Origin of the sequence: Epilithonimonas hungarica (assembly GCF_900102265.1) — a bacterium.
Taxonomy (GTDB): Bacteria; Bacteroidota; Bacteroidia; order Flavobacteriales; family Weeksellaceae; genus Epilithonimonas; species Epilithonimonas hungarica.
The window spans coordinates 57,209-979,954 of the sequence record NZ_FNBH01000001.1 but is presented as its reverse complement, the minus strand read 5'-3'; the positions used below and the strand labels follow the sequence as shown (position 1 = coordinate 979,954).

Here is a 922,746-nt window from a genome sequence, read left to right as displayed (position 1 = left end):
ATTGATAATTGATAGTTGATAATTGATAGTTGATTTTATTCTATCAACCGACAACTAAAAACAATCAACCAAAAATTTTATGTTTAACTTTTTTTTGTTGTTCAATCATTTTCTGATTGATTTTATCCAAAAATTCTTGATATTTTGGATTTTTTTCATCATTGGTTTTATGATTCAAAGCCGTGATGATCTTATTATTTTCATTGATGAAAACTTTGGTCTCATCCGAAAAATAAGCGTTCCCAAATTTCTCCCAAATATATTGAACTGCCTGAGAATTGGGATGGATCATATCATCTTTGTAAAATCTGTAATCACGTAGGTCATCCATCATTATCTCATAAATCGGAAGATAATGGCAATTCTTTTTATCAGATATCGATTCGTGGATCGCATTGATCAACTTTGATTTGCTTAATTGATTTTCAATAATTCCGTCTTTTGTATGACGAACTGGTGAAACCGTGAACAGGATCTGAGTATCATTTTTACAGATATCTTTCAGAATCTCGATACTTTTATTGATCGAGTCCGTTAGTTCTTGATGCGATAAAAATCGTTTCTCAAAGAATTTTTGTGGAATCTTGTGACAATTGGCTACCAACTTATTTTTCGGGAGAAATTCATAAATATAAGATGTCCCAAATGTAATGATCACAAAACTAGTGTTCTGTAAAAACTGATTAGCTTCTTCGATATTTTTGTTGATCTTCTCTAATGATCTGTGAGAATATCTGGAATCAAAAGATGAATGATGATCCAGGCTGATATAATTCTCATTCGCCAAAATCAGATCACTTTCCTGATATTCTTTTGCATCATAGATCTGCTGAATAGCATTATGAATAGAATAGGGATTGAAAATTGTTCCAAACGGATTATTCAAAGATTGGATCTGGCCTTCGGAAAATTTCTCGTGCATTTCTGTCGCAAAACAAGAGCCGATCGAAAATATACAATCCTCGATCCCTATCTTCTTTTCACTTACATTGATGCCTACTTCTGTACGGAATTTCATTACTTATATACTGATTTGCTGATGTAAAAATGTGATAGATTAATTTTCAAATCATCATATTATCAAATTATCGTATTAACTCTCTCTCCTCAAAAGGTAATTTGCCAATTCTCGGAAAGGTAATTTACTTTCGTCCGGAAGATTGATCTTATCAAGATATGATTGCCCCATCTCATTATGTTTCTGGATAAGTCTTAAAACCTTGTCATCAACTTTTGTTCTCCTGAAGATCTTTTCCACGCTGTAAACTTTGTCTACATTATCTGTTTTCTTGGAATACCAATAATTCAGTTCTGATAATTCTTCAGGATTGGCATGTTCGAGAGCTAATAGATAAAGAATGGTTTTTTTATTTTCATAGATATCACCAGCATGTTTTTTTCCAAACTGTTCCTGATTTCCGAAAACATCAAGGTAATCATCCATGATCTGGAACGCAATTCCGATATGTTTCCCGAAGTTGTACATGGCTTCTGCATCTTCTTCTGACGCTCCTGCGATCAAAGCTCCGATCTGGAAGGAAGAGGCACTTAAAACACCTGTTTTGAAGGTGATCATTTGAATGTAATCATCATAAGTTACATTCGACATATTCTCGAAATTGATATCAAATTGTTGTCCTTCACAAAGAACCGCTCCGGTTTCGGAAAATATCTTGATACATTTTTTGAATAATTCAGGTTCCAGATCTTCAAAGAATTGATAGGCTTTAATCAATAAAGCATCTCCTGAAAGTATCCCAACATTGATCCCGTGAAGTGTATGGATCGTAGGTTTGTTTCTTCTCAAAGGAGCTTCATCCATAATATCATCGTGGATCAGGGTAAAATTATGGAAGAACTCTATCGCTAAAGAAGGTTTCAAAGCTTTATCCAGATCTCCCTTGAAAAGATCACAAGCCATAAGGACCATTATCGGGCGAAGCCTTTTCCCACCATGAGAAATGATGTAATTCATCGGGTGGTATAACTCATCTGGTTTATTGGTAAAAGTATATTTTTCGATAGCGTCTGCTACAATTTTCTGATACTGGTCTAAGAATTCCATTTAAAAACTTGTTTACGGCAAAAATACGATTTTTAAACACTTTTCAAATAAAATACCCCGACAAACTGCCAGAGTATTTCTTGAATAATGAATTTGATATTTATCCAACGATTATCAATTAACTATCTGAATTTTTTTTGAAACCGAATTTTGATTTTGCTTCAAGTTGATAATATACAATCCGCTTTTTAGACCTTCATTGGCAAGCGAAACTGTATGCGTTCCTTTTTTATCAGCAATTATTGATTCGTTTCTCATTTTTCTACCTTGCATATCCCAAATCGTAAGATGCGTCTCTCCGTTTTCTGAAAGACAAAATTGAAGTCCTGGACGAGTTCCGCTTATGGTTTTCATATTTTTTAGCTGGCAAGCTTTATCATCGGAAACAGATAAATTTTCCTGAGAATAGATTTCGGTTTTTTTCAAATATTGCTGCTCAAATCCACCGGAACAAATCAATTTCCAACTGCCGTCAAGAAAAATAGAAGCTGCGTTTCCCGTGTTCCAAGCTGTTGGCTTGTTAGTTAATTGAGTCCAAGTATTATTATCGGCGTCAAAAAAATAATTTTCATTGGTATAAGTATCAAAAGTATTATCTGTAGTTCCTCCGATAAGAATCAATCCGTTACTCCAAGGTTGAAGTTCAAAGAAAGTACGCGTCTCACCGGGAAAAGGAGTTCCCTGAGTCCAATTGACAACCGAGCGGTTATTTTGGTCAATCTCGCCAATCCAGACATTGTTCCAATAAGTTGTGGAAAAAGTTCCGTTAGAACCGCCAACATAAACCAACTTATTTCCAGAAACCGAAAGCGCACCGTACGAAAGCGAAGTTCCCGGCGAAGGAACAGCATTGCATTCCCGCCATTTATTTTTATTGATGTTATAAACAAAGGTCTTTTCGGAATTGTAACTTCCAACGACATAAATCAAACTGTCCTGATAAGGAACTGCATCACCGTCTGTAAAAGACCTTGGAAAGTCTGCAAGACTACTCCAGATGTCATTTTCAATATTATATTTATAAACTTTTCTCGTAACCGTTCCTGGCGTTGTCACCATTCCACCTATGATGAAGATATTATCTCCAATTCTTGCGCTGGCAGCTCCTAAAATTGGTGTTGGAACATTTTGTCTCGTATCCCAAGAATTGGTTCTGATGTTATAACGATAGGTTTTATTTGAAATAATTTCCTGGTCGTTTCTACCACCAATAACGTACATATAAGCATTGCTGCCGGCATCAGAATAGGAAATTGAATTCCCGGCTCTTATTCCTTCCGGCATATCTGCTCCTGTTGTCCATTGTCCAAAGAACATTTCGCAAAAGACAAACGATAAAATAAATAGTAATACTTTTTTCATTTTTTTATTAAAATTAATATGTAAAAAGATTGAAAAAAGTCATTCACAATACAAAGCTTATCAGGAATTACACACAACCGTTTTAAGTCGTTCAATAACATCACAACGGTTTATGTCAAAAAGAGAATCATTGATGTACTAAAAGTTGTAGTTCGTGACAATCCTGAAAATCGGAAAGCTAAAAAACGTAGTTTTACTTTATGAAAAAACGATTCGCAAGGCATTTTATTTTTTGGTTCTTCTATTTGATATTAGAAGTTTATACGGAATATTATTGGATGGAAATCCAGTATAAGCAGTCGGTCTATTCCACTTTTGTTCATGCTTTTCTGGAAGAATTTCTGACAATACTGCTTATCAAAATGCCGATGGGATATCTGATGTTGTATTTCATTTCAATTTTCAGACATAAGAAAAGTAACATCAAATTAATTATTTCATTATCGGTTACCTTAATATTATTTTCTATTCTCGGCTATGTTTTTCTGGTCCATTTTATTGTGCCTTTTATTTATCCGCATCTTGAGATTGTCGGAATTTATGGTTACGGTGGAATTCTAAATTCTTTTATGGACAAGATTTTTCTGGCTTGTGTGATGATTGCACTTTATGAATATTCTGCCAGTCAAAAATTGAAACAACGGGAAATATTATTAATGAAAGAAAAAACCGAAGCAGAACTTAATTTCCTTAAATCCCAAATTAATCCGCATTTTTTGTTTAATACATTGAATAACATCTATTCTCTCGCAAGGGAAAAATCAGATAAAACCGCTGATGTAATCTTGAAATTATCAAGTCTTCTAAGGTTTATGTTGTATGAAACTAAAGAAAAATTCATTCCGATATCGAAGGAAATTCAGTTTATGAACACTTATCTGGAGATTCAGAAAATACGTTTTGATGAGCGTTTGAAAATCGAATTTCAGAATTCGGTCACAGATAATCAGGAATTGGTTTTACCTTTAATATTGCTTCCTTTTTTAGAAAATGCCTTCAAACATGGCGCGAGTGAAAGCACTGACAAGAAATTTATTAAAATTAATCTTGAACTCAAAAATAATATCCTGAATTACAGCGTCGTTAATTCTTTTGAAAAAAATGATAATGAAGAAAGTAAAGGCATTGGTTTGATTAATTTTGAAAGACAACTGAAACTGGTTTACAATGATTTCCGTTTGCAAACCGAAGCAGAAAATAATATATTCACAGCCACACTTTACATCAATCTGAATTCCTATGAACCTGAAATGTATAATCGTTGAAGATGAGCCGCTGGCCGTCAATATAATGAAAGATTATATTCAGCAAATTCCTTTTTTGGAGTTAATTGCTGTTTGCAATGATGCGATTAGTGCTATGCAAAAACTTAATGAAAACAAAATCGATTTGATGTTTCTGGATTTGCATTTGCCAAAAATCAAAGGTCTGGATTTTTTATCGACAATCAAGAATCCGCCTAAAGTCATCATAACAACGGCTTATCATGAGTTTGCTGTGGAAAGTTATCAGTATCAGGTTTTGGATTATTTGCTGAAACCAATTGGGTTCGAAAGGTTTGTGGCTGCGGTTCAAAAAGCTTTACCAACTGCGAAAACAGAAAGTCAAATAACAAATGAACCTGAATTTTTGTTCTTTACTGTTAATAAGAAAAGAGCAAAAATTCAGGTTCATGAGATTCTTTATATCGAAAGTCAGAAGGAGAATATCAAAATTGTTTCAAAAGAAAGGATAATCTTAACCAGACATTCTATTAGTGAGCTGGAAAAAATTCTGCCGTCAGATTTTATCCGGATTCACCGTTCTTTTATCATTTCAAAATCCAAAATAGACTTTTTTGATTCACAATCTGTGGAAATCCAAGGAAATCAAATTCCTATTGGAAGGAACTACAAAGATCATATCAAGAGCTTACTAGGGTATTAAAAAATCAATGCTACAAGCAGGTAAGTAAATCCAGCAACTATCGCACTGATAGGAATCGTAAGGATCCAGGCCCAAAGCAGGCTGACTGTGACTCCCCATCTAACTGCTGAAACTCTTTTTGTCAAACCAACTCCGATAATTGAACCAGTAACTGTATGTGTTGTAGAAACCGGGATTCTCAATTGCTCAGTAATAAACAATGTAATTGCTCCGGCAGTTTCCGCTGCTACACCTTCCAATGGTGTTACTTTTGTAATTCTGGTCCCCATCGTTTTTATGATCTTCCAGCCTCCACTCATTGTTCCCAAAGCAATTGCCAAGAATGAAACAACTGGAACCCAAAGGTAATGTTCGGCAAAGAAGTTGAAACGATCTGCTTCTGGAATATTAAGATAAAGTGGATCTTTCATCATATTCACGTGGAAATAGATCATCGCTGCTCCAATAATTCCCATTACTTTCTGAGCATCATTGGTCCCGTGCCCAAGACTGAATAATGCCGAAGAAACCAACTGTAATTTTTTGAAAACTCGCTCAGCCTTATGTGGGTTAGCTCTTTTACAGATATTAACGATGATCAATGTAATAACAATTGAAATCGCCATACCGATAAGTGGTGCCATAAAAATAAATAGGAAAATGGGAATTACCACTTTATACTTCACTACATTCTGTGAGAAAAGCTGTACAAATGCCTTATAAACTTTATCAAAGAAAGAATACTCCGGATGCGTGATCGCAATCAAATGATAGTCAGAGATCAAAGCGTGCATCAATGCAGCGCCAATGAATCCGCCAATCAAAGTGTGAGATGATGAGGATGGAATCCCGAACCACCAGGTTAACAGATTCCATGCAATAGCAGCAATAAGTCCTGCAAAGATAACTTCCAGCGTGATGAAGTTTTCATCAACGGTCTTGGCAATCGTATTACCAATTTTGAACTCGCCAACTACATAAGCAGCAATAAAAAATGCTGCAAAGTTCCAAAATGCTGCCCAAAGAACAGCTTGAAAAGGAGTTAGTACTTTTGTAGAAACAATGGTTGCGATAGAGTTAGCTGCATCGTGAAAACCATTGATATAATCAAATATTAGCGCAAGAGCGATAATGACAATTAGTAGAATTGGAAATTCCATTCGTTTATTTTTTGATACTGCTTTTATGCGTATTTGATAACTATGCTCTCCATTGTGTTTGCAACATCTTCTGCTTTGTCTGTTACGATCTCAAGATAATCCAAGATCGATTTTTGTTTGATGATCAATAAAGCATCGTTGGTTTCAAATAACTTCACAATAGCCTGACTTAAAACATCGTCAGCAATATTCTCATAAGAATTGATCTTGATGCAGGATTCTCTTACTTCGTCAGGATTTTTGAAATCTTTCAAGTTTTCTAAAGCTTTCTTGATTTCTATACAACATTTGTAGATCAACAAAGAGAACTCAGAATAAACTTTGTTATCCGGGCTTTTGTAAAGATAAATATATTTTGCAGAAGCATAGATATAATCCGCAATATCATCCAGACCAGACGCAAGATAGTTGATATCTTCCCTGTCAAACGGTGTGATGAAGTTCTCACCTAACTGTACGAAGATCTCATGCGTAAGGTCATCCAGTTTATGTTCGTAATCACTCATTTGATTCAATAATGTTTCATCATTGATATCAAAATCCAACAGACCATCATGAAATGTTTTCGACATCTCTACTAAGTTATCCGCTACTCGAAGAAACAGATCAAAAAAGATCTTGTCTTTTGGCTGAAATGCTCTGAAAATATTACCTATTCCCATTTTTATGTTTAATTTCTGCAAATATGAAACAAAAAAACCTTACCTAAAAACTTTAATATTAATTTTTCATTAAGATTAAAAACAGCAAAAACCTGTTGATTAACAGGTTTTTACAAATTATATTTTAAATATTCATTAATGTTTTATCATTAATTAGCCACTTCGGCACGCATTTCTTTTCCCCGAAATTTCATGCTGGTCAATCCATCCAAAACTTCGTTCTTATACGACTTCTCGATTTCAAAGAAACTGAATTTGTCCAGTATTTCTATATTACCAATATCAGCTCTTTTTTTGGATTTAGAAGTTGCCTTATTGATGATGTCCAGCATATCCACTTTCTTCAGCTGATCTCTCTTCCCAAGATTGAAGAAGAATCTTACCATGTCTTCATTCTTTCTTCTTGGTTTTCCGCCTCTGTCGTTTCTATCGCCACGCTCTCTTCTTTCTCTGCTTTCTCCATTTCTTTCACGCTCTCTTCCTCTATCTCTTCTACTTCCCCCTCTATCATCTCTGTTGAATTCCTGCTGTTGGATATCGTTTCTATCTTTATAATAAGTTGCAAGGTCCTTCAATTGGAACTGTAGTAATTGGTGTACCAATTCTTCTTTCGTAAAGTTGGAAAGGTCTGGGATCAGAGAATTATCAAATTCGAAGATGTCTTCATGTTCTGTCAACAATTTTTCGAAAACACCACCAACTTGGGCCTTGATAATATCTTTTCCAGTTGGAATTTTTTTCTCTTCAATATCAATCTTAGTTTCAGACTTGATCTGCTTCAATTTTCTGCTTTCTTCCGGCTTTATTAATGCCATAGAAATCCCATCCTTACCAGCACGTCCTGTTCTTCCACTTCTGTGAACAAAAACTTCCGGATCATCTGGTAAAGAAAAATGGATAACGTGAGTCAAAGAATCCACATCCAAACCTCTAGCCGCAACATCTGTCGCAACCAGAATATCGATATTTTTAAGACGGAATTTCTTCATCACCGTATCCCTCTGCGCCTGAGAAAGATCACCGTGGAGTGCATCTGCCGCATATCCGTTCTGCATCAAGAAATCTGCAATTTCCTGAGTTTCCATTCTGGTTCTACAAAAGATAATTGAATATTGATTCGGATTTGAATCGATTAATCTTTTAAGAGCATCTTTTTTCTGTCTGTAACCAACCACGTAATATTCGTGCTTGATGTTTTTCTTAACCGCATTGATCGATCCAATAGAAATTCTGTGAGGATTGGTCAAATAGTTTTTAGAAATACGTTCCACTTCTTTGTTCATCGTTGCGGAGAACAAGAAAGTCTGTTTTGTTTCAGGAGTTTCGCTAAGGATAGTTTCCAGATCATCTTTGAAACCCATTGATAACATTTCGTCAGCTTCATCCAAAACCACCCATCGCACTTCAGAAAAATCAAGTGCTTTTCTTCCGATCATATCGATCACACGCCCCGGAGTTCCCACAATGATCTGTGGCTTGTCTCTCAAAGATCTGATCTGATCCATAATGCTACTACCACCATAGACAGCTGTGGTCTTGATGTTTTTAAGGTATTTCGTGTAATTTTTGATGTCTTTGGTAATCTGGAGGCAAAGTTCTCTAGTAGGGCAAAGCACCAATAATTGGATTTTACGACTGTTGTCGTCTATCATATCCAAAATCGGAAGCGAAAATGCTGCTGTTTTGCCTGTTCCTGTTGCCGCAAGTGCGATAAGATCGCGAGTATCTGTAGAGATAAAAGGAATAGTCTGTTTTTGGATTTCTGTCGGCTCTACGAAGCCGAGGTCGCCAATCGCCTGAAGAACTTCAGCGCTAAGATTGGATTCCGTGAATAAATTCATTTAAAGATCGTCTAATTTAGGTGCAAAGGTACACTTTTTATTTTTAATAACAAACCGGCTTCTTTTTTAACGATTCTTTATTATAGAAAATTAATATTGGAATTGCAAATTTAATGTAGAATGTAAAGTATTAATGTATTTAGCACTCCGCCACGTTCACGGCCACGGCCAAGCCACCTTCAGAAGTTTCCTTGTATTTGGAATTCATGTCCAGTGCAGTCTCCCACATCGATTTGATGACACTATCCAAAGAAACTTTTGCTTTTGCCGGGTCGCCATCCAGCGCAAGAGATGCCGCAGTAATGGCTTTCATTGCCCCCATAGAGTTTCTTTCTATGCATGGGATCTGAACCAGACCGCCAATTGGATCACATGTCAAACCCAGATGATGTTCCATTGCAATTTCAGCCGCCATCAAAACCTGACCAGGCGTTCCACCCGAAATCTCAGTAAGTCCAGCTGCCGCCATTGCCGATGAAACACCGACTTCTGCCTGACAACCTCCCATTGCAGCGGAAATGGTCGCATTCTTTTTGAATAAAGTTCCGATTTCGCCTGCAACCAAGAGAAATCTGATAATATCTTCTTCGGAATTGAATTTCGTAAAAACTTGTGAATACATCAAAACCGCAGGAATTACACCACTTGCGCCATTTGTAGGTGCAGTAATAATTCTTCCGAAAGATGCGTTTTCTTCATTTACGGCAAGAGCGAAACAAGAAACCCATTTGGTAACCGAACTGAATGTTTTCTGCTCGTTCTTTACCATTTCGAACCACTCATTTTTGTTTTTGTAAATCTGTGTTCCGAGAAGTTTCTCATTCATTTCGGAAGCACGTCTTGTGACATTCAGACCACCTGGAAGAATACCTTTTTTATTAATGCTTTTGTAAACACAGTCTTTGATATTATCCCAGATCTCCAAGGCTTTTTGGCGCGTTTCTTCGTGGGTCCTCCAGGATTCTTCGTTTTGAAAAACTAAATCGGAAATTTTATCAAGCTTAAGTTTTTCAATATACTTCAAAATATCGCTGCCATGATGACAAGGATAAAGTGTTCGGACACAGCGGTCTTCCATAGAATTGTCTTCCTTGGTAGCAACAAATCCACCTCCAACTGAATAATAATCCTGACTGAATTCTTCGCCGTTTTCAAAAACAACTTTGAAAATCATTCCGTTGGGATGGAAGTCCAGGGATTTTTCTTTGTTGAGAATCAAATGATGTCCATAAATAAATGGCAGCCAAATTTCTCCGCCAAGATTGATTTTTTGTTCTGATTTGATTTTTCCAATTTTGTCATCAATTTTATTGGTATCGATTGTTCGAAAGTTTTCTCCGCTCAAGCCAAGCATTCCCGCTATATCAGTTCCGTGACCGACACCTGTTTTTGCCAATGAACCGAAGAATTCTACAAAAACTTCTTTTACATCTTGTAAAGAATGATTTCTTTTGACCAGATCCAGAAACATCTTCGCAGCATTCCAAGGTCCCATTGTATGTGAGGAAGAAGGTCCGATTCCGATTTTTATGATATCAAAAACACTGATAGATTCCATTAAATTGTAAAAAATTATCGTTTGTAAATGTAATTGATTTTTGAAATCGGCGCAACTTTATATTAGTAGCATTGATTGTTGCTTTTTTTAACGCAAAATGCGTAAAGTTTTTTGATATTATTGAAAATATTCTGAGGTTCGCGCTGGCACTTCGCTCAGCTAATTTTTTCTGATTGTTGCTGATTTGAAAGTTAAGATCAGCGTAAAATAATTTCTACACAAAAATAGTTTTCAAAATCTCTGAAACCTGCTTTGCTTTTGTTAATGGAAAAAGATGTGTTGCGTTTTTTATCACAAAATCCGGTTGCGAGTTTTTAATCGGGAAAACGATGTCCTTATCCGCCAAGATCTGAATGACATCGGGTAATTTCTCAAACTTCCATTTTGCAACTTTATCCATCGACCATTTGAGGTAATATGGATCCTTTACTCGAAAATATTCTGACAGGTTAGAATTTTTTGAATCAAATATCTTTTTCAGAAACATATATAAAACCGAACTGCTGTTACCAAAAAGACGTTCCGGAATATACTTTATAGCGTTCGTTTTTTCTCCTGCCTTAATGAGTTTTGATTTCTCTGCGTCACACCTGATGCTTCCTAAAATCACAATTTTTTTTGCTGGTTTGAGCTTGTGAATCTCCTGAACCAAAATTCCTCCAAATGAATATCCCATCAAATAAAACTCTTCGGAATCATCTATAGATTCCGACATTCTTGCAACATAATCAGAAAATTCTTCGTTAAGATGGGGAATCAGCCAAGGAATGTGAACGATTTCAATTTCTGGATTGAAAGTCAGTTTTTCCAAGACTTTTTCATCTGCGCCTAATCCGCTAATTGTGTATAACTTCATTAATTAAAATTTTTGAACACAAAGTCCACAAAGATTTTTTTTGATTTTCTTGAAAATATTTTAAAGTTCACAAAGGCGTAAAACTTCGAGAAGGATTTAAAATCATTAGTCAAATTTAAAACAAAAAAAGAGCAGAAAAAATTCTGCTCTTGAAAATATATTTTTTGAAAAATTATTTTACGCTGATCTTAACTTTCAAATCAACATCGTCTTTTACCAAAACGTCTTGCATCGTAGATTTGTAAGCTACATCAAATTTTTGTCTGTCAAAAGAGAATTTATCAGATTCCAAAGTCACAACTCCGTTTGCAGAAGTGATTTTTGCAGGGAAAGAAACCGGGTTGGTCTTTCCTTTTACAGTCAAGTTTCCGTTTACCACAAAGTTGTAATCTTTATTAGAATTTTTCTTTACAGAAGTGATTTTGTAAGTAGCAGTCGGAAATTTTTCAACTTCGAAGAAGTCTCCGTTTTTCAAGTGACCGTTCAGTTTCCCTTGGTATTCTCCGGAAAGGTCAGTAGAATTGATAGAAGTCATATCCAATACGAAATCTCCACCTACAACTGCTCCATTCTTAAGAACCAAGTTCCCCGATTTTACATTCACCGTTCCATCGTGAGAAGATGCCTCTGTTTTTGCGATTTTATAACCCCACCAGTGTACATCTGAACTTGTTAATTTTTTAGTTTGTCCGAAAGCTAATCCGCTTACCAATACAGCTAGTAATAATACTTTTTTCATTCTTTTAATAATTTTAATGATGCAAATCTACTTAGAATGATCCAAAATTAAACTTGATGTATGATAAGTTTTTCAAAAATTAACGCCCTCATGAAAATGAAGGCGTTAATGTATCATAGTTTGATTAAATATATTGACTTTAACGGAATGGAGAAAGTCAGATTACTTTCCTAAAGGAATATTGTAGCTGAAACCCACTCCGATTGCGCCGGCATTATATTTTTGGTCGCCGATCTGGCCTTTGTCTCCTGTAAATGTTTTATTATACTGAGCAAAGAAGTTCCAGTCGCGGTTGTGGTAACCTATTTCCGGTTTGATGTAGAAACCGCCGTCTGGTCTTGCAACATTTACATTTTCGGCAACTCTGTCATCCCCAACGATAAATCCATAGCCCAAATCAGCTCCGAAATAGAATCCCATTTGTTGCGGGTACACACGGAAAAGTGCAGCAACAGGAATTACACCAAAGTCATTATTTTTAACTTTGATTCCGTTTACATTTCTATCTTTTCCAAAATAATTGTTATAACCAGTTGCTATACCTAAACCAAATCCCGGTGTAATCAGATTTTGATAAGATAGATCCACTCCAAGATTGGCAGCTGTGTTTCCGCCTGTTGAAACGCCTCCGTTAAGACCAACTTTCAGCATATTGGTCATATCGGAGTTTTGTGCAGACATTAATCCTCCTGCCAAAATTCCCGCTCCCAATATTAACTGCTTTAAAGATTTCATATTTTTAAATTTTAAATTTTACAAAGGTGATACTTGTAAATTCCGTGCCAAAACCGATTTTTTGTTTGACAACTCTAACAATATAAGCATCAAGAAACTAATTTTCAATTATTTAAAATCATAAATTAATATTAAAATTTATTCATAAACCGATATTTTCATCATATTTGATTTAACTATTCGTTCAAAGTTAACTCAAAACAAAAAGCTGCTGATATGAATAATTTCCTGAAAAATAAACATTTGATTTCCAGAGCGGGTTTTGGTATTCATCATAATGATATCGAAAAATACAAAAATATAAGTTCGAAGAAATTGTATCAGGAACTGAAAATCAATTCATATGAAGTCCTACAACCCGATGTTCAAAGTATAACGCCGGAGCAATATCAGGAAATGTCCAAAGCAACGGACAAAAAATCGCTGAATCAGTTCAATAAAAAATATAATATTGCTGTCAGAAAATCCTGGCATGATCAAATGATAAATACACCGAACCAGCTTCGGGAAAAGATGGCACTTTTCTGGCACAGCCATTTTGCCACTAGAATTCAGCATCCCTTATTTAATAAAGATATTATTGAAATCTTCCGGAAAAATGCCTTGGGCAACTTCAGAGATCTGGTTTTTGAAGTTTCAAAATCTTCTGCAATGTTGAATTTTCTTAATAATCAACAGAATAAAAAAGCCAGACCCAACGAAAACTTTGCAAGAGAGTTAATGGAACTTTTCACTCTTGGGAGAGGAAATCTATACACAGAAAAAGACATCAAAGAATCGGCAAGAGCTTTTACAGGCTGGAGTTATAATGGATTGGGAGAATTTACGGACAATAAAAAACAACACGATACAGGAGAGAAAGAATTTCTTGGGAAAAGCGGAAATTTTGATGGAACAGACATTATCAACATTATTCTTGAAAAACCGGAATGTGCAGATTTTATTACTAGAAAGATTTATCAATTTTTTGTTAATGAAACACCTGATGAAAAGATAGTAAAATCACTCAGTCAAAAATTTTACAAATCCAATTATGATATAATGACACTGATGGATGAGATTTTCCTTTCCGACTGGTTTTATTCTGAAAAAAACATTGGCGCAAAAATAAAATCTCCTGTTGAACTGATTGTAGGAATCCGACGAATAATGCCTATGGATCTACAAAATAAAGATACGATCTATAACTTCGAAAAATTACTTGGACAGGAACTTTTACAACCACCTAATGTCGCAGGCTGGCCATCCGGGATGGCCTGGATAGACAGCTCTACTCTACTTTTAAGAATGAAAATCCCTTCTGTAATGGCTAATTATAAAACTCTCGATATTGAACCAAAATCCAATGATGATGTCAATATGGGAAAAGAGGAAAAAAAAGTGGTCGTCAACAAAAAGCAAAACACGATTACCATCCACTGGGACAGTATCAATAACATCCTTGACCAAGATTTATTCGAAATATTATTGGCTAATCCTAATGAGAAAATTCAGAGTATGATTACACAATTCAATGCCGATAAAAGTAAGAAACATCTGATGATAACTATTATGTCAACACCAGAATATCAACTTTGTTAAAATAAGCTGTTATGATTATCAATAGAAAAACCTTCATAAAAACTAGCAGTCTGGCTGCGGCCTCATTTCTTTTTCCGAATTTCCTGAAAGCTTTGACCTTACCGGAAGCGATTGCAATGAATGGGAAAACGCTCATCATTCTTCAGTTATCTGGTGGTAATGATGGGCTCAATACGATAATTCCTGTCAGAAATGATATTTATTATAAAGTCAGAAACCAAATTTCGATTAAGGAAGAAAACGCTTTGTCGCTAACAGACGAAGCAGGAATCAATCCAAATCTAAAATATTTTAAAGAACTGTATGACAACGGAGAATTGGCAGTAATGAACAATGTCGGTTACCCAGGGCCGAACAAATCACACTTCCGAAGTATGGACATCTGGCAATCTGCTAGTGACAGTAGACAATTTATTAATTCCGGCTGGCTGGGAAGATATCTGGATGAAGCCTGCCATGATTGTCAAAATCCTACACAAGCAATAGAAGTGGATGACCTTCTAAGTCTCGCAATGAAAGGAGAGAACAACAAGGCGATCGCCTTCAAAGACCCGAAAAAATTGTTCGACAATAGCCAGGAAACGCTTTATAAAAAACTGGCTGAGGAACATCACGACCACGACCACGATTTGGCTTCGTATCTCTATAATACACTCGGAAATGCCATTAATAATTCTGGATATATTTTTGAGGAAAGCAAAACCAAACCAACTGACAAGGTTTATCCAACGACACAAATAGGAAAAGACTTTAAAACGATTGCTTCGCTCATCAAATCCGATATTAATACGCAAGTCTATTATCTTTCCATCGGAAGTTTTGACACACATTCCAATCAGAATCAGAAACAGAATCAATTATTCAAAAACATTAATGACGCTGTTGAAGTTTTTACGAAGGATATGAAAGAGAATGGTAAATTCAATGATGTGATGATTATGACCTTTTCCGAATTCGGGAGACGAGTTGCCCAAAATGCCAGCAACGGAACCGACCACGGAACTGCCAATCAAATGTTTTTCATCAGTGGCGGACTTAAGAAAAAAGGATTATTGAATCCACTTCCTGATTTGACCAATCTCAAAGACGGCGATCTGATCTATACCGAAGATTTTAGGAAAGTCTATGCCACAATTCTTAAAAGATGGCTGAATTCTGACGATAAGAAAATCCTTGGAAAGGATAATGGTTACTATGATTTTATATAATTTCTAACAGTTTATAGTCTACATCAATAATAGATTTTGATAAAAGTTTTATTTTATATTGTGCACAATATAATTTTACACTATATATTTGCATTATCAAATTAATTTAAATCATAAAAAAAATGAAAACATTGTACAGCATCGGCGCAACAGCCAAAGGAGGAAGAAACGGAAACGTGAAAAGTGATAACGGAATTCTGGATTTGGAAGTCAGAATGCCAAAGGGTTTAGGTGGTGCAAACGACGATTATGCCAATCCTGAAATGCTTTTTGCAGCGGGTTATTCTGCTTGTTTTGACAGCGCCTTGAATTTGGTTATCAAACAAAGTAAAATCGAAACTGGAGAAACTACTGTAACTGCAAAAGTAGGAATCGGTCAAATCGAAAATGGAGGATTTGGATTAGAAGCAGAATTGCATGCCAACATTCCAGGAGTTTCTTTGGAACAAGCTCAGGAATTGATTGAGAAAGCACATCAAATTTGTCCTTACTCCAATGCTACCAGAGGAAATATCGATGTGAAATTGACTGTGAGCAACGATTAAGGAATTCTTAATTTGCTATCTTTGAATTGTGGGATTAACTCAAAACTCAATATGGAAGATTTACTGAAACTTGACAAGCAACTTTGCTTTTCCGTTTATGTTTTACATCGCGAAATAATGCAGTGTTACCGTCCGATTCTGAAAAATATTGGGTTGACCTATCCGCAATACATCACAATGATGGCACTCTGGGAAAAGGATGATTTGACTGTCAATCAAGTTGGAGAGATTCTACAACTCGATAACGGAACTCTGACACCTTTGTTGAAAAGACTAGAATCTAAAGGTTATCTAGAACGAAAACGAAGCAAAGAAGATGAGCGTGTTGTAAAAATCTATTTGACGGAAAAAGGTGTAAAGCTCAAAGAAAAAGCCACTTGCATCCCGATTGAATTAGCAAAAGCAATGAATCTCGATCTCGATGAAATGGAGCAATTGAAGTCATTATCCGATAAAGTTGTTCAGAAAATCAATCAATAATAAAAAGAGCTATTCAGAATGTGAATAGCTCTTTTTATTATTTTTAAGTATTTGTTGTTTTTACTTGTCTCTTTTATCTTATTCTAATATTCAAACAAAACGCTTCCCCACGTGAAACCACTTCCGAAAGCCGACAGACAAACCAAATCGCCACGTTTCATTCTGCCTTCCAAAATTGCTTCGCTCAAAGCAATCGGAATAGAAGCGGCGGTTGTATTTCCGTATTTTTGAATATTTACGAATACTTTTTCGTCTGGCAGATGCAATAATTGCTGTACGTATTGCGCAATTCTGATATTTGCTTGGTGAGGAATTAATAGATCTAAATCCTCAATCTTTTTCCCTGCTTTTTCAAGCGCTTCCAAAATCGTTTCCGGAAATCTTGTAACTGCGTGTTTAAAAACGAAGTTTCCATTCATTACAGGATAAATATCTTCCGCTGTCAAAGAATCTGGATCATTAAGCAGAACATCACTCCAGCCTAATTTGGTCCCAGGGAATTTTACGGCTAATTCTTCGGCATATTTTCCTTCGGAATGCATATTCACGGATAAGATCCCTTTTGCATTTTCGTCTTCGCTTGCTGATAAAACGACAGCTCCCGCTCCGTCTCCGAAGATTACAGAAACGCCTCTTCCTCTGTCGCTCATATCCAATCCGAAAGAATGAATCTCAGCTCCTACAACCAAAACATTTTTGTACAGTCCTGATTTGATAAACGCATCAGCAACACTCATTGCATAGACAAAACCAGAACATTGATTTCTGACATCCAATGCGCCAATTGTGTCGCAACCCAACATTTCCTGTAAAAGAACGCCGGAACCTGGAAAGAAATAATCCGGTGATAATGTTGCGAAAACTATATAATCAATATCTTTTGCTGTGAGATTGGCATTTTTAAGCGCGATTTCGGAAGCTTTGAAACCGTAGAAAGATGTTGTTTCCTCAGAATCTACACGGTTTTTGCGATGTCTTCTTTCTTTGATCCCTGTTCTTTCCGTAATCCACTCATCGTTGGTAGCCATCAACTTAGAAAGGTCATCGTTTGTTACTATATTTTCCGGAACGTAGTGTCCTACTCCGGTTATTATGCTTTTAAACATTTTTAGAATTTGATAAAAATATCCGCAAAAATAGATATTTTATTTAACACATAAGTTTCAGATCAACAGATTTTTTCTATCTCTCATAAACGCTTTAAACATCGAATCGCTCGCAACCCGACTTGAACGGAGCTCTTTTTCTTTTTTCTCAAAAAAGAAAAAAGCGGGAGTGGAAGGCGGATAAAGTTGCCCTAAATAAAATTATAATTATTACTGAGATTTTATTTAGTTTTGTTATATGCCGATAGAACAGAAATACAAAACCGCCAATTGGGAATGGATTGACGTGACCGCGCCAACGGAAGAAGACCTACGGTTTTTGCACGAGCGGTATTATATCAATCATCTTTTGCTTGAGGACACGATAGACCCGAACCACCTCCCAAAGTATGAGGAAGTGGACCAAGTGAAGTTTTTCCTGACCAGAGAATCTACAGACCTTGAAAGGCGCAATCTGAACAGTATCAGTGATATTAGTAGTAAATTGGGGATCTTTCTGTTACCGAAATTGATCATTACGACCCACAGAGTGAAAAGTAAAAGCATCAATGAGGTTTTTGAGGAACTGAAGAAAGATAACCCAGAAAATATTTCGCGTGACCGGCTGGCTCTTCGACTGGCCCTGAAGGTTATGAAAACCTTTGATGATGAGAGTCAGACACTGTTGGAAGTGATGGACGCTATGGAAAACGAAATCTTTCTGAAAAATACGAATCAGACGAACCAGATCCGAAGACTTTACAAACTGAAAAGAAAATCTGGGCTCAATACCAGAATTCTGAATATCTCCGGCGAATGGATTTCGAAATTCAAAAATCTTGAACTCGAGGAAGTGGAAGTGATGGATTTGCTAGATAAACAAAAAGATGTAATTGCCGACTTTGACCACGTGAATGCCCAAACGGTCAACCTCATTTCTATGTTTTTGGCTTTGTCCGATCAAAAAGCGAATCAGGTGATGAAACTCTTGGCAATCTATTCGGTGTACTTTTTACCTATTACTTTCATTGCTGGAATCTACGGAATGAACTTCGATAATATGCCGGAACTGCATCATAAACATGGCTATTTTTATACTTTAGGATTAATGCTTCTGATCGTTGTTTGTACCTTTATTTATACCCGAAGAAAGAAGTGGTAAAATGGCGAACCAGGAATTATTTCTTTTCTATAATGTCGAGAATTTTTACCCTCCCAATCAGGAATCGCTAGGTTTTCATAATTGGGACGATTATAAATACAACCTGAAAATCAGAAAGATGACTAATGTCTTCCGCTTTATTGAGGAAGATTATGGACAATTGCCTTCTATCATTGGTTTGGCTGAGATTGGCGCAAGGTTGGTTTTGGAAGATTTGATTCAGGAAGATTCTCCAATTTGTGATTACGAAATCATCTATGAACTATCTAATGACTCCCGAAATCTAAGTGTGGCTTTGCTTTTTGATAAAAGGAAATTGACTTTAGAAAAACATCAGACATTACAGTTTCAGTTGGATGAAAAGCAAGCATTTAACACCCGGGATATTTTGCACGCTGAGTTTTTATATCAAGGAAAAAAGCTCCATCTCTTTGTTGTTCATCTCCCTTCCAAAAGAAATCAAGATGCTAAAAAGGAGCAACGAGATTATATTTTCGAGAAACTAAAAGAAACCCTTCAGGAGTTATTTGATAAGAATGAATCTGTTATTCTGATGGGTGACTTCAATGAAAATCCCGATAATGAAGCTATGCAAGAACTGCTTTACAATAATAATGGAGAAAAAATTCTTGACAATCCTTTTGAGGCCTTATTTGAAAACCATTATTTTTCCGCTTATCATGGTAAAAAAGGTGTTTGTTTTGACCAAATTACCTATACAGGACAATCATTGATGAGCCAGTTCAACATAAAAATGATTGAAGCGGAAATTTACAATTCTCCACGGCTTAGAAATAAAAACAATAAAAATCTGAAATACCCCTACCGAACTTATTCGGGCTCGCGATATATGGGCGGATATAGTGACCATTTTCCAGTGATGCTAAAGCTTAAGAAATAATCTTTCATTTTTGAGTATCTTTGAGATATAACACAACACATTGCCGGCTCACTTCGTTCCGCCCGCAGTTGTGAATTGCTTTCATTTATTCATTAAAAAACACTATTTTCACTGTTCAAAATCAAGAAATGACAGCTTCAGAATTTATCCAAAAACAACTCAATATTCCCTTCAAAAATATAGAAAGTACACTTCAGCTTTTGGCAGAGGATTGTACAATTCCTTTCATCGCCCGCTACCGAAAAGACCGAACAGGGAATCTGGATGAGGTGGCGATCGAAAACATTTTCAAACTGAACAAGCAATTTGAGGAAATCGTCAAAAGGAAAGAAAGCATCCTGAGATCTATCGAAGAACAAAATGCATTAAGCCCTGAGCTCCAGCAAAAGATAGAACAAAGCTTTGACCTACAAGAGTTGGAGGATTTTTACCTGCCTTATAAAAAACGTAAAAAAACAAAAGCCGACACTGCAAGAGAAAAAGGTCTGGAACCATTGGCAAAAATCATTATGGCTCAGCGTTCTGATGATATCGAGTTTATTGCTTCGAAATACGTTAATCAAAATGTTATCGACGAAGATGAAGCGCTACAGGGCGCAAGGGATATTATTGCAGAATGGATCAATGAGAATCTCTATGTCCGTAAAAACCTGAGGCGACTTTTTCAACGAAAAGCGATGATCTCGTCCAAAGTAGTCAAAGCTAAAAAGGAAGACGAGGCCGCTCAGAAATTCTCACAATATTTTGAATGGCAGGAAGCTTTGAACAGAATTCCGTCTCATCGTTTATTGGCTATGTTGCGTGCAGAGAACGAAGGTTTTGTAAAAGTATCAGTTGACATCGAAAAAGATGAAGCACTTGATCTGATCGACAAAGCTATTATTAAAAGTAATAATTCATCTGCCAAACAAATAGAATTAGCAATTACAGACGCTTACAAACGTCTTTTGGAACCGGCGCTTTCCAATGAAGCCTTGCAAGAAGCTAAAGAAAAAGCAGACATCAAGGCAATTGAAGTATTTTCTGAAAACCTGCAACAATTACTTTTGGCCTCACCTTTGGGAGAAAAAAGAATCTTAGCAATTGACCCGGGTTACAGGACTGGCTGCAAGGTGGTCTGTCTGGATGAGAAAGGCGACCTGCTTCACAACGAAAATATCTATCCGCACGCGCCACAGAACGAGACAGGAATGGCCATGAAGAAGATCCGCTCGATGGTAAATGCTTATAATATTGAAGCCATCTCCATTGGCAATGGAACAGCCAGCCGGGAAACCGAATTCTTTATCAAGAAGATCGCATTCGATAAACCGATTCTGGTTTTTGTGGTTTCGGAAGCTGGTGCTTCGGTCTATTCGGCGAGTAAAATTGCCAGAGATGAATTCCCGAGTTACGATGTCACCGTTCGAGGTGCAGTTTCCATCGGGCGACGCTTGGCCGACCCATTGGCCGAGTTGGTAAAAATCGACCCAAAATCCATTGGTGTCGGACAATACCAGCACGATGTGGACCAGACCAAACTGAAAGAAGAACTGGACAATACCGTGATCCGTTCTGTAAACTCGGTCGGGATCAATCTGAATACCGCCAGTAAATCATTATTAAGCTACGTTTCCGGAATCGGAGAGAAAATGGCAGAGAATATCGTGAATTTCCGAACAGAAAATGGTGCTTTTACAGAACGAAAAGACTTGAAAAGAGTTCCAAGACTGGGTGAAAAAGTTTATCAGCAAGCCGCTGCTTTCGTAAGAATCAAGAATGCGAAGAATCCTCTGGATAATTCGGCCGTGCATCCCGAAGCTTACAAAACGGTTGAAAAAATGGCGAAAGATCTGGGTTTGAAAACAGAAGATCTGATTTCCAATAAAGAGAAAATTGCGTTGATCAATCCTGAGAAATATGTAACCGATGACATCGGAATTCTGGGAATCAAGGATATTCTAAAAGAATTGGAAAAACCAGGATTAGACCCAAGAAAGGCAGCCAAAGTTTTTGAATTTGATCCAAACGTAAAATCCATCAAAGATATAAGACCCGGAATGATACTTCCCGGCATCGTGAACAACATTACGGCTTTCGGGTGTTTTGTAGATATGGGAATCAAGGAAAGCGGACTGGTTCACATCTCCCAATTGAAAGACGGTTTTGTATCTGATGTGAATGAGGTGGTAAAGCTTCATCAACATGTTCAAGTCAAAGTTACGGAAGTGAATGAGGCGAGGAAAAGGATTCAGCTGACGATGATTTTATAATTGCTTTTAACACAATCATTATAAACAGTAAAAGATTTATTAATACTTTAAAAGATTGTAGATATTTATCGTAATATTAAATTTAATATTTAAATATATTTTATTTTTGTGTCGAACAATTAACAACAGATGATTTGAAAAACAAAATATATTCAAATAATATTACGCTGATTCGACATAATATTTTATTGTTTTGTGTTTTATTTTCTTATTCATTTTTATCGGCTCAATCGTACTATACACCAAAGCGAATCGATTCTCTCATCACATCCAATGAGAAACCAAATGATTGGAGTCTGGAAAAAAATATAGATTTTCTTACTAATGTTTATAGAGAATCTGAAAAGCTTCATTATGAAAAAGGGATGTACCGATGCTTAATACAAATAAGCAATTGGTATATGATGAAGGCACAATATAAAAAAGCTCTCCCTTATTTTGAAAAAATAGAAAATCTAACATTAAACAATCCTGACAATCTCAAATATAAAATTATGGCGCTTCAAAGCAAGTCTTTTGCTTTTACTAACTTAGGTCTGTATGATGATGCGCATGTTGCGATTGATGAATCAATCAGGCAGGCAAATATGATAAGTGATTCTGAAACGAAATTTAAGCTTTTAGGCAGTGGTTTTGATCTCAAATCTGCACTTTATATTGAATTAAAAATGCCACAGGATTCTGTGTTATTCTATCTGAAAAAATCAGCAGCTCAATATAAGCAAATAAAAAACACTTCGGAAAGAACAAACTTATTAAATGCTGCTTATATTAATATTAGCACTAGTTTCTTTAATGCAAAAAAATTAGATTCAGCAATGTATTATTCACGTAAAGCAATAAATTCCAAGCAATTAAGTAAAGAGGCAAAATCTCCTGTTTTTCAGACTTTAGCGCAAATATACCGCGAGAAGAATAATTGGGACAGTGCATTTTATTATTATAAACAAGCAGAAGCAATATCAGCTAAATTGGGGAATCCATTAGATTTGAAATCGATTTATCAAACATTGACCGAGATGTATGACAGATCCGGAGATAAGGAAAATGCACTGCTTTATGCTAAAAAATACTCCCACTTATCGGATAGCCTTAATATTATTAATAAGCAAAGTGCTGCGATAGCTAATAAAAATATTAAAGAAGATTTACAAGAAAAAAATGCATCACAACAAAAGCGCCTGTATAAGATTATTGTGAGCATCATTGTAATGCTGATTTTTATATCGCTATTATTGCTATATATTTTTAGAAACTATGATAAGGAGAAGAAATCCCAAAAAGAAAAGAAAAGCATTATAGAAGAAAAAACCAAAGAGCTTGAAAAATTGCAATCTAAAATGAACGATTCTTTTGACGAGGTAGTAGCTCTCGCCAAAAATAACGATTCTGCCTTTTTGGGGCGTTTCAAAGAAGTTTATCCAGATTTTTGCAATAAGCTTCAACAGGTATATCCTGACATTCTTAATTCAGAATTAACTTTTTGCGCCTATCTCAAACTGAACTTTTCAACAAAAGAAATTGCTACCTATACATTCACCGCAATTAAATCTGTTCAAAACCGGAAAAACCGTTTAAGAAAAAGACTGAATATCCCTTCTGATGAAGATATCTATATCTGGATTGACAAACTGTAAAAAAACAGGCTCCATTTCAATGGAGCCTGTTTTTTTATTCCTTAATAATTTTTAAGGTGTGTTTTTGCCCATCAAATAGACCTTTAAGCAAATAAGTTCCTTTCGGAAGCTTATTGATATTAAGCTGCCTGCTTTTCATATCTTTGACATCCAGAACTTTCTGACCCGAGATATCATAAATTTCTACATTGGTAATAATAGATGCTCCGGCAATATTCAGTACATCTTTTACTGGATTTGGATATATGGAACCTATTTTCTTATCAATATTGTTAACAGCCATCACAGTATCTGGCAGCTCCAGACGAAAACCTATTGGAGATCCGTTTTTCTTCCCCCATCCTGTAATATATTTCCCATTAGGAGAAATTCCTGTTGGCAGATTAAAAGTCACACCTTGGGTATCAATTCCTAAGCTTTGTACATATGCAGTCAGTTCTACCCTGCCAGTCGTCGGAGTCCATATGAAGCCCTCTCCTTTATCTGGTGCCGAGCCGGTACCATCAAAAAGATTACGAAAATATCCCACTACTATGCTTCCATCGGCATTTACAGAAGTTGCTGCTCCAGAAAAGCCTGTCTCAAGGCTTACGTCAGGATGATTGATCTTTATCACACCTGTATCTTCGCTCCAGATGGTAGCATACCCCAGCATGCTGCTTCCTACTGCCCAAACTCCGTTATCTGAAACGTCTGAAACCTCATTCAAAGGTAAGGTACCGTATTGTGTTTCTTCCGTAACAAGAGTCTGGATATTGTTTTTCCAAACAGCAAAAGCTCTTCCCATATCAGTATCCTGCCATCCGCCAATTATAGTTCCATCAGCGTTCACTGCGTTGGCTCTTGCACTATTACCTGCTACAGTACTGCCAATATCTATAATACCAGTTTCGGCACTCCACTTTACGGGATGCGCCGTACCTCCAGAAATCCACCCCAATCCTACTACCGTATTTCCATCGGATGATATGCCATAAGCAGCACTGCCTGACCCTCCTGAATTCGCACCCAAATCTCCCAGATAAGTATGTGTCTGTGTTGCCACATCATACAGGGTCATTTCGTTAATATCGGTGGCGGGATTGGTAATGGACATAGCAATTTTACTTCCGTCGGAGGTGATGCTTCCTATACCGGAAACAGGATTTCCGTTGGTAACATCTCCTATGTTTTTCAATCCCAATGATGGTTTCCACATAAAGAAGCTATTTGCATAGATACCGGTCACGGTTCCCGTATTGGATACATTGTCGGGGTGTACTTCAATTCCCAGATTACTTACCTGTGCATCAACCTGGTAAAAAAAAGCACCAATTGTAAAGAATAAAGCGGGAATAATTTTTTTTGTCATAATGTTAGATATTTGGTTTGAGTTATAAATTCATTTTTTACTACAATCATAGTATAAAACGATCAATATACATATACCCTTTACATACCTACAGAGCTCAAATCACTATCTACAAAGAGTTTTTAACGTTCCTCAAGCATAACATTTCCGTTTAGGATTATAAAATATATCATCAGTTATCACTTTTATATATCACAAAAATTTACATCAGGTACATATAAGGTAGAGTATTTTTTTGGCTATATAGCATTTATTATTCTCTTTGCAGCACAAACACAGACACAAGTGATGTTACTGAACTTCTCAGTAGAGTACACATCGGGCTATTATGCTTTTCTTAATCTACATTATTATAGCCCGGTTAATTACTTTCCTTCTCTTTTGCTGATGTTTTTGTTATACAATGACATATCCAAAAACAATATCGAGTAACTCCGGTTTTCCAAAATCTTTTTGGAAAACCCTCCTATTGTTATTCTTTATATTTTCTGTACAGGCATTATACGCACAGACAGTTATTACAGGGATGGAATACATTACCATCAGTGATGGTGCTGTCATATCTATACAAAATGAAAAACAATCGGATAATAATCACACAGCAGATGTGAAATGCAGTATTGAAAACGAGACCATACAATCTAAGAAGTCTTATATCAAGGAAAAAATAGTTAAAACCCTGATAAAGCGCACTGAATCATCGGAAGATAAAGTGCAAAAAACATATAATGACTCTAATCGCCAGGAAATAAAGATCAACAGTAGTCCCTATGATAATGACACTTCATTTTCAGTCTCATCAGGCAGATCATTTTTAGCCTGCAACGTAGATTTTCATTGGCGGGCAGCCGGCATGGCAGAAAAAGCTTATTTCATGCTATTGTTTGTATGGGGTACCTCTCCTATCTTCCGCCCCCACGGTATATCTTTTCCGGATCACGCAAGTTCTTACCACCAGGGAAGAGCACCTCCTTGTTGCTAAGTGCTCGGCAGCACCCAGTCTTATCAAACACAATTTCATAATTATCCAGACCATTCTAAAGCGCTCTCCGCAAAAATAAAGTAATCATTATTGGAGAGCCTACAAAGCTGGTGAAATGATGAAAAAACACTTAAAAACAAATTTAAAACCCAAATCATATCCACGCTGTCCCGAAGCGCGTTCCGTTAAAATAAACGTAATCATTATTGGAGCGCGCAGAGGGCTGGTAGAATGATTAACAAATAACACTTAAATACCTGATGAATTATGGCAGTACTACACAAGATCAAAGCCTATCTCTATGAGAACCTCCTTACTAAGGACAATCCCAATGATTATATCGCACGCACTGTAAGCGAGCGTTCACTGAATGTTAAACAAATCTGTGAAGCCGCAGTCAACAGAGGCGGAGCAGATGTATCTGCCGCTGCTATGGAGCACGCCACTACCCTGTTTCTGAAAGAAATGGCCTACCAGCTGTGTGATGGCTATTCTGTCAATACAGGCTATTTTACTGCCGGAACTCAGATACGCGGGGTTTTTGACAGCCCTTCGGAAACCTTTAGCAGCGACAAGCACAACATCCTGTTCCAGTTTAACCAGGGAGAAAAGCTAAGAGCAGAGATCCCCAATATAGAAGTAAGCATACTCGGCATTGCAGACAGTGCCTGCTCCATCCTACAGGTGACCGATGTCAAGAGTGGCTCTGTGAATGATCTTATCACGCCGGGCCGTAACCTGAAGATCTCCGGTAATAAGATAAAGGTAGCGGGAGATGATCCAAACAACGGGGTCTTTTTTGTGAATACCGGCACACAGGAGAGAATTGCCGTAGAAAGTAATGATATGGTGACCAACAATCCTTCGGAGCTTATTATAGTAATCCCCGATATGGCATCCGGTACCTATACCTTGGAAGTACTGACACAGTTCTCCGGAACACAAATGCTGAAAGAGCATCGTATGGCCAGTTTTGACAAGGTACTAACCGTACAGTAAAAACCATAGCCGGAACAGACGGTATGTCTCGGGCGGAACACAACACCTGCTCCAAACGGAACAGACGGTATGTTCTGTAAAATAAAAATAGGGTTTCCTAAGCAGACTATGCATAGTAAACCCAGAGATTAAAACACAAAATTTAGTTTAACTAAAATACTTATGATAAAAAAAATACTGACAGGCTTATTGATCATAATAAGCTATTTAAACCTTAATGCACAAGATAAGCGTGGGTCGTCCTCATCTTCTACAACGATCCACCCACAGCAAAAAAAGAAAACAGTAAGCTTAGCAAAAAATAATGCAGTAGTGCCTGCACAGGCACAAATTCGTTATCAGGAAACATTACAGGGTGGTGCAACAATAATTGGGAATTCGTGGTATTATAGCTTACCAGCCGATAATACTACTATGTTAATAGCAGATGTTGATGATGACAGCTCTACAAATATGTCCAGCTCTGCAGACTTGATTTTGCCTGCAGGATCAAAGATTGAAAAGGTATTTCTATCAATTGAAAATGGATATTCGAATTATGATGCATTCACAGATGTAAAACTGAAAGTACCTGGAGCTGCGGGTTACACTACTTTGACATCGGCCACCAGTTTAGCGGACAATCTTTTATCGGATATGGTTGACAGTACGATTTCCGGAGGTTATGGTCAGATGATTTGGGATATTACATCTATGGTCCCTGCTAACGGATATGTAAGCACTGCAGGAGGAGGTGTTGGTGGTCGCTTTTATTTGGCAGATCCCAATCCACAGCCTTATAATATGGGTGGATGGTCAATGATTGTGGTATACTCTAATCCCAATTCAAAATTTAGAAGTATAACGGTCGCAGATAATTGGCAATATTTTTATGATTCGACTGTAGAAACTAATATTTCCGGCATAAAAGTACCTTCTTCAGGTAATGTAAAAGCTGTAATAGGGGTTACGGGTACTTATGGAGACAGAGAGTTTGAGGATTATGTAAAATTTGGAAGGCAGGGTGATATTTTGACATCCCTAAAGGATCCTATGACGGGTTCGGATACGGATGCTCTAAACAGTTCTATTGCTTGGACCTCCGAAAATAATGTTTCGGCAGATGGAGGACCCGCAATTTCCGGTAATTATATTGCCCGTAACCCAATTAGTGCAGGACATATTTATGGATCTGCCGAATCATGGGATTTTGATGCTGATATATTTGATGCTTCTGGTATTTTAACAGCTTCAATTAACCCTATAAATGTAACGTTTCGTCAAGAAAGCACTGGTGGCGATATTTTGGCCAGTGGTTCTTACTTTATATCCGTTGATTTGGCTCTTGCTCCAAAACTATTAAAAACATTATCGCCTACTTCTATCTATGATGGCGGGACAGCTACCTATACATGGACAGTAACGAACACGTTGTCTGATGCCATACTCCAGACCATTTCTTTTACTGATAATTTACCTGCAGGTATAAAAGTTGCACCAATTGCCAATGCTTCTATCACTGGCGGTACAGGCGGAAGCATAGTTGCTGCGCCAGGATCGGGAACTGTTGCTATTTCAAATTTACAGTTAAATCCTGGGCAAAGTGCAACAATAAAAGTAGATATCACAAATGTTGCTGGACAATTGAATGCATCTTGTATAGGCATGCCCTCTGCGTTTACAAATAGCTCCTCGAACATTACAATAGGAACTGATGTGAGCTTGGATGCAAGCGGAATTACACCACAGTGCTTAATTGTTAAAGCAAATAAACCTTTTATCTGTAACACGAAATTCTATTTGTCACAATATCCTTTAGCAGGAACAACAACTCTGTATGAATTAGACAATACCACTAATCCTTTTACAATCACCTCAATAGGTACTTCTCCTGTAGGTATGAAAGTAAATGGTATTGGCTACAATACAGTAGATAATTTGATCTATGGGATAAGAACCGACACTGGTTTTACGAACTATATGGTAAGGATAGACGCCAATGGAGTATTTACCAGCTTGGGTGCTGTGACTAATTTACCAACAGGTGGCTATAACTCTGGTGCATTTGATAACGGTGGAAATTACTATGTACTTAATTCCGGGTCAACGAGGTTTTATAGAATAGATGTAACAACCAATACTGCTACATTGATTACACTTTCAAGATCATTAAATGTGAACGATATTGTTTATGATAAAATAACAGGAATGTTTTTTGGCTACGAAGGAGTATCAGGAGCTAATATATTGGTTTCTATTGACCCTGTTACTGGAACAGTTACCAATATCGGAGCAAGCGGATTACCGGATGGCACTCTCGTAGGAGCTTTATATGTCGATGCCTCTGGAGATATTTTTGGAAATGCAGATAATGGTTCAGGCTTTTATCAATTCAACAAAACTACAGGTAGAGCCGTGAAAATTTCCAACTCGATTGGTGCCAATGGAAACGATGGGACAAATTGCCCTGATGCGGTAATTACTTTCCCGGCAGATCTGAGCGTTACCAAAACAGATGGTAAGACCTCTTATATTCCTGGTACAACCAATACCTATACTATTGTAGTAAGCAATACCAGCGGGCCCTACGGTGTGCTTGGAGCTACGGTGTCAGATTCTTTGCCAGCTGGCATCCCTGCTGCTAATATGTCTTATTCCGTGCCTGTACTCACAGGTGGTGCGACCACAAGTATTACTGGTTCCCAAACGGGCGCTCTTAATGATGTGATAGGTCTTCCTGTAGGCGCTACAATAACTTACACGGTTACTATCAATGTCCCCGTGGCATATACCGGTAATCTTACCAATACTGTTACGGTAATTCCACCGGTAAACTCTTCAGATCCTACTCCGGGGAATAATACAGCAACAGATACAGATACTGAAATGTGGCCTACTTGTACTTTTGATAATACAAATGGCGGAAATACGACGCCTGTTCCGGTAGCAAAATCTAATGTCAGCGCAAATGCCGCTCCTGCTATTACATATTTACAAAATGCCTCTGCTTCCGCATCCAGAACCAATGAATTTGATTTTGGCGGAGTAAACCTTACCAATTCTACAGGGAATACAATACCAAATGTATTGATCGATATAAGTAAGTTAGGTTTCTGGACGCAGAATGTATCTGGAACTACCTTCAAAATATATGCATATAACCATGCCAACCAAGCTTGGGAAGGGACTTTGGGTAATGGGCAGACCGCTTATTTCAAGATATTGGGTATTTCGGTAAACGGTGTTCAAATAACAAATCCGAACATCAGGTTGCTTCCCGTCCAAAATTCGGCTTCGGTAACAGGATATCATTTTGCTTCTACAAGTGATACCGTTTCTGATGTTGCGACGTCTTTTACAGATGGAGGCACAGGAACTAATTACTCTATTACTGGTTCTACGGTTTCTCTTCCTCAAAATCTGCCTGTGATAGATTTGGGATCTTTAACAAATGGATCTACCCTTACAAATGTTAAGATCAGAATGGGATTGGTAATGCCGAATAATGCAGATGCCTGGGTAAACAATCCGGATACGGGAACAGGTGATATTGATTATTATGTATATGGGTTTGCAGATGTTTGGGGTACAGGTTACGATTTTGGAGATGCCCCATCAAGTTACGGGATAGCACAGCACGCTCCTTCATTATGTAGTCCGGCAATTTATATAGGACCAAACAGACAGGATTATGAAAGTTCTGTTACAGGAAATACAACAGCTGATGCCGATGACCTTAATCTAGCAAACTATGATGACGAGAACGATAACCTACCTGATTATTCAACAGGTCAGACTTCATATTCCGTTACTTTGCCATATGTAAACAACGCCGCTTCCGGTACTGTAAGTGCGTGGATAGACTGGAACAACAACGGCGTTTTTGATGCTTCGGAACGAGCTAGTGCAACCATAGCTACAGGAAGCGGAAATATAGTTCTTACTTGGAAGACCTCTGGAGCTGCAAGTGGAGAAGGGATAATACCATCCGGAATTACGACAGGATATAAAATGGTGCGCACGCGTATAGGGACTATAAGTTCAGAAATATTGAGTGTGTCCGGCATAGCGACAGATGGTGAGGTAGAAGACAGGCTCCTATTTGTTTCTGCATATTGCACCAAACCAGGAGATTTCACATCCGGCGGTACACCTACAAAAGTAGGTATAACAGTTCAGGAAAAACTTTCAGGTTGGCCAGAGTCTATTCCTAATGGTCATATAGCTTTGGAATCAAAAGAAAAAGGATTTGTGATTACAAGAGTTGCGCACGTGAGCACAACGCCAGATCTCACAAACGATTCTATCAAAGATCCTAAAGAGGGAATGCTCATCTATGACATCCAGGACAAATGTGTAAAATTATTCAATGGGATCACATGGAATTGTATCCGTAGAACATGTAATGACACTAATTAAAAATGACATCAACAATGAATTATAAAATAATAATCAATAGTCTAATACTTGTTTTGCTGGCAGATCTTGCCAGCGGACAAGTCTCTATGGGAGGTAAGCAAAGTGTAGAAGGAACAGCCACAATTCTGGATTTCAATAGCCGGACGGGTAATATAAAAGGAGTGATCCTTCCGGCAGTGGATGATATTTCCAAAGCATTGTCTTCTGACCCCGCGAGTAATAATGGTACATTTTTATTCAATAAAAGCAATCAGAAAGTTCAGGTGTATGAAAATAATGTATGGAAAGATCTTTCGGATGCAGGAAGCACCAATGATCTTGTTATTAACACTTCTGATGAGAGAAGTAATGGTGTAGTTATAGGTGCTGCAAGCAGTTCCGCAAAAGGGGTATTTATCCTGGAATCGTCGGATAAGGCAATGATCCTGCCTAGGATTTCAGAGCCTCATAAGGCTGTTAAAAGTCCTTATCCCGGAATGATGTGCTTTGATACCGTAAGCAGAACACTTGCAGTATTTGATGGTGTAAGATGGAATTATTGGAACTAGAGTAAAATGGATTTCAAAGAATCCTAAGGAAGTGTTTTTTGCTTGCAGGATCTTTCCTGTAAGTTTTCGCCGGGCAGTTTTTAAATTTTCTTCATAATTATCTGTCCGGCTTTTTCCACTCTTATTATAAATGATATAAACCTGAACATTATTAATATCTTTTATGAATGCACAAATAAAGAAAATAGATACCCTGGTAAGGAAGCATCTTCATCAGTCAAAGATAGTATTAATGATAGTGTATGGTATTCCAGAAAAAGTATTGGATGATGATATCTGGATCTATACCTGGAATAAATATTTTTTCTTTAAGACTAAAACCGTTTTCATTTTTAAGAATGACAGAGTAACAGATATTATCATTTTTGAGTATATATTCCGTATCCACTTCAGAGATTCCTTTTATAATGCCAATCATACGCCCAAATATGAAGTGGTAAAATATTATTAGCAGAAAATCAATGCAGAATTAATATTTCGAAAAACATATTGGCTGGTTAAAGATGTTGAAAAGAATTCGATTAATGAGGAGATTATAAATTAAAAAGCTATCTCAATTGAGATAGCTTTTATATCGAATATTTTAGATATAAAATATTTGGAGTTGGGTTTGGATAAACTTTAAGACTCAAATTGATTTCTGTGATATCAATACCTAACGTTTCATTAATTTCATAAGATTACCGAACACCTGCAGCAACACTTCCCGTTGAAGAAATTGCTCTGCCATAAAAAACTTCTCCAATTGAAAAAGCTATATCGCCATTAGACCCAGAAATTATCTCCATTAGTATTAATAGAAGGCTGTGCGTAGGATTGCATAGAAAATCCTACAACAAACAATAGGTTAAAATTGGAATACAAACCATTTGTCACCATTGAATATCAAGGTCATTCCAATATTATTTCCATTAGTTGTAGCATCTTTTCCAAATTAAGCTAATAATCCTTACTGCTTCTTTTCGGTTCTCTCACTTCCGGCCATTTGGTCACAGCACCTTTGTCATCATTCGGCATCACGCGCTTTTCACGGCTGGTGAACTCTGGGTCTTCTGAAGCCATATAAGCTAAAGTCGCTGTCAGAATTACGTTATTCTTCAATTCATCGAAAACGATTTTATCATAGGTATCTTTTGTCGTATGCCAGGTGTAACCGAAATAACCCCAGTTAAGCGAACTTAAAGAAAATCCCGGAACTCCCGCAGCGACAAACGAAGCGTGGTCAGAACCGCCACCGCCAGGCATTCCCGGAAAGGTGGATTTGATCTGGTCTTTTACTTTTTTAGGTGCTGCATCCAGCCATCTCCCGATGTAGGCATAAGAATCTTTGAAACCCTGCCCACTGATATCCACTACTCTACCCGTCCCGTTATCTTGATTGAAAACTGCCTGCACACCTTTGATAATTTCAGGATTATCGGCCACGAAACCTCTGGAACCGTTCAGTCCTTGTTCCTCGCTTCCCCAAAGTCCAACAACAATGGTACGCTTTGGATTGGGATAATATTTTTTAAGGATTCTCATTGTTTCCAGCATTGTCAACGTTCCCGTTCCGTTATCTGTCGCCCCTTGAGCACCGTCCCAGGAATCAAGGTGAGCGGAGAGAATGACATATTCGTTTGGTTTTTCTGAACCTTTTATTATTCCGATGGTGTTGAAGGATTTGGCTTCCGGAAGCACTTTGGATTGTGCATCCACTTTGATTCTCGGTTTTGCACCTTTTTCTGCCATTCTATAAAGCATTCCATAATCTTCCAAATCGATATCGAACATTGGAATTGATTTCGTTTTCGCCCCGAAAATACGATTGGTACTATGGATTCCTGTCCAGTTGGAAATAGCAATTCCTGCAGCTCCCGCTTTTTCAAAAGCTTCCGGTAATGTTGTGTTATCATATCCGATAGTCTTAATATAATCTGCGAAATCTTTTTTGGCCTGTTCTTTTTCAGCTTTCAGTTTTTCGTACAATTCCGGCGTTGCAAATTCCTTGATTTGTTCATCTGAGCGACCAATTTTCTGATATTGCGCCATCAAAACTATTTTTCCTTTTGCAGAAGGCAACCATTTATCAAATTCGGCTTTGGAAGATGCTTTTGGAAGAATAACCACTTCTGCCTCTACCGTTTTTTTAGTTGCAGGACTCCACGCCAATTGTGTTGCTGATAATGTTTTGGTTCTCGGATAGACCAAATCTACGTGTGTTATTCCACGCTGCCAGCCTTTCCACGTTCCGAATTGCTGAAGATTCGCATCGATTCCCCAAGATTTCAGTTTGTCGGCGGTATAATTGTTTGCAGCCAACATTTCGGGTGTTCCTACCAATCTCGGTCCTATGCCATCCAAAAGTTCATAAGCCATATTCTCGAGTTGGGAATTGTTATTGACTTCATTGACAAAACTCTGAACGATTGGATTGAGTTTTTCCTCGGATTTGGTTTGAGCATTGACTAGGGTCATTTGAGCTGCAAAGAAAACTGCGGACATTGCTAAAAATGAGTTTCTCTTCATATTTTTTTATTTGATTCCGATAAAGGTAAGAATTATGACTAAAAAGTCATTGATTGTAAACCTAATTAAATATAAAATTTACAACACTTTTGAGTTTTGAAATATCTCGCAGATAAAGCGGATTTTGCAGATTTGACACGAAATAAAAATTGTCATTCTATAGAATTCTAAGCAATGTTTAGATTCCTACGGAATGACAAATATTGTATGGATGACCAATCGTCTTTTTCTGCGAAGCTGCAGCCCGACTTGAGCGGAGCTCCTTTTTACGCAACGAAGTGGAGTGAAAAGAGCGGGAGCGGAAGGCGGATTAAGCTGCCCCAATTATTATTTTATGGATTAGTCGAGAAAATTGAAGCATTGGCAATCATTGCCCTGCGGTTCATTTTCAGGATATCTCTTACCCATTCTGCAAAGTCTTCCGGCTGAAGAACTTTGTCCGGGTTGCCGTCTGTCAAACCGCCATTGATGCTCATATCAGAAGCAATTGTGCTCGGTGTCAACGTAATCACACGGATATTCTGTTTTCTCCATTCTGCCATCATCGACTGCGAAAGAGAAACGACTGCCGCTTTGGAAGCCGCATAAGCCGACATATTGGGTCCGCCTTTTAATCCCGCTGTGGAGGCAACATTCACGATATCACCTTGTCCCTTTTCTTTCAAAAATGGATAAACCGCTTTTGCCGTGTAATAAACACCGAAAAGATTGGTTTTGATAACTTGTTCCCAAACATCAGAAGCCATTTCCTCGATGCTTCCGAAGTCACCGATTCCTGCATTGTTGACCAAAATATCGATTCCGCCTAACTCGTTTGCCAAAGACTCGATTCCGGCTTTTACTTCTAATTCGTTATCGACACTGAAAACGGCGTAAGCTACTTTCACGCCGGTTTGTCTCAGTTCGTTAGCTGCTATTTTAAGATAATTTTCGTTTCTTCCTGTGATACCAACATTCGCACCTTCGTTGGCAAGAATCTGAGCTACTGCTTTTCCAAGTCCTCTTCCACCGCCTGTGATAATGGCATTTTTACCTTTAAGATCCATAATCTGATTTATAAAATTTGAAGGTGCAAATTTACCAAACACACGTTTAAAATCCGAATAAAGTCTTATGATTTAATACAAGTTTATCATTGAGGAATTCGATTGGAAATTTAATTAATCGCAAAGGCGCAATTTGAATTAATTGTAGAAAAATAAAAAAGTCGCAAAGAAAAACTTGGCGACTTTAGAAGATTTGAATTGTAATATTTTCGCGACTTTGCGATAAAACTATTTATCTTTTAACTGGTCAGGAATGTTTGTTGTAATGAAATTGATTCCTTGATTTTTGAGTTCTTCGTAAACATTGATATCATTCACAGTCCAGGAATTGGTAATCAATCCAAGCGCATTGGCTTCCGAAATCCAAGTCGGATTTTTCTCGAAAACGCTGTAATGATAATCCAATCCGTCCAGACCTTCTGCCTTGATTTGCTGTGGCGAAAGATTCCCTTCCAGATACTGGACTTTGGCAGATGGATTTAGTTTCTTGATTTCTTTACAAATATTAAGACTGAATGAAATATAATCACTTTGGTTGTCGAGTCCGAGGTCTTTTACGGTTTTCAGAACTTTGGTAACGATTTCGTTTTCACGTTCTTTGGATTTGGTTGGTTTGATTTCGATAATTAATTTGACGGAAGCATCTTTCTTTCCTTGTTTCAGGTAATCTTTTAAGGTTGGAAGTTTTTCTCCGTTGGATAATTTCAATTTTCTCAAATCAGAAAAATTGGTTTCTGAGATTTCCATTGTCCCGTGATGCTCATCGTGATTGATGACCAACTTCCCGTCCTTGGTCATATGAATATCGAATTCGGCGCCGTAAACTTTCAGTTTCTGAGCATTTTCTAAAGCTTTGATAGAGTTTTCACTAGTTTTTGGGTCTGTATTCCAGAAACCTCGGTGGGCAATGATTTGGGTTTGAGCGTTGATAAACATAGTCGTAACAAGGGTTAAACTACAAAATACTTTCTTCATTTTTCAATTTTTAGGATGACTAATTTAGTCAATTATTATTAAGGCTTCGAGAACCTCAGCCTGACAGCTCTTAAACATTTCGACAAGCTCAATGTGACAACAGTTAGTATAGAGTTGTCACACTGAGGCTATCTAAGGATAATCAATTAGATTCTCAAAGTATCTAAATTTATAACTTTCTTGGTTGTAAACTTTGTTGTTTTGGTTATTTTTGCTTTAAATAATTTCCCCAATGTCCGAAAACATTCAGCAAAAGATAGAATCCCTGAGAGAAGAACTTCATCAGCATAATTACAACTATTATGTTCTTGACAACAATACAATTTCTGATTTTGAATTCGATGCCAAACTGAAAGAACTTCAAGAGCTGGAAATGGCACATCCTGAGTTTTTTGATGCCAACTCTCCGACTTTGCGTGTTGGCGGCGGAATCACAAAGCATTTCCCAACGGTTCAGCATCAATACAGAATGTATTCTCTTGACAATTCTTATGATTTTAATGACCTTGAAGACTGGGAAAAACGAATTATCAAAACTATTGATGAACCTGTAGAATTTGTAGCAGAATTAAAATATGACGGCGCATCAATCTCTATTCTTTACGAAAACGGAAAACTGTCCCAGGCTGTAACACGTGGTGACGGTTTCCAAGGTGATGAAATCACCAATAACGTGAGAACTATTTCTGATGTTCCCCTGACTTTGAAAGGTGATTTTCCTAACCGATTTTTTATCCGAGGAGAAATTTATCTGACCAGAAAAAACTTCGACAAAATCAATAAAAGTCGTGAAGAAGAAGGTTTGGATTTGTTTATGAATCCGAGAAATACCGCCAGCGGGAGTTTGAAAATGCAGGATTCCGGAGAAGTAAGAAAACGTGGATTATCTGCGGTTTTGTATCAATATATTTCGAATGAATTTCCGGCAGATTCGCATTGGGACATCTTGGCAAAAGCTAAAAACTGGGGGTTCCGCGTTTCAGAAGACCAGGCGAAATTGTGTAAAACAATGAATGAAGTGAAGGAATTCATCACGTTTTGGGATACGGAAAGACACAAATTACCTTTTGAAATTGACGGCATTGTTTTGAAAGTCAATTCGCTAAAACAACAAAGACAATTGGGTTATACTGCCAAATCGCCACGTTGGGCAATGGCTTATAAATTCAAGGCAGAGAAAGTGGAAACCCAGCTGCTGAGCGTGGCTTATCAGGTCGGAAGAACCGGAGCTATAACGCCTGTTGCGAATCTGAAACCTGTTCTGCTGGCAGGAACAACGGTAAAACGCGCATCACTTCATAACGAAGATATCATCAAAAAACTGGATTTGCACGAACACGATTTTGTGTATGTGGAAAAAGGTGGCGAAATTATCCCGAAGATTGTTGGTGTGAATACAGAGAAAAGAACACTTCTCCAAACACCAATCGAATACATCAAAAATTGTCCGGAATGTGGAACCGAACTGATAAAAATCGAAGACCAAGCGATTCATTTTTGTCCAAATGAACTGCATTGTCCGCCACAAGTTGTGGGAAGGATGATTCATTATGTTTCTAGAAAAGCTTTGAATATCGAAAATCTTGGAGGCGAAACCATCGAGCAACTCTACAGAGAGCGACTAATTGAAAATCCTGCTGATTTTTACACGCTTAAAAAAGAACAACTTCTTCCACTAGAAAGAATGGCTGAAAAATCAGCGCAGAATATTTTGGATGGCATTGAAAAATCCAAGGATATTCCGTTTGAAAAAGTACTTTACGGCATCGGAATCAAACACGTTGGAGAAACGGTTGCGAAGAAATTGGTAAAGAATTTCAATACGATCGATGAATTGAAAAATGCGACTTTGGAAGAGCTTTGCCAAGTTGAAGATATCGGGATGAAAATCGCAGTCAGCATCACTGAATTTTTCCAGAATTCTGAAAATATTCTGATGATTGAACGTCTGAAATCTTACGGCGTTCAGCTGGAAAAAGGCGAAAACACGAATGAAGTTTTGTCCAATGTTTTGGAAGGAAAAACTTTCCTTTTCACTGGAAAATTGTCACTTTTCACGAGAGAACAAGCGGAAGAAATGGTGGAAAAACACAACGGAAAAAACATCTCTGCGGTTTCAAAAAACCTCAACTATCTGGTGGTTGGCGAAAAAGCTGGAAGCAAACTGAAGAAAGCGCAGGACATTGGAACGATTACGATTCTGGATGAACAACAGTTTCTGGATTTGATTGGTTAAAACTATAATAATTAAACCAAAAAAGTCACAAAAGATCTTATACTTCTTTTGCGACTTTTTTGGTTTATAACTATTGATTCTTCTTCAGCCATTCCAAACGTCTTTGGTCTGGCAAATGTTTTACAGAGAAGTTTTCGAAAGTCGCTTTGAAACCGTTTCCGTCCGGACTTGCCGCCATAAAACCGACCTGGACCGGTGTGTTATCCTGCAGATAGGCATTCCGCATCATTATGTATTCTTTGTCATCAAACGAATAAAAAATCTCGACCGCATCTAATCTTCTGACCGCTTTTATCCAGACAAATGGCGGCGTTTTTTCCAGAACGATCACGCTCCAATCGCTGGTTTTGTGTGTAACAACTGTACTTAGATTAAATTTTCCGTCAACAAACTCAACTCCGGCTTTGATATAATTTTGTTCATCGATTCTGAGCATCAGTCCCATCTGGTCAAAACGGGCTTTGTAATCACCTGTGATCTTTACTTTCGTTTCGAATTCTCCGCCGTAAGTAGAATAGTAAAACGGTGCATCATCGACTGTAAAGCCATAATGCGAGATTCGCCAATAATCACTTTGTGGCGTAACTGTCATCGTGAGTTTTTTGTCTTTGATTTCCCATTGAGACGGCTCATTGAACCAGGTCATTTTTTCTAAGGATTGTGCTTTGAATGTTTGGAATATTGTAGACATCCATAAAGATGCAATTATTATTTTGTTCATAATGTTATTTTAAACGCAAAGAGCGGAAAGTTTTTCATGTAATTCTATGCTTTTTAAGAGACGCAAAGGCGTTGCGCTCAGCAAAGACAATTAGTCATATTTGAACCACAAAAGACACAAAAGCAAATTCAGCTGGTTTTTTAGTTTTGGATCACGAGAAAATAACATACTTTAAATCTTTTCTGAACTAAAACTTCTGTGCCTTTTGTGATCCACTAGATTTCTCTGATGACTTTGCAGGGATTGCCAACAGCCAGTACATTTGCCGGAATATCTTTTACAACTACGCTTCCTGCGCCGATGACTGTATTATCGCCAATGGTGACGCCCGGAAGAATACTGCAACCGGCACCAATCCAGACATTATTCCCGACCATGATCGGCAGTGCATATTCCAAACCTTTGTTTCTGTTTTCGATATCAAGTGGGTGATTGACCGTATAAAATCCGCAATTAGGAGCGATGAACACATTGTCACCGAAAGTGACCTTGGCGCAATCGAGAATCACGACATTGACATTGGTGTAAAAGTTTTCGCCTATCTCTATATTGTAGCCGTAATCACAATAGAAAGGCTGCTCTATCAGAAACATTTTCCCGGTTTTGCCGAAAAGTGTTTTGATGATTCCTTTTCGCTCTTTCATTTTAGACGGCTGAATCTGATTGTAATGGAAACACAGATCCTTGCTTCTCTGTCTTTCCTCCACCAGCGCGGCATCATTCGCATCATATAATTCGCCGGAGAGCATTTTCTCTTTTTCGTTCAGATTATTCATTGTATTTTTACATATTAACAAGGCAAATTTAGGTGCTTAACTGTCAACAATCAATACTGATAAATAACCATTTTGATGCAACCCATCCAATCCGACCTCAACAACCAACTACTTAAACAAAACTTTGTCTCTCGAACCGAAACAGAAAAATTGCAGTTGGAACAATGTCAGAGAATGGCTCAGAATTTTGTGGAACTAGAAAACGGGATTGCGATTCTAAGTGACCTCAAAAATAACAAAAGCTATGTCTATTCCGGAAAGATTGCAGACGAATTAAATATATTTCAGAATAAAAATAATCTTGAAATTGAAAGCATCTGGGAAGATGAATTGTTTAATATTTTGGAAGCGGATGATGTTTTGCAGAAGCATATTCTGGAACTTCAGTTCTTTCAGTTTATTAAAACGGTTCCGTTTGAAAAAAGAAAGGATTTTTGTGTGATTAGCAAACTGAGATTAGCAGATAGTCCGAAATCTTTGATCCATAAGATGTTTTATTTCTCGGACGCCCTTCATAACAACGTGGAACTGGCACTTTGCCTTTATCATTTCGATTTTCTGCCTTCCTTTGATTATACAGGAATGATCATCAACACCACGGACGGCAGCATCATTCGGCAGACAGAGGTGGAGAATTCTAACTTTCTCTCTGCCCGTGAAAAGGAAATTCTAAAGATGATTCAGTCCGGAAAAAAGAGCAAGGAGATTGCGGACATTCTTTTTATCAGCATCAATACAGTGAATCGACATCGTCAAAACATCCTTGAAAAGATGCGTGTTTCTAATACAACGGAAGCCTGTACGTTAGCAGCAAAACTCAAATGGATATGAAATTATGACTAATCTTAATTTCGGTAAGCACCTTACCTCGGGTGGCGTAGACACTCTACCTCGAGCGTGGTAAACATCTTAACACGGGCGAACTATTTATCCGCTGTCATTTCTTTGAGATTCTCGTCCTTCATTTTAGCTTCGATTTTCTCAACTTTCAGGCTTTGTCTCAGGTAACCGAACAGGCTCATATACCAATTGGCTATCCAAACCAAAGCGAAAAATGCAATGAGATAGCCACGCCAGTCATCATACAACAACTGAAATTGGGTAATCATTAAAAATATGAGACTGATATAATGGCTGAAACAATATTCGCAGGTGAAAAGGTAAAAGAATTTCCGTTTGGCAATGGACTGTGCACTTCCACAGACCTTCTGGCAGTATTCTCTCGGCTCACGGAAAATCTCTTCGTGTGTCACCGTCCACGCAATGCAGGCTACGGGAACAGCTATCACAAAAAGATAAATAATCTGGGATAATAATGGCATCATAATTTTGATTTTGATGGGATTGACAATTCAATTATTATTAAAATTGATGCCAAAAAAACTCAGAACCGATAATGATTCTGAGTTTCCACAAATAACTATAATTAAAACTTAAATATTAATGCGCCGAGCTAAGATCGATTTTCTCACCTTTGCCTTTACGTTCTTTTACGAACAATACGAACGGAATACATATCAGGAACATCAATCCCAGATAAAGGAAAACGTCCATATATGATAAAACGGTTGCCTGCTTCGTAACAGAGAAATCGAGCATCTGATAAGCTGCATCAAGCGCTCTGTCCGGCGTATATCCTTTGGCGATAAAACTTCCTTTGAGTGTCGCCACTCTTTGCTGAACATCAAAATCGTTAACATCCAGGTGCGACACCAGATTGCTTCTGTAAAGTTCACTTTTGTTGGCAATGAATGTTGTGATCGCTGCAATCCCGAACGAACCTCCCAACTGGCGCATCATTCCTGTAAAAGCAGCTCCCTGTCCAATTTCAGGGCCTTTCAGTGTACTGAGTGACAGCGATGTAATCGGTATGAATAGTAATCCTAATCCCATTCCTCTCACAATCAACATCCAGAAGAAAGCGTCTTTCCCTGTATCAGGTGTCAGGATTTTGTAACCCCAGAAACTGTAAACAAAGAAGATGAATAATCCTAAAGCTACCAATATCTGCTGTTTTGCACCTCTGGTCAAAAGCTGACCAATAATTGGCATCATAAAGGCAGTTGTCAACGCAGCAGGAATCATCAGTGCTCCGGATTGCAACGCCGTCCAACCTAAAATACTCTGCGTATAAAGCGGAACGATAAACGTTGAACCATACAACCCGAATCCCAAAATGAATGACATCACGGTTCCAATCCTAAGATTTCCGTTCTTGAGAACCCGGAGCTCCACAATCGGATATTTGAAGGTGAGTTCCCGCCAAATGAATAAAATAAATCCAACAACGGCAGTAATCGTCAAGAAAATAATAGCCTTGCTCTCGAACCAATCATCCTCGTGTCCTCTTTCCAAAATATATTGTAAAGAACCTACAAATGCTGCCAGTAATCCAATTCCAATCCAATCCACATCGGAAGCTGAACGCTTTTCGGAATATCTAGGGCTTTTCACAAATTGCAGTGTCAATAACGTTGCGATAATTCCCAACGGAATATTGATGTAAAAAATATAAGGCCAGCTGTAATTGTCAACGATATAACCTCCCAACGGCGGGCCAAGAGTTGGCCCGATAATAACTCCCAATCCGTAGATTGCCTGAGCCATACTTCTTTTCTCAACCGGATAAGATTCGGTGATGATGGTTTGTGATGTTACTAAAAGCGCTCCTCCACCAATACCCTGCATCAATCGGAAAAATACCAGTTCCCAAATATTGGTTGCATTACCGCAGAGAAAAGAAAAAATCGTGAATATGATTATAGATACCGCAAAGTAATTTCTACGCCCGAACTGTTGGGACAGCCAACTTGTCATCGGAACGATAATCACGTTACCGATAGCGTAAGCGGTAATGACCCAACCTACTTCGGAGAGCGTTGCACCAAGATTACCTTTCATCTCGTTAAGTGCCACGTTCACAATTGTGGAATCCACAATCTCAAGAAGCGCGCACATAATCGCCGTAATGGTAATAATGGTTCTGCGAAATCCGTATTCTACTAATGAATCGTCTTGCATAATTTCTGAGTTGGAAGTCAGAAGTCGGATGTCGGAAGTTTAAAACTTCGTGTTTCTTTCTTCAAACTTCATAATTTTTTATTTTAGTGAAACCACAGTTTGAACATTCATACCTACACGTAGTTTTTTCATAATATCTTCATTAAGATTGTCGAAAGTGATTTTAACAGGAAGTCTCTGAACAACTTTTACGAAATTACCACTCGCATTATCCGGAGGAAGCAATGCAAATGCAGAACCTGTTGCCGGAGAGAATGAACTAATCGTCCCTTGGAATTTCTGGTCAGGATAAGCATCGATTTCGATTTCTACTTTTTGTCCTTCTACCATTTTCTCAACCTGTGTTTCTTTGTAGTTCGCAACAACCCATTTTTGATTGCTTAAAACAATACTGAACAATTGTGAACCGGCCTGGATATATTGTCCAACCTGAACAGGAATCTTAGAAACATAACCATTTTCTTTAGCCGTGATCACGGTATAAGAAAGATTAAGTTTTGCATTTTCTACATCAACCTGTCTTTGTTTCAATTGAGAATTTGCAATACCAACATTTTGATAAGTCGCATTGGATTGTGATGTTACAACACCAGTCTGAACATTTGCCTGGTTTTTCTGGTCAATTAAAACCTGAAGTTGTTTCTGAGCCGTCTGATAAGCCGCAGAAGCCTGCTCATATTGTTGCTGCGTAATGGTGTGGTCTTTTACCAATTCAGAATATCTTTTCATATCCTGCTCTGTTCTCCAGACATTGACTTTTGCAGCTTCGATTTGTGCGTTAGCCGTTTGAACTGCCGCTTTAGAATTATTGATTCCTGAAGCTGCTGCCACTGAACCTGCATGAGCCGATGAAACATTACTTTGAGCCGTTCCCAAAGCCGCTTCTGCCTGAGCCAAAGCCATTTGCTGGTCTCTGTTATCAAGGACAATCAACGTATCGCCCTTTTTAACGAACTGGTTATCTTTCACTTTTACTTCGGCGATATAACCTGCTATTTTAGAAATCACAGGACTTACATCTGCTGCAATTTGCGCATCGTCTGTTTCCTCGTGAGCCTGACTGTACTGGTATTCCCTAAATCCGAAGAAAGCCGCTGCCAAAACTGCAGCTGTAACTACGATGTAGAAAACCGGACTTTTTTTCTTTTTAACCGGAATCTCTCCTTGCTCGAATTTTATATTGTCTTGTGCCATTTTATTTGTTTAAAGTTTTTTAATTATTTGTCCGATGTCCGATGATGGAGGTCGGATGATTTTAAGTAATTTTATTTCCGAATTGCAGTCATCGGACTTCCGACATCCTGCATCAGACCTTATTGATCAATTGTTCCTGTAGTTTGTAATAATTTTTTGTGAGCTAAAGCTGCGTCCGCTTTTGAAGTGATGACATTCACGTTTGCAGTGATTTTTGCCGTATCGGCGTCTAAAAGATTGGTGATGGTTTCCAGTCCGTTGTTATATTTATTAAGCGTAATCCTGTAATTTTCCTCGGCCTGTTCCAAAGTCTTTTGATAAACATCGATTTTTTTGTGGGCATACAGATCATTCTGATAATCACGTTTCACTTCCAGAGTTACGTTGTCATTCAATAATTCATTGTTAGCTGCCAATTCTTGTTCCTTAGCTTTAGACTGCATCAGACTCGAATTCTTTTTCCAGATATTGGACAGGTTGTAAGAAATTCCAACTCCAACATTCACAGCATTAGTGATTGTCAAAAGCTTCGGAATATCCGCCGCAACATAACCGCCGGTCAAAGCTAAAGAAGGAAGATTTTCTGCTTTAGCTGCTTTAGTTCCAAGAGCTGCCGCTTTTCTTTGATAATCCAAAGCCTGGATGTCTTTTCTGTTTTCTCTTGCCAGATTCAGATAATAATCATCCGGTTTTCCAAGGTCATCTGCTCCGATATAATTAGAATCAACCTCGATTTCCGTATTATCAGGAAGTCCAAGAAGCAAATCCATATTGATGTTCGCAATACTGTAATTGTTTTCTGCTTCCATCAATTGCAATTCGATATTCGAAGTTTGAAGTTGCGCTTTCAGTCTGTCATTTTTTGCAATCACACCATTGTTTTCCAATTTGATGAAAGACTGGTCTCTTTTCTGAGAAGACGCCAAATTCTCTTTCAACAATTTCACAACTTCCGATGCTTTGAAAAGATTGTTATAAGCCTGGGAAATGTTGTATGCAATTGCATTTTTATCATTTTCTGTACTCAATTTCGAAGCTTCTACAAGATATTCCGCAGATTTGATCCCGTATCTGATCCTTCCACCGGAATATAATGGAACCGACAGATTCGCAGAGCCATACAACACATTGCTCACCTTGGGTCCACCACCTGCCAATCCTGGAATTTTAAGATCGACATTCGGTTCAAGAGGAAGATACATATAACTTCCGGAAACCTTGAGCTCCGGCAATTGTCTGTTCTTAGCTTCCAGAAGGTTTGCCGTGGATTCTTCTATTTTAGCTTGGTCTATCTTTAGATTTTTGCTATTTTCTATTCCTAATTTCACAGCTTCTTCCAGACCTAATAATCTTTTTTCCTGTGCGGAAACCGAATAGAAAGCCCCGACAATTATTGCTGCGGTTAAAAATTTATTCACTGTTATTTATTGTTAAGGTTTGAGTAATCTTATTGTTCTTTGTAGCCGACCATTGCTCTTACAATGGACTTCACATGACTTCTGACTTCTTCGAAATATTGATTCTCGTAATGTTTTTCGTCGAAATTGGGATTGTGTTTTTTCAGATATTCTTTGTACAGTTTCATTCCGTGCATCGCATTGAATATCGTTCCGGAAATGGTACACTGCAAAAGATGATAAGAAGGTCTTATTGTAAAAATTCCCTTTTCCAGTCCTTGTTCTATGATCTTTTGATTGATTTCTATGTAATTGATTTTATAATCTTTCAAAAAATTCTGAATATTCTTGTTCTGAGCAATAACCTGTTGTGTGTGAACTAGTAAAAAGAAATCTCTTAACCTCTGAACTCTGTTTACAAAATTATCAATGAAACCTTCGATTTTCTCGATTTCACTCAATTCATTATTTTCCAAAGTATTTTTGGCGAAGTTAAGTCCTTCCTCCATTCTCCATTTGAAAAGCTCTTCCAAAAGATTTTCCTTTGACCCGAAATAATAGGAAATCATCGAAACATTAACTTTCGCTTTCGTTGCAATATCTCTTACAGAAGTCCCATTATAACCATTAGCTGCGAAGAGCTTCTCCGCAACCATCATAATATGTTCTTCCTTTGTTGCCATAATTGATTTTTTTTGACGATGCAAAGTTAAATCAAAAAACACATTCAATCAAACATTTGTTTGATTAATTTTTTATTAACGATATATTGAATTTGTCTATAATCTTAAAATATTGGCTAAAAGAAGAATATTAGAGATCTATTAGATAAAAAATCTTCAACAAGTGGAAATAAAATTGAATATATAAAAATCAGGAAGCTGATTTATGAATATAGCGTGTCAATTTGATCCCCATATCTGTAAGGACAATCTTGGAATTGGCGTTTCTGGAAATGTGATAAGATGCGTCTGTAATTTCTTCAACAATGGAAACAATGTTCGCCCCGTGAATGAATTTAGAAAACGAGTTCCAATTGAAATTACCTTCACTGAGTTTTTTGTAAACAAGATTATCATTTCCATAATTCTGAAGCATTGCCAAACGAAAAATCTCAATACAATAATTGAGGAATTTCATTTGTTTTTCACGGTTCCATTCAGAGATTTGGCGTGCCCATTTTACAATTTCGCGTAGAACTTCGGGCTTCTTTTTGGCCTGAAAAGCATTACGAACCCATTGAATAAATAAAGTTTCGAATTCCGAAGCACCTTCATTATTTTCTGAAAGTGACTTGGCAAGATTCCAATCACCTTGTGCCTGATAAGCAATTTCTTTTGCCGAATCATGATTCTGAAGTTTTTCTAAAATATCTTCATCATTAATTCTCGGAACATTGACTATCTGGCATCTGGATAAAATCGTCGGAAGAATATCATTCGTACTCGGAGCACAAAGAATGATGAATGTATTTTTTGGAGGTTCTTCCAGGAATTTCAGGATTTTGTTGGCAGCCGCATCATTCATTTTGTCCGCTCTCCAGACAATCAGAATCTTACTCCCGCCTTCGAAACTTTTCAGGTTGAATCTCTGTCCTATATCCTCCGCTTCGTCTGCGGAAATGAAAAACTGTTTGTTCTCAGACTCCAAAAAGCTTGTCCAATCATCAAATGACGAATATGGATTTTCCAGAACCATCTCTCTAAAATTATCAAAAAAACGTTTGCTCAATGAAACATTCTTCTCAGAAAAAACAGGAAAACTGAAATGCAGATCAAGATGATTGAGATTCTCAACTTTATGAACAGAAGCTGGATTTTCTTTTTCAAAAATCTCCTGGGCCATCGCCAAGGCCAAAGGCAAAACACCAAAGCCTTCTTCGCCTACAAAAAGCTGCGCGTGCCCTACTCTGGAATCCTGGATACTATCCCGTAAAAGATTTTTGATAGATTGTTGACCAATGATCTGTTCCCATTTCATACGTAGTTACTATTTTTTAAGTCGTATGCAATCGCCTCAATCAGAATTAGTCAACTTTAACATAATTGTAATCGGCGATTTCATAAGGGCAAAGATAATATTTTCGGCACAAGTCAGATGTCGGATATCAGAAGTTTTTTCTGTGATCTGTCAAAAAAATCAAGTAATCTATCAATCTGTCTAAATTATCGGAAAATAACAGTAATCTATCGAAACTACTTAACAAACTTTAACCCAAATATATTTTTGCAATTCATTATTAATTAAGATATTTGCGCATTGAAATTTTAAAGGATGAAGAGAATTTTTGTTTTATCATCATTGGTGGCAGGATATTTCCTGAACGCTCAGAGTATTGGTAATTCGCCATACGGAGCATACGGAATTGGAGATGTGAAATATGATAATACAGTCGATATCAGTTCAATGGGAGGGATTTCTACGGCTTATATTTGGGATTTTAATAATAATTTTAATTTCCGAAATCCGGCTGCAAATACCAACCTGGAACTTACAACCCTGAAAGTAGAGGGAACAAACGAGAATAATTATTACAGATCTGACTTTAATAATATAAAAACAGATAAACATTCGACATATCTGTCCAATATATCGATAGCTTTTCCTATCTCCAGAAAAATAAAATTTGGGATGGGCTTCCAGCCATATAGTTCTAAAAGCTATGATATCGTTACAAGCAAACTTCTACCGAACAGTGATGTGACACAAGTTAGCAATTTCCATGGTGAAGGATCTCTGAACACCGTGCAGGTCGCTTTATCTTATCAAATCAATCCAGAATTTGCATTAGGTCTTAGATCTAATTATTACTTCGGAAAGTTGTATGATATAGAGGAAGTAGCTTTCACTGGAGCAGAATTAATCAGCGGATATTCTAATAATTATAGAGTGAGTGCTTTCAATTTTACCTTGGGAACTACTTACCAGAAAAAATTAGAGAACAATCATAAATTGACTGTTGGAGCAACATATACCATTGGAAACAGTGGAACGCTGAAAAACACTTACACAAATAGTACCTATTACTATCTAATTGGAGAAACCAAAGGTTTGGAAACTATTGTGGACCAACAAGTGAACTATGATAAAAAGTTCCTTCCGCAAGAAGGTTCTCTTGGTCTAGGTTATGGGAAAGAGACCAAATGGTTCCTAAGTGCCCAGCTAGACTATAAAAAAGGAGAAAGCATCAATTTTTTAGGCGTTCCTTTTTTCTACCAGGATTCTTATAGATATTCTGTTGGAGGTTGGTATTTGCCAAATTACAATAACTTCCGTTCGTATTTTTCCAGAGTGATATACCGTTATGGTGCTTATTACGAAAAAGGGAATCTACAGATCAATGGCACCAACATCAATAAATATGCTATAACTGCAGGTGTAACTCTTCCTTTCGAGAAAAGCCAGATCAATCGTATGAACAGTATTGATCTTGGGATAGAAGTGGGGAAAAGAGGAACATTGGATAATAATTTAATTCGACAAAATTTCATAAATTTGAGAGTTGGAATCAATTTCGCGGATAAGTGGTTTGCTAAACGCCTTTATAATTAACGATATTTGATTTGAACATTGATAATTTTATGAGTAGTCATTGTTTCAAAATATTTAATACAAAAACATCACAACATTTTATTTTGTTGCTGATGTTTTTTCTTATTCAGTCCTGCGAAGAAGACATCGCTAAGGTGAATAATCAGAAGAAGAACACCAATTTTGCCTCCACCGTCATTCATAACGGAACTATCATTCAAAAAGATTCCGGAATTGTAAAAGTAAAATTCAAAGCTCCGCTTATAGAGCAATATGAGTTGATCGATTCTCCTTATATAGAAGCCCGAAGGGGTATTTATCTCGAGTTCTTCGATAAGAAAAACCCGAAAGTTCCTGGTAAAATCTGGGCAAAATATGCCAAAAATAATATCAAGAAAAATTTCTATTTTGCAAAAGGCAGAGTGAAGATCATCACAACAGAAGGACAAACGTTTGTGACAGAAACCATCAATTGGGACCAAAACAAACATAAAATGTACACCAAAGACACTGTTTTTGTTTCGGATAAAGAAGGTAATATTCTTGTTGGTGCACACGGAATGATTGCAAAAGATGATTTTTCAGAATATACATTCTACAACAATTCCGGAAGTTTCAGTTCCGCTAATTTACCCGCAACCAGCAAGTAAATGGGAGCTCAAATTTTTTATGCAATTGGTCTAATGTCTGGAACAAGTCTTGACGGACTGGACATTTGTTATGCAAAATTTGTAAAACAAGGATCCAATTGGAATTTTGAGATCCTGAATTCTGAAACAGTTCCTTACTCTTCTGATTGGGAAAGATCTCTGAGAAATGCCATCCATCTGTCCAGTGAAGAACTTCTGAAACTGAATGTTGATTATGGGTTCTATTTGGGAGAAAAAACGCAAGAATTCATTTTAAAAAATAATGTTATAGATCTTGATCTAATAGCTTCTCATGGTCATACTGTTTTCCATCAGCCACAGAAAAAATTTACGCTACAGATCGGTGATGGAAGAGCGATCAGATCCAAGATCAATAAAACTGTCATTTACGATTTTCGAAGTCAGGATGTGATTTTTGGAGGAAATGGCGCACCTTTGGTCCCGATTGGTGATGAATTGTTATTTTCAAAATTTGATGCTTGTCTTAATTTGGGTGGATTTTCCAATATTTCTATGAAACGAGATGGAAAAAGATTGGCTTTCGATATTTGTCCAGTTAATATTATTTTGAATGAATTCGCCATTAAAATTGGAAAGAAATATGACGAAAATGGTGATTTTGCAAGAAAAGGAATTATTGAAAAAAAACTTCTTGAAACATTAAATCAATTAGAATTCTATTCATTATCACATCCAAAATCTTTAGGAATAGAATGGGTCGATGAGAATATTCCTTCTTTAGTTCAAAGTCAGGAACCAGAAGATCTTTTGGCAACTTTTACGGAACATTCAGCCATTCAAATTGCAAAGACCTGTAATGAATTCGAAATTAAAAATGCACTGATAACCGGTGGTGGTGCGTATAACTCTTTTCTTATAGAAAAAATAAAAGCAAAGACCAAAACCGAGATCCATATTCCTGAAAAGGAGATCATTGAATATAAAGAGGCATTGATCTTTGCTTTTATGGGCGTTTTGAGATCACAGAATCTCAACAATGTCATATCATCCGCAACCGGAAGTGTTAACGACCATTGTTCAGGATCAATCTGTTGATCCACCAAAATTGCCATTAAAATATAGACAATATAAAGCCCATCTGTTTTGATAATAAAATTTGGGCACGGAAAACGTCAATATTAAACCCAAAGCAAGATAAGTAGCAGTATTTTTCGTAAAAACGTTCACGTCTCTTTGCTTGAAAAGCATTAAAAATGTAAATAAAAAAAACCCTTCAGAGTTACAGATTCTTAAAAGGTTTTATTATAAATTAAAATTCTACAACTGCTCGATCTTGTCTGTCAAAGAGTTGATAAAATTCTGTAGCGGTTTTTCCACCATCATTTTGATGAACGGATTGAATTTTCCTTCAAATAACAGTTGAACCTCGGTCTGATTTTCATTTAAAGGATTCATAGAACCTGTCAAAGCGAAATCCAGGCTTGAGCTTGCTGATTTCAATACAACCTGCTCATTAGAAACATTATCTATTTTTAAAGCAATTTCCGGCATCCCTTTCAGTCCGAATTTGAAACCATCTTCCCTTGCTTCAAAACTCTGAAGGCCTTCCGGCATCAGGTCCTTATAATCCTGAGGGTTTTTAAGCATCCCGGCCAATTCTGATGAAGATTTATTTACTATAATTTTTCGTCCTTCTAAATTCATTTTTATATTTTTGTATTAATATTAATAGCCCTACAAATGTATAAAGTTTTTATCAATGAGAAAAAATTAATTTTGAGTTCTGAGCCTCAAAATAGCCCTAAAACACTGAATTATGATGGGGCGCATAGTTTTGATTTCGCTATTGATCTACTAGAAAACACACCATCACAAGGTTTGAATATTTATCATTCGGATATTGATAAACTATGGACAGATTTCAAACAATTTTTCAAAAACATTGAAGCTGCTGGTGGCATTGTCCTAAATCCAGAAAACAAAATACTTTTCATTCATAGATTAGGAAAATGGGACCTTCCAAAAGGTAAAATTGAGATCGGTGAATCCCGAGAACTTGCTGCCATACGAGAAGTAGAAGAAGAATGTGGAATCTCCGACCTTGAGCTGAAAGACTTTATCAATCCGACTTACCATGTCTATACCGAGAGGGATGGACAAAAAGTTTTGAAGACCACTTACTGGTTCGAGATGTCTTATAATGGAAATGAAACCCCAAAACCACAAATAGAAGAAGGCATCAATGAAGTGGGTTGGAAAACCGAGGAAGAAATTGAAAATATAATTCTGCCTTCGACTTTCCAGAATATCAAATTGATCCTTAACAACTTCAAAAATAAAAATCCTCAATAGTTTGAGGATTTTTATTTTATATATAATCGATTATTTTTTCGAGTGCTATTCCACGAGATGCTTTTAGTAAGACATTCTCTTTTCTAACTGGGTTGGATTTTAACCATTCAATGAGCTGTGTAGTGTTTTCAAATGCACGATCTGAGTTGCAGACCGATTTGAAATTAGGGCCAACAGTTATCATTTCATCAAAGCCACAAGCTTTGGCAAATTCTAAAATACTCTGATGTTCTTTCAGGCTTTCTTCTCCCAACTCCAACATATCTCCAATAATAATCAGCTTGCTTCCTTCAAATGTTTTGAAATTCTCCAAAGACACTTGCATACTACTTGGATTTGCATTGTAAGTGTCCAAAACCAACGTCTTATTTCCTTTTTTCTGGATTTGAGACCGCATGTTGGAGGGTATATAATTTTCTATTGCTTTCTTTATTTGAGAAATATCAAGACCAAAATGTAAACCTAATGTAACTGCTGCTGATAAGTTATCATAATTGTAATTTCCTGTAAGATTTGAGAACATCTCTGTTCCTTGGTAATTAATTCCAACAAAATGGTCTTTATATATCGGTTCGAAGAAATAATCGGATCCTGGGGCACCAAAGGTTATTTTTGGTGAATAATTATCTGTCTTCTCATACTGGATCTTATCATTCTCATTAACAAGAATTGTCTGCCGGTGTTGTTTTAGATAATCATAAAGTTCAGATTTGCCCTTGATCACACCTTCAAAGCCTCCAAAACCTTCGAGATGTGCTTTCCCAAAATTGGTGATATAACCTAAATTAGGTTTTGCAATTGCACAGAGATATTCAATTTCTTTTTGGTGATTAGCTCCCATTTCTATAACCGCAATCTCATGTCCTTTTCTTACCGAAAGAATCGTCAAAGGAACACCAATGTGATTATTAAGATTTCCAAATGTATATTGAACATTGAATTTTTCTGCAAGAACACTGCTGATCAGTTCTTTGGTGGTTGTCTTTCCGTTACTTCCTGTAAGTCCGATGAATGGAATATCTAATTGATCTCTATGAAATATGGCCAGATGCTGCAAAAATGTCAAGGTAGAAGGTACATAGAATATATTATTTGGAGGATCAACATATTTCTCATCTTCGACAATTACTGCCGAAGCGCCCATGTTTATTGCATCCGTTGCTTTTTCTGCAGCATTGTAGCTTTCACCGGAAAAAGCAAAGAATATACTTTCTTTTTCAACTTTTCTGCTATCTATTACAACGTTCTTACTTTGCAAAAATATTGGATAAAATTCACTGATATTCATGGTTCAAAAATATTAAAATGCTTCTATATAAAAACAAAAAACAGCAGGAAATTCTGCTGTTTTTTATCTGATATTATATCAATTATCTTTTTGTACGTGCCTTTTTGCTATTCTTAGCATCTTGTGCTACACGGAAACCTATCCAGCCGTAACCTTTTGTTTGATTTTTGAATCTTCTTTGTCCCGGATCCAACCAATAAGCTGAATCTAACCAAGAACCACCTTTCACCACTCTGACATAATCTGATATTTGTGAAGTAACTTTAGCTTTATCTTTTTCAAGAACTACACTTCCATCTTTATTGACAATGAATTTTGGTTTAACAGAATTATACATATTAAACTCTGCGCTATCACTAGGTGGCGTTCCTCCAGCGTCAAGTGAAGACTGATAATCTCCATCTCTATAATTGCTGTTATCCTCAAGGGTTTTTCTCTCGAACTCACCTGGTAATCCTCTATAAACCACACGGCCATCAGCAAGAGTGTCATACTTGATGCTCGTATTATCTATTTTCTTGTATGTTCCGTCCTCATTTCTTACAGGCTGTGTTACTACGTTCCCTCTATAGTAATTAAAGTCGCTAAATTCTTCATCTATCATTGGTCTGTAGATATCAGCTACCCATTCTGCAACGTTACCATACATACCATAAAGTCCAAGATCATTAGAAGGATATTGTTTCACATCAGCAGTTGTAGGTGCGCCATCGTTTTTCCAACCAGCAACACCGGAGTAATCTCCTCTACCAATCTTGAAGTTTTCCAAGTACATACCTCTATTTCTTCCTTTTTTACCTTTCAGGTTAGAAATCTCTGTATTTTTACCTAGATAATTGTTATATTCTCTTTGTTTTTGAAGACCTAATGCCGCAAATTCCCACTCTACCTCTGTCGGAAGTCTGAATTTTTCTACAAGACCAGATGTTGCACCTCTGTTAGCAGCAATGATTTTCTCATTAGTAGTTTTGATGCCTGTTCTCTTCTGAAGCTTTTGCTTATCTATGTAAGAATCCAATTCAGGGTCACCAGATTTGAATTTGTCCATATTGAACGTAGCTCCAGCCGTTGAACCTTTATCAGCGCTGTAAAGATCTTTGGCAATGACACCCTGATTCATCAATGCTTTTTCATTAGCTCTGTCTGTAAGCCAGTCACAATATTTTGTAGCCTGCAACCAAGAGACACCTACAACAGGATAGTAGTCATATTCTGGAGAGCGGAAGTAAGTTTCAGCATAATCGTTACGAGAAAGCTTATTATTCCAAACCAAAGTATCTGGTAAAGCACCAACTTGGATGTTCTTAAAATTAGGGTCTGATGAAGGGAATACTAATCTTAGCCAAGTGACATATGATCTATATTCATAATTGGTAATTTCTGTATCACCCAAATAGAAAGAGCTAACCTGCATTCTTCTTGGTGTATTATTCCAATCATGCATTACATTGTCAGCCACTAAGCCCATTGTAAAAGTTCCACCTTCTACATAGACCATCCCCGGCAATGCCTTTGCCTTTTGTTCTTTTCCTGAAAAAGCCCAACCATTTTTATCATTGGGTTTCCAACCGGTCTTGCTTACAAATCCGCTTCCGCCAGGCTTTGCATTCTTGGAGTTGCCTCCTCCCCCACAGCTTACCAGTAGAATTGTGGCGCTTAAAGTAACTATCGAAAACAGTTTGGTTTTTTTCATAATTGATGTAGAAATTTTCAAAGTACAAAGAAAAAATAAATTCTTTAATTAATCAAATATTGTTTGCCTTTTTTTGATAAAACGCAATTAAATTAATTTTATTATATACCATTTTTTTAAAAAAATCGTTTATTTTGTAATCTTAAATAAAATATCATTGATGAAATTCAAATTCTATATTATTGCTTTGTGTTTTCTTTCTATGTCCGGGTTCGCTCAAAAAGTAGTCCTCAACTGGGAAGGCCTCAAACAGATAGACCGCGGAGAGTCCGAGAAACTAAGTTATCCTTTTTTTACCAATTACAATCATCAAATAGAAAACAATACCGTTTTTGCTGGTTTTAATTTTAAGACCAATAATCAGATCAATATAGATCAGTTGCAGTGGCAAGAGTTACCTGCAAAAGATAAAGGTGACCTGAACATAAATTCGGTTTCCTCATCTCCAAAGATCAGTATAGCCTATTTTTTCAATAATTCTGAAAACTCTGAGAATGCCAATATTCTTATAGAAACTATAAAATCTGAAAATAATAAGATATATAAATTGGTTTCCTTCAATATTACTCAAACCAATAAGAGAATTTCAGAAACGGATAAAATTGGGGATCTAAAGTACGGAACAACCGAAAACCCTTTAAAATCAGGTACTTTTTATAAAATAAAAGTAAATAAAAGCGGTATCTTCAAAATCACCAAACAATTTTTACAACAAAATGGTATCAATCCCAATGGCATCAATCCTAAGAATTTCAGAATTTACGGAAATGGAGGATTGGCATTACCAGAGTATAACCAAGATGGGCGATATGGTGCTTTGCAAGAAGATGCCATACAAGTAGTGGGAGAAGATGATGGCGTATGGAACGATAATGATTATGCATTATTTTATGCACAAGGACCAAATGGATATAATTTATTCAATACAAATAATGGTAAAGGATTTAAAAGAAAGGAATACAGATCAGATCCATCAAATAATTTCGTGAATATTTATGATGACTATTCATATTATTTTATAAACTTTGACCTTGGCCCAGGCAAAAGAGTACAGACAGTTGACAGCACACTTCCAACTACCTTGATCACAAGATATGATGATTATCAGTACATCAACGAAGAAAAATTCAATCTTGTAAAATTAGGTAGAATTTGGACTGGTGATGCCATATCCGGAAGTAGAGAAATTACATTTACGACAAGAAGTCCAATGAGAGCAAGTGATGCCATACTTTTCAGGACACAAACTATCGGTTTCAATGCACAGTTGGCACGGATAAACATTGATGTAAACGGAAATTCGACTGAGCAATCTGTAGTAGGGACAGATAATAATTTTGATACTGAGAAACATTTTGGAACGTTAACGAACCAAACTGGAAATAGCATTAAATTCAAATACACTCCCAATACAAGTGCAAATCCAAATGGTGTCTTTTATTTTGATTATGCAGAGGTACAATACAAGGAGGATCTAAGTTATAATGATTCTCAAATGAATTTTAGAGATTTTGGAATTGCAGAAGGAAGCAATAGTTTATATGGTTTTTCTGTAGCCAACGCATCTAACATAGAACAAATATGGGACGTTTCTGACGTTACAAACCCTAAAAAAGTAACTAACAAAAATTCACAAAACTCAACCTTTAATTTTGGATATCTGGCAAGTAGCCTAAACTTCAACAATGAGTTTACTGCCTTTAAAAACTCTGCTGCTTTCGAACCTAGCTTTGTTGGCAGGATAGATAATCAAGACCTGTCTGCTCTTACTAATGTTGACTATCTTATTATTACCCAGCCAGCATATTTTAGCCAGGCACAAAGGCTGGCAACCCATCATCAATCAAAAAATGGATATAATGCTCAAATTGTAGACGTAAATAAAATATATAATGAGTTCAGTAGTGGCGGAAAAGACATTACGGCGATTAGGGATTTCATTACCAAATTGAACACACCTGCGCACCCATTAAAGTATGTTCTTCTGATAGGCGATACATCATACGACTACAAAAACCGTATCGCGAATAATACTGACGTGATACCTAGCTACCAAAGTGAAAGCAGTGCGGATGTAAAAAATTCTTATGTAACGGATGACTATTTTGTTTTGACCAGTAAACAAACAGTCTCTTCCAACACAACGTTCAATATTAGTCAATTTTTACCCGATCTTCCTATTGGGAGATTACCCGCAGACAATGTACAAGAGGCCAAGGTCATGATAGATAAGACACTTGCCTATTACAATGATCTGCCTGGACAAACCAATCCTTTTGGAGAATGGCGAATGAAAATGGATTACGTAGCTGATGATGATTATGAGGGCGCCGGTACACCAGCCGGAATACCTGGTCCATTCCATTATCTGGTTGACTATGCTATAACTCAGAACTTCACAGCTACCAATAAACCAGAATACAATATCAAAAAACTTTATCTAGACGCTTTCCCAGCTGTAACAAGTGCAGGTGGACAGAGATACCCACAAGTGAATCAAGCCATTACAAATGACATTGGCAACAGTTTATTTTTGTTTTACTTTGGACATGGTGGCATCAATGGATGGGCGCAAGAAAGAGTACTGACCTCTACAGAAGTTCAGGGCTTTAATAATTTCTCTTCTGTTTACAGTAGATTTCCCCTTGTCTCTACCATAACATGTGAGTTTACGCTTTGGGATGAACCCACTACTAATTCTGTAGGCGAACAAATGATAAAACATACTACCGGCGGTGCAGCTACACTAATTACTTCCAGTCGTGCCATTTCTGTAGATTATGGAAGAAAGATCACTCCACTTTTCATAAAGAACTTGTTCAAAGTAAACCCTACGACTGACGATTTCACTACTATTGGAGATGCACATCTTGCTGCGAAAAGGGACTTTTTCACTACTTCCGGATATGGATCTGATGTCAATAGTCTTAGAGTTAATTTTTTAGGGGATCCCGCCATGAAGCTGAGCAGACCCAAGAGATTACTTCAAATAGATGAAATAGAAACCCCCGTCCCAAACCAAATAAGAGCATTAGACTTTGTTAAAGTCAAAGGGCGTGTCCTAAAAGCCAATGGAACATTAGACAATACTTTTAAAGGGCGTGTTGTAGTCAATATCTTTGATAAAAAAATTGAAAAAAGTACACTGAACAATGATAATGTAGATCCCGGTTCGGTTCCAATGGTAATGAAATTTACCGAAGAGCCAAGTGCTATCGTAAAAGCTTCCGGCCAAGTCAATGATGGCAATTTTTCAGTAGAATTCTATGTACCAAAAGATATCAATTACGAATTGGGAAGCGGTAGAATTCTTGTATATGCTGAAAACTTCGAAGATAAGAAAGCAAGTGCGTACGATGTATTTAACAATCAGATCCAAACCGTAGGAGGCATAAACCCAGATGGTATCAATGACTCTGAAGCACCTTTGGTCAATCTTTATATGAACAATATTAATTTTGCCAACGGAGGTATAACAGACCAAAACCCAATGTTGCTTGCCTGTGTTAGAGATAATATGGGAATCAATTCTACAGGAGCGGGAATTGGACATGACATTACATTTGTTCTAGACGGTGATGTGGTAAATACGACTGCTATTAATGACTATTTTATTTCAGGTGATAACAATGGGTGTAAATATGGAGACTTGCAGGATTATCAAAAAGGATCAGTAACCTTCCCTTTAAAAAGTTTGACTCCCGGCGAACATCAATTGACCTTTAAAGTTTGGGACATCAACAATAATTCTACAACCTCTACGTTAAACTTTGTAGTAAAAGATGAGGCCGACCAAAAATTAGTTGTGAACAGACTACTTAACTGGCCAAATCCTTTTACTAATAAAACTTATGTCCAGTTCGAGCATAACTGTGATGACATATTAGATGTGAATGTCCAGATCTATACAATTACAGGGAAAGTCGTGAGGACCTTGTCCACAAGTATCTCAGCAGAACCATTTTTACAAGGCTTCAGAACGCCAAGACAGGCAATAGAATGGGACGGAAAAGATGATTTTGGTGATACTGTTGCAAAAGGTACGTATATTTTTAAGATATTTGCACGCAGCCAGAATCAGGAAAAATGTTCCGGAAGTGCAACGGCTGTGGAAAAAATGGTATTATTAAAATAAAAACATAATATATCGGTAAATTTTACCTTAAAAGAGCAAAAATGAATTTAACAAAAAGATTATTTTTAGGATTAGGAATTGGCGTATCTGCCTTTGCTTTTTCTCAAAACGTCCAACCTGTATTGACAGGTGCTCCATTTCTGAGAATTTCTCCAGATGCAAGAGCTGGTGGTATGGGTGACCAAGGGGTGGTCACATCTACCGATGTATTCTCACAATTTTGGAATGCTGCAAAATATCCTTTTGCAAAAGTATCTTCAGGATTCGGTGTTAACTATACTCCATATATGAGTAAGCTTACCAGCGATGTATTCTTACTTTACGGATCATTCTATACATTTTTAGGAGACGAGGAAAGATCTACACTTAGTGCGAGTATCTACTATTTCAATATGGGGGAAGTTGATCTTACAAGTATTGTAGGAAATGACGTGCAACAAATGGGAACATCAAAACCAAATGAATTCTCTATCGACCTTGCCTATGGTCTGAAATTAACGGACACTTACTCCATGGCAGTTACCGGGCGATTCATCAGGTCAGATCTAGGAGGAAACTTTGGGTCTACAGACGGAACGCTGAAACCAGCTAATACATTCGCTGTAGATGTTTCGGGATACTTTATGTCTCCAAAGCATGAAAGTATCAGCGGTTATGAAGGTCGTGTAAAAGCAGGTTGGGCAGTACAGAACTTAGGTCCAAAACTAGATTACACGGGTGATGAAGAATCTAGATCCTATCTTCCTACAATGGCAAGATTAGGTCTTGGCTATGACCTGCTAATAGATGATCAGAACAGATTCAGTTTAAGTGGAGAAGCTTCTAAGATATTGGTGCCTGGTCCGGATGAAACCACTGGACAAGTTCCAAATGTTGGTGTAATGGAAGGAATCGGAAAATCATTCAGTAATAAGAAAAGTATCATGTTCAGCGGAGCTGCGGAATACTCGTATGATGAAACTTTTGCTTTAAGAGCCGGTTATTTCACAGAAGCACCGGAACAAGGTGCCAGACAATATGCAACCGTGGGTGTTGGGTTCAAGTATGCCTCATTTGGATTAGACCTTTCTTATCTTATCAATACGTCTAAGATCAATTCGGCCTTGGATAATACGCTTAGATTTGGTTTGACCTGGAACATTGGTAGCGAAACTTATAACGCAACAGATTATTAATATTATTTTATTAACTATATTTTTTAAAATGCCTCTTCTCATAAGAGGCATTTTATTTTTAAATTTGTAGTATGAACTATAGTTCCGAACTCAAAAAATTTTTGACGAGCCAGTACATCTATTCCGGGGCAAGGATTGCTTTGGCAATTGTAATTCCCAGTATTATTTTGGCACAGTTCGGATTATTGAAAGAATATTTTCTATTTCCACTCGGAACCAGTTTTGTTGGACTTACAGACCAGCCAGGACCTTTTATCAGAAGAAGGAATACTTTATTATTATCCATATTTTCTTTCTTTCTGATCGCTTTATTCGCAAGTATTATCAAAGATTTCCCAATTGCAGTTTATTTGGAGATTGTTCTTTGTGGATTCTTCTTTTCGATGATTGGTGTTTACGGATTACGATTGGCAACATTCGGTTCTTTGGCGCTTGTTGTTCTAAGTATCTTTATTGATGGACATCTTACAGGCGATGATATTTTCAGAAGCTCTTTTATATTCTTCTTAGGTTGTTTTTGGTTTTTTATAGTATTCATGGTGGTCTCTACATTACAACCTTATAAACTGGCAAGTCAGGTTGTTGGAGAAAACTACTTGGAACTGGCAGACTATCTCAGGATCAAAGCCAAATATTATACAAAAGATCCGGATTTTGATTCATTATTAAATCAATTGATCTCTCAACAGATCAAAATAAAGAACCATCAGGAAGACACCCGGGAAATTGTTTTTAAAACCAGAAAAATCGTTAACGAATCTACGACACAAAGCAGGATCCTTATGTTGATGTTCCTCAATTCTGTCGATCTCTATGATAAATTGTTAACCTCGGAAAACGATTACAAAAGGATGAATCAAGTCTTTGGAGATACAAAACTGATTCAAAACATCCATTATTATCTGATGCTGATGGCGGACGAGATCACCAATCTCGGAATATCTCTGCAAAGTGGTCTGTCATACAAACAGACCACAAATTTTGACGAAGAGCTGAAAAAGATCTACGATGAGTTTTTTGAGCATCGTTCTCAAAGATTTTCTTCAGAAACTCTGGAAGATTTTATGATGCTACGTCAGGTTTTGATGAGGATCACTGAAATTACCGACGAAGTTAATACCATTCTGAAAGTTAATTCCCAAGATGTAAAACTGGCAAAAAGTTTATCCACAGGATTGGATTATTCCAAATTCTTACCAAAAGAAGAACAGCTTAATCACAAAGTTTTCTTATCTAATTTTTCTCTTAAATCCGGGCATTTTCGTCATGCGATCAGAGTAACGATTGCGTTGTTGTTAGGTTATATTGTATCCAGGTTTGAGATTCTCGGCATTGGGCATTCTTATTGGATCCTTATTACAATTATCGCCATCCTGAAACCTGCTTATTCCACAACAAAACACAGAAATCTTCTTCGTTTTTTTGGGACCTTGGCCGGGGCGATCATTGCTTATATAATTTTATATTTTTTAGATGAACCATCCGTGCTTTTGGCAATACTTCTCGTAAGTATGATCATTTGTTTCAGCCTGTTAAAATCCAATTATTTTTGGGCAGTTTTATTTATGACGATTTACATTTTTCTGTCATTCAATTTTCTAAGGCCTGGCAACGTCAATCTTATTTTCAAAGATAGATTGTTGGATACTTTGATTGGCGGCGTCATTACGTTTTTAGTCGCTTACTTCATCTTACCGGTTTGGGAACACACCCAGAATCTCGACTTAATGAAAAAATCATCCAAAAGTAATCTGGAATATTTCCGATTGGTCATGGATCATTTCCTCAAGCATGAGCTTGATGATCAAGACTTCCGGTTGAAAAGAAAAAATGCAATTATTGATCTAGCGAATCTTTCCGACAATTTCCAAAGAATGATCTCTGACCCGAAAAATCAGCAAAGAAAATTAGAAACCGTACATCAATTCGTGACCACGACGCATTTGATCACAGCCTATACAGCATCATTATCCCAATACGCGAAAACAGGTCACGACTTTCCGGAAATTGATTTTGAAAACTGGAAGATCAAGATCTCTGCGGAATTGTTGAGAACCTCTTCCCTGCTATTTCAGAAAGACCTGGATGAGAAAACCAGAGCAGAAAGCCACATAAAACCAGAAGACCACGTAACAGATCTGTTGGAAAAAAGAAAAGCAGAGTTAGAATCCCAAGCCATTTCTAATGAAAGAAAGCCTTTCACAGTAAGTCATCTAACTGAAATTAAAAACATCAAAGAATTACTAGAATTGATCAATGACGTTGCAAAAGATCAGAGAAAGATCATCGAAGAATATCTGATCTATCAATCAACGATCGCTAAACAATAATTGTCAAAAAAAGAAATTCTAGCCTTGAAAAAATCTTCATTTTCAAGGTCATAGACTCTGCTTTTTACCGTAAAATTTTCCTGAAGTTCAAAAGGTAAAACATCATAATGCTTTTTAAGTGACCAATGTTTGCTGTGATGGATCTTGTAAAGTGCTTCTTTCACACACCAGATTGCCGTTAAAAAATCTACTTCTTCATTATTATCAATGAAAATATCCTCATGAAGAATGAATTTGTGCCGGATGTACCTGATCTTTTCTTTTCTCTTTTCGAGGTCAATTCCGACTTTATTTTTTGAGATAGCCAAGGCAGCCAATGGAAAAGAATGGCTTACAGAAATATAATGATCTTGCGGAAAAAGATAAGGTTCACCATTTTCTCTATAAAGGATCTTGTGGTCTGGAAGAACAGTCTTCAACATTTTCCTTACCATCAGAACTTCTGCAATTTTGTTCGGATGATAACCAAGAATCTTGTGCTGATTTTCTGGTTCCAACAAAAGTTCCGGATCTAATTCTTCTTCCTTATCAAATTCCCAGATCAGAATTTTGGCTACATCATCGGAAAAATCTTTATAAAGTGGCATCAGCAATTTTTGAATCCTTAAAATTAGTAAAAACAGATTTGATATAGAAATTAATCTCAGAACTTAAAAATGCCTTAAAAATGAGGCTTTAAGATTATTTTAACAATTATGTGATGTAAATTTGCAGTATCAAAATGAAGAATGCAATCGTATATATTCTAATGTTTATTTTTCTGTTGTTCACAGCAGAGAACAAGCAGACACTTGATTTCCAGCAAGATTTTGGAAATCAGGATGTATCGTTGCATATGTTTTCTTTCGCTAAAAAACACCACCTGAATCATTCATTAGAGAAAGCATCACTACAACAGATCAACGATTCTCTGGACTCTCCCGAGGAAACCAATCTGAATTTTTCTAATGCTTATAACTTTATTGCGATTGTCGCAACATTCGGGTTTGGTTATCTTTTACATTTATATTTAAGACGTAGGACGCAAACTTTTCACAAGCCGGAACTCATTGTTTCCTCGGTCAAAAGATTTATTCTGCTGCGTACGATCCGTATTTAAACTGCAACTTTTCAAAAGCAAGATTACCCTTATTCCAAAGTGGTAACAATCTCTGTTGTTTTTGAAAATCCCCTATTCAACACTTCGAGTAATCATTGGTTGTGATTTTAATTCTAAAATTGAACTTCTAATAGATTATTCTTTCAATATCCAATCAAAAAAATAAAATTTATTTAAAATGAAGAGAGTCACACTTACTCTTATTTTCAGCACATTATTGATGATCTTAAGCTGCAAAGACAAGAAAGAAGAAAAAGAAGAATCTGTCGTTTATCCCGTAACATCTCCTGTAAAAATGGACACCGTGATCAACAAGGAATTTGTTTCCCAGATCAGATCGGAGAGAAATATCGAGATCCGTGCCCAGGAAAAAGGATTCCTTGAAAAAATATATGTTGATGAAGGTCAGCATGTACAAGCCGGACAGGTTTTGTTCAGAATTATGCCCCAGCTTTATCAGGCTGATGTTTTGAAAGCTAAGGCGGAAGTTGCTCAGGCAGAGATCGAGTTACAAAATTCCAGCACATTAGCAAATAACAATGTTGTTTCCATCAATGAAAAAAGAATGGCAAAAGCTAAATTGGATGCAGCAAAAGCTGAGTTGAATCTTGCTCAAACACATTTATCCTTCACGACAATTAAAGCGCCATTTTCAGGGATCATTGACCGTCTTCCTCTGAAATTAGGAAGCTTGGTGGATGAAGGTGATCTACTGACAAGCCTTTCCGATAATGGTGGGATCTTCGCATACTTCAATGTTTCTGAACCTGAATATCTTAATTATCAGACTCATTCTGCCGAACGTGGAAACAATCTGGTTTCTTTGATCATGGCAAATGGCGAAACTTTCCCTGATAAAGGAATTATCCAAACCATAGAAGGCGAATTCGATAACGAAACAGGAAATATAGCTTTCCGAGCCAAGTTCCCAAATCCAAATCAACTATTGAGAAACGGAGAAACCGGAAAAATCCAAATGACTCTTCCTTTGAAAAATGCATTGATCATTCCTCAAAAAGCTACTTACGAAATCCAAGATCAGAAATATGTTTTCGTAGTTGGAAAAGACGGCGTTGCAAGATCCAAAAACATCAAAATCGCTTATGAATTACCTGATATCTATGTAGTTTCTGAAGGTCTTGATGTTGGTGACAAAATTTTGTTAGAAGGTGTTCAAAAAGTGAAAGATGACCAAAAAGTGGAAACCAAATTCCAAGATCCGAAAAAAGTCTTGAGCTCATTAAAACTACAAGCCAACTAATTACATAAGTGATAAATGATGATTGATAAATGATAAAAGTTGTCAGACTGAGCTTGTCGAAGCCTCTTGATTCTTGTCTATAATCTATTCGTCTCTCATCTATTATCTAAAAAAATAAATCCTTTATGTTTAAGAAATTCATTCGCAGACCAGTTCTGTCAATAGTCATCTCGCTGATTATTGTTTTTATGGGTATTTTATCTTTGGTAAAACTTCCTATCACGCAATTCCCTTCCATCTCTCCACCAAAAGTGAACATCACTGCGGAATATCCCGGAGCTAATAATGAATTGCTGATCAAATCTGTTGTAATTCCTTTGGAACGTGGACTAAATGGCGTTCCTGGAATGAAATATATGACTTCTGATGCCGGAAACGACGGTGAAGCTTCTATCCAAGTGGTTTTTGATCTGGGAACTGACCCGAATGTTGCTGCCGTCAATGTTCAGAATCGTGTATCATCGGTGGTTAACAAATTACCTCCTTTGGTAGTTCGCGAAGGTGTGAAAATCACGCGTGAAGAGCCAAATATGCTAATGTATATCAACCTTTACAGTGATGACCCGAAAGCCGACCAAAAATTCCTTTTCAACTACGCGGACATCAACGTAATGTCAGAATTGAGAAGAGTTAGCGGTGTTGGTTTTGCTGACATCTTGGGAACCCGTGAATATGCAATGCGTATTTGGCTGAAACCTGATAGAATGACAGCCTACGACATTTCCGCAGACGAAATAATGGAGGCGTTAAATGAACAAAGTTTGGAGGCTTCACCAGGAAAAACAGGTGAAAGTTCCGGAAAACGTTCTCAATCATTCGAGTATATTCTGAAATATCCAGGTCGTTTCAATAATGAAAAAGATTATGGAAATATCATTCTGAAAGCTAAAACTGACGGAGAGTTTGTAAGACTGAAAGATGTTGCTGATATAGAATTCGGTTCGTCAATGTATGACATCTACTCTACTTTGAATGGAAAACCGTCTGCAGCGATTACTTTGAAACAATCTTATGGTTCTAACGCAAGTGATGTTATCAAGAATGTAAAAATATTAATGTCTGATTTGCAGAAAACCTTCCCAAAAGGAATGCATTACGAAATTAGTTATGATGTTTCAAGATTCCTGGATGCATCGATTGAAAAAGTAGTTCATACTTTATTTGAAGCGTTCATATTGGTAGCAATCGTGGTTTTCCTTTTCTTAGGAGATTGGCGCTCTACTTTGATCCCGACAATTGCAGTCCCGGTTTCTTTAGTTGGAACGTTTGCAGTAATGTCTGCTTTTGGAATTACTTTGAACTTGATTTCACTTTTTGCTCTAGTAATGGCCATTGGGATTGTCGTCGATGATGCGATTGTTGTGATAGAAGCCGTCCACGCCAAGATGGAAGAGAAGCATCTGTCACCACTCAAAGCAACAGAAGAAGCAATGCACGAAATCAGCGGTGCAATTATCGCTATCACTTTGGTAATGGCTTCGGTTTTCATTCCGGTTGCGTTTATGTCTGGTCCGGTTGGGGTTTTCTATCGCCAGTTTTCCATTACGATGGTTTCATCCATTATTTTGTCCGGAGTTGTCGCTTTGACATTGACACCTGCTTTATGTGCTCTGATTCTTAAAAACAATCATGGAAAAGAGAAAAAGAAAACGCCTGTCACAAGATTTTTGGATGGTTTCAACAACTTATTCACGATTGGAGCTGGAAAATATCACAATTTATTGACTAAAGTTGTTACAAGAAAAATGGTAACACTTCCGTTATTGGTTCTTTTCTGTATCGGAACATTTTTCTTGAGTAACAAATTGCCTTCGGGATTCATTCCAAGTGAAGACCAGGGGATGATCTATGCGATCATTCAAACGCCGCCGGGTTCAACTTTGGAAAGAACGAATCAGATTGCTTTGCAACTTCAAAAAGCATCTGAAGATATCGATGGCGTTTCGTCTGTTTCCTCTTTGGCAGGTTATGAGATTTTGACCGAAGGAACAGGCTCTAACTCCGGAACTTGTCTGATTAATCTTAAAAAATGGGACGAAAGAAAAGAATCTGCAACAGAAATCATTGAGCAACTGGAACAAAAAGCGAAAGAAATTCCGGGAGCGAATATAGAATTCTTCCAACCGCCATCAATTCCCGGTTATGGAGCTGCAGGAGGTTTTGAATTAAGACTTTTGGACAAAGCCGGAAGTGGTGATTATCACAAAATGGAACAGGTCAGCAACGATTTTGTAAAAGAATTGAAAAAACGCCCGGAACTCGGTTCAGCTTTCACATTCTATTCTGCAAGTTTCCCTCAGTATATGCTGAAAGTCGATAATGATCTGGCGGAACAAAAAGGCGTAACGATAGAAAAGGCAATGGATAACCTTTCGACTTTGATTGGTTCCAATTACGAAACGAGTTTCATCAGATTCGACAGACCCTATAAAGTAATTGTTCAGGCCGGTCCACAATATCGAGCTTTGCCAAGTGATTTATTGAAATTGTATGTCAAAAATGATAAAGACCAAATGGTTCCTTATTCAGATTTTATGCATCTTGAAAAAGTGTATGGATTGTCGGAAATCACAAGACATAATATGTACAACTCTTCCGAAGTGAGTGGAACGCCGGCTCCTGGATATAGTTCCGGAGATGCAATCAAAGCGATCCAGGAAGTTGCAGATAAAACATTGCCAAGAGGTTTCGGAATCGACTGGGCTGGTATTTCTAAAGACGAAGTTTCCAGAGGTAACGAAGCGATTTACATCTTCTTGGTTTGTCTTGGATTCGTTTATCTGATTCTTTCTGCTCAATACGAAAGTTTCATTTTACCGTTGCCAATTATTTTGTCTTTACCAACGGGGATTTTCGGAGCGTTTTTATGTTTAACACTTTTCGGACTGGAGAATAATATCTATGCACAGGTGGCTATGGTAATGCTCATCGGATTACTCGGAAAGAATGCGGTTTTGATCGTCGAATTCGCAGTTCAGAAAAAAGCAGAAGAAGGACTTTCTACAAAAGAAGCAGCATTGCAAGGTGCAGCTTTGAGATTCCGTCCGATTTTGATGACATCATTTGCATTTATTGCTGGTCTAATTCCATTGGCTTTAGCAACTGGACCTGGAGCTGTTGGTAACAGAACGATTGGAACTGCAGCTGCAGGAGGAATGCTCATCGGAACTATTTTCGGATTGATGATTATTCCTGGATTGTATTACATTTTCGCCAACATTGCGGCCAAGTCAAAACTGACTTATTATGAAGAAGAAAATCCTTTAACAGAACAAACTGAACCTTACCAACATGATGGAAAATTTGAAGATAAATAAAAATATAATAGCTGGAGCATTCGTTTCATTAGCATTGATTGGATGTAAAGCACCAATGGCGACCAAAATTCAGGATAGAGTAAAAGAAACCATTCCTCAAAATTTTGAAAACCAAAATGTTTCGGAAAACAATTCCGGAATCACACCTTGGAAAGAGTTTTTCACAGACCCGAATCTTGTGAAACTGATTGATGAAGCTTTGAAAAATAATCAGGAATTAATGATCACGCTTCAGCAAATCGAGATCGCGAAAAACGACGTGATGTATAAAAACGGAAAACTAAGTCCGACCGTTGCTGCTAAATTAGGTGCCGGAATCGAAAAAGTTGGCCGCTATACAAGTACCGGAGCCGGTGATGCTTCTACAGAAATAACCGATGGAAAAGAAGTTCCTGAGAATTTAGGAAATTTTGAAGGTGGTTTGGTAGCCAATTGGGAAGTCGATATCTGGCATAAGTTAAGAACTGAAAAGCAAGCTGCTGTTGCTCATTATTTGTCTACAGTTGAAGGAAAGAATTTTGTTTTGTCAAGTCTGATTGCTGAAGTTGCGGATAATTACTACGAGTTATTATCCCTTGATAATCAACTGGATATTATTCATCAATATATGGATTTGCAGAAAAAAGCACTTGAAGTGGCTAAAATCCAAAAGCAGGCAATGGCTGCAACGGAATTGGCCGTGAAAAAATTCGAGGCTGAGCTGGCGAAATCCAATGCAACTGAATACGATCTGAAACAGCAAATCACGGAAAAGGAAAACCAGATCAATGCTTTGCTTGGTCGTTACCCGCAACCGATTGTTAGAACCAAAGAAAGTTTTATGTCGATTGTTCCTCAAACGGTTTATACGGGAATTCCGTCTCAGTTATTAGCGAATCGTCCTGACATTAAACAAGCTGAATTGGAATTGCAATCTGCCAAACTAGATGTAGAAGCGGCGAGAAAAGAATTCTATCCAAGTCTGGAAATCAATTCGGCGCTTGGTTTGGAAGCTTTTAATCCTTCATATTTGGTAAAAATGCCAGAATCAATTGCTTACAGTTTGGTTGGAGAATTGGCTGGTCCGCTGATTAACAAAAGCGCGATTCAAGCGAATTTCAAATCGGCGGATGCAAGGCAAATCCAGGCTTTGTATGAATATGATAAAACAATTCTAAGTGCTTATCTTGATATTACCAATCAAATGTCGGCGATTAAAAACCTCGATAAGTATTATGAAATGAAGTCTCAGGAAGTTCAGGCGCTTGACCAGGGAATTGACATTGCCAATCAATTATTCAGAAATATGAGAGCGGATTATCTGGAAGTTCTGATGAATCAGCGTGATGCGTTGGACGCCAAAATGGAACTCATTGAAGCTAAGGAAAGACAGCTGAGCGCAGTTGTCAACATCTACAAAAGCTTAGGTGGCGGCTGCAAATAAACATTCATTATTCTCTCTATACGTGATGCTCTCGGGATTTTTTTCGGGAGCATTTTTTTTACGACATATTCAATATTTGCGACATAAAAGATATTTTTTTGAAAAAATATTTACATAAATTTACTGGTTTATAAGTAATCAGACCTATTTCGTTTTGAAATTAATTTTAGCCTTTTTTCTCGTATTCGGTACAATCATCAAAGCGCAAAATAGCCGGGATGCAGAAACTTTGTTCCTGGAATCCAAGGATTTACTTTATAAAAAACCTTCAGAATCTGCTATTATTTCAGAATTCCTTTTCAAAAACAGTTCTGATAACAATGATAAAATAAAAGCCCTTCTGCTTCTTACAGAAAGTTATTTGATAAGAGGCGATTACAACTCGGCGAGTGAGAAATTATTTCAATGTCTGGAACTTTCAAAAGAATCCAATCGTACGGAAAATGAATTTCAAATCAACTTTCTTCTGGCGAGACTTTGTGATGAATTGGGAATCGAATTTTCTCAATTATATCTCATCAAAAATGAAAAAGAAATCACTCAGAATTATTACGAAAAAGCCATAAAATCTTACTCTGATTCTAACTGGAATCAAACCGTTAAGGATTTAAAACTATTTGAAAAACAAAAAAATAAATCTTTTCCAGAGCTTAGTAATTTCTATTACGCTCTCTCCTATTCCAATCTCGGAAAGTTGGATTCAGCACAATATTATGCTCAGAAAATTCAGCGTTACGAGCCTTATTATTTTTATGCGAAAGCAAAGATTCAATCCTCAAGAAAAGAATCCGATAAGAATATTGATTACATCGAATCTTTGAAACTAATTAATAAAAAAGTTCAGGATGTTTGGCTGAGAGAAGAGATTTATAATTTGGCGGTTAAAAATTATAATAAATCAAAAAACAAGGATAAATATCGGGAATATTATCAGCTTCAGACTGCTTTGCAAGATTCTTTGAGTTCAGTGAAGGAAAATGCAAGAATATCTTTTTTGAATAAAATCGGTCAAAAGCAGGATGAAATTCTGGAGACAAAATCTGAGCAACAAACAAAGATGTCCTACTTCATTGCCATTGCGATATTGCTTGTCTTCACGGTTGCTTATTTCTTTAATCGAAAATTAAATCAGAAACAAAACGATTACGAAAAATCCAAACAGGAAGCTGAAGATAGAGAAAAATTCATCGCTGAAAACAAAGCGCAGGAAAGTGCCGGAAAAATTGTAATTCCTGATAAAACAATTAGTTTTCTATTGGAAAAACTAGAAAAATTCGAATCAAATGATGAATATTTGGATTCAGAGATTTCGCTTAATCTTCTTGCAGAAAACCTGAACACGAACACAAAATATTTATCCGAAATCATCAATACTTATAAGAATAAAAATTTCCACTCGTACATCAATGAACTGAGAATCAATTACATTATCAACAAATTAAAAAATAATCCGGTCTATCTCAAATACAAAGTCAGTCATTTGGCTGAAGAAGCCGGATTTTCTTCACATAGTTTGTTTTCTACCGTTTTCAAGCAGGTTACAGGACATTCGCCGGCTTCGTTTATTAAAACTATTAAAAATCAATAAGATGAGAGTATTTAGAATTTTCATATTAATGATTTTGATTGTTTTGGGAAATTTTTCTTTTGCACAAAACAATAAAGAAATTGACAGCCTGATTGGTTCTGCTAATGCATTTTTATTCAAAAATCCTGAAAAGACCATTGAAACCGGGAAAGAAATTTTGAAGAAAAAAGATATTTCTGATTCCTATAAAATCTCATCTTACATCTTGATATCCAACGGATATTCGGGTTTGAGCAATTATCAGAAAGCCATTGAGTTTGCCCTGAAAGCCAATGAATTATCTGAAAAAACAAAAGATAACGCCAATCAAATCAGAACTTTAGGATTAATTGGAAATCTCTATATCCGTATAGAAATGCGGGACGAAGCGTGGCATTATCTGGACAAGGCGGACAAACTTTCGCAATCGGTTTCTCTGCCAGATTCTATGAAATATCTGATTGGAAATATCAATCTGCTGAAAGGTTTTCTTTATAAAAGAAGTCTAGATTGTGGTTATGCGATTAAGCATTTTAATAAGGCCATTGCGGAATTCCAGAAAGATAAAGGCAATGGGTTTGCAGTTGCCAATCTCGGGCAGGCTTACAATCAGAAAGGTTATTGTTATCTGAAAATCGATAAAGATTCGGCGCAAGTCAGTTTTGAAAAAGGTTTGGCCGATGCCAGAAAAAATGGCGCAAAATCTTTGGAATGTAATGCATTGATCGGGCTTTCTGAAATCAAAAACTCAAAGAATGATTTCAAAATATCAAATGAAATCTTGTTTTCCGCACTTCCACTTTCCAAAGAAGTGAATCAAATCGAAATGGAAAGTCGCATTTACAAATTATTGGCTGAAAATTACATCGAACTTGATGATTTTGAAAATCATTTGAAATACCAAAATTTATTTGATTCTATCCAATCCAAATTTTCTGAAGAAGAGATAAAAACAGTGAACGAGCTCATCAAAAAAAGAAATGAGTTCAAGCAGAAAACTTATGATTCAAAACAAAAAAATTCTAAAATCATCATTTGGGTTCTTCTGGGGATTTTAATTTTTTCAATCTTTATATTAAGTTATTTCTTGGTCAAAAAGTCGAGAAAAATTAATAAAAACATCGAAAATAAAATTTCTTAATCTAAAAATAATACAGATAAAACCATCTGTTTTTCAAGTAATTAAAAATAAAAAATTTTTGTTTTCTTGAAATTTTCAGATATCTAAAAGCATACTTCTCCGCTTTCTTAGATTAAGGTTCTAATTTTACTCAAAAGAAATTATTTATATGAAGAGTAAATTTATCCTTGCGGCATTATTGGTTTCATTTCTGGAAATTAGTGCTCAACAGACGCCGGTCTTTAAAATGGTAAAAGACATCAATCCTTCCGGAGATTCTTTACCGGAGAATCTTATCAAACTTGATTCAAAAATTTATTTTGTAGCTGATGACGGCGAACACGGAAAAGAGCTTTGGGTCACAGATGGCGAAGAGACAAAACTGGTAAAAGATATCAATCCCGGAAGTAATGGTTCTGACATTGGCAATCTAAAAATTCTTAACGGAAAATTGATTTTTACTGCCACAGATGAAACTAACGGAAATGAGCTCTGGACATCTGACGGAACAGAAGCAGGAACAGTACTTGTGAAGGACATGTATCCCGGCAACGGAAGCTCTTATGCTTTTGAATTTGTGGAGTTCAACAATGCGCTATACTTCAGGTCAGAAGATGGCATTCACGGAACCGAACTTTGGAAAACCGACGGAACAACAGCCGGAACCGCAATGGTTACAGACCTCCGTGAAGGAGAATTTGGTTCCAATCCTTCTTATTTCACTGTTCTGAATAATAAGCTTTACTTCAATGCTCTTGACGGGTTCGATTATGACAATGGACAACACGGTTTCGAACTTTGGGTTTCCGACGGAACCGAGGCCGGAACGCAAATGGTAAAAGATATTCACGCAGAAAGTTCCAACCCTTCCAACCTGAAAGCGTTTGGTAATAAAATATATTTCAATGCCGACGACGGGACAAACGGTATAGAACTCTGGGCAACGGATGGAACCAGTGGCGGGACTTATATGATAAAAAATATCAATACTGATGGAAATGGAAACTCTCTGCCATCTGATTTTATTGACTTTAATGGAAAATTATTTTTTACAGCTTACAGCAGTGAAACCGGTAGAGAGATCTGGACAACAGATGGTACTGAAGCTGGAACTAAAATCTTGAAAGATGTCTACGAAGGAACTGAAAATGGTGTAATTCCACAGTTTAAATATATCATTTATAACAATAAGTTATTTCTAACATTAAGAGATGCGGAGCACGGCGGAGAAATCTGGGTAACCGACGGAACACCGGAAGGGACTCAATTATTTATGGATGTTTTGCCGGGGCCTGGTGATTCTATGGGCATTACTATTTCACCAATGCTTTTCCAGGTGATGGGAGGTAAACTATACTTCAGAGCTGTCAATAATGAAGAATATTATCAGTTATGGAAATCCGACGGGACAGTTGCAGGAACCCAAAAGATAACAGCTGACCCACAGAATCCGTCACAGGACGCATTAGGTTACACACCTTACTTTACGGCGATGGGTGACAAATTATATTTTACTGCAAAATATAACGATAGCGGTTATGAACTGTGGACCGTGACCGCTGATGAAGCAATGGCTGTAACGGATTTCAGTAAAAATCAATTTTCAGTTTATCCAAATCCAGTGGCTGATATTATCAATATTTCCGGAGATTCACAGATCTCTTCTGTTCAGGTTTATGATTATTCCGGGAAATTATTATTGGGTAATCCAGCTAATACAAAAAAACTACAGATGAACGTTTCTTCTTTACCAAAAGGAAATTATGTTATTAAAATTTTATCTGAACAAAAAAGCAGTTCGTATAAAATTATCAAAAAGTAAGATTTTTCAATTTTTAAGTTTAACCCGGGAGTTTTTTGGCTTTCGGGTTTTTGTTTTCAAATAAATTTTCAAAATATACCAATTGGTATATAATTTGTTTATCTTTGCAAAGTCAATTCAAAATAAATAATGTCAAAAGCAGAAAAAACAAGACAGTTTATCATAGAACAAACCTCAGAACTTTTCAATAAGAAAGGTTATGCAGGAACGTCTTTGTCCGACATTACTTCTGCAACCGGATTAACAAAAGGAAGCATTTATGGAAATTTCGAAAACAAAGATGAAGTGGCCAAAGAAGTTTATCTTTATAATTCTAAAAGGCTCCAAACAGATTTCGTTAATCAATTAAACAGCGAAATGACAACTCGTGAAAAACTATTCACAATTATAGATTATTACAGAAAAACTTGGGAAGTCAATTTCTCCCGTGGTGGTTGTCCACATCTTAATACTGCTGTAGAAGCTGACGATACAATGCCTTTCCTTAAAGCTGAAGTTGCTAAGAATTTTGAAAATTGGGCGAATCAATGGAATCGAATTTTAGAAAAAGGAAAGACTCAAAACGAAATTATAGAAAGTATTGATTCTCAGAAATATGCTTATCAATTCATTGCATTGATAGAAGGTGGAATTCTGCTTTCAAAAACGATGAATAACAAAACTCATCTTTTCAACGCCTTAGAAAGAATCGAGAAAATCATCGACACAGAATTGATCAAATAATTTTTTTAACTTAAAATATACCGATTGGTACAAAATAAAACTATGAAAGCATTTACATTACAACGCTACAGTAAAACAGACAAACTCAAGTTAGTAGAATTTCCAGAACCCAGTCCACAGGAAAATGAAGTTTTGGTAGAGATTCATTCTGCAAGTGTCAATCAACTGGATAGCAAACTGAAAAGTGGGGAATTCAAGATGATACTTCCTTACAAGTTTCCTCTGATCTTAGGACACGATATCGCAGGAATTGTCAAAAAAATTGGTTCAAAAGTGCAGAATTTTAAAGTTGGAGACGAAGTTTTCTCCAGACTTCCCGATTTCCATATTGGTGCGTTTGCAGAATATGTTACGATCAATGAAAACTTTGTCGCTCTGAAACCAAAAAACATTTCGATGGAAGAGGCGGCTTCGATTCCATTGGTAGCGTTGACTGTTTGGCAGGCATTGATTGAAAAGGCTAATTTGAAAAAAGGTCAAAAAGTATTTGTACAGGCTGGTTCTGGTGGTGTCGGAACCATTGCGATTCAGCTGGCAAAACATTTGGGCGCTTTCGTTGCAACCACAACCAGCGAAAAGAATTTCGATTTGGTAAAACGGCTTGGGGCCGATGTTATCATCGATTATAAAACTCAGGATTTTGAAAATATTCTAACCAGTTATGACCTGGTCCTGAACAGCCAAAATCAGGAAACTTTGGAAAAATCACTCAGAATATTGAAAGCCGGCGGAAAATTGATCTCAATCTCAGGTCCGCCAGATCCGGCTTTTGCAAAAGAAATTGGACTCAACTTTTTTTTGAAGCTTATTATATCACTTTTAAGTCGTAAAACAAGAAAAGAAGCAAAAAAACAAAATATAGATTATTCCTTTCTGTTTATGCAGGCCAATGGAAAACAACTTTCAAAAATCAGAAAGCTTATCGAAGCTGATATAATAAAACCAACCATAGACAAAATATTCCCTTTTGAACAAACAAATGACGCCATCAATTACGTCGAAAGCGGACAAGCAAAGGGAAAAGTAGTTATCAAAATAAAATAATACATCTCACATTATGAAAACAACCAACAACACAGTATTTATCTCTGGCGGTTCAGCTGGAATCGGACTAGAAATCGCAAAATCATTTTCCGAAAAAGGAAACAAAGTCATTATCAACGGAAGAAATCAGGAACGTCTTGACAAAGCTTTGGAACAATTGGAAAATGCCATTGGAATTCAGGGCGATCTGTCCATTGAAAGTGAAAGAATCAGAATAGCAAATGAATTGATCCAGAATCATCCGGACCTCAACATTGTCATCAACAACGCTGGAGAAGCTTATTATTACAATTTAGCGGGCAATACTAATTCTTACGAATTAGCTAAGAAAGAAATCAACACCAATTATCTGACGATCATCCATTTTACGGAATTGTTGCTTCCACATCTATTGCAAAAAGATTCTGCAGTTGTCAATATAACATCCATTGCATCATTGGTTTCTTATGCGCCTGTTCCGACTTACGCTGCCAGCAAAGCTGCGCTTAGAAGCTATACACAATCACTTAGAAACGCTTTGAAGGAAACATCAGTTAAGATTTTCGAAGTTTTGCCACCTTTGGTCAATACTAGTTTTTCAGCAGAAATCGGTGGCGAAAACGGAATTCCACCAAAAGAAGTTGCGGACGAATTATTGACAGCTTTGGAACAAAATCAGTTCGATGTTCCTGTTGGACAGACCAAAGTTGTACTTGGCGTTTTTCAGGAAGCTTTAGCAAAATTGAGCCAGAATTAATTTTCCAATTAAATTATCATTAATTTGGGCAGCTTAATCCGTCTGTAGTTTATCCTGAGCTTGTCGAAGGGCTCCCAAACCTAACGAAGTGGTTTGACGTAGTCAATCTTTTTTGCAGACGATTTCACATTAAATAGAACTTGAAAGTTGGCAAAAAAGGATTTCCGCTCAAATCGAGGAACGAGATTCATCGATTCAAATAAAAATATACAAATAGGAGATAATTCGGGCTGCGAGTGATTCAACGCTAAACAAATTAAACTTATTTTTAAGACTCAATAATTGCCTTGGCGACTTATAACAATTTAATAAATTCAAAAATATTGCGCCTTTGCGATTAAATATAAAATCTAAAATTATGGACAGATTAGCACATTTGAAATCATTAATCGGAAAAGAATTCACAGACTCTCCTTCGCCTTTTATGCGTTGGCTGAAACCAGTTGTGATTTCAGCAGAAAAAGGTCATTTGGAATTTCAGTACACGATTCGTCCGGAATGGCTGAATCCAATCGGGAATCTTCACGGTGGTGTAACCGCTGCGATTATTGATGACGTGTTAGGCGCCACAATGTTTTCTTTGAACGAACCAACGTTTTACACAACGATTAATAATGTCATTGATTATTTCTCCATCGGCAAAGAAGGTGAAAATATCATTGCCGAAACACACATCACGAAATTGGGAAAACAATTCATCAACGCCACTTGCGAAGTCTGGAACGCTGACAAAACCAAACTGATTGCAAACGGCACTTCAAACTTATTCAAAACACAAATTACAAGATAATGAAACGAGTTGTAATAACCGGAATGGGAGCCGTAACTCCTTTAGGAAACGATGTCGATACTTTTTGGAACAATATTCTGAAAGGTGAAAGCGGCGCTGATAAAATCACGCATTTCAATCCAGAGAAATTCAAAGTTCAGTTTGCTGCGGAAGTCAAAAACTTTGCTCCGGAAAAATATCTGGACAAAAACGAAATCAAAAGAAGTGACCTCTTTACGCAATTTGCTATCTACGCTGCTGCAGAAGCAATGCAGGATTCTAAATTAGATTTAGAAAATATTGAACCTTTTGATATTGGCGTTATCTGGGGAACCGGACAGGGAGGAATGGAAACCTTTGAAAATGAAGTTACTGAATATGTTTCAGGAGACGGAACACCGAGATTCAGTCCGTTTTTCGTACCAAAACTTATTGCTAATATGGCTTCCGGAATGATTTCTATGAAATATGGTTTACGAGGAATCAATTATACAACGGTTTCTGCTTGCGCCACTGCCAACACTGCTTTTATGGATGCCTTCAATTATATCCGCTGGGGAAAAGCAAAAGTGATTGTAAGCGGTGGTTCAGAAGCGCCTATTACGCCAGCATCTGTTGGTGGATTTTCATCAATGAAAGCAATGTCAACAAGAAACGATAATCCAAAAGCCGCAAGCCGCCCTTACGATGTTGAACGTGATGGTTTTATAATGGGCGAAGGTGCCGGAGCGTTGATTTTGGAAGAATATGAACACGCCAAAGCCCGAGGTGCAAAAATCTATGCAGAACTAATCGGCGCAGCAATGACCGCAGATGCCTATCATATGACGGCACCTCATCCGGAAGGAATTGGCGCTGCAAAATCTATGGAATTAGCTTTACAAGATGCAGAGATTCTCCCTGAGCAGGTAGATTATCTGAATCCGCACGCTACCTCTACTCCACTTGGAGATTTAGCAGAACTGAACGCCATTAATAAAGTTTTCAAAGGTAGTCCAAATCTTGACATCAGTGCTACCAAATCTATGACAGGCCATTTGTTGGGAGCTGCTGGTGCTGCAGAAGCGATTATTTGTATCAAAGCGATTCAGGAGAATATAATTCCGGCAACAATTAATGTTTCAAAGTTGGATGAGAATATTCCGGAAGGCATTAATATCATTACTGAAAATAAAGAAAAACCAATCAATATCGCTATGAGTAATGCGTTTGGGTTTGGTGGCCATAACTCGACGGTTATTTTTAGAAAAATATAATTACTTAAACCACATAGACACAATAGAATAAATTGTTCATAATAGCTTCAAATTTAGATAAAATAGAAAAGCTATTTTGTCTTTAATCAATACACTAAGGATTAAAAACTATGTGCCTTTGTGGTAAAAAGATCAAACAAAAAGGCTTAGTTTTTACTAAGCCTTCCTATATATTTGAAATCGTTATTATTTCTGTGTGTGATTGATATCATTTCTATGTTCCATAATTTCAAGATTGGCATCTACAAAATAAGCGCTACCGAAACCATTGACATAAGCACCTTTTACAGGATGAAGAGCAATCAGGATAAAATCTGTCATATCATTAAGAACATCCACAATTTTTCCATGTCTTTCTTTTAGTTTTCCAACGATATTGTTCCAATCATCAGAATCTCTTTCGATTTGAGAAGTTGAAGCTTCAACCGTCAATCTTTCTCTTGCGTAAACTTGCTTCGTAGCAGACTCATCCTCAATGAACATTGCAGAAACTTTTCTACCTTCAGCCAAATTTTTCGTATGTCTCGCCATAAAAGAAACCAAAACGTAAAATTTGTTATCAATTTCTACAAATGGTGCATAGCTAGCATTCGGCGTTCCTTCTGCGTCTACAGTTGCCAAAGTTACGCTTAGCGTTTTGGCAATTAATTCTTTTACTTTTGGGGCAACTGGTTTAGCTTGTCTCTTTGCTTCTTCTGTATGTTCACTCATGATATATATTTTTAGATGTTACAAAAATAGTTATTTAGATTTAAACTAAATAAAATACTATTATGTCAATTGTCATATTATATTTACATGATAATTATTGAATAATTTTGTAATTTAATTCTAAATGAGCAAAAACATCCCAACTTATAACCTCAATCACATTTCAAAAGACGGACTGGTGATTGAACTTGTCAGGGAAACCTCTGAAGAAACAAACAGAGATATTGAGGAAAAAGGCGTTCACAGGGACAGTCATTATCTCTTTCTTTTCCTGCAAAGCGGCAAAGCAGAAGTTATGGTAGATTTTAAAGATTTCGAAGTAGAAGGTCCGGCCATTTTTTGTATCACACCCGGGCAGGTTCATTATTCAAAGAACTTTGATATTTATGGTTGGTTTTTAGCTGTTAATTCCGAATTGGTAGCGGCTGAAGTTCGTGCAGTTTTTGAGGAATCCGTATTCCCAATTCTTCTTGTAAAAATAGAACAGGCCTTTGCAAAAAATCTAGATAAATGTGCTCAGCTCTTGAACTTCTATCATAAAAAAACAAAAAATGACCTGAATATAGTCAAGTCATTACTGGACGCTTATACCGCAATGCTGGCATCGGTCTTTTCAGAAACGCCAAATCTGGAAAAAATAAAAGAAAGCCGTGCCTTGAAACTGACAAGGCAATTTAAAACCCTGGTAAAGCAAAAATTCAAAACCCTGAAAAGTCCATCGTCTTATGCTGAATTGATGAATATTTCTCCTTCTTATTTATCGGAAGTTGTGAAAGATATTACTGGAAATCCGGCAGGATACTGGATCCAGCAGGAAATCATCATTGAGGCAAAGCGCTTGCTATTTTACACAGATCTGACAGTAAAGGAAATCGCCAATGAACTTGGTTATGATGATTATGCTTACTTTTCACGTCTGTTTTCAAAACAGACAAAACAGTCAGCTTTGGATTTCAGGAAAAAGAATAAAGCAGAATTCACTGAATAAATTTACCTCAAAAAGTCCAATCACTTCCTTAAAATAGCTATCGTTTTCCTTCGTGTATCTTATTTTCTTTGTAGAAAATTATTGATTATGCCAAGTATGCCAAAATGGTTGAATGACACGGTGGAAAATATATTCGCTTCCAAATATATTCGTGAGACAACCGTCATAGAAACCGAAAATATTTCATACAATCTAAAGAAAATCAAATTCTCCGGCAATCTGCTCGGTCTGGAATATAAACCCGGATATGCTATCGAATTTCGGGTAAATGATACGGATTATAGGAAATACACACCTTATAATTATGATAAGGCTGATGGTACTTTTGAGATCCTTTGCCATCTTCATGGAAGCGCTTCTGGTTGTGATTTTATAGAGAATCTGAAAGTTGGAGAAACGATAAAATATATCATTCCGCGAGGAAAAGATATGTTCAAAAGCGATTTCAAGCATCATATTGCCATTGGTGATGAAACCTCTCTGGGAGCAGCTTTATCTATAAAGTATGAAACCGATGGTTACGGATATTATTCTTTCGACAGCATTTTTGAGCTGGACGACCATCAAGTCCTGAAAGACCTTGGACTATACGGATATCATACATTAAAAAATGAGCCTGAGAAAATTATCGAGTCTATTGATATCCTTATTAAAGAGGGAATAATTGCCCCTTACAATACCGCTTTTTACATTACCGGAAATGGTAAAACATTACAGTCGGTCCGCAAATCATTGAAACAAAATGATATTTCCGGCAATCAGATCTTCTCTCAAGCTTACTGGATAGAAGGCAGAAAAGGGCTGTGAGACAAAAACATTGGTACTCGAATTTTTTATATAAAACTTAAATCGTAATTTTGCACTTTAGTTTTTAAACTTATTTTAATTACAGATATGAGTACAACAACACAATACGTTCCTTATAAAGTTAAGGACATTTCCCTGGCAGAATGGGGAAGAAAAGAAATTACTTTGGCTGAAGCAGAGATGCCAGGTTTGATGGCAATCCGTGAAGAATACGGGCCATCTCAGCCTTTGAAAGGTGCAAGAATCGCAGGATGTCTGCATATGACGATCCAGACCGCTGTTTTGATTGAAACTTTGGTAGCTTTGGGTGCTGAAGTGACTTGGTCTTCTTGCAATATCTTCTCTACTCAGGACCACGCTGCTGCGGCGATTGCTGCTGCCGGAATTCCTGTTTATGCTTGGAAAGGTCTTAACGAAGAGGAATTCGATTGGTGTATCGAACAAACTTTATTCTTCGGTGAAGACAGAAAACCATTGAATATGATTCTTGACGATGGTGGAGATTTGACCAATATGGTTTTTGACAGATACCCAGAATTCACAAAAGATATCAAAGGACTTTCTGAAGAAACCACAACCGGAGTTCACAGATTGTATGAAAGAATGAAGAACGGAACTTTGGTAATGCCAGCAATCAACGTAAATGATTCTGTTACCAAATCTAAATTCGATAACAAATACGGATGTAAAGAATCTGCGGTAGATGCGGTAAGAAGAGCAACTGACGTAATGTTGGCTGGAAAAAGAGTTGTGGTTTGCGGATACGGTGACGTAGGTAAAGGTACGGCTGCATCTTTCAGAGGAGCTGGTTCTATCGTTACTGTAACAGAAATCGATCCAATTTGTGCGCTTCAGGCCGCAATGGACGGTTACGAAGTAAAAAGATTGGATACTGTAGTTGATAATGCAGATATCGTGATCACGACCACTGGTAACTTCAACATTGTAAGAGCTGAACATTTCTTGAAATTAAAAGATAAGGCAATTGTTTGTAACATCGGTCACTTCGATAACGAGATCGATATGGCCTGGTTGAACAAAAACTACGGTCACACGAAATCTGAAGTTAAACCTCAGGTTGACATCTACACCATCGAAGGTAAAGAAGTGATCATCCTTGCAGAAGGTAGATTAGTAAACCTTGGTTGCGCAACTGGTCACCCATCTTTCGTAATGTCTAACTCTTTCTCTAACCAGACTTTGGCCCAGATCGAACTTTGGACAAACTCTGAAGCTTATGGAAACGAGGTTTATATGTTACCAAAACACCTAGACGAAAAAGTAGCTGAATTACATCTTAAGAAATTAAGCGTAGAATTGGAAACGCTTACACCAGAACAAGCTGATTACATCGGTGTTCCAGTGGAAGGTCCTTTCAAACCTGAGTATTACAGATATTAAGGAATTGTCATGCTGAACTTGCTGAAGCAGTACATATAAAATCCCATTATTAAAATAGTGGGATTTTTTATTGATGATTTAGAAATAATTAGAGCAATTATCTGCTCAGTAAATTCTTTGTTACAAATTCATTAAAGAAAAAATCTCTGTAAATATTTCCAATCGGAATTTCATTTATACCGATATAGACTGTATTATTATCAACAGAATCGATATGTTTTGAATTGATGATGTAGGATTTACTTACTCTCACGAATTTATTTTTTGGAAGTTTTTCACCAATAGTTTTGATGTTCATCGCCGTAATTATTTTCTGATTTTCTGTATGAATAATCACATAATCTTTCAATCCGACGATAAAAAAGATATTCTCAAAATTAACCTTGACAATCTTACGCTCTGCCTTGATGTAAAAATGATCTTCTGCAAATGTTTCGATGTTATTATTGTCTGAATCGTTTAACTTAAACAATTTGGAATAGGACTTTACTTTTTCAACCGCTTTTTGGAAACGATCTGTTTTGACTGGTTTTATAAGATAATCAATGGCATCAACTTCGTAACTGTCAAGCGCAAATTCAGAAAAAGCAGTTGTAAAAATCACGAAGGTTTCGCTGGAAATGGTTTTGGCGAAATCAATTCCGTTGCTTCCGGGCATTTGAATATCGAGAAACACTAAATCAACACCATTATTTTCAAGAAAAACAGAAGCCGATTCTGAACTGTTGAAAGTACCGACAAGCTTCAAATCTGAATGTGAATCGACCAACATCTTAATCGCTTCTCTTGCCAGTGGTTCATCATCTACGATAATACAATTCATAATTTTATGTTTAAAGTTACGCAAAATTTATTTTGATTCTCCTCTATTTTCAAATCGTGGGAATCGGGAAACAGCAATTCCAATCTTCTTTTGATATTCGCTAAACCTAACCCGCCTGATTCGGAATTGACCGCCTTTTTCTCTGGCTTTGAATTTTCACATTTGAAGAATAATTCATCATTAAAAACTTTGAAGTAAATATTGATGTAAGAAGATTTTGAAGAATCGTTGTTGTGCTTCACTGCATTTTCAACAAAGGAAATAAATAAAAGCGGAGGAATCTGAATCCCGCTCAGATTTCCTTCTTTAGAAATCACGAAATCAAAATTATCCCGTCTTACTTTTTCAAGATTCAGAAAGTCTTCCAGAAAGTGAATGTCAGAAGTGAGCAAAACTTTATCTCGTGCGCTGTCATACAATTGATAACGTAGTAAATCACTTAGTTTCATCAAAACCTGGGATGCTTTTTCCGGGTCTTTTTTGGTGAGAACATTGGCGTTATTCAACATATTGAACAAAAAATGTGGATTGATCTGATTTTTCAACTGCTCAAGCTCGGAAGTGATTTTTGACTTTTCCAATTCATTAATTAACTGAACATTTTTAATCCATTGCTGAAATAATTTAACTGAAGCAGAAGCGATACTGAGAACAATGACCACAAAAGTCAATGAAAGAAAATTGATATTATCATCTTGATTAGGTAATAAATTGGATTTGAAAAAATGCGCTGCCAAACGATGTGCAAATGACCAATAAATGATGTATACAAAAATCCATAATCCGTAAATCGCATATCTGCTTTTGAACAAATATCTCGGAACCCAAATGTACATATTGATATAAGAAAGCAAAAGTATCTGAAAGAAAATCAGCATACGATTGTAGGTTTCCGTCGGTTCCGTATATTCTGGATTACTGTAATAGAGCACAAAAACGCTGAAAATTATCAGCAAAAGATGTCTGTAAATTCTGTAACTCGGCGAGATAAAAAACTGGAAAAGCCAATTTTCACCATTAAGTTTATCTGGTAAATTTTTATTCATACTTCTAAAGATTATCGATAACAAATCTAAAAACTTCCAGACGATATCAATCTTTATTTATACGAAATTGGGTTGGGGTTATACGAAAATTAGATTTTTTTAATCTTCAAATACTGTAAAATTAATTTTTTCAATATAGTTTAAAATATTATCAATTCTACCCTTATCAACTATAAATTCAAGCTTATTATTAACATAAAAAATTCCATTATTAGATTGACCAAATAATGCAAAAACACGATTGAAATTTTCAATACCAAAAAATATCCCTTCCTTACTCTTCAAGTAATAAAAATCAATTTCATAAATATTTTGTTCAGTTAATTTGACCGGTACAAATTTATCTTTATTCATTTCTTCCAAAACATCCAAAAATTCTTCAATTGCTTTTTTATAAAAATTTACTAAATAATAAAAAATAAGCAATCCTAATTCAACATAAACACAATAAGAACCTTCTTGACTAAGGCAAAGTTTCATTGATGAAAAAGGTTCTACAGAAAATGGCAAATTAGAAGTATCCTTGCCAGTATTATAAATATCAGTTAAAGAAATTTTTTCAAATTTTTCTAAAATTTTCAAATTTTCTCCTTTTACAATCGTATAGTCTTTTTGATAACATTTATAAAATCCATCTTTATAATGACTAGGAATTTCAACAAAACTATTCGTTAATAATTGATATAGAACTAAATACTCATTGTAAATTTTTATATCCATAATATTTATATTGTTAATAGCTAATTTAAAAATCTTTTCCCACTTTCCTATAACAAAAACCCCATTTCGTATAATTCGCAAAATTAAAGTTCCTTAAAGCCATAGTTTCGCTTTGGTTTTAATCTTTAATCTCATATAAACAATGAAAAACAAATTGTACGCACCACTGTTTTTCGCAGTTTCCGTCTCTGCATTTTCACAGGAGAAAGTCACGCTCAGCGGAACCGTCGCCAACAAATCCAACAACGAAACCCTGATTGGCGCAATCATTTCCGTGCAGGAAACAGGCGTTGTGGTCTCTACAAATTCTTATGGTTTTTATTCTCTCACGCTTCCGCAAGGCGATTATACGATTTTGATAAGCAATTCGGAGTTTGAAACTTTCGAAGAAAAAATTTCACTAACAGAAAATACAAAAAGGAATTTCGTACTTAATGAAACCAGCAGAACCAAAAATATTGATGAAGTTGTCATTACAAAAAACTCTACAAAAGCCAATATCCGCACACCGGAAATGAGTGTTAACAAGCTTTCCATCGCAACCATTAAAAAAATGCCGGCTGTAATGGGAGAAGTGGATGTTTTGAAATCGATTCTTCAGCTTCCGGGAGTTTCCAATGCGCAGGAAGGCGGTTCGGGTTTTAATGTGAGAGGCGGTTCTGCAGACGGAAATCTTGTCCTTTTGGATGAAGCTGTGGTTTATAATACGTCGCATTTATTTGGATTTTTCTCGGTTTTTAATTCGGATGTGATTAAAGATTTGAAATTGTACAAAGGCGGAATTCCGTCCAATTTTGGAGGGAGAATTTCGTCGGTTTTAGATATTTATCAGAAAGAAGGAAATAACAAAGAATTCCACATCAATGGAGGAATCGGTGCTGTGTCGAGCAGATTGCTTGTGGAAGGTCCTATTGCAAAGGAGAAAGCTTCATTTGTGATTGCCGGAAGAGCTTCTTACGCGCATCTTTTTTTGAAACTGGCAGACGAACCCAATTCTGCTTATTTCTATGATTTGAATGCCAAATTGAATTACAAAATCAATGATAAAAACAATTTATATCTCTCCGGTTATTTCGGGAAAGACGATATGAGTTTTAATAAAAGTCTGATGAATGATTATGGAAACTCGCTTTTCAATGCAAGATGGAATCATATTTTTTCGGATAAATTATTTTCGAATGCTTCTTTAATTTACAGCAAATACGATTACGGTTTAAAAATAAAATTCGCCGGACTTAACTGGAAATCGGACATTAAAAATTATAATTTTAAATATGATTTCAAACATTATTTGTCGGATAAAATCAATTTAAGTTATGGTGTTAATGCGATTTATTATCAATTTAATCCCGGAACCATTGATCCTTTTGATGAAAATTTTCCGGTAATTCCGAGACAGATTGCAAAGAAAAATGCTTTTGAAAGTGCGTTATACATTCTTGCAGAACAGAAATTATCCAATAAACTTTCTGTTAATTATGGACTCAGATATAGTAATTTTCAAAGATTGGGAGCAGAAAAAAGAACTATTTACGAAAACGGACAAGCTGTCGTTTACAATCCTGAATTAAAAGTTTACGAAGAAGGAACGCCAATTGGAACAGTCGATTATGGTAAAAACAAAAAAATTATTTCATTTGATAATCTGGAACCTCGTTTGGCAGTTGCGTATTCATTCAATAATAATCAGTCAATAAAAGCGAGTTACAACAGAATGAGCCAATATGTTCATTTGATTTCCAATACAGCTTCTGTTTCTCCGCTCGACATCTGGTCTCCAAGTGATGAATATCTGAGACCTGAAATTCTGAACCAAGTGGCATTTGGTTATTTTCAAAATTTTAAATCCGGAAAATATTCTTTGGAAACGGAAGTCTTTTATAAAAAAATCAAAAATAAAACGGATTATGTAGACGGAGCAGATTTAATTGCCAATGATGCGATTGAAAGAGTTTTATTGACAGGAGAAGCACGTTCTTACGGATTAGAAGTTTTGCTGAGAAAAAATACAGGAAAACTGACTGGCTGGCTTTCGTATACCCTTTCCAAAGCGGAACAAAGAACACCGGGAAGAACCGCCGAAGAGCCGGGAATCAACAATGGAGAATGGTACAGAGCAAACCATGACAAAACCCACAATTTCTCATTGACCGCAGCTTATCAGTTGACAAAAAAATGGAGTTTTGGTGGAATTTTCACTTACCAAACCGGAAGAGCTGCCACTTTCCCGAACGGAAAATATCAATATCAGGGAATTACAGTTGCCAATTATGGAAAACGAAATGCAGATTCGCTTCCTGCTTATCATCATTTAGACCTTTCTGCAACGTACACGCCCAAAGCCGACAGCAACAAAAAATGGAAAAGCGAATGGGTTTTCAGCATCTACAATGTTTATTCAAGAAAAAATGCGGCTTCTTTGACATTCGGACAAAATACAGATACAGGTTTGAGTGAAGCCAGCAGAATCTCAATTTTCGGAATTATCCCAAGTGTGACTTATAATTTTAAATTTTAATTCTAAAAAAATAAAAATGAATACATTCAAAAAATATTTTATCATTGCATTAGGTTTAATTATGATTTCCTGTGAAGATGTGATTGACGTTGATTTAGACACAGCAGAACCAAAATTAATGATAGACGCTTCTATTGATTGGCAGAAAAACACAATAGGAAGCGAACAGAAAATCAGACTTTCGATGACTACGGCTTATTATAATCAAGAGTTTCCGAAAGTTTCGGGAGCGAATGTTATCGTTTCAAATTCAACGAATACGGTTTTTAATTTCATAGAAAATCCTGGAACGGGAGAATATGTTTGTACTAATTTCCAGCCTGTGATTGGGGAAATTTACACTTTAAAAGTCGTTGTAAATGGAGAAACTTACACCGCAACAGAAAAAATGATGAGCGTTGTAAAAATTGAAGATAACATCGACCAGAATAATGAAGGCGGAATGACGGGTGATGAAGTTGAAATCACTTATTATTACCAAGATGGCGGTTCTGAACTCAATTATTATTTATACAGTAATAGAATTCCACAAGTGGCTTTTCCACAATATGAAGTTGAAGATGATGACGATACACAAGGTGGATTGACACCTGTTTATTTTTCTCATGAAGATTTGAAATCCGGAGATGTTGTCAACATAAAATTGTACGGGATATCCAAAAGGTATTATGAATATTTCAGAAAACTTCTCAACGCTTCCGGAAATTCCGGAAATCCGTTTTCAACAACACCAACGGATGTTCGTGGAAATATTATCAATCAAACTAATAGTGGCAATTTTGCTTATGGATATTTTAGGTTGTCGGAAGTGGATGTGAAGGATTACACAATTCAATAAAAAATAAGATTTATAGTAATTTTATCACTAACATAAGACTATTGGTAAATAATCACTGACATCTAAAGAATAACTCTCCAGTTTTGGGGAGTTTTTTATTAGGAGCTTAATCCCGCTATCCGCTCATACTCCTCGTTCCAGCGTTCGCCAATTCACAATCCCCCAACTCTCCCACTTTACTGTGGGGTAGTCGCTACTATCGGGGTTAAGGGTTTTGTATATTTCTTCAATGTTTCATATAAGTTTGACCATAAGTCTTAAACTTAGAAAAAACAAATGTGATAATCAGTGCAACAAAACATCCGATGCATACACAAATCACTCGCTCAATCGGAATCAGCCAGTCGTGCGCCTGATTTTCCTCAATCAAAACAATGACCATTGCTGCTAAAGCGGAACGAAGTGTATTATCAAGCTTCAAAGCAATTCCTACAAGGATCGTCAAGGCGACACCGATACAAATCAATAAAATATTAGGAATCGGAATCAGAAATAAAATCATTCCGATAGAAGCGCCGAGAAGATTGGATTTGATTCTGTCATAAGCCAGCTTATTACTATTATCCGGCGAGAAAACGATTACAACAGAAATCAAAGCCCAATAAACAGGATATTGCGGAAGAAAAATATAAAACAGATAACAAATTGATGCTCCAATGACGCATTTCACGAGATAAATCCATTCGGAAATAGAAACTCTTAATCTTAAAAATTTGGAAAACTGTTGTATAAAATTCGACATCAATATCTTGCTAGAAATGAGACTTCAAAATTATAAAACAAAAAACGAAACAAAGATTTTGGAAACATTATTTATGTCATAAAGATTTCATTTTCCTTTACATAATTAGTAAATTGCCAATTCAAAAAATTTCAAAAAAATGGAATATTCACAACTGGAACCAAAAGTGATCTGGAAAAATTTCGCAGCACTGAATTCGGTTCCAAGACCATCAAAAAAAGAAGAAAAAGTCATACAATTCATAAAGGAATTCGGGGAGAATCTTGGATTACCAACAACTGTAGATGAAGTTGGAAATGTCATCATCACAAAACCTGCGACTCCGGGAATGGAAAACCGGACGCCAATCGTGATGCAGTCACATCTTGATATGGTTTGTCAAAAAAACAATGATGTAGATTTTGATTTCGAAACTCAAGGAATCCAGATGTATGTGGATGGTGATTGGGTAAGGGCAAAAGGAACCACTTTAGGAGCCGATAATGGTTTAGGTGTCGCTACGATCATGTCGATCTTAGAAAGTAATGACATTGCACATCCGGAATTAGAAGCCCTTTTCACAATTGATGAAGAAACAGGAATGACAGGCGCTTTAGCTTTGAAATCAGGACAATTGAAAGGTGAAATCCTTCTTAATCTTGACACCGAAGAAGATGACGAAATCGATATCGGTTGCGCTGGTGGTGTGGATGTAACTGCTTCTGCAAAATTTGATCTGGTGGAAATAAAAGGTGAAACTTTCAAGATCGAGATCAAAGGTTTACAAGGCGGACATTCCGGAATGGATATTCACAAAGGTTTTGGAAACTCAAATAAGCTATTGGGGAGATTCTTATTTTTAGGATTGGAAAATCAAATTCAGTTAATTTCGATTGATGGCGGAAGTTTGAGAAATGCAATTCCAAGAGAAGCAAAAGCGATTATTTCTGTCGAAAACTCAGAAGATTTTGTATCAAAATTTGAGGAGTTGAAATCTGATATTTTGGAGGAATTCGCTTCATTAGAAAAAGATCTGGTTATTAATATCGAGAAAACAGACAATTCAGAAAAAGTAGTTTCTATTGAAAATTCGAAAAAAATAATCTTCGCAATTAATGCAGCACACAACGGTGTTTTCAGAATGAGCCCGGATGTAGAAGGATTGGTAGAGGCTTCCAACAACGTTGCTAGAGTTGAGCTGAAAAATGGTGATATCAAGATTTTAAACCTAACACGTTCATCTGTAGAATCTACAAAATGGGAAGTTGCCAATCAATTAAGATCAGCATTTGAAAGCAATGGCTTAAAAACGGAATTCGGTGGTTCATATCCAGGCTGGAAACCAAAACCAGAAGCAGAGATCATCAAAGTAATGACGGAACTTTATGAATCAAATTTCGGAGAAAAGCCATTGGTCGTAGCTTGTCACGCTGGTCTGGAATGTGGCATCATCGGAGCCAATTATCCAAAGATGGAAATGGTAAGCTATGGTCCAACAATCAAAGGCGCACATTCGCCGGATGAAAGAGCCAATATATCATCTGTTCAAAAATTTTGGACGTATACACAAGATATACTAAAGAATATCCCTCAGAAGAATTAATAATTGAATCAACCAAATCCAGTAACTTTTACTGGATTTTTTATTTTAGCCAATTATCATTAATATTTTTCTAAATTACACTAGCTCTAGGATAATTATTGTTAAAAATTTACTAAATTCGCCTTGAATTTAATACCTAATATATGAAGAAAGAACTTTTACGAATTGGTATTTTGTGCAGCGTTGTTGGATTTACCCTATCCGCCAATGCACAGGAATACGTTGACAAGAAAATTACCGAGAAGAACGGGAATATTAGTTTAGTAACTTTTAAGAGCGGTGCAAATTTAAGATCCACTGCAAAAGTCGATCTGTTTAGAGAAATTTTAAAACTACCTGCCGGAGCAGAATTTAAACTTACTAAATCGGGTAAAAATGCAGCTGGCAATTTTTTGGATGAAAAGTATCAATTGTACTACAACAACGTAAAAGTTGAATTTGGAACTTACAATCTGCATTATAAAAATGGTGAACTTACCAGCATGAATGGTGAGATCTTCCCGACAAATAATGTGAGTACATCTCCAAAGGTCTCTTCACAAGTTGCTTTGAGCAATGCCATCCAAAGTGTTGGTGCACAAAAGTATATGTGGGATGATGCTGAAAGCAATGTTGACAGTTACAAAAAACCTGCAGGAGAATTAGTTCTTCTTCCAATACAGCAAGCAGATGAAAGTTACAAATTGGTCCTGGCTTACAAATTTGATGTTTTTGCATCTCAGCCAATGAGCAGAGCTTATATCTATGTGGATGCTATCAATGGACAAGTATTATTATCTGACGCAATCATCAAACACGCCAATGGACAAGATCATAATAATATACTAAAAGATGAGCTTGATACAGAAAAAATCACTTCTGAAGTAAAAGACTCTGAATTAAAAAATACAATCTCTAAACTTGCAACGGGTAATGCTGCAACAAGATACAGTGGAACCCAGTCCATTGAAACCTCTTTAAACACAGCTGAAACAAATTACATTTTGTACGATACCACAAGGGGAAATGGCGTAAGGACGTACAACCTGAAAAAGAGCACCACAATAAGTAATACTGATTTCACGGATGCTGATAACGATTGGACCGCGACAGAGTTCGATAATTCTACTTGGGACAATGCTGCTTTGGATGCTCATTTTGGGGTATCGAAAACATATGATTACTTTAAAAATTTTCATAACCGAGACAGCTATGACGACAATGGTTCGATATTGAGAAGCTATGTTCATTATGGAAATAATGTGAACAATGCCTATTGGTCTGGTTCATATATGCTTTATGGCGATGGAGACAGAACCAGCAATTTCAATGTATTGACGGCATTTGATGTTACAGCTCACGAATTGGGACATGGCGTTTGTGCATCTACAGCAGCTTTAGCTTACCAAAGAGAATCCGGAGCCATGAATGAGGGGCTTTCTGATATCTGGGGATCTGTTGTTGAAGAAACTTATCTGCCCAATAAACAAGCTTTCACAATTGGAGAGGACATCACATTATATGCTCCTTATTATTTAAGGTCTCTGAGTGACCCGAAATCTGCAGGACAACCGGACACATACAGAGGTATCAACTGGCAACCAGCTACTGCTGCAGAAGGTTGTACCACACCTGACCGAGATCTCAATGATTATTGCGGTGTTCACACAAACAGCGGTGTTTTGAATCATTGGTATTATGTTCTTGTACAAGGAAAAACAGGAGCCAATGATATTGGAAAATCTTATAACGTAACAGGAATTGGATTTGAAAAAGCAGCAAAGATCGTTTATCGTCTGGAGACAGCCTATCTTTCTTCAAACTCAAATTACACCAACGCCAGAAACTTTGGAATCCAGGCAGCCGTTGATTTGTATGGTGCAGATTCCGCAGAAGCAATTGCTACTCAAGATGCTTTTTATGCAGTTGGTCTGGGTTCAAAGTACAATCCTAACGGACCAGATACAACAGCTCCAACCACTCCACTTAATCTAGCGGCAACTTCTACAACCAATGTTTCTACATATTTGACATGGACAGGTTCTACAGATGATTTTGCATTAGACGGATATAATGTTTATAAAGATAATGTATTGTTGGGCACAACTTATAAAACATCTTACTATGTAACAGGATTGTCTGCATCTACAACGTATGACTTCAAGGTTGAAGCAAAAGATGAAGCAGGTAACAAGTCCGGCTTTAGTAATACTGTTCCGGTTACAACATTGGCCACAGGTAATACCTATTGTACTTCTCAAGCCTCTAACACAAGCTTTATGAAGATACAAAACGTGAAACTTAATACGATTGACAATGCAAGTACCGGAAGTACAGGTTACGAAGATTTCTCTTATTTGTCAACTGAGGTGACAAAAGGCGGAACATATACAATCACCATCACTCCTCAATGGTCTGGCACTGTATATCCTTTAAGATATAGATTGTACATAGATTATAACAATAATGGCGTATTTACAGATACCGGAGAAACTGCCTGGTCACAAACTACAGCTACAAGTGCCGCTACAGTTTCCGGAACATTCACAATACCTGCAACCGCAACAACAGGAAGGGTAAGAATAAGGGTTCAAGCAGCTTACTCTCAAACGCCAACTTCTTGTGCCACGATCAACTATGGTCAGGTAGAAGACTATTCCTTAGATATTCAGGATCTTTTAGCTGTTTCCGATGTTGACAACAAAAACAGTATTTCTATCTATCCTAATCCGGTAAAAGATGTTCTTAATATCAAATCAAACGAAAGTGGAGATTCTACTTACAGAATTTTCAACACGGCAGGACAATCCGTTGCTAATGGAAAATCTGTTGACAATAAAATAGATGTGAACAAACTTTCTACAGGAAATTACGTTATCGAATTAGTGAATAAAAAAGGTGAGAAATCATCTCAGAAATTCATCAAAAAATAATAAACAACATTTATTTCTAAAAAAGCTCCCAGATTTGGGAGCTTTTCGTTTTTATTTCTGTCTAAGATATTAGTGTCCTGAATGCCCATCAACCCCATGAGCGTGGCCGTGTGCCAACTCTTCCTCTGTTGCCGGACGAGTGTTCAAGATCTCAACATCGAAGAACAAGCTTCTTCCTGCCATTGGATGATTAAGGTCTACAACAACCGCTTCCGGAGCTACTTCCAAAACCACAGCTTGAAAATTATTTCCTTGATTGTCAGAAAGTGGTAAAATCGCTCCAACCGGAGGCAATTCTTGCCCTTGGAACATATCTACCGGCAATTGTGTAACTGCTTCTGGATTTCTTTCACCGTAGCCTTCACTTGGTGTAATTTCGAAAGAAGCCTTATCTCCTTCAGCCAGATTTTGGATTTCCTCCTCAAATTTTGGAATCATCATTCCAACACCATAAAGAAAAGTCATTGGATTTTCTGAAGAAGTTTCTTCTACAAAAACTTTTTCGCCATTCTCATCATTAGTGTGTAGAACATATTTTAGAGTTACTACATTGTTTTTTTCTAATGCCATTTTTATTTAATTTAAAATTTTCTGATAATATCAGCTTGTATAATTGGCAAATTTAATGTTTTCAAAATAAAACATTAATCTACATTTTTAACCCGATTCCGATTTTTTATTTTCCAAAATTTTCTTGAACTTAGCAGAATGGCAAAACTCAAAACTCAATATTTCTGTCAGAACTGTGGGGCACAATATTCACAATGGCACGGGCAATGCAAAACATGTGGCGAATGGAACACGCTGGTGGAAGAAATCGTAGAAAAATCGACCAAATCGGTTGCTACAAAATCCAAATCACATATCATCAACATCATCGAAGTTGAAACCAGTGAAGAACCGAGAATCAAAACGCCCTCAGAAGAATTGGACCGGGTTTTGGGCGGAGGAATCGTATTGGGATCCGTGACTCTGATCGGAGGAGAACCTGGGATCGGAAAATCAACCCTACTTCTTCAGCTAGCTTTGAAGATGAAGAAAAAAATCCTGTATGTTTCGGGAGAGGAAAGTGCGTCGCAAATCAAGATGAGAGCCGACCGTTTAGCCGAGGTCAAAAACCCAAACTGCTTTCTTTTTACCGAAACGAATGTTGAGAAAATCTTGCACGAAGCCAAAAAACTTCTGCCCGATTTTATGATCATCGATTCTATTCAGACTTTGCAATCACAATTGATCGAAAGTTCACCAGGAACAGTTTCACAGATCCGAGAATGTTCGAATGAGATCATCAAATTTGCCAAAGAGAATAATATTCCCGTTTTTCTGGTTGGACATATTACAAAAGATGGACAGATCGCCGGCCCAAAAGTTTTAGAACACATGGTCGATGTAGTTCTTAATTTTGACGGCGATAGAAATCACCTGTTCAGATTGCTGAGAGCAAATAAAAATCGTTTCGGTTCCACTTCGGAAATTGGCATTTATGAAATGATCTCGCAGGGTCTGAAAGAGATTAAAAATCCATCTGAAATCCTCATTACCAAAAAATCTGAAGAACTTTCCGGGAATGCTGTTGCCGTGACTTTGGAAGGAAACAGACCTATGCTGTTGGAAATCCAGGCTTTGGTTTCGACTGCAGTTTATGGAACCCCACAAAGAAGCTCCACAGGTTTTGATTCCAAAAGGCTGAATATGCTTTTGGCTGTTTTGGAAAAAAGAGCTGGATTTCAATTGGGAGCAAAAGATGTTTTCCTTAACATTACCGGCGGAATTAAAACGGATGATCCAGCTTTAGATCTGGCTGTTGTTGCGTCTATCCTTTCAAGCAACGAAGATATTGCGATTTCGGAACATTACTGTTTTGCCGGCGAAATCGGTTTAAGTGGAGAGATCCGTCCTGTGGCACAGGCAGAACAAAGAATAACCGAAGCGGAAAAGTTGGGCTATGAGAAGATCATTATTTCAAACTTGAACAAACTTCCTAAAAGAAAATTCGGGATCAAAATCGAGGAGATCAGTAAAATTGAGGATTTTGTAGAATTGCTTTTTTAATTTCATTCGTGATCAATAATTCGTAAATTCACTTAATGAACTACCTCGCCCACTCTATTCTATCTTTTACCAACGGACAACTCGTGGGCAATATGATTGCTGATTTTATCAAGAATAATGAGCGGGGAAATTTCCCGATTGAGATACAGGAAGGAATAAAACTTCACAGGTTCATTGATACTTTTACGGATTCCCACCCTTCGGTCTCAGAAGCAAAAAAAATTTTCAGTCCACTTGTAAGGCTTTATTCCGGGGCTTTTGTAGATGTGGCCTTTGATTATTTTGTTGCACATTATTATCCTTTGGAAGATTTGAAAAAACATTCTCAAAGAACTTATAAAATTCTATGGGAGAACGAAAAATGGCTTCCGGAAAATTATAAAAAAATGCTGGTAAGAATGGAGCAAGATGATTGGCTTACTAATTATAGGCAAGATCAGGGGATCAAATTCAGTATGCAAAATGTATTGAACAAGGCAAAATATTTGGACAAGGATATTCCTGTTTTTAACATTTTCTTAAAAAACAAAGAACAATTGAAAAATCATTTTGACGATTTTTTCCCTGATATTTTGAAAGAATGTCAACTAAAATTCAACTTACCATAAGAGGTATTACGTATTTCTTACCAATTTGGGTCTAATTACTATTTAAAAGTCCAATTATAATTAGATAGTATATGAATTTTTAATATTTTTGTAGCTACATCAAAGCTGTGGATTTCAAAAAAAATTTAATATTAATTCTCATTATTATTTCGTGTTCACTAAAAACGAAAGCACAGCAATACACTCCTGAAAAAATTGACCAATTGATCGCGATCTCTTTCCAAATGGCGGATCGCGAAAAAGCTCTACAACAAAACATCAAAACCTATGATATCGCTGACGAAATAGGTTATTATAAAGGGAAAGCCAAATCCTTGAAAGGACAGATCAATTGTTATCTTGGATTAGGTGAGCAAGAAAAAGCTCTGGAAGCCGCAGAAAAACTTTTGAATCTTGCTACAAAAGAGAGTGATGATTTCCACATATCCCAAGCTCTTATCGCAAAGACATTGGCATATGCCTATTTGGGTTTCTTTGAAAAAGCCTACAGCACTAGTGATCAGGCAGAAAAAGCAAGTCAAAAGATATCTGACAATGATGATCGTTATATCTCACTAGGACAGGTCTATTCCGGCAGGTCTGAGATCATGAACCTGGAATACCAACCCCCGGAAAAAACAATAAAATACGACCTTAAAAGTGTAGAATATTACAAAAAGATCAGAGACCCTAAGAAAAGGAACGGCTGGCTTGGTATCCAATACTCTAGTCTTGGATATACATATATCGATCTGGACCAATATGACCAAGCGCTTTACTACAATAGAAAAGCTTATGAATTATCAAAAATTGAGAACGATTCTATAAATCAAGCTTTCGGATTATATGGCATTGGAAATGCATACATGGAAATGAATATCGCTGACAGTTCTATATATTACTATAAAAAAGCTCTTCCAATTTTTGAGAAAGCCCAAGATATCTATAGGTTGCAGTATATCTATGAAGACCTTGCAACGATCTACGAAAAAATGGGAGAAGACAAAGTTTACAGCTATTACTCCAAAAAAGCTAAGGAACTATCTGATCTTGCAAGGAAAAAAGAGAAAATCGAGACAGACAAAATTGCCAATAATATCTTGGAACAAGAAAAGCTTAACTGGTACAAGAATTTTTATATTCTTATAGGCACCATTATTGGACTTATTATTTTATCCATATTCCTTGCTCTGAACTATTTCAAAAGATATCAGACCGAAAAAGAACAGAAAGAGAGAACAGAAATTGATCTGATAGAAAAAGAGACCGAGCTGAACAATCTAGAATCCAAAGTAAATGATGCTTTCGCTGAGTTGCTGGAACTAGCCAAGAATAATGACTCTTCTTTTCTAAGCAGATTCATGGACGTATATCCAAATTTTTACAATAGATTTACCACAGAATATCCAGACATGACGAGTGGACAGTTAAAATTTTGTGCACTTCTGAAACTCAATTTTTCTACCAAAGAAATTGCACTATTCAGCCACATTTCCGTCAGAAGTGTTGAGATGAAAAAGAACAGATTAAGAAAGCAATTGGGCATTTCTTCTGATGTTGACCTTAATAATTGGATGATGAATTTTTAAAATCACCACCAAATACAAATTTAACATACTGAAAATAAAACCATTACATACCTGTCGTAGATATGTTGTAGATGATTTTTTGCATGATATTATGTTAAAATGCAATCTTTGCCATGAACAAAAGGAAGGTTCATAGAAAAGAAAAAAAATTTATTGTCCTATCATTTTCGTAAACACAAGGATTCTAAAAGCACAAAAAGTCGAATAAGGTCTGTAACTGTTCAATTTCCAGATTAATTATTATCAGTTGTTTCTTACTGTTTTAATTTTTCATATCAAATCGCTGGTAAAAAGTAACGACATTATGCTCTGGAAATTTCTAGAGCTTTTTTTATGTCATAGACTGATACTTATCTATGCTGATCTACCAAAATTTTATTTCCATCAGGATCAGTAAATTCTATATAAGCAGGACCTTTTGATTTTTCATCTGCTTCTGTATTGAATTGTATTTGGTCGTTTTTAAGTTTTTTCTGAATGTCACGAACATCTGTGAATGGATCGACCTCTTTTGCATTCTCATCCCAACCTGGATTGAACGTAAGAATATTCCCCTCAAACATTCCTTCAAAAAGACCAATAAGAACCGTTCCATTTTTCATAATGACATAACGATGTTTAATATCGCCTCCCATCTGGGAAAATCCGAGTTTCTCATAGAACTCTTTTGACTTAGCAAGATTTTTGACATTAAGACTCACAGAAAATGCACCAAGTGATAATTTGTTTTTATTAGGATCTTTCGAATTAGACTCTTGAGAAAATAACACGATCGGCAAAAAAACCATTAAGGTAAAGAATGTTTTCATTTCTATTTTTTTGAACTTTTATCAACGTACTTACTTCATATAATTCCACCTGGGAATAATTGCCAGCAATCCGAGTCCCACATAGAGGAAAAGAACCGTGATGTCTGAATAAAGATAAGTACTTAGGAAATAATTATGCAGTCCAAAATGGACCATCACGAAAACAGGAAACAAAATAACACCCAATTTTTTGTAAAACAGGATCAATATCCAGCTTATGACCACAAGGATATCTACTCCCAGAGTATAATAGAAAAATCCGGAAGGTATATTGATGATCCTATGCTGTGAAAGCTCCGCAAGGTCTGTATTGATACTCAATAAATAAACCAAGATAATAAGTCCGAAAATGATGTAGTGGTCTTTATTGTTATTAAAACTTTTGTCTGCAGCTTTCATATTATAAAAGTACAAAAAAAGAGCTTAATGAATAAGCTCTTTACTATAGAAATTTCTATTAACTAACTATATGCTAACCGCATTTATAAGACGGTTCTTATCACTGATGTATTCCTCCATGGAAATCATACTTTCTGTTCTCATAACATCTTGGATATCATCGATCTGATAGATGATTTTCTTCGCATCCTCAGTATTCTTAGCTTTCATTTTGCAGAAGATATTATATTTTCCAGATGTTACACTAGCCTCCACTACATTCGGGATCAAAGCCAATTGTTTCAAAACCTCCTGAGTATGATTTGATTTTGTAAGCAAAATACCGATGAAAGCAGTGAAGTTATAATCTAATTTACCATAATCGATGTTAAGGGATGATCCTAGAATAATTCCCGCATCTTCCATTTTTTTTACTCTTACGTGGATAGTTCCTGCAGAAACATCCATTTGTTTAGCAATTTCTGTGAAAGGCATTCTTGTGTTTTCTACTAGGAAATCAAGGATCTTTTTATCGATATCGTCTAATTGATAGTTCATTGTATGATTTTGTTATTTATTTAAAATATATCTAATTTTTTTGCAAATTTAAAAAAAATATTTTAAATAAAAAGGAATATTAAAACATTAACAGCTTTTAACAAAACCCTCATTTTTTAATGATAATTATCATTTATTTGACTTATTTTTTAAAGAATCCACTTTATTCTGCTCCACAGCTACAGAGTCTGTTTTTAACCTTTTCCGTCTTTTGAACATATATTTGAAAGAATCGAAACTTTTACTGTACACGACCCCAACACCATAACTCTGATTGTTAGCTCCTGATGTCCCCAACCCCAAATTAGAAGGCTTGGAATAAGCTCGTAGTAACCTGCTGCCGTTGTTATTTCGACTCCAGTCGTATTCTATGGTTCCTTCGGCCGAAAGATAATTAGCATTTGTATTTTCTGTTCTGGTAATTGGAACCCCCAAACCTGTCTTCAATTTGATTCTTGGAGATAATGCCAAACTGACATTGGTATTGGCACGATCAGAAGTATTGGAGCTCGGGTCACCACTGATATAGTCCAGGTTGATCTGAAAAGCACTACTGATCGTATTAAGAACGGATCCCAACTGTTTGAAAGCCATACTATATCCGGTACTTACAGCAGCTTGGGAAACATTGATATTCAATCCTCCTGAATTAACAACGTTGAAATTATTAAGAACAAGCACCGATCCAAACTGGATAATTCTCTCATCTTCGTTACTAAGTTTAGTAGCCAAAGTTTCTCTTACCTGCGAAGAAACATCGGGCGCAGAAAGTCCAAATTCAATGTTCGGTTTGGTAAGAGTTTCCGTGATCTTGGTTGTCAAAACCACATTGATCGGCTGAGAAAGTGACATCCCGAGATATTCTCCAGCGTTGGTGACCGTCCTTGTATAATTTGCTGTAATATCTAGCTCTGGCGTCATCGGATTACCACTCCATTGGATATTACTGTTCCTCGCTATTTGGAATGTCCTGTTAAGGATCGCCTTGGAGACAAAGGTCCCATTATCCACCGTATATTTTCCATTCATGAAAATATTACCGCTTCTTTCCATCTTGAATTTCAAATTTCTGGCATCTCCCCTTACCGAAATATTACCAACATCATCACCAACCAAAACATTCACCAGAGAACCTTTATCGATTGTTACATCAAAATCGATAAGCATATTAGCACCGGAACGCTTTTTCTTTTCAACAGAGACCTTGCCCTCATCATCTCGTTTCAAAAATCTTAGGATCTTAAATTCCTCGATGTTTGCTGTTGATGCACTGTTAAAAGTGAAAGTACTATTATTAAGAACCCGAAGCCCATCATTAGGAGTTGAAATGGACAATCCCGAAACTGGTCCATATACATAGACGTCTCCTTTAGCAGTAACTCTTCCCCAGAAAAGGTCATTATCATCCTGGGTGGAATTCAGCACCAAAAGATTATCAGCCTCCATGATCAGTTCGACCGACATAGAAGAAAGCGTTTCAAAATAAATACCTCCGGAGATCCTTCCTTTAGAATTTTCACGGCCGTCTTTTATACCAATCCCGGAAAGCAGTGCCTGTCCTTTGGAAAGACTAATTGTTGTATCATCAAATGAATAATCTACACCCGTGAACATCAGTTTCAATCCAAAGCCTTTCAAGGCAATATCACCACTGTAATCTATATCATTGGTAGGTCCTGATATCCTAAGGTCTCCCGATGCCTTACCTCGGAAATTTCCAAAGATCTCTTTTACAAATTGCTGGGCAAATCCAAGATCGAACTCATTCATTTTGGCATTCATATCAAGAACAGGGGAAGAATGATTGTTATCGATCGTTCCTCTGACGTCCAAAGTATTCTGACCTAAAAGACCGGAAGACAATGCCTGAATGCTTACATCAAAGACATTGGGCTTTTCACTTTTGGTGATTCTTGTTTCCAAATCTCCCATTTTATTGCCATTCATGAAAATGTCATTCACATCCAGGTCAACCAAAGGCTCCAGATTATTCCCTGATTTTTTCAATTGAATAGTTCCGTTTGCTGTTCCTTTGATATCCATGGCATTCTTATCCTTCCCAAAAGCCAGCAGTTTTGATATATCAAGATTTTTGATCTCTGCATCGGCTGTAAAATCTTTTCCGGATTTGAAGTCTGCACTTTTTATCAACAAAGCACTTTCATCAGAATAGATCCTTAGATTCTCTATTATAAAATCCTTTTCTTTTTTTCTATAGGTAATCGAATGATCCAGTTCCGGACTTGTGTCAACTGTCCATGCCACATCATTGAATTTGACTGTCGTAGGCTCAAATCGTAAAACATAATCCCCAACAGCATTGGTTGTTTGATTGATATTGACGGCATATTCCTTCATCTGTTTTTCCGTCTCATCTTCCAGACTTCCTAACTTGAAAACCGTCCCAATATGTAAGACCTGTGCATTCTCATTATTAGCGGACAGCTTCACATCCTGAAGAACATTATTTCCATACTGACCTCTTTTCACACTTGCAAGCAACTGTTGTTGCACATTAGCGGTATTAACCCTCAAACTCAGACTGTCGACCATTACACTATCACTTACTTTATTCAGATCAGGCTGATAAGTCGCATCGGTTTCCGCCAAAAATTTTTCAGCTTCGCTCAGTTCTTTTTTGCTGGTCATTACATATTTGATTCGAGCAGCATCTGCATTCAGTATCAAGTCATTGGTTGCCCCAACATAGTTTCCGGAAACTTTTGCACCATCAGGCAATTCCAGATCGGGAACAAAAAATGAGATCAGACCCTGCTTCACATCAAAGTCGAAATCAAAGTTTTGTCCGTTATAAGTTTTCTTCGGAGGATTTCCTACAAGGATTTTATTGATGCTGTTTGTGATCATATTCTCGACATCTCCCAAATCGAATTTTCCAGAAACTCTTCCTGTAATAGCATCTGGCGCATCTACGGAAACGATCCTATTTCCGTTTTCGAAAAAGGCTTTGATCTTGGAATCCGGAATATGTAATTTTTGAGAGGTAGAATTGAGTGTCAATCCTTTGATATCTGTATCCAGATCCAGGTCATTCAGACTGGTCATAGAACCTTTTCCTATAATATGTCCGCTTACAGAATTGGTATCACCGGCAGAGACTCCAAAATATCTCAAGTCCACATATTTGATATCTGCATCAAAATCTGTTAATAACCTTTTGGTACTGAAATCCACAAAACCCTTGAAAGTACCTTTTGCATGAGGATCGTTGGAATTAACATTTCCTGTAAACCGTTTTTTGTTGAGAATCCCATCAATCGAAATATTATTAAGACTCTTACCCATCAAATCGATATGATTGACATCTGAAGTTGTTTTCACATACATCGTATTCACATCGAAACCTTCTCCCTGAACATTGAATTTTCCTGAAATCAGACCGACTTGCTTATTCTTAGTAAGTGCGGTTACATTTAGATCTTTCACCTCAGCCAATCCTTTATATTTTGGACGCTTGGAACTATAATCCACGAGATTGAAATTGGTCACTTTTGCCTGACCTATTCCGGTAATGATATTCCCGGTCGCATAGACTTGTTTCGGATTTACCTTTACAGAACCATTATATTTCAACCTTCCAAAATCATCTGCAAAGTCCCCCATTTTGGAAGAGATGAATTTTGGGAGCGAGGTTTTCAAACCCTTGTAAGTAAAATCCGCAGAAACATTTTTACTTTCGATGAAAAACTTCTTGTCGAGAACGCTCGAAATTGTCATCTTTTTGGTGTTCAGATTAATCTCTTGGGAACGAATCAAAAAGTTGTTCAAAGTAAAATTATTTAAAGGACCGGTCATGATTCCCGAAATATTGATCGGGGTATAATTATCCCAATCTGGAACAAAATAGCTCAGGTCATAACCACTGATCTGGCTTCCCGGAATCATTTTCAAATCCCAATTGACCTTATTTCCAAAATCAGCAAATTTAGTTTTTGGGTCAAGATTTAAAATTGCTTCTCCTTGCAGCAAAGAATGGTCTGTATTGAAGGTCAGATCCCCTAACTTCAAATGTTTTTTTGTCAGTTCAAAATTTGTAGAAAAAGTATCGACGACATGCTCCTTGCCATATCTTTTTGTTATGAAATTAAAATTCCTGATATCGGCAAACACATCGGGACCTTCAACCTTAAGAGACGTGACATTCAGATTTACATTTCTTGCATCCAACCATCTGCCTGCCTCTCCCGGATGATTTTCATTAATGATACTTGCGATGCCATTGATGATATCAAGTTTCATCCCCATTTTGAAAGGTTTCTTTTTTGGATCACGCGGTTTTCCGTCATCGAAATTATCTACGTACCTTATAAAATTACTGATACTATCGCCTTTGTAGGTAATGACACGAACCGTTGGCTCAATGATCGTTGCCTGATTGAATTTGATATCTCTCGTATTAAAGGCTAGAGCAATCCAATCAGATTTTACCCGCAGCTCTTTTGCTTTTACGAATTCGTAGCCTTTGTAATCTTTAATATGTAAACCTTTGATTGTCACATCTCCAAAAAAATTAACATCTATATCATCGATAGACATTCCCATTTTAAGGTCTTTATTCAGAAAATCGATAGCTTGATCAGCGATATAGCGTTTGGTAATGGGAAGATTAATGATAATCAGAATCAAAGCAACCAATGCAATGATGCTATATGAAACGGTGCTCAGAATGGTTAGAAAAAGCGGACGTTTCTTTTTGCTGACAGGCTTGTCAATATGCGGTTCTTCGTTATTTGTATTTTTATTTTCTAACTTTGCCATCTATTATGAGTGCATCAATTATTTTAGGTATCGAGTCTTCTTGTGACGACACTTCTGCAGCCATCATCAGTGGCAGCAAAATCCTTTCCAATATCGCTGCAAATCAGGAAATCCATAACGAGTATGGTGGTGTTGTTCCGGAATTGGCTTCAAGAGCGCATCAGCAAAACATTATCCCTGTCGTGGAAAAAGCATTCTCGAAAGCAAATATACAACAAAATGACATTTGCGCGATTGGCTTTACAAGAGGTCCCGGACTTTTGGGTTCTTTGCTTGTTGGGACGTCTTTTGCGAAATCTCTAGCGATGAGTTTGGATGTTCCATTGATAGAAGTTAACCATTTGCAGGCTCACATTTTGGCGCATTTTATTGATGATGCGAATCCTACGCCGCCCAATTTTCCATTTTTATGTTTGACAGTTTCTGGTGGTCATACGATGATTGTTTTAGTGAAGGATTATTTCGATATGGAGATCATCGGAAAAACCATCGACGATGCTGCAGGTGAAGCTTTTGACAAGATCGGAAAAATCTTTGACCTCGATTATCCAGCCGGACCAATTGTTGACCGATTAGCCAAAGAAGGCAATCCCGATGCTTTCAAATTCAACAAGCCGAAAATGGAAGGCTATGATTATTCATTCAGTGGAATCAAGACTTCTGTTTTATATTTTATTCAGAAAGAGGTGAGGAAAAATCCTGATTTCATCAAGGATAACTTAAACGACCTTTGTGCTTCTGTCCAGAAATCAATCATCGAAATCCTGATGGACAAGCTGGAAAAAGCAGCGAAAGAATTTAACATCAATGATATTGCAATTGCTGGTGGCGTTTCTGCCAATTCTGGTCTTAGAAAAGCAATGGAAGATAATCGTGAAAAATTGGGTTGGAACATCTTCATCCCAAAATTCGAATACACAACAGACAATGCCGCAATGATCGCAATGGTCGCCAAACTGAAATATGAGCGCGGCGAGTTTACGGATATCAGGACGACGGCTACAGCGAAGTATGATTTGTAGATTCTGAGTATTTTCCATCAATCAAATATTTCTATTATGGACATTGAAAAAGCAGAATATATTTTTAAGGGCATTTAAAATAATAATGATTAAGGAACACAGAGGAAAGATAAAACAGACTTTTATGAAACTACTACTAGAAGAAAAACAACTCGGAACTCAATCTAAAAAGAATTCAAAATATTATTGGATTTTAGAAACTATTACGGGAAAAAATGAAGTTCCAGGAGAATCTGAAGATTTTGTTTTGATAAGTTCTGAAACCGGTTTCATCCAAAATATCAAAGAAGAAATTCTTGAAAAAATCAATACTGAAAATGTATTCAGTTTTGCTTATGAACCAAAAGGAGGCGATTATCTTTCCATCAAAAACAACCTGAGAAAACAGGAATATCTCAATCTGATTTTCCTCAACAATATTTGGGTAGAAGAAATCTATATGTGTTCTCTGCGCGAGTGTGACACAGATATTTATACGACGATGAAAACCGGCGTTGCTTTCATCAGTGAGAATGAAATTGCGTTTCAAAACATCAAATAAAATAATCCACCAGTTAACTTTAAGCATTGAATTTTAAAGTTTAAAACTTATTTTTGCATCAAAATAAAAAGTTATGGCTTCAGGATTCTTCGCAATCTTAGATGATATTGGTGCATTGATGGACGACATCGCAGTGACCAGCAAACTCGCAACAAAAAAAACAGCCGGAATACTTGGCGACGACCTTGCCGTGAATGCGGAAAAAGCAACCGGATTTCTATCTTCCCGCGAGATTCCCGTGCTTTGGGCCATTACCAAAGGTTCCTTTATCAACAAGCTCATTATACTTCCAATCGTCTTTCTCCTAAATTTTTTCTTTCCTGCTGCCATCAAAGTGATATTGGTTCTTGGTGGAATTTATCTGGCTTACGAAGGCGTAGAAAAAATAATCGAATTTTTGTTTCACCGCAACAAAAAAGGTCACGAAGTTGTTGAAGAAAGCACTTTGCCGGAAGAAGACGAGAAATCAGAAAAATCAAAAATAAGTTCCGCGATCAAAACCGATTTTATCCTTTCATTGGAAATTGTCATCATTGCTTTAGGAACTGTTATCGAGAAAGAACATCCTCTTTTGACACAGATCATTGTGGTTTCATTGGTTGCAATCATCGCGACTGTTGGAGTTTACGGAATTGTGGCGCTGATTGTAAGAATGGATGATGCCGGATTCTTTCTGATGAAAAAATCGGGAAACAAAGGATTTTTTTCTGGTCTTGGGCAAGTTTTGATCAAGGCTTTACCAATCGTTATCAAAATTCTCGGCGTTGTTGGAACAATAGCTTTGTTGTTGGTTTCTGGTGAGATTTTCCTTCATAATATTGACTATATCCATCACTTACTTCCAGAAAATGTTCTTTCAAAATTCGGATTGGGAATTGTGTTTGGATTGGTGGCTGTTTTATTGGCGACTGTTGGAAAGAAATTAATTTCAGTAGTAAAGCCTGCAAAAAAATAACACTCACTTTTGTCATTCCGTAGGAATCTCGACTGTTTAGATCTCTACGAAATGACAAATAATCTGCAAAATAATTAATACAAAATGAAACTTTTCTTTGGACAGATCTTCCCAGAAATATTAATTGATTCTGATGAACAACAGCACATCACAAAAGTTCTCAGAATGCGCGAAGGCGAAGAAATTTTCGTAACCGACGGCAATGGAAATCTTGCTAAAGGGAATCTTATTTTCGAAGGTAAAAAAGTCTTATTAGACGTTTCCGAAATTAAAGAAGGACTTCCCAATTTTTCTCCGAAACTTCACATCGCGATAGCTCCTACTAAAAACATCGACAGAATCGAATTCTTTGTGGAAAAAGCTGTGGAAATGGGAATCTCCGAAATCAGTTTTATCCTCACAGAAAAAACCGAGCGCAAAAACATCAGTATCGATAAACTGAGGAAACAGGCCATTGGAGCTTCGAAGCAAAGTCACAGATTTCATTTTCCGAAAGTCAATGATCTGACCAAGTTTTCTGACTTTATGAAAAATCTGGATTCCGAAAATACTTTCGTTGCGCATTGCAATGAAAATCTGAAAAGGATATCACTGAATGACATTCCAAAACTTGAAAATTATACATTCCTGATTGGTCCGGAAGGCGATTTTTCTGATAAAGAAATTCAATTGTTGGCTGACAAAGGAATCAAAGCTGTTTCTCTTGGCAACCAAAGACTGCGAACAGAAACTGCAGGAATTTTCGTCTCCGCTTGGAATTATGATAAGATGTTTTGATTTTTCTTAAATTTCCCGAATGAAAAACATTTCGCCGAGCATTTGGGAAACCGAAACTTTTTACAGAAAACGTGTCATTACAATCATCGGTTCGGGATTTACCGGACTTTGGACAGCTATTTCCATCAAAGAAAAACACCCTGAAAAATCGGTTTTAATTATCGAACGAAATTCTGTTCCAGCTGGTGCTTCTACTCGGAATGCCGGTTTTGCCTGCTTCGGAAGTCTAACAGAGATCGTTTCCGATTCTGAGAAAATGGGCTGGGAGAAAACCTTGGATCTGGTAAAAATGCGATTCGAAGGTTTGCAAAAAATTCAAAGTTATTTTACTAATGATGAAATTGATTTCGAGCTTTGTGGCGGTTATGAAATTCTGAATGACAAATCAGCTTTAGAGAAACTGAGTGAAGTCAATGAAAAATTAGCCCCAATCACAAAAACGGAGAATACTTTCAGAATCACGAATGAAAAGATTGAAGAATTTGGATTGGGAAGATCAAAATTTCTGGTTGAGAATCTTTGTGAAGGAAGTTTACATTCCGGAAAATTGTTGAATAAGCTTTTAGAAAAATGCCACGACCTGAAAGTCGAATTTCTCTTCGGAACTGAGGTTGAGTTGGTTTCAGAGACTGATAATGAAATCGAAATAAAAATCGATGGCAATCTTATTCTGAAATCTGATAAGGTCATCTACTGTACGAATGCTTTCAGTTCTAAATTTTTAGAATCTGAGGAAATCATTCCCGCAAGAGGACAAATTATTTTAACAGGACCAATCGAAAATCTTAAACTCAAAGGAACATTTCATTACGACGAAGGTTTTTATTATTTCAGAAATCTAGGAAACCGAATTCTACTTGGAGGCGCAAGAAATCAGGATTTTGAAACTGAGAAAACAACCGATTTCGAAACGACAAACTTTCTCCAAAATCATCTGGAACAATTCCTGAAAGAAGTGATTCTCCCGAATCAGTATGTTAAAATAGAAATGCGCTGGTCCGGAATTATGGCAATGGGAAGTGAAAAAACACCGATTGTAAAACAAATCTCAGAAAGACAATTCTGTGCTGTACGACTTTCCGGAATGGGTGTTGCCCTAGCTCCGAAGATTGGAGAAATGGTTTGTGAGTTGATTTACTAATTTTTTGAACGCAAAGTCCGCAAAGTTTTTTTCACCAATATTGAAAATATTTTAAGTTCGCAAAGACGTAAAACTCATTAAAGAAATACAAAGGTTATAAATTAAGAATTCTCTCTCAAATACTTTTCCAAAATCATATCGCCGCTTGGAATAGAATTTTTTGCCCAACGGATTTTCATTTGAAGCAGCTTTTCTTCGGACAATTTATATTCGATGTTTGATCTCAGGAGCTTTTGTTTGAGTTCGTACATACAAATAGCGGCCGCAACAGAAACGTTGAAACTTCTTGTAAAGCCAAACATAGGGATTGCCAAAGTCTCATCTGCAAAATCCAATAATTCATCTGTAGTCCCCTCCCATTCTGTCCCGAAGACCAAAGCTAATGGTTCTTCGATTTTATAATCTGGTAACATTTTTGCGTTGTTTTCGGCAGAAACCGCTACGATTTTATAACCTCGGTTTTTGATGTTTTGTAGAGATTCTATTGTTCTCGGCATCTTCTCGACCTCAACCCAAGTGTCTGCACCTTTTGTGACTTTTAGATTGGGTTCAAAGAAATTCTCTTTTTCCATCGCCACCACTTTATGAAACCCACAAGCTTCTACAGAACGAACAATGGCTGCTGCATTTCTGAATTGGTAAATATCTTCCATAACAGGCAAAACAAAATCCGAGCTTTCTTTGGAAAAATGTTCGATTTTTTGGAGACGTTCAGGAGTTAAGAATTGCTGGAGATATTCGTAAGTGGATTCTAGATTCAAGGTTTTGGATTTAAAATTTGATGATTGCAAATTTCGGGATTTTTTAAAAGAAATCAACAAAAATATTTCTCGCTGATTTTGCAAATTAAGCAGATTACTCTTCTAAAATTTCTTCTGCCAAATCTGTGTAATCTACGAGGAGAAATATATTCATAAAAAAAGCGGTAAAAATTTACCGCTCTATATTATTTCTTTTTGTTTCTAGCTTGTTCCTGAGCTTTCTGTTGCTCTTGTGCTTTCTCCATCATTTCTCTCATTCTCTTTTGGAATTTACCTTCTTTCTTAGGTTCCTTCTGTTTGTTAGCCTGAATCTGAGCGTGGATCTTTTTCTCATCGAGGATGAAATATTTAATCACCAAGATAATCACAATGTTAATCGCATTGGACACGAAATAATACCAAGATAAGCCAGATGCAGAACTGTTCAGGAAGAATAAGAACGTGATTGGGAAGATATACATCAGGACTTTCATATTCGGCATTCCTTCTTGTTGTGGCTGCTGAATGTTTCCTGAAGTCATAATCGTATAAATCAAAATCACAACGGTACAAGCCAAAGCAAATACACTCAAGTGATTTCCTAACAAAGGAATATTAGTTCCCCAACTGATGATATCGTCATAAGCTGTCAAATCCGGAACGAACCAGAAGCTTTTTCCTCTAAGGTCCAGCATATTCGGGAAGAAACGGAAGAGTGCATAGAACAAAGGAATCTGAACCAACGCCGGTAAACAACCCGCCATCTGATTCACGCCAGCCTTTCGATAGACCGCCATTGTTTCCTGTTGCTTTTTCATCGGATCCGCATCTTTGAATTTGGCATTAACCTCATCAATTTCCGGACGAATCACCTTCATCATCGCACTTAGCTTGTGCTGTTTGAACATTACCGGAGACAAGATCAACTTTACGATGATCGTCATCCAGAAAATAGCCCAGCCTGCTGCAATTCCCCAACCTGAAAGCAAATTGTACAACGGAATGAACACATATCTGTTCAATGAACCGATGAATGACCAACCTAACGGTAGAATCTCATCAAAATTCTTGTCATAAGATTTAAGAAGGTCGATATCCAAAGGCATAAAATACCAAGTGAAGTCCTGATTCAACTCGTTTCCAGCCAAGTTTACCTGGCCATCGTAATTGAATTTCTTCAAATATTCGCCTTCTGGAATAGCTTCCTGAAAACCTTTGGATTTTGTGAATCCGTTTTTAGCCTCGATAACTGCTGAGAAAAACTGTTGCTTGATACCAATCCAGTTCAGTGTTTCATCTGGCTCATCCATATCAGAACGAGCGTCGTAATCATAATCTTTATAATTGTTGAACGCATATGCAAACTCTGTGTGGGTCTCTTCCTGCGAACGTCCTTTTTCTGCGCCTCTTACATTGTAATTCCAAACAAAATTAGCTTTTCCATCGTTCACGATGCTAGCCAAACCTTGTGTTTTCACTTGGAAATCAACGGTATATTTTGCTTTAAGTGTATAAATGAACTGGATAACTGCGTTTCCGACTTTAGAATTAAGTGTTACTACATTTCCTGCAACTTGTGGTGCAAAAACCAAATCTTTTGTATTGAAAACTTTACCCGATTTATCAGTAAAATGAAATCCATAACTCGCATTGTTGTTATTGAAAAGGTACAATGGTTTTCCACCGAATGCTTCAAATTTATTCAATTTAACAGAACTCAATTGCCCACCAACACTAGAGAACTCCAGAGACAGCTCATCATTCTGAAGATTAACTTTCTGGACAGAATTTGGCGTTACCGCAGCTGCATTTAAGTTGGTTGCAGCAGGTTTGGATTTTGTAGTCTGCTCTGTTTTTTTAGCTTCCAGAGCTAATTTTTCTTGTTCGGCTTGTGCATTTCGGTTTTGGAAATAAAACATAAAACCGATGAGAATCATAGAAAAAATACCGAAGCTAATCAGTTGTTTTTTGTCTAATCCGTTGTTTTGTTGCATTATAGAAATAAATTTAAAGTTTAAAGTTTGAAGTTTGAAGTTGACACCGAATGACAAATTTCAAATTTCAAATCTTCTATTTTGGTCTGCAAAAATAGGTTTTATTTTTCAGATTCCGTTATAAAGACGAATGGCTCAGAGAAATACTTTGAGCCATTCATTAATTTATGATTTATTCTTAACCGTTGCGCTGATAAAAGCCTTGAAAAGAGGATGCGGCGTTGCCACTGTACTTTTGTATTCCGGGTGATATTGTACACCAACGTAGAAAGGATGGTCTTTCAACTCTAATGTTTCTACCAATTCTGTTTCCGGGTTAAGTCCGGTTGGTGCCAGACCTTTGTCTTCGAAGTCTTTTTTATAATCACTATTGAACTCATATCTATGGCGATGACGTTCCGAAATGGTTTTCGCACCATAAACTTCTGCCAGTTTGGAACCTGTTTTCAAGGCACATTTCCAAGCACCAAGACGCATTGTCCCGCCTTTATCTACAACATTTTTCTGCTCTTCCATCAAAGAAATCACCGGGTCTGGCGTAGAAGTATCGAACTCCATACTGTTGGCTTTGGTTAATCCCAGAACGTTTCTGGCGAATTCTATCGTCATAATCTGCATTCCCAAGCAAATCCCCAATAATGGAATTTTGTTTTCTCTTGCATATTTTGCAGCCTGGATCTTACCTTCAATCCCTCTGTCTCCGAAGCCTGGTGCAATCAGAATTCCGTCCACGCCTGTCAATAATTTTTCAACGCCTTCTTGTTCGATATCTCCACTGTAAACCCATCTTACCTTCACTTCGGTTTCCATATCAGAACCAGCGTGGATAAAAGCTTCCGCAATGGATTTATAAGAATCCTGAAGCGAAACATATTTTCCAACCAATGCAATTTCCACACTGCGTTTCGGGTTTTTATATTTTTTAAGGAATGATTTCCAGTCTTTCAGATTGACATCTTTTCCTACGGCTAGATTCAGCTCTTTAAGAACCACTTCATCAAAATTCTGTTTCTGAAGATATAGTGGAACTTCATAAATTGTATCCATATCGATACATTCGATGACGTTTTCCAGTCCTACGTTGCAGAACTGAGCCAGTTTCGAACGTAAATCTTTCGGAATGGTGTGTTCCGTTCTACAAACCAAAACGTCCGCCTGAATCCCGCTTTCCATCAATTGACGAACAGAATGCTGAGAAGGTTTTGTCTTCAGTTCTCCACTTGATGACAAATAAGGCAACAATGTCAAATGAATGACCATAGAATTATTCTTGCCCAATTCCCATTGCAACTGGCGAACACTTTCTATATAAGGAAGCGACTCGATATCGCCAACTGTTCCTCCAATTTCTGTAATAATGATATCATAGTCTTTTTTGGAAAGCATTTTTATCCTGCGTTTGATCTCGTTGGTAATGTGCGGAATCACCTGAACGGTTTTCCCAAGAAAATCTCCTTTCCGTTCCTTTTCAATAACGGTCTGATAGATCCTTCCTGTTGTAACGTTGTTGTTCTGAGAAGTTGGCGAATCCAGAAAACGCTCGTAATGTCCAAGGTCCAGGTCTGTTTCCGCGCCGTCTTCGGTCACATAACATTCGCCGTGTTCGTAAGGATTAAGCGTTCCGGGATCGATGTTGATATAAGGGTCAAGTTTTTGGATGGTAACTTTGAAACCGCGAGATTTCAGCAGAAGTCCCAAAGAAGCGGAGACTATCCCTTTACCCAGTGACGATGTCACACCTCCTGTCACAAAGATGTATTTCGTTTCTTTTTTACTCATTAGATTAGGTTTGTGCAAAGTTAAAGCATCTGGGCTTAAAAAACAATTTTAGGGAAACAATTAGGGTTTTGTTAACGATTAATAAATATCGAAATCCATTGTTTTTAAGTCGCAGCGTTTTTCATCATACTGAAAAATTGAATTGCACGCAGCCCGGCTTGAGTGGAGCTCTTTTTCTGTCATTGCGATTGACAAAAGCTCTAGAAATTGCTTCACTTCGTTCGCAATGACAGAAAAAAGCGGGAACGGAAGACGGAAATAGCTGCCCCAATAAAAAAGAAACCCGCACCAATGTAGATGCGGGTTTTCTCAAATTTATGATGAAGATTTATTTTTTGATAACCTTGAAGGTTTTTGTCTTTCCGTCCTTTGTTGACGCTTTCACAACGTAAGTTCCTGTGATCAATGTTGATAAATCCAACTGAACTTTTGATTGATTAAGTCCTGTGAAGTTTCTCACTAACTTACCTTCGATATTGTAAACTGAAACGCTTGTTACATCTTTCTCACTGATCAGATTAAGAATATCTTTTACTGGATTTGGATAATAACTCACTGATTTTGAATTAATATCATCCACTCCAAGAGATTCTTTCACATCCAATGTGTAATCTTCTGCCTGACCATAACCGTAGATCGAGTTGTCGCAAGGTGTCGTGATAGATGCATCCCAGTTCAGCATCACTCTCATTCTTGCTTTACCTACAGTTGCAGTAGAAGGAACCGTGATGTTACCGGTGATCTGTGCGCCATCCATTCCGTCAGAAGTCATTGCTCCAACTTCGTAGATTTCTCCTGCATCTGTGAATACACCGTTTTGGTTCCAATCTACGAAAACTGTCGCATAGTCGTAACCAGTATTGGTATTAGCTTCTATGGCAATTGGATATTCGCTGCCTTGGTAAACTTCCCCAACTTTGTCCAGATAATATTCGTTAGCTTGATTAGAATAAGGGTCTGATGCGTTATCGATTCCTGCAAACTGAACTTTTGTAATAGAATCCACTCCATATTGAGGTGTTGTACTGCAATAAACATCATTAACAATGACTTGGAACGAACATACGTAAACGATTTTTCCATCTGCATCCACCAAGTTGTGAACAACATTGGTAATACCAATCGGAAACTGAGAACCTGACTCATAACCAGAAACTAAAACTGTCTGCAATCCTGTAGATGATGAAGAGCCACAAGTAACCGGCAATGTATAAGTCACAACTGCGGATGTCTCTGAGGCACTTGCAAGAGTTGTTTCAATATTGTCCGGACAAGTGATTGAACAGTCGTTATCATTTAATAAAAGATTATTTAAGTTAATTGCCCAACCTGCTGCGAAAAATGGCGGAATAGAGTTATCAAACCCGGCGATGAAATTTCCGTTTGCAGAAATTCCCATTGCAGTTCCTAATTTACCATCGAAAGTAGTAACTGTAACGTTTTGGCTCGTCAAAATATCTTTTAGGAAAACCGGATTAGAACTCAAAGACGGATGATAGATAATCACTTCTCTGTTTCCAGCATAACCTGCATATCCAACAGCAATTCCATTTTCTGAGATGGATGTAAATGTTGCAGTATCAAAACCTGCAGGAATATTGAACTCTTTATAAACATTGGTATTGATGTCATAGATGAAAGGCTTGTTATCTTTCACACCTACAACTTGCCCGGCGTCATTGATATCAGCCGCTTCTCCGTAACCCAAATCTCCGATGTAATGCACGACTCCATCCGGCGTGTAATAAACCGGAATCCAGTAGGTACTTCCGTTGATAGAATATTTGTTGACAAATCCTGAAACAATCCCCGAACTGTTAACACCTTCCCCTCTTCCATACTCAAAAGAGCCGTCACCGTCAAATTTTTTAATTGTTCCAGCTTCTGTATCATATAAGTATGCATAGCTCCCAGAAACATCTACAGAAATTTGTCCTGTTACATACTTACTGTTTCCGGAGATAGCATTCGCACTACTGAACCAGCTGTTTCCGGGAACATCACCAGGAAAATATCCGATAGCGTTCCAAGTTCCATTCTTTTTGTAGGCAGCCTGACCAATTTCACTACCATCTTCAGCAGTGAAAGCCATCAATCCGGCAACATCTCCGGCATTGTTCAATCTGTTGGTACCTTCGCCACCTTCTGTAGGAGTTGTGACTCCGGTAGCAAAATCATAATAAGCGCCGGAATGGATCCCCTTTCCGCTGTCATTGATGTCATACAGACGCGACCCCATGCCATCCAGAACTTTCAGTTCTATCTGCTGAGCATTGATTTCTGACATTGTAATAATGCCAAGTAAAAGCAAGTAAACTTTTTTCATAATAAATAATTAATAAATATTGATAGTAATTTTTTCTTCTGCCGAAAACCAAAGATATTGTTTCAAAAACTCTTTTACAATGTTATATCTTAATAATGTCAATTCCTAAAGTTTATCTTTTATAATTCGTGAATTTCTAAAATATCAAAACTTTAAAATATTAATTATCAATAATTTACACAAATAAACTTATTGGTAATTTTTCGATAAAGAATTATTAAAATTCATCAAAATAACAAATAAAAAAACTATTTTTGTAGTATGTTCAGGGTATTTTTTTTGTGGTTGATGGTCTTTTCCGGCGTCATTTTGACATCGGCGCAAAGCAATCCAGAAACTTTGCAACTTCTCGACAAAGCTTACAAAAGTCTTTACGAAAATCCAGACAACGCTTTCCAGATTCTTCAGAATATTGATGAAAACAAAGAATCGGAACTCATCAAACAACGCGTTAAGATCATATTGTCAAGAGCCTATAATTTCAAAGGCGAATATGCCAAATCCATCGAGCAATCCATTGACAAAAATCTGAACGAAAATAGAAACGACAATAATTCCCTCTATGCCGATTATGCTTTAGCTCAGCAATATCAATCACTTAGGCTTTACAAACAATCGATAAGGATCTCTCAGAATCTGGCCGATAAAGCATCGAAGATAAAATCCCAGAATTATCCTGAGAATCTGATGGCCTACATCTATCAACTGAATGCTTCCAATCTGATGGTTCAGAAAAAGCTGAAAGAAGCCGAAGAAAACCTGAAGCAAAGTAACGCATTGTTAAAAGATTCTGATGAAGATTTTTTAATTTCCATAGAAAACCAGATCTATCAGACTTTTATTTATATCACTCAAAATCAAATCGATAAAGCTGAAAATATTGTTAATGAAATCGAGGCAAAGCTTAATAAAAGCCCTCAATACATTTTCCTGAGAGCTTTCAATCTTGATAATCTTGGAAGAATCTATTTCCTCAAAAAAGATTACGCTAGATCTGCTGAACATCTTAATAAGGCTCTGGAATTAATTCAAAATTCCAGTTATGATCCTTTGAAAAACAGGATTTATGATGATTTGTCCAAAAATTATCTGGCTTTGAAAAATGATGAGTTATACCAGAAATATTATTCTATTTACAAGGAACAGGCGGATAAACTCGACCAAAATAAAAAAGAGGCCCTGCGTAATCTGATCAAGCTTAATGAGCAATATGAGACCAAACGATTAGAAAATTCCCACAACAACTTTGTGAGCAATATTCTGATTATTTCCGTTGCTTGTCTGATTGGAATTTTAGCTGTCATCTTCATTAGTATTTCTGAGAAGAGAAAAGCTAAATCAATCCAGAAACAAATCGATTTCTACTCAAAACAGCAGAATTTTATTAAAAAAATTGATGAAAATAAAACTGTTGTTGAATCAAAAGTTGGTAAAATAGATCCAGATATTTCTAAAAAAACGCCACTCATTTCCAAAGAAAAAGAAGCGGATATTCTTTCTCGTCTCGAAGAATTTGAAAAATCAGAAAAATTCCTGAATCGCGATATGTCTCTCGCTGTTCTCGCAGGACAACTGGAAACCAATACAAAATATCTTTCGGAGGTCATCAACAAATACAAAGAAAAAAATTACAACAATTACATCAACGAACTAAGGATCAATTACATCGCTTATCTCCTGAAAACCGATTCGGCCTACCTTAATTATAAAGTAAGTTATCTGGCAGAGAAAGCAGGATTCTCCTCTCACAGTGCATTCACGACAGTTTTCAAGTCTGTAACCGGGATTTCGCCAAACACTTACATCCAACAATTGACTCAAAATAAACAATGAAACGCTACCTTTTCATATTAATTATTTTCTCATTTACCGGAATTTTCAAATCCCAGTACAACGAGCAATTGTATAAAAAGGCACTTTCCGACATTTATCAAAATCCTGATAACTCCCAGAAAATGGCTCAGGAAATGCTGAAAAATGAAAAAAATCCGGATAATCTCATCAAGCTTTACAAGCTGATATCTCATTCTTACATCTCAAAAAGAGATTTTGACAAATCGCTGGATTGGGTTCTGAAAATGAAAGAACTAAGTAAAAATGTTACAAATCCTGAGCAAAAAATAAAAATCTTAAACGCCACGTCTATCCAATATCAGCAGATGGGACTCAACAGCAAGACCTTGGAAATCCTTGATGAATCTTATCAGATTTGCAATCAGCTTCCGGACGGAAAATTCAAGACCTATTATCTTGGACTCAATTCTGCGTTAAGAGGTTTGGTTTATAAATCTCAAGACAACAACGAGCTGGCTTTGGAAAAACTTCTCATCGGGTTGGATTATATAAAAAAAGTCGGAAACTATGACAATGCCATCCCCAACACCAGTGTTTTCCTGTACAATATTGGTTATTGTTATTTTTATCTGAAAAGATATCAAGAAGCTGAAAAGTACTTCCTGAACTCTGCCGAAGTCGCAAGATCTGCTGACGCAGAAAGTTTGGAAGCCTTTGCCTATAAAGGTCTTTCAGAAAATTTCACCGTTTTGGGAAAACATCAGGAAGCGATAGAGCTTTTGAAAAAATCTGTCAATCTGTCCAAAAAAGTAGGCGACCTTGTCCTGAGCGAAGGAATTTATAAAGGTTTTTCTGACAATTATCTCGCACTTCAAGATTGGAACAATTATGAAGTGTACAACAAACTGTACATCGAAACCAAATTTGCCAGAGAACAGAGCGAACTCGCTTCCCTCAATAAAAGTATCGATGTCCTGAATCGGGAAAACAACAAAAAAATAGAGGAACAAAAAAACAGATTGAGAATCATAAGCTTCATTATTATCGCCATTTCTTCAGCCTTGTTTATTTGGTTTCTTCTTAAATTTATCAAATACAAAAAACGCAACAAATTATTAATAGAAAAGCTCAATCAGATAAACAAAATCACGACCTAAAAAATGAAGAATATTTTTGACCAAAACGACACATCGCATTTCATCAAGAGAATCAATGCACTCACTGAAGATTCTTTCCCGAAATGGGGTGTAATGTCTGTTGACAAAATGCTGGCTCACTGCAACGTGACGTACGAACTCATCTACGAACAGGAAAAACACAAAAAACCAAATCGTCTAACGAAATGGATTCTGAAACAGTTTGTAAAACCAAAAGTCGTGAACGAGGTTCCTTATAAACATAACTCCCCAACTTCCGCAATGTTCGTAATTACGGACAACAAAATCTTTGAAGAAGAGAGGAAAAGAATCATCGGATTCATCCAGAAAACACAGCAATTAGGAGCAGAAGCTTTTGACGGGAAAGAGAGTTTCAACTTTGGAAAACTCACCGCAACCGAATGGAACAATATGATGGCAAAGCATTTGGACCACCATTTGACACAATTTGGAGTTTGAATAATTTCCCAAACTTTGTTGATTTTTTTCTATCTCCTTAATCAAAATAATCTTCGAGAAAATAAATATGGGCAGCTTAATCCGTCTTCCACTCCCGCTTTTTTCTTTTTTGAGAAAAAAGAAAAAGAGCTCCGTTCAAGCCGGGCTGTGAGTGATTCAATGTTTTAAAATTATGGTTATGAAAAAAGTAGTTTTTCTTTTATTCCTTATTTTCGGAGTTACAATTTTCAACGCACAAGAAGTTGAGAAATTAATTAAGAATAACAACGAGTTCTTCACTGGAAAAATTGATAATTCAGCTAATCTGAAAGTTCTTTTTGAAACTATTTCTACAGAAAATCAGGAAAAAAACACTTATAAAGTGTTCGGTTTTTCGGATGTCGAAGGAACAAAAGCTTACTTTGAAGGAACTATAACTTTTAACGCAGAAAAAACTAAAAATTCCAAAGACCAATCCAAAATCTATGATTTGAAACTGTCGGAAAAAGGAAACGGAAAACACAACGGAATTTTCTCCGGAGTATTAACCATCAAAGAATCATCAGACAAAAACCAATTGAAATTCGAAGGAGCGTGGACCAACTATGGAAACACATTGAGCTTTCCTTTCTATTTCAATAACTAAATTAAGTATAAACAAAAGACACTTCGACAGACTCAGTCTGACATTTCTAATAATAAGTGTTGTCACGCTGACGCTCTCGAAGCCTTTCAAAATAATAAAATCTAAAAATGAAACTTTTCACACCAATAACATTCAGAACCATAGAACTGAAAAACCGAATCGTAATGTCGCCAATGTGTATGTACTCTGCAGAAGACGGCGTGGCGAATGATTTCCACTTTGTTCATTATGGCAGTCGTGCTCAAGGCGGCGTTGGTTTATTAATAACAGAAGCAACCGCAGTAGAACCCCGCGGAAGAATCACGAACAAATGTCTGGGGATCTGGAATGACGAACAAGCTTTAGCCTTGAAAAAAATCGTCAATTTTGTTCATACAAATTCGGAAAGCAAAATCGGGATTCAGCTGGCGCACGCTGGGCGAAAAGGTTCTGTTTCCGCTGAAACCAACCGACAAATGAGTTTGGAAGAAGGTTGGGAAACCATTGCGCCAAGTCCGATCCCGTTTCATCATTCGGAAAGAGTTCCCCACGAATTATCAGTGGAAGAAATTAAAACTCTGGTAGAAGATTTCAGAAAAGCAGCGAAAAGAGCTGTTGACGCTGGATTTGATGTAATAGAAATTCATGGTGCGCACGGTTATTTGATTCATCAATTCTTATCACCACTTTCCAACACAAGAACCGATGAATATGGTGGAAATCCAGAAAACAGAGCAAGATTCTTAATGGAAATTGTAGATGCCGTAAATTCAGAAATAACAGAAAAACAAGCACTTTTTGTAAGGATCTCCGGAACCGAATATGCAGAGAATGGCTGGGAAATCTCCGACAGCGTAGAATTGGCAAAAGTTTTGAAAACTAAAAATGTAGACTTGGTAGATGTTTCCAGCGGTGGAAATATCAATGGTGTAACCATTCCTTTGAAACCGAGCTACCAAGTTCCATTGGCAGAAGACGTTAAGAAAATTTCGGAGATCGAAACCGGCGCAGTTGGATTGATCACTTCTGCAGAACAGGCTGAAGAAATCTTACAAAACGGACAAGCCGATTTGATTTTCTTGGCCAGAGAAATTCTGAGAAACCCTTATTTTGCAGTTCAGTCTTCCTGGAAAAATGGGGATGACTGTTTTTATCCACATCAATATCTGAGAGCAAAACCAACAAAATAAAAAAACCGCCCTCATAGAAAAGAACGGTTTTAAAATGAATTTGGGTTTATCATTTTGGAGTTACTAAGGTAGAGAATAAGAAAACCTGTCCCAATTTTCTAGAACTGACTTTTGACAGAATATCAATAAAACTTTCCTTTTCGGAAAGTTTTTGTTTTTACTCTAAATTCAACCTTTTCAAGATAACTTCTCTCAGATGCTCTTCATTGGCATCGCCCCATTCTCCAATCGCTGAAATCACCGGAATCAGTGTTTTACCAAACTCCGTCAAACTATACTCTACTTTTGGAGGAACTACTGGATAGATAATTTTGCTCACCAGGTCATGGTCTTCCAGTTCTTTCAGCTGAATATTCAGAACCCGACGTGAGGCGTCCGGTATCTTCCGTTGCAGCTCACTTGGCCTTTGATGTCCTTGATGGATAAACCATAACAGCCGGATCTTCCATTTGCCATAAAGAACTTCGCCTATCAAATCCAGGCCACAGTTCAGATTCGGAATTATTTTTCTTTCATACATGTTGCAAAACTAAACCTATGTTCCGATTTGTACAATAGGGGAAAAAATTATCCCTATATGAATCATATTTCCGTACTTGTATGAACTGTTTTTATGCCCCAATTTTGCCCTATAGATATTTAAACAAATGGAACAATTTAATTTCAACAATGAGTTATCTGGCAAGATTGCTTTGGTAACAGGAGGAACAAAAGGCGCAGGCAAAGCCATCGCAGAAAGGCTTTTACAAGCGGGGGCAACCGTCATCATTACCGCAAGAAACGCCCCTGAACAAGAAAACAGTCAACTACATTTTATTGCGGCCGACCTCAGCACAGCAGAAGGTGCCAACAAAGTGATTCGTGAAGTGCTGTCAACTCATAGCAAGCTGGACATCCTGGTAAACAACCTTGGTGGCTCGTCTACGCCCGCCGGTGGTTTTGCCGCATTAACCGACGAAGACTGGGAATCTACACTGCAAGCCAACTTGCTTGCTCCAATCCGACTGGACAGAGGATTTTTACCTCAAATGATTGAACGCAAAACAGGAGTCATCATTCACATTGCTTCGATACAAGGTATATTGCCACTTTACGATTCTACTTTGCCATACGCCGCTTCAAAAGCAGGACTGATCAATTACAGTAAAAGTTTATCCAATGAAGTGACACCAAAAGGTGTTCGTGTGCTTACTGTTTCGCCCGGATGGATCAATACGACAGCATCGGAAGCCTGGCTGGGCGAGATTGCCAGAAACGCGAATAGTACCGTAGAAGAAGCACAACAAGGTGTAATGGATGCTTTGGGCGGGATTCCTTTTGGAAGACCTGCCGAACCACAGGAAGTCGCTGAATTTGTTGGCTTTTTAGTTTCTCCAAAAGCAAAATATCTGACAGGAACCAATTTTGTAATCGATGGCGGCACGGTACCGACTATTTAATAACCTTTAAAATTTAATATTATGAACTTACCAAACGTAATTCAGGAATTAGTAAAAGCAAAAAACAATTTTGACAGTACTGCCTTTGCAGAATGTTTTGCAGAGACAGCCGTAGTTTTTGACGAAGGCAAGACGCATACGGGCAGAAAGGAAATCGAGCAATGGATTGACAATGCAAATAAAGAATATCAGGATACGATGGAGCCGGTAGATTATGATGAAAAAGAAGAGATATTATCAGCAAAAGTTACAGGATCATTTCCAGGCAGTCCTCTTATTTTGAAATTTCATTTCAAGATTGTTGAAGGGAAAATTCAGAATCTAAAAGTAACCGAGTAAAACATCTGTCTGGAAAATCCAATGTTTAGATGCAGGGCTGAAGTGAAAATTTCAGTCTTTTGCATTTTCTGTAACTAAACATTTACCGGCTTGAACTGTGGCTATTTCGATTGTTCTGAGATAGCATTTGAAATTCGAGGCTGGATTATTAATTGAATCTTTAAAAATTGAAGAATAATTAGACTTTGCCTAAATTTGTTTGATCAAGAAAAGTCAATCGGATAAAATGCTCAAAGAATTTTCATACAAACAGTTTGGTCAGTTGCGGTCTTCGGATGATAAAATCGAGGAAAGTACACTATTGTCTATTGCTGAAAATATCAAGATTCTATTTTTGCCAAGAAACACTTCTGTGAAAGTTGACTTTCAGACTTTCAGTTTAGAGGGCGATGCTTTGCTTTTTATCAATCCGAAAGTGAAAATTCAATTTTTAAGCAGTGAGGAAAACAAAGAAGTACTTTTGCATTTCAACCGCGATTTTTATTGTATCGAAATTCACGACCAAGAAGTGGCTTGCGATGGCATTTTGTACAATAATGTATTTGAAGTTCCTTTTATTGAGCTGAATGATATTCAGGCTTCCGGCATCAAATCGATTATTGAAGAAATACAATTTGAGATGGAAAATGAAGACACAAATACGGAAGAAATGCTCAGGATTTTACTTAAACTCATCATTCTGAAATCGACCAGAATTTGGAAACAGAAACATCAATTATCGGAAGAAGAGAAGCAGACGGATGTTCATTTTCTAAGGAAATTCAGCAAGTTGGTGGAAGAAAATTATAAAACGCATCACACAGTAGCAGATTATGCGGAAATGCTTTTCATCACGCCGAAAAGCCTCAGTAAAAAAATTGGTTTATTGAGCAAAGAAACCCCGAACGACATCATCAAAACCCGAATTATCCTAGAAAGCAAACGACTTCTAGCCCATACAACAATGAGCGTCAAAGAAATTGCCTACAGTCTGAACTACGAAGACGATGCTTATTTCGTTCGTTTTTTCACGAAGAATGCAGGTGTTTCTCCAACTTCATTCCGAAAACAATTCTGATATTTTTTGAATTAAATAGTTTGCAAAAGCGTGATTTTAGGTCACGCTTTTTTCATTTTTATTGTGTTGGGGAAAAAGTGCAATTCAAGGCGAAAACTGTCCATTGATGTGCGACGTTTTTTGGTAGAAATTTGCATCATCAAACAAACAATAAAAAATAAAATTTACAACAATGAAAAATTTAGCTTTAGTAATCGTGATGTTAGTTTCTTTTTTCGCTAACCAATTTATGGCTCAAACTCAAAGAACTCCAGCTTCTGCAGGACGCGCAGAATACATCGAAGTAGAAAAAGGTGTCAAATTGCACGTGACCGACCTTGGCGAAGGCCAACCAATTGTCCTGATCCACGGATGGCCTTTGAGCGACGAAATGTATGAGTATCAGTATCAATACTTATCCAGAAAAGGTTTCCGAGTGATTGGCATTACGCTTCGTGGTTTTGGAAAATCGGACAAACCTTATGGAAAATATGATTTTGATGTTTTTTCTGATGATATCAAAGTCGTTTTGGATAAATTGAAAATAGAAAACGCTTTATTGGGAGGTTTTTCTATGGGTGGCGCAGTTGTGCTACATTATGTGACCAAATACAATTCTGCACACGTTGGCAAACTCGCACTTTTTGGCGCAGCAGCACCTTCCTGGAGCAAAAGATATGGTTTTCCAAATGGTGTTCCTGCCGATGCTGCTGAAAACTTAATCAAAGCAACAATGACTGACAGACAAAATCTAGTAGCAGGTTTGGGCGCAGCTTTTCAGGCCAAAGAAGGTAATATTTCAAAAAATATGGAAAGATGGATTGAAAGAATTAGTCTGGATGCTTCGCCTTATGCTACAACTGAATCTATCAAATCTTTGAGAGATTTGGATTTGAGACCTCAACTTTCAAAGATCAATATTCCGGTTGCAATTTTCCACGGTGTACAAGATAAAAGTTGTCCTTTCGTTTGGGCAGAGGATCTGCAAAAAGGTATTAAAAATTCTAAACTGATTCGATTTGAAAACAGCGGTCACGCGCTATTCTTAGAAGAAGTGGACAAATTCAATACAGAGTTGGAGAAGTTTGCAAAATCATAACTTACTGAATCTTTTAGAATTCCTAAAAACTTTCCTTTTTCGGAAAGTTTTTTCGTTTTCACAGAAATTGACAATTGCTGTCACATAATGTCACGCCTTATTTAAAAGCTATTGGGTTACTAATATATAACTTCACTCTACAAAAAAATTATATATGAAAAAGTATTTATTCTCGAGAATTTTAAACAAAGGAATCTTATCGATCTCTGTTTTCAGTTTGACATTGGTTTTTGGACAATATCAATCAAAAAAAATCACCGCTTCCACCAGAGAAAGCCGGGCAGAATTCGGAACATCGGTTGCTATCAATGATAAATTTATAGCTGTTGGCGCTTCCAGGGAAGAAGTTGCAAAAGGTGCCGTTTACATTCATCGAAAAAATGGGAGCAATTGGGACTTCAATCAAAAAATTAAAGCGCCGGACGGAGTAGAAATGGCAGAATTCGGTGGGAGTATCAAGTTTGGAACCGATTTTCTTTTGATTGCTGCAGGAAGAGCAGACATCGAAAATACGATTCGGGCAGGAGCTCTATATGTTTACAATTTGGATTCTAATAACCAATGGAATTTCACAAAGAAATTAGTCGCTTCAGATTATGATAACGATGCTTTGCTGGCTGTCAATCCAACTTCCCTTGCTGTCAGTGGAAACACGATCGTTGCAGGCGCTCCTGGATTCAGTAGTTGGAACGGCGCGGTTTACATTTTTGAAAAAAACGGCAATGATTGGGAAGAAACACAGAAAATCACTTCGCCGGAGAGCGTGGATTTTGGGAATTTCGGGATTGGCGTTGGAGTTTATGGCGATTATCTTGTGATTGGTGCAAGTGGCGTTAACAACAGTTCAGGTAAAATTTATATTTATAAAAAGAACACTTCCGGAGAATGGATTTTTCATCAGAGTCTGGTCTCATCAGACAATTTTGAGAATTCCTATTTTGGAAATTCAGTTAGTATTTTTGGTAACGAATTAGTTGTAGGCGCTTACACGGAATCAAATACCGGAAATCCGTCGATGGCTTATATTTTTAAACTGAATGATAATGGAAACTGGGAAGAAACACAGAAAATCCCGAGTTATGAATCGTCTGAGCACACTTATTTCGCTTGGATGTGCGAATTGAAAAATGACAAGCTTATAATCAGCGCACCGCATCTTTATGGAGCAAACGAAGGAAGGACTTTGCTTTACAAAAAGAACGTCCAAAACAATTGGGAACTGGACCAGGAACTGAAGCCTGGAGATGATGTCACCGAGGATTTTTATGGTTGGAGTCTTGCTATGAATGATGATGAAATCATCGTGGGCGCATCCAGAGAAAACTTTGATAGTAATGATGAAAATGAGCTCAATGATGCTGGTTCAGCTTATATCTTCACTCCCTCGAGTCTTGCAACGAATGAAAATAATCTTTCTAAAAATCATGTGAAAATTTATCCAAATCCCGCTAAGGATTTCATCAATATTACAAGTCGAAAAGAAATTAATTCAGTTGAAATTCTGGAACAATCCGGAAAAAAAATTTCGGAATCCAAAGAATTAAGAATCAATGTTTATCAACTTCCAAAAGGAATTTACATTCTGAAAATAAAATTCTCAAACGGAAGTTCATCAATTCAAAAATTGATCAAACAATAATTATAAAGACACTTCGACTTCGCTCAGTGTGACAACTCTAGTAATAGAACATATCTCACACAATGTCAGTCTGAACGGAGTCGAAGGCTTTGGATCATATCGTTCCTAATCTCATCTTTTTTGCTTTTACGATTAATTATATCTATATTTCGTTATCGATTTGACTAGAAGATGAAATTATTTCTGAAAATAATCCCAATCATTATACTTTTTGTTCTGCCTTCCACAATGTCCGGGCAGTCCGAAAAAGAATATGAGGTCATCATCGATTCCGCTATTCAGAAGATGTTCCGAAAAGAACATACAAAATCTCTGGAAATGCTGATTCGGGTAAAAACGGTTGCCGAGCAGAGGAAATGGGCAAAGCAAAACTTCCGCGCAACCAACAATATTGGTCTGAATTATTATCTGATGACGGACTTTGGCGAAGCTTTGAAATTCTATCTGGAAGCTTACGACATTGCGACGAACATGCCCGACAAGAAGCACGTAATGACCGTTGTCAACAATATTGCAGTTCTCTATTTCCAGGAAAAAAACAACAAGAAAGCCTATGAATACTTCCTAAAAGCTTATCAAACCGCAAAAGAAAATAACCGGAATGACAAAGCCGGCGCTTATGCCGTGAATCTCGGTTTGGTTTTGAATAAATTGAATCAAATCAATGAGGCTTATAAATACATTCAGGAAGCGGAAACCTTGACCAAAGACGACCCGAAAGTCAATATAATGTACAAAATGGCTTTGGCAGAAAATCTTTATCTCAAGAAAAAACATCAAGAAGCGGAAACCATTATTGATAAATTAATTCCTCAGCTTCAATCGCCTGATGAAAATGAAAATCTGGTTTTCCTTCTTTTGATAAAAGCGCAGATCAGTGAGAAAAAAGGCGATTTTGTTCAGGCAAAAACTTTGGCTTTACAGGCAAGAAAACTTTCTCCAAATATCAATAACAGAGAAGAGGTTTACAATTATCTTTCAAAAATCAATGCGGAAACCAAGAATTATGATGCGTCTTTGAAGTATAAAGATTCTGTGATCATTGCGAATGATTCGATTTCCAAAGTCAACAATTCGGCGTTGTTCAATAATGGGAAAATCAAGTTCGAGATGCAGAATTACCAGTTCGAACTCAAAGAAAGTCAACAACGTTTGAAGGACGAAAGAAAAATCTTCTACATCATCATTGCTTCTGCTGTTATCATCATTTTGCTTGTTCTGCTTTTCCTTTATAATAACTCGATAAAATACAAACAGCAGAAAAAAATCACACAGCTGGAATTTGAGAAAAAACAAAGCGACAATTTGATTCTGACGCAACAACTTAAAGAACAGGAAACTCTATCATTATTAGAAAAAGAACGTCTCAAAAACGAAATTGAACAGCAAAACCGACAATTGACTTCGCAAGCGCTGACAATTTCCAGCAGAAATGATGTGGTTGAAGAAATCATTGAAGCGATTGTCAATCAACCTGAGATTTCCAATAATTCGAGCTTGGTAAAATCGATTAAAGATTTAAAAATTCAACTCAAGAATAATAATCAGTGGGACAGTTTTTTCAAACATTTTGAAGGGGTTAATCAGAATTTCATCACCACATTGAAAGAAAGACATCCGGATCTGAGTTCTTCCGAGATCAGATTCATCTGTTATGTTTATATGAATCTGAGTCATAAGGAAATTGCTTCGATTCTCAATATCAGTCCGGAATCCTGCAGAAAAAGAAAGGAAAGAATCAGCAAAAAACTGAACTTACCTGAAAAAACAAACCTATTCGATTATATATCAACGATTTAAACAAAATATTGTCACGAATAAAAATAACAAGTGTCACAATATGTCACGCCCTAATTAATATGAATCTTTGTCTTTTTCATCAATTTTACACAAATAAATTTTTGGATATGAAGAAAATATTGACTCTATTTTTACTGGCCATCTGTTTCAGTTTCACTACAAAACTGACCGCACAGATCTCATTTCTAACTTCGCCGGATTACGGGCAGATTTTTGATGTGACTTACGACCCAGTCAAACCCGATGTTTTGTACGCTAATACGGTAACCAATCACATCGTGAAAAGCTCTGATAACGGAAAGAATTGGGAAGTTCTGTATTCTTTCCCGCTAGACCTTAGTTTTGGAACGATTAAGAATTTGCGATGGACGCAAGACCAGAAATATCTTAGCTTTATCGTGACGGCGGAAGGTACCGTTTACAATCAGGTGATCATCATCGATCCTGCTAATGGAAATGTCATCAAAAAAATCGATTCCCCAAATGGAAGTATGTCTGGAAATCTCATAATGTCCTACTCTATTACCGGAAATGATTATGAGAATATCCTTTTGCACACGACCTATATGTTCAACTTCGGGCTTATAACTGATATATTTTACAGCAAAAATGGCGGAGACAGCTGGCAAAAAGTTTATGCTAGTCCTAATAACGACGGAGTTAATGTGAACAACGTTGCGATACATCCAAACAATCCTAATAAATTATTCCTGGCCAGAGGTTTTTCTGCGGGAACAAAATACGGCGGATTATTTGTGTCCGAAGATTCCGGAAATACCTGGACAGAGAAACTTGCAGGAACCAATTATTCAGCGATTACATTTGACCCGGTTGATTCTCAAAAAATGTTTCTGGGAACGTTCTATCTTGCAGAAAATCAGGTTGAGAATCTTTACAGATCTACGGACGGCGGTAATAATTGGAGCATAGTTCCAATCACCTGGACAGAACTTTCTACGAACAGCATTCAGAAAATTGTCATCAATCCAAAAAATTCCAACGAAGTAATAGTTTTGGAAGAAAATGAGATCGTGATATCAAAAGACGGAGGAAACAGCTGGACGAATTATGTTTACCCTGTCAATGATTTGGAAAACAAATATTATTATGGACTGAACGCAACTTACAATCCATCAAACAGCAATGAACTGATCATCAGTTCCAATTACTATCCTTTTCATTCTTTGGATGGCGGAATCACGTTGTCGAGATTCAAAAATCCGTTTGCGAACAATACCGATAAGGTAAGCTTTCACAACAGCACAGAAAAACATTTGTATTATGGATTGAGAAGAGGCTTTATCCATCAGAATTTACAAACTGGAGAAGAAACGCCTATCAATCTCCAAGCAATCAACTTTTTCCCGAATTTCAACAATAATGGACTTTTTGCGGATCCATTGGTTTCCGGAAGAGTTTATATCAGCACCAGCGGCTTTATGGGCTCTACTTTTTCTGTAAGTACCAATCACGGCGCAGATTACTCAACAGGATACAGCGATTATGGACTGAATATTATGAAAGTCGCCACATCCAAATCAAATACCAATCATTCCTGGGTGGCTTTCAGCGAGACGGTTAGGAAATTTGATTTCACCAATATGAGCGGAATTACAAGTGAAGAAGTGATGCTGCCTTCGTTTGGTACTGTTTTCGGAATCAGCATCGATGAAAACAATGAGCATAATGTTCTTATTTCCCAGAACAATAATGTTTACAGAACAACAGACGGCGGACAAAACTGGACACCTTCAGAAAGCGGATTGGAGGTTTTGGAAAAAGATGTGGATTATATTTATGACATCACAAAAAATCCTTTTAACAAAGACCAATTGCTCTTGTCCACAACTCAGGGGATTTTTATTTCCAATGATGCGGGTGTGAAATGGACTCAAATCTACAGTGGCAATGTCATCAACAAAGCCGAATTTTCGCCTTACAAAAATGGTGTTATCGTAGCAACTTCCAATTTTATGAACGGAAGTGGCGATGGTTATGCTTACCCGCCTTCGCAAGTGAGAATCGTTTATTCGACTAATTTTGGACAAACCTGGAATGAAGTTTCTCCTGAGAAATTAGGTTACTTATTTTCAGAATCTTCAGCCATCAATTTTCTGGAAGATGAAAAAGCAGATATTTATTTCAGCACTTCTGATCTGGGATTGATAAAATATCAAATCAGTCTGGAAACTTTAGGAACTAATAATAATTCGTTATCCAAAGCTGAACTTGTCATCTATCCGAACCCAACTTCTGATTACATTAATATCTCTAATGATAAGGTAAAAGAAACATCGATTGTGGATCTCACAGGAAAAACTTTAATAAAATCGACTTCCAAAACAATTGATTTATCAAATCTTCCAAAAGGCGTTTACATCTTGAATGCAACTCTTGAAAACGGAAAATCTATCTCGAAAAAAGTGATTAAAAATTAAAATTTCTTCATATCAAAAAAGAGACCTGGCAAAATTTGTCAGGTCTCTTTTGTTTTAAATCAAAGATTGGTCTCATATTTCCTTTTCTACTATTACCAAACTCTATTTCGTTATATTTGTTAACAGAAAACACTTTTTATGGAGATATTCTTACTATTGCTCATTTTGGTTTTTGTGATTATCATTCACAACAAATCAACTTCCAATCATCAGGCGACTCAAAATTCGATTAACCAACTCCAGGAAAAAATTGACACTTTGAAATCTGAAATGAATGGCAGACCCCAAAACGTCGAACAACCGGAAGTTCCAATCATCAAAGAAGAAATCAAACATGAAGAAGTAATTTCCTTTAGAGAAACTTCAGAAATCATCGAAGAAGAAAAGATTCCGGAAGAAGAAATTCAGCCAGAAATCATTGAGAATGTTCCACCAATTATAAAAGAAGAAGAGCTTTCTCAAACTGAACAAAAAATCGCCTTCTCCGCAGAAAACAGAGTAAGAGAAGTTCTGCCTCCTAAAAAATCCTGGCTGGAGAACTTCAAAGAAAATAATCCGGACATCGAGAAATTCATCGGCGAAAATCTGATCAATAAAATCGGAATTCTGATTTTGGTTCTCGGCATCAGTTTCTTTGTGAAATATGCGATTGACAAAGATTGGATCAACGAACCAGCGCGTGTGGGAATCGGCATCTTGGCGGGTGCACTTGTGATGGGAATAGCTCACCGATTAAGGAAAAATTATTCTGCTTTCAGTTCTGTCTTTGTGGCCGGGGCAATTAGTATTTTTTATTTCACAATCGGAATTGCGTTTCACGATTATCATTTGTTTAGTCAGACCGTTGCTTTCGTTATTATGGTTGTCATTACCATTTTCAGTGTATTTGTTTCCGTTTCTTATGACCGGAAAGAATTGGCAGTTTTGTCTTTGATTGGCGGTTTTGCCGTTCCGTTTATGGTCAGCACAGGCGAAGGAAATTACAAAATACTCTTCACTTACATTGCGATTCTGAACATCGGAATGTTGATGATCGCTTACTTCAAAAAATGGAATCTGGTCACTTTCCTCGCATTCATTTTCAGTTGCCTGCTTTATTCGGCTTGGTTTGGAAAAGGCTTTTACGAAGACCGATTACCATATCGTGGTGCTCTGTTTTTTGCTACAATATTTTATATTATTTTCAATGTTGCGACGGTTATCCATAATCTCCGAAACAAAGGGACTTTCACGAAGCTGGAATATTTCATAATGGTTGCCAACACATTCTTCTACTTTGGAATGGGAATCAGCATTATCGAAAATTGGAAACCGGAATTCAAAGGCTTGTTCACAGTTGCGCTGGCTTTGTTCAATTTGGTTTATGCGATATTTTTATATAGAAAATTCGGGTTGGACAAGAATGCGATTTATCTTTTATTGGGATTGACATTAACCTTCGTGACATTAGCCATTCCAATCCAATTCAAAGGAAACTACATCACATTATTCTGGGCTGGAGAAGCGGTTTTACTTTTCTGGTTATCTCAAAAATCGAAAATTGCAACCTTTAAATTAGGCGCCATTATCGTTCAGATTTTGATGCTGGGAAGTTTGATCATGGATTGGGAAAAATATTATTCCGGCAATGTGATGGAACTTAAACCTTTCCTGAACAGAATGTTCATCACCGGAATTGTCTCACTTACTTCATTGACCTTGACTTATATTTTATTGAAAAAAGAGAAAGATAACACTGATATTTTTGGGTTCGAATTCCATCCTTCATCTTATAGAAATATCATTTTAGGCGTATGTATTCTAGTCGGATATTTTACCGGAATGCTGGAAATCAGTTATCAGGCTAACGATTATATTAGCAATTATTATTCTGCGTTATCATATTCGGTTCTGTATCATTTCTTGTTCAGCGTTGGTATCATTTATTTTGTTTTGAAGCTTCAAGATAAGTTCTGGAACAGTTTCATCATTCTTCTGGCCTCGATCAATATTCTTTTATACATCGCATTTTTCTACAAATTGACTTACAATGAGCTGACAGAAAATTTCGTTATGAATTCATCTTCCAGATCCGCTTATTTTATTCATTATATTTTATTGATTTGTCTGGCATATTTCGGATATGTTTTGATTAAATTTAGAAATGAAAGTCTGTTTTCCAAACTTCTGAATCACAAATTAGCTTTGTGGGTTTTCGCATTTTGCATTGTTTATGTTTTGAGTAATGAAGTGATGATTCACGGATTAATGTTTACCAAAGACATTATTTCTCCTGCAGAATTAGCTAAATATCCATTGAATAAAACCGGTCACAGCTACGAAAAAGAGATTTTCATCGATGATAAATTCGAAGCGGTAAAGGTCCAAATCATTAAAATCGGCTATCCGATTCTTTGGGGTGTTTTGTCTTTTGTTTTCTTGATTATCGGCATCAAAAAACAAAATCAACCGTTAAGGATTATCGCTTTGTCTTTATTAGGTCTTACGATTATGAAGTTATTTGTTTACGATATTAAAAACGTTTCTGAGACTGGAAAAATCATTGCCTTTATCTTATTGGGTGTTTTGATTTTGATCATTTCGTTCGTTTATCAAAAAATCAAAAGATTGGTTGTAGATGAAAAAAAATTGTCTTCGGATGAAACTTTGGAAGAACCAATTGAAACCAATGAAAACCAAAAACCAAACGATGAAGAAATTAATTAGTCTAATATCAATTCTGATAGCGGGGTTTTCCTTCGCTCAAAGTTATCAGGGGAAAATCAATAAAGTCCCGGAAAACGGCTTGCATCAGATATTGCTAACTCCAGAAGTTCGGTCTGCGTCACAGAATAATATCGATTTTTTAAGAATTTTCGATGCTAAGAATAATGAAGTTCCTTATTTGTTTTATGAAGGGAAATCCAGTAATTCCAGTTTCAAGAATTTTACAATCCTTTCAAAAACTGCAGTTCCGAATGTTGCAACGTCCGTCATCATTTCCAATGAAAACGCATTGAACATTGACCATCTGACGTTGAAAATCGCCAATACGGATGTCGATAAAAAGTACAATATCAGTGGAAGCAACGACCAAAAAGAATGGTTTGGTTTGGTCGGTAATCAGAAAGTAATCGGACTGAATGATGCCGGCGAAAACTTTGTGGAACGTGATTTTGCTTTTCCTTTGAATAATTACAAGTTTCTGAGATTTGATTTCATCGATAAAAACTCGTTGCCTATCAATATTCTTGGAGCCAGCTTGAAAGAAAGTCATTCTGTCAATCAATCGAAAACCGAATTGCAAAACTTTACTCAAAAAATTGAAACGGATAAAAAATTAAAACAAACCAAAATCACGATTACTTTCCCAAATCCGCAAATGGTTGACGGAATCTGTTTCGATATTTCTGCGCCAAGTTATTTTCTGCGTGATGCGAGGATTTTGATTAATAAATCTAGAGTTTATAAAAAATCGAATGAAAATTATATTGAAAATATTTCTGCTTTTCAACTCAATTCAAAAAGTAAAAACAGATTTGATGTTCAAAGTTTTTTTGCAAAAGAATTCATAATAGAAATTGATAATCAGGATAATCCAGCGTTGGAAATCAAAAAAATCAATCTTTTCCAATCACCAATCAGTATTTTAACCGATTTAAAATCCAATGAAATTTATACTTTAAAAATTGACTCCACTTGGTCAGCACCGCAATATGACCTCGCCAATTCCGGAATCGATTTTAATCAGAATTATCCTGTTGCAACCATTTCGAACTTAGAAAAAATAGAACAATCAAAATCTAAGGAAGCAGAAAAAACCTTTTGGCAAACGCCTTTGTTTATGTGGATTTGTATTGTTTTAGCAGTTGCAATTATTGGTTATTTTGCGGTTGGATTGATTAAGGATATGAATAAGGAGAACTGATTAATTTTAGTTTATCGCAATTTTTACACCTTAGTTTTATAAAGGTTTGGGAGATGTGTCGTCTGAAATATGTTGGTTTTTCTCTAAATTAGAATTTGCTATTACTTTTTATTTAATTATTTTTAATTCAATTATAGTGTGAATTGGCGCAATGCGTAAAGACAAATACTATGTGATATTTTAGACAAACACCATATAAAATATGAATATACGATTACCAATTAAAAAAGGACAACCAAATACAATTCCGACTATTGACTTTGAACAACTTGTTATTGTAGGTGCAAATGGTGCAGGAAAAACAAGATTCGGTTCAGATATTGAAAAAAGATATTTAGGACAGACTCACAGAATTTCAGCCCAGAAATCTTTATCCTTTCCCCAGAAGTTAGCCCAAAATCAAAAGTAAGAGCCGAAAATGAATTTTTATATGGTCATTATGAAGAGAGCTACAACCAACAGCAACAAGTAAATAACAAAAATTACTATCGCTGGCAAAATAATTTCAATACTTTTTTACTAAATGATTATGAAAAACTTCTTGTGCTACTGCATACAGAAGAATACGAAGAATCTCTTAACTTCAAAGAAGGAAGAATAGAAAAACCTACAACAAAACTGGATAGAGTTCAAAAAATCTGGGAAACTGTTCTTCCGCATAGAAAGTTACGGAAAAGCGCTGGAGTAATTCAGGCTTATCCATCAGGTCAAGAAGCTTCAAAATATAATGCTTCCGAAATGAGCGACGGTGAAAGAATAATTTTTTATTTAGCTGGTGAGGTTATATGCGCACCTGCTAATTCAATTATTATCATTGATGAACCTGAAATGCACATTCATTCTTCTTTGATAAAGCCCTTTTTTGATTTAATTGAAGCTGAAAGACCAGATTGTGCATTTGTTTACTTAACACACAACATAGATTTTGCTTTTACTCGTCAAAATGCAAAGAAAATTTGGGCGAAATCTTACGAGAATAATGTTTGGGATTATGAAATATTAGACGAGAATTTGCCCATACCTGAGCAATTGTACTTAGATGTTTTAGGCAGTAGAAAGCCAATTATATTTTTAGAAGGAGATAACAGCAGTATTGACTACGAGTTATACGAGCAAGTTTATAATGATAATACTTTGAAACCAGTTGGCAGTTGTGATAAAGTTGTTCAAGTAGTTAAAGCATTTAGAGACCAACAAGGATTTCATCATATCGAATCATTTGGGATTATTGATAGAGACAGACGACAACAAGCAGATATAATTTCATTAAACAGAAATGGCGTGTGGGTTCTTGACGTTGCAGAAGCAGAAAATCTACTTTTAATAGAACCTATCGTCAAAGAAGTTGCAAGACATATGGGAAGAGATTTAAATGACGTTTTCAATCAAGTGCGTCAAAACATAATCACATTCTTTGCAAGTCAAATCGACAACCAAATATTATTGCATTATAAGGAAATGTTGCGAAGAGAGTATTTGGCATTGTCAAACTTTACTTCACAAGACATTGCATCTGCTCTCGTTGAAATTGATTTAACTTTTGGAGGAATTGACAAACAAGCAATCTACACACAAATTGATACTGAATTCAAAGACATCCTGATAAGACAAGATTACGATGCAATTTTGAGAGTTTTCAATTTAAAGAATGCTTTAATTCCGAATTCGAAAGTTTGCGAATTAACGGGAATTAGAAATAAACTTGACTTCAAGAATATAGTTGTAACTCTCTTAAAGCAAAAGAATGAAGTTTCGAAAACAATAAAAGTAGCTATTGACAGTAAAATAATAAAAAACGCCACATAACAACAGTTTGCAAAAAGTTTTCTGAAGTGATTCAATTGAGAATTTTTGCAAAGTACAAAATTATCCGATGTTGCGGATTTGCAATCCGCGACATTATGAAAAAAAATAGCACGTACAAAACAAAAAAACCTCTCCAAAATCGGAAAGGTTTTTCTTTATCTAATACTAAAATGCCATAAAAGCTATAATCTTTTCTCTGGCGTGTCCTATTTTTTAGAATGATTACGAGCAAGATACTCGCACCAACGAGGGTAAACAAAATTTTGTTTCACTTTTAAAAATATAAATATTAGAACTTCGTTTATCTTTTTAGCAGAAAGCTTAAACAAACACCTCTCACAAATGAAATTGATTATATTTTTTCTTGGAATTTCTACCTTTTGCTTCTCACAAAAATTTAGTTTTATTTATGAAACAAAATACAAACTGAATTCAGAAAATCCAGATGATGTCAATTCCGACAATATGATTTTGGATTTAAAAAATAATGTTTCAATTTTTAGAGATTCACTAGACAGAAGAAATGATTCAATAAAGTTGAATGGTGGAATAGGAAGATATACTATGGGTGTTGAAAACCAATTCTATGTCAAAAAGAATCTTGCTCAAAAAAGAATTGAAAAAGTAATAACTTATTTGGCAAAAGATTATCTTCTTCCAATTGAGGAAATATTGGATTGGAAAATATCTTCCGAACAAAAAATGATTGGAAAATATAAATCTCAAAAAGCAGAAACAACGTATGGAGGAAGAAACTGGATTGCGTGGTTTACAACAGAATTACCTTTTGGAGATGGTCCATATATTTTCAATGGTTTACCTGGGTTGATTGTTTCTATTCATGATTCAAGCAATGATTATTCATTTAATTTGATAGAAGTCAAAAAAGGCGATAATATTTTTGACGCACGCACAAAAACAATAAAAATTGATTGGAAAAAATATGAAGCACTTGCAAAATCATATTTTAATGACCCATTTAATTTAAATTCAAGAGGGTGGAAAACAGCTACATTTACCGACGCGAATGGTACTACAGTGGCTATTTCTGTAAAAAATAAAGAACTGCAAAATTATATTTTGCAAGAAAATAATCCAATTGAGTTAAATCACAAAATAAACTACAAATAAAAACACTCCCGCTAACGTTGCATTGGCAAAATGCAGGAGGAAGTGCCGAGTGAAAAAACCAACATAATACACAAAAAACCTTTCCAAAATCGGAAAGGTTTTCTTTATCTAATACTGAAACTTCCTAAAAGCTTCCAGCGTTTTATCAATCTCTGTATCGCCAATCGCAGACGAAATAAACCAAGTTTCATAGCCACTTGGCGGAAGATAAATCCCTTGTTCCAAAACCTGATGAAACAGATTGTTGAACAAACCAATATTGGAATTATTCACTTCATTAAAATTACTCGCAGAAGTCACATCAAAGAAAATCGACATCATACTTCCTTTTCTGTTGATTCTGTGTCGGATTCCTTTTTCGTTCAGGATTTTTCCAATTTCGAAATCTAAGGTTTCTGTGGTTTTATCCAATTTTTTGTAGAAATCAGTGTCTTCTTTTATCAATTGTAAAGTCTTAAGTCCGGCTCTCATCGCTAAAGGGTTTCCACTCAAAGTTCCTGCTTGGTAAACGCGTCCTCTTGGCGAAAGCCAGTTCATAATTTCGTTTCTTCCGGCAAAAGCACCAACTGGCAATCCACCACCAATGACTTTTCCATAAGTTACCAAATCCGCTTTCACGCCCAAAGCTTCCTGCGCTCCACCAAAAGCCAAACGAAAACCTGTCATTACCTCATCAAAAATCAATAATGCACCGTTCTCGTCACAGATTCTTCTAAGGTTCTCTAGAAATTGATTTTCCGGCAGAATACAACCCATATTTCCGGCAATCGGTTCCACAATAATCGCCGCAATCTGCTTAGGATTATTTCTGAAAAGGTCTTCAACTTGTTCGATATTATTATATTCGGCAAGTAATGTATCTTTTGCCGTTCCTTGAGTAACGCCCGGAGAATTGGGACTTCCGAACGTCGCCATTCCACTTCCCGCCTGAATCAAAAACGAATCCGAATGTCCGTGGTAACAACCTTCGAACTTGATGATTTTTTCTCTTTCCGTATAACCTCTCGCCAAACGAATGGCACTCATACAAGCTTCAGTTCCCGAAGAAACCATTCTGATTTGGTCAACATTCGGAACGTTTTCTACGATGAATTTTGCAATCTCGGTTTCTAATTCCGTCGGTGCACCAAAAGAAAATCCTTTCTCAGCCTGTAGTTTCAGAGCTTCCAAAACTTCAGGATGTGTGTGACCGAGAATTGCTGGTCCCCAGGAATTGATATAATCGATGTAGTTTCTGTCGTCTTCATCTGTAAGGTAAGCACCTTTCGCAGATTTCATAAAAATTGGAACGCCGCCTACAGATTTGAAAGCGCGAACCGGCGAATTCACACCGCCCGGGATATATTTGTACGCCTCTTCAAAAAGCGCTGAACTTCTTTGGTATAACATTGTTGTTTTTTTATATTGTCCGAAGTCCGATGACGGAAGCCGGATGTTTTTAAATATTATGTTTTTCGTCTTCGGACATCAGACTACTGTCTTCCGACTAAGACCTAGGTTTCTTGCTTTGCAGGTAAATCACTTGTCCGGCTCTTGGCTGTTCTCCGGACTCCATTCGGTTCTTGGCGTAAAGTTTCTTCTCTTTTATCCCGAATTTCTGCGCTATGTCGTGCATGGTCTCTCCAATTCCAGCTTTGTAAGTATCCTTGTTTCCAGATGAATTTTTGCCTTCCAGGAAGATGATGTCATTTTTCGCCAATTTAGAACTTTCCAGTTCGTTGTATTTCATCAGACGCTTTTCACTGATTCCGAATTTTTTGGCAATATCGGAAACATCCGCATCCACAGGCATCACAAAGAATTTCAGGTCGCCGTTTGGATGGTTTTTAACAAGGATATTTTTCAGAAGTTCAGCTTTGCTTTTTGCATCGACCAAGTCAGAAACCTTGCTTTGCTGTTTGGCGTAAGAACCTTGGGTGTAATCCACCTTGATGGTTGGCTGCGCTACTTTTTCATTTTGTTTTTCCTGATTCAGTTGCGCCATAAAAACCGCGTCGCTGTTCAGATTCGGGTACAATTTCAAAATCGCATAATAAACCTCATCCTTGTTTGTATTGTCAAATTCATACAATTTATATCGCTCGATTTTATCAATCAGGATGTATGCATATCTTGGATTGGTGGCATATCCTGCTTTTTTCAGACCGTGCGCCCAAGCTTTGTAATCTTTTGGGTCCAGATCAAAAAGTTTGGTGTAATATTTTCTCGTCGCCAGAAAAATCGAATGGTCTTCATAAGACTGCTTCGGGTCTTCATAGACGCGGAAACACTCGTTGGGAGCATCATCTGTATGACTCATTGTTTTTCCCGTCCAGTCTTCCTTACATTTGATCCCGAAATGGTTTTTCCCCAATTGTGCCAATCGGCTTTGTCCGCCTCCGGTTTCCAAAAGTCCCTGTGCAAGCGTGATACTCGCAGGAATTTTATATTTTTCCATTTCTTCCACCGCATACGGCGCAAATTTCTGGATATATTGGTCTTCCGTTTTCCAGGTCTGTGCTTTTACGAATCCTAAAACACAAACGAAACCAATCGCCAATAACTTTTTCATTTTCAATATTTTAAAATATTTATTTTCTATTTTTTTAGGAGCTTATTGACTCTGTCGAACAGCAACTTAATATTATTTATTTGGAGCTATTTCCCGCTATCCGCTATATCTTTTCCTTTTTTAGCAAAAAAAGAAAAAGGATGCCGCTACTATCGGGGCTATTGGTTTCAACATCAATTCAAGTTTTGTCAAAAAATCAGACTTTCGAAATCAATCAAGGGTCTATTTTTACCTCTCAAAAACTGATTCGCTCCTTTGATTCCCTGCAATCCTCCGGTATGAAATGTCAGAATCTTTGAACCTTTCGGAAAGAAACCTTTCTCTGCCAAATCAAAGATCTTCTGCAACATCTTTCCGGTATAGATTGGGTCTAGCGGAATATCATATTCGTTATAAAACCAATTTATAAAACGGATATTCTCATCCGATATTTTCCCGTATCGATTTTCATCTGCATCGATCAATTCAAAATTGTTTCTCATACTCCATTCCCAAATTGTTTTTTGCAAAGAATCATCTTTCACAACTTTGATTCCGACAACTTTCTGATGTTCTTCTGCAAACTTCGAAATCCCAGCAACTGTTCCGCCGGTTCCAACTGCTGTGCAAAGATAGTCAAAATCTTTGGTGTCATTTCCCAACATATATTGGACACCTTCAACTGCCATTTCATTACTTCCACCTTCCGGAATGATGAGTGCGTTTGGATATTTCTCGGAAAATTCCTGAGTTAATTTTTCTTTGTTCTGATAATCTTCTCTGGAAACGAAGAAGAATTGCATTCCGTTTCTAGAAGCTTCTAATAATGTTGGATTATTCTGCCAATGATTTTCCAATTCATCTCCTCTTATAATCCCCTTTGTAGGAATATCAAACTGTTTCCCAAAAGCAGAAACTGAAGCGATATGATTGGAAAAAGCGCCACCAAAAGTAATCAACAAAGGATTTTCAGGTTTCAATCCCAGATATTGATTGACATTGAAAAAAAGTTTCCAGAATTTGTTCCCGGAAATTTTCGGATGGATCAAGTCTTCTCTTTTAATAAAAATCTGAACATCAAAATCAGTTTTGATTTTGACAATCGGGAGTTTATATTCGGTGAACTGAAGCATTATCAAAAATAAAGAAATTCATTGGATCTGTAAATATTAATCAAATCTCTATTTTTGAAAACCTCTTTGATCATTCTTCAACAATATGAAAATCAATCAACAGAATTGAAATATCAGGACATGGATCTATTTCATTAGTTTACCTTATTTCCCTATTTAACAATCGATTCTAATTAGACTAAAAACATAAAGTGAATTATTTAACAATAATTAATTATAAATATCAAAAACACAAATAAAAACACAAACAACTGAAAACCAAACATCTTTATTTGTAAAATACTTTCCATAATAGAATAATTTCGGAATTCATTAAATACTTTAGTTTTTTAATCGAAATCTTCCTTGTAATATTGTCAAAGATTTAAGGAACAATATTCTTTTTTTATCTCAAAAACTAAAAAAACAAATGATGGAGAAAATCATCATTCGCCCTGCTTCTGAATTAAATTTTAGCATTCGGTAGTAGGGCAATTTTCATTCATCCCCAGAAGATTAGAGATACAGAAAAGCAAATAAAAAAGCCCACCAATTGGCGGACTTTAAAGCAATATAAATTCGAAATTTATTTTGTTCTTTCAATGATCTTCTTCACTGCTTTTACGACTGCATCTGCATCGATCTGGTATTTTTTCATCAGCTCAGCCGGCGTTCCGGACTCTCCGAAAGTATCATGTACAGCAACAAATTCCTGAGGTGTTGGTCTTCTCCTGGACAAAACTCCGGCAACAGACTCTCCTAATCCCCCAAGATAGTTATGTTCTTCTGCAGTAACAATCTTCCCTGTTTTCTCTACAGATGTAAGAATAATTTCTTCGTCCAAAGGTTTGATCGTATGAATATTGATGATCTCACAAGAGATGCCTTCTTTTTCCAACTCATCAGCTGCTAACAAAGATTCCCAAACCAAATGCCCGGTCGCAACAATCGTCACATCAGTTCCTTCCTGCAAAAGGATTCCTTTCCCAATTTCGAAAGGCATATCTTCCGGGATGAACACAGGAACCACAGGACGACCAAATCTAAGGTAAACAGGACCTTCATGTGCCGCTGCAGCCAAAGTCGCCGCTTTGGTCTGATTGTAATCACAAGGATTGATCACCGTCATCCCCGGCAACATCTTCATCATCCCGATATCTTCTAAAACCTGATGTGTAGCACCATCTTCGCCCAATGTTACTCCGGCATGAGAAGCGGCGATTTTTACATTTTTATTGGAATAAGCGATTGACTGACGGATCTGGTCATACACCCTGGATGTAGCAAAGTTGGCGAAAGTTCCCGCAAAAGGAATCTTGCCATTGATTGTAAGCCCTGCCGCCAGACCCATCATATTAGCTTCCGCAATACCTGTCTGGAAAAACCTTTGCGGTGCTTTCTCTATGAATTTTTCCATCTTTAGAGAACCAATAAGGTCGGCGCAAAGTGCCACTACATCAGGGTTTGTATCAGCTAATTCCGCCAATCCGGCCCCGAAGCCTGAACGTGTATCTTTTTTTTCTGTGTATGTATATTTCATTTTATAGAGTGATTTTTGATTTTAGAATCTAGATTGAACTAAGAATCTAAAATGTAATTTTAATTTTTTTAAGTACTTGTTTTTAGATCTAATCCAATTGATCCAGATATTTGTCTAGCTTTTTCCTGTCGGATTTGGAAAGCTCATCACGGATATTGAGAAGATACAGAACCTCTCTTCTAATCTCATCCATAGTGCCTTTTTCATCCACTGTTTCCGAGTATGACTGCGTAAGATACATATCGCAAACTTGTCCTACATAATTGTATAGATGTTTTGATAAGTTCTTATTTTCAAAGGTTGGTAATCCATTTTGGATATTGGTACAGTATTTCGGAGCCCCTTTCAATAAATCCTTTGAGTCCGGGTTATCTATTGACAGCGTCGCCATTTCCTCATTCTCTTGCTTGTAAGTAGAGACATATTCCGGAATATACTTGTCATAACTGTAAGCACTATCAGAATATACCGCAGCAGAATCTGCATAATCTTCTTCCCATCTTTTCTGTTCCAACATCAGGGAGTCCATTCTTCTCTGATGCTTCATCATACTTTGTTTATGGTCAAAATAGACATAAGCCTCAGAATCTTTGATGCTTTTAAGAACAAAATGTTCCGTATCAAATTGATCATCATTAACTCCAGCTTTCAGAACAAGACCTTTCAATTCATTGGAATAATTGCTTCTTGTAAAAACCTTGATGATACCATTAAGTGCACTGAAAGTATTAATTGGATAATTCTCATTGACGCAGACCTTCAAGGATTCATCTTTATTGGCTTCCTTGAAATTCAGCAAATAATATTGACAAGGTAATCCTAAGATAATCTCTGTCCCCTCAATTTTTTTGGCCTCGATATCTTTGCCTTTTCCATCCGGAGAAGCCTCGTAAGCTATCTGAGAAAAAAAAGGTGAATAAAAACTATTTTCCAACTGACTATTCATGCCAAAACTTACCGGACTTACTCCTAAATTATCAACAAAGACATTCAGTGGAAACTGGTCGACCTTTGCATTTACCAATAATTCATTGGATGTATTGCCGAAAACATCTATATCGATGGTTCTATTCTTATTTTTAGAATCAACAACACCGTATTTCAGTTCCTTTGTGAACAAAATCTTTTTGTTCTGAGCAAAAGTCAAAATACAACTAAAGACAAGAAAAAATACTGTGATCTTTTTCAAAACAATGATGATTAATAATCAGCAGGCGCTTCTAAATACAGTTGTTTGAAAGCTGCATCCAACTGTTCGTCATTAGGAGCCTTTCCATGCCAAGCATGACTTCCCACCATGAAATCTACCCCACTGCCCATCTCCGTATGAAGAAGAATCGCTACAGGTTTTCCCTTTCCTGTTTCAGATTTTGCCTTATTAAGAATCGCGATAACAGCCTCCAGGTCGTTACCATTTTTCTCTTCTAATACCAACCATCCAAAGGCTTCCAATTTCGCATGAAGATCACCTAATGACAATACATCGTCCGTATCTCCATCGATCTGTCTCCCATTATAATCTATTGTTGAAATGATATTGTCCACTTTCTTAGCAGCGGCATACATAAAAGCTTCCCAAACCTGACCTTCCTGCAACTCCCCATCTCCGTGAAGTGTGTAGACCAATGCATCGTCTTTATCCAATTTTTTACCTTGTGCAGCGCCCAAACCTACAGACAGTCCTTGACCTAAAGATCCCGATGCTACTCTAATTCCCGGTAAACCCTCGTGGGTCGTTGGGTGACCTTGTAATCTGGAATTCAGTTTTCTGAAAGTTGCCAATTCTGCAACCGGAAAGAATCCGAATCTCGCCAAAGTACTATAAAATACGGGAGAAATGTGCCCGTTGGAAAGGAAAAAAAGATCTTCATTCTTACCTTCCATCGTGAAAGGCAATTTGTAATTCAGGATCTCTCCGTAAAGTGCTACGAAATATTCTGTACAACCAAGAGAACCTCCCGGGTGACCACTATTTACAGCGTGAACCATTCTCAGAATATCTCTTCTGATCTGCGTTGAAAGGCTTTTCAGCTCTTCGATTGATTTGCTCATTTTGTTAGATTTGCTTTCTTGCGAAAATACGATTTTTAAATGACGTCTAAAAATCTATGCATATGAAATTTGCACAAAAGAGAAACAAACCACTTTCTAAACAAACAGTTTGGACATCAAAAAAACTCCAGTATTGACTGGAGTTTTTTTAACTATTCTGATTTTAAAATATACTACTTCAAATTAAAGTTGAACCCTACAATGACTGCTCCTACGGTTTCTTTTCCTATTCCTGGATGATCATCATAATACCTTCTATCATACTTTCCTGAAATACTTTGGTAACCTACATATAATTCTCCAACAGGCATATTATACATAAATTTTGGCAACGCATATAATCCTCCGTTTACATTATCATTTGTTGATATTCCGTAACCTAAATCTAAACCAACAGCAATAGGAGCACCACTAAATGAATATTTACCGGACACTGCTACCGGAATAAATCCGAAATCTTCACCTTTAAAAGATCCATATCCAGGAGAATCATAACTTTTTGCAATGTAATGTGAATATCCAGTTGCAACACCTAGGTCGAAACCTTTTGCAAGATTCCATCTGTAAGCTGCATCTAATCCTAATGTGAAATCAGAATTTCCTGTTGTAGGAACACCAATATGAGCACCCAATTTGAAACCTTCTTGCGCATTAGCAAGTCCAAAAACTGCAAAAGCAGTTAGTAAAAAAAACTTTTTCATAGTTCTAAAAATTTAAATTTTCAAATAACTATTACCAAGTTTTATACCAAACATCAAGACTTATTTTTCTCGCTGTTGTTATAAGCAACAATAATCTTCTTAACCACCGGATGCCTGACAACATCTTCCTCTGTAAGATGCACAAATCCAATCTCTTCCACATCTTTCAAAATCGTCATGGATTCTTTAAGTCCAGACTGTTGTTTCGGAGGCAGATCGACCTGACTCGGATCACCTGTAATAATGAACTTGGCATTCATTCCCATTCTCGTCAAAAACATTTTCATCTGAGAGTGCGTGGTATTCTGAGCCTCATCCAGAATTACAAAAGCTTCATCCAAAGTCCGCCCTCTCATAAAGGCCAAAGGTGCAACTTCTATAACCTTTTTCTCCATATAACCTTCGAGTTTCTCGTGTGGGATCATGTCTCTCAGCGCGTCATAAAGAGGCTGTAAATACGGGTCCAACTTCTCTTTGAGATCTCCTGGGAGAAACCCTAAACTCTCCCCTGCTTCTACAGCTGGTCTCGTCAAAATAATTCTTTTGACCTCTTTGTCACGAAGTGCCCTAACTGCTAGAGCCACACTAGTATAAGTTTTACCTGTTCCTGCCGGTCCAATCGCAAAGACCATATCTTTTTTCTCCGAAACTTTCACCAGCTTCTTCAGATTTGTTGTTTTGGCCTTGATAACTTTTCCATTAACACCTTTTACAATGATGTCTTGATCAAAAATCAATTGTTTCTCGGAATCGTCTTTCAGTTTAAGGAGAGACTCCAGCTGCTTAATTTCCAAAGAATTGTGCTTGGAGATATAATCCGAAACATCATCAAGCTTTTTCTTCAGCAGATCCAAGGTCTCCCGGTTTCCCATTGCAAATACGAAATTGTCCCTGCCTGTGATCTTAAGTGTAGGAAAACTGGATTTTATAAGATTGAAATTTTGATTCTGAACACCATAAAACGTTTTGGTGTTTATCCCTTCAAGTTCATAATTTATTTCGAACATATATAATATTAGTGGTTAGTCTAACAAATATATGAATAGATTTGATAAGTTATGGCGGTTAAAAAATTGAATTATATTAAATTTGCAACAAATCCGAAAAACAAATGTCAGTTATCACCCTTACTTCAGATTACGGGCTTGTGGACCACCGAGTTGCAAGTGTGAAAGGTAAAATCCTCAGTTGGAGCGAGGAAGTAAAAGCGGTAGATATCACACATGACATTACACCTTATAATCTTTTACAAACAGCCTACATCGTTCGGAACGCTTATAAATTCTTCCCAGAAGGAAGCATCCACATAATTTGTGTGGACAGCTTTTATAGCAAAGCAAGAAAAAATATCATTACAAAAATAGACGGGCATTATTTCATCTCCGCAGATAATGGTATAATAAACTTAATGTTTTTCGATATAAAACCTGAAGCTCTCTATGAGATCACACTTAACAATCGTTTTGATGATAAGGTGGTTTTTCCTGCTACAGAAATCTTTGTACCATCAGCAATGCATCTCTACAAAGGTGGACTACCAGAAGTGATCGGAAGAAAGATCAAAACCATAAAAGAAGTTTCCTTCCCAAGAGCAATCTATAACGAAGCTGAAAAAATGATCATAGGGGAAGTGATGTATATTGATAATTTTGGAAACGTGGTCTCTAATATCGGACGAAAGTTCTTTGAAAAGCATGCTTCGATATCAAAAAATTTCACAGTGAAATTCAGAAATATAGTCCTATCAAAAATATCAGACCAATACACCGATGTCGTTACGGATTGGAGCCGAGAACAGGAATTCCACGGGAAATCATCTGTTATCTTCAATGATGTGGACCTTCTGGAGATTACCATTTACAAAGGGAATTTAACAAATGGTGCTTCTTCTCTTTTCGGACTGAGTACCGGCGAAAAGATCTTCATAGAATTCGAATAAAAAAACCGACAATAATGTCGGTTTTTTTATTAATGATTTAAATGATATTATTGCTTGATCAATTTTTTACTAAAACTATCATTCTCCGTTTTCACTTGAACTACATAGTTTCCTGTTTTCAGTCTAGATACATCGAAAGTATTCTTAGATAGGCTGTCTGTATCGAACTGTTTTACCAATTTTCCTGAGATATCATAAACCTCAACAGATTTCATTTTCGTAATTCCCTTCAATGTAAATTGATTTTTCACCGGATTCGGGTACAATGCCACATCTTTAGAATTCACTACATCATCCACAGCAAGTACCGTACAGCTAAAGTTAGCTTTGAAACCTGAACCTACAAAAGAATCATCAGACCTGAAGGTCAATGTGATAGCTCCAGACTCATGTGTAGATTCATAAGAGTTGGGAATTGTGCTTCCTGAAAGCCTTGCAGCTCCTGTGAATACGGGAGAGTTTGCCAACCCGTTTCTCAGTGTTATATAATGGGCACCTAGATTGAACTCAGTAAAGTTTATTTTAAGTTTTTGTCCAGGAGCGTCCGGATAGAAGGTTTTTGTCCAGTTTTCGTTGTTGGAATAATTTCCGTTTTCTCCACCAGTGTCAGTTATGATCTTTCCACACCAAGAGCCATCGGTTATAAAAACTTGAGCCTGCTGATATGTTGCAGAACATTCTGTCCCTATTTCTATTTTATAGAATGAGTTGGGATCCAGACCATTGAAATTAAGAACTTTATTACTTGTAGAACCTGATTGTACCACTGTATCATCTGTAGTTTTTGAAAGGCGATATTTCCAAGTTGTACCTGTGGCATCTGCTATTGTAGCTGTAACAGAATTTCCGGTCAATGCACTTAAAGTAACTCCAGTAACAGTCACATCACAAGAATTGATACAGTCAGAACCCAAGCATGGCTTACCTGCAATGGTCTGTCTAATCAAATCACCCGGCTGTTGTCCGAACCCATTCGCAAAACTGATTCCAACAGAGCCCACTAAATGGCAATAGCTCATGATCGTTCCTTTTGTAGTTGTAGGAAGCGGCCCATCACAACCTTCATCATTCCCTGATGCAGGCCCACAACCATCAATGGCTGTATTATTTCCATTCCAAGCACAAGCATGGGTATGTGGAGAACCGAAATTATGTCCTAGCTCATGGGTCATCGCCTCGATATTCCAGGAATAAGTTGGGACAGCAATATTTTGAGCATTTACACCACAGTAAGAATATTTGTAAACACTACAAATTGAATTGACATATGCTACACTTGTTGTAGCAGGATTTCTAATCAATTGAGCAACATCTCCATTGAAAGTAGTTCTAGTAGTTCTGAATTGGTTAAGAATCGTGCTCGGTTGTCCAGAATAAGGATCTGTAGATGTCCATACATAAATCTCACTAATTGCAACCTTCACACTTTCATTATCATACAACGTCTTGATATTGTTGAACAAAGCCGTCACCCAGTTTGAAGTGGAAGTTACGTTAGAGCCATTCTGCGTGTAAGGTCCATAACCTACTTCAAAATAAATTCTTATACAGCTATTTGCATCTTTGGAAGCCTTTTTTGCATTCGGGTCAAAAGAAGGTTTATTAATTTTGTTCTCAGGCAGTTCGTCTGCGCTACAAGAAAAAGGATTTTTAGACTTCAACTTATAATCGCTGTAAGAAACAAAATCCTGGGAACTCTTAGCTTTTCCTACAACAATATTTCCCAATTCATTTGTAGAAGCCACTCCCACAATATCATTATCAAAAAAACTGAAAGCAACTACAGAGGTATTGTCTCCTTTTATAATTCCCTGATAATAAACCCCGGGTGTATAGTTAGCGTCACCTTTATCGGTTCCTACCTTAAAGCCACCAGCAAAAATATCATTCTTTATAAGTTCTACAGTAACATCTCCACCTTCAAAAGGAAAACTAAGTTCCATGGCTTGTGGTTTCTCGCTTACTATTCTTTGCAGTTCAGCGGTTTTCAGCTGCATAACCGTCACGTCGGACGCCTCATTGTTGTAGACAGCCGCATTTTTGGAAGCTACATCCTTTGCAAAAGGACTGAACTTGGCAAAATTTCTCTTAGCCGTCTTTTGATCTGCTACTTTCTGTGCAATTGGTTTAAGGACTTGTGCAGCCCCAAATCCGAAAAGACATACCGAAAATAGCAGTTGTAGAATTTTCTTCATATTTTAATACAATTAAATTTATCGTACAAAAAAAAGACTTTTTTTTCAAAATCAGCTTCATAATTTAAATTTTAACTATTTTATATTAATTAAAAATTTCAATTAAAATTGACTTTTTTTTATTTTAAAACAAAGCCGCCCTACAATAACAAAGAGTTTTATTAAAATTTTTCAAAAAAAATAGTCAAAACTCACATTTTGACTATTTTTTTATTAATTCACGAATATTATTCTTTAATGATTTTCTTGCTTATCGTTTCTTTGTCAGTTTTTACCATCACAACATAACTGCCGGTCTTTAGTTTGGAAACATCAAACATGTTTTTGGAGATAGATGTCATATCAAAATCTTTGATCAATTTCCCAGAAGTATCGAAAACCTTAACGGACGCAATCTTTCCAAAATTGTTAAGGACAAATTGGTTTTTAACAGGATTTGGAGACAATGAAATATCTTTAAGACCTGCAACATCATCTGCTGCCAAAACACCACAACTAAGCAAAGCCTTTAACCCTTTTGCCGTAACACCCCCATCTGAAGTGAAGGTAACAGTAATGGCACCGGTTGAATGTGTAGATTGGTAAGAGGCAGGGAGCGATGTTCCACTTAGGTTAGCGGCACCGGAAAAAGTGGGAGAATTTGCTATCCCATTTCTAATCATCAGAAAATCATAGCCTTGTTCCAAATCAAATTCTTGAAAAGTAATTTTTACTTTTTGCCCTGGGGAATCTGGATAGAAAGTTTTAGTCCATGTTTCGTTATCTGTATAATTATCGTTTGCTCCACCAGAATCTGTTATCGTTTTACCACACCAGTCATCATCCGTCAAAATCATTTGGCTTCTTTGATAAGCTCCTGAGCAATCTGTTCCTACTTCCACTTTGTAGAAAGTATTGGGAGAAAGACCATCAATTGCCAGGGTTTTCACAGTTGTATTTCCGGATTTCACAATGGTACCGTCCATTTTGACCACTCGGTATTTCCATTTAGAAGATGTTGCATCAGAAATGGTAACAGTAGCAGCTGTCTTTGTAACATTACTGATCGCCAGAGAAGTCACAGTAATTGTACATACATTTGTACAATCTGTTCCCAGACATGCTTTAGAATCAACTGTTTGTCTGATAAGAGCTCCTGGTTGTTCTCCAAAGCCCAGGGACAAATTAACTCCTACAGGCATCAGATGGCAGTAGCTCATAATAGTACCACCATTTGCAGGTATCACATCGGAAGTACACACCAAACCCTCACTATCAATAATTGCCGGTCTGGCAGTTGGTCCACACCAGTCAATAGGTGTATTATCCCCATTCCAAGCGCAAGCATGTGTGTGGGGAGAACCTAGAGCATGCCCCATCTCGTGGGTCATTGCCATAATAGTCCAAGAGTAGGTCGGAACATTATTATAGGTCATATTGATTCCAGAATAGGCATATTTATAGGTTCCACAAAGAGAATTAAGGTAGGCCACACTCGTAGTAGACGGGTAGTTTACCAAATGTGCCAGATCCCCGTCAAAAGTTGGTCTGTTTACTCTAAAAGCGGCAAGGTTCTGATTATACGTTCCAGTGTAAGGATCGGCAGTTTCCCAAACATACACGGTTTTTAGGGACATCTTCACACCATCATTCACATAGAGTGTATTAATATTATTATGAACTGCAGAGATCCAGTTGACAGTGTTGGTCAGATTCGATCCGTTTTGCTGAAAAGGTTGATTACAAATTTCATAATAAACCCTCACACAAGAACTGGTCATCTGTGGAGTTTTGGACTTTGGATCAAATTTAATTTTTTGCCTTTCATTGTCCATCAATTCATCAGCTGCACAAATAAAAGGATTGGTCCCTGTTAACTTCTGATCATTATAGACCACAAAATCATCCGAGTTCACAGCTTTGCCCAAGGTTACATTTCCAATATTAAGTGCGGATGCTACACCGATCACATCATTATCAAAGAAACTGAATGCAACCACTGATTTATTATCACCTTTGACAATTCCTCTGTAGAAAACGCCTTTTTGATAATCATTGACTTTCTTTTTATTGGTCTCAATATTAAATTCAGGGGAATAAATATCCACTTTTACCATTTCCACTACCAATTCTCTATCCTCAAAAGGAAAAGTGAATTCCATAGCTTGTGGTCTATCCGACAAGATATGTGAAAGCTTGCTCTTATCCAGTTTCAAAACCCTTGCGTCTCTTGCTGCTTGCTGATAAGCGATCTGCCTACCACTATTATCTAAGCTAAAAAGATTGACAGCTTGAAACGCCACTTTTTTTGAATGATAATCATTGACTTCTTTAGCAATTGGTCTTAATGCCTGGGCAAAACCTAAAAAGCCAAAAAGAACGACCAATAGCAATTGTAATTGTTTCTTCATATTTTATTTTTTATTTCTTACAAAAAAAGGGATTTTTTTTCAAATTACATTTTATTATTAAATTTTATTTATGAAATTAATATTCTAAAAAAAAATAACCGAAAGTAATTTTCGACTATTTTTAATTTAATGATTTGTTTTTTATTCTTTGATCAGTTTCTTGTTCAACGTATCTTTTTCTGTTTTGATTATCACCACGTAATTGCCTGTTTTCAATTTTGAAACATCAAATATATTTTTTGAAATAGATGACGCATCAAAATCTTTGATCAATTTCCCGGAAATATCGAAAACTTTCACACGTAAATCATATTTTATCTTCTGCCAATAAGAAGTATCTTTGCAAAAAAGTCTATAGATGCTGTATTCTATAATCAAGGCGATTCACATTATTTTTATGGTAAGTTACTTTGCCGGGATTTTCTATCTCGTGAGATTATTTGTCTATTATAAAGATACCGACGAGTTTGATGAAGTTAAGCAACGGATTCTCAGAAATCAATATGGTTTTATGGCAGTCAGACTTTGGAACATCATTACTGTTCCCGCAGGAATATTGATGTTATTAAGCGGATTGACGATGATCTATCTGAATCCCGGATTGCTGAAAACACCTTGGTTTCATCTGAAACTGACATTTCTCGTAGGACTTGGGATCTACCATTTCTGGTGTTGGAAGCGAGTGAAAGAATTGAAAAACCTCAACGGAAACACACTCTCAATTCCGAATATCAAGCTTCGACAATTCAACGAAATTGCAACCTTTATTTTATTCGCTGTCGTTTTTACAGTAATTCTCAAATATTCCGTTATACAATATTGGTGGCAGTTATTACTCGGATTTTTCGGGATCATTATTCTGATAACTTCGATTGTAAAAATGGTAAATAAGAATAAGAATAAAGATAAAAGAACAAAGAGTAAAGATTGAATACTTCGAGAGCTTCAGCATAAAAAAAGGACTAAACTAAAACTCTTAAAACTCTAACACACTCAAACCCTACAACTCATTTATGATAGCAATATTCAAAAAAGAACTTTGGAATTTTTTCGGAAACTGGAGTGCGTGGCTTATCATCGCCGCTTTCAGTATCATCTCCGCATTATTCCTATTCTTCTTCGAGAACAACTTCAACATTTTCGAGATTGGAAGCGCCACTTTACAAAGTTTCTTTGTGCTTTCGCCTTGGCTTTTTATGTTCATTATTCCGGCCATCAGTATGAGAACTTTGGCTGAGGAAGAACAATCCGGAACACTGTTTTGGCTTTTTTCCCAACCGGTAAAAATCACAGAAGTCGTTGGCGGAAAATTCCTTTCCGTTTGGTTGGTTGGTATTTTATGTCTGCTGCCGTCGCTGGTCTATTATTACACCGTTTACATTTTAGGCGTTCCGGAAGGTAATATTGATGGAAGTATGACTTTCGGAAGTTATATCGGTTTGACAATTCTGATTGCTGCTTTTTCTGCAGTCGGGATCTTAGCATCTTCCTTGTCATCGAATCAAATTATGGCTTATTTATTGGGAGTTTTCCTTTGTTTCATTCTCTATTTTGGGATTGAGCAATTGGCGAGTTACAAATTAATGGGAGGCGCAGATTATATTTTACAGAATATTGGATTTTATCAGCATTTTCTGGCATTCACAAGAGGTCAGGTAGATACAAGAGATGTTTGTTATTTTCTTTTCGTGATATTTTTGGGATTGGGATTGGCAAGCTGGTTTGTCTGGAAAAAGAAGTAAGGAAAGATTCAAGAAAAAAGATGAAAGACTTTCAATTGAAACGTCGAATCTTTGCAGCCCAACTTGAGCAGGACCCTTCGAGAGCCTCAGAGTGACAAATTGGGAGCCCTTCGACAAGCTCAGGATAAACTACAGGCGGAAATAGCTGCCAAAAAAATAAATTATAAAAATTCATTCTAATAGAAAAATGAATAAAAAAAATAAAATCATTTTGCTAATTGTAGCCATTGTCCTAATCATTGGGATGAGCGGCATCATTTATAAACGCTTCGATTTGACAGCGGAAAAACGCTACACACTTTCTGATTCCACAATCAAGGTTTTGGAAAATGTAAAAAAACCGATGACTATTGAAGTTTATCTTGAAGGCGATTTTCCAGCTTCTTTTAAACAGCTCTCGAACGAAACCAAATTTATGCTGGACGAGTTCCGAAAAATCAATCCGAAAATCGATTACAAATTCCGTGACCCGATCGCTGAGAAAATTCCGCAGGATACGTTGAAAGGAATGGGAATGCAGCCTTCGATTCTTCCGGATATGAAAGACGGAAAAATCTCGGAAATCGTGATGTTTCCTTATGCTGCAATCAAGTATAACGGTTACGGAACCTCGGTTCCATTGATTGTTCAACAATCCGGAATTGATGCAGCAACGCAATTGAGCAAATCGATTGAAAACCTAGAATATAACTTCGCTTCCACAATCAAAGGAATGACGGAAGAAACGGCGAAGAATATTGGTTTCTTGGTTAATCAACAAGAATTAGGTCCGGATGAATTTCGTGGATTTTTGGATTTGGCAATGGAGAATTACAATATTGGGCCAATCATTCCGGAAAACAAAACCGAATTATCTTTGGCCGACGTTCCAAAACTAAAACAAATGGATGCTGTTGTCATCGCAAAACCAAGAAAAGCGTTTACTGATAACGAAAAAGTGATTCTTGACCAATATATTATGAACGGAGGAAAAACACTTTGGATGATTGATGCAGTCAATGCTGAAATGGACACACTTTTCCAAGCCAAGAAAATTATGGCTTACCCGATTGACCTTAATCTGACAGATTTTATGTTCAATTATGGACTAAGAATTACTCCGGCTCTCACCAAGGATATGAAAAAATCGGCATTGGTAAGAATCGTTTCAGGTGAAGTTGCCGGTAACCCACAGTACAGCAGTTTCCTTTGGCCATATTTTCCTTTAGGAATCGCAGAAACTAAAAATCCGATTACGAAGAACATCAACCCTGTAAAATTCGAATTTCCAACTTCGATTGATACATTGGGAAGACCAAATATCAAGACCAAAGTCCTGTTCGAATCCAGCGAAAGAACAACGAGCAAAACTGTTCCGAATTATGTTGCACTTTCTGAAATTGTAAGAACAGACAGCATCGGAGAAATGGAACGTCCTACTCCACCGAAGATTTTTGCGGTGGCTCTGGAAGGAAAATTTAAATCCGCTTATGCGACGAGAAGTGAGAAAAATTCTTATCCTGGATTCAAAGCTCAAAGTCCTGAGAATAAAATGCTTGTAATTGCTGACGGTGATATTGCCAGAAATCAAATCTGGAAAGGACAACCGCTTCCTTTGGGAGAAGATTTATTAACCAAAGAACATTATGGAAATGCTCAATTTCTGAGAAATGCTTTGGATTATCTGCTAGACGACAGTAATATAATGGAACTACGAGACAGGACAATTGAAGTAAGATTGCTCGACAGACAGAGAATTGATTCAGAAAAATCCAACTGGCAATGGTTCAATCTTCTTTTGCCTTTGGGAATTTTGGGAGCTTTGGGAGCCGGATTTTATTTCTTGAGAAAGAAGATGTTTTCTTAAAATTTAATTCAAAAAAATGAAAAAACTAATATACTCTTTAATTTCAAGCTTAGCTTTTGCTCAAAATGTAAAAGTAACTTCTAATTATGGAAGTGAAAATCAAGACATTCAGGACTTAATTAATTTTGAAAATATTTTTTTTGATAAACTTAATTTTCAATCCGAAAATCTAAAAGGGAAAACTTACAAAATTGTTCTGGAAGAATTCAAAAAAGGAAAATTAGTGAAAACTTCTGTTCTTTTTGATGGCTCTGAAGCCGACATTTTCAAAATTGATAAAGATAAATTATCTCTAAAATTTGCTTTCAAATTATCCGATGGAAAACTAAAAACGTTCGTCATTGGAAAAACTATTTCCGGACAAGGATTTTATTCCAAGAAATTCTACTCTAAATTACACAATGAAGAAGATGACTATGCACTGAAGAATTTCCTAGGCAGCAAAGAAGATATAAGTTTAGACATCAATAAAAAAAATGCAATTTTTGCTATCATAACGCCAACGATTCACGAAGACGGAACTGGTTCTTACTGTGAAGTTGCTCAATCGGATATTGCTCCTGAGAAATTGGGAGAAAAATTCAAAATCTCTCATTATTTTTTAGTGTCGATAAAATTTAATTAAATCAACAATGAAAAACCTTTTACTAGCTTTGATTTCCGGAGTTTTATTAGCCATTTGCTGGCCGACTTATGGGATTCCGTTTTTTATATTTTTTGCTTGGGTTCCGCTTTTGATGGCAGAACATAACATCACCAAATTCAGTGATATCAAGAAAAAAAGCTTGGCGGTTTTCGGTTTCTCATATCTTACTTTTTTGATTTGGAACTTTGTTACTACAGGCTGGCTATATAATTCGCAATTGCCTGACGGAAGCAAATCTCTTTTGGCAGTTCTGTTTCCTGTTTTGACCAATTCATTTTTTATGGCTTTGGTTTTCTTGGCTTATCATTTTTACAAGAAAAGTCAAGGAACTTATTTTGGATTGGTATTTTTTGTAGCGATTTGGATGTGTTTTGAAAAGCTTCATCTCGTTTGGGAATTCACTTGGCCTTGGCTGAATCTCGGAAATGTGTTTGCAGATTATCATCAGTTTATCCAATGGTATGATACTTTAGGTGCAACAGGAGGAAGTTTTTGGATTTTGGTTTGTAATGTTTTAGTTTTTTACACGATAAGAATTTGGGAAGCTGGAAGACAGAAAAAATCATTGATTAAAAATATTTCATTGTCTGTTGCTTTTATTGGTTTACCTATGATTATTTCTTTGGTTAGATATTACAATTATTCGCCAGAAACTGTTGGTTCAATCAATGTAACTATGCTTCAACCAGCGCTTGACCCTTACAATGAAAAATATCAGAAAGATAGTTTGACGATTGAAAGTGATTTATTGAAACTGGCTGCAGAAAATTCAGTTTTACAGAGCGATAAAAAATCAAAAATCGATTTATATCTTTCGCCCGAAACTTCACTCCCTGGTCCAGGTTCTATCAGCGAAAGAGGTTTTAATAACAGTTTGTTGATTAATAATATCAAGACTTTCCTTACTCAACATCCGAAATCTGTTTTCTCAGGCGGGATTTCCAGCTATTATGTTTATAGAGAAGACGAAGAGAAGCCATCAACAGCAAGTTATCTCGACAGTCAGGGAATCTGGGTGGACGAATATAATTCGGCAATACAAATCATCCCGAATCAACAACCGGAAATCTATCACAAAGCAATGCTGGTTCCTGGTGTGGAAATTTTTCCTTACATCAATTTCTTCAAACCGATTTTAGGAAACGTAATGTTGGATTTAGGTGGAACAACACGTTCTCTTGGAATTTCTACAGAAAGAAAAGTTTTCGCCAATCCTTACAACAAATCTGTGATCGCGCCAATCATTTGCTATGAAAGTATCTATGGAGAATTCGTGACCGGTTATGTCAAAAAAGGTGCTAATCTTCTCACAATCGTGACCAACGATTCCTGGTGGGGATATTCGCAGGGACATAAGCAATTACTGGTCTATGCGAAGCTTCGTGCGATAGAAACCCGACGGGAAATCGCAAGAGCTGCCAACAGCGGAACAAGTGCGCACATCAATTCCCGAGGCGATATTGTGGATGAATTACCTTACGGCGCAAAAGGTGTGTTGACAGCAAAAGTTAATTTGATTGACAAAGAAACATTCTACACCAAAAGTGGGGATTTCCTTTCCAGGCTTTGTCTTTTTGTGATTGGCGCTTTGTTGCTTTTTATTCCGGGGAGGAAGTATTTGAGTAGGAAGAAATAAGTTGGAGAGTTTTAGCGTGGGAGAATTTGAGAGTTACTTTTAAACTCTAACACCCTAAAACTCTCTGACTCTCAAACTACTCAAAGATTCGGCAAATACCTTTCTTTGATAATATTCAGATGATGGAGGTTGTGACCAACGGTTAGTTTCCCAATGGTTTCCACTTTGATGTCATTTCCATTCACAATTCCAATCAATTCAAGTGCTTCTTGAGGAAGATTTTTAAAGAATTTAATTGATAATTTTCTGGTTAATTTGAATTCCTTAATCAAGCTTTTCATAGTTCGATTATCTGCATAAGAATTATCCGCCCAAGCTTCTTCATCAAACCCAGAAACCAAAGACTGATCTTTCCTGGAAAACCTCAAAGCTCTGTAAGCAAAGACTTTTTCAGTATCAATGAGATGCTGCAAAAGTATTTTCAAACTCCATTTTCCTTCTGCGTAAGCATAGTTACCTTGCTCCTCGGAAAGAGATTCATAGATTTCCAAAGTGGCGTCGGAAGCAGTTTTCATCTCTTCAATCCAGTTCTCTGAAGGAACCAGATCAAGATAACGCTGTATATATTTTTCGAATTCTGTCATTATTTTTTTCAAGGTTTTAGGTTCAAGATTCAAGGTTTTCGATTCATCATTCATAACCAATCAATCCATTTCCCATTCATAGAAATTCACTTCATCATATTTCTTGAAACCTGCGCTTGGATACAATTGATTTCCAATCATATTTTCTTTGCCCGTTTCCAGATACATTCCACAGGAATCAGATGTTCTGCAAAGTTGTTTTGCTTCCTCAATCAACGCTTTAGAAAAACCTTTTCCACGAAAACCTGCATTGACATAAAGGTCGTTCAACAACCAATAACGCTTCATTCGTGTGGATGAAAACAAGGGATACAATTGAACAAATCCAACCAATTTTCCTTCATCTTCTACAAGAAATATTTCAGAATCTTTTCTTTCCAATCTTTCGGATAAAAATTGCTGTGCACCAGACAAATCCGATGTTTTGTGATAGAACATTCTGTATTCATCAAACAATTGTGAAAGCTGAACCAAATCTTCCCGAGTCGCTTTTCTGATATTATTCTTCATCTTCGTATTGTTCAAGATAATAACTGAATGTAAAACCTTCCATCTCATCTTCTGCATCTTCCAACGTGGTCAAAAGGTCTTCGAAAAGCTCTAATTGATCTACGCTCATATTCACAAATTCCAGATGAAGTGGCATTTCCAATTCGCCGGAAATCACGTCCGAGAGTGCATCCAGATTATCGCCAAAATATTCCGGCAATTCCAATTTTGATTTCAGTTGTTCGTAAAGATCTTCATAATCGCCAATGTTGGCGAAATCTATATATATTTCTTTCATTTTTCTAATTTTTGTCGGAAGTCGGAAGACCGAGGCCCGAAGTTTTTAATATTGGATCTTAATGTCATTCTGAGCGGAGCCGAAGAACCGAACCTGAAATCTTCCTACCTCTGACCTCAAGCATCTGACTATTTTTTCTCAAAAGTTTTATAATGATTTTTCGTGAGCCAAACGTCGCCATTTTTGGTAAAGACAATTCGGTCTGCATTTCGGTTTCTACAATTGTAGTTGACGTCAGCTTCGTAATACTGTTCGCCTTTTGGTAATTGCTTTTCACGATTACTGAATTTATCGCCTCCAATTGCTTTTCCTTCCAAAACTTCACATAGATTTCCTTTTGACGGAATCCAACCTTTGTTTTTTGCTTCGGATTTTGTGATATAATAATCGGGCAATTTATGATTCGATTTGACGTAAGAAATAACTTTCGTTTCATTCGTCAATTCTTGTATTACATTTCCGTCAGAAGGTTTTTCGGCATCAAACTTAGTTTCAGATCGTGCAACATCCGATCTCTGACTTCTAACTTCCGACGAAATTTCATTTCTCTTCTCGATTTTATAATTCGAGATCAAATACATTACCGAGATTCCGGCAAATGCTCCGATGAGAAAGAAAAACAGGGTTTTCAGTTTTGGATTCATTATGAAAAATTTCTATGCTAAAATAATGAAAACATCGATTCTTACAGAAGAAAAAACAAACTTTAAAAAAAAATTGTGCTTAACCTAATTTTTCTATATTTGGGCACAAAGATAAAAATATGGAAACTGCCACTATGGACAACCTAAAAATGATAGCTGAAACGGCCAAAGATTTTGCCGAAAAAAATATACGCCCAAATATTATGGATTGGGACGAGAGCCAGACTTTCCCAGTGGAATTATTCCACCAATTGGGCGAACTTGGTTTTATGGGAATTGTGATCCCTGAAGAATATGGCGGTTCTGGGCTTGGTTATCAGGAATATGTGACCATTTTGGACGAGATTTCTCAGGTTGACCCTTCTATCGGATTATCCGTGGCTGCACACAATTCACTTTGTACGAATCATATTTATGAATTCGGGAACGAAGAACAGAGAAGAAAATGGCTTCCTCAGTTGGCATCCGGAAAAGTAATCGGAGCCTGGGGATTGACCGAACACAATACAGGTTCTGACTCCGGCGGAATGTCCACAACCGCTGTAAAAGACGGCGATGACTGGATTATCAACGGTGCAAAAAACTTCATCACTCACGCTATTTCCGGAGATATTGCTGTTGTAATGACAAGAACGGGAGAAAAAGGGGCGAAGAATAATTCCACAGCTTTTGTTCTGGAAAAAGGAATGGCTGGTTTTACGTCTGGTAAAAAAGAAAACAAATTGGGAATGCGTGCTTCGGAAACAGCAGAATTGATTTTCGATAACGTTCGTGTCCCGGATTCTCATAGATTGGGAGAAGTTGGAAGTGGTTTCAAACAAGCGATGAAAATTTTGGACGGCGGTCGTATTTCTATTGCTGCATTGAGTTTGGGAATTGCGAGAGGTGCTTACAAAGCGGCTCTTAAATATGCTCAGGAAAGACATCAGTTCGGAAAGTCAATATCTAGCTTCCAAGCTGTTAATTTTATGTTGGTTGATATGGCAACAGAAATTGATGCATCTGAACTATTGATCAGAAGAGCTTCTGACCTTAAAAATGCAAAAGCAAAAATGACGCGTGAAGGTGCAATGGCAAAACTATATGCTTCTGAAGCTTGTGTAAGAATTTCTAATAATGCGGTTCAGATTTTCGGTGGTTATGGCTACACGAAAGATTTCCCAGTAGAGAAATTTTACAGAGATTCAAAACTTTGCACAATTGGCGAAGGAACTTCTGAAATCCAGAGATTGGTGATTGGGAGAGATATCTGTGATTAGAATTCTAATTATTCAATAACAAAAAAGCCATAAGTTCTTTTTAATAATTCTTATGACTTTTGTAGTAAATAAAACTTATAAATGCTGTCTCCTTGGACGGCATTTTTTATATTTGTTAAAATTTTAGAAAAACAATGGAAAAATTAGATAGCCTGAATCAGGTAGCCGAATTTCACAAAACCTTCAACGCACCAATCCTTGATACGCCTCAGATTCCTTCAAAAGAACGTGCAGCTTTGAGAGTCAGTCTTTTACAAGAAGAATTGGATGAGTTGAAAAAAGCCATCGAAGATAATGACCTGGTGGAAGTTGCGGATGCACTTTGCGATTTGCAGTATGTTTTGAGCGGTGCTGTTCTGGAATTTGGTTTGGGAGAAAAATTCGTGGAATTGTTCAATGAAGTTCAGCGCTCTAATATGTCCAAAGCTTGTGATAACGAAGTTCAGGCTCAGGAAACTGTAGAATTCTATAAAGCCAAAGGAACCGATGCTTATTACGAAAAATCCGGCGACAAATACAATGTTCACCGCGTTGCGGACAATAAGGTTCTTAAGAACAAATACTATTCTGCTGCGGATTTGGCAGACATTATCAATAATTAACCACAAAAGGCACAAAAGATCAACTCAAGGCTCACAAATAAAATTATTAAGTTTTAAAATTGTGTTCTTTGTGTAAAACCTTTGTGAACATTGTGTTAAAAAAATAAAAAACATAATGAAAAAAATTTCGATTTTATTAGGAATCATCGCATTGACAAGCATCAATTCCTGTGCAGAAAGAGTAATTGTCAATCGTGAAGTAGAATCCAAGAACGACGGAAAAATGCTGCTTGGAACACAAACGCTTGACCAGTTCCGGAAAGAGCCTTTCAAAACTTGGTTTGATGAGGAATACAATCGTTATCAGATAGACCAATCGAGTTTGGCAGAATTGAAAAAGGAAAAACTGAATTCCTACAATTTGGTCGTTTTCGTTGGAAGCTGGTGCGAGGATAGTCACAGAGAATTTCCGAGATTGATAAAGATTTTGGAAACTTTGAAATACAATACCGACAAAATGCAAATCATCGCCGTGAACCGCAAAAAAGAATCGCCGTCCGGAGAAGAAGGACTTTATAACATCACCAGGGTTCCTACAATCATCGTAAAAAAGTACGGAAAAGAAATCGGGAGAATCACAGAAATGCCGGAAACCGGATATTTGGAAAGGGATTTGCTTAACATCCTGAAAAAAGACAATTCAAGTTTATTTAAATAATTTTAACAGTCTTCGAGAGCCTCAGACTGACAATTCTTTTTAATAAGTTTAGTTTGAATATTGCTGATAAATCATAAAATCAATGAATAAATATACAGGCATACTTTCCTTTATCTTCGGAATCATTTTAACTGTTTTCGTTTTTCTGTCATGGAGAAGCTGCAACAAAAAAGATGAAGCGGCTCTAGTGAATCAAGATTATTTTCTCATTACGAATCAAATCCAGAAAATGAACAAAATGGTGGTTTTGGAGCAGGATTTTTCCAGCTTTCAAACGCACAAAAGTTCTGCAGCCAACATTGCCGGATTTGATATTCTGCCAAGAGAGATGGTACTTTATACGACAGCGAAAGCACAGGTTTCTTATGATTTGAAAAGAATGAAAATCGATGTGGACACTGTTAACAAAAAAGTGATCATTAATGAATTGCCTCAGCCGGAAATCAAGATCTTTCCGGATGTGAAGATTCATTTTATGGATGATTACGCAATCAACAGATTCAGTCAGAAAGACATCAACGGCATTATGGAATCTGCCAAGAAAAATATGGCGAAAAGTGTGGATCAGGAAAGTCTGAAACAACAGAGTAAAAAACAATTGAAAGAAAATCTTAACGAAATTTTTGTTTTGGCAAAGGCCTTGCATTATTCGATAGAAGATAAAACGAATACGTTTCCTTCCATCGAATTATAAAAAAATCACCGTTATGAATCCTGATAAAAAGACCGAAAACAGCAACAGTTCTGAAAATAAAAAGCAGACCGAGGATTTTAAAAATATTCCCGCTGCCTCTGATAAGAAAAATCCACCTGATATTGACAAACAAGACATCGACAAAGGTTCGAAGGTCAACAAAGACGGAAAAACAGATAATACAGAAAAGTAATTTCTTTTAAAAAAAATATCCACCAATCCTTTCAAAATTTGAAAGGATTTTTTATTAAAAACCTACACAAAAATAAACAACTGTTTAATTCTAAAGCGAGAAAAAATTAATCAAATTTGGGTTTGTTTAATAAATTAATGTATATTTAATATTGAAAATCAAACGTTAACAAATTTGGTTTCGCTGTGTTCTTTAAATTCCGTTTCACTTAAAAACATTACAGCTATGTCTTATATTGTAGTAGGGCTTTTCCCGAATCAGATGGAAGCTGATAAAGTCCTTTTAAAATTGGAAAACGCAGGTTACAATGACTACATTCTTTCTCACTCGGATGAGGAAATTTCACAAAATGCAGCCATTGAGAAGAAAAATGGGTTTTGGAATTGGTTATTTGATGATAACCACCTCGATATTGCCCGTTTCGAATACGCAAGTATCGACCACAACACGATCACCGTACATCTGAAAACAGAACAGGACGCACACATCGTGAAAGATATCCTAGACAATAATGGCGCAGTGAATGTTGAAGAAAAAACTAGAGAATATATGTTTGAAAATCATTCTGAGAAATTTCAAAATTTTTCGAATTCTGAAAGTATTAATGCCAAAATCGTTGCAAAAGCAAAAAATAACCTATTCTTTACAAATAACAGAAAACCCCATCATCATCACGAAAAAAGAACTTCTGATGAAATCGATGGATTGGTATTCACAAAATTCAAGTAAAATTATTGGGGTAGCTTAATCTCCACTTTGCCACTCTGAAGCTCTCGAAGAGTCCATTCAGGGCAGGTTGCACGATTCGGCGTTTTAATAATCTGTTACGAACTCAAACGAAAACCTTTCTTAAACAACTGAAAGGTTTTTTTGTGGAAAAAACTTCTGTCGTGCGAAGCGCGCCCCGGCCTGAGTGGAGCTCTTTTTCTTTTTTACTAAAAAGAAAAAAGCGGGAACGGAGGACGGATAAAGGCGCCCAAAATATTAAAATAACGTTAAATTTCTTTGACATCCTGACTGTGACATCATTTTTGTTTAGAAAAAGACAAATGTTTAACACCAAAAAAATATTATTATGTCTTACACTATTATCGGGATTTTCCCAAACGAAACAGAAAGCAGAGATGTGATCACAAAACTGGAAAACGCTGGTTTGTATGAATATACGATTTCAAAGTCTGAAGTTGAAGCGCTTGAAAATATCGATACCGATAGAAAAGCTAATTTTTTTGATTGGTTATTTGACAATGATGTCGTTGAAAAAGACCGCTATGAATACGCAAGCATCGACAGCAATACGATTACGGTTTATACAGAAACAGAAGAGGATGCCAATGCTGCAAAAGCCATCTTAGACGAAAATGGTGCGATAGATGTGGAAGAAAAAACAAGAGATTATTTGGCCAATAGATATCCGGACAGACATAAAGAGTATCCAATTCCAGAATCAACAAGAGCAAGGATCATTGCAAAGGCTAAAAACGATCTGTATTTTACAGATGACAGAAAAATGACAACAACCATCCAAGAAGGAATGACCGATGAGATGGATTCTTTGGGAAATAAAGATTAAAATATATCAAATTATTTTACGAAAAAAGAGCCGAATTTCTTCGGCTCTTTTTATTGGCTTCATATCAATATTTTATACAATTGTGGATTTTCCCAATTGGATATTTTCGTAATTGTAATAAGATTTTTCTGAGAAATGAATATAATCTGCAATGAAATCTCCAACTTCTGATGTCGAGTAATTCTGTTCAGCATTCAAATCCACGGTTACAAACTTGCTTTCGACAGCGTGTTCCACACTTTGACGAAGTTTATCCGCAGCAACATTTAATTTTAGATAATCCAATAGCATTGCGGCACTAAGAATTGAAGCAATCGGATTCGCAATTCCTTTTCCTTTGGCTTGAGGATAAGACCCGTGAATAGGTTCAAAAAGAGCATTATCATCGCCAATAGAAGCTGACGGCAATAATCCGATTGAACCGCCGATAACACTTGCTTCATCCGAGATAATATCACCGAACATATTCTCTGTAAGAATCACATCAAACTGTTTTGGATTAAGAATCATCTGCATCGCTGCATTATCCACAAACATAAAATCTAAAGTAACATCTGGATATTCCAAAGCAATTTCTTTCACGATTTTTCTCCAAAGTCTGGATGTGTCGAGAACGTTCGCTTTGTCAATCAATGTCAGTTTTTTCTTTCTTTTCTGAGCATCTTGGAATGCCAAATGTGTAATTCCAGCTATCTCTTCTTTTGAATATTTGCAAAGGTCGTAGGCGTAATCGCCGTTTTCATCTGTGAATTTTTCTCCGAAATAGATACCACTGATCAACTCACGATAGATTTGAATATCCGTTCCATCCACGATTTCTCTTTTCAAAGGACTTTTTTTGATTAATGAAGCGTAAGTTTTGATTGGTCTGATGTTCGCAAACAATCCTAATTCTTTTCTTAATTTGAGCAAACCTTGTTCGGGACGAACTTTTGCGTCCGGATTATTGTCAAATGCCGGGTCGCCGATTGCTCCGAACAAAACAGCATCAGAATTTTTGCATAATTCCAAAGTCTCGTCCGGCAAAGGATTTCCGGTCTGATAAATCGCCTCTGCTCCCATCACCCCATAATTAAATTCGAAATTATATTGAAAAACCTCACCGATTACTTTCAATATTTTTACACTTTCATTGGTAACCTCCGGACCGATACCGTCGCCTGGCAGAACTGCTATTTTATAACTCTTGCTCATATACTTTTTGTGTTTTTTGTTCAAATGCTTTTATAGCGTCTTTTTTACTTATTAAAAAATCAATATCGTCGTAGCCGTTCATCAGGCATATTTTTTTGTAAGAATCCAACTCGAAATTTTCTGTTTTTTGATTGAAAGAAATCGTTTGTTTCTCTACATCTACAGTAATTTGAGTTGAAGGATTTCCCGTAATCGTTTCCATTAAATCTTTGAGATATTCTTCAGAAACTTTCACTGGAAGCAGTCCGTTGTTAAGCGCATTACCTTTGAAAATATCAGCAAAATAACTTGACACAACCACTTTGAATCCGTAATCTGTCAACGACCAAGCCGCATGTTCTCTGCTGCTTCCACATCCGAAGTTGTTTCCCGCAACCAAGATTTCACCGGAATATTTAGGATTATTCAGAACGAAATCTGGATTTACTTCATTCGTATGAACGTTATACCGCCAGTCTCTGAAAAGATTTTCGCCGAAACCTTCTTTACTGATGCTTTTTAGGAAACGTGCCGGAATAATCTGGTCTGTATCTATATTTTCGCTCGGCAACGGAACGGCCTGAGATTTTATTAAAACTAATTTTTGCATACTACTACTTCAAGATTTAAAATTCAATGTTTTAAATTTCTAGTGTTTATTAATTCAAATTTTCAAAAGCAGGAATTCTGCCTTCCACAGCAACTTTTGCGGCGGTTAATGGACTTGCCAAAAGTGTTCTCGCACCTTGACCTTGTCGACCTTCGAAGTTTCTGTTGGATGTGGAAACACAATATTCGCCTTCCGGGATTTTATCTTCATTCATTGCCAGACAAGCTGAGCATCCCGGCTGGCGGATTTGGAAACCAGCATCATTGAAAACCTTATCCAATCCTTCATCATAAATTTGTTTTGCCACTTGTTGTGAACCCGGAACCAGCCAAGCCACAATATTTTCCGCTTTATGTTTTCCTTTGACGTAATTCGCAGCAGAACGGAAATCTTCAATTCTCGCATTGGTACAGCTTCCGATAAAAACATAATTCACTTTGATATCCGATGTTGATTGTCCAGATTCCAATCCCATATATTTCAAAGCTTTTTCTTCAGATTCGTTTTGAGCTATCGGGATTTTGGAATCGATGGAAATTCCCATACCGGGATTGGTCCCGTAAGTTATCATTGGACGAATATCTTCTGCCGAGAATTCAAATTCTTTATCAAAAATGGCGTCAGAATCTGATTTCAAAGTTTTCCAGTATTCAACTTTCTCCGTCCATTCTTCTCCTTTTGGAGCGAAGGTTTTGTCTTTTACATATTCAAAAGTGGTTTCGTCTGGCGCAATCATTCCGCCTCGCGCTCCCATTTCTATGCTCATATTGCAGACGGTCATTCTTCCTTCCATCGACATTTCTTCGAAAATATTTCCTGCATATTCGCAGAAATATCCTGTTCCGGCATCCGTTCCGATTTTTGAAATAATATAAAGAATCACATCTTTTGCCTGAACATCTTTATTTAATTTTCCATTCACCGAAACCCGCATTGATTTTGGTTTGTTCATTAAGAGACATTGGCTCGCAAAAACCTGCGCTACCTGACTTGTTCCAATTCCAAAAGCAATCGCTCCGAAAGCGCCGTGCGTGGAAGTATGACTGTCACCACAGACAATGCTCATTCCTGGTTGTGTGATTCCCAATTCAGGTGCGATGATGTGAACAATCCCTTGATATTGATGACCAAGTCCGTACAACTTAATGTTATTTTTCCCGCAATTTTCTGTCAGTTGCTGAACTTGCGTTCTCGATAATTCGTCTCTGATTGGCAATTCCTGTCCTAAAGTCGGGACGTTGTGGTCAGCAGTTGCTACAATCTGATTTGGACGAAAAACTTCCAAACCTCTCGCTTCCAATTCCGCAAAGGCCTGCGGACTCGTCACTTCGTGAATCAAGTGTTTGTCTATATAAATCACCTGAGGTCCATCCGGAACAGTTTCTACTACGTGTGCGTCCCAGACTTTATCAAATAATGTTTTGTTTTGGCTCATTTTATTTCTATCCAATTTTTTGATTAAATGCTTTCATCATAAAGCTTAGATCATCATTATTAACTTCTTTTTTGGTATCCGCGATTTTCAAAAACTCCTGATACAAAAAGTCTAATTCCACCTTTGTCACATCAAAACCAATATTTTTGAATCGATAAGCCAAAGCAGAACGTCCGCTTCTTGCCGTAAGAACAATAGAAGATTCATTGATTCCGACTTCTCTCGGGTCGATAATTTCGTAGGTTTCTCTATTTTTTATCACGCCATCCTGATGAATTCCTGAACTGTGCGCAAATGCGTTAGCTCCAACAATTGCTTTATTCGGTTGAACCGGCATTCCCATCATTTCAGAAACCAAACAACTCATTTCGTTCAGCATTTTGGAATTGATATCGGTGAAGAAATTAAGGTCAGGATGTTGTTTGATAATCATCACCACTTCTTCTAAAGCAGTATTTCCGGCACGTTCGCCAAGTCCGTTGATGGTACATTCGATTTGTCTGGCGCCGTTGATAATTCCTGAGATTGAATTGGCAGTTGCCATTCCCAAATCGTTGTGACAGTGGCAAGAGAGAATCGCTTTGTCAATATCTTTGACATTATCTCTGAGATATTTGATTTTTCTACCGTATTCTTCCGGCAGACAATAACCTGTCGTGTCAGGAATATTAAGAACAGTTGCTCCGGCTTTGATAACCTCTTCACAAACTTTTGCCAAGAAATCATTATCCGTTCTTCCTGCATCTTCCGCATAAAACTCCACATCATCCACAAAATTTTTGGCGTATTTTACTGCTTCGACAGCACGTTCCAAAACATCCTCTCTCGTAGAATTGAATTTGAATTTAATATGAGAATCCGAAGTCCCGATTCCTGTATGGATTCTTGGCCTTTTCGCATATTTCAAGGCTTCCGCCGCAACTTCTATATCTTTTTTATTAGCTCTAGTCAGTCCGCAGACTTTGGCATTTTTCACGATTTTTGAAATCTCCTGTACCGACTGAAAATCACCGGGACTGGAAATAGGAAAACCCGCTTCAATAATATCAACACCCAAAAAATCGAGTTTCTCTGCGATAACTAATTTTTGCTCTGTATTCAGTTTACATCCTGGGACTTGTTCCCCATCTCTCAGTGTCGTATCAAAAATTTCAATTTTTTCAGGATTCATAATGGAGTTTTTATCTAATTTTGATGTTCAAAAGTAGAATTTGATTTATTGTATCAGATTAATACTTTAGAAAAAATACAATATTCGATTCATTCAAAATAATTAGTAAAATATTAATTATCAGATATTTAAATATTTCAATTTTACAATGTCAGAATTACAGAAAGATTTTTTATTTGTCCTTATAAAGTCACTTTCCACATCGGAAAAGCGGCAATTTAAGTTATACGTCAATCGTCTTGGAATTAATGTAGATGCAAAATTTCTTCTGCTTTTTTCTGAATTGGATAAAATGAAAGAATACAACGAGGAAATCATTCTTGAGAAAAAAATATCCTCAAAACAACAGCTTTCCAATCTGAAAGCACATCTTTACAAGCAGATCCTGGTAAGCCTGAGACTCAATCCAAGTCATCAGAATAACAGGATGCAACTTCGCGAACAGCTTGATTTTGCCAATATTCTTTATCAAAAAGGCTTGCACAAACAAGCTTTGAAAATTCTGGACAAAGCCAAACAATCCGCTTTGGAATTGGATGAAAAAACAATCGCCTCTGAAATCATTGAACTTGAAAAAGTCATTGAATCTCAATTCATTACCAGAAGTATCGATGGACGAGCGGATGAACTCATCAGACAATCCAGCGAAATAAGCCTGCAAAACAGATATGCAACCCGGCTCTCTAATTTGTCTTTGAAATTGTACAGCGAAATGCTGACGCATGGTTACATCAAAAATGATGAAGACCGGGAAAAGACCATTGATTTCTTTGATAAAAAAGTCACAAAAATAGACCTTAACAAACTGAATTTCACAGAAAAACTTTGGTACTACAAAGCGCACGTCTGGAAAAATCAGCTTCTTCAGGATTATAAATACACTTTGAAATACGCCTATCAATGGGTTGAACTGTTCCATCAAAATCCAGAAATGATAAAAAGCCATCCGGTTTGGTACATCAAGGGGAATACTTATCTCTTCAAGATTTTGTTTCTGTATGGCAGTATTAGAGGAATTGAGAAGAGTTTTGAGAAGTTCAACAATGTTGTGAAATCTGAGATTTTTGTTCATAACGAGAATTCGCAATCTTTGATTTTCCTTAATTATTACAACACTTTAATGAATCTCTATTTCATCAAAGGAGATTTTTTCAAAGGCACAAAACTGATTCCTGAATTGGAACTGAAAATGGAGAAATTCCGTGATAAAGTTGATGAACATCATTTATTGATACTCTATCTGAAAATTGCATCAATGTATTTTGGCAGCAAAAACTATCAGAATACGATAAAATACGGTTTAAAAATCATTAATTCAAAAGGAAATATTCAGGAGGATCTGCTTTTCCACACAAGGATTCTGATTTTAATGGCAAAATTTGAGGCTGGTTTTGATGATGATTATGATGACTTTGTAAAAAACACGTTGAAGTTCGCAAAAAAAATGAAAAACCCTTCAGATTTGCACTTCAATATTGTAAATTTCTTCAAGCAAATCGGTGATAAAAATTCGACTGAACAAATGTCTGCTTTCAAAGAATTCGAAACAAAACTTGAAGAATCCGAAAAAAATCGATACGACAAAAGAACCCTGATGTACATCGACATCCACGGTTGGATAAAATCAAAAGTGAGAAATGTAGATGTTATTGAGATCATAAAAGAGAAAGTTAAGACCAAATAAATATCAATTTTCTTTAAAAAAAATCACTATTTTTGCATCTTAAAAAATTTCAGTCATAATGCTAAAAATTACACTTCCTGATGGCAGCATCAGAGAATATGAAGGAGCAGTTACTCCACTACAAGTTGCGCAAAGTATCAGTGACGGTTTGGCAAGAAATACCATTTCTGCAATCGTTAACGGAAAACAGACAGAAGTAGAAACCACGATAACGGAGGATTCTACAGTGCAGCTTTTGACGTGGAATGACGATATGGGTAAAAAAGCATTCTGGCATTCTTCCGCTCACTTATTGGCACAGGCGATTATGGAATTTTATCCTGACGCAAAGCTGACAATCGGACCTGCAATTGCCAACGGATTCTATTATGATGTAGATTTCGGAGGAAAGCCTTTGTCTGAAAATGACTTCGAAAAACTAGAAAAGAAAATCTTAGAAAATGCTAAGAAAAATTCGACTTTCAACCTTCGAGAAGTTTCAAAAGCTGATGCATTAAAAGAATATGCAGACAACCCTTTCAAAACAGAATTGATTGAAAATCTACCTGACGGAGAAATCACTTTTGTGACTCACGATAACTTCACAGACCTTTGTAGAGGTGGGCACATCCCTGCAACAGGAATTGTGAAAGCTGTAAAAATCCTTAACGCAGCCGGAGCTTATTGGAGAGGCGATGAGAAAAACCCTCAATTGACAAGAGTTTACGGAATCTCTTTCCCTAAACAAAAAGAGCTGACAGAATATCTTGAAAGACTTGAAGAAGCAAAAAGAAGAGACCACAGAAAATTAGGTAAAGAATTGGGGATTTTTGCGTTCTCGGAAAAAGTTGGACAAGGGCTTCCACTTTGGCTGCCAAAAGGAGCTGCTCTTAGAAAAAAATTAGAAGAATTCCTTTCCAAAGCTCAGAAAAAACAAGGTTATGAATTCGTAATTTCTCCGCATATTGGAGCAAAAGAATTATATATTACTTCTGGACACTGGGAAAAATATGGTGAAGACAGCTTCCAGCCAATCAAAACACCAAATGAAGGTGAAGAGTTTTTATTGAAACCAATGAACTGCCCTCACCACTGTGAGATTTATAAAGCACAGCAATGGTCTTATAAAGATTTACCAAAACGTTACGCTGAGTTCGGAACAGTTTACAGATATGAACAATCTGGAGAATTACACGGTTTGACAAGAGTTCGTGGGTTTACTCAGGATGATGCACACCTTTTCTGTACTCCTGACCAATTATTGCAGGAATTCGAAAAAGTAATTGACCTTGTATTGTATGTTTTTGGTTCACTTGGATTTGCTGATTTTACAGCTCAAATTTCATTAAGAGACCCAGAAAACAGAGAAAAATATATCGGTTCCGATGAGAATTGGGAAAAAGCAGAAAACGCCATCGTAACTGCAGCTAAAGCTAAAGGATTGAAAACCGTAACTGAGTATGGCGAAGCAGCTTTCTACGGTCCTAAACTTGACTTTATGGTGAAAGATGCGTTGGGAAGAAGCTGGCAATTAGGAACAATCCAGGTAGATTACAATTTACCGGAAAGATTTGACCTTTGGTACAACGGTAATGATAACGAGAAGCACAGACCAGTGATGATCCACAGAGCGCCATTTGGTTCTATGGAGAGATTCATTGCGATCCTGATCGAGAATACAGCAGGAGATTTCCCTCTTTGGTTGAGTCCGGAACAGTTTACGATTTTGCCTATCAGTGAAAAGTATGCAGATTATGCAAAAAAAGTTTCAGAATCATTGGAAATTCACGATATTTGCGGATTGATTGACGACAGGAATGAGAAAACGGGTAAAAAAATCCGCGATGCCGAGTTGAAAAAACTTCCGTTTATGCTTATTGTAGGTGAAAATGAGGAAAATAACGGTACGATTTCTGTAAGAAGAAGAGGCGAAGGCGATTTGGGAGAAATGACAATTGATGCATTCATCACTTATTTCAAAGAGCAGGCAAAACCGGCATTTGAATTAGGCTCAAACTAACAAAACCTTATTAAAGAATATTAATTTTAAAATTTTAAAACCATAGCACTAAAAAGAAACAACAGCAGAGGTCCGATGAGACGCCCAGTCCAGGAAGACCTTCATCAAATCAACGATAAGATCCGTGCAAGAGAAGTACGTCTTGTGGGAGAGAACGTTGAACCAGGAGTTTATCCTTTATCTAAAGCTTTAGAAATAGCAAGAGAGCAAGAGTTGGATCTTGTCGTTATTTCTGATAAGGCAGAACCTTATATTTCCCGTATCCTGGATTATAAAAAATTCTTGTACGAGCAAAAGAAAAAGACAAAAGAACTGAAGGCCAAGCAGGTAAAAGTAGTTGTGAAAGAGATCAGATTTGGTCCTCAAACCGATGATCATGATTACGATTTCAAAAAGAAACACGCTGAAAAATTCTTGGAAGAAGGTTCTAAATTGAAAACTTATGTTTTCTTCAAGGGACGTTCTATCATCTTCAAAGATCAGGGGGAAATCCTTCTTTTGAAATTAGCCCAAGACCTGGAACACGTAGGAAAAGTAGATCAGCTCCCTAAACTTGAAGGAAAAAGAATGATCATGATGATGAGCCCTAAGAAGCCTGCAAAATAACATTGATAGATCTCAATTATATAAACCTCGAATTAATTTTTTGAGGTTTTTTCATTGTTATATAATTATTAAAGTTCAAGTTTCAGAAATTTTTTGTAATTTTGCAAACTATTATTTCTAATGTGTTTAGGAATTGAGAGTGAATATTGATAACAAATTATAAAAAGCAGAACAATGCCAAAATTAAAAACGAAATCAGGTGCTAAAAAGCGTTTTGCTCTTACCGGAACTGGTAAGATCAAAAGAAAGAATGCTTTCAAAAGCCACATCTTGACAAAGAAAGAAACTAAGCAGAAGAGAAATCTAACGCAAACTTCTTACGTTGCTGCTGTGGACACTAAGAGTGTTTTGAGACAATTAGCAATTAAGTAGTTTTTATAAATCTATATTCGGTTTATAAGGATTCAAAACAAATTCAACAATTTAACCCTGAAATGGAGCCACTAAGAGTAATGAAACAATTACCGCACATTTCAAAAAAACAATTTAAATTATGCCAAGATCAGTAAATTCTGTAGCGTCCAGAGCGCGTAGAAAAAAAGTATTAAAGCAGGCTAAAGGTTTTTTCGGTAGAAGAAAGAACGTTTGGACTGTAGCTAAAAATGCGGTAGAAAAAGCAATGCAATATGCTTACCGTGGTAGAAAAGAGAAGAAAAGAAACTTCAGAAGCCTTTGGGTAACTCGTATCAATGCGGGTGCAAGAGAGCACGGATTATCTTATTCTCAGTTCATGGGAGCTCTTAAGAAAAACAACATCGAGCTAAATAGAAAGGTTCTTGCAGATCTTGCAATGAATCATCCAGAAGCTTTCAAAGCTGTTGTAGATCAAGTAAAATAATTACAAATCTTTGTTATCAATATAAAATCCTGAGAAATATCTCGGGATTTTTTATTTTTGCTAAAACTCCCTCAACAATGACAAAAAGAATTATACTTTCTTTTATTATTTTTATAAGTCTTCAATTCATAAGAGCACAAACCTTCATCCAAGCTTATCAGGACAGAGCCAACAAGGTCTCTCAGTCCAATATCAATTCTTATTTACAGGAATTTGAAGCATTGGGTGTTAAAAGAACAGGAACAACACAAAATACCAATACCTTTAACTGGATCAAAAACAAATACACATCCTTTGGCTATACAACATCTGATTTTTTTGAACACTCCTGGACTGCAAGCGGTTACTCTTCCAAAAATCTTATCGTCACAAAAACAGGAACACTTTATCCAAATAAATTCGTGATCGTATGCGGACATTTCGATTCTATCAATGGCCCCGGAACCAACGATAATGGAAGCGGAACATCCATTATTCTGGAAATCGCAAGGATACTGAAAAACGTCCCTACTGATTATTCTATAAAGTTCATCCACTTCTCCGGAGAAGAGCAAGGTCTTCTGGGGAGTTCGAGATATGTTTCACAAATCGTAAATGCGACCAGCCCGAAAATGGACATCAAAGTGGTCGTGAATCTAGACCAAGTTGGCGGATTGGCAACAAAAGCGAATACCAAACTTTACCATGATAGAGACCAGGCATCCCCAACCAGCAATAACTCAGCTGCAGCCATAGCTGTTCAGGAATTAGCAAACTGCACTTTATTATATTCTCCATTAGCAGTAGATTTTGACCCTGCGGAAAGTACAGATTATGTTCCTTTTCAGCAAAACGGGGAGATCATTACAGGCTATTGGGAATATGAAGGAGGCTATAATAATCCCTACGTTCACACTGCAAACGATCTTTATGTGAACATGGATCCTGTTTACGTATTGAATGTTGGAAAATCTGCAGTTGGCGCAATTCAACATTTTGCCGTGGCCCCTACAATAACTCTAGAGATAGAAGAATCATTAATATCAAGAAAATTGGAATCTATAGAGTTTTATCCAAATCCAACTAAGAATGTTCTGAACATGAAAATTGACGACTCAATAAAAAACTTCACATTCGAAATAACAGATATGAATGGAAGCCGAATTTTAGTAAGCAAAGAGAATATAAATCATATCGACATTTCCGATTTGAAACCTGGTGTTTATCTTGGAACAATATCAAGCGATAATAAACGGATTACCAAAAAAATTATTGTAGAATAAACAAAAAATTTGAATAAAAATGTCAATCTTAATGAATTTATTAGGTTTTTTTTGTTTTTATGAAATAATTTATCAAATATTAACGTTAGATGTTAAATTCTAAAAATTAATATTATGAAAACAAATCTTATGGCAGTTTTGGCCTTATCTATTTTTCTACTCTCATGTTCACGAAGTGAAGATACAATAGAAGAAACAACTCAGGAAACGCCATTCTTTAATCTGAAAGTAGGAAATGAGTGGGTTTACAAAACTTATGACAGACAAGATTTTACATCTGAATTCAAATTTAATGGTCAAATTGACACTGTAAAAATAATCAGTCAAGAAACTTTAAAGAACAAGAAATATTACAAAATAACGCATAGCAATAGAACACAATTTTATTCTGATTATATTGAATATTGGAGAGTGAATAATGCTGGCCATTTAGTTTATTTAAGTTCTGTTAATTTTGACCAAGGAAATTCGTCAGATGTGAATGAATATATAAAACATCCTGGTAAGGATTATTCTCTAACTTTTCCCGACAATGGTTACAATGAATATGGGAGTCTGATATATAAATTATATCCAGAAACCACCCTAACGATTGATGATAAATCCTATAAAGTTTATCCTTTTAAAGGACAATTTACACCCAATGAGCAAAATCCTGATTTAATTCCAAAAATTGTAGAGAGAAACTACACAGATGGAATTGGATTAGTAAAACATGTCAGTCACTCCGTAAGGGATACATATAATTTTGAAGAAAGGCTTGTAAGCTATAACCTAAAATAAATTTATCATAACAAAAATCATAAGCCTTACAATAAGGCTTATTTTTTTATCTTGACAAAAAAATTTAGATTTGTTCTCAATAAAAATTAGACGCGATGTTTTTATCAAAAACCGATTTCAAAAAAATATTCACATTCTCACTGGTCGGAGTTTCTGCATTATATTTTTCTCAGAAAAAAATAACTTCTGAACAAGCCAATGAAGACAACCTTAAAAAACATATTTATTATTTAGCCTCTGATGAATTACAGGGAAGGCTAACAGGTTCCGAAGGTGAAACAAAAGCAGCCAATTATCTTTCTGCAGAATTCAAAAAATTGGGATTGAAGCCTTATGAAGGAAAATCTTTCATCCAGGGTTTTGAATATAACGTGAAGCTAAATCCTCATGATGACAAAACATCTACGACGGTAAAAGGCAAAAATGTTGTAGCCGTTCTTAATAATAAAGCTGAAAAAACCATCGTGATCGGTGCTCATTATGATCATCTTGGACTTAATGAACACCACAATTCCACACTTGCCAATTCCGATGGACAAATCCATAATGGTGCGGATGACAACGCTTCCGGAACTGCAGCAGTACTGGAATTAGCAAGAATGTTCTCGCAAAATAAAACCAAGGAGAATGTGAATTACGTTTTCGCATTATTCTCGGGAGAAGAAGACGGATTGATGGGTTCTAAAAAACTGGCAGAAACCATCAAAACAAACTACCCCAATACCATCTTTATGATCAATATGGATATGGTCGGGCGCCTCAATAGCAACAAAGACCTAACTATCGGCGGTGTTGGAACCTCTCCTATCCTATCGGATCTAGTGAAAAAGTATAAACCGGAAGGTATTAATTTAGGTTTAGATGAATCTGGTGTTGGTCCAAGCGATCATACTTCCTTTTATCTGAAAGACATTCCTGTTCTCTTCCTTTTTACAGGAACTCACAATGATTATCACAAGCCGACTGATGATTCGGATAAGATCAATTATCCGGGTCAGAAAATTATTACAAACTATGTTTTCAATCTGGCAAATGCTTTGGGTCATGAAAAGGAAATCCCATTCACCAAAACTAAAGTTGCGCCAACCAAAGCTGTCCCAAAATATAAAGTAAGCCTGGGAATCATGCCAAATTATGCTGATAGCAAAGACGGAATGGGGATCGATGGTGTGATCGATAACAGACCAGCGGCCAATGCAGGGATCCTACAAGGCGATACTCTTACAAGAATCGGAAAATGTGAAGTGAAAGAAGTTTATTCCTATATGGATTGCCTCGCAAAAATAAATGCTGGTGAAGAACATCCTGTAACGGTAAAACGTAATGGTGAGGAAAAGGTTTTCAATGTGAAATTTTAAATAAAAAAACACATCTCTACAAAGCCGATGAATAGGACTTTCGCAAGGACACTTAAAAACGTACGTATCTTTTTATGAAAACGCACGTGTCTTTTCACTAAAACCTCCGTGCGTTTTGAGCAAAACACACGGAGGTTTTTACTAAAAGACCTATATCTTTTGGGTATTACCAAAAGGAAAAATAAAAAAAGCAGCGAACAAATAGTCGCTGCTTTCTTTTTTATTGAAATTTATCCTATTAATTCTTAATAAATTTCTGAACGGTATCGGTTCCTTTTATTTTTAATAAATAAACACCTTTATTAAGTTTAGAAACATTGATCACATTATTATTTGAATTAATACTTGATTCTGAAACTTTTCTTCCATCCAAACTATAGATCTCAACAGTTTCTGCCTTTTTGAAGTTCATCGAAACTGTTAGACTTTCAGTTGCCGGATTAGGATAAATAGAAATGAGGTTCTTAGAAACATCGGCAACAGCTAAGTCTGTACATTGATATGCCGGAAGTGTATATCCAGAAGTTGTGAGTTCTTCTGTAATAATATTAACATCATTACAAGTAAACCCATAAGTTCCCAACATATCTATCGCAGCCTGTCTCACAGCAACTGCTGCAGTCTGCTGATTGGAGGAGGAATTGGTCATACCAAGCCCTTCAAGGAAAATCCTATCTGTTTTTTCTTTACCAATTCTATCATAGATCCTCATCAGAGATGTAGCCCAGATCTGCCCGTTTGCGTGAATGGCAGAAGAACTGTTAATATTGGCTGTAGGATATTTAGGTGCATAATTCGTTATACGCCCTGCCCAACATGTATTATGACCATCCCAACTAAACATCCAGTTATAATGCGCTTCTGATGACGCCCATTGATTCAAGCTTCTGCTATATGACATTGCCCAATAATCTCCCGAGCCTTCTCCCAAACCTTGCGAAGAGGAAGATTTAAGACCTGTGATCCAATGATGAATAGCATGTCCAAACTCGTGTAGAACAACATCGGCATCTTCGGCATCATCTACACATCCTTCCCCAAAAGCCAATCTTTGTGAACTTGGGATAAAGTGAGAATTGTCGTCACCGCTTAAACCATGTGGGTCAAAAAGCAGTATCCCATTGTTAAGAGTAGATTTACAATCGATGCCCAATGTCTCATTGATATAGGCCATACTTCTGTCCAAATGATAAAATGCATTGACCGCTTCAAACCCTTGTTCATTTCTATTGAATAGAAAATCAGGTGTAGCCTGGGTAAACAGACCGGTAGAAGGAGATTCGAAGTCGGCTACTTGTACATATTTGCTTTTTAAACTATAAACTCCATTTGAAAACGTGATATCCGGAAGAGTAACCAGACTTCTTGCGGCATCCAAACTTGCGTTTGTAGCATCATTATTGTCCACATAGTCCCCACCGTAGGCTACGTGTGCTCTTGAAAGTGGATCTGGATCAAAAATATAAGCTGTACCGGCTGCTTTCAACCCATCGGTCTTTTCTTTGGTTTTCTTCTTTGGTTTTTCTTTATGATGATAATTGGCAATATCCTGAACTCTGATCACTTCCCCAGAATGTGCATCTATCATGGTTTCCCAATCACCTGGTGTCTCGTATGAGTTGATAATAACCCTGTGAACTAATCTTGTTTCTCCCGAGTCCGTCAAAAATATGTAAAGATCATTTTCCTGATGTGTGATCTCTCCTTTGATATCGGCTGCGACCTTTGCTTTTTCAAAAGCATCAACCTTGCTAAATGTCGGCGTTGTATTAACTTGTTTCAATCTTTTTGAAACAGGCACATCCGTAGCGTAGGTCACTTCCCCTTGTTTATTGAAATGTACCGCAATATCACCTTCATAAACAGGAATCCCATTGATTGTCTGTTGAAATCTAAGGGTTTCACCCGATAAACTTTTTCTTGAAGACTTAAAGTCAAAGTTATCATTAGGAGTTGTTCCTGTTTTATTTGAGTTTTTAGAGATCCAATCTCTTGCCTTAGATTCTAGGGCTGTGGTTTGTGCATACATTGTAGAAAAGGTGAGCGCAAATCCTGTTACAAGAAGAGTAGTTTTCAAATTCATATTATTATTTTTTTTAAATATACAGCTAAAATAATAATTTAATTTATATAATTAACAGACCAAGCTTAAAAATTAAATATTTCACATTAAAAACAACAAAACATTTAACATAATTTAAATCATCAGATTATATACGAAATTGTGGAAAACTCAAAGACTTTCTTATTCTTTATCTTCATAACTTTGATCAATATCCTATAATCTTCAATAATGTATGCTTTATTAGACTGCAACAATTTTTTCGTTTCCTGCGAAAGAACACTGGACCCCGATCTAGATGGAAAACCTGTTGTTGTACTTTCAAATAATGATGGCTGTGTAGTTTCCAGAAGCAATGAGGCAAAAGCTCTCGGGGTGCCAATGGGAGCACCAGCTTTCAAATACAGGGAACTGTTTGCTGCGAATGACGTAAAAGTATTTTCAGCGAAATTTGAACTTTATAATTTCCGCAGTCAGCAAGTAATGGAAATGGCAAAAAGCTTTTTGCCAGATGATGCTTACGAGGTTTATAGCATTGATGAATTGTTCTTGGATTTTCACGGCTTCAAATATTTTGACCTTGAGGAATATTGCAATAAGATCAGGAAAAAAATCGATACAGAGCTCAAACTCCCTACAAGTATAGGAGTAGCACCAACCAAAACACTCTGTAAGATAGCCAATCACATTGTGAAAAAGAACACAGAACAATATCCAGACGGCGTTTACATTATGGATTCCCGAGAAAAAATAGAAGAGGCTCTAAATGATCTGGATATAGGAGATGTTTGGGGAATTGGTAGAAAACTAGGTGCCAAAATGGTAGACCATGGTGTTTACAAAGCTTCACACCTTTTATTGAAACCAGAAATGTGGATCAGAAAGGTCATGGGAATCCAAGGTGTAAGAATGATCAATGAACTGAGGGGAATTCCTCAATTGGAACTCGACAAAGCCTCACCAAAAAGATCGATCATGGTAAGCAGGAGCTTTATGCAGATGATTTCCACAAAAGAAGAATTAGCAGAGCGCATCGAAACTTTTGCCATATATTGTGCCGAAAAATTAAGGAAACAAAATTCCTGTTGCAAGGTGATCAGCGTTTTCATTCAAACCAACCGATTCCGAAAAGAACTGGGAGAATACAAAAACGGTTTTTCTATCATTTTACCCAATCCAAGTAGCTCATCCATTGTCTTAGCAAAATATGCCAACTCAATCTTTGAAGCCATCTATAAACATGGATTCCAGTATAAGAGGGCGGGCGTTATGGTTTCGGATTTTGTACCAGATAATGAAAGACAGATCAGTCTTTTCGAAAAAGATATTGATGACAAGCATATCCCGATCATGAAGGCAATTGACAAGCTCAATTCAAAATATGGGAAAGATAAGATAAGATTGGGAGGAATGTCTGGAAAAAACACTTACGGAAGAGCAACGCTCTCTCCAGAATATGAAGAATTTTTGAAAAATAACATCTTGCCCGAAGCCAATTATAGGTTTCAATAAAAACAAAAAACTACCACAAAAGTGATAGTTTCAATTTATACTATTTCTGAGCTCAAACCTCTGTCGAGCAAAGCCTGATTCATGGGTTTAAGTTTTTCTAACGCTCCTGTCTTTACGGTACATTTTCCTTTGTAGTGAACAAGTATCGTACATTGCTCCGCCTGCTCAAAAGTATGTTCACATATTTCTATCAAACATTGTATCACAAAATCAAATGTGTTGACATCGTCATTATGAAGCACCAATTTGTACACTTCATCCTCTTCTTCCAAAACCAATACTTCTTCCTCGTACTGGCGTTTTGGCTGGTCGTAAGATCTGTTATTATAGATTTTCATGATTGGTTTTAGGCTTCAGTGATCTCGTCTGTAATATCTTCTATCAAAGATTTGTTGTAAAACAACTCCACCAGTTCCACGCTTTTGTTCTGCATTTTAAGAATCTTAAAATGATAAGCGCCATAATCGAATTCTTGGTTTTCTTCCGGAATATCTTGTAGTTCATTCAAGATGAAACCAGCTAAAGTGTTGTATTCTCCTTCCTCAGAAAGTGGAATTTTTTTTGGTAATTGCTCGTTGATCTCATCCAAAGGTTGCGTAGCTTTTACCCAAAAAGTATTATCTCCTACTTTGTCAACAATCTTTTCCTCTTCATCTTCCTCATCCTGGATCTCTCCTACCAATTCTTCAAGAATATCTTCTAAAGTAATGATACCTTCGGTTCCACCAAATTCATCAATAACAATTGCTAAATGCTGTTTTTTAAATTGGAAAACTTTCAGCAAGTCTGATATTTTCTTACTTCCGACCACAAAAAATGCTTCCCTCATAAAACCTCTCAAGCTATCGTGAGAAACCGCACCTTTACTTTTGATGTATTCTCGTATGATCTCTTTGGTGTAGAAGATCCCAATAATATTATCGATAGAACCTTCATACACCGGAATACGGGAATACCCGCTTTCCATGATTTGATTAATGATATCTTCCGGATCATCCTCTATATCGATAGAAGAAATATTCTGTCTCGTGATCATGATCTGTTTTGCGTTATGATCGGTAAAATCAAATGCATTTTTTATGATCTCATAATTCTCTTCTTCAATTTCTCCACTATCCGCCGATTGCTTTACCAAAAGCTGAAGCTCTTCTGTCGAGTGGATATCATGTTCCGAGGCCGGGTGAATTTTAATAATTTTCAAAAACCCATTGGACAAGGAGTTCATCAGCCAAATGAATGGACGGAATATATTATAAAATAAATGTAATGGATATGCAATGAACAAAGTTGTAGCCTCAGATTTTCTGATCGCGATCGATTTTGGTACCAACTCTCCGAAAACAATATGCATCACTGTGATCAACAAGAAACTGCAGACTACAGAAATAGTGGTAACCGTAGCTTCTGTGAATTCGATATTCAGTGAATGGAAGAGTGATTCTATGATGTGGTGCAATGCACTTTCTCCTACCCAACCTAATGCAAGTGATGCCAAGGTAATCCCTAATTGGGTTGCAGACAGATAAGCGTCAAGATTTTTGATAATGTTTTCGGCTTGTTTGGCCATTGTGTTTCCCTCGGCTGCTTTTAGCTGGATTTGGGAGTATCGTACTTTGACGATTGAGAATTCGGCGGCTACGAAAAAGCCATTCAAAAGAACTAAAAATAATGCTATGAGAAGTTTGACTAAACTATCGGGGTCCATTTAATGTGTTTATATACAATATCTGCAAAGATAGATATTTTTTTTAACTTGGATTTAGATGTTAGAAGTGAGATTCCAGAAGTGAGATAAAAACCAATATCTCGGAGCTTCACTCCTCTTAATCATCAAATGAATTATTTTCTACCAATATACGGAGACTTCGTCTCTTTTCTGTAAAATTGATAAAAGGTTGAAGACTTATACTTTGCGAAGCTGCAGCCCGACCTGAGTGGAGCTCTTTTTCTTTTTTGAGAAAAAAGAAAAAAGCGGGAACGGAGGGCGGATCAAGCTGCCCCAAATAATAAAAAGCACTGAAGTTTGACCCCCAATGCTTTTTATAACTAACTACTAACTTTAACTTATCTTTATTAACTGTTCTTAAGTGCCTCTGCTCCGGAAACAATTTCTAATATCTCATTGGTAATGGCAGCCTGTCTTGCTTTGTTGTAGAAGATCCTCAGTTCGTTTCTAAGCGCTTCTGCATTATCAGTTGCCTTGTGCATTGCTGTCATCCTTGCACCGTGTTCTGATGCTACAGAATCCAAAACAGCTTTGAATATTTGAGTCTTGATGGACTTTGGAATCAGTGTTTCCAAAATCTCCTGTCTTCCGGGTTCGAAGATATAATCTACATTCACCTCAGAAGTTGTTTTCTCAGCTGAAACAGCAATTGGCAAAACCTGCTCAGTAACTACTTCCTGCGTTGCAGCATTGATAAACTTGTTGTAAACAACATAAACTTTATCAAATTTCCCCGCTTTGAAATCTGCCATTACTTTGCCTGTCATATTTGAAACATGGTCGAAAGAAAGGTTATCAAACAGAGAACTGTGGTTTTCATAAACCGTTCTGTTTTTTCTCAACGCATCAAAAGCTTTTTTACCGATTGTCAAAACTTCAATTTCTACATTTTCGTTAGCTGCGAACTGGATATTCAATTCTTTGATAACCGAAGAGTTGAAAGCTCCAGCCAAACCTCTGTTGGAAGTTACGGTAATGAAAAGGACCTTCTTCACTTCTCTTTCTACTGCGAACTCAGAGATGTTTTCTGCATCAGAAGCTGCACTTACGTTCTCTATAATCTCCTGAAGTTTTTCAGAATAAGGTCTCAGCATTACGATCGCGTCCTGTGCTTTCTTTAGTTTCGCTGCGGAAACCATTTTCATAGCACTTGTGATCTGCATCGTAGAAGATATAGATGTAATCCTGCCTCGTATTTCTTTTAAGTTTGCCATTCTAAATATTCAAAGTTTAAAATTCAGAGTTTAAAGTTCATTAAACTCTGAACATTGAATTTTTTTAATTATACTTCGCTGCAAGGTCAGTTGCAACTTGTTTCAAAGTACCTGTAATCGAATCATCAATCTTACCAGCTTTGAGTGCTGACATTACTTCTGGATGTTTGTTCTTCAAGAAGTCAACATACTCCACCTGGAATTCTTTGACTTTTCTGATTGGAACATTTCTCAATAAGTTCTCAGTTCCTGCGTAGATCATCGCAACTTGATTTTCTACCGGAAGCGGAGAATTAACTGGCTGCTTAAGAAGCTCCACGTTTCTCTCACCTTTTGAGATAACTGCAAGAGTTGCAGCATCCAGGTCGGACCCGAATTTAGCAAACGCTTCCAATTCTTTATATTGAGCTTGGTCCAGCTTCAAAGTACCAGACACTTTTTTCATTGATTTGATCTGAGCATTACCACCTACTCTGGATACAGAGATACCAACGTTAATCGCTGGACGAACCCCAGAGTTGAACAGATCAGATTCCAAGAAAATCTGTCCATCTGTAATAGAGATCACGTTTGTAGGAATATATGCAGAAACGTCACCCGCCTGAGTTTCGATAATTGGAAGTGCAGTTAAAGAACCCCCACCTTTTACGATTGGTTTAAGAGTTTCCGGAAGGTCGTTCATCTGAGCAGCAATTGTATCATCAGCGATAATTTTTGCAGCTCTTTCCAACAATCTTGAGTGAAGATAGAAAACGTCACCTGGGTAAGCCTCACGTCCCGGTGGTCTTCTCAATAGAAGAGAAAGTTCACGGTAAGCAACCGCTTGTTTTGATAGATCATCATAAACGATCAAAGCCGGTCTACCAGTATCTCTAAAGAACTCACCGATAGATGCACCTGCCATTGCAGAATAAACCTGCATTGGAACCGGGTCAGAAGCGTTAGCCGCTACAATAACTGTGTAAGCCAAGGCCCCCTTGTCTTCTAATGTTTTAACGATTTGCGCTACAGTCGAAGCTTTTTGTCCGATTGCAACATATATACAATATACTGGCTGCCCAGCATCATAAAATTCTCTTTGATTGATAATGGTATCAATAGCCACAACTGTTTTACCAGTTTGTCTATCACCAATGATCAACTCTCTTTGTCCTCTTCCTACAGGAATCATTGAGTCAATCGCAACGATACCAGTTTGTAACGGCTCAGTTACCGGCTGACGGAAGATAACTCCCGGAGCTTTTCTCTCCAATGGCATCTCATAAAGTTCTCCAGTGATTGGACCTTTACCATCGATTGGATTTCCTAATGTATCAACAACTCTACCAAGCATTCCTTCACCAACTTTGATAGAAGAGATTCTTTGAGTTCTTTTTACAGTATCACCTTCTTTTACCAATTTGGATTCACCAAGAAGTGCAACCCCTACATTATCTTCTTCAAGGTTAAGAACGATACCTTCTACTCCAGCCTCGAATTTTACCAATTCTCCGTACTGTACGTTCTCTAAACCGTAAACACGAGCAATACCATCCCCTATCGTAAGAACAGTACCAACTTCTTCTACGTTAGATTGAGTATCGAAATTTGCTAATTGCTGCTTCAGTATCGCTGATACTTCTGCCGGATTTATTTCTGCCATTATATGGTTGTTTTTTCTTAATTAAGTTGAAATTCTTTTTTGATATTGCTCAGTTTTGTTTTAACCGATGCATCGATTTGCTGGTCACCTACTCTTAGGATATAACCTCCTAAGATCTCAGGTTTGATGATCATTTCCAAATCATAGTTGGAAACATTTACCATTTTGGAATCAGCAATGATCTTCTGAATATTTTCTTGTGACAAAGCAGTCGCAGTAACCAAAGTGATTCTTTGAGTTCCTTTGATATCTTCTACTTTGTTTATGAATTCCTGAGCGATATTTCTAAGCTGAGATTCTCTACCTTGCTTGATAACCAATCGGATGATGTTTTTAGAAACCGTAGAAAAATCTTTGAAGATCTCCAAAGCCACAGCTTCTTTCTTTCTGGCATCAATGATCGGCGTATTCACAAACTGATTCAGTTCTCTGGAAGTTGACATTATTTTCACAATATCCTTCATCTCACTGAAAACAGCTTCCGTATTACCAGATTCCTGTGTGAAATCCAATAAACCTTGTGCGTATCTTTTAGCTACTTTAGATGTTAACATCCTGATCAGTTAAGGTTAGATTTGTTAAGAATATTTTCTACCAAAGCGTTGTGAGCGCCATCGTTGTTCAATTTCTCTCTAAGAATATTTTCAGCGATGTTCACAGACAAAGTTCCGATTTGAGTTTTGATATCAGCCATTGCAGCATTCTTTTCCGTTTGGATAGATTGTCTAGCCGCTTCAATCAATTTTTCACCTTCCACTTTAGCGCTGTCTTTAGCTTGATTTACAATTTTATCCTTCATTTCTCTCGCTTCTTTCAAGATGCCGTCTCTTTCAGCTCTTGCTTCGCGAAGGATTCTTTCGTTATCTTCTTTCAACTGAGCCATTTCTTGTTTAGCCAATTTAGCCTGGTTAAGCGCATCGATGATAGAAGTTTCTCTCTCGTCGATAGATTTAAGAATTGGTTTCCAAGCAAATTTCCCTAATACGAAAAGTAAGATCAAGAAAATGATGGACTGAATGATAAATAATCCTGATGAAAACTGATGAAGTAATTCCATTATATAGTGAGATTAAGTTTTTTAAATTTTTTAATTAAACATTGTTGCAACCAACCGTTGCAACAATGTTTTGAATTTTGTTTGGCCTATGATGCGAATAACGCAGCGAAAGCAACACCTTCTACTAGTGCAGCAGCAATAAGCATAGCAGTTTGGATTTTTCCAGATTGTTCTGGTTGTCTAGCGATTGCTTCAAGAGCAGCAGCACCAATTTTTCCAAGACCGATACCTACACCTAGTACAATAAGACCTGCACCAATAATTCTAGGGATTTCCATAATATATAATTTAAAAAATTGTTTTATAATTTTAATTAATGAGCGTGTTCGTGCTCGTGCTCTTCAACAGCCATACCGATAAACAAAGCAGAAAGCATTGTAAAGATATAAGCCTGCAAGAACGCTACTAATACTTCTAATAAATAAATTACGAATGTCAGGAACGGGAATGCAACTCCAGCAATCCAATTTTCGAAAATGTAAATTGAACCAATCAAAGTCATTACAACGATGTGACCAGCTGTCATATTTGCAAAAAGTCGAATCATCAATGCAAAAGGCTTGGTCAATGTCCCCAACAATTCGATAGGCATCATAATAAACTTCATTGGAACAGGAACTCCCGGCATCCAGAAGATATGTTTCCAGTAATCTTTTGAGCCGGAGAAAGTCGTAATCAAATAAGTCATAATTGCTAAGAAGAATGTAATAGCAATATTACCAGTTACGTTGATCCCGAAAGGCATCAAACCTAAAACATTCAGGAATAAGATAAAGAAAAATACAGTTAACAGATAACCCATAAATCTCTTATACTTGTGTCCTATATTTGGAATCGCAATATCATCTCTTACGAAAATAATGATTGGCTCCAGGAATTTTGCAGCACCACTTGGAACAAGAGATTTCTTGTAAGACCTCGCCATTCCTCCGAACAATACGATCATTAGAACCGCAACTAAGAAAATAACCAAAACACTTTTTGTAATTGACAAATCCAAAACTCTTTTTTCAGTTGGGTGATGGTCTTTATCTAATGTCAAAGTTCCTTTGGAATCTGTTCTATAGATTTTTTCGTGGTGAAGTATATAGAATTTACCATTGCTTTCTACTGGAGAACCGTGAATGAACTCATGCCCGTCTACACCCTCAGTGTTACTCATAAAGAAATGAAACCCTTCATCATAAATAATGACCGGTAAAGGAAAACCAATATGATGACCGTCTTTAACCATCAAGGCAACATCGTGAGCATCCAAAATATGATGATCTACGAATTCTTTAACTTCCTTGGTTCTCTCTTCTTTTCCAGAAAGTTCCGGAGTTTCAGTTACAGGTTTACCGTGTTGATTTTCAACATTTTCGTGCTGAGCAAAAGCAGTTGCAAACATCAATAAACTGTAAAATAAAATTGCCGTTTTCTTTAGCATCGGTAGATTTTTTTTTCGTTTTGCAAAAATAGACTATTTTTTCTCTTTTGAAGAATAATTTTACTGTTTTTTGTCATAATTAATTAACTGAATTGCATAGTACGTAAGCAACGCTGTCAGAACAAAATATGGAATAATAAAATGAAACTTGTAATTAGGGATTTCTTCGAAATGAAGCTTATTTTTTATCAGATACATCATTCCGAATTTCACCAAAATGAGCCCTATTACTGCGAGTCCGAGGAACTGTGGAACGATCTTATTGATGAGAATAATTAAAGTTATCATCATCATAAAAATGATACTTAAGAAAAGATAAAACTTGATAATTGTAACTTCGTCCAGATGAAAAATAAATTTCCAAAGAATAAAATGGATGATGAATGTGAGGAAAAACACCACACTGATGGCAATATTACTTTTGTTTTGCATTTTCTTCTTCTTTATTTAAAATTTCAAGTCGTTTCAAAGTTGTATATAAGGAAAGACAAAGTCCGCTCAATCCAATCACTAAAACCAAGACATTGGACCCAGTTTCAAAATACAAATCCAATCGATGTCCACCCCAAAAAGCAATCCCAATAATGAACAACATCTGAAAAACAACAGATGAATATTTCCCATACTTGCGTAAGGAATTGGATACGTTATTTTTTTTGTCTTCCAATTTTTGATTTTTGCAAAAGTAAACATTCTGGACAACTTGAAAGATTTACAATTCTTGTGTCGGATTTTATCGCAAAGTGCGCAATGATTTTTTGACATTATTGAAAATATTTTGAGGTTAGCAAAGGCGCTTCGCTCAGCTAAGAAAATATAATTGTAACATCCAGTTTATCATTCCGTAGAAATCTCGACAGCTAAGTTAAGATTGACTCCGCCGAATCATTTCGTTAGGTTTCCTAGTTATATTTTATGTCAAATGTTGTTTTACGTTGAATCTGCAGCCCGACTTGAGCGGAAATCCTTTTTACGCAGCGCAGCGGAGTGAAAAGATTGGGAGCGGAAGGCGGATTAAGCTGCCCAAATTATATAAAGGATATAAAGGATGGTTGATAAATGATTGCGGAATAAAAATTCAAATTGCCTCATTTTCAAATTATCTCATTAACAAATCATCTAATTTTCTTATTTTTGCAACCTTAAATATCTTATTAAAGTTATGTTCAACAGTTTACAAGACAAGCTAGATAAAGCGCTTCATAATATCTCCGGACGTGGAAAAATCACGGAAATCAACGTTGCAGAAACGGTAAAGGAAATCCGAAGAGCATTGGTGGATGCCGATGTAAATTATAAAGTTGCAAAAGACCTTACAAAAAGAGTTCAGGATAAAGCGATTGGAGAAAACGTTTTGACTTCGCTAACGCCGGGACAATTGATGACGAAAATTGTTCACGACGAATTGGTAGATTTGATGGGAGGTTCCCAAGAAGGAATCAATCTTTCCGGAAAACCAAGCGTTATTTTGATTGCTGGTCTTCAGGGTTCTGGTAAAACAACTTTCTCAGGAAAATTAGCGAATTATCTGAAACAAAAAAGAAGCAAAAAACCACTTTTGGTAGCTTGTGACGTTTACAGACCTGCGGCAATCGACCAATTGAAAGTTCTGGGAGGACAAATCAATATTGAAGTTTATACCGAGCTAGAAAATAAAAACCCGACTTCTATTGCTGAGAATGCGATCAATTATGCAAAATCAAATGGTTTTGATACTGTGATTGTGGACACGGCTGGTCGTTTGGCGATTGATGAGCAAATGATGAACGAAATCAAATCTGTTCATCAAACCATTAAACCGACTGAAACGCTTTTCGTAGTAGATTCGATGACGGGACAGGACGCTGTGAATACCGCAAAAGCCTTCAATGACACTTTGAATTTTGACGGGGTTGTTCTTACTAAATTAGATGGTGATACGAGAGGTGGAGCTGCTTTGACAATCCGTTCTGTTGTAGAAAAGCCAATCAAATTTATCTCTACCGGAGAAAAAATGGAGGCGCTCGACCTTTTCTATCCGGAAAGGATGGCGGACAGAATCCTTGGAATGGGAGATGTTGTTTCCTTGGTAGAGAGAGCTCAGGAGCAGTTTGATGAAGAGGAAGCTAAAAAACTTCATAAGAAAATTGCTAAAAATGAATTTGGTTTTGATGACTTCCTGAAGCAAATCAACCAGATCAAGAAAATGGGTAATATGAAGGATCTAATGGGGATGATTCCAGGAGTTGGAAAAGCTATTAAAGATGTAGATATCAATGATGATGCTTTCAAACATATAGAAGCAATCATCCACTCAATGACACCTGACGAGAGAAGAAGACCTTCTATCATCAATATTTCCAGAAAGCAAAGAATTGCTAAAGGTGCTGGTAGAAAACTGGAAGATGTGAATGCACTAATGAAACAATTTGATCAAATGGGAAAAATGATGAAAATGATGCAAGGACCTCAAGGTAAACAAATGATGCAAATGATGAGCAAAATGCCGAATATGCCTGGAATGGGTGGTGGATTGTTTGGGAAGTAATTCAATAATTTATTATAATATAAAACCGAAGTATAATACTTCGGTTTTTTGTATTTATACTTTAGAAAATTGATAGCATAAAAAAACCGCATTGCTGCGGTTTTTTATTTAATTTAGATAATACTATTAATTTTTATCCCAGATTAATTTAGTGTTCATTTTATCTCCTCCGATACTAGTAGAAGCAGCTTCATAATTTACACGATTAAGAGACTGAACTGATGTTGGATAATACAAACGCGTTGGTAGATCAGTTAATCCATCTATTAAAGACGTAAAAGTATAGGTAGTTGATCCTTCGTAAGGAACGTTGTATGTTCCCGTTTGACCTGGCAACAACAAAGTATTAGGATAACCTGTTCTTCTATATTCAGACCAAGCCTCATATGGCTGCATATAAAGGGCAATATATTTTTGCGTTATAACATTTTCTTTAGACGCTGGAGGCAATGAAGCAACATATGCATTTGCAGAAGTTTGATCAACCCCCCATCTACTTAGTGAAGCTTTAACACCATTTATATATTCTGTCTGTGACCAACCATTATTTTCACTAAGCAAAAATTGTACTTCAGAAAACTCCATCAAAACTTCTGTGTAATCCATTTTGTAAACATTCTTACTAAAATAATTAAAATTACCTGCAGAAGCTTGACTTGGTGCTGCTGAACTAGAAACTCCATAAGGCATTCCTACAAAATCTGCAGGATTTGTAGATTCTGGTGATGTTCCTGCAAGTATCAGAGATTTTGCCACACCCTTAGGAGTTGCATACTTAAATAATCTAGGATCTAAACCAAAATTTCCTTTATTTCCTTTCAACAAATCAACAAATGTTTTAGAAATAGCTAAATCCGATCTTGTTCTAAAATCATTGTACATTGGTGACGGATAAGTTAAATTATTCTCAAATGTAAGACCTACCGTATCATCATTTGAAGTCATTACACCTGATGCAATAGCATCGGCAATATGAGCTTCTGCTCCAGGAACTACGCCTTTAACTCTAGTAGCTATACGCAACCTCAAAGAGTTTGCAAACTTTTTCATTTTTGCAGAAGAACCAAATAATCTATCACCCGAAGTGAATACTACTCCTGGCACAATCATCTCAGAAGCTTCTTTTAATTCTTTTAGAATATCAGCATAAACTTTAGCTTGACTTGCAAATTTTGGTTGTAATTGACCGTTAACATTGAGAGCTTGAAAATCTGCATCTTTATTTCCATATGAATAATAAGGAATATCACCAAATGAATCTGCTAGATTTGAAAAGATATATGATAACATAATTCTTGAAGCCGCTATCTGATTATCATTTGGACCATAGGCACTAACCTGACTTCTAGTAGCAGGATCAGTATTTAAATCTATAATTTGTTTATAATCTTGTGCTACTCTGTAACTAACCGACCAAATTGCAACACCACTTGTTAAACGGTATTGATATCTGTCTTCTTCAGTATATGTTCTTTGAGCAGAATATTGAACCCAAGGAAGGGCAACTCTACCAGAAGAAAAAGACCCTCTCATTTCGGTCAAATATTCCCTCATAGTACTATTAAAAATTCCATATGTTAGAGGATGACTCGTTTGATTTGGATTAACATCAATTTCATCAAACTTATCAGCGCAGTTTGTCAAGCTAAAAAGCATTGTAACTGTTGAAACTATATATAATATCTTTTTCATTATAATTAAAATTTAAAATTTACATTAAATCCATATATTCTAGTTGATGGAAGTGATCCACCTTCTAGACCTTGAATGTTTCCAGAGCCATATGACGTATTCTCAGGATCAATACCTTTATTACTCAAATTCCAAGCAAAAAGATTACGAGCAAAAGCAGAAACTCTAATACCTTGGAATGCATCTCCAATAATAGTTTTTGGTAAATCGTAAGATAATGTAACATCTCTTAACTTAATATAGCTTGCATCAAAAACATTCAGTTTATCAACTCCACCATAATAAGAAAGTCCCCAATCAACAGCAGATATGTTCGTAGTATTAGGAGTACCATCTTCTTTTACACCATCTAACACAACTCCTCCCTCTCTATTTCCTCCCAAGGCAGTATCTTCTAGCATTCCCGAATAGTGTCCCCACATATTAGTAGTAGAAAAATATTTTCCACCTTGTTGAATATCTAATAAAGCAGAAAGAGTTAAGCTTTTATATTTCCAAGTAGATCTAATACCCAAATTGTAATCTGGCAAAATTGAACCCAAATTCTTTAATGCAGAAACTTTATAGAATCCATTATCATCAATTATCTTATTACCATTAGCATCATAGACGAAATCAGTTCCCATAATTGCTCCATATGCTGAACCTACGTCTGCTGCCAATTGTGCTCTAAAAGGAGCATTTGTAATAATATACCTTTCTAAATCTTGGTACAATGATACTAATTTATTGACATTTTTAGCAAAATTCGCATTTAAACTCCAAGAAAAATTATCTGATTTTACAGGAGTTACGTTCAAGGATACTTCAACCCCTTTATTTGTCATCTCCCCAGCGTTTATTCTAGTAAAAAGAAATCCTGTTGAAGGATCGACTGGTACGGGAAGAATAAGATCTTTTGAACTAACATCATAATAAGTAAAATCTAAACCTACTCTATTTTTAAATAAACTTAGCTCAAGACCAATTTCTTTAGTATACTTTAACTCTGGTCTAATGTTTGGATCATTATTAGTGTTAGGATTAGAATACATAGGTGCTCCTCCAAATGGTGATGTTACAGTTGTAGAACCAATCACAGCACCAACATCGGTGTAATTTTCTCTGATAAACGCATCAGGTGAAGATTGAGCAATTTTTGACCAACCTGCTCTAATTTTACCAAAACTTAACCAATCTGCATTAACTAATTTTGTAAACACAAAACTACCTGTAACAGAAGGGTAGAATTGATCATCATTAAGATTGGAGAACCAGTCATTTCTACCAGTAGTTTCCACAAATAAGTAATCCTTATAACCTAAAGAAGCATAATAAAATAAACTTTTAACTGCTAAATGACTAGCAAAATTTGAAGTTTGAGCAGAACTTAAACTATTACTTAAATTATAAAGTCCTGGAATAATTAATCCACCATTAGTTTGACCAGTTAATCTTTCACTCTTATTGTCTCTATAATTGAACCCGGCAGAACCTGTAATACTAAAGTCTCCAAAATTATTATCATATTGAAGTCTACCTTCATAGTTATATTCTGATATATTTCTTTTAGTTAAAGCATAGCCGGGAATAGCAGCTGATCCAACAGCAACTCTGGTTGAATTTGTCAATGAATAAGTATCTGCATAAACTTTTCCTGTTGCCGACAAATGCTTATTGAATGAATAAGTTATTCCTGCAGACCCGAATGTTCTAACCCTTTTATCTAATGATGTGTTTTCATAAATTGTCCAATAAGGGTTATCAGAAAAAGCTGGTGTCGGATCATCCCATGCAGTTCTATTCCAAGTTCTTTGACTACCATCAGCTAATTTATAATCTTTCAATTTAGAAAAATCCAAATTTCTTTGTCCAAACTGATAAAATTTTTGTGCTACTGAGTTATCACCATAACCCGTTTCTGGTCTGTTAAAACCTCTTGTCACAATATAATTAATATTAGCTTCTGCTTTTAATCTTTCAGATAGTTTTGTATTAAGATTAATTGACATATTATCTTTATTAACCTTAGAATTTGGAACTATCCCATTAAGCTGAGTATTTGTATAAGACAAACGTACATTAGTATCGTTAAATGATTGAGATACAGAAAAGTTGTTTGTGTAATTCACTCCAGTATCCCAAAAACTATCAACATCTTTTTTAGGTGCTATAAATGGCACAGGCTTTAGATAGTCACTTGCAAATTCTGGATCAAAGGCATTCCAAGGTAAATACATCAAATTTGGATCGTATTTTGGTCCCCAAGACGCATCGGTTCCATAATCCATTATATTATAAAGTTGTCCATTAATAGTCGCCGTTGGTAACGTACTTGATGAACCACCACCATATTGGGTCTGGAGCTTAGGTTTTATATATGCATTTTCAAAACTCACACCAGTATTTATCTCCACTGATGTACGACCTTTCTTAGCAGATTTGGTTGTATATAAAATAGCACCATTACCAGCTCTTGCTCCATATAAAGCTGCTGCTGGACCACCTTTTAAAACGGTTACACTTTCGATATCATCAGGACTTATATCAAATGAGGCATCACCATAGTCTCGTCCACCAGCTCCTCTTTGAGTATCTGTATTATTGATGTTAGTATTATCAAGAGGAACACCATCAACAACAATCAAAGGTCTATTCTCTCCAGTTATGGAACTGATTCCTCTCATTGTTATACGAGTTGAGCCACCAATTGAAGACGTTGCCGTAACTTGTACACCCGCAACATTACCTGATAAAGCACTCACCGCATTGCTTTGCCCAGCATCAGAAATATTATCTCCTGAAATTTGTTGAGTGGCATAACCTAACGCCTTTTTCTCTCTCTTGATACCCAAAGCCGTTACTACTACGCCTTCGATATCCTGCGTCTTAGCCGTATCTTTTACCTTTTGCGCAGAAACCATTGCAAAAGACGACGAAAGAACTACTGCCAACACACTTGTTGTTAATTTTTTCATATCAAATCAAATTTTTCAATAAACAAAAATGCAAAACATTATTAATATATACAACATAAATTCTTAAAAATTTGTTAATAATATTTAATAAAGCCTTACTAATACATAACTTTGTCATATTATTTTTTATTATGCAACTAATACAAAATTTTTCAGAAACACTTATAGAAGCCGGCTGCGACGAAGTCGGAAGAGGCTGCTTAGCCGGACCGGTCGTGGCTGCCGCTGTAATTGTCGATAAAAATTTTAAGCAAAATTTAGTTAACGATTCTAAAACGTTAAATTTTAAAACGCGTCAAAATCTTGACCTTTATATCCGTGAACATGCGATTGACTTTGCCATTGCTGAACTTTCGCCTGAGTTCATAGACCAGCATAATATACTAAAAGCCAGTCTCCACGCAATGCATCGCGCACTCGACCAACTTAAAACAAGACCTGAACTGATTTTAGTTGATGGCAACAAGTTCCATCCTTATAACTATATTCCGCACCATTGCATCATCAAAGGTGATAGTAAATATCTTTCAATTGCAGCGGCGTCTATCCTTGCAAAAAATTATCGTGATAACTTAATGATAAAGCTTCACGATGAATTTCCGGATTATGGATGGAACACCAATTTCGGGTACTGTACAAAAACTCATCAAAAAGCTTTGAAGAAATTCGGGCCAAATATTCATCACAGAAAGTCCTTCCGCCTGGACTATGATGTGGAAATTGATTGATATCATTTGAAACTATTTTGTAAATTGCTTCTTTAACCTAATATATAAGGATGCAAAATTCATACACCGTCATCAATGCTTCTGCAGGGTCAGGTAAAACTTATCGCTTGGTTCAGAACCTATTGATGATTTGTTTGAGATTTCCCAATCAGTCTGATGCCATCAGAACCATTTTGGCATTGACCTTCACCAACAAAGCGGCCAAAGAAATGAAGGAAAGGATCCTTTTCTATCTTGGCGAATTTGTGAAAGACAATTATCCCGAAAATCAAGATCTTAAAAACATCCAGGATACGCTTGCAGAAAAAGGTTATAGAGTTACTCTAGAGGACTTGAATTACCGTTCTCAGAAAGTTCTCGATTATATTTTGCATCACTATTCTACACTTAATATCGGAACGATTGACAAGTTCAATTCCCGATTGGTAAAGAGTTTTTCTTATGAATTAGGTTTGGCTCAGAACTTCAATCTGGAAATTCAACCAGAACCATATTTGATTGAGGCAGTTGACAAAATGCTGGATGAAATTGGCGAAGACGAAACCGTTTCAGACGCTTTTATGGATTTCGTCAATTACAATCTGGATAATAACGAGCGTGTCAACCTTAATCAAACGCTTTATAATTCGGCGAAGAAATTCGTGAGCGATGTCCACTATCAGCCTTTGCAGGAAAACAAAGATTTTGAATGGAAAGCTTACGAAAACAAAAAAAATGAGCTCAGGGAAAACATCAATTCTTATAAAACCAAGTCGCTTGAAATCACAAAACAGGCATTGGAATTGATCAAAAACAGAGATATCGAGATTGAGGATTTTGCAAGTGGAAAAAGCGGAATCGGTGGATTTTTCGTCAATATCTTGGAGTTTCATAAAATCAAGGATAAAAAATTCCCCTTTCCTACGACATCAGAAGATTCTAAACTCGAAACGTTTTTAAAAGGTGCTTCCACAAAAGGAAAACACAAACAATCCGAAATTCTGGAAATCCTTCCTCAATTAATTTCGTGGCGACGGGAAATTATCGATCTATATATCAATTCTCAGAAAAAAGAAAAAGTTCTACAAGCCATTCTTCCTTTGAAAGTGAATGCTGATATTCAGAAAAAGTTATTGGAAATCGAGGAAGAAAATGACTTGGTCTTACTTTCGAAATTTAACATTCTGATCAATGAAAATCTTAGGAATGAACCTTCAGCATTTATCTATGAGAAAGTAGGAACACAATTTCAGCATTATTTCTTTGATGAGTTTCAGGATACCTCATCTATGCAATGGCAGAATTTTTTGCCACTGCGTGATAACAGCATCACTTCCGAGAATACAAGCTTTACCATCGTTGGTGACCCGAAACAGAGCATCTACAGGTTTCGTGGCGGAGAAAGTGAATTAATGCTGAACATCATTAATAAAAAAGAGATCACACCAAAGTTTGCGACTTTGGAAAATCTCGAATTCAACTGGAGAAGTGCAAAAAATATTGTCGATTTTAACAATCGATTATACGATTTTATGTCGCAGGATTTGAATGAGGAACATCAGAAAATATTCGGGGAAAATGCTGTTCAAGGCGCAAAATCCAAATTGGAAGGGCGGGTGAAAATTCATCTCCTGGAAAATTCTACCAAGGATGTTTTCTATGAAGAGACCGTGGAAAAAATGCAGAAAGACATACAAGAAAGCCTGGATAACGGTTTTGATCTTTCTGACATTACCATTCTTTGTCGGGGGAATTCGGATATTTTCAATTATTCACAATTATTGGGGAATCTGAAAGTTAATTATAAAGGAAAAGAAACTTACATCAAAACGATTTCTGAAAAAGGTTTAACACTCGATTTGGCCTTCACCATCAAAGCTTTGATTGAGTTTTTAAAATGGAACCTTATTCCAAAAAATCGCCAATTTTTGGTAAAGATGATGTATTTCCTGAATGTTTCGGGAAGAATTAAAATGATAGATTTCACTTCAGAAATCAGAGAGATACTGGATCTTGAATTGAAAACGGAAATCGAAGATCTAATTAATTCAAAATATAATGTAAAACTTATCCAGAAAGACATTCCACAACTTAATCTTTATAATTTCATCGAATATTATGTCCACGAATTTTCTGTCGAAAATAAAGAAACCGATTTTCTTCTGAATTTCTTGGAAATGCTCCATAATTACACCCAAAACGCGGGTGCAACATTGAAAGAGTTTTTGAAATTCTGGGAAGATGAAGCCTCGAAGATCAGTATTCAGGCAAGTGAAAATGTGGACGCAATTCAGATCATGACGATTCACAAAGCGAAAGGCCTGGAATTTCCGATTGTTTTCATCCCAATGAGAAATGAAAACAGCGACAAAAAATTTGCGGAATGGTTTGATCTGGGAAGCAAAGATGAACTTAAAACAGTCATTCTGAATCAATTTTCTCCTGAGCTGGAAAGATATGATGAAGAATTGGCAAACTTCAATTCGATCAACTCTTATCGCAATAAAATTGACCGTTTCTGCATCCAATACGTTGCGACAACCCGACCTGTGGAACAGCTTTTTTTCTATCTGGAAAAACCGAACAAATCTGCGAATCATTTGGAATTATTTGATTTTGTGACACAATTCCAGCCAGCAGAAAATGGCGAAAAACAGGATTCTTTTGATGTATTCGAAACCTCAGCAGAATCATTGAAAAAGCAAAAGGGGAAAGAAACCAGGGAATATTTGTCGGAAAGCATCCATTCGATTTCCCAACCGACAGAAAAAGTTTCTAACATAGAGATCGCCACAACTTCCAAAAGTTATCAGAATCGTGTAGAACATGTAAGAATGGGAATTTTCACCCACGAGATCTTGTCGAAGATCAAAACAAAAAAAGATATTTCCAAAGTTCTCAATTCTTATCTTCTTGAAGGAACTATCACGAGCGAAGAAAAACGATCGATCCTTGAGAGAATTGAAACTGTTCTGAATAATGAGAATTACTCAGCGTATTTTGAAGACCATCTCAAAATCATCAACGAGAGAGAAATGTTTGCTACAGAAAACGAAACATCGAAAACCTATCGGCCGGACAGGATGATCGAAACCAATGAGGGATTCATTATCATTGATTTCAAAACCGGAGAAGAAAAGGAGAAAGACCAAAAACAGGTTGAGCTTTATAGGAACAAACTTGAGCAGTTTGGGAAAAAAGTCATTAAAACAGATGTGATCTACATCTAGTTTCCCCTAAGGTCATTTACCAGGCTGCTATTGCCTTCCTGGCGCTGCGGAAAGCTTGCCGCAGGGGTGCAACATACTTTCGGGAAGTTACAAAACCATGTTGCAGGGGTGCAGGAAGCTTTCGGGAAGCCACGAAAGTTCGTTGCGAGGGTACAGGAGACTTTCGGAAAATTTTACAGTGCAACCTTTGAAATTGTCCAATATATTATAAAAAAATCCCGAGAATGTTACTCGGGACCTGTTATTATTTCTTAACGGCAGTTACGACCTGTCCTTCCATCTTTGTTATATTATCAAAGATCTGTTTGAAAGCCGGATAATATTCTTTGGGATAAACTGGATCTTCCACAGTTGTAGTGGTTTCTACAGTTAGCTTATTCCCCTCCTGCGTTACTTTGTAAACATATTGGATCGCACTGTCTTCTGTCCGGAACTTTTTGGACTTCGGCACGTTTTCAAAAATATAACCATCCGGTAAAGTGACGGTCACTTTTTTGATCTTATCGTAACCTGTGTACAGCTCAATAGGCGAACGCCTCTCTTCGGTCTGATCAAACTCGTGAGATTTGTTATATAAAAACAACAACGGATTGAACACCATTTTTCCGCCGATCCCATCTACAAAAGAGTCGGAGTCAAAATCAAAACTGGTCTGGAAATCGTTGTTATCCAATAACTCTGTTTTGATGTTTGTAAAGGGAAAAGTGTATCGCTCCTTGTAAGATTCTTTCTGGTAAGCCGCTTTATCCTGATCATATCTTTCGTTGTTCATCATGGCGTAAAGCTGCGTATCCCTGTCCGAGAAATTCCCCGTAACCGTTCCATCTTGGTTCAGCTTTGCATCTACGGTAAGGTAAGTTGTGCTTTTCCCCGGGCAGAGGACATTGATCTGCTTGGCATCGGTTTTTGTCATAACATAGCCATAATAATTCAAAGCGGCCGGACGAATGATATTTGGCAATGTCATTTTGGAAGTGGCGTCATACAATGTTGGTTTTCCACCAATATCAGTAAAGGCCAGAACATAATTCAACATTGCTATACTTGGAGAATAGGAAGTCAGAAGACCTCTTCCAACAGTAGAAAGCAAGACAGGCTCCGCATTTATATCTGCACTTCTCATCAGCAAAATTAGTAACAGATTGATCTCTGCAGAATTTCCCACCTTTGTATTGATCAGATTTTTGATTCCCTTATCCGTAAAAGCAGCATATTCTCTGTTCCAGCTATATTGTGTCTGAACAAATTTAAGAATGGCCGTAGCTCTTTCTTTAGGGTCTTTTATAGACTTGATTTCCTGGGGAAGCAATTCTTTTACAAGGTTGGTTCTTTTTAGTTCATCACCAAAATTTTCATCATCATACAGTTGCTTCCTGATATCACCCCAAGAAACCCCATATGATTTGAAGCCTCCTTTGATTCCGCCATCATAGATACTTCCGCTTCCTGTGATAGGAAAATCCGTGGAATTAAGCTCAGCTCTAACTGATGTTCTGTAGTTATCTATGTTATTTACGTACTTCTCATTTCTATAAGGTGCCAGATCTTTGTAGGCAAAACGATAAGTTCTACAATCCACACCATACAAAACCCTTTCGCTTACATCTTGATTTACGGGCTTTAGATCTCCCTTATAGTTGATATTATATCCATAATATTTGGGTGTATCGAAAACATATTCGCAATATCGGATGGGTACCTCATCTTCTATCATAACTCTTGGTATGACATAGATCCAAGGAGAAAGCACAGAGTATTTGTATTCTAAAACGGATCCATCTTTTACATTCTCGAAAGCAAATTTTGTAACCGTCGTATTTTTGGTTTCTTTAGATTGATATTTAGAATTTTTGTCCACAGATGTTGTAGCAATTTTTCCGTTCTCTAAATTGTAAGTATTTACTTTGAGTGATGTTATCTTCTCATTGGTATTATTCTTCCCGTTATAAGTAGAGATCTCTTCTTCTAAGAATTTTTTCGCATCATCTTTTTTGTAAATTTTCACTCTGCTAATCACATCCAGATGCAACTCTCCGTCCGTGATATAATAATGATAAGACCTGTATAGCACTTCTGCGGCTTCAGAAGGATTTTTTGTATAAGATGTCAATTTTAGATCTTCTATGTCCAATTTGGGAGGATCCAGAAACTTTTGGGAAAAACATAAGTTTGAAATTAATAAAATTAAGATTGACAAATAAGTTTTCATAGGTTGGTTATTGAAATTAAATTTTGGTTATAAGTATTTTTGTATGGTCTATCTTGTTGGCCTGTTTACGAAATTTGATATAATCCGAAATTTTATCTGCCGGAAAAACACCTTTCTTCAACATGAATTTTCTTTTGACCAAAAGCTTTTTATCCTGATTAATAAACTCCATAGAAAAACTACCAAACTCCGAGTCTATTTTTGCGGGCGTTGGATTTTCAGCGAATTTATAATTATCAGGTATTGTATATTCTATCTCATAATCATCTGTAAAGCCGAAAGGAATCTCTATCGGCAATTTCCTTTCAGAATCTTCCAAATAGAAATCAGAATCTATAAAAGGAATCGCCCTGAAATAAATATCCGAGCCCAAGGATTTGGAATAATTGGCAGCTTTGAAGTTAAAATCGAAATTGATAATAGCCTTATCTCTATCATTGACCAAATTCTGAATATCGATATTAGAGAATTGCAGGTTGTCATAACGATGTTTCAGAGCATCTTTTTGTTCAATCGGAGTTAATGACAAAATTGGCATAGACATATCATACAGCCCTCCGGAATAGGAGAACCTGGATGTAACATCCAAATTATTATCTGCGGAAATATTGGCTTTGATCCTTAAAACTTCTTTATTGTTCTCTGTTATAGATTTTGGAGTATCTACAATTTCCGCCGTATTTTCTTTGACCATAACCACATTTCTATCTGTTGTACGATAACTCAAATGGTTATAGGCTATTCTTTGGGAGGTATTTTCCAGCCAGATGTTTCCATTTTCTGTCGGCACACAAAGAATCACGTGGTTACCATCCATTCTTGGAAAATCCTTATCGAAAAGTTTCGGTGTCTCATCCATATAGATTACCGAATAATAAGATGGGATTCCCGCAGCTTTCAGGAGCACCCTCATATAATTAGTGAGTGCTTTACAATCACCATAGCTTTTTTTCCTAACATCTTCTGCCAACATTGGCTGCCAGCCGCCAATCCCCAATGCAACAAAAACATACCTGGTCTTGTTCTGCATATATTGATAAATGGTCTTTATCTTTTCTTCTGTAGTGCCTTTGAGATTTAGGGAATTAACCTCTTGCTGTATCTCAGGGGTGATCTTTGATGCCGGCTCCAACAATTCATTATACCATTTTCCAAAATTTTGCCAGTTGGACATATCACCACGTTTGCCTTTCAGTGTAAAATTATCCAAGGCAAATTCAGCTCTTGGCATCAATGTTATAGGATTGGGGGCATATTTTTCTTCTACAATAGCTGGTATTTTATTATAAGAAAGGGAAAAATTATTATCATCACCTTGTAATGTAATCTTCCCGTAATCTGTATTTTTTATATTACTCCTTAATTTGATTCCAGACTTGTTCTCAAAACTGTAAGAAGAATTTTCTATTGCCACATTGTAACCGTAGAAAGTGAAGAAAGGATTTAGGAATGCTGTATCAGAAGACTCTTCATCATAATTAAGTTCTATCGTGTAAGGATAAGTTGTAGAGATAATCTTTAAGTATAAAATTCTGGCTTCTGTGTATAATTCAAATCCTTCTGTAGCAGAATAATCAGAAAAATCTTTTTTGGAATAAGTTTTCGACAGCCTTCCCAAAGCATCAAATGTTCTGACTTTTATATCGCTTACTTTATTGGTCTTATCATATGGAATTTTTAAAGCAGCATAGTCGTCACCAGCCTTGTTCATGATTGTTACCACCTTTGTAAAATGTGTATCAACCTGACTTACAGAGTTTACGACAGATTTCTGCTCATAATTCCTATAGACAACATCTGCATTTTTTAAAAGTTCTGCTGGTATATTAGTAATACCGTAATTCTGTGAAAACATCCTGACAGACATTACCACAAAGAGGGTTATTAGTTTTTTCATCAATAAAATAAAATATTAGTTCTCAGCAGCCGGATTGAAAACCCTTTGCGCTAATTCCTGGTCGAATAGATATAATGCAGAAGGATTGTCTTTCACCATTTTGATTTTCGTAACCAATAGAGAAGCGCTGGATTCCTCTTCTACTTGCTCGTTGATGAACCATTGCAGGAAGCTTGTCGTTGCAAAATCACCTTCGTCATTGGCAGCTTTTACGATATTGAAAATACTTTTTGTCACCAATCTCTCGTGGTCAAGTGCTTTTTCGAAGATTTCCTGAGCATTGTTGAATTCGTGTGGCGGCTTTGGAACTTCGTTCAAAATGATTTGTCCTCCGATGTCGTTCACATAATCGAACATTTTGTCGGCGTGCATCAATTCTTCTTTGGATTGTACACGGAAATAGTTCCCGATCCCTTCCAGATCCTGCGCGTAAAACCAGGCGCTCATAGAAAGATACAATTGTGCTGCGTATTGTTCTTTGGTAATTTGTTCATTAACCAATGTAATAATTTTCTCTGAAACCATAACTTTTATATATTTTTTATAAAATTTTAACTTTAAAGCCCAAATATAAAAAAAAGAGCCGTTAAAAAATAACGACTCCTTCTGAAATTAATCACTAACTAAAAACTTATTTAACAACTGTAGCATCGGCTTTTTTTCTGTCTTGGAATTGAGCTTTTCTTTCCGCCATTTTTTTCGCTTTCAACTCTTGGAATTTTTTGAACTGTTCCGGTGTCAGGATTTTCTGCATTTCAGCTTCATTTTCTTTCATCTTCTGCATTCTGTCTTCCTTTTTAGCTGTCATGTCTTGTTTTCTTTCAGCGGCTTTGGATTCGTGCAAAGCTTTGATCTGTGCTACTTGAGCATCCGTAAGATTCAACTCTTGTTTCATCTTTTGAAGATGTTCTGCTTTCTTTTGTTCAAAGTTTGCTTTTCTATCTTGTGTTGTTTGAGCAAATCCGAAAACGCCTAGTCCAAGAAATGCTGCGCTTAAAATTAATTTTTTCATTTTTGATTGATTTTAATATTTATAAATTTTATCTGTTTGTTTGATTTGTAATAATTTATAATGTTAAATGGTTGATATTATAAATTTTTGTTAAATAAATTTTTATCTAGAAGTAAATCTCATTCCCGAACCTCTGTTTCTATTGTCAGATTTCGGAGCAGAATTTCTTTGGTTAGGGCGTTCGTTACTTCTGTTCTCGATTTTTCTTTCAGAGTTTTGATTTTGTCTGATGCCACCTTGGTTTCTAATATTTGGAGAAGGCTGATTTCTTACGTTATCAGAATTACTTCCGCTTCTTATTCCTCCGAAATTATTATCTCTTGTTCCAGCAGAATTTCTTATTCCATTATTTTCATTAGTTCTAATTCCTCCATTTTGGTTGTTTCTGATTCCGTTACTTTCAGAACTTCGGATTCCTCCCCAATTATTTCCATTAGAACCACTTCTTGGATTATCATTTCTGATTCCGTTATTTCTGGTTGGATTTATCATTCCTTGGTTTCTTACATTTTCTCTAAATCCTTCTCTGAAATTTCCACGGTTAACTTTGTAGATATTGATATTCACATTTCTGTAAACAGGTCTTACCGGATAACGTCTTGCATAGAAGTTTACACAACGGTTTCTGTAATAAACAAAAGGACTCGCTCCACGGAAATATACATTTTGATAAACGACAAAGATTCTGGGACCTAAAATATTTTGAAGCGCATAAAATCTGTCATAGTACCATCTGTCCGGATTCCATCTGTAATAAGAATTCCAAGCTGCATAAGATGCAAAACGATTATTCAGGATCATAATCTGATTGATCTGGAACGGACTCAAACGGTATTGTACAAAAAACTGGTCCCAGTTCACAGAAAAAACTGCATTTCTATAATCGTTGTAATAACCTTGGTAATATTGGTCCGGATAATAATCCGTTGGATAGTTGTAATAATAATCATCCGGATAATCGTAGGAATCATCATAATATTCGTATCCGTTATAATCGGTTGGATAAGTATCGTAATAATCTTGAGCAGAAACTAATCCTCCAAAAATAATAGCGAGAGTTAAAAATATCTTTTTACTCATTGTTAAGATATTTTTATTTTGGTATTCGTGAATCATTGATTTCATTTTCTTTTATTTTAAAAATTAAATTCGAAAATCCATTTTTTCCTTGAAATGAAACTTTCTATCTTTTGGATATTGATGGATAATAAAAGTTAAACGAAAATTTAGATTGGAAATTAAAATTGAATCCAAAAACCGAATTTAATCCTGATAATCAAGCTAATAATTTTCAATAAAAAAGCCTTTCAAAAAATATGAAAGGCTTTAAAATTTATTTTTTGGATTAATATCTGTCACTATTTTCAATCCAACTTGCAATTTTCTGATTGAATTTGTCTTTGGTTTTCAAATCTTCCAATTTCAGATGCATTCTGTATCGCCAATAATGTGGGAAAACTGCAGGATTGTTGATTCTCTCCTCATCCATATTCGGGTTCATCAATTCTTGGTCAGTCGCCAAAAATTCCTGAATCGGGAAAATCGCCAACATTGCATCTGTGTAAAGATGCTGTTTCATTATCATTTCTGACAATTCCGGAGCTAAATCCCAAGGAGCAGTTCCATACTGTCCTAATTGGTTATTAAAATATTTCTGAGTCAGATTTCTGTCCTCGTGCCACCATTGTCTCAGCGTAGAACTATCGTGAGAAGATGCCGTAACAACATTCAGGTAGCTTGCATTTTTCGGATCGTACCAGGCAATATTTTCAGAAGGCATTCTTTGAACTTTCAAAGCGGTAATCGCCAACTTATCCATTACAACAGGAACCGAATCCGGAACCAATCCCAAATCTTCGCCACAAATCAACATCGTTGTAGAATTCAGCAAAGCCGGTAATTTTTCCATTGCTTTCTGATACCAAAGTCCGTCCTGACGTTTGAAGAAATAATCATTGTAAACATCATTCAGCTTTGCTTTTTCCCAGTCAGGAAGATATTTGTATAATGTTGTTTTAGCAATATTGAATCTCGGATGGTAGACTATTCCGTTTTCTGTTTCTTCGGTTAAGAATAAAACATTTCCAGCCAGAGAAATCAATTTTTCTTCTGCCCAATCCCAAGATTCTTTCTTGAAATAATCAGTTAATTTTCTCTGAGTATCAAATTCCGGTTTGAAAGTATAAGTTCCATTATGATGATTATCGAAGAAATGGTTCTGAACTTTATCCTTAACATCCCCAAAGTTCTCCCAAAGAATCGGGTCGTTCACAAATGGCTTTACATAACGGTCAAAGCTAAACGGAATCTGTCTGTCCGCAAATTCTTTTTCAGTTACAGGAAGCGCCGGATAAAAATAGCCCAACAAACCTTGAGTCGCAGAAATCGGCATTCTCCAGATTCTGAAAAATCCAAGAATATGGTCGATTCTCATCGCATCAAAATACTGTTCCAGAACTTTGAAACGCTTTTTCCACCACTGGTAACCGTCGGCTTTCATCACTTCCCAATTGTAAGTCGGGAATTCCCAGTTTTGCCCCAAATCTGAAAACTGGTCAGGCGGCGCACCAGCCTGAAAATCCATTCCGAACAATTCCGGTTCTGTCCAGGCTTCTACAGAGTGTCTGTAAATCCCAATCGGCAAATCGCCTTTTACAGAAATCCCAAAATGGTGAAGATATTCTACAGCGTTTTGTAACTGCAAATGCAATTGATATTGCACCCAAGCGTGGAGCATCAACTGAGAATATTCCTTATGTTTTGGAGAATAAAGTGTCGCTACTTTTCCTGCAACATATTTTTTATGTGTCTTCCATTCATTGAAATTAGGCGTTTTGTATTTATCTCTCAAAACACAAAATGCAGAATAAGGCATCAGCCATTCTTCGTTATCTTTAATGAACTTTTTAAAGTTTTTATCTTTAAAAATTGCTTCTTGATTTTCCTCGAAAACAGCCGTTGCATATTTCCATTTTCCGGAAATCATCTGCTCATAATCAATCAAACTCAAAGCATTCAATTCTGCTTTTTTCGCTTGATAATCCTCAACCAAATCTTTTGACAAAGCATATTCTAATTTCTCAATCGAAAGATATTGCGGATGAAGTGCATAAACCGAAATCGCAGCGTAAGGATAAGAGTCTGTCCAGGTGTAATTCGCTGTTGTATCGTTAATCGGCAAAATCTGAATTACAGAAAGCTTAGTTTCATTAGCCCAATCTCCCAATTTTTTGATATCAGGAAATTCTCCAACCCCGAAACCGTCTTCTGTCCTCAAAGAGAAAACCGGAACCGCAACGCCTGCAGAATGCCAAAGCGTATGATTATCGAATTTGAAGTAATGGTCCGCTTTCACATAAAGAATATCCTTATTTGGATTTCCGAAAACCCAGCGATTTTCGCCTGGTTCTATGTAAAAAACTTTCCCTGTATTTTTATCTTTGATGGCATACTTGTAAAGAATCGTCTGATGAGAATTGATTTCAACGCCGGTTTCCCAAACGCCGTAATCTGTTTCGCTCAGTTCAATTGCTTTCTCGTAATCCCAATTCCCCAAAGCATCTACATTCCCAACAAGAACCAATTGCCAATTCGGATGATATAGCGGCGCTTCTATCCTGAAAAGATGTGTGTGTTTTTTAACAACCGACTGTTTTGTAGGCTGAAAATCCTGTAAACGATTGTGAAGAATCTTATTGGTTAGATAATTTTCAGGAAAGTTTTTGAGATTCCATTGGTCAAAGATGACAAATTCTTTGAAGCTGTTTGGAAGATTGAGCTGATGAAAAGGAATCTCTTCCTCTAAAACTCCCCCATCTTCGTTCACGACAAGATATTTGTAGAGAATTGATTTAGAAAAATAATCAATTTCTGTGGTCCAGTTGTTATTTTCGGAATAAGCTAAGTCGTAGTCCCGATGCTCATATTTGTCGTCAAATAGGCGCAAAACGAGTCGCTGGCCAACTTTTGTCCCGAAGTTAACACTAAAGTATAGTTTCATTTATTAAGGTCTATTAATATTGACGCAATTTAATGATTTATTGAATTATAAATAATATTCCTGTAAAAAAATCATTTTTTCATATGCAAACTTCCATTGATTTTTAATAGTCATATGGAATCGACTATTTCGATTGGGTAATTCTTTCCAGATATGCACCAATATTATTATCCAAAGCAATTGTAAGTCCGCCTATATTTTTAGCTTTCATATACATCAGAACTTTCTCGTCCCTCAATGCAAACATCAGAAAATCGTTCATTTTTTGTGGTTCTATTCCTGCATCACGGAAGTATTCCCAATCTACATTATTTTTAATCCATGTCAATCCTTCCTGCAAGTCCTCATATTTGTAAAGCCGTCTCAATCTTCTTGACTTTCCGCTAACGACATCATAAATTGCCTGAAAATTAAGTGTTGGAGGAATGCCTATCAAAGGTTTTACAATATCGTCAACTGCGTCCGCTGGTTTTTCCCGTGTTTTTTCCGGTCCTTTTGGTAATCCGATTGATTTCCTAAGTTCTTCTTCCTGAGATTCCGCAAGTCTTTTGTTAATAATTTTCACTTCTTCTATCTCTTGTGGAATTTTCTCAAGTTTAACAGACTGAAATTGATTAGAAGTAATAACTATTTTTCCTAATTTATAACTTTCCTTAGCAAACCGAATCTCGTCTCCAATATTAGCATCGATTATAAATTTCCCGTAAGAATCACTATACGTTTTTTGATTGGTGGTCATATTCACAATCAGAACTTTGGGAATCATAACCTCATTTTCGGACATTACGTTTCCTGAAATATTTTGAGAAAAAATAAGTTCTGATAAAATGAGAAAAATGATTTGTAAAAGTCTTTTCAAAAGCTGTTGTTTTTTCAAAAGTAAATTACTTTATCAAAATAAAAATACGGTTTAACTTTCGTTAACCGTATTTATAATTATTTAATTGAAAAAAAAATTATTTTACAATGATCTTCTTAGAAATAATGGTTTTTCCGTTTTCAGATTCCACATTCACTATGTAAACTCCAGAAACTAGTTTTCCAAGTTCAATTTTGTTTTCGGAATTGCTTATATTATTGATTTTCTTATCCATTATCAATGTTCCGTTCAAACTATAAATCTTAACCTGAGCATTACCTTTTTGAGATTCTCCAATACTGACGTTCACAAAACCATCCGAAACTTTTGTTGGATAGATATCATTTTTATTAATATTGATGACGTTTTTACTAGTTCTTAGAACATATGAACTTCCCAGATCATAGATAGGCATATCGATATTGACATTCATTGGTTCTGCCTGCAGAGTTTCCAAATTGAGAGTATGTAAAACACCTCCTTTGGCACTTGCTAAGATAATTTTCCCTTCAGCATTAACTGCAGCACCATTGATAGAAAAATTCTCTGCGAGTCCTTTTACTTTCCCGACAAAGTGGGCCTTCATATCTTTTGTGACAATTTTGAAGACATTTCCCAAAGCCGAAAAAATGTAAAAATTGTTGTTTTCATCCGCAATCATATCACCTCCGAAACCAGTCAGCATCTTACTTAACAGATTGTCTCCGTTTCCAGAATCATCTTTTACAATTCCTAAATCTGTAACCGCATATTCACCATCTTTATAGGAAATTTTCAGAAGCTGAGAACCGGAATTAGAAAGTGTATAAATACTGCCATCATTCCCCGCTGTCATTCTGGAAAACTGAGAACCGACATCACATGTTGTTGGATTGGACAGCTTGTTTTCCAATAAAGTAATGTCTTTGGTTTTGGAATCCAAAATGTAGATATTGGAAGAAAACATTGGCATATAGACCAATTTACCTCTTCCATCCACAGCCAAGGTTGCGATTTGATCGGCTAAGGCATTGGCCGAAGATTTCTTATCTTCAAAAATTTCCTTATTGAGTTTGTGAGAATAAATTCTGGGTTGATCTTGACCTGACAAAAGAACAGTTTCCGTAATGCCTTTTTTGGAATCCAAAGCACGGAAATCCTGAAAATTAATATTTGAAGCATCTTTTCCAGTCAGTGCAAAAATATCTTGCTGTGCAAAAGAACTTGCCCCGATAAACAATAAAATTAAAGTTGATAGAGATTTTTTCATAGTATGAGTGTTTACATTTATATTGATACTAAGTTAAGTATTTTTACAACAAAATACACATATCCACAAAAAAACCTTCCGTTTTTTACGAAAGGTTCAAATATTTATTATTTCTGAGAATTAATTCAAAACATAAGTCGTTCCGTCTCGCCCATCTTTCAGCTCGATTCCTTTTTCTAGAAGTTGGTCGCGGATCTGGTCAGAAAGTTCCCAATTCTTGGATTTTCTCGCCTGATTTCTCAAATCAATTAAAACCTGCAAAGTCTGGTCAAGCTTATCATTATTAGATTCTTCTATGGTTTGCAATCCTAAGACATCAAAAACAATGGCGTTTAGGAATTGTTTTAAATCTTCATAATCTTCTGTTGAAATACTTTCTTTACCCAATTTTGAAGCCGAAATAAACTTCACCGCCTCAAATAAATGAGAAATCAAAATCGGACTGTTGAAATCGTCTGTCAAAGCCTCCAGAACTTTTTCTTTCCAGTTTTTATAATCAAAAGAAGATGTTTCCACGCCTTCTACTTGAACCTGTGTATTAAGGATTTTAACTGCTTCCATCAATCTGTTGAAACCTTTTTCACTCGCCAACATCGCGTCATTGGAAATATCCAGAACACTTCTGTAATGCGCCTGTAAAAAGCAGAATCTCAACACGCTTGGATGAAAAGGCTTTTCAAAGAAGTCATTATTTCCAGTAATCAACTCCATTGGGAGGATATAATTTCCGGTCGATTTACTCATTCTTTGACCATTCATCGTCAACATATTGGCGTGCATCCAATATTTCACAGGTTCTACGCCGTTGCAAGCTTTTCCTTGAGCGATTTCACATTCATGATGTGGGAATTTCAAGTCCATTCCACCACCGTGAATATCGAACTGGTCTCCCAGATATTTGGTGCTCATCGCTGTACATTCAAGGTGCCAGCCCGGGAAACCTTCTCCCCAAGGCGACGGCCATTTCATAATATGTTCCGGTGAGGCTTTTTTCCAAAGGGCAAAATCTTGTGGATTCTTTTTCTCACCTTGTCCATCAAGGTCTCTTGTATTAGCGAATAACTCTTCGATGTTTCTTCTGGAAAGTTCGCCATAATTAAGGCCTCTTGCATTGTATTCCAAAACATCGAAATAGACGGAACCGTTGCTTTCATAAGCAAAACCCTTTTCAACCAAAAGTTTTGTCAGTTCCAATTGTTCGATGATGTGACCAGTTGCAGTCGGTTCAATCGTAGGAGGAAGCAAATTAAATTTCTTCAGAACCTCGTGAAAATCAACGGTATATTTCTGTACGATTTCCATTGGCTCCAATTTTTCCAATCTGGATTGTTTGATGAATCTGTCATTATTAATATCGCCATCATCCGTCAAATGTCCGGCATCCGTGATATTCCTGACATAACGAACTTTATACCCAAGAAACTGAAGACTTCTGTAAATGAAATCGAAGGACAAAAAAGTTCTCACATTTCCCAAATGCACATTGCTGTAAACCGTCGGTCCACAAACGTACATCCCGATATTACCTTCTAATATGGGTTTGAAAACTTCTTTTTCGCCTGAAAGCGAGTTGTATATTTTTAGTTGCATTGATTTTTAATTAATGATAAATTATAATTGATAAATGATTAAATATTAGACAAAGAAAATCAACAACAAATAATTGTTGCGATGAAAATCCGGTTTGTCAGTTTTTTAAATTTTATCATTATCAATCAAATTTTGCGTGGCTTCCTACATAATGTAAGAATTCCTGCCTTGTAATCGGGTTTGTTCGGAAAATGCCACTTAATTCAGCAGTAATCGTCGAACTTGCGGTGTCCTTGATTCCACGACAATTCACGCAGAGATGTTTCGCATCTATGATACAAGCTACGTTTTTCGTTCCTAATGCTTCTTTTAAAGCATCAACAATCTGCATAGTCAATCGCTCCTGAACCTGCGGACGTTTGGCGTAATAATCAACTATTCTGTTGATCTTTGACAATCCGATCACTTCGCCATTTGAAATATAAGCAACGTGCGCTTTTCCAATAATTGGCAAGAAGTGATGCTCACAGAAAGAATAAACTGTAATATCCTTCTCAACCAACATCTGGCGATATTTATATTGGTTCTTAAAAGTTGAAACTCCCGGTTTATTCTCTGGAAGAAGTCCACCAAAAATCTCATTCACATACATTTTTGCAACACGTTTTGGAGAATCTTTTAGAGAATCATCTGTCATATCCAATCCAAGCGTATGCATGATCTCTGAAAAAAGCCCTTCTATTTTCTTAACTTTATCTTCCGGACCAAGTTCAAAAGCATCGGGTCTCAAAGGAGTGTGGTCTTTGCCTGTGAACAGATCATCGTCATTATCAGGAAAATGTTCCATAATATTATTTAATAATAAGTCGCAAAAATAAACAAAATTTTGTAGCCTATCCAGACTAAATATAAAGATTTGATTATAAAAAAGATAGATTTAGAACAAGTTTAAAAAACTAAAAAAAAATTGAAATGATTTGAAATTTTATATATTTGCACCAAATTAACATAATTAAAAATAAATACTATGTCAGACATTGCATCAAGAGTAAAAGCTATCATCGCTGATAAGCTTGACGTTGAAGAAACAGAAGTAACTCCAGAAGCTAGCTTCACTAACGATTTAGGGGCAGATTCTTTGGATACTGTAGAACTTATCATGGAGTTCGAAAAAGAATTCAACATTCAAATTCCAGATGATCAAGCAGAAAAAATTACAACTGTAGGTCACGCTATTGCTTACATCGAAGAAGTTGTAAATAAATAATATTATCTAGACAGAAAAAAATTTATGGAATTAAAAAGAGTAGTTGTAACCGGTTTTGGCGCCATTACACCAATCGGAAATAATGCGAAAGAATACTGGGAAAACCTTAAAAAAGGAGAGAGCGGAGCTGCTCCCATTACTCTTTTTGATTCCACTAATTTCAAAACTAAGTTTGCCAGCGAGGTAAAAAACTATGACCCTCTCAATTATTTCGATAAAAAAGAGGCGAAAAAGATGGATAGAAATTCCCAGTTCGGGCAAATTGCCGCAAGAGAAGCTATCGCTCACAGCAGACTTATAGAAGATAATGTGAATAAAGACCGTGTGGGTGTTATCTGGGGATCAGGAATCGGTGGACTGGAGACTTTTGAAACAGAAGTTTTAGGTTTTGCTGAATCCAACGGTATTCCAAGATTCAATCCTTTCTTTATTCCAAAAATGATTGCAGACATTACGCCTGGAAATATTTCTATCGAATATGGTTTCCATGGGCCTAACTACACAACTGTTTCTGCTTGTGCTTCTTCTGCCAATGCTTTGATTGATGCTAAAATGCTAATCAATCTTGGTAAAGCGGATGTTATTGTCTGTGGTGGTTCGGAAGCTGCTGTTACAGCGAGCGGAATGGGAGGTTTCAACGCGATGCATGCACTTTCCACAAGAAATGATGACCCAAAAACAGCTTCAAGACCATTTGACAAAGACAGAGATGGATTTGTTTTAGGTGAGGGTGCTGGATGTATCATTCTGGAAGAATATGAGCACGCAAAACAAAGAGGAGCAACGATCTATGCAGAATTAGCTGGTGGAGGAATGAGCGCAGATGCACATCACATGACCGCACCACATCCTGAAGGGTTAGGCGCTTATCTGGTAATGAAAAATTGTTTGGAAGATGCAGGTGTAACTGCTGATGAAGTAGATCATATCAACATGCATGGTACATCTACTCCACTAGGAGACATCGCAGAATCCAATGCAATTGCAAGATTATTTGGTGAGCATGCTTACGACATTCAGATCAATTCTACAAAATCCATGACTGGTCACCTTTTGGGTGCTGCAGGTGTTATAGAAGCTATCGCAGCTTTGCACGCTATTATCCACGGTATTGTTCCGCCAACAATCAATCATTTTACTGATGATGAAAAAATCGATAGTAGGCTTAATTTCACTTTCAACACAGCTGTTGAAAAAGATGTTAATATTGCTATGAGTAATACATTTGGTTTCGGAGGGCATAATGCTTGTGTACTTTTCAAAAAAATATAATATGTTTTTATGGAGTTGAAAAATTATTTTTCTAAATTCCTTCCTAAAAACAGAATAAAACTTTCGGAAAAAGACATTATTTTTCGAAAAAAAATCTCAGAAATAGTTGGCTACAACGTCCATGATTTGGAAATTTTCAAAGAAGCTTTCTCTCTAAAATCTTCTTCGAAAAGTACGAATAAAAAAAATTACGAACGTCTAGAGTTTTTAGGGGATTCTGTTTTAGGAACCATCATTTCTTGTCATCTTTTTCAGACATATCCTAACGGAAATGAGGGTTATCTTACCCAGATGAAGTCCAAGATCGTTAATAGAAAGAATCTTAACAAATTAGGCGATGACCTAAAACTTAGCGATCTTCTACAGTCCGATATAAGCCAGACCATCCTTAGTGAAAATATTTCAGGAAACCTTCTGGAAGCATTGATTGGAGCTATCTATTTGGATATAGACTATGAATTTTGTAAGAAAATCGTTTTGGAGAGGATTCTTACACCTTCTACCATTAACAAGCTGGAAAACAAAATCATCAGTTACAAAGGTCTCTTGCTGGAATGGAGCCAAAAGAAAAAAATCCCGATCAGATATGAGACCTGTGAGGAATTTCAGCCGAATAAAGTCATTGTATTTCGCTGTCATGTATGGCTGCAAAATGAAAAAATCGCCAATGCTGTGGAAACCTCAAAAAAGAAAGCCGAAGAAAAAGCAGCTCAAAGAGCATTTTATATGCTAAGCAAAAAAGAAAATATTATTGAAAATCAAAAAACAATATCTTAAGCTTGAAGTAGATCATATAGAGATCTCTATTGGATTGATAAGACTTACAAGACCAATCCCGGAGCACGAATTGTTTTTTTTCATTAACAAAGTCAATCAATTCCAATTCAAAAGGGTGAGCGATATCCTTGTCAAAGGAGAGTATTTTGACTATTCTTTTTCCAGATACCAGGCCTACGATCGAGCCACCAAGAACTGCTATAGTTTGATTTCCAACAAATCGATTCTGGCGGTAGAAAAGAAAGTGCAAAATTTACTTTTCTCAGATGAATCAAATATTAAATATTTACTAAATCTACACGAAGATGTGGATTACCTTTTAACTAATTCCGATATATTTGGGGATTTTTCGTTAATTTTGCTCCCGGAAAATTTCGCGTTCCATATTCAGGAATATCCATTGAGTTCTGAAGGGGAACTTTATCAATTAATTCAATATTATGAATAAAAACCTAAAAAAAACAAAAATAATTGCAACACTGGGTCCTGCTACTTCTAGCAAGGAAACGATGATACAGATGATACAAGCTGGTTGCGATGTATTTAGAATAAATTTTTCACATGCCGATTATGAATTGGTAAAAAGAAATATCGATCTGATTCGTGAGATCAATAAAGAATATGGCTACTCCGTCTCTATTTTGGGAGATCTGCAAGGTCCGAAGCTTAGAGTTGGTGTCGTGAAAGAAGGTTCATTCCTTAATCCGGGAGATGTTTTGACGTTTACTAATGAAAAACTGGAAGGAGATGCTACAAAAGTTTATATGACTTACGAGAAGTTTCCTCAGGATGTAAAAGTTGGAGAAAGAATCCTTATCGATGATGGAAAATTGGTATTTGAAGTTATCGAAACCAACAATGTTGATACAGTAAGAGCTAAAACGATACAAGGTGGACCTTTGAGTTCTAAGAAAGGAGTGAACCTTCCTAATACGAACGTTTCCCTACCTGCACTTACAGAGAAAGATATCGAGGATGCTAACTTCATGCTCGATAACGAGTTTGATTGGATAGCTCTGTCATTTGTGCGTCACGCACAGGATATCATCGATCTAAAAGAGTTGATGGCAAAACATCCAACAAATAAGACAAAAACCCCTATAATTGCTAAGATAGAAAAGCCAGAAGGCGTTAAAAACATCGATCAGATCTTGATAGAATGTGACTGTCTTATGGTTGCGAGAGGAGATCTAGGCGTAGAAGTTCCTATGGAGCAAGTTCCTGTGATCCAGAAAAACCTAGTGAATAAAGCCAGGCTGTATGCTAAACCTGTGATCATTGCAACTCAGATGATGGAGACTATGATCAACAGTTTAACACCTACAAGAGCGGAAGTAAATGACGTTGCAAACTCTGTACTAGATGGAGCTGATGCAGTAATGCTTTCCGGAGAAACTTCTGTTGGGAAATATCCTGTAGATGTTGTAAGAAACATGGCGAAGATCGTAAAGAATATCGAGCAAACTCCTCTTTATGCAAAACTAAACCACGTGATCGAAGAAAAAATCAATTGTGTGGATGAGAGATTCATCACAGATAAAGTTTGTCGTTCTGCTGTTGATATTGCAAAATCGACAGGATCTGAGGCAATTGTAACGTTGACAAGCTCTGGTTACACAGCTTTCCAAATATCTGCACACAGACCGTCTTCTCACATTATTGTTTTCAGTAACAACAAGCGTGTTATCACCATGTTGAATCTTCTTTGGGGGGTAAGAGCGTTCTATTATGACATGCAAAAATCTACCGATGAAACTGTGATCCAAGTAAATATGCTGACCCACAACTATGGTTTTGTAGAGCAAGGAGATTTCGTAGTGAATCTGAATGCGATGCCAGTTCATAATGGAGGAAAAACAAATACTTTGAGATTATCTACAATCTAATCTTAAAAGAGATACTAAAAAAACAAAAGACACTAAATCTATTTAGTGTCTTTTTTATATTTAAAACTTAATGAATATTATTCCTTAATGATCTTTTTAGAAATAATTCCTGATTTAGTCTTTATTGTAATGATGTAAACAGAGCTCGGGAATTTATTTAAATTAATGATTTGAGATTTTGCTTTATCGGTCGTCTCAAATATCAATTTACCATTCATATCAAAAAGAGCGATTCTCTCTGCTTCATTTTCAAGGTTGATATTCACGACATCTTTTGTTCTTGTCGGATAGATTTTTACATCGTCCTTAATTAAATTATTTACAGACATCGTAACTATTTTCTTAGTTCCAGTTGCAACCAAAGCAAAATCTTGTGTCGCTGAGTTCCCATCTTGGTTCACAAGAGAATTCTTGTTTCCTACTTCTATTCTATAGATTCCTCCTGTTGTCGGGCTATCTATAACAACTTGCTCCACATTGTCCACTGTATTATCACCTTTTGTAGCATTGGCATTTGGATTACTGATGTCCAGTTTCCAAGGATAATAAGTTGTACCAGAACTTACCTCTACTACTCTCAAGTCCAAATCATTCACAAGCCTGGAAGCGTGATTATTCTGCATATCATCATCTGTCGTAAAAGGTACAATGGCTGGATCCAACCAAGAGATACTTACCTTCAAAGGTTCTGATCCTGTAGCCTGTATTTCTTTAGTAAATACATTTCCTGACTGTAGCGTATTTCTACTAAAAACAGCGTCCTCTGTCAATTTATTTACTAAAACCTGAGCAGCTTTCTTAGCATCCACAAGTCCCCATCCATACCAGACATCAGGCCCGGGTCTTCCTGCTTCGTTGGCTGTATGGGTTAATAATGCTTTCATTTCATCAGCCTTGAAAATAAGCGTGCTGTTACTTTGTAAATTCCTTTGAACCTGGGTCAATGCTCCGGCAATTCCACTTACTACTGCCGATGCATAAGAAGTCCCTAAAGAAACCAAATAAGAATTATTAACACTATTAGATGTATAATTTGGCATGATCATATCCACACCCACAGCCACCAGGTCTGGTTTAACGGCCCCATCTTTTCTTGGTCCTGCACTTCCAGAAGAATATTTGACAACATCTGAAGATTGCGTATATTTTTGTCCGGTAGTAGTCAATTGATTTACAGCGCCTACGGTTATTATATTTTTAGCCAAAGAACCATAACCTATACAATTATAACCAAGACTACAATTGGCAGGCGGCAGTTCATCACCTGGAGCAAATTGCACCCAATTTCCGGCTACCGTATCATATCTGTATTTTGTAGAATTGGCAACAGGTCCAATTCCAAAGTAATTACCTGTAGATTTTATAATGATCTGATTTGGTTGGGAATATACGATCTTATCAAATTTAGAATCATCTGTTCCATAAGTACCGGAGTAAGTATCAAGATGGCTAAAATCATAATTGCCATACCAATAATATGTATTAGCAGCACCAGGCTTATTCCATCCATTATTCGCACCATAAGAATGGTTTGAAATATTAAGATCTGATAAACTTGTTAATTTTTCAAACTTATCACCTAAAGCTGTCGTTGAGAACAAATAACTATCTGTGGTTGCTTGAGGCAAAACGCCTTTTGCATTGGCTTTTGGATAAGAAACACTACTTTGGGTAAAATTTCCGGTGGCCGTCCCATTGCCTATAATTACCCCTGTTACACTCGTGGTATGTGCACTCTTAGCCAAAGTAGAAGCTTCTTTGTTTACAGCTCTACTTGTAGTGAATTGCTCATGAGTATCATGCACCCTACCTTCATCAAAGACCGTGATTTTCACCCCATTTCCAGTAATAGCAGAAACTCCGGGAATAGTTCCATTTTGCAGTTCATCAACATTGGCCGTAGCATTGGCTCCGGTTTCCTCTGCAGAATAAAATACTGGTATAACTCCTGTAAAACCGGCGAGCCTGCTTTTGAGATCTTCTTTTTCTTTATCCGAATATCTTGCTGTGTTGGTCAGAAAATACTGATCTAATTTTTTTTCATTCTCCAAACGTTGTTGTCTGAACTCATTTCTTAATTTAAGATCTTGAGCATTAGAAAAATAAAAAGAGAACAAAAAACTTATACTGAATAAAATTTTTTTCATTATCGTTATTTTTGCAAAGATAAAAAATACTTATATGAAATACATTTTTAAGTATATTAACTATTTATTTTTGAATTTTTTAAATGCCTCCTCAAAGTGAAGTTTTAAATCACCAATATCATCATCACTACAATATCCATATTTCAGAATATGAGCTGTCTTGAACTTCTGAAGTGAATAATACAAGAATGAATTGATCTCGGAAAAGCTTAATCCCATCGAAATAAAATAATCATCCTTAAAATTTTCCCTGATCCATTCTATAAGATCGGTCAAGGTCCATTTGTCATCAATTTTTCCAAAACTGATTCCACCTCCAACAGGTTGTACAAATTCTCCGTGTTTTGGTTTTAGTAATTCCTCACTGGAAGGTGCTTTGAAATAGACCTTCAAATCATTATTCAAAGTGGTTTTTTTCTTATTTTCATCAAAAAGTTTAGAATCTTGGCGCAAGTCTCCGGATAATTTTTTTCTGACCTCTACTTCTTCTATCTCTATTGCTAGTTTATTAATATGAATGAGCAAATCATTTTGATTTTTTACAGTTATGATTTTCCGTTCATAACCATCTTTCAAAAACCGAATTTCATCTCCAAGATCAGCATCAATGAAAAACTGACCTTGAAAATCAGAATAAGTTTTCTCCTGAGACTTAATATTGATAACCAAAACCTGATTCACAGATACAGAATCAGAAACAATCCTGCCTTTGATCTTCTGAGAAAAAATGAAATATGAAATGAATAAAAGTGTAACTGATAAAATTTTTTTCAAAGGTTATTTTTCATCAAAAATAAATTTAATTTCAACTGATAAAATAGATTTAACCAGCATTAACTTTTTTATGAAGAATTAACAAAATAGCACTTAAAACCTATTTTTTTATCTTTTTTAAAACACTAACTTTACGCAAATTTCTATGTAGATGTATTTAGTTTTCGATACCGAAACCACTGGTTTACCCAAAAATTTCAATGCTCCGCTTTCAGACTCAGACAATTGGCCAAGAATGGTTCAGATCGCCTGGCAGATCCACGATGATAATGGAAACCTGATCGAAAATCAAGATTATATCATCAAACCGGAAGGTTATGATATCCCTTTCAATGCGGCGCGAATCCACGGAATTACGACAAAAATCGCCAATGAAGAAGGTCGTGACCTGCAAGAGATCTTGGAAGAATTTTCTAAAGCTTTGGAAAATGTAAGAGTTGTTTCGGGACATAATGTTGAATTCGATTACAATATTGTCAGCGCAGAATTTTACCGGAAAAACATTAAGGATAATCTTCAGGAAAAACCGAGAGCCGACACAATGATCCTGGGAACAGATTATTGTAAATTGGAAGGCGGACGAGGTGGAAGATACAAATCTCCAAAACTAGAAGAACTTTACGAAAAACTATACGGACACAAATTCGATGAAGCGCATAATGCAGCTGCCGATGTAAACGCAACAGCGCAGGTTTTCTTCGAAATGATGAGGATTGGCGTGATCCCAACTGAGGTTTTGAAAATTTCGGAAACTCAGTTAAAGGAATTTCAATCGCTTCATCCCGATCCGATAAAACCATTCGGAATTGTCATCAGAAGGCAAGTCGCGAGTTTCAATAATAAAAAGAAACAAGTTGATATTACGAACATTGATGAGATCGATCTGGGTAACTATTTCCATTTTGACAATCACAGTGTTTTCTCGACTTTGACTGCGACAACCAATATCAATGACCTCATCAAAAAAGCGAAAGATGATAATTTCTCGGCTGTAGGGATTGTTGATATTGGAAATATGATGGGCGCTTTCAAATTCGTTACAGCAGTAGAAGGTGCAAATTCTGCAGTAACGAAGAAGCATAAAGAATATTTGGCAAGAAAAGTTGAGGCAGAAGAAAAGGGTGAAGAATTCAATGAAGAAGAACCAGATTCCAGCCAGTTGATCCCAATTGTTGGTTCAGAATTTTATATTTCCGACAGATACGAGCAAAAGCAATTTACCAAAGACGACCCTGATAGAAGAACACAAGTTGTACTTCTGGCAAAGGATTTTAACGGCTATAAAAACTTGGTCAAATTATCAAGTATCGGTTTCCAGAAAGGATTTTATTTCGGAGTTCCGAGAATAAGCAGAGAACTTATTGCTCAATATAAAGAAGGTTTGATCGCTTTGACATCCGGAATCAATGGCGACATTCCCAGCACAATCCTGAACATCGGAGAACAAAAGGGGGAAGAATTGTTCCAATGGTGGAAAGAGGAATTTGGCGACGATTTTTACGTTCAGATCCAAAATCATAATCTGCCGGAAGAAGAACATTTGAATGAGGTTTTACTACAATTTGCGGATAAATACAATGTGAAAATTCTGGCTCAAAATGAGACTTTCTATACAGATAAAAGCGATGCGAATATCCAGGATATTTTAGGTTGCATCAAAGACGGAGAAAAATTATCAACTCCGATTGGAAAAGGCTTCGGAAAGAGAAAAGGCCTCACGACCGATGAATATTACATCAAAAATGCAGAAGAACTGAAAGCCGCTTTTCTTGCATATCCGGATGCTTTCGAAGCCTATGATGAATTTCTGGCTAAATTTAAACCTTACACTCTAAAACGTGATGTTTTACTTCCGAAATTTGATATTCCTGCAGAATTTATCAATCCGGAAGATGATATCGATGGTGGAAAACGAGGTGAGATGGCTTATCTCACGCATTTGACCTATGAAGGAGCAAACAGAAGATACAAGGAGACAGGAATCACTCCTGAGATAAAAGAACGTTTAGACTTCGAATTGGAAGTTATCGCCAATACAGGTTATCCCGGATATTTCCTGATCGTTCAGGATTTCTGTAATGAAGCCAGAAAAATGGGCGTCTGGGTTGGTCCCGGTCGTGGTTCCGCTGCTGGTTCAGCAGTTGCTTATTGCATCGGAATTACCAATGTTGACCCAATTAAATATGACCTCCTTTTCGAGAGGTTCTTGAACCCGGAAAGGGTTTCGATGCCCGATATCGATATCGATTTTGATGATGAGGGCCGTGACAAGATCATCAAATGGGTGGTTGAAAAATATGGGCAGGAACAAGTGGCGCAGATTATCACGTATTCAGTTCTCGGAGGAAAATCGGCAATCAAAGATGCTGGTCGGGTCCTGGATGTTTCGATTCCGGAAACCAATATGATCGCAAAATTAATTCCGCCAAGCCCGGGAATGAATATTGCCAAAGCTCTTTCAAAATATGATAAACTGAAACCTGAAGACCAGCAATTGGTGGATGAAATGAAAGCCATTCTTGCAGACCAAAATGATTCCAGATTTTCCGTTTTGGATAGTGCCAAGAAAATGGAAGGTTGTATCAGGAATACAGGAATCCATGCTTGTGGTGTGATCATTACGCCGGAACCTGTGAGCAATCTGGTTCCGATTACAATTGCGGCGAAAGATGCAGACATTTTAGTTTCTCAATTCGATAACTCTGTGGCGGAGGATGCCGGTCTTTTGAAAATGGATTTCTTGGGATTAAGAACCTTGACCATTATAAAAGACGCTGTAAAGCTCGTCAAAGAACGTCACGGGATTGACATCGACCCAGATGCGATTCCGCTGGATGATGCAAAAACTTATCAATTATTTAAGGACGGAAGAACTATCGGGATTTTCCAATATGAAAGTCCTGGAATGCAAAAATATATGCGTGAACTGAAACCAACAGTTTTTGCCGATTTGATTGCGATGAATGCATTGTACCGTCCGGGGCCGATCAAATACATCCCAAATTTCATCAACAGAAAGCACGGAACTGAGGAAATCATTTACGACCTGCCGGAACTCGAGGAATATCTGGAAGAAACCTACGGAATCACAGTTTATCAGGAACAGGTAATGCTTCTGTCTCAAAAATTGGCCAACTTTACAAAAGGTGAGGCTGATACTCTGAGAAAAGCGATGGGTAAAAAGCAGATTGATGTCCTTAATAAAATGTACCCGAAATTCATAGAAGGTGGAAGGAAGAACAATCTCAACGAAGAACGATTAGAAAAAATATGGAATGACTGGAAAGCCTTTGCAGAATATGCTTTCAACAAATCCCACTCGACCTGTTACGCCTGGATCGCTTATCAAACCGCTTACTTAAAAGCCAATTATCCTGCTGAATATATGGCAAGTGTAATGAGCAATAACATTAACAATACCGCTTCTATCACAATGTTCATGGAAGATTGCAAAGCGATTGGTGTGGATGTTTTGGGACCTGACGTGAATGAATCCCAGTATAAATTTTCTGTAAATGAGAAAGGACAAATTCGTTTTGGACTAGGCGCAATAAAAGGAATTGGAGAAGGCCCCAGTGAAGCAATTACCAAAACCAGAGAAAATGGAAGATATAAAAATATCTATGATTTCTTTGAAAGGATCCCGCCTTCACAAGTTAATAAAAGAGTTGCTGAAAGCTTGATAATCGCTGGTGCTTTTGATGAACTGGATTCTTATCACAGAGGGCAATATTTTGACATCGACCAATCCGGAAGAACCAATATTGAAAGACTTTCCAGATATGGGCAAAGTTTTCAGGACAGCAAAAACGAAATGGACAATTCGCTTTTTGCTGATTTTGCCGAGGAAGTTCAGATTGAACAACCAAAACTTCTACCTTGTGCTGAATGGCCAAATATGCATAAGCTGAATAAAGAAAAAGAAATCATCGGTTTCTATCTTTCTGCGCATCCATTAGATGAGTTTAAATACCAATTCCAATTTATGCAAGGCGTTCTTTCTAAAAAAGCAGTTCTGGAAGAAAAAAGAGATGATCTGCCTGTTTTGGAAGAAGTCGCTCCAATTTTAGAAAAAGATAGTACACCAGACGAAGAAGTTCCGGATATTGTAGTTTCTGACGATTCGGGATTAGAGGAAGAAATTATCGAAGAATCTACGAAAAAGGCAGAGCCAAAAGGGAATTTCAACTTTTTAAATCTTGATGAAGTAGAAGCTTTCAAGGATTTAGCTTTCCCTACAAAAACGCCAGAACTTTTTGAAGAAAAGAAAAGCTGGAAAGACAAAATGAATGAAAAAGACAACACTAAAGAATATACAGTCGCCGGACTCATTACAGAATATCGTGTTGCGGACGGTTTCCGCAGCGGTGAAAAAGTAGCCTTCGTTATGCTGGAAGATTACACCGGCTCCTACTCTTTCCGTTTGGGAGATAGAGATTACATGCGACTGAAAGACAAATTGGAAGTTCAGCGGTTTGTCATTATGAAGATCAAGTACTCTCAAGGAAAAGATGGACGTGTATTTGTAAACGTAAATGAGGTCCTTGAACTGAAAGAAGCTTTTGACAGATTTGCGAAAAGTTTGTCAATTGTTGTTCCATTAGAATCTCTAAGAAAAACGGATATTGAATTCTTCAGAGAAAATATCATTCAGAATCAAGGTGAGCAAAAACTAAATTTTTTTATCAAGAATCCAGAAGACCAATCTGTTTTGGAAGTTGTATCAATGCAACACAAGATCAATATCAATGAAAATCTTTTGGAGGTAATTCATCAAATAAATAATTATGAGGTTTTTCTGAATTAAACCGACATTATCACTAAAGCACGGAAAAATTCAATGAAAAAAATCTATTTAATTAATTTTAAATAGATTTTTTTTCGACCAAAAAGAGTTGTTAATTATGAAAAAATAGCAATTTAACGAAAAAAAATAAATTAAAATCAAATTATCATGCTAAAAAATACAAATAAAACACTATATTTGTTTCAATTATAAAAATTAAATAATTATGAAGAGATTTTTACTTTCGTGCTCTTTAGCACTTGGAATGAGTGTAAGCGCCCAGTACAGTTCATTACAAAATTTTGACGATGACGTAACTGGCACTTATCATTTTGGAAACGGAACATTCAACACCACAGCAGCGAATGTTTGTAGCGGTACAACAACAGGAGCCCTTGCTTTCACAACAGCGGCACCACAAACAGGATGGATGACCGATTTAGAAGAATTGGGACAAACAGGAAACGGACAAGCTGTTACAGTAAGCATCAATTACAAAAAGGCAGCTAATTTAACAGGATCTTTGTATGTAGCTTATTTTGAATACAATGCAGATACAGACCAATGGTCCGTAACTCCAGTTGGATCACCCAGAGCTTTAACAACAGGAGCAGTAACAACATGTACTCCTTTTTCCGTTACAATCCCTTCTGGAACTTTGGATCCAGCCAAACAATATGGGCTCGGCATCTGGGTAGTTAGAACAGCAGGATCAGGTCTGTATGTTGATGATCTTAGTATCCAACAACAAGTAGTAACAACAGCTCCTAGCTGTACTACATTCACATCACCAACTAATGGAGCTGTTATTTCCGCTGGACAGCCTTCTATAACTTGGGCTGCTGCGGCCACAGCTGTAAATTACAAATTAACAATTGGAACTACACCTGGAGGAAGCCAAGTATTCAATGGAACTGTAAATGGAACATCTTATGCTTTTCCTGCTACAGTAAACACAACATACTATGCTAAAGTCGTTCCTTCCAACACATCTGGTGATGCGACAGGATGTACAGAAATAACATTTAGCACGAACAATACAGTTTCATATTGTACAGCTAGCGGACCTGCAAGCGCACAATATGACAAAATAACTAATGTCACTTTTGCCAACATCAACAATAACTCTCCAGGTAGCACAACGCCTTATCCTCCAGGATATGAGGACTTTACTTCTGTTGTTGGTAATGTAAACAAGGAAAGTACTTATGGTCTTGTTGTGAAATCAGATAGAGTTTACACTGGAGATGTCATCCGTGCTTTCATAGATTACAACAACAATGGAACTTTTGGCGATGCTGGAGAATTAGTAGCTACAATTAACGTTACAGCAAATTCAACTGCTTATACTAGTGCTACTACTAATATTACCATTCCTACAAGTGCAACAGAAGGGTCTACCCGTATGAGAGTACTAGTTTATGACAGCACCGCAACATTCACATCAACTTTAGCCACAACAGGCTGTGGAACTGCTGCTTATGGACAGGTAGAGGATTACACTTTAAACATTTCGGGTCCGGTAATGGCCGTTTCAGATGTAAACAAAGCAGGTATAACAGTATATCCAAATCCATTCACTGATGTCCTTAAAATCTCTGATGTGAAAGGCGTAAAATCTGTTTCTATAAATGATGTATCAGGAAGAGAAGTTAAGTCTCTTGCACCATCGGCTGAACTTAATCTTTCTAGCTTGAAATCAGGATTATACATTGTAAACCTTAAAATGGAAGATGGAAGTTTAAAAACTTTCAAAGCAATCAAAAAATAATTTTTTAGATCATTTAATATTTAAACCGCTCATTAGAGCGGTTTTTTTTCATAAAAAAACCTATGAATTATAGTAATTATATACATATTGTTAAATGAATAAAAAAAATACAATATACACTTACAATTTATTATAAATAATCATTATTTTTGTGATAAGTTAAATAATTAAATAATTATGAAGAAATTTTTACTTTCGTGCTGCCTAGCACTTGGTATTGGAGCAAATGCTCAAATTACCTACAATGGAGATTTTGAAGATGCAGGAACTCCCGGCTATTCCACAACACTCTATGGACAATTTGGTGGAGGGTCCAGAACAGCTGCGGCTGCATGTAACGGAGCCTATGGCGGACAGCTAGCCATTAGTGCCACATATGCCCAAACAGGCTATATGGTAATATTGAATAATATTACGGGACAAACAAATAATGGACAAGCTGTAACCGTCACGGCTGGTTATAAAAAAGCAGCTGGAGCTGTTGGAACCTTAAGCATAGCATATATGGTGCAAGATCCTGCCACACAAAGCTGGTCAGTTTATCCAGTAGGAACCGCAGCATCATTAACAAGTGCAGCAGTTACAACTTGTTCCACATTAAGTGCAACAATTCCGTCAGGAGCTTTGCAACCAGGCCAGACAACTGCAATTGGTGTTTGGTTCGTTAGATCTTCTGGTAGTGGTAACGTGTACGTTGATGACATCAATTTCCAACAAGCTACAGTTACCACAGCACCTTCTTGTACAACATTAACCTCTCCTGCTAATGAATCTACTGTTTCTGCAGGAAATAGCGTATTTACATGGCCAACTGTGGCAACAGCTGTTAATTATAAATTATCAATTGGTACAACACCTGGAGGCTCTGATGTTTTAAATACCACAGTTGCCGGAAACTCTTTAAATGTATCTCTACCTACAAACTCAACTTTATATGCTAAAGTCACACCTACAAATTCAAATGGTGACGCAACAGGTTGTACAGAGATCACATTTAATACCAATAGTACAATTTCATACTGCGGACCTATTACCGCATCAGCCACAGTATACCCAATATCCTCGGTTACATTTAACGGCACTACAAAAACATCCGCTGCAACTACCGGAGGCCCAGCATATGAAGACTACACAAGCACTGTGTTCAACGCAACTGTTGGCACTTCATATCCAATTTCCGTAACAGGAACAGGAGCCGCTGGAAACAGATTTGGAATGACAGTATTTGTTGACTGGAATGGAGATGGTGATTTTAATGATAGTAGTGAACAATATTTTACCACTTCACCATTTGTAGGAAATAATATCGCTACAAATGTTTTAACTGGGAACATACTCATCCCTGCTAATGCTACGGCTGGAAATAAGAGAATGAGAATAAAATATAACTTTAACTCTTCGGCGACAGCTATAATCCCAGCATTATCAGACCCTTGCGGAAATATGGGCAACGGACAGGTGGAAGATTATACCATTTCTGTAACAATACCTACAACAGCACCTGCGTGTGCAACGCTTGCCACTCCAGCTAATGGAGCGACCAATGTGACTCCAAACCCAGCTGTATTAACGTGGAATAGCGTTGAAGGAGCAAGTGGCTATAAACTTTATATCGGAACTACGTCCGGAGGAACAGATATCGCAAATGGAACTCTTGTTTCTACACCAACGTACAGCACAGTTTTAGCTTCTAATATAACTTATTATGTGAAAATTGTTCCTACAAACAGTATCGGAGATGCTACCGGTTGTACAGAAACATCTTTCACAACAGGTGCAGCAGCTTATTGTACTGCAAGTGCAACCAATACCAGCACTTCTTTTGAGAAAATCGCTAACGTAACTTTTGCAGATATAAACAATACCTCTACAGTATTCACTGGTTATTCAGACTATACTTCAATTACAGGCAATGTGACAAAAGGTAATGCATATACATTCACAGCTACTGGAAATGTTAACGCCTGGACAAGTGACATTGTGTTAGTATGGATTGATTACAATAAAGATGGTGTTTTTGATACTACTACAGAATTAGTATTGACATCAGCTATTGGAGTTGGTCCATGGACAGGTAGTATTACTATCCCTACAGGTGCAGCAACAGGAACTACACGTATGAGAGTTCGTTTATCAGACTCTTCAACGGGTCATAATGCTCTTCCTTGTGGAACATCTACTTATGGAGAAGTTGAAGATTACACACTGAACATTACTGGTCCTACAATGGCTGTGTCAGATTTAAGCAAATCAAATTTATCTATTTATCCTAACCCATTCACAGACGTTCTTAAAATCTCAGACATAAGAGGAGTGAAGTCTATCTCTGTAAATGATATGTCTGGAAGACAAGTAAAATCACTTGCTCCAACAGCAGAGATCAACCTTTCTAATCTTAAAGAAGGATTATATATTGTAAATCTTCAAATGGAAGACGGAAGTGTTAAATCTTTCAAAGCAATCAAGAAATAACAATTCTTGATTCAATCAATACTAAGCCACTCAATAGAGTGGCTTTTTGTTATTAACAAGCTTTATTACATTTTAATGTTAATATGCTTTCCCGAAAAGAAAAAAAACTTTATATTCGTATCAGTTTTAAATAAATTTATTAAATATGAAAAAAATTCTATTCTCTTGCCTTTTGGCATTAGGTATCGGAGTGAATGCTCAGTACGACTTCACTGAAGGTTTTGAAGAAGACATGATTGGTATGGGCCAATTTGGTGGTGGCGGCACAACCACTACCAACGTATGTAGTGGAGCTGTAGCGGGTTCACTTACTTATAGTGCTACCGTAACACAAACAGGTTGGTTTGCTAATCTATTGGAAGTAGGAGACTATTATGGACAAGTAGATAACGGACAAAAAATAGATGTAAGCTTTAAATATAGAAAAGCTGCCAATCTTACTGGTACTCTATATGTAATGTATGCCGTTCTTAATGAATCCACTAGCAGCTGGTCAATCTATACTGTCGGAACTGGTGTTACATTAACAGCCCCAGCCGTTACAACTTGTGGAACTGTGACTGCTACAATACCTGCTGGTACATTTGAACCTGGTAAAGTCTATGGTATCGGTACATGGATGGTAAGAACAGGAAGCACGACAGGTGCATTATATATAGATGACCTTGTCGTGAAGCAGGCTGTAGTTACAACAGCACCAGCTTGTACTACATTTACATCCCCTACAAACGGAAGTACAATTTCTGCTGGTACAGTAGGCTTTACATGGCCATCTGTAGAGGGTGCTTCTAGCTATAAGATAACTGTTGGAACATCTGCAGGAGCATCTGATGTAGTAAACACAACTGTTTTAGGAGCCTCTACTTCGCTAAATGTTTCGCTTTCGCCTAACACGACCTACTACACAAAAATAGTTCCTACAAACAACGTAGGTGATGCTACTGGTTGCCAAGAGATCACATTCACAACAAATAGCAATATAAGCCATTGCGGTCCTATTACCTCAACAGCGCCTACTGCAATTGCACCGATCAAATCTGTTACTTTTGCAGGAGTTACCAATACTTCTGACCCTACAGCTACTACTATCGGCTCTTTCCCAGTACATCAGGATTTCACATCTACAGAATTTATTGTTAAAGATGATGTTACCACTCTGCCTATAACAGTATTAGGAGGAACTAATGGTAATGCTGTAAACGGATGGGCAACAGCAGTATTTGTAGATTGGAACAATGATGGTGACTTTGATGATGCGGGAGAATCATATTTCAACACTTTCGCGACCAAAGTTTATACCACCGGAACAACTGCTAACCCTGTTACTTTGACGGGTAATATTACAATTCCTGGAGGAACTGCCCTTGGTAAGAAAAAGATGAGAGTGAAATACAACTACCAGCCACCTACTTTCACCGAAATGAATACGCCATTACAAACTGCTTGTACAACTATGATCAACGGTCAGGTAGAAGATTACACTATCGATTACCAAAGTGCTCTTGCGGTATCAGACGTAAACAAGAAAGGAATATCTGTATATCCTAACCCATTCACAGATGTACTTAAGATCTCTGATGTAAAAGGAGTGAAATCTATTTCTGTGAACGATATCTCAGGAAGACAAGTTAAAGCTCTTGCTGCTACAGAAGAACTTAACCTATCAAGCTTGAAAGCTGGTCTTTACATTGTTAATTTACAAATGGAAGACGGAAGCGTAAAAACTTTCAAGGCAATCAAAAAATAATTCTTAGAGTTATAAACCCATATTTAGTCCGTCCAGTTTTAAAACTAGACGGACTTTTTTTGTTGTTTTCTTTGACAAATCCATAGTATTTTCTAATTTTTTTTCTTAATTTGGTTAACAATTAAAATAATTATTATGAAAAAACTTTTATTCTCTTTTTCAATGTTGTGCTTAGCCAACGTTGTCAATGCACAATGCGTAGATGGATATGCCTATCCAGAAGATCCAGTTGCAGTCTCAACTTGTGACGGAACAACCGAAAACATCATTACCGACGACAGTTGGAGTGGTGAGTATGCTATCGTAAGCTTAACCGCTGGAAGAATCTATACATTCACCACTACAGAAGCTGATTACTACATTACTATCGCAACTCCATCCGGAACACCTCTGGTCTATGGAAAAGGACCTCTGGTCTATTCACCAACGACGAATGGCGAAGTCTATTTCTACACACATACAAGCGCAAATTGTGGAAGCACCTGGTTTGACGATCACTCAAAAATTGTGATATGCTCACCTCCTCCAACTACTGCGCCCAGCTGTACTACCTACACTTTACCAAGCAATGGCGCAAACCCGAACGATCCTGTCATAATAAATTGGGCTATCGCATCCGGAGCAACCGGTTATAAACTATATATAGGAACCAGCACAGGTAATTATAATATAGCAAATGGTATAAGCGTAACCGCTACCAGCTATACCATACCGAGCCCCGCTCCCAATACTACATATTATGTGAAAATAGTTCCTCTGAATAATATAGGCGAAGCAACTGGATGCTCTGAAAGCAGCTTTGTTACCGGAGCATCAGATTATTGTACTTCAATTCCAACTAATATTGGCTTTAATGATGGTATTACAAATGTCACACTTAACGGAGAAACACAGAACATAAACAATACAACGACTACCGCTGCCGGTTCAGAGTACACTAATTATTCTTCCACGATCGGGGCAGACCTTGCAAAAGGAAAAAGCTACAACCTAAGTGTTTCTGTAAATACTGACGGTGACTACACTCAATATCAGATTGCGTGGATCGACTGGAACCAGAACAAAGTGTTCGAAGATTCTGAGAGATACGACCTAGGAACTGCTACGAATGTAACCAGCGGATTAAGTTCTGCCTGCCCGTACAGCTTTATCGTTCCTTCTAGTGCTACTCTGGGAGATACAAGAATGAGAGTCAGAACCTTCTATTATTCCGGTAATGTGGAAAACCCTTGTATGAATGGGGATGATGGCGAAGTAGAAGATTACAAAATCTCTGTAGTTGAAAACCTTGCCGTATCTGATGCGAACAAGAAAGGAATCTCTATATATCCCAACCCATTCACAGATGTTCTTAAGATCTCTGATGTAAAAGGCGTGAAAGCTATCTCTGTAAATGATGTTTCCGGAAGAGAAGTTAAAGCTCTTGCACCATCTGCAGAACTTAATCTATCAAGCTTGAAAGCTGGATTATACATTGTAAATCTTAAAATGGAAGACGGAAGCGTAAAAACCTTCAAAGCAATTAAGAAATAATTCTTAGAATTATAAATTATATTGATCCGCCTTGTTAATTAACAGGGCGGATTTTTTAGTGAGTTTGGAACAAGCCAGGTTCTAATTTTCATCAGCAACAAATTTACTAAACATCAAATACTTACTTATAACGTCTTAAAAATAACAAGCTTGGTTTTAAGCAACAACAAGCTTGGTTTCTAATCATGAGAAGCTTGTTATTATTAGAAATCAAGCCAAGTTATTCCTGACAATCAAGATAACTAATCATGATATAATAGGTCACTCACAAAAAATCCTGCGAAAAATCGCAGGATCAATTATTAATATCGGATATGCCTTACCAGATTTTGATTCTCTCTTCCGGCTTTTTGTAAAGCTTGTCACCTTCTTTCACATCAAATGCTTTGTAGAAAGCCTCTGTGTTAACCAATGGTCCAAAACTTCTGAAGAATCCCGGAGAGTGTGGATCTGTCTTAACTTGGTTCGTAAGATACTTTTCTGTTGACAAAGTTCTCCAAACCGTTGCCCAGCTAAGGAAGAATCTCTGATCTGGGGTGTACCCATCGATCTTCCCCGGGTTACCTTTATCTTTAAGATACATCTGTAATGCATCATAAGCAATGTTAACCCCACCCAGGTCGGCAATGTTCTCTCCGTTTGTGAAAGTTCCGTTCACATGGACATCTTTTGCTGGTTCATATTTGTCATATTGTGCAGCTAGACTTTTTGTGGCCTTTTCAAAGTTAGCCTTATCTTCGGCCGTCCACCAGTCTGTCAGGTTACCGTCTCCATCAAACTGAGCACCGCTGTCATCGAAACCGTGCGTCATCTCATGACCGATCACAGCACCAATTCCTCCGAAGTTAACCGCCGCATCGGCATTTGGATTGAAGAAAGGAGGCTGAAGGATCGCAGCTGGGAAAACGATCTCGTTGTTAACAGGGTTATAATAAGCATTCACAGTTTGTGGAGACATACCCCACTCTGTTTTATCTACAGGCTTCCCTAATTTTTCCAGCTCTTTGCTGTAATGCCAGCTTTCTACATTCTGCAAGTTAGAATAAAGAGTACCTCCGTCTTTATCAGACTTGATCGTCAATTTGGAATAGTCTTTCCATGTATCAGGATAAGCAATCTTCACAGTGAATTTGTTCAGCTTATCAAGTGCTTTCTGCTTTGTAGTAGAGGACATCCAGGAAAGACCATCGATGTGAACCCCGAAGCTTTTCTTAAGATAATCTATGTAGGTCAACATTTGGGCTTTAGCTTCTGGCGTAAAGAATTTGTCCACATAGACTTTACCAAAAGCTTCCCCAAGAACACCATTGATCAAAGACAATGCTCTTTTATTAAGTGCTCTTTGCTCTTGTTGCCCTTGCAGATACTTGCTATAGAAATCAAATTTCATGTCATCCATCTTCTGGTCCAAATAACTCGCACTACCTGAAAGCAAATGGAACTTAAGATAATCCTTGATCAAAGGGATGTTTTTCTCCGTAAGGAACGTATCGAGCTTTTTATAATAACCAAGCTCACCAATGATCACTTTATCCGTCTTCACTCCTGCTTCTGCAAGATATTTTGGCAGATCGATATTTTTCACCAGAGCTTTTAGCTCAGGCAATGTTTTCGGGTTGTATTGTAAGGTTGCATCACGGATCTGCTCATTCGTAAGCAATGTCTTAGCCATTGTCTTTTCAAAATTAACGATCTGCGCAGCAACTGCTGTAGAATTTTTATATCCTGCTACAGTCAATACCTTTGCAACATATTTTTTATATTCTTCAATCGTCTCGGTATTCTTTGGAGAATCTTTTTGATAATAATCTCTTCCAAGACCGAAAGAAGCATCACCCAGATAAACAGCATTCATCTTAGAATCCTTCAGATCACCATCTACACCCCAACCGTAGAAAGCGTTCTCTCCTCTCCTGGTAGCTTCTATAAGATATTTCTGAAGGTCAGCCACGCTTTTTATCGCATCTATTTTTGCAAGATCGCCTTTTACCGGGTTGATCCCATCCGCATTACGTTTGGCCATATCCATATAAGTCTCATAAAGTGCTTGTATCTTCTGCCCTTCCGATCCTGTTGCGAATTTTTCTTTCAAGATGTTATCCAAAAGCCCCAGAGAATTGTTGTCTGTAGTTTCTCTAAGCTGTGTGAAAGAACCCCAACTTGGTTTATCTGCCGGAATCTTAGCTGTTTTCATCCAGGTTCCGTTCACATAATTATAAAAATCATCTTGCGGACGAATGGAAGTATCCATATAATTAAGTTCCAAAGCCGGTTGTTTGGTCTGTGCAAAAGTAAGGCTGGAAACAGAAGCCAGCATCAATACACTTAATGAGATCTTTTTCATTTTATAGATAATAATATTTAGGGTTATATGTCTTTTATGATCACGATTTGTTACAATAGGAATCAACATTATGAGATGTAAAAATAACAATCTTTAAATTAATGCAAGGAATATAAACCACTTACAACTAAATCTTTACATAAAATCTCCAATCAGAAAATCTATTTATTCAATTAATTTATAGAATGTATAGGATTTTAATTATCAGAACCCTATTTTTACGGTAAAAACATAATTAAATTCTTTCGTCAATGCATCATAATTTATTGTTGATACTCGCATTACTTTTTTCTGTTTTCATGATGGTAATGGTAGCAAAAAAAATGAAGATCGCCTATCCAATTTTTCTGGTGCTGGCAGGATTAATCATCAGTTTTTTACCCGGAATTCCAGAGATAGAGCTGGATCCGGAATTGGTTTTCCTGATCTTTCTCCCTCCATTACTTTACGAAGCAGCGTGGTACACCTCTTGGAACGACTTCTGGAAATGGAAAAGGCCAATTTCCTTGTTGGCATTCGGATTGGTATTTGCAACCTCATTGATCGTCGCTTATCTTTCTAAAGCAATGATTCCGGGGTTTACATTAGCGCTTGGTTTTTTATTAGGGGGAATTATTTCTCCACCGGATGCAGTTGCTGCAACATCTGTCCTTAAAGGATTGCCTGTTCCAAAAAGAATTGTAAGTATTCTAGAAGGTGAAAGCTTGGTCAATGATGCATCATCACTGATAGTTTTCCGGTTTGCTCTGGCGGCTATATTGACAGGCAGCTTTTCAATGCATGAGGCTGTTGGACAATTCTTTCTTGTAGCAGGAATGGGAATCGTGGTTGGGCTAATCGGCGCAGGTATCATGTATCTCATCCATAGATTTTTACCCACCACATCTGCTATTGATGCCGCACTTACAATAATGACACCCTACATGCTGTATCTAGGCGCGGAGCAATTCCATTTCTCCGGAGTGATGGCCGTGGTTACGGGCGGACTTTTCATCTCCTACAGATCTCATGAGATCTTCAAAAATGGAAATACCCGCCTCAATATGCTAGGTGTTTGGACAACCGTTATTTTTGTAATGAATGCGATGGTTTTCATTCTCATTGGATTATCCCTTCCCTCGATCATTCATGGCCTGGAAGAAGCATCGTTAATAGAAGGTATTAAATATGGCGTTATCATCAGTATTGTTGCTATTGCTATCCGGTTTTTATGGATCTATCCAGCAGCATTTGTCCCAAGATGGCTTTTCAAATCGGTGAGAAGAGAACAATCTCCGGGCTGGAAAGGACCAATTGTTATCGGTTGGGCAGGAATGAGAGGGGTCGTTTCGCTTGCAACTGCACTCTCCATCCCGTTTACATTACCAGACGGAACAGCTTTTCCTCATAGAAATCTGATTCTTTTCATTACCTTCATCGTAATTTTTATAACATTAGTGATCCAAGGACTTACTTTACCTTTTATTGTAAAAAAACTCAAAATGCCATCGATGGATGTTGTTCTGCCACAGGAACAACAGGAAGCTCAGATACAGATCAGATTGAACCGTCTTGCTCTTAATCATATCAACAAAAATTATTCTGAGGTCATTCAAAAAAGCAATCTTTTGAAAAATTATCAAACTCAGATCTCTATTGAAACCGAGAACACAGAAAATCAGCTCGACCTTTTGGAATGTAATAATTGTACGACACAGGAGATTGATAAATTCTCAGAGATCCTTAAGGAAATCTACGACAAGCAAAGACTCGAGATCTTCCAAATGAGACGCGAAAAGTACTATGACGATGAGGAAATCCGAAAAGCAGAATTACAGCTTGACCTGAACGATCTGAAAATAAATCCTAACTTCCATTAATAAAAAGAGCTTCCAAATCTGGAAGCTCTTTTCAATAAACCGGTATTGTGTTTCATCTCTTGAATTTCTAAAAGAATAGCTTAACATATCTATCTTTATATTAATGGTCTATCAGAAAAGCATCATATTCCTGACCTTTATTATTTTTTCATTTTCTTTGGCATCAGAATTTGAAAATAATATATCTATTACTGACTGCAGAGCACAATAATCACTGGTCTCAATGTGCTTTCTGATTTCCAGAATTTTCTCCTTAGAGATAAACATCCCAGAGGCTGATAACTCATCCTCCAATAATGAAATAAAATCCTCTAAATAATCAAATTCATTGCTATCGTATATTTTTTCATCCATTTTTATAAAGCTGTTTAAGGAATTTATATTCACTCATTATATTAGTTTTGCAATTTCCCTTTTACAGGATAAATTATGTAAATCGGAAAAAATGGGTAATATTAATCTTCAAAATATTCTTTTGCATTTTGGAGTGACTGTTTCAATTCAGATATCTGCCCTTTGTTCAGCCCTATTATTTTACAGTACAGTTTTTTTGGTTTCTGCTCTTTGGATCTTATAATTAACACAAGAGATGTGGTGAATAATCCATTACGGATGCTAAAACCGACCAACATATCGATTGGGAACTCTATAGATGTCACACCTGGATTTAATTTCCAGAAATAAGGTTGCTTTATGGATATAAACTGTTGAGAATTTTCATATTCAAAGAATCTAAGTTTTAAAAGTGTATAAAAGGTCACAACAGATCCTGTTATACAGATCATTAAAAATAAGTGGTAAAATGATGCTGGTTTCAACATATATATGATAATTCCAAGGAAAGTTAGAACTACCAGTATGACAATCAATATTTTGAAATAAAAATCGATGATCTTCTTGTTGTTTATCTTTTTCATCACTCGAGTTAAAAAATTAAGCCCTCTTCAGAAATATCTCTCTCATCATTTGTATATCTGATTTTTATAAATAATAGAGGGCTTAAAGTTTAATTGATCATTATGATCTTTCTAAATAATCTTAACCATTGCTTTTTTGAAAATTAAATTCACGGTTTCCAAAAGCTCCAGACAGTTCCGTTGTAAACAGCCAATTGTTTTTTGGTTGTGTCATACACCATCATTCCGGTACTTGGATTGATAATATTGAGATGTGGACTGGCAACTTTGGGGAGGATCATGGCCTTGTTCGTATCGGTCAGCACCAAGATACCTTGCGTAGTGTCTGTAGCACCATTAACTCCAATGGCCGTTTTAGCTGTGGTCTTTTCTATTTTGTCAGGTCCTTGGATTATAGCATCTGCCTGACCATTGGCATCTACGCTAAGGTCAAACCAATTCCCGTCTTTCAGATATTTTACTTTCTTATCTGTCATATCATAGATCACCGTACCGTCTTCTACTATACCACTTTTATCCTCGACATAGGGAAGGATCATTCCCCTATTCTCCGTATCTGAAAATTCCAGAGAAACAGAGTTGTTAGTTAAAATATCTTTCCCTATTGCTACTTGAGATTTTATAACAATGGCAGAGAAAATCATTATTGTTACTATTATATTTTTCATTCTGTATTATTTATATGATGAAAATCGAAAATGCTTTCAATTGATTCATTACAATTTTCATTTTTGGGTCATATCATTAAATTGTTTATTCGGGACAAGTTTGCGTACTGATACAATACCATCCCCAGGCAGTACCATTATTGGTATAAATTTTCAGGCATTTGTTCGTCGTATCATAGACCATCATACCTTCTACAAAATTGGTTTGTTCTATTCCTACAGGATTACCTGAAGCATCAAACGCCACTCTGTTTGGTACAAAACCTTTGGTTTTTGCTTCCAAAACCAACCATGCTCCTTTTCTTACCATTGGCCAGTTATCTGGATCATCAGACCCTGCTCTATCTAACGAACTGATACCCAATTTGCTGTCCAAAACAAGCCCGCCAGTGGTAGCCCCGGGTTTGTAACAAATGTTATTGACACAAATAATAGGCGTGTTACCATCACCAGGCACGGTTATTACAGATGTTCTTGTATCTATATAAGCAGAATACACTTTCAATGATTGATCTCCTAAAGAAGCAAGACTTCCAATAGAAATTTTTACCTCATCAAAAGGTTTTGTTGCCTGGAAACCCGGTGTATAGATATCTGCAGGTGTACCAAACCATTGTGTAAAGAAAGAAAAATCTATCAAAGCATTACCACTTCTTTCTTCCTGATAATTACCATCTAAATATGTAGTTACCTTAACATTGGGCAAAAAAGCACCGGAAAAAGGGAAATTCAGTTTATCTACCATAAATCCCGCAAATGTACCTATCGGTAAAGTTACTTTGGGAACAGCTATAGAGATAGACCCTGTAACACCGGCTGTTGCAGGCAAATGTATTGTTGCAAAATCTGTTTTGCTTGGGCTTACCGCATTCCAAACTTTATCAATACCATATCCTGCTGATGCTAAACCTTCATATCCTGTATTGGCATATTCTATTACTGCCGGGATTGTAGGAGAAGTCGTAGTCGTGGAACCATCGGTAAGTACATAAGTACCATCGCATTGCAAGACTAAAGGGCACGTAGTGGTAGAAGTAGGACTGAAATCTCTTGCTACTACATTGTGGATTCTAATCTCACCGGCAGAAGCACCCGCAGCACGGGTTATCACATAACGTACCTCATCAAATGGTACGTGAGCCACTGTTCCTATTACCAAACGCTGGAAGCCTCCTGAAACTGCAGCTGTACTTAATCCGCCGGCAAGTTGGGTACCTGTACTGGTCTGTACCAGACCACCGCCTTTGTATAGTTCTATTTTATTACTTTCAAAAGCGCTTGCCTGCGCTATATCTAATGTGCTAATATCGAAACCGATATAAGTATCTTTGGGAAAATCACCAAAGCCATTAGCCACACTGAAAGCTAATCCTGAACCTACACTAGCCCCAAGCTGCATTGCTGCATAACTGTTTGGGTCATTATCTATGGCTTTCTGAGATTCACTCACAGAACTATTACCATCTATAAAAGCAGTAACCCCTGTTCTTTCTCCATTCACATATAAAGGATATTTAGGAACGCTTATATTTTCTATTTCATCACATTTAATAACAGGAGTTGCACAGAACCTCTGAATAACTGCTGAATAAATTTCTATAGTACCCGCATTTGCATTTGCAACTTTGTTTATGGTAAATTTCACCCCGCTAAATGGAGCATCAGAAGCAAAACCTAATATCTGACGTCTATCAGTTCCATTAACAATAGAGGTGTGTACACCGAAGAAACTAGAATTCATTACCGCAGAGTCTGCAACAGTTCCGTCTGCTTTTAGTGTAGAAACCGTAATTGTACTACCAAATAATTCTGCTGCAACAAGCGTAGGAAATGCTACATCAAAACCGGCAAAAGTACCGGCAGGATACAACTCATAAGTAAGGTCTCCCGGGTTACCAATTGCCTTACTACCGTCTTGTACTGCTACCGAAGCATTGGTTACACCTCCTACTACAGTGTACAATTTAGCTGGTTGGTTGGTATTTGCTACAAGATTGTTCAAATCCTCAAAATAAGTATTCCCTGTCGCTACACCCGATACGCCAGTGTTTGCAGCATCTATAAACACAGGGTAAACAGGTCTTTTAAGATTTGTAACGGTGTTACAAGCCTGAGCAGGTGCTACGCAAAACGTTTCTATCACAGCACGGTAAACTTTTGTACTGGAGCCTGCAGACGCACCCGCTATCAGTTCTACAGTAATTCTTACCTCATCAAAAGCAGGGCTTTTAAAACCTATAATATACTTTCCATTATTGGGCGTAAAGAGGTTAGCTGCTAATACATTGGTGGTGCTATATCTATCAACTTCAGTTCCGTTTTTATAAGTACTGATGATGAAATTCTTACCTGCACTTGCTGTTGCAAAACTGTCGTCCTGAATTTCGAAACCGGCAAAAGTACCATCTGGGTAACCACGATTAGGAGTATTATCCGGATCACCAGGATTCGACTTTTGTCGCGAAATAACCGAGATGCCATAGTTAGAAAATAGCGATGCACCTGTGGCAGCACCTATTTCCGCATAATTGTTCAAATTTGTGTCTATCACATTTTGTACGTTGGTAATACCCGGGTTTCCAAGAGAAGCAGTAAGTATACTGGTACCAAGGGCTCTCGTATAGACCGGGTGGTTTTGTACACCATTCGGGGGAATCTCTCCGGCAATAAGACTTACCGGTGCACCACACGTAATGGCAGCATCACAAAAACGCTGAACAATAGGGTAATAAATTTCTAGTGTGCCGACAGCAGCAGTTACATTCATCTGAATTTCAAATTCAACGGTATCAAACGGAAGGTCTGAAACTGCACCTACTGTTAGGAGGCCGCCGCTGGCAGAAGCACTTAGAAATTCCTCATTCACGACATCTGAACCTTGCTGACTACCATTTAAATAGAATCTGAGCCTTTTTGTCACATTTACCCCTCCGGATACGGCATTCAGCTGGTAAACACCGCCTCCAAAAGTACCGGCAGGATAGACCACGCCTTCGTCTTTTAAGGTACCCCTATAAGTTGCCAAACCGAGACTGATAAAAGGAATTGTACCATGGCTTGTAGGACCTGGATCTTCGTCTTCAAGATTAGGTACCAAATCAGGCCACGAAGCTGCAGGAATTAGAACAATGAACGGTGGTACCGGTATTGCGACTGCTGCATATCCTCCTGCTGTTACTCCCCTACCTGTAAGCGGTATCTGAGCGTTGCAGGTGGAAACTTTGTCGCCGACGGTATCATAACCGCCACCGGTACGGGTGTAGCGCTGCAGATAGACATTGTGTATCCTTTGGTTTAGTGTAGCAGTACCAACAGGATTTGCATTTGAAGCTGTTGAAACGAGCTGAACCTCCACCCTATCAAATGGTTTGTGAACGAAGAAACCAACATCTGTAATTCCTGTAAGAGCCCACCCTAAAGAAGTGCTTGTTTCTACCGGAGCAGGATCGGCTCCCAAATAGGTCTTTATAACGATACCTCCGAGGCTGGCAACGGCAATACCTGTAGTGCTTCTGCTGACATTTACCCCTACATAATACCCTGTAAATGGTGTAGTATTGTAGATATTGCCATCACTTACGCTGACGGGACTAGTGGTAAATAGTGTACCAATTGTTGTAGGAACAGCCACTGTGTTTGTTGCATAAGTTGCTGCATTATTGTCAACCAACTGAGGAAGGGTTGCTCCCCATGAACCATTTCCGGTTCCAGTTTGGCCAGCTGTTACTCCGGTAAAACCAGTCGGTCCGCCGTTTACCCAAGCTATTTTTCCGGTAGCATCGGTAATATCCTTATTGGTAGGATATACTTTGGTATCTTGAGAGAAAGCGGTAATGCTTCCTGCCAAAGCCAAAACCAAGGCGGCATTTCTGAGAAAGGAGTTTCCTTTCTGCTGTAAATTGTTGAGATTCATCATAATGTTTTCATTTTTATAAATTAGATTTGAAGTTTATACGTCTATTTTTAGGTTTTGTACCTAAAATTTGGGGTTATCTGACCCTAAGTTTTAGGTCTCGAACCTCATTTTTCTGGTCTTAGACCTAGTTTTTGGCGTCCTGAACCCCAAATTTGAGGTTGTATAACCTCATCGCCGCACTTTGGGACCTCAAAAGTGAAGAGGCTACTGATTATTCCTTAGGTTCAGAGATATGGTGTTTCCATTGCCATTACCATCACGGTTAAAAATTGCTTAATTTCTTCTACTTTGGTATGGTCAGAATCATTGCTGATAATCAATGAGGGATGCCTGATAGCTATCCCAATCGTGCAGGATTTTGGCATTTTCCAAACCCTTGCCGAGTTCTGACAAACTTTTGGTAACCGATTGCAAAAAGCTATGGCTGTCATAATCTTTCCCAAACTCTTCCCAATCCACTCCCGGACTGGAGAGCTGAGGGCTGGTAGTCCTGTAATCATCTACTTTATTTACCAACAGTTTATTCTGCTCGTTGATACTACCATACTGTTGGCGCTCTTCTGGTGTGAGCGTTGCCAACTTTCCTGATAAAGCTGTTTGCATTTCCTGCAATACTGTGCTTATTACCGTTTTCTCTGCTTCGGAAAAATACCGGTTTTCAAAATTCAAAAAAGGCATAGTATTAATTTTTAATGATTATTGGTCAGTGATCTGTGGTTAGTGATATCAATTACAGAATTTTCATTGACCATGAATAATTCATCACTAACCACTAACCATTGATCATTATTCTATCTACTGCTCTACAATCGTAAGAGCATTGTATACTCCCGAGGATTCAAACTGACTAAGGTCAGTATCGCTAAATCTGGTAGAGATCCAGGAAAAAGGTCTTAGCTTATCCCCTTGATTTAAATAAACACTTACCGTACAGGCAGAACCGACTGGTTGTTGGTTGCTTCCCGAATTGGAAGCATAACCATTGTTGGTTTTTACCCTTTGGGTAATCGTCCCAGATGAATTTCTCACCTCCCAAATCGCTTCTGTCTGAACATTAGCACCTGCCTCTACCACCTGATTTGCAAGCGCATAGGTAAAAGTGGCAAAATATACCCCTGCTCTCGGCGCAACAAACTCTCCTGTAGTAGGATTGAAATTATTAATCCCAGTTGCTACACCAGAATCGGTGTCTGATATCTCTGACCAGTTCGTAAGATAAGAAGAACGGCGCTGCATTAAACCCGTTTTAGGACCTGAATCAGCTCCTTCAAATACTTCCGTGTTCTGCGTCGTTTTATTTGCCATTACCACAATACGCGGTTTGCCATAAGGAAAAAAGCTTACCCAATTGGTACCATCTGAATATTCCAGATAACCCAAAACCCCGATAGCCGGGCTGTTTACATATCGCAATGCGCCTTTACCGGCAGCTGCAGCTGTCTGGGTAGTATTTCCTATGGCTACTGAACGATTGGTACCGCTGCTACGCAAATCTATAGCTACTTTAGGACTGGCGACCATCACCCCTATTTTTCCTGTATTATCTACAATTACTTTACCTGCAGTGGTCACAATTTCGGTAGGATTTCCTGGTGAAAGTTCACCTACTCCCATCTGGGCATATACTTGTGTTCCAAACAATACCAGTAAACAAGCACTTCCAAAACCTTTTATTTTATGTTGTAATATTCTCATTGTAATGCTTTTTATAATTCTTGGATGCTGAAGTTGTTTAATGTGGCATCATTCAAAACTGTTCTTGTTCCGCCTGTGGTATGCTTAACAGTAAAAAAAATCTTTGACCCTTGATTGAGATAAAAAATACCATTGCAGTTACCACTTATGTAATTTCTGATAGTACTGGCCTGAAATGCAGGATAAGAATTTACCGTGATGAATTTCGGAATAGTGGTAGTGGTTACCCCACTGGTCTCTATGGCCGTTTCTATGAAGGTACTATTGTTTATAACACCACCGGCACCAGAATTGGGTCCCAAAGTAATACTGAAAGAAACCAGATAGAACCCGTTGCGAGGGGCCGTAAACTCATTATTTGTACTGCTAAAAGCACCTGTTGTATCTCCTGTTACACTCCAAGTTCTGATACGAGTGCTGGTATTATTCGAAATATTATAAGTTGCATCTGAAGTAGTACCACTTATGCTCACTTTGGGAGGTGCTGTCGTTGCCATAGGAATCCAATTCGCCCCATCAGAATATTCTAAAAAATTACCGCTATTATAACGTATGGCACCGGCACCGGCAGCAGCAGCAGTTTGCGTATTGGTACCTAAACCTATAATCCCTTTCTGATCTGCAGAACGAAGATCGACCTTGGTTACAGGAGCTAAAACTCCTACTCCCAAATTACCTGCTGTAGTTACCACCACATCATTTGCTGCCTGAGCAGTGCTGATGGTAGCTGTATTATCATCTGCCGCATCTATATGCAGAGTAGTAGATGGGTTCTGGGTAAGCACTCCTGTCTGAGCCGCAATAGTACTGGTAGAAAAAATCAGAGTACAAGCCAGCAGTTGATATATAATACTCACTTTCTTTTTCATAATCTGTATTATTTAATGTTCTATAATTGTTAAACTATTAAATCCTGCATCCGGATTATCGGGAAGGGAATTATTTGGCACTCTTAGCGGTATATTTCCCCCTGTAAGATTATGAAGCATCCTTACTGTAACTGTAGCACCCTGAGCTAGAGTAAATGTCGCTACACTTGAACCACCCGCCTGTGTATCCTTCATTCTAAAACCTGAAGGACCATCCTCAGTTTCATTATTCATTGAGTGACCAAAAGTTTTATATACTCTCGCCAAAACGGCAGGTGTTCCTGAAGTTCTATAAAACTGAGATTCAACCCGAGTACCATCATCAATCATAGTGGCTGCAAGGTTAAAAGTGAACAAGAAAGTGTACTTTCCATCACGTGGAGCTGTAAACACACCCGTTGCAGGAGCAAAGCCAATATTATTTGCCTGAGAATCTAAGGTCCAATTAACGATATCAGCGGCAGTATTTCCTATATTTTGTCCTGAAACCTGACGGGCTACTACAACCACTTTTTTGGGGGCCACATACAATTTGTTCCATACCGAACCATCTGAGTACTCAATTTTTGCTCCTACAGGTGCATTTACTTCATCATATCGCACCGCACCTGCGCCTGCGGCTGCGGCTGTCATTGTGGTAGTCCCAAGGCCCAAAGCATTATCAGTATTTACAGTAGACCTCATATCGAGGGGTACTGCAGGGGTTAAGACGCCCACGCCGACAAAGCCAGTTGTTTTATCTACAATCACATCATTCGCGGCCTGTGTTGTTGTAGGCGCAGTGGGTGCAGTAGTATCATTATCCTTTGCTCCGTCTATGTGCAGAGCCCCTTTTGGGTTTCTGGTGCCAACACCGGTTTGCCCCGCCTGAGCAGAGATCAAACCGATTGAGCAACACCATATTGACATTGCCAATATTATGTTGATTCCTTTATGTCTATTTTTCATTTTTTAAAGGAATTTGGATTACTTGTTATTTTTTTCTTTTATAAGAAGCTGCTCCAGCTTTTCGAGACGGGATATCAGGTCATTGATCTCAGTTTTTTGCTTAGTGATCTCCTGCTGCTGCTCTATGGTATGCAGATATAATTCTTCTATCTTTTCCAATTGCTGGATGGACAGCTCGGACAAGTTAACTGTGTAGCCATTGTCTGTTTTCAGAATATCTCTGATAGAAGTTACTCCCGGCAAGTGTTTGTTTGCTTTGATATATGCTGCTGTTTCCTCTAATGATTTGAATTTGTATGTCTCATCAATTTTAGATGCTCCATCAAAGTAATCTTCAAAAACATAATCGGCATATTTACCTGTTGTGGTATAGAAAGCTCCTGTAGAAGCCACATCACCTGTTACTGATAATTTTGGAGTGACCGTAACTGAATTAGAAGTAAAGGGTGCAATAGGCGTTTGCGAACCTATGGAAACATTACCAGCCTGGTAGATATTTTGAGTATTGGCTGTTGCAGCATTGGTTGTTCCCTGAATTCTCCATGGTTCCGGCGCAAGTGTTGAAGCATCTGCCCAACCTAGTTGAGGAGTACCACCTGGTGCAGTGCCTACACGTGCCAATACTTGATTGGTATTTGGTGAGTTTCTTGGAAATCTATAACTTCCCTCATAAGTATTGCTCGCATCATTAAAACTAAATTGTACACCTCCTGTTCTGAATATAGATACTTCAGATTTGAAGCTACTGTTTACAGCATCTGAAAGAAGAACTCTTCCTGCAGCTCCCATACCGTTTACTTCTATTTTTGTCTCTGTATTGGCTTGTCCGTTTGTTACATTCATTAATACAGCACTCCCAAGATTGGGAAAAGAAACAGACTGTAATTGACCATTTGAGATGGTATTATCAGAGAATTTGGCAGAACTGAACATATAAGGTTGTCCTGAACCATATACCCCAACTGAGCCGGTTGTTGTAGCATCGGCAACGTTTTCAGCGTTCCTCATATATATGTTACTTCCAGGTTGTCCACCTGTTGACCCATCAGAATTGGTCTCTATACCACTGAAAAGACCTCCATTACTGTATTCTGATTTAAAATCTCCTTTTACTTCCAGTTGTTTTGTTGAAACACCATCAGCATCTGTAAAACCTACAGCTACTTTCCCTTGCTGATAGATGTTTTGGCTGTTACCGGTGGCTTGGATTGTTGTACCTTGTACATTCCAAGGTTCTGGTGTAGAAGCACCGGTTCCACTACCAAACTTTGTCCAAACACTCCCATCAAAATAATAATAGCCCTCTGCTGTTATATTAGCCGTTTTTGTAGATGCTGTTCCTACGGGTGCTGTTGCGTACACAATAGCTCCTTTTTGTGGGGTATCGTATAATGTATCTCTTGATTTGATCTCGTCTCCGGTCAATCTTGGAGCAATGATACCTTCCGGAAGGCTGACCCCTGTTGTTTTTATGGCAACATCAAGTGTAGCTTGAGGAGTCTCTGTATTGATTCCTACCTGTGAAAATGCAAGGGAACTAATAGCGATAGCTCCTAAAAGAATTATATTTTTTTTCATTGTGAATTTATTTTTATGTATTCCGACTTTGCAGAATATCTGAATTAATGGGTATAAGAATCCCTGATTGGTCTGGACTTAAGACCAACTAGAAGAAAATGTTCGTTAAAAAATTCAGGATATTGACGGAGGAGGTCTTGAAAAGAAATAACCAGAATGGTATTCTATCACAAAAGCATTTACAAAATCAAAGTTTATTGTAATCGCTTTTGGTATTGTAAAAAATGTATTTTTATAATTCCCGTCATAACAAACAGCTTTTATTTGTGTTTGTGAAGATGGAATCACAAAATTATTTCCAATGTAAAGAGAAAGAGCCAACAAAGAATGGGGAATACTTGCGGATATTTTTACTTTAACTTGCTTAGCTGGAACCTTTACATATTCCTGGGTTATTTTTTTAGCTTCTAGCCGAAAACTTTTTTTAGCAATCTTATTTTTCGTTTTACTTTCAAGCGTCTTTTCGTAGGTAATGCTCAAATTACCTTTAATGCTGTCGACATTGATAATAGTTGCTCCTTTGGCTACAAATATTTTTACCTTGGAAACATTAAGATCATCAATCGTATCTTTTTCAGAGCCTTGTGAGACCTCACCATCCTGTACATATCTCTCCGGATCAGCGGCGAATAGCAATGTTGCCGATACAAAAAAAACAATCACAAAGGTTATCTTCTTCTGGAAGACATATAATACCTCAGTGATTGCTTTTATATCCATCATTTGTGTGAAAAATTTTAAAGACCTATTATAATTGGACTTAATAATTTTCAGCAAAATTACATGATACTATGATATATAAAAAGAATTTGGAGTTAGATATTCGGAATATATCTTCTAAAAAAACAGTTGGAAAACACTATTAATAATGGCAATTGATTCATTTTTAAGATTTAAGTATTTGTCTTTAGCATGCTGCCAAAAAAAAGTAGAGCCAAATCTTTTTTACTAACAAAAATATTATCTAATCCAGTCTAAATATCTGTTAAAACATATACATATTTATAAGAGTCGGCGAAGGAAAAATATAATCTATTATTGACTCTAAAAACATTGTAAGACAACTATAAGTAATACCTTGCTCTTTTTTAACAAAAAAATGGATAAAAAAAACATTTAAATAATATATTCGAAATACATTTGCTATATAAATATCAAAATTTCAATCATAAAATTTTATATTATTAGAATCACATATAAAATCAAACAGGATATATAAATTTATATTTTTAAATTGTTTTTATTTCAGCAAAAAGAAGTTACAAAATATATCAATAATTGTGATTTTCTTAAAAAAGCACAATTATATAAAAAAGAATCAAATCTAATTAAAAACCAGGCAATTATACAACAATAAACACAAGATAAATTAGGAAAACCTTACAACAAGTCATATACCAGTTTTTAAATTTAGCAGTTTATTTGCGCCCTTAAATACCGTGCAATTATGAAAAAAATTATTCTTATATTTTCTTGTTTGATTTTCGGATTTTATCACACCCAAAACAATGAAAAACTGACATCACAAAAAACGATAGATGCCACCTTGGAGTCCGCTGAAAAAATCTATTTGGAAAACTCCGATAAATCATTAAAACTTTTCTTAAAAGCACGTAACGCCTCTCAAACAATAGATTATAAAAAGGGCATCTTACGAAGCAATGGATTTCTGATGCGTATTTTCCATGAAAAAGGAGAAGACGAAAAAACCATAGAGTACAGCTACGAGACAGAAAAAATAGCAACAGAACCTACTGACAAAGAATATCTTGCAGGCGCTTACATACAAAGAGGTATATCATTTTCCTATCTAAACCATTTTGATGAGAGCTATAAAGAGTTTCAGAAAGCCATAGAAACAATAAAAAAATATCCTGAAAAAGACAAGCAGCATTATCACATGTCATCTGTATATGAAAGTCTGGTAAGTTGTTATTATGCTCCAGTCAAAGCACCCCAGGATACCATCTTGACGTACCTTAAAAAAAGTTTGTGGGAAGCTGAACAAATAGACGAAAGAATGAACAATATACATCCAGATAAAAAATACGATATGATATCCTATCTCAACATGGATATAGGAATGTTCTATGCCGGTGTCCATAAACCACAACGGTTAGACCTTGCAGAGCAGTATCTCAAAAAATCTCTAAGTATTATCAATAATAGAAAATTCACAAAAATCAAAATCAATAAAATACCAATTCTAAATGCATTGGGTAGATTTTATGTAGAACAAGAAAAATACAGTAACGCTACAGATTACGCCTATGAAGTTCTAAAACTAGAAAAAAAACAAAGGTCCCCAAATGATAGAATGATAGCCTACATGGTGCTAACTAATTCTTATGAGGGCTTAAATCGTAAAGATTCTTTAATAAAGTATATGGCCCTATACACTAACATCAGTGACAGTATTACTCATTTCAAAAGTCAGGGGAGCAACAATCTCATCAAAAAAACGAATATAAAAAGAGAGAAAGATTACAATAGTGACATTCAAAAAATCATTCTATTCTCATGTGCAATGGCTCTTATTACGATATTGGGAGGATTATTTTTATGGAAAAAGAATAAAAGTATTCTTCATAAAAAATATAGGGCGATCATAAATGAGATCAAGGTAGAAGGAACAAACAAATCAAAGCCCCAAGATCCTATCCACGATAAGGGAATTGCAATCACAGATGCCACGACAAAAAATCTGTTGGAAAAATTAGCAAAATTTGAAAGCTCTAAAAAATTTCTCAAAAAAGAAGTCAGTCGTGTTTATGTGGCTAATTACCTCAATACCAACACACGATATCTTTCTGATATCATAAAAGAATACAGGGGAAAGAATTTTAACAATTACATCAACGGACTAAGGATCCAGTACATCACAGAAATGCTTTACAATAATCCTGTGTATAGGGAATATAAGATCAGCTTTTTGGCAGAAGACTGTGGATTCGCCTCAAGAGAGGTTTTTGCCGTAGTGTTTAAAAAAGAGACAGGCGTAACCCCATCTTATTTCATCTCTCAATTAAAAAATGACTCCGAAGAAACAGAGTTATAAGTTTCATTATTCTTGAAAGATAATTTCGGAATTCCTTGCATGATATGATTTTGTAAACAGTCCAAATACCGCAATTTTGATAGAGTATTAAACTTTTATTATGAAAAATATTATGAAAAAAATTTACTTGCTTTTTGCCTGCCTATTTCTAAGTGGTGCAAATGCTCAAACTAGCCTGAGGGTTCTTGATGGTTGGGGAACCCGTTTGTACGATATCAATAATAACGGTATCGGCGTTCATCCCGGTGGTTATTATGATTATGCAACCAATACCAGCAATTCAATAGAAACTGGTGCTTCTGCTACCAATCGACTGAACAATACGGGAGATGTAGCTGGTAAAATGCCCTATTCTGCTACAGACGGATCTAACCTGGACCAGGCTGCCTATAGGAAAAATGGCATATGGACGGCCATCGGTTACTTTCCTGGAGATGTACCAGGAAACAGTTGGTTTGGAAATGCAACCGCCATTTCAGAAAACAGCAAATATGTAACCGGCCAGATCTCTGTAGGAGCTTCCGGATCTTATCCTTTTATATATAATACAGAAACCAATACGCTTACAAAACTTACTGATGGGGATAATCTTTGGGAATATGGAAGAGGCCAGGGCATCAATGATGCAGGATACGTTTCCGGATTTGTAGACAGAGAAGATCTTTTTAACGCGGGTACGTATTGGGTTCCTGCTTATTTTGATCCAAGCGGCACATTGCATTATATTGATATAGATACATCCGCATCTGAATATGGCCAAGGCGAAGCAGCAGATATAAACAATGCAGGGCAAATTGTGGGATATATAGGTGGTAAGGCATTTATATATAATATTAATACAAATACCTATAAAACTTTCGGGTCTACGGCTACTATAAGCAACCCTATTTTTACAAGTATTTCAGAAAATGGTCTAGCCATAGGTTACGAAGGAAGCCTTGGAAGCCGTAATGTTATCGTATATCATGAAGGAATGACCGAACCGATACTTCTAAAAGATTATTTAGCTCTAAAAGGTGTCAATATCACTACATTCGATGGGAGATTAGGAACAGGAATGGGCGTCTCTCCTGATGGCAAATACATTTGTGGATTTGACAATACCGCTCCCACATTGTTTGCGGCAGGCTGGGTCGTACATCTTGATGAACTTCCTTATGCACCAGGTTGTCTCAGCAGTCCTAATGGAATCAATCCTTCGGTTCTATATACACCATCCTGCAATGGAACAACAGAAACCATTACTTCTTCTGCACTTACCGGAGAATATTCTTTGGTACAGTTGACGGCAGGCAAAAAATACACTTTTACAAGCTCTGTAAATACCGATTTTATAACAATTGCCAATGAAACCGGAACAGAGGTTCTTAAGTATGGTACAGGTTCTGTGACCATATCTGCCACAACTGACCAAATTATTAGATTCCAGCTTAATCTTGCGGACAACTGCACCTACTCTTCTGATACAAGAGCAAAATACGTTAGTTGTTCTGATATTCCTGGTTGCCAATGGACAGTACACGTTTTTGACTTCTTAGGAATGGGGGACGAAGTGAGCTGGTCCTTGAAAGACAGTGCTGGAGATGTTGTACTTTCCGGAGGAGGATATGGCGCAGGATACGATGACACACAAACTGCATTGGCAGAAGGCCCACTCACATTTTATATAGAATCTATGGGAACATTTGGGGATAACACGCCTGTTTACACCGTTTCTAACGGAACCACAGAAGTAGTATCCGGATCATTGCCGCAAGACCTAGGTGTTCTGGAAGCCACTTATTCCGATCTCAATTGTGCCACCATGGCGGTTACTGATGAATCCAACAAATCTACTCTTAGATATTATCCAAATCCTACCAAAGATATATTGAAAATCTCATCCGAGAAAAACATCAGATCATTAGCAATATATTCTTTGGACGGTAAACTAGTCATGAATAACATATCATTTAAGAATAATAGATCTGGAGATATAGACCTTTCTACACTTAAAACTGGTAATTATATTATTTCAGTTGTCTTTTCTGATGAAAGTGTTCAATCCTTTAAGGTTATCAAAGACTAAAAAAAACCTTCTTCATTTTTATTTAATTCGAATAAAGGCTGTTTATGGTTTCATAGACAGTCTTTATTCACTAAAAAAACTATCCCACATGTACACATCAAAAAGACACAGATCCAATATCAAAATGACCTTGAAAGAACTTATTGGCAAAACAAAAGAAGAAACCGATCTGATTTTGTACAACAAGGGTTTTAGAAAGAATGAAGAAGACATGTATGTCAGAAAAACAAGCTTACTTTCTACTACTAAGCTAGAGATCTATTCTGAAAACAATATCACCTTGATGGTAACATTTTATGAATGCTTTTTAAAAATACCAATCTATGAAAACGTATTAATATAAAAAAAATGGTTCAAACAATAATTTGAACCATTTTTCTTTACTGATAATATTCATCCATAAGACTTCTCCTCTCCTTTGTCTCCAGATCTATATATTCGAATTTCTTATACTGGCAGAAAGATCCCATATCTTTATCACCATTGATAAAAATAGCCCCTACCAGAATCACATATTTACAGGGGTAATTTGTTTCCTGTACCAGAACCTCTATCCTATCATCTATAGCTTCATACATTACCTCTGTAGCTTCAAATATTTGGTTTTCAGCAGTCATGATGCGATTTTTCTGATGAAGGAAAATCTGCTCTATAGTATTCATCTGGAAATCAAGAGAGGTTATATTACCTTCGATAATTTTATCATTTGCCAGTTTTCCCAATGCACCTTTTGCAGCGCCACAACATGCAGAATTATCAGATTGACCTATTCTGCTTATCTCTCCAATAGTCCCATCTTTGGTAATTCCGATATGTGGTGCATAAAATATGATCACCGCTCCGTCCTCCGGAACATGATGAGCAAAGGCATTCATCCCGGTAATGCCGGCAAATGGGTATCCATCCAAACCTCCCAAATGGAATGGTCCTAACATTTCATATGCCCTTGGCGGATATTGTATGGCATTCACATCATCGCAACACATACTATCTGCATGCATGAGCTGATGTGGTTCAAGGCTTAAATGTTTTTCGATTGTATCTAAAAGACGATTTACGGTATCAATAGACGTTAATGCCTTTGGATACCATTTTCTAACAGCTTCTATACTCATAATTTTGTTTGTGTTTTATTTACATTAAAATATTATTATTCGGTTGTATTGCCGGAGGTAACTCTTTCTCCCCGAGCATTTCGCGCAGGTCTATTTCTATATTGCGACTGATCTGCGTGATCGGAATATCGTTGGCACTTCCTTCAAACGGATTTTCTGTACTCTCACCTATCTGTTCCAATACAAGAAATACCCAACCCAGCAATACACTGAAAGGAACTACAAGCCAAATGATATTCTCACCAAACTTTTCTATCATTTTTGATATCTCTCCTATAAAACCGAGAGGCAGCAATAAACAAAGTGCATTGGTAAAATAGAGATTGATGCTTGAGAATTGTCTTGGATAAGGAAAGTTTTTGATACGCTCACATTTCCCTTGCTGATCATACAGTTCTTTCAACTGATTTTCCAGAGCCACATAACTATAATCTGATATCTTACCTTCTTCATTCAGTTTCTTGAGCTGTGAAGATTGCATAGCTATGATCTGTGTAGCCCTATTTTTTGTTGACAGGACATATTGTCTTTCTTCCTCACTGAGAAAGCTCTTCAGCTCTTGATCCAAAATACTTTCCCATTCAGGAACTTTGTAGTATTTGAGATATTCCAGATTATAGCTTTTCGTTTTTACATTTTCCCAGCTCTTGATTTCTCTCAATTGAAATCTTAATGCTGTAAGCCAAGCAAAATGACGATAAATAATCTCTTGATGAATCTTAGTCGACTGTTCATCATCCTCTCTCACAAAATCCTTGACCATAATGCCAAAAGCACGGCTATTATTGATGATAGCTCCATAGATCTGTCTTGCTTCCCAAGTCCGGTTATAGGTCTGTGTATTTTTAAATCCTGAAATGAAAGCTGTAGCAGTTCCCAACAACGCAACAGGCACCCAAGGGATGGCAAGCCATTTCCAATCAAGGAAATAAAATAAAAGGGTTGGGATGACACTAAGAATAAGCATTTTATATATCTTAACCCTTGTCCACGGAATAAAATGCTGAAGTTTATAGTGAGAACTTATATTCATATAAAATTAATTTTTGGATGAAAATTTACTAATTAAAATCCCAACCAGCACAACTGTATAAAATTGTCCACCTATGCCGATAAAAGCTGTTATTAATTTAGTAATATGCATATTCGGAGTAATATCTCCAAAACCGATACTGGTAAAGGTTATAGAACAAAAATATACCAAATCAATGAAAATGCTGGCAGATGATGAAGTGTCAATTCCTTTAAAAGAATGAGGATCATGATACTCAAAGGTTTGTAACAAGAATGTTGAAATTTCTATTAACAAAAAATAACCACATACCGATGCAGAAATAATATCGCTGTTAATGTATCCAGGCTTTAACAAGAAACGGAGTAGCTCTACAAACAGAAATACAAAAAATATGACATAGTTAATATTAAGAAAAGTAAAATACCAAGGTACATCTTTGAAAAAAGGAATTCCTATAGGTAGCAACAATACAATTATAAAATGGATATTGCGAAACCAATGGCGCCATCCCATCTTCCCTGTAAATATAAAAACACTTCCCAACCCCAATAATAACATATTGATCGGCCATATGACCCTTGTATAAAAATCAAGGTCAGTAAGGAAAATTCCTACAAATAGATGTTGTATCAATGCTAAAAGCAATAGCTCGTACTTTCTTTTACTTAGACAATCTAATATCATTTTGTTCATACAATCTATGATCATCCAAAAACACTCAGGTTCTTGGCAATATCTTTTCCTGCATAAGGAGGGAAAACATCCAGCTCCAGGTCGGGGTTACCTATCAGCATCGCTTTGGTATTGCTTAAAGCATCAAACCCTGTCTTACCATAGTATTTTCCCATTCCAGCATAGCCCACACCTCCAAATGGCAGGCTATCTATCCAGCAATGCAGATTGGTTTGATTGATACAGCCTCCTCCAAAAGACACCGAATTCAGAAAATAATCTATATTGGATTGATCTTTACTAAAGAAATATGCAGCCAAAGACTTCGGCTTACGTTTAATTATCTCGACTATTTCTTTCAAATCATTATAAACCAAAACAGGAAATACAGGACCAAAGATCTCTTGCTGCATTGCTGGATCATCCCACGTACTAGGATATAAGATAGTAGGCTCCACATATCTGTCCTTTATATCATATCGTCCTCCCAGAACAACTTTTTCAGGAATGATATATGAAGCGACTCTTTCTGTATCATGCTCGCTGATCATCCTTGCAAAATCGGGACTTTGTTGTGGATCTGTACCATACATTTTTATAATGGCAGCTTTCAGCCTATCAAGAAACTGATCGGCAATATTCTCATGAACGTAAACATAGCCCGGAGCAATACACCATTGTCCTGAAATAGCCATATGTCCCCAAGCAATACGGTCTGCAGCAATATCCAGATTGGCTGTCTCATCTACCACTGTTGGATTCTGTCCCCCTAGTTCCAGAATGACAGGTGTAAGATTTTCGGCGGCTGCACGCATGACAACTTTACCCACCGCGGAACTTCCGGTGAAGAAAATAAAATCAAAAGGAAGCTGCAACAACTCTGTAATTTCCTCTCTTCCGCCAGTAACTATATTAACAGCTTCCGGTTCAAAGTATTTAGGAATTAACTCCTGAAAAAGAGCAGCAACAGTAGGCGTCGTATTTGCAGGTTTGAGAATGACCGGATTCCCTGCCGCCAAGGCTGCAATGGCAGGATCTAATAACAACAGTATGGGGGCATTGAATGGCCCAATGACCAATGTAACGCCGTAAGGCTCTTTATAGATAATCCCTTTGTTACCTGTTTCTTCCAACCCTTTAGGTATTGTTACTTGTTCAGGGGACATCAGGCTCTTTAAATTTTCCCTATAATATTTTATATTACCTAACGGCACAGTGATCTCGAAGAGTTGTTCAAACGGAGGCTTGTTAAAATCTGCCTTCAGTGCTTGGCAAAAAACCTCCTGATTATCCGTAAGCATTTTTTCCAACCTGTCAAGCTGATCGATCCTCCAATCGTAAGTTTTGGAAACATCTGTATAAAAAAACTCTTTTTGTTGGTCGAATATGGATTGATAATTATTCATCATCTGTATTTTTAAAGATTAATTAGCTTGACCAATATCTAAACGATCGAATTTTCCCTCAGTATTTTGATGAAACTTAAAGAAAACCCTGAATGTGCCCCATTTCCCAGCTTTGAAATTTCCATAGACATCTTTACCATCATTCTCAACTTTATCAATGCTTAGAAATTTTTCCTCTCCCAAAGCTTTTGCAAAGAATGATTTGAAATCGACCTTATTGCCATCATCGGTCATTACAGGATCATCTGTAAAGTAAGAATACCAGCTTTTATCTCCGTTCTCTAGAGCTTCGATGGCTTTTTTTACCGTCTCATTTGTTATTTTGTCGTACTCCATTATTTGTTGTTTTTGATTTGTAATTGTTTTTTCAGTTTTTTGTGCACATGCCGAAATGGTAAAACCTATTATCAGCATAAAAGATAAAAGTCTCATAATAAAAAGCCATCTTTGAAAGGATGTTGCAAATAGATGATAATCAGATTCAGTAGCAAAAATGGTAACTCGATCATTACTCCTTTCAGATCTTTATCTATCAAGTGGAAACAAATGATCAACAGAATCCCGGCAGCCATGATAAAATTACCCCAGACAAATGTCTTTGGGAAGATCAGCATAATAGCAGCAATCATAGTAATGACCCCGTTTACAGCCAATCCCGTCCTGGAAAATCCCCATTTGCTGAACATTTCCATCATCTCCGTTTTACCAGAGAACATGGCGAACCCTTGTTTAAGCCCCATGAATAATGCGATAAGAATCAATATAGAGTTAATGATTTTCAGTATCATATAATAGTTTCTTTATAGTAAAAAGAATGGATAACCGAATTTAATATTAAATCACAATTATCCATTCTACATTAATTTTGAAAATCAATTGTTACCTGGTAGTGTAACCACCATTAGCAAAGATCGTTTGACCAGTGATCCACCAACCTTCTGTTACCAAGAATTCTACCAATGGAGCAATATCCCTAATGTTTGTCAAACCTCCTAAAGCGGCTGCAGATTTATGATAAGCTACAGCATCGTCGCTTTCCTGACCATAGAAAAAAGGTGTGTCCATAGGACCAGGCGCAACCGCTGTTACGGAAATCCCTCTGCTTCCAAATTCTTTAGAAGCCGCTCTCGTGAAATGCTCTACAGGGGCTTTTGCACCAGCATAGGTAGAATAAAGTCCTGTATAAGCTGCCAATAATGAAGTTACGATCGTACAGATCTTGCCATTATCGTTCAATTTTTTCCCGGCTTCTTGCAAAAAGAAATAGGCTGACTTGGAGTTAACCCCGAACATGGTATCATATTCCGCTTCAGTCGTCTCTGTAAATGGTTTCTTAAGCACCATCCCAACAGTGTTGATAGCGATATCTATACCTCCGAACTTAGCAATAGTCTCATCAAAAAATTTGGTGATATTTTCCACTTTGGTCAGATCTCCTTGAAACAAAAATGCTTCTGCTCCCAAAGCCTGAACTTCTGCCAAGGTTTTTTCACTTTCTGCTTTAGAACTTTCGCTATTGTAATGTATCGCCAATTTTGCTCCTTTTGCGGCAAAATCTTTACTTAATAATCCACCAAGGTTTTTCCCACCTCCGGCGATTAAAACAACTTTGCCTTTTACATCTTGTGTTGACATTCTATAATTTTTTTAAATGTTAATCATACAAAAATCAACAATGAAAACTACAATTACATGGTGAACTTTTCGGAATATAGAAGAATTTCGGAAATTATTACACCTTTTTCCGAAATTCACCTGGTGTTATTCCGGTCCATTTCTTGAAGAATTTGGAAAAGTTAGATGGATCATAAGTCAATGACAAAGAGATATTTGCAATGGAAACTTCTTTGTTTTTCAAAAGCTCTTTCGCCATAAGAATTATTTTTTCATCATAAAAATGGCATGGATGTTCTCCTGTTTCTTTTCGTACGGTATCTGTCAAATGTTGATGGGAAATCGCCAACTTGGATGCAATTTGATTAAGCTCCATAAACTCTAAAACTCTTCCATTAACAACATCATCGATATGCTGATCTAAAAATTGGAAATATTTGGATGTAATTTCTTTACTTCTAGAATTGGGTTGAGAATTATTTTTCATTCAATCTGTGTATTTGATGATTTAAATATACATCTAAATTATATATACATTTTTAAATCAGCTCCATTATTTCAAACAAAAAAAGCCCTTTAATAAAAAATTAAAGAGCTTTTATTGTCTACAAATAAAAAACTTATTCTGAGAGAATAAGAATTATTTTTTAGATTCTTCCACAGAAACTTTTCTGAATTCTTTAAAAAGCTTTGTAAGTTCCAAAGCTGACTTTCTAGCTCTTGTTCCAGCTGCTTTGTTTCCTTTTTCTGATTGTTGTTCTGCTTCTTTTGAGAATGCTTCAAATTCTGTGTTGATCTTTTCGATTAGCTCTTTCATTTGTCTATAAATATTTTTTGTTAAAAATGAGTGCAAATATAATTGTTTTATAATGTTTTCATATCTATCACAGAGAATATATTTTTTGAGATCTTGTCTCAACATTTGATTGTTCTTCAAAAAATCAATTCTTTGGTCTGTTTTTTTAATTTTTGAATAAGTTGGTAAAAAATCATTTAACGATCTGTTTTTTTACCTGCACCCAAGATCGACATACCCATTCCGGAAAAAAAGTGGGTATAACGGATTCTAAAAGAAGTTAATTTAAAATAATCCTTCCAACTGATTAAAGACAGGAATTAAAGACCTACCTTTTTCTGTAAGATGATATTCTATGTGTAAAGGTTTTTTACTAATAATAATTTTCTTAAGTAATTCTGCTTCTGTCAAATCCCTCAAAGCAATTGATAATGATTGTTTGTTTGAACCTTCCAGTTCGCGTAACAGACTATTAAATCTTAAAGTAGATTTTGTTGCCAGAAGAAATATCTCAGGCTTTAGCTTACCGGAAAATAGTTTCAAAAGTTTCTGCATAGGGCAAATTTCTAAATCATCAGGTGTGTTTTTGGTAGTCATATTTTATTTACTTATTGTGAAATTATTCTATAATATTAATATTTGCATAAAATATAATAACATAATTGCAAAGTAATACCAAACATATTAATTAGCAAACAAATAATTAAGAAAAAAATCTGAAAAATCATTAAAAAAAGAACAAAACAGTAAACACAATCAACAAAAACATGAAAAAATGGAAAAAAAATCTTTTTTAAAATTCTTATTTTTATGTTTGAGTCTAATACAAGTACCTATTTATGCCCAAAGCACAGTAGATCTAGATTCAAACATTGAAGTCAATCAAGTCATCAACCAGAACGGAGCAGTCGTAATTAAAGGAAAGTTTACCAAACCAATTACTACGGATGATGTAAAAGTTACCATCAAATACAAAAATGTGCAAGGAAATTGGATAGGCATCTGGTGCAAGTCATTCACTGCAAATATCCAATATAATCAAGACCTTACGGCTACTTTTGAATTACCAGCATCTACCGTGAGCTTACGACATTTGAAGATAGAATTAAGTTCTAATACCAATCTTACAAACTGGCAATCCATCTCTTGGGATAAACAAGTAAGTCATTACAAACAATCGGACTATAGCTCGAATAATTGTGAATTGGATGAAAATGAATATACAATACTATTCACTCCCAAGAAAAATGGAACAATTTTATTAAATCCTAATGGAACAGTCTCTGGAGTAAAGGATAGAGTCACATCCCAACATTTAAACAAAAAACTGGACAATATCGTTCTATCAATCCAAGGAAACGGCACAATTGATAATACTGATATAAATTCACCTGCAATCAAAATCGAGAATCCTAATAATCTTGAAACGATCGCAAGTTCTCAAAAATACATATATCAAGGAAGTGATACCAGTCCTTTTGAATACTCTTATCATGATCCTGTTTATATGTTTGCCGGCAAATTCTCCAGCGCAGGTTTCTTCATTAATTTCAGCAACTGGTTTTTACCTCCTGAAGAAGGAGGAGAAGGTTGGGGAAGAGGATATTTGGATTTTAAAAACCCCAATGCATTAGTTAACAGATATTACAACCTTTATAACTATATCAGCAATAAACTGACCGATGTTATAACAGATCAGGAGCCTGTTGTAATAGTTATCAGTAAGGTAACAGGATTGAGGGTTTATAAGGCTAATGGAAGTTATGTAATAATTGATGCTTTAAGTAATTACAATACAGTGAATGATTACGGTTACCCTCCTCTCTATGGAAAAGACAGAGGACCTGGTTCCGAAAATTTCTTTTTAAGTAACACTTCCAAAGCTTCATTATATGGAGTTGGTGCTATCAGAAACAGACAGGTAACAGCAAGTTGGAATGGCACTCCCAGACCTCTGCCTGAGATAGAAGCTCAGGTTAAGAAATTCATCAAATATGTTGGGGTTTTTGGAAACTCTACAGCATATGATTCCACCGATTGTGCAAGCAATTGTATTGTGATCAATACCGGGGCGCAACCGGACAATACTGTAAAAGATTGGACCAAAGCTCCAAATAGTTATATTTTTGACCCCTCAAAAAACAATGACGGGTTATACATTCCCGTAGGAAAAGCTTATGCCATGTGGGCAAACACCACTGATAATATCTTATCACTAGGGACTCCCATTTCAGGAGGGCAAGCATCTGCATATGTATATTGGGAGGATAATTCCGGCTTGATCAAAACCCCTCAGCCAAATTCTTATAAACTGGACATCGTCTCAGGAGCAACACCAGACCTGTCCAAAATTAAGATTTTAATAGATAAAGCAAAAGGAAAAGGAAATGCCGTAGTTACTTTTCACATAGGAAACAACGGAAACTCTACTGACCCTATATATTGGAGTTGGCACATTTGGGTAACCGATGATGTTGAAGCCGGAGGTTCAACTTACAGACAAGGATATGAATTAGGATTACTTCCTGCCAATTTAACAACTTTTACCACTGCAACTCTCAATCCATATTTGTTTAATAATTTAACAAACAGAGATGGCTCGCCTTATACATTTCAATGGATGAACAGAAATCTAGGAGCGACCAACGCAGAGTTTTTAGGTAACGATTGGAATAAATCTGCCGGACTAATGTACCAGTGGGGACGAAAAGATCCTTTTCCTCCATTAGTTTACAAGGATGGCTCTGCATATGAGATCAATGGGGAAGCCGGCAGATATGTATATTCAAATTTCAACAAAGATACTGGTCGTTCGTATGGGTGGATCACTAGACCCTATAATACTCCTAATATTCATACAGAGATAAAGGAAAACATAAAATATTCTATTAAAAATCCTTTAACAATGATATCTTTCATAGAACGTTTTGGCCATTGGTTTTCGGATGACTACTTTAGATTAGATTCCTCAGATATCTATGCTAAAATAAACTGGGACTTATGGGGTGACAATAGAAAAGGGGCATGGTCCAATCATACAACAAGTAATGCCGCAGTAGCAGCCGATTCAAAATCCTATGAATTGAAATCATCCTATGACCCATGCCCTTGCGGATGGAGAATCCCTTCTCATACAGGCAGTATTGTGGGCGCAGGAAATGCTAATACATTCAATCCGTTAGGTAGAACCTGGGGAACTGATGATGACAGACATAATGCTACCGGTTCTTTAAATCCAGCAGTTAATGGCGGAAAACCGGCAGGAGAGTTCACCTATACTGCTACTAACCCATTTGCGAATAACTTGAGAATATATCCAAGTCTAGGATTTGATTTTAGAAACGAGCCTGGTAGAAACTTGGGCATCATTCCAATTTCCGGAGCATATGTATTTATTGGGCCTAATGAACAAGGAGATTACATGAACTCAACCTCAAAAATTGGATATATGAATTGGTTAAGTACAGGAGGTGTTGCGTTGGCAACATTATCTATCTATGATAACGCCTCTGCAAGAACCTTTGGTATTGTAGAAGATTTCTATAAATATGCCAAAGATTCAAAATACAGAATGAATGTGGGGCAAATCAGTCCACAAAAAGGTGCGGGGCCTGTGAGATGTATTAAAGACCCGAACGAAAAGCACTTGGATAATTTTACCACCGAATTTATTCCTTCCATTAATACTGGCCTTTCTTCAGAAACTCTTAAAACATGGACAAAGGACGCCAATACTTACATTATATTACCAACTGAAAATAATAAAACTTTCAATGTAAGAAAAGCTTTTGCAATGCAGAAATTGCATTTATCAGACAATCAAGAATTTCCTGCTGGAATAAAATCCGCAAGTATAAATTGGACCACTAATCAGAATCTTATTTCTAATATCTCTTTAACAGATAACGGACTGGAAAACACTGTTATCACAGTTGAAAGAAACGCTGGTGTCTATGGAAATGCTGTTATAGCCTTACATTCGGGAAATAATGGAAATTCATCTGACCCTATCATATGGAGCTGGCAAATATGGGCGCCGGAAACCGAGCCACAACCTATAGCGGAATATATTACCGAAGGAATTTATATTCCTAGTCCCAATAATGGCATAGTTGTAAATCCTACAGAAAGTCTCGTTACCGCACCATTAAAAACAAAGTTTATGGACAGAAATTTAGGCGCATTAATAGCTTTCCCTTCTTTAGCACAAGGAGTATTGATAGATGATGTTACTTATAAAAAATCTATTGGGCTACAATATCAATGGGGAAGAAAAGATCCTATACCAACTTTCTTGGATCAAGAGAATATTTTCAAGGGAACTGAGATCATTAATGAAAATATATACAATAATACGATGACAGGATATGTTAGAAATTATTCTCAATATTCTGCAATAGTCAATACTGCCGCTAAAAGAATAGATCAGATTCAAAAAATCATTAAATATTCGGTTGAAAACCCATTAATGTATCTATATCAAGATGCTCCAACAGGCGCAAGTAAAGACTGGTTAAGCAATAACCCGAACTTGGCAGCAAACCGTTGGGGACATGCTACTGAAAAATCTCCATATGACCCTTGTCCAGATGGATGGAGAATTCCTGATGCTTCTTTTGCTTTCCTTAACAGCTCTCCTTCCAATCCTTATGTCAGAAGTGGTGACGGGATCAAAGGGAATTCTCCATGGTATTATGGAAATATTCTAGATCCATTAAGAACTGACAATGTTAAAGGAATCCAACAGACATGGGATTCATCAACGAACACCATTATTACCAATTCGGCAAGTGAGATATATGCGGGCAGAACGATTTCTTCAGGAACAACCGTTTCCACAGGTTGGATTTTTGACAATGCTAATTATAATATAGGTAATTATCCTATCACAGGCATACGAGGAGAAAATGGCATTTCATTAGCCAAAGATTTCCCAAGAGTTGGTGTTTGGACAGCTTCTTTAGGAGATTCGAATGTAGGAAATGCAATGGGTCTAAGTATAAGATATTCAAAAATGGCAACAGGTGCAGCATTTAACCCACATCAGGCAATGTCATGTCGCTGTGCAAAAATAGAATATGATGCTAATGGTAAAGAAATAGGAAGATACGAACCGGACGCAGTCCCTGTTCCGCCAGACGCTGTTCAAAAAGCAACAACCGTTTTTGCAAAGACTGAAGTGGTACAAATGGCGAAAAAGCTTAAAGTATTCCCTAATCCTGTAAAAGATAAATTGAATATTGATATAAACGATGACAAAGAGTATTATTTCCAGATTTATAATATGTCAGGTCAACTAGTGAAGGAAGGTAGATTTAATAATAAGCAGACAGATGTGAGCAGTTTATCTACAGGGATATATCTCTTAAGAATAAACAATTCTGAAAGTGTTATAAAAATTATAAAACAATAAATTTTAGAAACTCCGCACAACAGCGGAGTTTTTTATTTTATGATCTCTGAACAAAAGATAACAAAAGAACTCTTTAATTTTTTGATTATCAACTTTTTCGTTGTCGTTATAGGAACTGTATGTAGTAAGATAGGCTTTTCGATTTATGGAATTATCGAAGGCGGGATCAAGTATTTAAATATAGCAAAAAATTCAATAGAAGCACTTCACCCCGCTTTTGGCAATACCTTTTACTGCCGTATTTTTATTCGTCCTCATAATCTTCTTCGCAATCTTCGTATGAAGTGTAAGACCAATCAATTTCAAAACTGTCTAAAATTTTATCAAACCTTTCTTGATTACTTGTGCCAAGAAAAATTCCGTTACAATTATTCTGTTCGTCAAATGAGAGGCTTAAAACTTCGTGGAAATTGTCTGTATAAATTTTTTGTTTGTCCCAGGAAATTTCTGTTACTATTGTCCAATTCCTTTCTATAAGTTTAATTGTTTCTGGTTGAACCTGTCCAAAATAATTAGCATTGTATTTTAATCCACCAAAAGTTCCGTTATAAACAGCCATAAGCAACAAGAAATCATCTGTTGAATTTGCTTCAACATGCCAATCTGGATTTTCTTCTGTCCCATAATTCCCCCAAACTTTTGGATTGTCTAACTTTAAATCTTCCTCTTTAATTCCCCAATAAACAACCACTTGATTTTCCTCATAAAACACCAAATATCTGTCATTTGAAAATCCGATTTCATTTCTTGGATTTAAAAGTCTGTTGTGTGAATAGTTTAATGTTTCGACTTTTCCTAAAGTCAAATAATAGTTTTTAAGTTCTAAAGGAAATTTGATATTTAGTTTTTTTTCAAGTTCAATAATTTCAGTATCGGCAAACCCAAAATTTTCGTTTTGGGGTAAGTCATAAAGTTTTCTGATTTTTTCTGTATTTGTCATTCTGTGTAGGTTTTGTAATATGGCAAACGTTCTGGGACTTGACGAAGGTGGGCAATCAAAGCACTTCCGTTCGACTAATGTACAAAAGTTAAATAGAAGCACAAAAGCTGAAGTTTGTACTTCAGCCCTGCTTTTGCCAAACGATGTTGTAGTCGTTTTAGGCAAAATATATTAGCATGTACTAAATTGAATTTCACATAAACTAATCTTCTATGTATCGACAAACTGGATAATAAAATAAGCAGAATTGTCTTAATTAATCCCCGTAATAAAAAAGCCGTTGCAATGCAACGGCCTTTTCTTTAATGTTATTGATTATTTCAGCTATAATTATTTCTTAATAAATTTAATGGTCTGGATGCCTTTTTCAGTGAATATATTGATAATGTAATTTCCTTGAACCAAATTATGAACATTCACCGCTTTATCATCATTCATCATCTTTTCCATTATTTTTTTACCGTCTAATGACAAAATGACGATTTTACTGATCTTTTCATTACCTGAAAATCTCAAGATATCATTTACAGGGTTTGGATAAATCAGCATTTTAGCAAGCTTATCCCCATTTACAACACCTAATGTAATATCGGTAGCCTTAACTGCAAGTGATGCCTTTGATTCACACCCTCCTATTGTTTGGGTCGCATAATAGATCGTATTTGTCACCAGTAAAGTACTCATAGGCAATACATTAATATGACTAGTTGCGTCTGAAGCTGAAGCATACCATTTTATATTCTGTCCATTCACTACTAATGCACTTAGATCATCTCCAGAATCAAAGGTTTGATCAGTAGCACCTGATGGTGCGCTGATTGCAGCTGTCTGTGTAATGGTAAATGATTGAGTAGTTTGACAATTGTTCGCATCTTTGATGGTCACAGTATATGTGCCTGCCGCAAGCCCTGTTGCACTCGCTGCCGTACCGCCGCTAGGTGACCAGCTGTAGGTATAGCCCGGTGTTCCACCCGACACGCTTACCGTTGCAGCCCCTGTAGCGTCTCCATTGCACGCCACATTAGTCTGCGAAACAGCAGTCGCTACTAAAGCCGTTGGTTGGGTAATGGTAAACGATCTGGTTGTCTGGCAGTTGTTCGCATCTTTTATGGTCACAGTATATGTACCTGCCGCAAGCCCTGTTGCACTCGCTGCCGTACCACCGCTCGGTGCCCAGCTGTAGGTATAGCCCGGTGTTCCACCTGAGACACTTACTGAGGCCGATCCGGTAGAACCGCCGTTGCAGGCCACGTTGGTCTGCGATGTTGTTGCTGATAAAGCTGTTGGTTGCGTAATGGTAAATGATTGAGTCGTCTGGCAGGCATTCGCATCTGTGATGGTCACAGTATATGTACCTGCCGTAAGTCCTGTTGCACTCGCTGCCGTACCGCCGCTAGGTGACCAGCTGTAGGTATAGCCCGGCGTTCCACCTGAGACACTTACTGAGGCCGATCCGGTAGAACCGCCGTTGCAGGCCACGTTGGTCTGCGATGTTGTTGCTGATAATGCTGTTGGCTGAGTGATGGTAAACGACCTGGTTGTCTGGCAGTTGTTCCCATCTGTGATGGTCACAGTATATGTACCTGCCGTAAGTCCTGTTGCACTCGCTGCCGTACCGCCACTTGGCGACCAGCTGTAGGTATAGCCCGGTGTTCCACCTGAGACACTCACTGAGGCCGATCCGGTAGAACCGCCGTTGCAGGCCACGTTGGTCTGCGATGTTGTTGCCGATAATGCTGTTGGCTGTGTGATGGTAAACGACCTGGTTGTCTGGCAGTTGTTCCCATCTGTGATGGTCACAGTATATGTACCTGCCGCAAGCCCTGTTGCACTCGCTGCCGTACCACCGCTAGGTGACCAGCTGTAGGTATAGCCCGGCGTTCCACCTGAGACACCCACTGAGGCCGATCCGGTAGAACCGCCATTACAGGCCACGTTGGTCTGCGATGTTGTTACTGATAAAGCTGTTGGCTGCGTAATGGTAAACGATCTGGTTGTCTGGCAGTTGTTCGCATCTTTGATGGTCACAGTATATGTACCTGCCGTAAGCCCTGTTGCACTCGCTGCCGTACCGCCACTTGGCGACCAGCTGTAGGTATAGCCCGGTGTTCCACCTGAGACACTCACTGAGGCCGATCCGGTAGAACCGCCGTTGCAGGCCACGTTGGTCTGCGATGTTGTTACTGATAAAGCTGTTGGCTGCGTAATGGTAAACGATCTGGTTGTCTGGCAGTTGTTCGCATCTTTGATGGTCACAGTATATGTACCTGCCGTAAGCCCTGTTGCACTCGCTGCCGTACCGCCACTTGGCGACCAGCTGTAGGTATAGCCCGGTGTTCCACCTGAGACACTCACTGAGGCCGATCCGGTAGAACCGCCGTTGCAGGCCACGTTGGTCTGCGATGTTGTTACTGATAAAGCTGTTGGTTGCGTAATGGTAAATGATTGAGTCGTCTGGCAGGCATTCGCATCTGTGATGGTCACAGTATATGTACCTGCCGTAAGCCCTGTTGCACTCGCTGCCGTACCACCGCTAGGTGACCAGCTGTAGGTATAGCCTGGTGTTCCACCTGAAGCACTAACTGTTGCAGCTCCTGTAGCACCGCCATTACAGGCCACATTGGTCTGCGAAACAGCAGCAGCTACTAAAGCTGTTGGCTCCGTAATGGTAAAACTTTGTGTTTTTGTAGTATTAGTAGCATCTTTTACAGTAACCGTATAAGTTCCGGCTGCAAGACCTGTTGCAGTGGCCGCCGTACCACCACTTGGTGTCCAGCTGTAAGTATAGGGAGCTGTTCCACCTGAAGCGGTTACTGTTGCTGTTCCATTAGAGCCTCCGTTGCAGGAAACATTGGTCTGGCTAGATGCCAACGCTAATGTACCTGCAACAACTCCGGAATCTTTGACCCAGGTAAAGGCATCTAATCCCAGATATTGAAAATTCCCACCTGCAGTGATCTGTAGCTGATCGATAATAATATTACTGTAATTTTGTCCATTAAGGTTGGTCATATCAATCAAAGTGTAACCATTGGTTGTTCCGATGGCTGCAGTAAAGCCAGTTGTCTTGGTCTGTGTAAACTTTGTTACTCCTGATAGTTTACCGGTTATCGTCAGTGTTCCGGCAACTCCAAGTGTTGTGTTTGCTGCTGCAGCATAAACCCAGAACCTGTTTACCTTAAAGAGGTTAGAAGTTGTCTTTATGCTGAACGATGTGCCGGCAGACTGATTGCCGCTCCCTGAATTATCAATATATCGGTTATCTGCTGCGGTACCGTTCCAGCCGGTTCCAGGATAAGCTGCCTGAATGTCATAAGTATTTACGTGTGATATAATGTTAAAGATAACACCATTGTCCGTGAAACTTGAGCTTCCGTTGGACTCGGTCTCAAACTGTTCAGTACTGGTCTGTGCATAGACCGTATTGGTCATTGCTATTAGAAGCAACACCAACATCAAATAGAGCTTTCTCATTGAATAAGAGTTTTTTTTGGTTAATAATGTTTAAAATTAACATTATTTTTAACATATCTACTAAGATATACGTTTATTATATAAAATTTCAAAAAAAATCAAATAATTTGTAAAATAGTAGATAATAGATCAAATTTATTAATCTATTTAAAGAAAATAAATAACAAATGTTTTCAGAAAAAACCAAAGCATAGAAGCTAAAAAGAACTTTAAATGATAGATAATCTTAAAAAATGTGAATAATTATGGCAACTATATATTTGGATATGCCAATTTAATTTTAATGAACTTTCCATGAGAAAAAGACACAATCATATGCCCTTTATACATAATAGGGTTTTTTCAGTTTTTATACTAAAGCATAACTTAAGTTTAAGTAATAATATAATTGAATGCTCGAAATTAGACATTAACCTTTTGTTTCACTCATAAGTTGTGTTGGTGTTAAATTGAATTCCTTTTTAAAAGCAACCGAAAAGTGCGACAAACTTTCAAAGCCCAGGTCAAGATAAATATCTACCGGTTTTTGATTTTTTGTATTTATAAGAAAATACGCTTCCTGCAGTCTTTTCTTTGTGAGCCATCGGCCTGGTGTAACATTAAACAGATGTTTAAAATCACGCTTGAACGATGACAAGCTTCTTCCCGTTAATTTGGCAAAATCCTGAGCGCTTATATTAAACTTATAGTTTTTATTCATAAACGCCCTTAAATCTATTTTTTCAGGGGCAGAAAAGTCAAACAAGGTATCTGAAAGCTCAGATCGTTCCAACAATAGGATGAGTATCAATTCCTCGTGTTTCAAATCTTCAAAATCCTCCCGTAATTCCATGAAGCCTTTGTGGTAAGGCTTTATAGATTCCATAAAACTGTGTATCATTTTATTTGCCTTAATTTCTATAAGTGCATCCGTTATCCTATAATTTGGAGTAAGGATAAGTGAATGCTTCTGTTGGAATTCTTTTAGAAATGATTCTTCAAAGCAAAAAGCAACAGGCTCGAAAACATCTTCCAAAAGTTCGAATTTGGCCAGGGTATTTTTACGCAGGAAAAAAGCATCACCCGATTTAAACACATAATGCTTGTTGCCATCAAAAATCCTCAATGACCCTTTTACCAAATAAATGAAAATATGGTCGGGAATAAATTGTTCTTTTAAAATAAATGTTGCCATGCCTTCTTGTACCACTTTCAATTATTTCTATTCAGGTTATACACTTTTTAAGGGGTATCCTAAATATATTAAAATTAGGGGCATTATAATAAATGGGATCTCGGCCAAAGCAAATTTGTAGTTCCCTGATTTCAGAGCTACCAACACTATCAACATCACCGCTCTAAGCGTATTACCAATAAAAAATGTATTTGGAAAAAGTATCAGTATGGCAAAGCTTATCGATAAAATCCCGATCAGGATCCTTAATGCATTGGTTATCCCTAAAGAGTTCATCATTATAAGTGGTAAGCAAAAGCAGCATTCCGCTGATTATCTTTATTGTAAGTGTTTGTTCCATCATTTGTTTTATTATTTTATCAAATTATATCTTATCAAGGTATCCACCGCTGCCAGGACACTGTCTTCTTTCGATGCAACAGGTTTCCAGTTTAATATTGTTTTTGCCTTTCGATTGCTCACATTCCGGTTCAATCTGCTAAGCAGAACACCTTCTTTTGCCTTTTCGTTAAATAGGGCAACAATCCGCAAAACTAAGGCTGGGACTTTTCTGGAAGTGATTTTTTGTGCAATTTCAGGGCGTTTGGTTTTTATTAGCTGTACAATCTCTTGTAAAGAGATTTGCCCGTCGGATGTGGCAATAAAACGATGTCCGTTGGCCTCCTTGATTTCCATTGCCCGAATGTGTAGGTCGGCAACATCTCTGACGTCCACAATGTTTAGCGGAATATTGGGTACGGCTTTCATGGTACCATTTATGAGATTTTGGAGCAAATGAAAACTGCCGGAAACGTGTTCATCCAATGACGGACCTAAAATTGCAACAGGGTTTACTGTCGTAAACTCAAGATTTTCACCCTCTCTTTTTATAAATTCCCATGCTGCCATCTCTGCCAGAGTTTTTGACCTTTCGTAAACAGATACCGCCGTATTGTCGGTATTCGTCCAATCCTCCTCTGTAGTTGTCCGGCTTTTGTCGGTCTGGGTAAAACCTACCGCACCAAAGTTAGAGGTCATCACGACTCTTTTCACATCTGCTTTCCTAGCTAATCTTAAAATACGCAAAATACCTTCTCTGGCAGGGCGAAAAGCTTCTTCCTCATTTTTTGGTTTGTCAAAAAAAACGGGTGAGGCAACACTTAATACGTACTTGCATTCTTTCATCGCATCTTCCCAATTAGTATCGTTGGTGAGTTCCGCTTCGAAAAAAGATAGATTTTCAGAAGGAATTCTATTTGATTTTAAAGCATTTCCTATTCTTTCAACACTTTCCAAACTTCTTACAGTAGTATGCACATTATATCCTTTCTGAAGTAACTGGGCAATAATCCGCATGCCTAAAAACCCGCTTCCGCCTGTTACCAGTACAGTTTCTTTATTTGTCATTTTTTATGTTTATATTAAATCATATTGCAAATTTCTGAAATACTCTAGGAAGTTGATTTATCTAAAAGTCCAATTTCACTTTATTCAAAAGTCCATATATCTACTTAATCTTAAAAGAATTAGGCAATAATATATTTTGGTACACTAAAGTATTATTGCCATTTTTGCTATATGATCGATACACATTCCATTGATGTTTATGCTCCGCAAATTGCGGAGGTGAAAGATCCTTCAGGAGGATTTTTTACAGTTGCCCATTTAGGAGAATTTTCTAAAGAGAGTCTTGATGCAACTAGCAAATATAGCAGGAGGGATTTTTATAAAATATCGCTGATCACCGGTGATGCCTCGTATTTTTACCAAGGGATGGAATATAAAAATAAAAAAGATGAATGGTCCTTAGTATTTACTAATTGTGAAGTCCCTTACCGATGGGAAGTTCACGATGGAGTCTGTAACGGCTATGCCTGCATGTTTACTGAAGACTTTCTGCCATTACATACTTTTTTACGTCCTGCAGATCTAATCGTATTTAAGAATGAGGGCCAATCTGTATTCAAATTGAATGATGAAGAGGTTGCACACTTCAAAGTCATTTTTGAAAAAATGTTTGAAGAGCAATCTTCCAGCTATGTTAACAAGTATGATTTGTTATTCCTCTATGTCTTGGAGTGTATCCATGCCGCACTAAAATTGCAACCCAATATCCGGAACCGAAGTCAATCGGCGGCTTCACAATTGGCTCAGTCATTTAAAAGATTATTGGCAAGCCAGTTTCCTATTGTTTATCCCAATAACATCATGACATTATGCACTCCCAAACAATTTTCCGACAAACTAGCCATACACACCAATTCTCTTAACAGAGCACTGAAAGAAGTCACCGGAAAAACTACAACACAGTTAATCAACGAAAGAATCATTCAGGAAGCAAGAGCTTTATTAGCACACTCAAATTTGAGCATTTCGGAGATAAGTCTTAGCCTTGGATTTGAGGAACCTACCCATTTTACAAGAACATTTCGAACACTTACCGGGCAAACGCCTACACTCTTCCGTTCATTGATTGATAATGGTCATTTTTAGTTTGAAATAGGTCTGTATTCCTTGTGATCAGCTGCTAAATTTGTATTGTAAATTTTAAATATAATACATATGAAAACTTGGTTTATAACCGGCACTTCGACCGGACTTGGTAAAGTTCTAACTGAAAAGCTTCTGGCGAAAGGTGATAAAGTCATTGCTACGGTACGCACTAAAAATGCTCTCGAAGATTTAAGAACAATGTATCCCGATACTTTATTGGTCTCAATACTCGACGTGACGAATGTCGATCAGATAAAAAAAGTTGTAGATAAGGCATTTAGCGATGCGGGGACTATTGATGTTATTGTCAATAATGCGGGATATGGATTGTTCTGCTCGGTTGAGGAGGCTACTGATGAACAGATCGATCATCAGATCCGAACGAATATTATAGGCTCGGTGCAAGTGATCAGAGCAGCCTTACCACATCTAAGAACACAAGGCCAAGGAAAGATCTTACAGCTTTCCTCGGCAGGAGGTCAAACTACATATCCCAACTTTAGTTACTACCACTTAACCAAATGGGCCGTTGAAGGATTTTGCGAAACTATCGCACAGGAACTTTCGCCATTCAATATTGATGTTACAATTGTAGAGCCAGGTGCGCATTCTACTTCTTTTGGGTCTAACCTGCAAACAGCCCCGATCATAGAGGACTATGATAAAACGCCTGCCGGGGACGTGAGAAGGGCTATTGAATCAAATACATTCCCTATTAATAATGATGTTGATATAAGTATTCAAGCAATTATACATTACATTGATACAGACCAGCAATCATTAAGGCTTACTCTGGGAGGAGATGCTTATCGTGATATAAGAGCTTCTTTAGTTTCCAGATTAGAAGCTCTTGATGCACAAAAAGAGATTGCATTAGCAAGTGAAATAAAATCGTAGTCTTATAAGTAAGTTGAATGTCTTCATTTATTGGTCTTTTAAGAGTTTAAAAATTAACTTCAATAAAACATATTAACAGGATATTCATTTTCTTAAATGGCTTAGCAGAAGGTACAGACCAATTAAATAAGGTCACTGTGATAGGTCGCTTTAGATTGGTAAACCGATAAGGCATTTCATCAAATATTCTAATTTTTTAGTGACTTATTTCATCTAAATATACAGGTCACTGACCTAGGTCATTTTTTCGATTGTTAATTTTAAAAAGTATCGAATTGAATATTCAAATTTCTCAGTGACATCTTTTACACAAATTTCTTTGGTCACCGAATAGGTCACTTTCAGATTGTGCTTTTTTATCTCTTTTTGAACAGACATAAAACGAAAAATGCTTTAAGACATATGTCTTAAAGCATTTTGTACTATTATAATATAATAGTTGCGATCCGGACGGGACTCGAACCCGCGACCTCCGCCGTGACAGGGCGGCATTCTAACCAGCTGAACTACCGGATCTTTTGCCATAACTAAGATGATTACCCTTCGTTATTGTGGTTGCAAAAATACAACAATAATTTACATCTCCAAATTTTAAATAAAAAAAAACGCCCTTCAAGCAGAAAAGCGTTCATTTTCAATTATATTAATTTCTTATAGGTAAGCATTAAGCTTCTCAGCGATTACTTCTTTTGGTGCTACACCTACAATTTTATCTACAACTTCTCCATTTTTGAAAATTAAAACGGTAGGAATATTTCTGATTCCGTAATCCACAGAGATCTGCTGATTGTTATCAACATCCACTTTACCTACCAAAGCTTTACCCTCAAAGTCAGTTGCTACTTCTTCGATGATTGGCCCTAGCATTCTACAAGGCCCACACCAAGCTGCCCAAAAGTCAACTAAAACCGGTTTATCTGAATTTAATACTGTTTCCTGAAAGGATTGATCTGTAATTTCTACTGCCATGATTTCTTATTCTTAATTGTTTTATTAAACAAAATTACAAAATTTAATTTTTGTTTCTTCTGTGGATTATCTATGTAAACTATCAGCTTTTTCTATGACGAATTGTTTCCCTATTTCTTCTAACGCGCTCACAAGTGCATCGATATCAGACTTTTTCGTAAAGTGACTGAACGATACCCGCACCGGTGTGCAATTATCCAAATCATCTTCTGACAAAACCGACATCAAAACCATAGAGGGTTTCGAAGCTCCGGAACTGCAAGCACTTCCTTGGGAAATGGCAATCCCTTTCATATCCAACTGTAACCCGATCAAAGGGTTTTTATATGGAAGCAAAAGATTCAGAACAGTATATAAACTGCTGTCTTCTGCACTTCTTCCATTAAATTTAATTCCTGATATTTTTTCTTTCAATTGCTGAATTGCGTAATGCTTGATGTCAATAATATGGTTTTTGTAATCTTCCATTTTTTCTTGAGAAATTTCCCAAGCTTTTCCTAAACCTGCAATTCCTGTTACATTTTCTGTTCCTGCTCTCAAACTTCTTTCTTGAGGTCCACCTGTGATAATCCCCTTCAAACCTGATGATTTTCTTACAAATGCAAAACCAGCACCTTTTGGTCCGTGGAATTTATGAGCACTGCAAGAAGCAAAGTCTAAAGGAATTTTAGAAAAATCTAAATCCAGATGTGACATTGTCTGAACGGTATCAGAATGAAAAAGCGCATTATTTTCTTTACAAAGGTAGGCTACTTTTTCAATATCAAGAATATTTCCGATTTCGTTGTTGGCGTGCATTAGAGTTACCAAAGTCTTTTTATCAGATGATTTTAATGCTTCTTCTAATTTGTTCAAATCAAAATCGCCGTTGGAATCTGGTCTTAAGTAAACCAATTCTACACCTTTCAATTTCTTCATTTCGAGGCAGGTCTCGGCAACACATTTGTGTTCCAGAGCTGAAGTGATGATCCTTTCAACACCGAGATAATTCACAGCGGATTTGATGATCATATTATTGGATTCAGTCCCACAAGATGTGAAAACGATTTCTCCCGGAGTCACTTTCAAAGAATCTGCGATCTTTCGCCTTACTTCCTCCAAAATGGTCTTGGCCTCCTGTCCCAAGCTGTGCGTTGATGACGGATTGCCATAATTGAATTTTAAAACATTCACCATACAGTCTATCACCTCATCATCGAGAGGTGTAGTTGCTGCGTTATCCAGATAAATTCTTTCCATTTTTATACGATTAGAAGCCAGAAAAAAGGCTGAAAAATTAAAGCACTAAATTAGTGAAAAAATCGATAATGAGATTCATTTGCGAATTTGAACATTGCTTTGTCCCCGGAAGTGTCTCCAAATGCTATTGTTTTATCGAATTTCTTGTCTCCAATTTCAAGTTTAATTCGGTTGACTTTCTCTTCTTTGTTACAGTTTTTCCCTATAAATTTCCCTGTGAAAATATCATCTTTGAATTCTGCCTGTGTAGAAAGTAACTTCATATTGAATTTGTCAGCAAATGGTTTTACCCAAAGATCCAAAGATGCCGTAATAATATACGATTCTGTGTTTTGTCTATCTATATTATTAATGAAATCCAAAGCATTTTCCCTGAATAAGCTTGGATAATTTTCTTCAAAAAATTGTTGTGCTTTTTTTTCGATCTGATGTCTCGATTTGCCTTTAAGAATTGATGAAATAAAACTTTTCTTTACCGCTTCGGCATCAGCCAATTTTAGTTTCAACAATGCAAAAAGCGGAATATGTTTCAGGAATTGAACCGAGAATTTTGCAGGGTCATAAAACTTCAAAAACAAAAACATTGTGTCTTTGTAAGTTAAAGTTCCGTCAAAGTCGAATAGATATAATTTTTTCATAAGTGATAAAGTATAAATGATAAATGATTATATGCATCGTTTTCAACTAAATCGATTATCATTTATCAATCATCAACTATAGTTTGAGTTTCTTAAAAATAAACTCAGGGATATTTCTGATGATCAGCATAATAATTGCCCAGATTGGTAAAACGTAAGCCACGTCTTTTTTATTTTTATAAGCTTTATAAATTCCTTCAGCCGCTTTTTTCGGAGTTGCAGTCAAAACAGGATTTAGAGGTAAACCTTCCGTCATTTTGGTATTCATAAAGCCTGGTTTCACAGTCAAAACCTGGATCTTTTTATCGAACAAATAATTCCTCAGCCCACTCAAATAAGCTGTTAATCCTGCTTTTGCGCTTCCATAGATGAAATTGCTCTGTCTTCCTCTTTCGCCAGCGACTGATGATAAGACGATCATAGTTCCTGTTCTTTTGGATTCCATTTTTTTGGCAAAGAAATTAAGTACGGGAACTAATTTTGCGTAATTAATATCAATGATTCGGGCTGTATTTTCGTTGTCATAAAGCCCCTCTTCCGTTCCTAAACCGAGATAACCCGAAGCACAAAACAATAAATCGGAGTTGATGTTTTCCAAAGTTTTATAATCGATATCTTTCATCAGATCCAAAGGAATAATTTCGGAATGTTGGAGAAATTTCACATTGATATGACCTGCAAATTTCTCTGTCGTTTCTGGGTTAGAACTCAACAGATAAATTACAGGGAATTTTTCCCCTTTTGCCAAACATTCTTCTACAAATGCTTGTGCAACTTCGGAATTGGAACCAAGAACAATCATAATTATGAGTGATGAATTATTAGTTATTATTAGAATTAGTTATTACTAACAATTCTTTTATGCTGTAATGAAACGAATTTAGAAGAATCAACGTTTTGAAGATAATTAGTCAGAGAAGACTTACTCATACTATCTTTCGTCAAGTAAATTCTGCCTCCGAAATTTTCAACAATTGCATCCAATTGGTCAACCAATTTTTTCAATCCTTTGTTAACTTTAAAATCTAAAGCCAATGTGTAACCTTCTTTTGGAAATGAATTATAAGCTAATGGATTATCTTTCCCAAATAATTTCAGGACCGCCAAGAAAGAGCCGTTTCCGCTATTCGCGATAGTTTCCAAGATCTGTTTCATTCCTTCCTTTCCGTTTTCTTTCGGGATTACCATTTGATACTGGATAAATCCACTTTTACCGTAGATCTTGTTCCAATGATTAATGACATCCAAAGGGTAGAAAAATGTTTCGTAATCGATGAAATTATTAAGCTGTTTCTTTGTCTGTTTATTATAATATAGGAAATTGAAGATCTTAATAGTTAAGGCATTCAGAACAAATCCGGGAAAATAAAAAGGAACTGTCGGTTTGAATCTTTCCTTTAGTTTCAATGATTTTTTCTGAAGATTAGATGGTAATTCTGCTTTCAACGCATGTTCACCTCTCATCAAAATCGAGCGTCCCAGATTTTTTCCTTTTTGAAAACAATCAATCCAGGCAACATTATAGGTCCAATCTTCGCTTTCATCAAACAAACGGAAAACCTCATCCAGATTTTCAGCTTTGATGCTTTCTTGACGAATGTATGCCGATTCTATATTTTTCAGTTTGAATTTCGCTGACAAGATAATTCCCGTCAAACCCATTCCACCGATTGTTGCCCAGAACTTATCTGAGTTTTCTTCGCGGGAACAAGTAATGATCTCTGAGTTTTCATCCAATAATTTGAACTCAGTTACATATTCTGAAAAACAACCCTCAGCATGATGATTTTTACCGTGAACATCGGAAGCAATTGCGCCTCCAACCGAAACAAATTTGGTCCCGGGTGTCACGTAAAGAAAATAGCCCTGTGGAACAGAAACTTCTAAAACTTCTGAAAGAAGAACTCCGGACTCGCACTCGATAATTCCGTTGAGTCTATCAAAAGAAATAAATTTATTGAGCCTTTTTGTAGAGAAAATATGTTCACCCAGAGAAGCATCGCCATAGCAGCGTCCGTTTCCGCGAGCAATCACTTCATTATTTTCTCTAACAAATTGTTTGATCTTCGAAACAGAATCATCCGACCTCATTTCCTTTTCTACAATTGGGAAATTTCCCCAGTTAGTTACTTTCTGTACAAAATTCGGCTTCATCTTTAGGTTTTTAGTTATTTAAAATTGAACGCATTAATTCAACTTTAATATTTTGATTTTATTTCTTAAAATAGATCTGTAAAAGGAAAACAATTACCCAAAGGACAATTGTCACTTGTATATATCGGTCTTTGTAAACAATTTTTGTAGGTGACTCGGTTTTATTATAAACCAATGTCTGTTGCAGATACCTTAGAAATGCAAACACCACAAAAATTACCGTATAGAAAACTCTCGGATGAAATCTCGCCTGAACTTCTGGAGATAATGTAAACATCAAATAGCAGATAATCGCCAAAGTACAACTGATCGACAAAGCAATATCTGCAAACTGAACATTATAACCGTCCAAAGCTTTTCTGGTCTTTCCAGAAATCTGCGCATTGATCAACTCTCCTCGTCTCTTTCCTATTGCGAGAACTAATGCCAAAACAAAAGTCAGTAGAATCGCCCAGTTGGTAACAATAACTCCTGTAACGTAACCACCAGCTAGAACTCTTAGAACAAAACCAATGGCAATGATGCAGATATCAACGATCGCTACTTGTTTTAATTTGAATGTATAGAAAAGATTCATCACAAAATAAAATGCGATAATCACTCCGAATTTCCAAAAATTGGTGTGGAAAATATAATTTCCAATAAAAACTGATGATATTGATAAAAGAATCAAGAAGGCAAATAGAATTTTCGCACTTGTCTTGGGAACTGCTCCACTTGCTAATGGACGATGTTTTTTCTCCGGATGTTTTTTATCCGATTCTATATCAAAATAATCATTGATAATATAAATAGAACTCGCTGTAAACGAAAAAACTAAGAATGCGAAAATACTCTCATAAAAAAGATGTGTGTTGGTAATTTTACCTGAAAAAAATAAGGGAGCGAAAACAAATAAGTTCTTGACCCACTGTTCTACTCTTATTAATTTTAAATAGTTTTTCATCCAATGTTTATAATTCTACAAAAGTAGCATTAAAATAAAAAAACCGCAAATTGCGGTTTATTATTTATCTTAAAAGAATGATTATTAATTTGACTTAGCATCATTGATCATCTTTTCATTCGCAGTAATTGCAAACTCCACACGTCTGTTTTGAGCTCTTCCCGCATCAGTATCATTAGAAGCTATAGGACTAGACTTGCCTAAACCTTCTGTAAATAATCTTGAAGAAGAAATTCCGTTTGCTACAAAATAATTTTTCACAGCATCGGCTCTTTGTCCAGATATTTTCAAATTGACAGCATCGCTACCAATGCTATCAGTATGCCCATAGATATTGATATTGGTATCAGGATTATTTTTAAGAACCGTAACCAATTTATCTAAGTTTGTTTTTGCAAGAGTTGTTAAGTTAGATGAATTAAAATCAAAATTAACAGTATTCTCATGAAGTGTAACTTTGATACCTTCACCTACTCTTTCAACTTCTGCACCTGGCAAAACTTCTTTGATCTCTTTCGCTTGTTTGTCCATCTTGTTACCGATAACACCTCCGGCAACGCCACCAACAACACCACCTAAAACAGCTCCAAGAGGTGCATTACCACCTTTTCCAAGGTTATTTCCCAAAATCCCTCCAAGAACAGCTCCTGCAGCAGTACCAATTGCAGCACCTTTTTGCGTATTATTAGCATTTTGAACAGCCTCGCAACTTGTTAATAAAAGTGAAGCTGAGATAAAAAATGCAGCGATGTTTAATTTAGTTATTTTCATTATATGTATTTTAATATTATTTAGCTGTTCTTATAAAATTGTAACGTACATCCATCGGTGAACCATCAGCATTTACAGACTGAACCAATGTAAAACTATTTTCAGTCGGATTTTCAAGTTTTAACATATATCCGGCAGAAACTCGTTTTGCTTTTTCTCCTTCACCAACTTTTTTGATGGACACATTGCTATACTTATCAACACTAAAGGTAATAGCTTGAGTTCTCATCGGGCAATCTCCTCCTCCGTTCAGAGAATAAGTTCCTGTATAATTATTCGGGATCAATTTCCATGCACTACCAACGAAACAATTGATATCAGCACCTTCATCAAAAGGTTTTATTTTAAAGGATCTGTTGTAATCTACATTAGAAATCGTCCACTCTCCTTTTAGTTTCATAACTTCAGAACGCACTGTCTGCGCTTGACCTGCACTAACACTTCCATCAGAAGATGAAGTATTTTTTGTTGATGAACAAGAGGTCGCAAAAAATGCGATACCTAATATTCCTAAAATTAATTTTCTCATAGTTTTATATTTACTGCTAAGTTATTACAAAAAATTATGCCAAATGATAAAAAATAAAAAATCTGAGACAGTCTCAGATTTTTTATTTTGAATATTGATTTTATAACTTACTCTTATCTATTGCTTTATGCGTTTTTTTCTTAATTGGTTTTTTTACAGATTTGGAAGGTGCTTCTGCTTTGTAAAAATTCTTGTATGCATATTCCGCTGCCTTTGCTACATCTATCACACCATTGGATCTTGATAATTTATCAAATCCATTGGTTGCGCTTACATTTGTCGTTTTAACAAGAGATTCGATGATCTGTTCTGGTTTCAGATTTGGCATATAGGCCAACAAAACTGCCGCAGAACCGGCTACAACAGGAGAAGCCATTGAGGTTCCCTGAAGATATTCGTATTTCCCTTCTGGAACAGTTGAATAGATTTCCGAGCCTGGTGCAAAAACATCTACCATTTTTTCATCATAATTAGAGAAACTTGATTTCAAAGCGTTTGAATCATTTGTATTTGAACCAACAACGATCATATTATTAATGAAAGGTTTCTCGTCTGATGTAGATTTGAAATTAGTTGGAAAATACTGGTGTTCTGCAATATCTTCGTTTTCATTTCCTGCTGCTTTTACCAAAAGAACACCTTTGCTCTCTGCATATTTGAATGCATCCCAAACTACATTTTTACCCGGAGAAACAGGCTTTCCAAAACTCATATTAAGGATTTTCGCACCGTTGTCAACCGCATAGCGGATAGCATTTGCAACATCTTTGTCTCTTTCATCCCCATCAGGAACCGCTCTTACAGTCATAATTTTTGCAACTCTGGAAGCTACACCATACTGAGGTTCGGAACCGTTTGCCAGACCAGCAATAATTCCCGCAACGTGAGTTCCGTGTTTTGCGTCCGGACCTTCGTAGTGATTGTTTCCGTAGCTTTTCTCAGAATAATCATCGTAATTGTCTCCAACAATCTCTTTTCTAGGATCAAAATCCAGATTATAACCTTTCTCTGCTTGTGGCGTGAAATAGTCCAGTGCTTCTTTCATCTGAGCTTCCATATAAGTTTTAACTTCAGAAGCCGGTTTTCCTGCAACCTGAGGATCATTGGCAACCTGGGAAAGCACCTGCATTGCCATTGCCTCCTGCTGTGTTGATGGCTTTATCGTTGCTAAGTTCTCTTTCGTCAATGTTTTATCTCCCAACAATTTCACCATATCCGGGATAGAGTTGTTGATCATCGTGTACATCTGGACACTTTGTTTTGCTTCTTGACTTTTCTTGTTAAAAATCTCTTTGGACTTCATATACATTGCAAAATCGTCCGGCATTTTTGCCTGGTTCTCTTTATTTTTAGCAGAGTCCGGGCCTTCAAAAACAGATTGATATTTTTTCACGACTCTCGTCACTTCCATATTATCAACATCGATATCGCCGTTCTTACCTCCTAGGAAATTCCATCCGTGAACATCATCGATGTATCCGTTTCCGTCGTCATCTTTCCCGTTGTTAGGAATTTCGTTTGGGTTTGTCCACATATTTTTGATCAAGCCAGGGTGGTCCACCTCTACTCCGCTATCCAAAACCCCGACAACTACTGTTTTTGGTTTTAGACCTTTCGATTCTAAAAATTTGTATGCGTTTTGTGTATTAACTCCATAAACTTTTGTAGTAGCGTAATCCTTATGATACCAAGTTTTTTGGTCTTTGTCATCTTGCGGAGAAGCTGTCTGCGCCTGAATCAATCCAAATCCCGCATATAAAAAAGCTGCCGCTATCAATAATTTTTTCATATGTATATTATCTATTGTTTTTTACTTGCCATATGCAATCGTTTATTACATTAAAACTTATTTAGCTGCTCTACAACTAGCGATTTCATGTAAATAATTATTTATTTTTAATTAAAGAAAATCTAATTTGTAGAGTTTCTTGGCTATTAATCGAGTTTTATATTTTTGATATAAGTCAAACTTTCCGGGCCAATGTTACAAAGCAGATCCAGAATAGACAGATCTTTTATAAATCCGTTCTTGTCCGAAAAGCTCTGATAGTATTTTTCAAACTCGGATGGAGATTCGGATTTTGCGGAGAATTTCTCCCTGTAATCTTCTGCTTCCGGATTTTTGAAATATTCGTCGGTCAGCTCATATTTTTTTTCGGTCTTCAGAATATCAAGAATAATACCTAAAGCTTTGAGATTAAAATCTTTTAACGAAATGATCTGCTCTTCATATATTTTCTTGAGTTTATCTTCGTAATATTCGAAATAAGGAGTGCTTTGATAAGCTGTTTTGATAGACTTCCAATGGAGCTTCCGCCAGTCTTCTGCAAAAGAAACCTCGATGTCTTTAACTTCTCGTTTTCCCGTATGTTTTATCGGAATGATCAATGGTAATTTTCCATTAGCGCCATAGATCGCCGCTCGATTTCTGTAAGTCTGCTTTGGAAAGTTTTCGAATTGTTCAAATAAAACTTCGTTTTCTTCATCTAGAAAAACTGAGAACCATGAAACAGGTGGTAAATAGAATATTGGTAAAAGAACTTTTTTCATATTTATTTTTGATAACCCTTCTTTAATTATTCAAAATTTTAACACAAAGCACACTAAGTTTTTTACAACTAAATGTTTTAGGCTCACAAGGCACTTCGCTTATATAAGCTTTGAATTATTATTTGTGAATGTTAATTAAAAAAAACTTTGTCAAAGATAGTAATCTCTGACAAAGTGTTGAATCATTATTTCGGAGGACAAATCCCATAGCCCCGATAGGAACGGCATCCTTTTTTGTTATTGCGATTGTCAAAAATTTCAACAGATTGCTTCACGTTGTTCGCAATGACAAAAAAGAACTTATTTTAAATTAATCTTCTTCTTTTTTCTTTCCGAAAAGTTTGGCGAAGTAATCCCAACCGAAGAATAATACCAAAATAATAACGGCAACCCACCAATAGGACGTTTTGTTCGCTTCTCCCGTGTTGGTTGCCTTGAACATCCTGTCCCAACGGATCTTCTTGCCTGGTGCCTGATAAGTGGAACTAGCGTCGGAAAACAGTCCTTCTACACTCATCCAAGTGAACATCGGTCTTCCCACGATATTTTCCTCCGGAACAACTCCAAAGAACCTTGCATCCAAAGAGGCATCTCGGTTGTCACCGATCATCATATAATAATTCTGTTTGATGGTGTATTGATTGGTTTCTTGTCCGTTGATATAGATCTTCCCGTTTTTATTTTCCAGCTTATTGTGCTCATACTCGGAGATGATCCATTGATAGGTTGGCAAAGTTTCCTGATCTAGCTTTACAACGTAGCCTTTTTTCGGAATTCTAAGTGGGCCGTACCAATCCTGATTCCAAGGTTTGTTGATCGGGTAAATCGATTGTGTTGTATCTACATTTTTGGTGTATGCTGTTTTATCTGCATTCAGCTTGTATCTAACCCCTCCTTCTCCTTTTTCTTCAATCATTTCCTTCATTTCAACAACTTCCGGAAGCGCTTTGATCTCTTTTGCAGTCTGATCTGTCAAGCCTTGAAAAGCATATAAAAACCCTGTATTGGTCTGATTTTCCTGAACAGGAAGAAAACCGTAAGCTTTGTATAACTGAGGAATATTAAGCTGAGAACTAGTTGTCACCAGATAGCCGTGTTGCTGATACTCGTCTCCAAGAATTTTTTCAGGTGCATTATTCACAAATAATCTTCCGGCTCTGAACTCGATAACATCTCCAGGAATGCCAATACATCTTTTAACATATGGGTCTTTTCTATCGATTGCTGTATGAACTGAGTCTTGTGGATAATTGAAAACTACGATATCGTATCTTTTGATTTCATCATAACCAGGAATTCTGAAATATGGTAATTTAACCGCATCAACGTAAGATTTCGGGTCGTCTTTTGGATTTCCTTTTTGTCCTGTATCAAAAATAGTTCCTTGTAAAAACGGCAATGCAACAGGTCTCATTGGCATTCTGTAACCATAAGCCCACTTGTTAACAAAAAGAAAATCTCCCACTAACAAAGTTCTCTCCATTGAACCAGTTGGAATCCCAAATGGTTGTGTAATAAATGCGTGAATAATCGTTGCGAAAACTACCGCAAAAGTCACTGAACCCAAGAATGTTTCTTTCTTTTTGTTTTCTTCTTCCTCTTCTTCGGTCTCAATTTCCGGGTCTTTCCCGTAATTGACCGTTGCCATAAAAATGAAAGGTAGAATTACGGTTAAAACACCATTCAAAGCTCCTCTTTTTCCGAATTTTTTCATCAGGAACAAATGAAAAACAGACATCATGATAGGACCAACGATTGGCAGATATGATAAGATCGCCCACCATTTCGGATGTTTGATTTCTTTGAGAATAATCAGATAATTATAAAACGGAATGAAAGAAAGTAACGGGCTATACCCCATTTTCTTGAATAACTTCCAAGTTGTGAGCCCCATCAAAACACTGATAATGAGAACATAAACGGTATAAGTAATAATATAATTCATAAATATTTCATTTGGCTTCGGCTATTAGCCTTCAGCAATTTGGGTAATTAGTTTTTGATGTATTGTTTTTGTTACAGTTTTTTACAGACCTAGAACATCCTTCATAGAGAAAATACCTTTCTTATCAATAATCCATTCAGAGGCGATCACTGCTCCTAAAGCAAATCCGTTTCTGTTGAAAGCTGTATGTTTTATTTCTATTTCGTCAACTTCTGATCTGTAAAAAACACTGTGTGTACCAGGAACTTCATCCTCACGAATGGCAAAAATCCCCAATTCTTTATCCTTGGTCTCATCCAGTTTCCATGCCTCATATTTAGAATTTTCTATGATTCCTTCTGCAATGGAAATAGCGGTTCCACTTGGTGCATCCAATTTATGAATGTGATGAATTTCTTCTAACTGGCAAGTATATTCATTGACATTGCTCATCAGCTTGGCCAACTTTTCGTTGAGTGCAAAAAACAGATTCACGCCCAAACTAAAATTAGAACCATATAAAAATGCGCTATTATTTTCTAAAGTGACCTTCTCAATTTCCGTCTTTTTATCCAACCAACCCGTTGTTCCGCAAATCACTGGAATGTTGTTTTCCAAACAAACCTTAATATTTTCAAAAGCAGCTTCGGGATTCGAGAATTCAATGACAACGTCTGCATTGTTCAAAGACTCCGTGGTCGGTGTTTCTTTTAATCTGGCAACAATCTCGTGACCCCGGCTTTGTGCGACCTCATCAATGATCTTCCCCATTTTTCCGTAACCGACTAATGCTATTTTCATTTTAAATTTATAATTGAGATAATTTTTATTAGAATCTGAAGCTTAAGGTTAAACCTGCTTTTGCTTCACTTTTACTGAATTGGTCATTGATGACCGATGGAACAATTGCCAAGTCCGGATCGTGTCGTCCCTCATAAAGGTGAGCATCCACAACAGCATCCACAATATTAAGAATATAGATCAAGGCAGTTATTCCTATGGCATAGTCACGCTGTCTTTTGGATGTATCCTGTGCATTTCCCAAAACAGTTTTTGTAATACCATTGATATCTGAAAATTCATGCGGAAGACCATTGAGTTCTGCTACATAAGCATTCCTGTAACGTTTGTATTGTTTATCATTCCAAAGTGCGATACCAACTCCTGTCCCAACGGCTCCCCAAACCAAAGGAATTTTCCAATATTTTTTATTGTAGAACTGTCCCAATCCAGGCAGGACGGCAGAATATAGACCCGCTTTTGTAGGGCTTAATTTTGTAATTTTTGCAGGTGCATTTTTATCTTTGATATCTCCTAAAATCTGAGCTTCTCCTAATGGTTTTGCAGCAGGAATACTATCTTTCGGATGATTTTCCACACGTATCGTATCATTACGATTCACCTGTGAAAGAGCAAAACAAAAAGAAAAGAATAAGAAAATTGAAAGTATTTTTTTCATTTATCTAATATGAGCAAGAATGCTTTCCAGCTCTTCTTCATTTTTAAAATCAAGAACGATCTTTCCTTTTTTCCCATTTGCCGAAGTTTTGATCTCGACATTCACATTTAATATATCGGTTAGATTTTTCTGAGCTTTTTTTACATGATTGGGAACGATGGTCTGTTTTACAGACTTTTCTAATTCCTGAGAATTTTTCATCTGACTAGCCAACTGCTCGGATTGTCTTACATTAAGTTGGTCTTTGATGATCTTGTCAAACAAAGTCTGGCGTTTTTCATCAGAATCCAATCCCATGATTGCACGACCATGCCCCGCAGAGATCTGCCCACTTCTGATTCCGTTTTGGATATCCGGTGATAATTTCAAAAGACGGACACTATTAGTAATTGTACTTCTTTCTTTACCAACACGCTGACTTAAGTTTTCCTGGGTCATTCCAACCTCATCCAAAAGTCTCTGATAAGTCAAAGCCACTTCAATCGGGTCAAGGTCTTCTCTCTGGATATTTTCAACCAAAGCCATTTCCAACAATTCTTGGTCATTGACCAAACGGATATAGGCCGGAATAGATGTTAACCCAGCAATTTTGGAAGCGCGAAAACGTCTTTCCCCAGAAATGATCTCAAACTTGGCGCCATCTTTTCTAAGTGTTACTGGCTGTATAATTCCTAAGCTTTTGATTGATTCCGCTAGATCATTAAGTGCTTTTTCATCGAAAAAGGTTCTCGGCTGGTTGGGGTTCGGATAGATATCTTCAATTGGAACTTCAACAATGTTTCCCACCAAAGTTTTTGCGCCTTCGTCTGAAGCAGAATTGATATTCGTCTTGCTTTCTGCGTTCAGGATAGCTCCCAAACCACGTCCCATTGCTCTTGTTTTATCTCTCATTTTGTATAAATGATAATTAGTAAATGATAATCAATAAAATATTATTCCAAGAAAATCATTTTAATTCTTAATTAATTTTTCGTTCTTCAAAAGGACCTCTTCTGCCAGCTGAATATACTGGATCGCGCCTTTGCTTTCTGCATCATACTTCAGAATACTTTCTCCAAAACTTGGTGCTTCGCTAAGACGAACATTTCTACTAATGATCGTTTCGAAGACCATTTCAGGAAAATGTGAATTCACCTCTTCTACCACCTGATTTGACAACCTCAAACGACTGTCATACATTGTCAAAAGCAATCCTTCTATATCCAGGTCCTGATTGTGGATCTTCTGAACGTTTTTCACTGTATTCAGTAATTTTCCAAGACCTTCCAAAGCAAAATATTCGCACTGGATCGGAATGATCACAGAATCAGCAGCCGTCAAAGCATTGATGGTGATCAATCCTAAACTTGGCGCACAATCTATAATGATATAATCGTATTGATCTTTGATTGGCTTCAGCGCCTCCCGCATCATATATTCTCGGTTATCGCGGTCCACCAATTCTATCTCAGCTGCTACCAGATCGATATGCGAAGGGATAATATCTACGTTTGGCGAACTGGTCGGTAAAATGCATTTGGAAACTTCTACGCTATGTTCCAGCAAATTATATGTAGAAAAATTAACTTCCTCTACCCCCAAACCAGAAGTTGCATTAGCCTGTGGATCTGCATCTATCAAAAGAATTCTCTTTTCTAAAACACCTAGAGCTGATGCCAGATTAACAGCAGTTGTTGTTTTCCCAACACCTCCTTTCTGATTTGCAACACCAATGATTTTTCCCATAAATATTAATTTAATCCTCAAAAATACAATTTTTTAGCACTTAGAAAGTTTTGAAAATCCTAACCAGCCGTTAAAGTATTGTTAATTAACGAGTTGTTAAATAAAAAAATTATCCACATTTCCTTTGAAAATGTGGATAATTATAAAACCTTAAAGTATATGTAATCAATATAACATTGACTATCAATCTATTCTATCCTCATAGAAATTGGCATTCTGAATGAAGATCTTACAGCTTTGCCATTCAGTTGTGCAGGTGTCCATTTTGTTTTGATGGATTTCACAGTTCTCTCAGCTTCTTTATTAAAATCAGCATTTTGCCCATTGATTTTTATATTGGAAATACTGCCATCCCTTTCCACAACAAATGTAATTACTCCAGAAACGACACCCGTATGATCAATAGACTCTGTATCAAAAGTTTGAGAAACTTTTTGACGGAATGCATCTATCCCTCCTTTGAAATCCGCTGCAACATCGACTTCAGATGTGGATCTTACTATATCAGGATTTTCCAACACGGGAGCAACTGAGATTGTCGTAGTAGTGGGTGGTCCCGGGATTGAAATTGGAGGAGTAACTGGAATTGTTGTTTCTTCACCTGACTTAGTTTCTGGACCGATCGCTGCACCCTTCATTTCCTCAGTAGTAGGAATAGGTTTTTCTTCAACAACATTTCTTGTAGGATTTGGAACAGTTATATTAACGGTTTTGATATTTGGTGGAACAAAAGCCGTAGGTGTTGGCTTTTTAATGTCGGGATTATCTACATCTTTAAATTCAATAACTACAGGAGGTGGTACATCCCTAATTATAGTTTCATTCTTAAATGTTGAAATAATCAATGGAACAACTGATAAAGAGGCAAAAAAGGCGACTCCTATCAATACAGACTTTGTTAACTGATTAGAATACTCATTTCTAAGAACATAGGCACCATAAGCTTTATTTCTATTGGAGAAAACGATTTCGTCCAAGTTGTCCTTCCCGAAGATAGCTGATAGATTTTTCATAACTGATAAATAAATTTAAATTAAACGATTGTTAATATTTTTTATAATTAAATGAAAACCCATCAAATAACATTCCATTTTACAAGCTAAAAATCAAACAAATTATGAAATACATAAATATTACCTAATCTTGATATAATAATTATTAAACTTGTATGAAAATAATATGTAATTTGATGTGATGAAAATTAAATTGTTTCTATGTCTTCTTTGGAGTTTCTGGATCAGCGCTCAGGAAGGTTTTGTTTTGGAAAATACAGACAAAACCGTCATCAAATTCAAACTGATCAACAACCTCATCTTCATTCCTATGACCATAAATGGGGTGGAACTTAATTTCATGTTAGATTCCGGAATAGCAGAAACTTTACTTTTTAGCCTGGAAAATAAGGAAGTGGATTTTAAAAACATCGAAAAAATCACCTTCAAAGGCCTGGGGGAAACCGTGAGTGTTGAAGCTTTAAAATCGATAAGAAACAACATCAGAATTGGGGAACATTTTATCGATAGATCACATACCGTTTTTATCGTTTTGGATGAAGACTTCAATGTTTCCCAAGATATCGGCGTCCCTGTGAATGGAATCATTGGTTATTATTTTTTCAGGAATCATCCTATAGAGATCAATTATCTGAAGAAAACCATTACAGTCTACAAAGACAGCTCCAAGTTCCCGAAAAGAATAAAAAGATATTCGGAATTCCCGATGAGCGTGGAAATGAACAAGCCTTACATGTTCGCCGATGTGGAAATGAAACATGAAAAACAGAACTCCAAGCTTCTACTCGACCTTGGAAACACAGATTCTGTTTGGCTTTTCCCTGCTCTGATAAAAGATTTCATCTACAATCGTCCTAATATCGATGATTTTCTAGGTCGAGGTTTCAGCGGCGATATTTTCGGGAAAAGGAGCAGGATCAACTCTTTGTCGATTGGGAATTTCAAACTCAACAAACCGATCGCATCCATGCCAGATGAATTTTCTATCCAGCATTTGAAATTGGTAAAAGACAGAAAAGGTTCTATTGGATCGGAAATCCTAAGACGATTTTCTGTGATCTTCGATTATTCCGGAAGGAAAATTTATTTTAAAGCCAACCAACATTTAGACGACCCTTTCCTCATAGACGGAAGCGGACTGGAAATAAAACAAGATGGACTGGTGTGGGAAAAAGAACAGGTCCAAGTACAAACTGCGAAAAAGAATTCCGCTGGCAATGAGGTCAATGTTCTCGATAACAGTAATAATTTCCAATACAAATTCACACTAAAACCGGTCTTTATAGTTTCCGGAACAAGAAAAGACTCACCTGCACAAAAAGCCGGAATTTTGAAAAATGACGAATTGGTAAGCATTGATAATAAATCATCCAAAGAAATGACATTGAGCAAAATACACGCTATACTAAAAACCAATGTAAGCAAAAAAGTAAAACTGGAAATCAAAAGGAACGGATTGCCCATGAAAATTGATTTTACCCTGGAAGACCCAATTCCATATATTGAGGAATGAGAATTGATAAAATATAATCGATAAATGACCCATTTATGAGCGAGACATTGAACAGCATACGAAACAGGCCGAGGTTCAAGCTATACACCGATCTTTCCCTGGAAGAATATGAATCTAATTTGAAAAACTATTTGGACAACAATAAAGACCGGTTCTATGGAAATATTAATAAGGAAGTAGCAACAATCTTCGTAAGAACCAAAGAGGAAAGCTATTGGAAACCTAATCTGGCCTTAAGGATTGAAAAAGAAGATGATACGACGGTCATACGAGGGATTTTTGGGCCAAGTCCTGCGGTATGGACATTTTTCATGTTCTTATATTTTCTTTTCACAGTAGCGTGGATGACATTTTTCACTTTGTATTATGTGGAAAAACAGATCAATTCCAATAATTATCCATGGGCATTACCAGCCTCTTTTGCCGTTTTGGTATTAATTGGCCTTACTTATTTCGCTGCAAGATTTGGACAGTTGAAAGCCAAAGATGAGATGGGAGAATTAAGGAAATTTGCAGAGGAATCCACTTTTCATACTGAGAAAAAAATCAATTCCTGATTTTTCGGGCTTCGATAAAATGTTTGAATTTTAAACCGATTTTCATTAATAAGTACTGAAATGGTTTCTGTTTCTTATAATATTTTCCAATAAAAATATCCATTGCCCCAAAAAACCTATTGAGATAGAGCTGGTTTTTCACAGTACTTTCGCCTTTGTAGTGCAGGATAGAATACTTTCCGTAATAGAAATTCTTGTAACCTTTTCTAAGTATAGTATAACAAAGATCGATATCTTCCCCATACATAAAATAACGTTCATCGAATCCTCCAACTTCCTGATATACAGACTTTTTAATAAGAAGATTAGCTCCTGTCATTACAGTAACTTCCGCAATACCAAACTCATCGACATCGTTTCTATAATAAGTTTTGGAGTCATCCCGAAGTTTTGTGAATAATTTTTCAAAAGAATTGATCAATGCAGGAACCGACCTTTTACTTTCCGGCAGGAACTCTCCTTTGGCATTATGCATCCTAAGTCCAATAGCTCCAATATTTTTTTGACTGTCAGCAAAATCCAGTATCTCTTTAAAATAATCACCTTCTATTTCCGTATCAGGATTCAAGATATAGACATATTCGCCTTTTGCTGCTTTTACACCAATATTATTCGCTTTTGAAAAACCTAGATTTTCTTTCGATTCGATAAAATTTACATTGGGAAATTCTGTGATGAGCTCTTTCCATTTAGCATCTGGAGAAGCATTATCGACAACAATGATCTCATATTCAAACCCTTGGAAATATTTTTGAATGGAAAGGATGCAGTTTTTTAAAAGATCACTGACTTGGTAATGAACAATAATAACACTCAGTTTCATAGGCCTGCTTCGTTATATGATGTTCTATTGATAATGGACCTGCCAAGAGAGATCTCATCGGCATATTCCAGCTCATCACCTACAGCTATTCCGCGGGCAATATTAGAAAACATGACGTCCTGATCTTTAAATTTTTTATAAATGTAATAGGCAGTAGTTTCTCCTTCCATTGTGGAACTTAACGCAAAAATTACCTCTTTTATTGTATGTGATTTTATTTTTCTTTCCAAACTATCAATTCTTAGTTGATTTGGACCGATACCTTCCATTGGAGAGATCTTTCCTCCCAAAACCAGATATCGCCCTTTATATTTTCCTGTATTTTCAATCGCCATCACGTCTCTTACATCCTCTACAACGCAAAGCAACTCTGCGTTCCTTTTATCATCATTACAAATATCACAAATTTCCTGGTCAGAAAAATTATGACATTCTTTGCAATATTTGATATCTGTGACGAGACCTTGTATAGCTGCGCCCAAAGAAATACCCTGGGAAGAGGGCTGACGAAGCAGATGTAATGCTAATCTAAGTGCTGAACGTCTACCAATTCCCGGCAAGCCAGCAATCTCTTCTATTGCTTTTGATAATACTTTACTTGGATAATCCATTATTTAGAAACAAGATTCTAGATATAAGAACCGAGATAGGATCTTTAATTTTTATTAATTTTTTCGTAGGTCTGGAAACAGAAGTCGTAATTGTTTTTGTCATCCTTGGCATGACATACCTCTTCTATTTTTCGCCAGAACCTGGGACTTATTGTTGGAAAAAAAGTATCCGCTTCGACTTCTGCATCCACCTGTGTTATCTCTAACCTATCGGCAAACTCCATGGTCTGCTTGTAAATCTCGCCACCACCGATAATAAAAATATCTTCGTTGATCTTTTTAGCAAACTTAAGAGCTTCTTTTAGTGTAGAAACAATCAGAACACCTTCCTGAAACCAATCCTCTTTTCTGCTTACCACAATATTGGTACGATTTGGTAGAGGTTTGCCGATACTCTCATAGGTCTTCCTTCCCATGATCACCGGATGATTCTCTGTCAAAGTTTTAAAATGCTTCAGATCTTTTGGAAGATGCCAAAGTAACTGGTTGTCCTTTCCTAGGGTATTATTTTTTCCTATAGCTGCAATTATCGTGGTCATAACATTACAAATCTACATTATTCTGCTTAATTAAGAAAAATTTATGAGACCTTAGTTTTCATAATTTCGTATTTTTGGGCATTATTCATAAATAATCAACCTTTCCAAAAGGATTATAAAATCATAATCTGGAAATAAAATAGTAACTTTTAAATGAAAAAGATCTTCATCACTTGCTTCGCATTATTGATACTTGCAAGCTGCAATAAAGACAAAGACATATTGAATTCTTTGAACGACCATAATATTGCCTCACAAAACAAGGGCTATCATTTTGGAGACAAATTACAATTACCACAAGATGTTTTGGATTACGCCGAGGCTATCACTATAAGTTATGGTGACAAAGAAACCAGTAATCTAGCTATCGCCCCGAACTTTTTCACTTTAGGAGAAAATGATGTCACTTTCAATCTCAAGACCAAAGGCGGAGAAGTTTTACAACAAGATGCCACTATCAATGTTTTTGCGAAAGCCAAAGCACGGGCAATCCCTTACGAGATTGTGAATCAATATCCGCATGATGCAGATAATTTCACAGAAGGTTTTGAAATCCACGGAGATATCGTTTATGAAAGTGTTGGTCTAGAAGGGAAATCAAAATTGATGAAATATACCTTGGGAAGCAGAACACCGCTTCTGGAAGTTGCACAGCCAAGTAACATTTTCTCTGAAGGCATTACCGTTTTTGGAGACAAGATCTATCAACTGACCTATCGATCAAAAAAAGGACTGGTATATGATATGAACATGAAACTCATAAAGGAATTCGATTATCCTGAAGAAATTGCAGAAGGCTGGGGAATGACGAATGACGGTAAAAACCTAATCGTTTCCGATGGGACCAAAACAGTCTATTTCCTTGATCCTGGGAATCCTTCAAAAGTATTGAGAACAATAGCCATTGCAAGTGATAAAGAAGGTTACGACCAGATCAATGAACTCGAATACCATAATGGTTCTCTCTACGCAAACGTTTGGCAGAAGCCGATCATTCTTCAGATCAACCCTGCAAACGGAGAAGTTACCGGAATAATTGACCTTAGCAATATCGCCAAACAGAATACATCCGGAAACGACGATGTCTTGAATGGAATTGCTTTCAAGGGTGGAAATATGCTGATCACAGGAAAGAACTGGAGCAAGATCTATGAGATCATCGTAAAATAATTTCTAAGTTCAATAAAAAAATACCTTCCAAGATTTTTGGAAGGTATTTTTTTATTGAATCACCGGTTCAACCGGCTTAGGTTCATTTTTCACGAAAGTATATTTTATATTCAATTGCGTATTCTCCGCAAAAGTCTTTTTTGTCTTGTAAGCTCCATTGCACACCTCGGATGTCAACTCATAATCACCTTGCTCCAGAATAATACTCTCTGCCTTTCTGGAACCAACAGGCAAACTATAATTTTTAGCCCCGGCAATATTCATCGTAAAATCACAGTCAGAATCATTATTGATGATCAAGACCATATTTTTATTGGATTCATCAGAATTGAAAAGCTGATTGAGCAAAGTGATCGCTTTATTCTCTATGCTTAATTTTTCCTGACTTGGCTTAAATTGGTCTATCTTCAATGATACTTCTGAGTTTTTCCTCAAAATAGGAGAAACAGAACTGGTTGCACAACTCATTAAGCAACTACCCAAAATAAGCAAGATCAGTTTATTCATCTTTCAATTTAAATTTTATATAAGTTATCGTTTTTCCCTTGGAAGAAAACAGTTCCTCATAATAGGTTCTCACATCTCTGAGAAGCGGCGTGTCTGGCTGATATTCCGGTGCGCCGTAAATATCGTGATGCGCCGTCAGAACCTCATGGCCTAAACCCTGTAACAATCCCAAAGTATAACCATGAAGATACTCTGAATCTGTCTTCAGATGAATCACCCCATCTCTTTTCAAAATACTTCTGTATCTATCCAAAAACTCAGGATTCGTAAGCCGGTGCTTGGTTCTCCTGTATTTGATCTGAGGATCGGGAAACGTGATCCAAATCTCCGAGACTTCATTTTCGGCAAAGACATTATCTATGAGCTCTATCTGGGTTCTAAGAAAAGCGACATTCTTAAGTCCTTTATCAATCGCTTCTTTTGCACCGAACCAGAACCGGGCACCTTTGATATCGACACCAATGAAATTCTTGTATGGAAAAGATTTGGCCAACCCAACAGAATACTCGCCCTTACCACATCCAAGTTCTAAAACAATAGGATTGCTATTTCCAAAAAACTCGTGCCACTTTCCTTTGTGTTCAAAATCATTGATGGCCTGTTCCCTTGTCGGTTGAATTACATTAGTTAAATGCCTGTTTTCTTCGAATCTAGCAAGTTTGTTTTTTCCTTTTCCCATTTATAAGTCTTCTTTCCAATTTTAAAAACGCAATAAAAATAAATAATTTTAATGATTTACAGAAAAATAATTCATTATTATTTGATAATTTATATAAAAAATATTTTATTATTTAATTTCAGTCCCCACCACCTGCATCAGGTGTGAGTTTTGTAATCTTTTAAGATATATCGGCAGATACTTCTCTATATATATCTTAGCAGCTTCATAATTATCCGATTCTAGGAAAGCGGTAATGTTATCCGAGCTATAAACGAACTGCAGAAAATTAGGGATCAATTCCTTAGGTATTTTCATTTTGATAAAGTAATCATCTCCATAATAATTCTGCAGATCCTTGATATGCTTGCTCATCTTTTCGTATTGGTAATATCGTTCCTTCTTCTTCTTCTCTCCCGATATCAAATCGAAGATACTATTGATACTGAAACTCAGTCCCTGATTGAATGACAATACAGGAATATCGGGCGATGTCCCATCTCCCTTTGGTTCCGGCAGCCCTATCATTTTCTTCAATTCAAATGCTTTCTCAGAAGATTTCAGCATAGCTACATCTCTTCTCAGATTACCTGTAGGCCGAAAGGAACTTAGAATAACTTCCTGGATCTCGTAATAAGCAATCTGTAATTCTACAAAAGTTTTGCTCCTTTCCAGCATTTCTTTTGTAACCTCAAGGTCTTTTCTTTCCGTGGCTATAGAAGTAAATCTGATAATATCACCTTCTTTTGCATTGATGTGAAACTCGCCATTATAATTTGCAACGACACTTTTATGCTCATTTACATTGGTCACATAGACCTGATTGAGGTAAAGACTGGATTTGTCCCTGATATAAATTTCTCCATTCAGGAATTGCCCATAAACACAGGCCATGCAAAACAATGTTAAAATTGTAAATATCTTCTTCATATTGTCGGCAAATTTATAGAGAAATACATGCAGAACCATTACAAAAAAAAGCCGATAAGGTTAAAATTTTATTAAACTTTATCAGCTTTTTGTTAAGTAATTAGAATTAAAGACTTTATAAGAAAATAACTGTTAAAAAAGTTACTCTGAACTTCGATTTTTAAGATGAATCCAGCCTTTTATAATATCCGGCTCTGCGTTTTCGAAATCCTGCCATTGTAGGAAATACCAATAAGTCCCTGTGGAAATAGACACTCCGTTCTCCTTACCTGTCCATATATAATTATTGGCGGTAGAACCTTCAAATACCTTTATGCCGTTTCTGTCAAAAATCTGAAATTTCGGATTAATTTTGTCCGATATCATCGACATATCTATTGTATCGTTTTTACCATCACCATTTGGCGTAATGGTATTTGAAATCCCGACAACCAAGAATACCTTCGTTACCGGATAGCAATTATCCACAGATTTTACATATACTGTATAAGAACCTTTACCATCTTTGATCGGGAGTGTACTGGACGAACTATAATCCGAATCGGCAGGAAGAAAATCCAGCGCACCATTTTTTTTGATATAATACAGATACGGAGAATTTCCTTTGGACACACTTATAGTAACAGAATTACTATCTTTCACATCGATAGTATTGATCACAGGCAATTCAAAAGTTTTGAGGGCAATTTCAGCAGGTTTACTTTTATTATCACAACCGTAGATATTCGTAACTTTTACGTAAACAGTTTTCCCCGGTTCAGATTTATAACTTTCCACTTGATAATAGAAATCGGTTAAATTAACCTCCGGTATTTTTTGTGTTAATGAAGAATCTTCAAAATATTCATATTTATCATATGTCGAATCCTGGTTAACAGTTTTTTCAAAAATAGTCTTTAGATTATAGATTCCTTTTCCGTCAAAACCAACACATTGCACATCTTCCATATTTGTCAGATTGATATGTGCAATATTCACGGTGACTGTAACCTCTTCCGAATCCGGATAGGCCCCAGTAGTTTCAAAATAATATTTGAATTTTACAATTTTTAGATCTGTATTATCCGGATCAAAAATTATTTTGCCAGAAGATTTATCATAATAAGCTGACCCTTCTTCTGGCTGTTCCGTAACCAGAACGCTATCCCAATTAACCGGCTTTAATGGGACTGAAGAGAAGGACACAGGGATTTCAACGGTTTTACAATTGCCCGTATCAAAATTTTTCACTGTAAACTCCGGACATTTGGTATAAATATAGGGGTCAGTCGAAAAAGACCCACAATCTGATTTGGAAATTTTACAATAATAGCTACCCGAACCATAATTTTCAGGATCTATCAAAAATGAATCCCCTCCAGATGCTATCAACAGACCATTATGATACCATTCGTAAAAATCGTATCCATCATCGACCTGTAATTTTACACCGATAGCACAAGTCCCCTTTTTGGTAATTTGGGGGATTGAGCTAAAACCACCAAAAAAACCACCATAACCAACAGCTTGATTACCACCAGCCAGACCTGCTGTAACAGCCTTTGTAGAATATATGGAAACATTACCTTTTACATTTTTCTTTGAAAAGAGAACCCATTCAGAAGTTCCAGAAACAGGGTAAGGCCCATATAAACCATTCAACAACTCTCCATTCATTGTTACCTGCGCTCCGCTTTTTGTAATGATGTTTATATTAGTATTAAAATCATCTCTAATTCCCATCTGGTTTACTTCGGGCAATTCTACAATTTGATTTGGCAACAAACAATTGAGAGCAGGAACCATATTCATCCCACCAGAAGCAAATTGATAACCGACATCGTTCGTACCCGCCAAAAGTTGATAAACATAGACGTCCTCTGTACTTTTGACATACATGTTATAAACGCCGTTACCTTGATTTTTATAAAATGAAGAAGCATATAAAATTTTATACTGTCCTTTATTAAGCAGATAAACGGTCGGGCTATCATTAACTGTTACTTTAGTACCATCTTTGATTGCCATTACAATGACACGTTCCATGTCGAGGCCTCCGCCCCCAGGTACATCCAAAGCACCATTTCCTTTTGCTATAACATATTCTCTACCCAAACGATTTGTTGGAATCGCCTGATCCATCAGAATATCACTACCGCTATATCTATTTATATAATTACCATTGAAATTACCATTCGTAACACTAATAGGCTTATCAGAATGAATATTTGCCCCGACCAGTCCAAAATAGTTCTCATAGGGATCATCCACTAACACATTAAGATGATCAACTATTCTATATGGCACAACGGCCATATAAGACTCACCTTTATTAAGCTTTATATTCAATTCCGGACTTTGCGTATTATTAAGGAATAAAATATTGGGATCATATCCACTTATCTTCACAGAGGTATTATTTTCTGTTGCTAATATATTAATCTGAGTATTTTGACTAAGGACCCCATAAATAGGTGTAGTAGCGAGAGGAGTCATTGTCCCCAAAAAATCCGTTCCCAGTCCTGCGAATCCTTTGGAATTAATAATCTCAGCATGCGGGCCTCTTAAAAGTCTTAGATTTGCTAAGAACTTTCTACCGCCAACAAGATGCAAGCCTTTTTTTGCCGATAAAAAAGTGTCCGAAGGATTTGTAGTAGTAATTACATTTGGTGGTAATTTTATATACTTGGGATTACCTTTGCGAATGGTCATTCTATCCAACTCAACTTCTCCTGAATATATGACGACCTCGAAATCATCAACAGAATCGGTTGAGAGATACAAAAAATCTCCATTCAAGCTATTATCATAATCAGGATTCAAAACAATATATGTATCAAACATCGGCGCAAACCAATGCTCGGTATCCATCTGGGCAGATATCTTTATGGATAATAGGCAAAAGAGTAAGATTTGTAATATTTTCTTCATGGTTATAATCGAAGGTATTAAAAATGTAAAAAAAGAGATCTATTTATCAATAGAATCTAGGTTCTATTCTTTAGTAAGACCCAACCTGTATATTTTACTGGTGTGGAATTCTCAAAGTCTTGCCATTCCAAAATATACCAATAACTGGAACTTGGCAGAGATTTCCCGTTTTGTTTTCCATCCCAAATGTAGTGATTGGTCGCGTTTCCCTCGAATAGTTTTTTTCCTTCTCTATCAAAAATCTGGAACTTGACATTCTTTTTAAAATCAAGATTTGACATATCCAGAACATCATTGACACCATCATTATTAGGCGTAACAAGGTTATAGATCTTTATCACAGAAAATTCTTTTTCAACAGGGTCACAATCATTAGCAGAAATCACATAGGCTTTATGTAATCCTGGTGAAACATCTGTAAAAATATTTGAGTCCTGGTAACTTCCATTATCTATTGCATATTTATAAGGCTTAACACCACCTCTGGCATTTATTTTCACTGTGCTTCCATTGATCTCTATGGATTCGATCTCTGGTAATTCTGCGGCTTTTATTTCTACACTCTGTTTATATGGACAGTTGTTTGGCGCTGTTAATATTACGAAGTATTTCCCTATCTCCAGACCATCTATAACCTGTGAATCACCGATCATAGTTCCCGGATCCGATTCTCTATACCATTTATATGTAAAGCCCTCACCTGCATCCAGATATGTTTTTGTTTCTGGACAGATGGTTTTATCGGCCAATGTATCTGATTTTTTAGGTAATTTAATTTTAATGGTAAATTCTGCCACCGAAGAACAGCCCGCAGCATTATAAAGTCTCACATACAGAAGCTGTTGCCTATTAACATTAATTTCATTGATATTATTAATAGAGGCAAGATCTTGTGCATCAGATCTCTTGACATAGAATTTAGCCGATACTGAAGAATCATTTGTAAATAATACTTTATAATTATCCAGATTCTGAATTAGTTTTTGGGAATCAAAATCATCGTCACATTCTTCTACAGTTATTGACGTATTAATTACTGGAAAAAAAATAGTTTTTAATGCTATTTTCTGAATAGCGGTACAATTTTTAGAATTTTTGATTCTTACATATACCGTTGCATCTGCGGATGAATATTCTGTAAAATTTTTGATCTCATCACTATCAATTTCAAACTGTGCCCCAATCAGTGTTTTATAATAAACTTTCTTTACAGAACTATCAGAAGTAACATTAGCTTTACGAAGGTCATATTCCGCTATTCCAGTAGATGTACATTCTGTTAAAATATCATCCTTCCCAACGATCTGGTTAATTTGTATTGTCGCTTGAATAATTTCACAATCAGGCAAAACATCTTTGCCGCAAAATGAAAATTTGAAAGTATCAACTCCAGACTCTCCAGAATTGGCGGTATATTTTATGTGCCCGTTAGGAAGGACTTCCGCCAGACCTTTTTTTGCCTGTTCAGTAATAGTTGGAATGCCTGGAGTTTGTGAACTTAAACTAAATTCAGGTGTGATATCTGATATTTCTGTGCAAGTCTCATAGTTTACATTGGTATAGGTTGTACAATTATAGAATTTAAATTCATCCGTTTTGATTTCCAGACAAGATCCTTGTTGAATTCTAACCCTATAAACACCCGCCTTTTGAGGATAATAATAAAACATTTTATTTGATGGATGTTCAGTTGTTACGGGTGCATTTACAAATATTCCCAACTCATTTTTTATTTCCCATTGATAAAAATCAAAACCTTCAGTAACTTCCAATTTAACTCCCGGAAGACATTCACCTTCGGTTTTCAAAATTAAAGGGATTGATGAAAAGCCCGCAAAATATCCACCATAACCAAAAGCTCCATTGCCACTTGCAATCCCCGCCGTAACAGCCTTATCTGATACTACTGTAATATTTCCTTTTACACCTGGGATAGAATAAGAAACCCATTGTTGGTTTGCTGCTATATTTGAAATATCATAAGGACCATAAGCAGAAGATGGAATTACACCATTAACTTTGACCTTAGCACCTTTTTCTGTAATAATATTTAATTTGGTAACAAACCTATCTTCATCATCTGTCTCCTGAATTTTATTGATATAACTTATTTCGTCAATTTTACGGGGGAGATAGCAATTAAGTGGTGGAATATAATTCATCCCTCCGGTTGCAAGAGGAGAATCACCACCCTCCACACCACCAAGGAGCTGATAAACATAGGTATTCTTATCTGTTTTAATATGGAGATTGTAATGTCCATTTCCCCTATCAACATATTTGGTTTCTTCTACACGATAGTAATCTCCTTCATTAGCTAATACTTTTACTGGAATGACATCATCATTAAGATAAATTGAAGTATTTTTTTGGGTAGCGACTATAATCGCTCCCTCCATATTATTTCCAATTTTTCCGTATCCTTTGACAATCACAAATTCGTCTCCCAATTTATTTACCGGAACGGACTGATCCATAAGAATATCTGACCCAATTGCCGTCGATGAAGCATACTGCCCATTAAAATTACCATTTGACATAGAAATAGGTTTGTCAGAAGTAACTTTGGCTCCTATAAATCCATCCCAGTTGTTTGGATTAGTGGATCTCACATCCAAAATATAAGCCTCTCCTTTATTTAGTTTAAAAGTGAATTCTGTTGCGAATCCATAAGTATTAAAGTCAATATTCTTTTTAAAGCCACCTATGGTAACTGTTGTATTATCTTCCGTTGCAAGAACACTTGCAGAAGCACCAAAACCGTAGCCATTCAAAGCATTGGGCGCCATAACTGTATAAAAATCTGTACCGATACCCGCGGTCCCTTTAGATGTAATGATCTCTGAGTGATTTGTAACCCCAAAGCGAAGATTAGCAAATAACGGCCTATCTCCTTTTACATACAGACCTTTTGTAATAACCATATTAAGCTCATAACTATCATCATCTGTTATAATATAGTTACGAGGTATTTCAACAACAGCAGGTGAGCCTTTGCTGATCGTCCTCTGTTCTATGAGGGTATTATTATTGTAAATTGAAACTGTAAAAGGTGTAATTTCATTAGTTGAAAGATGCAGGAATTGCTCGTAACCAGAATGATTACTTTGTCCATCATACATTGGTGCAAACCAATGTTCCCTATCTAACTGCGCAAAAGATTTTATCGAGAATATAAGAAATATTAAAATTTGTAAAGCTTTCTTCATTATAATAATTAGGATATTATTACAAATGTAAAAAAAGCAATCTATTATTTCAACACAATCAATTTCTATTTTTCAGAAGAACCCAGCCCGTATGTTGTACACGTTTGGGATTTCCAGACTCATTCCATTCCAGGATATACCAATAGGATGATGTAGGTAAAGGTCTTCCATTTAGTTTTCCGTTCCAGATATATTGATTCTCAGGATTTCCTTTGAAAACCAAGGTTCCATTTCTGGTATAAATCTCCAATCTCGGTTCCAATTTCGTCATCAGATCAGAATAATCGATCGTATCATTTTTCCCATCATCATTAGGCGTGATGATATTTTTAACATTAATGATAGAAAAATCTCTTACTACAGAACCGCAAGCATCCATTACCTCAATAGTATGGTCACCTTTTGGAATATTTTCGAAAACATTGCCGGACTGATAGGGCTGCCCGTCCAGACTATACTGATATGGCGGAATTCCGTTTGCTGCGAGAACAGTTACCTTATTACCTTCTATTAAAGCATTATCAATGACTAAATCTTGTGGTTCTGATATTTTTATAAACTGTTGATAAACACAGCCATTGGATGTTAACTTCACCCAATAATTACCAGCTTTTTGGTCTTTGATTTTAGTAACATTTGTGCCTTGTTCTCCATTGCTCCATTCATAATAATCAAAGGTGGGCTCTACTTCCAAATCTGTTGCTGTATTCTTACAGATAATTGTATCTTTAAGCATTACAGATTTTTTCGGTTGTTTGAATCTCAATTTAAACACCGAATAATTGTCACAGAAATTGCCAGGCTTAGTGATTCTTATATAAAATGTTTTTTCAGTCTGTGTTGTGCTTAGGGTTTGTGACTTGTTAATTGAAGGGTTATCCGCTTTAAGTTCTGATATTTTTTCATAGAATTTGACATCAGCAGGATTGAGCACTTCAGTAGTCATCAAACCAATATAATCATCCAGATTTTCGGTTTTATTCCCTTTCAGCTCATTATCGCAGACATCAAAGACCGGAATTGTGGTTGGTTGCTGCGGATAGTTCATCTGGAGTTGAGAACCGTGATAAAATCTTAAAGTATAGGTGTCCGGCGTACAGCTGAACGCACCAACTTTAACGGTAATATCCTGAGGATTCTGTGTAAATTCAAAATTATTGTCAGGATTAATCTGTGTTCCGGCTTGTGTATAATATTCAACTTTGAAATCTCTGTTAAAATTAGTCACAATTTGATTCGTAAACTTCGACAATTTCTCTTTATATTTATCATCAAAGTCATCATCACAAATCATTATCGGAGAATTATCAATGATTGCGACCGGTGCATTTTCAACTCTAATATTGCCAGCGAGCGTACAACCACTACTCAATTTTACTTCTAACCTATAATTTCCTGGGGTATTTGTAGGATAAGTAGGATTAGATGATAATACAACACCGGGGTTACTATCTTCTGTCCATTTATATGTTGCTCCCAAATCACTAATCAAATTTTTTGGTTTTAATTCAATACCCAGAGTGCTATCACAAATAATAGCAGAATCATCGGTTTCTATATTTGGTAAAAGTTCTATATTTCCTGTAAAACTACCAGCTTCCAAAAACACAGCAGAATCGTATCTGTAATTTTTTTCATCCGCTATTACCAATTTGATATGATAATTTGTACCGGGTTTTATATCGGCGACTGCTGTCAGAATCTTGGTTTGTCCGTTGAAATTGGTAGCACTTGCAGAAGGATTGTCAATTCCAATAAAACCACCAAAATATTTATCATTAGTAATATCATTTATAGTGGTTACTGAAACGGGATTATTGGTTCCGGGAACTATGGCGATATTGGTATATGGGTCTGTACTTCCCGCTTCCTTGATAAGAAATGCAAACGCATCGCTGTAACTGTAATTTCCCGTGTAATATTCCTCAGAAAGGAACATATATCGAAAACTAACTTTATCACTAAGCGTAGATGAAAAATCAAATTCCAAAACTGTGGCGTTAGTAAGATCCGAAACAGGCAATCTTAATGCGTCTGCCAAATCCGGATCACCTATCCATCCGGATGCTGAAACATCCTGTATCGCTCCTTTTGGTCCGGGTGCAGCTAAAACACTGCCTGTAGACAAGATAATTCCTTCATTCATTGGAAATGAACTTGTTCCTTTCGTAAAAAATCCGTAACTAGAATCACTACCACCAATATTTCCACCAGAAACCTTTACGTTAGATATAGAAACGCAGCTCAAATTTTGAGTACCAATGAATTTATCCGCTACCAATTGATAATCGGAGTATGTGCTGTTATCAACTGTAATAAATTGCGCTTTAGCAAAACCAAACACCAACAGCAGAATAACAAAAAGTTTATATGAAAAAATAGAATATTTCATTTAACATAATAAAAGGCTACAAATTTACTCTTAAAATCCCAAACAAAAAATCCCGCTAAAAATTTTAGCAGGATTTTAAATATTTTAATTAAAGTCCGGATTAAGAAAGAGCGACTCTGATAAAGCCTGTCACTTTAAGATCTGCATTCACAGATTTTACATAGTTAGCAACTGATAAGCTTGAATCTTTGATGAAATCTTGGTGTACCAAGGTATTATCTTTGTAGAATCTCTGCATTTTACCTTTCAGGATATTATCGATAATGTTTGCAGGCTTACCTTCTTCAGTCAATTTATGTCTTTCGATCTCCAATTCTTTATCAATAGTTTCCTGAGAAACAGCATTCTCGTCCAATGCGATCGGGTTCATTGCAGCAACCTGCATAGAAACAGCTTTTGCAGCTTCGTCAGCTCCGTCAACTTTTGCAGAAAGAGAAGTGATCGCAGCGATCTTGTTTCCAGCGTGGATGTAAGCTCCCAAGAAAGGACCTTCGATTCTTTCGAATGCTCCGATCTCGATCTTCTCACCGATAACACCTGTTTGCTCGATCAATTTGTCAGCAACAGTAAGTCCGTGGAAATCTGTAGCCAATAATTCTTCTTTAGTAGCAGCAAAGATCGCCATCTCAGCTAACTCATAAGCCAACTCGATGAAAGCTTCATTTTTAGCAACGAAATCAGTTTCACAGTTCAAAGAAATAATAACTCCTAAAGTATTATCCTCGTTCACTCTTGCGATAACCGCACCTTCAGAAGAATCTCTGTCCGCTCTGTTAGCAGCTACTTTCTGTCCTTTTTTTCTAAGGATATCAATTGCTTTTTCGAAATCTCCTTCAGCTTCTACTAGAGCTTTTTTGCAGTCCATCATTCCTGCACCTGTGGTGTTTCTTAACTTTGCTACGTCTGCAGCTACTGGTGTGTAAGACATAATATTGATTATTTTTATATTTGATTTTTGATTTTCCTCCTTCATGTTTTTCAGCGTGCAAATATAGTGATTTTTATAAAAAAATAATACATCATTGTATTCTTAGTTAAAAATAAGATACTATCAGTATTTTTCACAAATCAATCAAAACCTAACATTTATTTAATCAAAATTCTTAACGGATATTACAAGATTTGACCTATTTTTACGTTCGTAATAAAATTAGTCCTTATAATATAATGAAGAAGATATTTTTACTTTCATTCTTTCTAGTTTCCATTTGTATGTTTTCACAGGTAAGCGTCTTTGAGGCAAAAAGCACCAAAGACAGAGGCATTGTGGAAAAATTCATCCGAGATAACCCTAAACATCCAGCTGTTCCCGAGCTGAAAAAAAGAGCCTTGACCTTAAGATACCTAGGCACCGACCAGGTCGCAAAGCCAACTATTACTCAAATGACTGAAAAGAAAATAGAAAAAACTTCCAAGATAGGAACTACAGAAGATCCCAATACCCCTGAACCAGCAAAAACTACAATAACAAAAACAGAAACCCCTGAAAAAGCGAAAGGGTCAAACACAAAAGTAGAACCCTCTCAACAAGCAAAAAACACGGCAGCACTACTCACAAGTCTTTTTAATAATAACCCGAATAAAAAAGAGGCCATTGTGCAAATTGTTAACAAATCAGCCTGTAATCTTGTGGTAAAAATCAGTGGTAAAAAATTCTATAACCTTACAGTTCCCTCCAACGGGCAGAATTACATCCTTGTAGACAAAGGCAGCTACAACTTGTCAACTTCCATTTGCGACGCCATCTACAATCAAAACAAGGCCATAACCAAAGACATTATCATTACTCTTAATTCTACAAAGCAGTCCAATTGAGATCATCATTGCTCATATTATTATTTCCATTATTTTTTTTCCCGCAGAAAACAATACGTTTAGATTCTCTACAACTTATAGACACGGCTGAACTTTTAGGAGATGATTATGGGAATATATATTTATATAAAAAGAAAGACCTGAGCCTGGCAAAATACGACACGACCGGCAAACAACTAGGGAAAGTCATGATGACCTTTCCATACAAGACCCAGAGCGTCACCAATCCTCTCAACATTGTCATGTTTTCGGAAAATGCACAGGAAATCAAGTTTCTGGACCAGAATCTGAACGAAATCCAAAAAATAAATCTCAACAATAATTTTGGATTCATAAAAGCTGTTTATTCTGAAGATCTTCAATTTGCCTGGCTGGTAGATGACAGCAACAAAACCCTGGTTCAATATAATTTCAGAAGCAATTCTGTCATCAATTCCTTTCCTTTCAATATCAATCTTCAGTCGCTCTTGGATTTTTTGGTATATAACAATAAGATATATATTCTACGAGAGAACACATTTGAAGTGTACAATACAAAAGCCTCTTTGCTCTACTCGGCAAACGTTACTAATCCGAGAAAACTCCGCCGGGCCAATGATGATATTTTGATATTTGAAGCCCAAAGCATCAAAAAATTTGATGGAAGATCCTTATCCGAAATTTTCCAAAATCAGAACGCAAAAATTGTGGATAAAAATAACTCCGGATTTTTGGCACTCATAAAAGACAAGCTTTATCTTTACAAAAATAATTGATAGTCGATAAATCATAAAGGATTTTATAGTTTCGATTTATCAATATTATCATTTATCAATTATAACTCATCAATTATAACAAAGAATGCACATCGCTGTCACTGGGAATATCGGAGCCGGAAAAACAACACTAACCACAATGCTTTCAAAGCATTACAATTGGGAAGCACAATTCGAAGATGTTGATCACAATCCTTATTTGGATGATTTCTATGGTGACATGTCAAAATGGAGTTTTGCTTTGCAGATCTACTTCTTGGGAAGCAGATTCCGACAGGTAAAAGAGATTCGCGAGAGTGGAAAGAACGTAATTCAAGACAGAACGATCTACGAAGATGCACACATCTTTGCTGAAAACCTTGCAGAAATGAACCTTCTTTCCGAACGTGATTTTAACAATTATCTATCGGTTTTCAAGCTGATGAAAGACTTCGTTTCGGCACCAGATCTGCTAATTTATCTTAGAGCAGATGTTCCCACCCTGGTAAGACAAATCTCTAAAAGAGGAAGGGAATATGAGGCTGGGATCAGTATAGATTACCTATCAAAACTGAATAACAAATATCAAAACTGGATAGAGAACTATAAAGAAGGTAAACTCCTTATTATAGATGTTGACAACTTGGATTTTGTAGAAAAACCAGAAGATTTCGGTTATATATTAGAAAGAATTGATGCAGAGCTGAATGGTTTGTTTTAAATTATTTTTGGCGAAATAATTTGACAGATCTAGAAAAATCATAATCGCCAAAGTTTTAATTTAAAGCATCACTATTATGATAAAAGTAATTCATAACAACAGCTGTCCGAAGTCCAAAGCTATTTTGGAATATCTGGACGAGAATGATATCAAGTTTCAGATCATTGATATTAACAAAGATCCGTTAAGTCTGTTTGAATTAAGAACGCTATTTAAAAAACTTAATAAAAACCCGAGCAGGGTCCTGAGGCATTCTACAGAACTTTTTAAAAAGTACTTTTCAGAATCAGAATCCGTAGACGATGAACAAGCTTTGAAAGTAATTGCCCTGAATCCAGAATTGATACAATGCCCTATCCTGATAAAAGGTAAGATCGCAATGCCTGGAAATCCTTTGGAGAATGTAAAATTCTTTATAGAAAACTAAATTATACTTACACACAGAAACGAACGTGAGATATTAATTATCAAATATTTCACGTTCGTTTTTTATTAATTATTTTAAAAATAATTTGGCTATCCGGAAAATAATCCGTTATTTTGCACTCTCAAATATTCATTAGTCAAAAGAACATCGAGATATGTCAAGAATTTGCCAAATAACAGGTAAGCGTGCAATGGTAGGAAACAATGTTTCTCACGCTAATAACAAAACGAAAAGACGTTTTGAAATTAACTTACTAGAGAAGAAATTTTATCTTCCTGAGCAAGAAAAATCAGTAACTCTTAAAGTTTCTGCTCACGGATTAAGAGTGATCAATAAGATTGGAATAGAGGAAGCACTTGAAAGAGCTGCTAGAAATGGATTTATTAAAAACACTACTAAGTAATGGCTAAAAAAGGTAACAGAGTTCAGGTAATTCTAGAATGCACTGAGCACAAAGAAAGCGGAGTAGCGGGAATGTCAAGATACATTACTACAAAAAATAAAAAGAACACTACAGAAAGATTGGAACTTAAAAAATTCAATCCGGTTCTTAAGAAATACACTGTTCACAAAGAAATTAAGTAATATATAAAAATATTTTACAATGGCAAAGAAAGTAGTAGCAACACTTCAAGGTGGAGCTGGTTCAAAGAAAATGACAAAAGTAATCAAAATGGTGAAGTCTTCTAAATCTGATGCTTACGTTTTTGAAGAAAAAGTAATGAACGCTGACGAAGTTGAAGGATTTTTGAAAAAATAATCTCTCACCCGAATACAATATAAAAACTACTCTTTTTCAGGGTAGTTTTTTTGTTATATTTGTTTTAAATAAATTCAGATCCTAAGACTTTTGATCTGAAAAATCAATTATCAATTATTATTGATCAATTATAACTAAAATGAGTTGGTTCAAAAAAATATTCAAAAAAGAAGACAAGGAAACGCTTGACAAAGGTCTGGAAAAATCCAGTCAAGGTTTTTTCGATAAAATCTCCAGAGCTGTTGTTGGAAAAAACACGGTAGATGATGAAGTTCTGGATGATCTGGAAGAAGTTCTTATCGCTTCTGATGTAGGCGCAGAAACTACGATCAAAATTATCAAAAGAATCGAAGAAAGAGTGGCTAGAGATAAATATGTCAACGTCAGCGAACTCGACAATATCCTTAGGGAAGAAATCACCGGTCTTCTTTTGGACAATCCGCATCTAGACACAGACAATATCGACACAAGCAAGAAACCTTATGTCATAATGGTTGTAGGCGTGAATGGTGTTGGCAAAACCACAACCATTGGAAAACTCGCTCATCAATTCAAATCTCAAGGTTTGAAAGTTGTTCTGGGAGCTGCAGACACTTTCCGGGCCGCAGCCGTGGATCAATTAGTAATCTGGAGTGAGCGTGTTGGTGTTCCTATTGTAAAACAAGAGATGGGATCAGACCCAGCTTCTGTTGCTTTCGATACAGTTCAATCTGCAGTTGCTCAAAATGCAGATGTTGTGATCATAGATACAGCAGGAAGATTACACAACAAAGTGAATCTAATGAACGAATTGTCCAAAATAAAACGTGTGATGCAAAAGGTAATTCCTGATGCTCCACATGAGGTATTACTGGTTCTAGATGGTTCTACCGGACAGAACGCGTTCGAACAAGCTAAACAATTTACAGCCGCTACAGAAGTAACAGCGTTGGCAGTAACAAAATTAGACGGGACGGCAAAAGGCGGTGTCGTAATTGGTATTTCCGATCAGTTTCAAATTCCCGTGAAGTATATAGGTGTAGGTGAAAAGATCCAAGATCTTCAGATTTTTAATGGTATGGAATTTGTTAATTCATTTTTCAAGAAGAGATAACAAAATCATTTGATCTTAATATTAACATTAAAAAAATTAAACTATGGGTATTTTAACTTGGATTATCTTCGGCCTTATCGCTGGAGCTATCGCAAAAGCCATTCATCCTGGAAATGATCCTGGCGGCTGGATTGTAACAATCATCATTGGAATTGTAGGCTCTTTCCTTGGCGGGGCAATTGGAACCTATGTCCTGGGCTGGGGCGATGTGGATTCTTTCTGGAGTCCGAAAAGCTGGCTTTTGGCAATTGGAGGATCTATATTACTATTATTCTTATATAGAATGGTCACTAAAAAATAAGTGAATTTTTTCAATTGAAATTAGATAAAAATAACAAAAATGCATCAGAATCACTGATGCATTTTTTTTTTAATAATAAAATCACATATATTTGAAATTAAATTAAATTAAAGTATGAAGAAAATCTTTACTACTCTTTTTTCATTTGGAATGGTAGCAAGTGCTTTGGCACAATGGAGCCCTACTTCTATGAAAGGAGAAAAGTTACGCGAAACAAAGGTTACCAATTATTATGCATTGGATATCGATGCCATCAGAGCACAATTGGTAAAAGCTGAGGAAACAGGAAAAAATAGCAAAGCGATCATTATCAATTTACCAACCTTGGAAGGTAAAATAGAAAAATTTGCAGTCTATAGCTTACCTGTCGTTGAAAAATCTATGGCAGATCGTTATCAGTTAGGATCTTATACAGGTGTAAAAGTAGATGACCCAACTGTCTACGTGAGATTCAGTATATCTCCATATGACTTTCAATCTATGATGTTCAGAAATGGACAATATGAGTTTATTGAACCACAGAACAAAGACAGATCTGTTTATGGTGTTTTCCCAAAGACCAATAAAAGGTCAGAAGGCAAAGCTTTTGAATGTACCACCTCTGAGTCATTACTAAGCAAAAAGCAAATGGAAGATCTTTCCAATTCTACAGATTTCACCCATGACGTTACCAACTTCAGTAGATCCAGTGATAAAAAGTACAGAACTTACAGACTGGCTATTTCTGTGACAGGAGAATATACGACGTATTTCGGAGGCGTTCCTCAGGCAGCAGCAGCCATCAATGCTACAATGACGAGAGTAAATGGTGTTTTTGAAAAAGATTTTGCCATTCATATGAATGTCCAGGATTTCCCTCAATTGATCTACACCAATGCAGCGACCGATCCATACTCTGATGCTTCTACTGGAGCAGGAGGAGCATGGAACCTTGAAATCCAGCAGACACTAACTTCGGTTATCGGCAATGCCGCTTACGATATAGGTCATTTATTTGGACGTTCGGGAGGCGGTGGAAGCGCAGGAGATATCGGTAATGTTTGCCGAAATCCTTCCAGCAATTCAGATGAAGAAGCTAAAGGGTCAGCTTTTACTTCTCCGGGATCAGGTGGTCCAGAAGGAGATAACTTCGATATTGATTATGTAGCTCATGAAATGGGGCATCAGTTCGGAGCTGACCATACTTTTTCACATGGTATTCAATCAGCCCCTTACAATACTGCACATATGGAACCTGGTTCCGGATCTACCATCATGGGTTACGCCGGGATTACAAGCGCAGATGTACAGGCACATTCCGATGCTTACTTCCATGTTAGAAGTATAGAGCAGGTTCAGACCTATGTTAATACTCAGAGTTGTGAGGTAAGCACTGCCATTACAAACAATCCACCAGTAGTAGCAACTTTGGCAAACAAAACAATTCCTAAAGGAACAGCTTTCGTTTTAACCGCTTCTGCTACAGATCCGGAAAGCGACCCGTTGACTTACACTTGGGAAGAATATGACAGAGCTACCAGCGCCATAACAACTGTTACAGGCAATAATACAGCTGGACCAAAATTCAGATCTCTTACTGGTTCTGATCTACCTTACAGATATTTCCCTAAACTAAGCAATGTCTTGAATGGAACCTTATCAAGTGCTGCTGATTGGGAAGCAGTTTCTAATGTTGCGAGAGCTATGAACTTCCGTGTAACGGTAAGAGATAATAATGCCGATATCAAACAACAACAGACCCAGATCGGTTCTCAATTGATCACTGTAGGAAATGATGGACCATTCAAAGTTAGCACGACCAAAGCTTATAATAATGCTGCTTCCGCATTTACTTGGGATGTTGTGAACACCAATGCGGCACCATATAGCGTTGCCAATGTTAAAATAGATTACACTACAAATAATGGAACTACCTGGACAGTTTTATCTGCTTCTACCGCCAATGATGGTTCAGAAGAATTGAGTTTCTCAAGTATTCCTACAGATACACAGATCATAGTTAGAGTATCAGCAATCGATAATGTATTTTATGCTGTAGGCAAAGTAACAGTATCCGCAATGGTAAATTGTGATGGCACAGCTCCTGCAGGAGTTGCTGTATCTAGTATCACACAGACTGGTGCTAAAGTTGATTGGGACGCTATCGCCAATGCCACTTATTCTTTACGTTACAAAAAAACTACTGATACAAACTGGACCATTGTAAATGGCATCACAACCAATACTTACACGCTCACACAATTAGAAGAAGACACAGAATATAATGTAGAAGTCGCTTCTATCTGTAGTGGAACTACAGGAACTTATTCCGGCAAAACTTTCAGAACAACAGGCATAACTTACTGTACAGTTACTTCTTCTGATTCTTCAGATGAATATATCTCAAAAGTGGTAGTAACACCAGCTGGCGGAGGTACGGTAATGACAAGTAATTCCGGAGCAGGTTACTATACCAATTATGGATCTGATAATACAAGATTAGTTCAATTGGTGAAAAATTCCACAGGAAATACAATAGCTGTTACCAAAGCTTGGACAGGAACTACTTACAGCGAGGCTGTTGCAGTCTGGATCGATTTTAACAGAAACGGAACTTACGAAGATTCTGAAAAAGTAATGACAAGTGCTGCTAGTACAACAGCAACAGTTAGTGCTACTTTTGCTGTTCCTTCCACGGCATACACCGGAGACAAAACTGTAGGAATGAGAGTGATCATGAGATACTCCACTGCACCGACTGGTCCTTGTGCTTCTTTCACTTACGGAGAGGTTGAAGATTATGCAGTTAAAATATCAGAAACACTTGCGGTAACAGATGTTAAGAAAAATAATATCAGTATTTATCCAAATCCTGCGGTAGATGTGATCAATATTTCTAATGTTTCTTCTAAAACTAAATTCGAGATCTACTCTGTAGGCGGACAATTGGTAAATCAAGGAACTACTGACGGAAAAGTAAATGTTTCTAAATTGACAAAAGGTGTTTACATCTTATCATTAGAATCTGACGGAGAAAAATCTCAAACTAAATTCATCAAAAACTAAAACATCGTTTATTGAAATAACAAAAACTCCCCGAATCAAAGATTCGGGGAGTTTTATTTTTTTATGGTATTAAAAATTCATTTAAGTTCTTCTATAAAAGCTTCTGTTGCAACCCTCAGACTTTCTTGGTCGGAATTGTTGTAAATGATATAATCCGCCAATTTACATTTTTCTTTTTCCGGCATTTGCTTTTGGATCACAGTCTCTACTTCTCTATAAGTTTTGCCATCTCTATCCATAGTTCTTTTGATCCTGAGATTGTCATCAGCAGTAATAAGAAGAGACTTATAGCATTGTAGATTCAATTTTAATTCAAAAAGAAGAGCTGTTTCTTTAAAAACAAATTCAGAATCCTGGGCAGCAACCCACTTATCAAAATCGATTCTTACAGCCGGATGAATCAAATGATTCAATTGTTCCAATAATTCAGAATTATTAAAAACTTTTTCAGCAACATACTTTCTGTTATAAACTCCATCAGAATAAGCACCTTTTCCTAAAAGCTCAGTGATCTTTTCTTTGAGAACAGAATCTTTGTTGACAATATTCTTTGCTTCATTATCAGAATAATAAACAGGAAATCCTTTTTCTTCTAAAATTCTTGCGACCGATGTTTTTCCGGAACCAATTCCGCCAGTCAATCCAATTATCTTGGGTATGGGAACATCTTCGTCCTGAGTCGAAATCGTATCTTTTATATCCATAATTTATTAATATCCAAAAACTTCATTAAAACTAAATGTCTGATCAAGTTTCACACCTTTTTCAGTCATTTTAAGGCTTGCCAATTCGTTATGTGCGTCATGTTCAAAGAACAAAAGATATTCGTTGTCCACACATTGCTTTAGGAATTTCCCTTTTTCTTCCATCGTTAGTAATGGTCGTGTATCATAACCCATAACATAAACTTGTGGAATATGACCAACCGTAGGAATCAGATCAGCTGCAAAAACAATTGTTTTTTCCTGATATTGAAGAACAGGAAGCATTTGTTTTTCCGTATGTCCATCAACAAAGATCACATCCATTTTCAAATCGGGAGCAAATCCATAATTTCCGGTTGTTGGTAGTGGCAAGAAATTGAGCTGCCCGCTTTCTTCCAGGGGGAGAATATTTTCTTTCAGAAAGCTTGCTTTTTCTCTTGGATTGGGTTCAGTTGCCCATTTCCAATGATTTTCGTTGGTCCAGAAATGTGCATTTTTGAAAGCAGGTCTGTAACCCGATTTGTCATCATTCCATTCCACTGCACCACCGCAATGGTCAAAATGAAGGTGTGTCAAAAAAACATCTGTAATATCTTCTCTTACAAATCCGTATCTCTTCAAGTTTTTGTCTAAGGAATCATCTCCCCAAAGTGAATAATGTCCGAAGAATCTTTCATCTTGTTTGTCTCCAAGGCCACAATCGATCAGGATTAATTTTTTACCGTCTTCTACCAAAAGAGAACGAGTTCCTAATTCAATGAGATTTTTTTCATCAGCCGGATTTGTTTTTTCCCAAAGCGTTTTTGGAACAACACCAAACATTGCACCACCATCTAATTTGAATTTTCCGCATTGGATTGGATAGAGTTTCATATATAGTTATTTATTATTTTATTTGCCATATGCAATCACCAAATCTTTATATCTATCTGTTAATAATTGTGATTTCATAGGAATTTTTGTTTTTTACTAATATAATAAATTATCCCGAATTATAAACATCGAATTGCAGCAGCCCGACCTGAGTGGAGCTCTTTTTCTTTTTTGGTAAAAAGAAAAAAGCGGGAACGGGGGCGGATCAAGCTGCCCAAACTCAATAAGGTGGTTCGAAGTAGTCTAAATAATCATATTAGAACAATTCCCCAAGATTTTTCGGTCTGGAAATCCCTAAATGTTTATAGGCTTTGTCTGTCACTTCTCTTCCTCTCGGGGTTCTTATGATAAATCCTTCCTGAATCAAAAAGGGCTCATAGACCTCTTCCAAAGTCTCCGGATTTTCTCCGATGGAAGTTGCAAGTGCAGAAATCCCGACTGGCTTTCCCCGGAAATTTTCTATCATCACACGCATAATCTTGTTGTCCATATCATCTAATCCAAATTCGTCCACATTGAGAGAATTCAGTGCAAATTTTGTGATTTCGATCTCAATTTCTCCATTCCCTTTAATTTCAGCAAAATCACGCACTCTTCTCAAAAGTGCATTGGCAATCCTGGGTGTTCCCCGGCTCCTTCTTGCAATTTCGAGCGCAGCATCCTCATAGATCTTCACGCCTAGGACACGTGCGCTCCTTTCGATGATCATTCCTAAAAGCTCGATGGTATAATATTCTAATCTACTTTGGATCCCGAATCTTGCAAGCATCGGTTTGGTAAGCATCCCGCTTCTTGTGGTCGCACCAATCAATGTAAAAGGATTGAGTCCGATCTGAACGCTTCTCGCATTAGGACCGCTTTCCAGCATGATATCTATCTTGTAATCCTCCATCGCAGAATACAGATATTCTTCCACAATAGGCGACAGGCGATGGATCTCGTCTATAAAAAGAACATCATTCTCTTCAAGATTGGTAAGTAATCCTGCCAAACTTCCCGGTTTATCCAGAACTGGACCTGAGGTAATTTTGCAATTAACGCCTAATTCGTTTGCAATAATATGGGATAGAGTTGTTTTTCCCAATCCCGGCGGACCGTGCAAAAGAACATGGTCCAGAGCGTGCCCCCGGTTTTTAGCTGCAGCTACGAAAACTTCCAGATTGTCCAATGTTTTTCTTTGCCCTGCAAAATCTCTGAAACTCTGCGGACGGATCTTCTCTTCCTGAATCAAATCGTCATCAGAATAATTGTCTTTATCGGGATGTAAAAAATCGGGCATTGCTATTAATAATTAAAAATGAAGAATTAAATCCAAAGTTGAATTTAATTAAAATGATATTCAAAGATAGAGAAATTTTAAGGTATTTTTTGTTTGGGCCTTTCTAAATCATCAATGATTTCCTGGAGTTTGATTTTCTCTTTCCCTGTTAATTTTTTCTGGATAAATCCATGATCTGAAATCTGAGGAAATACACCATAATATTGATAAGTCCTCAGCCAATAAAGAGACATTGCTGGAAAAGACGTTTTATCAACCAATCCTTTTGTAGCATTGAATTTCAGATTTCCTAATTGATAGCGTCTCGGTATTTCGGACCCGAATTCGATTGGTTTGATAAATTGCGATATTTGAAAACCTGCCATCCATTTCCCCATATGGAATTTGTCTTTTACAAAACCAGGAAAGGTGAAAATTGTAGAAATTAAAATTGATAAAACAACAGATGTGAAAATAACTTTCTTCTCAGAAATATTTTTGAAGATAAGAAATAACGTGATCAAATAAACATCAATAAAAAATCGATACTGAGCTGAAAATATGATAATTAAAACAAGTTTAATTAAGACACAAATGAAAAGTAATACATAAAATCTATCTTTTTTCTTGAAAGCCAAAAATCCTAAAATCAAAATACTTAATATAATTCCAATATTAAAAACAGATTTGAATCCAATAGTAAACCAATGATAAATCTTTTCCAAAAGGTTGAAATCCAGAATCTGCTGATAGGAATAATGCATATCATAAGATTTCATCAACCCGATTTGAGAAGAATAGGTTAGGATCTCCTGACTGGGCTTCCAAGGTAAATCAAAATCAATTGTGGAAACCGGAAAAACCGGGAAACCAAAAAGCCAGAGATTTTTTATTAAAAATAGAATCCCAAAAGTAAAAATCGGAAGCAACATTTGGAATTTGAAGCTTCTTTTTTTAATACTTTCTAACACAACTAATAATGGCAACCAGAACATTATTGGTTTTATACAAAAAGCAAATATTGAAAGGTACAAAAGTAATTTCCTGTCAGTATTATTTAATAATTCATTTAGAACAATTAGGGCGATTATAAATGTTGGCAGGTCCGGGCTTGGCTGTTGTATGAAAATTAGAAAAAATGGAATGAAAACCAATAAGACCCACTGCCTTCTTTCGTAAATATACATCAAAAATAGGATCAACAAATAAGAATTGATTCGCAGAAATCCGTCCAAAATGTTTGAAAACCCAGATTGATAAATATGCCAAAAGGAAGATTGCCCTAATAATAGATCCAGATTGGAGACTCCTTTTACAAGTCCAACTTCTCTCAACATCGATATGGTTGGGCTGTAATAACTGTAATGGTCATAAAAAAACGGTGAAAACGAGCCGACAAAAACGATAGTTGTAACAAAAAAATAAAACCAAACGTTGAAATTTTTTCTAATATCGGGATATGAAAAATCTTTCTTTTTTAGAAAAATAAGAATTCCAATCAATCCAAAAATTAGAAAAACGGATTCATCAAAAATATTTAATGGTGAAAAAAATGCAATTATGGTTTGGAAAAAAGCAATACTTAAAATCCCTAAAAAAGAAGTCAAAGCAAAGCTCTGACAATCGATTTTTAAAATATTTTTGATAATTGATCCCATTCCGAAATTAATGATCAATAATCCTATTATAGATATTAGAAGTAAAAGCATAAAAAAAGATTGCTTACCAAAAATAAGCAATCTTTCCGTGTTAAAATATATATGAAGAAAATTTACTTCTGTACTCTACCCGATTTTCTGTCCTCTGCCCGTCCAATCGTGTAACCCGTTGCACCACCTGCAACACCCCCGATCACAGCACCAAGACCTGGATTCTTTTTGGAGATAATTGCTCCAGCCGCTGCTCCACCAACTGTACCAATAACTGTGCCTTTTGCAGCACTACTCCAACCTTTTTTCTGAGCTGTTGTGGTTGTGGCAGCTGTGTTTGAACCACTGGAAGCTGAAGACGAGTTATTTGCAACACTTCCAGAAGAAGAACTTCTTGTAGTCCTTTTTCTGGGAACACGATTAGCCTCTGCTTTTCTTTCCTGCTCTTTCTCCGCTTCAACTTTATTGAGACTATCTTTTTGTCTTTCAAAATTGATCTTCTCTTTTTCTATTGCTAATTTTTGTTTCTCAATATCAATCTGTCTTGCTTGATAATCCAGTTTTTGTTGTTCCAAAGAAGCTGTTTGTAATTTCTCATCTTTATTACATGAGGATAATAATAAAATGATACTTGCTCCTGTTAAAAATAAGTTTTTCATAACCTTTTATTTTTTCACAAAATGTGAATTATTACTTAGTCATTTTCAATTTTGATTCCAAAACGGATTATAAAAAGTTAAAATTTGTTAATCGCATTTAAACGAATATAAATTCAATTAAAAAAACTGAGTAAATTTGGCTGAATATAAACATTGGAAAGCAATTTTATCATTAATTGACTTTGAGTGGAATTAATAAAAATATTGATTTACACTTATGAATTATTTATCAAGAAAAACCACATAACCTAAATGAACCAAATAGCTTCTATATTAGCTAAAAAAAGAGATCTTGCAAAAAATGAGATGGAATATGAGAAGAGCATCTTGTTTGACGTTTATACTTTGACCCTTGTATTACTATTAGCTTGCAATATCGTTCTAAATATTGTTCTTGAGCAGTATGACAGCCTTTTAATTTTCGCAATGGCTGCCCTATTTATGTTAGGAACATTATTTTTTCCTGACAGGATCAGGTTCAATAGCAATCTGCTTTTTTTGCTTTTTTTCTCTCTCGGTTTTTTTATTTTTTATTTCGATACCATTTCTGGAGAAGGCTGTATGAATTACCTTTCATATGTTTCCCTTACTATAGCACTCTCTTTTTTCTTTGACCATATCCGGGACAGATGGTTCATATTTTTCCTGGTTGTTTCATATCTTATTTGGTTTTTGATCAATGCCGGAACAAATTATTATTTAAGCCAATTTTTCAGTGTCAATCTTACTTTAAAACAACAATGGTATGTCAGGATCTATAAAATATTTGAAATATCTTTTTGCACTTTTATTGGCATGTATTTTATATATCGCAAAGAACGTATTCTTGTAAAATACTATGTAGAGAAAGAAAGACTGAATAATATTATTCAGAAAACAGACAAGATCAATTTTTCAGGTGAATTGTATGATTTGGCAATGAGTAAAAATTCACTTTTCATTACTTATTTTAAATCCCAATTTCCTGATTTTTTTGATAAAATCCTAGCAATTTCTCCTAATCTTATTTCGACAGAATTAGAAGTATGCGCCTTACTCAAACTCAATCTCAGCACAAAAGAGATCGCAACAGCGACCAATTCCACCATCAGAGCTATCGAAAACAAGAAGTACAGGATCCGCAGAAAGCTTAATTTACCTTCTGAAACTGACATTAACCTTTATATCATCAATAATTTCTAAATACTGTTTTACAAATAAACTTATTTGATTTTCAAATAATTAAATTAAAAATTAAGAAATTCAAATACCGTGAGTATATATAAGTAAACAGATAAACTGAAGATTTCTTTTTCCTGTTTTGAAGAATTTATATTATTGCACCGTCAAACAAGACAAAAATCAAAAGCATAAAAACTCTAAAACACGAATGCTCTGAAAAATAGATGCAATTTTCAGAACCAAGGAAGTTTTTATTTTTCTTGGAAAGGCAAAAACACAAATGAAAAATCCAGAATTAGATTCTGGATTTTATTTTTATAGAGTAGAAAATTATTAATATTAAAATAATTCTTTTCTGATAATATTCTGAGAACGCTCTGGTCCTACAGAAACCAAATAAACGTTGATCCCCAAATGCTCTTCGATAAATTCGATATATTTTTTTGCGTTTGCTGGAAGTTCATCATAAGTTCTTGCATTAGTAATATCTCCGTCCCAACCATCTAATTCCTCATAGATCGGTTCATAATGGTACAATTTGGTTGTAGATGATGTGAAATAGTCGATGATTTTTCCATCCTCGGTTTTATATTTGGTAGCAATTTTCAAAGGATGAATTCCCGTAAGGACGTCTAACTTAGTAATGACCAGATTATTGATTCCGTTGATCATACAAGCATGCTTAAGGGAAACCAGGTCCAACCAACCCGTTCTTCTTGGTCTTCCTGTGGTAGCTCCGAACTCTGAACCGATTTGTCTGATCTTTTCTCCTAATTCGTTATCCAATTCTGTTGGAAATGGTCCATTACCAACTCTTGTAGTATAAGCTTTTGCAACACCAATAAGATTTTTCAAAGCAGTCGGTGGGACACCAGCCCCGGTACAAACACCGCCCGTAGAAGGCGAAGAAGAAGTTACATAAGGATAAGTTCCAAAATCTATATCAAGCATCAGTGCCTGAGCTCCTTCGAATAGGATGTTTTTCCCTTCGTTGATTGCCTCATTGATCTCCAGTTCTGTATCAACAATCCTGTCTTTCAGTTTTTCACCCAGAGCTAAAAATTCCTGGTAGATTTCCTCAACATCCAATGTTGGCTTTTCGAAATATTTTTCAAAAAGTGAATTTTTTGTCTTTAAATTCTTTTCGATCTTTTCTTTCAGAACCTCAGGATTTAGAAGATCGATCATTCGGATCCCGACTCTTGCGATCTTATCTTCATAGCAAGGACCGATTCCTTTTTTAGTCGTTCCGATCTGCGTTCCCCCTTGTTCTTCTTCTCTATACGTATCCAGCAAAATATGGTAAGGCATGATAACGTGTGCTCTTCTGCTGATAAAAACGTGGTCTGTTTTCAGTCCTTTGCTCTCGATCTGCTCGATCTCTTTGATAAAAGCTTTTGGATTCACAACTACTCCGTTGGCAATAATACATTTCCCTTTGCATTGTAAAACACCAGAAGGTAAAAGATGCAATACAAATTTTTCATCACCGACATACACCGTATGACCAGCGTTATCGCCTCCTTGAAAACGTACCACATAATCAGATTTTGCCGATAAGACGTCTGTGATTTTACCCTTTCCTTCGTCCCCATATTGAAGACCTACAACTACGTAAGTTGACATATTTTTTTACTTTTTTTAGATTATTTGCAAAGTTATACTATAAATATGGCCTAGCAAAATCATACAAAATAAAAAACCCTCTTACTATGAATAAGAGGGCAAAAACACAAATGATGAAAAAAAATCATAAATGCAATTTGAAATGCTCCGAAGACCATTTCGCATTTACAATACAATTTTCGTTGCAAAAATCGTACAATTTTTCTAATCTACAAATAAAAAAAATCAGTTTTAATAAAAAAAATAAATATTTATTTAAAAAATTTGCTGAAATCAATATTTCCAGCCTATTCTTATCTAAAAATCAGTCTACAAATTTTAATTTATATAAAAAATCAATAATAATTACTATTTCCCACCTATAAAAAGAAAATATTTAACCAAAAATGTAAAATAAATTAAATTTCAAACATTAAAACAAAAAATAATTTTATTTTTGAATTAGTAAATATATTTTTGCAATATAATTTTAATCAAAACAGAAAATAAATAAAAAAATGTGCGGAATTGTATGTGTGTTTGACACAAAACAAAAAAATGAAGTGATAAGACCTCAGATATTGGAAATGTCTAAGAAAATAAGACATCGCGGGCCAGACTGGTCCGGAATCTATCAACACGACAATGTTATCTTTTCTCACGAAAGATTGGCCATCGTGGATCCAACATCCGGAAAGCAACCATTATTCACAAAAGATGGAAAAGTAGCTTTGGCTGTAAACGGAGAGATATACAATCACCAAGAATTAAGACTTGAATTTCCCGATTATGAATTTTTGACCCAATCTGATTGCGAGGTGATCTTAGCTCTGTATAGAAGAGATGGGAAAAATTTTCTTGAGAAATTAAATGGAATTTTCGCATTTGCATTATATGATGAAGAGAACGATGCGTATTTAATAGGAAGAGACCACATGGGCATTGTTCCATTATATATGGGTTGGGATAAAAACGGTAGTTTTTATGTTGCATCTGAACTAAAATCGCTTGAAGGCGTTTGTAACAAGATTGAAGAATTTTTGCCCGGGCATTTCCTTTACAGCAAAGACGGGCAAGAGCTACAACAATGGTACAAAAGAGAATGGACAGAGTTCGAAAATGTAAAAGACAACGAAACGGATATCGCTGCTATCAGAAAAGGACTGGAAGAGGCCGTACACAGACAGTTGATGAGTGATGTTCCATACGGGGTTTTACTATCTGGTGGTTTGGATTCTTCTATCATTGCTGCCGTAACTGCAAAATTTGCAAGACAAAGAATAGAAAGTGGCGATACGCAGGAAGCCTGGTACCCAAGACTACACAGTTTCGCTGTTGGATTGGAAGGCTCCCCGGATCTGGCAGCGGCCAGAAAAGCAGCTGACCATATTGGCTCCGTACATCACGAGATCAAATATACCGTTCAGGAAGGTCTGGATGCCATCAAAGACGTAATTTATCATTTGGAAACTTATGATGTTACCACGATCAGAGCTTCTACACCAATGTATCTTTTGGCCAGAGTGATCAAGTCTATGGGAATTAAAATGGTTCTTTCCGGAGAAGGTTCGGATGAGCTGTTCGGAGGTTACTTGTATTTCCACAAAGCGCCATCAGCTCAGGCTTTCCATGAAGAAACAGTGAGAAAATTGGGCAAACTCCATCTTTATGATTGTCTTAGGGCCAACAAATCTTTGATGGCCTGGGGAATCGAAGGCAGGGTTCCTTTCCTTGACAAAGAATTCATGGATGTTGCAATGACCATCAATCCAAAAGATAAAATGGTAACGCCTGAAAGAATGGAAAAATGGGTTCTTAGAAAAGCTTTTGAAGATATCCTCCCGGAAAGCATCGCCTGGAGACAGAAAGAACAGTTCAGTGATGGTGTTGGCTATTCCTGGATCGACACTTTGAAGCAAGTTGCCGAGGACGAAGTAACGGACGAAATGATGGCCAATGCAAAGTTCAGATTCCCGATCAACGTTCCAATGAGCAAAGAGGAGTACCGATACAGAACGATCTTTGAAAATCATTTCCCAAGTGATTCTGCTGCAAGTTGTGTTCCTTCTGTTCCATCTGTTGCTTGTTCTACACCTGTAGCATTAGAATGGGACGAAGCTTTTAAAAAGATGAATGACCCGAGCGGACGTGCTGTAAAAGTTCACGAAACAGCTTATTAAAATTTATTTAAACTAACTATACTACACGAAAACCACAAACTTAAGTTTGTGGTTTTTATTTTTTCAAATACACATTTATTTAGTTTATTTTAATCAGAAATTATTATTTCAAAATTTATTTTGGAGAGCTTGGACAAAGGTTTAGATTTTTTCCAGCCATCACTAGATAGAATCCAAAAATTATTGTCTTCATCTGTTGATTCATATGCTACCCCAAGATTAAGAATAGATTGCTTTGATTTTGAAGACGAGCCGTCAATATTTTTTATGTAATCATATTTTAAGACAGTAGCAGGGATGTTGATCCATTCCAATCCTATAAATAATCCTTCTTTAGGAAGAATGATATTACTTTTTGAAAGATCAACCTTATTGATACTTTTTCCTGGTTTGCATTCTACTACGAAATCTGTTGTCCCATAAAGCTCACCCGGCTGTCCATTGTCATTTTTATATAATCGGAGGATGATAGGCTGCTTTTTTGCTTTAGTAGAAAAAAATGATAAAAAACTTATGCTTCTTATGAATGCTGTTTCAGGGTAATCATTTTTATAAGGTAAATATTGTACCTGGGTTGAAACAGCATCTGTTGCTCCCCTATAAAGGTCTGTTTTCTTATATAATTTACCAATAGTTGTCTTTATTTTATTTTTTGGAAGATCACCTTTACTTTCAATTGATTTTTTAGCTGTAAGTGTATATTCCTTTTGGTTATTTTCCGGAAAAAAATCCTCAAAGCCGGTTGCACTTATCTTAGATATCTTTTCTCCTTTATCTAACTTTAGCCTTCCTTTTTCATCAGTATTTTTATAGTAGGTTTTTCCTTCAAAAGTAACTTTTGCGTAACGAATAGGCATTATCGTATTACTATGTATTGAAACGTCAGAATCTTCCTGAGCAAAAAGAATAAGAGAAGAGGAAAGCGAGAGTAGTAAAAATAATTTCTTCATAGTTTTTTCATCATAATCATAAAAAGCCCCATTGCAGGGGCTTGATAACTATTGTTTTGTAAATATCAGATTTGCTGCCTCGGGAAGATAGATCTTTCTATCCACGTTGGGGCATTGTCCGGGAAGCATCATGGTAGACTCCGGGGAAAAGGTCCAGCTGATCTGGTTGGCTGATGGTTTTTTCAACTTGATGTCTCCTCCTCCAAGCCCGCAGCCTGCACCGTAGTGTATAAGGTCAATAGCATTATTATCAAAAACTAAGGTTCCAATACTTGTAATCTTGTTATCCTGTGTATTTACATTTTGGGTATCCTGCAGTATAGCTCCTGTTGAGATATTCTTTACGGTATATTTGATGTGAAGGACATCCTTAAAGTATTTTTTATTTAATGAATTAACCTTAAGCATTTTCTCCTCCTTCGTAATATACAAGGTAGTCTCATTCCCGTTATACGTGGCTTTGTAGATGCCTACATAGGGTGACAGTACATTATCCAGGTCTTTCATATAAGAATATTCTGGAACATCTCCATAATAAGTATTCAGAGGATAAGTTTGGGCTTTGCAGCCCACGATGCCTAGTATTAAGGCAAATATTAATAATATTTTTTTCATCACACATAAAGCCCCATTGCTGGGGCTTTTTAATTATTGTTTTGTAAATATCAAATCTTTAGTCTCTGGGAGGTAGATATTGATATCTGTCCCTGCGGGACATCGGCTATTATCAAGAATTATATCATTGGGTAGATATTCCCAAGAAAGTTGAGTAGCGTTTATCTTTTTCAAATGAATACTTCCCCATCCAACTCCGCAGTTGGTACCTCCATAATAAAAAAGCATTAGATTTCCATTTTCTTCAGCCCATTGACTATAAATCGTATGCCTTATTTGTTGTGTTGGTAAAGTCATGTTTTGAGTATTTTGAAGAGTGATTCCAGAAGAATTTACAATTACATATTTTATAGATAAAACATCTTTATAAAATTTATTTTTACCTTGATCAAAAAGTTTATGGATTTCTTTTGTAATAAATATGGTTATTTCTCTTCCTTGAAAATTAGCGTTATAAATACCAATATATGAATCTAATTCATTGTTAATATCCTTTAGATATGAATAATTAGGTACTTCTGTGTAATCTGTTTTTAAGGGGTATTCCTGTGTTTTACAACTCATTGAAATAACAAAAAGTGTTAAGAATATTATTTTTTTCATGTTTTTTATTATTTAAGAACAAGGAACAGCCATTATTGTTCCATCATTATTTTTTATTATTGTTTTTATTGTCCCATCATTTTCTACTCTTTGTAAAACGATTTTTTTATCTAGTCCCATATCTTTAAGGGCTTTGAAAAAAAAAATTTCAATTGTGTCGTTATTCATATCCCCAGTTGAAGGTTTATATATTCTATATCTAGTTTGGTAATTTTTTTCAAAAATATCTATTTCATCCTGTGAAAAAGTTGTTAAAGCATCCTGATAAGTTCCTGTAAAACGTATGATATAATGCATTCCATTTGGCGCTACCATTCCGACAAAAGCAAGCGTAGGATCGCCATAATTTCCTTGCGCTCTTGCAAAACCTAACAATTGGTCTATATCCGGTGGCGAATGCATCGGGATTCCTGTTTTGGTATGATTATGATACCCTCCTGCATAACCTGTCTTGTCCCCAAAATTTACACTATGAGCACCACCAGTAATTATAGCAGAAGGAGTTCCGTCTTTCTTGCTTTTGAAGCCCACTTCTCCAGATCCATTTACGGCAGTGTTCTTCAATTGCGTTATAGACGCTTGTACGTTTGCATTCTGTAATAATGCTTTGTTTCTTGCGCAAGGCGTTTTAGTCTCATCATAGATCACAACACCGCCACCACCGCCTTCTGAACCATTTTTAGGACAGTTCTTTATCAGTTTTGCACCTGCTGTAGTTTCGCAAACCCAATCACAAATTTGCCCGCCCTCTTCATCTTCATAACACTCGTTATGACAATTCGGGATCTCACCCCCACCACCAGGAGGACCTGTCGGGGGATCAGTTGGTGGATTTGTCGGTGGGTTCGTTGGTGGGTTCGTTGGCGGGTTCGTTGGCGGGTTGGTAGGCGGATTCGTTGGTGGATTTGTGGGCGGGTTGGTTGGTGGATTGGTCCCTGTATCAGTTCCTGATCCATTGCCTGTCCATCCTCCTCCTGGAGTGCCTCCGCCATCATTATTTCCTCCTCCATTTCCGCCACCTGTTCCTCCACCATTACCTCCAGTGCCCCCACCATTTATAGGGCAGTCTGGGCATGGTGTCGGAGGTTCACAATTTGGCATTCCTGCAAGATAGGTTACAGTGCTTTCCAGAGTCCCATCCAGGGAATAGGTTTTCCTGTTTCCTGAAAACGTCAGATAATCATTATTACCATTCAGTAGCCATTCTGCTGTCGGCTCATAAACAACTACTTTAGCATCAGAAGCATCCGTGTTATCTGTTTTCACTTCCAGATTATAAGTTTCAGAAGCAGATTCTGCATAAGGACTCACTGAGAATGTGTAATATACCTCATCAGTCCCGTTTGTGGTTTCAATAATGTAGTTGGTATTGATCTCCCCAAATACAGTTTCTGTTTTCCCCATCGTAGAAAAATGGCTACCCAGAGGAACTTTGAAATCATTGGTCTTTGCCTGCAGGGCATTCATGATCTGTGGGATCTCAGACTTCGGGACAACCCGAAATTTTAAAGCTTGCTGGTTGTTGTGAGTTTCGTTGGCGTTGAAATTGTCATTCCTACAGCCAACGATCAGGAATGCCAGGATGGCAAACCATAACAGGTAGTTTTTTTTCATCGTTGTTTGTGTTTTTAGATTATAAATATAAAAAAATCTCAAAACAAAAATGAAAAAAAAATCAAGGGGATATCATTAATATTTTAATATTTTTGATTAAAATATTAATAAAATGAGTTTAGGCACAAAAGTAAGACGGTACCGCGAGGCCAAAAATTGGTCTCAGGACGATCTGGCAATCAGGCTGGATGTGACACAGGGTACCATTTCCAACATAGAGTCCGACAAGAGCATCCCCAATTCCATATTGCTGAGCAAAATGGCAAAAGAGTTGGATGTGGATATGAATGACCTACTAAGTGATTCCAATAATATTATATTTTCTGATAACCAATTCAGCGATTCTAGTTCCGCAATAAATCAATATCGTCCAGTAATAAATATGCAATCACCTGAACTTATGGAGAGTATCCTGAGAAATCAGGAGCAGATCGCTAAACTTATAGAGTCCCAGAACAAGCTTATAGAAGGTCTTCTAAAGAAGTAACAAAGACAAAAAAATACCCTTCTGCAACCCCTATGGACAGGACATCCGCAGAGGTGGTTAAAAACAACTTGATGTTTTACTAAAAAGGTCAAGTTGTTTTATTGAAAAGGTCAAGTTGTTTTTGCCAAAACAACTTGAAGATTTTAAATTGATTTGTAGATTTTTATCTACAGATTGAAATGATCAACGATATTCGCTTTTTGTTATGATGAAATTTTATACTTTTATTCTATTATATAAGTTTTAATTTTTAACAAAAACACGAAAAAGATGTCAATTAAATTCAACGTAGTCCCACGTAAAAACCCAAGGGATTTAGACGCACCAGCAAAGTATTATGCCAATATCGTAGGAGATGGCAAGACAACGCTTAACGATCTGGCAAGGCACGCCGGTACAATGTCCACTGTTTCCAAGGCAGATATCCTTGCAGTATTAGAAAGTACGTTCTCCAAGATCGCGGAAGATGTTGCAGATGGCAAGATCGTCTATGTAGGAGAATACTTCACGTTACAGGCCGGTGGTTCCAGCACAGGAGAAGATAAGGAAAAGAATGTTACCGCAGCCAGCATCAAGAGCGTGAAAGCGGTCTTCCGCCCGGGCAAGATGATCAAAGATGCCCTGAAGCTGGCAACTTTCCAGAAAAAAGCTTAGAAAATCCCGCAGATCGTGCAGTTTTGTTTGGTTAAGTGAGTAATCATGCCATTTGTGTTTTTTATGACTGCATCTATGTCTGCGGGTTCTACTAAAAGTAAAACCACAAGTCTAAGCTTGTGGTTTTTTATTTTTAGCGAGTAATTGCTTTTTCCGTTTTTCTCTTCTTTTATAGATGATCTCTGTTATTTTACCACCGATCCAGGAGAAAGGAAAGAATATCAGGAATATCGATATCTTGTAAAAGACCGGATGATATGGATAAATGATAATATCCAGCATCGCAATGAACAACATGATGAAACCGATCAGAATAGCATACGCCACCTTGGCATACTTCACGATCATGGCCGTAACCACACCACCAAAAGTAACGCCCAGCCCTCCAAAGAACAAAAGTGCCACAAAAAAGGAATCTTTTTTCTGAACCGACCGCAACAACGTCTCCCAATGGTCAAAAGGTGCAAATTGCTTATAGGTCACCCATGAGGAATCTATCTTTATCCCTAATGTGATAATGAGAGCAGCAACGACCAAGCCGGCCAAAACACCAAATGTATTCCTAAAAAAATTCATTTTTTAATCCTTGAACGCAATCATAGAGATCTCCACATCTACATTTTTTGGAAGGCAGGAAACCTGGACAGTCTCTCTGGCGGGATATTGATCATTATTGAAATAAGAAGCATAGACCTCATTCACAACCGCAAAGTCATCCATATTCTTAAGAAAGATAGAAGCTTTCAAAGCATTATCAAAATCCATATCGGCGGCCTTTAAAATCGCCTTCAGATTTTTCATGACCTGGTGGGTCTCTTTTTCTATCCCTTCTACCAGTTTGCCACTTTCCGGGTCCACAGGGATCTGGCCAGATATATACAATGTTCCATTGACCAAAGTGGCCTGAGAATAAGGTCCAATCGCCGCCGGAGCCTCTGATGTATGAATGATCTTCTTCATTTTCAAAAATTAATTTTTACAAAACTATACAAATTTTCCTTAAATCCTAGAAAGTGCTGTTAGGCTGTGTGAAACTTCTCTCTTTGTATTTCACTGCATCTTTCAGGATATTGGCTTTGATCCCGATAAAGAAATCGTAGACTTTGTACTGTCCAAAAGGAACCCAGTTGAACGTGATCGTAAAACTACGCTGGTCCCTGGCAAATCCTATCCTTGTCATTGCCAGCTCTTTTCTTTCGACATCGTAACTCGTACTTCCGTTGATGTTCCAATAGGGTGTCAGCTTTATACTTCCGTCCAGACCTACAGTTGCCGTTGTGGTACCTTCCCTGGACAAGCCTCTTGTATAGGCATAGTTGGCATTCACATTCAAGCTCCAGGTTGGCTGATAATGGGCATAATTGTCATCATCGAAGAAGTAGTTCTCGTTCCGGATCTCGCCTTTCTTTTTATATTTTTTGGAGAGTTCTTCTTTCTTTCCAAATATAGCCTCGCTCATGGGATAGGACAATTGAACATTGATCCCCTGAAGGCTAAAGTGTCCAAACTGATCCGTTCTTGTTCCAATACTACTTCCTTCCTCAAAAATAATTTTATAAGGCTCCAAAGTAAGGCTCGTGTTGACATTCAGTTTATTATTGAAGAAAGAAGATTGCGCATTGACGCTGAATACCGACCATTTGTATTTTTCGGCGGCAAAGTTATAACCTCCGGAAACATTAAGATTTTCAAAGATCTTTACTTTTTTCACACCGGTAGAATCGGTCTTAGACCTTACTTTCATCTCCAGATTATTCGAGATATTGAAACCCATGGTCTGCTGAAGTCCCGAGGAGGGTGCCCCATAGATCCCTCCTTCAAAAATAGAGTAAGGCGTCATCTCTCCTCTGGCATTAGAATAATTCCTGAAATATCCCCAGCTTCTATCGCCAAAATCAGGAGAATAGCTAAAACTAAGGCTTGGCGTTATCATATGACGGATAGCAACGATAGGAGAATTCTTGCTGAAGTTCTTCTGTCCATATAAGACCGTCTGCAAACTTGCACTTGTGGAGAATGTGGTATAGCCTGCAACATTGCTTTTGTAGTTATCCTCCACAAGATTAGTCAGTGGATTATAGCTTTTTTCCAATGTTTTTGTTGTCAAAACATTATCTGCATTGGCTGACAAGGTAAAAGTGAAATATTTAGCAACAGTAGTATTAGTAGAGAGTGAAATATTGTTTTTGGCCCCGGTTTTCAAGTCCTGCCACATTTGTCTTTTGAATAGCGCACCCTCCGTTGTGGTCACATAATTACTAAGCGCAAAACCTGTATTGACATTGATGTTTTCCAATAATCCTGTTCTAACACCGGTTTTCGGTTTGAAGAGATAAAACTGGTTGACGGCAATTGTCATATCCGGCAAGCGGATATCTGTATTACCTGTTGCAAAATTTTGGTTATAGGTTGCACTCGCACTGATCGTTATAGGAAAATCCAAAAATCTTTTAGTGACATTCACTCTGGATGTCTGGGTCGTATTCAGTACATTTCCATTGAAGATATAGTTATTGTTGACAGTATTGTTATAGAACTTACTGCTGACAATATCCACACTGGCATTGAAGGTAAAGTAAGGATTGGCTTTTGAATCCTGAGAGTGCCTCCACGCTATTCGGAAGGTCTTTGTTTTGGAATAATCATCCAGACCTTTTATCCCACGGACCGTATAACCATAATCCGCTGCAAAATTCCCCGAGTAACGGTATTTTTTAAGATAATTAAGTTCCGGCTTCAAATTCCAGCTTCCTTTAGTATAGAGGTCTGAAAGAATTTTCAAATCAAAGTGGTCTCCGATCGGTTGATAATACCCCAGACCATTCAGAAAAAACCCAACATCCTGACGCTCCCCAAAACTCGGGATCAGAATACCTGCCGATCTTTTATCCGAAAATGGAAGAATTGCAAATGGAAGAATCAGAGGCGTTGGAACCTGCTCTATGAAAAACTGAAAGGGGCCGGTAACCACTTGTGAATTGTTTTTACCTTTCAGCAGCTTTATATAAGCCGCAGAGATATGATAATCCGGTAAAGAATCCTTCTTTTTTATGTAATACTCATCCGTGGTCATCATAGCATGGCTCATCACATAGACCGAATCATTATATTTTTTGGTCTTCTGCGCTACAATCACGCCTTCATTTTCTTCTGTTCTTGCATTGAAAGCTATCGCCTGTTTGGTTTTGGTATTATAAATGACCTCGTTATACTCATATTTTTTTCCAGCCTGGGTAGCGATCGCCGGCTTTATGATCTTTCCTTTCTCATCTTGCTCTCCTCTAGCATAGATCTTCCCGGTTTCCCATTCGAATCTGATATAATCCGCATCTATCTGCATATCCTGATAGATGATCTGGGCATTTTTATGGAGTGTGGTCTGCTTGTTGGTGATGGAAGAGCTGTTTTTATATTCAGCCTTCATTTTTACAACATCTTCCAATTGTTCTTTAGGAAGAATTGTATCTTTTTTTAGGTTTAAAGAGTCTTTGTTTATACTTATAGAATCTCGAACATCGTTTTTTTCATCAATATTTTTAGGCACAGTTTGTGATAAAATATTGTTAAAAATTAGGATATTTAAAATTAGTAATATACTTTTGAAAATACTTCGAGCCAATGCAGTCATTCTGAAATTGGGTTCAAAATTAATTAAATTTTAAAGATTAAAATGACCAGCTTCAAATTTTATAATAAAATTTTCTTTCTGTTAACATTTTTTATCGGTTTAAGTCACTATTATTCTCAAAAAAAATTTACAGTTGTTTTAGATGCAGGACACGGTGGTAGCGACATTGGTGCAAATAGAAACTATCCCGACATAGGTTCTGTACAGGAAAAAAATGTTACCCTGGGTATTGTTCTCAAATTAGGAAGAATGCTTGAAAAGAACAAGGACTATAAAATAATCTACACTAGAAAAATAGATGAATACCCATCTTTGACCAGCAGGACCACTCTTGCAAACAGGAGTAAAGCAGACCTTTTCATCTCGGTCCATGTCAATTCCTCTCCCAGCAGAAGTGCAACAGCGCAAGGAACCGAGACCTTCGTACAAGGACCTAACCAGAACAAGGCCAATCTAGATGTTGCCAAAGCAGAAAATGACGTGATCTTCCTAGATGAAAAGGACAAAGAAAACTTTGCGTCTTACAACCCAAATTCCCCAGAATCACTGATCGCCCTTAAAATCCAGCAAAGCAAATATCTGGAAGCCAGCCTTATTATTGGTGGGTTGGTAGAAGAGAATTTCGTAAAAAAAGACAAGAGAATGTCACGTGGTGTAAAACAGGAAAACTTACACGTTCTCCGAATGAATGCGATGCCATCGATCCTAATAGAAACTGGTTTCGTCAATAATTATGATGATGCCCATTACATCTCAACAGAAGAAGGTCAGCAAGCTATTGCGGAAAGTATTTATAATGCCATAGTAAGTTATAAAAAACTGGTTGACCGAAACGTGAAAGAACCTGAACCTGAAAAACCAGTAGAACAGCCTCTGAAAAATGATTTCAGAATATTACTGATGAGCACACCCAATAAATACACCAACGAGGATCCTGCCCTGAAAGGTCTGAAATACATCCTGCCTATCAAAGAAAATGGATTCTACAAGTATTATTATGGAACTACAAACTATGCCTCTGTAAGAGATACCAATCTGAAAACGGCTAAAGATGCAGGATTCCGTAACTCTATGGCAATCAGTTTTGTTCCAAACCAGGCTTTGGGAATGGGTTATTATACTTTAGAGGTCTATGCCGGAAAAGACAAGTTGGATTCCAGATCCACGATAATGAAAACCCTTCCTGATATGGTAAGAAACAAAGAAAACGGAATCTTCTACTATACCAGCGGAAAATATAGAACATTGGAAGAAGCAGTCAACGCTCAAAAAGAATTGGAGAGCAAGGGAATCACCAATACAGTAATCGAGAAAAAATTGAAATAGACAAAATCATTTGCTAAAAAAGCATAAAGTATCTATTTTTGCAGTCCACAAAAACCAAATGGCCTATTCGTCTAGTGGTTAGGACTCAAGATTTTCTTTCTTGCAACAGCGGTTCGATTCCCCTATAGGCTACTTGAATTAAAAAAACCATCTGATCTTTCAGATGGTTTTTTTGATTTTAATCAAATCTAGTAAATTGATCAAGGCTTTAGAAAAGATTTATTCTCCAAGCGTTAATCAGGCAAATTATAATATAGATATTAATCATTGCTATAATTCTTTTTAAACAAAAAGATTCGACATCTCTGTTCATCATAGCTGCAAGCAAAAATTTAAGTCATCAAAAAATAGCTTTCATTTTTTTTATCTGAAAATCACGGCTTTAAAAAAAAGTTTTTTGAAAAATTTTGAATATTAAAAAATATTACTACTTTTGCACCGCCTTAACGGAGAAACGAAGACAATTAGTCTTCAAAATTAAAGATCAGTCGCTCATAACTTCACTTCAAAAAGGCAAAATAAATTTTAAAAAAATTTTAAAAAAAGTTTGCAAATTAAAAATTAGTTTTTATCTTTGCACCCACATTTGAACGATATGGCAAATCATAAATCAGCATTAAAGAGAATTAGACAAAACGAAGTAAGAAGACTTCGTAACAGATACTACCACAAGACTGCAAGAACAGCGTTGAAATCGTTGAGAAACGAAGAAAACAAATCAGTAGCAGTTGAGCAGTTACCAAAAGTTATCTCTTTATTGGATAAATTAGCTAAGAAGAACATTATTCACAAAAATAAAGCTTCTAACTTAAAAAGTAAATTAACTAAACACGTAAATAGTTTAGATTAATATAAAAGGTTTGGCCCGTTCGTCTATCGGTTAGGACCTCAGGTTTTCATCCTGGTAAGAGGGGTTCGACTCCCCTACGGGCTACTTAAAATACCTTCAGAAATTTCTGAAGGTATTTTTTTTATCTTAAATTTATGGATTAACCAACATTAGATCCATCTATAAAATCTGTGTGTTTATCTATTTTTATTTTGATTAATTATAGAGATTCTTACCTTTGACAAAAAATACATATGTACATTATTATTGCTGTTGCTCTGGTCTTGCTGACTTTATTTCTAATCAACTCAAAATTATTCGATGGAATGCGAACAAGGAAGGCCAGAAGCTTCGAATTTTTCATTTCCTTGATTTCAACCTTTATCGGTTTTTTTATTGCGCTCAGTCTTAACACGATTTTATCAGACATCAATCAAAAGAAAAATCTGGTCAAGCTTTTGGACGCAACCAATCTTTCCCTGGAAAATAGTGTAATGAAAACCCAGGGGATGTATCTGAACGCCGCTAAGAAAGGTGCAGACATTTCAGAAATCATTCAGTATGCGCCTGTAGAAATACCCAAATTATACAGTAATCTTGAAACTAATTCTCTTGTAAGTGATTATTTTTTGTCCAATGCATTTCAGGCATACATTTTGTGTAACGACAATCTGCAAACTTTTGTAAAAAGCGCTAATGCGACCAATGCAACATCAGAGAAAAAAATTCAGATTCTGGAAAAATATCTAGCCTATCTTAATCTCGCAAAGCAGGTGAACACATTGGAAGTAAAAAGACTGAACGGGGACATCTCACGATCAGACGAAGACCAAGAGTTGCAAAAATTAACAAAACAGATTATTAATAATCAATAATACAATGAAAAAAACACTTTTGACATTAGCTTTAGCGGGAATCGTGCTAACAGCTAACAGTTGTAAAAAAAATGAATCCTCTGAAGTGAAAATAGATTTCACTCAATCCTATGAAGATGCAGCTTTGGCATTATCTACCGCCCAGAAAAACTATGAAGCAGCTTTGGCAACCAATGACCCGGTAAAAATTGAAGCGGCTAAGAAAGAATTGCAGGCTGCCCAGGAAAAATATGTTCAATCCAAGAATGCATATGTAGCAGAAGGTGGAACTGTAAAAACAGAATACGAAAATTATCTGACGGCTTCTACACAAGTTCTCGGAGCAACAGCTTCGGAAGCGATCAGCAATGTTGTAAAAGGTTCTGACAGTATCATCAGCGGAAAAGTTACGACTGCCGTTGAAAATAAAACTGCTGAAGTAAAAAATAAGCTTAATGCAGAAAAGGCTAAAATCTCCGAAGAAACTAAGAAAACAGTGGCCGATGTAAAAGCTTCTGCCGACAAAACAAAAGAGGATTTCAAAAAATCGGCTGACGAAACCAAAAAAACGGCAAACGAAGAGATCGATAAGGCTAAAAAGAGTCTTAATAATCTTTTAGGGAAATAATTACACTTGATCCTTATACTATATCCAAAAAATCCTCAGAAATTTCTGGGGATTTTTTACTTTTACATTAATTATAAAACGTTATGAAGATTCTTATTGTCAACGGCCCCAATCTCAACTTACTTGGAACTCGTGAACCCGAAATCTACGGTTCGGTTACTATGGTAGATTATCTTTCTGATTTGAAAAACGAATTTTCTTCTGATGAAATTTCTTATTATCAATCTAATATCGAAGGGGAATTGATCAACCGTTTGCAGAAAGATGATTTTGAAGCTGTGGTGATCAATCCAGGTGCTTTTACCCATTATTCTTATGCGATTTCGGATTGTCTTAAGAATATCAATAAACCGAAAGTTGAAGTTCATATCAGCAATATTTACAAGCGTGAAGAATTCCGAAAGAAATCTGTGACTGCAGAAAGTTGCGATGCTGTGATTTCCGGTTTTGGGATGAAAGGTTATAAATTGGCTATACAAAGTCTTAAGTAGAAGTTAGATAAGTACTCCAATAAAAAAAGAATCTCAATAGAGATTCTTTTTTTATTCAATTTTTACGAAGAATTTGCCGACCGGCGTTCCGTCCGCCATATTGCTTTTGGCTAATATCAGCCAGTACTCGCCTTTTTGCTTGGTGTCATACTCAATCGTTGGTCCGAAAGGTCCGTCGAAAGAGTTGTCTGGTAATCGAATCTGATTGAAGCGCAAATTCATTGGTTTTTCTGTTTTCAGGTAACCTTTGATTTTTGGTTGATTAAGGTTTTCTAATTTTAAAATCAATTGGTCATCCGGATTTTTGATTTCAAGATTCAAGCGGATTGGCATTTTTGATGCATCGACTGTTACGATATTTTGATTGGATTCTTTTTCGGTTTTCAGAATTGTTGACAAGGAATCAATCGGTCTTTCAATGGTAGCAACAGTATCTGTTTCTGTGTCTTTTACTTCTGGTTCTTTTTTACAGGTCACTAGAAATAATGGAATCAAAGCTAAATATTTCAAACTATTCTTTTCCGATTTTAATAAATTCATAATAAAGTATTTTTGAGAGAAAGGTTTCTTTCTGATAAGATTCTATTCTTTCTCTTAGTTGATTTTTCATTTCGCGATTTCCGGTTTTCTCGGCGTAATCCAACAAGATCTGTTCATTGTAATTGACGGAGGCCAAGTGATAATTGTCTACAAAATCTTTTCTTTTGATATTGTTGGAGGTGATAATTCCGCCCCAATTGACGTAACTGCAAACCAAAATCAAGCCATAACAAGCCCAAAACATTTGGTTGAAAAGAAAAGCATTGGTCTTCTTTTTTTGTATTTTGATGAAAGTGAAAATCAAACCAATCAAAGCCATTGTCAGGAATCCGTAAACGCCCAAACGTTTGTAGGTCAAACCATAATTAATGATATATTCAGAGTTTTTGAGAGAAGCTGAGATTACCAAAACAGCATTGAGAACTATCCAAATTTTAGCAGAAATTTTCAGGGAATTTGCTTTGTTATCAAAATTAAATCCTTTTTTGAAATAGAATAGGGTCACGAGAATCGCCATTATAATTGACATTATCACAGCATTAACACGTTCGTGTGTCTCGGCGCTCAAACTATCTGCTGATTTTGTGACTTCAAAAAACTGCTCGTAATTGTAAGTCGCAACAAAAATCAAAAGCAAAACATTAAGTGCAGAAAAGGAAATCAGTCCGCTGGTTCTTTCGGAATCGATATCAAGGAAAGAAAAGGTTGGTTTTTGAATTTTAACCAAACCTGAAAAATCGTCATTCAGATAATGATTTTGTTTGAAAATGAATCTCTCTACTCCGAAATTCCAAAAGATAAATCCGATGTAAAATCCGATGATCGCAAGAACGGCAAACGTCAACGGTTGAAACTCGAGTTCTGAATCTCTGAACAGATTTGCAAAATGGTCACTGCCCTGCGCATAAATGAAAAAGAAAATCGTGATAAACAATCCTGGAATCAAGATAAAAGTAATCAGTTTTTTGCCGAAACCTTTGCTTTCTTTTGGTTTTTCATACCATTTTTCTGTATAGAAAACTCTTCCTACAATTGAGACAAGATTCACCAATAAAACCTCTATGTACAAAAATGGTTTTAGTTTCGGATAAGTTCCTTTGAACCTCAGCAAAAAAACAGAAGTGAAAACTGCTATGAAAGAAATAGCATCGCCAAACCAGGCAAAAGCCAAAGATGAAAAAATGGAGGTTACAAAAAGTGTGAGAAATGTTCGGTTCCTAAATTCAGGTTTAGTTTGGGTAAAGGTCAAGATGCTCAAAAAGATTCCAAGAATCCCGAGGTTGAGCGCGATATACTCTTTGTAGAAAAGAACGATTACTGCGAAAACTGTGATGAAAATTAAATGGTGTTTTTTCATAATTATGATGTTTTATTAATTAAAGCGTAAATGGATTCTAGTAAAAAACCGGGGTTTCTTTTTGGTGGACGAAGTCTTTCACATTTTCGAAATTCTGTAAAAGTAATTTCTCAAAATCCCAATAGTAGAAAGGCCTCATATTTTTTCCCTTCTTATAGGCCTGAATATAAATCCCGAAATATTCCGGAAGAATGAGACTTCCTAAAAAAATGGCAGCCAAAAGATGCGCATTCATTTTTCCGTTGCCCAAAAGCAGAAACTGCATCGCAATCTCTTCCTCGAACCTGGTTCCACAGTCTGTAAGCAGATGATGCACATCGTGATTCTCCATCTTCGGGATCATCGTAAAACCATGCTTTTTGTAGAATTCACCAAGCTTTCTGCCCAAAGTATCTTCTTCAAAAGCCAGCAATTGCTGTTGGGAAAATGCCCATTGTCTTTTCTTTTTTTTAAAATATTTTCGATATAGCTTTTGCGTATTATCATAGATAAAAAGCAGAAATCGAATGCGGATTTTTTTCATAATATGATTTTAAATTGATTTCAGAGTAAAAAGTGTGATCTCCGGTCTGCAATTGAACCGGACCTGATAAGAATGCCCCAAAGCACGGTTGATGTAAAGCATTCGTCCATCTTCCAAATCAATGATCCCGGAAGTGTATTTCCTGTTTTTCACGGGCAAAATGAGAGGTGGAAGAAAAGGCGGTTTGCATTGTCCGCCGTGTGTATGACCTGAAAGAATCCAGCCTTGATAACCATTCCAGACATCCAAATCGCAGACATCAGGATTATGACAAAGCACAAGATTTGCTTCATCCGGATTAATGGTTTTGGTTAATTTTTCGGGATTAAAATTGATTCCCCATAATTCTTCGAATCCATAAATATTAAGTTCTGAAATATCAGCTTTTTCATCTCTCAAAACCTGAATTTTGGAATCTGTAAGGATTTTTGAAACTTCATCAGCCACATGTCCTTCTTTCCATTCTGCACCATAATCGTGATTGCCTAGAATTGCGACTGTTCCCAAAGTTCCACGAACAGCTTCTTTCATGACGATCTTGAGCTGCTCAAATTGTTCCGGATTATTTTCCCAGCAAACGAAATCACCGGTGTAAACTACGATGTCCGGTTTGTACGTTTTTGCTTTTTGGAACGAATCGATCAGGAAATTATAATCAAATCGATTTCCGACGTGCAAATCCGAGATCTGCATCAGGATTTTGTTGTGAAGTTTTGCAGGCAGATTTTTGATTGGTAGATCTTGTTTTACAAACTCCAGCCAAAACGGCTCGACTTGCCAACTGTAGAACAATGACAATCCCCCTGTTGCGAGTAATGATTTCTTGATGAATGATTTTCTGGTCATATTTTGCTTTGAATTTCAAAGTTTAAGGTTAAATTTTTTTGACTTTTTTAAACACAACGCGCACAAAGTTTTTTCACAAAGAGCTCTACGCTTTTTTAAATTCGAATGCTTTTTAAGACACTAATTTTTTGACTTAATCAAGTAAATATTTGTATTTTATAGTTAAGTTTTATAAAAGTGAATCGCCTATAATTGCACAAAAAATTGAAAGCGGAATATTGATTCCTAGAATTAAAATAGATTGGAAACACTCAATCCTTTTCTCTTTGTGAAGTACTGCTGTGATGAGAAAAAACAGAAGAATTAAAGTGTTGATAATACCTGCAAATATTAGATAGAAATAACCAAAAATTGCAAAACCAATGTGCTTGGTTATTATATATCCAAATAAAGCAATTAAGCCAAAAGATAAAGAGGTTACGAAAATTCTTTTAGCAAAAAGTAGATAATTAAAGTTTTTCATAATATAAAGTTCTTTGAATTACAAAGTTAATTTTCAAAAAAAATTGGGAATTATCGTCCCAATAATTTTTCCAAGTTATTGATATGTTCTGTGAAAGCATCCCTACCCTTTTGCGTTACACGGTAAGATGTTTTTGGTTTTTTTCCTACGAATTCTTTTTTCACTTCGATGTATTCTGCTTTTTCCAGCGCTGTGCTGTGGCTTGCGAGATTTCCGTCGGTGGCGTTCAAGAGGTTTTTCATTTCGGTAAAATCAACCCAATCGTTGACCATAAGAACGGACATAATGCCCAATCTTACGCGACTTTCGAATTCTTTGTTGAGTTGATTGATATTTAACATCGCTAATTAATTTGAATAGTTTGGTAATGAGATAATTCGAAAATGAATTTATTCAGATTTTCTAATCATACTTCCTATACATCAATATCCCATAAAAAATATGCAGAAATCCAAATCCTACTGCCCAAAATATCAATCCCCATCCAAGCCAAAATAAGGCAATGATTCCAAGAATGACTTCACAAATTCCAAGATATTTAACATCGCTCAAAGTATAACGTTCTGCATTGATCAAAGCCAGTCCATAGAAAACAAGCATAGACGGCGCAATTAAGGGAAAATAATGATGGTACCAAAGTGCGATGCAAAAAAATCCCCCTGCGACTAATGGAATTACAAAATTGAATAACAATTTTTTCGTAATCGAATCCCAAATTTTAAGGTTCTTCTTTTTGCTCTTTCTGGCTGTGAAAATATAACCACTGGAAATCGCCAAAACCAAAATTATCAAAGCAACAAAGAATAGCTCTTGGGCTAAAGCCGGCGTATAGATATTTCTTTCCCCATCAAAATAATTAATCCCTTCCCTCTGGAAAATAAAATAAACGTACACAGAACCAATCAATGCCACGATTCCCGCAATCACGCCGGAGAAACCACTTAATGAAATAAATCTAGAACTACGTTCCATCATCTGACGGATGTGCGCCAACTCTTCCTGATAATTTTTCGATTCCATAAAAAGAACTTTGAATTACAAAGTTATAATTTATTTTAAAACTTCAAAATAAATTTTGAAGTTTTTGAAATTTTAATTTTTATAAGGTTTTGAGTTCTGTCACTTTCTTACCAATTTTATAAACTGTTCCTCGGAAACCTGCAATTACCTCATCATTCTGATTTTTAATTGTAATATCATAAATGGCTGTTTTTCGGGTATCATTCAAAAGAATACTTTCCGCTGTCAAAATATCGCCATTTTTTGCAGCTTTTGTAAAATTAATATAACAATTAAGTGCCACTGCAGCATCGCCAGAATTATTGGAAGAAAACGCTAATGCTGAATCTGCAAATGCAAATGTAACACCACCATGAACGGTCCCAAGTCCGTTTATCATTTCTGATTTGACAGGCATCTTTATAAGACAATAATTATCTCTGATATCAATAAGTTCAATTCCAAGCCATTGAGAAAACAGATCTTTCTCGAACATATATTCGGCGGTCTCTTTTGGAGTCATAAATTATAACTGATGATTGATAAATGATGGAAGTTGGAAGAAAAAAACAACAAACTCTCTTTTTCCCACTCTCAAAACTATTTCCCTTTGTAATTTGGCAAACGTTTCTCAATAAAAGCAGCAACGCCTTCTTTAAAATCATCGGTCTCAGCTGCATCTTGCTGAATAATGGACTCGTAATCCAATTGTTCTGAAAGTGTGAAAGAATAAGACTTATTAAAAGCTTTTTTGGTAAGATAAAGCGCAGTTGTTGCGGCGTGAGAAAGCTGTGTCAAAACCTCCATTGATTTTTCAACAAAATCTGAATCTGCAAAAACATCAGCAACCAGACCGATTTTCTTAGCTTCTGTAGCAGGAACTTTTTTCCCTGTGAAAGATAAATAACTCGCCAATTGTCTTCCTACCAATTTTGGTAAATAATAAGTTCCGGCAGTGTCAGGAATCAAACCTATATTGGCAAAAGCAAAAGAGAAATAAGAACTTTCTGTTGCCAAAGTAAAATCACAAATACTTGCCAGCATTGCGCCTGCTCCAACTGCTGGTCCATTTACTAATGCTATCACCGGTTTTTTACATTTAACAATTTCGAGCACCAGCGGATTATAATATTCTATCACAAATCTCTGGATCGTTCTGTCATCTTCATCAAAACCTAAAGCTTCCTTCAAGTTCTGGCCTGCACAAAAAGCTTTGCCTTTTCCTGCAATAGCAATGCATCTTATATTATCATCACTACTGAATCTGTGAACTGCATTTCGTAACTCTTCCAGCATTATTTGGGTAAGGCTGTTATAACTATCTGGTTGATTCAGGTAGATCAATTGCAATTTTCCATCGAACTGGGAATCTATTTCTATTTGCGAATACATAGTTTTACTTTTTAAACATCAGCAATTTAATATATTTTATTGAAAGCATCGAAGAAATTTCTATTCTTAAAATAACAAAAGCCGGCTTTTGAAACCGGCTTGAAATTATTATGATAATAATTAATTATTTGATGATCAATTTTTGAGAATAATTTCCTTTAGGAGAAGTTACATTAAGTAAATAAACTCCTTTAGAAAGATTAACATTGAACTCATTTGTAGATTCACCGGTTACAACATTGAAACCTGATGAATGAACTACTTTTCCGCTCAGGTCAAAGATCGTAACTTTTGCATTCCCGCCCAGATCTTTCGACTTGATAAAGAAATTACCTGTAGAAGGATTTGGATAAACCTTAATGTTATTCGCATTGAAGGCACTTTCATTAACAGCAAGAACCTGGGCATCTCTTGTACAAAGTTCCAAAGACCAAGAATTGATCTTTCCTGTAAGGTTTCTGACATTATCTGATGCGAATAGATTCCAAACTCCTTTAGAACCATTTCCTTTGAAGATAGTTAAAGATTCATCTGGCTTAACAGTTCCGATAATTGGAGATGCACAAACGTAAGCAGAACCATCATCACTGAATGTTGCGTTGATTCCAGAACTTGTACATTTTCTATTCCATAACCAAGCTGTTTGTCCTAATGGACCTTCGATTCCTACAACAATCTGACTTGTTCTTGGATGTTCAACGACAGGCATTACTTTTATTTTTGTAATCACACCACTTTCTTCAACATTGATAGGAACCATTACTTGAGGCGAAGAAATTGGACCACTTGTCGTTCCCGTACCGTCATTGATATCAACAGCCGGACCAGTATATGAATACGTATTACAAATTTCCCCAGCAACTGAATAATCAATTACAAAACTTGGGCTCATTGCAAAGTAAACATTATTGACAGCCTCAATCATAATATAAGCATTGGCTGCCTGTGATCCAGAAGGAATTGTTACAGGCTCTTCACCATCATTAGCAGTATTAGCAACTAAAGTTGTAAATGTTTGGCCTCCATCAAGTGATAATTTAATATTAACCAAAGTCGTATTAACAGGGGCAACATTAGTATTAGCTACATTCCATTTTACAGTGTAGCTATTATTAGAAATTAAACTTTCTCCAAAAGTAGGGGCCGTTACTATGAAAGGACCAGCTGCAGCACTTACAGTGATTTTCATTGCATCTGTCTGGGTTTGAGAACCAGCTGACGAGTTATCTCTGGCAGTCAAAGTAAAATCTAGTGTTCTGCCAACACTAGACAGAGCTTCCCATCTAGTAGCATTCACTCCGGCTAGAACTTTACCGAATTCAGGAAAATATCTTACTGGTTCAGATTTTGGCGGAAACATTTTGAAATTTGGGCCTCCTGTCTTAGTGGGAGAAGCATACGAACCACTTGTAAATTGCGTAGAAGCTGTGGCAGAATTATTCTGTTCCCATACATATGTCATTGGGTCATTTTCCGCATCTGTAACAATACCTTTCAATACAAATGGTGTACTGATCGGGATTGTAACATCTGGTCCCGCATCCACAACCGGAGGGGTATTTGTAATTGGCGTATTTACAGCACAGGCTTTATTAGCCAAATTGTTTTGAATCTGAAGAATATTTCTATAGGTAAAGAAATCATTGGAATTGAACTGCGTATCATACGCCCCAGTAATACCTGTATAAGCCATAATAGTATTTCCACTACCAACCTCTACCTGCACACCAGATCCTTCGGAGCCACTATAAGTATGGGTATGGTTTGCCCCTACCTGATGGCCCATCTCATGTGCAACATAGTCAATATCAAAAATATCACTTACAGGAATATAATGGGATGTAAATGCAGATCCTTTGTTACTATTACAGATACACCCTATACATCCAGCATTACCATTGGGACCAGCGTAAGCCAGCAAATGTCCAATATCATAATTTGCAGCCCCGATAACAGAAGTCAAAGTGGACTGAACTTGAGAGTTATAAGATGAAGTATAAGGATCAGTAGTGGCATCAAGATAAATGATCGGTAAAATATCAATCAGATTAAAATGTACAGCTAAGTCTTTTTCATATAATGCATTGACTCTTGTAACGGTATTGTTAATAGCGGCTAGCACTACAAGCTTTTTTTCATCATCAGTGGCATCATTTGCTCCGGCCCTTGCAATATGATACTGAGAGTACTCTGCTTGAGCAGACATCGCTAACTTGAAAGTTTTGAATACCTGATTGCTGGACCTATTTGGATTAAATTCCTCTAGTTGTCCTTGAGCAATCCCATCCATTGTAGAACAAACAAAACCTTCTTTTTCATCTAATAATCTGGATGACGATTCATATGCAGCATAGACGTCATCTCCTACTGAATAAGGCTCTATAAAATTAGACCCACCGTTTTTGATTACAGTAGATGACAGACCTATATCAGAAATACTAAATCTCAGGTAAGCAGTAGGATCTGTTACACCAATTCCCATGTAGGATTTGATACCTGCGAACTTTTCCTGCACTTCTGGTGTAAAATTAGAATACTCCCAAACCAAGAATTTTTGCAATTCACCTTTTTCATTTGGCATCAATATCTCAACCCCATTTTTTCCTGAGAATTTCTGAGGAGCATTTGCCAATTTAGATTTAAGGACATTCTTGTCCAAAGAAAATAATTGTTTCTCATGCAGATTAACAAATTCTTCTTTTACTTTTTTACTAGTGCTGCTCACCTTAGACCATTGTCCAAAGCCTAAAAAAGGCAGCACAAATACTGATAATAGTAAAGATTTCTTCATGTACTGATTTATTTTTTTGCAAATTAGTCATTTAGAATCAAAAAAAATAATCTTATGCCAATAAAAATCGATTATAAGTCATAAAAACAGATAAAATATCAAATAAAACTAATAAAACTTCCAACTATTCTTAAATTAATTACCATTCTAATAATTAAACTATTCTTTTTTTAAATAAAAAAGCCAAGAGATTACTCTTGACTTCCTGTTATAATAATTTAAAATATGAATTACTTTTTAATCAACTTATTGGTAAATGTATTACCATTTGAAGTTTTAGTTTGGATGATATAGACACCATTTTTCAAATTGCTGACATTGATTTTTGACTCATTGGAATTAATGGTTTTCACCAAGCTTCCATTTGTAGAATAGATACTTGTAGAAATTATATTGCCATTTATATTTTTATATTCAAAGAAATCTTGTGCCGGATTTGGATAGATATTGGTTTTTGAATTGAAACTTAAATCAGAAACACCAAGTACATCGCATTCAGCCTCAAGCTCGTATAAACATTCTTGATTAAGAAGCTGAAACCAGCCAAAGCTATTGCCGCCCATCGCCAAACTTTCGCCAACTACGCCTTCTCCCGTGTCATAATGCGCCGTTGTAGCCCAGGCATTGGCATCGGATTTTGTGCTCATCCAGATTCTTCCGTCGGCCATTGTTCCGTTTAACAGAATCGGATTGGCCAATTTAACTTTTACTTTTCTTACTACAAATTCGTGTAAAGGCTCGTAGCCAACATCTTCATAAGACTCGATTGTAGTGTCCGTAATTTGCAAGATCTGCTGATTAGGGATGTTTCTTCTCGGGTCTTCCGGATCTTCCGGTGTAGAAAGGATATTGTCATAAAAAATAAAATTCACAAAAGTTGGTGGAAGTTTACTCGCCAAAGTCACAACAATACTATTGATTTTAATGGTTTGGTTAGCCGCAATCGGGATATCCACTGCCGCCTTCTGTCCGCTATTTCCTATGATGAAAACACCGTTTTGCTCTTCGGTATCATTGATGACGACCGTATTACAAGTTTCTGCTTTCTCTGCAACTTTTGGCCATAGCTGAACAGTTCCAGATAATGATTGGGAAACTGAATTTCCGTAACCCAGATTTTGCGAATAGGAAAATACAGAACCTAACGCAGATAAAAAAAATACAATTTTCTTCATAATTAATTTTTTAAGATTTAATAAAATACGTTGCGATAATCATATCAATTAGAAATATATTTTATCTCATTGATGAAGTAAATGTATATACTTTAAGAATCAAAAAACAGTTTTAGTCTTTCGAAATATCATATTTCAAAAACCAAGATCAAGTTTTAAATCGCTGATAAATAAAAGATTAAATATTTTTATGTTTCTTTTCAGCTTCTCGTAAAAAAGCTGATGGAGAAATTCCGGTTATGTTTTTGAAAACAGTTGTAAAGGAACTATGTGAAGAAAAACCAGCTTCTTCTGCGAGATAACTTATTTTGTAATTAAGGAATTCCGGACGTTCGTTGATCTGTTTGCATATATAATTGATACGAAGCTCGTTCAGATAATTATTGAAGTTTTTCTCTTTGTGTTTCTTGATGGTTTCGGAAAGATAAGTTGGATTGGTCTTGAACATTACCGCCAGACTCGCAACCGTCAGTTTGGAATTGGTAAACTTGGCAGATTCCTCAAACTTTTCTAATTTCTCAAGAATCATAGCTTCAGCAGAACTTGGAACAGAAAACGAAGTCTTTTCTTTTTCTTCAATTTCCGGTTGGATAATTTCTTTTGGTTCCTGAATTTCTTTTACTTCTTGCTTCTCAAGATTTGAAATGAAATCCTGATAAAGCAGTTTCTCTTTTTTCCTTTTTTGATTGATGAATAAAATGAAAATTCCACCAACGAGAATCAACAATCCACACCCAACAATCAGAAGGTTATTATAACCTTCTTTATCTGAAATTTTTTCAAGTAGATTCCTTTGTTCTTCCGAAACCGCCGTATTAATTGCTCTTAGATTATTGTCTTTGACATCCTGTTCCAGTTCCAAAAGTTTCTCAGAATATTCAATATATTTCTCTTTGTTATTTAAAGACTTATAAGATGCGATCAGCTTTTTATACATATCTGCCCGCAATCTATTGTCTTTGAAAGCATCCTCTTTTAATACAACTTCCAAAGAATCGATTGCTCTTTGATGTTCATTCCTGCCAGCATAAACCTTCGCTAAATTATTGTAAATGAAATACTTAAATTCTTTATTTTCATTATCCCGGATCGCCAAAGCCTTGTTAAGAAAATATTCCGCCGAATCATTTTGTTTGAGATACGCATAAGAAACGCCCATATTATAAAATGCTCTTCGAAATTGGAAAATATTTTTTTTATTCGGATTTCCGATATTTCCAAGAAACTTCAAAGCTCTTTGATAATCTTTTTTCGCCATGAGAAAATTCTCTTTATCGGCTTCCAGGTTTCCATATTCTATGTACAATCTTGCCGTCAGATAATTCTTTTCGTAGCCATTCGGAAGTTTATCAACTTCTAGTTTTGATAAATCGAGGTAAGGTTTTATTTTTTCAGGAAAATTCAGAAAGGAATATTGATTGGCGATTGAACCGTAGATCTTGGCCTTCAATTTGGTATCATCCAACTTCTCAGCAATTTCCTTCGCTTTGAAAAGCATCTCTGTTGACTTTGCAAAATCCGGTTTTTTAATTTTCAGATAAGCATCTGCCATTTTCATCCGAACTTCATATTTTTCTTCTTCGGAAATTGATTGTTCCAGCTTTTTGATACTTTGCTCGATGATTTGTTCCGGCGAAATTTTACTTTTATCCAAAGTCTCTGAACCAGCCAGGTCTTCCTGGTTTTGATTTTGACCAAACCAAAACGAAGCAGTAAAAACAGCGAAGAAAATTAAGATAAATCGATTCAAATTCAGATTTTATTCACTCAAATTTATAAATAAAAATCCCGAATTAAAATAATTATGGATTTGTTTGGAAAAAACCAATACAAATTGGCAATCAATTTTCATCTGATTTTTACATTTTCGGAAATTTTGTCATTTCAACTTTCATTAAAATTTAATTATTCGGAAATTTTGTCCGTAATTTTTAAAAATCCATCAATAGAATACTTTTTGTGATAAGCTATTCGAATTAAATGATTGATAAAGCATTAAGATTAAAATTAGCAACTTTGATCTTAATGTTTTTAAAACAAAAATCATAGTTTCAAAATTTAGAATTGTATAAATTTTGATGATCTATAAAACTATAAACCAACAATTAACAACTATAATAATATGAACTTAAACCAATATACCGTAAAATCACAAGAAGCCATCCAGGCTGCCCAGCAAGTAGCAATGGAATTTGGCAATCAGCAAATAGAACCTCAACATTTATTGGAAGGAATTTTTCAGGTAGATGAAAATATATCGCCTTTTTTATTAAAGAAATCTGAAGCAGATGCGACTTTAGTAAGAGAGCGCAACCGTGAAAATCTAGAAAAACTTCCTAAAGCACAGGGCGGAAATATATACCTTTCACAATCAGCCAACAAAGTTTTGCTGGATGCGCCGAACATCGCTAAAAAAATGGGCGATGAATTTGTGACCATTGAACATCTTTGGCTTTCACTTTTGGAAACCAATTCAGAAGTTTCTAAAACCTTGAAAGATATGGGTGTGACCAAAAGTCTTTTGGAAGGTGGGATCAAGGAATTGAGAAAAGGTTCGAAAGCCACTTCTGCAAGTTCAGAGGAAACTTACCAGTCCTTAAATAAATATGCTAAAAACTTCAACGAACTTGCTGCCGAAGGGAAACTCGACCCAGTAATTGGTCGTGATGAAGAAATCCGAAGAGTTTTACAGATTCTTTCCAGAAGAACGAAGAATAATCCGATCTTGATTGGTGAGCCAGGTGTTGGTAAAACTGCGATTGCAGAAGGAATCGCTCACAGAATTATCAACGGTGACGTTCCTGAAAATCTGCAGGATAAAACCTTGTACTCATTAGATATGGGCGCTTTGATCGCCGGTGCAAAATACAAAGGTGAATTTGAGGAAAGATTAAAATCTGTTGTGAATGAAGTCATCAAATCAGACGGGCAAATTATCCTTTTTATCGACGAAATTCACACTTTGGTAGGAGCCGGAGGTGGCGAAGGTGCGATGGATGCTGCGAATATCTTAAAACCAGCTTTGGCAAGAGGAGAATTAAGGGCCATCGGTGCAACGACTTTAAATGAATATCAAAAATATTTTGAAAAAGATAAAGCGCTTGAAAGACGTTTCCAAAAAGTAATGGTGGAAGAACCTGATACCGAATCTGCGATTTCGATTTTGCGTGGAATTAAAGATAAATATGAAGCGCACCACAAAGTAAGGATTAAAGACGAAGCTATTATTGCGGCGGTAGAAATGTCTCAACGATATATTTCAGACAGATTTTTACCGGACAAAGCGATTGATTTGATTGATGAAGCTTCGGCTAAATTGAGAATGGAAATCAATTCAAAACCTGAAGAACTTGATGTTTTAGATAGAAAGTTAATGCAGATGGAAATTGAATTGGCTGCCATTTCAAGAGAAGGCAATCAAACAAAAATCGACCACTTGAAAGAAGATATTTCGAAAATTTCTGAACAGAGAAATGAAATTAATGCAAAATGGCTGAAAGAAAAACAAAAATCTGAGGATTTAACCCAGATTAAAAAAGATATTGAATCTCTGAAACTAGAAGCAGAACGAGCTTCAAGAGCAGGAGATTATGCAAAAGTTGCTGAAATTCAGTACGGAAAAATTAAAGAGAAAGAAGATGCTTTGCAAAAACTTGAATTGGAGATGCAAAACCATCAGAATGAATTGATTAAAGAGGAAGTAACCGCAGAAAACATTTCTGAGGTTATCGGAAAATGGACAGGAATTCCAGTTACAAAGCTTCTTCAATCTGAAAGAGAAAAATTATTGCATCTTGAAACAGAACTTCATCACAGAGTTGTTGGTCAGGAAGAAGCTATAGAAGCAGTTGCCAACGCCATCAGAAGAAACAGAGCGGGCTTGAGCGATGAGAAAAAACCAATCGGAAGTTTCTTATTCTTGGGAACAACCGGAGTTGGTAAAACAGAGCTGGCAAAGGCTTTGGCTGAGTATTTATTCGATGATGAAAACAATATGACTAGAATCGATATGAGTGAATATCAGGAGCGTCATTCTGTTTCAAGATTGGTTGGTGCGCCTCCGGGATACGTTGGATATGATGAAGGCGGACAATTGACGGAAGCCGTGAGAAGAAGACCATATTCAGTCGTGCTTTTAGATGAAATTGAAAAAGCGCATCCTGATGTTTTCAACACATTATTACAGGTTTTGGATGACGGACGTTTAACGGATAATAAAGGTAGAGTTGTGAATTTCAAAAACTCGATTATCATTATGACTTCGAATCTCGGTTCGCATATCATTCAGGAAAATTTTGAGAATATCACCGAGGAAAATCAAGACGAAATTGTTGATAAAACCAAAATTGAGGTTTTCGATTTACTGAAGCAGACGCTTCGTCCGGAATTCCTGAACAGGATTGATGAAACCGTATTGTTCCAACCTTTGAGAAGGAAAGAAATCGGAAAAATCGTTCAGTATCAGTTAAGAGGTTTCAATGATATGCTTGCAAAAAGGAATATCATTATGACTGCAACACAAGACGCTTTGGATTATCTTACCAATAAAGGTTACGACCCGGTTTTCGGAGCGAGACCTTTGAAAAGAGTAATTCAGCAGGAAGTTTTGAATAAATTATCGAGAGAGATCCTCGCAGGAACCGTGAATGACGGCGACAGAATCACTTTGGATTATTTCGAGGAAACAGGTTTGGTTTTCAGACCTGTAGAATAAATTAAATTTTTCTTCATATTAAATACTATTTTAAAACAACCTTTCTGAAAATTTTGGAAAGGTTGTTTTGTTATTAGATCGCTTAAAAGATATCATGCTTTTATTTAAAGTCCGATTGCCATTCTTTAGACCTCGCAACAATAGTTATTGATTATTATTACGATTTTTCCTATCTTTGAGTTATGCAGATTTTTGGAAAAGATTTACTCAGAGATATCAAAGAAGCGGAATTGTTGGGAGAGAATGCGCACAAAGTCTATTCTCCGCCTTATCGTCCTGTATTCAGTTATGAAGATATTCTGACCAAAAATCCAAAATTTGCAGCCGTCAATATTTTACTTTATCTCAAGAACAACGAATGGCATTTCCCCCTGATCGTAAGAAGTGTGAATGAAAATGACAGACACAGTGGGCAAATCTCATTGCCTGGTGGGAAAAGAGAGAAAGAAGACCCTGATTTTTCATACACTGCAAAACGGGAAACTTCCGAGGAATTGGGAATTGAAGAACACTATGTGAGAATCATTCGCGAGATGTCTCCGATCTATATTCCGCCAAGCAATTTCTATGTTCATTCGTTTATTTCTTATACCAAGAAGAATCCAGAATTCTTTTTACAGGAAACCGAGGCTGTCGAATTGATAGAATTCCCGATTTCATCTTTATTAAATCTTCCAGACCAGCCAAAAATAATGGCATTACCGTCTACAAAAGGTTATGAAGTTCCGGTGATCGATTTCAATGGTTATATCATTTGGGGCGCTACATCTATGATTTTGAGTGAGTTTAGCAACTTGTTAAAAAATGTTTAATTTTGCAATAATTTCTGACCTTAGAAATTATAATTAATTATCAATGGCAAAAAAAAATATTTTTACCGATTCCTTTGGAAACATCTATATTCTGAAAAGAATTATTATTTTCATTTTGGGAGTTGTTTCTTACAGAAGATTCAATGGTTTTAATAAATTGAAAATTACAGGAACCGAAAATCTTACAGATTTGCCAGACAGCAATGTTCTTTTCGTTTCCAATCATCAGACTTACTTTGCCGATGTTGCAGCCATGTACCACGCTTTCTGTGCTGTTAATAATGGTTATCACAATACGATAAAAAATCCTGTTTATCTTCTGAATCCAAAGGTTGACTTCTATTATGTTGCAGCAGAGGAAACAATGAACAAAGGAATTCTTGCAAGAATTTTCAAAATTGCTGGTGCCGTTACCGTTAAAAGAACCTGGAGAGCAGAAGGTAAAAATATTAACCGCATGGTTGATATGAGCGAAATAGAAAATATTATGAAGGCTTTGGATAATGGCTGGGTAATCACATTTCCTCAAGGAACGACTTCGGCTTTTGCACAAGGCAGAAAAGGAACTGCGAAATTGATCAAAAACCAAAGACCAGTTGTAATCCCAATTAAAATCAATGGGTTTCGTAGAGCTTTTGATAAGAAAGGACTGAAGATAAAAGTTACAGGTGTAAAACCGACGATGGAGTTTCAACCAGCTTTGGAAATTGATTATGATAACGAATCTGCAACAGAAATCCTGGACAAAATAATGCACGCTATCGGACAAACGCCGGAACATAATCTGCTTCACGATTATGATGTAAAACAGAAAGAGATAAAATCTCAATCTCAACAATAAAAAAACGGCTACTTCTCAGTAGCCGTTTTTGTTTATACCTTAAAAATTATGCTTCGATACTTGGAACTTGTACGTTCTCGTTGGCATCTTTTTCATAATCGATTCCATCGATTTCAAATCCGAAAAGGTTGAAGAATTCTTTTCTGTAACCTTCGATATCACTGATTTCAGAAAGATTTTCAGTGGAAATTTGATTCCATAACTTAGCAACTTCTGCCTGAACATCATCTGCCATTTCCCAATCATCAACTCTGATCCTTCCAGCTTCATCCAAAGCCACTTCCCCATTCTCAGTATATAATCTGTCGGCGAAAAGTCTCTGCATCTGCTCGATGGTTCCTTCGTGAGTTCCTTTTGCCTTCATCACTTTATAAAGCAAGGAAATATACAATGGAACTACAGGAATTGCCGAACTAGACTGTGTTACCAAAGCTTTGTTCACAGAAACATAAGAAACGCCGTTAAGGTCCTTCAATAAGTCATTAAGAACAGGAACAGTTGCTTCAAGGTCATTTTTCGCCTGACCAATTGTTCCGTTTCTGTAGATCGGGAAAGTCAGTTCTGGGCCAATGTAAGAATAAGCAACAGTTTTGACACCTTCTGCCAAAACACCAGCTGCTTTCAAATCTTCTATCCAGAATTTCCAATCTTCACCACCCATTACAGCAACCGTGTTAGAAATATCTTCTTCATTTTCAACCGGAGCAATTGTAATATCAGAAACAACACCTGTATGGAAATCTACCGTTTTATTAGTAAAAGATTGTCCAATTGGTTTAAGGACTGACGAATAAGCAACACCGGTTTTCGGATGTGTCCTTCTTGGAGAAGCCAAACTGTAAACCACCAAATCAACCTGGCCAAGGTCTTTTTTAATCAGCTCGATCGTTTCTTTTTTAATTTCATCAGAAAATGCATCGCCGTTGATACTTTTTGCATATAGTCCAGCTTCATGCGCTTCTTTTTCGAAAGCTGCAGAATTGTACCAACCTGCTGTTCCCATCTTACCTTCAGACGCTGGTTTCTCGAAGAAAACTCCGATTGTAGCGGCATCTGAACCAAAAGCCGCAGCGATTCTTGAAGACAGACCAAAACCTGTAGAAGCACCAATTACCAATACTTTTTTAGGCCCGTTTTTAATCTCGCCTTTCGACTTTACATATTCTATCTGATTTTTAACTGCCTGAAGCGCCCCGTCCGGATGTGCTGTCAAACAAATAAATCCTCTTGTTCTAGGTTGAATAATCATTGTTGAAATTATTTTTAGCATTGCAAATTAAAGAAATTTGAATCAATTATTAAGAATTATCTTCAAAAAAGCATCTTCTGATTTTCAGTTTTCCTGGGATTGATAATACTTTTCGAGGTTTGTTATTTTTATTTTGCGCAATCGATTGCACGATTCGTTATTTTGTTTAATTTTACCCGAAAGCTTCTATATATTATGAAAGACTCTTCGACTCCGCTCAGTGTGACAAATCTAATACTAACCTAGTAATTTAAACATTGTCAGTCTGAGCGGAGTCGAAAACTTTAATTTGAAATAATAAATTAACATAGAATTGCTTGCAGCCCGACTTGAGTGGAGCTCATTTTTTTGTGGCTGGAAAAGCCTGGCAAAAAAATAGCGGGAACGGAGGACGGATTAAGCTGCCCAAATTATATTTAATGACTTGACTTTAACTAAAACATTTATAATTAATCAAAAGAATTCATACAATAAGCAATGAAAAAACTATTAATAGGCTTTGCATTTTCTGTTGCAGCATTGGTTTCTGCTCAGAAAAATGACATCAATTATTACATCCAGAAGGCACCATTCAAATTTGGAGAAATGGTTTTGCCAACTATTCCACAAAAGGATTATAATTTCAAGGATTTTGGTGGAGTTGGCGACGGAAAAACATTAAACACAAAAGCCTTTGAAAAAGCTATTTCCACGATTGCTCAAAACGGTGGCGGAAGACTAATAGTTCCTACCGGGACTTGGTTGACTGGTCCAATTGAACTGAAAAGCAAAATCGATTTCCACGTTGAGGAAGGTGCAATAGTACAATTCAGCAGCGATATCAAACAATTTCCTTTGAAAGAGACTTCTGCAGGGAAATTTGAAGTGACAGCTCCGATTTGGGGAAACAATTTAAAAGATGTCTCCTTTACCGGAAAAGGGATTTTTGATGGCGCAGGTGAAGCTTGGAGGCCTGTGAAGAAATTCAAAACGACGGATGCACAATGGAAGGAATTGCTGGCAAAACCAGGAAGTACACTTAGCGAGGACGGGAAAATCTGGTGGCCAAGTGTAGCTGCGAAAAATGGCGAAGAATTAGCAAAAGTCATTACAAAAACGCCAGGCGCAACAATTGATATGTACGAGCAAATTCATCATTTCTTGAGACCGATGATGTTTACTTTGTCTAAAGTAACCAATCTCTTGATTGACGGACCAACGTTCAGAAATTCTCCGAAATTTGTCATCAACCCGAAACAAATCACCAATCTTGTCATCAGAAATACAACGGTTTATAATCCGAAATGGGCTCAAAATGGCGATGGAATAGACATCAGTGCTTCTAAAAATGTGATCATTTACAACACAAAAGTAAATGCCGGCGACGATGGAATTTGTATGAAATCCAGCGGAACTCCAAAAAATGGTGAAGCCAATCTGCAAAATGTCATCATTGCAGAATGTACGGTGAATGAAGGCCACGGCGGTTTCGTGATTGGAAGTAATACGGACGGCGGAATGAAAAACATCTACGTAACCAACTGTACTTTTGACGGAACTGATATCGGAATCCGTGTGAAAAGCAACTCGGGAAGAGGTGGCGATGTGGGCCAAATCTATATCGATAATATTGAGATGAAAAACATCATCAAGGAAGCGGTTTTGTTTGATACGTTCTATGCAGACGCACCTGTTGGAAGTACAAAAGAAAGTGAAGCGGCGCAACATACCGGTGAAAAAGTTCCTTATTTCCATGATTTTTACGTGAGTAATGTAAATTGTGCTTCGTCCGAAACGGCTTTCAGTTTTAGTGGACTTCCAGAGAAGCTGATTGAGAATCTTTATTTCAAAAACGTGAATATCACGAGTAAAAAAGGAATTGTTGGAAAAAATGCCAACAACATCGTTTTTGAAAATGTAAAAATAAATAACAGTACAGATTATAAAATTGACAGCAATCTGAAGAAAGCAATTGTTGTGAAGTAATCTTTTACGACTATTAAGGTTTAATTTAAACCCTTTTCGGATTGAAACTGAAAAGGTTTTTCTATTTTATCAATAGCGTCGGGCTTTAGCCCGATGTTAATTTGAAAACAATTCAAGGCTTTAGCCAAAATTTATTAGTTTTGGCTAAAGCCTTTTTGATTGTCAATCGTTAAAATGGGCTGAAGCCTATTCCTATTGATAAGATAATTCTGTTATTTTATTTTAAAGCGACGGAGAAATCGTCATTCATCAGCAAAATTCCTTCTTCCTGCTTTCCCGTAAAACCTTTCAGTTTGGAAGTTTTGCTTTTGAGAATCAAATCCTGAAGTTGCTTTTCCGACAGTTTTTTCCCTAATATTTCGAATGAAACTTTGAAACCGCAAGCTTTGAAATCCGAACAGCCAATGGCAGTTTTGCCTTTCATCAGATTGTTAGACTTGCATTTCGGACATTGGGTTTCCGCCCAGATGATTTCGGTTTTTACTCTTGGTGTTTTTTCTTTAGGAGCTGGTTTTTCTTCTTCGAAATTAATAATTTTTCCTTTTCCTCTAATCACTTTCTGAGTCAAATCCGTAACCATTTCTATCAATTCTTCTTTGAACTGATTTGCCTCATATTCTCCTTTTTCGATTTTCCTGAGTTTTGATTCCCATTCTCCTGTGAGTTCGGGACTTTTAAGAACTTCGTCTTCGATAGTATCAATCAAATCAATACCAATTGACGTTGCAACAAGGTTTTTCTTTTTACGTTCGATGTATTTTCTTCGGAACAATGTTTCGATGATGTTGGCTCGGGTTGATGGTCTTCCGATACCATTATTCTTCAGCATTTCACGCAATTCTTCATCTTCAACCTGTTTCCCAGCCGTTTCCATTGCACGTAGCAAAGTTGCTTCTGTGTAAGGTTTTGGCGGTGACGTTTTTCCTTGATGGATCAAAGGTTCGTGTTCTCCTTTTTCACCAGCCACAAATTCGGGAATCGTCTGCTCCTCGTCTTTTTCCTTGTCGTTTTTTCCCTCTTTTTTATCTTTCGCATAAACTGTTCGCCAGCCAGGTTCCAGAATTTGTTTTCCCGAAGCTTTGAAAGGAATCGTCCCAACTTGTCCTTCTACCAAAGTATTTGAAATCTTACATTCAGGATAAAAAACAGCAATGAATCTTCTTGCTACCAAATCATAAACGAGTTTTTCTTCTCGACTTAAATTTGATGAAGGCGGAATTTCTGTCGGAATAATCGCATGGTGGTCTGTCACTTTTGTATCATCGAAAACTGCTTTTGTCTTTGGGATTGGTTGAGAAAGTAATGGCGCTGTAAATTCAGAATAAATCGTCATACTTTTCAGAACTCCACCAATTTTTGGATAAAGGTTTTCTGATAAATAGGTTGTATCAACTCTCGGATAAGTTGTATGCTTTTTCTCGTAAAGACTTTGAATATAATTAAGTGTATGTTCCGCCGAGAAACCAAATTTCTTATTAGCTTCTACTTGAAGTCCTGTCAAATCGAATAATCTCGGATTCTTTTCTTTTCCTTCTTTGATTTCGAATGAGACAATCTCGAACTGGTTTTGTTTAAGATAAGCCAAGCCTTTTTCAGCTTTTTCTAAAGTCTTTAATCTATCAATTGACGCACTGAAAAGCACATCCCGATATTTGGTCTTGAGTTCCCAATATTCTTCCTGTGTAAAAGCATCAATCTCTTTCTGGCGCTGAACGAGCATTGCCAAAGTTGGCGTCTGAACTCTCCCAATAGACAACACCCCTTTGTTTCCACCGAATTTTTTCGTGAATAGCCTTGTCGCATTGATTCCTAAAAGCCAATCACCGATTGCTCTTGCATTACCCGCCAAATAAAGATTTTTGTAATCATCAGCCGGTCTCAGATTTTCAAAACCTTCCTTGATGGCATCTTCTGTCAAGGACGAAATCCACAAACGTTTCATGGGTTTGTCACATTTTGCTTTCTGCAGAACCCAGCGTTGAATAAGCTCTCCTTCTTGCCCGGCATCCCCACAATTGATGACCTCATCACATTCCTGAACCAGTTTTTCTATGGTTTGAAATTGTTTCTCAACACCATTATTATCAATCAGTTTGATTCCGAAATTTTTGGGAATAATCGGAAGGAAAATCAAATCCCAGGATTTGTAATGCGTTGCGTAATCATGCGGTTCCTTCAGCGTACAAAGATGACCGAAAGTCCAAGTGACGCAATAGCCGTTACCTTCCATATAACCGCTTTTGGGCGTTGTCGCACCCAAAACTTTGGCAATATCACGGGCAACGCTGGGTTTTTCGGCAATACAAAGTTTCATTTGTAAATTCTATTTTCTTTAAGGTTGAATGGAACATCAAGACGTTTCATATTTCAGTCTAAAATAAGGCTTGCAAAAATGCGATTTTTTAAACGAAAAAACGAGGAATTTTAAATGCAAAGTGCGCAAAGATTTTTTTATCTGTATTAAAAATATTTTTAAGATTCGCAAAGGCATAAAACTCAGCAAAGAGAGACAAAAATCATAAAAAAGTAAGCTTGTTTGTCATTCCGTAGGAATCTGGACTACTGATATTCTTACGGAATGACAATATTGGGTTTTATTTTAACTGGTGTTTTATGTTGAATCTGCGTCCCGACTTGAGTGGGCTCTTCAAGAGCCTCAGAATGACAAGCAGGAACGGAAGGCAGATAAAGGCACCCAAATTAAAAATAGAGTAAAAATAATTGAAACAAAAAATCCCTCCGCAGTGTGAGCCTTCGGAAGGATTTGAGAAAATAATATAAGAATTTTTTGATGAAAGTCTTCGACTCCGCTCAGACTGACATTGTGAATCTAAATGTTGTAATTAAAATCCAGCTTCAAAAACTTTGAGTAATTCTGTTTGCTGGACAACGTCGTTTTTGCTGTTAATCAAATTATAATTTGCTTGTAGCCAACCATTTCTAACAACAAAAAAGGTATAAGCGTCCATTAATCCTTCTTTGTATTTTTCCTCGGATTTTTGGAATGATAATCTTTGGTTTTCAAAATTGGCCTCCAGAAGATTGTATTTTTCCTGGGCATTCAGAAATTGTGTTTTGATAGAATTGATGCTTTGAGTCAAATTATTAATCACAATATCTTTGTCGTAATTGGAATTGATGACATTTAGTTTGGCAATCTCAACGTTGTTTTTCACTTGCAGTTTGTTGAAAATCGGAATATTGAGCCCGAAAGACAATTGCTGGTTTTTGTTCGCCTTGATCTGTTCTGAAAAAGCAGTCGCAGGTTCGCCCAAAATTTTGTTGTAAAAACTTGACCAAGTATAAGAGCCGTTTAACGTTGGCAAATAAGCAGATTTCGCAATGTCAATGTTTTTTTGCTGAGCTTTGATTTCCGCCAGAGTAGTCTGGTAAGCCGGATTTTTCTCCAGAAGATCTTGGATGAAATTAGCATCATTGAAATTTGAACTCGCCAGATTTTCCTCGACCATTGTAAAATCCAAAGTATCTTTTGTGATCGCCAACGCATTGAGAAGATTGATTTTGGAAAGATCTCTGGAATTCTTTGCGGAAACCCACTGTTCCTGCATTGTTCCGAGGTTGGCTTTGATATCGTAAATATCACTTTTCGGGCGATTCCCGATCTCAACTTCTTTCTCGGTACGTTTGATCTGGTCTTCAATCCCGGAAAGTTGCGTTTCCAAAACCTCCAGCCAACTTTTACTGTTCTGATAAGTGAAAAACATCTGAATGACATTCAGTTTAACCTCATTCTGAGCCTGTTTCATTTTGTAGGTCGAACTTTCTCTATTGATTTTGGACAAAGAAATATTGAGATAATTTCTCCAGTTCATCAGCTCCCAATTGGCCTGTGCATAGACATTGTCAGTTTGGGTATTGATCGCTTCACGCTGGTTATTTTGCGGATTGATTCCATTCCCAAAGTTATAATTGTGATTAATCCCTGCATCAACAGATGGAAGCAACATTCCTTTTGCAGCAGAAATCTGTCTGTCATTTTTCTGAATATTGACTGTCGATTGCTTTACCAATGGATGATTGACGGAGGCATAATCCAGACATTGCTTGAGTGTCCAACTCTGCTGAGCCGGAAAAAAATTGATTAATAATATGAAGAATAATTTTTTCATTTTTTCTAATTGGTTTTATTTTTAAACCACCCCGTCAAAAATTCTGTTGAATTTTTGACACCCCTCCAAAGGAGGGAAATTTTTACTCGTATTTCAGATATTTGACAAGATTGATCTTTGTTGCACGATAAGCTTTGAAACTCACGACCACGAACGTTAAAATCAATAATAAAAACAAACTCAGAACGTAAGGCCAAACCGGCATATCGATTCTATAAGCGAAATCTTTCAGCCATTCATTCATTGCATAATATCCGAAAGGCATACTGATTAAAACCGCAATTACACAAATCAGTAAAAATCTTTTGGTCAAATCCCAGACAATCGTTTTTTCGTCTGCTCCCAAAGTTTTTTTGATGGCAACGTCTTTGAGCCTTTGTTCAATTAATAATGATGACAAAGCAAATAGTCCCAATAATGCAATCACCAAAACCACGATATTTAAAGTTGTAAATAAAGTCTGCTGTTTCTGAAACTTCTCAAATGTTTTGGCGAATTGTTTATCCACGAATTCATAATCGTAAGGATAGCCAGGTTCTGCTTTAGTTGTCCAGAATTCTTTGATTCTTTCAAGGGTTCCGTTGATATCATTGCCTGAGATTTTTATCTGGAGATTTCCCATATTGTTTTTTGCCCAATTTCTATCATAATTGAAAAATACCATTGGCTCAATCGGTTTATCCATTCCCGTCATATAGAAATCCTTGACAATACCTATGATTTTATAATTGTGACCTTTTTCTTCCCAACCTGTAATAAGCTCTTTTCCAAGCGCCTGATTCTGATTCCAGCCCATTTTTTTGATAAAAGTTTCATTAGCAATCGCACCGGAAATCGTGTCGGAAGCAAATCGCAAATCCATATCTCGCCCGGAAGCAAATTTGATTTTGTAGAATTTGAAATAATTATAATCAATTCCACCTACGATGACATTTTCTACAGACTTCAGTGTATCTAAAGCATTCCTTACAACAGAAGCATTCGAAAATCCCATCCCGATTGAGTTGATAGAACCCGTAATGTCTTCAACACCTGCGATTTTTGAAACTTCATTTTTTAGACGAACATATTTTTTTGAATTATAATCATTCTGCCAGTCGGTTTTTTTGAATTGAATATTAATGACCTGGTCGCCTTTGAATCCCAAATCTTTATTCATCATATAATTGACCTGATTATGAATAATCAAAGAACAAATAATGAAAAATGATGAGATAATCAACTGCAAAGTCAGAATAGAATTTCGTAACCAAATACCGTGTCGGCTTCTGGCGAAATTGCCTTTCAAAGTGTTGATTGGCTTGAAATTCGAAAGGTAAAGCGCCGGAATCAATCCTGAAATCAAGGAGAAAACAATCAATAATAATCCTGTATAGATAAATAGACTAGGGTCATTCAGTTTGATTTCTTTGTTCAGGAATTTGTTATAAGTCGGAAGCAGAAGCTCAACCATTGCAAAAGCTACAATGTAAGCCACGAAACAAATCATAAAAGTTTCCAGTAAGAACTGTAAAACCAATTTTGATTTTGTACTTCCAACCACTTTTCTCACACCAACTTCTTTTGCTCTTTGAGAAGCCTGCGCGGTTTTTAAGTTGATTAAATTAATTCCTGACAGCAACAAAATCAAAGCTGATAAACTCAATAAAATCATAATCGATTTTTTGTCACCTTTCTCCACACCTTCACTCTTTGCTTCCAATTTCATTTTACTGATTGGTGTCAAATAAACTTTTGCGGTATTTTTTTCATCATATTTCTCGCCCCATTTTTCTGACAAAATCTTTTCCTGTGCAGCCTGCTGGTCGGAAAGTTTTTTCTCCAAATTTTGAATATCAGTCCCAGGTTTAATTTTAAAATAACCTATATAACTGTAATTGGTCCATTGCGAATTATTCTGTTTTCCAATATCAGGGTGTTTCATTATAAAACCAGGTTTGAAAACAGAATTTTCTGTAGGGTTTTTGTAAACTGCCGTAATCACATATTCTTTATTCTGAGAATCATCAATTTTAACAGTTTTGCCAATACAATTCTGATATTCATCTCCGAATAATGATTTTGCAGTTTCCTCAGATAGCGCCATTTTATTATCATCACTGATGGCATTATTGAAACTTCCCGCAATTCTTTCGAATGGAAAAAAATCAAAATAAGAACCCGAAGCTCGGCAAGATGAAGTATAAGCCGACCTCTTCCCTGCAATCAGTCTTGTTTTATAATAATTCCAAGAATTGGCAATCGCATAATCTTCTATCTCAGAAAATTTCTCTTTCGATACTGTCAATTCCGGATAACTGGAAGAAGGCATAATCCCGAAAGAAACATTTCCGTTTTCTATAAAATAGATATTGTCCTTATTCGGATTATGTTGCTCATAAGATCTCTCATCCTGCAAATGGATAAATATCAATAGGAAAACACACAGTCCAACACTCAATCCCAAAATATTGATGATGGTGGAAAGCCAGTTTTTTCTATAGTTGATGAATGCTATTTTGAGCCAGTTCTTTAACATAATTGATGATTAATAAATTTTAAAAATGAATTCCCAAAGCAAGTCTTGTAAATGTCTACTTAACTCCTGTAACAGTCTACTTAAGTTCTGTAATGGTCTACTTAAGTCTTGTAACTATCAACTTAACTTCTGTAACAGTCTACATTATTCCTCTGATTGTCTACCTAACTCGTCTGACAGTCTACCTAAGTCATCTGATGGTCTGTTTAAGGCACTTTTTAGCCTTATTCGTATTTCAGATATTTAACCAAATTCACTTTTGTTGCTTGGTAAGCTTTGATACTTACAACAGCGAATGTCAAAATCAATAATAAAATCAAACTAAGGACGAACGGGAAAACCGGCATATCAATTCGGTAATCGAAATCCTTCAGCCACTCATTCATCAGATAATAACTGATCGGAATGCTGATTAAAACTGCAATCAATGTAATCCAAAGGAATTGCTTCGTCAATCCAAAAACCAATGTTCCGTCTGATGCGCCCAAAGTCTTTCTGATCGCCACATCTTTCAGTTTCTGCTCGATCATCAATGATGACAAAGCGAATAATCCTAATAAAGCGACCATCAAAACCATTGCATTCAGGATGGTGAAAAGCGTTTGTTGTTTCTGATATTTAACAAAACTCTCTGCAAATTTCTTATCAATAAAATAAGAATCGAAAGGATAGCCGGGCTCTACATTCTTCTGCCAGTAAGCTTTTATTCTTTTCACCGTTCCATCGATATCATCAGGTTTTATTTTCAACTGGATATTATAGACATTGTATCGTTTCCAGTCTGTTTCCCTGTAATGGAAAAAGATGATGGGCTCAACGGCTCTTCGGGGGTTCAGAATGTTGAAATCCTTTACAATTCCTACAATGTGATAAGGTTTATTGTCGAATCCTGGCCGAACTTCATTTTTAAAGGCCTGGTCATCTGTCCAACCGAATTTGTTTACAAAAGCCTCATTAACCATAACATTGGCGATGGTATCAGAAGCAAGATCAGGGTTCAGCCAGCGTCCTTTTTTCAATTTCACATCCATAAACTGGAGGTAATTATAATCCATAGAACCATGCTGTGCCATGATACTTTTGTCCATATAATCCATATTAGAATTGCTGAATCTATTACTCCCGGGAACCGCCTCTCCATAAGACACATCGGCCACACCTTCGATTTTTCTCATCTCATTTTTGATGCGCTCATATTTCATCCAGGGTTTTGCATCATTCTCACTAAAGTTGACTAAGAAAACCTGTTTCCCACTGAATCCGAGGTCTTTATCCATCATATATTTCACCTGATTATTGACAATCAATCCACCGATGATGAAGAAAGAAGAAATAATGAGTTGCAAAGTCAAAATCCCGTTTCGCAGCCAAATCCCGTGTTTACTTCTGGCGAAGTTTCCCTTCAAAGTTTCTATCGCTTTGAAATTGGCTAAATAAGTCGCCGGAATCAGACCTGAAATGAATGTTACCGCCAAAACCATCGCCAATGAATAAAAGTAAATATGCCAGTCATTCATCACGATTTCCTTGTTATAAAACTTGTTGAAGCTTGGTAAAAGAAGCTCTGTTAAAGCCAAAGACAAAAGATATGATGCAAAGCAAATCACAAAAGTTTCCAACAAAAACTGAAGAACCAGGCTGGATTTTGTACTTCCAATCGCTTTTCTGACGCCAATTTCCTTAGCTCTTCGCGAAGCTTGAGCAGTTTTCAGGTTAATGAAATTAATAGCTGATAAAATCACAATCAAAACAGAAAGCGTGAACAGAATCATCATCGTTTTAAAATCCCCATTTCCAAACCAGGAGGCTTTGGCGTGCAGTTTTATCGCATCAATTGGCGTGAACAAACTTCCTGTTGGTCCGTACAATTCCAAATATTTCACCGGCGTTACACCTGCTCCTTGCGCACTGATTTTTGCTCTGTATAAAAAGATATCGTTGTAGAATTTTTGTTGTAAAGCTTCCACATCTGTTCCAGGTTTTAACAAAAAGAAACAGCCGTAATTGAAATTTCCCCATTGGTCTTTATCACCTTTCATCTGTTCGAAAGGTGTAATGATAAAATCCGGTTTTATCTGACTATTCGCTTCCGGCAACTCATAAACTGCGGTTACAACAAAACTTTTATTATTGATTTTCACAGTCTCTCCTGCAACATTGGTTTTCCCAAAGAGATTTTTGGCTGCTTTTGTGGAAAGCGCAATCACTTTATCACCCTTCAAAGCATCTTTATAACTTCCGGAAACCAATTTGAAAGGGAAAAAATTGAAAAAACTTTCAGAAGCCGACATTCCTTCGCCCTGATAAACGGTTTTTGTTTTCGTGGTCATTTTATAACCCATTCCGGAACCGTTGAACAAAACATAATCCTTAACCTCGGGAATCACCTTCACAGCACGTTCTGCCATCGGATAAGAAATATTATTTCCGTAAGTATTTTCTGCTTTGTTATGAGTTTGGAAAGCGTAGATATTATCCTTCTTCGGATTCCATCTTTCGTAGGATTCTTCGTCATTCCAGTGCATCAGTATGAGCATGAAGCCCGTTAATCCAATCGTTAATCCAAATAAATTGATAAGAGTGGAAAGCCAGTTCTTTTTATAATTGATGAAGGCAATTTTGAGCCAGTTGTTTAGCATAATTTATTTTTTTGTTGTAGGAAGGATGTTGGATGTCGGAAATTTTCATCCAACATCCAATCATCAGACATCCTTTATTTAACAATTATTCGAAGTTTTTTGCGTCTGCTTTTTCGAAGACATCTTTTCTTTGGGAAGAATGTTCTTCACTAAAGATTTCGCCGTCTTTCATATTCACGATTCTTGAAGCATAACCTGCATCATAGGAAGAGTGCGTTACCATTGCGATTGTAGAACCTTCTCTGTGAAGTTCTGCCAGAAGATTCATTACCTCGTTTCCGTTGGAACTGTCGAGGTTTCCGGTTGGCTCATCGGCAAGAATTAGTTTTGGTCTTGTTACCAAAGCTCTTGCAACCGCCGCTCTTTGCTGCTGACCTCCGGAAAGTTGCTGTGGATAATGTTTTGCCCTGTGAGCGATGTTGATCTTCTCCATAATCTCTTCTACTCTTCTTTTTCTTTCTGAGGAGGAAACACCGTTGTAAATCAAAGGCAATTCGATATTTTCATAAACCGTCAATTCATCGATCAAATTAAAATTCTGGAAAATGAACCCGATATTTTTCTTTCTGATGTCTGATTTTTTCTTTTCAGAAATTCCGATGGTTTCCACCGATTCAAATTGGTAAGAACCAGAAGAAGCGCTGTCCAGCAATCCCAGAATATTAAGAAAAGTAGATTTTCCACAACCTGAAGGTCCCATTATCGCAACAAATTCACCTTCTTTGATCTGCAGGCTTACATTATTAAGCGCATTGGTTTGAACATCTTCAGTTTTATAGACTTTTGAAAGGTTTTGAATGTTTATCATTGTAGTATATTTTTTTAAGTTTGTTAATTATTTAAATTATTGTTTCCAGTTTTTGATAGTATAATTCAAGGTTGTATCTTTATCAATCGTCAAAGAAACATCTTTGCCTTCATCGATTCCGTCAACATTACCTTCCGTATCCCAGCTTCCTTTAGTCAATTTGAATCTCAAATCCTGGTATGTTTTGAAAGTAATTTGTCTGGTTGTTTCACTGGTTTTATTAAGTTTAATTACCCTAGGATTCCAATTCCCGATAGTTGACTGATTTCCTGTGATATAAACGTCTCCACTATTTTCAGGAACAGTGAGTGTCAAAGTGATCTGATATTTTTCATTAGGCAAACCCAGCTTTTCTCTCACTTTTTCTACACTTGTTTCATCTAAAACAGTTAGTAACTCAGGGACAAAATCTTTAAATGATTTATATTTTTTCCGGTTGTTTTCGTACTCAGCCATTTTCTTTTCGAATTCTGGAATGAGAACAAAAGAATTTTCTTGAATGTGTTGTTTTCTTAATTTTTCAGCCAATTGAGGATTTCCATTTGCCAAAGCAATCCTGATTTCTCCCGTTCTTACGATATGTTCGCCCACACAAGACGGCCAATAAGAATAACCTTGCCCGTCCATTTTGCCGATAAAAGCTTCAGACATCAGGTTATTACTTTGATTGATTTTAGATTCGTATTGACCTAAATATTGATTAACGAATGAATGTCCGAACTCGTGTGTAATTAAAAAGTTGGTGGTTTCCGGATGATTGAATCCAAACTCTTTGTAATCTTTGATATTATTTTTCTTTTCCAACGGAACATAAGCACTGCTAATCATATTCGCAATTTGCCCTTTATCAGACTTGAACATCGGTCCGTTGCCATGCCAGAAAACCTCGCTGTAAGGCAATACGTCAAACGGATTAACGTAAAATCTATAAGCCAAAAACTTCGCACCATAATATTTTTCCATCTTCGTCATATAGGAAGGCGGAATGTTTTTTCTGACCTCGTTCTTTGCTCCTTCTATAAAATGACTTTGGTCTTTGAAGAATTTCCCCAGATTTCGTTCGATATAAAATTCTCTCAGTTGTTCGGCGAATTTTTCTACTGATTCTTTTTTGGCTATATCATTTTCTTCAATTGGGTAAGCATATCCTTTTGCAGGAAAAATATTGTGCTTCAATAAAACCTGATAAGACAAATCCTGTTGCTGACCTGCCACTTTTAGATAATCCTGCATCGCTTTTATGATTTTAGAATTATCATATTTTTCCATTTCTTTATTTGCCAGATCAGCAAGTGGCAGATAACCGATATCTGTTTTTCCGTCGATATAGAAAAGCCTTCCCTGTTCTTTTGCAACCAAATATTCAACAATAGAATAAGTCGCAATATTAGGATTGAATTCCACGTCAACTTTTGATTGAGATTTCAGATTTATCGCAAATAAAAACATTAATAAAATCAATGTGCTTTTATAAATCATCTTCAAGGTCATCATTTAGAATCTGAGTTTTGAAATTATAGTTTATTTTGAATTAAATTGAATCGATTGTTCCGCCGGAATCTCTTGATGCAGAGAATTTGATGCCTGATAAGGTTTTGTATCTAATCTTCGCCATAGAACTTGCCGAAGCTGTTAACTCTTTAGAAACACTTAAGCTAACTGATGAAGCCGATTCTGCATTCACAGTTGCGACAGAAATATTGGTTTTCGTCGCAATGATTCTGGATGCGCCTTCGGAAGTGATTTTCGCAGAATCAATCTTTCCCTGAATATCAATTTTACTCCCAGATTGTGCATTCAGAGCAAGATTTTCAGTATTTATAGTTCCAAGAACAGAACCGCCGGATTGTGTATGGATAGAAATGCTTTTTGCATTGGAGTCGCCAAATATTTTCCCGCCACTTTCGGCAGAAAATTTCTGAATACTAAAATTGTCCTTTATTTTTACAACAGAGCCTGTTCTTGCGCTCACAGCTTGTACATCTTTTGCATAGATTATAACTCTGGTATCTACATTTTGCAATGATTGATTCTTTTTGTAGCTGATCAAAAGCGTATTATTTTTCACATCTATTTCTACGAATCGCAGATAATTACTTGTAACTACGGCTTTTTCTTCGCTTGACTTCACCACTTCCACATTGAAAACCATATCCGAATCAATACTTTCAAAGTGACTTAGCGGAATCGTTTTCGTTTCCACATTGCCAGCAGTTTTGAAATTTTGTCCTTTCAATGTTGCCGAGGACACAAAGAGCCCGATAATCATTGTTATTAATAGTAATAATATTTTTTGCATTATATTTAATTTTTGAGTTTATTTTTGAATGTCTAAGATTTCATATTTTTTCAATTCAGAATAATCTGAAGTAATCACAGATTCACCTTGCTTCAATCCGGAAACCACTTCATAATAAAGAGGATTTTCTCTTCCCAGACTGATGTTTCGCTTTTCAGCTTTGTTATTTTTCACTACGAAAATCCATTTTCCGTTGGTGTCTTTGTAGAAATTCCCTTTCGGAATCATCATACTTTGTGTATCAGCAGATAATTTCAGTTTCACGCCGAAAGTCATCCCGATTTTCAGGTTTTCAATTTTCGCATCAATGAAATTCAATTCCACAGAAAACTGTCCGTCTTTCACTTCCGGAAGAATTTTTGTGATGATCACTTCATATTCTTTTCCGTTATTGTCAAGCGTTCCTTTGATTCCGTTAGTCAATTTATTAATATAATACTCATCAACTTTTGCGACCAACTTGTAACCGCCCATCAAATCGATTTTCCCGATGCTTTCTCCGGTTGTTAAGTTTTGCCCAAGAGAAATATTGAATGAAGACAATCTTCCAGAGACAGGTGACATTATCAGGAAATTATTTTTGTTGGAACGAAGGATATTCAAACTTTTTTCCATTTGATCAATGGAATTGTTGATTGCTGAAAACTGGGAATTTCTTGAAAGTTTCTCATTAGAAGCTCCTTTTTCCACGATTTGCTTTCTGTCTTTTTGATAATTCAAATTCTGAAGTGCAATATCATAATCGGTTTTCTTTCCGATTTCCGCATCGTACAATCTTTTCTGAAGATTAAAAGATTGTAACGCCGTATTATAATCATTCTGAGACTGCAACAATTCCTTATCTTGGTTAAATTCCTGATTTTTCAGTTCCAAAAGCGAACTTCTCATCTGACTGATCTGTTGCATAATTCCCGTTTCCTGATTCAGATAATTGAATTCCGTATTCGGATTGTAAACTCTTGCGATGGGTTGTCCTTTCGTCAACATTTGTCCGTCTTCTGCAAAAATTTCTTTGACCGCACCACCTTCCAAAACATTCACTAGAGAAGAGTTAAGAGATTGTGTCTGCGCGGTCACCATTAACATATCTTCGAATTTTCCATTGGTTACTTCATCGATCGTGATATCTTCCGATTTTACATTGTATGTTTTTTTCTGATTCAAGAAATACCATCCAAAAACCGAAACTGCCACTACAGATGCGATGGTGATTAATATTAATTTCAGTTTAGATTTCTTTTTTACTATTTTCGTATCCATATTTAGATAACTATTTTACTTACAAACAATTACACAATGCAAGTGCCATGAATTTATAATCTTGTAACGCCCTGTAAATGTGATTAAATATAATTTTATTAATTTTAAAACTGTTCATTATCGGACATTTTTTGTGCGAAAACGGACATATTAATTATAAATGATGAATTATAATTTATTATTATTTTAATGAATAAAATATAACTCAACGTTCGTCATTGCGTAGGAATCTCTACAAAACTATTATGAAAATGTAGATTTAGATTCCTACGGAATGACAAAAAGAATGTAAAAACCGAAAATAAAATTTACATCGAAAAAATGCGAAAAAAAGAAGCTCATATTTTAATTGTGGATGACGACGAGGATATTTTGTTTTCGGCGAGAGTCTGGCTCAAGAAGTTTTTTACGGAGGTCAGCTGTCTTAGTCAGCCTAAAAATATTCTGAAATTTTTATCCGAACAGCAAGTTGACACCATTCTTCTCGATATGAATTTCCGAAAAGGTTTTGAAAATGGACAAGACGGTTTGTATTGGATGCAGGAAATCAAAATTCTCGAACCTCAGCTTCCGATTATTCTGATGACAGCTTACGGCGAAGTAGAATTAGCTGTTGAAGCTTTGAAAAATGGCGCTACCGATTTTATTCTGAAACCTTGGAATAACGAAAAATTGTATGCTTCCGTGAATCTCGCAGTCGATATTTCCCGAAAAAATAAAAAACTGAATCAATGGGAAAATGTCAGCATCAAAACCAATCAATATCAGTTGGAAACCCAATCTCCTGCAATGCAGGAAGTGATGGACCAGATTGATAGAGTTGCGCCAACTGATGCCAACGTTTTACTTTTGGGCGAAAACGGAACCGGAAAATATGTTTTGGCGGAACATATTCACGAGTTATCAGAACGGAAAAACCAGCCTTTTGTTCATATTGATTTGGGAAGCCTTTCGGAGAATCTTTTCGAAGCCGAATTGTTTGGTTACAAAAAAGGAGCATTTACAGATGCGCATCAGGATTACGCTGGAAAAATCGAGAATGCCGAAAATGGAACTGTTTTTCTCGACGAAATCGGAAACCTTCCACTTCATCTTCAAACTAAATTATTGAGTTTAATTCAAAATAGAAAACTATCCAGAATTGGAGAAAGTAAAGAAAGATTGTTGGACGTAAGGTTTATTTTTGCAACCAACGAGAATCTTAAAAAAGCTGTTGCTGAAAATCGTTTCCGAAAAGATCTATATTATAGAATCAACACGGTTGAATTAAATATTCCAAGTTTGAGAGAACGTTTGGAAGACATTCCGACGTTAGCGGATTATTTTCTGGATAAATACAAGCAGAAATATCATAAGCCTGATTTGGCTTTAAATGAAACTTTAATTTCAGAATTAACACATTATTCCTGGCCAGGAAACATTCGTGAACTCGACCACTGTATCGAAAGAAGCGTGATTCTTTCCAACGAGAAAAATCTTAAATTGCTGATGCCTCAGGATGAAGAATCCGAGAAAACAATTGTAAATCTGAACATCGAAGAAATGGAAGAAATCCTGATTAAAAAAGCGCTGAAAAAACATCGCGGAAATATTTCTTTGGCAGCAGAAGATTTGGGATTATCGAGAGCGGCGCTGTACAGAAGAATGGAAAAATTTGAATTATAAATGAAAAAACAGCAATTTTTTTGGCTGATATTTATTCTGCTGGCAATTGTCTGCGGAATTTTTGCGTATGATTTTTATTCTCAGAACAAATGGATCAACTGTATCTTATTTTCATTGGTAAGTTTGGTCTGTATTGTTCTGGCACAGACCTCGGCTTTGTCGTACATTCAGAAAACAGAAAAATTGCTTTTGGCTATTCAGAAAAAGGATTTTTCATTATTTCCAAAAACTGAAGAAAACAGTTTGGTCGAAAATGCTGTAAAGCTTTATTATCAAAGCAAAGAAGAACATCTTTCGCAATCATCTTATAAACTTTTGTACGAAGAAATTTTGAATCAGCTGGAAATTGGATTGATGATTCTTTCTGAAAAAAATAACGTTTGGGACGTTTTTTATGTGAATCCTGTTTTTCTGGAAATTCTACAGATTCCAAAATATAATTCCTGGAATCTTTATGAAAATAAAGCACCTGATTTTTACAAAATCATTCAACAAACCAACTACGAAAACTCCCAGGAATTTTTTGACATTTCAATCAATGAAAATGCAAAACAATCATTTTCTCTCAGGACTAAGAAAGTCCAGAATGTGAAACATCGTTTTTGTATCATTAGTTTAGAATCTGTTCAGAAAATTATTGAGCAAAAAGAAAAACTGGCGTGGAATAATCTGATGAAAGTGATTTCGCACGAACTTCTTAATACTTTGACGCCTGTTAATAGTTTGATTCAGAATCTTGAATATATTGCCAATCAGGAAATTATCGAAGAAGAAGACCAGCAGGATATGAAGGAAAGTCTGATGATCATCAATTCAAAATCAAAACAATTACTGAATTTTGTAGATGATTACAGACAAGTCGCAGAACTTCCGAAGCCTGTTTTCAAAACAATTTCTTTAACCAATATTGTAGAATCCGCACTTAATTTCCTGAAACCTGAATTTGAGAAAAAACATATTATGATTATCAATTCGTTGGAAAACCATATGATTTCAGCTGATGAAAAAATGATTGAAAGATGTTTGATCAATCTTTATCTCAACGCCATTTATGCTGTTTCTGACAATGTTGAAAGAACAATAAAAACCGAAATCAAAACTCAAAACAAACGAATTATTTTAAGTGTAGAAGATAACGGAATCGGAATCCAGAAAGAAATTCAGGATAAGATCTTCCTTCCGTTTTTTACAACGAGGAGCAACGGTTCCGGAATTGGATTGACACTCAGCAAAAGTATTATTGAAGCTCATAAAGGTTATCTGAATTATAAACCTTTGGAGCAGGGAAGTAGGTTTGAGATTTGGTTTGTGGAATAAAAGAAAAAAGACTTTAGATTCGAAAAAAATTATCGCAAAGGCACAAAAATTTATTAAATACTAAGTTTAAAAGACGCAAAGATTTTATCTTCAATAAAATTCATATTGGAAACTTTGCGACTTTTAACATATTTATTAAATTCAAAGTATTTTGCGCCTTTGCGATAAAATTCAAAATATAAATTATGAAAATCAAGAATAACGCTGGGGAAACGGTAGAGTTTGAAATCTCAAAATTGGAAAGCTCACTCCGGAATTCGGGAGCAGGCGAACAATCTGTGAAAAGAGTTCTGGAAACGGTCTTACCAAAATGTTTTGAAGGCATCACAACCGGCGAACTGTACAGAATGGCATTTGAAGAATTAAAGAAAATCTCGAATTCTGTCGCGGCAAGATACAGTTTGAAAAAAGCTTTGTTGGAATTGGGTCCTGCGGGATTTTATTTTGAGCAATGGATTTCTCGAGTATTTCAAAACATCGGCTACAAGACCGAAACAGGGCAATTGATAAAAGGACATTCGGTGACACACGAAGCGGATGTTATTGCCAAAAAAGATTCGAAGACGTATTGGGTAGAATGCAAATTCCGAAATGCGGAAGACACAAAAATCTCCGTTACAACGCCGATGTATGTTTTGTCAAGAATCAAGGACATTTCTAATATCCAGTACAATCTTTTTGGTACCAAAACTGAATTTACCGATGGTTGGTTGATCACGAATACTTATTTCACTAAGGATTCTGTGGCTTTCTCAGAATATTACGGTTTGAGATTGCTGTCTTGGGATTATCCAAAAGATAAAAACATCAAAAGTTTGGTTGACCAAAATGCATTGTACCCTATTACTTGTCTTACGACTTTGGACGGAAAACAAAAACAGAAATTACTGGAGAAAAGATGTGTTCTGGTAAAGGAATTATTCAACAATCAGAATTTGTTGAATGTTTTAGAACTCAATCAAGAAAAAAAATCAGAAGTTCTGAAAGAAACTAAAGAATTGATGAACACAAAAATATCAGAATAAAAAAACCGCAGAAATTCTGCGGTTAAATTCTATAATCTATCTGTCTATTATCTATCTAAAGAAAACTATTTCCCTTTTTGAGGCGGATAATTGGCCATTATCTCTGCTACAACTTGTGGAATTTGTTTCTGTTTTGATCTTGGAGAATCTACAGAAATTCCGCTTCCCGCACCTTGCCAAACCAGTTTTTGGGTTTTAGCATCAATGATGTCAATGACAATCGTTCCACTATTATAGTTGTTGGTCCAGGTATTTCCCATACCGAAACCGCCACCCCAGCCCCAAGGTCTTCCCCAACCCCAGCCTCCGCCGTAGGAAGTGGTAATGTCCTGAACTTTTTTGTGAGATGCTTTTACATTGATAATCAAATCTGGATTTTGTCCGGAAGTTAAAGCTTTCGCTTGCAATTGTTTTGATAGTTCGTTCAAAACTCTGTCTTTGTCAAGGTCATTCAGTTTCAAATCATCTGTTCTAAGCAAGTAAGTTTTGTAATTCGCAAAATTTGCAGTGGCAGAATAATCAGATTTTACTTGGAAAGGGCTACAAGAAGCCATGCCCAAAGAAACTACTGCAAGAAGTATAAATATATATTTTTTCATAATGTAGATTTTATTGTTAATTTTTAGGTTTTTTAATGAAAGTATCCGTCTTTTTATCATAACCATACGGGCAATGCCTGCATCCGCTTTTACAGCAATAGCCACGCTTCAAATGGAATTTCTCTGTAAAAACTTTATATCCTTGTTCGTTATAATAAAAGTCTTCATTTTCTTTGATGTCATTTAGTTTCATAAGTTAAAAAACTATACCAAAATTTTTATCTTTGATTGATGATAATTATTGTTTGTCAAAGATTACTCAAAAATACTAAAATTTCGGGGATTACCTTGTTTCCGTTTATATTGCTGAGAAAAAAAGAATACAGGCAAAACAAGACCCTTATCAATCATGAGAAGATCCATATCCGTCAGCAATTGGAATTATTGATCATTCCGTTTTACATTTGGTACTTGTCAGAATATTATCTCAAATATTTAAAATATAAAGACCCACATCTCGCTTACCGCAATATCAGCTTTGAAAGGGAGGCTTATAACAATGACCAAAATCCCGATTATCTAAAAAAAAGGAAACTCTGGAGTTTCTTAAAATATCTTTAAACTCAACATCAGAAACGATTGGTAATAATAATTCCCGGTTTCCTATTTCCTTTAATATTACATTTTCGTAAAAAAAATTTCTCAGAATATAAAATAATCTAAATTTGCAGAATTATTTTTTCAACATATTGCAATTATGTCGCAAGATAGCAGTGGTCATTTTGACCTCAAAAAACTTTCCGCAGTTGGCGTTTTAGTTTCATTAGGAATTGTTTTCGGAGACATCGGAACATCACCGTTGTACGTAATGAAGGCCATCATCAACGCAGGAAAAGAAGGCGGAATCATCTCTGAGGAATACATAGAAGGCGCACTCTCGTGTATTATTTGGACACTGACTTTACAAACAACGATCAAATACGTTATCATTGCCTTAAGAGCAGACAACAAAGGCGAAGGAGGAATTCTTTCTCTCTATTCTTTGGTCAAAAGGTTCAAGAAAAAATGGCTTTACGGTATTGCGATAATTGGTGCAGCGACCTTGGTTGCTGATAGTATTATTACGCCGTCCATGACAGTGATCTCAGCAATAGAAGGTCTGGAATTGGTAATGCATAAACCGCCCGTTGTTCCTATAACCTTAGTTATTTTGGTCATTATTTTTGTTTTTCAGCAATTTGGGACCAGCTTTATCGGTAAATTTTTCGGACCGATCATGGTTCTTTGGTTTTTGGTTTTAGGAGGTTTCGGATTGGTTCATTTGATAGACCATCCAATGGTTCTTAAGGCTTTCAATCCTTATTACGCCATCAAATTGATCTACAACTCTCCAAGTGCAATTGTGATTTTAGGTGCTGTTTTCCTTTGTACAACGGGAGCGGAAGCCTTGTATTCTGACCTTGGACATTGCGGGATCAAAAACATCCGTGTAAGTTGGATTTTTGTAAAAGCAATGCTGATCCTTAATTATCTTGGTCAAGGTGCGTGGCTTCTTAACAATTATAATGAAGTATTCAAAGGGAAAAACCCATTCTTCGGAATCATGCCGGAATGGTTTATCATTCCAGGAGTTGTACTAGCTACAGCGGCAGCGATCATTGCGAGTCAGGCAGTAATTACAGGAGCTTTCACAATGTTCTCAGAAGCAATGTCACTCAATTTCTGGCCAAATCAGGAAATCGAGTATCCGTCTGGGATCAAAGGCCAAATGTACATTCCAAAAATCAACTGGGGATTGTTGCTACTTTGTTTCATTGTTGTTGTTCATTTTCAAGAATCAAGTAAAATGGAAGCTGCTTACGGGCTTTCCATTACCGTCACGATGTTGATGACAACCATCCTTTTGATCTTCTGGTTCTTAAAATCCCGAACCAAGAAAATATACATCGCCATTTTTGCCTTGATCTATATCGTTATCGAAGGTGGATTTTTCAGTGCAAACATTATCAAATTCTTTGACGGCGGTTGGATGTCTGTTCTTCTTGCTGGCTTTATTGGTATCTGTATGTACGCCTGGTACAACGGAAGAATCATCAAAACGACTTTCATCAAATTCGTGAAATTGGACAAATATGTTTCTACGATAAAAGATATGAAGTTAGACGAAACGATTCCTAAATATGCAACAAATCTTGCTTTCATCAGTCGTGCAAAACGCGATGATGAGGTAGAATCGAAGATCATCTACTCGATTATCCGTGCACAGCCTAAAAGAGCGGATCATTATTTCATTTTGAATATTGTCAACCAGGAAGACCCTTACAGTTTCAAATACCATGTAGAGGAGATCTTGCCAGGAACGATTTATAAGATCAGTTTCTTGTTGGGTTTCAAAAGAGACAGAAGAATCAATGATTATTTCCAGCAGATCCTGAACGAAATGATGGAAGAAGGAACAATCCCGTCAAGAAGTTCGCACCCGTCGTTGAGAGCACATAACATTCCTCCGGATTTGAAATTCGTGATCATTGATAATGTTTATATCAACGATTTCTTATTGACAATCCGCGACAAGATCATTCTTAACATTTATAATTTTGTTAAAAAGTTAGGAAGTAACGACTTCACAGCTTATGGTGTTGCAAGTCACAATGTTGTTGTAGAATCGGCTCCGTTGCTTGACCAGAAAATCAAAATAGAGAAAATAGAAAAAGTGGAAAATCATCATCACGATTAATCCCAAAAAAATCGCTATTTTTGTATTATGGATACGAAACAAAAAGAGTTGAATATCGCAACTATAAAAGACGTTCTAAGACAATATCTTCAGGACAAGGGATTCCGCAACACGCCGGAACGTTATACTATTCTTGAGGAGATTTATAATATGGAGCACCACTTTAACGTGGATGACCTTTACTTGTTGATGATGCAAAAAAAGTATCACGTAAGTAAGGCGACGATTTATAATACTATTGAGATTTTCTTGGATGCGGGACTTATCAGAAAGCACCAGTTTGGTGAGAAAACATTAAGCACATCTTCTTATGAAAAGTCTTATTTTGACAAGCAGCATGACCACCTGGTAATTTACAAACAAGATTCTGACAAAGAAATCGAGGAAATTATCGAGTTTTGTGACCCAAGGATCCAGGGAATCAAAGACTCTATAGAAAAAGCATTTGGTGTAAGTATTGATACGCACTCTTTGTACTTCTACGGACACAAGAAGTCTGAAAATTAATGAAGAAATCCTTTTTTGTAGTTCTACTTCTAATTTTTGTTAGAATATTTTCGCAGGTGACACCACCAACCCAAAATCAAGGTTTGGTAAAAGATCCTTTTTTTAAAAATTCAAATACTCAAACGCAAACTTCAAAAAAAGTAAAGCACGTCCATTCTGATACTGCAGGCGTAACACCTGACAAATATGAGGGTAATATGGTTTTCTCTGGAAATGTTCAATTCGAACATCAGGGTTCTGTCCTTACAGCGGATGAGGTTGTTTTTTATCAGAAAGAAAACTTTCTGAAAGCTATAGGAAATGTCGTCTTGACAACTCCTGACGGAAACCGGATCACTGCAGAAGAAATGGAATACGATGGTAATACGGAACGTGGAATTGCCCGTAAAAATGTAGTCCTTACTGATCCAAAGCAGACCATCAAAACAGAAACACTCTATTACGATAAAATCCCAAATACGGCCTATTTCAACACAGGTGGAACAATCTACAGTAATGACGGAAGTGTGATGTACACAAGATCGGCAACCTATTATCTCAATACAAAAATGATTGATTTCATTGGCCGTTCTAACATCGAAACTGATAAATACACCATTGTCAGTGATAATATCAAACAAAATCAGAACACTGGGGTTTCCGATTTCACAGGTCCAACAACGATAAGAGATAAAAGGAATCCGATAAATTATGTCTACACAGAATCAGGAAGCTACAACTCCAAAACAGGAGAATCTTTTCTTAATAAAAATTCCAGAATTCATAATAATGGAAAAATCCTGACTGGAGACAAATTATACTTCAATCGAAACACAGGCTTCGGAAAAGGAACAGGCAATGTAATGCTGGACGACCCCCAACAAAAGCGCTTTATTAAAGGTGGCTACGGCGAAATCTACGAAAAGAAAGATTCTGCAATGGTTACGGATAAACCTTACGCTGTGAAGATTTTGAGTAAAGATTCTGCCTATTTTTCTGCAGAGAAATTCATCACCTTTCAAAAACCAGATTCTACCAATGCCTTGAAGAAAAAAAGCTACTTACGAGCTTTCAGAAAAGTGAGGATCTTCAAAACCAATATGCAAGGTCGTGCAGATTCTCTTAGTTTCAATGAGACTGATGGAGAGATGCACCTGATGAGAAAACCGATTCTCTGGATGGGCGTAAAACAGGTTACCGGTGATGAAATCCGAGTTTATAGCAATCCCGAAAAGGAAATCACAGATTCTATACGAGTTTTGGGAAATGCTTTCGCTATAAGCAAAGCAGACTCTTTGAATTTGAAAGATGAGTTCAATCAGATCAAGAGCAAGAATATGATCGTCTATCTGAACAACAATGCTATAGATAGTGCAAAAGCAGTTGGTAATGCGCAAGCAATTACTTATGCAGATGACACCAATGAAAAAACAAAAGAAGTGACCAGAATTGGGGTTGCGCTTTCCACGTGCGGTGAGATTGTTGCACAATTTTTAGAGCGTCGTTTAGAAGTTATAGACTGTAATATTGGTGCTAATACGGACACTTATCCAATGAGCAAAATCTCAAAGGCAGAACGTTTTTTCAAAGATTTTAATTGGAATACCAAAGACCGTCCACAGAAATGGGGCGATATTTTCCTCGACACACCTAATTATCCTGAAATCGTTTACGAATCAGATAATTCCCTTTTTGAACGAGCCGAAGCGGAGCGTAAAAAACTCGAGGAAAAGAATAAACCAAAGACACCTGTTCGGGTCAAAAAGTAAAATTCTGTTATTGAGCAGAGTCGAAATATGGGCGCCTTTATCCGCCTTCCACTCCCGCTTTTTTCTTTTTTCATAAAAAAAGAAAAAGAGCTCCGTTCAAGTCGGGGCGCACTTCGCAGAGTTGAAATTTTTGTCATTTCTTAGAAGAGAAACTCAAAAATTCACGAACTTTGTAACAGTTTTTATTTATAATGGATTTAAAAGAAAATTTCTATCAATATCAGGCGCAGACAACGCCATTCGCCGCAGGTTTTGAAGTTGAAAAAGCAGAAGGAAGCTATATCTACGGAAAAGACGGACGAGCTTATCTGGATTTTGTAGCCGGCGTTTCTGCTAACACGCTTGGACATTCGCATCCAAAAGTTGTGAATGCTATCAAAGAGCAGGCAGATAAATATCTCCACGTAATGGTTTACGGCGAATATGCCCAGGAAAAGCCTGTCGCGCTTTGTAGACTTTTGGCAGAAGCAACACCAGAACCTTTGGAAGTGACTTATCTTGTGAACTCCGGAGCGGAAGCGATTGACGGAAGTCTGAAACTTGCAAAACGTTACACAGGAAGAGAAGAAATCATCGCATTCAAAAATGCTTATCACGGGAATACACACGGTGCACTTTCTGTTGCGGGAAATGAGGTTCACAAAAGAGAATTCCGTCCGTTGCTTCCGATGGTCAATTTCATCGAATTCAATAATGAAAATGATTTTGATAAAATCACCGATAAAACGGCTTGTGTAATTGTAGAAACGATCCAAGGAGCCGCAGGATTCATAACTCCGAAAGACAATTATTTTATCAATCTGAAAAAACGTTGTGAAGAAGTTGGTGCCTTGTTGATTCTGGATGAGATTCAGCCTGGGTTTGGAAGAACTGGGAAGTTGTTTGCGTTTGAACATTTTGGGATTGTTCCTGACATTCTTGTTATGGGAAAAGGAATGGGCGGTGGCATTCCGGTTGGTGCTTTTATGAGTTCTAGAGAAATTATGACAAGCCTTTCACATTCGCCAAAATTGGGTCATATTACAACCTTTGGAGGAAATCCTTTGATTGCAGCCGCTTCGCACGCTACTTTGAAAGAAGTTCTGGAAAGTGGATTGATGAACGAAACAGATAAAAAAGAAAAACTCTTCCGAGAATTGCTCGTTCATCCGAAAATCAAAAATGTGAACGGAAAAGGTTTGATGCTAGCCGTAAATCTTGGAAGTCCTGAATACACTTTGAAAGTCGCTTCCAAATGTATGGAAAAAGGATTGATAGTTTTTTGGCAACTTTATAGAAACGAATATCTGAGAATCTCTCCTCCACTCACAATCTCCGAAGATGAAATCCGAAAAGGTTGCGAAATCATTTTGGAAGTTTTGAATGAAGTAGCGTAATTTTTGAACACAAAGCGCACGAAGATTTTTTTTCGATTCAATGTTTTAAGTTTCACGAAGGCGCTTCGATTAGAGAAGAATTTGAATATACACCTTGTCATTCAGGACAAGTATTGTTTTATGTTGAATCTGCAGCCCGACCTGAGTGGAGCTCTTTTTCTGCCATGGCGATGGTAGAAAAGTTCTACGGATCGCTTCACTTCGTTCGCCATGACAGAAAAAAGCGGGAACGGAGGGCGGATAAAGCTGCCTTAATAATTCTAAAATTTAGTATTCATCAACTGTACAAAATCAGCTAATAAAAATCATACATTATTTCTATAAAAAATTTGTATTTCCATAGACATTTTGATTTGGAAATAAGAAATTAATTTATATATTGCGCCACAATTAGAATTAGAATATGGCGAAAACGAAAGTGCAGTATGAATACAATATGCATTGTCTCTCGGAGATATTGTATGAGTATTTGGCAAGTGCAGAAGGATTATCAGAATGGTTTGCGGACGACGTTGTAGAGCGTGGTGACGATTTCTTTTTCAGCTGGGGCGGTGGTCCTGCTGAGAGAGCTACGCTTATCCGTTATAAGCCGGAAAGTTTTGTGAGATTCCGTTGGGAAGAAGATGAAGGAACGAAATATTTCTTCGAGCTTTCTATCGTTATCGATGAGATCACAGATGACCTTTCTCTTAATATTACTGACTTCTGCGAACCTGGTGATGAAGAAGAAAACAAACTCTATTGGGAAAACCTGATAGAAAATCTACAGATAAAATTAGGCGCCGCTTAAAATAAATGGATGAACGATCTTATCGTTCATTATTTTTTTATTATTACCTAGAATGCAGTTACAAAAATTAATTTATACAGAAGAAAACCTGCAGCTTATCAACCGTTCTTTTCTTTTCGGCGATGCAGTTTGGGTCTCTTTTTTTGTAAGAAACGGACAACTCATAATGGCAGAGGAATCATATTTTTTCCTAATGGCATCTATGAGAAAAATGAGACTGAATATCCCATTAAGTTATACATTAGAGTTTTTCCAGGAGCTGTTCCAAAGAGAAGTTCTTGATAAAGGAATCCAGAACGGGATTATCCAACTGATGGCTTACAGAAAACAGGAAGACAAACCACTTCCAAAATCTGAAACAGCTTTTTATTTTGAAATAGAAGAATCTGAAGACATACTTGCTGTCAAAGGAAATATTGAATTGGACCTAATTAAGGAAATCAATGTGAATGCTAATCTTTTGAGTAATATCAGAGTTCATTCTCCGGAGAATATTTATGCTCAGATTTACTCCAAAGAAAATGATTTGGATGATGTGATTCTCCTTAATCCAAATAAAAAAATCGCAAGAAGCATCTTCGGAAATCTTTTATTTTTGCAGGATAATGTGATTAAAATCCCTAAACAGACGGAAGGCGCTTATATTTCTCCTTTGATGGAAAACTTCGTCACTTTCATCCATAAAAATAAACTGGCTGAAATTGAGGAAGCAGAAATCATTGCTTTCGAATCTCAAAAAGCGGAAGAGATTTTAAGAATTTCGGATGAAAAAGGCGTGCATTCGGTTTCCAAAATCAGGAACAAAACCTTTGAAAACACTAGGTTTTCTGAGATGGTTCAGAAGTGGGCCGAGAATTTTATTTAGTTAATTTTACAAAAAAGTTAGATTTAATTAAAATAAGTTCTATACATTTGCTTCATCAAAATATCAAAATGACTACACAATTTATGCATCATCATCACCATTTCCTCGCACAGACGGGAAGGTAGTGATATATCATAACTTCTAAAAATATAAACCGTCTGAGTAATCAGTCGGTTTTTTTTATTCCAAAAATTCTCCTGTCGTTTACTCGGACTTATGTCAAAATCTAAAATGAGTAAACTGAAATTAGCCTTACAAAAAAGCGGACGACTGAGCGAAAAGTCACTCAAACTCCTCGAAGAATGCGGAATCAAGATTTCCAACGGCACCAGAAAACTGAAAGCTGCTTCTTCCAATTTTCCATTGGAAATCCTTTTCCTTCGCGACGATGATATTCCGCAATACGTGGAACAAGGCGTTGCTGATATTGGAATCCTTGGTCTCAATGAAGTTTTGGAACAGAAAAAGCAAATTGAAACCATTCAGAAATTAGGATTTGCGCAATGCAGATTGTCTTTGGCAATTCCAAAAGAAGAAAGTTATAACGGGATTCAATATTTCGAAGGCAAAAAGATTGCGACTTCTTATCCTGAGATTCTTTCAAACTATTTCCAAGAAAAAAACATCGACGCACAAATCGAAAAGATTGGTGGAAGTGTAGAAATTGCGCCTGGAATTGGACTTTCCGATGCTATTTTCGATATCATCAGTACAGGCTCTACTCTACTCACAAACGGTTTGAAAGAAGTAGAAACTGTTGTGGAAAGTGAAGCCGTTTTGGTTTCAAACAATGATTTGTCTGAGGATAAAAAAGACATTCTCAAAAAACTCTTGTTCCGAATCAACGCCGTAAAAGAAGCTTCTGAAAGCAAATATATTCTATTGAATACTCCAAATGAAAACTTGGGAAAAATTATCAATATTTTACCCGGAATGAAATCTCCAACAGTTCTTCCATTAGCCGAAAGCGGCTGGTCATCCATACATTCCGTAATAAAGGAAGACCAATTTTGGGAAGTGATAGAGAAGTTGAAGAATGAAGGTGCTCAGGGAATTTTAGTGTTGGAAATCGAAAAAATGATATTATGATGAAGCAATATAAATATCCAAATATCACAGACTGGAAATCGCTTTTCGAAAGACCTTTGAAAAATCAGGAAAACCTTTCTGAACAAGTGAAATCCGTTTTCGATGAAGTGAAAACTAATAGTGATAAAGCGTTGAAAATCTTCACAGAAAAATTTGATGGTGTTATTTTAAATGATTTTAAAGTTTCAGAAAACGAAATTGAAGAAGCAAAAAATTTAGTTTCCGATGAGTTAAAATCTGCCATACAAACTGCTTCCAAAAATATCCGAAAATTCCACACTTCTCAACAAGAAGAGAAAAAAGTCATTGAAACGACAGAAGGCGTTTTTTGCTGGCGAGAAAGCCGTGCGATTGAAAATATTGGAATTTATATTCCTGGAGGAACGGCTCCTCTGTTTTCTACGGTTTTGATGTTGGGAATTCCCGCAAACATCGCAGGTTGTAAAAATATTGCGCTTTGTTCGCCTCCAGATAAAAATGGAAAAATCAATCCAGCAATTTTGTTTACTGCAGATTTGGTTGGAATTAAAACCATTTTCAAAGTTGGTGGAAGTCAAGCGATTGCAGGTTTAACATTTGGAACAGAAACGATTCCGAAGGTTGATAAAATTTTCGGACCTGGAAATCAATATGTAACTTTTGCAAAACAATTGGCTCTAAATTACAATGTAGCCATCGATATTCCGGCTGGTCCAAGTGAAGTTTTGGTCATTGCTGATGAAAGTTCAATTCCTGAATTTGTAGCCTCGGATTTATTATCTCAAGCCGAACACGGAACCGATTCTCAAGTGATTTTATTGAGTAATTCTGAAAATATTCTTAATAAAATTAATATTGAAATCAAGAAACAATTAGCAGATTTACCAAGAAAAGAAATTGCTGAAATCGCATTACAAAATAGCAAATCAATTTTGCTTAATTCCATTTACGAAGCCATTGATTTTTCTAATTTTTATGCGCCGGAACATTTGATTTTGTCAATTGAAAACGCTGAGAATTTTACTGATAAAATTACAAACGCAGGTTCAGTTTTTCTCGGAATTCACAGTCCGGAAAGCGCAGGCGATTACGCTTCCGGAACCAATCATACTTTGCCAACAAATGGTTTTGCTAAGAATTACAGCGGCGTTTCTTTGGACAGTTATGTTAAGAAAATCACGTTTCAAAATATCACGAAAAATGGAATTAAAAATATTGGAAAAACAATTGAATTAATGGCCGAAGCAGAAGAATTGATGGCTCACAAAAATGCAATTTCTATCAGATTAAAATATTTAAAAAATGAAAATTGATATTCAAAAATTAGTTAGAAAAAACATTCTGAATCTCAAACCTTATTCTTCCGCAAGAGACGAATTCGAAGGTGAGAACGGTATTTTTCTGGACGCCAACGAAAATCCTTTCGGAGAATTGAATCGTTATCCTGACCCATATCAAAGAAAAATCAGGCAAAAACTGAGCACAATTAATCAGATTTCTGATGAAAATATTTTCCTCGGAAATGGAAGCGATGAAGTGATAGATTTAGCTTTCAGGATATTTTGCGAGCCAGGAAAAGATAAGGTTCTGACATTTTCGCCGACTTATGGAATGTATGAAGTTTCGGCCAATATCAATGATGTTGAATTAATCAATCTTAATTTAAATGACGACTTCCAAATCGATTTAGAGACTTTAAAACCTTATTTATATGATGAGAATCTGAAAATCATCTTCATTTGCTCGCCAAACAATCCAACAGGAAATTCAATCAAAAATATAGAATACATTCTGGAAAATTTCAACGGAATTATCTTTATTGATGAAGCTTATATTGATTTCAGTCCTGAACAAAGTTTCAGAAATAAAATCGAAAATTTTCCGAATCTCATTGTCAGTCAAACCTTCAGCAAAGCTTGGGGAATGGCTTCTGTTCGGGTTGGAATTGCTTATGCTTCCGAGGAAATCATCAAATTTTACAATAAGGTAAAACCGCCTTACAACATCAGTCAACTCAATCAAAATGCAATTCTTAATGCTTTGAATGATGAAAATATAAATCAAGTTTCAGAAAACAATAAACTGATTTTGAATGAGAAAAAAATTCTTATTGAAAGTTTAAAAGAATTGAAATTGGTTAAGAAAATATTTCCTTCAGACGCTAATTTCGTTTTGATTGAAGTTGAAAATGCAGACGAAATCTATAAAAAATTAGTAGAAGAAAATGTAATTGTCAGAAACCGAAATTCGGTCATCAAAAACTGCTTGAGAATTACAGTTGGTTCTCCTCAGGAAAATTTGAAATTGATGGAAACTTTAAAATCAATTAATTAAAATGAAAAAAATATTATTTTTAGACCGCGACGGAACTTTGATTCTCGAGCCAGAAGATTATCAGGTTGATTCTTTTCAAAAGCTGAAATTCTATCCGCAGGTTTTCACTTATCTTTCAAAAATTGTCAAAGAACTGGATTACGAATTGGTAATGGTGACCAACCAGGACGGTTTGGGAACAGATTCTCATCCAGAAGAAAACTTTTGGACGATTCAGAATTTCATCATTGAAACATTTGAAAGCCAAGACATCAGATTCGAAGATATTTTCATTGATAAAACCTTCGCCAAAGATAATGCGCCAACCAGAAAACCGAACACAGGACTTTTGACAAAATATTTTGATGAAGAAATTTACGACTTAGAAAATTCTTTCGTTATCGGCGACAGAATTACCGATGTGAAACTGGCGAAAAACCTCAATTCAAAAGCGATTTTTATTAACAACGATGAAAATCTTGGTGCAAATGAGATTTTAGAAAATGATGAACTAGAAGATGTCATTGGATTAAAAACAACTTTCTGGAAAGAGATTTACGAATTCTTAAAACTCGAAAACAGAACTTCTGAAATCATCAGAAACACCAACGAAACCAAAATTAAAATCAATCTAAATCTCGATGGAACCGGAAAATCCAACATTGAAACTGGAATTCCATTCTTTAACCATATGCTCGACCAAATTGCGAAACACGGCCAGATGGATTTGGAAATCACAGTCGATGGCGATTTGGAAGTGGACGAACACCACACGATTGAAGATACTGGAATTGCCCTCGGAGAAGCGTTTTACCAAGCATTAGGAAACAAATTAGGAATCGAACGTTACGCTTTTGTTTTGCCGATGGATGATTGTTTGGCGCAGGTGGCGTTGGATTTTGGCGGCCGAAACTGGATTGTTTGGGAAGCGGATTTCAAACGTGAAATGATAGGAAAAATGCCCTCCGAAATGTTCTTCCATTTCTTCAAATCCTTCTCCGATTCTGCAAGAGCAAATCTCAATATCAAAGCGGAAGGCGAAAACGAACACCACAAAATAGAATCGATTTTCAAAGCCTTCGCAAAATGTCTGAAATCTGCCGTAAAACGCGACCCTGACAAAATGATTTTACCATCTACAAAAGGAATGTTGTAATAGACAGATAGATGATAGACTTTGAATCTTGTATCTATCAGTCTTTTATTTATCATCTCAAAATTAAAAATAATGAACACAGTTATCATAGATTACAAAGCTGGAAACGTCCAAAGTCTGCTTTTTGCGATAGAAAGGCTGGGTTTTTCGGCGAAGATTACGAGCAATCCAGACGAGATTTCCAATGCGGACAAAGTCATTTTCCCAGGTGTTGGCGAAGCATCTTTTGCGATGAATTCTTTGCGGGAAACCCAGCTGGATTTGCTGATTCCGGTACTAAAACAGCCACTTTTGGGAATTTGCCTTGGGATGCAATTGCTTTGCAAAGACTCGGAGGAAGGCGACACAAAAGCGTTAGGAATTTTCGATGTTTCGGTTAGAAAATTTCCGGATTCTGTCCTCGTTCCACAGATTGGGTGGAATCAGATTTATGATTTGAAATCAGACTTGTTTAAAAACATTCCGGAGCAGACTTACACGTATCTCGTTCACAGTTACTACGTTGCGAAAAACGAAAGCACAATTGCAACGACAGATTATTCTGAAGCTTACAGCACAGCTTTGCAAAAAGAAAACTTTTTCGGCGTTCAGTTTCATCCCGAAAAAAGCGGAATCTTGGGAAGCAAAATATTAGAGAACTTTTTAAAATTATAATAAATATTAGTTTAAAAATTTCTCGCAGATTTCGCGAATTAAGCAGATTTTAAAATGAATCTACCAAATCTATTAAATCTGCGAGAGTTTAAGAATAAATTCTGTCTGCAAAATATCAATATAAAATGAGAATCATCCCAGCAATAGACATCATCAACGGCGAATGCGTCAGGCTTTCCAAAGGCGATTACAGTCAGAAAACGATTTATAATTCCAATGTTCTGGACGTTGCCAAAAACTTTGAAGCCAACGGAATCGAGTTTCTGCATTTGGTAGATTTGGATGGTGCAAAACAGAATCAAATCATCAATTATAAAATCTTAGAACAGATTTCAAATCAAACCAATTTAATCATCGATTTCGGCGGTGGTTTAAAATCTGAAAAAGATATTAAAATTGCTTTTGAAAGCGGCGCTAATCAGATTACGCTTGGAAGTGTAGCTGTGAAAAATCCAGAATTATTTCAAGCAAGTTTTGAAAAATATGGGTCCGAAAAAATTATTTTGGGAGCTGATGCACGACAGGAAAAAATCGCAATTTCCGGTTGGCTGGAAGAAAGTGAAAATAATATTTATGATTTCATAAAAGAAAAAATAGACAAAGGAATCGAGTACGTTATCTCCACAGACATCGATAAAGATGGGATGCTGGAAGGTCCTTCTTTTGAATTATATGAAAAAATAATTTCTCAAAATCCTGACATCAAACTGATTGCTTCTGGCGGAATTACTTCTACTAATGATTTAGTTCAATTAAAATCATTAGATTGTGAAGGCGCAATCATCGGGAAAGCTTTGTATGAAAACAGAATCACGTTCAACGATTTAAAACCATTTCTCTAATGTTAGCAAAAAGAATCATTCCGTGTCTCGATATCAAAAATGGACAAACTGTAAAAGGTGTCAATTTTCTGGATTTAAAAGAAGTCGGAAATCCTGTGGAAATGGCCATCAAATATTCTCAGCAAGGTGCAGACGAATTGGTTTTTTTGGATATTTCCGCAACCGACGAACGTAGAAAAACCTTGATTCCACTTGTGAAGGAAATCGCTAAAAACATCAATATCCCTTTTACTGTTGGTGGTGGAATTAATGCTTTGGAAAATGTGGAAGAACTTTTGAAAAATGGCGCGGACAAAATCACAATTAATTCTGCAGCTTTATCAAATCCAAAGTTAATAACCGAAGTTGCCAAACGATTTGGTTCACAATGTATGGTTGTTGCGATTGATACAAAATTTGTGAGAAATCAACATAAAGTTTTCAGCAACGGCGGAAAAATCGAAACTGAAAACGAATTGTTTTCCTGGGCAAAAGAAGTCGAAAACCTGGGAGCCGGAGAAATCCTACTAACCTCGATGAATACAGATGGAACGAAAACGGGATTCGCTATTGACATTACAAAAACACTTTCGGAATTAATCAATATTCCGGTGATTGCTTCGGGAGGCGCTGGAACGATGCAGCATTTTGAAGACGTTTTCACAGAAACCAAAGCAACCGGAGCTTTAGCGGCGAGTATTTTTCACTTCAACGAAATCGGAATTCCAGAACTTAAAAATTATTTAAAATCTAAAAATCTACCCATACGATGACTATAAAATTTGACGACAATACTGGCTTGGTTCCCGTCATCATTCAGGATTATCTCAATCTGAAAGTTCTGATGCTTGGCTATATGAATCAAGAAGCTTTTGATAAAACTTTGCAGGAAAAGAAAGTCACTTTTTTCTCCCGTTCCAAAAACAGACTTTGGACAAAAGGTGAAACTTCCGGCAATTTCCTTAAGTTGATTGATTGGAAGCTGGATTGTGATAAAGACACGATTCTCATCAAAGCAAAACCTCTCGGACCAACTTGTCACAACGGAACGACAACTTGTTTTAAAGAAGAAACTGATAAAGGATTTCTGTACGAATTGCAGCAAACTATTTCTGACAAAATTGACAACGATAATTCTACATCTTACACCAATGAACTCTACAAAAGAGGAATCAACAAAGTGGCTCAAAAAGTGGGTGAAGAAGCTGTGGAACTCGTCATAGAAGCCAAAGACAACAACGATGAACTTTTCCTTAATGAAGCTTCGGATTTACTTTATCATTATTTGATTTTGCTGAAGGCTAAAGGTTTTTCATTAGAAGATGTTGAAAAGGTTTTGAAATCGAGAAGTAAATAAAAGTTCCAGCATTTGCTGGAGTTTTTATGGTGCCAATCTGGAAACCTTCCAATCAAAATCTTCTGTCAACGAGTAAAGAATTCTATCGTGAAGACGATTTGGACGACCTTGCCAGAATTCGATTTCGTAGGGTTTTGCGATGTAGCCGCCCCAGTTTTCGGGTCTTGGAATTTCTTTGTCTTCGAATTCTTTTTCGAGGTCTTTCAATTTATTTTCGAGGAAATCTCGGTTAGGAATTTCCTGACTTTGAGGTGAAACTGCAGCGCCTAACTGACTGCCTTTTGGTCGTGAATGAAAATAGCCGTCGCTGAGATTTTCTGCAATTCTCTCAACATTAGCTTTGATGATGATTTGTCTTTCCAGGCTTGGCCAGAAAAAGCTGAGACAAGCTTTCTGGGTTTTCTCTAGTGATTTTCCTTTTCGGCTATCGTAATTGGTATAAAAAATAAAACCTTCCCAATTATAGGATTTGAGCAAAACCATTCTGGTTCTTGGACATCCGTCTTCTTCCACGGTGGAAATAGCCATTGCGTTGGCTTCGGAAACTTGTGGATTTTCTTCGGCATCCAGAAACCAGTTGCGGAATTGTTCGATGGGGTTTTCTTTGATCTCGGTTTCGATGAGTTGGGATTTATCGTAAACTTTTCTTTTATCGTGGAGGTTTTCTGAGTTGTTCATTTGATTTGAGTGCTGGAAATTATTTGAACGCAAAGTTCGCTAAGATTTTTTATATACTAACTGTTTTAAGTTCGCAAAGACGTAAAACTCATCAAAGATAAAAATTCAAATTATGAGAAAATTATAATTGGCAGACCAATCTTCAACTTGGCGAAGCTACAGCCCGGCTTGAACGGAAATCCTTTTTTGTGGCTGGAAATGCTTAGGCAAAAAGATTGGGAGTGGAAGACGGAATAGCTGCCCAAAATATTCTCAGCTATATAATTTTAACTTAAATTTTCGCCGAATTCTTTTTCAAAAAAATATTTTTTTATAGATTTGATAGATGAATTACTCTTACAAAGGTAAAATTTTAATATCAACACCTGATGTTTCGGGCGACATATTTTCGCGCTCGGTCGTTCTGATAGTGGACCATAATGAAAATGGGGCGTTTGGTCTTATCCTGAACAAGAAGAATCAGAATATGAGTTCAAGGCTTCTGAATATTTTCGGCTTCCCTGTGGAACTTTATGAGGGCGGGCCTGTGGAAAGTGACAGGGTTTATTTTATACTGAAAGGTCAAAAGGTAACGGACAATTTCATAGAAATCAATCAGGAATTTTACCTGACCGAAGATATTGATTCTGTGGTTTCTGCGATTGTGAATAGTGAGATCAGTATTTCGGATATCAAGGTTTTTTCCGGATATTCGGGTTGGGGCGCTTTGCAACTGGAAGGCGAATTACAGCGAAAAATGTGGACAATTGTAGATGTTTACAATCTGGATTACACACTCCCAAATGACCAGAATCTCTGGAAAAATATTATGCAAAATCTGGGTGGCGAATTTTTGCTTTGGGCGAATGCGCCGGAGGATGTTTCGATGAATTAAAATAAAAATCCCTACTAGATAGGGATTCGTTCTTCAAAAACGATTGTTCCGTTTTCTGTGTAATAGGTGCAGATTTTTGCATCGATATCGACAATCCATTTGTAAATTCCGCTGTCGGCACAATCTTTACAAAACTGGAAAAAGTCTGTTGCGCCTTGCTGATGATTTCGTAGATCAGATAAGAATTTCTCCGGATTTGGGATTCCATAGATTAACAATGGTGCGTATTGTTGGGGCGCAGAAACTTTGTAACCATCGCTTCCTAAATAATTAGTAGAACCATCTTCTACAAAAGTTTCTAGACTTTTGACGCCCATTTCTCTAATTATTTTTGCGAATTGAGGAAAACCTTTTCCACTCTCTACGTTGGAATGCGCATCTTGAATTTGTTGTAGTGTAAACATCATTGTAAGTTTTTCTGTGTTTTTATTTTCTTAGTTAGTTCTCTGACTTCTTTGATCAATAGATGAAAAGCTGGCTGCGCCATACTTACGTGGTCGAATCCATCTTCTTCAAATAATTTTACGGAAGGATGTTTTACGAGATTCAACATTCTTGCCAAATACGCGTTTTCTTCGTATCGTCCGAGCAATTCTAATTCTCTGTCGCCTGTAATCAAAACAATGGGCGGCGCATCTTTCCGTACGTGGAATAGTGGTGCATATTGATCAATTGTCGGTTGTAATTCAGGGATTCCTTGTTCTTTTCTGATTTGAAAATGTGTGATAGCTTGTCCGCTGAACGGAATCAGTCCTGCAATCTGGTCTGCATCAATTTTATATTTCTGAAGATATTTTTTGTCCAACGTGATTATCATTGCCAGATAACCTCCCGCCGAATGTCCAGACTCGAAAATCAGATTTTTATTTCCTCCGTATTTTTCGATATTTTCGAAAACCCAGGCCGTTGCTGCAGCGGCATCTTCTATATAAGCTGGCGCTTTTACTTTGGGAGCCAAACGATATTCTACACTTACAACAGCTATATTCTCGTTCAGTAATTCTTTTGGCAACTCATTATTTCCACCAGTTAATCCGCCACCGTGGAACCAAATAACAGTCGGGAAATTCTTAGCATTGGTTGGATAATAGAAATTCAGTTTGCATTGAGAATTGATGTAAGAATCACTTTTTCTAATATTCTCAGGATAATAAGAGATATTGTTTTCTGTTTTATATTCTGTTTGAGCAAAACTGAGTGCAAAAACTAAAATTAAAATAAGGCTGATTGGTTTTCTGAACATAATTACTTTTTTATAAAAATTTGACTTCGACATTTCCGGATTGATGATAGAAAAATCCATCACTGTCGTATTCGATATTGGTAAGACCTTCTAAAACGTCGTAGACCATTTTCTGTAAAACACCGTCGCCGATTCCGTGGATGATTTGTAAGGTTTTGATTTTATTCTTTCTACAAAAATCAATGGTTTCCAAAAGCTTTTCTTTCTGAATCATCAATCTTTCAAAAGCATCATAATCTGAAGGATTTTTGACCAAAAAATTAAAATGCAGGTCGAGTTTCAGAGGTGTTTTGTTATGCTTTTTCGAGGTAATTTTTGGAGTTTCTTTTTTCTTGATAATTGGAGAATTTTCGTATAAATCGGAATCGATGATTGTTAATTTATCTTTCGAAAAATTGTAAGTAAAGCCGTGTTCATCCTCGATTTTCACCTGATTGGCAATAATTTTCAGAACCTTACCTCTAAGATTTTCATCGATTACAGAAACTAAATCTCCAATTTTCATTCTTAATTATAATTGATAAATGATGATTTATAAATGATTAAAAAACTCACAAATTCTATAATTCTAAAACTCTCAAACCCTACTTCCGAGTTCTATGATTTCCAAATCCTTGATTTCATCTTTATTGATTGTGAAACGCATCATTGTTCTTACTTTGTGCCAGCCGGATTTTCCACAAGCACCGGGATTAAGATGAAGAAGATTGTTCTTTTTATCAAACATCGCTTTCAGAATATGAGAATGTCCGGAAATAAATAATTTCGGTTTTCTCTCCGCAATTTCCTTTTTTGCCAAAGGCGAATATCGTTCTGGATAACCGCCAATATGAATCATCAGAACATCCACATCTTCGCATTTGAAACTCAAAACTTCGGGGAAAATCGTTCGGATTTTAGCTTCGTCAATATTACCATAAACACCTCGCAAAGGTTTTATTTTTTCGAGTTCGTCAATCACATTCATATTCCCAAAATCGCCGCAATGCCAAACTTCATCGGCGTCTTTAGCATAATCAAGAATTCTGTCATCGATATAAGAATGAGTGTCTGATAAAAGAAGAATGCGTTTCATTTTGAAATTGAAATTAAAAGTTAGAGCTGAAAAGTAATCCCATATTTTGAAAAATACCAAATTGCTCCTGCAAGTGACATTCCCAGTAACAGCAAAATTATCAGAATCCAAAATGCCAAAGTCCTGACACCTTTTTTATATAGAATCACGAATGTGAGTTGCAAACCAATGAAAAGAATCAGCAATACAATAACGTTGACTATAATCTGGGTTTGTGACAGCCCTTGACTGAAAAGAAAAACTGAAACCAGCACAAATATAATGACCATCAGTTTTATAAATTCGGCAGGATTGGAAAGTTTATTTGTTTTGAGAGGTTTCATTTTTCAGGATTTTTCGAATCACGAAATTACGAATTACTATTTGTTTAACGCAAAGGCACAAAAAAAACTAAAATCGATATGTTTATAAGTCGCAAAGGCAAATTTTGCGACTTAAAGAATTTATTTTTATTCTTAAACATTTGCGTCTTTGCGATTAAAATATAAGTTGCTTTAATAATTGAAAAAAAAAGAAGAAATTTGCCCTTGAGATGAGATATTTTATAGAGTTTTCTTACAACGGTTCGGCTTATTTTGGTTATCAGATCCAGCCTAAACAGATTTCTGTTCAGGAGGAATTGGAAAAAGCTTTATCAACGATTCTTCGTGAACCCATCAAAACAACCGGAGCAGGAAGAACCGACACAGGTGTCCACGCTAAGAAAATGTTTGCCCATTTTGAAACCGAACAAACCCTTGATGAAAACTTAGTTCATAAACTCAATTCTTTTCTGTCAGAAAACATTGCTATCAAAAGAATTTTCGAGGTTGCTGATGATATGCACGCTAGATTCAGTGCGACTTACAGAACTTATGAATATTATATTTCGCTGGAAAAAGACCCTTTTTCCAAAGATGCTTCCTGGCAATATTGGCGTCAAAAACCTTTGAATATTGACTTGATGAATGAAGCCTGCAAAATCCTTTTCGAATATGATGATTTTACAAGTTTTGCCAAACTCCACACCGATAACAAAACCAATATTTGTAAAATCTACAAGGCAGAATGGGAACAGCTTGGAAATCAGTTGAAATTCACTATTTCTGCTGACCGATTCCTGAGAAATATGGTACGAGCGATTGTCGGAACAATGGTTGAAGTCGGAACTGGAAAAATTGTTCCAGACGATTTGAGAAAAATAATCGAAGACAAATTCCGGAATTCTGCTGGAGTTTCCGCGCCTGCACAAGGGCTTTTTCTGGTAGATGTTGGCTATGATTTTTAGTGTTTGAGAATCAGAGAGTTTTAGAGTTTCGTATTGTGAAATGAAATTATTTTCATATTTTTAACTAATTGACTTTAAAACAACTAACTCTTTAAAATCTTAAACTAATGACCGAAATAGACAAACTCACATTCGCATTGAATCAATTTGCCGGACTTTCCGAAGATGATTTCAAATTATCTTCCGATTTTTGGTTTGTGAAGGATTACAAAAAGGGTGAATTCTATAATCTTCGAGGAACGGTTTGTACTTATTTCGGATTTATTGTTGACGGCGTTTTCCGTTCTTATACGATTGACGAAAAGGCGGGTGAAGAGAAAAATGTTTTTCTCTATTCTGCAAACGGATTCGTGGTTTCCTTCAAAAGTTTTATCAATCAGATTCCCTGTGATTATTTTACACAGGCGATGACAGACGCTTCGATTATTTATATTCGTTATACAGATTTGCTTTCATTGTATCAAAAGTCACATCAATGGGAAAAATTCGGTCGATTGTTAGCTCAGGAAGCTTTCAATGTGACGATGACCAGAATCGAAGGTTTTCTTTTGAAATCTCCCGAAGAGCGTTATCTTGACCTCATCAAACAACATCCGGATATTTTTAACAATGTTCCGCTTTATCATATTTCGTCTTATTTGGGAATTCAAGGACCGTCTCTTAGCCGGATTAGGAAAAGACTTTCTGGGAAATAGTTTTTATATCATTAATTTCCATAGGTTGCACCTACGGCATTTATATTGAACTCTTCGAGTTCTTTGGATTTTACAATCTGTTTTGCAGACAATTGCCCGCAGCCCGACTTGAGCGGAAATCCTTTTTACGCAACGTAGTGGAGTGAAAAGATTGGGAGCGAAAGGCGGATTAAGCTGCCCAAATAAATATTTTATAATAAAACTATCGCAGATTTTTCCGATTGACCAGATAATTAATTACTTCATAAATATTTATTTTTCAAAATGATGCGATTTTAACTTGGGTTAAAGTTTTCCTCATTCAATCTTCTGAACTTTGTCTCATAATTTAAACATCAAAATATTATGCAAACAAAAACTATCGTATTGATTCACGGATTATTCGTCAACAATACAAGCTGGAAAGAATGGAAAACTTATTTCGAAAACCAAGGTTACACCGTTCACACACCTTCCAATCCTGGACACGCAGGAAATCCTGTCGAATTGAAAAGAAACATTCCTTCTGAACTAAGAACTGTAAGTTTTGAACAAACGTTGGACAATCTTGTGAAATTCATTGATACGCTTCCAGAAAAACCGATTGTTGTAGGACATTCTTTCGGTGGATTATTGGTTCAAAAACTGATTGAATTGGACAAAGCTGTTGCCGGAGTGAGCATAGACGGCGCTCCTCCAAAAAATGTAATGGCACCTTTGTCCACTATAAAAATTGTTTGGCCGGTTTTCAATTTCTTCAAAGGAAACAGTCCATATCTTGGAACAAAAGATTGGTATCATCGCGCATTTTTCAATAATTATTCCAGAGAAGAAAGTGATAAATTGTATGAAACAGTTGCTGCTCCGGAAAGTAGAAGATTGGCGAGAGACCCGCTTTTGAAATCGATTGGTAATGTTGATTTTAAGAAAGCCCACAATCCGCTATTGTTCATCGGAGGTTCTAATGACGCTATTTTTCCGGCTGACTTTACTGCAAAAATTGCCAATTCCTACAAGGACAAAAACAGCGTTTTGGATTTGAAGATCTTTGAAGGGAGAAGTCATTTTATCTGTGGTGAAAAAGGTTGGGAAGAAGTTGCCGAATATGTTTTGAATTGGATTAAGAAACAATAAATACTATTCATTTTGTCTATTAATAAATTTAGTTAATGGTCGGCGTTTCAATTTTTAAAGTCTTATTTTTGCAAAGATTTTTTCGATTCTGAAAAAATCTCCGGAATTCTAAGAATAAAAATGAAGCAACAAAATACCTGGGACATTGTCAAGCGATTATTTTTAATCGGAATGAAATTTAGGTCGTGGTTTATTTTCACACTGATCATTTCAATTTTTCTTGCAATCGTTTCCACTTACAGACCGATTCTTACCAAAAATGTAGTCGATATAGACATCGTTCAGCTGAAAGATAAAGCACAGCTGATGAAACACATCTATCTGCTGATCGGATTGGTGGTTGCTGAAACGATTCTTAACTTTTTCTTAGTTTACTTCTCGAATTTCATTTCGCAAAATGTGATCAGAGACATCAGAGAAAGACTTTATCACAAACTCATCTATTTCCGGACTGCATTTTTTGACAAAACCCCGATTGGGAGTTTGGTAACGAGAGCTGTTGGCGACGTAGAAACGATTGCGACAGTTTATACGGATGGATTCTTGATGGTTTTCGGGGATATCCTGAGAATTGTGATGGTCCTTTTTGCAATGTTTCAGGTGGATACACATCTGAGTATGATTTCGTTAGCGATTCTTCCGCTGATGGTCATCATTACAAGAGCTTTCCAAAAAAGACTGAAGGTTGCATTTGGTTCGGAAAGAAGCTGGACTGCTACACAAAACAGTTTTGTTCAGGAGCGTTTGGCGGGAATGTCATTGATTCAGGTTTTTAATAGAGAAGAAGCAGAATTTTCGAAATTCGATAAAATCAATATCGAGCTGAAAAAAGCATTGCTGAGAACAGTTTTTATCTTCTCATTGTTCTTTCCGGTTGTTGAATTGATTTCGTCACTTTTTATTGGATTTATTCTATTTTATGGAGGTTTCATTAAATCTACGCCAGGCGTTATTATTGCTTTTATTCAGTTCATCAATATGCTGATTCGTCCGCTGAGACAGATTGCAGATAGATTCAATAATATTCAGAGAGGAATTGTTGGTGCGGAAAGAGTTCTTGGTGTAATGGACGAAGATCAAGCGATGCCGAATAACGGAACAATTGCCAAAGACCATTTTGACGGAAAAATTGAGTTTGAGAAAGTTCATTTTGCTTACGATGACAAGCAGGAAGTCTTGAAAGGCATCGATTTCAAAGTGAATCCTGGTGAAACTGTTGCCATTGTTGGTGCAACCGGAGCAGGCAAATCAACGATTATCAGCCTAATTACAAGATTATATGATATCAATTCCGGAAAAATAATGTTGGATGGCGTTGACATCAGAGATTATGAGCTGTATAATTTGAGAAGTCATATTGGTGTTGTTCTTCAGGACGTTTTCCTTTTCCACGGCAGTATTTTTGAAAACCTGACTTTGGGCGATGAAGATATCACACTCGAAAATATCAAAAAAGCGGCGAGAGAAATTGAGGTTGATGAGTTTATAGAAAGATTGCCAAACGGTTACGATTATGTGGTGAGCGAAAGAGGTTCTTCTATTTCTCTTGGACAAAGACAATTATTATCATTTTTGAGAGCTTATCTTTCTGACCCGAAAATCCTGATTCTTGACGAAGCGACTTCATCCATTGACCACGAAAGTGAGAAATTAATACAAAGAGCGACTGAAAAAATCACGAAAAACAGAACTTCAATCATCATTGCACACAGACTTTCTACAATAGAAAAAGCAGACAAAATCATCGTAATGGACCACGGACTGATTGTGGAAGAAGGAACGCATCAGGAACTTCTGGCTAAGAATGGTTATTATTCTGTTCTTTATAAAGCTCAGGTTGTGAATGAAGATGGGGAGATGACAATTTAATTTTAAGATTTAATTCGTTAATTTTTGATTGAAAATAAATTTGTAATTTTGATTAAAACCTTTTGAAAATGAATATCGAATCGAGAAAAATAGAATTTGTTCAGGCTTTTCTGAATCTTCAAAGTGAGGAATTGATTTCTCAATTCGAGAAACTATTGAAAAAAGCTAAACAATCTGAAAAAGAATTAAAGCCTTTTACAATTGAGGAACTAAATTCACGCTTAAATGACTCTATAAATGATTCTAACAATGATAATGTGATAGAATCAAATGAACTACTTTCAGAAATCCAGCAATGGCAATGAAAATCTTTTGGACAGCTTTTGCTAAAAGAGAATTAAAGAATATTTGAAAGCGAGTCCGAAAATTGCGAAAAAATTGGTTACTGAAATTGTCGACAAAACCAATATTTTAGATTTTCAAAACAAAATAGGACAAAAAGAAGAACTATTGTCTGACCGAAAAGAGGGTTTCAGATACTTGGTTTCCAATAATTATAAAATAATTTATTGGTTTAATAAAGAAAAGAATCGTATTGAAATCGTGGACATTTTCGACACTCGTCAAAATCCTTTAAAAATAGAACGAGAAAAATAATCAACTCAATCCTTGATAATCTTATACCTAAAACTTATTAATCCCGAGGTCAATATCAGACAAACAATAATGATAATTTTGAGACTTTTAATCCATAGACAAAGGTCTCTCCCTGTAATGACAGAAATGCAGTCTTTCGGATTTTCGGTTTCGTACTTCAAACTGACTTGAGTATTGATAACGCCGAAAACGGATACCAAAATAACCAAAATCAGAAGACTGATGATGGCATTATATACCTGCTTTCTCATAGTTTATTTGATTAGTTTTTGGTTTTTATGCTTTAGTTTTATTGCTATTTCAAAGTTTTAAAATTTCCCAGGCTTTTTCGATTTCATTATTTTTTAAAAACTTTTGTGCAGATAAATGTACATCTTTTTCTGAAGAAAATTGACCTTGTAGTAAAACTTCTACATTCGCCAACATTCCAAGGTCGTTGCCTGTAAAAACATCACTTTGTTTAATTTCTTCAGGAAGCTGGTCGTAACCAATTCCTTTCGTGACCAAAGGTTTAGGAACTTCGAAGATATTATTTTCGTTATTTCTGGAATAGAAATTACTTCCCAGCCTCGCCACCAAATCCAATCTTTTCTGATCAAGATTTCCAGCTTCATCCAGATATTTTTCATTGATATGAATCTTGACAATTTCTGCAATCACGAGATTTCCAGCACCTCCAAGATTTCCCAAAGATTTAATTTCAAGAACTTTACATTCGAAATTAACTGGTGATTCTTCGATCAAAGGTGGTTTTACCAAATCTGCTGGCTTCATCGTCAATCCTGATTTGATGAATTCGTTTATGCCGTCTTCGTATTCTGTACTGGCTAATGAAACCTGCTGAACTATATCGAAATTCACATTTCCAATAACCAATTCCGGAACTTCTTTCAGATTTTCCAACGTATGTTTCGTCGTATTATCACGAACTCTTCTGGAAGGTGAAATAATCACAACCGGAGGAACCGTGCTAAACATATTGAAAAAACTAAAAGGTGAAAGATTGATTTCTCCTTTACTATTAATCGTACTTGCCAGAGCAATCGGTCTTGGTGCAATTGCGGTTTGCATTACTTGTTGCAATTGCATTGCAGGAATATCAGAAGGGATGATTGTTTTCATTAATTATTGTTTTTCAAATTTTTTAATTGATAAAATTTCTCTTTGCTTATCAATATTCAACTCAAAAATTTGTTTTGTATTGTTGTTTAATTCATTAATCAAGAAACGTTTATCAGATTCATCTGTCGAATTTAATTCTTTGAATTTTGTTGATGTGTAATTTAATTTGCTCGCCAATTTTAAGCTGTAAGTTTTATTCGAAATACATTTAACATTAACTAAGTTTTCGCAAGATTCGTTTCCACTTGTATCTGTTACAGATGCAGTTGCGACTTCAACCTCAGCACAATTATAACTAATAAAATTTTGATTATCCTTAGTTTCAAAAACAGGATTGGTAATCGTAATTATTGAATCCGACGTGTCTTTTGCTACACAAATACAATCACTAATTCCTTCGTGAGCTTTTTTACAACCGAATAAAAAGATGACAACAAATAAACAAATAGAGACTTTCATTAAATTTAAATTGCCGGCAAAATTTTCCCAGAAACTTCCCCGAATCCAACTCGGATTCCGTCTTTTTCTGACCAAGCTTTCATCGTGATTGTATCGCCGTCTTCTATGAATTTTCTTTCGATTCCGTTTTTGAGTTGCAAAGGCTTTGTTCCTCTCCAAGTCAATTCTAACATAGAACCGTAAGATTTTTCATTTTCTCCGGAAATGGTTCCACTGGCGTAAACATCACCAACTTCAACATTACAGCCATTCACCGTGTGATGCGCCAATTGCTGGAACATATTCCAATACATAAATTTGTAATTGCTTTGCGAGATGAGATTTTCTTCTGAATTTTCAGGCTTCAAATAAACTTCAAGATTGATGTCGTAATTTTTGTCTCCTTCGAATTTCAGATAATCCAAAACTTCCGGTTCCTGTTTTGGGGATTCAGTTTTAAAAGGTTGCAAAGCTTCCAAAGTGACAATCCAAGGCGAAATAGAAGACCCGAAGTTTTTCCCTAAAAATGGACCTAAAGGAACATATTCCCAACTCTGGATATCTCGAGCTGACCAATCGTTGAAAATCATCATTCCGAAAATTGCATCCTCAGTTTCTGTAATAGAAATCCTTTCTCCCAAATCCGTATTTTTATTGACAACAAAAGCCATTTCTAATTCGAAATCAAGTTGTTTCGATGCACCGAAAATTGGTTTATCTGAATCAGCAGGTTTAATCTGTCCGCAAGGTCTTGTGATATCAATTCCTGATAAGACAATAGACGATGCACGACCGTGATAACCAACCGGCAAATGTTTCCAGTTGGGCAATAACGCATTCGCAGGGTCACGAAACATCATTCCTACATTGGTTGCGTGTTGGATGCTACTGTAAAAATCTGTATAATTCGGGATGTGCAAAGGCATCATCATCTGAATCTCATCCAAGTTATAAAAACATTCCTCCAAAGCTCTCTCATCTTTCGACAACAAAGAATCTTCAAGTAATAATTCCTGAATCCTTTCGCGAACTTTATTCGTAACTGGTTTTCCTAATTCTATAAATTCGTTGATCGTGTAACCTTCGAAAACATTTTCTTCAAAACCTTTGATATCTTCAAAATAACCAAGGTCGAATAAAGTTGCCAGATCAATGATGATATCACCAATTCTTGTAGCACAGGCAATATATTCTTTGTTGAAAACGCAAACTCCAAACGGAATATTATGAATTGAAAAATCAGAATCTGAAGGATAATTGATGAAAGATTTCATTATAAGTAGATGTTAGATATTAGAATTTTGACATTAGATTTTAAATCTATGAAAAAATTAAAGCATTAAAAATAATGCTTTAATTGTAAAAATATAAGAAAATAATTTGGGTTTATAAGTTTCCGCGTCTCTCCTGTTCTCTTTCCAAAGCTTCGAAAAGTGCCTTGAAATTTCCAGCACCGAAACTCTGAGCACCGTGTCTCTCGATGATCTCGTAGAACAAAGTTGGTCTGTCTTCCACAGGTTTTGTGAAAATCTGAAGCAAGTAACCTTCCTCATCACAGTCTACAAGAATTCCAAGATTCTGAAGTTTTTTGATATCTTCATCGATATCACCTACTCTTTCTGGAATCATCTCGTAATAAGCTTCCGGCGGTGGTGAAAGGAATTCCACACCTCTGTTTTTAAGTTCTGTAACAGTTTTTACAATGTCTTTTGTTGCAACTGCAATATGCTGGACGCCTTCGCCTTCATAGAAATCCAGATATTCTTCTACCTGAGATTTTCTCTGGCCTTCTGCCGGCTCATTGATCGGGAATTTTGCAAAACCGTTTCCATTAGACATTACTTTTGACATCAATGCAGAATATTCCGTATTGATTTGTTTATCATCAAACGAAAGGATATTCACAAATCCCATCACTTTTTCGTACCATTCAACCGTTGGAATCATTCTATCCCAACCGACATTTCCCACACAATGGTCAACATACAACAATCCAACATCAGAAGGATTGTAATCGCTTTCCCATTTTTCGTAGCCTGGCATAAAAGCGCCTGTGTAATTTTTACGTTCTATGAACATATGAACGGTTTCGCCGTAAGTGTAAACACCAGACATTCTAACCTCACCAAATTCATCGGTCAAGGTCTTTGGCTCCATATATGGCCTTCCGCCACGTTTTGTCGTTTCTTCAAAAGCTTTGTAGGCATCATCTACCCAAAGTGCAAGAATCTTAACACCGTCACCATGCTTCTGCTGATGCTGGCAAATTGGAGAATCTGACCTCAAACCAGAAGTTAGGACCAATCTGATTTTTCCTTGCTGTAAAACATAAGAAGCTCTGTCTCTGACACCAGTCTCAGGGCCAGCATAAGCGACAGACTGAAATCCGAACGCTGTTTTGTAAAAATGGGCAGCTTGTTTGGCATTTCCCACATAAAATTCTATAAAATCTGTTCCATTAATGGGGAGAAAATTTTCAGCCTGTGCGATTTTCTCGGCAAAAGTGAGTGTTGACATTTTACTTTTTTACTTTATTATCTGTCTTGCCAAGATAACATTTTTTCACAAACAAACTAACATTTGTTAGTTTAATTATGTTTATAGCCAAGAATTCATTTTTAATTAATTCTATAGATATACAAAAAAATAGTTAAAATAAACAAAATGCAAACGATTACACAACTCACAAATAACAATTTTAATTTAATAATGTTAAAACTAAATCAACAAAAATTAACTTAGACTAATTTTTAGGCAACAAAACAACACTTTAAATAAAAATAATATAATATGTATTTTTAAGTACATTTAAGTTTATTTTCATTGGTTTTCTATTATTACCTTTGTTAAAGAATTGTCAAGATTCTAAAAACACAAATAACGAAAAAAGCCGTATTCACTACGGCTTTTTGTCTATTACATTATTTAATAATCCGGAATTTGGATTATAATTGTCCCATATCCTCCAGGCATTATCCCTATGCTTTATAAAATAGATCTGTGTATTAAGTTCATTTACTAAGTATTCTTCGTTGGAATTCTCAACAACAAATACGAGATTCCAAAATTCTTGCGTTTTTACAACAATCTTATCGGATTCTTCCGAAATCACATCGAGGTCAAAGATCTCAAAATTTGACCGGTTATTTTTTGTATACAGTTTCAAATTCCTATCACAAAGTTCTGAGCTGTAATTCCTTATTCTTTCAATAAACGGTGCCTCCGGAAAGATAAGGTCATCAAAAATTTCAATTCTGGATTCTGGGAAACTTTTGAAAAATTCAAAATTAGTGCGGCAATATCTATAAACAATATCCGTCGTAAGCTCTTTGCTGAAAAGATTTTCGTTATATAGATCATTCTCTTTGACATTCATTACATAGGCATTCAAATCCTTGAATCCTAAGAATATGCATATCTTGTCCAAAGTTTTCAGAAACCGTAGGTCATTGTGGGTCTTATAATCATAATCACTTTCAAAAAACCTTTGCAATGTAATATGGGAAATACTTGTTCCTAATTCAAACCTCCTTTCATTTTGCAATTCTATCCTTTTCGATAGATCTTCTTTTATGACTTCCGAAAGAATAACATAATGACTCCTCTTCCAAGGATCTATATTTCCAAGAATAGAATTCTTGACGACAGAATGCTCTCTTATCTCCTCTTTTATTAAATTATAAATAGACTTCAAACCATCAAAATTTTCATACTATCTCAAATGTACAATAAATAGTATGAAATTTAAAATTTGTTCAATTTTTATTTGAATCTTTCGTACGCTGCTCTATCTAGCATTTCTCTGTCATCAGGATGAGAGATTTCAATTAAAGCTTTTGCTCTCTGACGTAGGTTCTTACCATACAGATAAGCCGTTCCAAATTCGGTAACAACATAATGAATATGGCCTCTGGTTGTGACCACACCCGCACCTTGCTTCAGAAAAGGAACTATTCTAGGAACGCCTTTTTTAGTTCTTGATGAAATTGCCATAATTGGTTTTCCACCTTCACTAAGCGCTGCTCCTCTCATAAAATCCATCTGCCCACCGATCCCACTGAATTGATAAGTTCCGATAGAATCCGCACAGACCTGTCCAGTCAAGTCTATCTCGATAGCAGAATTGATAGCATGAACTTTTTTATTCTTCATAATATTAATCGGAAAATTAACATGCTGAACATCCATAAACGCGATTGCTGGATTATCATCTACAAAATCATATAACTTTCTCGTTCCAAAGCAGAAACTGGTAATCGTTCTGTTGGTATGGGTTCCTTTATGTTTATTGTTAACGATATCATTGAGGATCAAATCAACAACGCCATCACTCAACATCTCGGTATGGATTCCCAGGTCTTTGTGATTGTTAAGGCATTTCAAAACAGCATCAGGTATGGTTCCAATTCCCATTTGCAAAGTGGCTTTATCATCAATCAATTCTGCAACGTGTTTCCCTATCAACATCTCTTCCGCACCCACTTTTGCACCGTAATCAATCGTCAAAAGGTCATTTTCACTCCATACCAATTTTTCGATTCTGCTAACATGAATCATTCCGTCACCGTGTGTTCTCGGCATTTTTGGATTCACGATGGCGATGATCTTTTTCGCTGTGTCAATTGCGCTTCTTGCAACATCCACAGAAGTTCCCAAAGTACAATAGCCATGATTATCCGGAGGAGAAACCGTGATCATTGCTACATCAATTGGAAGAATATTATTTTTGAAAAGGATCGGAATTTCACTTAAAAAAATAGGAACATAATCACCGTTTTCACCATTGACAGCCTCACGAACCGGAGCTGATGTAAATAATGAATTGATGTAAAAGCTATCCTTATATTGAGGTTTTGCAATTTCTACATTACCTTGCTGTGTAATGGAAACCATCTCCACATCTTTGAGTCTGGAAGATTGTTTTGCCAGTTCATCATAGAAAAGATCAGGTGTACAGGCACTGCCGTGTCCGAAAATCCTGTCACCGCTTTTAATAATCGAAATTGCCTCTTCCGAGCTAACGTAATTGACCATAGGTTGTATTGTTTTTTCAAAATTAACCAATATTACAAATATAAAAGATGAGCGTTATCAGTTTGGTAAAAAGTCATTGTTTCTTTCTATCAATTTTTAACACTCTCATTTTTAAAAGCTTGAACAAAAAAATATAAAATAATTTGAAACGTAAAATAAAATTCATTTACTTTGCAATTCAAAGTTCTTTATGATTAATGAATTTAAATTTTAAAATTATGATTACAAGAAGCCAAAGAAATACGATTCTATTTTCAGTGCCTGTGATTTTATTAAATATCCCATTGATTGCAATGCAATTCTCTAAAAATTGGGATTGGTCACTACTCGATTTTGTTGCAGCTGGAGTTATCCTTTTCGGAACAGCACTTACAATTAATTTGATCTTGGAAAAATTTAAAACTACAAAAAGCCGATTAATCATGATCTTGATAACATTAACTATTCTTGCTCTGGTCTGGATAGAATTGGCGGTTGGTATTTTCGGAAGTCCTTTTGCTGGAAGTTGATGATCTTTTGATATCGAAACTAAATTTAAAAAGCTAACATTTCTGTTAGCTTTTATTTTTCTAATTATTCCAGCCAACTTGTTTTGTAAGTTGGGTCTTCCACTTTTATGGCTTCTTCTGTCAATTTCAAAGGTCGGAACGGGTCAACCATTACCGCATATTCGTCCGTGAATTTCTTACCGATACTTCTTTCCATTGCGCCAGGATGCGGGCCGTGAACAATTCCGCCTGGGTGAAGTGAAAAATCCATCAAATCTACGTGATTCCTGCTCATAAAATCACCTTCTGTATAAAACAAAACCTCATCCGAATCTATATTGGAGTGATTGTAAGGTGCAGGAATAGCCTGCGGATGATAATCGTACATCCTTGCACAGAATGAGCAAACCACAAAGTTATGCGCTTCAAAATTCTGATGAACCGGAGGCGGTTGATGAATACGACCTGTAATTGGCTCAAAGTTTTTGATATTAAATTTATACGGATAAAAATAACCGTCCCAGCCAACGACATCAAATGGATGGGTCGCATAAATGAAATCTGTGATTTGATTTTCTTTTTTGACTTTGATGAGAAAATCGCCTTTCTCATTTTTGGGTTCTACAAATGTTGGCGGAATAATATCTCTCTCACAAAATGGTGAATGTTCCAGTAATTGACCAAACTCATTTCTGTAACGTTTTGGTGTATAGATCGGGGAATGTGCTTCTATGAAAAAGAAAACATTCTGTTCTGATTCCAATTCCAGCTGATAAATCGTTCCTCTTGGAATGATGAGATAATCACCAACTGAGAAATCGATGTTTCCGAGCATTGTTTTCAGAACTCCTTTTCCTTCATGAACAAAGAGTAACTCATCACATTCTGCGTTTTTATAAAAGTATCCGGTCGATTTTCTTGGTTTTGCCAAACCCATTTTCAAATCATTGTTTAGCATCAAAACCTTTCGGCTTTCCAAAAAATCGTCCTCAGGTGTCACTTTTGCTCCTTTTATCATTCTTGGCGTGACGTTTTTTTCCACCGCAATTTTTGGCGTGACGTCTTTTGCTTCGCCAATAGATTTGATTTGAGTCGGGCGGTGTGTATGGTACAACAAGGATGCAATCCCGTGAAATCCTTCTGTTCCAAAGAGTTGCTCGTAGTAGAACTGATCATCTTCGGATTTGAAAATCGTGTGTCTTTTTTGAGGAACTTTCCCCAGTTGAACGTATCTCATTTTATTAGATTTGGCTTTTCTCAAATGTAATATTTTTTTTGATACTTTTATTTTGAACGCAAAGTCCGCAAAGATTTTTATTAATTATTGAAAACATTTTAAGGTTCGCAAAGGCGCTTCGCTCAGCAAAAGGATTGGTAAAAGTTATATTTGATGTTGAAAGTTGTTTTTATGTTGAATCCCCTAGCCCTGATGGGAACGGCATCCTTTTTTGTTTTTTCTGTAAGCTTCTAATTGTTTACAACATTTCCTGAAAAACAAAAAAGATATAGTGGACAGCAGGTTCCCGGCTCCTGAAAAAGAATTATGAAATTCTTAAGATGCTTTTTAAACAGAAAATACTATCTTTGAGAATAACAAATTTTACAACAAATGAATGATTCGTTAATGGTTTCTCAGTTGTCAGAAATCGAAAGAGCAGAATTTTACAGAAAAACGTATATGCACGTCGCAGTCGCTATTTTAGCGTTCGGAGCGGTGGAATATTTGCTATTGCAGACCATTCCATTGGAGACGATCTTGTCCTTGATGACGGGAAAATATATCTGGCTTGCCGTGATTGGAATTTTTTGGATGGTGTCTATGCTGGCGACTAAACTATCCTTCTCTGTTTCCAAAAATACGCAATATCTGGGATTGGGATTATTTGTTTTGATAGAAGCCGTGATCTTCCTCCCGATGTTGGGAATCGCAAGTTTATACGCACCTCAAATCATTACACAAGCGGCTTTGGTAACGCTTTTTATGTTCGCGGGATTAACTGCAACGGTATTTTTCACCAACAAAGATTTTTCTTTTCTTAGGAATATCATCGTAATAGGTGGTTTTGTCGCGCTTGGCGTTATTGTCGTAGGAGCAATTTTTGGCTTCAACCTGGGACTTTGGTTCTCTCTCGCAATGGTTGGATTGGCGAGTGCGAGTATTCTTTATGAAACTTACAATATCAAAAATATTTACACAAAAGACCAATATGTTGGCGCAGCTTTGCAGATGTTTTCATCAATAATGCTTTTGTTCTGGTATATCTTGAGAATATTCTTAAGCAGAAGGAACTAAATCTACATCGATATTAATTATAAAAAAGTGTTCGGAATTATCTGGACACTTTTTTATTTTCCAATTTGCCAAAAATATTTAGAAGTTCTGAGGATTTTAAATAGCCGTTGTATTGAAAAATGATCTCGTTTTGAGGATTCAAAATGATCAAACCTGGATAAGTTGTTTTTCCTTCAGTCAATGTTTCGGCGAGTTCATGGATTCCTGTATTGATTCCTGTTGGCTTATATCGGAAAATTTTTCCTGTAAAATCAATATCTCGTTTTTCTTCTGCATTAAACCTGATGAAATAGAAATTTTGGTTAATGGATCCGGAAACTTTTTGATTTTTGAAAGTCGTGTTTTCCATTGCTTTACAGAAATTGCACCAGTCGGTTTTGATGAAAATAATTATATTTCGATTTTCTGTTTGCTGTAAATTTTCTAATTCTTCAAATTGATGATTTTTAATTTGGGAAAGACAGATCCCTGAAAGTAAAATGCTTCCCAGAATTGTAACTCTTGACATGACATCAATAATTTTCATCTTAATTAAAATTAAATCGAATCCCTAAAAATCCTCTGATTCCCTGATTAGGCGCATATACATAGGAAGTATCAAAAGGCAAAGGATTGTCGGGCGTCGGTTCACCAAAAGGGTCATTTGCCCTTGCGATAATAAATGGATTCCCTTTATTCGGAGTCCAATTTAACACATTTTTTACGCCTGCGTAAATCTCAAATTTCTTGAAACCATCGTAAGTGAACTGGATATTCTGGATACTCCACCAAGGCGACTTCGGCTTTCTCGGATCCAATTCACCAAGCAAAGGCAAACGCATGGGACTGTAGATATTTCCTGTGTAATCAACAGATAAATTCCAAGGTTTGATCTTATAAGAAACCGTCCATGTTCCAGTGAATTTTTCGGTCAGCATTTGTTGTTCTGTGATTCCGTTTTCAGTCAAAGTATTTTCCATCAAAGTTCCTCCGAGAATGAATTTCAAGCCGTTGGTAAAAGTCAAATCTGCATTAAGGCTGATTCCTTTGCTCACAGCATGTCCGTCCAGATTATCATAGATGATCTTATGAACATCGGTTTCATAATCCGGAACAATCCTGTTGGTGAAATACGTGTAAAAAGCAGAAGTTTCCAATCCCACAAACCCTCCCGAATCAAAATAGATTTTTTTAACGAAATTCAGGTTGACGTTGTAAGATTTTTCCGGTTTCAAATCATTTAGAACTATAACATCTCTCGCACCTGTCAAAGCAGCGTGGTCTTCTGTGAAAAGATTGACTACCCGAAAACCTGTCCCTGCATTGAATCTCAAAATATTACTATCGTTAATAGACCATTTGTAAGCGAATCTGGGTGTGAAAATGTTCCCGTGAATATTGTTATGGTCATATCTGAAACCTAACAAAAGTTTATGTTTCTCCGCCAATGTGATCTCATCCTGAATAAAAATCCCGGGAAGCCAAGTTTTTTGCGCTTCCAATTCCGTTGCTGGCGTATTGTCATCATAATAAGTATATCGCAAAGCCGTTCCCACCAACAAATCGTGATTACCCAATCTCTTATCCCAGGTCAGTTGTCCAAAAGCAATTTTCTGATTAGCAATATAGGAGATCGTTCCATAACGGCTGTCTTGGTCGTGATTAATTAATGAAAAAGCAAAGAACATTTTTTCACTCACAGGAAGCTGATAGTTCCCTAAAATCTCTGCCCGGTTGGTATAGATACTCTCGCCATAGATCTGGTTGCCACCTCGGAAAGATCTGTTCCAACGGATATCGCCTCCCCAACGGTCTTCATACATATATCGTCCGGCAATTGTGAAAAGACGATTTTCTTTTCTTTCAAAATTCCATTTTTGGAAAATGGAGATTCGGTTTTGTAAGGTGACATCTGTGAAATTGTCGTGGTTGTTATCTATTTTGTTCTGAAAATTAAAATAATTGATTCCTGTCAAAACACTCGCTTTTTTTCCAGCATTGAATTTGAAACCCAAATCCACATTATATTCTCCCCAAGTCGTAGACATTAGATCCGCTGTTACTAAAGGCGCATTTTGTGGTTTTTTGGTAATGATATTAATGAGTCCGCCAACAGCCTCACTTCCGTATAGAGACGAAGCAGGACCTTTTACAATCTCAATTCTTTCCACCAGAGAATTCGGGATTCCGGAAAGTCCGTAAACTGTTCCCAGTGAACTCACAATTGGCATTCCGTCAATCAAAACCATTGTGTAAGGACCTTCTAAACCGTTGATGTGGATATCGCCTGTGTTACAAATATTACAATTGAGTTGAGGCCGAACGCCGTTGATATTTTGCAAAGCATCAAAAATACTTGGTGTCGGATTTTTTCTGAAAAATTTTGGTGTGTAAACTTCTACCGGAACCGGACTTTCCAAACGATTGACTTCTTTCATTGTTCCGGAAATTACGACCTCATCAATATTAGAAGTTTTAGATTGTTTCTTTTCAATATTAATACTGTCAGTCTTCTGAACATTAATACTGTCCGCTTGTATTTCTTGAGATTTAATAAAAACAGAACCTATCAAAAGGAAAACAAAACCGAATAAAGAAGATTTAACAATCATAAAACAAATATTTTTCATTGGTAAATATACAAATGTTAGATTAACCTAACAAATTAATTAGTCAAAAATTAAATCCTCTTGATTTCTCAAAAGGATTTGTTAGAGTATGGCTAAAATTAATAAAACCACATAGGCACAAAGAAAATTGATTATCTGTTTCAAAAAGGGAAAATAGTCATCACTCTATTTATGCTCGATTTCTAAAACCTATTGTGTCTATGTGGTTGCAAATTATTTCTGTTAAATATTTGTTTTGGTCATTTTTTTAAACTGTCAAGTCCAAACCTCCGAAATTACCGGAACTCATCATTACGAAAGCGCCTTTGGTTTTATCAAGACTCTCCCAATATTTGTGTAAATCTTCTGCATTGGTAAAGACTTTCAGATTTTGGTTCTTGAATTTTTCTTTGATCAATTCTGGAGAGATTGGTTCCATTCTTTTAATTTTTAACGCATCTTCTGAATAGAAAACTACCGCATTATCCAAACCATCCATTGCGTGGTCATATTGTTCCAAGAAAATTGGATTAAGGCTGGAATAAGTATGTAATTCCAAGAAACCAAAAGTCTCGGTTTTTGAAAATTGTTCTGCAAAAGCAGAAACCGTTGCTTTTACTTTACTTGGTGCGTGCGCAAAATCTTTATAAAGCAAACCGCCGTCTTTTCTCTCCACCTTCTCCAACCTTTTGGAAGCACCTTTGAAACTCATAATGGCTTCATAAAATTCCTCTTCCATAATTCCCAACTGTGAACAGATGAATCTAGCACCTTCCATATTCAGGAGGTTATGTTTGCCAAAAACTGATAACGGAACATCACCCATATCGGTTTTCAAATTCACAATTCCATTGACTATTTCGTAGTCTGGTGTTTTGTATGGAATTTTTCTGAAATAATTTTCTGCACTTTCAACTACTTTTACGACTTCTGCATCTTCTTCGTTATAAACCAAAACTCCGCCTGGTGTAATACTCGCAACAAATTTTCTGAACTGCTCAACATAATCATCAAAGGTTTTGAAAACATTGATGTGGTCCCAGGCAATCCCTGAAATCAAAGCGATGTTGGGTTGATATAATAGAAATTTTGAACGCAGATCAATCGGTGAAGACAGATATTCGTCACCTTCAAGAATCATAAAATCATTATCATTTGTGATTTTTACCATACAATCGAACCCTTCCAATTGTGCACCGACCATATAATCGATGTCTTTCTGATGAAAATTCAGAACGTGAAGAATCATTGATGTAATAGTTGTTTTCCCGTGAGAACCGCCAATCACCACTCTGGTTTTCTCTTTGGATTGTTCGTACAGAAACTCAGGATAAGAATAGATTTTCAACCCAAGTTCTTTTGCTTTTGCCAATTCCGGATTATCAGCGTGAGCGTGCATCCCGAGAATTACTGCATCGATATCCGAGGTTAGTTTTTCCGGGAACCAACCTAACTCAGTAGGAAGAATTCCTTTTCTTTCCAATCTGGATTTTGAAGGTTCGAAAATAGCATCATCGGAACCAGTCACCTGATAGCCTTTATCTTTAAGCGCAATGGCAAGATTATGCATCGCAGAGCCGCCAATGGCAATGAAATGGGTTTTCAATTCAATATAATTTTACACAAAAGTAAGGAAAGATGTTAGATGTAAGAAGTCAGAAGCAAGATTTTTGGAAACAAAAAACCTGATCTTTACAATCAGGTTTCGAGAATATTTATGATAGAGTGGTTTGGACTTGTGGAATTTCGTATTCTATTTTGAGTTCTTCACCAGTCAGCGTGAAATAGATGTTCTGAAGCTGATGAAGATAGTTGCACTTGATATAATTCCCAAAATACAGGAAACCCTGCAGGATCTTGTTAGAATCCAAATCGAAGTCATATCTGCAATAATTAGGAAGGTCAAATCTTATTCTACTGGATGAGCGATAAGCCTCTTTGAATCCTAATTTCTGAAACCATTCTACAGTCAAAGCAATTGGTTTAAGGCTTCTATGGTCTATAGCTGTTTCAGAATCTATTTTCACAAGTAGATGATCGTTGTTATTTTCCATTCCTATTACCGGAACGATTTCGTTGCCATAAATCAGCAAGTTGTTTAGTCTAAGTTCTGTTGCTTCCATATTTGTAGTGTGATTTTAAAGTGAGACGTGTGTAAATGGTAACTAACAAAACGTTTGCCAAGATGATATAAAATCAATAATAAAATTACATTATGAATGAAAAATCAATTTCAACATATATTTCCAGACAAATCAAATTCAAATCATAGATCATATCAAATCGACATTCAGAAGAGGTGACAGCAGTAGTAATTACCTTTTTTACGCTTCTTTTTTTTATTCTAAATTTCTTCTAAATTCAAAATATAAATTCGCCGAATAAAAATTCCGATATTTATAAATTATAATTACAGATGAAAATCCTGATCATTGAAGACGAAACCGAACTAGCAAAAAGTATTGCTGAATACCTTTCGGAAGAAAACTATCTATGTGAGTTTGCGTTCACATTCTATGAAGCCATGTACAAGATAGAAACATTCGAATACGATTGTATTATTTTGGATATAATGCTTCCAGATGGAAATGGTTTGAAAATTTTGGAGGAATTGAAAAAGCAGAACAAACAAGATGGCGTCATCATTGTTTCGGCAAAAAATGCTTTGGATGACAAGATTAAAGGATTGCAATTAGGAGCGGACGATTATCTTACAAAGCCATTTCATTTGTCGGAATTAATGGCTCGCATCTACTCTATCATCCGCAGGAAACAATTCAATAATTCCAATATCATCACTCAAAATGAATTACAAATTGACCTCTTGGCAAAAACAGTGTCAGTCAATAACGAAATGGTTGCATTGACGAAAAAAGAGTTTGACCTGCTCATTTATTTCATAGGAAATAAAAATAAAGTCATATCAAAAAGTACTTTAGCAGAACATCTTTCCGGAGATTTTGCAGATATGCTGGACAACCACGATTTTGTGTACGCGCACGTCAAAAACCTTAAGAAAAAACTCAACGATGCAGGTTGTGAACAATACTTAAAAACAGTTTACGGAACAGGTTATAAATGGGAGTCAAATTAATTATAAATGATGAGTTATAAATTATGAATGATAAGAAGAATATTTTGAAGGATAAGCGTTTTAGTTTTGCAATAAGAATTGTAAAACTTTACAAATATCTTGTAGCAGATAAAAAGGAATTTGTATTAAGTAAGCAATTGTTAAGAAGAGGGAACGCAATTGGTGCATTAATTCGGGAAACGCAGAGAGCAAAGCAGACTTCATTCATAAACTTGCTATCGCTCAAAAAGAATGTGACGAATCTATTTATTGGATTGAACTTTTGTTCTCAACAGAATACGAAAACATCAATAATGATGCATTAGAAATATTGAAAATGATTCGCAGTGCTATTATCACAACAAAAACTCATAATTCATAACTTATAATTTTTCGTGAAGCCATTATTAAACAAAACCACAAAACCTTTTATCATCTATGTCCTGATCATTCTGGTCATCAGTATTCCTGTGTACTATTTTGTGGTGGACGCCATTTGGAAGCACGAACTGGATGAACATAATGAGATCGTTGCTGAAAAAACCTCATCTCAAATTAATAGTTTAAAATTATCAGATCAAAAACTAATTGAAACCATCAAGCTTTGGAACGACGTACAACCAACGACCAATATTCAAAATGTTGAACTTAATGACAACCTGAAAGACAGCATTTTCATTGTAGAAAAGCAACACGATTTTCTGCATTTTGAAGATATCGACAGGTTCAGATGCCTGTCGAAGATTATTTACCTGAACAAAAAACCGTATCGTTTCAACATAGAGACCAACATAGAGGAATCTCAGGAAACTATCTTTTTCATCTCCGCGACCACTGTTATCCTTTTCATTTTTATGGTCGGAGGATTGTTGGTACTCAATAGAAGACTTTCAAAATCTGTTTGGGAACCGTTCCGTGAGACTTTGGATAAACTGAAAACTTTCAGCCTTAACAATCAGACAAAAATTGAATTTTCAAAAACCGATGTTTCTGAATTTGATGAACTGAATCAATCTTTGAGCAAACTGATAGAACATAATATTTCGGTTTATAAAACACAGAAAGAGTTTACAGAAAACGCTTCACACGAGTTGCAGACACCTTTGGCGATTTTAAAAAACAAACTCGATATTCTTTTGCAAAACGAAGATTTGACAGAAAAACAATATCACATTGCCGAAGAGATGAACCGCGCACTGTCCAGAAGTTCAAGAATCAATAAAAATCTTTTATTGCTTGCAAAAATTGAAAACAACCAGTTTGAGAATTCTGAAATACATTTGGATGAATTACTCAATCAAAGTATGGAAATTTTGCAGGAACATTTTGAACAAAAAAACATTTCTGTACACACCGAAATTTCGTCTGATGTAAAAGTGAACGGAAACATTGGATTAACCGAAGTTTTGATTAATAATTTGATTTTAAATGCCATACGACATACTTCAATTAACGGTTCGATTTCTATTAAATTAAACAATTCTGCGTTCGAAGTTTCCAATTCGGGAACAGAAAAACTGAATTCAGATTTGCTGTTCAAACGATTTTCAAGATTCTCGAAAGACAATAACGGAAGCGGACTTGGGCTTGCCATTGTCAAAGAAATCTGCAAATCTCAGAACTGGACTATCGATTACAGATTCGAAAATCATAATCACATTTTCTCGGTAAAACTTTAAATTCTAAATTTCTTCTAAATTGAGTTTCATCTTTACACGTTTTTAAACGCGTAAAAAGTAATGATTCTTAAAAAATTTCAGAAAATATTTGACAGCAGATTTGCCGTTTTATTCTCAATTTTAAGTTTATATATTTTATTTTCAACCTTTGTCAGGATTGGATTTCTGTTCTGGTCTTCGAAGGATTTATATTTCAATTTGCATTATATTTTGAGGGCATTTTTCACAGGGTTTTGCTTTGATTTTACGGTTGGAACTTTATTTTTATTGCTGTATTCGGTTTATCTTTTGGTTTATCCGAAACGGTGGATTGGCTCCAGATTCGATAAGATTTTCACGTACGTTTATCTGGCGATTGTCCTTCTCATTATCTATTTCAGTTTGTTGGCAGAGATTCCTTTTTGGGATGAATTTGGCGTGAGATTCAATTTCATTGCGGTTGATTATCTGATTTACACTTACGAAGTTGTATCAAACATCAACGAATCTTATCCGTTGCCATTAATCATTTTCGTATTGGTTGCATTGATTGTTTTAACATTCGTTTTCCTTCAAAAAAGAAAAATATTCAGGAGTACATTTTCAGACAAAAGACCTATTTCAAAAAGATTCGCTCTTTTTTCTGTATTGATTCCTGCTTTAGTTTTAAGTTTAGTATTGAAAAACAAACAGGCAGATTTCAGCAATAATTTAGTTTTAAATGAATTAGGAAAAAACGGAACATTTTCATTCTTCACCGCTTTCAAATCTAATGAATTAGACTACGAAACTTTCTACCCGAAAATCGACGATAAAGAAGCATATTCGGTTCTAAAAAAAAATCTTTTGCAGAAAAATCAGACTTATGTTTCCAACCAATGGGACGATATTTCAAGAACTACAAAATCCGAAAATGAGCAACACCCCAATGTCATTCTGATTGCGATAGAAAGTTTCAGCGGCGATTTTCTGAAAGCTTTCGGGAACAAAGACAATCTTACTCCAAACTATGATAAATTAGCCAACGAAAGCATTTTCTTCACCAATCTTTACGCAACCGGAACGCGAACTGTGCGTGGTATGGAAGCTTTAACTCTATCTGTCCCGCCAACTCCTGGAAATAGTATTGTGAGAAGACCTGATAATCAGAATCTGTTTTCTGTTGCTACGATTTTTAAAGAGAAAAATTATCAGCCCTATTTCATTTACGGAGGTGATGGTTATTTTGATAATATGAATAATTTTTTCGGGGGACAAGGTTTTGATATTGTGGACAGAAACCGTGGAAATCCTTTGTCAGACGAAATCAAAACACAGCGTTTCAATATTCCAGATAACGAAGTGAGTTTTGAAAATGCGTGGGGAATTTGCGATGAAGATTTGTACAAGCAATCTATAAAATATGCTGATAAAAACAGCAGGCTCAACAAGCCGTTTTTCCAATTTGTGATGACGACTTCCAATCATAAGCCTTATACTTTTCCGGCCGGAAAAATCGATCTTCCACAAGGCAACAGAAATGGAGCTGTGAAATATACCGATTATGCTTTGGGGAAATTTCTGGCTGATGCGAAAATCAAACCTTGGTTCAAAAACACTGTGTTCGTCATTGTTGCCGACCATTGTGCAAGCAGTGCCGGAAAGTGGGAGATCAATATAGATAAGCATCATATTCCCGCGATCATTTATAATCTTCCTCAAAAAGCGAAAAAAATCAATCGCCTGACTTCTCAGATCGATCTGATGCCGACCTTATTCAGTTACTTGGACTGGAATTATATGACAAGTTTGTACGGGAAAGATATCAATCAGACAAAAGTTGGCGATGAGCGTGCTTTCATCGGGAATTACAGAACTTTGGGAATGTTGAAAGGTAATATTTTCACTCAGATCGATGACCGAAAAAGAGTAAAACAATTTGATGTAAAAAAATCGAATCAATGCTTGTCTGAAGTAAAATCTAAAAATCAGCAGTTTATTTCTGAGACGATTTCCTATTATCAAACCGCCAGTGAAAGATTTAAAAATGGAAAAATGAAGGCGAAATAGTTTTCTTCTAAATATCTTCTAAATCAGGTTACATCTTTGTAAAGTAAAATTTATGGTGTAACCTTTTTTATTAGTAAAAATGATTGTTGAAGTTATTTTATTGTTCCTCGGAACCATTTTCGCATTCTGGCTGAGTGCGATTTGTGGAGGCGGTGCAAGTCTCATTTTAATCCCAATTTTAAATCTTTTGTTACCGGCTTCTGTCGTTCCTTTTTCCTTGACAATCGGAACATTTACGAGTTCGGTTTCAAGAATTGCGGTTTTCAAAAAACATATCAACTGGAAGATTTTCTTTTGGTTTGTTCCGTTTTCGATTCCTGCGGTTTTGATTGGCGCTTACCTCATCAAATACATCAATCCGAATTATCTTCAGTTAATTGTCGCTTTTTTTCTTATTGCGAATGTTCCTCAACTTTTCAAAAAAGTAAAGAACGACGAAACCGATGAAAAAGCTTCCCCAAAATATATTTTGGCAATCATCGGTTTTCTGGCAGGATTTGTTTCCGGAATTACCGGCGCCATCGGATTATTGTTTAATCGATTTTATTTAAAATTCGGATTAAAAAAAGAAGAGATTGTCGCGACTCGCGCAGCGAATGAAGTTTTTCTTCATCTTATCAAACTTGTGATTTATATTTCGCTTGGATTGTATTCCAATCTTGCTTTGTGGCTGGGATTGGCGATTGCTGTTGCAACGATTATTTCATCTTATACGGTGAAATATATTCTTCCTTACCTGAGTGAACATCTCTTCAGAAAAATTGGTTACAGTGCAATGGTTATTGCCGGAATCACTCTGTTGATTGGAACTTCTGATAAAATCATCCAGCAAGATAAATTGGGGATTACAATTGCAAAAAGTGAATCCATTATCTCGTGGCGGTCGACAGATCTTGTAATTGAATTTGCCTTTGACGACGGTCTGGAAATCGAAAGACCGATTCATCCGGAAGAATTACCCAATCATCTTAAAACCAAATACGATTCTCTGAAAAATTATTATGATGTGATTCATCTGGAAAAGGTTTTCACTTTCCGAAACGAACCTTCCTACGAATTCTATTGCTACAAAGACAATCAGCTTACCAAATTTAAAAGTTAATCTAATTCAGAATTTATCTATGAAATCGCCATTAACCCAAATTCGAACACAAACACCAATGAAGATTTGGCGATAACATATGACCTTAAAGAACAATAAACATCTCCATATGAAACTAATATTCTCAGGCTTATTAATTATTTTATTAAGTTCTCAAAACCTTTTTGCCCAAGACAGTTTAGCTGTAAAGAAAGATTCAGTTGCCAATATTTCTGCTTCTGACCTACATCTTGACAGCACACATCAATTCAGTTATAAAAAACTGATTGTTCCTGCTGCTTTCATAGGCTACGGCGTGGCTACTTTGAAGTTTGACAAATTAAAACAATTGAATTTCTCGACAAGAACCGAAATTAACGAACATAAGCCAGACCACATCCGGCTGGACAATTACACACAATTTGCTCCTGCCGCTTTGGTTTATGGGTTGAATGCTTTTGGCGTTGAGGGAAAACATAATATACGGGATAGAAGCATCATTTACGGGACATCATTATTGTTGGTGTCTGCGGTTGTAATGCCTACAAAACATCTGGCAAAAGAAGAAAGACCTGACCAATCGAATAATTTATCATTTCCCTCAGGACATACAGCTTTCGCCTTTGCGTCAGCACAATTTATGTACCGAGAATATAAGGATACTAATTTCTGGCTGGGAGTTTCCGGTTATTCTTTGGCTGTTTTCACGGGCGTTTATAGAATGCTGAATGACAAACATTGGTTCAGTGATGTGGTTGCAGGTGCAGGAATCGGGATTTTATCGACGGAAGCTTCTTACTGGTTGTATCCAAAAATAAATAAGTTATTATCCGGAAAAAATAAAAATTCTTCAGTGATGATGATGCCTTTCTATCAGAACAAAACGGCCGGAATTGGGTTGGTAAAAAATTTCTAAACTGAAATTGGCAAAATACTTGCTTCTAAAAATATAAGTAGGAGGATGCTTCGTTGGTCTTCCTATTTTTTTCTTACATGGAAAACAAAAAACCCTAAAACATTCTAAACAAATGAATTAGGGTTTACAATTGAGGTGCCTAGCGGATTCGAACCGCTGTAGATGGTGTTGCAGACCACTGCCTAGCCACTCGGCCAAAGCACCGTTTTATTGGTTTGCAAATTTAGTGTTTTTTTTCAAATTTCAAATCTTAATCTTCTTTTTTATTCGAAAAATTTTAGATAATCTAAATTTAAAATCAGTAAAACTCAGTCTTAGATTAAAATCTTAGTATAATTTTACCAATTAAAAAAGAGTTTCTAGATTCTGTTTTGAAATTTTTCATATTTGCTATATACATAGTATGAAAGTGAAAGCCCCAAAGTATCTGCAACCGCATCTAAAATTTCAAAGGAGCGTCCCCATTTCATAAGATCCTGCAAGATCTCGGTAAGAAGCCCATAAGAGACCAATATGAGCAAGAAAAATAAAAGGCTTGCTCTGGGAAAGCGCAGGCGGAAGAAAAATCCTAGAAGAAAAAATATAGAGAAGTGAATAAGCTTATCTATATGTCTGAACATAAACGAATATTCTTTGTTCTCTATCCCGGGACGTAATAGCATATAAGTAAGAAATGCCCAATAAATGGGCAATATGATCTTACTATATTTCTTTAACAGATTATCCAACAACCTCTTGATATTGTTCTGCAGATAATAGTGCCGACAAATCCGCTGAGTCTGCCACCTTTAACTTGATGATCCATCCTTTCCCATAAGGATCTGTGTTCAGCAGCTCCGGTTGGTCTTCCAGATCTGCATTAATTTCCAAAACTGTTCCGGCTACCGGAAGGTAAAGATCAGAAACTGTCTTGACAGCTTCTACACTTCCGAATACGTCGCCTTCGTTCAGATCTTCATCAACGGTATCAACATCTACGAAAACGATGTCTCCCAATTCCCCTTGGGCATAATCTGTGATCCCGATCGTTGCGATATCGCCTTCTACTTTGATCCACTCGTGATCTTTGGTGTACTTTAGTTCTGCTGGTGTGTTCATTTTTATTGATTAGGTTTTCGCAAATTTAATTATATAATTAGGATATGACAATAGAATCAAAATAAATTACAAAAAAAGAGCGAACTGCTTGTCCACTCTTTTTTTAATATTAAAATCAAGGCTCTTAATTTTAGTTCCCGGCTCCTCCAAAGGTTAAGGTAGCCGTTATACCTGCCCTGAGTGTAGATAACGGGAATGCTGTTGATATCTTGTATTTGGTCATCATCTGATCGTAGAAGAATTTCAGATTCAGATTTTGTGACATGTTATAATCCGCAGATAACTTAAGACTGAATATCTTTTGGCCACCTGTTACCTGAGAATCATCTATCAAGATATTCGTAATTGTCGTCTTGCTATCTCTAATTGATAAATCAGCTCTCATATTAAGGTCGCTCTTCACGTCTCTGGCTTTTCCTTTATAATTAAGACGGATCTTAAGGTCTTTCAGTATATATCCGTAACCAACTACAAACTCATTTCCTAATTCTTCAGTAAGTGTCGTATTCACCAATCCTAGTAAGTAAGTTCTATCTCTGTTATAATTGAAACGGAACTGCATGTTATTTCTCATCGTCACATCGAAACCGATCAATGGAGAGAATGCCTCTACATAACCTACTTGTGTAAATGTATAAGGATTGTATCTGTTTCCATTAGAATCATAAGCTGTTTCAGGATCCCTAAGGTCTCTATTAAAATAATCTACACTGGATTGTACCCCAGACATTGTGGATGTAGAAACATACGAATGAGAGATATCAAACTTAGAGAATTTGCTATTGATGATCGGAAGATTTCTAAGTCCTGAATATACCAGCTTCCAGTTTGGCAAAGGAATTCCTGCTTTGGTAGGGTTACCTATTTTCTTAGGCGATTTACCTTCAATTGCTGCTTGGAATGCCGGGATCAAAACATAAGCATTACTTCTGGAATACCCTGCAACATAACCTTCAGCATCCCTTATTCCGTCATATTGTTGAGAGATTGCCAACGCATTGTCTTTGATGGACTGGTAAAGTGCAGCCCCATCTTTGAAAGCCGTATTGAACGTCCATGCCGTATTAGAATAGGTAATCATCTCTGTTGCGAATGCATCTCTGTATCCTAAATAATTTCCGTCTACAATATTGAATCCATTCTGAATATAATTCCTATTGTAAGTCTGCAAGACATTGAAATCTATTCTCAGATCGTTGGCAGGCATTACTTGTAGATTACCCGTGAATGATCTGGTATTAAGTTCTGAGTAAGCATCCGTCATCAATGTGGAATTTGACATCCAGCCATTCTCTATGACAGTCCTTCTGATATCTGCCTGAGATCCTAATAAGAATCCGATCGTAGGACCTCCCAGTGTTTGTCCATAACCATAGAAGTTAGGAGCGGATAAAAGTCCCGGTAATACCGTCCCGTTGTTCTCTGTATAATTAAAATCCAGTTGTTTGAAAGATGTCAACGCATAGGCAATCGCCTGAATCGGAGTCAGCTTGTTCTTAAATTTATAATTCTTGAACTTGAACCTGCTATTCTTCTTGGTAAATGCCTGATTGTAAACATTCCCCAAAGAATCTATCTCCTGACGGCGTTTTTGCATCGTTTGGTTGAGTTTCTTAAAGTAATTGAACTTACTGAAGAACTTAGGGATATCAAATGTAGACGTTGCAATAATGGCATTCGTATTCTGAGACAAGTTTCCTAGATTTTCATATTGGCCGGTCGCCTCATTATAAAAACTTTTGACAGCAGTTGATCTTGCAGACCAGTTATACTGGAATTGGTAGCTCAATTCTGCGTTTACGAAATCCAAATATGGGAAATATTCGAAAGGTAATCTATAATTAAGCTGTACCCTGTGATTATACAATACAGGCCTTCCCGCTCTGAAAGGATTTTCAAATATCGAACGATTATCCATCCCATCCACATCAATATTGTCATTAAGCGTTCTGGTTTCAGAATTGATCTCCAGTTTCAAGGATTTTGTAAAGTTGAAACCTAAGTTATATTGCCATCCGAAGTAGAAGGTCCTGTTCTTGATAGCCTCAAAACTTTCTCCAGTATTTCCGGAAAGTAGTGCATCTACATTCCTATATTCTAACTCGTTATAATTTCTGTCCAAAATAGTTCTGAAAGATAATCTTGTAGGAACCGGGTTGAAATTGAACTCCTTGATCCATCTCAGATATTTGTAAGATTTGGCAGTATCACTGATCATCTTGTTGAAAGGCTTCAGAACATATGGTTTGAAGGTATAATTATACTCCAAAGTACCTTTCAGATATTGCTTATAATTACGGACTGTATAAACATCACGATAGAAATCATCATTATAGATAGCAGTCAGGTTCAAGTTTTCTACATCATAGAATTTCGCTTTTTTATCTGGATTCATTCTTTCCTTTCTCATGTTCACAACACCGATACTTCTCTGTTGTGTATAAGTACGAACCACTTTTTTCAGCTCTGCCTCGTTAGGGGCTTTTTTCAGCTCAACATCATTATCCAATGGATTGTATTTCGGATCTGTGATGGTTTGTGTGTAGGAATAGTTCAACGGAATCTTCATACCCGCTTTTTCCGGCAAGAACTTATCTACATTGACAGTTGTATTGATGCTGAAGGCAGAATTCTCATCCTGTGACCTCTCTGAAGGTTTTGAATCGATTGCTCCAAATCCAATTGATGCATATGAAGCATTGGCATTCACCATTGCAAAATCCCCAAGGTTGAAGTTCAAACTCGCATTAGCGGCATAACCACCTTTGTTCTCTATCTCAGAAAGACGAATCTCGTTCACCCACAGTATTAGATCTTTGGCAGTTGCATTGTTATTCCTTACCCCGATCATAATAGTGGTTACATTTCCAATACTCGGACGTCCTTTTACGTAGATTTTTTTATTGCTGTCATCAGCATAATCATAAAGGTATCTTTCAGCAATATTTTGATTGGAAGATCTAATTAGCTCATCTCTTTTTAATTTCGCGTTCACAAAATTTTCAATCTCAAGATCAACGGTGTTAGCATCTGGCCAAATATCCAAAGGAGAAGTAGCATTTTGTGCAGTTCTAGTCAAAGATGATTCATATTCATAATAGTTGTCGGTAGCATCACTTCCGAAACGGATAAAGAATTTCGCATCAGGGTCCAACGTATTTGAGTTTGCCGTGCTGGAATTTGTTCGATCTTCTGCATGTACGAATAATGCTAATTTTTTATAACGACGCATATCCAGACTTGTATTCTTGAAAACCCCTCTCGCTTCGTTTTTCAAATTTGTCGCTTTAAAGTAAAGAGAGGACTCATTTTGTCTTTGTGCGCCTGCATTTCCACTCAATACTTGTCTATCGATTCCCGGAGGCAAAACGTAAGGAGGTGTTCCCAAAGCATTCTCTTCAAGGTTCACACTTCCTACATCAAAATTGGCATTCTGATCCAAAGCACCAGCATTCCCTTCATCTTGATCGCTCACATTTGTACTAGAAATCAGGTTGGTATATTTTCTCCAATCCGATCTCACAAGATCGAAAGAACCAAATCTAAGTGTAGAGGTCTGTTCAAAACCTTTCAGCATCATTCTTGCAAATCTTACATTATTAAGGACAGATTCAGATGAATCTGTAACTGTTTTGTCATAATCCGCAACGGGAATCCTGAACAGGTACCATTTTACTTTACCTGCCTGTCCGTTCTCAAACTTGACATCCACTTCTTTAACATCCACTATTTTGTTCTGACCTAGAACCATTTGTGCCGGAGAAAGGTCGATCGTATATTGGTTGTAATTTTCAGTCTGATCCAAGTTGTAATCTCTGTTAAGGTCTTCTGCATCAGGTGTCTGCGTTGCCACCTCCAAGGTATTGGCTGCAGAGTTACCTTCCGGTCCACGGAAATATTTATAACGCTCTATCAATGAAGAAGCCAAATCACCTTGGAACCTATCCGACATATAGAATACAAAGTTATCAGAAGCCGGATCCAACTCATTTGTCACAGGATTCACGAAATCAACTCCGAATTTTTCTTGCTCCTGAGCTCCGTTCAGACCATCATAACCTAAATCTTGCTGAGTCCTTTCATCCCCCTCCGTTGAGAAAGCGTAAAGGATAGGAAGTTGATTAGGCTGTGTACCCCATTTTGTAGAAGTTGTAGTGGATGCGGTGCTTGTTGTCGGCAATCCGTTCTCGTATTGCAATCTTCCGTCTTTTAAGACATCTTCTGAAACGTTCCCTAATTGCAACAATAGTTTTGGATCTCCCGAGATATTGCCATCTGCATTAGGGTCTTGCAACCAGAATTCTACATAATCGATATTGGATGTCACAAAATTGGTAACAGAAATTGGTCTCATAAGTCCCGCCCATCTTTGTGATGGCAATTCGGCACTTGTGTTCAGGTTATATGGACCTCTCTGATCCGGATAATAAGTAATATCAAATGTATTGAGAAGCGTCTGTTCCCCTGCAACATAATCTCTGTTATTATAGATCTCCTGCATCTGTACTCTTCTTGATGAAAAATTGGATAGGGTCTGTGCATTAATTCCATTAGGAGCTCTTCCTCCAACGCCGTAGAATCTAGGATCGATGGTATACCAAGACAATAGTCCTCTACCATCACCTGACCTCAGGTCATCATTATTCACAGTTTGAGGGAAAATAGGATCATTGATATTTTTTTCAGGACGGGATGCCAAACTCCACATTGCCGGTTCTTTCAATGAGATCTTGGAAGTGGTCTGCTCAAAATCGTCAATAGTTGCACCCAATGTAAAATGCTCATTGAATTTTCTTTCAAGGTTCAAGCCCCAGAAACTTTTTCTTTGGGTATTGAAGGTCAATTGATTTTCAAGAGAAATGTTGATCGCTTGTCCGGACTGCTTAACAGTTTCATTGATGATATTGACTGTTCCCAACATGTAGTCTACGGTATAATCTACACCTTCCACAAGCTGAGTTCCATTGGCTGTTACTTTTACAGACCCTTGTGGAACATTGATTGCTCCTAGGGAAATCCCTTGTCCCTGAGTTCCCTTGTATCGCCCTTCTATGGTATATCGTTGTGCTAAATTGCTTTGTTTTGCTGTTTCCTTTAATTTGGAATATAAATCGGTATAGATGTAATTCTTTGTATTGTCGCTTTTTAAGATTTTTTCAAGATAGCTACCGAAAGGCTGAACTTTTGTAAAGATAACCTTCCCGTTTTCTGCGTCAACCGTAGTTCCATTTACAAAATCAAATATCCCATCTCCTGTTCTGCCATCTTTATCTCTCTGCAGGTCATTATTGGCATTCAATCGATCCCAATTAAATACTCTTAATAAATTTTCCTGATCAAATTTTGTATAACCATCATTGTAAGTAGCACCTGCCAAATAATTAACTTTACCAGCCGAAACTGGATCTTTGAAATAGACATTCAATAAGAAATCTTGAGAGTTGAGCTGATTTGTATTAAGAGAATAGATATTCTTCATCATCAGCTGCCACATAGGAGAAGTTGGCTTTACCGCATTATTATTTTTCAACAACTTGGTAAGAAGTACTGCATTTTCTTCAGAGAACTCCCCTACTTTATAAACAGTACTGGATCCATTGATTGTATAGGAAAATGATACTGCTAAAAATTGGTCGTCATTGAGCCTCTGGTTTAAAGAAATATATCCTAATTGTGTATTGAGTCTGTATTCAGAAGAATTTAATCTCCTTGCTTTTGCATTAGTGATAAAGTGCTCGATTGGTGTATACTGTTCAGAATTTCCTTGAGAATTTGGAAAAGGCCTTCCGTTCAAAGTATTATTAGCAGCTGTTACATCTCTTGTCGTTCCTAATGCAGAACTAATCTGGCTGTATAGATTACCATTGGTATTACTGGGGGCAATACCATCCTGATCTCCAAGATCTCTAAGCCCGACAATTGGTTTCTGAGTTTCCAAATTAGCACCTCCCTTATCTAACATCCAAACTTCTAGTCTTGTGATGGCAATCTTAGATTTGATCAATGGGTAATCTGTAAGAGCATCGTCATAGCTATCAAGGAAATATTTATCCAGGAAGTAGTGCTGATTATCTTCATAATCATAAGCATTGACCTTAAAGGTGCTCATAGTCCCTCCACCTTGTGCTACAATAGTTTTAGCCTCTCCTTGCTGTTGTGAAAACACCAAAGTTCCGGTTGTTTTACCCAACTGGAACTCGGTCTTAAGTCCAAATAAAGATTGTGAACCTCTGATCAAACTTGTAGAAAGTGGCATACTGATATTACCAACCTCTACTCTTTTGATGATCTTATCTTCCGGATCCTGTCCTTTTTCATTCAGACCTTTGGATTGGAGGTCCTTCCATGAACCTTTTGCCTGCCAGACCATATTCATACGATTTTCAAAAGCGAATCCACTTTGCGTATCGTAATTGGCCTTCAGCTGGAGGTTTTCTCCTACTTTCCCGGTAATTCCTAATTGAATCCTTTGTTGGATATTAATGGCAAAACTAGTTCTGTTCTGGGGAAGGATCAATGGATTATCTATCTTTTGGTAAAGTCCACCCAAATCGAATGAAGCATAACCCTGGGGAATCAATTCTATCTTGTTTCCACCAAAGATATTCTCGAACATTTTACTTTTGATGGTGACAGCAGGTATCAACCCTTTCTTTTTAGCATCGGTCTGATCTTTTCTTTTGGAGAGGTCATTCAACAGCGACTTTTCTTCATAATAAGAACGAAGATTGTTCTGCATGGTGTAGTTTTTGTACTCTTCGAAAGTCATGGCGATAGGCGCACCTACAATTGTATTCCCTACTTTAGGATACAAATAGTACATACCTGTCCCTATATCGTAGAAAGCATCGTAACGAATGGGGTCTGCAAGACTGAAATCCTGCCGCCCGGTTATAAGACTATCTGCCGGTTTTTCCTGTGCAAAAATGTTGGTAAAACCTACAAAAATTAAAAATAAAAAGGTTAATTTATTAAGGTAGATATTTTTCTTCACTTATATTTTTTTTAAGAAAACTGATGGTATAGAACCATCAATTGTTAAATGTTCTTTAAAATCTCTTTCACTAATTCTTCCACCGAAACATTCGGGTTTTGCTTAAGGATCCTATCTGCAATCTTCTCACTCATCCTCTTGGCGATACCCAAAACTTCTAATGCAGATAACGCCTCATTCTTGATTTTATTGTTTGCAAAATCAGAAAGTTTTTCCTCGGAATTACCGAAGTGCCCTACCTTATCCCGCAAATCCACAATAATTCTTTCTGCAGTTTTAGCCCCTATCCCTTTCACTTTTTGGATAAGAGCACTATTGCCTGAAAGTATAGCACTTGCGGCATCGGAAAGACTGAGCGAAGATAGTAATATTAATGCTGACACAGGTCCTACTCCGTTAACACTTATTAACAGGTTGAACATTTCTTTCTCTTCCTTGGTATAGAAACCAAAAAGCAGGTGTGCGTCTTCACGAATGATCTGTTGAATGTATAATAGGACATCGGAGTTTAGTTTCAGGTTCTGAGAGGTCTGCAGACTGATCCCGACATAATAACCTACTCCGCTGACATCCACGACAGCAAATGTAGGAGTCAATTCCTGAACGGATCCTTTTAATGAATAAATCATTGAATTAATAAAAAATTAGGGTTTTGCGAAGATATAAATTAACTTAAAAACAAAAGCCATTTTAACATATTAAAATGGCTTTTCAATACTCTTTCTACGATTTTGTTATTTCATTTTTATGATCTTAAAGAAGTTTTAGAAAATTTCACAACATTTAAAAAGTTAATTCACATCAAATTTTTCAATATGAATCCTCAAATCATTATAAATTTTCTCCGCTTCTTTATTCCCTTCTTTAGCAAGCCTTTTTACATTTTCGAAATAAACTAAAGAATTTCTGTAAAGACTTTCCATCAAAATTAATTGCATATCCTCTATCTGTTGCTTTAAAGCCGGGAGATCGTTCTCTAGGTCTTTCAGCATTTTTAAATCTTCATCTGATTTATTAGGACTGCTTTTTATTTGTTCGATAGCAGAGTCGATATTAAGCAGATTTTCCTTAACTGTCAAAAGCACTTCAGGAGGCATACTTCTTATCAACTTAAGATTTTTCTCCAATTTCTCTTCAAATTGCTTGGTAAATTTATCATCAAAATTCATATCTGTGTTTTTATTAAGATAAATTTAGAAAATTATTTTAATCATGAACATTAACGTAACATTAATACAGATCAATTTTAAAAAAGAAAATTCATGTGAATCGTTTTTAATTAATTCTGAAATCTCAACAATTTCCTGATCTGATAAAAAAACCTTTCGATTAATCTAAGATCCTGCGTAACGATTTCAGCATTTCCTTTGAGTTCTTTATCAAAGGGCAATAGTTTGTTGTAAGATGTCTTCAAGCCTTTTGGAAGAATTACATCCACATAATAATTTCCATTATTATCCGGAGCCAGAGAAATATTCTGTACTTTACCTTCTACGAGTCCGTATTCCTGGAAACGGTAATTGTCCAATTTTATCAGCACTTTTTCTCCCGGAATGATTTTCCCGGAGTTAGTTGAGGGAACCTGCATTCTGCCGACAACAGCTACTTTATCGGTTGGTAATATTGTTAAAATAGCATCTCCGGCCTTCACGAATTGATTCTCTCCAAAGAATTGCTGAAAGCTTACAATCCCGTTTGTTGAGGAAATAACCAAATAATTCTGTTCCCATTGTTTTAGAGATTTTCTTAATTGCTCAAACATTTGCAGAGTTTGTGAAGCGTAATTACTTTTGTCTTTCTGCGCGTTAATGGATGCTCCACTTTTTGTTTTATTAAAAGTGGAAATCCCTTCCTGCATTTGAGAAAGAGAAATATTAATAGTTTTGAGATTCTGCTCTGCCTGCAGATATTTTATTTTCTCATTTTCCAGTTCCATTTTCGAGATGACGCCCTGATCGAATAAAGATTGTGAACGAGAAAAATTCTTCTTACTCAAGTCGAATTTTGCATTTTCAAGATTTAGCTGTTGTTTTAAAGTTGTAATCCTACTGCTGTATTCCGATAAACCCTGGTTTGCTGCAAGATTTTCCGGAGCATACGGTTGTAGTTTTGCGAATAGTTTCTCATCCTGAAAGGCCTTCGCGAAAGCGTTGTAATCACTTTGTAATTCGCCTAATTTGAATCCTGAAGTTTCATTGATCGGAAAAGAAAAAATCTGATTGGGCGAAATAGAATCTACTAATTTTTTGAGCCTTAGAACATCTTGATAATTGGCTGTAGATTGTAAAATCATTAGAATGTCATTCTTTTTGACTTCCTGCTGATTCTTAATCAATATTTTTTCAATTTTAGAATTGATCCTGGCTTCCAGCTTTTCAGGTGGGTTTTGTGAGGTTACAATGATTGGGGCAGGAACAAATTCGGGATATTTGATGAACCAGCTCATCAGCAAAATCATTCCGAGAATAGTTAATATTAAAGTATTTCCCCAGCGGATCATCCAGTTCGGTGGTTGTGACAAAATATCCTGCACACTTTCACTGCGGATTTCCAAGTTATCTAATATGTCTTTTTTAGTTTCCAAGTTCCAATTGATTTTTAACAAGTCTGTAATATTCTCCTTTTTTTGCAACCAATTCTGAATGATTCCCTTCTTCTACCACTTTTCCTTTGTCTAAAACAATAATTTTGTCAGCATGTTTTACCGTCGATAACCTGTGTGCTATAACAACGGCCGTTTTTCCTTTGAAGAATTGTTCCAGATTTTCCATAATTACCTTTTCATTATTAGCATCGAGAGCAGAAGTTGCTTCGTCAAAAAAGATATATTCTGGAGATTTGTACACAGCCCTTGCTATGAACAATCTTTGTCTCTGTCCGCCTGAAATTCCAACGCCTTCATTTCCAATCTTGGTATTATAGCTTAATGGTAAACTCTCTACAAAATCTTTGATATTGGCAATTTCTACCGCTTTTCTTAATTTATTTTTATCAATGTAGTCTTCTCCCACTGCAATATTCTGTGCAATTGTATCATTAAAAACATAGCCATCTTGCATTACGACACCACAATGATCCCGCCAGATCCTTGGAGAGATATTTTTAAGGTTGGCATTCCCTAATGTAATATCACCAACATTGGGTTCATAGAATTTCATTAATAGCTTCAGCAAAGTTGTCTTTCCGCTTCCGCTGGCTCCGACAATGGCGGTAGTCTTTTGGTAGGGAATTGTTAAATACAGGTTCTCAAAAACAAAAGAATCAGAACCAATATACCTGAAAGAAACATTTTGGATTTCCAAATTTTTCTGAGGAATTTCTGTTATGTATTGTTCATCCGCACTCTCTTCATCTTCCTTGTCGTGAATTTCTCCCAATCTCTCGAGTGAAATCTTAGCATCTTGGGTTTGTCTTATAAACTCTACTAATTGTAATAATGGACTGTTCAGCTGACCAATAATATATTGAACAGAAAGCATCATTCCTAAAGTAAGATTCCCGCTTAGAACTAATTTAGCTGCAAGAAAACTTACCAGAATATCCTTCATCTGGTTGATAAAATTCCCGCCAACCGATTGCCACTGTTCCAATGACAAAGATTTGATCTGAATTTTAAATAATTTGACCTGTAAAAACTCCCAATCCCACCTTTTTTTCTTTTCCGCATTGTGCATTTTGATCTCCTGCATTCCATTGATAAGTTCCATCACTTTGCTTTGCTCCTGCGAAACCTGAGAGAATCTTTTGTAATCCAGCTCTTTTCGTTTTTTAAGAAAAAAAGTAATCCAAATAATGTATAGAAAAGCTCCCACGAAAAACACCAAAAACAATCTGTAATCGTAAAACAAGAGTATGATGCTATAGATGATCAGATTAACTAGTGAAAACAGTGTACTTAAGGAAGAAGTGGTCAGCAACTGCTCAATCCTGTGATGGTCATTAATCCTCTGCATGATGTCTCCCGTCATTCTTGTATCAAAAAAACTGATAGGGAGTTTCATCAATTTGATAAAAAAGTCGGAAATAATGGAAATGTTGATTCTTGCGGAAAGATGAAGTAGAATCCAACTTCTAATGATCTCTATTCCCATTTTTCCTAAAAACAACATTACTTGGGCGAGCAGAACCAAGTAGATAAAATTAAGATCCTGGTTTTGGATTCCTACATCTACAATACTTTGCGTAAGAAACGGGAGAATGAGAGACAGTAAACTCCCTGCCAAAAGCCCGATTGCAAGCTGGATAACTAAAGAGCGATATTTCAATACATATTTTGAAAGGAAGGAGAAGCTCGCTTTACTCTCTTGTTCATCAAATTCATTTTTGAAAAATGAGGGAGTGGTTTCCAGAAGAAGAGCAATTCCTTCCTCTGTGTTTTCATTAGAATTCTCTCCTATCCAGCTTTTGATGAATTCTTCTTTGGAGTAAGTTATTAAACCATAACTTGGATCCGACACATAAATCTTATAACGACTGTCACCCTGAGCCTGTCGAAGGGTCTCAATATTATAAACGACCACAAAATGTTGCTTGTTCCAATGGACAATACAAGGAAGCGGCACTTCCTCAGCAAGCGTATTGAAATCTATTTGAACACCCAAACTTCTGAATCCTAATTTTTCTGCGGCATCGCTTAATCCTAATAAACTACTTCCTTCTCTTGTGGTCTCGGAAAGATTTCTTATCTGTTGTATAGGGATGGTTTTTTCGTAATATTTGGCGATGATACGGAGGCAGGTGGGACCGCAGTCTTTGGTGTCGGGTTGAGGGTAGAAAGGGAAAGACTTCAATTTACAAAAGCACTAAAATTTTACACTCCAAAAAATATCTCAATCTATTCATTAAAAGTTTATTGAACTCATCCACATCTTCTTGTGTAATATCTTCTTCAAGATATTGGCGCATATTTATTAAAAATTGACTTTTTAGTATTTTATCTTTTAATTCTGTCACCATCAATATATCAATTTCGTCAAAATCATAATTGATAGAAGTCCCATCGAACTCATATACTTTTAAGTTTTGATTTTCTTGATTTTGATTTTTGTTGTGTTCAATTTCAAAACAGTTTAGTAATAGCAATGAAAAATCAATATTGTCTTGTGTGTATTTATCAAATTTCGTATAAATAGTTGGTAAGTGAATATTCCTTCCTAACAAACCTTCATTGCGAATAACTGATTTATTGTCTAGTATGTTCTCCATAAATTTATTTACAAGCCTTTGATTATCATTTTTAGAAAATTTATAATCCAAAATTTCTTTATCAAAATGCTCGAATTTTTCGGGAATTAAATTTTTAAGATTCAAATAAAATTCTGGATATTCTTTTAAAACAGACCCTTCAAGAAATCTACAAATGCTTAAGCGTCTTTTGAAGTTTCCCAGTAAATGAAGATAAAATCTTTTGTGTGGAACATCCTGAAAATTGCCCAATCCCAAATATGAATTATCTCCCCAGACTTCATCAAACAAATAACTAATTGTTTTTTTTTGAAGTACAGACATCTCGTAAAACAACTCTTGTTCAAAAAAAATATTGAAATTAAATAAATTAAACTCATCCCACGTTTCTCTATTCTTATCAACAAAATCAAAAGATTTTTTGGTGTATTCATGAAAGAATTCTATATCATTTCCCCCAATAATTCCCATATTACAACCTAAATTTGAAAGACCATTGTGATAGTTATAGATATCCTGAGGTATAAATTTTAAATGAGGAGCAATGTCATTCCACATTTCACGATAATAATCTGTTGTATTTTCTAAATTTTGAGCTATTAAGCTGCTTGACATTAATTCTTGAGGAAACTTATTCCAAATAAATACGTCACCATCTACATGAAGAAAAGGGCTATTTTGGAGTGCATAAGTTTGTATCTTAGCGATTGCCCATAAATCTTTTGGATATTTGTTCATTTCGTCTAAAACTACATGAACTTTTGTGTAAGGAAGATTTAATTTATTTATCAAAATTTCGCAACCGAACTTATCAGTATATAATTCAACTTCTTCATAGAATTTTCGTAATTGGTTGCAACTGAGTATCCATCCTAACCAATGATATTCATAGGATAACCACCCTCTATTATCTCTTATGTCTTGGAAACCGCCAGACCAAAAGGATTGTATTATCTTCATAACTCTTAATCTTCAATTAGATCTGTAATGAAATATTCTAAATCTTGATTATCATATAAATCGGGAAATTTATATTGATTAATGAATATATTAGGGGTGAAATTCAAGTTTTTAGATTCATTTTCTGCGGCTATCAATAGTAATCCATTTTTTGATTGTTCACTATTTACAGGCTCTCCGAATTTCAAAAGCCATTCTTTCAAATTTTTAGTTTCAAACCAATTTTGTAAAGCGTCACAAAAAGCGAAATCTCCTTTTTCTTTGTGAATTTCTAGCAAACGACAGAATAAATCTTGAGTATTATTATCAAAGAATTCTCTATAATTAAACCTAATAGAAATACATAAATTTTCGTAATTATTTTTCAAAATCTCATGTAGAATTTCATGTGCTTTTTTGCAATAGCCACATAGTGGGCTGGTAATAATTGAGATTTTCAATTTAGAATTAAGATTGCCTAAAACTAGATTTTCACTTATAAAAAACTGTTGTTCTTCTTTTTCCAGATTATTTTTGAAAATAGTGTAGTTTCTTTTGAACCGAAGATTTTTAATATTATTTTCTTTTAGGTTTTTGATGTTCAATAGAAATGGTTTTATCATATAAATTGAAAATGCAACGACTGCAAAGCCAAAAACAAAAAGTGTTACATTTTTTAAATTAAAAGACCAATAGGCAGGATGATTAATAACTAATAATAACAATTGTACATAAATCAAAGCAATAATACTCAAACAAATTGGACACCATTTTTTCTCCACTTTATATTGAAAATATATAGAGTACAAAGTCATTGGAATTGCTAAAACCAAGGAAAAAATTAAAAGGGCAAAATAATTTTCTGTTACGCCATAAACTGAAAACAATAGTAAAGACAACAATTCAGAGCTGAAAAACCAAATGCTAACATCACTGATTTTAAAGCTTTTCAGCCATGTATTTTTATCAGAATTAATGACCTGTGCACAATCTGCATTGGCGACTATGTTACACATATTTTTAGAAACTGTGGATTCTATTCCCAATTCACTTTTCAATGCTTCTATCGAAAGAAAAATCCCAGCCATATAAATTGTCCCGAACAAAACCGCAAATATAGAAGCAGAAAATAAATAGACAATCCCCAGAACCAGCAATGCAAAGATGCAAACCATCATATTAGTTACAGAAGTAGATTTTGGTTTTGTATCTGCGAAATTTTCCGATTTTTCGGCTAAAAAAACAATGTCTTTCCAATATTGTTTTAGTTCTGCAATGTTTAGCTTTTTTGTTTGCTTTTCATGAGTAAAGTGATATTTCCCATTTTTCTCAGTGATGTGTGACAAATAATCTTCTTTCCTATTATCTCCAATATCTCCCAGCAATGCAACAAAAGAATTAGGTAGATTTTCTATTTGGTCTGCATATATTTTAGTTGCAATATTTGGGATTTTAAAAAATGAAAAAGCGTCTGTAAAAGCCAACAAGCTTGGATAATCCGGATGAGTTTCTACCTGAAACTGAAACTCTGCTTTGTCAAGTATTATATTTTGAGATCGAGCATAAGAAAATATTGCTTCTAAGTCTTGGTTAGTAGTCATTATGATTTTAGAAGTTTTGGGTTGCTCGTTATTTTAGATTTCCTTCTAAAAATATTTCTAATTCTTCTGGAGAGAGATCTTTTTTAATAATTATACCATCAGAATCCAAAAGGAAAGTCGTCGGAAATTTATTAATATCGTATTTGGTTGATTCAACACCATTTTCATCAAGAAGATTTTGCCAATCTAATTGTTTATCCCTTATTACTTTTCCCCAATTGTCCTTAGCTTGTGTTACATCTGTTGAAATACCAACAATCTCGAATCCTTTATCCTTATATTTAGCATATAGTTTCTTATATTTGGGCAAATCTTCTATACAAGGGGCGCAGTGGGAAAACCAAAAATCAATTAGTGTAAATTGCTTTCCATATAAGGATGGGTTAATCGTCTTTTGCCCACTTAAGACCAATTCAGGAAATTCTCTCCCTATAATGATTTTTTTTGATTCTGTTAGGTTATGATAAAAAACCCTACCATATATGGATTTTTTTATATTATTTGATAAATTATTGAAAATGTCATCATACACCTCGTTATAACTTTTCAATTCAAATTGACGAACCAAAGTCCAGAATAATATATAACTGTTTTTATTCTTTTTAGAATATTCTAGTAGTAACTGATCCAATTCTTTATTTTTATAATAATAGGATTCCAAACTCTTTAATCTCCTATTAATGAACTCATAAAATTTAATTTCATCTTTTGCATTTTCATTCTGTATTGTTTGTGGTTCTAATAACAAAAAACCGCTATCTAGATATCTCAGCTTAAAACTAGCACTGTTCTTATCTACCAGAAAAGGCAATGTCATTGCAAATCCTTCTCCTTTAGGAAAAGAAAGTGCATACGGTAGAGGAAATTTGCTATCCCTTACTTGAAAAGAAAACAATCCCTTGTCATTTTCTTTTATGTGTTTAGAAGAATTTTTATAGTATTCATCATTAACTATTCCACCAATTTTTTTATTATTAATAATAGAATCCGTTATGATTTTTACTAATACTTCTTGGGAAAACAATTGATTGGATAAAAAGCTACACATCATTATAAAAATGATGTGTAAATAAGCCTTATAATTCATTACTAGCAACACTTAAAAACGCCATTAATCAATGAAGCCCTCCTATAGACATTACCATTCCAACAAGATTCGACATGCGTAATATCACAAGAACCGCACCCTCCCTTGACTTTTCTCATTTCATTTCTTGACATTCCATTTTTGATGTCTTTTAAATTTAGTTTTTTCATTTCGTTAAATTTTAAAATTAATAATTATTTGTTGCCATACAAACCCTGGCATTGGGCTTTTGCCTTACCAATCTATCATACTGTACACATATGATTACTTAGAAGAATGAAGCAAAACTAAAAACTAAAACCAAATAAAAACTCACTTTAACGGAAATTTAACATTATCAATTCAATATTAAATAATATTTAAAATAAATTATTCACTAATCAAAGTAATAAAAATTTGATAATAATTAATTAAAAATGAATATTATTAAATCATTAATCAAAATAATTATTTTCCAGTCAAAATATGGAAACATGAAAAGTTCATCGGAAAAATATTTTGCGCCGTTAATCCAAATTATTTATAAATTAGTCACATCATTCAAAGCTTAAATAGTAAAAACAACAGCAATAACTTTAATTATAAGAATTTTGTTTCTTTAGTTAAATAATTTAGGATAGCGGAATATTTTCAGATTGGAAACTCGAGATTCAAACCTATTGAAAGAAGAAAACGGCTTACAGAAGCACTCCGCCACCAATGACAACCCCCAACTAAGCAGTAACAATGAGCAACTAAGCGACGACAATGACCAGCCAACCAGGAGCAAAGGTCAACTATGCAGTAACAATAACCAACTAACTGATGACAACACCCAACTAAGCGATGACATAGACCAGCGAACCACTGACAATGACCAACTAAGTAATGACAGTGAACAACCAACCACTGACAGTGAACAACCAACCATCGACAAAGACCAACTAACTACCGTCAACTACTAAATAACAATCTAACCTAAATACAAATTATGGAACCAACAGAAATTAAACGAGCCTACTTAGGCACCGATGCCTACATGACAGAAAGCGCAAGAGCCAATTACAACTTAGCCAACAGCGAGCTAGCCAAATTTACCGGCTTCGATTCTACTATCAACGCCGCTTACATGACCGCCTACCTCGCTTCCATCGTAGCGGCGGAAACCGTGGTGGCAGATTCTGCCATATCCGACCAACAGGTGCAGACCACAGAGAATGTCCTCAGCCAAATGGAGCTGGCACGAGCTAAATATAATGAAGTAAAATATTTTGTACAGAAAGCCTTCCCCAATAGTGCCGCCACACAGGGCGAGTTCGGGCTGAATGACTACATGGATGCCCGTCGCTCGGAAAGCAAGATGATCCAGTTTCTGGATGAGATGTCCAAAGCCTGTGTGAAATATCAAACCCAACTGGTAGCCGCAGGCTACAATGCTCCAGCGATTGCCACTATCCAGACCATCCGAACAGACCTTCTTAATAAAAACACCACACAGGAAGTTTTCAAAAAACAAAGACCAAAACTTACCGAAGACCGTATCAAAATCCTTAATGCCGTCTACGACAGGCTAACTCAGGTAAACGCTGCCGCGCAGATCATCTATATGACAGACTATGCGAAGCAAAGACAGTTCATCTACGATATCTCCAGAGATAACGACCTGCAGGAGTATGAGGGCAGTGTGGGAGCAGGTACGGTGAAAACCATTGCCACATTGGCGGTTTCTGAAGGCACAGTTTTTACTTTCAAAAATACAGGTACAGTGCCATTGGTTTTCTGCCTTTCCAGCACAGAGAATCTGGAGGGCATCCAAATCCCAATAGGTGGTGGCGCAACGATCTCCAAAACCGCTGCTGACCTAAATCCAAACGCTGGCTTTTTACTAGTGAAAAATACGGATGCTGCCAATGCAGGTTCTTATCAAATCACTTTGGATGATTGATAAAATGCAGATAGTATCATAATTTTCTCGCAGATTATGGTGATTTAGAAGATTCGATGGTACTTTCCATCAGCCAAATCTGTGTAATACGCAAGAATTTAAATGTTTGAAGAGTATATATAGCCTATTATTTTAAAATTTTTGACTAGACCTACTAGCCTTGAAATCAAAAATCCCGTCACGTTTAATTACGTGACGGGATTTTTATATTAATAAGGGAGATAGCAAAATCAACTGCTAGCCTCTATTTCTTATCCTTGGTCTGTGCATCCAAAACAGCAATCGTTGCTAGATTCACAATTTCGTCTACACTGGAACGCATTTGCAGGACATGAACCGGCTGATCTAATCCCATCAAGATTGGGCCTATGGTCTGAGCAGCTTTCATCCCTCTGATAATTTTGTACGATAAGTTTGCACTTTCCAGATTTGGGAAAACCAAAACATTGGCAGGGTTGGTTCCTAATTTTGAGAAAGGATAATCTGCCAAATGATCACTATTCAAAGCAAAATCCGGCTGGATCTCTCCATCCACGATCATCTTCGGATATTTCTCGTGAAGGATTTTCACAGCTGCTGCCACTTTTTTGGAAGTATCTGCTTTAGCCGAGAAATTCTCAAATCCTAACATTGCAACTCTTGGTTCAATAGCAAAAGACTTAACTGTAAATTCTGCCATTCTTGCGATTTCTACCAAATCTTCCGCAGTTGGATTTTTGTTGATGGAAGTATCTGCAAAGAACAGAGGTTTCTTTTCTGTCAAAATCATCATCATTGCAGCTACTTTGTTTACGCCTGGTTTTCTGTCAATTATTTCTAAAACAGGTTTCAGAATTGAGGCATAACTTTTTGAGAAACCTACGATCAAAGCATCGGTATCGCCGTGTTTCAGCATTAGCGGCCCAAAATAATCACGTTGTCTTACATAACGTTTTGCTTTATATTCATTGATTCCTTTTCTGTTTCGTTTTTCCCAAAGGGTTTTACGATATTTTTTACGGGTTTCTTTTTGCTCATCATCATTTGGGTCGATAATTGGAATATCAAGAGTGATTCCGTATTCCTCCATTTTTTCTTTGATGAGTCTTTTGCTTCCCAACAAACTAGGATAAGCAATTCCTTCTTCCTGAAGAATCTGCGCAGCTTTCAGAATGTTGTACTCTTCTCCGTTTCCAAGCGTGACTCTTTTCGGATTCGCTTTTGCACGGTTTTGCATCATTCTCACGAGCTTTTCGTCTCGTCCCATTCTATCTAGCAACTGATTTTCGTATGCTTCGAAATCCTCAATTGATTTCCCAGCAATGCCACTTTCCATGGCTGCTTTTGCTACGGCAATAGAAACTTTGGTAATTAATCTGTTATCAAATGGTTTCGGAATGAAATATTCTTTCCCGAAGCTGATATTACTAACATTGTAGGCCAGCTTTACCATTTCCGGAACCGGCTCTTTTGCTATTTCTGCCAAAGCGTGGACCGCAGCTAGTTTCATAGCTTCATTGATTCCCCTTGCCTGGACATCTAAAGCACCCCTAAATATATAAGGAAAACCAAGAACGTTGTTCACCTGATTAGGATAATCGCTTCTTCCGGTCGCCATCATCACATCTTCTCTCGTTGCAATTGCCAGATCATAACTGATCTCCGGGTCTGGATTGGCTAACGCAAAAACGATCGGATTTTTTGCCATTGAGAGTAACATCTCTGCAGACATTACATTTCCTTTTGACAAGCCGATGAAAACATCAGAACCTTTCAGGGCATCTTCTAAAGTATCAATATCTGTTTGAGCAATAAAGTCTAATTTTTCTGGTGTCAGGTTTTCTCTTCTTTGATTGATGACCCCTTTGCTGTCACACATCAAAATATTTTTCGGATCAAGTCCTAAAGAGATGTATAATTTAGCACAGGCAACCGCAGCCGCTCCAGCTCCATTGATCACCATTTTCACTTCACCGATTTTCTTACCTGCAATTTCCAAAGCATTGATCAGAGCTGCAGCAGAAATAATAGCTGTTCCGTGCTGATCATCGTGCATCAACGGAATATCCAATTCCTCCTTCAGTCTTTGTTCTATATAGAAAGCTTCCGGTGCTTTGATATCTTCCAGATTGATCCCTCCGAATGTTGGCGCAATGGCTTTTACCGTTTCGATGAATTTGTCCGGGTCTTTTTCGTTGATCTCAATATCAAAAACATTGATTCCTGCAAAAATTTTGAAAAGCAGACCTTTCCCTTCCATTACAGGTTTTGAAGCTTCGGGACCGATGTCTCCTAAACCTAAAACAGCAGTTCCATTGGAAATCACCGCAACCAAATTTCCTTTTGAAGTATATTCGTAAACGCTTTGCGGATCATCGTGAATTGCCATACAAGGTACAGCAACGCCCGGCGAATAGGCCAAAGACAAATCTCTCTGCGAAGAATGCGGTTTGGAAGGTATGACTTCGATCTTACCTTTCGGTTCCTGACGGTGGTAATCTAAAGCGGCTTTATCAAAAGCATTTTGGTCTCTTGAATTTTTTGACATTGTTGAATTTACTTTTGTTGTGCATCTAATATTATATAGAGTCACGGGTTTTTATTTTTTCTCTGCGTAAGGGCGGAGGGCATTGTTGGAGCTCCTCGCCAGAGGCGAGAGCGACTGCCCGCAGACCGGCCCGCTTGTTTTTGCGGCTGGTTCAGCTTGGAAAAACAAAGGGATACGCCCCAATTATTATTGCAAAGTTAAAGCTTTGGAATGATATAGTCACGATGATAATTCACCAGACTTTCTATCGGACGCTGAACAACGGTTCCGATTTTGAAGTGAAAATCCGATGCCGCAGCTCTTAAAGAATCCTCAAAAAAATAGGCAATCGAGCCAATAAAATTGATTTCGCTTTCTCGGCATTCTTCGTACGGCATCACCTGAAACTCAAGGAAGTTCTTGAGTTCTTTGTAAATAAAATTCTGAAAATATGGATGTGTTTTTCTGTCCACAATAAACCTCGTGAAATCTGCCATGTAGGCATTCGCTCTTGGATTGTGATACATATTTTTGAGCAACTCGTCTATATTCAGCTGATAAATCTCAGTAAATTGCTGATGCAGATCGGGCGGTAATTTCTTCATAAAATAATGACGGACCAATTGTTTTCCAAGTGCGCTTCCACTGCCTTCGTCGCCAATGAGAAACCCTAAAGAAGGCAACTCAGTTTTGACATTTTCGCCATCGAAATAGCAGGCATTGGAACCTGTCCCTAGAATGCAGACAATAGCCGGAACGCCTCTGTAGGCCGCATAAGCTGCTGCCAAAAGATCTTCTTTTACCCGGATCTGTGCGTTGGTGAAAACCTTTTGTATTTCTCTTTCTACAATCAGTTTATTTTCCGGAGTACCGCAACCTGAGCCATAGAAAAAGATGTTTTCCAGATAGTCTTTGAACTTGGTAAGTGCCTGATTTTTTTTCTATTTCAATTGTGATCAGTTCTGGTTTTATGATATTCGGATTGAATCCAACGGTTTCGGTTTTCAAGACTTCTGTACCGTCGTTTTCCAGAATAACCCAATCGCATTTGGTAGAACCGCCGTCAACAATGGCAATCATATAATATATTATTTAGAATGCTAAAATAATATTTTTTCGGGGAGAATTGATGAGAATTTGTTATTGTTTATCTTCTATAAGCCAATCCTGAATCTCATCTTCCAGGTAAGAAGTCTGTAATTTGATAGCATTGATGAAGTCATCTGGAATGCTTTCTGCGTTCTCGCTGCTTTCCAAATCCCATAGTTCATCGGACATCAATTCGTATTCTGAATAGATTCTTTTGAATCTGGAACTGCTTTTTTCCAACTCCTCAATTTTCTTTTGCTGAGGCAGAAATTTTCTGTAAGGTCTGTTAGAATTTTTCATTTTTTGTAATAATTATTTTGTGATTGTGGTGACTTGACAAATGATGAAAAAATTTCCTGACCAAACAATTTTTAGTCAGGACAGTATATCTTCATCGACTGATATTAAGACTTTCACAATTTATTAACCATATAATAATTAATCTTTCAGCCAAATCGCAAAATCCTTAACACTTAATAAAAGTAAAAATATTTTTGACACTAAAAAATTATTTAACTATTATTTTAAAACATTTAACAAATCGTATAAATTTGCAAAAGAATGAAACAATTATTTTTCCGCCATAAGCAAATCCTACTCTTCATCATCGCTGGTGGACTAAGTGCGATTGTCGAAATCGGCAGCTTCAAAATACTGAGTGTTTACCTCCCAAAAATCTTCACCTGGGAATATAATCTCTCAGGAATTAAATATCCGTTTAGTAATATTTTGTCCACAAGTTGCGGAATCATCACAAACTATTTTCTGAGCATCTGGTTTGTGTTTGAAAGGGGGAAACATTCCAAGAGGAAAGAGTTCGCTTATTTCATTTCGGTTTCTGTTGTCTCTACCTTCATCAGTTTGTTCCTTTTTCAGATCTTGTATCATTTCGTTTTCAAAGATGCCATCGATCTGGGAATCTATGTTCTTTCACAAGAAATGATGAGCAAGATAGCTTCCATCATCATCGTCTCACTCCTAAATTATTCTATAAAGAAAAAAGTGATTTTTAACGGATAAAAAAGCTATTTTTGATTTGAATTAAATTTTTACGAAATATTAATGAGAACAATTCTAGTGTATGCGTGGCGATCTTGGATGGTAATTTTAGGAACCGTTCTTACATTGATCTTCTTTCTTCCCGTTTACATCTTGTCTTTTCGAAAGGAACATTACAAATATTGTTATTTTTTCATCCGTCTTTGGGCAATCGGGATGTTTTACGGAATGGGTTTCCGTTATAAAAAGATCCTCAGGACCACGAAAAAAATCGATAAAAACCAGCCTTACGTTATCATCTCCAACCATACTTCCATTATGGATGTGATGCTGCCCTGCATTCTTTTCCCTGATCACCCGCTTTGCTATGTCGGGAAAAAAGAAATTGAAAAAATTCCAATCTTTGGAACAGTGTACAAGCGAGTTTGCGTAATGGTCGACAGAAATAGTGCCAGAAGCCGTGCCGATGTTTACAGGAGATGTGCTGAAAGAATGCAGGACGGCCAAAGTATTGTGATTTTCCCTGAAGGAGGCGTTCCTGATGATACAAGTATAATTCTGGACCAGTTTAAAGACGGTGCTTTCATATTAGCGACCAAACATCATTTCCCTATTGCTGTTTTTACTTTCCGAGGTTTGAAGGAAATGTTTCCTTTTGATAACAAAAAAGGCTATCCCGGCGTTGTGAAAGTTTTTTTCAACGATATCTTAACGCCCGATGCCACACAAAAAGAACTGAAAGAAAAAGCATTTGAGGAAATCCAATTGTCTCTTATTGAGGAATTAAAATAATTATTCTACTAATAAGACTTTTTACTTACATTTGTTTTTAAATATTAACCTTAAATTAACAATAAATTAAATAATGGAGACACAAAAAACCAATTGGGCTCAGTTCATCCCGCTCGTAACCGTTTTTTTCTTCTGGGGATTTGTTGCTGCAAGCAACGATATCTTGATCCCGGTTTTCAAAAAAGCATTTGATTTGACACAAGGTCAAAGTCAGCTCGTATCCGTAGCTTTTTATATTGCCTATACTGTGGGCTCTATCATTTATATGCTGATCTCGTTGGCCATTCGTAAAGATCTAGTCAACAAAATAGGTTACAAAAACGGATTGGCGCTAGGTCTTGCTATTTCCGCATTAGGAACCTTATTATTCTATCCGGCAGCCAATCTTCAATCCTTTCCATTAATGTTATCCGGACTGTTCATTGTAGCATTAGGATTTTCACTACAACAAACGGTGGCGAATCCATTAGCTATTGCACTTGGCCCGATTAAAACAGGCTCGCAACGTCTGACATTGGCAGGAGGAATCAACAATCTTGGAACGACCATCGGACCTTTGATCGTAAGTTTCGCCATCTTTGGTTCTGCTGCTTCTGAGAATACCAATATGAGTATTGAAAGTGTGAAAATTCCTTACCTGGTCTTAGGTGTAGCATTTTTAGCTGTTGCCATTTTGCTTAAATTATCATCTTTACCGGAACATCCAGCAACAATAGAAGAAACAGTTACAGAAGAAGGCGGCGCAAAAACTTCCGCTTTGAAATATCCTCAGTTGCTATTGGGGATGTTGGCGATTTTCATCTATGTTGGTGTAGAAGTTTCGACAGCGAGTAATCTACCTGCTTATATGGAAACTATCGTGAATTCTCAAACAGGAGTTCTTTATACTTTGCAAGAGGTCTCTCCATTCATTTCGCTTTACTGGGCAAGTCTGATGATTGGCCGTTGGACAGGCGCTGTGGAGGCTTTCACAGATAATATGAGCCTACAAAAAATCTTACGTTTTGTTGCTCCATATTTGGCTTTCGGTGTTTTCCTTTTGGTAAACGCAGTTGCTAAACACGACCTTTCTCCTTTCTATGTTTATGGATTGATCATTTTAGTATTAATTGGAGCCGATATGGCGAGTAAAGGAAATCCTGCAAGAATGTTACTGATATTCTCAGCGCTAGGAATTGTTGCGACAGTAATTGGAATGTTTACTGATGGAATCATCAGCATTTACGCTTTCACAAGTGTTGGCTTGTTCTGTAGCACACTTTGGCCTTGTATCTTCACATTAGCAGTAAGTGGTTTAGGAAAACATACCAGCCAAGGAAGCAGCTTCCTGATTATGATGATCATGGGAGGCGGAATTGTAAGCTGGTTACAAGGCGTTGTTTCTGAAAGCGTTGGTATCCAAAACAGCTATATTGTAGGAGTTTTATGTTTTGCTTATCTTGCATTCTATGCTTGGAGAGTAAGTGGGATACTAAGGAACCAAGGTATTAGTTTTGATAAAAAAATATCGGGTGGACACTAAAAAAAACATCTTTATCAAAAATAAACTTTGGGCAATCATTCTGGTTGCCCAATTTTTATTATTCTATATATTATCAAAGTCAGATTTTGCTATCAATTTCTTTTCAAATTTATTTGAATGGAAAAAGAATTTCCATGTCTCATTATTTTCAAAGTTTCGGTTTTCTATCGGAGATGTTATTTATACAGTTGTTTTACTTTTTTTGGTGCACGCTATCATCAATTTAATAAGGAAAAAAAATAGTTTGACATTAAAGCGCTTATTGATTTTCGTTAACATTTTTTATTTTGTCTATCAATGTTGTTGGGGAATGCTCTATTTTCAACCTCTGATCATCAAAAAACTTTCAACAAAAGAGATAGAAATCAACGATTCTGATTTGAAGAATATAGCAATCAAATACCTGAAGCTTTGTAAAGAGACAAGAGAAAGGGTTTCCGAAGACAAGAATGGCGTTTTTAAAATCAAACATATTCAGAATATAGAATACGAAATACTTTCTCAACAAAATCAATTACCTAATTATATCAGCACAAAGAAGCCTATCAGTATTCTTTCCGTAAAACCGAGTCTCTATGATAATTTTATGAACTATACCGGGATTTTGGGATATTACAATCCATTCACTGCGGAATCGCAATTCAACCCGAATCTTCCTTCTACAAACACACCTTTTACATTAGCTCACGAGATGTCTCATCAGCTTGGATATGCAAGAGAGCAAGAAGCCAGTTTTATAGCTTATTTATGCGCTAAAAATTCCAAAAACGAAGATCTACAATACAGTGCACAATTATATGTTCTAAAAAGCCTGTTAAGAGCTCTATCAAAGAATGACAGCAACAAAGATTTTGTCTTAAAATTGATTTCTCAATATTCTGAAAAAATGCAGAAGGATAGAAAAAATGAATTGGAATTCTATGAAAAGAATGAAGGAATCATTAGTGACTTCTTTGGTGTTACAAATGACCTATTCTTGAAGACAAATCAACAGGATGGGCGAATTACTTATTCCTACTTCATTAACCTTCTATTCACATACGAAACAAAAAAAGAATCGTACTAGGTACGATTCTAAAAACACAAATGATGAAAAAAAATTTATTGCTCCTGAGTGATTGTCTCAAAAGCGATGTAAAAGTACAACATTTGAATTTAACATCCAAATGTTTTTACAAATAATAAAAAAGTATTAATTATCAAATACTTAAATTTCAAAATAATTTATTTTTTTTGCTTCATAACGAAACAATAATAAAAAAAAACTTTATAAAATAAAAAAACTCTTTTCAAAGTTTTGAAAAGAGTTTTTTAGTAGCGAAGACGGGAATTGAACCCGTGACCTCAGGGTTATGAATCCTGCGCTCTAACCAACTGAGCTACCTCGCCATTTTTGTGGTGCAAATATAAGGATATTTTGCATTTCCACAAATTTTAATTCAATTTTAAATAATCAATTACATCCCCTACATGATTCGGTTTGCTAACGATTATATTATTAGCATCTAAAATAAAATAAGTCGGTGTTGCAACAACGTTGTAAGTCTCTCCATATGAGCTATACCAGCCTTTTCCTTCAGAATCACTTACCCAAGGATACACATTCGCTTTGCTTTTGAATTCGTTCAAATTGCTATCTAATGATAGACCCACAATTTCTATATTTTGAGCCTTCATCTTGTCATATTTTTCCAAAAGCTTTGGTAATTCCGCTTCACAATGGGAACAAGTAGATGACCAGAAAACAACAATTTTTTTAGCCGCTTTTATGTCATAGAGTGATTTGGCTTTTGTATGAACAGAGTTTACAAAAGTATTATTGGGGAATTTGGCTCCAAGTTCAATATTCTTATTTGATTGGATCGTAGATGCAAGACGGTCATTGATGGTACATTTCAAATTATTAGCCTGGGCGAGATATTTGTCTTTTAGCTTATCCATATTATATGTACTGAAGATGTCAATCAGCTCAGAAAGGATAGTTTGCCCTCTAGGGGTTTCCAAGTTGACAGCTGCCAATAATTTATCAACATTTCCCTCAACATTGGATTTGGAAACATTAAGAAAGTTGATCAATGATGGTTTTAAAATTGTCGAAGTTTCCAGATATTCTCCCGATTTTGAATAAAAATCAATAAAATCTTCAACTTTAAGCGATAAAGCTTTTTCTTGCACCGAGTATTTTTGATTATTGTGATAGTATTGCAGAAAAGGGTGAGAATCGTAAAGAGAATCATTATTTTTAGAAAGGGAAATAATCTCAGACTCTAAAGATCTGTAAAAACTTTCATTTGGTTTGTAATAATCTTTGATCTGTATAAGTGCCGGCAAAATCAATTCTTGCTTTTTCTGAAGTTCAACTTCATTGCTGAAAAGTTGATTTATTTTATCCTCGAAAACAACATCAGAAATCTTATTTTTAGAATCAAGTTCAATTTTAAACTTTACATCGGCATTCTCTGATACCATATTAACAGAAGAGTTGGATTTTTGAAAAAAAGCCCTCATCATCCCGATATATTTTTTATCAACTTTGAAACTCGCTGTATTTCCTGCTATCTTACCTTTAGAATATAATATTTCTTTAGAGCCGTTAAAACCATATAAATAGGCATCTGAATCAGACAAATAAGATGGGATATCCACCTTCACATTAAACTGAGCAAATATGTTTGCAGATAGCATAATACTACTCGTTATCAATAATTTTTTCATAATGTAAAAATAAAAAAAACTCACTTAATTAAGTGAGTTTTGTATACTAAAAAATTATTGTAATAATCTTTTTCTTGATCTTAGAGCAAATACTACAATCATTAAAATTGCCGCCAAAAACAAAATAAAAGTATAACCATCGATAGGAGAAGCAGGATATGCTCCAATACCACCCGATTCTGGATTTTCCGGAGGTGGCGGTACAGATTGCGCAAAGCTTAGCATACTTATCAATATAAATATTAAGCTATACGCTTTTTTAAATAATGAATCCATCATATAATCTTGTGTTTAATTTAGAATTTTTTTGATTACAACTTCTCCGTTTTCAGAAATAGCCTTAATAACAAAAGTAGATTTTGCCTGATAATTAACGGGCACTACATAATCATAGCTTGTTGAAATATTCTGTTGCTTATTTAGCAATTGACCTGCCGAAGAATAAACCTCAACTGTGGCATTCTTCCAATCTTTAGCAAATCTAACGACCCATTGAGCATCTTTTTTAGCAATAATAGTTTGTGAACCGGCAAAAACATCTGTACCCAAAGTTGCATTCGATGGTTTTTCATAATACAAACCTAGAGTTTGAGCACCACTCATAGAAGAAAGACTTCCACCATCTACAATTTTTATAATTTGATTCTGGGCATCTTTAATATAGAAACTATTTCCATTAGACAGTCCATCCTCAACTCTCTCTCCCTTTTCATACAATTCAAACTTTAATTGATAAGGCTGATCCGTATAATTTATATAAAGAGGAATTTCTTTTGTCTTAAAAGTGATCTCATTAGCTTCATTAATATACAATTTATCAGTATAAGTAGCATCTTCACCACCAGCTAATTTTTCTTCTTTTGTATAGATTTTCTTATTATCACTATATGCCTGTAAAGTTGTGGCCGTAGGACTGTAACCTGTAAAAGCAGAAGGAGATACTGCATAATAAGTCCTATCCAACTCTAATCCATTCAAGTCATACATTATAACTGCTACTTGTTTTACAATCTTATCTGAAGATATATCATCTACAGTCTCCGACGTTTTAGCGGCAGTAACAGAATAATCAATTCCATCAGCTCTAGATGTCTGTTTGAAACGTCTGGTCTTTGTCAAATTCAAAGTCTGTGCAGCATTCGAACTCATTTTAACCATAAAAGCCCCCATAGGTTTTATAATCAATTTATTCGCTCCAACATCTCCCGCTTGAAAAGCTCCGCCAGAAACTTTCACAACCATAGTTGTACCTGGATAAAGGGTTCCATTCTGAGCGGTCCAGTTTAGATTATTATCTCCATAATAAGCTACACCTTCCAGATTGGATATGAAATTATCATCACTACCTGTTTCAGAATCTATGCCAATATATTTGAGATCAATATTGGTAAGAAAGGGATTTGCTAATTGATAAAGATTTTTAGCATAATCAGCAGGCCAACTAGTCCCTTTGACCCTAAAAGGATCATCCAGATATGAGTAATATTTCTCGCCAAAAGTATTGGAAGCATTACCATTTGTTCCAAAACTACCGCTATAGCCTCCAGACAATGCAAAATTCACATTATTAACCCCACTAGCTATAACATCAGAGGCCGGTGTTCCTTTGAAAATCTTTTTCTCTGTTTTAGGAAATTGCCAGAAATAAGTGGCATCCGACTTTCTTCTAGGTAGGATATAATAAGTCATTGGACTTATGAAAGAAAGATTTGGATTACCATTTGCATAATAAGCCGTACCTCCATAAGCTATCTGATCAAAACGTGCTCTCGCATTGTTCCACCAAAAAGTAGAACTGGGATTGAAACGTCCGGAAGAATTATTCGCAATGTTTGTAACATTGAGATTTCCCTCTCCAAACACGCTTACAAGCTCTTGGATACTAAAGTTATAAAATGGCAGTCCCATCTGTTGAGAACCGGTGCTTCCGTTCTCATAATCGGCAAGATACTCTTTATTAACTTTTCCAGATATCTGTCCTTGCGGAATCCCCGTAATATACAATTGTCCATAACTGGATGTATTCGCAAGTTTCAAGTTAAAATTAGATGTTGCTGCAAGATTTAATAAATCTGAAGAAACGCCATTTACCATGACATTACCTGAATTATCAACAATAGCATTTCCAGCTGTCTGTAATCCGCCACCATTATATAATAATGTTTGAGGCTGTATCGTTACATGGGCAGCATTGCCTACATACGTAAGTACTTGGGAAGAGGCAACAATATAAAAAAATATTGATTGCGTAATAAATAATTTTTTAATCATTGTGTGTCTAAGTTTTATTTGTGTGTTTGTCTGGCAAAGATATTAATTTTTTAATTACTTGAAAATAATATCTTCATATTTAAAGAATTTATAATATAGAATCTATTTTAACATGCTGTTCATTTTCGATATTGAACATATAATCTTCTAAAATTTTCTCGGTCGTCCCTCTTAGACCTCTTGCTCCAAGTCCTTTATTCATAGTATCTTCCACAATTTCATCAATTGCTTGTTCACTGAATTCGAGAGTCACATTATCCATTTTGAATAATTCTGTAAATTGATTGACAATAGAATTTTTTGGTTCCTTCATTATTCTAATAAGTGTCTCTTTTGTCAATTTTTCAAGATAGGTGATGATAGGAAATCTTCCTAAAAGCTCTGGAATCAATCCAAAACTTTTCAAATCTATCGCATTGATCTGGCTAAGGATATAATCTTCCTCCTCAACTTTGTTCAATTTTTCAGCAGAAAAACCGATAGCCTGTTTATTAAGTCTTCTTTCGATGATCTCTTTCATACCATCAAAAGCACCCCCAGCAATGAACAGGATGTTTTGCGTATTGACCTGGATATATTTCTGATCCGGATGTTTACGCCCTCCCTGAGGTGGGACATTTACTATACTGCCTTCCAAAAGTTTCAAAAGACCTTGTTGAACTCCTTCCCCCGAAACATCTCTAGTAATACTGGGATTATCAGATTTTCTGGCAATTTTATCAATCTCATCTATGAAAACAATACCTTTTTCAGCTTTTTCCACATCATAATCCGCAACCATTAGTAATCTTGAAAGAATACTTTCCACATCCTCTCCTACATAGCCAGCTTCGGTAAGAATAGTAGCATCTACGATACAGAAAGGAACATTCAACTGTTTTGCAATTGTTTTTGCCAATAAGGTTTTCCCTGTTCCTGTCTCACCGATCATGATGATGTTTGATTTTTCTATCTCTACTTCACGGTTCTCATTTTGTGCATGCAATAACCTTTTATAATGATTATAAACCGCAATCGACAATTGTTTCTTGGCCTGGTCCTGCCCTATTACATATTCATCCAGGAAAGTTTTTATCTCTCTTGGTTTTTTTAATTCATCAAGAGATGTTGCAATAGATGATTCCTGAGTTTTATTTACACTATCTTTTACAATAGCATGTGCTTGTTCTATACAATTTTCACATATGAAGCCATTTTGCCCGGAAATCAGAATTTGTACCTCATTCTTTTTTCTCCCACAAAATGAACATTGATTTGGATTCATAGATCTTTATAATTCTTATAATTAAAAAAAGAAGCTTGAAACTTCTTTTTATGCATTTATTATGGACTGCTGAATTTCTTTATATTCTTCAGGCGAAAATATCAACCTGACATTCTTAAAGTTAAGGTCATCCATACTGTTAAGTGGTATCAGATGAATATGAGCATGCGGAACCTCCAAGCCTACAACAGCTACCCCTACTCTTTTGCAGGGAATAGCTTTTTTGATCTGCTTGGCAATATCCTGGGTGAAAGCCCAAAGCTCTTTGTAATCTTCCGAATCTAGATCGAAGATCAGGTCAGTTTCCTTTTTAGGAACCACCAAGGTATGACCTTTCACCAACGGCATAGCATCTAGAAAAGCAATATGCTTATCATCCTCTGCAATTTTGTAGCTGGCGATCTCTCCGCTAATGATCTTTGAAAATATACTGCTCATAATAATTAATATTGACTTTAATTTTCAGCAATTATTAAACCAAATGATGATTTACTTTTATAATGAAATTTCTAAAACCTCAAACGAAAGTTTATTACCATTTGGCAAGACAATATCAGCGGTTTCCCCGACAACTTTGCCCAAAAGCCCTTTGGCAATAGGTGTATTCACGGAGATTTTTCCGGTTTTGATATCACTCTCGTTGTCCGGTACCAAAGTGAATTTCTGCTCACCTTTCGTAGCGTTATTTTTAAGTCTCACAGTTGTAAGAATAGATACTTTGCTCAGATCCAATTGTGCAACATCAATAATTTTTGAGCTGGCAATAATGTCCTTCAGCTTGGAGATCCTCATCTCCAACATTCCCTGAGCTTCTTTTGCGGCATCATATTCTGCATTTTCAGAAAGATCGCCTTTATCTCTGGCTTCAGCAATTTGCTGTGTTATTTTTGGTCTTTCGTTGGTTTCTAATTGTTCCAGTTCGGCTTTCATTTTGTCCAAACCTTCTTTGGTCACGTAGTTCATAACAATAAAATTTATCGTTTGTATAAAAAAATAATCCGACCTTTGCCGGATACTATTTTGTCTCGAATTGAGTTTACAAATATATAATTTATTTTGAAATGAAAACCAAAAAAATAGCATTACTATTTACATTATTTTTGATAATCAGTTCTTTAAGCATCATTAATTCTTGCAGAGAAAGGGATGACACGGTCAGTTGCTTTCCAGATTCTGTAATTTCTGTACAATTGAATCTAAGCCTCCCCCAATATTATGAATTACAGACTGTAGGAGGCTGGATATATATAGCCGAACAGCAATCAGGTACTCGAGGATTGATCGTAGTAAGAACAACTAGTGGTTTCAAAGTTTATGATAGAAATGCACCCCATCTTTGTCCTGATGCCGATACAACCTTGGAAGTTAAAAACGGAACCGCAGTCTATTGTCCAAAAGATGGAGCAGAATGGATATTGATCACAGGACAACCTTCTAAAGTGGCCAAGACAGCTCCTAAAACCTATGGATACAATTACGCAAATAATATACTTTCTATTTACAATTAACACATGAGAGTAGTAATACAACGCGTTTCCGAATCCAGCGTGAAAGTAGAAAACGAAATCGTCGGAAAGATCGGGAAAGGATTGATGTTATTAATTGGTGTTGATGAAACCGACGAACAGGCTGATGCAGATTGGCTCGTAAAGAAAATTCTTGACGTAAGGGTTTTTTCTGATGATGAAGGGAAAATGAATCACTCTGTGAAAGATATCAATGGGGAAATTCTTTGCATCAGCCAGTTTACTTTGATTTCTGATTATAAAAAAGGCAATCGCCCATCTTATATAAAAGCCGCAAAACCAGAAAAGGCCATTCCATTATTCGAATATTTCAAAAATGAAATGAAGAAATCCGGACTGAAAACAGAAAGCGGAATTTTCGGCGCAGATATGAAAGTTTCATTAATTAATGACGGCCCGGTAACATTGGTTTTTGACAGCAAGACCAAATTATAAAGGAGCAAAAATTTGCTCCTTTACTTTTATCTTAAAATCCCTGTTTCTACAAATTCTATTTTTATCAAGAAATCTTTTGTAAAAAAATAATAAAATTTATTAAGCCTTCCAATTGCCCTTCTTCCATTATCATCGGACAAACTAACTATACTTGAAGAAATAACCGCATTTTTACCCTGTACTTTTTGAGAAATGATTTCACCTTTTTCCTTAAATTCTATCTCGCAGGAAAGCCCATTACGCAGATCCAATAATACCTTATTCTTATTTTTGAAGAAATTGCCGGACCTTAAGGCTTTTTTAATGGCAATAATCGTAGCCATTTCAAAACGGTTGAATCCCTCATTTTCAAAAGTAAATTGCTGCCCCTCAAATATACTCGCAAAATTTTGATATATTTTGTTTTCAATTTCCCTGTAAAAATATTTACCTATTTTTTCTATATCAGAATCTATAAATTGAGAAATAATATCTTTCCAGTTTTTAGGAATCTGCAGACCATTATCTCTTGTGATTCTTTCCTTATTATATTTATTTATATCATTAAATCGTGATAAATCAATTTTTCCTTTTATATTGATCTGATCATTTGATAATAATTCTTCAAATACATATAGGTCTGAATTTAAAAATTTGGCTATCACTTTAAGTTTTTTATACCTTTCATCTCCATATATACCTGTCTTAGAGCTATTTTCCTTACTTAAATTTTCAACCTGCTTACTGAAAAAAAAATCAAAATCAAGATCTTTCATTTCCAAAATTTTTGCAAAATCCGGATGTAGAAATTTCATTTCTGGATCACAATAATAATCTTCTATAGTATATGAACCGAAAACTTTTTCCAGCTCATTGATTTTTGCATCATAGTCCATTTAATCGACCTCGTACTCCAATTTAATGGTAATGCTTGCTTCTTTATCTTTGGAAGTCGTATTGTAAGTTCCTCCATAAGAATAATCTTCGTTGGAGTTCGGCGCTGTGATCTGGATGACTCCCATTGTCGCTTTTTTCAGATTTCCAAGACTACTTCCTGCGTTTTCGGCAATTTTTTCTGCACGTTCTTTCGCGTCTTTTGTAGCGCTGGCAATCATTTCCTGTTTGACATCAGATAGTTTTGTATAAAAGTATTGTGGAGAAGAAGATGTGAATTCGATGCCGCGATTGATGATCTCCGTAATATTTCTGGAGATATTCTCGATTTTTGAAACTTCTTTGGATTGGATAGAAACACTTTGTGTCAGATTGTATCCGGAAAACTCGCCTTGCTGGTAATTGCCGTTGGAATCCGTATAACTCCTGAATTGCTTCTGGATATCAACCGCAGAGAAAACCATTTCATTTTCCTTCACGCCTTTCGATTTCAGGTATTGGGAAATCACTTGTCTGTCAATAGCCAAAGCATCATAGGCAGATTTCAGTTCTAAGCTGTTTTTGGAAAAACTTCCTGACCAGGAAATCAGGTCCGAAGTAAAAGTTTTGGAACCGAGTCCTGTGACAGAAACAGTATTTTCCGATCTGTTCCTGTTTTTGATGGCGCTGCCTAATAAGGCTGCAGCGATAATAAAACCTAAAGCGGCAATCCCTACTGCAATATAATTCTTCATAAAATTTTGTATTTGAGTTCTTTCTATCAAACTTGATACCAAATTTTAAGATTTCATTAACATTTCATTGTAAAATTCTCCGAGAGCCTCGGAGTGATATCTCTAATAATGCCAGTTTATTATAAGCAATATCTGGCTGAGGTTCTGGAAGCCTTAAATTATTTAATTTCTTTTTCAAATTCCAAGCTTACGCCTTTCATTTCGCCTGGCATCGGCGGAACTGTTTTGGTTAATTTGATTTTGATAAAAGTAATTTGCGAAAACTGGTTTTCGATTTTATTAATAATTCTTCCAATCACGTGTTCCAAAAGTTCGGAGCGGATTGCCATTTCCTGATGGATGATTTCGCTGACCTCAGCATAATTGATGGTGTCATCGAGATTGTCGGATTTTGATGCTTTTTCTAGATCGGCGTGCAATTCCGCATTGATGGTATAATTATTTCCAATCAAAGCTTCTTCCGGCAAAACGCCGTGATAGGCGTAGATTTTTATGTCTTCTAAAATGATTTTTGATTTCATCTAGCTTTTATATTGTTTTTATAAGTTTAGATGCAACATAAAATGTTTCATTTTTTAAAAATAGAAAAATATTTTGAAGGCAAAGCACACAAAGATTTTTTTATAAAAATTGAGAATATTTTTAAGTTCGCAAGGCACCTTGCATAGAGAAGCAGCGAATTTAAACATACAGTTTGTCATTCCGTAGGAATCTAAACGAAGCTGTCGAGATTCCTACGGAATGACAAATATTGTGGAAACTGTTAAAAGTTTTCTTTCGTGCGCAGCTGCAATAGGGATAGTAGCGGCATCCTTTTGCGGAGCGCAGCGGAGCAAAAGATATAGCGGATAGCCCGGCTCTGTAGATTTTTGCTCTGGGAAAAGCTCTGGGAAAATTTGCAGAGATTGCACAAATAAAAAACCTCATCTAAAAAGACGAGGTTGTAATTTATTTGATACTTTTGGAAAGTTCCAGCATGGCTTCGATTGGTTTGAGTGCTTTGAGGCGAATTTCTTCGTCCATTACGATTTCCGGAAGTTCATACTTCATACACAGATAGAGTTTTTCAAGTGTGTTTCTCTTCATAAAGAAACATTCTGAACAGTTGCAGCTCTCGTCGAAAACCAAAGCCGGAATCAGGGATTTGTGTGGCGCACGTTTTCTCATCTCGTGAAGAATTCCTTCTTCTGTGGCAATGATAAACTCCTGACAATCATCCTGTTCAACATAATTGAGAAGTGCTGAAGTTGAACCGATGAAATGTGCCAATTCCAGAACCGGTGTTTCGCTTTCCGGATGCGCGATTAATTTTGCATTTGGGTGGTCTGCGAGCTGTTTTGCGATACGTTCCATTGAAAACGCCTCGTGAACGATACAGCTTCCGTCCCAAAGGATCATATCTCTACCCGTTTTTTTGCTAAGGTATCTTCCTAAGTTTTTATCCGGTGCGAAGATGATCGGTCGGTCTTTTGGCAAAGCTTCGATGATCTGTTCCGCATTGGAGCTCGTTACGATAATATCGGAAGCGGCTTTAGTTTCTGCATTACAGTTAATATAAGTTGCGACTAAAGCATTTGGATGTTGCTCGCGCATCTTGTTAAGACCTTCCGCCGAACAGCCGTCTGCCAAAGAGCAGCCAGCTAAAGTATCGGGAAGAACTACTTTCTTTGTTGGATTAAGGATTTTCGCTGCTTCTGCCATAAAATGAACGCCGCAAAAAGCAATCATATCCGCATCGGTTTCCTTCGCCTGTCTTGCCAACTGCAAAGAATCGCCAAGAAAATCAGCGATATCCTGAATGGGACCTGGCTGATAATAATGCGCAAGAATCACGGCATTTTTTTCTTTCTTAAGGTCAAGAATTGCTTTCACAAGGTCATCACCAGTCGGAATCGCAAATTCCTTAAGGTCTAGAAAACCTTTTACAGGCATATTGTTGATGGCTGTATCTAAAGTATTGTCCATTACGTGTTTTTCAGATTTTTATTCGTTGATAAAGTTATTAATAATTTTCTCGACTTCCGCTTTTGCCTTGTCCAAATCTGTATTAACAATAATTTTATCGAAATGCTTTTGATAGGTCATTTCCTCGCCTGCTTTTTCCACTCTGGTTTTGATGGTTTCTGCGCAGTCGGTATTTCTTTTTATCAATCTCTGTTCCAGTTCTGAAATGCTTGGCGGCATTACGAAGATCGATAAAGCCTTGTCTCCGAAAATCTCTTTCAGCCGGATCCCGCCTTTGACATCCACATCAAAAATCACGACTTTACCTTCTTTCCAGATTCTTTCGACTTCGGATTTAAGAGTTCCGTAATATTTGTCGGTATAGACTTCCTCAAATTCTACAAATTCATCTTTTGAGATTTTGGTCCTGAACTCTTCCGGTGTCAGGAAATAATAATCTTTTGCGTGTTGTTCTTCTCCTCTCGGCTGTCTTGTAGTTGCAGAAATGGAAAAACTGAGTTGTGGAACTACAGAAAGTCCATGCTTTACCAATGTTGTTTTTCCGCTTCCGGATGGTGCTGAGAATATGATAACTTTTTCTTTCATCATAGAACATTAAGTGTTTGTTCTTTGATCTTTTCTAGATCGTCTTTCATCTCAACAACCAATTTCTGAATCTCAGAATGATTGGCCTTTGAGCCCAAAGTGTTGATCTCCCTCCCCATTTCCTGAGCAATGAACCCCAATTTCTTTCCATTGAAATCTTCGTTTCTCATTACTTCAAGATAATATTTGATGTGTTGGGAAAGACGAACTTTTTCTTCCGAAATATCTAATTTTTCAACGAAATAGACCATTTCCTGATAATATCTTGTTTCATCGATATTCTCAAAATTCTTAAGTGCAGACTGGTATCTATCCTTGATCGGCTGGATTCTTTCTTCTTCGTATTGAGCAACCTGATTCAGATTATATTCGATATTAAGAACGATCTTTTCGATCTCTTCAGCTAGGTTATTTCCTTCCGTTTGTCTGAATTCTATAAATCTGGAAACAGATTCTTGTACCGTTGCCAACAGAGATTTCCATTCTTCTTCTTCCAGATCGGAGTTTTTAGTAGAAAGTGCATCCGGCATTCTCACAGCCATCTTCAGCAGTTCAAATTCAGGAGCATCGGAACCAACTTCTCTCAATTGGTCCATATAATTTTTGACAACATCCTGATTGATCTTTACATCGTTGTTATCCTCAAGACTTTCGCAGTTGATATAACAATCTACTTTTCCTCGGAGTATCTTGTCATTCAATAATTTTCTTATATCAAATTCCTTCTCTTTGTATCTCAACGGAATTTTGACATTCAGGTCAAAATTTTTGCTATTAAGAGACTTGATATCTATTGTTATCTTTTTTCCTTCATAAACAGTCTCGGCTCTCCCAAAACCTGTCATAGATAATATCATAACTATTCTATATAAGAGTGCAAAGATAATTAAAAAAGTATTGGTATAATCAGGATGACTTTCATCTTATTTCACAATAAAAAAATTAAATAAATGTTTGAAAAAATTATATTTGCAGACAAAAAAATGTAGTATGAATAAACTTATAACCTTCTTCTTGATTTTAATAAGCATTTTTTTTAATGCTTCTACAATTGATCTTCCACAAAACAGCTACAGAATTGATGAAGAAAAAAGAATCATTGTATGTAATACCGACATTAATAAGCTAAAATTTGATGATCAACCTATCACTATAATTCTAAATGACAATAATTATAAAGTGCTTGATAATGTTGTCTCGCTCAAGGTAGGAGTCAGATACATTCTGTCCTTGGGCTTTACAAGATATTCTTTATACTTTACAGAACTTCCGCTTCTATGCATCGATTCTGATTCGGAAATCTCTGATTCTCCAAAAGTCTTGTCCAAAATAACCCTTGTAGAAAATAGTGGAAAAATTACGGAATCCAATGCCGGAATAGAATACAGAGGTGCAACATCTCAGCTTTATCCAAAAAAATCATACGAAATAGAATTCTGGAATGATACCACAGGCGATGATACGAAAGACATTGCTTTATTCGACTTGAGAGAAGACAAAGACTGGAACATCCAGGCAATGTATAACGAACTATTAAAGATCAACAGTGTAACAGCCTGGAAGATCTGGGACAACATTAGCGAGTTGTATTACAAAGACTTGGAGCCAAAAGGGAAAACCGGAATAGGAATGAACTATGTAGAGGTGTTTTCAAACAATTCTTACAAAGGAGTGTATGCTATTACAGAAAAAGTTGACCGAAAACTATTAAAGCTCAAAAAAAACACAGATACGGAAATACGTGGAGAATTATATAAAGGAGATTCTTGGGAAGCCACGACTTATTATAACTTGCCAGACTTTGATAATACATCTGAAACGTGGGGCGGTTTCGAGTACAAATATCCAAAAGACCTGAGAGACTGGACAAATCTTTATGACCTACATGATTTTGTGATCAATAGTAAGGATGAAGTTTTCTATTCCCAGTACAAAGAAAAATATGACAATGCCAATCTCGTAAACTATCTTATATTCCTTAATCTTCTAAGAGCTTCTGACAATTCAGGTAAAAACCTTTATACTGCAAGATATGATAAGAATGGAAAATACTTCTTTGTCCCTTGGGATCTGGATGGTGTTTTTGGAAGAATTTGGGATTCTACCTTACAAAACACAACTGATGACCTTTTATCAAATGGTCTATATGACCGTCTTTGGAAAGATGATAGAAAGGATGGATTCCGGTATGACCTGAATAAAAGATGGGTAGAACTGAGGTCTGAAAAAATTACCACAGATAACATCATGCAGATATTGATAGACAATTTTAATTATTTGAAAAACAATGGATCTTTGGAAAGAGACCAGATCGCAAATTCCGGAAGTACAGTCTCTTCAGAATATGAAGAATTTGCTTATATCCGCGAATGGTTGGCAGCACGGATTGCCTATCTAGACAAAGTTTTCACGTTTGACATAATAGAGACACCTCCTGTTACTGAGGAAAATAACGATAAAACAAATAATAAATTTATCCTTTATCCTAATCCAGCCAAAAATTACATCTATCTTGTTGATAAAAATAACAAATCCGAGAAGTCTTTACTTGATATCACTTTATATTCCAAGACTGGGAGAATTATAAAAACAATCAATCAACATCCCGTTGATCAGAGTATTTTTATTGGAAACATCCCAGATGGGAATTACATTCTCAATATAAAGACCGATTCCGGGCAAAAACAAAGCTTGAAACTTATCATCAATAAATAATATAAAAAGTTTTACAGCCAGAAGTCAATTTTATTTTCATAGAAATCCTTACTTTTGCCACATATGAAAAGATGGTATCTCTACCCTTTTTCCTTGGGTTATCATTTGGGAACTTCTATTAGAAACCGAATGTATGATTGGGGAATTTTTTCTTCTTCGAAATTCAAAACGCCGATAATCGGGGTCGGAAACCTGTCTGTTGGAGGCAGTGGGAAATCTCCCATGGTCATGTATCTGGCAGAATATCTATCCAAATATTACAGAACAGGCGTACTCTCCCGTGGATACGGAAGGATTACGAAAGGATATGGCATTGTAAACTACGAAAGCAACTATAAACTTGTTGGCGATGAGCCAATGCAATTATTTGAACGTTTCCGAAATCGATTCGTGATCGGAGTTTGTGAAGATCGTGTCTTTGGTGCAAAGAAAATCATCTCTGATATGGATCTTGAGGTTTTGATCTTAGACGATAGCTATCAACACCGGGCGATAAAACCAGGAATGAATCTTCTTTTGACAGATTACAATGACCCTTATTTCAAAGATTTCATTTTACCGGCAGGTGATCTTCGCGAGAGCAGAAACGGCATGCATCGCGCCAACATCATTATGGTAACAAAATGCCCGGATGATCTTACAGAGGAGAAAAAACAATATTATATTTCAAGGATCAGACCTCAGCATTATCAGAAAGTATTCTTCTCTGCGATTGCCTATGATGAGAACATTCTTGGAATTGATAAAATGATGCCTGTAAAAAATCTGGACTATTATGATGTCTTGCTGATCACAGGAATTGCAAATCCTTCACAATTATTGAAAGAGATCTCCAAATACAACAAGAAGATCAAGCATCTGCAATATAAAGACCATCATAATTTTACGGATGATGACATCAAAAAAATATCTGCAGAATATAAAAAACTGGGCGAATACAAAGTTATTTTGACAACCGAAAAAGATTACGTTCGCCTAAAAACATTTGATTACCTTCGGGACAAAATCTATTATTGGCCAATCAATGTAGAGATTGACAAGAGAGAGGATTTTAACAAAATCATTCAGAATTATGTTAGAAAAGTTTAAAGAAACAGCTGAGTTCATTAAGAATATCATCGGAGAAACACCTGATTTTGCAATTGTTTTAGGTTCTGGTCTTGGAAAACTCCAGAATGAGGTTGATGCTATTCATACTTTGGATTATAAAGATATTCCCAACTTCCCTCAGACAACTGTTGTTGGACATGGCGGAAAATTGATCTACGGGATTCTGGAAGGCAAAAAAGTTCTGATGATGAGCGGTCGCTTCCATTATTATGAAGGCCATTCTATCGAAACGGTAACTTTTCCTTTTAGAGTTTTTCATTTGTTAGGAATTAAAAACCTGATTCTATCCAATGCTGCCGGTGGAGTCAATCCAAATTTCAAAGTAGCTGATATCATGGTTCTGACAGATCACATCAACATGATGCCGGAACATCCGTTGAGAGGAAGAAATATTGACGAATTAGGACCTCGTTTTGTAGATATGAGTGAACCTTACAACCGTAAAATGATCTCTGTTGCAAAATCGATTGCTGAACAAGAAAACATTGATCTCAAAGAAGGTGTTTATGTCGCTTTGACAGGCCCGACTTTTGAAACCCCTGCAGAATACGGAATGGTAAGAGCAATTGGTGGCGATGCGGTTGGGATGAGCACGGTTCCTGAAGTCATCGTTGCGAAACATCAGGGAATGGATTGTTTCTGCTTATCTATTATAACAGATCTGGGCGGGCCAGAAATATCGTTTGCAGTTTCTCACGAAGAAGTTTTGGAAGCTGCAAACAAAGCAATGCCAAATGTCATCAAGGTCGTAAAAGGACTCATAAAAAATTACAATTAGATATAAAATTAAAAACCTCAGAAATTCTGAGGTTTTTTTATTAGTTCTTAATTAATTTTTCATAGCTCTTCAAACCATCTGTACTTTCAAATTCTATGAAATAAACACCTTTCATTAATTGAGAAACATCCAGACTTGCTGCAGATTTTTGTGATAGAACCTGTTTTCCTGTCGAATCATAAATTTTAAGCGAACTGATTTTATCAGTATTTGTAAAATTCAGGATATCTTTTACAGGATTAGGATAGACACCTATCTTTTTTGCTGAGGCATTGGCTTCATCAACAGCCAAAGAAGGAGCTAATGTCAAAGTAGCATAATCTCTGTTTCCGCCACCGTGGTTTGCTAAGTTCAAAGCGCTTCCCTTTGCATAAAAGACAGGAAGAGTTCCGGCTGAATTTGTAAAAGCAAAATCTCCGCTTCCGCCGGCAAGCGTCCTTCTTACTACCAAAGTTCTTGTACCAGCAGAAACAGTATTGGAAAGTTCCGTCCAATTTTGTGCAGCATCTGCGGAAGGAGTTACGCCAACACCGTTGAAAGTGTAGTCTCTGTTTGCGGTGCTGTTATAAATGAATCCGTCTGCGCCGGCTTTCATCCCCTCATCACTAAAGCCAATTCCCAGCCAACTCGTACTGCTCCCCGTCAGAGTCATTGTAACATTGGTGGCATCTACATCAATTTTAACGCTCATAGACGTTGTTGGCAGACTGACAGTGCCAGTAGAAAACTGGGAAGAAACCATTCCGCTGATAAAAAGCGGAATACATAAAAGTAGATTTTTTTTTGTCATATATTAAAATTTTAGAAGATTGATCATATCATTATTATTAGACTTTATCGCATACTCAAACGCAGAGATGCCCATAGAATCTTTTACTGTTTTATCAGCTTTGTTGTCCAGAAGGATTTTTGCAAGTTCAATGTTCCCTCTTTTTACAGCCCACATCAGTGCAGTATTTCCATTGGAATCCGGAATATTAGGATCGGCATTTTTTGACAGCATTTTTTCTACAAGCTCCTTGTTATAATTAATACATAATGAAGACAGTGCTGTTCCTTCTGGACTTACATAATTCAAATCTTTTACATTATCAATCAGATATTTTGCTACTTCTGTATTACCTCTGTAACAAGCCAAGATCAGCGGGGTAAAACCTCTTTCATTTTTAGAATTAATAATATCAGGATTTTGACTCACCAAAGTTTTCATTTCTTCAAGAGTTCCGCTTCGGGCAATATCAAAAACATTTTTAGTTTGTGAAAAACCCAAACCAAAAATCATTAATAAGAGAATTATCGTAAAGTATTTTTTCATTATTTCTGAAGTAAAAAGTTATAGTTGACATTTACATTCTGGGCAACTTTTGTAGCTACCATTTTTGGAATTTTAACTTTATAATCTGCAGTTTTTGCTACAAATTTCCCTTGAACAACAACTTTATCATCTTTCAGATAGATACTAGCAGTTGATTGAACCGTGTTATCAACACCATGAAAATTCAATGTTCCGGAAATGGTATAGGCTTTTGGCTTCATTGACAAATCGTTTTTATCAAAGTTCAAAATTTTACCTTTGAAACTTGTCTTTGGGTATTTTGCAGATTCTGCATAATTCTCATTAAAATGTTCCTGCATCAGGCTGGATTTAAAACTGAAACCATTGACCATCGCTAGCGAAGCAATATCACCAGTATCAGCGTTCAGAATTGCTGTCGAATTATTATTCTCAGCATACACATCTTCAAACAACGGCACCGAAGCTTCAAAAGTGATCTTACCTGTTTTGGTAGAATATTTTTGCGCAAAAGCAAAATTCGATGTTAAAATCAAACCCGTTAAAAAAACTAAAACCTTCATTTTTTCTTTATTTAAATTAGTTTTCAAGCAAACCATCTGCTTTCCATTTGATGATCATATTGATATTATCCTGGGACAATGTTCCTCCTTGAGGCATTTTCAAAGGATCCCCGTTCGCTCTTTGGATTCTGTCCAGAATATTATCTATTGAATTTTTTACGGCCGTATAATCTGTCAACGGGAAATAAGGATTAGAACCTGTTGGCGAATGGCAAACCACACAATTGTTATCAATGATCGTTTTCACATTTTTGTTGTAAGTAACGGTTTCTGTAATTGGAGTATTATCAGAGATATCTTCATAAGTTTTTGTGTCGCAATTCATTAACATAAAAAATCCCAAAACCGGAACGAATAATTTCATTGTACTTTTCATAGTCAGCATTTTAAAAAACTCTATAAAGATTAAACCCAAAGAAGAAATGACCTTTCGCCCAATCACCTGTCGCATTACTTATGTAACCGGTTTCCGTATTGGCTTGAGAATTACTGAAGACCAGCTGGAAAACGTGTCCGCCTGTATCGATATCCATTCCTACAGATAAAGGATTTTTGTAGAAATTTTTATTCTCGAAGTTGTAGAAATATTCTGCGTTGATAGAAACTCTTTTCGAGATTTTGTATCGTCCTCCCAGACCTGTAGAGAAGAGATCTTTACTGTCAATTGTCGGTTCTATCAGATTTCTATGGATATAACTAGGCGTTAACTGCAAAGTCAGATTTTCTGTGAATCTTCTTGAAATCAATAATTGAGATAAATAAGCAAACCTATCGGCGAATTCAAGCTTTGGAAAATCATCTTTTTTAAGTTCTGAATTGATGTCCAAAACATTGTACCCGACAATATCAAATGGTGATTCTTTTTCTTGTTTGAAAAGTCTGTACTTTGCACCAAACTCGTAAGTTTTTTGATAGGTATGTCTGGCAAAGTTCAATGACATCCAATCCGTAAGACCATAGACCACTCCAAGTTTTGTAGTTGCGTTATCTAGCCCGAAGAAATTTTTGAATCCATCACTTACATCTCCGAACCTGTGAGAAATATCCAGATAAAATTCTTTTTTTGAAGGTAATTTTGTGGATTGTGCCGTAACAACCTGCAATGCTTTGAAGCTGGGAGAATATGGCTCTTCCGCTTTTACTGTATCGATTTCTTTCAACAGATCGTCCTGCGCATAAGATAAAATCAGAATGAATAAAGAGATAAATGATAGAAGTTTTGACATATAAACCTTTTTGTTCAAAATTATGATGTATGTACATAAAAAAACGGTGACTAAAGTCACCGCTTTTCAATTATTTCTATTCCTAATGGGCTTTGTGTAATCAATCCCTCTTTTTCAAATTTTTTCAGAATGCGGCTGACCACTTCTCTTGCAGTTCCCAATTCATCAGCGATCTTCTTATGTGAGACCTTTACAACATCTGCTCCACTTCTTCTGATTCTTTCGTGGAGATATTCTAAAACCCGGTGGTCCAACTTCTGGAAAACAATCTTGTTGATTGTTTCCATCATAAATTTATACCTCGAATCATATTCCAGAAAAAACATTTGATTCAATTGAGGATAGGTTTGAAGCCAATTCAGGAATTGAGGAACGGGAAGCAATAGAATTTCAGATTTTTCTTCTGAGATGGCATATATTCTACTCACTTTATCCGTAAAAATTGTGGAGAACGTCATTATACAACTCTCGCCTGGCGATATGTAATAATAGACCAGCTCTTTTCCGTCATTCAAATTATACACTTTTACAGAACCTTTTATAAGTATGGGAATAAATTTCACCTTATCACCTTCGGCAATCAATTCCTGTTTGGCATTGACCGAGGTAAAAATCCCGTGCTCTTTGAGTTCCTGATGAAAACCTTCATCAAATTTTTCAAATTTCCTTTTGATGAAATCCGAGTTTCCCATTAATAACTTTTATTCAAAATTAAATATATTTTAACAATTCCAATGAAATTCAAAAAGATTTTCACAATATTTTAAGGATTAAACATTTTCTCTCAATAAACATTTCCCAAAATATACAAATTGGGTATTATTCCTTAACTTCGTTTCATACAAATTAAAAAAAATGAAGAGGATACTAGTTTACATCTTATTATTTGTTTTTCAATTGGGATTTACGCAGGAAGTTCCAAAAGTCCTGAAAATCAAATTTTCCAAAGCAGCTTTAGCACAAAAATTACAGGACGAAAATGGAAAAGAAACTTCCATAAAAGATATTCTGGACCAGCACAAAGGTAAAGTTTTAGTGCTGGATTTCTGGGCCGGTTGGTGCAAAGATTGTCTGAAAGCATTTCCAAAAGCAAAAGAATTAGAAGCACAAAATCCAAATATCGACTTTGTATTCCTTTCACTGGAACGCTCAAAAGAAGGTTTTGATAAAAGTCTTGATAAATTTGAAATGAAGGACAAAGAGAATTATTGGTTTGCATCGGGATGGAAGAATGATTTCAACAATTATGTTGACCTCAACTGGATCCCGAGATATATTGTGGTGGACCAAAAGTCGGATATTGCAAAATATTATGCGATTTCTCCGGATGATCCCGAAATACAATCAACAATCGACAAGCTTACAAAATAACAATATTACAATCCCGAAAATTTTCGGGATTTTTTTTGCATAAATTTGTTCGATGCAATCGCAACGCAAAATAATTCACGTGGATATGGACGCATTTTATGCGTCTGTGGAACAGCTTGATGACCCGAGTCTGCGTGGAAAAGCTATTGCTGTTGGCGGTGGGCATCGTGGCGTGGTTGCAGCGGCAAGTTATGAAGCCAGAAAATTTGGAGTAAGGTCAGCGATGCCCAGTAAAACGGCAAAAGAAAAATGTCCGCATCTTATCTTTGTAAGACCAAGATTCCAGCGATACAAAGAAATCTCTAGCAAAATCAGGAACATCTTTCATGATTATACGGATTTGGTGGAACCACTTTCTCTGGACGAGGCTTATCTGGATGTTACAGAAAATAAAAAAGGAATCGAATCAGCCAACTACATTGCCAAAGAAATAAGAAAACGGATTTTTGAAGAAACTGGACTGACGGCTTCTGCGGGAATTTCTGTCAATAAATTTCTGGCGAAAGTAGCTTCCGACATCAATAAACCTAATGGGCAGAAAACCATTCATCCAACAAAGATCAATGAGTTTTTGGAAAATCTTCCAATTGAGAAATTCTATGGTGTAGGAAAAGTGACAGCTAATAGAATGCACACACTTCACATCTTCAAAGGTGCCGATTTGAAAGCCAAATCTCTGGATGAACTGGAAAAGCTTTTCGGAAAATCCGGGAGATATTATTACAATGTCGTTCGAGGAATCCATAATGGGGAGGTAAAACCAAACCGAATCCAGAAGAGTGTGGCTGTTGAAAGAACGTTTTGGGATGACATCAATGAGGATGAACAGATTGATGAAAAACTGAAATCTCTAAGTCTGGAACTGGAAGAACGTCTCGGCAGAAGAGAGATCCAAGGTAAAACCCTGACTTTGAAAATCAAATACAAAGATTTTTCGCTTTATACGAGAAGCAAGACCCAGGAATTGTATTTCGAGAATGCAGAGAAATTTTATAATACGGCGAAACAACTTTGGGAACTTCGCCCTTTCGATAAAGCTATTAGACTGCTTGGATTATCACTTTCCAATCTCAATACAGAAGAAAAAAAACAAGTCTCCGTTCAGCTGAAAATCCCCTTCTTAGAATTCGAGGACTAGCTTCTATGTTGCGAAGCGCGCCTGACTTATCTCTTTTTATATTTTTATTTTTCATTTGAATCGATGAACCATTTCATAAGGTTTGAGTGGAGCTCTTTTCTCAAAAAAGAAAAAAGCGGGAGCGAAAGGCGGATAAAGGCGACCAAATTATTTGCTTAATCTTAAGTGACATTTCCAATTTGGTTCTTTTTACTTTTCTCTTGAATCTTCTTTCTTTCCTTGGCTTGATATTTTCATAGTTTGAAATCATCAAATCAAAATCAACTGAAAAAACTACAATCTTATGAACGGAACTATGATTCAATTTTTCCATTGGTACACCGATGGAGATTCTTTTCTTTGGAAACACGTCAAAGAATCTGCGGACTATCTTTCTGAACTGGGAATCACTGCCGTATGGCTTCCACCGGCTTATAAGTCTACTAATGGCGGGTATGGTGTCGGATATGGCCCTTATGATCTTTTCGATTTGGGTGAGTTCGACCAAAAAGGAACAATTCCGACCAAATACGGGAGCAAGGAAGAATATGTTCAAGCTATAAAATCTCTGAAAGAAAAAAGCATCCAAACGATTGTAGATGTAGTTCTTAATCATAAAGCCGGAGGTGATGAATTGGAAAAATTCAATGCCGTAAAAGTGGATGAGGAAGACCGCAACAAAGACATTTCTGATGTAATGGAAATTGAATCTTACACCAAATTTACTTTTCCAGGGCGAGGCGATACTTATTCTAATTTCAAATGGGATTTTACGTGTTTCACAGGTGTAGATTATGCGGAAGGAATGGAAAGTGCCATTTACAGAATCATCAATGAACATGGTGAGGGCTGGGACGATATCATTGATGACGAAAAAGGAAATTATGATTTCCTGATGTATAATGACATCGAACACCGTAATCCCTTTGTGCGAGAGGAACTCAATCATTGGGGAAAATGGTATCACGACGAGACAGGCTTTGATGGGGTAAGACTGGATGCCGTGAAGCATATCTCACCAGATTTTTATAAAGAATGGCTTCATACGTTAAGAGCCAATACCGGAAAAAACATTTTTGCTGTCGGTGAATATTGGGCGCCGGGATACCTTCATCTTTTGGAGGCTTACATAGATTCTACCGAAGGTTGTATGAGCCTTTTCGATTCCTCATTACAGAATAATCTTCATAATGCTTCCAAAAACCCAGATTTCGACTTAAGAGAGATTTTCACAGAAACACTTGTTGCATCTCATCCGGACAAAGCAGTCACCGTAGTGGACAATCACGATACGCAACCGCTTCAGGCTTTGGAAGCCCCAGTTGAGGCATGGTTCAAACCGATTGCCTACGCTCTGATCTTATTAAGAAAAGATGGTTATCCTTGCGTTTTTTATCCCGATCTATACGGAGCGAGTTACAAAGACCATGGAAAAGATGGTAATGAATATGAAATTTTCCTTGATAAAGTTGATGCTATTGAACAGCTCATCCAAGCCAGAAAATATTTTGCATACGGTGAACAAAGAGACTATTTTGATGATGCACATTGTGTTGGCTGGGTTCGTTCGGGTGATGATGAACATTCTGGTTGCGCAGTTGTCCTGAGTAACAAAGACGCCAATCACAAACCGATGGAAATAGGTCAAAAATATGCTGGAAAATCGTTCTATGATCTCACAGGACACCTTCAGGATAAAATTACAGTTGATGAAAATGGCTGGGCAGACTTTCCCTGTCCTGCGGGAAACGTGAGTGTTTGGGTTGCGGAATAAAAATATTTATATTTGAATCTATAACCAATAACTAAAATAATAAAATGGAAGACCAAAACAAAACTCCAAAAGTAACAGGAATCGGTGGCATTTTCTTTTTTTCTGATGACCCGAAAGAAACCAGAGATTGGTATGCGAAGAATCTTGGCCTTGATACCACTGAGTGGGGGTCAACTTTCGAATCAAGAAACATTAATGACCCTGACAAAATCAATTCTCTGCAATGGAGCCCTTTCAAAACCGGAAGTAGCTATTTCTCCCCTTCGAAAAAGGAGTTCATGATCAATTACCGTGTCCAGAATATTGAAGGATTGGTGAAAAACCTAAAAGAAAATGACGTGACCATTCTTGATGAAATCGAAAGTTCTGATTATGGGAAATTTGTTCACATCTTAGACCCGGACGGAAACAAAATAGAACTTTGGGAACCCTCTGATAATAAATAAAATCTGCCTGCCAATAAAAATGGACGAGTTAGAATACAAACTTATCAAGCCAGACCAATTGCTGGCCGATTTTGTATATTGTTATTCATCGCTGGAAAACTTGTCCGGCTTCAATGAAGGTGTGATCATTCCTAACGGAAAAATTGATCTGCTCTTTTGTAAAACGACTGACAATCAATTCCAAATTATTTTAATGGGTTTGGAAACAGAACCTAAACCAATGCCTAAAAGAAAAATTAAAACATTTTTTTCAATCAGTTTTAATCCTTTGGCCTTGGAATATATTCTTCATCAATCCATTGCTGAATTTGTGGACAGTGGAATAGAATTACCTAACAATTTCTGGGATTTCAGTATTGATGATCTAGATAATTTTGAATTGTTTTGTGAAAAAGCAGACCAGAAGATCCAATCACTTTTACCAAAAGAAATCGATGAAAGAAAAAGGAAATTATTCAATTTAATTTTTGAAACCGATGGAGAGATCAGCGTGAAAGAACTTTCTGAGAAAATCGTCTGGAACGAACGCCAAATCAATCGCTATTTCAATAAACAATTAGGGATTCCATTAAAGTATTACTGCAAAATCCTTCGTTTTCAGGCTTCGCTTCATCATATCAAAGACGGTAATCTTTTCCCTCAGCTTAATTTTACCGACCAATCTCATTTCATCAAAGAAATCAAAAAGCTCTCTGGCGTTTCTCCCAAAGAATTATTCAAAAATCAAAACGACCGTTTTTTACAATTTTTGGTTTATCACACCAAATAACTTTGCAGCATAAATTTTAAAATTATGCTGATCAATAATAAATCAATTGCCATTGTTGGCGGTGGTCCCGGCGGACTGACTTTAGCCCGTCTTTTACAACTAAAAGGGGCTGATGTTAAAGTTTACGAAAGAGATTTCGATAAAAATGCACGTGTTCAGGGTTCGCCTTTGGATTTACACGACAGATCTGGTCTGGCAGCGATCCGCAAAGCAGAATTATTGGAAGAGTTCAAGAATAATTTTCTTCCGGGAGCTGACAAAAAGCTAATAATGAATGAACGGGCTGAAATATTCTTCAGTGACCACGACACAAAAGTTGAGGAAAATTTTGGACACGAGTATTTTCGCCCTGAGATTGACCGCGGGACTTTAAGAAAAATATTGCTTGAATCTTTACAACCCGGAACTGTTGTTTGGAACAGTCATTTCATCTCGATAGAAAAAGAAAATGGAGGCTGGAATTTGTATTTTAAAAACGGTTCATCAGCTTATGCAGATATTGTTATCGCTTCTGATGGTGCGAATTCTAAAATTCGACCTTACATTACAGATATAAAAGCTTTCTATTCTGGTGTGATAATGCTGGAAGGAAATATCAGCAATGCAAAAGAAACTGCGCCAAATATCAATGCTCTTCTGAAAGGCGGAAAAATAATGGCTTTCGGAAACGGGAAAAATCTGCTGATGGGACAAAAAGGAAATGGCGACATTGGATTTTATGCAAGTTTCAAAGCTGATGAAAGCTGGTCTTCAACGAATGGTTTGGATTATTCTAATAAAGAACAAGTTCTGGAATGGTTCAAAATCAATTATCCTGAATGGAATCATATCTGGTATGAATTGTTTAAAAACTCAGAAGTTCCTTTTATCCCAAGGCCTATCTATTGTATGCCTTTTGATCAGACTTGGGAAACCTTGCCAAATCTTACAATGATTGGTGACGCTGCTCACGTAATGCCTCCTTTCGCAGGCGAAGGTGCCAATATGGCAATGCTGGATGCACTGGAACTGAGCGAGTGTCTGACCTCTGAAAAATATGGTTCTTTAACATCAGCGATTTCGGCTTATGAAAAAAATATGCAGACAATGGCTTCAATCGCAGCCAAAGAATCTCTTGAAAATGGGGAACTGATGCATTCTGAAAATGCTTTGGCGACAATGCTGGAGTTTTTTAACAGGCATTGAATATAAACGTTTTGTATATTTGATTTGAAATAATCTAAACAACAGTTATGAAAACAATAATGTTATTCTGCTTCTTTATCGGAAGTTTTTTTCAGGCTCAAACACATAGATATATTTATGAATTACAATTGAAAATGGATTCTACTGAAAACGAGCATCAAAAATTCTATATGATATTGGATGTTAATAAAAACGAAACCAAATTCTATGGAAGAAATCTTTTGATCGCAGATTCTTTAAATAAAAAATTTGGAAATCTGGATAACAAGCATGTTGATATGACAGGCCAGGTTATTAAGAGGAAAAATGGTTCTTCTGAGAATGAAAATTTCAGCAATATCAAATTTGGTTATTATTCTTATAAGACCACCGATATCATTAATTGGAAAATTGAAAATGAAACAAAAAAATATAACGATTATAGTCTTCAAAAAGCTACAGCAGATTTTGGAGGACGCCATTGGATCGCCTGGTTCAATAAAGATATTCCTTTTAATGAAGGTCCATACAAATTTCGTGGATTACCCGGTCTGATTTTTGAAATTCAGGATGATAAAAATAACTTTATCTATAAGCTCGTTAAAAATCAAAACTTTTCGGAAAATTTTGCAACAGACGATTTTCTGGAATCGAATTTTGGGAATAAAGCTGTTGTTATCAATGAAAAACAAAAGAGAAAATTATTATTAGACTTTTATAATGACCCTTTTTCTTTTGAAAGAACAAATTTCAAAAATAATCCAAATCTGAATATTAATATTGGAGGGAAGCAGATCAGCAGTATTGAAGAATTAAATGCCCAGGTAAAAAATCTGCAGAATATTATAAGAAAATATAATAATCCTGTTGAGGCCGATAAAGCCATAAATTACAATTAATTACATAAAAACCTCTCAAAATTTGAGAGGTTTTTTTTATTAAGATGAATTGATTAATATCCAGTTCCTGCTTCACCTTCTCCAAGAAGTGCTTTCGCAGAAGACGTTCCGATTCTCTGGATTCCCATTGTAATCATTTTTTCTGCATCGGCAGGTGTTTTTACACCACCAGCAGCTTTCACAGGAAGTTTTCCGGCATTATCAAGCATAATTTTCACACCCTCGAAAGTTGCACCATTTGGTTTACCACCTTCAGTTATATAAAAGCCGGTAGAAGATTTCACAAAGATCTTTGCGAAATCTTTCTCTTCAAAATTCTCCTGGGCCCATTTCCAGATATTGGCTGTCAAGTCAGCAATTTGAGAATCTGTAAGTGCCGCAATCTCGATGATCCATTTTACATTCTTCCCGAAATCAAGACCTAATTTAGTCCCTTCAATGAATTCTTTTTCAACCAAAGCTAATTCTCCTTTTTTGTATGCTTCGTAATTGATAACGTAATCCAATTCATCTACACCATCCAAAATAGCTTGATTCGCTTCTTTCAACTTGTCTTCCAAGGAATATGTTCCTTCGTGAAAACCGATAACCGTTCCTACCAAAACTGCAGAGTTTTTTGACAATAAATAATCTTTTATAAGCTTAACATAATTAGGACGGATCATTACTTCCTTGAAGTTGTAGGCAATGGCCTCATCTGTAAGCTTTCTTACTATCTCAAAAGTCTGTTCCTCTGTCAGTCCGGATTGTTCCGGAGTTTTCAGATATGTTGAGTCTAAATATTGATTGATTTCCATAAATACAAAAATAACAAAAGGATACAAATATCTTGTACCCTTTCGTTGATTATATAAATTTTTTTAAACTTTTAATTGTCTGTTGATGCTTTGCTCCAAAGAAAGAATCGTCTCTGTTCTGGTAACGCCCTTCAGCTTTTGTATCTTGTTGAGAATCTGCATCAGATGATCATTGTCTTTACAAAGAACTTTTAGAAAGATGGTATAATTCCCTGTTGTGTAATGTGCTTCTACTACCTCGTTCACTAAGTTAAGATTCTTGATAGCTTCTTGATAATGGCTAGGCTGATCCAGGAAAACCCCAATATAAGAAACCACTTTGTAGCCGATTTTTCTTGGGTTAAGAAAAGAGATAGAATTCTCTATAACTCCAGCTTGTTCTAATTTTTTTATCCTCTGATGAACTGCAGTTGTAGAAATCCCAACATGTTTGGAAATATGTGCAAGAGAAGTTTTAGCATTATCCATTAACATATAAATAATCTCCTTATCAACTCCGTCTAGATGATAACCTGATTCAGATGCACTTTTCATAATTTATTGATGATTTTTGATTGAAAATTAAATTAATCGTAAAACAAGCCTTACATTTAATTGTGCGTCAAATATATTAGAATAATATCATATATCAATATTCAACATTCAATTAAAATAAATGTTTATTATTTTTTATTTAATTGTAAAAATATAGAAAATAACGTAAACTATAAAAATATATCACATTTTATTTTTCAAAACAACACAAAAACCATTAATTATAATTATAAAAACAATGAAACCTTAACTTAACTTTTGGTTAAAACAAATTTCATACTGCAAAGAAAAAACATTTTCACCACATCATCAAAAAAATCACAAAACTTTAAATATCAACAAATTAAAAAACAAAAAAAACTGAAAAACAAAAAACTTATCAAATCAAGAAAAAAGTCTATATTTAAAAACTTTATATATAGACCTTATGAAAATTTTTTACAACCTGATTGCATTCTTTATTGCAATCTCAGCCTTTGCGCAGACACAGACGGTGACCTACTCCATCAGTCCGTCCGCTTTTAACGAAGACGAATCCATTACGATCACATTCAATGGAAGTAGTATCAACGAGTCCACCTGGGGAGTCGCCAATAACGCATTGTACCTTTGGTCATGGTCATATGACAGCAATGATGCCAATAGCCAAGATTGCCCAACCAATGGAACTTGGGCTTCTTCCAGCGAAGCTAACAAACTGACCTACAATTCCGGTAATGATACATACACCATTACTTTCGTTCCAAGAACTTTCTACAACAGAACAGGACTAGGAAGAATTGGTTTCCTTCTTAAAACTAAAACAGGAAACGGACAATCGCAAGATATCTACTCAGAAGTTGGCAAATTCCAGTTTGTCAATACAACTCCGAAAAACGGAACAGTTAATTTCATTGCTTCCGGAAGCAACTATCCAATTTCTTATAGCACGTCCTTGCCTGCGAATTATGTTGTAAAATCTAATGGAAACACTATTTATACAGCGAACAATGTATCATCCATGTTTACTGCATACAATATTACGACAGACAATCAAATCGAGCTTACAGCCACAAGTGTAGCGGATGGAACCGTACTGACGTCAAAATTCAGCATCTCCCCAACACCAAGTGTGCAGACGGCAGCAATGCCATCTTACATGAGACAAGGCATCAGCTATGATCCTAATGACGCTACAAAAGTAGGATTGGCCATTTATGCTCCTTTCAAAAGTTATGTTCATGTCATTGGAAGTTTCAATAACTGGCAGGTCTCTTCTAATTATCTGATGAAAAGGGATACTAACAATTCAAACCTGTACTGGATAGAGCTCACAGGACTTACACCTCAACAGGTTTACACTTTCCAATACAGAACGAGCGATGGTGTAAAAGTTGCAGATCCTTATTCAACATTGGTCCTGTCTCCTGATGATGATCCTTGGATATCTTCTACGACCTATCCGGAGCTTCAAACTACAATGAAGTATCCTGCAGGGCAGCAATATGATGTTTCTGTAATTCAAACAGCTAAACCTGCTTACAACTGGGCAATTTCCAACTTCCAAAAACCAGCAAAACAAAATCTTATTGTCTATGAAGCTTTGGTAAGAGATTTCACAGCTCAGCAAAACTGGCAGTCTTTAATTGACAAAATCCCTTACATCAAAGGATTGAATGTCAATGCAATCGAATTGATGCCAGTAATGGAATTTGATGGAAATAATTCCTGGGGATATAATCCTGGATTCCATCTAGCACTGGATAAAGCTTACGGAACTCCAGAAAAATTCAAAGAATTTATCGACAAGTGTCACCAAAACGGGATTGCTGTGATCCTAGACGTCGCTCTTAATCACGCAACAGGAAGATCTCCATTAGAAAGACTTTGGTCAACAAGCACGGACGGAAGTTATGGAGACGTGGCATCCAACAACCCTTATTTCAATCAGTTAGCAAAGCATGCTTACAGTGTATTCTACGATTTCAATCATTCAAAAGCTGAAACAAGATACTACGTTAACCGAGTTTTGGAACAATGGATCACTGAATATAAGATTGATGGATTCCGTTGGGATCTGACAAAAGGATTCACTCAAAACTGTACTCCATCTGATGAAACATGTACAGGTGCATATCAACAAGACAGAGTTGATGTTCTTAAACTATATTCGGATTATCAATGGTCATACGACCCGACTTCTTATATCATCTTTGAACATCTGGGAGGTGATCAGGAAGAACAGCAATGGGCGAATTATAGAATCAATGAAGGAAAAGGCGTGATGATGTGGGACAATCTTACGGGGCCTTTTGGTCAAAACACAATGGGTTATGACTCCAACAGCAACTTCAACAGAGCTGATTTTGAAAACCACGGATTTGCTGAAAGAAGAAATATGACTTATGGCGAAAGCCATGATGAAGAGCGCCTAATGTACAAAAACCTGACTTACGGAAACGGAAACGTGAAAACATTAGCAACCGCCCTTGAAAGACAAAAGGCATTTGGTGCAGTTTTCTTCACAGTTCCTGGTCCTAAAATGATTTGGCAGTTCGGAGAATTGGGTTACGAATTCAGTATCAACAGATGTGAGAACGGAACTATCAGCAACGATTGCAGAACTTCTCCGAAGCCAGTTGCTTTCACATTAGGTTACGATACAGACGCAAGCAGAAAGGCAATCTATGATACTTGGGCAAAAATTTTACAGATCAGATTATCTAGTCAGGTTTTTGACACGACAACATTCACGGTAGAATCAGGAAATCTTTTACCTAGAATTTTCGTTTGGAATGATGCCTTACCTTCAACTTCTTTGAAAAACGTAGTTGTAGTAGCCAACTTCACAACTTCTGCCCAAACTGTTACTCCCAGCTTCCCTTACGCCGGAACTTGGTACAACTTGATGGATAATTCCTCTATGTCTGCAAATTCTTCCACAACAGTAGTTCTTCAGCCAGGAGAATTCAGAATTTTTGGGAATCAGACCGCTTTGGCAACTGACGAAACTAAAATCGATGCCAACAGAACATCATTACAAATCGTTCAGAATCCTGCTACTGACGGATTATTGAAAATCAGATACAACAAAGCTAAAAACGGACAGATCAATATCTATGACCTTAACGGTAAACTGGTAAAATCTTTCGGACTGAAATCTGCTAAAGGAGACGAAACATTCTCTGTAAACGGAATTGGAACAGGAAATTACTTAGTACAATTAAAGTCTGATGAAGGTTTGGCAGTTTCTAAACTGATCATCAAATAATACAAAATAAATTTTCAAATCAAATGAAATCGCCTCAGCTAGCTGAGGCGATTTTTGTTTTTTATTTTTCAGAAAGTTCTTTCAGTTTTCCAAGACCTTCCGAGAATGATTTGTTCATTTGCCAGGTCATCATCGGTTTCATCGGTTTGAAAAGCGTTTCAATTTCGTAATCAATATTCCAAGTCACTTTGGTTCCGGAACCTTCCGACGTCAAGAGCAGGTCCGAAGTCGCATTATCATCCATCGGTTTGATAAAGTGCATTTTCGTGGACACTTTTTCGTTCGGAGCAATCGCCGTGATCTCCTGTTCGCCTTCGCCCACATCATCATTACCTTTCCAGTGATAGCCGTCACCCACTTCGCCAGCCGTTCCTCTGTAAGTTACTATCAAGTTCGGATCCATTTTCATCCAAGGATTCCAAGTGTTAAAAGCTTTCATAGAATTCACATTTTGCCACACTTTTTCTTTCGGAGCATTGATAACGAGAGATTGCTCGTTGTGACATTTGCTGTCAAAAAACAACATTGCAATTGCGCAATAAGCAATGATTATTGCCACGATAACGCTAATAATTTTTAAAAATTTCTTCATAATAAGTTAGTTTTAAGTTGAAAACAAATCTAAAAAGAATTTGAACACAAAAACTTTTTCTATGATAATATTTATTGGGGCGCCTTTATCCGCCTTCCACTCCCGCTATCTTTTTATTGCAAAGAAAGTTAATCCGACAATAGAAATTTCGGACATTGCAATAAAAAAATGAGCTCCGTTCAAGTCGGGGCGCAATTTTGTCATACTTTCAACTTTAGGTACTAAATTTGTCAATTACGACACACAGAAAATCATTTATAATTTATCATTAATAATTCATCTTTATGAATCCACTTTTAGAAAAATTCAACACCAAATATACCTCATCGCCTTTCGAGGAAATCAAAGAAGAACATTATCTTCCCGCTTTTCAGGAGTTAATTAAAGTTTCTGAAAAAGAAATCGACGAAATCACCAACAATCCAGAAGCACCAACTTTCGAAAACACGATTGAATCAATGGCTTTTTCAGGAGAACAATTGGACAGAGTTTCCAATATTTTCTTCAATATCAATTCTGCGGAGACCAATGATGAAATCCAGAAAATAGCTCAGGAAGTTTCACCTTTGCTGACAGAATTCTCTTCCAAAATTTCTCAAAATGAAAAACTATTCGAAAGAATCAAAAATGTTTACGACCAAAAAGACACTTTGTCATTGAACGAAGAACAACAGATGCTACTCAACGAAACCTACAAAGGTTTTGTAAGAAGCGGTGCTTTACTGAGCGAAGAAGACAAAAAGAAACTGGAGAAAATCAGTATGGATTTGTCTATAAAATCACTTCAGTTCGGGCAAAATGCCTTAGCTTCAACCAACGCTTATTTCAAACACATTACCAATAAAGACGAATTAAAAGGAATCCCGGAAGCCATTCTTCAGCAATACGAAGAAGATGCGAAGGAAAAAGGCTTAAAAGGCTATGTCATCACGCTTCAATATCCTAGTTATCTTCCGGCGATGACTTACGCAGAAAACAGAGAACTCAGAAAAGAATTGGCATTAGCTAACGGAAAGAAATCGTTTGACGGTGGAGAATTTGATAATCAGAATTTGATTAAAGAAATCGTCAAACTTCGTCAGGAAAAAGCAGAATTATTAGGTTATAAAAACTATGCAGATTTCGTTTTGGAAGAAAGAATGGCAAAATCGCCGGAAAAAGTTTTTGAATTCCTGAATGAACTTTTGGACAAAGCAACACCTTATGCTCAAAAAGAAATCGAAGAATTAAAGACTTTGGCAAAAGCAGACGGAATCGATGACCTTCAAAGTTATGACCACGCATTCTACGCTGAAAAATTAAGAAAACAAAAATTCGATATTGATGATGAAGAACTGAAACCTTATTTCCAATTGGAGAAAGTGCAGGAAGCGGTTTTTGGTTTAGCTGGAAAACTTTTCGGACTGGAATTTAAAGAAATCAATGATGTCCAAAAATACCACGACGATGTGAAAACCTACGAAATAACGGAAAATGGCAATGTAAAAGCCCTACTCTATGCCGATTACCATCCAAGAAAAGGAAAACGTGCCGGCGCCTGGATGACGAGTTATAAAAATCAATACAAAAAAGACGGCGAAAATTCTCGTCCTCATATTTCCGTGGTTTGTAATTTTACAAAACCGACGAAAGACACACCAAGCTTATTGACTTTCCAGGAAGTGACAACGCTTTTCCACGAATTTGGACACGCACTTCACGGCGTTTTGGCGGACACGCAATATCCGAATCTTTCCGGAACCTCGGTTAAGTGGGATTTTGTAGAATTACCTTCTCAATTCCTGGAAAACTTCTGCTATGAACCGGAATTTTTGAAAACTTTTGCCAAACATTATCAAACGGGAGAAATTCTTCCAAATGAAAAAATCGAAAAATTGTCGCAAAGCAAATCTTTTATGGAAGGCTACCAGACTTTGAGACAACTTGGATTCGGGTTGTTGGACATGGCTTATCATTCGGAAGTTGGAGCGCTGGAGAATAAGAGTGTGAAAGAGTTTGAAGTTGAAAAAACAGCTGCAACCAACCTTTATCCTTCAAATCCGGAAACTGCAGCAAGTCCGAGTTTTTCTCATATTTTTCAAGGTGGGTATTCAGCAGGATATTATTCTTACAAATGGGCGGAAGTTTTGGATGCCGATGCTTTCCAATATTTCAAAGAAAATGGAATTTTCAATCCGGAGATCGCTGCAAAATACAAAATCCTATTGTCTTCCGGCGGAACAAAAGACCCGATGGAATTGTACAAAAACTTCCGTGGAAGCGAACCGAAAGTCGAGAGTCTTTTGAAAAGGGCATTTGGAGAATAATAAATAAAAAGGGAATTCGGTTGATGTGACCGAGTTTCCTTTATAACAACTTCTTATTAAATGGGTCACAACGAAATATCGGTTTTGAATATCAATTTGTTCCAGTCTGGAGCAAAGCATTCGGATTTTTATTTCAATTCTATCAAAGACCATTTATTAAGAAGCCACAGGCATATAGAGAAACCTCATCGCCACGATTTCTATGCGTGCATCTTTTTCACAAAAGGAAAAGGAACTCACGAAATCGATTTTAGAAGATATGACGTTTCCGTTGGTTCGTTATTTTTTATGTCGCCTGGGCAAGTTCACAGTTGGCAATTATCAGACGACGCTGACGGTTTTATTTTTTTTCATTCTCAGGGATTTTTTGACCTTCATTATATCAATCAAAAACTAAGAGAATATCCGTTTTTCAGTTCTGTTCAATATCCTCGAAAACTTCAGTTGGTAGAAAATAATTTTGCAGAGTTTTCAAATCTGTTTGCCAAAATTGGTAATGAAAACGGTTCATCAGCTTTGTTATCGGAAAATTTAATTTTGTCTTTGATTTCTCAATTATATATAAAAGCAGTCAGATTATTCTCCGAAGAAAAAATCATTGGGATACACAATGCAAATACTTCCTATATTCAACATTATCAACATTTTGAAGAATTATTAGAATTAAATTTCATCAAAGAAAAATCTGCTTTTCAATATGCTGAATGGATGAATCTGACGACCAAACATCTCAATAGGATCACACAAACCGTTGTTCAGAAAACCGTCTCGGAAATCATAACCGACCGGACAATTCTGGAAGCCAAAAGAATGCTGATCTATCTTGATGAGAGTCTTGTGGACATCGCTTTCCGTTTGGGTTATGAGGAATATTCTTATTTTGTACGAGTGTTCCGTAAAAAAACGGGGCGAACGCCTTCAGCTTTCGTCAAAGAGCATAAACATTAAGAATTTGGTTAAACTGATTTACAACCACATAGACACATAGTTTTCATTAAAATTAAAGATAAATAGTGACAATTCTATTTTATCTTTGAAAGTAAATATTTCATTTTCTATGTGACTATGTGGTTTTTATAAATTTTCAAAGTTTTAAAACTGAAATTTGAATGGACCTTCGAAGTAAGTTTTGTAGGAATCCAGCATTTCTCCATCGGCATTAAAAACGCCTATTTTTATATTTTGTTTTGACAATTTGACTTCACTTTCCGGAAAGCTGATATTGACATTTCCTTTTATCATCGCATCGCCCTTAACAATAATATCTTCTTTACCTGCAAATGTTATCTCCGAATGTTTTGGATAAAGAACCTTTATTGTCATCATCTTTTTCTCATTGGACTTATTGAGGATCGTATAGGTAAATGTATTGGTGATCTTTCCGTCTCTTATAAAGTAGGCAGAACCGGCTGGTCTGATGAACTTTGCTTCAACCGAGCCTCTGTCGTACATCAATGAACATAAAACGCCGATTAATACAAAAAGAGCAAAAGTAGTTGCCTTCATCCTAGCCGTAAATTTGAATTTTTCCTGATTCTCTATCTCGGCTTCCGTTGCATATCTAATGAGACCTTTTGGCATTCCGACTTTTTCCATTACCTCATCGCAGGCATCAATACAGGCCGTACAATTGATACACTCCAATTGCTGTCCGTTTCTGATATCGATTCCCGTAGGACAAACGACCACACATTGCTGACAATCGATGCAGTCACCTTTTCCGACCGCAGAACGATTTTCCCCATTTCTCCATTTTGCCCTTCCCTCTCCTCTTTTGAAATCATAATAAACATTGACCGTATTCTTATCTATCAGAACACCCTGCAATCTGCCATAAGGACAAACCAGCGTGCAAACCTGTTCCCGAAACCAGGCAAAAACAAAATAAAAGATACCCGTAAAAACCAACATTACAATAAAATTGGTTGGATATTTAGCTGGTCCGCTCAAAATAATTCTAAACGTTTCTTCGTAACCGACAATGTACATAAACATAATATGGCTTATCAGCAATGATATCAGTAAAAATACAGACCATTTGAGGATTCTTTTTTTGATTTTCTCCTCATCCCAAGCCTGTTTATCCAGTTTCATCTGCTTGTTTCGGTCGCCTTCTATCCAATATTCGATTTTACGGAAGATCATTTCCATAAATAAGGTCTGTGGACAAATCCAACCACAAAATATCCTTCCAAAAACTACCGTGAAAAGCATTACAAAAATAACCGAGGCCACTGCTCCCAAAGCTAAAATGAAAAAATCCTGCAAATAGAAAGGTTGTCCAAGAATGAAAAACTTCCTATCTATAATATTAATCAACAAAACAGGATTTCCACTGATTTTGAGGAAAGGCATTATCACAAATAAAAAGATCAAGGAATAACCAACATATTCCCTATAGTTTGTGTATTTTCCTTTTGGCTTTCTTGGGAAGACCCATTTTCTGGTTCCTGTTTCGTCCATTGTCCCAACAGAATCTCTGAATGTCTCCTCTATTTTCTCTGGAAATTTTATACTATTTTCTTTTGTATCCATAATTTTATATCATAGAAAATGAACTGAATAGACATTCTTATTTTTAACCTTTAAAGTAAGAATCCATTACATTATTTCCCGAAACAAAATTACTTCTCCTTGCAAATTCAGTCTAATGACATTGGCTTACAAAATAGTACAATAAGGACATTTTTAGGTTTTGGAGGCTAATAAATATCAGTTTTTTAATTTTCTGAAAATCGTTGAAATATTTCTCGGATAATTTCAAGTTTTAGTACATTCGAAGTTTGAAATCCGAATTAAAAATGAATTGTCCCTGCTGTTCCGAAAAATCGTACGAAGATTGTTGTCAGTCTTATCATCTGAAAGAGAAATTTGCACCAACAGCAGAAGCTTTGATGCGTTCAAGATTTTCTGCTTTTGCAATTCCGAATGGAGAATATCTTTGGGAAACAGCTTCACCTAACAAAAGACAATTTCATAATAAAAAGAGCTTACAGGAATGGGGAGAGATCAATCAATGGACAAAGTTGGAAATCGTGGATAAACCTTCAACTAATAAAGTAGAGTTCAAAGCATTTTATATCGATGAAAACGGGAATCCACAAGTTCATCACGAGTTATCACAATTCAAAATGATTCAGAATCGTTGGTATTATGTGACTGGAGAATTTTTGGATTAAAGTTTACAACAAACCTTTTTTCTTCTTTTGTCTCAAAACATAGAGGTACAAACTTTCCACTTTTGCCCTTGCCCAATCGGTTTTTCGGAGGAATTTCAGAGAGGAACTGACACTTGGATTTTCTCCGGTAAAACACTTGATGTTGATTTGTTTTCCCAACTCTCCATAACCTTGGTAGTATTCCAGTAATTCTTCCAGAATCGCATCCAGACGTTTTCCGTGTAAAGGGTCTTTCGAAGTGTTTTCCATTTTGTAAAATTATTGATTTTAATATAATTTTGAACGCAAAGCTCGCAAAGATTTTTTGTAGTGATTTAAAATATTTAATTATCCTTATTTCATATATTTGATAATCAAATTTAAAAATATGAGATCCATAGCATTTGCATTACTATTACTTTCAACCATGTCGTACGCTCAAGACTTTGCCAATTTTGGTAGGTATCAAAAACAAAATCAAGAAGTTATTTCCCAAAATATTGCTCCAAACTCTGTTTTGATGGGCGATTCCATCACAGAAGGTTGGTTTTCTACAGACCCAGAATTTTTCACTAAAAACAACTTCGTTGGACGAGGAATTAGCGGACAAGTGACTTCGCAGATGCTTTTGAGATTCAGAGAAGATGTGATCAAACTGAAACCTAAACGTGTCATTATTCTTGCCGGAACCAACGATATCGCGGAAAACCAAGGTCCGATCTCTTTGGACAAAGTTTTCGGGAACATTATCTCAATGGCAGAATTGGCAAAAGCGAATAACATCCATGTGGTATTATGTTCGGTTCTTCCGGCTTACGATTTTCCTTGGAGAAAGGATATGCAGCCTGCTGATAAAGTGATTGCACTGAATAAAATGATAAAAGATTACGCGCAGAAAAACAACATCACCTATATAGATTATCACAGCGCTTTGAAAGATGAAAAAAATGGTTTGCCTAAAGAAATCGCAGAAGACGGAATCCACCCCAACAAATTGGGTTATGAGAAAATGGAAGCAATCCTGATGAAGAATTTGAAATAATGAACTTAGAACAATTAAAATACCCGGTCGGAAAATTTGTAAAACCGGAATCCATCACAAAAGAAATCATTGGTTCTGCCATTTCTGAAATCGAAAATTTTCCAGGTCTTATAAAAATCGAAATTCAAAATCTCGGCGAAACGGATCTACAATTGAGATACAGACCAGAAGGTTGGACAATCTCTCAGGTTATTCATCATTGTGCCGATAGCCATATCAACAGTTATGTAAGATTCAAATTGGCATTGACGGAAGATGTTCCGACCATCAAACCTTATGAGGAGAGCCTTTGGGCAGAGTTGCCGGACAACAATCTTTCACCCGTTGTTTCTTTACAGCTTTTGGAAGCATTGCATACAAGATGGGTTTATCTTTTGAAAAATTTGACTGAAGAAGATTTGAACAAAGAATTCATTCATCCCGAGCAATCAGAAAGAATTTCGCTCAGAGAAAATATCTTGATTTACGGCTGGCATTGTCAGCATCATTTGGCGCATATTCGTCAGGCGAAAGAATTAAAATTTGACTGAATCTAAAAATAAAATTATGAAAAAGTCAATTGTTATTCTTTTTTTATTGGCAATCAATATTTTTCCATTGGCTCAAAATAAAATAGACCCGGTTTTGGAAAAATGTTTAGGCCAAGACAATTCAACAGCTGGACAAAGAAGCTGTATCATTTCCGCTCAACAATCTTGGGACAAAGAATTGAATAAATCCTACATTTCATTAAGCCAAAAACTGACGAAAAATGGAAAAAAGGAATTGGTGGAAGCGCAGAGAAATTGGATTCTCTTCCGCAATTCGGAATTTAAATTGATCGATAAATATTATTTCGATATCAAAAAAGGAACAATGTTTTATGTAATTGCCGAGAATAAGAAATTGGAAATAGTGAAAGAACGTGCGTTGCAGCTCAAAGAATATGATGACCAGTTTGATCACTAAACGCTTTACTCAAAATACTTTCTGATAAACCCAAGCATTCCTTATTGTTAGGCGTTCATTTTTCTGTAACAATCCTCTCAACCTTTGTAATTCTCTACTTAACACCTGTAACGCCCTACTGCCCTACTCAACATCTTTGATTGCCTACTTAAGGGATTTGACACTCTATTGAAAGCCACTGATAAACTTTTTCTAAAAAACATCAACCAAAGAAAGATTAATTTCAGAAGGATTAATTTATTTCAAAATGTGATTATAATTCATTCCGAATATTCCTCCCGAAAAGTGTATTTTTAGGCAAAATTTTTTCAGTGATGATTTACGGAATCGACCAGCTTGGATATAAGGATGTTTTAGAGATTTTAAACAATCCGTCTAAAGCTAAACTTAATAAAAAATCAAAAGACCAAATTATAAAATCGCAACAGAATGTTCAGAAAATTGTAGCGTCTGACAGAACTGTTTATGGGATCAACACAGGATTTGGACCTCTTTGCGATACAAAAATTTCAGAATCGGAAACGGCGCAACTTCAGCATAATTTGATTATCTCACACGCTGTCGGTGTTGGAAAACCGATTGACAAGAATATTTCCAGAATCATGATGATTTCCAAAGTCCACGCTTTGTCGAAAGGATTTTCGGGTGTTTCTTTGGATGTTATCGAGCGATTGATCCTGATGTTGGAATTGGACATTATTCCTGTTGTCCCAGAACAAGGCTCAGTTGGCGCTTCCGGTGATTTGGCGCCTTTGGCACATTTGGTTTTACCTCTTTTGGGACTAGGTCAGGTTTGGGAAAATGATAAAACGGTTGAGGCTTCAAAAGTTCTAAAGAAACATAAACTTCAACCACTGAAATTAGGTCCGAAAGAAGGTTTGGGATTGATCAACGGAACGCAGTTTATTCTCGCTCACGCTATTACCGGTCTTGCAAAATTCGAATACCTTTTGGATTTGGCAGATTTGACCGCAGCAATGAGTCTTGAAGCCTATCGCGGTTCTGCAAGTCCGTTCAAAAAAGAATTGCATGAGATTCGTCCGTTTGACGGAAGCCAAAAAGTGGCAGAAAGAATGCGAAATTTTCTAAAGAATTCTGACAACTTAAAATCTCACGAATTCTGTGACAGAGTTCAGGATCCCTATTCTATGAGATGCGTTCCCCAGGTTCATGGTGCAAGTAGAAATGCCTTTGAACATCTAAAACAAATGGCAGAAACAGAACTGAATTCTGTAACCGACAATCCTATTGTTTTAAGCGCAGAAGAATCGATTTCCGGGGGGAATTTCCATGGACAACTGATGGCTTTACCTTTGGATTATTGTGCATTGGCTGCCGCGGAATTAGGAAATATCTCTGACCGAAGAAGCTACCTTTTACTAGAAGGAAAATATGGTTTACCGAAATTATTAGTAGAAAGCTCAGGTCTTAATTCCGGATTTATGATTCCTCAATATACAAGCGCAGCTTTGGTTACAGAGAACAAAACGCTTTGTTTCCCAGCTTCGGCAGATTCTATACCGACAAGTTTAGGTCAGGAAGACCACGTTTCCATGGGGAGTATTTCTGGGAGAAAGTTTAATCAGATTTTAGGTAATCTTGAGAATATTTTAGCAATCGAATTAATGTTCGCCGCACAAGGTCTGGAATTCCGAAGACCTGCAAAATGTTCCAAAATTGTTGAGAAAAACTATGAATTAATTCGTTCCGTTGTTCCAAAACTAGAAAACGACCGGTTAATTGGGGAAGATATTTTGAAAATAGCGGAGTTGATTAGAGAGAAAAAATTGGTTGTAAATTAAAATTTAAAAAATGAAAAAAATAATACTTCTAGTTATCCTTTTCAATTTTGTTTTCTCTTATTCTCAAAATAAACAAGAGAAAGTAAAAGAATTAATTTCTTTAAGCGGGATCTTTACACTTTCAAAAAAAGTTGAAGCCGAGCTAATTTCCAGATATAGAAAAAAGTATGAGAACATCCCCGATTCTGCTTGGAAATCTATTGAACCCAAAATCAATATTGACGAACTAATAAACGAAGTTGCTGATATTTATGGAAGTAAATTAACTGAAAAAGAAATTGACCAATTGCTTGTTTTCTACAAATCGGATTTAGGAAAAAAAGTTATTCAAAATGCTCCAATTATTATGACTCAAATTCAAACATCTTCTAGTAATTGGGCCACGAAAGTCACTAATATAATTAATAGCGATTTAGAAAAAATGGGATATTTACAATCTCCGCCACCACCTCAATCCAATCCACCAGCACCAATGATTCAAAAATAAAATGCTTAAATGAAAACCCTCAGAACAACTTCTGAAAATCCAGACTTTCAAAAATTAGTAAAACAACTAGACGCATATCTTGCTGTGATGGACGGTGAAGAACACGCTTTCTATAATCAATACAACAAAATCGATTTGCTGAAAAACTGCATAGTGATTTTTGATAATGACGAAGCGGTTGCTTGTGGAGCGATAAAAGAATTGGACTCGAAATCGATGGAAGTGAAAAGAATGTTTACGCTTCCCGAAAAACGGGGGAAAGGTCTGGCTTCTAAAATTTTAAATGAATTAGAAACTTGGGCAAAAGAATTGGGTTACGAAAAAACAGTTTTAGAAACTGGAAAACGACAAACCGAAGCTGTTGCTCTTTACAACAAATGTGGTTACACAGTCATTCCAAATTATGGGCAATATATTGGAATTGATAACAGCGTTTGTTTTGAAAAAGAATTATAATTAATCCCCAATCTGATAATCCAAAGGCAACATTTTCGAAACATTCTGATTAGAAAAATGCTCTTCCAAAATCAGCAAATCCGGTTCAGAAGTATTACCCTCAGGAAAGACTTCAAACTCCAAAGCTTCCGGATGAACAATCGAAGATTGGGTGGAGAATGTGGTGGCTTTCACAAACTCGCCTTTTTTGATTTCATAAAAATACTTTTGATAATTAACCATCAGCAAATCTTCGAAATTTAAAAGCAATCTTCCATCTTTTCGTTTTGTAAAATCAGATTCTTTCATTTTTGTTTTTAGAATCGCCATTACAAACTCGGGATTTCTACTTTTCTTTTGAGAAATAGCCTCCAACTCATCCGTCCATGGAACATTTGAAATTCTCTGAGCTTTCACAATTTCGAAATGGTTTAGCAGTTTTTGCAGTTCAGCTTCTGTTGGATATGATGGATTTTTGATTCTACGGGCGTGATTCACGATAAAGCCTTCATTCTCCAATTCGTTATTATAAAGACTTCGCAGGAAATGCATCAGACTGCCTTTGTACGCATTCATCCGATTCAGAATGGTATTTTTCTTACTATTATTTTCTTTGAAGAATGAAGTTCCAAGATAAGTTGTTGTTTTCTTTTTAAAATCTGCTTCAAAACTGATAAGATTATACTGAAGTGTATAACCCAGGTTTTTATTTTCAATAATCAAAGTCTGTGGTGCTTTCACTTTCAGAAATTGATTCTTTTTATCATAGGAAAATTTGAGAGTCCGTTGATTCTTAATCGCAACACCTTCTCTATCAAACCCAAGAAATTTATCCAGAAAATAATTGATAAAATCTTTGTAAGCCTTGTCTGTGTAAGGAATGATTACGACTTCTTCTATCCCTTTAACAGGATTGATAATTACTTTGACCGATTTTCCAATGGCTTGATTGAGTGGAAAAATACTCGTTTCATAATTATCTTTCTGAAAAATCAGATTTCCGCTTTTCTGTCCTTGAACATCCAATTGAAAACTTCCGTCATAGGTAGAAACAGTTGAGATTTTGGTTCCGTCGAGATAGACATTGACGTTCGAAATCATATTCCCTGTTTCAGTCTGGATTTTTCCTAAGATAATCTGAGAAAAGCAACAACAAACAAAACTAAAATAAAAGCAAAAAAGTAATATTCTTTTCATCAAAACAATATTACTAATTTTTTAGTTATAAAAATAAACTTATTTAGAGCCTGTGATAATTTGTATTAGAATATTATTTCTCGCTGATTTTGCAGATTCAGCAGATGATATGTCATTATAAATCAGCACGATTTGCTTTATCTGCTAGAAAATTAAAAAAAGTATAACATCTGATTATTGGTATAATATTATCTACTTTTACCCAATCCTTATCGATGTCATACTCAAAGAACCGCCAATCAACGAGTCATTGAATAATGATAATTCTTCTGATTTTTCTTTCAGTCCGAGATTATAAATCATTGGCAGAAAATGGTCAGGTGTCGGAACAGCTTGTTGGAGAAACGAACCTTGTTTTTGATAATCGATGAGTTTCTGAAAATCGCCGTCCAAAAGCCAATTATTAGTTTTTTCTCTGGCTTCTATTGCCCAATCCCAGCCTGCTCCAACGGTATCAATATTTTTCCAGTCAATCAATCGGAGATTATGAACAATATTTCCACTTCCGATAATCAGAATTCCTTTTTCGCGAAGTTTGGATAATTTTTTCGCTAAATCAAAATGGTATTGAGGCGGTTTTGTATAGTCAATACTCAACTGAATAACCGGAATATCCGCATTCGGATAAAGATGTCTGAGAACCGACCAAGCGCCGTGGTCCAATCCCCAATTATGGTCTTCTTCCACCAAAACCGGAGCGAGTAGTTCCGCAGTTTCTTTAGCCAATTCGGGACTTCCTTTTGCGGGATATTGAACATCGAACAATTCTTTTGGAAAACCGTAAAAATCGTGAATGGTTTTCGGCATATCCATCGCTGTTACAAAAGTTCCTTTGGTAAACCAATGCGCAGAAATACAAATAATAGCATTTGGTTTTGGGATTTCTTTGCTAATATTTCTGAATCCCTGAACGAAAACATTCTCTTCGATAGCATTCATCGGAGAACCGTGTCCTAAAAACAGAACCGGCATTTTTTCTGTGGTTCGGAAATTGTCAGATATTTTTGAAAGGTCGTTGAGGTTCATCGTAAAATGTATTAATGTATAATGTAAAAAGTATTTTGGTTGAGTTTTGTTTCTTGCAGATTTGGCTGATTGAGCTAATTTTTTTACACTTAAGTTGATTTTTTTAACCCACAAAAGTCACTTAAGAACACTTAAGTTTTTGAAATCTTCGATTTTTTGGCAAATGTTGTTTTATGCTGAATTTGCATCCCGACTTGAGCGGAAATTCTTTTTACGCAACGAAGTGGAGTGAAAAGATTGACTTCGTCGAACCACTTCGTTAGGTTTGGGAGCGGAAGGCGGATCAAGCTGCCCAAATAATTATTCTCAAAATCAAAAAAAGTATAAACAAAGCGAACTCTGTTTATACTTTAAAAACTCAAACTATAAATACTATTGTACCCTTTTATTGTTTTACAAACTGCAATTCGCCTGCAATTTTTACTTCTTCGCTTACCATTACACCGCCTGTTTCCAAAGCTGCGTTCCAAGTTAAACCGAAGTCGCTTCTTTTGATCTTCCCTTCGAAAGAGAAACCTGCTTTGGTATTTCCCCAAGGGTCCGAATTGATTCCTCCGAAGTCTACATCCAAAGTCACTGGTTTTGTAACGCCGTTAATAGTAAGGTTTCCAGTCACATCGCCATTCAAAGTTGTTGCTTCAAAAGTGATTTTCGGGTTCGCTTCTGCGTTGAAGAAATCGGCTGATTTTAGGTGATTATCTCTGTCCGTGTTGTTGGTGAAGATAGAATCTGTATCTACGAAGGCTGAAACTTTTGCGTTTGCGAATGTATCGTCTTCTGCATCGATCTCTGCGTTGAAAGTCGTGAATTCTCCTTTTACGTTGGAAATCATCAAGTGTTTTACTTTGAAAGTGATTTCGCTATGAGTTGGATCTAATAACCATTTAGTTGCCATAATTTTAATATTTTGTTGTTAATTATGATGCAAATTTAGGCTGGTCAGATTTCTCTCACATTGATGTAAGTTAAGAATTGTATTTCTCGGTCAGATATTTCCAATAACGTTTTGGAACGTGCTGGATGTGGAGCTTTGTATTTTTCCGTTCCTTGATGTTGGTTTTCGTAAAATAGCTTTGCCAAAGCGTTTGATATTTCTTCTCTTCGTCGTGGAGTTTTTCTTGGTATTGATTGAGATTCAGTTTTTCATCGGGATAAAAAAAGTCGCAGTTTTCCAAATCGTAGAACAATCCGTAATGTCTTCGCAGGTCATAAATCATCCATTTTTGGTCAGCGTATCTATCTTTGAAATGTTTCCGAATCAATGGCAACACATTGAAATCTGGGTCAATCTTCGCAAAATAAATGTCGTCCTGCATTTTCTCGAACCTGACAAAAGCTGTCATTCTGTGTCTTTCTCGACTAACGGATTTGCAGATTTTTGAGATTTTCAGAATGTCATCGTTGGCGAAATTTTGGAGAATATTGTCGTTTGGATATTTGATAGATTGTTTTACCGCAGAAAAAATGAGTTGTTCTAATTCTGAATCTTCGGAAAGATAGACTTTGATTAATTGATTGATTCCTGATTTGCCAATGTTTTGTTCTAATTTATTGAGAACTCTTTCCGATTTTTCCTGCTGGGTAACAACTTCGTGAATCTCCGCAAACATATTTTCCTGTTGGAAATTTTCTCTGTTTCTGATTTCCACATCTTTGTAACGATATTCAAACACTTCGAATATCGCAGTGAAAAGTCCGTCGAAAGTTCCGTCGTAGAGAAGGGTTGTCATTTTTGATTTTTCTAAGTTTTATTAACTCAAAAGTCTTTCCAAAGCTTTATCAGAAATAAAAGTTTATTAAATTTACATTCTGGAACAGTTTTTCAAATTTACGACAGAAAATATTTTAAAACAGAAAATCATATAATGAATTCAGTAATCATAAAGCCAAAAAATGAGATTCTGAAAAACTATGTTCAATATTTTCTGTTCTTCGAAAAAACGAATCACGACTTTATAACTTACACGACTTTTCCCAACAGCAATCTTTGTCTCGCCATTTATACGGAAAATAAAATTTCTTATGACAATCAAAACAATTTGTGTAAAGTGAACGTCGGAAGTGCTTTTACAAGTCGGTTTTATGGATTTCACAAAAAGCCTTTTCAGGTTAATATTGATGCTTCGCTTAGTCAGATTTGTATCATTTTTCAACCTTCTGCGTTGAGAGCTTTCACCAAAGAATCTTACGACGAGTTGATGTTTTCTGATTCTGTTTTTGATGAAATATTCTCTTCTGATAAAAATGTTTTAGAAAAAATATTCGAAATAACTGATTTCTCAAAACGTGCAGAAGAACTGGAGTTTCTGCTTCTTAAAAAGCTAAACAACAATGTTTCTGACAAAATGAAAGAAGCCTTGATGCTCATTAATCAAAATAATATGATTAGTATCGATGAACTTTCCAAAAGTCTTAAAATCAGTGAAGCAACATTGTTCCGGCTTTTCAAAAATAATCTGGGACAAAATCCGAAATCTTACCTTAAAACATTACGATTCCGAAATGTATTGAGCGACCTTTCTCGACCAAACAATTCTTTGACGACGGTCGCTTATCAGAATCAGTTTTATGACCAGGCACACTTCATCAAAGATTTCAAAATATTTTCAGGATTTTCGCCCAAAAAATTAGCAGAGAAAATATCTGTGAATCAAAAAGATTTGACTTGGATTTATAACAAAGATTAAAATTGAATGATTTTTACAATTTTTGAAACTCAGAAATGATTTCTTTTGCTGAAAAATTTCATCAATGAAAACCAAAGTCTTTTTATTTCTCCCATTTTTTTTATTTTTCGGTTTCGCTAATGCACAAACTAAATGCAGTTGTAATGAGACTTTGCAAAAAATAATTTCAAAGATTGAAAGCGAATATCCCGGCTTTGATGTCAAGACCAAAGACCAATTACTGTACAATAATGTAAAAGGGAATGCACTCAAAGCTTCCGCTGAATCTAAATCTGACGATAATTGTCTGGAAATACTGAAAAACTATACCGGATTTTTTAAAGACAGGCATATTTGGGTTCTTCCAAATGGAAATTCAATACCACAAATTTCTAATAATGTTTCCTCAAAAAATGTATCGAATCCTCTTAATATTAATCTTGAAAAATTCAGAAAAGAAGTTCAAAATCAAAAAAACAGTTTCGAAGGAATTTGGAAAGATGACAGTTATGAGATTGGAATCAAAAAGCTAAATGAAAAAGAATCGGTTGGTTTTATCATAAAAGCAGATCCGAAATTCTGGAAACCAAATGAAGTGAAATTCCGATTGTTTGCTGACGGAACTTATGAATATTATATGCAAGACCATTCCTCGCAAAAAGGGACTTACAAAATAATTGACAATAGTCTTTTGTACTTTGATGATATCAGGTCTGCATTCACAAAAAAAATTCCTCAACCTGTTCTAAATGAAGAAGAAATTGAAGATAAGATTAATGAAATCAATGGATTTTATATCAAGAAATTGACAGTAAAAACAACGTTGATAAAACTTGGTAATTTCAGTTATACCTATGTCAATGCGATTGAGAAAATGATTGAAAAAAATAAAACTTTATTGGAAAATTCAGAATTCCTAATTATTGATGTGAGAGATAACGGTGGCGGAACAGACAATGCTTATCAGAAAATCCTGCCTTATCTTGTAACCAATCCTATCCGAAATGTTGGTGTAGAATATCTGGCTTCTCCTACTTTGATTAGCACGACAGAAAATTATATGCAAGGTCTAAAAAAGGATTCAATTAAAAACAAAAGTGAAATCATTGACCTCAAAAAAAGAATCGAAATCTTAAAAGCAAATCCTGGGAAATATGTTAATTATAATCAGAACAAAGTTAACATCAGTTCGGTTTCTCCAGCCGTTAAAAGCCCTTCTCAAATTGTTGTTTTAGCCAATAATCATACAGGCAGTGCTGCCGAAAATTTTCTTTTAAATGCTAGACAAAGTAAAAAAGTTAAGTTTTTAGGCGTTCCTTCTTCTGGAGTTTTGGATTATGCCAATGCAATGTTTTTTGATTATGGCTGTAACAATTATAAACTTTTGATGCCGACTTATCGTTCGTTCAGGTTACCCAATTATCCTATTGACAATATTGGAATTCAGCCGGATGTTTATCTTGATGAAACTGTGGAAGACTGGGAGAGGTTTGCCTTAGATTATCTGGAAAATTAAAACAGAGTCAATTGATGAGAAAACTGATTCTGAAACTTAGACTGACTTCCACCAATAATTAATTTTCTCAAATTTAAATCTGTCAAGTGTTTCAAAAATGGATTTCCGTAAGTAAAATCAATAAAATATTTTGCACGATTCACCGCTGCGCCGAGTTTTTTAAGATGATCAATACTTAAAACCTGGAATTGTCTTGCACTCAAAATTTTCTGTGCTGTCTTCACGCCAATTCCCGGAATTCTGAGAATCATTTTATAATCTGCGGTTTGAAGATTTACAGGAAACTGGTCTAAGTTTCGCAAAGCCCAACTCAGTTTCGGGTCTACTTCCAAATCGAGAAATGGCATATTGAAGTCTAAAATCTCGTCGGCTTTAAAACCATAAAACCTCATCAGCCAATCTGATTGATATAAACGATTTTCTCTCAAAACAGGAACTTCTGCAGTAATTGCCGGTAAACGATTATCCACAGTTACAGGAATGTAACCGGAATAATAAACCCGTTTCATTCCGTAATTCTTATAGAAATGGTCAGCTACCTTGATGATTTGCAAATCATTTTCGTTTGTTGCACCAACAATCATTTGAGTTGATTGTCCGGCTGGCGCAAATTTAGGAGTGCTTCGGATGATTTTCTTTTCATCTTTATATTGCTGAATTCCTTTTTGGACAATTCTCATCGGCTGAAGCATATCTTCCCGGTTTTTATCAGGCGCCAATAATTTCAGTCCGGATTCTGTCGGAATTTCAAGATTGACAGATAATCGGTCAGCGTAAAGTGCAGCTTCGTTCATCAAATCATCACTCGCTCCCGGAATCGATTTGAGATGAATATAACCATTGAAGTTATGTTCAGTTCTCAGCTTTTTTGCCACCCGAACCAAACGTTCCATCGTGGTATCCGCATCTTTGAAAATTCCGGAACTTAGAAATAAACCTTCGATGTAATTTCTGCGGTAAAAACTGATGGTCAAATCTACTATTTCTTCAACCGTAAATGCGGCTCGTTTAATATCGTTTGATTTTCTGGAAACGCAATAGATACAATCGTAAATACAATGATTGGTCAACAAAATTTTGAGAAGCGAAACACAACGTCCGTCTTCTGTATAAGTGTGACAAATTCCGCTGGCCGAACTATCTCCTAAACCACCGTTATTCTTTCGTTTTCCACCGCTAGAAGAACACGAAACATCATACTTCGCAGCATCTGCAAGGATTTCGAGCTTTTCTTTTATACGGTCAAAATTCATTTTTGAAAGATTATTTTTTAAGTGGAATTGATTAGCAAATGATTGTCAAAAATAATTCCATAATTGAGAAAAATCAACATTTAAATACATTAAGTTATCAACAAAAACTGTTAAAATTTATATCTTTACAAACATAAAATTTTCCTATGAACCATCAACCTGTTGAAGGATTTTCAAAACTTTCCAAACAAAGAAAAATCGATTGGCTTATTTCGGAATATCTGAGTAACGACAGAAGTTACGAGCAGATTCTGCAGCAATATTGGAACAACGATTCTAATCTGCAAAAGATGCACGACGAGTTTTCTGAAAACACGATTTCTAATTTTTATATGCCTTATGGAATTGCTCCAAACTTCCTGATTGACGGGAAATTACTAGCACTTCCAATGGCGGTTGAAGAAAGTTCGGTGGTAGCAGCAGCGTCCAAAGCGGCAAAATTCTGGATTGACAAAGGTGGTTTCAAAACGACAATTATTAATACAGAAAAACTAGGTCACACGCATTTTATCTTCAAAATCGAGGCTCATAAACTGCTTCATTTTTTCAATTTTAAACTGAAGAAAAAATTACTGGAAGCCACGGAAGATATTACCAAAAATATGCGCAACCGTGGCGGCGGAATCCTTGATATCAAACTCATCGATAAAACTTCGGAACTGGAAGATTATTTCCAATTGAAAGCGAGTTTTGACACCGTAGATTCTATGGGTGCCAATTTCATTAATTCTTGTCTGGAACAGTTCGGAAAAACTTTGAAAGAAGAAGTGGCCAAGGAAGAAAGTTTCTCTAAGGAAGAAAAAGATTCGTTGCAAATTGTGATGAATATCCTCTCCAATTACACGCCGGATTGCATCGTAAGGGCCGAGGTTTCCTGCAAAATTGAAGATTTGAAAGACGATAGCGGAATTTCCAACGAGGAATTTGCGTGGAAATTCAAACGTGCGGTGACGATTGCAGAGATTGAACCTTACAGAGCAACCACGCACAACAAAGGGATCATGAATGGTGTAGACGCTGTCGTAATCGCGACAGGAAATGATTTCCGTGCGACGGAAGCTTGTGCACACGCTTATGCCGCAAGAAACGGAAAATATTCTTCGTTGACGCATTGTACAACGGATAATGGGATTTTCAGATTTTGGATTGACTTACCAATTTCGGTTGGTGTGGTTGGTGGTTTGACAAATCTTCATCCATTGGTGAAATTCTCTTTGGCATTGCTTGGAAAACCATCTGCTCAGGAATTGATGAGTATTTTGGCAGTTTCCGGATTGGCTCAGAATTTTGGAGCGCTTCGTTCTTTGGTAACGACAGGAATCCAGAAAGGTCATATGAAAATGCATCTTTTCAATATCCTGAATCAATTTGGAGCAACGGAAGAAGAAAAACAGCATTTTGTCACTTATTTCAAAGATAAAACGGTGAGTCATCACGAGGTGATTTCGGAATTGGAGAAATTGAGAAATAAATAGAATTATGTTTGGAATTGCACTTTCAGCTTTTATGCTTGTTTTTGGAATATTTCTTAAGCTGACAAAAAATCCGGGCTTTGCTCGTTCCAAAAGATTTTCTTGGCTTTTTATCATCTTAGGAATCGTTACATTGGTAGGAAAAATTATTATTTTAAATCAAAAAGGAGAATTATAAAAAATGAAAAACTTTACTTTAATCATAGGTGGAATCTACGGTTTATTATCCGTAATTCTTGGTGCATTTGGAGCGCACGCATTCAAAAAAATATTATCTGTAGAAAGACTGGAAAGCTTTGAAACAGGCGTCCGTTATCAAATGTACGCCGCATTTTTTCTTTTGATTGTCGGCTATATTTTGAAATTCGAAACGACTTCTGAAAAATGGATCTCGATTCTGATGATTGCGGGAACTTTCTTGTTTTCCGTGAGTATTTATTGTTTGGCTTTTCAGGACGTTTGGGGCGTTAATTTGAAATTCCTTGGACCAATTACGCCACTTGGAGGTTTGTTTATGATCATCAGTTGGGCGATGTTGATTTGGCATTTTGCTAAAGCTAAGTTTTAATTAAAAATAGTTAGACACTTGCTTCTATTTTAACCTTTTCAAAGTAAGCATTTTAGTTTTCCTATGTGTTTATGTGGTTTTATTAATTTCAAAATAACCTAATGTTTTTCATCTTCGGAATCAAAACCAAACTTGTAGGAAAAGAAGATCGTAAAGTCCTGAAAAATGGCTTTATGGCAAATGCTATTGTGTCGGTTTACAAGAATTATTTCGAACTGTTTTTTATTCCTATATTTCCGTTCAGTAAGAAATACAGCATTTACATTCCACATTCGGATGAATATTATGAGACTGGATTTGGCTCATCAAATATGCCAAAAGAATATCTGGAACTTTGTAAAGAAGTCGGAAGGAACTACTGAAAACCCGGTCTGTGTGAGCGATGATAGCGGAAATCCCGAAATGCGCGACGGAATGGGGAATTGTAGTGACCACTTCGGCAGTCCCTGCATAAACTAAAGCGACCCAGACGGCAGGAAAAAGCAATAGCAAGGGACACACAGAGATAATAGTGAAAACTGATTTCAATCAGACAATTATATAATGTAATTCGTCACTTTTTCTTAAATTTGTGAATCTTATAAAATCTAAAAATTAATCAATAATATATTATGAATCTTCACGAGTATCAATCAAAAGAGATTTTAGCAAAATACGGGGTTAACATCCAACGTGGTTTTGTTGCAAACAATGTGGACGAAGCAGTAGCGGCTGCCGAAAAACTAACTGCTGAAACCGGTGCACAAGGTTGGGTTGTAAAAGCTCAGATCCATGCAGGTGGGCGTGGAAAAGGTGGCGGTGTAAAGTTTTCCCCAAATATGGAAAAACTGAAAGAAAACGCTGGAAACATCATCGGGATGCAGCTTATCACTCCGCAAACTTCTGCTGAAGGTAAAAAAGTAAATTCTGTTTTGATTGCTGAAGACGTATATTATCCAGGTGAGTCAGAAACTAAAGAATTCTATGTATCTATCCTTTTGGACAGAGCTCTTGGTAAAAACACAATTGTTTATTCTACTGAAGGTGGAATGGACATCGAGCACGTTGCTGAAGTAACACCACATTTGATCCACAAAGAAGTGATCGATCCAGCTTATGGACTTCAAGCTTTCCAAGCTAGAAAAATCGCTTTCGGACTTGGATTGGAGGGTAATGCTTTCAAAGAATTCACAAAGTTCATTACTTCATTATACAATGCTTATATAGGAATTGATGCCTCTCTTTTCGAGATCAACCCAGTCCTTAAAACTTCTGATAACAAGATTATCGCTGTAGATGCAAAAGTGACTTTGGATGGCAACTCATTGTTCCGTCACAAAGATCTTGCTGAACTAAGAGATACAAGAGAAGAAGATCCATTGGACGTAGAAGCTGGTGAAGCTGGTCTGAACTTCGTTAAATTGGATGGAAACGTTGCTTGTATGGTGAACGGAGCCGGTCTTGCAATGGCAACTATGGATATCATCAAATTATCTGGCGGTAACCCTGCAAACTTCCTGGATGTCGGCGGAACTGCTGATGCACAGAGAGTTCAAACAGCTTTCGGAATCATCTTGAGAGACCCGAACGTAAAAGCGATCCTGATCAACATTTTCGGAGGAATCGTAAGATGTGACAGAGTTGCACAAGGTGTTGTAGATGCTTACCATGCGATGGGAAGCCTTCCAGTTCCATTGATCGTAAGATTACAAGGAACCAATGCTGTAGAAGCTAAGCAATTGATAGATGAGGCTGGATTGCCAATCCATTCTGCAATCACTTTGGAAGAAGCTGCAAACAAAGTAAAAGAAGTTTTAGCCTAAGCTGAAATTTTTAATATAAAAACCCGATTCAGTAATGAGTCGGGTTTCTTTTTTGTAAAATTTAGATCATAATTATTCTTTATTCTCTGAAGGGTAGTGTTCTGTATTGGTAATATTAATACTCGTGGGTGTAACAAGATTGATTCCTTCTTTCATTAATGTTTCATTGATTTTGATGATTGCGACGCTTTTCAGTTTTCCAAAATCACTTCCTATTTCTAACCAGAATTTTACCTGTAGAGTGAAAACGCCTTGCTTCACATCGGTTAAAAGAACATCGGTCGTATCAGCTTTATCAACGTGCTCTAATGTTTTGATTGTTTCCAAAATCACATTTTTGGCCTTATCAATATCTTCGCCCACAGGAATTTCCAAATTAAATATGATTCTACGCTGTGGTGAAGCTGTAATATTGAAAAATGGAGAGTTGAAGATAACCTGATTCGGAATGTAAACTTTTTTACCATCATCAGTGATCAACTTGGTCGTCAGCAACCCAATATCCTGAACGGTCCCGGAGTTCCCCCCGATCGTTACATAATCTCCAATTTTAAAAGCCTTATCCACACTTACCAGCATTCCTGAGAACATGCTCGAAACCAGATCCTTGAGAGCTACCCCGGCAATAACCCCGGCAACTCCCAAACTTCCCAAGAACTTCATAAAAAAGCCACTGAAGCCCATGATCTCCAAAGCAATGAAAGTTCCCATCAGAATAATCAGAAATTTGAATATTGCAATAAGAGTAACAACAGAATCGCTTTTCGTCTTTGGAAAGAATTTATGAAAAAGTTTAACAGACCATCTACTTAGAAAAGTGCTTGTCATTAGGAAAAATAGAAATACCAATATCCCGACAATCAATCTGGGAGTAAGTTCTGCAAAACTAATATACCACCTTTCTAGAACGGCATACACCGTGTTTAAATATTCCATGATTCAATTTAATAAAAAAACCGACAAAAAGCCGGCTAATGTTATAATATTATCTTAAATTATTTAGCTTCATTCGCAATTCTTTTGGCTTGACCAGAAGGTAAATAAATACTGAAACCTACGTTGAAACTAATCTTTGATGTCAGTCCTTCATTTCCGAAACCTGCAACTCCATTATATTTTACTAGACCTTCAACTCCGATATTTGGGGTGATGAAGTAAGAATAACCAGGGCCAACCCCGAAATCAAGACCTGTTGTAGAAATTCCGTTTTCCACGGATGTTCCGCCTATACCAACATTACCCTCGAAGAACCAACGTCCGTGATTCAAAAGATTGTCAACTCCCTGTTCACCCGGTGAAAGAAAATATCTTCCTAGAGCACCAACAGCATAATTAAATTGGGTTGACTGCCCTTTACCCGGTTTCATGAAACCTAAATTAACGTAACCTCCCAATGCTGTATTATCTTTGATAAAATAAGCTGCTTTTGGCTGAATTGAGAAATCATATCCTGCGCCTGTATTTAATCCAAAGTTACTTGTTACCAAGCTACTTCCTACCATCCAGTTTCCTTCTTGTATCTGAGCTTTAGTTGTAGATATTAATCCTGCGCCTATGACAAATGCTCCTAATAATACTTTTTTCATATGTTTAAATTTTTCGCTAATAAATATGTAAGTTAGTTTACAAAGGCTGTGCCAAGGAATATCTTAAGTATACATATGTATAATAAAGTATTCCTAAATTAAATCTTGAAGCATTGAAAGTTTTTCTATTTTAAAATCAGGCAAATAGTTTGGAGGAAAATCAAAATTTTGAATGTGAATATTATCACCATCATTTATCAGGCATATGGACAACCATCCCAATTTATTTGGTGATATGAAGTCTTTAGAAATGTTGTCTGCGATGTAAACATAGTCTCTTATATCGGGAGAAATAAATGCCTGGAAATTTCTAATGTCTGGTTTTTCCGAACCAAATTCTTCAGAAATAACAATCTTATCAAAAAAGTTTTCAATACCCAAAGATTTCAATTTATTTCTTTGTGTATATGACCTCCCATCTGAAATCAAACCCAATTTATAATTTTTTGATTTGATGATTTCTAAAATTTTTTTGGCTCCATCTTTCAACACCAGTTTTGGGAAATGATTTCTATAAACTGCTAATAATTCATTTAATAATTCACCTGGATAACGATTTACAATTTCAGCAAAAACATTTTTCTTATTATGATACCAACTCAACATATGATGATAAAGTTCATCATAACCCTCTGGGTCGACTTTTTTGGCAATTTCAAGATAGGCAGACTTCAAATAACTAAGCTCAGACACCAAAGTATCGTCTAAATCAAAGATGATATATTTAGTATTCATAATTATGAACTAATACTTCAGAATCATATCGCAACATTAATAAATCTGATATCCAGTCATCAAAATAATCTACATTTTTACCAAGAATATACTCTTCTATCAAATATTTTGGATAATTAGCTCCCGCTAGATACGACAGGGGATAACCACCACCAAATCTCGGGTTTATCTCAATACCAATAATTCTCTTTGTCATATTATTGAAGAAAAATTGCATAGTAATACATCCTAGAGCACCATTAATATTGGAAAGTTTTTTTTCGACGAAGTTTACAATTTCATTTTTACGAGTTACCCCTTTATTAACTTCACCAGCCCTTACAAAAATTCTTTTTCTAGGAATAACACATTTAAGATTTCCATTTTTATCAAAATATGTATCTACAGTATATTCGTCATGCTCTTTCGGATCAATATATTCCATGAACATCAGCTTGGGATTAGTAAGGTGATAGTCTGTAAGTTGAGATCCATTTTCGACCAAGAATGTGTCTTTACTCAAAGAGCCATCATATGGCTTAATAAAAAGTGGAAATGATGGAGCATCTTTTTCCAGTGCCCTAGGAATCTCAATATCTCTTTCTTCGAAAAAAGCGTTGGTCAGTCTTTTATCTCTACAGATTTTTATAAAATCCTTATCGCCTACAACAGGAGTAATGCCGTTTTTCAGAAAAGTATCTTTATTTTCGGAAAGAATTATCAATTCTGTATCAATCGTTGGCACTATCATTTTTACATTTAGTTCCTTACAGATTTCCAAAAGATCATTAATATAGCATTCATCCGAAACTCTTTTTACAGTTTTGTAACCATCAGAAATATGGCATGCGGGTGCAAGCACCGGGTTGATATCTACTGTATAAACTTTATTTTCTGAGTTCAGTTTCTTTAATTCTTGCTGAAAAGCCTTGACCAATGAAACCCTTTGACCTGCTGATGTGATAAGTATATTTTGATTTGCCATTAATTTTTACCGTTAAATATTTCCATGGTTGCGTGCCCATTTTGACTGATTCCTTCGCTTTTATAAACTTTTTTCAGAGTCATTAATAAAACTTTTAAATCTACAGAAAAAGAAAGGTTATCAACATACCAAACATCAAGTTCAAACTTCCTTTGCCAGCTGATAGCATTTCTTCCATTGACTTGGGCCCAACCTGTAATTCCAGGTCTCACAAGATGCCTTCTTCTTTGTGCATAAGTATATAGCGGTAGATATTGCGGCAAAAGTGGTCTGGGTCCGATCAAAGACATATCTCCTTTCAAAACATTAATGAGTTGAGGTATTTCGTCTAAAGAGGTTTTTCTTATAAAGATACCGACGGCAGTCAATCGTTCCGCATCTGGCAAAAGATTTCCATTGGCATCTTTGTTATCATTCATAGTTTTAAACTTGATGATGCGGAATATTCTTTCATTTTTTCCAGGTCTTTTCTGAAAGAAAAAGGGGTTACCCTGATTGGCGAAAAATAATGCAACTGTTACTAACAAAAATATGGGAGACAGAACTAATAATGCTGTCAAGGCCAGTAGAAAATCGAAGCAAGGTTTAACTATTTTTCCGTACATATTTAATGTGCATGATTCCCGATAACCATTATTTATTATTTTGCAAATATAAATAAAGGAATCAAGTTAATTTTTAATTTATTGTCAATTTTTAAAAATAGAAAGTCTTGGATAATCAATGAGAATGTAATTTTAATTATTGGAAAGTCTAAAATATTCGGCTTTGAGGGCTTCCCAAACAATCTTCTGTTCATATCTCTCAATAATGATTGTTCTGCTTTTTTTACCCATTGCTTTCGATTCAGATATATTCTCCAGACACCATTTCATCTTCTCATATAGCTGCTCCTGATTGTGTTTAGGTATAATCCAACCATTTAAACCGTCACAGATTATTTCATTGCTACCACTAATGTCAGTTACTATAGCATTTAGCTCCATTGCTGCGGCTTGCAAAACCACATTTGGAAAACCTTCTCTATAGCTAGGGAATGTTAATACATCAGAAATGGCAAGATATGGTCTTACATCTTTCTGAAATCCTGTAGTGATGATATTCTCATTATTTTCAATTTCAAATAATGTTTCTTCCGAGACTGGATCCAAATTTTGTTCAAAAGACCCTACAAGTAATAACTTAGGTTTCCCTTCTCCAGTATCTTTTCTTTCTGAAAACATCTTAAAAGCCGAAACAAGCTCATTGATTCCTTTGTCTTTTACCAATCGACCGACAAATGTGAAAACAAAATCCTCATCTAGAATATCCAGGTCTTTCTTTAATTGAATCAATCCTTCTGACTCCACAACATTGCGGTAAAAAAAGTCAGCATCAATTCCATTTATATTACCATTAGCTAAAATAATGAGCGGTTTTTTGGTAATGTTGAACGTCAAAAGATCATTTTTGACCCCTTGTCCTTCCGGATAGATATTGGTGGCACATACGCAAAGAAGTCTGTCCATTAAAATTAAAGTTTTTTGCATCTTGCCTGTTCTGTATGGAAAAATCAAACCTGTAAATGTATGCATCCTAACAGGAACTCCTGCCAATTTGCCAGCAATCATCGAAAGTAAACCGGCTTTTGGAGTTAATGAGTGGATAATGTCTGGTTTTTCCTTTCTAAAATATAAAAATAATTTTATCAAAGCAACAAGATCTCTTAACGGAGAAATGTGGCGTTGCATTTCAATAGGATGAATATTAACACCTTCCCTCATCTTTACCTCATCCAGATCCAACCCAGATCCGGAAACTGAGATGACATTGAAATAGTGATTCAAAAATTGCAATTGCCCTTTCAATAATATATTAAGGGAGGATGGAACCGTTGATATGCGAATGAGTTTCTTCATAGTAATCTTAGAATCAGCAATTATAATTCCGACAAAGCTGGTCTATTTCTGTTCTTATATTTTACAAGCAGAAATAAAATAAAGCCGAAAGGAATAGCCAAAATCGTCAATGTCTTTGCTGGCGACTCCGCAATAAATTTTGAGTTCCTCGATAGAAAACTACTAGAAACATAATGTATCGCGTCTATATATTTTCTTTTTTTTGATTTTGAAAGTTCCATCCCTTGTTTTCTCAAAAATGCAAAACCTCTAGGATTATTGTAATATTGCCTAAACATATTATTGGAAGATCCTCCTGGTTGATAATCTACTATTACAAGCACCTTATTTATTGTAATTAGTTTGTAATCCTGGTCAGCAAGAAGATATTTATAAGCTAATCCAACATATTTCTCGCCTTTGAAAATTGGATATGGTGGATACTTTTGCATTACCTCTGTACGATAGACCAGCTTTTTATCTCCTTTTCCACCCAATAGATAAAAATCCTCTAGTGTTGTATAGTTTGTAGAAAATTCTGAACCAATTACATTACCATTCATATAAGCATCTAATCCGACAATTCCAGAATATTTTTTTTTATCCTCTTCAGATATTGAATTCCATTTTTCAAGAATGGTCTCAACAGCATAGTCAGGCATAAAATCATCTGAGTCAATACAAGTGTTAAGCTCAGTATTAATATTTTCATATGCTGTGTTGTGTGCTCCATGCATACCCTGATTTTCCTGAAAAATATATTTTATCTCGATTTTATTTTCATTTTGAAAATCAGATACTACAAACTGTGTATTGTCAGAAGATCCATCGTCCACAATTAGCCAAACGAAATCTTGATTGGTTTGATTAATAAGGCTCTCATAAAGTCTCGGCAATAGGTGCCCCCTATTATATGCTGGTGTAAAAACTGTTAATTGTTTCATATCAACTGTGCATACATATCTATATGCTTGTTTATTAAAGTACTGATATCATATTTCATTGCCCTATTATAACCTTTTTTAGCGGTTAACTCTGCATATGCAGGGTCTTCTATTAGCCTTTTGATTATGACGGCCAATTCTTCTTCGTTGCCTCTTGTAAATAAAATACCCGCCTCTTTAACAATATCTTGAAGCCCTGGCACATCCGATGCAATAAAAGGCTTTCCAGAGGCCATCCCTTCTACAGAAGCCAACGAAAGTCCTTCATAATATGAAGAAAGTACAACGACATCTGCACTTTTCAAAAGTTGGGGTACATCCATTCTCTGTCCAAGAAAAAAAACCCTTTTCTCCAAACCAAGTTCGTTTACCAATTTCATCAATATCATTTTCCTTTCTCCATCTCCTACTAATAACAATTTGTAATTACCAGGTAACAAAACCATACATTTTATCAACGTATCCTGATCCTTCTGTGGCCTAAACGCTGAAACCTGAATAATCAGTTTATCATCCATTTGAAGTTCAAAATGTATGTACGACCTTTTCAACGCATTAGCTTTGTTATACTTTTCTACATCAATTCCGTTTGAAATGACAATCAATTCAGTGTCATTAGTCTTGAGATATTTACCATAAATCTGTCTTATCTCTTCCGAAATGCATACCAGTTTTTTGTAATCCCTATAAAAAAATTTATCAATGGGCTTCAAAAACTTATTTGAAATTCTAGTATTAGAGGTATTATGTTCTGTAAAGATAAGCTTGGAAGAGCTATTGTTCAATCTATTTGCAATTACAGCAAAATACTGTGCCGGAAATAGATGCACATGGACAATAGGATATTGTCTCATAATTTTGCTAATCTTAAAAATATTAATCGGATTGTATATGTCTCTGACGTTAGAAGAATTGTTAATGATAAATATTTTACAAATATTCATTTCTACCAGCTGTTTTGTAAACTGGTGATCATTATTCCATAAAAGCAAAACATCCATTTCTATCCCTCTTTTCCTATAGATAGGAATAGTATCCAGCAACAATTTTTCTGCACCTCCTGTACCTAATGAATTTATAATGTGTAAAACTTTCAAAACAATTAAATTTTATAAATAATATACTTTTTGCTAGCATACTCCTTTTGAATGATTTGTGCAGGGTTTCCCAATGCAATACAACCATCGGGGATATCTATGTTTACGAAAGCATTAGGCGCAATAAAAACATCATTGCCTATTTTTACATTACCTACAATAACAGCGTTGGCTGCAACGTAGACATTGTCTCCTATTATTGGTGTTCCTTGTCTTCTGCCTTCGGCGTTACCAATGTTAACACCTTGTGCAATATTAAAATTTTTGCCAATGATGGTATCTGGATTGATGACGATGTGCCCAAAGTGAACGATTCGTAAGCCTTTATCAATCTTCGTCTGAGCCGGAATTTGAATGCCAGTTCTCAACATACATTGTCTCCGTAGTACATCCCAAAAAAAGCGCGTTGGAAAAAATTTTGCGCTTTGCACCTTTCTGTAGAAATAAGTATATCTAAAACCTGGTGTAAACAGGATATATCTTACCAAAGAAGTAAATTGCCTGGTACCAGTATATCTGTACAAATCATCATATATAATGCTCATCAGTATATGAAAATTAAAGCTTAATGTTTTTTAATTTCTCATATACCTTCAAAGTATTTTTTGCCATCACGGCTTGAGTAAAATTTTTGAAGGCGTAAGTCTTGGAGAAATTTCTCATGTTAACTAACAAACTTTCATTTTCTAAAATATAGGATAGAATCTTTGTGAGTTCGGTTGAGTTTTCGTTCTCGAAAAGAAACCCATTTAACCCATCGATAATTTGCTCATGAGAACCTTCTGTATTACTCCTTATAACCAGACAACCTGACAACATGGCTTCTAATGAAACAAGTGGGAAACCTTCTAGTCGAGACGGGAGGACAAAAATATCAATGATGTTATAAAATGGTTTAGGGTCTTGATATTGTTCCCATATAATCTGATTGGAAATTGATGAACTATTTATAAGGTTTTCCAGCCAACCATTACTTCCACTTTTATATGAACCTAATAATACCAATTTAACTTTTCTCCTGATTTCTTGATTCAGATTTTCTATTGCATTAATTAAAATATCCTGTCCCTTTCTTCTTTCAATACTTGCAACTAAACCTATCAAAATATCATTTTGACTAATTCCATAATTTTGTTTCATTGTCTTTTCTTCATTAGCAGATATTGGTTGATAAAATCGCTCATTAACACCATGGTATACTAAATCAATTTGATTTTCTTTATATCCAAATTTATCGACGCAGTATTCTTTTGTCTCTTTGCTAATTGCAATAACCCTAGTTGCATTCTTGTATGCAAAAATATTTTCCAAATCTGGAACATGCATAGTAGAAACAAATTTTTTCCTAATCAACCATGGTATGAAACTTAAGTAAGGAGATTCCACATGAATTACATCGTAATTTTTAAAGATGAGAAATAATATGATTTTTAATACACCTAAGACTTTAAAAAATTTTGAAAGCAATTCAGAACGGTGAGAAAATTTTATGTTAATAACATTAACTTCAGAAGTTTTCAGCAAATCTTTTTGGAAGAATAATTTTTTTGAAGAGTTATTATAATCTCCAACCAACAAATCGACAGAGTGCCCTAATTTGGACAATGATACGCAGAGATCTATTGTATTGATACTCATACCCGTTTGGTCGATTCTTGTAAGCAGCACTGCAATTTTCATCCTTTTAAAAACATTAAGTAAGTAAACATATAATATAAAAATAATATCACTCCAAAAACTTTATATTGATCTTTCCAAAGTTTATAACAAAACATAGGATAAGCTATGACCGCGGCCATTAAAAACCATGACAGGTAAGCAAAGCGATTGCTGAATGTAGCCCTAATCACCAAAATCCAAAAAGCATTGGCAATAGTGTAGATACCGAACAGATGGATATATAAACTATCAATAACATTTTTTTTTAAAATAAAATAATAGCCAGCAAAAATACCAAACCCACTATATAGTACAAAATCCCATCTAAAACCCGTCTGAGAAAATTGTTCTTTGAATTCATCATTATTCGTAAGATAACCCGATGTACGATCTTCCAAACCCAGATTACTGAAAAAACCTTCCCAAAAACTACCTCCTACCAAAGAAAGCGGTATGCTTGCAAGCCAAATATAAAGATATATTTTGGGATTTTTATAAGTGCCGGATATTATAAAGGCGGCAATAGGTATGATGATAGAACTGTGCATGAAAAATGAAATTCCAAATAAAACATACATTAACATTTTTTTATGTTCATAAAAACAAAGACCAAGAATAAATAGAGAGGTTGCTAAACCATTACGGATACCATTTGTCCCATACGCCCAAAAAGAAAATGAGCCTAAAAACATAAAAAACCCGAAAAACCAGTATCTTTTAAAATATAGCCTACTAAACCAATAGCAAGGTAAAATGTACAATATATCTACTAGCAGAAAAAAACTTTGTGATGACATGATCTTGGAGCAAGCCCACATAAAGTAATTAAATACATAATCTTTTTCAATCTTTACATCGCCTCCTTTCTGCAAAGCTTCGTAACCAATGTGATAAGTAGACATATCACCAAAATATCTTCCACTTACAGGTCGTAAGCCTATATATAAGGAAAATATCACAAGAAAGAACGCTCCCAGAACTTGAAAGAACAGTAAACTTTTCGAATCCTTTATATCATAAACCATAGCATGTAGTAAAATAATCATCGCCACAAAAAACATGACGTGATAATAGATACTGGTATAATATTCTAAAGGAATAAAGTCAAACATAACGCTATGCTAAGTAATCTTTAAGTACGTTTTCTAAATTATATTTTTTTAACAAACCTGATTTATCAACACTTCGAAACGAATTATTCATATCTTCATTTAATAGTAATGAAAGTGCCTCCGCATATTTGACATCATCATCATTAATTTCAAAATTTTCAGGAATAAAGTCCTCTCTGTTTTTCAAAATATCCGGTGTAATGATACCTACATCTGTTATAAGCAAACCATCCTTTACTCCATTTATCTTATCAATCATCATTTCGGAGATTCCATCTGTACAATTGGTAGTAATAACAGGAATATTAAGAATCATAGCTTCAACAATAACATTAGGTGTACCTTCATAATATGAAGATAACGCCAATCCTTTGGACTTCTGTAGAAATTTATATGGATTTCTCTTTCTACCCAAAAAAAATACTCTATCATTAAGTTTAAGATAATCAACTAAATTTTTTGTAAACATCTCAACGCGTTCATCACCATCCCCAATCATCAATAGATTGGTCTCTGCAAATTGATCTTTCATTAGAGAGAAGGCTTTTATAAGATGCCAAGGTGCTTTCTGCACACTGAGCCTACCTAGAAAAACGATGTAACTATTTTCCACAATTTTTTTTTCATCTTCCGCGAAAGGTTCTTTGGATTTACTTTCAATGGCTGATACATCATGCGGATTATAGATGACTTCTAAATTTTTAAACTTATACCCGCAATTTATAATCAAATCATTTTTGATGGCTTGACTTATAGCGATAACTTTATCAAATCGTTTGTACGTGTTATGAATAGACCATTTAAAAAATTTAGATATTCCAGTATCATGTTTAAACTCAATACTTTTTACAGCATGGAAACTTGCTATTTTTTTTTCTTTCGTGAGCGTCATAGCGCTGAAGCAATTAGCCATATCCCCAAAACTGATGCTTATATCAATCTTATGAACTTTTATAATCTTACTTAGCATAATAGGAATTTTTGCATAGAAAGCTATACGGGATACAGAAGAGAAATCAGAAAAATCTTTTCTGGAGAGAGATATTTCGTCATCATCAAAGTTAATAATATCATTCTCAAGCCTGATGATTTTTACTGCTTTTACCTCATGTCCTTGCTTTTTATAATTCTTATAGAATGTCTCGGCTAGGCGTTCCATACCTCCAACACTTCCATAAGGCATAATCAACAATATTCTTAAACGATGTCCTTTCATTTTGCAAGCTTATCTTTGATATTTTTCAAGGCAAATACTTTTACAATCCCTCCGACTGCTCCCACTCCAAAAATCCTTATCAATAATCTTTTAAGGTTGGGTAAAAAAGTTTGGCTTTTGGGAATCCATGACATTTCAAAATGATGAATACAATAAGTCTCGTTTGTTTTTGTAATCACGCCTGTTCCCATATCTTTTGCACAAAAGTAAACTTTGGGAAGCATGTAAAATCTTTTTTCCTTTTGATAGTTTGAGATTTTCTCAAAATAGAGCTGTCTTTCCAGTACCTCAGGCGTATATTGTTTTTTTATTTCCTTCATCATAATCTGAGGAAGCGGCCAGGTATCCAAAATATTGTCTTGCTTTATAAAATGTCTTCCTTCATAATAATCCAGACAGTTTTTTATCCAACTCTGCCCTTTAACTGCTCCAAAAGCTCCAGCTTCTATAATATTTTCACCTTCTGTGCACGCAAAGTATGGTAATTTCAGCAAATCGTCAAAAGACTTTACAACCTCAACATCTGAATCTAAATATATTCCGCCCTCATTATAAAGGGCATATAGCCTAATATAGTCTGCAGCGAAAGCATATTTTTTTTGTTGGAAAGCCTCTTTGACCCATGGGGAGGACTCCAAATCAAACGACTGTGTATCCCATAGCCTGATTTCATAGTCCGGAAGGTATTTTTTCCAAGAGTCAATGCATTTCCTGATTTTGGAAGGAAATGGGTCACCACTTAACCAGCAATAATGGATGATTTTTGGAATAGAGTCTGCCATTAGAAATATTTTTGTAATCTATTGTAAAAAAAGTTAATAACGAATGAACCAAGCAACGAGCAGCTAAGCAATAATACAAATATAAATATTGGTAAGTTGGGAGAATAAATAAAATCCCTGAAAAACGCTGCGTAAAAAAAAGAATGACAAAGCCAGACATTAGTTGAATGGACCGAAAGAAAATCAAGCGACCGTTCTATAAAACGTCCTAATGTTAGGTTATTCCAAACTAGGGTAAAAGCTATCGCGCAGAGTGGAGCAACAAATAAATTTGGGACAAAACAACGAGTAATAAACATAAAGATGATGAGAATTATCCCAACAACAGTTCCGAATTTTATTTTGGAATAGAGTTTTGAAAATTTTGTAATCCATTGATGCTTCAAAGCAATAGCTCCAAGCAAAAATTCAAATTGTACCAGACCATACCTGGCTCCCTGATTGTGAAACCATTTCAATACTTCGTTGGAGAACAAATCTGTTTTATATACCCTAAAATAGAAAGCAATTAAGTATAAAACAAATGACATCACAAAAACTACATATGTACTATATCTATCAAGCAGGTAGAATAGAAATTTACTAGAGAGAACAACCAATACGTAAGTTGTAAAATACCACCATATTCCGCTATAGGAAGTTTGGATTGCAGTACTGTTCATGAGTATTTTTAACATACTACCCGGATATTGCGGTTCTTGTAAAAATAGCCCTAATAAAATTGGAAACAATAGTATAACAATCCATAAATTAAGATACATCTTTTTCAACCGAAATCGATTTTCTCTAGCAAAAAAGTCTTTTTTCTTTTGATATTTATAATACAATCCATACCCACTTACAAAAGCGAAAATAGGCACACAAGCATCACAAAAAATTGAAATATAGAAGGATAGTGGCTGGCCTGCAACCAAAATAGCAGGATTATACAAGCCTTTGTAATTTACATTAAAAAGATGCAACCAAAGCATCATTAATATAGCCATGGCCTTGAGATGATTGGACTTTTTTACCGATAATTCCATCATTTTTCTTTTAAAATCTGATTTATCTTTGGCAGTAGTACCTTGTTGACAGCCTGCTCAGCCCCGTATTCTGAATAGTGATTTCCATCAAACATATAAGGTATTTGATTTTTCTCATTATATTTTTTAATCATGCTATTTTGATACAATTCTATGTAATGATTTTTTGGCACAATTCGCAGAAGAATTTGATTCATTGACTTTGACTCTGTATCTAAAAATTCATCCTCGCTCCTGCCGATATTTTTTAACATTAATATTTTGGGATAGGATAATTTATAATTTTCTGTTTGTCCTAAAAAAATATAATTAATATGATATCTGTTAAAAAAAGCAATGGTTTTTAAAACTTCTTCGGCAATTTCAGAATCCTTATAATTGAGATTAGGATTCTTTTTCATTAGCCAATGTGCAGATACAATTACCAAATCTATTTTTTTGTAGTTTTTGGGAATAAATTCTTTGAAAACATAATCCACCAATTCTTTTGTATCTTTTTTACCTCTAGAGTCGGGAAATGGGAATACATATCCTGCACTGGCTTCTAAAAGATTATAATTTGTAATTTTTCTCAAAGAAGAGGAAAACTGCGCAGAATGACTATCACCGATTAATAAAATATTTTGTTTTTTGTCAGATACTTTGAGACAATTTTTAAAACTGTAATCATTGATTTTTTGCGAATTGGTTATAAAACAATGACAAGGATTAAATTGCTTTTCCTTACCATTGTTTATATATGTATTTTCATAATCGGCAATCTGGAATTTCTTGCTTTGATAAATTGAAATACCCGAAACCAAACTGGGATTTATAAAAAGTAAGACTGCTATTATCGCTACGATTAAAGAAGACGTTGCAGCAAAGTAAATATTGCTCAAACTTGAGTTTTTTTCTACGAATTTAAACGATAAATATGCTGAAACTATAGATAGTACTATAAGAATCAGGGTATAGTACCCTCCAATGAATCCAAAATATTTAAATAATATAAACCATGGCCAATGCCATAAATAAAGAGAATAGGAAATATCACCAAAGAATTTTGCCAATTTATTATCAAAGAACCTGGTATGGATATTCATACCAAGTATCAAAACGGCACCAAATACTGGAATCATCGTGTAATGGGAAGGCCAAAGGTTCTCTTCATTTATAAAGATACTGCTCAATGCTATTGCGATAAATCCAGAAGCTACGAGAATAGCTTTTGTCAATTTGCCTAACCTGTTGTTTTGGCCAATCAAATACGCTAGTCCTCCAATACTAAGTTCCCAAAATCTGGATGGTAACATATAAAATGCAAAATTATTATCAACTTTTGTAATATAGAGCATAAGTATAAGCGATAATAAGGAGAAAAATGAAACAATACCCCAAAATAGCTTTTCTTTTTTTCCAAAATATGATTTGAGAAATAACAAAAGTAATGGATAAACGAGATAAAATTGCCATTCTACTCCCAGAGACCAAGTATGTAGGAGAATATTGTCCGTAGAAGTAAAATAGTCTATATACTTCCAAAAATAAATGTTTGAAACAAAAAAATCTGCCAGAAAAGTATATTTGGCATTCAACTTTAGTTCCGTATGGAAAAAAAAGACCACAGATACAAAAAGTATAAATATTAATAATACCTGTAACGGAGGAATAATTCTATTGATTCTCTTGATATAGAATTGCTTCAAAGAAAATTTTTCTGAATCGAACGCTTTTAAAATGATTTGTGTCATTAAGAATCCGGAAATCACAAAAAACACATCCACACCGATAAAACCTCCATCAAATGGCTTGACCTGAAAGTGAAAAAGCATCACTATCAAGACGGAGACTGCTCGGAGAAAACTTATATCTGTACGGAATTTCATTATAATTTTACTAAAATCTATTTTAAGAGGCTTTTAAATGCTATGGTCAAATATTTAAATTTTAATGTTCTTAGAAAGATTATCATAAAATCTATTGCAGAAGAACGCCTTATTTTTTTTTCTTGAGAAATATATTTTGTAACTGCAAGCGTTCTTAATTGTTTGACTATAAAAAAATCCCATTCGATTTTGCTAAAATCATTCTTGTGGCGCTCAACAAACTTTTTGATTTGCTGAAGAGATTTTTCCGTCTTTTCTATTGAAGCAGAGGTAATTCTAGCTTCATTATGCTCATGCATCACGTGTAATGCTATTTCCATAGTCCCAAAGCTTAATCCTTTTTTTAAGGCATTCATCAAAAAAAAATTGTCCTGAAATCGTGGTATATTGATAAACCCATCGGTTTTCATAAAAGATGATTTTCTGATACAAAGCATTGGTGTAAAGAAGTTGCCATTCAGAACAAAACTTTTGAAGTCACCTACCATTGGCATATTGGAGGTGGAAAAGATTTCCTTTCCAATATGATCCAGTCTCTTAAAAGCAGCCAAACAACCATCGTAGTTTTTATGTTTTTCTAGAAAATCAATTTGATCCTGAAGCTTGTTATCCAAAAACTCATCATCATCATCTAAGAAAAACAAAAATTCGCCGCTTGCCAAATCTACTCCTTTGTTCCTTGCGACACAGGCACCCGAATTAACATCCAGAGCAAAGTAATTCGTATATGGATTTATCGGAATTTTTGACCGAGTCAATTTTTGAGCTACTGTACCTTTTCCATTATCATCGATAACCAGTATCTCATAATTTTTGAATGACTGATTCAATACACTATTGATTGCTCTTTGCAAAAACATCGGTCTTCCAAAAGTTGTTATGATAATAGAAGCTTTCATTAATTAAACAATTTGTATGATTTTTTTATTCTACTTTTATTATTAAATAAGTACAAAATCAATTTCAAATAACTTTTATGATTTTTCCCAAATGACGACAGCTCTTTTAAAAGACTATATATTGTCTTATAAAAACTTAATGAAAAACCTCCATCGATTGACTTAATCTGTATGAGATATCTTGCTACAAGATGATTCCAGGCACGTTCTTCAGTCATCTTACGCTCTTTTCTATCATGTACAGCTTTAGCTTCTTTTATAATTCCTATTTTGTACCCTCTTTTTCTTACCCGCAGACACAGGTCTATGTCTTCACCATAAAAAAAGAAAATCGGATCAAAGCCTTTCACAACTTTCAAACAGCGTAAGGAAATCAAAAGAAAGGCTCCATTTATATATTCTATATCCACTACAGATTTATCGGATTTTGTCAAATCAATATTGCCAAGATATTTCTTGAATCCAAAATCATATTCTTTTTCTGAGCCATCAAAATGTGCCGGAGAGAATAAACCATAAGACTCATAGTCTATTGATGATATAATTGGAAAAACATGTTTCCAAAAATCATGGAACAGCCAACCATCATGATTTATAAGGAAAACAAAATCGTAACCTTCTTTTTTTGCTATTTCAAAGCCAAGATTATTAGCTTTGGCAAATCCTAAATTCTCTTTGGATTCAATTAATCTGACTTTTGGAAACTTCTCTTTAATAATTTTCAACGTTTGGTCATTTGATCCGTTGTCAATTATTAGGACATCGACTTTATCAGTCCCTTGAAAAATCGAATTAATGTTTTTTTCTATCCACTTTTCAGAATTATAAGTTATAAGTAAAGACAATATCTTCATTATACTAATAATTTTGCGATTAAATTGTCAACACTTTCGTAATATTTCTGTTTTTGTATTTGTGTTGCCTGTGTAATCTGATCCAATATGTTGTCTAACGCATCCACAGTAACAAAGCAATCATAGAAATCCCCTGTCTTTGCCATAAGCATATCCGCATCTAATCCTGACCACGTTTTTATATAATTATATAATTTGGTTTGTTCTGGATTCAGTCCAATATATTTCACGCCAAAACTCATTGCAGTAATAACTCCGTGTAAACTTGTTCCAATATAGAAACTCGAAAAAGCAATCAACCCCATAATAGATTCAACATTAGGATTAGACACAATGGTTACCCTATTATTTTCCTGACCAATTCTTTCATATATTTGCTGCAGGATAACATGATCCTCATGGCCTTTTGCTGTTCCTATCGGACATAACACAATATTGTAGTTTGAATTATTCAATATTTTTAATAATTCAAAAACAGTTTGGTCTAAGTCATTCTGAATTTTAAATTTTGAAATCTGAAAAAAAACATAGTTATTAAAAAATAATTTCTGATCTTTTAAAGCTGTTTCCAAATAATTTTTTCTAATTACATCAGACATTATAATAGCTGAATCGGGATATACATACAGTTTGGTGAACTTTCCCTGCATTTGAGAATATCCCTCTGAATCTCTAATCGCAAAATAATCAGCTTCTTTGATTCTTTCTTCAGAGATAACATATTTCAGCCCTCCTACAGAGTTATATAATACTTTAATCTCTTTTTTAAAGTCCTTTTTATTGATTAAAAAAGGGTATTCCGATTTTGCACCAAGCATTTTTTTTATTATTGGATAAATATACTTTGATGTCGCAAACGGCGTTCTTTCATATATTAAAGAATATATTGGATTAATGAAAGAATATAGCCTTGCCCAAGTTGCTCCTAGGCTTTCACCTCCGGCAACTATTATAACATCAATCTTACCATAATCTATATCAGCAACCAATTCCTTATAACTTTTTGATTCGAAAGCTCCTTTATGTGTCAGGTCTGATTTAACAATAGAATATTTATTTAATTTGATTTGCTTTCCAATTTTCTTAGAAAATGCAAAATCAAGCATTAAAGCAAACAATAAGTCCCCATAATTCATTCTATCATGGGGGCCAAATATTGCTATTTTACTATAATCGACTATATCTGCATCCATATATTATCTACACAATTTAGCTCTTATTAATTTTAAAAATCGAATTCTGTCTACTTTATCTAACCCAAATATTACAATTACCACAAATACAACTGAAATTATCATAATAGTGTTCGCAACAAAATTTAAAAATTCATTATCAATATCAATTATTATTGAATATTTAAAAGAAAAGTAAATAAAAAAACAAGTAATAGCACTCACAAAAATGATAGGCAGAATTACTTCTCTCACGTAAATCGCAACATCTAACTTTAGCATTCGTTTTAAGAATGAAATCCTAAATAATAAAGCAAATAGAGAAATGATAATTAATACCCAATATACATTAATGGGATTTGAACTGTAATAAAAAACAATTGCTGTAATCGGAAGTGTAAGAAAGATAAAACTTCCAATGATTATCTGATACCATTTAATTTTACCTGTGGCCTGTGCTCCAACCATCAAAGGGTTTGAGATTGTTTCTACGAGAGAATATATTAATGTAAGCTTTAAAAACTCTATGGTGTATGGGGGGACTGTTTTGAGCCATAGATGCATTATATAATTTATATTATACAAAAAGGGAACAGCAATTATAAACATTGCAAAAAATGAAAATTTTGAGCTTTTATATATCAAATTTAGAGACGTTGCCAGCTCTCCTTTTGCATAGGATTTTGTGATTTGAGGATTAATTGCCACTTGAAAGTTCCCAACAAATGAGCCTATAATACCCTGTACCATTATTGCCAAACTATAAGCAGTATTGGCAATTGGTCCAAAGAACATATTGAGCAGGATATTACTTCCCTGCCCGCGAGCAACGTTGGCGATATTGCCAAATAGATTCCATCCTGAATAACTCATCAATTCTTTATAATATGCCTTATCAAAATAAAATTTATATCTAGATTCTTTAAAATGTTTTTTGCAATAGATTTTATATATCAATCGTATCACAAAAACAACACAGAAGGTCAATAGTGAATAGAGAATAAGTTTATCTGTATCGGTTTTCAGAAGTAGAAAAACAATTATTAATTTAAGTATCGCCTCTAGTATACTAATATAAGCATACACATTCATGTGCTCTCGTGCGAATAATAAAGCATTATATGGAACTTGTATTATTTCCAAAATAAAAGCAAATATTGAAAACTGGTATACCCAATTTGCCGCTACAATTCTTCCAGCAGGAATTTTTAGATTAAAATTTAGAAACCACAGACCTAAAGTCTCTGCAAAAATCAGTATAATTAATGCTATTAAGATATGAATGTTAAGTGTTGAATTGAAAGTCTTTTGTAGGCGCTCCGTATTATTTTTTCCAATGTCAAATGACAAATATCTTTGGGTAGCAGATGCCATTGCAGAATTTAGAAATGCAAATGTTGAGACAATGCCCCCTACCAGACCATAAATACCGTAATCAATAACCCCTAATGCCTGTAATACCAGCCTAGAAGTATATAGACCAACTCCCATTATCAGAAACATTCGAAAATACAAAAACAAAGAGTTTTTTGCTATGGTTTTATTATTTGACAATCTTACAATTTTAATTATTACTTATTGGTATCCATGAGTTCCATCGCAAGTATGATTTACAATAATTCAATTCTAAAAGTACATTTAATGATTTTTCTAAAAACATTTATTAGATAGAGAATTAATTGAAGGCGGCGATGATTCAAATCATCTTCTCTTGAATATTTTCCTTAAAATTCCTTTTTCTGTGGTCTCACTATAATATCCATAACCATATTTATAACCATATCTGGAAAACTCAGGTTTGACATTGTTCAGGACAAAAACCATATTGCTTATAGCATTATCATTTTTAAAACTAGATGCAAAGCTAATCATATCATTCTCTGTAAACTCAGACTTGATAGTATAAACTACAATATCTGCAACATCTACCAAATGTAGAGAGTCACTTACCAACATTATTGGAGCAGAATCCAAAACAATGTAATCGTATTCTTTTTTGAGTTCTTCTATCATTTCATCAAATTTCTTCATATCCAACAAATCGTTGGGATTAGGAGCCTTTGCACCGCTAAAGATAACATCTAAACCATCGGACAGACCGGACGAATGAATGAACTGATTGATTGAAACTTGATCCGAAACTAAGTAATCTGTAAGCCCACTCTTTTTTTCCTTCATATATCTCCGAAGCTGTGGATTTCTAATATCGGCTCCTATAAGGAGGGTCTTGCCTCCTCCAGATAGACTAACGGCAGTATTGGTTGAAATCGTAGTTTTCCCTTCTCCTTTGACCGACGAGGTAACCAGAATAACCCCTCCCTTTTGAATCGACCTTGACCTTAAAATAAATTTAATATTAGATGTAAGAATACGAAATGACTCTGCAAATACGCTAAAATCACTCTTTTCTATAAGCGGAACTTCGGAATCACTATGTGGCACCTCAGAAATGATTGGTATGTCACTGACAATAGCTTCTACATCCTCTTTCGAGCGAATCTTAGTATCTAGAATATTTTTTATGAAGATAATCAACAAGGGTAAAATGAAACCCAACACCAGAGATCCTATTCTAATCTGAATATAATTAGGTTTAACAATACCAATTGTGTAAGCAGGATTGACCAATTTCGTCTTTGGTGTGGTAACGGCTAAAGTAATAGCGTTCTCTTCGCGCTTCTGAAGGAGATATAAGTATAATGATTCTTTTAGGTTCCTCTGTCTTTCTATATTTCGAAATATCCGTTCTCTAGTAGGATATTTTAGTATAGAACCCTTATCCTCACCAATTTCCATATTGGTTTGCCCAATATTTTTCTGTAATTGGGCTCTACTTTGTTGGATATTGTCTCTTATAAGCCCTTTCAATTCTATTAACTCTTTATCAAAAGCCTTGATGGATGGATTAGCATTTGTTGCCTGATTCATAGTTCTTTTCTTGAGAAGAACTATGTCATTGTATTGTTTTAAGAGTGCTTCTGTTGTTTCAGGCATCCCAAGACCTGTGGGGAATAACTGTTCTTTTCCTGAAACAGCCATATCATAAATTGCGTTGATAATCTGGAGCTTTGCAGATTCGTTAAAGATATTCTCCACATTACCACTTAACCTTTCTACAGCAATACCTGCTTGAACATCAAGATCTGTAAGTTTGTTGATTTTTTTAAAATTTTCTTTATCAAGCTCAATTTTACCAAGATCTCCAGATATTAGCTCAAGACGTTCATCAATAAACCTTGCAGTATTTTCTGCCTCTGCATTTTTATCATTAATACCATCCAGATTATATTGTTTAGAGAGTTCGTTCAAGATGTCTTCAGACTTTTGGGGCACAAGACCTACCATGGAAATATCCATTAACAAACCATTTGGTAATTTGACATCCAAGTTAGACTCTAGTTGCTTTTCTGCCGAGCTGGCATTCTTGAAAACCAGAAAGTTCTTATACGGTCTATAGCCATTAGGATTTTTTGTAATTATAATCCGCCCCCAAGGTAATGCTACAGGCTCACCATAATGGAAAATATTTTTAGAACCGTTAAGAGGTCCCTCTGTAAGTCTAAAACTATCATTATTAACAGGTTCTATATAATATGAAGCACCACCAAAGCTTTTATCAGAGAACAAAATTTTCCCAAAATAAGGTGAAAGGTCATAAAGTTCAACTTCACGAATTTTTCCTTTTGCAAAAAAATTCACATCTAGATTAAGATTCTTCACAACCTTTGTTATGATTGGCTTAGAGACAATGATAGCAGCTTCACCTTGTAATTCTTCATCATCGCTAATTCCCATACCCAAGTTCTTCAAATCCGATAGAGTCCCTTTATCATTCTTAGTTTCTTGAAACAGCAATGTCGTCTTTGAAAGATATTGAGGTTGTGTATATTTGAGGTAAAGATTGGCTAATAGATAGAACAATATAATGCTCAATAATATCCAAGGCCAATATTTTAGAAATCTAAAAATTTCCTTCTTAAAATTTATCTTTTTTTGGCTATTAAGATTTGAATCTAATAATTCCATCAATTTAATTCGTAAATCTGATTAGTAAAGTTGCAACACTTACAACTACCGCTATGAGTTGCCACGTTAATGTTCTATTAGGATTGTTATTAGCCGCAATCTGTTTGTTCTTGTCTGGCTCAACATATAGAATATCATTCTGTTGCAAATAGTAATAAGGCGAATTAACAATACTTGCATCTGAGAAATCTAACTGAATTACTGAATCTTTTTTACTTTCTTCAGAATAACGTAACAATTTGACCTTGGTACGGTCAGCATAATCTGTCATATCACCAGCCAATGCCAGTGCTTGAAATAGATTGATGCGTTCTGTGGTAGGAGTTTTACTCCCTGGAATCTTCACTTCACCTAAAACACTTATGTTAAGATTTACAAGACGTATATCAACTAAAGGGTCTATAAGATACTGTTTGAGCCGTTGTTCCAAATCTTCTTTTAATTGTTGCTTTGTCATTCCCTGACAATAGATTTTGCCTAAGACTGGAAATGTAATGAAGCCATCAGTTGAGACTACATACTTACTACCAGTAGTAGAACTTCCCATATTAGGTTCTGACAGATTACTGGTTGTAGTAATTGTATTGAGATTGAAAGGCTTGACAGCAATATCATCAAAAGCAGAAACAACTATTTCCAATATATCACCCTGCTTGATCTTCAATCCCGTATACCTTGCCTGATTTGCTTCTTGCTCAAAATTATGATTACTCATATATATCATATTCTCTTTAGGTTTGCAAGAAAAAGTCAATATGAATATGAGAAGTATAAAAATCCGTCTTTTCATCTTAAAAAGCTGCAAATAATAAATCTTGCAGAATCACAATAAATTTAATTTATTAGATTTTTTCAGTTAGTCTCTCCTATATAGTAGCTAAGACCAATGGCCAGGAATCTGTTGTAAGTACTTTGAGCTGCGTAATCTTTATAAACCTTGGACAGACCTCTGTCGAATCTTACAAATACATCCCATTTATTATCCACTTTTACACCAACTTTTGCAGAAACCCCATAACCAAAACTATCTGCCTTTTGCCCTAGGCCAAATTTTGCAGGATCATATCCCGCAGCCATCGCCTTGTTTACAGCATCTCCTTCTTCAATCTTTTCTGACACAAGAAATTCGAATTTTGGTCCAACCATAAAGTATATATCTCCTTTATAACCATGATTCTTCATGAAATACTTTAGGTAGATAGGTACGGCAATATAAGTATTATTATATTTTTGACGATTATTATCATCTTCGTTCCATGAAGCGCGTTCTCCAATAGTATAAACTTCCAATTGAGGTGTTAGATACAACCAAGCAGAGTCATAGATATCATTAGGAACTATAGAAAGGTCTGCAAAAATACCAACACTGCCACCAAAATTAGCTTTTGATGCATTATGAATACCTGCAATAGAACCTCTATGCAAACTTCCTGTTACACCATACTTTATAAATTGAGCGTTAATAGAGCCAAACACCAATAAGGAATATATAACAATTAGCTTTCTCATGAATTTTATTTGTTCGAATTTGGGACGAAATTAAGAATTTTTTATTTATTTTTAACAATTAATTTCAAATCTAAGGTTTATTTTCATATTAATTTAAATTAACGTAGATTCTTAGTCATTTTTTAAAATATCCAAAATCACGTCATACTCGAAGCCTTTTGAAATTAGATGCTTGATTGCCTTGCTTCTTTTCTGATAATCTTTAAGCCCTTTTTGCTTGGAAAAATAATCTTCATAGATTTTATTTACTGTTTTTTCGTAGTCAATTTCATCAATTTCGTCCATACATTTGGAAATCAATTTGTCATTAATACCTTTTTGCTTGAGGTTCATTTTTATTTTATTCCTTCCCCAATGTTTGATATAGAATTTACCCCGGATATAACTTCTCGTGAAACGTTCTTCATTAAGATAATTTTCCTTAATCAAATAAAGAATAATTTCTTCCTTGGCTTCCGGAATCAAAAGAAACTCCTTCATCTTCTGCTCTACTTCATAATGACATCTGTCCTGATAGACACAATAGTTTACAAGCTTCAGTTTAATTTCATCAAAAGTGAATGATTTTTTATCCATAAAAAAAGAATGAACAAAGATGCTCATTCTTTTTTTAATATTCAGAATTGTTTTTCTTAATAATTGAAAAGTGCATGACCTTCCATCAATTCGTTTACTTTTTTTCTCACAGATAATAACACATTTTCGTCTTTAATATTATCCACTACTTCAGAAATCAAGCCTGCAATCGTTGTCATATCGTTTTCTTTAAGACCTCTTGTCGTAATTGCTGCAGTTCCTAGACGAATTCCCGAAGTTGTAAAAGGCGATTTGTCATCAAAAGGAACCATATTTTTGTTACAAGTAATATCTGCTTTTACCAAAGCTTTCTCGGTTTCTTTTCCGTTCACATTTTTATTTCTAAGGTCGATCAGCATCAAATGATTATCCGTTCCCCCACTCACAATTTCGAAACCTAGATCTATCATTGATTTTGCCAAAGCCTGAGCATTTGCTTTAACTTGTTTTGCATAAACTTCAAATTTAGAATCAATAGCTTCCGCAAATGCAACTGCTTTCGCTCCAATAACGTGTTCCAACGGACCACCTTGAATTCCCGGAAAAACAGCACCGTCCAAAACAGCACTCATCAATTTAGTTTCGCCTTTCGGTGTTTTATGTCCATAAGTATTTTCAAAATCTTTCCCCATCATAATCATTCCACCTCTTGGGCCTCTCAATGTTTTGTGAGTCGTAGTCGTCACAACGTGACAATGTTCAAATGGATTATTCAAAAGACCTTTTGCAACCAAGCCTGCGGGATGCGCAATATCTGCCCAAAGTGTCGCACCTATTTCATCTGCAACTTCACGGAATTTTGCATAATCCAAATCTCTGGAATAAGCCGAGAATCCTGCAATTAGCATTTTTGGCTTTTCTCTCAGAGCCACTTCTCTCATTTGGTCATAATCAATCAGCCCCGTTTCCTTTTGAACACCATAAGAACAAACCTGGTATTGGATTCCGGAAAAGTTAACTGCAGACCCGTGAGTCAAATGTCCGCCCATAGACAAGTCCATTCCCATCACTTTATCACCCGGTTTAAGAACGGAAAGATAAATTGCAGCATTGGCCTGAGAACCAGAATGCGGCTGAACGTTCACATAATCGACTCCAAACAATTCTTTCGCCCTGTCAATTGCCAGCTGCTCTACCTCATCCACTACTTCGCACCCTCCGTAATAACGTCTTCCTGGATAGCCTTCTGCATATTTATTGGTCAGCACACTTCCCATGGCTTTCATCACGTTTTCGGAAACAAAATTTTCCGAAGCAATTAATTCTATTCCGTGTGTTTGTCTTTGTCTTTCTTTTTCAATTAGTTCAAAAATCGGGTCTTGCATTTCTTAGATTTATTTTTCCCAAAAGTAAGAAATTCTAAAGAAATTTTCATACCTTTCATTGATTAACCTTATTCAAAATGAAATCAAAGAAAAAATATAAAAAAGAACTTCTAAAATCTCTGAAATATATGGAAGCTGCGGAAAGTGCTTCACTAAGAGTAATGACCAATCTGATGCTTCTGAAAGAACTGAAAGAAAGCAATATCAGCTTCAAAAAAGGTGATGTATTTTCTTTTGAAGATGATATTTTTGATTATAGCGATGATAAAAACGTCCGTATCCTGGCTAAACTTCGTAAAAAAACAATGAAAGCAATGAATAAGCTCGTTGAAAACAATAAATTCAAAGATAAGGAACTGAAGTTTTTGGCTTAAGGTAGAATTTATTTTAGTAATTATTCCTTATATTTGATTATGCAAAAAGAAAAGATCAATACGTTCGATAAAAATAAGACCCTTCAATCTCTGAGAGGTTCTTTTGGTATTGAACGTATTAAAATTTCCAATAAATTTGCGAACGAAGCTTATAATCGTGTTTTAAAAAAAATCAAAGCAAAAGTTCAATAACTTTTATCATTGGCTGGTAATTCTTCATTGAAGCCGATTGAACAGCGAAGATATATTTTTCAAACAATTCTTCATTCATTTTTGTAAAGTCTAAAATCCCCCAACCATTTTTTCTTAACATCAAATTAAGTAATAAACGGGCTGTTCTACCATTCCCTTCTCTGAATGGATGAATATACAGTAATTCTGCGTGAACTCTAGCAATGTCGCCAGTTAAAAACACAGAATCGAATTTCTCATACTTATCTAAAAGATTATTTAAGATTTCGTTCTCAAATTCTCTCATTGATTCTTGTAAAAATCTGGCTGCTTGAAACATAAATCCAGATTTGGAAATATTGACTGTTCTATATTTCCCAGCAAATGAATAAACATCCTTTAAAGCTAAATAATGAATATTCTTAATATAATTTAAATCGAATTTTGTCTTATCAGAAAGTTGAGTCGTTAGTAATATTTCCGCATATAAAAACCCTTCAAACTCAGCTTCTTCGATTTCTTTCTTAGAATTCGAATTTAATAAGTTGGGAAGAATTTCATCTTCATCTGGATTTACATTATACTTAGTCATTAAAAAAGTGTCGGCTGCTCAGAAGCCATTGTCGGAATATGAATATCAATCCCAAATTCCTTATTCACATTCTCAATAAAATAAGCTGATAGTAATGGCGATGCTTTTTCAACATTCTGATGAACAAAGAAATAAAGATTTCGCAGGCCTTCTTTTTTCCAGACCTTGATTCTCTCCAACCAATCGTCCAATCTTGCATAATCGCTTTCTGCATTAGCTCCAACATAACGTATAAAAGCATTAGGCGTTGTTAGTCGCATATGAAGCATATCTCGTCTTCCAGCTGTATCGACGATGATGTTGGTGATATTATTCATTTCAAACAATTCACAAACCGTATTAAAAACTTCTTCATCCGTAAACCATTCCGTATTTCTCAATTCGATTGCCAAAGGAACTTCTTTTGGCCAATCCTGTACAAATTTCTCAAGACGTTCATAGTCTTTTGGTTTGAAATTATCGTGAAGCTGAAGAAAAACCATTCCTAATTTTCCATCGAAATTAAGAACTGCAGAAGCGAATTGCGTTACCACATCTGTAATATTCAGTAATCTTCGGAAATGTGAAACGGTGTTGGTAATTTTCGGAAAGAATTTGAAATCTTTCGGAGTTTTTTCTTTCCAGGTTTGGACTTGCTCTGCGGTTGGCATTCCATAGAAAGTGGCATTTAATTCAATCGAATTAAACTGGGTTGAATAATAAGACAATTCATCCTTCGTCCCTTTTGGATAAAACCCTTTGAGATCGGTCTTGTTCCATTTTGCACAGCCAATAGAGATATTTTCCAAACCTTTTTTATTCTGGTTAAGAATGAATTTGGTTTGAGGATGGTCTTTTGGTAAAGTAAAGTCTATCTGTGACGGGTCAGCAACTTGTCCGAATTTCATTGGGATTAAATTTAAAGTTCGAGGTTTAAAGTTAACAAAAAACCACAGAAAATATCTGCGGTTTAGAATTAAATATGGCAGAATGATTAATTATTCTTTAATGATTTTAATTTTTTCAGTCTTATTGTCAAAAGAAATCTGCATCATATAAACACCTTTTTTAAGCGACGCTGCGTTAATTTTTTGAGTAGTTGTCCCAGAAAGCACCAATTTACCTGTCATATCATAGAGAACAACAGAGTCTGGTTTATCATCCGAAACAATATTGATCACATCCTTCACAGGGTTTGGATAGATAGAGAATGCTGGTCTTGCAACATCACTCACTCCCAAAACTTTTTGAGTTCCAAAAACAAGTGTATCTCCGGCAGAAGTTGTCAATGTAAGGATTTGACCACTACCGCTACCCGTAATCACATAATTATGTACAAAATTGGTAGTTTTCTGAAGTGCCGAAAAATATTTGGTTTGAAAATCTGTCGTAACCGGACTTGCACAAGTACCGGCAATACCAGAATATTGGCTTATCCCGTACTGGGTAGAAGTCACATTGGTAATATTGTATGAGCGTTGCATACAAACCTGAGTATTGGCATCTCCCCAACCTGTATCATATGTTAATCTTGCAATAGATTCTTCATTTTGAGGAACATATTCTGTTCCATTGAAAGTCATTTTTTGCAAATACCAATCTCTGTTCAATGCAGTTTGAGCAATAACAAGTGAGCCTGCAAGAATTGCAGACAAAATAGTAATTTTTTTCATTATTTGTTGTTTTTAATTGAATACAAAACTACACAATAGGAAAAAACAAAACAAATGATTTTTAAAATTCCCTTATTGATTGTTATTATAAAAAAACCATCTCGTTTTACAAGATGGTTTCAATTATTAATTATTAATTATTAATTTATTTAAGCTTCACAAGCAGAACAAGTCACGAAGTTGACCATCAATTCTTTGGAAACCGAAGAACTTCTTTGGTAATACAAAGTTTTCACGCCTTTTTTCCAAGCTTCTATCATTACGTAATTAACATCTTTAACTGGCATTGTAGAAGGAATCTGCAAGTTAAGAGATTGTGCCTGGTCAATGTATTGTTGTCTTTGAGCAGCCTGAGAAACAATCTCCATTGGAGAAATCTCCCTGAACGTTTTAAATACCGCTTTCTCTTCAGCAGTCAAACCTTCCAGGTGTTGCACAGAACCGTGATTCAACATAATTGTTCTCCAGGTTTCTTCGTTGTCAAGACCTTTTTCGTCTAACAATTTTGCAAGATATTTGTTCTTACGCATAAAGTTTCCTTTTGCCAAACCTGCTTTGTAATAGTTGGAAGCGAAAGGCTCGATTCCAGGAGAAGTCTGTCCCAAAATTGCAGAACTTGAAGTGGTTGGCGCAATGGCCATTGTTGTTGTATTTCTTAGCCCATAGCCTTTCAGCATATCCGGTTCTCCGTAGATGTTCGCCAGCTCTTTGGAAGCAATCTCAGACTGTTCTTTGATGTGACGGAAAGCTCTTGCATTGAACTGAGTTGCTTCAAAACTTTCGAAAGGAATCATATTTTTCTGAAGGTAAGAATGGTATCCTAAAACGCCTAAGCCTAAAGCTCTGTGACGCATTGCAAAGTTTCTTGCTGAGGTCAGGTAATAATTCCCTTCTGTTTTTTCAATGAATTCTGATAAAACTGCGTCTAGGAAATAGATTGCCAATTTCACAGCGTTTGTATCTTTCCACTCATCATAAAGTTCAAGGTTCATAGAAGACAGACAACAGATAAAAGATTCATTAGCCGTTGAAGGCAACATAATCTCTGAACAAAGATTACTTGCGTTCACCATCAATCCCGCATCTTTATAAACCTGAGGTTTGTTTCTGTTCACATTATCTGTAAAGAAAATATAAGGAAGGCCTTTTTGCTGACGGCTTTCCAAAACTCTTGCCCAGATTTTTCTCTTTTCAACATCACCATCAATCATATCCTGCATCCAGTAATCCGGAACGCAAACTCCCGTAAACAAGTTTTGGATTGGACTTCCGATATCTTTGATGCTCAAGAACTCTTCAATATCTCCGTGGTCGATATCAAGGTAAGCCGCGAAAGCCCCTCTTCTCACACCACCCTGAGAAACCACATCCATCGCCGTATCGTACAATTTCATAAAAGAAACTGCTCCGGAAGATTTTCCGTTATCGGTAACCGCTGTTCCTCTGTTTCTCAGCTCTCCGAAATATCCAGAAGTTCCACCTCCGATCTTCGTCTGCATAATGACCTCACCCAATTTGTGGGTAATTCCTTCGATATTATCCGGAATATGAACGTTGAAACAAGATATCGGCAAACCACGCTGTGTTCCCATATTGGCCCAAACCGGAGAAGAAAAACTGATCCAACCTTTTACGATCATCTCTTTGAAAGCCGGTTGTAATTCCGGTTTGTAAAGACGTTTTGCTGCTGCAGTTGTAATCCTGTCGATTGCACCTTCCACAGTTTCCCCTTTCAAAAGGTAACCCCTGTTAAGCATTTGCTCAGACTCTTCATTGAGCCACCAGATATCTATATTTTCGTCCATCATAACTTTATTATTTTGCTTGCTAATTTTCTTTTTCAATTTACGGAATTAGTTCAAGAGTATCTTCTTGCTCCTTTCCAATTCTCCTACTTTCACTTTGTTGATATGTGTGAAGGTCACTTCCTCGTTCACCTCTTCAAACTGCTTTGCTTTTTTGATGCAATAATCAATTTTGTAGGCTACGGACATACATACCCTATGTCCTTTCGTCAAACCCATTCCCATATAAATGTATTCTCCTAAATGGAAATCCGCTGACTGAATTTGTTCAATTTCTGAAATAATGTCTGAGTTCATATTGATTTAAATTTAGTTGTTGGCTAATATTTAAATAATACCAAAGCGACTCAGACTTATATTTGGCTCTACTACATAAAAAAGAAAACTCCAAGAATCTGTAAACTATTTCTTAAAATTTTCTTTTTTCTTAAAGTGATATTCACTTTATAATTTCATTTGTTATTACTTGGAATAACAATATATCTTCTTGTAAACTACCCCGTCAAAAATCCTCTGAATTTTTGCCACCCCTTCAGGGAAGGGGAATTTGATTACTTTTTTAAAACAAATCGTTCGCTGTAATCGACTTGTCGTGTTTTGTATAATCTACCGGACGTTTCGCAAAGAAATCATCCATAGAGTTGGCAAAAACTTCCTCCTCGAACCAAATCATCGGTTTGTAATCTTCCGGCGTTACGTTGTATCTTGTCTTCATCCCGATTTTCTTCAAAGAGTCATCTACTCTGTATTTCATAAAATCAAGAAGGTTCTTTTTCGAGAATTTGTCCAATTCGCCTTGCTCGAAAATCCAATCTAAAATGTGACCTTCCATTTCAATTGATTCATCCACCAAGTCATAAATTGCTTCGATATCAGCATCATTCAATAAGTCTGGTTGTTCTTCACGGATCTTATTGATCAAATAGATTCCTCCATTCGCGTGGATCTGCTCATCAACAGAAGTCCAAGCGATGATGTTGGAAACGTTTTTCATATAACCTTTGAATCTCGTGAACGACAAAATAATCGCAAACTGACTGAAAAGTGAAACGTTCTCCACCAAAATACTGAACAGCAACAAAGCTGACATATAGGCTTTTGGATCATTGGAATTAGCATGTTGAAGCGCTTTTCCAAGATACTCTATTCTGTTTTTTACCGCCGGGATCTTAACAACTTCCAAGAACTCATCATTATATCCCAAAACTTCCAACAATCTGGAATAAGCTTCGGAATGACGGAATTCGCACTCTGCGAAAGTGGCGCCCAAACCATTCAATTCTGGCTTTGGAAGATGTTGATAAAGATTGCCCCAGAATGTTTTTACATTCACTTCGATCTGTGCGATGGCCAATAATGCGTTCTTAACTGCATTTTTTTCGTGAGGTTCCAACTGAGAATGAAAATCCTGAACATCTGCCGTGAAATCCACTTCAGAATGTACCCAAAAGGATTTGTTGATGGCTTCTACGAATTGTAGAACTTCCGGATATTCAAAGGGTTTATAGCTTACTCTCTTATCAAAAATTCCCATTATAAGCAGTTTTTATCAATTATTAAATTTATTTTGTAAAGAGAAAAAAAGCGTAATCTGTTATTATTTAGTGCGTAACGGAATTACATTTTTTCTCCAAAGCGGTAACACAAAAGTAGAGATTGATGTCTAAAAATGAAAGGGCAAAAGGTGGAAAAAAGGCAAAAAACTGACAATCATCTGTAAAAGTTTTCCACATTATGTTAAAAGCTCTATGAATAGGGATTTTAGGAGAATTTACCTTTATGCAAAGCTATTAATTGGCATTATTCAATTTAAACACTCAGCATAAAAACCAGTTACAAAGAATCAAATCAGCTAAACAAAACAAAAGCTCAAGATTGGTTTTATCCGCAACGGGTGAAAAATGGTTGAAATTTTTAACCTTCTGCCTGTTTCTTGGAGAAATTGTGGGTCTTGATATATTCGACGAAGGCTTCTTTGAGCTTGAATTCTATAGCAGCTTTGTTAAAGTTCTTTCGGTAGTTCTTTGCGAGGTCGTGGGCCTGGTCTGCGTAAGCCAGAAAAATATCGAAGTCGTACTCATCTAAGCCATATTTGGTGTAATAACCTAAATCGATGACGGATTTTACGCGCTTGTAGAATTCCTGGGTTTCTGCGTAGTCAGCAGTGGTTTTCGGAGATGATGTAGCTTTTCCAACCAAACCGCTGATCGCTCCTGCCAATTTCAGCAGATTCAGTTGTCCTGCTGCAAAATCAGGCTGCTTGAAAGCAGAAGGCGTTGTTGTTTTCGCTTCCACCTGATTAAGCGGCGTCTTCATATAAAGGCTCATCGAGCTATTGAGCGCTACAACTTTCGGCGGCGGATTAAGTCTTGTGACGTCTTTTTTCAAGATTCCGGTTGGTTTGAAACTCAGCTTGACTTCTTCTATTTCTTGTGGAATGGTCGTTAGTTTTACCTCAAGGCTTTTTGAGAAATTATCTGACGTTAGCGAAATCAATTTCCGTTCATAACCTTGTCTTACAATTCTCAATTCATCGGAAGGTTTTGCCGGGATGGCAAAGTTTCCCATCTTATCAGAAACTACAACTTGGTCGGTTCGCAGATTGTAAACACTTGCGCCTGGCAGTTTATCCCCACTTTCGTTGGTAATGTTCCCGAGAATATAATCTGACTGGGAGAAGGTCTTTATCGAGATGAGTGTGATGAGCAGAAATAATAATTTAATTTTCACGGAATCAAGTTTGTACAAAATTAGTTCTAATCGGTTTCTGTATTGTGATGAAAATGTTTTTTGAGAGATAGTTTAACCGACTTTAACCGGTTTTGTGAATTTTTTAGAATTTGGAAGTTTTGGTTTTGTTAAAATTATTTTGAGAATGATTTTGCTTGTTGCAGTTTTAATATCATTATCGAGATTATTTAAGCTTTGCAAGGGTGTTTTGTTCAGTGATTTTTTTATTACTCGCTGATTTGGCGGATTATGCTGATTTTATTTTTGAGCTAATTTGTTTTGAAGGGAAAATTTCTAATTGTTGACAAAGTTTGTTTTTTGCGAAGCGCGTGAGGGATGGTAGTGGAAATCCTTTTTGTCTTTGCCGAAACGCGCTCGAGAACCTCAGCATGACAAGACAAAAAGATTGCAATGGACAGCCCGACCCGAGCTGTTGCCCTTCGACAGGCTCAGGATGGCAAGCGGCTGCGAGGGGCACGCCCAAATTTGGTTTTTTGGTAAATAGTTGTTAGTTGGCTGTTTTATTTGTAAATTTGTAGTCTTATCTAAAAAAAGGGGTTGACTGGTTTCGACAGCAAGACCAATGGGTAAGTAAGCATGCAGAGAACCGTAGCGCGATCTCTTAAATCCCTTGCTACAACATTTTAACTGGCAACGAAGAGTTCGCTCTTGCAGCTTAATAATCGAAGTTTAGTAGATTCAAGCGTTTCCCGAAGATAGTAAGGAAGCAAGATGTCTCACAAATGCTCTGTTCTGCGGCGTTTGATTCTGGGATATAGGAATGCAGGAATAAGGTTTTGGGTGCTTTGACCAAAACTCGAAAATTTCAGAAGCTAAGGTTTAGGTTGGGTGTTTGCTCTCTGCCTGAGCTCGAAAATCAATAGCAGAATAAGCATGTAGAAGGCTTGCGTATTGCTTGTTTGGACGAGGGTTCGAATCCCTCCAACTCCACAAAAAAAAAGGAACTTTTAATGAGTTCCTTTTTTATTTTTAATTCAGATATCGTTTTGCGAACCATTTGTCCAGGAAATCCACGCTGATATTCAGCATATGATAATTTTCCTTTATAGCCGAATTATTTAAAAGACCTCTTTTGCCATAGCCGTAGCCAACATTCAGATTGATCTTGTTCATGGGTATTCCAACTCCTACTGTAGCTTCCATCTTATTGATATTTCGGTTATTGACCTTGTAATAGCCTGTATCATAATTGAGTCCGAAACGGTAGACCAGGTTCTCGGAAAATATCTGACTGGTCTTTCTTTCCGGAAGAAGCTCAAAACCTAGCCCATAAACACGCTGTCTATAATATTTCTCCGTTGTCACAGTATTTTTGACCTCGTTCCAATCACTTTGTGTATAATCAAAGCTGAAACGATATCTGTCATTCTTTAAAACGCTCACCCCTAACCCAACTTCCAACGGAAGCGTGGAGTCTTTTGAGGAAAGTTTGGTCGTGAGACTATTATTATAATCTCTGTCTTCTGTGTAGATGGTTTCCCCTTTGGCATTCAGATTACTCTTGAAATTAACAATGGCTCCTAAGGTCAACTGCAGTCTTTCTTTTTGAAAATACTTATTATACTGTGTTCCTAATCCATAACTAAATCCGGTATACCTTATATTTCTGCTTATCTCAAGTTCAGTTGTTGTGGTTATGATTTCCTTTCTGATAATAGTCCCGAAATTATTTTTTATCTTTCCTCCAACACTCCAATTATTATTAATCCTATAGCCTAGACCGACACCCAGATTAGAGATTCCACCACTTCCTTCATAAGTAATGGGATAATTGCTGGATGTCCCTTCTATAGGTATTTTGGAGTCAAATTGATAATCCGTGGAAGTTGTAGGTTGTACATTAGCACTCAAGAAGAACTTATTTGAAATTCTCATAGCCAATCCCAGATTGGTAAAATTACCGTTGATCCTTTTGTCTGCCCCCTGATTACTGGAAATACTATTGCTCTTTAGAAACCCTCCGACGTCGAAGATGACATTCTGTATCCCGATCGAGGTAAGAGATGCCGGATTTTTAGAATTGATGTAATCTGGAGATTCTAAAGCTATACCAGTATTTCCCAAAGAAATATTCCTTGCGTTATCAACATTATTGAACGTTCCAATCCCGAAATAAGAATAAGGCGAGGAATCCTGAGCGTGTATTTTCTGCATAAATATTCCAGCAAAAAATATCATTATTTTAATTTTGTGATACATAAATTTCTAAAATTAATAACCTAGAATATAAAGTTTAAGCTTGGCTGGATTGGTACTATTTTTAGAATCGCCGACTATTGCTTTCCCCGCCAGAACATCCAGGTAAGAAGATGGATAGATCAAAATATTATAATTGGAATTTGAGGTTTCCGAAAGAATATTATTGACATAGCTCAACATATCGACGGTATAAGCGTGATCACTCTGGAACTCACTTTCATCCAACAAAGCGATGGTGACCTCAGTCGTGCCGTCTGAATTATAAAAAGGCGAAATGACTGTATTTTTTTTGTCTCCCAAATAATAATAAAGGGGAGTTGGATTATAAAAATTTTTGGAATAATACCCCGCTACCGGACTCAGAGTTAGATTTGCACTGATGATTTTATAATTATCATAAAGATTCTTCAGCGTTTTCAGATAAGGGATTTCCACTTTCGTATAAACACCAATACCTGACATCAAATAAGTTTTATTTCCCAGGTTTTTAGATTCAATTGGTGTTGATGGTGTTAGATTAGCCAATTCCGAGCCTGTAAAATCACTATCGATCTTGTTATATTGATAAGTTGTACTCGGATTGATGTCAAGTGTATATTTCACATCTTCGGTCCCGTTTTGGGAAGTTGTGTGATAATACATCCTCACAATATTGGAGACTTTTTCTTTGGTCGTATTGCTGATTTGAACTTCATAAGACGAACTGACCCCAAAACGCAGCATTGCATTGTTATCAGAAGAAGGAACTAGTGCTAAACCTTTATAGAAATTAAGAAAATATTCTTGGTTATTAGCATCCTTACTTTTCAAAAGATCGAAAAGACCCTGACCATAACTCTGGTCAAGACGGATTCTTACGAAACTACTATCCGTATTTGGCCTTGGAAGAAACTCGGCTGTTCCTATCGAACTGGATGAATAATTGAATTTGCTCTTATTATAAAGATATCCATTATCCAGTTTTATCCTGCTTTCCATCGGATGGACATCCATTTTGAAAGTCCTAAGAGTATCTCCATAATAAGAATCGATATTGGTAAGATACATTACAATGGAGTCAAAAACCACATTACTTGTAGTTGCAAGATTATAACTCTCCGGTGTCAGCTCAAAGAGAGAAGACGAAGTTACCCTACCAAATGTATTATCTTTTATATTTCCCACCAACATTGCGCTTTTTCCGGACGTTACTACAGAATCCTTCATTATGGTTGACATCTTCAGTGTAAGCGTGTCGACCATTACAACTTTGGACTGTGCAGACATCCACGAATTCCCTACTTCATAAGTGTTGCTTTCTCTCTCGCAGGAGCATAAAAAGAGAACAGAAACACACAACAAAAGATATTTGTACATTATTTTTTTTGTAAACATACACTGACTATAATATAGGGCTAAAATAATTTCTCCCTTTCAGCTTTAGTTTTCGACAGATCAATTCTATTCTTAGATAATCATACTTTTCATAGCCGATACATAATCTATCGAAAAAACAATACGGTTTAGCGACAAAAAAAGCTTGTTTGTCTAAAAAATTTTCAAAGTACGGGGGAATAAAGTTGATTTGCATCAAAAAATAAGAATGAGCAATAAACTTTCGGTTTTAGTTCTTGCTATGGCGGGGATTTTTTTAGTATCAAGCTGTCGAAATGATGATGACGATGACGAGTTGGTAGGAAATTGGGTAAGAGTTTCTGATCTAGACGGTAAACCACGCTCTAATACTTCTGCTTTTGTATTGAATGGAATAGGATATCTAACTGGAGGTTATGATGGAGAAGATTATTACAACGATCTTTGGAGCTATGACCCGAATGCTAACTCCTGGACACAAAAAGCAGATTTCCCAGGTGTAAAAAGAAGTTCTGCCGTTGGTTTCGCAACAGATTCTTACGGTTATGTGGGAACCGGATATGATAACGTCAACAAACTGAAAGATTTCTATAAATATGATGCATCTGCCAATTCCTGGACCAAGATAGATGACCTGCCGGGAACAGGACGATATGCCGCTTTGGCTTTTGGGATCGGAAACAAAGGTTACGTAGGAACAGGATATGACGGAAGCGAACTGAAGGATTTCTACAAATATGACGAAGCTACATCCAGCTGGAGCAACATCGTAAGCTTGGGAGGTTCCAAAAGAAGAGACGGTGCGGCTTTCGTTATCAACGGAACAGCCTATGTCGGGTTTGGGACCAATAACGGGAGTCTTGTTTCTGATTTCTGGGCATTCAATCCGGAAACAGAGGCCTGGTCAAAAAAAGCGAATACAAGCGATGACGATGATGTACAGAACCGTGCCTCTACAGCAGCTTTTGCAGCTGGTGGACTTGGCTATGTCTCTACAGGATCCGTAAGCGGTGTTACCAACTCAACCTGGGAATACAATCCTTCTACAGACGATTGGACAGAAAGAACAGCTTTCGAAGGTTCTGCCAGAGAAAGTGCCTGTGCGTTCTCATTCGGAAATTATGGTTATGTTTTGACGGGGAACAGCGGATCTTCCTACTTTGATGATATTTGGGTTTTCCACCCTACAGAAACTGAGAATGAAGATGATTAAAACATTCTGGAGATCATTCTTATCAGTAGGCATTCTTCTAATCTCCTGTGAAAAAAAGAATAATGAATTAGACGTTAAAATAACTCAACAAGAAAATGGTTTTGGTTATCAGATCATAAAGAATAAAAAAGCTTTTATCGATCAGCCATTCATTCCGGCAGTACAGGGAGAGCAGCCGTTTAAGGATAGTTTGCAGGCCCGGAGAACCGCCAATCTTGTAATAGAAAAAATAGGAAAAGTATCCTTTCCCCGAATCTCGGTACATGAACTGGACTCCATGAAGATAGAATACGAGATTCCAAAATTTCAATAAGCCAAAATTCCTTCGATAAATTATCGGGGGAATTTTGCACGTTAAAAAAGATTCACCTGTTATGAACACATTTTTGAAAAGCATCAAAACCATCTACGTCTATCATTGGATCATCTGGCTGGTTCTCATTGCTTTTAAATTGATAATGGATTATTCCGTTTTTGGACAATTGGCGTTGATGATGAACATGAAGATATTTTTGTTCTCCATCCTATTTTTCTATCTCAATTACAAAATATTTTTGCCTTATCTCATCAAACAAAATCCAAGAAAGATATCCATTATTGTGATTTCATTCATTGTGGTCTACGTTGGATTGATGATATTCTTCATGCCTCATTTTCCACAGCATCCTCAAGGCCGTCTACCATTTCCTCCTAAAGATTTTCCAAGACCTGACCGGATGATGAGATTCCGAAATGGTCCGGATTTTCACGATATCTTCTTTAAGATCGGATTATTCTCGATTGTCTTCAGCACGTTGATTTTCTTTGTTGACAAATGGATGGAAAATCAGAAAATGATAAAAGCTTTGGAATTTGAAAGACAATCCAGCGAACTGAAGATCTTGCGTGAACAGATCAATCCGCATTTCTTTTTCAATGCGCTCAACAGTATCTATTCCTTATCAATTACTCAGTCCAATGACACGCCGAGAGTTATTTTGATTTTATCAGACATCATGAGATACGTCCTCAATGATAAAAACGGGCAGAAAAATAATCTGAATGATGAGATCATCAATATCAAAAAGTATATTGAGATACAATCCATCAGGTTCAATAAGTTCAATAATATCAATTATCAGTTTCTGGGAAACTTCGGACATTATAAGATCGAGCCTTTGCTTCTTTTGACCTTTGTTGAAAATGCTTTCAAATATGCTGATTTTAGTAAAGGTCCATTAGATATCAAGGTTCTGTTAAAAGATGATATTCTGGATTTTAATATCAAGAATTTTTATGAGAAAAAACCAAGTGAAAAAACCGACAACAATAAGCTTGGGATCAAGAATACGAAGATGAAACTGGATCTTCTTTATCCGGAAAAATATCAGCTCGATATCAATGATAATGGCTCTGAATACGAAATTAATTTAAAACTCACATTAGACTCCCAATGAATTGCATAATTGTAGATGATGAGGAACTGGCGCATCACGTAATCGAAGAATATATCTCAAGAATCCCTTTTCTGAATCTTGTAGCGAATTGTTACGACATTCAGGAAACGATTCAGGTTTTGAAAAATAATACGGTTGATCTGATCTTTCTGGACATTAATCTTCCGAACATCTCCGGTATCGAATTCCTGAAAAGTTACAACAAACTTCCGAATGTGATCATCACAACAGCTTATGATAATTGTGCCATTCAAGGTTTTGAGATGGATGTGATCGACTATCTGTTAAAACCCTTTTCGTTTGAACGGTTCCTGAAAGCTGCTTACAAAAGTTTTGACCTTTATAATAATGTCAAGATCCTTCAGGAAACGGAGAGCGTGATGAAAAATACATTTATTTTTGTTCGTTCAAATAATGAGGATGTCAAACTTAACCTGAACGAAATCATCAGAATCAATGCACTGAAAGATTACATTGTGATCTACACCAACACGAGAAAACTCATCGTTCATCAAACCATGAAATCCATTATGGAGAAAATCAATTTTGAGAATTTTATCAGAGTTCATAATTCGCATATCATTTCGCTTCAGCATCTCCAAAGTGTTGGAAAAAACAGTCTCATGATCGGTGATGAGAGAATCCCAGTAAGTGAAAAATATAAAACTTATCTCTCTGGAATTGTTGATAGATACAAATAGAATTCATTTTAATAATATCGATTTATTATTGTTAAAATAATAAAGGCACAAAATATGCAATATCATAATTATTAAACCACAAAATTTATTAGTTATGAGAAATCTATTATGGTTAGTCGCAGTCATTTGTATTGTAGTATGGCTATTGGGAATGTTAGGAATAGTTCCGGGAATGAGTACTGGTTACTTGGTTCACGTGTTATTGGTAATTGCTGTGATTGTAGTATTATTCAATATCATATCCGGAAGAAAACCTCTTGATTAAGTAAAACCGGATGATGAAGTTTCTATCTTCTATATTGAATCACCAACTGATAATCAGTTGGTTTTTTATTTTAGAAAGAATTCTCTAATCGAAATATAAATTTTATCTTCACGCTCTAAAATTTTTAATCCATATGAGTGTTCACATAAGCGCAAAAAAAGGAGAAATTGCAAAAACGGTTTTGATGCCGGGCGACCCATTGAGAGCCAAATATATTGCCGATAATTTTTTAACCGATGTTACATTGGTTAGCCAAACCAGAAATATTTTCTATTATACAGGAAAGTATAAAGGAAAAGAGATCACAGTTGGTGCAAGCGGAATGGGATTCCCTAGTATCGGGATCTATTCTTACGAATTGTTTACGGAATATGAAGTTGATACGATCATAAGAATCGGAACTTGTGGTGCTTATTCTACAGATCTGAAATTATTCGACATCCTGAATGTAGAAAATGCAGCGAGCGAAAGTACTTATGCAAAATTTGCGTGGGGAATAGAGGAAGATATCATCTCTAGTCAGGGAACTGCTTTTGACAGAATCAATGAAACGGCAAAAGAATTGGGCCTGGATGCAAAACCGACCAACATCCATTCCAGCGACATCTTTTACAGAAAAGACCCTGCCGTTCCGGAAATTGCCGTAAGATACAATTGTCCAGCGGTAGAAATGGAAGCCTTTGCCTTATTTGCCAATGCACAACATCTTGGTAAAAATGCAGCCACTATTTTGACGGTTTCGGACATCATTCCAACCCACGAGTTTATCTCTGCCGACCAAAGAGAGCAAGCACTCAGAACCATGATGGAACTATCATTGGAAACAGCTTTGAAGTTTTAAATATCTTTTATTAAAATAAAAAAATGCTTCTGAAAATCCAGAAGCATTTTTGTTGTTATAATTATTTAGTAACCAATTATTTCTTGATCACTTTTACAGAATTGCTTTCTGTTTCAGAATTAACTTTCAAGATATAAGTTCCATTGACCAATTGACTCATATCCAGTGAAGCATTTTTGGCATTACTTACATTGAATCTTTGGATCAGTTGTCCTGCAACATTATAAACTTCCACATTTTTCAGGTTGGAGTTATTCTTATTCTGAATCGATACGAATCCTGAGGTCGGATTTGGGAATACGGTAATTCCATTTTGTTTCTGAACATCCTCAACCGCCAACGTACTGCAGTTGTAAACATAGATATCATCCAGATACCAGCCTTCGATACCATTACATCCATCTGTTCCAAATTCGAATCTGAATTTGATATTAGAGCCAGAAACTACATTGATCTTAGAAAGATCGATGACACTTTGCCCCCAACTTCCGCCAAGAGAACCGCCATCAGTTCCCGTGAACGCACGTTGCCCTTTTAATGGATTATCATTCTGACTAGTTCCATCCAAAGTGCTGTTATAACCATTATAACTAAATGCTGTTACAGGTAATAGTGTCCAGGGACCACCATTTAAACTATATTTGATATTACCTCCATCCCAAGTCGATTCTGTTGCCACATAATGATTGAAAGCCATTTCATATTTTCCTCCTGAAAAAGTTGGAATTGTAATCGTTGGGCTTTCCAGACGCAGGATTCCGTTTTGAAGATTGCTTGCACAATCGCCATTGATAGGATCTACCGCAAAAACAGCTTTACCTGCTCTTGATTTGGGCAAGTTATCTTTGATCGTCCAATCTCTAGCCTCCCAAGTAGTAGGCTTTGTAGGAACATTAGACACGGTCCAGTTTCCTAAGCCATTTTCCCAATCTTCTTTGAACAATGGATTGGAAGTTGCATTTGAGCAAAGAGTTGGTGCATTTTGTGCGAGCAAAGGTGTATAATTACATTGTGTCGCCGGAGATGATTTTAATTGTACTGATAGAATACCGTTTTTAACATTTTGTACATCAGCAGTCGTAAAGGCTTGTCCCGTTAAACCTGCCGGGTTTGTAGTTGTAGATAATCCCTGAAGATTGATTCCTATAAGATCATTGGCAGCCGCTTCCAGAGCATCGGCAAAATTGTTAAAATCGCTGGTTGCCGTCAAATAGTTTTTCTGTGCTCTCCACCAAAGATGGGCAGCTTTAACAAAGCCCATCCCTGCAATTGTATAACCATTGTAGGTTCCACCATCTACAAGCAACGCATATAAATGATTCGTTGCCCCAGAATTAGTATGTACTCCTCCACTATCAGCGGTTCCACAGTAGTAATAGTTCGCATCCAGCACTTTTGCAGGCTGGCCATTACAGTTTGGATTCCACATATCCCGGATGGCCCCTCCAAAAGCAGTAGCATCCTCACCCATTTTCCAACGGAGCGAACCTGAGCAGGAAGCGGTCGTTCTTACACCAAGATTCTCGCCTTCATCCATATAATTATTGATCAAGTCGATCGTTTCTCCCCAAACATCGGAATAAGATTCGTTGAGCGCCCCCGATTGGTATTGATAGATCAATCCACTTGTATATTCGGTATAAGCATGTCCCCACTCGTGTGCAATAACATCATCTGTTGCCGTCCCGTCACAATATCCAGCATATGTGCCATTCCATCTTGCATTAGGGCAAGAGATAGTCGGATCATTATTTACGGTGATCATTGTATGATCTGCCGCATCATAGGAAATATATCCGAACGCATTTTTGAAGAAATTATAAACGTGCTCAGACGTTACGGCTTCATGTTGTTGCCAGGTTGTAAGTGTTCCAGGAAAAGCATCCCCTTCTTTCCATTTCAGGTTGGAAGCATTGGTATTGGTTTCATACACTCTTCTGTCAATAGGATGTATCCCCGTGAATTGTTCCACCAACTCTCCTGTATGGGCATTGATAAAAAGAAATTCTCTAACATCATTTTTATTGGTAACTTCCACTTCATAGGCCAAATACGGCGCAACAGCACCTCCTTGAACCAAATTCTTGGGGAAAATCAGAAGATTATTTTTTCCAATCTCCAAGGGAACATTACTGCTTGTAAGATTCTGTTTTGAAACAAGACCTTTCGCAATAGCTGCCGCTTCTGTTTCAGAAATATCCGGCGTAGAATTTACCTTTATATTAGAGATAGTATTCCCGTTGATGGATGTCAATTCTTCCTTTCCGTTGAAATGGAACTTCAAAACACCATCGTAAACAGGAACACCTTGATGTTGCTGTATATAAATTACATTCTTCAGTCCATAATTGTCTGTACTTTCTTCTACGAATACCAGATCATTTACCGATTTCAGATCAAAAGCCTTGAAATTCTCTGCCAAGAATTCAGCAACTTTTGCTTTAGCTCCAGTAGATTTTAATTGTAGTGCATTAGAATTTCCAAAAAGTATGAAATTAGGATTGGAAGTACTTTTACTTATCGTAACATTGGCATTAGTTCGTTTTTTAAGGTTAGCTAACTCTTTTGATTCTTGGGCAAAACCAAAAGTAGACGCTAACGCAACGGCCAGGAATAGAGTTTTCTTCATTTTTAAATTTAATTGAAAGCAAATATAGCTATTATTCTATGCATTTTGCTCAATAAAATCTAAAGAAAAGTAAGAAATAATTAAAAACTAAGTCCCGAGACATTCATCTGAAGTTGTGCCTTTGTATCAATAATGATCGTGATATATTTTTCTGATAATAGGAATTGCGTCGGTTTCAAATCAATGACATTACCTTGCAATCTGATACCTTTCACATATTCCTTATTGAAGTTTTCCATCATACTTTTCCTGGAAGAACTCTCGATATCCAAAAGTGGGATCCCGTAATCTTTCTCTATCATTCCTCGGATCTTTCCTTCGAATAGGACGGTCAAAGCTTTTTGAAAGAAATTTTTAGTTTTAAGATTAAAATCTGTAACGTTTAGCTTTATCTTATGTTCTTCTGCACTGTAAAATGGTTTTCCTTTTATAAAAGCTGTTCCATTCACTTCACCTGTTGTGTGTGCTTCTATCACGATATTTTCTTTTTCCTGATAGACAGATAGATCTGTGACCTTCACCTTTTTATTTTCACCACTCATCGCAAATTCTTTATCCTGAAATTGCTGTCTAGCGATTCTCGTAGCCTCATCAAAGCTTATGTTAGCCGTAGTTTGCAGATTGAAAACGTTCTGGAGATTTGGATTTAAAGTAAAATTCGGGACCGAAACAGCATCTTTTGTTGCCAAAGGGATTTGTCCTACATAAGTTTCAGAATACAAATCAATCCCAATTGTAGTCTTGATCTTATCCTGGAAAACCTGCAACGGTGACATGAATGTACTTTGAGGCGAGATCTTTAGCCAGGTATTATACTCCTCAGAAACATTGATGGGCTTCGAGAACTGATTCCAGGCCATCACCAGATATGGCTGTAAATTGAATTTAGATTTGATCTGGTTATCAATAATTGTTGTGAATTTGGATTGTTGTTCTTTCAAGGTAGATTCTATAAAAGAGGCGATCGGAATCTTCACTTTGCCATAATCCAGCACCGGTTTTTGTGTCCAGACAAATCCTGCTGTTGTCGTTTTTGTATCCAACTTCCAATCTGGCATTGCAGAAATATTGGTGATGAAATTCATTATCAGATTAAAATTCGTGTCCTTATACATATAATATCCCAAAGTTCCGTAGCCTTTTTCGGCCCAGATCTTCAGAGGCACAGAGATCATCAATCTATTTCCTGTCAACGCTTTTATCGCAATATTTCCCTGTTTCTCTACTTTTACCTTGAACTGATCGTTATTATTATCGGTATAAGATTGGTCTTCATACAAAACACCTTTTACAGATTGGTTGATCAAATTATTGATCTCCGAGATCGGCAGCGAAACAGGAAGTGTGATACTGGATTTGATTTTTGGTAAGGTATAGACCGGATCCTTTGTTTGGGAAAAAGAGATAAGACCAACCAGTAAAAAATATATCGAGGTAATCTTTCTAAATGAAATCATAGGTATTTTAATAAAATCTGAAACGCAAAATTAATGGTTTTATTGATACACTGTCACTAACTCTGATACACCTATTATGATTCCCAATCATTTGCGATATCTATTTTCTTCAAAAATAAACGTGGATAGATTAATCTACCCACGTTTTTAAATTCAATTAATCATTATCTTGTCTGATTTTCAACAACTTATTATTAAAAATCATTTCCATCACTAACTTTGAAACATGACCATAAAATCTGAATATACCATGTAGCAAAAAAACCATCTCGATCGAGATGGTTTTTTATATTTCAAAAACTCAGGAATCTTATTCCTCAGTTTTTTCTTCTGTAGCAGTTTCTGCAGCAGGAGTTTCCCCCACTTTAGCTTCAGCAGCTTCAACAACAGGAGCAGTCTCCTTTTTAGCAGTTGTAGATCTTCTGCTTCTTCTGGTTGTTTTCTTCTCTTCAGCGTTTGGAGCGTAGATATCATTGAAATCTACCAACTCGATCATTGCCATATCAGCAGCATCACCAGCTCTGAAGCCAGTTTTGATGATTCTTGTGTAACCACCGTTTCTTTCAGCAATTTTAGGAGCTACAGTTCTGAACAATTCAGTAACAGCTTCTTTACTTTGTAGGTAAGAGAAAACTGTTCTTCTATTGTGAGTTGTATCTTCTTTAGCTTTAGTAAGGATTGGTTCCACGTAAACTCTTAAAGCTTTCGCTTTAGCAACAGTAGTGTTGATTCTTTTATGCTCAATTAGTGAACAAGCCATGTTAGAAAGCATTGCTTTTCTATGCGGAGCCGTTCTGCCTAAGTGATTTATTTTTTTACCGTGTCTCATTTTAAGGATTATTTATCAGCGTCTAACTTATATTTTGCAACATCAAACCCGAAATTTAGTCCTTTTGAGTGAACCAATTCTTCAAGTTCTGTTAAAGATTTTTTACCAAAATTTCTGAATTTCATCAAATCAGACTTACTGAAAGAAACAAGCTCTCCAAGAGTTTCTACTTCAGCCGCTTTCAGACAGTTAAGGGCTCTTACAGAAAAATCCATATCTGCTAATTTTGACTTAAGAAGTTGTCTTGTGTGAAGTGTTTCTTCATCATATTGGATAGAAGCTTTTACAGCCTCTGTTTCTAATGTGATTCTCTCATCAGAGAACAACATGAAGTGATAGATCAAGATCTTGGAAGCTTCTGTTAAAGCATTCTGAGGTGTAATCGATCCATCAGTTTCGATATCCAATACCAATTTTTCGTAGTCTGTTTTTTGCTCTACACGATAATTCTCTATACTATACTGTACTTTCTTGATCGGTGTGAAGATAGAATCGATAGCAATAGTTCCCACAGGAGCATTGTTTGATTTGTTCTGATCAGACGGAACATATCCCCTTCCTTTTTCAATATTGAAAGTGATCTCAAAAGTGACATCGTTTGCCAAAGTAGCAATCGCCAATTCCGGATTAAGAACTTCAAAATTAACGATTGAATCTCCTAGATCTCCAGCAGTAACAACCTCCTTTCCGGAGATCTTTGCAGTAACCTGCTCGTTACCCGGATTTTCGGTTTTAGCTTTCAGACGAAGTTGTTTAAGATTAAGAATGATCTCCGTAACATCTTCGATAACACCTGGTATAGTTGAAAATTCGTGCTCTACGCCTTCTATTTTGATAGATGAAATAGCATATCCTTCCAGAGAAGATAATAAAACTCTTCTCAATGCATTACCGATAGTAAGCCCGAAACCTGGTTCCAAAGGTCTGAATTCGAATTGTCCTTTAAAATCAGTTGAGTTTAATAGGATTACTTTATCGGGTTTTATAAATGTTAAAATTGCCATAGTCTGGTTGAGCAAAAATTTGAAAAAATTATTATTTAGAGTATAATTCGACGATCAACTGTTCTTTGATATCTTCAGGAATCTGAATTCTCTCAGGTGCACTTGTGAAAGTACCAGTCTTTTTCTCGTCATTGAATTGTAACCACTCATAATTTGCTTTATAAGCCAATGCATCAGAAATCACTTCAAGAGATTTTGACTTCTCTCTTACTGCGATCTCATCACCAGCTTTTAGCAAATAAGAAGGGATGTTAACCAGTTCCCCGTTCACAGTGATGTGTCTGTGAGAAACCAATTGTCTAGCAGCAGCTCTTGTTTTAGCAAAACCTAATCTGTAAACAACGTTATCCAATCTTGATTCACAAAGTTGCAATAGAACTTCCCCTGTTACACCTTTGCTTCTATGAGCTTTATCAAAAAGATTAGCGAATTGTCTTTCTAGGATACCATAAGTATACTTAGCTTTTTGCTTTTCAGCCAGCTGAGTAGCGTATTCTGATTTCTTCGCACCTCTTCTTTTGTTAGGACCGTGTTGTCCTGGTGGTTGATTTTTTCTTTTCTCGAAGCTTTTATCGTCTCCGTAAATTGCCTGACCAAATTTTCTAGCAATTTTTGTTTTAGGTCCAATATATCTTGCCATAATGTGTAAATTCTAAAAAATTAAACTCTCCTTCTTTTAGGTGGTCTACAACCGTTGTGAGGCATAGGCGTCACGTCAACGATCTCGCTTACTTCGATTCCAGAATTGTGCAGAGTTCTGATTGCAGACTCTCTACCAGCACCTGGACCTTTTACAAACACCTTAACTCTTCTAAGACCAGCTTCGAAAGCAACCTGAGAACAGTTTTCTGCAGCCATTTGAGCTGCGAATGGAGTATTCTTTTTAGAACCTCTGAAACCCATTTTACCGGCAGAAGCCCAAGAGATAACCTCTCCTGCTTTATTTGTTAAAGAAATGATGATGTTATTGAAAGAAGCTTGAATATGCGCCTCACCAATAGCCTCAACTTTTACTTTTCTTTTTTTAACTACTTTAGTTTGTTTTGCCATAATTCCTAACGATTATTTACTTGCTTTTTTCTTGTTAGCAACTGTTTTTCTCTTTCCTTTACGGGTTCTAGAGTTGTTTTTCGTTCTCTGGCCTCTTAAAGGTAGTCCTAGTCTGTGACGTATTCCTCGTTGGCATCCTATGTCCATCAATCGCTTGATGTTCAATTGCACTTCAGAACGCAATTCTCCTTCAACTTTTATGTTGTCTGAGATATAACCTCTGATTGCAGCCAATTCATCGTCATTCCATTCGTTGACTTTCTTGTCTTCGCTGATTCCAGCGTTTTTCAAAATTTCTGAAGCAGTACTTCTTCCAACACCGTAGATGTAAGTAAGACCGATAACGCCTCTTTTGTTCTTTGGTAAATCAATACCTGAAATTCTCGCCATAATTTAATTGGTTCTTAACCTTGTCTTTGTTTAAATTTAGGGTTCTTCTTGTTGATCACGAAAAGCACACCTTTTCTGCGTACAATCTTGCAATCAGCACTTCTTTTTTTGATAGATGCTCTAACCTTCATTTTGTTAATTTTAATATCTAAAAGTTATTCTCCCTTTAGTCAAGTCATAAGGAGAGAGTTCGAGTCTTACCTTGTCTCCAGGTAAGAGTTTTATATAATGCATTCTCATTTTACCAGAAATATGGGCAATTAAAACATGCCCATTCTCTAGCTCTACACGGAACTGCGCGTTGGAAAGTGCTTCCGTGATCACGCCGTCTTGTTCTATATGTTTCTGTTTAGCCATTTATCCTATTAATAGTTTGATGATCTTGATAATTTAGATTGCATCAACCCGTCATAATGATGGTTCAGCAGATATGTATTGATCTGTTGAACGGTATCCAAGATAACCCCAACCATGATTAACAACGATGTACCCCCAAAAAAGAGAGCAAATCTATCTGTCTGAACAAACGCTCCGTGCACTATTGCCGGAAGGACTGCAAAGATAGACAAAAATATCGCACCTGGCAAGGTTATTTTTGATAAAATATCATCCAGATAATCAGCGGTCTCTTTTCCGGGTCTTACCTTCGGAATTAGCCCACCATTACGCTTTAGATCATCAGCCATCTGATTTACAGGAATGGTAATTGCTGTATAGAAAAATGAGAAAATTATAATCAATAATGCAAACAATACGTTGTATTGCCAGCTAAAAACATTCTTGAAACCTGCCAAAAACGTATTTGATTCGTCAACTTTCGTAAGTAATCCCGGAACAAACATCAATGCTTGTGCAAAGATGATCGGCATTACACCTGCAGCATTCACTTTCAATGGGATCCACTGTCTAGCGCCTTCCATCAAGTTTCTGCTTACACCACCTCTAGCTTGGGCTCTACTTACATACTGAATTGGGATTTTTCTAACTGCTACCGATAAGATAATAGCTAAAAGAATTACCAACAACCAGAATACAATTTCTACCAATATCATGATGCTTCCTAATCCACCTTTACCATTCTGCGTAAGAACTTCTTGATAAAAAGCAGTAGGAAGATCTGCAAGGATACCTACCATGATCAAAATAGAAATACCATTACCAATACCTTTGTCCGTAATCTTCTCTCCCAGCCACATTGCAAATACAGACCCTGCTACCAAAATAATGATACTTGGCAACCAGAACATAAGAGATGCCGGATCGATGTAATATGCTGATGCAAACTGTGAATAAGGTAAGAAATATTGCGTCACAGATGTCAAATAAGAAGGCGCCTGTACAAGACAAACCCCAATAGTTAACCATCTGGTAATTTGGTTCAATGTATTTCTTCCACTTTCACCATCTTTCTGTAACTTTTGAAGATAAGGAATAGCCATTCCCATCAACTGTACAATGATAGATGCCGAAATATAAGGCATGATTCCCAATGCCATAATAGAGGCACGGCTGAAAGCCCCACCTGTAAAAGATGACAATAAACCCAAAAGGCCGGCCCCTTGTTGGTTCCCGCCTTGATTTTGGTAATGTTGTAATAAGTTTCCTACTTCAGCTGTATTAATAGCCGGAAGAGAAACATAAGATGCGAATCTATACACAAGGACCAAAGAAAGCGTTAAGATAATCTTATCTCTAAGCTCTTTTAAACTCCAAATGTTTTTAAGTGTTTGTATAAATTCTTTCATTAGTTATTAATTAAAGAGTAATTGCTTTACCTCCTGCTTTGTTGATCGCTTCTTCAGCAGATTTAGTAAATTTATCAGCAGAGATAGAAACACCAGATTTCAAATCACCTCTACCAAGGATTTTTACCAATTCGTTTTTAGAAGCTAGACCGTTTTCTACCAATACATCTCTAGTGATATCACCAGTAATGTTTTTAGTATCAATCAAAGTTTGGATAGTATCAAGATTGATTGCTCTAAACTCTTTTCTATTAATATTTTTGAAACCAAATTTTGGAAGTCTTCTTTGCAAAGGCATCTGTCCACCCTCAAAACCGATCTTCTGAGAATAACCAGCTCTCGCTTTTTGACCTTTATGTCCTTTTGTTGAAGTACCACCGTATCCGCTTCCCTGACCTCTACCAATTCTTTTTGTACTGAATGTAGAGCCAGCTGATGGTTTTAAATTATTTAAATTCATTGTTGTATTGAGATTATAGATTAAAAGATAAGAGATAAGAGACTACTGAACATAATCTCTTTTCTCTATGTCTATTGTCTTATTTCTGAACTTCTAATAAGTGACTTACAGAAGCGATCATTCCTAAAATAGAAGGAGTTGCTTCGTGCTCGATAACTTGGTGAAGTTTTTTAAATCCTAAAGCTTCAAGCGTTCTTTTTTGGGTCTTAGATCTATTAATAGCGCTTCTTACTAATTTTACTTTAACTGTTGCCATTACTATATTTTATTAACCGTTAAACACTTTACTTAGAGAAACTCCTCTCATTCTTGCGATCTCTTCTGGTCTTCTGATATCCAACAATGCGTTGAAAGTAGCTTTCACAACATTGTGCGGGTTAGAAGAACCTTTAGATTTTGACAATACATCATGTACACCAGCAGATTCCAGTACCGCTCTTACCGCACCACCGGCGATAAGTCCTGTACCGTGAGAAGCTGGTCTCAAGAAGATATCAGCACCACCATATCTTGCAGAAGTCTGGTGAGGAATTGTATGATTGATTACTGGAACTTTTACCAAGTTTTTCTTAGCATCTTCTACTGCTTTAGCAATTGCAGAAGCTACTTCTTTAGATTTACCTAGTCCATATCCGATAATCCCATCCTCGTTACCTACAACAACAATTGCAGAAAATCCGAATGCTCTACCACCTTTGGTTACTTTAGTTACTCTGTTAACAGCAACCAGACGATCTTTTAATTCTAATCCTCCAGGTTTAACTCTTTCTATATTACTATCTACCATGTTTTCTAGATTTTTAAAATTAGAATTTAAGACCAGCTTCTCTAGCACCGTCAGCAAGAGCTTTCACCCTACCGTGGTATACGAAACCATTTCTATCAAATACAACATTCTCGATACCTGCTGCCTTAGCTTTAGCTGCAATAGCCTTACCTACAGCTGCAGATACTTCTGTTTTCGTTCCTTTGGCGTCTACTCCTTTCTCTCTAGAAGAAGCAGCTACTAATGTTTTTCCTTCTTTGTCATCTACCAATTGAGCGTAGATCTCTTTATTGCTTTTGAATACAGATAATCTTGGTAATGATGCAGATCCTGAAATCTTCCCTCTTACTCTTCTTTTGATTCTGATTCGTTTTTCAACTTTTGTTAATGCCATTTTCTTAAATTTTATGCAGATTTACCGGCTTTTCTTCTGATGATTTCACCCACGAATTTAACACCTTTTCCTTTGTAAGGCTCAGGTTTTCTGAAAGATCTGATCTTCGCAGCCACCATTCCAAGAAGTTGATTATCGTAAGAAGATAATGTAATGATCGGGTTTTTCCCTTTTTCAGTCAATGTATCCAATGTAACTTCTTTCGGAAGTTCCAATACGATACCGTGAGAAAATCCAAGAGCCAATTCTAATCTTTGGCCATTGTGAGATGCTCTGTATCCAACTCCAACAAGCTCTAATTGCTTAGTGAATCCTGTAGAAGTACCAACAATCATATTGTTGACAAGCGCTCTATACAAACCGTGAAGCGCTTTGTGTTCTTTTGAATCAGAAGGACGTGTGAACGTAAGTACACCGTCTTCTTGTGAGAAGCTGATTCCTCCTGTAAGCTCCCGAGTTAATTCACCCTTTGGACCTTTAACTGTTACAACACCGTCTTTCTCAGTGACTGTAACACCAGCAGGAACTTCTATAATTGCTTTACCAATTCTTGACATTTTCCTTGTTTTAAAAAATTAATATACGTAGCAAATTACTTCACCTCCTACTTTCTCTTGTCTAGCTTTTTTATCTGTCATTACTCCTTTAGAAGTAGAGATGATAGCTACACCTAGTCCGTTAAGTACTCTTGGAAGTTCACCTGAACCTTTGTACTGGCGAAGACCTGGTCTAGAAGCTCTTTGGATAGACTTGATAGCTGGCTTGTTCGTTTGCTTATCATACTTCAAAGCGATCTTGATAGCTCCTTGAACTGCATTATCCTCGAACTTGTAGTTCAAGATATAACCTTGGTCAAAAAGAATCTTAGTGATCTCTTTTTTGATTTTCGATGCAGGAATTTCCACCACTTTGTGGCCTGCGCTTTGTGCGTTCCTTACTCTTGTTAGGAAATCTGAAATTGGATCTGTTACCATTTCTTTGTTTTAAATTATTGGTTAATGACAACCAGTATTGAAAAGACTTGAAGATAGAGATATCAAAAAATTGACACCTCTATCTTTAGTATCTCAACAACTTAATTGCCTCGATTTTTTTTTGCTTACCAACTAGCTTTTTTAACTCCTGGGATAAGACCATTGTTAGCCATTTCACGGAACGTTACTCTGGAAATACCGAATGTTCTCATATATCCTCTTGGTCTTCCTGTCAATTTACATCTGTTGTGTAATCTTACAGGAGAAGCATTTTTAGGCAATTTCTGTAATGCTTCGTAATCTCCAGCTTCTTTCAAAGCTTTTCTTTTTTCAGCATATTTAGCTACAGTAGCTTCTCTTTTGCGCTCACGCGCTTTCATTGATTCTTTAGCCATTTCTTAGTTCTTTTTGAAAGGTAAACCGAAGTGAGTTAATAACGCTTTTGCTTCTTTATCTGTGTTAGCAGAAGTTACGAAAGTAATGTCCATCCCTTGGATCTTCTTCACTTTGTCGATAACGATCTCTGGGAAGATGATCTGCTCGGTAATACCTAAGTTGTAATTACCTCTTCCATCGAAACCTTCAGCTTTGATTCCAGAAAAATCTCTAATTCTCGGAAGTGCAGAAGAAGTCAATCTGTCTAGGAACTCATACATTTTATCAGCTCTAAGAGTCACTCTAGCTCCGATTGGCATTCCTTTTCTAAGTTTGAAAGCTGCCTCATCTTTTTTAGATAAAGTACCTACAGCTTTTTGTCCAGTGATAGCGGTCAATTCTTCTACAGCATAATCCACGATTTTCTTATCTTGAACAGCTGCACCAAGTCCTTGGCTTACAACGATCTTTAATAATTTAGGAACCTGCATTACAGATTTGTACCCAAATTCTTCCATCATTGCAGGAACAATCTTGTCTTTATATTGTTGTTTTGGTCTTACTATATATTCCATTGTAATTTAAATTATAAAGTTTCACCGGTTGTTTTGGCAACTCTTACTTTTTTATCACCTTCTACTTTGTATCCAACTTTGGTCGCTTTTCCGCTCTTATCGGTCAATGATACATTTGAAATATGTAGTGAAGCTTCCTTTTCTACGATCCCACCCTGAGGGTTTTGTGCAGACGGCTTAGTATGTTTTTTAACGATATTAATACCTGCTACAATAACTCTAGGATCTTTACCTTCTTTCTTGATCACTTCAAGAACTTCACCTTTACTTCCTTTATTTTTTCCAGTAGTAACGATGACGTTGTCTCCTCTTTTTATTTTAACTTTTGTCATTTTCTTAAAATTTTAAAATTAAAGTACTTCAGGAGCTAATGAAATAACCTTCATATATTCTTTGTCTCTCAACTCACGGGCAACTGGTCCGAAAACACGAGTTCCTCTCATTTCTCCGGCAGCGTTTAGCAATACACAAGCATTGTCTTCGAATTTGATGTAAGATCCATCCTTTCTTCTGACTGCTTTTTTAGTTCTTACTACTACTGCTTTAGATACTTGACCTTTTTTTGCATTACCTGATGGTGTAGAATCTTTGATAGTAACAACGATTTTATCACCAACTGAAGCATATCTTCTTCTAGTTCCTCCTAGAACTCTGATAACTAGTACTTCTTTTGCACCTGTGTTATCAGCAACTTTTAATCTTGATTCTGTTTGTAACATTATTACTTAGCTTTTTCAATGATTCTTACTAATCTCCATCTTTTGCTCTTGCTCAAAGGTCTAGTTTCAGTAATTAAAACTGTATCTCCTTCTGTGCACTCGTTGTTCTCATCGTGTGCAGTATATTTTTTCGTTTTCAAAACGAATTTACCGTACATTGGATGTTTTACTCTCGTAGTTTCACTAACAACAATAGTCTTTTCCATTTTATTGCTGGAAACTACTCCAATACGTTCTTTTCTTAAATTTCTGTCCATTGTAAAAAGGAATTATTGTTTGTTAGTTAACTCTGTATTAAGTCTTGCGATTGTTTTTCTCAAATCTCTGATCTGAATCGGATTTTCAACTGGGCTAATTCTGTGCGCTAGTTTCAATTTTGAATAGTTAGCTTTAGCGTCAGCCAATTGAACTTTGATATCCTCTACGCTTAAATTTTTGATGTCAGCTTTTTTCATTTTAATAGAGATTATAGAGGTTTAACAAAATCGTTAGCAACTACGAACTTGGTAACGATCGGTAACTTTTGAGCAGCAAGCCTAAGGGCTTCTTTTGCTACATCATAAGGTACACCACCAACTTCGAACATAATTTTACCAGGTTTCACTACAGCTACCCAATATTCCACAGCACCTTTACCTTTACCCATACGTACTTCCGCTGGTTTTTTAGTAATTGGCTTATCTGGGAAGATCTTGATCCATAGTTGACCTTCTCTTTTCATATATCTTGTAGCAGCGATACGAGCAGCTTCAATTTGTCTTGCAGTAACCCAAGCTCCCTCTGTAGCTTTGATTCCGAAAGTTCCGTAAGCAAGTTGATTACCTCTTTGAGCAATCCCCTTCATTTTCATCTTATGAACTCTACGGAATTTGGTTCTTTTTGGTTGTAACATAATTTCTTAAATTTTAGATTTTAGAATTTAGATTTTAAAAAAGTAACGGTCATTTAAAAACTATCCTCTAAAATTTTATTAATTATTTCTTCTTGGTTTTCTGTCGCCTCTTTCTCCTCTGTCGTTTCTCTCGTTTCTACCTCCAGCTGGTGCTTTTTTCTGTTGTCCCACAAGTGGAGTAAGGTCTCTTTTACCATACACTTCTCCTTTCATGATCCAAACTTTAACACCTAACTTACCGTATTGGGTCAATGCTTCACCGATGTGATAATCGATATCTGCACGGAAAGTAGACAAAGGAATTCTTCCTTCTTTGAAGTTTTCAGAACGTGCCATTTCAGCTCCGTTCAATCTTCCAGAGATTTGAACTTTGATTCCTTCAGCTCCCATTCTCATTGTAGAAGCGATAGCCATCTTCACAGCTCTTCTGTAAGAGATACGGTTTTCGATTTGCTTGGCAATGCTGTCCGCAACCAATACTGCATCTAACTCAGGTCTCTTGATCTCGAAAATATTGATCTGGATATCTTTCCCAGTCAATTTTTTCAATTCTTCTTTTAGTTTGTCAACCTCCTGCCCTCCTTTTCCGATGATAAGTCCCGGTCTAGCAGTCGTGATAGTTACAGTTACTAATTTAAGTGTTCTTTCAATAAAGATTTTTGAAATACCACCTTTAGATAATCTTGCTTCAAGGTATCTTCTGATTTTGTAATCCTCAGCGATTCTATCACCGTAGTTTTTACCACCAAACCAGTTAGAATCCCATCCTCTGATGATACCTAATCTGTTACCAATTGGATTTGTCTTCTGTCCCATACCTTGAATTAATTTTTAGTACCTAAGATTAATGTAATGTGGTTTGATCTTTTTCTGATTCTATAACCTCTACCTTGTGGAGCAGGTCTTAGTCTCTTCAATTGTCTTGCACTATCTACAAATATTTCTTTAACGATAAGGTTAGCTTCCTCTATGTCAGCTCCTTCGTTTTTAGTTTGCCAGTTAGCAATCGCAGAAAGTAATACTTTTTCTAATTTCTCAGAAGCACCTTTCTTTGAATACTTTAGAATAGACAAAGCTTTTTCTACCTCTACTCCTCTAATGATATCAGCAACTAATCTCATTTTTCTAGGAGAAGAAGGGCAATCGTTGTGTAACGCTTTTGCCACATCTTGGTTTGCTATTTTACGTGCTAATGCACTTTCTCTTTTTCTTGATCCCATGATTATCTACCTCCTTTATTTTTGTTACCACCGTGACCTCTGAAAGATCTTGTCGGAGAAAATTCGCCTAGCTTGTGACCAACCATGTTTTCTGTAACATAAACAGGGATAAAAGATTTCCCGTTGTGTACAGCGATAGTTTGTCCTACAAAGTCTGGAGAAATCATAGATGCTCTAGACCATGTTTTGATTACAGTCTTTTTACCAGACTCTACATTTGCCTGAACCTTTTTATCTAAAGTATGATGAATAAATGGTCCTTTTTTAAGTGATCTTGCCATAATTATTTACGTTTAGATATGATATGACGGTTAGACGCTTTGTTTTTCTTTCTAGTTTTGTAACCTTTAGCTGGTTTACCGTTTCTAGATCTTGGGTGACCTCCAGAAGAACGTCCTTCACCACCTCCCATTGGGTGATCAACTGGGTTCATAACTACTGGTCTTGTTCTTGGTCTTCTACCTAACCATCTGCTTCTACCAGCCTTACCTGATACAGTTAACTGATGGTCTGAGTTAGAAACAGATCCAACCATTGCATAACACTCAGTAAGGATCATTCTAGATTCTCCTGAAGGCAATTTAACGATTGCATATTTTCCGTCTCTAGAAGTCAATTGAGCAGAAGAACCAGCACTTCTTGCAAGGATAGCACCTTGTCCTGGTTTCATTTCGATACAAGAGATAACGGTTCCCAAAGGAATGTTTTTAAGTTTCATTGCGTTACCTACGTTAGGTTCTACGCTTTCTCCAGAAATGACTTTCTGATCAACTTTGATACCATTTGGAGCGATGATATATCTCTTTTCTCCGTCTGCATACTCTAATAGAGCGATAAATGCAGTTCTGTTTGGATCGTATTCTACAGTTTTTACAGTTGCTTCAACATCTTGCTTGTTTCTCTTGAAGTCGATAATTCTGTATTTCTTTTTGTGTCCACCGCCGGTGTAACGCATGGTCATTTTACCAGTTTGGTTACGTCCACCTGACTTTTTAATACCAACCGTTAGAGATTTCTCTGGTTTGTTGGTAGTAATTTCCTCAAAGTTATTTACAACTCTGAATCTCTGTCCCGGGGTGATAGGTTTTAATTTTCTAACAGACATTACTATTATTTATAATTAATTAATTTGTTGCGAAAATATCAATAACTTCTCCAGCTGCCAATGTTACTACAGCTTTTTTCAATTTATTGGTCTTTCCAACTTGAAGTCCTTTTTTTGTATGCTTGGCAGAAACTTTAGGCGCATAGATCATCGTTCTAACGTCCGCTACTTTTACACCGTAAGCTGCCTCTATAGCACCTTTGATCTGGATCTTGTTTGCTTTTGGAGCAACCAAGAAGGAATAAGCGCCTCTTAGATCTGTAAGATAGTTTGCTTTTTCCGAAATAATTGGTTTAATAATAAGTGACATGATCTATTTCTTTAAGTTTTCCTGAAATTTTTCTACTGCATCTTCTAAGAAGATGATCTCACCTGCGTTGATCAAATCATAAGAAGAGATCTCGTTATAATTCAACACTCTTGTTTTAGGCAAGTTTCTTGAAGACAAATATACATTCTTGTTAGCCTCAGGAAGTACGAATAATGATTTTTTACCTGTAAGGGTCAAAGCATCCAACAACGTGATGAATTCTTTGGTCTTAGGAGCATCAAAACTCAAATTCTCTAAAACTCTGATGCTGTTATCTCTCAATTTTTGAGAAAGAACAGATTTTTTAGCCAATCTTTTAAGCGCTTTGTTCAATTTGAATCTGTAGTCTCTTGGTTTTGGACCAAAAACTCTACCTCCACCTTTGAAAGTTGGTGATTTGATATCACCATATCTCGCAGACCCCGAACCTTTTTGCTTTTTAAGCTTTCTTGTAGAAGCAGTAATTTCGCTTCTCTCTTTTGATTTATGAGTACCTTGTCTTTGTGCAGCAAGATATTGTTTAACCTCTAAGTAAACCGCATGCTGATTTGGCTCAATTCCGAAAACTGTTTCGTCTAGAGTTACTTTTCTTCCGGTTTCTTTTCCTGATGTATTTAATACTACTAGTTCCATTTCTTGATAATTACATAAGAATTTTTAGCTCCCGGAACAGCACCTTTTACTACTAAAAGATTTTGTTCTTCATCCACTTTTAACACTTGAAGGTTTTGAACAGTAACCTGCTCGCCTCCCATTCTTCCAGCCATTCTCATCCCTTTGAATACTCTCGAAGGATCCGACCCAGCACCGATAGAACCTGGAGCTCTAAGTCTGTTGTGCTGCCCGTGAGTTGCCTGCATTACACCTCCAAAGCCATGTCTTTTAACAACACCTTGGAAACCTTTACCTTTAGAAGTTCCAGTTACATCTACATACTCACCTTCTGCAAACATGTTAACTTCTACTTTGTCTCCTATTTTCACTTCGTGCTCGAATGCATTTCTGAATTCTACCAACTTAGCTTTAGGAGTTGAACCAGCCTTTTTGAAATGACCAGCTAACGCTTTACCAACGTTCTTCTCACTCTTGTCATCGAAACCTAGTTGAACAGCAACATATCCGTCAACTTCTTCGGTTCTGACCTGTAAAACCGAGCATGGACCTGCTTGAATAACTGTACAAGGAATATTTTTCCCGTCTTCGTTAAACAAAGATGTCATACCGATTTTTTTACCAATAATACCTGACATTATTTATATATATCTATTATATTAAAACTTAGCATTTTAGAGGTGTTCGTAATATTCTATGTCTGAAATAGGCATACTCCTTCCCTAAAATGAGTGTGCAAATTTATGAATATTTTTTATATTGGCAAATAAATATTCGGAAATTATTTGATAATTTGTGAGTTACGAGATTTTAGCAAAATATTCATTTTAGAATCGGCGTTTGAATAACATATTTATAATTCCTGATTTTTATTCTGGTATTTGCTCTTATGCTTATTCTCGGCTGCATCTATCGAGTAGCATTTATGGATATTCTCAGCTTGTTTGGATAGTTCAGCGATCTTCACAAAATATTTATGAAGCTGGTCCAACTCTTTTTCTGTGAGATCTTCTATATCCACCATCCTGTTACTTGCTTGTTTGTTTGCCGCAATCAATTCGTTAAGTTTCAATTGGATGGCTTTACTGTCTTTATTCTGTGCTTTTTGGATCAGAAAGACCATAAGAAAAGTAATGATTGTTGTTCCTGTATTGATTACCAATTGCCACGTTTCCGAATACTGGAAAACAGGACCTGTGACCGCCCAGACCACAACGATTAAGACAGCTCCTATGAAAGCAGATGAACTCCCTGTAAAATTGGTTGCCCAATTTGAGAATCTCTCGAAAAGATTTTTATTATTCATTTTTTATTTTCAAAGTTAAATCAAATAAACATTTTATGATAACAAGAAAAAAGGCCTCCAAATTGAAGGCCTTTTCTTAATAGTTATTGCATTAGGATCACTAGTCTTTTACAAATTTAGTTTTAACTACGATTCCATTATTATCTATGTTGATAAAGTAAACGCCCTTTGTTAGCTTGTTCACCATAACCTTACCTGTTGACAAAGTTCCCTTGGAAACAATTTGACCGGCAGTATTGAAAATCTCGTAAGATGAAGATGGAGAAGCATTAGAAACATTCAGCACATCTTTTACAGGGTTTGGATAGATCTGAACTGATTTTGTATTAACATCAGACACTGCCAAATTGGTTTTTGTAATTGTAAAGTTCGCATCCGAAACATCGAAGAAGATATTCCCGTTAGCTTTTACCATAATTCTTGCGGTTGTTGTATCCAGATTTGGAAGAATAACAGATTCGGAGCCGTCATTAGGCACTGAAGTTGCCAAAGTTGACCAAGTAGTTCCTCCATCTGTTGAGATCAGAATATCAACATTAGCACAACTTACCGGAGAAGCAGTTGTAGATGCCACGTCCCAAGTTATGGTCTGTGTACTAGCCCCAGCATAAGTAACGGCTGTATTAGGGACAGTTACTTTGAATGGTCCCGATGCTGCATTGACTGTAACTTTCATATCGTCATAAGCATTTGCTCCACCTCCTGTCTTATTATCTCTTACTGTAAGTCTGAAATTAAGTGTTCTCGCAACGCTTGGCAAATATTCAACATTTAATTCTGTAGCAGCAGTGAACAAATTACCTGTCAATATAGTTGTCATGTTAGGAAAATACCTTGTTGGCGATGTTGTAGGCGAATAAGACCTGAAGTTAACTCCTGAAGTCTTAGTTGCGGTAGGATTTGTTGTTGATGAGTTTTGAAGATCAAATTGTTCCCAATCATAAGTAAGAGCATCACCATTAGCATCAGTTGCAGAACCTGTCAACATAAAAGGAGTACTTTTCGGGATTGTATAATCCGCTCCGGCGTTTGCAACAGGAGCAGTATTCCCGTTAGAAGTATTTACCGAGCAATTCCCTAATGTAGTTTTCATGTAATTCGTTATATCCCTGATTGAAGCAGAATGGAAATAAGCATCAGAATGTGCCTGAACATCTTTAGCAGTAATCCCAGCATATCCCATGATCGTAGAACCAGAACCAGGCTCCATTTGTGAAGGGTTGCCTTCTGCTCCATGTGTAAAAGTATGCCACCCTCCGAATTGATGTCCCATCTCATGTGCCACATAATCAATATCAAAATTGTCTCCTACCGGCGTACCACTTCCTGGAGAAGTAAATCCTTGCCCCTTATGCTTATACCACTGGTAAGTTGAGTCATATGTATTACTGCTATCGCATACACATCCAATACATCCTGCGGATCCACCACCACCAGTACGTCCGAACAAATGTCCTATATCGTATTTCGCATCACCAATACCATAAGTTGATCCCATTAAAACAGCCTTAAGCTCGTCATTCCAGGCTCCAGAAGCTCCTGCAGTTGCAGAAGAGTAAGGGTCTGTGCTTGCACTTGTAAAAATGATATTTTCTTCTTCAGCAATTAAGTTCATATGAATGGAAAACTCATTTTCAAAGACCCCGTTCACACGTGTCATTGTTGTATTCATTCTAGCTAGGGCATTGGCTACCGACCCTGCCCAAGCACCGTATTCTCCTGTACAAGACAGCGCTAATCTGTATGTTCTTAGTAATCCGTCATCAGCACTTTTTCCATCTATGTTGTCGGAGTTCTTTTTTGTAAGATTAGGAACTTTACATTCAAATTCTTTCGCAATACCCTTATCATCTGTTCTTTTAAAAACAACATAAGAAGACAGGTCTGCTGTGTATGGCTCTATGATATCAACAGTCCTATCGCTACGCATCTCCATTGTAGATAAGCCAAATTGAGAAACACTAAAGTAAATTTTCGAGTCTCCAAATACGCTTTCACCAACATAAGAGCGGATGTCAGCATATTTCTCCTGCAATGCAGGTTCGAAATTTGATTTTTCATAGATTCTGAAATCTTCAAACTCGCCCTCAGAATTTGGAAAACTTAAAATGATTTTGGAATTTACATGATCTATACTTTTCGGAGCTCTCTGCAAAGCACTTTTCAATGCCGTATGATCCAAAGCATACAAGCTTGGGTTTTTAAGAGACTGCAGGTTTTCCTCAACTGCAGACCTGTTTGAGAAAGTTGTCTTTTTCCACAACTTTCCGGTTTGCGCAATTCCAGCTAAGGATGCTGAAACCAACGCTAATGATAAAACTTTCTTCATATTTTTAAAATTAAGGCGACAAATGTAACATTTTATTACGATTATTTTATTAATTTAAAAAAAATTTTAAAATTTTAACAATTTGATTTAATTTATCTATCCAAAAAAACGTTTTCAATAAATTTATTAAATAAATTGTTTTAAGTTTTTTTTAAGCTGTCTTAATTTTCTCAGCATTCAAATATGAATAAAAAAATCCCTCTTCTTTCGAAAAGGGATTTAGTATCATAGCAAAATGTGATTTATCACACTTTAATTTCTACGTCAACTCCTGAAGGAAGTTCTAATTTCATTAGAGCATCAACAGTTTTAGAAGAAGAAGAATAGATATCCATCAATCTCTTGTGAGCTGATAACTGGAACTGTTCTCTTGCTTTCTTGTTTACGTGCGGAGATCTCAACACCGTGAAGATTCTCTTATTCGTTGGCAATGGAATTGGTCCGTTTACAACAGCACCAGTAGCCTTTACCGTTTTTACGATCTTCTCAGCAGACTTGTCTACCAAGTTGTAGTCGTAAGATTTTAATTTTATTCTGATTCTTTGTGACATTTCTTGTAATTTAAAAAATTAGCCTTTTGCTTTAGCAATGATATCCTCAGCAACGTTTTGCGGAGTAGCTTGATACTTCTCTAATTCCATAGAAGAAGTAGCTCTTCCTGATGAAAGTGTTCTTAGAGTAGTAACATATCCAAACATCTCAGAAAGTGGAACAGAACCTTTGATCACAACGGCACCGTTTTTCTCTTCCTGACCACTGATCGTACCTCTTCTCTTGTTAAGGTCACCAATGATGTTACCCATATACTCTTCCGGAGTTACAACCTCCAATTTCATAATAGGCTCCATAATTACTGGCTTAGCAGCACGTCCCGCTTCTTTAAATCCTAACTTAGCGGCCATTTCAAAGGAAAGAGCATCAGAATCCACCGCATGGAAAGATCCATCTTTAAGAACAACTTTAATACCTTCAACTTCGAAACCAGCCAAAGGACCGTTTTTCATTGCAGCTTTAAAGCCTTTTTCAATTGCAGGAACAAATTCCTTAGGAACGTTACCACCCTTGATCTCATTGATGAATTCTAAACCAACCTTACCTTCGTCTGCAGGTCCAAGTTCAAATACGATATCAGCAAATTTACCTTTACCACCAGATTGTTTTTTGTAAACCTCTCTGTGATTTGCAGTTTTTGTCAAGTTTTCTTTGTACTCTACCTGAGGTTGTCCTTGGTTAACTTCAACTTTGAACTCTCTCTTCATACGGTCAACAATGATATCCAAGTGAAGCTCACCCATACCAGAGATGATCGTTTGTCCAGAAGCTTCGTCAGTTCTTACAGTAAATGTAGGATCTTCTTCAGCCAATTTAGCTAGAGCGTTACCCATTTTATCTTGGTCAGCTTTAGTTTTAGGCTCAACAGCGATACCAATTACCGGATCAGGGAAAACCATCGATTCTAGAACGATCGGGTTTTTCTCGTCACACATTGTATCACCGGTTTTGATAGATTTGAAACCTACCGCAGCACCAATATCACCAGCTTCAATATATTCTACTGGATTTTGTTTGTTAGCGTGCATCTGATAGATTCTAGAGATTCTTTCTTTATCTCCTGAACGGGTATTCAAGATATAAGAACCTGCATCCAGTCTTCCAGAATATGCTCTGAAGAATGCCAATCTTCCCACGAATGGGTCAGTAGCAATCTTAAATGCTAATGCAGAGAAAGGCTCATCTACAGATGGTTTTCTTGTAATTTCAGCATCTGTTCTTGGATCAGTACCTTTGATATCATCTTTATCCAATGGAGAAGGAAGGTATTTACATACTGCATCCAGCATAAACTGTACTCCTTTATTCTTGAATGAAGAACCACAGGTCATTGGGATAATAGAAAGATCAATAGTAGCTTTTCTTAGAGCTTCGTTGATTTCGTCTTCAGAGATTGAATCCGGATCTTCGAAGAATTTCTCCATCAAAGTCTCATCGTAGTCAGCAACAGCTTCTACTAATTTCTCTCTATATTCTAGAACTTCATCCTTCATGTCCTCAGGAATTGGCACAACTTCGAAAGTTGCCCCTTGTCCTGCTTCATCCCAGATGATCGCTCTGTTTTTAATTAAGTCAACTACACCTTTGAAATCCTCTTCAGAACCGATTGGTAAAACGATTGGAACTGCATTAGACCCTAACATTGTCTTAACCTGGTTTACCACGTTAAGGAAGTCAGCACCTTGTCTGTCCATTTTGTTTACGAATCCCATTCTAGCAACTTTGTAATTGTCAGCAAGTCTCCAGTTTGTTTCAGACTGAGGCTCTACTCCATCTACTGCAGAGAATAAGAATACCAAACCATCCAATACTCTCAAAGATCTGTTAACCTCTACCGTGAAGTCAACGTGTCCCGGTGTATCGATGATATTGAAGTGGTAAGGTTTAGTTTCTGGTAAAGCTTTTCCTTGATCCGTTGGAAAGTTCCAAGAACAAGTGGTAGCGGCAGAAGTAATAGTAATACCTCTTTCAGCTTCCTGCTCCATCCAGTCCATTGTAGAAGCTCCATCGTGAACCTCTCCAATTTTGTGGTTTACACCTGTATAGAATAAAATCCTTTCCGTAGTGGTAGTTTTCCCTGCATCAATGTGAGCAGCAATACCAATATTTCTTGTATATTTAAGATCTCTTCCCATTTCAGATTAGAATTTAAAGTGCGAAAACGCTTTGTTAGCCTCCGCCATTTTGTGAGTATCACTCTTTTTCTTGTAAGCAGCACCTTCTTCTCTTGAAGCAGCTACAACTTCGTTAGCTAATTTCAAAGCCATAGACTTATCATTTCTAGCTTTAGAATATTTGATCAACCATTTCATTGCCATAGAAATTTTTCTATCAGCTCTGATTGGCATCGGGATCTGGAAGTTAGCTCCACCTACTCTTCTAGAACGTACTTCTACGTGAGGCATAACGTTTGTTAATGCGTCTTTCCAGATTTCTAATGAAGTTTTTTCCGTATCTCCTTTTTTAGTTTCTACGATATCCAATGCATCATAGAATATTTTGAATGCGATAGATTTTTTACCATCTAGCATCAAGTTGTTTACGAATCTAGTTACCAATTGATCATTAAACTTTGGATCTGGTAACAACGGTCTTTTTTTCGCTTTTGTCTTTCTCATTGTTTCTGTACCTTATTTAATGATTACTTTTTCTTTCCTTTAGCTGGTGCTGCAGCTGCCTGACCTGGTTTTGGTCTCTTAGCTCCATACTTGGACCTTCTCTGAGTTCTCCCACTAACACCCGCAGTGTCCAGTGCTCCTCTTACGATGTGATAACGTACTCCCGGTAGGTCTTTCACCCTTCCTCCGCGTACCAATACTATCGAGTGCTCTTGAAGATTATGTCCTTCGCCCGGGATATAAGCGTTGACTTCTTTACCGTTTGAAAGTCTTACCCTTGCAACTTTTCTAAGTGCAGAGTTAGGTTTCTTAGGAGTGGTAGTATATACTCTCGTACATACACCTCGTCTTTGTGGACAAGAATCAAGGGCAGCCGATTTACTCTTCTTGGTAAGTGCGACTCTTCCTTTTCTAACTAATTGTTGAATAGTAGGCATTTAATTGCTTTTTATTTTAGGGTGCAAAAATATGAATAATTTTTTAATCTACAAGTAGTTATGAAAAATTAATTTGTGATAGAATTTTCCAATATGATTCTTCGTCACTTTTTATGAATATCATTTTGAGAATACTAATTTTGGAAAGATTATTGATAATTACCGAATCACAAATAATGCTTATTAATTAAAAATTCAATTCATTAATATAATTACAAGAACTATGAAAAATGCGACATTGATCGGACTGAAAGAAGCCGACTGTAAGAAAATCTCCGAAAAACTGAATATCCTTTTAGCCAACTATTCCGTTTTCTATCAAAACACGAGAGGTTCACACTGGAATATAAAAGGTGAGCAATTCTTCACACTTCACCCCAAATTCGAGGAACTCTACAATAGTCTTGTTTTGAAAATCGATGAGATCGCAGAAAGGATCCTGACCTTAGGCGCAACTCCCGACCATAATTATTCAGATTATTTGAAAGTTTCCACCATCAAGGAGAGCAAAGAGGTAAGCGATGGAAACAAAAGTGTAGAAATAATTTTGAATTCTTTCAAAGTCGTAATCGATTTACAAAGGGAACTTTTAGATATTACAGATGCGGCTGGAGACGAAGGAACCAATTCTCAAATGAGCGACTACATCACGGAACAGGAAAAAGAGGTCTGGATGTACAATTCTTATCTTGGCAAATAGAACATAAAAGATCCTGCTTTTCGGAAGCAGGATCTTTCTATTCATATATATAAAAGTATTCCGTAACATTTCTATTGAGGTCAAATTTTTTCAAATTTTCTTTCAAAGTGTTCGCATCTTCCATATTGAAGGCGTACCAGACCACTCTATTCTGAGCGGTTCCAATACTATTTTCAATTTTCCATGACGCTACAGGGATCCAACTGTTGGGAACATGATCAGGATACCAATCTGGATAGATAACTGCCACTTTATAATGTTTTTTTGCAATATAATCTGTTAAAAAAGTGTAGAATTTGTTATTAAGTCGGGTTTCGTCCAGTCCTTTATTTTCGATATAAAATCTTGCTACATCTGTAGAACCTAAGCCTACCATATCCAACAATTGCACATTCCCAAAATAAGCGATTGCTCCAATGTCATTGGCTACTATTTTTTGACCTTTGTAAAATCGATTGAGGAATCTTCCCATTTCCACTTGTTGCTCCTCAACATTTTTAGAAGAGATCTTGACAGCGGAATCAGAAATAATAAAACGATAAACCCCAACTAAACAAAATCCCACGAAAAAAAAAGCGAACAGATAGTTAATAAGAATCTTCCTCCCAAGTTTAATTTTTTTAAAATATTCTATACCCATCGGGACCATGACCATAAGAAGCATGGCCATAAGATAATTTTCATACCTGTATCTGATCACTGCAAAAACACTTTGTAAAAGAATCGTTCCAACAATAATAAAAAGCAGATATTCTTTTTTGAAAAGAACTTTAAGTTTGGAGGACCTATATTGGTCAACCAGATAAATACCGATGCAGACCAACGGGAAAAGAAAAAGCTTGTAAAAAGAGATGTTCAGCAATATTCCTTTCTTGAAAATAGACCAAATACTTATCAAAACATTACCTTCGGGATAACTTCCTTTTATAATTACTGAATTTGGAAAAAAGAAACCACCATTCATGACAGAGATCACACCGAAAACAATAATAGGAAGAGCACCGAATAAAAAGACAAGAACAGCTTCCTTTAATTTTTTATTGAACAACAATATGATCCCGAGACAGAAAATGAAAAACATGCTCTCAAAACGAACCATTGCCAGAAAAAGAATCGTAAACAATAATTTAATTAAATCTCTCTTCTCAAAATCTGAATCGAAATTTTTCTTGATGAAATAAATTGCTACTACAGACAACAACATATGGATTGTCTGTTCCATCCCCAGGATTACCATGACATATAATAAGGAAACCGGCAAAAACAAAAATAAGCCAAGTTTCAATTCATTTTCAGAATAGAAATCCTTCAAATATTTGTATATCCAATAGGTAGTAAGATAGCCCGCCGCTACATTCAGAAACATTGGATAATAAACATTCTCGCCAAAGATCTTGATCAATGAACTTAATAATAATGTATAAAGAATAGACGAGGATGCGCTATCAAAACTATTAAAATTGATAGACCAAAATCCGGACTCGCCAAATTTTCTAGCAATCGCCAAATGGATATAAGCATCATCAATAGGATAAATAAATTGATTGCCTGATAGTTGAAAATAGGCATAAAGAAAATAAAATCCCGTAACGACAGTGAATAATAAAATATAATAGATCAAATACTTTCTCATAAAAAATCAATTCCAAAAGCGAAAATAATCATTAAATTTTTAGAAAATATATTAACTAATTCGATTATCGATTATATTTGCCTTTTAATTTTACACAGATTTGAAAAAAATTCTATTCTTTTTATTGATTTCCAATTTCTTATTCTCTCAATGGAGCATCTCCAATGCAGAAAGAAATGCACTTGTAAGTATATACAATGCTACAGATGGCGAAAACTGGAACAGAACATGGGACTTGGAAAAGGATCCCAAAACGTGGTTCGGCGTCTCTATAAAAAATGGTATGGTTGATGAGCTCAACCTTACAGGCAATGCCCTGAAAGGTGCTTTCCCAACATTCGTCTCATCACTTACCCATCTTACTAAATTAGACTTGAGTAATAATCAGCTCTCCGGAGAGGTGCCAATGGGAATTTCTTCATTAAGCTCTTTGACCAAGTTGGACATTAGCAACAACAGATTAAATGGTAATCCTACCAATTCTTTAACAGGACTTTTCAATGTCCAAGACCTCGCTTTGGGTGGCAACAGCTTTATAATTCCAGATGTCAATGGATTATTACAGGGTTACAATAACATCAAAAATCTGAACATCGCTGACCTCGGACTTCAAAACATCCCGTCAAGAATTACCACTTTCTCGAATCTTGAAAGCCTGATCTTAGACAACAATCCAATTTTGGCAAATGCTTACGGCAATATCGCCGGGCTTTCAAAGTTAACCTCACTTTCGCTTTCAGGTAATGCTTTAACACAAATCCCAACTCAGGTTTCATTATTGACACAACTTACAAGCCTTGACCTAAGCAGTAATAACCTAACAGAGCAGAACACATCTGGATTATCACCGTTGATAAATTTAGAATGGCTTTCTTTAGAGAGCAATCAATTCTCACAGATCCCAGCTCAAGTCGGTTTGTTGAAAAAGCTTCAGACTCTGAATCTTGGAAGAAATAAAATTTCAGGAGGTACTTCTATATTGGCCGGACTTCCGGCCCTTCAACAATTGTTCATGAACAACAATCTATTGTCGGGTAATATCCCTTCAGAATTTTTAGCAATGACAAAGCTATTGATGCTGAATCTCAATAGCAATCAGCTCTCCGGCGACCTCAACGATAAATTGCCGGAAATAACACATCTTAGTAACAATCGATTTAACAAAAACCAGCTATCCAATTACATTGTAGATTACAACGAGCAGACAGAACTCAATTATTCTCCTCAGCGTTATGATGAGGAAAAAGAAGTTTTAGGCGTCATCGGACAGCCTGCCAAACTAGAACAATCGCTTTCTGGGAGCGAATATACTTTCACTTGGTTCAAAAACCTGGATCAGAAAATGAATGTCACAACAACAGACCTCAGTTTCAATGATGTGGAGGAATCAGATTATGCCACCTACACTGTCGAGGCTTACACCTATTCTATTTTGGACAACTCCGTCGTTTTTGATTTATCACTTTTCCGAAATCCGATTTCTCTTGTAAAAATCCTCGGAACTGCAGAAACTGCAAAATATTTTAACATCTATCCAAATCCAACTTCAGATTATCTAAACATTGTAAGTTCAAAATATGATATTCAAAAAGTTCACATTTATGATTTAAGTGGAAAACAAATGCTCTCTGAGACCAAATCAAAAATCGATGTTTCAAAACTTCCAAGTGGCGTTTACATGTTGATCATCAAAACACAGGAAGGGAACAAAAACTTCAAATTCATCAAGCAATAATTTTTTTAGGAGCTTATCCCGCTATCCGCTGTATCTTTTTTTCGCTCGGTCGGCGTCGCTGCGCTCGCCGCCTCACTCAAAAAAGGATGCCGCTACTATCGGGGCTATTAAGTGATGTCTTAAATTTAAATTTAGCAAAAAACCTATTATCTATCAGTCTATCATCTTCCGTCTATTTTCCATTTCAAAAAAAATTTTATCTTTGGACACTATCGATTTTAAGAAATGGAAAGCACAAAATATACGCCTAAAAACAAGATCAGGATCGTAACAGCCGCTTCACTATTTGACGGGCATGATGCGGCCATCAATATTATGCGCCGTGTCATTCAGGGAACGGGATGCGAAGTCATTCACCTTGGGCACGACAAATCAGCTGAAGAAGTGGTGAATACGGCCATTCAGGAAGATGCAAACGCTATTGCGCTGACCTCCTATCAAGGCGGCCACAACGAATATTTCAAATACATCTACGACCTATTAAGAGAAAAAAACTCTCCGCAGATCAAGATTTTTGGTGGTGGTGGCGGTGTAATTCTGCCAGAAGAAATCGAAGATATAATGGCCTACGGCATCGACAGAATTTATTCTCCGGATGACGGTCGTGAGCTTGGTCTTCAGGGAATGATCGATGATTTGGTGAAAAGGTCAGATTTCGCCACCGGAAAAGAAGTCACAGTGAAAGATTTGGATTCAATCAGTTTTGAAAATTCGACCAGCATTGCCAAAATCATTTCCGCAGTCGAAAACTTCTCAGAAGAAAAACCTGAATTGGTAAAAGCTATTGATGAAAAATCAAAAGACTTAAATATTCCGATCATCGGTATCACAGGTACTGGTGGAGCCGGAAAATCTTCTTTGACGGACGAATTAGTAAGACGTTTCTTACGTTCAAATCCTGGTAAAAAAATTGCAATCATCTCCATTGACCCTTCGAAAAAGAAAACCGGAGGTGCACTTTTGGGTGACAGGATTCGTATGAATGCGATCAATGATCCGAGAGTTTATATGCGTTCGATGGCTACGAGAGAGAACAACGTTTCTGTTTCTCCGTTCATTCATTCAGCTTTGAACGTGTTGAAATTGGCTCATCCTGATGTAATCATTTTAGAAACTTCAGGTATCGGACAATCTGGTTCGGAAGTGTCTGATTTTGCGGATGTTTCAATGTATGTGATGACTCCTGAATACGGAGCTTCAACACAGTTGGAAAAAATCGATATGTTGGATTATGCAGATTTGGTGGCTTTAAATAAATCTGACAAACGTGGTGCTTTGGATGCGCTTCAGGCTGTAAGAAAGCAGTTCCAAAGAAACCATTTGCTGTGGGAAAGTCCGTTGGATGATATGCCGGTTTATGCAACAAAAGCATCTCAGTTCAATGACCACGGAACGACTGAATTGTACAACAGATTAATAGTGAAAGTTAACGAGAAATATTCTGATTTAAACTTACAGGGTTTTGTTGAGCAGGAAATTACTGACGAAGTGACGATTATTCCTCCGAAAAGAGTTCGTTATTTATCTGAAATTGTTGAAAATAACAGAATTTATGATGCAAACATCGAAAAACAAGCTGAGCTTGCAAGAAAAATGTATCATATTGAAGGCGTTAGAAATTTCCTTTCCAACGAAACTTTAGACGCTGAATATCAAAAAGCAGAAAAAGAACTTCAACAGGAAAATATCGACTTCCTAAAAACTTGGGATGATACGAAAAAAGCTTTCCATGAAGAATTTTATTCCTATTTCGTAAGAGGAAAAGAAATTAAAGTGGAGACCTCAACAGAATCTTTATCTCATTTAAGAATTCCAAAAATCGCTTTACCAAAATATACAGATTGGGGAGATCTGATCAAATGGAAAGGTCAGGAAAATCTTCCGGGAGGATTTCCTTACACAGCCGGAATTTATCCTTTTAAAAGAACAGGAGAAGACCCGACGAGAATGTTCGCCGGAGAAGGCGGACCAGAAAGAACCAACAGAAGATTCCACTACGTTTCTGCGGAAATGGATGCAAAACGTTTATCAACAGCGTTTGACTCTGTAACATTGTACGGTCAAGATCCAGCTTTACCACCGGATATTTATGGTAAAATCGGAAATGCGGGAGTTTCCATCGCCACTTTAGATGATGCGAAAAAATTGTATTCAGGTTTTGATTTGGTGAACGCAATGACTTCGGTTTCAATGACCATCAACGGACCGGCTCCGATGTTGTTGGCTTTCTTTATGAATGCTGCCATCGATCAAAATGTTGAAAAATATATTGCAGAACACAAGCTTGAAGCAAATGTTGAAAAAGCTCTAAAAGCAAAATTCGACGATAAAGGCTTAGAAAGACCAAAATATAACGGAGAATTACCTCCTTCAAACAATGGTTTAGGTTTAAAACTATTAGGTTTAACGGGAGATGAAGTAATTCCTGCCGAAGCTTATGCTGAAATTAAAGCTAAAACGATCGCGACCGTTCGTGGTACCGTTCAGGCCGATATTTTAAAAGAAGACCAAGCTCAGAATACTTGTATTTTCTCTACTGAGTTTGCCCTAAGATTGATGGGTGACGTTCAGGAATATTTTATCACAGAAAAAGTAAGAAACTTCTATTCGGTTTCAATTTCAGGATATCACATTGCGGAAGCGGGTGCCAATCCGGTTTCTCAGTTGGCATTTACGTTGGCAAATGGTTTTACTTATGTTGAATATTATTTGTCAAGAGGAATGGACATCAATGATTTTGCACCGAACTTATCTTTCTTCTTCTCCAACGGTATCGACCCTGAATATTCAGTAATCGGACGTGTAGCAAGAAGAATCTGGGCAAAAGCCATGAAATTAAAATATGGAGCAGACGAAAGAAGCCAGATGTTGAAATACCATATTCAAACTTCGGGACGTTCACTTCACGCTCAGGAAATTGATTTCAACGACATAAGGACCTCATTACAAGCACTTTATGCAATTTACGATAACTGTAATTCGCTTCACACCAATGCTTATGACGAAGCCATCACAACTCCGACTGAAGAATCGGTGCGAAGAGCGATGGCAATTCAATTAATTATTAATAAAGAATTAGGCTTAGCGAAAAACGAAAATCCGCTTCAAGGTTCATTTATTATTAAAGAATTGACGGATTTGGTAGAAGAAGCTGTTTATGCAGAATTCGACAGGATCACAGAAAGAGGTGGTGTTTTGGGTGCGATGGAAACAATGTATCAACGTTCGAAAATTCAGGAAGAATCGATGCATTACGAATGGTTGAAACATACAGGAGAATATCCGATCATCGGGGTAAATACTTTCCTTGGAAAAGATGGTTCGCCAACCGTTCGCCCGGGAGAAGTGATCCGTTCGACTGAGGAAGAAAAACAGGCACAAATCAAAAATTTAGAAAATTTTAAGAAATCCAACGAAAACCAAACCGAAGAATGGCTGCACAAACTTCAAATTTCTGCCATTAACCAGGAAAATCTTTTTGAAGTGATGATGGATGCGGTGAAATATTGTTCGCTTGGGCAGATTACGAATGCGCTGTTTGAAGTGGGTGGGAAGTATAGGAGAAATATGTAGGCGAAAGTCGCCAGCCAATTATTTAAAATTACCTCAAGAAATTTCTTTGAGGTTTTTTTATTATTTTTGGAAAAAACTATTTCATGAAAAAACTATATTTTCTAACTATCCTTTTTTTATCTATTTTTTCAATTGCACAGGAAAATTCTTTAAATACAACAAAATTATTTCAAGTCAACACCTATAATGGTGGTCAGCTTCTAAAAACAATGTTTGACAGCGATGGGAATCACATATCTACAGGCTATGCAAATGGTCCTTATAATTTTTTGAATGAGACAATTCCGACCATTGGTATAAATGATTTTTACATTGCAAAGACCGATAAAAATACTGGTGGAAAAATATGGCTTAAGACGCTTAATGCAGGGATTGGTGGAAAAATCCAACCTTATTATATTACGATTGACAATAATAACAATATATATGTTGCTGCAACATTTGAAGGAACGATAGAAATAAATGGTAATTCTTATGTTCCAACGGAAGCCGGAAAAGTTATTATTCTAAAATACGACAATGATGGAACCCTATTATGGGGGGCTAAAATTGAGCAGCCTGCCATATATAACAATTCCAATGCAAAAATTGTAACAGAGGGAAATATATTATTTTATCTCAATGACCGAAATCTATTAAATCTAAATGTTGACAATGGAGAAATCATTAATCAGAAAATGTACACAGATATTACCATATCATCAATTCAACTGAAGAATAATGAATTATTTTTATCATGTTCTGCGAATAATACCATTCAGGTTCTGGGAAGTAATTTTAACACAAACGCTGGGTTTATTTTAAAAACAGATTTAAATTTCGAACCTAAATCTTTTTTAAAATTATACGGAAATCCTAATCAATCATCTAGAATTTTTGACATCTTAATTTCTGACGACAATACTCTCTACATTATATTATCATTATCTTTCAGCGGAAATCTTATTGCAGAAAGTAGTTCAGGTTATATCAAAACAGGCTTAAAAAACGCGAATCAAACTGGTTATACTAGTAATTTTTGGGTAGCAAAATTCAATTTGGATTTTACTAATTCAGAATGGATATATGGTCACTTGTCAAATAGCTACATCTCACCTTTTTGGGGTCCAAAACTTTATAAAGGAAGCAACAGTGATGTAAACATTGTTTTTGGACAACCCAATTTAAGTGGATACTATTACAATAATATTTTCTATAGTTTCACAGGAAGAGCATTTTTTAATATCAAAAAAGATGGTACTCTCCGTAATTCTATTAATGGAATCCCATTCGATAATTATAATGGATATTATGATGTTGATATTAAACATGATTCTGAGAATATATATGTGACAGTTCCAAGATTTGATTTTTCAAATACGGAGGGCTTTTACAGTACAGATATTCTAAAAAAAGAAAATAATGAGGCAGACCTATCCATAATTAGAACTTATCAACCCAATAGTGAATTTGGCTATCTTCGAAGTCGAGAATTATTTAAGGTTTATGAAAATGGCGATATTTATAATTCTTATGTTACAAAAGGAAAATTATTTAACTATTTTGGACAGGAAAATGAAAAAACGGCGAACAACAATATCATTTCAAAATTATCTTCCAATGGCAATCTGCAATGGAAAATAAAAGCAGAAGGTGTTATAGATAATTATACTGATTATTGGATAGAAGGACATCGCATCGACATAAACAATAATAAAGAGATAGTTTCTGTATTCAATTGTTATCACGATGATTTTTCATCTTGTAAAATAGTCGACAGCAAAGGATATTTTGAAGAATTTTATTCCGGCGCAAAAATATCAAAATTCAATGATGACGGTTCTTTAAAATGGTCAAATTATCTAGGTTTTTGGGTAGGTTGGCCTGGAGGACCATTTGCAAAAGATATTTCCGCATACTATGATAATGAAGGGAATGTAATTATAGTGGGCAAAACCAATTCAACAAACATATTCTATAATAATGAAGAATTTCAAGTCCCCGGGAACAGCTTTTTCATATTAAAACTTGATACCGATGGAAATAAGATTTTCTTCAAATCGTTTCCTTACATAATAGGCTCAGAATTATTTACAAGATTTGACCAACAGAATAATATCTATATGTTCTTTAATGTTGAAAATCAAAATAGCGACATGCATTTTGATTCTGTAACAATTCCACAAAACGGGCAAAGTAATTACAAATTCGTGATGTTAAAAATGAATTCACAGGGAAATGTAATACTAGCTAAAAATTATCTTTCAAACAACGCTGGCAATGTTGAATATGTAAGTACCGATGTTAAATTTGACGGTGAGAATTTTGTTTTGTACGGTTATACAAGTGATAATATGAATCTACAAAATGAACCTTTTATAAATCCTTATCCAGATACTTTATATAACTCTACTTCATTAATATCAAAAATCACTATTTTAGGAGATATTCTTTGGTCATATCCCTTCTTTTCTTCTGGCTATTCAAATTCCTTACCAGATTCTTCAATTAAAAATTATAATTCAAACAATATTGATTTTGATGAATATAAAAATATTTACATTATTGATATATGGAGAGGCTCCTTGAATTATAGAAGTAATGAAATACCAGCAGTATCAAACTTATACACCAAATTATTAAAACTTGATTCAAATGCAAATTTAAAATATTATAAATCCATTGATTATTCTGAAAGCAACCCTTACTTAAGTGTTTATGGAAAAGATAAAGTGGCAATAGCTTCTAATAGCTTTAAAAATTCTGTTTTAGACCATACACTTGATGATTTAGGAGGTTTTAATAATTATATATTATTCTTAGAAAAAGAAGAACTGGCTACGCAGGATATCCCTAAAAGCACCTTTAATGTATATCCCAACCCAACGTCTGATTTCATCAACATCTATACAAAAGACAAAATCAACAATATCGAGATTTACGATTCTACAGGAAGAAAGCTAACCACAGAATTCAATTCAAATAATCAAATTGATGTCAGAAAACTCATCAAAGGCATCTATTATATAAGAATAATAACTGACAAAAATAATCTGACCTCCAAATTCATTAAGAAATAGAATCAAACCGTAGAATTTCTGCGGTTTTTTATTCCCAAAAATTCACGGTTTGCTTTTTGATTAGCAAGAACAATCAAATCAAAAGTAAAACTATGAAATCGCTTCGCGATTACATATGACATTTAATAACAACTAAATCTTCATATGAAACTCAAATCTCCCGAACCATTCTGGCTCGTCAAAGACGGCATCAAACATTCTTATCCTTCGCTTAGAGAAAATATCGAAACTGAAATCCTTATTATCGGTGGCGGAATAACGGGTTCGTTTTTGGCTCATCAGATGATAAAAGACGGCTTCAAAACTGTTTTGGTTGACCGACGAGAAATCGGGAATGGAAGTACAAGTGCAACGACATCGATGCTTCAATACGAGATTGACGTTCCTCTTTTTGAGCTCTCAGAAATGATTGGGAAAGAAGGTGCAGAAAAAGCCTATTGGGCGTGTTATGAGTCTATCGACACTTTAGGGAAAGTCGCTAAGCAAATCAAATCTGAATGTGGTTTCAAGAAAAAAGAGTCACTTTATTTTGCGGCTTTCAAGAAAGATGTTCCTGACTTGATGAAGGAATTCGAAACGCGGCAATCGGCGAAGTTTCCTGTAAAATGGCTTTCATCAGAAGAAATCAGCAAGACATTTAAAATCGATAATACTTTCGGAGGAATCTTATCTGAACAAGGTGGAAGCATCGATGCATTTTGTCTGGCGCACGACATTCTACATTACAATCATAAAAAAGGATTGCAAGTTTTTGATAAAACCGATATTATTAAATTCGATTACAAGAAAAATGGCGTCATCGCTACTACAGAATTTGAAAATACAATCAAAGCTAAAAAAGTAATCTTCTGCAACGGTTTCGAAAGTACAGAAATCATCAAAGACGATTTTGTAAATCTATTATCAACGTATGCGATCGTCGGCGAACAACACGAGAAAAATCACAAAGAGCTGAACGACCTTTTGGTTTGGAACACGGCCGAACCTTATATTTATATGAGAACTACTGATGATAATCGGGTTTTGATCGGTGGCGAAGATGAGGAGTTTGTGAATGCTAAAAAACGTGATTCTTTGCTTCACGAAAAGGAACAAAAATTGGTTAAAAAACTGGATAAATATCTTCCTGAAAATGATTTTCGGACCGATTTTGTCTGGGCAGGAACTTTCGGTGAAACCAAAGACGGATTGCCTTACATCGGTGAACATCCTGATTTCCAAAGCGCTTATTTTGTTTTAGGTTTTGGAGGGAATGGGATTACATTTTCGGTGATAGGAATGGAAATGGCTTCTGATTTTCTTAAAGGCAAAAAACACGAATTGACCGAGTATTTCAGATTCAGGAGATAATTGTTCTATGCCGATCTGAGATTTCATTTTTTATTCTAAATTTGAATTAAGTTGAGCGCAAAGTCCGCGAAGATTTTTTAACAGTATTGCAAATATTTTAAGTTCACCCAGACACTTCGCTCATCAATGAATCTTAATAAACATCAAATTATGAAATCTCTATTTATAATTCTTTCTGTAATGATATTCTCATCATTCGTTAATGCCCAGAACAAAGGGTTTGACAAGAAATTAGCTGATTCTCTCGGAGCTGACCAATACGGAATGAAATCCTATTATTTAGTTATTCTCAAAAAAGGAAAAGCTGAAATCAACGACAAAGCCAAAAAATCAGAACTGATGAAAGGTCATATGGAAAACATCAGCAAACTGGCAAAAGACGGAAAGCTAATTGTTGCAGGACCTATGCTGGAAAAAAACCAAAATGATTACAGTGGAATTTTCATTCTGGATGCGAAAACCAAAGAAGAAGCAGAAAGTTTAGTCTTGACCGACCCTTCTGTAAAGTCAGGGATTTTCGATGTCGAAATTTATAAATGGTATGGTTCCGCTGCACTTCCACTCTATTTGAAATCTCACGATAAAGTCACCAAAGTTCATTTCTAAAATTCTCCAAGCACAAAAACCACTAAAAAATAGTGGTCCTGAAAAATTAATTTCTATTGATCTTGATTTGATTTTTTTCGGTCGCATTGATGATCTTTGAAACATCATCCGGCGTAAACTTCCCTTTCACATCTACAAAAACACTCTGGTCATTATCATCATTCACAGTAATTATCATTCTCTTGATAATATCATTGGTTTGCTGTGCGTTGATGCTTACAACCTGACCTTGTTGTTTTACGGACATCCATTCTTCGTAGTTATTTTTGGTCAGATATTTCTGGAATTCTGCTTTGACTGGTGTTTTGGAACTTTCCACAATCAAGACCTTTACATCACTGATCTTCTTTACAAGGTCTATCACTTCCTGACTTTCTCCGTCTTCTTTCAAAGCCTGCTTCACATAAGATTTAGCTAAAAAAGTCGGAACATTGATGCTTACAAAAGTTGAACTCTCCTTGAATCCTGGGTTGTCAAAAAAATCGGTATGAACTTTTTTCTGAGAAACCATACACGACTGTAGAAAGAAACCGACAATCGTCAAAATGATAATGTATATAAATCTTAACATAATTTCTAGTTTATAGAGTTAATAGTTGAGCCCGTCATTTCGTTGGCAGATTTTGTCACTTTAGAAGGATTTCCTTTGTATTGTACAGACGCTGCCGATGTTGCACTTGCTGTTAAACTTTCTGTCGTATTAATTTTCACACTAGCTCCGGAAGACGCATCTACGACTGCAGATTTGGTTACAAAATCACCTGCTGAGATAGAACTTCCGCTGCTTGCGCTGTAAACTCCGGAATCTGCTTTTCCCGTTAACTTGATAGAACTTCCGCTGCTTGCTTCCAAAGCCAGAGATTTGGTTTCAAGATTCATTTTCACACTTACACCAGAAGAAACGTCCAAAGCTGTGTTGGTAGAGATTATAAAGTCGCCGGAAACTTGTGAACCTGATGAACAGCTTGCCGCAAAAGTAGTTTCGCTAACTGGAGCAACCGCTTTGAAAGTCGAACCGGATTTTGTAATCAGTTTTGATAATTTTGGTCCGGAAACGATAACCTTCAATTCATTGAATCTTAAATTTTTAACGCCTTTGTTTCTCACGAAGATTTTCAAGACACCGTTTTCAACTTCTGTGATAATGTATTGTTGTTTCTCAGGCTCCACTTTTACAACCACACTTTGTTTTGTACTTTGAGTGAATTCTACTTCCACTCCCGAAGACGTTTCTATTCCATTGAAAGCAGGAACATCTCTCACACTTCCAACATTGGTTTTGTCAGATTTGATTGTAGAAACCGGATTTACAGAAGTCACATTTTTGGTTTCCTGCATCAGATTATTCACATCATCCATAGAGATTTTTCCGTCCAGCATCATCAGCACAGAACTCTCTTCCGACATAATATTAAGAATCAGATTGTCCATAACATTCGCTGTGATATCCTGCGCCATAAACTTGATTTTAGCATCGCGATTGTTCACGGTTACCAATTCCTCATATTTCATATTTTTGAGGGAATTCGCAATTTCTTTTTCAATTTTCTTTTCATCTACGAGCGGATTATCTGATTTTGCAGATTTTTCCAGAACCAGCATTTTAAGTCCATTAACTTTTCCTAAAAGTGGTTGAATCTTGCCAAGTTCTTCATTATCGATTTTTAGATTATTCAACAATTTGAACATAGGTTTTGCAATCTTGATAGAGGTCACGCCTTCCGTGTCCTGATACTTATCAAAGAGCTTATTGAGTTCTTCTGTTTGTCCGAAAATATTAGTGGACAGAAGAAATAATACGATTAATATTGATATTTTTTTCATAAGTAATTTTATAATTTGTTTACGGTCTTATGCAATCGTAAAACGATTTCATAATGATTTTGTCTAAGGTCCTGCAATCGCCATTTAATTTAGTACTATTTTCAGAATATTCTTCGATAGCGATTTCAATTAATTAATATTTAAAAATTAAGAATCCTGTAAAAGTCTAATGATTGACTTTGGGCAGATTCTGCTTGATTTATGGTTTGAGTAACGTTACTTGCGAAATAATTAAAAGTATCCTCTGTCACAGCAATAGCTTCCTGCTCGCTATAAACCGGCTTTCCATTGATGATAACATAATTCGGGTTGTAATCCGAATCTGAGTTTACTTTATTTTGATTAAGATTTTCATTTATTTGTTTTGGTTGATGATAAGCAAATTGTGCTTTTGATTCTTGATTTTCAACTGTCTTTTTCTTCTCAACTTTTTGTGTTTCAGGTTGAACATTTTGTTGAGCCAAAACTGATTTTTGATTTGAAACTTCTTCAACTGGAGAAACTTTTGAAGCTTCAACTTTCTTAGGAGCTTCTGTATGTTTTACAATCTGAGGTTCAATATTTTCCGGATGATTAAACATCCAAAATCCGCTGATTCCCATTAATAAAACTAGACTCGCCGCCATCCAGTATTGTGTATAAGATTTTCTTTTCACAATCGGAAGTGCTACTATTTTTGGCTCCTCTGTTTTCTTTAAAAAATCCTCGAAGCTTATATCTAATTTATCCTGTTTCTCTTCTTTCAGAAAAGAAAAATACGGATTATCACTTTCATTTTTCAGGAACAATTCTTCTTCCGGCGTAAGGTCTTCGCCTTCGAAGAATTTAGATTCCCAATCCTTGTATCTGTCGGTTTTCATACGCATAAAGTTTGTTAATTGATTCTTTCACTTTTTGTCTGGCTCTCATCAGGTTGACCCGGACTGCATTTTCTTCCATTTCCATCATTTCCGAGATTTCCGAAATCTCATATTCCTCAACATCTTTTAAGTGAATGACCATTTTTTGTTTCTCGGGCAGTTGGTTGATAAATCCCAAAATCTGCTCTCTCATATTATTTGTCTCTATCTGATAAAGCTCTGACTGATGTCTTGTCTGGCTTGCAAACCCCAACTTCACTTCGTGGTGTTTCAGGCGGTTCAGACATTCGTTTTTCACACTTCTCATTGCAAAACTTTTCAGGTTTTCTACAGCCAAAAGTTCTTCCTTCTTTTGCCAGAACTTCATCATCAGATCCATTACAACATCTTCGGCTTCGTCTGCGCTCATCAAAAACTTTTTCGCAAAACGATACATCTCATCCTTGAGAATATATACCATTTTTTGAAAGTTGTCTTGAGTCATAGATTCAGTTTAATGTTTTGAGGTTCAAAGTTTTAGTTTTGAAACCTTTACAATTTCTTGGCTGTTTAAAAGTAAGACATCTGTAATGTAACAATTATTACATCAAAAATAAAAAAAGAACTCTAATAATTATTAAAGTTCTGATAATCAATTTATTATTTTTTATAATATTTTTAAAATTCTGACGTTATATTTCACTCGAAGTAACTAAAAATGACAAAATTGTATTTTTATATTGAATGTTGTTTTTATGTTGAATCTGCGCCCCGACTTGAGTGGAGCTCTTTTTCTTTTTTATCAAAAAAGAAAAAAGCGGGAACGGAAGGCGGATAAAGGCGCCCAAAATACTCTACAATTCTCCGTTTCCTGCAGATGCCGAATCTTTTTCGCCGGCTCCTTTTGGATTCATTGTTTTGTTGAATTTATCCATTTCGAAAGGAAAATCCTCAAACAACCCAGACAACGACAATGCGGAATAAACTTTCCCAGAATACTTGTTCCCAATGGCAATAATCGTCACTTTCGATTTCAAAAGATGTGCAAAAACCGAGTTAGTTCCGTGCCACCAACCGTTGTGATAAGTTAGTTTTTCACCGTTATCAAATTCTTTCATTCGGAAACCAAGACCGTAATTGTTGACTCCTTTTTTCTCGTTGCTGTAAGGTTCAAAGATTTTGTTTTCCAACTCCGGTTTCAGGAAATCTTTGGAATATAATGCAATGGAAAAATTAAGCAAATCCCTTGGCGTTGTGTATACGTTTTTGTCACCGTAAATCAAATCCAGTTTGTCCAAAGGATACAGTCTGTAACCACTAAAGAACGATTGCGAAGCTGTTGGGATATCCTTTTTCTGGAAAATATAGGTATGACTCATCTTCAAAGGTTTGAAAACAATCTCCTGCATTGCTTCCGGAAAAGGGGTTGCAGTCACTTTTTCAACAATCAGTGCCAGCAAAGCAAAGTTTGTGTTGCAATACATAAATCCTGTGTTGGACATTCTTGCCAAAGCCGGCTGGTATTTGATGAGCATATCCAGAACATCCTGATTCGTCAAGAATTCTTTTTTGAGTTCTTCCGGAGCAGGTTTTATGCCCTGATCAAAATGTTCATATTTCGGAAGTCCGCTTCTTTGTGACAACAGACTGAAAACGGTAATATCTTTATAGGGAAACTTTGGAAAAAATTTGGTCAAGTCATCTTCCATTTTCAGTTTTCCAGCTTCTACCAATTTCAAAACCGCCATTGCTGTCATTGTCTTGCTGACCGAAGCTACGTGAAGCGGCGTGATGGCATCAATCGGCATTTGCTTACCTTCTCTGCCAAATCCCCTGTACTTTTCGAAGATGATCTTGTCACCTTTTGCAACAAGAATTCCTCCGCTAAGGTCGCCTTGTTCCCAGATTTTCTGATAATAATTGTTGATTTGAGGAAGAATCGTAGATTCGTTGGAAAGTGTAGATTCTTGTGGTGTGAAAACTTTGGTTAAATCTACGTTGCCATAATTGGGAAGTTTAGATTCGTAATTTTCATTGATCTGTTCTTCTTTCTTTTTACAAGAACTAATACATACAACCGCTAAACCTATCGTGATTACTTTTCTGAAATTCATTCTTTGCCAACTTCTAAGGATTCGCAAGTTAACATAAAATGAAATTTTGACCGAAAGTAATTATCTTAAGAAATGTTAAATGTGGAGAAATTTTAAGAATTAATTTTCGAAATCTGCCAGAATCTTATCGACAATAAACTGAGCTAATTTGATTTTACTTTGACTTGTCCAGCCACCAATATGCGGTGTAACAATCACTTTTTCAGAATCTAATAAAAATTTCAAATCTTGGTTCTCTGTTTCAAGATTTTCAAAAGAAGACTTTTCATACTCCAAAACATCCAAACAAGCACCTAAAACCTTACCTGATTCAATTGCTTGTACTAAAGATTTAGTTTTTAAATTTTTCCCACGAGCTGTGTTTACAAAATAGAAATTCTTTTCCATTTTTGAAATGAATACCTCATCAATCAAATAATGCGTTTCCATAGTCAGAGGAATATGAAGGCTTAAAATATCCGCTCTTTTCTGCAGTTCTTCCAAAGAAACCTGCGTTGCAAATTCATCGGAAAGATTTGGTAAAATATCGTGAAAAATAACCTCAACCCCGAAACCGGAAAGTCTTTTAGCAGTGGCTTTTCCCATATTCCCGTAACCAATGATTCCGAAAGTTTTTCCCAACAATTCATTGCCTCGATTTTCTTCTCGTCTCCAGATCCCGTTTTTGACTTCGTTGGACGCGATGAATAATCTATTCATCAGAATCAATAACATTCCCACAACGTGTTCCGCAACGGAATCTCTGTTTCCTTCCGGAGAATTAATTAATTTGATCCCTAATTTTTCCGCAGTTTCTATATCGATATTTTCCATTCCCGCTCCTACTCTCGCAATGAATTTGAGATGAGAAGCATTGGCCAGAAAGTTTTTGTCTAACGGAATTCGGCTTCTGATAATGATTCCCTGATAATCTTTTATTTTGTCCAAAACCTCATCATAAGTCGAAGAATGGTCTTCTTCTACAACAAAACCTTTTGCTGTAAGCTGCTCAGAAATTAACGGATGATTTTTATCGAGTTGAAGGATTTTCATTATTATAGATATTAGAAATTAGGTTTCAGATATTAGAACCAAATTGTAATGCAAAATTAAAAAACGAGCTTTAATAAAGCCCGTTCTTAAATTGATATTTTAAAATTATTCTGTCCCCAGAAATAATTTTTTGAGTTCTACAGAATCGGTTGGTTTCATCCTTCCGGACAAGATCAATGATAATTCTTTTCTTCTCAAGGCCGCATCGAAACGAATGATTTCCAGTTCTGTTTCGGGCTCTATTTTTGGGATCGGAATAGGACGATTGAACTCATCAACTGCTACAAAGGTGTAAATTCCTTCATTCGTTTGGATTTTTGTCTGATTGATCGGATCATCCAACCAAACATCCACATAGATTTCCATAGATGTAGAAAATGCCCTGGAAACTTTGGATTCTAAAACTACAATTCCGCCTTCGGGAATCGGATGATTAAAGGAAACATGATTCACAGACGCTGTCACAACTCTTCTTTCGCAATGTCTTGTTGCGGATATAGAAGCTGCTCTGTCCATTCTTGACAACAGTTCGCCTCCGAAAAGATTTCTTAATGAATTGGTTTCGTTGGGCAAGACGATGTTCGTCATTACCGTTAGGCTATCTATTGGTTTTTTGGATTTTTGCATTCGTTGTCGGTTTTATACTATCTGTTTTTGTTGAATCTATTTTAGGTATTGCCAGAGTTTTTTTAGGCTCCGCTTTTTTGATGATCTTTTTTGTAGGAATCTGGGATGACTTTCCAAATATGAGCTCTTGGTCACCAAAGAAAAAAAGTGTTGCACTCCCAACAATCACGATACCAATAAAAGCCCAGATCACACCCTTATTAAAAGTATAATTTTCTTCTATTGATGTTTTTTTTGATTTCAAGGTTTTAAGCTGTTGCAGATCAACTTCTTCAAATCCAAAAACATCAGAATTACTATCTGTTATCTTAACTACTTTATTCTGTTCATCTAATTGAAATTGACCAAGATTTTCCAAATCGAGGAAATTATCTGCCTGCAATTTCTGAAACCATTTAGCAACTTCGGATTTTAGATTCATCTGGACGATGGAAAGATCGGAATCAGTTTCTTCTGCAATAAATTTCGCCAGCTGACTATCATATACGGAGAGATCATATTCAAAAGCGATAGTCTCTTTCGGTGGAATAATAATAGAGTTCTCAGCATCTATTTTAGCCGATTCCTTTGTAAGTTCGAAAACTCCAAATTCCGGAACTTCTGCCCTATTATGCTTCAGAAGATATTGATATAAAAGATATTCAAAATTCATCGCCACAAAACTACATAATTTTTGATGTTATAGAAAATATAAAAGGCTGCTTTTACAGCAACCTTTTGATTTGATATGAATTAATTGAAGTGTTAATACGCAAACTTTACAACTTCTGAAATGTTGTTGCCGGAGATCTTCATCAGATACAATCCTTTTTGAGAAAGATTCAATTCGATAGGATTTCCATTTGCATTTACTTTTAAGGTCTTTATTACCTTTCCTCCGAAATCATAAACGGTCAACTCCAGATCCCCTTTTGCAGAAGTGAATAGTTTACCTGCTGCGACTTGAGCTTTTGTCTTTCCGCCGGCTTCTGAAACAGCCATTGCAGTAAGCGTCGTTGGTCCTTCCAAATCCCTATCCCCAGATTGGAAATCAGCTCCGTTTGATTTGTTTTTGAAAACAACTCCAATTCTTTGGACCACCGTCCCCTGAGGCATTGTATTGTTGGAGTTTGTAAATAGTTTTGTGTTTAAATTGATAGTTCCAACATAAGCACCTTCCGTGTTGTCCCAAGTCATTGTGGTATTTGAGTTTGACCAGGCATCATCAAAGTTTCCTTGATTATTATCACCATCAGATTGAGCAGACCAGACGTGAACATAGAACGTGGGCTGGCTTTGTGGGTCATAGAAACTCCAATCACCTGATTTCCCGTAAGTAAGATTGTAAACACCGTTCGATACGGTATAAGTAAGCTGCGCAGAAAGCGTAACACCTGCCAATGCGGCAAGCATTAATGAATAGATTTTTTTCATAAATGTAAATTTTTAAGGTCTATATACAATTTCAATGTACATTATACACGTACTTGAAATTGTTGTAAATCTAATATTAATTTTAAGTTAACAAATAAAAATTTACAAAATAGACCTTAAAAACTCACAAATCATTGATTATCAAATCAAAAATTTTTATTTCAGTTTTAAAGAAACCCCAAAAAGGAAGTTAATTCCGGCTTGTGCGAAGTAATATGGTCCACTAAAACCGTTGTTGACATACTTAGTATCGGTGAAATTATTTAACAAGAACCTCAAAGTCACATCTTGTTTCCTGAGAGGCAACTTATATGACATATTAAAATCAGGAACAAAATATGCATCCAACTGATTCACTTTATCGCCTGTGTTATCCAGATATTGTTTACCAACATATTGAGCTGTAATTCCCAGATTGAAATTTTTGAATGGCGAATAGAAAACATTTCCATTGGCAAGGAAACTTGGTGAAAAAGATATCTCCGTATCTCCCAAATTTTGAATTCCTGATTCTGACTCAAAATAAAAATCTTTGTTTTTGTTATCACTAAAAGTTGCATTAGCAGAAATTTGCAAATCTTTTGTGATCTTTGACAGAATCCCTAATTCCAGTCCAAGCCTGTAACTTTTGCCACTATTGGTCCTAATGAACGCTCCCACATTATTGACCTGCCCATTCAAAACCAACTGGTTTTTGTAGTACATATAATAAGCATTTGCGGTCAAAGCAACTTTTCCGATCTGCTGTTCCCAACCTGCTTCAAAATCATGAAGTGTTTCGGCTTTTGTTTCCGGATTGGCGAAAAGGTCATCTCTGTTCGGCTCACGATGTGCATTGGCATATGAAACAAAGACTTTACCATTTTCTATATTAAAATTCACCCCTGCTTTCGGGTTGAAAAAAGTCCATTTTTTATGAAGATCCACACCTTCATCATCGCCTTGCTGGATCACTTTTGTATCGTAATCGATATTTCTCAATTGTAAGTCTCCAAAGAACTCAAATTGATTCAGTTTGTAAATTGCTTTTGCTAAACCAGAGACTTCATTTTTAACAGAACGATTTCTGTAATATTCAAACTCATTGATTTCCGGAATAAAAACTCCTGTAACATTTCCAAAATGTCTTCCGTAATATTGATTCGCAACTGCTCCAACATTAAGGCTCAAATCACCCAAATCCCCATACAAGGTAGAGATCACACCATAAAAATCGTTATCCAGCCACTTCTTTCTAATGAAATCCGAATATTCTTCTTCGCTTCCTCCAACAATTTGATTTGGCAAATTATATCTTGCAAAAGGGTCACCTTGTTTATAATTTTCATAATAACCTTTCCCTTTTGTATAATGGGCTGTTGTCTCTAATTTCCAATTATCAGAAAATTTCTGATTCCATAATAGCTGATAATGATTTTGTCTGTAGTTATCGGTTTCATTATTATAATATCCCGTTATATTTTCCCAATTGGAATCATAAATAGCTCCAGAATAGTTGAATCTTGGATCCGTTTCCCAAGTCGCTTTGTCAACACCGTTCCAAGCCTGATAAGTTTTCTCTTTCCCTCCAAAAGCCAAGAATCTCAACTCGGTATTTTTTTCTTGGAACAAAGCAGAAAAGTTATAGGAATGAAGTTTTGAAAATGCTCTATCGATATATCCATCAGAATGGATGTAAGTATATCTTCCCATTACAGATAACCGATTTTTCCAGAATTTTCCAGAGTTGACCTCAGCAGAATATTTGTAAGTATTGAAAGAACCATAGGAATCATCCGTTTTAACAGAAAATTCATCCGATGGGTCTTTGGAGAGCACGTTCACACTTGCGCCGAATGCCGAAACGCCATTTGAAGATGTTCCAACACCTCTTTGAATAACAATCTGTGACGCAGAACTCGTGAGATCCGGAACATTCACAAAGAACGTTCCTTGAGACTCCGAATCATTATAAGGAACTCCGTTCAACATCACATTGATACTCGTCCCTGCAGTTCCCCTGATCCTAAGCCCCGTATAACCTACTCCGTTTCCAGCATCAGAAGTGGAAACAACCGACATTTGATTTTTCAGAAGAATCGGCAGATCTTGTCCGAGATTTTTGTCTGCCAGATCTTTTTCGACATTGATGATCGATTTTGCAACCGGCGTTCTTTTTGTGAATTCGACGGCAGGAATAGAAGTAATTTGTGCAGAATCCTGAACAGTTTGTGAAAGATAAAATGGAGCAATGAATACCCCTAAAAAAACAAATCCTTTCATTCGTTTAAATTTTTGTTGTTAAAATTTATTGGAATAAAAGGGGCGACTATAATTATAATTGATCATTCATAATAGATAAATGATTTTTTATAACGTTATTATTAATCAATTATCGCTTATCATTCATCAATTATAATGAATGTTTCCCTAAACAGCATTACCTGTTCTAGGTTCATTGGGTATAATCTCAGCTTGTGACAGCACCCCTTAAATTTCTGACTGCGAAATTACATTTTTTTTAATTAATATGCATTATTATTTCTGTCAATAAAAAAATACGTTTCCCCATCCTTGGAAACCTCGAAAAGATTAGCCGTTTTCCAACTCAAATTAGTTTTGATATCTTCATAAATAAAAGGGATAACCGTTTTATTATTTTTATCTACAACTCCAAATTTGTCATTTTTCACAGCTACGATCATCGGGTTTTCAACATCACCCTGTAAAACATAAAGCATCTGATACTGAGGATAAATATTAAAATCTTTGTATCCACTGATGTCCACATCCTCTTTGCTTACCAAACCATAACTCCCATTGAGCGCAAAAGCTTTGTAAATAGATGAATGGTATGACGAAGCACACTTTCCGAGATCGGACAGTTTGTACCGATAGACTCTGTTCCCCTTTTTATCTATTCTGTATGACACCTCGTCTTTTTCTACGGTGGCATAATCCGAGGTTCCGAAAATTGCAACACTTTTATTCGGTGAATTAAGCAGATTACAATCTTCCGAGAAGAACATAGCAATATGATACTCAGGGAAAATGACAAACCGCCCACCCTGGTCTACATATCCGAATCTTTGATCTATTGCTTGGGGAATAAGTGCAGGAATCTGGTCTTCCTTCATCTGAGAACCAGACAGAAAGAACCAGCTTATAAAGATTAAGCTTAATTTTTTTTTCATCGATGTTGTTTGTGTTTAAAGATATTCGATTATCGCTTTATAATAATCAGAGTTTCTAAGCAGCGAAAATACAAAAACTATTATTAATATTAAAATGATGCTTTTTTTATTAAATATATAATTATCAAGTTTGATTTTCAAATTATAATACCTCTTAACAAAATTGATAAGCAAAACGAATACCAAGACAGGAATTGAAATAACAAACAAAGGATTGTACTTGAAGGCCTCTAGGAATCTGAAATGCAACAAAGAATGAAAAGCTCTCTGAACACCGCAGCCCGCACACTCATAGCCTGTCATTGTTTTTAAAGGACATTTTAAAAAGAATGAATATTTCGTCGGATCAAAAAAATAATAGATGCAAATCAAAGTTAAAAAAAAGACAAAAATTACAATTGACTTTTTTCTATTCTTAATTAATGATTTGACTTTCAAGATAATATGTTTTTGAGACTATTTTGATTTTCAAAATAGAAATTATTATGGTAAAAATATAAAATATAGATAAAACATATCTAATTTATTTTCAATCTAAATTATTCCATTCTTAAAAAAGCTTAAAATTTCGTAAATTTGGGCGAATTTAATAAGAAATTAAATTTCCACGATAGAATTAAGATTTTATTTAAATTAAAATTAGAAAACTATTAGTAGCGTATAGACTTTGCGGGATTTTTGGACTTCAAAGCACCAAAGACAGTTTGCAGATCTATTTAAATTAAAGAATGAAAAGACTTCTATTATTATGAATTATCAGGATTACATCCAAGAGATTGAAGAAAGAAAAAATCAAGGGCTTCACCCTAAACCAATTGATGGCGCAGATCTATTAAGCGAGATCATTTCACAAATCAAAGACACGAATAACGAATACAGAGCTGATTCTCTTAAATTTTTTATTTATAATACATTACCCGGTACAACAAGCGCTGCAGGTGTAAAGGCTAAGTTTTTAAAGGAAATCATTCTTGGTGAATCTGTAGTTGCTGAAATTACTCCAACCTTTGCCTTCGAATTATTGTCCCATATGAAAGGTGGACCTTCAATTGAGGTTTTACTTGATCTAGCTTTAGGCTACAATGAAAACATTGCAAAGCAGGCTGCAGAAGTTCTGAAAACCCAGGTCTACTTGTATGATGCTGATACAGCTCGTTTGAAAGAAGCTTACGAATCTGGCAATGTGATCGCTAAAGATATTTTGGAAAGCTATGCAAAAGCTGAATTCTTCACTAAACTTCCAGAAGTTCCGGAAGAAATTAAAGTAGTTACTTTCATCGCTGGTGAAGGTGATATTTCTACCGATTTGCTTTCTCCTGGGAATCAGGCACACTCTCGTTCAGACAGAGAACTTCACGGGAAATGTATGATTACACCTGAAGCACAGGACGAAATCAAAATGCTTCAAGCTCAACACCCTGATGCAAGTGTAATGCTTATTGCTGAAAAGGGAACAATGGGAGTTGGTTCTTCTCGTATGTCTGGGGTGAACAACGTCGCACTTTGGACTGGGAAACAAGCAAGCCCTTACGTACCTTTCGTAAACATCGCTCCGATTGTAGCAGGAACAAACGGTATTTCTCCAATTTTCTTAACAACAGTTGATGTAACCGGAGGTATCGGAATCGATTTACAAAACTGGGTAAAAAAAGTTGATGAAAACGGAAATCCTGTTCGTAATGAAAATGGTGATATTGTTTTAGAAGAAAAATATTCTGTTGCTACAGGAACTGTTCTTACAATCAATACTAAAGAAAAGAAATTATACAACGGAGATGTTGAATTGAAAGATATTTCAAAATCATTTACTCCTCAAAAATTAGAATTTATCAAAGCGGGTGGTTCTTACGCCATCGTTTTCGGTAAAAAAATCCAGACTTTTGCTGCAAAAACTTTAGGAATTACAGTTCCGACAGTTTTCGCTCCTTCTAAAGAGATTTCTATTGAAGGACAAGGTCTAACTGCTGTTGAAAAAATCTTCAACAGAAATGCAGTAGGTGTTACTGAAGGTAAATTGTTACACGCAGGTTCAGACGTTCGTGTAGAAGTAAACATTGTTGGTTCTCAGGATACGACAGGTTTGATGACTTCTCAGGAATTGGAGTCAATGGCTGCAACCGTGATTTCTCCAATCGTAGACGGAGCTTATCAGTCAGGTTGTCACACGGCTTCAGTTTGGGATAAAAAAGCGCAGGCTAATATTCCTAAATTAATGAAATTTATGAACGATTTCGGAGTGATCACAGCTCGTGACCCGAAAGGTGAATACCACGCAATGACAGACGTTATTCACAAAGTTCTTAACGATATTACGGTTGACGAATGGGCAATCATCATCGGAGGTGACTCTCACACAAGAATGTCCAAAGGTGTTGCTTTCGGAGCTGACTCCGGAACGGTAGCTTTGGCTTTGGCAACAGGTGAAGCTTCAATGCCGATTCCTGAATCTGTGAAAGTAACTTTCAAAGGTGAAATGAAAGAGCACATGGACTTCCGTGACGTGGTTCACGCAACTCAGGCTCAGATGTTGAAGCAATTTGACGGAGAAAACGTTTTCCAAGGAAGAATTATCGAGGTTCACATCGGAACACTTCCGGCTGACCAGGCATTTACATTCACAGACTGGACTGCGGAAATGAAAGCGAAAGCTTCTATCTGTATTTCTGAAGACGATACTTTGATCGAATCACTAGAAATTGCGAAAAGCAGAATCCAGATCATGATCGACAAAGGAATGGATAACCATAATAAGGTTCTTCAAGGCTTGATCAATAAAGCCAATAAGAGGATCGAGGAAATCAGAACTGGCAGCAAGCCGGCTTTAACACCAGATGCTAATGCAAAATATTACGCTGAAGTAGTTGTTGACCTGGATGTAATTGTTGAACCAATGATTGCTGACCCAGATGTAAATAACGATGATGTTTCTAAAAGATATACGCACGATACTATCAGAGACCTTACTTTCTACGGAGGTGAGAAAAAAGTTGACCTTGGTTTCGTAGGTTCTTGTATGGTTCACAAAGGCGACCTTAAAATCGTTTCTCAGATGTTGAGGAATCTTGAAAAACAAAATGGTAAAGTAGAATTCCAGGCTCCATTGGTTGTAGCGGCTCCTACTTATAATATCATTGATGAGTTGAAAGCTGAAGGTGACTGGGAATTATTAGAGAAATATTCTGGTTTCGAGTTCAACGATGCTGCTCCGAAAGGCGAAGCTCGTACTCAATATGAAAATATGATGTACCTAGAGCGTCCGGGATGTAACCTTTGTATGGGTAACCAGGAGAAAGCTGAAAAAGGAGATACTGTTTTGGCAACTTCTACAAGACTTTTCCAAGGAAGAGTGGTTGAAGATTCAGAACGTAAAAAAGGAGAATCCCTGTTGGCATCTACTCCTGTAGTTGTGCTTTCTGCAATTATCGGAAGAATCCCAAGTATTGAAGAATACAAAACTGCAGTTGAGGGGATTGACTTGACGACTTTCGTTCCATCTATCAAAGAATTGGTTACAGTTGGTCATTAATAATTGATTTAAAGTCGAAAGACTTTTAAATATAAAATGGAAGATTTCTTTTTGAAGCCTTCCATTTTTTGTTTAGAATCTTTCCATTTAACGTAAGCTGAAATTATTTTAACTTATATCAATGTCAAAAGCTTCATTTTTTCCTTAACTTCATAGTCATAAAATATTTTAATCATCTATCATTTTTATCCTATTATTAAGGTGTAGGAATAGTATTTGATTAATGTATTGAAACAAATATTTCCGTTTAAAAACCACGGAGAAATCCATTAAAAAAATAAAAATAAAATCGAGATATGACTTTTGACTTGGATATGATAAAAAAAGTTTATTCTGATTTCGAAACCAGAGTAAACGAAGCAAGGGCCTTCATGGGAAGACCTCTTACTTATTCAGAAAAAATTCTTTGTGCCCACCTTTTCCCTTCGCAGGGGAAAGAAGCATTCAAAAGAGGGGAATCTTATGTGGATTTTGCACCGGACAGAGTAGCGATGCAAGATGCGACAGCACAAATGGCCCTCTTACAATTTATGCAGGCGGGTAAGAAAAAAGTGGCAGTTCCGTCAACTGTTCACGCAGACCATTTGATTCAGGCAAGAGTCGGCGCAGCGAAAGATCTGATTGAAGCTGAAAATAAGAATAACGAAGTTTATCAATTCCTTCAATCAGTTTCCAACAAATATGGAATTGGTTTCTGGAAAGCCGGAGCAGGTATTATTCACCAAGTCGTTTTGGAAAATTATGCTTTCCCTGGTGGAATGATGATCGGAACCGATTCTCACACTGTAAATGCCGGCGGACTTGGAATGGTTGCCATCGGAGTTGGTGGTGCCGATGCTGTGGACGTAATGGCTGGAATGGCTTGGGAACTTAAATTCCCAAAAATGATCGGTGTAAAATTGACCGGAAGACTGAACGGTTGGACTGCTCCAAAAGATATCATTCTAAAAGTTGCAGGGATCCTTACTGTAAAAGGAGGAACGGGCGCGATCGTAGAATATTTTGGAGAAGGTGCCAATTCGCTTTCTTGTACAGGAAAAGGAACAATTTGTAATATGGGTGCGGAAATCGGCGCTACAACTTCCATTTTCGAATACGACCAAAACATGAGCAAATATCTTCGTTCAACAGATCGAGAAGATTTGGCAGATGCTGCTGACGCAATTGCCTACGTTTTGAAAGCTGATCCGGAAGTCCATGCAGAACCTGAAAAATATTATGACCAAGTTATCGAAATAAATCTTGACACTTTAGAACCATATCTAAATGGCCCTTTCACGCCGGACTTGGCAACACCAATTTCCCAAATGAAAGAAATCGCAGAGAAAAACGGATGGCCGACAAAAATCGAAGTCGGATTGATTGGATCTTGTACCAACTCATCTTATGAAGATATTGCAAGAGCGGCTTCTGTAGCAAAGCAGGCAAAAGAAAAAAATCTTGAGGTAAAAGCGGAATACACCATTACACCTGGTTCTGAACAGGTAAGATTCACGGTGGAAAGAGACGGATTTTTGAAAACTTTTGATGAAATAGGCGGCAAAGTTTTTGCCAACGCTTGCGGACCTTGTATCGGGCAATGGGCGCGTGAAGGTGCTGAAAAACAAGAGAAGAATACAATTGTTCACTCCTTCAACAGAAACTTCTCCAAAAGAGCGGATGGAAACCCTAATACTTATGCCTTCGTCGGTTCCCCGGAATTGGTAACAGCGATGGCTATTGCAGGGGATTTGAGATTCAATCCATTGACAGATAAGCTTAAAAATAAAAACGGAGAAGAAGTGATGCTTGATGAACCGAGTGGCGACGATCTTCCAAAATTAGGATTTGATGTAGATGACCCGGGCTATATTGCGCCTGCAGAAGATGGCTCTAATGTAGAGGTGATTGTTTCCCCAACGTCAGATAGACTTCAGTTATTAGAAGAATTTCCAGCTTGGGACGGACTGAATATTACCGGGGCCAGATTACTCATCAAAGCTTACGGAAAATGTACAACTGATCATATTTCTATGGCCGGACCTTGGCTGAAATACAGAGGGCATCTTGATAATATTTCCAACAATATGTTAATTGGTGCTGTAAATGCTTTCAATATGGAGACCAATAATGTTAAAAATGAATTGGATGGCCAATACAAACCAGTTCCTGATTCTGCAAGGCAATATAAGGCGGCTGGTATTCCTACAATTGTAGTTGGTGACGAAAACTATGGCGAGGGCTCTTCCAGAGAACATGCGGCGATGGAACCAAGGCATCTTGGAGTAAGAGCTGTTTTGGTTAAGTCTTTTGCTCGTATCCACGAAACCAATCTTAAGAAACAAGGGATGTTAGGAATTACTTTTGCCAATAAGGACGATTATGACAAGATCATGGAAGATGACACCATCAATTTCCTTGACCTTGACCAATTTGCACCGGGCAAGCAATTGACTTTGGAATTTGTTCACGCTGACGGAACTAAAGATATCATCATGGCAAACCATACTTACAACGCGGGACAGATCGCCTGGTTCAAAGCAGGTTCTGCTCTTAACCTTATCAAAGCGATGGAAAAAGAAGGGTAATACAAAATCCAATATTTCAAAATAATAAAAAAGCAAGAATTAAATGATTCTTGCTTTTCCTGTTTTATTATAAAACTCTGTTTCTTTTATTTATTTCAATAATGCACTAAAGGTATCACCTTGCCTGATATCACCGGTATTGTAACCTTTCATAAACCATTCCTCCCTTTGAGCAGAAGAACCGTGCGTGAAGCTCTCCTGGTTCACATAGCCTTGACCTCTTTTTTGAATATTGTCATCACCAACTGCTGCTGCTGCACTCATTGCTTCTTGAATGTCCCCAGGCTCTAAGAATTTTTCTCTGCTATCAGTTTGTTTTGCCCATAATCCAGCGTAGAAATCGGCTTGTAATTCATTGGCAACAGAAATCTGATTGGCTTGTGTTTCACTTCCTCGTTGGCTAAGTTGATGAACTTTATCCAATGTTCCTAATAGATTCTGGATATGATGTCCATACTCGTGACCGAGAACATAAGCAACTGTAAACTGTCCAACCTTGGCACCGAATTTTTGTTGAAGTTCATTGAAAAAACTCATATCCATATAGATGGTTTGGTCTGCGGGGCAGTAGAAAGGTCCCATTTCTGATTGAGCAGTTCCACAGCCTGAACTTGTTGTACTTTCGAACAAAACGACTTTTGCAGATCTGAATTGGATTCCGTTTTGGTTAAAAACATTTGCCCAGGTTTCTTCATTTTCTTTGGTCAGCATTCTCACAAACTCTCTGATGTTGAGCTCTTCTTTGGAAAGTTGTCTCTGCTCAGTTTGTTGAGGGGAAGAAGTTGCACTGTTTTGTAAAATTGCAGAAGGATCACCTCCTAGAAAGAAAACAATGGCTGCAATAATAATTGTTCCCAATCCACCACCAACTAGCATTCCGCCTCCACCGCCGGAACCGCGTCTGTCATCTACGTTGTCACTTCTATCGTTTGTCCATTTCATCTGATAATATTTTGTGTTTTAAAATTAGTATTTTTCTTTTGATATTAAAGAAATATTTTGGAACATCCTTTATCAATAGCCCCGATTGCAGTGGAAATCCTTTTTCTTTGAAAAAGATTGTAACGGAAAGCGGAATCAAGCTCCTAAAAGATCTACGATCAGAAGTCCTAATTTGTTTTATTGTTGAAGTCGATCATTTTCAATGCAGTAACTGCTGCTTCTACTCCTTTGTTACCAAGGTTTCCACCGCTTCTTGCGATAGATTGTTCTTTGGTATCATCTGTCAAAACGCAGAAAATGGCTGGTGTGTCGGTCAAGATGTTGCAATCTTTGATACCTTGTGTAACACCTGAACAAACATAATCGAAATGAGGCGTTTCCCCACGAATCACATTTCCGATGGCAATAACCGCAGCAAACTTGTTGGACCTGCAAAGTTTCATACTTGCAAAGCTCAACTCGAACGCGCCAGGGACGTAATAGATATGTATGTTTTCTTCTTTGATGCCTTCGGCTTTCAGTGTTTCAACTGCACCGTTTCTAAGGTTGTAGGTTACGAAGTCGTTCCACTCAGAAACAACAATGCCGATTGAATATTCATCGGCATTGGATATGTTGAGTGGCTTATAATCTGATAGATTAGTTGTTGCCATTGTTTAGTAATATTTTGTCATTTCTATGAAAGCATCGGATTGCCCGTTGTCATAGTCCTGATATTTTTCCTCGATTGAAGCGAAGTATTTTTTAGCATCAGCATTTTTCTTAAGTGCTAAGGCTAACATCCCTGCTTTTTTTGTAAAATAATAAGATGTATAAGCATCATCAGAAGCAGAAGAAGCTTTGTCTGCCAATGCAAGCGCATCATCTGCTTTATTAAGGTTTGAAAGACAGTCTGCCATTGCTCCGTATTTAAGAGCTATCAAAACTTTGTTATCTGAACTGAATTTGTCCAACAAGTCGTAAGCTTTCTGATAATTCCCTTTTTTGAATTCTATCAATCCTGCATTGTAAGCAGATAATTTACCTGCTTTTGTTCCGCTGTATTCGTCGTAAGTTCCAATAAAACCAGGATTTGCAACAGATTTCCCACCAAGTGCAAGGTCTTCTTTCCCGTCAGCTAAATTTTTCTGGGCGGCCAAGTAGCTTTTTGTAGCTTCCTCATTTTTAGGGCCAATAATGAATTGCTGATATCCGAACCATCCCAAAACTGCAACAATCAGAATTCCGAATCCGATGCTAAGTACTTTTGCATTTTTTTCTAAGAACGATTCTATGTTAAGTGCTTCTTTATCAAGATCCTTGAAGAATTCTACTGTTTCTTTTCCTTCTTGTTCGTGGTTTTTGTTATGCTGGTCTGCCATAATTTTTTTAATAAATAGAGTGCAAATTTAATGTTTTCCTTTTGATATGCAAAAACTTCTTTTTCTGATGGTTAAAATATTTTAATATTTCAGGATCGAATAAACTTCCGCATCAAATTTTTTGAGCCTTTCCACACCATTCAAATCTTTCAAATCAATCAAAAAACTGAATTGCGCAGGAATTGCTCCTTGCTTTGAAACCAGTTTTGCAGCTGCTTCCGTAGTTCCGCCAGTTGCCAAAAGGTCGTCATGGATCAAAACACGTTGTCCCGGTTTCAAATGTCCGGTTTTCATTTCAATTTCGGCAGAACCGTATTCCAGATCATATTTTTCGCCAATGAAAGGTGGAGGAAGTTTTCCTGCTTTTCTAATTAAAACAAATGGGACATCCAAAGCAACAGCAATTGCAATCCCGAAAAGATAACCTCTGCTTTCAATTCCACAAACTACATCAATTTTCCCTCGACTGAAATTGGCTAGATCGGCAATCACTTCTTCATATAATTTGGGCTGAAGAAAAATCGGACAAATATCCTTGAACTGAATTCCCGGAATCGGAAAGTCAGGAATATTATCTATCGTTTCTTCTAATTTTTTGATCAATTCCGCTGACGCCATCTTCTATTTTTAATTGTTGATTTTATAAGTTGTGATTTTCCAATTGTTGTTAACGGCCTTCAGCCCGTAAGTCACATTCAGAGAAGTCGTTTTCCCGTTTTTGTCTGTCACATCATAAGTTACATTGACATTTGCTGAATTGTCTTTGATATAAGGAACGGCAATGTTTTTTACACTGATGTTTTTTACAGAACCAAAGCCGGAATTTGGATTTGAGAATTTGTCATAAGAACCCCAATTAGGATTCTCAGAAGCGTCATAAGCCGCTTTGAAATTTTGAGAGGACAGGTTATTCAGGAATTTTGTTACGGTTGTTTTTGGGTCGGCCGTTACTTTTGCCGGAGCAGGTGGCGGTGTAACAGCTTCGCCGGTCTGAGGGTCAACTTGCGGCTCAGGAACTTGAATCGAATCCGAAATAACTGGTGCAGGAGGTGTGTAAAGTGCTTTTCCATTCACAGGAATTCCCATTTTAAGCATTTGTAAAAGCTTTTTAGTTGTTTTTACCGTCAGCTTGATATCGATTTTTTCTTCGAAGATCTTTTCTTTTGGAAGCGAAGAATACTTAATTGTAAATCCTCTGAAAGCTGGGTCTTGCATCAGGTTTTTCGAAGTAGAGATCTTGTTTCCACCACTGGAGATTTCCATTACGGTTTCCAACGCAGCGCCTTCAAAATCAACTTTTTTCCCATTGTTGTCAACCAATTGAGGAACAACGATCAATCCTTTGGAACCAGTCAAACTGTCGCCGGCAATATTTGTCACAACAATGTTAAGTGCCGCTGCATCGATATCGTTCGGGTCTTTCTCAGAAGCTACTTCGTTCCCAAAGATATTCATTTCTCCTAAACTTGGCGGAGCGGTACTACTCCAATCGATGCCGTTTTTTTGTGCAACCTGGTCGGCCAATGCAAAAATTTCTGCTGTCTTTTTTCCATCAAGAAGTTTTCCAAGGGCTGCAATTTCCGCAATATCTCCATCGGCTTCTACCCCAAATGTTTTCAGGATATAAAGAGCTTCGTTGAATTTTACTTGTTTCAATGTCGGAAGGCTGGATGCCATATCGTTGATACTTTCCTGAAAGCTTTTGCGATTGCTCCCATCAACACTTGTTTTTTTGCAACCTACCATCAGAATCAATAAAGTTGCTAACAGACAGTATTTTATGAATTTCATTTTGTGTAAGATTTATTTTTAAAAATAAGGAATATGTTTGATTTGAAACGCCTTATATCAATTAATATGCAAAATTAAATTTAAAATTCAGAATTAATCAATTTTTCAAAGAAAATTAAAAAAAGTAACTTTACAGAAAATTAAAGTGGATGCAGAATAAATTAGTAATTGATATTCATAGTTTTTCTTATAAAAAAGGAGGGATCCCTAAAGATAATACAGACAACGGCGGTGGTTTCGTTTTCGATTGTAGAGGAATTCTGAATCCTGGTAGAATTGAAGAATATAAAACCCAAACAGGAAATGACATTGGTGTTCAGGAATTTTTAGAAACTAAAACAGAAATGCCGAGTTTCTTAAAATCAATTCATGATCTTGTTTCTATAAGTATCAATAATTATTTGGAGAGGGGTTTTGAAAATCTTCAGATCAATTTCGGATGTACAGGAGGGCAACATCGCTCGGTTTATTCGGCTATCAAAACGGCAGAATTCATTAGAAAAAATTTCCCGGATGCAGAAGTAAAGATCCATCACGACGAACAATTGCATCTTAATCTATCGTCAGCTTCTAGCAATTAAATTTGCTGTTAGCTTAAAACCATTATTTTAAAATTGATGAGTGAATTAATCATTCATCAATTATCATTTATCATTTACAAATATGAAAGCATTACTATTTGCTGCGGGAATGGGAACCCGATTAAAACCTTTTACAGACAGTCATCCAAAGGCTTTGGCTAAAGTCAATGATGTCACACTCCTGGAAAGGAATATCAAATATCTACAGAGTTACGGCATCAACGATCTTGTCATTAACATTCATCATTTTGGAGGGCAGATCTTGGCTTTCTTGGCTGAGAATGATAACTTTGGGGCCAATATAGAAATTTCAAACGAATCAGAAGAACTTCTGGAAACCGGCGGTGGATTGCTTTTTGCCAAAAGATTTCTGGAAAATGAGAAAACATTCTTGATAATGAATGTTGATATTCTGACAGACCTTAATATTTCCAATTTTGTAAAACTCCACGAACTTAAAGGTGGAATGATAACATTGGCTGTTTCAGACAGAGAAAGTTCCAGAAAACTGATGTTCAATGATAAAATGTTCCTGAAAGGGTGGAGAAATCTTTTGACCAACAAAAAAACTGTTGTTGGCGGAATTTTCAAATTAAGAGAATTGGCTTTTAGCGGGATCCATTGTGTGAATTCTGAGATTTTTGGAAAATTGACCAGAACTGGAAAGTTCTCCATTATGGACGAGTATTTAGACCTAATGAAAGAGGATATCATTATTGGTTATCAACATACGGCTAATCTAGTTGATGTTGGTAAGCCAGAATCTATTGTAGAAGCAGAAAAATTATTCAGATGACACAACAAGACGAAGAAAAAAGATTACAGGAAAGCCTGAGGCAGAAAACCTGGGACGAAACCATTACCAAAGATAGCTGGATGGTCTTCCGAGTAATGTCCGAATTTGTAGATGGTTACGAAAAAATGGCAAAAATCGGACCTTGCGTTTCTATTTTTGGCTCAGCAAGACTGAAACCAGAAAGTTACTATTACAAAATGGCCTCTGACATCGCTAAGAAAATCACCGAAATAGGATTTGGCGTGATTACCGGAGGTGGCCCGGGAATAATGGAAGCTGGAAATAGAGGTGCTCAGGGAAGCGGAAAATCCATCGGGTTGAATATCGAATTGCCTTTTGAACAACACTTTAATCCATACGTTGATAAAGGTTATAATATCAATTTTGATTATTTTTTCGTTAGAAAGGTAATGTTTGTGAAATATTCTCAGGGATTTGTAGTAATGCCCGGAGGATTTGGTACTTTGGATGAACTTTCTGAAGCATTAACTTTGATCCAGACCAATAAAATTGGAAAGTTTCCGATAGTATTAGTTGGTAGTGAATTTTGGAGCGGACTATTGGATTGGTTCAAAGGCACATTGCTAAAAGAAGGATTGATCGCAGAGCACGACCTATCGCTTTTTCGGGTTGTGGATACTGCAGAAGATGCGGTTGAGCATATCAAATCTTTTTATGATAAATATTCGGTAAGTGTTAATTTCTAATGTGTGGCATATAATTTGACCATATATTTTCAATAAAAGTTATTTAATTTTATAAAAATGAAAAAATCTATATTTATATTATCTCTGGGAATTTTACTAATAAGCTTTTTTAGTTTTAAAGACCTTGATTTCTTTTCGTCTATGACCAAAGTTGATTATATTGACGGAACCAAAACTTTGAAATTCACGACAAAACTTAACACTTCACATGTTTCCCAGGCTACAAAAATTGATCCTACCACTGCCGCTTTTGAAGCAGAAGTTAAAAAATATGTAAATAATAATGTAGATGTTGCCGTGAATGGCGCTCCAAAAACCTTGACTTTTACAGGAAGCCAAGTGAACGGAGAATCTGTCTGGGTTTATTATGAAATAGGAAATATATCAGATATATCAAGCCTGAAAATCAAGAATACCATATTGATCGGTCAATTTCCAAAGCAGGTCAATATCATGAATATCACTTACAAAGGTAACCTGAAAACGGTCAATTTCCAAAAAGGTAAGGAAACCGCAGAAGTTACTTTCTAAAATATAAATCGGTCAAATGGCCGATTTTTTTTATGCTAAAGATCTAATGACAATTCGTATGATCCATATGAAATCCATCTTTAGAATGATTCACATGCAAAGCTTCGGATTGTGGAGAAACATAAGGAATCCCTAATTCCAAACCTCTAAGAACAAACAAACCGCCAAGAATAATCATCATTACGGGAATCACTTTTAATATCTTTACACGGAAAGCGGTTGTGATGAAATTGCCTAAGAAAACAACAGCAAACATAAATGGAAAAGTTCCCAGTCCGAAAAGGAACATAAAGAGTGAGCTCTGCCAGATCCCGCCAGCGGCCAAAGAAGCGGTCAAAGCCATATAGACCATTCCACAAGGTAAAAATCCATTTAATATTCCTGTGGCGAAACGAGATTTATAATCAGGGCGTTGAAGGATCTTTCCCAATTGCATTTTGACTTTCAATAAGGCTCTTGAAATGAAAGGGATCTTTGTTGCAAAATCCTTTCCCCCAAAAGACGAAATCGCCATTACAATCAATAAAATCCCGACAGAAACTGTAAGATATTTTTGAAAACCAGCGAGTTCAAAACTTTGCCCGATGATTCCCAAAACTGCGCCTAGAAAAGAATAAGTTAAAATTCTTCCGAGTTGATAAGTAAGATTCTGAAGATAGAAGTTAGCCTTCTGATTTTTGGTCAATCCCATAGAAAGTGCAATAGGTCCACACATACCAATACAATGGAATCCGGATGCAAATCCCAATCCAATGGCGGATATGATGAGCGCTACTTCCATAAGATATCGTAGTCTATCTGGTATGGTTTTTTATTCTCTGTCCATTTCAGTTTTAAAGTATAAGAACCTTTGGATATTACTTTTTTAGGAATCAGGAAAACATTGTGTTGCAAACCGACTTCTTTTCTGACATCCAAGTTAGAATCATCTGTACGAAATAAAACGAAATTCACCTTATTTTCGTCCACTTTTATAGTTTCCGGAAAAGATATCAGCATACCTTCCGAAGTGGCCTTATATTCAGGCACTTTTTCAAGCTTAGCTGCATTTTCTTTTGCATCAATGATGTCTTGATAGTGGAGTTCTTCCTCGTAATAATTATTTGAGATCATCTCTGCATTCTGTTTTCCCATCGGAAAAATGAATATCAGAAATAATATGAAAAGGATGAAACAACCTAATGCAATCATCAATCCGTGCCCCCAATTTAGATTTTTCATTCTTGAATATTTAAAATTGAAATTTGAACGGTCCTTCAAAATAAGTTTTGTAAGAATCCAGTAATTCTCCGTTCATATCGTAAACGCCCAACTCCAGATTTTGTTTCGATAATTTGATTTGACTTTCTGGGAAACTTACAGTTATAGTTCCTTTTATCATTGCATCTCTTTTCAGAACAATTTTATTTGATGCTGAACTGGAAGATATTTCTCCGTTGGCAGGTTCAATGATTTTGATAATGACAGTTTTGTTCTCGTTGGACTTATTGAGGAAGGTATAATTATAAGTATTGTTGATCTTTCCGTCTCTTACAAAGAAAGTTGATCCTGGAGGTTTCAGGAATTTAGCTTCCATTTCTCCCCTATTGTATAGTAATCCACCCAAGAAAACAACAAGAGCCAATAACACAACAGAATAAGCTTTCATTTTCCCGGAGAACTTGAATTTCTGTTGTTCCTCTATCTCTTTTTCAGAAGCATAGCGGATCAAGCCTGTTGGCAGTCCAACTTTTACCATTACCTCGTCACAAGCATCGATACAAGCCGTGCAATTCACACATTCCATTTGCAGACCATCCCGGATATCGATTCCTGTTGGACAGACTACAACGCACTGTTTACAATCAATACAATCACCTTTTCCAACTTGTCTTCTGTCTTCGCCTTTTTTCCATTTAGCTCTGTTTTCCCCTCTTTTATAATCGTAAAAAACATTGATGGTCTCTTTGTCAATCAATACACCCTGTAATCTCCCGTAGGGACACACCATTGTACAAACCTGTTCTCTGAACCAGGCAAATACAAAGTAAAATGCGGCCGTAAACATGATCATTACCAAGAAATTGGTAGGTTTGGCAAAAGGACCTTCCTGCATAATGCGGAAAACTTCTTCATACCCAACAATGTACATAAACATAATGTGGGTAATGATGACTGAAATCAATAAGAAAGTGAACCACTTCAAAGAACGTTTCCATATCTTTTCGGTATCCCAAGCTTGATTGTCAAGCCTTATCTGTTTATTTCGGTCTCCTTCAATAGCATATTCTATTTTACGGAATATCATTTCCAAGAAAATAGTTTGTGGACATATCCATCCACAAAAGATCCTTCCGAAAACAACTGTGAAAATAATGATGAATATTAATGATGCAATAGCTCCTAATGCCAGAATAAAGAAATCCTGAGGATAAAAAGGCTGACCAAAAATGAAGAACTGACGTTCTATAATATTAAATAAAAGAATCGGATTACCATTGAATTTCAGAAACGGAACTGTAAAATATATTGCAAGTAAGAGAATACTTACAATAACTCTGTAATTGGTATATTTTCCTTTAGGTTTTCTTGGAAATACCCATTTTCTTTTACCGGTATTATCCATTGTACCTACAGAGTCTCTGAATGTTTCAGCTTCTACCACCCAGCTTTCTGCCTCGTTGTATTTTTTTTCTGTAGTACTCATATCATTTAGATAAAAAAAGAGATTGTCCCAAGAATAAATAGCTACTATTCATTCTCAAATATCATTCCGAAAGAACGATATTCTTGACAATCTCTTTTATATGTTTTTTATTTAGATTTTTCCCAGTGTGCTTCTGTTCCCTGAGGAGCGGCACCACCCTGTGCAGGTGTGATAGGAGCCTGTTCTTGGTTGATATGATAGACATAGGCTGCCACATTTTGCATATCAAACCCAGAAACTACACCATTCTTACCCCAAGCCTGCATCGTAGGGTTATTTTTACTACCATTGTCAACCATGTAGAATACATTTTTGAACAATGTTTTCTCTGGTTGATTGATCCAGAAATTATCTGTCAAGTTAGGTCCAATGCCTCCTTTTCCGCCTTCACCATGACAAGAAACACAGTTAGTTTCAAAAACCGCTTTTCCAGCTTCTACATTATCTTCTGAGAAAACTGCAGTTTCCAAAGTTGGCTGAGTGACAGTCGCCATATAATCATTGATGGCAGCAGTCTGTTCTCTGTACTCTTGCTCATATTCTTTGTATGGATGAGCGAAATCTGTCAAGAAATATGAAGAAACATAAAGTACACAATATGCACAACCAAAGTAGAAAAGACCTAACCACCATTTTGGAAGCTGATTGTCAAGCTCCATAATTCCATCAAATCCGTGATCGATAAGGATATCCTTTTCTTCTTTTTCAGACTGGCTTTTAAATGCTCCATTCCAAAGATATTGGAAATAAGGGATCTTTTTATCGGCTAGGTAAGTTGCTTTTTCGGCATCAGTTAATTTTTTGAATTTCTCATTCTCGATCAAATCTCCAATAGCATTCTGAATAAAAACAACAATAATACTGATCAAAGCTGTTCCCAAGAAAAATCTGGTAGATAGAAAATCCGATGTCTGGGAGAACATATAGAAAACTACAAGTAATAATCCTAAAACGATTAGAATATTAATATAAACAGGTGTTCTTCTTTTCATTATTAAATATCTTTTTTAATTACAAAGTGAATTTGTCATCGTCATGGTCTTTTTCCAAAGGCGCATTCTCTTCTTCACTGTAATATTTCTTTGGTCTGTTGATTACGATGTAAACTACTACCACAAAAAATAGAATGAAGATGATCATTGCCAAAGTTTGGAAGAAACCTGCATTTTCCACATTGGAGACGATGTCTTTAAAACTTTGCGGAATCATTTTATTTTTAAATATTAATTACTAGCTGTTTTTACTTCTGTAGTTTTGATATCAGTTCCAAGTCTTTGCAAATATGAAATCAAAGCTACGATCTCTCTCTTCTCAAGTGGAACAAATTTCTCGCCAGCTTTTTCTTTAGAAACTTTTGCTTCTGCAAAAGATTTCTTAACGTCATCGGCCTCAGAGAATACATTTTTCACGATAGCACTTGCCTGATTGTTCATCCAAGTATCCATAGAGTCAATTTGAGCCTTAGTATAAGGAACATCGAAAGTATTCTTCATCAATTCCAATTTAGCTTTAGACTTACTTCTGTCCAATGTATTTTCAATCAACCAAGGATATCTAGGCATAATAGAACCTGCGGAAGTTGACCTTGGGTTGTACATATGCTTGAAGTGCCAAGAATCTGGTCTTACACCACCTTCTCTTTGCAGATCCGGACCAGTTCTTTTAGAACCCCAAAGGAAAGGTCTGTCATAGATAAATTCCCCAGCTTTCGAATATTGTCCATTCTTACCGTTGAATCTTACAACCTCGTCACGGAAAGGACGAATCATCTGTGAGTGACAAGCATTACAGCCTTCTCTGATATAGATATCCCGACCTTCTAATTCTAACGGAGAATACGGTTTAACTGCAGAAATTGTAGGAACGTTCTCCTTCACAAAAATCGTGGGGAAAATTTCCAATGAACCACCAATTGCCAACACAACGAATGAAAGTATTGATAAATATAGAGGTGTTCTTTCTAACCAAAGGTGAAAAGTTTCTCCTTCTTTCCTTCCTTTTTTTACGTTAGCCAAAGCTGGTGCTTCTGCAGAAACGTCTTTTTGGAAAGAACCTTTTCTTGCTGTTGCAACTAAGTTAACAACCATAAGAACCGCTCCAGAGAAATATAATAAACCTCCAACAAATCTCATTTTGAAATAAGGAAGAATTGCTGTTACAGTATCCAACCAGTTTTTATAAACCAAAGTCCCATCTGGATTGAATTGTTTCCACATCAAACCTTGCGTAAATCCTGAGATATACAATGGAACTGCATAGAAAATAATCCCGAAAGTCCCTAACCAGAAATGCCAGTTAGCTAATTTTACAGACCAAAGTTTTGTTCTCCACAAAATCGGAACCAAATAATAGATAACACCGAATGCCATAAATCCGTTCCAACCAAGGGCACCCAAGTGAACGTGACCAATTACCCAGTCAGTAAAGTGACCAACTTTGTTTACAGTTTTAGTTGCCAAAAGTGGGCCTTCAAAAGTTGCCATACCATAACAAGTTACAGCGACTACGAAGAATTTAAGAACCGGGTTTTCTCTTACTTTATCCCAAGCTCCTCTCAATGTCAACAGACCGTTCAGCATTCCTCCCCAAGACGGAGCGATAAGCATAATAGAGAAACCTGTTCCTACTGCCTGTGCCCAAGCTGGCAAAGCAGTATATTGTAAGTGGTGAGGACCAGCCCAGATATAAACGAATATTAATGACCAGAAGTGGATAATTGATAATTTGTATGAAAAAACTGGTCTGTCAGCAGCTTTTGGTACGAAATAATACATCATACCTAAAACCGGAGTTGTCAAGAAGAATGCAACCGCATTGTGACCATACCACCATTGTACCAATGCATCTTTAACGCCTGCATAAGCCGAATATGATTTCCATCCTGTGAAAGATAATGGAACTTCTAAGTTATTGAAGATGTGAAGCATTGCCACTGCAACCCAAGTTCCGATGTAGAACCAAATGGCAACATACAAGTGTCTCACTCTTCTGATTGCCACAGTAGCAAACATATTGAAACCAAAAACTAACCAGACCAAAGTGATCAAGATATCGATTGGCCACTCGTGTTCTGCATATTCTTTTGAAGTGTTGATACCCATAAAGAACGTAATTACCACAGAAACAAGCATCAACTGCCATCCCCAGAAGTGAATCCAAGATAACGTGTCACTCCACATTCTTGTTTTCAATAACCTTTGGATTGAGTAATAAAATCCGGAGAAGAAGCTGTTTCCTACAAATGCAAAAATCACGGCACTTGTATGCAGCATCCTAATACGTCCGAATCCAAATGCACCTTGAGAATTGATCAACCCTTGCAATCCCCCACTTCTAAGTGTGTTGATCGTAGTGTCATCTGTTCCCAAGAAAAACTCTGGTAATTCAGGATAAAATAATAACAACGCGGCAGTAAGTCCCAATAAAAAACCTACCAACCCGAAAACAACCGTCGCAATAAGAAAAGCGCGAACAATCCCGTTGTCATAACTAAACTTTTGTGTTTCCATATCTACAAATAGCAATTATTCTTTTTCGTTTTTTTCAGGAGTTTCAATCTCCTTGTCTGTCTTCACCTCGTCGTCAAACAGAATTCTGACGGCCGGCGATTCATCGTCCTCAAACTGCCCTTTTTTTGCACCAATAATGAAAATTATTAGAAAAATAACAGCTAAAGAAACGCTGCAGATAATCATCAAATAGAGAATCTCCATACCAGCCGCAAATTTAAGATAAAACAGTTGTCAAATTTAGTGAAAATTACTGACTTTGGTCAGAATGATAGAAATATGGATAATTTATAATCACTCTAAATAAAGGTGTTCTAAATCTTTATTTTAAAATATTTGGAGCTTCTGAGCCAAGTCGAAAGCGTCGTGAACGCTACAACTGTTACAGAGCTAAGAGGCATAAAAATTGCCGCAAAAAGTGGATGCATATGTCCGGAAACGGCAAAGCTGACTCCGATAACATTATAACACAAACTAATTATGAATGTGATTTTTACAATCGTGATCGCATCTTTGGAAAGTGCTAAAAATTTATCCAGTTCCGGGATCTTTTCGCCATTCATAATTACATCTGATGAAGGCGTGAAAGAATTGCTGTCATCCGAAATTGCAATTCCGACATTACTCTGTTTTAAGGCTCCGGCATCATTCAATCCATCGCCAAGCATCGCTACTTTTCGTCCTTTGTCCTGAAGTACTTTGATGAAGTCCAGTTTGTTTTCCGGATTTTGATTGAATTTCATTTCTGAAACATTCGGAATGAGTTTTTCGAGAATTGGTTTTTCTGAAGGATTATCACCACTTAAAATGTTGACAGCGTAATTTTTTAAGTTTTTGAAAAGCTGGGAAAGATTATTCCGGTATTCATTTTTAAACGTGAATTTTCCAATAAAAGTCTCGTCTTTCTTAATGTAAACTGCAGTTTCCAAATCCTGGGATTTCTCTCCAACAAAGCTTGCGGAACCTATTTTATAAAGAGTTTCTCTGACTTTTCCTTGATAACCTTTACCCGAAATTTCCTCAAAATCTTCCACTTCAAAATAATCATCATTCACTTCGATGAAATTATAAAGTGACTTGGAAAGCGGGTGGTTTGAGTTTTTAAGTAAAGATTTAATATTTCTCAAATCAAAATCCTCAATCTCACTTCCTATGTAATTGATATTCGATTTTTTACTTTCGGTAATAGTTCCGGTTTTATCAAAAACCAATGTGTCGACTTTAGCCAGCCTTTCTATCGTCAAAGTATCTTTCACATAGAAATTATTTCGACCAAGAATCCTCATAATATGACCGAAAGTAAATGGTGCTGACAAAGCTAAAGCACACGGACAAGCCACAATTAGAATGGCAGAAACGACTTGAAACATTTTTTCCATATCGATTCTCGACCAATAAATTCCGGCAAAAAGTGTGATTCCTAAAATAATGAATGTGAAATATTTACTGATTGTATTTGTCAACGTATCAAGACCGGTATCCATTTTCTTGAAAGCTTCTTTGTTCCAAAGTTGAGTCAAGTAACTTTGGTCAACACTTTTAATTACTTCAAGTTCCAGAATCGAACCTGTTTGTTTTCCTCCGGCAAATATTTTATCGCCTGGTTTTTTGGAAATATGAGCCGATTCTCCAGTGATAAAACTATTATCAATATTTCCTTCGCCTTTAATCAAAATCGAATCTACAGGAATAATTTCCTGATTTCTCACCATAATTCTGTCGCCAACTGCCAAATCCGAAAGAAGAATATTTTCCTGTTTTCCATCAAAATCAACTTTTGTTACTGCAATTGGATAAAAAGATTTGTAATCTCTGTCGTAGGAAAGCGTGTTATAAGTTCTTTTTTGAAAGGTTTTCCCGAGCAACATAAAGAACAATAATCCGCAAAGCGTATCGAAATAACCTGGACCATAATCGGTTACAACTTCGTAAATACTTCTTCCATAAAGAACGAAAATTCCCAAAACAATCGGAACATCGATGTTGATGATTTTGTTTTTCAAACCGTACCAAGCGGATTTGTAATAATCTGAAGCCGAATAAAATACAACGGCTGTTGCCAGCAAGAATAAAATAATTCTGAATAAATGTTTGTAAGAATGAAACCAAACGTCGTCTCCGGAAACATATTCGGGAAAGCTGAAAAACATTCCGTTTCCGAAAGCAAATCCTGCAACTGCCAATTTTATCAAAAGGCCTTTGTCTAATTTATCGTGTTTTTTTTCGGCAGTTTCAAGGTTGATGATTGGTTTGTATCCAAGGTTCGTCAGGAATTTTGCCAATTCACTTAGCTTCAATTCCTCTTCTTTGAAGGAGACCTGAAGTGTTTTTCTGGTAAAATTAACCTGAGAATATTTGATTTTATTATTGATCGTGTGAAGACTTTCTAATAACCAAATGCAAGAAGAACAATGGATTACAGGAATTTTGAAGGTCACGAGCGTAGTTCCGCCCTCGGAGAAATCTACAACTTTGGTAAAGATTTCAGGCGTGTCCAGATAATCGAACTGCGAATTGTTCTCGTTGTTCGGCCTTATCCCCGAACGTTGGTTGATATTGTAAAAATTATCAAGGTTGTGAAAATTCAGAATTTCATAAACGGACTGACAGCCGTTGCAACAAAAGATTTTGCCGTCAAAAAGAAGGCGTTCCTTGTCGATTTTCTGACCGCAATGAAAGCATTGTTCTGCCATTAAAAAGTTCTCAGATATTTGGATTGCAAAATTACGTCAAAAATCTTGGTAAGTAGTGTTAAAAAGTCTTATTTTTGCTGACAAATGTCATAGGTATGTCTCTTGAACAACAATTGGTTATAGAAGAAAATTTCTCAAAAGCATTTAATCAAGAATCTTTACGTCAAAGTTTGAATCCGGAAGATTTTGAAATCTACAGTAATGCACTCAAAGTTCTAGAATTCTCAAAAGGCGATGTCGTTTTCGACGATGGCGAATCGCCCAAAGGCGTCTATTTTATCGAAAAAGGAACGGCTAAATTATCGAAATCAGGTGTTTATGGTAAAGACCAGATTTTGAGATTCTGCAAAGAAAATGATTTGATAGGTTATCGTTCATTACTTTGCGGTGAGAATTTCCAAGCCAAAGCAGAAGCTATGACGCCAATGAAAGTTCAGTTTTTGCCTTCTGATGTTTTCTTAAAATTATTGGAAATTGACCCAAAATTGTCTTACGCAATGCTTCAAAAAATTGCTTATGAATTGGGTGAATCTGCAAACACAGTGACTTTCCTTGCTCAAAAAACAGTAAGAGAAAGATTGGCAGAGATCCTTATTTTGTTGGAACAAAAGTTGGGAACTGACCCGGAAGGTTTCATCAAGATCTCTTTGACAAGAGAAGAAATTGCCAACCTCATTGGTACTGCAACAGAAAGCGCCATCCGATTGATCTCCGAATTCAAACAAGATGATTTGATTTCTGTAGAAGGTAGAAATATCAAAATCCTTAACAGAGAAAAATTGATCAAATTGGGTCACGTGGTGATATAGACGATAAAAGATAAGTGATGATTGATTCCAATCATCATTTTCATTTTTAATCATTTATCACTAATAAATTATCATTAATAATTCTTATGTCTGTACATTCTGAAATTAAAAAAATCACAACTGAGACCTTACGAAAAATGAAATTCGATAAGGAAAAGATCACCATGCTGACGGCTTACGATTTTACAACTGCGAAAATGGTTGACGCTGGCGGTGTTGATTCAATTCTAATTGGAGATTCTGCTGCGAACGTAATGGCTGGTCACGAAACCACTTTGCCGATTACACTTGACCAAATGATCTATCATACACAATGCGTCGTTCGTGGCGTTGAAAGAGCATTAGTTGTGGCAGACCTGCCCTTCGGAACTTATCAGAGTAATCCGGAAAAAGCTTTGGAGTCTGCTGTGAGAATGATGAAAGAAGGTGGTGCCCACGCTATCAAGATCGAGGGTGGAAAAGAGATCGAGGATTCTATCGGAAAAATCGTGAATGCAGGAATTCCGGTTTGCGGACATCTTGGATTGACGCCTCAAAGCATCTACCAATTCGGAACTTACAAAGTAAGAGCAAAAGAAGAAGCGGAAGCAGAAAAATTGATTTCTGATTGTAAATTATTGGAAGAACTAGGATGTTTTGCAGTTGTGTTGGAAAAGATTCCTGCGGCACTTGCAAAAAAAGCGTCGGAAAGTATTTCTATTCCTACAATCGGGATTGGAGCTGGCCCGGATTGTGACGGACAGGTTTTGGTTTATCACGATATGGTTGGGATGAATCAAGGTTTTTCTCCAAAATTCTTGAGAAGATATCTTGACCTTTATTCTGAAATTACCGGAGCAGTTTCTCAGTATGTGAAAGATGTGAAAAATGCTGATTTCCCAAATGATAAGGAAAGTTATTAAACTTTAAAAATAAACCACAAAAGTCGCAAATTAATGTATATTTCTTTTGTGACTTTTGTGGTTAAAATAATAAAGAATGATTTCTAAAATTCTTACAATTCTATTTTCTGTTCTATTTCTATTTTCCTGCACTTCACAGAAAATGAAGTATGGAACTAAGACTGAATTTCACGACAAAGCCGACTCCTTACAATCATTAGCAAGAATCAAATACATCAAGAGTCTGGATTATTCTGATTTCAAAGCCGGAAAATTTGATAATGGAAAATTAGCTGTGAACTATCGTTTTCTGAAACCAAAGAAAGTTGAACAGGATAAGAAATATCCTTTAGTTTTAGTTTTTCACGGTTCTGGCGCAATTGGAACTAATAATACTTCGCAGATGGGCGTTTTGTCTAAAATGTGGCTTCTTCCCGAAAACAGAGAAAAGCATCCCGTTTATGTTTTGTCTCCGCAATTTCCCGTTCGTTCATCGAATTATCATTTGGATGAAAGCAGAAATGTGAAAGTGTCTGAATCTAATGAGTATCTGGATTTGGTTTTGAAGTCCATTGATTCATTAGTCATCAATGAAAATATTGACCGAGACAGAATCTACGTTATGGGATTTTCTATGGGAGGCGCGACGACTTCTAATGCAATTTCCAAAAGACCGGATTTGTTTGCAGCTGCAATTAATGTTTCCGGAATTTCTCAATTTGATAAAATGAATGAACTTCTCACAATGCCGATTTGGATTGTTCACGGAAGTTTGGATACGGATAATTTTCCTCAAAGCAATTTCAAATTTTTTGATGAAATGAAGTCTAAGGGCCAAGTTTTTCTTTGGGAATATAAAGACAAATACCACAACAATATCTTGTCCTCAGAACTCGTGGACGAAATCCCGAAATGGCTGCTGAAGCAGCATAAGGAAGTTTAAATATTTTTATTAATTTTAATAAAACATTTAAAAACACAAAAAATGGATTATCGTGCAGAATTAGAAATTTTACTTGATGACGAGAATATGAAATTCGAAACTTGGCTTTCTCGTTATCCAATCCAAGAATGTCCTAATTTGATTCTCGAATATAAAAAAGTTATGCAGAAATATGCCATTGAAATTGGAGATTTCAAAAGCTTAGAGGAGCTACAAGAATTAGATGAATTGGCAGATAAAATCGAAAATTTCACTATTGATACATATGCCGCGAAACAGGAAAAATTCAATGAAATAGAAGCTTTGAAAAGGAAAATAGAAGCCATGAAAGAATTGTTTTTAAAAAGTGATTCTAAAGAAATATCTCTTTCCGATGAAGTGCTGACTGACTTACGAGAAATTGTGAAGTATTTAAAAAGCCATGGTTTATATGATGAAGAAATGTGGAAACCATTAAAACATCTGCTTTAACATTACTAATTAAAAATGAATCGAAGTTTTTCTGAATCCCAAATCGTTTATGAAGACAACCACATGATGGTCATCAATAAAAAAGCCGGACAACTTGTTCAGGGCGATAAAACCGGTGACTTATCTCTGCTGGAATTGATCAAGGATTTCATCAAAAAAAGAGATGATAAACCCGGTAATGTTTTTCTGGGCCTGGTTCACAGGATCGACAGGCCAACTTCCGGATTGGTGATTTACGCCAAAACATCCAAAGCACTTTCCCGATTGACTCAAATGGTTAAAAATAGGGAGGTTAAAAAAACATATTGGGCAATTGTTGCCAAGGAAATAATTCCGGGTTCGCAAAGATTGGTCCATTATCTCAAGAAAAATGAAAAAAATAATAAAGCGATTGTCTATCCAAAAGCGACAGAAGGTGCGAAAGAATCGATACTGACCTACAATTTGATCAAAACTTTGGATAATTATCTTCTTTTGGAAGTTGATCTGGAAACAGGAAGACATCACCAGATCCGTGCGCAACTTTCCAAAATCGGGGTTCCGATCAAAGGTGATCTGAAGTACGGTTCACCACGTTCCAATCAGGATGGCGGAATTTCTCTTCACGCCAGGAAGCTTGAATTTATACATCCGGTAACCAAAGAAAACATAGAAATTACGGCTCCGGTTCCACAGAATGATGCGGTTTGGAGGGCTTGCGAAGAATAAAGATCCGAAAGAAAATTCTCTTTCGGATCTTTTGTTTTATAAGGTAGAGGTTTCTTCTTTTTTCTCCTGATTGAGCAAGTTCGGAGATTCTTTCGCCAGCTTGTTTTTTGTCGGGATCTTATAATTGAATGAAAGTCCAAAATTTCTAGTGTCGTTTTTGTTGCGAATGAACACATTCGGAATTGTATTAATTGTTCTGAGATTCGTTTCATTGGTATTGAAAACGTCATTGGCAAACAAGGTAAGCGTCATTCTATCATTATTGAATTTCTTTGACAATGATAAATTTAATGTATTGTAAAATGATTTGTTTGGATAGAAAAAATCACTGTTTCCTTTTGTTAAATAAGTGTAATTGGCGATAAATTTCACACTAAGGGGTAAAATAAATTGTCCCGTCACATTGTAGGTCCAATAACCTTTCGGATCAATGACCTCATCAATTTGTTGTAATTGATATGCTCCATATAGAAAGATAAAACTTACTTTGTCAGGATTCATATCCATTTTCATGATCTCTTTGAACGGCGTATTGAAAACAGCTAACGGAATCGGGAATCCAATGTTGAAATTATGCGTTTTCATACGGCCTATATTATCACTGGTTTGAGAGATCACATCTCCAGTTCTGGACACTTTTTGTACCACCTGATTTTTTGCGTTGGTAAAATTATAACCAATGAAAGCATAATTCAAGGCAGTTAATTTAATTTCGAAATTATCGAAAATGGTTGGCTGAAGATTGGGGTTTCCAGAATAATCAATATTGTCGTTGCTATATCTATTATTGTTTGGGTTTAGGTTAGCAACGTTGGGTAAAGTGATCTTCTTGTTATAATTGATATTGAAGGAAGCTATTTTCGGAATAATGTTGTATTGCACACTTGCATTTGGGAACAGTTTGAATTTTTCAAACGACCTCAAATTATCATAATTTCCGTTATCAGGATTTAGGCTTGTTCCGTTGATGTTGTAATATTCTCCACGAAGACCGAGGACAAGATCCATTTTTCCTTTTGTTGCGCTGGCTTCAGAATAGAATGCAGTAGTTTTGCTTTTGTAATCCAAGTTTTCAACATTAAAATTTTCTGCAGTCAGTTCCAATTGGTCGTAATAAGCTCCCAAACTTATTTTCCCTTCATCTAAAACTTTAATGGGCTGAGAGTAATCCACTCTAAAGTTATATACATTCTGGTTTGAACCGTTATTCAGAACATTTTTCATTTCTGAAGGCAATGGCGAAACATCTTGGCTAGCCTGTCCAAAATTATTATTGAAATTGGTATAAGACCCTTTGAATTCTAATTTTTTGTTTTTATCATCAAAATTTTTCTGATAAGTTGCCGTGATTTCGTTTCGGGTATTACTCTGGTCGGTTTTGTCTTTACTAGTTGATTCTTTTCCCTCAAACAAAGAGTAACCATCAACATAACGGTCCGATGAACCAAAAGTGAGATTATAATTCAACAACAAACGGTCTTGTCCAACATCAAATGTAAAAGCACTTCTCAAATATTGATTACGGTTATAGTTATCATTGTACAGTCTGGAAATCTCATCAATAGTAGATCTGGTTTCGCTTTCGTTGTAAGATTGCCCGACATTTAACTGCCAGCCAAACCATTTATTTTTTGAGTTGAGCGTTAAACTATTATTGAATTTACTTCTGAAATGCTCATAATTGCTAAAACGATAACCTCCTGCATAGGTAGCAGATAGATATGATTTTGCATTTCTGCTGGTAACGATATTGATGATCGCACCACCGGAAGTTGCCGGGAATTCCGCGCCAGGCTGCGTGATGATCTCGATTTTTTCGATGCTGTTTGCAGGAAGCCCTTCCAGGTAAGCAGTTAATTGCGTACTGTAGATATTCAAAGGTCTTCCGTCCATATAAACATCCAGAGCTTTTCCTTGATAAACCATACCTGCCACTTCAGAAACAACCAAACCGGGAATTTTTTGTAATCCTTCTAAAGTATTACCGGAATTAAGATGTGGCTGCTCCGAGAAATCATAGATAGTTCTGTCTGCTTTTTGTTCAACAGCTTTTTTAGTTTTGGTGATCGTTACTGCTTCTATTTGTTTTTCCTTGTCGTCTGTTTCTTTTTTAGGAGTTTCCTGGGCAAAGTAAATTTGACTTAGAAATAAGGCAGAGATCGGAAGAATAGATTTTACTTTCATAGTTTAGTTTGTAATTGATTAGACTTCCAAAACCTCGATTTGTTACATCGATGAACTATTGAGCTCTGTCTTTTTCTTCGAAATTGATATTCTTTTTATTGATCTGCTTTTTGTTTCCGAAAGTGTAATTCACGCTCAAACGCAGGCTTCTTCCATCCCAATAATTGTTCATCAGTTGCTTGCTGTCTTCAAAATACATTTGACCTTTGTATCGTTGTCCAAAAATATTGGTGACCGTGGCATTGATCTGAAGCTGTTTTTCCATTAATGAAATTTTAAAACCTGAATTCAGATTGGAGAAATTCTCGAAGCGGGAATTCACATTTTTGTAAGGAAGGCTTTGGTCGTAGTTAAGGAAAAGAGCAACCGTTTTAGTTTTGTTCAAAATGAAAGTATTATTAATGGAATAACTCAAAGAATAACCTTTCAAAGTTGGGGCATTGATATTGAAAACTTCCGAAGTCTGATAAGAAGCATTGGCCGTGATATTGGCTTCCCAGAATTTGAAGAAAGTGTCTGTATACGAAGCATTCATTCCATAGAAATCATTGTTATAATAATTTTGATAATCGCCAGTTTGAGACCTGCCATCAAGATAAGCTAGTTGTCCAAACGCATTTTTTAATTTTAAATAATAAATGCTTGTCGAGAATTTGTTGTTATAAGTATAACCCAATTCATAATTATTAATGTAAGAAGGCGTCAAAAGAGGATTACCTGTTGAGTAAGACTGTGGATTTTCGTACCATCTGAAAGGATTCAGGTTGCTCATACTTGGTCGGTTGATTCTTCTGGAATAAGACAAGCTGAACACATTTTTGTCCTCTTTATAAGAAACATAAGCCGATGGAAACCATTGTCCGTAAGAGAAATTATTGACAGTACTTTTCACAAACGTATTTTCATAGCGCAACCCAGCTTTTGTTTCCCAATGTTCGCCGAAACTCTTAGCAAAACTGGCATAAGCTGCATAATTTTCTTCGCGGTAATTGAAAGTACTGCTTTTCTCATCATCTATAACAAACTGGTTATCTTCCCAATCAAGATATTTCAAGTCTGCAGAATTTCTGAATTGGTTGAATTTCACACCAGTCTCAATCGTTCCAAATGAAAAAGGAAGTTCCAAATCGCCCTGAACCGAGAAAATCTGAGGCTTGATCATCGACAAAGTTTTCACATCCTGAATCGTATTTTCAGGTAAAGTCAAAGTTGAGAAATTAACTTCCGTATCATTATTGTTCTTATAGAAATTACCTGTAAAACTCAATTTTTTCCCTAGCGAATCCAACTTCAAATCGTAATAAGTGCTGAAAGTATGTGTCGGCGATTTTTCTCTGTGATATGTGTTGGTCAGAAAGTTTTTTTCATCTAGATCCGGACTGATGTTTCTCGTCGTGTTCAAGATGTTCATCCCGTTTTTCCCGTTATCAAAAATATATTCCACTCCGACTTCGGAGTTTTTGTTGATTTTATAAGAAGCGCTCAAGTTGGGTGTCAAATCCTGCCACATATCTTTTCGGACAGACCTGCTGTAATTCTGCGAAGCGCCAAGAATCGTGAACCTTTCATCCGCTCGTTTTGCACCTTCGATGTAACTTGTCTTCAAGTTTAAACTTAATTTTTCGGTTTGATAATTCAAAGTTCCGTTCGTGCTTCCGTTGAAATAAGTTCTTTGCGTCAAGCCTGTGCTGATGTTGCCGCTGAAACCAAGATTCGGATTTTTCTTAAGAATAATATTGATGAGTCCGCTGTTTCCCTGCGCTTCATATTTGGAAGGCGGCGTTGTAATGACTTCGATTTTCGAGATGTTTTCGGAACGGATGGATTTTAGATAATTCAAAAGTGCAGTTCCCGAGAGATTCAGCATTTTTCCATTGATCATCACATTCACGCTGCTTTTTCCTGTGATAGAAACCGTTCCGAGATTCTCATCCACTTTCAGCATCGGAACATTGGCAAGCGTTTCTCCCGCATCCATTCCTTGCGAAGCGATTGATGCATCAACATTGAAAATCAATCGGTCCGCTTTTCTCTCAAGCAGTTTTTTCCTCACTAATATATTGACTTGTTCAATTTCTTTCAAACTGTCTTTTTGAGTTTGAGCAAAAGTTGCAGACGACAGGATTGTTGCGATAAATAGATATTTCAGTTTCATAATAGTTTATTTGATAGTTGTAAAAATCTTGATGCAAATATATTTTCAAAGTCTTTTCTTTGAAATAGCGTTTAGATTTGATGAGGTTTTAATCCGACCAAAACATTTTCATCGGTAAAAAACAGGCGTTCATAGAATTTGGTGTTCTGGATGTTTTTGCAGTCCTTACTTTTGGAATATGAAAAAAGTAACTCTCATTCTGATTTTAGCATCAATGATGTCCTGCATTGGGACACATCGGGTCGATGTTTGGAAAACGATAGCAATTGCGCCTGGAGACAGCATTGTCTTACAAAAGCTGAAAGCGCCCGCCACTTTAGAAATTAAAAATCTGTCACACGAAACAGTAAATCTCGTTTCTGAACTGAATATGCCGAAAACCATCATCGCAAATTCCGAACTCCAATACAGGTTGCCAAAAAAGAGCAGATTGATAATGGAGAATCCAAATTCAGATTCCGTTTCAATACATTTGCATTATTCTTCCTCAAAACCGATTTTAATTAACAACAAAGAACTGCGATGAAAAAGAAACAAATCATCTGGCTTCAAATCATCTATTGGAGTCTCAACTTTTTTGGAACTGTGATCACGCCTTTGTATTTCCTGGATAGAGAGGACGATCTACAGAGTACGGTTTTGAGGATCACGTTCTTTCTCTCAGGAATTATCACGTTTTACATTTGTTATTTGATAATCATTCCGAAAGTTTTCAGACAAGAGAAAGTTTATACGGTCATTCTTTCATTTTTCCTGTCGATTCTTTGTTTTGCCACAGTCAGATATTTGATGGAAGAAGTTTTGCTGCCAGTCACTTTTGGATTTAGAAATTACAATGAGGAGACCGGGTTGCTATATTACTTTTTTGATAACATTTATTATGGCTGTATCAATGTTTTCATCGCTGGAATAATGTGGCTGCTGGAAAAATTTGGAGTGATTGAAACCGAGAGACAAAAACTGGAACAGGAAAGAAACGAAGCGAAAATTCAGGCTTTGAAGACGCAGATCAATCCGCATTTTATTTTCAATACCTTAAATAATATCTATTCTTTGGTATATCAGAACTCCGAAAAAGCGTTGCCTGCGATTGAGGAATTGAGTCAATTGTTAAGATACAGCACGAAGGATTTGGAGAAAGATTTCATTCCATTGGAAAAGGAAATCGGTTATCTGGAAAGTCTGATAGAATTGGAAAAACTCAGAATCAAAAATCCAGAATTATTAATGATTGAAAAAAAAATCAATCATTCCAACCTTAATATTTCGCCAATGCTTTTGGTCCCGTTTGTAGAAAATGCATTTAAACATGGCGATTTCAGTGGGAAAGGTTTCACTATGAAGATTTCGGATGACAATAAAACTTTGAATTTCCACCTTCAAAACTTCAAAAAACAAAGGTCAAAAGATTCACTTTCCGGAATTGGAATTGGGAATGTGAAAAAACGACTGGAAATCCTTTATCCCAAAAGACACGAACTGAACATCAGTGAAACGGAAACCGAATTTTCTGTAGATTTGAAAATTGATTTGAAATAAAATGAAAAGGATAAAATGCATTGTTGTAGATGACGAGCCACTTGCAGTTTCTTTGTTGGGAAGTTACGTTGAGAAAATTCCGTGTTTTGAGTTGGTTTTCTCTACAGAAAATCCGATTGAAGCTTTGGAATATATTCAGAAAAATGATGCGGATTTGATTTTTCTCGATATCCAAATGCCGGAACTTTCCGGAATCAATTTTATGAAAATCGTTGGCGACAAATTAAAGTATATTCTCACAACAGCTTATTCAGAATACGCATTGGAAGGTTATGAACACAACGTCATCGATTATCTTCTGAAACCCATTTCATTCGGTCGTTTCGAAAAAAGTGCTTTGAAAGCTCAGGAAAGATTCCCAACCAATGAAGATTCGACAAATTCCTATTTCTTCGTCAAGTCTTCCGGACAGCAGCATAAAATCAATTTTGATGAAATCCTTTTTGTAGAAAGCATCAAAGATTATGTCAACATCAAAACAGAAAATCAGGAATACATCGTTCTTGACACTTTGAAATCTCTCGAAAATCAGCTTCCCGAAAACTTCGCCAGAGTTCATAAATCCTTCATTCTCAATCTAGACAAAATTGAAAAAATCGATGTGAGAAACGTCTTCCTCAATTCCGGAAAAGAAATCCCGATTGGCGAAACCTACAAATCCGAATTCTTCTTGAAAATCAAAAAATAATAGTTTATCTCTAGCATATTCTAAATTATGTCTATTCTCTTACGGCTTTACTAAGAAATAATGTTAAATTTGCATCAAACACACAAACGATGCAAGAAAAGCTGTTAACAATTGTCAATTCTATCAAAAAGAATAAGTTTGAGGAATTACTTTCAGAAATCACTCCTGAGCAAAAGCTCAGAGAAGACCTCAATTTCGATTCTTTTGACCTAGCCGAGCTTACCGTAAAAATTGAAGAGGAATTTGGAGTAGACATATTCGAAGACGGATTGGTGAATTCGGTTAATGAAATCTTCGCAAAGCTCTAATGTTTTTCCTGATAGACCGCAATTTTTCTCTCTCATATGAAGAAATCCTGCAGCATGTTAATTCCCAAAATTCTTACATCGATTGTTATATCTATCCTGACCTGAGGTCATTTTTTCTGAACTGGATCTTTGCATTGGTCAATCAAAAAAGTATTGCCTTAATGGATTCTGACATTTCTGAAAAAGAGATCTTATCAAATGATTTGCAAGTCAATCAATTAATTAGAATTGAGAATCCTAATAAAATCAATTCGGTTGAAGAACTGATTAATTCTATTAATAATTCAACTTCCCAGATTACACTTTTTACATCAGGAACAACAGGGTTTACAAGAAAGTTCACACATCCGCTGAAAAATCTCATTAGAAAAATCAATATTTCAGACGAGAGAAAAAGCGATGTTTGGGGATTTGCTTTTAATCCGACTCACGTTGCGGGGGTTCAGGTTTTTTTCCAGGCCATTTTGAATCAGAATCTTTTGGTTAATGTTTTTCTAGCTCCGAGAGATTTTGTCATTAATGCTATCGATGAATATAAAATAACGAATCTTTCATCAACCCCGACTTTTTACAGACTGTTATTACCGTTGAAAAAGTCATTTGATTCGGTGAAGAAAATCACAGTTGGCGGAGAGAAATCCGATAGTCACTTGATCTCGGAAATTGGAAAAGCTTTTCCAAATTCGAGAATCAACAATGTTTACGGTTCTACTGAAACCGGGCCTCTGTTTTCCTCTCAGAATGATGAATTCTTTGTTCAGGAAAAGCACATTGGTCTTGTAAAGGTTGTCGATGACGAATTATATATCCATAAAGATCTTTTTGGAAAAACAACCCAACTAAATCTGATTGATGACTTTTATCCAACCGGAGATCTGATAGAATGGACCGATGACGAACAAAGAAAATTCAGGTTCACATCAAGAAAAAATGAGTTGATCAACGTCGGTGGTTACAAAGTAAACCCTTACGAAGTTGAAGATGAACTCACACAACATTCCAAAATCAGGAATGTAAGAGTTTACGGAAAAGCAAATGCAGTTTTAGGAAACGTGATCTGTTGTGAAATAGAATTACATCCAGGTTCTGAATTGAAAGAAGAGGATATAAGATCTTTCCTGAATGAGAAAATCCAAAACTTTAAAATTCCGAGAAAAATAACTTTTGTGAACAAAATAGAATTAACCAGAACCGGAAAAAAGAAAATAGTATGAATGTTTTGATTACAGGAGTTTCCAGGGGTGTTGGCTTGGAAATCAGCAGATTATTTCTGGAAAATGGGCACACGATTTACGGAATCAGCAGAACAGAATCTGAAGAATTAAAAATTTTGAAGCAGCAATATCCCAATAATCTCTTCTTCAAAGCTTTTGATTTGTCAAATCCGGAAAATATCAAACAATCTGTTTTCAGGGATTTCGTAAACAATCATATCCCGATTCATGTTTTGATAAACAATGCGGCAGTTGCTTACGATGATATTGTGACCAATCTTCATATCGATGAGTTGAGAAAAATGTTCGATGTCAATCTCTATTCTCCAATGTTTCTGACAAAATATGCGATTCGAAACATGATCTATAACCTGGTTTCCGGAAGTATTATTCATATTTCGTCAATCAGCGCCCATACAGGCTACAAAGGCTTATCAATGTATGCATCTTCAAAAGGCGCTTTACAATCTTTCTCCAAAAACATTTCCAGAGAATGGGGCGAACGTGGAATCCGTTCCAACATCATCGTTCCTGGCTATATGGAAACTGCGATGAATGCAAAACTGACCCAGGAACACAAAAACAGGATCTTCAAAAGAACAGCTTTGAAAAAAGAAACCGATATGAGATCCGTTGCAGAAACAGTTTTGTTTTTGGCAGGAGAGAAATCAAGATCGATTACCGGGCAGGAGATTTTTGTGGATTCCGGAACATTATAAAAACACAAAACTATGATCAATCTAATTTATAAAGTGCTTAACATCATTCCAAAAACAATTGCTAAAATTGAGAAACTTTACTCTTACAGTATTCTCAATTCCCATTCAGGAGTCAAGCTCCATTCTGATCTGAAGATTGGTAAAGCGACCACTTTTGAACTGGATGACAATGCCAAATTCGAGATTGGGAAAAACGTTATTTGGAGAGACCATAACGCTATCAGGATCAGAAAAGGAGGCACTCTTGTTTTCGGGAATAATGTAGATCTCAGTCATTATATTTCCATTAATTGCCTTGATAAAATTGTTTTTGGAGATGACACTTGTATTGCAGAAGGATGCAAGTTCTATGACCACGACCATGCTTTTGATACGAAACCAGAGTATATCTGGCATAAAGACAAATTCAATACAGCACCGATTGTTATTGGAAAAAATGTCAAAATCTACAGTAATGTTACCGTTCTCAAAGGTGTAACAATTGGTGATAATTGCATCATTGGAGCCAACTGCGTCATCTCCAGAAGTGTTCCAGCAAACTCGATCATTTTCGGTAAACACGAGCTGATGAGGTTGCCGTTGATCTAGAAACTTTCTTATACCGACTTTTCTGCGACAGGGATAGTAAGGGCGCGAGCGTAGCGAGCGGTCTTATAAAAACACTTGGGAATGCACTTTGGCTTTTTATAAGACGGCACCCCTGAATAGCCCAGCAGTCGCCCGGATTAAAAATTTTCCTAAAAATTTAAAGTAAAAAATAAAGAGCGTCGTCATATTCATATGGAGTCGCTATCTTTACAGCAAATGACCGAAAAAAAATCTGCATCGATTACGGAAGTCGTGAAAAACTACGGCTCGCAACTCTTGCGCTTTATCAATTCTAAAGTGGCAAAGGCAGAAGATGCGGAAGATATTTTGCAGGAAGTTTGGTTTCAGACCAGTCGATTGACCAATCTGGATGAGTTGGAAAATGTTGGTGCTTGGTTATATTCGGTCACTAGAAACAAGATCATCGACAGTTACCGAAAAAAGAAAAGCGAATCCCTGGAAGATTTTGTTTATCAGGACGAAGATGGAGAACTGAATGTGAAAGACATTCTTTTAGCGGATGATACAAACAACCCGGAAATCGGGGTATTCAAAGAGATGTTTTGGAATGAGCTGATGAAAGCATTAGATGAATTGCCGGAAAAGCAAAGACGTGTTTATATACAAAACGAACTCGAAGATAAAACACTACAGGAAATTGCAGACGAAGAGAGCGAAAACATCAAAACAATAATCAGTAGAAAATCTTATGCTGTAAAACATTTGCGAAAAAAATTGCAAATACTTTACGACGATTTGAATGATTAATATTTAAAGAAATGAAAAAGAATAAAAAGAAAATTTGGCTGATTTTTCCTTGTATGATTGCTGCAATGGGATTGTTCATTTGGTTTTTCCAATGGCTTTGGAATACGCTTTTACCAGATATTTTAGGTGTGAAGGCGATTAATTATTGGCAGGCATTTGGAATTTTGTTGTTATCCAAAATCTTATTTGGAGGCTTTAACGGGAAAAAATTCGGAAGAAGAAATCATTTCGAGGGACGAGATGATATGAAAGCGAACTGGAAACAGAAATTCGAATCGAGATTTTGTGGCACCGAAGAGGAGCGTGAGGAGTTCAAAAAGATGTGGAAACAGAAACTAGAATCCAATTTTTTTGGAACAGAAGAGGACAAAGACAAGTTCAAAGAAATGTGGAAGCAGAAATTCGAATCCAAATTCTGTAGACCTGAACCTGAAGAAAAGAAAATTTGATCATACATAAAAAACATCATGATGGGAATTATTACCATGAATCATCTGTAATTTTCTCCTTTCGCTTTAAAATACAAAAAGCTTTCTTAAAATTTAAGAAAGCTTTTTAAGTACCCCAGACGGGACTTGAACCCGTACATCCTTGCGGATACAGGATTTTAAGTCCTGCGTGTCTACCAATTCCACCACCAGGGCAAAGTAGAACTTGAGCGAAAAACGGGACTCGAACCCGCGACCCCAACCTTGGCAAGGTTGTGCTCTACCAGCTGAGCTATTTTCGCATAAAAAAAATTTCTAATCACTTAGAAATTTTTTATTTTGTGTGCGGATGAAGGGACTCGAACCCCCACGCCTCACGGCACCAGATCCTAAGTCTGGCGTGGCTACCAATTACACCACATCCGCATTTTCTAAGAACTCCTTTTCTTTTGTTTTGGTGAGTGCAAATATATAACACTTTTATATTCCCTCCAAAATAAATTCAATCTTTTTTTTCAAGTTTTTTGGTTGTGTGATTTTGAATAACATCAATACTTTTTATTACCTTTACAGACTTAAAACATTTTCGAGACATGGAATTAACAGGAACGATAAAGAAAATTTCTGATTTACAAACTTTTAACAGCGGATTTCAAAAGAAAGAATTGGTTCTTTTGACAGAAGAGCAATACCCACAACCTATTAATATTGAATTTTTATCTGAAAAAGTGGACCTTCTTAATACATATAAAGTTGGTGATAAAGTGAAAGTTCATATCAATATCAGAGGTAGAGAATGGACAAGTCCACAAGGTGAAGTAAAATATTTCAATTCTATTACAGCTTGGAGAATGGAGAAAGATGGTTCTTCTGACTTCAATGAGCCAACTGAGGCAACCCCAAATCAAGGTCAACCACCTGCATCTGAAAACAAGAATGTTTTCGCAGAGGATGAAGACGACGACCTTCCTTTCTAATTAAAGAATTTAATTACAATAAACTTCCCTGCATATTCATTTGTGCAGGGATTTTTTTTATAAATTCGGGGTCATTATAAATGATCATGGAAATCTTTAAAATCATTGAGCCAACAGTTACGAAAGTCCCTGTTGTCATTAGCATCCCGCACGCTGGAACTTTTATTCCGGAAGATATAAAATCCAAGATGGATCCTGAGATTTCAAGCCAATTGGATGACACGGATTGGTTTATTGACAAACTATATTCTTTTGCAACGGAACTTGGAATAACAATCATTACTGCGAATTATAGCAGATGGGTTGTCGACCTGAATAGAGACCCGGAAAACCATGCGCTCTATAGTGACGGAAGAGTAATAACGGATGTCGTGACAATAACAGATTTCAACGGAAATAAGATCTATAATGATGATCACACTCCAAATCAACAAGAAGTTTCCAGGCGAGTTGAGTTGTATCACAAACCTTATCACAAGAAACTGAATGAATTTTTACAGAAAACAAAAGCAGAATTCGGGAAAGTGTTGTTATTTGACGCCCATTCTATCAGGAAATCTGTTCCGGGAATTCGGCCGGAAGATTTTCCGGATTTGATTTTGGGTGATAATGATGAAACATCTGCAAGTCCTGAATTAATTAAAACAACGATTGATTCTTTGCAAAATAAAGGTTACGGATTTTCTCATAATCATCCTTTCAAAGGTGGTTACATTACCCGAAGCTTTGGAAATCCAAAAGAAAATATCCACGCTTTGCAGCTGGAAATGTGCAAGACTAATTATATGGATTCTTCGGAAACAATTTATGATGAAGCTAATGCCAGGAGAATACAACTTGTTTTGAAGGAAACTTTGGTTAATCTTATAGAAACGTCCAATAAAATTTAGATTAAATTATTTTCTCGCAGATTTGGCAGATTTTAACTCTGATAGCAATTCTTTTGGAACGTAGAATTGCAGCAGCCCGACTTGAGCGGAAATCCTTTTTGTGGAGCGAAGCGGAATAAAAAGATTGAGAGCGGAAGGCAGATTAAGCTGCCCAAATAAAAATATATTAAAATAACGAAGACTTAATGTACACATTCAAAGGATTACTGACTGAAAACGGATGGATGGAAAATGCTTTTGTAAAGCTGGACGAATACGGAAATATCTCTGAACTGAAAACCGCGGAAAAACCCGAAGGCGAATACATCGACGGATATGTTTTACCGGGATTTCAGAATGCGCATTCGCACGCTTTCCAATATGCAATGTGTGGTTTGGCTGAATATTTTGAAGGTTCGGAAGTTCCGGATGATTTTTGGAGCTGGCGCGATGCGATGTACAGAATTGCGCTTTCACTTTCTCCCGAACAAATGGAAAATGTGGCGGCAATGTTGTATGCAGAAATGCTGAGAAACGGTTATACATCGGTTGCAGAGTTCCATTATGTGCATCACGATAAAGATGGAAAATCTTATCAAAATCTGTCTGAAATGGGCGAACGATTGGTCGCTGCTGCAAAAAGAGTCGGAATCAGGATCACTTTGATTCCAATGTTTTATCAGAAAGGGAATTTCGGGACGAAACCTTATGATTTACAGAGACGTTTCATTTCAAAAAATATTGAGGATTATTATCAATTGCTGGAATCTTCTAAAAAGTCGATTCAGTTTTATGATAAGGCTAATCTGGCGGTTGGTTCGCATTCTTTAAGAGCCGTTCAGAAAGAGAATTTGATAGAATCTTCTTTGCTTGCGAAAGATTATCCGTTTCATATTCATATCGCAGAACAGTTGAAAGAAATCAAAGATTGTGTGGATTTCTACGGAAAAAGACCTGCAGAATGGCTTTTGGAAAATTGTGATGTGAATGAGAATTTCAACCTCATCCATTGTACACACTTGGAAGATAATGAAGTTGAAGGCATCGCAAAATCAGGTGCGAACATCGTTCTTTGTCCCTCCACAGAAGGAAATCTGGGTGATGGAAGATTTCGGCTCAAAGATTATCAGAGTTTTGGAGGGAATTGGTCTATCGGAACGGACAGCCAAATTTGTGTGAATCCTTTGGAAGACCTTCGAATTCTGGATTATGGACAAAGAATCCATACACACAGGCGTGATACTTTTTTTAAGCCGAATCTCGGTGACAGTGGATACAATGCGTTGAAGATGGCTTGGAAATCCGGACGGAACTCGATGGCTTTTGAGAATGAGAATTTCTTCAAGGTCGGACAAAGTTTTGATGCGGTAGTAATTGATGCAAAAGCGCCTTTGATTGCGACTTCTTCCCTTAAAAACCTTTGCAATACGATTGTATATTCTTCAGATTCTTCGCATTTGCTTGGAACTGCTGTCGCCGGAAATTGGGTTGTGAAAAATGGGAAACACGAGCACTATGAAGATGTAAGACAAGGTTTTGTAAAATCAATTAATAAAATTAAAATCAGATAAAATAATTCTCGCTTATTTTGCAGATTGAGCAGATAAGAATTTAAATAAATCTGCCTTTAGTTCAATCTGCGAGGCCCTAACTTATAATAATATTCTCAAAAATGTTCCGCTTAGACCAAGAAGATATTTCTTTTCCTGACCCCGAACTTTATGACCCGCAAGATGGTCTGATGGCAATTGGTGGTGATTTAAAACTTGAACGTCTTTGGTTTGCATATCAATTGGGATTATTTCCCTGGTATAATGAAGGCGAGGAAATCCTTTGGTGGTGCCCCGACCCTAGATTTATTCTTTTTCCGAGTGAAATAAAAATCTCAAAATCAATGAAAAAGATCCTAAGAGACGAAGTTTTCGAATTCACGGAAAACAAATGTTTTGAAGACGTGATGAGAAACTGCAAAATAACAGAACGAAAAGGACAGGACGGAACCTGGATCAATGAAGAACTCATCGATTCTTTTGTAAAGCTTCATCAATACGGGAAGGCAAAAAGTTTTGAGGTTTGGCAAAACACTGAATTGGTTGGTGGTTTTTATGGTGTGCAAGTCGGAAATATTTTCTGTGGAGAAAGCATGTTTTCCACAGTTTCCAACGCATCGAAAGCAGGGTTTATTCATTTTACGACCAAATATCAAAATGAATGGGAACTGATCGATTGCCAAATCCATTCTGAGCATCTGGAAAGCCTTGGTGCAAAAATGATCCCGAAACAGGATTACCTTAACATTTTAAAACGACAAAGGTCTTGAATACTGAAAAACAAAAATGGATCCTTCTTATCGCATTATCTGTGATTTGGGGCTCATCCTTCATATTGATCAAAAAATCCCTGGAACATTTCAACCCTTATGAAGTCGGCGCCTTACGCGTCCTGATTTCTGGAATCGTTTTGATGCCTTATGCTATTTCCAAGATCAGGCAATTCCCGAAACAACATTTGAAATGGTTGGTCGTTGCAGCTCTTTCCGGAAACTTTATCCCGATGTTTTTATTTCCTTTAGCAGAAACCGAAATCAGTAGCAGTATTGCTGGAATCATCAATTCTATGATGCCAATTTTTGTAATTATCGTTGGTTCATTAGTTTGGAAATTTTCAACCACCAGAAAACAAATTATCGGTGTAATGATAAGCTTTGTCGGCGCATGTATTCTGGCTCTCGGAAGTGGAGAAAGTGGTGAGCTCAAAATCTATCCGATCCTGTTATTGATCTTGGCAGTACTATTATATGCGATCAGTACAACGACGGTAAAATCAAAACTTTATGAAGTTCCCGCTACAATAATGTCTGCATTTGTATTTTCATTCGTGTTGTTTCTGCCATCGTTGATCGCTTTGGTATTTTCAGGATTTTTCCAACATTTTGAAATGAATCAAGACAATTTTACCGGATTAGGATTTGTGGCCATGTTATCTGTTTTTGGGACAGGAATGGCCATGATGATGAATTACAAGTTATTAAGTATCTCTACTCCACTTTTTGCTTCCACAGTCACTTTGCTGATGCCAATTGTTGCGGTAATGTGGGGAATTCTTGATGGCGAGACTTTGACGATGCTTCAATCTATTGGAGCATTGATCATTCTGGCCGGGTTGATATTTTTGAGGAGTAATCCGAAGACAGTTTAAATTAAACTATTCTTCAATAGAATCCTTTGGCAAAATATATTTATTAAGCATATGATCTGTCAATTGATGAAGTTCTGTATTATTATCGGGATTTTTTCCGTCTGCAGTAAAAAACTCCACTTCATTTTGATACTTCGAGTACCAAATCCCTTTTATTGACCTGATCGTATCAGGTTGGGTTATTTTTTTGAAATTGGCGATCAGCTTTGCATCAATAGCAATTAGTCCGTTTCTGGTATTATTGCAATCTTCAGGAATATATTCTTTCCCATTCCAATACATACATTGCCTTGAAAAAGTTTGAAGCAACCCAAATCTTTTTCCAACATCCTGTTTTTCAGAAACGCCCTCATCAGCTTTATACATTTTACTCCCCACGACCAAGCTTCCACAAAGTATGGCACCCATTATTCCAAGATTACTTTGTTTGGTAAGAAACTCAGGAAGTTTAAAAACCGGGGTCGTTGTTATATTCACGACAATCTGGGATAGCTTTTCCACTAAAGATCTTGCTTCGTCATCAAAAGTAACATTAACATTGGTAATTGATGAATCATCATTGACTTTACTAAAGTTATGTGTACTACAAAAAGTTTTGTAATCTTTATAACCGAGAGATTCACTAAACCAGTCCAGAGTAACGTCATCTATATCATAATCTTTACCCTTTTCCACCAAAGAAGTATAGAATCTAACAAACGTCCTTTCATCCTTTGAAAATCCAAATCTTTTTTCAAATTCCAAGCTTAGATAGGCCGCGACTGAACTTTTACTTCCTCTCGGAAGCATTTTTTTTGTCTCATCAAAAACAGTTTTGACTAAAATTTTCTTCTTTTCATACATATAATTTATTTGAAGAATTAAATCGTTGTCCAAATTAGACAAATGCTTGTCCTAAAAATTACGGATTTCCATAAAACCTATCATATTTATGTCCTTCTCATGTCCATCGTGTGTCTAGGATTGGACAATCACTTTAACTGAAATTTGTAATCAGAAATCAGTGATAAACAAAACATTACAAAAACAAAGTTACAAAACTGGTTTCAAAAAACAACCTGATAAGACGGAGGAAAATCTCTGGCTTGGGAAGCAGAAATTTCTCTTCCGTTTTTGAAGGTCCACTTCCCAAAAATTTAAGAAGCGCTTCTTTTTTCAACAATGTGTCCACTGCTCGTGATCGGTTTCACGGGGAAGAACACGAATGCCAATTTTTAAATTTTTAAAATCATGTTACAATTTCTTTTAATATTATTGGGGTTAATTTCAAACCCTTCAAGTTCAAATAACAATACGTCCAACTGTGGTAATGACGGCAGCACAACGCCAACTGTTGCACAACCAAATCCGGGTGATACGGGTGGAGAAGAAGGACATCCAGTGCCTCCAAAAATTATTGGTGGTTGATAAACTACTTAAAATCAGCTAGCGAAAGATTATTCTTTCGCTATTTTTTTTTAATTTGGTATAAAAACTAATTGTCTTGAAATTTTTATACTTTTTACTTGGATTATCATTTCTTATAGGCTGCTCTGAACATTCAATCAAGGAAATTGAAAAGACAACTGACAATGCATTTTATGACAAAGCGTTCGATTTCAGAGAAAAAAACGAATTAGACAGTTCATTTCTGTATTTCTTCAGAGCAAAAGATAGTTTCCTTCAGAAAAAAGATAGTTTTGGAGTTGGAAAATGTCTTGCAAATCTTGCAATAATACAGGAAACCAAAGGCGATTACTTTGGCAGCCAAGAAAGCGGACTTTCTGCACTGGATTATTTCAATCAAAGAGATAGTATCGAATATAATTATATCTCAATAAATTACAACACTCTAAGCATTGTTTCAAGTAGATTAAAAGACTATAAAAAAGCTATAGAATTTTACCTGCAAGCCATAAAATTCAGTAATGATTCTATAAATAAAAATATTTATAGAAACAATCTCGCAAATTCTTACAGAAAAGAAAAAAAATATAATTCTGCTTCTAAAATATTCCAATCCATTTTAGATAATAACACTAAAAAAGATAAGGAATACTCGAGAGCCTTATCTAACTTTGCATATAGCAAATGGCTTCAAAATTCAAATTTCAATCCTATTCCAGAATTTAAACAGGCTCTCAATATTAGGATTAAAGAGAAGGATCTTTGGGGACAAAATGCTAGCTATGCTCATTTCGCAGATTATTATTCAAGAAAAAAATCTGACTCAGCATTGTTTTATGCGAAAAAAATGTTTGATGTTTCCAATAAAATTAAAAGTCCGGACGACCAGATCGAAGCATTGCAGAAGCTCATTGTTTTGGATTCAAAAAATTATTCTTCACATTTCAATCGATATCAATTTCTTAATGATAGTCTACAAACTGCTAGAAATAAAGCCAAAAATCAATTTGCTTTAATCCGATATGAAACTGAAAAAAGCAAAGCAGACAATCTAAAACTTCAGAAAGATAATACTGAAAAAAAATATCAGATTATTAGGCAAAAGGGATTGACTGTTGGAGTTTCTACACTTGCAATTATTTCATCTATCATAGGAATTTTTTGGTATAGAAGAAGAAAACAAAGAATGGAGCAAGAGAAGCTTTTAGAAGTAAAAAATACGGAGTTAAAATATTCAAAAAAAATTCACGATGTGGTAGCGAATGGACTTTATCACACAATGATAGAAATTCAAAATCAGCCGGAGTTAGATAAAGAAAAAATACTTAACCGTATCGAAAAAATGTATGAAGAATCCAGGGACATTGCCCAAGACGAAATTATAGAAAAAGATTTCTATTCCCGATTTTATAAAATGATGAACTCTTACTCTTCTAATGATCAAAGAATTTTACCTGTGGGATATAAAGATAATATTTGGGAAAATCTGTCAGACAATGCTCAATCAGAACTTTATTACATAATAAGAGAGATTCTGGTAAATATGAAAAAACATAGCAAGGCAAAACTCGCTTCTTTAAAATTTGAAAAAAGCCAAGATAATCTAACGATAAGGTATACAGATAATGGCATTGGAATCAGCAATTTGGAAAGTAAAAAAGGAACTGGATTACGAAATACGGAAAACCGTATTGATTCAATCAACGGAGATATTATTTTTGAACAAAATCCAAGAGGTGGATTAATCATTCAAATTACTGTTCCAATACATTCAAAATATGTTTAAAAAAATTCTAATTGCCGAAGACCACGAAATAGAAAATTCAGGTGTTATCAATACTTTGAAAGAAATGCAAATTCAAGATTTTGAATTTGTAAGTTATTGTGATGATGCTTTACGAAAACTTACAAAAGCTTTACAAGATAAGCAACCTTATGATTTGTTGATTACAGATCTGTCTTTTCAGCAAGATCACATACAACAAAATATTAGTTCAGGACAAGAGTTGATAAGACAAGTAAGAGAGTTACAGCCTTTGTTAAAAATTATTGTTTTATCTAGTGAAAAAAGACCAATGGCTATTGATGAACTTTTCAAAACATATAATATAGACGGTTTTGTCAGCAAAGCAAGAAATGATGGTAAAGAGTTAAAAAATACTATGAAAAAGATTTACAAGAATGAAATTGTAATTCCACAAGAGATTCTGAATTCTATTCGTAATTATTCTTTTGATTTTACAGAATACGATATAAATCTTCTTAAACTTCTTTCTTTGGGATTTACGCAAAGCGAAATAGAAAGCCAGTTCAAAAAAGAGAATATACAACCTTATAGTAAAAGTTCTATTGAGAAACGACTGAGTGAATTACGTGATAATCTCCGTGCAAAAAACAATATAGAAATGATTGTACTTTGTAAAGATCTCGGCATCATTTAATAATCACCATTTAATAATAAAAACCCTTTTAGATATTCTGAAGGGTTTTTTTATTAAAAAAAATCATTTTACGGTTTTCCGTAAGGAAAGGATTATCATTAACTATACTTTTGGATTATTAAACAAATAAAAAAATCAATCATTATGAAAAAGTATTATGTTAACAAAAAAGCGCAAAATAATGATGACCACGAAGTTCACAATCAAGATTGCATATTTCTACCTAGTATTGAAAATCGAAAATATTTAGGTGAATTTTCCTCTTGTAAAGATGCCGTGAAAGAAGCTAAAAAAGATTATTCACAGTCAAATGGATGTAAAACCTGCTCTAACGAATGTCACACTAGCTAAAAAACAACAATGGGAAAATTCATCATCACAAAAAGAAAAGACGGAGAATATCAATTCAATCTCAAAGCCGGTAACGGAGAGATCATCCTTACAAGTGAAGGTTATGCAGCAAAATCCGGATGTAAAAACGGAATAGAATCCGTACGGGTCAATTCACAGATCGATTCCAGATTCGAAAGAAGAACTTCTACGAATGATAAAGATTACTTTGTTCTGAAAGCCGGAAATGGTGAAATAATCGGTAAAAGCCAATTATATAGCTCCAAACAAGGAATGGAAAACGGAATAGCATCCGTGAAAGAAAATGCTCCAACCGCAGAAATCATTGACGAAACAAATTAACTAATAACCATGGAACTCAAACTAAAACTTGAACAACTGCATCAGCGAGTGAATGCCCTTAAAGACCAGATCCAGACGGAAGAAGCTACGAAAACAGCTTTCGTAATGCCATTTATTCAGATTCTGGGCTATGATATTTTCAATCCCACAGAAGTGATTCCGGAATTCATCGCAGATATTGGAACCAAAAAAGGAGAAAAGGTTGATTTTGTTATTAAGAAAGACAATGAACCCATTTTCATTATCGAATGTAAAAGCTGGAAAGAAAATGCAGATGCCCACAATTCACAGCTTCATCGGTATTATCATGTTTCCAAAGCGAGGTTCGGAGTTTTGACCAACGGGATTGTTTACAATTTCTATACTGATCTGGAAAAACCAAACATTATGGACGAGAAGCCTTTCTTCACCATCAATCTTGATGATTTGAAGGATAGCTCTATCAAAGTTCTTGAAAGTTTTACAAAATCAGGTTATAATCTGGAATCGATCTTAGACTCTGCAGAAGCATTAAAGTATATCAAAGCCGTCAGAAAGGAATTCGAAAAAGAAATCGAAAATCCATCTGACGAAATGGTGAGATTACTGGTCAACCGATTTTTTGAAAGACCGCTTACGGCCAATAGAATGGTCTCTTTTAAAGAATATACCAAAAGAGCTTTAAGCATTTCGATCTCGGAATCCATCAGCTCCCGTCTAAAATCTGCTCTGGTCATCAATGATAATATCGAAACTGAAAAAACAACGGTCCCGACAAACATTGACCAGAATAATGACACTCCAAAAGTTATAACAACGGACGAAGAATTGGAAGCTTTCCAAATCGTGAAAGCCATTCTGCGTGAAAAAATCCCTGCAGAAAGAATTGCTTACCGAGACACACAATCTTATTTCGGGATCCTACTGGATGATAACAATAGAAAACCGATCTGCAGATTCTATTTCGGAGCCACCAGAAACCTTGTTGAACTCTTCCACAATGGAAAAGATGCCGGAGAGAAAATAAATCTTGATTCTCTAGATGATATCTACAATTATAGAAACGAACTTCATAAAACCATTGAAAATTATAGTTAAAACTCTTATGAAAAAACTCCTCTTTATTTTATTGACTTTAGGATTATTAATCCCAACAACTTACAACGCGTCAACAAACAATTCTTCAAGCAAGGAATTCTTCGCTAAAAAGCAGAAGAAGAAAAAATCTTCAAAAAAGAAAAAATCATCAAAATCTTATTCAAAGAAAAATGGCTGCACATACAATGGTTATCCATTAGAAGTTGGACCAAGAGGCGGTTGCTATTATTGGTCTGGAAACAGTAAAGAATATGTAGACAGAAGCTATTGCTCCGGATGTAACTAATTATGGAAACGGCAACTTCTCAAAAAGATTTCAGGCGGCTGGAAATTATTTACAAGACAATATTTTCAGCCTGTGCACTATTCTGTTTCATTGCCGTTCTGCCGCTTTCACTGTTCTATTATACATTTCTTAGAATTGTGGTTTTTATTGCAGCGGGAATTGTGGTTTATTATTTCGGAAGGCAAAAAGAATTTCATTGGGTAATCGTTTTCGGAATAATTCTGATTTTGTTCAACCCGATTTTTCCAATCCATTTTTATTTAAAAAGCATTTGGATTCCGATTGATATTGTTACGGGAATTCTGTTTCTACTACTGGTTGTCATCAGATTGCAAAAGAAAGAAATACCTCAGGAAATCATTCCGGAAATACCGACTCAATCCAAAACCTTCAGCAGAGACAGAATCATTAAAACTTCATCAAAAAAACAATAATAACAATGAATGAAATTATAGAAACGACCGAAAGTCTCAAAGCACATTTCCTAAGGCTTTATCAAATGGCAATTTGCGATGACAACTTCAGTCCACTGGAACTGAAAGCACTTTACAGATCAGCAGAAGAAAGGGGAATCTCTCAGAAAAAGCTGGACGAAATTCTTTTGAATCCCGTGAATTCAAAAATGATTGTCCCGGAAAGCATCGAAGAAAAGATCGACTATCTCTATGACCTGACCGTAATGATCTGGGCAGATGGAATAGTCTCCCCCAACGAAAGAACTTCGTTGGAAAAATATGTCCTGATGTTCGGGTTCATGGAAGAAAATGCATTACAGATCGTTGATTATCTCATCGATTCTGTAAAAGAAGGTAAAACTAAAACAGATATCCTCAACGATCTAAAAAATTAATTATGACCAGTAATCTCAAAAACATTTTCAGATTAAAACCAATTCCTGTTGAAAGGGAAGAATCTCCTTTGAAAGTTGTTGAAACGCATAACGAAGAGCCAACAGAAGAAAGCAGAAAGAGAACCTATCATGAATCCGGCTACCGAGACAGCTCCCGAAACAACGGAAATCACACGGCTTTATCGATTTGTCTGGACGCCATCTATTCCAAATTTCAGAATGAGGAAAAAGAACTGGCTGAAAAGCAAAATAAATTGAAAGAACCTTATATCAACGAGCAAAAAAATAAGGAAACCGAGATCAAAGGCCTTACCGTTTCCCTTGACAATAAAGAAGAACAGGTGAAAGAAGTTCAAAATAATATCGATGTTATTCAGAATAAGATCGAAACCTTGAAATTCGAGATCAATGATATCCCGAAAAATCCGGAAACATATCATATCAATGCAAGTAAGGGAGCTTCTACCAAATTCTGGATCGGCCTTTTATTATTGATCCCTATCAGTTTATATCTCTTTGCTTTCTACATTTCCACATCGTTTTCGGCATTTTTCAAAACATTTGACCCGAATGTAAGCATTATGCAAAGTGTTTTGGATGCTCAGGCTTTCAACAAAGCTTGGGATGAAGGTCCTTTGGAAGGAGCCTTTGTAACATTAATTCCTTTTGTGTTTCTCGGTTTAGGTTATCTAATCCATATGTTCGGAGAGAACAAAAGCTGGATCAATTATATAAAAATGTTTCTTCTTTTCGTAGTGACTTTTGCCTTCGATGCGATTTTGGCCTATGAGATCGAATCCAAGCTTTATGAGCTCAATAAAACCTTCGATTCTCCACCTTTTGACCTGTCAATTGCTTTCACAAAGAATCAGTTTTGGGGAATCATTTTCGCAGGGTTTGTAGTCTATATTATTTGGGGATTGGTTTTCGATTTCATTATGAAAGAGCATAAAGAAAAAGACAAGATCAAACACGAGCAGATCAAAAAACAAAAAGATATTGCGGTTCATCAAGAAAGAATCACCGGATCCGAAAAACAAATGGAGGAGATAAAAAGCAGCATTGCAAGCATCAAGGAATTGATCATCAAAGCAAAAGGCAGAATCGAAGAACTTCAGAATATCATTGATGGTGTTATCATTCCTACAAAAGAATACAAGTCTTATGCTTCGGAATATGTCCAGGGGTGGATCACTTTCGTGAATGAAAAACTTGCGGTTTCTCATCCTGTAAAGCAGGAAATGATAGAAGAATGTAAGAACCAATACAATTATAACCTTAACAAAGTAGGCGCAAATTCTGACAGTCAGAACTCTGTTTATGTCTCTGTTCTATAAACTAATAACTATGAAATATATATATCACTTATTGATCCTTTCATTATTTTTTATCCAGTGTAAAAAAAGTGAATCAAGATCAGATGATGGCGTAAAAGTCAACGATTCTATTTCTAACAGTAAAAATCTGAATGTCAGCATCATGATCGATCTCTCTGATAGAATCGACCCGGAGAAATATCCAAATCCCTCTATGGAATATTACCAAAGAGACCTGGAATATATCAAAGCAATAAAAACAGCTTTCATCGGTCATGTAAAAAGCAAGAAGGTAATCCAGTTGGATGATCAGATGCAGATATTCTTTAATCCGGAACCCTCTGACCCTCAAATCAATGATCTTACAAAAGAACTGAAAGTTTCTTTTGACAAGAATACCTCTAAAGGAAACATTAATATTGTTGATGAGAGATATGCATCACTTCCTGCAAAAATCTATCATTCGGCAATTCAGGACAAGAAATATGTGGGTTCTGATATCTGGGGATTTTTTAAAAATAAAGTGGAAGATTATTGCGTGAAAGACAAGCACAGAAATATTTTATTCATTTTGACCGATGGTTATATGTTTCATAAAGATTCGAAATTTTCTGAAGAAAACAAAACTTCTTATCTCACTCCAGAGCTTGTGAGATCATTGCAATTAAAAACTTCTGATTTCAAAGCAAAAATCGAAGATAAAAGTTATGGTTTTATTAAAGCCAATGATGATCTTGGGAATTTGGAAATAATCGTTATTGGCATCAATCCAGAAAAAGGAAATCCTTTCGAAGGAGATGTTATTAAAACCTATTGGGAGAATTGGTTTAAAGAAATGAATATTACGAAATATCAAGTGAAAGACGCTGACCTGCCAAGCAATCTTGAACCTGTGATCAAACAATTCATTTTGAATAAATGATCTTAAAAACAAAAAGCTCAGATTACTCTGAGCTTTTATTTATTTTTTCTTGGTCTTGATCTTTTTGACCTGTTCTTTTATGAATGGATATTTCTGCTGCATATCTTTAATAAGAGAAGAATCCAGTTCTAAGGCCTTTTCCAAAGCAAGAACTCCTTCGGCATCATTTTTCAGATTGAAATAGCTATTGCTCAGCTGATAGTATAACTCTGCTCTCTGATGCATTTGCAATGCTTTTTCAAGAATCGGTATAGCTTCTTCATAATCGCCGATCAGCATCAGAACTTCTGAATAGGCATACCAATTATAAAATCTGTTGGGCTCTGCGTCTATCAATTTTTTCAGGCAGCCCAGACTTTCCTCATATTCGCCGCAAGTGATGTAAAGAAAGGCCAATCTTTTCTGATATTCCAGATTACCTACATTAAGAGCAACTGCTTCCTGGGCAAAATAAAGTGCCTCTTTTGGGTTTCCCATTTCTTCGTAGATGTTGGACTGCTCCATCATCGCCAGATAAAACTGTGGGTCTTCTCTTAGCGACTTTTGGAAAGACGTCAGCGCAGGAACCAACTTCTTGGCTTCCTTATAACATAATCCGATCTTATAATAAGTGAATGCCTTTGTATATTCCAGATCCAGCATTTCCTCATAGACAGCAATGGCTTTATCCCATTCGCTCATCGCTTCATAACAAGCTGCTTTGTTAGCATAAACACCAACTGCTCCGGAGTTGATCGCTAGAATATAATCGAATCCCCTTATCGCTTCATCATAATTCTTCTTATTGAAGAAAAACTGTCCATATTCATACCACGCAGTCTCTGAGAAAGGAAATCTATCCAGGTATTGATTGATGAAATCCAAAGCCTCTTGAGGACGATTGAGCTTGTTGTAACACAGCATTACGTTCTCCAAGGAATAATCATCGTAAGGGTCATGCTCCAAAGCAGAAGTATAATGCTTCAATGCATTGAAAGGATCGTCCAGATTGACATATTCATCTGCAATGAAATTATGAAGAAAATTTTCCTCTTCTTCCAACTCCAATGCCTTCAGACAATATTCTATCGATTTTTTAGGATTTCCCAGGTTAGAATAATATTTTGCACAGCAAACCAAAAAGTCTGTTTCCTCCAAGGATGACTGATGAAGTTCATCTATCAGTTCTTTGGCTTTTGCATAACGCTCCAGTTCTAGAAAAACTTCCAGCTGTTTTGTTTTTACTTCCAGAGAATTCGGATGAATTTTCAAAGCATGGTTTACGGCCATTTCTGCATAACTGAAATCCCCCAACTCCAAGTAATAAATAATGATCTCTACATATTCCTCCGTATCGAAATAGAATTCTTCATTATTTTCTATCATGTCCTCGAACTTTTTTGCAAGCTCGTTTTCAAAAAATTCTTCCAATATGTGTGATTTAGATTTGAGATTTAGCTCCGCTCAGTTATGCTTTCAGCAACAAGTGAGGTCTGTAAATCAATTACAATTAGCCGGTTCTTAAATCTTCTTTTATAAAGTTAATCAATTTTATTCTGAAAATAAGTCAACTATATGTTATAACTTATTAACATTAATCGTTTTTCTGTTCAGAATATATTGTAGTCAAAAACATACCAAACGATTTTTCTAAGCCGGTAATATCGGCGGATTTTAAGTTCACACCTCCGTAGATACTATCATTGCTACGAATTTTGAAATTCGATAAAGAAAAGTACAGTGCCTGTTGTCCTGATTTTCCTGCCAATTTTACCGTAGATCCCAATAATTTTCTTGTAGAAACTGTCAGAACTTCATTATCAACCAGTTTAATTTTCAAATAATGTCTTGGTTGCATCTCCAAGGTCTTATTATCGATATTGATCTTCTGTTTTTTATCTGAAGAGGAAACCAAATAAGCCACATTCTCTTCACTGGAAATATCGTCTGTTTTAGTATAATACAGATTCAGTATATAATAAGCCGGATCAAATTTTTGGAAAGTTCCATCTACACTTTCAATTGGCTTAAGAGAAAATGTATTGGCACCTACCTGTTTAGCTTTTTTATAGATCTCCCCAAACATTTTAACGTCATCATTTGAGAAACCATTCACCAGGATCTCTCCCAGAAATTCCGATTTTGAAGTTTCTGATGTCTTATAAAAAAATTTGTCTTTGTTTTCATTGATCTTATCTACTTTGTTAAGTGTAATACTCTGAAGATAAAAGAACTGAAAACAGAAAGCACAAATTAAAAATAATAATTTACGCATGTGTGATCTTTAAAATTTCCACGCAATCTCTCAGGCTATTTTCCCAATATTTTGGTTCTATTTTATAATCCTTCTCTATTTTATCAAGAGACATCGTACTTCTTTTCGGACGTTTTGCAGGCGTAGGAAACTCTTCTGTAGTGATTGCTTTCAATATAACGGAAGAACCTGAAAATTCTTTTATCTTACCTGCAAAATCGAACCAGGTTGTTTCCGGATAATTCGAGAAATGATATATTCCAAAAGTTTTATTTTTGGTATCAATTATTTCTAAGATCGCCTCAGCCAGATCGTTCGCATTGGTTGGTTGTCCGAATTGGTCACCTACGATTCCCAATTCATCTTTAATCTCGAACAAATGCAACATGGTCTTCACGAAATTCTTATTGAACTCTGAATATAGCCATGATGTTCTAAGGATCACGGTTTCCGGGTTGTTCTCCAAAGCAAGCTCCTCACCTTTTCTTTTAGATGCGCCATAAACCCCGATTGGATTTGTAAAATCATCTTCCGAATAACTTAAATTGGTTTCCCCATCAAAAACGTAATCTGTAGAAACATGTATCAAGATCGCATGGTTCTCTTTGCAAACCTGAGCCAAATTACCCACTCCTTCCGCATTGATGGCAAAAGCCTTCTCTATTTCTTTCTCAGCCAGATCTACCGCAGTATAAGCAGAAGCATTGATGACAAAATCCGGTTGATATTCTGCAAAAACAGTGTCAACCTGCTCATAATTTGTAATGTCCAAAACTGATGAACCAGTAAAATTAAAATCATACTGATTATGATATTTCGGTGCCAGTTTTTGCAAGCAGTGTCCTAATTGTCCATTCCCTCCAATAACAAGTATTTTTTTCATATTATTTTGATTTATTCTGAAGCCTCAAATAACCTACTCTTTTTTTGAATGTCTTGTGCTCGATCTCGACAAGAAATTGAGAAAACTTTTCCAATGTGGCATCAGGCATTTTTTCCGCTCTTCTGGTCTTCATGTTGAAATAGATGACCGTCAGCCAAAAAACAGCGTGAACGACTCCATTTTCATCCTTCATCAGCAATTCTACAATAGCAGTAATATCATCTACAAAAATAGTCTTGCTGGTGATTTCAACAGTAGAATTGTATCTTACTTCTTTCAGATAAGCGATCTCATTCTGAATCGTAACCCAAGTACATCCTGTTTCTCTCGTATACTGCTCATAAGTGAATCCATAGTTTTCTTCCACATGGTCTTCTCTTGCATTGAGCATATACTCCAGATATTTCACATTATTGAGGTGACCAATTGGATCGCAATCTGCAAAACGGATCTTTACGGTAGATGAAAATTCTTTTTCCATAGTACAAAAATAAAAAAACCGCTCCGAAAAAGAGCGGTTTTAAAAAGTCTGTATCAATTAAAGACCTAATTCTTTTCTAACTGCCGGTGTAGCATCTATCCCTGCTTTGTAAAGTAATGCTGGTGTAGAAGCGTCAAAAACATACTCATAACCTGCTGCTTTAGCAATTTTTGAAATAGCATCGTTGATCTTTTTCTCTAATGGAGCTAAACCAGCCTCTCTTTTCTCTGCAATATCTTTCTGAGCTGCAGCATAAACTTGCTGAAGGTTGTCCTGAAGTTTTTGAACCTCTTGGCTTCTTTGTTCGTTTATAGCCTGAGTTTGCTTTGGAGCTTCTTCCTGATATTTTTTCATTAAGTCCTGAAGAGACTTACCTTGTTTCTCTAATTCTGCTGTTTTTGCAGTCTGCAAATTTTGCAATTGCTGATCAAGAGCTTTTGCTTCTGGCATAGCAGAGAAAATTGCATTTACATCTACAGAAGCAATTTTTTGGGCCTTTGCAAATCCTGTTGCAAAAACCATTACAACTGCAACTAATAGTACATTTAATTTGTTCATTTTAAAAAGTTATGTTTATTTAATATTTAATTTTAATTATCTTATTTTGCGGCTTCTACACCTCCTCGTTTCTGTGCTCTGGCTCGCGGAGTTATCTTACCTCCTGTTTTACTATTACTATTGGATGGAGCATTATTTTTGTTTTCTTCTGCTTTAGGCAACGTTTTTACAAGTAAATTCAACACAGCTTCTGTATAATCGTACTTTTTATCCAAGAATATCACACTGATGTTGTTGCTTTTATCAAGAACTATGCCCAAGTTATTTTTGGTAGATACGGTCTTAATAGCATTCCATATCTGGTCTTGGTAAGGCTTTGTAAGATTGGATCTAAGCTGATTAACCTCACCATTTGAGCCAAATCTTGCACCAATTGTGTTACGTACGCTTGCCTCCAAATCTACGATTTCTTTTTCTCTAAGTTTTAACTGATCGCCAACGAGTAAAACTTTTTCATTTTCAAAAGCTTCTCTTTTTCTTTCGTACTCTGCCTGTAATTTTTGCAAATCAGACCGCCATTGTTCAATCTGGGTATTAAGTCTATTTTCAGCTTCCTTATACTGGGGCAATTTACTTAATACATAATTGGTATCCACGACACCTATCTTTTGTGCATAGATTTGTGTAGCGGTAAAAAGAATTGTTACAATTAATGCAATTTTTTTCATCTGACAAAAATAATATTTATTTTTTATAATGGTTGGTTCATCAAGAAGTGCGTTTGCCATCCTGATGGTTCAGAACTTCCCAAGGTTTTATCAAATCCGTAAGCAAAATCAAATCCTATCAATCCGAAAGCAGACATAGATACTCTGATGCCTAATCCTGCAGCCCTTTTCAATTTAAAAGGATTATATGTCCCGAAACTGTTCCAAGCATTTCCTGCTTCTACAAATGTCAATGCAAAGATCTTTGCTGTCTGATTCATAGAGATCGGGTATCTCAATTCCGCAGCGAATCTGTTATAAATGGTTGCTCCTCCGTAAGGCGTGATATCATAAGTAGATGATGAGCTGAATCCTGTGGAAGAAGCATTTTCATAACCTCTCAACGGAACCAATTCTCTACCATCAAATCGACCATTGAACAAACCAACACCTCCAACATAATATCTTTCAAATGGTGGTGGACCTAATTCTTTACTATATCCATTCAGGAATCCCATCTCCCCAGTTGTTCTGAGGACTAGTTTTCCGATTACCTCGTTATAGAAATCTGCCTTCAATTTTACTTTGTAGAACTCCATCCATTTATATTTGTCCAAGGTACTCATTGTAGAGTAATCTTTGTTACTGAACCAAGAGTAAGGCGGCGTAAACTTCACAGATGCTTCTATATTGGAGCCATACGTCGGGAAAACCGGATCCAAACCAGCAGAGTTTCTACTCAAACCGATATTGAAACTGAATGATTTCGTACTACCATTATATTCCAGCGCATCTCCAAAATAGAAAGGATAATTACTGAAATTATAACTCTGAAACTGTATCCCCGTATAGAGTGAGAAGTAATCATCCGGCCATTTCAATAATCTTGTAAGGCCGGCAGTAGCAGAGAAGATATTCATTGTCTGGTCTCCTGTCGAATAGGAATAATTTACTCTGGAATAATTCAACCCAACGCTTAAAGCAGTCGGTCTCGTCCCAAATACCCAAGGCTCTGTAAAAGAAACTCCATAATTGGTAAAATATTGTCCAGCCTGTGCCTGTAATGATAAAGTTTGTCCATCACCTTGAGGAACCGGTTTGAAATCCTTGAATTTCAAGAAGTTTTTCAAAGAGAAATTATTGAATGTCAAACCAAGGGTCCCGATAAACGATCCTCCACCATAACCAGCTTGCAACTGTACTTGGGAAGACCCCTTCTCTACCAATGTCCAGTGCATATTTACCGTATTATCCTGTGGATTCGGTTTCACATCTGTTCCGATCTGCTGAGGATCAAAGAACTGCATACCGGCTAATTCGAAATAGGTTCTCTTGATATCCGACTTAGCAAACAAAGCTCCTGGCTTTGTCCTAAGTGCTCTCAAGATAACATGGTCATGAGTAGTGGTATTTCCAGACCAGGTTACACGATTCCAGGTTGCCTTCTCACCTTCATTGATCCTAATCTCCAAATTGATAGAATCTCCTTTTACGGATTTCTCAATTGGTGTGACATTAGAGAAAAGGAATCCATTGTTCATATAAATGGACTTAAGGTCGGAATCATCTTCTTTTCCTCCGTCTTCTCCTACTTTTTTGTTAAATCCTACTGCATCGTAAATATCACCGGTCTTATATCCTAATATCTTCTGTAAGAACTCAGTAGAAAAGGTTGTATTTCCAATGAAATTAATATCACCGATGTAGTACTTTTTACCTTCGCTAAGTTTCACCTTGATATTGTAACCTTTCTTATTTCTGGAAACCGAATCTGAAACGATCGTCGCATCCCTGAATCCTAATGAGTTATAATAGCTTATCAAGTTTTTCTTGTCTTCATCGTACTTATCCTGCACGAATTTTGAAGGTTTGAAGATACCTTTTATAAATCTCTTCTGTTTGGTGTCTTTGAAACCATTCTTTCTAAGTTTTCTGTCAGAAATCTGCTCATTACCATCAAACTCGATCTTATCTATCTTTACTTTTTTACCTTTTGCAACTTCTATTGTCCAATCTACAAGATTAGCATCGTTCCCATTGGCCTTTTCCTGAATGGTGATTTTTGCATCAGCAAAGCCTTTCGCAACGTATTCCTGTGGGATCTTGTTTTGTAAGCTGGATATAAGGTTATTATTGATCTTGGTTCCTGGTTTCAGATTATTTTCCTTGATGAGTTTCTCATTTTTAGATTTTCCGATACCTTTTCCTGTAAATTTAACTTCCCCAAGTTCTTTAAGGTCCTGTAACTGGAATTGTAGAACGACATTTTGTCCTTCCACATCCTGAATATAAACCTCTACTTTTGAGAAAGACTGTGTTTCCCAAAGCTTTTTGATAGCATTGCTAACTCTCTGCCCGGGAATTTCTAACTTCTCTCCTTTCACAAGACCTGTAAAACGCAAGATCTGAGCTGGTGTATATCTTTTGACGCCGTCTACAACGATATCTTTCAAAACATACTCTCCATTCTGGCCTGCAACAAGTTCTGTGTTTTCTGCATTGTTACCCTGTGGAACAACCTGTGCATGGAAATATGCCGAAGCTGTCAACAAAATAATGGGTATAATTCTTAATTTCATTCTTGAAGTTCTCTTTTCTAAATATTTTTATGGAATCAGCTGTTCGCTTGTTTTCCCGTATCGTCTCTCTTTATTTTGATAATCTATTATACACTGGAAGAATGTATCTTTTGTAAAATCTGGCCAAAGTACATCCAAAAACTGAAGTTCGGCGTATGCGATCTGCCAAAGCAAGAAGTTACTGATACGCACCTCTCCGCTTGTTCTTATCATAAGGTCCACCTCTGGGAAGTATTTTGTATAAAGATGGTCTTGGAAAATCTTTTCATCAATATCATCTACATCTATTTTTCCTTCTTTTACATCTTGACTGATCTCTTTTACGGCTTTCAGTATTTCTTTTTGAGAGCCATAATTCAAAGCAAGAATCAAATTGCCGTTTTTATTATCTTTTGTAAGCTCAATAACATTGATCAGCTGGTCTCTCACCAGATCTGGAAGTTGACTTATATCTCCTACGACATGCATCCTGAGTCCTTTCGTGAAAATCTCTTCAGCTTCCAACAATAACGTTTCAGATAAAAGGGACATCAAGGTATCTACTTCATCTTTTGGGCGGTTCCAATTCTCAGAAGAAAAAGTATAAAGCGTAAGGTATGGAATATGAATCTCGTTACATGCATTGATCACATTACGCACGGCATTGATAGCATTTCTATGGCCAAATGTCCTTTCTTCTCCTCTAGACTTGGCCCATCTTCCGTTACCATCCATGATAACAGCAACATGTTTTGGAAGTTTATCCTTATTTATAAGTTTTCTTAAATCCTGCATGATCATTATTTACAATAACAAGGTGGTCTTCCAAAAGAATAAGACAAGATAAGAGTTGCAGAATTGACCCAATCTTTTGAATTTGGATTCCCTATGTTTCTTTGGTTTATAAAATCCTGAACCACAGCGTTGGTCTGTTCTTTGTCAAGAGCAGTTTTTGTAACACTAACATCTCCATCCTTCAGCGTACTATAATCTACTTGATCGGAGAACGTAGGACGGAAAGTGAACTCTCCAGAAATCGCCCAATTGTAATTGAATTTATATTTTAGTCCTACTCCAAGTGGCAGACCCATTGTAAATATTTTTTCCTGAGTATAATTTACTCTAACATCTGTAGCAGATGCAATCGTAAGTTCAGGTTTGGAAGCATTCATATACAAACCGGAAACCCCAGCAAATATGTAAGGACTGATCATACTACGCTGTTCCTCATTCACTGGTAAAAAATTATATTCAAAAAGTAAATCAGCAGAGAATACGGAGTTGGTCCCCCAGAGCTTTCTCATCCTTCTGTAATTTTCTTTGGCATACCTGTCATCAAATTGGATATTATTGAATCCTAAATTAAGCCTTACCGTCTGATATGGGTTAAAATTCATTCTATACATTATTCCTCCGTAAAACGGCAGCCCATAATCAGACACATTGCCGATGGGTTTTTGTAGAATATAGTTCGTTCTTCCTATATCACCTACAAGATTGCTCATACCCATCTGCACTCCTATCTCATGTCTTTGAGCTCTTAAGCCAAGAAAACAAAATAGGGCGATAAGGATATAAGTTGACTCTTTCTTCATTTTCAATATACTGAAACGTCTATTATTCAAAAATTTGCTGCAAATATAAAACATTTTTAGTTTAAGGAACTTCTTAAAGTTTAGTTAAATAAGATCGAAAAAATATAATTTATTGTTATAGAAACGAACATATTATCAAAATAGTCTTTAAAAAAAATAAAAGCCTTAATAAAGGCTCTTATTTTTTCCCAAAAAATTTTTTCAGCTTATTTCTAACCTTGATAACAGTAGGTTCGGTATAATTTTTATCTTCCTCAAAGTATCCGTAGCCGTAACCATATCCGTAGCCGTAACCATATCCGTAACCATATCCGTAGCCTTGCTTGACAACAAAATCGTTATAAACAAATCCTAAATTGGAAATTTCTTTATTAAAATATTTTTCTGTTATCATTTTCAACATATGCTTTTCCGTATACTCATGTCGAACGACATATATTGTTGTATCAGCTTTCTTGATCAACTCAAAAGAGTCGGCAACCAGACCAACCGGTGGAGAATCTATGATAACATATTCATACATCTCCTTCAACTTGTCTATGAACTGCATATTACTATCACTCATCAATAATTCTGAAGGGTTTGGAGGAATTGGCCCTGATGTGATCACATCCAAACCAGGGATACTCGTGTTATTGATAATTTCTTCGAGCTTAACCTGTCCTGTAAGATAATTGGATATCCCATTCTTATTATTGATCTTGAAATCCCCGAAAATCTTAGGTTTCCTAAGATCCATTCCAAGAAGGACAGCCTTTTTACCACTTAACCCCAATACCGATGCAATATTGATCGACACATATGTTTTACCTTCTCCACTGATAGATGAAGTTACCAAGATGACCTTACTTTTTTGTTCCTCATCAAACAAAAACCGAAGATTGGCCCTTATGGCCCTAAAGGCCTCTGATATAGACGATTTGGGTTCTTCCAACACAGTTAGGTTATTATCATAATTGTTATGACCGACAACTCCCAATAATGGAATTTTGGTCACTGTTAACAATTCTTTTATACTTCTAATTTTATTATCAAGCAATTCCCCTATTGCCAGGAAGATAAGAGGAATCAGCAATAACCCTCCAATGATCTGCATTTTTGTAGCATTAACATCGGGTGCGATAGGTCCTTGTCCAAGATTCTTGGCTGGATCTATGATATTGAGATTACTCTGATTCGTTGCAACTCTCATTTGAGATTTTGACTGTTCTGCCAGCAAAGTATTGTAGGTACTTTCTATCATATCGTAACCTCTCTGTGCATCCAGAAACATTCTTTGCTTTTCCGGCAGGGTAATCAGATCATGGTCTATCACTCCGATTTGGGAATTCAAATCAGCAAGTTTATCATAGTAACCTTGGAAATATTTCCGGAGTCCACCTTGTGAAACATTTCTCGCCTCATTGATCAGTCTGTTGATTTCCCTCATTGGCTCAGAATTAGGCGTATATATCAGCGCCATCTCTCTTCGTTTAGCATAAAGAGCCTTGAGTTCTGAAATAGAGGCATTAAAACCACCATCTTCTATGCCCGCCAAATTTAGATTGATCATTTTCTCTATACTGTTTGCATCCACAGAGTTCCTTATATCAGTAAGAGAATTCAGTTTTGTTACAAGTTCAGCTTTTTGAGCTTCCAGATTGCTAAGCTTTTCTAGTGTTTTCGCATCGATATTTTCCATATCGAAAAGGCGATTGTTAATCTTTAGATTGTTAAGGACAGTAGCGCTAGAATCAAGCTTTTTTCTGATCTTTATAAGATTATCGCTAAGATATTCTACAGTATTTTGATCTACGGTATTCTGATCTTGCAATCTCTTTTTTTTCAGCTCGGTTACAGAATTATTCAAAAAGTTGATTGTATTATTAAGATTATATCCTGATTTACTGATGATCATAATAGAAGAAAGCTCTTTATCAAAATCCACGGTCAAGCTACTCACGATACTGTTAACAGCCTGGTTTACAGGAATAAGATTTATTATTATATTCTGAAGTTCCACATTAGGATTTGGAGTGGGATTTGGAACCAATCTGAATTTCAGATTAGGAGATTCATACCATTCGTTTATTTTAAGAATAGTGTTCTTTTTTCTAGAATATGACGGAACAGTTTCGTAGGCTTCAGTATTATAGTTATAGAGATAGTTGGACAATCCTTCTTCCGGAAGAACAACTTCGTAATTATTTTTCCCTTTGGGAATGATATTTATATTATAGTTTACCTGCTGAAGATGCCCTTTGTCAATCTCCAAAAAAACTGGACTATCTTCTTTATCCAGATAGGTTGTTTTAATTAACCCTTTCGTCGTATAATTTGTTATAAGATCTAATTTTTTGACCAAATATTCATTATGGCTTCTGGACAATAGTATCTTTTTCAGATAAACTCCATCTTGATTGCCTCCTTGCCCCCATATAAAGTTAATTGATTGGTTTGGTGTAAAATAACTAGCCGTGTTATTTGAAATACTTAAGGACAAGCTAGAGGCATAAATTCTCTGTGCATAATATTTGCTATACACAAATGATATGCAGTAACCTATAAATCCCAAGATCACAAACCAATACCAGTTTTTGATGACCCTCTGAACAAAATGGGCGGGATCAAATAAATTAAATGACCCAATTTTTTCAGCCTCTTGTCCTGCGCCCTGTTTACTGTTATTTTTATCCGGAATCATTATTATAACTTCGTAAGAATTAGATAAATAGACATTACTGTTGTAAGAAGAGATACTCCTGTAGTAACAGCCTGGAGCGGTTCTTTTCCAAATCCATTGATACTCTTTGCATTGGTATTCAGATAGATAATATCTCCATTTTGCAGCCAGTAATAAGGTGAATTCATTGCATCTTCTCTTGTAAGATCTAGTTTAGCCACCTTTATTCCTTCAGGATATTTTCTATGGATAGTAATGTTTTTTCTGTCAACGGTACGATTAAGCCCACCATTCATCGCAATCGCCTGCATAATGCTAAGCTGATTTGTATATGCCACTTTTTCCCCAGTGATTTCTATTGTTTCCATATCTCCAAGGAAATAATACCTTAGACCATCCAGATTGAGTCTAACTTCTGATTTGCCTTGTAGAAAATTCTCATTCACCCGTTCCTGGATCTCTCTTGTCATCTCTTCCAAGGTCCTGCCCTCTGCTTTTATATATCCTATTCCAAAGATATTGACATCCCCATTAGAGTCTACTTTTAATCCATTTAAGTAATATGTTGCGGTACCTCCATGTCCACTCCCTGTCTGGCTTGCGTTATTACCTCCAGAAACGCTACTATTTCCTGTGGTACCTGGAGCAGACGCATTTATAGAAGAATAAAATTGAGCAGCATCGCCATTCGGTGTGGTAACTACATTCAGCTTCAGGATATCTCCTTTTGTAACCCTGTATTCAGGAACATTATAAGGTACCAAACCCTCCTCATTGATGGTTAAACTTTCACTAGGTTGCAGATATCTGATATCTTTTTTTGATACACAAGAAGAAAATCCAACCAATATGAACAATAAAAATATGTTAAATGAATAACTCTTTCTCATTAATGTTTTTTTTACAAAAGTAAATTATTTTAATCTTTTTTAAATCTCAATAAAATAATCGGCAAATAAGCCCCTAAAAAACCCAACAACATCACAACAATCAATAGTTGATTGATTTTCAAGTGTCTCAAAAAGTAAACTACGACAATGATAAAAATGTAGTAGGCCACAATATATGCTGTTGAACGGCGGTGCGTAAGCCCAAGATTCAATAGTTTGTGATGTATGTGATTTTTATCCGGTGACAATACAGATTTTTTATGATAGATCCTTGTAATAATAACCGTGAGCGTGTCTATAATCGGTAAGATCAAAATGGCAACCGCAATTACAGGTGCTGTCTGTAGATAATAAAACACATCATCATTCTTTGCTATAAAGATCTCTATAAAAGAAATCCCCGTGAAAGCCAACAAAAACCCCAATATCATAGAACCAGTGTCTCCCATAAAGATCTTTGTACTTCTTTTATTAGAAAGGTTGTAGATCAAAAAACCTAAAGATGCAGCAATAATAATAGCACAAAGGATAACGAGCGGATCATTATGTGGTCCTAATCTGTAAAAGCTTATACCAAACAATATGCTTGTGGCTATCGTATAGCAGCCAGCAAGACCGTCGATACCATCGATAAGGTTGAATGCATTGATCAGAATAATAAACGTCATAATACTGAATATCACACTTAAATAATAATTGACCTCATATATACCGAATACGCCGAACAGACTTCTTATCCTTACATCAGAGCCTATCACAACCAGGGATGAAACTAAAATCTGAGCCAAAAGCTTCTTATATGCACGTAAAACCATGATATCATCCATCACTCCTACAAAAAACAAAATGATGAAAGAAGCAAACAAGAACTTATAACGATCGAATAATTCGTAAGCAAAAATAGGAGCACAAACACCCAAAGAAAAAAAGATCGCAATGCCTCCCAAGTTAGGTATCTTCCTAAGATGTGAACTTCTTGCACCTGGCTCGTCCATCAGATTTTTTCTTCTGGATATCTTTATAATTGTAGGTATTGCCGTGTATGTTATCAAAAACGAAAATGCAAAGCCCAACAAAAGCTTAAAGTAAAAAAAGGAGATTCCGGTGCTTTCTATAAAAGTTTCGAAATTATTATTCATTTAGTGTTTTTGACTTTTACTTATTAGTTTGTCAATAGCCTGACAATTCTCCTAAGCCTGAAAAGACCAAGGATGTAATAAATTTTTTTTCTCAGGGGCAAAGATAATAGATAATTCTTACCAAACCGCTTATATTCCAATATATCTTTAATTTTTAAATCATTGAGTGCTATAAATCTATCCAATTCTTTTGACATTTTATAAAAATCCCCTTCATCTTTTACAAATGCCTGATAAGCGAGAAAAGTATAAACACCCTCCAAAATTTGAAAACCTTTCAAATCTTTTTTTTGATCAGAAAATCTGCTTTGGTTAAATTTCTCACTCACAGTTTCCACGGCTCTCAAAATATCCAAACCTTTCGTCGTATGACTTTTGCTGATGGAATTCTGTCTTTCCAGATATTGGTAATGATAATTCGGAGTGAATGCCAAAATATTACAATTAAGTAAAAGTTGCGGGATCAATTCGATATCTTCAAAATGAATTCCTCTTTTGAATCTTTTATTTTGAAATAATTCTTTTTTGAAAAGCTTATTACAGGCAAAGTAAGAAATGTCAGAAAAAACAGAAAGGTTATTTTCTAGTGTAATTTTCTCTGGAAAACCCGGAAGCTGTGTCAATTTTTGAGTAACAGTCCCATTTTCATCAACTTTCTGAAGATTACAAATTGCCATTTCCGCTTGATGCTTTTCAGCCAGACCATACATCTCTTCAAACATCGTTTCAGAAACGTAATCATCACTGTCAACGAAACCGAGATACTGTCCTTTCGCTCTGTCGATCCCGAAATTTCTGGCATCGCTCAAACCTCCGTTTTCTTTGATGAAACCAAAAATCTTGTTTGGATAATCTTTCTGAAATTTCTCAATGATCTGTTGAGAATTGTCTTTGCTTCCGTCATTCATAACAAGAATTTCGATATTCTGCAAAGTTTGATTGACCAATGACAACAGGCATTTTTCCAGATACAACTCAACGTTATAAACCGGAACAATGATAGAAACTTTGATAGCAGAATCCAAACCCATCAAATTAATTTCTTGTAAATCTAGGACTTAGAAAACCTCGCTTAGCTTCATCAAAATCAGAACGCGAACAAGGGATGCAATTATCAATATCCTCATCTTCTCCAAAATACCAAAGATTGCTGAAAACCTCTCTTTTAAAAGCATATTGAGAATCATTGATCAAAACGTAAAAGGTCTCGTAAGATTTCTCTTTCGGATGCGATTTCTGAATATTGACCCCTTCTATCAAATGCCAGATCATCTGTGCCAAAAGCTGATGATTGAGCTGAGAATCAGAATAGATATTATAATTGAAGACCCCTACAGATCTCAGTCTCTCACTCAAACCTATTTCTTTCATGTAAGCACAGATTTCCCTTCTGTTGAGTCCATTCACTTGTGGATTCATAGAAAAAGCTTCGCCAAAACTTTCAACCGCGTCACAGTTAATCGTTACCAGATCTGCTTTTCGGAAATAAGGTTCCGTTTTTTCTGTAGAGTTCATCATTTCTGCCAATCGGATAATATCGAACTGAACTTCTTTGATGAGTTTCACAGAGTCCATTTCGTTCAAATGCTTCTGATAACCGAGATGATGATAATTTTTTATAGAGAAATTTTTGGAACCTAGTATTTTGCTCAGGAAATTGGATTCGTGGATTTCCTCATCTTGTTTCAAAGAAACGATATTACTGATTTGCGTATAATTGATATTTTTCTGATGAAAATTAAGCGCAGAAAAAAGCGAAAAAGCAAAATCATTGCTTCCACCAACAATCACGGGAATCGCACCTTTGTAATGACAGGCCGAAAGAACTTCCTGCAAAATATAATGAGAATCCTGTGGCGTTCTTCCGGAAACCAGATCTCCCAGATCCACTATCGGAATCTCAAAATCAAGTTGAGATAATTTGTAAAATTCTCTTCTTATGCCTGTAAAATTCTGACTTTCTGCATCTCCGTCGGCTCCTCTGTAATCTGAAACAAAAAGCAGCACAATGCTGTCTTCCTTGATTTCATTGATGATCTTGTCTCCGATCTGCCATTTCTCTGTTCGGATCTTTTTTGGTGCAATGATAAAGTCTTCAAATTCCATAATCTATTTTTTATCGCAAAGACGGAAATTTTTTTATCTCAGTCGTTTCTAAGTCGCAAAAACCAACTCCCGTTTTTATTAAACTTAGCGACTTTATTTCTATAATATTTTTAAAATCTTGCGACTTCGCGTTTCAATTTATTTTACAATTTTTACAATAACATCTTTTGGCGTTTCCTTAGAAAATTGAATCAGCTGATTCTTAAGTCTAAGTGTATTTTCTTTCTGCACAGAATAAAAAGAAACCGTAGTTCCTCCGGACATATAATTATTCTGAATCGTGAGCGTTCCAACTTTTGAAAAATAATCCGGCATTTTTACCCATTCATCAAAAACCAAAGCCACATCAAACATTTCATTTTTTGCGGTTTCAGCAACATAATTCTGAAGATTTTTATTATCCAGAAACTTTCCGTGGTCATTCTTTCTCAATTTTGCCACTTCGATACTTCCCAAACCATAAGTATCCAAAAGATGAATGTTATTAAAATAAGTAATCGCACCAATATCATTGGCAACAACTCTCGAGTTCCTGTAATATTGATGAAGAAAATTTGCTAACTGAATCTGTTGATCAAAGATATTCTTAGAAGCGATTTTTTGTTTATCCAGCATTGTTCCGAATCTCATATAAAATGTAATCAATAAAATAAAAACGGTTCCGAATTTTAGAATTTTGTTAGTAGCATTTTTATGAAAAACCTCATCAACGAAAGGAATAAGCGCAAATAAAATAACGACAACCAAATAAGACTCATATCTAATCAGCCAACCAAAATTCGCGAACAAAAGATGAACCACAAATCCACAGAACACCACAAAAGGAACAGCATTTTTGGGAAGCTGGAGAGTTGTAGAATTTGATAATTTTTGAGTTTTTATGTTTCTGAAAATCTGAATTAATAAAATTAAAATCAATATCGAAACTGAAATCCCACGATAGGCATTTCCTGCCACTCGCATTAAGAATCCGACAATTCCGTCATTGGTATTTCCTTTTAAAATTAAAGAATTAGGCAGGAAAAATGAACCGTGCTCAATGGAAATCCAACCATAAACTAAAACTGGAGTGATTGCAAAAAGTCCTAAAGCAATGCTGATAACATAATTTTTCTTAACAAAGAAAAGGTAAACACAAATGAAGAAAATGAAAAACAAACTTTCATACCTGAAACCTACTGCGATAATCGCAAACAAAGCGAGATTCGAGAAATTTCTTGGTGCTTTATCTTCAAGATATTTTTGAAATCCGAGTAAAACCAAAATCATCGCCAATGTATGGAAAACGTGCTCCATTCCTGTCATAATCATCAGATGCAGAGGCATTAATAAAACGACAAATGACAATATGATGATATAAGTTGATTGAGAAAATTGTTTGAGATATCGATGAAAAATTAAAATTAATCCAATTCCTGCCACACTATTAGCAATCAAAGGAATGTATTCCCAGTTTCCAAAAACTTTAATCAGAACTGCTAATAAAAATGTAAAAAGAGGAGAAGATGTTGTGGAAGAAAACTCGTATTGTGTGATTCCCCAAGTTTGAAATTCCGCAAAATTCTTCGCCATAGAAAGGTGAATGTAAGCATCATCCAAAGGATAAATATATCTTCCTGCGAAATCCACAACAACCTGAATATTGTAAAAAATCAACAATCCAAGAATCAGAAATAATATTAAAAGTGCTATGTTTTTTTTCATCATTTCAAATTAATTGCTCCAAAGGAAATTTCTATATGTTTCTGGTGTAAAACGCCCCGCCTTACCTTGATATGAAGCAAATACAAAGTAGTAGAAAATCATGAACGCGACAAAAAAGAAATGCCATAACCGCTTTATATTCAAGTTGAGAGAGGCAATGATATTTGGTATTATCAAACATGAAAAACCAATATAAACCCCGACCAGTCTTGTTGAAAACACTGGATTATCTCTGAATATGAAATACAAGCAGACTCCCATCACCACGATATTTCTCATATACTCATAATACCAAATCTTTTTACAAGCTGACTTATCATAAGCTATAAGTAGAAAAGCATTAAGCACCATAGTACCATCCATAAAACTAGACGCTTTGTCCTCATATCCAATATAGCCATTATAACCATTGGACACATCTTGCAAGTTAAGGCTACCAAGAAAAGAAGAAAACAGGTCATATACATGGAGAGGAGACAAGATAACACTTATTATAATCGCATAAAAAATCCTATTAGAATTAAGCGGGATAAGCACGAGCCAATATGCTGGTAAAAATATGATTGCGGATTTATGAAATCCATATGCGATGTACAAACATAGTAGAAACCACCATATTTTCCTGTCTTTTATGAATTGATAGGAGAAGACGCACATTGTCATCCCTAATGCCTGCCTCATGTGACCACTGTCAGCAATAAAAAAACCTGGGATAAAGAATAACAGAACCGTAAATATTGGATAAACCGAGTTCTGGTAATACATCCTCATCTTCATACCAATTGTAATAATTGCACTAACTAAGGTGAATGATTGAAAAGGGCCACCAAATGCAAAAACAATTTTGTTCAGTAATACGTACATCCATTCGATGTCTATGGCCGATTGACGAAAAAGCATTCTATCATAAATCTGCGAATAATCTAATGTAGGAAAATACAGAGAATAAAATGAACGATAGACAGGATAATCTGCACCCACATTACCTCGTAGACCAGAAAATAGAATCAAACAAATTGCTACTAACCAACTAGCAACGGGTGTCTTTTTTTCTTCATTACTATAAACTTCCTGAAAACTAAACAGAATTATTAGAATAAATAAAATTGTGAATACAGGATGTAATACTATCATGAATAGTCTTTATATATAATCGTCAGGGGTCCAATGGTCACAAAGATAAATCTTATTTTAAAATCATTTTATTCTTTTCTGTGTTTTGTTTATAATTTTTAACCTTAGTGGCTCCTCAAGATACCGATAGCTTATGGAAGCAAAGAAAAGATTAAGACAGAATGCTAGTAAAAACTTTATCATGTCTATGTAAAGTTGATCCGCATCTCCAGGAAATATAACTCTGAATATCTGTTCAAAAATTATCAAACTAAGAAATTGTGTCAAATAAAAAGCATAAGAGATATTTCCTAGATAAATCATTTTCTTTGAACAGAAAAGAAAATCAAAAAAAGTTTTGTATGACAAAGCAAGAATCACACCTGAAAAACCAAATACACACAGTTGTTGTGGGTAGTAGTTAAAAGAAAAAACGGCAAACAAAAACAATAAGCTGAAACCAAAAAAAACAGACGCCTGAAGTCTGGCAATGGTTATTTTTTTTCTTACAACACCTATCATAATTCCTATAAAAAACTCCGGGATAATACGAGGTAGACCATTCATTGTATAACGATCCACTGTAAAATTTGGAATTTGAAACCATTTCCATAGAAATAACAATATAACCAATATACTTATTGACAAAAACAGAACTCTACTTTTTCTATATACTAACGCAAGAGGCACAAATAAGAAAACATAAGCAAACCATTCCGCAGAGATACTCCAGGAAGGAAAATTCCAAGAATAGTGATCTGTAGTACTCCAGGCATGTATCAACAAAAAATTATTTACTAATGTATCCGGATAAACATTCAGTGTTTCTTGGTGAAAAATATATTTCCCCACAAAAAGCAGGGGAATGAAAATCAGTGTTATTATAAAGTGTAAAGGATAAATCTTAGCAAATCTTTTAATAATGAAACCATAATAATCTCTGAGACTTATTTTATTGACAAAGAATTTATCATAATAAACATAAGTAAGAATGAAACCACTTAAAATAAAAAAAACATCTACTCCCAAATACCCTATTTCAAAAAAAACAATTTTAGGAATTGTAGTATAGACTGGAAAAAAATGATATAGAAATACCCAAAAGGCAGCATAAAAGCGTAACCCAGTTAAATTGTTTAGCATATCTTTTTAAATTACCAAAACGGCTTGGCAGAAAACTCCACCAACCCGTTTTTTTGCTTTATATATAGTTTTACTACTTATTGCTTGATTATTTTGAATATTCTAGAAATATTTTTAATGCTTAAAATGTAAACACCATTTGTCAAATCAGAAATATTAATTTTACCCTCAGAAATAATTCCTCTTTTCAAAATACTCCCCGCCATATCATAAATTACATACTCAGATTCTTTATTATTTTTAAAATTAACATGTATATAATCTTTTACAGGATTAGGAAAAATGTCTACCTCAGAATCATTCTCGGAAATTTTAGGAGGAATAACCAAACTAAGTTTTGTTTTATTTGAAGTAACAGTATATGGTAAATCTCCCATATACCTTTCAGTATCCTTTGCACATCTCACACCCATTGCAGCTTGTGGATAAAACCCAGTACCGGAAGCTAGTTTACCTCCATTACCAGAAACACTGCTAAGGTTTAGACCAATTGCGTAACCTGTATAATAATCTGCAGGGGAACTCGTCCACAGACCTGTTTGGTATTTATAATTATCTGCAGCAGGAAAATCAGTTCTAATGTTTTTCCAATCATTTCCTCCAAGTATTCCCCTGATACCAGTAGTTGGAATATTACCAATATTATATTTGGAACCAGAAAAGTTAAATACCCATCCGGCTCTGATGGTTGGCATTACACCATCAGTAAATGTTCTTAGGGTAACACCTGGATATTGTCTAACATTCATATTATTGTTCGCTGCACTTCCTGTTAAATCACTTATTGTACTTTGCTGTATTCCATAATTTGTAAAACCGCTTGTCGTATTATAGCCATTGTAAAACCAAGGTGAAGATCCTTTTGCGTAAGAACCATTATTTCCTGCAGCGAATAAAATAGCCCCGGCAGTATCTGGTACTCTCCAACCACCCGGGCAAGGGTCATAAGGTGACTTTTCTGTAGCATGTCCCCATCTGTCTTGAGCCAAGCCATTTTCGTCGGAAATCCAATCTTTTACCTGTGTCGATTTTGTAGCCAAAGAACCCAAATCTTCTATCCCAAGTTCATTCCCGGTTTTAGACCTGAAAAGAAAATATAAGGGATTTTCTGTAGCGTATTTTATTACTTTTCTTATTTTTTCATTTTTCTTATCAGCAGTTGCAATTCCAGCGTAAGATTTATAGAGACCCCATTCTCTTGAATATCCAAGGTTTTCATCAGTGGAGCTATATATAGCATCAGTAATTGGACTAGAATAAACAATATTTCCTGAAGCATTTAATCCTGTTTGCCTGAATATATTATACGTGGGTGCAACTGTAATGTAAGGAAAACTAACATTTCCTTGAGATTGAGCACCTCCCGGATAATGGAATGTTGGTATTGGGTCTTTCCTTCCCCATTGGTAATGAAGTCCTCCTGATTGTTGTATCTGTGTTTTATATGCCAGATTAGTTTCTCCTCCATGTACCGATGGTAATGACTGGAGAGCCCCTAAATTCCTATCCATAAAAGTGGTAGTAAGTGGCGTACCTCCTTTAGCTGAATTAATTATATGTCCGCTTGTAGTAGGTATAATTCCGCCATTTTCAACAGATTCTGTAGTATAGGTTATTTGACTTTCTTCTAATAATGGATCTGTGACTGGAGCCCAGATATGCCAACTCCATAGAACTTTATCCGGATTAGAAGTACCCCAAACTCCATTATCACCTTTATGAAAAGCGACAACAGCATTCCCTTTCTTTCCCGCAGCTATTGTAATTTTCATTTCCTGATCAGGGTATACTCCAATAATCTCAATTTTTTTTACCAAATCTGGATTGTCACTCCAAACTACACTTCCTGTATTCATATTTCCTAACGGAATTTCTTTATTTTCAGAAAGGTAAAGTTTATGCATCGCGTATGCTTTTTTTAGACTGATTTTTAGCTCTTTATCCATTGCCGAGGCATTAGATGTTTCGCCAGTCATCACCACAAAACTATTTGGTTCTTTGATCCATGATTTGTAATCTGTGGTATCTGTATCTGTTGATGCGACAAAATCTGTTTTATAAAAATCTGGTAATAACGCCATGTTTGGATCTTTCATGCATCTTACCGCTCCAGCATTATTTGTTTTTGTTGTTTGATTCACATAAATTCCATTCCATCCAGTACTAGATACATCTGTCCTTTCACCATCACTATGAATAATCGTTTCCCTACTTCCTCCAATTCCATAAGTTGCAGTAAGCAAAATAGCATCTGAGCTTTGGTCCTGATACACAACTTTTGCAGTGGTATTTCCATTTGCCGGATAGAATACATAATTTCCGCTAGTAGGTATAATTCCTATTTTACGATTATTGGTGCCATTAAAATCTATTCCTCTACCTGTATAAGCTTTAACCCCCAACAAAGCGTCATTAACCAAATCTGGATATATTTGGCTGTAAGACAAATTATGATCATCATCATTTCCTTGATGCCTACCTAAAGGATTTAGATTATTATTACTGGTATTCCTTCCATAATGTGATGGTACCCTCCAACCATTTGGACATGGATCAAATTCGGATTTCAATTCATATGATTTACTATCCATTGCGACTGTAACATCATCACTAGATGCATTGCTATGCAAACCCTTTCTGTTATCAGACCACAAATCCCAAGTCTCTATTAATTCAGTATTTGTATTATTAATTTTATATTCTTGGCTCGAAAACCATGTACCATCATTTAAGTTGTGTGCAATTATGTCAATTGGATGATTAATAGAATATCTTATATTTCCATTAATATTATTTGTATTAGTATCTAATCCTCTATACTTTACTGGCATTTTAGACGTGACCAATGCTGCATTCTCATGCCTAATACTACCAATATCTCCGGTAATTTCATAATATGACCCGTCTTTATATTCTAATGGCGGAAGGGGATCTTTTCTTCCCCATTGATACATTAGTCCACCTGACTTATGCCAATCATTTCCCAAGAAACTTGCACTAGTAGCTCCTAAATTTCTATCCATATATTGGGGATAAAATGGTTGATTTGAAATATTAGTCTCAAAACCTTGTCCATATATAGCACCATTTTCTGGGTTATCCGTTACCCAAATATGCCATGTCCAATATATAATATTGTTTACTTTAATCGCAATACTAGCATTTCCTTCTCCCTTAGTTTTATCTATCAATACTCTAATTCTAGCTTTCTCGCCAACTCCTTCAATAGATGTTGATTTTACTAAACCATTGACATCTTCCCAAAAAACAGAAGCTGAGACTTGATCATTTTCATTAATTGGTGTAAATATCCCATCATCATTTTGCATATATCTTCCTTTTTTCCACATTTGATAAGCCTTTCTTACAGGTATATATATTCCATCTACATCATTTCCTGTTTCATCCTTACCTGTAAAAATATAACTATTCGGTGCCAATGTATAATCTGGCTCTGCAGCAGTTTCGATATATTCATTAACCTTAAGAGAAGACGTCATGCCATTCCCATAATCTGCAATTAATTCAGCATCATGAAAACCTGTATTGTTAAATATTACAGATGGATTTGCCAAACTTGAGTTGATAACATTTGTACCATCTTGAAAACTCCAGCTATTGGAAACGGGAGTTCCTCCCGAAAGATTTGTAAACTGTACAGAAGCTCCATTAGTTGCTGTAAGTGGCGTTGCCGAAAAGTCAGCTCTTGGAGACAGTGTAAGGACATTCCCAAAATCAATTTGTGCATTCACATCCACTGCCTGTCTTTGCCCTGCTGTATTGGTATAGGCTTTGACCTTTATATAATATTTGGTGCCTGCCTGCAAAGGATAGTTAGAGACCAGTGCATTCTGGCTGTTCAGCCATCCATTCGTGGTTCCAGTAGTATTGGTAATTTGTGTTTCCGTAGTTGTATTGTCAGGATTGACCTTTACAAGATACGTCCAGCTTCTTATAAAAGAAAGGCACCTTAAATTCAAAACAGCAGTTGTAACATTTGCCGGAATCTCAACAGTTTTGCTTACGTAATAATGATAACCGGTTATTGTATTATTACCTGTGATCCATCGGCTTTCCAGCAACCCCGTAGTTATTTGGGCAAAAGACCAGCCGGATGCCGCATACCTGGTAATAGGCGTCGATACAGTCCCATTGGGAGCAGTATAGGTCCAATCCGGATCAGAAATCCCAATATCTCCCAACAATGTATTGCTCTGGTTATCATAGCCTGTGTTAAGATAGATTCTGGACGAAGCTCCCGATTCAATTTTAATAGTTCTGGTAGACATAGAACTTCCGTTAGCGTTACTAACCGTAAGTTTTGCTGAGTAAGTACCCGGACCGGAATAACTTACTGCCGGGCTAGCACTTGTTGAAGTTGAAGGTGTACCACCAGAAAATTCCCACGAATAGGAAGTCGGACTCGCTGTACTTTCGTTGTTGTAATTGACTGTAATATTACTTCCTGAGGAAGCAGAACTAGCAGAAAATTTAGAAACTGGTTTTTGCCCATATAGAAACAGAGCAAAAAACACCATGGTAATAGTGTAAAATTTCATCATTTGTTTATTTTTTGCAAATTTAATCTAAAATAAGAAACTGAGCCAAATTCTATCGCATGAATTTAGAATTTGGCATTTTTTATCGAGAAAACAATGGAATATAATTAGAATTAGCGTGAGTTCGATTTAAGAATAATGCAAAAATATCAATAGGAATGGGCTTTAGCCTATTTTAATGATTCGGAAAGAAAAATAGGCTTTAGCCAAAATATATCATCAATTTGGCTAAAGCCCATTTTGAACCGCAATCTTTACATCGGGCTGAAGCCCGACACAATTTATAAAATGTAATAAATTGATTATCAATCAATTTGTAAATTTTTTATATCGAACTCACGTTAATTAATATTTACCAATAAAAATTACCGATCATCTGCATCCCGAAAGTCTGGAAAATACATAGATAGAAAAGGACTTTGAATTGGTTAGAATTAATATCCTTCAATAAAACCAAGAAATAAGGAACCAAAAACAAACAAGCTCTTGCCGTCTCTCCCGTTCCATATGCTCCAGTCAAAAGCATTGCGGAAATGGCTGTTATGGCTGAAAAAAAGAGGATATTAATATTTCGGTTTTCAAAAACTTCCGTTCCATTTTTCCTGGAAAAGAAGACTGCTAAAAAACCGAAAGACAAAAACAGAAATATCTCGCCGATATCTTCCAGCCTTGTCATCAGATAAACAAATGGCTGATGAAACAGTCTGAAACCATCAGGATTTTCAGAATGAGAAGCCAATAAAAATGTTTCTAATTGATCATATCCAGTAGTAATATAAATAATTGCAAAAGCCAAGACAAAAACAGCAACACTCATCAGGCTCAGCCAAACAAAATTCCATTTCCCCTTCAATAAAAAATAGAAACTGACACAGCCTAAAAATGCAAATAAGAACAATCCTGAGAATGTTAAAAGATTAGTCAAAACCAATCCTGAAGAAATCAATAAAAAAGAAATAGCATCAATTTTTTTCTGATGAAAAATCTTCGCAAATCCTAACAGGAAAATCAATGTTGAAGTTAAAACCAATGCATCTATCGAAACCAAAAGATAAATATTGACAGAAGGGATCACCGCAAACAATAGCAGCATCCATTTCCTTCTTGTTTCTTCAAAGCCGAGATAGACTAAAACCTGATAAAACAATGGAAATGATAAACACCCAATGGCAAAAAATACAATGGCCAAAGTCTCGATATTAGAAATATTCAGAATCCAAAAATGCAAAAGCGTCACAAATGGAGGATGCGTTTTGGTGTGCATTTGAAATTGCTCGAGATTCTTCGCAAAATCTCTCAGCCAAATCTGTCCGTCGGTAATGTTGATGGCATCAGCATAATATTGTCTTCCTTTAAAATAAAATGGCCGGAGGAAAGCAATATCAAAATCTCCTTGACTCAGATTCCCTAATAAAACCAAAACAATAGCAATCAAAAAGAGAAGATACACATTCAGTTTTTCGGCATACTTAAAAGCAAAAATACCGAAAACTAAAAACAGAAAAGCAAAGACAAATCCACTCCAAAGAAACTGATTGGGATAGATGACAGAAATAGGGAAAAGAATACCTGTTCCTGTGTAACCGCCATTGTTCTGATAATAAAAATTAGCACCAGCAATCGCGACCCAAATGAATATCGCAACAAAAAAGACCAGCCAAGGAAAGCTTTTAAGATTGGCCCATTGTAATTTTTCTCCCATTCAAAATGTGTTTTCTTGTTTTTAATTGTCAAAAATATTAATAAAACTTCAGAATGTTCATTAATTTTTTGTGATTTTGGTTAAACACAAAGGCACAATGTTTTTCACAAAGCACACAAAAATTAATAATGTGAACCTTATGTACTTAAAAAATGTAAGAATTACAGAAAATCTAGTGTGAATTTTTTGTTTTTTAAAAAGACACAAAGTTAATCCCAAAGCAAACCAAAATTGACGAAGTCAAATCCTCGTGAACTTAAACCAAATTCATTAAATAAAAACCTTGTGAACTTTGTGTTTAAACTACTTATTCAGAATCTCAAACACAAAAGTAGTAGAAGTCTCGAATTCCCCACCCTGAGTTGCTCCAAATAAAAACCGAGGCGTTTCCCCATCTTTATCCAACAGCAACATCGGACGTTCCAATCTTCCAAATCGATTAAGGTGTTTCGGAGGAGTTGGTTCATGGATATAGCTTTTCATATCCAGGTAGGCGATCTCCGGTTTTGTCCACTTAATGCCATCTTTTGTAATGAGATGCAAACCATATTCGTGGTTATAAAATCCCATATCCCTTGCTATCATATGGAATTCGCCTTTCTCTTTCCATACAAAAGCATCTTCCAATTGAGCATTATCCGGCTGGTTAGAAAAATCGATGACAGGATTCTCAGACACTTTCTCGTAAGGTCCGGTTGGAGAATCTGCTTTTGCGAGTCCGTATTTTCGGTTACCCCGGACGGAGCCTTTTTGCGTTTCATATTCCTGCGTGTTCCAGGATTTGTAGAACAGCCAATATTTTCCATCGTTGCCTTTCACAAAAGCAGGATTGGTGGTACAATGATCATCCCAGGCACCTTCTTTTCCCGGAAGAAGCAATGGTTTGTCCGGTCGAGTCCAATCGCCATCCAGAGTTTTGGAAGTTGCCAAGCCTATCCTTTTGGTATTGGTTTTTCCGTTGGAGTTCCCCATAAAAAACAACAGATACTCGTCACCAACTTTCTTGATGAGTGGATTATGGCAAGTGGTCGCATCCCAAAACCCTTCCCCTCTCGGAGAAAGCACAACCTGCTTATGCTCGAATGGATGAAATGGCGAATCCGCTTCTGCACGACAGATCTCAGAACCTTTGATCCAACCACCCATTCCTTTTTCTTTTTTCCATCGAGAGTAGAACAGATGAACCTTCCCGTCTTCTCCCCAGATTGGAGAGCTGCACCAGATATAATAACCTTCCAAAGAAAACTGTCGCCCAATGGGTTTCAAATTGAAATAAGGCTTATCAGAAAAATCAAATCCTTTGGTGAATGACGAACCAAAAAACACCGCAGCCATTCCCAATGCAGAGGTTTGGAGAAAATCTTTTCGGCTAAAGTCTTTGGATGTATTCATTTTGTATGATTTTCAGCTAAGTTATAGGAATTGGGTTGAGGAAGTGTCCTGCGGTTTGATGGTATTAGTATTAATAGCGTCGGGCTTTAGCCCAAATTTAGGCTAAAGCCACTTTTCTATTTTCCGATTGAATGGGCTAAAGCCCATTCCCATTGATATTGTTTTCAAATTACTTTATAATGATCTCGCTCGTATCTATAATAAATAGGCACAAGCAAGATGCTTGCGCCAGCGGTGGGAGGTGAGTGTTTTTGGGTGAATTGGGAATTGTGGTTATATTTGAATTATTAAAATCATAAATATCTCAAGACCCCCCGCTGGTGCGAGCGTCACGCTCGCACTTGCAATAGGCACAAGCAAGATGCTTGCACCAGCGTGAGGAAAGGATTATTAGAAATCCCGACGTCGCGGATTTGTAATCCGTGACAACAAGTTTTTAAATCACCACTGACATACTGTCGTCATACTGACCTTTTACCTTTGTTTTATATCAATTTAAAAACAAAAGAAAATGGATAAAACAACATTCAATTCAATAAGAATTATTACTGCAGATATCAAGCGGTTGGTTCAGTTTTATGAATCGGCAACAGGTTCAGCAGCACGATGGGCAACGGATGATTTTGCAGAAATCGTTTCAGAAAATTTTACGATAGCTATCGGGAGCATGCGCACACTGGTTTTCTTCGGAGCGGGCATTGCCGAACCCTCGGCCAATAAAAGTGTCATCATAGAATTTCTGGTTGAGGATGTAGATAATGAATATATGAGAATTAAGGATTTGATAGATGAGATTGTCCAGGAACCAACAACAATGCCTTGGGGTAACCGTTCTCTGTTATTTCGTGATCCGGACGGAAATTTAATTAATTTTTTCACGCCTTTAACTGTTGAAGCGAAAAAGAAATTCTCGGTTATCAAAAAAAATTGAACTCAGAAAAAAAACAAAAAAGCACAGACCAAAAATCTGTGCTTTCTATTTTATAAAAGTCTAATTACTTCTTCTTTGCCGGAGCTTTTTTTGCAGCAGGCTTTTTAGCAGTAGTTGCTTTCTTAGCGGCTGGTTTCTTTTTCTCAGCAAAAGCTTTCGGGTCTTGTGCTGTGATCCATTTTTTCACCTCATCCAGAGAAACGTCTTTCAGGTCGTCTGCCTCATATTTGGAATCATCTTTCTTTTTTGGGATCTTGTAAATGTTCTTTCCGTGTTTTACTATAGGTCCCCATCTTGCATTCTCGATAGAGATCTTTTCTGCTTCCCAATGCTGGATGTACCGGTTGGCTTCTTTTTCTAGTTTCGCATCGATCAATTCGTTGATATCGCTTTGAGAAAGATTATCGAAGTTATATTTCTTAGGAACATTCACGAAGATGCTTTTGTACTTGATAAAAGGCCCGAATCTTCCCGTTCCTTTGGTTACAGGCTCTCCTTTATAGGTTGCAATCGGTGCATCAGCCACTTTTTTTTCATTGATGATTTCCTCTGCGCGATTTTGATCTACAGATAATGGATCCTCGCCCTTTGGAATACTGATGTAAGTCTCGCCCCATTTTACATAAGGGCCAAATCTTCCTACCCCAACAGAAACAGCCTGTCCATCAACATCGTTAAGATCAAAAGGCAACTTGAATAATTCCAACGCCTCTTCCAAGGTGATCGTTGAAATATTCTGATTCGCCATCAAGGATGCAAACGTTGGCTTTTCCTCATCGTCCTGTTCTCCGATCTGTATCATTGGACCAAATCTCCCGATCCTTGCATGAACATTCTTTCCTGTTTTCGGATCTACACCCAGGATTCTCTCACCATTCGCACGATCGGCATTTTCCTCAACATCTTCGATCCTTGGATGGAATTTGGAGTAGAAATCCGTCATCATTTCTTTCCACTTCTGGTCGCCGTTTGCTATCTCATCAAAACCTTCTTCTACTCTTGCCGTGAATCCATAATCCAGAATCTCGGCAAAATTGTTGGTCAGGAAGTCATTCACAACTTCGCCGATATCCGTCGGAACGAATTTATTTTTGTCACCACCAAATTTCTCCTCAAGAACTTCTTTTTTGACGCCGGATTTGCCCAAAGTCATTTTTACGATCTCTCTTGTTTGTGGTTCTATTTCTCTTTTGTCAACATATTCACGATTCTGGATGGTTTGAATGGTCGGCGCATACGTCGATGGACGACCGATTCCCAATTCTTCCAGTTTCTTGACCAAGCCGGCTTCTGTAAATCTTGCAGACGGTCTCGTAAATTTTTCTGTTGCTGTTATTTTTTTATAGTCAAGAGCTTCGCCAACAGCTACTTTCGGCAGTAATTTTTCGTTGTTTTCCTCATCGTCATCTTCAGTTTTCACAATCCCGTAAGCTTTTAGGAAACCATCGAAAACGATGACCTCACCTTGCGCTTCGAAATGTTGCGGTAATTTCGCATTACCGATCTCTATGACCGTTTTTTCAATTTTCGCATTTTCCATCTGCGAAGCCAAAGTTCTTCTGTAGATCAATTGATATAACTTGTTCAACTGGACATCACCAATAGACTTCACAGAAAAATCCGTCGGACGGATCGCTTCGTGCGCTTCCTGTGCGGAAGATGATTTGGTAGTATAATTTCTGGGCTTGGAATAATTCTCTCCGTATTCTGAGATGATCTGTGCTTTTGCTCCATTGATCGCTTCTTGGGAAAGATTCACGGAATCCGTTCTCATATAAGTGATGAATCCTTCTTCATACAGTCTTTGCGCCAAACGCATGGTGGTAGTCACTCCGTAACCCAGTCTGGAAGAAGCTTCCTGCTGCAAAGTGGATGTTGTGAACGGCGCAGATGCTGTACGAGATCCCGGCTTGGTCTCTACATTCAGGACTTTGAAGTCTGTGGTTTTCGCCAATTCCAAGAAGTTTTCTGCATCTTTCTCTTTCTCAAAATCTTTTTTCAGTTTGGCAGCGATCTCCTGTTTTGCATTGTTAAGGAAAGTGCCTTCCAATTTGAAGCTCGGCTTCGGGACAAAACCTCTGATCTCTTTTTCTCTTTCTACAACCAATCTTACCGCAACGGATTGAACACGCCCTGCAGAAAGACCTGTTTTCACTTTTTTCCAAAGAACCGGTGACATCTCGAAACCTACGATCCTGTCCAGAACTCGTCTTGCCTGTTGTGCATTTACGAGGTTTTGGTCAATATCTCTAGGATTCTCTATAGCTTTCAGAATCGCATTTTTGGTGATCTCATGAAAAACGATTCTTTTTCTGTTTTCAGGTTTCAGTTTTAGTTCGTCTGCCAAATGCCATGCAATAGCTTCTCCCTCGCGATCCTCATCGGAAGCCAGCCAAACCATATCTGCTTTTTTAACTGCAGCTTTCAGTTCTGTCACCAGTTTCTTCTTATCTGCAGAAACTTCATAGTCAGGCGTGAAACTCGACAAGTCGATTCCCATCCCTTTTTTAGGCAGATCACGGATGTGCCCGAAACTGGACTTGACCTCGAAATCTGACCCTAAATATTTCTGAATTGTTTTTGCTTTTGCCGGAGACTCGACGATCACTAAATTTTTTGGCATCCTGAAAAATTTTTGCAAAAGTAGGAGTTTTTTATTTTATATAGAGTATTTGTAATGATTCAAAAAAACTATTGGTCCAAAAGGGCCATATTTCTAATTCAAAAAAGCCTGCATCAATTGATGCAGGCGTGAGTTCTAATTATGAAGTAAGATCTATTTTTTTATAATTTTCTGAGAATAAGCATTTCCAGCTTTATCATTTGCAACAAGCAAATATGTCCCTGAGCTTAATTGTTTGATCGATATTGAATTTTCAATGATTTCTTTCTGTAATACGATCTTCCCATTCATATCATACAATTTGGCCTCAATAGGTACAAATCCTTTTTTAGCTTTGAAGTTAACAATATCATTACTTGGATTAGGATAAACGGTAAATAATCCTTTATCATCCTGAACATCGGAAACGGCCAATGTAGACCCCTCTACAATATTCAGCGTTGTATTAGGCGTTACATTCTCAACTGTATCCACTTTTCCGGATGGCCATTTTACAACAACTTTGGCAATCGCAGTGGCCTGCCCAATACCAAAATGAGTATTAAGTGTACTCATATTACCGAAACCTGTACCACTTTGCACATCACGGATCTGTTTACCCCATGTTCCGTAGATCTCTACTCTTGCTCCGATTCCGTTTCTGTTACTCTGAACTCCTTTTAATGTAACCTTTAGCCATTTGTTGCTATTTCCGTTATTGATCAGGATATTCTGCCCACTTTGAATATCTAAAAATCCATCGTTATTAAGATCCCCAACAGGTCTACGATAGATATTCAGATTGTATGGATTGCCGTTGGGAGTGAACTTGAAGTTGCCATCGCCAAACATTATCGTATTTCCCGCACCCAATATATCAAGGAAGCCGTCATTATCAAAATCGTATGTTACATATTCTCTACTAGAGTCCAGAATATTTTCATACCCGGAACCTGCTGTAACATCTGAGAAAGTGCCGTCCCCGTTATTTTTCATGACTTTGTTTAGTCCATCGGTATCAGAATTTATCCCGATCATGGCGTCCATCAATCCATCATTATTGAAATCTCCCCAAGCTGCTGACCAACTCTGGGAAGGCTCTGCCAGATTAGCCGTGCTAGCTACATTGGTAAAGGTCCCGTTTCCGTTATTTCTGTGCAGCTCATCAATATTTCCTCCAACTCCTGAGCCGCCTTCTCCACATTTTGCAATGAAAAGATCAAGGTCTCCGTCATTGTCATAATCTGTCCATGTTGAAGCATAGTTCCCGCCTGAAGGGAAATCGCCTAAGCCACCACGATTGTGATTCATATTGGTGCCGTCATTCAGATAATATCTGTTAGGGCCGTTGTCATCACACACAAAAGCATCCAGTTTTCCATCATTATTGATATCCACAAAATTGGTACGCTGTGTCAGGTAGTTTTGGGTCTTTCTTTCAACCGTATATCCTGTACCTGTAGCATTGGCTTTCACAAAAGTTACACCTGTTGACGAGCCATAGATCAGATCATTAAAACCATTGTTATCGTAATCTCCTGCAGCAATACTCCACTCCGGCTCTACTGTGGTACTTGGAATCGTATAAGTAACGTCAGTAAATCCTCCGCCCGTTTTTTGGTGGGAAATGACAATTTTTGTTCTATTGACCACAGAGACAATATCATCCAGATAATCTCCATTCATATCTACGATGCAATTATTATATGCTGAAGATGCCCCACTTACGATTTGGGAAGTGAACGAAAGTCTGTCTGGTACGGCTACAGATTCTGATAATTTGAATTGAAATCCTGAGCTGCTCCATTTATTATCAAAAACGATATAATATGTAGTGTTGGCAGCACCTCTGAAATTTACCTGCGCAGAATATCCGGAAAAATCATCATTGCTAACTAAACACGCTAATGTTGTACAATCGCCGGAATAGACCATGATCCTCGTATCATTTGTTTGACCTGCAATTACTGTTGACACAGTGACATTCATGTCTTGGGTCGGCGTGTATTTATACCAAGCCCCGGCTGTTCCAATGCCATACTCCAACCCGCATGCAGAAGGAGCTGCAGTTCCATTAATTCCGGCAACCGTATAGGTTCCCACCGCAGTAAGATTTACGGCGTTGCTACAAGATGTTTGTGCCATTCCAAAAGAGATAGAACACATCAAAGTAAGTAGTAATAGTTTCTTCATATCTGTTATAAGTTTTTTTTAATTACAAGTTTGAGTTAATGAACTGATCCATTCCTGGACCAATAGGAGACCTTCGTCATGTACAACTGTTCTTCCCAACAACGGCATCATATTGCTACCATCTGTAGATTGAAGTCTATAATGCATGACCGATTTGTTATAATTTCCTGGCGCAACGATCTTTGAAATGGTTGAGCTAACAGGCTCTGCTGCCGTCAAGCATACTCCAAGGTTTGTCAAGTTTGTGGTCTGATTAAATTGCAATCTTAAAGCACGATAATCACAACGCGCATTTTGCTGATGACAGTGGGAACAATTTGCATCGAGATAGGAACGCAAACGGATATCCACAGGCTTACTTGTATCATGATAATCTACAGTAGAGTTAATTGTGGCAGGATAACTCGCTAAATAACCTTCATCCACAAGTTTTTGCAACTGATTTTTAATATTCGTAGTAGAATAATTATAGATGTTATTCAAATTTTGAGGCTTGGTTCCAATGGGAATTGCTTTACCATCTAATCTATGGCAGGCGAAACAGTTATCTTCTGAAGGTATCCTGTAATCCGTTGAAATCACATCACCATTTTGCTTCTTAAACGTGATACTTTGTGTGCTACCACTTTCAAAATCTTCCCCGGTTAAAAGAGTGGCTTCTGTTTGCGCATCATTCCAAATATATTCTGCAAATATCCAACCCGTGGATTTTCTTATCATCAATCTTGTTTCGATGATCTTCGTCGTATTATTGGGTTGTAAAGTATTATAATAAAAATTCTTTATCAAAGTTGTTCCAACTGGAAAATCGAGTGTTTTGCCATCTTCCTCATATTTAGCTTTTGTACCCTCGGGCATCCAAATAAACCTTTTCTTCAGAGCATAATCCGTAAACAGGGAACTTGCCGGCTCATAAGGGATCACTTTGGCTACTGGTGTCAAATCTTTCAGGTCTCCACTAAAGAAAGAATAGGTCGATAATTTGGAATACGGAACAGCATTGATATCAAAATTGACTGTAGATCCTGAAATTGAAGATTCTATCACAGTACCATCATCTTCTTTACAAGAAAACAATAAAAAAAGTGATACGATGTATAAAAAATAGATTTTTTTCATTAATTATGGTTTTTTGACAACGAATATAAATATTTAATCTTATTTCTCAAGTCTTTCCAAATCAAAAATTATTAAATTTGCCAACTTAATGATCATTTCATCAATAAATGGTGCATTGAGTTGATTTTAGAAAAAAAAACAAAAAACCTTAACGCCATCATATCTGTAATCATATTGCAGTATTATAATCAGAAATGCATCGCTTTTTCATCCATTTATATTATTTTATTTCTAACAACCGACTGGTTTCCATTGCAACAGCTTTGGGAATTCTTATCATTTGTGGATTTTTCGCTTCCAGAATTAATTTTGAGGAAGACATCAATCAGATCATTCCGAAAAACGAAAAGTCTGATCTGACCGCAAAAGTGCTGAAGCAACTCAATTTTTCAGATAAGATCATTGTCATCATTGAGAACAAATCGAAAGATGATAATTTCCAGCTTTCGGAAACAGCCGATACTTTTTTAAACAAGATCGAACCTTTAAAAAAACACATCGGTTCCGTTCAGGGAAAAGTAAACGACAATGAGATTTCCGAGACGTTTGATTTCGTCAATCAAAATCTCCCCTTGTTTCTTGATGAAAATGATTACCAAGAAATCGAAAGAAAGCTCAATAAAGACAGCATCGCAAAACAGGTTGAGAACAATTATGTTTCATTGGTTTCGCCGACAAGTCTTGTGACGAAAGAATTTATTAAAAAAGACCCACTCGGAATCACTTTTCTTGGAATCAAAAAACTGAATGCTTTGAATATCAGCAAAGATTTTAAGCTGGAAGATAATTACATCGTCACCAAAGACGGAAAAAATCTTCTGCTTTTTATTGACCCGAAAAACAAAAGCAACGATACCAAAAACAATGAAGTTTTCGTCAATCAGCTGAACGAAATAAAAGATAATCTCAACACACAATTCAAAGGAAAAACAGAGATCAGCTATTTTGGTTCGCCTGTAATTGCAGTTGCCAACGCACAACAAATCAAAAAAGATATTCAGAATACGGTTATTATTTCGATGACGGTCCTTTTGATTTTGTTGATCTATTATTTTAGGAATTTTTTTACGCCTTTGATCGTCTTTTTGCCGACAGTTTTCGCAGTGTTCATTTCGTTGATGGTCTTATATTTTATCAAAGATAAAATTTCGGCAATTTCACTCAGCGTTGGAGCCATTCTCATTGGAATCACGATTGATTATGCGCTTCATATTTTGACACATTACAAGCACAACAACAATATTGAAGAGCTTTATAAGGAAATTACACAACCGATCATTTTGAGCAGCGCAACAACGGCTGTTTCATTTTTATGTCTCGTTTTCGTTCGTTCAGAAGCTTTGAAAGACCTCGGACTTTTTGCTGCGATCACGGTGTTCTTGTCTTCTTTTACAGCGTTGATAATTGTTCCTCAACTGTATCATCCGAAAGAAAAAACAGATGAAGTTAACAAAAATTTCATCGATAAGATAGGAAACTATCCTTACGAAAAGAACAAACCTTTGATGATCGGGTGTTCTTTGATGATCATTGCCTGCCTTTTCGGGTTTCGTCATGTAGGTTTTAATGAAGATATCGGCGATCTGAATTATATCCCGAAAGATCTGAAAATCAGTGAAGCCAAGCTTGAGAAATTATCGGACATTACTTCAAAATCGATCTACACAATTTCTTACGGGAATTCTGAAAGTGAAGCGTTGGCGAGAAATTCAAAGTTGAGCCAGTTTTTGGAAAAAGAAAAGCAGGAAGGGAAAATCCTAAGCTATAATTCGCTTGGAAATGTTGTTCTATCCAAAGAAGACCAACAAAAAAAGGTTGAAAAATGGGATCAATTCTGGAATCAAAATAAGAAAAATCAGACGATCTCTGATCTGGCTCAAAACGGAAATAAATTTGGGTTCAATGCTTCTGCTTTTGATCAGTTCAATGAAAATCTTAATAGATCCTACTCTACTTTAAGTTTAAAAGATTACGAAAAAATAAAAGCACTACAAATCTCAGAATTCCTAAGCAATGATAATGGTTTTTACACCGTTTCCAATGTTGTAAAAGTTGATGAGAAGAAAAGAGATGCTTTTATAAAAGACGTCGAAAAAAACCATGAAGCTTTGGCAATCGACCGTCAACAGATGAATGAGAACTTTTTGGGCTTGCTGAAAAATGATTTCAATACCTTAATTAATTATTCTCTTTTAGCGATAATTCTAACCATCATTGTTTTCTTCAAAAATTTTGAATTATCTGTCCTCACAATGTTCCCGATTGTTTTGACGGGAGTTGTGACTGCAGGAATCCTCTATTTTCTTGGACTGGAATTGAATATTTTCAGCACCGTTGTCTGCACTTTGGTTTTCGGAGTCGGAGACGATTTCAGTATTTTCCTGACGAAGGCGATGCAAAAAGAACATACAACCGGAAAAAATGAACTTCCTACATACCGAATTTCGATTATCTTAGCCGTTTTCACAACGATTCTTTCGATTGGTTCTTTGATTTTCGCAAAACATCCGGCTTTACATTCTTTAGCTCTGGTTGCTTTGATCGGAATGTTTTCCGTGATTGTCATTACGTCGACTTTATATCCATTCTGGTTTAGATTTTTAATTATCAACAGACAGAAAAAAGGATTATCGCCGATCACTTTTAGGTTATTTTTAAATTCTGTTCTATCATTTTTATATTACGGTTTAGGCGGATCGGTTTTTTCAGCGATTGGAAGTATTTTCGTGAAACGTTCGAAAGGAAGAACTTTAGATCTCATCAAATTAATTTTAGCAAAATTTCTGACATCCGTTTTATATTCAAATCCGTTTGTCAAGAAAAAAGTGATCAGAAATCCGAATGAAGATTTCAGTAAACCTGCGATCATCATTGCCAACCACACTTCTTTTCTTGACACATTGGCGATTGCAATGGCAACACATAAGATTGTCTATCTTGTGAATGATTGGGTCTGGAACTCCCCGGTTTTTGGAAAATTAGTTAAAGCTCTTGGGTTTTTCCCGGTTTCTCAAGGCATCGAAAACGGAAAAGAAAAATTGAAAGAAAAAATAGACCAGGGTTATTCTCTTGTGGTTTTTCCGGAAGCAGAACGATCTTATACCAACAACATAAAACGATTTCACAAAGGTGCATTTTACTTGGCAGAAGAATACGACCTGGATATTCTTCCGATCTATATCCACGGAAATTCTGAAGTTTTACCGAAAGGCGACTTTATCATATATGATGGAAGCATAACTGTAAAAGTAGGTAACAGGGTCCTGAAAGACGACCAAAGTTTCGGTAAAAATTACACGGAAAGAACAAAAAAGATCAATGCCTATTTCCGAGTCGAGTTTGCCAAACTGAGAAGTGAGATCGAAGATGAAAATTATTTCAGGAAGAAATTATTTCTAAGTTTTCTTTACAAGGAAAACGAAGTTGTTAAAGAATTGAAACAGGATTTTGAAAAGAACAAATCAGTTTATTTTGAACTGAACAAGCATCTTCCAACCGACGCCAATATTCTGCACATTGCAGATGACTTTGGCCAAAAAGATGTATTAATGACACTTCAACAGGCCGGAAGGAAAATATTCAGTTTAATAAAGAATAAAGAAAAAAGAGAAGTCGCTGAAAATAATTATATTGTCAAAAGAAGGAAGATAAATTACATCAATAACATTTCCGAGATCTCGAAAAACATTGATATTCTATTGGTATCCGACAAAAATTTTGACTTCAATGAAATTGAGATTTTACCAAAGAAAATCATTTTATTAGATATTGATGAGCCTAATTTTCAAAATTCAGATTTCAATTTAATATTCAAATCGGATTCAATTAACATATTCTGCCACGAATAATAAATATGAAAAGTATATTTTTGTATCAAATATTACTTACTAATGCCAAAAAAAATACTGGTCATTTATTATTCGCAAACGGGTCAATTAGAAGATATTGTAAAGAATATCGCAAGACCATTTGAAAATAAAAAAGACGAATATCAGGTCACATATTACAGCATCAAATTAAAAAATGACTTTCCTTTTCCTTGGCCAAGCGATGTCTTTTTCAATACATTTCCAGAATCCTATCTGCAAATCCCAAGTGAGATACTCCCTCCACCGGAAGACGTTCTGAACCAAAAATTTGACCTTATCCTTTTTGGATATCAGGTTTGGTATTTGACACCTTCGATTCCGATTATTTCATTTATGAAAAGCGGTTATGCAGAAAATATTTTGAAAGATACTCCTGTTGTTACCATTTCCGGAACCAGAAATATGTGGATGCTTTCTCAGGAAAAACTGAAAGTCTACCTGCGTGACCTCAGAGCTCAATTAGTTGGAAACATCGCGTTGGTTGACAGGCACGACAACTATACCAGCGTGCTTACCATTCTACGTTGGTTAACGACCGGCCAGAAAGAAAAATCCGGAATTTTACCCGCTGCCGGAATTTCTGATAAAGAAATTGATGGTTCTGTAAAGTATGGTAAGATTATTGAAGAGCATTTTCGCAATAATAATTTAAAGAATCTCCAGCCCGATCTGGTAAAAAACGGAGCGGTAGAGATAAGGCCTTTTCTGGTAAGAGTAGAAAAAGTCGGGAACAAAATCTTTACCGTCTGGTCCAATCTTATCATCAAGAAAAAAGAAAAGCGTCCATTGCTGATAAAATTCTTTAAGGTATATTTGATGGCGGCGATCTGGATCATTTCTCCAATCGTTCTAGTTTTCCATATACTACTAGCGCCGTTATTGTGGTTTAAAAGAAAAAAACAAAGAGAATATTTACAAGGAATTAATTTAAAATAGAAAATGAGTAACGTATATATCACCAAATCTTCTACATACCTGCCAAACGAACCGATTGCTAATGACGATATGGAAACTTATCTTGGTCTGGTAAACAATACACCCTCCAAAGCAAGAGCATTGATCCTAAGAAACAATCAGATCAAAACCAGATATTACGCTTTGGACAAAAACGGAAATCCAACCCATACCAACGCCCAGATCACAGCCAATGCGATCAATGGACTTTTTGATGAGAGTTTCAAAAAAGAGGATATGGAACTATTATCTTGCGGGACAACTTCTGCAGACCAGATTCAGCCGTCTCACGCATCTATGGTCCACGGTGAATTGGGTATGAAAAGATCTGTTGAGATCAATACTTCTATGGGACTTTGCAACTCGGGGATGAATGCGCTTAACTATGGTTTCCTATCTGTAAAAGCTGGTGTAAAAAACAATGCAGTTTGTGTAGGTTCCGAAAGATTTTCTTCCTGGATGACAGCGGACAAATTCGACCACGAAGCAGAAAACCTGAAATTACTGGAAGAAAGACCAATTGTTGCTTTCAAAAGAGAATTTTTAAGATGGATGCTTTCTGACGGTGCCGGTGCGTTTCTGTTGGAAAACAAACCAAGAGAAAACCAAACTTCTTTGAGGATCGAATGGATCGATTTCTATTCTTACGCTCACGAGATCGAAGCCTGTATGTATTCCGGATGTGAAAAACAGGAAGACGGAAGTCTGAGATCCTGGGCAGATTATCCTTCTGACGAGTGGTTGAAGCAATCGATCTTTGCTTTGAAACAAGACACAAAGATCCTGGACCAATACATCCTTGTAAAGGGTGCACAGAGTTTGAGAGCATCTTTTGACAAACACGAGCTGGACCCGGAATCTGTAGATCACGTGCTGGCACACATTTCTTCCGGTTATTTCAAAGATGGATTGAAAGAAGAATTTGCAAAAGTTGGCTTAGATTTTCCTTGGGAAAAATGGTTCTATAATCTTTCCGAGGTTGGGAACATCGGTGCTGGATCCATCTTCATCGCTGTGGAACAACTGATGAATTCCGGAAAACTAAAAAAAGGAGAAAGAATTCTTCTTTGTGTTCCGGAAAGTGGAAGATTCGCTTATTCTTGTGCATTATTGACAGTTTGTTAATGGAAAACTTGTTACCAAATTCTGACAAAGATTTCATAGGAAACCTGATACCTCAAAGGTTCCCTTTTGTAATGGTAGGTGGACTTCTGGAATATTCGGAAAATCATTTGATTTCCGAATTTGTCATTAAGGAAGATAATATTTTTGTTAATGAAAATACATTTCAGGCTTCCGGTTTGATTGAACATCAGGCGCAGAGCGTGGCTTTGCATACGGGCTATAAATATTTTCTTTTAGGCAAAGAATCTCCGACAGGTTACATCGGCGCTATCAAATCTTTTGAAGCAGAAATTTTACCTCAAATTGGAGACGTATTGAAATCGGAAGCGACCATTATTAATGAAATGATGGGCGTAACACTGGTAGAGATCATTACTAAAATCAATGATAAAGTGATTGCAAAATCGCAGATGAAAACCGTTGTGAAATAATTTTAAATGGAACTGAAAGACGAAAGCTTGATCAACATCCACGATTTTCTGCCTCATCGCGAACCAATGCTGATGACGGATTATATTCTGGAATTGACAGAAGATAAAGTCATCACATCATTTAAAATTACCCAAGACAATATTTTTGTTTCTGATAATAAATTTATTGAAGCCGGATTAATAGAAAATCTGGCGCAGACATGCTCATCAATCCTCGGGCAAAGTTTTTTCCAGAATCCGAATGTTGAAACAAAAGTGATTGGTTTCATTACAAATATCAAAAAAATAGAAATTTTTACATTGCCGAAAGTTGACGATATCATCATCTCAAAAGCGTCACTGATCTCTCAGTTTGAAAACATCTGCAACATTTTTTGCGAAACTTTTCTTAACGATCAAATATTAATCAGAGCCGAAATTAATTTGTTTATTCAGGAAGTAAAACAATAACGATGAAAAAGCAAGACATTCCACAGGACGAAAGTAGTATGCAATCGGCAAATATGACCGAAATGTTATATGTGACGGATGAAAATAACAATTATACCACCGCTCAAAGCATTGGTTGGGAAGCCAAAAAAGCAGCCCTTGACGAATCGATGGCATTGATCAATGAGCGTATCGAAGAAGCCAGGCAAAATGTTGCCAGCAATATCGTAAGTCCAATTATCTATTTTATGGAATTGAATAAAATGGATCTGCAGGTTCTTGCTGCGTATGTTGACAAATGGCAATGGACTGTGAAAAGACACGCAAAACCAAAAAATTTCAAAAAACTCAGCGATTCTACCCTGAAAAAATATGCAGATGCATTTGGGATTTCGGTAGACGAATTAAAAAACTTCGACGGTAAATAACAATGAAGATCAACTTTGAACACCACCAAACCGCTCACTGCGAAAACGGTGTTGCCTCCAACTTACTTTTAAATAAAGGGTTAAAACTCAGCGAACCAATGATTTTCGGAATCGGTTCCGGATTATTTTTTGTGTATTTGCCTTTCCTGAAAGTAAATTTTGCACCGGGATTCAGCTACCGTCCAATGCCAGGAGCGATTTTCAGCAAAGCCGCAAAAAGACTGGGCATTAAAATCAAAAGACAGAAATTCTCCAATCCCAAAGATGCACAAACCGCTTTAGAGAAAAATTTAGAACAGAATATCCCGACAGGATTGCAGGTTGGAGTTTTCAACCTGACTTATTTTCCTGAAGAATACAAATTCCATTTCAACGCACACAACCTTGTGGTTTATGGCAAAGAAAACGGAAGATTTTTAATCAGCGACCCTGTAATGGATTTCGCCACTTCCCTTTCCGAAGCCGAACTGGAAAAAGTACGTTACGCAAAAGGCGCATTGCCACCAAAAGGCCATATGTACTTCCCGACTTACATTCCGGAAACTGTTAATCTGGAAGAAGCAATTAAAAAAGGAATAAAAGACACCTGCAAAAACATGCTGGCTCCCGTTCCGATTATCGGTGTAAAAGCAATGCGTTGGGTAGCAAAAAGCATCCCGAAATGGGCAGAGAAAAAAGGAACGAAAGTAACCAATCATTATCTTGGCCAGCTCATCAGAATGCAGGAGGAAATCGGAACCGGCGGTGGCGGATTCAGGTTTATTTATGGTGCTTTTTTACAGGAAGCCGCTGTCATTCTTAAAAATGATGAGCTGAAAGAACTTTCAAAGGAAATCACAACAATCGGCGACCTTTGGAGAGATTTCGCGGTGGATATTGCGAGAGTTTACAAGAACAGAAATTCGAAAAGTGATATTTATAATCAGCTTTCAAAATCGATGCTTCATATTGCTGATTTGGAAGAAGCTTTTTATAAGAAACTGAGAAAAGCGATTTAGTTTGGAGAATATTATAGAAATAAAAAATCTTTACAAGAAATATCAAAATGCAGAAGAATTTTCTGTCAATGATATTTCTTTAAATATATCTAAAAACGAGATCTACGGAATTCTCGGTCCCAACGGAGCCGGAAAAACTACGTTGATTTCTATGCTTTCCGGTTTGATCAAACCAACTTCAGGAAGTTTTACCATCAACGGACTTTCTCCTCAGAAAAACAGCACAAAACTGAAACAGATTATTGGCGTTGTTCCACAGGAATATGCGCTTTATCCGACTTTGACCGCTAAAGAAAACCTGATGTTTTTTGGAAGCTTGTATGGTTTAAGTCACAAAAAATTAAGAGATACCATCGATGAATCTTTAGAATTGATGGGCTTATCAAAATTTGCAGATAAAAAAGTCGACCAGTTTTCAGGAGGAATGAAACGCCGTTGCAACCTGATTGCAGGAACGCTTCACAATCCGAAAGTTCTGTTTCTGGACGAACCGACAGTTGGTGTTGATGTACAATCCAAAAAAGCGATTATTGATTATCTTTTAGATTTAAATAAAAAAGGAACGTGCATTATTTACACTTCGCACCACTTATCGGAAGCGGAAGAATTTTGTACTCAAATCGCGATTATCGACCACGGAAAAATTCACGCAACCGGAACACCTGAAGAACTAGTACAAAGAGTTGCCAATGCAGAAAACCTGGAAGACGTTTTCATATCATTAACCGGAAAAGAACTGAGAGATGTTGTATAAATTGTGGAGAAGTTTTTTTAAGGAAATCCTTTTACTTAAGCGCGATATTGGAGGAATTGTCATTATATTTCTAATGCCTTTGCTGCTGATCATTACCATTACATTGATTCAGGATTCGACGTTTAAAAATCTGGAAGGCTCAAAAATCCCGATTATTTTCATCGACAACGACCATTCTGAAATTTCAAAAAAAATAGAATCCGAACTGAAAGCCAGCAAAAGTTTCCAGCTTTTGCCCAATTATAACGAAAATTCGGCTAAAGAAGCTGTGTTTTCCGGTGATTATCAGATGGCGATTGTGATTCCTCAGAATCTGACGAAAGATATCAATTCAAATATCGATTCAAAAGTTCAGACGATTGTAAGTTCTTTTGGTTTGGAAGCGGATTCGACAGCAACAAAACCCGTAGCCTCAAAAGCCAAGGATATTCATTTATATTTTGACCCTGCAACCAATGCCGGATTCAAAAATTCGGTAATGAATGCCATCAACAAAATGGTTTTTGAGATCGAGAATAAAAAAATCTACAAAGCGTTTCAAGACCAACTGGGAACAACGGAAGATTTGGATAACAAGAGTTTGATCACTTTTAAAGAAATCGTTCCGAAATCTGCTTTTGAAGTTAAACCCAACTCGGTTCAGCACAATGTTCCGGCTTGGGCGTTGTTTGCGATTTTCTTCATTGTCGTGCCTTTGTCGATTAATTTAGTTAAAGAAAAAAGTCAGGGAACGAGCGTGAGAGTTCGTGTAAGTCCGACGCCGTATTATATTCATATTTTAGGAAAAACATTTACGTATCTGATCATCTGCGTCATCCAGTTTTTACTGATGGTAGCCATTGGAGTCTGGCTTTTCCCGTATATGGATTTACCACAATTTGACGTGACCGGAAAAATGTTCAATCTCCTCATCGTCACTTTGTTTGCAGGTTTAGCAGCCATTGGCTTCGGGATTTTACTGGGAACCGTTGCCGATACTCAGGAACAGTCTGCCCCGTTTGGTGCAACTTCCGTAGTTGTTTTGGCAGCGATCGGAGGAATCTGGGTTCCGGTATTTTTAATGCCTGAATTTATGCAGTCTATAGCAAAGTTCTCTCCTATGAATTGGGGGTTGAATGCCTACTATGACATCATATTACGAAACAGCGGAATCGGTGGAATTGCTAAAGAGCTGATTTTCTTATTTTTATTCTATCTTGCAATGGTCGGGATATCATTAATTTACGAAAGAAAACAAAATGCAGTCTAAGGAAAATTTAACTTGTACAGAAGAAGTTCGTGTAAGGTTCAACGAAACAGACCCTTTGGGAATTGTTTGGCACGGGCATTACATCGTGTATTTTGAAGACGGTAGAGAAGCTTTTGGAAGACAGCATGGCCTAACGTATCTTGATATCCAGAAAGCGGGTTATGTCACACCCATTGTGAAAAGCACCTGCGAACATTTTTTACCATTAAAATATGGAGAGACCTTTAAAATTGTAACAACTTTCGTGAATTCAACTTCAGCGAAATTAATTTATAAATACGAACTTTTTAACGAAGAAAATAAATTGGTTTGTTCAGGAGAAACGGTTCAGGTTTTTCTTGATTCCGACAACAATTTATGCTTATATAATCCTGAGTTTTTTCAGGCCTGGAAAGATAAAATGGGATTATCATGAGGAAGGAAATTTACATCACAGATTACAACTGCGTCACACCTTTAGGTTTTGATGTTTCTTCAAACTGGAATGCCCTTTTGAAAGGAAAATCAGGCGTAGCTTTACATAAAATCATAGAAAATCAGGAACCTTTTTATGCTTCCATGATTGATTCTGAAAAACTGGAAGAAGAATTTTACCGATGCTTTGACGAAACTCAGAAAAAAAATTTCACAAGGCTTGAAAAAATGTTTTTATTAAGCTTAAAGCCTTTGGTTGAAAGACATTCTATTTCAGATGAAACGGCTTTTATTTTATCAACCACAAAGGGGAACATTAGTTTATTAAAAAATAAGACAGCTTTACCAGAGGGTGTTTTTCTTTCAAATTTAGCCCAAAAATTAGCTGATTTTTTCGGATTTAAAACTAAACCGATTGTTGTTTCTAATGCATGCGTTTCTGGAGTGATGGCGATTGCCGTCTCAAAGAACATGATTCAGGCAGGAAAGTATAAAGATGCTTTTGTAATTGCCGGAGATGAAATTTCAGAATTTGTGGTTTCAGGCTTCAATTCTTTCCAGGCAATCGGAACTGAAATTTGCAGACCTTACGATAAAAACCGTGACGGAATCAATATTGGTGAAGCGGCGGCGGCTGTTTATATAACTTCAGAATTGAATCAAAACGAAAAATTTAGTTTTAAAATTTTAGGAGATTCAGCAATTAATGATGCGAACCATATTTCAGGCCCCTCAAGAACCGGTGACGGATTATTTGCAAGCATCAAAAATGCAATGACAGAAGCCAATATTCCGGTAGAAAAAATTGATTTTATTTCTGCACACGGAACGGCGACAATATACAACGACGAAATGGAAGCCATCGCTTTCAACAGAATGGAACTACAGAATGCTCCGCTGAACAGCATGAAAGGCTATTATGGCCATTGTTTGGGAGCTTCCGGGTTATTGGAAAGCATCATTTCTATGGAAAGTGCTTTGAAAAACACGTTAATTCCATCCAAAAATTTCGAGGAAACGGGAACTTCTCAATCGTTAAATATTATTAAAGAAAACAAACCCGCAGAAATCAAATATATTTTGAAAACGGCTTCAGGTTTTGGTGGGTGTAATGCAGCAATTGTTTTGGAAAAATGTTAAAATGAAACCCATGAAAAAAACAGACATCTGCACCATAGAACATTCAAAAATCAATCTCAACAACGAGATTATTTTTGAAACCCAAACTGAAAGCTTTTCAGATTTTGCGAAAGAAGCTTACAAAACTTTAGAATTGAATTATCCGAAATTTCACAAAATGGATAACTTAAGTAAACTCGCTTTTCTTGCTTCTGAAATGATTTTAAAAAATGGCGATCATAGCAGAACTGCATTGATTTTCGCTAATAAGTCATCAAGTTTAGACACCGATTTTAAATATCAGGAAAGCATCAATTCTCAGGAAAATTATTTTCCGAGTCCTGCAGTTTTCGTCTATACTTTACCAAACATTTGCGTTGGTGAAATCAGTATTAAACATAAAATGCAGACAGAGAATGCTTTTTTTGTTTTAGACGAATTGGATGAAGAATTTTTAAACAATTATGCGGAACAGATCTTGCAGTCTGGAAAAGCCGAAAAAGTATTGTGCGGCTGGGTAGAGCTATATCAGGAAAGTTATAATGCTTTTGTATATTTGCTAAACAAGTAAAAAATCAAACTATCAATATCAAAGTGTATCAGACCAAGAATCTATACATTGACAAATAAAAATTATGAGCGACTTAAAATTAGAATTAAAAAACAAAATCGTAGAAGTTCTTAACCTGGAAGATGTTTCTGTAGACGAGATCAAAGATACAGATCCATTATTCGGAGGAGGTCTTGGATTGGATTCCATCGATGCTTTGGAACTGATCGTCCTTCTTGAAAAGGAATACGGAATCAAATTATCTGACCCGAAAAAAGGGAAAGAAATCTTTCAATCTATAGAAGTGATGGCGAAATTCATTGAAGAAAATCGTACAAAATAGTTAATGAGTCAAGGAATTGCCATAACAGGAATGGGCATCATCTCCGCCATTGGAAACAATGTGGAGGAAAATCTGAGTTCGCTGAAATCTGGAAAACACGGAATCTCGGATATCAGGTTATTTGGAACACGTCATTCCGGGAATATAAAAACCGGTGAAATCAAATTATCTAATGAAGAATTGGTGCAAAAACTTCAGTTAAATGAAGATAATATTGCAACAAGAACTTCTTTATTAGGAATGGTCGCAGCAAAGGAAGCTGTAGAAACTGCCAGAATTTTTGATATTAATGAATACAGAACGGGACTAATTTCATCAACCAGCGTCGGCGGAATGGATGTTACCGAAAAATATTTCTACTCTTACGAAGACTTCCCTGAAAAGCAAAAATATATTGACTCTCACGATGCCGGAAATTCATCATTACTGATTGCAGATTATCTTGGCTTGAAAGGCATGGTTTCGACCATCAGTACAGCTTGTTCATCTGCTGCAAATGCAATTATGATGGGGGCAAAACTGATCAAAAATGGTGTTCTTGACCGTGCAATTGTCGGCGGGACAGATTCTCTTTCAAAATTCACGCTGAATGGTTTCAACACATTGATGATTCTGACAGATTCCTACAACACACCTTTCGACAACGACAGAAAAGGTCTGAATCTGGGTGAAGCAGCCGCTTTCATCGTTCTGGAATCGGATGAAGTCGTGAAAAAAGAAAACAAAAAAGTTCTCGGCTATCTTTCGGGATACGGAAACGCGAACGATGCTCATCACCAAACTGCTTCTTCGGAAAACGGACAAGGCGCATTTCTGGCAATGGAAAAAGCGTTGAAAGTTTCCGGTTTAGATAAAGAAAGTATTGATTATATCAATGTTCACGGAACAGCGACTCCAAATAATGATTTATCAGAAGGAATTGCGATGATTCGAATTTTTGGAGAAAACAATGTACCGGAATTCAGCTCTACGAAAGCCTTTACTGGCCATACTTTGGCGGCGGCGGCGGGAATTGAAGCGGTGTATTCCTTATTAGCCATTCAAAATAATATCATTTTCCCAAATTTGAATTTTAAAACAAAAATGGAAGAATTTGATTTGACGCCTGTGACAGAACTCAAAGAGAAAAATATTAACCATGTTCTTTCCAATTCATTTGGTTTTGGAGGAAATTGTTCAACCTTAATTTTCTCAAAACCATGAGTGTAGTTTACATCAACAGTGCAGCCTGCATCTCGGTTCAGGACACTTTAAATGAAAATTTTTTCCAAAATTTACAACCTGAAAATTCGACTCAGGTTTTAAAAGCTATAGAACCCAATTACAAAGAATTCATTCCGCCCGCAGCGAGCAGAAGAATGTCTAAAACGGTAAAAATGAGCTCCGTAGCATCACAATATGCTTTAAAGGAAGCCGGAATAGAAAATCCTGACGCCATCATTGTAGGAACAGGGATGGGATGCTCCCAGGATTCTGAAAAGTTTTTAAAAAATGTAATTGATAATAATGAAGAGTTTCTGACTCCTACATTTTTTATTCAATCCACTCACAATACTGTGGCGGGGCAAATCGCTTTGGGATTGCAGTGTCACGGCTACAATTTTACGTATGTCAACAGTTCATCTTCGCTCGAATTTTCAATGCTGGATGCAAAACTTCAGATTTTAGATGGAGAAGCAGAAAATGTTTTGGTAGGCTCAACAGACGAACAAACCGAAAGAACGATGGAATTGTACAAACTAAACAATACCATAAAAAAAGAAGAAAATCTTCCGGTTGATTTTTTGAATTCGAAAACTGATGGTGTGATCTGGGGCGAAGGTTCAAGCTTTTTTGTTTTGGGAAAAGACAAAACTGAAGATTCTTACGCTGAACTAAAAGATATTCAAATCGTTAACACATTAGATCTAGATAAAACACGACAATTTATTGAGGTGTTTTTAGCTAAAAACAATTTAACGACGAATGATATTGATGCTGTGATTTTAGGTTTTAGCGGAGATTCAAAATCTGATACTTATTATCAAAATGCATCAGAATTATTTCCAGATTCTTCTTTATTATATTACAAACATTTAAGTGGAGAATTCAATACGTCAAGTGGATTTTCAACATTCCTGGCTTGTCATATCCTGAAAAATCAGGAAATTCCGGAAATGATGATGATCAATTCTGTAAAAAAAGAAGAATTCAAAAACATTCTTCTTTACAATCATCTTGGAGGAAACGACCATAGTTTGGTCTTGCTGGAGAAAGCTTAAACAATAATAGATGAAACATTATTCATTCATCATACTTTATCTTTTTTGGAACATCTTCATTTATGTTTTCAATGGAAGTGTCTGGATGTACATTTTCTGTTTCATTCTCTTTTCAGCAACGGTAGTTTGGGGGTCTTTTGATATTCAGTTAAAATATTTCATTAATTCAATCACTCAAAAAAGAACAAAAATCAAAGAAATTGCTTTGACTTTTGACGACGGTCCAACTGAATTTACTCCGAAATTTTTAGATCTATTAAAAGAAAATAACATACAAGCAACTTTCTTCTGCATCGGGAAACAGATCGAGAAATATCCGGAGACTTTCCAGAGAATTATCGCAGAAGGTCATTCGGTTGGGAATCACACTTTTTCACATTCCAATAACACCGGATTTTTATCGGGTGCAAGAATGATTGAGGAAATTGAAAAATGTGATAACGTAATTTCTAAAATCGGAAACATCAAAACCAATTTATATAGACCTCCTTTCGGTGTTACCAATCCCAACATTGCAAAAGCCATAAAAAAAACCAAGAGAAAAAGTATTGGCTGGAATGTCCGGTCTCTTGATACGGTGATTGACGACGAAAAGAAAATCTATAACAGGATCACGAAAAATCTCAATAAAGGAAGCATTATTCTGCTTCACGACACTTCGGAGAAAACCTACAACGTTTTGGTAGATTTATTGCTATTTTTGGGACGTGAAAAGTATTCGACCTTCACAATTGATTCAATGAATAATTCTAAAAATAATGATTAAGAATATAGCTTTCGGTGCATTTTTATTAATTTCAAGTTTCGTTTTCTCACAAAATACCTCAATGTCTTCTGCAGAAGCTAAAGTATTTGTGACGAAAGTTTCTTCTGAAACCAAAGAAATCAAAACTTTGCAGGCAGATTTTACTCAAACAAAAAAAATGGATTTTCTGGATAAAAGCATTGTGACTTATGGAAAAATGTCTTTGAAGTCTCCGAATATGCTGAGCTGGAAATACATAAAACCCTACCAATACAGTATTGTTTTCAAAGAAAACAAAATCTTTATCAACGACCAAGGGAAAAAATCTTCTGTTGATGCTAAAAGTAAAACCTTTGAAAAAATCAATAAACTGATTGTCGGAAGTTCCAACGGACAAATGTTCAACGACCCGGAATTTTCTGTGAGCTATTTTAAAAATGCGAATTTCAACATCGCTAAATTCACTCCAAAGTCTGCTCAATTATTGAAGTACATCAAGCAAATAGAACTGCAGTTCCCGAAAAACGAATCGACGGTTTCTCAGGTTAATATGACAGAAGCATCGGGAGATACTACGAATATTGTTTTCAAAAACACAAAAATCAATGCGCCGATTTCTGCTTCAGAGTTTTCTTTATAGTCTGCTTTTTTTCTTGTTTGTTTCGTGCAAAACTTACAAACTTACAAACGTAAAATCTATTTCAAATTCTGAAACAACGGTTGAAAATCTTTATTTTTCATCCAATGAAGATTATGTTTATAAATGTCAAATGGATATTTATAACAATCACGTTAGCGGAATTTTAATCATTAAGAAGATTGGCCAAACAACACATCGCGTTGTAATAACATCAGATTTTGGAAACAAGCTAATTGATTTTGAGATTTCTGATAATGATTTTAAACTCAATTATGTTCTTCCTGATCTGGATAAAAAATTGGTGATTAATTTCTTAAAAAATGATTTTCAACGATTGCTAAAAAGAGAATACCCGGTCGCAGAAAGTTTTGAAGACGATAATTCTAAGATTTATCTTTCCAAAATCGAGGGTCAATCTTATTATTTATTCTATAACAAGGATAATTCTCTATTGAAAAAAGTGATTTACACAAAGAACAACAAGGAAAAAATCGATTTTACTTTTGATGCGAAAAAACATATCTTCGCAGATAGTATTGATTTACAACACAAAGATTTTAACATCAACATCAAACTATTTCAAATCACGGATACCGAATAATTATGCAGAGCATTCTTAATGATTTTTACGCTGTTACCTCTCACGAAAAGACAGAAAAAGGTTTTACGGCAAATATTACTTTAAACAAAGACCACCAAATTTTCAATGGTCATTTCCCGGGAAATCCAGTTACTCCAGGTGTTTGTATGATGCAGATCGTGAAAGATCTCACGGAAGAATTTACCAATTCTAAACTGTTTTTAAAGTCTGCTTCTAATGTAAAGTTTATGGCCATCATTAATCCATTCGAAACACCGGATTTGGTTTTAGAATTGGACATCAATGAGAACGAAGACGAAATAAAAGTAAAAAACACCACCACTTTTGGCGAAACTATTGCATTGAAATTATCAGTTACCTATAAAAAATTATAGTTATGAAACTGTTGTTATCATTATTTGCAGCTTTGGTTATGTTCTTTCAATCTTCAGACCTGGAAGCTTTGAGAGACAGTTACGCTGTTGCTAATCAATCCAAAGAAAATGCTAAAAACTTCATCGAAATTGCTGATAAAAAAACATCTTCTGATCCTGTAATCTCAGGCTACAAAGCAGCAGCTAAAGTTTTAGAAGCCAAAGTAACAAAAGACGGCAAAAGAAAATCGCTAGTAAAAACCGGAGCAACCAGCCTGGAAAGCCTGATAAAAAGTAATCCTAACAATACTGAATTAAGATTAATAAGATTAAGTGTTCAGGAGAATGTTCCTAAAATTGTGGGTTATCATAAGAATCTGAAGGAAGATAAAGAATTCGTTCTCAACAATTACAGCAAGCAAAATTCTGCACTGAAAAGCTACATCAAAAAATTTGCTGCACAATCCAAAACAATGACTGCGGCAGAAAAAGCGACTTTAAAATAAAACAATGACCATCTCCGAAGTTCAAAATGCAGTTTCTGAAAAGAAAATATGTGTTTTAATACCGACTTACAATAATGAAAAAACTCTGAGGCGAGTGATTGACGGTGTTTTGGATTACACCGGAAATATTATTGTGGTCAATGATGGTTCAACAGATTCTACCTCAGAAATTCTAAATAATTATTTGCAAATAACAGTCGTTTCTTTACCAGAAAACAAAGGAAAAGGAAATGCGGTTAAAATAGGGTTCAGAAAGGCTAAAGAATTAGGTTTTGATTTTGCAATCACGATTGATTCTGACGGACAGCATTATCCTGATGACATTCCTGTTTTTATAGAAGCCTTACTTACCGAGAAAGAAGATGTTCTACTGATTGGAAATCGCAATATGTCGCAACACGGAATCCCAAGAAAAAGCAGTTTTGGAAACAATTTTTCCAATTTTTGGTTCTGGTTCGAGACCGGGATCAAACTGGAAGATACACAATCTGGTTACCGGCTTTATCCTTTGAAAAAGATCCCGAAAAAATATTTCACTCCGAAATTTGAATTTGAAATCGAAATCATCGTAAGGACAGCCTGGAAACATATTCCTGTAAAGAATGTTCCTGTAAAAGTGCTTTATGACCCAGCTGAGCGAGTTTCACATTTCCGACCATTTCGGGATTTTACAAGGATCAGTATTCTGAATACGATATTGGTCTTCATTACTTTGATCTATATTATTCCTAGAAACTTCATCAGGAATTTCAAAAAAAAAAGTCTTAGAAGATTTATAAAAGAAGATGTTCTGGAAAGCGACGGAAGCAATCGTAGTAAAGCTTGTTCTATTGCTCTGGGGATTTTTTTCGGGCTTTCTCCGTTTTGGGGATTTCAGACTGCGATTGTAATTTCTCTGTCAGTACTTTTTAAGCTGAACAAGGTTTTAGCATTTGTTGCCTCTAATATCAGCCTGCCTCCCTTTATCCCGTTTATTATTGCTGGTTCTTTGTTTATAGGAGCGCCTTTTGTAAGTGGCGAAAGTAATTTTTTTGATCAAGATCTGAATTTTGAATTGGTCAAAAACAATCTTCTACAATACATCATTGGAAGTTTTATTTTGGCGACAACAGTTTCTTTGGTTGTTGGAATTGGTTCTTATATCCTTTTGAAAAAGATAGATCCGAAAAACGGCTAAAGCCAGGAAATATGCATCATAATTCTCTTTTATTAATATTTGAATCTCGCAGATTTTTGAGAAATCATCTGCCAAATTTGCAAAATCTGCGAGAGTGCTAAAAATCAAAATCCATAACGCACTGATAATCAATATTTTTATTGTTTTTAATTTTTAAATGCGTTTGCCCTAGCTAAATCACTTTAATTTCCTCAATGTCTTCTTAAAATATTTTTCAACATTTTCTTTATCCGGAATCGTCGTGATTTCTTTTGTCAAAGCTTTTTCGAATTCAATTTTTGCTTTCTGATATTCTTTTTGTTTAAAGTAATATTTCCCGGCTTGATAATAGACCCACCAAAAATCCGGATTCAGAGACTGATAATAAGTAAAAAAATCATTCTGATCAATCTCTATTTTACCATCAATAGCACTTTGAACTTGAGAATTTACAAATTTGTATTCTTCATAATCTTCGAACTGTTTAGAATTTACAAAAGGATCTTTCGCAATATTCAGTTCTGATTTTGCAAATTTTCCTGTTTTTGATCGCTTATCAGAAAAGATCTCGGTCAAATCATAACAGACAAATTCTCCCAATTGATAGGGATTAGAGGACACCCAAACCAATTTTTTCTCAGGCGAAAAGATCACGGCGTGATGCGCCAAAAGTTGATTAAGTGCTTTCTCATTTCCAAAACCAATTTTCTCTCCTTTTAACCCAGATCTGTCTCTTAAAATCGAAGCCATTTTTTCCGGATTTAGCTTTGGATTTTCATTTAAAAGTTCTTGTAGTTTTTCATAACGATATTCCGAATGACTTTCTAATATATGCTTTTGATTTCGCTTGTCATCTTTATAAGCATCGGACTGAAAATGATTCGTACAAAAAATTTTGCTCGAATTTTCAACTTTATAGACTCCAAAATTATCCGGAGAAACTTCTATAATTACCGCATTTTTATCATTTGCACTCCCAACTAAAATAGATTCGGAGACAAATACCTTCCTCTTTTTTGCAATCGCGATCGCTTCTTCAATATTTTTAGCATATTGGAGGATTTCCCTTGTCACAAAAGAAATCGGCGTTTTTGCTGTCAAAGGGATTTTAGACTTTCCTGCGTTGATCGTCACAGTGACCCCTTCTTTGTTCATCCCAGAAACCACACCGATCATTCCTGGCCAGCTAACAGACATATAAGGGATTCCTTTTTCCGGTTCCACAAATTCGATCAGTTTATTTTTAGCAAAATCATCACCGACATAAAAATCGAAATTTCGCCCGATCAGCAAATCACCATCTTCTGTATTTTCATTCCAAACGGCCAAAGACGAACAGCCGACCATCATCAGATCCTGCATGGCGTGACCAATGTCGTGAGCGCCATGTAAGTACAAACTTCGAAGATATTTTGGAGCGATAAAATTATATTTATCAGATGAATATTGAGATAATCCGTACAATTCTGCCTGAAAATCTTCACGAACATTCAGATACATCTTTCGGTTGTACCATTTCAGAAAGCTTCTTAATAATTTTTGTTTGAATTTTGACGGAACAAAACCTTCGACCTTGGAAAAGAAGATATCTTCCTGTTTCTGCATCAGGTCTTGTGTCAAAGCGCCATTGTTATAGCCCAACTGCAAAGGATTTCCTTTGATATAAAGTTCCCAAAGCTGTTGCTTGTTTTTCGTTAAATAATTTTGATCAAAGCTAAAAGTCGAGTCATTGATTTTATTAACCTTTGGAATATCAAGTGAATATTGACCTACTTCCGGAACGTGACGAATCGATTTTGAAATCCCACAAGACGTAAGACTTAGAATCAATAAAAAATAAAATAAAACTCTTTTCATCAATTCTTGTTTATGACTTCCATTAATCTTTCGTCGATAACTTCTTTTCCAAGAATCTCAGAGCAAGTGACAAATGCACCGATCGTAACACCAAGAATCCCGTGCATATTGATACTTTGACCCGTCAGAAACAAATTGCTGATTTTGGTTTTTGGAGAAATAATGGTTTTCAAAGGATTGCTGGAATCTTTCACATAACCGTACATATTTCCTTTGTAACCACCAATGTAATCTCTGTAAGACAATGGCGATGATGTATAAACTGCTTCTATGTGAGAACGCAGATCAGGAAATTTTTTCTCTATCTCGCTAATGAATTGCTCGGCTTTTTTTTGCTTGAAATCTTCGTAGTCTCGTCCTCTTTCGTGATGTTCTGCAACCGTATTGAAAGAGTTTTCCCATTCTTTGACCTCATCATACTCCATATAAGTAATGGCTGTCAGACTTTCAGAAAATTCCGGATCTTGGTTTGAAGAACAAGATGAAAGCATATAGCATTCCGGCCATTTTACCTCATCCGGCAATGATTTTTCCCAAACAATATCTTCTGACCTGTAATGATAATAATTATAATTAAAATGTTTGAAAGTATTCGGTCTCAGAACAATGTAGATACTGAAACAAGAACTGATGGGCTCAAGGTCGTAGATTCTTTTCGTAAACGACTTTTTATATCGTTCCTGCCCAACCAAATCCAAGGTTGTCCGGATCTCAATATTGGAAATAAATTTCTTGGCAAAAAATTCTTTACCCGTTTTGGTTTTAACCGATTTCAAAATATTCTCATCATCGAAAACAAACTCGTTAACTTCTGAATGTTTATAAACCTCTGCGCCATATTTTCGAAGTTCCTTTATGATCAATCTGGAGATTTGACTTCCGCCATTGATGCACTTGTAAGAGCTTTGAATATAGGAATTAACTGTCAGAGCGTGAACATACAACGGCGTTTTATTGGCAACACCAGCGTATAAGAAATTAGAACCGGAAAGTACAGCCTGAAGTTTTTTATTAGGCGTAACAGATTCTATAAATTTCTGGGCATTGATGTAAAGAATATCATCATTATATTTTCCTTTTCCGATAAGATTATATCTCGGAAACTCGTTACAAATACTCTGGATTTCTTGGATATATTTGGTTAGATTCTCTCGTTCATCCGGAAATATTTTGGACAATTGTTCCACGAAATTTTCATAACCTTGAGAATGTGGATATTCTATCTCATCATTATCGAATGTGATTCTGTCAAAACCGTTTTCATCCAGTTTTTTCAGGTTCAAATCCTGCATTATTCCAAGATAGGTAAAATACTGATTGAGATTCTGCCCTTCGGAAAGTCCGCCTAAATAATGGACGCCTGTATCGAAAATCAGTTTGTCTCTGGAAAAGGTTTGAAGATTTCCGCCATATTGATTATTCTTCTCCAGAACGCATACCTTAAGACCTTCCTTCGCCAGAACAAGGGCCGAAACAAGTCCTCCTAAACCGCTTCCGATAACCAATATGTCGTATTCTTTTTCCAGTTTTTTAGAATTTAGATTTTAGACTTTAGATGCTATATATTAAAAAAGTATACTTTAACCATTGAATCGTTCGCAGCCCGGCTTGAGCGGAAATCCTTTTTGTGGAGCAAAGCGGAACAAAAAGATTGGGAGCGGAAGACGGATTAAGCTGCCATAAAAATATTGAAAATTAATCAATATCATCCCAAAAGTCAAAGTAATTGAACCATTGGAGCGGATATCTTTTTATCATTGATTCAAGATTCTGAACGTAGGAATTGAGCAAACCTTTAGAATCGCGGTTTTTGATGTTCTGAGCAACTCTTGCATAGAGATGATAATGGAGTTTTTTTTCCTTCATCACGTAAACATAGACCACAGGAACGCTCAACCTGGAAGCAATCAGAAATGGCCCGGCGGGAAATTTCGCAGATTTACCAAGCAATTCTGTTTCAAGGAATTTGGAGCCTTCGAAATAGCGATCGCCCGTGAAACAGATCAATTCATTTTTGGACAAAGCTTCATTGATCTCAAAAATGTGGGACATATCGTCTTTGACGTAGATGAATTTGATATTGCTTTTCTTAACCGCAATACGATCCATATATTCCCGAATAACTGTAACTTCCTGGTCTGTTGTAACTAAATTGATCTGAGCATCAAAATCGATGTCGGCAAAAAAGTGTTCTGCAATTTCGAAATTTCCGATGTGTGCGCTGATAAGGACACCTCCTTTTTTTTCATTCAGGAGGCTTTTGAGATTTTCGATTCCGTCAAATTCATAGGTAAACCGATTGCGTAATCCAACGGAAATCGCCGTTTTATCAATCAAAACCTTACCGAAAACGAAGTAACTTTTGAAAACCGATAACTTTGACCTCCAATAACTGTAACCTAATCTTTTCTTGAAATAGTAGGAAATATATTGGTTGCTCTTCTTTTCGAAAATGAAATAGTAAGCCGCAACAAAATAAAGAACAAAATAGGAACTGCGAACTCCAAGATTCTTAATACACCAGACAAAAATCTGATAACCTAATATCGTTCCTTTGGATTTGCCTTTCCATTTGTTCATAGCGCAGATGTTAGATTTTAGATACTAGACCAATAACATCTTCGGGTTATGCCGTTTTTTCAGAAATCTTTTGCTCTATTGTATCATAGAAATCATCGAACGTCACAATCTGCTTGAAATCAGCTTCTCCCAACTTCACACCAAAATTGGACTCGATAATTACGACCATATCGATGTAGTCCAGACTATCCAGACCCAGAGTTTCCTTGAGGTTGGCGTCGTTTGCGATATCGTCTCTATCCACCTCAAATTCGTTGACAAGAAAATCATTAACAATCGTAATAATTTTATCTTTTTCCATAACTTTATTTAAACAAATTTCTTAACAATTAGTGCTGAATTGGTTCCTCCGAAACCAAAAGAATTCGACAAAAATACGTCAATTTTTTGAGTTTTTGTTTTTGTTATGAGATTTATCTTTTTTGCGTCGTCATCCGGATTCTCAAGATTGATATTCGGAGCTACGAAATCATTCTGCATCATTAGAATAGAATAAATGACTTCGCTTGCACCAGCCATCCAGCACTCGTGTCCGGTCATTGATTTTGTGGAACTTACCGGAACTTTGTTCCCGAAAATTTCGTAAATCGCTTTTGCTTCGTTGGCGTCTCCCAAAGGTGTAGAAGTTGCATGCGCATTGATATAATCGATATCTTTAGCACTTAACCCAGCTTGGCTCAGAGATCTTTCCATTGCCAAAGCGGGGCCGTCAACATTAGGTGTGGAAATATGTCCTCCGTTGGAAGAAAATCCATAACCAGCAATTTCTGCAATGATATTGGCGCCTCTTTTTTGTGCAGACTCCAGACTTTCAACAATCAAAGTTGCTGCGCCTCCACTTGGAATAAGCCCGTCTCTTCCGGAATCGAATGGCCTTGATGCTTTTGTAGGCTCATCTTCTCTCACAGAAAAGACACCTAATCCATCAAAGCTTGCCATTGAAAATTTGTTGGTTTCCTGAGCTCCTCCACAAACAACTATATCCTGTAATCCATTCTTTATCAACAAATAAGCTAATCCTAAAGAATGTGAACCACTTGCACAAGCAGCGCTAATTGTCAAATTGATTCCTCTTAATTTGAAAATCGTGGAAAGATTCATCGTCACGGTGGAATTCATAGACTTGAAAATCGCACCAGAACCCATTAATTGTGTATCCTTCTTTTCTCTGACAATATCCGTAGCTTCTATAACTGCCTGAGAAACACTATCATTACCATAAAGAATCCCTACCTCATTATTATCTAAGAACTCTTGCTCTATTCCAGCTTGTTTTAATGCATCAATGGTTGCCAAGTAAGCGTATTCGCTTTCTTCGCCCATGCTTATTCGTTGCCTTCTGTTGAGAAGACTTTTCAATTCCGGTTTTGGAACACGACCTGTTAAACCAGATCTGTAACCAAATTCCTTTCTATCTTGGTCCAGAACGATTCCAGATCTTCCCTCATAGAGTGATTCCCTGACTTCATCCAAAGAAATCCCAATGCAGGAATAAATTCCCATTCCGGTAATTACAACTCTATTTTCCATTCTGTAATTCAAAGTTTAGGGTTCAACGTTTAAAAATAAAACTCTGAACCTTAAGAGTAAATTCCTCCGTTAATATTAATCACTTCACCTGTAATGTAAGATGATTTTTTTGATGCTAAAAATGCTACCAGATCTGCCACTTCTTCCGCTTCGCCAAAACGATTTGCTGGGATCATTGCTTTCAATTCGTCTTCATTTAGGTCGTAAGTCATGTCGGTTTTGATGAATCCTGGAGCAACAGCATTGACAGTAATATTTCTCTTGGCAATTTCCTGAGCCAAAGCTTTTGTAGCCCCGATCACTGCTGCTTTTGCCGCAGAATAATTGGTTTGTCCAGCTGTTCCTTTCACGCCGGAAACAGAAACCATATTGATGATTCTTCCATATTTGTTACGCAACAATTTCTGAATAAAGAAATTGGTCACGTTAAAAAAACCGTTCAGACTTGTATTGACAACATTATTCCAATCCTCGTGTTTCATCCACATGAACAGTCCATCTTTGGTAATCCCTGCATTATTCACGATAACTTCGACTACAGAATCTGGATTTTTATCCTGCCAATCGCCAAGCACTTTCTGAGTTTCCTCAGCATTTCCTACATCAAATTTAAGAATTTCGCCCGTAGAGCCCAATTCTTGAACCTTTGCCAAAGTTTCCTCCGCTGCAGCTTGATTGGATGTATAATTTATCAAAATATGATAGTTTTTTTCTTCTGCCAATTTCAGACAAATAGCTCTCCCAATTCCTCTTGAACCGCCTGTTATAATTGCACACTTCATCTGGTAATCTTTAGATTGTCTTTAAATATGTTTTAACTTTCTCCAAATACGGATACATTACCATATCATCGGAAAAAGCAGGGATTATTTTTCTAACTTCATCATACAGCTCTTTGGTTGATGACGAAATCTTATCCTGAAAACCAAGATATTCAATCGCTTGAACTATTGTAATTAATTCAATTGATAGAACTTCGAAAGCATTTTCGATGACTTTTCTGCAAATCACAGCAGCATTGGTTCCCATACTTACAATATCCTGATTGTCATTATTATTCGGAATACTATGAACGTACATTGGGTTGGACAACATCTGGCTTTCCGCCGTTGTAGAAGTTGCCGTGAACTGAACGCCCTGCATCCCGAAATTGAAACCTAATTTCCCAAGATTCACAAATGGTGGAAGTATTTCATTGATTTTAGAATTCAGAAGATAATTCAACTGTCTTTCAGCTAACATTGTCAGTTTTGTAACCACAATTTTCAGCTTGTCCATTTCGAGAGAAATATAATCGCCGTGGAAGTTCCCCCCGTGATAAACGTGCTGGTCTTCGACATTGATGATTGGATTGTCATTCGCTGAATTGATTTCATTTTCCAACACTTTTTCTGTATATTCCAGCGTATCCAAAACAGGTCCTAAAATCTGTGGAACACATCTGATCGAATAATACTCCTGAACTTTTTCTTTGAAGACTTTATCCTGTTCTTCAAAATGAGTATATAAATGATCTGCCCTTTTTCTTACAAGTTTGCTGTCGGATAAATGATCTCTCATTTTTGCAGCAATCTTCTGCTGACCTGCGTGAAGTTTTGTTCCATTGAGAACTTCTGACAAATGATCATCATAAGCCTGGACAATTTCATTAATTGCGCAAGAAAGTTCAAGCGAAATTTCGGTTAATTGTCTGGCTTTGTAGGCATTTACAATCCCAATTCCTGACATCACAGATGTTCCGTTCATCAGGGCCAAACCTTCCCGGATCTCTACATGGATTGGTTCAAGTCCTTCGATTTCGAAAACTTTTTTCGTTGATGTTCTTTCGCCTTTATAGAAAACTTCTCCTTCTCCAATAAGCACCAAAGCTAAGTGTGCCAATTGAACCAGATCACCACTCGCTCCAACGCCGCCGTGTTCGAAAATCAATGGTGTAATATCCCTGTTAATTAATTCTCTAATTAAATTAACAACAGAATTGTGGACACCCGAATTCCCAAGAGACAACGTGTTCAACCTTGCTAACATACAAGCTTTAACTTCCGTTGCAGGCAAAGGATTCCCGATGCCGGAAGAGTGACTTCTTATTAAATTATATTGAAGCTGATGCGTGTCATTATCATTGATCTTGAATTGTGCCATGGGGCCGAAACCGGTGTTCACACCATAGATCACCTTATTTTTTGAAAACTCTTTCAGGAACTGGAAACTTTTATCAACTCTCTGTAGGAGTTCCTCATCAAGTTCTATTTTTTGGTTCTCGATTATTATCTTTTGGAAGTCTTGAATATTTAAGTGGTTGTTAATTTTCATTAATTATAGTAATAAAATACAAATTTCTTATATAATTGAATATTTGTCATTAATTTTGCGCAAAGATAAAAGTTTTATTAAACAAATGAGTAAAGAATTTGTTGATGTTCTAGTCATTGGCGCCGGACCTTCGGGTTGTGTCTCCTCTGCTTTCCTAAAAAATAATAACATCAATGTAAAAGTTGTTGAAAAAACAAAATTCCCAAGAATTGTCGTTGGCGAAAGCCTTATTCCAAGAGTAATGGACCATTTTGATGAAGCCGGGCTTTTTCCTGCGCTTGATAAAATGGGGTTCGAAAAGAAGCTAGGCGCTCGCTTTATGCGGGGTGATGAAGTTTGTATATTCGATTTCAGCAACAAGTTCGGGGAAGGCTGGGATTGGACCTGGCAAGTTCCGAGAGCAGATTTTGACAACACTTTGGCTCAGGAAGTTATAAATAAAGGAATCGACCTGGAATTTGAAACCGAAGTTATCGGAATCGAATTCAATGGAACTGATTCTGTCACAACTGTAAAAAACAAAGAAGGTGAGACGAAAGAGATCCACGCCAAATTTGTTATCGATTCCAGTGGTTACGGACGAGTTTTACCGAGACTTTTAGATTTAGAAAAACCTTCAAAGCTTTCTCCGCATTCTGCGATTTTTTCTCACGTTAAAGATATTAATCGCGAAGAAGGTGTGGAAGGAACTTTAATCTCATTTGATATTATAGAAACCGAAGTTTGGCTTTGGGTCATTCCTTTTTCAAACGGAAATACAAGCTTGGGAATTGTAGGACCAACTGAATATATCGACAAACTTTCTGAAAATGGTGATACTGCTGACGCTTTAAGAAAAGCCATTTCTCTTTCTGATTATTATGTAAAACGTTTTGGCGATGTTGAATTTCTTTTTGAACCAAAACATTTGAAAGATTATTCCTGTTCTGTAAAAAGTTTGTTCGGAGACGGATTTGCTTTGACAGGGAATGCTTCGGAATTCCTTGACCCGGTTTTCTCATCGGGAATGGCTTTTGCCACAGAATCCGGAATGCTGGCAGCGAAATTAGCTTTAAGACAACTGAACGGAGAAACCATCGATTGGCAGAAAGAATATTCCGATTACATTTTATATGGTGTGAATGTCTTCACAACTTATGTGAAAGAATGGTACACAGGAAATCTTCAGGAATTATTTTTCCATCAGCCGGAAAACCCTGATGTGAAAAGAAAGATCTGCGCAGTTCTCGCAGGTTATGTTTGGAATAAGAAAAATCCGTTTGTGAGATTACACGATTCTGCAGTTATCAATCTTGCAAATTATATTAAAGTGGAAAAACTGGAACAGCAATAAAAAAGACCGCTTTTGCGGTCTTTGGTTTTACTTAATTTTTTTATCGATCATATTAGCTAAAGTTTTAGCTGTCTTTGCATAACTTTCCGATATCCTGTCATTATTATTAGGAAGTCCCACAAAATTATCTCCTGGCGCATTTTTGCTGTCAATCTCTAGAAGAACATTAGAAGGATTTGCCGTTTCCACAAATTTTAGATTCATACTTACTTTAGAAGGCTGATTCATAACTCCGCCAAACCAACCTGGATAGATCCAAACCGTTTGTGCAATAAGCGTATATTTAGCATTTTTATTATTTACAGATGTTTTGATATCCGTATTTTTATTCATAGAGGAAAGGAATTTATCTACAAACTGAGTATCCTTAGAATATTCCCAATCTTTTTTCCACCGTGTAAATTCCTCCGGACTCTTGTTAGCTTTCTGAATGTCCTTTTCCTTTTTAGCAATATAAGCCGATTCGTCCATATTTTCTTTATAGAACTTCATCTGACTGTAATCCATTTGCAGATTCAGTTCTTTTTGTCCTTTCAGAAAATCAAAATTCCCTGATACAACTTTCATTTTTTGTGCCATTACAAAAGCTGACACAGACACCAATCCCAGTAATAATAATTTTTTCATAGTTTTTTTTATTAGGTAAATATATAAATATTTTGATTATTTGATCTGCTTGGCAATCTGTTTCCACAAAAGCCTACCTGTTTTTTCATAGGCAACAGAAATTCTCCCATACTCCATCATATATTCTGAATTTGGGTTTTCGCTTATCCCGACACCTTCTATTCCAGACGAATCTACACTGAATAAAACATTAGAAGGATTGTCCGTTTCTATCAATTTCAACTCACTTGTAAGTTTCGCTGGCTGCATTACAAATCCAGCCGACCAGCCGGCATAGATCCAAATTGTTTTTACGATAAGTGTGTATTTGGATTGGATATTATTTTTAAAAACAATGTTTTTAGACTTATGATTGATTCCTTTCAGAAACTTCTCCATATACTTCGTTTCTTTGAAATCATTCCAATCCTTACTCCATTTCTCCCAGTCTTCCTTAGTTTTTTTCGGATTGTTTAAAATGTCATTTTTTTTATAATCCAGATATTGGGCTTCTGTAAAGTTCTCTGCTTGAAAAATGACATTTTTATCAAAAACCAATTGTACATTGACCTCCGTTTGGTCTTTAAGAGAAGAAAAATCGCCAGAAATAAGTTTCATTTTTTGTGAATAAGCAATTGTTGCAAATCCTACAAAAAGCATTAAAAATAGTTTTTTCATTGGTTATTAAATAATTCTAAGTTCGTAAATCTATAAAATTAATTGGTTTTCTACTGTTTGGATCATAAACGATTTTAGACAACACATCGAAATCCACAATTTCAATCTTTGGCCCAACTCTTAATTTTGCTCGAAAATGGTCTCGAACCTCGTTCACAAAATTCTCATCTTCATTGTCCGTACTTAGTTTTATTATAATTTCATCCAATCCGATTTCATCCGACTTAATAACGATCTGATAACACAGAATATTATTAAAATCATTCAGAATATCATTCATCACCGGCGGATAAAGTGTTGTTCCCTTATACTTTATCATTTGCTGCTTCCGCCCGATTACAGGACTCAGCCTCATAGTATTCCTTCCACATTTGCAAGGCTCGTAATGCGCTTTTACCAAATCTCCCGTTTTAAACCTCAACAAAGGAATTGCCTCAACACCCAACGTGGTAATTGTCAACTCTCCACTTTCCCCTTCTTTTACAGGGTTTTCGTTTTCATCAAGAATTTCTGTGATAATTAATTCCGGATGATGATGTCCACCAATTTGGAACTCACATTCCGTAAAAGCTGTGCTCATTTCCGTGGAAGCATAGGTCGAAAATAGCTGAATATCCCATCTGTTTTTGATTTTTTTCGAAAGAATATTATCTGTAAAATCCTGATTTTTGATACTTTCTCCAATGCAGACCACACCGTAAACACTTGAGTTTTTATAATCGATGCCATGTTTCTCCGCATAATCAATCATCTTTAGAAGAAACGACGGAACAGTGATCAAATATTTTGGTTGATATCTGAAAATCGAATCCCATTGCAGTTCCGGAATTCCCGGTCCCATTCTCACAACACTCGCTCCCATTTTTCTGAGTCCAAGAAAATAGGCCAAACCTGCCATAAATCTTTTGTCTATGGTTGTGATCATCTGTACGACATCGCCTTTTTGGATTCCCGCACAGGCAAAAGAAATCGCTTCGTTGTAAGCCAATCTTTCCAAATCTTTGTCCGACAATCCGAAAGTTACCGGATCACCCAAAGTTCCGGAAGTTGTGCTGTAATCCACAATTTCAGTTTGAGGAACACAGAAAAAATCCTGATTGTTCGCCTGGATATCATTTTTTGAAGTCGTCGGAATTTTTGTTAGATCTTCAAGCGTTTTGATTTCATTAATATCAATTTTATTTTCAATAAATAATTTTTGATAAAAAGGCGAATTGGATTTAAGATAAACCAAAAGCTCTTTCAATTTGCTTTCCTGAAAGGTTTTGATTGATTTTAAATCGGATCTTTCAATGGTTGGGTATAGTTCCAAGATAATATTTTTTAAATTTTTATTAACCACAAAAGTTTTTTGCTAATACTTTAGTCTAATTGAAAAAAACAAAATAGTTCACTAAAGAACACTTAAGTTTTGAAATCTTCGATTTTGTCATCTCAAGTGAATTATAACTTTCACAATAATAGATTTTCTTAAGTGACTTAAGTGTTTACACTAAAACAATTCCTTTGTTGCTTTTGTGGTTTTAGTACAAGTCACAAATTTATAAATTTTATGATTCTGAATTTGAAGTTTTTATCATTCAGAAACGCTATAAAATATGCTTTAAAAATCGACAAAAATCACTAAATTCGCAAACTTAATCCATCAGAAACAGATTTTAGAGTTTGAAAATGAGCAAGTTCACTGAATATAAAAGCCTTAGCCTTACTGAAACTGCAAAGAACGTTGCAGAATTCTGGAAAAACAACAATACTTTCAAAAAATCCGTAGAGATCCGAGAAGGACAACCGGAGTTTGTTTTTTATGAAGGACCACCTTCCGCAAACGGAATGCCTGGAATTCACCACGTTATGGCAAGAGCGATCAAGGATATTTTCTGCCGTTTTCAAACACAGTCAGGGAAGCAGGTTTTCAGAAAAGCAGGCTGGGACACGCACGGACTTCCTGTGGAACTGGGTGTAGAAAAGGAATTAGGAATTACAAAAGAAGATATTGGCAAAAAGATCAGCATCGAAGAATACAACGAAGCTTGTAAAAACGCCGTGATGCGCTATACCGATGTCTGGAACGATATGACCGAAAAAATCGGTTATTGGGTGGACATGGAAAATCCTTACATCACCTACAAGCCAAAATACATGGAGTCGGTTTGGTGGCTTTTGAAACAAATCTATGACAAAGGTCTATTGTACAAAGGTTACACGATCCAGCCGTATTCTCCGAAAGCAGGAACAGGATTATCATCTCACGAGGTTAATCAGCCTGGTGCTTACCGTGATGTTTCCGACACAACCGTTGTTGCCCAGTTCAAAACTTTACCAGAATCGTTGCCTTCATTTTTACAAGGTTTTGGTGATGTCCATTTCTTAGCCTGGACGACGACACCTTGGACTTTACCTTCAAATACGGCTTTGACGGTTGGCCCAAAAATCGATTATGTTTTGGTGAAGACTTTCAATCAATATACTTTTGAGCCGATCAATATTGTTTTGGCAAAAGCTTTGGTTGGAAAACAATTTGGGAAGAAATATGCAGAAGGAACAAATGAAGATTTCGCTAATTATACTTCTGAAACGAAAGTTATTCCTTATCAGATCTTAGCCGAATCCAAAGGTGCTGATCTGGTTGGGATCAAATATGAGCAACTTTTAGATTACGCCAAGCCTTACCAAAATCCAGAAAATGCTTTCCGAGTGATTTCAGGAGATTTTGTAACGACGGAAGACGGAACAGGAATCGTACATACTGCGCCCACTTTTGGTGCAGATGATGCGAAAGTTGCGAAAGAAGCAACGCCTGAAGTTCCGCCAATGCTGGTTTTGGACGAAAATGAAAATCCGGTTCCATTGGTAGATCTGCAAGGTAAATTTTTATCAATCGTTAATGACGAAATTTATGGTTTTGCCAACGAATATGTAAAATCTGAATACCTGAATGATGACGAAAGGAATACAGAATTCAACATTCAGAAAGAGAAATTAAAATCGATCATCTCTGATTTAAAAGTTTATTTGTCTGTAGATGAAAGAATTGCTTTGAAGCTGAGAAAGGAAAACAAAGCTTTCAAAGTTGAGAAGTATGTCCACAGTTATCCGCATAGCTGGAGAACAGATGAACCACTGCTTTATTATCCACTGGACTCCTGGTTCATCAAAATGACAGATTTGAAGGACAGGATGTTCGACCTTAACGAAACCATCAACTGGAAACCAAAATCCACAGGTGAAGGACGTTTCGGAAACTGGTTGAAAAATGCCAACGATTGGAATCTTTCCCGTTCAAGATATTGGGGAATTCCGTTACCGATTTGGAGAACGGATGACAAAAAAGAAGAAAAAATCATCGGTTCTGTTGAGGAATTGTACAACGCAATTGAAAAATCTATAAAAGCTGGTTTCCAGAAAGAAAATCCGTTCAAAGGTTTCGAGATTGGAAATATGTCTGAGGAAAATTACGCTTTGGTTGACCTTCATAAAAACGTGGTGGATAAAATCATTTTGGTTTCTGATTCCGGAAAAGAAATGAAGCGTGAGAGCGACCTTATAGATGTTTGGTTCGATTCCGGAGCGATGCCATATGCGCAATTGCATTATCCATTCGAGAATAAAGAATTAGTTGACAACAACAAAGCTTTCCCTGCAGATTTTATTGCAGAAGGTGTTGACCAAACTCGTGGCTGGTTTTATACCTTGCACGCAATTGCAACGACGGTTTTCGATTCCGTAGCCTACAAAAATGTGGTTTCTAACGGTTTGGTTCTTGACAAGAACGGACAGAAAATGTCCAAACGTCTCGGAAATGCGGTTGACCCGTTCGAAACACTTTCTGTTTATGGACCAGATGCGACGCGTTGGTATATGATCTCCAATGCAAATCCCTGGGAAAATCTGAAATTCGATATTGAAGGCATTGACGAAGTGAGAAGAAAATTCTTCGGAACGCTTTATAACACCTATTCCTTCTTCGCTTTGTATGCGAATGTTGACGGTTTCAAATACTTGGAAAGCAACATTGAAAATCGTCCGGAAATCGACCGTTGGATTTTGTCTGAATTAAATCTATTGATCAAAGAAGTTAAATCTTTTTACGAAGATTACGAACCGACAAAAGCTGCGAGAGCTATCAATAGTTTTGTGAATGACAACTTGTCCAACTGGTATGTAAGACTTTGCAGAAGGCGTTTCTGGAAAGGCGATTATTCTGATGATAAGATTTCTGCCTACCAAACTTTATATACTTGTCTTGAAACTATTGCTAAACTTTCTGCGCCAATTGCACCATTCTTTATGGACCAACTTTTCCAAGACCTTAATAAAGTAACTGGAAAAGAATTGGTAAATTCTGTTCACCTGACAGACTTCCCAGTTGTGAATGAAAGTTTGATTGACCAAGATTTGGTTGAGAAAACACATCTCGCTCAGCAAATCACATCTATGGTTTTTTCATTGAGAAAGAAAGAAAATTTGAAAGTCCGTCAGCCTTTGCAAAAAGTAATGATTCCTGTTTTGGACAAAAAGACAGAAGAGCAAATCTTAGCTGTTTCAGAGTTGATCAAACAGGAAGTCAACGTAAAAGAATTGCAGTTGATCAATGCAGAAGAAGCATCGCATCTTATTGTAAAACAGATCAAACCGAACTTCAAAACATTAGGTTCAAGGCTAGGAAAAGATATGAAAACTGTGGCTGGAGATATTTCAAATTTCACTTCTGAACAGATTGCTTCACTAGAAAAAGAAGGAAAGACTACAGTTTCCGGATACGAAATCACTACGGATGACGTTGAGATATTTACGAAAGACATCCCCGGCTGGACGGTTGCAAGTGAAGGAAAAACAACTGTGGCATTAGATTTGACGCTAACGGAGGAATTGAAAGCCGAAGGAGTTGCAAGAGAGTTCATCAATAGGGTTCAGAATCTGAGAAAAGAAAAAGATTTTGAATTAACGGACAGAATATCAATCCAATTGGAAGAATCTTGCCCTTTCAAACAAGAATTTATTAACAATGATGCATATATTTCTGCAGAAGTATTGTCGGATAAAATAGAATTTGTAAATTCACTTTCAAATTTTGAAGAAATAGAGATAGATGAGGAAAAATTCAAGGTGAAAATTGAGAAATAATTATTACTATTTAATTATTATTAAGGATTTGTGAATTAAACATCATTATTGGATTATTTCAAATTTTATCTTTATTCTTGTTGATTAAAAAATGCGTGGCTGCTATAATAAGCCAAAAAAATAAAATTTGAACAATTAACAACGATGGAAATGGCAGACGAAAAATTAAGATATAGCGATGCTGAACTGCAAGAATTCAAGCAATTGATCCAAGATAAAATTGCAAAAGCAGAAAATGACCTTGGTCTTATAAAAGAAAGTTTTATCAATAATCAAAATAACGGGACAGACGATACTTCGCCGACCTTTAAAGCTTTTGAAGAAGGCGCAGAAACACTAAGCAAAGAACAGAATGCAATCTTGGCATCGAGACAGGAAAAATTTGTTCGTGATCTGAAGCACGCATTGATCCGTATCCAAAATAAGACATACGGTATTTGTAGAGTAACCGGAAAGCTAATTCCAAAGGAAAGGTTGCGAGCTGTTCCACACGCAACACTTAGTATCGAGGCTAAGAACATGCAGAGATAGACAATTACCTTCAAAATACAAAGTCCTAGTTTCTGATTCTAAAAATTGGAAATTGGGACTTTTTTCTTATAACGAATGATGTTAACTATTATTTTACTGTTGGCCGTTGCAATTGGTTTTGCTCTCAGTAGAAAGCAAGCGGTCAAGAACATTTTCAGGTCTGAGCAGAAATACCACACCATCGACGACGAGTACAATGCAAAACGTAAAGAACGACAAGATGAGATCGATGAGCTCCTCAGCAAAATTGGAAAAAACGGCTTGAACGACCTTACAGAAAAACAGCGTAAAAGGCTGGACGAATTATCCAAGAAATAAGTAATTTGAATTACATTTGCAAAATCTTTTGAAGAAACATTAGTCTCAAAAAAATCAACAATGGAATCTATAATTGTACATACCAAAAACTCTATGGAGCTGACTGCTCTGAAAAGCGTGCTGAAAGACATGAATATCGAGTTTGAAAAATTTCACACAAAAAACAATTTTCATAATAAGAAAACCATCCAAAAGATCAGCGACAGAAAGGATAAAAAGATTACCAGAACACCAAAACCAAAAGGACTGTAATGAAGAAAATAGTCGCAATCACATTCTTGATTCTTCTCATTGATCAATTTTCCAAAATATATGTCAAAACCCATTTTCAACTTGGTGAAAGTGTGAATGTTTTTGGACTCAGCTGGTTCAAGATGACCTTTGTTGAAAATCCCGGGATGGCCTACGGATTACATTTCGGTGGGTTGTGGGGGAAATATGCTTTGATCATATTGAGAATAGTTCTGGCGATCGGAATGGTTATTTTATTTAAAAAATGGCTTAAAGAAGGAGCTTCCAACTATCTTATCATTCCAATGGCAATGATATTTGCAGGCGCGATCGGAAACGTTTTCGATGGCGTATTCTACGGCGTCATTTTTGATAGCGGAACTTTCTATGATGCTGGATCTGGAACATGGATCGATTACAGTGGGATCTCCAAACTCACGCAATTCGGTCACGGTTATTCTGACCTCATGAAAGGTTGCGTGGTAGATATGCTGCATTTTCCTCTGGTAGATACGACTTGGCCAGAATGGATTCCGGTCCTTGGAGGAAACAGAATCGAGTTTTTCAAGTATATCTTCAATGTTGCCGATAGTTCTATCACAATCGGTGCATTGTTCCTTTACATTTTCAGAAAAAAAGCTTTTCCAAACGGATTGGACTTTTAGAAAAAAAACATCAAATACACAAATGAAAATAATTAAGAACTTGATCAAAATATTCCTGCTGCTTTTCGTAGCAGGATTTCTTTTTATCGTTTTTGCCAATTACTCTATCAAGAAAGAAAGTGATCCTTTTATTTCGTATGCGATTTCTGAAATTCCGAAGGTAAAAACCGCCGTCGTTTTGGGAACAAACAAAAGTCTGAGCAACGGGAAGCCTAATCCATATTTCAAATACAGAATAGATGCTGCTGCAGAATTGTACAGATCCGGCAAAATACAAACTATCATTGTAAGTGGCGATAATTCTGTAAAAGGTTATAACGAACCAGAACAAATGAAACTAGACCTTATTGTAAACGGGATCCCGGCAGAAAAGATCTACGAAGATTTCGCCGGATTCAGGACATTGGATTCCGTTGTAAGGGCTAAAGAAATCTTTGGACAAAACAAGGTCATTTTCATTTCTCAGAAATTCCATAACGAACGAGCTGTTTTTCTTGCTAAAAATCATGGAATAGAAGCTTTTGGCTACAATGCTAAAGATGTGAACAAATATGCAGGACTGAAAACCAATCTCCGTGAATATCTTGCAAAAGCCAAAGCCTATCTGGATATTTGGTTTCATGTAGAGCCAAAATTCGGCGGAGAGAAAATCTTAATTCCTTAGAAAAAACCTTTCAATGTTTATAATTTACCGCCCGTCATATTTTGATGGGCTTTTTATTTTTTGTCTTCTATATTTAAGAAAATCATCAAAAACTATATAATTATGGTAACATTTCTTCTCGAGATCGTCTTTAGAATTATCGACTTTTTCACTCAATTATTTTAATTTATAAATTACTTAAATGTAAAAAAAAACAAAAAGCAGTTTTCTAAATAAAGTTTAAAGTAAATTCGTAGAATCAATCAACAAAAATATCATTGTGACCTTACTTAAAAACTGGAAATATCACGTTTTTACAATAACTTATCTTTTAAGTACAATTTTCTTTTTTTTGACATTCAAAAAATTGATCTATACAGAATTATACTCAAAAAAACATTTAAGCCTTTATATCTTCGAAGTAGAAGGCAACTATACGAAGGTGTTTTTTCGTAATGAAAAAGCTATTTTAAACCGTTCTTTGAACCTCATTGAAAGGAAGCTTCCTCAGGAAAAATATTTCCGGGCCAATAGAAATACTATTTTCAACATCAATTATATCGAGAGTATTGAGAATTGGTTCAGTGGAAATCTGATGATCAAGCTCCCTCATGATAATCAAGTAGAAATCTCCCGAAGGCAGACTGTCTATTCAAAGAGATCTATGGAATTTAATTTTTTATATTAATTCTTAATGCGTCTAAAAATGAGATAAATCTAAATTTTGCCTATTTTTGTACAAATTATAATTAATAAAATGTCTAGAATCCTTACCGGAATACAAGCCACCGGAACCCCACATTTGGGAAATCTTTTGGGGGCGATCATCCCCGCGATCGAATTATCAAAACAAACAGGAAATGAATCTTTTCTTTTCATTGCCAATCTGCATTCTTTAACTCAGATCAAAGATGCCAAAGAACTGAAACAAAATACTTACGAGATTGCTGCAGCTTGGCTTGCCTGCGGACTAGACACAGAAAAAACGTTCTTTTACAGACAAAGCGATATCCCGGAAACTTGTGAACTGTCATGGCACTTGTCATGTTTTTTTCCTTATCAAAGATTAACTTTGGCGCATTCTTTCAAAGATAAAGCAGATAGATTACAAGACGTAAACGCAGGACTTTTCACATATCCGATCCTGATGGCTGCAGATATCCTGTTGTATGATGCAGAGGTTGTTCCTGTTGGGAAAGACCAGCTTCAGCATTTGGAAATTGCACGCGATGTTGCATCAAGATTCAACAACCAAATGGGCGAAGTTTTGGTTTTGCCCCAAGCAGAGCTGCAAGAAGACACAAAATATGTCCCAGGTATTGACGGACACAAAATGTCCAAGTCCAGAGGAAACATCATTAATATCTTCTTACCAGAAAAAGAACTTAAAAAGCAGGTGATGTCCATTGAAACTGATTCCAAAACTCTGGAAGAACCAAAAGACCCATCAACGGATAAAACATTTGCCATCTATGAACTGATTGCCACACCTGAACAAACCGAAGAATTGAGAGCAAAATATCTGGCTGGAAATTATGGCTACGGTCATGCGAAAAAGGAACTTTTGGATTTGATCCTAACCAGATTCGAGAAAGAAAGAGAAACTTTTGCTTATTACATGAATCATCTTGATGAACTGGAAACCAAATTACAGGAAGGTGCAGAAAAAACCAGAGTTATTGCAACTGAAACGATCAAAAGAGTCAGAACAAGTTTGGGAATTTGATTCAACCTTTTGATCAAAAAGAAAACCTTTCAAAATTTTGAAAGGTTTTCTTTTTATAAATACTCTTTGATTTCTGATAAATGTTTTACAAACTTCAATCCTTCTTCCTGCGGGTTCTCGTCCAAAACATCAAAGAAGATCACATCGATCCCGAAGTTTTGGGCGCCTTTCACATCTGCGATCCAATCATCTCCGACCAAGATGCTTTCTGGCTTTTCTGCTTTTGCGAGACCGAGAGAATATTGGAAGATCTCAGGTCTCGGTTTTCTGATGTTGACAGAATCAGCACTTGTGATCGTCTCAAAATAACTTGAAATTCCTGATAAAATACATTTCCTTTCGGTCACTTCTTGGAAACCGTTGGAGATAATGTGCATTTTATAATCCCGGGATTGGAGATAATTGAGTAGGTCCAAAGCACCATCAACCAATTCGTTATATTTAAGAATTTCGTCCAAGAAATGATGTTCAAAATAATCGGCAAGAATCTGATCATCAATTCCAAAATTCAGGAACGTATCATAAAAACGATGTTTCCTCAGATGATCCTTATCAATTTCTCCATCGCGGATCTGCTCCCAAAGTCTTTCGTTGATGATATGATAAGTACTGTGAAATTCTTCAAAATCGATTTTATAGGTTTCAGCAATTTTTTGCTGACCGAATAACTCTCTGATTGTTAAATATGCATTCTTGCGATGATCCCAAAGTGTATTGTCCAGATCAAAAAAAATGTGCCTTATGTTTTTCATAAGGCACAAATCTAATCATTTTCTGATCCACGTAGGAAAGTTCAAATCATAAATCAATTATTAAAATCTAAAAAACTTTAATTTTTCGAAACCAAAATAGCTTTTCTGTTTTTAGTTTTCAGTGTCTGAATATTCTTGGAATAATTCAATAAAAAATCAATTATTTCTTTTTTAGGCATCAAAGCTTTTTTAGTTAAGGTGTCGTTTTTTTTCATAGGCAGACTTTTACAAGAATAACGCCAAAAAAAAAACTTTATTATTATTTTGTCAAAATAATTTTATGCTCTTCCATTATTTTTCTAAGATTGATCAGCGCATATCTCACTCTGCCCAAAGTGGTATTGATACTTGTATCTGTATGGTCCGCAATCTCTTTGAAGCTTAATCCGTCAAAAAATCTCAATTTGATAACCTCCTGCTGGTTATCAGGTAGCATTACCAGCATCTTTAGAAGGTCTTCATTAATTTGATTATCAATCAATTTATCCTCAATATTATTTTCAGGCTCTTTTATGATATCAAAAATAGAGAATTCTTCATTTTCAAAAGACGTTTCAGATATCTTGATATTTTTAGACTGTAATCTGTAATGGGCAATTATCAAGTTATGGGCAATTCGTTTTGCCCAAAGAATAAACTTGTTTTCTTCTTTGTAACGTCCCTCTTTGAGAGTTACAATTATTTTTATGAATGTGTCTTGGAAGATATCATTTGAAAGATCCTCATCCATCAATTTATAATAGATAAAATTGAAAAGATCCTTCTTGTGCCTGTTTATCAAATAAGAAAGTGAATTTTCATCACCATTTTGATATTGTAAAATCAGCTGGCTATCAGTTTGCGTTTTCATAACTTTTACTTCATTAAGTATAGAACCCAACCAAATATTAATTATAGAAATAATTAATTTGCGGAGATTCGATCTATTTTATTTTTTTGAAGTAAATTTATTCTATACGCTTAATTTAGGTTTGTAAAAATAATAAAAAACTTAAAACGAAATGTTAATGAATTGTTAAACTTTCATTTTTCTTTAATTTGATTCAAATAATTTTGAAAAGTTAAATCATTTTATCACAACCAATGGGATATTTATTGTGAAATTGATATTAAGCCCTTTCAGTTCCTTACCATTTATTCCGTCTTTATCAATTGAAAATCCATATCCGCCGGTCAAGTCCAAAACCCCAAAAAGGCTAAAACCAGCCTTTGGTGCAATATATTTATTCGTTGCTTCTGCTCCCAAAATAAAATAATGGGCATGATAAAAATCGACGTTCTTTTGGAAATTCAGTAAGAAATCAGCGTTTACTTTTGGCATTATTGAAAACTTACTGTTGGTTGAACCCATTAGAGCTGAAGCCCCAACTCTGAAAAGCACGTCATCGGTCTTCAAGAAAAGCAACTTTCCACCAATCTCTCCAAAACTTTGGTTTTGATAGACATAGCCTACGTTTATGAATTTGTGCATCGTCAACTGTGATTTCATTGTACTAGAAAAGAAGAGCACAAAAAATATAGAATAGATAATTGATTTCATTCTGTTTGGATCTTAAAGTTCAAATTTAAAAAAACTGCTTCATCCAAAGACAAAGCAGTTTCAAGATTTCTAAAAATTTTGGGTCTTACAACCCGAATTCTTTCTTGATATCATCTACCCGATCAAGTTTCTCCCAAGTGAAAAATTCCAGATCTTTCAAAGTTAATTCATTTTTCTGTCCTTTGTTAAAGGTTTTATCAGCTACGTAATAATCTTTGCCCATATGTCCGTAAGCTGCAGTTTCCAAATAGATCGGATTTCTCAATTTAAGGTTTTTCTCAACAGCATACGGTCTAAGATCAAATAATTGCTGAACTTTCTTAGCTAATTCCCCATCATTGATTCCAACTTTTGAAGTTCCATAAGTATTGATATAAAGTCCACAAGGCTCAGCAACACCGATCGCATAAGAGACCTGCACCAAAACCTCATCCGCTACACCAGCTGCAACTAAGTTTTTCGCAATGTGTCTTGTTGCATAAGCAGCACTTCTATCAACTTTAGAAGGATCTTTTCCTGAGAATGCACCACCTCCGTGAGCTCCTTTTCCTCCATAGGTATCAACGATGATCTTTCTTCCTGTCAAACCAGTATCTCCGTGAGGGCCACCGATCACAAATTTTCCAGTCGGGTTGATATGATATTTGATATCACCATTGAACAATTCCTGAATCTCGGGTTTTTGCTTAGCCTTCACCTTGGGAATCAAGATCTCTATAATATCTTTTTTGATCTTCGCCAACATTGCATCTTCACTCCCGAAATCGTCGTGCTGTGTAGAAACTACAATGCTATCGATCCTTACCGGCTTGTGATCGTCGGAATATTCAATTGTCACCTGAGATTTTGCATCTGGACGAAGGTAAGGAATAGCGTTTCCTTCTCGTCTTAGATCAGCTAATTCTTTCAGGATCTGATGAGCAAGATCCAAAGCCAAAGGCATATAATTCTCAGTTTCATTGGTTGCATAACCGAACATCATCCCCTGGTCTCCGGCTCCTTGAGCATTAGCTCTGGTTTCGAAATCGGTTTCGTCCAATGTTCTGTCAACACCTTGGTTGATATCTGGAGATTGCTCGTGGATTGCAGAAATGACACCACAAGAATCACCGTTGAACATATATTCGCTTTTTGTGTAACCGATCTTGTTGATCACATTCCTAGCGATATGCTGAACATCAAGATAAGCCTCAGATTTCACCTCACCTGCCAAAACAACCTGACCAGTGGTAACCAAAGTTTCGCAAGCTACTTTTGAGTTTTTATCGTATGCTAAGAAATGATCGATAAGCGCGTCAGATATCTGATCAGCGATTTTATCCGGATGTCCTTCAGAAACTGATTCGGACGTAAATAAATAAGACATAAATTATTCCTTTTGTATTTTATATTTCGAAGTCTAAAAAATGACGATTGTAAAAAGGAACTAAAAGAGAAAAATCTGTTTTAGCATTTTTTATTGAGGTTGCAATCAGTCAAAGTTCTCCTCCTTTATTCAAAATTCGACCGCAAAAATACATACTATTTTTTAGATTTCAAAATCAATTCCTATTAATTAGGTATGAATTTATTCAGGCTTGATGCTGACATACTTTTCAGAATCCTTATAATAATTAAGCCTTTGCGACATAGACCCTCTAATTTCCGAAATTAATTCATCAATGATTTTTTGTTTATAAGTTGGTTTATAATAGATCAAACTGATCTCTCTGAAAGGAAACGGTTTAATAAATCTGGAAACTTTTTGTTTCTGTTCAGAAGATAATTGTTCAACTCCCATTTCCGGCAGAATGGTAATTCCACCCACTTTATCAACCATCTGAATTAATGTATTGATGTTGGAGGCCAAAAACTCTAAGTTATTTGGTTTCAAAGAATTCTCTTTCAGGTGGCAAATATTTTCAAACTGAGTTCTAAGGCAATTTCCTTCTTCCAAAAGCCAGACTTTGTCCACATCAATGTCTTCCGGAACAACGAAACAGTCTTTTTTAACACCAGCTTCCTGATTTGCTGAATAGAGCATTAATTCCTCATTGAAAAGAAAATCCTGATAAAACTCGTCTGCTGCAGAATAGGGTGTAGAAATAATCCCGGCATCCAGTTCACCAGATTTCAAGGACTTGATGATGCTTTCGGTCGTCATTTCCTTGATATTCAGTTCGATCTGAGGATTATTTTGAAGGAATTTGAAAATCTCGTTTGGAAGAATATAACTTGAAACTGTCGGAATAATTCCGAGATTCAGCTTACCTGCAAGGATGTTGTTAAGGAAATTAGCCTTATTCTTCAGTTCATTTACAGAATCGATGACTTTCTGAGCTTCCTTGATGATTTCAGCGCCTGCATCTGTGGTTCTGATCGGGTGCGTTGTTCTATCAAAAACCTTTACGTCAAGCTCGTCTTCAAATTTCTGGATCATTGCGCTAAGCGTAGGTTGGGTGATAAAACAAGCTTGCGCAGCTTTACCAAAATGCTTATATTTATCTACTGCAATTAGATATTCTAGTTGTTGGATATTCACGATTTCTAATTAATTTTATCTATTACAAATATACTTATTAATTTGTTTCATAAATAAGTTTTTTTATCGAATTTAGCATCTCAATTAATGAATTAAATCATAAAATCTGAAATATGGAAAACAAGAAAAAACTCACAAATTCCGTTGGCTCACCATATTATGAGCATCAGGATTCACAAACTGTCGGACCAAGGGGCCCGGTTTTGTTACAGGATTTTGTTCTTCAGGAGAATCTTGCCCACTTTGTAAGAGAAAGAATTCCTGAAAGAATTGTTCATGCAAAAGGTTCTGGCGCATATGGAACTTTTACCGTGACGCACGATATTAGTCAATATACGAGAGCCAAGCTTTTCTCCAAAGTCGGGAATTCTTGTAAAATGTTTGCCCGGTTTTCTACAGTAGGTGGAGAAATGGGAAGTGCCGATACAGAAAGAGACCCAAGAGGTTTCGCTTTGAAATTCTATACAGAAGACGGAAATTGGGATTTGGTTGGAAACAACACACCGGTCTTTTTTATTAAGGATGCAAAAAAATTCCCGGATTTCATCCACACTCAAAAACGTGTTCCGAAAACCAATCTGAAAAGCAAAACCATGATGTGGGATTTCTGGTCCTTGAATCCTGAATCTCTTCATCAGGTTTTAATATTAATGTCAGATAGAGGAACTCCACACGGATACAGGCATATGCACGGATTTGGTTCTCACACTTTTTCTATGATTAACGATAAAAATGAGAGAACTTGGGTGAAATTCCATTTCAAGACGCAACAGGGCATCAAGAATTTTTCTGACGACGAAGCGACAAAAATGAAAGGTGAAAATCCAGATTTTTCTCAGGAAGATCTGGTGAATGCTATTGAAAAGGGAGACTTTCCAAAATGGACACTTTACATCCAGACTATGACTGAACAACAGGCCAAAGAATGGCGTTGGAACCCGTTTGATGTGACTAAAGTATGGTTTCAGGACGAATTTCCATTACAGGAAGTTGGTGTAATGGAACTGAATGAAGTTCCGAGAAATTATTTCGTTCACGTAGAGCAATCGGCTTTTGCACCAAGTCATTTGGTTGACGGTATCAGTTTTTCTCCGGATAAAATGTTGCAGGGAAGACTTTTCTCTTATGCTGATGCCCACCGATACAGAGTTGGTGTCAACTCTCATCAGCTGGAAGTTAACAAATGTCCTTTTGCTGTCAATAATTTCCAAAGAGGAGGCTTCATGGCAGATGATTCTGATTATGGAGACAAGCCAAATTACTATCCAAACAGCTTCAGTGATGTAGAACCAACAGAATCTTATAAAAATCTGGAATACGACCTGGATCATTCTCATGTTGCAAATTACGACAGAAATCAAAATGATGATGACCATTATACACAACCTGGATTATTCTATACAAAAGCTTTGAATCAGGAAGACAGAACAGCTTTGGTAAATAACATCGTTGGACATATGAGCGGAATCGATGGTCCAAAACGAGACGAGATCATCAATCGCCAGCTTTGTCATTTCTTCCGAGCAAATATTGAGCTAGGAATGAGAGTCGCACAAGGACTTGGGGTTAACATTGACGCTAATGCGATGAATCACGCAAAATAGAATTAAATATCATATGCAATAGAAACCTTTCGAATTTTTCGGAAGGTTTTTTTATTGATTTTAAGACGATTAATAAGAATATTTTTCTAAATTCGCTTCCCTTTTAATTTGATCTATGAAGAAAACTTTATTATCTTTTTTAGCAACCGCTTTACTTTCAGCTTTGAGTTTTGGTCAACAGAAGATTTCTTTCGAACCTTCTGAAGGTTACACTCTTGGAACAGTTGTGGGGCAAAAAGAATGGACCGTGAAAACAGATAATGTTCCGAACAACAATTTCAAAGTCGTTACCGGAAAAGCATCTGATGGAAATAATTCTGTTGAAGTAACCAGCACCGGTAATTATACTGAAAATTTTTCCTTTCTTTTCAAAAAAATACCAGAATATAACAGACTATCTGTTTCCGCAGATGTGAAGTTGGAGAAATTGAATAGCTCAGATTATTATATGTTGTCATTATACTATAACAATAATGGGAATTATTCCTGGGCTGGCGGATTTAATTTTATGTATAGTGGTAAACTATATGCTGACAGTGACGTCAATTTCTTAGACCTCGGAAACTGGACTCCTGAAAAATGGTATAATCTAAGAATTGAAATCGATCACGTCACAGAAAAAAATGTAAAATATTATCTTGATGGTCAATTAGTCCATACTTCTACTCTAGGACCCAAAGTCGTAAGAGCGAATGATTTAAATTTTGAATTCGATAATGATGGCAGTGGTTTTGTTGTCGATAATATCATTATCAAAGATATGGACCAGCTTTCGGTTTCTGACATCAGCAAAACTCAGATTAATATCTTTCCAAATCCAACTTCCAATTTTATCAATATTAAATCTAATGAAATTATTAAATCTGTCAAATTATATAATGCATCAGGTTCATTGATTAAAACGGAAAATGCTAATTTGTCAAAAATTGATATTTCTACATTTCCAAAAGGAAATTATCTGATCTCCATAGAAACTGATTCCGGAATCGAAACTAAAAAAATCATCAAAGAATAAACTAAAATTCTTTAAGTTTTAAAAACGGTTGCTGAATATTTAGCAGTCGTTTTAATTTCCCAAAGCCGTTTTTTTTCTTTACTTTTGTAACTATGAGTCAAAAATGGATCTATAAACCCGAGCCTGATGAAGAGATTGTTGACGGATTGATTTCTTCTATTGGTTTTGGAACTTTAGAGTCCAAAATCTTGGTAATGCGTGAAATCGACAACTATCAGAAAGCACGCGAATTTTTCAAGCCAAACGCCACAGACATCCACAATCCTTTCCTGATGGCTGACATGCAAAAAGCGGTAGAACGCATTGCAACAGCCATAGAAAATGGAGAAAAAATATTAGTTTACGGAGATTATGATGTAGACGGAACAACAGCCGTTGCGCTGATGCATCTGTATCTGAGCAAGATCGTCGATAAAAAATATCTTGATTTTTACATCCCTGACAGAAACGTTGAAGGTTACGGGATTTCAGACGAAGGAATCTATTTCGCCAAAGAGAATGGATTTTCATTGATCATTGCATTAGATTGCGGAATCAAATCTATCGATAAAATCGACCTTGCCAATTCTGTGGGCGTTGATTTCATTATATGTGACCACCATTTACCCGGAGATGAACTTCCAAAAGCAATTGCGGTTCTGGACCCGAAAAGAAAAGACTGCAGATATCCTTATAAAGAATTAAGCGGATGTGGCGTTGGCTTCAAACTTTGCCAGGGCCTTAATACGATCTATAAAATTCCGGAAAGTGAATTGTTCGAGTTGACCGATCTTTTGGCAATCAGCATCGCATCTGATATTGTTGCAATGACCGGGGAAAACCGAGTTCTGGCAAAGCAAGGATTGAAGTTTCTTAGAAAAACGAGAAAATTCGGATTAAGACTTTTGATCCCGGAAGAGAAATTGGCCCATTTTGAAATTTCGAATATCGTTTTTGATATTGCTCCAAAAATAAATGCCGCTGGGAGAATCTCCCATGCAAAAGCATCTGTGGAGCTTATGATCTCCGACAATCTGAAACAAGCGCAGCAAATTGTAGATGAGATCATCAATCTGAATGATGAACGTCGAGAAATGGACATCAATATTACACAATCAGCGATGAATCAAGTTGAGGAATTGCAAAAAACCGAACGTTTTTCCACAATCGTTTATGATCCAAGCTGGAACAAAGGCGTAATTGGTATCGTAGCCTCCCGGTTGATAGAAAATTACTTCAAACCGACTTTGGTTTTTACAGAAGGAAACAATGGAGAATTGGTAGCCTCTGCGAGATCGGTCTCTGATTTTGACATTCACAAAGCTTTGGAATTCTGTTCTGACCTTTTCATGAAATTTGGCGGGCATCAGGCCGCAGCAGGGCTTTCTATGGAGAAAGAGAAATTTGACGAGTTCAAGGTACGTTTTGAAGACTATGTCAAAAATAACATCCAGGAACATCAGAAAGAGCCTACCATTTATGTGGACAGTGTGGTCAATCCCGAAGATCTTAACAGAGAGTTCATTAATTTCCATAGAAAACTAGCACCTTTCGGACCCCAGAATATGAAACCGATCTTGGTTCTAAAAAATGTAAAAGTCAATGGTTATGTAAGATTGATGGGAAAGGAAAGTTCTCATCTCAAATTTAATATCTCTCAACCCAACACGGGAAGAAACATAGAATGTGTAGGTTTCCGATTTGGACAATTTGCAGAAGATTTTAAAACGAAGACCTTTGACCTTGCTTTTACGATAGAAGAAAACCATTGGAAAGGTAATGTCTCGCATTTTCTGAACATCCGAGATGTGAAGTTCCATGAATAAAAAAAGTCCCGATTCAAAATTGAATCGGGACTTTTTATTTGATACGATTTCCTTTTATTCTTTAATGATCTTTTGATTGACAATTCCTTGTTTTGTCATTATTTTTAGGAAATAAATTCCCTCACCATTATTGATCGTAAGTTTCACCTTTCTTGATGGTGCAAAATGTTTCTTTTGCAAAATACGACCAAGCACATCATGAACTTCCACAGACAATACATCAGAATCACTATCGATATTCAATTCGCCATGTGTAGGGACTGGATAGACACTTATATTCTGTTTTATCACATCTTGGGTCTGAAGTGTTATCGTTGGCGGAACTAACTTATTTGCATTCATAAGACCTGTAGAGCATGTAACAATTGCATTCACATCCAGCGATTCTCTTACAGCAGAATTATTAGAATAAACTAATACTTTTATATAATACGTTCCAGGAGACAATGAATAATTATCAACCTTTGGGCTTCTGCCGTTCAGCCAACCTTTGAATCCGTCACTCTGCCATTGCGTTTTAGTGATCTCTGTCTCCGTTTCGCTGCCATCGGCCTCCACTTTTACCAAATAGGTCCAATTTCTTACAAAAGATAAACTTCTGAGATTCAGTTTGGCATCTGTCGCATTATTTGGAATCGTAAACGCTCTGCTTTTATAATTATAGTACCCTTCGAAGTTATTAAGACTGATCCATTGGCTGTTATTTCCATTTCCTATATCAGCATAGCTCCAGCCAGGATATGTATGTCTTATTTTTGGAGTGATTTCCGTACCATTGATATCATAACCTTTCCAATCATCATCATCTGCATCTATTGCAATAGCGTTTCCATTATTATCCCTACCTGTAGAAAGATCCGCTGTAGTATTTCCTACTTTGAAAGTAATAGTCTTTACAGATAGATTATTGTCCACATCAGAAATGGTCAACTTAGCGGTATAATTCCCGGCAACATTATAAGTAACCATCGGTTTAACGGCAGAAGTGGAAGACACAGATGCTGCATTCGGGAATTCCCACGTATATGAGGTTATATTTCCCGTACTAAGGCTCGCATCAAAATTCACTTTATAATTATTAGAAGCAAATTCAGATGCCTCATAATTAATTTTAGCATTTAGCAAAGAATGTTCATCCAGAATTGTGGTAACATACTCATTCGTAGTTATAGGGAAATTATAATCGAAATAGATATCTGCACTATTATCCACACTGTCTCCTTCTTGTAGATCTGTTACCGATCTCACTTTTAGCAATACGTTACCATGGCCACCTGCCTTCAGTTTTATTTTTTTGAATTTAAATTCTACGTCGTTCCCCGTAATTACAGTTGTAACATCTGAAGAAGCATTTTGTAATTGTAAAGTATTGATATCGAATTCTGCAGGGTCTATCTTCATTTTCACAACGATGTTCTCCGCTTCCGCCGTCCCTGTGTTTTCAAAATTAACAACATAATGCATGTATTTGCCAACAGCCGTCGTAGGAATGATCTCGCCTTCCATACAAGTAATATCGTTCGGATCAAATGAATTGACAACAGTTTGATCGAATTTGAAATTATTGTCTTCCGGGGTCAAATCGCTTGCGTTGGGTGTGATCTGTGCATTGAACGAAAGAATATCACCTGAATTAACCGGATTGGTCGGGTTGGTTGGTGTGTTGATTGTGAAAATCAGTTCCGTAGCTTCGTTCGCATAAGGTTTCAAGTTACTGTAATTGAATTCTAAAGAGCCGTTACTGATTGCCGCATAAGGCAAAGAACTACTTTGGAATGTCATCTTGTTTTGGTCATAATTTAGGACAATCTTACCGGACAAGGTTGTATTTCCCTTGTTTCTCCACACCAGTTTATATGTTGCCTCGAATCCCGGTCTTGCTCCTGTAAGCGGTGCAATTACAACTTCCGCATCGTTTTGGGTTCCGTTTGCTGTGACGCAAATATCTTGCGTGAATACATTGTTATTATTATCTGCAAAACTCGTATTGAAAGCTGCCGGCGTAATAGAGAACAATCCCGGATTTTCCGCATGGGCAGTCAGATCGAAATTACCTGCCTGAGAGAAGAATTCATACTTCCCATCGTTCTGGACAAAAGTCTCACCAGAGTTTGTTCCGTCATTTATTTTTAGTTTCAGGAATTCGAAAGGTTCATCTGTGGAATCGCAGCCGTTGGCGTTAGCATCAAATCTTACAGTTCCTGAGATCGTATTATAGTTTCCACCTGGTGTGAAGCTGCAGTAGGAATTGACATTGACATTAGTTACACCACCTCTAGAAAGTTGAGTTTTTATATTTTCAATTTCCATTTCATCAGCACAGACAAATTTTAAATTGGGAAGATTTGAAAATCCACCATAAATCTGATCTTTGATCCCATTTTTCATATATATGCTTTTTAGCAATGGCATATTCTGAATCTGTTCAATACCTATTCTAGAATCGCTCAGATCAATAGTTTCCAAACTTTGACTTCCTTCTAAAGCTATACTTCCTGATTGGGAAATTACTTTTAATGTAGTAGATCCTAGTCCCGTTGCAAGAAGATTCATCGCAACCCTACTCTCTGAGTTTAGTTTTATATATGATACATTGGTATTAGAAAAGTCCAAAAATCCTGTCTCAAGATTTGGCGTATCGATTTCAGCAAGTGGGTTGTTAGAAACATTTAAGTTGTTCAAGCTATTGATGTCACCTAAATCGATATGTTCCAACAAGTTATCATTTAACAAAAGATTCGCTTCCCCGGACCAGCTTGAAAAAGTCCCGGAAACCTTAAAGTCAGATATTTTGTTATAACTCAGATCCAAATTCATGAAGCTTACACCTGACGATGAAAGAGTAATATTTTGATTGAGATTATTGTATGATAAATTAATAGTCCTGTTAAGATTTTTTACAGCAAATAATTTTGTAAAATCCAAACCATTATTTTCCAATAAATTATTGTTTGCAAGAAAAGTGCTAATGTCCGATAAATCGGGAAGTGATATGGCCTTGATTTGATTAGCCGAAAAGTCCAGATATGTTAATCTTGAGCTTTGAGAAATATCTAATGTATTTGTTATCTTATTATTCTTACAATTTAATATTTCCAAAAACGACATTTGTGCCAAGTTTAGGCTCGTAAGTAACTGATTACTAACATTCAAATATTTCAATTTTGATAATCCATTTACATTCAGACTGGTAAGCGATGGGTTATTATTAGGTTCTCCGAAAATCGATCCATTTGTCTGCTGATTATTCGATACATCAAAATAATCAAGATTTGAAAATTGAGAAGCATCAAAAGTTACTAAAGAATTTCCTCTTAATTCTAAGTGTGTGAGATTGGGGCAATTCGTGATATTTGCCGACCCCAAATTATTACCGGTCCAAGCAATTGTCTTTACTTGCGGACAATTCTGAACAATCAATTCCTGTGTATTCCCTTGCATATTGTAGGAAGATGTGCCATTATAAGAATCCGTATAAGCTGACCTTATCTCCAAAACATTAGGGCAATTTTTTACACTTACTTTTTCAATATCGCATCCTGACAAATTAAAAGTTTTGAAATTGCCAAGTCCGTCAAGATTTATACTACCAATTTTTCCGTGGCTATGTGAATAGGAAGAATCATTGATATAATATATTGATTCCAAATTCACAAAGGAATTGATTCCTTCCAAAGTGGTATAATTGGACACCTGCCTGAAATCGATTCTATATACCAAAGCCGCTTCTGACATCTGGATTTCTCCGTCATCATTTTGGTCTACGAGAATGTTAGTTCCATTTTGATCATAGCAAACCACAAAATTGTTATTAGCATTGATGCCTCCTATTAATGCTTGTTTAAATTTAGCATCCGGAAAGTTGATATTTTGAGCCTGCATTCCTATAGAAAGGAATACAAGCCAAAAGAATAATTTTGTTTTCATCATTTGTGTTTATCGTGGGTAAATTTAATTTATAAAATAATTATAGTTATTAATTCATTTAGAATTCGTTGGCTTTGAATTAGAATTTAAAACCTACTGATCAGATCTTGTAGTCTATCCCTTTTTCTTTGAGATACCGGAAGCTGCGCATGGTCCGACATTATTACAAATCCCCCATCTTTTTTGATGTAGGACCTCATCTCATTCAGATTGATGAGATGAGACTGGTGGATGCGCTCAAATCCCTGGTCAGATAGTAATTCTTCATATTCTTTCAAAGTTTTGGATATCATTACTACTTTATTATGATTCTTGATGTAGAATTTGGTATAATTATCCACAGACTCGCATCGGATAATATCCTTGACCTCAAACAGATGAATTCCATCCGAAGTTGACAGGGCTATCTTTTTGAAATTGTCGGTTTTTCTTGTAATATTTTCCAGAAGCAACTCGATATTTTTGTTTCCGTTGTCCAAATGAGTAATATTTTTGATTTTTCTAATAACCGCCTGCAAATCTTCCGGATCAATCGGTTTCAGAAGAAAATCCAATGCGCTGAACCTAAAAGCCCTTATCGCGAATTTTTCATGAGCCGTAACAAACACAATATGCGAAGAGATCTTTCCATATTTGGTATTAAGCTTTTCCAAAATATCGAATCCCGAACCATCATTCATCATGATATCCAGGAAAACAATTTGGGGATTTGTTTTTTCTATAAGCTGTATTCCCGTCTTTACACTTTCCGCCTCACCAAGAATTTCAATCTCGGGAGCATATAAGGACAACATCGCTCTCATCCCGTTTCTGAGATTATGGTCATCATCTATTAAAATTGCAGTTATCATGTGGTATGCTTTATGAATTCTAATGGTAGTTTTATCAGAACCTGGGTTCCCAAGACAATTTCATTATCTTCTAGTTCTGTAATATCCAATTCGATCTTTTTATTTTCCAATTGTTCTAGAGTTTCCAATCTTTTTTGTGAGATCTCCATCGCCATAGATTTGTGTGCATTCACAAAATTGGCTTTCCCCATCTTTGATCTTTCGATTCCCACACCGTTATCTGTGATGGTACAAATAAGATTCTCCTCGGTCTGTTGAAAAGTAATATCAATGAAACCCTTACCTTCTTTCGGGACCACGCCATGAATGATCGCGTTTTCCACATAAGGTTGCAACAGCAAAGATGGAATTGTTGTATCATCTTCAATTTCCGGATCTTTATAGATCTTAAAATCGAACTTATGATTGAACCTTAATTGTTCCAGCTCCAGATAATTCTTCAGCGCTTCTATTTCTTTATCGATTGTAATGGAGGATTCTTTTGAAAACTCCAAAGTAAGGCGCATTAGTTTCGAAAATTTGGACAGGTACCGGACAGCTTCATCTTTTCCATTCTGCATTACAAATGCTGAGATCGCCGCCAAACAATTGAAGACAAAATGCGGATTCATCTGCAGATGTAAAGCTTTATGCTCGAACTCGGCCAATTGTTTCTGAAGGAGGATCGTTTTTTGCTTTTCTCGATTTCGGTAATATAAAAATGTTCCCAACAGAAAAACGCCCACCAATGCAATGATAAAAAAACCTTTCAGCCTTTCTCGGCTTGCATTCTCCCGCTTTTCCAGCTGTTCTTTTTCATATTGGAAATTAAGTTCAGTTTTCAAACGTTGCTGTTCATTAATAATTTTTTCAAGCTTATCTCTTTCCACATTATAATTTCTGAGATGAAGCAGTGCTAACTCTTTATTTCCTTGCTTATCATAAATATCCGAAAGTAATTTTTCCGTAATAACTTTTGTTTCAGTAATATCAAGTTCGTTAGCAACCTCTAAACTTTTTTTAGAATAGAAAATAGCTTTTACAAGATTGTTCTCTTTAAAAAAAATGTCAGATAATGACATATAAGTATCAGAAATTTCAAATTTATCCTGAATACTTAAAAATATTTTCTCTGCTTCAAAGAGATACTTTTTAGCTTGTGTAATATCTCCTGTCTTCACAAAATATGAAGCATAATTATTATATAAATCCCCCAATCCTCTTGCATCTGGTTTTTTTTTATATTCAAGTAATGCTTCATTAAAAAATTTTAATGCATTTTTTAAATCATTTTTATTCAAGTAAATAAAACCAATATTTGAACAAACATTAGCTATTTTTTTGTTATTATTTGCAATTAAAAAATATTCTAATGCTTTCTCATTATCATTTATTGACCTATAAATAACGCCAATATTATTGTTTATTTTTGCTATTTGTTCTTTGTTTCTATAAGTTTCATAAATTTCCAACGCTCTAAAATCATATTCAAGAGCCAATGCATATCTATTTTGTTCCGCATGAACAAAGCCTTTACTGCCATATATCTTGGCTAAAGTTTCTTGGACACCTTTGTTTTCCTCCAAATTCTTGCCAGTTTTTTCCGCAGCATCAAAATTTTGCAAGGCTTTATCATAATCCCCAAAAATCAAGAATGAAGTTCCAATATTCTGATAAGCAATAGCTTGTTGATAAAGATCTTGATGCTTTTTTGCATTTCTTAGGGCATGAATTGCAAATTTTTGCATCTGTTCCGGATCAGAATATTTGTACTCGTCTGAAATTTGATTTTGTAAAGCTGGAATATTTGCAGGGTTCTTTTCACTCTTAAGTAAGGCTAATAGAGAATCTGCGACAGATTGCGCCGATATGAATAATGCAGAAAGTATCAGCAGAAAAAGTAGAATTTTTCTCATCCATTGTGTTTGTCGCAAAATTAATCATAAGTAATTGATTTTAAAAACATCTAATGAGAAAATACTGTTTTTGGATGAGAATTCGATTTCAGATTGACATTTTAATTTTCTAAATTTGAGATCTATAAATCATTGATAATTTTGGAAAATCGCAAAAAGATCGGATTATTTTTCGGCTCATTCAATCCCATTCATATTGGTCACCTGATATTGGCCAATTATATTTTGGAAAACTCTGATATGTGGGAATTATGGTTTATCGTAAGTCCTCAAAATCCCTTCAAAGACAAAAAATCCTTGTTGAAAGACCACAACAGGCTGGATATGGTACAATTAGCGATTAAAAATTATCCAAGAATGCGTGCTTCCAATGTAGAATTCTTATTGCCAAGGCCAAGTTACACGATTGATACTTTAACATATCTCCAAGAAAAACATCCAGATCTTTCTTTTTCACTTATAATGGGAGAAGACAATTTAGCAAGCCTTCATAAATGGAAAAATTACGAGTTGCTTCTCGAAAAATATCAGATCATTGTTTATCCTAGAATTTTCGGAGAAGAAAAGAAATCGGACTATTTGCAGCACGAGAATATCCATCAGGTAAAAGCTCCAATCATAGAGCTCTCCGCGACAGAGATCCGAAATATGATCAAATCAGGAAAAAACACAAGGCCAATGCTGCCTCCGGAGGTTTTTGAATATCTTGATGGAAGTAGTTTCTACAAATAAATCTTGGATGAAAAGAAGTCTTATTTTAATCATTCTTTTGATTTTCCAAACGTTACTTGTTGCCCAAAGCAAAGAGGTCGTTAAAATAAATTGTGATTCGATTTTTAACAAGAGAGGCTATTCTGTGTCTTTGGAATTTGACCCGAAAGACCAGACCATATTAAATGTATTGTTTACCTTCTCGAAGAAGATCAAAGGAAAAGAAAAAATAATACATCAGGAAAGATTGCACAGTCAGTTTCAAAATGTTGAGTTCATTGATTTCAATGGCGATGGAATCAAAGATATTTTGATAGAAAACACTTCTGATGTGAGGAGCAATTTGACCTACAATCTTTTTATAGTTGATTTCAAAAATCAAAATCTGAGGAAAATTGAAGGCTTTGATGAAATTAAAAATCCAAATTACCTGAAAGAATATGACCTCATCGATTGTTTGGTAATGTCTGGCAAAAATTGGACAAGTTTTTACAAAATCGAGGGGAATAAAATCAAAGATCTTGGATACGTCATACAAGACGGTGAAGATGACAACGGAAAAGATCTGGAATATGATAAAAATTACGAACTAACTTTGGCAAAGATCCTGAAATCTGAAAAAGAAAGAAAATGAACATCATAGAAAAATACTTTTCAAAATATCCTGAAGACAAACTCATCAAATGGTTTAAACAAGTTTGCTTTGCAGAAGCTGTTTCCTGGCTGTTATTATTTTCCGCAATGGTCTGGATCAGAACCGATCACGATGAACTTCTGCCGACCATTTACATTATTATCATTGGGAATATTCACGGATTATTTTTTACGCTTTATCTTTTGCTCTTGCTTCCTGTGAGAAAGATATTCAGTTGGGATGATGAGGATTCTATTTTTGCTTTGTGTGCAGCTTTTTTCCCATTTGCAACAATTTGGGTTGAAAAAAAATTAGCCCGAAAAAATCGGAACGACTGATGAATATCAATGAGGAAAATGTTTTATTTGAAATCAAACTTTGTAATTTTAAAGTATAAAAAAACTATTTCAATATATGAAAGTTACCTTCTTCTCTTCCAAACCTTACGACAAGGAATTCTTTGACAAAGCCAATCAGCAATTCAATTTTGAACTGGATTATTTTGAAACACATCTTGGTCCGCACGTTCTGAATCTCATAGACCACTCTGATGCTGTTTGCGCCTTTGTGAACGACAAACTGAACGCAGAAGTTTTGGAATCTTTGTCCAAAAAAGGCGTGAAATATATTGCTTTGCGATGTGCAGGGTTCAACAATGTAGATCTGGAAGCAGCAAAACGTCTTGGCTTGAGAGTTTCCAGAGTTCCGGCGTATTCTCCGGAAGCAGTTGCAGAACATGCTATGGCAATGATCCTCACTCTTGACCGGAAAACACACAAAGCCTATAATAGAGTTCGTGAACAGAATTTTGCTTTGAACGGATTGATGGGCTTCAATCTTTATCAGAAGACAATTGGTGTTATAGGAACAGGAAATATCGGTGCTGCTTTTGCAAAAATTGCGAAAGGTTTCGGGGCAAGAGTTTTAGCTTTTGATATAACAGAAAATCAGGAACTGAAAAACCTTGGAATCGATTATGTTTCTCAGGAACAGTTGCTTTCTGAGTCCGATATTGTTTCTCTTCATTGTCCGTTGATGGAATCTACACATCATTTGATCAATGAAGATTCAATCAAAAAAATGAAGCAGAATGTAATGATCATCAACACCAGCCGAGGCGGGTTGATCGATACAAAAGCTGTCATCAATGGACTAAAATCAAAGCACATTGGCTACCTGGGAATTGATGTTTATGAGCAGGAAGACAAATTGTTTTTCCGAGACCTTTCCCATACGATCATTGAAGATGACACGATCCAAAGGCTGATGAGTTTCCCAAATGTTCTGGTAACGGCGCATCAGGCTTTTTTCACTCAGGAAGCGCTTGAACAAATTGCTACTTCTACCTTAACGAGTCTTTCCCATTTTGAAAAGAATGAGGATTTTGAAAATCCGAATGCTGTTTTGATTTAATATTAAAACCACAAAAGTCATAAAAGTCTTTCAAAAATAATTGTGACTTAAAATTTAAAATAAAAACCTTAAAATTCTATATGTGAACTTTCAGATAATGAAGCCATTGCAGATTTTGCAGTGGTTTTTTTCATTTTTTTCTATTTCTGATGTAACATATTTTTGACTACAGTTGTCTTATTTGTAAATCAGTTAAATTTTTATCGTTGATAATCAACAAGTTAAAATCAATTATAAATTTTATTTACTACTTTGTATTGCATAATACTTAAATTAATATATATCTTTGCAATGTAAAATATTAGAAACTACAAACTACTCTACTAAAACCAAGTATTATGAAAGCTAAAATCCTAATTGCAGTTATTTTTTTCTCAGGAATGATTTCTGCACAGCAGACTCAGAAAAAAACAGAGGAGATAAAAACGATAGAAGAAGTAAAACTTAGCAAAAAAGTTTTCGTGAAAAAATCTGACCGATTTGTTTATGATGTGGCTTCTTCTCCTGTTGCCAAAGGAACCAACTCATTCAATCTTTTGCAACAGACACCAATGTTGTCCAGCACAGATGGAAAGACATTCAAAATAATGGGAAAATCCAACGTTGTTTTTTACATCAATGGAAAAAGAACCCTGATGGATGCAGAAGCTATCACGGAAATGCTAAAGAATACACCATCTGAAAACATTCAGAGAATAGAAGTTGTAACAGTTCCGGGAAGTGAGTTCCAGGTTGAAGCAAATGAAGGTGTTGTCAACATCGTAATGAAAAAAAGCAAAACGAATGGTTACAACGGAACTTTGAAAATGAATAACAGCCAAAGCTTTTATAATAATCCTTCTTCTGGAATTGCCTTCAACCTTAGACAGAACAAATGGTCTTTCAATTCTAATTTCAATATGGGAAGCTACAGAGAAAGAGAGAAATATACGCTTTCCAATGGTGATGCTACTTTCAGAAATGATTCTTATGGAACGATGGATGACCCAAACAAAAACTACGGTGGAAGCATCAACATCGATTATGAGATCAATAAAAATCAGAATCTTGGATTCAGTTATAATATGAGATATAACAAAAGTTTCGGTTCTGTGTTGGATATGACGAATTTTGAAAACGGAATCCTTTCAAACAGAACTGTCAATCAGGAAGATGCGCAAACCAGAAATCATAATTTCAATCTGAACTACGAAATTAAAACCGATACACTTGGAAGTAAATTAACTTCAAACATTTCTTACCTGTGGTTCAACAGAGACAAAGTGAGTCTTGGTGAGACATTTCCATTATCTAATATAGCTAGTTACAGCGCTTTCAAACAAGCTGTTCCTCAAATCATTAATAATTATGCAGCGAACATAGATTACATCAAGAAATTCAGAAATGAAAGTACTTTCGCAATTGGAACCAGTTATAACTTTACCAATACCGATAGTGATACGCGACAGGATGATTTCGTAGGAAATAGTTTCGTTAATAACACCAATCTTTCCAATCACTTCATTTATAAAGAAAATATAATCGGTGCTTATGCAACTTACGAAAGAAAATTCTCTGAAAAGTTCACCGGAAAAATAGGAACAAGACTAGAAGCTACAATTAGCTCAGGAGATGTTGTAGGAAAACCAGATATCGGTTTTGAAAGAAATTATAACAATCTACTACCTTATGCCACTTTGAATTATGCAATCAATGAAAATCACAACATCACATACAGTTTTTCCAGCAGAGTGAGAAGACCTGGATTTGGACAACTGAATCCTTCCAGAACCTATTTCACACCGACTAATTATATTCAGAACAACCCTTTTATGCAGGCTTCCAGAAATTATAATCAGGAAATCAATTATATGTACAAGAATGCTTTCTATGCTAATGTGAGTTTCAACTTTGCGGAAAATGCTTACAGCCAATTGCCTTTGCAGGGAAAAATGATCAACAACGCAACTGGCGAGGAAACCAAATTCTTAAGATACATCAGAACCAATTATGGCAACAACAAACAGTTAGGTTTGACCTTGGGAATGAACAAAGCTTGGTTTGGCGACATTTGGACTACAAACTATTCTGCCAATTTTGAATATGCAACTTACAAAGGTAGTGTAACGAAAGACCCAACTTCACAACCAATAGAAGGATTCACAGAGATATTACAACCTTATACTATCAATGTAAAAACCTTGAATATGTTCTTTCAAACCAACAATATGCTAAGATTATCAGCTAAAAAAGATTGGTATTTGGGTATTAATTACTGGATAATGCCGTCAAGAGAAATGGAAATTGGAAAACTACACACGCAACAGAGCTTCGATGTGAACATCAAGAAAATAATGGGGAATTTCACATTCTTGGTAGAATTAAATGATGTTTTCAACCAGAACATTGATGATATCAGAACCATACAAAATAATGGAAGCTTTAACACCGTGAGAAGTTTCCAATACAGAAGGGAATTCAATGTCAATGTAACGTACAACTTCGGAAATCAGAAACTGAAAAAAGCAAGAGAAGTAAAATCTGCTAACGATGCGATCCGCTCTAGAACTTAATCAAACAATAAAACTCTCAACTATAAAAAATAAATTATGAAAGCCAAAACTCTCATTGCAGCGCTTTTCTTCTCAGGATTGATCTATGCTCAGGAATCTAAGAAAGATACTGCGAACACCAAAAATATAGAAGCTGTTACCTTAACAAAACAAGTCTTCAAAAAACAAAGCGACCGTTTTGTTTATGATGTTGCCGCTTCACCAGTTGCAAAAGGAAATACAGCCTTCAGTCTATTGAAACAGACACCGCTTGTTTCCTCAACTGATGACAAAACTTTGAAGATCATTGGAAAAAACAATGCCGTTATCTATATCAATGGTAGAAAAACCAATATGGACGCCGAGTCATTAACTCAATTCCTGAAAAATACTCCGGCAGAAAACATTCAGAAAATCGAAGTGATCACCCTACCCGGAAGTGAATATCAGGTGGAATCTTCTGACGGGATCATCAATATCGTTCTAAAGAAAAAAATGACCGACGGGCTGAACGGAAATATGAGAATGGGGAATTCCCAAAGTTATTACAACTCTTCTTATGCAAGTCTTTCACTTAATTACAGAAAAGATAAGCTGGGAATCAGCTCTAATATCAATACAAGCCAAAATATTCAGGAACAATATTATATTTTGAAAAATGGGACATCGACTTCCAGCAATCAATCCGAAGGGAGAGTGACCGACCCAAATAAAAATCTCGGAGGTTATTTAAACATTGATTATCAACTGAATGACAATAGCAATTTGGCTTTGACGTGGAACTCTTGGGCGAATAGAAGTTATGGTTCGACTTCTAATCTATTCAACACAGTAATTGCTCCAAAAAATGGTATTGAATCCACAACTTACAACTACACCAAAAATCTTGAAAACTCTCGTTCGTACAACAACTCATTTAACTTGAATTACGAATTGAAGACAGACTCTTTAGGAAGTAAATTAAATTTGAATGCGGCTTATCTGCATTACAAACGTTTTCAAAATGCCGACAACAGAACATTCAGGTCCGATATGTTTCAGAATTTAAATAGTTTACAAGTACAAATCTCGCAAAATACACCTCAGGTTATTAATAACTTTTCTTTTTTAGGAGATTACATCAAGAAATTTAAAAATGATTTTACTGTTTCTGTCGGTGGGAATTATAACAAAACAAAAACAGATAATGACACACAAAATATTACTTCATATTACGACGAAAATGATAATCTTGCCGAATATGATGACGCTGGTAATGTGATTGTTAAAAATCCAATTTTTAATCCCAATCATTTTATCTATGATGAGAATATTTACGGAGTTTATTTGACGCTTGAAAAGAAATTTTCTGACAAATTCTCCGGAAAGATCGGTGCAAGATATGAGATCACAAAAAGTGTCGGAACATCCGATAATTCTGAAAATCCTGCTCTGAACAGATTTGAGAGAAATTACAATAACTTTTTGCCTTACATCAGTCTGAATTATGGCATCAATGACAAAAACAATATCTCTTATGCCTTCTCCAGCAGAATGAGAAGACCAAGTTTCTGGGAACTGAATCCTGTCAAGAATTACCTGACAGATGTTAATTACACTCAGAATAATCCTTTTGTAAAAGCAGCTTCAGTTTACACCAATGAGTTGACTTATATGTTCAAGAATTCTTATTTCTTGATTCTGAATCACTCTTATACAAAAGATGTCATCACGCAGGTTTCCTTGATTGGAGCTCCAGTTTCTCCAACCGGAACAGTTGGTCAAGACCAATTGAGATACATCAGGACCAATTTTGGAGATAAACAGGAAATGTCTGCTATGATCGGGATGCAGAAATCATTTTTCAAACAATATCTAACAACCAATTTCAATATTGGAATGCAGAGAAATATCAATAATGGTTTCCTAAATACCGACCCGATCACAGGCGATGTTTTTCCAGATTATGTGAACAAAATAAAGTCTAATAGCTTATTGATCCAAACGAATAATACAGTAAGACTTGACAAAAAGAAAACCTGGTTTCTTGGCGTAAACTATTGGTATGTTGACAATCAGCAGATCGAATTGGGACAACTGAAATCATTGATGAGTCTGGACGCCAACATCAAGAAAGTTTGGAACGATTGGACATTTGCTTTGGAAATCTATGATATCTTGAAAACAAACAAAGTCGAGATCAGCGATTATTCTCAAGCTGACGGAAAATACAATTACATCAACCAAAATCAATATAACCAGAGCGTGAACTTCAGCATCACTTATAATTTCGGGAACAAAAAAGTTCAGAAAATAAGAGATATCAGCAGCGCAGACAAAGACATTAAAAACCGCACCAGATAACATACATTATATTTTCTTATCAAATTATTATTTTCAAAAGAAATCCCGAAGAAATTCTTCGGGATTTTTTATTTCTGTTTAAATGATTTATTTCTTCGGTAAGAAAACCTCAGCTAACATACATCTGGCACTTCCGCCACCGTTGGTTTCTATCACTTCCAAATCGGAATAGATAATTTCACAATATTTTTCGATTGCGGAAACTTGTTCAGGCTTCAAAGACCTATAAGCACTTTGACTCATTACCAGGAATTTTTCTCCAAAATGATTCTGGACCTGAAGCATATTTCCAGCAAAATTCTGCATTTGATCTTCGGAGATTTCTATCAGTTCTTTACCAGAGCTTTTAATCGTTTCAGTGACTTTTTCTCTTTCCAGTTCGTCATCGATGCAATCTAGGCAAATCACCACAAATTTGTCAGCAACACACATCATCACATTGGTATGATAAATCGGTAATCTTTCTTCTCCTGCCGTCTGATAAGAATGAAAAACCACAGGCTTGAATCCAAACTCACTACAGAATTTTCTAAACAAATCCTCATCCAATCTCAACGAAACCGAGCCATAAGCAATCTTGTTATCGTGGTCGAAAATCATACTTCCCGTGCCTTCCAGGAATTGATTATCTTTTTCAGCTTCAGAATAATCGATGATTTCATTGATATTGAATTGTTCCTTGATTTGGTCAAGAATGTCATTTCGTCTCTCCAAACGTCGGTTTTCAGCAAACATCGGATATAAAACGACTTTTCCGTCTCTGTGAAAACTTACCCAGTTATTCGGAAAAATTGAATCCGGCGTTTTCGGGTCAAGCGTATCTTTTATGGTGATGACATTAATTCCCTTTACTCTCAGTTTCTCAACAAAAGCATTGAATTCCTTCAAAGCTTCCCCTTGAACATTGCCTTCCTGTTGAACCTGAAAATAATTATTAACCGCCGTTTGCTCATTGAATCCGAAAGCAACCGGTTCTATCATCAAAACTGTATCTGTAGTTTGCATATTATCGAACTAAATTTAAAATTTAATTTATCTCGCAGATTTTTCAGATTTAGTAAATCTTCCCAAACTAAAATTTTGCAAAATTTGCTGAATCAGCGAGAAATATCTGACTCATTCTCTCACCAACGGCAAAGTCGAACACCTCAACAATCCTCCCATTTTGGAAATCTCGCGGTAAGGAATTTCTTCCACAGTCATTCCCCACTCGTCTCTGAGATGATGATTGAGTCTTGTGAAGGCTTTATCAGAAACCACTATATCCGGAGCAATTGAGAAGATATTAGGAACCATATCGAACATTTCTCTATCATTGATCTCGAAGCAGTTTTCTTCTCCAAAAATGTCAACCAACAATTGATAATCAGACTCATCTACAAATCCATTTTTGTAAATGATACATTTGTCATTCCCAACAATATTGAATGTACAATCCAAGTGAAGAATCCCCTCGTAAGGTTTTGTATCATTTTTCCTCAAATCAAGGTCGATGATCCTTTTCTTCGGGAAATATTCTTTCAGAATTTCGATCGCATACTCATTGGTTCTTGCCGTCTTCAGATTTCTGTAATCCGGGCTGTAACTGGTTCCGATGAAAAGGAATCCGTTCCAGACAATCACATCTCCACCTTCGATATGGGCAGTTTCCGGAAGGTTGATGATATTTCTCCAAGAGACTTTATCGATGATGTGTCTGTAAGCTTCCTGCTCGTCCGCTCTATCCGGAATGATATTCGAAATTATCATTTTATCTTCTATCACGAACGCCACGTCTCTCGCAAAAACCTGATTGTAATCTTTGATGATTTTCGGTCGGAAAACCTCAACATCATACTTTTTCAGAACCTTTTCGAACTCTGTCATTTCAGAGATAATATCTTGCTCCTTTGGGTAGATATTATTCTCGATCGTATGATAAGATTTAGCATCATAACTTTCTTCCAGAGTCGGGACGGCACCATTAGATTTTGGTTGTCCAAGAACTACGGATTTCAGTCTTCCAGTCTCATTTTTGATATTTAGTTTCATATGTTACTTACAGTCATTTCCAGAGGTCATATGCAATCGCATGATCAGAAGATATTTTCTAGTACAAATAACAGCGATTTCATAATTTCAGAATCACGCAAATATAATTAAAGCATTCAAACCTGTAATATTTTATTTTAGTTAATAACACCTGCCAGAGCGAGATTGTTGGAGAAAATTTTAGATTAATTATAATATTGCCGAAAAAAAATCCCCGAAAAATTACTTTCGAGGATTTTATATTGATTTTCAAAAATTTTTATCTGTTTGCAATATCCACATAGTCACGAAGTTGCGAACCTTGATAGATCTGTCTTGGTCTTCCAATAGGATCTCCTTTCAATCTCATTTCTCTCCATTGAGCGATCCATCCCGGCAATCTTCCCAATGCAAACATTACTGTGAACATTTCTGTCGGGATCCCCAAAGCTCTGTAGATGATTCCAGAGTAGAAATCTACGTTTGGATATAATTTTCTCTCGATGAAATATTCGTCTTCCAAAGCCACTTTTTCTAGTTGCATTGCAATATCAAGTGCTTTATCCTGAATTCCTAATTTTCCTAGAATATCGTCAGCCGCTTTTTTGATGATCTTCGCTCTTGGATCGAAGTTTTTGTAAACCCTGTGTCCGAAGCCCATCAATCTGAAGCCATCGTTTTTATCTTTAGCTTTGGCAACCCATTTGTTGACATCACCGCCATCCTTTTCAATCAATTCAAGCATTTCGATCACCGCTTGGTTTGCACCTCCATGAAGTGGTCCCCAAAGTGCAGAAACACCAGAAGAAATTGAAGCAAAAAGACCTGTGTGGGCAGAACCTACCATTCTTACTGTAGAAGTAGAACAGTTTTGTTCGTGATCAGCGTGGAGGATCAATAATTTATCTAAAGCTGCCACTACAACCGGATCCAATTCAAATTCCTCATTTGGTAATCTGAATGCCATTTTGTAGAAATTCTCAACATAGTTCAGGCTATTATCGCCGTGATTGATTGGTAAACCTTGCGTTTTTCTGTACGTCCAAGCACAAAGATGAGAGAATTTTGCAATCATCAATTCTGATGCATAATCCAATTCTTCTTTTGATTTTACATCTACCGCTTTTGGATTGAAAGCTGTAAGTGCAGAAGTCAAAGAAGAAAGAACTCCCATAGGGTGTGCAGAACGAGGGAAAACATCAATCAGTTTTTTAAGCTCATCTGCAACAAAATTATATTTTTTGATATTATTTTCGAATGAAGAAAACTGTTCTGCTTTTGGCAATTCGCCATGAAGCAAAAGATACATCACCTCCGTAAAATTAGATTTTTCAGCAATCTGCTCTATTGGATAACCTCTGTAGAACAATTCCCCTTTATCACCATCTAGGTATGTAATTTCACTAATTGTAGCACCTGTATTTTTGTAACCAAGATCTAAGGTGATCAACCCTGTTTGATCTCTCAATTTAGAAATATCAATTCCTCTGTCACCGATAGTACTATCTACGATTGGATATTCGAAGCTTTTTCCATCGTAATTCAATATAACTTTATTATCTGACATTTTAAAAAAAATTTTGTCTGCTAAATATAGGACTTTCATCCCTAACTGTCAACTGACAAATGTCATAAATTGGGATTGATTTTGCTTATAATGATAATTGACTGATTTCAAAACAATTATAATTTTAATAATAATTTGATTATCAAATCAATAAAACGAAAAAGCCTTTGAAAATTTCAAAGGCTTTTTATAGATATAAAGCAAAATTACCTTTTGATTTTGAAAGCATCCAATCCTGGGAAAACAGCGGTTTCTCCAAGAGCTTCTTCAATTCTTAACAATTGGTTATACTTCGCCATTCTATCAGATCTGGAAGCTGAACCAGTTTTGATCTGTCCACAGTTTTGGGCCACAGCAAGATCAGCGATTGTAGCATCTTCTGTTTCTCCAGACCTGTGAGACATTACTGTTGTATATTTGTTTTGTTGAGCCATTTGTACAGCAGCCATCGTTTCAGAAAGAGAACCAATTTGGTTTACTTTTACAAGGATAGAATTAGCTGTATTTTCTTTGATACCTCTGGAAAGTCTTTCAACATTAGTTACAAATAGATCATCACCAACCAATTGTACTCTGTCCCCGATTTTCTCAGTCAACAATTTCCAACCTTCCCAGTCATTTTCCTGCATACCATCTTCGATAGAAATAATTGGATATTTGTTTGCCAATTCGGCCAAGTAAGACACCTGCTCGCTGCTTGTAAATTGAGCAGCATCCGGAGTTTGGAATTTTCTATAATCGTAGATCCCATCTTTGTAGAATTCTGAAGCGGCACAATCCAAAGCGATCATCACATCATCACCTGGCTTGTATCCTGCTTTTTCAATGGCTTGTAATAACGTATCCAAAGCATCCTCAGTTCCCGTGAAAGTTGGAGCAAAACCTCCTTCGTCACCAACAGCAGTAGACAAACCTCTTCCGTGAAGGATAGATTTCAAACTGTGGAAGATCTCAGTTCCTTTTCTCAAAGCGTGAGAGAAAGAATCCGCTTTTACCGGCATCACCATGAATTCCTGGAAAGCGATCGGCGCATCTGAGTGAGAGCCACCGTTGATCACGTTCATCATTGGAACAGGAAGTGTGTTAGCATTTACACCGCCCACATATTTATAAAGAGGCAATCTTAGTTCGTTAGCTGCAGCTTTTGCGACTGCCAAAGAAACACCTAAAATTGCATTTGCACCTAATTTCCCTTTGTTAGGCGTACCATCAAGCTGAATCATTACAGCATCGATCAAGTTTTGTTCGAAAACCGGAAGACCAATTAATTCTGGTGCGATAACTTCTTTTACATTTTCAACAGCCTTCAAAACACCTTTCCCAAGGAATTCTGGTGCGCCATCTCTTAGTTCCACCGCTTCGTGCTCTCCTGTAGAAGCTCCGGAAGGCACAGCTGCGCGTCCCATAGCTCCACTTTCTGTGAAAACATCTACTTCTATTGTAGGATTCCCTCTGGAATCTAAAATTTGTCTTGCTTCGATAAATGAAATGTAACTCATTGTCTTGATGTTATTTTAAGATTTTTATTTGTTTTATTTTTTTAAAGCATTGCAAATTTAAACATTTTAAATATTATGTAATGAATCCTTTTAGATATTTGATAATCTCAAAAGATGATTTATTTCAATATCTTATATTTTATTTTTATGATGCCTTCATTCAAGCTTGCAATCTTTTTAAAAGCCCCTTGGCTAAGGTCAAATTCCCGAGATGGCTTCAAAGGACCTCGGTCATTCACCGTTATGATCACCGATTTACCATTATCTATATTAATGATCTCCACTCGAGTCCCGAAAGAAAGCGACCTATGGGCACCTGTCATTTTATAGTGTTTATAAGTTTCCCCGCTAACCGTTTTCTTGCCATCAAATTTGTCAGCATAATATGAAACCGTCGTAGATCTATATCCTGAGCTGTGATTTGAAGAATTCCGACTTCCACAGGAAAAAACAACTATTAATAATATGTATGTTTTCAACACATAATGGAGTATTCTGTAAAAAGTTTTCATTATTATAATTTACAAAGGTTAATAAATCAACAATAAAAAATGTTAATTGTTCATTAATATTTTGTTTATATTGCAGAAATTTCTAATTTAGTTTTAGAATTAGTTTAGAGATTAAAATATAATCTCCTATTTAAATGAATTACGAAAGTATAAAATTAACGATAGACGGAAAAATCGCCATTGTCACGATCAACAGGCCAGAAAGCTTAAACGCCTTGAATGCTCAGGTTCTTAACGATCTGGAAAAAGTTTTTGATTATCTGGATTCTGAGAAGACCGCTAATTGTGTCATTGTCACAGGAAGCGGAGAAAAGTCTTTCGTCGCAGGAGCAGATATTAAGGAATTTCCTTCTTTTACCCAAGAACAGGCAACTGAACTATCAAAAAGAGGGCATTTTATTTTTAACAAAATAGAAAATCTCAGCAAACCGGTAATTGCAGCAGTCAATGGTTTCGCTTTGGGCGGAGGATTGGAATTGGCAATGTCATGCCATATAAGATATGCATCTGAAAATGCGAAACTTGGTTTACCAGAAGTAACTTTGGGATTGATTCCAGGATATGGAGGAACGCAGAGATTACCAAAATTAGTAGGAAAAGGAATTGCTAATGAAATGATTTTCTCCGCAAAGATGATCACTGCTGAAAAAGCCAAATCAATTGGTTTGGTAAATGAAGTTTTTCCTCTTGAAGAATTGCTTCCAAAAACGAAGGAATTGGCTGAGCAAATCATTAAAAATTCACCCCAAGGAATTGCAAAAGCAATCAAGGCGGTGAATGCAAGTGACTCAGAAAATGGAATGGAGACTGAAATCAATTCCTTTGGAGATTTATTTGCACAAGATGATTTTAAAGAAGGCGTTTCTGCATTTATTGAAAAAAGAAAACCTATTTTCAATTAAATTTGCAGAATGAATTATAATAAATTCGACATTGCTTATCTTAAGATGGCTTCCGAATGGGCGAATCTTTCCTATTGTAAAAGAAAAAAAGTAGGAGCTCTTATTGTAAAAGACCGAATGATTATTTCTGACGGATACAACGGAACTCCTTCTGGATTTGAGAACAATTGTGAGGATGAAGAAGGAAAAACAAATTGGTTTGTTCTACATGCAGAAGCTAATGCAATCTTAAAAATTGCTGGAAGTACACAGTCCTCAAAAGGTGCAACATTATATATAACAATGTCTCCTTGTAAAGAGTGCAGCAAGCTTATATTGCAATCCGGAATCGAGAAAGTGGTGTATATGACCGGCTACTCTGATGACAGCGGGTTAGAATTTTTAAAAAATGCAGGAATCGAGATTTTAAATATCACTGAACAAGAATTATATCATTTATGAAATAAATAATACATAATACAAAAACAATAAAAAACACAAATTATGAACTGGTCCGAAAAAATTACAGACTTCTCAAATTTTCTCAAATTTGAGAAAAGTTTCTCTGACAACACACTTGACGCTTATGTCAGAGACATCAAAAAGCTGGAAAGCTTTGCAACAACAGAGTTAGAAGATGTATCTCCACAGAATATATCTTACGAAAACCTACAGGAATTCATCTACCAACTTTCTAAAAAGAAAATCAGCGAAAGATCCCAGGCAAGAGGAATCTCTTCTATAAAGGCATTTTTCAAATTTCTTTTGGAGGAAGAATATAGAGATGACAATCCATCTTCTCTTCTAGAAGGTCCAAAATTGGGCTTATACCTTCCTGATACTTTGAGTATGGATGATATCGACAGAATCATAAACAGTATTGATAAAAAAACAGACATTGGACAAAGGAACCAATGTATTCTGGAAGTTCTGTATGGTTGTGGTCTCCGTGTTTCTGAACTGGTGGATTTGAAAATATCTAATATTAATTTCAAAGAAGGATTTATCATTGTAGAAGGGAAAGGCGAAAAGACCAGACTTGTCCCACTTGCACATTCTACAGCAGAATATCTGCACCACTATATACAGAACGTCCGAAACAAAATCAAAGTCAACAAAAAACATGAGGATATTGTATTTCTAAATACTAGAGGTACCAATATGTCTAGGGTTATTGTTTTCATCATCATCAAGGAATTGACTCAAAAAGCCGGAATCAGCAAGAGTATTTCGCCACACACCTTCAGACACTCTTTTGCGACCCATTTGTTGCAAAACGGTGCCGATTTGAGATTTATTCAGGAAATGCTAGGACATAGCAGTATCACAACAACTCAAATCTATACGCATCTGAAAACTGAAGAATTGAGAGATGTTATTTTAAATTTCCACCCAAGAAACAGAAACATCGCGTAGTTTTCTTAAATTTATCCAATGGAAAATTTGAGATTCTGCCCCAAATGTGGGCAGGAAAAATTATTGTGGAATAATATCACCAAATTTAGTTGCAGCAATTGTGATTTTGTTTTATATCATAACACTGCTGCAGCCGTTGCGGTAATCATAAAATATCAGGACGAATTATTTTTTACAGTAAGAAATCAGGAGCCCGGAAAAGGGAAATGGGATTTACCCGGAGGTTTTACCGACCCAAAAGAAAGCTCTGAAGAAACTTGTTCAAGAGAGCTAAATGAAGAATTGGGATTAATAATTAATCCTGCAGAGTTTAAATATCTGGGAAGCCAGCCGAACATCTATCCTTATAAAAACATTGATTATAACACTTTAGACCTATTCTACCTGTATGATGTTGAAGAGAAATTTGAAATCAAACTGGAAGAATCCGAGATCTCTGAAACCATTTGGATAAAAGCTTCAGAACTTGGCTTGGATAAGATCGCTTTTGAATCTCAGAAACGATTTCTTAAAAATTACATTGATAAACTTTAATAAAAAACCGGAAACTAATTTCCGGTTTTTGTTTTATTATTTCCATTTGATATTGCAGCCTAAACTTGGTCTTTGAAAATCTTCTTGCTCCGCTCCGGCCAAAAGATTTTCAAAAGCGATAATCAAGTCTTCTCCTGTGATTTCTTTCTGATTTCCTGGTCGAGAGTCGTCCATTTGTCCACGATAGATCAAATTTAGATTTTCATCGAAGAAATAGAAATCCGGTGTGCAGGCCGCATCATAAGCTTTTGCTATTTCCTGAGACTCGTCGTACAGATAAGGGAATTTGATGCCTCTTTCATCCACAAACTCCATCATCATCTCCGGAGAATCTGCGGGATATCGATCCACATCATTAGAATTGATTCCGATAAATTCAATTCCCTGAGATTTATAATCTTCATACAATTCTTCTAATTTATCAATGATATGAAGGACAAACGGACAATGGTTACACATAAAAACAACCAAAGTTGCTTTCTTTCCTTTCAAAGATTCAAGACTTTGTAATTCGTTATTTTTTGACGGATCAGGAAGTTTGAAATCAGGAGCTTTTGTTCCCAGAGCCAACATATTTGAAGGTGTATTTGACATTGTTTTGATTTATTAATTTGATGATTAATCTATTTTATTCAGCAAAGATAATGCTTCTTGCAGAGAATTATCATAGTTGACCCAATTTACATTTTGCAACTTTCTATTCCACGTGGTTTGGCGTTTTGCATAACGTCGGGAGTTTTTCTTGATCTCTGAAACGGCAAAATCCAAATCCCATTCTCCGTCAAAATACCGGAACAATTCTGAATAACCAACGGTTTGCAAAGCCACTTTATCACTATCCGCGATCAAACTTTTTGCTTCTTCCAGCAATCCGTTTTCCATCATTTTGTCAACCCGGTGGTTGATTCTTTCATAAATAATTTCTCTTGGCGCATCAATTCCGATTCTGAGCGTTTCAAAATTACGTTTTGTTTTCGGTAAACTAAGGTTTTCGGTATAAGTTTTTCTGGTTTGCCAAATGATGTCGATTGCTCTTAAAAGTCTTCTGGGATTATCTTTATCAACTATAGAATAATATTCCGGATCAAGTTCTTCTAGTAATTTTTGTAAGGGCCCAATGCCTTCGTTTTCGAAAATTGAAATTAGCTTTTGTTGATTTTCTTCATTTGCAATTGGCAAATCGTTCATTCCTTCCACAACAGCTTTTTCGTACATCCCACTTCCTCCAACCATTATGGCAATATCTTTTTCTGCAAAAATCTCATCCAATTTTTTCAAAGCCTCTTCTTCAAACAGGCCTATCGAATAATAATCATTAATACTAAGATTCCCAACAAAATGATGTTTCGCTTCGGCTAATTCTGTATCGGTTGGCATTGCTGTTCCAATTCTCATTTCTTTATAAAACTGGCGCGAGTCACAGGAAATAATTTCCGTATCGAGATGTTTTGCCAAATCGATTGCCAATCGGGTTTTCCCGATTCCTGTAGTTCCAATGATGGAGATAAGACGTTTCAAAAACTTAATTTTTGCAAATTTACGAAATCATTATTTTGATTTAAACGCAAAGTCCGCAAAGATTTTTATAAATAACCAACTGCTTTAAGGTACGCAAAGGCGTAAAGCTTAACAAAATGAAAATAATTGCTGAACAAAGTGCCCTTGCGAAACTTAAAATATTTTCAATTATTACAATGAAACTTTGTGTTCATTGCATTTAAAATATTCTCAAAAGGTTTTGATTTTTTAAAGTAATAATTACTTATTTTTACAATCAGAATGGCTTTCAAATTACCAAACTCCAAACTTCCTGATGTGAAAACAACGATTTTCACAGAGATGAGCTTATTGGCACAGCAGGAAAACGCAGTCAATCTTTCCCAGGGATTTCCAGATTATCAGCCTGATGAAAATTTAATCAAATACCTCGGTGAATTTTCAAAAAAAGGTCATAATCAATATGCACCTTTGTTTGGAATCAAAGAGCTGAGAGAAGAGATTTCCAGGAAATTCAATCTTCAATACCAAGTTGATTATCGTCCGGATTATGAGATCAATATCACTGCTGGCGCAACTCAAGGGATTTTTACCATTATTTCTGCATTTGTGAAAAAAGATGATGAAGTCATTATCTTCGAACCGGCTTACGATTGTTACGAACCCGCAATCATCCTGAATGGCGGAATCGTAAAAAATGTCAAAATGCTTTATCCGGATTATGAAATCAATTGGAATGAAGTTAAAAATCTGGTTTCCGAAAAAACCAAGATGATCATCATCAATAATCCGAATAATCCTTCCGGAAAAATCCTGAAACAAAACGATATCGATGAATTGATTTCGATTGTAAAAAATACGAATATCATTATCCTGAGCGATGAAGTTTATGAAAGTATCACTTTTGATGAAAAGCCTCATCTGACTTTAGCAAAATATCCTGAACTGAAAGAAAGAACTTTTGTGGTTGGCTCTTTCGGCAAATTGCTGCATATCACCGGCTGGAAAATCGGTTATGTTTGTGCGCCTTCGGATTTGATCAATGAGTTCAGAAAAGTTCATCAATTTAATGTGTTTTGTGTGAACACGCCGGCACAATTTGCTATTTCTAAATATTTGCAAAATGTTGATGACCTCAAATCAATCTCAACATTTTTCCAAATAAAAAGAGATTATCTTAAAAGTGCTTTGAAGGAAACGCCTTTCCAATTATTGGATTGTGAGGGAACATATTTTCTGTCTGCCAATTTTGGCGCAATTTCTGATAAGCAAGACAAGGATTTTTGTTATTGGTTGGCGCAAGAATACAAAGTTGCAACTATCCCTTTTTCTGCATTTTATAAAGATAGAACTGATGAAAAAGTGATTCGATTTTGTTTTGCCAAAGAACAGGAAACATTGGACAAAGCCATAGAAAAGTTATTAAAAATTAAATTATAATATGAAATCGTCTCAATAAAATCTTAATTATTTGCTTAAAACTAAATGACGATTGCATAAAACCGAAAATAAAAAAAATAATAAATCTTATATGAAAAAATTAATTATCGCCGCTTCTTTATTAATAGGAGTTAGCGCATTTTCACAAGCAAAATTGGACCCGACAAAACTGAATTATTTTTCTGTGGATGTAAGTCCAATGGATGCAGCTTACTATCCAATTCAGGTAACGTCCTCCAAATCGGATACTCCAAAAGTCAAAGTGGTTTATTCCCGTCCACAAAAAAAGAACAGAGTTGTTTTCGGAAACCTTGTGAAATTCGGAGATATTTGGAGATTCGGAGCGAATGAAAATTCTGAAATCAAATTCTATACGCCAGTAGTAATCGGTGGAAAAGAAATTCCCGCAGGAACTTACAGTATTTTCGCTATTCCATTTGAAAAAGAATGGACAATTGTTCTAAATTCTGACATCGATAAATGGGGCGCCTACGCTTATGACAAAAGTAAAGACGTTGTGAGATTCAATGTTCCGGTTGAGAAAACAAGCTCTCCAATCGAATATTTTTCCGTGACATTTGTACAGACAAAGTCCGGAGCAGATCTGTATGCTGGCTGGGATAATTCTCAGGTTAAATTTCCGATTGAATTTAAATAACCTACAAAATCTTTAATAAAAAAAACCTTATCAGACTTGATAAGGTTTTTTGTTTTTTATAATTTCATAGAAAGTAAATCTTCAAAGTTTTGGATTTGAACTTTTGGATTTTCGATTTTCCCAAAACCGTAAGTGGCATAAATAAAATCTACGCCAGCCTTTTCAGAAGATTCTTTGTCCCAAATTGTATCGCCAACATAGACCGGATTTTGTAAATTATTACGTTCCACAATCAGGCTGATATTCTTATCCTTTGATAAACCATCGTTTCCGAAACATTCGAAATCTTCAAACAAATCTTCAAAACTAAAAAACTCGATGAAGTTTTCTATATAACCTTTCATGCAATTGCTGACGATGAAAAGTCGGTAATTTTCAGTTAATCTTTCTAATGTTTCTTTTACATTTGGGAATAATTTGCCACCATATTTTTTAAGATATTCGCTTTCTTTTTTTGCATAGATCTTTTCGAATTCCTGCAATTTGTCTTTTGGAATAAAACTGAAATGTTGACTAAAAATATCATCCATCTTCATTCCGGAAAAGTCTCTTACGGTCTTCGATGTAATATTGATATCAAATCCAATCTTCTGAATACCATCATTAAAAGCTTTTACAACGGTTTCCGAAGCATTCCAAAGTGTTCCGTCCAAATCAAAAATAATACTATCTCTTTCGCTCATTATAAAATCTTTTCTCCATTAATGTAAACATGTGCCGGCAAAAGACTCCCCTGCTGATAAAGGATATTTTGGAAATTATCTGTTTCATAAGTAATGAAATCCGCTTTTTTTCCTTCTGTCAAAATTCCTCTATCCTCCAGATCCAAAGCAAAAGCTGCCCGAAAAGTGATGGCAGCAAGAACTTCCGCCGTCGTCAATTTCTGATAAGTCGCTAAAATCGAAGCTTGAGTTACGAGGTTTCCCATTGGAGCAGAACCTGGATTCCAATCGGTTGCGATAGCAAGGATCCCGCCTTTGTCAAGAATTTTCCTAGCGGGAGAGAATGGCTCTCCTAAGCCTAGACTCGCACCCGGTAAGGCAATCGCGACCGTATTTGAGTTGGCCAGAAATTCGATATCTTCATCAGCTGTAGCTTCTAAATGATCTGCAGATTTTGCACCAACTTCAACCGCAATTCTGGAGCTTCCGGCTGTAAACTGGTCTGCATGAACAGTGATTTTAAAGCCTAATTGTTTTGCTTTTTTAAGAAACAGTTTGCTTTCTTTAGGTTGAAAAGCCGATCTTTCTATAAAAATGTCAACCCGATCAGCTAAGTTTTCTTCTTTTACTTTTGGTAAAATTTCTTCCAAAATATAATTAAGATATTCCCCAGAAGTACCTTCGAAATCTTTTGGCTTGAGATGTGCTGATAAACAGGTAGGAATAAGAGTTGCGTTTGTGTGACTCTGAGCTTTTTTAACAGCTCGGAGCATTTTAAGTTCCTCTTCAAGATTCAATCCGTAACCGCTCTTTATCTCAACAGTTGTAATACCTTGTTTAATAAGTTGCTTGACTCTTTTCAAAATTCCTTCAACTAAATCTTCTTCTGAAGCGTTTCTTGTATGTTCCACAGAACTCCAGATTCCACCACCGGATTCTGCAATTTCGAGATAGGTCTTTCCAGCATTTCGCATTGCAAAATCGTTAGCGCGATTTCCTCCGAAACAAATATGCGTGTGTGCATCCACAAAAGCCGGAAGTGCAATCTGTTCGCCTTCAATCAAATCAATTTCAGAATCTGGAAAATCTTGTTTTAAAGAATCAAAGCTTCCAACTTGTCTAATAATTCCATTTTTTGTAAGAATTCCTCCATTTGTAACGATTTCTAAAGATTCATCGTTTAATTTTCCTTTTAACGGAAGATTGTTGAGGGTAATTATTTGCTTGAAGGGTCCTGATAATTTCATAAAAAAACTTGAAATGTAAAATTAACAATAAACTTTGTGTTTTATACAATCAATATAAATTGTATTTTTACAATAAATTTAATAATTGATGAAAACAATATTCATTACAGCAAGCCTACTATTTAGTGGAACATTTTTGCAAGCGCAACAAATTGATTTAGCCAGAAATGCACATTTCGTTAAATCAATGGACGAGATCAATAGCGGAAAATCTGTTTTAAAATATTCTGATATACAAGGTAATCCTTTTTATAAAAATGGTTTTTCGGAAGCAAGAATCGGAGATACAGGAACTACCCTTCCTGTAAGATATAATATGTACAAGGATGTTTTCGAGGTACGGAACGATAGCGACATTTATGCAATACCCAAAGAAAATACATTTTCAAAATTTGTTTTTGTAGCTACTAATGAGAAATTTATTTTGGCTAATGATGACGAAGGTTTTGCTGGTTACTTCTTAGTCCTAACAGAAGGAAAAAATAAACTTCTTAAGAAGATTGCTGTAAAATTCAGTCCAGAAGTTCCAGCTCCTAACACTTTGATTCCTGGAACTCCTGCAAAGTTTGAAAATCAAAAACCTGTTTATTACATAAAGACAGATGAAAATATAATAAAACTCACTAAGAAAAGTGAAGATTTACTAAGTGCGCTTCCTAGTGATAAAAAGGATGCTGTAAAAGATTTCATCAAAACAAAGAAAATCAAATTCAATCAGGAACTTGATCTTATTGCATTGGCTAATTTCTTAAATAAATAATAGAAAAGAGATGCAAATTGCATCTCTTTTTTATTTTAAAAAATCTCTCTTCCTATCTTCAGAATATTATCGCTTTTCCCCATCGAATAAAAATGCAGAACCGGAATTCCAAAGTCTAGCAATTCTTTGCTTTGATTGATGGCCCATTCTATTCCGACCTCGCGAACATCATTGTTCGTTTTACATTTGATAACTTCATTGATTAAAGCTTCAGGCAAATCGATTTTAAAAACCTGTGGCAACATTTGCAAGTGTGTTTTTGTAGCAATCGGTTTGATGCCTGGAATAATTGGGACATCAATTCCTATTTCTCTGGCTTGGTTTACAAATTCAAAGAATTTCTGGTTATCAAAAAACATTTGAGTAACAATATAATCTGCTCCAGCATCTACTTTTTTCTTCAACATCTGAAGGTCATAATTCATAGAAGGTGCTTCAATATGCTTTTCAGGATAACCTGCAACACCGATGCAGAAACTATTATCTGTATCAGATTCTATCTTGCCGTGAAGATATTCCCCAATTCCCAAGTCGTGAATTTGTTTTACCAAATCAGAGGCGTATTTATGTCCACCAACAGATGGTTCAAAATATTTTTCGCCTTTCATCGCATCACCTCGCAAAGCTACAATATTATTGATACCCAGATACATACAATCCACCAAAAGATACTCGGTTTCCTCTTTGGTAAATCCACCGCATAAAACGTGTGGAACTGTATCAACGTTATATTTATTTTGAATGGCCGAACAAATTCCCAAAGTTCCTGGACGCATTCTTGTTATTTTTCTTTCCATCAAACCGTTCCCTCTTTCCAGAAAAATATATTCTTCCCGAGAAGTTGTAACATCTATGAATGGCGGTTTGAACTCCATCAGCGGGTCTATATTTTTATATAAATCAGCAATCCCAACTCCTTTTTGTGGAGGAACAATTTCAAAAGAAAAAAGCGTCTTGCCGTTGGCGTTTTTTATATGGTCAGTAATTTTCATTCAATAATTTTAAATAATATTAATCCGCAAGATTCGGAGCAAGCCATTTTCTGGCATAATCCAATTCAACATCTTTTCTTTCAGCGAAATCTTTTAATTGGTCTTCATCGATTTTTCCAACCCCGAAATATTTTGATTTTTCATTTCCAAAATAATAACCAGAAACCGCCGCTGTTGGCCACATTGCCAAACTTTCAGTCAAAGTCACTCCAATGTTTTCTTCGACTTTTAATAAATCCCAAATCGTCAATTTTTCCAAATGGTCAGGACATGCAGGATAACCTGGCGCAGGACGAATTCCAAGATATTTTTCTTTGATTAATTCGTCGTTATCCAAAGTTTCATTTTCGGAATAGCCCCAATATTCGGTTCGGACTTTTTTATGAAGATATTCGGCGAAAGCTTCTGCAAAACGGTCTGCCAAAGCTTTTACCATTATTGCATTGTAATCGTCATTTTGGTCTTCATATTCTTTTGCCAATTCATCCGCTCCGAAACCTGTACAAACACAGAAAGTTCCAATATAATCCTGCTTCCCGGAATTTTCAGGAGCAATAAAATCACTTAAAGCAAAATATTCTTTGCCTTCCGATTTTTTATGTTGCTGACGCAAGGTTCTGAAAGTCGAAATGACATTTTGATTGTCATCAAAAACCAGAATATCATCTTGTTCATTCGCATTCGCAGGGAAAATCCCAAAAATACCTTTGGCAACAAAACTCTTTTCTTTTAAGATTTTTTTGAGCATTGTCTGCGCTTCATTGAACAAAATCGTTGCCTGTTCTCCAACAACATTATCCGTCAAAATCTCAGGGAATTTCCCAAACAATTGCCAGCTTCTGAAAAAAGGTGACCAATCGATAAATTCAACTAATTCATCCAGATTTTGGTCTTCGATGATTGTAATTCCTAATTTTTTAGGTGTGTGAATCTCTTCATTTTCCCAATCGATTTTGAATTTCTGTTTTCTCGCTTCCTCAATAGTCACGTATTCTTTATCAACCTGGCGGTTCAGGAATTTTTCACGGAATTCATCATAATCTTTTCTGATTTCCAAAGCATAAGCATTGGATTTATCCTGATTCAAAAGCGCACTCACAACACCAACTGCTCTGGAAGCATCATTCACGTGAACAACCGTATTGGAATATTTTGGAGAAATTTTAACTGCCGTGTGAGCTTTAGAAGTTGTTGCGCCTCCAATTAACAATGGAAAATCAAGGTTTTTGCGCTCCAATTCATCAGCAATGTGAACCATTTCGTCCAGACTTGGTGTAATCAATCCACTCAATCCAATTACATCCACTTTCTCATCAATCGCCGTCTGGATAATTTTTTCAGCAGGAACCATCACACCCAAATCTACAATTTCGTAATTGTTGCAACCCAAAACCACGCTTACAATATTTTTTCCAATATCGTGAACATCGCCTTTTACTGTCGCCATCAGTATTTTACCATTGGATTTTTGGGTCTGGTCTTTTTGTGCTTCAATAAAAGGTTGCAGATAGGCCACAGCTTTTTTCATTACTCTCGCCGATTTTACAACCTGAGGCAGGAACATTTTTCCGCTTCCGAAAAGGTCGCCGACAACCCCCATTCCTGTCATCAGATTGATTTCGATAACATCAAGCGGACGTTTTGAAATTTCCCTTGCTTCTTCCGTATCTTCTTCTATAAAACGGTCAATTCCTTTTACTAAAGAATGCGTAATCCTTTCTTGCAAAGGCATTTCCCGCCAAGCCAAATCTTCCGCTTTTTCCTTTTTTGTAGATTTGACCCTTTCGGAATAATCGAGAAGTTTTTCGGTTGCATCGTCTTTTCTGTCGAGCATCACATCTTCCACCAACTCCAGCAAATCTTTCGGAATTTCATCATAAACTTCCAACATTGTAGGGTTCACGATTCCCATATTCATTCCTGCTTTTATGGCGTGATAAAGGAAAACAGAATGCATCGCTTCTCTTACCGAATCATTGCCACGGAAAGAAAACGACACATTGGAAACACCACCACTTACAGAAGCATTCGGAAGATTGGTGCGAACCCAGCGTGTTGCTTCGATAAAGTCAATCGCATTTCTGCGGTGCTCATCCATTCCTGTTGCAACAGGAAAAATATTAAGGTCGAAAATAATATCCTCGGAAGGAAAACCAACCTGATTCACCAAAATATCATAAGACCTTTTGGAAATTTCGATTCTTCTTTCGTAATTATCGGCTTGTCCAACCTCATCAAACGCCATAATTATGGCTGCCGCACCGTATCTTTTTATCGCTTTCGCCTGCTTGATGAATTCTTCTTCACCACCTTTAAGACTGATGGAATTAACAACTGGTTTTCCCTGAACAACCTGCAATCCAGCTTCCAGAATTTCCCATTTGGAAGAATCTATCATAATCGGAATTCTGGCAATATCTGGTTCGGAAGCAATAAGGTTAAGGAATTTTACCATTGCATATTTTCCGTCCAAAAGTCCGTCATCCATATTGACATCAAGAATCTGAGCGCCGCCTTCTACTTGGTTTCTTGCAATATCCAGAGCTTCGGCATATTTTTCTTCCTTAATGAGACGAAGAAATTTTTTGGAACCCGCAACGTTGGTTCTCTCTCCAACATTGATAAAGTTGGATTCGGGAGTTATAATCAAAGGCTCAAGGCCTGATAATTTCAGATACTTTCTTTTACAATCTGTTTCCATAATTATTGACTAATTACCGATAATTGTCTCGGCTTGTAATTTTTTGCCAAATCAGCAATGGCATTGATATGGTCTGGCGTTGTTCCACAACAACCACCAATGATATTAATTAATCCTTTTTCTAAATATTCTTCGACCTGATTTGCCATCTGTTCCGCAGTTTCGTCGTATTGACCGAAGGCGTTCGGTAAGCCGGCGTTTGGATATGCAGAAATTCCGAAATCTGTGTGATTGGCAAGAATTTCCAGATAAGGCGTCAATTGTTTTGCACCCAAAGCACAATTAAAACCAACACTTATCAAGTCCATATGAGAAACCGAAATCAAAAATGCATCGGCAGTTTGTCCACTCAAAGTTCTTCCAGAAGCATCGGTAATAGTTCCTGAAACCATAATCGGAATTTTGATATTGCGTTCTTCTCTTATTTCATCAATGGCAAAAAGTGCCGCTTTTGCATTCAAAGTGTCGAAAATGGTTTCTACCAAAAGAATGTCGGAACCGCCGTCCAGCAAAGCTTCTGCCTGTTGTTTATAAGCAATTCTGAGTTCATCAAAAGTGATTGCCCTGTAACCTGGGTCGTTTACATCTGGACTAAGACTCGCCGTTCTGTTGGTTGGCCCAATTGAACCAGCAACAAATCTTGGTTTGTTGGGATTTTGAGCAGTGAATTCGTCACAGACTTTTTTGGCGATTTTGGCCGATTCGTAATTAAGTTCGTAAACCAAATCTTCCATATGATAATCCGCCATAGCAATCGTAGTTCCTGAAAATGTGTTGGTTTCGATGATGTCTGCGCCGGCTAAAAGATATTTTTTGTGAATTTCTTCGATGGCTTCCGGTTGTGTCAAAGAGAGCAAATCGTTGTTTCCTTTGAGTGAGGATTCCCAATCTTTGAAACGCTCACCGCGATAATCTTCTTCCGAGAAATTGTAGCGCTGAATCATTGTGCCCATTGCGCCGTCCAAAATCAGGATGCGCTCGGAAATGGCTTTATATAATTGTTCTGAATTTTTCATTTTTTCCATAGGTTTTTACCAACGGTTATTGATATTGAACCCTGTCGGGTTCTGAATTTCTTTGTTCTTTTTTACCATAGGTTTCACCTACGGCTACTGATATTAAATCCTTCGGATTCGTTCTGTCTATACTTTTTTATCGTCGATTGGAAGAGGAAACCTCGACATAGCCCTGATGGTAGCGGCATCCTTTTTTTGCTTTTGACTTAATTTCTTTTTGATGACAAATCTTCCTAAGCAAAAAAAGATATAGCGGACAGAGAGTTGGAATCATGATTCGAAGTCTTAAACTTGTTGCTCCTTCCTTCGACTCCGCTTAAGATGACATTAGTCCAAAGCCTGTTTCAAATCGTTGATAATGTCATCTATATTTTCCAATCCGACGGAGCAACGCACCAATCCGGCGGTGATTCCAACTTCGTTTCTTTCTTCATCGGAAAGTTTGGAATGCGTTGTGGAAGCAGGATGTGTAACAATCGTCCTCGTATCTCCCAAGTTTGCGGAAAGGGAACACATCTTAATTCTGTTTAGGAAATTTCGTCCGCCTTCGATTCCACCTTTGATTTCGAAAGCCACGATATTTCCGCCTAATTTCATTTGCTTTTTAGCAATTTCGTAGCTTGGGTGAGACTTCAGGAAAGGATATTTTACCAATTCCACATTCGGATGATTTTCCAGAAACTCGGCAACTTTCTGCGCATTTTCGCAGTGTTTTTCAACCCGAATGGCCAGAGTTTCCAGACTCTTGCTCAAAACCCAGGCGTTGAACGGCGACATCGCCGGACCTGTGTTCCTTGCGAAAAGATAAATCTCACGAATCAAATCTGCTTTTCCGACGGCAACTCCGCCAAGAACTCGACCTTGGCCGTCAATCAGTTTCGTTGCGGAATGAACGACAATATCTGCGCCGTATTTGATTGGCTGTTGCAAGTAAGGTGTTGCGAAACAGTTGTCTACGATGAAAATCAGGTTGTGTTTTTTGGCAATTTGCCCGAAGAATTCTAAATCTAAAATCTCGATTGCCGGATTTGTTGGCGTTTCCAAGTACAAGATTTTTGTATTTGGTTTGATGTATTTTTCAATATTCTCGGCGTCTTCAGCTTTGAAATAAGTTGTTTCAATATTCCATTTTGGAAAATATTTCGTGAACAATGTGTGTGTAGAACCAAATACCGACTGACAACTCACAATATGGTCGCCCGCATCAAGCAACGCTGCAAATGTTGAATAAATCGCCGCCATTCCTGTTGCGAAAGCGTAACCAGATTCCGCACCTTCCATTTTCGTGATTTTATCAACAAATTCTGTGACGTTTGGGTTGCTGAAACGGCTATAAAGATTTTTGTCTTTTTCTTCTGCAAAACTTGCACGCATATCTTCCGCATCTTCAAATACGAAGCTTGACGTGAGGTATAATGGTGTGGAATGTTCGTCAAACTGAGTTCTTTCGGTTTGCGTTCTGATGGCTAATGTTTCGAAATTTTGATTTTCCATTTCTATATTTTCCGTAGTTTTATTTACGGTTGTTTGTTGTTGCAATTGTTTCGTTCCATAGGTTTCACCTACGGCTACTGATATTGAACCCTTTCGGGTTCCGTTAATTATTTTGTTTCGCTCAGTCTTAAAATATCTCCAAAAACGCCTCTGGCAGTTACTTTTGCTCCAGCTCCGGCTCCCATAATGACGATTGGATTTTCACCGTAACTCTCTGTGTATATTTCGAAAATGGAATCTGAACCTTTAAGTTGTCCGAGGGCAGAGTTTGATGGAACAGAAATTAATTTTACGTCCAATTCTCCTCTTTCTTCCTGAAGATTTCCGTGCAAATCACCGACGTAACGTAAAACGTGGTCGGGTTTCTGATTTTCTTTGATGTTTTGATATTCTGAGTCTAATTCTTCCAGTCTGGAGATGAATTCATCTTTGTTGATATCCAAAAGGGTTTGTGGAACGAGATTTTGAATATTAATATCTGGGAATTCATTAATCAAATCTAATTCTCTGGCCAGAATCAACAATTTTCTTGCAACATCATTTCCTGATAAATCTTCACGTGGGTCAGGTTCTGTGAAACCTTTGTCCATCGCTTCACGGATGATAACAGAGAATTTATCATTTCGAAGGGAGAAGTTATTGAAAACGTAACTCAAAGTTCCGGAGAAGACACCTTTGATTCTGGTGATATTTTCGCCTGAAAGATGCAGAAGTTTAATCGTGTCAATTAATGGTAAACCTGCGCCGACATTGGTTTCGTAAAGATATTTCTTTTTGTTTTTCTCTAATAACTTTCTGAAATCGCGGTATTCTGAAATTGGTAAAGTGTTATAAATTTTGTTGGAACCTACGACATCAAAACCATTTTCAACGAAGGTTGGATAATGTTTTACAAAATCTTTGCTCGCTGTGTTATCGACCATTACAAGATTTTCCAAGTGATGTTCTTTTGCAAAATCAACCAATTTTTCTACGCTGGATTCTGTTTGGGAAAATTTAATTTTCTGTCTCCAGTCACTTCCGAAACCGGCTTGGTTAAAAGCAATTTTTTTGGAGTTGGCAATCGCAACGATTTTCAAATCCACTCTTTTTCTTTTCAGAATATCATAAGCTGAATCTAGGATTTGCTCTACCAAAGTTCCGCCGACATTTCCGTGACCAATCAAAGCTAGATGGACGGTTTTTGGTTTTCCGTAGATTTCGGTTTCGATGATATTTTTTGTAATTTCAGTTTGATTTGCCGTTACAACTATATTTACTCTTCCCGCAGACGCGATTTGACTTAATAATAAAGGGAAAATCTTGTTGCGTTGAAGTTCTGATAATATCTTATTGTAATTGTCGTAAACAAAACCGATAACGCTCAAATTATCAATGCTATAAATATTGCTGACGTGACCTTCCTTCGCTCCCTTCTCAAATTCTTTTTTCAGAAACTTGACAGCATCTTCCGCATCAACTTCATCTACAAGAACAGAAATTCCGTTTTCTATGGCTTGCTGGGAAATAACACCAACGCTGATTCCGCCTCCATTCAAAGCTTGAAAAATGCGTGAATCCACGCCGATTTGTCCGAGGAAATTTTTCCCTTCGAAGTTGACCAAAGCTTTGTTTCTATAAATATTAATTGCGTTCTTGTCTGTCATCAGTTCAAAAATAGAGGTGTTAAAATTGTGTTCAGTTGTTCATATTCCATCAGGAAAGCATCGTGTCCGTGGATGGATTTTATTTCGTGGTACTGAACATTTTTGTTTTTATTTTGTAAAAAATCGTAAGTGTTTTTAATTTCAAAAGCCGGGTAAAAAAGGTCTGAATCAACCGAAATCAGATGGATTTCTGCATTGATGTTTTCCAATTCATTTTCCTTTCCATTGATGTTCATCAGAAGATGATTGACGAGTTTGTAAGCTTTTAAACTAAATCTTTCGTTCAATCGGTTTCCGTGGAAGTTAAGCCAGTCGTGGGATTTAAGAATTTGCTTTTCAGAATCTTTTTCCCTTTTGAATCTTGAGTTAAGAGATTCCGGCGTTCTGTAACATAACATTGCGTGAATCCGTGCTTTTTCTAAAGGTTTTTCTTCTGAATCCAAAAGGAATTTCTGAACCAGACATTGGGAATGTAACCAATCTGACGTTTTGAAGTCTGTTGCAATCGGAATGAATTTTTCCGTCAAGTTATTTTCTAAAGCTAACATTTCCCAACCGATAGAGCCGCCAACAGAACCGCCAACCAAAGCGAAAAGTTTTTCGATTTTTAAAAACTTTAAACCTTCGATGAAAATTTTGGCGATGTCCTGAGCTGTGAAATCTTCGTAATCATCAATGAAAAATCCGTCATAACCGTTTCCGGGAATGTTGAAACAGATTATTGTAAATCGGTTTGTGTCAATTACTTTGTCTTCTCTAACCAAGGTTTTCCACCATCCGTTTTCTCCGGCCACATCGGAATTACCTGTCAGAGCGTGATTTATCAAAATAATTGGAGCAGAATACAGTTCTTTTCCAAAAAGCTGATAGCTTAATGGAATATCATAAACCTTTCCGGTTTGTGTCGTGAAATGTAATGTCTGAAGATGTTGTAGCTTATTTTCCAATTTTATAAAATGATAAAAATTGAAAATGCTACGGGAAAAATGTAGAATAAATGTTTTGGTTATCTTTCTCAATAATGAGTAGAATTTAGCACCTTCTTCGTTTCCGAAGGGTTGCCAAGGTTTCACAGAGTCTATCTCTCCACCTTTCTCGATAACATTTTCAATATGTAAATGAACAATTCTGGCTGCAAATATACTTCACAAAATTCACTTTTTCCAAATTTAGCTTGAAATTTCTAAAATAATTATTTGTTAATAATAAATTTTCCCAGAACTTGCGTATAATATTTGTAGTTAAAATTTCTTTTTACAATAAATTATGGAAATCAATCTTAATAAACAAGTTGCTATCGTGACGGGTTCCAGCAGTGGAATCGGGAAAGGAATTGCTATTAGTTTGGCAAAATCTGGCGCAATCACCATCATAAATCATTCATCAGAACATTCTCGACCTGAAGCTGAGGAAACTTTGAAAACCATTGAGGAAAATGGTGGCGAAGGTTTTATCATCCAGTGTGACGTGAGTAAGGAAGACCAAGTTCTGGCAATGTTCCAAACAACAATTGATAAATATGGAACTGTTGATATTCTTATTAATAACGCAGGCTTGCAACAAGACGCGCCTTTTGTAGAAATGACTCTCGCTCAATGGCAGAAAGTAATTGATGTAAATCTTACAGGACAATTTCTGTGTTCAAGAGAAGCGATTAAAGAATTCCTGAAACGTGGAATGACAGAAAAATCTAAAGCTTTGGGGAAAATCATCAACATCAGCAGTGTTCACGAGACGATTCCGTGGGCTGGACACGCAAATTATGCTTCCAGTAAAGGTGCGCTCAGGATGTTGATGCAGACTTTGGCTCAAGAATATGGAAAACAAAAAATCCGTGTGAATAATATTTGTCCGGGCGCCATTCAAACACCAATCAATAAATCGGCCTGGGATAACAAAGAATCTCTGGATGCGCTGATGACGCTGATTCCGTATGACAGAATCGGTCAACCGGAAGACATTGGAAATTTAGCTGTATTTTTGGCGAGTGATTATTCGGATTATATTACCGGTGCGAGTATCTATGTGGATGGCGGGATGACGACGTTGGAGAGTTTTGCAGACAACGGATGATTATAAATGATGAATGATAAGAGATAAATGATTGATTCACTATTTTTTCCTTGAAATTTTTAAACGCAAAGATTTTTGAAGAGCGTCAGATTTTTAAGAAGGCAGAGAATCGATGAATCGATTTTTTAAGCGGATGATGGTTTGGGAAATTATCATTTATCGTTGAAAGAAGGGGAAAACCTCAACATAGCCCCGATGGGAACGGCATCCTTTTTTGTTTTTTGGATTGTTCAGTAATTCAGAATGACAAATGTTGTAAAAAACAAAAAAGATATAGTGGACAGCGGGTTGGGATGTTCTAACAAATGGACAACCGTGATGCTCCTAATAAAAAGAATAATTATTCTAGAAAAATAATTAGAAAATGAATGAAGAAGAAAAATTAAAAAATCCAAATTGGAAAAAGTGGGGACCTTACGTGAGCCACCGCCAATGGGGAAATGTGCGCGAAGATTACAGTACCAACGGCGATGCGTGGGGATTTACCGGTCACGATATGGCGGAAGCGTGGACTTACCGTTGGGCGGAGGAAGGTATCGCGGGAATCTCGGATGAGAAACAGCAATTGTGCTTTGCCTTTTCTTTTTGGAATAAAAATGACTGCAGAGTCAAGGAACGTTTTTTCGGACTGAGTAATTACCAGGGAAATCACGGTGAAGATATCAAGGAGATTTTCTATTATTTGGACAATACGCCGTCTCATAGCTATATGAAGATGGTTTACAAATATCCGATCAATGCCTTTCCGTACGATGACCTCATCAATACGAATGCGCAACGCTCAAATAAAGACCCAGAATATGAAATATTTGATACTGGAATCTTTGATAACGATGAGTATTTTGATATTTTTATTGAATATGCGAAAGCTGGCGAGGATGATTTTTTAATCAGAATCGATGTTCATAACAGAAGTAGCCAACCTGCTCCAATTGTAGTTTTGCCGACGGTCTGGTACAGAAATAACTGGATGTGGGGATACAATGATTACAAAGGACAACTCGGTTTCTCGAAGCAAGGCGAGATTGACGTTCATCATAATAGCCTTAGCATTAAGAAATTATATTCCAGAAATAGAAATGCAGATGCTTTGTTTTGTGAGAATGAAACAAATCGCGCAAGGTTATTCAATCTTCCAAAAACAGAAGGTTTTTTCAAAGACGGAATCAATCAATATATTACAAAAGGCTTAGACACTATTAATCCATCTAAAACCGGAACAAAAGCGTCTCTTCATTGTGAAGAAATCATAGAAGCGAACAGCAACAAGGTTTTCGAATTCCGATTATCGCCTCATATTATGGATGATGCGTTTTGGGATTTTGATGAAATCGTTTCAAGAAGAAAACAAGAAGCGGATGAGTTCTATGCGAACATTCAAAAAGATATCGAAAATGAGGATGAAAAAAATGTTCAAAGACAGGCTTTCGCAGGTTTGCTTTGGAACAAACAATTCTATCATTACAACATAGGAAAATGGCTGAAAGGTGACCCAAATTTTCCTATCCAAAGAAAAGGTTTTGTAAGAAACAGCAATTGGGAACATCTTCATAACAAAGATATTATCTCGATGCCCGACAAGTGGGAATATCCTTGGTATGCGACTTGGGATTTAGCGTTCCATTGTGTGAGTTTTTCTGTGATTGATTCGGAATTCGCAAAGAATCAATTGATCACATTGACGAAGGAATGGTATATGCATCCGAACGGTCAGGTTCCGGCTTATGAATGGAACTTTGATGACGTTAATCCGCCTGTTCACGCCTGGGCAACTTTCCGGGTTTTCAAAATCGATGAAAAAAATAATGGGAAACCTGATTTAGCTTTTCTTGAAAGGGTTTTTCAAAAATTATTACTGAATTTCACCTGGTGGGTCAACCGAAAAGATTATAACGGAAACAATCTTTTTGGTGGAGGATTCTTGGGTCTTGATAATATTGGAGCATTCGATAGAAATATGGAATTCAGTGAAGGAGAACATCTGGAACAGGCCGACGGAACCAGCTGGATGGCAATGTACGCTCTGAATATGATGCGTATCGCAATGGAACTTGCAACGTACAATCCGGTTTATGAAGATATGGCGATCAAGTTTTTTGAACATTATCTTTATATTGCCGAAGCAATGGAAAACATTGGCGAAGGAAAACAGGGACTTTGGAATGAGGAAGACGGGTTTTTCTATGATCTGCTTCAGCTATCGAACGGAGATAGTGTGAATTTGAAACTTCGAAGTATCGTTGGACTGATTCCGATGTTTGCGGTGGAAGTTGTGGAGCACAGCATGTTGGAAAAACTTCCTGACTTCAAAAAAAGGATGGAATGGATTCTGAAAAATAAACAAGACCTTACAAAACTGGTCTCTCAATGGTATGTTGAGGGCGAAGGAAACAAACACCTTCTGAGTATCCTGAGGAAAACAAGATTGACGAAAGTTCTTGACAGATTGGTTGACGAATCCGAGTTTCTAAGTGATTACGGAATCCGTGCAATGTCCAAAGTTTATGAAGAAAACCCTTTCCGTTTCACTGTTCACGGGCAGGAACACGTGGTTTATTACACGCCTGCAGAAAGTGACAGCCGAATGTTTGGTGGAAACAGTAACTGGCGCGGACCGATTTGGTTTCCAATCAATTTCCTGATTGTTGAAAGCTTACAACGTTTTCATTTCTTTTTCGGCGACACATTGACTATCGAATATCCAAAAGGAAGTGGCGTCCAAAAGAATCTTGAAGAAGTTTCCAAAGACATTAGCGACAGACTTTGTAATATTTTTCTGAAGGATGGAAACGGAAACAGAGCTTTCAATGGTGGTGTTGAGAAATTCAATAATGACCCGCATTTCAAAGATTATATAATGTTCTTCGAGTATTTCCACGGCGATAATGGTCGCGGTGTTGGGGCATCCCATCAAACCGGTTGGACCTCTACGGTTGCGAAGTTGATTCAGCCGAGACTTTCTAGTCGATAAATAAGTTTTGGAGTCGGAATGTTTTTAGAGTTTGAGAGATATTAAATTCTCTCGAACTCTCCGACCCCTCAAACTCTACTGCACAATTTCTCCATTCACACTCACTTCATAAGTGATTTCAACATTTGGCTCCAATGTTTTAGAAACGGAGCAATATTTTTCGAAAGACAATTCTGCTGCTTTTTTTGCTTTTTTCGGGTCGATTTCGCCTTCGAGGAAAAATTTTACTTTGATGGATTTAAAAGGTTTTGCATCATCTACCTGAACTCTTTCGCCTTCTACTTCCGCTTTGAAATCGGTGATCGTTTGGCGTTGTTTTTTTAAGATGGAAACGACATCGATTCCGCTACATCCGGCAACTGCCATCAGTAAAGATTGCATTGGAGACACTCCTTTTGCTCCGGGTAAAGTCGTATTATCTAATAAAATAGAATTTCCTTGTTCATTGGAACATTCGAAAAGGAAATCGTTGTTGATTCTATTGAGTGTAATTTTCATTTTAAGATTTTATTATTTATTGAACACAAAGCGCACAAAGTTTTTTTTAATAATTCAATGTTTTAAGTTTCACAAAACCACCTCGTTTAGAGTAAGATTTGTAATTAAATCCAAATTTACAAAATTCCCCTCGCTTTTATCTCCAGATATTTATTGATGACATCGATGTTAAGGTTTTCAGGAAGCGTGTAGATACTGTAAATTCCATATTTTCTGAGTTCCTGAATAATCAGTTTTTTCTCAAATTCGAATTTTTCCCCAATGATCTCATCATAGATTTCCTGCATGCTTTCCGGATTTGTATTGAGGACTTTATGAACTTCGGAGTTTTTGAAGAAAATAACCACCAGCAAGTGGTTTTTGGCGATTCCTCTCAGAAATTTCATCTGTCGGTCAAGACCATCTAAAGTCTCGAAATTCGTAAACAATAAGACCAAACTTCTTTGATTCAGATGAAATTTCGTTTCCTGATAAAGTCTTCCAAAATCACTTTCGAAGAAATTGGTCTGAACATTGTAAAGTGCTTCAGAAATTCTTTTCAGTTGTCCGGACCTGTTGTCTGCTGCGACTTTGTTTTCGGTTTTTTTGGAGAAAGTCATCGTTCCGGCGCGGTCGCCTTTCTTCAGAATAATATGAGAAAGCGCCATTGTCGCATTGATGGAATAATCCAGTAAACTCAATCCATTAAAAGGCATTTTCATCGTTCTTCCTTTGTCAATGAGCATCATGATCCTTTGAGATTTTTCATCCTGAAACTGATTGACCATTAATTTGCTGGATTTGGAGGTCGCTTTCCAGTTAATGCTTCTGATATCATCGCCCTGGACATAATCACGGATCTGCTCGAACTCCATCGTGTGACCAAGCTTTCGGATTTTCTTGATCCCGCCTAACATAAATTCGTTTTGAAGCGCCATCAATTCATATTTTCTGAGATTAATGAATGACGGATAACTTGCCAACTTCGCATCTTTTTGAAATGTAAATCTTCTGGAAACCAAACCAATTGGAGAATTGACGTAAATATTCAGACTTCCGAAACTGTACTCGCCACGTTCTTTCGGTTCAAGAATATATTCAAAAAATGTGTTGTTTCCGCTTTCGATATTTTTCTGAATCAGGAAATCTCTTTTTTGAAATTGAAAGGGAATTTCGTCAATGATCTTGGTGCTAATATTAAAATTGTAATTATTTCTAATATCAACTTTAACCGAATTTTCATCGCCGTTTGATAATTTTTCCGGCAAGATTCTTTGTGCGTTGATTCCTTCTTTATTTAGGAAAAGAATCAAACCATCAACTACCGTCAACACTAAAACAAAAATCAATAATGAGTTGGCAATCCACATCATCAACGGAAAGAAAAATGCCAAAACATAGCAAAATCCTACGCAGAACAATGTGAAGAAAAATCTGTTATTGAGGTATGTTTGTTTTAATGTTTTCACTTGAATCTATTCGTTAATTAAACACAAAGTTCACAAGTTTTTTAAATACTTAATATTTTAAGGTTCGCAAAGGCGTAAACTTAAATAAGATATTATGAAAGACTTCATCTCCGCTCAGACTGACAGTGGTTTGAAATGCGTACTATTAGAGATGTCATCCTGAGCGGAGTCGAAGGATTTCCAATTATTTTGTGGTCTATTATCTCGGAACTTCGATGCTTTCCAAGATTTGTCTGATAATCTCGTCCGCTGTCAGGCCTTCCATCTCACGTTCCGGGGAAACAATAATTCTGTGACGTAAAACTGCAAAAGATGCTTCCTTGATATCTTCCGGCGTTACGAAATCACGGCCTCGGATGGCGGAAAAAGCTTTACTTGCGGTCAGCAAAGCCAAACTCGCTCTTGGCGATGCGCCCAAATATAAAAATTGATTTTCCCTTGTATTAACAATGATTTTCGCAATGTATTCCAGAAGGTTTTGTTCAACAATGATATCTTTTACCAATTGCTGATATTGCTTCAATTGTTGTCCGGAAATGACGGTTTGAACTACGTCGGTTTTGTCTTCTAATCTGTTGTTGTGTTGGTTTTTAATGATTTCAATTTCCTGCTCCAGATTTGGATAGCCAACTTCGATTTTGAAAAGAAAACGGTCGAGTTGTGCTTCCGGCAGCCTGTAAGTCCCTTCATGTTCGATCGGGTTTTGAGTTGCGACCACTAAGAATGGCTCTTCCATTGGGTATTTGATCCCGTCCATAGTGATTTGGCGTTCTTCCATCACCTCGAACAATGCTGATTGCGTTTTTGCAGGCGAACGGTTGATCTCATCAATCAAAACAAAATTGGAAAAAATTGGACCTTTTTTATATCTGAAGTCCGCTTCTTTGACATTGAAAACAGAAGTTCCCAAAATATCAGAAGGCATCAGATCCGGCGTGAACTGTATCCTGCTGAAATCTACAGAAATGGTTTTAGCTAACAATTTTGCGGTAACTGTTTTTGCAACGCCGGGAACACCTTCTATCAAAACATGTCCATTTGACAATAATGCCGCTAAAAGATGTTCTATCATATTATCCTGTCCTACAATGACTTTTGCAATTTCTGCTTTTACACGTTCCAGATTATTTCGCAATTCCATCATATCCAGCCTTGACTGGAATTCGGGTGCTTTGTCTTGGTATTGTTCTTCCATAATTGTTATTTTAAAATTTTGTCCAGAAGCTGATTCATTCTGATAAGCTCTTCCTTCATCACGCTTGCATAAGGATCCTGTCCTTTCTTTATCAATTTTACGGCTTCTTCTATTAGTTCTATATTCTTTCCGGTTTTCAGATGTAGTTTATTAATAAATTGTGCATCCAGATCATGCGTGTCTATCAACAGATCCATCCTTACTCTATTCAAAAAATATTGTGCTTTCTTCGCCATCATCTCGTGGAAATCACCTTCCTGTAGATAAAGATTTCCAATACTGCGGATAAATTCGACCGAAGTATTTTTCAGAGGTTCGATGATTGGGACTATCCGCTGTTTTCTTTTTGCATTGAAAATCACGAAAATAATCAAACCAAAAAGCAGTAGATACCACGCATATTTCAGTGGAGGATTACTGTGGATGAATCTAAGAGGAGACATCGATAATGGTGTATCATTTTCTATAAACCACACTGTTTCCCTTTTCGGAAGATAAGAAAGTACGCTTTCTATATATTTATTCTTAGAATTTAAAATATAATAATTCGTCAAAACCAAAGGCTCTGAATGGATATAAAAATGTCCTTTCCCGAAATTAACTTTCACAAAATCCGCACTAAAGGAAGTCTCATTACTTTTATCTTTATGTAATGTTTTCCCAAGAATTTCTATATCATTCCTGATATAAGAAAAACCTTGGTTTTCAGGAAACTTATCAATGAACAACCTGTTATCAGATAATTTTTTATCGGTGAATTGCAGATAATAATTTTTTTCATGACCCACAGTCTTGAATCTAAAACCCAATGTATCTCTCAATTTTGCAGTAGTGTCGTTGGTAAACCACATCACATCGGAGCCTTTAGAAACCTGATCCAAAATATATTGCCAGGAAACATCGTCCAGTTTTTTTTGTATGATCAGGATATTATGTGGCTTCTTCTGATTATTTTTTTGATAATAAGAATAGGGAGAAACTCTTACTTTTTCTAATTTCCTGTGAAATAAACCGGACGATTCCTGATCAAAAATATAAAGCCCAAAAGGTGTTTTTTTATCGACATCAAAGTTCTTTCGCCAATCCAAAGCAGGCTTTTTACCTATCCCAAACATCGCCACCACAATCAATATGATGATAAAAACAATAGCGTATATTTTGAAGGTTTTGTTCATTGATCTGCGGATGATGAATTGTTTTAGAATTTGTTAAAATAGGATCTGTAATATTGATAATCTTTCTCTTCTGTATCGAATTCGCCATACCAGATATAATCATAAATGTAAATGATACGACTAAAATCTTCTTTTAAGCTGATGTTTTTCAGTTCCCTCAGATAATCCCGATTTGTCTTTTCGGGATTCCATTTGATCAGATCTTTGTCCGATAATTTTTTAAGAGCAAATAGAAAATGATAACGGATCGCTGAACGGTAGTCTTGCTGTTTTTCGAATTTCAAGATACTCTGGGGAAAATTGATCTCGTGAATGTTTTCTTCTAGGTCCTGGGTCGCAATCTTAATTTTCCGATTCTTCTTTCCAAACAAGAAATTTCCTTCTTTCGATATCAGATATCTGATCAGAAGATATAGCAAAGACCCAATGACCAGAATACCAATAGTTCGTAAAATGATCACCGTATAATTGGTAGCTTTATTTGGATCAATATCTTTGAAGATCCTGGACAATAATTTGGCAATCTGTCTTTTGATGATATCCCAAAGTGATTCTTGAGGTTTTGAAACACCATAATCGAATTCGTTTCCTTTGTATTTATTTTTGAGATCTGGAGAGAAATTTTTCGGATAAAGCGTATTGTTTGTAGAATAATTGGACCCGACCAAAGAATCCGTCAAGACAAACTCTTCCTCAGAATCATAGCTTACGGAATCCTCAACAACTTCCACTTCCTGCACAGTATCGTACTGAGAAAAAACCGAGCTTCCCAGTAAAGAAAAAAATAGTAAAAGAAGGATTCTAAATCTCATCTGCTTCAAATTAACACAATTGTATTGCTGATGAGATCATCGATTTTTATCTCCTGAGACAAGTACATTTTGGTTTAGTTTTTTTATAAGGATAAATGGATATATAAAATAGTAAAAAGCGATAAGAGACAACGTTCCAAAGATGATGACCAGGTTCAGAATCAATGGCATCGTCTGCGCATATCTGGTTACAAAACCTTCTATCATTCCGGCAAATATGGTAAATGGGACTGTACTTAAAAAAATTTTAAAACTATCTCGAAAACCTTGCTTGAAGGATTCTAATCGGGATAAAGTTTTGGGGAACAAAATCGACGCCCCTAAAATCAATCCCGCCATTGCTTCCACCACCATTCCAAAAATCTCAAAAGCACCGTGTAGCCAGATTCCTTTGGCGCTTTCCAATAGCACATTCTGTGTCTTGAAAAAAAACTGAAATGCCCCTAACATGATGCTGTTCTGCATCAAGGCATACAAAGTTCCTACTCCTCCCGAAATCCCATATATGTATAGCTTTGCTCCAACCACCAGATTATTAGCGATGATCATTATGGACGAGCTCCAATTGGACCCGCTTCCGTAGATTGCCGTTGCATCGCCTTTTTTGATATTTTCCAAAGTCTGGTTTACATAACCTTCCCCTAGGATCAATGTCGCAAAATCTTTGTCATAGATAGACGAAATAACACCTATTGCTACAAACAAAACAAAAAAACAAAAAGCATAATACAGATATCTCCGGTATTGGTAAACCGTCATTGGAACTTCTGTTACAAAAAAATGCCTGATCCTGTTTTCTTCTATTCTTTTGGTCTTATAGATTCTTTGAAAAATTTGAGAAGAGAGGAAATTGAGATAAACTGTGGTTTTACTTTTAGGATAATAAGTCTGTGCAAAAGAGAGGTCGTTAATAAGATTGATATAAAGAGACGAAAGGTCATCCGGATTTTTTTTCATTTTTCCGTTGACAACCTGTTCGATTTCCAACCATTTTGCTTTATTTTGCTTTATAAAAGCCACTTCTCTCATAATGCTAAAATAATAAAAATATGAATCAGATCGCCATCAATACTTCACAAAATGTAAATGTAAATTTTACGTTGGCAGGTGTTGGAGAAAGGATCTTCGCTTTTTTTATCGATTCTTTCATCAAAGTGGTATATGTCTTCATCATATTTTGGATTCTGCGCAATGTTTTTGACTTTTCAGACTTTACCCGAGATATGGATGGCTGGTCTGTTGGTGCACTCGTTCTGATCATCACACTACCCGTCCATATTTATACTTTGGTTTTGGAAAGCCTGATGGAAGGACAGACATTCGGAAAAAAATTAATGAAAATAAAAGTCGTAAAAATCGATGGTTATCAGGCAAGTTTCGGAGATTATCTGATGCGATGGATCTTCCGTTTGGTTGATATTATCGGCAGCATGGGAATCATAGCATTTATCACTTCATTAGTATCAAAAAATCATCAGCGTTTGGGCGATATCGCAACAGGGACAGCCGTTATTTCTCTTAAAAACAATGTCAATATTTCACACACGATCCTGGAACATCTGAAAGAAGATCATGTTCCAACTTTCCCCCAAGTCATTTTACTGAGTGACAATGATGTAAGGATCATCAAGGAAAATTTCCAAAAAGCTTTGAAGTCTGATGATCGTGAGATCATTAATAGGCTGACAAGAAGAATTGTTGAAATTTTAAAGCTCGACCCGGAATCTATACAACTCACTCAAAGACAATTCATTAGTGTTATTATTAAGGATTATAATTTTTATACTGGCAAAGATCAATAAAAGTGGAGTCAATTTCTACAGTCATTTTAATATATTTGACAAAACTTTTAACCATTAGAAAATGAGAGTCTTTCTATTAATAACTTCACTCTTGATAAGCAATCCCGTTTTTTCCCAATCCGAAACTTCCAAAACTGAAATTGTTTCTGATTCCAAGGCAGAATTTCCCGGCGGACAAACAGCTTTCCGAAACGAGTTCATGAAGATGGTACACGCCTATGTAGATATCACCGCCTATGCAGTGAATGGAAAATTTTCTTTTGTACTTACCATCGATGAGAAAGGAAAAATGAGTGAGCTGAAGATCTATCCTAAAGTCAGAAATGACGAGGAATTCAAGCAGGATATGAATTTCGCCATGAAGCGTATCAAGAAAAAATGGAAACCTGCTATTAAAAATGGAGTTCCGGTAAGTTCAAACATTATTTTCGAGATCAATTTTACTTCTGACCATTCTGATGAAGAATATTAAAAATAATTAAATTTTTATATTTACCAATTATTTTTAATGATTAAAGGCAAAAATGGGAAATATTGCAACAACATTTAACCAACAAATAGCATTACTTGAAAGCAGAGGAATGGTTTTCGACTTTGAACCAAATAAAGTTAAAGAAATTTTACTTGATATTGGCTATTATAGATTAGGATTTTATTGGCATCCTTTTGTAATTGATGAAAATCACAACCTCATAAAAGGAACCAAATTTTCTGATGCCGTAAATCTCTATTATTTAGATGTGGATCTGAGAAATATCCTTACTAAATATCTGAACAGAATAGAAATCAACTTAAGAACAAATGTTGTATATTATGTCTCTAATAAATATAGAACAAATCCTTTCTGGTTTATTGATCCAAAAGTTATAAATCAAATTTTCATCAATAATATTGACCGTTATTACAACGATGAATTTAAATTATCAAATAAACCAATAAAAAAACATCATCAAAAATACCTTAATGACAAATATGCTCCAGCATGGAAAACTTTAGAATTCTTTTCTTTCGGGGTTATTTTAAAAATCTTCAAAAATCTTAATGATAAAGAAATAAAATCAAGAATTTCTAATATGTATGGAGTCTATAATTTATCCAAATTCGAAAGCCTTATGGACACATTAATTTTTTTAAGAAATACTTGTGCACATTGTGGGGTGCTTTTTGATTTAAAATTACCCAAAGGAATTTCAAAAATTCCAGATTTGGATTTCAATAATAATGATAGAATGTCGTTAGATTCCTCAATAAAAGTAGTTCTATATATATTGGGAAAAATCTCAGAGAGTAGAAGGCAAGAGATGGAGCAAGAGATTAATTGTCTTTTTGAAAAATATAGAAATCATCAAATTCTAAGAAGAATTATAGAAGAAAAAACAAATTTTGTATACAAATAATTATATACAAAATTTGTTTTATATAATAGTTTATTAATACATTTGCATAGTATTTGTATAAATACACTCGAGTGCACCAATATTTTTCACATTATTGCGGCACTATAAAATATTACTTATAACTCGGACTTGCTCCGAGTTTTTTTCTGCCATTCTGTCACAATATTTTGTATCTTTGCAGACTTAAACAGTTCAAACTTTCGGATTCAAGGTTCTTCAGCATTGGATTTCTAAATATTGAACTTTAAATCTTAAATGTAGTGCAGGAAAAATATATAGACGAGACAAAACAAGGAGAAGCTTTTGCTATTGCAGAAAAATCCGGAAATTCTAAAAAACTGTTCCTGGAAAGTTACGGATGCCAGATGAATTTCTCTGATTCCGAGATTGTTGCCTCCATCCTTAATGAGCAAGGCTACAATACTACTTTGAAAGTAGAAGAAGCAGATTTGATTTTATTAAATACTTGCTCCATCCGTGAGAAAGCTGAGCAAACCGTGAGAATGCGTCTTGCTCAATTCAAAAACCTCAAAAAAGAACGCCCAAATATGACCGTTGGTGTTCTTGGCTGTATGGCGGAAAGATTGAAAACCAAATTTTTAGACGAAGAGCAACTCGTGGATCTGGTGGTCGGTCCGGATGCTTACAGAGATCTTCCAAATCTTCTCAAAGAAACCGACGACGGAAGAGATGCCATCAACGTAATCCTGTCGAAGGAAGAAACTTATGCAGATATCAATCCTGTTCGTTTAGGGGGAAATGGTGTTACAGCCTTTGTTACGATCACAAGAGGTTGTGATAATATGTGTACGTTCTGTGTCGTCCCTTTCACCCGAGGTAGAGAAAGAAGCCGCGATCCGCACTCTATCATAGAAGAATGTCTCGACCTTTGGAATAATGGTTATAAAGAGATCACATTACTTGGTCAAAACGTTGACTCTTATCTTTGGTACGGTGGCGGTCCAAAAAAAGATTTTGCAAAAGCATCCGAAATGCAAAAATTGACGGCTGTAAATTTTGCCCAATTGATGGAAATGGTCGCGAATGCAGTTCCAAATATGAGAATAAGATTCTCGACATCCAATCCTCAGGATATGAGTCTGGATGTTTTCAGAGTGATGGCAAAGCATGATAATATTTGCAAATACGTCCACTTGCCTGTTCAAAGCGGTAGTGACAGAATTCTTGGTTTGATGAACCGTCAGCATACACGTCAGGAATATTTGGATCTAATCAAAAAAGCTAAAGAAATCGTTCCGGACATTTCTTTTTCGCAGGATATGATCATCGGATTCTGCACAGAAACGGAAGAAGACCATCAAGACACACTTTCATTGATGAGAGAAGTGGAATACGATTATGGTTATATGTTTGCCTATTCCGAAAGACCGGGGACGCCTGCCCATAAGAAAATGGAAGATGATATTCCTGCTGATGTCAAGCAAAGACGTTTGGCGGAAGTGATCGCTTTGCAAGGTGAACTATCCAAAAAAAGAATGGCCTCTTATGTTGGAAGAGTTCACGAAATATTGATTGAAGGAGTTTCTAAAAAGAATAAGAACCAATGGAAAGGCAGAAATTCCCAGAATGCAGTATGCGTTTTCGATATGTTGGAAGGACAGAAAATTGGTGACATTGTTTCCGTTTTCGTCCACGGGAATACACAGGGAACGCTTTTGGGGGAAACGGTTTTGTAAATTCCTGGAGCACAAATGAAAAGACTGGTTTTAATTTTCTTCTTTTTTTTATCCTTGGGTATTTCTGCGCAAATGGGTAGCGAAAAATGGAGTGAGGATATAAAATATCTGCAAAACAATCTTACCAATAAGCATTACAATCTTTTTGCACTTCGCTCTGAAGCGGATTTCACAAAAGACCTTAATAATATAATTGCTAAATCGGATAATCTTACCGACTTCCAAACGGCTTTGAAGCTGCAGCAAGCCCTTACAAAACAAGGCGATACGCATACCAATTTGTCATTAAAGAAATTCATCAACAAAAATGAAATCTTACCATTAGGTTCATATTTCTTTGGCAATGACTTTTACATTACACTTACTACTTCTGAAAACGAAGAATTACTGGGTGGGAAAATATTGGCTGTTAATGATTTTGACATCAAAACCGTGACAGACAGTTTGTCCACCTTATTCCCAAATGAAAATTCCGGGATCTTCAGAAATCGTATTCCGGAGATTTTGCCTTGTAATCAAACGCTCAAAAATTTTGGTTTTTCCAAAACCGATGCGGTGAAGATAAAATATGAAAAGAATGGAAAAATATCTGAGAAGATCATTTTCCCATCTGTCATAACTAAGGAAAACAGGGTGAAAATCACCCCAAAAAACCTGACTTTTGTTCAGGAAAATAAGAAGAAATATTTCGAGAAGAAATATTTTGACCAAGAGAAGATTCTTTATGTTCTTTACAATGTTTGTACAACCAATGAAAAACGCAGTTCATCTTCTGAGAATCCGTTGAATTTCGGAGAATTTGAAGAATCGGTTTTCAAGATCATCAAGGATAACAAAGTCGATAAATTGATCTTCGATATGAGATATAATGGAGGTGGCAGTTCCAAACAAGGTAGGGAATTCATTAAAAAACTGGCCCAGAACCGTGATATTAATAAAAAAGGTCATCTTTTCGTAGTTTTGGGGCGTGACACTTTTTCTTCTGCAATTCTCAATGCAACAGATTTTCAAGAGGAAACCAAAGCAATTTTCGTAGGAGAAGAAACATCGGGAAAGCCTAATCATTATGGAGAAATTAAAAGTTTTGAACTGCCAAATTCTAAATTGAAATTGACCTATTCCACATATTATTTCATCAGAACGAAAAAGAAAAACATCAATACCATAAAACCGGATTACGTTGTAGAAGCTTCTTTTGATGACTATACTAATGGCATCGACCCTGTTTTTGAATTTATAAAAAATTATAAATAATTTTTGAAGAGTATTCTGTACATATTATTTTTTCTGCCAGTATTGACTTTTTCTCAAAATTCAAAGTGGGACTATGTTGGCAATATCGCTTTTGATGAGAAATCAGATAGAAAAGACTTTATTTTATGTAATGAGAATCGGGTTTTTCAATACTTTAATGATTCTAAAGGATTCCAATACAGAGGCGAAAAAGTTGCGATTGAAGAGGAATTTCAGAAAAAATACAATTCCGAAAATGTAAAAAAAGAAAACGCTTGGGTAAGAATTCGTTTTGTGGTCAATTGTGACGAAGAATCCGATAGGTTCAGGATTTTGACAGCAAACTATGATTACGAGCCAATAGAGATCAATAAAAACATTACATCTCAACTTTTAGAAATTAATAGATCTCTTAACGACTGGATACCAAAAGTTATTATTGGTAAAAAAATCGATTATTATCAATCTTTAGAAAATTTTGAAAAACAAAGCAAAGTTTATGATTTTGCAGAAAATATTTATTTTAGAGGTAAAGTTTCGAAGATCAGAAACAAAGATTATTTGGATTTGAAAGCCAAAGCATTGGCCAATTATGATGAGGGCAAAACAATGCTGGAAGGTTACACTCATCATTTCAACTAAGTTTACAGAAAGCAGATCGCTGAACTGTAAATTCAATTTTAAAAAATTCAAAATCAAAAAATCTTCCGATTTCTAAATGCAGATCTCGGGCAAAAAATTAAAAAAATGGCAGACTTACAATCTATAAAAAACCGCTTTGGAGTTATTGGGAATTTTCCGGCACTTAATCGAGCTTTGGAAAAAGCAATTCAGGTTGCTCCAACAGACATTTCCGTTCTCGTAATTGGAGAAAGTGGTGTTGGGAAAGAATTCATCCCGAAAATAATCCACTCAGAATCAAGAAGGAAACATCAGCCTTACATCGTCGTAAACTGTGGTGCAATTCCTGAAGGAACCATCGACTCAGAGCTCTTTGGTCACGAGAAAGGTGCTTTTACGGGGGCGACTTCTACCAGAAAAGGTTATTTTGAAGTGGCCGACGGCGGAACAATTTTCCTTGATGAGGTTGGAGAATTGCCGCTTCAGACCCAAGTTCGTCTTTTGAGAGTTTTGGAAAGTGGCGAATTTATGAAAGTCGGTTCATCTCAAGTCCAGAAAACCAACGTAAGAATCGTAGCTGCGACGAATGTGAATATGATGAAAGCCATCCAGGACGGGCGTTTCCGTGAAGATCTTTATTACCGTCTGAATACGGTTCAGATCGATATGCCGGCTTTGCGGGAAAGAAAGGGCGACATCCACTTGTTATTCAGAAAGTTTGCGATTGATTTTGCTGAAAAGTACAGAATGCCCGAGTTGAAATTGACAGACGATGCCGTTGCTTACCTTGAAAATTATGCATTTCCGGGAAACGTTCGTCAGCTGAGAAATCTGGTTGAGCAAATGACTGTTGTGGAACAGAATCGTGAAATTAATTCCGTGAAATTAGCGGAATACATACCGATGAATGCCAACCTTCCTGCTGTGGTTCAGAAAGAAGGAAGTGGAAATTCGGGTTCAGACTTCGGTTCGGAGAGAGAAATTATGTACAAGGTTCTCTTTGATATGCGAAATGATATTAATGATTTAAAATCCTTAACTTCGGAACTGATAAAAAGCAGAGGAAATGCAGACCTTAGCTCTCAGGAAAAAAATCTGATCAATAGGATCTACACTCCGGAATCTGCTCAGAATGCAAACCCAAATTCTTTGCTTTTCTTCGAGAATAACAACAACAATAATCAAAATCAGATCCATAATCCGACGATTATTTCTGAGGACGAAGACCATCATTACAACGATGTAGAAGACATTGAAATTGAAGAAGCCAGACCAGAATCCCTTTCGCTTCAAAACAATGAAAAAGATTTGATAATCAAAGCATTGGAAAAGCACAAAGGAAGAAGGAACAAAGCAGCGGATGAATTGGGGATCTCGCAAAGAACGCTATACAGAAAAATAAAACAATATAATCTAGAAGAGTAAAAAATACTAAAACTATGAGTCAACTATCACCCAAACCCGTTCAATTCAAATTCGGAGAATACATTTCACAAGCAATAGACTTGATGAAAAAAGATTTTGGAACTATCTTTTTATCATTTCTATGCACAATCGTATTAAGTATAATTCCTTTTTGTGGGTTGATGGCAGTTGGAAATTTTTACAAGATCTGCTACAAAATTGAGAAAGGAATCCCGACAGGAGCTGGGGAGATCTTTAATTTCGATGACTTTGTACCGTATCTTATCTTCCAACTGTATATTTTTGCCGGCTTGATCCTGTTGTTCATTCCATTTGGAGTTTTTTCCATCACAATTGATAATGACGGAATGATATCCGGACTGGCCAGAGGCATCGGGATGATCTTTTTAGCGGTGGTCTATTTTGCCATACTCTATGTTTTGCTTCAGGCATTTTATGTTCCTGCATTGATCACTTTCAAGAAGATCACAGATATAAAAACCGCCTGGAATATTTCTAAGATCATGACAAAGGGAAATCTGCTTACTATATTTTTCTTTTCAATAGCGACAGCTTTTCTTGGAGAATTAGGGATAATTCTTTGTGGTATCGGGATATTTCTTACTTTGCCATTTATAAATGTCTCACATTACTTTGCTTTCAAAGACGGTCTTGCTCAAATAGAGCATGACGAGCTTACCGAAATTGGTAAAAAATATTAATAATGAAAAACCTTTCAGTACTTTTTATCCTATCGTTGTTACTTTTAACATCCTGCTATTCCTTCACAGGTTCTTCTCTCCGCGAGGACATGAAAACTGTGAAGATCAATACTTTCCCGAATAATGCTGCCAACAACCTTCCAAGTTTGAGTCAGGATTTTACGGTCGCCTTGCAGAATCGTTTTCTCCAAAGAACAACATTGAAAGGTGCAGTGGAAAATCCGGACCTTTTGATAGAAGGAGAGATCAGCGATTATAATATCACTCCTACAAGTATCGGGTCTGCAACTACAACGACATCAGGAAACACAATACAAGCACAGCAAAACAAGCTGACAATCTCTGTGAAGGTCCATTATGAAAATAGCAAAGACCCAACACTTAGCTTTGACCGAACTTACAGTGACGAAGCTGTTTTCAACAGCGATCTGGACCTGAACACGATAGAAACTGCACAAGTAAAAATTGTGAATGACAGGATCATCAACAAAATTTTCAATGATATTGTAGCCAATTGGTAAGATAATGAATACTAGAGTTTTAGAATTAGTTAAAAATCCGAAGATTATAACCGAATCCGATCTGGACATTTTGAGATCCGAATCAGAAAAAATGCCTTATGCGCAAAGTATAAGAGCACTCTATCTTTACGGGATCAATCTTTACATGCCGGAAAAATATAAAGAAAATCTTTCTAAAACAGCTGCTTATACAACAGATAAAAAGATCCTTTATCACTTCGTGAATTCTGAAAAAATCTCCAAAAAAGAAGCCCTTCCAACATCAGAAATAACAGAAAAAACAATTGATAATCAGAAAACTAACAACGAAACAAAAGAAGATGCAAAACCTGCAGAATCTGAAATCGTAACGGAAATTGAAAATACAGAAACACATTCTGTTCTGAATAAATTTGATGTTGAAAAAATCATCGAAACTGAAAATGGAGAGAACTCAGAATTCATAGTTGTAGATGGAGAAAAGAACCGACTGCTCTACGAAGGTGAAGAAAATTTCCTCGAAGAGAAAACCCCGGAGGTTGACCCGGATGCTTCTCAAGAGTCTGGACAGCTCGTTCTAAAAGAAGAAGCAGAAAACATTGATGCTCAAATTTCCATCGATGACAACCGTGCGGAAGAATCAATTTCTGTTCAAGAAAACATGGAGGACATTTCTATCCCGGAAGAAACGAAAATAGAAGAAATATCGACAGAACAGGAATCTGAACCCGAGATAACATCGGGAGATATAAGTTTTAATGGAATCCAAGAATTTCTTCCGAATGTGAAATTCTCGATTCCAAAAAATCATCTGGATTATCTGAATCCTTCGAAAAAAGAGAAATCAGAGGAAAAACCAATAGAAGAAAAGCCTGTCATTACATCAGAATATAAAGAACCTTTGTTAGAAAATATTTCTGAAGATGATATTGATGACAGCCAGATCAGTTTTGAGAACACGCAATCTTTTGAAATTTCTGAACCTCAAAAAGTTCAAGAAACAGTCGAAGATCCAATTCAGGAACAAAAAGTTGAAGAGAGTCAAATCAATTTTGAAAATATGCAAACTTTCGAAATCACTGAAAAAGAAACTCCTGAAGCTGAAATCAAACCAGAAATCACTGAAACTAAAACTGAAGTTCAAGAACCTGTTTCTGAATGGAAACCAATGTCATTCTCGATAAATATTCCGGATGCATTGATTGGTAAAAATGAGACAGAAGAAAGAGAAATTCCGAAGATCATTACGAAAGTTGACGTTGCTCCAACGCCTGAAAAAATTGATAAGGTTGATTTTCAAACAGAAATCATTGCAGGAGAAGCTCAAACAGAAGAAAAGGAAATTGAAATTCCTGAAGAAGAAAGACCTATTTTCAATGTTTCATTCTTTGGAAATGATGTTTCTAAAATCGAGGAGAAGAAAGCAATCATTCCAATTCCGGAAAAAGCTGAAACAAAGCAAACTCCTGAAAGCAATGTGGGAGCTTTTATCAATACTTGGCAAAGTTGGCTGAAAATTGAAAGACCCGAGACTAGGCAGGAACCATCCAAAGCCAAAGAAAAGATCATTGACAACTTCATAGAGACCAACCCGAAAATATCTCAGTTAAAAGAAGAAAGCAACTATGTTGTGAAGGAGAAAAAGGATGACATCTCTCACTTGATGACAGAAACCCTGGCCAGGTTATACACGGAACAAAAACTATACTCCAAAGCAATAAAGGCTTATGAGATACTTTCAGAAAAACATCCTGAGAAAAAAGATTACTTCGAAGAAAAAATTGAAGAAATAAAAGATATTAGAAAACCACAATAGAAAAGCGGGACAAATATTTGTCCCGCTTTTTATTTTAACTCGATTGGGTTATTCCTGCTTTTTATTTCTGCTTCTCTTTGTTTTTGCATTTCTTGCATCTCCTGTGGACTCATTGGTGGCCGGTTTCCGCCGCCTCTTCCACCACTATTTCTTAGAGCATTGATGAAACTTGCAGGATCTTTTTGCATCTTTTTCTCCATATCCCGATATTTCGATTTGGAAAGAGTAATAAATTGTCCTCTATTCAAAGGTTGATATATCTCCGTTATCTTTTTCGTTTGCATCAGGTCAAAAGAATAATCACCTTTATCATCTTGAACTTTCACAATCAATCCTGGCAAACCTGAAAATTTATATGGTCCATCCTGCAAAGGAACCTCTTGTGTGAACCAGGCGTACCAAGTTCTTCCGCCGAATCTGGTCTCTGCTTTTTGCGTTTGATAATCTCCAATTTTCACAGTTTCCGGTAATATCTTCCACTCAAAAACGGGCGTTTCTGAATAAGAATAATTATCTCTGCCAATTCTTGATTTATAAATCAAACTTTGATTAGTAAGGTCTTTTTCAATGGTAAACTGAAGATTACTTCTCAGATTCTGCATTTGAGTTCTGTCAAAATTCTTAGTTGCTCTCATTCTGTCCATTAGAGAATCTCTTTTCAAAGAATTCTCGGCATAGAAAAGTGATCTTTTCCCATCGGCATCCAGATAAGCCAATTCGGTTTTTTTCTCCGTATTTGTAGAATCTGGCGTTTGTGTAACCTGATAAATAAAACGAGTGCTTTGTTGGGCCATTACCAATGGCATAGCCAACAGGCTTAATAATTTTATTAGTTTCATATCTATTGTCTATTACTTAATTCAATTGGGTTTGTGTTTCCAAAATTCATAACATTCCCATTACTTGGTGTGGGATTTTGAGTAGGATTTCCCATTTGCATATCTTGACCTCCCATATCTCCATTTGGTATTCCGCCTCCAGGCTGGCCTCCAAATCCTCCATTCCGTTGATGCATTCCTCTTCCTCCTCCAGGATTGAAATTATCAAGATTGATTTCCGGGTCTTTATTTTTCACCATTTCCATTTTAACAGATGCCTTATCACCTTGAAAGTTGATTCTTGTTGATTTTCTTGCATCAGGTCTTATATCCTCTGAAAAAGAATTTGGGATTGATATTTTTTTCAGGAAATTGAATTTATAATCTCCCTTCTCATCTTCAAGCTTTACAATCAATCCTGGTAATCCGGAAAATTTATAAGGTCCGTCATATACTTTGATGTCCGGAGCAAACCAAGCGGTCCAGATCCTTCCGCCAAAACTCATAGTGGCTTTCTGGGCTTTATAACCATTAAAATTGGAAACCTGATCAGAAATATTCCAATTCATTTTTCGGTCTTCTTGATAATAAACTTGCTTTGAACCAATACTTTCAACCAGACTTACCGTCTTATCTTCATTATTTTTCTTTATGAAATATTCAAAAAAAGTAGGTTGAATCGATTTTCCATTCGCCAGTTTTGGAAATTCCGGTTTGTCTTTTTTTGACTTTTTTATATCCGGGTTTGTCTGGCTTTTCAAAACTGCAACTAGAGAATCTCTTAACAATTTACTTTCACTAATGAACAATGACTGGTTATTTTTTACATCCAAAAAGGTTCTTTCCATCTTCATATCTACGAGATTGATAGTATCCGGATTCACCTCGGTCTGATAAATATATCTCTCGGTCTGGCTCATCATTTTCCCAAAAAAGGAAAACAGCATCATCAAAATAAAAATCTTCCTCATAATTAAAACTGATTGTTTGATTAACAAATTCGGGCAAAGTTAATTATAAGAACTATCAGAATTAATATTTGTTCATTTTTTGATAACAATTTAACATTAACAAACTGTAATTCATTATCAAACGAAATGATAAAGTCTATTTAAAATCGTTAAAATAGATGTCATCGATTTGAGATTGCGGAAATTAGTTCGTACTTTTGTAGACTAAAATCAGTCTAAATAAAAACAATGATACAAGTAAGCGATCAGGCAAAATCCAAAGCGGCTCAGTTGATGGCTGAAGAAGGCTTCAATCCTGAGACCGACTATATAAGAGTGGGCGTAAAAAGTGGCGGTTGTTCCGGACTAGAATACGTCTTGAAGTTTGATAATGTAAAAAATGAGACCGACCAGATCTTTGAAGATAACGGTGTACGAGTGATAATCGAAAAAAAATCGATTCTTTATCTTGCTGGTACAACTCTGGAATATTCAGGAGGCTTGAACGGAAAAGGTTTTATTTTTAATAATCCAAATGCTGCAAGAACTTGCGGTTGTGGAGAAAGTTTCAGTTTATAAATTAGAAATTAGATGCTAGAAGTTAGATGTGAGAATCATCTAAAATCTAAAATCTGAAATCTAAAATCTATCTAATGAGTAAATATACAGAAGACGATCTACGCGTCGATTTAGAAAATAAAAAGTACGAATTCGGATTCGAAACGGATATCGAGTATGAAGATTTCCCGACTGGGCTGAATGAAGATATCATCCGGGCAATTTCTGCAAAGAAAGAAGAACCGGAATGGATGACCGATTGGCGTCTGGAGTCTTTCCGAATCTGGCTGAAAATGACAGAACCAAATTGGGCGAACATCAAATACCAAAAACCTGATTTTCAAGCAATCAGATATTACGCAGCTCCAAAGGCAAAACCTGAATTGGCAAGTCTTGATGAAGTGGACCCGGAATTGTTGAAGACTTTTGCAAAATTGGGAATCAATATCGAGGAACAGAAAAGATTAGCGAACGTTGCGGTTGATATTGTTGTAGATTCAGTATCGGTAAAAACTACGTTTCAGGAAACTTTGAGAGAAAAAGGCATTATCTTTTGCTCCATTTCCGAAGCGATCAAGGAACATCCGGATTTGGTAAAACAATATCTTGGGAAAGTCGTTCCAAGAGGCGATAACTTTTATGCAGCTCTTAATTCCGCTGTTTTTTCTGACGGAAGTTTCTGCTACATCCCAAAAGGGGTAAGATGTCCGATGGAATTATCTACTTATTTCCGTATCAATCAGTCAGGAACGGGCCAGTTCGAGAGAACATTGGTAATTGCTGACGAAGGAAGTTATGTGTCTTACCTTGAAGGTTGTACAGCGCCATCAAGAGATGAAAATCAGCTTCACGCTGCGGTTGTAGAGCTAATCGCTTTGGATGATGCTGAAATCAAATATTCAACCGTTCAGAACTGGTATCCGGGAAATGAAGAAGGAAAAGGTGGTGTTTTCAATTTTGTGACGAAAAGAGGGCTTTGCGAAAGAAATGCAAAAATCTCCTGGACTCAGGTTGAAACAGGTTCCGCTGTGACTTGGAAATATCCGAGTTGTATCTTGAAAGGTGATAACTCGGTTGGTGAATTTTATTCGATTGCAGTGACCAATAATCATCAATATGCCGATACGGGAACAAAGATGATTCACATCGGGAAGAATACCAGATCAACCATTATCTCAAAAGGTATCTCTGCCGGAAAATCCAATAATTCTTATCGTGGTTTGGTAAAAGTAATGCCAACTGCAAAAGGAGCGAGAAACTTTTCTCAGTGCGATTCTTTGTTGATGGGTAATGAATGTGGTGCACACACTTTCCCTTACATCGAAATCAAAGACCCGACTGCACAATTGGAACACGAAGCAACGACTTCGAAAATCGGGGAAGACCAGATTTTCTATTGTAACCAAAGAGGGATCGATACAGAAAGAGCAATTGCCCTGATTGTAAATGGATTCAGTAAAGAAGTTTTGAATAAACTTCCAATGGAATTCGCAATTGAAGCTCAGAAATTACTGGAAATTTCTTTGGAAGGTTCGGTTGGATAAAAAAGACAAATCAAACTATAAATAAATTTTTGCATTAAACAAACAGCAATGCTACAAATCAAAAACTTACACGCCAAAATTGAAGATGGCGCAGAAATATTAAAAGGAATCAATCTTGAAATAAAACCAGGTGAAGTTCACGCTATCATGGGACCGAACGGAGCTGGAAAATCCACTCTTTCTTCTGTAATTGCAGGAAAAGAAGATTACGAAGTAACGGAAGGCGAAATTCTTTTCGAAGGAGAAGAAATCGGCGAAGATGCGCCTGAAGAAAGAGCTCATAAAGGAATTTTCCTTTCTTTTCAATATCCTGTAGAAATCCCTGGCGTTACCGTTACCAATTTCATCAAAGCCGCTCTTAACGAAACAAGAAAAGCAAACGGATTGGAAGAAATGGGCGCTAAAGAAATGTTGGGACTAATCCGCGAAAACTCTGAGAAATTAGGAATCAGAAAAGATTTTCTTTCCCGTTCTTTGAACGAAGGTTTCTCCGGTGGTGAAAAGAAAAGAAACGAGATCTTCCAAATGATGATGCTAAACCCGAAATTGGCAATTCTTGACGAAACTGATTCTGGGTTGGATATCGATGCATTGAGAATTGTTGCGGATGGTGTCAACAAATTTAGAAGTGAAGGTAATGCAGTCCTTCTAATCACACATTACCAAAGACTTTTAAACTACATTCAGCCAGATTTCGTTCACGTTTTGGCGGATGGAAAAATCATAAAAACTGGAGATAAATCTTTAGCACTTGAACTGGAAGAAAAAGGTTACGATTGGTTGTTGAATTAATCAAATGGACAAAGTAAATTTAGCAGAAAAATTTCAGTTGTTTTCAGAATACTGGTCGCCAAAAATAGTAGGAGAACTTAATGGGCAACAAGTAAAGCTGGCAAAATTCAAGGGCGAATTTGTCTGGCACAAACACGATAATGAAGACGAAATGTTTTTCATTGCTGAAGGAACTTTAAATATTGAATTTCGTGATAAAACAGTCACGCTGAACAAAGGAGAATTTTTAATCATTCCGAAAGGAGTAGAACACAAACCTGTTGCTGAAAATGAAGTTTTGGTAATGTTGTTTGAACCAGCGACAACACTCAATACAGGAAATACAGAAAACGACTTGACTAAACATCAGTTGAATTGGATATAAATAAAAAATGAGTTTACAAGAACAAATTATAAATAATCACACTTCATTTTTAGAGACGCTTCGTCATTCTTTTTTGAACGAAGAGAGAAAAACCGCTCTTCGGAAATTTGAGGAGAAAGGTTTTCCTACCAAAAAAGATGAAGAATACAAATACACAAATCTGAAGGAGATCACGGAAAAAGATTACAACTTTTTCCCTTCAGAAGCCCATCACATCATCAAAGAACAGTTGGACGAACTACATTTTGGCGAGGAACATTTTGACTGGATTGTGTTTATCAACGGGAAACTTCACAAAGAATATTCTAACATTTCTATTGAAAATGCAGAATTCCTGACGTTGAACGAAGCGCTGAATGATTCCGCAAAAAAAGAAACATTCAATCAATATTTCAATACGATTGCTAACAAAGATTTAGCTTTTACCAATTTGAACCTTGCTTATTTCAATGAAGGATTTTTCCTGAAAGTTCCTAAAAACATCGTTATCGAAAAACCGATTCACGTTTTTTATATCTCTGACAGTCAGGAAGAAAACACATTCTACAACACAAGAAACCTATTGATTGTAGAAGCTGGTGCAAAAGTAGAAGTGATTGAAAGTCATCATAATTTCGATGAATCTTTCGTTTTCACAAATTCTGTGACGGAGATTTTCACTTACCAAAATGCAAAAGCAGATTGGCATAAATTACAGAACGACAGTGACACATCTTACCTTATGGACCACACATTTGCGAAGCAGGAAAGAGACAGCTTAACGACTGTGAATACGTTCTCCTTCGGAGGAAAATTGGTTCGTAACAATCTGGATTTCATCCACAACGGAGAGAATATCAACTCGTTTATGAACGGTATTACGATTATCGGGAAAGACCAATTGGTAGATCACCACACGGCTGTTCATCACAACACGCCAAACTGCGAATCTTACCAGAATTACAAAGGGATTTTCAAAGATAAATCACACGGCGTTTTCAACGGAAAAGTGTTTGTGAACAAGATTGCTCAGAAAACCAACGCTTATCAGCAGAACAACAATATTTTGTTAGATGAGGGCGCAACTATCGACACAAAACCTCAGCTGGAGATTTTCGCAGACGATGTGAAATGTTCGCACGGTTGTACCGTTGGACAGCTGAACGAGGACGCGATGTTCTACCTTAGAGCTCGTGGAATTTCCAAGAAAGAAGCCAGGGCATTATTGCTTTACGCTTTCGCCAACGATGCGATGCAAAACATCGATATCGAGCCACTCAAAGTAAAAGTCTCCAAACTTCTGGCAGAAAAACTGGAAGTCAATATGGAATTCTAAATAAATCAAATCGCATCTCAAACAGGTGCGATTTTTTTATGGGCGGACATTTCGCGCTATCCACTCATACTCCTCAATCAGCGGCTCCACTGCGTTCCGCCGCCTCGTTGCGGGGTAACCGTTACTATCGCGGCCGCAGATTCAACTTCTTTTGAGATATTTGTCGTTAAATTGTAAATTTGAAACACTTTAGAACAATTTTATTTTAACACAAATGAACTACGAACAATTACAATTTAACCTCAAAGCTTATAAAGAAACCGGTGAGATTCTCGATGCCGCAAGATTCCTTATCCATGAATTCGAATTGGATGATGAGAATTTTTTAGGATTTGGTTTTAGGGAAGAATTAGAAAAGAACTCGGTTCTATTGACAGCCAATGGAGAAATCGGAGATATGCAGGAAGTTTTGATTCCAAGAAATCTATTCGATTTTGATTTAACATTAGTTCTCAATATGCTCGCTCATGAGATGCTGCACGTTCGCCAAAAATCGCCCAAAATGATGATCATGGATAAAAACGAACGTGAGTGGCAGGCTTACTACGAAATGTTATTTCACACCAATTTTCCCCAGATTCCGGAACTTTCCGATTATTATAAAAACTTCTTTGGTGAGAAAGCTTTGATCTATTATGGAAGAATGGGCGAAGGAAGTGAACTTCAATTAAAATATTCTGAGCAAAAATTTGAAGTTGAAAAGCTTTTGGAAGATTTAACCAAAGAGATCTAATATGAAGAAATTCTTAACCTTAGTTTTTCTTTATTTTTTTTTCAATTGTTTTTCACAAAATGTCAAACAAGATTCAATCATCGAAAAATATACAAGGAAATGCGCTTATCAATTCCACTATTTAGCACAGGGTTGGGAAGACTGTATCAATGAAGGATTAAAAGCAGATTCTGCAATCGCTATTTTTTGGCATCATAAAGCTTTACCATTATGGAAAACAAGGAAATATGAACTTGCCCTGAAAAGCTATGATAAAGCTGTAAAATATAACAGAAAAGAATATTTGGGTAGAAGAGGTTTTCTGAAATGTATTTTCTTGAAAAATTACGCCGATGCTTTAAAGGATTTGGACGCAGCGACTAAAGAATACGGGGACGCAATTCAAAATGACCACTCTTATGATTTTTATAAATCACTATGTTATCTACAGTTAAATGATTTTGATAAAGCTCTGAAATTGATGCAATCAGAAATCGATAAAATCAAAAAACAAAGCGGAGTCGATTGGGTTTCGCCACTTTGCTATTTTTACACAGGTATTATATATTACGAAAAAAGAGATTATAAAAGTGCAGTTGAAGAGTTGGACAAGGCTCTAAAGCTTTACCCAAATTTCTCGGATGCGGAATATTACAAAGCTTTGAGTCTTTACAAAATCAATAATGATTTTAAAACATATTTAGAAAGTGCAAGGCTGGCAAAAAAGGATTATGACAAAGGTTTGACCTTCAAAGAGGGAGATTCACCCTACGAAAAATATCCTTATGAGGTCAATTGGTATATGATAAATTTAGATGATTAAAATATAAAATTAATTTAATAATGACAAAACCTGAAATATCCTGGAGCGATTTTGAGAAGATCGACATCAGAGTAGGAACCATTATTTCCGCTAACGATTTTGAAAAAGCCAGAAATCCTTCTTATCAATTGGAAATTGATTTTGGAGATTTGGGAATTCGGAAATCTTCTGCTCAAATCACAGCTTTATATTCTAAAGACGATTTGATTGGAAAACAAATTCTCGCAGTGGTTAATTTTCCAAAGAAACAAATCGCCAACTTTTTCAGCGAATGTCTCGTTCTTGGGGTTTATGGAGAAAATAAAAGTGATGTGACTTTGTTAAGTCCGAGTTTGCCTGTGAAAAATGGATTGGAAGTTGGATGATATTTTACATTTTAAAGTGCTCCAATTCATGAAGCATAAAAAACGATTACTTTCAAAGTGATTTCAAGAATATTTTACCATCAAGGAAATAGAATTTTTCACATTTTAAATAAATATAATCCCAAAAAATAAAGTAATGGCAACAGTATTATAACTCCAATTATATTACGCAAATACTCACTTTTACTTTGCTGATTTTTCTTTAAAACTATTATTGGAATAATAAAAATTAGACATAATATCTTAAAACTGATTCTATTATAACTTGGGTTCAAAATTATATAGTTATTAACAATAGAAGAGCAAATCAAACTATATAAAATTAACAAGACAAATGTCGAGAAAGACATAATTGTCAAAATTGCTTTTCCTTTTTTATCATCGATATTATCGTTTTTATGCTCCCTGAATAAATATAGAATTAAGAATGATAATAAAGCAGTAAAAAGATAAAATAAAACTTGTAGAGCAATAAGTTTAGAAAAAAGTGCTATCATATACAGTTTTTTAATGCTGTTTATCTAAGAATTGAATCAGGCTCGTCAATCCGGTAGAAATATTCCTGAATTGGATTCATTAATCAAAATTCTGAAGCTCGACCAACTTTCTATAAGTTCCGTCTCTGTCCATCAATTCCTGATGAGAACCTTGCTCCACAATATCGCCTTTTTCCATCACCACAATATGGTCAGCTTTCTGGATCGTTGATAATCTGTGTGCAATCACGAGAGAAGTCCTGTTTTGCATCATCTTCTCCAAAGCGTCCTGAACATATCTTTCAGATTCTGTATCCAAGGCAGAAGTTGCTTCGTCAAGGATCATAATCGGTGGATTTTTCAAAACAGCTCTTGCAATGGAAACACGCTGTTTCTGGCCACCGGAAAGTTTGTTCCCATCATCTCCGATATTGGTATGATAGCCTTCCGGAAGCTGTGAGATAAACTCGTGAGCGTTGGCAATTTTAGCCGATTCTATCACTTGTTCTTCGGTTGCGTCGGGATTTCCCATCAAAATATTGTTGTAAACAGAATCATTAAAAAGAACAGATTCCTGAGTTACCATTCCTAACAATTTGCGATAATCCGTCAGTTTTAGATTTTTGATATTATGCCCGTCAATCAGGATTTCGCCTTCAGAAACGTCGTAGAATCTTGCTAACAGATTGGCGATCGTTGTTTTTCCACTTCCGGATTGTCCAACCAAAGCAACCGTTTTTCCTTTTGGCAAATCGATGGAAAAATTCTTGAGAATAAGGTTAGATTTCTCGTAATAGAATCCAATATTTTTGAATTCAATTTTATCATTTAATTCAGAAATTGGTGTCGGATTCGGGATTTCATCAACTTTCAGATCGTAATCCAAAACTTCGGAAACCCTTTCCAGACTCGCCATTCCACCCTGGATATTAGAAACAGCATTTGACAACCGTTTTGCTGGATCCAAAATCTGGAAGAAAACTGCGATAAAAGCAAGGAAAGTTGCAGGGTCACGATTGGTTCCATTAATAATTTCTGTTCCGGCGTACCAAGTGATCAACAACATCGTCACAGAACCAAGAAACTCACTCATTGGAGAGGCCAATTCTCGCCTTCTGCTCATCGATATGGCATGATGTTGCCATTGGCTTGTAGTTTTATTAAAACGATTTTTCAGAATTTTATCTGCGTTGAAAATCTTGATCACCTTTGAGGATTTCAGGGTTTCATCAACCAAAGAGAAAAGATTCCCTAATTCTTCCTGCGCATTTTTAGCCTGTCTCTTCAAACTTTTTCCAACCCAAGAGATGATCCATCCCATGATTGGGAAAACGATCAATGAAAATAAAGTCAATTTAGGAGAAAGGAGAAACAATGCCGTCAATGATGAAATAATCATAAACGGTGAGTTCACGATGTCCACCAAAGAACCCATAATTCCACTTTCCACGCCTCCGATATCGTTGGAGATCCTGGACATCATATCGCCTTTTCTCTGTTCTGTGAAGAAAGAAACCGGTAATTTCAGAAACTTGTCATACATCGCAGTTCTCAAGTCTCTGGTAATTCCAACTCGATAATTGACCAACAAATAAGAACCAATGTAACGGAAAATATTCCTCAATAAAAAAGCAAAAGCCGTCATACAGCAGAGAATCGCCAGAACCTTGATTCCGCCGTGTTCATCGATATTAACCTGAATTGTATAATAGGCCCAATCTTTCACATAAGCGAAATAATCCGCCAGTCTACCATTCCAGATCGGCGCTTTTGTAGTGTCGATCTCATCAGAAGTTCCGAACATTATGCTCAGAATCGGAAGCAATGTCCCTATGGAAAAGATCTGCAAAAGCGAGTAAAGAATGTTAAAAAACATACTTCCCCAAAGGTATTTCTGATGTGGTTTTGCAAAACCTAAAATTCGTTGGTATGGTTTCATTAAGAAAAATTGAAAAGCAAAAATACGGAAAATAAATAGCTTAGTTTATCAAGACGCTAGAAATCGTATTTTACCTTATCGTTGTACTTCGGCTGGAAATTTTTTGTGTTGAATTTTTCAATCGTCTTAGCGAAGTTGTTGATGATGCTTGTCAGATTGTCTGCATCTACAATATTGATATCGTCATTCACAGCGTGGTAATGAAACGCTTTGTTCATATCAACTGTTGAGATAGAATGTGCAATGATTTTTCTTTTGACAAAATTTACATTATCAGATCTGTAAAACAATTGCTGTCCTTGATATGGGTCGGGATAAACTTTTAAGCCGTTAACAGCATTGGCATTGATCAATTCATCGAAGTCAGAAAACTCATCACCAGTCATAAAAACCGCATTTTTTCCGAACTGAGATTCAGTTGCCAGCATTTCGAAATTGAAAAGCACTTTGATATTATTGAAGACAGGAGTCAAGTTTTGATTCTCCGATAAAGCTTTTGAACCAATCAATCCGATCTCTTCTGCATTGAAAGCCATAAAAACCATTGAGAAATCGGTTTTCTTATCTTTAAAATAATCTGCCAGACCAATCACTGTAGAAACACCGCTTGCGTCATCATCCGCTCCGTTGTAGATATTATCACCTTCTTTGTTATTGGTCCCGATGTGGTCAAAATGTGCAGAGAAAGCCAGACTCTGTTCCGACTTGCCTTTCTTGATTGCGCATACGTTGTAACCTTTTTGCCCTTTGTATTCGAAAGGAATCAGATAAGAATCTCCGTAGCAGTAACTCAGATTATTTTTTTTGAATTCCTGAGCGATGTATTCAGCTGATCTATCATTTTCAGGCGTCCCGAACTTTCTGCCTTTCATTTCGTCTGATGCTAAGGTTGAAATAATATTTACAACTCTTTCCTTGGAAATATCCTGGGCAAAAGCCAGAAACGATTGAGCAATTAAAACAATGGAGATTACTTTTTTCATAGTTCAGATTTATTAATTAAGTATTATAAGTCCTTTTTTTATCCGAATTGTTACCAATCATCAAGAATAAAGGTAATATCTTTTATAAATAAAGAAAATCTCGAACAGAATGAAAAATAATAAAACGCCCGCATAATAGATATTCTTTTTAGAATGAATGAAGATCAAAGCAAAACTCAGTGGGATATGTGTTATCATTCGTATTCCGTAAAGTGGCATCAGCGAGTCCAGATAATCTTTTCCTTTATATAGTGTATCAACCAGGTCCAGGCAAAACATTATCCCAAGGAAAGCAAAAAGCCATTTTCTTCGGGAGAAAAAATAGTTTTTGTAATCATTGCCATAATCTTTAACATCCGTCGGATAAAGCAATGTACAAAGCACAAAGAATAAAATGATATAAGCTATAATGAAGATATATTGTGTGAAAGTCCAGGACGTAATGGCTCTAAGACGGTATTCCCACCACCAGAAATGAATCATCAAAATAAAAACATACAGAACAAATAACAGATGCAACCAAAACGGCTTGTTCCTCCCGGGATGTTGTATGAATCTCACGCTTCCATTCAACAATGTTCCGATTCCCAGACTCAGAATAATGCTGATAATTGTTTTTAAGTGATTGAATGTGTCCACATTACTAAGCTTTTGCACAAATCTATTAAAATAAAAAACAGCCTCCAAAAGGAAGCTGTTCTCACTCAAAAAAATCGTCGTAAGCCTATCGAAGTCTGTCTACAGATTTTACGAGCCTCTCATCTTTTCTGATGTAAACATTTGCCAAAAGCAAACATATCATCGAGATGAATGGGAAAATTGGCTCAATACCCTTCTCAGGAAACTGAATTCCTCCGGATAAATTTAGTAACCAGTAAATCAAAAGACCAACCAACAAAGCGTTTATAATAAGGCTGATGTTGTTCAGCAATATTTGTCTTTTCCTGTTTTTGAAACTAAAAACACTCAGCAATCCTGCCAATATCAATACCACTGTAGAAACATTGATCGTCAGGCTGCCTCCCAATATATCCAGGTCTTGTGCTGTAAGATTGAGGAACAATGCTCCCAGAACAGATAAGATGATCCAGATGGTTTGTATTCTTTGTAACATATTTATTATAAATCCTTTATAAAAAAGGTTAAAATAGATTGCAAAAATAAAATAATTTTTGCGTAATTCAAAAATTAATGTAGATTTGCATTGTAATCACTCAATAAAAATGGATAACCTCCTGGTTTTCATTCTTACTTATACACAAATAAAAATTACCTTTTACGTATTTATATGTTTAATATTGAAACGCTACGGTCAAAATCCGATGAGGAATTGGCTCAACTTTCTAAAGATCTAGGCGTTAAATTGGCTAAGAAAAGCTCTCCCGAAGAAACTGTTTTCGCTATTCTGGACTATCAGGCTTCTAATCCAAAGATCATTAAAGATTATCTTAACGCTACTCAAGAAAATATGACAAAAAAAACAGAAGAGAATCCTTCAGAAAATGCCGCTCCTGCAAAGAAAAGAGGTAGGAAGCCCGCAGAGAAGCCGAAAGAAGAAAATATAATTCCGACGGAAGCCGTTGCTGCCACCAGCACAGAAAAGGTTCCGGCGGAGATTGTAAAAGAAGAAGTAAAAACTCCGAATCCGCCAAGGAAAAAAGCGCCAAGAGCGAGAATCACTCCAACTCAGACAGAGGAACCAACTTCTATTACTCCAGCTTCCATCGAGGAAGCAACTCCAAAGACTGATGAAAAGCCTGAGCAGGAAGAAAGAAAGCCTCAACAAAAGCAACAGCCTAAGCAGCAAAACAATCAGCAGCATCAGCAAAAGACCAACAACAGCAATAGAGGTCAGCAAAAAGCACAAAATCCCAATTCCCAGCAACATAACAATCATAAAGATCAATCCGAAACGCAACAGGCGGAAGCTGCAGCTCCAAAAAAGGAATTCAACTTTGATGGAATTGTAACCATAGAAGGTGTTTTGGAAATACTTCCGGACAACTACGGATTCCTTCGTTCTTCAGATTTCAGTTATATCTCTTCTCCGGACGACGTTTATGTTTCTACCAATCAGATCAGGAATTATGGTCTGAAGACGGGAGACACTGTAAAAGGAATCGTGAGATTGCCTAAAGAAGGAGAGAAATATTTCTCTCTCCAAAAACCTACAGAAGTTAACGGAAGAGACTTGGCATTTATCAAAGACCGAGTAGCTTTTGAATTTCTGACACCACTTTTCCCTCAGGAGAAATTCAATTTGGCAGGTAAAAACTCTACGCTTTCTACAAGGATTGTAGACTTGTTCGCACCAATCGGGAAAGGGCAAAGGGCCATGATCGTTGCACAGCCGAAAACCGGTAAAACGATTTTATTAAAAGATATTGCCAACGCCATTTCTGCCAATCATCCGGAAGCTTATATGATGGTTCTTCTAATTGATGAAAGACCTGAGGAAGTTACCGATATGCAAAGAAGCGTGAATGCAGAAGTGATCGCATCGACCTTCGATGAGGCGGCTGACAAACACGTGAAAGTGGCGAATCTGGTTTTATCCAAAGCACAAAGAATGGTAGAATGTGGTCACGATGTTGTGATTCTTCTAGACTCAATTACAAGACTAGCGAGAGCTTACAACACTGTAACGCCGGCTTCTGGAAAGATCCTTTCCGGAGGTGTGGACGCCAACGCGCTTCACAGACCGAAACGCTTCTTTGGCGCCGCCAGGAAAATCGAAAATGGAGGTTCTTTGACAATTATCGCAACAGCGTTGATCGACACTGGTTCCAAAATGGACGAAGTGATCTTCGAAGAGTTCAAGGGAACCGGAAATATGGAATTGCAATTGGATAGAAAAATCGCTAACAAACGTATTTATCCTGCTGTAGATTTGGTTGCATCTAGTACGAGAAGAGATGACCTCCTCTTGGATGAGGCCACGCAACAACGCATGTGGATCATGAGAAAATATCTGGCAGATATGAATCCTTTGGAAGCTATGGAATTTGTTCAGAAACAGATCAAGGGTACCAGAAATAATGAGGAATTCCTGATGTCTATGAATAGATAATTCCCACATTAGATAAAAAAGCTCGGCTCGCAAATGCGAGCCGTAACTTTATTATTACCAAGGCAATAAATTTATCTTTAAGCTACAAAAACATCTTCAACGTCTGTTTTTCTGCTGAGAACTGCGTGTGCATAGGAGCAATGCGCTTTGATAGACCAGCCGTTCTTTCTTGCAAATTCTACCGATTTTTCTACCAAAGTCCTTCCCAATCCTTTCCCTTCGAATTTCGGGAAAACCATCACATAGCTCACGATCAGTTTTTTAAGTTCGGGAACGATCGTGTAGGTCAATCTTCCGATTTCTTCCTGATGATTTTTCATGGATATAAATCCACCATTCCCAGACTTTTTGTTTTCGAAAATAAGCTCCATAAAAATTTGTTTTGAAAGTTATTAGCTAAAATTATTCCAAAAATTTTGATTTAAAGGTAAATGGAGTGTTAAATTTTTGCCTCTATGTATTTGAATAATATCGAGATAGCAAAAGCTATCAACATCAATAAGAGATCTCTTTTTCTTTCTTTCGTTTTGAATAACTCCTGGACTACTCTTTTGACTTTACCATAGTCAAAAATTAATATGACAAAAACCAGAACTTGGTAATATATCGCTGAATTCAAAGCTTTTATATCGTAAATATAATCCTGAATAATGATATTCGAAAGAATGATGGTCAATAAAATACATCCGAAGATCCTTGTCCTATTAAGTAATAAAAAAATTCCGCCCAAGATCTCCAGAACACCAATGATAATAGGATAAGCCAGCGAATAGGAATAGAACGACCACATCAATTGATGACCTTCTGATAAATTGGAATTGGCCGATTTCTCAAAACCCTGAAACTGGACAGGCTTACCTAAACCATAAGCAACCATAGAACCGGCTACCACAAAAATGATTGTCCAATAAAAAAGATAACCGATGGTCTCTCTGGAAATTTTCATTAAATCAAGATTAATAATTGTTCTATAGGTCTTCCAAGTTTCCGAAATGTTAGTTTTAAATTAAAAAATCATGGCATGGACATATTTTTGAAACTTTCATAACCAAAAATAGATCTTCAGAACTGCCTGGGTGATTCTCATGCTTTTACTAAAACAAATGGTTTTTCTCCCGAATCTCCTGAGATGGGTTCTGATATTTAGATTTTTTCTCTCAATCCCATTGGTCCCATATCTTTGCGTAATATGGATGTCTTCGGGAATCAGATATTGGTAATTTCTCAGTTTGTCTGTATAGATATTTTCTGTTTTGGCATTGAGCAATGTTTTTATCACGGCATTTAGTGTCCTGTTATTTCTTCTGCCGATATAGAAGGCCACAAATTTTTTGGTCGTTTTATCAATCGCATAGGTCAGCCACATCGGATTGCTTTTCTTTTTGATGAAAAATCGCATCTCATCCAGTTCGTAGGTCTTTCCAAATAACAGAACAGGAATACGAATATTCTCAGCAATATTTTGGATTCTTTTGAGTACTGTTGTGGCAGATATGTTCAATACTCTTGCAACCGAGCGGATACCAAGACCTTCTTTTATCAGTTGTACGATTTGAAAATTAGTTTCTTTCCTGTAAGCACTATATGAATAATAGTCCAAAAATCTTTGATCACAGCTTTTACAGAAATATTGTTGTTTTCCCGTTTTCGTATGTCCATTCTTTATAATTTTTCCGGAATAGCAAAAGGGACAGATACCTGTGTCACTAACTTTGATACACCTGTTATATCCTTGAATCATTTACAATTATGTTTTTCTGTAAAAATAAGCGAGAGTAGGTTATTCCTACTCTCGCTTTTAAATTTTTTAATTATTATTTTATCTGATTTCAATAGGTTAAAATTTTATAATCATACCCATCACTAAGTTTGGAACACCTGTTATGATCCTCAATCATTTAAGGCATCATTTACCTACAAAATCAAACGATAGTAGGCTAGACCTACCATTGTTTAACAACTTTAAAATTATTATTTTACTTGATTTTCAACAGCTTAAAATCTAAAAATATATTCATCACTAACTTTGAAACATGACCAGTTCCCTGGAGGCCATCGGTGTGATCACGAAGGCCAGCTGGTCGTACTCGTTATAGACATAGTAGGTGTCCACATTCTCGAGGTTCGCACCGGGACCTGCGGGAGCGCCGGAGGGTCCTTCTACGGGATCCATCAGGACACTTTTCCTTATAAGCAGGGTCTGCCCCTGTGCATTTTTATATTCGGAAGTGGTGTTCCCGTCCTCGTCCGTCACCTTGTTCTTGTAGAGACTTTTGGCAGGGTAATGCCCGCTGATGGCGAGGGACTGCACATAGTTCGCACCGTTCTGGACAGACGTTGTGGTGGTGAACTTCAGCACTTCATTTTGCACATTGCCCTTATAGTCAAACGTGGCAGGATGTCCCTGCCAGGCATTGCCCGGTGGCGTCTGTTGAAGAATCCTGCCCAGCGGCGAGTTCTCCATCATCTTCTCACCATAGATGGTCTCGTTGTCATAGATAGATGCATTGGTCGCATTGGCTGCAGGATATATATTCCGGGTGCTTGCCCCGGACTGTGGCACAGGCAGATAATCCCTTACCTGTCTTCCCAGCCCGTCATATTCGATATGGGTCACTACATCTTTCCTCGTGGGGGATGCGCCGACATTCAGGATCTGCTTGGGCCTGCCCAGCCCGTCGGAGTACTGGATGACCTCCATCCTCTTCACGCAGTCCGCCGTGAGGCAGGTCGTGCTGAGCACATAGTTCTCCGTCTGGGTCTGTGCTGAAATGAATAATGAAAAGTATAGAATGAAAAGTGATAAATATTTCTTCAATGAAAAGTTAAAAGTGAAGAATGAAAAACCTTGTTCCATCCCTTTGTTCCTATTTCTTTCCGTTATTTTATTTTGATCTTTGTGTTTTTTCATGGTTTAAAGCTTTTTTTGAGGTTTTAATACTAGAAACGAGCATACTGATAAGTTCCTTGGCAAGAAAAGCGTTCTCATCAAAAAGTACATCATCAATATGGTCTGTCTGGTAAAGTAGCTCCAGCCAGTATAATGTTTCATTGGCTTCTTTTAGGGAGATATGGAGCTTATGGATGAAATCTGCTCGGCTCTGAGCAAACTCAGCCTCCCTTATCAATGCTCCTACAGCCGTACCACTTCGTAACAACTGTTTGGAAAGAACATATTCTTTATGCTCTGTCAAGATCTTATACAATTGTACAATATGGATACTAAAGCTGAAGCTTTTATTTTTTAATATATTTTTCATTATTGATTTTTAGCTTTTCATTTTAATCCTTGTAATGGTATTCGTTCTTTTTCAGCACATGCAGCACCTCGTTCCCTGAGCCGTCCTTCTCCATCCTTTTTACTTCCTGCAACCTGCCGGCATCATCATAGGTATAGTACTCCCGCTGTCCCGATGGTGGGGTCACGCTTCGGACACCGATCAGCGGGTCGTAGCTATAGGTCGTTACCTGGTAGCTGGAAAGACCTTTTCTGAAAGTGTCCAGCGCGTCAACAAGGTTCTGCTCGGTCTGACCTGCATTTGCCAACGGAGGATTGTTGTCCGTATTGGAGGCATTCACTATGGCATCTATGGCACTTGATGGGATCGTGGACAACAGGGCACCCTCTACCTTGGCGATGGGCATCGTCTTGTTGTAGCCCCATATCACAGAGACTGGGATGCCGTTCTCCAGGGTGTACTGCGTCAGGTTCCCATAGGTGTCGTAGGAATCGAAGGTGATCTTCCTGTCCTCCACGGCGGCGTTCTCCCCTTTCTTCACATAGATATATTTTGGAAGTATCATGGTCGTTCCGGACACATTCGTATTGTACTCTTCCTGAAAGGTCCTGACCTCCGAGTTGACGACCCCGTTCTTATAACTCTTCACGATGAGCGGGGTGGACAGAAGATTCTTTGTCAGCATAGAATTCAGCACACTCTGTGACTGCGCCGTACCCAGCTCTGCAGCCGTTATCTCCTGTGGATAGCGGAATGTCGTCATCATCGTATTCCCACTTCCAGTGGATATGGATTCTGTAGGATAGGTATGTTTGTATGCCGGGATGGAGTAGTTGTTCACTTGCAGGGTCTCGATATAGTCTGTCCCGTTGATATAATCACGTACCCTCACACTGTCTTCTCGGATCCAGGTGTTCCTTAATGAGTATGCGTAATAATTAAATCTATACATTATGATGGGACCTCCCGTACTTGTATATCCATTGGCCATTGCTGATGGATAAATTTTCAATCCGTAACCCATATCAAAATCACTATAGGTATCATTCCCATATTTTGAATTGAAATGCCCGTCATTTTTATACGATTTATAAGTTTCTTTGACCTTTTGTCCGTTGGAATTGAACAATATCTCTTCTTTCAATAATCCGTTCTCCATATTACCGGGCGACCAGGTTACACTAGTCCCATTATCTGCGCTGTACATATTATCATAATCATTGATATTGGTAAATTCATATTCTTTTCGGTAGGAGTTTACCGGCTGTTTTTCATCCTTATAATATTCTTGCACATACGTGTAAGCCACTGATTTCCCATTTACATTGGAGGTCTGCCAGCCCGGATTATTGGAGGCATAACTCTCCACCGCTGAGGTTGTAGCACCGGGAACAGGGGAAGGGCTCAGCCTGACAACACGACTTGAGAAATAATAGTCTCCATGTATCATTCCGCTTGAATCAACATAAGGCAAAATATGATTCTCTGTAGGTACCTTGTAGGTATATTCTCTTGTGATCTTCCCATTATTATTATCAAAGGATTCTATTTTTCTTACTCTTATAGTTCCGGTGTTAGCAAGTTCGTTGGTGTAGAAAAAATCGGATGGTCCAAAATCATCCGCCTCATATTCTATCGTTGTATAACCTCCGGTTGGATAAGTAATTTGCTTTAGATTACCCAGTACTCCATATTGGATGTTTGGATTCTTGTTAGCTCCTAAATACTGTGTTCCCCCATTGTAATATGCCGATTCTGTTGATGCAATTGCTTTTATACCGTTGTTTGCTCCATTATATACTCCCCAGAAGTCCTGATCGTTAGAGGTACGGATTGGTAGCTTTTTACCATCGTTAGCAGACTCATAATAATCAAGAACGTACTTACTGTTTGTAAGATTATCTATTACTCTTTTCAGCTTTAATCGATAATTCATCCCAGCAATATAATTTCCCATATACATAAAACCTGGAGAAGAAGTAGTCGGAAGAGGATCGGAAGAGAAGAAATATTCATATTCCAAAGTGAAGCTTTTGATCATCTGCCCCTTATCATTGATTACAGTTATGGCTTTTAGATAGACATCTCCCGGCATATCGGACCTTGGCTCTGACGTTCTGTTGCTGTATGTGAATTGCACCTTACCTCCTTTAAACTGGATTTCACTCAAAGCCGCCTCCTTTGATTCGGCATAATTGATGCATTTGATTTTGGCTGTTGGTCCATATGGTCCTCCATAAGCAGGCAACGGCCCCCCTGCGTAATAACCTGTAGCCACTTGAGTCTGTATGCTAGGAATATATTTTGTATTGGCAATGAAAGAAGCATATACATACTTCACAAGTTCATTTTTGGGAGAAACGACCTGTTGTAACTTGAAATTGGGGTCATCATAAGTAAATTCACTCGCAGTTGTACAACTATTTTGGATTTTGGTCTGGTAATCCACAAAACTATTGAAAGTATATTTAAAGCCTTCCTCGTCCACAAGGTCCATTTGAGTTCTATAGCCTGAAGCAGTGATATCTGTTTGGTTATAAGGCATAGAAATACCCTTTGTTCCTGTACGGTCAAGGATATATTTTCCGCTTTTATTCAGCAATCGATATGTAAAAACGTCGGGTTCCGGGTCATATTGAGTGGAGATCATTCCGGCTGCCCTAAGCGCCAGCTGATAGCTGGGGTCTTGCTGATTTTGCGCATAGTTTGGAACAAAGGAAGCAGGATTAAATTGAGGTCGAGGGAAGACAACATCCAGATTGCCGAAGACCTGCTGGGATAGAGAAGGTCCAGCGTCAAGCACCCAGCCCAATCCTACACGTGTTGCGATCTGGTCTACTTTGATACCTGTTGTAGTATACCTTAGTTCTATTGGGATTTTTTGTCCTTCTAATTCTATGGTGTATATTGGTATTGAAAAATCAGCAACACCTGTATAATTTCCGGCAGGGATATCCACAAATTGAGACAAGGCCGAGGCTTCCGGACTCTTAGGATACATGTCTATTGTCTTTGCCATGTTAGAAGAGCTTCCTCCATCTTGTGCCCTAATTCCAATAATACTTGTATATAAAATAAATAATAATTGTAATCTCTTTCTCATAGTGTTTTATTCTTTCACAATTTTAGTAGTTAGTTTTTTGTTCTGTTGCGTTGGGATACTCGCCTTGATGATATATACTCCTTGCGGAAGCTTACTCGTATCGACCTTCGTTACCTTATTCTTTGTTTGTAACTTCTGTATCACCTTGCCCGTCATGTCATAGACATAGATATCTGCTTGCCCGGAACCCGAAACAAAGAACTCGGAACTGAGTTCCACATAACAGTACTCCTTCACCGGATTCGGGTAGATCCGGATGTCCTTGTTCTCCATCAGATCTTCTATATCGCCATCCATCAGCTTTACCACTTTCCAGTTTTCTTTGCCCACTTCCTCTGCACTAGTCCCTGCCAATACAAATGAACCATCCCTGTTAAGCAACGCCGATGTCAATCTTTCTTCGTTCTTCTTTTCTTTGCCTTCTACATATTTTCTCCAGACCTCTTTGCCATCTTTGTCGATATACAACATCCAAAATGTCTCGTCATTCTTTTGAACTTTACCCTCTGTCTGGGTAAAACCACCGATCAAAAAGCCTTTGGTCTCAGAGTTTGAGTTTTTAATGGTATTAAGGCTCATCATTACATCCCTGTTCTTAAAGTTGTAGGATTGCTGCCATTGTTCATTGCCATCTTCATCCAAAGCCAAAACCCAAAGATCAGTTCCTTCTTCCAACTTAGCTCTCTTATTTCCCGAGGTCTCACTCCTGCTCTCTCCTCCGATGATGTAGCCCGAGTCCGTCAGTGCCAACGTCCGGATATGGTCGTCCTCGCTTCCGCCATAGTTCTTCTCCCATTGGACCTTGTTGTCCTTGTCCAGCTTCACGATCCAATAATCGCCCTCGCCATTATTTTCTGTGGTTTTTGGTTGATAGTTGGTGGTTATTGGCTCTTCGCCTGTCATGCCGAGCGGAGTCGAAGCATCTATACCTGCTGAGCCTTCTTCATTATTAATTTTTAATTCTTCATTAATTGCCCCGCTTCTCGAATAGATACCCATCAGAACACCACCATCCTTTGTAGGTATCACCTTCTCCACCTCGTCCAGGCCTTTGCCACCCAGGATGAGCTGGACGATGACCTTTCCCGTCTTGTCAAGTTTGGTCACAAGGACATCCTTGGAACCATAGCCCAATTTCGGGTGGTTCGTGCTCCCTGCGATGACATAGCCCTGGTCGGTCGTCTGCGTCACGCTCCTGGCCTCTTCGCTGTATCTCGTTCCTATCGTCTGCTGCCATTCTTCTTCGCCATTTTCATCTATTTTAATCACCCAAATATCAGAAGAGCCATTGCCTTTGTCCTTCTTGTCCAGGACCGATGAGGAATACGAGGTGCCTGCCAACAGGAAACCGCCTTCCTGAGTGGAAACGGTGGAACTGAGGTAGTCATGACGATTACCCGAGAAATACCTCTCCCAGACCTTCTGCCCCTGCTGGTCGAGTTTAAGGATATGGTAATCGTAACCATTGTTTTGATTGGAGCTTGGGTTCTGATCCTTTTGGATGGAAGATCCGGATACCAAATATTGGCCGTCTATCGTGACAGCAAGCCCGGAAAGGAAATCCTGGGTATTGGAATCTATGTTCTTTTGCCAGCTTACCTTCTGGGCATGGACATGGCACAGGACAAGAATGCCCACGCCGATGCTGAGTCTTTTCATGTTATGAGTTTTTTTAATTGTTATTCTCTCGATGCAATGATAGCAAGGAGATGCGACAAAACGTGTCGCTTTTTATTTTTTCCTAAAATTAATTGTTTTTTTACTGGATCCAAAATATTTTTCATGCTTTTTTATTATGTTAAATGGATTTAATAGCATTTTTTTATAAAAAGACAAGATCTGACAACAATCATCGAACGAGCATCGAACAAAGGATATACAAAGGATATAGAATAGATATAAATTGGATATAGAATGGATATACATGGGATATACAAACTCCATATTATGTTAACAGAAAATCATAGAAACAAATAGATCTGCCCAGATCATGGAGATCTGCGGGAAAACAAAACCAGTGACCTGTTAAAACTTCATGTGCCTTTCATAAAAAAATCCAAAATAAAAAATAACACGTCAACTTCTGTCGTATCACCATAATACATTTGCCGCATCATTCAGCTGATGATAAAGTTCTAATTTAAATTCATTAACAAAAAAAAACATGTATTATGGGAAAATTATATGACTCATTATTATCAGGCACTTCGGGACGTACAGGACGTATCGTGGTGGCCAACGTCTATGGGAACGAGATCACAAGGACTCGCCCGAGAAAACGAAATGCTCAACCAACCGCCAAACAGCTTCTCATCCAGAACCGGATGAAACGATGCGCAGAGTTCATGCAGTCTTACAAAGGATATGCCTGCAGGCATTTCGGGAACAGAAGTGGGATGAGGTCTTGCTATAATCTGGCAATGACCAATCTGATGGAGAACTTCAAAATAGACTATGCAGCCTCATCCATTACTCCGGACTACCCCGCTCTGGCTTTTTCAAAAGGAGGTCTTTTAGCAGCCATTCCGCTCTCGATAAAATTATCGGGAGACAAATTAGATATCACATGGCAGGACAACTCTGCAGGGAATGTCGATAGAGAGAATGACCTTGCCCAGATCCTCCTGGCAGCAGAAGGGGAAAATTTCACATTCTTTATAGAGAACGCAGCAATTCGTTCGGAGGCTACCTACTCGGCCATTGTGCCGATCAATTTCCAGGAAAAAACACTCCATGTTTGGATGGCCTTCCGGTCAAACGATGAGCAAACCGTCTCAAGCTCGCAGTACATCGGTACCACTGCTTAACTGAAATAAACCCGGTTTGAAATAATTCGAACCGGGTTTATTTCTGGTTAAAAAAAGTTAATTTACAAACGACCAAAAAACATTAGCCGGTAAAAGATTATCTTTGCAAATTATTTGCAGAATGAAGAAATTAGTCATTATTCCTACTTACAACGAAAAAGAAAATATCGAAAAGATCATTTCTGCTGTTTTTGGCTTACAGCAGGACTTTCATATTTTGGTGGTTGACGATTCTTCTCCTGACGGAACTGCAGATATTGTAAAAGAACTTCGTGAGAAATATCCGCTTCAGCTTCATTTGACGGTCAGAAAAATAAAAGATGGATTGGGTAAAGCTTATATCCACGGATTTCAATGGGCAATTCATAACGAGTATGATTTCATTTTCGAGATGGATGCCGATTTTTCCCACAATCCAAAAGATCTGATAAAACTTTATGAAGCTTGTAAAGATGCGGATATGTCTGTCGGCTCCAGGTATTCCCAAGGTGTGAATGTTGTGAACTGGCCGATGGGAAGGGTTTTGCTCTCCTATTTCGCTTCCAAGTATGTCCGGTTTGTTCTCGGACTTCCGATTCACGATACGACAGCCGGCTTTGTTTGTTTCAGAAAAGAAACATTGATCGCAATAGGCTTGGATAAGATCAAGCTGAAAGGTTACGGTTTCCAGGTTGAGATGAAATACCGCGTCTTCAAAAAAGATCTGAAGATCGTAGAAGTCCCAATTATCTTTACCGACAGGACCGAAGGTGAAAGCAAAATGAATGGCGGAATCATCCAGGAAGCTGTTTTCGGAGTTCTGAACCTCAAATGGAAAAACCTTATCGGAAAATTGTAAAGAACCTGTTATGTTAAATTTGTATTAAATATTATTTTTCGCCGATTTTGCAGATCCCGCTGATTTGATTTGTAAATAATGACCTGCTGAATCGGTAAAATCAGTGAGAAAATTAAAAAATAAAGCTTTGAATTAATGCTGTAAAATATTTTACTGGCAATTAAATTTAAGCTCTAAGTATTAAAACAACATAGACACATAGAAATTGTAGTTTAAAAAATGAAAAACAAAGTCCAAATAGCTATTTTAACTAATGGGGGAACTTTTCTTTCTAAAATCTATTGTGCCTATGTGGTGGAAAAATTATAATATGAAACATTTTATTTTTTCTTTAATGATGATTTTCTGTGTTTTGTCTTGTCAAGAGGCGATACAAAAACCGGAGCATATTTTGTCCGAAGAAAAAATGGCTGAGATCATCGCGGATTTTGCCATCAATGACCAAAGCTATACCATCGGAGGAAATATCAATTCTGAAAATGCCACAAGATTTATTCTTAAGAAATATAATATCAAGGGACAACTATTCTCGGATAGTTATAAATATTACATGACAAAACCTGACGTTCTGAAAGATATTATGGATCAGGCGCAGGAATTGATCAAGGCGAAAGACCCAAAGGCGGAAGCTTACATCAATAAAAAATTAAAGGAAAACCCAGAGTTGCCACCACAAGCGAGATAAGTTTGCGAGACGGATTCTTTTCGGCAAAGACCGAATTTGGGAAATTAATAATATAAGGAATGAAATTTTTTGAAATCGAAAAAACTTCAGAATCAAAGGCAAGAGCTGGAGTGATTACGACGGACCACGGACAAATCCAAACCCCGATCTTTATGCCGGTTGGAACGGTTGCATCGGTAAAGACCGTCCACCAGAGAGAACTGAAGGAAGATATAAAAGCGCAAATTATTCTTGGGAATACGTATCATTTGATGCTTCGTCCAAAGATGGACATTATGGAGCAAGCGGGCGGACTCCACAAATTTATGAACTGGGACAGACCAATTTTGACAGACTCCGGCGGTTATCAGGTTTTTTCTTTGGCAAAAAGCAGAAAGATCACTGAAGAAGGTGTGAAATTTAAATCCCATATCGACGGAAGTTTGCAATTTATGTCACCAGAGATTTCTATGCAGATCCAAAGACAGATCGGTGCAGATATTTTTATGGCTTTCGATGAGTGTATTGCTTATCCTAGCGATTATAATGCTGTGAAAACCTCAATGGAGCTTACACATCGTTGGTTGAAAAGATGCATCGATTGGACGGAAGAGAACAAAGAATTGTACGGACACAAGCAAAGATTGTTCCCGATTGTTCAGGGTTCTTGTTATTCCGACCTGAGAAAAATTTCGGCAGAGGTAATCTCAGAAGCAGGAGCAGAAGGAAACGCTATTGGCGGGCTTTCTGTTGGAGAGCCGGAAGAAGAAATGTACAGAATCACCAATGAAGTAACCGACATTCTTCCAAAAGACAAACCAAGATACCTGATGGGTGTCGGAACACCTTGGAATATCATTGAAAGCATAGGTCTTGGAGTTGATATGATGGATTGTGTGATGCCAACGAGAAATGCAAGAAACGCTATGCTCTTTACGTGGCAAGGTGTGATGAATATGAAAAACGAAAAATGGAAAACTGACTTTTCGCCCTTGGATGAGTTTGGGACAAGTTTTGTGGACCAGGAGTACAGCAAAGCCTATGTCCGTCACCTTTTCGTAGCGAAAGAATACCTGGCAAAGCAGATCGCATCGATTCACAACCTGGCATTTTATCTGGACTTGGTAAAAGTAGCGAGAGAGCACATTATCGCAGGAGATTTTTATCAGTGGAAAGAGCAGATCATTCCTCAGTTAAAACAAAGATTGTAAAAGAATAAGAGAAAAGTAAAAAGAATCAGATGAGTATTGATAAATCTTCTGACTTCTGACATCCAACATCTGACCTTATGAAGATCATAGACCTTTACGTCATCAAGAAATATTTGGGAACCCTCATTTTTATGTTGGTATTACTGTCTGTGATCATCATGGTTGTGGATGTTCAGGCAAAAACGCCAAGAATTGAGAGCAATGGTTTTACGGTAGGTTATTTCTTGCTGAATTTCTATCCGTTCTGGATCATGAACCTGATTCTGACCTTTATGTCGATCCTGGTCTTTATCACGGTGATTTTCTTCACTTCCAGAATGGCAAACAACACAGAGATTGTTGCTGTCATTAGCAGTGGTGCAAGTTTTCACAGATTTGCGAGACCTTATCTTATCACATCTTTATTGATTGCATTTATCACTCTGGCCGTCAACCATTTCATTTTGCCCTGGTCCAATATCAAGAAGAATGTGCTGGAACCTTATACCTATAACGCTATAAACAAGGAAAAACTTTTAGGGAATATGACGATTGCGTCTAACATCAATCCCAGCGAATATATCTTTGTCAACAGCTACAACAAAAAAGAAAACCGTGGCTCTGGTTATATGTATCAAAAATTTGATAAGAACAAGAATCTGACCTATCAGATCATGGCGACCGACATCCAGTGGGATGTAAAGAAAAAGCATTTTGTCATCAGCAATTATACGGAAAGAACCATCAAAAAGGATAATACAGAAATTCTTGGAAATGGGGTCAACAAGATTCAGGATTTCAAGCTTCCGCCTTCCGAATTATTTCCGGATAAATTGGTAGCTCAAAACAAAACTACGCCTGAATTACTAGAAATGATAACGCGCGAAAGAATGAAAGGTAATAACAATGTCACTTCCTTCTACAATGAACTTTATCAAAGAACATCCATGCCTGTTTCAATTATTATTCTGACTTTCTTAGGATTGTCCTTGTCTTCTCAGAAAAAAAGAGGCGGACTTGGACTGAATCTCGCTTTGGGAATTGCTTTGGCTTTTTTGTTCGTATTTTCTTTTCAGGTTTTGAATGTGGTCTCCGAGAACAAAACCTTACCTCCGCTTTTAGCAATGTGGCTTCCAAATATCGTATTTGCCCCTATTGCGATCTATCTTTACATAAAGAGAGCAAATGAATAGGCAAGGCAGATTAAATTAATTCATAAGATCATTTATCTAACCGGCGTCCGGAATTCTCCATACCCGATCAGTCCATCGAAATTCCTGCCGAAAGGTGTGTAATATAAGAATGCTTGATAAAGATTCTCTGTCTGCCAGAAGTTGCCGTTGACCTCGCCGTAATTCAGTTTTCCATCAGCTTCTTTTGTTGCGATGATATAATTGTAAAAACCTTGTTTCAGATAGATCTTTGCGATGTATTTTTGAGCTTTCTCATCATATTGCATTTGGCTGGTTTTGTCAGCTTTATAATCATTGAACATTCCCAGAACATAGAATTCTTTATCAAATCTCTGGCTATCCAAAGCAAAATGCACCCAGGAATAATCACCTTCTCTGGAAGCATCCCTTTCTATTCCCAGATCATTTCTTCGGAAATAGAACGCACCATTCACATCTGGTTGATATTGATAATCTGCAGGATAAGCCCAAACAGGATAAAGATAGGTTTGATTTGCGCCATCTATATTCTCCGTATTGGCCACCATATCCATAGCTTGATTCATGGTCTTATTATCAAAGTAGTAAAACTCATTATTTCCAGGAAAAGCCAAATTCAATTGTTGGAATAAAAGCTGATTCCCAAGCGTAGAACTCGGGCGAATATTGTTCAGGGCGATTCCCCAATTGTTATTCTGGATGACGCTCAAAGAGAGCGAGGAAAGATTATTGGTAATTCCCGCACCGCTTCCGGTAGCCTGGATCTCTATTCTTTGTTTTGCATTTGGGTTTCTGGCATCTATAAATCTTGTGACATTGATGCCGAGATTGGCTCCGTCTTCATAGATAGAAAATCTTCTTTTGAACAATGGTTTGTCCTGAGAATCTTTGTAAACAATGATCTCATAGTTTCCGGAAATCTTTGGCTGAATCTTTTCGTTCGGAAAAGTCAGCTGATAATGCGTGTATTTCTGATAAGTATTGAAGGAAAATTGGAAATTCTCTATCAATGCATTCATACTTCCATTGGCAAATTCGGTAAAGAAAAGACCATCATCTTCCCAATTCTTATTATAATGTTTGTAGGTATAACGATAAAGCTGGCTTGTATTTGAAAGATCGTCAAATCTCAAAATCAATTGTTCGCCTTGTCCGATGACAGCTGTCTCATCATTGGTCTTGGGATTGAAAACTTGGATGCTTTTAATTTCCTGCCCAAAAGAAATCGCTGCTAAAAAAAGAAAAAATAGTTTAATAACCTTCATCTTGCTAAGTTAATGTTTTATATTTTTACAATTAAAATAAAAAGAATGCTGCACGTAAAATCCTTTGCATTTAATCCATTTTCCGAGAATACATACATCATTTATAACGATGAAAAGGATGCTTTTCTTATAGATCCGGGCAATATGCCTGAACAGGAAACCAAAGTTCTGGGAGAATTCATCAGGACGAATGAACTTAACATCAAAAATATTCTTCTGACACACGCTCACATTGACCATATTATTGGTCTACAATGGGCTCATGATACATTTAATGTTCCGGTCCTGATACATCCTGATGAGATGGAGATTCTTGATCGTGCATCTTTTACCGCAAAAAATTATGGTTTTTTCTTTCCGGCGTTCAAAGGAAAGATTCAGCAGATCAAAGAAGGAGAAAAATTAGATTTAGGACCGGAAACCATTGAGATCTACGATGTTCCGGGACATTCGCCGGGAAGTGTTGCTTTTTATAATGAAAACAATGGATTTGTGATTTCCGGTGATGCGCTTTTTATGATGAGCATAGGGAGAACCGACCTTCACAAAGGCGATTACGAACAATTGATTTCAAGTATTAAAAATAAATTGCTGACTTTGCCAGAAAATACCAAAGTTTACAGTGGTCACGGAGAACCAACATCAATCGGTTTTGAAAAAGAGCATAATCCTTTCCTTAAATAAAAACTAATTTGTAATGAAATACAAGATTTTATTTTTCTTTTTATTGATTTCCAGTGTTGTATTTTCTCAAAACGAAAAGCTGGATAAAACTAAAACCGAGAATATTCAGAAAGTAATCAGGTTATTTCAGTCCAAAAATATTGACGGAATTACTAAAATCATTAATTATCCTCTGAGAAGAGAATATCCAATTCCTAGTGTTAAAAACAGTGCTGATTTCAAGAAAAGATTCAATCAGATTTTTGATGAGAAAATCATTGATCAAATTTCAAATTCGAAAATTGAACAATGGTCAGAAGTTGGCTGGCGCGGAATAATGCTGGATAACGGAGACCTGTGGATTGATACCGATGGAAGAATTACAGCACTTAATTATCAAAGCCAATTTGAAACAAATCAAAAAAACAACATTATTGCTAACGAAAAGAAAAATCTGTTTTCGTCTTTGAAACAATATAAATCGCCTGTTTATAAATTCACTACCAAAAATTATTTGATTAGAATTGATGAGTTGGACAACGGAAAATACCGCTATGCATCCTGGAAATTAGGCAAAAAAGAATCTACAAAACCCGATTTGATCTTGACCAATGGCGAAATCAGAATGGATGGAAGCGGTGGCAATCATACTATTACTTTCAAAAAAGGCGAATTTAGTTATATCATTTACAGAGGAATTATTGGCGAAAAAGATGCTCCGGAAATTGATTTAACAGTTGAACAAAATAATAAAGTTATTCTGCAACAAGATGGGAAATTAATTCAATAGATTTATGCTGTCAGGCTGAGGCTCTCGAAGCCTTTTAAATAAAAAAACGCTTCCAATTTGGAAGCGTTTCTATTATCTTTCTAGTCCTGATGAACTTCTGATAAAATCGGTCCCGAAGAAACCAATTCCAATGCTTCGTCATTATCAGTGAATTGCTCGAAATATTTGATATATCTCGCAGCCAGATCTTTAGCTTTAGCTTCCCAATCAGAATTATTCTCATACGTATCCCTCGGGTCAAGGATGTTTTCGGAAACATTTGGCAACGATGTCGGGAACTCCAGATTCATCACAGGAACTTTGTTGGTTTCAGCTTTATCAATGCTTCCGTCAATAATCGCATCAATAATCGCTCTTGTATCTTTCAGGGAAATTCTTTTTCCGGTTCCGTTCCAACCTGTATTTACTAAATATGCTTTTGCACCGTGTTCTTTCATTTTTCCGATTAATGTTTTAGAATACATCGTTGGATGAAGTGTCAAAAATGCTTCTCCGAATGCCGGTGAAAAAGAAGGTGTCGGCTCTGTGATACCCAATTCTGTTCCTGCTAATTTGGATGTATATCCGCAAAGAAAATGATATTGTGCCTGCTGGTCTGTCAAGATAGAAACCGGAGGCAAAACCCCGAATGCATCTGCCGACAAATAAATGATCTTACTTGCGTGACCAGCTTTGGAAGGGAGGACAATTTTGCTGATATGATAAATTGGATAGGAAACTCTTGTATTTTCCGTAATCGAACCATCAGTATAATCTACGTTTCCTTCATCATCCGTAACCACATTTTCCAATAATGCATCTCTTCTGATAGCACCATAGATATCCGGTTCTTTTTCTTTACTAAGGTCAATTACTTTTGCATAACATCCGCCTTCATAATTGAAAACACCATTGTTATCCCAACCGTGCTCATCATCGCCGATCAGGTAACGTTTTGGGTCTGCGGAAAGTGTGGTTTTTCCAGTTCCGGAAAGCCCGAAGAAAACAGCAACATCGCCTTTCTCGCCAACGTTTGCGGAACAATGCATAGAAGCCATTCCTTTCAGAGGAAGGTAATAATTCATGATGGAGAACATTCCTTTCTTCATTTCTCCGCCATACCAGGTTCCACCGATAATCTGAATTTTTTTGGTCAAATCGAACATTACAAACACTTCAGAGTTAAGTCCGTGTTGTTGCCAATTTGGATTTACAGATTCGGAAGAATTGATGACCAAAAAATCCGGTTCTCCATAATTCTGAAGGTCATAATGAGACGGTCGAATAAACATATTCATCACAAAATGAGCCTGCCAAGCGACTTTTGTCACGAACCTTACTTTCAGTCTCGTGTCCTCGTTAGAACCGCAAAATGTATCGATAACATAGATTCTGTCGCCAGAAAGGTCTTTGGTTACGATATCTTTTAGCTCATCAAAAACTTCGACTGTGGTTGGGCGGTTGATGTTTCCGTCCCACCAGATCGTATCCTGAGTGATATTGTCTTTTACAATATATCTGTCTTTTGGAGACCTGCCGGTAAAAATTCCGGTTTTTACAGCCACAGCTCCCGACTTTGTCAAAACGCCTTTAGCAAATCCGGAATTGTTCGGGTTCATTTCTGCCTGGAAAATTTCTTCGTAAGTTGGATTGTGGATGATCTCTTTCGGATTGAAAATACCTTGGCGTTCAAGATAAGATTTTAACTTGTCCATTTTTAATTTTTTTGAAGATTAAGGGTGTTGCGACAAATGTAAAAATATCGGCGAATTATCAAAGTTTTTATAAACTGACTTTCATCAGTTCAATAAAAATTCATAATTAATTAATAATCAATTAATTAAATCTGACCAAGAAAATATTTTGGTGAAACCTTGCTTTTCGAAATAGTCTTGGTAATCTCCAAATTTGGACGCAAGAACGAAATCTCCTCCCCAAGCACCCAAACTTTTGACAAAGCTTGGACAATTTTGGAAATATTTTTCTTTCACAGTTGGAGTTTCGAGGAAATCGGACAGTTTTTGCTCGTGAATTGTCATTAATTCAGAAAATTCTTTCAAATTCTGACTGTTGACAATCATTTTGGTTAATTTAGAATAGTCATTGATTAATTCTGTTGAAGTTGGCTTAGATTTGTAATGAGAAATTCCTTCTCTCGTATCTTGTTTTTGATTGAGATGAATAAAAATTAATTCATCCTTGAAACTCGGATTGAAATCAATTTTATTATAAGTCCTTTCCGGAAAACGGCTGTAGAGAACTGCGGATTTTTCTTTGGCAACAGCAACGTCATAACCACTTCCACCAAGACTGATTTCGTTAAGAGTAAAGGCATCGATGTTTGCCCACTCTGCAAGATTGTTCATCAAGGTAGAACTGCTTCCCAATCCAAAGTCTGAAGGAAACTGAAGATTGGTTTTGATGTGATAAGAAGAATCGTCTTTTAGTTTGGTTTCAGAAAGATCCTGAACATTCTTGATAACTTTGAGAATGAACTCGGCAGCTTTGGAATCATTGGTTTCCAGGATTTTCCAATTTTTATAATCGATGACAGCTTTGAGCCATAATTGATTCTGATGATAAGCTTCCCAAAAAATCAATGACTTCTGGTCTTCATTCTCTGTATAAAAAAGCTCTTGTCCCAGCTTTGTTGGAACAGCCAGGACAAGAGCGCCATCAACAGCAACATATTCTGAGGTAAGCATTAACTTGCCTGGTGAAAATATCCTGCTCATTTGTTGATTATTTATATTGCAGAGGCTACAGAAACTTCCGAATTAATTTTCTTGATCAAACCTTGAAGTGTTTTCCCTGGTCCAACTTCTATAAAATTATTCGCACCGTCTTTTATCATATTCTGAACGCTCTGCGTCCATTTTACTGGACCTGTCAGCTGAGCAATAAGATTTCTCTTGATCTCTTCCGGGTCAGAAACCGCAGTTGTTGTGATATTCTGATAAACAGGAATTGTTGCTTTTCGGAAATTTGTTTTTTCAATCGCCGCTGCCAATCTCTCCTGAGCAGGCATCATCAATGGCGAATGAAAAGCACCATTTACAGGCAACAACAAAGCTCTTTTTGCACCAGCCGCTTTCAAAGCTTCGCAAGCTTTTTCAACAGCTGTTGTCTCTCCGGAAATTACCAATTGTCCGGGACAGTTGTAATTTGCAGGAACTACAATGCCTTCGATTTCTGCACAGATTTCTTCAACTTTGGCATCTTCCAGACCAAGAATTGCAGCCATAGAACTTGGATTAATATCGCAAGCCATCTGCATTGCCTGTGCTCTTTCGGAAACTAATTTCAGTCCGTCTTCGAAAGATAAAACGCCGTTAGCAACCAAAGCGGAAAATTCGCCCAAAGAATGTCCGGCAACCATTTCTGCGCCCAAACCGTTCACTACTTTTACAGCAGCAACAGAGTGTAGGAAAATAGCTGGTTGGGTGACGCTGGTTTTTTTAAGGTCTTCATCTGTTCCATTGAACATCACAGAAACAATATCAAAACCAAGAATATCATTGGCAGAATCCATCAGGTCTTTCACATCTTTTCGGGAGTCGTAAAGTTCTTTTCCCATCCCGACAAACTGTGAACCCTGCCCAGGAAATACAAGTGCTTTCATATTTTTTATAAATGATAATTGATGAATGATAGTTGATCCATCAATGTTTTAAAAATTTTATTTTAATACTAATCTTTTTTTGAACGCAAACCTCAAAGCCAAATAGATATAATAGCGAATCTTGAATCAATTATCATTCATCGCTTATCAACTATAACTTACTGCATCAATCTCACAACTCTGTAGCCGTTGTTGATATAAGCGCCATTTGGTTTTGCTTTTACAAATTCGAATTTTGTAGCTAACTGAGTTTGTGATTTGCCTATCTGCTTGAAAATTTCTCCTTTTTTATTTTCTCTCGTCAACATATCGTTCATCACATCAAAACCAATAACGGCATATTTTGAAGGCGTTTTACAATATTTGCCTTTGTAAGCTGCAAGAATTTCCTTTTCAAAATCGCCATCGTAATTGATTTTTCTATCCATCAGATAAACCAAACTCGCTTTTGAAAGATCATCTACATTTTTCTCAAAACTTGGATTGTAGAACATACTGAAAGCTTTCACACCTTCTGTCTGTTTTCCAAGGGCTATAACTTTCGAAGCAAAAGCAGCACCTGCAGATTCGTCATCGTCCGCTAAAACCGCAATCACAGGAACCGATTGTCCTGTCATCATATTATTTTCCAACTGAATCTCTGATGAAGAATTAACGATAACAACATTAGGTTTTGATAATGACTTTTCCAAACCAGCTTTAATTGCATTAGCATTTGCTTTGGAATTATCTGCAACAATATAGATTTTTTGGTCTTGATAAACCTGACCAACTTCTTTCACGATTCTGTCCGAATAAACTGAATTTTCAGTTTCGATGATAATCAAATTGCTGTAATCAAAAAGGTCTTCCGAATTAGCAAAAGGTGCAACTACAGGAATTTTTTTATCATTCACAAATCTTAGAACTTCAAGAACACTTGATTTGAAAAAAGGCCCCACAATCAAATCTGTATTATCCGGATTGATCTGGGAAAGACTATTTTTGAAAGTTGTTTCATTTCCAGCATCTACAACTTTGATATCCAATTTTTGTCCGTTTGTTGCATTTCTCTCAGCTGCTAATTTTGCGCCGGTCAAGAAATCCATAGACATTGTTCTGTACTTCGCATCGTTCGCATCGTACCCGAAAGGCAGCATCAAAACAACACTCAAAACATCACCGCTTTTCTTAGAATACATCGGGTCTTGTTTCTTGATTTTCAAAGTCATCCCGGCTTTCAATCCATCAGAAAGATTTGGATTAAGGCTAATCAATTGGTCAAGTGTCACATTGAATCTGTTCATAATACTGAACATTGTATCGCCACTCTGAACCGTGTAAGTCACATAATCATCTTCCGAAGAAGTTACAGATGAAGAAGTTTTCGTTGGCTCCGAAACCGTTGTCTGCCTTGTCGTTTCAGTGACCGGAGCTGATGTCGCATTGCTTTGAGAATTATCCTCAACCTTGATAGAATTAGAAGAACTTGCTGCAGAATCCGAACCGGAAACTCTAATCGCTTCTCCCGGTTTCAAACCTGTTGTTTCCAATCCTGGATTCAAAGCAAATAATTGCTTTTGTGTCAGGTTGAACTGTCTCGAGATTTTATAATAATTATCCTTTGCCTGAACAACATATAGACTTTTGTCAGAAGAAGTAGTTTCAGTTTTAGTCACTGTTTTTACTTCCGCAGGTTTTTCTGTCGTTGTCGTTGTTGTCGTTTGAACAACAGTTGCAGGCGTAGAACCTCCAAATTTCTGAATGTTATCTAATGGCAAAGTAATCTTGTCACCGATTTTCATATGAGAATCCAGTTCAGGGTTCAGTTTTCTAAGGTCTGCCTCAGAAATCTGATACTGTTTTGTAATTCCGTAAATGGTTTGCTTTGGCTGTAAGGTAATGGTTCCTGTTTTTCCTGTTTTAGCTACAGAAGTTGCAGGTGCTGGCGTTGAAGATACAGCTTTTGTACCGCTGCCTCCTTTTGAAACAACGATAACATCGCCAATTTTAAGACCACCTTCTTTTTTGGAAGGATTCAATTGATACAATTCATCAATCGTGATACCATATTGTTTAGAAATACCGTAAGGTGTTTCCTTTGGTGCAACAGTGTGGGTTTTCTGCGCCGAAAGCCCTAAAAATCCGATAAGTCCTGATAAAATGAAAATCTTTTTAACCATCCTTTTTATATAATGTTACAAAAATAATGCTTTCAGATTAAATGGAAGAAATTATCAGTTCCGATTTTTGAACATCCATTTGTTGATAACTACCGGCAATCCATTGTTTTCCAAAATCCGCATAGAACACACTGAAATTCAATACTCTTTCCTGCCAGGTTCCGCCCGTATGGACTTTCAAAAACAGATTTTGCATCTGATCCAATTTCTCTGACTGTTTTATTTTCTCCGCTTTCAGAAGACGTTTTTGCATTCTTTTGAATGATTTTAATTGTCGAGTTTCCTCTGCATTCACAAGGTTTGCAAAAGTTTTGTCCGTTTGTTCAGCCTTTGTTTTTATTTCTGAAAACGAATTAATCAAATCTTGTTCTTTCCGTTCAAGAAGTTGTTTAATTTCGTTGTTATCTAATATTTTTTGATTGATGACTTCTGCAAAATTCCCGAAGAAATCTTCGATTTTCAATCCGGAGTTTTCAATTTTTCTAAAAGTTTTTTCTTCCAAAAACAACATTGAGTTTCTTGGAATCAAAATCGGGAAAGGCAGATTAATGGATTCGAAATAATCTTTCAACTCTATCCAATACATAATCTCAGCATTTCCGCCAACATAAGCCAGATTTGGCATAATCGTTTCCTGATAAGCAGGACGAAGAACCGCATTGGGACTGAATTTTTCCGGATGATTTTCGAGCTCGTTTAGAATTTCTTCCTGAGAAAATTTCAAATCGGTGTCAAGAATGAAATAATCGTTGTTGATCTTCTCAATTCTATTTCTGGTTTTCGTCAAATAAAACAGATTGATTTCTCTTGGGTTGACTTGGACTTTGCCATAATTATCTTCCAGAAATTGTCTTTGATTTTTAGTTGTTTCAAAAAGTTGATTCGATAATAATTCTTTTTTGAAAATATCTTTGACCTGATTTTTTAGCTCTTTTTCGTTTCCATCGATGGTCAGTAATCCGTAATCCGAAAACAATTGATTCACCAAATATCGAATCGCCTGTGTATGGGTTTTTCCTTTCTGATAGGCTTTTTTAACCCAAAGAATCAATTCAGTTCCATAGAGATTATCTTTGAATTCTTTCTCAAATTCCTGAATGAAAAATGTATCATCGATTTTGATATTTCCGACATCGCCACCCGCATTGCCTTTGATTTCGTAATAATGTTCTCTTGTTTTAAAATGATTGATTTCATCGAAGTCGTGGTCTTCCGTTGCCATCCAAAAAACAGGAACGAAATTGAATTCCGGAAAATTGGATTTTAAAAATTCTGCCGTTTTGATGGTCTGCAAAATCTTATAAACAAAGAAAACAGGCCCTGTAAACAGATTAAGCTGATGACCAGTTGTAATGGTAAATGTATTTTTATCTTTCAAAGAAAAGAGAAATTCCAATTGTTTTGGAGACATCTGCTCTTCCTGATTCTGAGAGAAAATCGCATTATGAAGAATTTGTCTTTTATCATCGGAATAGGAATTTTGTCTTTCTTCAATCTGATTTTTGAAATTCTCCAAATCAAAAACTTTTCCCTCAAATCCGTCCAGGTTTTTTTTAAGAAAGTCTTTTACGAGTTTTGGAATGCTGTCTATATGTTCGAAACCGATGGTCATTTGGTTGGTGATTTTTTTACTTTAAAATTTTGAACGCAAAGTTCGCAAAGATTTTTTTAATTACTGACTGTTTTTAAGGCTCGCAAAGACGTAAAACTCATCAAAGAAAACAATTGTCAAATTCTGTATAACAATATTGTTTTATCTTGAAACTGCGGCCGACTTGAGCAGACACTACGACAAGCTCAGTGTGACAAATTGGGAGCCCTTCGACAAGCTCAGGATAAACTACAGGCGGATAAAGCTGCCATAATTATTCTAACAAAATTAGTGGAAAAGATACCAAACCACGCCCAAATTCAATCGAAAATCATAAATAGGGTAATTGGGCGCCGTGAAAGATTTGTTCTGCATAAAGGTCTGATTGATATGCTGACCCTCTACATAGAAAAACATACGCTTCACCCTCATATTGATGTAAACATCGGCAATAGGCTGCCCTCCAATTGAATAAGCATTTGTTCCCGGCAAAATATACTCGTTGAGAATTGGTGAAATTTCTCTGGAAGCAAATTTGGTGAAGTAATACAATTTCACACCTGCTTGGATTTCCGCCGCTTTTTTGAATGCCGGCGCCTGATAATATAAGTTAACTCTACCAATAAAATCTGGCATTGGCAGAAGATTATCATTCGTTAAAGCTTTCTGAAACAAGACTCTTCCGTTCAAATGAAATCTTTTATAGCCTGCTGTTGCTTCTCCTCCAATCTGGGAAATGTTGAGTGAAGATGAGCTCTGTTGTGGTTTTGCTGAACTGTCGAAATATGTATAATTATCGATTCTATAATAATCGACAAACAATTGTGTGTTGAACCACTTTGCCAATTTCAAAGTTCCGCCGATTTGGGTTACCGCTTCGTTATTCGGGTTTTGCAGATAATAGTTGTAATTGAGATAATGCGAAGAGTTCACCAGATAATTGAAACTTGGATAAGCCGATTGGAAATTAACTCGTCCTTCTATCAGATAGTCTTTGATAGGCTCGAAAACCAATTCGTTGGTTGTCTTGATATAATCTCCAAATTCTGAACCTTTGGAAATTTCCAAAAAGGATTTCAATTGGATTTTGTCTAACAATTTAATTTGTAAGTTCCCAACAGCTCCGAATCTCTGTTCTTTGAAATAACCCGGAATCTGTAACAATGGAAAAGCATTTTTGTTTCCAAACGTAATATATTGATGACGGAATCCTGCATCTAGTTTGAATTTCTCATTATCCCAAACCAAACTGAATGTGTTGCTAAAATTATTGGAAAACTTTTTACTCCCTAGAGGAAATCCTGTAATATCTATACCACCAAAGAAATCTGTATTCGTTGTAGTTTCCGAGAAATAGTATTTATTTCCCTGATGATAAATTGTATGCCTTAGTTTGAATGGGTATTTCGCCGGGTCAAAAGGTGAAAATTCCTGACTGAAATAATATCGCCTGTAACCATATCTTGATTCTGCACCAGATAAATTGGTCTCAATATTTTGACGATTATTGAATCTGGAATCACCACTTAAGAACACATCCAAATCGGCAATTCCTCCATTTTCCTGGTTGTTTACGTTCTGATGAATGTAATGGGCATAGGCCTCATACTTACCATTCGGAGAAGTATAATGACCACTGAAAATCGTATTGTTACTTGCCGCTAAACTATTTCGATAAAGACCTTGCGACCTTAATCCCATATATTCTATCGCAAAATTGAAATTCTTGCCGACATTCTGCGTGTAGGTTGTATGAAGCTGTCCTCCATTTTTCATTGCGTTGTTATAGAAAAATGTGGTTGTTGGTGTTTTGACATCGTAATAATTGATGTCATTTTCTCCTAAAATGTAGAATGATTTGTTTTCAGGGAGAAGGCTGAGATTTTGTTCAGAATTTTTTTCATACATCAAATTCTGAAATCCTGAACCAACATTAGCATATTGGATTTTTCCAAAGTTATCTTTTTTGTTGTACTGGGTTACGATATATGACCTCTCAATAGCAAATGTCGTATCGTAGATCTTCTTTTCAGAGAATCTTTTTTTGACCTGATAATCATGGATGGTTGGTTTATATATCTCTAATGAATCCTTCTCTCCAGAATCTACTTTTAAAGTATCGGAAGAGATTTTGTTAGAATCCGTTTTGTTTATCTGTTGTGCATTAACAATGATATTCAAAAACAATAACAGAGTGAATAAGTATTTCATCAAGGAAATTTGAGTACAAAAATACTAATTATACTGAAATAAAAAATCCCGCAAATTGCGGGATTTAATTATATAAATAATATATAAATTATTTTTTGATAACTTTAGTGTTTTCAACACTTCCATCAGCATAAACAGCTTGCGCTACGTAAGTTCCTTTTGCAAGATTAGAAACATTGATTTGTCCATTAGATTTCTCTCTCTTAACGATTTTACCAGATAGATCGATGATTGCAACTTCTTTGATATCTTTAGAAGATTTCAAAGTAACAACATCTACAGCTGGATTAGGGAAAGCAGTCAATTTGGTTTTGTTAGCGTTTACATCAGAAACACCTAAATTAAGGTCGCCTGAAAAAACACTGAATGCTGGGATTGGCAATCCTGTAGCGGTACTAACCGCCTGACTAACCCCTCCTGCAAAACCGACAGTCGAACTTACAAATGCTAATGAGCCAAAGTATGGAGAATAAGTTGCATCTCCTGGAATCTCAGTCCAGTTCAATCCACCATCTGTTGAATAAGATGACCCCAAATCAAACCCTGAAGTAACATAAGTATTGGCCGTTCCCGGAACATATACTATATTGTTAGAATAAAAAGTTCCATTAGGAGTGATCGGTGTCCAGGTAGCTCCACTATTAGAAGTTGAATATAACAAAGAAACTCCATCTTCATCGGATATCAACAATCCATTAGTAGAATCTTTAAATGCTACATCAGCTGTAAAACCCTCAACAGTCACACCTCCAAAATCAACTGCTGGCGTCTGGAATGCTTGCCAAGAGGCTCCTCTGTTTGGAGAGTATAGAACTCTTCCTAGGTCTGTTCCATACCAAATATTATTACCTTGAACTGTGATTTTAGAGGTGTATGCATATTCCGCACCGTTAAGCGGGGTAGGTGCTGTTCCAGTAGGGATATTCGTCCAAGTAGTACCACCATTGGTTGTAGTGTACATTTCGTATCTTAAGTTAGCTCCTGTACCAAATGGATCTCCTGCACAAAAACCATTGTTTTCATCCCAAAAATGCACCACATTCGCAAAAGAAATCCCTGTGCTGAATGATGCTGTTGTTTGTTTCGTCCAACTTGTTCCGGCGTTAGTAGATTTCCAAATACCATTTTGGGAACCTGAACCAGAGCTAACAATCCATGCAGTAGTAGCAGAAATCGGGTGCATATCTCCAATAGTTGCAGCAGTAACCGGACCAGAAATTAATTTATTTGACCAAGTGTTACCTCCATCTGTTGATAAACCAATGTATCTTCCTGTATCTGTAGCAGAAGAAGCCGCTGTGTCACTAAACCAAATTGTATTGGCATCTACAGCTTTAAGAACATTTACATAGTGTAATGCTGGAGCTCCAGTTGTTTTAGGCACCCAACTCTGAGCTTGCGATAAGTTCGCCACAGAAAGCAATGCTAAAGAAAATAATATTTTTTTCATATGATAAAATTTAATTTTACAGTAAAAATAAGAAAAAAAAACAAAAATCCGAACAATATTTCAACAAATTAACATTTTTAAGATATAAATAGTAATTTCTAAAAAACAAAAGAGAGAATCTTCGTTCTCTCTTTTATATTAAAATTATTATATCCTACCAGCCTGGATATTGTTTCATATTATTATTAAGGTTCATTTCCCTTAAAGGCATAGGAATAACAAACAGTTTATCATTACCCAGAACAGAGCAAACAATACTATAACAATTGGTTGTATTAGAAAATCCTAGATTATTTCTTTTCAAATCAAAGAATCTTTGTCCTTCTGCAAAAAATTCTTTTCTTCTTTCAGTTAAAATATTTTCAATACTTGCAGAAGTATATATTGACCCTCCACGGCTTGTCGCAAAAGCATTTAATTCTGTCAGAGCTTGGGTAGTATTACCTAACTTATTAAGAGCTTCGATTTTATTCAAATATGCTTCAGACATTCTAAAAACCTTAACGTTTTGAGTAAAGTTCCCTTCGGAAGTTGTTCTTATATATTTTCTGGTCCATACACCTGGAGGTACGTTCGTTCCTTCGTTAAGCGCTGGAGTTGTGGTCAACAACCCTTTTCTTACATCCGTCGATAAGAAAGAGTCATAAAAACTTTTTCTAAACAAAAATCTTCTTTTAGTTCCATTACTTGCATAAAAAGAAGATATTGAGTTATTAACCCCTGTATTCTCTGATGGCGTAGAAGTCATGTTGATTTCCCAAATTGTTTCTGGTCTGTTTTCGCTTACAGAAATGTCAGACGATGTAAAATAATTTACATAATCACTTTTCGAAACAAAACCAAAAGAATTAGTACCTGCAGAACTGATAATTTGATTAGAATACTCTAGTGCTTTTTGATAGTCACCTGTTGCACCTCTTGTCAAATAGATTCTTGAAAGTAATAATCTTGCTGCAGTTGGGCTTAAAAAGCCTTTATTAGGTGCTCCATTATTATCTGTCGGTGTTTCATTTGTCATTGTACTCAATGCTGTCGTTAAATCAGAAATTATTAAATCATAAACTTCTGAAACGCTTGCTCTAGGGAGTTTCGCATTTGGGTCATATTTTCCAAGGTTAAGTGGTACACCATATTCTTGATTTACTCCAGATGTTGGGTTAGGAGAATAGAAACTTACTGCATAATAATAACCTAAAGCACGAGCTATTCTAGCTTCTCCTTTATAGTTTAAAACTGTGGGAGTTTCCGGCAATGATTTATCATTGATAACTGCATTTGCTAATACAATACCATCATATAATTCATCAAGCATTCCGAAATCTGATATATCCGCAGACCAATTCAAAAAACCAGTAGTTCTATAAGCAACATCAGTATTTTGAGAAGTTATAAATACGTTATCAGAAATCAAATCTCCAAAAACCAAAATATCTGTACCAAAACCTGCTGCTGTAGAATATTGATCATAAACCCCATTTAAAAGATATCTCATATCAGACTCGCTTCTTAGCGGATCTTCAAGCGGAAACTGATCAACCGGGTTTTCTATTAATCTATTCTCGCTACATGAAGCTAAAGACAATGCTCCTATCAATATATAAATAAATGTTTTTCTTAATTTCATAATAATAATTTTTTAAAAATCCACAGAAACTCCAAAAGAAATACTTCTCATGATTGGAGATGTATAGTCATACAATCCTTTACCTTGCCATGATGCTCCAGCAGCATTTGAATTTGCTTCAGGATCAAAAGTAAGGCTTTTATCAAACGTATATAACCAAAGGTTAAATCCTCTTAAATAAAGCGTTAAGTTATCAATTCCAGCATCTTTTAAAAGAGGACCAAAGCTATAAGAAATTTTAGCTTCTTTTAATCTGATGTGGTCACCATCTCTCATCCATCTTGTTGATGGGCCTGCAGCATTCACTGGGTTTGCAGAACCAGGCAATTGAATTGGGTTTGAGGCTGTTGTATTAGTTGGCGTCCAACTATCATATAATGCATCTGTGATTTGATTATTAATAGCTGAACCATCTCCTAGTATATAATTTTGCCATCTATTATGAACAGCATATTCGAATTGACCTGTAAAGAATAAACTCAAAGATAGATTTTTATATCTAAATTCACTTTTTAAACCAGCAGTATATTTAGGGAAAGGAGAGATACCTTGCCAAACTCTTTGGGCCTGAGCTCTATTATTAGTTGTTTCAGTGTGAGATGCATCTGTCCAAAATAAACCATCCCCATTGCTAGGGTCAACGCCTGCCCAATCATACGTATAATATTCACCCAAAAGATGTCCTTCCGCGGTAGCTCTCATGCTATTTGCTGTTCCTGAAAGGGTTATTTCATCTGGATTAGTAAGACTTTCAACAGTATTTTTATTATATGCAAAGTTACCATCTAGAATCCATTTAAAATCCCCTTTGTTAAAAGGTCTTGCGTTTAAGGTAACTTCTATACCTTTATTTAAAATAGTACCAACATTCGCAAAATAACTATCTAATGATCCGGCAGTATTTGTTGTTTGTCTTTGCCAAATAGCATCTACAGTTTTTCTATTATAAACATCTACCGAAGCACTTAGATTGCCTTCAAAAACACCAACATCAATTCCTATATTTCCTTGTTTGGATATTTCCCAAACTAAATCTTGGTTACCAGCCTGAGTTATATTTGTCGCAGTATCTGCACCATATAAAAATGATGGACTTATTAATGCCAATGAATTATATGATGCTCCCCATTGATCAGCGTAAGGAATATTACCTATTTGTCCATAATTAGCCCTAAGGGTTAACTGGCTAAAAAAGTCCGGGACAAAGCTTTCATTTGAAGCATTCCATGAACCAGCAACAGACCAGAAATTACCAAATTTAGAATTTCCTAACGTTGAATTCCCATCTCTTCTCATTTGTCCAGAGAAAGAGTATTTAGAGTCAAATGTATAGTTCAATCTAGAAAAGTAAGAAATTTGAGTCCATTTTTCTCTTGTGAAAAAAGAAGGAAGGAAATCTGGGGTTCCAAAAGAAATATATGGCAATGGACTAGAAAGTTTATCAGCTTGTGCACCCAAAACATAATATTTATGCTCTTGATATTCCATTCCAAGATATGCCTGGATGTCATGTTTTTCTGCTAATACTCTTCTAAAACTAATTGAATTATTCCAGTTCCAATCAAAAGCACTCGTTCTACTTTCTAGTACATATCCTCCATAGTTAAGTCCATCTGCAATATCTGGATGCCAGAATTGTTTTTCATCCAATGATTGATATTGAATCCCATATAATGAATTTGCATAGAATCCTTTTGCAAATTGCCATTCACCATTTACTGAAGATACAAATGTTTTAATTGACCCCGTCATAAAGTCCATATTTTGAACAGCAACAGGATTAAAATCCTCATTCCCATTACCTAAATTGGTTTGGTTGTATGTTCCATCTGGATTAAATACAGGATATATTGGCGCAATATACCAGTTAGTTAACCATGGATTTCTATATGCCCCTCCATCATCATAAGTTCTTCTTTCTACATTTGTAAAATTAGCATTAAATGCTAAATTAAATTTATCTGATATTTTATGATCTATAGCAGAGTTTAAGCTAAGTCTATCAAATTTACTATTTAGCACTAAAGGTTCATTCTGATAATAGGATCCTCCTAAACGAAAAGATGTATTTTCTCCACCTCCTGTCGCCGAAAAATTATATGTATTTACAGTAGATGTCTTTCTCTGAACCGCATCTTGCCAACTTTCATTAGTATATCCATCATAATTACTATCAGTTGCGAATTGACCAATTGCTGTTTGCATATCTAATGTTTGACCTGCTCTATATGCTTGGTTGACATACATCAATCCTCCCCATTTTAGATACTCATCAGCATTCATATACTTTTGTTTATCGTATGCAATATCTTGAACAGACATATCTGTTGACAGGTTAAATCTAGTTTTCTGATTATATCTACCTCTTTTAGTAGTAACTACTATTACTCCATTAGCTCCTCTAGCACCATATAAAGCTGTAGCAGAGGCATCCTTTAGAACGGCAACTTTTTCAATTGCATTGGGATCAATACTGGCCAAAGGATTCCACGATTCCATAACTTGTGAATTATCAGAGCCCTTTCCTACCACAACTCCATCTATCACATATAATGGATTAGGAGTTCCTATTAAAGACCCCACCCCTCTAATTGTAATTAAATTAGTTGACCCTGGATCACCACCATTTGTTGAAAAAGTTAAACCAGCAACTCTTCCATTTAAAACTTCATCAATTGAGGCTACGGGAGTGGATTCAAAGTTAGCCTTAGATACTACAGTATAAGAACCTAATTTCACTGCTGGATCTAATTTTATACCTCCAACTAAAACTACCTCCTCGATATTTTTAACTGCAGCTGTATCTGTCTTAGCCTTAGTCTTTTGTTGAGCCATTAATGCCTGTCCCGTAAAGAACAATACGCCAACGGATAACAATCGTAATTTTACATTCATATTAACACTATTTAATTATAATCTGCAAATATGTTAAAAAAAATTAACAAGAACAAAAGTTAACGGCCCAAATAAATTAAATTTTTAAAAAAAAATCATTCTCTTTGAAAAATGGATAAAAAACACGCTAAAAACCATGCTAAAATTTATAAATCATTGATAGTTATTGAAATATTCATTGAATTAAAAACATTCAAGTAATTCTTTATTTAGAATCAATATAAATTAATAAAATAAAAAAACCGCCCATTATAGGCGGTTTTAATCTGTAAATAATTACTTATTTAAGTTTTTTCTTAACGGCTATTTCTTCATAAACCTCAAGAATATCTCCAATCTCTATGTCATTATAGCCCTTGATATTAAGACCACATTCATAACCTTTGGTCACTTCTTTCACATCATCTTTGAAACGTTTCAAGCTCTCCAGCTCCCCGTCGAATTTCACAATACCGTCTCTAAGAAGTCTTATCTTAGAATTTCTTGTTACTTTACCTGAAAGAACCATACAACCTGCAATAGAACCAACTTTAGAGATCCTGAACACTTCTCTGATTTCCACATTACCAATAACCTGTTCCTGAATTTCTGGAGAAAGCATTCCTTCCATCGCTTCTTTGACCTCATCTATGGCCCTGTAGATAATAGAATAAGTTCTGATCTCTACTTCCTCTTTATCAGCAATATCTTTCGCATTGACACTTGCTCTCACATTAAATCCGATAACAATAGCATCAGATGCTGCAGCTAATAGGATATCACTTTCAGAAATCTGACCTACACCTTTATGAAGGATGTTAACTTGGATCTCCTCTGTAGATAATCTCTGTAACTGATCAGCCAAAGCTTCCACGGAACCATCCACATCACCTTTAAGAATAATATTAAGTTCTTTGAAATCTCCTAGGGCGATACGACGTCCAATCTCATCAAGTGTAAGATGTTTCTTAGTTCTGATTGATTGCTCTCTCTGAAGTTGCTCTCTCTTATTTGCAATAGATTTGGCCTCTTTTTCATCAGCAAAAACTCTGAATTTATCTCCAGCAGTTGGCGCTCCATCCAGACCAAGAATTGTAACCGGGATAGATGGACCTGCTTTTTCCATAGCTTTACCACGCTCATCAAGCATTGCTTTTACCTTACCGTGATTTTTTCCAGCCAATACATAATCTCCAACAGTTAGAGTTCCGTTTTGAACAAGCATTGTCGCTACATATCCACGTCCTTTATCCAAAGCTGCTTCTATAATTACTCCGCTTGCCTGCTTATTTGGGTTTGATTTCAACTCCAACATTTCTGCCTGAAGTAAAACTTTCTCCAATAGAATATCCACGTTATTACCAAACTTAGCAGAAATCTCCTGAGCTTGTACATTTCCACCCCATTCCTCTACTAAGACATTCATGGCGGAAAGTTGCTCTCTGATCTTATCAGGATTAGCTCCTGCCTTATCAACCTTATTGATTGCTATGATCATTGGAACACCGGCAGCCTGTGCGTGTGCAATGGCCTCTTTTGTTTGTGGCATTACGTCATCATCAGCCGCAACAACGATAATTGCGATATCAGTAATTTGCGCACCTCTCGCCCTCATCGCAGTAAATGCCTCGTGACCAGGTGTATCAAGGAATGTAATCCTTTGTCCATTTTCCAGCTTCACATTGTAAGCTCCGATATGCTGTGTGATCCCTCCGGATTCTCCAGCAATCACATTCGTCTTTCTAATATAATCCAGCAAAGATGTTTTACCATGATCTACGTGTCCCATTACAGTTACGACAGGCGCTCTCGGAAGAAGGTCTTCTTCCAGGTCTGGAACGTCATCTGCAGCAGCTTCTTCTACATCGGCATCAGAAAACTCAATCTTGTAGCCAAATTCATCAGCCACCAATGTAAGAGTGTCCGCTTCCAAACGCTGGTTCATGGTCACCATCACGCCAAGCGAGAAACATGCAGAAATCACCTCGGTTGCACTTACATTCATCAAGCTAGCCAATTCGCTAACGGTAATGAACTCCGTAACCTTCAGGGTTCTATCTTGAGCATCAATCTCTTGCTGGAGCTCATCTTGTTCCCTTCTCCAAGTTCTTTTATCTTTCCTATGTTTAGAACCTTTAGATTTACCTCCTTTATTAGTTAGCTTTTCTAAAGTCTCTTTGATCTGATTTTTAACTTGTTCATCTGTAAGCTCAACAGGCATTGTGCGAGCCTGCCCATGGCCACCTCTATTTCCGCCACGATTATTGTTATTTCCTCCTGGGCGGTTGTTGTTTCCTCCTGGACGGTTACCTCCGCCTTGGTTGTTTCCACCTTGCCCTTGTGGACGGTTGCTGTTTTGTCCTCCTTGTCCTGGTCTGGTATTATTACCGCCTCCTTGTTGGTTATTACCCTGGCTAGAGTTATTCTGACCGGGAACATCTTTAGTAATACGCTTTCTCTTTTTCTTGGCTGCGTTATTATTAGAATTAGAAGAAGGTTTTGGCTTATTGAACTGAGAAAGATCAATCTTTTCGCCAACGATCTTAGGACCATCTAGTTTTTGGTAGACAGTTTCTATTTTCTGAGGTTCATCAGATTCAAGTGTTTCCGTATTCTCAGCTTGAGGTTTTACGGCTTCAACTTTTTCTTCTTTTTTGATCTCTTCTTTTACAACCGGTTTTAGTTCCTCTTTTGGTTTTTCAGAAACTTTAGGCTTATTGCTTTCCAGTTTCGATAAGTCTATTTTATCTAAAACTTTGAACTCTTGTTTTTCTTCTTTTTTAACCACTTCCGGTTTTGGTTCTTCTTTCTGAACAGGTTCAGCAGGAACATCCGGAACGACTTCTTCCACAGGTTTAGTTGGGTTCAAGTCTATTTTACCCAAGATCCTGGTTTCCGGTCTTGTGTTTGATTTGGCTCTTATAACCTCAGGTGCTTTTTCTTCGATCGCTAATTTTTCGTCAGGAACTTTAGAAATCACCACCTCATGAGAAGCTTTTCTCTGTTCTCCATCTTTTCGGAACTCAGCTTCCAATGCAGAAAATGCCTGTTCTTCTAATAGAGCGTTAGGATTACTATCCACATCTATCCCTTTGCTTTGGAGATATTCCACAGCTCTTGGTATAGAAATGTTCAGTTCTTTAACGGCTTTATTTAATCTTATTTTTGGCATAAATATAAATTTGCTTTTGGCTTTAGCGTTTTAAGCTGTTCGCTTTTTATTTTTCTTTTTATTAAATTTTGGTCTGCCGAAATCACTTTCATCAGACCCATTTCTTACCCTTCTAATTCTTCTCTTAGAATATTCTTCACCTCCTCGATGGTCTCTTCTTCAAGATCCACGATTTTCAACAAAGCTTCTGTATCTTTATCCAATACACTTCTAGCCGTAGTAAGTCCAACTTTTTTGAACTCATCTATGATCCATGCTTCTATCTCATCTGAGAACTCTCTTAATTCTACATCATCGTCATCAGAAGTCTCTCTGTAAACATCGATCTCAAAACCTGACAACCATGATGCCAATTTGATATTTTGACCTTGCTTACCGATCACTTTAGAAATTTCTTCAACCGGCGTATAAACTAACGCATAATTAGTTTCCTCATTGATCTCAATTTTATTGATGGTGATATTTCCCAGGGATCTCTTTACAAGGATCTCTGGATTTTTTGACCATTGGATCACATCTATATTTTCATTTCTAAGTTCTCTTACAACACCGTGTATCCTGGAACCTTTTACACCGACGCAAGCTCCCACCGGATCGATTCTATCATCATAAGCATCTACAGCGATCTTCGCTTTTTCGCCAGGAATCCTCACTACTTTTTTCAAAATGATAGTTCCGTCCTGGATCTCCGGAATCTCCAATTCCAATAATTTTTCCAAGAATTTAGGTGCAGTCCTAGAAACTGTGATCTGTGGTTTAGAACCTCTGAAATCAACACTTTCTACAATCGCTCTTACATTATCTCCTTTTTTAAAGAAGTCGGAAGGGATTTGATTTTCTTTTGGCAAAATGAATTCATTATCCTCATCATCTAAAAGAATTACATGCTTGTGACGAATATGATGAACTTCTCCGACGATCAGTTCTCCGATCTTATCTCTAAATTGTTCATACAAGGCAGCGTTAAAATGTTCTTGTATTTTTGTTGCCAAAATCTGTTTCAGTGTCAGGATATTTCTTCTCCCCAATTTGGAAACAGGAATCTCTTGCGTATATTCTTCACCTACTTCAAAAGTCGGGTCTATTTTCCTAACCTCAGAAATCTCGATCTCCAGATCATCATCTTCAGACATCTCATCCTCAACAATCACTTTGTTCAAGAAAATCTGAAAATCTCCTTTATCCGGATTTACAATCACATCAAAATGATCATCCGAATCGTATCTTTTTCTAAGAAGAGTCTTAAGAGAATCTTCGATAATAGCCATTAAGTCTATTTTGCTGATATTCTTTATTTCTTTAAAATCACCAAAGGCTTCTATTAAAGCTAAATTATCCATATTTAAATATATAATTGAATAAATGATGATTGATCATTGACCTTCAGCTCAATATCAATACATCGGTATGTTAAAATTTTATTACTACTAATGCTTTTTTTATTTCGGAATAAGGAATCTCTTTCTTCTCTACAACATCTTCTTTTCCCTTACCTATCAATTTTGGCCTTCTGTATTCCAACCGGAGCGTTATCTTGTCATCATCTACATGGACAAGTTCACCTTCAACCTTCGAAGAATCATTCAGCATCACATCGATCTCTCTCCCAATATTCTTTCTGAACTGTCTTGGAAATTCCAAAGGCTCACTCAGACCCGCCGACATCACCTGCAACCCAAAATCATGAACTTCCCTGTCCAAACTGAATTCGATCGCTCTACTTGCATCCAGACAATCCTGAAGTGTGACCCCGTTGTCTCCGTCCAGAGTCACAATAATATCCGAAGACGCAGAAACCTTAAGATCAACCAAGAAAAGATCTGTTCTTGTTAAAAGAAACTCGCCAAGTAGGCGGCTTACCTCTGTTTTAAAATCCATATTAAAAAGACTGATTATATCTACGAAAAAAGGCATTCTTGCGAAAGCCTTCCCATTTTTCCCGTAAATCTTTTGCAAAGATATTCAAAATTTATTTAATATACAAGCAATCAACTATTAAGAATACAATAGAATTAATTACGCTTGTTTTCTTTCTCTTTTTTACTCCTGATAGCTCAGGGCTCCATAAACCAATTGTCATTACCTTTATTATATAGAGCCCTGTTATTTATTCTTGCAAACGCTCATTTAATTTGAGGACAGGCACTGTGGTTAGCATTCCAAATGACAAAAAAAATAGTCTCAAGCTCGCAATATGCAGGCATTTGACCAGTAGAGAGTTATTTCTGTCGTAAGTTTATCAAAACCATTTACCGACCTTAAATAAATATACATACCACAATCAAATTTTTCTTATTTTTGCCCAAATTTTAAAACTAATTCTTTGTGAATATTACAATTGTTGGTACAGGTTACGTGGGTCTGGTTACAGGAACCACTCTTGCAGAAATAGGAAATTCCGTTTTCTGCGTAGATATAGATGAAAAAAAAGTAGAGGGAATGAAGAACGGTGTCGTTCCTATCTATGAACCAGGATTGGAAGAGATGTTCCATAGAAACATTCAGGCAAATCGTATCTTTTTTACGACAGATCTGAAAGAAGCCTTGGACAAAAGCGAGGTAATTTTTCTTGCATTGCCCACACCTCCGGGAGAAGACGGCTCTGCTGACCTTTCCTATGTGCTGAAAGTTGCCAACGACATTGGTGATACAATGAAAGATTACAAAGTAATCGTAAACAAGAGCACAGTTCCTGTAGGAACGGCAGACAGAGTTAGACAAACTATTGCATCAAAAACGGACGTTCCATTCGATGTTGTTTCTAATCCTGAATTCTTAAGAGAAGGATTTGCAGTAGAGGATTGCATGAATCCAAGCAGAGTGATCATTGGATCTTCTTCCGAAAAAGCGAGAAATATAATGGCAAAACTATATCAGCCATTTACCAACATCGGGGTTCCAATCATCAATATGGACGAAAGATCTTCTGAATTGACAAAATATGCAGCTAACTCTTTCTTGGCAGTGAAAATCACCTTCATGAACGAGATTGCAAATTTCTGCGAAAAAGTAGGTGCAGATGTTGACTTGGTGAGATTAGGAATGGGTAGCGATGACAGGATCGGACACAGATTTCTTTTTCCAGGAATTGGATATGGCGGAAGTTGTTTCCCAAAAGATGTAAAAGCTTTATTAAATAGTGGAAAACAAGAAGGTTATGATTTCCAACTTCTAGAGGCTACGGAAAGTATCAATAAAACTCAAAAAGTAATTTTGGTTCCAGAATTGGAAAACTATTTTGGAGGAAGTCTCCAAGGTAAAAAAATAGCTGTCTGGGGGTTAGCTTTCAAGGCCAATACAGATGACATTAGGGAAGCCTCTTCTCTTGACAATATTAAACTTCTATTGGAAAAAGGTGCACAGGTGGTGGCCTACGATAACATTGCGGAAGAAAATGTCAAAAAAATATTGGGTGACAAGATCACTTTTGCAAAAGATATGTATTCTGCCTTAGATAATGCTGATGCACTTCTAATTGCTACAGAATGGCCAGAGTTCAAGAATCCTAATTTCGAACTGATGGCAGAAAAAATGAATAACAAAGCAATTTTTGACGGAAGAAATATGTTCCCGTTAGAGCTAGCTGAACAAAATAAATTTTTCTATAAAAGTATTGGTAGAAAACTAATTACTCAATAATAAACCAAATGAAGAACATTGTCATAACAGGTGGCGCTGGTTTTATCGGATCACATGTTGTAAGAGAATTCGTAAAGAATAATCCCAATTCAAAGATTATCAATCTGGATGCGCTTACTTACGCAGGAAATCTTGAAAACCTGAAAGATATCGAAAACGAACCTAACTATGTTTTCGAAAAAGCTGATATAACAAAACCAGAAGAATTAAGAAAAATCTTCGAAAAATATAATCCCGATGCCATTGTTCATTTGGCAGCAGAAAGCCACGTGGACAGAAGTATTACAGATCCTAATGCGTTCATCAATACCAATGTGAACGGAACGGCCAACCTTCTTAATCTATGTATAGAATTCTGGACTCTAAATCCTGAGCATACTCACGGAAGATTTCCAAATGAGCCTAGAAAAAATCTTTTTTATCACGTTTCTACAGACGAAGTTTATGGAAGTCTTGGAGAAACCGGCTTCTTTTTGGAGACAACGCCTTATGACCCACAATCACCATATTCGGCAAGCAAGGCAGCTTCTGACCATTTGGTAAGAGCATACGGAAACACTTACGGCATGCCATTCATACTATCTAATTGTTCCAATAATTATGGCCCGAATCATTTTCCGGAAAAATTAATTCCCCTTTGCATTTCTAATATACTGAACGGCAAACCTTTACCTATTTATGGCGATGGAAAATATACAAGAGACTGGTTATTTGTTATCGATCATGCCAAGGCAATCCACCAGATCTTTAATGAATCCAAAACTGGAGAAACTTACAATATCGGTGGTTTCAACGAGTGGCAGAATATCGATCTTGTAAAAGAATTGATCAAACAATTAGATGCTAAACTTGGCAAGCCAGAAGGGCACTCAGAAAAACTGATCACTTATGTAAAAGATAGACCTGGTCATGATAAACGTTATGCCATAGATGCTTCAAAACTGAATAAAGATCTGGGCTGGAAACCATCAGTAACTTTCGAAGAAGGGTTAAGCAAAACAATCGATTGGTTTTTGGAAAATAAAGAATGGCTGGAAAATGTAACTTCCGGTGACTATCAAAAATATTACGAAAAGCAATATTCATAAAAACACAATCAAAACCGAATGAAAGGAATTATATTAGCCGGCGGATCCGGGACCAGACTTTTCCCACTAACGATTGCTGTCAGCAAGCAACTGATGCCTGTTTATGATAAGCCGATGATCTATTATCCGCTTTCGACCTTATTATTGGCAGGGATCAAAGACATATTGATCATCACTACTCCCCATGATCAAGCTGGATTTATCAAGCTGTTGGGTGATGGTTCTCAAATTGGTTGTAATATAGAATATATAGTTCAGCCAAGCCCTGACGGATTGGCTCAAGCTTTCATTTTAGGAGACCAATTCATTGGAAATGATGCTGCAGCATTGGTCTTAGGGGATAATATTTTTTATGGCTCTGAAATGGGAACCCTGCTTAAAAACAAAACCAACCCTGATGGAGGCGTTGTTTTCGCTTATCATGTTTCCGATCCCGAAAGATATGGTGTTGTAGAATTCGACAATGACTTCAAAGCTATTTCTATTGAAGAAAAACCTGTGAAGCCCAAATCGAACTATGCGGTTCCAGGATTATATTTTTATGACAATGATGTTGTAGGGATTGCAAAAAGTATAAAACCATCACCTCGAGGAGAATTGGAAATTACAGACATCAACAATGTTTATCTTAGTAAAGGAAAACTAGAAGTTGGTGTTCTTGATAGAGGAACTGCATGGCTAGATACTGGCACTTTTGATTCCTTGAATGATGCCTCAGAATTTGTAAGTGTGATTGAAAAAAGACAAGGCTTCAAGATTGGCTGTATTGAAGAGATTGCTTTCAGGAACAACTTCATCGATGAAGAAAGACTTTTAGAAACGGCTAACAAATACGGAAAAAGTGGGTATGGAGAATATCTGAAAAATCTTATAAAATAAAACACAATCACAAATGAGTGAAACTCAAAATAACCAATGGACAGAAACCATAGAATCCAGTCATTCTCTTTTTGACCTTAATCTAAAAGAGGTTTGGCGATATAAAGATTTGGTCTATATGTTTGTAAAGCGGGATTTCGTTTCCAGTTTTAAACAGACTATTTTGGGGCCGGTATGGTTTTTTATCAACCCCATCTTTACAACAATAGTGTACATCGTGGTTTTCGGCAATATTGCCAAACTATCCACAGATGGTGCTCCTAAAATACTGTTCTACCTGGCTGGGATCACATTATGGAATTATTTTTCCAGTTGTCTTACCTCTACATCTAATGTTTTTACATCCAATGCGGGAATTTTTGGAAAAGTATATTTTCCAAGATTGGTTATGCCATTATCTATCGTATTTTCAAACTTAATGAGGTTTGGTGTTCAAATGATATTGTTCCTGGTCGTATTTTTCTATTACTTATCCAAAGGAGAAGTCCATCCTAACTGGTGGATACTGGTCACTCCTTTTCTGATTGCCTTGATGGCATTATTTGCATTGGGAATGGGGATGATATTTTCTTCTCTTACCACAAAATATAGGGACATGCAAATGCTATTGACTTTTGGGATTAGTTTATATATGTATGCAACACCTGTAATTTATCCTATATCCAGCCTGAAGGGGGTCTTCAAAACATTAGCATTCTATAATCCATTGACCGGTATTTTTGAATGTTTCAAATATGCATGGCTTGGTGTAGGAGATTTTAGCTCTACAATGTTATTGATAAGTACCATTATAATCCTTTTAATTCTTGCTGTTGGAACCATAATTTTCAATAAAGTAGAAAAAGGTTTTATGGATACGGTATAGAATTAAAAACCAATAACAAGTTGGTTGCAAAAAAAATAAAATAAAAAAACACAAAAATGCTTGCATTAAAAGCTGAAAATATTTCTAAGCAATACCGTCTTGGCCAGGTTGGCTCCGGGACACTTTCTCATGACCTCAATCGTTTTTGGTATAAATTGAGAGGTAAGGAGGATCCTTATCTTAAGATCGGAGAATCCAACGACAGGTCAACAAAAGGAAATAGTGATTATGTATGGTCGCTAAGAGATATAAATTTTGAAATTGAGCAAGGTGATGCCGTTGGGATCATTGGGAGAAATGGTGCCGGAAAATCTACCTTACTGAAACTATTAAGCAAGGTAACCAAACCAACAACTGGTAAGATCTATACCAAAGGAAGAATTGCATCTCTTTTGGAAGTAGGAACTGGCTTTCACCCAGAAATGACAGGAAGAGAAAATGTATATCTTAATGGCGCCATTCTTGGAATGACAAGAAAAGAGATCAACAGAAAATTTGACGAAATCGTAGATTTTTCAGGAGTAGAAAGATATATAGATACTCCTGTAAAAAGATATTCCTCCGGGATGTATGTTCGTTTGGCCTTTGCTGTTGCGGCTCACTTGGAATCTGAAATACTAATTGTAGATGAAGTACTGGCAGTCGGTGATGCAGAATTCCAAAAGAAATGCCTGGGCAAGATGGGAGATGTCTCTAAAGGAGATGGCAGGACAGTCTTGTTCGTAAGTCACAATATGGCTGCTGTAGAAGAGCTTTGTACTTCTGGTATCATGATGAAGAACGGATTAATACAAAAAGTTGGTCCTGTTAATGAAATTGTCAATATATACCGAACATCTCAAATATCTATAAAAAGCTTTTATTCGAAAGAAACGTCTCATGAGATTTTATCCAAAATAAGATCAGTTGAAATTTTGGACCAGTATAATAAGCAGGCTGGTTTTATAAAATTCGGTGAACCTTTCAAAATCAAGATAGAAGTAGATGTAAAAAAGAACCTGATCAATCCGATTATAAGTTGCCGGATCTCTAATTCCAACAATATCAGTATTGTAACTTTTAGAAGTAATGATTATTTGGACTCTCCTATTAAGGACAACCTGAAAATAGGACTGAACACAATAATTATAGATGTTGAAAATTTGAATCTGTTGAATGATATCTATGAACTTTCCATAGGTTTCTCAGATGGAAATGACATCCTGGATGTTTTACAAAATTCTATTGGTTTTGAAGTTGTTACCTCAGACTCAATGTCAAAATTTAGAGTTCTAAACAAAGAGAATTCTTCTAATAGTATATTATTCCATGAAGCTAATTGGAAGGTTGCTCGATAAGATCGAGAATTTCTATGCGAGGAAAAGATTTTTCCAACGATACAATGTATTGAAGAAAGAAGGTAAAAAGATCAGTTCCATTGCCTTGATCTATTATATTCCAAGATCAAATACGGAAAAATATAATAAATGGGAAGATGGCTTTACAAAGGCAATAGATTTACTCTCCGAAGATTTCAACATCGTAAGGTACAATCTGGAAGATGTAAAACCCTCAAGCAATGAACTTAACGATTTTGACCTCGTCATTGGTAAAAGCTGCTGGAACTGGATTGTTGATGATTATATCCGGTCTTTGAAAAACCTTACCGCCCTCAAAGGCATTGTTGTATCATGCTCAATGCCACCACGAAGAAAAGACGTGTGGCTATATGATATTATTTGGTATGAAACTGAATGGTATAAAAAACATATCAACTTTCATCCCAATATCCATCAGGCATTTGGTATCAATACCGATGTTTTTTTTCCTACAGAATCAGAAAAAACGATAGACGTATTATCTATAGGCGCATTGGAGCCTTATAAAAGATTCGAAAAGATGAATGCTATGCCCGGTAAACGTAAAGTAATCATCGGCTCTAAAAACACCAAGAATTCTCAAAAGGTCATAGACACATTGGACCCTGATATTGAAATAATAGATTATAGCAGTCAGCAAGAACTGGCAAAGTATATCAATTCTTCAAAAATCGTCTATATCCCCGCATCTACACAAGGTGGCGGAGAAAGAGCTGTCCTGGAAGCAAAAGCTTGCAAGGCAACTGTAATTGTTGAAAGTGATAATCCGAAGCTTACAAGATTGCAAAAATCTTTTGATTACTCTATTACAGATTATTACAATGATCTTCTTACATCTATCAAAGGTTTTGAAAAAAGACATACCCGGGCAACCAACCTTATAAAAGCCTCTGCCAATGTAAAAGTCGGCCGATATTCTTTTTACAATAAGAATTTCAAGATAAAAGGCAGCATAAAAGTTTCAATCGGTTCTTTTTGTTCCCTGGGAGAGAATATCACTCTAATTACAGAGAATCATGACACCAATTTTTTGGCCACTCAAGGCTTCGTTTATCGATATCTTTTGAATCAGGACCACCCTGCAGAAATGTCAGAAACACCATCCAGAGAAAGGACCAAAGGACCGATCTCAATTGGAAATGATGTCTGGATCGGTGATGATGTTATTATCATGTCCGGTGTTTCCATTGGTGATGGTGCTTGTATAGCCGCAGGTAGTATCGTGACAAAAGATGTGGACCCTTATTCCATTTACGGAGGTGTTCCCGCCAAATTCATTAAAAAAAGATTTTCACAAGAGGTCATCAACCTTATGTTGTCTATAAAATGGTGGAATTGGTCCGATAAAAGAATATCCAAAAACAAAGAACTGCTGAATCTGAATCTAAATCAATCAAGTATTGAAAAGATAAAAAATACCATCCAATGAATCTGATCTATTACAAATCAAAAAAAGGGAACTTCGGAGATGATCTGAATCCATTTATTTGGGAAAAAATATTGGGTAATCTAGACAATTATCCTGCTGATCTAGATTTTGTAGGTATAGGATCCATTTTGGACGAGAGATTAGAAAAATCTGCGAACAAGAAAATTATTTTCGGTTCCGGTGTTCGTGATTTTCTATATAATTCTGAAAATCTGGACATCATTAAAGAAGTATCGTTTGTAAGAGGTCCAATAAGCAAAAAGGTCACCGGATTAGATTATATAACAGATACTGCTTATGCTTTAGCATTGACAGGCGAGCATCAACATTATTTAAATACCAAGAAAAAGCACAAAGTTTCTTATATACCTTATTTTGAGCAGGCAGAGGGTTTGAACTGGGACCTTTTTAAAACAATGACTGGTTATAATGTCATCCTGCCCACGCAAAATATAGAAATAGTATTAGAAGAAATTGCAGCATCCGAGTGTATCATTACATCAGCAATGCATGGAGCGATAGTTGCGGATATATTTAGAATTCCCTGGTTGAGGCTGAAGTTCATGAAGCAGGGCCATGAACCATCATTAACATCCGAACTGAAATGGAACGATTGGATGCAATCTGTGAATATTAAAAACCCTTCAGAAATATATAGTGACCTTACAATTCTTGCAAAAAGTAGCAAGCTAACAGATATCATTAAAATATTATTGCTGAAAAGAAGTTTTAGGTATCCTCGATATAATTTATCCGACAATGCCGTTTTTGAAAGCAAAATATCTCAGATCAAGAAAAAAATAGACATCCTAATTAATTATAGCAAATGAAAGTACTTTTTGCCTATAATATAACAGCAAGTGATAATGAGTATGTTTCCCGGTTAATTGAGATTTCCCAGGCAATAGATGAAGTTGAGATAACCGCATCTTTAGAAGAATTCTGGTCTCCAACCACACGATATGATGCGATCATTATCAACTGGCCCGATTATCTGTTCCGTTGGAAGCGTGATATCTCCGATGCAGAAGTGGAAAAACTGATTGCGCTTCTGGATGAATATAAAAAGAGCAATACAAAAATAATCACCATTTTGCATGACGAGTATGCTCACCATTCCCGATCGGAAAACAGGAATAAGATATTCGATATATGTTATCAGAACTGTGATGTTTTAGCCCATTTGGGTGAGTTTTCGCTAAAGAAATACAAAGAAGAATTCAGACATTTAAAAGTAGAACACAAACTGCTCTACCATCCAGCATATAAATATTTTGATTTCGATCTAGATAATTTAAAAACCAGAACATCTCTAGGTTTTAAGCCAAAGGACTTCATTATTATAGTTCCGGGAGGAGTTAGGCATCAATACGAAGAAGATTATATCAACAAAATCTTTAAAAGTCTGAAAATAAAAAATAAAAAACTGATCTATGTAAGGGCAAGTCATATCGATAAGCCCAAGAAAGAGCTCAGCCCAAAATTTTTAACCTTCAAAACAAAGGAACTTTTTGTAAAAATTTTCCATAAACGGCACTATAAATATAAATTTTTGGACAGTAAGGTTTTATCTCAATATCTTACCATCGCGGATTTGATAATACTTCCAAGAATTGACATTCTAAATAGTGGGAATGTTATATTGGGCAGCCAATACGACAAATTGATTATCGGACCTAAAATTGGCAACATTGATGAATGGCTGATAAGATTCGATCAAATATCCATAGATCCTAAGGATGTAGATAAAAACATTGAAAATAACAGTCTTCATTTAACTGTTATGGATTATATCAAAAAAAATGCATCCCATAAAAAGCATATTTATGGCGATGAAACAATTTTACAACAATTGCAAGAAATTTTATCCTAAATTAATTTTTAAGATTAAAAATGTTAACATTATTTACTCCAACATACAATAGGGCTGCGCTTCTTCCAACGTTGTTTGAAAGTTTGAAAAAACAATCAAATAAAAAGTTTGAATGGCTCATTGTTGATGATGGAAGTACAGATAATACAAGAGAAGTTATAAGATCATTTATAGAGATCTCTGATTTCAAAATAATATATTTATATCAAGAAAATCAAGGTAAGCACATTGCAATAAACACGGCTATAAACTATTGCAGTACACAATATTTTGGCACAGTGGACAGCGATGACTATCTCAAAGATGACGCTATCGAGATCATCTATGAAAAACTGGAGAAGATCTGGCATGAGAAAAATATTATTGGAATTGCAAGTCCATTGGAAATGGTAGATTCCAAAAAAAACATACTAGCTCGTCCCAATATATTTGCTGAAGTAACAGCAACGCCCATTGAAATTGGTTATACTTACAAAATCTATGGTGAATTTACTTTGGTATATAAAACTGAAATAATAAAAAAATACCAGTATCCCCATTTCCCTGGAGAAAAATTTATCCAGGAATCTTTTATCACAAATCGTTTTGATAAAGAATACAAGTTATTACACATTCCTGAATCTGTAGTTATTGGAGAATATCGGGATGATGGGCTAACAGCTCAAAGAAAGCAACTACTGATCAATAATCCCAAAGGGGCAGCCTTGGTTTTTTGTGAAAAAATGAACAATCCGAATATTCCTTTTCCTGCAAGAAAAAAATTTGTCAAAAATTATTGGGATTTTGAAAGCATAAACAATCCAAGTTTTATTAGTAAATTACATAAAATCAAAAATCTGTGTTTGAAGTTTTTCATCATTTATTATTTCTCTTCAAAAAAAATAAATATTCTATTAAAAAAGTAATCGTGTAGATCATTTATAAGATCTTTTTTCAAAGCAAAATAAATATTTTATGGAAAATAATCAACCGTTGGTCACCGTCTTCATGATCTCATATAATCAACAGGATTATATAATAGAAGCATTAAAAAATGTATTAGACCAAGAGGTTGATTTTACATATAAGGTCATATTATCTGATGATTGTTCTACCGATAGCACACAACAAGTTGTAGATGATTTTTTAGAAAATCATCCGAAGAAAGATCTGGTGACCTTTATCAAACAGGAGAAGAATCTTGGATGGATGCCCAATTTTATTTTCACGTTACAAAAATGCCAGGAATCGGGAGCAAAATATATTGCCATGTGCGAAGGTGATGACTTTTGGACAAATAAACATAAATTGCAAAAACAAATTGATCTCTTGGAAAAAAATCCTGATACGGTTTTGGCATGTCATAGATATAAAGAACTCTATAATGATGGTTCTTTGAAAGAATTTCCTTACTTCCGCAAAGATTTTTTTAACGGAAATCATTCTTTCAAGTTCGATCAGAAAGATTTTGAAGAATTTATGAGAATCCAGACCATGACGATTGTTTTCAAGGCTTCTTCGTTAGATCTTTCGCTTGGAAAAAAGTATGAATATTATTGCGATACACATATCAAACATCATATTTTGGATCATGGCCTAGGGATCTATACCGAAGATTTTGATGCCGTTTACAGAATTCACGGTAATAATGTTTTCATGTCTCTGGATCAAAGAAAAAAGACCAAGTTTTCTTATGATGTTTATAAAGACCTTATCAGGAATGGCTATGAAGGTTATAGGAACTTGTTAAACACCGCTATGAGAGAAAGGATAACAAATGAACTGAAGAATAATAAAAGGAACATTCTAGATCCATATTACAGAAATATAATATGGGAACAGTTTACAAATACGAAATCTTTTCCTCAGCTTTTAAAATATATTGTCAAAGGAATATTTAACTAAAAACACTATGATTCCCAAAAAAATACACTATTGCTGGTTCGGTGGAAAGCCAAAGCCAGAATCGTTTTACATCTGTCTTGCCAGCTGGAAGAAAGCACTTCCCGATTATGAGATCATAGAATGGAACGAGTCCAACTTCGATATCAATTGCTGCGAATATGTAAGACTGGCAGCCGAAAAAAAGAAATGGGCCTTTGTATCGGATTATTCCAGAGCTTTGGCATTATACGAACAAGGCGGGATCTACATGGATATAGATGTAGAGGTCAAATTCTCCCTGGATGAATTTCTTGTACACCGTGCGTTTTCCGGTTTCGAGATCAAAGGTTCACCGTTCACTGCGCTTTGGGCAACAGAAAAAGGACATCCGTGGCCTAAGAAAGTTTTAGATTTTTATAATGAAAAAACAGATTTTGACCTAACTACCAATACGGTTTTTGTTTCCGACCTACTGGTAAAAGAATACAAAGCCGACCCAGAGAGAGATGAATATCAGGAATTGGCAGATGGCATCGTAATCTATCCTTCTACTTATTTTTGTCTCGACCTTCCGAAAAATTATGCGGCACATCATTTCGTAGGAACCTGGCATGAAAGGGATACCCCAAATCCTTTCAAAGACTTTGTACATGCTTATTTTCATCTCCAGAATGTAGCAGATATCAAAGAAGGGAAGAAAGAGATCCACAACGTTGTCAATAATCTCAAAAAAATATCTGCAGATGAGATCTTGGACCAATTTCCTTTGAGAATGCTTATAAAACATATTCTGAAACGTATAAAACCTTAAGTTTTAGTATTTTTACAAAAATATTTTTGATGAAAGAAAAAATAGCAATCATTTATGGGACCAGACCAGAATTCCTCAAGGTTTTTCCTATTATCAATGAATTCAAAAAAGTAGGTCAGGAGATTATAATCGTCAATACCGGGCAACATGATTCCCTGTTGACAGAGATGGAGGAGAGCTTTGGGATAACACCACATTATCAACTGTCTGTACAATCTCTATCCTTTACAAATTCTAATCTGATTGCAAAATTGATAGATGAGATCTCTAACCTTGTTCACAAAGAAAACATCCAAAAGATCATTGCCCAAGGTGATACATTTACCGTCTTAGCCTCTTCTATGGTTGCATTTTTGGAACAGAGAAAATTCTATCATGTAGAAGCCGGACTTAGAACAAGTGATATAAAACTGCCTTTTCCCGAGGAATATAACAGACGTGTGGTATCATTGACAGCCGATATCAATTTCTCACCTACAGAATTATCCAAACAAAATCTTCTGAAGGAAAATATTTCAGAAGACCGTATCTCTTTGGTTGGAAATACAATTGTAGATATGATCCAGTATGTGACAAAAAAAGAAAATATAGGAATTGATTATCAAGACCTTGTCTTTATAACGGCACACAGACGGGAAAATATTGGTCAGCCTTTGAAAAATATCGCTCAAGCCATCAAAGAATTGGCTCAAGAAAATCCTAATACGCAATTCGATTGGGCTCTACACCCAAATCCAAATACACGGAAAATCATTTTAGATGCCTTCGGGAATAATATCTCATCCAACATCAATTTTACAGAACCACTTTCTTATTTGGAAGCAATCCGAAAGATGGCAAAGTCCAAATTGATAATTTCAGATTCAGGTGGTATACAGGAAGAAGCTCCTAGTTTACAAAAAAGAGTGCTTATCCTCCGTGAAGAGACTGAAAGACCAGAAGTTTTAACTTGTGGGTGTGGAATCTTGGTAGGGACGGATGTTCAAAAGATCAAGGACAATTTCTATCAGATTTATAACAATCCTCAAGAATATATTTTCAAAAGTGAGAATAATCCTTTTGGTGATGGAAAAGCTTCGGAAAAAATAATCAAAAAAGTAATCAAATGATAATAGGCAGAGGACTTATTGCAAACCTATTTATAGAAGAAGATAGGGAAGATGTTCTTTTTTTTGCATCTGGAGTGTCTAATTCACTAGAAACCAGACCAGAAGAATTCTTAAGAGAAGAAAACATGGTGAAAAAAGCCATTTTTGAGAACCCCCAGAAGATCTTCATCTATTTTTCCACTTGCAGTATTTACGACTCTTCCAAAGTGGACAGCAACTATGTTTTACATAAACTAAAAATGGAGCAGATCATCAAGGATAGATGTGAAAGATTTTTAATTCTTAGAGTTAGCAATGCTGTTGGAAAAGGAGGTAATCCTAACCTGCTGATGAATTATCTGATACGCTCTGTAATGAATAATGAAATGATAAATGTTCATACCAAGGCTACGAGAAATCTTATAGATGCAGATGATATAAAAAAAATTACCTTTTCCATGCTTAAGCGTCGGACACTTAATACTATTGTTAATTTAGCTTACCCTCAAAATTATACTATTATAGAAATATTGGAGATAATAGAACGGTTTTACAATACAAAATTAAAACTTAATCTTATAAAAAGCGGATCGGGCTACGATATAGATGTCTCTGATGTAGAATATCATTTTATAGACAACAATTTAACTAATAAGGATTCTTATCTTTGTAGTATATTACAGAAATATTACTCTTTTTAAGGAAACATGAATAAAAAAATCACCGTCATTGGACTTGGCTATGTAGGACTACCCCTTGCAAGACTTTTTGCAACCAAATATGCGGTAGTAGGATTTGACCTTAAACAAGACCGGATCAATGAACTAAAGAGTGGGAAGGATCGTACTCAAGAAGTAGATTCTGAACTGCTCATCAATGTTCTAGTTTCCGAAAACCCTAAAAAAGAGGAAATAGGATTATTTTTATCAAACAACATTACCGACATACAAGACTCTGATATATACATTGTTACAGTTCCAACTCCTGTAGATAAAAATAATCGGCCGGATCTCTCGGCTCTTTACAAGGCCAGCGAAACTGTAGGTTCTGTTATTGCACAAAATGATATTGTCATTTATGAATCTACCGTTTATCCTGGTGCAACCGAGGAAGATTGCATACCCATCATAGAGAAACAGTCCGGTTTGATCTTTAATAAAGATTTCTTTGCCGGCTATTCCCCAGAAAGAATCAACCCCGGAGATAAAGAACATAGTGTAGAAAAAATATTGAAAGTAACCTCTGGATCCAATCCCGAGATCGCACAACTTATCGATGAACTCTATAGATCGGTAATCACAGCTGGAACATATCTGGCTCCAAGCATCAAAGTAGCGGAAGCTGCAAAAGTCATAGAGAATTCTCAAAGAGATGTCAATATTGCTTTTGTGAACGAGTTGGCAAAGATCCTCAATCTAATGAGGATCGATACTAACGAAGTTCTAAAAGCAGCTTCTACAAAATGGAATTTTCTTAATTTCAAACCAGGTCTAGTTGGTGGTCATTGCACAGGTGTAGACCCTTATTATCTTGCACAGAAAGCACAGCAATACGGATATCATCCGGAAATAATCCTTGCTGGGAGAAGGATGAATGACTCTATGGGACACTATATCGCAAGTGAAACGGTAAAAAGAATGTTAAAAAACGATCTTAAAATAAAAGGATCCGAAGTTTTGGTACTTGGTTTCACTTTCAAGGAAAATTGTCCTGATGTTAGAAATACCAAGGTCATAGATGTTGTAAGAAGTTTAGAAGACTATAGTATTGATGTGAACGTTTTTGACCCTTGGTTAGACCCTAAGGAGGTAAAAGAAACTTACGGATTAGATGTGGTGAGCAAAGCGCCCTTCAAGAAATTCGAAGCAGTGATACTGGCTGTTCCACACAAGGAATTCGAACAGATAAACATCAAAAATCTTCTTACGGAAAATGGGATCATCTATGATGTGAAAGGAATTCTGGAAAAAGAGGATAATATAAAAAGATTATAAGTAATGGATCAGAATCCACTGGTATCTATTATCACCACTTATTATAATTCTGTACAATTGGGTGATTTTGTAAAATCATCCATGAAATGTCTTCTCGGTCAAAGCTATAAGAACATCGAATTCATCTGTGTGAATGATGGTTCTACAGATTCTACTTTAGAGGAGCTGGAATATTTTGCAAGTCAAGATCCCCGAATAAAAATCTTCACAAAGGAAAACCAAAAGTACGCACAATATTCAAAAGCTTTTGGCCAGGACAAAGCTTCTGGAGAATTCATTTTCTTATTTGACCATGACGATATCATCGATCTAGATATGATCGAGAAATGCCTTGACACTTTCTCAAGGTTTCCCAATCTGGATATTGTGACCCCCATTATAAAAACCGAATTTACTGACGGAAAGCTAAAATATATCTCTAATCTTGATATTTATATTGACGAGACAACTCCATTTTCATTCAGGAAAATATCCGGAAAAGAAGCTATCAAAAAGACCGTTGGAAGATATGACATCCATATCAGGGGACTTTATAGAAAAGAGGTATTCAAATCCAATTCTTTTGCTTTTACAGAGCCGCTCCTCAATGCTGATGAAATTGTAGAAAGACTGATCTTTGAAAATGCAAGATCTATTGCAAGCTGTAATGCTGTCTACACTCACTATATCCATCCTGATTCTTCTGCAAAATTGCCTTCTATCAAAAAAATAGACGTGACAAGAACAGATGTTCTATTAAGAAATATATTCAAATCAAAAGGAATCTATGAAGATAGAAGCAACATCTTCGAGACCACTGCTTATAAGAACTTTGTGAACGGAATCAAGACCTATCATATCTTTTCAAATACGCTGACAACACAAGAATCATCAAAACAGAAAAAAAGGCTAAAAGAAGCTTATTCTGACCTTGATAAAAAAACTGTCATCTCTCAATTCAAAGGAATCTCAAGATTTTACAATACGATCTTACTATCCAGTTTTTCTTTTATTTTTCTTTTTTACAAATTCAAGAACTGAGAAAGCAATCATCTTTCAAATCGCCAGATGAATAATTTCGTTGCAATACCGGAAGGCAGATTTTGAAAGAAATTTTTCTTTTTCAGGTTTGTGGAATAATCTTTTGAAAAATAGTCGAAAAGAGAAAGCCGGGTCATTCTTTTCATTTTCGCAAAATTAGTCTTTAGATATTCTTTATCCTTCATCGCCCTCCATTGCATGATGAGGACCATTTCTTTGAACAGAATGATCTTCTTCTTTATCAAGTTCTTCAGAACCTCATCATTTTCATTTTTGTAAGCTTGTGTGAAATGTTGCAGAATGGTTAGAAAATTTTCAAAATTCTTCTTTTTCCTGTTAAAGATAACAGATTCTCCATGCAAATAATACAGATAGGTAATATCATCTATAATCGCCAAAGTATTTGTTTTAAGAAGGAGATGAAAAAACCATAGTTCATCCTGGGCAAATAATCCCGGAACAAAATAAATATCATTATCTATAATAAAGTCTTTCTTGAACAACTTGTTCCATGATGATGCAGGAAAACCACCATCACTGTACACAGAAAATATTTCTAACCTGTCATCATAGTATTTCTTGGGGGCTCTTGTTGGGAAACCATTGTCTTTTGTTGTATTATCAAAAGTGTTGATCCATCTGTTTTGTGCTATAGTTATCTGTGCATCTGTTTCCAAAGCATTTTTTACAAGCAATTCTATACAATCCGAGGTTATTTCGTCATCACTATCCAGAAAATAAATAAATTCTCCTTTAGAGTTTTTTATACCTGTATTCCTTACAACCGACAGACCAGAATTCTCAGAATGTTCTATAAGCCGAATATCAATATCAGGATTAGCTTTTATAAACGTATTTATGAGAATCATACTGTCATCAGGAGTTCTATCATTTACAAGAATGATCTCCAGATTTTTATATGTTTGATCTTTTACAGATTCCAGACATCGCAAAATATATTTTTCACATTTGAAAACCGGTATATTTATACTAACTAACGGACTATTGCTCTTCATCAAGATAAGTGTTATTGATAATAAATTGCGAAATTATAAAGAATATTTAATACTTTTGGGCTTAAAACATTTTTAGATGAAAAGATTTTTGGGCATTTTTTTTATAAAGCTAAAAAACTTCGCCAATGATTGTATCGTTGCAAAACAACGAAGTCTTTTTTTCACTTCGAAAAGCAAAATTCATGATTCTTTCCGTATCGGCAGAGATAATTTTTTAGACATCTCTCCCGACGCCAATTTCCAGATCGGGAAGAATGTAATGATCAATCAGTCCAATTTCATCACCGTAAAACCAAATGCGAAATTGATCATAGGCGACAATACATACATTACCAGAGCTACAATTTCTTGTCTGGGAGAGATAGAGATTGGAGAGAATTGTATACTGGGAGAAGGGATGAAGATCTTCGACCATAACCATCAATATACGAAAGACCCTTTTTCTGTGGCTAAAACCGATTTCAATATCGGAAAGGTTAAAATGGGGAATAATGTATGGACAGGCGCCAATGTTGTGATATTGAAAGATGTGAAAATAGGTAACAATGTCATTCTCGGGGCAGGTTGTGTCATACACAAAGACGTGCCTGATAACTCTATCATTATCAATAAACAAGACCAGAAAACAATAGCCCTTTAAGAGAATTTATAAATCAAAACACAATGAAAAAAAAAATAGCATTATTTGGTCCACATGACAGATTTAATTATGGAGACCTTCTCTTTGCCATAATGCTTGAGCATGGACTGAGCAAAGTAAGTCCAGATAAATTCGATTTTAAAAAATATTCTTTGGTGGAAGCTGACTTTTCTGCAAAAGGAGGCTTCAAGACCTTATCATATAGACGCTTGAAAAAGGATATAAACAATAATAATATAAATACAGTGATTGTTGCTGGAGGAGAATGTCTTAGTGCAAACTGGAATGGATTGTATTCTTTCATAAGTCCCCTATATTTCAAAATTTTCCGTCACCCGAAAGTTCCTACCTTTTTCAAAAAAAACATATGGGTTAAAAAATTATTGGGTGGCACTTCGGACAATCCCTATTTGATCAACAAACCCGATTTTGATAAAGATATAAAAGTTATCTACAACTCGGTTGGTGGAGGCAACGGTCTTGCAAAAAATAAATTGGATATTCTCGAAACAGGGAATTACTTATCTTTTAGAGAGAAAAGGTCATCACAATACATCATGGATAATATCCAAAGAGATGATATATTTCTGGTTCCAGATTGTGCTATCATCATGGATGAGGTCTATCCAAAAGAAAACTTTTTGACCAACAGCAGAATCCCTTCTAATATAAAAGAGATCTTTAAAGAGAAATATATTTTTTTTCAAATATCAAGGTATAAAAATGATAACAAGTTAGAAGAGATCGCCCAACAGCTCAAAACATTGTCAGAAATGCACAATGCAAAGATCATACTCTGTCCGATAGGAACTGCCAAAGGACATGAAGACCACGTCCCCCTGGAAGTAATTCATCAAAAACTGAAAGATCACTCTATCTTGATAGAGAACATATCTATTGAGATAATAATGGGATTGATCGCATATTCTCAACTATATATAGGAAATAGTTTACATGGAATAATTACCGCTATGAGCTATCGCCTTCCTTACATAGCACTAAATAAAAAGCAGTTAAAAATAGTTCACTATTTGGACTGTTGGGGTGCTGAAAACCTACAAGAAGTTCAAAACATAGACGCCTTTTTAGAAAAAGCACATTTTTGCATGCAGGAAGAAAACCTCTCTCAAAAAATAGCTGAGAAGACTTCCCAACAAAAAAATCTATATTATGATTCTTTAAAAAGAATATCAAATACTATTTTAGAAAATGACAGAACATAAGCTTGCTATCATTATTCCTTTCTACAAAATAGATTTTTTTGAAGACACCCTTAAAAGTCTTGCTGACCAAACGAATCAAAATTTCAATGTCTATATTGGGAGCGATGCAAGCCCCGACAACCCGGAAAATCTAATAGAAAAATATAACATTCAAAATAATTTCTATTATAAAAGATTTGATGAAAACCTTGGAGGAAAAGGAAAACTATCAGAACAATGGGAACGATGCATCGGTCTTTCCAAAGACGAAGAATGGCTGATGGTTCTTGCAGATGACGATTATTTAAGTACAAATCTCGTAGAAGCTTTCTATAAAAACCTAGCAACAGCAAAAAAAGAAGGAACAACATTGCTTCGCTTCAAAATGCGACGTGTTTCAGAAAAAAATGAACTATTGGTCGATCTTGAACAGCCGTTTTTACACTCTGCAAGAGACTATGTTTGGGAAGACGAGATCAAGGAAAGATTCATTTCCATTTCTGAAAATGTTTTTGCCAGAAAAATCTACAACGAGAAAAAATTTCGAAAATATCCGCTTGCTTGGCGCGTTCCTATGATGATGTACATGGATTTCACTAATAATGGAAATGTTCTAGGGATAAATGAGGCACATGTATGTATTAGAAAAAGTTCTCAACAACTGACTTGGAGACAAGATGTAAATCAATATAAAACAGATGCAATGGAGTTGTTCTATTTTGATATAATCAAGGAATACGGTTATGCCTTTAAAAATTATCAAAATCTGAAGTTCCTCAAGGTCTATACTTTTTATAAAACGAATAAAACAAAAACTCAGAAGCCCTTATTCCAATTATATAGAAAATATGGAGGACTAAAAGAGATGTTGAAATTTTCATTGAAAAAACTAATCCCGAGAATATGACCTTTTCCATTTTAATTGCCCATTACAAAAATTACAATTACTTTTTAGATTGCTACAAAAGTATAGTAGAACAGACTTACCAAAATTTTGAAGTAATCCTTGTGGATGACCACTCTACCGATGACTCTTTTGAAAAAATAAGAGAACTAACGAAGGATGACTCCCGATTTCGACTATTCCGTAATGATGAAAACATGGGAGTCGGATTCACAAAAAAAAGATGTATCGACCTGGCAGAAGGGGAAATCTGTGGTTTTGTAGATCCAGATGATGCTTTGTCAAACAACGCCTTGGAGATCAGTATAAAAAACCATGGAGAAGATAATGTTGTCACATATTCTCAATTCTATATTTGTGATAACGAACTGAAGCCCCTCAGATTATTTCAACATTCAAGGTCTATAAAGAATGGTGATAAAAAATTTTTCAACATTTTTCTGGAAGCCAATCACTTTTTCACTTTCAAGAGATCTGCTTATAAAAACACTTTGGGCATAGATCAGAATCTCTCATCTGCTGTCGATCAGGACCTTTATCTTAAGCTTTATGAAGTGGGGAATTTCAAATTCGTAAAAGAGTCTCTATATTATTATCGCTTACATGAGAAAGGTGTCTCTCAGGAATCATCTAAAAAGGAAAAGCTCGCTCAGAATTGGCATCATGTCATTTTGAATGCTATAAAAAGAAGAAACATCAATAGCCTCTATGGAAAGAAAATAGAAGAAATAGAAAACCTTCCTCTATTCTTGAAATCGAAACAAAATAATCTCTTGACAAAAATCTTAAGAAAATTTCTATAGGGTCATAAAATAAAAAGAGCTGCGAATCACTTTCACAGCTCTTTTTTTTAATCTTTTATAATAATTCCGGCGTATTTGCCATCAAATTCTATAATGTACGGATTGAAATTATTCTTTTCACAAAAATCTTTGAAAGCGGCATTATCACCAATATCATCACTCATGAATATCCCACCTTTCCTTAATTTGTTCCATAACAGATTATAGGCCCAAATTCTACCATCATAGGTTTTATCACTATCATAATGTACTACGTCAAACGAGTCTGTCTTGTTGAATATTTTTGGAAGAGATTCTTTATCAGCGAAGCGATAAAGGTCCCAATTACTTCTATATTTGGCAGGGATCACACATCCTACAAAATCTTCACTCTGATTCTGCAAGATGTAAGGCATATCAGAGCTATAAAGAGTTCCATTTCTATGAACAAGAGATGCCAAAGCTGCGAAAGATGACCAACCATAGGCTACTCCGGTTTCTATCGATCTTTGTGCAGAGACATACTCATTAATATAATAGATAACGCTCAAAGACCCAGCTCCTCCCATTTTAACAGGCGCCTTTGCCTGAGCTTGCAAAGCGGAGGCAAATTCTTGAGGAAATATTTTTTCAAAAGGAATAAAACTGGTATTAAGTACTTTTTCTATGAAATCTTTCTCTGATATTGCTAAGGATCCGCACCATTTTTCAGCTTCTTCTTTGCCTCTTAATCCGGAAGAACGATTAAAAATATTCTTCCATATTTTCCTTCTTAATTCAGGGTAAAGGTCAGGCCTCTTCAAATAGGCAAAAAATGTAGAGGCAATCTCAGATATTTTATTCATACAATCATGTTTTGAGCTGCTAAAATACAAAAGAATTACATAAACTATACCTATATTTGTGGCTGAAATAGTTTTTTATTAAAAAAACACAAATGCATCAAAAGATAAAATTACTTTTTCGCCACAGATCAATGGAAATGGGAGGAGTAGAGAAGGTTCTGCTCGATCTATTGGAAAACCTCCCGAGAGACATTTTCGATATCACATTGTTACTCAGCATTTATCAGGGCGAGCTAAGGACAGAGGTCCCTAGGGACGTTGAACTTATATCTATCCAGAAAGGAAGAGAGGATATGAGCAGCAATTCGATGATCAGAAACTTCCAATTACTTAAAAGAGGAGCTATTTTGTGGTATTACCGAAAGTTTCCAAAAGCCTTATACAAAAACTATTTGAAAAAAAAATTTGATATAGAGGTCGCTCCTGGTTATTCCGACTTTGATTCTGTTCTGGACAGCCCCGCTGATTCTAGAAAAATTGGTTGGTTCCATACAGATGTAAGCTATGACCCAAATCAGAAAAGGGTCTTACATAGAATCAATAGTTTGAAGAGATTTGATTGGACGATATTTGGATCCCGACAAACGAGAGAAGTCATAAAAGATCTATACAATATAGAATATCCTAAAAGTTCTGTCATTTATAATGCTATCAAGATAAAAGAAGTTCAGGTAAAATCAGGAGAATTCCCTGTTGATTATAATGTTCGTCCCGTATTCTCGTCTATGGGAAGATTGCATAGCCGTAAGAATTATCATACGCTGATGAAGATCCACAAAAAACTTATGGACGAAGGATACGTACACTCTATCGCAGTAATTGGTGGTGGTGGGGAGATGCTCAATCTCAAGAAGCAGGCAAAAGAGTTGGATGTAGAAAAAACTTTTTTGTTACTCGACACTCAGATAAATCCCTATCCTTATATAAAAAATTCGGATTACTTCGTCCTGCCTTCTGAGTCAGAATCTTACCCTCTTACCATAGGCGAGGTAATGGGATTAGAGATTCCTATCATCAGCACAAATGTAGGTGGTATTCCAGAAATGATAGACCACAAAATAGATGGCTACCTTGTAGATCCGGATGAGGATTCCATTTATGAAGGGATGAAATTGTTCCTTAAAAATCATGAGCTCACAGAAAATATTAGAGAAAAGACAAAAAAGGCGATAGAAAAATTTGACAATCAAAAAATTTATGATGCAGTTACAGAAGTTTTCGTCAACCAGTATCAGCTAAAGTAATGAACAGGCCAACCGTCACCATACTTACCCCATCTTACAATCGGGCACATACTCTGCCGCGTGTGTTCGACTCGCTACAAAAGCAGACCTTCAAGGATTTTGAATGGATTGTGATAGATGATGGCTCTACAGATAATACAAAAGAGGTTATTTCAGATTTTCAAAAGTTGTCGGATTTCAAAATACGTTATTATAATCAAGAAAATCAACATAAGTTTTTGACCTTTTTCAGAGGAATAGATCTTGCGGAGGGTAAATATTTCTCTCCTTTGGATTCTGATGATGCTTTACCAGAAGATTCAATAGAAATACTTGTGAATACATGGAAAAACATTTCTGAAAGTCAAAACATCGTTTTCGTATCAAGTCTCTGTGAAGATCAGTTTGGAAATTTGGTTGGTGACAAATTCCCCAAAGAACCACTGGTCTGCAGCATTTTTGATATGCGATACGTTTATAAGGTGAAAGGCGATAAATGGGGAATGGGCAAAACTGAGATCTACAAGAAAATGAAACTGAATTTTGAAGATCTTGCAGGAAAAGGGTTCATTCCGGAAGGCGTTTTCCAGTATCAATTTGATAAACTTGGTCTCCATTACTGCATCAATAAAGTATGCAGAATTTATTTTCGAGATAAAAATGATGAGCTTTCTCTTGCCAATCAATTTTATGACGAGAAAAATGCCTTTGGTCTGGCGGAGAATTATAAGGCTTTCCTTAATACATATCATCAGAAATTTGCTCTTCATCCTAAAACCCTATTGAGGAATCTTGGTGGTTATTTGAAGTTTTCAAAATTAGATGGCAGACCCTATAAAAAGACCATTAATGAACTGGATTCCAAACCATTAAGATTAATTTCTAAGATTGTTTATCCTTTTTCAAAAATGTTATTCTAAGAATAATATTTATTTCCACACAAAAATGGATCTAGAGTTTCTTATCTTTGCAAAAATCTACTGAGAAAATTATATGATCAATATTGCTGCAATAGAATACTATTTGCCAGAAAATATATTAACAAACGAAGATATTTCCAAAGAGTTTCCGGAATGGAGTGCTGAAAAAATCAAAGCAAAAATTGGAGTAGAATCCAGACATATTGCCAAGACATCTGAGACGGCCCTTGATCTGGCGTATGAGGCATCCCTAAAACTTTTTGAAAATTATGATAAGAACAAAATAGACTTTATTCTATTTTGTACCCAAAGTCCTGATTATTTTTTACCAACAACGGCTTGCATCCTGCAGGATAAATTAGGTCTTTCAAAATCTATTGGAGCTTTGGATTTCAATCTTGGATGTTCTGGTTTTGTATATGGGCTAACACTTGCAAAAGGACTGATTGCTACAGGAATAGCAAAAAACATTTTGCTTGTTACAGCAGAAACATATACCAAATTTCTGGATAAAAATGATAAATCCAACAGAACTATTTTTGGAGATGGCGCTGCTGTAACGGTTGTAGAAAAAGATGAAAGTAAGCAGGATTTCCAGTTTTCTGTAGGGACAGACGGAAGCGGATTTAGTAACCTGATAGTAGAAAACGGAGGTGCTAGAAATATTCTAGATAAACCTAAACTTTTTATGAAAGGCCCAAAAATCTTCACTTTCGCTCTGGAAAACATCCCTGCAGTTATCAAGGAAACGCTTGATAAGAATCTCTTAAAAATGGAGGACATCGATTTATTTGTTTTTCATCAGGCAAGTTCTTATATGCTAAATTATCTGAGAGATCTATGTAAGATCCCGGAAGAAAAATTCTTTTTGGACATGAAAGATATCGGGAACACGGTTTCTGCAAGTATCCCGATTGCTCTTAAATTAGCAATGCAAAAAAATATCATACAAGAAAGTTTCAAAGTAATGGTAGTTGGTTTTGGAGTTGGTTATTCTTGGGCTGCTGGAGTTTTAGAATTTTAATTATCATCATTGAAAAAGAAAATACTCATCAGAATTGGCTCTCTTCGTCATGGCGGCGCAGAAAAAGTTCTGGTGACCCTTCTTAAAAATCTCCCAAAAGACAAATACGAAATTGATCTTCTACTCAATCTTTATTCTGGAAAATATCTCTTAGAAGTTCCTGATTGGGTAAATATAATGTATCTGAACCGAGGCGAAATGATTACTACAAATCGCCCAAAAGACCTGCCAAAAAAAATATACCGCGTTGTTTATCAGCAACTTTTGAAGAAATATCCAAAAATTCTTTACCGAAGAAAACTCAAAAAAAAACAATACGATATTGAGTTTGCAGCAATTCACGGTTTTATGGATGAGATTCTCAACAGTCCTTTGAGGTCTTCAAAAAAACTAATGTGGATCCACAACGACCTGACTCAAGTGAGTGGCTATACCCCTGAAAAAATCCGTAGATTTTTCAATTACGATAAGGTAATGGTGATTTCGGAAAAGATCCAGGAAACATTTTTATCCCTGGCAAAAGACGAAAGGGAAAAATCAAAAATTGTAAGAATTTATAATCCTCTTGATACCGAAGAGATTCTTACAAAATCAGAAAAACCCGTAATCAACTACGAGTTTGACAATACTTTTCCAACTTTCGTTTCTGTAGGGACCGTTTTTCCTCAAAAGGGGTTTGACAGGCTTCTGACAATCCACAAAAGACTCTTGGACGAAGGTTTGCAGCATAACGTGTTGATCATAGGTGATGGTTATGATTTCGAGAATGTAAAAAAACTCAAAACCGAATTAGGTGTTGATGAAACAGCGATCATGCTCGGTTTTACAGACAATCCCTACCCTTACTTCAAAAAAGCTGATTTTTATATCCTCAGTTCCCGTTACGAAGGTTTTCCAACCGTTCTCTTCGAAGCCATCACACTCAAAAAGAACATTATTGCGACCGATGTATCCGGTGTAAAAGAAATGCTGGAAAGTGGAAAACTAGGAACAATCACAGAGAATTCTGAAAAAGGAATCTATGAGGGGATGAAAAAGGCCTTAACAAATCCTGAACTCTTCCAATCTTATCAAAGTAACTTACAGAACTACGAAATGCCCTTCAATCTGAAAAATTCTGTTGACAAGATCATGGAAATCATTGATAATTTGTAATTTTATCCAATGGGTTATTCTATTATTCAAAAAGATTTTTACAGGGAAAGTGGCAAATATTTGTCACATTTTCAGATATTGAAAAAGTGCTTTAGTCCAAATCTGCATTATATCTATCTCTTCAGAAAAACCCAAAAACATTACCAAAAGCCGATCATAGGTATATTTTATAAGCTTGTTCTTCGCCATTATCAGATCAAATATGGTTTTCAGATCTATCCGGAAACTCAGATCGGGGAAGGATTCTATCTTGGTCATTGGGGACAATTAGTTATCAATCCAAAAACAAAGATCGGGAAGAACTGTAATATTGCCCAGGGGGTGACTATTGCCCAGGCCAACCGTGGGAAAAACGAAGGAGTGCCTGTGATCGGAAACGAGGTCTGGATCGGACCGAATGCTGTGATCGTAGGAAATATCACAATTGGGAACAATGTGCTGATCGCACCCAACGCTTATGTCAACATGGACGTTCCGGATAATTCGTTGGCCATTGGAAATCCCGCTGTAATTACCCCAAAAGCGAATGCAACCGATAATTATATCAACAACAAGATCTAACGTTTCAATCAGGCATTTTCTTTCAAATCAAACTCGAGTTATAAATCTGATTTTCAAAATATTCCATTATCAGAACACCTCAATACAATATCTCGATCTCTTTGTGAAAGAACTTTTGTAAACCTTCATCCTCCAGATCGATCCAGAGAAAGCCACTTTTGTCAGCATTTTTAATTATGCCATGTTGGCGCAGTTCATTTTTTTGAAAAACAGTGATCTCTTCTTTTCTAAAGAGATTAGAATTATATTCGGTCAAAATACTTTCTTCTGGCAAAACTTGGTTCAATCTCGCAATAATATTTTGATGAAACTTTTCAACAAACTTCAGTAAATTAATATTAATTCCCGTCACAGAGTAGATCGAACCCGCTTTCGGAAGATTTGTGAAGTCTGTTTGGAGAACATTAATACCAATCCCGATGATGTAAAACTCATCATTATTAATTTTCTTTTTTTCGATGAGGATTCCACAAACTTTTTTTCCATTGAGAATAATATCGTTGGGCCATTTGATCTTAGTGGTCTCTTTTGTCAGATTGTCAAGAAAATCCCTGACGATGATAGCGGTATAATAATTGAGAGAAATATCAGAGATATTGACTTTAGATGTTTTGATGGCAAGTGAATATGCAAGGTTTTCATTTGGCATTACTTTCCAAATATTTCCATATTGTCCACGACCTTTGATTTGATTAAAGGTAAAAACAGCAGTTGATTCGTCATCATATAAAAGACTTGAAATTTCGTCATTGGTGGAAAAGCATTCTTTTAGATGTATAAGGTGACTCATTTGTGAAAACTTTAAGAGATTATTAGGTAAGAAAACAAAAGATAAATAGATTAAAATCAATAAATTTGCAAATTAGACAATTTTTTGAATGGGTAAAATTACAGAAAAACAATTATTGGTCGACAAGATCGTAGAAGCAATTCAAGATACAAAAGGTGAGGACGTTTTGGTCTTCGATTTATCAAACATAGAAAATGCGGCGGCAGAAACATTTATTATCTGCAGTGGAAATTCTAACACACAGGTTTCTGCAATATCCGGCAACATAGAAAAAAAAGTTAGAAACGATTTACAGGAAAGACCTTGGCATGTAGAGGGCACAGAGAACTCTATGTGGGTTTTGGTAGATTATGTTTCTGTGGTGGTCCATATTTTCCAAAAAGAGATCCGTGAGTATTATGACATCGAGGAACTTTGGGGAGATGCAAAGATCACAAAAATAGAAAGCTAAAAAATATATTTTTTGGCATTATCAATTAATTAAAAAACAAGAATGAATAACAAAGGATTCAACTGGTTCATACCCGTTTTGTTGGGACTTATTTTACTCATATTTCTTCCAGGCCTGCTGGGAGATTCTATGGTAAAAAACATTGATGAAAAAGAATTTTATACACTTGTAGAAAAAGGTAAAGTGGGTGAAGTAATGGTCTATAGAGACAACTTCAAAGCTGATGTTTATCTTACAAAAACTGCAAAGGCAGAGTTGAAGAAAGATGATAAAAAAAGTGATCCTCTTTCTGTGATCAATATCAAGCCGAGCCCAGATTTTGTATTGACCTACGGAGACCTTAGATATTTTCAGGAAAGATTTGAGAATATTAATTCCAAGCTTCCTACCCAGGCAAGAATGGAATTTGGCAAAAGTCAAAGCGGTTTCTCGGAGTTGTTATTTACATTGGCACTTTGGGGAGGTCTTTTCGCATTGCTTTATTTCTTTATTTTCAGAAAGATGGGCGGAGGTGCTGGCGGTCCTGGCGGGCAGATTTTCAGCATTGGAAAATCCAGGGCAAAATTATTCGATGATAAAGATAAGATCCAGGTTACTTTCAAAGATGTAGCTGGATTGGAAGGAGCAAAAGAAGAGGTTCAGGAAGTTGTAGATTTCCTGAAGAATTCTGAAAAATACACAAAGCTGGGTGGAAAAATCCCAAAAGGTGTTCTTTTGGTAGGGCCTCCGGGAACTGGTAAAACCTTGTTAGCGAAAGCTGTTGCAGGTGAGGCCAAAGTTCCTTTTTTCTCACTTTCAGGTTCAGATTTTGTAGAAATGTTCGTTGGAGTTGGTGCATCCAGGGTAAGAGATCTTTTCGCTCAGGCCAAAACAAAATCTCCAGCCATTATTTTCATCGATGAGATCGATGCTATTGGTAGAGCAAGAGGAAAAGGCGGTTTCCAAGGAGGAAATGACGAACGCGAGAATACACTTAATCAGCTACTTACAGAAATGGATGGTTTCGGGACAGACACCAATGTTATTGTAATGGCTGCGACAAACAGGGCTGATATTCTTGATAAGGCCTTGATGAGGGCTGGTCGTTTCGACAGGTCGATCTATGTCGATCTTCCGGAGCTCCATGAGAGACAACAGATCTTCGATGTTCATTTGAAGAAAATCAAATTAGACAATTCTATTGATAGAGAATTCTTAGCAAAGCAAACCCCTGGGTTCAGCGGGGCAGATATTGCAAATGTTTGTAACGAAGCCGCGCTGATTGCTGCAAGAAACTCTCACGAATCTGTGAACAAACAAGATTTTCTGGATGCAGTTGACAGAATCATCGGTGGTCTTGAAAAGAAAAATAAAGCGATCAAACCATCAGAAAAAAGAAGAGTTGCTTTTCACGAAGCTGGTCATGCAACTATTTCCTGGTTGGTGGAACACGCTGCCCCGCTTTTGAAAGTAACTATTGTCCCTAGAGGACGTTCTCTTGGTGCGGCTTGGTATCTTCCAGAAGAAAGACAATTGACTACCACAGAACAAATGCTGGACGAGATTTGTGCCACATTAGGGGGTAGAGCTGCTGAACAGGTAACTTTTGGCAACATATCAACCGGGGCTTTATCTGATCTGGAAAGAGTGACAAAACAAGCTCAGGCGATGGTCACGATCTACGGACTGAATGATAAAGTGGGTAATATCTCTTATTATGACAGCTCTGGACAATCAGAATATAGCTTTGGGAAGCCTTATTCCGAACAAACTGCAAAGCTGATTGACGAAGAGATCTCTAAATTGGTAGAAACTCAATATCAAAGAGCAATAACAATTCTTACAGAAAATAGAGATAAGCTGGATGCTCTTTCCCAGAAATTATTGGAAAAAGAGGTGATTTTCCGTGAAGACCTAGAAGAAATCTTTGGAAAAAGAGCTTGGGACCCAGAATTGACGGAAAAACCTTTGTCAAGTATTGATAATCCAGCGGATGCAGGAAACGTCTTAAATACAGAAAGTTAAGATATTATAAAATTATTTACAAATAAGAAAATCCTAATTAAATTAGGATTTTTTTTATAAAACAAAGTTTTGGTTTTTAGAGTATTATAATAATTCTTTACATTTGTAATAATTAATAAAAAATTGCAGAAAAATTGAGTCTGTTCAAAAAACTCGTTAACAAGATAATGAATCAGCCCGAAGAGGAGGAACCGGATGTGACAAAACTAGCCGACCAACTTCGTGATGCCGATTTGGACTATAAATTTGCGCAACTTTTTACGCATTCCGGAGGGTTCTTTAATTACTGCGCCGACGAATCCGAAGCTTTACAAACCCTGAATCAAATCATCAAAATAGAGCAAATTAGCAATGTGTTCTGTTGGGATCAGGACTTGAAGAATTTTTTGGATGTCACCAAAACACCATATTCCCCAGAATTGACAGAGGATAATGATGCCGCTTTCATCACTTGTGAATACCTGATCGCTTTTGATGGCAGGATCATGCTCTCACACAATAATATTTTACATTATCACTCTTCTAGATTGCCAAGCAAGATCATCATCATGGCAAACGTATCTCAGATCACACATAATTTGAACGAGGCAATGATGAAGGTGAAACGTGCAGGAAATCTTAAGAATCTAACTTCTATCAGCGGAAGCCAATCCAAATTGGACACTCCTAATAAGGATAATACCAAACTTTTCTTACTTTTGTTGGAAGATTAAACTTCAGTTTTGGATAAAAATTTAATTCAACGGACCATTTCGGGACTAATTTATGTTTTCGTAATAGCAATATGTACAACACCGTTTGGTGAATATTTGTTCGGAAATATTATTCCAGATTTAAAACAGCAATACCTTTTTTATGGATTGATAACATTCTTCCTTGTTGTAGGACTTTATGAGTGTATCAAGATCATGAAATTTGATAACAGCATCTACAAATGGCTGGTTTTTCCAATAGCAGCAATTATCTATTATCGATTCAGTAAGCGATTCTTTTATCACGGTTTTTTCTTCGATGTTAATTTCAGTGAGATATTGTCATTTGCATTGATCCCCATCGCAGTCATTACACTTTTCAAATATTCCAGAGAACTTTATTTCGAAAATGGCAAACTGATCTTCACGGTCATTTATCTGGCATTACCCTTTGGATTCGCTTTAGGCTTGCCAAAATTCAGTACACTTCATCCGGATAAACCATTTACATTAGAAGTATTTATGCTTTTTGTTTTGATCTGGGGCAGCGATACTTTCGCATATCTTACGGGTAAGTTCTTCGGGAAACATAAGATGGCACCAAAGATCTCTCCTAAAAAAACTTGGGAAGGATTTGCTGGTGGTGTTATTTTGACATTGATTTTAGGTTTTTTCGTAGAGAAATATTTTCCCGAACTAAGAGGAAACTGGATGATCGTCGGGTTACTTACTTCCATTTTTGCACCTTTGGGCGATTTGGTAGAAAGTCAGTTAAAGCGTAGTTTTGCAGTGAAGGACAGCGGGAATATCATTCCTGGCCACGGCGGAATTTTGGACAGATTGGATAGCTTTATCATTTGTGCGCCAGTTATTTACCTATATTTTATTTTAGAAAAACTATTTTAGAAAAACTATTTTAGAAACGACTTATGAAACTACATAAAGAATCGAAAGGAACACTGATCGTAGCAATCTTGTTCATTGCATTTATCGGAACCATATCCATTTATTATTTGCAATTATGGTCATTGATCATTCTAATTCCATTATTGGTAATGTTGGGATTGATCTTCTGGTTTTTCCGGGTTCCGACAAGGGCGATCCTTGACCATACAGAAAATGTGATCGCACCTGTTGACGGAAAAGTGGTAATGATAAAAGAAGTCTTCGAAGATGAGGTTTTAAAGGCGAATTGTATTCAGGTTTCTATTTTTATGTCTCCTTTGAACGTTCACATATGCCGTTATCCGGTAAGCGGAGAGGTAATCTATAAAAAATACCATCCGGGAAAATATCTGGTTGCCTGGCACGAGAAATCTTCTACCGAAAACGAGAGAACAACAGTTGCAGTAAACAGCTTGACCAATCATCAGGTGGTTTTCCGCCAGATTGCTGGCTATGTAGCAAGAAGAATTGTTTTCTATTGTAATATCGAGGATAATGCAAAAGCAGGCCACGAGTTTGGATTCATCAAGTTCGGATCAAGAATGGACGTTTTCTTGCCGCTTGATACGGAAATCCTTTGCAAAATCGGAGATAAGACAAAAGGCGGCTTGGATGTCATTGCCAGACTCAGAGATTAAAAATTCAAATTTTATAAATTATAAAGAGACTTATTATTAAGTCTCTTTTTGTTTATCCGGGAATTCTACAGTTCAGTCGGATTTTTCACCAGTTCGGTCGGATAATTTTCTTTTTGATGTTCATGCGCTCTACTTTTGAACCATCAAATAAATTTAAAACAATGAAAACATCAGTATTCTTCTCTCTATTCTTAATTTTATTATCATTTTTTTCTAAAGCTCAAATGGACGATAAATTCTATCAGCCAAAAAGAGAAATGAAACCTTTGGAATTCAAAAACATCGAAAATGTAAGTCTGCCTGTAGAAAATGACACCATCACAGCAGTCGTTCTGAAGCCGGAATCAAAATCCATCAAGAAAACAATTGTCTTTTTTCACGGCGCCGGCGGAAATATCTCTACCTACCAATACATCACAAAACCTTTGGTAGAAGATGGATTCCTGGTGGTAATGGTAGATGTGAGAGGTTACGGAAAATCAACAGGAAAACCAACACACCAGAATGTGGCGGAAGATGGTCAAAAAATGTTCAATTATCTATTGACAAGGAAAGACATCAACAATACTAAAATTTATCTTTATGGAGCATCTTTGGGTTCTCAAATCGCTACACATTTGGCTAAAGATAATCAAGTAAAAATTTCAGGATTGATTTTGGACGGCGGAATGTCATCTTTTACAGATATTGCCATTCATTTCAAACCAGAATATAAAGAATTCATAGAAAAATCTATTGTTTCTCCTTACTCTGCAAAAGAGGATGTAAAATCATTAGCAGGTCTTCCAAAATTATTCATTTACAGCAAAGATGACTCAACAGTTCCTTTTGAACAAGGACAAGTGATTTATAATAATGCGCCAGAACCAAAACAATTCCTGGAATATTCCGGAGAACATTTGCAGGCAATGGTTGTTGACCCGAACCAAATTGTAAAAGCGATTGAAAAATTGTAATAAAAAAAGGGAAGATCGATCTTCCCTTTCATTTTTAGCTTAACAAAGCTTTGTATTTTTCTCGATTGTCAATCAATACCCAAAGATTGATCAATAAAAGAATCACAGCGATGATTCTACCCTCGTTTGTTGGGAACAAAGTAAAGTTGTGAAGAACAATTCCAACCATGACCGGAAGAATAACAATAGCTCCCAGCGCTCTTGTTTTTGGAATGATGAATAAAAGACCTCCAATCAACTCAACAGCACCGATTAAAGGCATCAGCCAAACGATTTCACCAAAAGCAGCGAACAATTTCATTTGCTCAGGTTTCATTTCCGGCATTGGCATATAATGCAGGAACTTGTCCAATCCGGCATTGATAAACATCAATCCGAAAAGCAGACAAAGGATAAATTTAACGTATTTCATAATTGTGAAGTTTTTAAAAATTATTCTAAATTAATTGTTTTTCTAATTCAAATCTGATCTCTTGATCAATTTCTTTGTCACTTTTCCAAATTTTCCTTCCAAAGTTATCAAAAGAACGCCACTCCATTTTGGATTCAGGTCAAGGGAAATAGTTCCATCATTGTTATTTATTTTTTGTTCAGAAAGTTTTTGCCCAATGATGTTATGAATAGAAACATGGATATCTCCGGAGACATTTTTTAAATTGAATGAAACTTTATTATTGGCGGGATTTGGGAAAGGACCTTCGATATTTTTACTGTTCAAATCTTCTACAGAAAGCTGAGCGACATCAAATGTCCAATAACCATCCGGCGCAACAATCGGTCTCGTTATCGATTTTCCGGAATTCGCCTGAGCCCAGATGTAATATTCGATTTTCTTCGATGTTGAAGGAAGAGAGAGATTGGCCGTCCATTTACTTTCCACAGAATTGGTCATGCTAGTTTCCTGAAAACCGATGTCACCGGATTCTCTCCAAAAAACTTTCGCCTGGGCAATTCCTGAGTTATGTTTGATCTGAGCTTCCACTGGAACAGTTGAACTATTGACATTTTTAATTTTAGAATGAGTGATCCAAAGCGGGTCAGCCACACCAATCGTATGTGTAATACAATGAATGGCACCACTTAAACTTATCAAATCCTCTCCGGAATTATCAACATCTATTCCCACAACTTTGTAACCAGGCATCAATTGTCTATAGATGGCAAGCGCAGGTTCATCCACTTCCGGGCGATACGTTGGAACCAAAATAGTTTTGTTGATGATTACCGCATTGGTGTAAGTTCTGTATGCACCTCCCGTATTTGGATAAGCTCCTGTTGTACTTGCCGGAACCGGGATCCATTTGATGTCATAATCATTTCCAAAAGGTGTTTTGAATGTATTTTTGATATAATCGATATTCTGTTTGATTTGAGGTCCATCTGCAACGCCTTCCGGATATTGGCTGACAAGAATTGTTTCTTCATCCAACAATTTCATATGCATATCAATGTGGTGAATTTCGTCGTAAGGCAAAACAGTCATCTTGCGATAAGAGGAGACTCCCATATAATCTTTGAGAATTTTATCGACCTGTTCTTCGGTTTTTGCACTTACGCCGTAAGAATTTCCGGTTTTATTTTCATCAAGAATCAATTTCGATGCAAAAGCATTTCCCATTCCGTCTGACATAAAATTTCCGCCAGTGTTTACTAAATCATTCGGAGAAGTATCGGTCACATAAAGCGGAACGCCGACATACGCTGCGTGACTTGTCGGCAAAGTATTATCCAAAGGACGCGGACGATTATAAATCCAATCAACTAATGCACGTTCTCCAACATCATTAGAATAAACTGTATTCGCAGCATAATCCCGAATCCAGATACTGTTTGTATTGGCATTCAGAAATTGGACATTTGTTAAGTCAACGCCATTATTGGTCAAATAAGTACGAACTGTATTTTCGGAAGTTGTGGCAATCAGAACTTTACATTCTTTCACGGCAGCCTGCACAATCTGCCTTTGAATATTTTGGTATTGAGTGGTCCATCTAATAACCAGATATTCAACTTCTTCCCATTGAGCCGATGTTCTTACAGGAGAAGTCGGAGCAGGTGTTCTTTTGGTTTCTGTAAACTTATAATTTGGAAGAAGAAGCTTTTCCTCTTGCGTCAAACCTTTTGGAAGAACTTCCTGAGCATTAATGGAATTCAGAAAAAGCAAAGAAAATAAAAATCCAGAGTAAATTTTTTTCATATGAAACGATATAATTAACGAATTTATAAAATTTTTGAATTGAATTTGAAAATAAAAAAAATCCGCTCAGAAAATTCCGAACGGATCATATTTATAAAATTAAGTCCAAACTTACTTCAAAGCGATTTCAATTACTTCGCTCATATTACTGACATAGTTAACTTTTAGATTTTTCAGATAATCTTTTTTGATCTCTTCCACATCTTTTCTATTCGCTTCGCAAAGAATCACTTCCTTGATCCCAGCTCTTGTCGCAGCCAATAATTTCTCTTTGATTCCGCCAACTGGAAGTACTTTTCCTCTTAAAGTAATTTCACCGGTCATAGCCAAATGGGATTTCACTTTTTTATTTTTGTAGCTTGAGACCATTGATGTCAACATTGCGATACCTGCAGAAGGTCCGTCTTTAGGAGTTGCACCTTCGGGAACGTGAACGTGGATATTTTTCTTCTCGATATCTTCTTCCGAGATTCCCAATTCTTCGTAATGCGCTTTGATGAATTCCAATGCGATTGTCGCGGATTCCTTCATCACGTTTCCAAGATTTCCGGTCATTGTCAAACCTCCTTTTCCTTTGGAAAGAATACTTTCGATGAACAAAATATCACCCCCGACACTTGTCCAGGCTAATCCGGTTACAACACCTGGAACATCGGTAATTTCCGCCAAAGTTTTCGGCCTTGGAACTCCTAGGATCTCGTCCACTTTTTCAACAGAGATTTTCGGGTCAAAGTCGTTTTCCATTGCCAATTGTAACGCTACCCAACGCGCAACGCCAGCAATCCTTTTTTCCAATGTTCTTACTCCGCTTTCCGAAGTATGAGCATCGATAATATGTTTCAATTCAGGATTTCCCAGTTTCAGAGATTTTGCATCCAAACCATTTTCCTGAAGTTGTTTTTTGATCAGGTGTCTTTTAGCGATCTCGATCTTTTCTTCCAAAGTATAACCCGCAATGCTGATGATTTCCATTCTATCCAAAAGCGGACGTTGAACAGACGAAAGCGAGTTGGCTGTCGCAATAAACATCACTTTGGAAAGGTCATAACCCATTTCCAAGAAATTATCATAGAAATTACTATTTTGTTCAGGGTCAAGAACTTCCAGCAACGCTGAACTTGGGTCACCGTGAATACCTTGTCCGATTTTATCGATCTCATCCAAAACAATCACAGGATTGGATGTTCCGGATTTCTTAATGGATTGAAGAATCCTTCCCGCCATCGCACCGATATAGGTTTTTCTATGTCCACGGATTTCGCTTTCGTCGTGCAATCCGCCAAGAGAAACTCTGACATATTTTCTTCCCAAAGCATCTGCAATAGATTTCCCTAGTGAAGTTTTACCAACTCCCGGAGGACCAACCAGACAAAGAATTGGCGACTTCATATCATTCTTTAACTTCAGAACCGCGATGTGCTCCAAAATTCTTTTCTTGATATCTTCAAGCCCAAAATGTTCTTTATCCAAAAGCTTTTCGGCTTTCTTCAAATCAAAATGGTCTTTGGAATATTTTTCCCAAGGCAAATCTGTAAAGAAATCCAGATAATTTCTCTGAACATTATAATCCGGAGAATTTGGATGTTGGCGTTGAAGTCTTTGCAATTCCTTTTGGAAATGATTTTCAACTTCAGCGCTCCATTTTATTTTTTCAGCTTTTTTCTTGAATTCGTCAGCGTCAGATTCTGCACCGCCACCCAATTCATCCTGAATGGTTTTGATCTGTTGGTTCAGAAAATATTCACGCTGCTGTTTATCAAGGTCTTTGCTTGTTTTCTGATGGATTTGATTCTTTAATTCCAAATGACGGAAATCGTCGTGCATCAATTCATACAAAGTTTTTGCACGTCCGATCAAAGTCTTTTCTTCCAGCAGTCTTTGTTTTTTGTCCGAAGTATAATTACCATTGGCTGAAACAAAATTCAACAGATCTTCCTGTCCGTCAATATTTTTAAGTGCAAACTGCGCCGCATTCGGAATATTTGGGTCGATATTGATGATTTTTTCTGCCAAATCCTTGATGTTGTCCATCAATGCAGAAAATTCTTCTTTATCTTTTGGCTGAGAATCTTTTTGTTTTGTGATTTCAGCCACGAAATAAGGTTCTTGAGAAACCATTCTTTTGATTTTGAATCTCTGAACACCTCTCGTTATCGCGGTGATATTACCTTCCGGAAGTTTGATGATTTTGATGATCTTCGCCAAAGTTCCGATTGCGTAAAGGTCTTTCTCCGTTGGATTTTCCTCATTTGGGTTTTTCTGGCTGATGATTCCGATGAATTTATTTTCCCTTTGAGCTTCCTCCAGCAGTTTTTTGGATTTTTCTCTTCCGGCTGTAATAGGAATCACAACTTTCGGGAACATTACCATATTTCTTACGGGAAGAATCGGGAAAAGATTTTGAGATTCATCACTTTCCTTAGTATCGAAGTCAGAAAAATTAATTTCTTCAGCAATTATTCCAAGACCTTCGTCAAGAATCTCTTCAAAATTGATATTTTCAAATTCTGTCATAGTATATTGAATGACATAATGTCATTAATCTTAATTGATATTAAGATTGACTCTCTATATTTCTTAGAAAATCAATCTGGTTCTATGTTGAATTATAATTTCACAAGAGCTATGCCACGGAAAAAAACATTACAATTTGTCAGTTTAATAAAAAACTCTTTCAGAAATTATCCAAAAGAGTTTTAATTTTTAAAGTCTCGCTAATTTTGCAGATGAAGCAGATTTGGCTTGAAGTATATCTGCTGAATTAACTTAATCTGCGAGAAATATACCTTTTTATAAATTACACCAACATTCTCTGCGCTTTTTTCACGCCTTCAACTAAAGCATCGATTTCCCCCAAAGTGTTGTAAACCGCAAAACTTGCACGAACAGTACCGGCAATATTGAAGAAATCCATAATTGGTTGTGTACAATGGTGTCCGGTTCTCACAGCAATTCCCATTTTGTCGAGAATCATTCCTGTGTCAGAAGCGATTCCGACGCCATCCAAATTGAAAGAAACCACACCTGTTCTGTTGGCTTTTTCTCCATAGATTTTGATTCCGTCAAGTTCCAAAAGTTTTTTCTGAGCGTAATTTAGAAGGTCATTTTCGTGGTTTTGAAGATTGTCGTGACCGATATTTTCAATGAAATCAACTGCTGAACCAAGAGCAATATTTCCACCAACATTAGGCGTTCCAGCTTCGAATTTGAAAGGTAAGCCTGCGTAAGTGGTTTTCTCGAAACTGCAAACTGCAATCATTTCCCCACCGCCGTGGAATGGATGGAGGTTTTCCAGCACAGATTCTTTCCCGTAAAGAATTCCTGTTCCCATTGGTGCGTACATCTTGTGTCCTGAGAAAACAAAGAAATCGCAGTCCAGTTTCTGAACATCGATTTTGAAATGCGGTGCAGACTGAGCGCCATCTATCAAAACGTAAGCATTGGAAAGTCGTCTTGTTTTTTCAATGATTTCTTCAATGGGATTGATGATTCCCAAAGCGTTAGAAACCTGATTTACAGAAACAACTTTTGTTTTTTCGCCCAGCCAGGAATCCAAAACATCGATTTGGAGAATTCCGTTTTCGTCCATTGGGATGACCTTCAGTTTTGCGCCAGTTCTTTCGCAAAGCATCTGCCACGGGACGATGTTGGAATGATGTTCGAGATAGGAAATAATGATTTCGTCGTTTGGCTTGATTTGATTCGTCAAAGCATAAGCCACAAGGTTGATTCCTTCAGTCGTACCTTTGGTGAAAATCACTTCGTAGTCGTGTTTGGCGTTGATGAACTTTTGGATTTTCTGTCTGGAAAGTTCCATTTCTTCTGTTGCCAATTGGCTCAAGGTGTGGATTCCGCGATGTACATTTGCATTGATAGTTTCGTAATATTTTCCCCAAGTTTCTACGACTGAAATCGGTTTTTGAGAAGTTGCGGCGTTGTCCAGGTAAACTAGTGGTTTACCGTTAACCTGCTGATTCAGAATTGGAAACTGTGCCCTTATGTTGTTGATGTCGAACATTTTATAATAGATGTTAGAAGCTAGATTTTAGAAGTTAGAATGATTGCAAACTTTAAAATCAATAATTAAACGTTGAATTGTTGCAGCCCGACTTGAGCGGAAATCCTTTTTTGCTTGTACTCAAGTTCTATTGAACTGGAAAACCGTCTGCAAAAAAGATTGGGAGCGGAAGGCGGATAAAGCTGCCCAAATAATTAATCCTTTGTTTTAATTATTTAGAATGTGTCAAAGTTACGGCAAAATTTATTAAAAATTTCGATGTTAAATATTTATAAAATGAGTGCGATTCTTGTTTTTAGGAACAATTATTGAGTATTTTTGGGCAAATCATTTATTAACAACAAATAAATACGAAACTATGGCATTCGAATTACCAAAATTAGGTTATGCATATGATGCGTTGGAACCAACGATTGATGCAAGAACAATGGAAATCCACCACACCAAGCATCATCAGGCTTATGTGGATAATCTTAATAATGCAATTGCAGGAACGGAACTAGAAGGGAAATCTCTTGAAGATATCCAAAAGACAGGAACAGATAAACCAGCTGTAAGAAATAACGGTGGTGGGCATTTTAACCACACTCTTTTTTGGGAAATCCTGACTCCGGGCGGAAGCAAAGAGCCAGTTGGAAACGTAAAAGCTGAAATCGAGAAAATCGGTGGTTTTGCGAAATTCAAAGAAGATTTCTCTAACGCAGCTAAGACAAGATTCGGTTCCGGATGGGCCTGGTTGGTGAAAAATTCTGATGGTTCTGTGGTTATTTCTTCAACTCCGAACCAAGATAACCCGTTAATGCCAGTTGCTGACGTAAAAGGAACTCCAATTCTTGGATTGGATGTTTGGGAGCATGCTTACTACCTGAATTATCAAAACAGAAGACCGGATTATGTGTCTGCGTTTTTTGATGTGATCAACTGGGATAAAGTGGAAGAACTTTATAACAAATAAGATTTTTTAGAATCTAAAATATAGAAAAGCCATCAGGAATTCTGATGGCTTTTCTATTGAATTTGAATTGAATGCAGTTTATTTTTTTATGATTTTACTACTGGAAATCTCACCATTTTCAGTAACGATTTTCAAGATATAAACTCCGGCTGTTACAGGAGCTAAATCCATTTTGCTTTCGCTGGTTTTCAAGACTTTTTGTCCATTGCTGTTGTAAAGTTCCAGAGATGTAATTTTTTTGTTGCCCGAAACATAGATATAGTCTGCAGTCGGATTAGGATAAACAGTGATGTTTTTGTTTTTTATCTCGTTTGTACTAAGTTGTTTTAGTTTGAAAATCACCATAACCGTATGATTTTTCGTTACATTTGGAAAAGTATAATTGATTGGCTTTCCAATATTTTCATTATCTACTAAGACGGATTCTATCTCGTATCCATCGGCTGGAGAGAATTCAAAAGTCTTTGATGAGCCGTCATTTACAGCCACAATTCCAATTGGTGAAATAGTTCCCCAAGTTTTATTATTGATATCAGAAGAGATAATGCTTGTAAGATATTCACTTGATTGTAAATAAGGATATCCGTGAGTTTCACGAATTTTCCAAATGTTCTCAAAATCCCAATTCAATCCATTCCCATAGGTTAATTGTTTTTGGAATTCTTCAACAGATCTATTCTCTCCTGACCAATCATTCTCTGTTCCATCGGTGATGGTTTGGTCATTCACTAACATAGTATCGAGAGCATAACTATTAATGATTTCTGTCTCAAATTCTACATCACCAACCAATCTGTGGATTTTATTGAGATTTCCTGTCGATGACGACTTAATCCAAGGATTAAGAGCTGCAGAGTTTACAATCGGCTCCCATGTACTTCCTGCTAAACCGCCTACTAGAGAATATCCACCAGTAACTGTTCCATAAGCATAGCTGTTGGAGATACCATTACTGAGTCCTATTAGACCTCCAACGTACATTGCCGTATCGTCAGTCACTGCTACATTACCAGAGGCAAAGCAGTTTTCAATAAAAGAATTGCTGAAGCTAGAGCCAGCTAGTCCTCCTATGTCCACATATCCTCCTTCTGGAGTATTATCGGAAACAATTTGTGTCACATTTCCCGTCGCATAACTAAAGGAAACAGTACCTCCCATAACACCAACCAAACCTCCAAGTGATTGACTTCCGCTCACAAATCCGCTTGCATGGCTACCTGTAATCGTACCGTATGATTGTCCTACTAATCCACCACCGATCTTTTGATCTGCATAAACGATCCCCGTTGCATAGGAGCTAGCAACTGAATCCGAAGCACCAACTAATCCGCCAACCCACATCCTTCCTGTAATATTTCCGGTTGCGTAAGAATTACTGATAGGTGCATAAGAATCTCCTACCAGCCCACCAATAGTGCTAATTCCCGTCACATCGCCTGATGCGTTAGAATTATTAACAGATGCCTGGTTGACACCGATCAATCCACCCATAAAGTTTCCCACAAAAGCACCTCCCGTATTTGTAACGTTACTTGTGGAGCTGCAATTTGCAATACCTGCTGAAGTCTTACCTATTAATCCGCCTGAGTAGTCTCCGTCTACATTAACCTCTCCAGAAGAATGACAATTGGTAACAGGCGAAGCACTTTCTCCAATCAATCCGCCAATATAGCTTCCTGTAGCATTAATTATTACATCAGCTGAATTATTTTGAATCATCGTATTGTCTGCTGAGCTTCCTAAAAGCCCGCCTAAATAACTCAATGCGGTAATCGTTCCCGATGTTTTTACATTTGTGATGTTGCCCCCTTCGCTTTGTCCTGCAAGAATACCGACATAATTTCCGCCTGTGATACCTGTGGCTGAAAGTTGGATATTCAAATTATTGACGATGGCATCTTTTGTAACGCCGAAAAGTCCGAGATAATCTGTTTCGGTTCTTGAAATCCAAAGGTTTTTGATTGTAAAGCCATTACCTTGAAGGGATCCATAAAACGCACTTGTCTCCAAGTCATCTGAGCTTCCAATTGGTTCCCATCCTAAAACCGGATATTTCTCGGCAATTAAAGATGTCAGATCAATGTCATTCATCATTATGAAATGGATGTCGCTATTCGTTTGTCCTAGAAAATTTCTGACCTCATCCAGCTGGGCCGCATTGGAGATCTGGTAAGGCTCTTGTTCTGTTCCGTTTCCTGATCCTGAAAACTGAGCCTTTGTATGGATGAACATCAGCAAAAGTACAATCGTGGAAAAAATAGATTTAATTTTGTACATAAGATTTTTTTATTTAAAAAGTATTGAACAAAAATAGAAGAGAATCCAATTTTCAACAAACAAAGGAGGTATGCAAAGGGTGTGCATTGGTTTATTTTTTTAATTTTAAAGGTGTGCAAATATTTTTGTCAGTATTGATTTTTAGTTACTTATAAATTATATTTGTAAATACTTAGTTTGCTTACACTTCGATTAAGTGTTAATTTTTAAAATTTGATTCAATATGCCATTCCGTTTTTTCCTGACCATATTTTTCTTTTTGCAGTTCACTGATTGGTATTTTGCTTCTGATAACATTCAAAGGTTCAATATAATTGCAGAGGAGATCAATAAAAAGGCATTTATTCAAGATTCGGAAACCAAGAGTTTGCTAAAAGAATTAGAAGATATCACATCAAATAGCCCCAACCTTATTCCCAAATATCTATATTGGAGATCATTTGCAAATTATGCACAAGGTGTTTCGGATCCAAAAATCAATACGGTCATACGTTCTAAATTAAAATTTTTTGATGAGAAGAAATATCCACTTGAAAACGCATTATTGCTAAACTCTTTGGCCTATAATGACGTCATTACTGGAAATTATACAGACAGTTTTACCAATTCTTTAAAAGCTTTGGTTCGATATAAGGAGCTTAACAGTAATTTGTTTAAATCTCGGGTGGAACTTTTATTGGGTGTCATTTGTTTCAGAACAAGAAATTTTGATATCTCTGAAAGATTCTACAAACAGTCTCTTTCTCCCAAAAGCCCAGAGGCAGAGAATCTGAAGGCCCAGATCAATATGTATTGTGCTCAGGCTTTCACAAAGATTGGGCCTGAAAAAGCAGTCCTTGGAATGGTAAAAATGATACCAGCTGTCGATAAATTGAATAATCTCGGCGTTTCTGCCGTACTATACCTCAACATCGGAGGTCTTTATATGTTACAGAACAAACCCGATACCGCACATAAATATTATCAAAAAGCAATGACGATCGGTGAGCAAATAGAAAACAGGTCTTTTATGACTTCCTTGCTAATAAATGAAAGTGTCTATTCTTTGGGTGTCGGGAATTTTAAAGATGCAGAATCTTATATCGAAAAAGCAGAGAAACTATCCCAAGAGATCGGTAATGCAGAACAGCTTTCTTTAGCTTATAATGTCAAATATACAATTTATGAGAAGGAAGGCTCATCAGACAAAGCTTTCTTTTATCTTAAAAAATATAATGACCAAAAGGAAAAAATATTAAGTAATTCTAAAACAATTGATTCCTATCAGGCATATGTATCAGCATTCATGGCATCTGCGGAAAAAGAGTTAATGATTTCTAAACAGAAAACGATGTTGGAAAAAAGAAAATTAACAATTACGCTTATATCATCGGTTTTTATTATCCTGATGGGGATTTCTTTATCGGTCATTTTTTATCAAAAGAAAAAACAGCAGTCTATTATCAAAGAATCAGAAAAAGAAGCACTTCATAAACAGTTGATCTATGAGAAGTCTATCCAGCAGATCCAAGAGGAAAAACATAAAGAATTATTAGATGCCAAAGTAAGGGAGGTTACTTCCTATTCTCTTCTTTTATCTAATAAAAACAATGTGCTTCAGGAGATTTTACAAAAAGCTGGAAAATCTAATGGTGTTGACGGAAATGAAGATGAAGATTTTTCTGATAATATTATTGACATTGTAAGAAAAAACCTGAATACGGAAGTAGAAAGTCAAAAATTTATCCATCATTTCAATGAAGTCCATCCCGAATTCTTCAGCAAACTGAAATCTATTTGTAAAGATCTTACTGAAAATAATCTGAGGATGTGTGCCTATTTCAAAATGGGAATATCTATGAAGCAGGTTGCTGTAATTCTAAATGTTTCTACAGAAACGGTTAAAAATGCGCGTTATCGCTTAAAGAAAAAATTGATGCTGGCAAAAGATGATAGTCTGGACGATTTTGTAAGAAATATATAGAAATTATTGTATTAGTCTATTTTCGTCTCTTCTACAGATTTCTCTTCATTTTTTTTGTCTGTTTTGTTCTTATTACCTTCTTCCTTACTAGCTTTTTCTTTTTCAGCTTGCTCTTTATCGAGTTTTTCCTGCTTTGCCTTTGCAATTGCAGCGAGACTATCTTTTTCACGTTTTATTGCAACCGCATTGATCTTCGCCATCACACTTTCCGATGTTGCACCCGGACCAAAAGAATCGATGGCCGTTGTATCATAGGTAATTTGTGGGGCAGCATCCAATTGGTCTGAGGTATTAAGAACCGGAGCATTTTTAGAGCAAGACAATACTGATGCGAGAATTAGAAAAAAGAAGATCTGTTTCATATCAACAAATATCGAAAATTATTCGATATAAAATTCAGCAATAACTGGAAAATGGTCTGAAATCCGGACACTTCTATCAACTTTATAATTGATTGCCGTTATTGATTCTGAAGCAAAAACGTGATCAATCTTCAGAGGGAACTTGAAATCGTGGAAACTCGTCCCGCTTCCTCTCCCTACTTTTAAGAAAACATCTTGCAAGTCTTCGGACACTTTGTAATATTCATAAGAATTTGGAACGGCATTGAAATCGCCAGCAACAATTACAGGATAAGGCGAATCATTGATAAAATCCTTGATCTGATCGATCTGGGTCTGATGTTTTTTGAATGTCGGAATCAGCATATGAAGGACCTTTCTGGCTTTTTCTTCATTTTTGTCCATATCATTAGTGGGTTTCACCATTTTCTTATCCAGAAAAAAAGGTTCCATATAGACGTTCACAAAACGGATTATTTTATTATTGACCTTGATATCCGCGAACATGCATACCCCGTTATTGGCGTCTGTTTTTATTGGGCCGCTTTCGATAATTGGAAATTTGGACTGGATCTTAGTGATGGGTTTGCTGTTTTCAAAATATCCGAAACCATCCAAAGGCTTTTTGTTATCATACTCTTGGAAGAAAACAACGTCAGGCTTCTGTTGGTTGAGATAATCATAGATCTCATCGTCACCAAACTTTCCAAATTTTCCATTGAATGAAATCAATTTAAGATTGGGAACTTCTTTTTTCGTTGGTGTATAGTTGATCCAGCGTCTTGTCGGGATAATGAAAAATAATGACAGTATCAAAAAAACAACTGCTCTTTTTCTCCAGCTAAAAATCCAAAAGATCAATAATAAAACGTCGGCAATTATCAATAAAGGAAATCCCAGAGATAAAAGGTTCAGAAACCCAAAAACTCTTGGCGGGATGTAAGCGTTCATTATCGTTCCGAATAAAAGAACAATTACGGCAAGGTGTAAGGCTGTTAATATAGATCTTAAAATTCCCATCTATTGGATTCTATCTCTGTATTTTTTCCAGTTCCAGATATAAAGAAACCCGATCAGGGCACCACCAAGATGTGCAAAGTGGGCAATATTATCACCGCTGAATTGTCCAAATCCTAAAAATAATGAAATAACAATAATAACGGGCGTCAGATATTTTGCCTTGATAGGAAAAGGAATGAACATAAACATCAGTTTGGCATCAGGAAACAATGTTGAAAATGCAGCGATCACTCCGAAAATGGCGCCCGACGCTCCCACCATTGGCGTAGAAAGGATTAAAAATAATTTTTTCGCAGCATCTATGACCTCAGGATTGTTAGAATTAATAGGTCTTTCACCGGTATAATTAAAGCTGGCATATTTATAGATCTCATGAACATCAAAGTTGTTGTTTGACAAAAAGTTCGTCAATTGACTTACTTCGTAATAATTCCAAAGATTATATAATAAAAATCCGCCTAAACCTGAGGCAAAATACAGAATAATGAATTTTCTCTGTCCCAAAACCTGTTCTAAAACAGGTCCGAAACTATAGAGAGTCAACATGTTAAAAACAATATGCATAACACTTCCATGCATAAACATATGTGTAATGATCTGCCAGGACTGGAAGTTTGGAGACAATGGAAAATACCCTGCTAATAAAGAATCCAGATTGAGGTTCGGAAGTAGATAGGTTACAGCGAAAAAAATCACATTAAGAATGATGATATTTCTGGTAACTGGTGTGAGTTGAGCGAACATAGTTTAAAATTTATTTTTAAAATCATCGAAAGGAACTTCCAGCCAACATTTTTTTCCATTCACAGTATACTGTGGAAACCCAAGGTCGATGAAGTCCTTTACCAATTGCTCGACCTCGGTCTTATAAATGAAATCGAATTTTGATTTTGTTTTGAGTTTGATCCATTGGTATTCAAAATATTTATAGAAATCCTCCTCCGTCCTGTACTCCAGAACTTCGAATATCTTCTCCAGGAATTTGATGACCTGAGATTCTTTCAAAGCCTCCGGAACGGTTTCTATTCTAAGGACATTATCCTGAGCCAAAGTCATTTCGAAACCAAAATCCGGCAAGTATTTTTTTATGGATTTGTATTTGTTTTTCTCAATCTCATTCAAGTGATATTCTAAAGAGAACAACAGGCTTTGCCCCGCTTTTTTGGTTGGCAGATTTTCTTGATGAGAAGACATTAGCACGCGATGCATTCTTCCCAGATCCAGCATGTAGGTTTGTCCGTCTTTATTCAGAAGCCAATAACCATTGGGCAATCGGAAAAGGTCTTCGTCCAGGTCATCATCTTCAAAAAGATTGATCTTTGAGGGCGCGGCTTCAGTAGCTTGGTATAGTTCGGCAAGATTGATTCTTTCTTCTGCAGTTGTCTTCTCTACAGAAAACGGATTGAAATCCCTGTCAACATTAATTGCAGAAGGTATTGGTGAACTTATATTGCTTTTGCTTGGAGTTGGAGAGAAAAATGCTTCCATTTTCGGGTCTTTTTCAAAATCCAGACTCGGCGCAACATTATAGATTCCCAAAGAACGTTTGATCGTAGAGCGCATCAATGCAAATATCAGAGCTTCATCTTCAAATTTGACTTCCGTTTTCTGAGGATGGATATTGACATCGATCTTCTCCGGATCCAATTGCAAATAAAGAAAGAACGAAGGAATATAACCTGGTTGCAGTAATCCTTCAAAAGCCTCTTGAACCGCTTTGCTCAGATAAGCACTTTTGAAATATCTTCCGTTGACGAAGAAAAATTGTTCACCCCTTACTTTCTTAGCTCCTTCAGGTTTTGCCACATAACCATGCAGGTCTACCCAACCGAGGTCTTCCTTGATAGGAATCAAAAGCGGTTGCAGTTTTCTTCCGAAAACATCTACGATACGTTGCATTTGCCCACCTTTTCTCAGCTTGAAAATCGGCTCGTCGTTATGGAATAATTCAAATTCAATATTCTCGTGGGCCAATGCGACCCTCTGAAATTCATCTATGATGTGGCGAAACTCTACATTGTCATTCTTAAGGAATTTGCGTCTCGCAGGGACATTGTAAAAAAGATTTTTGACAGAAAAATTAGAACCTTCAACGGTTTGAACCGGTTCCTGAAACTGGAATTGCCCGCCTTCTATATAAATATTAGTTCCAACAGGTGTTTCTTTCTGCTTTGTTTTCAGTTCGACCTGAGCAACAGCAGCGATCGATGCCAAAGCTTCGCCACGGAAACCTTTGGTTGCAATTTTAAAAATATCTTCGGTCGAACGGATCTTGGATGTAGCGTGGCGTTCAAAAGCCAATCTTGCATCGGTCTCGGACATTCCGATTCCGTTATCCACAACTTGGATCAGGTTTTTCCCCGCATCGCGAACGATCAACTGGATCTTGTCCGCTCTTGCATCCACAGCATTTTCCAAAAGTTCCTTCACGATAGAAGCCGGTCTCTGCACGACTTCTCCTGCAGCGATCTGATTGGCAACGTGATCCGGTAAAAGTTGAATGATATCTGACATCTTTACAATTGAACTTTCAAAAATAAGGATAAGAATCGAGGGGCAAAAGTTAAATAATTGTAAAAAAGGTTTATCGCAAAGGCGCAAAAACTTAAACGATCTATAAAGCTTTCAAGTCGCAAAGTTAATATTGTCTAAAATGAAAATTGAGGGGTTTCATTTCTTTGCGACTTTTAAAAGTGTTGAATATAAAAATGATTTGTGCCTTTGCGATGATTTTCAATAATTAGTTGAGAAATTTATGATATTTTTGAATTTCAGATAATTAATCACAATCAATGAAAAGAGATCTCTACATAGATTTTGCCAAAGGCTTTGCCACGATTTCCATTATCTTTATCCACACAGCTTTCTGGAGCGGACAGTTTTATATGCCGGTTGAAGCCCGGGTTTTTTCTTTGGTTTTTGATGTTGCATTGTTTTATGCTTTGAGTGGGATCACTTCCGGAAACAATATCGAAAAAACGCTTTATCGCCTGTTGAAGTTGCAGATCACGTATATGGTCTTCGTGACGTTTCTGTTCTTTCTGGATTATTTTTTCAAGGTTTTCGGATTGACTTTTTTCTCTTTTGAATGGCTGAAAGATTTCTATTCCACATTCGGGAGCAAGTATGTTCCGACAAGCATTTCATCTGTACCGCAATGGGATATTCTTGGGAACTGGTATCTGCATCAGTATTCCAACTGTGATACATTTCCTGTTGTGATGGGAAGTTTCTGGTACTTGAAGGTCTATTATATCCTAACGGTTCTAGGTGTTTTGATTCTCAGATTTTTCCCCAAGCACATCAATTGGTTCATAGGAATTTGCATTGTACTGACATTGATATTCAATATATTTCCTCAATATTATCCAAGCGGACAGGTTGGTTATGTCGCTTTTTATATGGCTGTTTTCTTAGTGGCCAATAGAATGAAGGGTAAGAAGATCCCGACCAGAATAATTCCGGTTTTGTACGGATCAGTTGCGATCGCTTTGGCCTGGATGTTCTGGAATTACGGCGGTGATATCTTCTATAAGCTCAACAAACAGAAGTTTCCTCCCAAGGTCCCTTACATCATTTGGACATTGTTTTCATTGGTCACATTATTCGTTTTCTATAATAGATTGAAAATCGAGAAACCAAATTTCTTTACCAATGTTGGACAAAATGCTATCTTCTTTTATTTCGCACAGGGAATGAGTTCATCAATCGTTTATTTCCTCGTTGTTCCGCTGAAAGATTCTATGAGTTGGTGGTTATTGGTTTTGATCATATACCCGATCAATATTTTATTAGCAGTAATTATTTCCAAAGGCTTAAAAAAAGTAGATGATATCGGCTGGAAGGTTTTGGAATTTTTGAGAGAGAAAACTGCCACGAGATAGACCGTTTGCTTTTACATATTAAAACTATAGGCTTCCGGTGGACAAAAGACAAGCTTGTGGTTGCTCAACGACAAGCTTGCTTTTTTTATCGACTGGATCAGAAATTGAAAAACTATTCTCTAAAAGCCTTTTCCCTTGAGTTTTAATTTTTTATTTTTACACAAAATTCATCATAATGTTTCGTCTAAAACTTCCTACAGATCCACGTTGGGCCAATATTGCAGAAGATAATCTGGAAGAGATCCTTACCGATCACGCCTGGTGTGAGCAAAAAGCAGCAACCAACGCCATAGGTCTTATCACAATGGTTCCCGAACATACGGAGATGGTAACAGAACTTTTAGCCATTGCTCAGGAAGAATTGGATCATTTTGATCAAGTTCATGAGATCATTAAAAAGAGAGGAGGCGTTCTCGGACGAACACGTAAGGATGACTATGTGAACGATCTGGTGAAATTCATAGTGAAAGGTGGTGACCGAAAAGACCTTTTGGTGGACAAAATGCTTTTTGCTGCAATGATAGAGGCCAGAAGTTGTGAGCGTTTCAAGGTTTTGACAGAGAACATCAAGGATGAGGAACTGAAAAAATTCTATAACGACCTGATGGTTTCAGAAGCCAATCATTATACAACATTCATTGGATTTGCAAGACAAATTGGTGACCCGGAAAAGGTTAACAAACGCTGGGAAGAATGGCTGGAATATGAAGCCACAGTAATCCAATCCTACGGTAACAAAGAAACCATCCACGGCTAAATGAATAGAAGCCTCAACGATTACCTTCGACTTTTTCTAAGGTCTTTTCTCCAGGGATTGATCATTATTGGTCCATTCGCAATTACGGTTTGGATCATTTGGTACATCGTTTTCAGCATCGACAATTTGGTTCCGTCTGTTTCTGAGAAATTTCCGGGACTGACTTTTATAACGGTTATTTTTGGAACAACATTCATTGGTTTTTTTGGGAACAAGTTCATTATAGGAAGACTGATTGTTGATGGTGTGGATTATGTCCTGGAGCACATTCCGGGAATAAAGTTCATTTATACTTCTCTGAAAGATGTCCTGGGTTCTTTTGTTGGTGACAAGAAGAAATTCAACCATCCGGTTTGGGTTAAAACCAATGAGGATCCTGAAATATGGAGAATCGGATTTCTGACACAGACCGATATGTCTGCCGTTAATATGGACCAGATGATCGCTGTTTACCTACCTCATTCTTATGCTGTTTCCGGCTGGGTGATCATCACCAAATTCAATAATATAAAAGAAGTGACCGGAATGAGCTCCGCTGAAGCAATGAAATTTGCTGTGAGTGGCGGTGTTGCCGGATTCCATTCAGACGATAACGTTTTCAAAGCACCGGAATAGTTTTTAATTAATAATCAAAAATGAATAATGAATGTCTAATTTGATGTGCATTATTCAGTCTTTTCAAGATCTTAATTATTAATCTTAAAATTATTCATTATGAAACTTCCTTACGCAGAACCATTTAGAATCAAAATGGTTGAAGAAATATATCAATCTACTCAAGAACAACGCGAAGAATGGCTGAAAAATGCCGATTATAACTTATTCAACCTCAGAAGTTCCCACGTTTACATCGATTTGCTGACAGACAGTGGAACGGGTGCAATGAGCGATAAACAATGGGGGGCGCTGATGATTGGCGATGAGAGTTATGCAGGCTCAAGATCTTTTGAAGCTTTGCAAAGTACTGTTGAAAAGATCACAGGTTTTCCTTACTTGTTACCGACGCATCAAGGAAGAGCGGCAGAAAATGTTTTGTTTTCGGTAATGGTAAAAGAGGGTGATATCGTTCCGGGGAATTCTCATTTCGATACAACCAAGGGGCATATAGAAATCCGAAAAGCTCACGCCATTGATTGTACAATTGACGAAGCTTTTGACATCAATGATCTCCACCCATTCAAAGGAAACATTGACTTAGAAAAATTAGAAACGGTCTATAGATCTCACCCGAAAGGGCAAATCCCGTTTTGTTTGATCACGATCACCTGCAACTCTTCCGGTGGGCAGCCTGTGTCTTTGAAAAACATCAAGGCCGTAAAAGAATTGTCTGACAGATATGGGATCCCTATTCTGTTTGACTCGGCGAGGTTTGCCGAGAATGCTTACTTCATCAAAAAAAGAGAAAAGGGACAAGAGAATAAATCGATCAAGGAAATCTGTAAAGAATTATTCTCTTACGGAGATGGAATGACAATGAGTTCCAAGAAGGATGGTCTGGTAAACATCGGAGGATTCATTGCATTGAAGAATAGAGAAATCTTTGAAAAAGCTTCGAACTTCACAATCATCTATGAGGGCTTCATCACCTATGGCGGAATGGCAGGAAGAGATATGTCTGCGCTGGCAACTGGATTGGATGAGGCTACAGAATTTCCTTATCTGGAAAGCAGGATCTCTCAGGTTGAATATCTTGGCAATAAATTGATGGAGGCCGGAATCCCTGTTCAGAAACCAATCGGTGGTCATGCTGTTTTTATAGACGCACTTAACTTCTTACCAAACATCAAACGAGAAGAATTCCCTGCTCAGACATTAGCTATCGAGCTATATAAAGAAGCAGGGATCCGAGGAGTGGAGATTGGAACATTGCTTGCCGACAGAGATCCGGAAACGAGAGAAAATCGTTACCCCAAACTTGAATTATTAAGGCTGGCAATCCCAAGAAGAACCTACACGAATAACCATATGGATTATGTTGCGGCAGCAGTCGTCAATGTTTTTGAAAGACGTGAAGAAATCGCCAAAGGCTATAAGATAAAACGTGAACCGGAGATCTTAAGACACTTTACGGTTCAATTGGATAAAGCATAAACAGAAAAGAGAGCAAATTGCTCTCTTTTTTATTTTCTTTTCATTTCTGATTTCTGCTCAGCAGTAGAAGTTTTATTTACTTGTATTGATTGTTTCGGGAATGTAGAATTGCTATCATTCATTGCTCCAGGTCTTCCCGGACCAGAAGAGCCCCTTTCATTGGCATCCAATTCTTCTTTAAGTTTTTGTTTTGCTTCCTCTTCTTTGTTAATGGCAGGTTGCGGTTTCTCTTTGACAGAATTTCCCTGGTCATCAGTAAGTTCAAGTTTAGCATCACTCTTAAGGTATTTCAAAAGGTCTTGTGCCTTTTTCCCTTCGGGTGTCTTTTTATAATTAAGAACGATCTGCTCCAGTTGCAAGATCATAATCTCTTTTCCAGCTGTTTTCCCGGCATTATAGGCATTTAACAGATAGAATTTAGGAACAAGTGCATCTTTTGGATTGTCAGCAATAGCTTTGTCTATAATGGCAGACGATTCTGCAAATTTCCCAGTTTCATAGAGTTTATAGGCATCGGCATATAACTTTTCTACATCAGCTGTTGTTTTGTTAAAATCTTTACTCTTAGGATTTTTAACAAATTCTGCGTAAGAAGTATATGGATATTTTTCCAGGATCAAAGCTTTCGCTTTTTCAGCTTCGGACGGGTTTTTCTCATAATTGAAAACAAAAATATTGTATAGGGCCAACAGGTCTGTTTCTTCATCTGGCTTATTTTCAACCAGGTCAAACAATGTTTTCGTAGCTAATTTTGTATTGCCAAAATATGTTTCGTACATACTTCCCATTCCCAGACTTGCAGTGTCTCTGTCTTTTTTCAGTTTGTCAAGTTCCACTTTGGATGTCGGGATCTTTTCTATATAGAATTCTGGCTCCAGTCTCCTTGGATCCGGAGCATTGGCCAATCCCAAAGCTTCGTTCTTCATGTCCTCTATCGTCGTAGTCTTTGCAGAATATCTCCAGTTGTCCATTAATGTTCTGTTTCCCCAAGTTTGTTTGAAGGCACTTTCACCTCTTGGGATATTGCTGGAGTTAGCAAAATAGAAAGTCGATCCACCTGAGATCCCAAAATTCTGGAAACTATTGCTGTCAGAGGAATTATTGGCAAAGATGGAATTTGCATTGTAATCAGAATTATCAAAACCTTTGTTTCTTTCGGCTCTTTTCTTTTCCAATTCTTCAACAGCTTCTTTAGCTTTTATCTTCTCTATGTATTTTGCAAAATAGTCTCTTTTTTCGTCATCGGTCATTTTGGTCAAAGCCAGAATACTGTCATTCTTTTTAACGACGTAATAATTCTTGGACAGTTTTTTGATATTGGCAGTAAGGCTTGTCAATCGTTCTTTTTCAGGCTGGTATGTCATTACGGCCAAAGCACTGTCATAATAGACTCCTGCCGTCAAATAATCGTCTTTTGCAAAATATTTTTTAGCAATTTCAGCATAAGTAAGGCCACGGATCTGCGGATCAGATTGTTTTTCTTTCAATGCTTTTCTGAAATAGGAATCCGCTATAGAATCTTTTGTTGCAGAAGTTGCAATCAATCCGCTGGCGTAATATAATTCGTTTTTACGAGAAGCATAAGTTCCCTTTTTGGCAATCTTCTCAAGATAAGCCATTGCTTCTTCATAACTGTCGGCTTTTCCGTCAAAAGTTTTTGCAATCTCGATTTGAGATTTAACTTCGAATTCGTAGCTGTTCGCGTATTTGTAAGCCGCTGCGAAAGATTCTCTTGCTTCACTTTTTCTATTAAGATCAGAAAGGATCTGTCCTCTTAAAAATGCTATTCTGCTTTTGGTCTTCCTGTTTTTGTTGTATGCAAAAGCATCTTCCAAGACTTCCGCTGCCAATTCTTTTTTTCCCCATTTCAGGAAATTATCAGCCTGATAAACTTTCAGGATCCTTTTGTGTTCTTTGGTCAGTTTAATTTTCGGATTTTCTTCCAGGTCTATGAAAACCTCATCAGCACGGTAATACTCTTTCAGTTTTGTGTAATTTACAGCCTGGTAGATCCTTGCCAAAGGAAGTCTTTTATCTTTGCTCATGTTGTTGAAGATATAGCCCAATGCATCCAGAGATTCCAGGTATTTTCCTTGATACATTCTGGCTTTTGCCAACAAAATATAAGCATCGAAGATCTTTTTGTTCTTCTCTACCCCGTTGACAAGTACCGAATATTTTGTTATCGCCTTCTGGGCCTTAGCTTCAGTAATTTGCAGAATCGACGCTCCTTTTTTATTGTTATTATTAGCACCGATCATTCCTCCTGCTCTATCATTCACATCATTGACGGATGAGGGTCTTGCGCCTCTTAATGGCGGAGGTGCATCCGGGTCGTTAGAGCCTGACGAAATCGAGCTTCCACTTTGTAAAGCGTTTACATCGTCCTCTGTGGTATAAACTGAGATGTAAGGGTCATAGAAATTATCCACATGGGCTTTATCTCTGCTTTCCATTTCGGCATTGAAAGCTTCCTTACTATTGAACAAAGTATTGTAATAGGTCATAAACCTGTTGACAGGACCACTCTTCGTTTTTTTCTTTTTATGGCGTGGATTACAGGCAATTACGCTTACAACGGCAAGTATAATTAATAAATATTTTCTCATCTAATTAATTTCAAATAGGAGATCTGAGTAACAATCTGTAAAAATAACGAAATTTTGTAAGGAAAATTATTTAAAGCTGTTAGTTTTGAAAATTGCTTGGAAAACAATTCAGTTTTTTGAGTTCCTCATAAACCAGATCGACAGGAAAACCCATTACAGAATAGAAAGAACCAGAGATGTTTTTGATCTTGGACATTCCCAGCCACTCTTGTATCCCGTATGATCCAGCTTTGTCAAAAGGTTTATAATTCTCAATATAAAATTTGGTCTCATCATCACTGATTTCAGAAAACGTGACATCGGTCTTGCTTGTTTTACTGATCTCAGAATCCGTTGTTTTGATTGTAAATGCCGTATAAACCTGATGCGTTTTCCCTGAAAGGTTTTTGATCATTTCAAAAGCTTCGTCTTCATTTTTCGGTTTGAGGAGAATTTTTTGTCCTGATGCAACAATGGTGTCTGAAGTCAAAAGAATTTCGCCGGAACTTATATTGAAAGCTTTTGCTTTTTTGTTTGAAACATATTCGGCAATATTTTCTGGCAATAAGTCTGAAGGGTAAGATTCGTCAACATCAATTTTAACAATATCAAATTCATAGCCCAATTGCGACAACAGCTCTTTCCTTCTGGGAGAATTGGAAGCTAGTAGTAATTTCATTTGCTTAATTTTTAATTTTTTTAACGGTCAAATGAAACGATAAACCGTCTCATTATCAATAAATTAAGCCGATTTCGTTTCTTCGTCCAGATTCCATTTTCCCTGGACCTTCATCACTTGTTCTATCACATCACGAACAGCACCTTTGCCTCCAAACACTGGAGAAATATAATCGGAGATCGCTTTCACTTCCGGAACTGCGTTGGCAGGACAAGCAGAGATCTCTGCCAATCTCATAATACCAATATCCGGAATATCATCGCCCATCATCAGGATCTCGGAATCTTGTAAATTATATTTCGATTTGAAATCTTCATAATCAGAAATTTTGTGGGAAGATTTGGCATAATAATCTTTGATTCCGAGATATTCCATCCTGTTTTTTACCATCGGGTCATTCCCGCCCGTGATGATTCCGATTTTGTATCCCTGCTTCAAAGACTGAACAACGGCATAACCATCCAGAACGCTCATCACCCGGGACATGTTCTGGTCTGGCAAAAGGTAAACGCTTCCGTCCGTGAAAACACCATCGACATCGAAAACGAAGGCTTTTATATTTTTAAGTTTTGGCAAATAACTCATTTTAATTTTTTAAAATTGACATAAAAAAGTCCCCTGGAAAGAGGACTATAAAAATAGTGTTTTATACGGAAATTAAGGATAAAGTGCAGGTTCTATTTTGTTGTTATCTTTTTTGATCTCTTCTCTCTGGTTTTTTTCCATGGCCCGAAGCACTTCTGAAGGGTCTGATAATATTTTCCCATCGATATTCAGAGTTAACTTCATATTGCCTTGTGATAGTATTTGGCGAGTATCTTTCACGGGATCATTTTTGTATTCTTTCCATTGTTTTTTGAATTGTTCCTCGGAAACTTCAATTTCTTTTCCGCCAGGAACGCCGAATGTTTTCACAACAATCCCCCCACGTGTACTTCCTATTTCTTCTTTTTCAATTTTCTCAACCTCATCAAATTTTTTACTTCCTGCAAATTTGAAAATATGCGTCCCTGTGGAGTCTTCCATTTCCAAAATCAAACCAGGTAATCCTGAAAACTTATATGGTCCGTCCTGAAACGGAAAATCCTGAGAAAACCAAGCTGTCCAGGTTCTTCCGCCAAAGTCAAGTGTTGCTTTCTGGACTTCGAATTTATCAATCTTTTTTTTGTCTGGTAATATTTTCCAGTTCAACGGATTTTCATTTTTAACGCTGAATCTGGAATTTCCGATGCCCGTATGTAAAACGATGGTGAAGTCCGGATAAGATTTGGAAACCGAATATCCTATTTTTCCGCCGTTTCCACCTTGGTAGTTAAAATTTGTAGAACCTGTTGCAATTTGTTTTTTAAAATAAGCGTCTCTTGTAGAATCGCTTACAAACTTCTGTCGGCTATAGAATTTGCTTCCATCTTTTTTGATATCCAGATACATCAGTTCTGTATCGAGAGAGTCTTTTTTTTCGATGTTAGATGCGAACTTGTATTCATACATGATCCTTGTTCCTTGAGCGAATGATAAAACGCCAAAGAAAATCGATAAAATAAATAGTGCTTTTTTCATGACTAAAGATTTAGTGATTTAAAATTAAGAAAAATAAAAAGGCAGACAAAAAAGATGCGCTGCCTTTTCGGTTATAATAAATAGTGTGTTACTTGAAGTTGAATTTTACGGTGAACATGAATTGGCTCGGGCGAATTTTATAGCTTTGTGTAACAGTATTCCCTTGCTCAATATTTACAGCTACAGTTTCATAAATTTTTTGATTTGTGATATTCAACCATTTGAGTTCGAAGTCAATTTTTTTCTTGACCCAAGTATATTGGTAAGACAAATCATAAAACGGATTTTTATAGGTATTGCCTTGAGTTGAGGTTACACTGTTATCCCAATTAAATCCAAATGTATGATTGTCTGATGGATAAATATATGCAGCAAGATTATGGCTCCACCCTGAACTTTTTTGAGAGGTTGATTTGGTTGCATTTTTATTGGTGCGCCAGTTCATGCTAATATTGTAATCAATACTTAACCAGCTGAAGTAAGTATTATTGAATTTTGCTGACCAGCTCTGAACGTTATTTTTACTTTCTATGAAGTTCTCATTAAAAAAACTGAAAGAGTTGGAATCCGAATTCGTGAAACTTGTAGATATATTACTTTTGAATTTAGGAAAATATTTTCCAATTTCAGCACTTTCGCTTTGAGATTTTGTAGAGTTCTCTCTAGCTTCGATTCCTATTGACCCGCCGATTCCACCTGTTGTGGCAAACGTTTCCACAATATTCCTTTTCATTGTTCCATAATTGTAACGAACATTGAAAAATAAATTATTAAGAGGATTTCTGTATTCTAATCTTGTTCCCACATTTCTGTTAAGATATTCCGGCATTTTGGAGTTGCTAAGGTCACTTACATATCTTTGAGACAAATTCCCGGCGGAAGTCAAGACATTTCCTCCATATAAAAACCCAAAATTTCCAAAATCATAACTCTGGCTGGCAAACACCCAATATTTGAAAAATGATGCAAAGTCATAACTTGCAAAGAAAGTCGGTTCCAGTGCGGTCTTTGTTTTATCGGCCAATTGGTTATAAAGATTATCCTGATACTTGATGCTATAGAAATTGACAGGTAATGTGAGGTTCATATTCAATCTGTCGGATTTATAATTGAACGATACTTGTGTGTATGGTGTCAATTCATTCCAATCTACATCATTTTGGTTTCTTCCTGCCAAAGACATATATATATTATCTTTTGAACCACTTAATAATGATTTCAGATTATTGAAGTTCATATTGAGACCAATCTCTGGAATGATGGTCAACTTTTTAAACGTGAATCCAACAGAAGCCGAATGGTTGACTTCCAAAGTCTCGGAAAGAGCATATTGTCTGTAGGTATCATAAAGACCGATAGTGCTTAAGCCGGTGAAATAGTCCGTATAACTTGCAGGATTAACTTTCATGGTTTGCTTGTCTTTTTGATACTTGAAGTAGCTCATCACGTTGATCAGTTTATCTTTCCAAGGAATAATTGTACTCAATGAGTTTTGGAAACTTCCCGAAGGCGATTGCAATGATTGATTTCCAGAGATATATGGCACATTTTCATCAGTTGTATCTAACCCTGAAAAACCATTGTTTGTATTCCAAAACCCATTCCATGTAGTTGTATTTTTAAAGAAACCTTTTTTGGCATTTTTAGTAAAGATCAATTCTGCTTTTGCAGAATTAGTGTAAAAATCATTCCTTCTCGATTGTTCCAGTGTTCTCCCCGCAAGGTCATTATTGGCAGGAATATCATCATATGCGGTCTTTGTATGAGAATCTCTTTCTACATCATTATAAGTGTAGTTTACATTGGCCTTTAGTTCCCATTCCTTATTTTTGAAAGGACTTGTCAATAAATTGGCAGAGAAAAAATGTACATTATTCAACAAGTATCTTTTTTCTGGTAGATCTGGCGTTTGGGCTTGCTCTACATTTAACCAGCGATTTGCTGAAACCTGGCTTCTTTTTCCTTCCCATCGATTTCCAAAAGCCAGCAGATTACCCTCATTCTCGACACTCTCTCCATTGTTATTCGCCTTGTAATTCACGACCCACTGGTTTTTTTGCCCAAAGAACATAGGCGTCAATTTCACATTCCAAAGCAACGGACTGAAACCTGCTCCAATTTCTCCACGGCCAGTCATCGTTACTGATTTTTTCAATTTGATATTAAGTGCTGCCTGCTCGGAAGGTACTTTATCCCTAAGAATACTTACTGGCTGGTGATTTTCAAGAACCTCAACCTTGGAAACCGCATCTTTTGGCAATGAGTTATTTACAGTTCCATAACCGCCTTCCATAAGATCTTTCCCGTTAACATAGAACTTATTGATAGCCTCGCCTTGATAAAGAACTGTTCCGTCTTTATTAACTTCGATTCCTGGGATCTTTTTCAAAACATCCGCAAGAGTTCTGTCATTTTTATTTTCAAAAGACTTGAGGTCATAAGAAATAGTGTCTCCTTTTTTGGTGATCAGTTTTGTTTTTAGCCTTACTTCCTGTATCTCGGTAGCCTGAGAATCCATTGAGAAATTAAGTTTCTGGTCCTCATTTTTTATGGATCGTGTGATTGGTTTCTGATTGAAGGCCTTGATCTTCAGGTCTAGATTACTCTCAGAAGATGTTACGGTCACTTTATATTCTCCTTTCGCATTGGATATCCCGTAAGCAAGAATGGCATTTTTGCCCGGTTCTTCCACTGTTACACTCGCACTTGCAAGTGCTTTCCCATCACCATCGGTTATCACTCCGGAAATTGTTTTTTGTGCAAATACCATCAAAGTAAAAGCCAGCATAAAAAAGATAGATAGAACTTTTTTCATAGTCATTAATTATATCACTAAAACATTAGTAGAAAAATTTTACAAAATGTTACAAGGTTTTTGTTGGAGTCATAAAAAATTCAAAAGTTAAATGCGCGATCTTGTTAAAAGCCGCCTTTGGATAGATGCCGGGATTCATTTCATAGTAAAGAGAAAATGATTTATAAAATAAATACTAGTTATTTATAATGAATATAAATAGTAAAGTATTTTTTTCCCGGTCAATTGTAAAATTTAATAAATTTGCACATTAATATTGAGTTAATATGGGAATCACTCTAAAACCTATCGATATTGTAGATGATATCACCAAAGAAGAATTCTTTGAAAAATACCTGAAACCGCGCAAACCGGTCGTGATAAAAAATATGGCCAGAAAATGGCCAGCTTATCAAAAATGGACGATGGAATATATAAAGGAGGTCGTAGGAGACGTTACCGTTCCTTTGTACGATAGTGCTAAAGCTGACCCTGCGGCTCCTATCAATACGCCAACAACAGAAATGAAGTTTGCGGATTACATCGATATGATACAAAGAGAACCAACGGACCTTAGGATATTTTTCTTCGATCCTATAAAACATGCTCCAAAAATACTGAATGACTATATTTCGCCCAAAGAATTGATGGGTGGCTTTCTGGACAAATATCCAAGTATGTTTTTCGGGGGAAAAGGTTCTGTCACGTTCCTGCATTTTGATATTGATATGGCGCATATTTTCCATACGCACTTCAATGGTAGAAAACATATCCTGCTATTCGATTACAAATGGAAAGAAAGGCTTTATCAGCTTCCTTATGCAACTTATGCTTTGGAAGATTTTGATATAGAAAATCCGGATTTCGAAAAATTCCCGGCACTAGACGGTATCGAAGGTATCGAATGCTTTCTGGAGCATGGAGACACGTTGTTCATGCCGACGGGCTGGTGGCATTGGATGAAATATCTGGACGGTAGTTTCTCGATCTCACTCAGAGCTTGGGACAAAAGCTGGGCCGTGAAAGCACATTCTTTATGGAATCTTACTGTACAGAGAGGTTTTGATAATTTTATGAAGAAAAATTTCAAGGCCAATTATATGAACTGGAAAGAGAAAAAAGCTATCGAAAGAGCCAATTATGCCTTAAAAAGAGGTTTGCCAAGATAGTCTCAATAACCTCTAAATAAAAAATGCAGCTAAATTACTTAACTGCATTTTTTTATTTTTATTAAAGTGATTTGTTTTTAAACTACACCTTGAGCCAACATTGCCTCAGCTACTTTTACGAAACCTGCGATATTTGCACCTTTTACATAATTTACATAACCATCCTCTTCTTTTCCGTAATCTCTACATGCTTTGTGAATTCCTATCATGATCTCCTTCAATCTTGCATCTACTTCCTCAGAAGTCCAGTTAAGCCTGATCGAGTTTTGTGTCATTTCCAATCCGGAAGTTGCAACACCTCCAGCATTAGACGCTTTCCCGGGAGAGAAAAGAACTTTGTTGTCCAAGAAATAGTTGATCGCCTCCAACGTAGAAGGCATGTTCGCTGCTTCTGTTACACAAAGACATCCGTTTGCCACCAGTTTGATCGCATCCTCAAGATCCAATTCGTTCTGGGTTGCAGAAGGGAAAGCGATATCACACTTCACTTCCCAAGGTCTTTTTCCTGCGAAGAATTCCGCTTCAGGATATTTTTTTGCATAATCCTCAGCTCTATTGTTTCCGGAAGCTCTTAATTCAAGAAGATATTCGATTTTTTCTCCAGAAATTCCATCTTTATCATAGATGTAACCATCTGGTCCTGAAATGGTAACCACTTTTCCACCAAGATCATTGATCTTCTTGATAACACCCCAGGCCACATTTCCGAATCCTGAAACTACAACTGTTTTACCGGTAATAGATTCGTTGATGGTTTTCAACATCTGCTCAGCAAAATAAACCACACCATAACCAGTTGCTTCCGGTCTGATAAGGGAACCCCCGTAAGCCAGACCTTTTCCAGTCAAGACTCCGGTAAACTCATTTCTTATTTTCTTATACATCCCGAAAAGATATCCGATCTCTCTTGCACCAACGCCGATATCTCCGGCAGGAACATCGGTCTCCGGGCCAATGTGCTTGCAAAGTTCCATCATGAATGCCTGGCAGAAACGCATTACTTCCATATCAGATTTCCCTTGTGGGTCAAAATCAGAGCCTCCTTTTCCACCGCCCATAGGAAGCGTGGTCAAGCTATTTTTGAAAACCTGTTCAAAAGCTAAGAATTTCAAAACGCTAAGATTAACTGTCGGGTGGAATCTGATTCCGCCTTTATAAGGTCCGATCGCAGAATTCATCTGGATTCTGAATCCTCTGTTGACCTGGATCTCCCCTTTGTCATCGATCCACGGCACTCGGAAGATGATCACTCTTTCCGGCTCTGCCATTCTCTCCAGGAGCTTCATCCCGGTATATTCTTTTCTCGTAGCGATGAAAGGGATCACGGTAACCGCCACTTCTTTAACTGCTTGGATAAATTCTGGTTCGTTAGGATTTTTGGCCTCAATTTTTGCCATAAATTCCTGAATCTTTTGCTCAACGTTATAGTGTTCCATTGTTCTATAATTATGACAACAAATTTAATTTTATTTTCGAATTTCGCAAGTAATATTTTGTTTTTTATTGATAATTTAAGGATAATCATTAAAGTATTTGCATAATGCATAATTATGATTTTTGTATTAATGATTCTTAAATTTAATGTTAATTTACTTCAAATTTCCGAAATGATGATTTTATTGATTGATCAAATATTGCCTACCGGAAAGACATTTTATATGACCATAAATCTCTAGATCTAAGAGAATTGGCAAAAGCTTATGATGTAAAATGCCCGATTTTTCGGCAATATCATCTAAAGAAATGGATTCATTATCCTCTATAATGTCCAAAATCATTTGGTGTTCTTTTTTATCAGAATCTAGTATGACCTTCTGTTTTTCCTTCGGGAAAAGTTCAGGCTGAGGCAGAAAATTCAGATTTTTGATCAATGTATTGATGTCAACGATTGTTTCAGCTTTGTTAAGAGATATCAGTTGGTTGCAGCCTTGGCTAAAAACATCTGTGATTTTTCCGGGCAAAGCATAAACATCGCGATTATACTGATTTGCAAAATTGACGGTCGTTACAGATCCACCGCCATAAGCCGTTTCTACAACGATCAGGTTAGGAGAAAATCCTGCGATGATCCTGTTTCTTTGAAGAAAGTTTTCTTTTGCCATTCCTTCGAACGAAGCATATTCGGTTACAAGTGCACCTTCATTTTCAAGGATTTTATTCGCTAACGCTTTATTCTTAGCGGGATAAATGGTACTTAAACCTTGTGCCAAAACGGCAATAGTGGGAATTTGATTTTTAAGAGACTCCTCGTGAACACAGGAATCCACGCCCAAAGCTAAGCCGCTGATAGTAGATATTTTGGAGTTTGATAAGCCGGAAAGCAGATCTTGGATGAAATTCTTTCCATAAGAAGTCATTTTCCTCGTTCCTACCATAGAAATAGAATTCCGGTCAGGATTTAAATTCCCTTTGTAAAATAACAGAACGGGAGAATCATCACAATTCAAAAGATGTTTTGGATAAAGATCATCATTTTGAGAAATAATTTTAATGTCTTGTTTTTTGCAAAGCGCAATTTCTTTTTCGGCAATCCTTAAAAGATCTTCGTTACCGATATTTTGAATTGTATGTTTTCCAATTCCAGAAGTGGAAAGAAGAGATCTGGGAGAAGATTCCCAGACTTTTTTGGCCGATCCAAAATTTTTGATCAGCTTTTTAAGATTGATATTACCAATATTTTTGCACTGTTTAAGTGCAAGGATGTAAAGATATTCTTCGGAGGTCATAGGTCATTTGTGTTCTGACCAAATTAAGGATTATTTTTCTTTTTTCCGAATTTCATCCAGATAATCCCAAATACTTTCCTGCTTCAATTGCGGCAGTTCTTCGAAATCTTCCGGGTGATTTGCCATATATTCTTGCCAGATCTTATCATCTTTCTCGTTGTAGTAATTAGGAAACTCCCAAATGTATTTCTTTTTTTTATCTCCAAATTTTCTAAATATGATCGCCAAAATGATTCCGGTGATACTTCCTGCCAAATGTGATTGCCAGCTGATCTTGCTCGGTTCTTCTAAATTCGAAAAGAATTCTTCTGGGAATATTCCCCATATCAAACTTCCGTAATATAAAGCGACAAACATAGAAATTGTCAAAAGCTTCATGTTCCAACGGAAAACACCACTGAAGAAGATAAAAAACGCCAACATATAGACCAACCCACTTGCCCCAATGATGCAACTGTAGTTCCACTCACCTGTAGTAATATCAATCGGCGGTAACATCCAGACCAACAATCCGGAAGCGATCCATCCGATAAAAAAAATCCGATAGGCTATTTTAGGATAAAACTCGAAAAGCAAAAACAGAAGAATCGCTATTGGCATAGAGTTGCCAAGAATATGATCCATACCACCATGCAGTAATGGAGCAAAGAGAACACCTTTCAACCCTTCCGGCATCAATGGAATCAGTGCGCCATCACAACCTTGGAAAAACCCGAGATTCTGAAATAAGAAAAACCCCCACATCAATACCAACATAATGATTGGCACCAAAATAGATCGCAAATTGAAAGATTTTAAAAACATTGATTTTAGATTCTCAATTTTACAGCCAATTATCAAAAAAGGTAATTTTGTCTGTAAAAATCAGGTCAAATAATATGAATTTGGTTATAACGGCAGATTCTGAAAAAATTAGTTTTATTATTTTTGTTCAAAATTAGATATTAATGAAAAAGATATTGGTGCTATTTGTCCTAATGTTGGGTATCTCTATTAATGCTCAAACAACTGATTATCAAAGAATAATTGATTCTATCGGTCAAAAAAAATGGGACTCTATCTCTATCAATATCGATAGTCTTGCCAATCCAAGACTTGTGGACGTCAAATCTTTGAAAAGAGATGAGGTAAAGATCAATAACAGCATTGTGATCGTACCAAATACAGATGACTCAAGTCCTTTAACACCATCATCTATCCTGACTTTGCCAACCTTGAAACGCTGGTTCATTTTCGGCCAAAACACTTTGGTCTTCAACCAGTCATCTTTTGCAAATTGGTATGCTGGAGGAAATAATAACATCGGGGTGATAGGAAAGGTAAATTACAATATCGTTTACAAAAAGAACAAGCATTATCTGGACAATAATATCCAGTTCGGCTATGGCTTTGTTTCTTCTACCGGGCAATCTACCAGAAAGACGGATGATTATATCAATATAATGACCAATTATGGATACGAGTTGGCACAACATTATTATTTATCTACCGGTTTTCAGTTTCTATCACAGTTTACGCCGGGATTCAATTACTCTTCAACACCGGATCCTGTCTATGACAATAGGATATCAAAGTTTATGGCACCCGGGTATCTTAATTTAGGTCTTGGTTTTTCATACAATCCAAACGATAACTTCCAAATCATTCTAAGGCCATTGAATGGAAAGTTTACTTTTGTTTTGGATAAAAAACTCCAGACAAAAGGTAATTACGGTCTGGAAAGAGATGGACAAAGTCTAAGAGCCGAGGTTGGTACGATGATGAATGTTCTTTATAAGATCAAACTGTTCAAAGATGCGACCTATGTGAACCAGATCAATTTATTTAGTAATTATCTGGAACACTCTGAACGGGTTGATATCAATTACAGCGGCGCATTGAATTTGAAATTCAACAAATACATCACTACTTCTATAACCATAGATGTGATGTACGATCACGACCAGATTCAAAAACTGCAAAGAAAACAGACTTTGGGAGTAGGTGTAACATACAGCTTGGGCTATAAAGTGGAGAGAGATAGCAAACCGGGCGTTATCAACCCTTTTGTTAAATAAATTTTCCACACTATTCATTATATTTGTTCAAGAAAACAAATAAATATGAAGAAATTACTATTTTTTGGCAGCCTTTTACTGGCTTTCAATTCCTATGCACAAGAGCAACCTGTCGAAGATTCCGTAAAAGCCTGGTCCATAGTTGGACAGAATACATTAATGCTCAATCAATCTGCTTTTTCCAACTGGGTAGCGGGAGGTGCAAACAACATTGGCTGGCAAGCGGGTGTAAACTATAACCTGACTTACGAAAAAGATAAAGACCTGTGGGAAAATATCATTATTATCGGCTATGGGATGAATAATACACAAGGTGTTGGAAATAGAAAGACTCAAGATGTCATCAATCTTTCTACCAATTATGGTCGCAAATTTTCCGGGAATTGGTATACATCTGTCGGTGCAGGACTAATAACACAATTTGCACCGGGATATGAAGATGGAAATAATCCGGATGCTGCCAAGATCTCTAATTTTATGGCTCCTGGCTATGTGAATATAGGAGCTGGTTTTACTTACAAACCAAATGACAATTTTACGATGACGCTAAGACCTGCCAACGCAAGATTTACTTTTGTTCTCGACAAAGACCTACAATATGCCGGAAACTACGGACTGAAAAATGATGGAGATTCTATGCTGTTCCAATTTGGATTCTTGGGGACAGCTCAATATAAAGTGAAATTGATGGAAAATATTACGCTGCAGAACACTGCTTCCGTTTTTTCCAATTATCTTGACCATCCGGAAAGATTGGTTCTGTCGTACGGTGGAATTCTCAATATGAAGGTCAACAAATATATCTCTACTAATGTTACATTGGATCTGCTGTATGATCATAACCAGATCAAAAAGACACAGCTGAAGCAAACTCTGGGAATTGGATTCGCCTATAACATCGATAATGGCAAGAAAAGGTCAGACGACAAACGAAATCATGGCTGGAAATAGAAATTTAAAAAAATAAAAAAGTGGAGATCAATTCTCCACTTTTTCGTTTAACCAGCCCAATTCTCCAAAATGTTTTTTGAATTTCTGGATCTTTGGACCAACAACAGCACTGCAATAGGGCTGAGTCGGATTGGCATTGTAATAACCTTGATGGTAAGCTTCCGCTGACCAGAATTTTTTGAAAGGAACGATCTCTGTTACATATTTTCCATTCCATTCCTGTTTTGCTTCAGATGCTTTCAGAGATTCTTCGGCTTCCTGTTTTTGTTTTTCAGAATGATAGAAAATCGCTGACCTGTATTGTGTTCCTATATCATTTCCCTGTCTGTTAAGTGTAGTAGGATTATGAAGAAACCAAAATACTTCTAATAATTGCTTATAAGAAATGATCTTTGGGTCAAATGCAATCTGTACAACTTCTGCGTGACCGGTCGTTCCTGTACAAACTTCTTCATAGGTAGGATTGTCTTTGTGCCCTCCGGAATATCCGGAAATCACTGAATCTACACCCTTCAGCATATGAAAACAACTTTCCACACACCAAAAACATCCACCTGCCAAAGTGGCATATTCCAAATTGTTTTTATCCATTTTTTGATTTGTTAAAGGTTTTGTTTTTTTCTCCTGTCCATTGCAGTTGATGAGGAAAAAACTGAGTATTAATAATAAATAACGATTCATGTTCGGGAAGAAAAAATCCTTTGATTTTCCTTGTCATCAATAGCAAAAATTATTCCTATCAAAAAGAAACATCAAAGGATCTATGAATATCAATTATTTATTTTCCCATACAAGAGCACTTGCTCCTAGTATAGCAGCATCTGCCTCGTCCAGCTCGCTGAAAACCAATTTTACTTTTGAGCGGAAGATCGGAAGCAGGTTTCTTTCCATGTGCAATTTGGCAGGTTTTAGCAGAAAATCTCCAGCCTTTATAACACCACCAAATAACAATATTGCTTCTGGAGAAGAGAACATTACAAAGTTCGCCAACGCTTCTCCTAATTTTTGTCCTGTATATCTGAAAACCTCTATTGCCGTCGGGTCTCCCTTTTCAGCACACTCGAAAACGGTTTTGGAATTGATAGATTCCTCGGGATATTGATTCAGCATAGAATCCGGAAACTCTGCACGGAATTTTTTAGCCGTAATCGCAATTCCCGTTGCAGAGGCATAAGCCTCGAGGCTTCCTTCAGAACCGGTACTCCAATGTTTTCTTCCACCAGGTTTCACAATCGTATGTCCTAGTTCTCCAGCGAATCCATCGTGTCCGTAGATTAGATTTCCACCGCTGATAATTCCGCTTCCAACACCTGTTCCAAGCGTTATCATTATGAAATCCTTCATTCCTCTAGCTGCGCCGAACATCATCTCTCCAAGAGCTGCTGCATTGGCATCATTGGTCATTTTACAAGGCACACCGAATTTTTCTTTCATCAATTCTGCGAAAGGCACTACGCCTTTCCAGGGAAGATTAGGAGCCAATTCGATTGTTCCTTTGAAATAATTGGCGTTAGGTGCACCAACTCCTATTCCGTCCAAGGTCGTGTTATGACTTGCTTCATCAATCAGAGGTTTGATGTTGGTATATAAAGCATCGATAAAATCTTCTACCTCTTTATATTCCTCAGTTTTTATACTCCCTTTTGCAAGGATCTCTCCGCGATGGTTGACCAAACCAAATTTAGTATTAGTCCCACCAATATCTATTCCTATTGCTATTTGCTTGGATAAATCAATTAATGACATCAATTTTTTAATTTTTTAAGACCCTAAATTTAGGTAAAATCAATGTAATATGTGTCAAATATTAATTTAATTTTAAATTTAGAAACTGACTTTTATCGTTAGCCCAAAAGTTCTCGGGTCTCCCAAAACGCCCGCATAATGTCCCGCATTCCCCGCTCCCGGAAGCAATTGTTCGAAATAATCCCTGTTAAAGATATTTCTTGCCCAAACATAGGTCGTGACACCTTGTCTCACTCGGAAACCGAATCTTGTGTTGAATAATGCATAACCGGGAATATTCAAAAATTTGGACGGTGTTGGACTGGATGAGAAGGTTGAACGATAATAACTGTCCAAAGCAAAGAAATAATCGCCTTCATATTTCATTAATTTCCCCGCAAAATTAAATTCTCCACCTGTTGAACCTGCCCATTTTGAAACACCCGGCAAAACACCTCCGGAAATATCAACATAATTTACGCCGCCAGTATCTTCCAATGCTGGCGGAGCATTGGTGAATTTCTTATAAATCGCTTCTGTGTAAGCCAAATTCGTGAAGAAATAAAAGTTGCTGAATGTATAAGAAATGTCTGTTTCAATTCCTCTTACTTGTACTTTTTGTGCATTGGCAAGATAACCTCTGTTAAGTTGCAGGCTTTCTGCTTGAACCTGTATTTGATAATCCTTGATGTCAGAATTATAAACTGTTAAATTGAAAATGAAATTTTTAAGAGGTTGAGATTTTAGCCCGATCTCATAATGTAGGATTCTTTCCGGTTTTACAACAGCGAGCTCTGTCATTACTCTTCCGTTTTCTGTTGGAAGTCCACCAAGGTTAAGGCCAACCGGTTTGAAGCCTGTTGAAAAGGTTCCGAAAAGATTATAATTTTTAGTTGGTTTATAAGCTAATGTCAATTGTCCGGAAAAATTGGTATCATCAATCGAGGCATTGAATTCCTGATTGCTGTAAACGGAGTTTTTAATTGCTTGTAAAGCTTCTTTATCAGGATTATCATCCGAAATTTCCAATCCTCCGTAAGTAATTCTTTTAAAATCAATTTCTTTTTTATCATAATTAATTCTAATTCCGGGAAGTAAACTAAATTTTTCGGTGAAAGCCCAATCCAGCTGTCCAAACACCGCTCCACTGAAAGAATTAAGACTTGGATAAGTCTTGATGCCATATCCGTCTAATAACCCTGGAGTTTTCCAAAGAGAACTTGTTGAACTTTGAGAGAATCGCCACTGGTCTTTTCCTGCTTCCTCAATTTGTCCGTCTTTATCAGCTCGTAATCTTTGCCAGATTCCGAAAACACCAAAGACACCGCTCAATTTTTCATTGAAATTTCCTGACCAGCGGATTTCCTGGCTCCATTGCTGGTGTTTACTTGGCGCCTGTGATTTTGCCAATGCTGAAAGTCCTATAAAATCTCTGTCATTTGAAGGATTCCAATTCCAGAATCTCCATGCTGAGGTGGATGTGATCTTTCCTTTTCCAAGATTATATTCAACGTTCAAGGAAAGTCCGCCCATATCTTGCTCGGCTTTCCAAGGCGTATCCGTGTCAACTATTCTGTTGAAGGGGTCGATTTTTGGAAGTGTATATCCAAGGTCGGAAATGATATTATTGAATTGCCTGTAAGCCGCTCTTTTGGTAGTCACAACTCCTGCAATGACCTGCGCGTACCCATTTGCTCTTAATCTGTTATAATCTCCGGTTAGAATTAATTTCAGATTTTCATTCGGTTTGTATAACAATTGATCCCGGATAGCGATGGAATTGATATCATTAAGTTCCTGATTGGTCCTCGAATTATAAATTGTTCCATCTCTATGCGTTCCGGAAGCGGAAAATCTGTTCGCAAATTTATCAGTAATCGCTCCGGTTACAGATGTTTTTGCTTGAATAAAACCGTAATTGCCATAACTGATTTCGGCTGTTCCTCCAGTTGTAAAACTTGGCTGTTTTGTAGTGACGTTGAAAGTTCCTGCTGTTGTATTTTTACCAAACAATGTTCCCTGCGGACCTCGCAAAACTTCGATTCTTTCGATATCAACAAAATCCAAAGTTGTAGCTGCTGGTCTGGCATAATAAACACCATCCACGTAAAATCCCACACCAGGGTCAAGTCCGTCATTCGTTAAACCATAAGTTGACCCCAAACCTCGGATGCTGAGACTTGTATTCCTAGGTGTCGAACTGTAAAACTGAACGGATGGAACCAGTTCTTTTAAACGATTGACGTTGAATGCTCCTGTTTCTTCAGCCTTTTTCCCTGAGATGACATTGATAGGGATCGGAACTTGCTGAGCTGTTTCTTCCCTTCTTCTGGCTGTTACAACAACTTCTGTGATTACAACATCGTTTGGAAGGAGTTTGATAAATAAAGTATCTGTTGGATTTTCTTTTATTGATACAAATCTTGTTTCAAAACTACTTTTCTGAATCTTTAATTCAAAAGGAAAAGAATTAATATTATTTAGAACAAAGTTTCCATTCTGGTCAGTCTGTATTGATAGATTTTTATCCGTTTTCGACGATATTTTTACGCCACTGATGGATTTATTATTGATGCTGTCAAGGATTTTTCCGTAAATGGAATTCTGTGCAAAAGAAAATGTGAATGATAAAATAGAAAAGACAAAGGCTGCCTTTTTAAAAATAGTCGAAGGTCTGCTCATAGTTTAAAATTAATGAGCAAATGTAGAAAAGAAATAATCTATACCAAAATAGTATGAATTAAATTTAATAAAAAACCCGAATGATTTAATTCAGGTTTTTTGTCAATTATTTAGTTGTAGATTTTTTTCTTCGTCCCCACCAGATCATGAATCCTGTAATCGGCATTGATGCGATGATCAGACTTACAATGAAGGCAATAATTTTCGTAGGCAAACCTAATATCGCTCCTACGTGGATATCATAATTGGCTCCAACAACTTTTTCTCCAAAGTTTTTATCCTTTGGATCATGTCTGTGCAGAAGTTCTCCAGAATTTTCATCAAAAATAAGACTGCTACTTTTATGATAAGAATAAGATAAATGCTTTACATAAACTTCGAAATTCGGATGCTCGTGGTCATCGATATGCGGATGTCCCAAGTCCAGCGAAAAAGCGTAGGCGTCAGGATAAAGTTCAATGACTTTGTTTGAGATCTTATCTAATGTTTTATCTGTTCTCATCTCGATTGGTGCTTTTGTTGTGATCTTTGAAAAATCCGGGTAAGCTGTTTCTCCTCCTGAAAATATCACGTAGATCATCGCCTGAACAACAAAAAAAGCATAGAATAATCCCGTGATAGTAAGAATTAACGCAAATATTGAAGAATAGAAACCAAGAATATTGTGAAGGTCGTAATTTTTTCGTTTCCATTGTGTTGTGTCTTTCCACTGGAATTTGAACCGTTGTTTTCTAGCTGCTTTATTTTTTGGCCACCAAAGGACGATTCCTGTGATCAGCATGATCAAGAAAATTATAACCGGGATCCCAACAACGTAAGTTCCCCATTCCTGCTTCAAGAGAAAACTCCAATGGATAGATTTTACAATCGCAAAGAATCCGTTTTTCTCATCATAGACCTGCAGGACCTTTCCACTGTACGGATTAACGTAAGCCAATTTGTAGATCGGAAATTCGTCAAAGTAATTCCATTGGTCTGGCTGATGCTCGTACCAATAAAATTGATAGGACATTTTTCTATCAATAGGAACGTTCACCCAATGGATCGGAAATTTTTCTTTGGTCTGCTGATCAACTAATTTTTCCAGCTCCCGAATCGGAATCACTTTTTTGGATTCGATGTTTTGCTCGTTGTGATAGATATATTCTTTACGGGTAAAGTTTTCTATCTCATCTTTGAAAACGTAAAGTGCACCGGTAATCGAAATAATAAATATCAGGAAACCAATGGACAAGCCAAACCACAGATGTAGTTTGGCCGACCATTTCTTGAAAAATCCTGGTTTCTTTTTATGATGGTGTTTTTTCTTCATACTGATTTGAGCGGGCTAAGATAAACTTAAAATTTGTATTCGACCATGAAGGTTCCCCTCATTCCCATAGAATTGGTAAAATCACTATCTCGTGCTGCCCACCATGCGATGGCCGGCTTGTACATTTTGTTCAGCACGTTCTCAATACCCAGAGATAGTTTCCAGCTTTTATCGATATCAAAGCTTGACTTAAAGTTGAAAACTGTGTACTCGGGAACTTTTCCTTCCCCATAGGCGAACAAACCTGTTTTCACGTTGGGTGAAAATCTGTCTTGTTCGAATGCATGAAGCATATCCAAACCAACAGATAATTTTTGTAAAGGTCTCAGCTGAATGTAAGCCAGAACTTTTGGTGCAGAGATCCTGCTGTTATTGATCTTTGCTGAATAATCTCCGTCGTCTTTTGGTGAAGTGATTCCTTCCATCCAACTGTAACTTCCACCGAAATTAATCCATCTTGCCGGTCTGAAATGTAGGAAGCCTTCAACTCCATAAACTACTTCCGGTGCTCTTTGTATAGTCAAAGCTCTATCCGGGCTCTGGACAAATGAAGCGCCCAGTTTTGATGTGCTTACATAAGAAGTGATCTCATAGTCCAGCCATTCCGTCATTTGTCCGGTTGCTCCCAATTCATAATTGTTGACGATAATCGGTTTTGTTTCCAGGTTTGTGATCGTATCGGAAGTGGAGGTTCTCAGGATCCTTCCTAATTCGTTGATGGAATAGGATTGTGAAAAGCTTCCGAACAGATTGACCATCGGATTGATATTATAGCGGAGTCCGATATTTCCAACCAAAGCATTGTACTCCAGGTCGCCACCTTTTACAAAAATACTTTGGGTAAATGTCCCATCATTTTTGATGGTGGAAAGCGTATTGAAATCACCGACTTTCACTTTCATATTTTCATACCGAAGGCCACCCTTGATAGTCAGATTTTTTAGCAGGTCAACCTTGATCAACATAAAAGGTGCGATATTCGTCATGTCCATATCGGGTGTCCAGTAACGGCCGTCTTCCAGCTTCTGTACAGTTTGGTCATCCAATACGTCAACCCCGTATATTACTTCTGCCTGAGAATTCTGACCATTCCAAAGCTGGGTGTCCAAATTTATCCTCGCACCACTTTTTCTGGAAATAATGTTGGACTGTCCTCCATTTAGGAACGTATCACTGTATCCGTACACTGTTCTGAAATCCTGTAAATAAAGATTGACGTCCAAGGCGGTCCCCGGCCAAAGATTTCTATTGTCGTAACTTAATTTGATATTATGGTTTCTCGGTGTTCCTTGCGGAGTCGTTTCAAGATTCTTTCCCTTACCTTCACCGATCGTTGGTATCAAGCCGTATTTTCCGGTCTTTAAGCCTAAGTCCAGGTCAGATCTTGAGGCATAGCCAATATATGAAGCTTCTATTCTTTGATTCTCATTGATGTTGTACCCCAGTTTCAGCATTCCGTTATAGTTGTCCATTTTTGCGGGACTGTATGTCGGGCTTAGATCAACACCATCCGCATCTTTCATATAGCCCGTCCTTTCGTAGGCCATTGACAAGACGTAATCAAAATTTTTCGTGACCTTTCCGGATAGTAATTGGCTTGCCCTATATCCTAAAGTTCCGCCATAAGCCTGGCCTGTAATACCAACCTGAGTAATTCCCGAGATCGTTTTCTCAGAATTGCTTTTTCTTGTAATATAATTGATGATACCTCCATCTGCACCATTTCCGTATATCGAAGAAGCCCCTTTAATAACTTCTATTCTTTCTATTACAGAAGGATCGATCACTCTTATATCTCTCGCACCGTTACGGAGAGGCGTAGATTGTGGAATTCCGTCGATCAGGACCAAAACCTGACGGCCTCTCAGGGTTTGTCCTGTGTTGGAAGTTTGTCCGGAACTGGTTGCCAGGCTCGGAACGGTGTATTGTAAAATGCTTGTAATATCAGAATTCACTGTCAATTGTGACTGTATCTGTTTTTGGTTGACAATGGTCACAGAACTTGGGATCTCCTTGATGTTTTCTTTTTTTCTGGAAGCGGTCAAAACAACGCCATCCACATCTTTTATATCTAATGAATCCTTTTGCTGTGCAACTGTCATGACCGTAGCAAGCGATGCCACGGATAATATTATTTTCTTCATTTTTTAATTCCTTTTTTCTTCTTTCCAAGCCATAGTAAAAATCCGGTTACAGGCAATGATGTACAGATCAGCCCTGCGGCGAACCAAATAATTTTTCCGAATAATCCGAAATATGACCCAACATGGATATCATAATTGGCATTGGCATATTTTTCTGCGTTGTTAAGCTTCTGATGAGGTTTATTTGCTAATAATTTCCCTGAATATTTGTCGAAAATCAATTGATTTCTGATGACAAATTTTCCGTCTTCATCATAAATGGCCACCGGAATATTTTTTAAATCCTTTCCTTTTTTATTTTTTCCGTTTAAAGGAATCCTGAAACTCGATGCATCTGGATATAATTTTTTAGTTTCCCAGGCGGCAAGATCAAAAATGACTTTGCTTTTCCTTAATAATGAGTCCGGGGATTTGAACTCCTTTTCTTTAGGAAGTTCCCACGAACCTGAAAGTGTTACATTGAATGTATTTTTAACCCATGGATAGGCAAAGTAGATTCCGGACACACTCAATAGCAAAGCCACAAATGAAGCATAAAATCCCAGAATGTTATGAAGGTCATAGTTTCTGCGTTTCCAAGTTCTTACATTTTTCCAGTCAAATGAAAGCCTTCCCTTTCTAGATTTTTTGTTTTTCGGCCACCAAAGAATGATTCCAGTGATTAGCATGATGATGAATAAGACAACGGGAATTCCTACAACATACTTCCCCCAATCTGATTTTAATAATAAGCTCCAATGGATAGCTTTCAAAATGGGGAAAAGACTATATTTTTCATCATATATTCCCAGAACCTGTCCAGTGTATTGATTGATATAAATAAGCTTATTGACCTTTATTTCCTGAAAATAATTCCATGCCTGTTTATCCTTTTCATAGTACAAAAATTCATAAGATCTATTTTTGTCCAAAGGGATCTCTACAGAACTGGCCGGATATTTTTCATTTACTACAGATGAGACCTTTTCCTTCAGGACTTCTATCGGAAGCGGTGTTTGTGTAATCGTTTCAGGGTTTACATAGATGACACCTTTTCTGGTTTGATTTTGAATTTCGTCTTTGAAAACATACATCGTTCCTGTCAAGGCTACGATGAAGACAATCAAACCAATGGATAAGCCAAACCACAAATGCAGCTTGGCAGACCATTTTTTTGTAAAAGAAGGTTTCTTCTTATGAAGGTGCTTTTTCTTCATAAAGGTTTAAAGTAGAGTCGACAGATTCACTTTTTTAGAATTTATATGCTATTGAGAATCGCCAGTTTCTTGGTGCTTCTGCTTGATAATAGTATCCTCCTTTGTATGTTCCGTCAGCTTGTAAGAAACTATATCCACTCCCACTATACAAGTATCTATTAAAAATATTAAATACATTCAGGTTTAATCTGATTTTAGAATCTTCCCAAGACATGCCTGCATCGAATTTCAGATAATCATTCATTTCTAAAGGAGAATCCTTACTTCCCCAATCCCAAGTGCTTCTGTCAGCTAAAAAAGTTCCTCCAAATGTGAATCCAAATCCCTTTAATAAATTATCTTGTGTGAAAGTATAATTTAACCAACCATTCACTGTGTGTTTAGCATAACCAGGAACCCTTTGACCTTTAATAGCAGATGGTGTTGTTTCTGTATATGTATTTTCAGTAAAAGCATAATTGAAAATTGCATTAAAGCCTTTTACTATCTCTCCTTTCAAATCAAATTCTGCTCCCTGAACTCTTGTCCTTCCTAGGAAAATAGAATAAATACCTGAAGGATCTGTTGGATCACCAGTTATAGCATTTCTTTTACTAATGTTATATAAGGATAAAGTGGTATTCCATTTTCCACCTGCCCAATCTCTTTTTAATCCGACTTCAACATTATTACCTGTAATTGGTTTTGCGGTTGAGCCATCCCTAAATAGTCCTGTTTGTGGAACAAAAGCCTGATCGTATAAAGCATAAGCTGAAGTATTCTGATCAATTGAATAGCTTAAACCAAAACGGGGTGTTATTTTTTCCCCTTTTTGTTCTGCCGCTCCATAAGCTTGTTGAGAAACATTTGTATATCTTGCAGCAATGGTTAATCTTAATTGATCTTCAAAAAAGCCCAATTCATCCTGTAGATAGACGCCATTGTAGTTTTGACTGATTGTCCCCCAAGGATTTGCTCTTTGTTCCAACGGAATACTTCCATCGAATGTCGGATATCCAGCGCTTGGAACTGTATAAATATTTGAATTGGTATCAAACGGACTAGTGGCCAAATCAATAGCTCCTCCCTGATTCCAGTCTGCCAGATATTTTTTGGAGCCCAAATCTAAGCCCGCAAGAATTTTATGTGAAACGCCACCTGTTTTTTCATAACCATTTAAGAAGACTTGACCAAATTTCATTACATTACTTGCTTCCCAGAAGTAAAGGCCTCTAATCATATATCCAGTTGCTTGGTCAAACATGCCAGGCCATATATCACTTCCTAAAGTGTGATTATTCATATAAGTCAATTGTGCGGTCAACTTCCAATCTGAGCTAAATTTATGCTGTAAATTAATATTTGCAGTATGATCATTAATATTTGTGGGTGCAATCCCCGGGTCAGATACAGTATAATCAACAGGTTTAGTTCCGTATCCATCAAAACTGTATACATAAGATGAGCCTACTTCTGACGACTTAGCTTTTTGATATATATACTCCGCAGTTAAGACTGTTTGATTGGTTAAATCAACTTTAATAGATGGATTAATAATATATCTATCATTAAATTCATATTTTCTGAAACTATTTTTATTTTGAGCCATTAAATTAAGTCGGAATGCAACTTTCTCTGATAGTTTGGAATCAAAATCAGTTTCTCCTCTGTACATATCAAAACTTCCTAGAGTAACACGAGCTGATCCATTAAAATCTTTTCCTGTAGGTTTTTTAGTAACAACATTGTAAATGCCACTAGGTTCACCATTGGACATTAAAAAGCCGGAAGGCCCTTTTACGAATTCAATATGATCAACATAGCTCATATCTTCACTTAAAGGCCCCCAAGGAGTTGTTACATTAACACCATTAAAAAAAGCTTCTGCGCGAGAACCTCTCATATTTACTCTGGTATACATATCTCCCCAATGCTCTAACCTTTGTGCTCCTGCAACGTTTCTTAAAACTCCATCACTGAGAGTAGTTATCTGCTGATCTTCTAATGCTCTGTTGGTAATTATTGTAATGTTTTGAGGTATTTTGATAAGCTCTTCATTTAATCGGAGAGAAGATGATCCCTCCTTTTCATTATACTTTTTATAGTATTTATTAAGTATTACCTCATCTATATCATTTGACTTTTTAATCGTGTCATTTTCCTGAGCAAAAGCAAAAGTGGAAACCAAAACCACAGCACTCACAATAATTTTCTTCATTAGCCGAATAATTTTTTTTGCAAAGGTATTATTTTTAATTATTCTAAATTAACAAATTTTGTGATTTTTATCAGATTATTAAGAATTGTTCCAAATAAAAATCCTGCTGATAAATCAGCAGGATAATGTTTTATAGTTTTAAATCTATTCTTAAGCAGGGATTTCTCCTTTGTATAAGAAAGAAACAATCTCTTTATTCACTTTATCAACCATTTCGCTAAACAAGTAGAAAGACTCTTGCTTGTAGATTACCAATGGATCTTTTTGCTCATAAACGGCACCTTGCGAAGAGCGTCTTAGGTCGTCCATTTCTCTCAAGTGTGTTTTCCAGTTTTCATCAATGATTGCAAGAGAAATATTCTTTTCGAAATCCGTGATCAATGATTCACATTTGGTTTCGTAAGCTTCTTTTAGATCTGTCACAATGGTCATTGTTTTGATGCCATCAGTAAAAGGAACCTGGATCATCTTGAACATAGAACCTTGGTTAAGATAAACATTCTCGATAATTGGATAAGCTTTTTCCTTAAGAAGATTCAATCTCAAGTCATAGTCCTCTTTTGCCTTTTTGAAAACGATATCTGTAAGAGCTGGAATCTGAGTACTTCCAAATTCTGACTCACTTACAGGTGCTTCCATTGTGAAATGTTTGATGATCTCGAATTCGAAATCTTTGTAATTTCCAGTTGCTTTGGTCTGAGAAACAATTGCAGCAGCCGTATCATAAATCATGTTTACGATATCGTACTTCAAATGGTCTCCAAACAACGCATTCTTTCTTCTTTTGTAGATTACGTCACGTTGCTTATTCATGACATCATCATACTCAAGCAATCTCTTTCTGACACCAAAGTTGTTCTCTTCAACTTTTTTCTGAGCTCTTTCGATAGATTTGGAGATCATAGAATGCTGAATCACTTCGCCTTCCTTATGTCCCATTCTATCCATCATTTTCGCAATTCTTTCGGAACCGAAGAGACGCATCAAGTTATCTTCCAAAGAAACATAGAACTGAGAGCTTCCCGGATCTCCCTGACGACCGGCTCTACCTCTCAACTGTCTGTCAACACGACGGGAATCGTGCCTTTCTGTACCAATAATTGCTAAACCTCCAGCATCTTTAACCTCTCCTTTTAGTTTGATATCGGTACCTCTACCAGCCATATTCGTAGCAATCGTAACAACGCCTGGGCCACCTGCTCCAGCTACAATCTCTGCTTCTTTCTTGTGAAGTTTTGCATTCAGAACTTGGTGTTGGATCTTTCTTAACTGTAATGCTTTTGAAAGTAACTGAGAAATTTCAACCGAAGTCGTTCCCACCAAAACAGGTCTTCCTGCTGATGTCAATTTCTCGATTTCTTCGATTACCGCATTGTATTTTTCACGATTGGTCTTGAAAACCAGATCTTGTCTGTCATCTCTCTGGATTGGTCTGTTCGTAGGAATCACAACCACATCCAACTTATAAATCTGCCAGAATTCTCCGGCTTCTGTTTCCGCAGTACCAGTCATACCGGCTAACTTATTATACATACGGAAATAATTTTGTAAAGTAATTGTTGCAAACGTTTGAGTTGCCGCTTCAATCTTTACATTTTCTTTGGCTTCGATCGCTTGGTGGAGTCCGTCCGAATAACGTCTTCCTTCCATGATACGACCAGTCTGTTCATCAACGATTTTCACTTCGCCATCAATTACCACATATTCATCATCTTTTTCAAATAATGTATAAGCTTTAAGCAATTGATTCATCGTGTGAATACGCTCAGATTTCACAGAAAACTCTCTGTATAGCTCTTCCTTGGCAGCAAATTCTTCTTCTTTGGAAAGGTTTTTCTTTTCAAGTTCAGCAATTTCTGTCCCGATATCGGTCAATACAAAGAACTGCGAATCCTCGTTACCCGCAGACATATATTCTACACCTTTATCCGTTAGATCGATTTGATTATTCTTCTCATCGATCACGAAATAAAGATCTTTATCTACGATTGGCATATCACGGTTGTTATCCGCCATATATTGCCCTTCAACTTTCTGAAGCAAGGCGCGGTTTCCACTTTCCGACAAAAATTTGATCAATTGTCTATTCTTCGGAAGACCCCTGTAAGCTTGAAGTAATTTGAAACCACCTTCTTTATTATTTCCGTTCGCTATTAATTTTTTAGCTTCGTTGAAAATTGCGGATACAGTTTTTTTCTGAACCTCAACAATTCTGTCGATAGAAGGCTTAAGAACATCAAATTCTTGCCTGTCACCTTGAGGAACCGGCCCGGAAATAATCAACGGTGTTCTCGCATCATCGATCAAAACAGAATCCACCTCATCGACGATAGCGAAATTCAGTTCTCCTTGGACCAATTCTGAAGGATTGGTTACCATATTATCTCTCAGGTAATCAAAACCAAATTCGTTATTCGTTCCGTAAGTGATACTTGCCTGATAAGCCTTTCTTCTGGAATCTGAGTTAGGTTGGTGAAGATCGATACAATCAATCGTCAATCCGTGGAATTGATACAATGGCCCCATCCAAGCCGAGTCTCTTTTCGCCAAATAATCGTTAACCGTTACAACGTGAACACCTCTTCCTGGTAAGGCATTAAGATAAATTGGTAAAGTTCCTACCAATGTTTTACCTTCCCCTGTTGCCATTTCTGCAATTTTTCCAGAGTGCAATACAACACCACCAATAAACTGTGTGTCATAATGAACCATATCCCAAACTACCGGCGTTCCGGCCGCGTCCCAAGAATTTTTCCAAACAGCAATATCGCCATCTAGAAACACAAAATCTTTTGTAGCAGCCAATTCGCGATCTCTGTCTGTTGCAGTAACCCTGATCTCTCCGTTCTGGGCCAAACGCCTTGAAGTTTCCTTCACCAACGCAAAAGCTTCCGGTAGAATCTCATTAAGAACCTTTTCTTCTACCTCATAAGACTCTTTTTTAAGCGTTTCTATTTTAGTGAAAAGAGCCTCTTTTTCGTCAACGTTTGTAGAGTTTTTTATCTGCTCTTTTACTTCGTCTATTTGGGTTGTAAACTTAACAGTTGCAGATTTTATCTTTTCTTTGAACTCTGCTGTTTTATCTCTCAATCCATCATCAGATAATGATTGGATGTTAGATTCTACTGCTTTTATTTTTGCGACAACTTTCTTTACTTCTTTAAGATCTTTTGCATTTTTGTCTCCCAAAAAACTTTTAAGAACTGTATTTAAAAAACTCATAATTTGCTATTTGCGGTTTGCCTTTAGCTTTTAACTAATTGCGTAATTTATTTAATAAGAAATTGACCAGTGACAAAAGGTCAAAAGTCAAAAAAACGAATTAATATTCGTCTTCGTTCCAGAGATAATCCTCGTCAGTAGGATAATCGCTCCAGATCTCATCTATCGCATCATAAATCTCTCCTTCATCCTCGATTGCCTGAAGGTTTTCTACAACTTCCATAGGTGCTCCTGTTCTGATGGCGTAATCAATTAATTCTGCCTTGGTCATCGGCCAAGGTGCATCGCTAAGATATGATGCTAATTCTAATGTCCAATACATAATTTAAATTTTTTGCAAAAGTAAAAAATTAGGTGATATTTTATATACTTTTCTATTGATTTTCAATAATATTTAAAAAAATTTTATTTGGTATTTAAATTTATCTACGACCAAAGAATGTTAATGCGGATTTCCCAAAAACCATTCCACAAATTTTTTTATGCCATTTTGGAAGTTTGTGCTTGGAGAATATCCGATAAGCGACCTGGCCTTTGTAATGTCTGCATTGGTTTTCTGAACATCCCCAGGCTGCATCGGTAACATTTTTTTATTAGCCTTCTTACCAATTGTTTCTTCCAGAATATATAACATTTTGTCCAATGTCACGACTTCACTTTCTCCGAGATTAATGATCTCATACACGTTTTCATTGGTTTCCAGATATTTTATTGATTTTAAAATCCCATCAATAATATCATGGATAAAAGTGTAATCTCTAGCCGTAGAACCATCGCCGTAGAAAGGTATTTCTTGATTTTCCGAAATTAATTTTGTGAATTTGTGAATCGCCAGATCAGGCCTTTGTCTTGGGCCATAAACCGTGAAAAATCTCAACTGAATCATATCAATATGATAAAGGCTATGGTACACATGACCAATGATTTCACCACATTTTTTTGTCGCTGCGTAAGGAGAAATCGGATTGTCAACATTATCCGTTTCGGAAAAAGGTATCTTCTCATTATTCCCGTAAACACTTGATGATGAAGCACAAATAAATTTTTTGATTTCGAATTCCTTGCAAAGCTCCCAAAGATTCTGAGTTCCTCTGACGTTAACTTCTTCATATTCCAAAGGCCTTTCAATAGATGGACGAACACCAGCTAAAGCCGCTAAATGGACCACCAAATCAATCTTATGGTCGCGGAAAATAACTTCCAAACCTTTTTTGTCCCGAATGTCCTGATAGTAAAGTTGATAATTATCTGATTTAGTTTCAGTTGCTAAATTTTGAATATCGGTTTCTTTGTCTGAAAAACTAAATCCGGGATTTAAACCTAAAGATTCCAAGGTATTTCTGACTTTGACCTTGTAATCGTAAAAATCGTCAAAATTGTCAATATTAATGACAGAATGTCCATTTTTCAAAAGCTGTTCTACCAAGTGAGAACCTATAAATCCACTGCCACCGGTTAAAAGATAATTCATAAAATCAATTGAGATGCGAATATAAGAATTAAACAAAAAAAGAACTACAATAAATCACGAGAATGATGTATCTGATAAAAATTTAAAATTAATTAAATAATGATTACTTTTAATCCCAATTTCTAATCTAAGACAAAATGCAATTCTCCGGACAAATTCTCAAAATGATCTCCCAAAACGGGCAACCAATCCAATATTATCTGAATCTAAAGGGTGACCTGATCAATATGAATCAGCTTTTCGGGAAAGAACTTAAAATAAAACACACCGGATATGAATGTGTGAATTGTGGAAGCGACGAGAAGATCTACAGAATGGGATTTTGTAAAAAATGCTTTTTCGAAAGTCCTTATGCGAGTGATACCATTATTCGTCCGGAACTGTCCACAGCACATCTTGGCATTGCAGAGCGGGATCTGGAAATTGAGAAAGAAATCCAGTTGGTTCCGCATATCGTTTATCTGGCTTACACCGGCGACGTAAAAGTTGGAGTTACAAGAGAGCATCAGATCCCAACACGTTGGATCGATCAGGGCGCAACTTTCGCTTTGCCGATTGCGGTTACAGAAAACCGTTATGAAGCCGGAATGATCGAGGTGGAACTCAAAAAACACATCGCCGACAAAACCAATCCGAAAAAAATGCTTGCAGATGATTATGAAGATACTCTGGATTTGATCGATTTCCGAAATAAGATCGCGGAATATTTCCCCAACGATTTCAAAAAGTTTGCAGTCACTGAAGAGAATGTTATAAAACTCGATTTTCCTTATGAAGCACCGGAAAAGATCAATGTTTTTACTCTGGACAAAAAACCAGAATTCAACGGAGTTTTGAAAGGGATCAAAGGACAATATCTTTCTTTTGAAGGTGGCGATTTTATCAATGTAAGAGGACACGAAGGTTATGTGATCGAATTGAGCCTTTAAATTTGGAATGGTTTTAGTCATTAATTTTTAAAATAAAATTTATGCTAAAAAAACTACTGAAAATTACTGCAATCGTCCTTGGGAGTGTTTTGATTCTCATAGTTTTACTGAATATCGGATTCAGTCTTTGGCTCAAGTACAAATTACCTGATTATCTCAAAACCAAAACGCCTTACGAGATCACTTATGAATCTCTGAATGTGGAGATCCTGACTGGAAGCATCTCTGCCAATCAAATTAAAATCAAAACCAAGCAACCAAACAACCTTGAAAGTATAGCTCTCGAAGGAAGCTTAGACAATTTGAATATCAGCAGATTAAGCATAATTGAATTTTTGAAAAACAATCAAATTGAAGCCAATTCTATTAAGCTGATCAATCCCAATTTAAAAGTCCGGTCAGCGAAACCACGGGCTGAAAAAAACAAAAAAAATCCAATTCCTTTTACAATCAAAAATATTGAAATCCAAAAAGGAAATATCGAGGTTTATAAACCAGACAACACCAAACTTTTCTCCGCAAGCAACTTTGATCTTGATGTCAAAAACCTTAGTCTGAATCAAAATCCTGATGAATTACCTTTTGCGCTGGATAGTTATAAAATCTCCGCCAATCTGTTTTATGCACAAATCGGTGATGTTTATTCCTTGAATTCGTCGGAACTAAAAACCATTAATGGAGAATTGACGATCAATGATTTTGAATTAAAACCATCGGTTGATTTCAAAAACTGGGAACAGAATTTCAAAACCCAGAAAACACTTTACGATATCAAAAGCAAGAGGATCTCTTTCAATGATCTGACATTTAACAAAACAAAATTAAGTTTCAGAAATGCCCAAGTTATCGACCCGGTTTTTATTTTACAAAATCGTGATAGTAAAGTTGTTCGATCACATAAAGAAAAGCCTAACTTTAATATTGATTTTGAGAATTTGGATATTAAAAATGGACAATTTTCTATTCTGAGATCGAATGGGAAAAAGTCTCTCTCATTAGCAAAATTCGATGCAAATTTGAAGGGTTTTTTAATGGACGAAGAAACTTCGAAAAACAAAATCCCTTTCACTTACAAAGATTACAAAGTTTCCGGAAATCAATTTTTTTATGATGCTGGAAAATATTACAATATGGATTTGTCAAGCCTCACAATGACTTCGCAAAATATTGATTTAAAATATTTTAAATTAAAACCAAAAGTATCAAGAGCGGAATTTGTAAGAATGATTCCAATGGAAAATGACTTGTTCGATATTTCTGCAGACAGGATTCAACTGTTGGGAATTAATTGGAAATTCGAAAATGACAAGCCGAATATCAATCTTAAAAATGCAAAGCTAACGAATGTTGACGCCAATATCTTCCGAAGTAAAATCCCGAAAGATAACCCGAAAGAAAAGCTGCTCTATTCTAAGTTACTGAGAACTATAAAATTCCCTTTAGTTGTTGACAATCTGAAACTTATCCAGTCCAAATTGGTATATGAAGAAGATACGCCTGATTCACACGGGCCCGGAAAAGTTATCTTTACAAATTTTAATATGGATGTCAAAAATCTCAATTCCAATAAACAAAAAGGAGCCAATACAAAAGTTCCGATAACGATCAACTGCAAATTTATGGATGTATCTCCAATGAAGGTGAATTGGAATTTCAATACGGCCGATATGCGTGATAATTTTACAATTGGGGGAAGCATTAATGACTTGCCAGCTGTTGATATCAACCCATTCATCAAACCTTATCTCAATGTTTCTGCGACAGGAACAATCACAAGTCTCAATTTTGACTTCAAAGGGAATAATGACATTATGAATGGGAAATTCAGGATTGCACACAAAGATTTGAAAGTCAGCCTTCTCGATAAAAAAACAAGAGAAAAGAAAAAATTCCTATCTGCAGTTGTGAATCTGGTTGTGAGAAAAGACTCCAAGCAATTTCCAGAATCTGTTGATGTTTATGTTGAAAGAAATAAGGAAAGGTCATTCTTCAATCTGTTCTGGAAAGGTATCGAAGATGGATTGAAAAAGACTTTAATCAGTATCAATGTTGAAAAAGTGAAGGAAAATGTTGAAGATGTGAAAGAGACCGTGAAAGAAACAAAGAAGAAAATAAAAGAAGCTAAAAATAATATTGCTGAAAAAAAGAAATAATTGTATTAAGAATAAAAAAGATGCTCAATTTTACGTTTTGAGCATCTTTTTTTATAGTTCAGATTTAAAAATCATATTCTTCTTTCTCTTCTGTTGGCAAAGATTTAATAAAGTTATCAAACTCTTGCCCGTCGTAGTTGCTATTGGCACCGTAGGAATCTATGATCATCGCCTTGTTTCCGTAAACATCTTCCACAAGATACAAGGCAACATTGTCCGCTGGGTCACTTGCCCCCTCGAACCTGTAAGTACGGATAATTTTCAGGTCTTCGGCGCGATATGCTTTTTGCGTGCTATAAATGACGAATTGTTTTTTGTCATTCATTATGATCTCATCCGTAATTCCTTTTTCTCTTAGCTTCTCCATAACCTGGGAGAGCGTAAGCATTGATCTAGTGCTCATAATAATATTTTTTTTGGATTGATAAGTAGAGATAAACAAATCGTGAACCAAAAAAAACAAAAGACTTTACAAGTAATGTAAAGTCTTAAAAAAATAAAAGTTATGAAAAATTAAATTATCCCTCTCTTCTTCATCGATTAGGAAAATTATTTGTTGACCTTGTAACGCTTGTCCGGCGTGCCATCTTTTTTCAACGTTTTGGCCGCTTTGTAACGTTTATCAGGAGTTCCGTCTTTTTTTAGTTTAACATCTGGTGTGTTTGCCACTTTCGCAGCCTGAGCCTCTACAGATTTCGTAGCTTTCTTTTCTGTTTTTTTAGCTTCTTTTTTTGCAGTAGCCGGTGCTGTTGTTTGTGCTGTTGCTAGTCCTACTCCGAAAGTAAGCAGCAACGCTGTGAATAAATTTTTCATTTTCAGTGCTGTTTTGGTTTGACAAATTTATATTAAAAATCATTCTAAAATTAAGAATAAAAAACTTTAACCAGAAATTATAACAACTTAAAAACACCTTAAAAATTAATACGATAAGCAATACCGATATTCAGTAAAGTTGCTTTGGAATAATATTTTTCGATATCCGGATTCTGATTCCCTATCTTAGAATTATAGAAATTAAGTCTTGTATTAAGGACGATCTGCTGCGTGCCGTTGTCATCCACAGTATAGATGGCTTTTGCGCCCAGATTCAAACCGCCGTTTCCTTCGGAGAAATCTCCACGATCATCCAGGTAAGGACTTTTCATCCGGTAAGTGCTGTAACCCACGATTTCTTCCACAAAAAAATCTTCCGTGATTTTGTCCTGATGAAAAACGTACCAATCAAAATTATTCATCGATGGTGATCCAAGATAGCCGAACAATTCCGGTCTTTTGGCATTAGCCAGAAAATAAGTATACTCAACGCCCAATCCGAAGTTTTTATAGAGATTGATATTTCCGCCAATTCCGAAACCATAAAAATACTCGAAGGCATCTTTCATAAAATTGTTTCCGAGCGATGTCATCACTTTTACGTGAGGTTCGATGGCGTATTTTACATTTTCCGTCCAGTTTTGTTTTTTTCTTCTTTGTGAAAAAGCTGAAATGGAAATCACGGCGAAAGAAAAGAGTAAAAATCTTCTCATTATTTCAAAGTTATATCATTGAAAATAATGTAGGTCACACCGTCAGGAATTTCGATACTAAGCGAATCACTGGAGATTTTGCAACCTTGTGTGTCGGTAGAAAAAGATCTTATCCTGAAGTTCTTTAGTTGGAATTTATATGTGCCTTTGTCATAAGGTCCCGCCAAAACAAAACTTCCGCTTTCTTTCGGGAAAGTTTCCGCAATGATCTTTTTGTCTTTTACAAGATGAATTGGGTCTTCCAGAAATTTGGCATCGGAATAAGTGATTTTCCCTTCTACATAGGCACGGAAAATGGATGCATCGTCTTCTTTACATTGTACCAAAAGAAGAAAAAGCACACAAAAAATGGCTTGTATTTTGAAACGGAATTTCAAATGCTCATAGTTTAGGGATGTAAAATTAAAACTAATTTTTATTAAAAATAGTATCTTTGTAACAAATAACGATTCCGAAAATATCTCGGAATCGCTTTTTGCGTTTATACCTACATTAATGGAATTAAAAAAAATCAATCAAAATCTATTGCCAGACTTGCTTCAGAAACAATTCGGGAACGAGATTTTTTCACAAATATCAAAACATCAGCATATTTCGGTCAAAGGAAGTGCGGGTTCTGCAGTTTCAATTTTGGCTTCGGAACTTTTTTTGACTCAGAACAAAACAATTCTTTATCTTGTTGATGAAAAGGAAGATGCGCTTTACGTCAATGCAGAAATGGAAGATTTGCTGGGTAAGGAAAACTTGCTTTATTTTCCTGCAACACATCTGGAACCTTACCAAGTTGAGAAAACTCAAAATGCGAATCTCGTTCTGAGAACCGAGGTTATCAATAAACTTAATTCAGGTAAATCACCAAAAGTGATTGTCGCTTTTGTCGGCGCTTTGTCTGAAAAAGTTTTGAAAAAGGAAGATTTCAAAGCAATTTCTCATCAGATAAAAGTCGGCGACCAATTGGATTTTGATTTTGTGGATGAATTGCTGAATCATTATCAATTTAACCAAACAGATTTTGTTTCAGAGCCGGGAGAATTCTCTGTCCGAGGCGGAATTGTGGATGTTTTTTCTTTTTCTAATGAGAAACCTTTCCGAATCACATTTTTTGGAAATGAAGTGGAAAGCATCAAAACTTTTGATATAGAATCTCAACTTTCTCTGGATAAAATCGATGAATTCCAGTTGGTTTCCAATATGAATTTTTCAGTTTCCGGGAGCAAAGTTTCTTTGTTTGAATTATTGCCGGATGACAGTTTTGTGGTTTCAAAGAATCTTTACCTTTCCACCAAAAGAATCAGGGATTTTCACGAAAAAGCAATAGAAAAATTTGAGACATTAAGCAAAGACATCAAACATAGAACACCTGACGAATTATTCATTTCTGAATCGGAGTTTCAGAATAAATTAATCAAATTCAAAACGATTGATTTCAGTTCACAGACTTTTGAACTTCCAAAGATTCATAATATAGAACTCAGCCAAACACAACAGCCGAGTTTTCATAAAAATTTCGAATTGTTGATTCAGGATTTGGAAGAGAAGCAAAATCAGGGTTTTGACACATGGATTTCATTTTCGAGTGAAAAACAAAAGGAAAGATTAGAATCGATCTTTGAAGAATTGGAGCACGAGATTCCATTCAAAAGTTTCAAATCCGAATTGCACGAAGGTTTTGTAGATTCTGAAAACAAGATTCTGTTTTACACAGACCATCAGATTTTTGACCGATATCAGCGTTACAAATCCAAGGATACTTTTGCGAAATCGGAGCAACTGACACTCAAAGATTTAATGTCTTTGAAAGTTGGCGATTACATTGCGCATATCGACCACGGGATTGGGAAATTTATGGGATTAGTGAAAGTCAATAATGACGGGAAAATCCAGGAATGTTTTAAACTGAGTTACAAAAATGGAGATTTGCTATATGTGAGTATTCATTCCCTTCATAAAATTTCAAAATATAACGGTCCGGACGGAAAAGAAATCGTTCTCAGCAAGCTCGGTTCGCCTGCTTGGAAATCCCTGAAACAGAAGACGAAAGCCAGAGTCAAGCAAATCGCTTTTGATTTGATTAAATTATATGCGGAAAGAAAAACCGCTAAAGGCTTCCAATATTCACCGGATTCTTATCTTCAGAATGAATTGGAAGCAAGTTTCCTTTACGAAGATACGCCTGACCAGGAGAAAGCGACTTTGGACGTGAAAAAAGATATGGAAGATGAAGGCGTTATGGACCGATTGATCTGTGGCGATGTTGGATTTGGGAAGACAGAAGTTGCGATTCGTGCGGCGTTCAAAGCGGCAACGGACAGTAAACAAGTCGCAATTCTGGTTCCGACCACGATTCTGGCTTTTCAGCATTACAGAAGTTTCAAAGAACGTTTGAAGGATTTCCCTGTCAATATTTCTTATTTAAATCGATTCCGAACGGCGAAGCAGAAATCGGAAACCAAAGAAGGTCTTAAAAACGGTAAAATTGACATCGTCATCGGAACACATCAGTTGGTTGGTAAAGACATCAAGTTCAAGGATTTAGGCTTATTGATCATTGATGAGGAACATAAATTCGGAGTTTCGGTAAAAGATAAATTGAAGACGATGAAAACCAATGTCGATACGTTGACATTGACCGCAACGCCAATTCCGAGGACTTTACAATTCTCATTGATGGCGGCACGAGATCTATCCGTGATCAAAACACCTCCGCCAAACCGTCAGCCCGTTGATACGAGCATTGTTGGCTTTAATGAAGAGATTCTGCGTGATGCGATCTCTTACGAATTGCAAAGAGACGGACAGGTTTATTTCATCAATAACAGGATCGAAAATCTGAAGGACATTGCCGGATTGATTCAAAGATTGGTTCCCGATGCAAGAGTGATCACAGGTCACGGACAAATGGACGGAAAACAAATGGAACAAAATATCCTCGATTTCATGGAAGGGAAATATGATGTTCTAGTGGCGACAACCATCGTAGAAAGTGGTGTGGACGTTCCAAATGCGAATACGATTTTCATTAATGATGCGCATAGATTCGGGATGGCGGATCTGCACCAGATGCGTGGTAGAGTTGGACGAAGCAACAGAAAAGCGTTTTGTTATCTGATAACGCCTCCGTTTGATATGATGACTTCCGATGCGAGAAAACGTCTTGAGGCGATTGAACAATTTTCGGATTTGGGAAGTGGTTTCCAGATTGCGATGAAAGATTTGGAAATCAGAGGAGCCGGAGATTTGCTTGGTGGAGAACAAAGCGGATTTATTAACGAAATGGGATTTGAAACTTATCAGAAAATGATGCAGGAAGCTTTGGAAGAATTGAAAGACGATGAGAATTTTGAAAATCTTTTCGAAAATGAAGAAGACAGAAACAAACTTTTCAAA

821 protein-coding genes, 8 tRNA genes, 1 other RNA gene, 2 pseudogenes and 1 riboswitch (1 of these 833 running past the window's edge) are annotated in these 922,746 nt (G+C 36.3%); of the genes and pseudogenes, 373 read left to right on the top strand and 459 right to left on the bottom strand.

Going from position 1 to position 922,746, the window contains the following annotated elements:
• Positions 1-64 precede the first annotated feature (64 nt).
• The 3 genes from BLT30_RS04460 to BLT30_RS04450 all read right to left on the bottom strand — a co-directional run bounded on the left by BLT30_RS04460 (position 65) and on the right by BLT30_RS04450 (position 3,427).
• Complete coding sequence (locus tag BLT30_RS04460) at positions 65-1,018, bottom strand: GSCFA domain-containing protein (protein ID WP_089871779.1); 954 nt, start codon at positions 1,016-1,018, stop codon at positions 65-67.
• A 75-nt stretch (positions 1,019-1,093) separates the two neighbouring features.
• Complete coding sequence (locus tag BLT30_RS04455) at positions 1,094-2,065, bottom strand: polyprenyl synthetase family protein (protein WP_089871776.1); 972 nt, start codon at positions 2,063-2,065, stop codon at positions 1,094-1,096.
• 114 nt (positions 2,066-2,179) lie between these two features.
• Positions 2,180-3,427, bottom strand: coding sequence for a Kelch repeat-containing protein (locus tag BLT30_RS04450; RefSeq protein WP_089871774.1), 1,248 nt, complete (start codon positions 3,425-3,427; stop codon positions 2,180-2,182).
• 200 nt (positions 3,428-3,627) lie between these two features.
• Between BLT30_RS04450 and BLT30_RS04445 the strand changes: the two genes are divergently transcribed.
• Together BLT30_RS04445 and BLT30_RS04440 are read left to right on the top strand one after the other, a co-directional pair.
• Positions 3,628-4,692 carry a sensor histidine kinase gene (locus tag BLT30_RS04445; protein WP_089871772.1) on the top strand — a complete coding sequence of 355 codons (1,065 nt, stop codon included), beginning with the start codon at positions 3,628-3,630 and terminating at the stop codon, positions 4,690-4,692.
• A gap of 25 nt (positions 4,693-4,717) precedes the next feature.
• Positions 4,718-5,353, top strand: coding sequence for a LytR/AlgR family response regulator transcription factor (locus BLT30_RS04440; RefSeq protein ID WP_245707110.1), 636 nt, complete (start codon positions 4,718-4,720; stop codon positions 5,351-5,353).
• Here the strand turns inward: BLT30_RS04440 and BLT30_RS04435 are convergent.
• The 7 genes from BLT30_RS04435 to BLT30_RS04405 all read right to left on the bottom strand — a co-directional run bounded on the left by BLT30_RS04435 (position 5,350) and on the right by BLT30_RS04405 (position 12,883).
• Complete coding sequence (locus BLT30_RS04435) at positions 5,350-6,492, bottom strand: inorganic phosphate transporter (protein ID WP_089871768.1); 1,143 nt, start codon at positions 6,490-6,492, stop codon at positions 5,350-5,352. The two genes, BLT30_RS04440 and BLT30_RS04435, sit on opposite strands and share 4 nt — an antisense overlap.
• Before the next feature lie 23 nt (positions 6,493-6,515).
• Entirely contained in the window at positions 6,516-7,154 is a 639-nt protein-coding gene (locus BLT30_RS04430; RefSeq protein ID WP_089871766.1) for a DUF47 domain-containing protein, read from the bottom strand.
• 149 nt (positions 7,155-7,303) lie between these two features.
• Complete coding sequence (locus BLT30_RS04425) at positions 7,304-8,995, bottom strand: DEAD/DEAH box helicase (RefSeq protein WP_089871764.1); 1,692 nt, start codon at positions 8,993-8,995, stop codon at positions 7,304-7,306.
• A gap of 139 nt (positions 8,996-9,134) precedes the next feature.
• Positions 9,135-10,553: an L-serine ammonia-lyase gene (locus BLT30_RS04420; protein ID WP_089871761.1), complete on the bottom strand. Its 1,419-nt coding sequence runs from the start codon at positions 10,551-10,553 to the stop codon at positions 9,135-9,137.
• Between the two features lie 214 nt (positions 10,554-10,767).
• Positions 10,768-11,409 (bottom strand): hypothetical protein, encoded by a 642-nt coding sequence (locus tag BLT30_RS04415; protein ID WP_089871760.1) that lies wholly within the window; start codon positions 11,407-11,409, stop codon positions 10,768-10,770.
• A 172-nt stretch (positions 11,410-11,581) separates the two neighbouring features.
• Positions 11,582-12,148: a YceI family protein gene (locus BLT30_RS04410; RefSeq protein WP_089871758.1), complete on the bottom strand. Its 567-nt coding sequence runs from the start codon at positions 12,146-12,148 to the stop codon at positions 11,582-11,584.
• A 162-nt stretch (positions 12,149-12,310) separates the two neighbouring features.
• Positions 12,311-12,883, bottom strand: a complete 573-nt coding sequence (locus tag BLT30_RS04405; RefSeq protein ID WP_089871756.1) for a porin family protein — start codon at positions 12,881-12,883, stop codon at positions 12,311-12,313.
• A 216-nt stretch (positions 12,884-13,099) separates the two neighbouring features.
• Here BLT30_RS04405 and BLT30_RS04400 point away from each other — a divergent pair, with 216 nt between their 5' ends.
• The 4 genes from BLT30_RS04400 (at position 13,100) to BLT30_RS04385 (ending at position 16,697) form a co-directional block, all read left to right on the top strand.
• Positions 13,100-14,464, top strand: a complete 1,365-nt coding sequence (locus BLT30_RS04400) for a DUF1800 domain-containing protein (RefSeq protein WP_089871754.1) — start codon at positions 13,100-13,102, stop codon at positions 14,462-14,464.
• Between the two features lie 11 nt (positions 14,465-14,475).
• Complete coding sequence (locus BLT30_RS04395) at positions 14,476-15,672, top strand: DUF1501 domain-containing protein (RefSeq protein WP_089871752.1); 1,197 nt, start codon at positions 14,476-14,478, stop codon at positions 15,670-15,672.
• A gap of 122 nt (positions 15,673-15,794) precedes the next feature.
• Positions 15,795-16,217 (top strand): organic hydroperoxide resistance protein, encoded by a 423-nt coding sequence (locus tag BLT30_RS04390; protein ID WP_089871750.1) that lies wholly within the window; start codon positions 15,795-15,797, stop codon positions 16,215-16,217.
• Between the two features lie 51 nt (positions 16,218-16,268).
• Entirely contained in the window at positions 16,269-16,697 is a 429-nt protein-coding gene (locus BLT30_RS04385; protein ID WP_089871748.1) for a MarR family winged helix-turn-helix transcriptional regulator, read from the top strand.
• A gap of 83 nt (positions 16,698-16,780) precedes the next feature.
• Here BLT30_RS04385 and BLT30_RS04380 read toward each other — a convergent pair whose 3' ends face one another.
• The gene (locus BLT30_RS04380; RefSeq protein ID WP_089871746.1) at positions 16,781-17,803 is read right to left on the bottom strand and encodes a 3-oxoacyl-ACP synthase III family protein; all 1,023 of its coding nucleotides are present in this window, start codon (positions 17,801-17,803) and stop codon (positions 16,781-16,783) included.
• Positions 17,804-18,041: 238 nt separating this feature from the next.
• On the opposite strand from BLT30_RS04380, the gene BLT30_RS04375 reads away from it, so the two are divergent.
• The 4 genes from BLT30_RS04375 (at position 18,042) to BLT30_RS04360 (ending at position 23,734) form a co-directional block, all read left to right on the top strand.
• Positions 18,042-18,944, top strand: coding sequence for a magnesium transporter CorA family protein (locus BLT30_RS04375; protein WP_089871744.1), 903 nt, complete (start codon positions 18,042-18,044; stop codon positions 18,942-18,944).
• Position 18,945: 1 nt separating this feature from the next.
• A complete protein-coding gene (locus BLT30_RS04370; protein ID WP_089871742.1) occupies positions 18,946-19,845 on the top strand; it encodes an endonuclease/exonuclease/phosphatase family protein in 900 nt (299 codons plus the stop codon).
• Positions 19,846-19,973: 128 nt separating this feature from the next.
• Positions 19,974-22,097: a Tex family protein gene (locus tag BLT30_RS04365; protein ID WP_089871740.1), complete on the top strand. Its 2,124-nt coding sequence runs from the start codon at positions 19,974-19,976 to the stop codon at positions 22,095-22,097.
• Positions 22,098-22,231: 134 nt separating this feature from the next.
• Complete coding sequence (locus tag BLT30_RS04360) at positions 22,232-23,734, top strand: tetratricopeptide repeat protein (protein ID WP_089871738.1); 1,503 nt, start codon at positions 22,232-22,234, stop codon at positions 23,732-23,734.
• Positions 23,735-23,768: 34 nt separating this feature from the next.
• On the opposite strand, the gene BLT30_RS04355 is transcribed toward BLT30_RS04360, so the two are convergent.
• Positions 23,769-25,085: a T9SS type A sorting domain-containing protein gene (locus BLT30_RS04355; protein WP_089871736.1), complete on the bottom strand. Its 1,317-nt coding sequence runs from the start codon at positions 25,083-25,085 to the stop codon at positions 23,769-23,771.
• A gap of 403 nt (positions 25,086-25,488) precedes the next feature.
• Here BLT30_RS04355 and BLT30_RS04350 point away from each other — a divergent pair, with 403 nt between their 5' ends.
• The 5 genes from BLT30_RS04350 (at position 25,489) to BLT30_RS04330 (ending at position 32,463) form a co-directional block, all read left to right on the top strand.
• Positions 25,489-26,067, top strand: a complete 579-nt coding sequence (locus BLT30_RS04350) for a hypothetical protein (protein ID WP_089871734.1) — start codon at positions 25,489-25,491, stop codon at positions 26,065-26,067.
• 267 nt (positions 26,068-26,334) lie between these two features.
• Entirely contained in the window at positions 26,335-27,066 is a 732-nt protein-coding gene (locus BLT30_RS04345) for a DNA-binding domain-containing protein (RefSeq protein ID WP_089871732.1), read from the top strand.
• Between the two features lie 162 nt (positions 27,067-27,228).
• On the top strand, positions 27,229-31,464 hold the full coding sequence (locus BLT30_RS04340) for a DUF11 domain-containing protein (RefSeq protein WP_089871730.1): 4,236 nt from the start codon (positions 27,229-27,231) through the stop codon (positions 31,462-31,464).
• Between the two features lie 14 nt (positions 31,465-31,478).
• Positions 31,479-32,012, top strand: a complete 534-nt coding sequence (locus tag BLT30_RS04335) for a hypothetical protein (RefSeq protein ID WP_089872895.1) — start codon at positions 31,479-31,481, stop codon at positions 32,010-32,012.
• A gap of 163 nt (positions 32,013-32,175) precedes the next feature.
• The gene (locus BLT30_RS04330; RefSeq protein ID WP_139166571.1) at positions 32,176-32,463 is read left to right on the top strand and encodes a hypothetical protein; all 288 of its coding nucleotides are present in this window, start codon (positions 32,176-32,178) and stop codon (positions 32,461-32,463) included.
• Positions 32,464-32,951: 488 nt separating this feature from the next.
• Here the strand turns inward: BLT30_RS04330 and BLT30_RS04325 are convergent, their stop codons facing one another.
• From BLT30_RS04325 to BLT30_RS04315, 3 genes are all read right to left on the bottom strand, one after another.
• Positions 32,952-34,520, bottom strand: a complete 1,569-nt coding sequence (locus tag BLT30_RS04325; protein ID WP_089871727.1) for a M20/M25/M40 family metallo-hydrolase — start codon at positions 34,518-34,520, stop codon at positions 32,952-32,954.
• Positions 34,521-34,852: 332 nt separating this feature from the next.
• Positions 34,853-35,566, bottom strand: a complete 714-nt coding sequence (locus BLT30_RS04320; protein WP_089871725.1) for a 3-ketoacyl-ACP reductase — start codon at positions 35,564-35,566, stop codon at positions 34,853-34,855.
• A gap of 228 nt (positions 35,567-35,794) precedes the next feature.
• Positions 35,795-36,541: a glycerophosphodiester phosphodiesterase family protein gene (locus BLT30_RS04315; RefSeq protein ID WP_089871723.1), complete on the bottom strand. Its 747-nt coding sequence runs from the start codon at positions 36,539-36,541 to the stop codon at positions 35,795-35,797.
• Between the two features lie 232 nt (positions 36,542-36,773).
• On the opposite strand from BLT30_RS04315, the gene ligA reads away from it, so the two are divergent.
• Complete coding sequence (gene ligA / locus BLT30_RS04310; RefSeq protein WP_089871721.1) at positions 36,774-38,777, top strand: NAD-dependent DNA ligase LigA; 2,004 nt, start codon at positions 36,774-36,776, stop codon at positions 38,775-38,777.
• Between the two features lie 70 nt (positions 38,778-38,847).
• On the opposite strand, the gene BLT30_RS04305 is transcribed toward ligA, so the two are convergent.
• Together BLT30_RS04305 and BLT30_RS04300 are read right to left on the bottom strand one after the other, a co-directional pair.
• Positions 38,848-39,498 carry a DUF1349 domain-containing protein gene (locus tag BLT30_RS04305; protein WP_089871719.1) on the bottom strand — a complete coding sequence of 217 codons (651 nt, stop codon included), beginning with the start codon at positions 39,496-39,498 and terminating at the stop codon, positions 38,848-38,850.
• Positions 39,499-39,713: 215 nt separating this feature from the next.
• Positions 39,714-40,274 (bottom strand): sugar O-acetyltransferase, encoded by a 561-nt coding sequence (locus BLT30_RS04300; protein WP_089871717.1) that lies wholly within the window; start codon positions 40,272-40,274, stop codon positions 39,714-39,716.
• A 75-nt stretch (positions 40,275-40,349) separates the two neighbouring features.
• Here BLT30_RS04300 and BLT30_RS04295 point away from each other — a divergent pair, with 75 nt between their 5' ends.
• Positions 40,350-41,105: a response regulator transcription factor gene (locus BLT30_RS04295; RefSeq protein WP_089871715.1), complete on the top strand. Its 756-nt coding sequence runs from the start codon at positions 40,350-40,352 to the stop codon at positions 41,103-41,105.
• A gap of 92 nt (positions 41,106-41,197) precedes the next feature.
• Here the strand turns inward: BLT30_RS04295 and BLT30_RS04290 are convergent, their stop codons facing one another.
• The 6 genes from BLT30_RS04290 to BLT30_RS04265 all read right to left on the bottom strand — a co-directional run bounded on the left by BLT30_RS04290 (position 41,198) and on the right by BLT30_RS04265 (position 47,866).
• The gene (locus BLT30_RS04290; RefSeq protein WP_245707109.1) at positions 41,198-41,599 is read right to left on the bottom strand and encodes a hypothetical protein; all 402 of its coding nucleotides are present in this window, start codon (positions 41,597-41,599) and stop codon (positions 41,198-41,200) included.
• A 115-nt stretch (positions 41,600-41,714) separates the two neighbouring features.
• Positions 41,715-43,295 (bottom strand): DHA2 family efflux MFS transporter permease subunit, encoded by a 1,581-nt coding sequence (locus BLT30_RS04285; protein ID WP_089871711.1) that lies wholly within the window; start codon positions 43,293-43,295, stop codon positions 41,715-41,717.
• 78 nt (positions 43,296-43,373) lie between these two features.
• Positions 43,374-44,489: an HlyD family secretion protein gene (locus BLT30_RS04280; protein ID WP_089871709.1), complete on the bottom strand. Its 1,116-nt coding sequence runs from the start codon at positions 44,487-44,489 to the stop codon at positions 43,374-43,376.
• 119 nt (positions 44,490-44,608) lie between these two features.
• Entirely contained in the window at positions 44,609-45,907 is a 1,299-nt protein-coding gene (locus BLT30_RS04275) for a TolC family protein (RefSeq protein WP_245707108.1), read from the bottom strand.
• A 29-nt stretch (positions 45,908-45,936) separates the two neighbouring features.
• Positions 45,937-46,569 (bottom strand): TetR/AcrR family transcriptional regulator, encoded by a 633-nt coding sequence (locus tag BLT30_RS04270; RefSeq protein ID WP_089871705.1) that lies wholly within the window; start codon positions 46,567-46,569, stop codon positions 45,937-45,939.
• A gap of 190 nt (positions 46,570-46,759) precedes the next feature.
• The gene (locus BLT30_RS04265) at positions 46,760-47,866 is read right to left on the bottom strand and encodes a DNA polymerase III subunit (RefSeq protein ID WP_089871704.1); all 1,107 of its coding nucleotides are present in this window, start codon (positions 47,864-47,866) and stop codon (positions 46,760-46,762) included.
• A 294-nt stretch (positions 47,867-48,160) separates the two neighbouring features.
• On the opposite strand from BLT30_RS04265, the gene BLT30_RS04260 reads away from it, so the two are divergent.
• The 3 genes from BLT30_RS04260 (at position 48,161) to BLT30_RS04250 (ending at position 51,123) form a co-directional block, all read left to right on the top strand.
• On the top strand, positions 48,161-49,438 hold the full coding sequence (locus BLT30_RS04260) for a BamG family beta-barrel-assembly machinery protein (protein WP_089871702.1): 1,278 nt from the start codon (positions 48,161-48,163) through the stop codon (positions 49,436-49,438).
• A gap of 92 nt (positions 49,439-49,530) precedes the next feature.
• Entirely contained in the window at positions 49,531-50,067 is a 537-nt protein-coding gene (lptC, locus tag BLT30_RS04255) for an LPS export ABC transporter periplasmic protein LptC (protein ID WP_245707107.1), read from the top strand.
• Positions 50,068-51,123: an anhydro-N-acetylmuramic acid kinase gene (locus tag BLT30_RS04250; RefSeq protein WP_089871696.1), complete on the top strand. Its 1,056-nt coding sequence runs from the start codon at positions 50,068-50,070 to the stop codon at positions 51,121-51,123. It abuts the gene before it with no gap.
• 222 nt (positions 51,124-51,345) lie between these two features.
• Here BLT30_RS04250 and BLT30_RS04245 read toward each other — a convergent pair whose 3' ends face one another.
• Positions 51,346-51,732 carry an orotate phosphoribosyltransferase gene (locus BLT30_RS04245; protein WP_089871694.1) on the bottom strand — a complete coding sequence of 129 codons (387 nt, stop codon included), beginning with the start codon at positions 51,730-51,732 and terminating at the stop codon, positions 51,346-51,348.
• Positions 51,733-51,768: 36 nt separating this feature from the next.
• On the opposite strand from BLT30_RS04245, the gene BLT30_RS04240 reads away from it, so the two are divergent.
• Positions 51,769-52,380 (top strand): NUDIX hydrolase, encoded by a 612-nt coding sequence (locus BLT30_RS04240; RefSeq protein ID WP_089871692.1) that lies wholly within the window; start codon positions 51,769-51,771, stop codon positions 52,378-52,380.
• 16 nt (positions 52,381-52,396) lie between these two features.
• On the opposite strand, the gene BLT30_RS04235 is transcribed toward BLT30_RS04240, so the two are convergent.
• Both BLT30_RS04235 and gldJ read right to left on the bottom strand, forming a co-directional pair.
• Positions 52,397-53,668: a UDP-N-acetylmuramoyl-tripeptide--D-alanyl-D-alanine ligase gene (locus tag BLT30_RS04235; RefSeq protein ID WP_089871690.1), complete on the bottom strand. Its 1,272-nt coding sequence runs from the start codon at positions 53,666-53,668 to the stop codon at positions 52,397-52,399.
• A gap of 82 nt (positions 53,669-53,750) precedes the next feature.
• Positions 53,751-55,361 carry a gliding motility lipoprotein GldJ gene (gene gldJ, locus BLT30_RS04230; protein ID WP_089871688.1) on the bottom strand — a complete coding sequence of 537 codons (1,611 nt, stop codon included), beginning with the start codon at positions 55,359-55,361 and terminating at the stop codon, positions 53,751-53,753.
• Positions 55,362-55,521: 160 nt separating this feature from the next.
• Between gldJ and porU the strand changes: the two genes are divergently transcribed.
• The 3 genes from porU (at position 55,522) to BLT30_RS04215 (ending at position 63,001) form a co-directional block, all read left to right on the top strand.
• Positions 55,522-59,496: a type IX secretion system sortase PorU gene (gene porU / locus BLT30_RS04225; protein WP_089871686.1), complete on the top strand. Its 3,975-nt coding sequence runs from the start codon at positions 55,522-55,524 to the stop codon at positions 59,494-59,496.
• A gap of 41 nt (positions 59,497-59,537) precedes the next feature.
• A complete protein-coding gene (gene porV, locus BLT30_RS04220; RefSeq protein ID WP_089871684.1) occupies positions 59,538-60,671 on the top strand; it encodes a type IX secretion system outer membrane channel protein PorV in 1,134 nt (377 codons plus the stop codon).
• A 71-nt stretch (positions 60,672-60,742) separates the two neighbouring features.
• Positions 60,743-63,001 (top strand): FUSC family protein, encoded by a 2,259-nt coding sequence (locus BLT30_RS04215; protein ID WP_089871682.1) that lies wholly within the window; start codon positions 60,743-60,745, stop codon positions 62,999-63,001.
• On the opposite strand, the gene BLT30_RS04210 is transcribed toward BLT30_RS04215, so the two are convergent.
• Positions 62,977-63,588: a 4'-phosphopantetheinyl transferase family protein gene (locus BLT30_RS04210; RefSeq protein WP_089871681.1), complete on the bottom strand. Its 612-nt coding sequence runs from the start codon at positions 63,586-63,588 to the stop codon at positions 62,977-62,979. The two genes, BLT30_RS04215 and BLT30_RS04210, sit on opposite strands and share 25 nt — an antisense overlap.
• 134 nt (positions 63,589-63,722) lie before the next feature.
• Between BLT30_RS04210 and BLT30_RS04205 the strand changes: the two genes are divergently transcribed.
• The 12 genes from BLT30_RS04205 to fabF (BLT30_RS04150) all read left to right on the top strand — a co-directional run bounded on the left by BLT30_RS04205 (position 63,723) and on the right by fabF (BLT30_RS04150) (position 79,138).
• On the top strand, positions 63,723-64,100 hold the full coding sequence (locus BLT30_RS04205) for a hypothetical protein (protein WP_089871679.1): 378 nt from the start codon (positions 63,723-63,725) through the stop codon (positions 64,098-64,100).
• Between the two features lie 178 nt (positions 64,101-64,278).
• Entirely contained in the window at positions 64,279-65,361 is a 1,083-nt protein-coding gene (locus BLT30_RS04200) for an efflux RND transporter periplasmic adaptor subunit (RefSeq protein ID WP_089871678.1), read from the top strand.
• Positions 65,362-65,486: 125 nt separating this feature from the next.
• On the top strand, positions 65,487-68,678 hold the full coding sequence (locus tag BLT30_RS04195; RefSeq protein ID WP_089871676.1) for an efflux RND transporter permease subunit: 3,192 nt from the start codon (positions 65,487-65,489) through the stop codon (positions 68,676-68,678).
• Positions 68,656-70,101, top strand: a complete 1,446-nt coding sequence (locus BLT30_RS04190) for a TolC family protein (RefSeq protein WP_089872893.1) — start codon at positions 68,656-68,658, stop codon at positions 70,099-70,101. The genes BLT30_RS04195 and BLT30_RS04190 overlap by 23 nt, the downstream gene beginning before the upstream one ends.
• A 154-nt stretch (positions 70,102-70,255) precedes the next feature.
• Entirely contained in the window at positions 70,256-71,689 is a 1,434-nt protein-coding gene (locus BLT30_RS04185; RefSeq protein ID WP_089871675.1) for a helix-turn-helix domain-containing protein, read from the top strand.
• A 1-nt stretch (position 71,690) separates the two neighbouring features.
• Complete coding sequence (locus BLT30_RS04180; RefSeq protein WP_139166570.1) at positions 71,691-72,809, top strand: tetratricopeptide repeat protein; 1,119 nt, start codon at positions 71,691-71,693, stop codon at positions 72,807-72,809.
• A 148-nt stretch (positions 72,810-72,957) separates the two neighbouring features.
• Positions 72,958-74,610 (top strand): ELWxxDGT repeat protein, encoded by a 1,653-nt coding sequence (locus BLT30_RS04175; protein ID WP_089871671.1) that lies wholly within the window; start codon positions 72,958-72,960, stop codon positions 74,608-74,610.
• Positions 74,611-74,739: 129 nt separating this feature from the next.
• Complete coding sequence (locus BLT30_RS04170; protein WP_027384562.1) at positions 74,740-75,333, top strand: TetR/AcrR family transcriptional regulator; 594 nt, start codon at positions 74,740-74,742, stop codon at positions 75,331-75,333.
• Between the two features lie 42 nt (positions 75,334-75,375).
• On the top strand, positions 75,376-76,377 hold the full coding sequence (locus BLT30_RS04165; protein WP_089871669.1) for an NADP-dependent oxidoreductase: 1,002 nt from the start codon (positions 75,376-75,378) through the stop codon (positions 76,375-76,377).
• Positions 76,378-76,390: 13 nt separating this feature from the next.
• Positions 76,391-77,113 (top strand): SDR family oxidoreductase, encoded by a 723-nt coding sequence (locus BLT30_RS04160; protein ID WP_089871668.1) that lies wholly within the window; start codon positions 76,391-76,393, stop codon positions 77,111-77,113.
• 358 nt (positions 77,114-77,471) lie between these two features.
• On the top strand, positions 77,472-77,903 hold the full coding sequence (locus tag BLT30_RS04155) for a PaaI family thioesterase (protein ID WP_089871666.1): 432 nt from the start codon (positions 77,472-77,474) through the stop codon (positions 77,901-77,903).
• The gene (fabF, locus tag BLT30_RS04150) at positions 77,903-79,138 is read left to right on the top strand and encodes a beta-ketoacyl-ACP synthase II (protein ID WP_089871664.1); all 1,236 of its coding nucleotides are present in this window, start codon (positions 77,903-77,905) and stop codon (positions 79,136-79,138) included. The genes BLT30_RS04155 and fabF (BLT30_RS04150) overlap by 1 nt, the downstream gene beginning before the upstream one ends.
• A 186-nt stretch (positions 79,139-79,324) precedes the next feature.
• Here the strand turns inward: fabF (BLT30_RS04150) and BLT30_RS04145 are convergent, their stop codons facing one another.
• Positions 79,325-79,849 carry a pyridoxamine 5'-phosphate oxidase family protein gene (locus tag BLT30_RS04145; protein WP_089871662.1) on the bottom strand — a complete coding sequence of 175 codons (525 nt, stop codon included), beginning with the start codon at positions 79,847-79,849 and terminating at the stop codon, positions 79,325-79,327.
• A gap of 124 nt (positions 79,850-79,973) precedes the next feature.
• Here BLT30_RS04145 and BLT30_RS04140 point away from each other — a divergent pair, with 124 nt between their 5' ends.
• The 3 genes from BLT30_RS04140 to ahcY all read left to right on the top strand — a co-directional run bounded on the left by BLT30_RS04140 (position 79,974) and on the right by ahcY (position 83,045).
• Positions 79,974-80,837 (top strand): AraC family transcriptional regulator, encoded by an 864-nt coding sequence (locus BLT30_RS04140; RefSeq protein WP_089871659.1) that lies wholly within the window; start codon positions 79,974-79,976, stop codon positions 80,835-80,837.
• Positions 80,838-80,924: 87 nt separating this feature from the next.
• Positions 80,925-81,644 (top strand): FAD-binding oxidoreductase, encoded by a 720-nt coding sequence (locus tag BLT30_RS04135; protein WP_089871657.1) that lies wholly within the window; start codon positions 80,925-80,927, stop codon positions 81,642-81,644.
• Between the two features lie 87 nt (positions 81,645-81,731).
• Positions 81,732-83,045, top strand: a complete 1,314-nt coding sequence (gene ahcY / locus BLT30_RS04130) for an adenosylhomocysteinase (RefSeq protein ID WP_089871655.1) — start codon at positions 81,732-81,734, stop codon at positions 83,043-83,045.
• Positions 83,046-83,142: 97 nt separating this feature from the next.
• Here ahcY and BLT30_RS04125 read toward each other — a convergent pair whose 3' ends face one another.
• From BLT30_RS04125 to BLT30_RS04115, 3 genes are all read right to left on the bottom strand, one after another.
• On the bottom strand, positions 83,143-83,868 hold the full coding sequence (locus BLT30_RS04125) for a LytR/AlgR family response regulator transcription factor (RefSeq protein WP_089871653.1): 726 nt from the start codon (positions 83,866-83,868) through the stop codon (positions 83,143-83,145).
• Positions 83,865-84,914, bottom strand: a complete 1,050-nt coding sequence (locus tag BLT30_RS04120; protein WP_089871651.1) for a sensor histidine kinase — start codon at positions 84,912-84,914, stop codon at positions 83,865-83,867. Before BLT30_RS04120 ends, BLT30_RS04125 begins: the two co-directional genes overlap by 4 nt.
• Before the next feature lie 99 nt (positions 84,915-85,013).
• Entirely contained in the window at positions 85,014-85,634 is a 621-nt protein-coding gene (locus BLT30_RS04115; protein WP_089871649.1) for a hypothetical protein, read from the bottom strand.
• 142 nt (positions 85,635-85,776) lie between these two features.
• Here BLT30_RS04115 and BLT30_RS04110 point away from each other — a divergent pair, with 142 nt between their 5' ends.
• Both BLT30_RS04110 and BLT30_RS04105 read left to right on the top strand, forming a co-directional pair.
• On the top strand, positions 85,777-88,152 hold the full coding sequence (locus BLT30_RS04110) for a TonB-dependent receptor (RefSeq protein ID WP_089871647.1): 2,376 nt from the start codon (positions 85,777-85,779) through the stop codon (positions 88,150-88,152).
• A gap of 16 nt (positions 88,153-88,168) precedes the next feature.
• A complete protein-coding gene (locus BLT30_RS04105; protein ID WP_089871646.1) occupies positions 88,169-88,990 on the top strand; it encodes a DUF4249 family protein in 822 nt (273 codons plus the stop codon).
• A 226-nt stretch (positions 88,991-89,216) separates the two neighbouring features.
• Here BLT30_RS04105 and BLT30_RS04100 read toward each other — a convergent pair whose 3' ends face one another.
• Positions 89,217-89,732, bottom strand: a complete 516-nt coding sequence (locus BLT30_RS04100; protein ID WP_089871644.1) for an FUSC family protein — start codon at positions 89,730-89,732, stop codon at positions 89,217-89,219.
• Positions 89,733-89,871: 139 nt separating this feature from the next.
• On the opposite strand from BLT30_RS04100, the gene BLT30_RS04095 reads away from it, so the two are divergent.
• Together BLT30_RS04095 and BLT30_RS04090 are read left to right on the top strand one after the other, a co-directional pair.
• Positions 89,872-91,314 carry an aminoacyl-histidine dipeptidase gene (locus BLT30_RS04095; RefSeq protein ID WP_089871642.1) on the top strand — a complete coding sequence of 481 codons (1,443 nt, stop codon included), beginning with the start codon at positions 89,872-89,874 and terminating at the stop codon, positions 91,312-91,314.
• Between the two features lie 143 nt (positions 91,315-91,457).
• A complete protein-coding gene (locus BLT30_RS04090) occupies positions 91,458-94,226 on the top strand; it encodes a M4 family metallopeptidase (RefSeq protein ID WP_089871640.1) in 2,769 nt (922 codons plus the stop codon).
• 69 nt (positions 94,227-94,295) lie between these two features.
• Here the strand turns inward: BLT30_RS04090 and BLT30_RS04085 are convergent, their stop codons facing one another.
• Positions 94,296-94,796, bottom strand: coding sequence for an FKBP-type peptidyl-prolyl cis-trans isomerase (locus BLT30_RS04085; RefSeq protein ID WP_089871638.1), 501 nt, complete (start codon positions 94,794-94,796; stop codon positions 94,296-94,298).
• Between the two features lie 138 nt (positions 94,797-94,934).
• Between BLT30_RS04085 and radA the strand changes: the two genes are divergently transcribed.
• The 3 genes from radA (at position 94,935) to BLT30_RS04070 (ending at position 98,454) form a co-directional block, all read left to right on the top strand.
• Complete coding sequence (radA, locus tag BLT30_RS04080) at positions 94,935-96,278, top strand: DNA repair protein RadA (protein ID WP_089871636.1); 1,344 nt, start codon at positions 94,935-94,937, stop codon at positions 96,276-96,278.
• Positions 96,279-96,313: 35 nt separating this feature from the next.
• Positions 96,314-96,886, top strand: coding sequence for an acyl carrier protein phosphodiesterase (locus BLT30_RS04075; protein ID WP_089871634.1), 573 nt, complete (start codon positions 96,314-96,316; stop codon positions 96,884-96,886).
• Between the two features lie 107 nt (positions 96,887-96,993).
• A complete protein-coding gene (locus BLT30_RS04070; protein WP_089871632.1) occupies positions 96,994-98,454 on the top strand; it encodes a tetratricopeptide repeat protein in 1,461 nt (486 codons plus the stop codon).
• Positions 98,455-98,804: 350 nt separating this feature from the next.
• Here BLT30_RS04070 and BLT30_RS04065 read toward each other — a convergent pair whose 3' ends face one another.
• The 4 genes from BLT30_RS04065 to BLT30_RS04050 form a co-directional block, all read right to left on the bottom strand.
• Positions 98,805-99,263, bottom strand: a complete 459-nt coding sequence (locus BLT30_RS04065) for a VOC family protein (protein ID WP_245707106.1) — start codon at positions 99,261-99,263, stop codon at positions 98,805-98,807.
• Positions 99,264-99,293: 30 nt separating this feature from the next.
• Complete coding sequence (locus BLT30_RS04060) at positions 99,294-99,662, bottom strand: hypothetical protein (protein ID WP_089871630.1); 369 nt, start codon at positions 99,660-99,662, stop codon at positions 99,294-99,296.
• 66 nt (positions 99,663-99,728) lie between these two features.
• The gene (locus BLT30_RS04055; protein WP_089871628.1) at positions 99,729-100,199 is read right to left on the bottom strand and encodes an Lrp/AsnC family transcriptional regulator; all 471 of its coding nucleotides are present in this window, start codon (positions 100,197-100,199) and stop codon (positions 99,729-99,731) included.
• 129 nt (positions 100,200-100,328) lie between these two features.
• Positions 100,329-104,978 (bottom strand): translocation/assembly module TamB domain-containing protein, encoded by a 4,650-nt coding sequence (locus tag BLT30_RS04050; protein WP_089871626.1) that lies wholly within the window; start codon positions 104,976-104,978, stop codon positions 100,329-100,331.
• Between the two features lie 5 nt (positions 104,979-104,983).
• Between BLT30_RS04050 and tsaD the strand changes: the two genes are divergently transcribed.
• The 5 genes from tsaD (at position 104,984) to BLT30_RS04025 (ending at position 109,414) form a co-directional block, all read left to right on the top strand.
• On the top strand, positions 104,984-106,000 hold the full coding sequence (tsaD, locus tag BLT30_RS04045; RefSeq protein ID WP_089871624.1) for a tRNA (adenosine(37)-N6)-threonylcarbamoyltransferase complex transferase subunit TsaD: 1,017 nt from the start codon (positions 104,984-104,986) through the stop codon (positions 105,998-106,000).
• Positions 106,001-106,124: 124 nt separating this feature from the next.
• The gene (locus BLT30_RS04040; protein ID WP_139166569.1) at positions 106,125-106,541 is read left to right on the top strand and encodes a hypothetical protein; all 417 of its coding nucleotides are present in this window, start codon (positions 106,125-106,127) and stop codon (positions 106,539-106,541) included.
• Positions 106,542-106,614: 73 nt separating this feature from the next.
• Positions 106,615-107,496 carry a DUF808 domain-containing protein gene (locus tag BLT30_RS04035; protein WP_089871620.1) on the top strand — a complete coding sequence of 294 codons (882 nt, stop codon included), beginning with the start codon at positions 106,615-106,617 and terminating at the stop codon, positions 107,494-107,496.
• A gap of 84 nt (positions 107,497-107,580) precedes the next feature.
• The gene (locus tag BLT30_RS04030) at positions 107,581-108,273 is read left to right on the top strand and encodes an RsmE family RNA methyltransferase (RefSeq protein ID WP_089871618.1); all 693 of its coding nucleotides are present in this window, start codon (positions 107,581-107,583) and stop codon (positions 108,271-108,273) included.
• A gap of 19 nt (positions 108,274-108,292) precedes the next feature.
• Positions 108,293-109,414 (top strand): NAD(P)/FAD-dependent oxidoreductase, encoded by a 1,122-nt coding sequence (locus tag BLT30_RS04025; RefSeq protein WP_089871615.1) that lies wholly within the window; start codon positions 108,293-108,295, stop codon positions 109,412-109,414.
• Between the two features lie 101 nt (positions 109,415-109,515).
• Here the strand turns inward: BLT30_RS04025 and BLT30_RS04020 are convergent, their stop codons facing one another.
• From BLT30_RS04020 to BLT30_RS04005, 4 genes are all read right to left on the bottom strand, one after another.
• Positions 109,516-110,175: a TrmH family RNA methyltransferase gene (locus tag BLT30_RS04020; RefSeq protein ID WP_089872889.1), complete on the bottom strand. Its 660-nt coding sequence runs from the start codon at positions 110,173-110,175 to the stop codon at positions 109,516-109,518.
• A 185-nt stretch (positions 110,176-110,360) separates the two neighbouring features.
• The gene (gene yidC, locus BLT30_RS04015; RefSeq protein ID WP_089871613.1) at positions 110,361-112,148 is read right to left on the bottom strand and encodes a membrane protein insertase YidC; all 1,788 of its coding nucleotides are present in this window, start codon (positions 112,146-112,148) and stop codon (positions 110,361-110,363) included.
• Positions 112,149-112,313: 165 nt separating this feature from the next.
• Positions 112,314-113,927 (bottom strand): CTP synthase, encoded by a 1,614-nt coding sequence (locus tag BLT30_RS04010; protein ID WP_089871611.1) that lies wholly within the window; start codon positions 113,925-113,927, stop codon positions 112,314-112,316.
• A 328-nt stretch (positions 113,928-114,255) separates the two neighbouring features.
• A complete protein-coding gene (locus BLT30_RS04005; protein WP_089871609.1) occupies positions 114,256-116,253 on the bottom strand; it encodes a T9SS type A sorting domain-containing protein in 1,998 nt (665 codons plus the stop codon).
• Between the two features lie 261 nt (positions 116,254-116,514).
• Between BLT30_RS04005 and BLT30_RS04000 the strand changes: the two genes are divergently transcribed.
• The 5 genes from BLT30_RS04000 (at position 116,515) to namA (ending at position 121,457) form a co-directional block, all read left to right on the top strand.
• Positions 116,515-118,086 carry a helix-turn-helix domain-containing protein gene (locus tag BLT30_RS04000; RefSeq protein WP_089871607.1) on the top strand — a complete coding sequence of 524 codons (1,572 nt, stop codon included), beginning with the start codon at positions 116,515-116,517 and terminating at the stop codon, positions 118,084-118,086.
• Positions 118,083-119,204: a tetratricopeptide repeat protein gene (locus tag BLT30_RS03995; protein WP_089871605.1), complete on the top strand. Its 1,122-nt coding sequence runs from the start codon at positions 118,083-118,085 to the stop codon at positions 119,202-119,204. The genes BLT30_RS04000 and BLT30_RS03995 overlap by 4 nt, the downstream gene beginning before the upstream one ends.
• A gap of 3 nt (positions 119,205-119,207) precedes the next feature.
• Positions 119,208-119,663 (top strand): DUF1569 domain-containing protein, encoded by a 456-nt coding sequence (locus tag BLT30_RS03990; protein ID WP_089871603.1) that lies wholly within the window; start codon positions 119,208-119,210, stop codon positions 119,661-119,663.
• Positions 119,664-119,841: 178 nt separating this feature from the next.
• The gene (locus tag BLT30_RS03985; protein WP_139166568.1) at positions 119,842-120,288 is read left to right on the top strand and encodes a hypothetical protein; all 447 of its coding nucleotides are present in this window, start codon (positions 119,842-119,844) and stop codon (positions 120,286-120,288) included.
• A 107-nt stretch (positions 120,289-120,395) separates the two neighbouring features.
• Positions 120,396-121,457 (top strand): NADPH dehydrogenase NamA, encoded by a 1,062-nt coding sequence (namA, locus tag BLT30_RS03980; RefSeq protein ID WP_089871600.1) that lies wholly within the window; start codon positions 120,396-120,398, stop codon positions 121,455-121,457.
• 157 nt (positions 121,458-121,614) lie between these two features.
• Here namA and BLT30_RS03975 read toward each other — a convergent pair whose 3' ends face one another.
• Positions 121,615-121,977, bottom strand: a complete 363-nt coding sequence (locus BLT30_RS03975) for a winged helix-turn-helix transcriptional regulator (RefSeq protein ID WP_089871599.1) — start codon at positions 121,975-121,977, stop codon at positions 121,615-121,617.
• Positions 121,978-122,104: 127 nt separating this feature from the next.
• Here BLT30_RS03975 and BLT30_RS03970 point away from each other — a divergent pair, with 127 nt between their 5' ends.
• From BLT30_RS03970 to BLT30_RS03920, 12 genes are all read left to right on the top strand, one after another.
• Positions 122,105-122,896, top strand: coding sequence for an SDR family oxidoreductase (locus tag BLT30_RS03970; protein WP_089871597.1), 792 nt, complete (start codon positions 122,105-122,107; stop codon positions 122,894-122,896).
• A 21-nt stretch (positions 122,897-122,917) separates the two neighbouring features.
• Positions 122,918-123,235 (top strand): nuclear transport factor 2 family protein, encoded by a 318-nt coding sequence (locus BLT30_RS03965; RefSeq protein ID WP_089871595.1) that lies wholly within the window; start codon positions 122,918-122,920, stop codon positions 123,233-123,235.
• 226 nt (positions 123,236-123,461) lie between these two features.
• Positions 123,462-124,292 carry a helix-turn-helix domain-containing protein gene (locus tag BLT30_RS03960; protein WP_089871593.1) on the top strand — a complete coding sequence of 277 codons (831 nt, stop codon included), beginning with the start codon at positions 123,462-123,464 and terminating at the stop codon, positions 124,290-124,292.
• Positions 124,293-124,464: 172 nt separating this feature from the next.
• Positions 124,465-125,370 (top strand): alpha/beta fold hydrolase, encoded by a 906-nt coding sequence (locus tag BLT30_RS03955; RefSeq protein WP_089871592.1) that lies wholly within the window; start codon positions 124,465-124,467, stop codon positions 125,368-125,370.
• Between the two features lie 154 nt (positions 125,371-125,524).
• Complete coding sequence (locus BLT30_RS03950; RefSeq protein WP_089871590.1) at positions 125,525-127,009, top strand: T9SS type A sorting domain-containing protein; 1,485 nt, start codon at positions 125,525-125,527, stop codon at positions 127,007-127,009.
• Between the two features lie 171 nt (positions 127,010-127,180).
• Positions 127,181-128,809, top strand: a complete 1,629-nt coding sequence (locus BLT30_RS03945; protein ID WP_089871588.1) for a tetratricopeptide repeat protein — start codon at positions 127,181-127,183, stop codon at positions 128,807-128,809.
• Between the two features lie 107 nt (positions 128,810-128,916).
• A complete protein-coding gene (locus BLT30_RS03940) occupies positions 128,917-131,247 on the top strand; it encodes a VPS10 domain-containing protein (RefSeq protein WP_175487124.1) in 2,331 nt (776 codons plus the stop codon).
• Positions 131,248-131,385: 138 nt separating this feature from the next.
• Positions 131,386-133,953 carry a DUF2339 domain-containing protein gene (locus tag BLT30_RS03935; protein WP_089871585.1) on the top strand — a complete coding sequence of 856 codons (2,568 nt, stop codon included), beginning with the start codon at positions 131,386-131,388 and terminating at the stop codon, positions 133,951-133,953.
• Positions 133,937-135,154 (top strand): hypothetical protein, encoded by a 1,218-nt coding sequence (locus tag BLT30_RS03930; RefSeq protein ID WP_245707105.1) that lies wholly within the window; start codon positions 133,937-133,939, stop codon positions 135,152-135,154. Before BLT30_RS03935 ends, BLT30_RS03930 begins: the two co-directional genes overlap by 17 nt.
• Before the next feature lie 202 nt (positions 135,155-135,356).
• Entirely contained in the window at positions 135,357-135,563 is a 207-nt protein-coding gene (locus BLT30_RS18325; RefSeq protein WP_245707104.1) for a hypothetical protein, read from the top strand.
• Positions 135,564-135,697: 134 nt separating this feature from the next.
• Positions 135,698-136,960: a DUF4435 domain-containing protein gene (locus tag BLT30_RS03925; RefSeq protein ID WP_245707103.1), complete on the top strand. Its 1,263-nt coding sequence runs from the start codon at positions 135,698-135,700 to the stop codon at positions 136,958-136,960.
• A 342-nt stretch (positions 136,961-137,302) separates the two neighbouring features.
• On the top strand, positions 137,303-138,091 hold the full coding sequence (locus tag BLT30_RS03920) for a GLPGLI family protein (RefSeq protein ID WP_089871581.1): 789 nt from the start codon (positions 137,303-137,305) through the stop codon (positions 138,089-138,091).
• Between the two features lie 108 nt (positions 138,092-138,199).
• On the opposite strand, the gene hemL is transcribed toward BLT30_RS03920, so the two are convergent.
• The 8 genes from hemL to BLT30_RS03880 all read right to left on the bottom strand — a co-directional run bounded on the left by hemL (position 138,200) and on the right by BLT30_RS03880 (position 147,033).
• Positions 138,200-139,480 carry a glutamate-1-semialdehyde 2,1-aminomutase gene (gene hemL / locus BLT30_RS03915; protein ID WP_089871579.1) on the bottom strand — a complete coding sequence of 427 codons (1,281 nt, stop codon included), beginning with the start codon at positions 139,478-139,480 and terminating at the stop codon, positions 138,200-138,202.
• 97 nt (positions 139,481-139,577) lie between these two features.
• Positions 139,578-140,642 (bottom strand): glucosaminidase domain-containing protein, encoded by a 1,065-nt coding sequence (locus BLT30_RS03910; RefSeq protein WP_089871577.1) that lies wholly within the window; start codon positions 140,640-140,642, stop codon positions 139,578-139,580.
• 188 nt (positions 140,643-140,830) lie between these two features.
• A complete protein-coding gene (locus tag BLT30_RS03905) occupies positions 140,831-141,754 on the bottom strand; it encodes a 1-aminocyclopropane-1-carboxylate deaminase/D-cysteine desulfhydrase (protein ID WP_089871575.1) in 924 nt (307 codons plus the stop codon).
• Positions 141,755-142,319: 565 nt separating this feature from the next.
• Entirely contained in the window at positions 142,320-143,273 is a 954-nt protein-coding gene (locus BLT30_RS03900; RefSeq protein WP_089871573.1) for a transketolase family protein, read from the bottom strand.
• A gap of 88 nt (positions 143,274-143,361) precedes the next feature.
• Positions 143,362-144,462 carry a hypothetical protein gene (locus BLT30_RS03895; RefSeq protein WP_139166567.1) on the bottom strand — a complete coding sequence of 367 codons (1,101 nt, stop codon included), beginning with the start codon at positions 144,460-144,462 and terminating at the stop codon, positions 143,362-143,364.
• Positions 144,463-144,473: 11 nt separating this feature from the next.
• On the bottom strand, positions 144,474-145,325 hold the full coding sequence (locus BLT30_RS03890) for a transketolase (RefSeq protein ID WP_089871569.1): 852 nt from the start codon (positions 145,323-145,325) through the stop codon (positions 144,474-144,476).
• 173 nt (positions 145,326-145,498) lie between these two features.
• Complete coding sequence (locus tag BLT30_RS03885; RefSeq protein ID WP_089871567.1) at positions 145,499-146,026, bottom strand: hypothetical protein; 528 nt, start codon at positions 146,024-146,026, stop codon at positions 145,499-145,501.
• 53 nt (positions 146,027-146,079) lie between these two features.
• A complete protein-coding gene (locus BLT30_RS03880) occupies positions 146,080-147,033 on the bottom strand; it encodes a PhoH family protein (RefSeq protein ID WP_089871566.1) in 954 nt (317 codons plus the stop codon).
• Positions 147,034-147,137: 104 nt separating this feature from the next.
• On the opposite strand from BLT30_RS03880, the gene BLT30_RS03875 reads away from it, so the two are divergent.
• Complete coding sequence (locus BLT30_RS03875) at positions 147,138-147,965, top strand: SAM hydrolase/SAM-dependent halogenase family protein (RefSeq protein ID WP_089871564.1); 828 nt, start codon at positions 147,138-147,140, stop codon at positions 147,963-147,965.
• 47 nt (positions 147,966-148,012) lie between these two features.
• Here the strand turns inward: BLT30_RS03875 and BLT30_RS03870 are convergent, their stop codons facing one another.
• The 3 genes from BLT30_RS03870 to BLT30_RS03860 form a co-directional block, all read right to left on the bottom strand.
• The gene (locus BLT30_RS03870) at positions 148,013-150,160 is read right to left on the bottom strand and encodes a M12 family metallo-peptidase (RefSeq protein ID WP_139166566.1); all 2,148 of its coding nucleotides are present in this window, start codon (positions 150,158-150,160) and stop codon (positions 148,013-148,015) included.
• Between the two features lie 227 nt (positions 150,161-150,387).
• Positions 150,388-152,550: a M12 family metallo-peptidase gene (locus BLT30_RS03865; RefSeq protein ID WP_089871562.1), complete on the bottom strand. Its 2,163-nt coding sequence runs from the start codon at positions 152,548-152,550 to the stop codon at positions 150,388-150,390.
• A 141-nt stretch (positions 152,551-152,691) separates the two neighbouring features.
• Positions 152,692-152,928 (bottom strand): T9SS type A sorting domain-containing protein, encoded by a 237-nt coding sequence (locus BLT30_RS03860; protein WP_262488079.1) that lies wholly within the window; start codon positions 152,926-152,928, stop codon positions 152,692-152,694.
• Between BLT30_RS03860 and BLT30_RS03855 the strand changes: the two genes are divergently transcribed.
• The 5 genes from BLT30_RS03855 (at position 152,909) to lnt (ending at position 158,420) form a co-directional block, all read left to right on the top strand.
• Complete coding sequence (locus tag BLT30_RS03855) at positions 152,909-153,481, top strand: CopD family protein (RefSeq protein ID WP_089871559.1); 573 nt, start codon at positions 152,909-152,911, stop codon at positions 153,479-153,481. The genes BLT30_RS03860 and BLT30_RS03855 overlap by 20 nt on opposite strands.
• A gap of 82 nt (positions 153,482-153,563) precedes the next feature.
• Positions 153,564-154,292: an ABC transporter permease gene (locus tag BLT30_RS03850; protein WP_089871557.1), complete on the top strand. Its 729-nt coding sequence runs from the start codon at positions 153,564-153,566 to the stop codon at positions 154,290-154,292.
• Positions 154,293-154,479: 187 nt separating this feature from the next.
• Positions 154,480-156,138 carry a gliding motility-associated ABC transporter substrate-binding protein GldG gene (gene gldG / locus BLT30_RS03845; protein ID WP_089871555.1) on the top strand — a complete coding sequence of 553 codons (1,659 nt, stop codon included), beginning with the start codon at positions 154,480-154,482 and terminating at the stop codon, positions 156,136-156,138.
• Positions 156,139-156,154: 16 nt separating this feature from the next.
• Positions 156,155-156,763 (top strand): hypothetical protein, encoded by a 609-nt coding sequence (locus tag BLT30_RS03840; protein ID WP_089871554.1) that lies wholly within the window; start codon positions 156,155-156,157, stop codon positions 156,761-156,763.
• A 7-nt stretch (positions 156,764-156,770) separates the two neighbouring features.
• Positions 156,771-158,420 (top strand): apolipoprotein N-acyltransferase, encoded by a 1,650-nt coding sequence (gene lnt / locus BLT30_RS03835; RefSeq protein ID WP_089871552.1) that lies wholly within the window; start codon positions 156,771-156,773, stop codon positions 158,418-158,420.
• 80 nt (positions 158,421-158,500) lie between these two features.
• Here the strand turns inward: lnt and BLT30_RS03830 are convergent, their stop codons facing one another.
• The 4 genes from BLT30_RS03830 to BLT30_RS03815 form a co-directional block, all read right to left on the bottom strand.
• A complete protein-coding gene (locus BLT30_RS03830) occupies positions 158,501-159,058 on the bottom strand; it encodes a DinB family protein (protein WP_245707102.1) in 558 nt (185 codons plus the stop codon).
• A 6-nt stretch (positions 159,059-159,064) separates the two neighbouring features.
• A complete protein-coding gene (locus BLT30_RS03825) occupies positions 159,065-159,514 on the bottom strand; it encodes a GNAT family N-acetyltransferase (RefSeq protein ID WP_089871550.1) in 450 nt (149 codons plus the stop codon).
• On the bottom strand, positions 159,504-159,791 hold the full coding sequence (locus tag BLT30_RS03820) for a barstar family protein (RefSeq protein ID WP_089871548.1): 288 nt from the start codon (positions 159,789-159,791) through the stop codon (positions 159,504-159,506). Before BLT30_RS03820 ends, BLT30_RS03825 begins: the two co-directional genes overlap by 11 nt.
• A 128-nt stretch (positions 159,792-159,919) precedes the next feature.
• Positions 159,920-160,435 (bottom strand): ribonuclease domain-containing protein, encoded by a 516-nt coding sequence (locus BLT30_RS03815; RefSeq protein WP_089871546.1) that lies wholly within the window; start codon positions 160,433-160,435, stop codon positions 159,920-159,922.
• Between the two features lie 119 nt (positions 160,436-160,554).
• Here BLT30_RS03815 and BLT30_RS03810 point away from each other — a divergent pair, with 119 nt between their 5' ends.
• The 7 genes from BLT30_RS03810 to BLT30_RS03780 all read left to right on the top strand — a co-directional run bounded on the left by BLT30_RS03810 (position 160,555) and on the right by BLT30_RS03780 (position 165,414).
• Positions 160,555-161,694 (top strand): acyl-CoA dehydrogenase family protein, encoded by a 1,140-nt coding sequence (locus BLT30_RS03810; protein WP_394332190.1) that lies wholly within the window; start codon positions 160,555-160,557, stop codon positions 161,692-161,694.
• Positions 161,695-161,828: 134 nt separating this feature from the next.
• Complete coding sequence (locus tag BLT30_RS03805; RefSeq protein WP_089871544.1) at positions 161,829-162,296, top strand: pyrophosphohydrolase domain-containing protein; 468 nt, start codon at positions 161,829-161,831, stop codon at positions 162,294-162,296.
• Between the two features lie 115 nt (positions 162,297-162,411).
• Positions 162,412-162,954 carry a TlpA family protein disulfide reductase gene (locus tag BLT30_RS03800; protein WP_089871542.1) on the top strand — a complete coding sequence of 181 codons (543 nt, stop codon included), beginning with the start codon at positions 162,412-162,414 and terminating at the stop codon, positions 162,952-162,954.
• Between the two features lie 82 nt (positions 162,955-163,036).
• Positions 163,037-163,648 (top strand): DUF4230 domain-containing protein, encoded by a 612-nt coding sequence (locus tag BLT30_RS03795; protein ID WP_089871540.1) that lies wholly within the window; start codon positions 163,037-163,039, stop codon positions 163,646-163,648.
• A 13-nt stretch (positions 163,649-163,661) separates the two neighbouring features.
• Positions 163,662-163,841 (top strand): hypothetical protein, encoded by a 180-nt coding sequence (locus tag BLT30_RS03790; RefSeq protein ID WP_034672007.1) that lies wholly within the window; start codon positions 163,662-163,664, stop codon positions 163,839-163,841.
• A gap of 225 nt (positions 163,842-164,066) precedes the next feature.
• Positions 164,067-164,570 (top strand): hypothetical protein, encoded by a 504-nt coding sequence (locus BLT30_RS03785; RefSeq protein WP_089871538.1) that lies wholly within the window; start codon positions 164,067-164,069, stop codon positions 164,568-164,570.
• Positions 164,571-164,916: 346 nt separating this feature from the next.
• Positions 164,917-165,414: a hypothetical protein gene (locus BLT30_RS03780; protein ID WP_089871536.1), complete on the top strand. Its 498-nt coding sequence runs from the start codon at positions 164,917-164,919 to the stop codon at positions 165,412-165,414.
• A gap of 72 nt (positions 165,415-165,486) precedes the next feature.
• Here BLT30_RS03780 and leuB read toward each other — a convergent pair whose 3' ends face one another.
• From leuB to BLT30_RS03760, 4 genes are read right to left on the bottom strand one after another with little or no spacing between them, the layout of a single operon-like run.
• Positions 165,487-166,608 (bottom strand): 3-isopropylmalate dehydrogenase, encoded by a 1,122-nt coding sequence (leuB, locus tag BLT30_RS03775; RefSeq protein ID WP_089871534.1) that lies wholly within the window; start codon positions 166,606-166,608, stop codon positions 165,487-165,489.
• The gene (leuD, locus tag BLT30_RS03770) at positions 166,592-167,197 is read right to left on the bottom strand and encodes a 3-isopropylmalate dehydratase small subunit (RefSeq protein WP_089871531.1); all 606 of its coding nucleotides are present in this window, start codon (positions 167,195-167,197) and stop codon (positions 166,592-166,594) included. Before leuD ends, leuB begins: the two co-directional genes overlap by 17 nt.
• A gap of 49 nt (positions 167,198-167,246) precedes the next feature.
• Positions 167,247-168,632 carry a 3-isopropylmalate dehydratase large subunit gene (gene leuC / locus BLT30_RS03765; RefSeq protein ID WP_089871529.1) on the bottom strand — a complete coding sequence of 462 codons (1,386 nt, stop codon included), beginning with the start codon at positions 168,630-168,632 and terminating at the stop codon, positions 167,247-167,249.
• 7 nt (positions 168,633-168,639) lie between these two features.
• On the bottom strand, positions 168,640-169,803 hold the full coding sequence (locus tag BLT30_RS03760) for a 2-isopropylmalate synthase (RefSeq protein WP_089871527.1): 1,164 nt from the start codon (positions 169,801-169,803) through the stop codon (positions 168,640-168,642).
• 148 nt (positions 169,804-169,951) lie between these two features.
• On the opposite strand from BLT30_RS03760, the gene BLT30_RS03755 reads away from it, so the two are divergent.
• The 8 genes from BLT30_RS03755 (at position 169,952) to BLT30_RS03720 (ending at position 178,333) form a co-directional block, all read left to right on the top strand.
• Positions 169,952-171,487: a hypothetical protein gene (locus BLT30_RS03755; protein WP_089871525.1), complete on the top strand. Its 1,536-nt coding sequence runs from the start codon at positions 169,952-169,954 to the stop codon at positions 171,485-171,487.
• A gap of 58 nt (positions 171,488-171,545) precedes the next feature.
• On the top strand, positions 171,546-173,486 hold the full coding sequence (gene thrS / locus BLT30_RS03750) for a threonine--tRNA ligase (protein WP_089871523.1): 1,941 nt from the start codon (positions 171,546-171,548) through the stop codon (positions 173,484-173,486).
• Positions 173,487-173,561: 75 nt separating this feature from the next.
• A complete protein-coding gene (gene infC / locus BLT30_RS03745; protein WP_089871521.1) occupies positions 173,562-174,092 on the top strand; it encodes a translation initiation factor IF-3 in 531 nt (176 codons plus the stop codon).
• Positions 174,093-174,266: 174 nt separating this feature from the next.
• On the top strand, positions 174,267-174,464 hold the full coding sequence (gene rpmI / locus BLT30_RS03740; protein WP_027384637.1) for a 50S ribosomal protein L35: 198 nt from the start codon (positions 174,267-174,269) through the stop codon (positions 174,462-174,464).
• 121 nt (positions 174,465-174,585) lie between these two features.
• Entirely contained in the window at positions 174,586-174,930 is a 345-nt protein-coding gene (gene rplT / locus BLT30_RS03735; protein ID WP_027384638.1) for a 50S ribosomal protein L20, read from the top strand.
• Between the two features lie 77 nt (positions 174,931-175,007).
• Positions 175,008-176,192, top strand: a complete 1,185-nt coding sequence (locus tag BLT30_RS03730) for a M28 family peptidase (RefSeq protein ID WP_089871519.1) — start codon at positions 175,008-175,010, stop codon at positions 176,190-176,192.
• A gap of 114 nt (positions 176,193-176,306) precedes the next feature.
• The gene (locus BLT30_RS03725; RefSeq protein WP_089871517.1) at positions 176,307-176,975 is read left to right on the top strand and encodes a hypothetical protein; all 669 of its coding nucleotides are present in this window, start codon (positions 176,307-176,309) and stop codon (positions 176,973-176,975) included.
• A 95-nt stretch (positions 176,976-177,070) separates the two neighbouring features.
• The gene (locus tag BLT30_RS03720; protein WP_089871515.1) at positions 177,071-178,333 is read left to right on the top strand and encodes a M20/M25/M40 family metallo-hydrolase; all 1,263 of its coding nucleotides are present in this window, start codon (positions 177,071-177,073) and stop codon (positions 178,331-178,333) included.
• A 238-nt stretch (positions 178,334-178,571) separates the two neighbouring features.
• On the opposite strand, the gene BLT30_RS03715 is transcribed toward BLT30_RS03720, so the two are convergent.
• A complete protein-coding gene (locus BLT30_RS03715) occupies positions 178,572-180,416 on the bottom strand; it encodes a T9SS type A sorting domain-containing protein (RefSeq protein WP_089871513.1) in 1,845 nt (614 codons plus the stop codon).
• Positions 180,417-180,626: 210 nt separating this feature from the next.
• Here BLT30_RS03715 and BLT30_RS03710 point away from each other — a divergent pair, with 210 nt between their 5' ends.
• Positions 180,627-181,907: a Y-family DNA polymerase gene (locus tag BLT30_RS03710; RefSeq protein ID WP_089871511.1), complete on the top strand. Its 1,281-nt coding sequence runs from the start codon at positions 180,627-180,629 to the stop codon at positions 181,905-181,907.
• Positions 181,908-181,942: 35 nt separating this feature from the next.
• Here BLT30_RS03710 and BLT30_RS03705 read toward each other — a convergent pair whose 3' ends face one another.
• From BLT30_RS03705 to BLT30_RS03660, 10 genes are all read right to left on the bottom strand, one after another.
• Positions 181,943-182,245, bottom strand: coding sequence for an ATP-dependent Clp protease adaptor ClpS (locus BLT30_RS03705; RefSeq protein WP_089871509.1), 303 nt, complete (start codon positions 182,243-182,245; stop codon positions 181,943-181,945).
• Positions 182,246-182,253: 8 nt separating this feature from the next.
• Complete coding sequence (locus BLT30_RS03700) at positions 182,254-183,612, bottom strand: hemolysin family protein (protein WP_089871508.1); 1,359 nt, start codon at positions 183,610-183,612, stop codon at positions 182,254-182,256.
• Between the two features lie 368 nt (positions 183,613-183,980).
• Complete coding sequence (atpG, locus tag BLT30_RS03695; protein ID WP_089871506.1) at positions 183,981-184,847, bottom strand: ATP synthase F1 subunit gamma; 867 nt, start codon at positions 184,845-184,847, stop codon at positions 183,981-183,983.
• Between the two features lie 64 nt (positions 184,848-184,911).
• Positions 184,912-186,489, bottom strand: coding sequence for a F0F1 ATP synthase subunit alpha (atpA, locus tag BLT30_RS03690; protein ID WP_089871505.1), 1,578 nt, complete (start codon positions 186,487-186,489; stop codon positions 184,912-184,914).
• Positions 186,490-186,506: 17 nt separating this feature from the next.
• Positions 186,507-187,043 (bottom strand): ATP synthase F1 subunit delta, encoded by a 537-nt coding sequence (gene atpH, locus BLT30_RS03685; protein ID WP_089871503.1) that lies wholly within the window; start codon positions 187,041-187,043, stop codon positions 186,507-186,509.
• A 5-nt stretch (positions 187,044-187,048) separates the two neighbouring features.
• Positions 187,049-187,546 carry a F0F1 ATP synthase subunit B gene (locus BLT30_RS03680; protein ID WP_089871501.1) on the bottom strand — a complete coding sequence of 166 codons (498 nt, stop codon included), beginning with the start codon at positions 187,544-187,546 and terminating at the stop codon, positions 187,049-187,051.
• Positions 187,547-187,632: 86 nt separating this feature from the next.
• Positions 187,633-187,824: an ATP synthase F0 subunit C gene (atpE, locus tag BLT30_RS03675; protein WP_027384648.1), complete on the bottom strand. Its 192-nt coding sequence runs from the start codon at positions 187,822-187,824 to the stop codon at positions 187,633-187,635.
• 35 nt (positions 187,825-187,859) lie between these two features.
• Positions 187,860-188,975, bottom strand: a complete 1,116-nt coding sequence (gene atpB, locus BLT30_RS03670) for a F0F1 ATP synthase subunit A (RefSeq protein ID WP_089871500.1) — start codon at positions 188,973-188,975, stop codon at positions 187,860-187,862.
• 60 nt (positions 188,976-189,035) lie between these two features.
• Entirely contained in the window at positions 189,036-189,407 is a 372-nt protein-coding gene (locus BLT30_RS03665; protein WP_089871498.1) for a hypothetical protein, read from the bottom strand.
• Positions 189,391-189,642 carry an AtpZ/AtpI family protein gene (locus BLT30_RS03660; RefSeq protein ID WP_089871496.1) on the bottom strand — a complete coding sequence of 84 codons (252 nt, stop codon included), beginning with the start codon at positions 189,640-189,642 and terminating at the stop codon, positions 189,391-189,393. The genes BLT30_RS03665 and BLT30_RS03660 overlap by 17 nt, the downstream gene beginning before the upstream one ends.
• A gap of 495 nt (positions 189,643-190,137) precedes the next feature.
• Between BLT30_RS03660 and ffh the strand changes: the two genes are divergently transcribed.
• The gene (ffh, locus tag BLT30_RS03655) at positions 190,138-191,502 is read left to right on the top strand and encodes a signal recognition particle protein (protein WP_089871494.1); all 1,365 of its coding nucleotides are present in this window, start codon (positions 190,138-190,140) and stop codon (positions 191,500-191,502) included.
• A gap of 126 nt (positions 191,503-191,628) precedes the next feature.
• Here ffh and BLT30_RS03650 read toward each other — a convergent pair whose 3' ends face one another.
• Both BLT30_RS03650 and BLT30_RS03645 read right to left on the bottom strand, forming a co-directional pair.
• On the bottom strand, positions 191,629-193,194 hold the full coding sequence (locus BLT30_RS03650) for a SusD/RagB family nutrient-binding outer membrane lipoprotein (protein WP_089871492.1): 1,566 nt from the start codon (positions 193,192-193,194) through the stop codon (positions 191,629-191,631).
• Between the two features lie 5 nt (positions 193,195-193,199).
• Entirely contained in the window at positions 193,200-196,151 is a 2,952-nt protein-coding gene (locus BLT30_RS03645) for a SusC/RagA family TonB-linked outer membrane protein (RefSeq protein WP_089871490.1), read from the bottom strand.
• 131 nt (positions 196,152-196,282) lie between these two features.
• Here BLT30_RS03645 and BLT30_RS03640 point away from each other — a divergent pair, with 131 nt between their 5' ends.
• The gene (locus tag BLT30_RS03640) at positions 196,283-196,879 is read left to right on the top strand and encodes a ribonuclease HII (RefSeq protein ID WP_089871488.1); all 597 of its coding nucleotides are present in this window, start codon (positions 196,283-196,285) and stop codon (positions 196,877-196,879) included.
• Positions 196,880-196,929: 50 nt separating this feature from the next.
• Positions 196,930-200,088, top strand: coding sequence for a UvrD-helicase domain-containing protein (locus BLT30_RS03635; protein WP_089871486.1), 3,159 nt, complete (start codon positions 196,930-196,932; stop codon positions 200,086-200,088).
• Between the two features lie 244 nt (positions 200,089-200,332).
• Here BLT30_RS03635 and BLT30_RS03625 read toward each other — a convergent pair whose 3' ends face one another.
• From BLT30_RS03625 to folE, 10 genes are all read right to left on the bottom strand, one after another.
• Positions 200,333-202,219, bottom strand: coding sequence for a DUF3857 domain-containing protein (locus BLT30_RS03625; RefSeq protein ID WP_175487122.1), 1,887 nt, complete (start codon positions 202,217-202,219; stop codon positions 200,333-200,335).
• Between the two features lie 94 nt (positions 202,220-202,313).
• Positions 202,314-204,194, bottom strand: a complete 1,881-nt coding sequence (locus BLT30_RS03620; RefSeq protein WP_089871480.1) for a DUF3857 domain-containing protein — start codon at positions 204,192-204,194, stop codon at positions 202,314-202,316.
• Positions 204,195-204,209: 15 nt separating this feature from the next.
• Positions 204,210-204,719 carry a ferritin gene (locus tag BLT30_RS03615; protein WP_089871479.1) on the bottom strand — a complete coding sequence of 170 codons (510 nt, stop codon included), beginning with the start codon at positions 204,717-204,719 and terminating at the stop codon, positions 204,210-204,212.
• 106 nt (positions 204,720-204,825) lie between these two features.
• The gene (locus tag BLT30_RS03610; RefSeq protein WP_089871477.1) at positions 204,826-205,206 is read right to left on the bottom strand and encodes a Spy/CpxP family protein refolding chaperone; all 381 of its coding nucleotides are present in this window, start codon (positions 205,204-205,206) and stop codon (positions 204,826-204,828) included.
• Positions 205,207-205,308: 102 nt separating this feature from the next.
• On the bottom strand, positions 205,309-206,286 hold the full coding sequence (locus tag BLT30_RS03605; protein ID WP_139166565.1) for a hypothetical protein: 978 nt from the start codon (positions 206,284-206,286) through the stop codon (positions 205,309-205,311).
• 265 nt (positions 206,287-206,551) lie between these two features.
• Positions 206,552-209,206 (bottom strand): 4-alpha-glucanotransferase, encoded by a 2,655-nt coding sequence (locus BLT30_RS03600; RefSeq protein ID WP_089871473.1) that lies wholly within the window; start codon positions 209,204-209,206, stop codon positions 206,552-206,554.
• A 124-nt stretch (positions 209,207-209,330) separates the two neighbouring features.
• Positions 209,331-210,065: a hypothetical protein gene (locus BLT30_RS03595; RefSeq protein WP_139166564.1), complete on the bottom strand. Its 735-nt coding sequence runs from the start codon at positions 210,063-210,065 to the stop codon at positions 209,331-209,333.
• Positions 210,066-210,162: 97 nt separating this feature from the next.
• Positions 210,163-211,314 (bottom strand): T9SS type A sorting domain-containing protein, encoded by a 1,152-nt coding sequence (locus BLT30_RS03590; protein ID WP_089871469.1) that lies wholly within the window; start codon positions 211,312-211,314, stop codon positions 210,163-210,165.
• A 120-nt stretch (positions 211,315-211,434) separates the two neighbouring features.
• On the bottom strand, positions 211,435-212,904 hold the full coding sequence (gene cysS / locus BLT30_RS03585; protein WP_089871467.1) for a cysteine--tRNA ligase: 1,470 nt from the start codon (positions 212,902-212,904) through the stop codon (positions 211,435-211,437).
• Between the two features lie 121 nt (positions 212,905-213,025).
• Positions 213,026-213,691 (bottom strand): GTP cyclohydrolase I FolE, encoded by a 666-nt coding sequence (folE, locus tag BLT30_RS03580; RefSeq protein ID WP_089871465.1) that lies wholly within the window; start codon positions 213,689-213,691, stop codon positions 213,026-213,028.
• Between the two features lie 180 nt (positions 213,692-213,871).
• Between folE and BLT30_RS03575 the strand changes: the two genes are divergently transcribed.
• Genes BLT30_RS03575 through pyk form a run of 5 tightly spaced genes read left to right on the top strand, consistent with a single transcriptional unit; the run spans position 213,872 to position 218,046 of the window.
• Positions 213,872-214,111 (top strand): acyl carrier protein, encoded by a 240-nt coding sequence (locus BLT30_RS03575; RefSeq protein WP_002976354.1) that lies wholly within the window; start codon positions 213,872-213,874, stop codon positions 214,109-214,111.
• Positions 214,112-214,135: 24 nt separating this feature from the next.
• Complete coding sequence (gene fabF, locus BLT30_RS03570) at positions 214,136-215,383, top strand: beta-ketoacyl-ACP synthase II (RefSeq protein ID WP_089871463.1); 1,248 nt, start codon at positions 214,136-214,138, stop codon at positions 215,381-215,383.
• A 9-nt stretch (positions 215,384-215,392) separates the two neighbouring features.
• A complete protein-coding gene (gene rnc / locus BLT30_RS03565) occupies positions 215,393-216,160 on the top strand; it encodes a ribonuclease III (RefSeq protein WP_089871461.1) in 768 nt (255 codons plus the stop codon).
• Positions 216,135-216,608, top strand: coding sequence for an IPExxxVDY family protein (locus BLT30_RS03560; protein ID WP_089871459.1), 474 nt, complete (start codon positions 216,135-216,137; stop codon positions 216,606-216,608). Before rnc ends, BLT30_RS03560 begins: the two co-directional genes overlap by 26 nt.
• Positions 216,601-218,046 (top strand): pyruvate kinase, encoded by a 1,446-nt coding sequence (gene pyk / locus BLT30_RS03555; RefSeq protein WP_089871458.1) that lies wholly within the window; start codon positions 216,601-216,603, stop codon positions 218,044-218,046. The genes BLT30_RS03560 and pyk overlap by 8 nt, the downstream gene beginning before the upstream one ends.
• A 77-nt stretch (positions 218,047-218,123) precedes the next feature.
• Here pyk and BLT30_RS03550 read toward each other — a convergent pair whose 3' ends face one another.
• Both BLT30_RS03550 and BLT30_RS03545 read right to left on the bottom strand, forming a co-directional pair.
• A complete protein-coding gene (locus BLT30_RS03550; RefSeq protein WP_089871455.1) occupies positions 218,124-220,193 on the bottom strand; it encodes a S8 family peptidase in 2,070 nt (689 codons plus the stop codon).
• Positions 220,194-220,253: 60 nt separating this feature from the next.
• On the bottom strand, positions 220,254-220,967 hold the full coding sequence (locus tag BLT30_RS03545) for a hypothetical protein (protein ID WP_089871454.1): 714 nt from the start codon (positions 220,965-220,967) through the stop codon (positions 220,254-220,256).
• A gap of 151 nt (positions 220,968-221,118) precedes the next feature.
• On the opposite strand from BLT30_RS03545, the gene dnaE reads away from it, so the two are divergent.
• The 5 genes from dnaE to BLT30_RS03520 all read left to right on the top strand — a co-directional run bounded on the left by dnaE (position 221,119) and on the right by BLT30_RS03520 (position 233,276).
• Entirely contained in the window at positions 221,119-225,774 is a 4,656-nt protein-coding gene (gene dnaE / locus BLT30_RS03540) for a DNA polymerase III subunit alpha (protein ID WP_089871452.1), read from the top strand.
• 205 nt (positions 225,775-225,979) lie between these two features.
• On the top strand, positions 225,980-227,524 hold the full coding sequence (locus tag BLT30_RS03535; protein ID WP_089871448.1) for a GEVED domain-containing protein: 1,545 nt from the start codon (positions 225,980-225,982) through the stop codon (positions 227,522-227,524).
• Between the two features lie 177 nt (positions 227,525-227,701).
• Positions 227,702-229,996 (top strand): GEVED domain-containing protein, encoded by a 2,295-nt coding sequence (locus BLT30_RS03530; RefSeq protein ID WP_089871446.1) that lies wholly within the window; start codon positions 227,702-227,704, stop codon positions 229,994-229,996.
• Between the two features lie 145 nt (positions 229,997-230,141).
• Positions 230,142-231,743, top strand: a complete 1,602-nt coding sequence (locus BLT30_RS03525) for a GEVED domain-containing protein (RefSeq protein WP_089871444.1) — start codon at positions 230,142-230,144, stop codon at positions 231,741-231,743.
• Positions 231,744-231,878: 135 nt separating this feature from the next.
• The gene (locus tag BLT30_RS03520) at positions 231,879-233,276 is read left to right on the top strand and encodes a GEVED domain-containing protein (RefSeq protein ID WP_089871442.1); all 1,398 of its coding nucleotides are present in this window, start codon (positions 231,879-231,881) and stop codon (positions 233,274-233,276) included.
• Between the two features lie 319 nt (positions 233,277-233,595).
• Here BLT30_RS03520 and BLT30_RS03515 read toward each other — a convergent pair whose 3' ends face one another.
• On the bottom strand, positions 233,596-235,593 hold the full coding sequence (locus tag BLT30_RS03515; RefSeq protein WP_394332193.1) for a M13 family metallopeptidase: 1,998 nt from the start codon (positions 235,591-235,593) through the stop codon (positions 233,596-233,598).
• 278 nt (positions 235,594-235,871) lie between these two features.
• On the opposite strand from BLT30_RS03515, the gene BLT30_RS03510 reads away from it, so the two are divergent.
• Positions 235,872-237,479, top strand: coding sequence for a Na+/H+ antiporter (locus BLT30_RS03510; RefSeq protein ID WP_089871440.1), 1,608 nt, complete (start codon positions 235,872-235,874; stop codon positions 237,477-237,479).
• A gap of 111 nt (positions 237,480-237,590) precedes the next feature.
• On the opposite strand, the gene BLT30_RS03505 is transcribed toward BLT30_RS03510, so the two are convergent.
• The 10 genes from BLT30_RS03505 to BLT30_RS03460 all read right to left on the bottom strand — a co-directional run bounded on the left by BLT30_RS03505 (position 237,591) and on the right by BLT30_RS03460 (position 248,793).
• Positions 237,591-237,833, bottom strand: coding sequence for a hypothetical protein (locus BLT30_RS03505; RefSeq protein WP_089871439.1), 243 nt, complete (start codon positions 237,831-237,833; stop codon positions 237,591-237,593).
• 101 nt (positions 237,834-237,934) lie between these two features.
• Positions 237,935-238,396, bottom strand: a complete 462-nt coding sequence (locus tag BLT30_RS03500) for a hypothetical protein (RefSeq protein WP_089871437.1) — start codon at positions 238,394-238,396, stop codon at positions 237,935-237,937.
• Positions 238,397-238,545: 149 nt separating this feature from the next.
• Positions 238,546-239,064 carry a hypothetical protein gene (locus tag BLT30_RS03495; protein WP_089871435.1) on the bottom strand — a complete coding sequence of 173 codons (519 nt, stop codon included), beginning with the start codon at positions 239,062-239,064 and terminating at the stop codon, positions 238,546-238,548.
• Between the two features lie 85 nt (positions 239,065-239,149).
• Entirely contained in the window at positions 239,150-242,980 is a 3,831-nt protein-coding gene (locus tag BLT30_RS03490; RefSeq protein WP_139166563.1) for a hypothetical protein, read from the bottom strand.
• Between the two features lie 303 nt (positions 242,981-243,283).
• Positions 243,284-243,658, bottom strand: coding sequence for a hypothetical protein (locus BLT30_RS03485; protein ID WP_089871431.1), 375 nt, complete (start codon positions 243,656-243,658; stop codon positions 243,284-243,286).
• 117 nt (positions 243,659-243,775) lie between these two features.
• On the bottom strand, positions 243,776-244,675 hold the full coding sequence (locus tag BLT30_RS03480) for a hypothetical protein (protein ID WP_139166562.1): 900 nt from the start codon (positions 244,673-244,675) through the stop codon (positions 243,776-243,778).
• A gap of 11 nt (positions 244,676-244,686) precedes the next feature.
• Positions 244,687-245,532 carry a hypothetical protein gene (locus tag BLT30_RS03475; protein ID WP_245707101.1) on the bottom strand — a complete coding sequence of 282 codons (846 nt, stop codon included), beginning with the start codon at positions 245,530-245,532 and terminating at the stop codon, positions 244,687-244,689.
• 24 nt (positions 245,533-245,556) lie between these two features.
• Positions 245,557-246,453 (bottom strand): hypothetical protein, encoded by an 897-nt coding sequence (locus tag BLT30_RS03470; protein ID WP_089872879.1) that lies wholly within the window; start codon positions 246,451-246,453, stop codon positions 245,557-245,559.
• A gap of 57 nt (positions 246,454-246,510) precedes the next feature.
• Entirely contained in the window at positions 246,511-248,070 is a 1,560-nt protein-coding gene (locus BLT30_RS03465; protein WP_089871426.1) for a hypothetical protein, read from the bottom strand.
• A gap of 114 nt (positions 248,071-248,184) precedes the next feature.
• A complete protein-coding gene (locus BLT30_RS03460) occupies positions 248,185-248,793 on the bottom strand; it encodes a hypothetical protein (protein WP_139166561.1) in 609 nt (202 codons plus the stop codon).
• A gap of 724 nt (positions 248,794-249,517) precedes the next feature.
• On the opposite strand from BLT30_RS03460, the gene BLT30_RS03455 reads away from it, so the two are divergent.
• From BLT30_RS03455 to BLT30_RS03445, 3 genes are all read left to right on the top strand, one after another.
• Positions 249,518-251,128 carry a helix-turn-helix transcriptional regulator gene (locus BLT30_RS03455; protein WP_089871423.1) on the top strand — a complete coding sequence of 537 codons (1,611 nt, stop codon included), beginning with the start codon at positions 249,518-249,520 and terminating at the stop codon, positions 251,126-251,128.
• A gap of 112 nt (positions 251,129-251,240) precedes the next feature.
• The gene (locus BLT30_RS03450; RefSeq protein ID WP_175487121.1) at positions 251,241-253,196 is read left to right on the top strand and encodes a T9SS type A sorting domain-containing protein; all 1,956 of its coding nucleotides are present in this window, start codon (positions 251,241-251,243) and stop codon (positions 253,194-253,196) included.
• 88 nt (positions 253,197-253,284) lie between these two features.
• The gene (locus BLT30_RS03445; protein ID WP_089871419.1) at positions 253,285-253,539 is read left to right on the top strand and encodes a hypothetical protein; all 255 of its coding nucleotides are present in this window, start codon (positions 253,285-253,287) and stop codon (positions 253,537-253,539) included.
• 37 nt (positions 253,540-253,576) lie between these two features.
• On the opposite strand, the gene BLT30_RS03440 is transcribed toward BLT30_RS03445, so the two are convergent.
• The 10 genes from BLT30_RS03440 to BLT30_RS03395 all read right to left on the bottom strand — a co-directional run bounded on the left by BLT30_RS03440 (position 253,577) and on the right by BLT30_RS03395 (position 260,411).
• Complete coding sequence (locus BLT30_RS03440; protein ID WP_089871418.1) at positions 253,577-254,311, bottom strand: hypothetical protein; 735 nt, start codon at positions 254,309-254,311, stop codon at positions 253,577-253,579.
• 19 nt (positions 254,312-254,330) lie between these two features.
• Positions 254,331-255,278, bottom strand: coding sequence for a bestrophin family protein (locus BLT30_RS03435; protein WP_245707100.1), 948 nt, complete (start codon positions 255,276-255,278; stop codon positions 254,331-254,333).
• 72 nt (positions 255,279-255,350) lie between these two features.
• A complete protein-coding gene (locus BLT30_RS03430; RefSeq protein ID WP_089872877.1) occupies positions 255,351-256,019 on the bottom strand; it encodes a potassium channel family protein in 669 nt (222 codons plus the stop codon).
• Between the two features lie 11 nt (positions 256,020-256,030).
• On the bottom strand, positions 256,031-257,407 hold the full coding sequence (locus BLT30_RS03425) for an aldehyde dehydrogenase family protein (protein WP_221405570.1): 1,377 nt from the start codon (positions 257,405-257,407) through the stop codon (positions 256,031-256,033).
• Between the two features lie 15 nt (positions 257,408-257,422).
• On the bottom strand, positions 257,423-257,740 hold the full coding sequence (locus tag BLT30_RS03420) for a hypothetical protein (protein ID WP_245707099.1): 318 nt from the start codon (positions 257,738-257,740) through the stop codon (positions 257,423-257,425).
• A 92-nt stretch (positions 257,741-257,832) separates the two neighbouring features.
• On the bottom strand, positions 257,833-258,192 hold the full coding sequence (locus tag BLT30_RS03415; protein ID WP_089871410.1) for a DoxX family protein: 360 nt from the start codon (positions 258,190-258,192) through the stop codon (positions 257,833-257,835).
• 91 nt (positions 258,193-258,283) lie between these two features.
• On the bottom strand, positions 258,284-259,039 hold the full coding sequence (locus BLT30_RS03410; RefSeq protein WP_089871408.1) for an SDR family oxidoreductase: 756 nt from the start codon (positions 259,037-259,039) through the stop codon (positions 258,284-258,286).
• A 97-nt stretch (positions 259,040-259,136) separates the two neighbouring features.
• Complete coding sequence (locus BLT30_RS03405) at positions 259,137-259,505, bottom strand: helix-turn-helix domain-containing protein (RefSeq protein WP_089871406.1); 369 nt, start codon at positions 259,503-259,505, stop codon at positions 259,137-259,139.
• Between the two features lie 153 nt (positions 259,506-259,658).
• A complete protein-coding gene (locus tag BLT30_RS03400; RefSeq protein ID WP_089871404.1) occupies positions 259,659-259,835 on the bottom strand; it encodes a histone H1 in 177 nt (58 codons plus the stop codon).
• 264 nt (positions 259,836-260,099) lie between these two features.
• The gene (locus tag BLT30_RS03395) at positions 260,100-260,411 is read right to left on the bottom strand and encodes a winged helix-turn-helix transcriptional regulator (RefSeq protein ID WP_089871402.1); all 312 of its coding nucleotides are present in this window, start codon (positions 260,409-260,411) and stop codon (positions 260,100-260,102) included.
• Between the two features lie 217 nt (positions 260,412-260,628).
• Here BLT30_RS03395 and BLT30_RS03390 point away from each other — a divergent pair, with 217 nt between their 5' ends.
• Positions 260,629-265,227 carry a T9SS type A sorting domain-containing protein gene (locus tag BLT30_RS03390; protein ID WP_089871400.1) on the top strand — a complete coding sequence of 1,533 codons (4,599 nt, stop codon included), beginning with the start codon at positions 260,629-260,631 and terminating at the stop codon, positions 265,225-265,227.
• Between the two features lie 244 nt (positions 265,228-265,471).
• On the opposite strand, the gene BLT30_RS03385 is transcribed toward BLT30_RS03390, so the two are convergent.
• From BLT30_RS03385 to BLT30_RS03365, 4 genes are all read right to left on the bottom strand, one after another.
• Positions 265,472-266,167, bottom strand: a complete 696-nt coding sequence (locus BLT30_RS03385) for an SMI1/KNR4 family protein (RefSeq protein ID WP_089871398.1) — start codon at positions 266,165-266,167, stop codon at positions 265,472-265,474.
• Between the two features lie 330 nt (positions 266,168-266,497).
• On the bottom strand, positions 266,498-269,641 hold the full coding sequence (locus BLT30_RS03380; RefSeq protein ID WP_089871396.1) for a T9SS type A sorting domain-containing protein: 3,144 nt from the start codon (positions 269,639-269,641) through the stop codon (positions 266,498-266,500).
• A 409-nt stretch (positions 269,642-270,050) separates the two neighbouring features.
• Positions 270,051-270,830: a helix-turn-helix domain-containing protein gene (locus BLT30_RS03375; protein WP_245707138.1), complete on the bottom strand. Its 780-nt coding sequence runs from the start codon at positions 270,828-270,830 to the stop codon at positions 270,051-270,053.
• A 336-nt stretch (positions 270,831-271,166) separates the two neighbouring features.
• Positions 271,167-272,201: an SDR family oxidoreductase gene (locus BLT30_RS03365; RefSeq protein ID WP_089871391.1), complete on the bottom strand. Its 1,035-nt coding sequence runs from the start codon at positions 272,199-272,201 to the stop codon at positions 271,167-271,169.
• A gap of 171 nt (positions 272,202-272,372) precedes the next feature.
• Between BLT30_RS03365 and BLT30_RS03360 the strand changes: the two genes are divergently transcribed.
• Both BLT30_RS03360 and BLT30_RS03355 read left to right on the top strand, forming a co-directional pair.
• Positions 272,373-273,287 carry a helix-turn-helix domain-containing protein gene (locus BLT30_RS03360; protein WP_089871389.1) on the top strand — a complete coding sequence of 305 codons (915 nt, stop codon included), beginning with the start codon at positions 272,373-272,375 and terminating at the stop codon, positions 273,285-273,287.
• Positions 273,288-273,356: 69 nt separating this feature from the next.
• On the top strand, positions 273,357-274,184 hold the full coding sequence (locus BLT30_RS03355; RefSeq protein WP_089871387.1) for an SDR family oxidoreductase: 828 nt from the start codon (positions 273,357-273,359) through the stop codon (positions 274,182-274,184).
• Positions 274,185-274,626: 442 nt separating this feature from the next.
• On the opposite strand, the gene BLT30_RS03350 is transcribed toward BLT30_RS03355, so the two are convergent.
• From BLT30_RS03350 to BLT30_RS03270, 17 genes are all read right to left on the bottom strand, one after another.
• A tRNA-Asp gene (locus tag BLT30_RS03350) sits at positions 274,627-274,700 on the bottom strand.
• A 135-nt stretch (positions 274,701-274,835) separates the two neighbouring features.
• A complete protein-coding gene (gene trxA / locus BLT30_RS03345) occupies positions 274,836-275,153 on the bottom strand; it encodes a thioredoxin (protein ID WP_027384703.1) in 318 nt (105 codons plus the stop codon).
• Positions 275,154-275,219: 66 nt separating this feature from the next.
• Positions 275,220-276,392: a cysteine desulfurase family protein gene (locus BLT30_RS03340; RefSeq protein WP_089871386.1), complete on the bottom strand. Its 1,173-nt coding sequence runs from the start codon at positions 276,390-276,392 to the stop codon at positions 275,220-275,222.
• Between the two features lie 50 nt (positions 276,393-276,442).
• The gene (locus BLT30_RS03335) at positions 276,443-277,030 is read right to left on the bottom strand and encodes an HAD family hydrolase (RefSeq protein ID WP_089871384.1); all 588 of its coding nucleotides are present in this window, start codon (positions 277,028-277,030) and stop codon (positions 276,443-276,445) included.
• A gap of 76 nt (positions 277,031-277,106) precedes the next feature.
• The gene (locus BLT30_RS03330) at positions 277,107-277,832 is read right to left on the bottom strand and encodes an SDR family NAD(P)-dependent oxidoreductase (RefSeq protein ID WP_089871382.1); all 726 of its coding nucleotides are present in this window, start codon (positions 277,830-277,832) and stop codon (positions 277,107-277,109) included.
• Between the two features lie 35 nt (positions 277,833-277,867).
• Positions 277,868-279,184 carry an FAD-binding oxidoreductase gene (locus BLT30_RS03325; protein WP_089871381.1) on the bottom strand — a complete coding sequence of 439 codons (1,317 nt, stop codon included), beginning with the start codon at positions 279,182-279,184 and terminating at the stop codon, positions 277,868-277,870.
• A gap of 58 nt (positions 279,185-279,242) precedes the next feature.
• On the bottom strand, positions 279,243-280,130 hold the full coding sequence (locus tag BLT30_RS03320; RefSeq protein ID WP_089871379.1) for a decaprenyl-phosphate phosphoribosyltransferase: 888 nt from the start codon (positions 280,128-280,130) through the stop codon (positions 279,243-279,245).
• Positions 280,131-280,214: 84 nt separating this feature from the next.
• Entirely contained in the window at positions 280,215-280,901 is a 687-nt protein-coding gene (locus BLT30_RS03315; protein WP_089871377.1) for a YiaD family glycine zipper/OmpA-like lipoprotein, read from the bottom strand.
• Positions 280,902-280,917: 16 nt separating this feature from the next.
• Positions 280,918-281,430, bottom strand: coding sequence for a lipocalin family protein (locus tag BLT30_RS03310; protein ID WP_089871375.1), 513 nt, complete (start codon positions 281,428-281,430; stop codon positions 280,918-280,920).
• A 100-nt stretch (positions 281,431-281,530) separates the two neighbouring features.
• Positions 281,531-283,219: a S8 family serine peptidase gene (locus BLT30_RS03305; RefSeq protein ID WP_089871373.1), complete on the bottom strand. Its 1,689-nt coding sequence runs from the start codon at positions 283,217-283,219 to the stop codon at positions 281,531-281,533.
• Between the two features lie 146 nt (positions 283,220-283,365).
• Positions 283,366-283,980 (bottom strand): WbqC family protein, encoded by a 615-nt coding sequence (locus BLT30_RS03300; protein ID WP_089871371.1) that lies wholly within the window; start codon positions 283,978-283,980, stop codon positions 283,366-283,368.
• 310 nt (positions 283,981-284,290) lie between these two features.
• The gene (gene lepB / locus BLT30_RS03295) at positions 284,291-285,925 is read right to left on the bottom strand and encodes a signal peptidase I (RefSeq protein WP_089871369.1); all 1,635 of its coding nucleotides are present in this window, start codon (positions 285,923-285,925) and stop codon (positions 284,291-284,293) included.
• Between the two features lie 81 nt (positions 285,926-286,006).
• Positions 286,007-286,705, bottom strand: coding sequence for a 4-hydroxy-tetrahydrodipicolinate reductase (dapB, locus tag BLT30_RS03290; protein ID WP_089871368.1), 699 nt, complete (start codon positions 286,703-286,705; stop codon positions 286,007-286,009).
• Positions 286,706-286,733: 28 nt separating this feature from the next.
• Entirely contained in the window at positions 286,734-287,363 is a 630-nt protein-coding gene (locus tag BLT30_RS03285; protein WP_089871366.1) for a DUF5683 domain-containing protein, read from the bottom strand.
• The gene (locus BLT30_RS03280; protein ID WP_089871365.1) at positions 287,364-288,254 is read right to left on the bottom strand and encodes a ParB/RepB/Spo0J family partition protein; all 891 of its coding nucleotides are present in this window, start codon (positions 288,252-288,254) and stop codon (positions 287,364-287,366) included.
• A 60-nt stretch (positions 288,255-288,314) separates the two neighbouring features.
• Positions 288,315-289,088, bottom strand: a complete 774-nt coding sequence (locus tag BLT30_RS03275) for a ParA family protein (RefSeq protein WP_089871363.1) — start codon at positions 289,086-289,088, stop codon at positions 288,315-288,317.
• A 188-nt stretch (positions 289,089-289,276) separates the two neighbouring features.
• Positions 289,277-290,101 carry an energy transducer TonB gene (locus BLT30_RS03270; RefSeq protein ID WP_089871362.1) on the bottom strand — a complete coding sequence of 275 codons (825 nt, stop codon included), beginning with the start codon at positions 290,099-290,101 and terminating at the stop codon, positions 289,277-289,279.
• A gap of 181 nt (positions 290,102-290,282) precedes the next feature.
• On the opposite strand from BLT30_RS03270, the gene BLT30_RS03265 reads away from it, so the two are divergent.
• Positions 290,283-291,614 (top strand): aspartyl protease family protein, encoded by a 1,332-nt coding sequence (locus tag BLT30_RS03265; protein WP_089871360.1) that lies wholly within the window; start codon positions 290,283-290,285, stop codon positions 291,612-291,614.
• Positions 291,615-291,649: 35 nt separating this feature from the next.
• Positions 291,650-292,171, top strand: a complete 522-nt coding sequence (locus tag BLT30_RS03260; protein ID WP_089871358.1) for a hypothetical protein — start codon at positions 291,650-291,652, stop codon at positions 292,169-292,171.
• On the opposite strand, the gene BLT30_RS03255 is transcribed toward BLT30_RS03260, so the two are convergent.
• From BLT30_RS03255 to BLT30_RS03245, 3 genes are read right to left on the bottom strand one after another with little or no spacing between them, the layout of a single operon-like run.
• The gene (locus tag BLT30_RS03255) at positions 292,161-292,994 is read right to left on the bottom strand and encodes a glycosyltransferase family 2 protein (RefSeq protein ID WP_089871357.1); all 834 of its coding nucleotides are present in this window, start codon (positions 292,992-292,994) and stop codon (positions 292,161-292,163) included. The two genes, BLT30_RS03260 and BLT30_RS03255, sit on opposite strands and share 11 nt — an antisense overlap.
• Positions 292,991-293,605, bottom strand: coding sequence for a recombination mediator RecR (gene recR, locus BLT30_RS03250; RefSeq protein ID WP_089871355.1), 615 nt, complete (start codon positions 293,603-293,605; stop codon positions 292,991-292,993). Before recR ends, BLT30_RS03255 begins: the two co-directional genes overlap by 4 nt.
• Before the next feature lie 44 nt (positions 293,606-293,649).
• Positions 293,650-294,144, bottom strand: coding sequence for a dihydrofolate reductase (locus tag BLT30_RS03245; RefSeq protein ID WP_089871353.1), 495 nt, complete (start codon positions 294,142-294,144; stop codon positions 293,650-293,652).
• A gap of 153 nt (positions 294,145-294,297) precedes the next feature.
• Here BLT30_RS03245 and BLT30_RS03240 point away from each other — a divergent pair, with 153 nt between their 5' ends.
• Complete coding sequence (locus tag BLT30_RS03240) at positions 294,298-295,314, top strand: glutaminyl-peptide cyclotransferase (RefSeq protein ID WP_089871351.1); 1,017 nt, start codon at positions 294,298-294,300, stop codon at positions 295,312-295,314.
• Between the two features lie 51 nt (positions 295,315-295,365).
• Here the strand turns inward: BLT30_RS03240 and BLT30_RS03235 are convergent, their stop codons facing one another.
• From BLT30_RS03235 to tsf, 7 genes are all read right to left on the bottom strand, one after another.
• Positions 295,366-295,821: a DUF6759 domain-containing protein gene (locus tag BLT30_RS03235; RefSeq protein WP_089871349.1), complete on the bottom strand. Its 456-nt coding sequence runs from the start codon at positions 295,819-295,821 to the stop codon at positions 295,366-295,368.
• Positions 295,814-296,500, bottom strand: a complete 687-nt coding sequence (gene trmB / locus BLT30_RS03230) for a tRNA (guanosine(46)-N7)-methyltransferase TrmB (protein ID WP_089871347.1) — start codon at positions 296,498-296,500, stop codon at positions 295,814-295,816. The genes BLT30_RS03235 and trmB overlap by 8 nt, the downstream gene beginning before the upstream one ends.
• A 108-nt stretch (positions 296,501-296,608) precedes the next feature.
• Positions 296,609-297,409, bottom strand: coding sequence for a hypothetical protein (locus tag BLT30_RS03225; RefSeq protein WP_089872875.1), 801 nt, complete (start codon positions 297,407-297,409; stop codon positions 296,609-296,611).
• A 141-nt stretch (positions 297,410-297,550) separates the two neighbouring features.
• On the bottom strand, positions 297,551-300,259 hold the full coding sequence (locus tag BLT30_RS03220; RefSeq protein WP_175487120.1) for a T9SS type B sorting domain-containing protein: 2,709 nt from the start codon (positions 300,257-300,259) through the stop codon (positions 297,551-297,553).
• Positions 300,260-300,375: 116 nt separating this feature from the next.
• Entirely contained in the window at positions 300,376-303,528 is a 3,153-nt protein-coding gene (locus BLT30_RS03215) for a T9SS type B sorting domain-containing protein (RefSeq protein WP_089871343.1), read from the bottom strand.
• Positions 303,529-303,586: 58 nt separating this feature from the next.
• Positions 303,587-305,920, bottom strand: coding sequence for a choice-of-anchor L domain-containing protein (locus BLT30_RS03210; RefSeq protein WP_089871342.1), 2,334 nt, complete (start codon positions 305,918-305,920; stop codon positions 303,587-303,589).
• Positions 305,921-306,020: 100 nt separating this feature from the next.
• Positions 306,021-306,848 carry a translation elongation factor Ts gene (gene tsf, locus BLT30_RS03205; protein WP_027384730.1) on the bottom strand — a complete coding sequence of 276 codons (828 nt, stop codon included), beginning with the start codon at positions 306,846-306,848 and terminating at the stop codon, positions 306,021-306,023.
• Between the two features lie 239 nt (positions 306,849-307,087).
• Between tsf and BLT30_RS03200 the strand changes: the two genes are divergently transcribed.
• The 10 genes from BLT30_RS03200 to BLT30_RS03155 all read left to right on the top strand — a co-directional run bounded on the left by BLT30_RS03200 (position 307,088) and on the right by BLT30_RS03155 (position 314,816).
• Positions 307,088-307,735 (top strand): DUF6759 domain-containing protein, encoded by a 648-nt coding sequence (locus tag BLT30_RS03200; protein WP_139166560.1) that lies wholly within the window; start codon positions 307,088-307,090, stop codon positions 307,733-307,735.
• The gene (locus BLT30_RS03195) at positions 307,732-308,490 is read left to right on the top strand and encodes a hypothetical protein (RefSeq protein ID WP_139166559.1); all 759 of its coding nucleotides are present in this window, start codon (positions 307,732-307,734) and stop codon (positions 308,488-308,490) included. The genes BLT30_RS03200 and BLT30_RS03195 overlap by 4 nt, the downstream gene beginning before the upstream one ends.
• An 85-nt stretch (positions 308,491-308,575) precedes the next feature.
• Positions 308,576-309,190, top strand: a complete 615-nt coding sequence (locus tag BLT30_RS03190; protein WP_089871337.1) for a deoxynucleoside kinase — start codon at positions 308,576-308,578, stop codon at positions 309,188-309,190.
• Between the two features lie 76 nt (positions 309,191-309,266).
• Positions 309,267-309,617 carry an arsenate reductase family protein gene (locus BLT30_RS03185; protein WP_089871336.1) on the top strand — a complete coding sequence of 117 codons (351 nt, stop codon included), beginning with the start codon at positions 309,267-309,269 and terminating at the stop codon, positions 309,615-309,617.
• A 154-nt stretch (positions 309,618-309,771) separates the two neighbouring features.
• Positions 309,772-310,020 carry a 50S ribosomal protein L28 gene (gene rpmB, locus BLT30_RS03180; RefSeq protein ID WP_027384734.1) on the top strand — a complete coding sequence of 83 codons (249 nt, stop codon included), beginning with the start codon at positions 309,772-309,774 and terminating at the stop codon, positions 310,018-310,020.
• Positions 310,020-310,202: a 50S ribosomal protein L33 gene (rpmG, locus tag BLT30_RS03175; protein WP_027384735.1), complete on the top strand. Its 183-nt coding sequence runs from the start codon at positions 310,020-310,022 to the stop codon at positions 310,200-310,202. The genes rpmB and rpmG overlap by 1 nt, the downstream gene beginning before the upstream one ends.
• Before the next feature lie 19 nt (positions 310,203-310,221).
• Positions 310,222-310,377 (top strand): DUF4295 family protein, encoded by a 156-nt coding sequence (locus BLT30_RS03170; protein WP_074232947.1) that lies wholly within the window; start codon positions 310,222-310,224, stop codon positions 310,375-310,377.
• Positions 310,378-310,516: 139 nt separating this feature from the next.
• On the top strand, positions 310,517-311,470 hold the full coding sequence (gene ftsY / locus BLT30_RS03165; RefSeq protein ID WP_089871335.1) for a signal recognition particle-docking protein FtsY: 954 nt from the start codon (positions 310,517-310,519) through the stop codon (positions 311,468-311,470).
• 43 nt (positions 311,471-311,513) lie between these two features.
• A complete protein-coding gene (locus tag BLT30_RS03160) occupies positions 311,514-311,771 on the top strand; it encodes a GlsB/YeaQ/YmgE family stress response membrane protein (protein WP_027384737.1) in 258 nt (85 codons plus the stop codon).
• Between the two features lie 114 nt (positions 311,772-311,885).
• Complete coding sequence (locus BLT30_RS03155; protein ID WP_089871333.1) at positions 311,886-314,816, top strand: reprolysin-like metallopeptidase; 2,931 nt, start codon at positions 311,886-311,888, stop codon at positions 314,814-314,816.
• A gap of 77 nt (positions 314,817-314,893) precedes the next feature.
• On the opposite strand, the gene coaE is transcribed toward BLT30_RS03155, so the two are convergent.
• The 5 genes from coaE to BLT30_RS03130 form a co-directional block, all read right to left on the bottom strand.
• A complete protein-coding gene (gene coaE / locus BLT30_RS03150; protein ID WP_089872873.1) occupies positions 314,894-315,475 on the bottom strand; it encodes a dephospho-CoA kinase in 582 nt (193 codons plus the stop codon).
• 51 nt (positions 315,476-315,526) lie between these two features.
• On the bottom strand, positions 315,527-316,393 hold the full coding sequence (locus BLT30_RS03145; protein WP_089871331.1) for an MBL fold metallo-hydrolase: 867 nt from the start codon (positions 316,391-316,393) through the stop codon (positions 315,527-315,529).
• 256 nt (positions 316,394-316,649) lie between these two features.
• On the bottom strand, positions 316,650-317,672 hold the full coding sequence (gene ruvB / locus BLT30_RS03140; protein WP_089871330.1) for a Holliday junction branch migration DNA helicase RuvB: 1,023 nt from the start codon (positions 317,670-317,672) through the stop codon (positions 316,650-316,652).
• A gap of 77 nt (positions 317,673-317,749) precedes the next feature.
• The gene (locus BLT30_RS03135; protein WP_139166558.1) at positions 317,750-319,360 is read right to left on the bottom strand and encodes an LIC_10190 family membrane protein; all 1,611 of its coding nucleotides are present in this window, start codon (positions 319,358-319,360) and stop codon (positions 317,750-317,752) included.
• Between the two features lie 62 nt (positions 319,361-319,422).
• Complete coding sequence (locus tag BLT30_RS03130) at positions 319,423-319,959, bottom strand: YMGG-like glycine zipper-containing protein (RefSeq protein WP_089871326.1); 537 nt, start codon at positions 319,957-319,959, stop codon at positions 319,423-319,425.
• 252 nt (positions 319,960-320,211) lie between these two features.
• Here BLT30_RS03130 and BLT30_RS03125 point away from each other — a divergent pair, with 252 nt between their 5' ends.
• The gene (locus BLT30_RS03125; protein ID WP_089871324.1) at positions 320,212-321,141 is read left to right on the top strand and encodes a helix-turn-helix transcriptional regulator; all 930 of its coding nucleotides are present in this window, start codon (positions 320,212-320,214) and stop codon (positions 321,139-321,141) included.
• A 318-nt stretch (positions 321,142-321,459) separates the two neighbouring features.
• Here BLT30_RS03125 and BLT30_RS03120 read toward each other — a convergent pair whose 3' ends face one another.
• Positions 321,460-322,746 carry an adenylosuccinate synthase gene (locus tag BLT30_RS03120; RefSeq protein WP_089871323.1) on the bottom strand — a complete coding sequence of 429 codons (1,287 nt, stop codon included), beginning with the start codon at positions 322,744-322,746 and terminating at the stop codon, positions 321,460-321,462.
• A 497-nt stretch (positions 322,747-323,243) separates the two neighbouring features.
• Between BLT30_RS03120 and asnB the strand changes: the two genes are divergently transcribed.
• Entirely contained in the window at positions 323,244-324,905 is a 1,662-nt protein-coding gene (gene asnB / locus BLT30_RS03110; protein WP_089871320.1) for an asparagine synthase B, read from the top strand.
• Between the two features lie 89 nt (positions 324,906-324,994).
• Here the strand turns inward: asnB and BLT30_RS03105 are convergent, their stop codons facing one another.
• From BLT30_RS03105 to BLT30_RS03090, 4 genes are read right to left on the bottom strand one after another with little or no spacing between them, the layout of a single operon-like run.
• Positions 324,995-325,855 (bottom strand): hypothetical protein, encoded by an 861-nt coding sequence (locus tag BLT30_RS03105; protein WP_089871318.1) that lies wholly within the window; start codon positions 325,853-325,855, stop codon positions 324,995-324,997.
• A 48-nt stretch (positions 325,856-325,903) separates the two neighbouring features.
• Positions 325,904-326,470: a DUF6705 family protein gene (locus tag BLT30_RS03100; protein WP_307309361.1), complete on the bottom strand. Its 567-nt coding sequence runs from the start codon at positions 326,468-326,470 to the stop codon at positions 325,904-325,906.
• A gap of 33 nt (positions 326,471-326,503) precedes the next feature.
• On the bottom strand, positions 326,504-327,073 hold the full coding sequence (locus tag BLT30_RS03095; RefSeq protein ID WP_139166557.1) for a DUF6705 family protein: 570 nt from the start codon (positions 327,071-327,073) through the stop codon (positions 326,504-326,506).
• Positions 327,074-327,085: 12 nt separating this feature from the next.
• A complete protein-coding gene (locus tag BLT30_RS03090; protein WP_089871309.1) occupies positions 327,086-328,687 on the bottom strand; it encodes a hypothetical protein in 1,602 nt (533 codons plus the stop codon).
• 112 nt (positions 328,688-328,799) lie between these two features.
• Here BLT30_RS03090 and BLT30_RS03085 point away from each other — a divergent pair, with 112 nt between their 5' ends.
• Entirely contained in the window at positions 328,800-329,174 is a 375-nt protein-coding gene (locus BLT30_RS03085; RefSeq protein ID WP_089871308.1) for a helix-turn-helix domain-containing protein, read from the top strand.
• Between the two features lie 270 nt (positions 329,175-329,444).
• Positions 329,445-329,828, top strand: a complete 384-nt coding sequence (locus tag BLT30_RS03080) for an HU family DNA-binding protein (RefSeq protein ID WP_089871307.1) — start codon at positions 329,445-329,447, stop codon at positions 329,826-329,828.
• A 111-nt stretch (positions 329,829-329,939) separates the two neighbouring features.
• On the opposite strand, the gene BLT30_RS03075 is transcribed toward BLT30_RS03080, so the two are convergent.
• Genes BLT30_RS03075 through BLT30_RS03065 form a run of 3 tightly spaced genes read right to left on the bottom strand, consistent with a single transcriptional unit; the run spans position 329,940 to position 333,456 of the window.
• The gene (locus tag BLT30_RS03075) at positions 329,940-330,404 is read right to left on the bottom strand and encodes a hypothetical protein (protein WP_089871306.1); all 465 of its coding nucleotides are present in this window, start codon (positions 330,402-330,404) and stop codon (positions 329,940-329,942) included.
• 3 nt (positions 330,405-330,407) lie between these two features.
• The gene (locus BLT30_RS03070) at positions 330,408-330,788 is read right to left on the bottom strand and encodes a RidA family protein (RefSeq protein WP_089871305.1); all 381 of its coding nucleotides are present in this window, start codon (positions 330,786-330,788) and stop codon (positions 330,408-330,410) included.
• A 46-nt stretch (positions 330,789-330,834) separates the two neighbouring features.
• Positions 330,835-333,456, bottom strand: a complete 2,622-nt coding sequence (locus tag BLT30_RS03065) for a putative LPS assembly protein LptD (protein WP_089871304.1) — start codon at positions 333,454-333,456, stop codon at positions 330,835-330,837.
• A 42-nt stretch (positions 333,457-333,498) separates the two neighbouring features.
• Between BLT30_RS03065 and BLT30_RS03060 the strand changes: the two genes are divergently transcribed.
• The 7 genes from BLT30_RS03060 to aroQ all read left to right on the top strand — a co-directional run bounded on the left by BLT30_RS03060 (position 333,499) and on the right by aroQ (position 337,584).
• A complete protein-coding gene (locus BLT30_RS03060; RefSeq protein ID WP_089871301.1) occupies positions 333,499-334,782 on the top strand; it encodes an N-acetylmuramoyl-L-alanine amidase family protein in 1,284 nt (427 codons plus the stop codon).
• A gap of 60 nt (positions 334,783-334,842) precedes the next feature.
• A tRNA-Glu gene (locus BLT30_RS03055) sits at positions 334,843-334,914 on the top strand.
• A 463-nt stretch (positions 334,915-335,377) separates the two neighbouring features.
• Complete coding sequence (gene rpsT / locus BLT30_RS03050; protein WP_089871298.1) at positions 335,378-335,632, top strand: 30S ribosomal protein S20; 255 nt, start codon at positions 335,378-335,380, stop codon at positions 335,630-335,632.
• A 12-nt stretch (positions 335,633-335,644) separates the two neighbouring features.
• Positions 335,645-335,716: transfer RNA gene (locus BLT30_RS03045), tRNA-Glu, on the top strand.
• Positions 335,717-335,865: 149 nt separating this feature from the next.
• Positions 335,866-336,486: a hypothetical protein gene (locus BLT30_RS03040; RefSeq protein ID WP_089871296.1), complete on the top strand. Its 621-nt coding sequence runs from the start codon at positions 335,866-335,868 to the stop codon at positions 336,484-336,486.
• A 4-nt stretch (positions 336,487-336,490) separates the two neighbouring features.
• Entirely contained in the window at positions 336,491-337,093 is a 603-nt protein-coding gene (locus BLT30_RS03035) for a hypothetical protein (RefSeq protein WP_089871293.1), read from the top strand.
• Between the two features lie 83 nt (positions 337,094-337,176).
• Positions 337,177-337,584: a type II 3-dehydroquinate dehydratase gene (aroQ, locus tag BLT30_RS03030; RefSeq protein ID WP_089871285.1), complete on the top strand. Its 408-nt coding sequence runs from the start codon at positions 337,177-337,179 to the stop codon at positions 337,582-337,584.
• A gap of 51 nt (positions 337,585-337,635) precedes the next feature.
• Here aroQ and BLT30_RS03025 read toward each other — a convergent pair whose 3' ends face one another.
• The 12 genes from BLT30_RS03025 to BLT30_RS02970 all read right to left on the bottom strand — a co-directional run bounded on the left by BLT30_RS03025 (position 337,636) and on the right by BLT30_RS02970 (position 349,420).
• Entirely contained in the window at positions 337,636-338,124 is a 489-nt protein-coding gene (locus BLT30_RS03025) for a hypothetical protein (RefSeq protein ID WP_089871284.1), read from the bottom strand.
• Complete coding sequence (locus BLT30_RS03020) at positions 338,096-339,481, bottom strand: DUF4153 domain-containing protein (RefSeq protein ID WP_089871282.1); 1,386 nt, start codon at positions 339,479-339,481, stop codon at positions 338,096-338,098. Before BLT30_RS03020 ends, BLT30_RS03025 begins: the two co-directional genes overlap by 29 nt.
• 37 nt (positions 339,482-339,518) lie before the next feature.
• Complete coding sequence (locus BLT30_RS03015; protein ID WP_089871281.1) at positions 339,519-340,004, bottom strand: Coq4 family protein; 486 nt, start codon at positions 340,002-340,004, stop codon at positions 339,519-339,521.
• Positions 340,005-340,013: 9 nt separating this feature from the next.
• Complete coding sequence (locus BLT30_RS03010; protein WP_089871279.1) at positions 340,014-340,850, bottom strand: metallophosphoesterase; 837 nt, start codon at positions 340,848-340,850, stop codon at positions 340,014-340,016.
• A 169-nt stretch (positions 340,851-341,019) separates the two neighbouring features.
• Positions 341,020-341,313 carry a hypothetical protein gene (locus tag BLT30_RS03005; protein ID WP_089871278.1) on the bottom strand — a complete coding sequence of 98 codons (294 nt, stop codon included), beginning with the start codon at positions 341,311-341,313 and terminating at the stop codon, positions 341,020-341,022.
• 50 nt (positions 341,314-341,363) lie between these two features.
• Positions 341,364-341,654 carry a winged helix-turn-helix domain-containing protein gene (locus BLT30_RS03000; RefSeq protein WP_089871273.1) on the bottom strand — a complete coding sequence of 97 codons (291 nt, stop codon included), beginning with the start codon at positions 341,652-341,654 and terminating at the stop codon, positions 341,364-341,366.
• A gap of 61 nt (positions 341,655-341,715) precedes the next feature.
• Complete coding sequence (locus BLT30_RS02995; protein ID WP_089871272.1) at positions 341,716-342,333, bottom strand: hypothetical protein; 618 nt, start codon at positions 342,331-342,333, stop codon at positions 341,716-341,718.
• Positions 342,334-342,412: 79 nt separating this feature from the next.
• The gene (locus BLT30_RS02990) at positions 342,413-342,835 is read right to left on the bottom strand and encodes a hotdog fold thioesterase (RefSeq protein WP_089871270.1); all 423 of its coding nucleotides are present in this window, start codon (positions 342,833-342,835) and stop codon (positions 342,413-342,415) included.
• 77 nt (positions 342,836-342,912) lie between these two features.
• Positions 342,913-343,704: an enoyl-CoA hydratase/isomerase family protein gene (locus BLT30_RS02985; RefSeq protein ID WP_089871268.1), complete on the bottom strand. Its 792-nt coding sequence runs from the start codon at positions 343,702-343,704 to the stop codon at positions 342,913-342,915.
• Positions 343,705-343,828: 124 nt separating this feature from the next.
• Positions 343,829-346,495: a reprolysin-like metallopeptidase gene (locus tag BLT30_RS02980; protein WP_089871266.1), complete on the bottom strand. Its 2,667-nt coding sequence runs from the start codon at positions 346,493-346,495 to the stop codon at positions 343,829-343,831.
• Positions 346,496-346,725: 230 nt separating this feature from the next.
• Positions 346,726-347,670, bottom strand: coding sequence for a T9SS type A sorting domain-containing protein (locus tag BLT30_RS02975; RefSeq protein WP_089871264.1), 945 nt, complete (start codon positions 347,668-347,670; stop codon positions 346,726-346,728).
• Between the two features lie 178 nt (positions 347,671-347,848).
• A complete protein-coding gene (locus BLT30_RS02970; RefSeq protein WP_089871263.1) occupies positions 347,849-349,420 on the bottom strand; it encodes a helix-turn-helix domain-containing protein in 1,572 nt (523 codons plus the stop codon).
• 372 nt (positions 349,421-349,792) lie between these two features.
• Between BLT30_RS02970 and clpB the strand changes: the two genes are divergently transcribed.
• The 3 genes from clpB (at position 349,793) to BLT30_RS02955 (ending at position 354,037) form a co-directional block, all read left to right on the top strand.
• Entirely contained in the window at positions 349,793-352,384 is a 2,592-nt protein-coding gene (clpB, locus tag BLT30_RS02965; RefSeq protein ID WP_089871261.1) for an ATP-dependent chaperone ClpB, read from the top strand.
• Positions 352,385-352,566: 182 nt separating this feature from the next.
• Positions 352,567-353,196 carry an NUDIX hydrolase gene (locus BLT30_RS02960; protein ID WP_089871259.1) on the top strand — a complete coding sequence of 210 codons (630 nt, stop codon included), beginning with the start codon at positions 352,567-352,569 and terminating at the stop codon, positions 353,194-353,196.
• Positions 353,197-353,239: 43 nt separating this feature from the next.
• Positions 353,240-354,037, top strand: coding sequence for a lysophospholipid acyltransferase family protein (locus BLT30_RS02955; RefSeq protein WP_089871257.1), 798 nt, complete (start codon positions 353,240-353,242; stop codon positions 354,035-354,037).
• 46 nt (positions 354,038-354,083) lie between these two features.
• On the opposite strand, the gene fabV is transcribed toward BLT30_RS02955, so the two are convergent.
• Entirely contained in the window at positions 354,084-355,286 is a 1,203-nt protein-coding gene (fabV, locus tag BLT30_RS02950) for an enoyl-ACP reductase FabV (protein ID WP_089871256.1), read from the bottom strand.
• Between the two features lie 477 nt (positions 355,287-355,763).
• Here fabV and BLT30_RS02945 point away from each other — a divergent pair, with 477 nt between their 5' ends.
• A complete protein-coding gene (locus BLT30_RS02945; protein ID WP_089871254.1) occupies positions 355,764-357,251 on the top strand; it encodes a glycoside hydrolase family 28 protein in 1,488 nt (495 codons plus the stop codon).
• Positions 357,252-357,468: 217 nt separating this feature from the next.
• On the opposite strand, the gene BLT30_RS02940 is transcribed toward BLT30_RS02945, so the two are convergent.
• The 8 genes from BLT30_RS02940 to BLT30_RS02905 all read right to left on the bottom strand — a co-directional run bounded on the left by BLT30_RS02940 (position 357,469) and on the right by BLT30_RS02905 (position 370,905).
• Entirely contained in the window at positions 357,469-359,565 is a 2,097-nt protein-coding gene (locus BLT30_RS02940; protein ID WP_089871253.1) for a type IA DNA topoisomerase, read from the bottom strand.
• Positions 359,566-360,094: 529 nt separating this feature from the next.
• Positions 360,095-361,381 carry a TolC family protein gene (locus BLT30_RS02935; protein WP_089871251.1) on the bottom strand — a complete coding sequence of 429 codons (1,287 nt, stop codon included), beginning with the start codon at positions 361,379-361,381 and terminating at the stop codon, positions 360,095-360,097.
• A gap of 82 nt (positions 361,382-361,463) precedes the next feature.
• On the bottom strand, positions 361,464-363,899 hold the full coding sequence (locus BLT30_RS02930; RefSeq protein ID WP_089871249.1) for an ABC transporter permease: 2,436 nt from the start codon (positions 363,897-363,899) through the stop codon (positions 361,464-361,466).
• 224 nt (positions 363,900-364,123) lie between these two features.
• Complete coding sequence (locus BLT30_RS02925) at positions 364,124-366,538, bottom strand: ABC transporter permease (protein ID WP_089871247.1); 2,415 nt, start codon at positions 366,536-366,538, stop codon at positions 364,124-364,126.
• Between the two features lie 85 nt (positions 366,539-366,623).
• Complete coding sequence (locus tag BLT30_RS02920) at positions 366,624-367,346, bottom strand: ABC transporter ATP-binding protein (RefSeq protein ID WP_089871245.1); 723 nt, start codon at positions 367,344-367,346, stop codon at positions 366,624-366,626.
• Between the two features lie 36 nt (positions 367,347-367,382).
• Positions 367,383-368,840, bottom strand: coding sequence for a DUF4932 domain-containing protein (locus BLT30_RS02915; protein WP_089871243.1), 1,458 nt, complete (start codon positions 368,838-368,840; stop codon positions 367,383-367,385).
• A 37-nt stretch (positions 368,841-368,877) separates the two neighbouring features.
• Positions 368,878-369,645, bottom strand: coding sequence for a GIN domain-containing protein (locus BLT30_RS02910; RefSeq protein WP_089871241.1), 768 nt, complete (start codon positions 369,643-369,645; stop codon positions 368,878-368,880).
• Between the two features lie 18 nt (positions 369,646-369,663).
• Positions 369,664-370,905, bottom strand: coding sequence for an efflux RND transporter periplasmic adaptor subunit (locus BLT30_RS02905; protein WP_089871239.1), 1,242 nt, complete (start codon positions 370,903-370,905; stop codon positions 369,664-369,666).
• Positions 370,906-371,226: 321 nt separating this feature from the next.
• On the opposite strand from BLT30_RS02905, the gene BLT30_RS02900 reads away from it, so the two are divergent.
• The 3 genes from BLT30_RS02900 (at position 371,227) to BLT30_RS02890 (ending at position 374,912) form a co-directional block, all read left to right on the top strand.
• Positions 371,227-372,570, top strand: coding sequence for a sigma-54-dependent transcriptional regulator (locus BLT30_RS02900; protein ID WP_089871237.1), 1,344 nt, complete (start codon positions 371,227-371,229; stop codon positions 372,568-372,570).
• Positions 372,571-373,887: a sensor histidine kinase gene (locus BLT30_RS02895; protein WP_089871235.1), complete on the top strand. Its 1,317-nt coding sequence runs from the start codon at positions 372,571-372,573 to the stop codon at positions 373,885-373,887.
• A gap of 185 nt (positions 373,888-374,072) precedes the next feature.
• Entirely contained in the window at positions 374,073-374,912 is an 840-nt protein-coding gene (locus BLT30_RS02890; protein ID WP_089871233.1) for a restriction endonuclease, read from the top strand.
• 65 nt (positions 374,913-374,977) lie between these two features.
• Here BLT30_RS02890 and BLT30_RS02885 read toward each other — a convergent pair whose 3' ends face one another.
• Together BLT30_RS02885 and BLT30_RS18155 are read right to left on the bottom strand one after the other, a co-directional pair.
• Positions 374,978-375,511 (bottom strand): DUF4136 domain-containing protein, encoded by a 534-nt coding sequence (locus BLT30_RS02885; protein ID WP_089871231.1) that lies wholly within the window; start codon positions 375,509-375,511, stop codon positions 374,978-374,980.
• Positions 375,512-375,527: 16 nt separating this feature from the next.
• Positions 375,528-375,704 carry a C1orf53 family protein gene (locus tag BLT30_RS18155; RefSeq protein WP_169712680.1) on the bottom strand — a complete coding sequence of 59 codons (177 nt, stop codon included), beginning with the start codon at positions 375,702-375,704 and terminating at the stop codon, positions 375,528-375,530.
• Between the two features lie 41 nt (positions 375,705-375,745).
• On the opposite strand from BLT30_RS18155, the gene BLT30_RS02880 reads away from it, so the two are divergent.
• From BLT30_RS02880 to hisIE, 15 genes are all read left to right on the top strand, one after another.
• Positions 375,746-376,072 carry a hypothetical protein gene (locus BLT30_RS02880; RefSeq protein ID WP_089872871.1) on the top strand — a complete coding sequence of 109 codons (327 nt, stop codon included), beginning with the start codon at positions 375,746-375,748 and terminating at the stop codon, positions 376,070-376,072.
• Positions 376,073-376,208: 136 nt separating this feature from the next.
• Positions 376,209-378,188: a KUP/HAK/KT family potassium transporter gene (locus BLT30_RS02875; RefSeq protein WP_175487119.1), complete on the top strand. Its 1,980-nt coding sequence runs from the start codon at positions 376,209-376,211 to the stop codon at positions 378,186-378,188.
• 27 nt (positions 378,189-378,215) lie between these two features.
• Positions 378,216-378,695 (top strand): Fur family transcriptional regulator, encoded by a 480-nt coding sequence (locus tag BLT30_RS02870; RefSeq protein ID WP_089871228.1) that lies wholly within the window; start codon positions 378,216-378,218, stop codon positions 378,693-378,695.
• A complete protein-coding gene (locus BLT30_RS02865; RefSeq protein ID WP_089871226.1) occupies positions 378,695-380,443 on the top strand; it encodes an OstA-like protein in 1,749 nt (582 codons plus the stop codon). Before BLT30_RS02870 ends, BLT30_RS02865 begins: the two co-directional genes overlap by 1 nt.
• 191 nt (positions 380,444-380,634) lie before the next feature.
• Entirely contained in the window at positions 380,635-381,819 is a 1,185-nt protein-coding gene (locus tag BLT30_RS02860; RefSeq protein ID WP_089871225.1) for an aspartate aminotransferase family protein, read from the top strand.
• A gap of 403 nt (positions 381,820-382,222) precedes the next feature.
• Positions 382,223-382,609 carry an START-like domain-containing protein gene (locus BLT30_RS02855; RefSeq protein WP_027384798.1) on the top strand — a complete coding sequence of 129 codons (387 nt, stop codon included), beginning with the start codon at positions 382,223-382,225 and terminating at the stop codon, positions 382,607-382,609.
• A gap of 52 nt (positions 382,610-382,661) precedes the next feature.
• Positions 382,662-383,474 carry an aminotransferase class IV gene (locus BLT30_RS02850; protein ID WP_089871223.1) on the top strand — a complete coding sequence of 271 codons (813 nt, stop codon included), beginning with the start codon at positions 382,662-382,664 and terminating at the stop codon, positions 383,472-383,474.
• 231 nt (positions 383,475-383,705) lie between these two features.
• Complete coding sequence (gene hisG / locus BLT30_RS02845; protein ID WP_089872869.1) at positions 383,706-384,563, top strand: ATP phosphoribosyltransferase; 858 nt, start codon at positions 383,706-383,708, stop codon at positions 384,561-384,563.
• Positions 384,563-385,855 carry a histidinol dehydrogenase gene (gene hisD / locus BLT30_RS02840; RefSeq protein WP_089872867.1) on the top strand — a complete coding sequence of 431 codons (1,293 nt, stop codon included), beginning with the start codon at positions 384,563-384,565 and terminating at the stop codon, positions 385,853-385,855. The genes hisG and hisD overlap by 1 nt, the downstream gene beginning before the upstream one ends.
• On the top strand, positions 385,845-386,876 hold the full coding sequence (gene hisC, locus BLT30_RS02835; RefSeq protein ID WP_089871221.1) for a histidinol-phosphate transaminase: 1,032 nt from the start codon (positions 385,845-385,847) through the stop codon (positions 386,874-386,876). Before hisD ends, hisC begins: the two co-directional genes overlap by 11 nt.
• 1 nt (position 386,877) lies before the next feature.
• The gene (gene hisB, locus BLT30_RS02830) at positions 386,878-388,011 is read left to right on the top strand and encodes a bifunctional histidinol-phosphatase/imidazoleglycerol-phosphate dehydratase HisB (protein WP_089871220.1); all 1,134 of its coding nucleotides are present in this window, start codon (positions 386,878-386,880) and stop codon (positions 388,009-388,011) included.
• 72 nt (positions 388,012-388,083) lie between these two features.
• A complete protein-coding gene (hisH, locus tag BLT30_RS02825) occupies positions 388,084-388,665 on the top strand; it encodes an imidazole glycerol phosphate synthase subunit HisH (RefSeq protein ID WP_089871218.1) in 582 nt (193 codons plus the stop codon).
• A 125-nt stretch (positions 388,666-388,790) separates the two neighbouring features.
• Positions 388,791-389,507, top strand: coding sequence for a 1-(5-phosphoribosyl)-5-[(5-phosphoribosylamino)methylideneamino]imidazole-4-carboxamide isomerase (gene hisA, locus BLT30_RS02820; RefSeq protein ID WP_089871216.1), 717 nt, complete (start codon positions 388,791-388,793; stop codon positions 389,505-389,507).
• A complete protein-coding gene (gene hisF / locus BLT30_RS02815) occupies positions 389,507-390,259 on the top strand; it encodes an imidazole glycerol phosphate synthase subunit HisF (RefSeq protein WP_089871214.1) in 753 nt (250 codons plus the stop codon). Before hisA ends, hisF begins: the two co-directional genes overlap by 1 nt.
• Complete coding sequence (gene hisIE / locus BLT30_RS02810; protein ID WP_089871213.1) at positions 390,256-390,843, top strand: bifunctional phosphoribosyl-AMP cyclohydrolase/phosphoribosyl-ATP diphosphatase HisIE; 588 nt, start codon at positions 390,256-390,258, stop codon at positions 390,841-390,843. The genes hisF and hisIE overlap by 4 nt, the downstream gene beginning before the upstream one ends.
• A 24-nt stretch (positions 390,844-390,867) precedes the next feature.
• Here the strand turns inward: hisIE and pdxH are convergent, their stop codons facing one another.
• Positions 390,868-391,521 (bottom strand): pyridoxamine 5'-phosphate oxidase, encoded by a 654-nt coding sequence (gene pdxH / locus BLT30_RS02805; protein WP_089871211.1) that lies wholly within the window; start codon positions 391,519-391,521, stop codon positions 390,868-390,870.
• A 325-nt stretch (positions 391,522-391,846) separates the two neighbouring features.
• On the opposite strand from pdxH, the gene BLT30_RS02800 reads away from it, so the two are divergent.
• On the top strand, positions 391,847-392,395 hold the full coding sequence (locus BLT30_RS02800; protein WP_089871209.1) for a YqgE/AlgH family protein: 549 nt from the start codon (positions 391,847-391,849) through the stop codon (positions 392,393-392,395).
• A gap of 14 nt (positions 392,396-392,409) precedes the next feature.
• On the opposite strand, the gene BLT30_RS02795 is transcribed toward BLT30_RS02800, so the two are convergent.
• The 5 genes from BLT30_RS02795 to BLT30_RS02775 all read right to left on the bottom strand — a co-directional run bounded on the left by BLT30_RS02795 (position 392,410) and on the right by BLT30_RS02775 (position 395,036).
• Positions 392,410-392,802 (bottom strand): DUF1398 domain-containing protein, encoded by a 393-nt coding sequence (locus tag BLT30_RS02795; RefSeq protein ID WP_089871207.1) that lies wholly within the window; start codon positions 392,800-392,802, stop codon positions 392,410-392,412.
• Positions 392,799-393,638 carry an alpha/beta hydrolase gene (locus tag BLT30_RS02790; RefSeq protein ID WP_089872865.1) on the bottom strand — a complete coding sequence of 280 codons (840 nt, stop codon included), beginning with the start codon at positions 393,636-393,638 and terminating at the stop codon, positions 392,799-392,801. Before BLT30_RS02790 ends, BLT30_RS02795 begins: the two co-directional genes overlap by 4 nt.
• A 10-nt stretch (positions 393,639-393,648) precedes the next feature.
• Complete coding sequence (locus BLT30_RS02785) at positions 393,649-394,143, bottom strand: Smr/MutS family protein (RefSeq protein ID WP_089871205.1); 495 nt, start codon at positions 394,141-394,143, stop codon at positions 393,649-393,651.
• 72 nt (positions 394,144-394,215) lie between these two features.
• Complete coding sequence (locus tag BLT30_RS02780) at positions 394,216-394,713, bottom strand: metallophosphoesterase family protein (protein WP_089871203.1); 498 nt, start codon at positions 394,711-394,713, stop codon at positions 394,216-394,218.
• Positions 394,714-394,733: 20 nt separating this feature from the next.
• A complete protein-coding gene (locus BLT30_RS02775; RefSeq protein WP_089871202.1) occupies positions 394,734-395,036 on the bottom strand; it encodes a hypothetical protein in 303 nt (100 codons plus the stop codon).
• A 209-nt stretch (positions 395,037-395,245) separates the two neighbouring features.
• Here BLT30_RS02775 and truA point away from each other — a divergent pair, with 209 nt between their 5' ends.
• The 6 genes from truA to BLT30_RS02745 all read left to right on the top strand — a co-directional run bounded on the left by truA (position 395,246) and on the right by BLT30_RS02745 (position 400,254).
• Positions 395,246-395,980, top strand: a complete 735-nt coding sequence (truA, locus tag BLT30_RS02770) for a tRNA pseudouridine(38-40) synthase TruA (protein WP_089871200.1) — start codon at positions 395,246-395,248, stop codon at positions 395,978-395,980.
• Positions 395,981-396,087: 107 nt separating this feature from the next.
• Positions 396,088-396,675, top strand: coding sequence for a Crp/Fnr family transcriptional regulator (locus tag BLT30_RS02765; protein WP_089871198.1), 588 nt, complete (start codon positions 396,088-396,090; stop codon positions 396,673-396,675).
• A 345-nt stretch (positions 396,676-397,020) separates the two neighbouring features.
• Positions 397,021-397,788, top strand: a complete 768-nt coding sequence (locus tag BLT30_RS02760; RefSeq protein WP_089871197.1) for an alpha/beta hydrolase — start codon at positions 397,021-397,023, stop codon at positions 397,786-397,788.
• Positions 397,789-397,908: 120 nt separating this feature from the next.
• The gene (locus BLT30_RS02755) at positions 397,909-399,657 is read left to right on the top strand and encodes an ABC transporter ATP-binding protein (protein ID WP_089871195.1); all 1,749 of its coding nucleotides are present in this window, start codon (positions 397,909-397,911) and stop codon (positions 399,655-399,657) included.
• A 68-nt stretch (positions 399,658-399,725) separates the two neighbouring features.
• A complete protein-coding gene (locus BLT30_RS02750) occupies positions 399,726-399,962 on the top strand; it encodes a hypothetical protein (protein WP_089871193.1) in 237 nt (78 codons plus the stop codon).
• Positions 399,963-400,035: 73 nt separating this feature from the next.
• Complete coding sequence (locus BLT30_RS02745) at positions 400,036-400,254, top strand: type II toxin-antitoxin system RelE/ParE family toxin (RefSeq protein ID WP_221405569.1); 219 nt, start codon at positions 400,036-400,038, stop codon at positions 400,252-400,254.
• A 5-nt stretch (positions 400,255-400,259) separates the two neighbouring features.
• On the opposite strand, the gene BLT30_RS18065 is transcribed toward BLT30_RS02745, so the two are convergent.
• The 7 genes from BLT30_RS18065 to BLT30_RS02715 form a co-directional block, all read right to left on the bottom strand.
• Entirely contained in the window at positions 400,260-400,505 is a 246-nt protein-coding gene (locus tag BLT30_RS18065; protein ID WP_139166556.1) for a hypothetical protein, read from the bottom strand.
• Between the two features lie 49 nt (positions 400,506-400,554).
• Positions 400,555-401,376, bottom strand: coding sequence for a flavin reductase family protein (locus BLT30_RS02740; protein ID WP_089871191.1), 822 nt, complete (start codon positions 401,374-401,376; stop codon positions 400,555-400,557).
• Between the two features lie 3 nt (positions 401,377-401,379).
• Positions 401,380-401,835: a hypothetical protein gene (locus tag BLT30_RS02735; RefSeq protein ID WP_089871190.1), complete on the bottom strand. Its 456-nt coding sequence runs from the start codon at positions 401,833-401,835 to the stop codon at positions 401,380-401,382.
• A 5-nt stretch (positions 401,836-401,840) separates the two neighbouring features.
• Positions 401,841-403,088, bottom strand: coding sequence for a fumarylacetoacetase (gene fahA, locus BLT30_RS02730; protein WP_089871189.1), 1,248 nt, complete (start codon positions 403,086-403,088; stop codon positions 401,841-401,843).
• 112 nt (positions 403,089-403,200) lie between these two features.
• On the bottom strand, positions 403,201-404,331 hold the full coding sequence (gene hppD, locus BLT30_RS02725) for a 4-hydroxyphenylpyruvate dioxygenase (protein WP_089871187.1): 1,131 nt from the start codon (positions 404,329-404,331) through the stop codon (positions 403,201-403,203).
• A 382-nt stretch (positions 404,332-404,713) separates the two neighbouring features.
• Positions 404,714-405,508 (bottom strand): hypothetical protein, encoded by a 795-nt coding sequence (locus tag BLT30_RS02720; RefSeq protein WP_089871185.1) that lies wholly within the window; start codon positions 405,506-405,508, stop codon positions 404,714-404,716.
• A gap of 68 nt (positions 405,509-405,576) precedes the next feature.
• On the bottom strand, positions 405,577-406,848 hold the full coding sequence (locus BLT30_RS02715; RefSeq protein WP_089871183.1) for an acetyl-CoA hydrolase/transferase family protein: 1,272 nt from the start codon (positions 406,846-406,848) through the stop codon (positions 405,577-405,579).
• Positions 406,849-407,066: 218 nt separating this feature from the next.
• On the opposite strand from BLT30_RS02715, the gene BLT30_RS02710 reads away from it, so the two are divergent.
• The gene (locus BLT30_RS02710; RefSeq protein WP_089872863.1) at positions 407,067-407,357 is read left to right on the top strand and encodes a hypothetical protein; all 291 of its coding nucleotides are present in this window, start codon (positions 407,067-407,069) and stop codon (positions 407,355-407,357) included.
• Between the two features lie 64 nt (positions 407,358-407,421).
• Here the strand turns inward: BLT30_RS02710 and BLT30_RS02705 are convergent, their stop codons facing one another.
• Complete coding sequence (locus BLT30_RS02705; protein ID WP_089872861.1) at positions 407,422-408,573, bottom strand: homogentisate 1,2-dioxygenase; 1,152 nt, start codon at positions 408,571-408,573, stop codon at positions 407,422-407,424.
• Between the two features lie 372 nt (positions 408,574-408,945).
• Between BLT30_RS02705 and BLT30_RS02700 the strand changes: the two genes are divergently transcribed.
• Positions 408,946-409,629: a Bax inhibitor-1/YccA family protein gene (locus BLT30_RS02700; protein WP_089871181.1), complete on the top strand. Its 684-nt coding sequence runs from the start codon at positions 408,946-408,948 to the stop codon at positions 409,627-409,629.
• 37 nt (positions 409,630-409,666) lie between these two features.
• Here BLT30_RS02700 and BLT30_RS02695 read toward each other — a convergent pair whose 3' ends face one another.
• From BLT30_RS02695 to BLT30_RS02680, 4 genes are all read right to left on the bottom strand, one after another.
• Positions 409,667-410,137, bottom strand: coding sequence for a thioredoxin family protein (locus BLT30_RS02695; RefSeq protein WP_089872859.1), 471 nt, complete (start codon positions 410,135-410,137; stop codon positions 409,667-409,669).
• A gap of 19 nt (positions 410,138-410,156) precedes the next feature.
• Positions 410,157-412,220, bottom strand: a complete 2,064-nt coding sequence (locus tag BLT30_RS02690; protein WP_089871179.1) for a TonB-dependent receptor plug domain-containing protein — start codon at positions 412,218-412,220, stop codon at positions 410,157-410,159.
• 265 nt (positions 412,221-412,485) lie between these two features.
• On the bottom strand, positions 412,486-413,823 hold the full coding sequence (locus BLT30_RS02685) for a UDP-N-acetylmuramate--L-alanine ligase (protein ID WP_089871177.1): 1,338 nt from the start codon (positions 413,821-413,823) through the stop codon (positions 412,486-412,488).
• A gap of 109 nt (positions 413,824-413,932) precedes the next feature.
• Positions 413,933-414,340: a hypothetical protein gene (locus BLT30_RS02680; protein WP_089871175.1), complete on the bottom strand. Its 408-nt coding sequence runs from the start codon at positions 414,338-414,340 to the stop codon at positions 413,933-413,935.
• 293 nt (positions 414,341-414,633) lie between these two features.
• Here BLT30_RS02680 and BLT30_RS02675 point away from each other — a divergent pair, with 293 nt between their 5' ends.
• From BLT30_RS02675 to BLT30_RS02650, 6 genes and pseudogenes are all read left to right on the top strand, one after another.
• On the top strand, positions 414,634-415,311 hold the full coding sequence (locus tag BLT30_RS02675; RefSeq protein ID WP_089871173.1) for a response regulator transcription factor: 678 nt from the start codon (positions 414,634-414,636) through the stop codon (positions 415,309-415,311).
• 71 nt (positions 415,312-415,382) lie between these two features.
• Positions 415,383-415,672: pseudogene (locus BLT30_RS02670) on the top strand (four helix bundle protein).
• A 13-nt stretch (positions 415,673-415,685) separates the two neighbouring features.
• Positions 415,686-416,969 carry a sensor histidine kinase gene (locus BLT30_RS02665; RefSeq protein ID WP_089871171.1) on the top strand — a complete coding sequence of 428 codons (1,284 nt, stop codon included), beginning with the start codon at positions 415,686-415,688 and terminating at the stop codon, positions 416,967-416,969.
• A 60-nt stretch (positions 416,970-417,029) separates the two neighbouring features.
• Positions 417,030-418,997: an LTA synthase family protein gene (locus tag BLT30_RS02660; RefSeq protein ID WP_089871169.1), complete on the top strand. Its 1,968-nt coding sequence runs from the start codon at positions 417,030-417,032 to the stop codon at positions 418,995-418,997.
• Positions 418,998-419,076: 79 nt separating this feature from the next.
• Complete coding sequence (locus BLT30_RS02655; protein ID WP_089871168.1) at positions 419,077-420,099, top strand: sulfite exporter TauE/SafE family protein; 1,023 nt, start codon at positions 419,077-419,079, stop codon at positions 420,097-420,099.
• A gap of 109 nt (positions 420,100-420,208) precedes the next feature.
• Complete coding sequence (locus BLT30_RS02650) at positions 420,209-420,994, top strand: phosphatase PAP2 family protein (protein WP_089872857.1); 786 nt, start codon at positions 420,209-420,211, stop codon at positions 420,992-420,994.
• 133 nt (positions 420,995-421,127) lie between these two features.
• On the opposite strand, the gene BLT30_RS02645 is transcribed toward BLT30_RS02650, so the two are convergent.
• From BLT30_RS02645 to BLT30_RS02595, 11 genes are all read right to left on the bottom strand, one after another.
• A tRNA-Cys gene (locus tag BLT30_RS02645) sits at positions 421,128-421,198 on the bottom strand.
• 155 nt (positions 421,199-421,353) lie between these two features.
• Positions 421,354-421,656, bottom strand: a complete 303-nt coding sequence (locus BLT30_RS02640) for a VanZ family protein (RefSeq protein ID WP_175487146.1) — start codon at positions 421,654-421,656, stop codon at positions 421,354-421,356.
• Between the two features lie 58 nt (positions 421,657-421,714).
• Positions 421,715-422,092, bottom strand: a complete 378-nt coding sequence (gene gcvH / locus BLT30_RS02635; RefSeq protein ID WP_027384224.1) for a glycine cleavage system protein GcvH — start codon at positions 422,090-422,092, stop codon at positions 421,715-421,717.
• A 130-nt stretch (positions 422,093-422,222) separates the two neighbouring features.
• Positions 422,223-429,086, bottom strand: coding sequence for a T9SS outer membrane translocon Sov/SprA (gene sov, locus BLT30_RS02630; protein WP_089871166.1), 6,864 nt, complete (start codon positions 429,084-429,086; stop codon positions 422,223-422,225).
• Positions 429,087-429,130: 44 nt separating this feature from the next.
• Positions 429,131-429,715, bottom strand: a complete 585-nt coding sequence (gene ruvA / locus BLT30_RS02625) for a Holliday junction branch migration protein RuvA (protein WP_089871164.1) — start codon at positions 429,713-429,715, stop codon at positions 429,131-429,133.
• A gap of 162 nt (positions 429,716-429,877) precedes the next feature.
• A complete protein-coding gene (locus tag BLT30_RS02620) occupies positions 429,878-430,255 on the bottom strand; it encodes a hypothetical protein (protein ID WP_089871162.1) in 378 nt (125 codons plus the stop codon).
• A gap of 110 nt (positions 430,256-430,365) precedes the next feature.
• On the bottom strand, positions 430,366-431,670 hold the full coding sequence (locus BLT30_RS02615) for an HlyD family secretion protein (protein WP_089872854.1): 1,305 nt from the start codon (positions 431,668-431,670) through the stop codon (positions 430,366-430,368).
• Positions 431,660-433,876, bottom strand: coding sequence for a peptidase domain-containing ABC transporter (locus BLT30_RS02610; RefSeq protein ID WP_089871160.1), 2,217 nt, complete (start codon positions 433,874-433,876; stop codon positions 431,660-431,662). Before BLT30_RS02610 ends, BLT30_RS02615 begins: the two co-directional genes overlap by 11 nt.
• Before the next feature lies 1 nt (position 433,877).
• Positions 433,878-435,230 carry a DUF6734 family protein gene (locus tag BLT30_RS02605; protein WP_089871158.1) on the bottom strand — a complete coding sequence of 451 codons (1,353 nt, stop codon included), beginning with the start codon at positions 435,228-435,230 and terminating at the stop codon, positions 433,878-433,880.
• Between the two features lie 5 nt (positions 435,231-435,235).
• Complete coding sequence (locus BLT30_RS02600) at positions 435,236-436,810, bottom strand: vitamin K epoxide reductase family protein (RefSeq protein ID WP_089871156.1); 1,575 nt, start codon at positions 436,808-436,810, stop codon at positions 435,236-435,238.
• 28 nt (positions 436,811-436,838) lie between these two features.
• Positions 436,839-437,897, bottom strand: a complete 1,059-nt coding sequence (locus BLT30_RS02595) for a TlpA family protein disulfide reductase (RefSeq protein ID WP_089871154.1) — start codon at positions 437,895-437,897, stop codon at positions 436,839-436,841.
• Positions 437,898-438,532: 635 nt separating this feature from the next.
• On the opposite strand from BLT30_RS02595, the gene BLT30_RS18520 reads away from it, so the two are divergent.
• Both BLT30_RS18520 and BLT30_RS02585 read left to right on the top strand, forming a co-directional pair.
• Positions 438,533-438,841 (top strand): hypothetical protein, encoded by a 309-nt coding sequence (locus tag BLT30_RS18520; RefSeq protein WP_089871152.1) that lies wholly within the window; start codon positions 438,533-438,535, stop codon positions 438,839-438,841.
• Positions 438,842-438,867: 26 nt separating this feature from the next.
• The gene (locus BLT30_RS02585; RefSeq protein WP_089871150.1) at positions 438,868-439,821 is read left to right on the top strand and encodes a hypothetical protein; all 954 of its coding nucleotides are present in this window, start codon (positions 438,868-438,870) and stop codon (positions 439,819-439,821) included.
• Between the two features lie 244 nt (positions 439,822-440,065).
• On the opposite strand, the gene BLT30_RS02580 is transcribed toward BLT30_RS02585, so the two are convergent.
• The 3 genes and pseudogenes from BLT30_RS02580 to BLT30_RS02570 form a co-directional block, all read right to left on the bottom strand.
• Positions 440,066-442,348: an NADP-dependent malic enzyme gene (locus BLT30_RS02580; protein WP_089871149.1), complete on the bottom strand. Its 2,283-nt coding sequence runs from the start codon at positions 442,346-442,348 to the stop codon at positions 440,066-440,068.
• 197 nt (positions 442,349-442,545) lie between these two features.
• A pseudogene (locus BLT30_RS02575) lies at positions 442,546-443,407 on the bottom strand (BadF/BadG/BcrA/BcrD ATPase family protein).
• Positions 443,408-443,467: 60 nt separating this feature from the next.
• Positions 443,468-443,716, bottom strand: coding sequence for a hypothetical protein (locus BLT30_RS02570; RefSeq protein ID WP_089871147.1), 249 nt, complete (start codon positions 443,714-443,716; stop codon positions 443,468-443,470).
• Between the two features lie 261 nt (positions 443,717-443,977).
• On the opposite strand from BLT30_RS02570, the gene BLT30_RS02565 reads away from it, so the two are divergent.
• The 4 genes from BLT30_RS02565 to BLT30_RS02550 all read left to right on the top strand — a co-directional run bounded on the left by BLT30_RS02565 (position 443,978) and on the right by BLT30_RS02550 (position 447,795).
• On the top strand, positions 443,978-444,436 hold the full coding sequence (locus BLT30_RS02565; protein ID WP_089871145.1) for a GtrA family protein: 459 nt from the start codon (positions 443,978-443,980) through the stop codon (positions 444,434-444,436).
• 42 nt (positions 444,437-444,478) lie between these two features.
• Positions 444,479-445,207: a lysophospholipid acyltransferase family protein gene (locus BLT30_RS02560; RefSeq protein WP_089871143.1), complete on the top strand. Its 729-nt coding sequence runs from the start codon at positions 444,479-444,481 to the stop codon at positions 445,205-445,207.
• A gap of 73 nt (positions 445,208-445,280) precedes the next feature.
• A complete protein-coding gene (locus BLT30_RS02555) occupies positions 445,281-446,729 on the top strand; it encodes an MFS transporter (RefSeq protein ID WP_089871141.1) in 1,449 nt (482 codons plus the stop codon).
• A complete protein-coding gene (locus BLT30_RS02550; protein WP_089871140.1) occupies positions 446,719-447,795 on the top strand; it encodes a DUF3810 domain-containing protein in 1,077 nt (358 codons plus the stop codon). The genes BLT30_RS02555 and BLT30_RS02550 overlap by 11 nt, the downstream gene beginning before the upstream one ends.
• A 249-nt stretch (positions 447,796-448,044) precedes the next feature.
• Here the strand turns inward: BLT30_RS02550 and BLT30_RS02545 are convergent.
• From BLT30_RS02545 to greA, 7 genes are all read right to left on the bottom strand, one after another.
• A tRNA-Met gene (locus BLT30_RS02545) sits at positions 448,045-448,118 on the bottom strand.
• Positions 448,119-448,163: 45 nt separating this feature from the next.
• The gene (locus tag BLT30_RS02540) at positions 448,164-449,444 is read right to left on the bottom strand and encodes a peroxiredoxin family protein (RefSeq protein WP_089871138.1); all 1,281 of its coding nucleotides are present in this window, start codon (positions 449,442-449,444) and stop codon (positions 448,164-448,166) included.
• Positions 449,445-449,498: 54 nt separating this feature from the next.
• Positions 449,499-449,723 carry a hypothetical protein gene (locus BLT30_RS18060; RefSeq protein WP_139166554.1) on the bottom strand — a complete coding sequence of 75 codons (225 nt, stop codon included), beginning with the start codon at positions 449,721-449,723 and terminating at the stop codon, positions 449,499-449,501.
• Positions 449,724-449,735: 12 nt separating this feature from the next.
• Positions 449,736-451,715: a hypothetical protein gene (locus BLT30_RS02535; RefSeq protein ID WP_089871136.1), complete on the bottom strand. Its 1,980-nt coding sequence runs from the start codon at positions 451,713-451,715 to the stop codon at positions 449,736-449,738.
• Positions 451,716-451,803: 88 nt separating this feature from the next.
• Entirely contained in the window at positions 451,804-452,979 is a 1,176-nt protein-coding gene (gene clpX / locus BLT30_RS02530) for an ATP-dependent Clp protease ATP-binding subunit ClpX (RefSeq protein ID WP_089871134.1), read from the bottom strand.
• A 48-nt stretch (positions 452,980-453,027) separates the two neighbouring features.
• A complete protein-coding gene (locus BLT30_RS02525) occupies positions 453,028-453,417 on the bottom strand; it encodes an HIT family protein (protein ID WP_089871132.1) in 390 nt (129 codons plus the stop codon).
• Positions 453,418-453,474: 57 nt separating this feature from the next.
• Positions 453,475-453,942 carry a transcription elongation factor GreA gene (gene greA / locus BLT30_RS02520; protein WP_027384210.1) on the bottom strand — a complete coding sequence of 156 codons (468 nt, stop codon included), beginning with the start codon at positions 453,940-453,942 and terminating at the stop codon, positions 453,475-453,477.
• A gap of 98 nt (positions 453,943-454,040) precedes the next feature.
• Here greA and BLT30_RS02515 point away from each other — a divergent pair, with 98 nt between their 5' ends.
• Entirely contained in the window at positions 454,041-454,487 is a 447-nt protein-coding gene (locus tag BLT30_RS02515) for a hypothetical protein (protein ID WP_027384209.1), read from the top strand.
• Between the two features lie 3 nt (positions 454,488-454,490).
• Positions 454,491-454,940 carry a D-aminoacyl-tRNA deacylase gene (dtd, locus tag BLT30_RS02510; protein ID WP_089871131.1) on the top strand — a complete coding sequence of 150 codons (450 nt, stop codon included), beginning with the start codon at positions 454,491-454,493 and terminating at the stop codon, positions 454,938-454,940.
• 26 nt (positions 454,941-454,966) lie between these two features.
• Here dtd and BLT30_RS02505 read toward each other — a convergent pair whose 3' ends face one another.
• The 6 genes from BLT30_RS02505 to BLT30_RS02480 all read right to left on the bottom strand — a co-directional run bounded on the left by BLT30_RS02505 (position 454,967) and on the right by BLT30_RS02480 (position 459,954).
• Positions 454,967-455,815, bottom strand: a complete 849-nt coding sequence (locus BLT30_RS02505) for a hypothetical protein (protein WP_089871129.1) — start codon at positions 455,813-455,815, stop codon at positions 454,967-454,969.
• A complete protein-coding gene (locus BLT30_RS02500) occupies positions 455,816-456,547 on the bottom strand; it encodes an SIMPL domain-containing protein (RefSeq protein WP_089871127.1) in 732 nt (243 codons plus the stop codon).
• A gap of 158 nt (positions 456,548-456,705) precedes the next feature.
• Positions 456,706-457,068 (bottom strand): dihydroneopterin aldolase, encoded by a 363-nt coding sequence (gene folB, locus BLT30_RS02495; RefSeq protein WP_089871125.1) that lies wholly within the window; start codon positions 457,066-457,068, stop codon positions 456,706-456,708.
• A gap of 427 nt (positions 457,069-457,495) precedes the next feature.
• Positions 457,496-458,512: a quinolinate synthase NadA gene (nadA, locus tag BLT30_RS02490; RefSeq protein WP_089871123.1), complete on the bottom strand. Its 1,017-nt coding sequence runs from the start codon at positions 458,510-458,512 to the stop codon at positions 457,496-457,498.
• Between the two features lie 18 nt (positions 458,513-458,530).
• Positions 458,531-459,097 carry a guanylate kinase gene (gene gmk, locus BLT30_RS02485; protein ID WP_089872852.1) on the bottom strand — a complete coding sequence of 189 codons (567 nt, stop codon included), beginning with the start codon at positions 459,095-459,097 and terminating at the stop codon, positions 458,531-458,533.
• Positions 459,097-459,954: a YicC/YloC family endoribonuclease gene (locus tag BLT30_RS02480; RefSeq protein WP_089871121.1), complete on the bottom strand. Its 858-nt coding sequence runs from the start codon at positions 459,952-459,954 to the stop codon at positions 459,097-459,099. The genes gmk and BLT30_RS02480 overlap by 1 nt, the downstream gene beginning before the upstream one ends.
• A gap of 133 nt (positions 459,955-460,087) precedes the next feature.
• On the opposite strand from BLT30_RS02480, the gene BLT30_RS02475 reads away from it, so the two are divergent.
• From BLT30_RS02475 to BLT30_RS02465, 3 genes are all read left to right on the top strand, one after another.
• Entirely contained in the window at positions 460,088-461,812 is a 1,725-nt protein-coding gene (locus BLT30_RS02475) for a CotH kinase family protein (protein ID WP_089871119.1), read from the top strand.
• A 63-nt stretch (positions 461,813-461,875) separates the two neighbouring features.
• The gene (gene lpxK / locus BLT30_RS02470; protein WP_089871117.1) at positions 461,876-462,901 is read left to right on the top strand and encodes a tetraacyldisaccharide 4'-kinase; all 1,026 of its coding nucleotides are present in this window, start codon (positions 461,876-461,878) and stop codon (positions 462,899-462,901) included.
• Positions 462,885-463,700 carry a purine-nucleoside phosphorylase gene (locus BLT30_RS02465; RefSeq protein WP_089871115.1) on the top strand — a complete coding sequence of 272 codons (816 nt, stop codon included), beginning with the start codon at positions 462,885-462,887 and terminating at the stop codon, positions 463,698-463,700. Before lpxK ends, BLT30_RS02465 begins: the two co-directional genes overlap by 17 nt.
• 40 nt (positions 463,701-463,740) lie before the next feature.
• Here BLT30_RS02465 and BLT30_RS02460 read toward each other — a convergent pair whose 3' ends face one another.
• The 6 genes from BLT30_RS02460 to BLT30_RS02435 are packed head-to-tail and all read right to left on the bottom strand — an operon-like array spanning position 463,741 to position 467,475.
• Complete coding sequence (locus BLT30_RS02460; protein ID WP_089871113.1) at positions 463,741-464,490, bottom strand: T9SS type A sorting domain-containing protein; 750 nt, start codon at positions 464,488-464,490, stop codon at positions 463,741-463,743.
• A 3-nt stretch (positions 464,491-464,493) separates the two neighbouring features.
• Complete coding sequence (locus BLT30_RS02455; RefSeq protein WP_089871111.1) at positions 464,494-465,015, bottom strand: ankyrin repeat domain-containing protein; 522 nt, start codon at positions 465,013-465,015, stop codon at positions 464,494-464,496.
• A complete protein-coding gene (locus tag BLT30_RS02450) occupies positions 465,015-465,557 on the bottom strand; it encodes a YceI family protein (protein WP_089871110.1) in 543 nt (180 codons plus the stop codon). The genes BLT30_RS02455 and BLT30_RS02450 overlap by 1 nt, the downstream gene beginning before the upstream one ends.
• Positions 465,558-465,573: 16 nt before the next feature.
• Positions 465,574-465,933 (bottom strand): c-type cytochrome, encoded by a 360-nt coding sequence (locus tag BLT30_RS02445; RefSeq protein WP_245707096.1) that lies wholly within the window; start codon positions 465,931-465,933, stop codon positions 465,574-465,576.
• A gap of 10 nt (positions 465,934-465,943) precedes the next feature.
• A complete protein-coding gene (locus BLT30_RS02440) occupies positions 465,944-466,783 on the bottom strand; it encodes a DUF5777 family beta-barrel protein (RefSeq protein ID WP_089871108.1) in 840 nt (279 codons plus the stop codon).
• 56 nt (positions 466,784-466,839) lie between these two features.
• Positions 466,840-467,475 (bottom strand): Crp/Fnr family transcriptional regulator, encoded by a 636-nt coding sequence (locus tag BLT30_RS02435; RefSeq protein ID WP_089871106.1) that lies wholly within the window; start codon positions 467,473-467,475, stop codon positions 466,840-466,842.
• A 163-nt stretch (positions 467,476-467,638) separates the two neighbouring features.
• On the opposite strand from BLT30_RS02435, the gene BLT30_RS02430 reads away from it, so the two are divergent.
• The 7 genes from BLT30_RS02430 (at position 467,639) to BLT30_RS02395 (ending at position 474,323) form a co-directional block, all read left to right on the top strand.
• Positions 467,639-468,154, top strand: a complete 516-nt coding sequence (locus BLT30_RS02430; RefSeq protein ID WP_089871104.1) for a TlpA family protein disulfide reductase — start codon at positions 467,639-467,641, stop codon at positions 468,152-468,154.
• 52 nt (positions 468,155-468,206) lie between these two features.
• Positions 468,207-469,292, top strand: a complete 1,086-nt coding sequence (gene dinB / locus BLT30_RS02425; RefSeq protein WP_089871103.1) for a DNA polymerase IV — start codon at positions 468,207-468,209, stop codon at positions 469,290-469,292.
• Between the two features lie 283 nt (positions 469,293-469,575).
• Positions 469,576-471,045, top strand: a complete 1,470-nt coding sequence (locus tag BLT30_RS02415; protein ID WP_089871100.1) for an alpha-amylase — start codon at positions 469,576-469,578, stop codon at positions 471,043-471,045.
• A 44-nt stretch (positions 471,046-471,089) separates the two neighbouring features.
• On the top strand, positions 471,090-471,491 hold the full coding sequence (locus tag BLT30_RS02410; RefSeq protein WP_089871098.1) for a VOC family protein: 402 nt from the start codon (positions 471,090-471,092) through the stop codon (positions 471,489-471,491).
• Positions 471,492-471,510: 19 nt separating this feature from the next.
• Positions 471,511-472,260, top strand: coding sequence for a helix-turn-helix domain-containing protein (locus BLT30_RS02405; protein WP_089871096.1), 750 nt, complete (start codon positions 471,511-471,513; stop codon positions 472,258-472,260).
• 24 nt (positions 472,261-472,284) lie between these two features.
• Positions 472,285-473,445, top strand: a complete 1,161-nt coding sequence (locus BLT30_RS02400) for an FAD-dependent oxidoreductase (RefSeq protein WP_089871094.1) — start codon at positions 472,285-472,287, stop codon at positions 473,443-473,445.
• 47 nt (positions 473,446-473,492) lie between these two features.
• Entirely contained in the window at positions 473,493-474,323 is an 831-nt protein-coding gene (locus BLT30_RS02395; RefSeq protein ID WP_089871092.1) for a GLPGLI family protein, read from the top strand.
• A gap of 53 nt (positions 474,324-474,376) precedes the next feature.
• Here the strand turns inward: BLT30_RS02395 and deoC are convergent, their stop codons facing one another.
• Positions 474,377-475,120 (bottom strand): deoxyribose-phosphate aldolase, encoded by a 744-nt coding sequence (deoC, locus tag BLT30_RS02390; protein ID WP_089871090.1) that lies wholly within the window; start codon positions 475,118-475,120, stop codon positions 474,377-474,379.
• A gap of 63 nt (positions 475,121-475,183) precedes the next feature.
• The gene (locus BLT30_RS02385) at positions 475,184-475,654 is read right to left on the bottom strand and encodes an Lrp/AsnC ligand binding domain-containing protein (protein WP_027384186.1); all 471 of its coding nucleotides are present in this window, start codon (positions 475,652-475,654) and stop codon (positions 475,184-475,186) included.
• A 427-nt stretch (positions 475,655-476,081) separates the two neighbouring features.
• Here BLT30_RS02385 and BLT30_RS02380 point away from each other — a divergent pair, with 427 nt between their 5' ends.
• Positions 476,082-478,904 carry an alpha-amylase family glycosyl hydrolase gene (locus BLT30_RS02380; protein ID WP_089871088.1) on the top strand — a complete coding sequence of 941 codons (2,823 nt, stop codon included), beginning with the start codon at positions 476,082-476,084 and terminating at the stop codon, positions 478,902-478,904.
• A gap of 61 nt (positions 478,905-478,965) precedes the next feature.
• Here BLT30_RS02380 and BLT30_RS02375 read toward each other — a convergent pair whose 3' ends face one another.
• Positions 478,966-479,496, bottom strand: coding sequence for an SRPBCC family protein (locus BLT30_RS02375; protein WP_089871086.1), 531 nt, complete (start codon positions 479,494-479,496; stop codon positions 478,966-478,968).
• A 284-nt stretch (positions 479,497-479,780) separates the two neighbouring features.
• On the opposite strand from BLT30_RS02375, the gene BLT30_RS02370 reads away from it, so the two are divergent.
• Together BLT30_RS02370 and BLT30_RS02365 are read left to right on the top strand one after the other, a co-directional pair.
• Positions 479,781-481,802 (top strand): M3 family metallopeptidase, encoded by a 2,022-nt coding sequence (locus tag BLT30_RS02370; RefSeq protein ID WP_089871085.1) that lies wholly within the window; start codon positions 479,781-479,783, stop codon positions 481,800-481,802.
• A 60-nt stretch (positions 481,803-481,862) separates the two neighbouring features.
• Positions 481,863-482,750 carry an AraC family transcriptional regulator gene (locus BLT30_RS02365; RefSeq protein ID WP_089871083.1) on the top strand — a complete coding sequence of 296 codons (888 nt, stop codon included), beginning with the start codon at positions 481,863-481,865 and terminating at the stop codon, positions 482,748-482,750.
• 144 nt (positions 482,751-482,894) lie between these two features.
• Here BLT30_RS02365 and ccoG (BLT30_RS02360) read toward each other — a convergent pair whose 3' ends face one another.
• A complete protein-coding gene (ccoG, locus tag BLT30_RS02360; protein ID WP_089871082.1) occupies positions 482,895-484,337 on the bottom strand; it encodes a cytochrome c oxidase accessory protein CcoG in 1,443 nt (480 codons plus the stop codon).
• 266 nt (positions 484,338-484,603) lie between these two features.
• Between ccoG (BLT30_RS02360) and BLT30_RS02355 the strand changes: the two genes are divergently transcribed.
• Entirely contained in the window at positions 484,604-484,981 is a 378-nt protein-coding gene (locus BLT30_RS02355; RefSeq protein WP_089871080.1) for a YchJ family protein, read from the top strand.
• Positions 484,982-484,984: 3 nt separating this feature from the next.
• Here BLT30_RS02355 and BLT30_RS02350 read toward each other — a convergent pair whose 3' ends face one another.
• Complete coding sequence (locus tag BLT30_RS02350; RefSeq protein WP_089871078.1) at positions 484,985-485,230, bottom strand: VF530 family protein; 246 nt, start codon at positions 485,228-485,230, stop codon at positions 484,985-484,987.
• A gap of 118 nt (positions 485,231-485,348) precedes the next feature.
• Here BLT30_RS02350 and BLT30_RS02345 point away from each other — a divergent pair, with 118 nt between their 5' ends.
• From BLT30_RS02345 to BLT30_RS02320, 6 genes are all read left to right on the top strand, one after another.
• Positions 485,349-486,002, top strand: a complete 654-nt coding sequence (locus tag BLT30_RS02345) for an SGNH/GDSL hydrolase family protein (RefSeq protein WP_089871076.1) — start codon at positions 485,349-485,351, stop codon at positions 486,000-486,002.
• Positions 486,002-486,532 (top strand): YfiT family bacillithiol transferase, encoded by a 531-nt coding sequence (locus tag BLT30_RS02340; protein WP_089871074.1) that lies wholly within the window; start codon positions 486,002-486,004, stop codon positions 486,530-486,532. The genes BLT30_RS02345 and BLT30_RS02340 overlap by 1 nt, the downstream gene beginning before the upstream one ends.
• Positions 486,533-486,548: 16 nt before the next feature.
• The gene (locus BLT30_RS02335) at positions 486,549-486,950 is read left to right on the top strand and encodes a lysozyme inhibitor LprI family protein (protein ID WP_089871072.1); all 402 of its coding nucleotides are present in this window, start codon (positions 486,549-486,551) and stop codon (positions 486,948-486,950) included.
• Positions 486,951-487,264: 314 nt separating this feature from the next.
• Positions 487,265-488,752, top strand: a complete 1,488-nt coding sequence (gene hutH, locus BLT30_RS02330) for a histidine ammonia-lyase (protein WP_089871070.1) — start codon at positions 487,265-487,267, stop codon at positions 488,750-488,752.
• A 10-nt stretch (positions 488,753-488,762) separates the two neighbouring features.
• Entirely contained in the window at positions 488,763-489,239 is a 477-nt protein-coding gene (locus BLT30_RS02325) for a DUF2059 domain-containing protein (protein ID WP_089871068.1), read from the top strand.
• Positions 489,240-489,248: 9 nt separating this feature from the next.
• Positions 489,249-489,695, top strand: coding sequence for a GNAT family N-acetyltransferase (locus tag BLT30_RS02320; protein ID WP_089871067.1), 447 nt, complete (start codon positions 489,249-489,251; stop codon positions 489,693-489,695).
• Here BLT30_RS02320 and BLT30_RS02315 read toward each other — a convergent pair whose 3' ends face one another.
• From BLT30_RS02315 to BLT30_RS02300, 4 genes are all read right to left on the bottom strand, one after another.
• Positions 489,696-490,775, bottom strand: coding sequence for a hypothetical protein (locus BLT30_RS02315; RefSeq protein WP_139166553.1), 1,080 nt, complete (start codon positions 490,773-490,775; stop codon positions 489,696-489,698). It lies immediately after the preceding gene.
• Positions 490,776-491,069: 294 nt separating this feature from the next.
• Complete coding sequence (gene ygiD / locus BLT30_RS02310) at positions 491,070-491,897, bottom strand: 4,5-DOPA-extradiol-dioxygenase (protein ID WP_089871060.1); 828 nt, start codon at positions 491,895-491,897, stop codon at positions 491,070-491,072.
• Positions 491,898-492,282: 385 nt separating this feature from the next.
• Positions 492,283-492,792, bottom strand: a complete 510-nt coding sequence (locus BLT30_RS02305; RefSeq protein ID WP_089871058.1) for a YceI family protein — start codon at positions 492,790-492,792, stop codon at positions 492,283-492,285.
• A 70-nt stretch (positions 492,793-492,862) separates the two neighbouring features.
• Positions 492,863-493,627: a TIGR03915 family putative DNA repair protein gene (locus BLT30_RS02300; protein ID WP_089871057.1), complete on the bottom strand. Its 765-nt coding sequence runs from the start codon at positions 493,625-493,627 to the stop codon at positions 492,863-492,865.
• Between the two features lie 135 nt (positions 493,628-493,762).
• Here BLT30_RS02300 and BLT30_RS02295 point away from each other — a divergent pair, with 135 nt between their 5' ends.
• Together BLT30_RS02295 and BLT30_RS18315 are read left to right on the top strand one after the other, a co-directional pair.
• The gene (locus BLT30_RS02295) at positions 493,763-494,584 is read left to right on the top strand and encodes a helix-turn-helix transcriptional regulator (RefSeq protein ID WP_089871055.1); all 822 of its coding nucleotides are present in this window, start codon (positions 493,763-493,765) and stop codon (positions 494,582-494,584) included.
• A gap of 64 nt (positions 494,585-494,648) precedes the next feature.
• Positions 494,649-496,079 carry a S41 family peptidase gene (locus BLT30_RS18315; protein ID WP_245707095.1) on the top strand — a complete coding sequence of 477 codons (1,431 nt, stop codon included), beginning with the start codon at positions 494,649-494,651 and terminating at the stop codon, positions 496,077-496,079.
• On the opposite strand, the gene BLT30_RS02285 is transcribed toward BLT30_RS18315, so the two are convergent.
• Complete coding sequence (locus BLT30_RS02285; RefSeq protein WP_089871053.1) at positions 496,076-497,332, bottom strand: putative DNA modification/repair radical SAM protein; 1,257 nt, start codon at positions 497,330-497,332, stop codon at positions 496,076-496,078. The two genes, BLT30_RS18315 and BLT30_RS02285, sit on opposite strands and share 4 nt — an antisense overlap.
• Before the next feature lie 146 nt (positions 497,333-497,478).
• Between BLT30_RS02285 and BLT30_RS02280 the strand changes: the two genes are divergently transcribed.
• The 5 genes from BLT30_RS02280 (at position 497,479) to sucC (ending at position 501,174) form a co-directional block, all read left to right on the top strand.
• The gene (locus BLT30_RS02280) at positions 497,479-498,807 is read left to right on the top strand and encodes a hydroxymethylglutaryl-CoA reductase, degradative (protein ID WP_089871051.1); all 1,329 of its coding nucleotides are present in this window, start codon (positions 497,479-497,481) and stop codon (positions 498,805-498,807) included.
• Positions 498,808-498,811: 4 nt separating this feature from the next.
• Entirely contained in the window at positions 498,812-498,982 is a 171-nt protein-coding gene (locus BLT30_RS18150; protein WP_175487118.1) for a hypothetical protein, read from the top strand.
• A 3-nt stretch (positions 498,983-498,985) separates the two neighbouring features.
• Positions 498,986-499,372 carry a DUF423 domain-containing protein gene (locus tag BLT30_RS02275; protein ID WP_089871049.1) on the top strand — a complete coding sequence of 129 codons (387 nt, stop codon included), beginning with the start codon at positions 498,986-498,988 and terminating at the stop codon, positions 499,370-499,372.
• Positions 499,373-499,473: 101 nt separating this feature from the next.
• The gene (locus tag BLT30_RS02270) at positions 499,474-499,734 is read left to right on the top strand and encodes a zinc ribbon domain-containing protein (protein ID WP_034962750.1); all 261 of its coding nucleotides are present in this window, start codon (positions 499,474-499,476) and stop codon (positions 499,732-499,734) included.
• A gap of 249 nt (positions 499,735-499,983) precedes the next feature.
• Complete coding sequence (gene sucC / locus BLT30_RS02265) at positions 499,984-501,174, top strand: ADP-forming succinate--CoA ligase subunit beta (protein ID WP_089871047.1); 1,191 nt, start codon at positions 499,984-499,986, stop codon at positions 501,172-501,174.
• Positions 501,175-501,246: 72 nt separating this feature from the next.
• Here sucC and BLT30_RS02260 read toward each other — a convergent pair whose 3' ends face one another.
• The 24 genes from BLT30_RS02260 to glyA form a co-directional block, all read right to left on the bottom strand.
• Complete coding sequence (locus tag BLT30_RS02260; RefSeq protein ID WP_089871046.1) at positions 501,247-502,110, bottom strand: mechanosensitive ion channel family protein; 864 nt, start codon at positions 502,108-502,110, stop codon at positions 501,247-501,249.
• A gap of 59 nt (positions 502,111-502,169) precedes the next feature.
• On the bottom strand, positions 502,170-502,760 hold the full coding sequence (locus BLT30_RS02255) for a hypothetical protein (protein ID WP_027383230.1): 591 nt from the start codon (positions 502,758-502,760) through the stop codon (positions 502,170-502,172).
• Positions 502,761-502,853: 93 nt separating this feature from the next.
• Positions 502,854-503,495: an HAD family hydrolase gene (locus tag BLT30_RS02250; protein ID WP_089871044.1), complete on the bottom strand. Its 642-nt coding sequence runs from the start codon at positions 503,493-503,495 to the stop codon at positions 502,854-502,856.
• On the bottom strand, positions 503,485-504,459 hold the full coding sequence (locus BLT30_RS02245; RefSeq protein ID WP_089871042.1) for an ATP-grasp domain-containing protein: 975 nt from the start codon (positions 504,457-504,459) through the stop codon (positions 503,485-503,487). The genes BLT30_RS02250 and BLT30_RS02245 overlap by 11 nt, the downstream gene beginning before the upstream one ends.
• Entirely contained in the window at positions 504,459-505,064 is a 606-nt protein-coding gene (locus BLT30_RS02240; RefSeq protein WP_089871041.1) for a sugar transferase, read from the bottom strand. The genes BLT30_RS02245 and BLT30_RS02240 overlap by 1 nt, the downstream gene beginning before the upstream one ends.
• A gap of 132 nt (positions 505,065-505,196) precedes the next feature.
• The gene (locus tag BLT30_RS02235) at positions 505,197-506,357 is read right to left on the bottom strand and encodes a glycosyltransferase family 4 protein (RefSeq protein WP_089871039.1); all 1,161 of its coding nucleotides are present in this window, start codon (positions 506,355-506,357) and stop codon (positions 505,197-505,199) included.
• A gap of 20 nt (positions 506,358-506,377) precedes the next feature.
• Positions 506,378-507,280: a glycosyltransferase family 2 protein gene (locus tag BLT30_RS02230; protein ID WP_089871038.1), complete on the bottom strand. Its 903-nt coding sequence runs from the start codon at positions 507,278-507,280 to the stop codon at positions 506,378-506,380.
• Complete coding sequence (locus tag BLT30_RS02225) at positions 507,277-508,377, bottom strand: glycosyltransferase (protein ID WP_089871036.1); 1,101 nt, start codon at positions 508,375-508,377, stop codon at positions 507,277-507,279. The genes BLT30_RS02230 and BLT30_RS02225 overlap by 4 nt, the downstream gene beginning before the upstream one ends.
• Positions 508,378-508,382: 5 nt before the next feature.
• Positions 508,383-508,922 (bottom strand): serine O-acetyltransferase, encoded by a 540-nt coding sequence (locus tag BLT30_RS02220; protein WP_221405568.1) that lies wholly within the window; start codon positions 508,920-508,922, stop codon positions 508,383-508,385.
• A 13-nt stretch (positions 508,923-508,935) separates the two neighbouring features.
• Positions 508,936-510,057 carry a glycosyltransferase family 4 protein gene (locus BLT30_RS02215; RefSeq protein ID WP_089871033.1) on the bottom strand — a complete coding sequence of 374 codons (1,122 nt, stop codon included), beginning with the start codon at positions 510,055-510,057 and terminating at the stop codon, positions 508,936-508,938.
• On the bottom strand, positions 510,054-511,148 hold the full coding sequence (locus BLT30_RS02210) for an EpsG family protein (protein WP_089871031.1): 1,095 nt from the start codon (positions 511,146-511,148) through the stop codon (positions 510,054-510,056). The genes BLT30_RS02215 and BLT30_RS02210 overlap by 4 nt, the downstream gene beginning before the upstream one ends.
• A gap of 4 nt (positions 511,149-511,152) precedes the next feature.
• Positions 511,153-512,364: a glycosyltransferase gene (locus tag BLT30_RS02205; protein ID WP_089871029.1), complete on the bottom strand. Its 1,212-nt coding sequence runs from the start codon at positions 512,362-512,364 to the stop codon at positions 511,153-511,155.
• A complete protein-coding gene (locus tag BLT30_RS02200) occupies positions 512,361-513,146 on the bottom strand; it encodes a glycosyltransferase family 32 protein (RefSeq protein ID WP_089871027.1) in 786 nt (261 codons plus the stop codon). Before BLT30_RS02200 ends, BLT30_RS02205 begins: the two co-directional genes overlap by 4 nt.
• Complete coding sequence (locus tag BLT30_RS02195) at positions 513,146-514,174, bottom strand: acyltransferase family protein (RefSeq protein WP_089871026.1); 1,029 nt, start codon at positions 514,172-514,174, stop codon at positions 513,146-513,148. The genes BLT30_RS02200 and BLT30_RS02195 overlap by 1 nt, the downstream gene beginning before the upstream one ends.
• Positions 514,171-516,039, bottom strand: a complete 1,869-nt coding sequence (locus BLT30_RS02190) for an acyltransferase family protein (RefSeq protein WP_089871024.1) — start codon at positions 516,037-516,039, stop codon at positions 514,171-514,173. Before BLT30_RS02190 ends, BLT30_RS02195 begins: the two co-directional genes overlap by 4 nt.
• Positions 516,040-516,056: 17 nt before the next feature.
• Positions 516,057-516,938, bottom strand: a complete 882-nt coding sequence (locus tag BLT30_RS02185) for a glycosyltransferase family A protein (protein ID WP_089871022.1) — start codon at positions 516,936-516,938, stop codon at positions 516,057-516,059.
• Positions 516,938-517,792: a glycosyltransferase family 2 protein gene (locus BLT30_RS02180; protein WP_089871021.1), complete on the bottom strand. Its 855-nt coding sequence runs from the start codon at positions 517,790-517,792 to the stop codon at positions 516,938-516,940. Before BLT30_RS02180 ends, BLT30_RS02185 begins: the two co-directional genes overlap by 1 nt.
• Positions 517,792-518,985: a polysaccharide pyruvyl transferase family protein gene (locus BLT30_RS02175; RefSeq protein ID WP_089871019.1), complete on the bottom strand. Its 1,194-nt coding sequence runs from the start codon at positions 518,983-518,985 to the stop codon at positions 517,792-517,794. The genes BLT30_RS02180 and BLT30_RS02175 overlap by 1 nt, the downstream gene beginning before the upstream one ends.
• Before the next feature lie 3 nt (positions 518,986-518,988).
• Entirely contained in the window at positions 518,989-520,485 is a 1,497-nt protein-coding gene (locus BLT30_RS02170; RefSeq protein ID WP_262488082.1) for an MATE family efflux transporter, read from the bottom strand.
• 180 nt (positions 520,486-520,665) lie between these two features.
• The gene (locus BLT30_RS02165; RefSeq protein WP_089871014.1) at positions 520,666-522,990 is read right to left on the bottom strand and encodes a GumC family protein; all 2,325 of its coding nucleotides are present in this window, start codon (positions 522,988-522,990) and stop codon (positions 520,666-520,668) included.
• Between the two features lie 4 nt (positions 522,991-522,994).
• On the bottom strand, positions 522,995-523,705 hold the full coding sequence (locus BLT30_RS02160) for a polysaccharide biosynthesis/export family protein (RefSeq protein WP_245707094.1): 711 nt from the start codon (positions 523,703-523,705) through the stop codon (positions 522,995-522,997).
• 137 nt (positions 523,706-523,842) lie between these two features.
• On the bottom strand, positions 523,843-524,466 hold the full coding sequence (locus BLT30_RS02155; RefSeq protein ID WP_175487117.1) for an outer membrane beta-barrel protein: 624 nt from the start codon (positions 524,464-524,466) through the stop codon (positions 523,843-523,845).
• A 144-nt stretch (positions 524,467-524,610) separates the two neighbouring features.
• Positions 524,611-525,102: a regulatory protein RecX gene (locus BLT30_RS02150; RefSeq protein WP_394332189.1), complete on the bottom strand. Its 492-nt coding sequence runs from the start codon at positions 525,100-525,102 to the stop codon at positions 524,611-524,613.
• 29 nt (positions 525,103-525,131) lie between these two features.
• A complete protein-coding gene (gene glyA / locus BLT30_RS02145; protein ID WP_089871008.1) occupies positions 525,132-526,400 on the bottom strand; it encodes a serine hydroxymethyltransferase in 1,269 nt (422 codons plus the stop codon).
• A 77-nt stretch (positions 526,401-526,477) separates the two neighbouring features.
• On the opposite strand from glyA, the gene BLT30_RS02140 reads away from it, so the two are divergent.
• On the top strand, positions 526,478-526,774 hold the full coding sequence (locus tag BLT30_RS02140) for a hypothetical protein (RefSeq protein ID WP_089871007.1): 297 nt from the start codon (positions 526,478-526,480) through the stop codon (positions 526,772-526,774).
• A 172-nt stretch (positions 526,775-526,946) separates the two neighbouring features.
• Here BLT30_RS02140 and BLT30_RS02135 read toward each other — a convergent pair whose 3' ends face one another.
• From BLT30_RS02135 to BLT30_RS02105, 7 genes are all read right to left on the bottom strand, one after another.
• Positions 526,947-527,537 carry a Fic/DOC family protein gene (locus BLT30_RS02135; protein ID WP_089871005.1) on the bottom strand — a complete coding sequence of 197 codons (591 nt, stop codon included), beginning with the start codon at positions 527,535-527,537 and terminating at the stop codon, positions 526,947-526,949.
• Complete coding sequence (locus BLT30_RS02130) at positions 527,537-528,424, bottom strand: DUF72 domain-containing protein (RefSeq protein ID WP_089871004.1); 888 nt, start codon at positions 528,422-528,424, stop codon at positions 527,537-527,539. Before BLT30_RS02130 ends, BLT30_RS02135 begins: the two co-directional genes overlap by 1 nt.
• A gap of 90 nt (positions 528,425-528,514) precedes the next feature.
• Positions 528,515-529,189 (bottom strand): T9SS type A sorting domain-containing protein, encoded by a 675-nt coding sequence (locus BLT30_RS02125; RefSeq protein WP_089871002.1) that lies wholly within the window; start codon positions 529,187-529,189, stop codon positions 528,515-528,517.
• Positions 529,190-529,338: 149 nt separating this feature from the next.
• Positions 529,339-531,033: a ribonucleoside-diphosphate reductase subunit alpha gene (locus tag BLT30_RS02120; RefSeq protein ID WP_262488078.1), complete on the bottom strand. Its 1,695-nt coding sequence runs from the start codon at positions 531,031-531,033 to the stop codon at positions 529,339-529,341.
• A gap of 9 nt (positions 531,034-531,042) precedes the next feature.
• Positions 531,043-531,291 carry a hypothetical protein gene (locus BLT30_RS02115; RefSeq protein ID WP_245707093.1) on the bottom strand — a complete coding sequence of 83 codons (249 nt, stop codon included), beginning with the start codon at positions 531,289-531,291 and terminating at the stop codon, positions 531,043-531,045.
• Between the two features lie 262 nt (positions 531,292-531,553).
• Positions 531,554-532,528 carry a ribonucleotide-diphosphate reductase subunit beta gene (locus BLT30_RS02110; RefSeq protein ID WP_089870997.1) on the bottom strand — a complete coding sequence of 325 codons (975 nt, stop codon included), beginning with the start codon at positions 532,526-532,528 and terminating at the stop codon, positions 531,554-531,556.
• Positions 532,529-532,908: 380 nt separating this feature from the next.
• On the bottom strand, positions 532,909-533,724 hold the full coding sequence (locus BLT30_RS02105; protein ID WP_175487116.1) for a carboxypeptidase-like regulatory domain-containing protein: 816 nt from the start codon (positions 533,722-533,724) through the stop codon (positions 532,909-532,911).
• A 554-nt stretch (positions 533,725-534,278) separates the two neighbouring features.
• Between BLT30_RS02105 and ssrA the strand changes: the two genes are divergently transcribed.
• Positions 534,279-534,678, top strand: a transfer-messenger RNA (tmRNA) gene (ssrA, locus tag BLT30_RS02100).
• Between the two features lie 36 nt (positions 534,679-534,714).
• Here ssrA and BLT30_RS02095 read toward each other — a convergent pair.
• Together BLT30_RS02095 and BLT30_RS02090 are read right to left on the bottom strand one after the other, a co-directional pair.
• Positions 534,715-535,899: a BamG family beta-barrel-assembly machinery protein gene (locus BLT30_RS02095; RefSeq protein WP_089870993.1), complete on the bottom strand. Its 1,185-nt coding sequence runs from the start codon at positions 535,897-535,899 to the stop codon at positions 534,715-534,717.
• A gap of 57 nt (positions 535,900-535,956) precedes the next feature.
• The gene (locus tag BLT30_RS02090) at positions 535,957-537,300 is read right to left on the bottom strand and encodes a DUF4270 family protein (protein WP_175487115.1); all 1,344 of its coding nucleotides are present in this window, start codon (positions 537,298-537,300) and stop codon (positions 535,957-535,959) included.
• 226 nt (positions 537,301-537,526) lie between these two features.
• Here BLT30_RS02090 and BLT30_RS02085 point away from each other — a divergent pair, with 226 nt between their 5' ends.
• The 6 genes from BLT30_RS02085 to deoD all read left to right on the top strand — a co-directional run bounded on the left by BLT30_RS02085 (position 537,527) and on the right by deoD (position 541,753).
• Positions 537,527-538,510, top strand: a complete 984-nt coding sequence (locus BLT30_RS02085) for a Kelch repeat-containing protein (protein ID WP_089870990.1) — start codon at positions 537,527-537,529, stop codon at positions 538,508-538,510.
• Positions 538,497-538,823, top strand: a complete 327-nt coding sequence (locus BLT30_RS02080) for a DUF4907 domain-containing protein (RefSeq protein ID WP_175487114.1) — start codon at positions 538,497-538,499, stop codon at positions 538,821-538,823. Before BLT30_RS02085 ends, BLT30_RS02080 begins: the two co-directional genes overlap by 14 nt.
• A gap of 61 nt (positions 538,824-538,884) precedes the next feature.
• Positions 538,885-539,946: a sensor histidine kinase gene (locus BLT30_RS02075; protein WP_089870986.1), complete on the top strand. Its 1,062-nt coding sequence runs from the start codon at positions 538,885-538,887 to the stop codon at positions 539,944-539,946.
• The gene (locus BLT30_RS02070) at positions 539,943-540,647 is read left to right on the top strand and encodes a LytR/AlgR family response regulator transcription factor (RefSeq protein ID WP_089870985.1); all 705 of its coding nucleotides are present in this window, start codon (positions 539,943-539,945) and stop codon (positions 540,645-540,647) included. Before BLT30_RS02075 ends, BLT30_RS02070 begins: the two co-directional genes overlap by 4 nt.
• 94 nt (positions 540,648-540,741) lie before the next feature.
• The gene (locus BLT30_RS18055) at positions 540,742-540,912 is read left to right on the top strand and encodes a lmo0937 family membrane protein (RefSeq protein ID WP_027383282.1); all 171 of its coding nucleotides are present in this window, start codon (positions 540,742-540,744) and stop codon (positions 540,910-540,912) included.
• Positions 540,913-541,045: 133 nt separating this feature from the next.
• Positions 541,046-541,753 carry a purine-nucleoside phosphorylase gene (gene deoD, locus BLT30_RS02065; RefSeq protein WP_089870983.1) on the top strand — a complete coding sequence of 236 codons (708 nt, stop codon included), beginning with the start codon at positions 541,046-541,048 and terminating at the stop codon, positions 541,751-541,753.
• 76 nt (positions 541,754-541,829) lie between these two features.
• Here deoD and BLT30_RS02060 read toward each other — a convergent pair whose 3' ends face one another.
• From BLT30_RS02060 to rpsL, 36 genes are all read right to left on the bottom strand, one after another.
• Positions 541,830-544,382, bottom strand: coding sequence for a M4 family metallopeptidase (locus BLT30_RS02060; protein ID WP_089870981.1), 2,553 nt, complete (start codon positions 544,380-544,382; stop codon positions 541,830-541,832).
• An 80-nt stretch (positions 544,383-544,462) separates the two neighbouring features.
• Positions 544,463-545,839: a DUF4403 family protein gene (locus tag BLT30_RS02055; RefSeq protein ID WP_089870979.1), complete on the bottom strand. Its 1,377-nt coding sequence runs from the start codon at positions 545,837-545,839 to the stop codon at positions 544,463-544,465.
• A gap of 310 nt (positions 545,840-546,149) precedes the next feature.
• Positions 546,150-546,668 carry a 50S ribosomal protein L17 gene (gene rplQ, locus BLT30_RS02050; RefSeq protein WP_089870977.1) on the bottom strand — a complete coding sequence of 173 codons (519 nt, stop codon included), beginning with the start codon at positions 546,666-546,668 and terminating at the stop codon, positions 546,150-546,152.
• 8 nt (positions 546,669-546,676) lie between these two features.
• Positions 546,677-547,672: a DNA-directed RNA polymerase subunit alpha gene (locus BLT30_RS02045; RefSeq protein WP_089870975.1), complete on the bottom strand. Its 996-nt coding sequence runs from the start codon at positions 547,670-547,672 to the stop codon at positions 546,677-546,679.
• 31 nt (positions 547,673-547,703) lie between these two features.
• Positions 547,704-548,312 (bottom strand): 30S ribosomal protein S4, encoded by a 609-nt coding sequence (gene rpsD / locus BLT30_RS02040; RefSeq protein WP_027383297.1) that lies wholly within the window; start codon positions 548,310-548,312, stop codon positions 547,704-547,706.
• Positions 548,313-548,332: 20 nt separating this feature from the next.
• Positions 548,333-548,722, bottom strand: a complete 390-nt coding sequence (rpsK, locus tag BLT30_RS02035; protein WP_027383298.1) for a 30S ribosomal protein S11 — start codon at positions 548,720-548,722, stop codon at positions 548,333-548,335.
• A gap of 12 nt (positions 548,723-548,734) precedes the next feature.
• Complete coding sequence (rpsM, locus tag BLT30_RS02030; protein WP_089870973.1) at positions 548,735-549,112, bottom strand: 30S ribosomal protein S13; 378 nt, start codon at positions 549,110-549,112, stop codon at positions 548,735-548,737.
• A gap of 14 nt (positions 549,113-549,126) precedes the next feature.
• Positions 549,127-549,243 (bottom strand): 50S ribosomal protein L36, encoded by a 117-nt coding sequence (gene rpmJ / locus BLT30_RS02025; RefSeq protein WP_007839480.1) that lies wholly within the window; start codon positions 549,241-549,243, stop codon positions 549,127-549,129.
• 10 nt (positions 549,244-549,253) lie between these two features.
• Positions 549,254-549,469, bottom strand: a complete 216-nt coding sequence (gene infA, locus BLT30_RS02020) for a translation initiation factor IF-1 (protein WP_027383300.1) — start codon at positions 549,467-549,469, stop codon at positions 549,254-549,256.
• Positions 549,470-549,477: 8 nt separating this feature from the next.
• On the bottom strand, positions 549,478-550,857 hold the full coding sequence (secY, locus tag BLT30_RS02015; protein ID WP_089870971.1) for a preprotein translocase subunit SecY: 1,380 nt from the start codon (positions 550,855-550,857) through the stop codon (positions 549,478-549,480).
• A 10-nt stretch (positions 550,858-550,867) separates the two neighbouring features.
• Complete coding sequence (gene rplO / locus BLT30_RS02010; RefSeq protein ID WP_074236361.1) at positions 550,868-551,317, bottom strand: 50S ribosomal protein L15; 450 nt, start codon at positions 551,315-551,317, stop codon at positions 550,868-550,870.
• Positions 551,318-551,396: 79 nt separating this feature from the next.
• Complete coding sequence (gene rpmD, locus BLT30_RS02005; RefSeq protein WP_089870969.1) at positions 551,397-551,573, bottom strand: 50S ribosomal protein L30; 177 nt, start codon at positions 551,571-551,573, stop codon at positions 551,397-551,399.
• 12 nt (positions 551,574-551,585) lie between these two features.
• Complete coding sequence (rpsE, locus tag BLT30_RS02000) at positions 551,586-552,104, bottom strand: 30S ribosomal protein S5 (RefSeq protein ID WP_027383304.1); 519 nt, start codon at positions 552,102-552,104, stop codon at positions 551,586-551,588.
• Between the two features lie 19 nt (positions 552,105-552,123).
• The gene (gene rplR / locus BLT30_RS01995; RefSeq protein ID WP_027383305.1) at positions 552,124-552,477 is read right to left on the bottom strand and encodes a 50S ribosomal protein L18; all 354 of its coding nucleotides are present in this window, start codon (positions 552,475-552,477) and stop codon (positions 552,124-552,126) included.
• An 11-nt stretch (positions 552,478-552,488) separates the two neighbouring features.
• Positions 552,489-553,034 (bottom strand): 50S ribosomal protein L6, encoded by a 546-nt coding sequence (gene rplF / locus BLT30_RS01990; protein ID WP_089870968.1) that lies wholly within the window; start codon positions 553,032-553,034, stop codon positions 552,489-552,491.
• Positions 553,035-553,052: 18 nt separating this feature from the next.
• A complete protein-coding gene (gene rpsH, locus BLT30_RS01985) occupies positions 553,053-553,451 on the bottom strand; it encodes a 30S ribosomal protein S8 (RefSeq protein ID WP_089870966.1) in 399 nt (132 codons plus the stop codon).
• A 125-nt stretch (positions 553,452-553,576) separates the two neighbouring features.
• Positions 553,577-553,846, bottom strand: coding sequence for a 30S ribosomal protein S14 (gene rpsN / locus BLT30_RS01980; protein ID WP_027383308.1), 270 nt, complete (start codon positions 553,844-553,846; stop codon positions 553,577-553,579).
• A gap of 3 nt (positions 553,847-553,849) precedes the next feature.
• A complete protein-coding gene (gene rplE / locus BLT30_RS01975) occupies positions 553,850-554,401 on the bottom strand; it encodes a 50S ribosomal protein L5 (RefSeq protein WP_089870965.1) in 552 nt (183 codons plus the stop codon).
• A gap of 11 nt (positions 554,402-554,412) precedes the next feature.
• Positions 554,413-554,733, bottom strand: coding sequence for a 50S ribosomal protein L24 (rplX, locus tag BLT30_RS01970; RefSeq protein WP_089870963.1), 321 nt, complete (start codon positions 554,731-554,733; stop codon positions 554,413-554,415).
• A gap of 18 nt (positions 554,734-554,751) precedes the next feature.
• On the bottom strand, positions 554,752-555,120 hold the full coding sequence (gene rplN / locus BLT30_RS01965) for a 50S ribosomal protein L14 (RefSeq protein WP_027383311.1): 369 nt from the start codon (positions 555,118-555,120) through the stop codon (positions 554,752-554,754).
• A gap of 2 nt (positions 555,121-555,122) precedes the next feature.
• On the bottom strand, positions 555,123-555,377 hold the full coding sequence (rpsQ, locus tag BLT30_RS01960; protein WP_027383312.1) for a 30S ribosomal protein S17: 255 nt from the start codon (positions 555,375-555,377) through the stop codon (positions 555,123-555,125).
• 12 nt (positions 555,378-555,389) lie between these two features.
• Positions 555,390-555,575, bottom strand: a complete 186-nt coding sequence (gene rpmC, locus BLT30_RS01955; protein ID WP_027383313.1) for a 50S ribosomal protein L29 — start codon at positions 555,573-555,575, stop codon at positions 555,390-555,392.
• Between the two features lie 11 nt (positions 555,576-555,586).
• The gene (gene rplP, locus BLT30_RS01950; protein ID WP_027383314.1) at positions 555,587-556,012 is read right to left on the bottom strand and encodes a 50S ribosomal protein L16; all 426 of its coding nucleotides are present in this window, start codon (positions 556,010-556,012) and stop codon (positions 555,587-555,589) included.
• A gap of 78 nt (positions 556,013-556,090) precedes the next feature.
• Positions 556,091-556,828: a 30S ribosomal protein S3 gene (rpsC, locus tag BLT30_RS01945; RefSeq protein WP_027383315.1), complete on the bottom strand. Its 738-nt coding sequence runs from the start codon at positions 556,826-556,828 to the stop codon at positions 556,091-556,093.
• A gap of 8 nt (positions 556,829-556,836) precedes the next feature.
• Entirely contained in the window at positions 556,837-557,232 is a 396-nt protein-coding gene (rplV, locus tag BLT30_RS01940) for a 50S ribosomal protein L22 (protein ID WP_027383316.1), read from the bottom strand.
• 2 nt (positions 557,233-557,234) lie between these two features.
• Complete coding sequence (gene rpsS, locus BLT30_RS01935; protein WP_027383317.1) at positions 557,235-557,513, bottom strand: 30S ribosomal protein S19; 279 nt, start codon at positions 557,511-557,513, stop codon at positions 557,235-557,237.
• 2 nt (positions 557,514-557,515) lie between these two features.
• Positions 557,516-558,337: a 50S ribosomal protein L2 gene (rplB, locus tag BLT30_RS01930; protein ID WP_089870962.1), complete on the bottom strand. Its 822-nt coding sequence runs from the start codon at positions 558,335-558,337 to the stop codon at positions 557,516-557,518.
• A gap of 19 nt (positions 558,338-558,356) precedes the next feature.
• Complete coding sequence (gene rplW / locus BLT30_RS01925) at positions 558,357-558,647, bottom strand: 50S ribosomal protein L23 (RefSeq protein ID WP_027383319.1); 291 nt, start codon at positions 558,645-558,647, stop codon at positions 558,357-558,359.
• Between the two features lie 3 nt (positions 558,648-558,650).
• Positions 558,651-559,280 carry a 50S ribosomal protein L4 gene (rplD, locus tag BLT30_RS01920; RefSeq protein WP_089870960.1) on the bottom strand — a complete coding sequence of 210 codons (630 nt, stop codon included), beginning with the start codon at positions 559,278-559,280 and terminating at the stop codon, positions 558,651-558,653.
• On the bottom strand, positions 559,271-559,897 hold the full coding sequence (gene rplC, locus BLT30_RS01915; RefSeq protein ID WP_089870958.1) for a 50S ribosomal protein L3: 627 nt from the start codon (positions 559,895-559,897) through the stop codon (positions 559,271-559,273). The genes rplD and rplC overlap by 10 nt, the downstream gene beginning before the upstream one ends.
• A 215-nt stretch (positions 559,898-560,112) precedes the next feature.
• Positions 560,113-560,565 carry a low affinity iron permease family protein gene (locus tag BLT30_RS01910; RefSeq protein WP_089870956.1) on the bottom strand — a complete coding sequence of 151 codons (453 nt, stop codon included), beginning with the start codon at positions 560,563-560,565 and terminating at the stop codon, positions 560,113-560,115.
• A gap of 100 nt (positions 560,566-560,665) precedes the next feature.
• Positions 560,666-562,894: a zinc-dependent metalloprotease gene (locus BLT30_RS01905; protein ID WP_089870954.1), complete on the bottom strand. Its 2,229-nt coding sequence runs from the start codon at positions 562,892-562,894 to the stop codon at positions 560,666-560,668.
• 245 nt (positions 562,895-563,139) lie between these two features.
• Positions 563,140-563,445, bottom strand: coding sequence for a 30S ribosomal protein S10 (rpsJ, locus tag BLT30_RS01900; protein WP_002661363.1), 306 nt, complete (start codon positions 563,443-563,445; stop codon positions 563,140-563,142).
• Positions 563,446-563,463: 18 nt separating this feature from the next.
• Positions 563,464-565,581, bottom strand: a complete 2,118-nt coding sequence (gene fusA / locus BLT30_RS01895; RefSeq protein ID WP_089870952.1) for an elongation factor G — start codon at positions 565,579-565,581, stop codon at positions 563,464-563,466.
• Positions 565,582-565,587: 6 nt separating this feature from the next.
• Positions 565,588-566,064, bottom strand: coding sequence for a 30S ribosomal protein S7 (rpsG, locus tag BLT30_RS01890; protein ID WP_027383324.1), 477 nt, complete (start codon positions 566,062-566,064; stop codon positions 565,588-565,590).
• A gap of 23 nt (positions 566,065-566,087) precedes the next feature.
• Positions 566,088-566,501, bottom strand: a complete 414-nt coding sequence (rpsL, locus tag BLT30_RS01885) for a 30S ribosomal protein S12 (RefSeq protein ID WP_027383325.1) — start codon at positions 566,499-566,501, stop codon at positions 566,088-566,090.
• Between the two features lie 223 nt (positions 566,502-566,724).
• Between rpsL and BLT30_RS01880 the strand changes: the two genes are divergently transcribed.
• Complete coding sequence (locus tag BLT30_RS01880) at positions 566,725-567,201, top strand: Dps family protein (RefSeq protein WP_089870950.1); 477 nt, start codon at positions 566,725-566,727, stop codon at positions 567,199-567,201.
• Positions 567,202-567,238: 37 nt separating this feature from the next.
• On the opposite strand, the gene BLT30_RS01875 is transcribed toward BLT30_RS01880, so the two are convergent.
• The gene (locus BLT30_RS01875) at positions 567,239-568,834 is read right to left on the bottom strand and encodes a hypothetical protein (protein WP_089870948.1); all 1,596 of its coding nucleotides are present in this window, start codon (positions 568,832-568,834) and stop codon (positions 567,239-567,241) included.
• Positions 568,835-568,934: 100 nt separating this feature from the next.
• Here BLT30_RS01875 and BLT30_RS01870 point away from each other — a divergent pair, with 100 nt between their 5' ends.
• The 5 genes from BLT30_RS01870 to BLT30_RS01850 all read left to right on the top strand — a co-directional run bounded on the left by BLT30_RS01870 (position 568,935) and on the right by BLT30_RS01850 (position 579,157).
• The gene (locus BLT30_RS01870) at positions 568,935-570,569 is read left to right on the top strand and encodes a T9SS type A sorting domain-containing protein (RefSeq protein WP_089870946.1); all 1,635 of its coding nucleotides are present in this window, start codon (positions 568,935-568,937) and stop codon (positions 570,567-570,569) included.
• A gap of 225 nt (positions 570,570-570,794) precedes the next feature.
• Positions 570,795-574,142, top strand: a complete 3,348-nt coding sequence (locus tag BLT30_RS01865; protein ID WP_089870944.1) for a methylmalonyl-CoA mutase family protein — start codon at positions 570,795-570,797, stop codon at positions 574,140-574,142.
• 83 nt (positions 574,143-574,225) lie between these two features.
• Positions 574,226-577,201, top strand: a complete 2,976-nt coding sequence (locus BLT30_RS01860; RefSeq protein ID WP_089870942.1) for a T9SS type A sorting domain-containing protein — start codon at positions 574,226-574,228, stop codon at positions 577,199-577,201.
• 144 nt (positions 577,202-577,345) lie between these two features.
• A complete protein-coding gene (locus tag BLT30_RS01855; RefSeq protein WP_089870940.1) occupies positions 577,346-578,551 on the top strand; it encodes an NAD(P)/FAD-dependent oxidoreductase in 1,206 nt (401 codons plus the stop codon).
• Between the two features lie 150 nt (positions 578,552-578,701).
• Positions 578,702-579,157, top strand: a complete 456-nt coding sequence (locus BLT30_RS01850; RefSeq protein WP_089872846.1) for a YciI family protein — start codon at positions 578,702-578,704, stop codon at positions 579,155-579,157.
• Between the two features lie 46 nt (positions 579,158-579,203).
• On the opposite strand, the gene BLT30_RS01845 is transcribed toward BLT30_RS01850, so the two are convergent.
• The 12 genes from BLT30_RS01845 to BLT30_RS18465 all read right to left on the bottom strand — a co-directional run bounded on the left by BLT30_RS01845 (position 579,204) and on the right by BLT30_RS18465 (position 590,551).
• Positions 579,204-579,728 carry a DUF4252 domain-containing protein gene (locus BLT30_RS01845; protein ID WP_089870938.1) on the bottom strand — a complete coding sequence of 175 codons (525 nt, stop codon included), beginning with the start codon at positions 579,726-579,728 and terminating at the stop codon, positions 579,204-579,206.
• A 5-nt stretch (positions 579,729-579,733) separates the two neighbouring features.
• Positions 579,734-580,981, bottom strand: coding sequence for a DUF4252 domain-containing protein (locus BLT30_RS01840; RefSeq protein ID WP_089870936.1), 1,248 nt, complete (start codon positions 580,979-580,981; stop codon positions 579,734-579,736).
• 140 nt (positions 580,982-581,121) lie between these two features.
• Positions 581,122-581,841, bottom strand: a complete 720-nt coding sequence (locus tag BLT30_RS01835) for a hypothetical protein (RefSeq protein ID WP_089870934.1) — start codon at positions 581,839-581,841, stop codon at positions 581,122-581,124.
• The gene (locus BLT30_RS01830; protein ID WP_245707092.1) at positions 581,807-582,301 is read right to left on the bottom strand and encodes a sigma-70 family RNA polymerase sigma factor; all 495 of its coding nucleotides are present in this window, start codon (positions 582,299-582,301) and stop codon (positions 581,807-581,809) included. Before BLT30_RS01830 ends, BLT30_RS01835 begins: the two co-directional genes overlap by 35 nt.
• A 373-nt stretch (positions 582,302-582,674) precedes the next feature.
• Positions 582,675-583,934 carry a serine hydrolase domain-containing protein gene (locus BLT30_RS01825; RefSeq protein ID WP_089870930.1) on the bottom strand — a complete coding sequence of 420 codons (1,260 nt, stop codon included), beginning with the start codon at positions 583,932-583,934 and terminating at the stop codon, positions 582,675-582,677.
• A gap of 99 nt (positions 583,935-584,033) precedes the next feature.
• Positions 584,034-584,966 (bottom strand): 2-hydroxyacid dehydrogenase, encoded by a 933-nt coding sequence (locus BLT30_RS01820; RefSeq protein ID WP_089870928.1) that lies wholly within the window; start codon positions 584,964-584,966, stop codon positions 584,034-584,036.
• A 105-nt stretch (positions 584,967-585,071) separates the two neighbouring features.
• Positions 585,072-585,593 carry an acyl-CoA thioesterase gene (locus BLT30_RS01815; protein WP_089870926.1) on the bottom strand — a complete coding sequence of 174 codons (522 nt, stop codon included), beginning with the start codon at positions 585,591-585,593 and terminating at the stop codon, positions 585,072-585,074.
• Complete coding sequence (locus tag BLT30_RS01810; RefSeq protein ID WP_089870924.1) at positions 585,565-586,245, bottom strand: HU domain-containing protein; 681 nt, start codon at positions 586,243-586,245, stop codon at positions 585,565-585,567. Before BLT30_RS01810 ends, BLT30_RS01815 begins: the two co-directional genes overlap by 29 nt.
• Before the next feature lie 92 nt (positions 586,246-586,337).
• A complete protein-coding gene (locus BLT30_RS01805) occupies positions 586,338-587,006 on the bottom strand; it encodes a T9SS type A sorting domain-containing protein (RefSeq protein ID WP_089870922.1) in 669 nt (222 codons plus the stop codon).
• A gap of 156 nt (positions 587,007-587,162) precedes the next feature.
• Positions 587,163-589,268, bottom strand: coding sequence for a TonB-dependent receptor (locus BLT30_RS01800; protein WP_089870920.1), 2,106 nt, complete (start codon positions 589,266-589,268; stop codon positions 587,163-587,165).
• 242 nt (positions 589,269-589,510) lie between these two features.
• Positions 589,511-590,179: a WG repeat-containing protein gene (locus BLT30_RS01795; protein WP_089870918.1), complete on the bottom strand. Its 669-nt coding sequence runs from the start codon at positions 590,177-590,179 to the stop codon at positions 589,511-589,513.
• A gap of 15 nt (positions 590,180-590,194) precedes the next feature.
• On the bottom strand, positions 590,195-590,551 hold the full coding sequence (locus tag BLT30_RS18465; RefSeq protein ID WP_394332192.1) for a DUF2752 domain-containing protein: 357 nt from the start codon (positions 590,549-590,551) through the stop codon (positions 590,195-590,197).
• Between the two features lie 376 nt (positions 590,552-590,927).
• On the opposite strand from BLT30_RS18465, the gene BLT30_RS01785 reads away from it, so the two are divergent.
• Positions 590,928-593,705, top strand: a complete 2,778-nt coding sequence (locus BLT30_RS01785; RefSeq protein ID WP_089870914.1) for a bifunctional aconitate hydratase 2/2-methylisocitrate dehydratase — start codon at positions 590,928-590,930, stop codon at positions 593,703-593,705.
• Positions 593,706-594,001: 296 nt separating this feature from the next.
• Positions 594,002-596,272: an aconitate hydratase gene (locus tag BLT30_RS01780; RefSeq protein ID WP_089870912.1), complete on the top strand. Its 2,271-nt coding sequence runs from the start codon at positions 594,002-594,004 to the stop codon at positions 596,270-596,272.
• 90 nt (positions 596,273-596,362) lie between these two features.
• Here BLT30_RS01780 and ypfJ read toward each other — a convergent pair whose 3' ends face one another.
• From ypfJ to BLT30_RS01755, 5 genes are all read right to left on the bottom strand, one after another.
• On the bottom strand, positions 596,363-597,214 hold the full coding sequence (ypfJ, locus tag BLT30_RS01775) for a KPN_02809 family neutral zinc metallopeptidase (RefSeq protein WP_089870911.1): 852 nt from the start codon (positions 597,212-597,214) through the stop codon (positions 596,363-596,365).
• A gap of 167 nt (positions 597,215-597,381) precedes the next feature.
• Positions 597,382-597,867, bottom strand: a complete 486-nt coding sequence (gene ribH / locus BLT30_RS01770) for a 6,7-dimethyl-8-ribityllumazine synthase (protein ID WP_089870909.1) — start codon at positions 597,865-597,867, stop codon at positions 597,382-597,384.
• Between the two features lie 3 nt (positions 597,868-597,870).
• Positions 597,871-598,575, bottom strand: a complete 705-nt coding sequence (locus tag BLT30_RS01765; RefSeq protein WP_089870908.1) for a tetratricopeptide repeat protein — start codon at positions 598,573-598,575, stop codon at positions 597,871-597,873.
• An 81-nt stretch (positions 598,576-598,656) separates the two neighbouring features.
• The gene (locus BLT30_RS01760; protein ID WP_089870906.1) at positions 598,657-599,193 is read right to left on the bottom strand and encodes an adenine phosphoribosyltransferase; all 537 of its coding nucleotides are present in this window, start codon (positions 599,191-599,193) and stop codon (positions 598,657-598,659) included.
• Positions 599,194-599,202: 9 nt separating this feature from the next.
• Positions 599,203-600,366 (bottom strand): DUF6694 family lipoprotein, encoded by a 1,164-nt coding sequence (locus BLT30_RS01755; protein WP_089870904.1) that lies wholly within the window; start codon positions 600,364-600,366, stop codon positions 599,203-599,205.
• 149 nt (positions 600,367-600,515) lie between these two features.
• Between BLT30_RS01755 and BLT30_RS01750 the strand changes: the two genes are divergently transcribed.
• The 4 genes from BLT30_RS01750 (at position 600,516) to BLT30_RS01735 (ending at position 602,981) form a co-directional block, all read left to right on the top strand.
• Positions 600,516-600,947, top strand: a complete 432-nt coding sequence (locus tag BLT30_RS01750; protein ID WP_089870902.1) for a RapZ C-terminal domain-containing protein — start codon at positions 600,516-600,518, stop codon at positions 600,945-600,947.
• An 82-nt stretch (positions 600,948-601,029) separates the two neighbouring features.
• Positions 601,030-601,743, top strand: a complete 714-nt coding sequence (locus tag BLT30_RS01745) for a nucleotidyltransferase family protein (protein WP_089870901.1) — start codon at positions 601,030-601,032, stop codon at positions 601,741-601,743.
• Positions 601,740-602,450, top strand: coding sequence for an LOG family protein (locus BLT30_RS01740; RefSeq protein WP_089870899.1), 711 nt, complete (start codon positions 601,740-601,742; stop codon positions 602,448-602,450). Before BLT30_RS01745 ends, BLT30_RS01740 begins: the two co-directional genes overlap by 4 nt.
• A gap of 57 nt (positions 602,451-602,507) precedes the next feature.
• Positions 602,508-602,981: a DUF6702 family protein gene (locus BLT30_RS01735; RefSeq protein WP_089870898.1), complete on the top strand. Its 474-nt coding sequence runs from the start codon at positions 602,508-602,510 to the stop codon at positions 602,979-602,981.
• Positions 602,982-603,024: 43 nt separating this feature from the next.
• On the opposite strand, the gene BLT30_RS01730 is transcribed toward BLT30_RS01735, so the two are convergent.
• The 8 genes from BLT30_RS01730 to BLT30_RS01695 all read right to left on the bottom strand — a co-directional run bounded on the left by BLT30_RS01730 (position 603,025) and on the right by BLT30_RS01695 (position 611,869).
• On the bottom strand, positions 603,025-603,762 hold the full coding sequence (locus tag BLT30_RS01730) for a sulfite exporter TauE/SafE family protein (RefSeq protein ID WP_089870896.1): 738 nt from the start codon (positions 603,760-603,762) through the stop codon (positions 603,025-603,027).
• Positions 603,753-604,202, bottom strand: coding sequence for a FixH family protein (locus BLT30_RS01725; RefSeq protein ID WP_089870895.1), 450 nt, complete (start codon positions 604,200-604,202; stop codon positions 603,753-603,755). The genes BLT30_RS01730 and BLT30_RS01725 overlap by 10 nt, the downstream gene beginning before the upstream one ends.
• A 10-nt stretch (positions 604,203-604,212) precedes the next feature.
• Entirely contained in the window at positions 604,213-605,667 is a 1,455-nt protein-coding gene (gene ccoG, locus BLT30_RS01720; RefSeq protein ID WP_089870893.1) for a cytochrome c oxidase accessory protein CcoG, read from the bottom strand.
• Positions 605,668-605,774: 107 nt separating this feature from the next.
• Complete coding sequence (locus BLT30_RS01715; RefSeq protein ID WP_027383356.1) at positions 605,775-606,659, bottom strand: cbb3-type cytochrome c oxidase N-terminal domain-containing protein; 885 nt, start codon at positions 606,657-606,659, stop codon at positions 605,775-605,777.
• A gap of 19 nt (positions 606,660-606,678) precedes the next feature.
• A complete protein-coding gene (locus tag BLT30_RS01710; RefSeq protein WP_027383357.1) occupies positions 606,679-606,876 on the bottom strand; it encodes a hypothetical protein in 198 nt (65 codons plus the stop codon).
• A 14-nt stretch (positions 606,877-606,890) separates the two neighbouring features.
• A complete protein-coding gene (gene ccoN, locus BLT30_RS01705; protein WP_089870892.1) occupies positions 606,891-609,176 on the bottom strand; it encodes a cytochrome-c oxidase, cbb3-type subunit I in 2,286 nt (761 codons plus the stop codon).
• 15 nt (positions 609,177-609,191) lie between these two features.
• Positions 609,192-609,380 carry a cbb3-type cytochrome oxidase assembly protein CcoS gene (ccoS, locus tag BLT30_RS01700; RefSeq protein ID WP_089870890.1) on the bottom strand — a complete coding sequence of 63 codons (189 nt, stop codon included), beginning with the start codon at positions 609,378-609,380 and terminating at the stop codon, positions 609,192-609,194.
• A gap of 110 nt (positions 609,381-609,490) precedes the next feature.
• Positions 609,491-611,869 carry a heavy metal translocating P-type ATPase gene (locus BLT30_RS01695; RefSeq protein WP_089870889.1) on the bottom strand — a complete coding sequence of 793 codons (2,379 nt, stop codon included), beginning with the start codon at positions 611,867-611,869 and terminating at the stop codon, positions 609,491-609,493.
• Between the two features lie 95 nt (positions 611,870-611,964).
• Between BLT30_RS01695 and BLT30_RS01690 the strand changes: the two genes are divergently transcribed.
• From BLT30_RS01690 to BLT30_RS01670, 5 genes are all read left to right on the top strand, one after another.
• Positions 611,965-612,678, top strand: coding sequence for a Crp/Fnr family transcriptional regulator (locus BLT30_RS01690; protein ID WP_089870887.1), 714 nt, complete (start codon positions 611,965-611,967; stop codon positions 612,676-612,678).
• 86 nt (positions 612,679-612,764) lie between these two features.
• On the top strand, positions 612,765-613,580 hold the full coding sequence (gene panB, locus BLT30_RS01685) for a 3-methyl-2-oxobutanoate hydroxymethyltransferase (protein WP_089870885.1): 816 nt from the start codon (positions 612,765-612,767) through the stop codon (positions 613,578-613,580).
• A gap of 76 nt (positions 613,581-613,656) precedes the next feature.
• Positions 613,657-614,502 carry a carboxylesterase family protein gene (locus BLT30_RS01680; RefSeq protein WP_089870883.1) on the top strand — a complete coding sequence of 282 codons (846 nt, stop codon included), beginning with the start codon at positions 613,657-613,659 and terminating at the stop codon, positions 614,500-614,502.
• Positions 614,503-614,544: 42 nt separating this feature from the next.
• Complete coding sequence (locus BLT30_RS01675; RefSeq protein ID WP_089870882.1) at positions 614,545-614,973, top strand: hypothetical protein; 429 nt, start codon at positions 614,545-614,547, stop codon at positions 614,971-614,973.
• Between the two features lie 15 nt (positions 614,974-614,988).
• Complete coding sequence (locus tag BLT30_RS01670) at positions 614,989-615,681, top strand: RluA family pseudouridine synthase (protein WP_089870880.1); 693 nt, start codon at positions 614,989-614,991, stop codon at positions 615,679-615,681.
• A 36-nt stretch (positions 615,682-615,717) separates the two neighbouring features.
• Here the strand turns inward: BLT30_RS01670 and BLT30_RS01665 are convergent, their stop codons facing one another.
• Positions 615,718-617,865, bottom strand: coding sequence for an outer membrane beta-barrel family protein (locus BLT30_RS01665; protein WP_089870878.1), 2,148 nt, complete (start codon positions 617,863-617,865; stop codon positions 615,718-615,720).
• A gap of 55 nt (positions 617,866-617,920) precedes the next feature.
• Positions 617,921-620,020 (bottom strand): outer membrane beta-barrel family protein, encoded by a 2,100-nt coding sequence (locus BLT30_RS01660; protein ID WP_089870877.1) that lies wholly within the window; start codon positions 620,018-620,020, stop codon positions 617,921-617,923.
• A gap of 178 nt (positions 620,021-620,198) precedes the next feature.
• Between BLT30_RS01660 and BLT30_RS01655 the strand changes: the two genes are divergently transcribed.
• The 9 genes from BLT30_RS01655 (at position 620,199) to BLT30_RS01615 (ending at position 626,293) form a co-directional block, all read left to right on the top strand.
• Complete coding sequence (locus tag BLT30_RS01655) at positions 620,199-620,546, top strand: hypothetical protein (RefSeq protein ID WP_089870875.1); 348 nt, start codon at positions 620,199-620,201, stop codon at positions 620,544-620,546.
• Entirely contained in the window at positions 620,543-621,559 is a 1,017-nt protein-coding gene (locus tag BLT30_RS01650) for a sensor histidine kinase (protein ID WP_089870873.1), read from the top strand. Before BLT30_RS01655 ends, BLT30_RS01650 begins: the two co-directional genes overlap by 4 nt.
• Position 621,560: 1 nt before the next feature.
• On the top strand, positions 621,561-622,247 hold the full coding sequence (locus BLT30_RS01645; protein WP_089870871.1) for a LytR/AlgR family response regulator transcription factor: 687 nt from the start codon (positions 621,561-621,563) through the stop codon (positions 622,245-622,247).
• An 89-nt stretch (positions 622,248-622,336) separates the two neighbouring features.
• Positions 622,337-622,555, top strand: a complete 219-nt coding sequence (locus BLT30_RS01640) for an acyl carrier protein (RefSeq protein WP_089870869.1) — start codon at positions 622,337-622,339, stop codon at positions 622,553-622,555.
• On the top strand, positions 622,555-623,769 hold the full coding sequence (locus tag BLT30_RS01635; RefSeq protein WP_089870867.1) for an ANL family adenylate-forming protein: 1,215 nt from the start codon (positions 622,555-622,557) through the stop codon (positions 623,767-623,769). Before BLT30_RS01640 ends, BLT30_RS01635 begins: the two co-directional genes overlap by 1 nt.
• The gene (locus BLT30_RS01630) at positions 623,766-624,488 is read left to right on the top strand and encodes an SDR family oxidoreductase (protein ID WP_089870865.1); all 723 of its coding nucleotides are present in this window, start codon (positions 623,766-623,768) and stop codon (positions 624,486-624,488) included. Before BLT30_RS01635 ends, BLT30_RS01630 begins: the two co-directional genes overlap by 4 nt.
• A 12-nt stretch (positions 624,489-624,500) precedes the next feature.
• Positions 624,501-625,076 (top strand): acyltransferase, encoded by a 576-nt coding sequence (locus BLT30_RS01625; protein WP_089870863.1) that lies wholly within the window; start codon positions 624,501-624,503, stop codon positions 625,074-625,076.
• 216 nt (positions 625,077-625,292) lie between these two features.
• Complete coding sequence (locus tag BLT30_RS01620; RefSeq protein WP_245707091.1) at positions 625,293-625,844, top strand: RNA polymerase sigma factor; 552 nt, start codon at positions 625,293-625,295, stop codon at positions 625,842-625,844.
• Positions 625,845-625,855: 11 nt separating this feature from the next.
• Entirely contained in the window at positions 625,856-626,293 is a 438-nt protein-coding gene (locus tag BLT30_RS01615) for a hypothetical protein (RefSeq protein WP_089870860.1), read from the top strand.
• 111 nt (positions 626,294-626,404) lie between these two features.
• Here BLT30_RS01615 and BLT30_RS01610 read toward each other — a convergent pair.
• The 3 genes from BLT30_RS01610 to BLT30_RS01600 all read right to left on the bottom strand — a co-directional run bounded on the left by BLT30_RS01610 (position 626,405) and on the right by BLT30_RS01600 (position 626,698).
• A tRNA-Leu gene (locus BLT30_RS01610) sits at positions 626,405-626,488 on the bottom strand.
• 13 nt (positions 626,489-626,501) lie between these two features.
• A tRNA-Gly gene (locus tag BLT30_RS01605) sits at positions 626,502-626,574 on the bottom strand.
• Between the two features lie 42 nt (positions 626,575-626,616).
• Positions 626,617-626,698 (bottom strand) — tRNA-Leu (locus BLT30_RS01600).
• 167 nt (positions 626,699-626,865) lie between these two features.
• Between BLT30_RS01600 and BLT30_RS01595 the strand changes: the two genes are divergently transcribed.
• From BLT30_RS01595 to BLT30_RS01575, 5 genes are all read left to right on the top strand, one after another.
• Positions 626,866-627,249, top strand: a complete 384-nt coding sequence (locus BLT30_RS01595) for a DUF3127 domain-containing protein (protein ID WP_089870859.1) — start codon at positions 626,866-626,868, stop codon at positions 627,247-627,249.
• Between the two features lie 80 nt (positions 627,250-627,329).
• Positions 627,330-628,139, top strand: a complete 810-nt coding sequence (locus tag BLT30_RS01590) for an N-formylglutamate amidohydrolase (protein WP_245707090.1) — start codon at positions 627,330-627,332, stop codon at positions 628,137-628,139.
• A gap of 185 nt (positions 628,140-628,324) precedes the next feature.
• A complete protein-coding gene (gene hutF / locus BLT30_RS01585; RefSeq protein WP_089870857.1) occupies positions 628,325-629,689 on the top strand; it encodes a formimidoylglutamate deiminase in 1,365 nt (454 codons plus the stop codon).
• A 101-nt stretch (positions 629,690-629,790) separates the two neighbouring features.
• Positions 629,791-630,438, top strand: coding sequence for a leucyl/phenylalanyl-tRNA--protein transferase (aat, locus tag BLT30_RS01580; protein WP_089870856.1), 648 nt, complete (start codon positions 629,791-629,793; stop codon positions 630,436-630,438).
• Complete coding sequence (locus BLT30_RS01575) at positions 630,435-631,316, top strand: DMT family transporter (protein WP_089870854.1); 882 nt, start codon at positions 630,435-630,437, stop codon at positions 631,314-631,316. Before aat ends, BLT30_RS01575 begins: the two co-directional genes overlap by 4 nt.
• A gap of 6 nt (positions 631,317-631,322) precedes the next feature.
• Here the strand turns inward: BLT30_RS01575 and BLT30_RS01570 are convergent, their stop codons facing one another.
• Positions 631,323-632,159, bottom strand: a complete 837-nt coding sequence (locus tag BLT30_RS01570) for a hypothetical protein (RefSeq protein WP_089870852.1) — start codon at positions 632,157-632,159, stop codon at positions 631,323-631,325.
• Positions 632,160-632,546: 387 nt separating this feature from the next.
• Between BLT30_RS01570 and BLT30_RS18145 the strand changes: the two genes are divergently transcribed.
• From BLT30_RS18145 to BLT30_RS01520, 11 genes are all read left to right on the top strand, one after another.
• The gene (locus BLT30_RS18145) at positions 632,547-632,723 is read left to right on the top strand and encodes a hypothetical protein (protein WP_156907081.1); all 177 of its coding nucleotides are present in this window, start codon (positions 632,547-632,549) and stop codon (positions 632,721-632,723) included.
• A gap of 76 nt (positions 632,724-632,799) precedes the next feature.
• Positions 632,800-634,488: a tetratricopeptide repeat-containing sensor histidine kinase gene (locus BLT30_RS01565; protein WP_089870850.1), complete on the top strand. Its 1,689-nt coding sequence runs from the start codon at positions 632,800-632,802 to the stop codon at positions 634,486-634,488.
• Positions 634,481-635,143 carry a response regulator gene (locus tag BLT30_RS01560; RefSeq protein ID WP_089870849.1) on the top strand — a complete coding sequence of 221 codons (663 nt, stop codon included), beginning with the start codon at positions 634,481-634,483 and terminating at the stop codon, positions 635,141-635,143. The genes BLT30_RS01565 and BLT30_RS01560 overlap by 8 nt, the downstream gene beginning before the upstream one ends.
• A 144-nt stretch (positions 635,144-635,287) precedes the next feature.
• Positions 635,288-635,494 carry a hypothetical protein gene (locus BLT30_RS01555; RefSeq protein ID WP_089870847.1) on the top strand — a complete coding sequence of 69 codons (207 nt, stop codon included), beginning with the start codon at positions 635,288-635,290 and terminating at the stop codon, positions 635,492-635,494.
• 9 nt (positions 635,495-635,503) lie between these two features.
• On the top strand, positions 635,504-635,836 hold the full coding sequence (locus tag BLT30_RS01550) for a YegP family protein (protein ID WP_089870846.1): 333 nt from the start codon (positions 635,504-635,506) through the stop codon (positions 635,834-635,836).
• 9 nt (positions 635,837-635,845) lie between these two features.
• On the top strand, positions 635,846-636,913 hold the full coding sequence (locus tag BLT30_RS01545) for a type I restriction endonuclease (protein ID WP_089870844.1): 1,068 nt from the start codon (positions 635,846-635,848) through the stop codon (positions 636,911-636,913).
• Positions 636,914-636,920: 7 nt separating this feature from the next.
• Positions 636,921-637,199 carry a hypothetical protein gene (locus tag BLT30_RS01540; RefSeq protein ID WP_089870842.1) on the top strand — a complete coding sequence of 93 codons (279 nt, stop codon included), beginning with the start codon at positions 636,921-636,923 and terminating at the stop codon, positions 637,197-637,199.
• Positions 637,200-637,201: 2 nt separating this feature from the next.
• Entirely contained in the window at positions 637,202-637,633 is a 432-nt protein-coding gene (locus tag BLT30_RS01535) for a DUF6804 family protein (RefSeq protein ID WP_089870840.1), read from the top strand.
• Positions 637,634-637,638: 5 nt separating this feature from the next.
• Positions 637,639-638,049: a hypothetical protein gene (locus BLT30_RS01530; protein ID WP_089870838.1), complete on the top strand. Its 411-nt coding sequence runs from the start codon at positions 637,639-637,641 to the stop codon at positions 638,047-638,049.
• 2 nt (positions 638,050-638,051) lie between these two features.
• A complete protein-coding gene (locus BLT30_RS01525) occupies positions 638,052-639,386 on the top strand; it encodes a coiled-coil domain-containing protein (RefSeq protein ID WP_089870836.1) in 1,335 nt (444 codons plus the stop codon).
• Positions 639,387-639,396: 10 nt separating this feature from the next.
• Positions 639,397-640,287: a hypothetical protein gene (locus BLT30_RS01520; RefSeq protein WP_175487113.1), complete on the top strand. Its 891-nt coding sequence runs from the start codon at positions 639,397-639,399 to the stop codon at positions 640,285-640,287.
• Positions 640,288-640,326: 39 nt separating this feature from the next.
• Here the strand turns inward: BLT30_RS01520 and BLT30_RS01515 are convergent, their stop codons facing one another.
• From BLT30_RS01515 to BLT30_RS01420, 20 genes are all read right to left on the bottom strand, one after another.
• Positions 640,327-641,697 carry a tetratricopeptide repeat protein gene (locus BLT30_RS01515; RefSeq protein ID WP_089870834.1) on the bottom strand — a complete coding sequence of 457 codons (1,371 nt, stop codon included), beginning with the start codon at positions 641,695-641,697 and terminating at the stop codon, positions 640,327-640,329.
• Positions 641,698-641,860: 163 nt separating this feature from the next.
• Positions 641,861-642,541, bottom strand: a complete 681-nt coding sequence (locus tag BLT30_RS01510; RefSeq protein ID WP_089870832.1) for a hypothetical protein — start codon at positions 642,539-642,541, stop codon at positions 641,861-641,863.
• Complete coding sequence (rfbD, locus tag BLT30_RS01505; protein WP_089870831.1) at positions 642,534-643,403, bottom strand: dTDP-4-dehydrorhamnose reductase; 870 nt, start codon at positions 643,401-643,403, stop codon at positions 642,534-642,536. The genes BLT30_RS01510 and rfbD overlap by 8 nt, the downstream gene beginning before the upstream one ends.
• Before the next feature lies 1 nt (position 643,404).
• On the bottom strand, positions 643,405-643,884 hold the full coding sequence (locus BLT30_RS01500; RefSeq protein ID WP_089870828.1) for an acyl-CoA thioesterase: 480 nt from the start codon (positions 643,882-643,884) through the stop codon (positions 643,405-643,407).
• A 57-nt stretch (positions 643,885-643,941) separates the two neighbouring features.
• The gene (locus BLT30_RS01495) at positions 643,942-644,442 is read right to left on the bottom strand and encodes an OmpH/Skp family outer membrane protein (RefSeq protein WP_027383397.1); all 501 of its coding nucleotides are present in this window, start codon (positions 644,440-644,442) and stop codon (positions 643,942-643,944) included.
• Positions 644,443-644,483: 41 nt separating this feature from the next.
• Positions 644,484-645,170 carry an OmpH/Skp family outer membrane protein gene (locus tag BLT30_RS01490; RefSeq protein ID WP_089870826.1) on the bottom strand — a complete coding sequence of 229 codons (687 nt, stop codon included), beginning with the start codon at positions 645,168-645,170 and terminating at the stop codon, positions 644,484-644,486.
• Positions 645,134-647,668 (bottom strand): outer membrane protein assembly factor BamA, encoded by a 2,535-nt coding sequence (bamA, locus tag BLT30_RS01485; protein WP_089870825.1) that lies wholly within the window; start codon positions 647,666-647,668, stop codon positions 645,134-645,136. Before bamA ends, BLT30_RS01490 begins: the two co-directional genes overlap by 37 nt.
• 27 nt (positions 647,669-647,695) lie before the next feature.
• Positions 647,696-648,442 (bottom strand): undecaprenyl pyrophosphate synthase, encoded by a 747-nt coding sequence (locus BLT30_RS01480; RefSeq protein WP_089872840.1) that lies wholly within the window; start codon positions 648,440-648,442, stop codon positions 647,696-647,698.
• A gap of 5 nt (positions 648,443-648,447) precedes the next feature.
• The gene (gene porG, locus BLT30_RS01475; RefSeq protein ID WP_089870822.1) at positions 648,448-649,242 is read right to left on the bottom strand and encodes a type IX secretion system protein PorG; all 795 of its coding nucleotides are present in this window, start codon (positions 649,240-649,242) and stop codon (positions 648,448-648,450) included.
• A 178-nt stretch (positions 649,243-649,420) separates the two neighbouring features.
• Positions 649,421-651,925 carry an exopolysaccharide transport family protein gene (locus BLT30_RS01470; protein ID WP_089870820.1) on the bottom strand — a complete coding sequence of 835 codons (2,505 nt, stop codon included), beginning with the start codon at positions 651,923-651,925 and terminating at the stop codon, positions 649,421-649,423.
• A gap of 2 nt (positions 651,926-651,927) precedes the next feature.
• Positions 651,928-652,794, bottom strand: coding sequence for a polysaccharide biosynthesis/export family protein (locus BLT30_RS01465; protein ID WP_089870818.1), 867 nt, complete (start codon positions 652,792-652,794; stop codon positions 651,928-651,930).
• A 29-nt stretch (positions 652,795-652,823) separates the two neighbouring features.
• The gene (locus tag BLT30_RS01460; RefSeq protein WP_089870816.1) at positions 652,824-653,933 is read right to left on the bottom strand and encodes a glycosyltransferase family 4 protein; all 1,110 of its coding nucleotides are present in this window, start codon (positions 653,931-653,933) and stop codon (positions 652,824-652,826) included.
• A 23-nt stretch (positions 653,934-653,956) separates the two neighbouring features.
• Entirely contained in the window at positions 653,957-654,964 is a 1,008-nt protein-coding gene (locus tag BLT30_RS01455; RefSeq protein ID WP_089870814.1) for a glycosyltransferase family 2 protein, read from the bottom strand.
• A 4-nt stretch (positions 654,965-654,968) separates the two neighbouring features.
• The gene (locus tag BLT30_RS01450; RefSeq protein ID WP_089870812.1) at positions 654,969-656,039 is read right to left on the bottom strand and encodes a formimidoylglutamase; all 1,071 of its coding nucleotides are present in this window, start codon (positions 656,037-656,039) and stop codon (positions 654,969-654,971) included.
• Positions 656,040-656,177: 138 nt separating this feature from the next.
• The gene (locus tag BLT30_RS01445) at positions 656,178-657,746 is read right to left on the bottom strand and encodes an EpsG family protein (protein WP_089870810.1); all 1,569 of its coding nucleotides are present in this window, start codon (positions 657,744-657,746) and stop codon (positions 656,178-656,180) included.
• Positions 657,747-657,752: 6 nt separating this feature from the next.
• Positions 657,753-658,877, bottom strand: coding sequence for an EpsG family protein (locus BLT30_RS01440; RefSeq protein WP_089870808.1), 1,125 nt, complete (start codon positions 658,875-658,877; stop codon positions 657,753-657,755).
• Between the two features lie 63 nt (positions 658,878-658,940).
• Complete coding sequence (locus tag BLT30_RS01435; RefSeq protein WP_089870806.1) at positions 658,941-659,999, bottom strand: acyltransferase family protein; 1,059 nt, start codon at positions 659,997-659,999, stop codon at positions 658,941-658,943.
• 77 nt (positions 660,000-660,076) lie between these two features.
• Complete coding sequence (locus BLT30_RS01430; protein WP_089870804.1) at positions 660,077-664,561, bottom strand: PKD domain-containing protein; 4,485 nt, start codon at positions 664,559-664,561, stop codon at positions 660,077-660,079.
• A 349-nt stretch (positions 664,562-664,910) separates the two neighbouring features.
• Positions 664,911-666,260 carry a hypothetical protein gene (locus BLT30_RS01425; RefSeq protein WP_089870802.1) on the bottom strand — a complete coding sequence of 450 codons (1,350 nt, stop codon included), beginning with the start codon at positions 666,258-666,260 and terminating at the stop codon, positions 664,911-664,913.
• Positions 666,261-666,563: 303 nt separating this feature from the next.
• A complete protein-coding gene (locus BLT30_RS01420; protein ID WP_089870800.1) occupies positions 666,564-667,652 on the bottom strand; it encodes a glycoside hydrolase family protein in 1,089 nt (362 codons plus the stop codon).
• A gap of 511 nt (positions 667,653-668,163) precedes the next feature.
• Here BLT30_RS01420 and BLT30_RS01415 point away from each other — a divergent pair.
• Positions 668,164-668,583 (top strand): VOC family protein, encoded by a 420-nt coding sequence (locus BLT30_RS01415; RefSeq protein ID WP_089870798.1) that lies wholly within the window; start codon positions 668,164-668,166, stop codon positions 668,581-668,583.
• Between the two features lie 64 nt (positions 668,584-668,647).
• On the opposite strand, the gene topA is transcribed toward BLT30_RS01415, so the two are convergent.
• The 3 genes from topA to BLT30_RS01400 all read right to left on the bottom strand — a co-directional run bounded on the left by topA (position 668,648) and on the right by BLT30_RS01400 (position 674,497).
• Entirely contained in the window at positions 668,648-671,206 is a 2,559-nt protein-coding gene (gene topA / locus BLT30_RS01410) for a type I DNA topoisomerase (protein ID WP_089870796.1), read from the bottom strand.
• A 153-nt stretch (positions 671,207-671,359) separates the two neighbouring features.
• A complete protein-coding gene (locus tag BLT30_RS01405) occupies positions 671,360-673,378 on the bottom strand; it encodes an FG-GAP-like repeat-containing protein (RefSeq protein WP_089870795.1) in 2,019 nt (672 codons plus the stop codon).
• An 18-nt stretch (positions 673,379-673,396) separates the two neighbouring features.
• Positions 673,397-674,497 (bottom strand): hypothetical protein, encoded by a 1,101-nt coding sequence (locus BLT30_RS01400; protein WP_089870793.1) that lies wholly within the window; start codon positions 674,495-674,497, stop codon positions 673,397-673,399.
• Positions 674,498-674,691: 194 nt separating this feature from the next.
• Between BLT30_RS01400 and BLT30_RS01395 the strand changes: the two genes are divergently transcribed.
• The 21 genes from BLT30_RS01395 to BLT30_RS01295 all read left to right on the top strand — a co-directional run bounded on the left by BLT30_RS01395 (position 674,692) and on the right by BLT30_RS01295 (position 693,443).
• Complete coding sequence (locus BLT30_RS01395; RefSeq protein WP_089870792.1) at positions 674,692-678,345, top strand: MMPL family transporter; 3,654 nt, start codon at positions 674,692-674,694, stop codon at positions 678,343-678,345.
• Positions 678,346-678,387: 42 nt separating this feature from the next.
• On the top strand, positions 678,388-679,302 hold the full coding sequence (locus BLT30_RS01390; RefSeq protein WP_089870790.1) for a hypothetical protein: 915 nt from the start codon (positions 678,388-678,390) through the stop codon (positions 679,300-679,302).
• A gap of 3 nt (positions 679,303-679,305) precedes the next feature.
• Complete coding sequence (locus BLT30_RS01385; RefSeq protein WP_089870788.1) at positions 679,306-680,445, top strand: dialkylresorcinol biosynthesis protein DarB; 1,140 nt, start codon at positions 679,306-679,308, stop codon at positions 680,443-680,445.
• The gene (locus BLT30_RS01380; RefSeq protein ID WP_089870786.1) at positions 680,445-680,876 is read left to right on the top strand and encodes a hotdog family protein; all 432 of its coding nucleotides are present in this window, start codon (positions 680,445-680,447) and stop codon (positions 680,874-680,876) included. The genes BLT30_RS01385 and BLT30_RS01380 overlap by 1 nt, the downstream gene beginning before the upstream one ends.
• 6 nt (positions 680,877-680,882) lie before the next feature.
• Positions 680,883-681,326, top strand: coding sequence for a hotdog family protein (locus tag BLT30_RS01375; RefSeq protein ID WP_089870784.1), 444 nt, complete (start codon positions 680,883-680,885; stop codon positions 681,324-681,326).
• A 2-nt stretch (positions 681,327-681,328) separates the two neighbouring features.
• On the top strand, positions 681,329-681,733 hold the full coding sequence (locus BLT30_RS01370; protein ID WP_089870782.1) for a flexirubin biosynthesis protein DarG: 405 nt from the start codon (positions 681,329-681,331) through the stop codon (positions 681,731-681,733).
• A gap of 2 nt (positions 681,734-681,735) precedes the next feature.
• Positions 681,736-682,731, top strand: a complete 996-nt coding sequence (locus BLT30_RS01365) for a BtrH-related acyltransferase DarH (protein ID WP_089870781.1) — start codon at positions 681,736-681,738, stop codon at positions 682,729-682,731.
• A 1-nt stretch (position 682,732) separates the two neighbouring features.
• The gene (locus BLT30_RS01360) at positions 682,733-683,485 is read left to right on the top strand and encodes an ABC transporter ATP-binding protein (protein WP_027383425.1); all 753 of its coding nucleotides are present in this window, start codon (positions 682,733-682,735) and stop codon (positions 683,483-683,485) included.
• Positions 683,475-684,734, top strand: a complete 1,260-nt coding sequence (locus tag BLT30_RS01355) for an ABC transporter permease (RefSeq protein ID WP_089870778.1) — start codon at positions 683,475-683,477, stop codon at positions 684,732-684,734. The genes BLT30_RS01360 and BLT30_RS01355 overlap by 11 nt, the downstream gene beginning before the upstream one ends.
• Positions 684,724-685,149 carry an acyl-CoA thioesterase gene (locus tag BLT30_RS01350; protein WP_089870776.1) on the top strand — a complete coding sequence of 142 codons (426 nt, stop codon included), beginning with the start codon at positions 684,724-684,726 and terminating at the stop codon, positions 685,147-685,149. The genes BLT30_RS01355 and BLT30_RS01350 overlap by 11 nt, the downstream gene beginning before the upstream one ends.
• Entirely contained in the window at positions 685,146-686,288 is a 1,143-nt protein-coding gene (locus BLT30_RS01345; RefSeq protein ID WP_089870774.1) for a beta-ketoacyl synthase N-terminal-like domain-containing protein, read from the top strand. Before BLT30_RS01350 ends, BLT30_RS01345 begins: the two co-directional genes overlap by 4 nt.
• Before the next feature lie 10 nt (positions 686,289-686,298).
• Positions 686,299-686,838, top strand: a complete 540-nt coding sequence (locus BLT30_RS01340) for a 3-oxoacyl-ACP synthase (protein WP_089872838.1) — start codon at positions 686,299-686,301, stop codon at positions 686,836-686,838.
• A gap of 64 nt (positions 686,839-686,902) precedes the next feature.
• Positions 686,903-687,160 (top strand): phosphopantetheine-binding protein, encoded by a 258-nt coding sequence (locus BLT30_RS01335; RefSeq protein ID WP_027383430.1) that lies wholly within the window; start codon positions 686,903-686,905, stop codon positions 687,158-687,160.
• A gap of 3 nt (positions 687,161-687,163) precedes the next feature.
• Positions 687,164-688,363 carry a beta-ketoacyl-[acyl-carrier-protein] synthase family protein gene (locus BLT30_RS01330; protein WP_089870772.1) on the top strand — a complete coding sequence of 400 codons (1,200 nt, stop codon included), beginning with the start codon at positions 687,164-687,166 and terminating at the stop codon, positions 688,361-688,363.
• The gene (locus BLT30_RS01325; RefSeq protein ID WP_089870770.1) at positions 688,360-689,421 is read left to right on the top strand and encodes a beta-ketoacyl synthase N-terminal-like domain-containing protein; all 1,062 of its coding nucleotides are present in this window, start codon (positions 688,360-688,362) and stop codon (positions 689,419-689,421) included. Before BLT30_RS01330 ends, BLT30_RS01325 begins: the two co-directional genes overlap by 4 nt.
• A 10-nt stretch (positions 689,422-689,431) precedes the next feature.
• Positions 689,432-690,187 carry a polysaccharide deacetylase family protein gene (locus tag BLT30_RS01320; protein ID WP_089870769.1) on the top strand — a complete coding sequence of 252 codons (756 nt, stop codon included), beginning with the start codon at positions 689,432-689,434 and terminating at the stop codon, positions 690,185-690,187.
• The gene (locus BLT30_RS01315; protein WP_089870767.1) at positions 690,180-690,806 is read left to right on the top strand and encodes a flexirubin biosynthesis/transport protein LolA2; all 627 of its coding nucleotides are present in this window, start codon (positions 690,180-690,182) and stop codon (positions 690,804-690,806) included. Before BLT30_RS01320 ends, BLT30_RS01315 begins: the two co-directional genes overlap by 8 nt.
• Positions 690,772-691,407 carry a flexirubin biosynthesis protein LolB2 gene (locus BLT30_RS01310; protein ID WP_089870765.1) on the top strand — a complete coding sequence of 212 codons (636 nt, stop codon included), beginning with the start codon at positions 690,772-690,774 and terminating at the stop codon, positions 691,405-691,407. The genes BLT30_RS01315 and BLT30_RS01310 overlap by 35 nt, the downstream gene beginning before the upstream one ends.
• A 2-nt stretch (positions 691,408-691,409) precedes the next feature.
• Positions 691,410-691,781 (top strand): ApeI family dehydratase, encoded by a 372-nt coding sequence (locus tag BLT30_RS01305; RefSeq protein ID WP_089870763.1) that lies wholly within the window; start codon positions 691,410-691,412, stop codon positions 691,779-691,781.
• Positions 691,782-691,783: 2 nt separating this feature from the next.
• Positions 691,784-692,266, top strand: coding sequence for a hypothetical protein (locus BLT30_RS01300; RefSeq protein WP_089870760.1), 483 nt, complete (start codon positions 691,784-691,786; stop codon positions 692,264-692,266).
• 4 nt (positions 692,267-692,270) lie between these two features.
• A complete protein-coding gene (locus BLT30_RS01295) occupies positions 692,271-693,443 on the top strand; it encodes a DUF2062 domain-containing protein (protein WP_089870758.1) in 1,173 nt (390 codons plus the stop codon).
• A 177-nt stretch (positions 693,444-693,620) separates the two neighbouring features.
• Here the strand turns inward: BLT30_RS01295 and BLT30_RS01290 are convergent, their stop codons facing one another.
• The 7 genes from BLT30_RS01290 to BLT30_RS01260 form a co-directional block, all read right to left on the bottom strand.
• A complete protein-coding gene (locus tag BLT30_RS01290; protein WP_089870756.1) occupies positions 693,621-695,279 on the bottom strand; it encodes a C45 family autoproteolytic acyltransferase/hydrolase in 1,659 nt (552 codons plus the stop codon).
• Complete coding sequence (locus BLT30_RS01285; RefSeq protein ID WP_089870755.1) at positions 695,279-696,805, bottom strand: phytoene desaturase family protein; 1,527 nt, start codon at positions 696,803-696,805, stop codon at positions 695,279-695,281. Before BLT30_RS01285 ends, BLT30_RS01290 begins: the two co-directional genes overlap by 1 nt.
• A gap of 169 nt (positions 696,806-696,974) precedes the next feature.
• Positions 696,975-697,859 carry a lysophospholipid acyltransferase family protein gene (locus BLT30_RS01280; protein WP_089870753.1) on the bottom strand — a complete coding sequence of 295 codons (885 nt, stop codon included), beginning with the start codon at positions 697,857-697,859 and terminating at the stop codon, positions 696,975-696,977.
• A 46-nt stretch (positions 697,860-697,905) separates the two neighbouring features.
• Positions 697,906-698,160 carry a phosphopantetheine-binding protein gene (locus BLT30_RS01275; protein ID WP_089870751.1) on the bottom strand — a complete coding sequence of 85 codons (255 nt, stop codon included), beginning with the start codon at positions 698,158-698,160 and terminating at the stop codon, positions 697,906-697,908.
• 8 nt (positions 698,161-698,168) lie between these two features.
• Positions 698,169-699,389, bottom strand: a complete 1,221-nt coding sequence (locus tag BLT30_RS01270; protein WP_089870749.1) for a beta-ketoacyl-[acyl-carrier-protein] synthase family protein — start codon at positions 699,387-699,389, stop codon at positions 698,169-698,171.
• Positions 699,390-699,439: 50 nt separating this feature from the next.
• A complete protein-coding gene (gene fabG, locus BLT30_RS01265; protein ID WP_089870747.1) occupies positions 699,440-700,171 on the bottom strand; it encodes a flexirubin biosynthesis SDR family reductase FlxB in 732 nt (243 codons plus the stop codon).
• Positions 700,172-700,181: 10 nt separating this feature from the next.
• Entirely contained in the window at positions 700,182-701,702 is a 1,521-nt protein-coding gene (locus BLT30_RS01260; protein WP_089870745.1) for a flexirubin biosynthesis tyrosine ammonia-lyase FlxA, read from the bottom strand.
• Between the two features lie 85 nt (positions 701,703-701,787).
• On the opposite strand from BLT30_RS01260, the gene BLT30_RS01255 reads away from it, so the two are divergent.
• Positions 701,788-703,035, top strand: coding sequence for an NAD(P)/FAD-dependent oxidoreductase (locus BLT30_RS01255; protein ID WP_089870743.1), 1,248 nt, complete (start codon positions 701,788-701,790; stop codon positions 703,033-703,035).
• 27 nt (positions 703,036-703,062) lie between these two features.
• Here the strand turns inward: BLT30_RS01255 and BLT30_RS01250 are convergent, their stop codons facing one another.
• Genes BLT30_RS01250 through BLT30_RS01240 form a run of 3 tightly spaced genes read right to left on the bottom strand, consistent with a single transcriptional unit; the run spans position 703,063 to position 705,631 of the window.
• A complete protein-coding gene (locus BLT30_RS01250; protein ID WP_089870741.1) occupies positions 703,063-703,662 on the bottom strand; it encodes a hypothetical protein in 600 nt (199 codons plus the stop codon).
• Positions 703,663-703,698: 36 nt separating this feature from the next.
• Positions 703,699-704,319, bottom strand: coding sequence for a hypothetical protein (locus tag BLT30_RS01245; protein ID WP_139166550.1), 621 nt, complete (start codon positions 704,317-704,319; stop codon positions 703,699-703,701).
• 16 nt (positions 704,320-704,335) lie between these two features.
• Entirely contained in the window at positions 704,336-705,631 is a 1,296-nt protein-coding gene (locus tag BLT30_RS01240; protein ID WP_089872836.1) for a flexirubin biosynthesis putative acyl-CoA ligase FlxY, read from the bottom strand.
• 359 nt (positions 705,632-705,990) lie between these two features.
• Between BLT30_RS01240 and ileS the strand changes: the two genes are divergently transcribed.
• The 8 genes from ileS to trpS all read left to right on the top strand — a co-directional run bounded on the left by ileS (position 705,991) and on the right by trpS (position 713,557).
• The gene (gene ileS, locus BLT30_RS01235) at positions 705,991-709,443 is read left to right on the top strand and encodes an isoleucine--tRNA ligase (protein ID WP_089870738.1); all 3,453 of its coding nucleotides are present in this window, start codon (positions 705,991-705,993) and stop codon (positions 709,441-709,443) included.
• Between the two features lie 150 nt (positions 709,444-709,593).
• Positions 709,594-709,974, top strand: coding sequence for a TraR/DksA family transcriptional regulator (locus BLT30_RS01230; RefSeq protein ID WP_089872834.1), 381 nt, complete (start codon positions 709,594-709,596; stop codon positions 709,972-709,974).
• A 75-nt stretch (positions 709,975-710,049) separates the two neighbouring features.
• On the top strand, positions 710,050-710,292 hold the full coding sequence (locus BLT30_RS01225) for a DUF6576 domain-containing protein (RefSeq protein WP_245707089.1): 243 nt from the start codon (positions 710,050-710,052) through the stop codon (positions 710,290-710,292).
• Positions 710,293-710,352: 60 nt separating this feature from the next.
• Positions 710,353-710,544 carry a DUF2683 family protein gene (locus tag BLT30_RS01220; protein ID WP_027383452.1) on the top strand — a complete coding sequence of 64 codons (192 nt, stop codon included), beginning with the start codon at positions 710,353-710,355 and terminating at the stop codon, positions 710,542-710,544.
• A complete protein-coding gene (locus BLT30_RS01215; RefSeq protein ID WP_089870735.1) occupies positions 710,544-711,188 on the top strand; it encodes a lipoprotein signal peptidase in 645 nt (214 codons plus the stop codon). Before BLT30_RS01220 ends, BLT30_RS01215 begins: the two co-directional genes overlap by 1 nt.
• Positions 711,189-711,210: 22 nt before the next feature.
• Positions 711,211-711,852 carry a SanA/YdcF family protein gene (locus BLT30_RS01210; protein WP_089870733.1) on the top strand — a complete coding sequence of 214 codons (642 nt, stop codon included), beginning with the start codon at positions 711,211-711,213 and terminating at the stop codon, positions 711,850-711,852.
• 259 nt (positions 711,853-712,111) lie between these two features.
• Complete coding sequence (locus BLT30_RS01205; protein WP_245707088.1) at positions 712,112-712,519, top strand: LytR/AlgR family response regulator transcription factor; 408 nt, start codon at positions 712,112-712,114, stop codon at positions 712,517-712,519.
• Between the two features lie 69 nt (positions 712,520-712,588).
• Positions 712,589-713,557, top strand: a complete 969-nt coding sequence (gene trpS / locus BLT30_RS01200) for a tryptophan--tRNA ligase (protein ID WP_089870729.1) — start codon at positions 712,589-712,591, stop codon at positions 713,555-713,557.
• 53 nt (positions 713,558-713,610) lie between these two features.
• On the opposite strand, the gene BLT30_RS01195 is transcribed toward trpS, so the two are convergent.
• From BLT30_RS01195 to BLT30_RS01175, 6 genes are all read right to left on the bottom strand, one after another.
• Positions 713,611-714,309: a YjjG family noncanonical pyrimidine nucleotidase gene (locus BLT30_RS01195; RefSeq protein WP_089870727.1), complete on the bottom strand. Its 699-nt coding sequence runs from the start codon at positions 714,307-714,309 to the stop codon at positions 713,611-713,613.
• 77 nt (positions 714,310-714,386) lie between these two features.
• Entirely contained in the window at positions 714,387-714,524 is a 138-nt protein-coding gene (locus tag BLT30_RS18140; RefSeq protein WP_175487112.1) for a hypothetical protein, read from the bottom strand.
• A gap of 44 nt (positions 714,525-714,568) precedes the next feature.
• A complete protein-coding gene (locus BLT30_RS01190) occupies positions 714,569-715,159 on the bottom strand; it encodes an RNA polymerase sigma factor (protein WP_089870726.1) in 591 nt (196 codons plus the stop codon).
• 216 nt (positions 715,160-715,375) lie between these two features.
• A complete protein-coding gene (locus BLT30_RS01185) occupies positions 715,376-715,780 on the bottom strand; it encodes a hypothetical protein (RefSeq protein ID WP_317040509.1) in 405 nt (134 codons plus the stop codon).
• 154 nt (positions 715,781-715,934) lie between these two features.
• A complete protein-coding gene (gene metK, locus BLT30_RS01180; protein WP_089870723.1) occupies positions 715,935-717,215 on the bottom strand; it encodes a methionine adenosyltransferase in 1,281 nt (426 codons plus the stop codon).
• Between the two features lie 201 nt (positions 717,216-717,416).
• The gene (locus tag BLT30_RS01175; RefSeq protein ID WP_089870721.1) at positions 717,417-718,370 is read right to left on the bottom strand and encodes a hydrogen peroxide-inducible genes activator; all 954 of its coding nucleotides are present in this window, start codon (positions 718,368-718,370) and stop codon (positions 717,417-717,419) included.
• Positions 718,371-718,483: 113 nt separating this feature from the next.
• Here BLT30_RS01175 and BLT30_RS01170 point away from each other — a divergent pair, with 113 nt between their 5' ends.
• The 3 genes from BLT30_RS01170 (at position 718,484) to recJ (ending at position 722,794) form a co-directional block, all read left to right on the top strand.
• Positions 718,484-719,974: a catalase gene (locus BLT30_RS01170; RefSeq protein ID WP_089870719.1), complete on the top strand. Its 1,491-nt coding sequence runs from the start codon at positions 718,484-718,486 to the stop codon at positions 719,972-719,974.
• A gap of 115 nt (positions 719,975-720,089) precedes the next feature.
• Positions 720,090-720,989, top strand: coding sequence for a T9SS type A sorting domain-containing protein (locus BLT30_RS01165; RefSeq protein ID WP_089870717.1), 900 nt, complete (start codon positions 720,090-720,092; stop codon positions 720,987-720,989).
• A gap of 92 nt (positions 720,990-721,081) precedes the next feature.
• Positions 721,082-722,794 (top strand): single-stranded-DNA-specific exonuclease RecJ, encoded by a 1,713-nt coding sequence (gene recJ / locus BLT30_RS01160; RefSeq protein ID WP_089870715.1) that lies wholly within the window; start codon positions 721,082-721,084, stop codon positions 722,792-722,794.
• A 54-nt stretch (positions 722,795-722,848) separates the two neighbouring features.
• Here recJ and BLT30_RS01155 read toward each other — a convergent pair whose 3' ends face one another.
• The 3 genes from BLT30_RS01155 to BLT30_RS01145 all read right to left on the bottom strand — a co-directional run bounded on the left by BLT30_RS01155 (position 722,849) and on the right by BLT30_RS01145 (position 729,467).
• Positions 722,849-726,724: a DUF7619 domain-containing protein gene (locus tag BLT30_RS01155; RefSeq protein ID WP_089870713.1), complete on the bottom strand. Its 3,876-nt coding sequence runs from the start codon at positions 726,722-726,724 to the stop codon at positions 722,849-722,851.
• An 83-nt stretch (positions 726,725-726,807) separates the two neighbouring features.
• On the bottom strand, positions 726,808-727,572 hold the full coding sequence (locus BLT30_RS01150; RefSeq protein WP_089870711.1) for a LytR/AlgR family response regulator transcription factor: 765 nt from the start codon (positions 727,570-727,572) through the stop codon (positions 726,808-726,810).
• Positions 727,569-729,467: a tetratricopeptide repeat protein gene (locus BLT30_RS01145; RefSeq protein WP_089870709.1), complete on the bottom strand. Its 1,899-nt coding sequence runs from the start codon at positions 729,465-729,467 to the stop codon at positions 727,569-727,571. The genes BLT30_RS01150 and BLT30_RS01145 overlap by 4 nt, the downstream gene beginning before the upstream one ends.
• A gap of 141 nt (positions 729,468-729,608) precedes the next feature.
• Here BLT30_RS01145 and nadD point away from each other — a divergent pair, with 141 nt between their 5' ends.
• From nadD to BLT30_RS01115, 6 genes are all read left to right on the top strand, one after another.
• The gene (gene nadD, locus BLT30_RS01140; RefSeq protein ID WP_089870707.1) at positions 729,609-730,199 is read left to right on the top strand and encodes a nicotinate (nicotinamide) nucleotide adenylyltransferase; all 591 of its coding nucleotides are present in this window, start codon (positions 729,609-729,611) and stop codon (positions 730,197-730,199) included.
• A 7-nt stretch (positions 730,200-730,206) separates the two neighbouring features.
• Positions 730,207-730,812 carry an XAC2610-related protein gene (locus tag BLT30_RS01135; protein WP_139166549.1) on the top strand — a complete coding sequence of 202 codons (606 nt, stop codon included), beginning with the start codon at positions 730,207-730,209 and terminating at the stop codon, positions 730,810-730,812.
• Positions 730,809-731,150, top strand: a complete 342-nt coding sequence (locus BLT30_RS01130; protein ID WP_089870704.1) for a DUF3817 domain-containing protein — start codon at positions 730,809-730,811, stop codon at positions 731,148-731,150. Before BLT30_RS01135 ends, BLT30_RS01130 begins: the two co-directional genes overlap by 4 nt.
• 76 nt (positions 731,151-731,226) lie before the next feature.
• Positions 731,227-732,225, top strand: a complete 999-nt coding sequence (locus BLT30_RS01125) for a 2-hydroxyacid dehydrogenase (RefSeq protein WP_089870702.1) — start codon at positions 731,227-731,229, stop codon at positions 732,223-732,225.
• Positions 732,226-732,563: 338 nt separating this feature from the next.
• Positions 732,564-734,777 carry an outer membrane beta-barrel family protein gene (locus tag BLT30_RS01120; protein WP_089870700.1) on the top strand — a complete coding sequence of 738 codons (2,214 nt, stop codon included), beginning with the start codon at positions 732,564-732,566 and terminating at the stop codon, positions 734,775-734,777.
• 36 nt (positions 734,778-734,813) lie between these two features.
• Entirely contained in the window at positions 734,814-737,099 is a 2,286-nt protein-coding gene (locus BLT30_RS01115) for a TonB-dependent receptor domain-containing protein (RefSeq protein WP_089870697.1), read from the top strand.
• Between the two features lie 87 nt (positions 737,100-737,186).
• On the opposite strand, the gene ctlX is transcribed toward BLT30_RS01115, so the two are convergent.
• The 5 genes from ctlX to BLT30_RS01090 form a co-directional block, all read right to left on the bottom strand.
• Positions 737,187-738,104, bottom strand: coding sequence for a citrulline utilization hydrolase CtlX (ctlX, locus tag BLT30_RS01110; RefSeq protein WP_089870695.1), 918 nt, complete (start codon positions 738,102-738,104; stop codon positions 737,187-737,189).
• 111 nt (positions 738,105-738,215) lie between these two features.
• Positions 738,216-739,130 carry a dimethylarginine dimethylaminohydrolase family protein gene (locus BLT30_RS01105; protein ID WP_089870693.1) on the bottom strand — a complete coding sequence of 305 codons (915 nt, stop codon included), beginning with the start codon at positions 739,128-739,130 and terminating at the stop codon, positions 738,216-738,218.
• Between the two features lie 259 nt (positions 739,131-739,389).
• A complete protein-coding gene (locus tag BLT30_RS01100) occupies positions 739,390-740,676 on the bottom strand; it encodes a citrate synthase (protein WP_089872832.1) in 1,287 nt (428 codons plus the stop codon).
• A 206-nt stretch (positions 740,677-740,882) separates the two neighbouring features.
• On the bottom strand, positions 740,883-742,175 hold the full coding sequence (gene eno / locus BLT30_RS01095) for a phosphopyruvate hydratase (RefSeq protein ID WP_089870692.1): 1,293 nt from the start codon (positions 742,173-742,175) through the stop codon (positions 740,883-740,885).
• Positions 742,176-742,294: 119 nt separating this feature from the next.
• Entirely contained in the window at positions 742,295-742,687 is a 393-nt protein-coding gene (locus BLT30_RS01090; protein ID WP_245707087.1) for a septal ring lytic transglycosylase RlpA family protein, read from the bottom strand.
• Positions 742,688-742,821: 134 nt separating this feature from the next.
• Between BLT30_RS01090 and BLT30_RS01085 the strand changes: the two genes are divergently transcribed.
• The 4 genes from BLT30_RS01085 to BLT30_RS01070 are packed head-to-tail and all read left to right on the top strand — an operon-like array spanning position 742,822 to position 745,518.
• Positions 742,822-743,589 carry an enoyl-CoA hydratase/isomerase family protein gene (locus BLT30_RS01085; protein ID WP_089870690.1) on the top strand — a complete coding sequence of 256 codons (768 nt, stop codon included), beginning with the start codon at positions 742,822-742,824 and terminating at the stop codon, positions 743,587-743,589.
• Positions 743,590-743,598: 9 nt separating this feature from the next.
• Entirely contained in the window at positions 743,599-744,030 is a 432-nt protein-coding gene (locus BLT30_RS01080) for a deoxycytidylate deaminase (protein ID WP_089870688.1), read from the top strand.
• A gap of 42 nt (positions 744,031-744,072) precedes the next feature.
• Positions 744,073-744,984: a site-specific tyrosine recombinase XerD gene (gene xerD / locus BLT30_RS01075; RefSeq protein WP_089870686.1), complete on the top strand. Its 912-nt coding sequence runs from the start codon at positions 744,073-744,075 to the stop codon at positions 744,982-744,984.
• A gap of 18 nt (positions 744,985-745,002) precedes the next feature.
• Positions 745,003-745,518 (top strand): NUDIX hydrolase, encoded by a 516-nt coding sequence (locus BLT30_RS01070; protein WP_089870684.1) that lies wholly within the window; start codon positions 745,003-745,005, stop codon positions 745,516-745,518.
• Positions 745,519-745,554: 36 nt separating this feature from the next.
• On the opposite strand, the gene BLT30_RS01065 is transcribed toward BLT30_RS01070, so the two are convergent.
• Complete coding sequence (locus BLT30_RS01065; protein ID WP_089870682.1) at positions 745,555-746,112, bottom strand: thioredoxin family protein; 558 nt, start codon at positions 746,110-746,112, stop codon at positions 745,555-745,557.
• Positions 746,113-746,136: 24 nt separating this feature from the next.
• Positions 746,137-747,036 (bottom strand): tRNA (adenosine(37)-N6)-dimethylallyltransferase MiaA, encoded by a 900-nt coding sequence (gene miaA, locus BLT30_RS01060; protein WP_089870681.1) that lies wholly within the window; start codon positions 747,034-747,036, stop codon positions 746,137-746,139.
• 261 nt (positions 747,037-747,297) lie between these two features.
• On the opposite strand from miaA, the gene BLT30_RS01055 reads away from it, so the two are divergent.
• Entirely contained in the window at positions 747,298-748,455 is a 1,158-nt protein-coding gene (locus BLT30_RS01055) for a methionine aminotransferase (RefSeq protein WP_089870679.1), read from the top strand.
• A 91-nt stretch (positions 748,456-748,546) separates the two neighbouring features.
• Positions 748,547-749,113, top strand: a complete 567-nt coding sequence (locus tag BLT30_RS01050; RefSeq protein WP_089872828.1) for a DUF2911 domain-containing protein — start codon at positions 748,547-748,549, stop codon at positions 749,111-749,113.
• Between the two features lie 56 nt (positions 749,114-749,169).
• Here BLT30_RS01050 and BLT30_RS01045 read toward each other — a convergent pair whose 3' ends face one another.
• Both BLT30_RS01045 and hutI read right to left on the bottom strand, forming a co-directional pair.
• Complete coding sequence (locus BLT30_RS01045) at positions 749,170-749,796, bottom strand: HAD family hydrolase (protein WP_089870678.1); 627 nt, start codon at positions 749,794-749,796, stop codon at positions 749,170-749,172.
• On the bottom strand, positions 749,796-751,022 hold the full coding sequence (gene hutI / locus BLT30_RS01040) for an imidazolonepropionase (protein ID WP_089870676.1): 1,227 nt from the start codon (positions 751,020-751,022) through the stop codon (positions 749,796-749,798). Before hutI ends, BLT30_RS01045 begins: the two co-directional genes overlap by 1 nt.
• An 88-nt stretch (positions 751,023-751,110) precedes the next feature.
• Here hutI and BLT30_RS01035 point away from each other — a divergent pair, with 88 nt between their 5' ends.
• Positions 751,111-751,782 (top strand): hypothetical protein, encoded by a 672-nt coding sequence (locus BLT30_RS01035; RefSeq protein ID WP_089870674.1) that lies wholly within the window; start codon positions 751,111-751,113, stop codon positions 751,780-751,782.
• Positions 751,783-751,817: 35 nt separating this feature from the next.
• Here BLT30_RS01035 and metF read toward each other — a convergent pair whose 3' ends face one another.
• From metF to BLT30_RS01005, 6 genes are all read right to left on the bottom strand, one after another.
• Positions 751,818-752,774, bottom strand: coding sequence for a methylenetetrahydrofolate reductase [NAD(P)H] (metF, locus tag BLT30_RS01030; RefSeq protein WP_089870672.1), 957 nt, complete (start codon positions 752,772-752,774; stop codon positions 751,818-751,820).
• 19 nt (positions 752,775-752,793) lie between these two features.
• The gene (gene metH, locus BLT30_RS01025; protein WP_089870670.1) at positions 752,794-755,475 is read right to left on the bottom strand and encodes a methionine synthase; all 2,682 of its coding nucleotides are present in this window, start codon (positions 755,473-755,475) and stop codon (positions 752,794-752,796) included.
• Positions 755,476-755,477: 2 nt separating this feature from the next.
• Positions 755,478-756,491, bottom strand: a complete 1,014-nt coding sequence (locus tag BLT30_RS01020; RefSeq protein ID WP_089872826.1) for a homocysteine S-methyltransferase family protein — start codon at positions 756,489-756,491, stop codon at positions 755,478-755,480.
• A gap of 327 nt (positions 756,492-756,818) precedes the next feature.
• Positions 756,819-757,985 carry an O-succinylhomoserine sulfhydrylase gene (locus BLT30_RS01015; RefSeq protein ID WP_089872824.1) on the bottom strand — a complete coding sequence of 389 codons (1,167 nt, stop codon included), beginning with the start codon at positions 757,983-757,985 and terminating at the stop codon, positions 756,819-756,821.
• Between the two features lie 107 nt (positions 757,986-758,092).
• The gene (locus BLT30_RS01010; RefSeq protein WP_089870668.1) at positions 758,093-759,631 is read right to left on the bottom strand and encodes an ACT domain-containing protein; all 1,539 of its coding nucleotides are present in this window, start codon (positions 759,629-759,631) and stop codon (positions 758,093-758,095) included.
• Positions 759,631-760,578, bottom strand: a complete 948-nt coding sequence (locus BLT30_RS01005) for an alpha/beta fold hydrolase (protein ID WP_089870666.1) — start codon at positions 760,576-760,578, stop codon at positions 759,631-759,633. Before BLT30_RS01005 ends, BLT30_RS01010 begins: the two co-directional genes overlap by 1 nt.
• Positions 760,579-760,634: 56 nt before the next feature.
• A riboswitch (SAM riboswitch) is annotated at positions 760,635-760,736 on the bottom strand.
• A gap of 161 nt (positions 760,737-760,897) precedes the next feature.
• On the opposite strand from BLT30_RS01005, the gene BLT30_RS01000 reads away from it, so the two are divergent.
• Together BLT30_RS01000 and BLT30_RS00995 are read left to right on the top strand one after the other, a co-directional pair.
• Positions 760,898-761,704, top strand: coding sequence for a glucose 1-dehydrogenase (locus BLT30_RS01000; protein ID WP_089870664.1), 807 nt, complete (start codon positions 760,898-760,900; stop codon positions 761,702-761,704).
• A 364-nt stretch (positions 761,705-762,068) separates the two neighbouring features.
• Positions 762,069-764,675, top strand: coding sequence for an MGH1-like glycoside hydrolase domain-containing protein (locus BLT30_RS00995; protein WP_089870661.1), 2,607 nt, complete (start codon positions 762,069-762,071; stop codon positions 764,673-764,675).
• A 75-nt stretch (positions 764,676-764,750) separates the two neighbouring features.
• Here the strand turns inward: BLT30_RS00995 and BLT30_RS00990 are convergent, their stop codons facing one another.
• The 6 genes from BLT30_RS00990 to BLT30_RS00965 all read right to left on the bottom strand — a co-directional run bounded on the left by BLT30_RS00990 (position 764,751) and on the right by BLT30_RS00965 (position 770,832).
• Positions 764,751-765,173, bottom strand: coding sequence for an OsmC family protein (locus BLT30_RS00990; RefSeq protein WP_089870659.1), 423 nt, complete (start codon positions 765,171-765,173; stop codon positions 764,751-764,753).
• Positions 765,174-765,289: 116 nt separating this feature from the next.
• Entirely contained in the window at positions 765,290-766,621 is a 1,332-nt protein-coding gene (locus BLT30_RS00985; protein WP_245707086.1) for a DUF58 domain-containing protein, read from the bottom strand.
• A 199-nt stretch (positions 766,622-766,820) separates the two neighbouring features.
• Positions 766,821-767,816, bottom strand: a complete 996-nt coding sequence (locus BLT30_RS00980) for an AAA family ATPase (RefSeq protein ID WP_089870656.1) — start codon at positions 767,814-767,816, stop codon at positions 766,821-766,823.
• A gap of 5 nt (positions 767,817-767,821) precedes the next feature.
• A complete protein-coding gene (locus BLT30_RS00975) occupies positions 767,822-768,991 on the bottom strand; it encodes a hypothetical protein (RefSeq protein ID WP_089870653.1) in 1,170 nt (389 codons plus the stop codon).
• Between the two features lie 23 nt (positions 768,992-769,014).
• The gene (locus tag BLT30_RS00970; RefSeq protein WP_089870652.1) at positions 769,015-769,803 is read right to left on the bottom strand and encodes a DUF4129 domain-containing protein; all 789 of its coding nucleotides are present in this window, start codon (positions 769,801-769,803) and stop codon (positions 769,015-769,017) included.
• A 36-nt stretch (positions 769,804-769,839) separates the two neighbouring features.
• Positions 769,840-770,832 (bottom strand): stage II sporulation protein M, encoded by a 993-nt coding sequence (locus BLT30_RS00965; protein ID WP_089870650.1) that lies wholly within the window; start codon positions 770,830-770,832, stop codon positions 769,840-769,842.
• 20 nt (positions 770,833-770,852) lie between these two features.
• Between BLT30_RS00965 and BLT30_RS00960 the strand changes: the two genes are divergently transcribed.
• The 10 genes from BLT30_RS00960 (at position 770,853) to BLT30_RS00915 (ending at position 780,995) form a co-directional block, all read left to right on the top strand.
• Positions 770,853-771,605, top strand: coding sequence for an RDD family protein (locus BLT30_RS00960; protein ID WP_089870648.1), 753 nt, complete (start codon positions 770,853-770,855; stop codon positions 771,603-771,605).
• A gap of 61 nt (positions 771,606-771,666) precedes the next feature.
• The gene (locus tag BLT30_RS00955) at positions 771,667-772,077 is read left to right on the top strand and encodes an energy transducer TonB (RefSeq protein WP_089870647.1); all 411 of its coding nucleotides are present in this window, start codon (positions 771,667-771,669) and stop codon (positions 772,075-772,077) included.
• Positions 772,078-772,129: 52 nt separating this feature from the next.
• Positions 772,130-773,002 (top strand): Abi family protein, encoded by an 873-nt coding sequence (locus tag BLT30_RS00950; RefSeq protein ID WP_089870645.1) that lies wholly within the window; start codon positions 772,130-772,132, stop codon positions 773,000-773,002.
• A gap of 260 nt (positions 773,003-773,262) precedes the next feature.
• Complete coding sequence (gene miaB, locus BLT30_RS00945; protein WP_089870642.1) at positions 773,263-774,699, top strand: tRNA (N6-isopentenyl adenosine(37)-C2)-methylthiotransferase MiaB; 1,437 nt, start codon at positions 773,263-773,265, stop codon at positions 774,697-774,699.
• 15 nt (positions 774,700-774,714) lie between these two features.
• On the top strand, positions 774,715-775,953 hold the full coding sequence (locus BLT30_RS00940) for a S41 family peptidase (RefSeq protein WP_089870640.1): 1,239 nt from the start codon (positions 774,715-774,717) through the stop codon (positions 775,951-775,953).
• Positions 775,954-775,956: 3 nt separating this feature from the next.
• Positions 775,957-776,574: a hypothetical protein gene (locus BLT30_RS00935; protein WP_139166548.1), complete on the top strand. Its 618-nt coding sequence runs from the start codon at positions 775,957-775,959 to the stop codon at positions 776,572-776,574.
• 105 nt (positions 776,575-776,679) lie between these two features.
• Positions 776,680-777,978 (top strand): sigma-54 interaction domain-containing protein, encoded by a 1,299-nt coding sequence (locus BLT30_RS00930; protein WP_089870636.1) that lies wholly within the window; start codon positions 776,680-776,682, stop codon positions 777,976-777,978.
• 14 nt (positions 777,979-777,992) lie between these two features.
• Positions 777,993-778,679 carry a hypothetical protein gene (locus tag BLT30_RS00925; protein ID WP_139166547.1) on the top strand — a complete coding sequence of 229 codons (687 nt, stop codon included), beginning with the start codon at positions 777,993-777,995 and terminating at the stop codon, positions 778,677-778,679.
• Positions 778,680-778,681: 2 nt separating this feature from the next.
• Complete coding sequence (lptE, locus tag BLT30_RS00920) at positions 778,682-779,200, top strand: LPS assembly lipoprotein LptE (protein WP_089870632.1); 519 nt, start codon at positions 778,682-778,684, stop codon at positions 779,198-779,200.
• A 4-nt stretch (positions 779,201-779,204) separates the two neighbouring features.
• Positions 779,205-780,995, top strand: coding sequence for a hypothetical protein (locus BLT30_RS00915; RefSeq protein WP_089870630.1), 1,791 nt, complete (start codon positions 779,205-779,207; stop codon positions 780,993-780,995).
• Between the two features lie 29 nt (positions 780,996-781,024).
• Here BLT30_RS00915 and BLT30_RS00910 read toward each other — a convergent pair whose 3' ends face one another.
• A complete protein-coding gene (locus BLT30_RS00910; RefSeq protein ID WP_089870628.1) occupies positions 781,025-781,834 on the bottom strand; it encodes a GLPGLI family protein in 810 nt (269 codons plus the stop codon).
• A 2-nt stretch (positions 781,835-781,836) separates the two neighbouring features.
• On the bottom strand, positions 781,837-782,784 hold the full coding sequence (locus tag BLT30_RS00905; RefSeq protein WP_139166546.1) for a GLPGLI family protein: 948 nt from the start codon (positions 782,782-782,784) through the stop codon (positions 781,837-781,839).
• 228 nt (positions 782,785-783,012) lie between these two features.
• On the opposite strand from BLT30_RS00905, the gene BLT30_RS00900 reads away from it, so the two are divergent.
• The 8 genes from BLT30_RS00900 (at position 783,013) to BLT30_RS00865 (ending at position 789,236) form a co-directional block, all read left to right on the top strand.
• Positions 783,013-783,342: a HesB/IscA family protein gene (locus BLT30_RS00900; RefSeq protein WP_089870626.1), complete on the top strand. Its 330-nt coding sequence runs from the start codon at positions 783,013-783,015 to the stop codon at positions 783,340-783,342.
• A 74-nt stretch (positions 783,343-783,416) separates the two neighbouring features.
• Positions 783,417-784,865: a Fe-S cluster assembly protein SufB gene (sufB, locus tag BLT30_RS00895; RefSeq protein WP_089870623.1), complete on the top strand. Its 1,449-nt coding sequence runs from the start codon at positions 783,417-783,419 to the stop codon at positions 784,863-784,865.
• 48 nt (positions 784,866-784,913) lie between these two features.
• The gene (gene sufC, locus BLT30_RS00890; protein WP_089870621.1) at positions 784,914-785,657 is read left to right on the top strand and encodes a Fe-S cluster assembly ATPase SufC; all 744 of its coding nucleotides are present in this window, start codon (positions 784,914-784,916) and stop codon (positions 785,655-785,657) included.
• A gap of 4 nt (positions 785,658-785,661) precedes the next feature.
• Positions 785,662-786,021, top strand: a complete 360-nt coding sequence (locus tag BLT30_RS00885) for a cupin domain-containing protein (protein ID WP_089870619.1) — start codon at positions 785,662-785,664, stop codon at positions 786,019-786,021.
• 7 nt (positions 786,022-786,028) lie between these two features.
• Positions 786,029-787,336 carry a Fe-S cluster assembly protein SufD gene (sufD, locus tag BLT30_RS00880; protein WP_089870617.1) on the top strand — a complete coding sequence of 436 codons (1,308 nt, stop codon included), beginning with the start codon at positions 786,029-786,031 and terminating at the stop codon, positions 787,334-787,336.
• A gap of 214 nt (positions 787,337-787,550) precedes the next feature.
• The gene (locus tag BLT30_RS00875; RefSeq protein WP_089870615.1) at positions 787,551-788,069 is read left to right on the top strand and encodes a hypothetical protein; all 519 of its coding nucleotides are present in this window, start codon (positions 787,551-787,553) and stop codon (positions 788,067-788,069) included.
• A 1-nt stretch (position 788,070) separates the two neighbouring features.
• Entirely contained in the window at positions 788,071-788,871 is an 801-nt protein-coding gene (locus BLT30_RS00870; protein ID WP_089870613.1) for a tetratricopeptide repeat protein, read from the top strand.
• A gap of 17 nt (positions 788,872-788,888) precedes the next feature.
• The gene (locus tag BLT30_RS00865; protein ID WP_089870611.1) at positions 788,889-789,236 is read left to right on the top strand and encodes a tRNA-binding protein; all 348 of its coding nucleotides are present in this window, start codon (positions 788,889-788,891) and stop codon (positions 789,234-789,236) included.
• A gap of 576 nt (positions 789,237-789,812) precedes the next feature.
• On the opposite strand, the gene BLT30_RS00860 is transcribed toward BLT30_RS00865, so the two are convergent.
• From BLT30_RS00860 to BLT30_RS00845, 4 genes are all read right to left on the bottom strand, one after another.
• Positions 789,813-791,651, bottom strand: coding sequence for an ABC transporter ATP-binding protein (locus tag BLT30_RS00860; RefSeq protein WP_089870609.1), 1,839 nt, complete (start codon positions 791,649-791,651; stop codon positions 789,813-789,815).
• A 56-nt stretch (positions 791,652-791,707) separates the two neighbouring features.
• The gene (locus BLT30_RS00855; protein WP_089870607.1) at positions 791,708-792,634 is read right to left on the bottom strand and encodes a M28 family peptidase; all 927 of its coding nucleotides are present in this window, start codon (positions 792,632-792,634) and stop codon (positions 791,708-791,710) included.
• Between the two features lie 60 nt (positions 792,635-792,694).
• On the bottom strand, positions 792,695-793,273 hold the full coding sequence (locus BLT30_RS00850; RefSeq protein WP_139166545.1) for a hypothetical protein: 579 nt from the start codon (positions 793,271-793,273) through the stop codon (positions 792,695-792,697).
• A gap of 85 nt (positions 793,274-793,358) precedes the next feature.
• Entirely contained in the window at positions 793,359-793,748 is a 390-nt protein-coding gene (locus BLT30_RS00845) for a DUF4293 family protein (protein WP_089870604.1), read from the bottom strand.
• Between the two features lie 174 nt (positions 793,749-793,922).
• Between BLT30_RS00845 and rho the strand changes: the two genes are divergently transcribed.
• Entirely contained in the window at positions 793,923-795,704 is a 1,782-nt protein-coding gene (gene rho / locus BLT30_RS00840) for a transcription termination factor Rho (RefSeq protein WP_089870602.1), read from the top strand.
• A gap of 77 nt (positions 795,705-795,781) precedes the next feature.
• On the opposite strand, the gene BLT30_RS00835 is transcribed toward rho, so the two are convergent.
• The 7 genes from BLT30_RS00835 to BLT30_RS00805 all read right to left on the bottom strand — a co-directional run bounded on the left by BLT30_RS00835 (position 795,782) and on the right by BLT30_RS00805 (position 803,567).
• The gene (locus tag BLT30_RS00835) at positions 795,782-796,075 is read right to left on the bottom strand and encodes a GNAT family N-acetyltransferase (RefSeq protein WP_034671627.1); all 294 of its coding nucleotides are present in this window, start codon (positions 796,073-796,075) and stop codon (positions 795,782-795,784) included.
• Positions 796,076-796,143: 68 nt separating this feature from the next.
• On the bottom strand, positions 796,144-796,650 hold the full coding sequence (locus BLT30_RS00830) for a hypothetical protein (protein ID WP_089870601.1): 507 nt from the start codon (positions 796,648-796,650) through the stop codon (positions 796,144-796,146).
• 96 nt (positions 796,651-796,746) lie between these two features.
• Positions 796,747-797,445, bottom strand: coding sequence for an IS1 family transposase (locus BLT30_RS00825; protein WP_089870599.1), 699 nt, complete (start codon positions 797,443-797,445; stop codon positions 796,747-796,749).
• A gap of 279 nt (positions 797,446-797,724) precedes the next feature.
• The gene (locus BLT30_RS00820) at positions 797,725-798,615 is read right to left on the bottom strand and encodes a DUF6443 domain-containing protein (protein ID WP_089870597.1); all 891 of its coding nucleotides are present in this window, start codon (positions 798,613-798,615) and stop codon (positions 797,725-797,727) included.
• Positions 798,590-798,964: a four helix bundle protein gene (locus BLT30_RS00815; RefSeq protein WP_089870596.1), complete on the bottom strand. Its 375-nt coding sequence runs from the start codon at positions 798,962-798,964 to the stop codon at positions 798,590-798,592. The genes BLT30_RS00820 and BLT30_RS00815 overlap by 26 nt, the downstream gene beginning before the upstream one ends.
• 22 nt (positions 798,965-798,986) lie before the next feature.
• The gene (locus BLT30_RS00810) at positions 798,987-802,046 is read right to left on the bottom strand and encodes an RHS repeat domain-containing protein (protein WP_089870594.1); all 3,060 of its coding nucleotides are present in this window, start codon (positions 802,044-802,046) and stop codon (positions 798,987-798,989) included.
• 6 nt (positions 802,047-802,052) lie between these two features.
• Positions 802,053-803,567, bottom strand: a complete 1,515-nt coding sequence (locus tag BLT30_RS00805) for a T9SS type A sorting domain-containing protein (protein WP_245707085.1) — start codon at positions 803,565-803,567, stop codon at positions 802,053-802,055.
• Positions 803,568-804,217: 650 nt separating this feature from the next.
• Here BLT30_RS00805 and BLT30_RS00800 point away from each other — a divergent pair.
• The 5 genes from BLT30_RS00800 (at position 804,218) to BLT30_RS00780 (ending at position 808,738) form a co-directional block, all read left to right on the top strand.
• Positions 804,218-804,853 (top strand): DUF6266 family protein, encoded by a 636-nt coding sequence (locus tag BLT30_RS00800; RefSeq protein ID WP_089870590.1) that lies wholly within the window; start codon positions 804,218-804,220, stop codon positions 804,851-804,853.
• Positions 804,854-804,974: 121 nt separating this feature from the next.
• Positions 804,975-805,691 carry a polyprenol monophosphomannose synthase gene (locus BLT30_RS00795; protein ID WP_089870589.1) on the top strand — a complete coding sequence of 239 codons (717 nt, stop codon included), beginning with the start codon at positions 804,975-804,977 and terminating at the stop codon, positions 805,689-805,691.
• Between the two features lie 310 nt (positions 805,692-806,001).
• Positions 806,002-806,376 (top strand): DUF4296 domain-containing protein, encoded by a 375-nt coding sequence (locus BLT30_RS00790; protein WP_175487111.1) that lies wholly within the window; start codon positions 806,002-806,004, stop codon positions 806,374-806,376.
• Between the two features lie 59 nt (positions 806,377-806,435).
• Positions 806,436-807,566, top strand: coding sequence for a tRNA guanosine(34) transglycosylase Tgt (gene tgt / locus BLT30_RS00785; protein ID WP_089870585.1), 1,131 nt, complete (start codon positions 806,436-806,438; stop codon positions 807,564-807,566).
• A 77-nt stretch (positions 807,567-807,643) separates the two neighbouring features.
• Complete coding sequence (locus BLT30_RS00780) at positions 807,644-808,738, top strand: LptF/LptG family permease (RefSeq protein ID WP_089870583.1); 1,095 nt, start codon at positions 807,644-807,646, stop codon at positions 808,736-808,738.
• A gap of 32 nt (positions 808,739-808,770) precedes the next feature.
• Here BLT30_RS00780 and BLT30_RS00775 read toward each other — a convergent pair whose 3' ends face one another.
• Positions 808,771-809,982: a type IX secretion system plug protein gene (locus BLT30_RS00775; protein ID WP_089870581.1), complete on the bottom strand. Its 1,212-nt coding sequence runs from the start codon at positions 809,980-809,982 to the stop codon at positions 808,771-808,773.
• 45 nt (positions 809,983-810,027) lie between these two features.
• Here BLT30_RS00775 and BLT30_RS00770 point away from each other — a divergent pair, with 45 nt between their 5' ends.
• On the top strand, positions 810,028-810,666 hold the full coding sequence (locus BLT30_RS00770) for an MBL fold metallo-hydrolase (protein ID WP_089870580.1): 639 nt from the start codon (positions 810,028-810,030) through the stop codon (positions 810,664-810,666).
• Between the two features lie 13 nt (positions 810,667-810,679).
• The gene (locus BLT30_RS00765) at positions 810,680-811,435 is read left to right on the top strand and encodes a hypothetical protein (protein WP_089870578.1); all 756 of its coding nucleotides are present in this window, start codon (positions 810,680-810,682) and stop codon (positions 811,433-811,435) included.
• An 80-nt stretch (positions 811,436-811,515) separates the two neighbouring features.
• On the opposite strand, the gene pckA is transcribed toward BLT30_RS00765, so the two are convergent.
• The 12 genes from pckA to rimP all read right to left on the bottom strand — a co-directional run bounded on the left by pckA (position 811,516) and on the right by rimP (position 831,998).
• Positions 811,516-813,129 carry a phosphoenolpyruvate carboxykinase (ATP) gene (pckA, locus tag BLT30_RS00760; RefSeq protein WP_089870577.1) on the bottom strand — a complete coding sequence of 538 codons (1,614 nt, stop codon included), beginning with the start codon at positions 813,127-813,129 and terminating at the stop codon, positions 811,516-811,518.
• A 117-nt stretch (positions 813,130-813,246) separates the two neighbouring features.
• Positions 813,247-814,149 carry a GYDIA family GHMP kinase gene (locus tag BLT30_RS00755; protein ID WP_089870575.1) on the bottom strand — a complete coding sequence of 301 codons (903 nt, stop codon included), beginning with the start codon at positions 814,147-814,149 and terminating at the stop codon, positions 813,247-813,249.
• Between the two features lie 11 nt (positions 814,150-814,160).
• Positions 814,161-815,036: an ACP S-malonyltransferase gene (gene fabD / locus BLT30_RS00750; protein ID WP_089870574.1), complete on the bottom strand. Its 876-nt coding sequence runs from the start codon at positions 815,034-815,036 to the stop codon at positions 814,161-814,163.
• Between the two features lie 158 nt (positions 815,037-815,194).
• Positions 815,195-817,198: an amino acid ABC transporter substrate-binding protein gene (locus BLT30_RS00745; RefSeq protein WP_089870572.1), complete on the bottom strand. Its 2,004-nt coding sequence runs from the start codon at positions 817,196-817,198 to the stop codon at positions 815,195-815,197.
• A 37-nt stretch (positions 817,199-817,235) separates the two neighbouring features.
• Positions 817,236-818,810: a bacillithiol biosynthesis cysteine-adding enzyme BshC gene (gene bshC / locus BLT30_RS00740; RefSeq protein WP_089870570.1), complete on the bottom strand. Its 1,575-nt coding sequence runs from the start codon at positions 818,808-818,810 to the stop codon at positions 817,236-817,238.
• Between the two features lie 267 nt (positions 818,811-819,077).
• Positions 819,078-821,000, bottom strand: coding sequence for a putative porin (locus BLT30_RS00735; RefSeq protein ID WP_089870569.1), 1,923 nt, complete (start codon positions 820,998-821,000; stop codon positions 819,078-819,080).
• 88 nt (positions 821,001-821,088) lie between these two features.
• The gene (locus BLT30_RS00730) at positions 821,089-822,450 is read right to left on the bottom strand and encodes a T9SS type A sorting domain-containing protein (RefSeq protein WP_089870567.1); all 1,362 of its coding nucleotides are present in this window, start codon (positions 822,448-822,450) and stop codon (positions 821,089-821,091) included.
• Between the two features lie 154 nt (positions 822,451-822,604).
• Positions 822,605-824,074: a RagB/SusD family nutrient uptake outer membrane protein gene (locus BLT30_RS00725; protein ID WP_089870565.1), complete on the bottom strand. Its 1,470-nt coding sequence runs from the start codon at positions 824,072-824,074 to the stop codon at positions 822,605-822,607.
• A gap of 12 nt (positions 824,075-824,086) precedes the next feature.
• A complete protein-coding gene (locus tag BLT30_RS00720) occupies positions 824,087-826,969 on the bottom strand; it encodes a SusC/RagA family TonB-linked outer membrane protein (RefSeq protein ID WP_089870563.1) in 2,883 nt (960 codons plus the stop codon).
• A 280-nt stretch (positions 826,970-827,249) separates the two neighbouring features.
• Positions 827,250-830,120, bottom strand: a complete 2,871-nt coding sequence (gene infB, locus BLT30_RS00715) for a translation initiation factor IF-2 (RefSeq protein ID WP_089870561.1) — start codon at positions 830,118-830,120, stop codon at positions 827,250-827,252.
• A gap of 104 nt (positions 830,121-830,224) precedes the next feature.
• The gene (nusA, locus tag BLT30_RS00710; protein WP_089870559.1) at positions 830,225-831,460 is read right to left on the bottom strand and encodes a transcription termination factor NusA; all 1,236 of its coding nucleotides are present in this window, start codon (positions 831,458-831,460) and stop codon (positions 830,225-830,227) included.
• Between the two features lie 70 nt (positions 831,461-831,530).
• A complete protein-coding gene (gene rimP, locus BLT30_RS00705) occupies positions 831,531-831,998 on the bottom strand; it encodes a ribosome assembly cofactor RimP (protein WP_089872820.1) in 468 nt (155 codons plus the stop codon).
• Positions 831,999-832,445: 447 nt separating this feature from the next.
• Between rimP and BLT30_RS00700 the strand changes: the two genes are divergently transcribed.
• From BLT30_RS00700 to BLT30_RS00630, 15 genes are read left to right on the top strand one after another with little or no spacing between them, the layout of a single operon-like run.
• Positions 832,446-833,759: a UDP-glucose dehydrogenase family protein gene (locus tag BLT30_RS00700; protein ID WP_089870557.1), complete on the top strand. Its 1,314-nt coding sequence runs from the start codon at positions 832,446-832,448 to the stop codon at positions 833,757-833,759.
• A gap of 8 nt (positions 833,760-833,767) precedes the next feature.
• Positions 833,768-834,847 (top strand): dTDP-glucose 4,6-dehydratase, encoded by a 1,080-nt coding sequence (gene rfbB, locus BLT30_RS00695; protein WP_089870555.1) that lies wholly within the window; start codon positions 833,768-833,770, stop codon positions 834,845-834,847.
• Positions 834,848-834,865: 18 nt separating this feature from the next.
• The gene (gene rfbA / locus BLT30_RS00690; protein WP_089870553.1) at positions 834,866-835,726 is read left to right on the top strand and encodes a glucose-1-phosphate thymidylyltransferase RfbA; all 861 of its coding nucleotides are present in this window, start codon (positions 834,866-834,868) and stop codon (positions 835,724-835,726) included.
• A 13-nt stretch (positions 835,727-835,739) separates the two neighbouring features.
• Positions 835,740-836,591, top strand: coding sequence for an ABC transporter permease (locus BLT30_RS00685; protein WP_089870551.1), 852 nt, complete (start codon positions 835,740-835,742; stop codon positions 836,589-836,591).
• A 56-nt stretch (positions 836,592-836,647) separates the two neighbouring features.
• Positions 836,648-837,928: an ABC transporter ATP-binding protein gene (locus BLT30_RS00680; RefSeq protein WP_089870548.1), complete on the top strand. Its 1,281-nt coding sequence runs from the start codon at positions 836,648-836,650 to the stop codon at positions 837,926-837,928.
• A complete protein-coding gene (locus BLT30_RS18460) occupies positions 837,900-839,378 on the top strand; it encodes a DapH/DapD/GlmU-related protein (protein WP_089870546.1) in 1,479 nt (492 codons plus the stop codon). Before BLT30_RS00680 ends, BLT30_RS18460 begins: the two co-directional genes overlap by 29 nt.
• Positions 839,375-840,208, top strand: a complete 834-nt coding sequence (locus BLT30_RS00670; protein WP_089870544.1) for a polysaccharide pyruvyl transferase family protein — start codon at positions 839,375-839,377, stop codon at positions 840,206-840,208. Before BLT30_RS18460 ends, BLT30_RS00670 begins: the two co-directional genes overlap by 4 nt.
• A complete protein-coding gene (locus BLT30_RS00665; RefSeq protein WP_089870542.1) occupies positions 840,205-841,251 on the top strand; it encodes a hypothetical protein in 1,047 nt (348 codons plus the stop codon). The genes BLT30_RS00670 and BLT30_RS00665 overlap by 4 nt, the downstream gene beginning before the upstream one ends.
• Before the next feature lie 20 nt (positions 841,252-841,271).
• Entirely contained in the window at positions 841,272-842,156 is an 885-nt protein-coding gene (locus BLT30_RS00660) for a glycosyltransferase family 2 protein (protein ID WP_089870540.1), read from the top strand.
• Between the two features lie 49 nt (positions 842,157-842,205).
• Positions 842,206-843,135: a glycosyltransferase gene (locus tag BLT30_RS00655; RefSeq protein WP_089870538.1), complete on the top strand. Its 930-nt coding sequence runs from the start codon at positions 842,206-842,208 to the stop codon at positions 843,133-843,135.
• 7 nt (positions 843,136-843,142) lie between these two features.
• On the top strand, positions 843,143-843,925 hold the full coding sequence (locus BLT30_RS00650; RefSeq protein WP_089872818.1) for a glycosyltransferase family 32 protein: 783 nt from the start codon (positions 843,143-843,145) through the stop codon (positions 843,923-843,925).
• Between the two features lie 29 nt (positions 843,926-843,954).
• Entirely contained in the window at positions 843,955-845,034 is a 1,080-nt protein-coding gene (wecB, locus tag BLT30_RS00645) for a non-hydrolyzing UDP-N-acetylglucosamine 2-epimerase (RefSeq protein ID WP_089870536.1), read from the top strand.
• Positions 845,031-845,714 (top strand): NAD-dependent epimerase/dehydratase family protein, encoded by a 684-nt coding sequence (locus BLT30_RS00640; RefSeq protein WP_089870534.1) that lies wholly within the window; start codon positions 845,031-845,033, stop codon positions 845,712-845,714. The genes wecB and BLT30_RS00640 overlap by 4 nt, the downstream gene beginning before the upstream one ends.
• A gap of 6 nt (positions 845,715-845,720) precedes the next feature.
• On the top strand, positions 845,721-847,007 hold the full coding sequence (locus BLT30_RS00635; protein WP_089870532.1) for a nucleotide sugar dehydrogenase: 1,287 nt from the start codon (positions 845,721-845,723) through the stop codon (positions 847,005-847,007).
• A 3-nt stretch (positions 847,008-847,010) separates the two neighbouring features.
• Complete coding sequence (locus BLT30_RS00630; RefSeq protein ID WP_089870531.1) at positions 847,011-848,027, top strand: glycosyltransferase family 2 protein; 1,017 nt, start codon at positions 847,011-847,013, stop codon at positions 848,025-848,027.
• Positions 848,028-848,035: 8 nt separating this feature from the next.
• Here BLT30_RS00630 and BLT30_RS00625 read toward each other — a convergent pair whose 3' ends face one another.
• Positions 848,036-849,043 carry a glycosyltransferase gene (locus BLT30_RS00625; RefSeq protein WP_089870529.1) on the bottom strand — a complete coding sequence of 336 codons (1,008 nt, stop codon included), beginning with the start codon at positions 849,041-849,043 and terminating at the stop codon, positions 848,036-848,038.
• 76 nt (positions 849,044-849,119) lie between these two features.
• Between BLT30_RS00625 and BLT30_RS00620 the strand changes: the two genes are divergently transcribed.
• The 4 genes from BLT30_RS00620 to BLT30_RS00605 are packed head-to-tail and all read left to right on the top strand — an operon-like array spanning position 849,120 to position 852,592.
• Positions 849,120-849,683: an acyltransferase gene (locus tag BLT30_RS00620; protein WP_089870526.1), complete on the top strand. Its 564-nt coding sequence runs from the start codon at positions 849,120-849,122 to the stop codon at positions 849,681-849,683.
• 23 nt (positions 849,684-849,706) lie between these two features.
• A complete protein-coding gene (locus tag BLT30_RS00615) occupies positions 849,707-850,906 on the top strand; it encodes a polysaccharide pyruvyl transferase family protein (RefSeq protein WP_089870525.1) in 1,200 nt (399 codons plus the stop codon).
• Positions 850,893-851,792: a glycosyltransferase family A protein gene (locus BLT30_RS00610; protein WP_089870523.1), complete on the top strand. Its 900-nt coding sequence runs from the start codon at positions 850,893-850,895 to the stop codon at positions 851,790-851,792. Before BLT30_RS00615 ends, BLT30_RS00610 begins: the two co-directional genes overlap by 14 nt.
• Entirely contained in the window at positions 851,789-852,592 is an 804-nt protein-coding gene (locus BLT30_RS00605) for a glycosyltransferase family 2 protein (protein WP_089870521.1), read from the top strand. The genes BLT30_RS00610 and BLT30_RS00605 overlap by 4 nt, the downstream gene beginning before the upstream one ends.
• 47 nt (positions 852,593-852,639) lie before the next feature.
• Here BLT30_RS00605 and BLT30_RS00600 read toward each other — a convergent pair whose 3' ends face one another.
• Positions 852,640-853,416, bottom strand: coding sequence for a class I SAM-dependent methyltransferase (locus tag BLT30_RS00600; protein WP_089870518.1), 777 nt, complete (start codon positions 853,414-853,416; stop codon positions 852,640-852,642).
• Positions 853,417-853,508: 92 nt separating this feature from the next.
• On the opposite strand from BLT30_RS00600, the gene BLT30_RS00595 reads away from it, so the two are divergent.
• From BLT30_RS00595 to BLT30_RS00575, 5 genes are all read left to right on the top strand, one after another.
• Positions 853,509-854,660, top strand: a complete 1,152-nt coding sequence (locus tag BLT30_RS00595; protein ID WP_245707084.1) for a glycosyltransferase — start codon at positions 853,509-853,511, stop codon at positions 854,658-854,660.
• Positions 854,660-855,559 carry a glycosyltransferase family A protein gene (locus BLT30_RS00590; RefSeq protein ID WP_089870515.1) on the top strand — a complete coding sequence of 300 codons (900 nt, stop codon included), beginning with the start codon at positions 854,660-854,662 and terminating at the stop codon, positions 855,557-855,559. The genes BLT30_RS00595 and BLT30_RS00590 overlap by 1 nt, the downstream gene beginning before the upstream one ends.
• A 73-nt stretch (positions 855,560-855,632) precedes the next feature.
• Positions 855,633-856,583: a 3-oxoacyl-ACP synthase III family protein gene (locus tag BLT30_RS00585; RefSeq protein WP_089870512.1), complete on the top strand. Its 951-nt coding sequence runs from the start codon at positions 855,633-855,635 to the stop codon at positions 856,581-856,583.
• A gap of 9 nt (positions 856,584-856,592) precedes the next feature.
• Positions 856,593-857,738, top strand: a complete 1,146-nt coding sequence (locus tag BLT30_RS00580; RefSeq protein WP_089870511.1) for a glycosyltransferase — start codon at positions 856,593-856,595, stop codon at positions 857,736-857,738.
• Positions 857,739-857,747: 9 nt separating this feature from the next.
• Complete coding sequence (locus BLT30_RS00575; protein WP_089870509.1) at positions 857,748-858,299, top strand: serine O-acetyltransferase; 552 nt, start codon at positions 857,748-857,750, stop codon at positions 858,297-858,299.
• Positions 858,300-858,378: 79 nt separating this feature from the next.
• Here BLT30_RS00575 and BLT30_RS00570 read toward each other — a convergent pair whose 3' ends face one another.
• Positions 858,379-859,089: a biotin--[acetyl-CoA-carboxylase] ligase gene (locus BLT30_RS00570; RefSeq protein ID WP_089870507.1), complete on the bottom strand. Its 711-nt coding sequence runs from the start codon at positions 859,087-859,089 to the stop codon at positions 858,379-858,381.
• A gap of 88 nt (positions 859,090-859,177) precedes the next feature.
• Between BLT30_RS00570 and rsfS the strand changes: the two genes are divergently transcribed.
• The 6 genes from rsfS to BLT30_RS00540 all read left to right on the top strand — a co-directional run bounded on the left by rsfS (position 859,178) and on the right by BLT30_RS00540 (position 864,775).
• Entirely contained in the window at positions 859,178-859,540 is a 363-nt protein-coding gene (gene rsfS / locus BLT30_RS00565) for a ribosome silencing factor (RefSeq protein WP_027382762.1), read from the top strand.
• Between the two features lie 42 nt (positions 859,541-859,582).
• Positions 859,583-861,544: an ATP-dependent zinc metalloprotease FtsH gene (ftsH, locus tag BLT30_RS00560; protein ID WP_089870505.1), complete on the top strand. Its 1,962-nt coding sequence runs from the start codon at positions 859,583-859,585 to the stop codon at positions 861,542-861,544.
• Positions 861,545-861,678: 134 nt separating this feature from the next.
• Positions 861,679-862,257, top strand: coding sequence for an LUD domain-containing protein (locus tag BLT30_RS00555; RefSeq protein WP_027382763.1), 579 nt, complete (start codon positions 861,679-861,681; stop codon positions 862,255-862,257).
• Between the two features lie 9 nt (positions 862,258-862,266).
• Positions 862,267-863,142 carry a phosphatidate cytidylyltransferase gene (locus BLT30_RS00550; protein ID WP_089870503.1) on the top strand — a complete coding sequence of 292 codons (876 nt, stop codon included), beginning with the start codon at positions 862,267-862,269 and terminating at the stop codon, positions 863,140-863,142.
• Positions 863,143-863,165: 23 nt separating this feature from the next.
• Positions 863,166-863,819, top strand: coding sequence for a phosphatidylserine decarboxylase family protein (locus BLT30_RS00545; protein WP_089870502.1), 654 nt, complete (start codon positions 863,166-863,168; stop codon positions 863,817-863,819).
• A gap of 161 nt (positions 863,820-863,980) precedes the next feature.
• Complete coding sequence (locus BLT30_RS00540; protein WP_089870500.1) at positions 863,981-864,775, top strand: alpha/beta hydrolase; 795 nt, start codon at positions 863,981-863,983, stop codon at positions 864,773-864,775.
• 34 nt (positions 864,776-864,809) lie between these two features.
• On the opposite strand, the gene BLT30_RS00535 is transcribed toward BLT30_RS00540, so the two are convergent.
• The 4 genes from BLT30_RS00535 to BLT30_RS00520 form a co-directional block, all read right to left on the bottom strand.
• Positions 864,810-865,187, bottom strand: coding sequence for a DoxX family protein (locus tag BLT30_RS00535; protein WP_089870498.1), 378 nt, complete (start codon positions 865,185-865,187; stop codon positions 864,810-864,812).
• A gap of 42 nt (positions 865,188-865,229) precedes the next feature.
• On the bottom strand, positions 865,230-866,972 hold the full coding sequence (locus tag BLT30_RS00530; protein WP_089870496.1) for an agmatine deiminase family protein: 1,743 nt from the start codon (positions 866,970-866,972) through the stop codon (positions 865,230-865,232).
• A gap of 111 nt (positions 866,973-867,083) precedes the next feature.
• Positions 867,084-869,486, bottom strand: coding sequence for an endopeptidase La (gene lon, locus BLT30_RS00525; protein ID WP_089870493.1), 2,403 nt, complete (start codon positions 869,484-869,486; stop codon positions 867,084-867,086).
• A gap of 283 nt (positions 869,487-869,769) precedes the next feature.
• The gene (locus BLT30_RS00520; protein ID WP_089870491.1) at positions 869,770-870,990 is read right to left on the bottom strand and encodes an aminotransferase class V-fold PLP-dependent enzyme; all 1,221 of its coding nucleotides are present in this window, start codon (positions 870,988-870,990) and stop codon (positions 869,770-869,772) included.
• Between the two features lie 358 nt (positions 870,991-871,348).
• On the opposite strand from BLT30_RS00520, the gene BLT30_RS00515 reads away from it, so the two are divergent.
• Positions 871,349-871,945: a superoxide dismutase gene (locus BLT30_RS00515; RefSeq protein ID WP_089872814.1), complete on the top strand. Its 597-nt coding sequence runs from the start codon at positions 871,349-871,351 to the stop codon at positions 871,943-871,945.
• Positions 871,946-872,023: 78 nt separating this feature from the next.
• Here the strand turns inward: BLT30_RS00515 and BLT30_RS18425 are convergent, their stop codons facing one another.
• Entirely contained in the window at positions 872,024-874,222 is a 2,199-nt protein-coding gene (locus tag BLT30_RS18425) for a T9SS type A sorting domain-containing protein (RefSeq protein WP_089870489.1), read from the bottom strand.
• 223 nt (positions 874,223-874,445) lie between these two features.
• Between BLT30_RS18425 and BLT30_RS00505 the strand changes: the two genes are divergently transcribed.
• Positions 874,446-876,185 carry a tetratricopeptide repeat protein gene (locus BLT30_RS00505; protein WP_089870487.1) on the top strand — a complete coding sequence of 580 codons (1,740 nt, stop codon included), beginning with the start codon at positions 874,446-874,448 and terminating at the stop codon, positions 876,183-876,185.
• 11 nt (positions 876,186-876,196) lie between these two features.
• Here BLT30_RS00505 and BLT30_RS00500 read toward each other — a convergent pair whose 3' ends face one another.
• From BLT30_RS00500 to mutL, 4 genes are read right to left on the bottom strand one after another with little or no spacing between them, the layout of a single operon-like run.
• A complete protein-coding gene (locus tag BLT30_RS00500) occupies positions 876,197-876,547 on the bottom strand; it encodes a hypothetical protein (protein ID WP_089870485.1) in 351 nt (116 codons plus the stop codon).
• A gap of 18 nt (positions 876,548-876,565) precedes the next feature.
• The gene (locus tag BLT30_RS00495; protein ID WP_089870483.1) at positions 876,566-877,546 is read right to left on the bottom strand and encodes an endonuclease/exonuclease/phosphatase family protein; all 981 of its coding nucleotides are present in this window, start codon (positions 877,544-877,546) and stop codon (positions 876,566-876,568) included.
• Complete coding sequence (locus tag BLT30_RS00490; RefSeq protein WP_089870481.1) at positions 877,547-878,290, bottom strand: rhomboid family intramembrane serine protease; 744 nt, start codon at positions 878,288-878,290, stop codon at positions 877,547-877,549.
• Positions 878,291-878,293: 3 nt separating this feature from the next.
• Positions 878,294-880,060, bottom strand: a complete 1,767-nt coding sequence (gene mutL / locus BLT30_RS00485; protein ID WP_089870479.1) for a DNA mismatch repair endonuclease MutL — start codon at positions 880,058-880,060, stop codon at positions 878,294-878,296.
• Between the two features lie 278 nt (positions 880,061-880,338).
• On the opposite strand from mutL, the gene BLT30_RS00480 reads away from it, so the two are divergent.
• The 4 genes from BLT30_RS00480 to BLT30_RS00465 all read left to right on the top strand — a co-directional run bounded on the left by BLT30_RS00480 (position 880,339) and on the right by BLT30_RS00465 (position 884,278).
• On the top strand, positions 880,339-881,430 hold the full coding sequence (locus tag BLT30_RS00480) for an acyltransferase family protein (protein WP_089870477.1): 1,092 nt from the start codon (positions 880,339-880,341) through the stop codon (positions 881,428-881,430).
• A 175-nt stretch (positions 881,431-881,605) separates the two neighbouring features.
• Positions 881,606-882,187 carry a MiaE family protein gene (gene miaE / locus BLT30_RS00475; RefSeq protein WP_089870475.1) on the top strand — a complete coding sequence of 194 codons (582 nt, stop codon included), beginning with the start codon at positions 881,606-881,608 and terminating at the stop codon, positions 882,185-882,187.
• Positions 882,188-882,802, top strand: a complete 615-nt coding sequence (locus BLT30_RS00470) for a DUF502 domain-containing protein (RefSeq protein WP_089870473.1) — start codon at positions 882,188-882,190, stop codon at positions 882,800-882,802.
• Between the two features lie 99 nt (positions 882,803-882,901).
• The gene (locus tag BLT30_RS00465; protein WP_089870471.1) at positions 882,902-884,278 is read left to right on the top strand and encodes a tryptophanase TnaA; all 1,377 of its coding nucleotides are present in this window, start codon (positions 882,902-882,904) and stop codon (positions 884,276-884,278) included.
• A 29-nt stretch (positions 884,279-884,307) separates the two neighbouring features.
• Here BLT30_RS00465 and porW read toward each other — a convergent pair whose 3' ends face one another.
• The 5 genes from porW to BLT30_RS00440 form a co-directional block, all read right to left on the bottom strand.
• A complete protein-coding gene (gene porW / locus BLT30_RS00460; protein WP_175487110.1) occupies positions 884,308-886,887 on the bottom strand; it encodes a type IX secretion system periplasmic lipoprotein PorW/SprE in 2,580 nt (859 codons plus the stop codon).
• Positions 886,888-886,966: 79 nt separating this feature from the next.
• Positions 886,967-887,545: a Maf family nucleotide pyrophosphatase gene (locus BLT30_RS00455; RefSeq protein WP_089870470.1), complete on the bottom strand. Its 579-nt coding sequence runs from the start codon at positions 887,543-887,545 to the stop codon at positions 886,967-886,969.
• Between the two features lie 63 nt (positions 887,546-887,608).
• Positions 887,609-888,130 (bottom strand): KdsC family phosphatase, encoded by a 522-nt coding sequence (locus tag BLT30_RS00450; protein ID WP_089870468.1) that lies wholly within the window; start codon positions 888,128-888,130, stop codon positions 887,609-887,611.
• A gap of 72 nt (positions 888,131-888,202) precedes the next feature.
• Positions 888,203-889,105, bottom strand: a complete 903-nt coding sequence (locus BLT30_RS00445; protein ID WP_089870466.1) for a GLPGLI family protein — start codon at positions 889,103-889,105, stop codon at positions 888,203-888,205.
• 88 nt (positions 889,106-889,193) lie between these two features.
• Positions 889,194-891,920, bottom strand: coding sequence for a Plug and carboxypeptidase regulatory-like domain-containing protein (locus BLT30_RS00440; RefSeq protein ID WP_089872812.1), 2,727 nt, complete (start codon positions 891,918-891,920; stop codon positions 889,194-889,196).
• 266 nt (positions 891,921-892,186) lie between these two features.
• On the opposite strand from BLT30_RS00440, the gene BLT30_RS00435 reads away from it, so the two are divergent.
• Positions 892,187-893,068: a cupin-like domain-containing protein gene (locus BLT30_RS00435; protein WP_089870464.1), complete on the top strand. Its 882-nt coding sequence runs from the start codon at positions 892,187-892,189 to the stop codon at positions 893,066-893,068.
• A 77-nt stretch (positions 893,069-893,145) separates the two neighbouring features.
• Here the strand turns inward: BLT30_RS00435 and gdhA are convergent, their stop codons facing one another.
• The 3 genes from gdhA to BLT30_RS00420 form a co-directional block, all read right to left on the bottom strand.
• Positions 893,146-894,504 (bottom strand): NADP-specific glutamate dehydrogenase, encoded by a 1,359-nt coding sequence (gene gdhA / locus BLT30_RS00430; RefSeq protein WP_027382793.1) that lies wholly within the window; start codon positions 894,502-894,504, stop codon positions 893,146-893,148.
• 180 nt (positions 894,505-894,684) lie between these two features.
• Positions 894,685-895,794 (bottom strand): DNA-processing protein DprA, encoded by a 1,110-nt coding sequence (dprA, locus tag BLT30_RS00425; RefSeq protein WP_089870462.1) that lies wholly within the window; start codon positions 895,792-895,794, stop codon positions 894,685-894,687.
• Between the two features lie 30 nt (positions 895,795-895,824).
• Entirely contained in the window at positions 895,825-896,598 is a 774-nt protein-coding gene (locus tag BLT30_RS00420; RefSeq protein WP_089870460.1) for a rhomboid family intramembrane serine protease, read from the bottom strand.
• Positions 896,599-896,741: 143 nt separating this feature from the next.
• Between BLT30_RS00420 and BLT30_RS00415 the strand changes: the two genes are divergently transcribed.
• Together BLT30_RS00415 and BLT30_RS00410 are read left to right on the top strand one after the other, a co-directional pair.
• The gene (locus BLT30_RS00415) at positions 896,742-897,851 is read left to right on the top strand and encodes a DUF3078 domain-containing protein (RefSeq protein WP_245707082.1); all 1,110 of its coding nucleotides are present in this window, start codon (positions 896,742-896,744) and stop codon (positions 897,849-897,851) included.
• A 45-nt stretch (positions 897,852-897,896) separates the two neighbouring features.
• Positions 897,897-898,802, top strand: a complete 906-nt coding sequence (locus BLT30_RS00410) for a DUF3078 domain-containing protein (RefSeq protein ID WP_089870455.1) — start codon at positions 897,897-897,899, stop codon at positions 898,800-898,802.
• Positions 898,803-898,829: 27 nt separating this feature from the next.
• Here the strand turns inward: BLT30_RS00410 and msrA are convergent, their stop codons facing one another.
• The 10 genes from msrA to BLT30_RS00360 form a co-directional block, all read right to left on the bottom strand.
• Positions 898,830-899,483: a peptide-methionine (S)-S-oxide reductase MsrA gene (gene msrA / locus BLT30_RS00405; RefSeq protein WP_089870453.1), complete on the bottom strand. Its 654-nt coding sequence runs from the start codon at positions 899,481-899,483 to the stop codon at positions 898,830-898,832.
• Between the two features lie 93 nt (positions 899,484-899,576).
• A complete protein-coding gene (locus BLT30_RS00400; protein ID WP_089870451.1) occupies positions 899,577-900,548 on the bottom strand; it encodes an ROK family protein in 972 nt (323 codons plus the stop codon).
• Between the two features lie 78 nt (positions 900,549-900,626).
• Entirely contained in the window at positions 900,627-903,209 is a 2,583-nt protein-coding gene (locus tag BLT30_RS00395; RefSeq protein ID WP_089870449.1) for a TonB-dependent receptor, read from the bottom strand.
• Positions 903,210-903,315: 106 nt separating this feature from the next.
• Positions 903,316-904,521, bottom strand: a complete 1,206-nt coding sequence (locus tag BLT30_RS00390) for a PepSY-associated TM helix domain-containing protein (RefSeq protein WP_089870447.1) — start codon at positions 904,519-904,521, stop codon at positions 903,316-903,318.
• Between the two features lie 26 nt (positions 904,522-904,547).
• Positions 904,548-906,665: a TonB-dependent receptor gene (locus BLT30_RS00385; protein ID WP_089870446.1), complete on the bottom strand. Its 2,118-nt coding sequence runs from the start codon at positions 906,663-906,665 to the stop codon at positions 904,548-904,550.
• A complete protein-coding gene (locus BLT30_RS00380; RefSeq protein ID WP_089870444.1) occupies positions 906,662-907,861 on the bottom strand; it encodes a PepSY-associated TM helix domain-containing protein in 1,200 nt (399 codons plus the stop codon). The genes BLT30_RS00385 and BLT30_RS00380 overlap by 4 nt, the downstream gene beginning before the upstream one ends.
• 34 nt (positions 907,862-907,895) lie before the next feature.
• Positions 907,896-910,058, bottom strand: coding sequence for a TonB-dependent siderophore receptor (locus tag BLT30_RS00375; RefSeq protein ID WP_089870442.1), 2,163 nt, complete (start codon positions 910,056-910,058; stop codon positions 907,896-907,898).
• Between the two features lie 150 nt (positions 910,059-910,208).
• On the bottom strand, positions 910,209-913,280 hold the full coding sequence (gene secA / locus BLT30_RS00370) for a preprotein translocase subunit SecA (RefSeq protein ID WP_089870440.1): 3,072 nt from the start codon (positions 913,278-913,280) through the stop codon (positions 910,209-910,211).
• Between the two features lie 100 nt (positions 913,281-913,380).
• The gene (locus BLT30_RS00365) at positions 913,381-913,602 is read right to left on the bottom strand and encodes a DUF2795 domain-containing protein (RefSeq protein WP_027382805.1); all 222 of its coding nucleotides are present in this window, start codon (positions 913,600-913,602) and stop codon (positions 913,381-913,383) included.
• Between the two features lie 120 nt (positions 913,603-913,722).
• The gene (locus BLT30_RS00360) at positions 913,723-914,751 is read right to left on the bottom strand and encodes a GDP-mannose 4,6-dehydratase (RefSeq protein ID WP_089870438.1); all 1,029 of its coding nucleotides are present in this window, start codon (positions 914,749-914,751) and stop codon (positions 913,723-913,725) included.
• Positions 914,752-914,888: 137 nt separating this feature from the next.
• Between BLT30_RS00360 and BLT30_RS00355 the strand changes: the two genes are divergently transcribed.
• Positions 914,889-915,680 carry a DUF2797 domain-containing protein gene (locus tag BLT30_RS00355; protein WP_089870436.1) on the top strand — a complete coding sequence of 264 codons (792 nt, stop codon included), beginning with the start codon at positions 914,889-914,891 and terminating at the stop codon, positions 915,678-915,680.
• 41 nt (positions 915,681-915,721) lie between these two features.
• Entirely contained in the window at positions 915,722-917,833 is a 2,112-nt protein-coding gene (locus tag BLT30_RS00350) for an AsmA family protein (RefSeq protein ID WP_089870434.1), read from the top strand.
• Positions 917,834-917,897: 64 nt separating this feature from the next.
• Here BLT30_RS00350 and BLT30_RS00345 read toward each other — a convergent pair whose 3' ends face one another.
• From BLT30_RS00345 to BLT30_RS00330, 4 genes are all read right to left on the bottom strand, one after another.
• Entirely contained in the window at positions 917,898-918,236 is a 339-nt protein-coding gene (locus BLT30_RS00345; protein ID WP_089872810.1) for a hypothetical protein, read from the bottom strand.
• A gap of 146 nt (positions 918,237-918,382) precedes the next feature.
• Entirely contained in the window at positions 918,383-918,646 is a 264-nt protein-coding gene (locus BLT30_RS00340) for a hypothetical protein (protein ID WP_089870432.1), read from the bottom strand.
• 98 nt (positions 918,647-918,744) lie between these two features.
• Positions 918,745-919,359, bottom strand: coding sequence for a hypothetical protein (locus tag BLT30_RS00335; RefSeq protein WP_089870431.1), 615 nt, complete (start codon positions 919,357-919,359; stop codon positions 918,745-918,747).
• Positions 919,359-919,736 carry a hypothetical protein gene (locus BLT30_RS00330; RefSeq protein ID WP_139166544.1) on the bottom strand — a complete coding sequence of 126 codons (378 nt, stop codon included), beginning with the start codon at positions 919,734-919,736 and terminating at the stop codon, positions 919,359-919,361. The genes BLT30_RS00335 and BLT30_RS00330 overlap by 1 nt, the downstream gene beginning before the upstream one ends.
• 118 nt (positions 919,737-919,854) lie before the next feature.
• Here BLT30_RS00330 and mfd point away from each other — a divergent pair, with 118 nt between their 5' ends.
• Positions 919,855-922,746, top strand: partial view of a transcription-repair coupling factor gene (gene mfd / locus BLT30_RS00325; protein WP_089870427.1) — the 5' portion only. It continues 456 nt past the right edge of the window; 2,892 of the gene's 3,348 nt are visible here — the first part of the coding sequence; its start codon is at positions 919,855-919,857; its stop codon lies beyond the right edge, outside the window.

Bases quoted from the DNA above. Each gene is read 5' to 3' on its own strand.
- BLT30_RS04460 (WP_089871779.1), bottom strand. From the start codon at position 1,018: ATGAAATTCCGTACAGAAGTAGGCATCAATGTAAGTGAAAAGAAGATA.
- BLT30_RS04455 (WP_089871776.1), bottom strand. From the start codon at position 2,065: ATGGAATTCTTAGACCAGTATCAGAAAATTGTAGCAGACGCTATCGAA.
- BLT30_RS04450 (WP_089871774.1), bottom strand. From the start codon at position 3,427: ATGAAAAAAGTATTACTATTTATTTTATCGTTTGTCTTTTGCGAAATG.
- BLT30_RS04445 (WP_089871772.1), top strand. From the start codon at position 3,628: ATGAAAAAACGATTCGCAAGGCATTTTATTTTTTGGTTCTTCTATTTG.
- BLT30_RS04440 (WP_245707110.1), top strand. From the start codon at position 4,718: ATGAAAGATTATATTCAGCAAATTCCTTTTTTGGAGTTAATTGCTGTT.
- BLT30_RS04435 (WP_089871768.1), bottom strand. From the start codon at position 6,492: ATGGAATTTCCAATTCTACTAATTGTCATTATCGCTCTTGCGCTAATA.
- BLT30_RS04430 (WP_089871766.1), bottom strand. From the start codon at position 7,154: ATGGGAATAGGTAATATTTTCAGAGCATTTCAGCCAAAAGACAAGATC.
- BLT30_RS04425 (WP_089871764.1), bottom strand. From the start codon at position 8,995: ATGAATTTATTCACGGAATCCAATCTTAGCGCTGAAGTTCTTCAGGCG.
- BLT30_RS04420 (WP_089871761.1), bottom strand. From the start codon at position 10,553: ATGGAATCTATCAGTGTTTTTGATATCATAAAAATCGGAATCGGACCT.
- BLT30_RS04415 (WP_089871760.1), bottom strand. From the start codon at position 11,409: ATGAAGTTATACACAATTAGCGGATTAGGCGCAGATGAAAAAGTCTTG.
- BLT30_RS04410 (WP_089871758.1), bottom strand. From the start codon at position 12,148: ATGAAAAAAGTATTATTACTAGCTGTATTGGTAAGCGGATTAGCTTTC.
- BLT30_RS04405 (WP_089871756.1), bottom strand. From the start codon at position 12,883: ATGAAATCTTTAAAGCAGTTAATATTGGGAGCGGGAATTTTGGCAGGA.
- BLT30_RS04400 (WP_089871754.1), top strand. From the start codon at position 13,100: ATGAATAATTTCCTGAAAAATAAACATTTGATTTCCAGAGCGGGTTTT.
- BLT30_RS04395 (WP_089871752.1), top strand. From the start codon at position 14,476: ATGATTATCAATAGAAAAACCTTCATAAAAACTAGCAGTCTGGCTGCG.
- BLT30_RS04390 (WP_089871750.1), top strand. From the start codon at position 15,795: ATGAAAACATTGTACAGCATCGGCGCAACAGCCAAAGGAGGAAGAAAC.
- BLT30_RS04385 (WP_089871748.1), top strand. From the start codon at position 16,269: ATGGAAGATTTACTGAAACTTGACAAGCAACTTTGCTTTTCCGTTTAT.
- BLT30_RS04380 (WP_089871746.1), bottom strand. From the start codon at position 17,803: ATGTTTAAAAGCATAATAACCGGAGTAGGACACTACGTTCCGGAAAAT.
- BLT30_RS04375 (WP_089871744.1), top strand. From the start codon at position 18,042: ATGCCGATAGAACAGAAATACAAAACCGCCAATTGGGAATGGATTGAC.
- BLT30_RS04370 (WP_089871742.1), top strand. From the start codon at position 18,946: ATGGCGAACCAGGAATTATTTCTTTTCTATAATGTCGAGAATTTTTAC.
- BLT30_RS04365 (WP_089871740.1), top strand. From the start codon at position 19,974: ATGACAGCTTCAGAATTTATCCAAAAACAACTCAATATTCCCTTCAAA.
- BLT30_RS04355 (WP_089871736.1), bottom strand. From the start codon at position 25,085: ATGACAAAAAAAATTATTCCCGCTTTATTCTTTACAATTGGTGCTTTT.
- BLT30_RS04350 (WP_089871734.1), top strand. From the start codon at position 25,489: ATGACATATCCAAAAACAATATCGAGTAACTCCGGTTTTCCAAAATCT.
- BLT30_RS04345 (WP_089871732.1), top strand. From the start codon at position 26,335: ATGGCAGTACTACACAAGATCAAAGCCTATCTCTATGAGAACCTCCTT.
- BLT30_RS04340 (WP_089871730.1), top strand. From the start codon at position 27,229: ATGATAAAAAAAATACTGACAGGCTTATTGATCATAATAAGCTATTTA.
- BLT30_RS04335 (WP_089872895.1), top strand. From the start codon at position 31,479: ATGAATTATAAAATAATAATCAATAGTCTAATACTTGTTTTGCTGGCA.
- BLT30_RS04330 (WP_139166571.1), top strand. From the start codon at position 32,176: ATGAATGCACAAATAAAGAAAATAGATACCCTGGTAAGGAAGCATCTT.
- BLT30_RS04325 (WP_089871727.1), bottom strand. From the start codon at position 34,520: ATGAAGAGAAACTCATTTTTAGCAATGTCCGCAGTTTTCTTTGCAGCT.
- BLT30_RS04320 (WP_089871725.1), bottom strand. From the start codon at position 35,566: ATGGATCTTAAAGGTAAAAATGCCATTATCACAGGCGGTGGAAGAGGA.
- BLT30_RS04315 (WP_089871723.1), bottom strand. From the start codon at position 36,541: ATGAAGAAAGTATTTTGTAGTTTAACCCTTGTTACGACTATGTTTATC.
- ligA (WP_089871721.1), top strand. From the start codon at position 36,774: ATGTCCGAAAACATTCAGCAAAAGATAGAATCCCTGAGAGAAGAACTT.
- BLT30_RS04305 (WP_089871719.1), bottom strand. From the start codon at position 39,498: ATGAACAAAATAATAATTGCATCTTTATGGATGTCTACAATATTCCAA.
- BLT30_RS04300 (WP_089871717.1), bottom strand. From the start codon at position 40,274: ATGAATAATCTGAACGAAAAAGAGAAAATGCTCTCCGGCGAATTATAT.
- BLT30_RS04295 (WP_089871715.1), top strand. From the start codon at position 40,350: ATGCAACCCATCCAATCCGACCTCAACAACCAACTACTTAAACAAAAC.
- BLT30_RS04290 (WP_245707109.1), bottom strand. From the start codon at position 41,599: ATGATGCCATTATTATCCCAGATTATTTATCTTTTTGTGATAGCTGTT.
- BLT30_RS04285 (WP_089871711.1), bottom strand. From the start codon at position 43,295: ATGCAAGACGATTCATTAGTAGAATACGGATTTCGCAGAACCATTATT.
- BLT30_RS04280 (WP_089871709.1), bottom strand. From the start codon at position 44,489: ATGGCACAAGACAATATAAAATTCGAGCAAGGAGAGATTCCGGTTAAA.
- BLT30_RS04270 (WP_089871705.1), bottom strand. From the start codon at position 46,569: ATGGCAACAAAGGAAGAACATATTATGATGGTTGCGGAGAAGCTCTTC.
- BLT30_RS04265 (WP_089871704.1), bottom strand. From the start codon at position 47,866: ATGAAATGGGAACAGATCATTGGTCAACAATCTATCAAAAATCTTTTA.
- BLT30_RS04260 (WP_089871702.1), top strand. From the start codon at position 48,161: ATGAAGAGAATTTTTGTTTTATCATCATTGGTGGCAGGATATTTCCTG.
- lptC (WP_245707107.1), top strand. From the start codon at position 49,531: ATGTTTTTTCTTATTCAGTCCTGCGAAGAAGACATCGCTAAGGTGAAT.
- BLT30_RS04250 (WP_089871696.1), top strand. From the start codon at position 50,068: ATGGGAGCTCAAATTTTTTATGCAATTGGTCTAATGTCTGGAACAAGT.
- BLT30_RS04245 (WP_089871694.1), bottom strand. From the start codon at position 51,732: ATGAATTTAGAAGGACGAAAAATTATAGTAAATAAATCTTCATCAGAA.
- BLT30_RS04240 (WP_089871692.1), top strand. From the start codon at position 51,769: ATGTATAAAGTTTTTATCAATGAGAAAAAATTAATTTTGAGTTCTGAG.
- BLT30_RS04235 (WP_089871690.1), bottom strand. From the start codon at position 53,668: ATGAATATCAGTGAATTTTATCCAATATTTTTGCAAAGTAAGAACGTT.
- gldJ (WP_089871688.1), bottom strand. From the start codon at position 55,361: ATGAAAAAAACCAAACTGTTTTCGATAGTTACTTTAAGCGCCACAATT.
- porU (WP_089871686.1), top strand. From the start codon at position 55,522: ATGAAATTCAAATTCTATATTATTGCTTTGTGTTTTCTTTCTATGTCC.
- porV (WP_089871684.1), top strand. From the start codon at position 59,538: ATGAATTTAACAAAAAGATTATTTTTAGGATTAGGAATTGGCGTATCT.
- BLT30_RS04215 (WP_089871682.1), top strand. From the start codon at position 60,743: ATGAACTATAGTTCCGAACTCAAAAAATTTTTGACGAGCCAGTACATC.
- BLT30_RS04210 (WP_089871681.1), bottom strand. From the start codon at position 63,588: ATGCCACTTTATAAAGATTTTTCCGATGATGTAGCCAAAATTCTGATC.
- BLT30_RS04205 (WP_089871679.1), top strand. From the start codon at position 63,723: ATGAAGAATGCAATCGTATATATTCTAATGTTTATTTTTCTGTTGTTC.
- BLT30_RS04200 (WP_089871678.1), top strand. From the start codon at position 64,279: ATGAAGAGAGTCACACTTACTCTTATTTTCAGCACATTATTGATGATC.
- BLT30_RS04195 (WP_089871676.1), top strand. From the start codon at position 65,487: ATGTTTAAGAAATTCATTCGCAGACCAGTTCTGTCAATAGTCATCTCG.
- BLT30_RS04190 (WP_089872893.1), top strand. From the start codon at position 68,656: ATGGAAAATTTGAAGATAAATAAAAATATAATAGCTGGAGCATTCGTT.
- BLT30_RS04180 (WP_139166570.1), top strand. From the start codon at position 71,691: ATGAGAGTATTTAGAATTTTCATATTAATGATTTTGATTGTTTTGGGA.
- BLT30_RS04175 (WP_089871671.1), top strand. From the start codon at position 72,958: ATGAAGAGTAAATTTATCCTTGCGGCATTATTGGTTTCATTTCTGGAA.
- BLT30_RS04170 (WP_027384562.1), top strand. From the start codon at position 74,740: ATGTCAAAAGCAGAAAAAACAAGACAGTTTATCATAGAACAAACCTCA.
- BLT30_RS04165 (WP_089871669.1), top strand. From the start codon at position 75,376: ATGAAAGCATTTACATTACAACGCTACAGTAAAACAGACAAACTCAAG.
- BLT30_RS04160 (WP_089871668.1), top strand. From the start codon at position 76,391: ATGAAAACAACCAACAACACAGTATTTATCTCTGGCGGTTCAGCTGGA.
- BLT30_RS04155 (WP_089871666.1), top strand. From the start codon at position 77,472: ATGGACAGATTAGCACATTTGAAATCATTAATCGGAAAAGAATTCACA.
- fabF (WP_089871664.1), top strand. From the start codon at position 77,903: ATGAAACGAGTTGTAATAACCGGAATGGGAGCCGTAACTCCTTTAGGA.
- BLT30_RS04145 (WP_089871662.1), bottom strand. From the start codon at position 79,849: ATGAGTGAACATACAGAAGAAGCAAAGAGACAAGCTAAACCAGTTGCC.
- BLT30_RS04140 (WP_089871659.1), top strand. From the start codon at position 79,974: ATGAGCAAAAACATCCCAACTTATAACCTCAATCACATTTCAAAAGAC.
- BLT30_RS04135 (WP_089871657.1), top strand. From the start codon at position 80,925: ATGCCAAGTATGCCAAAATGGTTGAATGACACGGTGGAAAATATATTC.
- ahcY (WP_089871655.1), top strand. From the start codon at position 81,732: ATGAGTACAACAACACAATACGTTCCTTATAAAGTTAAGGACATTTCC.
- BLT30_RS04125 (WP_089871653.1), bottom strand. From the start codon at position 83,868: ATGAATTGTATTATCGTAGATGATGAACCACTGGCAAGAGAAGCGATT.
- BLT30_RS04120 (WP_089871651.1), bottom strand. From the start codon at position 84,914: ATGAATAAAAATTTACCAGATAAACTTAATGGTGAAAATTGGCTTTTC.
- BLT30_RS04115 (WP_089871649.1), bottom strand. From the start codon at position 85,634: ATGGATATAAAAATTTACAATGAGTATTTAGTTCTATATCAATTATTA.
- BLT30_RS04110 (WP_089871647.1), top strand. From the start codon at position 85,777: ATGAAAAACAAATTGTACGCACCACTGTTTTTCGCAGTTTCCGTCTCT.
- BLT30_RS04105 (WP_089871646.1), top strand. From the start codon at position 88,169: ATGAATACATTCAAAAAATATTTTATCATTGCATTAGGTTTAATTATG.
- BLT30_RS04100 (WP_089871644.1), bottom strand. From the start codon at position 89,732: ATGTCGAATTTTATACAACAGTTTTCCAAATTTTTAAGATTAAGAGTT.
- BLT30_RS04095 (WP_089871642.1), top strand. From the start codon at position 89,872: ATGGAATATTCACAACTGGAACCAAAAGTGATCTGGAAAAATTTCGCA.
- BLT30_RS04090 (WP_089871640.1), top strand. From the start codon at position 91,458: ATGAAGAAAGAACTTTTACGAATTGGTATTTTGTGCAGCGTTGTTGGA.
- BLT30_RS04085 (WP_089871638.1), bottom strand. From the start codon at position 94,796: ATGGCATTAGAAAAAAACAATGTAGTAACTCTAAAATATGTTCTACAC.
- radA (WP_089871636.1), top strand. From the start codon at position 94,935: ATGGCAAAACTCAAAACTCAATATTTCTGTCAGAACTGTGGGGCACAA.
- BLT30_RS04075 (WP_089871634.1), top strand. From the start codon at position 96,314: ATGAACTACCTCGCCCACTCTATTCTATCTTTTACCAACGGACAACTC.
- BLT30_RS04065 (WP_245707106.1), bottom strand. From the start codon at position 99,263: ATGAAAACATTCTTTACCTTAATGGTTTTTTTGCCGATCGTGTTATTT.
- BLT30_RS04060 (WP_089871630.1), bottom strand. From the start codon at position 99,662: ATGAAAGCTGCAGACAAAAGTTTTAATAACAATAAAGACCACTACATC.
- BLT30_RS04055 (WP_089871628.1), bottom strand. From the start codon at position 100,199: ATGAACTATCAATTAGACGATATCGATAAAAAGATCCTTGATTTCCTA.
- BLT30_RS04050 (WP_089871626.1), bottom strand. From the start codon at position 104,978: ATGGCAAAGTTAGAAAATAAAAATACAAATAACGAAGAACCGCATATT.
- tsaD (WP_089871624.1), top strand. From the start codon at position 104,984: ATGAGTGCATCAATTATTTTAGGTATCGAGTCTTCTTGTGACGACACT.
- BLT30_RS04040 (WP_139166569.1), top strand. From the start codon at position 106,125: ATGAAACTACTACTAGAAGAAAAACAACTCGGAACTCAATCTAAAAAG.
- BLT30_RS04035 (WP_089871620.1), top strand. From the start codon at position 106,615: ATGGCTTCAGGATTCTTCGCAATCTTAGATGATATTGGTGCATTGATG.
- BLT30_RS04030 (WP_089871618.1), top strand. From the start codon at position 107,581: ATGAAACTTTTCTTTGGACAGATCTTCCCAGAAATATTAATTGATTCT.
- BLT30_RS04025 (WP_089871615.1), top strand. From the start codon at position 108,293: ATGAAAAACATTTCGCCGAGCATTTGGGAAACCGAAACTTTTTACAGA.
- yidC (WP_089871613.1), bottom strand. From the start codon at position 112,148: ATGCAACAAAACAACGGATTAGACAAAAAACAACTGATTAGCTTCGGT.
- BLT30_RS04010 (WP_089871611.1), bottom strand. From the start codon at position 113,927: ATGAGTAAAAAAGAAACGAAATACATCTTTGTGACAGGAGGTGTGACA.
- BLT30_RS04005 (WP_089871609.1), bottom strand. From the start codon at position 116,253: ATGAAAAAAGTTTACTTGCTTTTACTTGGCATTATTACAATGTCAGAA.
- BLT30_RS04000 (WP_089871607.1), top strand. From the start codon at position 116,515: ATGTTCAGGGTATTTTTTTTGTGGTTGATGGTCTTTTCCGGCGTCATT.
- BLT30_RS03995 (WP_089871605.1), top strand. From the start codon at position 118,083: ATGAAACGCTACCTTTTCATATTAATTATTTTCTCATTTACCGGAATT.
- BLT30_RS03990 (WP_089871603.1), top strand. From the start codon at position 119,208: ATGAAGAATATTTTTGACCAAAACGACACATCGCATTTCATCAAGAGA.
- BLT30_RS03985 (WP_139166568.1), top strand. From the start codon at position 119,842: ATGAAAAAAGTAGTTTTTCTTTTATTCCTTATTTTCGGAGTTACAATT.
- namA (WP_089871600.1), top strand. From the start codon at position 120,396: ATGAAACTTTTCACACCAATAACATTCAGAACCATAGAACTGAAAAAC.
- BLT30_RS03975 (WP_089871599.1), bottom strand. From the start codon at position 121,977: ATGTATGAAAGAAAAATAATTCCGAATCTGAACTGTGGCCTGGATTTG.
- BLT30_RS03970 (WP_089871597.1), top strand. From the start codon at position 122,105: ATGGAACAATTTAATTTCAACAATGAGTTATCTGGCAAGATTGCTTTG.
- BLT30_RS03965 (WP_089871595.1), top strand. From the start codon at position 122,918: ATGAACTTACCAAACGTAATTCAGGAATTAGTAAAAGCAAAAAACAAT.
- BLT30_RS03960 (WP_089871593.1), top strand. From the start codon at position 123,462: ATGCTCAAAGAATTTTCATACAAACAGTTTGGTCAGTTGCGGTCTTCG.
- BLT30_RS03955 (WP_089871592.1), top strand. From the start codon at position 124,465: ATGAAAAATTTAGCTTTAGTAATCGTGATGTTAGTTTCTTTTTTCGCT.
- BLT30_RS03950 (WP_089871590.1), top strand. From the start codon at position 125,525: ATGAAAAAGTATTTATTCTCGAGAATTTTAAACAAAGGAATCTTATCG.
- BLT30_RS03945 (WP_089871588.1), top strand. From the start codon at position 127,181: ATGAAATTATTTCTGAAAATAATCCCAATCATTATACTTTTTGTTCTG.
- BLT30_RS03940 (WP_175487124.1), top strand. From the start codon at position 128,917: ATGAAGAAAATATTGACTCTATTTTTACTGGCCATCTGTTTCAGTTTC.
- BLT30_RS03935 (WP_089871585.1), top strand. From the start codon at position 131,386: ATGGAGATATTCTTACTATTGCTCATTTTGGTTTTTGTGATTATCATT.
- BLT30_RS03930 (WP_245707105.1), top strand. From the start codon at position 133,937: ATGAAGAAATTAATTAGTCTAATATCAATTCTGATAGCGGGGTTTTCC.
- BLT30_RS18325 (WP_245707104.1), top strand. From the start codon at position 135,357: ATGAATATACGATTACCAATTAAAAAAGGACAACCAAATACAATTCCG.
- BLT30_RS03920 (WP_089871581.1), top strand. From the start codon at position 137,303: ATGAAATTGATTATATTTTTTCTTGGAATTTCTACCTTTTGCTTCTCA.
- hemL (WP_089871579.1), bottom strand. From the start codon at position 139,480: ATGTTATACCAAAGAAGTTCAGCGCTTTTTGAAGAGGCGTACAAATAT.
- BLT30_RS03910 (WP_089871577.1), bottom strand. From the start codon at position 140,642: ATGAAAAAGTTATTGGCGATTGGTTTCGTTTGTGTTTTAGGATTCGTA.
- BLT30_RS03905 (WP_089871575.1), bottom strand. From the start codon at position 141,754: ATGCTTCAGTTCACCGAATATAAACTCCCGATTGTCAAAATCAAAACT.
- BLT30_RS03900 (WP_089871573.1), bottom strand. From the start codon at position 143,273: ATGAAATATACATACACAGAAAAAAAAGATACACGTTCAGGCTTCGGG.
- BLT30_RS03890 (WP_089871569.1), bottom strand. From the start codon at position 145,325: ATGAGCAAATCAATCGAAGAGCTGAAAAGCCTTTCAACGCAGATCAGA.
- BLT30_RS03885 (WP_089871567.1), bottom strand. From the start codon at position 146,026: ATGAAAAAGTTTTTTTTACTAACTGCTTTTGCAGTTTTTGGACTTGCT.
- BLT30_RS03880 (WP_089871566.1), bottom strand. From the start codon at position 147,033: ATGTTCGAAATAAATTATGAACTTGAAGGGATAAACACCAAAACGTTT.
- BLT30_RS03875 (WP_089871564.1), top strand. From the start codon at position 147,138: ATGTCAGTTATCACCCTTACTTCAGATTACGGGCTTGTGGACCACCGA.
- BLT30_RS03870 (WP_139166566.1), bottom strand. From the start codon at position 150,160: ATGAAGAAAATTCTACAACTGCTATTTTCGGTATGTCTTTTCGGATTT.
- BLT30_RS03865 (WP_089871562.1), bottom strand. From the start codon at position 152,550: ATGAAGAAACAATTACAATTGCTATTGGTCGTTCTTTTTGGCTTTTTA.
- BLT30_RS03855 (WP_089871559.1), top strand. From the start codon at position 152,909: ATGCTGTATTCTATAATCAAGGCGATTCACATTATTTTTATGGTAAGT.
- BLT30_RS03850 (WP_089871557.1), top strand. From the start codon at position 153,564: ATGATAGCAATATTCAAAAAAGAACTTTGGAATTTTTTCGGAAACTGG.
- gldG (WP_089871555.1), top strand. From the start codon at position 154,480: ATGAATAAAAAAAATAAAATCATTTTGCTAATTGTAGCCATTGTCCTA.
- BLT30_RS03840 (WP_089871554.1), top strand. From the start codon at position 156,155: ATGAAAAAACTAATATACTCTTTAATTTCAAGCTTAGCTTTTGCTCAA.
- lnt (WP_089871552.1), top strand. From the start codon at position 156,771: ATGAAAAACCTTTTACTAGCTTTGATTTCCGGAGTTTTATTAGCCATT.
- BLT30_RS03830 (WP_245707102.1), bottom strand. From the start codon at position 159,058: ATGAATGATGAATCGAAAACCTTGAATCTTGAACCTAAAACCTTGAAA.
- BLT30_RS03825 (WP_089871550.1), bottom strand. From the start codon at position 159,514: ATGAAGAATAATATCAGAAAAGCGACTCGGGAAGATTTGGTTCAGCTT.
- BLT30_RS03820 (WP_089871548.1), bottom strand. From the start codon at position 159,791: ATGAAAGAAATATATATAGATTTCGCCAACATTGGCGATTATGAAGAT.
- BLT30_RS03815 (WP_089871546.1), bottom strand. From the start codon at position 160,435: ATGAATCCAAAACTGAAAACCCTGTTTTTCTTTCTCATCGGAGCATTT.
- BLT30_RS03810 (WP_394332190.1), top strand. From the start codon at position 160,555: ATGGAAACTGCCACTATGGACAACCTAAAAATGATAGCTGAAACGGCC.
- BLT30_RS03805 (WP_089871544.1), top strand. From the start codon at position 161,829: ATGGAAAAATTAGATAGCCTGAATCAGGTAGCCGAATTTCACAAAACC.
- BLT30_RS03800 (WP_089871542.1), top strand. From the start codon at position 162,412: ATGAAAAAAATTTCGATTTTATTAGGAATCATCGCATTGACAAGCATC.
- BLT30_RS03795 (WP_089871540.1), top strand. From the start codon at position 163,037: ATGAATAAATATACAGGCATACTTTCCTTTATCTTCGGAATCATTTTA.
- BLT30_RS03790 (WP_034672007.1), top strand. From the start codon at position 163,662: ATGAATCCTGATAAAAAGACCGAAAACAGCAACAGTTCTGAAAATAAA.
- BLT30_RS03785 (WP_089871538.1), top strand. From the start codon at position 164,067: ATGTCTTATATTGTAGTAGGGCTTTTCCCGAATCAGATGGAAGCTGAT.
- BLT30_RS03780 (WP_089871536.1), top strand. From the start codon at position 164,917: ATGTCTTACACTATTATCGGGATTTTCCCAAACGAAACAGAAAGCAGA.
- leuB (WP_089871534.1), bottom strand. From the start codon at position 166,608: ATGAGCAAGAGTTATAAAATAGCAGTTCTGCCAGGCGACGGTATCGGT.
- leuD (WP_089871531.1), bottom strand. From the start codon at position 167,197: ATGCAAAAATTAGTTTTAATAAAATCTCAGGCCGTTCCGTTGCCGAGC.
- leuC (WP_089871529.1), bottom strand. From the start codon at position 168,632: ATGAGCCAAAACAAAACATTATTTGATAAAGTCTGGGACGCACACGTA.
- BLT30_RS03760 (WP_089871527.1), bottom strand. From the start codon at position 169,803: ATGAATCCTGAAAAAATTGAAATTTTTGATACGACACTGAGAGATGGG.
- BLT30_RS03755 (WP_089871525.1), top strand. From the start codon at position 169,952: ATGTCAGAATTACAGAAAGATTTTTTATTTGTCCTTATAAAGTCACTT.
- thrS (WP_089871523.1), top strand. From the start codon at position 171,546: ATGCTAAAAATTACACTTCCTGATGGCAGCATCAGAGAATATGAAGGA.
- infC (WP_089871521.1), top strand. From the start codon at position 173,562: ATGAGACGCCCAGTCCAGGAAGACCTTCATCAAATCAACGATAAGATC.
- rpmI (WP_027384637.1), top strand. From the start codon at position 174,267: ATGCCAAAATTAAAAACGAAATCAGGTGCTAAAAAGCGTTTTGCTCTT.
- rplT (WP_027384638.1), top strand. From the start codon at position 174,586: ATGCCAAGATCAGTAAATTCTGTAGCGTCCAGAGCGCGTAGAAAAAAA.
- BLT30_RS03730 (WP_089871519.1), top strand. From the start codon at position 175,008: ATGACAAAAAGAATTATACTTTCTTTTATTATTTTTATAAGTCTTCAA.
- BLT30_RS03725 (WP_089871517.1), top strand. From the start codon at position 176,307: ATGAAAACAAATCTTATGGCAGTTTTGGCCTTATCTATTTTTCTACTC.
- BLT30_RS03720 (WP_089871515.1), top strand. From the start codon at position 177,071: ATGTTTTTATCAAAAACCGATTTCAAAAAAATATTCACATTCTCACTG.
- BLT30_RS03715 (WP_089871513.1), bottom strand. From the start codon at position 180,416: ATGAATTTGAAAACTACTCTTCTTGTAACAGGATTTGCGCTCACCTTT.
- BLT30_RS03710 (WP_089871511.1), top strand. From the start codon at position 180,627: ATGTATGCTTTATTAGACTGCAACAATTTTTTCGTTTCCTGCGAAAGA.
- BLT30_RS03705 (WP_089871509.1), bottom strand. From the start codon at position 182,245: ATGAAAATCTATAATAACAGATCTTACGACCAGCCAAAACGCCAGTAC.
- BLT30_RS03700 (WP_089871508.1), bottom strand. From the start codon at position 183,612: ATGGACCCCGATAGTTTAGTCAAACTTCTCATAGCATTATTTTTAGTT.
- atpG (WP_089871506.1), bottom strand. From the start codon at position 184,847: ATGGCAAACTTAAAAGAAATACGAGGCAGGATTACATCTATATCTTCT.
- atpA (WP_089871505.1), bottom strand. From the start codon at position 186,489: ATGGCAGAAATAAATCCGGCAGAAGTATCAGCGATACTGAAGCAGCAA.
- atpH (WP_089871503.1), bottom strand. From the start codon at position 187,043: ATGTTAACATCTAAAGTAGCTAAAAGATACGCACAAGGTTTATTGGAT.
- BLT30_RS03680 (WP_089871501.1), bottom strand. From the start codon at position 187,546: ATGGAATTACTTCATCAGTTTTCATCAGGATTATTTATCATTCAGTCC.
- atpE (WP_027384648.1), bottom strand. From the start codon at position 187,824: ATGGAAATCCCTAGAATTATTGGTGCAGGTCTTATTGTACTAGGTGTA.
- atpB (WP_089871500.1), bottom strand. From the start codon at position 188,975: ATGCTAAAGAAAACGGCAATTTTATTTTACAGTTTATTGATGTTTGCA.
- BLT30_RS03665 (WP_089871498.1), bottom strand. From the start codon at position 189,407: ATGCAAAACAAAAGTAATATTGCCATCAGTGTGGTGTTTTTCCTCACA.
- ffh (WP_089871494.1), top strand. From the start codon at position 190,138: ATGTTCAACAGTTTACAAGACAAGCTAGATAAAGCGCTTCATAATATC.
- BLT30_RS03650 (WP_089871492.1), bottom strand. From the start codon at position 193,194: ATGAAAAAGATATTATATATAGTTTCAACAGTTACAATGCTTTTTAGC.
- BLT30_RS03645 (WP_089871490.1), bottom strand. From the start codon at position 196,151: ATGAAAAAATTAACAACAAGTGTGTTGGCAGTAGTTCTTTCGTCGTCT.
- BLT30_RS03640 (WP_089871488.1), top strand. From the start codon at position 196,283: ATGCAACTAATACAAAATTTTTCAGAAACACTTATAGAAGCCGGCTGC.
- BLT30_RS03635 (WP_089871486.1), top strand. From the start codon at position 196,930: ATGCAAAATTCATACACCGTCATCAATGCTTCTGCAGGGTCAGGTAAA.
- BLT30_RS03620 (WP_089871480.1), bottom strand. From the start codon at position 204,194: ATGAAAAAACTAATAACCCTCTTTGTGGTAATGTCTGTCAGGATGTTT.
- BLT30_RS03615 (WP_089871479.1), bottom strand. From the start codon at position 204,719: ATGGTTTCAGAGAAAATTATTACATTGGTTAATGAACAAATTACCAAA.
- BLT30_RS03610 (WP_089871477.1), bottom strand. From the start codon at position 205,206: ATGAAAAAATTAATTTTAAGCGCAGCATTTCTTGGACTAGGCGTTTTC.
- BLT30_RS03605 (WP_139166565.1), bottom strand. From the start codon at position 206,286: ATGAGTAAAAAGATATTTTTAACTCTCGCTATTATTTTTGGAGGATTA.
- BLT30_RS03600 (WP_089871473.1), bottom strand. From the start codon at position 209,206: ATGAAACTATACTTTAGTGTTAACTTCGGGACAAAAGTTGGCCAGCGA.
- BLT30_RS03590 (WP_089871469.1), bottom strand. From the start codon at position 211,314: ATGAAAAAATCTCTATCAACTTTAATTTTATTGTTTATCGGGGCAAGT.
- cysS (WP_089871467.1), bottom strand. From the start codon at position 212,904: ATGCAACTAAAAATATACAACTCGCTTTCAGGCGAAAAAGAAGTTTTC.
- folE (WP_089871465.1), bottom strand. From the start codon at position 213,691: ATGGAACATTTTCCTGATAATGACGATGATCTGTTCACAGGCAAAGAC.
- BLT30_RS03575 (WP_002976354.1), top strand. From the start codon at position 213,872: ATGTCAGACATTGCATCAAGAGTAAAAGCTATCATCGCTGATAAGCTT.
- fabF (WP_089871463.1), top strand. From the start codon at position 214,136: ATGGAATTAAAAAGAGTAGTTGTAACCGGTTTTGGCGCCATTACACCA.
- rnc (WP_089871461.1), top strand. From the start codon at position 215,393: ATGGAGTTGAAAAATTATTTTTCTAAATTCCTTCCTAAAAACAGAATA.
- pyk (WP_089871458.1), top strand. From the start codon at position 216,601: ATGAATAAAAACCTAAAAAAAACAAAAATAATTGCAACACTGGGTCCT.
- BLT30_RS03550 (WP_089871455.1), bottom strand. From the start codon at position 220,193: ATGAAAAAAATTTTATTCAGTATAAGTTTTTTGTTCTCTTTTTATTTT.
- dnaE (WP_089871452.1), top strand. From the start codon at position 221,119: ATGTATTTAGTTTTCGATACCGAAACCACTGGTTTACCCAAAAATTTC.
- BLT30_RS03535 (WP_089871448.1), top strand. From the start codon at position 225,980: ATGAAGAGATTTTTACTTTCGTGCTCTTTAGCACTTGGAATGAGTGTA.
- BLT30_RS03530 (WP_089871446.1), top strand. From the start codon at position 227,702: ATGAAGAAATTTTTACTTTCGTGCTGCCTAGCACTTGGTATTGGAGCA.
- BLT30_RS03525 (WP_089871444.1), top strand. From the start codon at position 230,142: ATGAAAAAAATTCTATTCTCTTGCCTTTTGGCATTAGGTATCGGAGTG.
- BLT30_RS03520 (WP_089871442.1), top strand. From the start codon at position 231,879: ATGAAAAAACTTTTATTCTCTTTTTCAATGTTGTGCTTAGCCAACGTT.
- BLT30_RS03515 (WP_394332193.1), bottom strand. From the start codon at position 235,593: ATGCTGGCTTCTGTTTCCAGCCTTACTTTTGCACAGACCAAACAACCG.
- BLT30_RS03510 (WP_089871440.1), top strand. From the start codon at position 235,872: ATGCATCATAATTTATTGTTGATACTCGCATTACTTTTTTCTGTTTTC.
- BLT30_RS03505 (WP_089871439.1), bottom strand. From the start codon at position 237,833: ATGGATGAAAAAATATACGATAGCAATGAATTTGATTATTTAGAGGAT.
- BLT30_RS03500 (WP_089871437.1), bottom strand. From the start codon at position 238,396: ATGAAAAAGATAAACAACAAGAAGATCATCGATTTTTATTTCAAAATA.
- BLT30_RS03495 (WP_089871435.1), bottom strand. From the start codon at position 239,064: ATGAAAAATATAATAGTAACAATAATGATTTTCTCTGCCATTGTTATA.
- BLT30_RS03490 (WP_139166563.1), bottom strand. From the start codon at position 242,980: ATGATGAATCTCAACAATTTACAGCAGAAAGGAAACTCCTTTCTCAGA.
- BLT30_RS03485 (WP_089871431.1), bottom strand. From the start codon at position 243,658: ATGCCTTTTTTGAATTTTGAAAACCGGTATTTTTCCGAAGCAGAGAAA.
- BLT30_RS03480 (WP_139166562.1), bottom strand. From the start codon at position 244,675: ATGAGAATATTACAACATAAAATAAAAGGTTTTGGAAGTGCTTGTTTA.
- BLT30_RS03470 (WP_089872879.1), bottom strand. From the start codon at position 246,453: ATGTCAATATGGTGTTGCTCAATCGGTTTGATCTCTGCTCAGGCGGGG.
- BLT30_RS03465 (WP_089871426.1), bottom strand. From the start codon at position 248,070: ATGAAAAAAAATATAATTCTTTTAGGAGCTATCGCTATTAGTTCCCTT.
- BLT30_RS03460 (WP_139166561.1), bottom strand. From the start codon at position 248,793: ATGATGGATATAAAAGCAATCACTGAGGTATTATATGTCTTCCAGAAG.
- BLT30_RS03455 (WP_089871423.1), top strand. From the start codon at position 249,518: ATGAAAAAAATTATTCTTATATTTTCTTGTTTGATTTTCGGATTTTAT.
- BLT30_RS03450 (WP_175487121.1), top strand. From the start codon at position 251,241: ATGAAAAAAATTTACTTGCTTTTTGCCTGCCTATTTCTAAGTGGTGCA.
- BLT30_RS03445 (WP_089871419.1), top strand. From the start codon at position 253,285: ATGTACACATCAAAAAGACACAGATCCAATATCAAAATGACCTTGAAA.
- BLT30_RS03440 (WP_089871418.1), bottom strand. From the start codon at position 254,311: ATGAGTATAGAAGCTGTTAGAAAATGGTATCCAAAGGCATTAACGTCT.
- BLT30_RS03435 (WP_245707100.1), bottom strand. From the start codon at position 255,278: ATGCTTATTCTTAGTGTCATCCCAACCCTTTTATTTTATTTCCTTGAT.
- BLT30_RS03430 (WP_089872877.1), bottom strand. From the start codon at position 256,019: ATGAACAAAATGATATTAGATTGTCTAAGTAAAAGAAAGTACGAGCTA.
- BLT30_RS03425 (WP_221405570.1), bottom strand. From the start codon at position 257,407: ATGATGAATAATTATCAATCCATATTCGACCAACAAAAAGAGTTTTTT.
- BLT30_RS03420 (WP_245707099.1), bottom strand. From the start codon at position 257,740: ATGGAGTACGACAAAATAACAAATGAGACGGTAAAAAAAGCCATCGAA.
- BLT30_RS03415 (WP_089871410.1), bottom strand. From the start codon at position 258,192: ATGATACTGAAAATCATTAACTCTATATTGATTCTTATCGCATTATTC.
- BLT30_RS03410 (WP_089871408.1), bottom strand. From the start codon at position 259,039: ATGTCAACACAAGATGTAAAAGGCAAAGTTGTTTTAATCGCCGGAGGT.
- BLT30_RS03405 (WP_089871406.1), bottom strand. From the start codon at position 259,505: ATGAAAAATAATTCTCAACCCAATTCTAGAAGTAAAGAAATTACATCC.
- BLT30_RS03400 (WP_089871404.1), bottom strand. From the start codon at position 259,835: ATGAAAGAGCTAATCGAAAAGATCAACACAGAATTTGAAGCATTCTCA.
- BLT30_RS03395 (WP_089871402.1), bottom strand. From the start codon at position 260,411: ATGACTACCAAAAACACACCTGATGATTTAGAAATTTGCCCTATGCAG.
- BLT30_RS03385 (WP_089871398.1), bottom strand. From the start codon at position 266,167: ATGACAAATACAGAAAAAATCAGAAAACTTTATGACTTACCCCAAAAC.
- BLT30_RS03380 (WP_089871396.1), bottom strand. From the start codon at position 269,641: ATGAGAAAGCTCTATTTGATGTTGGTGTTGCTTCTAATAGCAATGACC.
- BLT30_RS03365 (WP_089871391.1), bottom strand. From the start codon at position 272,201: ATGACAAATAAAGAAACTGTACTGGTAACAGGCGGAAGCGGGTTTTTA.
- BLT30_RS03360 (WP_089871389.1), top strand. From the start codon at position 272,373: ATGATCGATACACATTCCATTGATGTTTATGCTCCGCAAATTGCGGAG.
- BLT30_RS03355 (WP_089871387.1), top strand. From the start codon at position 273,357: ATGAAAACTTGGTTTATAACCGGCACTTCGACCGGACTTGGTAAAGTT.
- trxA (WP_027384703.1), bottom strand. From the start codon at position 275,153: ATGGCAGTAGAAATTACAGATCAATCCTTTCAGGAAACAGTATTAAAT.
- BLT30_RS03340 (WP_089871386.1), bottom strand. From the start codon at position 276,392: ATGGAAAGAATTTATCTGGATAACGCAGCAACTACACCTCTCGATGAT.
- BLT30_RS03335 (WP_089871384.1), bottom strand. From the start codon at position 277,030: ATGAAAAAATTATATCTATTCGACTTTGACGGAACTTTAACTTACAAA.
- BLT30_RS03330 (WP_089871382.1), bottom strand. From the start codon at position 277,832: ATGATTGTTCTTGGTTCCAATTCCGAAGTTGCACAAGCATTTGTAGAA.
- BLT30_RS03325 (WP_089871381.1), bottom strand. From the start codon at position 279,184: ATGAAGCCGAATTTTGTACAGAAAGTAACTAACTGGGGAAATTTCCCA.
- BLT30_RS03320 (WP_089871379.1), bottom strand. From the start codon at position 280,130: ATGAAAAACTATTTAAAATTAATAAGAGTAGAACAGTGGGTCAAGAAC.
- BLT30_RS03315 (WP_089871377.1), bottom strand. From the start codon at position 280,901: ATGAAAATAACTAAATTAAACATCGCTGCATTTTTTATCTCAGCTTCA.
- BLT30_RS03310 (WP_089871375.1), bottom strand. From the start codon at position 281,430: ATGAGAAAATTAATTTTAGGAATATTAGGTATCGCATTTTTTGCGACC.
- BLT30_RS03305 (WP_089871373.1), bottom strand. From the start codon at position 283,219: ATGAAAAAATTATTGATAGCGGCAGCTTTTTTATATGCGGGATTTGGA.
- BLT30_RS03300 (WP_089871371.1), bottom strand. From the start codon at position 283,980: ATGAAAAAAGTTCTTTTACCAATATTCTATTTACCACCTGTTTCATGG.
- lepB (WP_089871369.1), bottom strand. From the start codon at position 285,925: ATGAATTATATTATTACTTATACCGTTTATGTTCTCATTATCAGTGTT.
- dapB (WP_089871368.1), bottom strand. From the start codon at position 286,705: ATGAAAATAGCATTAGTCGGTTACGGAAAAATGGGGAAGATCATTGAT.
- BLT30_RS03285 (WP_089871366.1), bottom strand. From the start codon at position 287,363: ATGAAAAAAATACTTTCAATTTTCTTATTCTTTTCTTTTTGTTTTGCT.
- BLT30_RS03280 (WP_089871365.1), bottom strand. From the start codon at position 288,254: ATGAGAGATAAAACAAGAGCAATGGGACGTGGTTTGGGAGCTATCCTG.
- BLT30_RS03275 (WP_089871363.1), bottom strand. From the start codon at position 289,088: ATGGGAAAAATCATTGGTGTTGCAAATCAGAAAGGAGGTGTTGGGAAA.
- BLT30_RS03270 (WP_089871362.1), bottom strand. From the start codon at position 290,101: ATGAAAAATCTATCAGCTATCTTCGGGAAGGACAACTTGGACGAAATC.
- BLT30_RS03265 (WP_089871360.1), top strand. From the start codon at position 290,283: ATGAAAATTAAATTGTTTCTATGTCTTCTTTGGAGTTTCTGGATCAGC.
- BLT30_RS03260 (WP_089871358.1), top strand. From the start codon at position 291,650: ATGAGCGAGACATTGAACAGCATACGAAACAGGCCGAGGTTCAAGCTA.
- BLT30_RS03255 (WP_089871357.1), bottom strand. From the start codon at position 292,994: ATGAAACTGAGTGTTATTATTGTTCATTACCAAGTCAGTGATCTTTTA.
- recR (WP_089871355.1), bottom strand. From the start codon at position 293,605: ATGGATTATCCAAGTAAAGTATTATCAAAAGCAATAGAAGAGATTGCT.
- BLT30_RS03245 (WP_089871353.1), bottom strand. From the start codon at position 294,144: ATGACCACGATAATTGCAGCTATAGGAAAAAATAATACCCTAGGAAAG.
- BLT30_RS03240 (WP_089871351.1), top strand. From the start codon at position 294,298: ATGAAAAAGATCTTCATCACTTGCTTCGCATTATTGATACTTGCAAGC.
- BLT30_RS03235 (WP_089871349.1), bottom strand. From the start codon at position 295,821: ATGAATAAACTGATCTTGCTTATTTTGGGTAGTTGCTTAATGAGTTGT.
- trmB (WP_089871347.1), bottom strand. From the start codon at position 296,500: ATGGGAAAAGGAAAAAACAAACTTGCTAGATTCGAAGAAAACAGGCAT.
- BLT30_RS03225 (WP_089872875.1), bottom strand. From the start codon at position 297,409: ATGAAGAAGATATTTACAATTTTAACATTGTTTTGCATGGCCTGTGTT.
- BLT30_RS03220 (WP_175487120.1), bottom strand. From the start codon at position 300,259: ATGGATACCGAGCATTGGTTTGCGCCGATGTTTGATACATATATTGTT.
- BLT30_RS03215 (WP_089871343.1), bottom strand. From the start codon at position 303,528: ATGAAGAAAGCTTTACAAATTTTAATATTTCTTATATTCTCGATAAAA.
- BLT30_RS03210 (WP_089871342.1), bottom strand. From the start codon at position 305,920: ATGAAATATTCTATTTTTTCATATAAACTTTTTGTTATTCTGCTGTTG.
- tsf (WP_027384730.1), bottom strand. From the start codon at position 306,848: ATGTCTTACACACCAGTAGCTGCAGACGTAGCAAAGTTAAGAAACACC.
- BLT30_RS03200 (WP_139166560.1), top strand. From the start codon at position 307,088: ATGAAGAAGATATTTTTACTTTCATTCTTTCTAGTTTCCATTTGTATG.
- BLT30_RS03190 (WP_089871337.1), top strand. From the start codon at position 308,576: ATGCACATCGCTGTCACTGGGAATATCGGAGCCGGAAAAACAACACTA.
- BLT30_RS03185 (WP_089871336.1), top strand. From the start codon at position 309,267: ATGATAAAAGTAATTCATAACAACAGCTGTCCGAAGTCCAAAGCTATT.
- rpmB (WP_027384734.1), top strand. From the start codon at position 309,772: ATGTCAAGAATTTGCCAAATAACAGGTAAGCGTGCAATGGTAGGAAAC.
- rpmG (WP_027384735.1), top strand. From the start codon at position 310,020: ATGGCTAAAAAAGGTAACAGAGTTCAGGTAATTCTAGAATGCACTGAG.
- BLT30_RS03170 (WP_074232947.1), top strand. From the start codon at position 310,222: ATGGCAAAGAAAGTAGTAGCAACACTTCAAGGTGGAGCTGGTTCAAAG.
- ftsY (WP_089871335.1), top strand. From the start codon at position 310,517: ATGAGTTGGTTCAAAAAAATATTCAAAAAAGAAGACAAGGAAACGCTT.
- BLT30_RS03160 (WP_027384737.1), top strand. From the start codon at position 311,514: ATGGGTATTTTAACTTGGATTATCTTCGGCCTTATCGCTGGAGCTATC.
- BLT30_RS03155 (WP_089871333.1), top strand. From the start codon at position 311,886: ATGAAGAAAATCTTTACTACTCTTTTTTCATTTGGAATGGTAGCAAGT.
- BLT30_RS03145 (WP_089871331.1), bottom strand. From the start codon at position 316,393: ATGAAACTCTATCCAATCCAATGCGGAAAATTCAAATTAGATGGTGGT.
- ruvB (WP_089871330.1), bottom strand. From the start codon at position 317,672: ATGCCCGATTTTTTACATCCCGATAAAGACAATTATTCTGATGACGAT.
- BLT30_RS03135 (WP_139166558.1), bottom strand. From the start codon at position 319,360: ATGCTTTTACTTCTAATATCTATAATAGGATTATTGATCATTAATTTC.
- BLT30_RS03130 (WP_089871326.1), bottom strand. From the start codon at position 319,959: ATGAAAAACTTATTTTTAACAGGAGCAAGTATCATTTTATTATTATCC.
- BLT30_RS03125 (WP_089871324.1), top strand. From the start codon at position 320,212: ATGAACCAAATAGCTTCTATATTAGCTAAAAAAAGAGATCTTGCAAAA.
- BLT30_RS03120 (WP_089871323.1), bottom strand. From the start codon at position 322,746: ATGTCAACTTACGTAGTTGTAGGTCTTCAATATGGGGACGAAGGAAAG.
- asnB (WP_089871320.1), top strand. From the start codon at position 323,244: ATGTGCGGAATTGTATGTGTGTTTGACACAAAACAAAAAAATGAAGTG.
- BLT30_RS03105 (WP_089871318.1), bottom strand. From the start codon at position 325,855: ATGAAGAAATTATTTTTACTACTCTCGCTTTCCTCTTCTCTTATTCTT.
- BLT30_RS03100 (WP_307309361.1), bottom strand. From the start codon at position 326,470: ATGAAAAAAATATTATTAATATTTGCCTTAATACTAGGCATCGTGGGC.
- BLT30_RS03095 (WP_139166557.1), bottom strand. From the start codon at position 327,073: ATGAAAAAAATAATATTCTTAACACTTTTTGTTATTTCAATGAGTTGT.
- BLT30_RS03090 (WP_089871309.1), bottom strand. From the start codon at position 328,687: ATGAAAAAAAACTACCTGTTATGGTTTGCCATCCTGGCATTCCTGATC.
- BLT30_RS03085 (WP_089871308.1), top strand. From the start codon at position 328,800: ATGAGTTTAGGCACAAAAGTAAGACGGTACCGCGAGGCCAAAAATTGG.
- BLT30_RS03080 (WP_089871307.1), top strand. From the start codon at position 329,445: ATGTCAATTAAATTCAACGTAGTCCCACGTAAAAACCCAAGGGATTTA.
- BLT30_RS03075 (WP_089871306.1), bottom strand. From the start codon at position 330,404: ATGAATTTTTTTAGGAATACATTTGGTGTTTTGGCCGGCTTGGTCGTT.
- BLT30_RS03070 (WP_089871305.1), bottom strand. From the start codon at position 330,788: ATGAAGAAGATCATTCATACATCAGAGGCTCCGGCGGCGATTGGACCT.
- BLT30_RS03065 (WP_089871304.1), bottom strand. From the start codon at position 333,456: ATGACTGCATTGGCTCGAAGTATTTTCAAAAGTATATTACTAATTTTA.
- BLT30_RS03060 (WP_089871301.1), top strand. From the start codon at position 333,499: ATGACCAGCTTCAAATTTTATAATAAAATTTTCTTTCTGTTAACATTT.
- rpsT (WP_089871298.1), top strand. From the start codon at position 335,378: ATGGCAAATCATAAATCAGCATTAAAGAGAATTAGACAAAACGAAGTA.
- BLT30_RS03040 (WP_089871296.1), top strand. From the start codon at position 335,866: ATGTACATTATTATTGCTGTTGCTCTGGTCTTGCTGACTTTATTTCTA.
- BLT30_RS03035 (WP_089871293.1), top strand. From the start codon at position 336,491: ATGAAAAAAACACTTTTGACATTAGCTTTAGCGGGAATCGTGCTAACA.
- aroQ (WP_089871285.1), top strand. From the start codon at position 337,177: ATGAAGATTCTTATTGTCAACGGCCCCAATCTCAACTTACTTGGAACT.
- BLT30_RS03025 (WP_089871284.1), bottom strand. From the start codon at position 338,124: ATGAATTTATTAAAATCGGAAAAGAATAGTTTGAAATATTTAGCTTTG.
- BLT30_RS03020 (WP_089871282.1), bottom strand. From the start codon at position 339,481: ATGAAAAAACACCATTTAATTTTCATCACAGTTTTCGCAGTAATCGTT.
- BLT30_RS03015 (WP_089871281.1), bottom strand. From the start codon at position 340,004: ATGAAAAAAATCCGCATTCGATTTCTGCTTTTTATCTATGATAATACG.
- BLT30_RS03010 (WP_089871279.1), bottom strand. From the start codon at position 340,850: ATGACCAGAAAATCATTCATCAAGAAATCATTACTCGCAACAGGGGGA.
- BLT30_RS03005 (WP_089871278.1), bottom strand. From the start codon at position 341,313: ATGAAAAACTTTAATTATCTACTTTTTGCTAAAAGAATTTTCGTAACC.
- BLT30_RS03000 (WP_089871273.1), bottom strand. From the start codon at position 341,654: ATGTTAAATATCAATCAACTCAACAAAGAATTCGAAAGTCGCGTAAGA.
- BLT30_RS02995 (WP_089871272.1), bottom strand. From the start codon at position 342,333: ATGGAATCGAAAAATTATCAGGAAGAGTTGGCGCACATCCGTCAGATG.
- BLT30_RS02990 (WP_089871270.1), bottom strand. From the start codon at position 342,835: ATGACTCCAAAAGAGACCGCCGAATATATGTTCGAGAAAGATCTGTTT.
- BLT30_RS02985 (WP_089871268.1), bottom strand. From the start codon at position 343,704: ATGTATTCGCAAATAGAAATAGATTCCCAGTTCGATGGAAAATTGCAA.
- BLT30_RS02980 (WP_089871266.1), bottom strand. From the start codon at position 346,495: ATGAAGAAATCTTTACTATTATCAGTATTTGTGCTGCCTTTTTTAGGC.
- BLT30_RS02975 (WP_089871264.1), bottom strand. From the start codon at position 347,670: ATGAAGAAAATTGTATTTTTTTTATCTGCGTTAGGTTCTGTATTTTCC.
- clpB (WP_089871261.1), top strand. From the start codon at position 349,793: ATGAACTTAAACCAATATACCGTAAAATCACAAGAAGCCATCCAGGCT.
- BLT30_RS02960 (WP_089871259.1), top strand. From the start codon at position 352,567: ATGCAGATTTTTGGAAAAGATTTACTCAGAGATATCAAAGAAGCGGAA.
- BLT30_RS02955 (WP_089871257.1), top strand. From the start codon at position 353,240: ATGGCAAAAAAAAATATTTTTACCGATTCCTTTGGAAACATCTATATT.
- fabV (WP_089871256.1), bottom strand. From the start codon at position 355,286: ATGATTATTCAACCTAGAACAAGAGGATTTATTTGTTTGACAGCACAT.
- BLT30_RS02945 (WP_089871254.1), top strand. From the start codon at position 355,764: ATGAAAAAACTATTAATAGGCTTTGCATTTTCTGTTGCAGCATTGGTT.
- BLT30_RS02940 (WP_089871253.1), bottom strand. From the start codon at position 359,565: ATGAAACTTTGTATTGCCGAAAAACCCAGCGTTGCCCGTGATATTGCC.
- BLT30_RS02935 (WP_089871251.1), bottom strand. From the start codon at position 361,381: ATGAAAAAATTATTCTTCATATTATTAATCAATTTTTTTCCGGCTCAG.
- BLT30_RS02930 (WP_089871249.1), bottom strand. From the start codon at position 363,899: ATGTTAAAGAACTGGCTCAAAATAGCATTCATCAACTATAGAAAAAAC.
- BLT30_RS02925 (WP_089871247.1), bottom strand. From the start codon at position 366,538: ATGCTAAACAACTGGCTCAAAATTGCCTTCATCAATTATAAAAAGAAC.
- BLT30_RS02920 (WP_089871245.1), bottom strand. From the start codon at position 367,346: ATGATAAACATTCAAAACCTTTCAAAAGTCTATAAAACTGAAGATGTT.
- BLT30_RS02915 (WP_089871243.1), bottom strand. From the start codon at position 368,840: ATGATGACCTTGAAGATGATTTATAAAAGCACATTGATTTTATTAATG.
- BLT30_RS02910 (WP_089871241.1), bottom strand. From the start codon at position 369,645: ATGCAAAAAATATTATTACTATTAATAACAATGATTATCGGGCTCTTT.
- BLT30_RS02905 (WP_089871239.1), bottom strand. From the start codon at position 370,905: ATGGATACGAAAATAGTAAAAAAGAAATCTAAACTGAAATTAATATTA.
- BLT30_RS02900 (WP_089871237.1), top strand. From the start codon at position 371,227: ATGCGAAAAAAAGAAGCTCATATTTTAATTGTGGATGACGACGAGGAT.
- BLT30_RS02895 (WP_089871235.1), top strand. From the start codon at position 372,571: ATGAAAAAACAGCAATTTTTTTGGCTGATATTTATTCTGCTGGCAATT.
- BLT30_RS02890 (WP_089871233.1), top strand. From the start codon at position 374,073: ATGAAAATCAAGAATAACGCTGGGGAAACGGTAGAGTTTGAAATCTCA.
- BLT30_RS02885 (WP_089871231.1), bottom strand. From the start codon at position 375,511: ATGAAAAAATATATATTTATACTTCTTGCAGTAGTTTCTTTGGGCATG.
- BLT30_RS18155 (WP_169712680.1), bottom strand. From the start codon at position 375,704: ATGAAACTAAATGACATCAAAGAAAATGAAGACTTTTATTATAACGAA.
- BLT30_RS02875 (WP_175487119.1), top strand. From the start codon at position 376,209: ATGTCGCAAGATAGCAGTGGTCATTTTGACCTCAAAAAACTTTCCGCA.
- BLT30_RS02870 (WP_089871228.1), top strand. From the start codon at position 378,216: ATGGATACGAAACAAAAAGAGTTGAATATCGCAACTATAAAAGACGTT.
- BLT30_RS02865 (WP_089871226.1), top strand. From the start codon at position 378,695: ATGAAGAAATCCTTTTTTGTAGTTCTACTTCTAATTTTTGTTAGAATA.
- BLT30_RS02860 (WP_089871225.1), top strand. From the start codon at position 380,635: ATGGATTTAAAAGAAAATTTCTATCAATATCAGGCGCAGACAACGCCA.
- BLT30_RS02855 (WP_027384798.1), top strand. From the start codon at position 382,223: ATGGCGAAAACGAAAGTGCAGTATGAATACAATATGCATTGTCTCTCG.
- BLT30_RS02850 (WP_089871223.1), top strand. From the start codon at position 382,662: ATGCAGTTACAAAAATTAATTTATACAGAAGAAAACCTGCAGCTTATC.
- hisG (WP_089872869.1), top strand. From the start codon at position 383,706: ATGAGTAAACTGAAATTAGCCTTACAAAAAAGCGGACGACTGAGCGAA.
- hisD (WP_089872867.1), top strand. From the start codon at position 384,563: ATGAAGCAATATAAATATCCAAATATCACAGACTGGAAATCGCTTTTC.
- hisC (WP_089871221.1), top strand. From the start codon at position 385,845: ATGAAAATTGATATTCAAAAATTAGTTAGAAAAAACATTCTGAATCTC.
- hisB (WP_089871220.1), top strand. From the start codon at position 386,878: ATGAAAAAAATATTATTTTTAGACCGCGACGGAACTTTGATTCTCGAG.
- hisH (WP_089871218.1), top strand. From the start codon at position 388,084: ATGAACACAGTTATCATAGATTACAAAGCTGGAAACGTCCAAAGTCTG.
- hisA (WP_089871216.1), top strand. From the start codon at position 388,791: ATGAGAATCATCCCAGCAATAGACATCATCAACGGCGAATGCGTCAGG.
- hisF (WP_089871214.1), top strand. From the start codon at position 389,507: ATGTTAGCAAAAAGAATCATTCCGTGTCTCGATATCAAAAATGGACAA.
- hisIE (WP_089871213.1), top strand. From the start codon at position 390,256: ATGACTATAAAATTTGACGACAATACTGGCTTGGTTCCCGTCATCATT.
- pdxH (WP_089871211.1), bottom strand. From the start codon at position 391,521: ATGAACAACTCAGAAAACCTCCACGATAAAAGAAAAGTTTACGATAAA.
- BLT30_RS02800 (WP_089871209.1), top strand. From the start codon at position 391,847: ATGAATTACTCTTACAAAGGTAAAATTTTAATATCAACACCTGATGTT.
- BLT30_RS02795 (WP_089871207.1), bottom strand. From the start codon at position 392,802: ATGATGTTTACACTACAACAAATTCAAGATGCGCATTCCAACGTAGAG.
- BLT30_RS02790 (WP_089872865.1), bottom strand. From the start codon at position 393,638: ATGTTCAGAAAACCAATCAGCCTTATTTTAATTTTAGTTTTTGCACTC.
- BLT30_RS02785 (WP_089871205.1), bottom strand. From the start codon at position 394,143: ATGAAAATTGGAGATTTAGTTTCTGTAATCGATGAAAATCTTAGAGGT.
- BLT30_RS02780 (WP_089871203.1), bottom strand. From the start codon at position 394,713: ATGAAACGCATTCTTCTTTTATCAGACACTCATTCTTATATCGATGAC.
- BLT30_RS02775 (WP_089871202.1), bottom strand. From the start codon at position 395,036: ATGAAACCTCTCAAAACAAATAAACTTTCCAATCCTGCCGAATTTATA.
- truA (WP_089871200.1), top strand. From the start codon at position 395,246: ATGAGATATTTTATAGAGTTTTCTTACAACGGTTCGGCTTATTTTGGT.
- BLT30_RS02765 (WP_089871198.1), top strand. From the start codon at position 396,088: ATGACCGAAATAGACAAACTCACATTCGCATTGAATCAATTTGCCGGA.
- BLT30_RS02760 (WP_089871197.1), top strand. From the start codon at position 397,021: ATGCAAACAAAAACTATCGTATTGATTCACGGATTATTCGTCAACAAT.
- BLT30_RS02755 (WP_089871195.1), top strand. From the start codon at position 397,909: ATGAAGCAACAAAATACCTGGGACATTGTCAAGCGATTATTTTTAATC.
- BLT30_RS02750 (WP_089871193.1), top strand. From the start codon at position 399,726: ATGAATATCGAATCGAGAAAAATAGAATTTGTTCAGGCTTTTCTGAAT.
- BLT30_RS18065 (WP_139166556.1), bottom strand. From the start codon at position 400,505: ATGAGAAAGCAGGTATATAATGCCATCATCAGTCTTCTGATTTTGGTT.
- BLT30_RS02740 (WP_089871191.1), bottom strand. From the start codon at position 401,376: ATGAAAACAATCATCCCTTCTGATATTCCTGCAATGCAATTGCAACAA.
- BLT30_RS02735 (WP_089871190.1), bottom strand. From the start codon at position 401,835: ATGAAAGTCTCTATTTGTTTATTTGTTGTCATCTTTTTATTCGGTTGT.
- fahA (WP_089871189.1), bottom strand. From the start codon at position 403,088: ATGAAATCTTTCATCAATTATCCTTCAGATTCTGATTTTTCAATTCAT.
- hppD (WP_089871187.1), bottom strand. From the start codon at position 404,331: ATGTCAACACTCACTTTTGCCGAGAAAATCGCACAGGCTGAAAATTTT.
- BLT30_RS02715 (WP_089871183.1), bottom strand. From the start codon at position 406,848: ATGGTCAATTACGTTAGCTCGGAAGAGGCAATTTCGATTATTAAAAGC.
- BLT30_RS02710 (WP_089872863.1), top strand. From the start codon at position 407,067: ATGATTACAAGAAGCCAAAGAAATACGATTCTATTTTCAGTGCCTGTG.
- BLT30_RS02705 (WP_089872861.1), bottom strand. From the start codon at position 408,573: ATGAGATACGTTCAACTGGGGAAAGTTCCTCAAAAAAGACACACGATT.
- BLT30_RS02700 (WP_089871181.1), top strand. From the start codon at position 408,946: ATGAATGATTCGTTAATGGTTTCTCAGTTGTCAGAAATCGAAAGAGCA.
- BLT30_RS02695 (WP_089872859.1), bottom strand. From the start codon at position 410,137: ATGTCAAGAGTTACAATTCTGGGAAGCATTTTACTTTCAGGGATCTGT.
- BLT30_RS02690 (WP_089871179.1), bottom strand. From the start codon at position 412,220: ATGATTGTTAAATCTTCTTTATTCGGTTTTGTTTTCCTTTTGATAGGT.
- BLT30_RS02680 (WP_089871175.1), bottom strand. From the start codon at position 414,340: ATGGAAGCAACAGAACTTAGACTAAACAACTTGCTGATTTATGGCAAC.
- BLT30_RS02675 (WP_089871173.1), top strand. From the start codon at position 414,634: ATGAAAATCCTGATCATTGAAGACGAAACCGAACTAGCAAAAAGTATT.
- BLT30_RS02660 (WP_089871169.1), top strand. From the start codon at position 417,030: ATGATTCTTAAAAAATTTCAGAAAATATTTGACAGCAGATTTGCCGTT.
- BLT30_RS02655 (WP_089871168.1), top strand. From the start codon at position 419,077: ATGATTGTTGAAGTTATTTTATTGTTCCTCGGAACCATTTTCGCATTC.
- BLT30_RS02650 (WP_089872857.1), top strand. From the start codon at position 420,209: ATGAAACTAATATTCTCAGGCTTATTAATTATTTTATTAAGTTCTCAA.
- BLT30_RS02640 (WP_175487146.1), bottom strand. From the start codon at position 421,656: ATGCTATTACGTCCCGGGATAGAGAACAAAGAATATTCGTTTATGTTC.
- gcvH (WP_027384224.1), bottom strand. From the start codon at position 422,092: ATGAACACACCAGCAGAACTAAAGTACACCAAAGATCACGAGTGGATC.
- ruvA (WP_089871164.1), bottom strand. From the start codon at position 429,715: ATGATTTATTCATTAAAAGGATCCGTTCAGGAATTGACTCCTACATTT.
- BLT30_RS02620 (WP_089871162.1), bottom strand. From the start codon at position 430,255: ATGAATTTTGATGATAAATTTACCAAGCAATTTGAAGAGAAATTGGAG.
- BLT30_RS02605 (WP_089871158.1), bottom strand. From the start codon at position 435,230: ATGAAGATAATACAATCCTTTTGGTCTGGCGGTTTCCAAGACATAAGA.
- BLT30_RS02600 (WP_089871156.1), bottom strand. From the start codon at position 436,810: ATGACTACTAACCAAGACTTAGAAGCAATATTTTCTTATGCTCGATCT.
- BLT30_RS02595 (WP_089871154.1), bottom strand. From the start codon at position 437,897: ATGAATTATAAGGCTTATTTACACATCATTTTTATAATGATGTGTAGC.
- BLT30_RS02585 (WP_089871150.1), top strand. From the start codon at position 438,868: ATGGAACCAACAGAAATTAAACGAGCCTACTTAGGCACCGATGCCTAC.
- BLT30_RS02580 (WP_089871149.1), bottom strand. From the start codon at position 442,348: ATGTCAAAAAATTCAAGAGACCAAAATGCTTTTGATAAAGCCGCTTTA.
- BLT30_RS02570 (WP_089871147.1), bottom strand. From the start codon at position 443,716: ATGAAAAATTCTAACAGACCTTACAGAAAATTTCTGCCTCAGCAAAAG.
- BLT30_RS02565 (WP_089871145.1), top strand. From the start codon at position 443,978: ATGAAACAATTATTTTTCCGCCATAAGCAAATCCTACTCTTCATCATC.
- BLT30_RS02560 (WP_089871143.1), top strand. From the start codon at position 444,479: ATGAGAACAATTCTAGTGTATGCGTGGCGATCTTGGATGGTAATTTTA.
- BLT30_RS02555 (WP_089871141.1), top strand. From the start codon at position 445,281: ATGGAGACACAAAAAACCAATTGGGCTCAGTTCATCCCGCTCGTAACC.
- BLT30_RS02540 (WP_089871138.1), bottom strand. From the start codon at position 449,444: ATGAAAAAATTATTGATAACGAGTAGTATTATGCTATCTGCAAACATA.
- BLT30_RS18060 (WP_139166554.1), bottom strand. From the start codon at position 449,723: ATGATGGATTCATTATTTAAAAAAGCGTATAGCTTAATATTTATATTG.
- BLT30_RS02535 (WP_089871136.1), bottom strand. From the start codon at position 451,715: ATGATTAAAAAATTATTTATTACGCAATCAATATTTTTTTATATTGTT.
- clpX (WP_089871134.1), bottom strand. From the start codon at position 452,979: ATGAATCCAAATCAATGTTCATTTTGTGGGAGAAAAAAGAATGAGGTA.
- BLT30_RS02525 (WP_089871132.1), bottom strand. From the start codon at position 453,417: ATGAGCAGTATATTTTCAAAGATCATTAGCGGAGAGATCGCCAGCTAC.
- greA (WP_027384210.1), bottom strand. From the start codon at position 453,942: ATGAACTACGTGACCAAAGAAGGTTTGGACAAAATGAAAGCCGAACTG.
- BLT30_RS02515 (WP_027384209.1), top strand. From the start codon at position 454,041: ATGAAAACCAAAAAAATAGCATTACTATTTACATTATTTTTGATAATC.
- dtd (WP_089871131.1), top strand. From the start codon at position 454,491: ATGAGAGTAGTAATACAACGCGTTTCCGAATCCAGCGTGAAAGTAGAA.
- BLT30_RS02505 (WP_089871129.1), bottom strand. From the start codon at position 455,815: ATGGACTATGATGCAAAAATCAATGAGCTGGAAAAAGTTTTCGGTTCA.
- BLT30_RS02500 (WP_089871127.1), bottom strand. From the start codon at position 456,547: ATGAAGAATTATATTGCAGTAGGGATTGCCGCTTTAGGTTTTATTATC.
- folB (WP_089871125.1), bottom strand. From the start codon at position 457,068: ATGAAATCAAAAATCATTTTAGAAGACATAAAAATCTACGCCTATCAC.
- nadA (WP_089871123.1), bottom strand. From the start codon at position 458,512: ATGGACAATACTTTAGATACAGCCATCAACAATATGCCTGTAAAAGGT.
- gmk (WP_089872852.1), bottom strand. From the start codon at position 459,097: ATGAAAGAAAAAGTTATCATATTCTCAGCACCATCCGGAAGCGGAAAA.
- BLT30_RS02480 (WP_089871121.1), bottom strand. From the start codon at position 459,954: ATGATATTATCTATGACAGGTTTTGGGAGAGCCGAGACTGTTTATGAA.
- BLT30_RS02475 (WP_089871119.1), top strand. From the start codon at position 460,088: ATGAATAAACTTATAACCTTCTTCTTGATTTTAATAAGCATTTTTTTT.
- lpxK (WP_089871117.1), top strand. From the start codon at position 461,876: ATGAAAAGATGGTATCTCTACCCTTTTTCCTTGGGTTATCATTTGGGA.
- BLT30_RS02465 (WP_089871115.1), top strand. From the start codon at position 462,885: ATGTTAGAAAAGTTTAAAGAAACAGCTGAGTTCATTAAGAATATCATC.
- BLT30_RS02460 (WP_089871113.1), bottom strand. From the start codon at position 464,490: ATGACAAAAAAAAATCTACTTTTATGTATTCCGCTTTTTATCAGCGGA.
- BLT30_RS02455 (WP_089871111.1), bottom strand. From the start codon at position 465,015: ATGAAAAAATACTTTACGATAATTCTCTTATTAATGATTTTTGGTTTG.
- BLT30_RS02450 (WP_089871110.1), bottom strand. From the start codon at position 465,557: ATGAAGGTTTTAGTTTTTTTAACGGGTTTGATTTTAACATCGAATTTT.
- BLT30_RS02445 (WP_245707096.1), bottom strand. From the start codon at position 465,933: ATGAAAAGTACAATGAAATTATTCGTTCCGGTTTTGGGATTTTTTATG.
- BLT30_RS02440 (WP_089871108.1), bottom strand. From the start codon at position 466,783: ATGTCAAAACTTCTATCATTTATCTCTTTATTCATTCTGATTTTATCT.
- BLT30_RS02435 (WP_089871106.1), bottom strand. From the start codon at position 467,475: ATGGGAAACTCGGATTTCATCAAAAGGAAATTTGAAAAATTTGATGAA.
- BLT30_RS02430 (WP_089871104.1), top strand. From the start codon at position 467,639: ATGAAGAGGATACTAGTTTACATCTTATTATTTGTTTTTCAATTGGGA.
- dinB (WP_089871103.1), top strand. From the start codon at position 468,207: ATGCAATCGCAACGCAAAATAATTCACGTGGATATGGACGCATTTTAT.
- BLT30_RS02415 (WP_089871100.1), top strand. From the start codon at position 469,576: ATGAACGGAACTATGATTCAATTTTTCCATTGGTACACCGATGGAGAT.
- BLT30_RS02410 (WP_089871098.1), top strand. From the start codon at position 471,090: ATGGAAGACCAAAACAAAACTCCAAAAGTAACAGGAATCGGTGGCATT.
- BLT30_RS02405 (WP_089871096.1), top strand. From the start codon at position 471,511: ATGGACGAGTTAGAATACAAACTTATCAAGCCAGACCAATTGCTGGCC.
- BLT30_RS02400 (WP_089871094.1), top strand. From the start codon at position 472,285: ATGCTGATCAATAATAAATCAATTGCCATTGTTGGCGGTGGTCCCGGC.
- BLT30_RS02395 (WP_089871092.1), top strand. From the start codon at position 473,493: ATGAAAACAATAATGTTATTCTGCTTCTTTATCGGAAGTTTTTTTCAG.
- deoC (WP_089871090.1), bottom strand. From the start codon at position 475,120: ATGGAAATCAATCAATATTTAGACTCAACATATCTGAAAACTCCGGAA.
- BLT30_RS02385 (WP_027384186.1), bottom strand. From the start codon at position 475,654: ATGAAAAGTGCATCTGAATCAGGTTATCATCTAGACGGAGTTGATAAG.
- BLT30_RS02380 (WP_089871088.1), top strand. From the start codon at position 476,082: ATGAAAATTTTTTACAACCTGATTGCATTCTTTATTGCAATCTCAGCC.
- BLT30_RS02375 (WP_089871086.1), bottom strand. From the start codon at position 479,496: ATGAAGAAATTTTTAAAAATTATTAGCGTTATCGTGGCAATAATCATT.
- BLT30_RS02370 (WP_089871085.1), top strand. From the start codon at position 479,781: ATGAATCCACTTTTAGAAAAATTCAACACCAAATATACCTCATCGCCT.
- BLT30_RS02365 (WP_089871083.1), top strand. From the start codon at position 481,863: ATGGGTCACAACGAAATATCGGTTTTGAATATCAATTTGTTCCAGTCT.
- ccoG (WP_089871082.1), bottom strand. From the start codon at position 484,337: ATGGATACAAAAGAAAATAGTATAAAATTTCCAGAGAAAATAGAGGAG.
- BLT30_RS02355 (WP_089871080.1), top strand. From the start codon at position 484,604: ATGAATTGTCCCTGCTGTTCCGAAAAATCGTACGAAGATTGTTGTCAG.
- BLT30_RS02350 (WP_089871078.1), bottom strand. From the start codon at position 485,230: ATGGAAAACACTTCGAAAGACCCTTTACACGGAAAACGTCTGGATGCG.
- BLT30_RS02345 (WP_089871076.1), top strand. From the start codon at position 485,349: ATGAGATCCATAGCATTTGCATTACTATTACTTTCAACCATGTCGTAC.
- BLT30_RS02340 (WP_089871074.1), top strand. From the start codon at position 486,002: ATGAACTTAGAACAATTAAAATACCCGGTCGGAAAATTTGTAAAACCG.
- BLT30_RS02335 (WP_089871072.1), top strand. From the start codon at position 486,549: ATGAAAAAGTCAATTGTTATTCTTTTTTTATTGGCAATCAATATTTTT.
- hutH (WP_089871070.1), top strand. From the start codon at position 487,265: ATGATTTACGGAATCGACCAGCTTGGATATAAGGATGTTTTAGAGATT.
- BLT30_RS02325 (WP_089871068.1), top strand. From the start codon at position 488,763: ATGAAAAAAATAATACTTCTAGTTATCCTTTTCAATTTTGTTTTCTCT.
- BLT30_RS02320 (WP_089871067.1), top strand. From the start codon at position 489,249: ATGAAAACCCTCAGAACAACTTCTGAAAATCCAGACTTTCAAAAATTA.
- BLT30_RS02315 (WP_139166553.1), bottom strand. From the start codon at position 490,775: ATGATTTCGAACGTCAATGTCTATCTCGACGGAACCAAAATCTCAACT.
- ygiD (WP_089871060.1), bottom strand. From the start codon at position 491,897: ATGAACCTCAACGACCTTTCAAAAATATCTGACAATTTCCGAACCACA.
- BLT30_RS02305 (WP_089871058.1), bottom strand. From the start codon at position 492,792: ATGGCAACTAAATGGTTATTAGATCCAACTCATAGCGAAATCACTTTC.
- BLT30_RS02300 (WP_089871057.1), bottom strand. From the start codon at position 493,627: ATGACAACCCTTCTCTACGACGGAACTTTCGACGGACTTTTCACTGCG.
- BLT30_RS02295 (WP_089871055.1), top strand. From the start codon at position 493,763: ATGAATTCAGTAATCATAAAGCCAAAAAATGAGATTCTGAAAAACTAT.
- BLT30_RS18315 (WP_245707095.1), top strand. From the start codon at position 494,649: ATGAAAACCAAAGTCTTTTTATTTCTCCCATTTTTTTTATTTTTCGGT.
- BLT30_RS02285 (WP_089871053.1), bottom strand. From the start codon at position 497,332: ATGAATTTTGACCGTATAAAAGAAAAGCTCGAAATCCTTGCAGATGCT.
- BLT30_RS02280 (WP_089871051.1), top strand. From the start codon at position 497,479: ATGAACCATCAACCTGTTGAAGGATTTTCAAAACTTTCCAAACAAAGA.
- BLT30_RS18150 (WP_175487118.1), top strand. From the start codon at position 498,812: ATGTTTGGAATTGCACTTTCAGCTTTTATGCTTGTTTTTGGAATATTT.
- BLT30_RS02275 (WP_089871049.1), top strand. From the start codon at position 498,986: ATGAAAAACTTTACTTTAATCATAGGTGGAATCTACGGTTTATTATCC.
- BLT30_RS02270 (WP_034962750.1), top strand. From the start codon at position 499,474: ATGTTTTTCATCTTCGGAATCAAAACCAAACTTGTAGGAAAAGAAGAT.
- sucC (WP_089871047.1), top strand. From the start codon at position 499,984: ATGAATCTTCACGAGTATCAATCAAAAGAGATTTTAGCAAAATACGGG.
- BLT30_RS02260 (WP_089871046.1), bottom strand. From the start codon at position 502,110: ATGGAATATTTAAACACGGTGTATGCCGTTCTAGAAAGGTGGTATATT.
- BLT30_RS02255 (WP_027383230.1), bottom strand. From the start codon at position 502,760: ATGAAAAAAGTATTATTAGGAGCATTTGTCATAGGCGCAGGATTAATA.
- BLT30_RS02250 (WP_089871044.1), bottom strand. From the start codon at position 503,495: ATGAATACTAAATATATCATCTTTGATTTAGACGATACTTTGGTGTCT.
- BLT30_RS02245 (WP_089871042.1), bottom strand. From the start codon at position 504,459: ATGGCAAATCAAAATATACTTATCACATCAGCAGGTCAAAGGGTTTCA.
- BLT30_RS02240 (WP_089871041.1), bottom strand. From the start codon at position 505,064: ATGTACGGAAAAATAGTTAAACCTTGCTTCGATTTTCTACTGGCCTTG.
- BLT30_RS02235 (WP_089871039.1), bottom strand. From the start codon at position 506,357: ATGAAGAAACTCATTCGCATATCAACGGTTCCATCCTCCCTTAATATA.
- BLT30_RS02230 (WP_089871038.1), bottom strand. From the start codon at position 507,280: ATGAAACAATTAACAGTTTTTACACCAGCATATAATAGGGGGCACCTA.
- BLT30_RS02220 (WP_221405568.1), bottom strand. From the start codon at position 508,922: ATGAGCATTATATATGATGATTTGTACAGATATACTGGTACCAGGCAA.
- BLT30_RS02215 (WP_089871033.1), bottom strand. From the start codon at position 510,057: ATGAAAATTGCAGTGCTGCTTACAAGAATCGACCAAACGGGTATGAGT.
- BLT30_RS02210 (WP_089871031.1), bottom strand. From the start codon at position 511,148: ATGTTTGACTTTATTCCTTTAGAATATTATACCAGTATCTATTATCAC.
- BLT30_RS02205 (WP_089871029.1), bottom strand. From the start codon at position 512,364: ATGAAAGGACATCGTTTAAGAATATTGTTGATTATGCCTTATGGAAGT.
- BLT30_RS02200 (WP_089871027.1), bottom strand. From the start codon at position 513,146: ATGGCAGACTCTATTCCAAAAATCATCCATTATTGCTGGTTAAGTGGT.
- BLT30_RS02195 (WP_089871026.1), bottom strand. From the start codon at position 514,174: ATGATGGAATTATCGGTAAAAAAGTCCAATCATCTCAAGGCCATGGCT.
- BLT30_RS02190 (WP_089871024.1), bottom strand. From the start codon at position 516,039: ATGAAATTCCGTACAGATATAAGTTTTCTCCGAGCAGTCTCCGTCTTG.
- BLT30_RS02185 (WP_089871022.1), bottom strand. From the start codon at position 516,938: ATGAAAGCTTCTATTATCATAACAACTTTTGGAAGACCGATGTTTTTG.
- BLT30_RS02180 (WP_089871021.1), bottom strand. From the start codon at position 517,792: ATGAAGATATTGTCTTTACTTATAACTTATAATTCTGAAAAGTGGATA.
- BLT30_RS02175 (WP_089871019.1), bottom strand. From the start codon at position 518,985: ATGGATGCAGATATAGTCGATTATAGTAAAATAGCAATATTTGGCCCC.
- BLT30_RS02165 (WP_089871014.1), bottom strand. From the start codon at position 522,990: ATGGAATTATTAGATTCAAATCTTAATAGCCAAAAAAAGATAAATTTT.
- BLT30_RS02160 (WP_245707094.1), bottom strand. From the start codon at position 523,705: ATGAGTAATCATAATTTTGAGCAAGAAGCAAATCAGGCAAGGTATACG.
- BLT30_RS02150 (WP_394332189.1), bottom strand. From the start codon at position 525,102: ATGAGCATCTTTGTTCATTCTTTTTTTATGGATAAAAAATCATTCACT.
- glyA (WP_089871008.1), bottom strand. From the start codon at position 526,400: ATGCAAGACCCGATTTTTGAACTAATTGAAAAAGAAAGACAAAGACAA.
- BLT30_RS02140 (WP_089871007.1), top strand. From the start codon at position 526,478: ATGAAATCAAAGAAAAAATATAAAAAAGAACTTCTAAAATCTCTGAAA.
- BLT30_RS02135 (WP_089871005.1), bottom strand. From the start codon at position 527,537: ATGACTAAGTATAATGTAAATCCAGATGAAGATGAAATTCTTCCCAAC.
- BLT30_RS02130 (WP_089871004.1), bottom strand. From the start codon at position 528,424: ATGAAATTCGGACAAGTTGCTGACCCGTCACAGATAGACTTTACTTTA.
- BLT30_RS02125 (WP_089871002.1), bottom strand. From the start codon at position 529,189: ATGAAAAAAATTACTATTTTGTCTGCAATTCTTGCAGGCTCACTTGTT.
- BLT30_RS02115 (WP_245707093.1), bottom strand. From the start codon at position 531,291: ATGAACTCAGACATTATTTCAGAAATTGAACAAATTCAGTCAGCGGAT.
- BLT30_RS02110 (WP_089870997.1), bottom strand. From the start codon at position 532,528: ATGGGAATTTTTGATAAGAGAGTAAGCTATAAACCCTTTGAATATCCG.
- BLT30_RS02095 (WP_089870993.1), bottom strand. From the start codon at position 535,899: ATGCAGAAAATACACGCTCAGGATTCCTCGCCTTATTCTTATTTCGGG.
- BLT30_RS02090 (WP_175487115.1), bottom strand. From the start codon at position 537,300: ATGTACAAATATCTTTTGTTGTGTGTTTCTGTTCTCTTTTTATGCTCC.
- BLT30_RS02085 (WP_089870990.1), top strand. From the start codon at position 537,527: ATGAGCAATAAACTTTCGGTTTTAGTTCTTGCTATGGCGGGGATTTTT.
- BLT30_RS02080 (WP_175487114.1), top strand. From the start codon at position 538,497: ATGAAGATGATTAAAACATTCTGGAGATCATTCTTATCAGTAGGCATT.
- BLT30_RS02075 (WP_089870986.1), top strand. From the start codon at position 538,885: ATGAACACATTTTTGAAAAGCATCAAAACCATCTACGTCTATCATTGG.
- BLT30_RS02070 (WP_089870985.1), top strand. From the start codon at position 539,943: ATGAATTGCATAATTGTAGATGATGAGGAACTGGCGCATCACGTAATC.
- BLT30_RS18055 (WP_027383282.1), top strand. From the start codon at position 540,742: ATGAGAAATCTATTATGGTTAGTCGCAGTCATTTGTATTGTAGTATGG.
- deoD (WP_089870983.1), top strand. From the start codon at position 541,046: ATGAGTGTTCACATAAGCGCAAAAAAAGGAGAAATTGCAAAAACGGTT.
- BLT30_RS02060 (WP_089870981.1), bottom strand. From the start codon at position 544,382: ATGAAGAAAACTCTATTCCTGGCCGTTGCGTTAGCGTCTACTTTTGGT.
- BLT30_RS02055 (WP_089870979.1), bottom strand. From the start codon at position 545,839: ATGATTTCATTTAGAAAGATTACCTCGATATATTTTTTACTGGTTGGT.
- rplQ (WP_089870977.1), bottom strand. From the start codon at position 546,668: ATGAGACACGGTAAAAAAATAAATCACTTAGGCAGAACGGCTCCGCAT.
- BLT30_RS02045 (WP_089870975.1), bottom strand. From the start codon at position 547,672: ATGGCAATTTTAACATTTATAAAACCCGATAAAGTAATCCTATTAAAC.
- rpsD (WP_027383297.1), bottom strand. From the start codon at position 548,312: ATGGCAAGATATATTGGACCTAAAACAAAAATTGCTAGAAAATTTGGT.
- rpsK (WP_027383298.1), bottom strand. From the start codon at position 548,722: ATGGCAAAACAAACTAAAGTAGTTAAAAAAAGAAAAGTAAAAGTTGAG.
- rpsM (WP_089870973.1), bottom strand. From the start codon at position 549,112: ATGGCGAGAATTTCAGGTATTGATTTACCAAAGAACAAAAGAGGCGTT.
- rpmJ (WP_007839480.1), bottom strand. From the start codon at position 549,243: ATGAAGGTTAGAGCATCTATCAAAAAAAGAAGTGCTGATTGCAAGATT.
- infA (WP_027383300.1), bottom strand. From the start codon at position 549,469: ATGGCTAAACAGAAACATATAGAACAAGACGGCGTGATCACGGAAGCA.
- secY (WP_089870971.1), bottom strand. From the start codon at position 550,857: ATGAAAGAATTTATACAAACACTTAAAAACATTTGGAGTTTAAAAGAG.
- rplO (WP_074236361.1), bottom strand. From the start codon at position 551,317: ATGAATTTAAATAATTTAAAACCATCAGCTGGCTCTACATTCAGTACA.
- rpmD (WP_089870969.1), bottom strand. From the start codon at position 551,573: ATGGCAACAGTTAAAGTAAAATTAGTAAGAAGCGCTATTAATAGATCT.
- rpsE (WP_027383304.1), bottom strand. From the start codon at position 552,104: ATGGTAGATAGTAATATAGAAAGAGTTAAACCTGGAGGATTAGAATTA.
- rplR (WP_027383305.1), bottom strand. From the start codon at position 552,477: ATGGCATTAACAAAAGTTGAAAAACGAATCAGAATCAAAAGAAGAGTA.
- rplF (WP_089870968.1), bottom strand. From the start codon at position 553,034: ATGTCAAGAATTGGTAAAGCAATTATAGAAGTTCCTGCTGGTGTTACA.
- rpsH (WP_089870966.1), bottom strand. From the start codon at position 553,451: ATGGTAACAGATCCAATTTCAGATTTCCTAACAAGAGTAAGGAACGCA.
- rpsN (WP_027383308.1), bottom strand. From the start codon at position 553,846: ATGGCTAAAGAATCAATGAAAGCGCGTGAGCGCAAAAGAGAAGCTACT.
- rplE (WP_089870965.1), bottom strand. From the start codon at position 554,401: ATGGAATATATAGTAAGACCAAAACAACAATATAAAGACAAGATTGTT.
- rplX (WP_089870963.1), bottom strand. From the start codon at position 554,733: ATGACAAAAGTTAAAATAAAAAGAGGAGACAACGTCATCGTTACTACT.
- rplN (WP_027383311.1), bottom strand. From the start codon at position 555,120: ATGTTACAAACAGAATCAAGATTAAAAGTTGCTGATAACACAGGTGCA.
- rpsQ (WP_027383312.1), bottom strand. From the start codon at position 555,377: ATGGACAGAAATTTAAGAAAAGAACGTATTGGAGTAGTTTCCAGCAAT.
- rpmC (WP_027383313.1), bottom strand. From the start codon at position 555,575: ATGAAAAAAGCTGACATCAAAAATTTAAGCGTAGAGGATATCAAAGTT.
- rplP (WP_027383314.1), bottom strand. From the start codon at position 556,012: ATGTTACAACCAAAAAGAACCAAATTCCGTAGAGTTCATAAGATGAAA.
- rpsC (WP_027383315.1), bottom strand. From the start codon at position 556,828: ATGGGACAGAAGACAAATCCAATTGGTAACAGATTAGGTATCATCAGA.
- rplV (WP_027383316.1), bottom strand. From the start codon at position 557,232: ATGGGATCAAGAAAAAGAGAAAGTGCATTAGCACGTAAAATAGCAAAC.
- rpsS (WP_027383317.1), bottom strand. From the start codon at position 557,513: ATGGCAAGATCACTTAAAAAAGGACCATTTATTCATCATACTTTAGAT.
- rplB (WP_089870962.1), bottom strand. From the start codon at position 558,337: ATGTCTGTTAGAAAATTAAAACCTATCACCCCGGGACAGAGATTCAGA.
- rplW (WP_027383319.1), bottom strand. From the start codon at position 558,647: ATGTCACTTATTATTAAACCAATTATTTCGGAAAAAGCAAACTATCTT.
- rplD (WP_089870960.1), bottom strand. From the start codon at position 559,280: ATGGAACTAGTAGTATTAAATACATCAGGAAAAGAAACCGGAAGAAAA.
- rplC (WP_089870958.1), bottom strand. From the start codon at position 559,897: ATGTCAGGTATTATTGGTAAAAAAATCGGTATGACATCTTTGTTTAAC.
- BLT30_RS01910 (WP_089870956.1), bottom strand. From the start codon at position 560,565: ATGAATAATAAAAATCTTTTCGAGAGATTCTCAAATTGGGCAACCAAT.
- BLT30_RS01905 (WP_089870954.1), bottom strand. From the start codon at position 562,894: ATGAAGAAAGTTTTATCATTAGCGTTGGTTTCAGCATCCTTAGCTGGA.
- rpsJ (WP_002661363.1), bottom strand. From the start codon at position 563,445: ATGTCACAAAGAATCAGAATAAAATTAAAATCTTACGACTACAACTTG.
- fusA (WP_089870952.1), bottom strand. From the start codon at position 565,581: ATGGGAAGAGATCTTAAATATACAAGAAATATTGGTATTGCTGCTCAC.
- rpsG (WP_027383324.1), bottom strand. From the start codon at position 566,064: ATGAGAAAGACAAAAGCGAAAAAAAGACCGTTGTTACCAGATCCAAAG.
- rpsL (WP_027383325.1), bottom strand. From the start codon at position 566,501: ATGCCTACTATTCAACAATTAGTTAGAAAAGGAAGAGTCGCACTTACC.
- BLT30_RS01880 (WP_089870950.1), top strand. From the start codon at position 566,725: ATGAAAAATGCGACATTGATCGGACTGAAAGAAGCCGACTGTAAGAAA.
- BLT30_RS01875 (WP_089870948.1), bottom strand. From the start codon at position 568,834: ATGAGAAAGTATTTGATCTATTATATTTTATTATTCACTGTCGTTACG.
- BLT30_RS01865 (WP_089870944.1), top strand. From the start codon at position 570,795: ATGGAAAGCACAAAATATACGCCTAAAAACAAGATCAGGATCGTAACA.
- BLT30_RS01860 (WP_089870942.1), top strand. From the start codon at position 574,226: ATGAAAAAACTATATTTTCTAACTATCCTTTTTTTATCTATTTTTTCA.
- BLT30_RS01855 (WP_089870940.1), top strand. From the start codon at position 577,346: ATGAAACTCAAATCTCCCGAACCATTCTGGCTCGTCAAAGACGGCATC.
- BLT30_RS01850 (WP_089872846.1), top strand. From the start codon at position 578,702: ATGAAATCTCTATTTATAATTCTTTCTGTAATGATATTCTCATCATTC.
- BLT30_RS01845 (WP_089870938.1), bottom strand. From the start codon at position 579,728: ATGTTAAGATTTATATACATTATCATTTTGACGATTGTCGGTTTCTTT.
- BLT30_RS01840 (WP_089870936.1), bottom strand. From the start codon at position 580,981: ATGAAAAAAATATCAATATTAATCGTATTATTTCTTCTGTCCACTAAT.
- BLT30_RS01835 (WP_089870934.1), bottom strand. From the start codon at position 581,841: ATGAAAACCGACAGATACAAGGATTGGGAATCTAAATTCTTCGAAGGC.
- BLT30_RS01830 (WP_245707092.1), bottom strand. From the start codon at position 582,301: ATGGTATATATTCTCAAGGATGAGATGTATCGTTTTGCGAAAAAGTTT.
- BLT30_RS01825 (WP_089870930.1), bottom strand. From the start codon at position 583,934: ATGAATTTCAGAAAAGTAATCACGATAGGTTTAGCGGTTGTATGTATT.
- BLT30_RS01820 (WP_089870928.1), bottom strand. From the start codon at position 584,966: ATGAAAATCCTTCAACTCGATAAAAATCATCCGTTAATTTCTGAGCAG.
- BLT30_RS01815 (WP_089870926.1), bottom strand. From the start codon at position 585,593: ATGCAAAAATCCAAAAAACCAATAGATAGCCTAACGGTAATGACGAAC.
- BLT30_RS01810 (WP_089870924.1), bottom strand. From the start codon at position 586,245: ATGAATTTTGAATATCTTTTATATCAATATCTTCTGAAGCATAATAGG.
- BLT30_RS01805 (WP_089870922.1), bottom strand. From the start codon at position 587,006: ATGAAAAAAATCTATTCATTAATGCTTGCCGCATTGGCAGGTGTTACG.
- BLT30_RS01800 (WP_089870920.1), bottom strand. From the start codon at position 589,268: ATGAAAGGATTTGTTTTTTTAGGGGTATTCATTGCTCCATTTTATCTT.
- BLT30_RS01795 (WP_089870918.1), bottom strand. From the start codon at position 590,179: ATGAAAAAAAAATTAAGCTTAATCTTTATAAGCTGGTTCTTTCTGTCT.
- BLT30_RS01785 (WP_089870914.1), top strand. From the start codon at position 590,928: ATGAATTATCAGGATTACATCCAAGAGATTGAAGAAAGAAAAAATCAA.
- BLT30_RS01780 (WP_089870912.1), top strand. From the start codon at position 594,002: ATGACTTTTGACTTGGATATGATAAAAAAAGTTTATTCTGATTTCGAA.
- ypfJ (WP_089870911.1), bottom strand. From the start codon at position 597,214: ATGAAATGGACAAACGATAGAAGTGACAACGTAGATGACAGACGCGGT.
- ribH (WP_089870909.1), bottom strand. From the start codon at position 597,867: ATGGCAACAACTAATCTATCAGATTATAAGCCACTCAACATATCCAAT.
- BLT30_RS01765 (WP_089870908.1), bottom strand. From the start codon at position 598,575: ATGGCAGACCAGCATAACAAAAACCACGAACAAGAAGGAAAAGAAACA.
- BLT30_RS01760 (WP_089870906.1), bottom strand. From the start codon at position 599,193: ATGGCGTCAGCGGAATTGATCAAAAAATTAGAAGAAACGATAGATAAT.
- BLT30_RS01755 (WP_089870904.1), bottom strand. From the start codon at position 600,366: ATGAAATTCATAAAATACTGTCTGTTAGCAACTTTATTGATTCTGATG.
- BLT30_RS01750 (WP_089870902.1), top strand. From the start codon at position 600,516: ATGCAGAATAAATTAGTAATTGATATTCATAGTTTTTCTTATAAAAAA.
- BLT30_RS01745 (WP_089870901.1), top strand. From the start codon at position 601,030: ATGAAAGCATTACTATTTGCTGCGGGAATGGGAACCCGATTAAAACCT.
- BLT30_RS01740 (WP_089870899.1), top strand. From the start codon at position 601,740: ATGACACAACAAGACGAAGAAAAAAGATTACAGGAAAGCCTGAGGCAG.
- BLT30_RS01735 (WP_089870898.1), top strand. From the start codon at position 602,508: ATGAAAAAATCTATATTTATATTATCTCTGGGAATTTTACTAATAAGC.
- BLT30_RS01730 (WP_089870896.1), bottom strand. From the start codon at position 603,762: ATGGAAGTAGCGCTCATCATATCCGCCATTGGATTGGGATTTGCATCC.
- BLT30_RS01725 (WP_089870895.1), bottom strand. From the start codon at position 604,202: ATGAAAAATCTAAATTGGGGGCACGGATTGATGATTGCATTAGGTTGT.
- ccoG (WP_089870893.1), bottom strand. From the start codon at position 605,667: ATGAGTACTACAGAAAAAAAATACAACGAGGCAGAAAGCTGGGTGGTA.
- BLT30_RS01715 (WP_027383356.1), bottom strand. From the start codon at position 606,659: ATGAAAAGAAGAACACCTGTTTATATTAATATTCTAATCGTTTTAGGA.
- BLT30_RS01710 (WP_027383357.1), bottom strand. From the start codon at position 606,876: ATGATTCCGCAAAGTTTTAAAGACATCGTCTCCAATGTGGAAAATGCA.
- ccoN (WP_089870892.1), bottom strand. From the start codon at position 609,176: ATGGAAACACAAAAGTTTAGTTATGACAACGGGATTGTTCGCGCTTTT.
- ccoS (WP_089870890.1), bottom strand. From the start codon at position 609,380: ATGGAGATTCTCTATTTGATGATTATCTGCAGCGTTTCTTTAGCTGTT.
- BLT30_RS01695 (WP_089870889.1), bottom strand. From the start codon at position 611,869: ATGGCAGAACAATGCTTTCATTGCGGTCAGAAAATCGACAAGGAACGC.
- BLT30_RS01690 (WP_089870887.1), top strand. From the start codon at position 611,965: ATGTCTCTTGAACAACAATTGGTTATAGAAGAAAATTTCTCAAAAGCA.
- panB (WP_089870885.1), top strand. From the start codon at position 612,765: ATGTCTGTACATTCTGAAATTAAAAAAATCACAACTGAGACCTTACGA.
- BLT30_RS01680 (WP_089870883.1), top strand. From the start codon at position 613,657: ATGATTTCTAAAATTCTTACAATTCTATTTTCTGTTCTATTTCTATTT.
- BLT30_RS01675 (WP_089870882.1), top strand. From the start codon at position 614,545: ATGGATTATCGTGCAGAATTAGAAATTTTACTTGATGACGAGAATATG.
- BLT30_RS01670 (WP_089870880.1), top strand. From the start codon at position 614,989: ATGAATCGAAGTTTTTCTGAATCCCAAATCGTTTATGAAGACAACCAC.
- BLT30_RS01665 (WP_089870878.1), bottom strand. From the start codon at position 617,865: ATGAAAGTAAAATCTATTCTTCCGATCTCTGCCTTATTTCTAAGTCAA.
- BLT30_RS01660 (WP_089870877.1), bottom strand. From the start codon at position 620,020: ATGAAACTGAAATATCTATTTATCGCAACAATCCTGTCGTCTGCAACT.
- BLT30_RS01655 (WP_089870875.1), top strand. From the start codon at position 620,199: ATGAAAAAAGTAACTCTCATTCTGATTTTAGCATCAATGATGTCCTGC.
- BLT30_RS01650 (WP_089870873.1), top strand. From the start codon at position 620,543: ATGAAAAAGAAACAAATCATCTGGCTTCAAATCATCTATTGGAGTCTC.
- BLT30_RS01645 (WP_089870871.1), top strand. From the start codon at position 621,561: ATGAAAAGGATAAAATGCATTGTTGTAGATGACGAGCCACTTGCAGTT.
- BLT30_RS01640 (WP_089870869.1), top strand. From the start codon at position 622,337: ATGCAAGAAAAGCTGTTAACAATTGTCAATTCTATCAAAAAGAATAAG.
- BLT30_RS01635 (WP_089870867.1), top strand. From the start codon at position 622,555: ATGTTTTTCCTGATAGACCGCAATTTTTCTCTCTCATATGAAGAAATC.
- BLT30_RS01630 (WP_089870865.1), top strand. From the start codon at position 623,766: ATGAATGTTTTGATTACAGGAGTTTCCAGGGGTGTTGGCTTGGAAATC.
- BLT30_RS01625 (WP_089870863.1), top strand. From the start codon at position 624,501: ATGATCAATCTAATTTATAAAGTGCTTAACATCATTCCAAAAACAATT.
- BLT30_RS01620 (WP_245707091.1), top strand. From the start codon at position 625,293: ATGACCGAAAAAAAATCTGCATCGATTACGGAAGTCGTGAAAAACTAC.
- BLT30_RS01615 (WP_089870860.1), top strand. From the start codon at position 625,856: ATGAAAAAGAATAAAAAGAAAATTTGGCTGATTTTTCCTTGTATGATT.
- BLT30_RS01595 (WP_089870859.1), top strand. From the start codon at position 626,866: ATGGAATTAACAGGAACGATAAAGAAAATTTCTGATTTACAAACTTTT.
- BLT30_RS01590 (WP_245707090.1), top strand. From the start codon at position 627,330: ATGATCATGGAAATCTTTAAAATCATTGAGCCAACAGTTACGAAAGTC.
- hutF (WP_089870857.1), top strand. From the start codon at position 628,325: ATGTACACATTCAAAGGATTACTGACTGAAAACGGATGGATGGAAAAT.
- aat (WP_089870856.1), top strand. From the start codon at position 629,791: ATGTTCCGCTTAGACCAAGAAGATATTTCTTTTCCTGACCCCGAACTT.
- BLT30_RS01570 (WP_089870852.1), bottom strand. From the start codon at position 632,159: ATGTATGAAAAGAAGAAAATTTTAGTCAAAACTGTTTTTGATGAGACA.
- BLT30_RS18145 (WP_156907081.1), top strand. From the start codon at position 632,547: ATGTTACAATTTCTTTTAATATTATTGGGGTTAATTTCAAACCCTTCA.
- BLT30_RS01560 (WP_089870849.1), top strand. From the start codon at position 634,481: ATGTTTAAAAAAATTCTAATTGCCGAAGACCACGAAATAGAAAATTCA.
- BLT30_RS01555 (WP_089870847.1), top strand. From the start codon at position 635,288: ATGAAAAAGTATTATGTTAACAAAAAAGCGCAAAATAATGATGACCAC.
- BLT30_RS01550 (WP_089870846.1), top strand. From the start codon at position 635,504: ATGGGAAAATTCATCATCACAAAAAGAAAAGACGGAGAATATCAATTC.
- BLT30_RS01545 (WP_089870844.1), top strand. From the start codon at position 635,846: ATGGAACTCAAACTAAAACTTGAACAACTGCATCAGCGAGTGAATGCC.
- BLT30_RS01540 (WP_089870842.1), top strand. From the start codon at position 636,921: ATGAAAAAACTCCTCTTTATTTTATTGACTTTAGGATTATTAATCCCA.
- BLT30_RS01535 (WP_089870840.1), top strand. From the start codon at position 637,202: ATGGAAACGGCAACTTCTCAAAAAGATTTCAGGCGGCTGGAAATTATT.
- BLT30_RS01530 (WP_089870838.1), top strand. From the start codon at position 637,639: ATGAATGAAATTATAGAAACGACCGAAAGTCTCAAAGCACATTTCCTA.
- BLT30_RS01525 (WP_089870836.1), top strand. From the start codon at position 638,052: ATGACCAGTAATCTCAAAAACATTTTCAGATTAAAACCAATTCCTGTT.
- BLT30_RS01520 (WP_175487113.1), top strand. From the start codon at position 639,397: ATGAAATATATATATCACTTATTGATCCTTTCATTATTTTTTATCCAG.
- BLT30_RS01510 (WP_089870832.1), bottom strand. From the start codon at position 642,541: ATGCGTAAATTATTATTTTTAATTTGTGCTTTCTGTTTTCAGTTCTTT.
- rfbD (WP_089870831.1), bottom strand. From the start codon at position 643,403: ATGAAAAAAATACTTGTTATTGGAGGGAATGGACAATTAGGACACTGC.
- BLT30_RS01500 (WP_089870828.1), bottom strand. From the start codon at position 643,884: ATGGAAAAAGAATTTTCATCTACCGTAAAGATCCGTTTTGCAGATTGC.
- BLT30_RS01495 (WP_027383397.1), bottom strand. From the start codon at position 644,442: ATGAACAAATTAAATGTACTATTAGTTGCAGTTGTAATGGTTTTTGCA.
- BLT30_RS01490 (WP_089870826.1), bottom strand. From the start codon at position 645,170: ATGGCAAACGCACTTCTTGATGAACCAACCATTATAAAAAATAAATAT.
- bamA (WP_089870825.1), bottom strand. From the start codon at position 647,668: ATGAAATTAAGAATTATACCCATTATTTTGTTGACAGCTTCGGCATAT.
- BLT30_RS01480 (WP_089872840.1), bottom strand. From the start codon at position 648,442: ATGCAGGATTTAAGAAAACTTATAAATAAGGATAAACTTCCAAAACAT.
- porG (WP_089870822.1), bottom strand. From the start codon at position 649,242: ATGAAGAAAGAGTCAACTTATATCCTTATCGCCCTATTTTGTTTTCTT.
- BLT30_RS01470 (WP_089870820.1), bottom strand. From the start codon at position 651,925: ATGATTCCGGATAAAAATAACAGTAAACAGGGCGCAGGACAAGAGGCT.
- BLT30_RS01465 (WP_089870818.1), bottom strand. From the start codon at position 652,794: ATGAGAAAGAGTTATTCATTTAACATATTTTTATTGTTCATATTGGTT.
- BLT30_RS01460 (WP_089870816.1), bottom strand. From the start codon at position 653,933: ATGAATAATAATTTCGAAACTTTTATAGAAAGCACCGGAATCTCCTTT.
- BLT30_RS01455 (WP_089870814.1), bottom strand. From the start codon at position 654,964: ATGGGTTTGGATTCTGCTATCAAAGTTTCTATCATTGTTCCGGTTTAT.
- BLT30_RS01450 (WP_089870812.1), bottom strand. From the start codon at position 656,039: ATGGAATTTGAAGACTTTATCATTGCACCAAAAAAGATCCGAACAGAG.
- BLT30_RS01445 (WP_089870810.1), bottom strand. From the start codon at position 657,746: ATGATGAAAAAAAACATAGCACTTTTAATATTATTTCTGATTCTTGGA.
- BLT30_RS01440 (WP_089870808.1), bottom strand. From the start codon at position 658,877: ATGATAGTATTACATCCTGTATTCACAATTTTATTTATTCTAATAATT.
- BLT30_RS01435 (WP_089870806.1), bottom strand. From the start codon at position 659,999: ATGCTAAACAATTTAACTGGGTTACGCTTTTATGCTGCCTTTTGGGTA.
- BLT30_RS01430 (WP_089870804.1), bottom strand. From the start codon at position 664,561: ATGATGAAATTTTACACTATTACCATGGTGTTTTTTGCTCTGTTTCTA.
- BLT30_RS01425 (WP_089870802.1), bottom strand. From the start codon at position 666,260: ATGGGAGAAAAATTACAATGGGCCAATCTTAAAAGCTTTCCTTGGCTG.
- BLT30_RS01420 (WP_089870800.1), bottom strand. From the start codon at position 667,652: ATGAATACATCCAAAGACTTTAGCCGAAAAGATTTTCTCCAAACCTCT.
- BLT30_RS01415 (WP_089870798.1), top strand. From the start codon at position 668,164: ATGGATAAAACAACATTCAATTCAATAAGAATTATTACTGCAGATATC.
- topA (WP_089870796.1), bottom strand. From the start codon at position 671,206: ATGCCAAAAAATTTAGTGATCGTCGAGTCTCCGGCAAAAGCAAAAACA.
- BLT30_RS01405 (WP_089870795.1), bottom strand. From the start codon at position 673,378: ATGAAGAAACTATTACTACTTACTTTGATGTGTTCTATCTCTTTTGGA.
- BLT30_RS01400 (WP_089870793.1), bottom strand. From the start codon at position 674,497: ATGAAAAAAATCTATTTTTTATACATCGTATCACTTTTTTTATTGTTT.
- BLT30_RS01395 (WP_089870792.1), top strand. From the start codon at position 674,692: ATGCATCGCTTTTTCATCCATTTATATTATTTTATTTCTAACAACCGA.
- BLT30_RS01390 (WP_089870790.1), top strand. From the start codon at position 678,388: ATGCCAAAAAAAATACTGGTCATTTATTATTCGCAAACGGGTCAATTA.
- BLT30_RS01385 (WP_089870788.1), top strand. From the start codon at position 679,306: ATGAGTAACGTATATATCACCAAATCTTCTACATACCTGCCAAACGAA.
- BLT30_RS01380 (WP_089870786.1), top strand. From the start codon at position 680,445: ATGGAAAACTTGTTACCAAATTCTGACAAAGATTTCATAGGAAACCTG.
- BLT30_RS01375 (WP_089870784.1), top strand. From the start codon at position 680,883: ATGGAACTGAAAGACGAAAGCTTGATCAACATCCACGATTTTCTGCCT.
- BLT30_RS01370 (WP_089870782.1), top strand. From the start codon at position 681,329: ATGAAAAAGCAAGACATTCCACAGGACGAAAGTAGTATGCAATCGGCA.
- BLT30_RS01365 (WP_089870781.1), top strand. From the start codon at position 681,736: ATGAAGATCAACTTTGAACACCACCAAACCGCTCACTGCGAAAACGGT.
- BLT30_RS01355 (WP_089870778.1), top strand. From the start codon at position 683,475: ATGTTGTATAAATTGTGGAGAAGTTTTTTTAAGGAAATCCTTTTACTT.
- BLT30_RS01350 (WP_089870776.1), top strand. From the start codon at position 684,724: ATGCAGTCTAAGGAAAATTTAACTTGTACAGAAGAAGTTCGTGTAAGG.
- BLT30_RS01345 (WP_089870774.1), top strand. From the start codon at position 685,146: ATGAGGAAGGAAATTTACATCACAGATTACAACTGCGTCACACCTTTA.
- BLT30_RS01340 (WP_089872838.1), top strand. From the start codon at position 686,299: ATGAAAAAAACAGACATCTGCACCATAGAACATTCAAAAATCAATCTC.
- BLT30_RS01335 (WP_027383430.1), top strand. From the start codon at position 686,903: ATGAGCGACTTAAAATTAGAATTAAAAAACAAAATCGTAGAAGTTCTT.
- BLT30_RS01330 (WP_089870772.1), top strand. From the start codon at position 687,164: ATGAGTCAAGGAATTGCCATAACAGGAATGGGCATCATCTCCGCCATT.
- BLT30_RS01325 (WP_089870770.1), top strand. From the start codon at position 688,360: ATGAGTGTAGTTTACATCAACAGTGCAGCCTGCATCTCGGTTCAGGAC.
- BLT30_RS01320 (WP_089870769.1), top strand. From the start codon at position 689,432: ATGAAACATTATTCATTCATCATACTTTATCTTTTTTGGAACATCTTC.
- BLT30_RS01315 (WP_089870767.1), top strand. From the start codon at position 690,180: ATGATTAAGAATATAGCTTTCGGTGCATTTTTATTAATTTCAAGTTTC.
- BLT30_RS01310 (WP_089870765.1), top strand. From the start codon at position 690,772: ATGCGCCGATTTCTGCTTCAGAGTTTTCTTTATAGTCTGCTTTTTTTC.
- BLT30_RS01305 (WP_089870763.1), top strand. From the start codon at position 691,410: ATGCAGAGCATTCTTAATGATTTTTACGCTGTTACCTCTCACGAAAAG.
- BLT30_RS01300 (WP_089870760.1), top strand. From the start codon at position 691,784: ATGAAACTGTTGTTATCATTATTTGCAGCTTTGGTTATGTTCTTTCAA.
- BLT30_RS01295 (WP_089870758.1), top strand. From the start codon at position 692,271: ATGACCATCTCCGAAGTTCAAAATGCAGTTTCTGAAAAGAAAATATGT.
- BLT30_RS01290 (WP_089870756.1), bottom strand. From the start codon at position 695,279: ATGAAAAGAGTTTTATTTTATTTTTTATTGATTCTAAGTCTTACGTCT.
- BLT30_RS01280 (WP_089870753.1), bottom strand. From the start codon at position 697,859: ATGAACAAATGGAAAGGCAAATCCAAAGGAACGATATTAGGTTATCAG.
- BLT30_RS01275 (WP_089870751.1), bottom strand. From the start codon at position 698,160: ATGGAAAAAGATAAAATTATTACGATTGTTAATGATTTTCTTGTCAAC.
- BLT30_RS01270 (WP_089870749.1), bottom strand. From the start codon at position 699,389: ATGGAAAATAGAGTTGTAATTACCGGAATGGGAATTTATTCCTGCATT.
- fabG (WP_089870747.1), bottom strand. From the start codon at position 700,171: ATGAAGTGTGCAATTATAACAGGCGGTTCAAGAGGAATTGGGAGAGCT.
- BLT30_RS01260 (WP_089870745.1), bottom strand. From the start codon at position 701,702: ATGAAAATTAACAACCACTTAAATATTCAAGACTTCCAAAAGATAATA.
- BLT30_RS01255 (WP_089870743.1), top strand. From the start codon at position 701,788: ATGAGTAAAGAATTTGTTGATGTTCTAGTCATTGGCGCCGGACCTTCG.
- BLT30_RS01250 (WP_089870741.1), bottom strand. From the start codon at position 703,662: ATGAAAAAATTATTATTACTGGGATTGGTGTCTGTGTCAGCTTTTGTA.
- BLT30_RS01245 (WP_139166550.1), bottom strand. From the start codon at position 704,319: ATGAAAAAACTATTTTTAATGCTTTTTGTAGGATTTGCAACAATTGCT.
- ileS (WP_089870738.1), top strand. From the start codon at position 705,991: ATGAGCAAGTTCACTGAATATAAAAGCCTTAGCCTTACTGAAACTGCA.
- BLT30_RS01230 (WP_089872834.1), top strand. From the start codon at position 709,594: ATGGCAGACGAAAAATTAAGATATAGCGATGCTGAACTGCAAGAATTC.
- BLT30_RS01225 (WP_245707089.1), top strand. From the start codon at position 710,050: ATGATGTTAACTATTATTTTACTGTTGGCCGTTGCAATTGGTTTTGCT.
- BLT30_RS01220 (WP_027383452.1), top strand. From the start codon at position 710,353: ATGGAATCTATAATTGTACATACCAAAAACTCTATGGAGCTGACTGCT.
- BLT30_RS01215 (WP_089870735.1), top strand. From the start codon at position 710,544: ATGAAGAAAATAGTCGCAATCACATTCTTGATTCTTCTCATTGATCAA.
- BLT30_RS01210 (WP_089870733.1), top strand. From the start codon at position 711,211: ATGAAAATAATTAAGAACTTGATCAAAATATTCCTGCTGCTTTTCGTA.
- trpS (WP_089870729.1), top strand. From the start codon at position 712,589: ATGTCTAGAATCCTTACCGGAATACAAGCCACCGGAACCCCACATTTG.
- BLT30_RS01195 (WP_089870727.1), bottom strand. From the start codon at position 714,309: ATGAAAAACATAAGGCACATTTTTTTTGATCTGGACAATACACTTTGG.
- BLT30_RS18140 (WP_175487112.1), bottom strand. From the start codon at position 714,524: ATGAAAAAAAACGACACCTTAACTAAAAAAGCTTTGATGCCTAAAAAA.
- BLT30_RS01190 (WP_089870726.1), bottom strand. From the start codon at position 715,159: ATGAAAACGCAAACTGATAGCCAGCTGATTTTACAATATCAAAATGGT.
- BLT30_RS01185 (WP_317040509.1), bottom strand. From the start codon at position 715,780: ATGCACAAATTCATAAACGTAGGCTATGTCTATCAAAACCAAAGTTTT.
- metK (WP_089870723.1), bottom strand. From the start codon at position 717,215: ATGTCTTATTTATTTACGTCCGAATCAGTTTCTGAAGGACATCCGGAT.
- BLT30_RS01170 (WP_089870719.1), top strand. From the start codon at position 718,484: ATGGAAAACAAGAAAAAACTCACAAATTCCGTTGGCTCACCATATTAT.
- BLT30_RS01165 (WP_089870717.1), top strand. From the start codon at position 720,090: ATGAAGAAAACTTTATTATCTTTTTTAGCAACCGCTTTACTTTCAGCT.
- recJ (WP_089870715.1), top strand. From the start codon at position 721,082: ATGAGTCAAAAATGGATCTATAAACCCGAGCCTGATGAAGAGATTGTT.
- BLT30_RS01155 (WP_089870713.1), bottom strand. From the start codon at position 726,724: ATGATGAAAACAAAATTATTCTTTTGGCTTGTATTCCTTTCTATAGGA.
- BLT30_RS01150 (WP_089870711.1), bottom strand. From the start codon at position 727,572: ATGATAACTGCAATTTTAATAGATGATGACCATAATCTCAGAAACGGG.
- BLT30_RS01145 (WP_089870709.1), bottom strand. From the start codon at position 729,467: ATGAGAAAAATTCTACTTTTTCTGCTGATACTTTCTGCATTATTCATA.
- BLT30_RS01135 (WP_139166549.1), top strand. From the start codon at position 730,207: ATGAAAAGAAGTCTTATTTTAATCATTCTTTTGATTTTCCAAACGTTA.
- BLT30_RS01130 (WP_089870704.1), top strand. From the start codon at position 730,809: ATGAACATCATAGAAAAATACTTTTCAAAATATCCTGAAGACAAACTC.
- BLT30_RS01125 (WP_089870702.1), top strand. From the start codon at position 731,227: ATGAAAGTTACCTTCTTCTCTTCCAAACCTTACGACAAGGAATTCTTT.
- BLT30_RS01120 (WP_089870700.1), top strand. From the start codon at position 732,564: ATGAAAGCTAAAATCCTAATTGCAGTTATTTTTTTCTCAGGAATGATT.
- BLT30_RS01115 (WP_089870697.1), top strand. From the start codon at position 734,814: ATGAAAGCCAAAACTCTCATTGCAGCGCTTTTCTTCTCAGGATTGATC.
- ctlX (WP_089870695.1), bottom strand. From the start codon at position 738,104: ATGCAAACTACAGATACAGTTTTGATGATAGAACCGGTTGCTTTCGGA.
- BLT30_RS01105 (WP_089870693.1), bottom strand. From the start codon at position 739,130: ATGAAACTAAATATCAAAAATGAGACTGGAAGACTGAAATCCGTAGTT.
- BLT30_RS01100 (WP_089872832.1), bottom strand. From the start codon at position 740,676: ATGTCAGATAATAAAGTTATATTGAATTACGATGGAAAAAGCTTCGAA.
- eno (WP_089870692.1), bottom strand. From the start codon at position 742,175: ATGAGTTACATTTCATTTATCGAAGCAAGACAAATTTTAGATTCCAGA.
- BLT30_RS01090 (WP_245707087.1), bottom strand. From the start codon at position 742,687: ATGAAAACTTTTTACAGAATACTCCATTATGTGTTGAAAACATACATA.
- BLT30_RS01085 (WP_089870690.1), top strand. From the start codon at position 742,822: ATGAATTACGAAAGTATAAAATTAACGATAGACGGAAAAATCGCCATT.
- BLT30_RS01080 (WP_089870688.1), top strand. From the start codon at position 743,599: ATGAATTATAATAAATTCGACATTGCTTATCTTAAGATGGCTTCCGAA.
- xerD (WP_089870686.1), top strand. From the start codon at position 744,073: ATGAACTGGTCCGAAAAAATTACAGACTTCTCAAATTTTCTCAAATTT.
- BLT30_RS01070 (WP_089870684.1), top strand. From the start codon at position 745,003: ATGGAAAATTTGAGATTCTGCCCCAAATGTGGGCAGGAAAAATTATTG.
- BLT30_RS01065 (WP_089870682.1), bottom strand. From the start codon at position 746,112: ATGTCAAATACACCTTCAAATATGTTGGCTCTGGGAACAAAAGCTCCT.
- BLT30_RS01055 (WP_089870679.1), top strand. From the start codon at position 747,298: ATGGCTTTCAAATTACCAAACTCCAAACTTCCTGATGTGAAAACAACG.
- BLT30_RS01050 (WP_089872828.1), top strand. From the start codon at position 748,547: ATGAAAAAATTAATTATCGCCGCTTCTTTATTAATAGGAGTTAGCGCA.
- BLT30_RS01045 (WP_089870678.1), bottom strand. From the start codon at position 749,796: ATGAGCGAAAGAGATAGTATTATTTTTGATTTGGACGGAACACTTTGG.
- hutI (WP_089870676.1), bottom strand. From the start codon at position 751,022: ATGAAATTATCAGGACCCTTCAAGCAAATAATTACCCTCAACAATCTT.
- BLT30_RS01035 (WP_089870674.1), top strand. From the start codon at position 751,111: ATGAAAACAATATTCATTACAGCAAGCCTACTATTTAGTGGAACATTT.
- metF (WP_089870672.1), bottom strand. From the start codon at position 752,774: ATGAAAATTACTGACCATATAAAAAACGCCAACGGCAAGACGCTTTTT.
- metH (WP_089870670.1), bottom strand. From the start codon at position 755,475: ATGGAAACAGATTGTAAAAGAAAGTATCTGAAATTATCAGGCCTTGAG.
- BLT30_RS01020 (WP_089872826.1), bottom strand. From the start codon at position 756,491: ATGAAAAATTCAGAACAATTATATAAAGCCATTTCCGAGCGCATCCTG.
- BLT30_RS01015 (WP_089872824.1), bottom strand. From the start codon at position 757,985: ATGGAAAATCAAAATTTCGAAACATTAGCCATCAGAACGCAAACCGAA.
- BLT30_RS01010 (WP_089870668.1), bottom strand. From the start codon at position 759,631: ATGACAGACAAGAACGCAATTAATATTTATAGAAACAAAGCTTTGGTC.
- BLT30_RS01000 (WP_089870664.1), top strand. From the start codon at position 760,898: ATGGAAATCAATCTTAATAAACAAGTTGCTATCGTGACGGGTTCCAGC.
- BLT30_RS00995 (WP_089870661.1), top strand. From the start codon at position 762,069: ATGAATGAAGAAGAAAAATTAAAAAATCCAAATTGGAAAAAGTGGGGA.
- BLT30_RS00990 (WP_089870659.1), bottom strand. From the start codon at position 765,173: ATGAAAATTACACTCAATAGAATCAACAACGATTTCCTTTTCGAATGT.
- BLT30_RS00980 (WP_089870656.1), bottom strand. From the start codon at position 767,816: ATGGAAGAACAATACCAAGACAAAGCACCCGAATTCCAGTCAAGGCTG.
- BLT30_RS00975 (WP_089870653.1), bottom strand. From the start codon at position 768,991: ATGAACAAAACCTTCAAAATATACGCTATTGTTTTTATCATCATATTG.
- BLT30_RS00970 (WP_089870652.1), bottom strand. From the start codon at position 769,803: ATGAGATTTAGAATCCTTCTTTTACTATTTTTTTCTTTACTGGGAAGC.
- BLT30_RS00965 (WP_089870650.1), bottom strand. From the start codon at position 770,832: ATGAGAGAAGTGGCTTTTATAAAGCAAAATAAAGCAAAATGGTTGGAA.
- BLT30_RS00960 (WP_089870648.1), top strand. From the start codon at position 770,853: ATGAATCAGATCGCCATCAATACTTCACAAAATGTAAATGTAAATTTT.
- BLT30_RS00955 (WP_089870647.1), top strand. From the start codon at position 771,667: ATGAGAGTCTTTCTATTAATAACTTCACTCTTGATAAGCAATCCCGTT.
- BLT30_RS00950 (WP_089870645.1), top strand. From the start codon at position 772,130: ATGGGAAATATTGCAACAACATTTAACCAACAAATAGCATTACTTGAA.
- BLT30_RS00940 (WP_089870640.1), top strand. From the start codon at position 774,715: ATGAAAAGACTGGTTTTAATTTTCTTCTTTTTTTTATCCTTGGGTATT.
- BLT30_RS00930 (WP_089870636.1), top strand. From the start codon at position 776,680: ATGGCAGACTTACAATCTATAAAAAACCGCTTTGGAGTTATTGGGAAT.
- BLT30_RS00925 (WP_139166547.1), top strand. From the start codon at position 777,993: ATGAGTCAACTATCACCCAAACCCGTTCAATTCAAATTCGGAGAATAC.
- lptE (WP_089870632.1), top strand. From the start codon at position 778,682: ATGAAAAACCTTTCAGTACTTTTTATCCTATCGTTGTTACTTTTAACA.
- BLT30_RS00915 (WP_089870630.1), top strand. From the start codon at position 779,205: ATGAATACTAGAGTTTTAGAATTAGTTAAAAATCCGAAGATTATAACC.
- BLT30_RS00910 (WP_089870628.1), bottom strand. From the start codon at position 781,834: ATGAAACTAATAAAATTATTAAGCCTGTTGGCTATGCCATTGGTAATG.
- BLT30_RS00905 (WP_139166546.1), bottom strand. From the start codon at position 782,784: ATGAGGAAGATTTTTATTTTGATGATGCTGTTTTCCTTTTTTGGGAAA.
- BLT30_RS00900 (WP_089870626.1), top strand. From the start codon at position 783,013: ATGATACAAGTAAGCGATCAGGCAAAATCCAAAGCGGCTCAGTTGATG.
- sufB (WP_089870623.1), top strand. From the start codon at position 783,417: ATGAGTAAATATACAGAAGACGATCTACGCGTCGATTTAGAAAATAAA.
- sufC (WP_089870621.1), top strand. From the start codon at position 784,914: ATGCTACAAATCAAAAACTTACACGCCAAAATTGAAGATGGCGCAGAA.
- BLT30_RS00885 (WP_089870619.1), top strand. From the start codon at position 785,662: ATGGACAAAGTAAATTTAGCAGAAAAATTTCAGTTGTTTTCAGAATAC.
- sufD (WP_089870617.1), top strand. From the start codon at position 786,029: ATGAGTTTACAAGAACAAATTATAAATAATCACACTTCATTTTTAGAG.
- BLT30_RS00875 (WP_089870615.1), top strand. From the start codon at position 787,551: ATGAACTACGAACAATTACAATTTAACCTCAAAGCTTATAAAGAAACC.
- BLT30_RS00870 (WP_089870613.1), top strand. From the start codon at position 788,071: ATGAAGAAATTCTTAACCTTAGTTTTTCTTTATTTTTTTTTCAATTGT.
- BLT30_RS00860 (WP_089870609.1), bottom strand. From the start codon at position 791,651: ATGAAACCATACCAACGAATTTTAGGTTTTGCAAAACCACATCAGAAA.
- BLT30_RS00855 (WP_089870607.1), bottom strand. From the start codon at position 792,634: ATGAAAAAAGTAATCTCCATTGTTTTAATTGCTCAATCGTTTCTGGCT.
- BLT30_RS00845 (WP_089870604.1), bottom strand. From the start codon at position 793,748: ATGTTACAAAGAATACAAACCATCTGGATCATCTTATCTGTTCTGGGA.
- rho (WP_089870602.1), top strand. From the start codon at position 793,923: ATGTTTAATATTGAAACGCTACGGTCAAAATCCGATGAGGAATTGGCT.
- BLT30_RS00835 (WP_034671627.1), bottom strand. From the start codon at position 796,075: ATGGAGCTTATTTTCGAAAACAAAAAGTCTGGGAATGGTGGATTTATA.
- BLT30_RS00830 (WP_089870601.1), bottom strand. From the start codon at position 796,650: ATGAAAATTTCCAGAGAGACCATCGGTTATCTTTTTTATTGGACAATC.
- BLT30_RS00825 (WP_089870599.1), bottom strand. From the start codon at position 797,445: ATGATTCAAGGATATAACAGGTGTATCAAAGTTAGTGACACAGGTATC.
- BLT30_RS00820 (WP_089870597.1), bottom strand. From the start codon at position 798,615: ATGAAAAAACACAAAGATCAAAATAAAATAACGGAAAGAAATAGGAAC.
- BLT30_RS00815 (WP_089870596.1), bottom strand. From the start codon at position 798,964: ATGAAAAATATATTAAAAAATAAAAGCTTCAGCTTTAGTATCCATATT.
- BLT30_RS00810 (WP_089870594.1), bottom strand. From the start codon at position 802,046: ATGAGAAAGAGATTACAATTATTATTTATTTTATATACAAGTATTATT.
- BLT30_RS00800 (WP_089870590.1), top strand. From the start codon at position 804,218: ATGGGAAAATTATATGACTCATTATTATCAGGCACTTCGGGACGTACA.
- BLT30_RS00795 (WP_089870589.1), top strand. From the start codon at position 804,975: ATGAAGAAATTAGTCATTATTCCTACTTACAACGAAAAAGAAAATATC.
- BLT30_RS00790 (WP_175487111.1), top strand. From the start codon at position 806,002: ATGAAACATTTTATTTTTTCTTTAATGATGATTTTCTGTGTTTTGTCT.
- tgt (WP_089870585.1), top strand. From the start codon at position 806,436: ATGAAATTTTTTGAAATCGAAAAAACTTCAGAATCAAAGGCAAGAGCT.
- BLT30_RS00780 (WP_089870583.1), top strand. From the start codon at position 807,644: ATGAAGATCATAGACCTTTACGTCATCAAGAAATATTTGGGAACCCTC.
- BLT30_RS00775 (WP_089870581.1), bottom strand. From the start codon at position 809,982: ATGAAGGTTATTAAACTATTTTTTCTTTTTTTAGCAGCGATTTCTTTT.
- BLT30_RS00770 (WP_089870580.1), top strand. From the start codon at position 810,028: ATGCTGCACGTAAAATCCTTTGCATTTAATCCATTTTCCGAGAATACA.
- BLT30_RS00765 (WP_089870578.1), top strand. From the start codon at position 810,680: ATGAAATACAAGATTTTATTTTTCTTTTTATTGATTTCCAGTGTTGTA.
- pckA (WP_089870577.1), bottom strand. From the start codon at position 813,129: ATGGACAAGTTAAAATCTTATCTTGAACGCCAAGGTATTTTCAATCCG.
- BLT30_RS00755 (WP_089870575.1), bottom strand. From the start codon at position 814,149: ATGAGCAGGATATTTTCACCAGGCAAGTTAATGCTTACCTCAGAATAT.
- fabD (WP_089870574.1), bottom strand. From the start codon at position 815,036: ATGAAAGCACTTGTATTTCCTGGGCAGGGTTCACAGTTTGTCGGGATG.
- BLT30_RS00745 (WP_089870572.1), bottom strand. From the start codon at position 817,198: ATGGTTAAAAAGATTTTCATTTTATCAGGACTTATCGGATTTTTAGGG.
- bshC (WP_089870570.1), bottom strand. From the start codon at position 818,810: ATGACCATCGGTTTCGAACATATAGACAGCATTCCAAAACTCGTAAAA.
- BLT30_RS00735 (WP_089870569.1), bottom strand. From the start codon at position 821,000: ATGAAATACTTATTCACTCTGTTATTGTTTTTGAATATCATTGTTAAT.
- BLT30_RS00730 (WP_089870567.1), bottom strand. From the start codon at position 822,450: ATGAAAAAAATATTATTTTCTTTAGCATTGCTTTCTGTGGCGAACTTA.
- BLT30_RS00725 (WP_089870565.1), bottom strand. From the start codon at position 824,074: ATGAAATTAAGAAAAACATTTATTTATATATTGATAGGAGCATTGTCT.
- BLT30_RS00720 (WP_089870563.1), bottom strand. From the start codon at position 826,969: ATGAATGTAAAATTACGATTGTTATCCGTTGGCGTATTGTTCTTTACG.
- infB (WP_089870561.1), bottom strand. From the start codon at position 830,120: ATGCCAAAAATAAGATTAAATAAAGCCGTTAAAGAACTGAACATTTCT.
- nusA (WP_089870559.1), bottom strand. From the start codon at position 831,460: ATGGATAATTTAGCTTTAATAGAAGCCTTTGGTGATTTTAAAGAAATA.
- rimP (WP_089872820.1), bottom strand. From the start codon at position 831,998: ATGGATTTTAAAACAGAGGTAAGCCGCCTACTTGGCGAGTTTCTTTTA.
- rfbB (WP_089870555.1), top strand. From the start codon at position 833,768: ATGAAGAACATTGTCATAACAGGTGGCGCTGGTTTTATCGGATCACAT.
- rfbA (WP_089870553.1), top strand. From the start codon at position 834,866: ATGAAAGGAATTATATTAGCCGGCGGATCCGGGACCAGACTTTTCCCA.
- BLT30_RS00685 (WP_089870551.1), top strand. From the start codon at position 835,740: ATGAGTGAAACTCAAAATAACCAATGGACAGAAACCATAGAATCCAGT.
- BLT30_RS00680 (WP_089870548.1), top strand. From the start codon at position 836,648: ATGCTTGCATTAAAAGCTGAAAATATTTCTAAGCAATACCGTCTTGGC.
- BLT30_RS18460 (WP_089870546.1), top strand. From the start codon at position 837,900: ATGAAGCTAATTGGAAGGTTGCTCGATAAGATCGAGAATTTCTATGCG.
- BLT30_RS00670 (WP_089870544.1), top strand. From the start codon at position 839,375: ATGAATCTGATCTATTACAAATCAAAAAAAGGGAACTTCGGAGATGAT.
- BLT30_RS00665 (WP_089870542.1), top strand. From the start codon at position 840,205: ATGAAAGTACTTTTTGCCTATAATATAACAGCAAGTGATAATGAGTAT.
- BLT30_RS00660 (WP_089870540.1), top strand. From the start codon at position 841,272: ATGTTAACATTATTTACTCCAACATACAATAGGGCTGCGCTTCTTCCA.
- BLT30_RS00655 (WP_089870538.1), top strand. From the start codon at position 842,206: ATGGAAAATAATCAACCGTTGGTCACCGTCTTCATGATCTCATATAAT.
- BLT30_RS00650 (WP_089872818.1), top strand. From the start codon at position 843,143: ATGATTCCCAAAAAAATACACTATTGCTGGTTCGGTGGAAAGCCAAAG.
- wecB (WP_089870536.1), top strand. From the start codon at position 843,955: ATGAAAGAAAAAATAGCAATCATTTATGGGACCAGACCAGAATTCCTC.
- BLT30_RS00640 (WP_089870534.1), top strand. From the start codon at position 845,031: ATGATAATAGGCAGAGGACTTATTGCAAACCTATTTATAGAAGAAGAT.
- BLT30_RS00635 (WP_089870532.1), top strand. From the start codon at position 845,721: ATGAATAAAAAAATCACCGTCATTGGACTTGGCTATGTAGGACTACCC.
- BLT30_RS00630 (WP_089870531.1), top strand. From the start codon at position 847,011: ATGGATCAGAATCCACTGGTATCTATTATCACCACTTATTATAATTCT.
- BLT30_RS00625 (WP_089870529.1), bottom strand. From the start codon at position 849,043: ATGAAGAGCAATAGTCCGTTAGTTAGTATAAATATACCGGTTTTCAAA.
- BLT30_RS00620 (WP_089870526.1), top strand. From the start codon at position 849,120: ATGAAAAGATTTTTGGGCATTTTTTTTATAAAGCTAAAAAACTTCGCC.
- BLT30_RS00615 (WP_089870525.1), top strand. From the start codon at position 849,707: ATGAAAAAAAAAATAGCATTATTTGGTCCACATGACAGATTTAATTAT.
- BLT30_RS00610 (WP_089870523.1), top strand. From the start codon at position 850,893: ATGACAGAACATAAGCTTGCTATCATTATTCCTTTCTACAAAATAGAT.
- BLT30_RS00605 (WP_089870521.1), top strand. From the start codon at position 851,789: ATGACCTTTTCCATTTTAATTGCCCATTACAAAAATTACAATTACTTT.
- BLT30_RS00600 (WP_089870518.1), bottom strand. From the start codon at position 853,416: ATGAATAAAATATCTGAGATTGCCTCTACATTTTTTGCCTATTTGAAG.
- BLT30_RS00595 (WP_245707084.1), top strand. From the start codon at position 853,509: ATGCATCAAAAGATAAAATTACTTTTTCGCCACAGATCAATGGAAATG.
- BLT30_RS00590 (WP_089870515.1), top strand. From the start codon at position 854,660: ATGAACAGGCCAACCGTCACCATACTTACCCCATCTTACAATCGGGCA.
- BLT30_RS00585 (WP_089870512.1), top strand. From the start codon at position 855,633: ATGATCAATATTGCTGCAATAGAATACTATTTGCCAGAAAATATATTA.
- BLT30_RS00575 (WP_089870509.1), top strand. From the start codon at position 857,748: ATGGGTTATTCTATTATTCAAAAAGATTTTTACAGGGAAAGTGGCAAA.
- BLT30_RS00570 (WP_089870507.1), bottom strand. From the start codon at position 859,089: ATGAGTCACCTTATACATCTAAAAGAATGCTTTTCCACCAATGACGAA.
- rsfS (WP_027382762.1), top strand. From the start codon at position 859,178: ATGGGTAAAATTACAGAAAAACAATTATTGGTCGACAAGATCGTAGAA.
- ftsH (WP_089870505.1), top strand. From the start codon at position 859,583: ATGAATAACAAAGGATTCAACTGGTTCATACCCGTTTTGTTGGGACTT.
- BLT30_RS00545 (WP_089870502.1), top strand. From the start codon at position 863,166: ATGAAACTACATAAAGAATCGAAAGGAACACTGATCGTAGCAATCTTG.
- BLT30_RS00540 (WP_089870500.1), top strand. From the start codon at position 863,981: ATGAAAACATCAGTATTCTTCTCTCTATTCTTAATTTTATTATCATTT.
- BLT30_RS00535 (WP_089870498.1), bottom strand. From the start codon at position 865,187: ATGAAATACGTTAAATTTATCCTTTGTCTGCTTTTCGGATTGATGTTT.
- BLT30_RS00530 (WP_089870496.1), bottom strand. From the start codon at position 866,972: ATGAAAAAAATTTACTCTGGATTTTTATTTTCTTTGCTTTTTCTGAAT.
- lon (WP_089870493.1), bottom strand. From the start codon at position 869,486: ATGACAGAATTTGAAAATATCAATTTTGAAGAGATTCTTGACGAAGGT.
- BLT30_RS00520 (WP_089870491.1), bottom strand. From the start codon at position 870,990: ATGTTCGACATCAACAACATAAGGGCACAGTTTCCAATTCTGAATCAG.
- BLT30_RS00515 (WP_089872814.1), top strand. From the start codon at position 871,349: ATGGCATTCGAATTACCAAAATTAGGTTATGCATATGATGCGTTGGAA.
- BLT30_RS18425 (WP_089870489.1), bottom strand. From the start codon at position 874,222: ATGTACAAAATTAAATCTATTTTTTCCACGATTGTACTTTTGCTGATG.
- BLT30_RS00505 (WP_089870487.1), top strand. From the start codon at position 874,446: ATGCCATTCCGTTTTTTCCTGACCATATTTTTCTTTTTGCAGTTCACT.
- BLT30_RS00500 (WP_089870485.1), bottom strand. From the start codon at position 876,547: ATGAAACAGATCTTCTTTTTTCTAATTCTCGCATCAGTATTGTCTTGC.
- BLT30_RS00495 (WP_089870483.1), bottom strand. From the start codon at position 877,546: ATGGGAATTTTAAGATCTATATTAACAGCCTTACACCTTGCCGTAATT.
- BLT30_RS00490 (WP_089870481.1), bottom strand. From the start codon at position 878,290: ATGTTCGCTCAACTCACACCAGTTACCAGAAATATCATCATTCTTAAT.
- mutL (WP_089870479.1), bottom strand. From the start codon at position 880,060: ATGTCAGATATCATTCAACTTTTACCGGATCACGTTGCCAATCAGATC.
- BLT30_RS00480 (WP_089870477.1), top strand. From the start codon at position 880,339: ATGAAAAGAGATCTCTACATAGATTTTGCCAAAGGCTTTGCCACGATT.
- miaE (WP_089870475.1), top strand. From the start codon at position 881,606: ATGTTTCGTCTAAAACTTCCTACAGATCCACGTTGGGCCAATATTGCA.
- BLT30_RS00470 (WP_089870473.1), top strand. From the start codon at position 882,188: ATGAATAGAAGCCTCAACGATTACCTTCGACTTTTTCTAAGGTCTTTT.
- BLT30_RS00465 (WP_089870471.1), top strand. From the start codon at position 882,902: ATGAAACTTCCTTACGCAGAACCATTTAGAATCAAAATGGTTGAAGAA.
- porW (WP_175487110.1), bottom strand. From the start codon at position 886,887: ATGAGAAAATATTTATTAATTATACTTGCCGTTGTAAGCGTAATTGCC.
- BLT30_RS00455 (WP_089870470.1), bottom strand. From the start codon at position 887,545: ATGAAATTACTACTAGCTTCCAATTCTCCCAGAAGGAAAGAGCTGTTG.
- BLT30_RS00450 (WP_089870468.1), bottom strand. From the start codon at position 888,130: ATGAGTTATTTGCCAAAACTTAAAAATATAAAAGCCTTCGTTTTCGAT.
- BLT30_RS00445 (WP_089870466.1), bottom strand. From the start codon at position 889,105: ATGAAAAAAGCACTATTTATTTTATCGATTTTCTTTGGCGTTTTATCA.
- BLT30_RS00440 (WP_089872812.1), bottom strand. From the start codon at position 891,920: ATGAAAAAAGTTCTATCTATCTTTTTTATGCTGGCTTTTACTTTGATG.
- BLT30_RS00435 (WP_089870464.1), top strand. From the start codon at position 892,187: ATGGGAATCACTCTAAAACCTATCGATATTGTAGATGATATCACCAAA.
- gdhA (WP_027382793.1), bottom strand. From the start codon at position 894,504: ATGGAACACTATAACGTTGAGCAAAAGATTCAGGAATTTATGGCAAAA.
- dprA (WP_089870462.1), bottom strand. From the start codon at position 895,794: ATGACCTCCGAAGAATATCTTTACATCCTTGCACTTAAACAGTGCAAA.
- BLT30_RS00420 (WP_089870460.1), bottom strand. From the start codon at position 896,598: ATGTTTTTAAAATCTTTCAATTTGCGATCTATTTTGGTGCCAATCATT.
- BLT30_RS00415 (WP_245707082.1), top strand. From the start codon at position 896,742: ATGAAAAAGATATTGGTGCTATTTGTCCTAATGTTGGGTATCTCTATT.
- BLT30_RS00410 (WP_089870455.1), top strand. From the start codon at position 897,897: ATGAAGAAATTACTATTTTTTGGCAGCCTTTTACTGGCTTTCAATTCC.
- msrA (WP_089870453.1), bottom strand. From the start codon at position 899,483: ATGAATCGTTATTTATTATTAATACTCAGTTTTTTCCTCATCAACTGC.
- BLT30_RS00400 (WP_089870451.1), bottom strand. From the start codon at position 900,548: ATGTCATTAATTGATTTATCCAAGCAAATAGCAATAGGAATAGATATT.
- BLT30_RS00395 (WP_089870449.1), bottom strand. From the start codon at position 903,209: ATGAGCAGACCTTCGACTATTTTTAAAAAGGCAGCCTTTGTCTTTTCT.
- BLT30_RS00390 (WP_089870447.1), bottom strand. From the start codon at position 904,521: ATGAAGAAAAAACACCATCATAAAAAGAAACCAGGATTTTTCAAGAAA.
- BLT30_RS00385 (WP_089870446.1), bottom strand. From the start codon at position 906,665: ATGAAGAAAATAATATTATCCGTGGCATCGCTTGCTACGGTCATGACA.
- BLT30_RS00380 (WP_089870444.1), bottom strand. From the start codon at position 907,861: ATGAAGAAAAAGCACCTTCATAAGAAGAAACCTTCTTTTACAAAAAAA.
- BLT30_RS00375 (WP_089870442.1), bottom strand. From the start codon at position 910,058: ATGAAGAAAATTATTGTGAGTGCTGTGGTTTTGGTTTCCACTTTTGCT.
- secA (WP_089870440.1), bottom strand. From the start codon at position 913,280: ATGAGTTTTTTAAATACAGTTCTTAAAAGTTTTTTGGGAGACAAAAAT.
- BLT30_RS00365 (WP_027382805.1), bottom strand. From the start codon at position 913,602: ATGTATTGGACATTAGAATTAGCATCATATCTTAGCGATGCACCTTGG.
- BLT30_RS00360 (WP_089870438.1), bottom strand. From the start codon at position 914,751: ATGAATTATCTTTTAACCGGTGGCAGTGGATTTATAGGTTCTCACTTG.
- BLT30_RS00355 (WP_089870436.1), top strand. From the start codon at position 914,889: ATGCAATTCTCCGGACAAATTCTCAAAATGATCTCCCAAAACGGGCAA.
- BLT30_RS00350 (WP_089870434.1), top strand. From the start codon at position 915,722: ATGCTAAAAAAACTACTGAAAATTACTGCAATCGTCCTTGGGAGTGTT.
- BLT30_RS00345 (WP_089872810.1), bottom strand. From the start codon at position 918,236: ATGAGCACTAGATCAATGCTTACGCTCTCCCAGGTTATGGAGAAGCTA.
- BLT30_RS00340 (WP_089870432.1), bottom strand. From the start codon at position 918,646: ATGAAAAATTTATTCACAGCGTTGCTGCTTACTTTCGGAGTAGGACTA.
- BLT30_RS00335 (WP_089870431.1), bottom strand. From the start codon at position 919,359: ATGAGAAGATTTTTACTCTTTTCTTTCGCCGTGATTTCCATTTCAGCT.